This window comes from Caproiciproducens sp. LBM24188 (genome assembly GCF_054130445.1).
Map to the genome: position 1 here is coordinate 1,672,473 of NZ_CP196862.1, position 922,746 is coordinate 2,595,218.

Genomic DNA, 922,746 nt, shown 5'->3' on the forward strand with positions numbered 1-922,746 from the left:
TAGAGGCGGAAGCGATTGGCGAATCTGAATTCTGTTCGTCGTGCGCTGCCCCAACGCGGCGGATGGTAAACGGAATCGCTTTTGCGTTCAGCTGATTCAGCGCTTTTATATACTCAATTCCCAGAATGTTGTTCGGTTCATTCAAAAGGCAGGCAGTTTTGGTCCCAAACAGGGATTCCACGGCATTCATCCGGGCCCGTGCATAGGTAATTCCTTCCTGCAGTTCGCGCCGAATTTCTGCCTGCAGCCCGGGGTCCAACAGTGCATTTGCCGCCTTGGTCAGCGCCTGCACATCCCCGCACTCGCTGCCAAAGCCCAGCCAGTCCACGCCGAGGGCGTCCGCCAGTACAACGCCGCCCAGTGCGAATTTTTCCGCTCCCGCAACGGCCCATGGCAGAGGCAGTTCCACCACCAAGTCAACCCCGCAGGACAGCGCCTGCTTTGTTCGTGCCCATTTTGACAGCAGGGCGGGTTCGCCCCTTTGGACGTAGTTTCCGGTCATGATGGCGGCAACATGAGTCGCACCAGCTTTTCGCGCCTGCTGAATCAGCGCGGCATGTCCGAAATGAAAGGGATTATATTCGGAAATAATACCGCATACCTGCATTTTACATGAAACTCCTTGAATTTGATGGTTCAATGTACTATTATAATATACATGTTTCCTGTTACGGATTCAACCGTCAGACAAGCCTCTTTACAAAGGAATTACCAATTTGAATAAAAGCAGCAAACTGTTTTGAATCATTCCTTTCCGTGCAGTTTCCGCACGGGGAATATTCGTTTGTTCCATGGGAACGTTTTGTTTCTCTTTTCCTTCATTGCGGTAATTGGAAAGATAGGCCTCGGACGGAAAAAGGAATATTTTAGGAGGAAGAAAGACATTGAAAATTCTCGTTATTAATGCGGGCAGCTCTTCGCTGAAGTATCAGCTGATTGATATGGATACTGAAGCTATGATCGCGAAAGGCAACTGCGAAAGAATCGGTATAGAGGGCGGTACTTTCAGCCACAAAACTTCAGATGGCCGGAAGAAAGAAATGAAGGTCAACATGGCAAACCATACTGATGCTTTCAAGCTGGTTACCGCCGCTTTAACCGATAAGGAAGTCGGCGTAATTAAAAACCTTTCCGAAGTTGCGGCTATTGGCCACCGCGTTGTACAGGGTGGTTCCATTTTCAAGAAATCCCTTTATATCAACGATGAAGTGATTGAAGGAATCCGCAGCCTGATTCCACTGGCTCCGCTTCATAACGGCCCCGAACTTCAGGGAATTCTTGCCTGCCGTGAAGTGTTTGGCAAAGATGTTCCGGAGTGTGTTTCTTTTGACACTTCCTTCCATTCCACTATGCCGCAAAAGGCATATATGTATGCGATTCCCTATGAATATTATGAAAAATACAAAATCCGCCGTTACGGATTCCATGGTACCTCTCATCGTTATGTGAGCAACCGCTGCGCACATCTGATGCATCAGCCGTTGGAAGACATCAATATGATTACCTGCCACATTGGCAACGGTTCCTCCATTGCTGCAATTAAGGGCGGTCAGGTAATTGACACCAGTATGGGTCTGACCCCGCTGGATGGCTTCATGATGGGTACCCGCTCCGGTTCGTTGGATCCGTCCATCGTAACGTTCATTATGGAAAAAGAGGGCTTGACCTCGGCGCAGATGGACGAAATTCTCAACAAGAAATCCGGACTTCTCGGCATTGCCGGTTACAGCGACGACCGCGATGTAACCAAGGCGGAAATCGAAGGGGATCCGAGAGCGATTCTTGCGCATGAAATGCTTTACTACCAGATTACAAAGCAAATTGGCGCTTACGCAGCCGCAATGAACGGCGTGGACGCAATCGTATTTACCGCCGGTTTGGGCGAAAATCAGGCGCATATGCGCTATGCTATCTGCCGTGGCCTGAAATACCTTGGCCTGCGGGTTGACGCGGAACAGAACGACAAAATGGTTTCCGGCGCAGAAGGAAAGATTTCCGCCTTTGATTCTAAGGTTTCCGTTTATGTCATTCCGACCAACGAAGAACTGGTAATTGCGCGCGACACCAAGGAAATTGTGGAAAAGCTGAACTATGCTTCCACAGAAGACAAGACGGTCGTTGATTTGGAAGATATTTGACTGCAACGGCTTTCAAACAAATGAACAAAAAGGATGCTGCCGGGAATTCGAATTCGGTCAGCATCCTTTTTCTTTGAATTATTTAGCAGGAGATCAGCACTTTTGAACGCCGCTGAACACAATGCCGCGCGCCGCGTCAAGCGTAACAGTCGTTCCGCTCTTTAGAATTTTCGTCGCGCTTTCCGCGTTGACAATAACCGGCTTGTCGAGCGCTAGTCCGACAATAGCCGCGTGCGAATTCATACCTTCGGCCTCTGCAATAATGCCGGACGAATTTTTCAGAAGATTTAAGATTTTATTGCTTGTCTGAGGAATGACAAGAATATCGCCGTTTTTAAACTTTTTCAGCGCTTCTTCTTCGCTGGAACAAACGCACAGGTTTGCACAGACGCTGCCTTTGGTCACACCCATTCCCGAAACCAGCACGTCGCCGACAAGTTGCACCTTCAGAAGATTGGTGGTGCCGGATACGCCAAGCGGAACGCCGGCGGTAATTACAACCAAGTCGCCGTTTTGTACCAGATTGTGGCTGCGTGCAACATTCACAATATGGTCGAAAAGTTCATCCGTATTATTTTTTTCGTCCACCATAATTGGGATAACACCCCAGGAAAGATTCATCTGCCTGCGCACGGTGGGGTCGGTTGTGCCGCTGATGATGGGGCATTCCGGACGGTATTTGGAAATCATCCGGGCGGTTCTTCCGGATTTTGAAACCGTAATAATAGCAACTGCACCGAGATCGTGCGCTGTGGTGCAGGTCGCGTGGGAAATGGCAGAGGTTACGTTCGGCTGGTCCTGCACGTCACGTTTGGCAAACCGGGCTTTATAGTCAATGTCCTGTTCGGTACGCTCTGCAATGCGCGACATGGTTTTCAGCGCGAGAACGGGGTACAGGCCCGCGGCGGTTTCACCAGAAAGCATAATCGCGCTGGTCCCATCATAAATCGCGTTGGCAACGTCGGTTGCTTCCGCACGGGTCGGCCGGGGATTTTTGATCATGGAATCCAGCATCTGGGTTGCCGTAATTACCTGTTTCCCGGCGTTATATGCTTTTTTAATTAATTGCTTTTGTATGACCGGAATTTCCTCCATGGGAATTTCCACGCCGAGGTCGCCTCTGGCGACCATGATGCCGTCCGACACACGGATAATTTCGTCGATATTTTCCACACCGTCGGAATTTTCAATTTTTGCGATAATGCGGATCTTATGGCAGTTCAGCCTTTCCAGTTCGGTGCGTAAATCAATAATATCCTGTGCGCAGCGTGTGAAGGACGCGGCAATAAAGTCAAAGTCTTCTTCCACGGCGAAGGCAATGTCCTGTTTGTCCTTTTCACTAATGAAAGGAAGCGACAACTTAATTCCCGGCACATTGATGCCTTTGTGAGCGGAAATGACCCCGCCGTTTACCACGGTGCAGTGAATGTCAGTGTCTGTGCAAAAATCCACCTTTAATTCAATCAGGCCGTCGTCAATCAGAATTTTCGCCCCGGTGGAAACTTCCCGGGGAAGATTTTGGAACGTAATGGAGGCTGTGGTTTCGTCCCCGACAACGTCGCGGGTTGTCAGCATAAATTTGCTGCCCGCCTTCAATTCAATTTTCGGCTGTTTAAAGTCCCGAACGCGGATTTCGGGCCCCTTTGTATCCAATAACAGAGCCACCGGAAGGTCCAATTCTTCCCTCAGTTTCTTCACGGCGTCCGACCGGACTTTTTGTTCCGCAGACGTGGAATGCGAAAAGTTCAGCCGTGCCACATCCATTCCGGCAAGCATCAACTGTTTCAATACTTCCGTATCGTCCGTTGCCGGACCAAGCGTACAAATAATTTTTGTTTTACGCATATCACAGACTCCGTTTCATTAAAAAATAACATTAAAAATTTACCCATTTTATATGATACTACATCTATAAAATAAAATCAATTTTCCTACATGATATTGTACATTGCTCTGAAAATAATAAATTGGTTGAATTGTTTTAATGAAAGATATACAATGATTACAGCATAATATGGAGAATATGAATAATGAAAATACAGCGAAACAAAGTGATAAAATCAAGATCCGGATGGCAGAAAGCCGATCAGGTCAGGCGGATTAAAATCGTAATGACGGTCGTAGCAGTTGCGCTTTGCCTGTCTGTGGCGGCAGGTTCCGTTTTGGCCTGGATGCAGCTTCGTCATCCGTTCGGTACGGCTTCCTCTTCCAGCGCGGTTCCGAGCAGTATGCCTGTTTCCTCCGGGGAAGAAACACTTCCGGTTTACGATGATACTTACAATTTAACGTTAGTTAATTCCAGCCATCCGTTGGAACCAGAGTTTGTTTTTCAGCCGAAGGAGTATCAGGGAATCCTAGTGGATGAAAGAATTTTTCCCGCATTGGAGAAAATGATGCAGGATGCGGAAAAAGATGGCTGCCCGCTGAAACTTTCCGGCGGCTATGTAAGCGCAGACCAGCAGGATAAACAATACCAGTCCCTTGTGGAAAGCCTGAAAAAGCAGGGCATGTCGCAGGTTCGGGCAGAAAATCAGGCGCAGAATACGGTTGGGCGCGGTGGTTATAATGAGTTCCAAACTGGAATGGCGGTTGTATTTTCCGCAGAAGGGGAAAAATCGGATACGGATTTTAAAACTACGGCGCAGTACCGCTGGCTGAATAGCAATAGTCTTCGTTACGGCTTTGTGCTTCGTTTTCCACAGGATAAAACCGAGATTACGGGGCGTAGCTTTAACCCGCGTTGTTTTCGTTATGTTGGGGAGGAAAATGCGGAGAAGATGAGGGAATATTCCATGTGTCTGGAAGAATACGCATCTTACCGGAGCAAAACCGCGGAATAAACATTTCACGCAGTTTCATATTAGCAATTTGTGCAAATTGAAATTTGTACTTGCTTTTTTTGAAGTGGTATGATAAAATTCAAATGTTAAGTTGCAGTTTGGCTGAAAGAGGTGACAAGAATGAAGGAAGGAATCCATCCTAAGTATCAGGATACAACGATCACATGTGCATGCGGCAATGTCATTCATACAAGATCGACAAAGGAAAATATCCGCGTTGAAATATGCTCGAAGTGCCACCCGCTCTTTACTGGTAAACAAAAGCTTATTGATACAAGCGGTCGTGTCGATATGTTCAAAAAGCGTTACGGTATGGATAAGTAAACAACCTTTTACGTATTGGATCGGCTTAGGCGGCGCAGATAATTGCGCCGCCTATTTTGTATCTTCAGTTTTACAGAAAGGGCCTGAAGCATAGAATGTTTTAGGACTGGGGTTGTATCAATGAAAGAGTGGACGGAATACCGCACTGTAAAACGGCAGGCCTGCGCGGAATTTGTGGAGCGCAAGTCGCGCTTTATCGGGTGGGCAAAACCGGTAACCTCGGATGAGGAAGCCGTTGCGTTCATCAATTCTGTAAAGGCCGAGCACCGGGAAGCAACGCACAATGTTTACGCCTATTCTCTGCGCACGGGGCAGATTAAACGCTATTCCGATGACGGAGAACCGCAGGGGACTGCAGGAATTCCGACGCTGGATGTGATTTTAAAGTCGGAGGTAACGGATGTTGCCGTTGTGGTGACCCGTTATTTCGGCGGGATTCTGCTAGGCACCGGCGGACTGGTGCGCGCTTATTCCCATGCGGCATCCATTGCGCTGGAGCAGGCCGGAATTGTTACCATGCATCCAGGCGTTACGGCACGGGTAAGCTGTGATTACGCAAGCTACGGAAAAATTGCATCGCTAATTCCGGAAAACGGCGGCGTGATTGATGACACGGTTTTCACAGAAGCGGTGGAAATCCTCTTTCATATCGGTGTGGAGCGGGTATCTGATTTTCAGCGCCAATTAGCCGACGCTACCTGCGGAAAATACAGCGCAGAGATTCAAACTCAAAAATATTTTGAAGATTTCTGAAAAATTGCAGGGATTTTGTTTCATTCTGCGTATACATATATAAGCTTGTTTCATGTGATAAAAGAGAGGTGGCTTAGGAATGACAGTAAGTGAGCGTACCATGCAGATCGAAAAACAAATTCTGTCGCCCTATGCTGCGTTGTCCAAAAATACGCAGGGCAGGGATCGGTTTGAACCCGAATGTGACCTGCGAACCCCTTATCAGAGGGACCGAGACCGGATTATTCATTGTAAGTCATTTCGGCGCCTGAAGCATAAAACGCAGGTGTTCCTTTCCCCAGAAGGCGACCATTACCGCACTCGTTTGACCCATACGCTGGAAGTTGCGCAAATTGCGCGAACGATTGCGCGGGCGCTGCGGATGAACGAGGATTTGACCGAGGCGATTTCACTCGGCCATGACCTGGGCCATACGCCATTCGGGCACGCAGGGGAACGGGCCCTGAACGAGCTTTTTCCCGGAGGGTTCCGGCACTATGAGCAGAGTGTGCGCGTGGTGGAAAAGCTGGAAAAAGGTGGTATGGGGCTGAACCTTACCAAAGAAGTCCGTGACGGCATTCTGTGCCACACCAAAGGCACGGAGGCTTCTACCTGTGAAGGCCGTATTGTCCGTATCGCGGATCGCATCGCCTATATCAACCATGATATTGACGATGCCGAACGCGCCGGAGTGTTAAAGGAGTCTGATTTTCCGCCGGAAATTACCCAGGTACTCGGCGCCAAGCGTTCCGAACGCATTGACCGGCTGATTCACAGTGTAGTGGAAACCAGCAGGGACGGTGTGCTGAGTATGGAACCGAAGGTGCAGACCGCGTTTGACCGGCTTCATGAGTTTATGTATCAGTCGGTTTACCTGAATCCTTATGCAAAGGCGGAGGAGAAAAAGGTGCCGTTTTTAATAGAAACGCTTTACCAGTATTTGCAAAAGCCGGAAAATCTTCCGGAAGACATGCGTTTTATTGCGGAGCAGGACGGATATGAACGTGCCGCCTGCGATTATATCGCGGGGATGACCGACCATTATGCCGTTCAGCTTTTTGAAAATATTTATGTTCCGAAATCTTGGAAGATGTAGTGCAAAAACTCGGTTGGAATCGGAGGTGACAGTATGCCGTTGCCGGAATCCTTTTTGCAGGAATTGAAGGCAAGATGCGAACTTTCAGAGATCGCGTCTTCTTATGTGAACTTAAAGCGTGTGGGACGGAATTTGGTCGGGCTTTGTCCTTTCCACAGCGAGAAATCGCCGTCGTTCAATATTTTCCCGGAAAACGGATCGTTTTACTGCTTTGGTTGCGGTGCAGGCGGCGATGTAATCACCTTTATCCGTAAAATAGAAAATCTGGATTATATGGAATCCATTCGCTTTCTGGCCCAGCGCGCAGGCCTTCAGGTTCCGGAAAGTGGAGTGGATGACGGAATGAGCCGCCTGCGTGCGCGCATTCTGGAAATTAACCGGGAAACCGCACGGTATTACCATGCGATTCTGCGGTCAGAGCAGGGTGCACCGGGAATAAAATACCTGACCGGGCGCGGCCTTACCCTGCAGACGATTCGTCATTTCGGCTTGGGCTATGCGCCCGAGTCGCGTTTTTCCCTGGTTGATTATCTTGCGAAAAAGGGGTATACTCAGAACGAAATCATCCTGTCGAACGTTGCCGTGAAGGGGCGAAATGGAAAAGCGATTGACCGTTTTTACCACCGGGTCATGTATCCGATTATTGATTTACGCGGAAATGTGATTGCGTTCGGTGGCCGTGTTCTGACGGATGAAAAGCCAAAATATTTGAACACTGCGGAAACGCCGGTGTTTAATAAGGGGAGTTATTTATTCGCGCTGAACTTTGCAAAAAGCAGCTGTGCGGAGCAGTTGATTTTGTGTGAAGGATATATGGACGTAATTTCCATGCACCAAGCAGGTTTTACCAACGCAGTTGCTACTTTGGGCACTGCGCTGACTCCTGCACAGGCGCATCTGATGGCGCGCTATACCAAAGAGGTTGTAATCTGCTACGACTCCGACGCAGCGGGGCAGAAAGCTGCTTCCCGCGCGATTCCGATTTTGCGGGATACTGGGCTTCTGGTGAAAGTTCTGACCATCGCCGGCGGGAAAGACCCGGATGAATACATACGCTCCAACGGTTCGAATGGACGGGCAAAATTTAAAAATATGCTGGATGCCTGCGGGAATGATGTGGAATACCGGCTGCAGAAGGTACGTCAAAGCTGCAATTTGCAGAATGCAGAAGGCCGCGTTGCCTATCTGACCGGCGCAGCAGAAATTTTGGCCACGCTGGAAAACCGCATTGAGCAGGAAGTTTACGCCGGAAAATTGTCCGAGGAAGTCGGCGTGGAGCGCGACACCATCATGCGCCAGGTGGACAAGCTGCGCAGCCGAATGAAAAAGAACCGGGAAGCAAAGCAATTTAAGGAATTTCAGCAACAGACCGTCGGTTACCGTGACAGCATCAATCCGGAAAAGTCACAACACCTTCGGGCGGCCAGTGCAGAAGAAGCGCTGATTGCTTATTTGATGAACAATCCGGAACGCGGAATGCAGATTTATGAGCATTTACCGCCTGAAAAATTTGTCACAGCGTTCAATCGCCGTGTATATCAGGTAATAATGGGCAGAATTATAGACGGAAAGGCGGTAAGCCTTACAGACATATCGGAAAACTTTTCGATGGAGGAAATCGCTGCGATTGCTAAAATTTTTGCCAAGTTTCATACCGTTGCTGTCACGGACCGTGACGCACAGGAGTACATTCAGGTTATATTGCAGGAAAATGCAAAGAGAAACATTGAAAATGTTGCTTCCGCTCCGGCGCAGGACATTCAAAGTTACCTGCGCGAGCTGAAACAACAGAAGAAGTAGGGGGATATAAAATGGGAGCACCGGATAAAAAGACGGTTATCAGGGAATTGATCGAGCAAGGCAAAAGCAAGGGGCAACTTTCCACCAAAGAGATTCTTGATGCAATCGGCGAACTGGAATTCGATCCGGAACAGATCGAGAAGTTTTATGATACATTGGAAGGACTTGGCGTTGAAATTATAGAGGATTTTGGGGACGCTCCTCTGGATGATTTGGATTTCGATATTCAAATCGATGAAAACGAGGATCTGGAAGCGGCGTTAAGCACCGAGGGCATTTCCATTGATGACCCGGTCAAGGTTTACCTGAAGGAAATCGGCCGTGTGCCGCTGCTGACCCCGGAGGAAGAAATCGACCTTGCCATCCGTATTAAAGACGGCGACGAGGCGGCAAAAAAGCGCCTTTCCGAGGCGAACCTCCGTCTGGTTGTCAGCATTGCAAAGCGCTACCTTGGGCGTGGTATGCAGTTCCTGGACCTAATTCAGGAAGGCAACCTGGGCTTGATTAAGGCTGTTGAAAAATTTGATTATACCAAAGGCTTTAAATTTTCCACGTATGCGACTTGGTGGATTCGTCAGGCAATTACCCGTGCTATTGCCGACCAGGCAAGAACCATCCGCATCCCGGTGCATATGGTGGAAACCATCAACAAAGTAAAAAAGGTGTCTAGCCAGCTGCTGCATACCAACGGCCACGAACCGACAGCGGATGAAATTTCAGAAGAGCTTGACATGCCGGTAGACAAGGTGCGCGAAATTATGCGTGTTGCACAGGAACCGGTTTCGCTGGAAACGCCGATCGGCGAGGAGGAAGACAGCCACCTGGGCGATTTTATCCCGGATGACGACGCCCCTGCGCCGGTGGATGCCGCTTCGCATATCCTGCTCAAGGAGCAGCTTGCCGATGTGTTGGATACACTGACCCCCAGGGAAGAGAAAGTGCTTCGTCTTCGTTTCGGTTTGGAGGACGGTCGTTCCCGTACACTGGAGGAAGTAGGAAAAGAATTTAATGTAACCAGAGAACGTATTCGCCAGATTGAGGCAAAAGCGCTCCGTAAGCTTCGCCATCCCAGCCGCAGCAAGAAACTGAAGGACTTTTTGGATTAAGGGGAAACAGCAATGGTAATGACTCTGGAAGCCGATTATGCGGTTCGTATTGTGGAAATGCTCTCGATGACACAGTCCAGAATCGATGCCCATACCATTTCTGAGGAAACACAGGTGCCGCTGCGGTTTGCACTGAAAATTCTGCGCAAGCTCGTGGCAGGCGGGCTGGTACTGTCGTATAAGGGCGCGCGGGGAGGATATACGCTTGCCCGAAAGCCAGGGGAGATCACCCTTCGTCAGGTGATAGAGTCGGTGGAAGGACCGTACATGATTAGCCGCTGCCAACAGGAGGAATACGACTGCGCCAAGACTTCCTGCCGGTTTTATCGGATTTACGACGAAATTTCCGCAGTAGTACGTGAGAAGCTTGATTCTTATACATTCGAGTCGATTGACTCTGGGACTCAGGCGCAGAAATAAGTGCCGTTCATTCCCGTAAAAATCACAAATAAAATAAAACAGCCGGCGGTCAAACGACCGCCGGCAAATTTGTGTGAAAAAAAGAGAGAAACAGCTTGACAATCACAATATATTGTAATAAAATAATATACTGCATCATCATGGAAACATATACTCATGTCTATTTTTTATATAATATCACAACGCTTCGAAAAAGGCAAGAGAATATCGTAAAATGCTTAAGAAAGCAATGATGAAGCAAATTGTTTTTGTGCTTAATTTATGCCGCGGATGGTAAATATATGAATGGAGTGATTAAGCCGATGGTGAATGTCAAACCGGTGAAAGTTGGCAAAGAGGTCCGCATGAGCTTCGGGCGAATCGACGAGGTTCTGGATATGCCGAACCTGATTGAGGTTCAGAAAAATTCCTATCAATGGTTTTTGGACGAAGGGTTGAAGGAAGTTTTCAAGGACGTTTCAGGTATTACGGATTATACCGGAAACCTTGTGCTGGACTTTGTGGATTATAAACTGGATGATGACAAGCCCAATTACAGCGTAGAGGAATGCAAGGAACGCGACGCTACTTATGCTGCACCTCTCCGCGTGACAGCCCGCCTGCTTAATAAAGAAACCGGGGAGATTAAAGAGTCCGAGGTCTTTATGGGGGATTTCCCTCTGATGACCGAAAGTGGTACCTTTGTAATCAACGGTGCAGAACGTGTTATTGTATCCCAGCTGGTTCGCTCCCCTGGCGTTTACTATAAAATGGAGTATGATAAAACCGGTAAGGAACTTTTCAGTTCTACGGTGATTCCGAACCGCGGCGCCTGGCTTGAATATGAAAATGATGCGAATGACGTATTTTACGTTCGTATCGATAAAAACCGTAAAATCCCGGTGACTGTGTTTATCCGTGCGCTTGGTCTGGGAACCGATGCGGAAATCCGCGAATATTTCGGCGACGACGACCGGATTAATGCGACGATTGAAAAGGATCCCTGCAAAAATACGGAAGAAGCTCTGTTCGAAGTATACCGTAAATTAAGACCGAGCGAGCCGCCTACCATTGAAAGTGCCCAGTCCCATATTAACGGCTTGTTTTTTGATGCGCGCCGCTATGACCTTTCCCGTGTCGGCCGCTATAAATATAATAAGAAGCTGAACCTTGCCGGCCGTATTACCGGCCAAAAGGTCACCCGCCCGGTGGTCAATCCGCTGACCGGTGAACTGATGGCGGAAGAGGGCGAAATCATTAGCCACGACAAGGCGAAGGAAATGGATGACGCCGGCGTCAGCGTTGTGTATGTTTCCGTTAACGAAAAGGAAGTCAAGGTTATTTCCAACGGCATGGTCGATATCAACAACTTTGTTTCTTTCGATGCAAAAGCGGAATGCGGCGTAAACGAGCGCGTGCGTTTCAGTGTGCTTGCGGAAATTTTGGAAACCTGCACCACGGAAGAAGAACAGAAAGATGCTATCAAGGCCAGAATTGATGAACTGATTCCGAAGCACATCATCATCGACGATATCTTCTCTTCCATCAACTATATGAACTGCCTTGCGGTTGGCCTTGGCACCACAGACGACATTGACCATTTGGGCAACCGTCGTATCCGTTCGGTCGGCGAATTGCTGCAGAATCAGTTCCGCATCGGCTTTTCCCGTCTGGAGCGCGTGATCCGCGAAAGAATGACTTTGCAGGCGCAGGATTTGGAATCGCTGACACCACATTCTCTTATTAATATTCGTCCTGTAGTGGCGGCTATTCGCGAGTTTTTCGGTTCTTCTCCGCTTTCTCAGTTTATGGATCAGACTAACCCGCTTGCCGAACTGACACATAAACGCCGTTTGTCTGCATTGGGCCCCGGAGGTTTGTCCAGAGACCGTGCTGGATTCGAAGTGCGTGACGTTCACTACAGCCATTATGGCCGCATGTGCCCAATTGAAACGCCAGAAGGTCCGAACATCGGTCTGATTTCGTATCTGGCAACCTTTGCAAGAATCAACGAATATGGATTTATTGAAGCTCCTTTCCGTCGCGTGGATAAAAAGACCGGCTGTGTAACACGTGAAGTGGTCTATATGACGGCGGACATGGAGGATGACTATATTGTCGCCCAGGCAAACGAGCCTTTGGACGAGCAGGGACGTTTTAAAAACGCCAAGGTAAACGCCCGTTACCGCGATGAATTCCTGGAAGTTGAACGTGAACGCGCGGATTATATGGACGTTTCGCCAAGAATGGTTGTTTCGGTTGCTACGGCGATGATTCCATTCCTGGAAAACGATGACGCAAACCGTGCACTGATGGGTTCCAACATGCAGCGGCAGGCGGTTCCGCTTTTGAGAACTGAAGCCCCGATTGTCGGCACCGGTATTGAATACAAAGCCGGTACGGATTCCGGTGTTTGTGTTCTTGCAAAGCGCGCCGGTGTGGTCCGTAGCGTAAGCGCCGACGAGGTCCGCGTTGCGACCGATGACGGTGCGATTGATGTATACCATATCATTAAGTTCGCGCGTTCCAACCAAGGAACCTGCATTAATCAGGTTCCGATTGTTGATGTGAATCAGCGCGTGGAGGTCGGCGATGTGATTGCCGACGGCCCTGCAACGAAAAACGGTGAAATCAGTCTTGGCAAGAACGCCCTAATTGGATTTATGACCTGGGAAGGTTACAACTACGAAGACGCCGTTCTGATCAGTGAAAAAATTGTCCGTGAGGACGTTTATACCTCTATTCATATTGAGGAATATGAAATCGAAGCTCGAGATACCAAACTTGGGCCGGAAGAAATTACCCGCGATATTCCGAACGTCAACGAAGACCTTCTGCGTGACCTTGACGAAAATGGCATTATCCGCATTGGTGCTGAGGTTCGTGCGGGCGACATTCTGGTTGGCAAGGTAACGCCAAAGGGCGAAACCGAACTGACTGCAGAAGAACGTCTGCTGCGTGCCATCTTTGGCGAAAAGGCTCGTGAAGTCCGCGATACTTCCCTGCGCGTACCGCACGGTGAATACGGTATTGTTGTGGATGTTAAGGTCTTTAACCGTGAAAACAGCCACGACGAGCTGAGCCCCGGCGTTAACAAAGTAGTTCGCTGCTACATTGCCCAGAAGCGTAAAATTTCCGTCGGTGATAAGATGGCCGGCCGCCATGGTAATAAGGGTGTTGTTTCCCGTATCCTCCCGGTCGAAGACATGCCGGTTCTGCCGGACGGCACTCCGCTTGACATCGTCCTGAACCCCCTGGGCGTGCCTTCTCGTATGAACATCGGTCAGGTGCTGGAAGTTCACCTTGGCTATGCGGCAAAACTCCTCGGCTGGAAGATTATGACCCCTGTTTTTGACGGCGCACACGAAGACGATATCGTGGAATGCTTCCGTCAGGCGGGAATCAGCGAAGACGGCAAGACCCGCCTGAGAGACGGAAGAACCGGCGAGTATTTTGATAATCCGGTTACCGTTGGTATTATGTACTACCTAAAGCTGCATCACCTGGTTGACGATAAAATCCATGCCCGTTCCACCGGCCCGTACTCCCTTGTTACCCAGCAGCCTTTGGGCGGCAAGGCACAGTTCGGCGGCCAGCGTTTCGGAGAAATGGAAGTTTGGGCGCTGGAAGCTTACGGCGCAGCCTATACTCTGCAGGAAATCCTTACCGTGAAATCCGACGATGTGGTTGGCCGTGTTAAGACTTACGAATCCATTGTAAAGGGTCAGAACATTCCTGAACCGGGTGTTCCGGAATCGTTCAAAGTCCTGATTAAGGAACTTCAGTCTTTGGGTCTTGACGTTAAGGTTCTTGACAAAAACAATGATGAAATTGATTTGAAGCAGAACTTTGACGATGACGACGACATTAGCTTTAATCCTACGGAAGGCAATTTCGACGAACAGAATGTTGCCGATGACCTGGAAGGATACTCCGTTGATGAGCCCGAAGAGGATGATCTGTTTGATGAATCCGACGGCTATGTAAGCGAAGAGAGCGATGATGAATTCGATAAGGACGAACCCTTTGACCTTATTTCAGGCGATGGCGATGGCGATATAGAATAAGGGGGATGCAGCATGGAATTTAATACTTTTGAATCGATTAAGATCGGACTTGCTTCACCGGAAAAAATCCGGGAATGGTCCCACGGTGAAGTGAAAAAGCCCGAAACCATAAACTATCGTACCTTGAAACCGGAACGCGACGGCTTGTTCTGCGAACGCATTTTTGGACCTACTAAGGACTGGGAATGCCACTGTGGAAAGTACAAGCGAATCCGTTATAAGGGCAAGGTGTGCGAACGCTGCGGTGTTGAGGTTACCCGCGCGAAAGTGCGCCGCGAGCGGATGGGCCATATTGAACTGGCCGCTCCGGTTTCCCATATCTGGTATTTTAAGGGAATTCCGTCTAGAATGGGTTTGATTCTGGACATTTCTCCCCGTATGCTGGAAAAAGTTCTGTATTTTGCCCTTTATATCGTTACGGATCCGGGCAATGTGCGCGAACTGCAGAAAAAGCAGCTTCTAAATGAAAAAGAATACCGCGATATGCGTGAAAAATATGAGGATGACTTTGAGGCAGGTATGGGTGCAGAAGCGATTAAAAAGCTTCTGGAAGAAATTGACCTTGACCAGACTTCCGAAGAATTGAAAGCGGAGCTGGAAGGTGCTTCCGGCCAAAAACGTGTTCGTATTTTAAAACGCCTTGAAGTAGTGGAAGCATTCCGCCTTTCCGGCAACCGCCCGGAATGGATGATCCTTGATGTGGTTCCGGTTATTCCACCGGATATCCGTCCTATGGTGCAGCTCGACGGCGGCCGTTTTGCCACGTCGGATTTGAACGACCTTTACCGCCGCGTCATTAACCGCAACAATCGTTTGAAAAGATTGTTGGAACTGGGTGCGCCGGACATTATCGTGCGCAACGAGAAGAGAATGCTGCAGGAAGCCGTTGACGCGCTGATTGACAATGGCCGCCGTGGCAGACCGGTTACCGGCCCGAACAACCGCCCGCTGAAATCCCTTTCTGATATGCTGAAAGGCAAGCAGGGCCGTTTCCGTCAGAACCTGTTGGGCAAACGTGTTGACTATTCCGGCCGTTCCGTTATCGTTGTCGGTCCTGAACTGAAAATGTACCAGTGCGGTCTTCCAAAGGAAATGGCGCTGGAACTCTTCAAACCGTTTGTGATGAAGCGTCTGGTGGAAACCGGAGCCGCCGGCAACATTAAAGCCGCCCGTAAAGCGGTGGAACGTGCAAAGCCGGAAGTGTGGGATGCGCTGGAAATCGTCATTAAAAACCACCCGGTTCTGCTGAACCGTGCACCTACGCTGCACAGACTGGGCATTCAGGCATTTGAACCGGTACTGGTGGAAGGTCGTGCCTTGAAACTGCATCCGTTGGCCTGTACGGCTTACAACGCGGACTTTGATGGCGACCAGATGGCTGTTCACGTGCCGCTTTCCGCAGAAGCGCAGGCGGAGGCCCGCTTCCTGATGCTTGCTGCGGGCAACCTGCTGAAACCTTCCGACGGACGCCCGGTCACAGTGCCTACGCAGGACATGGTTCTGGGTTCCTACTACCTTACATTGGATAAGGACGGCGAAGTCGGCGAGGGCAAGGTGTTCCGCGACTATGATGAGGCAATTATGGCCTATGACGCGAAAGTGGTTGGCCTGCATGCGAAAATCAAAGTGCGCAGAACAATGGAGATTAACGGGGAAAAGGTCTCCAGACTGGTGGATACTACGGTTGGCCGCATGATTTTCAACCGCCCGATTCCGCAGGATCTGGGATTTGTTGACCGCTCCAAGCCGGAAAACCTCTTTAAATTTGAAATTGATTTCCTGGTTGGCAAAAAGCAGCTTGGAAAAATTATTGATAAATGTATTAAAATCCATGGCACGGCCGAAACCGCCGATGTTCTGGATAGCATTAAGGCGCAGGGTTATAAGTACTCTACATTGAGTGCTATTACCGTTGCCGTCGGAGATGCGACTATTCCGCCGGAGAAAAAGCAGATTATCGCCGATGCGGAGCAGAAGATCGACATCATTATGGAACAGTATAAGAACGGTTTGTTCTCTGAGAACGAACGTTACAACGCTGTTCTGAAAACATGGGCAAAAGCAACGGACGATGTTTCGGACGCTCTGCAGAAGAATCTGGACCGTTACAACCCGATCTTCATGATGGCGGATTCCGGTGCTCGTGGTTCTATGAGCCAGATTCGCCAGTTGGCCGGTATGCGTGGTTTGATTGCAAATACCTCCGGCCGTACCATTGAAATCCCAATTCGTGCGAACTACCGTGAAGGTCTGAACATTTTGGAATACTTCATTTCTTCCCGTGGTGCTCGAAAGGGTCTGGCCGATACCGCTCTGAGAACGGCTGACTCCGGTTATCTGACCCGCCGTCTGGTCGACGTTTCACAGGATGTGATTATCCGTGAGGACGACTGCGGTACAACGGAAGGTCTGGAAGTATTCGATATCTGCGAAGGCAAGGAAGCCATTGAAACGATGCACGAGCGTTTGATCGGACGTTACCTTGTAGAAGACTTTGTGGATGAGAAGACCGGTGAGGTTCTGGTATCCAAGGATAAGATGATGACCGACGAAGATGCCGATATTATTGTCGGCAGGGGCGTCAAGCGCATCAAAATCCGCTCTATCCTCAATTGCCGCGCAAAGCATGGCGTCTGCAAGAAGTGCTACGGTGCGAACCTTGCAAACGGCCAGCCGGTTAACGTCGGTGAGGCGGTCGGCATTATTGCTGCTCAGTCCATCGGTGAACCTGGTACGCAGTTGACCATGAGAACCTTCCATACGGGCGGTGTCGCCAGTGCGGAAGATATTACACAGGGTCTGCCGCGTGTTGAGGAACTTTTTGAAGGCCGTAAACCGAAGCATCTTGCAATCATCAGCGAAATTCCCGGTGTGGTTTCCTTTGAGGAAGTTAAGAAAAACCGCCATGTTGTGGTTACCAATAATGAAACCGGTGAATCGAAGTCGTACCTGATTCCGTTTGGCTCCCGCATTATTGTTACAGAAGGCCAGGAAATCAAGGCCGGCACCCGGATTACCGAAGGCTCTGTCAATCCGCATGACGTTCTTGCTATCAGCGGCACAGAGGCCGTTCAGGATTATCTGATTGAAGAAGTACAGCGTGTTTACCGGATGCAGGGTGTTGATATCAACGATAAGCATATCGAAGTTATCGTACGCCAGATGATGAAGAAGGTAAGAGTGGAAGACGCGGGCGACACCACGTTGCTGCCGAGCTCCCTCGTAGAAAAGAGCGAGCTGGAAGCAGAGAACGAAGCCATTCGAGAGAGAATCGCCAACGGCGAAACCGATCTGCGTGAAGCAACCTATACCCCGGTTCTGCTTGGTATTACAAAGGCTTCTCTGGCTACAGATTCGTTCCTCTCCGCCGCATCCTTCCAGGAAACGACACGTGTTCTTACCGATGCCGCCATTAAGGGCAAGGTTGACCCGCTGCTCGGCCTGAAGGAAAATGTCATTATCGGTAAGCTGATTCCTGCAGGTACCGGCATGAAGTGCTACAATAATGTAGAAATTGAGCCCGCAAATGATGTATTGACAAATGATGCAGTATAGCGTTATAATTAACAATTGTGATGGTTTGATGATGTAAGGTCTTCCTGCTTCGATGATAACCGGAGCAGGAAGGCACTTATTTGTTGAAATCAGTTGCTTATTTTGCTGTTTTGCGGATAAAATAAAATCCGCTTAACATATTAACTTACTGTGAGGAGGTGTCTTATGCCAACATTTAACCAGTTAGTCCACAAGGGCAGAGAAGTTGCCGTTACAAAGGCGAAGGCCCCTGCGCTGTTAAAGGGATGGAACTCCAAAAAGCGTGTCGCAATTGATCAGGATTCCCCGCAAAAGCGCGGCGTGTGCACTACGGTTAAAACCGCTACCCCGAAGAAGCCGAACTCTGCTTTGAGAAAAATTGCTAGAGTAAGACTTTCTAACGGCATTGAAGTCAGTGCTTATATTCCGGGTATCGGCCATAACCTGCAGGAGCACAGCGTTGTTATGATTCGTGGCGGCCGTGTTAAGGATCTGCCTGGTGTGCGTTATCACATCATCCGCGGTACCCTTGATGCTCAGGGCGTTGCTAATCGTATGCAGGCTCGTTCCAAGTACGGCGCGAAGCGTCCGAAGGCTGGCGCAGCAAAAGCTGCAAAAAAATAAGGGAAATTTTTTGACAGAATCCGAACGGCTGCATGTTTTTATAACATAATGCGGCGGCGTTTATATATAATATATTGGACGCCTCTGTGTTGGCCAACGGGAGTTTGTCGCTTTCGAGTACCTATGATATCATTTTTGTGAAGGAGGGAAGTAAAGTGCCAAGAAGAGGTAATGTTGCAAAACGTGATGTTTTGCCGGACCCGCTTTATAACTCAAAACTTGTTACTCGCCTTGTGAATAATGTAATGGTCGACGGTAAGAAGGGTGTAGCCCAGAAGATCGTTTATGGCGCATTCGATATTGTCAGGGAGAAAACAGGAAAGGAACCCCTTGAAGTCTTTGAAGCAGCAATGGAAAATGTAATGCCTGCTCTCGAAGTTAAGGCTCGCCGCGTCGGCGGTGCAACCTATCAGGTTCCTATGGAAGTTCGCCCTGAAAGAAGACAAACTTTAGGACTGCGCTGGATCACGACTTATTCCAGAATCAGATCCGAAAAGACAATGAAAGAAAGACTTGCCGGTGAAATCCTTGATGCTGTAAATGGTGCAGGCGGCGCCGCCAAAAAGCGTGATGATACGCATAAGATGGCGGAGGCCAACAAGGCATTTGCTCATTACAGATGGTAATCCGGCGATGTCCGCCAGATTCATTTCTATAATGACAAATTTATCTCGTTTACAGAATTAAGGAGGAAACTATGCCAAGGCAGGTACCACTTGAATTAACAAGAAATATCGGCATCATGGCTCACATTGACGCTGGTAAAACAACTACAACTGAACGCATCCTGTATTATACGGGTATTAACCATAAGATAGGCGAAGTGCATGATGGTGCCGCAACGATGGACTGGATGGTCCAGGAGCAGGAAAGAGGTATTACCATTACCTCCGCCGCAACTACCTGCTTTTGGAAAGGGCACAGAATCAACATCATCGACACCCCTGGCCACGTGGACTTTACGGTTGAAGTTGAACGCTCCCTGCGTGTGCTCGACGGCTCTGTAACAGTTTTCTGTGCAAAGGGTGGCGTTGAGCCGCAGTCCGAAACGGTTTGGCGTCAGGCGGAGGAATATCATGTTCCTCGTATGGCTTACGTCAACAAAATGGACATCATGGGCGCTGACTTTTATCGTGTGGTTCAGATGATGAAAGACCGTCTGAAGTGCAATGCCGTTCCGATTCAGTTGCCAATCGGCGCCGAAGATACCTTCAAGGGCATCATCGATCTGATTGATATGAAGGCCGACGTGTACTATGACGAAATGGGCAAGGAAATGCATGTTGAGGATATTCCGGAAGACATGAAGGAACTTGCCGAAAAATATCATACCGAACTCATTGAGAATGTCGCTGAACAGGACGACGCTCTTATGGAGAAATATCTGAGCGGCGAAGAAATTACGAAGGAAGAAATCATCGCAACCATTCGTAAAGCTACGATTGACAACAAGATGGTGCCTGTCACCTGCGGTACTTCCTACCGCAACAAGGGTGTTCAGAAGCTGCTTGACGCCATTGTCGCCTTTATGCCTGCTCCGACCGATATCCCGGCAATTCGGGGTACCGACCCGGAAACCGGGGAAGAAAGAGATTGCCATTCCAGCGATGACGAGCCGTTTGCCGCACTCGCATTTAAGATTGCGACCGACCCGTTTGTTGGTAAACTGTGCTTCTTCCGTGTGTACTCCGGTACATTGGATGCAGGTTCCACCGTTTATAACTCCACGAAAGACACCAATGAAAGAATCGGCCGTATTCTGCAGATGCACGCAAACCACCGCCAGGACATTGAAAAAGTGTATGCCGGTGATATTGCAGCCGCTGTTGGTTTGAAAAGCACGACAACTGGCGATACGCTCTGCGATGCTGCTCATCCGATCATTCTGGAATCCATGGAGTTCCCTGATCCGGTTATCGAAGTTGCTATCGAGCCGAAAACGAAGGCCGGTCAGGAAAAAATGGGTATTGCTCTTGCGAAGCTTGCAGAAGAAGACCCGACTTTCCGTGCGTATACCAATGAGGAAACCGGCCAGACCATTATTGCCGGTATGGGTGAACTTCACCTGGAAATCATTGTTGACCGTCTGCTGCGTGAATTCCACGTGGAAGCAAACGTCGGTAAGCCGCAGGTTGCTTACAAGGAAACCATTCGTAGCAATGCAGATGTTGATACGAAGTACGCTCGTCAGTCCGGCGGCCGCGGCCAGTATGGTCACGTTAAAATCAGAATTGAGCCGAATCCGGGCAAGGGCTACGAGTTTGTCAACGCTGTTGTCGGCGGTGCGATTCCGAAAGAGTATATCCCGGCTGTTGACCAAGGTATTCAGGGAGCAATGCTCTCCGGCGTTCTTGCTGGTTATCCGGTCTGCGACGTGAAGGTTACTCTGTACGACGGTTCCTATCATGAAGTCGACTCCTCTGAAATGGCATTTAAGATCGCCGGTTCTATGGCGTTCAAAGAGGCAATGAGGAAGGCCGACCCGGTTATCCTTGAACCGATCATGAAGGTTACCGTTACCGTTCCGGAAGAGTACATGGGTGACATTATCGGCGACCTGAACTCTCGTCGCGGCCTCATCGAAGGCATGGACGCGGTTTCCGGCGCTCAGCAGATTCGCGCTCACGTTCCGCTTTCCGAAATGTTTGGCTATGCAACGGACATGCGCTCCAAAACACAGGGCCGCGGCCAGTATGTTATGGAACCCGCAACCTCTCAGGAAGTTCCGAAGAATATTTCTGAGAAGATTATTTCCGAGCACGGCAAAAAGGCGGAATAACTTGAAAAATATGCTTGATTTTTATACATTTAATTGATAAAATGATAGGCATAGTTTAACTGTAAAATTTGTATTTGTACAATAAAAAGGAGGAATTCCAATGGCAAAAGAAAAGTTTGACAGATCCAAACCACACGTAAACATTGGTACAATTGGTCACGTTGACCACGGCAAAACCACCCTGACTGCTGCTATTACTAAGGTTCTTCACTTCAACGGTGAAGCCGAATTCATGGATTACGCCAATATCGATAAGGCTCCTGAAGAGAGAGAACGCGGCATTACAATTAATACCGCTCACGTTGAGTATCAGACTGAGAAACGTCACTATGCTCACGTTGACTGCCCCGGCCATGCCGACTATGTTAAGAACATGATTACCGGTGCTGCTCAGATGGACGGCGCTATCCTCGTTGTTTCTGCTGCTGACGGCCCGATGCCGCAGACCAGAGAGCACATCCTTCTTTCCCGTCAGGTGGGCGTGCCTTACATCGTTGTTTTCATGAATAAGGTAGACCAGGTTGACGATCCGGAACTCCTTGACCTCGTAGAGATGGAAATTCGTGACCTCCTGAACGAGTATGAATTCCCGGGCGACGATACCCCGATCATCCGTGGATCTGCTCTTGCTGCTCTTGAGTCCACTTCCACCGATCCGAATGCACCGGAATACAAGTGCATCCATGAGTTGATGGATGCTGTTGACGAATTCATCCCGACTCCGACCCGTAAGGCTGACCTTCCTTTCCTGATGCCTGTTGAAGACGTATTCACCATTACCGGCCGTGGCACAGTTGCTACCGGTAGAGTGGAACGCGGCACCGCTAAGGTTGGCGAAGAAGTCGAAATCATCGGTCTGACCGAGGAGCGTAAGAAGTCTGTTATTACCGGCCTCGAAATGTTCCGTAAGACTCTGGATTTTGCTGAAGCAGGCGATAACATCGGTGTTCTGCTCCGTGGTATCCAGAAGAATGAAATCGAACGCGGCCAGGTTCTGTCTAAGCCGGGCACCATTCACCCGCACACCAAGTTCCGTGGCCAGGTTTACGTGCTGACCAAGGACGAAGGCGGCCGTCATACCCCGTTCTTCAACAACTATCGTCCTCAGTTCTATTTCAGAACCACAGACGTAACAGGCGTTATTTCTCTTCCCGAAGGTGTAGAGATGTGCATGCCTGGCGATAACGTTGAAATGGACGTTGAGCTTATTACTCCTATCGCTATTGAAGAAGGCCTCCGTTTCGCTATCCGTGAAGGCGGCCACACCGTTGGTTCCGGTGCTGTTATCAAGATTAATGATTAATTAGTCTTTGACATGATTAGCCCCATCCTGAAAAGGATGGGGCTTTTTGTGTCTTTTTCTGTTTTAAATCGATATGCTGCTGTAGAAATTTTGAGTTATTTGTGATATAATCCAAACATCACAAAATTATGGAGATTAATATGAAAACAAATCGAAAAGCATCAGGAAAACGAATTGCGGTACGTGTGGCCACAGCAGTGGTTCTGGTTGGCGCCTGTGTGTCCGGTATGGTATTTTTGCTACGCCAGCAGGGCAAGGAAAATCAGCTTCCGATTTCTTCGGCATATGCTTCCGAAGTTTCCTCATCAAAACCCTCATCCTCTTCACAGGAATCTTCCTCTAAACCGGTGCCAAAGCCGGTGTCTATTACCATTTTGGGAACTGGGGATAATCTGATCCATGATGTGATCTATAAGCAGGCGGCAAAGCGTGCGGACGGCAAGGGATATGATTTTTCCCCGGTATACGAAAGGGTCGCCAGTGACATTAAGAATGCAGATATTTCCGTCATCAATCAGGAGACGGTTCTGGCGAGTAAGGTTGCACCGCTCTCCGGATATCCGCTCTTTAATTCACCAACACAGCTTGGGGACGAACTGGTTGACCTCGGATTTGATGTCATTAATCACGCAAATAACCATGTGCTGGACCAAAGGCAGAAAGGGTTGGAGGCCACGCTTGACTATTGGGATACCAAGCCGGTTAAGGCAATAGGGGCGTATCGAAATGACGCTGATCTGGAAAACATACGAATTGTAGAAGCGAAGGGAATCAAGACCGCCTATATCGGAATTACCGAAATGACGAACGGACTATATCTCCCCAAAAATTCACCCTATCGCATTGTCTATGCGGATAATACACAGCTGATTGAACATCTGATTAAAAAAGCAAAAAGTATGGCCGACGTTGTGGTGGTATCCGCTCATTGGGGAACCGAGAATACCTTTACATTGACGGAGAAACAGAAAACGCTTGCGCAAAACATGGTAGACTGGGGGGCAGATATCATTTTCGGCAACCATCCGCATGTTTTGCAGCAGTTAACCGTGCTTACCCGCAGTGATGGTACCAAATGCCCGGTCATTTTTTCGTTCGGAAATTTTGTTTCGGCGCAGCAGTCTGGCATGAATATGGTTAGCGGTCTGCTTACGGTGACCATGACAAAGGATTTTACAACCAATAAAACCACGTTTACGGACATGAAATTTAAGCCGGTTGTGACGCATTACGGCCAACACTGTGCCGGGCTGACTATTTATCCGCTCAGCCAGTATTCCGACCAGTTGGCGTCGGCCCATGGCGTCAGAAAATATACGCCAAAGTTTAACATGAATTTCATTCAGTCTATTGTTGAAAAAAATATTCCAAAACAGTATTTAGCAGAATGATTGACAGCCGAATGGAACTGTGCTATACTGCTAATCAAATAAAATAAGCTGTCTTCGGGGCGGGGTGTAATTCCCCACCGGTGGTAATGCGGTTGCAGACCGACAAGCCCACGAGCGACGAAAGTTGCAGATTTTGGTTTGATTCCAAAGCCGACGGTATAGTCCGGATAAAAGAAGAGGCAAATATTGCGTTTTCTCGTCCCACAGTATTTTACTGTGGGACTTTTTTCGTTGGCGGCTAAAAAAGGAGTCTTTTTATGAAAGCAAACGTAAAGAAAAGTCTTGTCAGTATGACGCAGCTTGCCATGCTTGCTGCCGTTGCGGTTGTTCTGATGGCGTTTGTCCGCATTCCCATTGTTCCTGCGGCACCTTTTTTGGAATACGATATGGCGGACGCTCCGATTTTAATTGCCGCTTTGATGTTTGGCCCAGGACCATCCCTATTGATTCTGTTGATTATTTCCATAATACAGGCGTTCCTGTTTGGAGGAAACGGCTGGGTAGGTTTGGTAATGCATTTTGCTGCTTCCGGCGCACTGGTGGCTTTGGTGGGCTTTTTCTATCAGCACAGGCATAAATTTTTCGACGCGGTATTGGGGATGATATTAGGCACCCTCGCGATGACGGCGATTATGATTCCAATGAATTACATATTTACTGTTCATTTTTTTGGAACGCCCAAGTCAGTGGTAGATGCGCTGATTCTTCCGGGAATTGTGCCGTTTAATCTGTTAAAAGCGGGGTTGAACAGCGCCATTTCCGGTGTACTTTGGAAAGCGCTCATGCCTTTTTTGCAAAATAGCGGTTTATACAGAACCAACACGGAAAGGGAGGTTTTATAATGGCCGAAAGAAACATTAAGCTCTTTCAACCGAGGTCGATTGCGCAAATTGGGGTTCTTTCCGCAATCGCTACGATTCTGATGCTGTTTGAATTTCCTTTGTGGTTTGCACCGAATTTCTACAAAATGGATCTCAGTGAACTTCCCGTATTAATCGGAGGTTTTGCAATGGGGCCGCTGGCCGGCGTAATGATTGAATTGATTAAAATTTTGCTGAATCTTGTAATAAACGGCACAACAACGGGCGGCGTTGGCGAGTTGGCAAACTTTATATTAGGTTGTGCCATCGTTTTGCCGGCGGCGATCCTGTATCAGCGTCATAAGTGCAAAAAATATGCGTGTTTTGGCCTGGGAATTGGGATTCTGTGTCTGGTATTGTTCGGCTGCGCTATCAATTATTTTGTTCTGCTTCCGTTTTATGCTACGGTGTTTCATATGCCGCTTCAGGCGCTGGTGCAAATGGGGACCGCAGTGAATCCGGCAATCCATGATCTTTGGTCCTTCATTTTGCTGGCGGTAGCACCGTTTAATCTGGTCAAGGGTATTTTAGTTTCCGCAGTTACCATGTTGTTGTATAAGCGTGTCAGCCCGATTCTGCATCGAAATTAGGAGGACACTGAGAAAATCAGTTCTAGTACAGTGAAAAAATCTGCGCCTTCGGTTCCCATTATGGAGAACGAAGGCGCATTTCTGGAAGTATTCCACAGAATTGAGTATAAAAATCGGACAAATTCCTTGTTTTGTATATTTACCGTATGAATAATCCATGCTATAATAAGCTCAAAAGTGAATAGGCCCTTATCAAGAGTGACGGAGGGAACAGGCCCGATGATGTCCGACAACCTGCCAAGCGGCAAGGTGCCAAATCCTGCGGTAAAGCCGAAAGATGAGGTAGTAATACACGCTGTTCGGGTTTTCCGGGCAGCTTTTTTATTTCTATTGTAGCAGGAGGATATAGACGATATGTCAAAATATTTTTTTACATCGGAATCGGTAACGGAAGGGCATCCGGATAAGGTATGCGACCAAATTGCAGATGCGGTGCTGGATGAAATCATTGCAAAAGACCCACAGGCGCATGTGGCCTGCGAAGTCACCGCAACAACCGGTGTGATACATGTGATGGGGGAAATTTCAACCGAATGTTATGTCGACATTCCGGCAGTTGCCAGAGAAGTGATAAAGGATATTGGCTACAACAATCCGTCTTATGGATTTGACGGCAATACCTGTGGGGTGATTACATCCATCGACGTTCAGTCGCCCGATATTGCGATGGGCGTCAACCAGTCCTACGAGGCGAAGAACGGCGCCACAGATGAAAACGACCTTATCGGTGCGGGCGACCAGGGAATGATGTTTGGCTATGCCTGCGATGAAACGGCAGAATTGATGCCGCTGGCAATTTCTCTAGCACATAAGCTTTCCAAACGATTGAGTGAAGTGCGGAAGAATAAAACGCTCTCTTATCTTCGTCCGGATGGAAAAACACAGGTTACTGTGGAATACGACGATGGCCAGCCGGTTCGGGTGGATACAGTAGTTGTTTCTACCCAGCATGACCCGGATGTTTCGCTGGAACAGATTCGTAAAGATATTGTGGAACATGTGGTGCGTGCGGTTATCCCGGCAAAGTGGCTGGACGACAACACTAAATTCTTCATTAACCCAACAGGCCGTTTTGTCATCGGTGGACCGGTTGGCGACAGTGGCCTGACCGGAAGAAAAATTATTGTAGATACCTATGGTGGATACGGCAGACACGGCGGCGGAGCTTTTTCCGGCAAAGACCCAACCAAGGTAGACCGCTCCGCAGCCTATGCGGCTAGATACGTTGCAAAGAACATTGTAGCCGCTGGACTTGCAAAAAAATGCGAAATCGAACTTGCCTACGCCATCGGCGTGGCAAGACCGGTTTCTATCATGGTAGAAACCTTCGGAACTTCCAATTACACCAATGAACAGCTTTCCGCCGCGGTTAGCCGAGTGTTTGACCTGCGCCCAAGCGCGATTATTCGTGACCTTGACCTTCGCCGCCCCATTTACCGCGCAGTTGCCAGTTATGGCCATATGGGCCGGGAAGACCTGAAGGTTTCCTGGGAGCGCTGCGATAAAACGGAGGCGTTAAAAGCGGCTTTGAATGCTTAATAAATAAGTAAAAGCAAATTATTTTCGCAACTGGAATGAGCAGAAAATCACTTCAGCACATAAAATGTGTTGAGGTGATTTTTCATGTTTGACACAATAGCCGAGATTGTCTTTATTCTGCTTGCCATCACCGGAACCGTCGATCTTGTTCGGTGGCTTGCCCACTGGCTGCTGAAAACCGATTATGACGGAAAGATTGTTTTGGTTGTACCCATTCACGGGCATGAGGAAAGCGCAGAAATGATGCTGACCGGCGCCATTGAAAAGCTGGATTGGCTGACGGGGAAGAATAATCGGGTTATTTGTGTGAATTATAACATGGATCAAGAAACGGAATTGGTTTGCCGAATTATTGCCGCGCGCAATCCCTGTGTGGAAATTTGTGACCCGGATGAGCTTGCAGGATTACTGGAATATTAGGTTTACAATACATACTTCTTGTATTATACTAAACTTAATTAATTGCGGCATTTTTATTTAATGCAAATTGAAGTTGTGTTCCCTGCGCTGGTTTGTACACTGTGGGCAGGGAACACACAAAAAGGTTGTGGTCAAAATAAATTTGCCGCGAAAACTGTTTGGGGAATGAAAATGCAGGAAGAGGCGCTTCTTGAGATGACCGGCTCGGTGGAGCAGGTCATTTTTCGAAATGAAAAAAACGGATATTCTATTCTTGAATTAAGCGTCAGCGGTGAACTTGTCACCGTGGTGGGGACTATTCCAATGGTAAGCGTTGGGGAAGAGCTGCACGTTATGGGGAATTGGGTCAATAATCCAACTTATGGGACCCAATTTAAAGTGGAAGCCTTTGAGCGTTCCATTCCGGCCAACTCTGCGGCAATGCTGAAATATCTTTCGTCCGGTGCCGTCAAAGGTATTGGGCCGGGAACCGCAGCTAAAATTGTGGAGATGTTCGGAGAAAACACGCTTCAGGTACTGGAAAACGAGCCGGAGCGTTTATGTGTCATCAAAGGAATCACCAGGGCGAAAGCGCAAAAATTGTCGAATGAATTCCAAAAGGTTCACGGAATCCGCGAGATTATGCTTTATCTGAGCAGCTTTGGCATTACCCCGGAAGAGGCGGTTCGCGTCTGGAAGCTCTTTGGACCGCAGTCCGTCGACCGCATTCAGGAAGATCCGTACTGCCTTTGCGACGATGCCCTTGATATTGGCTTTCAGCGTGCGGATGAGGTTGCCGCGGCTTTGGAACGCCCTCAGGATGATTCCTGCCGTATCCGCGCGGGCATTGTATATGTGCTGAAACACAATACCGGAAACGGACACACCTGTCTTCCTGCGGACAAGCTGGTTCCTTTGTCCGCACGAATGCTTGGGGTGGAACCATCCCTTGCTGCGGAAAATCTGGAAGCGCTGAACGCGGAAGGTTCGGTGATTTCAGCCGTTTTTTCAAATCGGGAATATATTTTTACCCCGAAGCTGTACCGGTCTGAAGTTTATGTGGCCGGGCGCATCAATATGATGATGCATTATCCTGCGCAGCCGATTATCGGGATTGAAAATTATATTACCGGTATTGAGCAGGAGTTCCAAATCACCTACGCTGAACGCCAGAAACAGGCGATTCGCGAGGCGCTGTCGCGCGGGATGCTGATTTTAACGGGCGGCCCGGGTACAGGCAAAACCACGACTCTGAATGCCATTATCCGCATTTTGGAGCAAAAGGGAGAAAAGGTTCTGCTTGCTGCGCCCACAGGCCGTGCCGCGAAGCGCATGTCGGAGTTGACCGGGGAAGAAGCAAAAACGATTCACCGCCTTCTGGAAGTGGAATGGAATGAAAATGATGTCCCGGTGTTTGCAAAAAATGAAAAAAATCTGCTGGACTGCGACGCGCTGGTGATTGATGAGCTTTCTATGGTGGATATCACGGTTTTCGATGCCGTCCTGCGCGCGCTTCCGCTTGGCTGCCGGTTAATACTGGTGGGGGACTGCGACCAGCTGCCTTCTGTGGGGGCTGGAAATGTGCTGGGCGACCTGATTGCGACCAATCTGCTGCCGGTCGTTCAGCTGAACCAGATTTTCCGCCAGTCAATGCAGAGCCTTATTGTAACAAATGCACACCGCATTGTCAGCGGACAAATGCCGGAGCTGAACGTTCACTCGAGCGATTTTTTCTTTTTAACCCGCAGGGATCCCGGGGAAATTGTCTCAACCATCCTAGAGCTCTGCGATCAGCGCCTGCCTGCTACCTATGGATTTTCTCCGATGACAGATATTCAGGTGTTGTGCCCGGGAAGAAAGGGCGAGCTGGGAACTGCAGAAATAAACCGCAGGCTGCAGGCGGTGCTGAATCCTCCGGACAAAAAGAAGAACGAAATTACCATTAACGGCACCCTTTTCCGCGAGGGGGACAAGGTCATGCAGATTAAAAACGATTACAACCTTCCATGGACAAAGTTCGATGGAACCGGCGGGGAGGGGGTATTCAACGGGGATATGGGAATTTTGTGCGGTATTGACCGACGCGCTTCCACCATGACGGTACAAATGGAAGACCGAATCGTCCTTTATGACCTGGAGTCTGCGTCAGAACTGGAGTTGGCCTATGCCATGACTGTGCACAAAAGCCAGGGCAATGAATTTGCCGCCGTGGTTATGCCCATGTATCCTGGTCCGCCGCAGCTTTATTTCCGCAATTTGCTGTATACGGCCATTACCCGCGCAAAATCACTTTTGATTCTGGTCGGCCTTCCTAAAACCGTACAGACGATGGTGGAAAACGACAAGAAAACAAGACGTTACACCGGCTTGTATTATTTCTTAACAGGAGGCGCAGAACTTGCAGATTAAATCTGTGCTTTCCCGTTTTTTAGAGCTGCTTTTCCCACCGCGGTGTGCGCTGTGCGGAGCGGTGATTCCCGCCGGCGTGCAGGTCTGTACACGGTGCCGGCAGGAAAATCCGTGCGTTCATGCCGAAAAACGCATTGATTTGCCAGAAGGCGGGAAGACTATTTCCTGTAAAGTTCCATATCGGTACGAGGGCAAAATTCGGGAAGCGATTATTCGCTTCAAATTCTATGGCAGAACATCATCTGCCATTTTCTTTGGGGAACGGGTTGCCGATGAGTTTGCCGGGCAAGCGGATCAGTTCGATTTTATCACGTCGGTTCCGGTTTCTGCTCAGCGGAAGAAAAGGCGCGGGTATAACCAGTCGGAACTAATTGCTCGAAATGCAGCGCAGAGGCTGCGGCTTCCTTACGCAGAAGTACTGGAAAAGATTGCGGACAACCCGGAACAGCATAAATTGAGCCGAGAGGACCGCAAACGCAATGTGTGCGGGGTCTATCGTCTGCTTTCCTCCGGAACGATTCAGGGCAAACGGATTCTGTTGATTGATGATATTGTAACAACCGGCGCAACGCTTGGCGAATGCGCTAAAGAACTTTTGGAAGCGGGCGCGCAGGCGGTAACCTGTGCGGCAATCGCGGAAGTGGAATACCCGCAATTGAAATCATAAGACATCTGTATTATAATAAACCTAATATAGGATTGGATGTGATACTATGCTGGGCACTGATATAGCGCTCGACCTTGGTACATCAACCGTTAAAATTTTTCTTGACGGAAAAGGAATTATACTTAATGAACCAGCGATTACCGCTGTTAACGTAGAAACCGATGAAGTTGTTGCGATTGGCAAAGTAGCATATGAAATGGTGGGACGTACCTCCGACCGGATTAAGGTGGTTCGGCCTCTTTGCAACGGAGTCATCTCTGACTTTGATCTTGCGCAGTACCTAATTGGTGCTTATCTGAAAAAAATCAGTGGAAGCAAGCTCTTTATGCCGCGCGTGGTGGTCAGCGTGCCATGCCAGATTACCGAAGTTGAGAAACGCGCTGTGGTGGATGCCATCAGTTCTACCGGCGTTCGCAAAATCTGTCTGATTGAGGAGCCGGTCGCTGCGGCCATGGGCGCGGGTGTCGACATTGCCCGTCCCTACGGTTCCCTTGTTGTGGATATTGGCGGTGGCACAACAGATATGGCGGTGCTTTCCCTAAGCGGCATTGCCATTTCCCGTTCGATTAAAGTTGCCGGTAATTCGTTTGATGACGCCATTATCAAATATATCCGCAGAAAGTATAATCTAATTATCGGACAGCGTATGGCAGAGGAAGCCAAAATGGCAATCGGCTGCGTTTACCCCAGAAAGGATTTGGCCAAGTATCGTGTCAAGGGGCGTAACGCCATGACCGGCCTGCCGCAGTGGGCGGATATTACCGTAGATGAAATGCTGGAAGCATTGATTGAACCGGCCATGCAGATTGTAAGAACGATTCAGGAGATGCTGGAAATTACACCGCCGGAATTAATGGGTGACGTTTACAGCGACGGTGTGATTTTGACGGGCGGTTCCGCGCAGCTGTTTGGATTTGATACCTTGATTTCAAAGAAGGTAAAAATGCCGGTTCACGTGGCGGACGACAGCGAGATTTGTGTCGCGCTCGGCGCCGGAAAGGCTATTCAGTTTATAGACGATATGGAGAACAAGGAATATGGCGTGCTGAATCCTCTTAGCGCAGCGTATTAAAAAGGAGTACTGCAAAGTGAATTAATTCATTTTGCAGTACTCCCTTTGGGGTTTGCGCGCGTATATAAATCCGTATTGTAACAGATGCGGCTCTGTTTTTACAGAACATCCGCAGATGGATTTGAATAAATTTATTTGCTCATCATGTAATTGATAAACAGCAACTCGTCTTCCGGATTTTCTACGTTCAATTCGGCGGAAATTGTCGAATTTTTGGCATTTTCCAGAAGCGTACGAACGCCGTAAAGCTGAATCAGTTTACTTTTCAGGTTCAGCCTATTGCCGTCTTCTGTTACTAGGTAAACATTGCCTTTTGTCTGATCCAAAAGATCAATCAGTTTGACCACATCAATGTCATAAAGCTTCATATCGTAACCCCCTTGTATTTTATTTAACTTTATTATACCATGCGAAAAGAATAAAGACAATCATTATTTGTTGAATTTTTTTAAAATCATAGAAGTATAAGATAAAAATTTATGAAAAATTTCTTTCTTTTTGTGCGTCTAAACATAGGTTGAAATAAAATTAATTTCTACGGAATGAACCGGACACGAGATTACACTTCCAATGGAAAGTAATCTGATTTCCTGCGACAGGAGAATTCTTTTCTTATCATATTATATATGTAAGTGTATTGCCGTTTACAGGAATGATTTAAAAACGTATCGAGAAACATTCCATCGTTAATTACTGTAAAATTGTTTACATATTGTTAATTAAATGAATCCTAATAATATAGTAAAATAGCAGTATCAGCAATTTATATGCAGTTATAAGGATGATCTTATTGTTTGGTTATATAAGGCCGCAAAAATCAGAACTGCTGGTTCGCGAGTTTGAACAGTATAAAGGAATTTATTGTTCGCTTTGCCGTCAGCTAGGAAAAAGCTATGGCCCGGTTGCCCGGCTTACGCTTAGCTATGATTGCGCCTTTTATGCCATGCTTCTTTTATCCCTGCAGCCCAAATGCACTGGTTTTCACACCGGCAGATGCGTTGTAAATCCCATGAAAAAGTGTATGTTCTGCAGTGAAGGGGAAGAGGAATTCGTTCAAGCCGCCGCGTTATCGGTTTTGTTGACTTATGCAAAGCTGAAAGACGATATAGAGGATTCCCGGTTTTTGGGAAAACTGCGCGGCTGCATTTTTTTGCCGTTTGCTGCATCTGCCAAAAGAAAAGCAGAAAAACAATTTCCTGAGCTTGCTAATATCGTAAAATCCTACATGGAGCAGCAGAAAGCGGCAGAGCGTATGGAGCCGGTAGAAATTGACCGCTGCGCCGAGCCGACTGCCAATATGCTCAGCAGGGTGTTCGCAGTCTCGGAAACTGAAAACGATTCACAGAGCCCCGAAATCCGCATTCGAAATGAAATCGGATATTACCTTGGCCGGTGGATATATTTAATGGATGCGGCGGATGATATTAGAAAGGATTTAAAGAAACACTCTTTTAATCCGTTTGTACAGCGTTATCAACTAAATGAAAATTCCACGGATGAAGAGATTCTCAGTGTAAGGGACCATGCAAATCAGGCGCTTAATATGACTTTGTCCAGGTTGATAGCTGCTTTCCATTTGTTAGAGATTAAGCACTTTGAATCTATTCTGGGAAATGTAATTATTAAAGGTTTGCCTGAAATTCAAAGAGACCGACTATATAAAGAGGAGAAAACGAATGTCAGATCCTTATAAGGTATTGGGCGTTTCCCCAACTGCAACGGATGAAGAGATTAAATCCGCCTACCGCGAGCTTGCAAAAAAATATCATCCGGATAATTATTCCGGCAGTCCCATTGCGGACTTGGCGAGCGAAAAAATGAAAGAAATCAATGAAGCGTACGACGCCATTGTTTCGGAGCGGAAACAGAGAAGACACAGTGCAGCTTCCAATCAGAATACAGCACCGTATGGCGGTGGATACACGGGTTACTCTGCAAACACCGGCAACTATGGCGGTTATTACGGTTCCGGCTCCGGATTCAGTGATGTGCGAAATCTGATTATGTCCGGCCGGATTGCGGATGCAGAACAGATACTGAATGGAGTTCCTGCGGAAAACCGTAACGCAGAATGGCATTTTTTAAAGGGTACGGTGCTCTACAAACGAGGCTGGCTGGAAGAGGCCTATAATAACTTTGCCAGAGCGTGCCAGATGGATCCGGGCAACCCTGAATATCGCGCGGCGCTGAATCAGGTGGACAGCCAGCGCAGCGGAGTTTATGGCGGCTATAATCCTGCGATGCCGCGTACCGGCGGATGTAGTTCCTGCGATATCTGCTCCTCCTTAATTTGTGCGGACTGTTGCTGTGAGTCCATGGGAGGGGATTTAATCCCGTGCTGCTGAGGCGTTTACGCGACTGAGCGCCAGTTAGGGGGATTTCGGTTGAGAAAGAGTATCGCAGTGGCTTTTTGCGGTATTATCACTGCTTTTTGCGTTATGCTGCTGTTTTTAACCGGCCTGATTCCGATCGGGACTTATGCACTTCCAGCCGTTGCCGGAGTTCTGCTGATTGTCATTGTAGTAGAGCTTGGAACCCGCTGGGCATGGCCGGTCTACTTTGCATCTTCTATTTTAGCAGTTTTTATTGCGGCAGATAAAGAAGCGGCAATGCTGTACGTTTTATTTTTCGGGTATTATCCGATTTTAAAAGCCGTTCTGGAAATGAAACATATGAAGTTGTCGGTTACGTACTTTTTAAAGTTTACCGTCTTTAATGCTTCCATGGTATTGGGATATTTTCTGAGTATCTACATTTTGGGTGTTCCGGCAGATAGCTTTACAGTATTCGGCGTATATCTTCCCGTGGTATATTTGCTTCTTGGCAATATTACTTATTTCTTCTATGATCTTGCGATTACATCTTTAGTTGTTTCTTATGTGCAACGCTTTCATAAAACAGTGAACCGTTTTCTACGGATGAAATAGATATTTTGCCCCTTTTTGAAAGATTTTAATTTGAAAATGCACTTGAATAGGTACGAAAAAGCCCCGATGGGGGCTTTTTGCTTGTAAATGCTTTATATGGATGCATTTACGAATAAGTTCTTTAATATTCTTGCAGAAGAAGCGAATTTACTTGATTTTTAATGGGCTTCGAATTAATATGGATAGTAGGAGTTGGTAGAATGAATAATTTACTGGTAACACGAATTAAAAATAAGATGCCTGAATTTTCCAAAGGGCAGAAATTAATCGCAAAATATATTGAGGAACATTATGACAAGGTAGCTTTTATGACAGCCTCCAGACTGGGCGCTACCGTTGGGGTCAGCGAATCAACCGTGGTCCGCTTTGCGACGGAGATTGGGTATGACGGTTACCCCGAACTGCAGCAAGCGATGCAGGAAATGATCCGTAACCGTCTTACTTCGGTGCAGCGCATGGAAGTGACGGCGGAACGAATCGGAAATTCCGATATTCTGGATTCTGTTTTTAATCAGGATATTGACATTATTCGCAGAACCATGGAAGAAACTTCGCACGAAGCGTTTTACCGCGCGGTGGATGCCATTGTTAGTGCGCATAAAATTTACATTATTGGAGCGAGAAGCTCCTTAGCGCTTGCGACATTCCTTTCTTATTACTTTAATTTGATTTTTGGGGATGTTGTTCTGGTACAGGCAACCAGCGAAGCGGAAATTTTTGAGCAGATGATCCGCGTGAATGAGAAAGACGCCGTTATCGGCATTAGTTTCCCACGTTATTCCAAAAAAGCGGTAAAAGCAATGAATTTCGCCCATTCAAGAGGTGCAAAGGTCATTGCCATTACAGATAGTTCTCTTTCGCCTCTTGCCGAGCCGGCTGACAATCTTCTGCTTGCGCGCAGCGATATGGCTTCTATTGTGGATTCTTTGGTCGCGCCGCTCAGCCTGATTAACGCGCTGATTGTAACAACGGCGCTGCGTAAATCAGATGAGGTCAAGCAGATCTTCAAAGGTTTGGAAAATATTTGGGACGAATACGGAGTCTATGAAAAGGTGGATGGTAAATCTGAGCAGGACGATGACTCCATCATATGATGTAATCGTAATCGGCGGGGGCGCGGCAGGAATGATGGCGGCCGGAACCGCAGCACAAAACGGGTTTCACGTTTGTCTGGTTGAAAAAAAAGAGAAACTTGGCCGTAAAATATGTATTACGGGGAAGGGACGCTGCAATCTGACGAATGATTGCGACGAGCAGACGTTTATCGCCTCCGTGCCGACAAACGGCCGCTTTTTGTACAGTGCCATTCACCAGTTCACAACCAGAGATACCATAGATTTTTTTGAAGCGCTTGGTCTTTCTACAAAAGTAGAGCGTGGCAACCGTGTTTTTCCCCAGTCGGACAAGGCTGCGGATGTGGCGGAAACGCTTGCCCGTTTTGTCCAGAATGGCGGTGCAGAATGGATTACCGCTGAGGTGAAAAGCCTGCTGCTTGATACCGGCCGGGTTTGCGGCGTGGAATTACGAGACGGCCGGTCCCTTTTGGCTGGTCACGTGATTGTTTGCTGCGGTGGGGCTTCCTATCCGGGAACCGGTTCCACCGGGGACGGGTACCGGTTTGCCAGACAAGCAGGGCACACCGTCACGCAGCTGCGGCCGTCGTTGGTTCCACTGACGGTGGACGGGGACGAATGCCGGGAAATGATGGGACTTTCTTTAAGAAATGTTGGTCTGCAGGTTTTTGACCGGGAAAAGGACAAGCGAATCTATGAGGACTTCGGCGAAATGCTGTTTACGCATTTTGGCCTGTCTGGCCCTACCATATTAAGTGCAAGTGCGCACATGCGCAATATGTCGCCTGGCCGTTATCGGGTGGTAATTGACCTGAAACCCGCTCTCAGCCTGGAGCAACTGGATGCCCGCATACAACGCGATTTTTCGGAAAACCGGAACCGTGATTTCAGCAATTCGCTGGGAGCTCTGCTTCCCCGTAAGCTGATTCCAGTTATCATAAAACGTTCTCAAATACCTCCCGAAATGAAATGCAATCAAATTACTCGGGAAATGCGGCGCTCTTTCGCTGAACTGTTGAAGTCGTTCTCATTTACGATTTCCGGCTTCCGTCCCATTGAAGAAGCTATCGTGACTTCCGGCGGAGTAAAGGTTTCGGAAATCAATCCGAAAACGATGGAATCCAAACTGGTGCAGGGGCTCTATTTTGCCGGCGAGGTGCTGGATGTGGATGCCTATACCGGAGGGTTCAATCTTCAGATTGCGTTCAGCACAGGGCGGCTGGCGGCTAATTCCATATCGAAACCGATATAGTACAATCATACATTTCAACGTGTCTTTCGTATTCATATAAAGTGAGAATACTATCAGATAGGAGATTTCCATGACTGCAATTGCCATCGACGGCCCCGCAGGAGCGGGGAAAAGTACCATCGCGCGCCGTGCTGCGCGGGAACTGGGCTTTATATATGTAGACACCGGTGCGATGTACCGGGCTATTGGACTGTATATGCTGAAGAAGGGCGTGGATCCCTCGGACGCAGATTCTGTTGTTCCTTTGCTTTCCGGCATTACGATTTCCATTGCGTTTCGCGACGGGGAACAGAGGGTAATTCTGTGCGGAAAGGATGTTTCCGACGAGATTCGCTCCCCGGAAGTGTCCATGGCGGCATCCAACGTTTCTGCTATTCCGGATGTTCGGGCTTTTTTACTTTCCCTGCAGCGGAATTTGGCGGACGGCAACAACGTTGTTATGGATGGGCGTGATATTGGAACCGTGGTTTTGCCGAATGCGGAAATTAAGATTTTTCTGACCGCCTCGCCCGAGGAGCGTGCAAGAAGACGCTATGAGGAACTCATTAGCAAAGGCGTAAAAGCCGAATATGAAGAGGTGCTCAGCGATTTGAAGCAGCGGGATTATAACGATTCGCACCGTGAGGTTGCGCCCCTTGTTCCCGCTAAGAATTCGATTCTGGTGGATACCACCGGAAACACGCTGGAGCAGTCGGTCTGTCAGCTAATCGGTGTTATAAAGGAAAGACTTCACTCATGAACTGTTGGTGTGGCCGCTTTTTACTTCTGCTGTGTCCGAGTGTTTATGGAAAGACACAGGGATTTTTACTGACTTAATAAAAATACGGAAATCGGGGATACTATGAAACGTACGCCGCTTTATGGATTTGCCAAAATATTCGCACAGTGGTTTCTCAAATTTTTCATTCGATATAAAGCAATTGATTCGAAAAACATGCCCGAAACCGGAAAAATTATTGTGTGCTGCAATCATGTCAGCCTTACAGATCCGGTTCGTCTGGCCTTTACCCAGCACAGACAAATCTACTTTATGTCGAAAGCGGAACTTTTCGAAAATAGATTTCTAAAGATTCTTCTTTCTGCCTTGGGTGCTTTTCCGGTCCAGCGCGGAAAAGGGGATAAAGGCGCGCTGAATGTAGCCGGCCAGCTTTTGGAAGAAGGCAAGGCGCTTGGAATTTTTATTGAGGGTACACGGTCCAAAACCGGTGAGCTGCTTCCGGCGAAAGCGGGAGCAGTTATGCTTGCGCACAGTTATAACGCTCCTCTGATTCCGTGCTGCATTACGGCGAAGGGCGGAAAGCCCCCCAAGCTTTTTCGAAAATGCATTGTTTCCTTTGGAAAACCGACTACTCCACAGGAACTTGGCGTAGTGAACGGTTCGCTTTCGGAGTACCGTGCGGCGTCACAGGAATTAATGCGGCGGATTGCTATGCTGCGTGAGCGAGACTTAAAGAGGTTTGATTAAAGGCTGAACTATGTTTTACTTGTTTTGGCTGCGCCTGCTTACCCCTTTGGCAAAGCTGATTTTTCCGTTTCAAATTAAAGGTGCTGAAAATATTCCGCGGGACGGAAAACTTATTGTGTGCAGTAACCATAAATCGCTGATTGATCCGTTCCTGCTGGCGGTTCCGTTCCATCGGCCCATTCGGTTTATGGCGAAATCAGAGCTTTTTCTGGAGCACGGTGCATTGGCTCGGTGGCTGCTCTATCAAATGGGGGCGTTTCCGGTAAGGCGTGGAAAGGGCGACACAGGGTCGATAAAAACTGCGCTGAAAATTCTGGAGCAGGGCGGAGTGGTTGGAATTTTTCCCCAAGGGAAATGCGTCTTTGACAACGCTCCTTTCCAACCGAAGGCAGGCGCCGTAATGATTGCGCTGAAAGCGCATGCACCGATTCTTCCTGCTTCCATTTATTGTGATGGAATCATTAAGCCGTTTCGTCCTATTACCGTGCGCTTTGGTGAAGTTATTTCCTATGAAACACTGGCACAGGTGGGCGGAGGTCATAAAAATATACGGGATGCTTCGCTGCTTTTATCCAGGCGGATCAATACCATGTTGGAGGAAAAAGGTTGAAATTTTATGTTGCAAAGTCGGCCGGGTACTGTTTTGGCGTCAACCGGGCGGTCAATCTGGTAAACAAGCTTCTGGAAGAAGAAAAAAAAGTTTACACGCTCGGCCCGATTATTCATAACCCGCAGACGTTGGCCGAATTGGAGGCCAAGGGCGTCCGTGTGGTAAACAGCCCGGGCGAAGTTCCGCCTGGCGGTACCATCGTGATTCGATCCCACGGGGTTCCAAAATCAACATTGGAGGAAGTGAAATCCCAGGGACTGGAGTGTATGGATGCCACCTGTCCTTATGTTGCGAAAATTCACCAGATTGTTGCCCAAGCCGGAAAAAATGGGAAAACGGTTCTCATTGCGGGCGATGCTTCCCATCCGGAGGTACAGGGCATTCAAGGCCACTGCATCGGCGAATGTTTTGTTTTTCGCGATGCGCAGGAATTGCAAAATTTAGTAGAAAATCATCATTTTGATGGAAATTCCGGGGTTTGTGTGGTAGCCCAGACTACGTTCAGCGTTGCAGAATGGGAAAATTGTTTGAAAATAATAAAAAGGGTATATACAAATCCAACTATTTTTGATACAATATGTAATGCTACTGCTAAACGTCAGTCGGAATCGGCTTTTTTGTCGCAGAAATGCGATCTTATGATCGTCATAGGGGGCAGACAAAGCTCTAACACCGCAAAATTGCGAGATGTTTGCGGTAAATATTGTACTACTTATTTGATAGAGTCCGCGGACGAGCTTCCGCTGTCGGCCCTAAAAGAGGCCGGTTGCATTGGCATTACTGCTGGGGCGTCTACTCCGGCAAGCATTATAAAGGAGGTACTTGATACCATGTCAGAAATTATTGAGGGTGCAGATCAGAATTTAATGGAGAATAATGCCGAGGGATCCTTCGAAGAGATGCTCGAAGAGTCCTTAAAGAGCTTAAATACAGATGAAAAGGTACGCGGTGTGGTTGTCGGCATTACCCCGAGTGAAGTATACGTTGATGTCGGAAGAAAACAGGCCGGCTTTATTCCGGCTTCCGAACTTTCTGCTGATCCGAACGTTAAACCGGAAGATATCGTTAAGGTTGGCGATGAGCTTGATCTTCTGATTATGCGCACAAACGATCAGGAAGGCACCATTATGCTTTCCAAAAAGCGTCTGGATGCAGTAAAAGGCTGGGAAACCGTTGCTGCCGCAGAAGAAAGCGGAGAAGTTCTTACCGGTGTTGTTACTGAAGTGATTAAAGGCGGTGTCATTGCCGTTACAAACGGAATCCGCGTCTTTATTCCTGCTTCTCAGGCAACTGCGTCCCGCAATGATCCCCTGGAGGACCTGTTGAAGAAAGAAGTTCAGTTCCGTATTATTGAGGTGAACCGTGGCCGCCGCCGTGCTGTTGGCTCCATTCGTTCCGTTTTGAAGGACGAGCGCAAGAAGCAGGCTGAAAAATTCTGGGAAACCGCCGAAGAAGGCAAAGAATATACTGGCGTGGTGAAGTCTCTGACCTCCTATGGTGCTTTTGTTGATTTGGGCGGTATTGACGGCATGATCCATATTTCTGAACTTTCTTGGGGCAGAATTAAGCATCCTTCCGAGGTTGTCAATGTTGGCGACACGGTGAATGTCTATATTAAGGGCCTCGACCGTGAAAAGGGTAAGATTTCTCTTGGCTACAAGCGCGAAGAAGATAATCCGTGGGAAATTTTGAAGCGTGATTATCCGGTTGGAACCGTTGCAGATGTTACCATTGTTGGTATGACAACATTCGGCGCTTTCGCGAGAATTATCCCCGGCATCGACGGATTAATACATATTTCTCAGATTGCCGACCACAGAATCGAAAAGCCGCAGGATGTTTTGAAAATCAATGACGTTGTAAAAGCAAAGATCACCGAAATTGATTTTGACAGAAAGCGCGTCAGCCTTTCCATCCGTGCTCTTCTTGAACCCACAGAAGACGCTCCTGCAGATGAAACTGCCGAATAATTTAGCAGATTGATGTTTTGGGCACAAAGAGCTTTGTATCTTTGTGCCCAATTTTTTAGTTAGCGGGCAGATTCGATGTAAACTCCACCGGATATTTGTTTGTTTTGTCACACATTGATTCTTTCTGAGTATTATGGAGGTAAGACCAAAGGGGGAATCACTGTGAAAAGGTGGAGAAATACATATCATCGACGATATATGCTGCGCAAAGCCGTAGTCATTATTCTCTTAATCATCCTTTGCTTCATTGGAATCGATATGAAATTACGTCCTATTATTGTATCGGTTACTACGAATGAGGCACGCATAAAATCAATTGATACCATCAACAATGCTATCGCGGAGGAACTGAAAAATAACGAGATTTCCTATGCCGACTTGATTACGGTGGAGCGGAGCAGTACCGGCGAGGTACTTGCCATTACCACCAACATGATTAAGATGAATGAATTAAAGTCCATTATTATTAAGGATGTTCAGAAGGAATTGGGCGACACCAGTCATCAAAATGTTGGAATTGCTTTGGGTACTTTGATCGGCAGCGATTTTTTGCATGGCTATGGTCCGAACATACCGCTTCGTGTTACGCTCAGCGGAAACGTAAACGCGGATTTTAAAAGCTCGTTTGAATCCGCAGGGATCAACCAAACGAAGCATCAGATTTACATGAACATACATACCAGTGTATATTCCTTTTTACCTTGGTTCAATACTACTACGGAAGTCGATACGAATGTCCCGGTTGCTGAAACGATTATTGTCGGCCAGGTTCCGCAGGTAGTGGCAAACGGAACCGCAGCTTTTCCGATTATTTCGGATGCTTCGGGGAAATAAGGAATGGTTTCGAAAAAGAATTCCGGTGTTTGATCAGTGCATTTAGAAAAGCACCGGTTTCTTAGGCCTTTAAAGAGGATATTCAGTTCAAAAAGCAGATTCAGACCGGGGTTTCTATTTCCATCCGTCTATCGACGGGTGGAAATTCAGTTGTACCAGATTGGCTGTAACTCACGGATTCTGCGAAAGGAATGGTCATTATTATGGATTTTGAGGAAGCAAAAAGGCTTTCAAAAGAATTGGCTGAGCAAATCACATATCATAACCAGAAATATTATGTGGAGGATGCTCCGGAGATCGACGACTACGAATATGATATGCTTTACCGCCGCCTGCAGCAGCTGGAAGCAGAATTTCCGGAGTTGATTACGCCGGATTCGCCAACGCAGAAGGTAGGCGGCGCGCCGGTGAGCAAATTTGAGCCGGTCGTTCATACGGTGCCGATGGAAAGTCTTCATGATTCCTTTTCAGAGGAAGAATTGGCCGATTTTGACCGACGTGTCCGCTCGGTTGTCGAAAACCCGGTTTATATTGTAGAGCCGAAGTTCGACGGGCTTTCCGTTTCCTTGGAATATCGGGACGGCAGGTTTGTCCGCGGTTCCACCCGAGGCGACGGGACCGTTGGAGAAGATGTGACGGAGAATCTGCGCACCATTCGCACCATTCCGAAAAAATTGAATCAGCCGCTTCCTTTCCTGGAAGTACGCGGGGAAGTATACATGTCCCATGAAAGCTTTCGGCAGCTTTGTGAAAAGCAGGAATTAAACGACGAGAAGCCGTTTAAGAATCCGCGCAACGCCGCGGCCGGGTCTCTTCGTCAGAAAAACCCTGCGGTAACCGCTTCCCGTGTTTTGGACATTTTTGTTTTTAATGTGCAGCAGGTCGTGGGCGCAGAACTGCATGAACACGATGAGTCTTTAAATTTTCTTAAGAGCCTCGGTTTTACGGTGCCTCCATTTTATAAAGCGTGCACCACGGTGGAGCAGGTAATTGAGGAGGTGCGCAGAATCGGCGATCTGCGCGGAAGTTTGGGGTATTCCATTGACGGTGCGGTCATCAAAGTAAATTCTTTCGCGCAGCGTGCTTTGCTGGGCAGCACAGCGAAATTCCCCAAATGGGCAGAGGCGTATAAGTATCCGCCGGAAGAGAAAGAAACGAGGCTTCTGGATATCGAAATCAATGTCGGCCGTACTGGCGTGCTTACGCCGACCGGAGTTTTTGAACCGGTAACTCTGGCGGGAACGACTGTGAGCCGTGCCACCCTTCATAACGAGGATTACATTCGGGAAAAGGATATTCGTATCGGGGATCAGGTGATTTTGCGGAAGGCCGGGGAGATTATTCCGGAAGTGGTTTCCGTGGTTTCCCACGGGGATCCTTCCAAACCTTATGAAATGCCGAAAGAATGTCCTTCTTGTGGCGCGCCGGTGCAGCGGGCCCCCGGCGAGGCCGCCACGCGGTGCACCAATCCGGAGTGCCCGGCTCAGCTTTTGCGCCATATCATCCATTTTGCCAGCCGCGACGCGATGGATATTGATGGGCTTGGCCCGGCCATGGTAGAGCAGTTGGTACGGGAAAACCTGCTGACGTCGCCCGCGGATTTGTATGAGCTGAGGCAAAGCCAGCTGATGGAATTGGAGCGTGTAGGGGAAAAATCCTCTCAGAATTTGATTAATGCCATTGAGCGCTCCAAGGAAAACGACCTATACCGGTTGATTTTTGCGCTTGGCATTCCTCACGTTGGGCTGAAAGCGGCAAAGCTTCTGGCTTCCTATTACCGCAGCATAGACGCGATATTCCATGCGACAAAGGAAGAAATTGCCCATATTGAAGGATTTGGGGATACTATTGCGCAAAGTATATCGGATTTCTTCCTCTTGCCGAATACGGCGCACCTGATTGGCCGCCTGCGTGACGCAGGGGTGAACATGCAGAGCAAAACGGTAACGACGGATACCCGTTTTGCCGGAAAGACTTTCGCTCTTACCGGCACCCTGCCGACACTGACGCGTGCTCAAGCGACGGAAGCGATTGAAAAATGCGGAGGAAAAGTTTCAAGCAGTGTCTCTAAAAAGACGGATTACGTCCTTGCGGGGGAAGACGCGGGAAGCAAGCTGACCAAAGCGCAGCAACTTGGTGTTCCGGTGATTTCTGAAGAAGAATTTCAGCAGATGCTGGAATAAATAAATCTATATAAGAAGAAGGCTGCGAAGCATTATGCTTCGCGGCCTTCTTCTTTTTCGATAAAACGGAACAATTCCTCCACGGGTTGCTGGAAAACGTGCGCAATATCCATAGCCAGTTTTAACGACGGATTATAACGCCCGTTTTCCAGATGAACAATTGTTTCACGACGAACTCCGACCCGTTCGGCCAGTTGCTCCTGACTTATACCGAATTTTGTGCGATATTCTCTGATTTTTGTTACAAGCATTGGCATATCATTTTCCTTTTTTATCATAAAAATAAAAGATAACAGCGTATAGAAGAAAGATAAAGCCAATTAATAAAAAGAAAAATGAGATGGTAAATGTGGGCAGTTGGTTCCGAATGGTAAGAATCATAAGAAGAATGATTCCTCCAAACCCGGTATATGCGATAACTTGAATGGTTTTCAAATGATTGAAATGACTTCGCTCATCTGTTTGTTCAAGCAGGCCTCGGTTTTTTAGTCGATTGATCGGAATATTATAAATGACCATCAGAATGCTTTCAGCAAAAAGAAGTATGGTGCGGTTCAAACTGCTTTCTGCGAAGGAATATGCAATCGCGAACATTATCATGAACAAAGCACAGCAGATACACGAGAAAATAAGATATTTTCGGTAGGGGATTTTTACTCCCTTTTCAAGGGGTGTCCTTTTATTATACAGACGATTCATAAACAAAACCGCCTTCATGTGATATATTTATAACATATGTTATAAATATATCACATAACCTACTCGTTTGTCAAGTTGAATATTCCTTACGAAATTTTGCTTGGTTCGGTTCTAATAGAACGAAGTTGTCCATATCTATGTGATGTAAGGAGGGACAAGACGATGGAAAAGAAAAATAGTCTCCGGTTTGATTCTGCGGCGGGTGCGCTGTGCGAACGAATCCGGAAGGTAGTTAAACAGATTCCGGACGGTGTAAAAGAACAAACGCAGGAGCTTCGTTTGCGCATCAACAGACCGGTTTCCGTTTGCTGCACCGGGGGAATTTACTTTGTAACCAATCGGGGCGGAATCAGCTGCCGCCCCGGAAACGATATGCTTATGGCAGAAAAAGAAGATCTGGAGGAAAGCTTTCATACTATCTGCAGCTACTCGATTTATAGCCATCAGAATGAAATCCGCAATGGCTATGTGACACTGGCCGGCGGCCACAGGGTTGGGATCAGCGGAACAGCGGTGTGCAAAGAAGGGGAAATCACAGGGATGCGTGATATTTCCTCTGTTAATGTTCGGATTGCCCGTGAAATCCCCGGTGCGGCGGACGGCATTATAGAGTGCCTGCACCATAATCTTTCGTCCGGACTTTTGCTGGCAGGTGCACCGGCTAGTGGAAAAACGACGATACTTCGGGATATTGCCCGTCAGTTATCCAGCGGAATCTGTGGAAATATTAAAAAGGTAACAGTGGTGGACGAGCGCGGGGAACTGGCCGGGACTTACATGGGAATTCCGCAGAACGACCTTGGCGTGTGCAGCGATGTTCTGGACGGCTACCCAAAGGCGCAGGGAATTCTGCAGGCGGTGCGCTCGCTTTCCCCGGAGTACATAATCTGTGACGAGCTAGGAACCAGCGACGAAGTGAGGGCTGTAGAACAGGGACTAAACGCGGGTGTGAGTATCATTTCCAGTATCCATGCGGGCAGTATTGAGGAGTTCATCCGCAGAAGACAGGCCGTTGCGCTTTTGGAAACGGGGGCGTTTGGCAATGTAGCGATTCTGGACGGCCACGAACACCCCGGAACGATTCTTGGCGTTTATAAGGCAGGTGATTTGCTTGCTGAAGCTTATCGGCGCACTGATGCTGATTGCGGCGGGAACGCTCGCCGGTATTATGGAGTCGCGTAGGCTGGCGGTACGGGTGGATCAACTGGAAGCGTTTCTCCGGTTCCTTTCCCGTGCCCAAACGGAAATCCGATTCGCTGCCCTGCCGGTGGAGCAGATTGTGCAGCGTCACGGCGGAGAGCTGCAATTTCTAAAGCGCTGTGCCTCCGGTTGTTCCGGTGGAATGCCATTTACCGTGGCCTGGCAGGACAGTGTGAATGCAGCTGCAAAGGAAAAAAGTTTTCTGCCGGGGGATATTGACCTTTTGCGCAGCTTTGGGGAGGGCTTTGGTGCAAGTGATGTGGAGGGGCAGATTTCACATTGCGAACTGTATACGGAACTGATTGGGGAACGCCTGAAAAACGCACGGGACGAAAAAGAAAAAAAGTCCAAGCTGTATTTGACTTTGGGCGTTTTCGGCGGTCTGGCGGCGGCTTTGGTGCTGTGCTGACGGGAAAAAGTCCCGTTTTGAAGTGCCCGGATAAAAACCCGGAAAGTTCAAATAGAGGACGGAAGTTTGAAAACAAAATTTTCAAACCGATATCTGCGAAAGGATGACCACAGAAATGGATGTCGATTTTATTTTCAAAATTGCCGCGATTGGAATCATTGTGGCGGTTCTGAATCAGCTGTTGGTTCGTTCCGGGCGTGAAGATCAGGCAATGATGACCAATTTAGCCGGGCTGATCGTTGTGCTTATGATGATTATCCAGCAAATTGACACGCTTTTTAAAACGATAAAGTCTCTTTTTGGGTTGTAGGCCATGAACATCATTGGAATCGCCGGGATCGCAATTATCGCCGCGGTTATGGCAGCAATGATCAAGCGCTATCATCAGGAATACGCCATCCTGATCAGCATCGCAGCGGGAATCATTATTCTTCTGGAAATCTTTGCAAATGTTTTTCCGGTTATTCAGCAGATTAACACGCTGATTTTAAGTGCCGGCATTTCCGCAGAGTACCTTCTGATTCTGCTGAAGGCACTGGGCATTTGCTTTTTGACCCAGTTTGCGGCGGATTCCTGCAGGGATTCGGGAGAAAGCGCGCTTGCCTCTAAAGTGGAACTTGCCGGAAAACTTGCCATTGTGGTAATGTCGCTGCCGCTGTTTGAAAGCATTGCGAAAACGTTAACCGGACTAGTTGGTACATAAATTATGAGAGTATTAAAAATATTCTTCAGCTGTTTTATCGTATCTGTTTTTCTGTTTTTCACGCCAGTAACGGCGTTTGCCGCGGATCCCCAATTTAACTATTACAGCGAACAGTATCAGGAGAGCGGGGCCGCGGACCTGACGGACAAACTGCCGGATGACACCCGCAGTTCGCTGGAGCAACTGGGCGTAAGCGGGGCAGACTGGAATGAAATTACATCGCTGTCCCCGCAAAGCCTGTTTCAGCAGGTTTTTACTATGGTTGGCGGCAATTTGCAGGAACCGGTTCGGGCAGCCATTGCCGTAATTGCCATGATGCTGATCTGCGCATTGCTGAACGGAATGAAACTATCCTTTGGGGACAGGCCGGTAAGCAGCGTAATCGGGTTGGTGGGAACACTCTGTGTCTGTACCGTCGTTATCCAGCCGATTGTGTCCTGCATTCACAATGCGGCGAACATTATTCACGCGGCAGCCGATTTTCTGCTTGCCTGCGTTCCGGTTTTGGTCGGCATTATGATAGCCGCCGGACAGCCGGTATCTGCCAATTCCTACAACCTGCTGATGATGGCGGCGGGAAACGGAATTTCGCTTCTTTCCTCCAACATACTGGTTCCACTGATGAACATTTTTTTAGCTTTTTCTGTGGTATCCGCTGTTTCACCGGGAATCGGCCTGGGGGGATTGTGTGCCGCCTTTCATAAGGTGGTGAAGTGGACCATTGGATTTTGTATGACTGTATTTTCTGGACTTCTCACCATTCACAGTGTGGTTGCCGCTTCCGCGGACAGTGCCACGGCAAAGGCGGCAAAGTTTGTGGTCAGCAATTCCGTCCCGATTGTTGGCAGCGCGCTGGGCGATGCGGTGCAGAGCATTGGGGCTTGTTTGAAAATGCTCAAATCCGGGGTTGGCGCATTCGGTCTTCTTGCCGGCATTTTTATTTTTCTGCCGCTTCTGATTCAGTGTATTTCGTGGGTAATTATGATGCATATCTGTTCCGGAATCAGTGATGTCTTTGACCAGAAGGAAATTTCATCGGTCTTAAAGGCGTCGGCCGCGGTTCTGGAAACAATGCTTGCCATTACGTTTTGCTGCATGGCGCTGCTAATTGTATCTACTGTGGTCATTCTCATTATGGGGGGAACGACATGAATGCGGTAAAAGCGTGGTCCCTTGCAATTTGCCTGGCGGTGCTTGCTGCGTCCATGCTGCACAATCTGGTTCCGAACGGCTCCATGGAACGGATGATCCGCTTTTTAATCGGTGCCTTTGTGATCTGCGTCATGATCCAGCCGATTACTTCCATTATCCCCGAAATCAATTTTGATGTTCAGCAGAGTTTTCCAAGCCAGACGGACGACCGGCTGCAGAATACCGTAAACCGTCAGATGACAGATGCCGCCCAGCAAAGCATACGAAATCTGGTCATATCGGAATTGAGTCAAATGAACATAAAATGTGAAAATGTTTCTGTGTTTATGGATACTCGGGAAGATGGCAGCATATCAATTAACAAAGTGATTGTAACGCTTGCGAAAGGATACGGGGCTTACCGCGATGCCGCGGCCGAGCATCTGAAAAAAGTAACGGGACTGAAAATGGAGGTAGCCGCCAATGGATGAAAAAGGCAGGAAAGAAAAAAATACGCTTTTTGATAAGCTGGCGAGCAACGATCAATATCGGACGATCATTGTAGTATGCTGTGTTATTGCAATCGCCCTGATTTTTCTCTCCGGATTTTTTAAAAACAATAATAATGCAGAGGCAAAAGCGGCTTCTTCCAAGCCAACGGTTACGGCCGACCAGTATGCTTCGCAGATGGAAACAAAGCTGACGAGCATTATAACAGGAATACGGGGCGTCGGCTCCGCAAAGGTCATGGTAACCATGGAACGTGACATGCAATATGTTTATGCAACGGAAGAGAAAACAAGTAATCAGTCTACCGAAGACAAATCCAACGGCTCCACAGCAAGAAACCAAACCAATGGCAGTTCGGAAAAGAAATACACGATTATAAAAGATGCGGATGGCTCGCAGAAAGCGCTGGCCGTGACAGAGGTTCAGCCCATTGTAAAGGGTGTGGTTGTGGTGTGCGACGGCGGGGATAATCCTGCCGTACAAGGAGATGTCATCAATGCCGTAACAACCGCGCTGGATATTTCTTCCGCGCGCGTGTGCGTGATAAAAGCGAAATAATTTGAAACAGGGGGAAACTATAACTATGAATATGGGAAAGCGTCAGCTCGTACTTGCGGCCTTGATCGTCGCACTTGGTGCAGCAGTGTATTTAAACTGGCAATTTTACGGAAATAATACTACGCTTGCAACGGATGTGGCGGCGACTTCTTCATCCACCAGAACGTTAGGGGAAGCGCAGCTTGTGGAAGGGTCGGCGGTTTCCGGCAATCCGAAATCTGCGTCGTCGTCCGCGTCGTCGGCTGTTCAGACAAGTGCGGATACGTACTTCACCCAGGCCCAGCTTTCTCGCAAGCAGGTGCGGGACAGTGCTGTTGACATGGTAGAAAAAATTATTAATGACTCCAACACAGGGGAAGCCGCGAAAAAAGAAGCAGTTGACAAGGCCGCCGCGATCGCGCAGAATTCCATTCAGGAAAACAATATTGAAACCCTGATTAAGGCCAAGGGCTTTTCCGATTGTCTGGTGTTTATTCAGAACGGCGAGTGCAGCGTAGTGGTGAAATCGAAGGATGCCGACCAAAAATCCGCCATTGTGATTAAAGACATTGTTTCCGGCCAGTCCGGTATCAGCTACGATAAAATTAAAATTAACTTTGTCTGATTCCCTTTTGCCTTCCGGGCCCTTGAACCTATTGGAATCTTTTCCGGTCTGTGGTATAATAAACCCGTGGACGTTTGAAAACAGAATCGGGAAAACATATTTTAATGTTTTTCAAACTTTAACCCTCCACATTTGCTGGAGGGTTTTTTCATCTTTCTGATTTTTTGTGGGAATATTGGTGAAAAATCAGAATGGGCAGGCATGTTTATCAGCAATATGAAATTGCTGTGAAATGCTGCGCTGAGCAAACGCGGTTAAAATTTGCCCCGTAAACAGGGACGTGGAAAAAGCAGCGGGTTCAGCCCGCGTGGAGGGAATCATGAAAAGACGCGAAGCGAGGGAACAGGCATTTATCCTGATTTTTGAACGGAGCATCAACCATTACACAACAGATGAAATTATTGATGCGGCTGAAACGTGCAGCGACATCCGAATTGATGAGTTTGCAGAACGAATTGCGTCCGGCGCAGAAAAGGAAGAAGAGCAGATTGACGCTCTCATCCAGAAGTCGATTCGGGGCTGGAAAATGAACCGGCTTTCCAAAGTGTCGCTTGCTCTTCTGCGCATGGCAATTTACGAAATACTGTTTGAAGAAGACATCCCGGTCAGCGTTTCCATCAACGAAGCGATTGACCTGGCAAAGAAATACGGCGGTGCGGATGACGCTCCGTTTGTAAACGGGGTTCTTGGCACGGTGGCGAAAAATGCCGGGGAAAAATCCGAACCCGCCGTGGAATAACGGCTTTCCCAAGGGGTTTGGCCACCCGGCCGTGGGAAAGGATGACTTAATTCATGGCTGAAGTACTTGGAATCGACACCAGTAATTATACAACATCTTCCGCCCTTTACCGGGGCGGCGAAGTGAAGCAGCAAAAAATGCTGCTTCCTGTCAAAAAAGGAGAAGTAGGGCTCCGACAAAGCGATGCGGTTTTTCACCACGTGCAGCAGCTGCCTCAGGTGCTGGAAACGCTGCTGGAACAGAAACCGTCGCTCTGTGCGGTGGGTGCTTCCGATCGCCCACGTGACGCAGAAGGCTCTTATATGCCGTGTTTTACCGTGGGAACGGGTACCGCAAGGGCAATCTCCCGCACGCTTGGCATACCGGTTCACTTCTTTTCCCATCAGGCCGGTCATATTGCCGCGGCGCTCTATTCGGCGGGAAAGCTGAATTTAATGGAGCAAAAATTTCTCGCGTTTCATGTTTCCGGCGGCACGACCGAAGCGGTTCTGGTTACGCCGGACCGGCAAAAGATTTTTCAGGTTCAGTTGGTTGCACGTTCCCTAGACCTGAAAGGTGGACAGGCAGTTGACCGTGTGGGGGTTATGCTTGGCCTTGCTTTCCCTGCGGGGCGGGAACTGGAGCAGCTTGCGCTGAAATCCACCGCGAAATTTTCCATCCGGCCTTCTATGAAGGGCATGGACTGCTCACTTTCGGGAATTGAGAACCAATGCAGCGCCATGCTGCGTGCTGGAAAGCCGAAAGAAGACATTGCAGCTTACTGCCTGAAGTCGGTTCAGGCGGCACTGGATGCAATGGCAGACGCATTGCTCAAGCAGTATGGAACGCTTCCGTTGGTTTTTGCGGGAGGGGTCATGTCGAACAGCATCATTCGGAATGCACTGACCGAAAAATACGGCGCTTATTTTGCTGCTCCGGAGTTTTCTGCCGACAATGCCGCCGGAATTGCTGTGCTGACCGCTCTTGCGGAAAATATTATGATTGCTTGAATGGATCAGTCGGCCATCGGCATAGTGATTTACCGGAACAGAAGGAGGCGAATTTCTTGCTGCAGGCTCCTGTCGTACTTAGTGTAACGCAGTTAAATACGTATTTAAAATCTCTGCTTGACGGGGACGAACACCTGAATCATGTTTTTTTGAGCGGGGAAATTTCTAATTTTACCAATCATTATAAATCAGGACATTTTTATTTTTCGCTGAAAGATGAACGCAGTGTTATTCGGGCGGTAATGTTTGCCCAGAATGCGCGCCGCATTCGTTTTCTTCCGCAGGACGGCATGAAGGTTTTGGTTCGCGGGCGGGTAAGCATATACGAAGCGACCGGTCAGTACCAGCTGTATGTGGAAGACATGCAGCCGGATGGAATCGGAGCACTTAACCTTGCGTTTGAACAGCTGAAGACCAAGCTGGAAAAGGAGGGCCTTTTCTCCGCAGACCGGAAAAAAGCCCTGCCGGCGTTCCCAGAACGAATTGGGGTGATTACTTCTCCAACCGGCGCGGCGGTACACGATATTACCACGATTTTGGCGCGGCGTTATCCTTTGGCACAAGTAATTCTGTGTCCCGTGCTGGTTCAGGGCTCCGGCGCGGCACCACAAATTATTAATGCGCTGAAACGGTTTAACCGCCTATCCTGTGCGGATGTGATCATCCTTGGCCGGGGCGGGGGTTCGCTGGAAGATTTATGGCCTTTCAATGAGGAGTCCGTAGCCCGCGCGGTCGCTGCTTCCAAAATTCCGGTTATTTCGGCAGTTGGGCACGAAACAGATTTTACCATCTGCGATTTTGTTGCCGATCTTCGTGCTCCCACGCCTTCCGCGGCGGCGGAGCTTGCGGTGCCTGACCGGGAAGAACTCCTAGCTATGGTGAGTTACGATGCTTTTCGGTTGTCAAAAAGCATGCATTCCAAGCTGGATGCTCTGCGCCAACAGCTGAACGACGTAACTGCTGCTTCTGCTTTTCGCAGACCGCAGGAATGGATTGCATTGCAGAAAATCAAAATTGACCGGATGATGACCCGCCTTTCCGCGGCGGTGGAACGGAAGGTCGGCACAGCCAAGGAAGAGCTTGCTTCTGCCGGCGGCCGTCTAAATGCGTTAAGCCCACTGGCTACCTTGTCCAGAGGATATTCCATTGTTTATAATCGGGACAAGGCCCCGGTGTCAAGCGTTCAGAAAATTAAAATTGGTGAATCGGTCACAGTGCGGATGAAAGACGGAAAGCTGAACTGCACGGTTAACGGCAGAGAGGAAACCGTTTAAGGAAACAGAGCTTTCAAACTGCGAAAGGATGGCCATCAGAATGAATCGGAATATGACGTTCGAAACAGCCATGAAACGGCTGGAGGAAATTGTGAACAGACTGGAAAGCGGGGAAGAATCGCTGGAAACTTCACTGAAATTGTTTGAAGAGGGTTCCTCACTTGCTGCTCATTGCTATGGGAAATTACAAAGTGCGGAACAGAAAATCAAGCAGATTACGGACTTGGAAGAAACATCTGTGAAGAAAGAACAGGGTGAATAAATGGAACCGAACGATTTGGAATTGGTAGAGCGTGAACTGAAAGCATTGCTGCCGGAGCAGGAACTGCGGCAGGCGGAATTGATTCAGTCCATGCGTTACAGTCTTCTTGCGGGCGGAAAACGGATTCGCCCGATGCTGGTTCTGGAATTCTGCCGTTTATGCGGCGGAGACACCCGGACGGCGCTTCCGTTTGCGTGTGCCGTGGAAATGGTGCATACGTATTCGCTGATTCACGACGACTTGCCGTGCATGGATAACGATGATCTTCGCCGTGGGCGCCCGTCCAACCATAAGGTGTACGGGGAAGACATGGCGCTTCTTGCGGGGGACGCCCTGTTAACCATGGCGTTTGAAACCATGCTTTCCGATCGGGCCATCGCGCTGGCGGGTGCGGAACGTGCCGCAAAGGCCGCCGGGGTATTGGCCAGAGCCGCCGGAGCCTACGGAATGGTGGGCGGTCAGGTAATTGACCTGAAGAGCGAGGGGAAAACCGTTACACTGGAAACGCTAAAAGTTATGGATGAATGCAAAACCGGTGCGCTGATTCGTGCGGCTGCCCAAATGGGCTGCATTGTTGGCGGCGCGGATGCGGGGCAGCTTACAGCCGCCGAGCGTTATGCGAATGCAATCGGTCTGGCGTTTCAAATCGTAGACGATATCCTGGATGTCACCAGCGATACGCAGACGTTGGGAAAGCCGGTTGGCAGTGATACTGAAAACAGCAAGAGTACCTATGTTTCTCTTCTTGGTCTGGAAAACGCACGGGTAAAGGTGGAGGAACTGACGGAAACGGCGGTGTCAGCCCTGTCCTGCTTTGGCCCAAAGGCTGAATCGCTTGTGAATCTTGCAAAACAGCTTGCCTCCAGAGAAAAATAAGGAGGATTTTCCAATATCTTTAAAACGTTGGTTTTTCCGTTCATTTCTTGACAAATTTGTTTCCTTATGATATTATTGATAAGCCGCTTATTACGGGCTTTCAAGCGGGTAACCCGCCCGATAGTAGCGAGATTAAAGAAAAGGCAGGACCTTTTAACCATGTTTGCAGTGATTGAAACAGGCGGCAAGCAGTATAAGGTACAGAATGACGATGTCATTTTTATCGAAAAGCTTGCAGCGGAAGAAAATTCCGAAGTCAATTTTAAAGTGGTGGCAGTCTGCGGCGACGACGGACTGAAAGTTGGCACTCCTTATGTGGAGGGCGCTACCGTCACAGGTAAAGTTCTGAAGAACGGAAAAGCAAAGAAAATTACAGTCTTCACTTACAAACCTAAAAAGAATGAAAAGCGCAAGATGGGTCACAGACAGCCCTACACCAAGGTTCAGATTACCGCGGTGAAAGCGTAATTCGTGCGAACAAGTAATTCGCTATGATTCGTGCGGAGTTTTTTATTCAGGCTGACGGCGAACTTTCCGGGTTTTGTGTGACCGGTCATAATGGCGAAGCAGGGCAGGATATCCTATGCGCGGCGGTTTCCTCTGCAGCGTATCTGGTTGCCAATACTGTAACGGAAGTGATACGGGCAGATGCCGAAGTAGCCGTGGAGGACGGGTACATGCTGGTACGTGTAGCGTCCGGGCAGCTTAAAAACTGCCGCAGCATTTTGGAAGGATTTAAGCTTCATTTACAGGGGCTTGAAGAGCAGTATCCCCAAAATATTATTGTAAGTTATACGGAGGTGTAAAGAATGTTAAAGATAAATATTCAGCTGTTTGCTCATAAAAAGGGAATGGGCTCCACTAAGAACGGCCGTGATTCTGAATCTAAGCGCCTTGGTGTGAAACGTGCCGATGGTCAGTTTGTTCTGGCCGGTAACATCCTGGTAAAGCAGCGCGGAACACATATCCATCCCGGTGAGAATGTTGGCATCGGTTCGGACGATACGCTGTTTGCTCTGGTTAACGGCAAAGTGAAGTTTGAACGTGTTGGACGTGACCGCAAGAAGGTCAGCGTTTACGCAGAACAGTAAAATTTCCGAAATAAAAACCCGGGCGAAAAGCCCGGGTTTTTGTTTTGGTTTTCCGGGAAAATTGTGGTATAATAATTAAATCACGTTCGGCTGATTTGACTTCTAACAATGACGAAGTGGTGGGCTTCCCGCCTGCGGTGGCCGCAGGTTTAAACTGAGGTGTTCCATTGTCTTGCGTTTCATTAAGGGAATGCCCGGTCAGGGTGAAAACAGCGACGTAATTGCAGTGTGAATCAGTCCGAAGCATAACTAAAGTACGACAGGAAACGGCGGTATAAATCAGTATGTTTATTGATAGTGCTAAAATAATGGTCAAGGCGGGCGACGGCGGCGATGGTGCGGTTTCGTTCCATCGTGAAAAATATGTGGCGGCCGGCGGGCCGGATGGCGGCGACGGCGGCCGCGGCGGAAATATCTATTTTCAGGTGGATGACAACCTTTCCACTTTGGCTGACTTTCGCTACAAACGTAAATATGTCGCTCCCAACGGCAACCGCGGCGGCGCCAGCCGCAGCTCCGGCAAACGGGGAGAGGATCTCATTATCCGCGTACCGCGCGGAACTTTGGTCAAAGATGCCGAAACCGGCAGGTTGCTGGCGGATTTGTCTACCGATGAACCGCAGTTGATAGCCAGGGGCGGCAACGGCGGATGGGGAAATTCGCATTTTGCTACGCCAACCCGACAGGCGCCTCGTTTTGCAAAACCTGGTATGCCCGGGGAATCGTTCGAACTTCAGTTGGAACTAAAGCTTCTCGCGGATGTCGGTTTGGTCGGTTACCCGAACGTGGGGAAATCGACGCTTGTTTCGGTTATCAGTGAGGCCAAGCCTACCATTGCGAATTACCACTTCACGACGATTACGCCAGTGTTGGGTGTAGTACGTTTGGGTGAAGGCAATTCCTTTGTTGTGGCAGATATTCCCGGCCTGATAGAAGGTGCGGGCGAAGGGGTCGGCCTTGGATTCCAATTTTTACGTCACGTGGAACGCTGCCGGATGCTGGTTCATATTGTTGATGTTTCCGGAAGCGAGGGAAGAGATCCGAAAGAGGATTTTCACATTATCAATCAAGAATTGAAGAAGTTCAATGCAGATTTGGCACAGCGCCCCATGCTTGTGGCTGGTAACAAATGCGATCTTGCCACCGAGGAGCAAATTGCTGATTTTAAGAAATTTGTAGAAGAACAGGGGTATGAGTTCTTCCCAATTATGGCGGCGATCCGTTATCAGGTGGATCCTCTTTTGAACCGAATTGCGGAAATGCTGAGCAAACTTCCGCCGGTTAAGCGGTTTGAGCCGGAAGCGGCGCCGGTTGTCCCGGCGGAAGAGGTTGGTCGTCAGGAAGTGAAAGTTACCAATCAGGATGGCGTTTTTGTTGTGGAAGGTGAATGGCTGCTGCAGCTGATTCGTTCCATCAATTTTGATGATTATGAATCGGTTCAGTATTTCCAGCGTGTCCTGATTAGTTCTGGCGTGATTGACGCATTGCGGGAAGCCGGAATTCAAGAAGGCGATACGGTCAGCATCTATGAAATTGAATTCGATTTTGTGGAATGATGAACGGGTAGAACCCCTGCTTATCAATAAGAAAGGCCGATGAATTTTTACAGTAGAATTATGGAAATTTCTGCTATGCTTCAAACTGTTTTATTATGGTCGGCATAATTTCAGTTAAAACAAACGGAACGCTTTACTTGGTAAACAGGAGCAGGAAAACCCGTAGTAAGATACAGCCGCCATACGGCTGGGACAGGAGTGTTTGGTTGGAACGTTTGTTTAACGGAGAATGCGACCCCAGGTTGTTAAGCCCGCTGACGCTGGCTTTTGTTGGGGATTGTGTTTTTGAACTCTTTGTGCGGGAACGACTGGTCTGCGCGGGCAACTGCCCAGTAAATGCTCTGCATAAAAAATCGGTTGCACAGGTGTGCTGCAGTGCTCAGGCTCAGTCGCTGAAAACAATCGCGTCCTCTTTAACGGAAGAAGAAACAGAAATTCTGAAAAGAGGCAGGAACGCACATACAAATCATTTGCCTAAAAATTCAAACCCGGCGGATTACCATGCTGCTACCGGATTTGAGGCTTTGTTTGGATATCTTTATCTGTCGGGAAGAATTGACCGTCTTCGCGAATTGTTTCAGCTGATTTGTGGGGAATCCTGATCGAGGTGTATGTTGTATGACTTTCAGCAAACAGGGAAGTAAATCGGAAGAAATCTTGAAAGACGCCATTTGCATGGTCGCCGGAAGCATGATTTTTGCCGTTTCGGTGAATGCGTTTACATCTCCGAATAAAATTGCTCCGGGCGGAGTTACCGGTGTCAGCATTATGGTAAACCATTTGACCGGCTGGCCGATCGGTATGTTCAGCCTGATTTTAAATATTCCGATTTTTATCTGGGCGATTGTAGAAATCGGATATCAGCTGGTTGGAAAAACCATGATTGCCACGGTTTTATTTTCCGTCGCAGTAGACGTTGCGTATCGGTTTATTCCGGCGTATCACGGCAATCAAATGTTGGCTGCGATTTTTGGCGGCGTTTTGGAAGGACTGGGGCTTTCGCTCGTTTTTATCCGCGGCGGAACAACGGGCGGAACGGATTTGATTGCCCGGCTAATGAACCGGCGTTTTCACCATATTTCCATTGGGAAATTAATGTTTGGTGTCGATCTTGCGGTGATACTGGTGTCTGCATGGGTATATCAAAGTATTGAAAGCGCCTTGTATGCCGGAATTGATATTTTCGTGTCCACCCGGATTATTGATACCGTACTTTACGGCACGGATATTGGAACAGGAAAGATTCTGTTTATCATGTCGGCAAAGAACGATGAAATTGCGAAGGACATTCTAACGGATGTCGACCGCGGCGTTACCATCCTGAAATCCCGGGGCGCATACAGCGGACGGGACGGGGAAGTGCTTCTTTGCGCGGTCCGGCGCTATGAAGTGATCAAAGTAAAAGAAATTGTTCGTTCGCATGATGACGAAGCTTTCATGATTGTTGGCGATGCAGGCGAGATTTCCGGAGAAGGATTCCGAGAAGTCCAACCTGATGACAAGACTTTGAAAGAACTGCTGAAATGCATTAAGAAGAAATAGAAACAGGCGGTCTTGTATCTGCTACAAAACCGCCTGTTTTCTTGAAAATATTCAGTTGTCTCTGCAGTTGGAGCTAGTGCCCGTCGTACGGGTCGTACTGGTTGGGTTGTTGTTATTCGATGAGGTACCGGTGGAGCTGGTCCCTGTACCGGTGCGCGTAGAGCTTGTACCGCCTGTTGTGCGGGTGGAGCTGGTACCGCCGGTATGGTTCGAATTGTTCGAACTGTTGTATGAACTTTCGTTATTGTTGGAGTTGGGCTGCTTATTCATGGCTTTCACCTCCTTTGCCCATATTATTTGCCTGGAAATTGGAAATATACAATCGGATAAGGGGATATATTGGAATGATTTTACAGCCTCTGGAATTTCAAAACAGAATGCGGGATATGCTGCGGGAAGAATATCCGAATTTTATTGAGGCGTATGAAAAACCGCATTTCCGGGGAATCCGGTTAAACCCGCTGAAGTGCAGCCTTGAAACTCTGAAGTCGGGACTTCCATTTCCCATTAATCCGGCTCCGTTTTCTCCTCTTTCCTTTTATCTTCCGCAGGAGGCCGGAAAAATCGGGACTCTTCCGCTGCATCACGCGGGTGCTTTCTATTCACAGGAGCCCTCGGCTGCTTCTGCAGTTACCGTACTGAACCCTCAGCCCGGCGAACGGATTCTGGATTTGTGCGCTGCACCGGGAGGAAAATCCACTCAAATTGCTTCGCTTTTAAAAGGACAGGGCTTACTTTGGTCCAATGAGGTGGTCCGCAGCCGGGCCAACATTCTGCTATCCAATTTGGAACGCTGCGGTGTTTCCAACGCGGTGGTGTCTTCCTGCCATCCCGATAACCTATGTACCGCTTTGGCCGGATATTTTGACCGGGTTTTGGTGGATGCTCCTTGTTCCGGAGAAGGCATGTTTCGGCGCGACGAGCAGGCAGTGCAGGAATGGAGTCCCGAACATGTGGAGGCGTGTTCGGTTCGTCAGCTGGCGATTTTGGACAGCGCTTCAAAGGCTATAAAAGAGAATGGTGTTCTGGTTTATTCAACCTGTACGTTTTCGCCGGAGGAAAATGAAGGCGTTGTTACAAAATTTCTGGCATCCCATGAAGATTTTCAGCTTATAGACTGCGGCGTAACATTTGGCAGACCGGCCACGCTGCCCAAGGCCCGGCGGATTTATCCTATGGATGGGGGAGAAGGCCATTTTGTTGCGGCAATGCGGCGGTGTTCGCCAAACCCGTGCATGGTTCCGGAGTATGAACAAAGGAATACCGAAAAATTAAGCTCCGCGCAGGAACTTTACATGGAAATTTTCAAGGAAAAACCGGCCAGGCGGATTGAACCGGTTGGCAATCTGTATTTATTGCTGCCCGATGTTTTGCCGGAATTAAAAAATCTAGGTGTCATCCGGGCGGGCGTTTTACTGGGGGAAGCGAAAAAGAACCGGGTGGAACCTGCGCATGCTCTGTTTATGGCGGCGGCGCCTTCCCAGCTGAATACAGTTGTAGCCTTTTCCCATGATTCGCCGCAACTTGCGGCTTTCCTGAGAGGGGAAGAACTCTCAGTGGAACCTTCCCTTCGTGGTTACGCGGGTGTTGCGGTGGACGGGGTAATGACCGGCTTTGGAAAGTGTTCCGGCGGCCGAATGAAAAATCATTATCCCAAGGGGCTGCGAAACAATCCGGTGTAATGGCTGTGTAAAAAATTGGATTAACTCAATTCACTTTACCGTGTTAAAATCTTGAATTTATTGGGAAGCAATGCTATAATATTTGATAAACGAAAGAAAGAAGGCCTTTGAAGTGCAGGAAATTAAAGTGCAGTTGACGGAACACCCGAAGCAGAAGCCGACCGACTCGACAAAACTTGGATTTGGTACGATTTTTACGGATCATATGTTCTTGATGAACTATGATAAGGGAGAGGGCTGGCACGATGCCAGAATCGTCCCGTTTGGCCCGATTGAGCTGTCTCCTGCGGCCATGTGCCTCCATTATGGACAGTCTGTGTTTGAGGGAATGAAAGCTTACCGTGCGGTGGACGGAAGAATTCTTCTGTTTCGCCCGGAAAAAAATATGGCTCGGCTGAATTCCTCCAATGACCGGCTTTGCATTCCACTGATTGATGAAGAATTTGCTAAACATGCTATTGAAAAGCTTGTTTCCATTGAAAGGGACTGGATTCCGTCCGGAGAAGGAACCTCTCTTTATATTCGTCCGTTTATTATCGGCGTGGACCCGCACATTGGCGTGCACCCGGCAAGCCACCTGCTTTTTATTGTTCTTTGCTCCCCGGTGGGTGCGTATTATCCGGAAGGCCTGAATCCGGTAAAAATTTATGTGGAAAAAAATTATGTCCGTGCGGTAAGGGGCGGTATGGGCTACACCAAAACGGCGGGCAATTACGCAGCTTCCCTGAAAGCACAGGATGAGGCCGAAAAGCAGAACTACACGCAGGTCCTTTGGCTGGACGGTGTGGAACGCAAATACATTGAAGAAGTCGGCACCATGAATGTCTTCTTCGTGATTGACGATGAAGTAGTAACGCCGGAACTGCAGGGTTCCATCCTCCCCGGCATTACCCGTATGTCTTCCATTGAGCTGTTGAAGTCCTGGGGCATGAAAGTATCGGAACGCAGGATTTCCATCGACGAACTTGCGGATGCTGCAAAAAACGGCAGATTGAAAGAGGCTTTCGGTACCGGCACGGCGGCGGTTATCTCTCCAATCGGCCACTTAAAGTGGGGCGATGATATCATGGAGATCAACAACGGGAAGATTGGCCCGATTTCGCAGCGCCTTTACGATACTTTGACCGGTATCCAGTGGGGTAAAATTAAAGATACCTTTGGTTGGACGGTTGAAGTAAAATAACTAACTTATTAGCTGGTCAAATCATGAAAGTTTGCAGCGGCGGCGTTTTACCGCCGCTGTTTTATGTTTATTGGAGGTCCATATGAGGGAGCTCACCTTCTCCGTGCCGGAAGGTTATTCCGGAATCAGTTTGAAAAGTTTTCTGCGAAACTGCTGCGGTGTTTCCGCTCGGCTTATGGTTCGCCTGAAAAAGGAATCGATGGGAATTACGCGAAACGGCCGACATGCCATTGTGACAGAAATCCTGGAACCCGGCGATGTTGTCCGTATTCTGCTGCCGGACGATCAAAAACAAATCGAGCCGGTGGATGCTCCGCTTGACATTCGGTATGAAGATGACGACGTGCTCATTGTGAATAAACCGGCGTTTATGCCGATGTACCCTTCTCCCGGGCATGACCGGGACAGTCTGGCAAACGCGGTGTCCGCTTATTATCGCGGGCAGGAAGTTCCGGTCGGATTTCGCCCAATTTATCGATTGGATAAAGACACCAGCGGCATTGTGGTGCTGGCTAAAAATTCTTTTGCTGCAGCAAAGCTGGCGGGAAAGATTCAAAAGGATTATTTTGCGATCTGTGAAGGGGAACTGAATGGGGAAGGAACCATCGACCGTCCAATAGACCGAAAAGAAGGTCACGCCATTCAGCGCGAGGTCTCTCAAAATGGAGAGCGGGCGGTGACACACTGGTATTCCCTGGGCTGCGGCTCAGGACACAGCTTTTTAAGACTGCGGTTGGAAACCGGTCGCACGCATCAAATTCGGGTGCATTTGTCCAGTATGGGGCATCCGCTGGCGGGGGATGATATGTATGGGGGCACGACCAACCTGATTCTTCGTCAGGCACTGCACTGCGGCATGGTTTCGTTTGAGCACCCGTATTTCGGAGAATCAATGTGCCTTTTTTGCGAGCTGCCAAATGATATGAAAAGCCTTTTATCATGCTGTGGTATTCAATCTGTACAAAAGCATGAATAAAAAACCGAAAGAAACGAATTAATTGCATAATAATGAATGAATATTCAATAAATCGCTTGATTTATGCATAAATATGCGTTATAATACAAACATTCCAAAGAGATATGCAGTTTATTCAAATATGACGGAGGGTAATGATTATGAAAAAAGGTTCGAAACTCGCAGCGATTGTCCTTGCAGTTGCTATGGCGGTTTCCATGGGCGCGTGTTCTTCTGCCGGCACAACGGCTGCTTCATCCGGCGCTAGCAGCGCGGCGGCATCTACAACTATTGATAAAATTAAAGCGGACGGATATATTACCATGTCCACAAATGCAGAATTTGAGCCGTTTGAGTATAAGGACGGCGACAAAGTTACGGGAATCGATGTTGAAATTGCCCAGAAAGTTGCGGATAAGCTTGGCGTTCAGCTGAAAGTCAATGATATTGCCTTTGATACTCTGATTACCGAATTGAATTCCGGAAAATCCAATTTTGTAGCGGCGGGTATGTCGGTTACGGAAGACAGACAGAAGAATGTGGATTTTTCTGATACCTATTTTTATGCATCACAGGCTATTATTGTCACAAAAGACAGCCCCATTAAATTGCCTTCCGATCTCAATGGCAAGAAAGTAGGCGTTCAGCAGGGAACTACGGGCGACACTTACTGCACCAATGAAGACGGTAAGAATGATATTAAGGTTAGCTCGGTGGAACGCTACAACAAGGGAGTTGACGCGGTTGCCGATTTGATGAACGGAAAGATTGACGCTGTTGTCATCGACAGCTTCCCGGCAACTAAATTTGTAGAGAAGAATTCCGATAAGCTGGTAAAACTCAATGATGCCCTAACGGTAGAAAAGTATGCCATTGCCGTCAAAAAAGGCGACAAAGAAATGCTGGATACCATAAACAACGTACTGAGCGATATGAAGTCCAGCGGCGAACTTGATAAAATCATTGAGAAGTACAAGGCAGCTTTGGGTGCCTAAGTTTCCGCATCTGATCGTAATTGGCAGGGTAGGCGGAGAAATCCGCCGCCCTGCTTTTGCAGTTTTAACAGGAGGCATTTTATGAATATGCTTATGGCAGCGCTGCCGCTGTCCTATTTTTCTGAATTTCCCCAGAAATTCTACGATTCCTTTATTGAAAAGTCGCGCTACAAAAACATTGTGATTGGTCTGGGCAACACTTTGCTGATTACGTTTTTTGCCGTTTTAATCGGAATCGTTCTTGGCACACTGATTGCGCTGATTAAGGTTTCGCATCAGAACAACCCGAAAAAGCTGCGGATTTTAAATGCAATTGCGAGCGTTTACCTCGCGGTAATCCGCGGTACACCTGTGGTAGTGCAGCTTTTGATCATGTGGTTTGTCGTTCTGCAGTCTGCCAATGTTGACAAGGTGGTCGCTGCCATTCTGGCATTCGGCATCAATTCCGGTGCCTATGTTGCGGAAGTTATCCGCAGCGGAATTCAGTCCGTTGACAAGGGGCAAATTGAAGCCGGGCGTTCCCTTGGGCTAAATCAAAGGGCTACCATGGTTAAGATTGTTTTCCCGCAGGCGCTGAAAAATGTACTCCCCGCCATCGGAAATGAATTTATCGCCCTGTTGAAGGAAACCTCCGTCGCGGGCTATATTGCGATTCAGGATTTGACCAAAGGCGGAGATATCATTCGCAGCATTACCTATGACCCGTATACTTCGCTTCTGACCGTGGCGGCTATTTATCTTTTGATTGTGTTGGGATTGACTACGTTGCTTGGCAAACTGGAAAGGAGGCTGCATCAGAGTGATAACCGTTAAAAATCTGAAAAAAAACTTTCATACCATGGACGGCGAGATTTCGGTGCTGAAAGGAATCAATCAGACGATTGAAAAAGGGGAAAAGGTCGTCGTAATCGGCCCGTCCGGTTCCGGAAAAAGCACCTTTCTCCGCTGCTTGAACCTGCTGGAGCAGCCGACCGACGGAGAAATCTGGTTTGAGGGCACGCAGATTAACAAACCAGACTGCGACATCAACAAGCTTCGCCAAAAAATGGGCATGGTGTTTCAACATTTTAATTTATTTCCGCATCTGACGGTGTTGAATAATATTACCCTTGCGCCGGTCACGCTGAAACTGAAAACACAGCAGGAAGCGGAACAGCAGGCCATGCAGCTCTTGGAACGGATCGGCCTTGCTGACAAGGCACAGGCGTATCCCGCGCAGCTTTCCGGCGGCCAGAAGCAGCGCATCGCAATAGTCCGTGCGCTTGCTATGAATCCGGATGTTATGCTTTTTGACGAACCCACCAGTGCGCTGGACCCTGAAATGGTCGGGGAGGTTCTTCAGGTTATGAAGGAACTTGCTGAGGACGGAATGACGATGGTGGTTGTAACACATGAGATGGGGTTTGCCCGCGAAGTGGCCACGCGCGTTTTGTTTATGGATCAAGGGCAGATTCTGGAAGAAGCAGCTCCCGATGAATTTTTCGGCAATCCGAAGAATGCAAGATTGCAGGACTTTTTATCTAAAGTCCTTTAAAAATATTTAATAATATGCTAGAATAAAGAGCACAGTTTTAAACTGCGCTCTTATTTTTTGCCAAGGTGCTTACTATGCCGGCGTTCATTGCTTATTTTTTACATGCGTAAAAAGTCCTGTAGCGCCTAAATTGGCAGACAGGGGCCGGATTTTTTATATTGCCATCGTATTTTACTGTTTGAGCATGGAAAGAACCTGAGGAAATATGCATAACAGTTGCACTGGGAAAAAACCTGTGAAACCGCAATGAGGGAGTATTTGGACCTACAGGAACAAAAGGAAGATTCTCTCTTATTTTCAGCGAATTTATGAGCATTAGATTGTATAGCAATCAATTAGATAAAAGGAGTTTTTACAATGGAACGAATTGCAAGTTTTTGCGTCGATCACAATAAACTGCTGCCGGGAATCTATACGTCCCGTATCGACGGTGATATTATTACATATGACATTCGAATGAGAAAACCAAACACCCCGCCTTTTTTGGAAAATGCAGCGATTCATACCATTGAGCACCTGTTTGCTACTTATGCGCGCAATTCTGAACGGAAGGACCAGGTGATCTATTTTGGCCCGATGGGATGCCGCACGGGCTTTTACTTTCTATTGCGTGATGTAAAGCCCGCGGATGCGATTCGAATGATTCAGGAAGGCTTTACGTTTATTGCCAATTTTGAGGGCACTGTTCCGGGAACGACAGCGTCTGAATGCGGCAATTATTTGGAACACGATTTGGAAGGAGCCAAAAAGGAAGCCAAAGAATTTCTGCCAATTATTAGCACGTGGACCGAGGAAAAACTGCAGTATTAAGCCAAATTTTGTCGATTCATATTTTTCTTTTTTGTTAATTTTTTGCAAACGGGTTGCAAAATTGTTACCTTTGTTTTATTATATTAAAGATGATTACAAAATTGTAACAATTTAATATTGCGAAAGGATTTGGCTTCATGCAAATGTCTAAGCTGAAGAAGCTTTTCATTCAATTGTGCAGAAGCAGCTATGATTTTTTATATATCGTTGGAATACAGTCCGTACGCATCTTAAAAAGGCTCCGTCGCAGAATTCGAAAACTGCTGCATCCGGTCACCGACCTGTTCGTCCGTCTGTATGAAGTGTCCCTGGGAAAACAGGTGGCCCACCTGAAAAGAGAGATTCGTTCCATTCAAGAGGGATTTTGCATTGCTAGGCAGCGGATTAAAGAGGCAAGAAAGCATGGTTTCCTACGCGCCACCCGGGAATATGCATGGGTGGCCGCAAAAAGCTTTGTCCGGCATCGCGGTTTTTTCTTTGCGCTTCTTAACATTGCCGCTCCCGCGGCAGCGATCGCCTTTTTGGTGCTTACGGTGCAGCACTACAACAGTTTAAATTACGGTCTGACTTTGAACTATGATGGACAAACTGTTGCAACCATTCAGAATGAAAAGGTATTTGAACAGGCAACGGAGATGGTCAGCGGCCGTATGGTGCACGATACGGCCGATTCAAATACGGGAATGAACTTTACTCCCAAATTCCAGCTCACCATTGCGGACTCCTCCGAATTTGCCTCCATTAATGAGGTCTGTGATAAAATCATCCAGCAGTCCAATGGAATTATTGAAGAGGCGAGCGGCCTTTATGTGGACGGCCGATTGATGGGCGCGGTAAAAAGCAGTGCGGATCTCCGCTTCCTCCTGCAGGAACTGCTGAACAGTGTGCGTGGTTCCGACAAGTCTGCGCAGGCGGAGTTTATTCCAAACGTGGAAACAATTAACGGCCTATTCCCGACGACTTCCATCATGACGACGGAATCTATGAAGAAAATGCTCAACAGCACTGCACAGTCGGCGGTTGTATATACGGTTAAGGAAGGGGATACGGCAACTTCCATAGCAAAAGCGCATCACATGACGCTTTCGGAACTGAATAAGATTAATAACAACAGGCTTGGGGACGATTTGCACCCCGGGGATATTGTCAATATTGAAGTTGCGGTTCCAACGATTGGCGTCCGGCTGGTAAAGACGGTTACCTATCAGGTGCCGCTTTCCTACAAAACGGTTACCATACAGGATAATTCTCAATACACCGATTATTCCAAGGTAAAAACAGAGGGAGTAAACGGGGTTCAGCAGTGTGTGGATAAGGTCTCCTATGTAAATGGTATTGAATCCGGCAGAGAAATTGTCAGCCGCACGGTAATTACTCCGTCGGTAGACGAGGTGGTTGTCACCGGTACCAAAAAACGCCCGCGCATTAGCGAGCCTGGTCAAAGCACCGGCAGCTTGATGTGGCCGGTTCCATCCCTCCACACCATTACCACCTATTTTACTTGGCGCTGGGGAAGTTTCCACAGTGGAATCGATATTTCTGGCGGCAGTGCATATGGCAAGACGATTGTTGCCGCAGACGGCGGAGTGGTTGTTTCGGCCGGTTGGAGAAACGGTTATGGCAATTGTATTGAAATCAGTCATGGAAAGGGTCTGCACACGCTTTACGGCCATGCAAGCAAGCTGCTGGTATCCTCCGGCCAGCGGGTTTCGAAGGGCCAGGCAATTGCAAAAGTGGGCAGCACAGGCAATTCCACCGGACCGCACTGCCATTTTGAAGTCATCAAAAATGGCACTAAGGTGAATCCGCTTGGGTATGTAAAACGCTAAGACGGAAAAGCACAGAGGAGTTCGCATCTTCCGCGGATTCTTCTGTGTTGCCGTTAGTTAGATTTTTTGATTTTCTTATGTTACATTTACACATTGTTACAAATTAGTAACCTTATTATTTGTCTTATTGACAATTTTTATTTCGTGTATTATTATCAATGAGTATGTAATTTATATTTTGGGAATAATTGATTGGAAAAAATTATAAATTTGAATTCAATATATTAACAATTATAGAATACTAAAATACGCTTGATATTTTACGAAAAAATGCAATAATAGTACTGTTTAAATTTTAGATTGGAGCGTGCCGCGTTGGATAAATTTGTAATTAGAGGTGGCAGTCAGTTAACCGGGGAAGTTACGATCAGCGGGGCCAAAAATGCCGCGATCGCTATTATTCCGGCAACCATTTTGGCTGACGATATTTGTCGTATAGAAAATGTTCCCAATATCACCGATGTTACGGCAATTACCAGAATTTTATATGATATGGGAGCAAAGGTTCGAACTGTAGACAAAGGTACTATAGAAATTGATCCTAGGCATATCCGCACCCATGTGGCTTCTTACGAATTGGCCCGTCATATCCGCGGCTCCTATTATTTAATGGGTGCACTGCTGGGCCGGTTCCATCACGCTCTTGTTACAATGCCGGGCGGCTGTGATTTCGGAGTTCGCCCGATTGATCAGCACCTGAAGGGGTTTGCCGCTCTTGGCGCAACTTATAAACTGGAAGGCGGAATGGTGGATGTTAGTGCGAAAGAATTGAACGGTGCGAACATTTACCTTGACGTAGTTTCCGTTGGTGCCACAGTAAATATTATGCTGGCCGCAGTAAAGGCGAAAGGGCTTACCGTAATTGAAAATGCCGCCAAAGAGCCTCACATTGTTGACCTTGCGAACTTCCTTAATTCCATGGGAGCGGATATTCGCGGAGCTGGTACAGATGTAATTAAAATTTATGGTGTGGAGCATTTGAGCGGTACTTCTTACTCGATTATTCCGGATCAGATTGAAGCGGGAACTTATATGGTTGCCGGTGCTGCAACATGCGGTGATATTCTTGTTAAGAATGTCATTCCAAAGCATTTGGAATCGATTTCCGCAAAGTTGGAGGAAATGGGCGTTCTTGTGGAAGAATTTGATGATTCCATTCGCGTTTGCCGGAAAGGCAAACTGAATAAGTGCAATATCAAAACTATGCCGCATCCCGGCTTTCCTACCGATATGCAGCCGCAAATTGCCGTTTTGCTGTCCCTTGCAAATGGAACAAGCATTATCAATGAAAGTGTGTGGGACAACCGTTTCCGTTATGTGGAGGAATTAAAGCGCATGGGTGCCCAGATTTCTGTAGACGGAAAACTGGCCGTAATTGAAGGGGTGGATCACCTGAATGCAGCCCCTGTTAAGGCGACGGATCTGCGCGCTGGTGCTGCAATGCTGATTGCTGCGCTGGCCGCGAAGGGCATTACTCAGATTGAGGACATCAATCATATTGAACGTGGATATGAGGATGTAGAACAAAAACTTCGCAATTTGGGTGCGGATATTAAACGCATTCATGTTCCGGAACCCGCCGTTGCGCAGGCAATTTAAATGGAAACTCTGATGAACTATTATACGGCAATCCGGTCAATCTATTCATCAAGACATAATTGAAGAACATTCCGTTTTGGGCGCGTTTCATTTTACCGTGCGAAAGGCTTGCCGGTATTATCGAAAAAGAGAAATGATGTATGAATGGGGATGGACGATGAGTCTTTCCCTTTTCTTGTATCTGGGGGTTATATTTATATGGCAAGATTCTGTCCGCTATTTAGCGGAAGTAGCGGCAACAGCTATTACATAGGTTCGTCCACATCCGGGATTTTAATTGATATAGGAAGAACGGCAAAGCAAATCGGAAATATGTTGTCGCACTGCGAAATTGACCCGACGGCGATTCGGGCAATTTTCATTACGCATGAGCATACCGACCACGTGAAGGGGTTGCGTGTCTTTGCTTCCCGTTATCATATTCCCGTTTATGCGTCACGCGGTACACTGAATGAGCTGGAGCGGATGGGCTGCCTGGAAGGAGCGTTCGAATGCGCTGAAATCACCGAATCGGGCGTGGAATGCGCAGATTTATTAATTCAGCCGTTCCATACTTCGCACGACAGTGCGGAAAGCGTTGGCTACCGCATTCGCACTTATGACGGTCGGACGGTCGGCATTTCCACCGATTTGGGGTATATGTCCGATGAAGTGCGGAATTCCCTGTACGGCGCGGACCTGGTCGTTTTGGAATCAAATCATGACATTGGGATGTTGAAGAACGGTCCGTATCCATATCCTTTGAAAAAACGGATTTTATCCGATACTGGCCATCTTTCGAACCTTGCCTGTTCGGAGGAACTGCGGGGACTTGCGGAGCATGGAACCGTACGCTTTTTCCTAGCGCATCTCAGCGCCGAAAACAATACGCCGGAACTGGCTTATCAAACAGCGTTCTGCGCCCTTTCCATGGCGGGTATGAAGGCCGGAACGGACTTTGAACTCAGTGTTGCTCCCCGTGAAAATACGGTGGGGAAGATTACGATTTTTTGAGGCGGAAATCATGCTATCCATTCAAATTATCTGTGTGGGAAAACTGAAAGAAGCATACTGGCGGGATGCCTGCGCCGAATATGCAAAACGGCTGCAGTCCTTTTGCCGGTTTTCTATTGTAGAACTGCCGGAAAGTCGCTTGCCGGATAATCCTTCTCCGGCGCTTATTGAAGCGGCGCTGAGCAGCGAAGGGGAGAAAATTCTGGCGGCTTCCTCCGGCTCGGCACGGCTGGCACTTTGTATAGAGGGCAAACCGCTGTCCTCCGAACAGCTGGCCATGAAAATCGATGCGCTTGCAGTCGGCGGAATCAGTTCCATCAGTTTTCTCATCGGCAGCTCCTTCGGACTAAGTCAGCAGGTAAAACAGGCATCCGATTTTCAGCTATCTATGTCGCCAATGACATTCCCGCACCAGTTGGCTCGTGTTATGCTGTGCGAACAAATTTACCGTGCTTTCCAAATTAACCATCATGGCAAATATCATAAATAAATCGAGGAGGAATGAAAATGAAACACACAGGAACCCAAACCATTGAAACCGATCGGCTGGTTTTAAGGCGTTTTACGGTAGAAGATGCTGAAGCGATGTACCGTAACTGGGCCTGTGACCCGGAGGTAACGAGATTCCTCCGCTGGGCACCTCATGCGAATGCTGAGGTTACGCGCGGCTTGCTGGAAGAATGGGTGGAAAACTACAGAAAGCAGGATTATTATCATTGGGCGATTGAAGTAAAGGAGGATCACGCGCTGATCGGTTCCATTGGAATTTTGGATGTATCCGAGCTGGATGAGTGTGGCGAAATCGGTTACTGCATTAGCAAACGCTGGTGGGGAAAAGGGATAATGACGGAAGCAGTCAAAGCGTTGATTGCATTCGCTTTTCAGAAGATTGGTTTACACCGGCTTGAGGCGTACCATTCCGTAAATAATCCTGCTTCCGGACGCGTGATGCAGAAAGCCGGAATGATTTTTGAAGGTACGGCACGTCAGAAATACAAGTGCAGAGATGGATTTCAAGACAGTAATCTTTATGCAATTCTGAATGAAAAAGCGTAAATTGTGGTGACAAATCATTATTGATTTTTTCAAAATCAAAAGTGTATTTGCGCAAAAGTGAACAGGATGCTTCATCGTTACAGAAAGTGTTGCTGAATACTGCAAAATTTGTGCATAAAAATGAAAACGCCATTTCAAATGAAAATGCATTGACAGGTCATAATAAATATAATATGATATAAATAATGTTGAAGAGAATATTATTCTGAATGACAAGGAGGTTCTGAAAAAGAGCAGCTTTGTCATTTTTATTTTTAAGGAGGTATAAATATGGCTCGATATACGAAAGATGACATTATTCGTATGATTGAAGAAAATAATGTTCGTTTTATCAGACTGCAGTTTACAGATATTTTTGGAACGCTGAAGAATGTTGCGATTACAAATAGCCAAATTGAGAAAGCGTTGGACAACAAATGTATGTTTGACGGTTCCTCCATTGAAGGATTTGTTCGAATTGAAGAATCCGACATGTATCTCCGCCCGGATTTGGATACTTTTGTCATCCTTCCATGGCATACACAGCATGGCAGAGTAGCGCGCCTGATTTGTGATATTTATAAACCGGATGGAACCCCGTTTGAGGGGGACCCGCGTTACGTTCTGAAGAAAACTATTCGCGAAGCCGCTGAAATGGGCTATACATTCAACGTTGGCCCCGAGTGTGAGTTCTTCCTCTTTAACATGGATGAATTTGGACATCCTACTACAATTACGCATGATACGGCGGGCTATTTTGATATGGGGCCTTCCGATTTGGGAGAAAGCGCGCGGCGCGACATCTGCCTGAATCTGGAGGAAATGGGCTTTGAAATCGAAGCTTCGCACCACGAAGTGGCCATTGCACAGCATGAAATCGATTTTAAGTACAGTGAAGCGGTATCCGCTGCCGATAATATTCTTACATTCAAAATGGTGGTCAAGTCCTGTGCGGATGCGCACGGCCTGAGCGCAACTTTCATGCCGAAGCCCATTTACGGCCGTGCGGGTTCCGGCATGCATACCAACATGTCCCTGTTCAAAAACGGAGAAAACGCGTTTTATGATCCGGCAAGTGAAACCAAACTGAGCCATATTGCTTATAATTTTATTGCGGGTGTTTTAAAGCATGTAAAAGGAATGTGTGCCATCACCAATCCTCTAGTCAACTCCTATAAACGCCTTGTGCCCGGATACGAGGCGCCCTGCCATATTGCATGGACACTGAGCAACCGCAGCGCGCTGATTCGTGTTCCGGCCACAAGAGGTCTTGGAACCAGAATTGAACTGCGCAATCCGGATTCAGCCTGTAACCCTTATCTGGAAATGGCTGTGCTGCTGGCAGCTGGACTGGACGGCATAAAGAACGACTGGATGCCGCCGGAAGCCGTGTCCGCGAATATTTACGATTTTAATTCGGAAGAACGGGAAGCTGCAGGAATTGACAGCTTGCCTTCAAATCTGAACGACGCGGTGCAGGAAATGAAAGCAGATCCGTTTCTCCGCGAGGTCCTTGGGGATCACGTTTTCAGCAAATATGTTGAAGCCAAAGAAAAAGAATGGTATGAATTTTCCACTGCCGTTACGGAATGGGAGCTGGAACAATACCTGAATAAATTTTAATTCAGTTTAAAATGCCACATCCTTGCCACGGAGTTGTTGATCATGAGCAGTATACTGGTAGCGAATTCCAACGAGGATTCCGCTAAGAAAATTGCGGCGGTGCTCCGGTCTGGCGGTTTTAATGTGAGCGGTGTGTGCACATCGGGGTCCCAGGTGATTAACTTTACCAATCGGCATTATCAGGGCGGCGTTGTGGTTTGCAGCGAAAGACTAAAAGATATGCCGGCGCTGAGCCTTTTAAGGATGGTTAATTCGAATTATGATTTCGTATTCCTTATGAGGTCAATACCGGACGTGGTTCCTGAGTCGCAGATTTTTACCAGCTTATTATTTCCGATTAATCGGATTGAGTTGATTGCAACCGTAAACATGCTGCTGGATTTGTCCGGCGTAAGCAGCCTGAGTGTAAAAAAGAAGCTCGCTTCCGGAACTTTGAATAAGACAGAAGTAATCGAATCCGCAAAGCACGTGCTGATGGAACGGAATCATCTAACGGAAGCACAGGCACACCGTTTTATTCAGAAAAAAAGCATGGACAATGGTAGAAAAATGGTGGAAACGGCATTAATGATTCTGAATCAGTAAGCGGAAAGAATGACATTGGATGAATCAATGGCTGGAATTTGGTTTTGCCGAACTCCGCCGAAGGCTGCGAAAGGATGGTTTGGGCTTGAATTTCACGAAGATGCAGGGAATCGGAAACGATTACATTTATATCAACTGTTTTGAAGAAAACGTCAGCGACCCTTCTGCGCTGTCCGTTCGCCTGAGTGACCGGCATTTCGGAATCGGTTCCGATGGAATCATTTTGATTGCGCCCTCACAAACAGCGGACTGCCGTATGGATATTTATAACGCAGATGGTTCCCGTGCCATGATGTGCGGAAACGGAATTCGCTGTGTGGGCAAATATGTCTACGAACGGGGCATAGCTCGAAAAGAAACGCTTCGGGTGGAAACGCTCAGCGGAATTAAAACGCTGCAGCTGAAGGTTGAAAATGACACGGTAAAAACTGTTTCCGTGGACATGGGAAAGCCGATTCTTAACGCACAGGATATTCCGGTTGCGCTTTCCATGGAGCAGGTTGTTCAGCAGCCGCTGATGGTGGATGGAACGGAATATCGGATTACCTGTGTTTCCATGGGCAATCCGCACTGTGTACTGTTTGTGGATGATGTCAACGCGATGCAACTGGAAATGATTGGCCCCAAAATTGAGACAAATCCTCTGTTCCCCAATCGTGTAAATGTAGAATTTATTCAAGTTGTGAATAAAAATGAAATTAAAATGCGCGTATGGGAACGCGGTTCAGGAGAAACCTGGGCCTGCGGCACCGGCGCCTGCGCTTCTGCGGTTGCCTGCTGCCTGAATGGAAAAACTTCTGAAAAAGTCAGGGTACATCTGAAAGGCGGCGACCTTGATATTACGTGGGACAAAGGAAAAACAGGAAGCGTATTTATGGATGGTCCCGCAGAATTTGTTTTTGACGGATCGATAAAAATTTGATATAATGCATATTAATGTATAAATATAACGAAAGGGATGGCATGGTTTGGCGAAGGTAAACCAGAACTTTACAAAATTATCCCCCAGCTATCTGTTTGTTGAAATTGCAAACCGGGTAGCACGATTTTCAAAGCTACATCCGGAAACGGAGATTATTCGACTTGGAATCGGTGACGTAACCCGTCCTCTGCCCAAAGCAGTGGTGGAGGCTATGAAAGCGGCCGCTGAGGAAATGGGACACGCGGAAACCTTTCGCGGATATGGGCCGGAAGCGGGTTATGAGTTCCTGCGCACGGCGATTGCAGAGCATGATTATCGCTCCCACGGGGTAGAAATCAGCGCGGATGAAGTTTTTGTAAGCGACGGTGCAAAAAGTGATACCGGTAGCATCGGTGATATTTTTGGGCTGGACAATATCGTGGCGGTTTGCGACCCGGTGTATCCGGTTTATGTGGATACCAACGTAATGGCCGGCCGTGCAGGCGAACCAATCGAGGGAAAAGGCTGGAGCCGGATTGTCTATATGCCCTGCCTGAAAGAAAACGGATTTCTGCCGGAGCTTCCGAAGGAAAAAGTGGACATGGTTTATCTCTGCTTCCCCAACAATCCCTCCGGAGTCGGCATCAGCCGTAAGGAACTGAAGAAATGGGTCGACTATGCACTGGAAAACGATTCCGTAATTCTTTACGACGCGGCCTATGAGGCGTTTATCCGCGAAGAAAATATGCCGCACAGCATTTTTGAAATTGAAGGAGCCAAAAAGTGCGCGATTGAATTCCGCAGCTTTTCCAAGACTGCCGGCTTTACCGGCACACGCTGCGCGTTCACGGTTATCCCGAAGGAATTGGAGGTTGAGGGAGTTTCCCTGAATCATCTGTGGGGAAGAAGACAGTCTACGAAAATGAACGGTGTTTCCTACATCATTCAGCGCGGTGCCGAAGCGGTTTATACCGAAGAGGGGCAGCGTGAAGTCCGCGCAAACATCGACTATTACCTGAACAATGCCAAAATTATTCGGGAAGGCCTTGAAAAAGCGGGATTCGAAGTATATGGCGGTGTAAACTCCCCGTATGTCTGGATGAAAACACCCGATGGTTTGAGCTCTTGGGACTTCTTTGATCTGCTTCTGGAAAAAACAGGAATTGTGGGAACTCCGGGTTCCGGTTTTGGCATTCATGGGGAAGGTTTCTTCCGGCTGACGTCATTCAATACCAAAGAGAATACAGAAAAAGCGGTTGAACGAATCGTGAATTCTTTCGGCAAGTGACAGGTTTTCGGCACGTAAGTACGGCAAGGTCCGTTTTGTGCCGGAATAATATTGGCCAGGCAGTTAATTTGCCTTTGCGGCGGTCTGCCATCCGGTGTTTTCTAGGGTGCCGGGCCGGCGCAATGGCGGTTTAAAATAAAGAATGGTTGGTGATTAAATGAAAGCATTGCTGATGTTGGAAAACGGTATGACTTTCGAGGGCGTTGGTTTTGGCGACGAGCATGATGTCCTGTGCGAAGTTGTTTTCAACAGTGCGATGGTTGGTTATCCCGAACTGCTGACCGATCCTTCCTATGCAGGTCAGGGCGTTGTAATGACATTTCCGCTTATGGGCAACTATGGAATCAGCTACGATGATGCGGAATCCATTAAGCCGTGGCTCAAAGCCTTTATTGTTCATTCCGTATCCGGTCTTGCAAGCAACTTCCGCTGCGACGCCGACCTGGATACTTATTTGAAACAGAACCATATTCCGGGAATGCAGGGGATTGACACCCGGGCATTAACAAAGGTCCTTCGCGAAAGCGGCACCATGCGCGGTATGATTGCGTACGGCGATTCTATCGATCCTGCGGTGATGAAATCGAAAATCGATTCGTTTGTAATGGAGTCCTGCGTCCCATTGGTGAGCAGCAGGGAAAATAAGGTTTACGGGGACGGCACGGTAAAAATTGCGCTTGCCGATTACGGGGTAAAGAGCAACATTATTCGTTCCCTTGTCAAACGCGGCTGCACGGTGAAGTGCTTCCCGTACGATGCTTCTTTTGAGGAGATGATGGCATTCTCTCCGGACGGGATTATGCTTTCCAATGGACCGGGTGATCCAAAGGCATGTACAAAGGCGATTTCGGAATTGAAAAAAGTGTACGCATATGGAATCCCCACCTTTGCAATTTGTCTGGGACATCAGCTGATGGCTCTTTCCCAGGGATTTGATACTTACAAATTAAAATATGGCCATAGAGGTATTAACCACCCGGTGAAAGATTTAGCAGCGAACCGAGTGTATATTACTTCTCAAAATCACGGTTTCGTGGTCAATGGCGACACCATTAATCCTTCAGTAGCCGACATCAGTTTTATTAGTATGAACGATGGCAGTATTGAGGGATTAAACTATAAAAACGGGAAAGTTTTTTCAGTTCAGTTCCATCCGGAGGCATCGCCCGGGCCGCTTGATACGGGCTTTCTGTTCGACCGGTTCATGAAATTGATTGGAGGGGGCCAGCTATGAAACGGCAGGATATTAAAAAAGTGGTAATAATCGGTTCCGGCCCGATTATTATCGGTCAGGCTGCAGAATTTGACTATGCGGGAACGCAGGCCTGCCGGGCGCTTCGGGAAGAGGGAATCGAGGTTATCCTGATTAACTCCAACCCGGCTACCATTATGACCGACAAGCAGATTGCCGACAAGGTTTATATTGAGCCGCTGACCGTAGAAACGATTAAAAAGGTCATTTTGAAGGAGAACCCGGACAGCATTCTTCCAACTCTCGGCGGCCAGAACGCGTTGAATCTTGCGGTTGAACTGGAAGAATCCGGATTTCTGAAAGAAAACAATGTGAAGATGATCGGGACTAATGCCGACACCATCCGCATGGCGGAGGACCGCGAGCTGTTCAAAGAGGCTATGGAACGCATTCACCAGCCCTGCGCGGAAAGCGCCATTGCGGAGTCGCTGGAAGACTGCATCAAAGCGGCAAATCGCATCGGTTACCCTGTTGTGGTCCGCCCCGCCTACACCCTTGGCGGAAGCGGCGGCGGTATTGCCGCCACTGAGGAAGAGCTTGTCGCGATTGCGACCGTCGGTCTGCACCGCAGCCGTGTGAATCAGGTCCTGATTGAACGCTGTATTTCCGGATGGAAAGAGATTGAATACGAAGTGATGCGTGACCATAACGGCAACTGCATTACGGTTTGCAATATGGAAAACTTTGACCCGGTCGGCATCCATACCGGCGACTCCATTGTTGTTGCTCCCTGCCAGACCCTGGCCGATAAAGAAAATCAGATGCTTCGCAGCGCCGCACTTTCCATCATTACCGAGCTAAAGGTAGAAGGTGGCTGCAACGTGCAGTTCGCGCTGAATCCGAAGAGCTTTGAATATTGTGTCATTGAAGTCAACCCGCGTGTCAGCCGATCCTCTGCGCTGGCTTCTAAAGCAACCGGCTACCCGATTGCTAAGGTAGCTTCCAAAATTGCGCTTGGCTATACGTTGGATGAAATCCCGAATGCCATCACGCAGAAAACCTTCGCCTGCTTTGAACCAGCGCTGGATTACTGTGTAGTGAAAATTCCGCGCTGGCCGTTTGACAAATTTGTGTACGCCCGGCGTCTGCTTGGCACACAGATGAAGGCAACCGGCGAAGTTATGGGAATTGCCCATAATTTTGAAGCGGCGCTGATGAAATCCATTCGTTCGCTGGAACAAAACATGTTCAGCCTGATTGACAAAAATTTGGAATCTCTTTCGGATGCGGAACTGGAACAGAAGCTTCACGTTGCGGATGACCGCCGCCTGTGGGTAATTTCGGAGGCGCTCCGCCGCGGCATCGCTCCTGAAGTGATTCACGATATTACGAAAATTGATCTGTGGTTCTTGGATAAGCTGGTTTCCATTATCAAAGTGGAAAAAGCCCTTGCGTCGGAGCCGCTGGACCGTGCATTGCTCTACAAGGCAAAAGACTACGGATTTTTGGATCGGACCATTTCCGAGTTAAGTGGGAAGAGCGTGGAAGAACTTCGCACTTTGGAAAAGGAATGGAACATTCAGCCGGTTTACAAAATGGTTGATACCTGCGCGGCGGAATTTGAAGCCGCCACTCCGTATTATTACTCCAGCTATGGAACCGAAAATGAATCGGTCGCTCAGTCGGATCGCAAGAAAGTGCTGGTCATCGGCTCCGGCCCGATTCGCATTGGGCAGGGCATTGAATTCGACTTCTGCTCCGTGCATAGCGTGTGGGCGCTGAAAAACCTTGGCTATGAAACCATCATCGTCAACAACAACCCCGAAACCGTCAGCACGGACTTTGATATTGCCGACAAGCTGTATTTTGAACCGCTGACGGAAGAAGATATCCTCCATATAGTAGAGCTGGAAAAACCAGATGGTGCGGTGGTTCAGTTCGGCGGCCAGACTGCAATTAAACTTGCCGGTGCAATTGAAAAAATGGGCGTTACGATTTTCGGCACCTCCTACGACAGCATTGACGCAGCAGAGGACCGTGAGCGTTTTGATAAAATCCTAAACGATTGTGAAATTCCGCGCGCCGCCGGCCGTATGGTGTATACCTGCGACGAGGCAATCCGCGCTGCGAACGAACTTGGATATCCGGTTCTGGTGCGTCCGTCCTATGTGCTGGGCGGCCAGGGCATGCACATCGCCTATTCCGATCAGGATATCGTGGAGCAGATTGGCATTATCAACCGAGTCACTCAGGAGCATCCGATTCTGGTGGACAAATACATTATGGGTACAGAAGTGGAAGTGGATGCCGTGTGCGACGGAGTGGACTGTGTCATTCCCGGCATTATGGAGCATATCGAGCGCGCGGGCATCCATTCCGGCGACAGTATTTCCGTATATCCAGCGGTCAATGTTGCAAAAGAAATGCAGAATGTGATTGTGCAGTATACCCGCCGCCTTGCGAAAGCGCTGAAAGTGCGGGGTCTGCTCAACATTCAGTTTATTGTGAAGGACAATGAGGTTTACGTCATTGAAGCCAATCCGCGTTCCTCCAGAACCGTGCCGTACATCAGCAAGGTGACCGGCATTCCGATTGTTCCGCTGGCAGTCGGAACCTTTTTCGGCAAGACTCTGCCGGATATGGGTTACCATTACGGCCTGCAGCGCGAACAGGATTTCATCGCCATTAAAATGCCGGTGTTTTCCTTTGAAAAGCTTTATGGTGCAGATGTTGACCTTGGTCCGGAAATGAAATCCACCGGTGAAGTGCTGGGCATTGCCCGCACGTTTGACGAAGCGCTGATCAAAGCCTTCTATGGGGCCGGCGTTCACATGATTAAAAAAGGCAAGGTTATTTTCACCGTGAAGAACAGCGACAAGGAAGAGGCGCTTCCCATCGCTCGCGGCCTTTACGACCTTGGCTGGACAATTTACGCAACCGCCGGAACTTCGGACTTCTTTAACGATCACGATATTCCGACCATCCGCACCAATAAAATCGGCGCGGGCAAGCCGGATATACTGGACCATATTACCTCTGGAAAAATCAATCTTGTTATCAATACCCCGTCGAAGGGCATGGCGCACAACCGCGACGGATATAAAATCCGCCGGAACGCGGTGGAATCTGGTATTCCATGCCTTACCTCGCTGGATACCGCGAACGCATTCCTTACCTGCGCGCGCCATGTGGAAACCACCCAGCTTTCCGTTATTGACATCACCAAGGTGTCGACGTTCCTTAACTTTATTTGACCCGCGCTTCTGCGTAGCCAATAAATCATACCAGGAAATATGGAGGAAAGAAAAATGAAAAAATGTGAACTTCTTTATGAGGGCAAAGCGAAAAAAGTTTATGCAACCGATGACCCGAATTACTGCATTGTGGATTATAAAGACGATGCCACGGCGTTCAACGGTCAGAAAAGGGGAACTATTGTCGGAAAAGGGGTAGTAAACAATAAAATGTCTAACTACCTTTTCAAACTTCTGGAAAAGAAAGGAATTAGAACTCATTTTGTAGAAGAGCTGAGCGACCGTGAAACCCTTGTGAAGAAGGTCAAAATTGTTCCTCTGGAAGTCATTGTGCGCAATAAAGCCGCCGGCAGCCTTGCCCAGCGCCTTGGCCTTGCGGAAGGTACCTCAATGAAGTCGACAGTTCTGGAATTCTGCTACAAGAACGACGAACTGGGCGACCCGATGGTTAACGAGTATCACATTCTTGCCGCTGGCTTTGCCACAAAGGAAGAGGTTGACACCATCAGCAACATGGCGCTGAAAGTCAATGAAATCCTGAAAGAGTTTTTCCTTTCCGTCAACATTGATCTGATTGACTTTAAATTGGAATTTGGACGCTGTGCGGACGGAAGCATTATACTCGCGGATGAAATTTCACCGGATACCTGCCGCTTCTGGGATGTGAACACCCATGAAAAGCTGGATAAGGACCGCTTCCGCAGGGATCTTGGCGGCGTGGAAGAGGCTTACGCGGAGGTTCTAAAACGAATCGGCCTTTGATAAAGTCAATTTATTCTTCTGATGGTTTCTTTTCCGTACCTAAGTAACCGCTGCGGTTACCTAAAAACAGAATCTTTTGAGAGCGGAAGGCGAAAGCCTTGCAATGTGATTGACTTTTGACAGGATGGTGAGCTTTTGAACGTTTCGGGAATGGACTACGATTTCGGCAAACCGCATGAAGAGTGCGGAGTATTCGGAATTTATTCCGATGGAAAAACCAATCCGGCATACGCGGCTTACAACGGACTGTTAGCGCTGCAGCACAGGGGGCAGGAAAGCTGTGGGATTGCAGTAAACGACTGCGGCGTGGTTTCTTACCACAAAGACATGGGGCTGGTTACGGAAGTATTCAATGATAAAACGCTGAACAGCCTTACCGGCCAAATGGCAGTCGGGCATGTACGTTATTCTACCGCCGGTGCGAGCGTGCGTGAAAACGCCCAGCCCTTAGTAATGCGCTATATTAAAGGGACGCTTGCCATTGCACATAACGGTAATTTGACGAATGCCTATGAACTTCATCAGGAACTGGAGCGCAGAGGCTGTATTTTCCAGACTACGATTGATACGGAAGTCATTGCCTATATGATTGCGCGGGAACGCGTTGATGCTCCCTCCATTGAAGAAGCAGTCCGCCGCGCCCTGCCGAAAATCGAGGGTTCCTATTCTTTGATTGTGATGAGCCCGCAAAAACTCATCGCCGCGCGCGACCCCCACGGCTTTCGTCCGCTTTGTATCGGTAAAATCGACGGAACCTATGTGTTTGCGTCCGAAACCTGCGCATTGGATGCCAACGGCGCGGAGTTTGTACGCGACGTAGCGCCGGGGGAAATTGTGGTGGTGGACAAAAATGGCCTGCGCTCCATTAAGGACCCGGTGAATGCGAAAAAATCGCTCTGTGTATTTGAGTACATCTATTTTGCCCGCACCGACAGCGTAATTGATGGAATCAGCGTTTACGAAGCCCGTAAGGAAGCCGGCCGCCTGCTTGCCCGCCAGCATCCCGTGGAGGCGGACATGGTCATTGGTGTGCCGGAATCCGGTGTGGACGCGGCAATCGGCTATAGCGAGGAATCCGGGATCCCGTTCCAGAAGGGAATTGTAAAGAATACCTATATTGGTCGTACCTTTATTAAGCCGAACCAGTCAGAACGGGTACGCAGCGTGCGAATTAAGCTGAATTCCCTTGCTTCCTCCGTAAAGGGCAAGCGTGTTGTCATGTTGGACGATTCCATCGTGCGTGGAACTACCAGCGCGCACATCGTGACGATGCTGAAAGATGCAGGCGCTAAAGAAGTGCATCTGCGCATCAGCTCGCCACCGTTCCTGTGGCCCTGCTACTACGGCACGGATATCCCTTCCAAAGACGATCTGATTGCCTGCCACCATACCATTCAGGAAATCGGGGAAATGAGCTTTGCCGATTCTATTGATTTTCTGGAGTATAACAATCTGCCGAAAATGCTCGGCGGAAAATGCTCCGGTTACTGCGACGCCTGCTTTTCCGGAAAGTACCCCGCGCATGTGCCGGATTACCTGATTGCAAACAAGGATTATAATTACTGTACGCCGATTAAGCGTTTTGATTAATATCCAATTAAAAATGAAACAGTGTGAAATAAGCATTCCTGCCGCGTCCATTTTGTTCCCGACTGCTTTCGTTGGTGTATCAACCGAAAGCAGTCGGGAATTTGAGGTTAGCGCACCGGATCACGGAACTACGCGAACGGTTCGTTGGCTTTGGTAAAAATTTGAGTATAATAGAAATTAACCAATCAATTTATTTCCTGGAGGTACCGTTTTGAAAAATACTTATGAATCCCCACTGAATTCCCGCTATGCGGACGATAAAATGAAATACTTGTTCTCACCGGACAAAAAATTCCGGACCTGGAGAAAGCTTTGGATTGCTTTGGCGCAGGCGGAAAAGGAACTGGGGTTGAATATTACGCAGGAGCAGATTGATGAAATGATTCAATTTGCAGATAATATCAACTATGAAGTCGCAGAGGCAAGGGAAAAGGAAGTGCGCCACGACGTGATGGCACATGTTTACGCCTTTGGCCAGCAGTGCCCGAAAGCGAAGCCGATTATCCATTTGGGCGCCACTTCCTGCTATGTAGGCGACAATACCGATGTGATTATCATGACGGAAGCGCTGAAGCTGGTGCGGGAAAAGCTGGTCGGGGTAATCCGCGTGCTTTCTAAGTTTGCGCTGAAATACAAGTCGCTGCCAACCCTTGCGTTTACCCATTTTCAGCCGGCTCAGCCGACTACCGTTGGAAAGCGAGCTACGCTTTGGATTCAGGATTTAATGATGGATTTGGAAGATGTGGAATATCAGCTTTCCAAAGCAAAGCTGCTTGGTTCCAAGGGCACCACGGGGACGCAGGCAAGTTTCTTAGAGTTATTCGACGGGGACCATGAAAAGGTGAAAAAGCTGGATCAGCTGATTGCCGAAAAAATGGGTTATGGCTCCGTGTTTGCTGTTTCCGGCCAAACGTATTCCAGAAAGCTGGATTTCCAGATGCTTTCTATTCTGAGCGGAATCGCACAGAGCGCGGCAAAATTTTCGAATGACATCCGTCTGCTGCAGCATTTAAAGGAAGTGGAGGAGCCGTTTGAGAAAAACCAGATTGGTTCTTCTGCTATGGCCTACAAACGCAACCCCATGCGCAGCGAGCGGATCGCCTCCCTTTCCCGCTATGTAATTGTGGACAGCCTGAACCCAGCCATAACGGAAGCCACTCAGTGGTTCGAGCGGACGCTGGATGATTCCGCAAACAAGCGTATCAGTATACCGGAAGCCTTCCTTGCCGTAGATGGCATTCTGAATCTTTACAGCAATGTCGCGGACGGGCTGGTCGTTTACCCGAAGGTCATTGAACAGCATTTGCGCCGGGAACTTCCCTTTATGGCGACGGAAAACATCATGATGGATGCCGTCAAACGTGGTGCAGACCGCCAGCAGATTCACGAGCGGATTCGCGTGCACTCCATGGCCGCCGCGAAGGTGGTCAAGGAAGAGGGCGGAGAAAACGACCTTCTTACCCGAATCGCAGGGGATCCAATTTTCGGCGTGACCCTGGAAGAGCTGAATTCCATTATCAAACCGGAAAAGTATGTTGGACGTGCTCCTGAGCAAACGGAAGAATTCATTCGGGATGTTGTTATGCCCAAGCTGGAGTCCTATCATTTCATTTCCGGGGAAAAAGTGGAAATCAATCTGTAATCGGTTCCGCCTTACAAACAATATCACCGTAATAAAGCGGAAACGCTTTTCAAAATTCTGAAAAAATCTTTTATTTTGCGTTTCTCTTTGTTTTTATAAAGTTTTATGCTATTATATTAGAGTTGTCAAATACTGTCCAAATTCGGCCGCTGGGCAGTTGGTTAAAATTCCGTAGCGGCGCGGCGGAGAGAGTTCTCTATGATTAAAGCAATTGTCGGCGCAAATTGGGGCGACGAGGGCAAAGGTAAAATTACCGATGTGGAAGCTGCTCGTTCCGACATTGTCATCCGTTTTCAGGGTGGCAGCAACGCCGGTCATACTATTATTAACAATTACGGTAAATTCGCACTGCATCAATTGCCGTCCGGCGTTTTTTACAGCCATATTACCAATGTAATTGGCAACGGCGTGGCACTCAGTGTGGAAAATTTTGTGAAGGAGCTTGCTTCCCTAGAGGAACGCGGTGTTCCGAAACCGAATATAATTATTTCTGACCGTGCTCAGCTGGTAATGCCGTATCACATTCAGCTGGATACTTTTGAAGAAGCCCGACTTTCTTCTCGTTCTTTCGGTTCCACAAAATCCGGCATCGCACCGTTCTATTCCGATAAGTTTGCAAAAATCGGATTCCAGATCAGTGAGCTGTACGATGATGAGGAAAGCCTGAAGCAAAAAATTGAGCAGGTTCTGTCCGTAAAGAATACTCTGTTCGAGCACCTGTATCATCAGCCAAAGCTGACGGTAGATGAGGTCTATGCTAAACTGATGGAATATAAGGAGTTGCTTGCTCCTTATGTGGCAGATACGTTTACCTTCTTGCACAAGGCGGTGGCAGAGGGTAAAAACATTCTGCTGGAAGGTCAGCTCGGCGCACTGAAAGACCCCGATTTCGGAATTTACCCCATGGTAACATCCTCTTCCACTCTGGCGGCATATGGCGCCATCGGTGCCGGACTTCCGCCTTATGAGATTAAGGAAATCATCACTGTGGTAAAGGCGTATTCCAGTGCTGTTGGCGCAGGCGAATTCGTCAGTGAAATTTTCGGGGAGGAAGCCGATGAACTGCGGCGCAGAGGCGGCGACGGCGGGGAATACGGCGCAACGACAGGGCGTCCGCGCAGAATGGGCTGGCTGGACTTGGTGGCTTCCCGTTACGGCTGCCAGGTGCAGGGTGCGACTTCCGTTGCAATGACGGTGCTTGATGTTTTAGGGTATCTGGATGAGATTCCGGTTTGCGTTGCGTATGAGCTGGACGGCAAGCGTATTGACCATTTCCCGACTACCGTTGAGCTGCGGCGCTGCAAGCCGATTTTAGAAAAGCTACCCGGCTGGAAATGCGACATTCGCGGGATTAAAAAATATGAGGATCTCCCGGAAAATACACGTAAATACATTGAATTCGCGGAACGTGCAATCGGCGTGCCGATTCACATGGTCTCGAACGGACCATCGCGCGAGGATATTATTTACAGGTAAATCAAAGGCAGTAAGGAAGCGCCAACATTTCCAATGGCTTTGTTGGCGCTTGCTAATTTTATTAATGCCGAAGAAGGTGCATTATAATGTGTGGTATTGTTGGTTATATTGGTGAAGATCAGGCGGCCCCGATTTTGCTGAATGGGTTGGAAAAGTTGGAGTACCGAGGATATGATTCCGCCGGGGTTGCCGTTTATGATGGAACTTCGCTTCAGGTTGTAAAAGCAAAGGGAAGACTGAAAATTTTAAGCGGTATGATTGACGGCGGCAAGGATGTTCCCGGAACGGTCGGAATCGGCCATACGAGATGGGCAACCCACGGAAAGCCGTCCGATATCAATTCGCATCCGCAAGTCAGCGATTCCGGTAAATTCGCGGTTGTGCATAACGGAATTATCGAGAATTATCTTGCGCTAAAAGATTACTTAATAAAAAAGGGCGTTAACTTTGTTTCGGAAACCGATACTGAAGTAATTGCTCAGCTTTTGGAATACTATTACAAAGGCGATATTCTGGATGCGGTGACTAGGGTTATCCGCAAAGTAGAAGGTTCTTATGCGCTTGGAATCATCTGCGAGGATCAGCCAGACCAGCTGTTTGCGGTGCGGAAAGACAGCCCGCTGATTGTCGGCTTGGGGAAAAACGAAAACTTCATTGCATCTGATATTCCGGCTATCTTAAGTAAGACCCGCGACATCTACCGTCTGAACGACGATGAAATAGCTGTTTTGAAACGCGACAGCGTAATGGTTTATAATCTCGATAAGGAAATCGTAACCAAAGAGCCGGTCCATATTGAATGGGATATTTCCGCCGCGGAAAAGGGCGGTTACGAGCACTTTATGGCCAAGGAAATTATGGAACAGCCCAAGGCGGTGCGTGATACGATTTCGCCCCGAATCAAAAACGGCAGAGTGGTTTTGGATAACATTACCCTGACGGAAGAGCAAATCCGGAATTTCTCTAAGATTTTCATCGTTGCCTGCGGCTCCGCCTATCATGTGGGTGTGGTGGCAAAATATGTACTGGAAAAGGTCACGCGGATTCCGGTTGAGGTTGACGTGGCTTCGGAGTTCCGTTATCGTGAGCCGATTATCGACGATTCCGTGCTGGTCTTGGTCATTAGCCAGTCGGGGGAAACCGCAGATACATTGGCTGCCATGCGGGAAGCAAAACGTTTGGGAGCTCGCACGATTTCCATTGTCAATGTGGTTGGCAGTTCCATTGCAAACGATTCCGATGACGTTATCTACACCTGGGCCGGTCCGGAAATCGCAGTTGCGACGACAAAGGCTTACAGCACACAGCTTGCAGTTGTATATCTGCTTGCCGTGTATCTGGGTGATAAACTGGGAAAACTGACCGCACAAGAGTATTCCTATTACGTTTCTCAGTTGCAGAGCCTGCCGGAAAAAATCACGGAAGTTCTCAGCAATAAATCCCAAATTCAGTATCTGGCCTCGCAGTTCTTCAACGCCAAGGATATTTTCTTTATCGGCCGCAATCTGGACTATGCTATGTCATTGGAAGGTTCTTTGAAGCTGAAAGAAATTTCCTACATTCATTCGGAAGCTTATGCTGCCGGTGAATTAAAGCATGGTACGATTTCGCTGATTGAAGAGGGCACCTTGGTGGTTGCGCTTGCCACACAGCAGACTTTGTTTGATAAAATGATGAGCAATGTCAAGGAAGTCAAGGCGCGCGGCGCGGTTGTTTTGGGCCTTACAACCGAAAACAACACAACCATAGAGGAACAGGCTGACCACTTTATTTACATTCCTCAAATCTGCGATATTATGCTGCCTTCGCTGGCGGTAATTCCATTGCAGTTGTTTGCTTATTTTGTCGCCTCCATGAAGGGCTGCGACATTGATAAACCCCGCAATCTGGCCAAATCTGTAACCGTTGAATAATGTTTCATGTTGCAGGATGACCGCGCTGATGAGCGGAATAGAAAAGAATGGTGATTCAATAATGACTCAAAACGAAGCGGTACTCATTCTCGATTTCGGCGGGCAGTATAGTCAATTAATCGCACGCCGTGTACGTGATCTCAATGTGTATTGTGAAATTAAATCTTATAAAACCACCGCCGATCAAATCAGCGCGGCTGGATATAAAGGTATTATTTTTTCCGGTGGGCCGGATACTGTCTATGATGAAAATGCGCCCAAATGTGACCCGAAAATCTTTGAACTCGGGATTCCAGTTCTAGGTATATGTTACGGCGCCCAGCTAATGGCTTACGAGCTTGGCGGCTCGGTAGAAAGTGCGAAGGTTCGCGAGTATGGAAAAACCGACGTAACCTTCCAGACCGATTCCTCTCTGTTCCAGGGTGTGAAAGAGCGGTCGGTCTGCTGGATGAGCCATACTATATACATTGCAAAGGTACCCGAAGGATTCCGAGTAACTGCTACCAGTGAAACATGCCCCACCGCTGCGATGGAGAATGCAGGTAAACGCCTTTATGCGCTTCAGTTCCATCCCGAAGTGGAGCACACCGAGCAGGGCAAAGAACTGCTGCGCAACTTCCTGTACAGCATCTGTGGCTGCTCCGGCGACTGGGTTATGGCTTCTTTTGCTGCCACAACGATTGAACAGATTAAAAAGACAGTAGGGGATAAAAAGGTAATCTGCGCGCTTTCCGGAGGGGTGGATTCTTCGGTTGCCGCTCTGCTGGTTCATAAAGCAATCGGTAAAAACCTTACCTGCATCTTTGTCGACCACGGATTCCTTCGGAAGAACGAAGGAGACGATGTGGAACGTGTGTTCCGCCAGCAGTTTGACATGAACCTGATTCGTGTGAACGCGCAGGAACGGTTTATGGAGAAACTAAAAGGTGTCACGGAGCCGGAGCGAAAGCGCAAAATTATCGGCGAAGAGTTCATCCGTGTATTCGAAGATGAAGCAAAAAAAATCCGCCATGCGGAATTCCTATGCCAGGGTACTATCTACCCAGATGTAGTGGAAAGCGGAACGGGCGACGCTGCCGTTATTAAGAGTCACCACAATGTGGGAGGCCTGCCAAAGGATGTGGGCTTTACGGGCCTTGTGGAGCCTTTGCGCAACCTGTTTAAGGATGAAGTCCGCAAAGTCGGCCTGGAACTTGGCATTCCGCCCTTCTTAGTCTGGCGTCAGCCGTTCCCGGGGCCGGGGCTTGCCATCCGCATTATGGGGGAAATTACACCGCAGAAGCTGGACATTCTGAAAGACGCGGATGCAATTTTCCGTGAGGAGATCGCAGCAGCCGGGCTGGATCGCTCCATTAATCAATATTTTGCCGTTCTGACCGGAATTAAGAGCGTTGGTGTAATGGGGGACGGAAGGACCTATGATTACACGATAGCGCTCCGCGCTGTCACGACTTCCGACTTCATGACCGCCGACTGGGCGCGGATTCCTTATGATCTTCTGGAAAGAGTCTCTAACCGTATTGTAAATGAGGTTAAATCTGTAAACCGCATTGTTTACGATATTACTTCAAAGCCACCGGCAACCATTGAGTGGGAATAAACAACACAAAGCCACAAATCCAGAAACTATGCGGGTTTGTGGCTTTAAATTTAAGCTGATGGCTCTAAAATGGTTCTATTATCTGTGAGAAGGTGGAGAAGCTGACTAATGTTTGGGCAGGAGATTATTGAAATTCCAATTTACCGATGTTCTAAAGAAGAGCATTATGCTCAATGCCAGAAAGAGATTGAAAAAAGCATGTTAAAGTTCCGGGAGCCGATAGAGGATAATGTTCGTCAGTATTTAGATGAACATTATAAGACCCCTTGGAATTATAATGAGGTCATTCGTTGGCTTGTAATTTACCGACAAGGAATCGATTTAGTTGTATAACCCAAAAAAACTCGTGTCACGAATAAAAAAGTCGTATCAAAAATAAAAAAGTTGTGTTAAAAGTCATGGTGAAAATAGGGTAGAAAACCTTATTGGTGAATAATACAAATAAACTCCACTCCGTAATAATAAACTTCGCTCTATAAAAATAAAGTTCGTTCCAAAATCCCGTAGTCGAAGCAGGAAAAATCCTGAACGGCTGCGGGGTTTGTTTTTTTGTTGAGTTAGGGTTAAGTGATAATGGATTAGGCTCAAGGCATTGATTATAAAAGGATTGAGAGTATTATATATTGATACCGGAATTGAAAAAATATTTGAAGGAACACATGGGAAAATGCAACCTTATACCTTTTCCCTTGCACCTTATCCCTAAAAAGAACCGACTTTATTTTAAAAATTGTTACAAAAATTAAGGAATAAATGTTATTAAATGGAATGAAAATATTGAATTTTAGAGCGGACTTTATTATCTGGAAGAGATTAGGAGAATAGGGTTAAGACTAGAAGGCATAAGGGTTTGAGGGAAAGTGGTTTGGAGCGGAGTTTATTTTAAATATACAGTTGACCAAATGTGCGAGCAAGGTATAATACAAAAAACAGGCTAAAACAGATACCATCGCATCTTTTTTAGCCTGATCACTTTGGTGCGAGGGGGGGGACTTGAACCCCCATGAACTAAGCGTTCACTAGAACCTGAATCTAGCGCGTCTGCCAATTCCGCCACTCTCGCATTTATTTACTTTTTGTCTTGGCGCTTTGTCTTGGCGCCACCGCGTCGCGACTTGATTATAATATCATATACTGTTTTATCTGTCAATACTATATTGCCAAAAAATTTTAAAAAATAACTTTTTTACTAGTACGCGCTCAAGAATTGATAAAATGAGTGTGAAAAGCTGTTGGATGGACGGCATTCAAAGCTGAAATTAATTGCGTTCCATGAACCGTGTGATTCATACATATCTAAAAATACCTTTTGCATATAGATGCAAGGGGTGATAGCAGTGAAAGAAAAAAGGACCTCCATTGTACCAATTGCCGTATTAATTCTTTGCTGTTTGGCATTTTTACTACTCTCGTATCTTTCCTGTGATAGGATTGATAAAATGGCGTCAGCACTCGTGGGGGACCAGCTTCCTACCATTGTAATTGACCCCGGGCATGGTGGGGAAGATGGCGGTGCCAGTGGAAAGAACACCATGTTGGAAAAGGATGTCAATCTTGCCGTTGCAACCAATCTGCAGAAGCTTTTCGAGGCTTCAGGGTATCATGTGGTAATGACCCGGACGACGGACGTTTCCATTAATGATGAAGGCCTTGGGACCATAAGGGAACGAAAAGTTAGTGATCTGCATAACCGTCTGAAACTGCTAGAATCCCAGGGGGACTGTATTTTTATCAGTGTTCATCAAAACTACTTTGAACAGAGTCAGTATTATGGAACGCAAGTGTTCTATTCCACTAAAAATCCCGCCAGCAAAGAAATAGCAGAAAGCATCAAAAGCCGAGTGGTATCCTTGCTGCAGCCGGAAAATAAACGGGAAACTAAGCCTGCCGATCGCTCTATTTATTTGCTTTGGAATGCAAAGGTTCCCGCTGTGCTGGTGGAATGCGGATTCCTGTCCAATCCCCCGGAAGCGGCCAAACTGAAAGACCCCGCATACCAGCAGAAAATGGCCTTTGCTATTTATTGCGGTATGCAGGATTACATACACGAAACCTATGGAAGCGGAACCTTGTAAGATCAGGAAAATTCCTATATAATGAAGAAAACGTTAAAAAGAGGAACGAAAAATGGCTTCCAAATCAAAGAGCGTATATATTTGTTCGGAATGCGGATTTGAGTCCGCAAAATGGTATGGGAAGTGCCCCGGGTGCGGCCAATGGAACACCATGAATGAAGAAATCAAGGAAATTGTGCCGGCAAAATCGGCTGTTTCCGTGTTGAGCAGAAGCGGGGCGCGCCCGATGCCGATCAGCAACATCAGCACGCAGGAAGAAGCAAGGTATCACACCGGCTTATCTGAATTGGACCGCGTGCTTGGCGGCGGTATTGTAAAGGGTTCGCTGATTTTAATTAGCGGCGAGCCAGGCATCGGAAAATCCACCATATTGCTGCAGATATGCGAATACCTAGGAAAAGAACTGAAAATCCTGTATGTATCGGGGGAAGAATCCAGCCGACAGATTAAACTGCGGGCTACCCGATTAGGCGTACAAAGCGACAATCTTTATATTTTGACGGAAACGGATATTCAATATGTAATTGAGCAGATTCGGGAAGAAAAACCGGATTTGGTAATGATTGATTCCATTCAAACCATGAACTTTACCGATTTGAATTCCTCACCCGGGAGTGTCACGCAGGTTCGGGAATGCACAAACGCCGTTATGAGGGCGATTAAAGCACTGGAAATTCCAACGATTTTGGTTGGTCACGTCAATAAGGACGGCGCCATAGCAGGGCCGAAGGTACTGGAGCATATTGTGGACGCCGTGCTTTATTTTGAAGGGGATCGGCAGATGTCATACCGTATTCTGCGTGCGGTCAAAAACCGTTACGGTTCCACAAATGAAATTGGTGTGTTTGACATGGGCGACAGCGGCCTCCAGCAGGTGGACAACCCTTCCCAGGCACTTTTAGCCGGGCGCCCAAAAAACGTTTCCGGTACGTGCGTTACGTGCGTAATTGAGGGTTCCCGACCCATTTTAGCGGAAATACAAGGCCTTGCCACCACAACCGGTTTCGGTAATCCGAGAAGAATGGCCACGGGATTTGATTATAACCGGATGAATTTACTGCTGGCTGTTCTGGAAAAGCGCGCTGGTTTTTACTTTTCCAATCTGGACGCATACGTAAATGTCGTCGGCGGATTAAGGCTGGATGAGCCGGCGACTGACTTAGCCGTTGCCATGTCGCTGGTATCCAGCCTGAAAGACACGCCGATTCGCGATGATGCGATTGTATTTGGGGAGATCGGATTGGCCGGCGAAATTCGTTCCGTCACGAATATTGAGGCGAGAATCGGGGAAGCCGCACGTTTGGGCTTCAAAAAATGCATTTTACCTTACCATAATAAAAAACAACTTACCGGAAAATTTGGAGATATGGATTTAGTTGGCGTCAAAGATGTGCGGTCGGCGTTTGAAGCGTCGATTGAGTAGGGGACGTAGGAGTTCTCGGGGTCACTTTAATACAATGTACACAGCCATCACCAGTATAATTTGTGATTGCGGAGGGCATTTCCAAACTACAATATCCGTCGTGCTGATAAATGCAGTCGATATCGCATTGAATGATGCTCATATGTCTATCACCTCATTAGTATTTTTCTGAATCTAAAACGAATTTATTCATGGAAACAATCGAAATTTATACAAAGCTGTGTTTGGAAAAATAAGAAGTCATCATTCGGAAAAAATATGAGGTGACAATAAAATACTGAGCAAAATAGGGAGTCCTTTCGATACGCATAACCTGGATTAAATTTGCTGATTTTACAAACAAAGCCTAATATTTTCCCTTTGTCTTCATAAAATAACCGAAGACGGAGGGATGAGTAATGAAAAAGTATGTGATGCTATTTACCTTTACATTTATTGCAGTAGGAAGTATGGTGATTATTAGCGTTATTTCTCGAAATGCCGTGGTTCCAGTCAATGCTGTAAAGGTAAATGCAATTACAGTGGAAAATTCCGTAACTTGTACCGGCAGGGTCGAACGCATTGCGTCTACAACGGTACGTTCCACGGACAGCGGAACGGTTAATGGCGTTTTTGTCAAAACGGGCGATAAGGTTCGTGTTGGGCAGCCGCTGTTAGCCATTCAAACCATAGATCATTCCTTGTCTTCGTCTTCCAGCTCCGTTGTTCCTGGGCTGCCCAGTGGATTAGCCAGCGGGTTGCCCAGCGTTCTGCCGGATGATTATGAAAGTCTGTTAAGTCTTTACGGAAATCGGCTTTCTTCCGAAAACAGTAAGGCTTCTTCCGAATCATCTGCACCGGTTAAAAATGTCAAAACGATTGTTTCTCCCGTAGAGGGCGAGATCACTTCCATTTCCGTTGCAGATCAAAGCTATGTATCTTCCGGCACATCTGTCGCAGTAATTGCCGATAAAAATGGGCTGCAGGTTCGTCTTTCCGTGAATGAATCTCAAATATCCGATATTAAGATTGGACAGAAAGCCGTCATTACGGGTGTTGGTTTTAAAAATTCCACCTACACGGGTAAGGTGGAAAGCATTTCAACTGAAGCAAAGCAGGAGATTACCGGGACAGGCCAGGAAACCGTAGTAGAAGTTATTGTAAGCGTTGAGAATGCGAAGGAGGATATTAAACCGGGCTATACCGCAAAGGTAAAAATTATTACATCGCAGGATAGTAATGTACTTGTCGTGCCCTACGAGGCCGTAAGAGCCGATAAAAATGGAAGTGAGTATGTTTTTAAGGTCGAAGGGAATCAGGCGGTGAAAACGCCGATTACTACGCGACAGGAATATGACAGCGGCTTTGAGGTGACCAAAGGCCTGAAGAATCATGATTTGGTTGTCGAAAGTCCGGACGAACTTTCCAATGGAGCCCGGGTGATTTTGAATTCGGCTGATGACAGCGGGAAGAACCAGGTGAGCTCGGATGATTGATTTATTAAAATCCGCTTTTCATAATATTGGACGAAAACGTTCCCGCACAATGCTGACCATTTTGGGAATCGGAATCGGCGTGGCTTCCGTGGTGATCATAGGGAATATAAGCCAATGCGGAACAAATGTTCTTTACAATGAGATGGACAGTCTTGGCTTGAGCGGATTGTCCATTGCAGCCTCTGCCGATGCCAAACCAAACACGGTTTCGCTGAATGAATTCGATCTGAAGTTGGTGCAGAATGCAGATCAGGTCATACAGGCAGCTCCGGTCATTGTTCAAACAACCGATATTTCGGTTCGCAAAGTGAATACCAAAGCGGTAGTCTGGGGAATCGACACAAAAGCCAGCCAGATTATATCCATTAATCTTTTATATGGGCGGCTATTTAATCAAATGGACATTAAGTCCAACGCAAATGTTTGTTTGGTTGACGAAAAATTTTCTCAGAATGCATATTCAAGGAGCAATATCATCGGAAAAAAGGTTTCCATTCTTTGTGGCGGTGCAATGGAAGAATTTACTGTAGTTGGAATTATCAAAACCGGTACCGGACTTCTTCAGAATATTATTGGCGATTATGTGCCTACCTTTGTCTATGTTCCTTATACCACGATTCAGTCAGCGGTGGGGCGGAGCGATTTTGATCAGATTGCTGTAAAAATTCAACAGGGAGCAAACGTAGATGAAATTGGGAAGAAGCTTACAGACAGTTTGAATCATTATAACGGAACAAAAGACGCGTTTATTTCTAATAATCTTGCAAAGCAAAGGGACGGGCTGTCCAACATTTTAAATATTATGACCTTAATTCTTACCGCCATCGGGGGGATATCCCTGTTGGTGGCCAGCCTCAGTATCATGACGGTTATGCTGGTTTCCGTGAATGAACGTACACGGGAAATTGGCATAAAAAAAGCGATTGGAGCAGGTAAGGGTTCTATTATGCTAGAATTTTTGTTCGAAGCAGTACTGATCTCTGTTATTGGCTGCTTCACAGGTTTATTAGTCGGTTATGCTGTATCTTATGCAGGAGCTGCGTTTTTTCGAGTCACGTTGAGCCCGCGCATGGATATTATATGGACGGCAATGGCATTTTCCATTCTGACGGGTACTGCGTTCGGCGTGTATCCCGCCTATAAAGCAGCCTGCCTGAAACCGGTCGATGCATTAAGACAGGAGTAAAACAAAATGGAATGGGTTCATACACCGAATTTGCCGGAAAAGGATGCGACTCTGGTAGCCGTATCCTTTCAAAATAATACGATAATTCACGCGCTTCACCAACGAAACATAGACACAATTCTTATTCCGCCGGACCCAAGGTTTCCATCATCCATCAGCAGCCATGCAGACATGCTGATTCACCATTTAGGCCGGAACCACATGGCTGTTGTGAAAGGAAGCATATTAAAAGATCGATTGGAAAAGATAGATTTTGAAGTAATCGAAACCGATAAAAATATTTCAGAAAAATATCCGCATGATGTTGCTTTGAATGCTGCCCGTGTAGGTGATTTTTTAATCTGCAATCCTTCCGCATTGGATGAAAAGGTTTATTGGTACTGCGAGGAAAAGAAAATTAAAATGATTCCGGTTCGGCAAGGGTATGCGAAATGTTCCGTTGCAATTGTAAATGAGTTTTCCATTATAACAGCGGATTTGGGTATTGCTCAGGCAGCGGAAAAGGTTGGGCTTGATGTTTTGAAAATTTCACCGGGATATGTAAATTTGGATGGTTATTCCTATGGCTTTTTGGGAGGAACTTGCGGTAAAATTGGGAAAAATAAGCTTGCTTTCGCTGGGAATATCCAGTTGCATCCGGATTATTTTGAAATCCAAAAATTTTGCTATGATCGGAATGTTGAAGTGATATCACTTGCCGATATACCTTTGACGGATATTGGCGGAATTCTTCCACTAAAAACCTGTTAAAAAACGAAATCAGATTTATTGCCAGATCAGGTACATACAGGAATATCCCGTGATTTATGATAGGCGGTATCGGACAGGGAATGATATTATTAAGCCTTTATTATCACAAATAGGGGGTTAATAATATGTTTGATTTTGATAATGATCAAATTAATATAGGTTGCGATACCTGTGAGCATTCACAGTATTATAATGGAAGCGATCTGAACGGGCCATCCTGTGATGTCGGACTAAGATATGAAGAAGGATGCCCGAGATACCGGATGACATTCAATTATTTTTGTCAAAATCATGGTTTATATGACCGTAATACTGGTCACCTGAAGAAAATAAACGGGAACCTGACCTCGGTTTTTTTTATTTAGTTTAAATTTAATAATATCTGGTATGCGAAAAACTAAAAAGGGATAATGCAAAAGCTAAATTTCCACATGTCCAATTTTTTGCAAATGATTAGACAAAATAGAAATTTTGTATAATTAAGGTAGGAGGAAAATTTGAAAAAAGCCGCCAAAATGTGTAAGTTTTGACGGCTTTGATTGTACCTTAAATCTAGATCAGGAATTTATTATATTTATAAACTGCATTTGCAGTGATTTCTTTTATGAAGTATAATAATATTAGTTTTGTTTTCTGTTTCCAGTAAAAACTTTTTTATTTCGGGACCAATTAGACTGAACTTACCAATAACTCCGTTTTTACGAATTACTCTGTGGCATGGTATTATAACCGGAATTGGATTTTTACCGATCGCAGTTGCAACAGCTCGAACGCTTTTACAACTAACGGCTTTTGCAATATCGCTGTAAGCAACCGTTTTTCCATAAGGAATTTGCATCAAAGCATTCCAGACTTTTAATTGTAAATCCGTACCATTCAACTGAACCGGAATATCAAAGCTGGTTCGGCTGCCATTAAAGTATTCGTTTATTTGAGAAACAGCCAAATCGCAAACCGGACAGACAGTTTTAACAGATTTCAAGTCCACCGTATCTTTATTTTGGTGTACCGGTTCTGCTGTTAAACGGATGATAGAATCGCCCCGACAAGTAAGCTCAATAATCCCTATTGGAGATAAAAATTTTATACTGTGAAACTGTTTCACAAGCAATCCGTCCTTTTACTTATATCCTTTATAGTTTTTATGTATTTTAATTTAATTCGGAGCTGATTCCATAATGAAACCGGAACTTTTGGCGGAAGCACCGCCGATTATTAAAGAATTTTTGGGCTACCTGGAAACCATTAAAGGAAAATCCCCAAAAACGGTTGAAGAATATTATCTTGACTTGCGGACTTTCTTTCGTTACATACTAATGTCACGCGAAATGGTTTCTGCTGATACAGATTTCGAGTCCATCGATATTTCCAAAGTCGATCTGGAATTGATTCGAACCATTAATCTTACCCAGGTTTATGAGTACATGAATTATCTTGGTTCTGCCAGGCATAATCAAGCTTCCACGCGCTCACGAAAAGTATCCAGCCTAAGGACTTTCTTTAAATACCTGACCAGCAAGACCGGCAAATTGGAGAAAAATCCGGTTCTGGAGCTTGAAACACCCAAACAGAAGAAGGCTCTTCCCCACTACCTGACATTGGAACAAAGTCTGGAATTGCTTTCCAGTGTGGACGGACCGACCAAAGAACGGGATTATTGTATTCTAACTTTGTTTTTAAACTGTGGGATGCGTCTTTCCGAATTGGTTGGCCTGAATCTTAACGATATCCGCTACAAGCGGAATGAAAGCGAAAAAGATGAGGCTGCGACGCTTCGAATTGTAGGAAAAGGCAATAAAGAGCGTTTGGTGTATTTGAACGAAGCCTGCATCGACGCAATTCAGCGCTATATTGCCGTACGGCCTAAAGATGCTCTTGTAGATAAAAACGCGCTGTTTATCAGCAAACAGCATAAACGAATCAGCCCGAAGACGGTGCAATATATTGTAAAAAAGTACCTGGCACAAATTCATTTGGATGGCCCAGGATATTCCGTTCATAAATTACGGCATACCGCCGCAACCTTGATGTACCAGCACGGCCATGTGGATATTCGTGTGCTGAAGGATATTCTCGGCCATGAAAACCTTGGAACGACAGAAATTTATACGCATCTATCCGATGAACAAATGGCCAACGCAGCAAAGGCAAATCCTCTTTCCAAGGTGAAGCAGCGCGGCACTTCCATACAAAACATAATAAAGGACGAACAAAAAAAAGAGCCAAAATAGATGGCTCTTTTTAATTAATTAATCATCGAAATCAGAATCGTTCTCTTCTTCTTTCTTCTGATATGGCTGAATCATAATTTTATCGATTAATGGATAAACCGTAAAATTGATCAGGAACATGCACAAAGAGAAGAACAAAAACGCTAACAGCAAAATACCAATGATAATAGTCAATGGACTATAGTTAAACAGAATATACATGATAAAGAGCAATACGGCCAAAATAACCGTAAGCAGAAGATTTCTCCATAATCCTAAAATAGAGAATATAAAGGAATTTTTATAAAGGTCCTTTAACTTAAGGTCAAAGGTAATGGCCATGACGGAGAAATAATACTGTGCGAAAAGAAAAAGAGTGGAAACGATGATACAGAGTGACAGCGGGATAAAGAAAATCCAATTATCGCTTACATGTGAGGAATAATAGGAAATCGCCACGCTGAGGATAAAGTACGCGACAAAAACAATAGCTCCGTTGATTAAAAAATACAGCCAATTTTTTTGGATTGCTTCTTTAAAGTCCGAAAAAATAAAAGCGTGTTCTTCCCTAGCATAGTTTCTAGTAACAAAGCACAACCCAGCGCAAAACGGAGAAAGCAAAATTACCGGAAGATAAACAAAATAGGTGTCCCCCGTAAATCGGCCCATAAAATAAACCAATGCAAGAACAGCAACAACCGGGATGCAAAACAGTAGATTTAATTTAATGAGATCCCAGAATTTGCGGAAATACAATTCCCAAAAAAGGAAAAAAGGCTTTTTCTTTGGCTCGTTTTTACTAACTCCCGGACCGGGACGACTGTAGTGATTGCTGAATAAACCCAATGGATTTCACTCCTAACCTAATTTTGCACGAGGATGACAATTATTATATACCTCTTTAAAATGATCGTTCAGCATGTGGACATAAACCTGAGTGGAAGATATATCCGCATGTCCGAGCATATGTTGAATATCTTTCAGATCGGCGCCATTTTCAAGCAGGTGCAACGCAAACGAATGGCGCAGTGTATGTGGGGTAATTTCTTTTACAATTCCGGCTTGCTCCGCATAACCTTTTACAATTTTCCAAAAGCCCTGACGAGTCAGTCTGCGGCCATTCAAATTTGTAAACAACGCATGTCCGCCGTCTGGAACGATAATAAGGCTTCTGGCTCGTAATATGTAATCTGAAATCATAGAAATCGCAGTCTGGTAGACAGGAATCATCCGCTCGGATTTTTCCGTTCTGCAGCGAAGCATCCCAGTGTGTAGGTTAATGTCCTCCACATTCAGTTCCACTAGTTCGGATACCCGGATTCCTGTGGCATACAGCAATTCCAGCATCGCCTTGTCACGGCAGCCTTTTGGCTCCTTGATATTGGGCTGGGCCAGCAGAAGCTCGATTTCCTTTCCGCTTAAAATCTGCGGCACTTTTTTCTGGATTTTTTCCAGCTTAACTGCCTTAGCCGGGTTAGTCTGCGCCTTCCCACTGATAATCAGATATTGGTAGAAGCAACGGATGGACGCGACGTTTCGCGTGATGGTTGAATTCGATTTTTTTAACCGACTCAAATTTTTCACATAGTTTTCCATCGTGTTCTGGTTTGCTTCGGTTGGACTTTGCAAATCCTCTGCCGATAAGTAATCCAGAAAATGTTTTACATCGCGTACATAAGAATCCAGCGTATTTGCGGATACCGATTTTGTATGAATTAAATAATCGCTGAAATCCTCACAAAAGTCCTTCATTTTTTCCTATCCCCTCATGTTCAAAAACGGAACAACCCCGCAAAACAGGCGGATAGAAGCAAATCAATTAATGCCGCAAAAAAAGAAAGTGCCAGAATTGCTCCAAACCGCATTAGATACAGCTTAAGATTACTTCGGCTCATTACCCCATTTGGAGCGGAAGTGCCGCAAGCCGCCATCCGTTTTGAAAAGCGTGTCCCTTCTCTTGCTGCTAGTAGAATCGCAATGCAGCAAAATAGTGCGCCAGGTAAAATGACTACTAAATTGTACAAAACCCCTTCCCACGCATAAGCGGCATAAATATATCCGGAAGTCAGACCAAGACCGAAACCCCGGAAAAAGACAACAAAGGGAATGAAAAACATTCCCCACATGGACAAACCACATAAAAAGCAGAATAAAATAAAAAGAAACGACGATGCAAAAGAAGCACAAAATACAGACAACAGCGGCTGAGCGGCTCTGGCTTTAAAATTACTGCAGAACAGGAAATCTAATTTTTCCAGCCACGAGTTCTCCGCTCGTTTTGCAAGAATTGCTCCGCAGGCAACTCCCCCCAAAAGAAAAACCGCAAATAAAACCATCGCCCTATTTTCCGAAAGCGCTTGAAAGAAAAAAGAAATCCAGCTAACTTTTGAAGCGGACCGCCTTTTTCTTCCAGGGCTTATCCCAATTACGTTCATACACAGCCCTCCCATGAGCAACTGTTAATGTGTATGAGCGTTATTCGCTTCTTATGATTATCCGGAATCATCTCGCATAACTTTTTGTACAGGCTCCTAAAAAACGCGGTCAACCGTTTTGAACCGTGTAGACTTACTATAATACATTTCATGTTCCAAGGCAATACAAAAAGTTACAAGATTTTCATTTTTATTCATAATGCTTAAACTTATGTAAATTATATTATGTAACCTAACAAGATATTATGTAAATATGTTTATGTAAACACGTATAACAGGGCGCATGTGAGATCCTCCATGGAAGATCCTCCATACACCCTGTTTGCTTTATTCAGCGAGAGCAGCCTGAATCATAATTGCGCACTCCACGCGTTTCTTCTCAAGTTTACATGAGATTTCGTGAGCTTTGTGAACGTCCTTTTCATACTGCCAGTTATTTGCGTTGCATCCGCCGCTGCAATAGAATTTGGCCCAGCAGTTTTTGCAGTCCGGCTTACTGTAAATATTGGTAAGGGCGAATTCATTCTTTTTCTCCATGTCAAAGGAACCGTCTAGAATATTTCCCATTTTCCAGGAGTCATCCCCAACAAACTGGTGGCATGGGAAAATATCCCCTTCCGGAGTGACACAGACATATTCGTTGCCGCAGCTGCAGCCGCGCAGGCGCTTAATAGCACAGGGCCCCTGCTGCAAATCCACGTTGAAGTGGAAGAAGTTAAAGCCTTTCCCCTGCTTTTTCCGCTCTATAATCACATTAGCTAAGTGTTCGTATTCTTCGAATACCCTCGGCAGGTCGCCTTCGTCAATCGAGTAATCCAGTTTCGGGTCGGATACCACCGGCTCCATCGAAATCTGGTCAAAGCCGAGATCCACATAATGCAGAATATCGTTTGTAAAATCAAGGTTATGCTTTGTAAAAGTGCCGCGGACATAATAGTCCTTATCGCCGCGTGTGGCAACCAGCTTTTGAAATTTTGGTACCACAGTATCATAGCAGCCGCTTCCGTCCACACGAACGCGGAGACGGTCGTTTACGCTTTTTCTTCCGTCCAAGGAAAGAACACAGTTTGACATTTCACGATTGATATAATCGATTTTATCGTCCGAAAGTAAAAGACCGTTTGTTGTAATGGTAAAACGGAAATTTTTATTATGCTGCTTTTCAATGCTGCGCGCATAGTTCACAACCTGTTTTACCACATCGAAATTCATCAGTGGCTCACCGCCGAAGAAATCCACTTCCAGGTTATGTCTGCCTTTCGAGTTCTCTATTAAAAAGTCGATTGCCTTTTTGCCGACTTCAAATGGCATCAGCATTCTTCCGCGGCCGAAATCGCCTTTGGCCGCAAAGCAGTATTCACAGCGAAGGTTACAGTCGTGCGCGATATTCAGACACATCGACTTAATCGGAGCATTCTTCATCATGCCGGCAAATTGTTCGTATTCGTCTGCAGAAAACAGCAGCCCTTCATGATAAAGCTCTTTCAGCTCTTCGTAAGCTTCCTGAATGGTATTCTCATCATATTTACCCTTCATTTCCGCTATCAATTTGTCCGGCGGGCAGTCGGGCACACTGTCATCCAAATAATCCAACATTTCGTACGGTGCTGCTTCAAATAGGTGCACCGCGCCGCTGTTAGTGTCCAAAACAAATCGATAACCATTAAGGGAATACTTATGTATCATTTGGTTTTCTCCTACCGTTTTAAATTGCATTCTGCCGGCATTTCGAAAGTTGCTCTGGAAATAAAACCGACAGAACCGACTAAAAAGCAAAATTTAAGGGACAGAATTCTGTCCCTTAATGATTTCGGATGGAAAGCGAATTATCGGTTTGCGTTTTCGCACTTCTGATTTGCTACGGTGCAGGATGTTTTGCAAGCCGATTGGCAGGAAGCCTGGCATTCGCCGCAGCCGCCTTTCACAGCGCTCTCTTTTAAGTTCGCTTTATTCAGTGTTTTAATCTGTTTCATTCTTAAGCCTCCGTTTCCATGTCAACATTAGTCCGTTCCCTATTATACCACAAGGGAAAGAATATGAAAAGTGTTATTTTACCGGGTTTTGGTTATGAGGCGAAAAATCACCAACTATTTGGACTTCTTGTTCACGCCGAGAAAACCGCCGATTGCCCCTGCGAGAGCCATAATGACCAGACGGATTCCGGCTTCCATAGACACCGGGCCTTGAGATGCCGCCAACCCTGCAAGAAGGAACAAAAGGAACAGCAATACTCCGGAAAGCATTCCGTAGATCAAACCGCGCTTTTTCGAAATTTTAGCGGTAATAAATCCCGCCAAAAACGCACTGAGCACGGAAAGGGCAATGACCAGCGGGGATATAAAGTCCTGCGGGATATTCCCTGCTGAAACAAATGCCAGTGAAAAGACGCCCAGCAATGCGGCACAAAATGCCGCACCAATTACGCACCCGATAATTATGGCGCGTAGCGCTCCCAGAACCGGATTTTCATTTGAATGTTTATTGCTCTTCATAATCAGCGCTCCCTCCAATATCTAATAATATAGATATTCAGAGGGAGCGCCGGATATACGTCGTTATTTTATTCAATCATTCCGCGTCGTCATGAATTGTGTCGACGCTTCCGATTGCCCAGCGTTTGATTCTGAGTTTTGCCCGATCGGAACCGGTTTCAATAATCAAAGAATCTGTATCTTCCTTAATTCCGACGACACGCCCGGAAATCCCGCCGATCGTAGTGATCTCATCGCCAATTTGCACATTCTTGCGCATCTGTTCTTCTTTTTTCTTCTTTTTGTTTTGCGGACGCATTAACAAAAAATACAACCCACCGATTACAACGGCATAAATGATGATGATAAACCACATGTTACCGTCGCCGGCTGCCTGGGTTGTTAAAGCGTAAAAATTCATCCTTTTACTGCACCTCCATTTAATGCTTTGATTATATCAACAAATTGCCGGTCATGCAAGCATTATTATATCCTTAGACTAAGTTTTTCACGGTTTTCTTCATAAAAAGTAGAAAATGTGTCCGTGTCCATGGCCTGCCGGATTCGTTCCAGAAGCGTATTATAGAAATAGATATTATGCATGACGCAGAGACGCATTGCCAGCATTTCACCACTCTTGAAAAGATGATGGATATATGCGCGTGTAAAATTGCGGCAAACCGGACAGTCACAGGTTTCATCCAGAGGACTCTCGTCCAATTCGTATTTGGCGTTGAATAGATTCCGGCATCCTTCCCAGGTAAAGACATGGCCGTGGCGGGCGTTGCGTGTCGGCATGACGCAGTCAAAAATATCGACACCGCGTTTGACGGATTCCAGAATGTTGGTCGGCGTACCCACACCCATTAGGTAGCGCGGCTTATCCTTCGGCATTTCCGGTTCCACCGCCTCAATAATACGGTACATTTCTTCGGCGCTTTCCCCCACTGCGAGTCCTCCAATGGCATAGCCGTCCAGATTCAGTTCACGGATCTGCCTCATATTTGCAATGCGAAGATCTTCGTACGTGCTGCCCTGATTAATTCCCCAAAGCATCTGTTCGGGATTGATGGTGTCCGGCAAGGAATTCAGCCGGTCCATTTCTGCCTTGCAGCGGTACAACCAGCGCACGGTGCGTTCGCAGGACTGCTTCGCGTAGTCGTATTCCGCCGGGTTTGCCACACACTCGTCAAACGCCATTGCAATGGTGGAACCAAGGTGGGACTGAATCTGCATGCTTTCCTCTGGCCCCATAAAAATTCTGTGGCCATCAATGTGGGATGCGAAGGTTACGCCCTCTTCTTTAATATTCCTGAGCTTTGCGAGGGAAAAAACCTGAAAACCGCCGCTGTCCGTCAGAATTGGTCCGTCCCAGCGGGTGAATTTATGAAGGCCGCCCAGTTTTTTAACAGTTTCATCTCCCGGGCGCAGGTGGAGGTGGTAGGTATTGCAAAGCTGAACCTGACATTTCAGATTTTTTAAATCCAGAGCGGAAACGCCGCCTTTAATCGCGCCGGCTGTGGCTACGTTCATAAAAGCGGGAGTCTGTATGGTTCCGTGTGGAGTGGAAAACTCCCCGCGCCGGGCTGCTCCGATTGTTTTCTTTAGCTGATACATTCAGTTGTTCCTTTCAATAAATTAACATGGCGTCGCCAAAGCTGAAGAAGCGGTACTTTTCCTGAACGGCCACTTTGTATGCATTCATGGTGTGGTCGTATCCGGCAAGAGCGGATACCAACATGATGAGCGTACTTTCGGGAAGATGAAAATTAGTAATCAAACCATCCAGTACTTTAAAATTATAACCAGGATAAATAAAGATATCGGTCCAACCATCGCATTCCTTGATTTCACCGTATTTTGTGCCTACTGTTTCAAGGGTGCGACAGCTGGTGGTTCCTACCGCAATTACCCGCCCGCCGTTTTTCTTCGTTTCATTGATTGCATCGGCGGTCTTTTTGGGCAGGTAATAGTGCTCGGAATGCATTTTATGGTCGGTGACCTTTTCCGCTGTCACCGGGCGGAATGTTCCAAGCCCGACATGCAGGGTTACAAATTCCACTTTTACGCCTTTTGCACGTGCAGCGTCCAGCAGTTCCGGCGTAAAATGCAGACCGGCGGTTGGGGCTGCAGCCGATCCTACTTCTTTGGAGTACACGGTCTGGTAGCGCTCATTGTCTTCCAGCGGCTTGGTAATATAGTGCGGCAGAGGCATTTGGCCAATTTGATCCAAAATTTCATAAAAGTTGCCAGTATAGTGAAATCTCGCGATGCGGTTGCCTTCATCAACGATATCAATTACCTCCGCCGTCATTAAGCCATCGCCGAATACAAAGCGGGAACCGGGCTTTGCACGCTTTCCTGGGCCACAGAGCACTTCCCAGTCGTCCCCCTCTTTGTGGGTCAAAAGCAGAAATTCTACTTTTGCACCGGTGCCTTCCTTTATTCCGTACAGGCGTGCGGGAAGGACACGGGAATCGTTTAGTACAAGGCAGTCACCCGGATTAAGGTAATCCAAAATGTCGTAAAAATGTTTGTGGGAAAGCTCCCCTGTTTTTTTGTTCAGTGTCATCAGGCGGGAATGATCGCGCGGTTCGGCCGGTGTTTGCGCAATCAGCTCCTGCGGTAAATCATAATAGAAGTCTTTTGTTTGCAGATTGTTTAAGTCAAGTTCCATTTTTAACCTCCACGTCCGCTCAGCGGACATTAGTTTGTACGTCCATTACGTTCCATCTGATTATCTTCCATATTTGCAATGCAGATGTTCATTATAAATAATTTGACAAGCAATAGCAAGCCATGGTATTATAATAAAAATTTATATATCGATAGAGGCGCAATTTTTATGAGTAGCAAATATGAGGCTGCCGCCAGCCGGCGAGGATTTGTGAAAGGAAAAATTGCCGAAGGGGATACTGTGCGGCGGGTATCTGCCTGGTTGCTTTGTGAATAACAATTCAACTGTCGTCATATGAAGATATGATGGAGCGCTATCAACAGACACCGGTTGTATTAACTTCCGGTTTATGGCGAACAGTTCTATTATATTTTGTTGACGACCGGTTTTCAACCGGTTTTTTTATTATCATGATATTTTTATACCATTCGAACATATATTATAGGAGGTAAAGAACAATGAAAAAGTACAGTGTAGGTATCATCGGCGCAACGGGTATGGTAGGTCAAAGATTTGCCACATTGCTGGAAAATCACCCTTGGTTTACGGTAACTGCTTTGGCTGCTAGTTCCCGTTCTGCCGGCAAAACATACGAAGAAGCTGTGGGCGACCATTGGCTGATGACTACACCCATGCCGAAAAGCATGGCAAAAATGGTAGTATTTGATGCCGAAAAAGACGTTGAAAAGGTTGCTTCCTTGGTTGATTTCGTATTTTGTGCCGTTAACATGAAAAAAGACGAGATTAAAGCATTGGAAGAAAAATACGCCAAAGCAGAATGCCCGGTAATGTCCAACAACAGTGCCAACCGCGGCGTTCCGGATGTTCCGATGATCATTCCGGAAATCAATGCCGACCATGCGGAAGTGATTGTTTCCCAGCGGAAACGCCTGGGAACAAAGCGTGGGTTTATTGCTGTAAAATCCAACTGTTCCTTGCAAAGCTATGTTCCGGCGATCCATCCATTAATGGATCTTAATGTAACCAGAGTTTTGGCCTGCACCTATCAGGCAATTTCCGGTGCCGGAAAAACGTTTAAAACATGGCCGGAAAGCCTGGACAATGTGATTCCGTTTATCGGCGGTGAAGAAGGCAAATCAGAAAATGAACCGCTGAAAATCTGGGGTCATGTGGAAAACGGCGTGATTGTAAACGCCACTTCTCCCTGCATTACGTCCCAGTGCCTGCGTGTGCCGGTGTCAGATGGGCACACGGCGGCCGTGTTTGCTTCTTATGAAAAGAAAGTAGAAATGGAAGAAATTATTTCCCGCTGGGAAAACTATAAAGGAGTTCCGCAGAAGATGCAGCTGCCCAGCGCGCCCAAACAGTTTCTGCATTATTTCCGTGAAGAAGACCGTCCTCAAAGCCGGCTGGACCGCAACCTGGAAAACGGAATGGCCGTGTCCATTGGACGCCTTCGCCCGGATACGCAGTACGATATTAAATTTGTATGCCTTTCCCACAACACGCTTCGCGGTGCAGCAGGCGGCGCAGTTCTGATGGCAGAACTTCTGTGCGCAAAGGGTTATTTGGATTAAGCAGAAACGGATAAAAGCAAATCGAAGCCTCTTAGCACTGTGTTTTTGAGGCTTCGAATTGCTGCCCAATGACGGAACTGTTCATCTAATTTGTTAGTGTATTGGTAAGTGTTTTGATCAATTTTGGAGGTAATTTTGTATGAAGAAGCTCATTTTTACCGGGTCCGGTGTTGCACTGGTAACCCCGATGAACGAGGATGGGTCCATTAATTATGACATGTATGGAAAGTTAATAGATTTTCATATAAAAAACGGAACGGATGCGCTGATTGTTTGTGCCACTACGGGAGAATCACCGGTTTTAAATCACGATGAGCACTGTAAAGCGATTCGGTTTGCCGTGGAGCGGACCAAAAAACAAATCCCGGTAATTGCCAGTTCCGGCAGCAACGACACGCGTTACGCCGTAGAGCTTTCTCAATCTGCACAACAGCTTGGTGCCGATGCTCTATTATTGGTTACCCCCTATTACAATAAGACTTCTCAGGTTGGTCTGGTCAAACACTATACCTACATTGCCGACCGGGTGGAGATTCCGATCATTCTGTACAATGTTCCTTCCAGAACCGGCTGCAACATTAAACCGGAAACGTATGTTGAGCTTTCTAAGCATCCGAATATCGTAGCGACCAAGGAAGCAAACGGCGATATTTCTTCCGTTGCAAAAACCATTTCTCTCTGCGGTGATGACTTAGTCGTTTATTCTGGAGAAGACAATCAGACCCTTCCAATTCTGTCTCTAGGCGGCAAAGGAGTCATATCGGTATTTGCCAATATTCTGCCGCGGCAGATGCACCAGATTTGCGCAGATTATATGAGCGGGAATACGGAAGCCAGCCGTTTGGTATTTTTGAAATATCTGGAGCTTATGGATGGCCTTTTCATGGATATCAATCCGATTCCGATCAAAGCTGCGATGAAGATGGTGGGAATGGATTGCGGCGACTGTCGACTTCCGTTAACCACCATGAACGAAGAAGCACAGAAAAAGCTTTATGCGATTTTGAAAAAGCTGGATTTGGTACACTAATTTTCGGAGGAACGTTAAAATGATAAGGATAATACTCAGCGGCTGCAACGGAAAAATGGGTCGTGTCATCACCGATTGTGCCGCGCAGAGTAAAGATTGCCGTATTGTCTGCGGAATCGACAAAAATCAGTCAGTTCAAAATGATTATCCCGTTTATTCCAACCCGTCGGAGATTACGGAAACAGCGGACGTTATCATTGATTTTTCACATCCTGCGCTGCTCTCTTCCCTGCTGGATTATGCGTTGAGCCGTCAGATGCCGATTGTTCTCTGCACCACGGGGTATGATAAGGATCAAGTTAAGCAGGTGGAGCAGGCGGCGGAGAAAATCCCTGTATTTTATTCCAGAAATATGTCACTTGGTGTAAACCTGCTGATTGAACTTTCTCGGAAAGCAGCACAGGTTTTGGGCAAGGATTTTGACATTGAAATTATAGAGCAGCATCACAGTCAGAAAGTTGACGCTCCCAGCGGCACCGCTTTAATGATAGCCGATGAGATTTCATCCGTGCGGGAAGGCGCAACACATTACATGTATGACCGTCATTCCCAGCGTAAAAAACGGGATCCCTCCGAAATCGGAATTCATTCGGTACGCGGTGGAACCATTGTAGGCGAGCACGAAGTCATTTTTGCCGGCCAGCAGGAAGTGATTACCCTGTCCCACAGTGCCCAGTCTAAGGAAATCTTTGCAAACGGTGCGATTAACGCCGCACATTTTTTAGTGAAACAGCCTGCAGGATTGTACCAGATGTCTGATTTATTAAGATAGGAGGTATTTGAATGATTATGAATCCCGTGATTACCACCACAAACGATATTACGCTGATTACTCTTCAAAATTGTCCGTCTGATTTAAAGTTTATTGCAGACGTGTTTCGGCATATCGCTGATTTCGGTGTGGATGTCGACATGATTTCTCTGGCTCCGACCCAGGGAACCTTTACCTCAGTTTCCTTTACCATTGCGGATAATGATTTAGGAAAAATTCTGGCATTTACGTCGGAACTGCACGAGAAATCAAAAATCAAAACCATTGTAAGCAGCGGAAACTGCAAAATATCCGTATATGATCCGGCAATGAAAAACTCCCCCGGCGTTGCTGCAGAGGTGTTTCAGGCCGCGGCAATGATTGAAACGGATATTCGCATTATCACGACCTCCGAAGTGGATATTTCCCTCCTAGTTACGGCAGCTGATTTTAATCAGACACTACAAGAAATTGAAAAAAAATTCTGCACAAAGCAATAAAGCAGAAATAAACGGCCGGTACGTTACCGGCCGTTTCAGATTGTCGAAGAACCCATCCAACGCGGTTAAACGAAGGATGGGTTCTCTTGATAATATGCAGGATAGGAAAATAAGCAAAGTAAAATCAATAAAAACCCGGAGGGATGGCCATCCCTCCATTTCCACATTGCCAGCTTTTTGAGATTCATGGCAGCAAACTTAAGCTTAACCCAATTCGTCACTTGAGTTAAGCCCCGGTAGAGCGTGTACCGCATCCCATATTTCACTTTTGCATCGGCGAAGACACGCTCAATGGTTTCTTTTCGTTTTTTGTAAAGCTCTTTGTATTTCGGTGTGTGTCGGATATCTTCCGCAAGCTCCACATAATCCTGCCACACATGCCGCGTTACGGTTTTCGTACAGCTTTTACTCTCGGTGCAGCGAGAACGGAATGGACATTTTTCGCAGATGTAACTCCGGCTTTTGTATTCCCGGTATCCCTCACGGTTGGTTGTTGCATAATGCAGAACCTGATATTCCGGGCAGATCACACAGTCATAATATTCGTCGTATACATACTTCCACCATTCCAGATTTCCTGCTTTGGTCATTGGCCGCTTGTATGCTGTGGAAAGTACCCGCCCGTCGTCAAACACCCGTTTACAGATATGCGGCGTTTTGTATGCGGCGTCCGCCACCACCGTTTCAATTTCAGGAAACCGTTGAGTCACTTTGCCATAGACCGCGTCAAATGCTACACTGTCATGTACGTTTCCCGGAGTCACCTCAACGTCAAGGACAAAATTGTGTTTGTCGCAGGCCGTATGTGCTTCGTAGGCAAAGCACTTCTTGTGTTCTCCCTTTTGGAACAACCCGCTTTCCGGGTCTGTTTTGGACACCATGATTTCTTTTTCCTTCGGCGGTTTCGGAGTACTGTCGAATGGCTTCTTCCCATGATCTTCCCGGTCAGCGTTAACCTCTTCCATTAATTCTGAGGCATATCGCTTTGCCGCCTGAGGAACTGCCTTTTTGATCTTTTTGTTGATGTTGGCGTTTGCTTTGATATGCGTCCCATCCACAAATACTGCTTCCGGCTCCAAATATCCGGCGTAATTTGCCTCCTGCAAAATCCACGAAAACACCTGCTCCACGGTTTCCTCTGTGAACCGGTGCTTAAAATTGTAACTCACAGTGGAGAAATGCGGCAGCTCCTCGTTCAGTGTATATCCCAGAAACCACCGATACGCGATATTCATATTGATTTCCTGCATCGTCCGGCGTAAAGAGGGAATTCCGTACAGATGCTGGATCAGAACAATCTTAAACAGGACGACCGGGTCCACACTGGGACGACCGTTGCCCTCACAATACAAATCTTCTACAAAATCATAAATATGGCTAAAATCTACCGCGCTGTCAATCTTTCGCAGCAGATGATTTCCCGGCACCAATAGGTCTGTATTCACAAATTCCACTGCATCTCTGCGTAGTTTTTCCCGTTCCAGCATCTTTCATCACCTGTCTATATTTTACCATTTTACAACGAAAAAGCCCAGCTTTCACTGGACTTTTTCGACAGGCTGAAACGGCCGGTACGTTACCGGCCGTTTATTTTTTATAAAAAACAAGCAGAGGGAAAATATAAATCATAAAAAATACGCAGGCAAAAACAAGACTAAACACAATTTGTATAGGATATTCTATTGCCCGTGCCTTCTGCAGCAGCTGAGTTTTAAATCGAGCGGCTAAAACACAGGCAATTCCTCCAATTACCGAAATCCACATTCCAGCCAAAAATCCTTGGGGTATATAGCGGATAGAAACTGTATTCTCCCCTTTCTTTAATTTTATAGCCATCATGGAATCAAAAACCGGTTCAATGGGGACCTTTTGGTCGTTTACATAGGCAGTATACCCCGCGTCATAATTGATTGGAAGAAAAAGGTATTCCCCGTCGGAATTTGCTTTTGCCGTTCCCATGATGCTGTTGCCCTGCTGCCGGAGTGACGCGGATTGCAACGAATGGATGGCGCGCTGAAAAACGCTGTTTTTCATTGCACTTAAACCGAAAGAACTGACGGAAATATCCTTCTTCACCTCCACTTCAATGTCTACGTTTTGATTCTGAAAAGTTCCAAGATTCAAAATCGCATTATTGTTCTGGCTAGGGTAATCGAATTCTACTACTTTTTCATTCACAGAAATGCTGAGACTGGAGTTTATAGGCTCAACCAGTTTGTTGGAAAGTTTGTAAAAGCAGTCAAAATACAGCGTTGTCTTGTCCGAAACCGGAATGGAATAGGTGATATATCCTGGGTGGGCGGAATTTGGCCGGATAATTTTGTTTTTGGTAATGCTGACATTATCCAGCTTGGTTGGTACACATTCGGTGAACAGTTGTTCTTTTGCCTGAAAAATCGATTCAAAAAGAAATTCCTGGATTCCTACCCTGGAAGCTTGTGGGAGCTTTTGGACGGCAGCCGGATTGAGATCCGGTATCAGAACTCCTACCGGTAAACCGGTGGGATTCTGCTCGATTGCATACCGGTCATTCTGATAAATAATTCGGCTGCTCTCTTCCCCATTGCCGCTATGAACAATCGTGTAACGATTTCCTAAAAGCGCATCGGAAAGTTCCGTTCCGCCATTGGAACTTACTTCCATCCAATAGGAAGAATATCCAAGCTTTTTCATTAGATACAGAAAGTTCTGATTCGTCAGTGAAGTATAATGACTGAGGGAATTATAGCCCAGTGCCCCAATTAAGTTTACTTCAAAATATTTCTGTTTCGTTTTTACGCGGTATAAATCGTCATCCTGAATACGCTCGGCAAGATCGGTGATTAAAGAATAGGAGGACGCGTTGCTTATGGGCGAAACCATATAAACCGTCGTATTGAAAACACACTCGATGAAAACAGTAAGACAAAGTAAAACGGATCCAATTTTTTCGTAATTCCTGTTTCTGCGGCATAAGGATGCAATAAAATAATAAGAAATGGCAGCGGCCGCTGAAAAAATCAAAACGAGGTAGAACTCACTCCTGGAGCACCAAAGGGATCTCGTATATACGGTAAGCGTTCTGTATTTTTGATCGATAAAATAAAAAGCCAGCCAAGCTACCCCGAAAACGGAAAAAATCCCGAGAAAAAGCGGAATCCTGGTTCCTGATTTAAAAGTTCTCGGTTGGGCTAAAAGGATTCCATACAAAATCAGGCTGAAAAAAATGGGGATATAGCCGTAACGTACCGGAAACGCCTGATAACTTCCTGTGTGCCACATTTTATTAATTGGGTCAATAAAAACGGGGATTAAAGTTAGAAGGATCATGCAGAAGAGAAAATCCGTTTTTCTGTTATGGCTTTTGCCTAAAGATTGAAAATAAAGGATGAGAGCGGTAATTAATGCGCCGGTAGCAAGGATTACAGAAGCGTTGGTTTCCCATTGACTATACAGGTTTCCGCCGCGCAGTTTATTCAGCAGGCTGCCGCTTCTTGCCGAAGCGAGATACTGATAGAACGAGGGAATCCAAATGACCGCCGTCAACAGCATTACCAGAAACGTAGAAGCACCAAACAGAAGGAGGACTTTTCCACGCGTTTGCTTTGGTGTACAAAATGCGAGGTAGAGGCCGGCGGCTAGTACCAGAAAAACGGATACCATATAGCTGAGATAAAAATTGACTGCCATAATTGCGGAAAAAGTCAAAATATATAACCGGGGTTTACCGGTTTCGGCAAGGTTCAATAATCCAATCAGCAACACCGGGAACAGGTACATCATGTCCAGCCAGACATGATTCTGATAATAAAACATGGCATATCCGGAAAAGGCATACATCAGAGAAAGTGAAGCATTCTGTAGCCAATTCAGGGTACCCAGTCTACGCCGAAAAAAAATGCTTGCGGTAAACCCGCAGGTCATCATTTTCAGTAAAACGAGAATATTGACCAGATGATAAATTTCCTGTTTGCTAACAAGCAAAACAAGAAGAGTAAACGGGCTGGAAATAAAAAATAGAAAAACACCCCAAAAGCTCATACCGCCGGCATTTTGAAGATTCAAAAACAGATTGGTTTTTCCGGATAGAATATCCTTAAAATCCATTAGAAAGGGAATTACCTGTTGATTCATATCACACCAGGCAATCGTTCGGTCGCCGAACGGGTAAATGCTGTAGCATGCGTATAGAGTCAGCATGATTCCCATAACAGCGGCCGGAGCAATAATACAGGAGCAATACTTCCTCACGATTTCACCTCTAGGTCAGTGCAGATCGGCGCAAAATGAAAGGCCGGATAAATCAAAAATAGTATTGCCCTTTTTGCCAAAATAACCCATGCCAACGAAACTTGGCATGGGTTATTTTCAAAAGAAAAATTTGGATTATTTTGTTAAGACAACCTTATGAAATACCTTTTTCCCTTTTTTAATAATGACATATCCTTTTTCAAACTGTTCCATGGTCAGTTTAAGCGTACCGCTGGCTGCTTTTACATCATCAATGGAAATTCCGCCCTGTTCCACAAGACGCCTTCCCTCTCCCTTTGATGGAACCAACTTGGTCTTTACCAGAACATCCAAAAGGCCGATTTCACCATTGGTAAAATCGTTCTCAGAGATTTCTGTCGTGGGCATGTGTTCCGTGTTGGTACCTGCCCCAAACAGCGCGCGAGCGCCTTCCTGCGCCTTCTTCGCTTCTTCCTCACCGTGAATGGATTTGGTTACTTCATACGCAAGGATTTCCTTCGCTTTGTTCAGCTCGCCGCCTTCCAGCTTTTCCAGTTCCTGAATTTCTTCCAGAGGCAGGAAAGTAAGGAATTTCAGGCATTTAATGACATCGGCATCACCGATGTTTCTCCAATACTGGTAGAAATCGAACGGGCTGGTCTTGTTCGGGTCAAGCCAAACAGCGCCGCGTTCTGTTTTTCCCATCTTCTTTCCTTCGCTGTTAGTCAACAGTGCGAAGGTCATGCCGTAAACATCTTTCCCCTCTTTGCGGCGGATAAGCTCTACGCCGCCGATGATGTTGCTCCACTGGTCGTCGCCGCCAAGCTCCATTTGGCAGTCGTACCGGTGATTCAGTTCCAGAAAATCGTAGCTCTGCATGATCATATAGTTTAATTCAAAGAAGGAAAGACCACGCTCCAGACGCTGCTTGTAGCATTCGGCAGCCAGCATCCGGTTTACGGAAAAATGCACGCCGACATCGCGCAGAAATTTAATATAGTTCAGGTTCAACAGCCAGTCGCCGTTGTTTGCCATAATGGCCTTGCCGTCAGAAAAATCGACCAGTCGCGACATTTGACGCTTAAAACATTCAATGTTGTGGTTAATCTCTTCCGGGGTTAGCATTTTACGCATATCGGTTTTTCCGGAGGGGTCTCCAATCATACCGGTTCCGCCGCCAAACAGCGCAATCGGAACATGGCCCGCGCGCTGCATATGCGCCATTACCATAATCTGAAGAAAATGGCCGACGTGCAGGCTGTCCGCCGTTGGGTCAAACCCGATGTAGAATTTAATCTTGTGATTGTCTAGAAGATCACGGATTTTTTCCTCGTCCGTCATCTGGGCAATCAGGCCTCTTGCTTTTAGTTCTTCAAATACTCCCATTCTTACTGTTACCTCCAATTTTTCGGGGGCAATAAAAAAGCCCCCTGCGTTTTGTGCAGAGGGCGGAAAATCCGCGGTACCACCTCATTCACCGTACCCTCACAGATACGGCCTTACGGGTACTAACATACCCAGGCGCTGTAACGTGCGCTGCCACGGCCTCACCTACTTGGTTCCCCGTTCAGCGGGCGGCTCCGGGATGTATTTCAGCTCATCGCCGTACCCGCTTCCACCAACCGCGGACTCTCTTTGCCGGCTAAATCAGCTTACTTCTTCCCTTCATTGCTTTTCAAAAATTATAATGAATTTTAAATCATTTGTCAAGTATCTCCATCTTTATGCGCCATATTCAGCATTTCCGCCGCGTTTTGCAACATAAGTGGGGTAATTTCAGTTCCACCCATAATACGGGCAAGCTCCGCTTTTCTGCCTTCATAATCCAGTTCGGTTACATCGGTATAAGTTTTATTGTCGTGAACGTGCTTTTTAATCAAAAACTGAGTATCCCCAAGCGCCGCAATTTGTGCCAGATGTGTGACGCAGATTACCTGGCGGTTTTTCGCGACCTCACGCAGTTTCATCCCAACTTTCTGGGCGGCGCTTCCGCTGATTCCCGTATCCACTTCATCAAAGATGAGCGTATCAATCTCGTCTTTGTCTGCGAGAACGGTTTTTATTGCCAGCATAATGCGGGAAAGCTCGCCGCCGGAAGCAATTTTTGCAATCGGCTTCGCGGGTTCGCCCGGATTGGTGGAAATATAAAATTCCAGCTTGTCACACCCAAGCGAATAAAGCGGAACGGTTTCCTGAATGACCTCAAAATCAATATTCGGCATATCCAAAAAGCGAAGTTCCTGCTTGACCTTGGCGGCAAAGGTTTCCGATGTTCTTCTGCGATATTCAGAGAGCTGGTCTGCGAGTGTCTGCGTTTTCTTTAAAGCCTGCTCATACTCCTGATTCAAGCGTGCAATCGTTTCGTCGGAAAGCTGGATTTGGTTCAGCTGTTCTTTTGACTGTTCCAGAAACGCCAGCATCTCCTCCACCGAACCGCCGTACTTTAATCCTAAGCGATAAATTTGATCCAGACGAGCTTCCACCTGCTCTAACTCCTGCGGATCGTATTCGGTTTGGGAAGCAAAGTTGCGCAGTTCTTCCGTACAGTCCTGCAAATCGTATTTGATGGTTTGGATTCTTTCCGTCAGACTATGTAAATCCGGCAAAAAGCGTTCCGCCTCGCTCAGAGCGGAGGAAGCAGAAGCAATTGAAGCAACCGCACCCTGCATCTCTTCGTCGCCGTCCAGCGCTGTTTTGGCAGCGGCCAGAGCTGCCGCGATTTTTTCGCTGTTCATAAACATAGTGCGGCGCTGATTCAGTTCTTCCTGTTCTCCCTCGCGCAGATCCGCGGCTTCCAGTTCTTCAATTTGATAGGTCAGAAGGTCGATTTGCCGTGCTTTCTGCTGTTCATCCATACGGAAAGAGGAAAGTTCCCGCTGAATCCTGCGCATATTCTCATAGCAGGTGTGGTACTGTTCCAGCAATTCCGCCGGGACTCCCATACGGTCAATATAGTGAATATGAAGATCCGCCGAAAGCAGTTCATAACTTTCATGCTGACCGTGAATATTCAAAAGTTCCGGCCCAAGCTCTTTCAAAATTGAAACCGACGCCGGTCTGCCGTTAATTCTGCAGACAGCCTTACCTTCCGGGTTGATTTCTCGCTGTATCATCAGGGTTCCGTCTTCCTCGGTTACATAACCAAGCTGCTCTAATTTTTGACGGGCTTTTTCACTGGGATTGGAAAATACGGCGCTTACATAGGCAGAACGGGCACCTGTACGAACCAGTTCCCTTGAGGTTCGTTCTCCCATAATCGCATGAATGGAATCGATGATCATGGATTTTCCGGCTCCGGTTTCACCGGTCAGCACATTGAATCCATTGTGGAAATCAATCGATGCTTTTTCAATGACGGCGATATTTTCAATATACAGCTGAGAAAGCATATATCATCACCCAATCATTTTTTTAAGTTCGGCTACCATATTTTCGGCTTCTGCCTCGGATTTACAGGCGACAAAAATCGTATCTTCCCCTGCCAAAGTTCCGACCACGCCGTTCCAGTGCATGGAATCCATTGAAGCGCAAACAGCCTGTGCCATTCCGGAAAGGCATTTGATGACGACTAGATTGCAGGCATAATTAATCGACACCGTGGAATCGACTAATAGAGAATAAAATTTGGAAGAAAAATCTTTGGTATTATCCGTGCCAATTGAATATTTATATTTTCCATCTTCCGAAAGGGTTTTGACTAATCTCAACTCCTTAATATCCCTTGAAACAGTGGCTTGCGTTACGTCAAAACCACCCTGCCGGAGCAGCCTAAGTAGTTCTTCCTGCGTATCGATATTATATTGACTGATCAGCTCCAGTATTTTTGCATGTCGTCGAGTTTTCAAATTAGTTTCTCCCTTCCGCTAATTTTTCGTTTACAATCTCATAAAAATTATCCTGTTTTAATTTAATGATTCTCGCTGTTTGATTGGAGCGAGCGATTTCAATACTTTGGTGGTCGGCAACCCGAACGGAATATTCCCCGTCAACTGTAAGAAAAATTTCACTTTCATAATTGGAATACGCCTGTAGGCTTAGCTTTGATTCCGACCCAAACACGACGGGACGGTTCATCAGCGAGTGAGGGCAAATCGGCGTCAGCAGAATGCATTTCAAGCTGGGATCTATTACAGGGCCTCCGGCAGAAAGCGAATACGCGGTGGACCCAGTCGGCGTGGAAACGATCAACCCGTCCGCACGGTAATTTCCGATATTGGCATTATTGAAGTTCACCTGAAAATCCAAAATCCTGGACAGAGCACCGCGTGCAAGAACCGCGTCGTTTAACGCCTGATAGACCAAAGTCTTGTGATCCTGTTCAAACCGGATATCCAGCATCATGCGATGTTCAATGGTATAATTTCCATCAACCAGATTTTTCAGAGCATCCAGTTCGTCGGTTTCAAGTCCCGCCACAAATCCAAGCCGGCCAACGTTAATACCTAAAATCGGTTTTTCCACTGCTGCTGCATGACGCGCGAAATGAATAATCGTGCCGTCCCCACCGACTGCAATCACTGCGTCGCAGTCCTCCATCAGCCGAAAAAAATCCGTATAGAAAGTTACACCCATGTCAGGAAAACATCTTTCAAAAGCCGATTTCATCAGGACTTCCGCACCGAGTCCTTGCAGCTTTGTGATGACTCTTTCCGTATGAAGCTGAGCGTTTGTTTTACTTAAGTTTGGCATTACTGCAATTTTCACGTTATACACCGCCACTTAACTGATTATGTGATTCTTCTACCAAAGCGCGAATATCCAAAGGAATACTTTGCGGCTGTTCTGATTTTTGGAGGTAAATCAAATATTCAATGTTCCCCTCCGGTCCTTTCACCGGGGAAAAAGTCAGTCCAAGTACCGAGAACCCGTTTTCCTGCACAAAATGTACAATTTTTTCAATTACTTCAATATGAACCGCTTTGTCCCGCACGACCCCTTTTTTACCGACTTTTCCACGACCGGCTTCAAACTGAGGTTTAATAAGGCAAACCGCCTGCGCGTTTTCCGCCATAAAATTTCTGGCAACGGGCAAAACAAGACATAACGAGATAAAGGATACATCGACGCTGAAAAAATCGATTAGATCCGGAACCTGTTCCTTTGTTAAATAACGCACGTTGGTTCGTTCGAGGTTTACAACCCGTTCATCGGTTCTAAGCTTCCAGGCCAGCTGACCGTAACCTACGTCAATCGAATAAACCTTTTTGGCTCCGTTTTGCAGCATACAATCGGTAAATCCACCGGTCGAGGCGCCGATATCCATGGTAATTTTTCCGTTCAGTTCAATCGGGAAAACCGACATTGCCTTTTCCAGCTTCAGCCCGCCTCGGCTGACGTAACGGAGGCCTTCCCCGCGGACCTCAATTTCGGCATCAACCGGAAGCATGGTTCCAGGCTTGTCCGATTTCTGGTGATCCACATAAACATTTCCCATCATAATGATGGCTTTTGCTTTTTCTCTGCTTTCCGCGAAACCGCGTTCCACAATTAAACAATCAAGTCTTTTCTTTTCTGTCAATGATTTGTAACCGCCTTTCGCGGACTATTTTTGAACGTCGCATTCCAATAGAATTGTATCGATCATGCCTTTTTCTGTCAGGCCGAGGTTCTCCAAGGATTCCAACATCGTTGCATGGGGCACAAAATTCTCAATCGCACGCAGGAGGAATTTTCCATTAAAACCGGCGGTCGAAAGAAGATGATGCAAATGCTCCCCTATACCGCCTTGCGCAATTGCTTCTTCAAAGAAAAACACTTTTTTTGCGCCAAGCAAAGATTGAACCACCTGCGAATCAATGGGTTTTATGCGATTCAATTTTAAAATGCGAACGGATATGCCTTTTTCTTTTAGCAAGGAAATCGCTTTACAGGCAAAAGAGAACAGTCGGCCATAAGTAACCAGTATATATGCGGATTTTTCGTCCCCGTAAAGGTCAAATGCATTACAGCTGCTTTTGAAATCATAGGGTCGGAACATCTGCTTGCCACGTGGATAACGGACCGCAGCAGCCCCTTCGCAGTGGTAAAGAGCCTGATCAAAGGCATAATATAATTCATCGTAATAGGAAGGAGAATAAACGGTAATACCGGGGATGGAATTCAGAAACGCCACATCGAAAATTCCCTGATGTGTTTCTCCGTCTTCCCCTACAATGCCGGCACGGTCAATAGCAAAGACTGCCTTCACACGCTGTATTGCTACGTCATGAATGATCTGGTCATAACCGCGCTGCAGGAAAGAGGAATAAACAGCAAAAATCGGAAGAACCCCGCCGGCAGCTAGTCCACCAGAAAAGGTTACAGCGTGCTCCTCTGCAATTCCAATATCAAAAAACCGAGTTGGAAATTGTTTTGCAAATTCGGTTAACCCAGTACCTAACTGCATTGCGGCGGTGATTGCACAAATTTTATCATCTTTGCTCGCCAGCGTGCAGATATGACTTCCAAATACGCTGGAAAAATTTTCTCCGGTAGAAATGCTTTTCCCGGTCTCTATATCAAAGCTGGATACCCCATGGAATTTACCAGGATTCTGTTCGGCAAAAAGATATCCCTTCCCTTTTTGTGTAAGAACGTGAAGCAAAATAGGATGGTCTATATTTTTAACGTTTTCTAATACGCTGATCAGCTTTTTTAAATTATGGCCGTCGAATGGTCCGTAGTAGTAAAATCCCATATCTTCGAATATGGTGGTGTTATGATACATTGCCTGCTTTAATGCACCCTTTGCTTTGGATAGGAAGTGGTGCAAAGGCTTGCCGGCTAAGGGGACGTGATCCAACACGTTTTCCACATTCCCTTTTACCCGGAAATAGCCTGGCTTTGTACGGATATGTGCAAGATATCTTGCCATGGATCCAACATTCCGGGAGATGGACATTTTGTTGTCATTTAAAATGATAATTAGATTTTTGGGAAAATGTCCCGCATTGTTTAGGCCTTCATAAGCCAGGCCGCCGGTCAACGCTCCGTCCCCAATTACGGCAATGACATTGCCAGGCTGACCAGTGAGCAATTTCGCATAGGCGATTCCGAGTGCCGCGGAAATGGACGTGCTGCTGTGCCCGGTATTAAACGGATCATAGTCGCTTTCCGAACGATTCGGATACCCGGACAAACCGCCTTGTTTACGAATGGTAGACAGGCGGTCACGTCTGCCCGTTAATATTTTATGGGTATAGGACTGATGCCCCACATCCCACACAATATCGTCATCTGGAGAATGAAACACCCGATGTAGAGCGACGGTCAGTTCAACCACACCAAGGTTGGAAGCCAAATGGCCCCCATTGTTGGATACGGTTTTTATAATTAGTTCCCGGATTTCATTGCACAGCATTTCCAATTGTTCCAACGAAAATGATTGCAGATCTTCCGGAGAATTGATCTGATTAATAAGGTCCTTCATTCATTAACCTCAATATTATTCTGTAATGCCATGATGCATTTTTGCCGCGGTAACCGTATTTTTTAGAAGCATTGCAATGGTCATGGGACCAACTCCGCCAGGTACCGGGGTAAGATAAGAAGCGATTTTCTCCACAGACGCAAAATCCACATCACCGCATAACTTACCTTGTGGGTTCCGATTAATGCCGACATCAATTACAACTGCGCCGGGCTTGACCATATCCGCAGTAATAAAGTTCGGCTTTCCTACGGCAGCAACCAGAATATCGGCACTTTTACAGAGTTCCGTTAAATTCTTCGTTTTACTGTGACAAATGGTTACGGTACCGTTTTGATGGAGCAACAGCATAGCCATGGGTTTTCCTACAATATTGCTCCGCCCAACTACCACACAGTTTTTACCGGAGATCTCAATCTGCTCCGAATGGAGAAGCTCAATGACTCCGGCGGGGGTGCAAGGAAGAAAATGGTAATTTCCTATCATTATTCTGCCCACATTGGACGGATGAAACGCATCAACGTCTTTTTCCGGATTAATTGCTTCCACAACCGCTTCCTCATTTAAACCGTTCGGCAACGGGGACTGTACTAAAATTCCGTCAATCTCTTTTTTACGGTTCAGGGTTTCTACCAGCTGCATCAATTCGCTTTGCTTTGTAGTAGCGGGAAGCGCATACTCCTCCGAGTAGATTCCGACTTCCGCGCAAGCCTTCTTTTTGTTGTTGACATAGGTTCTGGATGCGGGATCATCTCCCACAATCACGACAGCAAGCCCTGGAGTTACACCTAACTTTTTCAGGGTTTGTACTTCCTGAGCAATATCTGCCCGGACTTTTGCAGCAACCGCTTTTCCGTCAATTAATTTTGCCATTCCATCTTGCCCCCATTTCAAGCGTTGTCGCTGGGAGGAAGTTCTTGGGATTCATCGCTTTCCGTTTTCAGCTGTTCCGAATCGGATTCCAAATTCCCCTGCGAACTGGTTTCAGAATTTGCATCATGTTCCGATTCCTGGTGGGTTTCATCGCCTGTTTCAGACGGTGCTGTATTTGCATCATCGTTCAAGTCAATCGTTTCAAAAACCGTGCTGGTCCCGTCGTCAATCATATCTTCCGGGATTTCATCCACCAAAGAATTCAGTTCCATAATTTTTTTGGAGCCGCATCCCGTGAGGACGGTTCTTTTACGGAATACAATAAGCAAAACGACTGCCGCAATTACACTGATAACCGCAACAAGCTGCGATACGCGAATCGGCAGGAACGGTGTAATCAAGCTGTCGGTTCTTAATCCTTCAATGAAGAAGCGGCCGACACCGTACCAAATAATGTAAAGGAGAAAGACCTGACCGTCGTATCTTCTAAATTTCCTGCTGAAGATATGTAGCAGAACAAATCCCAGCAAGCACCAAAGGGATTCATATAGGAAGCAAGGATGAACCGGTCCGGATGCAATTCTGGAGGTTGCTTCGCTGGTCATGCCCCAGGGCAAACTTGTTTCTACGCCAAACGCTTCTTGATTGACAAAGTTTCCCCATCTTCCAATTGTCTGGCCAATTAAAAATCCAAGGGAGGCAACATCCATCACTGCCAAAACGCTGAGCTTTCGGTGCTTCGCCATTAAGGCGCCGCAGAGCAATCCGCCGATGATGCCGCCGTATATGCCAAGACCGCCTTCCCAGATGTAAAGCGCACTGACGGGATTTTTAATATACTGACTGCTGGTATCAAACAGAACGTAATAAGCCCTAGCCCCGATAATACCGCCAATGATGCCGACAATTACAACGTCTAGAAATTTGTCGTCATCAATCCGCATTTTTTTGCAGCTTTTCATAGCGTACAGGAAAGCAAGTAAAAAACCAACTGCGATAATTACACCGTACCATTTTACCGTCATAGATCCAATGGAAAAGGCAACGGGGTTGATGTTCACACTGATTCCAAGTCCCGGAAATTGAACATTATACATAATCTCCACCTTTTCTCCACGCGTAAACTTGAGAAATCTTCGGACAAAGCGTGGTTTGTCCGAAGATGCGTTTCAAATTTTATTCAGCTGGCTTGATAATGGATAACGCCGAATATTCGGGCAACAGCTGTGTTTTTAAACGATTTTGCACCGATTCCAAATCCGCTGACGCTACAGCGTTTAAATAATCAAACAAACTGCGTTCGGCAAAGGCATCTGCAACCAGCGCATTTGCTAAATAATCCACACTGTTGAAGGAAGATACAATTCTGCCGTAAACCGCTTTTCGGGACCGCTCAAAAGCATCCCTGTTCAGGCCGTTCTGGCGCACCGCAGCAAGCTCTTTCTTAATTTCATCCGCCACCTTGTCAGGGTCTTTGGACTCACCGGAAAAGATGACGGAAGCGTAACCGGGGCCTTCAAAATATTCGTAAGAAAACGAAGTTTCATTGACTAATCCGGCATCCAGCAGCCGACGGAAAAGCGGAGACGCGTCGGACGCAATCGCGTTCAAAAGGATTTCGGTTTCCGCAACTTCTTTTGAAGAAAGACGCGTTTTTCCAGCCTTCTCCTTAAAACCAAGCTCAAAAAGCGGAACCGCTACGGAAAGCTTCTGCTCCACACGGTCCTGAACAATAGCCTGCGGTTCTTCTTCAAAAATGCGGTCAACCTGTATCGGCTTCGAGGGCTTCAACATTTTGTCGCATAACTGCAATACCCGGTCAACATCAATATTTCCGGCCACGGCAAGAGCCATATTATTTAAATTATAAAAAGTATGATAGCACTTGTAAAGAAGTTCGGGCGTAATTTTTGCAATGCTTTCCACCGTGCCGGCAATATCCGTTTTTACTGGGTGCTTTTGGTACAAGGCGCCCAGCAGATTGAAAAGAACTCTCCATTGCGGATCGTCATCATACATACGGATTTCCTGGCCGATAATCCCCTGCTCTTTCTGGACGGTCTGTTCCGTAAAGTAAGGAGACTGTACGAAATCGAGAAGAATTTCCAAAGCTTCGTAAATATTATCGGAACCGGAAAACAGATAACAGGTAGCATCGAAAGAGGTGTAGGCGTTTGCAGAAACACCGGTTTTTGCATAGCGGGTAAAGGCATCCCCGTCTTCGCTTTCAAAAAGTTTGTGTTCCAGGTAGTGTGCGATTCCCGCAGGAACCTTCTGAACTTCCGAATCTTCGGAAGATTGAAAACACATGTCGATGGAACCGTATTTTGTTCCGAATACGGCATATGTGGAATTGTTATTTTCCTTTGGGTACAGGAAAATTTTTAATCCGGATTCATGTTGAATCTCAAAGTATTTGTCACCGATTCGGTCACTTTTAATTTCTTTAATCTGATAATTGCTCATTCCACATTTTCCCCGCTTCCTACCAGACGATATACGGTATCCAGAGTTACCTGGTTTGCTGCTTCCATAATTTCTTCTTTTGTAATCCACTGAATATCTTCGGCGGCTTCCTCCGGCGTTTTGATTTCTTCCGCGAAGGTTTGGGAAAGATACCAGGCTTCCATGGCGCCCAAAGAGTCGCCCACCGTGCGATAACCGTTGCACAGGGCAAGCTTGGCAGCGTTCAGCTCATTGTCATCGAAGTTGCCTTTTTTTATTTCCTCAAGCTGAGCCAGAATTTCCTGTTTCGCGTGGTCCACATTTTTAGTTTCCACACCGCTTTGAACCAGCATAATTCCCTTCATGGAATTGTACTGAGCGCTGCAGTAATAGCAAAGACTCAACTTTTCACGTACATTCAAAAATAATTTTGAACTTGGGGTTCCCCCATACAGCGCCGTCATAAGCCTTACCACAGGGTAACGTTTGTCGCGCAGAGAAACGGCGGTACGAAAACCCATTACCAATTTTGATTGAGCGACATCCATCTTTTCCGTTACTTCATTGACCTGATCCGCACGCGAGACATTGGTGGTTGTACAGGCAGCTGGTTTTTCTTTCCGGATTTCGCTAAACGCGCGATAAAATCCGCGGTATGCCGGTTCCGGGTCACAATCCCCTAAAACAAGGATTTCCACTCTGGCGGTCTGAATCATGTTTTTCCATGCTTCCGTCAGATTCTCCCGCTTCAGATTCTGAATATCTTCCTTGCTGCCGTAACGGTTCAATCCATACGGCTCATTCTTACACATAATTTCTTCACAGCGAAGTCTTGCATAAGAACGCTTGTCATTATATTCGGATTCGATCATCTCAATAGTCTGACGTTTTTCCTGCTCAAATCCATCCTGCGGGAACAAGTTGTTTTCAAGCGGCGGGTCAAAAATAATACTGCAGAGCAGCCTTGAAAGCTCGGCGGAAATTTTCTCTCCGTCCAGAGCATAGCGGTCTGCAATGCCGGAAGCGTAAATAGACAGCAGCTGAACATCCCCAAGCTTTTGTACGTCCGCATCAATCTGCGCGCCGTAAAGCTCCTCTAACCGTTCGCTCAGCTTTGTAAAATCCGGGTATTCACGGCTTGCCCGGCTTAACAGAAAAGGAAGAATTGCGTTGCTGGCCGCCATGGACTTTTCCAAAGGAAGCATAAAATTAACCGATACACGCACTGTTTTAAACCGGTCGTCTTTAATGCTGCGGAAGTTCACACCGTCACAAACAGAACGCTGTTCAATATCTGCCATTTATTTTCATCTCCAAATTATTACAATAAAATTAAAATTCATGATACCATAAAACGAACACGCTTTGAAACGTGCCCGCCTTACGGCAAAAAGGTGCAGCGCACAGTAATTCCGAAAGTTAAATTAGCCGCAACTTATTTGATTATTATACCACAATTAGGGAACTTAGAAAAGAATTATTATTCTGAAAAGTTTATGAACATGCAAAATAAGGTCGGCATTTAGAATTGATTCAGTTGCGGAAGCAGTCAAACATTGTTATAATAAACAGGATTACACAGGAAGAGGTGCGGCAACGGTTGAAATTGAAAAATCCTGTTTTTTTATCAGAAGTCGGTTTGGTCGTTACAACCTTGATTTGGGGTCTGGCGTTTGTGGTGGTAAAAAATACAACCGCCTGTGTTCCTACCAACTATATCATCGCCATTCGGTTCGGAATTGCGGCTGTTTTGATGCTTGTGTTGTTTTTCCCAAAAATCAGAAAGATTGATTTACACTCCATACGGTCCGGAGCTATTCTTTCCGTCATACTGTACACCTCTTACTTTTTTCAGACCTATGGCGTACAGTTTACAACCGCCGGCAACAATGCATTTTTGACAGCGGTCTATGTGGTTTTTGTTCCGTTTTTATATTGGATTGTGCAAAAGGTAAAACCCAGCGTCAATAACATTATTTCTGCTTTCATCTGCATAACCGGCGTCGGTTTATTATCACTCCATCCCGGGTATTCCGTAAATATTGGGGACATGTTCTCTCTGCTCAGCGGCCTGACGTTCGGGCTGCATATCGTAATTATTGGTATTTTATCCGAAAAAAGTGACCCTATTCTGCTGTCGTTTACGCAGTTTTTCTTTACAGCGTTGATTTCGCTGGCGGTCGCATTGGGGACGGAACAATTCCCTTCAAAACTAGAAACTCCCACCATACTGTCCCTGCTTTATGTGAGCGTGTTCAGTACAATGCTGGCAATGGTGCTTCAAACTGCCTGCCAGAAGTATATTCCACCGTCGAGAGCCTCGCTTATCATGTCCATGGAATCATTGTTCGGTACCATGTTCGGAATCATCTTTCTTGGGGAACCGCTTACCATAAAGATCTTTTTGGGGTTTTTACTGATTTTTGCCGCGATTCTTCTTTCGGAAACAAAATTTAGCTTTTTAAAGCTCAATTTTATTCATACCATAAAACAGCGGGCCGCGGCGTTAAAAAAAGAGGAGTCTTGAACTCCTCCTTTTTTATCTTTAATCTGTATTTATAGCCGATTGAGCGCCTGTTCGATATCGTCAATGATATCCTGTATATTCTCAATGCCAACCGACATCCGAATCATGTTCGGGGTAATTCCGGATTCCTCCAACTGCTGGTCCGTCAGCTGACGGTGGGTGGTACTGGCGGGATGAAGAACACTGGTACGAATATCCGCCACATGGACTTCGATTGTGGCCAGCTTCAGGTTCTCCATGAATCTGGAAGCGGCCTCCCTGCCCCCTTTTATGCCAAAGGAGATTACGCCGGATGTTCCGTTGGGCATATACTTTTTTGCAAGTGAATAATATTTGTTGCTCTTCAAGCCCGGATAATTCACCCATTCAATGTTTTGGTTCGTTTCCAGATAAGATGCGACTGCAAGTGCGTTGGAACAATGACGTTCCATTCGAAGAGCAAGCGTTTCCAAACCGAGGTTCAGCAGAAACGCATTATTGGGGCTGGACACAGCACCTAAGTCCCGCATCAGGTGCACACGGGCTTTTGTAATGTACGCGGCTTTTCCAAACTGCTTTGTATACGTTACTCCGTGATAGGATTCGTCCGGCTCGGTCAGCATCGGGAATTTCCCGTTTTCCCAGTTAAAATTACCGCTGTCTACAATAACTCCGCCGATCTGAACCGCATGGCCATCCATGTATTTTGTGGTGGAATGGGTAACTATATCCACACCGAATTCAAAGGGGCGGCAGTTGATCGGGGTGGGAAAGGTATTATCCACAATGACCGGAACACCGTGCTCGTGCGCCACGGACGCAAACAGTTCCAAATCAGTAACAACCAGGGACGGATTGGTCAGAGTTTCAGCAAATACGCAGCGGGTGTTTGGCCGAAACGCTTCTTCCAGCTCCTGCTTTGTGCAGTCCGGCGGAAGAAAAGTAAAATCAATGCCCATTTCATGCATCGTCTTATAAAACAGGTTGAATGTGCCGCCGTAAATTGCGCTGGAACTTACCACATGGTCGCCCGCATGGCAAATATTCAGGACGGCAAGAAGAGAAGCAGCTTGTCCCGAAGAAGTAAGCAGTGCGCCCACTCCCCCTTCCAAGTCTGCGATTTTCTTTTCGACCGCATCGTTGGTTGGGTTCCCCAGACGGGTATAAAAAAATCCATCTGCTTGAAGATCAAACAACTGCCCCAGGGTTTCCGCACTATCATATTTATATGTAGTGCTCTGGACAATCGGAACAACACGTGGTTCCCCATTTTTGGGCTGATAGCCTGAATGGATACACTTGGTATCCGGACGATACTGATTCATACAGGTTCTCCTTTTCATGAAAGTGATATATAAATATGTTTTTTATAGATTGGCCATCAGGTCCTTTAACGCGTTGGCCGCGTAATCCGACACGGACACAACTCCCCAGACAACCATAACGAACAGAAGTTACTTTTTTCAATACTATCATAGCATATTTTTTAGTGCTTTAACAGTATTGCTTCTTCCAAAATGTGACAGAATTATCCGGAAAGAAAACAGCGATGCTGCAAAATGAACCTTCGTTCACTCTGCAGCATCGCTGTTTGGAAACATTGTTGGTAAGTCACGGTTTTCTCGTGTCTGCATATGGAGCTGTTTTGCAAGTCTTGAAATTTGAGGTTATAAAAAATAGATTGGCTGCCGCTGTTTTCCCTCCAAAGCGGAAAGTGCCGTCGGGAGAATCTGTTCAAAGTCTGCATTAATCGAATACGGTTTCCTTTCCGGGTCATCCTGCCGCATTGGTGTGAAATAAATATTTTTTACATTCAGCAATCGGCCGATGTTCTGAGCAGACGCAGACAGTGCGTCGTTTGTGGCTGGCGCCAGCAGGACCGGTCGGCCGATGCGCAGCGTAGATTTTACCGCCATTGTTACCGAAGTATCCGTTATTCCATTCGCCAGTTTTGCTAACGTGTTGCCGGTACAGGGGGCAACAATCATCAAATCCACCATTTTTTTCGGCCCGATCGGTTCCGCTTCCACAATGGTATGAATGACCGGCCTTCCGCAAATATCTTCCACTTTCCTTACGATCTCTTCCGCCTGACCAAACCGGGTATTGGTGGAATAGGCCGTTTGCGACATAATGGGAAGAACGCGATATCCGGCTTCCACAATCTTTTTCATTTCCGGAATGACTTTGGAAAATGTGCAGAATGAACCGCACATTGCAAAACCAAACGTGATGTTTTCCATACCTCCTCACTCCTCCATAATATGATAAATCGTATTCTTGATAATCTCTCCTGCGGTTTTTGGAGCCACGATTCCCGGAAGAGAGAGTGCATGCACTGTTTTGATGCCTAACTTTTTCGCTGTTTCAAAATCGACGCCGCCCGGCATGGAAGACAAATCAATGATTAGCGTTTCCGGCTGAAGTTTGGACAGAATCCGCCGGTTAAAAATCATTGCGGGTGCCGTATTAAAGATAATATCATAGGAATTCTGTTCGCAAAGTTCCTCGGTTTTTACTGCGGTATATCCAAAGGAATTCACCCACGCAAGGTCGGACGGCTTTCGGCAGGCCACGGTCACATTTGCCCCGATTCCGTGCAGCATCCGGGACAGTGTTTTCCCAATTCTGCCGAACCCAACCACAAGACAGTTGCTTCCGCTAATGGTTCCGGGATATTCGTGAATGGCGATCTCAATGGCGCCTTCTGAAGTTGGGATTGCATTCTGCACAGCAAATTCTTCTCTGGTATAATAATCAAAGGTATCAATGGATTCCCAGACTTCGCTGGTCTGGTATAATTTTCCCATCATACCGCCAAATACCTGCTTATTCTTCATAAGCTCTGCAAATCCGTCATCCAATATCACTTTTTCATTGCTGTATACCATGTTTAACGTATGTCCATCCGTAGTGACGGGCAGAGGAAGGATAATGTTCACACAGCGTTCCACAGCATCAACCAGTGTCGTTTTCTGAACCTTTCCCCGAAAGTTAATATTGTCAAAGCCAACGGCATAAGCGTTATATCCATCCCCGGCAATCGATTCCGCAAGGGCTATTTGTCTTTTATCGCCGCCAATGATTGCAAAACTGTTTATGTCTAGCATTCCAACAACCTCCATATTTTCTTACCTCATATAGTATGGAAAGTCCCTGCACAATGTGATGCCTGCAAAACAAAAAGCAGTTGTGAGGCGCGCGAAGGAATTTAATTTAAAACTTGCATATATAGGCAAATGTGTTTATTATAATTAAGTATGACCGTATACTATAAGTTGCAGCATAACGACAAAATCAACCAATTGTAAGGAGTTCATCATTTATGGAGTTTCATGACATGTTGTCAAAGGTTAAAAAAATACATTTTATTGGAATCGGCGGTTCCGGCATGTGCCCTCTTGCAGAAATTCTGCATAACAAAGGCTATGAACTGACTGGATCCGATAATAATGAATCAGAAACACTCGACCGGATCCGTTCTTATGGGATACCGGTTACGATGGGACATAAACCGGAAAATGTGGATGGCTCTGAACTAATTGTATATACCGCTGCGGTAAAGCAGGATAATCCGGAACTTGTAGCCGCACGGGAAAAAGGTATTCCGGCGGTAGAACGTTCCGTAATGCTTGGCATGGTAACGCGCCGTTATGAAAACTCCATCGCGGTTTCCGGTACTCATGGAAAAACAACTACAACGGGAATGATTACACAGATTTTAATCAATGCCGGAAAGGATCCTTCCGCAGTAATCGGTGGGAAGCTGCCCTTTATCGGTGGAAACGGACGCGTTGGAAACAGCTCCACCATCGTATGCGAAGCCTGCGAATACGTGGATACGTTCCTTCAGCTGGCACCTGCCATTTCCGTCATTCTGAATATCGACGCCGATCATTTGGATTATTTTAAGACGTTGGAAAATATCATTCATTCGTTCCATAAGTTTGCTGAGCAAACCACGAAGCTTCTGGTCGTAAACGGGGATGACGAAAATTCCAGAAAAGCCATGGAAGGCATTCAGACGTCAATCGTCACGTTTGGACTGGAACATACAAACGACTATTATGCGGACAATATCGCCCCAACCAAACAGGCAAGAGAACAATTTTCCATTTACAAACACGGCCAGAAAATGGTCGACGTTACCCTAAGTGTTCCGGGTCGCCATAATATTTACAACGCCCTGGCGGCATTTGCGGTAGCGGATTCCATGAACATTGATTCCCAAAAGATTGCGGAAAGCCTTCATCAGTTTACCGGCGTGCACAGACGTTTTGAAATTCTTGGGAATTTTAACGGCATAACCGTTGCAGATGATTTTGCACATCATCCTACGGAGCTTACCGCAACACTGACCGCGGCGAAACAAATGGGATTCCAGCGCGTGTGGGCAGTATTTCAGCCTCATACGTATTCTAGAACATATCTGCTTCTGGATGAATTTGCGAAAGCACTTTCCATTGCCGATAAGACAGTACTGTCGGAGATTCTAGCGGTCCGGGAAGAAAACACTTACAACATCTATGCCAAAAATCTTGCAGAAAAAATTCCGGGAAGCGTTTGGTTTAAAACATTCGAAGAAATCACCGATTATGTAACATCCCATGCAAAGCCCGGCGACCTGATCTTGACCCTGGGCGGCGGCGACGTTTATAAATGCGCGAACATGATTGTGGCGAAGTATCAGTCAAAATAAATATTCAACTAATTAAATAAAACGGCACAGGCCGCAGCAACGCATCCTACGCTGCTGCGGCCTGTGCTTTTTTCTTTTGCCGTAAATTACGATTTTTTCTTTTTCCGGATTCCATCAAACCCTACGCCCAAGCAAAGCCCGATTGCAATTCCTGTGGCAAGATTATTCGATAGGAGTCCGTAGGCCACGCCAAGCGCCAACCCAATAGCCAGACCGGAACCCGCGCTCCAATCGCTCTGGCCATTTTTCTTCGGCTGTTTTTTTCCGTTTGCTTGTTCCGTTTCCTTATCATCCATGTCAGTCTTCCATCCTTTTCCGCTTATCCCTTTTATTTGCCGGACTTTGAAGCGAGCATTTTCTTTAAATACTGCCCGGTATAAGATTCGGGAACCTTTGCAACTTCTTCCGGTGTACCCGTGGCAATTACGGTTCCTCCGCCACTGCCGCCCTCCGGACCAAGGTCAATAATATAATCGGCAGTTTTTATTAAATCCAGATTATGCTCAATTACCAGAACGGTATTGCCGTTATCCACCAGCTTTTGCAGAACATTAATCAGCATGTGCACGTCGGCGATATGCAGCCCGGTAGTCGGTTCATCCAAAATGTAAATGGTTCTACCCGTGGAGCGCTTGGAAAGTTCGGCGGCCAGCTTAACACGCTGCGCTTCGCCGCCGGAAAGGGTCGTTGCAGGCTGACCGATTTTGATATAACCTAGCCCAACGTCCTGCAGGGTTTGGAGCCTACGAGCAATCCGTGGGATGCTGGAGAAGAATTCCAGCCCCTCTTCTACCGTCATTTCCAAAACATCGTAAATGCTTTTTCCTTTGTATTTGATTTCCAGTGTTTCACGATTGTAGCGCTTTCCTTTGCAGACATCACAGGGAACGTATACGTCCGGAAGAAAATGCATTTCGATTTTAATGATTCCATCGCCTTCGCAGGCCTCACAGCGGCCCCCTTTAATGTTGAATGAAAATCGCCCGGAGTTATACCCACGCAGCTTAGCATCTTGAGTAGACGCAAACAGCTCCCGAATATCGGTAAAAAGCCCGGTATAGGTTGCGGGGTTGGAGCGGGGCGTGCGCCCAATCGGTGACTGATTAATTTCAATCACCTTGTCCAGCGCCTCAATACCTTTAATTTCTTTGAACGCACCAGGTCTGGTTTTGGCTCCGTTCAGTTCTGCCGCAAGATATTTATAGAGGATCTCATTAATCAGAGAAGATTTTCCGGAACCGGATACACCGGTAACGCAGACAAATTTTCCAAGCGGAATATCCACATTGATGTTCTGAAGGTTGTTCTGGCTTGCACCAATAATTTTCAGCTTTTTGCCGTTTCCTTTTCTGCGTTTTTCCGGTATTTCTACCCGTTTCTCACCGCTCAAATACTGCCCGGTGATGGAGTCTTTGCATTTCACAAGATCTTCGACTTTTCCGTTAAAGACTACGTTGCCGCCGTGAATTCCAGCCCCGGGGCCAATGTCGACAATATGGTCCGCCGCACGAATCGTATCCTCGTCGTGTTCCACAACAATGACTGTGTTGCCAAGGTCACGCAGACGCTTTAATGTGGCAAGCAGCTTATCGTTGTCGCGCTGATGCAGACCAATACTAGGTTCATCCAGAATATACAGAACCCCCATCAGGGATGAACCAATCTGGGTTGCCAGACGGATGCGCTGGCTTTCCCCACCTGAAAGCGTACCGGAAGAACGGGAAAGGGTTAAATATTCTAAGCCGACACTTTTCAGAAAGTTCAGTCGGCTTTTAATTTCTTTTATAATCGGCTTTGCAATCATGGTTTCCCGGTCATTCAGTTGTAGCCCGTCCATGAATTCCAGCGCCTGCGAAATGGATTTTTCGCAGAAATCGCTAATATTAATTCCCCCGACAGTAACAGCCAGGCTGATAGGTGCCAAACGCTTTCCATGACATTCGTCGCACGGAATGGTGCTCATATAAGATTCAATTTCTTCTTTAATCCAATTGCTCTGCGTTTCACGGAACCGGCGTTCCAGATTGTTGATAATCCCCTCGAACTCAGTATTGTATACCCCACTGCCATATTCATTCTGGCGGTGAATCTGAATCTTTTCCCCTTTGGTTCCATAAAGCAAAATATCGATAATTTCCGGCGGAAGCTGTTCCAACGGGGTGTCGAGTGAAAAATGATAATGCTTCGCAAGCGCTTCCATATACATGGTGGCGATGGTACTGCCTTCCATAGCCCACCCGCTTGCCTTTAAACCGCCCTGCTTAATGGAAAGCGACTTGTTTGGCATAATCAAATTAGGGTCAATTTTCATAAAGACACCCAATCCGGTGCACTTGGGGCATGCCCCGAACGGATTGTTAAATGAAAACATCCGGGGGGAAAGCTCTTCTACGCTGATTCCATGCTCCGGGCAGGCATAATTCTGGGAAAAGGTCAGGTCCTCCCCATCCACGATGCTGACGATAATCAATCCGCCTGACAGGGATGAAGCAGTTTCAATGGAATCGGCCAGACGGGAATGGATGGAAGGCTGAATTACCAAACGGTCAACAACAATTTCAATCGTGTGCTTTTTATTTTTTTCCAGGCTGATTTTTTCCGCCAAATCGTAAATAATTCCATCCACACGCACACGTACAAACCCGCTTTTGCGTGCTGCTTCCAGCTCTTTCTGGTGCTCTCCCTTCCGGCCGCGTACCACAGGAGCAAGGATCTGAACTTTAGTTCTCTCCGGCAGAGCCAAGACACGGTCTACAATTTGGTCAACCGTCTGCTGCGTAATCTCGCGGCCGCAGATTGGGCAGTGCGGAATGCCGATGCGGGCGTACAAAAGACGCAGATAGTCATAGATTTCCGTTACCGTACCCACTGTGGAACGAGGATTTTGGGAAGTGTTTTTTTGGTCAATGGAAATCGCCGGGGACAAGCCTTCAATATAATCCACGTCGGGCTTGTCCATCTGCCCTAAGAACTGACGCGCATAGGAAGAAAGCGATTCCATATAACGGCGCTGTCCTTCCGCGTAAATGGTATCGAATGCGAGGGATGATTTTCCGGAGCCGGACAGGCCGGTAAATACAATCAGCTTGTCGCGCGGAATTTCAATATCGATATTTTTCAGATTGTGCTCTCTGGCACCCTTTACATAAATGCTTTTTGCTGTCATCTTAATGGTAATCCTTTCGCTGTAAGCTGGAAGCCTTGCAGTTGGTACTTCCTATTAGAAGAATTATTTTCAAGCTTTTTTTGGAAACCAAAATTTATTTTTGACCGCTTAACTCCTTAATTTTATCGCGGAGATAGGCAGCGTGCTCAAATTCCAGCAGTTTAGCGGCAGCTTTCATTTCCCTGGTAAGCTGTTCAATCATCTGCTTTCTCTCTGCAGGAGTGAGACGCTTTTTCTTTTTCTCCTTGCTATCTTCTTTATGAGTCGATATTTCCAGAATATCGGCTACCTTCTTTATAATTGTTTTCGGCACAATACCATGTTCCTGATTATATGCCATTTGAATGGAGCGGCGGCGCTCTGTTTCACGAATGGCGGCTTCCATGGAAGGTGTTACGGTATCCGCATACATGATAACTTGACCTTCTGCGTTTCTGGCGGCACGCCCGATGGTCTGAACCAAAGAACGCTCCGAACGAAGGAAGCCTTCTTTGTCCGCATCAAGAATCGCGACCAAAGATACTTCCGGGATGTCCAAACCTTCGCGGAGAAGATTGATTCCAACCAGCACATCGAATTCACCTAGGCGTAGGTCGCGGATGATTTCCATGCGTTCCACCGTATCAATGTCATGGTGCATATAGCGAACCCGGATTCCCATGCCTTCCAGGTAAGAAGTCAGGTCTTCCGCCATCTTTTTGGTCAGGGTGGTAACCAGCACGCGTTCCTGTTTTGCTGTGCGCAGATTGATTTCCGAAATCAAATCGTCGATCTGCCCGTCGGTTGGTTTGACAATGACCTCTGGGTCGACCAATCCTGTTGGGCGAATTACCTGCTCTACAATCTGAGCGGATTTCTCTTTTTCAAAATCCCCCGGAGTAGCGCTTACAAAAACCACCTGATTCACGTGCTCATAGAATTCGTCAAAATTCAGCGGGCGGTTGTCAAACGCAGATGGAAGACGGAATCCGAAATCAATCAGGGACTGCTTGCGTGCGCGGTCACCGGCATACATAGAGCGAACCTGCGGCAGCGTAACATGGGACTCGTCCACAAAAAGCAGGAAGTCTTTCGGGAAATAGTCCAGCAATGTAAACGGAGCGCTGCCAGGCGCCCTACCCGACATAACACGGGAATAGTTTTCAATGCCCTTGCAGAAACCGATTTCACCAAGCATTTCCATATCATATTGCGTGCGTTCCTGAATGCGCTGTGCTTCAATCAGCTTTCCCTTACTTTTGAAATAAGCCACCCGCTCTTCCATTTCCTGCTGAATGTTGTTAAGGGCCCGCTGCATTTTTTCGCGCGGTACAATATAATGGGAAGCCGGATAAATCGCAACGTGTTTCAACTCCGCTTTTAATTCCCCGGTTAATGCATTGATTTCGGTGATGCGGTCCACCTCATCCCCAAAAAATTCAACCCGAATCGCAGTGTCATTCGATTGGGCAGGGAAAATCTCCACAACATCACCGCGCACCCGGAATTTGTTACGGGTAAAGTTGACGTCATTTCGCTCGTATTGAATTTCTACCAGCTTTCGTAGCAGATCGTCACGATTTTTCTGCATACCGGGCCGCAGGGAAATCACCATCGTTCGGTAATCGATTGGGTCGCCCAAGCTGTAAATGCAGGACACGCTGGCCACAATTATAACATCCCGGCGTTCAGAAAGCGCAGAAGTTGCAGAGTGCCTTAACTTGTCAATCTCATCGTTGATTGCGGAATCCTTTTCGATATAGGTATCCGTTGTGGGAATGTAGGCTTCCGGCTGATAATAATCATAGTAGCTGACAAAATATTCCACGGCATTTTCCGAAAAGAATTCTTTGAACTCGGAGCACAGTTGCGCGGCAAGCGTCTTATTGTGCGCGAGCACAAGAGTCGGCCGGTTTAATTGCGCAATCACATTTGCCATGGTAAACGTTTTGCCGGAACCGGTAACCCCCAGCAGCGTCTGTTCTTTGTACCCATTCTGCAGCCCGTTGACCAGTTCCTGTATCGCCTTCGGCTGATCGCCGGTAGGTTTGTACTGTGAAACAAGTTTAAAATCCATATTACTCCGTATCCTCTGTATCCTCTTTCTGATTAAACAAATCAGGCATAATACCGCTGTTAGCCGTTGAAAAATAATCGTTGTCGCTGACAATAATATGATCAATCAGACGAACTTCCACGGTTTGAAGTGCTTCAAAAACCCATTTGGTCGTATTCAGGTCCTGCTTGGAAGGCAGACAGTTCCCGCTTGGATGGTTGTGCGACAAAATTGCATAAACCGCATTGTACTGTACGGCAAGCCGTACAATCTGCTTAATATAAATATTCGCGGTAACCGCCGAACCCTCGTTTACAATTCCGCAGTACAGAACCCTGCTTTTGCTGTCCAACAGCATCAACGTTACCGCTTCGTTCGCACGGCCGATATATTTGGGAAGAAGATATTTCGCCGCTTCGTCAATGCAGTAAATGCGGTGCTTCTCGCTGTTCAGGTTTTCCTGATAACATCTGCTGATTTCCGGAATCAATTTGATTAAGGTGGCAGCGGACCGCCCAATGCCATCCACCTGGAGCAATTCTTCAAAGGGAGCGTTGAACACCCCGGAAAGCGAACCGAACCTCTGCAAAAGCTCGTGCCCAATGGGATTAGTGTCTTTCAACGGAATCGCAAAGTACAGGAGCAGTTCCAGCACTTCATGCGGCTCAAAATGGTCCAGCCCTTCCGCCAGAAATTTATTTTTTACCCGTTCTCGGTGCCCACTGTGTACGGAGGAGGCGGCGTTTTGTTTGGCTTTCAGCGTGTTTGTTTGCTCCGGTTTTTCCAACGCAGCCACCACCTTTCTTTGCATAGGCAAAATTTATATTTTTCGGCTTCCCGGCTTCACTGGCGCGGGAGCCCCGGCTTTGCACAAAGGGCAGTCTTCCGCTTCCCAAGATTCCACTTCCATGGAAATAACAGCGCGGAACGGCACGCCGAAATCAATTTTCCCTCCGGTTCGGTCCACAATGGAACCTACTCCCACTACAACGCCGCCCGCTGCTTTGACCAGCTCAATCACTTCACGCACAGAGCCGCCCGTGGTTACCACGTCTTCCACAACCAACACACGGTCGCCGGGATTCACCACAAATCCGCGGCGGAGGGACATTTTCCCCTCTTCATCACGTTCGGTAAAAAAGTTTTCACAGTGAAGGGAACGGCTGACTTCATAAGCCATTTGAACAGCTCCCATAGCAGGCCCGATGACAATTTTAATCCGATCGTTTTTAAATTGTTCGGCAAGCGCACCGCAAAGTTCTTCACTGTACTTCGTGTTGCGGAAAATCCTGGCACACTGCAAGTACTTGTTGCTGTGCCGGCCGGACGTCAGTTTGAAATGCCCTTCCAGCAGAACACCGGCTTCTTTCAGAATTTCCATGATTCTTTCCTGTGTCATCGCATCTGGTCCCCTTTTCTTTCTCTTTCGATTCATTATATACTAAAAAATATTGTTTGAAAAGTATTTTCGTCTTTTCGGAGGCGATGATACGTGCTATAATCATGGTTGCCGATTTTATTCTTATATTGGTATTTCAGCAAAAAAATAAACACTGTAATTTCTCTATTTTGTACATGGGAGCAACACAATGAAGCAGGTTGTAATTCAAAAAAATGACGCCGGCCAGCGTCTGGACAAGTTTCTGACCAAAACCTACCACAATCTTCCCACATCGATGATGTACAAGGCAATTCGGAAAAAAGATATTAAGTTAAATGGGAAGCGCTGCGAAATTTCGACTCATCTTCAGGAAGGCGACGTGTTGACCATGTTCCTGAAAGATGAATTTTTTCAGCAGGAACAAAAGGAATATGATTTTCTTAAAGCGCCCAATCGATTGAATATCATCTATGAAGACGAGAATATCATGATTTTAGATAAAAAGCCGGGTCTAATCGTTCATCCGGACGAACACTATCATTTTGATTCCCTGATTGCCCGGGTGCAGCATTATTTGTATGACAAGGGCGAATACCATCCGGAGGAGGAAGCCTCATTCGCTCCGGCATTGATTAACCGGATTGATCGGAATACCGGCGGCATTGTTATGGCAGCCAAAAATGCAGAAACCCTACGCATTATGAATGAAAAGGTAAAAAAGCGCGAACTGCAAAAGCTGTATCTCTGCATTGTGCACGGTGTGATGAAGAAAAAAGAGGCGGTTCTGGAAGGATACTTGGAAAAAAATGAAAACCAGAACCGCGTTTATATCCATAACACGAAAACCGACGATTCCAAAACAATTCGCACGAAGTACCGGGTATTGGAGGAACATGGGCCATTCAGCCTTCTGGAGGTGGAACTGCTGACCGGGCGTACGCATCAAATCCGCGCACACCTTGCTTCCATTGGCCATCCCTTGGTCGGGGACGGGAAGTACGGAACCAACGCCATGAACAAAGGAACCGGATTCAAATACCAGGCGCTATACTCCTATAAGCTGAAGTTTGAGTTTAAAACGGATGCTGGCATTCTGAACTATTTAAATAACAGAGAGTTTGAAGCAAAAGAAGTCTGGTTTTTAAACGAATTTAAAAAACTGTAGTAAACTGCTGTCAAAAAGCTTTTAAAAAACAGGTGCCATATCTTTATGGCACCTGTTTTTTCGTTACCAATCATCAGCTGAGATGGGAAATCGGATTTCCGATATTTTCCCAAATTGCCACAGCAGAGTTCTTTTTTCCGTCAATTCCTTTCAGAATTTGCTGCAGCTCCGCCATATGCTCATGATAGGCTGGGTTTTCAATGACGGTAATCAACGCTTTCCGAATCTCATCTGCTTGCCATTGTTGGATGGGAATGCGTATTCCCGCGCCGCGCTCAACAAGATGATCAAGGTTAACCTGCTGTTCCGGCTGAACGGCAAATCCGACGATGGGTGTACCGCAGGAAATCGCCGTTTGCACCGTCCCCTGTCCTCCATGTGAAAGCACAAGATCGGCCATCCCATTCACTTTAACAGCGGGTACAAAGGAATCTGTTAGATAAATATGCGGATTTTCGCCCACCAGCGCCCGTGCTTCCTCAATTGGGCACACGGAAGGCGGGCAGACAACGACTGCATCCCATTCCGGATGCTCTCCTAGGGTTAGCGCGCGAATGGCTTCCAGCAAATTTTTACTTTCACCGGAACTGCCCAGCGTACAAAATATTTTTGTGTTTTTATTTTCCGGAGCAAAGCGCTTTAAGATGTTAATATCAATCTCATCATAGGGTTCGCTTGGCGAAAACAAAGGCCCAACCACCTGAAAATTTTTCGGCATGGGGTCGCCTTCGTAAAATACCGGAAGATCGTTTACAATCGTAAAATCCGCCTTCAGCATATCAAACAGGTTCTGCATTTCGGGCGTTTCTGTTTTTCGCGTTACTTTTTGATAAGCCGATATAATATTGTTCTGTTTCAGCAAAGGCGCTTTTAGCTTGAATTTCGGCGGCATTTTCGCCATAATAAACTTTCTTGCTTTAATGGGTAAGCGCGTCAAATGCTCCAAAAAATCGGGAATATCTTTTAACAGATAGGTGCAGAAAGGGTCCTGAGCAAACGGAAGCGGAAAATAGGCAATTTCTTTATTAACCCGCGCAATTTTTGCGGCAACGCCAGCAATCGGCCAAAATCCGTGGATGAAAACATCCGGACGAACCTCATGGATGGCATCAATTTCCCCTTGTAACAGTTGAACCGCCAGTTCTTTATCTCCAACCATATCCACCACGGTCGACTTTAAATCATGCCGGAAACCGACCCCGGGCAGTTCCGGTGCAACGCGATGCACGCTGAATCCATCCATCTCAATTTTATTGTCGAAGGAACTCCCATGGCTGAAAAAAACAATTTCCAGTTTTATTCCCGGAGGGCAGTTTTCACGTAGACCGCGTGCAAGTTCAATGGCACGTGTTGCTTCCCCTGCATCCTGCAGCAAAGAAGAAATTGCTATTTTAAAGATCGGAATACCTGACATAGAAACACCTCTCCCGAACTTTGATTAGGACACTGATTTCTGTCCCGCTGTTCTGTATTGGTTCTAATACAACCGGTCAAATTGGTTCATCCCCAATTTACCCGATGGGGTAGAAATGCACCAAGGATATTCGACCGCAATTGGCTCCGGCTGGAGCCTACACATATCAACATAGATTTATATCGGAAAAATTCCAAAAGAATTTACCTTTCGGTCATAAATTAATTCGCATTGGAAAAACTATCGAAGAAAAATCAAAGAATGAAAGAAATGAAAAAACGAAGCATCAATATGATTTCAAAGAAAGGATGGTCCTATTTTTGAAGACAAAATACAGCGGATTATTTGAACTGCTCGGGGAAGACCGACAGGCAAAAGAATATTATGACTCCTTGCCGGATTATGTGAAACAGTCAATTTCCGCGCGGGAACAGAATATCAATTCGTTTGCTTCCCTGCAGGATTATGCCCAGAACCTGTTAAGGAACGAATAACAAAATCTTAGGCGCCCCTGAAAAGCCGCGTATGATTGGCTGTTCAGGGGCGCTTTTTTATGGCTTGAGAATGGCCTGCTTCATGCTTTTTACAAAATCCGTCACCGGTTTCAACGAGTTCTCTCTGTTCTGTTCCACGATTTTTACAATGGCGCTCCCCACAATCACACCGTCGCAGTAAGTGCTCATTGTTTTGGCCTGGTCCGGCCGTGCAATCCCAAATCCAAGCGCACAGGGGATGGATGCGTATTTGTGAATTAGACCAAAGAATTCGCTGAAATCCGTCGTAAAACTGCTTCTGGTTCCGGTTACGCCGGTGGAAGAAACGCAGTACAGAAAGCCTCTGGCCTGCTTTGCAATGGCGGCAATCCGGTCATGAGAGGTCGGCGCGACCAAATTGATAGAGATGACGCCGTGCTGTTGAGCCACATCCAGAATTTCATCCCGTTCCTCAAAGGGCATATCCGGTACAATCACACCATCGACGCCACACTCCGCACATAGATGGAAAAAACGTTCCTTCCCGAAACGGAAAATCGAATTCAGATACAGCATCAGCAGGAGAGGTTCATCGGTTTTTTCGCGAATGCGGCGGACCATTCCAAAAATCCCGACCAGTGTGGTGCCAGAATCCAACGCGCGTTTGCTTGCTCTTTGAATGACGGGACCTTCCGCAATCGGGTCGGAAAACGGCACACCGATTTCCACCAGATCGGCGCCGGATTCAATCATGCCGAGCACCAGCTTTTCCGTGGTTTCCAGATTTGGGTCACCCGCCGTAACAAACGGAATAAATGCCTTTTCCCCGTTCTGCTTTAATTGGTGGAGTTTCCTTTCAATTCTGTTCATTCAAATTCACCCCTCTGTATCTTGCTATGGAATAAACGTCTTTGTCGCCGCGCCCGGACAGGTTAATAATCATAACCTGATTTTTACCCATTTTGGGAGCGATTTTCATGGCCGCCGCGACCGCGTGAGCGGACTCAATCGCCGGAATGATTCCCTCGGTTTTCGACAGGTATTCGAATGCCTGAACCGCTTCCTCGTCGGTAATCGCAACATAGTCCGCACGCCCGGTGCGAAACAGATTGGCATGTTCCGGCCCGATCCCGGGGTAGTCCAATCCAGCCGAAATAGAGTACACCGGGGCGATCTGTCCCTCTTCATTTTGCAGGAACAAAGATTTCATTCCATGGAAAATTCCAGTGGTACCTTTGGCAATCGTCGCCGCATGCAGGGCCGTGTCAACTCCTTTCCCGGCAGCTTCCGCGCCGACCAGGCGAACGCCGGAATCCGGAATAAAGTCGTAAAACAGCCCCATTGCGTTGGAACCGCCCCCAACACAGGCAACCACGCAGTCCGGCAGTTTTCCCTCCAATTCCATAAGCTGGCGTTTTGCCTCCACACCGATTACTTTCTGAAAATCGCGCACCATCTGCGGATAAGGATGTGGCCCCATGACGGAACCAATCAAATAGTAGGTGCTTTCCACATTGGCCGACCAGTCACGCATGGCTTCGTTGATTGCATCTTTCAGCGTTCCGGTGCCGGATTCCACCCCGGTGACCTTTGCGCCCAGCAGCTGCATCCGGTACACATTTAGCGACTGGCGCTCCATATCCTTCACGCCCATGAACACCTCACATTCCAGCCCGAACAGCGCGGCCGCGGTGGCGGTAGCAACACCATGCTGGCCCGCGCCCGTTTCCGCAATGATACGTGTTTTGCCCATACGCTGCGCCAGAAGAATCTGGCCGAGAACGTTGTTGATTTTATGGGAACCAGTATGGTTCAGGTCTTCCCTTTTTAGGTAAATTTTTGCCCCGCCAAGGTCCTTTGTCATTTTTTTCGCGTAATAAAGCATGGAGGGACGGTTTGCATAGTCCCTGTACAGCGTCTGAAGCTCCTGCTGGAACGCGGGGTCGGCGTGGTATTTTTGGTAAGCCTCCTCCAATTCGTGAATGGCGTTCATCAGCGTTTCGGGTACATACTGACCGCCAAATTCCCCGTATCTGCCGATTTTACTCATGAATTCTCCCTGCCTTTCTAAATCATGAAATCACAGAATGTTTCGTATGATTCGCATAATGGTTTCGATTTTTTTCCGGTCTTTTACGCCGTCTGTTTCAATGCCGCTGGATATGTCTACGCCATACGGGTGTAAGGACGCAGCTATGGTGCGAATGTTGTCGCTATTTAACCCTCCAGCCAAAAAATATGGACGGGCAATGTTTGCTTTTTGAATGACTGCAAGATTTGCGATTTTCCCCGTACCGCCGTAAGAGGAGTCAGAAAAGCTGTCCAGCAGAAGAAAGTCGGCGGACAAACGAAGCGCGGCGGAAAGACTCCGTTCATCCTGTACGCGCACTGCTTTCCAAACGGAGCAGCTCGGCAAACGGGCGCGCAGATACGCGATCTCTTCTTCTGTTTCGTTTCCGTGCAGCTGAATAGCCTGCAGACCAACCATTTTGGCAACCATGGCAACGGTTTCCGGCTGCTCGTTTACAAAGACCCCCACCTTCTGAATGTTCCGGTCCAGCTTTTCCGCCAGCTTCGCCGCCGTCTGCGGCGTAATTCTGCGCTTCGTTCCCGCGAAAACGAATCCAACGTAATCCGGTTGGAATTCGTTCATATACCAGATATCCTCCGGCCTTTTTACGCCGCACAGCTTTACTTTCACAGCTTTCTCCTCAATTCACGCAGCATTTCGGGAATGGAAGGGCTCCGCATCAAGGTTTCCCCAATCAAAACGGCATCCGCCCCTGCCTGTTCCGCGGCAAGAAAATCTTCGTGGGTAACAATGCCGCTTTCCGAAACCAGCACACAGTCCTTCGGAACATGCTTTGCCAAACGTGCGGTGGTCTGCAGGTCAACCTGAAGGTTTTTTAAGTCCCGGTTATTAATTCCGACCAGCTTGCTTTCCATTGCTAAAACGCGCTCCAACTCCCGCTCGTTGTGTATTTCCATAAGACGGTCCAGTCCCAGCGAATCGGCAAGTTTCGAATATTCCCTCAGTGCTTCATCCGGCAGAAGGGCGGCAATCAAAAGCACGGCGTCCGCTCCAATTGCTTTCGCCTCGTAAATTTGATACGGATGAATGATAAAATCCTTTCGCAGAATGGGAAGGCCGACCGATTGGCGGATTTCTTTCAGGTAGACGGAGGAACCCTGAAAATAGACTTCTTCCGTTAGGACGGAAATCGCATCCGCGCCGGCGGTTTCATAAGCTTTTGCAATGGTAACCGGGTGAAAATCCGGACAGATCAGCCCTTTCGATGGAGATGCCTTTTTTACCTCTGCAATGACCGACAGCCCGTTTTTTTCCAGTGACGCGGTAAAAACGCCGCAGTTTGCTGCATGTTCCGCGGCTTTTTTTACCGTTTCCAAAGGAACGCGGTTCATTTCCCGTTCCAGCTGAATCCGCCTTTTTGCTGCAATTTCATCCAATATCAATCGTGGTCGCCATCCTTTCGCAAAAACTTATGGTACCAACCATTCCGCTTATTTTGAGACACGGTTGGAGATTGCTTTAAGCTGATTCAGTTTCTCCCTAGCCGCACCGCTGTCAATGGACTGCTCTGCCAAATGGATTCCTTCTGCGATGCTGCCGGCAAGCTTTCCGACGTATAAGGCGCAACCCGCGTTTAGCAGAACAATGTCGCGGGCGGGGCCCTTTTCGCCGGAAAGCACCGCAAGTGTTATTTGGGCGTTATCCTCCGCCGTGCCGCCAACGATATCCGATTTCTTTGCCAGCCTCATGCCGTAATCGACCGGGTTCAGGGTATATCGCGTGATCGTTCCATCCCGAATTTCGCAGAGCTCTGAGCAGGCGGAAATGCTGACTTCATCCAGGCCGTCGCTGCCGTGCACCAGAAGTGCGCTTTTCACACCGAGATTTTTCAAGACGTTGGCAAGCGGCTCCAGCAGCTTTTCGTCGTAAACACCGAGCAGCATGGTGTTGGCATGTGCCGGATTGGCAAGCGGCCCCAAAATGTTGAATACGGTGCGCAGACCAGTTTCCCGGCGCGGGCCCGCCGCGTAACGCATGGAGCCGTGGTAATTCTGGGCAAACAGAAAGGTAATTCCGCATTCTTCCATACATTGCGCGGCCTGTTCCGGGGTAAGCCGAATGTTAACGCCCAGTGCCTCTAAAACATCCGCCGCGCCGCTCTTGCTGGAAACGCTCCGGTTCCCGTGCTTGGCGACTTTTAACCCCGCCCCCGCCGCGACAAACGCAGAGGTGGTCGAAATATTAAAGCTGTTCGCAAGGTCCCCACCCGTACCGACAATATCCGTCGCCGCCGAGGAAATCGGTACCGACTTGGCTTTTTCACGCATTACTTTTGCAAAACCGGTGATTTCCTCAATGGTTTCCCCCTTCATTCGAAGGGCGGTAATAAACGCCGCAATCTGGGAATCGGTGGCCTCGTCGCTCATGATATAATTCATGGCTTGCATGGCTTCCTGCTCCGTCAGATTTTTCCCATCCACCACTTTGGAAAGATAGGGCTTTAATCCGATTCGTTGTTCCGCCGGAATGGAGGGAACAATCGTCTGCTGCAATACCAAGTGACACACCTCTTTCAGAAAATTATATAGAATCTGATCCCCGCAGGCGGTTAATACGGATTCCGGATGGAACTGAACCCCGTAAGTAGGGTCGGTTTGATGCTGCAACGCCATAATCTGGCCATCTTTATCCTGTGCGGTTACAATCAAACATGCCGGCAGAGAATTTCTATCCAAAATCAGCGAATGATACCGCGCCGCCTCCATTTCTTTCGGAATTCCGCGGAAAAGCGGACAATTCGGATTCACCCGGATCTTACTGGATTTTCCATGCATCACCCGGGAAGCACGAACGACAACCGCCCCAAACGCCTCCCCAATGGACTGATGGCCGAGGCATACACCGAGAATCGGTATTTTCCCGCTGAAACGCCGGACGGCCGCCACCGAAATTCCAGCGTCCTTTGGGTACCCCGGGCCTGGGGAAAGAATCAAAGCCTGCGGGTTTAACGCTTCTATTTCCTCCAGCGTGATTGCATCGCTGCGAACTACAAGAATATCAGAATACAGCGCTCCAATCCGCTGGTACAGGTTATAAGTAAAGCTGTCATAGTTGTCGAGCAAAAGAATCATAGTTCATTCGCCTCCCGGATTGCATTGATTACAGCCTGCGCTTTATTTCTTGTTTCCAGATACTCTTTTTCCGGTATGCTGTCGGCGACAATGCCGGCCCCGGCCTGCACATAGGCTTTGCCGTTGCGGAACAGTGCTGTGCGGATGGCAATGCAGGTGTCGATATTTCCGTCGAATCCAAGGTAACCGATTGCCCCGCCGTAAACGCCGCGCTTTTTGGGTTCCAGCTCGTCAATGATTTGCATTGCGCGGATTTTCGGCGCGCCGGAAAGGGTTCCCGCAGGGAGTATGGAAAGTAAAGCGTCCACCGAAGTTTTATCATTCTGCAGGGTTCCATGCACCTCCGTAACCAAGTGCATTACCTGGGAACAGCGTTCCACATGCATGAAATCGGCCACCTGCACAGAGCCGAACCGGCTGACGCGCCCCACATCGTTGCGTCCCAAATCAACCAGCATGGTATGCTCCGCCCGTTCCTTTTCATCCTGTAACAACTGCTGTTCCAGCATTTTGTCTTCCGCTTCCTCTTTGCCGCGCCGAATAGTCCCCGCAATCGGTTTATTGGTAATGAAACCGTCCTCCACATTGACCAGCATTTCCGGGGAAGCGCCCGCAATTTGAAATGCCTTGGACTGAAAATAGTAGAGGTACGGAGAAGGATTCGTTGCGCGGAGCGCCCGGTAGACAAGAAACGGTTCCGGCGGGTTTTCAATTTCAAAGCGCTGCGAAAGAACAACCTGAAAAATATCACCCGCCAGAATATGTTCCTTCGCCCGGTTGACCATATCGGTGTATTGTTCCGGTGTAGTATTGGAATGGATGATTGGATCGCCCCCGTTCTTCGCAAAAGTGGTTCCGGCGGATTCTTCGCCGATTTTCCGAAACAATTCTTTGGCACGCCGCTCACAAAGCGCGTACTGCGTTGCTGCATCCGAATCACGGTGGATATTCAAAATCACAAATACCTTGCTGCTTAAATGATCGAACGCAATTACTTCATCGTATAAATCCAGTACGCAGTCCGGCAATAGCAGGTCATCCTCCGGAGGGGCCTTCAGCGTATTTTCCAGGTAACGCAGCATATCATAGCCGAAGTATCCGACCAACCCGCCTGTAAACCTTGGAAATCCCGCAAAAACGGGAGAGCGGTACTGTTCCATGATTTTGGAAAGATAGGAAGCCGGATTTTCGATGCGTTCGGTGTGCGACGTTCCGTTTTGATTAAAAGTCGCTGTTCCGTTTTGAATGGTTACCTGTGCTTTTGGATGGATGCCGATGAATGAATAGCGCCCCCATCGTTCCGAATTTTCTACGCTTTCCAGAAGAAAGCATGTCTCCGAATACGCTTTCAGCGTGCTGAAAATACCAACCGGTGTCTGGCAGTCCATCAACTGGGAGGAAAAGACCGGAACCGTTCGGTAGCTTTGCAGAAATTCCTGAACGACTTCCAAAGATGGGTACAACATTGAAAAACTCTCCTTCCGTAATAAATTTGAGTAAAAAAAGAGCCTATCGTCCCCTTTTGCTAAGGGACGATAGGCTCGTGGTGCCACCCTCATTCGAGAACGAATGAACGTTCTCCTCATCCGGGTACACAACCAATCAGCTTTCAGAAAAGGTACGCCGCATTTGCTTGGATACCCTCCCGCTGTAACGTGCGGAGCACGGCGACAGATACTCGGGATTCCCCTTTTCCTGCGCTTCTCACAAATCCATTCGCAAACATCGTTTGTACCGGCTCTCACCATACGCCGTGCTCTCTGTGACACCGTTGTGTTTGTTACTTACCTTTGCTCAACGAATTTATCTTATGTGAATCCCATTTAGCGATTCACATTATTCAATTGATGTAATTATAAAGCGTTTCAAATCATCTGTCAAGGGCTTTTAAGTCTATTTTATGAGGAAATGTCTGAAATAGTTCGCGTTTTCTTTCTTAATTTTTATCCGCATTTATTCCCGCAGTAATTCCGGCAACATATTTCGATATACCACCATTACCTGCGGGTACTTCCCAATCCAGTGCAGCGCCCATTCGCCGCGATGCGGTTCCATAACGATAATCGGAATCCCTTTTTGGCCCGCCAGCTCCAGCCCGGATTTTCCCGCCTTATTATTTTCATCCATGTAATTATACTGAATATAGCCCCTGTCTGTTTTGTACTAATCATACCGTTGAAAGAAACTGGTTGCAATACCTGAAATGATATTTTCTGCTGATCCAGAAAAGTAAGGAAGCAGGAACCCACCGTTCCTGCTTCCTTTTCCCGATTAAATTCCAAGTTCACGGTAATGATGTAGCTCGACCATTAAGCCGTACTTCGGAATATTCAGTTTTCGTATTCGGCCCGTTTCCCCATCTACGGATATTGTATAATCGTACCCGAAGGAACTGCCGGAAAATTCGTTGCCGTGGGATGCGGTTAACGCCCCGGAATAAGAGGCAGAGTCCAAAGTTTGCTTAATCAGATAGGCAAAGCTTGTTTTGGGCAACACGCAGTCTTCGCTTTCTGCCGTCAAGCCGCTGTAAGAAATGGAAAATTTGTTGTCTTTCCAAAAATAGGTCATGCCATTGGCATCCCCAGAAGTGATTTTTACACTGATAACACCGGGTGCAGACCGGCTGACATCGCATTCCGTCTGCTTGCCATTGTTGTTCACAGTAGCCTGACACTGGAAAGTGAACAGAATATCCTCCGGTTTTATGGTCTTATCCTCTCCCTGAGAGCAGGCGGAAAAAGAGAATAAAACTGCAAGAGTAAGCCATACCAAAACCGCACGCCTCATGCGCAGCACTCCCCGCTGATATTTTATCGAGTCAGGGGTTCCGCCGTGTTTTCCCGCTCGATTTTTAAAAACAGCTTTGGAAGCATCTGAATTAGATCGGTTGGAAGCATCGCACACTGGGAGAATTCTTTGGCGCAGCGGTCCCCAGCTTCACCATGAAGGTAAACCGCGCCGACTGCTGCCTGATAAGGCTCGATTCCCTGCGCGACAAAAGAAGCAATCATTCCGGCCAGAACGTCGCCGCTGCCGCCTTTCGCCATTCCGGCATTCCCGGTGGGATTTAAATATGCTGCACCGGACGGCCCGGCAATAATTGTGCCGGCACCCTTCAGAACGAGCGTTACCCCGTAAGTAAAAGCAAACTTCTGCGCATATTCCAGCCGATGCGCCTGAACATCCCGCACCGTAGTTTTCAAAAGCCTCGCCATTTCACCCGGATGAGGCGTGAGAATAACGGGAACTTCCGCTGTTTTCAATCTATTTATATGTTGTGCTAGAAGGTTTATGCCATCTGCATCGATGATCAGCGGGATTTTGGAATGAGCAAGAACCTCCATCAGCAGGTCAAGGGCAAAGCTGCTCTGCCCCAAACCGCATCCAAGCAGGCAGGCACTTGCCTTTCCAAGTGATTGCAGAAGCGCCTCCCTGCTCGTTTCCGTAATGGTGCCGCTTTCGGTCCGGTCAAGAAGCGTGTATACCGGTTCGGCAAGCCGTGAACCGACAATTCCATAGATGGACCTAGGAAGCGCAATATCGACAATTCCCGCTCCGCAGCGTACTGCCGCACCGGCGCTCATGACCGCGGCGCCGGCCATTCCCTCACTGCCGCAAACGCACAGCAAGCGCCCATAATTCCCCTTGTTGCTTTCCGGATTGCGCGGCCTGATGATGGATTTTGCGTGTTTCCATTCTGTTACCTCCAGTGTGGATTCCTGCGTTTCAATCAGGTGCGAGTCAATTCCGATTGGAAGCACTGCGACGCGTCCGCAGAAAGAACGCGCCGGTTCCAGTAAATGACCGTTTTTCAGAGTGGAAAAGGAAACGGTGTAATCTGCCGCCATACATGCGCCTTCCACAGCTCCCGTGTCACAATTGGCACCGCTCGGAATATCGAGGGAAACCAGTATGCCACCGGCCTGGGCTGCCGCATGAAACAAGGATGTCATATTTTCCGGAGCGCTTCCATGGAAGCCAGTTCCATAGATTGCGTCAATGATAAAATCCGCGGAACTTACCATCTGCTCCACTTGCTCCGGAAGTTCTTCATAAAATACTGTTTTCACGTTGGTCTGCTGCAGCCGTTCGAACATAGTGCGGGAAATTTCTGTCGCGGGAAGGCCCTGAACCAAGACTACAACCACCAGAGCACCGGCTTCTGACAAACTGCGGGCAACCACATAGCCGTCGCCCCCGTTGTTCCCTTTTCCGCAAAGAATCACAACATGCTTGTTGGAAAATTGAAATTGTTTCTTTAAAAACTGGGCAGCGGCATTCCCGGCGTTTTCCATCAGCTGTAAATAGCTGATGCCGGAAGCCACCGCCCTTTTTTCCAGTTCCCTTGACTGGGCACAATTCAGGACTTTCATGACGGATAAACCGCTCCTTTCATCGTGTAACATCGGCCGGGCGGCACGGGAAGGAAGGCTTACCCCTGCTTTTCTTCCCCAATTACCACGGCCGCAGCATATTCACGGGTATGCGTAATACTGACGGAAAAAGTGATTCCACGTTCTTCTGCGATTTTGACCGCATTGCCGCTTAAATGCAGGTATGGCTGACCGTTCGGGGCGCGGAGCAGCTCCACCTCATTCATGGAAAATCCACGCAAACCGGTACCAAGAGCTTTTGAAAACGCTTCTTTCGCACAGAAGCTGGCCGCTACGCTTTGAACGGGAAATCCGCGCATTTCAAGCTGAGAGTACTCGGACGGACCGAGTACTCTCAGACAAAAGCGCGGATTTTTCATCGCATTTTTTATTCTGTTGATTTCAACCAAATCAATTCCGACCGAATGCATCAATCGCTACCTGCCTTTGGAGAAACGGCTTGATTGCTCCAAGGACCTTTTCGTTGGGGCTGAATACGACCAGCACATTCCCGCCCTTTTTCGAATCGTTTCCGACAAAATACCATGCGTCCTGACCGTCGTCCGTAACGGAAGCAATCAGTCGGGCAGCATATGTTTTCTGCTGATGTTCTGCGGGGTTGTATTTTCCCATTTTCTCAACATTATGTGCATCCATGGAAATGACTCTTTTCCGGCTGCGGCGGTTAATAATTTTATCAATGGTAATATCGCCGTTTGTAATGCTGTATTCAAATTCCAGATTTCGGGAAGAAATCAGATAATAGGCTCCAAAACAAACGGCTATCAGTATAATTAAAGAAAAGCTGGGAATAAAGAGCATGCTTGCAGCAATGAGGAGAAGCCCCACAATTATAATTCCGGCAAAGATCAAATAATCCTTGGTTCCAAACTTCTTCTTTATAATTTGTTCAATAAATACATCCATTTTCCTGCCTCCATTTGTTAACCATTACTGCATATTGTAGCATACCCGGTTTTTATTTACAACCATTATTCTAATCTTTCCCATTACTGCAATAAAGATGTCATAAGTTGGAATAGCGCGCGGTCAACAGCAATATCCCGGATTTGCCGAAAATCTGCAGGCTGAATCGTAAAATTATGCCATAGGATATGCGACCGTTTGGAACTACTTGCATTTTCCAGACAAAAGTGATAATATTATTCAATACTGAGACAACATGAGGAAAAAGGAAGTAACCTTTGGGCATCCGCCAAGAGAGAGCGTGCCACCGGCTGAAAACACGCTTGCGGATAAAAAAGGCGAAGTTCCCTTTGGAGTGGCGCAGCTGAACAACAAGCGAGGAGCAAACAGTAGGCTGCGACGGCAGGCACCGTTATTGGCCGTAAAAGCATCAATTAGGGTGGTACCACGGAGCTAAGCCTTCGTCCCTTTCGGGGCGGGGCTTTTTTATTTTAAGTTTTAAAATATTTTCTTATAGCAGGAAAGGAAGGACTTTCATGAAAGAAAAGCTTGAGGCGATCCGCGAGCAAGCAATCCGCGAGCTGGCTGAGGCAAAGGGCCAGCAGGTATTGGAAAATTTGCGGATTAAATATCTGGGCAAAAAAGGGGAATTGACTTCTATTTTAAAGCAGATGGGCAGCCTGTCCCCGGAGGAACGGCCGAAAATCGGTCAGCTTGCAAACGATGTGCGCGCATTCATTGAACAGGATCTGGTAAAGCGCGCCGCAGAACTAAAGGAAGAAGAACTTAACAGAAGGCTGCAAAAGGAAAAAATAGACGTTACCATGCCAGGAACCAGACACAAGCTTGGTTCCAAGCATCCTCTTTCCATCGAATTGGATGCCATTAAAGAAATCTTTATTGGCATGGGTTTCGAAATCGTAGAAGGCCCCGAAGTGGAATATGACTACTACAACTTTGAAGCACTGAATATTCCGAAAAACCACCCAGCCAGAGATACGCAGGATACCTTCTACATCACCGACAATATTTTACTGCGTACCCAGACTTCCCCGGTTCAGGTCCGCGTGATGGAAAAACAGAAGCCACCGATTCGCATCATCTCCCCTGGCCGTGTCTACCGTTCCGACGCCGTAGATGCCACCCATTCCCCACTGTTCCATCAAATTGAAGGCCTTGTGGTTGACAAAGGCATTACTTTTGCCGATTTGAAGGGAACACTGGAAACGTTTGTAAAGCGCATGTACGGCGAAGACTCTGTCATCCGTTTCCGCCCGCATCACTTCCCCTTCACCGAACCTTCGGCGGAAGTTGACGTACAGTGCTTTAACTGCCATGGCGAAGGCTGCCGCCTATGCAAGGGCGAAGGCTGGATTGAAATTCTGGGCTGCGGCATGGTTCACCCGAAGGTTCTTTCCAACTGCGGCATCGACCCGGAAGTTTACAGCGGTTTTGCGCTTGGCATGGGACTGGAACGTGTCGTCATGCGGAAATACAACATTGACGATCTTCGTCTGTTCTATGAAAACGACATCCGGTTCTTGAAGCAGTTTTAAGTCATGAGGAGGCGTATTTAAAATGAATTTATCCATGAGATGGTTAAAAGAATTTGTCGAGTTGGACGAAATGCCAATGCGTACTTTCACCGAAGCGGTCACTATGAGCGGTTCTAAAGTGGAAGGCTGGGAAGTCGAAGGCAGCGAAATCAACAATGTGGTTGTTGGAAAAGTGCTGTCGCTGGAACGTCACCCAGACTCCGATCATTTATGGATCACCAAAATAGACGTTGGCAGCGGAGAGCCGCTCCAAATTGTCACCGGGGCACAAAACCTGAAGGTGGGCGATGTGGTTCCGGTCGCTTTGAACAATTCCACCCTTCCGGGCGGCAAGAAGATTAAAAAGGGAAAGCTACGCGGTGTGGAAAGCAACGGAATGCTTTGTTCCCTTGGGGAACTTGGCTTAACCAAACACGATTTTCCCTATGCCATTGAAGACGGTATTTTTGTTCTGCAGGAGGACTGCAAACTTGGGCAGCCCATTTGTGAGGCGCTTGGTTTCAACGATACCAAAGTCGAGTTTGAAATTACCTCAAACCGTCCGGACTGCTTTTCGGTCATTGGTTTGGCGCGGGAAGTTGCCGCAACGTTTGATAAACCTTTAAAGCTGCACAAGCCGATTGTAAAAGGCGGCCACGGCTCCTGCAAGGACATGCTGGATGTAAAAGTGGAAGCGACAGACCTCTGCTCTGTCTATTCCGCCCGTGTGGTAAAAAACGTACGGGTAAAACCGTCCCCGCGTTGGATGCGTGAGCGGCTCCGCGCCATGGGTGTCCGCCCCATCAACAATATCGTAGACATTACAAACTATGTCATGCTGGAATATGGCCAGCCGATGCATTCGTTTGACCTTCGCTTTATTAAGGACAACAAAATCCGCGTACGCCGCGCCAAAGACGGCGAGTCGATTACTACGCTGGACGGCGTGGAACGCAAATTGACCACCAAGAATCTTGTAATCGCCGATTCCGAAAAACCGATTGCCATTGCCGGCGTCATGGGCGGCGAATACAGTGGAATTATGGACGACACCACCACCATTGTCTTTGAATCCGCGTGCTTTGACGGAGCCTCCGTGCGTACCACCGCCCGTGATTTGGGAATGAGAACCGACGCGTCATCCCGCTATGAAAAAGGGCTTGACCCAAACAACTGCCTGCCGGCGTTGGAACGCGCCTGCGAACTGGTGGAACTTCTGGATGCGGGCGACGTAATGGATGACTATATGATTGATCGTCATTATGATTCGGAGCGCAGAAAAATTTATCTCGATGTTGACTGGATCAATCGTTTCTTGGATACTCATCTGACTGCGAATGAGATGAAGACCATCTTAAAGAAACTGGACTGCGAGTTTGAAGGCAACCTGATTCTGGTGCCGACCTTCCGCCCTGACTTGGAGCACAAAGCGGACATTGCCGAGGAAATCGCGCGCTTCTACGGCTACAATAAAATTCCAGGCACCCCCCTCCCCGGCGGCGCACAAGGAAAATATTCCGACTGGCAGAAATTTAAGCGTACCATTAATGATACCATGCTCGCGCTTGGCGCAAGCGAAATTATGACGTACTCCTTCATCAGCCCGAAGTACTATGATAAAATCCGCATGCCGGCGGATTCCCCGCTTCGTAAATCGATCACCATATCCAATCCGCTTGGGGAAGACACCAGCATTATGCGCACCACAGCCTTACCGTCCATGATGGAAGTACTTGCCCGCAACTACAATAACCGGAACGAAGCGGTTTGCCTGTTTGAACTGGCAAGCGAATACATTCCGACCACGGAAGATAAGCTTCCCGAAGAAAAGAACACCTTGATTGTTGGGATGTATGGAAATCAGGCAGATTTCTTCACCGCAAAGGGAATGGCGGAGCAGCTTTTGGAAGAACTTTCAGTAAGCGGGTATGAAATTGAAGCTTCATCCGATGAATACAGCTACCATCCCGGCCGTTGCGCCGTGCTCACCCTGGATGGCGAGCGTCTTGGCGTGATTGGCGAAATACACCCCAAAACGGCTGAAAACTATGGGATAGCAGAACGGGTCTATTGCTTTACCTTGGATGTGGACCTGATGTTCCGACATGCAAAAGCGGAGAAGACTTATATTCCCCTGCCAAAATTCCCTGCTGTTACACGTGACCTTGCGCTGCTTTGCAATGAGGATATCCCGGTGCTGAAGCTGGAAAAAATCATCGCAAAGGCTGCCGGAAGTCTGCTGGAAAAAATTCGTCTGTTTGACGTGTATCAGGGCGAACAGATTGAAACCGGTAAAAAGAGTGTAGCGTTCAGCCTGGTTCTGCGTTCCAGCGACAATACCCTGACGGAAGAGCATACGGCCTCCGTAATGAAAAAGATCATGAAAGAACTGGAAAAGGCGGGGATCTCGCTCCGTTCATAAACATTTGTTCACAAAATGTTCTTGAATTTATATGCCGTATGTTGTATTATAACAGTACTGGAGGTGTTTCCATGCTAGATAAGACGATGACGTTTTCAATTGGTGACGATCGCGAAGGGGATATTAAAAAGGTATTGACTTTGGTTTATGATTCCCTGAAAGAAAAGGGGTACAACCCCATTAATCAGATTGTAGGCTATATTCTGTCGGAAGATCCCACCTATATTACCACGCACAATGGGGCTCGTAGTCTTATCCGCAAGATAGACCGGGATGAATTATTGCAGGTTTTGCTGAAATCATATCTTGGCGAGTAATCGGCTGAAATCGGCCGGCGCTTCCTTGTAACTGAATAACAGGAGGAATTCTTGAATGAATGAAAAGACAGGCAACGCCGAGCAGTTCCCTACTTATAGGGGAAAACCGTTGGTGCGCTGCGGCGATGTAATTTATTACGGAAGCATGAAAGATAAATACGTTGTGAAGCTAGAAGTCAAGAGCAAGAAAAAGGTTCAGGATTTGGAAGTTGCCGATAAGGTTTCCATTCAATTGATGTATACGGACCAGAATATACGTGCCCGTAAACAGATTGTAAAATCCAGCGAAAAAAGCGGTTTATACCTTGCCATGGACATTGCCGACGCTTGGCTTTCAAGAGCATTAGCTGAGTAAGGTCAAAAAGATATTAATTTAGGCGATACGGAACTTCCGTATCGCCTTTTCTTATGCTTAATTATGTTTTAACGGTTGATTTTTCCAATATCACGGCGGTAATGTGCGCCTTCAAAATGAATTTTTTCCACGGCGGCATAAGCCTTCTGCAATGCCTCATCCAGGCTCTGCCCTGTTGCGGTTACGCCGAGAACACGCCCGCCGTTGGTGTAAAATTTATCGTCTTTCCATATCGTCCCAGCATGGAACACCTCTGCCCCATCAACCTGTCCCGTTTCATCCAGGCCAGCGATTTCCAGCCCCTTCGGGTAACTGCCCGGATAACCCGGGGAAGCCATCACGACGCATGCACAGGCTTCCTCCAGCCATTCGACCGGCTGTTCCGGCAAACGTTCCTCTACCACGGACTCAATGATATCCACTAAATCGGTTTTCAGCCTTGGAAGTACTACCTGGGTTTCTGGGTCGCCGAAACGAGAATTATATTCAATCACCTTCGGGCCGTCCTGTGTCAGCATCAGGCCAAAATAAAGGCAGCCTTTGAATGTACGGCCCTCCTGATTTAACGCATTCATGGTCGGCAGGAAAATCGTATCCATACATACCTGGGCGAGTTCCTCCGTATAATACGGGTTCGGACTGATGGTGCCCATACCACCGGTATTGGGGCCTTTATCCCCGTCGTAAACCCGTTTATGATCTTTGGAAGAAACCATCGGTTTTAAGCATTTGCCATCCGTAAAGGCCAAGACCGATACTTCAGGCCCGGTTAAAAATTCCTCCACTACAATCCGATTCCCGGAGGAACCGAAAATTTTGTCCTCCATAATAGAATGAATAGCCCGCTCCGCTTCCTCATAACTCGCTGCAATCACCACGCCCTTACCGAGCGCAAGCCCATCCGCCTTAATCACCGTTGGATATTTCCCGGTCGTTCGAATATAATCAAGCGCTTGGTGCGAATCCTGAAAGACCGTGTAGTCCGCTGTAGGAATATGATGGCGTTTCATAAAATCTTTAGAAAAGACTTTGCTGCTCTCAATCACCGCGGCATTCGCGCGTGGGCCGAATGCGGGGATCCCCGCGGCTTCCAGCGCGTCAACCATACCGACGGCAAGGGGGTCATCCGGTGCTACAAAAACCAAATCAATCCGCTTTTCCATGGAAAAGCGCACTATTCCGTCCAAATCCAAAGCCGGAATGTTGACGCATTCTGCGTCCCGTGAAATTCCTCCGTTACCGGGGGCGCAGTAAAGCTTAGTAACTTTACTGCTTTCCTTTAATTTACGTATAATTGCATGTTCGCGGCCTCCGCCGCCAACTACCAGTATTTTCATGGTTCTTCCCCGCCTTTTTAATGATGGAAAAGACGGACGCCGGTGAACGCCATGGTGATTCCGTACTTGTTGCAGGTTTCAATCACATGGTCGTCGCGAATGGAACCGCCCGGCTGTGCAATATAGCAAACACCGGACTTGTGTGCGCGTTCAATGTTGTCGCCAAACGGGAAGAACGCATCGGAGCCAAGCGAAACCCTGGTAAGGGTATTCAGCCATGCGCGCTTTTCTTCGCGGGAAATTGGCTCCGGTTTTTCGGCAAAGAAATTTTGCCAAACTCCGTCCGCCAGCACATCCATATAATCGTCTGAAAGATATACGTCAATGGTATTGTCACGGTCGGGGCGACGGATATCGCTGCGGAACTTTAATCCCAGCACCTTCGGGTGTTGCCGCAGAAACCAGATATCCGCTTTATTCCCGGCAAGCCGGGTGCAGTGGATTCTGGACTGCTGGCCGGCACCTACGCCAATGACTTGACCTCCCTTTGCATAACAAACTGAATTGGATTGGGTGTATTTCAGCGTAATCAGGGAAATCAGAAGGTCGCGCTTCGCATCTTCCGGAATTTCTTTCTGCTCCGTCACCAGATTGGCGATCATGGATTCGTCGATCTGGATTTCGTTCCTTCCCTGTTCAAAGGTAATTCCATAAACATCCTTGCATTCCACAGGATTGGGGCGGTAGCTTTCGTCCATGGCAACTATATTGTATCCGCCTTTGCGCTTCGTTTTTAAAATGGCGAGCGCTTCGTCCGTGTAGCCCGGCGCAATGATTCCGTCGGACACTTCCCGCGCAATCAGCGTGGCGGTTTGTTTATCGCAAGTGTCGGAAAGCGCAATCCAGTCGCCATAAGATGACATGCGGTCCGCTCCCCTTGCCATTGCATATGCGCTGGCAAGCGGGGATAGCTCCAAATCGTCGACAAAATAAATTTTTTTCAATGTATCCGAAAGCTCGGTTGCAACGGCTGCGCCGGCCGGGCTGACATGCTTAAAAGAAGCCGCTGCCGGCAGACCGGTTGCTTTTTTCAGCTCCTGAACCAACTGCCAGCTGTTGAACGCATCCAAAAAATTAATATAGCCCGGTTTGCCGTTTAATACCTGAACCGGCAGCTCGCTGCCGTCTTTCATAAAAATGCGTGACGGCTTTTGATTTGGATTGCAGCCGTATTTTAAAGATATTTCAGACATTACATACCCTCCGCTCAATGATTTTTATTAATGATTCTGGTTTCCACCGCTCCATTCTTCAAATTGATGAAGCGGGTAAACAGAGAAACCTTGTTTTCTTCATTCAGACTGCGCCAGACGGATTCCGTAAAGGTATCGATCGTTCCGTATATCCCAACACGGATTGGTTCGCCGTCAAAAGACGGAAGCGGGTTGCCATCCCCGGCATAGGTATGAATTAAATGCCCCTCCCCGTTCACCGGTGATTCGTATTCATAAAAATAGCGATGTACGGAAGCAGGGGATCCATCCGCACTTTTTAAAATGGAAAGACGGTAGTTCCCGTTCGGTGCAACAACGCCGGAAATTCGCGGCGTATAGTTCGGCGCATCCGGTTCAAACGTACGGGTACGCAGCGCTTCGGCAAAGGATCTTCCCTGTTTCAAAAAATCATAAATCGTATCGGTCTGGTCCCCGTTTGTTACAACGGTCGTTTGGTCCAGTACCCGCACGGGGGAATAAATGATGAGAGACGGATTCACCAATTTTGCGGGGTCAAAAGCCTGCGTACGGATTCCCTGGCCGTCTTCCACAAAGATGCGGTTCCGGCTGTTTTCACTGCGGCCCATAATAAAATAGGCAATAACCGCGCAGGTTCCGTCTGAGCTTTTTCCCAGAAGAATCCCGCGGCCTGGGTATGCGTTTGTGCCGAGCACAGTTTCAAATCGTCTAATTTCCAACATTATTCCTCCTTAATGATTGTTTTCCCGTCCTGAACCAGGATTCTGCCCTGACAGAACAGCGCCGCCGCCTTGGGCAACAGCTGCCACTCCGCCTGTTCCATGACCCTGCGCTGCAGGGTTTCCGGTGTATCCCCAGGAAGAATTTCAACGGCCTTTTGCAGAATGATCGGTCCGCCGTCGCAAACTTCATTCACAAAGTGCACGGTAGCCCCGGTTACTTTCACCCCTCTGCGCAGGGCTGCCTCGTGAACCTTCAGGCCATAATACCCTGGCCCGCAAAAGGACGGAATCAGCGACGGGTGTATGTTGATAATTTGATTTTCATACCGGCGGATGACCGTTTCACTAATGATTGTCATGAAGCCAGCAAGGATAATTAAGCCAATCTGGTTCTGATCCAGCAAAGCGAGGAGTGCCTCATCGTAATCCTGTTGCGTGGAGTAATCCCGGCGGAGTAACACTTTCGTTGGAATTCCGGCTTTTTTCGCCCGTTCCAGCGCATAAGCATCCTTTTTGCTGGAAATCACCAGTGAAAGGACGCCACCGGGCAATTTCCCGTTGTTTTGAGCATCAATTAAAGCCTGCAAATTGGTGCCCCCGCCGGATACCAGCACGGCGATTTTCAGCATAAAATCACGCCTTCTTCGCCGGAGGTCACGGTACCGATGACAAACGCGCGTTCCCCCATGGCATTCAGTTCCTCCACCGCCCGATTTGCCTGCTCTTTTGCCACAACCATGCACATGCCTATGCCCATATTAAAGGTATTGTACATATCGCGCTCCGGAATATTCCCCTGACGCTGCAGCAGGGTAAAGATTGGAAGCTTTGGGAGCGATGCCCGCTCAATTTTTGACGTTGTGCCGGGTTTGAGCATCCGGGGAATGTTTTCGAAGAACCCGCCGCCGGTGATATGCGAAATCGCTTTGATTGTTACCTTTTCCATTAAGGAAAGGACTGGCTTTACATAGATTTTCGTCGGGGTAAGCAATTCTTCCCCAATGGTACGGCCCAGTTCGTTCAAATACATCCCGATGTTTTTTTCACTGATATTGAAAATCTTACGAACCAGAGAAAATCCGTTGGAATGTACACCGGAGGACTGCAGACCGATAATCGCGTCACCTTCCTGCACCAAGGAGCCGTCGATAATGCGGTCACGGTCCACCATACCGACGGAAAAACCGGCTAAATCATACTCATCCATGGGATAAAAGCCCGGCATTTCGGCGGTTTCACCCCCGACCAACGCGCAGCCGGACTGCACGCAGCCCTCCGCAACGCCGGAGACAATCTGCGCAATTTTTTCCGGGTAGTTCTTGCCCACCGCAAGATAATCCAGAAAGAAAAGAGGTTTTGCACCGCAGCATATAACGTCGTTTACGCACATTGCCACACAGTCAATTCCAACCGTGTCGTGCTTGTCCATTAAAAACGCGATTTTTAGCTTTGTGCCGACGCCATCCGTTCCACTGACCAGAACAGGGGTATTCACTCCCTGCAAATCCGGCTGGAACAGTCCGCCGAACCCGCCGATACCGGAAACCACCCCGGGAATCCGGGTTCGTGCCACATGGCTTTTCATCAATTCTACCGCGCGGTAACCTGCCGTTACGTCGACCCCGGCTGCTTTGTAACTTTCACTGAAGCTTTTCATATTTCCCCGTTTCCCCGTGCGCAAAAGTGCATGAATTTGTTCAGAATTTGCACGGAATGTTCAAATGAATGTATTATGATATTATTTTATCCTCTGCTGTGAATTATATCTTACAATTCACGTACTTTATCCTGAATTGCCAAATCCTTCTTCGCAACACCTTCCGCCATGGTACGCTTCATTGCGTCCAGCTTTGCGGATAGTGCTTCATCCGAAAGGGCAAGCATCTGCGCGGCTAAAATTGCTGCGTTTTCTGCACCATCAATGGCAACGGTGGCAACCGGGATGCCGCTCGGCATTTGAACCGTTGCCAAAAGTGCGTCAAGGCCGTCTAAAGTGGAAGATTTAACCGGGATGCCGATGACCGGCAAAGTTGTGTTGGCGGCCAGAACTCCGGCCAGATGAGCTGCTTTTCCGGCTGCGGCAATAATAACACCAAAACCCTGCTCTTTCGCAGTGGAAGAAAACTCCGCCGCCACGGCTGGAGTGCGGTGCGCTGATATGACATGTACCTCCACGGGAATATCCCACGCTTTTAACTTTTTCACTGCAGGGGAAACGACAGGAAAATCACTGTCACTTCCCATAATAACCGCTACTTTTTTGTCTGCCATAGCAAAATCTCCTTACTTTATAAACTTCAACGGCTTTTCCTAATATTGACGCCGGTTGATGGCGATATCCCTTCATAAAAAACAGGCTGCGACGCAATGATACGGCGCAGCCTGTAAACGGATAGTTGACGCAATTCGGCAGTACCCCATTCGAACCATAACGGCTGACGAAACGGAAGAACTTGTCATTGCATTAACCTCCGAAACACTTTATGTGTTTATTGTATGTGATTTTTTGATTAATTTCAATAGATATCGAAATTAAATTTGCAGATTTGTAAAGAAACGGTTATGCAAGCTATTAGATATGTTCATTTTTGTTTATATTGACATTTTATTTCGCAAGTTTTACATCATCCGTTACCAATTCCTTTAAGGAAGTGGCCAAACCCGCAAACGACTGAATGTTGGAAGGAATAATAATCTTGGTGGCCTTTCCGTCCGCAGCTTTGCCAAACGCTTCCAGGCTCTTCAGTGCAAGAACGCCGTCCGCCGGATTCGCCTCGTTCAGCAGTTTAATACTGTCCGCCATAGCCTGCTGCACCAAAAGAATTGCCTGTGCTTCACCCTGTGCCTGACGGATCTTTGCTTCCTTCGCAGCTTCCGCACGCAGAATTGCGGATTCTTTTTCACCTTCCGCAACCAGAATGGCGCTTTGCTTTTCGCCTTCCGCGGTCAGAATCTGTGCGCGGCGTTCGCGTTCCGCCTTCATCTGTTTTTCCATTGATTGCTGGATTTCCTGCGGTGGAATGATATTCTTCAGTTCCACACGGTTGACTTTAATGCCCCAGGCATCCGTTGCCTCATCCAAAATCGTACGGATTTTGCTGTTAATAACGTCACGGGAAGTCAGTGTATGATCGAGCTCCAACTCGCCAATGATGTTTCTCAGCGTGGTTGCAGATAAGTTCTCAATGGCGGATATCGGTCGCTCCACGCCGTACGCATACAGCTTTGGGTCCGTAATCTGGAAATAAATCACGGTATCAATCTGAATGGTTACGTTATCTTTGGTAATCACCGGCTGCGGGGGAAAGTCAATGACCTGTTCCTTCAGGGATACTTTTTTTGAAATCTTGTCAATGAACGGGATTTTAAAATGGAGACCCGTCGACCATGTGGCACTGTAAGCCCCCAGGCGTTCAATTACATAGGCGTTAGCCTGCGGAACCACCTTGATGTTGGAAATAAGCACCAGAATGATGACCACTACCAGCGCAATTAAAACATAAGCACCAAAACCCATAAAAAATCTCCTCTCTATTTTTCAATGATTTCTACCATTGCGTTGCTGTAAATGTACCGTTTGCCGTTCAAATCAAATTTCACTCTGCCGGATTCGTTGAATTCAACATCGATTCGGCCTTCATAAGAAGCAATCTTTTTACCATCATAGCTGTAAATATTTACAACCCGGTTTAGGCCGCCGGCTAAATCACTATGAACATCTTTGCCCCATCGCTCCAGGGAGGCACACCCGGCCAGCGCCGCTGCCAGAGCAAAACATACAATTCCGATCGTTATCTTTTTATTCATTCGAAATCCCCTGCCTCATCGGCACTACCATAAGCTTTACTCCTTCAATTCCTTTGACTTGAACGCTGCATCCAACCGGTACAATGGAATTGTCTGTACTTCGCGCGGTCCAGATACTTCCCATCACATTTACCTGTCCCGTACCCAGCTGATTGTTAATTTCGGCAGTTACAATGCCGACTTTTCCAATGTAGCGGCCCACATTGGTATCCACATGCTTCACGCGCAGTAGCTTTTTGACCAATGGACGTGTAGCAAGCAAGGTTAACAGGGTAATGACGGCAAAAATCACCGTTTGAAGCCACAGTTCCGCACCGCAGAGCTGTGCAATAAGCGCACCCAGCCCCCCAATGACAAACCAGATGGAAACCAGCTGTGCGGTGGAACCTTCAATAATAGCCGCCGCCACGATAACTGCCAGCCAGATATAAGGCATGAATGCTTCCATGTCTTCTCTCCTTTCTTTATGTTGATGATAGTGTATCATATGCTTTCAGGAGATACAACATGGCTAAAATGCGGAAAACGAGCGATTTCATTCGATTTAGCGTGGCGCTATGGCCAGTCTGGCCGAATTGCAGTCGGGCGAGTCAACGCGAAGCGGCGCTAATCCTTTCGTTATTTTCTTATCAAAAATCGTTACCCATTCTATGGCTAAACCATTTCAAACGATTTTTCTTGCAGGTAAATTTAATAACTTCGGAAATTTCCGGAGGATATTTTTATTGCATGATACCGTCTGATAAAATATTAGGCTTGTTGAGTGTATCTGCATAATATATTTTGAGGTGGTCTCCATGCTCAAAGATTATACCCCGGAAGAATTATCGTATTTGGCAACCACGTTTGCCGTGGCAATTACGAAGGGGATGGATATATTATCAATTCGGGTTTTATGCAGCTTTTTTACAAATGTAATCGGTACTCTGAACCTGATTATTAACCAGCGGATCCTAAACGACGCGCCGCTGGAAAAAAAGCCATTAACCAAACCTGCTGAAAAGGTGATTGAAAAAACGCTTGAGAAACCGCTTGGAATCCCGCCGGAAAAGAAACTGTAAAAAGCAATATTGCAGCGTTCTTTGGGAAATATAGGATTATGCCAAACTGACTGTTTGGCATAATTTGACGGAATGGATGAAATAAAAGAGGATTTCTTTCTATGAAAAAGACTTTTAATAAAAGGCACTTAATTGTGATGTCCCTGGGGAATATCATTGGATCCGGTATTTTTCTGGGGTCCTCCACGGTGATATCAGTCGCCGGCCCAGCTGCTGTGATTGCCTACCTGCTGGGCGGATTTTTAATGGCGTTTGAAGTAATGTTTATTGTTGAAATGTGTGTGATTCATCCGGCTCCGGGTGCATTCCGCGTTCATGCTTCTGAAATTTTCGGCCCGTGGATCGGCTTTGTAAACGGATGGATGTTCTGGTGCAGCGGAGTATTGGGAATGGCCAGCGAAGTCGCCGCAGCAGCCATTTTTACTCGCTTCTGGTTTCCCAATGTTCCATTGTGGATTTTTTGCGTTATTTATGCAGTTTTCATGACCGCTGTCAATTTCAGCGACCTGAAAGGGCTCAGCCGGATTGAAACCTTGCTCGCTTCAATTAAGGTGGTAGCGCTCGTTCTTTTTATCCTGTTTGGTATTTTATCTCTGCTAGGGATTTTTCGTTTTAATAACAATCAAATGGTCAATCCTTTTACATCGTTTCAAAGCCTTTTTCCGAAAGGCATCAAGGGCGTTCTCGCTTCCATGATTATGGTCATGTTCTCCTTCACGGGAACCGGAATCATTGGCCTGGCCATAGCGGATATGGATAATCCGTCCCAAAATGCACCATATGCTCTTTTTACCATTATCGGTTCTGTACTAGGTCTCTATGTTCTGTCGATTCTGTTTCTCCTTCTTTTCATTCCATGGACAACGATTTCCGAATCGGAAAGCCCATTTGTTTTTTTGCTGAACCGTCTGCACATTCCGTTTTCCGACAGCATTTTGAACTTCGTCGTATTAACCGCTTCCTTATCCGGGTTAAACTCATCCATGTACAGTTCCTCCCGGATGCTCAGCTCGCTCAGCCGGGAAGGACAAGCCCCCAAGATCTTCCTGAGAACAAACCGAAATGAAGTTCCCCTTTACGCCGTAACATTAAGCAGCGTCACGCTTTTGGTGACCGTCATTCTTTCCTATCTGCTTCCGGAGAAGGTTTTTGTAATACTTGCTACTTCAAGCGGATTTCTCTCATTGTTTAACTGGCTTACGATTTCCGTAACGCATTATTTTTACCGCAAGAAAACACTGAAGGAAAACCCGCAGAAATTAAAATTTAAGGCACCCGGTTATCCGTTCACCACATTTCTTGAAATTATCCTGATTCTAGCGGTATTTGCAACGTCTCCCCTATATCCGGGACAAGTCTCCGGCTTAATCGGCAGCATTGTGTTTCTGGTGGTTCTAACCCTGTGTTACTTTACCTTAAAACGGATGAGTGTACTGAAATAATTCTTCCGGTCAGAAGCAGTCTTTCTTTCTCATGATCCTACAAAATTCCAGCTCTTTTTTTGGTAATTCAAGTCTTCCACAATGGTATTCAAAATGCTATAATAGGAAACGCTGTTTGTAGTAAAACACTGATTAAAGCAATTCCGAAGCCGATTAATTTGGTATTTTTTACGGTCTTGAATTGCCGTTCTGTGACTTAATCAGCAGATTCTATTGCGGAATTGGCTCGTTTTATACAAAATATTTATTTTCTCTATTTTCACGGCCTGATTCTGCTCATTTAATTGATTTGGGGACTTGAAAACATGAAAGAAACAAAGCAAAACTACGGCCTATTTACCACCATTACAATGATTGTAGGAATCTGTATTGGCTCCGGAATTTTCTTCAAAAGCGATAACATTTTAACCTTAACAGGCGGAAGCGTATTTTTAGGTGTTCTCGTTTTTATTTTAGGGGCAACCAGTATTATTTTCGGCGGATTATGCATCAGCGAGCTTGCCTCCCGCACGGACCGCCCCGGCGGTATTATTACGTATGTGGAGGAGTTCGCAAGTGAAAAATTAGCTTGCGGTATGGGCTGGTTCCAGATTTTCGTTTATTACCCGACCATCGCCGTTGTTGTTTCCTGGGTAATCGGAATCTATATCTGCCTCTTGTTTGGTTGGCAGGGCACCCTTGAAAACCAGTTATTTATCGGCTTTCTTTTCTACACCCTAAACTTTCTGGCAAATTCCCTTTCTGCGCGGCTTGGCGGTGGATTCCAGAACTTCTCCACAATCAGCAAAATGCTGCCTCTCGCCGTCATAGCGATATTTGGATTAGCATTTGGCAACCCAGCGGAGGGGTTTAAAAATATATCGGCCCAAACGCTTGGCGGCGCAACTTGGCTGGCGGCAATCGGCCCGATTGCCTATTCCTTCGACGGATGGACTATCTCAACCACTATTGCCCCTGAAATAAAGGATTCAAAACGGAATTTACCGAAAGCACTGGTCATCGCACCCATTATTGTTCTGCTGACTTATGTTGCATATTTTATAGGAGTTACCAGTCTGGTCGAGCCCAAAAAAATCATGGAACTTCAGGACGCACATGTTTATCTGGTGGCACAGAAGCTGTTCGGCGGGTTAGGCGGTCAGCTGATTTTGATTTTTGTGATTATTGCGGTTATGGGCACTGCAAATGGCATTATTTTGGGCTATATTCGTTTGCCGTATGCCATGGCTTTACGCGGTAGCGAGATGTTCCCGCTTGCCGATAAGCTGATTAAAACAAGCGGGAAAAACAATATGCCTGTAAATTCCGCAGTTTTTTGTTATGTAATTACGCTGTTTTGGACGGTTGCACACTACATTACGGTTAAGTTTAATCTGCTGCCGAATTCCGACGTTTCGGAAATCTCCATTGTGATGAGCTATCTGTTCTACATTATTCTGTATTATAAGGTATTTCAGCTTTACCGGAAAGGAGAAATCCAAGGCGTTTTTCGCGGGATTGTGATTCCATCCCTGGCAACTTTAGGTTCTCTGTTTATCCTGTCCGGCGGTCTGCAAAGCAGACTGTTTGTGTTCTACGCAGCATTCTGCGTTGCGGTCGTATTCGCTGCTCTTCTTTATTATTCCCGCAAAAAACAGCGTGCATAAGAAACTTGCGGCTTTTTCGGACAGCTTAATAAACAATCTTAAAAAAGCGTCAAATGAAATTCATTTGACGCTTTTTATTTTTCAATCCGGCCCGAATTCATTTTATTCGACAACCGTCAATTCCTTTGTCACTTGGTTGAGAACTTCGCATCCAGTTTCGGTAACGACCACCAGGTCTTCAATGCGAACGCCCAGTTCCCCGGGCAAATACACACCCGGCTCCACAGAAAATACCATTCCGGGCAATGCGATCATCGAATTCGCACTGCTGTTTTCAGGCATTTCGTGGCATTCCAGACCGCATCCATGCCCAAGCCGGTGGGTAAAATATTTTCCGAATCCGGCATTCTCCAAAACCTTTCTTGCCACACGGTCGAATTCACACATGGGCAGTCCGGGACGAATAAGTTCCTCCGCGGCCAGGTTCGCCCGCTTTACCGCTTCATACACCGTCTTCTGTTTCTCGCTCACATGACGAAAAAACACGGTCCTTGTCATATCACACCAATAGCGATGAATCGGCGTAAAAATATCCAGTACAATATTATCCCCATCACGGATAACCGTATTGTTCGCCTCATGATGCGGGTCTGCCGCGTTTCCCCCAAAGGAAACAATCTGCCCTTCTGGGGAATGATCGCCACCCCGTTCGGCAAACATCTTTTCAATACGGCCGGAAATTTCGCTTTCTGTTGCGCCCTCATGAATCAGCGAAATGGCGGTTTTCATAACGTCATCGTTGATTCTGGAGGCGTTCCGCATGACTTCAATTTCCTCCGCGTCCTTTTGCAAGCGGGCCATATCAACCGGAGTCGAGCCGTTAACCGGAACAATGTCCTTACGAAGTTCCATCAAGCCGATCAAATATTTGGATTGCCAGGTTTTGTCAATCCCGATTTTTCCGGGCTTTACCACAGAGGCTAAGTCCGGCAGAGGATTCACCCCGTCTTTTCCAACCACCAATTCCATTCCGGGCTCAGGCTGAAGACAGAACAGTTCGTTGCCAAACAATACAACTCTTCCGCTGTCGTCCAAATACAGGGCAAACATCCGCTCGAATGGGTCCACCCATATCCCCGTCAAATAATAAATGGACTCCTTTGACGATATGATAATCTGCTTTAATTGTTCGGCTTCCATGTTTGCGATTACCCGTTGCACTCTACTCTGCTTCAGCATTCCGATTTCCTCTTTCCTCAAACTTTTATTTTATATATTACCATAACTTTCATCCGGATAAAACACTTTAGTCGCCTAGGAACCGAATTATACCAATTTTCGGCACATTTCTGATACCGCTTCCCTACTTTTCTGAAACGAGCAAATAAAAAATCGCTGTGCGGCAGGCTCGAGTTCTGAGGCAGGACAAGTAATTACCACAAAAAATGCGAAAAAACTCCTGAACTTCCGTTCACCGGTCTCTCAGGCGTTTTTGGTGTCCATCAGGGATCTGACGTTTTGCTGTCTTTTCTTTTTGATATCAAAAAAGAAATGATTGCCGGCATTACGGAAATAAAAATAATGGCTACTACCACCAAACTGAAATGATTCTTTACAAAGTCAATATTGCCAAAAAAATAGCCTAGGCCAAACATCAAAGACACCCACAGGAATGCACCGATAATGTTATACCCGATAAAATGGTGGTACGTCATTTCCCCTACCCCTGCAACAAAGGGGGCAAAGGTACGTACGATTGGAACAAAACGAGCAATGGTAATGGTTTTGCCGCCGTACCGTTCAAAGAACGCATGGGTCCGTTCAATATATTCCATCTTTATCAAAGGAATGTGTTCCTTTTTGTTTATTTTTTTACGCAGAAAGTGCCCGATATGGTAATTCACCGTGTCCCCCGAGATGGCGGCAATATAAAGCAGGATGATCACAACGGGAATATTAATGGAACCGCCAACAGCGGCAATCGCACCGGTTGCAAAAATCAAAGAGTCCCCTGGTAAAAACGGGGTGACGACCAGTCCGGTTTCAATAAAAATTGCTGCAAATAGAATGACATAAGCCCAAATGTTATATTGACAGATAATTATATTTAAATATTTATCCAGATGGAGGACAACATCCACAATCAAATTGAAATCCAAAACCATTCTCCTTAACATGTTAACAAGCCGTTTTTCAACATACTTTACTTATTATATCAGTCCTTTGCCGTCTGTGCAAAATTATTTTCACATAGGGGGAATTTATCAGCGCTATTGCCTGCTGTTCCTAGGATATACAATGGCTCCGGTTTTCGCCATGACGGCGCCACAGGCAATAAAATTGCACAGTGGGGTTTTTACCTGATTTCGTGGTCAAATCATGCTTTGGAGCCGTCATATCCTTTTTGTGATGGCTTTTTCTGCTTCGCAGGATGTTTCTGTCTACTGGAGCACATACCAATTTTTGGTCAGCTGCGCAATACCAAGGAATGGCCGCATCTACTCTAACTTTACGCAGTAAAAATCCATATAGAAGGAACAGTGCTTGAACCGTACCCACAAATCATTAGCTCAAAAGGCAGCAAATCTTATCATTCGCTTAAACTGTGTATGTAGGATTTGCGCGTATCTCTTTTTTGAAACATCTATACAGTATAAAAACAAAAAGCGGCAAAACAATAAATGGGAGAATTTTGAATATGGCCCTGCTTTTTTACTCTTGTTCTTAAGTTGTTCAAAGTCCCATTCTTTTCACCAAACATTTATAGAGAACTATAAGAATTGCCGGAATCTTCTTTACCGTGACCCTAAATAAACATAAAACGAAATCGCCGATGGACTGTAATCTCTACAATCCATCGGCGATTATTTTGATAATACTGGAGGCGTCACCCAGATTTGAACTGGGGAATCAGGGTTTTGCAGACCCTTGCCTTACCGCTTGGCTATGACGCCACATATTGGAGCGAACGACGAGGCTCGAACTCGCTACCTCCACCTTGGCAAGGTGGCGCTCTACCAGATGAGCTACGTTCGCGAAACTGGTGCCTCCGGGCGGAATCGAACCACCGACACGGGGATTTTCAGTCCCCTGCTCTACCGACTGAGCTACAGAGGCGAATGGCGACTCGGATCGGGATCGAACCGACGACCTCTAGCGTGACAGGCTAGCGTTCTAACCATCTGAACTACCGAGCCATTCTTGGTGGGAACAATAGGACTCGAACCTATGACCCCCTGCTTGTAAGGCAGGTGCTCTAACCAGCTGAGCTATGCTCCCGATTGCGTCGCGTTCATCAGCGACGTGTTATATAATACTATATATTGTTACAGTTGTCAACACCTTTTTTAATTTTTTTCCATGTTTTGTTTTGCGTGGGAGGACTCTGCAATTCTTTTCAAATCATTCACCGATAAACGGTACGCATGGTTACAGTATTGGCACTTAACCTCCGCATATCCGGTTTCATCTGCAAGCGAACAGAGTTCTTCCGGCTTCAAGGTGGACAGTGCGCGTTCCACGCGTTCCATGCTGCAGTTGCAGGCATACGAAACAGAGTACTCATCCAAAACTTCCACGTCAAACCCATTTAACGCCGTGCGGCAGATTTCTTCGATATTCATTCCTTTTGCCAGCATGGAAGTAACGGAATTTAGTTGATTCACATTCTCTTCCAGCTTGGCAATATCCGATTCCTCCGCACCTGGAAGCACCTGAATCAGCAGGCCGCCGGCCAGAATTTGGCGAATATCTCTTTTATCCACCAGCACACCAAGCGCGCAGACCGTAGGAATTTGTTCGCTTACCGCATAATAATGCGTAATATCCTCCGCTACTTCCCCGGTTTGAAGCTCTACCTGGCCAGAATACGGATTTCCTTCGCCGTAATCCCGTATTACACCAAGCAAGCCGTCGGAACCGATTCCCTTTCCCACGTCAAGCTTCCCGTTCGATTTCAATGGAAGTTCCACTTCCGGGTGCTCCACATAACCGCGGCAGTTCCCTTTCCCGTCCGCTATTGCTACTACGGAGCCTAACGGTCCGCCGCCATTCATCTTCAGGGTAATGGATGCGTCCGATTTTTTCAGCATGGTTCCCATCATGGACGAAGCCGTCAGCAGCCTGCCAAGTGCGGCGGTTGCCACTGCGCTGGTGTGATGAATTTGCTGAGCGGTTGCAACAATATAGGTAGAATCAATTGCGGCGGCCATGATTCCGCCGTTTGACGTAATACATCTTAAAACTTTATCCATATAAAAATTCCTTATCTTTTTCTGGCAACAAATACTACCCGCTCGGAGGTTTCCTGCGGGTTTTCAAAAGTAAGATCGTCAAACATGCCGACCGCTTCCATTCCGGCGCGGTCCAGCAAAGAAACAACTTGGTCTAGTTCATAAGCACGTTCGTAAAAACGCTCCGTGCTTCGGTGGTAGGCCCCTCGTTCATCCCGCCCGAAAAGGTCTAAAGTAATGCCCACACGGCAGTTTTTCTCGTTGAGATGGTTCTGCCAGACACAGTAAACCGAATCCGTATCGTAAATAAAAACATTGTTTGCCAAGATATGCTTATGTTTATAAATAGTGTTTACATCAAACACAAAATATCCGTCCGGATTCAAAAAAAGCGAAACGCGCTGAAACGCTTTCAGCACTTCATTTTCTCCGTTTAGGTGATTCACGCTGTCCAGCGCGCAAATGACGGTGTCAACCGTCCCGAACAAATCAAGCCGCAGCATATCCTGACAAAGGAACAAAAGATTCAGCTGCGCCTGGGCCGCTTTTTGCTGCGCGACAGAAAGCATGGCGGACGAACGGTCTACACCGTACACATCAAAACCGCGCTTGGCAAGTTCCACGGTTAGGCTGCCGGTCCCACAGGCCAAGTCCAGAGTAATTCCCGGTTCATGATTGTACCGTTCCAAAAGGCCGCAAAAATAATCAGCTCTTTTCTGATACTCTACATTTTGGGTCAAAGCATCATAATACTGCGCAAAAGAGACATAACTCATTCTTTCTTTTCTCCGGCGTCCAAACGATTGAATACCAGTTCATAGCCGTCGCAGCCATAATTCAAAGAGCGGTTTACGCGGCTGATTGTCGCGGTGGAAGCTCCAGTTTCGGCTACAATATCACTGTAAACACGTTTGGTGCTCAGCATATGCGCGACCAGTAAACGCTGGGACATGGCTTTAATTTCCGGCACCGTGCACAGGTCCTCAAAAAAATTATAGCATTCGTCCACCGTTTTCAAGGTTAGGATTGCCTTAAATAAAAAATCGACACTTTCGTCTTTAATTTTAGAATTCAAAAAGATTCCTCCTTAATGTTCTAATCCGCTAAAATTTTAACACGTAAAAGCAGAAATGTAAAGCAAAATCACGAAACTTTGCATCTTTTCCCATAGAAGCAGCTTTCAGCAAAAAACCAAATTGCAGTAAAAATTCGGGAAAAAACCAAACAATTTTTTCCCGAACCAATTACTGGTTTTCACAGCCGGCAGAACAGGCCGATTCAATTTTTCCCCTCAGTTCTTCTATTCCGATTCCGTTCAACGAAGAAACCGGAAGCACACAGATATTCGGGAAACTTTCCTGAAGCATGTTCCATCGTTCCGTAAACTGCGTTTTATTTAACTTGTCACACTTTGTCGCGGCAATCAAAAACGGATTTCCGGACTGTTGCAAATAGTCGATCATGTGAAGATCATCCTGTGTCGGTTCATGACGCATATCGATAATCTGGATCAACAAACAAATCTTTCGTCCGGCGTTCAGATAGCCCTCCACCAGTTCTGCCCAGCGAAGTTTTTCCGACTGGGAAACTTTTGCGTAACCGTATCCGGGCAGGTCCACCAAACGGCATTCCGGGATACGGTAAAAATTAATGGTACCGGTTTTTCCGGGGGTTGCGCTGACTCTGGCCAATGATTTTCGGTTCAGAATCTTATTAATCAAAGAAGATTTGCCCACATTGGAGCGCCCCGAGAAAACTATTTCAGGAACAGTGCTGTCGGGCAGCTGATTCAGCCGCCCGGCACAAATTTCAAATGCTGCGTTTTCAAATCTCATATGATTTATCCCATTCAATGCGTCAATTCATGATTCTGGGTCTGTTGTGGAACGGTCTGGGCGGTCTGAAATTCCTGCGATGACGGCTCCAACGGCTTTTTCTCCGGCATTTTAACCAGTGCGGCTTCTAATACTTGATCGATTTTTTCAACCGGCAGGAACTCCACTGCATCCTTCACAACCGTGTCAATTTCCGCAAGGTCGGACACATTGTCCGCAGGGATGATGACCTTTTTGATTCCGGAGCGATAAGCGGCCATGGTTTTCTCTTTCAAGCCGCCGATTGGAAGCACACGACCCAGCAGGGTAATTTCACCGGTCATAGCAATGTCGTGCTTAATGGGAATGTTGGTCAATGCAGAGGTAATGGCTGTCGCCATGGCCGTACCAGCGGAAGGACCGTCTTTGGGTACTGCCCCTTCCGGCGCATGAATATGAATATCGAATTTGGTGTAAAAATCGTGGTTAATGCCCAGTTCCGAAGCGCGGGTACGGATGCAGCTGATGGCCGTGCGGGCGGATTCTTTCATGACATCGCCAAGCGAGCCGGTCAGCTCAATTTTACCCGAACCGTCCATTACTGCCACTTCAATTGGCAGCAGCTCACCGCCGACGCTGGTCCATGCAAGACCGTTTACCAGGCCCACCATATCTTTTTTCTGAAGTTCATCCTTTTTAAAGCGCTTCGGCCCTAACAATTCTTCCAGATTATCCGGCGTTACCGTAACCCTTTTCTCGCTCTGCTCCACGATTTTTTTCGCAACCTTACGGCAAATGGTAGCAATCTGCCGTTCCAAATTACGAACGCCGGCTTCGCGGGTATAACCGTCGATTAATTCATGAAGTGCTTCCGGCGTAATTCTCATCATTCTGGAGTTGATTCCGTGCTTTTTCATTTGCTTAGGAACCAAATGCCGGTGCGCAATCTGATACTTTTCTTCGTGGGTATAGCTGCCAAGCGTAATGACATCCATACGGTCATAAAGAGGTTCCGGAATGGCACTCGCATCGTTTGCCGTCGTGATAAACATAACCTTGCTCAAATCAAACGGCATATCGATGTAATGATCGTAAAAACCGGAGTTCTGTTCCGGGTCCAGTACCTCAAGCAAAGCAGAAGCAGGGTCACCACGGAAGTCATTTCCCAGTTTATCGATTTCATCGAGCAGAATCAGCGGATTGTTGGTACCCGCTTGTTTCAGCGCGGAAATAATGCGGCCCGGCATAGAACCGATGTAGGTCCTTCTGTGCCCCATAATATCCGACTCATCCCGCACGCCGCCCAAAGAAACGCGAACATACTTTCTTCCGATTGCCTTCGCAATGGACTGCGCAATAGAAGTCTTACCAACACCCGGAGGGCCCACCAAGCAAATAATCTGACCTTTGATATCCGGCGCCAGTTTTTTGACCGCGAGCACCTCAATAATGCGTTCCTTTACCTTTTTCAGACCGTAATGGTCATGGTCCAATACTTTTTGTGCTTTCTCCAAGTCGATGTGTTCCTTACTGGAGGTATTCCAAGGAAGTTCCAGACAGGATTCGATATAACTGACCACCACACTGGCCTCATGGGAACCATAAGGCATTTTGGCAAGGCGGTCGCATTCTTTCAGAAGCTTCTCTTGCTGCAGTTCAGGCAGCTTCATTTTCAGCACGCGCTCCCGCAGCTCATCCGCTTCATCCTGAGGACTGTCGTCATCCCCCAGTTCGTCGGAAATCGCTTTCATCTGCTCCCGCAGGTAATACTCGCGCTGATTTTCCGATATCTGCTGTTTTGCTTTCTCACTGATCTGGCTTTCAATCGAAAGGACTTCGATTTCTTCTTTCAGAATATCAACCAGCTTTTCCAGCCGCTTGACCGGATGGAGCTCTTCCAGAATCAGCTGCTTCTTTTCAAAGTCCAGCATGACATTCGCAGTGATAAAATCCGCCAGTTCCCCACAGTCTTTTTTCTGCACCACACCCAGCACGATGTCGGGTGGAATCCGGCTGTAGTTCTGAATATATTCTTCAAAAAGCTCTTGGGTATAGCGAACCAAAGCTTCCGTCTTGTGGGAAGAACGATAGGGTTTTGACTCCAGTTTTACCGTTTCGGCCAGCAAAAACGGGCTTTCGCTGACAATGGACTGAATTTTGGCCCGATAAAGGCCCTCCGCAAATAAGCGAACCCCATCTTCCGTGTGGCGAATTATCTGCTTAATGCTTGCCACAACGCCGGTATGATAAATCTGGTTGCCGTTCGGCTCATTCTCACCAAGGTCTTTTTGGGCAACCAGAAGAATTTTCTGATCTGCATCCATCGCTTTTGACAAAGCAAGAATTGACTTTTTACGCCCCACATCAAATTGAAGCAGCATTCCAGGGAATATAACCAGACCCCGGAGAGCAAGCACAGGAATCTGAATGGTTTCCTTTTTTTGCAGTTCAAGATTTGTACTCATAGTTTGCTCCTTAGCACAAATGGCTGTCGTGTGATAACCAGAGTGCTACCACGCCAACAGCCATAATCTTTCGACACGAATTGCTTCGCTACGACGCGGTATTTTTCCGCCCGCGCTTTCTTGGAGTTGTGATCTTGATTTTTACCGGTTTTCTTTCCGGATTATATACAATCTCCGGTTTAGCGTCTTTTGTAACCGTGTCTTCGGTAATTGTTACCTTTTCCACGGTGTAATCGGTAGGCACGTCAAACATTAAACGCGTTAAAAGGCCTTCCATAATCGAGCGAAGTCCTCTGGCGCCCGTGCGGCGTTCAATGGTCTTCTTCGCAATCGCCTTTAATGCCTCCGGCGTGAATTCCAGTTCTACCTTATCCAGCTGGAACAACTTTTTGTACTGGCTGATCAGGCTGTTTTTCGGTTCGGTCAAAATTCGTACCAGTGCGTCTTCGTCCAAACCGTTCAGAGCGGTAATCACCGGCAGACGGCCAACCAGTTCGGGAATTAAACCAAACTTTACAAGGTCATGCGGAACCACGTCCTGCATCCAACCGATTTCGTCCAGCTCTTTTTTACTTCTTACCGTTGCGCCAAAGCCCAGACCAGAAGAAGCGGTACGTTTCTGAACAATTTTTTCAAGGCCGTCAAAAGCACCACCGCAGATAAACAGGATATTGGAAGTGTCGATCTGTAAAAATTCCTGCTGCGGATGCTTTCTTCCGCCCTGCGGCGGAACATTGGAAACGGTGCCTTCCAGTATTTTCAGAAGCGCCTGCTGAACACCTTCGCCGCTGACATCGCGGGTAATGGAAGGATTTTCGGACTTTCTGGCAATTTTATCGATCTCATCAATATAGATGATTCCTCGTTCCGCGCGCTCAATGTCAAAATCGGCGGCCTGGATCAGGCGAAGAAGGATATTTTCCACATCCTCGCCGACATAGCCGGCCTCTGTAAGCGTGGTAGCGTCGGCAATAGCGAACGGAACGTCCAGAATACGGGCCAGCGTTTGGGCAAGAAACGTTTTGCCCACACCGGTCGGGCCAAGCAGCAACACATTGCTCTTGGTCAGCTCTACATCGTCTTTTCCATAATAGATTCTCTTGTAATGGTTGTACACTGCCACGGACAAAGCAATTTTCGCTTCATCCTGGCCAATTACATACTCATCCAGCTGCTTTTTGATTTCATGCGGTTTTGGCAGCTCCGCAACCGGCTCGTTATAACTTGCTTTCCGGTTGGAGAGATTTTTTTCATCTTCCAGAATCGACATGCAGAGTTCAATGCATTCGTCGCAGATATAAACCCCCGGGCCAGCAATCAAGCGGCGCGCTTCACTCTGAGGTTTGCCACAAAAAGAACAGCTGACGCCTCTTTCTCTGGTCTCGTCGTTATTCGACAATTTTTTCCACCAACCTATCTGGTATAAATGACCTTATCAATCAGGCCGTACTGCAAAGCCTGCTCCGATGACATGAAATTATCGCGCTCCGTATCACGCTCAATCACCTCAAGCGGCTGACCGGTCCGTTCGGATAAGATCTGGTTCAGTTTTTTCTTAGTAGCAATAATGTGATCCGCGTGGATACGCACATCGGTCGCCTGACCCTGCGCGCCGCCGCTCGGCTGATGAATCATAATATCGCTGTTCGGCAGCGCAAAACGCTTGCCCTTTGCACCAGCCGCGAGCAAAAATGCCCCCATGCTAGCCGCCATACCCATGCAGATGGTGGAAACATCGCATTTAATGTACTGCATGGTATCATAAATCGCCATTCCAGCGGTTACGGAACCGCCAGGGCTATTGATATATAAACTGATATCTTTAGCGGGATCCTGCCCTTCGAGATATAACAGCTGCGCAACAACCAAGCTGGCTGATGTATCGTTGACCTCTTCCGTAAGCATTACAATACGGTCATTGAGCAGACGGGAAAAAATGTCATAAGAACGCTCGCCGCGGTTTGTCTGTTCAATTACATATGGGACCAAAGCCATTCTTTCGTACCTCCAATTAGCTGCAATAAATTCATCTTTGGCAGGATTCGCGGAAATTATTCGGCCTTTTTCTCTTCCGTAACAACTGCGGTGTCGCGAATCAGCTGAATAGCCTTTTCAACCGCGATATCCTTGACCAATTCTTCCTTCGGAATAAAGGACTTCACCTTGTCGGCATCCATTTCATAAGCTTTGGCCAGCTTCTCATATTCGGCGTTGATTTCGTCCTCGTTCGGCTCAATTTTCTCAAGTTCAACGATTTTTTCAAGTGCAAGGCGCACTTTTACCTGACGCTCCGCCTGCGGCTGGAACTGCTTACGAATGGAATCCTTGTCCATTCCGGTATATTTCATATAAGTGTTGATGTCAAGACCCTGTGCCTGGAGACGATAGGCAAATTCACGAATATCTTCGTCGATTCTATTTTCGAACATCGCCTGCGGAATTTCCGCCTTCAGCTTTTCGACCAACTGGTCAATCAACTGATTCTCAACGTCGTCCTGCGCTTTGGCTTCTTTCGCCTTCTGCAGCTTTTCCTTCAAGTCTTTTTTGTAGCTCTCAAGTGTATCGAATTCGCTGACATCCTTCACAAACTCGTCGTCAACTTCTGGAAGTTCTTTCATTTTGATTTCATGGAGCTTAATTTTAAAGACGGAGTCTTTGCCGGCAAGTTCTTTTGCCTGGTAATCGTCCGGGAATTTCACATTAATGTCAAACTCTTCACCTGTATGATGTCCGATAATTTGCTCTTCAAAGCCGGGAATAAACTGACCAGAACCAAGAGTGAGACTCTGATTTTCCGCCTTGCCGCCTTCAAAAGCAACGCCGTCAACAAAACCTTCAAAATCGATTACAGCAATATCGCCGTTCTGGGCTGCACGGTCTTCCACCGTTACCATTCTGGAGTTGCGTTCCTGAACCTTCTTAATTTCCGCGTCGACTTCTTCTTCGGTCACTTCAACAGAGGGTTTTGTTGCCTTCATGCCCTTATAGTCTTCCACTTCCACTTCCGGTTTGGTGGTGATGGTTGCTTTAAATACCAAGCCGTCTTTTCCGGCGGAAACAAGGTCAAAGTCAATTTTGTCTTGAACCAGTTTCAGATTTGCTTCTTTGACCGCACTGTCCAAAGCATCAGGATAAACCGCATTGATGGCATCCTCATAAAATACCTGTTCACCGTAGTATTTTTCAATAAATGCGCGGGGTGCTTTGCCCTTGCGGAAGCCCGGGATCGTGATTTTTTTGCTCTGTTTATGATAAACCTGATCTACTGCCTTTGCAAAGGTCTCAGCATCAACCTCCACTTCTAGCTGGTAGCGGTTTGTCTCAACCTTATTAGACGATTTTAAACTCATTTTTATTCCTCCTGCAAAATTGCAAATTATCTCAACGTATTATAACACATGTGAAATAATTATTCTATATTTAGTCTGAAAATTAATAATTTGTTTACCGGACCAATACCGGGGTAAATCCGACATGATCGCAGGAAATCAAATGCATTTTAATTCCTTCGTATTCCCCAACCACAGCACGCTTTGCCGCCTGGCTGCCGTGGATATGGCCGAAATAGCACTTTTGAATTCCCCGCTGTTTCAAAACCTGCAGTATTTCATCGCATTGAAACACATCGTAAACCGGCGGATAATGCAGAAAAACTATCGGTTCCTTTCCCAACCGCACCGCTTCGTCAATGGAAGCATTCAAGCGGCCCACTTCCCGGTTCACTATTTTTTTGTCCTCTTCCGTTTCGCCGTTATACAGCCAGCCGCGGCTTCCGCAGACTGCCACGTTCCCGACACTCACCGCATTATTATGCACAATTTGAATGGAATGGAAACCATTTGCCGTTAAAAAAGTTTCAATTTTTTTCCGCGTGGACCACCAATAATCATGGTTACCCTTGATAATCAGTTTTTTCCCCGGCAGCGCATGAATGTAGGCAAAATCTTTTTGTGCCTCTTCCAGCTTCATCGCCCAGGAAACATCCCCGGCAATCACCACCGTGTCTTCCTCACCCACAATAGAACGCCAGTTGTGTTCCAATTTTTCTGTGTAATTTTTCCATCCCTCAAACACATCCATCGGCTTGTCGCTGCCAAGGGACAAATGCAGATCGGCTATTGCAAACAGTGCCATGTTATAATTCCTATTCGATTCCCGCTGCTTTCAGCACCATTTCACCCATGGTACCCTTTGTGCAGCTGTTATGAAAACGAACCGGTTTGGAAGCCAGTGCGGCAATCGGTGCCGGAACCGGAGTGCCGGTCAGCTCAGACAGTTCCTGAACCTTACAGAATTCCGAAGCGTCGCGAAGATAATCCTGAGAAAGGGAACCCAGCACGCTGTCCGCAAATTTATACGGGCTGGCGGTGGAAGCGATTACCGTCGGCGTACCCAAATCATTGGTATCGTTGATATACTGATGATATACGTTCACCGCAACCGCAGTATGCGTGTCGCAGAGATAATTTTCCTCGTGATAAATGTCCTTAATCGTTGCGCGGGTCGCGTCATCGTCGCAGCAGCCAGCATAGAACAGGCTTTGAATCTGCTCCAGAACATCCGCGCCAACCTGATACTTGCCGGTTTCAGAAAGGTCTTTCATCCATCCTGCTACCCGCGCGGAATCATTTCCCGTTAAATCAAAAACCAAACGTTCCAGATTGCTGCTCACTAGAATGTCCATGGAGGGAGAGATCGTGGTAAAGAACTGCCTGCCGCGATTATAAACGCCGGTGCGAATGAATTCCGTAAGTACATTGTTGGAATTGGACGCACAAATCAACCGGTGCACGGGGAGTCCCATCTTCTTTGCGTAATAGGCGGCAAGAATATTCCCAAAGTTCCCGGTCGGCACAACAATATTGATTTCCTGCCCCTCCCGCTTGAGTTCACCTTTGGCAATCAGGTCACAGTAAGCGGAAAAATAGTATACGATCTGCGGCAGCAGTCTGCCCCAGTTGATGGAATTCGCACTGGAAAACATCATGCCGTTATGCGCCAGCAGCTCGTTCAAGTTTGCATCGGTAAAGATTTTTTTCACGCCGGTTTGCGCATCGTCAAAATTACCCTCGATTGCGCAGACAAAAACATTATTCCCTTCCTGCGTGATCATCTGGCGTTTCTGCATTGGGCTGACACCATTCTGGGGATAAAACACAAGAATACGTGTGCCGTCCACATTTTTAAAGCCTTCCAGAGCTGCCTTTCCAGTATCCCCGGAAGTTGCCACCAAAATTACAGCAGTTTTGTTCGAATGGATTTTTTGAAGCGACTTCGTCAACAGATGGGGTAAAAGCTGAAGCGCCATATCCTTAAACGCGCACGTAGGGCCGTGCCAAAGCTCCAGCATATACATTTCGACCCAGCCTTTTTGCAAATGCACCAAGGGCGCCGGCGTATCATAGTCAAACTTGCCGTCGGCATATGCTTTATGAACAGCCTCCTCTATTTCATCACAGTCAAAATCAGTCAAATATTCAGAAAGAATCCGAACGGCACGTTCCGTATAGGAAAGGTGGCTGAGCTCACACAAATCGGAATAAGAAAACTGCGGAAAGCTTTCCGGTACGAAAAGGCCACCGTCATCGGCAATTCCCTGTGCGATGGCCTGTGCAGAGGTAACGCTTACGTTGCTGCTTCTTGTTGATTTATACTTCAAGGTTTTTCCCCCTTTAAATGGCTGATATCAATAATATATCATGAAACTCAAAAAAGTGAAAGGAAAAAGTGATAAGCATTGTCAAATAATATCGAATGTACTAGATTTTCGGAATAATTGTGACGAAGCATTTCTTCCGCCAGATTTTCAATGGATTCCACCCCGGTGATTCCGGATGGCAGCGTGCCGATGCCGTCAAAATCACTGCCGACCGCCAAGCAGCGTTCGCCGCCAAGCGCCAGAAAATGCTCTACATGCTTCAGTACATCCTGCAAATCAGCGATACCGGACTCGTTCAAAAATTCCGGTACAAAGTTAATCCCCACAAGACCGCCGCGGTCACGAATGACCTGAAACTGTTCGTCCGTGAGATTTCTTCGGTGGCCGCAGAGCGTGCGGGAATTGGAATGCGTAGCAAGGAAAGGCTTTGCGGTGAGGGAAGCAACGTCGTAAAACAGAGCATCGCTCGCATGGGAAATATCGATGGCAATGTTCTGCCGCTCCATTTCAGCAATGACTTCTTTTCCAAAATTGGTCAGGCCTTTCGGTGACTTTGCATCGGCTCCGTCGCCAATTTCACAGGATGAATTCCACGTAAGGGTCATTGCCTTAACGCCGCATTCTGCTAAAAAAGCGAGCCGCTCTAAGCTGCCGCCCAAGGCTGCGCCGCCTTCCACCGTCAGAATGGCGCCGATTTTATGTTCCCGCTGCGCATTGGCCAAATCGTCGGCTGTTTTGCAGAACATAACGTGTTTGGAATACCGTTGAATTTCTTTTTGCAGCTGTCCATACAGCGCGTCATAATGTGCCACAGCTTTTTGTCCACGCAAATCATCCGGGATAAAAACAGCAAAGCATTGGAACCAGGTGCGAAATTCGGAACCGCGTTTTAAGGAAATGTGCAAGTCCCCGTCAAACAACGATTGGTGCGATTCGTAGCAGCCACCAATGGTATCGCAATGCAAATCAAAGTAGTCCACTGAGTTCATAAATAGCCTCCAAAGGAAAACGCGTTTTCAATATGTTCCACGGATTTCACTTGACAATCGGTTCCGGACGTCACAATCCCAATCACATCAAAACGCGGCTGCAAACCGGTAGGATGGGACTGCAGATACAACATTGCGGTTTTACAAAGCTTCTTCTGCTTGCCGGCCGTCACCGATTCCAACGGACTGACCAAAAACTTTTCGTCCCTTGTTTTCACTTCTGCAAAAACAATGTATTCTTCATTCCGCGCGATAATATCAATCTCTCCGAAGCGGGAATGATAATTTCTTTGCAGTACTTCATATCCCTGCTTTACCAACAGCTCGGAAGCATACTCCTCCCCGATTTGGCCGGATTCATTTCGCACGGCAATCATCCCCTGCCAGAATCTTTTTCAGGAAGGTGGTTCTATGTACTGGGCACGGACCGTATTTTCGAATCAATTCCGTATGCAGAGCGGTCCCATAACCCTTATGCTTCGCAAACTGATATTCCGGATAGAGCTTGTCAATCTCCAGCATCAGCCGGTCACGGCTGACTTTGGCCAAAATGGATGCCGCGGCGATGCTTGCAGAAAGGCCGTCGCCCCGGATAATCGTTTCCGCCTCCACCCCGAGCTGCGGCATTCGGTTGCCGTCCACCAGGGCAAAGTCCGGCCGGATTTTCAGGCCGTCGCAGGCGCGCTTCATTGCCAAAAAGGTAGCCTGCAGAATATTGATTTCATCAATTTCCTTTTCCGTCGCAAAGGCAACCGACCAACTTAGGGCCGTTTCCATAATTTTGTCGTACAGCAGTTCCCGCTTTTTGGCGCTCAGCTTTTTAGAGTCGTTGAGCCCCTCGATTACAGCGCCCTCAGGCAAAATAACTGCGGCAGCGAACACCGGTCCGGCCAATGGCCCGCGCCCGGCTTCATCGATGCCGCAGATGTACTGATATCCTTTCGCTTTTGCAGCGTTTTCATAAGCAAACCAATCCATGCTATTCCCCAGCCCGTTCCAATGTAATTCTTCCTAGGGTGCCGCTCCGGAATTCATCCAAAATCATAATCGAAGCGCGTTCCGTATCAATCTCTCCCCCAGAAATCAGCATACCGCGTTTCTTCCCGATCATTTCAAGCAATTCATACCCTTTTCGCTCCGCGATGTCCACCTCTTCCAGCTTATAGCGTTTTTTTACCGCTTCCGGGTAGCTGTCGCGTAAAACCTCCAGCAAACGGCAGGAAAGGCCTTCCGTGTCCACAACGTCGTCCTTTACCGCACCGGTAAAGGCAAGCCGTTCTCCTACTGCTTTATCTTCAAATTTTGGCCATAGAACACCGGGGGTGTCCAAAAGGTCAAATCCTTTTCCGATGGTGAACCACTGGTTAGAGCGTGTCACACCGGGGCGGTCCTCCACGTTTGCTTTTGCATTTTTGGAAAGCCGGTTAATCAGCGAGGATTTTCCCACGTTCGGAATGCCAACCACCATAACACGGATCGTGCGGCCTACCATTCCTTTGGCCTCCCAACCGGCAATTCGTTCACTCAGAACATCGCGAACCAAAGGAATAAACCGATTCAGGCCTTTTCCGGTACGGCAGTCGATTGGCAGCGCACGGATTCCCTGTGATTTATAATACTCCACCCAGCGGCTTGTCTGCGCCGGGTCAGCAATATCGCTTTTATTCATCAGAATCACGCGCGGCTTACTTTGAATAATCTGATGCAACACCGGGTTCCTGCTGCTTACCGGAATCCGCGCATCAATAATTTCAGCCACCACGTCAACCTGTTTTAAATACTTTTCAATCTGTCTTCGGGTCCTGGTCATATGACCAGGAAACCACTGTATGGATTGCGCTTCACTCATTCTATCAATCGTCCTCTGTCATTCTAAAATAATCAAACCGGGACTTGTCCTCAAACGGCAAAAGTGTGCCATAAAACTGCCATAGCAAGCATCGCGGCAAAACAGGGAAACAAGTTCCGCACAAGATTTTACCGCTTCAATCGCTTGGCGGCTAACTAATATAGTACACCGGCTCTGTCAAACGGCAAAAGGATACATTCTGCCCTGCCCAAAATATTATGTTCGTCAATCATGCCAACATCGCGAAACCGGCTGTCATTGGAAATGGAACGGTTGTCCCCCAATACAAAAACATGCCCTTTCGGAACCGTTAGCGGGAACTGGAAATCGGAATTTTGTTCCGTTAATCCCTTTTTTCGGTCGGAGGATTCTTCCAAAATCCGGCCGTTCACCGTAATGATGCCGGTTTGGAAATCAATATCCACCGTGTCGTTTTCCAAGGCGATTACTCGTTTAATAATTGGTTCATTCAGCATTGCCGTATGTGTGATTACAACAATATCATTCCGGCGGGGACGGTAACCCAAGCTCCGGATCAGCACGCGATCATTTGATTTCAAGGTGGGCAGCATGGAAGGTCCGCTGACGTTAACAATGCGAAAAAAGAGGGTAAAAAGAATGACAACGCAAATGAGCGAGGCAAAAACCGACTCCATCCAGTCAAAGCAAATTTTCACCATTTCGTTTCCGCAGTGATTCTGATTCCCATCTTCCATCTTTTTGCTTTTCTTTTTTTTACCAAACAACACAGAGCCAGCTCCTTCGTTAAGGATCAATCCGCTCCAAAAAGGATACCCTCACTGCAGTTTTCCGAACTTTGAAAACGGCATGATAATAAAATTCGCCTTACCGATTACATAGCGTTGGTCAATCATTCCAACTTCGCTGAACCGGCTGTCCTCCGATATCGACCGGTTATCCCCCAAAACAAAAATGTGCCCGTCCGGAACCTTCTGCGGAAACGTAACGTCCGCCTGATCCTTGGTGATTCCGTTTTTAATATAAGCGGATTCGTCCAGCTGCTTTCCATCCACAGAAACGATGCCGGTATTAAAATCAATATCCACCGTCTGTCCGCCGGTGGCGATTACCCGTTTGACCAGAACAATGTTCAGGTTAGTACCCTTTCCGTCGATAACGACAACATCCCCGGTTTTGTAACTGCGGTCAAAACACGAAACAAACATTTTATACCCATTGATTAAATTCGGTTCCATGGAGGAACCGTTTACCGTAATCACACGGAACAGCACCGTAAAGATAGCAAGGATAATAATCAAGGCGGGAATTAACGCTTCCACCCATTCAAAACAGCTGGATACAGGCTTGCTGATGGCACCCGGTACCGTGGTTTCAAGCTCGGAATCTTTATCATTCGGAATCAAAAGACGCCACCCCTTTAAATTTGCTATATTCCACCGGAATATGCATCGCTTATGGCCGAACCATGATGAAAATCAGGCCGGCCAATCAATATGCAGTAGCAAAAAAGGGACACATACATGTCCCTTTCCACAGCTTATTTAATTTGTTCTTTAACCTTAGCTGCTTTGCCGACACGGTCACGCAGATAATAAAGCTTTGCTCTGCGAACGCGGCCTTTGCGGATAATTTCGATTCCTTTTACGTTTGGAGAATGAATCGGGAAAACTCTTTCCACACCAACGCCATAGGAAACACGGCGCACAGTGAAGGTTTCGGAAATGCCGCTGCCTTTGCGGGCAATCACGGTACCCTCAAAAACCTGGATTCTTTCTCTTTCGCCTTCGCGAATGTTTACGTTTACGCGGATGGTATCGCCGATTTCAAATTCGGGGATCTCCGCTTTTACGGAATCCTGAGCAATCAATTTTAATGCATCCATGAATTAATTTCCTCCTAAATTTCAGACATTCATGCCATTCAGGCAGAGGACTGTCCGCTTCAATGTCTCGGATAAACCGGGCATTGAACCCCACCGGAACAAGCCGACGGATTCCAAATGCTTCTATAGCATACCACAATCCGGCAAAAGGTGCAACGTTTTTTTAAGATTTATTCGAATATTTTGCCCGTATTATCGTACAAACCGGTTCTTTCAATGTCTGCGTACGGTTCCAGATTCAAATATTTTTTCAATGCGTCCAAAATCAGCATGGGATTTACGTTCCCGTTGCTCCCGGCAGGGAGAAGCGTTTCCATTTCCACCCCATCCCCTTTCACGGAAACCGATGTTTGATTTAAGTACGGTTTTAAATCAAAATCAATGATTCCGCTTTTCGTATGTTTTGGAACCACAATTTCCGACGCCTGAAAAAAGTCCCTGATTTGGGAACAAAGCTCATCTGCGCTGGTGTTTTCCGGCTCCAATAAAATCCGATAGGAAGCCGTAGCAATCTGACCGGGCTTCCTAACCGGTTCGGTTACGTCAAACACGGCCAGGTCTTTCGGCAGAGCCGTATTCAGGCGGGAAATCATTTCTTCCCGGGAAATCACGTCGTCATCCAGTTTTAAATCCATGCATTCCCGCTCACTCCTTATGCCAAGCGGCAGCGGAAGCGCAAAGGTCAGAAACGCATGCGGGTTAAACCCCTGCGTATACCAGAGCGGAATATTTGCCTTGTGCATTGCCCGGGACATACAACGGTTTAAATCCAAGTGGGAAATATAACGCGCGGCTCCTGTCTTTCGGAACCAAATTCTAACGACTTTCAACGCAGATTCCTCCTTTCAAGCAGGATGCGCCGCACGCGGAACAGGCCTCTCGGCAGTTCGGGGTGGTTTTGTTTGCATAAGCGCGTTTGCATTCTTCCATTAGGAAGGACTTTTTCACGCCGTAATCGATATGATCCCATGGAAGATGCTCGTCGAAGCTCCTCTTGCGGTTTGCGTAGAACGCGGGGTCAATTCCGCATGACGCAAATACTTCCAGCCATTTCTGCAGGGAAAAGAAATCCTGCCAGCCGTCCATCTTCATCCCCCTGCGGTGCGCCTCCAGCAAAACGGCACCAAGCCGGCGGTCTCCGCGCGCAAATACGGCCTCCATAAAGCTGGTGTCCGCTTCATGCCAGCTGGGCTCAATCTTTTTGGAATGAATGGAAGACAGCAGATGACGCTGTTTAGCATGAATCGTTTCAATCGTGTCCTGCGGCTCCCACTGAAACGGCGTGAACGGCTTGGGAACAAAGGAGGACGCACTGATTGATACTTTAACGGATTTTCCACGCGGTTTGTTCGGATGATTATAATAGGCATCCACGACCTTCTGAGCCAGATCGGCGATTCCCTCCACGTCTTGTAATGTTTCCGTCGGCAGGCCGATCATAAAATAAAGTTTGATGGTTGTCCATCCCCCGCCGAATGCGGTATTGACCGTTTTCAGAAGCTCCTCTTCCGTTACGTTCTTATTGATAACGTCGCGCAGGCGCTGCGTTCCCGCTTCCGGCGCGAAGGTCAGGCCGCTGCGGCGAACCGCCTTAATCTTTTTCATCAGTTCGTTGGAAAAACCATCCACGCGCAGGGACGGCAACGAAATTCCGGTTTTTCTGTCCTCCGTCCAGGCCATCAGACGGTCGAGCAAATCGTTGATTTTTGAATAGTCACTTGTGCTCAGCGAAGAAAGGGAAATTTCGTCATACCCTGTGTTTTCACACAGGTCACGGCATTGGCGGTCTATCGCATCAATCGATTTTTCACGAAACGGGCGGTAAATAAAGCCCGCCTGGCAAAAACGGCAGCCGCGGATACAGCCGCGCAATACCTCGGAAACCGCACGGTCATGTACAATTTCGATGTACGGCACCACAAATCGGTCTGGAAAATAGGACTTGTCCAAATCCATCATCACACGCTTGTGAATCACCGCCGGAGCATTTCCGCGCGGCTGAAATGTATCGATCGTGCCGTCTTCCTTGTATGTTACATCATAAAGCGAAGGGACGTAAACCCCCGAAATCTGTGCGGCAGCCGCCAAAAAATCCTCTTTTGTGCCGTTCTTTCGCTTAAAATCCCTGTAAAGTTCAACGACTTCACAGTCAACCTCTTCCCCTTCCCCGATGAAAAACAGATCAACAAAATCCGCCAGCGGCTCCGGGTTGCACGCACACGGCCCCCCGGCCACAACCAACTGGGAAAGGGAGCGGCGGTCGCTGGATTTCAACGGAACCCCAGCCATATCGAGCATATTAAGCAGGTTGGTATAACTCATTTCATACTGAAGCGTGAAGCCAATGATATCAAAGTCCGCAAGGCTGTCTCCGCTTTCCAGGGCATAAAGCGGAATGTGGTTCTGACGCATCTGTTCTTCCATATCTGCCCACGGGGCAAAAACGCGTTCGCACCATACATACGGAACTTCATTCAGCTGACTGTACAAAATCTTCATGCCAAGGTGTGACATGCCGACTTCATAAATATCCGGAAAGCAGAACGCGAACCGGACTTCGATATCCTTTTTGTTTTTTATGACACTGTTCAATTCCCCGCCGACATAGCGCCCCGGTTTTTGAACTTTAAGGAGCAATTTTTCGATTTTATGGTCAATCATGGAGTACCTCCGATTATTCAGTATTTTTTATTATACTGCCCGGAGGTTCGGATTGCAAATCAATAATATCTTCCGTTTTTAAAAACCAGCAGAAAGATCAAATATAGACTGACCGCCAAAATGGAAAAATCCCACGGCGACTGAAATAAAAGCAGGAAACCCAGAACGGCCACAGGTGTCAGCACCACGAAAGAAATTACGGATACCGCTTTTGCGGCGCGTTCCGAAATCCAGTGGATGCACAGCAGGGAATAAAGCGCCTGACCGCCGTCAAGCGGCTCAATCGGCAGCAAATTAAACAGTGCAAGCGCTATATTGACCTGAACAAACTGCAGAAAAGAACGGCCAAAAAGAGAAAAAAGAGCGGCAGTCAGCAAATTTGCGAATGGCCCGGAGAGGGAAATCAGGGCGTCGTGCCAATAGGTCCGTTCGGCGCAGCGGGATTTTTCAATATCGATTCCAAAGGGTGTAACGCGGATTTGCGACAACCCGGTGCCGAAAATCCGCATCACCAGAAAATGTCCGCCTTCATGCAGGGCGGCCGCACAAAACGTTGCCGCAACCACGCCGGTATGGTCCAGAAACAAAAGGGCAGCGGCCATGGCAAGGAACAGGTAACTGACAGAGATGCAGCAGCCCCTTATGCGAAAATTCATCATACTATTCGATTAGGGACTGCGACGGAACGGAGGCCGCCGTTTTGCTGGCAGCATTGTTGTTCCCCTGCTGGCCAGAAGAGGAAACCGCCTGTGAACCGACCGGCTGGGAGCTGACACTCCCCGTGCCATTGGAAGATGCGGCTGCATTGTCAGAAGCAGCCGGCTGCGAAGGCGCATTATCCTGCGCACTGGCTGTTCCCTGCGAAGAAACCGCCTGCTGCGCCTGAGAAACTCCGGAGGACGGCTGCGGCTCTGAAACAGCTTGGCTTTCGGAAGACGTTGGGAAAAGATCGATTACCCGTTCCTTCACATTGTTCATCTGTTCCTCGGGCACAATGGACTTATTAATATTTTCTATGTACCAGGAACGCACCTTATTATAGGTATCTCCCCCGCCAATACGTATAATAACAGCGGCAATCAAAAGAATGGAGCAGACTGAAATCTGAATGATGGTTAAAAGTGTTACGCTGGTTCTTTTCTTGTTTTCCCCTTCGTTTTCCGGCGTGTTCTCTTCGTTCTCGTCGGCGGGATAGTCGGAGAGCTCGTATTCCTCGTAACCGTCTTTGTATTCTTTCATTGTTTTTCCTCCTGTAAAATCAATCTCCAAATAATAAATATGTATGTCCGAACAGGAAGAGAACCGGACCTGCAAAAAGAGGGAGCTGCAAATGAACCTAAATTCATCTGCAGCTCCCTCTGTCTGGAAAAACTGTTATTTGGATTGAATATACTCGTCGATGGAACGCGCCGCTTCTTTGCCGCCGCCCATCGCCAAAATAACCGTAGCGGCACCACTGACCGCATCGCCCGCGGCATAAACGCCCTTGCGGGTGGTCGCCATGGTTTCATCGTTCACAATAATACAGCCGTGGCTGTTAGCCTCCAGGCCCTCCGTAGTGGAACGAATGAGCGGATTCGGCGAATTGCCGATTGCCATAACCACGCAATCCACCGGAATTTCGAAGTTTGAGCCCTTCTTTTCGACCGGTTTGCGTCTCCCGGAAGCGTCCGGCTCACCCAGTTCCATTTCTACGCACTCAATTGCACGCACGCGGCCGTTTTCATCGCCATGAATGGCCACCGGGTTATGAAGCAGGCTGAAAATAATCCCCTCTTCTTTGGCGTGGTGGATTTCTTCCTTACGGGCAGGCATCTGCTCTTCCGCACGACGGTAAACAATATACACATTCTCTGCCCCGAGACGTTTTGCCGTTCTGGCCGCGTCCATCGCTACGTTTCCGCCGCCAACTACAGCAACGTTCTTCGGACGGATAATCGGGGTATCGTATTCATCCAGATAAGCCTTCATCAGGTTTACACGCGTTAAAAATTCATTTGCGGAATAAGTCCCGACAAGACCTTCGCCCGGAATATTCATAAAGTTCGGCAGTCCTGCGCCGGTGCCGATAAAGACTGCCTCGTAGCCCATTTCAAACAACTCGTCCACGGAGAGAACCTTGCCGATTACCATATCGGTTTTGATTTCAACGCCCTTTGCTTCCAAAGAGGCGATTTCCTTCTGAACAATTTCCTTCGGAAGACGGAACTGCGGAATGCCGTACATTAAAACGCCGCCCGCTGTGTGCAGCGCCTCAAAGATTGTTACGGAATACCCCAGCGCGGCCAAATCGCCTGCACAGGTTAAACCGGCCGGGCCCGCGCCGACAATTGCCACTTTGTGGCCGTTCGGCTGAACCTTTTCCGCTTTTTCTTCTCCGTTTTTCATGTACCAGTCGGCGACAAAGCGTTCCAGCCGGCCAATGCCCACCGGTTCGCCCTTAATGCCACGGACACAGTTATGTTCGCACTGGGTCTCTTGTGGGCAGACACGACCGCAAACCGCCGGCAGCGAGTTGGTCATTTTAATGGTCTGATATGCGCCTGCAAAATCGTGCTGCGTCACCTTCTGAATAAATTCAGGGATGCGTACGCCAACCGGGCATCCATTCACGCAGGGCTTATTTTTGCAGTTCAGGCAACGCTGTGCTTCCTCAATTGCCATTTCTTCGGTGTATCCCAAAGCGACCTCTTCGAAATTCTTGTTGCGTACGTTGGGGTCCTGCTCCGGCATCGGAGTTTTTTTCGGAGTCATATTAGGCATTTTTCGCACCCTCCATCAATCGGCAGTTATATTCCCGGGCGGATTCCCGCTCCAAATCAAAATAAGTTCTGGTCCTTTTGATTGCTTCGTCAAAATCCACTTCGTGACCGTCGAAATCCGGGCCGTCCACGCAGGCAAATTTGGTCTTTCCGCCCACAGTCAGTCTGCATCCGCCGCACATGCCGGTGCCGTCGATCATGATCGGATTCATGCTGATAATGGTTTTAATTCCAAATTCCTTGGTCAAATTGCAGACCGCGCGCATCATAACAAGCGGCCCGATTGCAATAACAAGATCGTAGCCTGCGCCGTCTTCAATGTTCTTACGTAGAGCATCGGTTACAAAGCCTTTGTTTCCGTTGGAGCCGTCGTCGGTAGTAATCACTAAATGATCGCTGACCGCGCCCATTTCTTCTTCCAGAATAATCAGGTCTTTGTTGCGGAAGCCCGCGATCACGTCGACCTTAGCCCCCATCTGATGCAGTGCCTTTGCCTGGGGATATGCGATTGCGCAGCCAGCGCCGCCGCCGATTACCGCAACCTTTTTATAGCCCTCCAGTTCAGAGGCTTTTCCAAGCGGCCCAATGAAGTCGAGAATGGCGTCGCCTTCATTCAGCTGATCCAGTGCCATGGTGGTTTTGCCAACGATTTGGTAAATAATAGACACGGTTCCCTTTTCACGGTCATAATCCGCAATAGTAAGGGGAATCCGCTCGCCAAACTCATTGACGCGCAAAATGATAAACTGGCCCGCATTTGCCTTTTTTGCAATAAACGGAGCGTCAACGACCATTTTTGTCATAGAATCGTTCAATTTACGTTTTTCTATGATCTTAAACATATCGGCTACACTTCCTTCAACGCATTTTAAAATAATACACCAATCTTATCACCGCACAGAATAACCGCAGCTGATGTTAAGATATTGAACCCATTACAGTGAATTACTTCTATTATAATGGCTACTTTATATTTTATCAACTAAAAAAGATGATTTGGTTATTTTTCCAACCAAACCATCTTTTCTATCGCGTATTTACAATATGATGCAAATCAAGCCGTTGCAACCGTCGTTAATAATTCTTTCGATGGTTTCGCGCACCTTATCTCTGGCATCGTTCGGCATACGGTACAGTTTGTTGTTCAGCCCCTCGCTGACCAGCTCATGCAGGTTTTTGCCGAAAATGTTGGATTCCCAGATTTTCGCCGGATTCTCCTCGAATTCTTTAAGCAAATAAACAATCAGTTCCTGCGACTGTTCCTCCGAACCAACAATCGGCGTCAATTCTGTGGTAATCTGTGTTTTCAGCATATGTATCGAAGGAGCAGCCGCCTTCAGGCGAATGCCATACTTGCCACCCTGCTTGATAATTTCCGGTTCATCCAGGGTCAGTTCCTCAATGCTTGGCATAACGATTCCATAGCCGGTCTGCTGCACATCCTCATAGGCTTCTTTGATCTTATCGTACGTTTTCTTTGTTTCCGCGAGGCTCAGCATGCACTCAAGAAGGCTGCCCTCGTCTTCGATTTCGATCCCGGTTTTCTCACCAATAATCTTGTAAAACAGGTTGTGGTCCAAAGAGATGGCAATCCGGGTGTGGCCGGTTCCCAATTCCGTGGTAACGGTCCTTGCCCCGCGGACATATTCGCATTTTTGCAAATCGTCGATGATGGTATTGACCTCGCGAATTTTTGATACCTTCGCCGCCGACTGCTGAATTGCGCTGAACAAAGCGGAACGCAGCCAATGGCCTTTTTCCAGCGTGGAAATCCATTTTGGCATTTCCACCTTAATTTCTTTCACTGGGAATTCGAACAACACCTTGGAAAGAATTGTCCGGATTTCTTCTTCCTGCATGTCAAGGCAGTTTACCGGCAGAACTGGGACCCCGTACCGCTGCTGCATTTCCTGCGCCATAGAAACGGAGTTTGGAGAATTGGGGTCAACACAGTTGAGCAGAACAATGAACGGCTTTTTGATTTCTTGCAGTTCATTGATAACCCGTTCTTCTGCCTCTTCATATTCCGCGCGCGGAATATCGCTGATGCTGCCGTCTGTCGTAATCACCAGACCAATGGTCGAGTGTTCCGTGATAACCTTTTTCGTGCCGATTTCCGCGGCCATGTTAAACGGTATGGGTTCGTTATACCACGGCGTCATGACCATTCGCGGCATATCGTTTTCAATATAACCAAGCGCACTCGGGACAATATACCCCACACAATCAATCAGGCGAACCGAGAAGGTGGCGCTGTCATCCACATGGACGGTCACGGCCTGTTCCGGAACGAATTTGGGTTCCGTGGTCATAATGGTACGGCCCGCGGCGGACTGAGGCATTTCATCAATCGCCCGGTCGCGGCGGTAGTTGGAATCCATGTTCGGCACCACAATCAAATCCATAAACTTCTTGATAAAGGTGGATTTTCCGGTGCGAACCGGACCGACAACGCCTATGTATATGTCACCATTCGTGCGCTGGGAAATATCTTTATAAATGTTGCGTTCTTCCATTTTACCTCCCCCTCAGGCAGAGAATTTATAGATAGGCACTCTGAAAAACTTGCGGATTTACATTGGAATCAGCAGCATCCCCCTGTTCTCAACGAATTCGCCGGCAAGATCGTTTTCCAGCTTAATCGCCTCAACTGAGGTACAGTAATCCCTGGCAATGTTCCAGAGGCTCTCCCCCGGATCGGCATAATAAATGCTCAATGCCGCCGTTTTATCCTGCGCCCGCGGTTTGGTTTCATCCGCCGTTGCATCCGTAATCATTTTCATATTTTCCTGACGGCTGACCGACGCATTTAGTTTTAGTTCCACTTTTACGTCCACACCTGTACCGGTGAGCCGATAACTGATTCCCCCCACCAGGGCGTTAGCCGCGCAGCGAAGATTTTCGTCTGCGTTTGCATAAGGCCTGGAATACTCAAAATCGGCAAGGCGCTCAAAGTAGAACGGCTGATTATCCCCATTTAGGGCAAGCACGCACAGATTGACTTTTCCTTTATATTGAATCTGCCCATTTTCTACAGCCGCGTTCACGGTGCTCATTTCATTCCAGATATCCAGCACTTTTGTAATGGTGTCCTCTTCCGAATTTAGGGAAGTTTTCATCAGGTAACTGTCGTTCTCTAAACTCACCAGGTTGTCAAAGCTCTTCTGCTTATACGCAAGATTCATTTCATACTTCTTGGAATACGCGTCGGTGACCACCGTATTTTCGCTGCTCATGTAAACCGCCGCGGTCGCAAACATTTTAATCTGCACGTCAAAGAAAATTTTATCTCCGGAGTAATCGTTCTTGATTACCACGTCGATTCCGACCACTTCAATCTGAACATCGCTCATGCAATCATCCGAAGCGCCTTCACAGTCCAGCATCTGATTAAACGGAATGGCATATTCCATCGCTTCCGGAGAGGCTTCATCTTCACTGGAGGAATACAGGATTTTAACATAAACCTCGCCGGTAACCAACAGTTTATTCAGCGAGACTTTAACATCCTGCACCATGGCGAAAGCATCGGTACGAATCAGATTATCGGCCGGCGGCTTTCCCTGCCCCAGTTCCAGGATTTCATCCACGCTGAACTGCTGTTGGCCGTGCCCGACCATCTTATTAACGGAGATTACTTTTTTCTGTTGTTCTACATCATCGCCGCCGATATTGCTGACAATATCGCTGACTTCCTGCGCTGTAACCTTGGCGCACAGGGAAAAAGAACCGTGAATATCCAGTCTGCGCGGACTGGCCGCACGGCAATTTATGTATTCCACGCGGGTAAACGCGGTCACACGTGCATTGTCCGCATTTTGCTTCAAATTAATCGTTGCGGTGAAATTTTCACTGGCGTCACAGCAGCGAACCGCTTTTCCTCCGGAATCCAGATAAAGCACCTTTACGGTATAGGTACCCTCCAATTCCAGCCGGTCACCGGTTACACCCCGGGAAACAACATGCGGGTAAACCTGACATTTTAAAATGCGCTGGATATCGGGGCAGTAATCGGGCAGGTTGATATCAAGGTCCACAGGCTGCTCCTGGCACCCATCGTAAATCACTTCGCTGGCCGCCAGTGCCTCTCGGTTCAGAATATAATCCATAAAGGCTCTCTCCTTTTTCTGATTCTACCTAATGTTATTCGAATCTTGTACTTTTTATGCCAGTAACCCCAAAAAAAGTACCGGGCAAAACCCCCGACTTGCTTTTCTTTCACCTTAAAAAGAAAAGCGCCGGTTGTGTGGACCGGCGCGGAAAGCGGATATTTATTGCTGCTGATTCATATTTTGAAATTTCTGTTTGGCCTGCTGAACCTTTTGCTGATCTGCGGAAGGGGTCTGATACCAGCCGCGTTTGCTCATTTCATCAAATACTTCTGCCTGAATCTGGTGTTCTTCCGTAAGAATCCGCATAAATTCGTTGCGCACATTCGGGGAACTGCATTCATTGGCAAATGTGTTGTACGTGTCGGTAATCAGCTTTTGGGAAGAAAGCATATCATTGAAAAGTTCTTTGTCCTGCATTTGTATATTCGTATTCATTCGTGATCCCCCTTAACCTAAAAAGCTGAACAGCTGGTCGTAATGCGCCTGATGTTTGTCCGCAATGCATTCACACTTTTTCTTCAGTTCAGAATCGGAGCATAATTGGGAATATGCCCTAAGTTTTGTGACCAGAAGCTTTTCTTCGCTTAACTGGTCTTCAATGGCAGAAAGCTCTTTTTCGGTTAATTGCATTTCAAGCACCTCTTTGTACAATAATAGGAATACCATCGGTGTCTACCGATGGTATGTTCCTTTTTCCTATTATTTTACATGGCGTATGAAATATACGTTTCTTTTGTGATTTCAGGCATTTCTATGTAGCCTGACGCTGCAGATGACTCTGATCAAGACCAAAGCTGATAGACAATGCCTGATCGACCTGAGACATAAACGTATCGTCAAGACGCCCCATACGTTCTTTCAATCTGTGTTTATCAATGGTGCGCACCTGCTCTAGAAGTACAACCGAATCTTTAGCCAAACCTGTTGTCTGCGCATCCAGCATAATATGAGTCGGTAAATTCGCTTTGGAACGCTGACTGGTAATTGCCGCGGCAATTACGGTCGGGCTGAAACGGTTGCCGACATTATTCTGAACAATCAATACTGGCCGTACTCCGCCCTGTTCGGAGCCAACAACCGGACTAAGGTCTGCGTAGTAGATGTCTCCTCTTCGAATGTTCACTTTTTTCACGCTCCGCGTTATTAGAATTTTAAGGTTTGCAAATAGTCTTAACATTCTTTCAGGGATTTATTCGTTTGCAACCTCTACCACATAATATTATTGTCCCGCAGAGGTTGACATAAAAATAAAACGGGAAAAAGGCGAAAACGTGAAAAGCCCCGCACACATTATGTGTGCGGGGCAAAGGAACTATAACAGCCAGGTTGAATCAGGCGTTACGGGCAGCCATAGCCTTTTTAACTTCTTCCGTAAACAAAGGAAGGATTTTCAAAGCATCCCCGACAATGCCGTAATCGGCAACTTCAAAAATCGGAGCGTTTTCATCCTTGTTAATTGCAATAATCACATCGGAATCTTCCATGCCGGCCAAGTGCTGAATGGCACCGGAAATACCGCAGGCAATGTAAAGATTCGGGCGGACCGTTTTACCGGTCTGGCCGACCTGAATGTCTTTTTCCACCCAGCCGGCATCCACCGCAGCTCTGGAAGAGCTGACCGTTCCGCCAAGTGCCTCTGCAAGATCCTCAAGCAGCTTGAAGTTTTCCGGACCGCCCATTCCACGGCCGCCGGAAACCAGAATTTTTGCATCCTGGATATCCATTTTATTGGATACCTTTTTAATGACATCGACTACCTGAACATTTACATGCTCTGCGCCGATTTCCAGATCATACTTTTCAACGGGCACCTTTGCGCCTTCAATCGGTTTGATTTTCTGCATAACACCGGGGCGCACAGTAGCCATTTGCGGGCGGTGGTCCGGGCAGAGAATCGTCGCCATTATGTTACCACCGAATGCAGGACGGGTCATCATCAGGTTCTTCGTACCATCTTCCGCAACCTCAAGCTTGGTGCAGTCCGCCGTAAGTCCGGTTTTCACTCTGGCGGAAACACGCGGAGCAAGATCGCGTCCAATCGCGGTAGCACCGTACAAAACAACCGCCGGTTTGTACTTTTCAATAATATGGTACATGCAGTGGGCATACGGCTCTGTGGTATAAACCTCCAACGCCTTGTTGTCCACCAACAGAATTTTATCCGCACCGTAACGTGCCAGTTCCGGGCAAAGGTCTTCGACGCCATAGCCGAGCAGAACCGCGGTAACTTCCGTTTCCATCGATTTAGCGAGTTCTTTTGCCTTACCTAAAAGCTCAAAGGACACGCTGGCGATTTTATGGTCAACCTGCTGAATAAAAACATAAATACCCTGATAGTCTTGAATATTCATTTTGCTCACCACTTTCAAACTATATAATGAATTTTTCCCTGAGCTTTTCCATCATGTAGTCGGCCGATTCCTGCGGATCCAATGTGACCTGCTGGCCGGCAGCTTTCAAGCTCTTGGTAAATGTTTTCCAGACTCTGGTCGGTGAGCCTTTTAAGCCGATTGCCGTATCGTCTACTTCCAAATCGGCACGGGTAAGAATTTTGACCTCTTTTTCCCGGTATGCGTCGAAAATGCCGCCTGGGGTCATGTAGCGGGGCTGGTTCAGCTCGCTCAGCGCGGTAATCAGGCAGGGCATTTTAACCTTAATGATGTGATAACGGTCTTCATACTGACGCTTTACGGTTACTTCGTTGCCCTCAACCTTGAGGTCTTCCGCGTAACTAACGTTCGGAATGCCGAGGTGTTCGGCAATCTGCGGGCCGACCTGGGCGGTATCGCCATCGATTGCCTGACGGCCGGTCAGAATGAGATCGTACGGGAGGGTTTTCAGCGCGGCAGCAATTGTTGTGGAAGTTGCCAGGGTATCCGCGCCGCCGAAGGCACGGTCGGTAACCAAAATTGCTTCATCCGCACCCATGGCAAGCGCTTCGCGCAGAGCGGCATCCGCCTGCGGCGGGCCCATGGAAAGCGCCGTAACATGCGCACCCTGCTCGTCCTTCAGGCGCAGAGCCGCTTCCAGACCTGCTTTGTCATCCGGATTGATAATGCTCGGCACACCTTCACGAATCAGGGTGCCGGTAACCGGGTCCAGTCTTACTTCATTGGTATTCGGAACTTGCTTAATGCAAACTACAATATTCAACAAAATTCACTCCTTCTCGGCTTATCGCGATTAAAGCTCATTTGCGGCGATAACCATGCGCTGTACTTCGCTGGTACCTTCGTAAATCTCTGTAATCTTGGCATCGCGCATCATGCGCTCCACCGGATATTCTCTGGTGTAACCGTAGCCGCCGTGAAGCTGTACTGCTTTCGTGGTGATTTCCATTGCAACTTCCGCCGCGTACAACTTCGCCATGGCGGCTTCCTCGGAGAAGCGTTTTTGTTTGTCTTTTGCAAGAGCGGCACGGTAAACAAGCATTTGCGCCGCCTTAATTTTGGTTGCCATGTCGGCAATCTGGAACTGGGTATTCTGGAATTTCGCAATCGGTCTGCCAAACTGTTTTCTTTCTTTTACGTACTTCACAGTTTCCTCGTAAGCGCCTTCCGCAATACCCAGTGCCTGCGCGGCAATGCCGATACGGCCGCCGTCCAGGGTATGCATGGCAATGCCAAAGCCCTTGCCTTCCGCACCGAGCAGATTTTCCTTCGGAACAATGCAGTTTTCAAAAATCAGTTCTGTCGTGGAAGAGCCGCGGATGCCCATTTTCTTTTCCTTTGTTCCAATGCGGAAGCCTGGGAAGTTCTTTTCCACGATAAACGCGGAAATGCCCTTGTTCCCCTTGCTGCGGTCCGTCATGGCAAAAACAATATATGTATCGGCTTTTCCGCCGTTAGTAATAAAGATTTTGCTGCCGTTGAGCACATAATGGTCGCCTTCCAGAACAGCCTTGGTCTGCTGGCCGGAAGCGTCCGTGCCGGCATTCGGTTCGGTCAGGGCAAACGCGCCCAAATATTCACCGGAAGCGAGTTTTTTCAGATATTTTTCCTTTTGCTCCGGCGTACCGTAATTTTTAATCGGATCGGAGCCCAGGGAAGTATGTGCGGAAACAATAACACCGGTTGTAGCGCAAACCTTGGAAAGCTCCTCCACACACATAATATAAGTAAGGGTGTCACAGCCCTGGCCGCCGTATTCCTTCGCAAGGGGGATACCCATAAAGCCGAGTTTTGCCATTTTGTCGACCGTTTCCTGCGGGAAGCGTTCAGTTTCGTCCACTTCCTGTGCCAATGGCTTTACCTCGTTTTCCGCAAACTCTCTGAAAAGAGTGCGGGCCATTAAATGTTCTTTGCTCAGTTCGAAGTCCATACTCGTTCCTCCAATTAATTTACACACAGATTCGGATTATTTCGTGTAATCAAAAAATCCCTTGCCGGTTTTTCTGCCTAACAATCCTCCGCGGACCATCTTTCTCAGCAGGGGATGAGGACGGTATTTGCTGTCTCCGGTTTCGGCCTGGAGCACTTCCATAATGGCAAGACAAACGTCAAGACCAATCAGGTCGCCCAGTGCGAGCGGTCCCATCGGATGGTTTGCACCGAGCTTCATGGCGGTGTCAATGTCTTCTGCGCTAGCCACGCCGTCTGCATAAATGCCAATGGCTTCGTTAATCATCGGAATCAGGATGCGATTGACCACAAATCCAGCCGCTTCGTTGACCTGAACCGGAGTTTTGCCGATTTCCGTTGCAATCGTCTTGATTTTTTCAACGGTTTCCACAGGAGTGGTAATGCCGGCAATGACTTCGACCAACTTCATAACAGGAGCTGGGTTAAAGAAATGCATACCGACCACCGCGCGGTCAAGGCCCTGGGAAATTTCTGTAATAGACAGAGAAGAAGTGTTGGTCGCAAAAATGGTATCTTTTTTGCAGATGCCCTGCAGCTCTTTGAACAGGTCTTTTTTCACCTGCATATTTTCAAGAGCGGCTTCCACAATCAGGTCACAGTCAGAAACAATTTCCTTTGTACCGGTTGTGATTTTGGAAAGAATTTTGTCGGCCGCAGACTGCTCCATCTTCCCCTTCGCCACCAATTTGGAAAGGCCCTTTTCAATCTTGGCTTTTCCGCCTGCGGCAAACTGTTCGTTAATATCGCAAAGCTTTACTGTGTAGCCTTCTGTTTGTGCAAATGCCTGCGCAATACCGGAGCCCATGGTTCCCGCGCCAATAATACCAACAATCATGAGAATCCTCCTAACAAAATTATTTTATAATTGCAATTCAGTTTACCACCCTAAACCGGGTGGTAAACTGAATTTATTACACCATATTATAATTACTTATTAACAAACGGTTCCGGTTTCCGCTTTTCGCAGAACGCAGTCATCGCGTTCTTCTGGTCTTCTGTTTCAAAGCATCCACCAAACTGTTCCGCCTCGATCGCAATTGCGGAATCAATGTCCACCTGCATTCCGTCGTTGATAGCCTTCTTCGCGGCACGAACGGCAATCGGGGCGTTGCGCGCAATTTTTTCCGCCAACTTCAGGCATTCTTCCATCAGTTGACCGGAAGGATAAACCGCGTTGACCAAGCCAAGGGAAAGCGCTTCGTCCGCTTTTACTTTAGAGCAGGTATAAATCATTTCCTTCGCTTTTCCGATTCCGATGGTACGGGCAAGGCGCTGTGTACCGCCAAAGCCCGGGGTAATGCCAAGGCCGGTTTCCGGCTGGGCGAATACCGCGTTTTCCGAAGCGATGCGGATATCGCAGCTCAGGGAAAGTTCGCAGCCGCCGCCAAGGGCAAATCCGTTTACTGCTGCAATCACGGGAATCGGTAGCTTCTCGATTTTGCGGAATACCGCGTTCCCCTTTTCGCCGAAGGCCTTGCCTTCCGCCTTGGAAAGCGTGCTCATTTCGGAAATATCCGCGCCGGCAACAAAGGACTTTTCCCCGGCACCGGTAATAATCAGGCATCTGGTGTCTTCCACAGAAATGGAATCAACGGTTTGTTCCAGTTCGGTAAGAACCTGACTGTTCAGCGCGTTTAGCGCCTTTTCACGGTTTATGGTAAGAATACCGACAAACCCTTTTTTCTCGTATTTAACATACTCCATGAGTAAGGCCTTCCTTTCATTATGAACCGGAAGTTTCGCCCAGCCCAGACGACGGATTCTTGTTGAAACGCCGGTCAGGTGGGAAAAACTTCCTGCTGTATTTTTCTTCCGCGTGCAAACGATCCGGATGAAAAATCAGATTTTCATAAGGTTTTATTCACCCATTTTAACAATGGCGGAAACACCCATACCGCCGCCAACACAAAGCGTAGCAAGGCCGTATTTGGAATTTCTACGTTTCATTTCATGGAGCAGGGTGACCAGGATGCGGCAGCCGGAAGCGCCGACCGGATGACCCAGTGCAATTGCGCCGCCGTTAACGTTCACCTTGGAGGTATCCAGATTCAGCAGCTTTACAACCGCGAGGGACTGAGCGGCAAACGCTTCGTTCGCTTCAATCAGGTCGATGTCGTCGAGCGTAAGACCGGTCTTTTCCAGAATCTTCTTTGTGCTGTACGCGGGGCCAACACCCATAATGGCAGGATCCACACCGGCGGACTGACCGGCAATCCAGGTTGCCATAGGAGTTACGCCCAGTTCTTTTGCTTTTTCTTCGCTCATGACCACAATCGCAGCTGCGCCATCGTTAATACCGGAAGCATTTGCGGCGGTTACGGTTCCGTCCGGCTTGAAAGCGGGTTTCAGTTTTGCAATGCTTTCCGGAGTTACACCGGCACGCGGGCCTTCGTCCTTATCGAATAAGAAAGTCTCTTTCTTTACTTTAACCGGGACGGGAACAATCTCATCCTTGAATTTCCCTTCTGCCTGCGCTTTTTCGCATTTCTGCTGGCTAAGCGCAGCAAACTCATCCTGCATCTGGCGGGTAATGCCGTATTTTTCCGCAACATTTTCCGCGGTAATGCCCATGTGATAGTTGTTGAAAGCATCCCACAGTGCATCGTTGACCATGGTGTCGATTAATCTTCCATCGTTCATACGATAACCGAAACGAGCCTGATTCAAGGCATACGGAGCCGCAGACATATTTTCCATGCCGCCCGCAACGATAATATCGGCTTCGCCCGCTTCAATCAGAGCAGCTGCCATGTTGACTGCTTTCAGGCCGGAACCGCAGACATTGTTCAGCGTAAGTGCAGGAACTGTATCGGGTACACCGGCTTTTATCGAAGCCTGACGTGCAACATTCTGGCCAAGACCAGCCTGAATCACGCACCCCATCAAAACTTCATCCACCTGATCCGGTGCAACTTTTGCACGGTTCAAGGCTTCTTTAATCACAATAGAACCAAGCGTTACAGCCGGCACACCGGAAAGAGAACCACCCATCTTACCGATTGCGGTACGAACCGCGCCTGCCAGAACAATTTTCTTCGCCATACATTTTCCTCCATTCTGCTTGCAAAAAGATTCGCAATTTTTCCGTAATTTCAGTAAAAATTGATAAAAATTAGCATATGTTAAATATATCACAAGTTCAGATTAGTTTCAATAGAATTTCAAAAGTTTTGTTAAATTTTTAGCAATCATAAAAATAATAAGGAATCTTTTTTTAAATTCTGGAAGAATATCCAAAAATGGAGCGGGTTTGCAGGTGATATGTTCATTTCAAGATCAAAGGGGCGGAGTCGTGTGACTCCGCCCCTTTGATCTGTTATTTTTCAAGCCATAAGGACATTCCTGCTCCATACTCCCGGTTTGGGCGCCGCTTAAACCCCAATTTGCGGTAAAACGCTTCTTTCCCTTTCGCCGCGCTCAAATTGAGCAATATGCTGTCCCCATGCTCCATTTTGGAATACAGAAAATCCATGATATTGTCCACCATCTTTTTGCCGATTCCAAGTTCCTGATAATCCGGGTGCACGATGACATCTGCCAAATACGCAGTATAGCCACCGTCCCAAAGAATTCTTGCCATTGCGACTGTGGTTTCCCCATCCAGCGCGGCTACCTGATACGCCGTGTTCTGCAGACCGGCTTGTGCCTGATGCAGCGGAATTTCGCGCCACCCGGCGGCTGCACGAAGGCGGTTATAATCTTCCACTGAAATCGAGTTCACTAGACGGATTTGCGCATTCTTCTTTTCGCTGGGCTTTAATTCAAACGGATACCGAACGCCCCAGTCTGCGCGCAGGTCGTCCATAATCTTCATAATACGCAGGGTTTCCTGGTGCGGCATTTCGGGGCATTCGCTGGCTCCACGGTTGATTGCCTTTACCGCTGCGCGGACTTCGTATTCATAGCCGGTGAAATCAAACGGCACACGGTAGACTATCGGCTCCGTCTGGTCGTTGAGAAAAACCTTGATTTCCTGCGGATGCCAGAAGGGCTCCACTTCAATCCGACCCTTTTGGCCATATATGATTCCCTGATTCTTCTCTTTGGAAAGAAAAGAACAGTGCAAAATCGCCATTTTGCCGTCGCGGTAAGTAAGGGTGATACTGTCCTGAGCATCCACACCACGGTCCGATTTTATTGCCGTAGAGGTGATGTCTTTAATATCGTTGCCGAAAAACAGGGAAGCAAATGTTAGGTTATAAATGCCAAGATCCAACAAAGCCCCGCCCGCAAGCTCCGGAGATACTAAACGCTGCACATGGGTCAGATCCTGCGCAAAGGTTGCGGTCATCGTCAGCGGTGTCCCAATCACACCGCTTTCCAAGATTTCTCGGATTTTCGGCACAAACGGCTGAAAGCGGGTCCATACCGCCTCGGTAATGAAAAGCTTCTTTTCTTCGGCAACACGGAACAATTCCTCTGCCTGCCTGGCGTTTGCCGTAAATGCTTTCTCACACAGAACATTCTTTCCGTTTTCCAGACAGAGCTTTGCGTGTTCAAAATGATGGGAATGCGGCGAAGCAATATAAATCAATCCCGCATTTTCATCTTTTGCCAGTTCTTCATAAGAACCGTAGGCTTTTTGAAACCCATATTTGTCGGCGAGCTTCTGCGCCCGTTCCAAGTCGCGGGCAGCAATCGCGTAACACGTTACTTCCTCCATCTGAGAAACAGTTTTAGCCATTGTTTCGGCGATATTACCCGCACATAAAATAGAAAAATTGATTTTCTTCATTGCTCTGTCTCCTCTTGATTAATGAGTCAGCCTGTTAAAATCATCAATAAAGCAGCCCACCGCATCTTCCGGTGTAGCCCAGGAAGTGACAAGCCGGATCGCGGTTTCCCCTTCGGTTGGCCTGTCCCAAATTTCAAATGCATAATGTTCCGACAGCTGCTCAACCAGTTGATTCGGAAGAACCGGGAAAATCTGATTAGTGAACGACGGCGACAGAAAGTGGAATCCGGCATCTTTGATTGCCTGATACAGACGAAGGGCCATTTTGTTGGCATGAGCGGCTAGTTCAAAGTAAAGATCGTCCTCAAAAAACCGCTCAAACTGAGCGCCAAGAACCATTCCCTTTGCCAGCATAGCACCCTTTTGCTTCAGAATGTAGCGAAAACCGTCTTTCAGAGCGGGGTTCCGGATAACCAACGCTTCCCCAAGCAGTGCGCCGTTTTTCGTACCGCCGATATAAAACGCATCGGTCCACTCGGCAATTTCCTGCATGGTCAGGTCATTTTCAGAAGAAGTCAAGGCCGAACCCAGCCGAGCCCCATCCAGATACAGATATAAATCATATTGTTTGCAAACGCGATGAAGATCGGAAAGCTCCGATTTGGAGTAAATCGTGCCGATTTCCGTGGAATCGGAAATATATACGAGTTTCGGCTTTACAACGTGCTCATCCGGGTGAAGCGCCACAATCCGCTCGACGTCATGCGCGGTCAATTTTCCGTCTTGTGCAGTACAAGTTAAAATTTTGTGTCCCGTTGCCTCTACGGCGCCGGTTTCGTGCGTGTTGATATGACCGGTTTCGGCCGCAATGGCCGCTTCGTGCGGTCTAAGGAAAGCGGAAATTGCAATCAGGTTCGTCTGTGTTCCGCCTTCGAGAAAATGGATATCGGCATCCGGGCAGCCGATACGTTCCCGAATCAAATTTCTGGCATGCTCACTGTGCACGTCATTCCCATAAGCAATGTTCTGTTCGCAGCTGGCCTTTGCCAGGGCCTCCAAAAGTTTTGGGTGCGCACCTTCGCTGTAATCATTTTTAAAACTGTAAAAGTTAAACACGTCCTGTCCCCCGATTATAATTTTTCATTGAAAAAACGCTCAATATCATTTCTGGTTCCCCGTACCGAGCCCTGCACCAGTTCTTTGGAACCGCCGCCGCGTCCCCCAAACGCCTCATTCAATTTCTTTCCAAGCGGGCGCACATCGTTTGATGAACTGCAAACGGCATATTTATACCCGTCTTCATCGCTGCCAGACAATACGGCAGCAAAGTCTGAACATTTTTCGCAAAGCAAAAGGCCGAAACGTCTCAGATCATTAGGAAGCAGGTTCTCTTCAAACAGGCAGAGCTTTTCCGTTCCCTCCGGTACGGAGCTTGCCTTATACTCAAAAATCTGATTCTGCAGTTCCGCTGTCTGCTGCTTCAAAGCAGCAAATTCCGTCTGCAGCCGTTCCGTCGCAGAAAAAACTTCTTCCGGCTTTGCAGATAATAGTACAGAAATCGCATTGACGCTCTGCGCTTTCTCGCGGTAATCTTCCAGCGCGCGTCTGCCGCAAACCAACGTTATGCGAGTACCTCCCTTATAGCGCTGCGCGGAAATCAGGCGGATCATTCCGATTTCGCCGGTACGGGCCACATGAGTGCCGCAGCAGGCGCAGACATCATATCCCGGAACAGAGACAATTCGGATGGCACCGCTCAACTCCTTTTTGCTCCGATAAGCCATGCTGGCCAGCTGTTCCGCAGACGGATATTCTGCTTTCACCGGGATATTTTTATACACCGCCTCATTTGCGAGTGTTTCCACCATAGTAAGCTGATCCCCGGTAAATTCCCCATTAAAATCAACCGTAACCACTTTAGAACCAAGGTGAAAACCGACGTTGTCATAACCAAAAAAGCGGTGGACGATTCCCGAAACAATATGCTCCCCGGAATGCTGCTGCATACAGTCAAAGCGATGCGTCCAGTTAATTCCGCCCGTCACCGTGGTACCTGCCGCAAGGGAACGGTCCGTGGTATGAATAATTTCCCCGCCGCATTCATGAACATCCAAAACATTGACCGTATTTAAAACGCCGATATCGGAAGGCTGTCCGCCTCCCTCTGGGAAAAACGCAGTACGGTTTAAAACAACCTCGTAATGCTCCCCCTTTGGTGTACAGGAAAGCACCTTTGCAGTAAACGTTCTTAGATAAGGATTGCAGTCGTATAGCTTCTCTGTCATTTTCAGTTCCAGCCTTCTTTTTCTCAAAGATTCTACCGGTAACACCGGAACAAAACTGGGCGTATGCTTTTGAACTTGCGTCCACTACAAGATAGAATGGCGCCGCCCGCAATTTTGAATATCAAATTGATTCTGATTATTATACCACAAAATTCCGGTTAGACAAACACCTTTTCCGGCGGAATGCCGAAAGACAAACTAAAATTAAAAGGTGGCACAGGAGGAATTCCCGTTCCTCTTGCGTCACCTTTTCATATTAGAAAATTATGGGAAATTAGCAGGAAAACCATCTTTCAGCCCTCATTCATGGATTCGTTTCGGCAGTTCTTTACCGCTGCAGCTTACATGGCCTCCTGGCTGCTTTTTATGTACCGGTCACGCCACACGCACCAACCGGTTACCGCCGCGATTACAATAACCCCTCCGATCAGGGCCATTTTTCCCGGTGCTTCGCCGTTAAAAAGGAACACCCAGACGGGATTTAACAGCGGTTCCAAAGCACCAATCAGGGAACACGCCAGCGGCGGACAGTTTTTCACTGCCAGCCCGTACAGAATGTAAGGAATGCCAAGCTGCAAAACGCCCAGCAACAATACGTTAATCATAATCACGGAGGTAATAGGCGTTTGGACAAAGAACGCCACCGGCAAACCGAACAGCGCCGTAAAAACGTGCCCCAGTAAAATTCCGCTCATACGCGAATCTTCATCCGTATGGCCGGTGATTACATACATGCCCGCCATGAAAACACCGGCGACAATGCCAAGACAATTTCCAATCAAATTCCCGGTTCCCAATTTGTCAAAGAAAAACAGGGAAATTCCGAACATAGTAACAACCACGGTAATAAGATCCGCTTTGTGAAAGCGCTGGCGGTATATCAACGCCGATAAAATCATGATAAAGACCGGAGAAGTAAACTGGAGCACAATTGCATTTGCCGAAGTAGTCATTTTATTCGCTGTAACAAACGCAAAAAAAGTTCCGGCAATCGAAAAACCACTGAGTACGGAAGCACGGTTTATTTTCATTTTATATCCGGTCATCCTCATAAAAATAAAAACCACAACCGCGGCGATTGCGCTGCGCGCTCCGGCAATGACAATTGCATTCCAGGGAATCATTTTAATCAATATTCCTGCAATACTCCACAAGCAGGCACATAGAACCATATAAAGGACAGAACGTTGCTTTGTCTTTTGGGACGCCGTTTCCATGACGCATACTCTTTTCATTACAGTGATAAAATTTGTAAAATGTTTTAACGCACCCCAATATAATACTTTACCTGCAAAAATAATGCAATAAAAAAGTCAATTATTGTCATATATTTTTTATTCCCAGCGGCATTTGAAAAAATTTTGGTTTCTAGGTGACTGCGCAATTCGAAAACCGCTTCGGTCAGAAGCCTTTCGGCTTTAAAGTGCTGTCTTAAAACAGAATTCATGGTTCCCTAACGCCAATATTTCATTTATTGAACCATTATATTGTGTTTTCTCGACGTAATCTTTCTATATTATACAATTTTTTTATTATATAATCGTGTTTTTTAATCTTTATTTACAAAGCTTTTGATGTTATAATCCATATAACAAAATAATGAAGAGGGGTTGATTTTCTTGAATTTGGACTTGTTTTTTTTCCTGATTGTCTCCGCCGTGATTGCAATCCTGTCTTTTTTGTTTGCAGCATGGCTCAGGCACTGGATTAACAAGCAGCCGTCTTCCAACAGCAGAATTGCCGAAATCGGAGGTTTAATTCGAAGCGGGGCAAACACCTTTCTGAGAAAAGAATACAACGTGCTTGCAAAATTTGCAGGAATCGCGGCAATTCTTATTTTAACCTTCCTCCCCACTCCAATCTGGCAGGGCAACATTCGGGACAACATCGTCATGGCAATCGCCTACCTGTTCGGGACCACCTTGTCCGCAATTGCCGGAGTCATTGGAATCCGTGTTGCCACAGTCGCGAATATTAAGACCGCAGAAGCCGCGCAGAAAGGAATTAAGCCGTCCTTTATGTCCGGGTTCCGCGGCGGTGCCGTAATGGGAATGGCCGTGGTCGGCGGCACCCTTCTGGGTGTAACCCTGGTCATGCTGATTACAAATGACACCACTGCACTGTTAGGGTTCAGCTTCGGTGCAAGCTCCCTCGCCCTGTTTGCCAAAGCCGGCGGCGGAATTTACACAAAAACCGCGGATATCAGCGCCGACTTGGTTGGCAAGGTGGAACTTGGCATTCCCGAAGACGACCCGAGAAATCCTGCCGTCATCGCAGATAATGTTGGCGACAACGTCGGCGACGTTGCGGGCATGGGCGCCGATTTGTTTGATTCGAACGTGGCTTCCATGGCAGCCGCACTGGTTATTGCTTCTTCCCTGGACAAAACGGTCGGCGGTACTGTAAACAGCAGCATGGTATTCTGCTATGCCGCGGCCGGGCTGCTTGCTTCCATCATTGGCGTAGCAACCGCTCGAATGGGAAAGCACGGCAATCCTACCCGCGCGCTAAACAGCAGCACCTATGTAACAACCGCAGTGTTCATTCTTCTGACCGCCCTTGCAACATGGGCGTTCCATCTGCAATGGAGAATCTGGGGCGCCAGCATTGTTGGCCTTTTAGTTGGTGTAATTATTGGTATTGCAACGGACTATTTTACCGATGATTCCAAGCATCCGGTTCACCATGTGGCAAAAGCGTCTGAAAGCGGGCCGGCGTTTACGATTTTGTCCGGCGTCTCCTACGGTTTTATCAGCACACTTCCAGCCATGATCGGAATCGCATTTTCCGCCCTTGCCGCCTATAAAATCTGCGAGCCTCTCGGACAGGGTTACCCGATGTTCGGAATCTCTATGGCGGCCGTCGGAATGCTGTCCATTGTCGGAATGATTATTTCGAACGACGCTTACGGACCTATTGTTGACAACGCACGCGGCCTGGCAGAAATGGGCGGCCTGGGGGACGATGTGATTGAAATTGCAGATTCCCTTGACAGCGCAGGAAACACTGTAAAAGCTGTAACAAAGGGATTCGCCATCGGTTCCGCCGGTTTGACTGTAATCGCGCTGCTGGGTGCTTTTATCAGCGAAGTAAACGACGCGGCCTCTGCTCTGCATGTGCAGTTGATTACCGGTTTTGATATCATGAACCCCATGGTATTCTTCGGACTTCTGGTCGGTGCTTCCATTCCGGCGGTATTTTCCGCAATGCTGATTCTCGGCGTCGACCGCAACGCACAGCGTATGGTGAGTGAAATTCATCGTCAGTTCCGCGAAATCGCCGGGCTGAAGGAAGGCAAGGAAGGCGTTACCCCCGAATACGGGAAATGCATTGAAATTGCCACGGCCGGAGCACTGCGGGAGCTGATTCCTGCCGGACTGATGACCATTATTGCTACGATGGTGGTCGGATTTATCGGCGGCGTTCAGGCAATCGGAGGATTCCTGTGCGGCAACATCGTAAGCGGCCTGCTCCTTGCGCTGTTCATGAGCAACGCCGGCGGGCTTTGGGATAATTCCAAGAAATACATAGAAGCCGGAAATCACGGTGGGAAAGGCTCGGAAGCACATAAATCCGGGGTTGTTGGCGACACCGTTGGCGATCCGTTCAAGGATACGGCAGGTCCCTCCATCAACACGCAGATTACCGTAGTTTCCCTGGTATCGTCGCTTATGTCCACGATTTTCCTGACCTGCTCGATTTTCCACTAATAACAGGCAAAAAGCCGCAGACGAAATCGTTTATTCGTCATTTGAATGTTTCATCGGCGGCTGTTCGGAATATAACGTTAAAAACGGGAGGCATCCAAATTTGGATGCCTCCCGTTTTTTTAGGTAACCACCAAGGAAAACAATTCGAAAGCCGCTCGGTTCAGATCGGTTCAAAATATTCTCATCTTTGAATGGTTACGACGAAATCAGCACTTACCTAGGTATTTTTATCGACTTGATGAAATGTCTTGAGGTTTCCGGTCTTTTCGCTTCGCTTTTCCAGCTCAGTTTTCACTTCTTCCAACGTAATACCCTGTTCGACCATCAGTACGGTCAGATGATAAAGCAGATCGGAAATTTCATAAACCGTTTCCTCATTTTTTCCGTTTTTTGCGGCGATGATGACTTCACTGCACTCTTCCCCGCATTTTTTCAGGATTTTATCCAACCCTTTTTCAAAAAGATAGCAGGTATACGAACCTTCCGCGTGATTCTGCTTCCGGCTTAGAACCGTATCATAAAGCCCCTGCATGGTATCATCCATTGGATTCACTCTCCTTTTCCCCTATGTATTCAGACGGATTTCGCCAAATTTCATGAAAGAAGCAGCTGTGTGAACCAGTATGGCAGGCGGCACCTGTCTGATGAACCACTACAAGAAGCGTATCGTCATCGCAATCACCGTGAATGCTGACGACTTTCTGCAAATGGCCGGATGTCGCACCCTTGTTCCACAGTTCCTGCCGAGAACGGCTGTAAAACCAGGTATAACCGGTTTCCAGCGTTTTTTGCAGGGATTCCCGGTTCATATAAGCCAGCATCAGCACTTCGTTTGTGCCGTATTCCTGAACGATTGCCGGGATTAAATCCCCTTTTTGAAAGAACTGTTCCAAATTGGTTCTTTTATTGCTCATCCTGTTGTTCCCCTCCGGCAAGGGCGATGGCGTCCCTTAAATTCAAGTTTCCGCTGTAAAGTGCCTTCCCGCAAATAACGCCGTAAAGCCCAAGATTTTTTAAGTCCGCAATATCCTTACTGCCGGCCACGCCGCCGCTGGCAATCACATGGCAGGAAACCGAACGGTTGAGCGCTTCCAGCTGCTCCAAATTTGGGCCGGTCAGCGTACCGTCACGGGAAATATCCGTAAAAATAAGGTTTTCTACCCCGATTTGTTCCATTTGCTTGGCCAACTCAAGGTACTGGACGTTGGATGTTTCCAGCCAACCCTGCGCGGCAACCAGACCGTTGCGCGCGTCAATCCCAACCGCAATCCGGCCGCCGTATTCCCGCACGGCGCTTTTTACCAGATCCGGGTCGCTGAGCGCGGCGGAACCGAGAATCACTCTGGAAACCCCGCTGTTCAGGTAAAAAGAAATGGTTTCCATATCGCGGATTCCGCCACCCACTTCCACGTTCAAATGGGTGTTTTGCACCACGTTCCAAAAAACAGAATGGTTCACCGGTTGTGCGGATTTTGCGCCGTCTAAATCAACCATATGAATCCATTTGGCCCCCGTGGCCTCAAAGGATTTTGCGGTTGCTAGTGCATCTTCCGCCACTTTATGCGCCGTGGCAAAATCACCTTTTACCAAACGGACACACTCGCCGTTCTGCACATCGATTGCGGGTAATATAATCATAGATTCACTCCTGATTTTGATTTTTTACAGCACGCCCTTGGTGGACAGAACGCCTCCCTGCGTTTGAGCGACCGCCAGCTGCATGGCACGGGCGACCGCTTTGAAAAGCGCTTCGATTTCATGATGGGAATTTGCTCCGTATTCTACACGCGCATGCAGCGTAATCCCGGCGTTAACCGCGAATGCACGGAAAAATTCCTCCGTCATGCAGGTATCAAAATCACCCACGCGCTCCTGCGGGAAGGAAGCCTGAAAGACTAAAAATGGGCGGCCGCTCACATCGACCGACGCAAACGCCAGTGATTCATCCATAGGAATATAAAAACTCCCGTAGCGGGCAATTCCGGACTTGTCCCCCAAAGCTTCGGAAAACGCTTTGCCAAGAACAATTCCGACATCTTCCACCGTATGATGGCAGTCCACCAGAAGATCTCCCTGCACCTCCACGCTCAGGCCGAATCCACCGTGAACGGCAAACGCGGTCAGCATATGATCAAAAAAGCCGATTCCGGTGGAAACGGAAACGTCCCCGCCGTCCAGACAGAGAGAAAGCGAAATTTCGGTCTCCTTCGTTTTCCGATATTGAACCGAGGTTCTCATACCGCCACCCGTCCTTTCCTCTTACTGCTCAATTAGCCGATAAGGCCCGTTCAAAAGCAGAAACAAAATCGCGATTTTCCTGTTCCGTGCCCGCCGTGATCCGGAGAAAATCGCCCATAAACCGGACTGCAATCCCCTCCTGCAGTAGCCTGAGGTAGACTTCCTTGGCTTCTTCCAAGCGAACCAGAATAAAATTGGTCACCGAAGGATAAACATGCATTTCCCGCGAGAAATTCTCCTCCAGACGCTTCATTTCACGGTACAGCTCATCCCGTGAATGAAGAATTTTTTGAATCCCCTGAAGAAGAATCTCCGGTTCCGATAAAACAACGGACCCGATTGCCTGCGTTAAAGTATTTACATTATACGGTGATTTTACCGCTTTTAAGGTACTGGTCAGAGAACCGTTCGCCACAGCAAAACCAAGGCGGATTCCCGCCATGCCAAAGGCTTTGGAGCAGGTCCGAAGAATAATTAGATTGTCGTATACGTCCGCCTCTTGTATCAACGACTGATCCCAAAAATCCATGTATGCTTCATCCAATACCACCAAAGCATGAACGGAACGAATCAGGCGGCGAACCTCTTCTTTTTTTAACCCCAGCGAGGTTGGATTGCAGGGGTTGGAGAAAATAAGAAGTTTCACATTGCGGCGGTTTACACATTGAATCAGTTCATCCACGTCGATGGACAAATCCGGTTTTTTCTGATATTCCACGCAAAAGCTTTCTGAAATGGAGGAATAAAACCGGTACATGGAAAAATCAGGGCAAAGCGTCATCATGGTTTCGCCCTTCATTAGAAAGGCGTTGCAAATAACGGAAATTAGTTCATCCGAGCCGTTTCCCGCCGTCACATTTCCAGGATTGACCCCATAATATTCGGCAAAGCGTGCACACAGCTCTTCCGCCTTTGGGTCCGGGTAACGGTGGTATTGAATTTTTGCGGCAGCCTTGAGAATGCGGTCGCGAATTACCTCCGGAACCGGGAGGAATGACTCATTGGCGTCCAATCGGATTCGATACGTTCCCGCAATCGGATCGTACGGCTTTAAATCCCGGATTTTCTCATTCAGCCGGTATGTCATTTTCAACGCCTCACTTTGATGGAATTCGCATGAGCGGTCAAGCCTTCGGTTTCCGCCAGTTTTACAATATCGTCGTGCGCCTGATTCAGCGCGTCCTGTGTGTAATATATAAAGCTGGATTTCTTAATAAAGCTGTCCACGGAAAGCGGAGAAAAGAAGCGTGCGGTTCCACTGGTGGGAAGCACATGGTTCGGGCCGGCAAAATAGTCCCCGAGCGGTTCCGGGGAGAAATTTCCGAGGAAAACTGAACCGGCATTGTCAAGTTTCCCGATATATTCCATGGGATTTTCCGCGCAGACTTCCAAATGCTCCGGCGCAAGCTCGTTGGCAAACGAAACCGCTTCTTCCATAGTATCGCAGACAATCACTGCTCCGAATCGGTCTAGCGACTGAAGGATAATTTCTTTTCGGGACAGCGTTTCCACCTGACGGTAAATTTCCGTTACCGTTTCCTTTGCAATGCGTTCCGATGTGGTCAGCAAAATGGCGGAGGCAAGAACATCGTGTTCCGCCTGGGACATTAAATCCGCGGCGAGGAACTTTGGGTTCGCCGTTTCATCCGCAAGAATTAAAATTTCGCTTGGCCCCGCAATCATATCAATATCCACCGTTCCATACAGATGCTTTTTCGCGGTGGCCACATAGATATTCCCCGGACCGACAATCTTATCGACTTTCGGTATGGACTGCGTGCCGTATGCCAGCGCGGCAACAGCCTGCGCACCGCCCACCAAAAACACGCGGTCAACCCCGGCAGCCAATGCGGCTGCCATAATGTCCGGATTCGGTTTGCCGTCTTTTCCCGGCGGCGTAACCATAATAATTTCGCCCACCTCGGCAATTTTTGCGGGGATTGCGTTCATCAGCACAGAAGACGGGTAGGCCGCTGTACCGCCGGGTACGTAAATTCCAACCCGCGCCAAACCGCGAACGCGCTGCCCCATAACTACCCCGTTGGGCTGAGTATTCAGCCAGCTTTGCTGCTTCTGCCGGCGGTGGAAATCTGTGATATTTTCCGCCGCACGATTCAATGCGCTCAGAAAATCCGGATCACATTGCTGCACCAGCTGACGCAGCTCATCCCGGCTGATTTCCAGACGTTCCGGTACTGCGCCGTCAAATTTTAAGGTATAGCTGCGAACAGCCTCGTCGCCGTTTTTTCGCACATTTTCAAGGATTTCTTCCACGGCGGCATCCACCGCGCGGCTGGAACTTTCGCTGCGCTGTTTCAGCTGCCGGATCCATTCCCGGCCGGACTCGCCGCCCTTTGTTACCATCGAAATCATGCGCGCTTTTCCTCCTTTGCCCGTTCCATCTGTTCCACCAATGCCTCAATCTCTGTCTTACGCAGTTTCATACTGGCGGAATTTACAATCAGCCGGGCGGAAATATCGCAAATCGGCTCAATGACTTCCAACCCGTTTTCTTTCAGGGTCGTACCGGTTTCCACAATATCGACAATGGCATCGGCCAGCCCCAGCAGGGGAGCGAGCTCCACAGAGCCTTCAATTTTAATGATGCGGACATCCATCGCCTTGCGCTCAAAATAGTTTCGGGCCACATTGGGATATTTGGAAGCAATGGTCTTTGCGGCATAGCCGCCGAAAAAGTCTTTCCCTTTCGGCCCCGCAAGAGCAAATTGGCATTTTCCAAACCCTAAATCAAGGACTTCGTAAAACCCGCCGCCATATTCCAAGATGGTGTCTTTCCCAACCACACCCAAGTCACAGACGCCATGCTCCACATAAGTGATTACGTCCGCCGCTTTTGCCAGAACTGCTTCCAGCTTTCCGTTTCCAACCGGGAGAATCAGCTTACGCCCTTTGTCGCGGACGGCAGAACAGTCATAGCCCACAGCCTCTAGGAGCGATACGGTCTTTTGTTCCAGTCTTCCCTTCGTCAGTGCAATTCTCAGCGGTCTCATACCATCATTCTTTCTCCAACGTTATAGTTTCGGTTGTTTCGGCAAGAAAGATCACCTGTTTCATTCCGCTTGCTCTGGCGTAGGAAACGGCCTCTTCCCGTGTTTCAAAAACGCTGGTTTCACACCGGTGTCCCTGGTTGGCAATGTCCGCCGCATAGCGGAGCGCCTGCACCTCGTAGCCGGGATCCCCGTGAACCAAAATTTCCGCTGGATGGACCGCGGGAGTTTTTCCCTCTTTCAGCATGATTTGCGCAATCGCGTCCACATTAATGGCAAATCCGACCGCCGGCATCGGCAGGTCGAAAAGGCCCAGTAAATTATCATAACGACCGCCCAACAGAACGGCATCACCAAATTCTTCCACATATGCGCTGAACACGATATTCGTGTAGTAATCGTTGCGCTGCACCAACCCTAAATCCACAATCACCTGTTTTTCCAACCCTAACTTTTTCATGGCAAGATAAAGCTCATGCAGGTAATCCAGCGTCTGCGCGGATTTTTCATCAAAGCAGAGCGGCGCAGCCAGGGGAAACACCTCTTCCCCACCGAACAAACGCGGCAGCCTGCGGATGGCGGAAACCGGCTGGGACGCCGGAAGTTCATCCAGAATCGCATCCAGCGCAGCATAATTTTTGGATTCAATCGCCTGACGAATGTCTTCTCGGACATTGTCGGTCACAGGCAGCTGTTCCGCTAAAGCACGGAAAAAACCGGCGTGCCCAAGCTCCAAACGAAAATTCGGAACACACTGGCTCAGCGCCTCCACCGCGGTGGCAATCACCTCCAAATCCGCGCGAATTCCGGCCGCGCCTAAAAGTTCAATGCCCGTCTGCACCGTTTCATCGCTGTGACCAGTTAAGCCCGGATGGTTGCGGTAAATCGGCTGCGTGTAAAACAGACGAACCGGTTTCGGCTGGTTTTGCAGCCGGGTTGCCGTAAGCCGCGCAATCGGCATGGTAGAATCCGGCCGCATAACAATCAGCCTGCCCCGGCGGTCGGTCATTTTATACATGACCTCTTGGCCGATTCCCGAAACTTCGGGCTGAAAAACATCATAAAATTCAATTCCAGGCGTTACCACCTCGTGAAAACCGCGGGAAGAAAAAACTTTTGCAAGCTTTTTCTCCACAAACCTGCGGGCAAGGCAGTCTTCAAACAGAAGGTCGTTAGTTCCCTCCGGCGTAATTTTGTAATATCGTTTCATAACAGCCTCAAATGCTTTAGTGTGATAATATAATACCACAGTAAAGTATGCTCTGTCAACTAAAACAAACTCATCTGGCTGCTTTCCGGCAAACCTGCCAAAACTCCTGCAGAAGCGAGGGTTTCAATTACCGATTTTGACACCTTGGAACGGGTCTGAAGGTCATCGATAGAGATATATGGTCCACCTTCCCTTGCCGCGGCAAGGCTGTTTGCAGCAGCTTCACCGACACCGACGAGCGAAGAGAACGGAAGACGGATTTTCCCGTCCTCCACCAGATACTTTCTGGCGTCGGATTTATAAAGGTCTACCGGAAGCACTTCAATTTTACGGGCAAGCATTTCGTTAATAATTTGAAACGTTGCATACTCCGCTTCTTCCTTCGCGCTTGCCTCTTTGCCTTTCATGGAAATTTCATTCATACGGCGGCGTACTGCCTCCCTACCCTGCAAAACGGTGGCACCGTCAAAATCCTCGCCGCGAACCGTAAAATAAGCGGCGTAGTACTCGACCGGACGGTGCACCTTATACCAGCCCAGGCGAAGCGTTGAAATCATATAAGCGGCGGCATGTGCTTTCGGGAACATGTACTTGATTTTCATACAGGAATCGATGTACCACTGCGGTACGTCATGTTCTTTCATCGCATTGATGTATTCCTCCGTCAGGAGCTTGGTCGCCTTTCCTTTACGGACAATTTCCATAATTTTAAACGCCATTTTTGGCTCTAGCCCTTTTAGGAGCAGATAGGTCATAATACTGTCACGAGTACCGATTACCTCAGAAATCGTGCATTGCCCGCTTTTAATCAAATCCTGAGCGTTGCCGAGCCAAACGTCAGTACCGTGGGACAGACCTGAAACCTGAAGCAGGTCAGAAAAAGTCTTTGGCTGGGAATCGATCAACATCTGGCGTACAAAGCTGGTGCCCACTTCCGGCAGGGAAAAGGTTCCGGTCTGAGAATCAATGTCCTCCGGCGTTACCCCCAGCGCTTTCGTTGAAGTAAACAGCGACATCACTTCCGGGTCGCTCATGGAAACCTTCATGACGGGTATTCCAGTATAATCCTCCAGATAGCGGTAGATGGTCGGCACATCATGGCCGAGTTCATCCAGCTTACAGATGGTGTCGTGTATGGAATGGAAGTCGAAATGCGTGGTAATGTTGTCTGAATTCTGGTCGTTTGCAGGGTGCTGAACGGGACAGAAATCATATACGTCCATCCCCTTTGGCACAACAACCATGCCGCCCGGGTGCTGGCCGGTGGTACGCTTAATGCCGGTGGAACCCATAGCAAGGCGCAGCTCTTCCGCACGGTGCAGGACAACGCCTTTGGTTTCCTCGTATTTTTTCACATAACCGATTGCGGTCTTGTCCGCTACGGTAGCAATCGTTCCGGCTTTGAAAACGTTGTCCTTTCCGAACAATGTTTCTGTATATCGGTGCGCGCTGGACTGATATTCGCCGGAAAAGTTCAAGTCGATATCCGGTGTTTTATCCCCGTCAAAACCAAGGAAGGTTTCAAACGGAATGGTGTGGCCGTCCCGGTTATACTCTGTACCGCAAACCGGGCAGTTTTTCGGCGGAAGGTCAAAACCGCTGCCGTAGCTACCATCGGTAATAAACTCACTGTGCTTGCATTTTGGGCAGACATAGTGCGGCTCCAGCGGATTGACCTCGGAAATGCCTGACATATTGGCCACAAAGGAGGAACCGACCGAACCACGGGAGCCAACCAGATAACCGTGCGCAACGGAATCGGCCACCAGCTTCTGCGCAGTCATATAAAGAATGGAGAAGCCGTGCTTCGTAATGGAACCCAGTTCACGGTCCAGGCGGTTTTTCACGATTTCCGGCAGAGGGTCGCCATAAATTTCCTTTGCCCGCGACCATGTAATCGAAGTCAGCTGCTCTTCGGCGCCTTCGATGAACGGCGGGAAGGTCCCAGGCGGAATCGGCGTAACTTCATCCACCATATCCGCAATCAGGTTGGAATTTTTCACCACGATTTCATACGCTTTTTCCTTGCCAAGATACTCGAATTCCTTCAGCATTTCTTCCGTGGTGCGCAGGTACAGCGGCGCCTGATTGTCGGCATCCGAAAATCCTTGGCTTGTCATAAGGATTTTCCGGTAGTCCGCATCTTTCGGGTCCATAAAGTGAACGTCGCAGGTTGCGACAACCGGCTTATGCAGTTTTTCGCCAAGCCGAACGATGGTGCGATTGAACTCTTTGAGCTTTTCTTCGTCCGGCACCATGCCTTCCCGTACCATAAACTGATTGTTGCCAAGCGGCTGAATTTCCAGGTAATCGTAAAAGTCGGCGATTTCGCACAGTGTTTCCCACGGCTGAGCGGAAGTAATTGCACGGTAAAGTTCACCCGCTTCACAGGCGCTTCCGATAATCAATCCGTCGCGGTATTTGATTAATTCACTCTTTGGAATGCGTGGATTCCGATAGAAATAATTCAAATGCGCCTTGGAAATCAACCGGTACAGATTTTTCAGGCCCGTCCTGTTTTTCACCAGTATAATCTGATGGTAGGACTTCATCTTTTTCACATCTCCGCCGGCCAGCGAAGAGTTGATATCCATAACGGTTTTTGCCTGCATGTCCTCCTGCAGGCGATTTGCCAGCGCGATGAAGATTTTTCCCAGCACCGTAGCATCGTCACTGGCCCTATGATGGTTAAACGGGTCCAATTTCAGATATTTCGCGACTGTGTCCAGTTTGCAGTTCTTAATATCTTTCAGCATAGAACGGCACATCGGCACTGTATCAATATATGGATAAGAAAATTCCATCTGATGGCGCTTGGCAGCGACACGGATAAAAGATGTATCAAAGTCCGCGTTATGGGCAATCAATACAGCATTTTCTCCGCAGAAACGGTAAAACGCCTCCACCGCCTCCTGCTCCGAAGGAGCATCCTTTACCATTTCGTTGGTAATGCCGGTCAGTTCGGTAATTTTGGGCGGAATCGGCATTTCGGGATTCACAAACGTGTCGAAGCTCTCTACAATTTCACCATTGCGGATGCGTACCGCGCCGATTTCTGTAATCCGGTCCTTGTTCGGGCTTAAACCGGTTGTTTCAATATCGAAGGATATAAATTCTCCGTTCAGTGGCTGGTCGGACTTTCCTTTTACAGCGGGAACCAAATCGTTGACAAAATACGCTTCCACGCCGTAGATTACCTTGATGGGCTTTCCCTGCTTCTTCATGTCTTTTGCCGCGTTCATCGCTTCCGGGAACGCCTGCGCCACGCCGTGGTCGGTAATTGCAATCGCCGGGTGCCCCCAGTTCGCGGCCCGTTTGATTAGGTCGCTGGCAGAGTTTACACCGTCCATACTGGACATATTGGTATGAACATGCAGTTCCACACGTTTTACATCGGCATTGTCCACCACTTTTACCTGTTCCGCCGTGCCGATTCCCTTGGGGCGCAGAACAATTTCATGGTCATACTTGTCATATTCTACATCCCCGCGCACCACGATCGTCGTCCCATTGCTGAGTGTGTCCAGCGTTTTGCACTGGGCAACCATTTCAATAATTTTCAGGGTAATGGAACCGGTGTAATCTGTAATATTGATGGAGTATATCTTGCGCTGCTGATCACGGGTCAGTTTGCTGTCAATCGTGAAAATTTCGCCCCAGACCGTTACGCTACCAATATCCGGCGTGATTTTACTAATCGGAATCGGTTTGGACTTTCCAAGGTGCCCGTACAGGTCACGGATGCTTTCCGGAATAATTGTCGGGAGTAACGTTTCGCCGCTTCTTACGCTGATGGTCTTGGGTGTAAAAGTACGGCTCATGCTGCTTTCATAATGTTCCATTTCTTCCATGACGGCTGCCCGCTTAATCTTTTCCTGCACTTTTTTCTGCTTTTCAATATAAACCGTACTGGTGCTGTCAATGGAAAGGACCCCATCGAACTCAACGTCCAAATGGATTCCGAATTCCTCCTGAATCAGTTTTGTAATCAAGTGATCGATACGGCGCGCCTTCAGCATATCGGCTCCGCCGTGCGTCAGGGTAATCAGCAGCTTGTTCCCCTCCACACGCGCAGTTGAATCCGTCAGCGTCCCGTTGATGCTTGCTTCACGGCGCTTCAGTTCCAGTACCAGGTTCTGATAATAGTCGGCATTGAAGCTTTCGGAAGGAAAACGGGGCATGATTTTTGCCTTGGCAAGCTGCAGCTCTTTACAGGATTGAATGCGGTTTTCCACATCATAAAGCACGCGGCGCTCCACCAGTGATGGAAACGCCACTTCTGCTGTAATAATTCGGTTATTGCTGTCAATTTGCAGCTGGGAAATCAATCCATTTTGAACGGCGGGAGGAAGTTTCGCCGTTTCTATGTATCCACTGAAGAACTCGCCAAACGTTTTCACTGAAGATTCATCCTTTACAATTTCTCTATCTCTTCCATTAAACTATCCACAAGAACATTCTCCGGAACTTTCCGGATCACTTGTCCTTTTTTAAAAATCAGTCCAACGCCGTCTCCGCCGGCGATTCCAATGTCGGCTTCCCGTGCTTCGCCAGGACCGTTCACAGCACAGCCCATTACGGCAACCTTAATATTCTTTCCACAGGCCGTCAGCCGTCTTTCCGCCTCATTGGCAATTCCAATCAGGTCAATGCGGGTTCTGCCGCAGGTTGGGCAGGAAATAAACTGGACGCCTGCCCGCAGGTCCAGCGCTTTTAAAATGTCAAATCCAGCTGCAACCTCGCGTACCGGGTTGGCAGTCAGCGATACCCGAATGGTATCTCCAATTCCACGCTGAAGAAGCGAGCCGATCCCGATGGCGGATTTAATGACGCCCATACGCTCCGTACCCGTCTCTGTCACACCAAGATGAAGCGGGTAATCGCAGCGCTGCGCCGCCAGCTCGTAAGCCCGGATGGTGGTATCTACGCTGGAGGATTTGATGGATAGCACGATATCTTCAAAATCGAATTTTTCCAGCAATGACGCATGGTACAAACCGCTTTCCACTAGGGCTTCCGGGGTCGGGCCGCCATACTTCGCCAGGATTTCCTTTTCGAGCGAGCCGGAATTGACCCCAATACGAATAGGAATATGCTTTTCACGACAGGCAACAGCCACCGCCTTTACCCGGTCTTCGCTGCCGATATTTCCTGGGTTAATCCGTACTTTATCTATGCCGGCGGCGACCGCTTCCAATGCCAGCCGGTAATCAAAATGAATATCAGCCACAAGCGGAACGGATACCGCCTTCTTAATCGCAGGAATTAGCTTGATTGCTTCCATATTTGGAATGGCAAGCCGGATGATCTCACATCCGGCCTTCTCCAGTTCAACCGCCTGCTGCACACTGCCGGCCAGGTCCGTGGACGGAACATTCAGCATAGATTGCACCGTCACCTTTGAACCCCCGCCGATTGGAACATTTCCTGCATATACGGTCCTTGATTTTCTTATTTCTCTCATTATGATCCGAGTCCTTTTCCCGTTACAAGCCTTAAAATATCACTAAACGTTACAATGGCCATAAAACAAAGCAGCAGGGCAAAACCGGCCGCATTCACCCAGCCTTCATATTTCGGGTTCACCGGTTTGCGCCGGATTCCTTCCACAATCAGAAAGACCAGACGTCCGCCGTCCAGTGCAGGGAACGGAAGAAGGTTCACCACACCGAGGTTCACAGTGATAATCACCATCATCAGCAGAATATTATTTAACCCCGCAAGAAAACTCTGTTTCAAGCCGATGCTTGCCGCTTCCCCAATCGCGTTTGCCGCGCCGACCGGACCAGCAACATCATTAAAGCCGAATTTTCCGGTCACCAGCCCTACCAGGCTGTACCAAACCATTCGCACAATAGAAACCGTATCCTGTGCGGATTTTACAATCAACGTTCCGGGATTCTTTGGAATTGCCTGGACCTTGAAATCGATGCTCAGGATCTTTTTGCCGTTATATTCCTGCGTATTGAATTTTACATCTTGAAACGACATCCATTGTCCGCCGCGGTCTACTTCAATGTCTACTTTTTCCGGATTCGCGGTAGAAAGGGCAAAACTGATGTCACGGTCGCCGTAAACCCTGTAACCATCGACACTCGTGATTTTATCCCCGGTTTTTAATCCGGCCGCCTGTGTTGCAGCGTTCGGCGTAAATTCCGCGATGGTTGTAGAGCCAAAAGCTGGCTGCTGGCCTAAAATAACCATCATCAGGACTAACCCCAGCACAATATTCATGACGGCGCCCATCACAACAACCAGAATCCGCTTCCAGACCGGTTTTTTATTAAATGCGCCGCTGTCCTCGCTTTCCCCATCTTCGCCTTCCATGGCACAGAATCCACCAATTGGTAATAGCCGCAGCGCGTATTTGGTTTCCCCTTTTTGAAAATGGAACAGCGTTGGGCCCATGCCAATCGCAAATTCATTGACACGAATCCCCGAAAGTTTCGCCATGAAGAAATGGCCAAACTCATGGATAAAGATGATAAATCCAAAGAGAAGAATCGCAATTACGGTCAACAATACCTGACTGATTCAAATCACCTCATAACCCGCCGGCCAGTCGGAGCACATATTCCCGCGCCGCTGCGTCGGCTTTCAATATATCGTCAACGGATGTCAAAAGATCATCCGGCTGATTCTCCATTGCTCTGCGGACCAAACTGCCAATTTCGGTAAATCGAATTTTTCCGTTTAAAAACAGCTGAACCGCAACCTCATTGGCCCCATTTGCCGCTGCCGGCGCCAAGCCGCCGCGGCTGATGGCCTCTTTGCATACCCGCAAACATTCGAACGTTTCATCGTCCGGTTCATAAAAGGTAAGTGTTTTATAATCTGTAAGGCTTAATTGTTTTACAGGAGATGGAACCCGTTCCGGCCAGGTCAACGCATACTGAATCGGAATGCGCATATCCGGAACACCCATTTGCGCAATAACAGAATGATCCTGATATTCGATCATGGAATGAACCACACTTTCCCGGTGTACCACCACATCAATCTGTGAGGGTGGCACATCAAACAGCCAGCGGGCTTCCATAATCTCAAGGCCTTTATTCATCATGGTAGCGGAATCAATCGTTATTTTCGCACCCATATTCCAGTTGGGATGTTTCAGCGCCTGTTCCGGTGTAACGGTTTGAAGCTGCTCTCTTTTCCAGCCGAAAAACGGTCCGCCCGACGCAGTAAGAATCAAACGCTTCAGCGCTTTTTTCTCCGGACATCCCTGCAAACATTGAAAAACAGCAGAATGTTCGCTGTCCACCGGAAGAATTTTAACGCTGTTTTCCTTTGCGGCTTTCATTACCAGAGCACCGCCGGCCACCAATGTTTCCTTGTTGGCCAGCGCCACGTCTTTATTGGCCTGAATCGCAGCCAACGTAGGCTTCAACCCCACCATGCCCACAACCGAGTTTACGACGACATCTGCCGAAGAAACGGAAGCGACTTCACAAAGGCCGTCCATCCCCTGTACCACTTTCACCGGTAAATCGGCGACGGACTGTTTCAAAGATTTTGCCGCATTTAAGTTAAAAACCGCAACAAGTTGCGGTTTAAACTCTCTAATTTGATTTTCCAGCAGTTTCACATTCGCATTTGCGGCTAACGCACAGACAGAAAGGTTTAAATGCCGTACAATGTCAAGCGTCTGCGTGCCAATGGAACCGGTGGAGCCCAAAATAGAAATGGAACTTTTCATTATTATTCCTCATTCAAAAGATTTATAACCATAAAATCAAGCAGATAGCTATCCTTTTATAACAATCGGCATGACTTGCACAAGCAGATAAATAAATGGTGCATTGAAAATAACACTGTCGAACCGGTCTAGAATCCCTCCGTGGCCGGGAATCATTTCACTGAAATCCTTAATATGGCAGCTGCGTTTAATCAGCGAAAAACTCAAGTCGCCAAGCACAGACATTACCGTGCTGAAAATACCGATAATCAGCAGAGTTTGATAAAAAACCACAACACTGTTGTGGTAATAAACTGTACCGAACAAATAGCCGAATACCAGCATTGCGGCAATATTCAGTACAAATCCACCAATGACGCCTTCCACGGTTTTTTTCGGGCTGATATTCGGGCAGAGCTTATGTTTTCCAAACAAACTCCCGCCAATATATCCGCCGGTATCGGCAATCCAAGCCGAAGAAATGGCAATAATCACATAGAACATTCCATGGCCGCCGCCTAGCTGCCGGATTTCAAGAATCGTTTCCAGCGCAGTCGGAATCAAGATCGTCATGCTGTAAAGCACGCCCAATTCACGGAATGTAATAAACTGATGATAAAAAATCAACGCGCCGAACATCACAACCGTATATAAAAAGTACACGGCTTGCAGCAGCAGCAAATGTGGATAAATAAAAGGCAGTACTGCAGAAAACAAAATGCTGGGTACCAGCAGGATATAATTTTTCGATAGGCCAAGCGCGGAAATAATCTCATATACCGACAAAATCGAGATCAGTGCTAAGGCGATATTTAGTGCTAACGGAAAACTGCGATTAAACAGAACAATTGCTGCAAAAAAAATAATGATGGTAGCCGCCGAGGTGAGCCTGTCTTTCAATTAAACCCCTCCAAAGCGTCTGTTTCGATTCGCGTACTCTTTAATAGCCCGGTCCAAATCCTTTGGTTTAAAATCCGGCCAAAGGATGTCCATAATGACATACTCAGAATATGCGGACTGCCACAGTAAGAAATTAGAAATGCGGTTTTCGCCGCTTGGCCTGATAATCAGGTCAGGGTCCGGCTGTCCTGCCGTATACAGCTTTTGCGCAAAGGTTTCTTCTGTAATTTGTTCAGGAGTAAGCTTACCGCTTTTTACCTCCTCAGACAATAACCTGGCAGCACGAGTCAGTTCGGCTCTTCCTCCATAGTTCAAAGCGATATTCAGCACCATGCCGGTATGATTTTTGGAAGCCTCTTCTGTATCCCGAATCAGCTTTTGCAATTCTTCCGGAAAAGCGGAGGTATCCCCCATGAAAAAAACCTTAATATTTTCATTCAGAAAATCCCGAAGGGCTTCCTGCAAATACTGTTCAAACAACTTGATCAGCATTCCGACTTCTTCACGAGGGCGTTTCCAGTTCTCCGTAGAAAAAGCATAAATGGTCAGATATTGTATTCCAATCGAGCTACAGTACCGGACAATTTTTTTAAACACATCCGCACCAACCTTGTGACCGGCGGTACGGGGAAGGCCGCGTTTTTTTGCCCAGCGGCCGTTTCCGTCCATAATAATTCCGATATGTCTTGGAAATTGGCTAAATTCCATTTTTACTTCCTATATTTCCATAATTTCCTTTTGTTTGCGGTCAAAAATCGAGTCGACCTCTTTACAATATTTATCGGTCAGATCTTGTGTTTTCTTTTCTGCCTGCTTCAGGTCGTCTTCCGTCAGCTCACCATTTTTCTTCATGCCCTTCAGCTTATCCATGGCGTCGCGACGAATATTGCGAATCGCAATGCGGCCTTCTTCCGCCATCTTGCTGATATCTTTTACCAGTTCGCGGCGGCGCTCTTCCGTCAGCTGCGGGAACGTGAGACGAATCACCTTGCCGTCGGTCTGCGGATTAATGCCGATGTCGGAAGTCTGAATTGCCTTTTCAATGGCGTGGCAAACAGAAATGTCCCACGGCTGAATGGTCAGGACGCGCGCTTCGGATACAGAAACGGCGGCAAGCTGATTAATGGAAGTCGGCGTTCCGTAATAGTCAACCCGGATTTTGTCCAAAATTGCCGGGTTTGCACGTCCCGCGCGAACGGTGGAATATTCCTCCGTCAGAGCAGCTACACTCTTTTTCATACGTTCTTCTGCGTGTGCCAGAATTTCTTTCATTACAGTTCCTCCTTCACAATCGTACCAATCGGTTCCCCACAAACCGCTTTCAAAATATTTTCCGGATGATCAATATTGAAGACTAAAATCGGGATGTTGTTGTCCCTGCACAGCGTAGCGGCTGTGCTGTCCATAACCTGCAGATTCTTATTTAATACATCCATAAAGGATAACGAATCAAATTTCACGGCGTTCGCGTTTTTCTTCGGGTCACAATCGTACACCCCATCCACCATCGTGGCTTTCAGGATAACGTCTGCGTCAATTTCAGCCGCACGCAGTGCTGCAGCCGTATCGGTGGAAAAAAATGGGTTACCGGTTCCGCAGCCAAATACCACTACCCTGCCCTTTTCCAGGTGACGCACCGCGCGGTTGCGAATATACGGCTCCGCAATCTGCTGCATGGCAATAGCCGTCTGAACACGCACCGGCACACCCAACTGCTCCAGCGCATCCGCTACACCGAGTGCGTTGATGGTGGTTGCAAGCATCCCCATATGGTCGGCTCTGGTACGGTCCATCTTTCCGCTGCTGCGGCCACGCCAGAAGTTGCCTCCGCCGACAACAATCCCGATTTCCACGCCCATATCCGAGCAAGCTTTAATCGGCTGACAGATTTTCAGGACGGTATCAAAGTCAATTCCGTGCTGCTGACCACCCGCGAGAGATTCGCCGCTGAGTTTGAGAAGAATCCGTTTATATTTAGGTTGCAAAATCAACACCCCTATTTTTATTTATTTCATTTTACAATATAGGCTAAATAAAGTAAAGCCTTTCTTGTGCAATTAACACTATTATTGGCAAGTTTTATAGTTTGGTAACAATCGCTTCAAATTTTATTCAACAGCCGTTTAGTGCCCGTCTGCAATGGAAAAATTTCAAAAACGAACAGCCAAAGGCACCCACTTTTGGATGTTCCAATTTGGCAAACAGCAGCTTTTATTACGGTACCTGCGCAAAAAAATAGCGCAGGAAATTTTTCCCGCGCTATCAACCCAAACAGACTTATTTAATCATACCGGCAACTTCGTCGGCAAAATTATCTTCGCGCTTCTCCAGGCCCTCGCCCTTTTCAAAACGAACATATTCCGCAATTTTAATGGAACCGCCGAGCTCTTTCGCGGTCGCATCGGTGTACTGCTGAACGGAAATATTGCCGTCCTTAATATAAGCCTGATCCACAAGGCAAACATCCTTGAAGAACTTGCCAAGTCTGCCGGCAACAATCTTCTCTGCAATTGCAGCGGGCTTGCCGTCGTTGACAATCTGCTCTTTCAGGATGGATTTCTCATGCTCTACAACATCTGCCGGAACAGCGTCGCGGTTCAGGTACTGCGGGCTGATGGCCGCAATCTGCATCGCGATATTCTTGGCATACTCCTTGAAGCCTTCCTTCGCGGCAACTTCAGGAGAAGTTTCGAACTTAACCAGAACGCCGATCTTGCCTTCCGCATGGATATAAGCGGAAACAACGCCTTCCAATCTCTTGAACCGGCGGATTTTGATGTTTTCGCCGATCACGAGGATCTTTTCTTTCAGAAGAGCGTCAACCGTCTTATCGGAACCGGAAGCGGTGCACTGAAGCAATGCATTCACATCAACCGGATTCTGCTCCATAACGGTCTGTGCGCACGTGTGAACAAAATTCTGGAATTCTGCGTTCTTAGCAACAAAGTCGGTTTCTGCATTTACTTCAATGTCAACACCGACGGTAGAGTCGTCATTTACGGTTGCATATGCAATGCCTTCCGCCGCAATACGGCCGGCCTTTTTGGTCGCTGCAGCCAATCCTCTTTCTCTCAGAAAATCAATTGCTTTGTCAAAATCACCGTCCGAAGCGGTAAGTGCCTTTTTGCAGTCCATCATTCCGCAGCCGGTCTTCTCACGAAGCTCTGCAACGTCTTTCGCTGTAAAAGCCATTCTTTATTCCTCCGATTCTATTTCAGGGTATCCTGGGTGCAGCCACCCAGAAATACCCTTATAAATTCGTTATAGTATAATATCGTAAAAATAGATTATTCCGCGGTTTCTTCTTCGTTTACTTTTTCTGCTTCCGCTTCTTCTGCAGCAGCGCCCATCTGGCCTTCTCTGCCTTCAATGATTGCGTTTGCCATTGTTGCGGAAATCAGTTTTACCGCACGGATTGCATCGTCGTTGCCGGGGATAACATAATCAATTTCATCCGGGTCGCAGTTGGTATCAACAATTGCAATAATCGGGATACCGAGCTTTCTGGCTTCCGAAACTGCAATTCTTTCCTTGCGGGGGTCAACAATGAACAAAGCGCCGGGAAGTTGCTTCATATCTTTGATGCCGCCGAGGAATTTCTCGAGCTTTTCAATTTCAAGACGGAGCTTGATGACTTCTTTCTTCGGAAGAAGGTCAAATGTACCGTCTGCTTCCATATTCTTCAGCTGATTGAGGCGGTCAATTCTGCGGCGAATGGTGCGGAAGTTTGTAAGCATACCGCCCAGCCAACGTGCGTTAACAAAGAAAGCGCCTGCTCTTTCCGCTTCTTCTCTTACGGAATCCTGAGCCTGCTTCTTGGTACCGACAAACAGAATCGGCTTGCCTTCAACGGAAAGGTCACGAACAAAATTGTACGCTACCTCAAGCTTTTTAACGGTTTTCTGCAGGTCGATGATGTAAATGCCGTTACGCTCGGTGAAGATGTATTCCGCCATTTTCGGGTTCCATCTTCTGGTCTGGTGGCCGAAATGAACACCGGCCTCCAAAAGTTGTTTCATAGATACTACTGCCATTGATTTATTCCTCCTTGGTTTTTCCTCCGCCGAACCTGAACAGACGAAACCCTGAAATTCAGAGCACCAAGCCGTCATGATATCGGCGTGTGTTTTGCGGGTAGTATTATACCACAAATAAAAATATAATACAAGCCCAATTTCAATCCCCACTGAAAAATCCGCGTACTCGCTTTTTCATAGGACGATACGGTTCATTATAGCATACTAATATGGTATCGTCACCAATTACTTGTATGTCCTGCCATTTAATAATGATATCGTCTTCCCTGCCCAGCAATCCGAAAAAACGAAGTCGGCCATAAATCACAATTGAGGTCAGCTTGGCGTTTGTCGTGTCGAATTCTACATCGCAAACCGCCCCCAAACGTGTGCCGTCCTTTATGTTAATTACTTCCTTATGACGTAAATCAACGACTCTGCAATTCACGCTTTCGCCTCCCGTAGCTATAGTGTTTTTCCCTTTCACGTTAAACCTGGTCGATATCCACCTTAATACTCCGTATCCTGATTAAGAAAACAGCCGATAGATTATATGCCGTTTTTCGCGGCAATATCATCCGATAAAACAAAATAACCCGCCGCAGGGCATGAATCTGCGGCAGGTTATTATCCAAATTTATATAAGGAGCCTTTTGTCATACCGCCCATGCCTGGCCGCTGAACATTGGAGGATACCTGGGAGCGATACTCGCTTTCATCGATCAAAACAGCGTTTTCTTTCACATAATTGATTACTTCTGAATTTCTGCTACCCCCGCCCATTTCGGATGAAATGAAAAAGTAGGTTATTTTTCCTTCTGAAACGTACAGTTTCAGCTTTTCCAGCGACAAAGAATTATCCGTCCCTAAAAATCCGCCGTAAGCATAGCATGGCAGCCCCGTATCAATAATGAATTGAGCAACATCGCTGGCCCGCTGGGATACCACCAGGAAACTCCCTTCCTTATAGTTTTGCACCAAATAATTTTCCAGGCCGGAGCTTCCTCTGTTTCCGCTCGTATTGGTTCTATCCGCGAATCCACGGCTTCCGCTGTTTCCGGAAAGTTCTGGCCCGGCATACGGCATGGTTGCGTTCGGAACATAAAGGACCGGCGTCAGCGACCAGTAAAGCGGAGCCGCCAACAGGGAAATGGTAAGCGCCGCAGTGGAAAGATACAAGGCCATCTGCTTTTTCCCAAAGTGATGAAACAGCATTAGAATGAGGCCGATTCCAGCTCCGGCCAGGGTTACGGGCAAAACCCATGCGGGAAGGTTATTGTAATTCATGAGATAGCGAATTTCCAAGCCAAGATTCGCTGCCAGTACAGCCAGCAGAAAAACCGGACGAATGTAATCTTTCCGCTGCTCTTTTTTACGCTTGAACCCACGAAACATAACCACAATACCAACGCCGCTCAGCACGGCAATGGCGGGAGCCAACATACTCAGATAATAACGGTGGTAAAATCCCGCGAAACTGAAAAATACGGCCATTGCAGTCAACCAAAGCATCCAGTAAAGCAATACGCCCTGACTGCTCTCCCTTTTGTGGAACGCCGCTTTACTCAGGCATCCGCAAAATCCGAGAAGGGCAAACAACAGCAGCCACGAATTCTGGCCAAACAGATTTGAATTCCACAGACGCAGCGGTGATGCCATACCAATTTCGGAGTTTCCCATTCCGCCACCGCCCCTAAAGGGTTCTCTGCCATCCATGCTGCGGCTTTTTCCGTCATCCCCGCGATTGGAAAAATCCGGGCGATCGGATTTTAATCCCAAATTGGAAGAAGAACCGTCATTCGGCATTTGCGGCGGCGTGCCGTCTTGAGGAACCGCACCGTCTTGCATCTGCGGAGGTGTACCGTTTTGTGCAGCCTTGCCGCCGTTCATCTGAGGTGGCATACCTTCCGCTCTGCCACCGTCGCCCTGTCCTGCGCCAAAGCCGCCGTCCATACCGCTGCCAAACAAGCGCTCCGTACCGTTATGTCCGGTAATCAGTTCCAGCATAGAATTCCTGCTTGTGCTGTCCACATACGGCCGGTTTGACGCCGGGGTCAGTTCCACCGCAGCCACCCAGGCAAAGGACACACCTAGCATGAGCAAGACGGCGGCAGCCCCGACAAGCAGCCGTTTCCTAAATTTTTGTTTTGCAAAAATAAGATAAGTGACCGCTATGGCGGGAAGAATCATATAAGCCTGCAGCATCTTAATGTTAAAGCCCAGGCCGACAAATACCCCCGCCCACAGCAGATAATGTACTTTTCCACTGTCTACGGACCGAAATACAAACCAGGTTGCAAGGAGAAGTACAAAAATCAGCTGCATGTCCATGGTATTGTTGCGGGAAATGACTACCACGGACGGGGACAAAGCAAAAATCAAGGAGGAAATCAGTCCCGCCGGGCGTCCGAAATATTTTGCTGTTAAAAGATAAATCATTAGGCAGGACAAGGTTCCCGCAATCGCCTGAGGCAATAAAAATGCCCAGCCGTGGTAACCGAAAATCAGGACAAAAATAGCCTGAATCCACAATCCAAGCGGCGGCTTGTCAACCGACACCATGCCGGCTGGATCAAAGGATACAAAGAAAAAATTTGAGACGCTCTGCGTCATGCTTTTGATACAAGCCGCATAATATTCGTTCGCCGTACCGTTCTTGGAAATTGCGTAAAAATTTAATCCAAATGAAAGGATAAGAATCGCACCGAGTATGATGAAATGGTATTGTTCTTTTAATTTACGCTTCATAGATGGATTCCCTCCATAACCTATTAAGCGCATTATATTAGCCTTATGTGACAACTAAATGAATTTTATTGCAGGAATTCCGGTATTTCTGTGTGGAAATATTTGTTAAAAAGTCAAGGGTGCTGCAGAAAGGGAAAATCCTTTTTGCAGCACCCTTGTTATGGAAAACTTAGCTTGCGAGAATCATTATTGACAATAATAATATAAAGTTATATATTTTTTAAAGAATTATTTTAGAGAAATTATTTTTAATACTGAGAGGAGGCTGATTCCCATGGATTGTGTTAGTAGGGTGAAACTTGAAGTTTTATTTATGAAAACACATAAAAGGAGCTTAAAAAATGAATTATAGTAAAAAAGCTTTTATTTTTTGCTAGTTTTAAGTTTATTCTTTTCTTTTTCTGTAGAAGGATTCGCTGACTACAGCATAAAAAAGCCATCTAATACAGGAGTAAAGGATTCACTGATATCATATATATCATGTGAAGATTCGTTACTATTGGCAAATAAATTTATTGATAATTAAATTAAAAAAGTTTTATTCAAGTTTAAATAACTATTGATCTATGTACCATGAATGGTGCTCTAAAGAACATAATTATGTTCTTTAGAGCACCATTTTCTCGTCATATTGCGAAAACGGTATACTGTTGCAATCATTCCTGCTTCTTCAAGTTCACGTAGGGAGCGTGTATCGCTTGTCCATATTTGCTAGTGACAGCGTCTCCTCAGATATCTTTTTTAATTTTATCCAGTGCGGCTTTCTCCAGGCGGGAAACCTGCGCTTGGCTGATGCCGATTTCGGAAGCGACTTCCATTTGCGTTTTACCCTGAAAAAAGCGCATGGAAAGAATCCTTTTTTCCCTGCTGTTCAAATCCTTAATTGCTTCCTTCAGGGCGATTTCATCCAACCAGTTCGAATCGTCGTTGTTGTCTCCGACCTGATCCATCACATAGATGGTGTCCCCTCCGTCGGAAAAAACAGGTTCATATAAGGAAACCGGCTCCACAATGGATTCGAGCGCAAGTACCACGTCTTCCCGCGGCAAATCCAATTCCTTTGCAATCTCTTCAATGGTTGGTTCCCGGTTATTCTCTGAAGTCATTTTTTCCTTTACCTGCATCGCTTTATAGGCAGTATCGCGCAGGGAACGACTCACCCGAATAGAGTTGTTGTCCCGAAGATAGCGCCGGATTTCACCTATAATCATCGGTACTCCGTAAGTGGAGAAACGCACACCCTGATCGGTATCAAAATGATCAATCGCCTTAATTAGTCCGATGCAGCCCACCTGAAAAAGGTCGTCCAGATTTTCCCCCCGATTGGTAAAGCGTTGAATCACGCTTAGAACGAGTCGGAGATTTCCCTTTATCAACTCCTCCCGGGCTTTTGTATCACCGTTTTTTACTCGGCGCAGCAACTCCATTTTTTCTTTTTCCGTAAGTACCTTCAGCTTAGAAGTATTCACCCCACAGATTTCCACTTTATTGTACTGCACTCTGCAACCCCCCTATGTCGGTAATACAGTCTCAGTATTGCCATGAAGTGTGGGGATCATGCAGGTAAAAATTTTTTATCGAACCCAACAATTCTTGCTTTTCCGACTTACAAAAGTGTATACTGAAATTAATCTTGGGGAATCCAAACCAAATTGAAAAATTCTGACTAAATTTGTTTCATTGGAGGACTGCATGAAGGCAAACGTGATTTTTGAGCTGCCGGATGCGGTGAAAAAAATTCTGAATAAACTGACCGGAGCAGGTTACCCTTCCTACGTCGTCGGCGGCTGTGTGCGCGACCAATTCATGGGCCGCACCCCAAACGACTGGGATGTGACCACCAGTGCCCGTCCGGACGAAATGAAGCGGGTGCTTGGGGAATGGAAGTTGCTGGACACCGGCTTAAAGCATGGTACCATTACGGTTCTGCTGGACCAAAGCATGGTGGAAGTGACCACTTTTCGGGTGGATGGTGCTTATACCGACAACCGTCACCCGGACGAAGTCTTTTTTACTACGAAGCTGGAAGACGATCTGGCCCGCAGGGACTTTACCATCAATGCGCTGGCCTATCACCCGGATTCCGGAGTGATTGACTGCTTTGGCGGAGTGGAAGATTTAAACCGGAAATTAATCCGTTGCGTCGGTGAACCGGACCGGCGGTTTCAAGAGGACGGACTGCGTATTCTTCGGGCGCTGCGTTTTGCTTCCATTCTCGGATTTTCTATCGAAAAGCAGACTTCCGACAGCATTTTCCGAAACGCTTCGCTGCTGAACGGGATTGCGAACGAGCGAATCCGCGAAGAATTTACAAAACTTCTGTGCGGAAATGACGCCGTCACCGTTCTTCGAAAATATCAGCCGGTCATCGGGTGTTTTCTGCCTGAACTGAACGCTATGATTCAGTTTCCGCAAAGGAACCCGTACCACTGCTACGACGTATGGGAGCATACGCTGAATGCGCTGGAACATACAGCGGACAACCCGGTTTTGCGGATGGCAGTTCTCTTACATGACAGTGGGAAACCGGCGTGCCATACTCGGGATGAAAACGGCATTGACCACTTCCACGGTCATGGTGAGAAAAGCCGCGAAATCGCCCATAAGGTTTTGCGGCGACTCCGTTTTGATAACAACACCATACGACAGATTGAAATCCTGGTGGAAGCTCATGATATCGCCTTACCCGCCGATCGGAAAATCCTGCTGCACCGTTTAAATCGTTTTGGGGAAACGAACCTTTCTCTGTTGTTTCAGATTAAGGAAGCGGATATTCAAGCGCAGAACCCCGACTATTGGAGCCGCCTGAATGAATTGAACGAAGCAAAGAAACTTCTGGAACAGATACTATTCCAAAAGCTTTGCTTCCGATTAAAGGATTTGGCTATCAACGGCTCGGATTTGATAAAGCTTGGCATTTTACCGGGGCCCAATATTGGCAGAATACTGAACCGGCTTCTGGACGAAGTCCTAGATGGAACCTGCGAAAACCAGCGCGGCGCGCTAATGCGGCGTGCAGAAGAAATAAGGACGGAAAAGTAATATGGAATACATTGAGCATACGATTCCCCCTGTTTACGATGAACATTCCAAAATTCTGATACTGGGCACGATGCCTTCTCCGAAATCCCGGGAATACGGCTTTTATTATTCCCATCCGCAAAACCGATTCTGGCGTGTTTTGTCGGAACTATACCAAGAGCCGTTACCGACCACGGTGGAAGAAAAGGCCGCTTTTGTCCTACGGCACAACATTGCCCTGTGGGATGTTCTAAAAAGCTGCCAAATTCAAGGCGCGGACGACAGCAGTATCCGCGACCCTGTTCCAAACGATATTACTGGTCTGGTTCACCGCACCCACATCGAACGTATCTTTACCACCGGCACTAAGGCAGCGGCGCTTTACAAACGGTTCTGCCAAAAAACCGCCGGCCCTGCAGTGCCGCTCCCTTCCACCAGCCCCGCAAACTGCCGTCACTACACGTTTGAACGTCTGGTAAAAGCATACCGGGTTATTCTATCGTAACAAGAGAATCCAGGCAGATACAAAAGATTTATTTGCTATCACATACTTTCGGGCATCAAAAAAGGAAGCTTTAAAAGCTTCCTTTTTTGATGTGATAAAATCAGCTGACCCGCTCCAGGTCTTTTTTCAGCCGTTCAATAATGCGCTTTTCAAGGCGCGATATGTAAGATTGCGAGATGCCGAGTGCATCGGCAACCTCTTTCTGCGTGTGCTCTTTCCGGTTGTTCAGGCCAAAACGAAGTTCCATAATCTCGCGTTCCCGAGGTGCTAAATGGGAAACCGCACTGAGCAGTAAGTTCTTCTCCACCTCCTGCTCCAAGTCGTGATTCACAGTGTCCTGCTCGCTGCCGAGGATGTCGGATAATAACAGCTCATTTCCATCCCAGTCAACGTTAAGCGGATCGTCAATCGAAACTTCATTTTTCAGCTGAGAGCTTTTCCGCAGATACATCAATATTTCATTTTCAATACAGCGTGACGCATAAGTGGCCAGTTTAATATTCCGCTCTGGACAAAAGGTATTTACCGCTTTAATCAGCCCGATGGTCCCGATGGAGATCAGGTCTTCCACGCTGGCACTGCAGGATTCAAATTTTTTCGCAATGTACACCACCAGCCTTAGATTGTGGGTAATCAGCGGTTCACGCGCGTTCGGAACATTGTTCATAATGTTCTGCATGACCCGCTCTTCTTCCTGTTTGCTCAGCGGAGGAGGCAGAGTTTCCGGTCCATTAATATAATGGATATCCCCCCCTAGGCCAAGCCGAAACCACCATTCTGCCAGTGCTTTTGCCAGTTCCCTGATGCGTGTGTCCATTCCCATTTTCACTCACTCTTTCCCTTTTGCCGCCGCCGTCACGGCTTGATAAACGCGTCTGTCAACGGCCAGATTTAGGCAGACGTTCTTTGCAACAAGTCTGGATTCAGTAAAGCCTCGGCTTCTCCGAGCCGTGCCTGAGTAACTGCTATGTAAACATTCTTTTGTTCGTATTCTTTTTTTCCGGAAAGAATCACCAAGCGGTCCGGTTTAAACGCCGGTAAAAGTCCATTCCCCGAAACTGCATGAAAAGGAACCAGGCGGATTTTTCCGCTGTCTTCCGAGGGAAGCATCTTCCCCGCACAACCGTTGGTCACGACCACCACCGGGTAATTGGAAAAGGGTTCACACAAGGAATTGCCCGTATCCACTTTGGCCACGCAGGCAGCCGTTTGATTGCCATACTCAATCCGTATCCGGTAAAAAAGCTGTTCCGGTGCCTGCCGACCGGAAATTCGGTGAATTAGCCGTATCATAAGGTAACAGACAACCGTCAGGAGAATCAGCAAAAGCGGTGATATATTGAAATAAACAACCGAATTTTTAATGATTAGCCCCTGCGGTGCAATAAAGTACCAAATGGCGAGCATTAAACCTGCAAACGAAAAGCTGATAATATAAAAAGTTGCCAACTGCCGCAGAAACTGCTTGAATCCCCGGAACGAAAAAGAGGCTAGAATAATGGTCGCCGACATAATAAGTTTGACCAACAGGGACAGCATAACCGGAATATCCGGTAAAAGGATAAACAAAGAGTACGCTGAACCCAGCAGCGCACCCAGCAAAATTCTTCTTCTCCGCACCGGAATAGTTAAGAATTTTGAAACCGCAAGCAGCAAAAAATAATTGATAAACAGGTTGACGCCCACTAAGACATCCACATATATTGTCTGTTTCATGGGATCCCTCCCTGCCGCTTTACCATAAATTATACCGATAGGCGCAGAAACATTGTGTCAAAAATTGTTCGTTGAAAACAAAAAGAGCCGGCTGCTTTTGCAGCCGGCTCTTGATTTATTGTTCCTTTTTAATATTGAATACCGCCCGAAGCAGAAATCCTAAAAATTTACCGCTCTTAACAATTACGACTTTCATACGGAGACCTCCTAAATATGTTCAGCACCGAAACAGTGCTATCCCCAGTGCTACAATGATGCATGCAATGATGAACATCATGAGCGGAAGGGGACAAAAACAAGAGATGATCAGTCCGATTCCAAATGCAATGGCATATTTCCCAATATTGCTTTTCCCGTTGAACCTTCGCATTCGGAACACCACCTAACATCTATCTGTTAGTTCAGTATATTCCGTTTCCGTAAAATTGGTTAATCAATTATTAGAATAATTAGAGCGCTACCCTCCAAAACCTGAATTTCCGCTTCGTCTTCCAGAATGCAGTTGCTCACCCCAAGGGGAAAACTGGACACCAGAGTATGGTTTGTCAGTGGATATTTCAGCCCGTGGTAGGTCACAGTACAGGCCGACGTACCAAAGGGAAAAACCGAAACAGTTCTGCCCTTAAAACCATTCAAGCGAAAGGTTCCAATCCCCTGAAAATACACGAGACTGCCATTTCCCGCCAAACGAGCCCTGCAGCCTTGCTCCGCAAGATATTGAAGCACACAGAAATTGGCATACGTATGATCCAAACGTCCGCCCGTACCGCCAATCAGGAGAAAATCCCGAAAACCACGTTCCAAAGCGATTCGGACAGCCGCCATAAGGTCCGTATCATCCTTTTCCACCTTCAGCCGGATGATTTCCGACTCAATCGGCAAATCCCCCTGCAGGGAATCAAAGTCGCCAATCACCAGGTCTGGCACCATTCCATAACGGCGGGCTGTATTCAGTCCGCCGTCTGCACAAATGAGGAACGATTTTTCACGGTCAATCTGCTGAAAATCACGGCCGCCGCATTCCGGCGAAGAGCCTATAATCACGCACTGTTTTATTTCAGGTCCCATTCTTTCAGGTCCTTTACTTCGTTGTACATTTCGATATAACTGCGATGCCTTGACTCGCTGATAATTCCATCCTGCACCGCCTGAATTACCGCACAACCCTTTTCACAGGTATGCGAACAGGAATGAAACTTACACTGATTCAAATAGGGAGCAAATTCACGGAAGCAATACTGAAGATTCTCTTTTTTCACGATATCGTACCGCTCCATTTGAATGGAAGAAAAACCTGGAGTATCGGCAACGTAAGTATCCGGTTCCAGCTTAATCAGTTCTACCTGCCGCGTGGTATGCCTGCCGCGCCCCAATTTCTGACTGATTTCGCCGGTGGGGAGCTGCAGTCGTTCGTCAATCCGGTTCAGCAGGGAGGATTTTCCTACACCGGAGTTCCCCGTAAAAGCAGATGTTTTTCCATGCAGCACATTCCGTACTTTATCTACGCCTTCCCCTGTAACGGAGGAAACCGTAAAAAGCAAAATCCCTGTTTTTTGATAAATATCCACAAGCCACTGCGAATCCTCCAGGTCGGTCTTGGAAATCACCAGAACCGGTTCGATCCCTTTATCTTCCGCCGCCGCGATGGTTTTGTCAATAATCAGCGTACTTGGTGCAGGGTCGCAGGTAGAAACAACCACCAACAGCTGGTCGATGTTCGCCACCGGCGGACGGGTCAGCTGATTTTTTCGCGGCAAAATTTCTTCAATAGAGCCTGTCCCGTCGGTTTCCACCGCAATCGTCACACGGTCGCCCGCAAGAGGCGTAATTTTATTCTTCCGGAAAATCCCCCGGGCTTTGCATTCATAAACCGCATCGGCGGTTTCCACATAGTAGAAGCCGCCGATGCCTTTGATAATCAATCCGCTTTTCTTATCCATTCGTTTCCTCTTAACTCGTTACAGAAGTCGATGGGTTTGATGCCTGGCTTTCCTGGCCTTGACTGCTCGGCGTATAGGGATTGCTTTCCGTCTGCTTCGATTCCCCTGTGTCGAAATTAATGGTGTAAACCTGGTACCGATGGCCGTCCAGTTGGATAATCAGCTGTTTCTGTCCCCCGGTTCCCTGTACGCTCAGCGTGAAGATATCATTATAAGACGGATTTACCGTTTTCTGGTCCAGCAGTTCATTGCCCAAATACGCTTTCAGCTGAATGTCGTGGTTCACATCTTTCGGAAGCTGCACATACACCGTCACGGTAGTTGTCGGTTTTACGCCGGAACTGACCACCAAATCAACCTTGCTGCCTTTTTCCACTTTCACGCCCGGAAGCGGAGAGGATTCCAACACGGTATTTTTGGCCTTATTACTGTCATCGCGTGTCTTTACCTCACCAACCGTCAAACCAGCGGCAATAATCGCTGTTTTTGCATCGGCAAGCGGAAGGTCAATCACGGCCGGAACCGGCACCTGTACCACAGCGGGACCGGAGCTTACAAAGACCTGAATCTCCGTGGCACCTTCCACCACCTGGGTTCCTGCGGTCGGATTCGTATTAATAACCTTTCCTTTCGGCGTGCTGTCATCCTGAACCGTTGTAATCTTATACTTTAAGTTCAGCTGCTTTAATGCCTCAACCGCTTCTTCCTGCGTTTTGTTGGAAAGGTCCGGAAGATTCAGCGTTTTTCCGCCTCCGTTAATAACCAGGGTAATGGTTGACCCAGCCTTTACAACGGTTCCTTCCTTCGGGGTTTGGTTCAAAACAATGCCGGCCTTTTGTGACGCGTCATTCTGTGTGGTTGTTTCAAATTTAAAATTCTTCTGATAGTCCGGATTGGACTGAATATCAGTATAGGCTTTTCCGATAAAGCTCGGCACGGTAACATCGCTCGGCCCGCTTTTAAAACTGTTGATTAAGGCGGTAATGCCGAAAACAATTGCGGCAATCAGGAATGCTGCGGCAATGCCGGCAATAACCAAGAGCGACCGATTCTTTTTCTGTTTCGCAGGAACCGCATCCGGCTCCTCCTCGTAAACGTAATTATCATTGTACGCAGGCATATCCGTGCTCTTTACCGCATTAATTGCGTCAATATATTTTGTCGGCTTTTCATCCACAAAATATTTATATTGAAAACGAATACTCGGATTTCTTCGAAACGCTTCAATATCCCGCAGCATATCGGCCGCGGACTGATACCGCTGCGCGGGATTCTTCTGCATGGCCTTCAGTGTAATCTCTTCCAGCCCGTCCGGAATATCCGGATTAATCTCGGTCGGCGGCTTCGGGTCTGCCTGAAGCTGCATAATCGCGACGGAAACCGCGTTATCCGCTTCAAAAGGAAGGCACCCAGTAATCATTTCATAAAGCATAACGCCGACGGAATAAAGATCGGCCTTTTCGTCCGTTACATCGCCCCTGGCCTGCTCGGGTGAAATATAATGGACAGAGCCAATCGCCTTGTCCGTCATTGTCCGGGTTTCGCTTCTGGAAAAACGAGCAATGCCGAAGTCCGTCACCTTGATGGTGCCGTCCTGCAGAAGCATGATGTTCTGCGGCTTAATATCCCGATGAACAATCCCTTTTTCATGGGCATGCTGGAGCGCACGCAAAATCTGGATGGTAAAATGAATGGCTTCCTTCCATTTTACCTCCTTCTGCTGGTCCAGATACTCCTTCAGCGTAATGCCATCAATAAATTCTTCTACAATATATTGAATCCGGTCACCGAAACTAACGTCAAAAACTTTCACAATGTTCGGATGGGAAAGGACCGCGATTGCTTTCGATTCATTCTTAAAGCGGCGGATAAAATCATCGTTTCCCAGAAATTCATCTTTCAGAATTTTAATCGCAACAATTCGGTCGTCAATAATGTCGTAAGCACGGTAAACCAGCGCCATGCCACCGACTCCGATTAATTCATGAATTTCATATCTTCCGTCGAGCCGCTTTCCTGTGTATTTATCCATATCAATCAACTCCAATCAACCATCAGTTTTCGACAATGGCAACCGTAATATTGTCACCGCCTCCGGAGTTTTTCGCCAGTTCAATCAGCTGCTCGGTCAGAGCACCGCCATCCACTTTGCGGGAAAGCTGAAAGATCTGCTCCGCCTCTACATAATTGGTCAGACCATCCGTACAGATCAGCAGCTTGCTGCCCTGTAAAAACGGAATTTCACAGTAATCAATTTCAATGGAATTTTCCACACCAAGCGCACGGGTAATGATATTCTTCTGCGGATGCTGCCTTGCCTGCTGTTCCGTAAGATCGCCGTTATTCACCATTTCCTGCACCATAGAATGGTCGGTGGTCAGCTGACGGATTTCATCGGGTGTGATCAAATACGCTCTGCTGTCGCCCGCATGCGCAATATGAGCCGTACCGTTCGAAATCAGTGCTACGACTACCGTGGTTCCCATTCCGCTCAGCTCTGTGTCCGAAGAGGCCATGTTGTGGACTTCCATGTTCGCGTTGACGATGGAGGATAAAATCAGCTCCTTAATCATGCTGTCGGAAAGGCCTTGCTTATAATTGGAAACCATATGTTCCGAAATTTTTCTGACTGCGACACTGCTGGCAACCGCGCCGCCGTTCGCACCCCCCATACCGTCACAAACAACTACCCAAGCGGACTGGTCGGGCAGAATACCGTCGTTATAAGCGTCCTGATTTGAACTTCTAACAAGACCAATATCACTTTTGGTGTAAACTTTCAACATCGGCCACCTCCTCCTGATACCTGCGCCGTAACTGTCCGCAGGATGCATTGATATCAGAACCAAGCGTCCGCCGAACGGTCGCGGTAATTCCGCTGTTTGCCAGAATACGGGTGAATTTCTGCAAACGTTCCGTGGTACTTTTTTTATATCCGGAACCGGACACCGTGTTGACCGGAATCAGGTTCACATGACTTAGCGTTCCTTTCAGCCGGCCGGCAAGCTCCCGCGCACAGGCATCGCTGTCATTAACTCCGCTGATCATGGCATATTCAAAGGATATTCTGCGTCCGGTTTGCTTGTTGTAATACCGACAGGCTTTTAAAAGTTCCTCGACACCCCACCGGTGGTTCACCGGCATGGTACGCGACCGGATTTCATCATTTGGGGCATGCAGAGAAACAGACAGCGTTAGCTGCAGTTTTTTGTCGGCAAGATCATATATTTTATCCACAATACCACAAGTTGACAGAGAAATGTGTCGCATTCCGATATTAAGACCTTCTTCGGAGGATACGAGTTCCAAAAAACGAAGAACATTGTCGTAATTATCCAAAGGCTCGCCCATGCCCATCAACACAACATTGGAAATGCGCACGCCAATGTCCAATTGGGCGGACTGAATCTGCGCCAGCATTTCGGAGGGTGCCAGATTTCTGGAATAACCGCTTTTTCCCGTAGCACAAAAGGAGCAGTTCATTTTACAGCCCACCTGTGTGGAAATGCATATGGTGCGCCCATGATGGTAGTTCATCACGACACTTTCCACAAACTCCCCGTCATTCAGACGGAACAAGTATTTGATCGTATCATCCAGCTTGGATTCAAGTTTTTGTTCAATTACCGCATTTGCGATGGTATATTTTTCAGCAAGCTGCTGACGAAAAGCTTTTGACAAGTCGGACATTTCATCAAAGCTGGTCACACCACGGTGAAGCCAGTGATACACCTGAAGTGCGCGGAAAGCAGCATGACCGTCCGCGGCAAACTCTTGCTTTATTTCAGGCAATGTCATCGACTTGATATCCTTTCGGCTCAAACGTTCCACTCCTACCTTTTTTGAAAAGCCGCGATAAAAAATCCGTCCGTCCCATGAACGTGCGGCATTAAAGTAATTTCGTTTTCCGGTTCTTTTACAACGTGATGAATCGGATCGGGCAGACGAAGCGCAAACGGTGAAAAATCCGGATGATGCTCCAAAAAGCGCCGCGCAACCAACCCGTTTTCCTTTGGATTTAATGTGCAGGTGGAATAAATCAGCAGTCCGCCGTTTTTTACCAGCCTGGAGGATTCACACACAATACGGTACTGCAAATCTGGAAGACTGTCAATACTTGTCTGCAATTTATACCGAATTTCCGGTTTTCGCCGAATAATCCCAAGACCTGAACAAGGCGCATCACAAAGAACCCGGTCGGCGGGTTCCAAATGTTCGGGCGGGGGGGTTGCAGCATCCCGCACGGAAGCTTGTATGATGGACAATTGCAAGCGTTCCGCGCCCTGCCGGATCAGCCGGACTTTTCCCTTATACTGGTCAAAGGCAAGCAGTTCCCCGTCGTTTTGCATATGTTCCGCAATGGTAAACGACTTACCGCCCGGCGCTGCGCAAACATCAATCACCCTTTGGCCGGGCTGCGCGTCCAACAACTGGCAGCACAGTTGCGAAGACAAATCCTGAATATGGAAAAGCCCGTTTTGAAATGCCGCGGATTCCCGAATGGAGCCGGTTTGTTCCAAAGAAACCGCATCTTCTAGCCATGTAATGGCATTTGCCTTTACGCCTTCTGTCTGCAGCCTTTCAATCAAACTTTCCCTGGAAATAAGGGTGCTGTTCACTCTGGCATAAACCGGCGGCCGGTCTACGGAACTTTCCAGCAGGCCACGTACACATTCTTCCCCATAAGATTCCTGCCACAGCCGGATCAACCATTCCGGAAAAGAATATTTTACACTCAAATAAGAAATCAGGTTGCTTTGCGCATCCGGCATGGAAAGGGAATCCTGATTTCGGATCAACGACCGCAAAACCGCGTTAATAAAGCCCGAAGCCTTTACAAGATGATTTTTCTTAGCCAGATTAACCGATTCGTTTACCGCTGCGGACTTTGGTATTTTTTCTAGATATAAAATTTGATAAGCCCCCAGACGCAGAATTTCAAGCACCTGAGGGTCCAGTTTATGAAGCGGGCTTTTTGAAAAGCGGCTGAGATAATAATCCAGCGTGATGCGCCGTTCCAGCACGCCGTAGAAGATGGCGGAGGCCAGCGCTTTATCCCGTGAATCCATTGGGAAGGACGCTAAGGTTTTGTCCAGTACAATATTGGAATAGCCCTCGTTGACATCCACATGCAGCAAAGCCGAGAGGGCGGCAGACCGTGCGTTAATCATCAATCCCTCCCCCGTCGGTTCCCGGCAAGCGCCAGAAGCCGCAACAAATTCAAAATTGCCGCAAAGCTAGCTGCCAAATAAGTCATTGCCGCGGCCGTCAAAACTTTTTTTGCGCCTTCCAACTCATCCGGATAAAGGATTCCGGTTTCATCCAGCGCTTTAATCGCCCTGCGGCTGGCATCAAACTCCACAGGAAGAGTGACCAGTTGAAATAAAACCGCCAGGCTGTAAAGGATAATTCCGAAATTCACGACAAAATCATACTGTGGCGGCAGAATCAGTCCGATAATTACAATCGGAATCGCAAGATTCGAGCCAATATTCGTAATTGGAACCAGTGCGGTACGAATTTTATTCGGCAGGAAATCCTTTGCATGCTGAATCGCATGACCGGCCTCGTGTGCCGCCACGCCAACCGCCGCAATTGTGGAGGCGGAATAAACGTCGCCGGAGAGGCTGATGGTGTTGCTGCGCGGATCATAATTATCACTTAATTCGCCGGGGATACACCGAACCATAACCCCATACGCACCGCCATACCGTGCAACCGCATCCGCGGCCTGCGCGCCAGTCAGATTTTTCATTGTGGCAATCTGAGAATACTTATGAAAAGCGGATTTTACCCGTATCTGGGCGATCATCGTGATAATTAGCGCCGGAATGACATAGATAAAGTATGTATAATCATAATAGTAAAAACCCAAGCCTCTCATGATCATTCCTCCCGTCTAATTATTGAAGCAAAACAGGCTCTTTCAGCGGATGGCCCAACAGAAAATCCCTTCCGCTCATTCTCTTTTTCCCTTCCAGCTGAACTTCCAACAGTTCCAGCGTGCTGTTTTCCCCGCAGGAAACATAAAGCAGACCGTCCCTGCTGAACGCAGAACCGCTTTCCAGTTCACTGTGCTCAACCACTCTGGTTCGGTATATTTTCAGTACTTTTCCATTGTAAACCGTACTGGCCACAGGCCAGGGGGACAGCCCGCGCACCTGATTATGGATGCTGCGTGCGGATTTACTCCAGTCGATGTGGGACAACTCTTTTGTCAGCATAGGGGCATAGCAGGTCTCTTCTTCCGACTGTGGCGTTCTGGAAGCCGTACCCTGCTGCACCGCTTGAAGCGTTTTTACAAGCAGTTCTGCTCCCAAAACAGACAGACGGTCGTGCAGCTCCCCGGCGGTTTCATCCGGATCAATTTTCGTCACAGTCTGCTGAATCATATCGCCGGTATCGATACCTTCCGCCATATACATCGTCGTAACCCCGGTTTCCGGTTCGCCGTTGATTACCGACCATTGAATCGGCGCCGCTCCCCGATATTTCGGCAGGAGTGACGCATGCACGTTAATGCAGCCGTAAGGAGGAATGTCCAAAATTTCCTTTGGCAATATTTTTCCGTAAGCAACAACAACGATTGCATCGGGTCGCATTCCACGGATTTGCTCAATAATTTCCGCATTTCTTAAGGTTTTCGGCTGATAAACCGGAATCTGATATTTGAGCGCCAGTTCCTTTACCGGGGGCGGTGTCAGTGTATAACCCCTTCCCTTCGGTTTGTCCGTCTGTGTAAAAACAGCACAAACATCATGACCGGCATCCACTAAGCTTTGAAGGCTGGGGACCGCAAAATCCGGTGTTCCCATAAAAACAATACGCATTTTATCACCCGATTATTTCATTTTTTCAAGCTCTTCTTTACTCAACATGCGAACCACATGTGATTTGAATAAAATTCCGTTCAAATGATCGATTTCGTGGCAGCAAGCCGTTGCAAGCAGTTCTTCGCCTTCCAACTCGAAAAATTCGCCTTTTCGATTCTGAGCGCGTACCTTTACATGCATCGGTCGGTGCGTAATGCCATACTGACCGGGTGAAGACAGGCAGCCTTCCACGCATTCCTGATCTCCGCTCTGCTCCAAAAACACCGGATTAATCAGCTCAATCGGCCCATCACCGACATCAATCACCACAACACGGCGCAGAACACCGACCTGAATGGCAGCCAGACCGACCCCGTCGGCCTCTTTCATGGTTTCTTTCATATCATCCAGCAGAACTGCCAGTTTATCGTCGAATTTATCGACCTCGCGGCAGACTTTATTTAAAAAGGGGTCGCCTTCTTTTATAATGTTTCTAATAGCCATAATTATACCTCCAATTATAGAATTGTATCCGGATTCATATCCACATATACCGTAACATTGGAATATTGCCGTTCCGCAGAAAACTGGACCAAAAGCCTGGAAATCATTTCCCGGAATCCGCGGTTGTTGCGGCACTTAATAATGATTTTATAGCGATATTTATTGCTGACCTTACTGATTGCAGCGGGAGTCGGCGACAAAACACGCATCGGCTGACTGGAATATTCCCGTTTTGCCAGCTCACTGAGCATTCGTAGGAAAGCCATGCTTGCACTCGAAACCCGGTCCTCGTTTTGCCCGACAAACCCAATCAAGCAGATGTCGGAAAACGGCGGATACAGCATCATTTTACGGATGGCTATTTCGCCGCGGTAGAACTCCGGATAATTCTGTTCAGACGCAAGCCGGAAGACTTCGTTTTCCGGAGTATAGGTTTGAATAATCGCACGACCGGTATACTTCCCTCGCCCGGAACGGCCGACCACCTGGGTCAGCAGGTCAAACGCGCGCTCGTAACTGCGAAAATCATCCCCATAAAGCGTCTGGTCAGCGGAAAGTACGCCAACCAGCGTAACGTTTTCAAAATCAAGCCCTTTTGCCACCATCTGCGTTCCCACTATCATATCATATTTGCCTTCAGAGAAAAGCCGGAGCTTCTTATCATAAGAAAAACGCGACATGGTGGAGTCAGTATCGAGCCGGAGAACACGAGCCTGTGGAAACAGCTGCTGAAGCTGCTCTTCCGCCCGCTGGGTACCGAATCCCGCATAATGTACGCTGGACTCATGGCATTCCGGGCATTCCTTTGTAAAAGGAACGGAATATCCGCAATAGTGGCACATTAAACGGTTATTCGCAGAGTGATAAGTAAGGGAAATACTGCAATTGGGGCAGGTCAGCACATAGCCGCATGCCTTGCAGGACGCAAATGTATGATACCCCCGGCGATTTAATAATACAATCGATTGTTTTCCGTCTTGTAAATTTTCATTCAGCGCATCCGTCAATTCCGCACTGAAAAGGGACACATTTCCCCGTTCCATTTCTTGATTCATATCCACCACGGAAACTTCCGGAAGTTGGGCTGTTCCATAGCGGGCACAAAGCGTGTTCAGCGAATACTTTCCACTTTGTGCTGAATAAAAACTTTCCACTGACGGAGTGGCGGAGCAAAGCACCAAAAGGGCTTTATGGTATGCACACCGGAATCTGGCCACGTCACGCGCGTGGTAGCGTGGAGAGGATTCCGATTTATAGGTCGATTCCTGTTCCTCGTCCATAACAATTAAACCAAGGTTCTGGAACGGAGCAAAAACCGCAGAGCGGGTACCAACCGCAATCGACGCTTCCCCATTCCGTACGCGCTTCCATTCATCCAGCCGTTCCGCAAGGGTCAGCCCACTGTGAAAAACCGCGACGCAGGACCCGTAACGCTGATGAAACAGGGAAATGGTTTGTGGGGTGAGCGATATTTCCGGCACCATTACAATAACGCCGCGGCCTTCCGACCGGACCTCGTCGATCAAGCGCATAAAAACGGAGGTCTTTCCGCTGCCGGTAATTCCATACAGCAGGGAAACGCCTCCCTCACCGGAATGGTACTGACGGCATAAGGAGTTGTACGCCTTTTGCTGTTCCTGCGAAAGAACCAGCTCGCGGTCGCAGGCAGATTCCTTGACCGAGTACGGATTCCGATACACTTCCACCTCATAATACTCCGCCAGACCCTTTGCTACCAATTTATCCACAACCGCAGGGGTCGTTCCGGTAAAATAGCAAAGCTCCTTGACCGAAGCGCTTCCAATATCCTTTAAAATCTGGTACACGCTTTTTTGCTTGGGTGACAGCTTCGGCGGCTGTGCAACTTCCTCGCAATTGGTAAGGCGCACCATTTTCATGGTGGCGTCTGCAATGACCCTTACCGTATCGCTGTTTTTCAGCAGCAGATTTTTACGGCACAGCTGTTCCGGTACCGGAGAATTTGAATCCAGCCCAAGGGCGTTCAGCAGCTTTTCCCGTTCCACCGGCCGTTTTTGCCCGGCCAAATAGGAAAGCACCTGACGCTCCGTGGGGCTTAACGCCTCCAACTCTTCCGGCTCCGGATAGTGGGAAACTGCATAAAGTGTTTTGACTTTCAAATTAATTCCGGTTGGCAACAGTAAACGGACTGCATCAAACAAAGTACAAAAATAGTGATCTTTCAGCCAGAATACCATTTGGACCGCTTCATTTGAAAGAAGCGGCGCCTTGTCAAGCACCGCTAGTAAAGGCTTTATTTTATCCGAAGAATCAGACTGCTCTAACGCAAGAATCATGCCCTGGCGGCGGCTGTTGGAAGCGCCGAAAGGAACCATAACGCGGCAGCCCGGCTGTGCATTTTCCGAAAATTCGGGAGGAACCAAGTAATCAAAGGCTTTGTCAAAATGATAGACAGTGTTCTCCACGGCAACCTTTGCAACGGTCATATCGGGAAAATGCTCCTCTCGGATTAATCCTCCAAATCATCGTTCGGTACGAACTGCTCTTTGAAAGTAAACTTGTGGTTCATAAAATCCTGTACCGCAAGGTCAACGGGTTTTTCCGTTAAAATTTCTCCCTTGGTTTCCGCTTCCGCTGTAATTTGGCGGGCACGTTTTGCAACAGCAATTACAAGGGAGTATCTGCTTTGCTCTGGACTAATAATAAGACCGGCAGATGGTTTAAGCATGGTTCAGCATCCTTTCAATGAAATCTGCGTTCCGATATACTTTATGCTTTTCGGCGCAAATTATTTGATTAATTTCATCGACCGCTTTTTCAACGGTATCGTTGATAACGCAGTAATCATAATGAACGGCTTCTTCAATTTCTTTTTGCGCTCGCATCATTCGTTTTTGAATGACTTCGTCTGCTTCCGTTCCACGGCCCCTGAGCCTTTGCTCCAAGACCTCCATGGAAGGAGGCAGAATGAAAATGCTGACGCAATCGGGGCATTTCGTTTTTATTTGAGAACCGCCCTGCACTTCAATTTCCAAAATGACATCGTGGCCTTCGGCCTGCCAACTGCGAATTGGGCCGCTCGGTGTGCCGTAACAGTTGCCGCAGTATTCTGCGCTTTCCAGCAGTTCATCATTCTTCAGCATATTCTGGAACTTTTCTTTGGTGATGAAATGATAATCCTTACCGTCCACTTCCCCCTCGCGCGGGGCGCGGGTGGTAGCCGACACGGAAAGCCGGTAATCGGCGTTCGTTTCAAGAAGACGTTTCAGAATGGTGTCTTTCCCAGCGCCGGATGGCCCGGAAAAAACAATCAGCAATCCGTCATTCTTCATCCTCTTCCAATTCCTCCTCGGATAGATCTTCGTCGCGGTCATTCAGCCTGTTTGCAACCGTTTCCGGCTGCACCGCAGAAAGAATGACATGGTCGCTGTCTGTAATAATCACCGCTCTGGTGCGGCGGCCGTATGTTGCGTCAATCAGAGTTCCGCGTTCCTTGGCATCCTGAATAATCCGCTTGATAGGGGCGGATTCTGGACTGACAATGGCAACCAGACGGTTTGCGGAAACCATGTTGCCGAAGCCTATGTTGATCAATTTCATGTGGTTGACTCCTTTTTCTGCCGCATGCCGAAGCGATGCTTATTATTCAATATTCTGAACTTGTTCTCGGATTTTCTCGATTTCAGCCTTCATATCCACCACGAGATGCGCAATTTCCGAATCTACGCATTTAGAACCGATGGTGTTGGCCTCGCGGTTCATCTCCTGCACAATAAAGTCGAGCTTGCGCCCCACCGCGTCGTTGGATTCCAGCATCTTTTCACACTGGCTGAAATGGCTGCGCAAACGCACCGTTTCTTCAGCTACGGCAACCTTATCCGCAAATACGGCGGCCTCCGTCAGAATCCGCTGCTCGTCAATATTGCTGTCGCCCAGCATTTCCGCTAAGCGCTGCTTTAATTTTTGCTGATATTCGACAACGGTTTGCGGAGAACGTTCCTCCACCTTTTCGACCAGCTTCAAAATCGTTCCAATCCGTTCCAGAACGTCTGTTTTCAGGCGCTCCCCTTCCGTTTCCCTCATACGAATCAATGAAGATACCGCGCGTTCCGTTACAGACTGAACGGCATTCCAGATGCATTCTTCATCTTCCGGCGATTTGTGAACGGTAAAAATATCGGAATATTTTGATACGGTACTGACGGAAATGTCATCCTTCAACCCGTACCGGTCGGCCAGCTCTCGCAGCGCGTTAATGTAACCCGCGGCAAGGGAATGGTTGACCAGAACCTGAGCATCGGTGTCCTCCAGTGTTTCAATGGATACGAACACATCGATTTTTCCCCTGGAAATCTGGCTTTGCAAATAAGACTTCAGCTTTTCGTCCAAGAAACCATATCCCCGGCTGATGCGTGAGGAAAATTCGAAATATCTGTGGTTTACCGACTTTATCTCGACAATAATATCATATCCGTTAATGGTATCCTCACACTTACCAAAACCGGTCATGCTCCTGATCAAGAACTATCATCTCAATTCCAAATTTATGATTTATCTTTCTGTGATCCTCTAAAAAAGAAACTGCCGGAAAGCATTATCTATTATTTTAACAGTTTTTCTAGTTAATTGCAACTACTGCCACACAACCGCGTACCCGGATAAAATAATTCAGCCCCATTGAGGGGCTGAATGTAAAGAAACCCAGACTGGGTCAAACCGGGTGAATCATTTTTTCAGAATCGGCATGCTTGCCGTCGATTCCATATTTTTTCTCCGCGCGCTTTTTGAAGAAATCGGTCGCCACTTTGGGGAACTGGGCATAAGACAGAACGTCTTCCTCCTGTTCAATCCACTGGGCACATTCCTTGCGCAAGGTTTCCAGCTCTGGCTCCAGAAGATCGGCAGGACGGCAGGTGATCCGTTCCGTGTCGCCAATAATCTTTTTCGCAAACTCCTCGTCAATCGGCACCGGAGTGGTTCCGTATTTGCCTGCAACCAAATCCTTAAATTCTTTGGTGCACATCTTGTAGCGCTCGCCATTAATCACGTTAAAGACAGCCTGTGTGCCGACAATCTGTGAAGTTGGCGTGACAAGCGGCGGATACCCGGCATCTTTGCGCACCCGCGGCACTTCTTCCATAACCGCTTCCAGCTGATCGGCTTTTCCGGCCTGTTTTAACTGGGAAAGCAGATTGGACAGCATGCCGCCCGGAACCTGGTAAATGAGCGCCATGGTATTGGTCGCCAGCATCTTCGGGTCAAGAAGCCCGCTCTTAATATATTTTTCCCGCAAGGTCATAAAGTAATCACGAATTTCGTTTAAAAGGAGCAAATCTAGGCCGGTATCGTATTCGGTACCTTTGAGTGCAGCAACAATGGATTCCGTAGGCGTGTGGGAAGTACCCAGCGCCAACGGGGACATCGCCGTATCCAGCAAATCGACGCCGGCTTCCACGGCTTTCAGTTCACACATGGAAGCTAAACCCGATGTGTAGTGCGTATGGAGCTGAACCGGGATTTTAACCGCTCCCTTAATTGCTTTCACTAGGTCGTAAGTCTTGTATGGAGTGAGCAGAGCAGCCATATCTTTGATGCAAATGGAGTCCGCGCCCGCTTCTTCAATCCGTTTGGCGTAGTCAACATAATATTCCAGGGTAAAGACCGGGCCGGTCGTATAGGATATGGCAACCTGTGCGTGCGCGCCCTCTTTCTTTGCCGCTTTGATTGCGACGGTAAGGTTCTTCAGGTCATTCAGTGCATCAAATATACGGATGATATCGATCCCGTTCGCGACAGAACGCTGAACAAAATATTCCAGAACATCGTCCGCATAATGCCGGTAACCAAGCATATTCTGTCCGCGGAACAGCATTTGCAGCTTTGTGTTGGGGCAGTGCTTGCGTATGGTGCGGAGTCTGTCCCATGGGTCTTCATTTAAAAAGCGCAGGCATGCGTCAAAAGTGGCACCACCCCAGCATTCCAAGGAATAATAGCCCACCTGATCCAATTTTTCCAAAATCGGGAGCATATCCTCAATCGGCATTCTGGTTGCAATCAGGGACTGATGCGCGTCACGCAGGACGGTTTCCGTAATTCCAATCTTTGCCATAACAACGCCCCCTTACTGGAGGGAAACAAGAGGAGTACCGGATTCCACGCTGTCCCCCTTGTTCACATGAATGGCTGCCACCACAGCGTCGTGCGGAGCCATAATTTCGTTCTCCATTTTCATTGCTTCCAAAATTAAAAGGACGTCGCCCTTTTTCACCGCCTGTCCCGCCTTAACGTTCACAGATACAATCGTACCCGGCATCGGGCAGGAAATGAGTTCTGCGTCGGAAGGCACGGGCGCCGCAGGTGCGGCGGCAGGCGCCGGAGCAGGTGTTTCAGCCTTCGGTGCGGCAGGTGCCGAAACCGGAGCAGCAGGTGCGGCCGGAGCGGCAGCCGGTGCCGGAGAAGCGGGGGCAGAAGCGCTTACCTCTTCCACCTGAACATCATAGGCAACGCCGTTTACGGTTATCTTTAAATTTTTCATCTATAACACTCCTCACTTCAAATTGCAGGAACAAATTCTTACAGCTGAATGTTGCTGTGCTTTTTGGGTAAACCCGAAACACGTTTGCTGGAAAGCATTTCTAAGGTGGAAATAATTCTGGTGCGCGTTTCCCCGGGAAGTACAATATCTTCAATCAAACCGTCGGCAGCTGCCTTAAACGGCGACGCTTCCGTCGTTTTGTACTCTTCCACTAATTTCCGCCGGTCCTCCAAAGGCTGTTCGGAACCGGCAAGACGCTGATTCCACAGAAAGACTGCCGCGGTTTCAGGCGCCAGCGGCGAAATAACCGCATTCGGCCATGCCATGGTATAATCGGAATTTGCTCCGTGCCCTGCTACGGCAATGTAAACCGGACCGTATGCCGTTCCCGTAATGACGGAAAGTTTCGGCGCCGTCGTTTCGGAATAACTACTGGAAAGCTTGGACGCTTCCCGCAGGGTGGTAAAAGAACCTGCGTTCACAAAGCTGACAATCGGAATGGAAAATGCATCGCAGAAACGAATAAACCGTGCTGCCTTGGAACCGGCATCTGCATCAATGGTTCCGGTGTAAGAAATCACGCCCGCTGTGGCACCGTTTATGGAGCACAGTGCGGTCAGGACCGCCGGACCGAATGATTTGCCTAACTCAAGAATACTGTCCGAATCACAGATGGCCTCAAGAATCTGCCTGCCGTCGGATTGCTCCGTCAGTTCCATCCCCGAATCGGCATTTTGGGGATTCAGTGCTGGATTTCCCGAAAGGTTGTTGGAAGGAAGAAGAGTAATCAGTTTTCGAACCTTAGCAATCGCGTCCGGCTCGTCCGTAGCCAGAATATGACAGTCGCCGCGTGCCGCTGCCTCTCCAGAGGATGCGCCCGAACCGTCTGTTGCAATGGTCAACTCCGCTTTCTCCGTCATAACCACAATATCAGCGCCTGCCGCAATTAAAGCGGACGTTCCGATACAGGGCCCGAGAATCAAAGAAATTTGGGGAACCACACCGGAAAGATTGTTGGACTTCAGCAGGATTTCTCCATATGCCGCCAACAGGTTGTCGCCTTCCTTCAGGCGGCCGCCGTGGGAATCATAAATGCCGATCACCGGAGCACCGGTTTTCAGCGCCATGGAATAAAGCTTACAGATTTTTGCAGCCTGCGCTTTGGACATTGCGCCGCCGGCAAGTTCACTGCTCTGAACAAACGCATAGGCAGGGCAGCCTTCGATGGTTCCGTAACCCGCAACCGCCTCCGTATAATCTTCCCCAGACTTGGAATATCCGTCGATTTCATTGAAACTGCCCGCGTCAAACAGGGAAATAATTCGCTGATAGCCGGTACCTTCCTGTCTGGCGCTGCGAGCCTGCCTCAGCAGTTCGGCGTTGCCGATATTACTCATTTTGATTCCTCCGTTTATCCGGGACAACTCTGAAAACTCCATTTTCATCTTTCGCCGATGAAAGCCAGTCCCCATCTGCTGAAAACCTCCGGTCTTTTTCGAACCGACATATCCTGAGTAGGGATATGTCCCAAAACTTAGGCCGATAATCCGCCAAAAAAGTATGCGGCACAGCAAAGCACATTAGGCTAAGACGAACTTTCGAAACCCCTCTCACGGCGTTTTCAGATGCACCCAAAGTACCATATTATTCAAAATAATTATAATATACGATTCCTTTATTGGCAAGCAAGTTTATGTACTTTTTATGGATTAATCCGCTAATCCTTACAAATTTTAATAAAATTTGATAAATTACATAAAATCTATCAGATCAACTCGATCGTCGGGGAAAGCCCTGCCTTTTCAAAAAGGGCTCAGTATTCGCTGATTCGGCATTCCATTTGACATACGCCGACCGAAAAGCCGTCGTTGGCTGCCTCCCGAAGCAGGCTTTCAGCCGTCCATTCACGGTCTGGAACATTCTCTTCCGCACAAAGGCGCAGAATCCGGACCACGGAATTGACTACGTCGAGCACCAGACAGCATCGTCCAGTCCCACATCGTTCATGGGCAAAACTTGCGCATTATCTGCCGCGCCGGTAAGTCCGCGCATTTTGTCCTCGTGTTTTTCTTTGTCCTGCACTGGAATAATGGAGAGCGCCTGATCCTTCTCCCTCTGCTCTTTCTCTTTTTTGTATCTTGGCCTGTTTGTCCGCCTTAACCCCTGCCATCAGCCGTTTCACTTCCTCCGGGGTAAGCGCGCGCCATTTTCCTGGCTGAAGCATTCCAAGCTTCAGCGGCCCGATCGCGACGCGTTTCAGTCTTGCAACCTCCAGCCCGAGCTGCTCGCACATTTTGCGAATCTGGCGGTTTCTGCCCTCATGAAGGATAATTTCCAGCACCACTCGGCCTTTTTCCTGCGAAAGCACATTGACCCCGGCGGGTGCGGTCATCCGGCCGTCAATCATCATGCCGATCGACATCTGCGTGAGCTGATCTTCCGTAATGGAGGGACGAACGGTAACCCGGTAAACTTTCGGAATATGAAGGGACGGATGCATAATTGCGTTAGAAAACTCGCCGTCGTTTGTCATCAGCAGCAGTCCTTCGGATTCGCGGTCCAGCCGACCGACCGGGTAAACACGCTCCGGGATATCCTGCACAAGTTCCGCCACACACTTGCGGTTCATTTCATCGCTCATTGTGGTGATGTATCCCCTTGGCTTGTGCAGCATGATATACACATTGCGCACATGGGTATCCAGCGGTTTTCCATCTACGCTGATTTTGTCTTTTTTGGAATCTACCTTATCTCCAATTCGGGCGGTCACCCCGTTCACCCTTACACGGCCCTCCTGAATCATTTCCTCGGCTTTTCTTCTGGAGGCGATTCCGCAGTCGGCGAGTACTTTTTGCAGTCTTATATCTTTTCCCATGAATTATTTTCATCCTTTATTTTGTAAAATATTTTATAATATTTTCCCAGAATGTGCGGAACGGACTGGCCGGTTCCTCGTGCCGCGCGATCGTTTCGCCGCACACCAGCTTTGTGCTGCCCACGGTTTCCCCGTTCACCACATAACGCACGGTACCCATTACCTGGCCGTTCTGAAGCGGAGCATACACAAACTTTGGGAGTTCCACCACACGCCGCAGCAAAACACTGTCCGTTTTGGTAAGCATCAGATTTTCTCCTTTGGTGCCGCAAACAGTCACCGACTCTTTCACTCCCCCGACAACTGGTAAATCTACAGAAAACGCCGAATCATCCATCGGATAGCTTTCAAAGCAGGAAAAGCCATAATCCAGCAGCTTCTTATGGTCGCTCCAATCGTCCGAATCGTTCAGGGTGACGACAATCAGCGACACCCCGTCTTTCTGCGCGGCGGAAACCAGGCATCGTCCCGCTTTTTTCGTATAACCCGTTTTCACGCCGATGCATCCGGAATACATGCTTAACAACTTATTATGATTGGTATATCTTCTGGTTTGCTGCGGATTTTCAAACGGCACACTGATGACCTGTCTGCCGGCAATTTCCGCAAAATCCTTGTTTTTCATGGCCGCCGCCGTCAAGAGCGCCAAATCGTGCGCAGTGGTGTAATGATTTTCATCATCCAGACCGGAGGGGGTCACAAAGTGCGTTTGGGTTAGATTCAGTTCCTTAGCGCGTTTGTTCATCAAATCCGCAAACCCGGGAATTGAACCGCCAATGGCGATTGCCGCGGAATTGGCTGCATCGTTTCCGGAAATGGAAAGCATTCCAGCCGCCAGCGACTTTAGACTAAGCCGGTCACCCGGCCGAAGGCCCATGGAAGAGCCCTCCACGCGCACCATCTCATCGGTAATCGTGATAATCCGGTTGTTTTTCTGCGCAGCTTCCAGCGTGAGCAGTGCCGTCATAATTTTTGTGGTACTAGCCATCGGGCGCCGGGTGTTTTCATCCTTGGTAAAAACAAAACGCCCGTTTGCGGCATTCATAACCACAGCCGATCTGGCAGAAATACTGGGTACGGCTTCGGCCCATGCGTGCGCGCCGGCAGAAAAACAAAGCACCATTACTGCCAGCAGAGATACCGTTCTTTTTAACAAAGCAACCACCTACCTATAAAAAATATATGCAGGCGGTTGCTTTATTATCGTTATTATATTTGCGGATCGGTAAGATTAATATCGTTTACGGAAGAAGCGGTCGCTTGTGCGGCAGGCTGGGAACCGCTCTGATTTTCTTGCTGTTTGGATTTCTTCCCGTTTTTGCTAATCATGGAATTAATTTTGTCGACCGCTTCCGGGAACATGCCGATAATCCGGTCAACCGTATTATTGTACGGGTCAATCTGCAGCAGTTTGACATTCCCGTTGCAAATCGTAATGAACGCAACCGGAGTAATCGAAATCCCGGCGCCGGTACCGCCGCCGAAAAAGGTCTTGTCCGTTTGGGTTTTCGTCGGGAAGTCGGAGCCCCCGGAGGCAAACCCATAGCTGATTTTGGAAACAGGAATGATGATGGACCCGTCGGAAGAAGTAATCGGATCCCCGACGATGGTATTGATATCCACCATCTCTTTGATTTTTTCCAGTGTGGTATTCATCATACCTTCAATTGGATGATCGCTCATAAAAACACCGCCTTACTTTAGTTTTCAGTAATTTGTTTCTCATTTTTTAAAATTATCAGGGACCGGATCAAAGCTTGCACAGCAGGCACCAGCAAAAACAACAGCAGAATGTGAACCCTGACTCTGAATTGAACTTCACATTTCTTTTTCTGGAAGTTTGGGACAATGTTAATGTGGTATTGCCTGCACTTTAAGCGATTGAGCAGAATTCCCATCGGTGTATAGACGCCGGCGCAAACTTCGCCATACAAAACAGCCGCCTGTGCGGCATCTTCATCCGCAACGGTGATTTCCAGATACAGCCGGTCAATCACCATATGCGCAATCCATTTTTTTGCCGCGTCTGCCACAACGGAAGCGAACTCGCGCAAAAGATTCATTAAGCCTGATAGTCCCTTTTGCTCTAGTATACCCCTTATTTTTGATTTTGATGGAGCAATCTCTTTTTTTTCATTTTTTTCCGGTTGTTTTTTCTTTTTTCTTGCCTTTTCAACCTGCGGATAAACCTGAATTTTTACAAACAGATAACGCACCATTACCTGAAATTCATTTTCAAAACCGACAAACACGGAAACAGGGCAAAAAAGTAAAACCAGAAGAAAAAAACAAATGCCTAGAATTATCCAGAGAGCTGTCATAGATCCTCCCTACATGAAATAAACCGCCGATTTTTATTCCTGCGTAATTTCATGATTCTCTTCCTCCGGCTCCTGCTTCGGTTCTACCGCAGGCAGCTCGCTCAGAGACGAGATATTCAGACACCTGAGAAAATTTGCCGTAGTGCCATAAAGCAGCGGCCTGCCCGGAAGTTCCAATCTGCCTCTTTCTTCAATTAGCCCTTTTGCACTCAGGCTGGACAGCACACCGGAACAATCGACTCCGCGAATTTGTTCCACAAAAGCTTTTGTAACCGGCTGGTTGTAGGCAACAATTGCCAAAACCTCCATTCCGGCCTGGGACAAAGGCGTATTTCTGCGAATATCCAGCACACGGCGGACGTTCTCTCCGTATTCCGGGTTCGTACACATCTGAAACTGGTCGTCCAGACGGACAATTTCGATTCCGCCGCCGCGCTGGTTGTATTCATCCATCAGACTCTGTAGCAGTTTTAAAGCGGTGGGCCTGTCCAAATCTAAAACTTCTGCAATGCGGTCAACAGAAACAGGATCCCCACTGGCAAACAGAATGGCTTCTATTGCTCCCTGGAGCTTTTTGATTTCCAATTCTTCATCCCGCCGTTCATTAAAATTACTGTTGCGTTGCGTTTATCTCCCTCCACGCGAATCCGTTTTCCCTTCACAAGTTCCAAAATTGCCAAAAATGTAGCAACCAAATCGGAACGCTCCGTTGAGGAAGCAAACAGCGATTCGTATTTTACGGAATTAGTTTTCCAAAGTGCGCGCAGTACGTGAATGATTTTGGATGCAACCGAAACAATTTTGTGCGTGACTATTCCGGAAAAAGCCTCCGGCGAAGGGGGAAGCATCCGCTTCCCTCGACCGACCGCGTTGCGATAAGCAGCCACCAGTTCCTGTGGGGAATGGGTTCTGCGGTACGTCAAATCCGTTTCGAATTCCATTGGCTCACGCACAAACTGGTCAAACTGAAACTGTTCCGAAAGCATCAATGCCACGCGCTTGCACTCCTGATATTCCAGAAGCTGGCCCGTCAGCTCGTGCCGCAGTTCCTCTGCCTCCTCATGCTTAGGCAGAAGCGAAACCGTCTTTATATAAACGAGCCGGGCCGCCATTTCCAGAAATTCGCTCGCAACATCCATGTCCTGCTCTTTCATGCGGTTAATATGCTCCATATACTGGTCTAGAAGCTCAGAAATCTGGATATCGCAGATATTTAGTTTATTCTTCGTAATTAAATAAAGAAGAAGGTCCAACGGCCCTTCAAAGACAGGAAGCTTATAAGACAGTTTTTCCATATTCCTCCACTTTATTACCTCATTTTTATAACAAACCGAGCCAATAATACGGAAGCTGTGCTAACCAAAGCACGCCATTTGCAAAAAACTCCTGCAGCACAACAAGCGGTCTGGACAAAACTCCGCTTAACAGAATAAAGAAAGAAACCATCACGATGACGTTCTGATACCGGTAATAATTGTAAAGCGCCCGGTTGGACAGAAATGCGCCCAAAATTTTAGAACCGTCCAGCGGCGGAAGAGGAATCAAATTAAAAACCGCCAGCGCAACGTTGATGGAAATGTAGGCGATAAAGAAATCGTGAACAATGATAGGCAAGCTGAATTTTGCCGCAACCACAACACCAACATAAATCAGCGCGCCCACGAACGATGCCAACAGGTTGGAAAGCGGCCCCGCCACCGCGGTAATCGCCATATCACGTTTCGGGTTCTTAAAATAGCGGGCATCTACCGGAACCGGTTTTGCCCAGCCAAAACCGAAAAGAAGCAAAAACAGCGCACCGGTCAGGTCCAGGCTGACAATCGGGTTCAAGGTAATTCTGCCTTGGTATTTCGCCGTACTGTCGCCCAACTTATAGGCCACCCAGCCATGGGCGCACTCGTGAAGCGGCAGAATACAGAAAATAACGAACAGCGTAGCTAATATCTGCGAAACCACGCTGGCAAAATCAATGGATTGGCCGCTGAACACTCCACGGATCATTTCAATCAGCATAAAGATTCTCCTTTTAACAATTACGTGCCAAAAATTCAACGGTCAATAAACGGAATCAGCTATTTGCTTTCGCGTTCAGCCGATGGTAATTGACTTTGTAATTATAATACTTCACAGATAAAAAAACAAGCAAAGTGCCGGATTACTGGGAAAAAATGAAAACATTCCGCTTTTTATTCGGGAATATCACAGAAAAGTCTTGCATTTCAACTATATTTCTGCTAAAATACGAATGTTGCAATCCTATAGACAGCCCTTTTAAAGGAGGTGCAGACACATGGCAAAGTGTGAAGTTTGTGGCAAGGATATGGCTTTCGGCATTCGGGTTTCTCACTCTCACAGACGTTCCAACAGAACTTGGAAGCCCAATATTAGACGCGTTAAAGCAATTGTTAACGGTACTCCTAAGCGTATTTACGCCTGCACCCGTTGCTTGCGTTCCGGCAAGGTTACCCGCGCCGTCTGATGCAAATCGAACATTAAGTTGAGAGGAGCCTAATTAGGCTCCTTTATTCTTTTTATTCAGATTTAAAAACGCCGCCCGATTACACGGAACTGCGCTCTATTTGTTTTTCAGTATACCATACTGTCTAACAAATGGGGCGCAGTTCTGTTTCGGGCGGCACTTTTCATGCTTTTAAAAAGAAGCGGATGCTATGTTGAAATTAGTTCGTCTTCTTATGAATGGAAATCTTTTTCTCTTCTCCCTTTCGAATTCGCTGAATATTGGAACGATGCTTATAAATCAGGATCATCGCCATCAGTAAGGAGATTGCTGTTGTGACGGCCACATAAGTAATAGATGCCGTGCTGGAAGCCGAACCGGCCCGGTAATCCGCAAAGAAAGTGACCAAAAACGTAACAATCGGTAACGCAGATGCTGCGCAGATGGAACTCAAAGACACAATTCTGGAAATGAAAAAAACAATAATAAACACGCAGATGACGGGAATAAATACGCGCCAGTCAATCAGCGCGATCATGGCGGCACAGGTAAGAACCCCTTTTCCGCCCTTAAAACCGAAATAGACGGGATAAATGTGGCCAATGACGCAGAGAACGCCCGCAATATATGCCCCATACTGAGAAATGAAGTACAGCGTTCCACTCGAAATTCCGGCCTGCATACCTGCGAAGTAGAATACATATCTTCCGATTAAAACGGATACCGCGCCCTTTGCAAAATCAAAAACAAAGGTAAACGCCGCCGCTTTTGCCCCAACGGAGCGCAGCACATTGGTCGCGCCGGCATTTCCACTCCCCATGGTGCGGATGTCGGCATGGTTATCAAAAATCCTGGTAAAGATGATGGAAAAACTGATGCTCCCCAACAGATAGGCCACAACCGCTACCAACACCGACGGCAGCGCGAAGATTTGTAAATAATTCAAATTCGGCAACCCCCTATTTGTCTCCGCGCTCTCGCACGATCATGCGAACCGGTGTTCCTTCCAAACCAAATGTTTCTCGGATCCGGTTTTCCAAATATCTTTGATAGGAATAATGGAACAGATCTGCAGAATTCACAAAGCAGACAAAAGTAGGTGGCTTTACGGAAGCCTGGGTCATGTAATAGATTTTCAGTCTTCTGCCCTTATCCGTAGGCGGCTGCACGCGCGCCACAGCCTGCGCAAGAACATCGTTCAGCATTCCCGTGGAAATTCGCATGGAATTCGAATTGGCGACGTGTTTAATCAGTTCAAACAGGCGGTCAATCCGCTGGCCCGTTTTCGCGGAAATGAAAATAATCGGCGCATAAGACATAAACGAAAAGTCTTTCTCCAATGATTTGCGGGCTTCAATCATGGTGTGGTCGTCCTTTTCAACCATATCCCACTTATTTACCACAATGATGCAGCCCTTTCCTGCCTCGTGCGCAAGGCCCGCCACCTTGGAGTCCTGATCGGTAAACCCAACTGAAGCGTCAATCATAATTACGCACACATCCGCGCGCTCAATGGCCATTTGGGCACGCAGATTGCTGTACCGCTCGATGCTTTCTTCCACCTTGTTCTTCCGGCGCAGTCCGGCAGTGTCAATCAGAGTAAAACGACCGTATTCATTTTCAATCGTAGTATCAATCGCGTCACGGGTCGTTCCGGCGATATCGGACACGATGCACCGTTGTTCCCCACAGATTTTATTGACCAAAGAGGATTTGCCCACGTTTGGCTTTCCGATAATCGCAACGCGGATCAGTTCGCCATCGGTATCCGTTTCCTCTTTCTGCGGCAGATGCTGCACAATGGCATCCAAAAGGTCACCGGAACCAAGGCCGTGAACAGAAGAAACCGCAATGGGGTCACCAAGGCCAAGGTTGTAAAATTCATAGAACTCCGCCGGAGGAGCCCCGATGGTGTCGCATTTATTCACACAGAGCACTACCGGTCTGCCGCTTTTTTGCAACATGGAGGCAATATCTGAGTCCGACGCAACCAGCCCGGTACGAACATCCGTGACAAAAACAATCACGTCAGCCGCATCAATCGCCAGCTGGGCCTGCATCCGCATCTGCGATAGAATAATATCATCGGTATTCGGCTCTATACCGCCGGTATCCACCAAAGAAAAATGATGACCGCTCCATTCGCAGTCACCGTAAATACGGTCCCGCGTTACGCCCGGAGTGTCATCTACGATGGAAAGGCGCTGACCGATTAATTTATTAAACAATGTCGACTTACCCACGTTGGGGCGGCCGACAATTGCAACGACCGGTTTAGACACTGGCATCACTTCCTATTATTGCATTTAACAGCTCATATCCGTCGTTTGGGATCACTGTAACTTTTACATTCAGTTCCCTTTCAACATCTTCCACTGTAACATCATCCAGAAAAACATTCGTTTCATGCCGCAGCATAACATTCGGCATAATTAATTCGGAACCGAGCTGTTTTCCCTTCAGCTGGCGAATGACATCGCCCCCGGTAACCAAACCGGCTACATTGATAGTATGACCAAAAAAATCATTCCGAATTGGTACCACATTGCAAGTAAGATTATGGCATTTTATTCGTAATTCGTCAAGCAGTTCGTCCAAAAAAGGATGGGCAGCCGTTCCGGTGATAAGCGTGACGGAGCGTTCTTCAGACATACCCGAAAAATCCTCCAGCGCAAATTCGAACTCCTGCTTCAAATTTGCCAGAAGGCCCACTCCGTTTTCCAACTGATCAAAATCACCGTAAAAGGATGCAGGAGGAATCGGGCGGTTTGCCTTTAAATAAAATTCGTCCGCCGCGTAACAGATTTTTGCACCGTACTTTGCTTCAAAATTCTCCGCATACCGTTCGACAATCCGAATCGTTTCCTCCGCGGAAAACGCATCGTACGACTTAAGGGGATAAAGATCCTCCCGGAATTTGGTTAAGCCGACCGGAACAACCGCAATGCTCTGCACCGACGGATAAAGCGCGCCAAGGTCGCTGAGGGAGCGTTCCAGCTCCTTGCCGTCGTTCAGCCCGGGGCAAAGCACCAGCTGGGAATTGATTTTCACGCCGGCCTCTGCCAAGCGGTAAAGGATTTTCAGGGAATCACCGGCAAAGCGGTTCCCCATCATTTTCACCCGCAGTTCGGGGTTGGTTGTATGGACGGAAATATTGACCGGGCTGATGTGCATTTTAATAATGCGTTCCACATCGCGGTCACTGATGTTGGTCAGGGTAATATAATTCCCGAATAAAAAGGACAGCCGGGAATCGTCATCTTTAAAGTACAGGCTGCTGCGCATTCCCTTGGGAAGCTGGTCGATAAAGCAGAAAACGCATTTGTTGCGGCAGGAATGCTCCTGATCCATCAGATAGGTTTCAAATTCCAACCCAATCGGCTCATATTCCCCTTTTCGAATCTGTACGTTGCGAACCTGACCATCTTTCCCCTTTATGGCAATAGAAAGACTTTTATTGGTTTCGTAAAACCGGTAATCCAGAACGTCGCAGATTTCATTGGAGTTGATGGAAACCAGCGTTTCGCCCGGGCAAATGCCCGCAAGCTCCGCTGGGCTGTCTTTATCAACCGAAAAAATTTTTACCGACATGGCGACTCCTAACAATACTGAATAATCTAAAGAGTTCTCGTTTTCTTCCGGTGAAAAATCGCATCACTTTTTACGCTTCACACCGATTAAAACGGATTCTAAAATCAAAAAAATAAGAGAAGGATTTCTCCTTCTCTCCATTTCCGGAAAATCAAGAATTAGGCTTCCTTCTTAATTACTTCCCTGCCGTTGTAATAACCGCAGCTGTCGCAAACTCTGTGGGGAGCCTTATACTCGCCGCATTTCGGGCACTTCATCAGAGCAGGAGCACTAATCTTCCAAACATTTGAACGTCTTTTATTTTGTCTGGCACTTGATACTTTTCTCTTTGGTACAGCCATTATCAGCACCTCCTTAATAAACTCGGACTAATCTATCAGTGTTTTAAGAACCTCCAGGCGAGGATCAACCTGATGCGTATTGCAGTTGCATGGCCCTTCGTTCAGGTCTTTGCCGCAAACCGGGCACAGGCCTTTGCAGTCTTCGCTGCAAAGAAACTTGGTCGGCAGTTCCAGCAAAATATCCGCCCGGATCAACTCGTCCAAATCCAGCTTATAGTCCTGAACTTCCACATAATGCTCTTCATCGTCTTTTTCCAACGACAAAACGAGAACATGAGAAAATTTGTACTGATAGTGCTTTTCAATCTGCCGAGCACAACGGTCACACGGAATGGAAAACACGAAGGAAACATCAGCGTCCAGCGTGGCAAAACCGTCATGGCTTTTTACAGTACCCTGAATTGATACAGGTGAAACGAACGGGTAAGTTCTGTTGATATCCGTCGAAGACAAGTCCAATTCATAATCAAAGGATAAACTTTCCTGTTCGCCGGAAAACACCTTTTTTAAATCCAGAAGCATAATAACACCTCAGCGCTACATTCATTTATTATATCGGTTCCTTCGTATTTTGTCAATAAAAATTTCCTATATTCAAACATTTTCTCACAAAAGTGCTGCCGGAAGAGGAAAGAACCGTTCATTCAGTCACCTAACAGCCGCCGAAAGCCGCGAAATCCCTTGAATGAGCGGCCTTGGAACTGTATTGGCAACGGTTACTCTGCGCCCCCCGGCAGCAAGCTTTATTGACTCCTTATAAAGGGAACCGGAATCCGGTTAGACCTGAACTGCGAATTCGTTAATCTCTTTCGGAAGTTCAGACGGCTCAATGGAAACAAGAAGGGTAATTTTCGTGTCGGCTAAAGCAGAAAGTGAATTCATCTTTTGCACAAAAGAAACGAGTACATTCGTATCCTGACCAATGATTTTGAGCGTAGAGTCTACAAACAGATCTGTCACATCATAGTTGCCCGCGCAAATACCGCTGATAAACCCGCAGAGCGCATCCGCACCCTGAATACCGTACGCATCTGTGTCAATCAAACGTGCCTGATGGGAAATATCATAGGTAAGCTTCAGACCCTTTTCAACTACAACTACATTACCATTGGATTTTTCAATTGCCTCGTTTGCGCGCTCAATCAGTTTTTTTGTTTTGCCCGAACCTTTTTTGCCAACGATGAGAGTAATCATAAAAACTCCTCCTGCTTTCATTAATTATTTCCGTCGAAACGGATTCTTGCTGTAATTTTTAATTTTTCAATCTGGCTTCCAACGCCTCTTTTTCGGATTCGTAACCCGGTTTGCCCAGTAAGGCGAACATATTCTTCTTATAGCTTTCCACGCCGGGCTGGTCAAACGGGTTCACACCCATTAAATAGCCCGAAATTGCGCAGGCTTTTTCAAAGAAATAAATCATGTAACCAAGGGTATCCTCGGAAAAGTCGGAAGCATGCAGTACAACGTTGGGGACTCCGCCGTCCGTGTGGGCAAGAACGGTGCCTTCAAACGCCTTGCGGTTAATGTACGCCATGCTTTTGCCTTCCAGGAAGTTCAACCCATCTACATTTTCCGGGTCGTTGCCAATAAAGAGGTCTTTCTTTGCCTTGTCAAACAGTACCACCGTTTCAAACAGGGAGCGTCTGCCGTCCTGAATGTACTGGCCCATAGAGTGCAGGTCGGTGGAAAAAATGACGGAAGCTGGGAACAGGCCCTTTTTGTTTTTGCCTTCGCTTTCGCCGTAAAGCTGCTTCCACCATTCGCACATCATGGTATAGGCGGGTTCATAGCTGACAAGAATCTCAATTTCTTTGCCCTTGCGGTAAAGAATATTGCGAATTGCCGCGTATTTATAGCAATCGTTCGTCGCCAGATCCGGGTTATTCAGTTCTTTCTGCGCTTTTGCTGCGCCGGCCATCAAAGCGTCGATATCCGCGCCGCTGACCGCAATTGGCAGTAAACCAACAGCCGTTAGGACGGAGTAGCGTCCGCCCACGTCATCCGGAACTACAAACGTTTCATAGCCTTCCTTGTCCGCCAACTGCTTCAGAGTGCCGCGCGCACGGTCTGTGGTGCAGTAAATGCGTTTGCGCGCTTCCTCTTTTCCGTATTTCTTTTCCAAATAATTGCGGAACACACGGAATGCAATGGCAGGTTCCGTTGTCGTGCCGGATTTTGAAATCATGTTAATAGAAACGTCTTTGCCTTCGCAGATTTCCAGAAGTTCGCTTAATGCGGTGGAACTGATGCTGTTGCCGGCAAAATAAATATCGGGAGTATCCTTTTTCAGAGCGTTGTAATTCGGTGATTTCAGGAACTCAATTGCAGCACGGGCACCAAGATAAGAACCGCCGATGCCAATTACGATAAACACATCGGTATCCGATTTGATTTTCTGGGCAGCTGCCTTGATTCGTGCAAACTCCTGTTTGTCGTAATCGGTCGGGAGATTGACCCAGCCAATAAAATCATTTCCCATTCCGGTACCGGAGTGAAGCATTTCATGCGCCAACTTCACCTGGGGCGCAATTGCAGTATATTCATTGTTGCCGATAAATTCGGAAAGATGTTTTGCATCAAGTTGAACCGACATAAAGTCTCCTCCTAAATATGGCTATTGATTGACTTTATTTTACAATATGTTGAAAGGTTTTGCAAGGAGGAGTGGGGTATTTTATTAATTTTTCCTATAAAATTAATACATTTTCAGCAGATGTTTTGCCAATAAACGGAATACCAGAGAAAAGCTAATTTGTTCCACGTCGTTTTTTGCATTAATCGTATATTCCTTTACCACATCATTCCCAAGGGTATAGGTAATTTTCCCTACGACCTGCCCTTTTTTCACCGGGGCGGCAACCGATTCCTGATAGGTCACTTTTGACTTAATATCCTTTTGTTTGCCTTTTGGAACAAGGATGCTGCCGTCTGCGGCACAAACGGTTTCCACTTCGCTGCTCATCCCGTTGGTAACCGGAACTGGGTGCAGCGCATCGTTTGGAATAGCAGGGGTCGTAACCGCCCAGTTGGAAAAGCCGTAATCCAGCAAAGTGGCAGCGGCTGCAAAGCGGTCTTTTGTATTGGAGGAACCGAGAACCACGGCAATCAGCTGAACGCCGTCGCGTTCTGCGGTCGCGGTAATGCAGCTGCCCGCTTTTCCGGTTGTTCCGGTTTTCAGGCCGGTAATGCCGGAATAGGATTTCAGCAGTTTGTTGGTGTTCACCAGCTGCGTTTTCCCGTCGCGCAGATAATCCATCCACGTCTTGGTATAATCAAAGATTTTTTTATGTTTCGTCAATTCGCGGGACATAACCGCCACATCGTAGGCGGAGGTTACATGGCCGTCTTCATCCAGCCCATTGCAGTTTTTGAAGGTGGTTTCTTTCATGCCGAGTTCCTTGGCCTTTTCGTTCATCTGCTGCAGGAATTCATCTTCACTGCCCGCGACAAATTCGGCCAGTGCCACCGCTGCATCGTTCGCGCTGGCAATGACCGTCGCTTTTAGCATATCGTCAACACTCATGGTCTCCCCCGGTTTCAGCCAGATATCGGACCCGCCCATGGACGCAGCATGTTCGCTCGTGCTCACGATATCGGTTAGTTTGATTTTGCCGGAATCCAGCGCCTCCATTACTAGGAGCAGCGTCATTACCTTTGTAATCGACGCGCAGGCGCGCTTTTCATGAGCGTTTTTTTCATAGAGAATTTTCCCCGTCTGAGCCTCCATCAGCAGAGCGGAGGGTGCTTTCACCTCCGTGTCGGCCAACGCAGCCGCCCGCACCGGCAAGGCAGAAATTAGAATCAAGAAAGATAAAAAACATGCCGACAATTTTTTCAACATCATTCCAGCACCTCCTATTGTTTATTAATTCTTATGCCGCATTCGCAGGTTCTATCCATAAATTTTATACATCCTCGACACGAGAAATACAAAAGTCCGCCGAAAAAAGGAAAGAAAAAAGAAGATGCGGTGCAATCAGCCTAAAACTGCTTTGCGGCATCTTCTTTTGGGTTGCGTCAGCCCCAGATTTATGATGAATGATTTAGCGGCGAACCGGAATTCCCCGGCCAGACAGGTAATCTTTCAGCTGCGGAATCGTGATTTCGCCGAAATGGAACAGGGACGCGGCCAGAACTGCATCAGCCTTTCCGACGGTAAAGGCATCATAGAAATGTTCCAGTTTTCCGGCTCCGCCGGAAGCGATTACCGGAATATCCACGCTTTCCGATACCGCAGCAGTCAGTTCCAGGTCATACCCGTTCTTCACGCCGTCACAATCCATACTGGTAAGCAGGATTTCCCCAGCTCCAAGACCTGCGGCTTCTTTCGCCCAAGCCACCGCGTCTTTTCCGGTATCCACACGGCCGCCGTTCAAATAAACCGTCCAGCCCCCGCCTTCCCTGCGCTTTGCATCGATTGCGCAGACCACGCACTGGCTGCCGAACTTTTCCGCCGCCTCTCGGATCACGGAAGGTTTTTTCAAAGCTGCGGAATTGACGGAGACCTTATCCGCCCCCGCCCGGAGCAGCGCCGTAAAGTCGTCTACCGTCCGGATTCCTCCGCCGACGGTAAACGGAATGAAAATCTGGTTGGCAACCCGGCGTACAATATCGAGGATAATCCCGCGTGCCTGCGCGGAAGCGGTAATATCAAGAAGTACCAGTTCGTCCGCACCCTGGCGGTCATATTCGGCTGCAGCTTCCACCGGGTCACCGGCATCCCGAAGATTCACAAAGGAGGTTCCTTTCACGACGCGGCCGTTGTTCACGTCAAGGCATGGAATAATTCTTTTTGCATACATTTTTATGAGCATCCTCTCTGTTTCGGGGTTATCCAACTAAACGGATAAAGTTACGAAGCATCTGCAGACCGGTTTTTCCGCTTTTTTCCGGGTGAAACTGTGTGGCTGTAACGCTGCCGTGATGTACCGCCGCATCAATCCGAACGCCATACTGCGTGACGGCGGAAACAATTTCCGGCTGCTCTGTCGCAAGATAATAGGAATGTACAAAATAGACATAAGGATTTGGCTCCAGCCCCTGAAAAATCCCGTCCTGCTCCCTCAACTCCAGGGAATTCCACCCGATATGGGGAATTTTCAGTCCGGTTTCCGCCGGAATCTTCCGGATGGTTCCACGGAATACCCCAAGCCCACTAACCCCGGGCGATTCCTCGCTGCCCTCAAACAAAAGCTGCAAACCAAGGCAGATGCCGAAAAACGGTTTGCCGGATTCAATAAAATCCAGCACGGGATTGACCAGATGGGACTGCTTCATGCATTTCATGGAATCGCCGAATGCTCCGACTCCCGGCAGCACTGCGGCGTCCGCCTGCTTCAGTTCTTCCGGGTCGGAGGTAACGCAGATATCCGCCCCGATATATTGGAACGCTTTTACAACACTTTGCAGATTTCCAGCTCCGTAATCGATTACAGAAATCATAACTTATTATCCTTTTCCCATATTGTCGTTTCAAAATCCGCTTTTATTTTATCACTTTATCACACTAAAGTCAAATAACAGCGAATAAAAAATGCTCATGGGCTTTCATTTCACCCATAAGCATTTTTCCGGTTCCCTGGGTTAATCGCTGTCATCCTCCCAACCGCGGCAGCGCTGAACCGCTTTATGCCAGCGTTTCAGCAGCTTTTCCGCACGGGACGATTCCATGTCAGGAGAAAATTCTGTTTGCGCTTTCCAAAGTTCGCAAAGCTCATCCATCGATTCCCACATGCCCACCGCAAGGCCGGCCAGCATGGCGGCGCCCATAGCCGTTGTTTCCACGCAGGCGGGGCGGTAAACCGAACAGCGGGTCAAATCCGACTGGAACTGCATTAAAAAGCGACTCCTGCTGACGCCGCCGTCCACACGCAGTTCACGGATGGCAACGTCGGCATCTTTTTGCATGCATTCAAACAGGTCATATGTTTCGTATGCAATACTTTCCAATACTGCACGGGCAATGTGCGCATCCGTAGTGCCCCGCGTCAGGCCAATCAGCTCCCCCCTTGCATACATATCCCAGTAAGGCGCGCCCAAACCGGTAAAGGCGGGAACAAACACCACCCCGCTGCTGTCCGGCACGCTTTCCGCCAAAACATCCGCATCACGGGGCTCGTGTATGATTTTTAGGCCATCCCTCAGCCAGTTGATGGCCGAACCAGCGTGAAAGGCGCTTCCCTCCAGCGCGTAAGTCACTTTTCCGTTGACGCGCCAGCCAATGGTAGTTAACAAGCCGTTTGCCGATTGTACGGGTCGGTCGCCCGTGTTCATGAGCATAAAGCATCCGGTTCCGTATGTATTTTTCGCCATGCCGGGTTCAAAACAGCATTGCCCAAAAAGCGCCGCGTGCTGGTCGCCAGCAATACCGGCAATCGGAATTTCCAGTCCCAGAACCGGGCTCTGGCACATGCCGACGATTCCGCTGGATTCCACTACCTGCGGCAGTGCTCCGCGCGGAATGCCGAATTCCTCAATCAGCTTTTGGTCCCAGCACAAGCGGTGAATATCAAACAGCATAGTGCGGGAAGCATTGGAAACATCGGTAACATACGCCTGCCCGTCCGTCAGGGAATAAACCAACCAGGTATCAATCGTTCCAAACCGCAGTCTGCCTTTTGCCGCCAGCTCCTTTGCGGCGGGAACATTATCCAAAATCCATTTCATTTTGGTGCCCGAAAAATACGCGTCAATAATCAGGCCGGTGGTTCGGTAAATGTAATCCCCCCATCCTTTTTCTTTCAGGCGCTCGCATTCCGGCGCGGTTCGCCTGCACTGCCAAACAATGGCGTTACAAATGGGAACGCCGGTCAGGAAGTCCCATGCAACGGTGGTTTCACGCTGGTTGGTGATTCCGATGCAGGCAATGTCCTCCGCCTTGATTCCGGCTTGGGCGACGGCCTCGCGCATCGCGTAAAGCTGTGCCTCCAGAATTTCCACCGGGTCCTGCTCCACATACCCGGGCTGCGGGTAATACTGGGTAAACTCCTTCTGCCCCATGCCTGCGATGGCTCCGTAAGCGTTGAAAATCACCGCGCGGGAACTGGTTGTTCCTTCATCCAAAGCCATAACATATTTGCCTATTTGCATGATATCGGCCTCCTCACCACTTAATCGAAACGCAACTACATTCTTGCCCGTAAGAATCTGTAAAAAGAAAATAATCGAATAAAACCCAGAAATACCAATTTTTTCGGATTTATGGTCGGTTCCATACGGCGCCCTTCGTCTGGCTGCGCAGTTTACGGCATGTTGCAAACAATGCCTGGCTTTAATGTTTCAAACAAAACGCGGACGTTGAATGAAATAGCTTTATCAGCTTTATTTATATATCGGAAATTTTGAGAAATAAATTGACATTATTTTTGAAAAATTATATTATAAATAAGTTTACTATCGTCAATTACGGTTCAATATTTTCGGCATGTGCACGAATGTTTCAGATGAATTTTCTTTTCAACCAGGAAACCGGATTTTTATCAATCCGGCTGGCTTGAATATAAAACAGTTTTCTTAATTTTCAGCGGGTTGCAGAATGAAATTCAGGCAGCCGGCAAACGATGAATGGTAATTGACCGGATGATATCGGAGGATTTTCAATGGACAGTGTTTCTCTTTGCGGAATTGCAGTCGGCCTTGCCATGGACGCATTTGCCGTAAGCATTACAAACGGAGCGATAACAAAGAAAGTAACCCCGCTGTTTGCTTTAAAAATTGCCGTCTGCTTCGGCTTTTTTCAGGCTTTAATGCCAATGATTGGCTGGGCGGTCGGAAAAGCCGGCGAACAGATTATCTGCACTGTAGACCACTGGATTGCTCTGATTTTGCTGGGATTCCTCGGAATCCAAATGATTGTGGAATCCCGCAAAAAAGCCGGCTGCGGAGAATTTCACGGAAAGCAGAACGACATTCATTTCAAACGGCTGATCGCGTTGGCGGTCGCAACCAGCATTGACGCGCTGGTTACCGGTGTAATTCTGCCAACTGCTGTGGGCGCTTCCACCATACCGCTGCTGTTAGCCTCCATTTTGGTGATCGGGCTGATTACATTCGTCATTTGTTTTATTGGCGTTTACATTGGAAAAACATTCGGAATTTTCTGCTCCTCCAAGGCGGAAATTTTCGGAGGGATTGTGCTGATTGGAATCGGATTGAAAATTTTTATAGAGCACATGTTTTTTGACTGATTCCATATGCCCCACGCAGTGCTTCGATTTGGTGAATCATTTCTTCACGAAGATGTTTTGGCTGCTGAACCACAATCCGATCCCCGTACTGCAAAAGCCATTCTACCAGGCCTTTGCTGACGTAAACACGGGCACGCACAGTAAAACCCTTTTCATCGTGACAGCAAAACTCCACTTCGTCCCCGAATTTGTCTGCCACCGTTTCCAGAATATCGTTCGTACAGCGGAGCTCCACCATTTCCTGCTCACCATGATACATATTAAAGCTTTTTTTCAGATAGTCGGCGGAATCAAAATATTCACGGTAGGGGCTGACTTCTGAAAAAGGACGCGCTTCCTGTTCGGTAACGACCACGTGCCGCATTCGGTCCACTCGGTAATTGCTTACGTCGTCATATTTGGCATAGTTGCCGGCAAGGTAATACTTATCGTTCGCCCAAATCAGCGCATAGGGGCTAATGGTAAACTCTCTTCCTGAATCAAACCCCAATTTATGGTCTTTAATGACGCGATGCCGGTACTGAAAGGTAATCTGCTTATTGTTTGCAATCGCACGGTTGATTGCATCAATGGTATAATAAATTTCTTCGTTGTCAAATTTTACGCGTTTTTCAATAAAAATCTGATTGGATATACTTTCTGCCTGATGGCGGCTTAACAACGACTTGAGCTTTTCCGTAAGTTCGGTCGTTTTTTTATTGGTGATAAAGGGTGCAGTAAGCACCGCGTCCATTAAAAGACGTACTTCCGGCAGTTCAAATTCCCTTTTTGCAATAAAAAATCCCGGACGCGGCGATTTGGTGCGGACAATATCAATTCCGGCTTCTGATAAAATAGCGATATCGCGATACAGGGATTTGCGCTCACTGTGAATCCCGGCCTGCTCTAAAAGTGAACAGAGCTCCGAGGAATTCATCGGATGTTCCTCGTCGGAATATTCCGTCAGCAATTTCATTAGAACAAGCAGCTTCATTTTTGTATTTCCGGTGTATTCCATGCTCAACAATCCTTTCGCAGCGCTTCCATTTTCGACCTGACCGCGGCGGAAAAAGCGAAACTTTTCCGGTTATTCGTAAAAGTTTATAATAGTTTAGCATATTTGAAAGATTTTTTAAACAAAAATATTCTTTTGCTGGCACACAGCTTCAAAAGATTCTCTTACTTGAATTCATTTCCTGAGAATGATATAATATTAACAATCTATTCTACTGGGGAGTGTCGATTCATGGCTGTAAAAATTATTACTGCGCGTGAAGCCGCCGATTTGGTCCCGGACCACGTAAATTTGGCGACAAGCGGCTTTATTGGTGCATCGTTTCCGGAAGAACTTGCCCTGGCAATCGAAGAACGCTTTATGGAAACCGGTAGCCCGAAAGACCTGACGCTGCTGTTCTGTGCGGCGCAGGGGGACGCAAAAGAAAAGGGACTGAACCATTTTGCCCACGAAGGACTGGTAAGCCGGGCAATTGGTGCACACTGGGGCCTTGCGCCGAAGCTTGGCAAAATGGCTGCCGACAATAAAATTCTTGCTTATGATTTTCCCCAGGGCGTTACCGCCCACATGTTCCGCGACTGCGCGGCGCATAAGCCCGGCACTCTAACCCACGTGGGGCTGGGCACTTTTGTGGACCCCAGACTGCTTGGCGGAAAGCTGAACGAGCGGACACGGCAGGCCGAAGACCTTGTAAAACTGGTAGAAGTGGACGGAAAAGAATACCTCTTCTACAAAACGCACCCGGTCGATTTCTGTATTCTTTCCGGTACATATGCTGACGAGGATGGCAATATCTCGATGGAGCGCAGCGGCGTAAAGGCGGAAGCTTTAGCCGTTGCTCAGGCTTGCAAAAACTCCGGCGGAACCGTTGTTGTGCAGGTGGAACGTGTGGTGAAAGCCGGCTCGCTTGACCCGCAGAAGGTGGAAATCCCGGGAATCCTTGTGGACGCCGTCGTGGTGGTATCCGATATAAAATACCACATGCAGACCTTTGCCACACAATACAACCCCGGATTTTCAGGGGAACATCAAATGGGCCTGGCTGAGTTTATCCCAGCCCCACTCGGCAATAAAAAAATTATTGCCCGACGCGCCGCGATGGAACTGAAACCAAACAGCATTGTCAACCTTGGCATCGGAATTCCGGAGTATATTTCCTCCGTCGCAATGGAAGAAGGCATTACCGACCTCTTTACCCTGACCGTAGAATCCGGCATCACGGGCGGGAATCCGCAGAGCGGACTGGATTTCGGTGTCAGCCTGAATCCCCGCTGCATTATGCCGCAGCCCTCTATGTTTGACTTTTATCAGGGTGGCGGGCTGGATCAGGCTTTTCTCGGCTTTGCGGAAGCCGACCCCGACGGCAACGTGAACGTTTCCAAATTCGGGCCGAAACTGCCCGGCTGCGGAGGTTTCATCGATATTTCACAAAACGCAAAGCAGGTCATATTCTGCGGCACTTTCACGGCAAAGGGACTCAAAACAGAAGTACGCGACGGAAAGCTTCATATTGTAAATGAGGGCTCCGTAAATAAATTCATTGAGAAGCTGGAACATATTACATTCAGCGCAAAACAGGCGATTAAAACAAACCAACCAATTCTTTATATCACGGAACGCGCGGTTTTCCGCCTTACAAAGGACGGACTGGTGCTCTGCGAAATAGCACCCGGCATCGATTTAGAAAAGGATATTTTTGCACATATGCCGATGAAACCGATTCTTTCCCCGGATCTGAAGGAAATGGACGTCCGGATTTTCCGGGAAGAAAAAATGGGACTGAAATAAGAAGTCCTGGGCATATATTTTTACAAAGGGCACTGGAAACCGGTGCCCTTTGTAAAAGAACGTGATGGAAAGCGTTTTTCCGCCTAAAAATTTTTTGACTGGATGGACGGACGCGATGATAGAGTACAATAAAGTTCGCAATTTCGCGAAGGTATAGAAAAGCCATTGGGACTCCGATAAAATGAATGGTATCGAGACATTCAAAGAAGGAGTTGGCCCCAATGACTCAAGGAAAGAATAACACAGATCTTACGGAATTGCTACTGAAATGTATGGCGGAGCCCGACCCGATGCTCAGTATGCTGGAATGGCTCTGCGCTCAACTGATGGAGGCGGAGGTTTCCGGCCTTGTGGGAGCGGAAAAGAATGCGCATAATCCGTCTCGAAGCGACTACCGCTGCGGATATCGCCCCCGGCGGCTGGATACTCGCGTAGGGACGATGTATCTCATGGTGCCAAAGCTGCGCAGTCAGGGATACATCCCTTTCTTTGTCACGGAACGCAAACGCAGCGAGGCGGCGCTGATACAGGTTATTCAGGAGGCGTTCGTGCAGGGCGTGTCTACACGGAAGATGGAAAAGCTGGCTCACAGTCTGGGGATAGAGAACCTCTCCCGCAGTCAGGTCAGTGAGATGACAAAAGGACTCAATGAACAGGTACAGGAATTTCGCAACCATTCTCTGACGGATACCCGTTATCCTGTCATTTGGACGGATGCCCTGTACGAAAAAGTCCGTATGGATGGCCGTGTCGTCAGCATGGCGGTGATGGTTGTCTGCGGCGTAAACGAGCAAGGACACAGGGACATTCTCGCCGTAGAACCGATGCTGGATGAATCCAAGTTGTTTCAAAGTCTTTTGGATCGCGGTTTGAAAACGCCGCTGCTGGTGGTTTCCGATGCGAACAAAGGGCTGATTGCCGCCATCCGAGAAAGTTTTCCCGGCGCATCCTGGCAGCGCTGCAAAGTGCATTTCATGCGAAATATTCTGGCTCATATACCGCAGAAAGAAAAAGAATCCTTTGCAGCCCAACTAAAAGAAATCTGGCTGGCACCTTCTCTCCAATTAGCCCAACAGCGCGCAAAGCAGTTGTCGGAGCAATATGGGAAGCGGTTTCCCAAGGCAATCGAGCTTCTGGAAGATGGGCTGGAGGACTCACTGGCTTTCTATGCATTCCCCGAGCTTGATGCCCGTAAAATTTCATCGACCAATATGCTGGAACGGCTGAACAAGGAAATCCGGCGCAGAACCAACGTCGTTGGGATATTTCCAAACAACGATTCCTACTTGCGGCTGGTAACAACATATCTCATGGAATACGCTGAAGATTGGTCCGTTTCCAGAGCATATTTGAATCCTAAATCGATTCAGACACTTCTGCTAAACGCAGCTTAATTTATTTCGTGGAGCCCCTAAATTGCGAACTTCTCTTGACATAGCCGACGCGATCTTCCCTAGAAACATAAAATGTGCAAAATAAAAAGGCTGCCGCAAGGCAGCCTTTTCTGATTGGACGGACGCGATGCTCGCGTCCATTTTTTATTTGCGGAATTAATACATTCCGCCCATGCCCGGGTCAGCCGGAGCAGCAGGAGCCGGGGTTGGCTCTTTAATATCGGTGACAAGGGATTCGGTGGTAAGAACCATGGTTGCAACGGAAGCAGCGTTCTGCAGTGCGGAACGGGTTACCTTCGTCGGGTCCACAATACCGAAGGACAGCATGTCGCCGTATTCCTCGGTCAGTGCGTTGAAGCCATAGCCAATCTTATTGGCCTTCTTAATGTTATCAACGATAACGGAGCCTTCCAGGCCTGCATTTGCAGCAATCTGGCGAATCGGCTCTTCCAGAACTCTCAGTACAATCCGAGCGCCGGTCTTTTCGTCGCCTTCGCAGGAATCCACAACCTTCTGGACATCTGCCATGGTATTGAGCAGAGCAACGCCGCCGCCGGCCACGATGCCTTCCTCCACAGCTGCCTTTGTTGCGGCAAGAGCGTCCTCAATGCGGAGCTTCTTTTCTTTCATTTCTACTTCGGTAGCAGCGCCAACTTTAATAACCGCTACGCCGCCGGACAGCTTTGCAAGGCGCTCCTGGAGCTTTTCACGGTCAAAGTCGGAAGTAGTGGTAGCAATCTGAGAACGAATCTGGTTTACTCTGGCTTCGATTGCCTTCTTGTCGCCCATGCCGTCAACAATGATGGTGTTCTCTTTGTCCACTTTCACCTGACGAGCACGTCCGAGTTGTTCCAGAGTGGTATCCTTCAGTTCAAGCCCGAGTTCTTCAGAAATAACCTGGCCGCCGGTCAGAACTGCGATATCCTGAAGCATTTCTTTTCTTCTGTCGCCAAAGCCCGGAGCCTTTACGCCAACGCAGGTAAAGGTGCCGCGCAGTTTGTTCAGAACCAGCGTGGTAAGCGCTTCGCCCTCAATATCCTCAGCAACGATAACCAGCTTCTTGCCCGACTTCAGAATGCTTTCGAGCAACGGAAGAATTTCCTGAATGTTTGAAATTTTCTTATCGGTGATCAGGATATAAGCGTCGTCAATGACGGCTTCCATTTTTTCGGTATCGGTTACCATGTAAGGAGAAACATAGCCGCGGTCGAACATCATGCCTTCTACTACTTCGGAATATGTTTCCGCTGTCTTGGATTCCTCAACTGTGATAACACCGTCGGAAGAAACCTTCTCCATCGCTTCGGCAATCAGTTTGCCAATAAAGTCGTTGGATGCGGAAATGGTAGCAACACGGGCAATATCATCGGTTCCGTCAACCTTCTTAGAATGATCCGCCAAGGACTTCACCGCCGCGTCAACAGCCTTCTGAACACCCTTCTGCAGAATCATCGGATTCGCACCGGAGGTAACGTTCTTCATGCCTTCACGAATCAGGGCCTGAGCAAGCAGAGTAGCCGTTGTGGTACCGTCGCCGGCCACGTCGTTGGTTTTTGTGGAAACTTCCTTTACCAGCTGAGCGCCCATATTCTGGAAGGGATCTTCCAGCTCAATTTCCTTTGCAATGGTAACACCGTCGTTAGTAATCAGCGGAGCGCCGAACTTTTTGTCCAGAACGACGTTGCGGCCCTTCGGGCCAAGTGTAATCTTTACCGTATCGGAAAGCTGATTAATACCGCTTAAGAGAGCTTTTCTGGCTTCTTCGCCATAGATAATCTGTTTTGCCATAAAAAATTCCTCCACTTAATAAGATGATTGTATAAAAGTCAATAAGGTTGCATCCCGCAGCATTTCACACGCGTTTGTTTCTGAATTGACTTATTCAACAACAGCAAGAATATCGCTCTGGCGAACAATGGTATATTCCTGACCGTCCAGTTTAATCTCGGTGCCGGAATATTTGCTGGTAATGACGCGATCGCCTTTTTTCACGTACATTTTAACTTCTTTACCGTCGACCATTCCGCCGGGGCCAACTTCAATTACATCAGCAATCTGCGGTTTTTCCTTTGCTGCACCGGCAAGAATAATACCGCTTTTTGTTGTTTCTTCCGCTTCTTCCATTTTGATGAGAACTCTGTCTGATAATGGTTTAACAGTCATAAATATGTCCTCCTTAAAGTTTATTAAGTTACTTAGCACTCTATTCCCATGAGTGCTAAACCTATTTTAGCGGCTTGCTAATAAAAAATCAATAGATTTTTTATGAAAAAATGCAATTTAATAAATTATTTACAATTTTTATTGAAAAAACAGGAATCACATGGGAGCAGGAAGCGAATTGCGCGCGGCAGCACCTGAAAACTTTCTTTCTGAATCAGCCGATATTCCCCATCAAAGTTAGCGGCAACCGGCCGGTCCGCCTCCACAGACATCCTTTTCCCACGGCGAAACGTAAGGAGTCCGTTGAACTTCGGCGAAGTTAAATGCTTTCCTTCCCGGAACAGGGCAACCCGAGCCGGGATGCGAAGAAGGGGCGGCTTTTGAATCAGGATAAAATCGAGCAGTCCGTCGTCCGGAACAGCTGAAGGCGCGCAGCAAAACCCGCCTCCGTAGTACTTTCCGCTTGCGGCAATCGCGAAAAGATAATTTCCCTCAAAATACGTTCCGTCAATGCAAATCCGCAGATGATTTTCGAGCGGGCCAAACAGCGTTTTCACCAGTGCTGTTTTGTAAATCGCAGGGCCATTGACGAATTTGCCCATAGACAAAATCCGTTTCAGTCGTTCCGATTCCATTCCAACTTTCGCGTCCAACCCGACAGAGCTTTCATTCAAAGACCGCTGTCCGTTGGATTCAATCATATCCACCCAGCGCGATGCCGCGTGAATCTGCTTTTCAGGCGAAAGGAAGTCCTCCGCTGCGCCAAACGTTTTGACATAATCGTTTCCGGAACCACAGGGAATTGCCCCAACCTCTACATTTGGCATTCCAAAGGCGCCCGCGGCTACCTCGCTGAGCGTTCCGTCCCCGCCGATGGCATAAACGCGAACCGCATCCCCCTTGCTTCCGTGCTGTCTGGTCAGTTCGGTCGCCTGTCTGGGCTGGGCAGTAATGTGGACAGTATATTCAATTCCCTGCTGCCGACAATAACTGGCAATCTGCGGAAATACGGTCTGGTATGGATTTCGTTTCCCCGCGGTGGGATTAATGATGAATATATAGCGCATTGTACTTTGTAATCTCCTGTTTTTTGTGCAGCGCATCTTCGGATGCTCACTTATATCAAACAATATTATTGGATTTAAAATACATATAATACTGGCATTTAATCATTCCGTTGTACAGTTTTCTGCGACGATCTGCCTTTCTGCCAAAACATTCCTCGAAGGTTTCATCGGGGCTGATGATGGAATAGCTCCAACCATGCCTGCGTTCAAACACCCTGCCCATAGTGCGGTAAAGCTCTTCTGCCTGACGAATGTCAAGCAGGCGTTCCCCATAGGGTGGGTTGCAAATGACGCAGCCGTATTCCCCCTCTGGCTTAAATTCTTCAATGGCCCGTTTTTCCGCCCGTACATGGGCAATTACCCCAGCCTTTCGTGCATTTTCCAGCGTAAGGGTCACCGCGGCGCCGTCAATATCATAACCGTGCGCCATAAAAGAGGAATCATGCCGTACCAGTTCCTGCGCACGTATCCGTTCCCGCTGCCACACGTTTTGGTCAATAGTATCCCATTTTTCCGCAGAAAAATGCCGCTGAATTCCAGGGGCAATATTGAGCGCGTATAACGCCGCTTCAATCAGGATGGTACCCGAACCGCAAAACGGGTCGATAAAATTGGCATCCCTGCGTACCCGTGACAAATGCACCAGTGCGGCAGCAAGGGTTTCCTTAATCGGGGCTTCGGTCGAATTTGCGCGGTAACCCCGCTTATGCAGTCCTGCGCCGGAAGTATCGATCATCATACTGACCTGATCTTTCATAATCAGGAACTGAATTTGCACCAGCGCTTCAGTTTCTTCAAACCAACCGACATGGTATTTCTGCTTCAGACGTTCCACCACCGCTTTTTTGATGATGGACTGGCAGTCCGGAATACTGGCCAATTTGGAATTGAGGCTTCTTCCCTTTACCGGAAACGCATCGTTTTTCGCAATCCAGCGTTCCCATGGCAGGGCTTTTACGGATTCAAATAGTTCTTCAAAGCTGCGGGCTGTGAAACTGCCCACCTGAATCAGGATTCGCTCTGAAAAACGCGAGTTGAGGTTCGCACGCGCCAGCATCTCATCGGAACCGTCAAAAAACACACGGCCGTTCTGGGCCTGAACATTCTGCGCTTCCATCTGTTTTATTTCGTCCGCCACAAGCCCCTCAATTCCCAAAAGGCAAGGGGCAACCAGCTTATATTCTTCCATTCGTAACATCCTTTCCATACTGCAAAAAAAGGGCTGCGCAGAACGCAGCCCCATAAATTTAAAAGTAAATTCAATCTATTAGGCACCGTGTTGAAACGCACGGGCGTGTGCGGCAAATTCTATTATTCCACATCGGGTTCCAATAATCCATAGTTCCCATCTTTTCGCTTATAAACAACGTTGATCGCTCCGTTGTCCTCATTGCGGAACAGGAAGAACTGATGGTCCAGCAGATTCATTTGCAAAATTGCTTCATCTGTGGTCATCGGCTTTACAAAGAAGTGCTTGGTACGCACAATCTGATAGTCCTGCGTATCATCCTCTTCCTGCGAATGCAGATATTCCTCCACGTACTGATCCAGCGCAGCGGAATGAATCTGCTTTTCCAGTCTGCTTTTATTTTTACGAATCTGGCGGCCCAGCGAACTAATGACCTGATCCAGTGCATCGTTCATCTCGAAGTCGGTGGATTCTGCTCTAAAAATGATTCCTCGATTTCGAATGGTAATTTCCACTGTCTGGCGATTGCGTTCCACCGTTACCACAACGTTAGCCTGCGCATCCTCATCAAAGATACGATCAAATCTCGACAACTTCTTCTTTGCCAATTCCTTAAAATTATCCCTTAAGTTCACTTTTCTGCCGGTAATAGTAATTTTCATACCAACATCTCCTTAAAAATAGGACTATTTGGATTATAAAAGGAATCCATGGCTATATTATAACATAATAACTAAAAAAATACCAGCAAATAGCAGTTAAATTGTCGTACTTTTATGCCTTGTGACATGACAGCCAACATTTACCGAAACGGGCAGGCCCGCAATATGGGTGGGAAACGTTTCAATATTAACCGCGAGTGCGGTTGTACTGCCGCCGAATCCCTGCGGCCCGATATTCAGTTCATTGACCGCTTTCAGCATGCGTGTTTCCAGCTCCGCGTAAAACGGGTCTGAGTTCCGTTTGGAAACGGAACGGCAAAGCGCCTGTTTCGCCAGCTCGGCGCATTTTTCAAAGTCCCCGCCGATTCCAACACCCAGAACAACCGGGGGGCACGGGTTGCTGCCGGCGGTTCGAACCGTATCTGTGACAAAATCAATAATATCCTGTTCCGTCGCAGAAGGCGTAAACATCTTTATTCTGCTCATATTTTCGCTTCCGAATCCTTTAGGCGCCACTGTAAGGTAAATCCGGTCACCAGGCACAAGACGGGTATGCAGAATCGCCGGGGTATTATCCCCCGTGTTTCCGCGGCGAATGGGGTCGGAAACCACCGAACAGCGCAAAAGTCCCTGCGTGTAGCCCTGCCGCACACCTTCGTTCACCGCGTCCTCAAACCCGCCGCTAATATGAACCTCTTGCCCGATTTCCGCAAAAACCACCGTCATTCCGGTATCCTGGCATATTGGGAGCTCCAATTCCCGCGCGGCATCCATATTCCTGCACAAATCGGACAGAATGGCCTGCCCAAGCGGAGAAGATTCCATTTCCGCTGCGTCGGTTATTTTCTGTTCCAAATCCTGCGGCAGAATGCGGTTTGCTTCCACGCAAAGCCGCCTAACCGCCTCCGTAATTTGAGAAGCCTTGATTTCCCTCATAACTAACATACCCCTTCCGGGTTACTTCCTGGAAACTATTTTTCCACCTGCAATCACATACTTCGGTTTAGATGTCATATCCAAAGGATTCGCGTCAAACACTACCAAATCGGCATCTTTTCCGACTTCAATGGAACCGACTCTGCTGTCAATCCCGCAGATTCTGGCCGGATAAATGGTAATCGCCTTCAGCGCCTCTTCCGATTTCATTCCTTCGCGAACCGCAAGCCCGGCGCACATGGGCAGATACTGAAGAGGGATCACCGGATGATCAGTGATAATTGCAGTGGGAATTCCTTTTGAAGAAAGGATCCCGGCGCAGGCCGGAGTCAGATTATGCAGTTCCGGTTTGGAACGATCGCAAAGGAACGGTCCGGAAAGAATCCGAACTTTTTTCTGTTTGAGCGCGTCGGCAATCAAATGTCCTTCCGTCCCATGAACAATGACATAGTTCAGATGAAATTCCGTGCCGATTCGTACGGCAGTGAAAATATCGTCTGCACGATGCGCGTGAAAATGGACTTCAATTTCCCCTTTCAGCGCAGGTATCAGCGCTTCCGATTTCATATCGTACTCCGGCGGGTCAAAGTCCTCGTCTTGCTGCGAACGCTGCAAGTCTTCCATATAACGCTTTGCCTTGAACAGTTCCTCACGAATCAGCGCAGCAGTCGCCATGCGGGTAGACGGCGCCTGATTTTTTCCGTGGTAAACCGTTTTGGGGTTTTCACCCAATGCCATTTTAATGGCCACCGGCGCTTTTACAATCATATCGTCAATACAGCACCCATAGGTCTTGATTGCAGCCATTTGCCCGCTGATCGGGTTTGCACTGCCGGGGCCGGTCACCACGGTGGTTACTCCGGCTTCCAGAGCTTCCGTAAAGCAGCGGTCCAGTGGATTCACCGCATCAATCGCGCGAAGCTGCGGAGAAACCGGGTCGGTTTCCTCGTTGGTATCGTCGCCCTCAAAGGTCAGGCTGTCTTCACAAATCCCCAAGTGCGTGTGGGCGTCAATAAATCCTGGGTAAACACCTGCCCCGTGAACGTCAAGAACATCCTGCGCGTTCCCGGGAAAATCCGTCATTTCCCCCAGCGCAGCGATTTTCCCGTTCTCTTCGTGAATCCAGCCGCATGGAATGATGGTTCCCGTCATGGTAAAAACTTTTGCATTGATTATGTACATAAATCCTCCAGAATATTCCATAGCATCATCGTGGCTGCCGCCCCGGTATCTGCTATCAGTGTGTCATTAATTAATCATGTGAAAGAAACATGTGAAAGAAAAAGCGGAGTGCGCGCACTCCGCTCGGTATTATATCAAGTGATTAACGATTCGGGTTTGAATGCCGGGAAAAACCGCCGCGCTTCGAGTCCATGCATTTTTTCAGGTCGGACATTTTTTCGTCGCTGGCCTGCTTAAACTTGGACATCATATCCTCAAAATTCATCGATTCATTTTTTCTGGCCTGCCATTCGTAATTCCCCGGTCTACCGGGTGCGGACGCAGGTGCAGTTCCCCTTGGCGGAGGAGTAATTGCTTTTTTCATGGACAAGCTTACTTTTCCATCTTCACTGATACTCATGATTTTCACTTTAACGGTTTGGTTTTCCGTTACGAAATCACGAATTTCCTTCACAAATGTGGGCGCCACTTCCGATATATGAACCATGCCGGTTTTACCGCCCGGTAATTCAACAAAAGCACCAAACTTTGTGATTCCTGTTACTTTGCCTTCCAGAACTGTTCCTACCTCAAGCTGCATATGTAAGCAATATCCTCCTTAAAATTGAGCCATTAGTTCCCGGCTATATTTACAAAAACACGCTCACCCGGCTTTGCCATATGCAAGGATTCACGGGCGATACGCTCCATATAATCCTTGCTTGCGCTGTCACCGGTCGTTAACGCATGTTTTATGTCTTCGTTCTTAATTTCCTGTATTTGTATCTGCTGACGGATCGCTTCCAGTTCTTGGCGCTTTTGAGTAATTTGAACCTGTTGATTCACAAGAGCCGCAACCGTATAAAGAGCGAAAGCAAAAACTGCTATCCGCAGCAAAATACTGCCGTGCCTTTTTTTACCCTTGAGTACCTTCATGCTCTGTTCCGACCTCCAGCTTGTTTGCGCTTCCGTATTTTAAGCGTCTTGTTCCCGGCTCCTCTTTTTCGTGCTTTTTGCTTGGTTTTCACGCGTTTTCTATTAGATTGATTATACACTATTTGTTTGTGCTGTTTCAAGCGTTTTTTCTGATTTTCAATGGTAATTTTAACATTTTTATATAGAAGATTGAATTTTTTAAAGATCCAGCGAAAAATCATCCCGAAAAACCGCTTAAGCGGATAAATCAAATACTTTCGCAGAATATGCGAAACAAAGCGGAAAACCTGATACGTAACTGTGCCGATGGTCAGGTAGTACAGGCACCAGCCGATTGCCTCTCCTGCCAAAATATAAAAGCGAACCTCCCCGAAGTTCACCCCGACGGACACCAAAAACGTAATTAGGGCGGCACACGCCATATAAAATAAGTCTTGAAAGAAAACCGCTCGCTTTTCCGGACGAAACACCGTCCGGTAAATACGGAAAAAATCATAAAAAAGCCCCAGCAGAACACCGGCCAGAATGGAAACCAGGAAGCCCTGAAACTGGTAGTCTTGACTCGTATACAAGAGGCCTCACTCCCTATTTGAACAGCCTGGAAAATAAGCCTCCCGCAGGCTTGTTGTCGGTATAGGTCATGGAGGTGATCTCTCCGGTCAAGCTCAGCTCTCCGGTCTCCACATTAAGTTTATTAATTTTCAGCTGAGAGCCGTGAATCACCAGTTCCCCAAGGTCAGTATAGGCAACAATCGTCTGCTCATCAAAACTATCTACATTCGACACCCCGGTGGCGGTCAGCAGTTTTCGGTTCTCCACAATCAGGCTGTGAGGCACCTTGACAGTCTTTTTCTCTTCAGTCATTTTTACTCCCTCCTACCTGTTATCCCTAATTTGTATGCGGAAGGAGAGAAGCATATACTAAGTAACCGCTGATTAAAGTAATTCACAAGCCAATCCGGCCAGTTATTACGCGGTTCTTAATTTCTATTGAACGACTTAATTCGTAATTCCAAAACTGACGTTTTTTACGCCTTTGGCTCATCGGACAGAATTTTATACAGTTCTTCTGCCTCCCCTTTTCTTGCATACTCGTTAACGCTGAGAATCTGCGCTTTTACCACGCGGGAACCCAGCTGCAGTTCCAGAATATCATCGGGCTTTACTTCATAAGAAGCGCGCGCAACCTTTCCGTTTACCAACACGCGCCCCGCGTCACAGGCTTCGTTTGCCACAGTGCGGCGTTTGATAATTCGGGATACTTTCAGATATTTATCCAATCTCATCGTCGAGTCCTCCATCGTATTTCAAGAAATTTGTAGTATTGTGAGAAGATATAGAAAGGGCTGTAACGATTACTGTTACAGCCCTGAAATGACAGAAAATAAGGAACAGAGATTATTTTGTAGTCGCGTCTTTAAATGCCTTGCCAGCCTTAAATGCAGGGACTCTGGAAGCAGGAATCGTAATCGGAGAATTTGTTCTCGGGTCACGGCCCTGACGTTCGCTGCGGGAACGAACCTCGAATGTACCAAAACCAACAATCTGAACCTTCTCATCGTTCGCTACAGTAGAAATAATGGTGTCGAGCACCGCATTTACAGCCGTATCGGCATCCTTCTTAGACATTCCTGCTTTTTCAGCAACAGCAGCAATTAATTCGGTCTTATTCATTAAATATAACCTCCATTTTTTTATTATTCAACAGCTTCATGCTGAGAATCATTACATCACCTTGGCCTCATTCCAAAGCTGATCCATTTCCTGCAAAGTTAATGTTTGCAAATCCATTCCGCGTTCTTGTGCAAGCCGTTCCATTACTGCAAAACGGGCAATAAACTTTTCGCACGACTTGGCAAGGGCTTGTTCGGGTTCCACTTGGAGAAACCGGGAGACGTTTACAACGGAAAACAGAAGGTCGCCCAGTTCTTCCTCACAGTGCTGCGCATTTTCGGAAGCAATCGCCTCGTTCAGTTCTTCCGTTTCCTCACGGACCTTTTCCATTGCGCCGGAAATATCGGGCCAGTCAAAACCAACTTTGGCGGCTTTGTGCTGGACCTTCGCGCTGCGCATAAGCGCGGGCAGCGCTTTGGAAACGCTCTGCAAAACCTGCGTCTGTGTGGTCTGGTGCTTCGTTTCCTTTTTAATCTCATCCCATTTGATGAGCACTGCATCGGAATCGGATGCCACGGCATCGCCAAAAACATGAGGATGGCGAATCACCATTTTTTGCGCAATTCCATCCACAACATCGGAAAAATCAAAGCGTCCCTGCTCTTTTTCAAGCTGTGAATGAAACAGAACCTGCAAAAGAACATCGCCGAGTTCTTCCTTCAGCAGTTCCGAATCATCGTTGTCAATTGCTTCGACCGCCTCATAAGTTTCTTCAATTAGGCAATTTCGAATGCTTTGATGATCTTGTTCCCGGTCCCAAGGGCATCCTTCCGGGGAACGCAAGATTTGCATAATATTCAGCAGTTCATCAATAGTATACCGGTTCTTCCGCTTAAAATCCAAATTTAAAATCTCCATTGTAAATTTCTCGGTGAAACTGCTACCATTTTACCTTATCCAATTATGTTTTTCAAGTATTTTTGTAATTTTTTGTCCTTTTGGAAGCATAATTAGGTCGCTTTTATGCAAAGCACGGAACCAAAGCATGCAAATTACGTAAATAATACCTGCAAGGACAATGGAAAAAAGCGTTGCGATCTTTGCGGAAATCACCATGGATAGCAGTTTTTCCGTAAAATACGCCGCCCCCACGCAAATCAAAGAAGAAAGAAGCGGTTTGATGAAAATGGCGACAAAGTTCGGGATTACCTTGGTTTCCCTGCAGAGGAAGTAAAGGGAAAACACGGTAATAAACAAGTAACACACAAGCGTCCCGGTGCCCGCGCCCATTACATTGATTTGTGGAATGCCGACAAGAGTGTAATTAAGAACCAATTTAATCAAAAGCCCGACTAAAAGGAGTTTAACCGGCAAATCCACACGGCCAACCGCTTGAAGCATACTGTTGATGGGGGTGCTCATAGCCGCAAAAATCGCGCCAAGTCCCAAAACTACCAGAATTCTGCCAATGATGTCGGGGGCATTGTCCGCCCCGCCGAACAGCAGCTTGGCAATAGGCCCAGATAAAACCGACAGCCCCATACCGGCCGGAATGGTAATCATAGCCACAATGCGCAGAACCATTTCAATGCTTTTCTTAATCCTTTTCGGGTTGCCCTGCGTCCATGCCTCTGTTACATTTGGAAGCGCACTTACGCCGAACGCCTGTGTAATTGCCGGCACCAGCATAAACAGCGTGCTGGCGTTGGCAAAACAGCCGTACAGTGCCGTAGGAACGTTATTCATCTGGACAACATAGGCCGGAAGATCGTTTTTATACATGTTCAAAATCACATCGGGGTTGGACAACATAATATCATTGATTCTGCGCTTTAGAAAAGTAGCGTCAATCAGCGAAGACAGGTTGACCGCGATGGCGCCCAGTGCAATCGGAATGGCAGTGCGGATCAGGCGGGAGCGCGTGACGCGCATCGGCAGCGGACGCGGGGAGGAACGAAGCATTTCATGGGTAATCCCGTCGCCGCGGAATTTATAATAACAAAACAGGAAGATAAACCCGATTACGGAGCCGATTGTGACGCCGAAGATTGCCGCTGCCGCGGCGTATGGCAAGGTCGCCTGTTTAGCGAATTCAGCAGATGCCTGCTTAACCCCGTAAACCGTGCCATACGCGGAAAACTCCCTCATACCGGACTGAATCACCAGCAGAGCCCCCGCAAGACCGAAAATGAGTTTTGACAGGGCCTCCAGTATTTCCGAAATCGCGGTTGGATACATATTGCGCAGGCCTTCGTAATATCCGCGGTAAATCGCCATCAGGCTGTTAAAGAAGACCGCCGGCGCCAGCGCGTAAATGGCAGGCAGGGCGTTCTGCGGGTTATTGCTGTCGGCATACTGCACATAGACCTTGGCACCGAAAAACATTACGCAGAACGCGAAGATTCCCAGCACAATAAAAATCCGTTTTGCCACTTCGTGAATCTGCCGGATGTCACGATATCTTCCGCGCACGGAATTTTCCGATACCATGCGCGAAATAGCGATTGGAAAGCCCGCTGTCGCCAGACTGAATATTGGGAAATACAACGCGTAGGCGTTGCCGAAATATCCGTTTCCCACAGAAGTCAATATCCAGGCCAGCGGTATTTTAAAGAGGGCACCGATCACCTTGACCAGTGCGATTGCTACCATCAGGATCAGGGCACCATGTAAAAAGCTTTGCTTGCCTGTTCCTGTCGATCTTCTATCTCTCATCGTGACACATCCGTTTCCGTTTTATCAAAATACCGAATACCATTGTACACACAAAGTATACGGAATGAATGAAAATAATATGAACAATCTGAATAATCCGAGCATTGAAGGGGGTGCTGAAGAATGAATGCGCTTCATTCCTCAGCACCCCCTTTTGAAAAATTGCCTACGGTCCAATAATGCGGCCCGCATTCCGTAATTTTTCAAACTCTGTTACGGTTTCCTTTCTACATCTGCTGCAGAAAAATTAGAACGGTTCCGTTTAATTTTCGGACAATTTACGGCCGCACTTGTTGCAGTAAATCGCATCCTGCGGATTCTCTTCCCCGCACCCCTTGCAAACCTGTTTCTCCCGCATGGCGGCAATCTGTTCATTGACTGCATCCAGCTGCTCATACAGATCGTCTATTGCGGTGATGCATTCATTCACTAGTTCGGAAGAATCATTATCGGTTTTCTTTGCCTCATAAATAGTACGGCCAAGAGTTTCGAATCTTTTTGAAATCTCATTATTTAAATCGGCTGCGCTGATTCTAAGCTTGGATATGTCAACAAACTGACCGGCTTTTTTGCCAACCACATTTACGGCGGTTTTTGCGTTTACAACGACATCTTCAAAAATACCCATTAACAACACTCCTTTTCAAAGTCAATCTTTACCGAACGGAAGCCCTGCGAAGCTTGAAGAATCGCCGTCCATAATTAACTTAGTATTATCTTTTCTCAGATTATAGCACTAATACTCCGGTAATTGCAATATTTTCCCTAAACCTTGGAAGGTAACGCCAGACAGGGTTTGCACCCGGCATTCAAACAAACTTAATAGATTCCACCGCCGACAAACTCGCGCAGGATGGAATTTTTCGGAACCAACTCCTGGCTGATGGCGACAAACGGCTCCAGACTTTTCAGCAGACGCTGGGCCGTGCTGTACTGCGCGCTCTGCTCCGGGACTGCGCGAAGCAGTTCCATCGCCTGTGTTTTCAGCACGCAGGTTTCATAAAGATGAAGCGAATTAATCGTATAATCCACGCGGGAACGGTACGGCTTAATGTATTTGCGCTCCCCGTCCATAACGGAAGGCCACATTTGCAAAGTGCGCTGCGGGGTTGTTCCACGAAAATTGTAATCGCGTACAATTCTTCGTACCAGCCTCATTTCATTCGCATCAAACAGCTGGCGTGAACCGTCACGCATCCCCTGCTTAACACTAATATAGATTTTTCCAACTCCTTTTTCCGGCAAGTTCTGCAGGATAATGGGATTCAGCGCATGAATGCCTTCCACAATGGCAACCCCGTTCTCTTTCAGTTCCACATGCCTGCGGTATGGATGAGGCCTGCGGATTTCAAAGTTGAACTGAGGCATGTCGCAGGAATGATTTTGAATCAGACTCATCAGGCACTGCCGGATTTCAGGAATATTCAGCGCCTGAACGGATTCATAATCGTGCTGGCCGTTCGGCAGAAGCGGCGCCTGACTTTCCCCACGGTAAAAGTCATCCAGGGAAATAATGACCGAATCGATTCCCATTTGCTGAAAGATGTTCCGCAGCAAATGAGAGGTTGTGGTTTTTCCGCTGCTGCTCGGCCCAAACAGCAACACCAGCCGACAGGAATTCGCCGTAATGCTTTCGGCAATGGACAGCAAATTCCGGTGGTAAGCTTCCTCCGTACGATTTACAAAATTTTCAGGTGAAGCAAGCGCTGCGGCATTGATGCTGCTTAACTCATTCTTGTACTCTACATAGTTGGTTGAACTATTCTGTTTTTGGGATTTGTTGAAATCGTTCATAAATACTCTTCACCTGGTCTTTCCTGTCGAGTATTTCCTGGAAGCGGCTGACATACTCAAATGGATATTTAAAATTAAAAATCCGCTCCAGCTGGTCAGCGCGTGGGCCCTTTATTTTACTGCTTGCGCCGGCCCCGCAGGCGAGAATCGTCTGCGTTTCGTCCATAATATAAACATTATACGGGCTTTCCGCGCCCGGTTTGGCCCAGCCGGTATTTTCCAGATTGCCGACCATGCGGCTTTGACGGTACAAATAGTACGGCCGATAACCGTTTTCTGCCAGCACCGCGTCCGCGTAATCCAACATTTCGCCGGCCGCAAGCGCATCGCTGCCAAACGGTTCGTTTTCCTCCTGCATCATCCGTGCGGAACGCTTTAGCGCCAGAGTATGCACGGTAATGCTTTCCGGTGCCAACGCAACCACATGGTCCAATGTATTTTGAAAACCGGGAACGGTATCCCCCGGCAGGCCCGCAATTAAATCCATATTAATGTTATGAAATCCCTTTTCGCGGGCAAGGGAAAACGCAGAAAGGGTCTGCGCCGTTGTATGGCGCCGCCCGATGATTTTCAGAACATCATCGTTCAGCGTTTGGGGATTAATGCTGATGCGGGTAATCCCGCCGTCTTTCAGTGCATCCAGCTTTTCCGCCGTAATGGTGTCCGGTCTTCCAGCCTCCACAGTGAATTCCCGGATAATCGAAAGGGTAAAATTCTCCCGAATCGTTCGCAGCAGCAAAGCCAGCTGTTCCGCAGAAAGCGTTGTCGGCGTTCCCCCGCCGACATAAACCGACTCCAAACGCAGCCCCAGTTCGGACGCAATTTCTCCGGTGCGGCGGATTTCCTCGCAAAGCAGCGGAAGGTACTGCGGAATCAGCTTTGCCGTCTGTTCCAGGGAAGACGACACAAAGGAGCAGTAAGAGCAGCGGCTGGGGCAGAATGGAATCGAAACATACAGGCTGAAGGACTCCGGGCGGGAAAGCGCCAGAATCGGTTCTTCGTTGTGCATGGTGACACGGCTTAATTCCGCTTTTTCTTTCGAAACCAGATAGTTCGTCTGAAATTGCTCGAAAGCTTTCTGCTCACCCAATTTCGTTTTCAGCTGCCGGAGCAGCTTTACCGGACGTACCCCGGTTAAGATTCCCCATTTGGGCGTGTAACCGCAGTATCTGGTCAGCAGTTCAAACAGAAGAATCGCCATATGGCGCTCCTGTTCGCCTTCCGATTCCGCCGTCTGCCCGGTAAGCAATTCCGTTTTCTCTTCCGAAAAAGAATTGCCGTGAAAGCGGGCGGTCAGCAGAACCCCATCCTGTTTTTTTGCCAGTCCGGTATAGGCCACAAGGCCGTCTTCCACGGTATTTTCAGCCCCATGCAGGACCTCGATTTTTTGATATGGAAAAAAAATGCGGCACAAGTTTTCCATTTCATAATGGAAAGAATGGCCGTCAATCATTAAAATCATGTTTTGGCTTCCTATATTCCCATGTATGGATTATTTTTTCTTTCGTATTCCAGTGTACTTTCTTCCTCATGACCGGGATAAATGTGGTAGTCGCCCTGCAAGTTTTTCAGCTTTTTTAGTGACTCCAGCATCTGCGCATAACTCCCTGTGGGAAAATCCGTTCTGCCACAGGTGCCTTTCATCAGGGTATCCCCCGTAAAGATTGCGTCCTCCACCAGGTAACAGCAGCTTCCGATGGTATGCCCGGGCGTGTGCAGCACACGAATGCTCAAACTCCCCAATTCAATGATTTCCCCGTCATTCAGCGCTACATCCGCAGTAAATGTTGGGATGGAAGCAGGCAGCATCATGCCGGACAGATTCAGCGCAGGATCGGTGGTAAAGTGCCAATCATCCGATTCGATATAAACTTTCGCGTGAGTCAGGCGCTTTATCCCGGTCACTCCCATAATATGGTCAAAATGACCGTGAGTTAATAAAATCGCATTTACTTTTTCCAAGCCGACGGAAGAAAGTGCGCGGGTAAGCTGCTGACTTTCAAACCCCGGGTCAATTACGGCGGTTTCGCCAGTCTTTTCATCGGTCAGCAAATAGCAGTTAGTCGGCAGCGGACCGCCTGCAATTCGCGTTACTTTCAAAGCAATCTCTTCCTTTCTTACGCCTCGCTTCCCGAAGCGGGCTCTATTTAATTAACAACCCCCTAAGGAACTACTGATCCTTGCAAGACGGCAATTCTAAAACCGCTAATATTCTGCGCTGGGCGGCTTTCAAACTGCGTTCATTACCGGTTCCTTAGGATCTTCGAATGGATACGATTCCCGGAATGTTGTTCAGCCGACTGACAATCGTTTGCAGATGATCCAAGCCGTTAATGGTAATGGTGGCTAAAATGACCGCGCTCCCGTCTTTGGTTTCCCGGGAATTCAGGGTATGAATAGAGATATGCATATTAAATAGCTGCTGCGTAATGTCCGCCAATAGGCCGGAACGGTCATTGGCGACAATTTCCAGGGTAGTCTTGAATTCTTCTTTTACGTTATCAGTCCAATGCACCGGCACCCAGCGTTCCGATTCCGGGGATTCGCTGATATTTTTCGGTACATTTGTGCAGTTCCTTTTATGAATAGATACGCCGAAGCCCCTGGTAATAAAACCGATGATTTCATCACCAGGCAGAGGATTGCAGCAGCGGGAAAATTTAATAAGGCAGTTCTCCATTCCATCCACCACAACGCCGCTGGCCGCTTTCCGGTTGACCGGTTTTGGCGGCTGGACGGTTTCCACCGGCTGCGGAGGATTTTTGACCTTCATGTAATCCTCTTTAATTTTCGGGATCACCTTCCAAAGCTGAATCCCGCCGTAACCAATCGCGGCATAAACGTCGTCGCTGCTGGCACAATTTTGCTTAGCGCCGATTTTTTCCAGGACCTGCGCCAGTTCCGCATCCGTCAGTTCAATGTTGTTCCTGCGGAATTCCCGTTCCAACTCCGCTTTGCCCTCTGCAATATTTTCATCCCGTTTTTCCCGTTTAAACCAGGAGCGGATTTTATTCCGCGCTTCGCTGGTCTTAACGATTTTCAGCCAGTCGCGGCTGGGCCCGCGCGTTTCCTTGGACGTCATGATCTCAATAATTTCGCCTGTTTTGACCCGGTAATCCAGCGGAACAATGCGTTTATCCACTTTTGCGCCGACCATGCGGTTCCCGACGGCGCTATGAATAGCGTAGGCAAAATCAATTACCGTAGACCCGGAGGGAAGGCTGATAACGTCACCCTTAGGGGTAAACACAAACACCTCTTCCGGAACAAGGTCAGACTTGATGTTTCGGATCAGGTCGGTTGCGTCGTCGCTGTCCTTCTGGTTTTCCAGCATCTGGCGAATCCAGGTGAGGCGCTGCTCCAGCGAATCTCCGCTCTTTGCTCCAAGGCCGAGCTTATATTTCCAGTGTGCCGCAATTCCGTATTCCGCTGTGTGGTGCATTTCCCAAGTGCGAATCTGCACTTCGAACGGAATTCCTTCCTTACCGATCACCGTGGTGTGAAGGGACTGATACATATTCGGCTTCGGTGTGGAAATATAGTCTTTGAAGCGGTTTGGAATCGGGCGGAACATGTCGTGAATAATACCCAAAACATTGTAGCAGTCATTTACCGTATCCACAATGACACGCACCGCGTAGATGTCATAAATTTCATCCATCGCATGATTCTGCATAAACATTTTGCGGTAAATTCCGTTGATGCTTTTTACGCGGCCTTCCAGATACACATTGGGAATCAACGTGGAAACCCGTTCATAAATCCGTTTTTTGGTCAGTTCAATAAAGGCCGTGCGTTCGCTGCTGCGCAGTTCCAGGTTGCTTTCAATCTCTTCGTACGCAATTGGGTCAAGACAGCGAAGTGACAAATCTTCCAGTTCTTCTTTTACGGCACGAATACCAAGGCGGTGCGCAATCGGCGCGTAAACCTCCATATTTTCCAGCGCCTTGTCACGCTGCTTCTGCGGCGGCATGAACTCAATGGTGCGCATATTGTGCAAGCGGTCTGCCAGCTTAATAATAATAACGCGGATATCCTCGGACATAGCAATCAGCATTTTACGCAGGTTTTCTGCCTGCTGCTGTTCACGGGAAGAGTACGGAATACGGCCTAATTTGGTCACGCCGTCCGTCAGACCGGCGATTTCAGCGCCGAACTCTTTTTTCAGCTGTTCCAGATTAACCGGGGTATCCTCCACAACATCGTGCAGCAGTCCAGCCGCAACAGATTCGGTATCCATACCAAGTTCTACCAAAATGCAGGCAACCGCCACCGGGTGGGAAATATAGGGTGAACCTGAAAGGCGTTTCTGCTCCTCATGGGACTTCAGTGCCAGTTGGTAGGCGCGGTCGATTACCCCCAGGTCATATTCATGCTCGCTCGCCCGAATTAAAGCAAGCAGGTCGTCATAAGTCTTGAGAGGCCACGCCATTGTGTTCACCATCCTTTTTTAAATTGCAAAGATTATGAATAATGTAAGAATCCATTAGATTTACCTTTTGTGACACCGGAAGCATTTCCACAGTAACCTTTCCGGCAAAAAATTCAAATAGAATCAGATTGCGCTCGGCAAGCACCTCGAGCGCAATAAGTAGTTTTTCCACCTTCATACCAGGCCGCCCTAGATGCGCCAGCAGCACTTCGGCGTTACCGGAGTACCCGTTCTGCGCCCGCAGCAGCCGATAAATCGCAGCAAAATCGTCGCGGTTTGGGAGAAGTCGGTTCCCCTGTGCGGAGGAAAGCGGCTCCCCTCGATGATAGCGTTCGTACAGGGCAAAACCGGCAAACAGTTCCTCTTCCCCGCTTCCGCTCAGTTTAATGTCGCGAATATAGATGGAAAGAGTATTTTTCCCGTTATATTCTCTGGCATCCAGTGTTACTGCAAGATCCAGCCGGTCCCCCACATGATATGGAAATTCCTCCAGCGTGGTGCCAAATTTCATGCAGCGAACAGTGTAATTTCCCCGTGAAACACTCACTCGAAGGTGTTTGCCGCCGCCGACCGGAGTCAGGTCAGTCAGGGTAACACCGAACAGCCCGAATAAAGGAGCTGGGTTTCCCATTCCAAACGGCTCCAGCATAGAAACACAGCGCGGGATTTCCGTGCTGAGCTCATCCGGCTGCAGCAAGCAGTCAATGCGGAGGATCGGCACCGGCATGGCGGCACTGTGTTTTGCGGCATACGCATTGATTGCGGTTCGGAACGCATCAATCTTTTCCGTTGGAAGGGATAAGCCGGCCGCCATGGGATGACCGCCGAATTTTGTCAGAAGGCTTTCGCAGGAGCAGACCGCTTCAAACAGCGAAAAACCCTCCACGCTTCTTCCGGAACCCTTCGCCTCGCCGCCGCTGTAAGAAATAATGACACTCGGCTTGCCGAACAGTTCGGTGATGCGGGAGGATACGATTCCAATCACGCCCTGATGCCAGTTTTCTCCTTCTACAACCAGAACACGGTCATACAGCCGTTCCGGATGTTCCTTTAAAATCTCAATGACCTTTTCAAAAATTTCACTTTCAATCTGGCGGCGATAATCGTTATCATCGCAGATTTCCGTAGACAGCTCCACCGCCTCATCCGGAAATTCCGAAATCAGCAAGCGGACAGCACGATCGGGGGAACCGATGCGTCCCGTCGCGTTGATGCGGGGAACAATGGTAAAGGCTACCTGATTGGCAGTCAGCTTGCGGCCTTCCATGCCAGCCTGTTCCAGCAGCGCCTTCAGGCCAATGCGGTCCGTGCGCGCAATGGATTCCAGCCCAGCACGGACAAAGCTCCGGTTTTCCCCGTTCAGCGGCACAACATCGCCGATGGTGCCGATCGCCACCAAATCGGAATAGTTATCCAGCAGTGAAGTCAGGTCGCAATCTTCGCCTTCCAGCGCCATAATCAGTTTAAAAGCAATTCCAACGCCGGAAAAATCCTTAAATGGACTGAAATCATCCGGTCGGTAAGGGTCAACCACCGCACAGGCAGGTGGGAGTATTTCACGCGGACGGTGGTGGTCCGTAATCACCACATCCATGCCAAGGCTGTTCGCGTAAGCGACCTCATCCACGGAAGAAATTCCATTGTCCACCGTAACAATCAGGTTGATTTCTTTTTCCCGCAGCACCTTAATTGCACCAAGGTTCAGGCCGTACCCTTCCCCTTCCCGGTCCGGAATATAATACGTGACGTTCGCCCCACAGGACTCCAAATAGGAATACAGCATCGCGGTGGCGGTAATTCCGTCCGCATCATAATCACCGTAAACCGCGATGGACTCAAACCCATCAATCGCCGCAAGAATGCGCTGTGCAGCCTGATCCATATCCTTCAATAAAAAAGGATCGGTAAACGAATTCTGATTTCCAAACAGATTCCGTATCTGCTCCGGGTCGGTATATCCGCGCGTCTGCAGCAGCACGGCCAAAATTTTCGGGATACCAAGCGTATCCGCCATTTTTTCTGCCGAAACCACATCGCACGGCAAAACATTCCATTTTTTTACACTCAATCTCTACACCTACCCCATAATAGCCTATTCTACCATTTTACTGCCGCATATTCAATCTTTTTTTCGGCAGACACATAGAAGCGGCGCACCGGGTTCGGTGCGCCGCTTCTGTTTGAATTACGTATTTATTTTTGATTGATTCCAATATTGGCCATATAGCTTCCATAAACCCAAGAACTGACGGAGTTGCTGATGCTGATAGTAACCGGCATTTCGGTATGCCCGGTAAAATTCTCTTTCCCAGCCATGTCAATCTGTGCCACCAGGTTATTTTCCGTCAACTTGGAAAGTTCAATTTCCGGCCCAACCACGGTAACGCTAAGGCTTTTAGTGTAAATGCTTGCCGTTTTATCCGCAGCAAGATTTTTAATCGTAAAATTGCTCACCGTCATGTCGCGCGTTTTCAAGTCGCCAAGGTTTAGGGTAACGGACGCGTTGGAAGTATTGCTCAGGTTTTTGCAGCCGGTCGGCAGACTGACCGGAACGTTAAAGGTGTTTTTCATCGGACTGATTCCCGTAAAATCCAAAGGAGTCAGGGTAATGTCGGTTAATGCATCCAGAACGTTTTTCGGGCCCGCAATCTCAATATTGCTTGGGCTGATGGTAACCTGTTCCGGAGAAAGCAGCAGCCCTTCCGGCTTGTTAGTAAAACCGATATTCAGCGGCACAACCTTTCTAAACAGAACCGGGATGGTCACATCCACTTTGGTGTCGCTCATTTTCAGACGGCTTCCGGAAAGCTTATTTCCGTTGGTATCATAAAGGATTAAATCCGAAGTAAAGCTTTTATTCTCCGTCAGCGTATCGCTGATTTCGTACTGAATCATGACTTTACTGATTTGGGAAATGTCCTTCTCTGGCCCGGAGATATTGACCGTGTCTACGCTTAAAACCGGGGAACCCACAAAATAAGAAGGGTTGGATTGATAATTGGATTTATACTTAATGTCACATTCGATTGGGAAGGTTTTTTCCTTGTAGCGGTCTACACTTACAATCGCCTGACTGGGCGAGGTGGAAACCACTTCAAAATTATTCAGGGTCCCGACTTTCTGTGCCACCAAATTGACCGGGTAAGTGCCCGGGCTGGTAATGGTGGAAGCCAACGGGGCGACAACTTCCAAATCAGAAGCCTGAATCTGATTCACAATCAGGCTGTTGCCTTTAATATAGACCGTCGCGGTCGAATTGGTTGGGCTGAACACTTTCAGGCCGTCTTTCTGTGCTGCTTCGGAAAGGGTAATGTTTACCGGCACGTTTTCAATGGCGTGAGGAAAATCCTCCGTATTGGTAGAAACCATGAACAGCCACAGCACAACCGAGGCAAAAACGGAAAAAAGCAGGACAAATTTATCGTTGTTAAAAAGGTTTCCAAGTTTCTTTTTTGGACGCTTTATCATTTTTTAACCCTCCATTTCGAAGGGAGTCTGCTCTGGCGTTTTTCTCCCTGTTCCGGGTTATGGGGCAGAATCAGCGTTTCCAGTTCACTTTTGAGCGTTTCCCTAGTATAATTTCTGGTTAAAATACCATTGACCGCCACGGAAATCTGACCGGTTTCCTCGGAAACAATGACCACAACCGCATCGGAATTTTCACTCATGCCGAGAGCTGCGCGATGGCGGGTGCCGAGTTCCACTGCAACCTTGTCACTCTTGGTCAGCGGAAGGATGCATCCGGCTGCGTGCAGCATACCGTCCCGGATAATCATGGCACCGTCGTGCAAAGGCGCTTTATTGAAGAAAATATTGCAGATAATGGGTGCAGAGGGAATTGCCTGCACAACCGTGCCGGTATCAATAATATCCCCCAGTCTTGTCTGCCTTTCAAAGACAATTAAGGCGCCTGTTTTCTGCTTCTGCAAAACCGCAGCGGCGTCAACAACCGCATTCACCCCGCGGCGCACCTGCTGCAGGAGAAGTTCCCGTTCAGACGATGCGGCGCCGAAAAGCCAGTTTTTGCTGCTGCTGATCCCGCTGCGGCCGATTTGTTCCAATGCCCGCCGGATTTCCGGCTGAAAAACAATCATCAGAGCAATAAAACTGAACTGGAAGAAATAGGTCAGCAGCGTCTTTATCATATAAAGCTTTAAAAGGTTGGAGGCGCCCCAGACCAGCAGCAAGATAATAATTCCCTTGACAAGCTGCCCCGCGCGCGTTTCGCGCACCAGTTTGATTGCGCTGTAAATAATAAACGAAACAAGGAGCACATCCAGCGCATCGGTAAGGCGAAAGGTTTTTATAAGACTGAGAAATGTATTCCATAGTGTTGTAATGTAGTCCATAGCCTTTCATCCTTCCGTAATTTTTTCACCGCATTTTTCATTTTATCATATCTGGTTTGAGATGCAATCTTTTTCCACTGCATTTTCAAATTATCTTCCTTACCGACGAAACAAATCCCCGGATTTCGTTAAAAGTGCTGAACGTAGACGGGCAGGCCCGAACCGTGCCTTGATGAATGGTGCCCATATATTCGTGCGCACTGGGTGCACAGTGCAGGCCGGCTCGGACGGCAATGCCGTAACGATTCAGTTTCTGTGCGGTTTCTTCGCTTGGCAGGTCGCGTATATTAAAGGAAAGAACTGGTGCAAAATACCGTTCATCCGGTTCCTGAGTATAAAGAACCACACCGTCCAACTTTGACAACTCCTCATACATATATCGGACCAGTTCCATCTCCTGTTTAAGAATTGTTTCCGGTTTTTTTCTTTTTATATATTCCATTCCGGCACGAAGTCCGGCGATTCCGGCAACATTCTGCGTTCCACTCTCCATCCGGTCCGGCATGGATTCCGGCTGCTCGTAGGAAATGGAGTTCGTTCCGGTGCCACCTTCGACTAGGGTGGCAAGTTGGGACCCTTTTTCCGTAATCAGCATACCGGTGCCCATAGGCCCGTATAATCCCTTATGCCCCGCCAAACAGAGGTAGTCATAACCGTATTCCTTCATATTGATGGGAAGAATACCCGCTGTCTGCGCACAATCCACGGCAATCGGAATCCCATACAGATGCGCCAGCGCCGCAATGCGCTCAATCGGAAGCCGTATTCCCCACACGTTGGAAGCGTGCGTGCAAACAATCAGTTTGGTGTGTTCATTCAAAGCACTGCGAAAGGAATTCAAGGTTGCGTCATTGTCACCGGGGTACACCTGCGCCACCGTGAACGTGATTCCTTTCTCAGAAAGGGCGCGAAGGGGGCGCATGACCGCATTGTGCTCCAGACACGATGTAACCACGTGATCACCGGGTTTCAGCAGTCCTTTCAGCACGTAGTTCATCGCGGCGGTACAGTTGAGTGTGAACGCAACGCATTCCGGGCCGGGAGCGTGAAACAGCTCCGCGGCAACCAAGCGGCAGCGATAAATCTCTTCTGCGGTTTTCAGCGACATATCATGCCCGGCCCGGCCTGGATTAGCACCATAATGAAGCATGGCATAGTTGACGGCATTCCGTACGGAAACAGGCTTTGGATAAGTGGTGGCCGCATTGTCAAGGTAGATCATTTTCGACCATTCCTTTCTAATCGACCCAGAATCCGAATCCCCATTCTGGACAATATTTTCTCGGCTTCATCGGTTCGTTCCGGCACATATATGCTATAGCCGCAGCCAGCATTGCTGCCCTTCGGCGTACGTTCCACATAGGCTCTTATCCCGTATTTGAATAGGATATCCCTGCTTTTCATGGCATACGTGATGGAGCTTAACATAATTAAAGGCTTGCCCACAATCATCACCCCTCTGTTTTTATTACAGAGTATGCGGGTTTCGCCCCTTTTGATTCTGGATGAGGAAACACCATTCGCCGTTTTTTGCAACAATATTCAATCTATTATAGGAAAAATAGCTGATTACTATTTTAACCTGCTTTTTCAATTAGACAGACCGCATGAGCGGCAATGCCTTCCCCGGAACCGGTGAAGCCAAGCTTCTCCTCCGTGGTAGCCTTTATGCTGATCTGCTCAACATCCATCTGCCCAACGCGGGCAAGATTTTGGCGCATCGATTCAAGGTACGGCATCAGCTTTGGCCTTTGCGCAATCACGGTGGAATCGATATTAACGACCTGATAGCCGTTTTCGCGCAGCAATTCCATTACTTTTGCAAACAGAACAAGGCTGTCGGCGTTTTCGTAGGCAGGGTCGTTGTCCGGAAAATGCTTGCCGATATCGCCCAGCGCAGCCGCTCCAAGCAGAGCGTCCATGACGGCGTGTGTTAAAACATCCGCATCGGAATGGCCCAGCAGCCCCTTTTCATAGGGGATATCAACGCCCCCGAGGATCAGTTTCCGATTTTCCGTCAGCCGATGGACATCATACCCATGGCCGATCCGCAGCGCACTTACCGCGCACATGACAGACACTCCCTTTTCTGAAGAATCGCCTGGGCAGCCGGAATATCCTCTGCGGTTGTCAGCTTGATATTAGTATAATCCCCCATGCACAGATGAACCGGGATGCCGGCGTGTTCCGCAAGCTGGCAGTCATCCGTGTAATCGGCCCCTTCCGCCTGCGCACATGCCATTGCTTTTTGGTACAGGCCTTTCTCAAACACCTGCGGCGTTTGCACCGCCCACAGCATGGAACGTTCGGGTGTTGCGCAAACAAACCCATCCCGATTGACCATCTTAATGGTGTCCTTCACCGGAACCGCCAGTGCCGAAGCGCCGTAGCGGACGCCGTCCCGCACGGCGGCCATGATTTCTTTCGGGGTAATCAACGCACGGGCGCCGTCGTGTATCGCATAATATTCCGTTTCCTCCGGTGCGGCCAGAATGCCGGCCATAACCGACTGCTGCCGGGTATCACCGCCGGGTATGACCGCATAAAGTTTTTGTATCTGGTATCTTTGAATCAGCTGTTCCATCATTCTCCGGTCCCCCGGGCGGCAGACCAGAACCACAGAGGTAATGCAGTCCGAGTTCTGAAACGCGAGCAGGGTATGTACAATGGCCGGTATTTTATTCAGAAGCACAAACTGCTTGGAGCAACTCATGCCCATCCGGGTAGAATTGCCCGCTGCAACTACAATGGCACAGCAGTTTTTCTTTCGATTCATAGCTTGTCCTCCGACACTTTGGTCTGAAACCGTATTAAAAATCCTGTTGGTCGTTTAGAAGCTTTGCCTCTCTCATTTTAAATACGGAATAAAAAGGTATTATTGTATTTAAGAATATATTCGCACAGTGTATTTTATTATAGTATTTTTTTATGTCTAAATCTAGAACTTTTTGAAAAGTTAAAATTCTGTTCACATCACATCACTCTTGCATGTTTTCCGTTTCTATTATAGAATAAAATAAGACAAGATATAATTTGGAAAGACTGTATGGAAGATTTTTCAGCAGGAAGTTTCGATTTGGTAAAACAGGAAAGGACAGAACAAGATATGGACAACCGCATTGCAAAACATGTATCGGATTCAGAAACAGAACAAATTCAGGTTATATTTGACCATCACCTTAACGGCCAGGGGCGCGTGTTCGGTGGGCAGCTGGCCGCGTGGATTGATATTGTGGCGGGCGTGGTGGCGAGAAGACACAGCGGCTGCAATGTTACAACCGCAGAAATCGACTCGCTGCAGTTCAAACGCCCCGTCTATTCCAGCAATACCATCGTACTGCATGGAAAAATCACCTATGTGGGAAACACCTCCATGGAAGTGCGCGTGGACAGTTACGTGGAATCGCTTTCCGGTGAGCGCGAGTTGGTCAACACCGCCTATTTGGTTCTGGTCGCGCTGGACGAACACGAAAAGCCGACTCCGGTTCCCAGGCTGATTTGTGAAACAGAGGAAGAAAAGCGGGAGTGGTCCGCTGGGGAAAAGCGCCGCCAGTACCGCCAGATGCGCCGGAAGGAAGCATTTTAAGCATTACCGAACAGGCCGTTTGATAGAAAAAAGGGTGGGATTTTCTCCCACCCTTTCTTTTATCCGTTCACCTTTACGCCGAAGGTTGCCGGTTCACCATTGATATTCCATTGAGCCACAAAGCCGGAGGGCTCTTCAAATCGGAACTCATCCGCCAGAACGTCGTGCGCGATGGCTTCCTGGTTTTTCTTCATGATGCCCAACACTTTTTCACTGCCGGCAGCATACACCGTAATTCGGTCGGTCAGGTTAAACTTTGCTTCTTTCCGCATGGACTGAATTTTGCTGATGATTTCTCGGACAAAGCCCTCTTCCAGCAATTCGTCCGTCAGCGTAATATCCAATACCACCGTAATGCCGTTGTCCGCCACGGACTCATAACCCGGTTTCTGCGCCGTTTCAATCAGCAGATCGTCCGCAGTCAGGCGAACTTCTTCCTCACCGAGGGAAAGCGTTAAAAATCCGTTGGAATCCAATTCTTTTTTCGCTTTGCTTCCGTCTAGCTGCTGCAGGGCAGTACGAATATCGTTCACTTTTTTGCCGTATTTCTGCCCCAACACACGAAGCTGCGGCTTGAAGCTGTAATCCACAAAACGTTCGGCGTCATTTTCAAAATGCACCGCCTTGATGTTCAGCTCATCCCGGATGATATTGCGGTACAGCGGGCCAAGGTCGCGTTGCGCGCTGATATACAGATTGGCAAGCGGCTGGCGGTTTTTCCGGTTTGCCGCGTTGCGGGCGGTACGGCCCAGCGTAACGACCTGAACGGCCTCCTCCATATCTGCTTCCAGTTTCGGGTCAATCCAAGAAGTATCTGCAACGGGATAATCGCAGAGATGGACGCTTTCCGGCGCATCCGGATTGACACTGCGTACAAGGTTCTGGTAAATATCTTCGCACATATAAGGAATCATCGGCGCGGCAACCTTGGCAACGGTGACCAGCGCGGTATAAAGCGTCATATAGGCGTTGATTTTATCTTCCGTCATTTCCGAACCCCAGAAGCGCTCGCGGCTTCTGCGCACGTACCAGTTGCTCATTTCATCCACAAAGCTCTGCAGCGCGCGGGCAGTTTCCGGAATCTGGTAGTTCGCCAGGAAACGGTCCGCATCCCGAACCAATGAGTTCAGCCTGGAAAGCAGCCAGCGATCCATGAGCGTGAGTGTTTCCGGATTTAATTTGTGTTTAGACGCGTCAAACTGATCAATTTCCGCGTAAAGCACCCAAAACGCGTAAGTATTCCACAAAGTGGAAAGAAATTTACGCTGCCCTTCGGTAACGGCCTTCGCGTAAAAACGGTTTGGCAGCCATGGTGCGGAATTGCTGTAAAAATACCAACGGATAGAGTCCGCGCCAAAGGTGGAAAGTGCGTCAAACGGGTCCACCGCGTTGCCCTTTGATTTGGACATCTTTTGCCCGTTTTCATCCTGCACATGACCAAGCACGATGACGTTCTTAAATGGAGCCTTGTCGAACAGCAGCGTGGAAATGGCCAGCAGCGAATAGAACCAGCCGCGGGTCTGGTCGACCGCTTCCGAAATAAAATCGGCCGGGAATTGCTGATGGAACAGGTCTTGATTTTCGAACGGATAATGATGCTGTGCAAAGGGCATGGAACCGGAATCGAACCAGCAGTCGATGACTTCCGGCACACGTTTCATCTGTTTTCCGCATTTGGGGCAGGTAATGGTAACCGCATCAATATAAGGGCGGTGCAGCTCGATGTTCTCCGGGCAATTCGGGGACATGCTTTTCAGCTCTTCCACGCTGCCGATGGCGTGACGATGCCCACAGGAGCACTCCCAAATATTCAGCGGTGTTCCCCAATAGCGGTTGCGGCTGATGCCCCAGTCCTGCACATTTTCCAGCCAGTCGCCGAACCGGCCCTTTCCAATGCTCTCCGGAATCCAGTTCACCGTATTGTTGTTGCGAATCAGCTGATCTTTGACCGCTGTCATTTTAATGAACCAGGATTCTCTGGCGTAATAAATCAGCGGCGTGTCGCAGCGCCAGCAGAAAGGATAGCTGTGCTCAAACGCAGGTGCAGCGAACAATAGGCCGCGTTCGGACAGGTTTTTCAGGACTTTCGGATCCGCGTCCTTGCAGAATACGCCCGGCCAGAGCGTTTCTTTGGTCATCTGGCCTTTTCCGTCCACCAGCTGCACCAATGGCAGGTCGTAGTTCCGGCCGACGTTCGCGTCGTCTTCACCGAAAGCTGGGGCAATGTGAACCACGCCGGTGCCGTCTGTGAGAGTGACATAGCGGTCGCAGGTGACGTACCAGCACTTTTTATTCGGCTGCACAAAATCAAACAGAGGTTCGTATTCCTTGTATTCCAGCTCTTTTCCGGTATAAGTTTCCAGTACCGTGTAGTCCTCGCCCAGAATCACAGGCGCAAGCTGCTCCGCCAGATAATAGGTTTCGCCCTTGCTGCTCACCTTAACATAGGCTTCATCCGGATTGACGCAGAGCGCCACATTGGAAGGAAGTGTCCAAGGCGTGGTGGTCCAAGCCAGGAAATAGGCCTCTTCGCCCTTCAGCTTAAACTTGACGATTGCGGATTTTTCCTTAACATTTTTGTAGCCCTGTGCCACCTCGTGGCTGGAAAGAGGGGTTCCGCAGCGCGGGCAGTACGGTACGATTTTAAAGCCCTTGTAAAGCAGACCCTTTTCCCAAATCTGCTTCAGTGCCCACCATTCCGACTCGATAAAGTTATTGTCGTAGGTCACGTACGGATGGTCCATGTCTACCCAATAGCCAACGGTGCGGGAGAAGTCCTCCCACATACCCTTGTACTTCCAGACGCTTTCCTTGCACTGCTCGATAAACGGCTCCAACCCATACTGTTCGATTTGCTCTTTGCCGTTAATATGCAGCATCTTTTCCACTTCCAGTTCCACCGGAAGGCCGTGCGTGTCCCAGCCGGCCTTGCGGGGTACCTGATACCCTTTCATGGTGCGGTAGCGCGGAATCAGGTCTTTGATTACGCGGGTCAGCACATGGCCGATATGCGGCTTGCCGTTCGCCGTCGGAGGGCCGTCAAAAAAGATATAAGAATCCCCATCCTTACGCAGGTCAATGCTTTTTTCAAAAATTTTGTTTTCTTCCCAAAATGCTTCCACGGATTTTTCGCGTTCCACAAAATTGAGATCTGCAGATACTTTCCGATACATACCATAACTCTCCAATCATCAGATTCGGTCATGCCGTAATGGTTCATCGATAATAAAAAAGTCTTTGTCCCGTATGCACAGGACAAAGACGAAACTTTGTTATACCACCTATTACACCATACCGTCATATGTGTTCCCGTTAACGGTGGAAAGCCGGCGCCACCTACTCGGTTTCCCTTTCAGCTTGCAACTACAGAGGGATTTTCCGGATTCACCTACTCATGCCGGGCTTGCACTGCCCCCGGTTCGCTGTAATTTTGAGTGAAAGCGTACTTTCTCTGTCAATGTTGTTCTAAGGCTTTATAAAAAGCCGTTATTCGATTTCTTTATAATATTAGCACAAAAACACAAATTGTCAAGGCATTCCAAAAGGTAGGTTGGCGCGCCTGCCTTTTCAAAATGGTTGGCTTTGATTTTCTAGTTCCAGAAATCGCTCAGGATTTTTTGAATATCATCCCCGTTTTTGACCGAAAGGCAGTGGCTCCAGTGTTTTGGAAAAAGCCGCTTGTAATCCCTGCGGCCAAACCGTTCATCCACAAGGAGCACCACGCCCCGGTCGGTTTCGGAGCGAATCACCCTGCCGGCCGCCTGAAGCACCTTGTTCATGCCGGGGTACTGGTACGCGTACTCAAATCCCATCCCGTTTTTTTGATCAAAATAATCCCGAATCAAATTCTGCTGAACATTCAGCTGGGGCAGCCCCACGCTTACAATTATGGTTCCGATTAACCGACTGCCTTTTAAATCGATTCCCTCGGAAAATACCCCGCCAAGCACACAGAAGGCAAGATAAGACTGTTCCGGCTCTTCCTGGAAAGAAGCGAGGAACTCCTCCCGCCTTGGTTCGCTCATGACGGACTGCTGCTCCACCGCGCTGATTTCGGGCCAGTTCGCCTGAAATGTTTGAAACACGCTGTGCATGTACTGGTAGGACGGAAAGTACACAATATAATTGCCGGTCTTTGCTGACACCACCGTATGAATCAGTTCGGCAATTTTCCCCACACTCTGTTCCCGGTACCGATATTTGGTTGAGATCCGGTCCGCGGCCATGAGGCACAAATTGCTTTGGTCAAACGGCGAATCGATCGTCAGCATCCAATCCTCCGCGCCCCCGCCGAGCAGGTCACGGAAATAATCCAGCGGCGCAAAAGTAGCCGAAAACAAAACAGCGGAACCACAGCGCCGAAACGCTTCGCCAAGAAGGTACGAAGGGTCCAGACAAAACAGCTTGACTATTACTTCATTCGCATGGGATTCTATCAGCGTTACATACCGCTCGTCATATAAATCCGCAAGCGACAAAAAATTCTGAGCCTCAAAATAAAGCCGGAGAAAATCCCTATCTTCCCGTAATGCGCGGTCTTCTTTGAGCAGCTGTTCACAGACGGACGAAAACTCCGTCAGCAGCTTCAACAGTTCTTCCGGCAGGTTGGTGCTGGTAATGGTCCCGGCTTCCCCGCAGTTTTTCCGCGTTTCAATCAAAAACTGATTGATCTGGTTCAGCACCCTGCTGAGCGTTCTGCTTCTGCCCTTATACTCTTTTTTTGCCTGATAAAAATGCGTTTTATAAAGCTCCGCAGAAAACATTTCCCGGGAACGGTCCACCAGATTATGGGCTTCGTCAACTAGAAAAACGTAATCCGTCTTTTCCCCGCTGTTTTCCCCGAAAAAGCGCCTGAGGTACGCACGCGGGTCAAAAACATAGTTATAATCGCAAATAACGCAGTCCACCCAAAGGGAAATGTCGAGAGAAAGCTCGAACGGACACACGCGGTTCTTGCGCGCACATTCTTCCACGGTACTACGTGTAAATTCATCGCAGTTTGTAATCGCATCCAGAATAGCATCATTGATTCGGTCATAATGTCCTTTGGCGTATTCGCAGTACTCCGGATTGCAGTTCGGCGTTTCGCAAAAACAGATTTTTTCTTTCGCCGTCAGCGTTAAGGTCTTGATTCTTAAATTCCCGGCGCGCATTTTTTGAAATGCTTCTTCCGCAGCCTGGCGCGTAATCGTTTTTGCCGTCAGGTAAAACAGCTTGGAGGTTTTTCCTTCCCCCATCGCTTTCACCGCCGGAAACAAAGTGGAAATCGTCTTCCCTGTTCCGGTAGGAGCCTGCGCAAACAGCTTTCCGCCCCGATCAATCGTGCGGTAGGTACCGACCGCCAGCCTGCGCTGCCCCTTGCGGTATTCCGGAAACGGAAACTGCAGCTGCCGGATGGTTTCATTGCGCAAAGCCTGCCATTCCAGCGTGAAACGGGCCCATTTTGAATAACTCCGGATTAACTGCATCAGAAAAACCTTCAACTCACCAAGCGAAAAGGATTGGATGAAATTTTTCATTTCCTGCGTATCCAGATTAAAATAAGTCAGCTGAACAGAGATTTCCTTCAGTCCATTCTGAGCCGCGTAAAGATACGCATAGCACTTTGCCTGCGCCCAGTGCGCATCGCTGAAATCTTCTTCAATGGCATCCAATGGTAAAACCGTCGTTTTGATTTCATCAATTACAGTTTTGCCGTTTTCTGTAAAAATCCCGTCCGCGCGGCCCTCCAGAAGATACGAAATCCCGCTGTCTTCCAGCTCCATGGATAAGACGACTTCGCTTTGATAATCCTCGAAGATTTTTTTCTTTTCCCTTTGTATTCTGCGGTGTGCTTTTGCTCCCTCATACATCCGGTCCTTTTCCACATAGCGGCTGTCAATGTCGCCGGAACGCAGAATAAACTCTACCAACTGCCGGACCGGAAGCTTTACCAGATTACCTTGTTCCATGGCAGCATAACCTTTTAAAATATGACAAAACGCCCAGGGCGGGTATTCCAACACAGGGAACCGCGAAAACACCGTGAATCAGGAGAAACAGACCGGGACCATAACTACCCGTGCTGCTCCCCGATATGATGGACAATGAAAAGAATAAGAACGCTGATAACGTCAGAATAAAAGAACACATTACCAACTTACGGTTCATAAGGAATCCTTTCCGGTTGTTCCAATTATTTTTATATTCTAATTATTCTCTATCACGTTTCACTCGGTTTGACCATTCTGAAAACGGCTTGTCCAAAAAAGCGCTTACTTTTTCAGAATGGATGCGACCTGTGAATGCTTATAATCTTCGTTCCACTGGGCGTAAGCGCTGTCGGAGCGGTGATCGGTTAAATCGTAGTTTTGAGTCAGATAATCACCGAAGTAAGTACTGACTTTATAGGCTCCCCAAAGATTCAAATGCCCGGAATTGTTCATATCGTTGGCAAAATCAATTCCAATATCGTCCGCCAAATCATACAGGTCCAGAAATGGAATCTGGTTGCTTTCTGCATAGTCCGCCACTGTGTTAAACAGCGCCTCGCAGTCATCCACCCAGCCGCTCTGCTGATTCGGTTCGCTGTAATCACACGGCATATTCACCAGAATAAGCTTAAAGTTTTCTGTTTTAGAAAGTTCGACAATCTTATTCAGATATTCCAAAGTTTTTGGAGGAATGTCAATTCGGTTGTCCGTATCTTCCCACTTTGAAATTGGCTTTCCGTATCGATTCGTACCGGCCTCAAATCCCTTCGTATAATAAACAGAAGAGTAATCGAAACCGAAATCCTTCTGCTGCAGCGAGGACCACCGAAAGTGGTATTTTAAGACGGGAAAAAGATACGGAATCCAATCTTCCGGAGGAGTGCAGTTTCGAATGGCTTCCAGCTTATTGAACGAGAATTTCATATTGTCAATCGCGTTACTGACCAATCCCCGCTCGCCGTACTGATTCGTCATTCCAAGGTAAAACACATCCAGAACAACAATCGGGTGCTGATGTTTTTTTAGGACATCTTTCAGCAGATAGTATGTAGCATCAATTGGCTGGCCGCCGGTAGCATAATTAAAACTGGTAATTCCATGCTGATTCCAAATCACATTGGGGTCCATGCCGCCATTCATATGGCTGGAACCCATAAAAACCACATCGTACTGATCATCGGACAGATACAGACCTTCCTCCAGTTTACCCATGTGCTGCGTTTTGTACACAAAAATGGGGCTGATTAGACCGAAAATGGTAAAAAGTAAAAATAGAAAAAGAAGACCTTTCCCGATTAGTTTTTTCAAAGCACATACCCTCATTAAAACTGAAAATAGATAAAACTCTGTGCACTATATTCCGACCCATAGACCCCAAATAACATAAGGATGAGCACGGCCGCCAAATAGACCGTCCAACGTAAAACTACATTTCTGCTCATTAAAGCGGTCCTCAAATCGATCCGCTTTTTCAGAATATCGACCAGCATTATAATCGCCACACCCAGAAGCCCCGCAATAAACTCCGGCTCCGTTAATCCCAGCTGAAAGAGCGCCCCATTCCAGATTGCTGCGGGATCAAACTGGAACATATTTCCAATGAGCAGAAAAGCATTTTCCATGGTATCCGCGCGGAAGAAAATCCACGCAAAATTAACGAGCAGGAAGGTGATAGCAACTTGTATGATACGATAACCAATGGACTGTTTTTTAATGCCCATCGCTTCCCGTGCACGTTCTTTCAGGGGCTTCAGCAAAAGACCGATGACCTGATAGATTCCGTGAAGCAGTCCCCAAAATAAGAACGTAAGGGATGCACCATGCCAGAAGCCACAGACCGTAAACACAATCAGCACATTCAGGCAGCGGCGAAACTTCGAGCATCTGCTTCCGCCAAGAGGGAAATAGAGGTAATCACGGAACCACGTGCTCAGGGAAATATGCCATCTGCGCCAGAAATCCTGAATCGACTTTGCAAAATACGGGCAGTTAAAGTTTTCAGCCAGATGGAATCCCAACATTTCCGCCGCGCCAATCGCAATATTGGAATAACCGGAAAAATCGCAGTAAATTTGAAATGTATAAAAAAAGCTGGCCAAGATGGATTCTAACCCATGGTATTTGGATGGATTTTCATACACTGTATTGACCAAAATGCCCAGGCGGTCCGCTACCACCATTTTCTCAAAATAGCCCCAAAGCATGAGAAGAACGCCTTTTTTAATGCCGGCATAATCGAAGGGATGAACCTCATCGATCTTTTTTAAAAAGTCCTTTGATTTTTGAATAGGCCCCGATACTAAAGTCGGAAAAAAAGATACAAACAGGGCGTATTTGCCAAGATGGGTTTGCGGTTCCACATCGCCGCGGTAAACGTCGATAGTATAACTCAGTGACTGAAACGTATAGAACGATATCCCAACCGGTAAAATCAAATGAAACGCTTCGGTTGCAACACTGACCCCAAATAAAGCCAGCAGGCCGGAATACGTTTCACGGAAGAAATCCGCATATTTGAAAACCATCAGAATGCCGATATTAATCAGCAAACTGAATACAACAATTAACTTCTTGTATTTTTGTTTTCCTGTTCCGCTGTTTATCCGTCCAATTAGCAGTCCACTGCCATAGGTAACCACGGTAGACACGATTAAGAATATGGCGTACACCGGACTGGAAAATATATAAAACACGTAACTGGCCGCAAGCAAACAAACCCACCGGTATCGATGTGGAGTCTGATAATATACCAATACGGTGGCAAAAAGCAAAATGAGAAAACCGATTGAGACAAAGGACAATGCCCGGACCTCCAAATCACTAATCATTCGATAAATATTTAATGGGAATATCTGAGGAGCCTGTATATTAAAACACATAAATATAAACTTTCTGTTAACATTGTAATAATTGTGTTACTAATTTGTAATATTAAATACACAAATTCTTAATAACAGCTTAATTTTTAAGGAAAATAATTCCGTATATATATAGTTTGTGTTTTATTTCGTTCAATCGACTTTATTGGAAGGAAACGAAATACGCTCATTTTTATGTTAGTTTAACATTAATATAAATTTTTCGGTACAAAAAGAAAGGGTATCATTTTCAGCGAAAGAACGCCTGAAAGTGATACCCGACTTGATTATTATAAATGACAATTCTGTTCAAAAAGTCCCTTTTTCTTTCCGTCGTTGGCCACTCTGTTCTGCGTAACCGGTTTTGTTCATGTTCTTCCCGTATCCCGGCGGTAACGCTAGTGGTAAGTCAGCATTTTCTATAGTCCTCAGAATCATAAATAGCATATGGTATTTAAACTTCATATTATGTACTATCCCTTTCGGACAGGAGGTTTAAATATGTATAAAGATTTATACTGGGATCCTTGCTATAATCTGATTCGATTTGGAAAATTTATTCGTAATTTCTATGGATGGAATTGTTATTGTCATCGCAACAGCTGTTACTGGGGCTATTAACCGACTATAATGCTTAAATAATATCAGCACCCTACCGTACCGTAAGGTGCTGATTCTTTGTTGTGTAGGGAAAACATCCAAAAGTATACTTTTAGAATGATCCTTTCACGAAAAGCTTCCCAAAAGGGATAACACTTGGAACTAAGGTTCTCAAACACAACACGGATAGATATCAACTAACAGAGAAGAGCCTTATATGGTGTGCAATTTTGACTTGCATTTTAACTTACATATTTTCAAAATATCTTATAATTGCTTGTAATATTATGTACTCATAAGCAAAATAAAACCGCACCAAACAGCCGGAAAATGGCTATTGGATGCGGTTTTAATTGGTGGGCCATCAAGGACTCGAACCTTGGACCGACCGGTTATGAGCCGGTTGCTCTAACCAACTGAGCTAATGGCCCTTAAATATACAAATGCCGCCGCTAATAAATAACGGCGGCATTTATACTGGCTCCCCAAGTTGGACTCGAACCAACGACCCTGCGGTTAACAGCCGCATGCTCTACCGACTGAGCTATTGAGGAATATTTGTGTTGGCACCTTCCTATTGTCCCGGGCCGTCGCCAGCCAAGTATCTTCGGCATCGATGAGCTTAACTTCCGTGTTCGGAATGGGAACGGGTGGACCCTCATCATCATCAGCACCAACTCTATATTTATCACATTGCTGTGTAAATACCTTGGTTATTCTTTTTTAAAATTTGGTGACCCGTGGGAGAATCGAACTCCCGTTATCGGCGTGAGAGGCCGGTGTCTTAACCGCTTGACCAACGGGCCACATATCGCACTTTTTAGCCAGATTCAGAGGTCAGAGGTGCCTGGCCCCTGTTCCGACTTCCTTTGGTGCACCATCAGGGACTCGAACCCGGGACACCCTGATTAAGAGTCAGGTGCTCTACCAACTGAGCTAATGGTGCAGCTCCGCGGTCTTTTCCCGCCGTTACCATCAGTGTTGTGCTTCGTCAGAAGCTCATTGTGTACACTGAAAACTGAATAAAGATATGAAACAGAAAGCGCCATGCAGTGTGCACTGCATATTGGGCAAACCAAAAAATATGGTCAAGCCCTCGGCCTATTAGTACTGCCAAGCTGAACACGTTACCGTGCTTACACACGCAGCCTATCAACCTTGTAGTCTTCAAGGGGCCTTACCAGCTTATGCTGTGGGATATCTTATCTTGGAGCCGGCTTCACGCTTAGATGCTTTCAGCGTTTATCCGATCCGCACATAGTTGCCCAGCTGTGCCATTGGCATGACAACTGGTGCGCCAGAGGTGCGTCCATCCCGGTCCTCTCGTACTAAGGACAGTTCTCCGCAAATATCCTGCGCCCACGACAGATAGGGACCGAACTGTCTCACGACGTTCTGAACCCAGCTCGCGTACCACTTTAATCGGCGAACAGCCGAACCCTTGGGACCGAATACAGCCCCAGGATGTGATGAGCCGACATCGAGGTGCCAAACCTCCCCGTCGATGTGGACTCTTGGGGGAGATCAGCCTGTTATCCCCAGGGTAGCTTTTATCCGTTGAGCGACGGCAATTCCACTCTCATACCGCCGGATCACTAACTCCAACTTTCGTTACTGCTCGGGCCGTCACCCTCGCAGTTAGGCCAGCTTGTGCGTTTACACTCTAAGGCACGGTTTCCGTCCGTGCTGAGCTGACCTTTGAGCGCCTCCGTTACTCTTTTGGAGGCGACCGCCCCAGTCAAACTGCCCGTCTAACAATGTCCCCCGGCCGGATTCACGGCCGCAGGTTAGAATTTCAGCAACTTAAGAGTGGTATCCCAAGGACGACTCCGCCGCGGCTGGCGCCACGGTTTCCCAGTCTCCCACCTATCCTGTACATAAGCTACCGAAACCCAATATTAAACTGCAGTAAAGCTCCATGGGGTCTTTCCGTCTTGTCGCGGGTAACCGGCATCTTCACCGGTACTACAATTTCGCCGGGCGGGTAGTTGAGACAGTGCCCAGATCATTACACCATTCGTGCGGGTCGGAACTTACCCGACAAGGAATTTCGCTACCTTAGGACCGTTATAGTTACGGCCGCCGTTTACTGGGGCTTCAATTCGATGCTTGCACATCTCCTCTTAACCTTCCAGCACCGGGCAGGTGTCAGCCCCTATACGTCATCTTACGATTTGGCAGAGACCTGTGTTTTTGCTAAACAGTTGCCTGGGCCTATTCTCTGCGGCCACATTGCTGTGGCACCCCTTATCCCGAAGTTACGGGGTCAATTTGCCGAGTTCCTTAACTACCCTTCTCCCGTTGGCCTTAGAATTCTCTTCCTGTCTACCTGTGTCGGTTTGCGGTACGGGCGCCTCAGATATACATAAGACTTTTCTCGCCCTGATTCATGCATACTTCCCTACTCTAATTTCGGTCCCTTACGCCCGGGGCAACCATCGCCCGGGTTATGCACTTCTCAGGTGTCCTCTTACTTAAATCTTTTGGCGGCTACGGAATTTCAACCGTATGTGCATCGGCTACGCTTCTCAGCCTCACCTTAGCTCCCGGCTTACTTGGAGCGGACGAACCTTCCTCCAAAAACCTTAGACTTTCGGCCAATATGATTCTCACACATTTCGCGCTACTCATTCCGGCATTCTCACTTGAATAAAGTCCACCAGCGCTTCCGCTCTGACTTCACCCCTTATTCAACGCTCTCCTACCATTCCTTACGGAATCCCAAGCTTCGGTATATGATTTAGCCCCGTTAAATTTTCGGCGCAGGGTCACTCGACCAGTGAGCTATTACGCACTCTTTTAATGAGTGGCTGCTTCTAAGCCAACATCCTGGTTGTCTGTGCAACCCCACATCCTTTTCCACTTAACCATATTTTGGGACCTTAGCTGTGGGTCTGGGCTGTTTCCCTTTTGACAACGAAACTTATCTCACGCTGTCTGACTCCTGTACATCAATTCTCCGGCATTCTTAGTTTGATAGGCTTCAGTAACCTTTCGGCCCCTAGACCATTCAGTGCTTTACCTCCGGGAATCTAATACAAGGCTAGCCCTAAAGCTATTTCGGAGAGAACCAGCTATCTCCGGGTTCGATTGGAATTTCTCCGCTACCCACACCTCATCCGCTACCATTTCAACGGGAGTCGGTTCGGTCCTCCATGGGGTTTTACCCCCACTTCAACCTGGACATGGGTAGGTCACCCGGTTTCGGGTCGAATACATCTGACTTCATACGCCCTATTCAGACTTGGTTTCCCTGCGGCTCCAGACCTGAAGTCCTTAACCTTGCCAGATACATTCACTCGCCGGACCATTCTACAAAAGGTACCCGATCACCCTTTGACGGGCTCTCGGTGCTTGTAAGCACAAGGTTTCAGGTTCTTTTTCACTCCCCTTCCGGGGTCCTTTTCACCTTTCCTTCACAGTACTCTTCTCTATCGGTCACTGGGTAGTATTTAGGCTTGGAGGGTGGTCCCCCCATCTTCCCACCGGGTTTCACGTGTCCGGCGGTACTTTGGATACAGCTAGGCGCTTTCCTTTTTCGCATACGTGACTCTCACACTGTTTCGTTGGCCTTCCCATGCCATTCTGCTAAATTCCAGCATCCACATTGCCGTCCGAACCCCGGGGATATTGCTATCCCCGGTTTAGCCTCTTCCGCTTTCGCTCGCCACTACTCGCAGAATCTCGTTTGATTTCTCTTCCTCGCCCTACTTAGATGTTTCAGTTCAGGCGGTTCCCTCCGTATACCTATGAATTCAGTATACGGTGACTGGACATGACTCCAGCCGGATTGCTCCATTCGGATATCTATGGATCAATGCCCACTTACGGCTCCCCATAGCTTTTCGCAGTTTGTCGCGTCCTTCATCGGCTCCCAGTGCCAAGGCATTCCCCTTGCGCTCTTTGTAGCTTGACCATGTGTTTTCTTGGTTCTTTGAAATTGTAGATTTAATTATTTCTAATTAAAAATAACATCTTTCTCGCTTTATCTGCTTCTTCTTTATTCAGTTTTCAATGTACACGTGCAAACAACATCGTTGTTTGCTTTGGTGGGCTTAAGTGGACTCGAACCACCGACCTCACGCTTATCAGGCGTGCGCTCTAACCGGCTGAGCTATAAGCCCATATTTCTGGCTAGAGGCTATCCGGTTTAATTCTTGTGCCCATATAGCCACATTTGTCTTTCGGGCTGTGCCCGTGGTGGAGATTAACGGGATCGAACCGTTGACCTCCTGCTTGCAAAGCAGGCGCTCTCCCAGCTGAGCTAAACCCCCATTATGAAAGGCAGCGTCACTCAGGTTGTTCTACCCTTGTTTCCACTTCTTGAAAGCTCTTTTCAGGGCCTTCAAAATTAAACAACGTTTTCAAATTAGGCTTCCGTAACCGACCTTGGATGTTAGACCAGTTTCTTTCAACTGGTCAGTTCTCCATAGAAAGGAGGTGATCCAGCCGCACCTTCCGATACGGCTACCTTGTTACGACTTCACCCCAGTCGCCAATCCTACCTTCGGCAGCGTCCCCCTTGCGGTTAGACTACTGACTTCGGGTATTACCGGCTCCCATGGTGTGACGGGCGGTGTGTACAAGGCCCGGGAACGTATTCACCGCGGCATTCTGATCCGCGATTACTAGCAATTCCAACTTCACGCAGGCGGGTTGCAGCCTGCGATCCGAACTGGGACCATTTTTAGGGTTTTGCTCCACCTCGCGGTCTTGCTTCCCTCTGTTAATGGCCATTGTAGTACGTGTGTGGCCCAGGTCATAAAGGGCATGATGATTTGACGTCGTCCCCACCTTCCTCCGTTTTGTCAACGGCAGTCTGATTAGAGTGCTCTTGCGTAGCAACTAATCACAAGGGTTGCGCTCGTTGCGGGACTTAACCCAACATCTCACGACACGAGCTGACGACAACCATGCACCACCTGTCTCAACTTTCCCCGAAGGGCACCTAACGCATCTCTGCCTCGTTAGTTGGATGTCAAGACCTGGTAAGGTTCTTCGCGTTGCTTCGAATTAAACCACATACTCCACTGCTTGTGCGGGCCCCCGTCAATTCCTTTGAGTTTCAACCTTGCGGCCGTACTCCCCAGGTGGATTACTTATTGTGTTAACTCCGGCACGGATGGGGTCAGACCACCCACACCTAGTAATCATCGTTTACGGCATGGACTACCAGGGTATCTAATCCTGTTTGCTACCCATGCTTTCGTGCTTCAGCGTCAGTTAAAGCCCAGTAGGCCGCCTTCGCCACTGGTGTTCCTCCCGATCTCTACGCATTTCACCGCTACACCGGGAATTCCGCCTACCTCTACTTCACTCAAGCCCCACAGTTTCAAACGCAGTCTATGGGTTAAGCCCATAGTTTTCACGCCTGACTTGCAGAGCCGCCTACGCACCCTTTACACCCAGTAAATCCGGACAACGCTTGCTCCCTACGTATTACCGCGGCTGCTGGCACGTAGTTAGCCGGAGCTTCCTCCTTGGCTACCGTCATTTGTTTCGTCACCAAGGACAAAGGTTTACAATCCGAAGACCTTCTTCCCTCACGCGGCGTTGCTGCATCAGAGTTTCCTCCATTGTGCAATATCCCCCACTGCTGCCTCCCGTAGGAGTCTGGGCCGTGTCTCAGTCCCAATGTGGCCGTTCAACCTCTCAGTCCGGCTACCGATCGTCGCTTTGGTGGGCCGTTACCCCGCCAACTGGCTAATCGGACGCGAGTCCATCTCTCAGCGGATTGCTCCTTTGATACCAAGACCATGCGGCCTCGATATGTCATGCGGTATTAGCATCCTTTTCAGGATGTTATCCCCCTCTGAAAGGCAGGTTACTCACGCGTTACTCACCCGTCCGCCACTAAGTGATTCAAAAGCAAGCTTTCAAATCACTCCGTTCGACTTGCATGTGTTAGGCACGCCGCCAGCGTTCGTCCTGAGCCAGGATCAAACTCTCTAAAATATTGTATATAAATCACTCTTTCGAGTGTTTACATCAAATATTCAGAGCTTGAATCGCTCGAAATACGATACACTAACGTGTATTCTGCTGTCTTTTTTCTTAAGTGACAGCCAACTTCGTAAATCCTCAAAGTCTTTCAACTTTTCCGGAATCTTTACGGGTTCCTAATTCGTTACGTTGTTTAATTTTCAAGGTCCTGTTTTCTCCGTCAATTCTTACAGAGGAACACTTGATATTTTATCATGTGTTATGAAAGCTGTCAAGTGTCATTCTGCATTTTCTGCGGAGCGTTTACTATCTTACCATACTGTTTTCGATATGTCAAGAAGTTTTCACTCGCAAATGACGAATTTTTTAATAATACCACATTCATTACTTCATGTCAACAACTTTTTGAAATCGTTTTCATTCTGTATGATTGTGAACCGGTCAAAAATCGAATTTTTAAACCTTTCTGAACTGCTTTTCAAATTGTGAGAAAGCCGATTCAGTCTGATTTTTTTCATCCATTTTTCGACGGCTTTGCTATAATACCACTTTGAAAACGGGATGTCAACACTTTTTTACTGAAATCTTCAATTTTCGATTTTGGTTGCAGCATTATGGCATGTTTGCTATAATAATTTCACTATACTATATTTATATACTATATTTAGGGGGTAGAATGCATGCCGATTAAAATACCGGAAAATCTGCCGGCTGCAGAAGTTCTGGAATCGGAGAACATCTTTGTGATGACGCAGCAGCGTGCGCAGTCGCAGGATATTCGTCCGCTTAAGATCGTAATCTTGAACTTAATGCCCACAAAAATTGAAACCGAAACCCAGCTGCTTCGAATGCTTAGCAATACCCCCCTTCAGGTTGATATTGAGTTAATGCAAATGGCGACTCATGTTTCGAAGAATACTTCCGCTTCCCATTTAAGTACGTTTTATAAAACATTTGACGAATTGAAAGAAGAAAAGTTTGACGGTATGATCATCACCGGCGCGCCGGTGGAAAAGCTTCCGTTTGAAGAAGTGGACTACTGGGATGAGCTTTGCGATATTATGGCGTGGAGCCGCAGGAACGTCTATTCCACACTGCATATCTGCTGGGGCGCGCAGGCTGGTCTGTATTATCATTTTGGCGTTCCAAAATATTTGCTGGGACAAAAATTATCTGGAATCTTCCGGCACACGGTGCTGGACCCGCACCACCCGTTGGTGCGCGGTTTTGACGATCATTTTTATTCCCCACATTCCAGGTATACAGAAGTCCGGCGTGAAGACATCGAGAAACATCCAGAACTGGTGATTCTCACCGCATCTAATGTCGCCGGTGTTCATATTGTTGCAAACAAAAATGGAAGGCAGTTCTTTGTTACAGGGCACTTGGAGTATGACCGAACCACTTTAGCCGACGAATACTTTCGCGATGTAAAAAAGGGGCTTCACCCCTTTATTCCGCAAAATTATTTTCCAAACGATGACGTTACGCAGGAACCGCCGTTCGTCTGGCGCAGCCCTGCCAGCTTGCTGTTCAGCAACTGGCTCAATTACTATGTATATCAGCAGACACCATACGATTTAAAAGAACTTTCGGACAGCTAAAGCAAACAATGCGCGGCACGGGAATTATCCGTGCCGCGCATTAATTTTTAAAAGGATTCCGATGATAGAACTGGCGTAACGGGAACTGTACCGACTATCCGGAAAGCTTTGCGCGAAGCTGGTTTAAAATCACTTTTTCCCTCCGTGAAACCTGCACCTGCGTCATTCCCAGCGCCTGTGCCGTCTGCGTCTGCGTGCGGCTCTGGAAATAGCGGAATACAATAATGCTGCGGTCTTTCGGGTCCAATTCCGTGACCACCTGCTTTAAAGAAAGTAATTCCGCAATTTTATCATCTGCCGGCTCCACACTAATGTCAATTTGACCGCCGCCGTCATCCTGCGAAGCAGTAAGCGAAAGCGGAAGCTGCGATGCGCCTAGAGCCTGAGCCGCTTCTTCCGGTTCCACCTGAAGAATCTCCGCCAATTCCCCAACGGTAGGCTGTCTGCCCTCCCGTTCGGCAAAAGCGGTGGCTTCGCGGGAAGCGCGCATGGACAGCTCTTTTAACCCGCGCCCGACCTTGATTGCACCGCCGTCACGGAACAGGCGCCGGATTTCACCTAAGATGACCGGCACGGCATAGGTGGAAAACTGAACGCCGCGCTCCTTATCAAAATGGTCAACGGCCTTAATCAGGCCGAGGCACCCGGCCTGAAACAAATCATCATATTCCAGTCCGCGTCCTTTAAATCGCCTAGCACAGGCATGAACCAGACCGATATTGTCTCGAATTGTCTGATCTCTGTCCATTATTCTTCAGCCATTTTCCCTTTTACGGATACTTTTGAGCGGCGTTCAATCGTTTTATGCATGGTTACAACAGTACCCACCCCTACTTTGGAGGTTACCCGCAGAACATCCATAAAACTTTCCATTACCGCAAACCCCAGCCCGGCGCGTTCCCCGCCCGCAGTGGTAAACAGCGGCTGCATCGCCTGTTTTACATCCTCGATTCCGCATCCTTTATCGCGGATTCGAATCGTAATCTTTCCGTTTTCATATAGCTTGCAGCTTATGTATACGGTTCCAATCGTATTTCGATATGCATGTACAATACAGTTGGTTACCGCTTCCGACACCGCCGTTTTAATATCGCTCAGTTCGTCTATTGTAGGGTCAAGCTGTGCCACAAAGGCCGCAACCGCAGCGCGGGCGAAAGATTCGTTGGACGAGCTGCTGGGGAACGCCAAAGACATTTCATTCATCGGCTTCATCTTTTTTCACTCCCTTTACTACCGTGCAAAGCTGATTGATTCCCGATAAGGACACAATCTTTTCGATTTTCGGTGGCAGATTGGCAATACGCACAGCTCCGCCCCAAACCTGCATCAATTTACAGCGGCCCATAATCAGGCCGATACCGGAGCTGTCCATAAACTGAATGTCGGAAAAATCCAGGGTCAGCAGCTTCGGCTTCACCTTGGATGCCGCATCGTCAATCGTTTCCCGAATCTCCCGCGCGGAGTGATGGTCGATTTCACCGCTCAGAACGGCAGTTAGCTCTCCCTCTTTTAAAATAAGCCGTACACCCACTTTGATTCCTCCTGATATGTAATATTCGTAAATATGGGGACGTTGGCAATGTTAATTCACTTATTTTTCCCGGTTTTTTCCCGGTTTATGCAACGAAAAACAAGTTTTTAGAATGAATGCCGCCCAAATAAATAAAAAAATCCCTTATTACTTACGATAAGGGATTTCATGTAAAATATTACTCGAATTTTGCGGACAAGCTATATTTATTTTCTCGAAGAATGCTTTATCCATGAAACTTTTGAACCAGATACGGTCGAACCTCTCCCGCGAGGTACAGGGAGCCACAAATCACAACGGCTCCGTCCTTTCCGGCAAGCGCGAGGGCCCGCTCGACTGCATCCTCCACATAGGCGCAGGGCTGTGCGGAAAAATCCTCCGAGTGAACTTTTCTGGAATTTAACGCAATGGAATTCCAGAGTTGTGCCAACTGCGTAGCGCTCATGGCGCGCGGATTGTTCGGCGCAAGTGTAAAAACATGAGAAAACATTCCCGACAGATTCCGGAGAGCGGAATCAACATCCTTATCGGCCAGCATTCCCATCACCGCAACGACGCGTTTCCCATTAAGATACTTTTTCAAAGCGGCCGCAAGCGCCGCGGTTCCACCCGGATTATGGGCACCGTCCAGCAGCACCACAGGCGAAGTGGAAAACACTTCAAGCCGGGCTGGGTTGACCGCATGGTCAAATCCGGATGCTACCGCGCGGTCCGGAATCACCCAGCCCTGCCCGCGCAGAACTTCCACTACTGCCAGCGCGGCGGCAGCGTTTTTCACCTGGTGTTCCCCAAGGAACGGCAGCCGGAGCGGCAAGCCCCGGTAATCCAGTTTTGTACCGGTTAAGCCGGACGACCGTTCGCAGATACCGGTTGTGTCTGCGATAACCAGCTGATTCTGCCGTTCGGATGCGACGGTACGGATGACTTCCATCGCTCCTTCGGGTTGATCCGAATAGCAGACCGTAATCCCGTTTTCTTTGATGATTCCGCATTTCTCATACGCAATTTTTTCGACCGTGTCCCCTAAAATCGCAGTATGGTCAAGAGAAATCGAGAGAATCACCGAAACGAGGGGTGTGGGTATTACATTGGTGGCATCCAGCCGGCCGCCCAAGCCAACCTCAAGCACAACCACATCACAGTTCTGCTGTGCGAACCACTGCATGGCAAGCGCGGTAATAAATTCAAATTCTGTAATTTCTTCTTCGTTCTGCGCCATCCGCTCCACGAACGGAAAGGTGTGCTCCACCAGGGCTGCCAAATCCGCGTGTGGAATCATACGCCCGTTTATCTGCATCCGTTCACAGAAATCCGAAATGTAAGGGGAAATATAAAGTCCGGTTTTATAATTTGCCCTGCTCAGCACGGAGGCAGTCAGGGCACAAACAGAACCCTTTCCATTTGTTCCAGCCACATGGATGAACTTCAGGCGCTCCTGTGGATTGCCCAGCAACGCGAGCAGCTTGCGAATCCGCTCCAGACCCGGTTTTGTCCCGAACCGCTGCAAAGAATGAATTTTATTAAGCGCCTCACCATATTCCACTCCATTTATCCACCTTTCGATTAAAACAAAGTATGTACAAAAATCACATACTTCATGAAAAAAGGCGCTGCAAAATGAATCTGAATCCATCTTGCAGCACCTTAATGGTAAACTTAATTCTTCAGTGCCTCAATTCCAGACTGAAGCAGTGCGATATGCTCGCTCAGCTTTGCCGCGTTCTGTCTGACACCATCCACAACATTGGCCGGCGCTTTGGACAGGAAGGTTTCGTTTTTCAGCTTTGCCTGTGCATTGTCATACTGTTTTTGCGCCATGGCAAGCTCTTTCTTCAGGCGTGCAAGCTCAGCTTCCTTGTCCACCAAGTCGTTCATCGGAATATAAACTTTTGCCTGCGGGGTTACAATGGTAACCGCGCCGTCGATATCGAACTCCGTTCCGATTTCCACTTCGCTGGCATAGGCCAGTTTTGCAATAATCGGCACGCCGGTGCGGAAGGTTTCCACCGCGTTGGTAGCGATATAGATGTGCGCTTTACGGGACGGCGGTACGTTCATTTCCGAACGGCGGTTGCGGATGCCGCGGATGACATCCATGATGCAGCCCATTTCTTCAGCGGCCTGCGGGTCACAATGTGCTTCCTGGAATTCCGGCCACTTGGAAACCATAATAGATTCGCCCTCGTGCGGGAGGCTCTGCCAGATTTCCTCGGTAATATACGGCATAAACGGATGCAGCAGCTGCAAGGTGCCGGACATAACCCACACCAGCGTCTGGCGAACATCCTGTGCCGTCTGTTCATCCTGAGAATTCAGGCGGATTTTCGCGATTTCAATATACCAGTCGCAGAACTCGTCCCAAAGAAAATCGTAAAGTTTCTGCACGGCAATGCCAAGCTCAAACTTTTCCAGATTTTCCGTAATTTCCTTCGCCACACGGTTGAAGGAATCCACAATCCAGCGGTCCTCCAGTGCGAGCCGCGCGGGCAGCTCGTTCTTCACCTCATGCCCTTCGATATTCATGAGGATAAAGCGGGCCGCATTCCAGATTTTATTGGCAAAGTTGCGGCTTGCCTCCACCTTTTCGGTAGAATAGCGCATATCGTTCCCGGGGCTGTTGCCCGTGGCAAGCGTAAAGCGGAGTGCATCCGCACCGTACTGGCTGATGATTTCCAGCGGATCGATGCCGTTGCCCAGCGATTTGCTCATCTTTCTGCCCTGCGCGTCGCGCACAAGGCCGTGAATCAGGACCGTATGGAACGGAACCTGCCCGGTATGCTCAATAGCGGAGAAAATCATACGGGAGACCCAGAAGAAGATAATATCGTATCCGGTGACCAACGTATCGGTCGGATAGTAATAACTTAGTTCCTTGGTTTTATCCGGCCAGCCAAGGGTGGAAAACGGCCAGAGTGCGGAGGAGAACCAGGTGTCCAGCGTATCTGGATCCTGCTTCAGGTTTTTGGAACCGCACTTCGGGCAGGTATGGGGTTCTTCCCGTGCCACTATCGTTTCGCCGCAGTCCTGGCAGTACCATGCCGGAATCCGGTGGCCCCACCAAAGCTGGCGGGAAATACACCAATCTTTGATGTTTTCCATCCAGTGAAAATAGATTTTTTCAAAGCGCTCCGGAACGAATTTCACTTCGCCCTTTTTCACCTGTTCAATCGCGGGTTCGGCAAGCGGCTTCATTTTAACAAACCACTGCTTGGAAACCCTTGGTTCCACAACGGTGCCGCAGCGGTAGCAGGAGCCGACGTTGTGCTTAATCGGTTCCACTTTGACCAAAAAGCCCTGCTGCTTCAGTTCCTCCACAATCTGCTTACGCGCTTCCAGTGCGGGCAAACCGGCGTATTTTCCGCCGTTTTCATTGATGTTTCCGCAGTCATCCATTACATTGATGACCGGCAGGTTATGGCGCAGACCGACTTCAAAGTCGTTCGGGTCATGCGCGGGCGTAATTTTCACCACACCGGTTCCGAAATCGCGTTCCACGTAAGAGTCGGCGATGACCGGAATCTCGCGGTTGACCAGCGGGAGAATCAGCGTTTTGCCAACCATATCTTTGTAACGTTCATCGTCCGGATGCACCGCGACCGCCGTGTCGCCCAGCATGGTTTCCGGTCTGGTGGTGGCAAGGTTGATGTATCCGCTGCCGTCCTTAAACGGATACCGCAGATGCCAGAAGTAACCTTCGCGCTCGCTGAACTCCACCTCCGCGTCGGAAATGGAGGTTTTGCAGTGCGGGCACCAGTTAATAATCCGTTCCCCGCGGTAAATCAGGCCTTTTTCATACAGACGCACGAACACCTCGCGCACCGCTTTGGAGCATCCTTCGTCCAGGGTAAAGCGCTCGCGGTCCCAATCGCAGGAAGAGCCGAGCTTTTTCAGCTGCTCAATAATACGGCCGCCGAATTTTTCTTTCCACTTCCATGCGCGGTCGAGGAACGCCTCCCGGCCGATTTCCTCTTTGGTTAAGCCTTCCTTGCGCATGGCCTCCACAATTTTTGCTTCCGTTGCAATCGAAGCGTGGTCGGTCCCCGGGAGCCACAGTGCGGAATAGCCCTGCATTCTTCTCCAGCGGATGAGAATATCCTGAAGCGTTTCATCCAGGGCATGTCCCATATGAAGCTGTCCGGTAATGTTCGGCGGCGGAATTACAATGGTATATGGTTTCTTTTCCGGGTCGGGTTCCGCATGGAAATACCCGCCGGAAAGCCAGAAGTCGTAAATACGATCCTCCACTTCCTGCGGCTCATAGGTTTTTGCCAGTTCTCTGCTCATGCTGCATCCTCCTGAATTTCCCAAATACGATATTGATTTCAAACATAGCAGTAATGTTAAATCATAAAAATCACTGCCATTTCTGGGATGGAATCCATTTATAATGGAAAAACCCCGGCAACAACTGGGGTTTACGAAAGCCAATCATAGCCATAAGCCTTCAACTTTCAGCCGGTGGTAATTGACTTTTGGATAACTTTTTTATTATGACATTGTGGGGATTATTTGTCAAATCTTTTTCAAGCTGTTTCTAATTTGCTGGTGCAGGTACCGCCACGCCGCCGAACACCGTGCTGTCCAAAATGACCGCCAGGCACAGGCAAACCGGCACATCCGCTTCTTCGTGAATCTCTACGCCGTAACAGTCGCCAATCTTGTTCCAGCATCTTCCATGGGACATGACAACCGAAGAATCCACATTAATAATATCGTAAGAACGGCTGATTAAATCCCCGCGAAAGCGCCAGCTTACGCCCTTAATTTTCACCTTCTGCTGTTTTGCCGAACTGTTCCAGGTAACGCGGGCACGTTCCTTTTCCCCCACGCTGATGGTATATTTTGATAAGTTGGGCAGGCCCACGCTGTATATGCGAGCAATTTCAACGTTTGCGGCATCGATCATGCTCAGTTTGTTTCCAATGGCTAACGAATCTCCGGTCACCCGGAAAACAGGCTGGCCGGCAGAATCCATAATGGTAAACAGTGCGTCCGTGTCGGAGCCCTGGCAAATATAGAATTGCATTCGGCCACCTCCCTGATAGGTTCTCTTCCAGCAACCACTGATTCCGTCGTAAGACAGCAATTCAAAGGAGCGATATTCTGACCTGAACGGCTCTTAAATTGCTTCCATCAGTGGTTACTTAATATGTTCTAAAATATTATAATATCATTTTTTGTTTATTTGAGCAACGGATTCTATGAATTTTACTATAGGTTATGATTCTCCGGATATAATTGATCGACTATTTTACAGTTTTTTGATGATTGACTCAGGCACCGTAGTATTCTACAATAAATGCAGAAAGAACGCACGGTTTGGGGATGAATTGGATGAAAGAACGGCTTTGCCGGATAAAATTCAAACGTTTTTGGTTTCTTCTGCTTGCGCCCATCGCGCTCGTCCTAAATATTGTTGCGGTGAAACAGCCATCATTTGCTGAATGGTACGCGGCTCACCTTTATCCGTGGATTTCCCTCGCACTGAATTTCATCACTTCGCTGGTACCGTTTTCCATAGCGGAGGTTCTGGTTTTTACGTTACCCATCGCTGCACTGGTTTTACTGGTCCGTTTTATTGTTCGGCTGGTCCGGCGAAAAGGAAAGCGAGGAGAAACCGCCGTGCGGTTTGCCGTCAACTTACTCTGTATTGCAAGCGCGGTTTATTTCGCTTTTACGCTGAACTGCGGCATCAATTACAGCCGCCGCACATTCGCGCAGACCAGCGGGCTGAGCGTTCAGCCATCTTCCAAAGAAGAGCTAATTGCGCTCTGCAATTCACTGGCGGAAGATGTCAATTCCCTGCGCACAAGAGTCCAAACCGATTCCAATTCGGTCATGAAATTAAGCCAGGACAGTATTTATGATACCGCAGAAGAAATGAAAGCCGCCTACGACAAAATACATACGCAATACCCTCTTCTGCGCGCCGGTTATGGCAGGCCAAAGCCGGTTTTCGCTTCCCGGCTCATGTCGCAGACGAACATCACGGGAATATTCTTCCCATTTACCTTTGAAGCAAACGTGAACACCGATATTCCAGCATATTCCATTCCGGTTACCATGGGGCATGAATTGTCCCACCTGCGCGGATACATGCGGGAAGACGAGGCAAACTTTATCGGTTACCTAGCTTGCGAACAAAGCGGCAACCCGGATTTTGAATACTCCGGAAAAATGCTCGCGTTTATTTATGCATCGAATGCGCTGTACGATACCGATCGGGATGTGGCGGGTCAGCTTTACGCCACATTAAGCGAAGGGGTTCAGCGCGATTTAAGAGCCAACTCTGAATACTGGAAGCAATTCGAAGGTCCGGTCGCGCAGGTTTCCACTTCCCTAAACGACAGCTACCTGAAAGCAAACCATCAGGAAAGCGGTGTGAAAAGTTACGGTGCAATGGTAGACCTTCTGCTTGCCGAATATCGAATAAAGCAAGGAGCCCGCTAACGCGGACTCCTTTTTTAAGAAGCACTACCGTATCCATCAGGCTTTGCCGGGAAGGGTTGTGGTGTAATCGGGCTGCTGCTCTTTGTTCGACATTTTCCGAATATGGGCGTCCAGCAGCTGTTTGAATAAATCGTTCACCCGAGTGCGGCCCTGCAGATCCGTATACCGGACGGGTGAGTAATACTTGCTCTTAGTCTGCTGCATTAAGAACAAAAGCGCCTCTTCCCTGCCGCGCAGCCTGGCAAGCGTATCCGAAGCCTTGACCGCATACATGGCGCTGTGCGGAGCAATCCGGTATGCCTCCATCAGGCTTGCCAATGCATCCTCCAGGCGGTTCAATCCTTCCTGTGCCTTTGCAAGGTCCGCCAGCACGGCTGCCTTTCCAGCCGCAGCGTAATCGATTCGAATTCCGTTTTCTATTTTCGTCCGGCTGGGCAGCTCTTTCCAACCCGGTGTGCGCAGATATTCGGTTGCGCAGCGCGCCGCGTCCTTATAATACTTTTTCCCGAGCCAGCTGTACGCTTTGCAAGCCAGATAAAGCTGCTTCGGCGTTTTCTGCTTCCCGCAAAGCTCAATAATTTTCAGCAGCTGCTTGTCGTGGTCTTTCACCTCCCGAAGAATCCTTTTTGCCTCATCCAGCCGTGCGCTGTTGTAAGGGACAGGTTCGCCCAGCAAATAAAACAGTGCGGCGGCAAGGTCATCGTTCGAATTTTCCATCAGCATCCTCCATTCAATTTTTCAGTATCTCTTTTATTTTCTGAGCACGCAGATTGCGGCGCTCATTGACGGTTAATTTTTTCCCGCTCATGACTAAAAGCGTAGCCGGCTGCATTTCAAAGGAAAGCCGGTCGACGATTTCATACCCGATTTCGGTGATTAGGCCGGCGGAAATGCCAAAACGGACATTGGAAATCAATCCCTGAAATTCTTCGTAGCTCATGATTCGGGCACTTTTTAAAATCCCCAGGGAGCGGCAAATCGTATCCTGAACCTCAAGTTCTTGCACCAGCTCGTCGCGGGCGGCGCGCTCCTGGGTAATAATCTGCATGGCAATATTTTGTAAGTTTGAGATGGCCTCGGACTCTGAAAGCCCAAGAGAAACCCGGTTCGAAAGGTAATAAACCGCGCCTTTCGGCTCCGAACCCTTTCCCCCGCCGGCACGAAGCGAAAGGCCAAGCGGAGCAAGGCTGGCGGAAATTCGCGCGGCACCGCCGTTTTCCTGAAGCGCCGGCAAATGCAGGGAAAGCGAGGCAGAGAGCCCGGTGCCTAAATTCATAGGGTTCTGGGTGAGATAACCGAGTGTTTCATCAAACGCGAAGGTTAAATTTTTTTCCAGAAGGGAGTCCAGTTCATCCGCCGCGCGATAGGCATTTTCAAAATCCAGGCCAGCTTCATTTGCCTGAACTTGTAGGTGGTTTTCCCCGTTCAGCAGAATGCTCACGGATTCGTCCCCGGAAAGCAGAACTCCACGGCCCTCCGGCACCGAAATAAACTCCGGATTTGCCAGCTGCAGTTCCACAAGGGAAACCATTTCCGTCTTCGTCAGCTGTTCCATCGGAAGATACTGCAGTTGAAACCGGTCGAGGATACAGGAGTCCTTCGACGCCTGAAGCACGCATTTCGTTACCGCCGCTTGGTGGGAACGGCTCATTTTTTCCGAAAACGGATAGTCGCGCAAATTCCGGTTCAGACGGATGCAGGTGGAAAGGACCACGTCATTTTCGGGGCCGGTCTTTTCATACCATTTTTCCATTCTGACCTTCTCCTTCCAGTGCGCGGATGCGGTCCCTCAATTCGGCCGCATGCTCGAAATTTTCAGAATCGATGGCCCTGCGCAGTTCGCTGCGCATAACGCTCAGCTGAGTCTGCGGATTTACCGAAAGCTGACTGCCGCCCGGGACTTTGCCCCGGTGCTTCGCATTCCCATGAATCTGCTGAATCAGGGGAATCAGCCGATTGTAAAAAGTGTGGTAGCATTCGGCGCAGCCGACTTTTCCGCTGCGCGCAATATCGTCAAAGGTAGAACCGCAGAATTTGCAGCGGACGACATCGGCTTCCGGTCGCTCCATATGGCTGAAAAAGCCGCCTAAAAGGCTGCCGACGCTAAGGCCGAGACCGGTTGTCAAGTTGCCATACCCCAATTTCTGCGCACACTGGGCGCAGAGGCAATATTCGGACAGTTCCCCGTTGATAATCGTTTTCACATGCGTGGTTGCCGGAAAAACTCCGCAGGATTCGCAGAGCATAAAATTCCTCCTAACGTAATCTGACCTTTCACCATATACTATTATTGACATAGTAAATCTTACATGACTAAAAAAACAAAAGAATAAAGAGAAAAGAGAAATAAATAATTGTAACACGATTTATGCGCCTGCAATATTATGTATTGTAAACCGAAAGGAGGCAAACAATTATGTGTAACAATGGTTTTGGCGGTTTTGGCGGTAATGGCTGCTGGTGGATTATTCTGCTGATTATCATCCTGTGCTGCTGCTGCAACAACGGTGATAACTGCAACGATCGCTGCTAACTGCTTAAAAGGACTGCGAGGCAAACTCGCAGTCCTTCCTCTTTGGGAACCACTGATTTCACCTTCCGGCAACAGTCCGAAGCCGTGAAAACACCGGGTTGAACGGCTTCGGACTACTTTCCTCAGTGATTTCTTTCTTGCTGTGACTGCTCCTCTTTTGCCTTCAGCAACGCCGCGGCCAGTTGGTCCGGACAAGAAGTCGGTTTAAAACCGCACCGAATTCCTTTGCAGCGCCGAATAACTTCGTCAGCCTTCATACCTGCCACAAGAGCGCTGATTCCTTTGGTGTTGCCATTACAGCCACCGACGAATTTCACCGACTGAACCGTATCGCCCTCTAAGTTTAAAATCACTTCAGAAGAGCAGGTGCCTTTTGTTTTATATTTGAACTCCAAGGAAGTATTCCTCCTTATTTTTTACATAGACCCCGCGGGATTATCGTTTGCAATTTTTTAACGCTTCCAGCTGATCGTCCGGCGTAACGCACGTGCCAATGTGCGTTTTTCTTTTTGTATACATTCCGTGGAAATCGGAACCTCCGGTCATAACCAGGCCATACTTCTTGGCGGTTTCGATAAATTTTTCCTCATCCCCCGGTTTGTTGCGCGGGTGCCAGACCTCAACTCCTTCAATTTCATGGGAAGAAGCCAGCTGTTCCAGCAAATCATAGCTGTCGTATTCCCCCGGATGCGCCAAAACAGCAATTCCGCCCGCTTCATGCACCTGGGCAATCACTTCATGAACATCAGGGTAAGTTATCGGGCAATACGCCAAGCCGCCTCGGGAATCAAAAAGCTTGTGAAACAGGGGCCCGAAAAATTCTTCCGCATACCCTGCGTCAATTAGTGCGTGCATAATATGCTGCTTATAAACCGCCGTACTGCCATGAGCGCGGCGCATAATCATTTCCGCCGTCACCGGATACAGCCGCATGACTTTCTGAATCATAACCAAAGCGGCTTGTTTGCGGCAGTCAGAAGTCCGTTTGCACAGCCCCACCAGACGGTCAGGATGGTCAAACAGGTAGCCCAAAAGGTGGGCTTTCCGCCCCGTAGCGGGATCAACGCAGGAGAATTCCACCCCCGGAATTACTTCTACACCGTGCCTGTCGCCAAATATCTTTGCTCGTACGGAACCGGCAAGGGTATCGTGATCCGTTACGGAAATTGTAGAGAGTCCTTCCTTCTTCGCAAGCATCACCACTTCGTCGATTCCAAGCGAACCGTCCGACATTTTGGTGTGACAGTGCAAATCTGCTGCCATTCAATCGCCTTCCATTTTATCTGTTAATGTATTATTCTGATCCTTTTCATTATAATACAAGTTTCAGATATACGCAAATACGATTAGCGTAGCAGTTTTTCCGGCGTAAAGGAATGGGACGCAATCAAAAGCAAAACCGCATCGGCTGCCAGCACGCCAACGGAGATAAAAAAGAGTAGCAGCGCGTCGAGTTGGAACAGGCCGGTAAACTGGCCGATGAACAGCAGTACAACCGGCAAAACAATATAGCCGGAGGTCTGAATGGATTCCATATAACTCTTGCTTCGGCCGGAAACCAATACCATGAAGATAACGCCGAAAATCGTCAGCGCCGGGGCAAACAGCACCACCAGCACCAACCAGTTCCAGTTAAAGAAAAACGGCATCTTCAAAAGGATATCACCGGCAGACACAACAATGGTAAACACAACAAATGAAATCATGGAAGAAAGAAAAGAAATCAGAAGACAGCCATACACCTTTGCACGGAAAATCTGTTTGACGCTTAGCGGCGTAAGGAGCAAAGTTTCCATTGTGCTGCGTTCTTTTTCCCCGACAAAGCTGCACGCCGCCGAAACGGTCGAATTCATCATCGGAATCATTAAGAAGAGCATCGGGCATAAATAGTTCGTCAGGAAATAGTACATTGCCTGCCGCTGGGTGTAGTATTTTATTTCCGGCGGCAAAAGTTCCATCATTTTATCCACGCCGTTCATCTGACTGGTCGGAACCAGATAAATCATAAGCAGAAAAAGCGCGGGAATGGCAACCACTAAAACAGCGGGTACAAGAATCAGCGTGGTCCGGGCCATTTTGGTATTCCAGACTTCGCCGAAATCCTTTTTGATAACGGCTTTTTCCGCGGATGAAACCAGCTTCATGTTGTCGCCTCCTGATGCTCCAAGTATTGAAAATAAACCTCTTCCAGCGTCGGTCGAATCAGCCGTGCTTCATAGACATTATGACGGTCCTCCACGATTTTTTGCAGCAGAAGGGGCATTTCCTCCTCTTTCAGCAACTCCGTCTGCCACCACCCGTCTTTTTGTTCATAGCCCTCCAGCTGTTCTCCTTCCGCAAGACGGAATCCCGCCTTGATGTGGCAGCCGGCTCCGTCGCACAGCGTCTGAAAATCGCCGCACGCCAGCAGCTTTCCGGAATCGATAATGCCGTAGCTGCTGCAAATATCCTGCGCATAGCGAAGCTGATGCGTGCAGAGAAACACTGTTGTTCCCGCTACGGCGGCCAAGGAAGAAATCATTTCATTAACCGATTGAGCCGATTCGGGGTCCAGCCCGCTAGTGGGCTCGTCCAAAAACAGCACCGGGGGCCGGTGAATCAGCGCTCGGGCAAGGGAAAGCCGCTGTGCCATTCCGGTGGAATATTCGCTCAGCTTTTTGTCGCGGGCATCCCACAAATCCAGCTGTTTCAGCAGCTCGCCGGCGCGCTGCGCACAGGCGTCCGGCTCCATTCCTATGGTTTGAGCGAAGAAAACCAGATTTTCCATGCCGGTCAACTGGCCATACATTTTCGCGCTTTCGGTCATAACACCGGAAACACGGTGAACATCGCAGGGATTCTGACTGGGTGAATATCCGTAAACAGTGCATTCCCCGCTGGTTTGCCGCAGCAAGCCAGTCAAAATTTTTACCGTGGTAGTTTTTCCCGCTCCGTTCGGCCCCAAAAAGCCGAATACGGTACCCTGCGGTATGGATAAGCTCAAGTCACTCAGCGCATAGTTTACATTGTCATATGTCTTAAACAGGTGTTCTGCATAAATGGCATCCAAAGTGGTCACTCCTTGTTCCCGTTGAGGACAGCCCACTGTCTGGAAGCCCGGCCGGGATTTCTGATTTCCATGAATTCAGACCAATCCACCGGGACCAATTACAGGGAATTTCTCTCCGAGCTTTTTTCCGGCATTCTTAGAATAACATACTTGGCCGTGATGGCGGTGCTACGTGTTTTGCGGTACCGTTTCCTTCACGGAATGTGCTTTACAGTACCTTATCATTCATATTTTAATTAATTTTATCAGAGAATCAAGTGGATTCCGAATAATAACAAAATTTGACAACTTTTCTCCCTGATTTTTCACGACCGGTTTCCGCCGATGCGGACGCACACTCCGTTTTGCGCGCACTCTTCCATGCAGAAAGAACCCTTCACACAGATTTGCTTTTCCAGCCCGTCGCACACAATCAGCCGATCCAGTATTCGAATTCGTCGCAGGAGCTTTTCAAATGACAGAAATCTCCAATACAAATCGGAATCTTCATCACCTTTGCAAAAGATTTTTTGCTGCCCACATGATAGATTCTTAACATCATACCATTCCATGGAAATTTGCGCAAGGCCCAATTTGAAACGAAAAAACTTCGGGTTGACCGACAATGATATGCTTCAAAATGTGGTAAATACGGCTACGAAAACAAGCAGGTTTAAATTTTCAGATACAAAGAAAGGGCGCGTCAAAAACACGCACCCTTTCCTCCGGTTTATGGGTTATTCCAAATTAAGTTTTTTGGTAAGCATCCAGTTGGTCAGGAAATAGAACGCTAAACCGAAAACCAATGTATAAAGAATCAGGACCAGCATAACAAGTTCCGATACGTTCATAAGCGTCTGAACCCCGCTTCTGCTGATGGACTCAAAATACTCCTCGACATTCGGACCGAGAGCAGTGATAAAAATAGAAACCACGATCTGCTGAACAATGCCGAATCCAATGAACGCGCCGACACCGGCAAGCAGTTTATGCTTGGAACTCAAGTTTCCAATCGTAATCGCCGCATAAATTTCAACAATGGAGCCTAATGTTGTGATAATCAGCAAAAGGATGGCTTCCAGCAAAAGGACGTAGGCGCCGGGGCCGACTTTTGCGATCACATCCGAAAGCTCCTTCCAAAGCTGGCCAAGTTCTGCGAAAACGTTATGATTCGCAATCATAACAAAAATCGCGATCAGAGACACCAAAACGCTCAGCAAGGACCATACGAACGATGCGATCATTTTGGCATCAATATGCAGGTGCGCTTTTACCGGAAGCGTGAAGGAAAGATAGCCCTCGTCGGTCAGCAAACTCTTATTAAAACGCTGAATCGTGATAATCAAAGTCATCACGCTGATTCCGGCAATGACCACAATAAACACCGTCATTGAGATGATCTTAGGAATTTTAAAATATTCGAAATTATTGGAATAGAAAAATTTATTGATAAAAGACATGACAATCAGCAGTGCGTACATCGGCAGGAAGGTTCTGCTGGTTGCCTTAAACTCATATTTGAGCAATTTGCCTAGCATCTGAATACCTCCCTGAACAGAGCATCCACGCTCTTGTTTTCTTTTTCTCGGATATCATCCACCGTAGACGTTAGAACAATGTTTCCATGGCTGATAAAAACAACATCATCCAGAATTTTTTCTACGTCGGCAATCAGGTGGGTTGATATAATCAGGGTTGCGTTTTCGTTGTAATTGCTGATGATGGTGTCCAAAATATAATCGCGCGCTGCAGGGTCTACGCCGCCGATGGGTTCGTCTAGCAGATAAAGCTCGGCTTCCCGGCTCATAACAAGAATTAGCTGCACTTTTTCTTTTGTGCCCTTGCTCATGGTTTTAAGCCGCTGCGTCGGGTCCACTCCGAGCCGCTGGAGCATATCGTAAGCCTTTTGATGATTGAAATCCGAATAAAAATCGCGGAAAAATTCAATCATGTTGTTCACGGTCATCCAGTCGTTCAGATAAGTACGCTCCGGCAGGTACGAAACAATTTTTTTCGTTTCCGTTCCGGGCTCCATGCCGTTGATGAGCAGCTGCCCGCTGGTGGGAGTAATCAACCCGTTCGCCAGTTTAATCAACGTGCTTTTGCCGCTGCCGTTCGGCCCAAGCAGGCCAACAATCCGGCCTTTTGGAATGGAAAGATTAATTGCGTTCAGTGCCAGGCAATTCGGGTAAAACTTTACCAAATTGCGGCACTCGAGAATGCTCTCCATATTCATTCCTCCTCTGTCATCTGGGATATCAGGGAAAGAGTCTGCTGACGGTCATAGCCTAGTTTACTCATGTTTTGAATAAACTCTTTGACCAAGGTTTGAGCCAGATTGTTTTTCGTCTGCATAATTCGATCCACATCCTCTGTTACAAATCTGCCGCTTGTTCGTTGAGAATAAAGAAGCCCTTCGCTTTCCAGCTGGGAAAGCGCACGCTGCATAGTATTTGGATTTACCGATGCCTCCCCCGCCATATCGCGGACGGACGGGAGCTTGGTCCCCGCCGGGTACACACCGGAAACAATCATCAGTTCAATCTGTTCAATCAGCTGAGCATAAATTGGCCGGTCGGAACTTAAGTTCCATGCCACGTAAACCCACCTCCGGTTCATTCTTTGGTATATTGCAAGGTTTTGTATTATTGTACTATTGAACTAATACAATGATATTTGATTCTTTTGGTTTTGTCAATAGGTTTTTTAATTTATTTCCTGCTTCCGGAAAACAAGAAGACCAAGAATGAAAAATACAACAAGATGGATTAACGCGTTTACAGCGCAATAAATCAGCTCATTTTGCGGCACAGCTGCCACGATTTGGGACTGCATCAGCATCGTCTGGTTCATAATTCGAACGAAGACCGGATTTAAATAGGCCAGACATTTCAACATTAAAGCAGGAAGCACCAATGCCACGAAGTAAGCAAAGGTAAACAGGGCATTGCGCTTTAAAACACCGGCCAAAACCGTAGCTAGAATCGCCGCCGCAAGATAAATGAGCACGGTGGTGCCAAGGCGAAGGAAAAAGTCTGACAAAACCGGGGTAAGGTCCGCTCTTTCCGGATGGAGCAGAAGAAATGCGCATGCCAGATAGACACAAATCGTCACAAAGGCCACAGAACAGGCAACCAGCACCGTACTGACCATTTTGGACATGAGAAGTTGTGTTCTTGTGGTTCCATAAGCAATGGTATTCTTCATGGTGTGTTCTTTGTTTTCTTCTGCCATAACAATATCCGCAAACATGCAGATCAGGAACAAAGGATACAGAAACAGGTTGGTCGCGAGGTTAAGGCTGGATTCCAGAGACGCTCCGCCAGTTGCCAGAACAGCGTTCAGAAAAATGGACAATGCCGCCATTACCATCATGAAAATAAACAGGTACATCCGGTGAAATGATTTATAAAGATCTGCGCGAATCAGATTAAGCATGGTTCATACCTCCAACCAGTTCGATAAAGTATTCTTCAAGATTCAGTCCGGTCTGATGCACATCGGCAACCATCACATTGTTTTTGACCAACGCCTGCACAATGATTTCGGGCGTATCGAGAAACGCTCCAATCTGAATTTCCTGCTCGTTCAATACCAGGAATTCATTGCAGTTCAGTTCATTCTGTAAAATCACCGCGGCCTTTGCAGTATCGCTGACTTTCAGCTTCAAGCTGCGTTTGCATTTTTCCTCCAATTCTGCTGCGGAAATATGCTCAACCAGCTTGCCATTATGAATGAACCCGTAGGTGGTCGCAATCTGGGACAGCTCGCCCAGAATATGACTGGAAATTAATATGGTGGTATTTCTTTCCCGGTTCAGTTTCAAAATCATTTCGCGGAATTCCACAATTCCCATTGGGTCCAAGCCGTTAATAGGTTCGTCCAGAATCAGAAATTCGGGGTTCCCCATGATGGCAAGCGCCAGACCCAGGCGCTGCTTCATGCCAAGGGAAAAATTCTTAAACCGCTTTTTCCCGGTGTCCGCAAGGCCGACAAACTCTAAGGATTCACGGATGCAGCTGGGATTGACAATTCCTCTTTGCTGGCGGTAATACTCCAGATTTTTTTCGGCGGAAAGGTACGGAAGAAAGCTCGGCGTTTCAATCATGCAGCCCGTACGCTTGCGGGCCTTGTTCAGACCGGTTTCCGTTGTTTCCCCGAAAAGCTCCAGGGAACCCGAATTTTTCAGGGCGAGCCCGCTAACCATTTTCAGCAGGGTCGTTTTCCCCGCACCGTTTTTACCGACCAAGCCGTAAATTTCACCGCGCTTCACTTCAATATCCATATTACTAACCGCTGTGAAATTGCCGTATTTCTTCGTGAGACCATGCGTTTTCAGAATTGTATCCGACAATTTGTTCATCCTCCAATTGTATTATTGTATTACTGTACTGTTGTACTAAGAACTTAATACAATAATACACATGCTCCCCATATTTGTCAATATCTTTTTCAAAAATAATTTGACTCTTTTAAAAGCTCCCCGCAAGCAAAAAACCGACCGCCGCGAAACAAACGCTTCACGGCGGCCGGTTGAGATTCAGAGAATTATTCGGTATGGCTTATTCTGCGGGGACAACTGCTCCGCTGAAAGTATTCTTAATAAAGGCTTTCATTTCGTCGCCTTTCAAAACCGCTACCAGAGCTTTGATCTCCTCCCGATTCTCATCGCCCTTGCGCACAGCAATAATGTTAGCGTAGGTAGTGGCGGCAAGCGAATCGGCGGCTTCCACGGCCAAAGCGTCGGAAACCTTTAGGCCGCCCTGCAGCGCATAGTTTCCGTTGATTACGGCAAGGTCAACGTCCGGCAGAGCGCGCACCAGTTGTGCCGCCTCCATTTCCGTAAACTTCAGGTTTTTCTTGTTTTCCGCAATATCCTTCTGGGTTGCGGTGATTCCGGCGCCGTCCTTCAGCTTAATCAGGCCCTGCGCCTGCAAAAGGAGCAGCGCTCTCGCCTCGTTGGTGGTATCGTTAGGAACCGCGATCGTCGCGCCGTCCTTTAAATCGGCAAGGGCTTTTGTTCTGCCCGCGTAAATGCCGAACGGCTCATAATGAATGGAGCCTGCGGAAACAAGATTGGTTCCCTTTTCCTTATTGAAATCATCCAGATACGGCTGATGCTGAAAATAGTTGGCGTCCAGTTCCTTGCTTTCCAGTGCGGTATTCGGAAGCACATAATCGGAAAATTCTTTGATTTCAAGGTCGTAGCCCTTGTCTTTCAGCAGCTTGGCGGCTTCTTTCAGAATGACTGCATGCGGGGTCGGCGAAGCGCCGATGACAATCTTTTTCAGCTGCTGCTCGGAGCCGGAAACGTTCGAGCCTGCGGCGGCAGAGGGGCTCGCCGTACTGGATGTGGCGGAGCAGCCGGCGAACGCCGCAATGGAAATAGAAACGGTTAAAAGCGCCGATAGGAACTTTTTCATAAATAATCCTCCTAACAAATCAATCGGAAAAACCGACGGAGCTTATTTTCGTTTGTCATAATACTTGGCTGCCTTCATGCCGATGCCCTGAAGCACCTGCACAATCAGCACTAGCAAAACAACGGTAACCAGCATAATCGCATACTGATACCGGTAAAAACCGTAATTAATCGCGATTGTTCCAAGGCCGCCGCCGCCGACAAAACCGGCCATGGCAGAATAGCCGAGAATGGTTGTGGTAGCAATGGCACAACCCACAATGAGGGATGGTTTTGCTTCCGGAAGCAGAACCTTCAGAACAATCTGCATACTGGAAGCACCCATGGACTGAGCCGCTTCAAGCACCCCAACATCAATTTCTTTCAAGGATGATTCCACAAGCCGTGCGATAAACGGCGCGGCAGATAGAGTCAGTGGAACAATCGTGGCATTGGAGCCAATCGTGGTCCCAACCACCATTCTGGTAAAAGGAAGGATTGCGACCAACAAAATCAGGAACGGAATGGAACGTGTCAGGTTCACAATCACATCCAGCGTTTTATAAACCACTGCGTTCGGGCGGATCCCGTCCTTTGCGCTGGTAACCAGCAGAATTCCGATGGGAAGGCCGATGACATAACCAAAGAGTGTGGAAAAGAACACCATATACAGGGTTTCACCAACACCCTGAATCAGCATTTTGAGCGTTGCTTCATCCCACATAATCTACCACCTCCTCTGCAGTAAGGCCCCTTGCCCTTATATAGCCAAACATTTTCTTCGCAAGGTCCTCATCTTCCGGCAGTTGAACAACCATTTGTCCAAACGCCTTGCCGTCTATATTTTTGGTATCTGCATACATGATATTCACCGGTGCACGATATTCCAAAACCAGATTAGCAATGACCGGTTCATAAGAAGAATTTCCGTCAAAAACGATGCGCATGCATTTTTTGCTAATTTTGCTTTCCACACGGCCGCCGTTCGGATAAACAAACTTCCGTGCAGCCGCTGTCTGCGGTTTTGAGAAAATATCCTGCACCAGCCCGGTCTCTGCAATTTTGCTTTCATCGATAATGGCCACACGGTTGCAAATTTCTTCGATTACACTCATTTCATGCGTAATAATGACAATGGTAATCCCGAGGCGGTGGTTAATGTCTTTCAACAGGGCAAGAATGGAGCGTGTTGTGGAGGGATCCAGCGCGCTGGTTGCCTCGTCGCAGAGCAGCACCTTCGGGTTGGTTGCCAGTGCACGCGCAATGGCAACCCGCTGCTTCTGCCCGCCGGACAGTTGGGACGGATAGGCTTTCTCACGGTCGGCAAGCCCCACCAACTCCAGCAGCTCCGCTGCACGCTTTTTTGCGGTATTTTTATCGATTCCGGCAATTTCCATTGGGAAACACACGTTTTTCAGTGCCGTACGCTGCATCAAAAGGTTAAACTGCTGGAAAATCATGCCCATAGAGCGCCTTGCTTCCCGCAGTTGAGCGTTCGACAACAAGGAAAGATCGCGCCCGTCAAAGAAAACGGTCCCTTTCGTCGGTCTTTCCAACATGTTCATACATCGTACCAGTGTGCTTTTGCCCGCCCCACTCATACCGATAATTCCAAAAATATCGCCTTTCTCAATGGAAAGGTTGATGTCGTTTAGGGCATGCACTTCCGTCTGATCAGTTTTATAGGTTTTGCTGAGCGACTTTATTTCAATCAATGCCTGGCCCAACAGGAACCCCCCTTGTTTAGTTTATTTCACTAAACTTATATGAATTATAAGTTTATCGGTTGAGTTTGTCAATGTCTTCAAAACAGTTTTCGAAAATATCGCACTATGAACGGATTTTCGCAATGAAAGCCTTAATCTTTATTCCTTTTTCCAGGAACATTTTTTCATGTTCCGTCATACATAACTCCGCAAACTGTTCCGGATGTTCTTCGCCGTGAAGATCCGTTGTTTTCCGAAGAATATCGAAGCCGCTTTCCTCCATATAATGAAGCGAATCCGCAAACAGGTTTTCATCATCGGTTTTAAACCAGATTTCCCCGTCCTTGGCCAGAAATGTTTTGTATTTTTCCAACTGGCGTGGATGGGTCAGGCGGCGCTTCCAATGCTTCGGCTTAGGCCATGGATTGCAGAAGTTGATATAAATCCGTTCCACAGTATCCTGCTCATTCATCATCGTTAAAATCTGCTCAATGTCATGCGCAGTCAGCACAACGTTGTCCGGTTCTTTTCCATACTCGTGGAACGCCTGCTCAATTAAGCGCTTGCCGGGGCCTAAAACCGTATCCTTTAGGTCAATCCCCAAATAATTAATCTCCGGCGTTTTGGGTGCCAGTTCCGCTAGAAAAACCCCTTTTCCGCACCCAAGCTCCAAATGAAGCGGCTGCCGACGAGGAAAAAATTCATGCCAGCGGCCGGAATAGGCCTCTGGTTTCCGTACAAAAAACGGGCAGGCGTCCAGTTCGGGCGCAGCCCAGGGCTTGTTTCGCATTCTCATAATATAATACATCCTTTGCTTAATCCGTTTTTGTGAATCGAAATTTGGGTCGCTGCTCCTCACGCTTCCTGCGACTCCCAGTTTTTGCACACATCAACCCACTTTTTGCTTCTGGAAACCTGGAACAGTTCTTCGCAGGTCAGCCGGACGCAGGAACTGTCACTGCCGCCGGCAGGGTAAACCTCAGAAAATCGCCGCAGCGATACATCGCAGTATACCTCGGCGCTGGAAGGATTGGCAAACGGACATACCCCGCCGACCGGATAACCGGTAAGCGGCTCCACTTCCTCCAAAGGCAGCAGCTTTGCTTTCATGCCGAATTCCGTCTTAAATTTCGAGTTGTCGATTTTTGCATCCCCGGCTGCCACTATAATCACACAGCCGTCCCCGCTTTTCAGAGAAATGGATTTTGCAATTCGGGCCGGCTCTACCTGCAGTACCTGTGCGGCCAGCTCTACGGTTGCGCTGGACTCGTGAAACTCCATTAGGCGGTCTTCCATATGATAGTTTTTTAAATAATCCCTTACAATTTGAACCTTTTGCCGTGACATGACGATTCCTCTTCCTATTTATTCGCATTTCAGAAAATTTATACAGTTTCCCGTTGATTTAGGTATTATTATAACATAAACGGTCAGGGAAAAAAACCACCATATCATTCGGTTCAAATTGTGATTATTCCAGAAAACAACCGCCAAAAAGACGGAACAACTGGACAATAATTCAAAACGTGGTATAATTTTAAATCATATTTTTCGAAAGATTAACCGAATTGAAATATTTTTGCCTTACGGGAGGGATTCATGAAGCGTCTGATTCATTCCGCAGCTGCTCTAAAACCGAAAAAACTGCTTTTCCTATTATCGGTTCTGCTGGTGCTGGTAATAGCCGCACTAATTCTCATCTGGACCATGCTGCGTCCAAAAGTGCAAAGCTATGAATGCACAAATTTTGCAATGAACACTTATATTCAGCAGACCGTATACGGTGCCAAACGGGAAGAAGCTGCGGCCGCCGCCGCCAAAAGCATTGGCGAGCTGGAAAATTTGATTTCCTGGAGAATCGGGGATTCGGACGTTGCCAAGCTGAACCAGGAGGCCGGTGTCGACTGGATTTCCATCGATTCAAAAACGCTGAGTATTCTGGAAACCAGTCTGGACGTGGCGCAAAAATCCAACGGCGCGTTTGATCCAACCATTCTGCCAATCTCTTCCCTCTGGGATTTCAGCGGGGAAAACCAACACGTGCCGTCCCAGCAGGAACTTCAGAAATTTCTCCCGTATGTAAATTACAAGAATCTTCGGATTAATACAAAGGATTCCACGGCATCACTGAAAAATCATTACATGGCGATCGATTTGGATGCCATCAGCAACGGAGCAGCCTGTGACGAAGCTATTGCGGCATATCGTTCATCCGGAGCGGACTACGGAATTATTGCGGTAGGCGGAAGCGTCGGCGTTTTCGGTACAAAGCCCGACCGTTCCCCATGGCATGTTGCCGTGCGTGACCCCGCCACTGCGGAAAGCAACGCCGCCGCAATGGGGGAAATTTTACTGGACAGTGGTTTTATCTCCACCTCTAGCACCTATGAAAAACGCTTTACCCAGAACGGCGTCACCTATCACCACCTTTTAAACCCCAAAACTGGATACCCGGAAAGCAACGGCATTGTCTCCGTAACGGTGGTGTGCAGCAGCGGTACACTGAGCGACGCGCTTTCCTACGCCTGCTTTATCCTTGGAAAAGATAAAGGAATGGAGCTTTTGAATCAGTACTATGCGGATGGAATTTATATTGATGCCAATAATCAGGTCTACATCACTGAAAATCTGAAATCTAAGTTTAAAATAACGAATAGCAAATACAAATTGATGAGTTGATGGTTCACCTGGCACGACGGAACTCCGATAATTTGAAAATTTTACTTGATTTTTATCTCGGTTTATTATATAATAAATTTCGCTGTCCCACGCCGGTGTGATGGAATTGGCAGACGTAGTGGACTCAAAATCCACCGGTAGCGATACCGTGCCGGTTCGAGTCCGGCCACCGGCACCAAAAGACCCACGAAACTTATTGTTTCGTGGGTCTTTTCTATTATGGCCACCTGTCATGCAGATAATTTGGGGATGGAGTTATGCGTATTCACTTAACAGGCTATGCTAGTAGACTTAGGCCAGCTGAGCACCGACCATAAGATTAGGCTCTTTCGTACAAACGTGTTGATATTCTGCCTCCAGAAGGCCCCAGAAGATATTAATAATTCATATACTTTAAAGCCGGTACAGCCGTTGGAACATCTCAACTGCTGTACCGGCTTTTGTATTTACTGCTTGGTGACACATAATAGCAACTAAATTTCATACAGCTAAAGAAATAATCGTGAAACAACGGTAAATACTAAGAATGGAAACAAAATGAAATTACATTAGGCCTTGTAGTTCCCCGTCAACAGCTATATCGATTGATACGATTCTTGACCTTATTAAGCAGGACAAATTTGACTACACATAGGGTTTCACTTTCTGTGGGTATCCTTGCCTAATAAATCTTTGATAAAAAGGATGTTGATTGCATTAAAGTGATTTGAAAACCCAAAATAAGCACTTATAAATTTTTGTTATGAAAGGAAGAATTGATTTGTTTAAACATGAAAAACAGTTATTAATGGATGTAAAGGTTGAAAGACCGAATACAAATTATGCCAATATGCTGCAGGAACAGTTAGGAGCATTCCTGTAAGGAATAAAAATGAACTTTGAAAAAGAAGATGCCAACCTGTAGAATTTGATATGTGAGTTGCGTGACGGTAACCACAATCAAAAAATACAGGAGGCATCTAATATGAAGCGTACACAAAACGAGAAGATTTTGCAAATCAAATTTGAAACCCTTATCGTCGGAATAGACGTAGGAAAGGAAGCACACTATGCCAGAGCTTTTGATTTCAGAGGATTAGAACTAGCAAAGCTCCTCAGGTTCAGTAACACCAGACAAGGTTATGAGTCTCTTGAAAACTGGATGCAGGAAATTATGAGGGAGCATGGAAAAACCGAGGCGATTGTAGGTTTTGAGCCTACAGGGCACTACTGGTTCACGCTGGGGGATCACCTGCAAAGACAAGGCCATCGGCTCGGGATAGTGAATCCGTTTCACGTAAAGTGTACAAAAGAGTTGGATGATAACAGCCCAACCAAGAATGATCGGAAGGATCCGAAAACCATAGCCATGCTGGTGAAGGACGGGAGATTTCGGGAGGTATACATACCGGAAGATTTGTTCCAGGAACTCAGGGAAGCAGTAGCTGAGAGGGAACGGCTGTTGGAGCAGCTGACCATATTAAGTAATCAGGTATTACGCTGGCTGGACATCCGCTTTCCGGAATTCAGTGAAGTGTTCAAGGATTGGAACAGAGACGCTGCCTGGCTGACATTGAGACATCATTCGACACCCCAAAAAGTGGTAACAGCCGGGGTGGCAGGTCTAATGAAGACCTGGCGGCAGGAGATGAAACGGCCAAGCTTGAAAAGGGCTGAAAGATTGGTAAAGGCAGCTTCGGAGTCTATCGGCAGGACCGCTGGCTCAGAGGCGGCAGAAGCAGCATTGCAAAATATTTTGACACAATATGAGTTGATCGACCGGCAGAAGCAAGAAACTGAAATGCTTATGCAGGAGCTGTTGTTAAGGGTGCCAAATGCATCAAAACTTTTGGACATAAAAGGAATCGGGATGGTGACGGCGGCAGTCATCGTCAGCGAGATCGGAGACATCCACCGATTCCATGATCCTCGACAGATACAGAAAATGGCGGGCTTGAGCCTGAGAGAGAACAGTTCTGGTAAGCACAAGGGGAAAACCACTATCAGTAAGAGAGGAAGGAAGCGACTCCGTGAAGGGTTGTTCCGAGCGATCATTACCATGTTGGCAACGAATCAGGAATTCCGGGCGATCCACAGGAGGAACCTGACGCGGGAAAACAACCCGTTGACCAAGATGGAATCGGTCATAGCCCTGTGCGGGAAGTTAATTCGAGTTATATTTGCAATACTTACAAAAGGTAACGATTATGACGCAAAGAAAATGATGAACGATATGAACCGGTCGATGAAGGCGGCATAAGCCTCCTGAGACAAGCAAGGCAGCGGTATTTGAGGAAACTTGCCGGCCGCAGCAAGTGGAATCAGGTACAACGATTACAGCAATAGTGGGCACCAAATTGCACTTTGAAAAGGAAGAGCCGGGGCAGTCAAGTTGAATTTCACCTTTAGGGCATAGACCCAGTTTAGGAGCATGATTGACGTTCCACCTCCAGGATAAGCAGGACGAAGGAATTAGGCACATTCGATGCCGGAAGACATGGGAGGTTTGCTGCTTGGAGTTGATGTGGGATCCCGATGGCCGAGACAGATAAAACATATGCGGTTTTATTTGCTCTGCCTGAAACCACAAAACTACCAGCTAAATCGCAGTATCTGGAGTAAAGGCTCAACCAGATTAACATGAAAATCTATGAAAAATGAAGACAAATTAAGTATGAGAGACTTTATTAAGGGAGGTCCGCAAGGAGAGCTAAAAGCTGCCCTTCAATATATTTCTCAAAGCTACCGTATCAAAGATCAAAAGATAAAAGACCTCTTTCTGGATATTGGAGCAGAGGAATTGGGGCACATGGAAATGGTAGCTACCTTAGTAAATCAGTTAAACGGTCATAATCTGGATGCACAGAATACAACCTCAGGCAGCATCGAGGCTTCCGTTTTGTCTGGTCTTACTCCTATGTTGGCAAATGCCTCCGGGTATCCGTTCAACGGTGTGTATATCAATGAAACGGGTGACCTAGCTGCGGATATTTTGTCTGACATCGCTGCGGAACAGCGCGCTAAGGTCGTGTATGAGTATTTATATCGCCAAATTACGGATAAGGGTGTCCGGGAAGCGATCGATTTTTTGCTAAACCGAGAAGAAGCCCACAATACACTGTTCCGAGAAGCCTTTAATCAGTTGGAAGAAACCGGGTCGCTTCAGGATTGGGCTGCTACCATGGACAGCAAAAAGTACTTTGATCTTTCGTCACCCGGCAAGTTTTATGATGAAAGCAACCTGAAGAATGCTAAGCCACCCAAGTTTAATGTTCCAAACCCTTCAGCACCGCAGAAGGGACAAGGAATGGTACACTAAAATAAGAGGCTTCGAGTTTTATTGCCTGAAGCCTTTCTAATTTTGAACTACAAGCAAAATCTGAAGATGTTAGGTTCAACTCTGACTGCGCTATAGCATATAAATGTTATAATAAATACTTGGCATTTTTGGAGCTTGCAGAAAATCAGTATTCTGATTCCGATTTCCCAATTAAACAAGAGAAGATTGGACGTATTTTTCTGCTCACTCGAGTTCTAACGTATAAAAGAACCTCATTATTTTCATCATAAAGAATAAGCCGTTTGAACGGCTTATAATAGTAAAAACCGGTCGAAAACCTATAGCAGAGGACATGACGGATTACGTTGTGTCCTCGTTTTTTTTGATGTATAATATCAGTATGCCTATTGGACCTCAGTGGCTATTCTTTTTTCGAATGCGCAGGTGGTATAAATGAGCAGAAATATTAAAAAGAAACTCAGTGGTGCAATGGCTTTTATTGTGCTGATGGGCATTGTCAGTTTGTTCTCGGATATGACCCATGAAGGAGCAAGAAGTATTCTTGGCGAATATCTGAATCTTGCCGGAGCATCTGCGGCAACAATCGGATTCGTATCCGGCATTGGTGAACTCTGCGGATACTCGCTCCGATTGCTTTCCGGTTTTATTGCAGATAAAACAAAGAAATACTGGACACTTGTAATAGCCGGTTATGCGCTGCAGGTTCTGGCTATTCCTGCGCTTGCGCTGATCCCGGAAAACGGGTGGGTCGCGGCATGCGGTCTTGTAATTTTAGAACGTATTGGCAAGGCCGTCAAAAAGCCGGCAAAGAATACCCTCGTTAGTTTTGCTGCAAGCGAAATCGGAACAGGCAAGGGGTTTGCCTATCAGGAATTTTTGGACCAACTTGGAGCATTCCTGGGGCCTGTGATCCTTTTTATCATTGCCGCAATCAAAGGAACCGGCAATCTGTTTTCCACCTACCGTATCTGCTTTGCTGTTCTCGGTATACCGGCGCTTATTACCATCATACTTGTGGTTTTTTCAAAAGTAAAATATCCAAATCCGGAAGTGTTTGAAAAGACAATAGAGGAAAAGACAGAATTCAGGTTTAAGAAATCCTTTGTATTCTATATGATTGCCATCTGCCTTTTTGCCTTCGGCTTTGTCGATTTTACATTGATCACCCTTCATGCGGCAAAAATGCAGGCCTTTCCGGATGCAACACTGAGTCTACTCTATGCGGCGGCTATGGCTGCGGACGCCTTTGCAGCCCTTTTCTTCGGTTGGCTGTTTGACAGAATCGGTTTGAAATCCCTGATAATATCTACCTTTTTCAGTGCTTTCTTTTCCTGCTTTGTATTCACGACCGGAAGTCCTTGGATGATTGGAATCGGCATTATTCTTTGGGGAATCGGTATGGGTGCGCAGGAAAGTATTATGAAAGCTGCGGTCAGCAAAATCATACCAAAATCTATGCGCAGTACCAGCTTTGGAATCTTCGAAACAGGCTTTGGAATAGCATGGTTTCTCGGCAGCTGGCTGCTTGGTGCATTGTACGACATTAAACCGGGTTTGCTTGTAGTCGTATCCGTCATTGTTCAAATCCTTGCTGTTGTTTTTTACGGGCTTTGCATACAGCAGCAAAAAATGCAGAATAATATAAAAATTTAGGCAGGACAAACCCTTTCCCCTGCCTAATTGCGTTATATAATTTTAGGAATTAATTCTTTTTTCCGCGGTTGACTGTCCCCTGTTTATAAATTATAATCCTTTATTTTGTGGACTAATTGCCTTTCAATTTCATCATAATCATCGGGATAGTCAATATCCATTAAGATTCCCGCATCATTGGTGTCAACTGATTCGTAGCCGCACTCCGTGATATATTCGTAAAGCGTTTTAAAGCTGCCCACTAATAGCTGTATTTTTGCGCTGTTGCTGATTAAGACGGGATGCCCCGTTTTCCCTTTATAGCGAGGTAAAAGTATATTCACATCAGGGTGGTTTATCATAATTTGAAAGGTTTCGGGACGGACAGCAGGATAATCTCCCGGAATGATAAAGAGTTTCCCCCCATTTGTTTGCTCTAAGCCCTTTTGAACGGAAGAGAACATTCCGCGCTCATATTGTTCGTTATAAATGACTTGCAATTTCGAATATTTTTTGCTTAAATAATTGAGTTTTTCTGCATAAAATCCGGATACAACGGTGATGCGACTGCAGGTTTCAACCATGCTTTGAATCGTATATTCAATGACCGCTTTTCCCATAATTGGATGGGTCATCTTAAAATCCCCAGCTCTGGAAGAATATCCAGCTGCCAAAATAATGCCTGCTACATCATCCATTGAACAAAGATTGTCAATATAGGAAGTACATAGGAAACCGCCGAGACGAAAGTGCTCATTACCGGTGACATTCCCAATTTCGTTTTAGATTTTTGACGGAAAGCATTCGATATCTTACCGGAATATTTGAGAAAGATAAAGACGGTCAACGCATTAACAACACAATGGAATCCATCCTTTAAGTAGGAGTTTGCGTCTGTAACGGCGGGGATTGCGGCAATAAAATTCGGAATAATCAGGATATAAATCATATAAAAGAGTTGATACAGGGCGCTGGCGGAGAATGCGCGGATGAACTGATACCGATTAAATGCGGAGCGCTTTTGAATCACCCAGAAGGTGAGATACACCGCGCAGCCTTCCAAGAGAATCGATACTGCGGGATTCAGCACCTTATCAATTCGAGTGAGGAGAAGGAAGTCGGTTAGTTTTATGGCAGATGCGAGACCGGCCGTATAGAGAATAGAGGCTAGTTTTCCGGTTTTGCTGTAAACCGTATACATGAAGAAATACGCCAGTGGAAACCAGAACAGCCAGCCAATGCTGAAAGGGAGATGATGCAGAAAGTGGCCGAGCGTGGCCTCCTCAAGTCCCCAAAGCGAGCCCCACAGCAAGACACATTCCAACCTGCTTTTCATAACGCATAACTCCTTGCAATTTATGATTGTTATAAATCATATGAAGAAATATCATTCTTTATTTACATGTGCCGGATAAAACTTTCCGAATGGCGTTTCCGATTTCTTCGTAGCTTGTGCAGCGGCAGATATTACTTTGCAGCCATTCATCTATGACAATATCCGGCGGATTGGGGTGGCGATTCGCCAGCGCATGACAAACCATCAGAAATCCGGAGGTACAGTATCCGCATTGAAAAGCGAATTGCTCTATAAAAGCCTTTTGTATGGGTGCATCTTTCAAGCCTTCCACCGTTGTAATTTGCTTGCCGATTGCTTCTGCTGTCAGCATCAGGCATGATTTTACGGGAAGTCCGTCAACCAGTACCGTGCAGGCACCGCAATCCCCATTGTAGCATCCGGGTTTTGCGCCGGTCAGCCCAAGCTGTTCCCGCAAGGTAAATAAAAGGATGTCGGACGGCCGTATAAAAACTTCATACTCCTCCTGATTTACATTGAGTTTTATTAAACTTCTTTTTGATAATGCAAACATGGTTATACATCCTTCATCGTTTCCAGAACATTAATAATCGTATTTTCCAAAACAAATTTCCGATACTCGGAGGAGCCGCTGGTATCGTTTAAAATGTTCTCCGATACCGTATCAGCAATTTTATCCGCTCGTTCTTCAAAACTGCCCGTGCCATTTAAAATGTTTTCTATTTGCATGCTTCGGAACGGGTAAGAACATAAACCGCTAAAGGCAATCCGCAGCATCCCGCCAACCTTTATGCCGGCTGTGGTAAGCAGAGGGTAGTCAATTTTTTCGTTTTTTGTTTTCTTAATATGGAAGTAGGGGGATCCCGCAAAACCCCTGTTTGTAACGATCTTTACAAGGAAACTTCCTTTCTCCAGATTCAACCTTTGGTTAAAAATCTCATTGATAGGGTATTCCCGCAGCCCGTCATGGCTTGCTACAACCGCCCTACTTTCTGCTGTAAGCAAAGGTAGCACGGTTTCGCGGTAGATGATGGTAGAAGCAAGATTACCGCCCAAAGTAATCTTGCACTGCATGGTATGGTCGGCGATTCGCCCGGCTGTTTTTCCCAACAGAGGAAACTGGTTTGACTCTGTAATCTCGGATAATGTAAGCGCCGAGCCAAGAACCAAGTTGTTGTCTTGGTCGTACTCCAAAACCCTGCATTCCGGAATATTTTTTATATCGATGGCCGCGTCAAAGATCACATTGCCCACGCGCGCCATGCTGATGAGCTCCGTGCCTCCGCTATAATACACAGGAGTCTTTCCTTCCGATTCCAACTGCCGAAAAATATCCGTTGCTTCCTGCATGGTATCCGGTCTGTAATATTCAAAATCAAAAGGAATCATGAACAGCCTCCGGTTTTTATCCGCCAAATTGTTTCCGGCGTTAATGGAAGTTCATCCAGTTCCGCCTGCGCAGCAAGGGAAAGAGCGTTTGCGAGCGCGGCTGGAATCCCGATAATCCCATGTTCCGCGATTCCTCTTGCCTGATAGGGTGCATCAATTTCCGGTGTTTCCACAAACTCTACAAGATACTGCGGCGTTTCGCCAAAATGCATTACTTTGTAGGTCCTTAAACTGGTGTCGAGAACCTTTCCGTCTTTATCGTAGGAAAACGATTCACGACTGCCAAGTCCAAGTCCCATACACATTCCGCCTTTTACAAGTCCCTCCGCCATCTTGGGATTCAAAACTTTTCCGGCGTCCAGTACGGTGGCAGCCTTCACAAATCGATAGGTGTAATCTTTTCGGTCGTACTCAATTTCCACCGCCTGCGCGCCAACCGTCCAGTATGGGCCGGATTTTCCTGCGCCGGTTTCCTGGTCCAGCAGGTTTAAGTCGCCCATAATGAAGCTTCCTCGCCCCAGAATCTGGCCGCCCACGGAATTTCCATTCGGATATTGATACCCATGTACCAGATCCTTGAATTGTAAAAATAGCGAGGGGTCTTGGCGAACAGAAACCTGTTCGTTAGCTACTTCAAGGTCTTCTGGGGGACATTTCAACACAGCAGCGGCAAGGTTTTTCAGTTGTTGAATAACATCTTCCGCCGCGCGCAGAACCGCACGCCCTACCATATAGGTTGTCATACTGGCAACCGTCTTCCAGTGTTCGGGATTGTATTTGGTATTAACCTCCATATTTACAGAGATACGGTTGATGTCCATCTTTAATTTTTCGGAAAGTATCTGTGCGGCGGTTGTTTTCATACCGGGCCCACATTCCACACACCCACAGTTCAGATTGATACTCCCATCGGTGTTAAATGTGAGGAGAACGCCGGAAACCGCGTTCGGCGGAGAATTGGAAGTTTTCCAAAGACAAGCCATACCTTTTGCCCGAACTTTCCCGTTGCCGACTTCAATCATCGTTCCTTCGTCCCAGTTTATTAAAGCTTTCAACTTGTCAATGCAGGCAGTAAGATTTCCAAAAATACTGGGGGTGATTTTTACCTGTGTCGGCGAGGTGTTGCCTGGCTGAAGCGCATTTTTTGCTCTTATTTCGGCGGGGTCCATTTGAAGCGCATGAGCGAGTTTGTCCATCATGCGCTCAATACAGAACGCGCTTGATGCATGGGAAAACCCTCGGAAAGACGTTACATAAGGATGATTCGTATAAACACAGAGCGCGTCGCACCAAACATTAGGAATATTGTAAGGACCGGTACAATCAACTATCATGGCTTTAATCAGCCGGGGCCCAACATCCGAATATGCCCCGGTATCCAGCAGATAAGTTATTTGCACGGCTTGAATCATACCGTTTTTGGCTGCACCCAGTTTCACAGTTGCTTCAAGACCCATACGGCACGGCGAGGAGGCAATATCCTGTTCACGTGAATTTATCATCTTCACTTCTTTTCCACCAACCGCCTTAGATGCCATGTAGGCGAGCAGTTCAAGCTGTACGGGAGCCTTCCCGCCAAATCCTCCGCCGACAAACGGCACCTCAACGATAATTTTGTCCAAATCGATATTGAAGGTCTGGCTGATGCTCTCTCTTACGGAAAACGGAGTTTGCGATGAAGTTTTAATAAACACCGTACCGTCTGCATCGATTCTTGCATGTACGGCGCGAGTCTCCATGGCAATATGATCCGATTGGGGCAAGGTGAATTTTGAATCCAAAATAATATCGCTGGCCGCAAAACCTTGCTTAACATCTCCTTTGCGAATCTTTTTCCGGTCACAAATATTCGTGTTAAGCTCGGGATAAATATCCTCACTTGTCAGATGATACAAAATCATTTGTTCGTGCAGAACAGGAGCATCCTTCTCCAACGCTTGGGACGGGGAATTCACAACCGGAAGCGGCTTGTATTCTACTTGAATCAGGGACACCGCTTTGGCCGCTGTAAAATCACTGTCCGCGACCACAAGAGCGATCGGTTCACCGTAATATCTTACCTTTTTTCGCGCCAGTGGAGGGCGGTCTTCAATCAACGGGCCGCAAAGGATAGGGTAGCTGTCACCGGTCAGAATGGCTTTCACACCGGGTAATGCTGCCGCTTTGGATATATTAATATTTTTAATTTCAGCGTGGGCATAGGTACTGGTAACCATATGAACGGACAGGATACCGTTCGAACTGAAATCGTCGGTATACTTTGCCTGCCCGGTTACTTTTTCCCACGCTTCTTTACGAATGACCGAAATGCCAACACCTGTTTCAGCCAAGTATGAAAACCCCGTTTCCTATAAGTAATTAAACACATTGTTTGCACTCAGCAGAAAATTATACCAATAGAACATCAGTATAATTCGGTATCGTCGGCCTTTTGAGCACTCGCATGTTAATGCGACCATATAGAATTTTCTCAGGCGCTACCATCAAAAAATTGAAATCTACTAACATTTCATCGGAAATTCTGATTTATACTTTGCTATTAATTCACTCCGTAGATCTGATCTAACCAATCAAGGATGGTATCTAATGCCAGCATATGGTTTCCAATTTGGCAGTGCTGCTCACCGCCTTCCGCTTCCGTAAAAAGTCGACAGGTGAGGGATCGTGCATGCCGGATGTTCTCTTTCAAACGGTAGTACTGATCTGTTGGAATATAATGATCCTTTTCACCACCCAGCAACAAAATATCCTGCGTCAGATTGTCTTCTATTCCGGATAGTTTGTGTTGGAAAATATTCTGATAAAACTCGTATGCGGTCTTCGTACCGGTAATATACATGCCTTGGGAAAGCGCCCAGTCGGCAAGAATGCTTTTTCTCCGGATAATATCCGTAAGCCGGTTGATGAGCCTGCTATTATGATGTCGGAACGCTGTCCGAATGAGTTTGCAGACCAACGCCGGGAATACATTCGTCATCACTTCAAAGCCATTGTCCATGACGTCATAGGCCACGGCCGCTGTAATCCGCTTTTCAAAGGCCGAGCTGCGCAGAGCAAAATAACCGCCCCAAGAGATACCAACCATCGCGCATTGATTAAGTCCAAAATAATCGAGGATAGCGGTGGTCGGCTTTTCAAAATCATACCTGAAATACATTTTTTCGTGCAGACAGTAACCCTGCCCTGGTCCCTCAAATAAGATGACAGAATACCCCCGTGCAGCCAAGTCACGAATTTGCAGCACAAATTCTTCAATAAATGAGTCATAGCCCCCGCAGACCAGGACAGTTCCTTTTGGGTGAACGGCCGGTATTGTGATGCAGTTCAGGGTACCATTTTCAAAGGGGATACGGTGCCGTTTGTAGGTCAGATGAAGTTCCGAATCAAAACCAAGGTAAAAATACCGAAGGCATTTTTCGTAGATCCCCTCCTTCTGCGGATTGTCGGCTTTTAAAAAGAATTCGGACATTCGGTAATAGTACGCTGCGTGGAGATACCTGTCCTCGCGCTCCGCCTTTTGCGCAAGGGCAAGCCATGCTTTGTTCCAATCGTCAAGCGTGCGGATACTGGGAACCGCCTCGAGGATTTCCTGCGGGTTGCATGCCAGTTTGCCGTAGGTTAAAACCCGGTTGGCCTGAAAGTTGAATTGCTGAATAGGGTTTATCTTCTTATAACTCATTTCCTTTCCTCCAATTGCTGGTTGTTAATCAGCTAAACAGACAGAACAAATTTACTTAACCTGTTCCGGGATTGTTTCCCATAAGCTCTGCAGACTCGTCATAAGGGATTGAAGCTGAGCTATGGTGTCACTAGGATAGTCCGCAAGGATGCTGCTCAGCCTCTTTCTGAGCCAAATATGCTGCTTCTCGTGCCATTTACATATCTTTTCCCCGCTCTCTGTGAGTGATAGGACAACCTCGTTTTCTGTTTTTGGAGACAGTTCCCTCCGAATAAAGCCCTTTTTAACCAATCGGCTGACCATCTGGGAGGCGGCACTTTTTGAAATGCCCTGCAATTTGGCCAGCTTTGTGATGTTTATACAGTCGTTATTTCCAATGTCAACAATCGTATGGGTTTCTGACAGATGCAGTTTTTGTTTTGTCCCATAGGTATGCATTTCCTTTTCCAATTGTCCGAACTGATGGACAGTCTGGAGAAAATGCTCGCACAACTGATCCATTTTGGCTTCCTCATTCATGCAGTTTACCTCGCTCTGTTAATATACTTAACAGAATATCCTAGCGATTATTAAAAGTCAAGTTATAATTCTTAATTAATAGTTTAAATGATAAATTATGGTGTAAATACTGCTTATCGACTGCCTTGCAATCATTGATTTTACTGGATAAATGCCGTAAGAACACTCGCTCCAAACCGGTAAGCAAAACGCTCCTCACTGTGAGGAGCGTTTTGTGCCCGCATTATTTTAGCGGCATGCATTTGTTTTGTATCAGAAAGGCTATTGATACCCCTAACCGACTTTGATACTCCGCAGCAGATGCCAAGGAACATCGAACAAATGGCTTTCTGTTAATTCAATCAGTTAGGGAAAGGTAACCTTGAAAAAATTCCTTATCAATGCTATTATAAAAATGCAAGAAACATAAAGTAAAAAAGTAACAATGACAGAGGTTTTTTATGAATGATACAATAAAAATTTTAATTGGCATCATCATCCCGCTTGCCGGAACAGTCCTTGGTTCGGGAATGGTATTCTTCCTAAAGGGCGAAATGAGGCCGAACCTGCAAAAAGCATTGCTCGGCTTTGCCTCCGGAGTTATGATTGCCGCATCCGTCTGGTCGCTTTTGATTCCTGCAATTGATATGACAGAAGAGCAGGGCGGCATTGCTTGGTTACCGGCGGTTGTCGGGTTTATGATTGGAATCGGATTTTTACTGTTCCTTGACAGCGTGATACCTCACCTGCATATAGATTCGGATAAACCAGAGGGTAAAAAGTCGAAACTGGGTAAAAATACAATGCTTGTCCTTGCAGTGACACTCCATAACATTCCGGAGGGAATGGCGGTCGGGGTTGTGTTTGCCGGAGTGCTTGCAAACAGTGCAACGATCTCCGTCGCCGGAGCTTTTGCTCTGGCAATTGGCATTGCGATACAGAATTTTCCGGAAGGCGCAATTATATCCATGCCGCTGATCGCAAACGGTATTTCAAAGCGAAGGGCTTTTTCGTATGGAGCTTTATCCGGGGTAGTGGAACCAATTGGTGCCATTCTAACTATTTTGCTAACAGCACTGATCGTTCCGGTTTTGCCATATATTTTGGCATTTGCGGCCGGAGCAATGATTTATGTTGTCGTAGAAGAACTGATCCCTGAGGCGCAGTCTGGAGAACATTCCAACATCGGAACAATCGGCGTTGCCATCGGCTTCGCGCTGATGATGATATTAGACGTGGCGCTAGGATAAGATCCTTTGAGCGTTCCCTTTCATCTTAAAATGGTTCCGTGGGTTCGCATTCCACCGTTTCCAACAACAGAATAGCCAGCAAGCGAAACGCCCCTCTAGTATGAGGGGCGTTTTGCTTTGTGTAATCATTTTAGGACCGCAAGCCAACACATAAGGCAGCAATTTCTTCTATGCCTAAAATCAAAACAGAAAAGGTGCACAATCTCAATCCAACTGTATGATAGTTGACTTTTAGGAAAGATGATGACTACATTACGAAACCTTTTCGCCCACGTGAATTGATAGCGCGAATTAAAACCGCCCTGCGAAAAAGCGGAAGCTCCCCGTCTGTTTTTGAAATCTCCGATCTATATGTAGATACGTCAAACGGTGTTGTGAAAAAGAATGGCCGTAAAATTTTTCTTGCCGCCCTAGAATATCGGCTGCTTTTGGTGTTCATTAACAATCCGAAAAGTATTATTACAAGGAGCGACTGCTTGACGAATTGTGGGATGCTGCAGGCGAGTTTGTGAATAACAATACACTGACTGTCTACAGAAAACGCCTGCGGGAAAAAGCGGAGAACGACCCGACAAACCCGCAAATCATTTTAACCGTTCGTGGAACCGGTTACCGATTGGGGGATGGACATGTTTCGGAATAAGGAAATACGGAACTTTTCGGTGGTGTTTGCCATAATTACGGTCATCGTTGCTGCAGCAGGTTTTGCAATTCATCTGGCAGCTGGAATCTTTGTTCTCATTTGTGCCGTTGCCTTTGGCACGGCATTTTTTGTATTTACCAAGGCCAGGTACAAGAGTATAGCGCAGCTATCGGAACAAATTGACCTTGTCTTACATAATGCGGACCATCTGTTCATAGGCGAAAGGAATGAAGGCGAGCTTTCTATTTTACAAAGTGAAATTACAAAAATGACGCTGCGTATTCGGGAGCAAAACGATGCCTTGAAAAGGGAAAAAATATCTTGCCGAGTCCATGGCTGACATAGCCCATGATACTGACAATATGGTTCAAAGCATCTTTTAATAATCACTTTCTGCTTTGAAATTTTCCCGTCAGTTCCGCCTGTTGTAAAATATGTCCTTTTATTGCCGCTAAAAAGTCACGCTTTCTTCGGTTAGCCGGTAAATCCAATTTGCAGTCCAACACGTAAACCGTAAACACATAGGTGTGCGTGGAATGAAATGGCGGTTTTGGCCCCTTGTACCGATGTCTTCCATACGCAATCCCCTGGATTGCGCCGCCCAAACGGTCAACGGATTTGCCTTTTGGAATTCCCTCCGGAATGACCGCCTGCACCGGTAGATTCCAAATCACCCAGTGGTTATAGCTCGGAAACAACGGATGCGACGCGTCATCCAGTGTAATCGCAATGGATTTCGCACCAGAGGCGATTCCTTGCAGTTCAAAGCTGGGAGATCGGTTTTCTCCGCGAGCCGAATACTGAACCGGTATCCAGCCGTCCTTCTGAAACGCACTGCTTGTAAGCTTCAAGGTTTCCATGCTACTTTTCCTCCTTTTTTATAATACCGCCGATGATAATATTCAAGACCTCATCAAGGGCCTGAGTCGACTTCATCCCAATCTCAAGAAGAAAATCGGTGTCGAGAAACATGTCGCTGACCCGTTCCAGCATAGCGGATAGAATGCCGAAATGCACATCCGAACGCAGAAGCCCCTCATCGGCCGCTTGCTTCAGAAGATTTTGAAACACATCCAGCTTGAACTGCTTTAAGGCTTCAATTTTTGTCCATTCGTCGGGGTAAAACTGTTTCACCTCGTCCAGAATCCGTACAGGCAGCCGGTAACGATGGCTCGAATGCACAATAGCATGGATTTTGTCTAGAAAGCTTCGGTCGCTTTCGACGGCATCCAAAACACTTTGCCTGTCGCTTGCTAAGATTTCCTCAAAATACTCACGAATCATCTCATCTTTGCCGCTGAAATACTGATAGAGTGTTTTTTTACTGATATGCAGCTCGGCAGCCACTTCATCCACCGTGAATTTTTTCAGACCGTACCGTTCAATCAATCGTGCCACGACATCCAGAATTTTATTTTTCATATTCCGAGTCATTCCTTTCCGGCTCTTTTGTATGGGATTGCCGGCTAAGCGCAATCAATATAAATCCGATTCCTCCGGCAGCGATGACAATCAGCCAGGCTGCCGTCTGAGAAAATCCCCATACGGCTCCCATTGCTAATGCGCCGCCAAAATTACCGATATATTGAAACGAATTGAAAATCCCGTTTCCTGTACCGCGCAGATGATCCTCCACCACCTTATTGACATGGGTAGCCGCAACCGTGGCAATCGTGATATATCCGCATAGAAAAGCGGTGGTTCCCAAAAGCAAGAAAAGAAATGAGGACGGACGGAAATAAAACAGAATGCTTAAACAAGAAACGGCAAATGCGGCAAGAAGCACCGGATTAACAAGCCCTTTGTCCACCCACCTGACGGTGGCCTTCATAACCAAAATGGCAACGATAATCGCGGGTACAAAAATCTTCCACATTCCGTTCTGCCCGGTCACCTGATCCATATAAATCGGTGCAGCATAAAAAACGGCCATCATCATGAAGTTATTCAGAAACGCCAATAAATTCATTATAACAAAAGATCGGTTTCGCAGCAAGGCGGCAACTTCACCACGCTGTGGTACAGATGCTTTTCCGTGGTCACCGGCCTCTTTCAGAAAGAACAGAATGTAGAGCGAATTCATGGTAAGAAGAATCGCACCGGCCAGGAACATCCAGCTAACAGACATGACACCGCGCAGCAGCGGACCAACCGCAAAAGCAAGGGCCGCCGCCCCGGAAACAAACGCCCCAAGAATGCTCATGGCTTTTGTGCGGTTCGAATCCTCGGTAAGACCCGCTGCCCATGAATAGCCGACTCCAATGACTGCTCCGCTGCCCTGCAGCACGCGCGCCAAAATCAACATCCAGATACTTTGAGCAAAAAATCCGAAAAGAAAACCGACAATCACCAGTGCCAGACCGGAAAGCATTACGCGTTTATTTCCATACCGGTCGCTGAGCATTCCGAACGGTATTTGAAAAATAGCCTGCATCAGTCCAAATACCCCGACAGCAAGCCCTGCCAGCAAGGGTGTATATCCGGCAAGGGATTTACAGTAAGTGGAAATGAACGGCGCCACAATTGTCATAGACATTTGCCGCAGAGCCAGCGCCAAGCCAATCATCACCACCGGGAACATTCTATTTTTTGTGTTCGATTGTGTAGACATGCGAAAGCCTTCGATACTAAATAAACTGTTTTTGTTTTTATAGTTTCCAATGGCTAAATATTATCCCTTTTTTGTAGATTTGTCAATAAACAACATCGTATGGAGGTCTCCGTTCTAGAAATAAAGCGCAGCAAAGAATTTAAAAACACCGGTTGACTCTCCCATTATGGTATACTCTATAATGGAAATGAGCTCAAAAAACGCACGCGTGTGAGGTATGAATCATGCTGAAAATAGGTGATTTTTCAAAACTGTCGAGGATCAGTATACGGATGCTGCGGCATTATGACGAAATCGGCCTGCTGGTGCCCAAAAGCACCGATTCATTTACTGGTTACCGCTATTATGGTGAGGATCAGCTTCCAATAGCCGGGCAGATTAATTCCCTTAAAGATATGGGATTTAGCCTGGCCACGATTGGAGAAATTCTTAAAATCTACGATGATCCGCAAAAGCTGGCGGAGTTTTTATCCGTAAAGCAAGCCGAAGTAGAAGCGGAAGCCAAGGAAACCGCGCACCGTCTGCTGCTCCTTAAAACAGCCATTAAGAGGCTGAGAAAGGATGGAACCGCGATGAGTTACAACGTAACCTTAAAAACGCTGCCTGAACGCTATGTAGCCAGTGTCCGGCAAATCATACCCTCATATGAGTACGAGGGTAAGGCCTTTGGAATGTGCGGTGCTTACCAGGTTAATCAGATCCTGTTTGGATCCGAAGTGTGGATCAGCTTTGTTGTAATCATGGGTAAAATATCCATGATAGCCAGACTCGCTCTTGTCACGGCTCAATGGCTCATTCTCTGACACCGGAGAAATCCAAATTGCAGTAACCCCTAAATTCTTAATATAGTCCAGCTTTTGCGTTAAGCCTTTCCAATCACCGCCTTGGGTATATTTTAAGTTGCCGGGCCTGTATTCTACGTTCAGGGTCCCGTTATTGGAGGAATCCCCGTCATAAAAGCGGTCGGTCAGTACCATGTAAATAATATCGTTCTCGTTAAGGGCTGAACTGGACTGAACATACTGAGAAATATTGGTGTCGGCGTTTGTACCGGTCCCTGCAACTGCTTGTGCAGACGCGGAGTTCGACAACAGAAGCGAGAAAGTCAGTAGGAAGGAAAGGCCTATGCTTACAACCTTATTTTTGAATACCTTTTTCATTTTGATCTCCCTTCTTAACAGCAGGAGTTCGCAATGACAGGCTAGCCTTTGATACCGCCAGTCTGCAATCCTCTTACGAAATATTTTTGGAAGCAGATAAAGATAATCAATACTGGAATTAAGCTTGCAACGGACATGGCGAAAACATAGCCCCACTGCGTAAACTGATGCTCACCAAAAAATCCTGAAATTGCAATCGGCAGTGTGCGTTTCACATTATCATTGATGACAGTCAATGCCCAGGGATACTCTTCCCAGGCGGTTAAAAAATTGAAAATGCTTACTGATGCAATGGCCGGACCTGACAGCGGTACGGCAATTGACCGGAATACGGTGAATACGTTTCCACCATCGATATAGACGGCTTCATCAAAATCACGCGGAATATTCTCTATGAATCCCTTAATCATAAATGTGGAAAACGGAATTACCCACGCGACATAGAAGGGGATTAATCCCCATAATTTATTGGTAACATGAAGAAAAGACGCAAGTTCAAACTGTGGGACAATCAGCGCCGTTCCGGGAATTATCATGGTCGCAATGACCAAGCCAAACAGCATCTTTCTTCCTGGGAACCGAAACCGTGCTATGCAAAAAGCCAGGGCCGTTGATATTACGGCAGCCAGCGCGATGGTGGCGAGTGATACCACCAAGCTGTTAATAAAATTCAAATAGAATTTTTGTTGCTGAAAAATGTAAATGTAGTTTTCTATTGTTAGGTTATTTTTATTTGGAAAGAAATGAGGCGGATATTCATAGAGCGCCCCGTTTGGCTTTAAGGACGTACTGATCATATAAATCATTGGCAGCACAGAGATCAATCCGCACAAAGATAAGACCAGGTATATCCATAATTTCGCTGCTCTAATTTTTTTCATATGCATGTGTTTATTCTCCTTCATCCCGGTTTTTCATTGCCTTGAACTGCAATACCGCAAGAAAGACAAGAACCACTGCGACAATAAAGGAGAGAGCAGCGGCATAACCAAACTGTCCCTCATTGAACGCTTTGTAGTACATCCACGTTAAAACCGTTTCCGTTTGGTGCATGGGTTTTCCGTCCGTAATCATTTTTATGGACGTAAAAACGTTAAATCCGCCTATTGTCAGCATCACGAGCGCGAACAGAGTCGTGCTTTTAATGCTGGGTAAGGTAATGTAAAAAAATTTATGTACGGGGCCGCAACCATCAATCGCCGCAGACTCATAAAGGGCTTTTGGCACATTCTGCAGCGCTGCAAGGAAAACGACCATGTTCCACCCGACGCCTTTCCAAGTTCCGAGAATCATGGCGACAGTAAGCCCGCCCCATCGGCTGTCAAGCCAGGCAATATTTCCGCCTGTCACATGAATCACCTGTGAGAGAAAATAATTCAGCATTCCTTCCGTATTGAAAATGTATTTAAACACAAGAGAAACAATTACCCATGATGTAATAACCGGGAGATAATAAATGACTCGAAAGCCAACCTGAAAACAAGGGAGTTCGTTGATTAGGACAGCAACCAGGAGGCCAATCGCCATTTGGGCCGGTACCGTAACCAAGGTATAGAGTAAGGTGTTGTCAAAGGAAACCCGGAATGTCTGGTCAGATAAGACCATTTTATAGTTCTGAAAGCCAGCGAAGGCGTCTTTCAGAGAAACACCATAACCGCTTTGGAAAAAGCTCATGAAAAGCAGTTTCCCGATTGGATAAATGGTGAACACTGCGAACATAAAAATTCCGGGCAGTAAAAGCAAAAAGATCTGTAGTCTGTTTTTGAACGATTTGGCCTCCATGATGCCATCCTTTCCTCCCATCTTTCCAAAGAACAAATACCGTTGCCTGTTGACGAAACAGTTATTGTTGGTTATACTATTATTTTAGTAGTTCATCAACTTGAGACGCAAGTTGGTCAAGTGTTTTCTGCGCATCCGCTCCGTCCTTAATAATGGAGGTCATAGCGGTTGTCAGCTGATTATCAATTTCCGTCCATTTTGCTACTGGAGGACGAGCTTTCGCGGTTTTAATCGCATCCAGGAAGGGCGCATACGACGCATCTTTGACCGTCGCGCTTTCCAGCGCTTCTTTATTAACAGGAATCAGCCCGCATTTAGCCATTTCCTCCTGAGCAAACTCGCTGGTCATGAATTTCATAAACTTCCAAGCGCCTTCCTTGTTTGCGGAAGAAAACATACCGATATCTTCGCCGCCAAGGACAGAATGGGAGCCTCCCTCTCCTGCTGGTACATCCGCTGTTCCATAAGAAAAGTCAGGATACGCTCCTTTTAACTCTGCAATCTTCCATGGTCCTTCCAGCAGCATGGCATAACGGCCTGTTCCGAAGCCGTCGGTCATGGGAATATCTCCGCTGTTAAAACCGATTAAGGCTTTGTTTTTATAAAGGTCAGCAAGCATTTGGACCGCTTTTACTGTTTTTTCCCCATTCAAATACCCAGAAGCTTTTGTATAGTCGTTGTTGGTAATTTCGCCGCCCATGCTCCATATGTAAGGGAGTACATTCCAGCCTGCCAGTGCGGGTTCTGTGCATCCCCACACCTGTTGACCATTGCTGTTTTTGCCCGAGAGTTTTTTAGCGGCTGCGGCGAATTCATCCATCGTTTTCGGAATGGACACGCCCGCTTGCTCCAACGCAGCTTTGTTATAAAATAAGATTTTTGTGTTGGTATTAAGCGCCAGCGCGTAGTAATTTCCCCCGATTTCGGCTGTGCTCATGGCGTTTGCCAAAAGGCTGCTGGAATACGGTGAAAAGTCGCTCATTTCCTTATCAAGTGGTACAAGAATATTGAGCTTTTGGAATTCAGGGACCCAGGCAATATCCAACCTTGCGACGTCTGGCAAAGTATTGGCATTGGCGCTGACCAGAATTTTGTCGTGGAGCTTTGCCCATTCATAGGATGTTGCGTTGATTTTATAACCTGGGTTTTCTTGTTCAAATTTGGGGATCAATACTTTCGTTAGAGTTTCATTCTCCGGAGATTGTGCACTGTAATGATGCCAGAAGTTTAACGTAATGGTTTCTTTTGGCGCGTTGTTTTGGGAAGTATTTTGATTTCCCTGCTGGTCTTCGGATGATGGACTATTTTCTGGTGTTTGCCCGGAACATGCAGTTAGTGCTGTCAACATTAGGACTGCTGAAAGGGTAAATGCCAGAATTTTTTTTGCCCACTGGTTTTTCATGCTTCACACCACTTTCTGAATAAATATTTTTACGGAATAGGGCTCCATAGTCGTTTGCAGCCTGCTTCCGTATTGTGCGATGTCGTGATTGTAATAGCTTTCTCCCTCCTGAATTTTTATGGAAGAAATCTTCTCTTCGTTCAGCAGTTCAAACCATTCGCTTTCTTGTTCCAGAAGAGGGACAGCTGCGTTTTGCCTTTGATTGGTCGGATTTAAAACAATATAGATGTTCTGCTTACGATATGATCGGATGAATCCGTATAGCCCCGTTTCTGAACTGCAAAGGTTGGTGCAGTAATCTCCCAGAATCAGTGCATCGTATTTTTTGCGGATTCCAATGAGCCTGCGGTACCAGTCAAACAGCATATGGTTTTGCTTCGTACTGTCCCAAACCATAGCCTGCCGGCATTCTGGGTCGTTTGCTCCCGTCAGGCCGATCTCATCCCCGTAAAAAATGGCCGGGCAGCCTGGGAATGTCATCATGAATGCAACAGCCAGCTTCAGCTTTTGCAGATTGCCGCCGCAATCGTATAAAAATCGAGGCGTATCGTGACTATCCAGCAAATTATACATACATCGGCAGGTTTCTTCCGGATACAGGGACAGCATGCGGTTGATGCGGTGATCAAATTCTGGAGCATCAATTTTTTCTTTTGCCAGCCAATCGGTAACGGCATCCTTGAAAAGATAGTTCATTGCTCCGTCCAAACGATTGCCAAGCACCAAACGACCGGCGTCGCCCCAGCTTTCTCCAATCAGCACAATATTCGGAAAATCCTGTTTCAAAGTTTCAGAAAAACGTTCCCAAAACCGGCCCTCAATTTCATCCGCTACATCAAGCCTCCAACCGTCGATCCCGCACTTGTCAATCCAGTACTTCCCGACATGGATAAAGTAATCGCTTGTTTCCGGATTGGAAAGGTTTAACTTCGGCATCCATTTATAATACCCGACACATTCATAATTCGGCGGATCGGATTTTACCGGAAAACCAAACGAAAAAAACCAGTTTTTGTATTTGGACTGTTCACCGTTTTGAATCAGGTCTTGAAACGGTGGAAAATAATAACCGCAGTGATTGAACACGCCATCCAGCACAACCCGAATCCCTCGTTTATGGCACTGATCGGTAAGCGTCCTTAAATCTTCTTCCGTGCCAAACTGGGGATCAATTTTGTAATAATCCACTGTATCATATTTATGATTGGAAGAGCCATGAAAGATAGGCGTTAAATAAAGGCACGTAATTCCAAGACTCGTTAGATAGTCCACACAATCTAGAATTCCCTGCAAGTCGCCGCCCATGGTGTTGCTTCGGCTTGGGGGGGTCCCCCACGGCACAGTATCCAAGGGGTCATTCTTTGTGTCTCCGTTTCGAAATCGGTCGGGGAATATCTGGTAATAAATCTGTCTTTCGCACCACCCCGGTGGGTGAGGCCCATCGCTTACATTGGGGTATAGATACTCGAAATAATTCTCATCCGGTCTGGTGGATTGTGCTCCTTGCGTGCCGTACCAAATGGTTTGGTCGCCATCACTTAGTTCGAAATAGTACCTTATGTAACAAGCGGTTTCCTGAAATATGGCTTTACAGGAAAAGTAATCGTGTTCCCGGTCGCGCAGGACACATCGCATTGGAATGCGGTGGACTTTTTCAGGTGGTTCATACCTTCTCCAGCAGACCAAAACACAGGACTTTAAATCTTTTCTTGCTGCCTGAAAGCGAAAAATAAGTTTCTCTGAAGAAACCGGATAAATAAAACTTTCCACAGGCCGATGTGCCAGAGCTGCGTTATTCACCATCCTGCCTCCTTTGATTTCTTTTTGTCGATTCTCGTTCCACAATTTTTGTGGATAATAAAATCTGTCTGCTGCTCATATCCTTATCTTCAATTTTCTGTATTAATATGGAAGCTGCCTGTTCGCCCAATCCAAACGTATCAATATCCACCGTCGTAATGGCAGGTTCTGAAAGCTCCGTCACCGGCGTATTGTCAAAGCTGATGATCCCGAACGCTTCCGGAACCGGGAGTCCGTTCTGCCGCGCCGCACGAAGGGCGCCCACCGCAAGATAAAAATCGCTGCATATCACCGCATCCGGGGGAGTATCGGCCTGGAACATCTGTGACATAGCGTTCAGACCATTTTCCACAGTGGAATTGCAATGACAAATTCGCTCATCCAGCACGGGAAGCCCCAGCTCATGCAGTGCCCGACTATAGCCGGTGATGCGGTCCTGATTAAAAATTTCTTTGCTGCCGCTCGATAAAAAAGCAATATTTTTATAACCATTTTTCACCAAGTGGTGAACGGCAAGAGCCCCGCCCTGAACGTTATTTATATCTACCCAGCTGTTGTCAGCGTCAAGCGTTCTTGGATCACCTAAAACAACATAGGGAAATTGGATTTTATTCATCTTTTCAATAAAGGCGTGGTCAAGCAAAGAGTTTGGCAGAATAATGCCGTCCACTTTTTTCCCAAACACCAGTTTATCTGCCGAGGTGATATTTCCTTTTTGCATTCGCCCGTTCGTAATAATCAAGTTAAAGCCATTTTCATGGGCGACTGTTTCAATACCGAACACACTGTTGTTAAAAAAGTTATTTGAAAAAGAACGGGTTTCTATTACATCAATGACCAAAGCAATTGCAGAGGTGCTGCCGTTTGCAAAACTTCGCGCCGTATCGTTTGGGACATATTCCAGCTTTCGCATGATTTCTAAAACCCGATCCCGTGTTTTTGCTGAAATGCCCCCCTTATTGTTGATGATGCGCGAAACAGTAGACGAAGAGACTCCTGCAGCCTTTGCCACATCGTGAATTGTTGCTGACATATTTCCTCCTATGCAACCGGTTTACTTATGTATTACAGGTTATATTTCGATATTAAGTCAATTATATACAAGTATTTCACTCAAAATTCAACTGAATTGTTATTTTTATTGTACATTAATTTAAAATTTATGCAACCGATTGCGTTAATCAAATTATAGCATCTATAGAATATTTGTCAATATATTTTTTAATGTGAAAAAGTTTTTATTATAACTGTCAAGACGCTGCAGCCTACACCCTTATTTCCCTAACACGAGAGGCAATTTTAAGCTAAAGTGAAATAAACCGAATCAAGCAAAGCATTTCGTGTTTTCTATCGACAATATATTGGCATATTTTTGCAGTAATCAGGTAATAAAGATGTAACATTTGTTAGTTTTATATAACTTACTTCAGAATATTTATAGATTTTGTTGTCAGTTTACATTTTTACAAAAAAGCAATAAGGTGAATTCAAAAGAGCAATTTTTAAAAACAGGTACGCAATTTTAAAAAACAAAACGGAATTTGTTTATGCTATCATAATCTTGACAAAAACTTAGCACTGGATGATATTAGTTTCCAGGCACATAGCGGTGAAGTGCTGGCTTTCCTGGACGGAAACGGAGCGGGCAAATCTACCTGCTAAAGGTTTAAACGGCGATTACCAGCCGGATAAATGTGAATATTCTCTGGATGGGGTGCAGAAGCGGTTCCGTCCTCCACATGAAGCAATTGAGGAAGGAATCAGCATTATCTATCAGGAACGCCACATTTTTTTGATTGGACTTTCCGTTGCTGAAAATATTTACTTAGGCAGGATGTCTGTTAAGTTGCAATACATAGATCACTGTGAAATACCAACGCAATTTGGCAGAAACATCAGACAAAAACGTTCATGAAACGGATCCGTGGTTACAAAAAGGCCGCCCTGTCATAATTTTCTGCAGGGCGGTCTTTTTTAACTTTTTAAGCTAGTTCCCTTGAATTTCAAGGGTGTTGTACCGGTAGCTTTCCTAAAAGAAGTACAAAAACTGCATTCGTTTTCAAATCCGCTGCGAAACGCAACTTCCTTGATTCGGGCATCCGTCGATGTAAGCAGGAACTTTGCAAACTCGATGCGGACCCGGATAATATACTCATGGGGCGTAAAACCCGTTTCCTTTTTAAAGACCCTGGTAAAGTAAAAAGGACTCAGAGAAGCCCTTTTCGCCAGTTGCTCCAAGGTCAGCGATTTATCTAAGTTTTCAGAAATATAAGCCAGAATTTCTTCAATCATACTTCCATTATTATCTCGAGAGACAATCTTATTAGCGCACAGAATCAACTCGGTCAGCAAATCCGTAATAATTTTTGAAACAACCACCTCACTGATTTTCCTGTGCCCATGGTAACCTTCAAAAATCTTAAACATACAGTGCTCGGCACTGTATGGATTCTGCGGCGCAAACACAATCCCGCCGCGGGTAGCGGTTTCAAAATACCGCCGGGCAAGGACTCCGTCAAAATGGACCCAGTAAATTTCCCAACCGCTCTTTGTATAATACTGATGAGGCTTATAACAGTCGATGAACGCCAGGGAGCCTTCGTGCAACGGAATGTGACGTCCGTTTTGCACCACAAAGCCGTTACCCTTGCACACATAAATAATTAGAAAACTGTTATAGTTCTGCCGGTTTACAGCATAGGTGCTGTCGCAAAAATAATGGCCCGTGCAAAGCGGATAAAAATACATCTCCTTGGCCTGCGAACTGTGTGTATGGAAATAAATATCGGAGGTTTGCAAAACACCCTGGTCATTTATTTTCACGTCAGTATTCCCCTTTAATTTGAAATAAATAGATATCTTTTCTCGATCACAGGTATTTTATTATAGATATTTAGACGATAATAGTCAAACCCTTCTTGAAAAATTTGTTTAAAAATCAGGAGGCATCATCATGAAGCACATTAAAAAGCAAGTAGAAGTATGGCAGGAAAAAGTGACAATACCGACCTATGGCGTCGGTATTCCGGATAAAAACCCGATGTTTCTGGAAAAACGTGTTTATCAGGGCAGTTCCGGCAAAGTTTATCCACTTCCTGTCATCGATAAAATATACGACGAAAAAAAGGATCAGGATTATAATGCTGTTTTCCTGGAAAACGATTATATTAAGGTCATGATTCTGCCGGAACTGGGCGGACGTATCCAACGCGCGTACGACAAAACAAACGGCTACGACTTCGTTTACTATAATGAAGTCATCAAGCCGGCACTTGTTGGTCTTACCGGACCATGGATCAGCGGTGGAATCGAATTTAACTGGCCACAGCACCACCGCCCCTCCACCTTCTCCCCCGTGGATTATACCCTTTGCGAAAACCCGGACGGCAGCAAAACCGTGCGCGTCAGCGAAATAGACAAAATCAACGGCACAAAAGGCATGGCGAGCTTCACACTCTATCCGGACAAAGCTTACATAGAAATCAAAGGCCAGCTTTATAACCCCACCGATATACCCCAGACATTCCTGTGGTGGGCAAACCCAGCTGTTAGCGTAAATGACAACACCCAGTCCATTTTCCCGCCGGATGTTCACGCAGTGATGGACCACGGAAAACGTGACGTTTCCAAATTTCCGATTGCAACAGGTGTTTATTACAAGCACGATTACGGTGCCGGTGTGGACATCTCCCGTTACAAAAACATCCCCGTACCGACCTCTTATATGGCATATCATTCGGACTTCAATTTCGTCGGCGGCTATGACTACGGTGTGGAGGCCGGAATTCTGCATATTGCCGACCACCATGTTTCGCCGGGCAAAAAGCAGTGGACTTGGGGCTGCGGCGAGTTTGGAAAAGCGTGGGACCGCAACCTCACGGATAAAAACGGTCCCTACATTGAACTGATGACCGGAATGTTTACCGATAACCAGCCGGACTTCACATGGCTCAAACCCTTTGAGGAAAAATGCTTCACCCAGTATTTCATGCCCTACAAAAAGGTAGGCAGCGTCAAAAATGCAAGCACAGAAGTCGTTCTAAATCTGGAAGCGAATGAAAATACCGCAAACATTTGCGTCTATGCAACCGGTGTTTACAAGAACGCGAAAATTGTACTTCAGGCGAACGGCAAAACAATGTATGAAACCGTTCAGAAGATTTCGCCCAACGATGTTCTCAGCGCGGAAGTTTCTACACATGGCATAAAACCAGAAGAATTGACTTTATCCGTTTACGACGAAACGGGCCGCCTAATGCTCCGCTATACCCCCGCACCGAAAAAAATTGAAAAACTTCCGGAGCCTGCCCAACCCGCAAAAGACCCAAAGGAAATCGCTACGAATGAAGAGCTCTACTTAACCGGCCTGCACATTGAGCAGTACCGCCACGCTACGTATCTGCCGGACCCGTATTATTTGGAAGGACTCCGGCGTGACCCTGGCGACAGCCGCATCAACAACGCTTATGGACTGCTGCTGTTTCGCAGGGGATTGTTTCGCGAAAGCGAAGCGTATTTCCGCAAAGCAGTGGAACGCATTACCTGGAAAAACCCCAACCCGTATGACAGCGAACCCTACTATAACCTTGGTCTCAGTCTGCTGTACCAGAATCGCCATGACGAAGCTTTCGACGCGTTTTATAAAGCAACTTGGACCAGCGCGCAGCAGGAAATGTCTTTCTATCACCTTGCTGCGATTGCCGCAAGCAAGGGCAGTTGGCAGGAAGCGCTGGTCTTTGTGGAGCGTTCTTTGGTAAAGAATCTGCACAACATTAAGGCACGTGCTTTGAAAGCGCTGATTCTGCGCAAACTCGGAAAAACCATAGAAGCACAAGAGTGGCTTCAGGAAAATCTCCGCGTAGACCCGTTTGATTATACCTCCCGTCTGGAGCTCGATTCTCTGACGGGCAGGGGGCATGAAGAAACACTTTGCCTGATGCGCAATGAGCCGGGAACTTTTCTTGAGGTGGCTTCCGAATATGCTTCCTACGGCTGCCTTGACGAGGCCATCAGCGTTCTTCGCCTGTGCACTGCAAAATATCCGATGCTCGCCTACTATGAAGCGTATTATTTCGCCCGAAAGGGCAGCGATAAGGAGAGCAAAGCCGCTCTTTCAGAGGCTGCAAAGCGCAGCCCGCTGTACTGCTTCCCGAACCGGCTGGGCGATATCGCCGTTCTGGAATATGCCATCGAAGCAGCGCCGTCGGACGCGAAAGCTCCCTACTATCTTGGCAACCTCTGGTATGACCGGAGGCAGTTTAAACAGGCACGTGAGCTGTGGGAAAAATCCATACAGCTTGACGACACGTTCCCGACAGTATGGCGCAACCTATCCCTCGCCTATTACAATAAAGAGCACAACCCGGACAAAGCACAAAAGGCGCTGGAAACTGCGTTCGCCCTGGATAAAACGGATGCGCGCGTATTCCTGGAGCTTGACCAGCTCTACAAAAAGCGCGGTGTCTCTCCGGCAGAACGAATCAAGCACTTTGAGGCAAACAAGGACGTCGTTGAACAACGTGACGACCTCTGCGTGGAATATATTACACTGCTGAATCTGCTTGGACACCATGAGGAAGCTTATCAACGTATTCAAGCTCGCAAGTTCCACCCATGGGAAGGCGGAGAAGGTAAAATAACCAAACAATACACAGTCGCATTGTTAGAGATGGCGCGGAAAGCGCTGGCACAAGGCGATGCAGCAAAGGCGAAAGGTCTGCTGACCAAAGCGCTCGTCTTCCCGGAGAATCTGGGAGAAGGAAAACTAGAAGGCCAAAAAGACAATGATATTTACTACTACCTCGGCTGTGCCTGCGAAGCATGGGGCGACATCCAGGGCGCAAAGCAGAACTGGGAACTCGCAACCATCGGCAACCAAGAGCCGGCCGGAATGATGTATTACAACGACCAGCCAGCCGACATGATTTTCTATCAGGGCCTGGCTCTGCAAAAATTGGGAAAAACAGAAGAAGCGCTCAGCCGTTTCCACAAGCTGGTTGATTACGGCGAAAAACACATCTTCGACAACGTCCGCATCGACTATTTTGCGGTTTCCCTGCCGGATTTGCAGCTCTTCGATGAAGACCTGAACCTCCGCAACGAAGCACACTGCCGCTACCTCATCGCGTTGGGCAGCCATGGTCTGGGCGATAACGAAAGAGCCTTGCGGTCCTGCCAGGAAACCTTAAAAATAGACTGTGCCCACATGGGTGCCGTGCTGAATCAAAAGCTATTTCAGCAGGGCATGTGAAAAAATAAAGAATCGGTTCCGCAGCATCCAGGGGAATGAAGAACAGAAAACGGTAACCGTCAGCATAAGTTGCATTCACTATAAAAGTGAGAGGGTCTACCGCCTGCTTTTCGCAAAGCGAGCAGTAAATTCTTCTAGCACACAAAAAATCCGTACAAAAGAGCATAACTCTTTTGTACGGATTTTTTATCACTAACCTGCCGTTATGTAATATGAATATTTACACCGTTTACTTCGACCCCTTCGTCTGCGCGGATTAAAATATACTTGACCCCATTGATGATGCGTGTTTCCACCAGATCGCTGCGTTCCGGGTTCACACGAATTGTCACATTTGGAGTGTGAATTTCAAATTGTTTGGTATCAATCAGATTCCGCGGGCTAATCTCAGTATTGGCACCGAATTCGGTATCGTATTTTTCTTCAAACGCGGTCACGCGGGCTTCGGGGATACCACAGGATTCCAAAACCCCCTTGACGGTTTCTTTGGAAATCACCAGCGGGTCCGCCTCTTTGTTTGCTTTATGCTCTTCAATCATTTCGGATAACTGCTCATGAACCGCCTGTACCACGTCAAGGCTGCAATCTTCAGCGACGGTGTCCGACAGAATGGACTGGAAGGTCTCTTTCTGCGCGGCAGCCGGCATTGGAATTTCGCTTTTGAACACGGTATCCACGAATTCCTCGTGGTTTTCTGCAATGTTGCGGGAATAGTAGAGCGCATTATAAATGTTGGCGCTGCGGTCGTCAAAAGCTGGAAACAGGAATCCAAGCTCGGGCGCCGACACCACCCAGTCGGCCGTAATATTGCGGAACGTGTTTTCGGAAACATAGTAGCCAAGCGCCGGTTTAGTCGGTTTTACAGGGCAAATGCTGCACAAAAAGTAGGAATACACTTCGGTCGAATCATCCTGCTTTTCCCCATCTTTTGTGTAGTATGGGACATCATATTTATCGCAGGCCAGAAGAATCAGATAATGACCTTCCATGTTGAGCGACTGAATCACACGATTGTAAAATTCCCGCACGGCGGCATCGTCTTCCAGGGCGGAATCTTTGAGCGCCATAAGCAGCTGATGTTCCTCTCCCTCCAGCACCTGTTTCGTTGCAAACTCGATGTTAATCAGGTTCTTTTCGAGAGTTCCGGACAGTGTCTTCTTCAGAATGGTCAAAAGCTCTTCGGATTCCTCCTGAGGCATTAAAGCAAGCGATTGATTCAGTTCTGTAACAATTTCTCTTTTATCGTTTACATAACAGCCGCGCACCCGGGTTATGTTGCTTTTATCCGGACGAAAGCGCCGACGGACTTCCGCAATTTCTTTTTCATTCATCGTAAAATATCCTCATTCAATTATGTATGTAGTTTCGTTCTGATTCCGTATTTTTCATTGTATCATGAAAAAATGCCTTTGTCACGATACTCAAAAGCCTTTCACTTATGGATTCCACTCGTAGATTGCAAGAATGCGCGGAGTATATTCATGAAAGCTTGTTTCGGGGGCATCCGCCGCCACCAGAAAATGCCCTTCCACGCGATAAACTCCGCTGCGGTATAGCTGGGATTCCTCATCACTGGACAGGCAGGCTCCACAGTTTGCACAGCAGCAGGCGTCGGGATCACCAAATTCCACCCAAACCAGTTTTCCTTCGTACGGTTTCAGATTTTTGATAACATTGCCTTTCATTCTATATTCCTTCCTCATAGGATTCCTCGTTTCGTCTGTCTGACTGCCCATCATTTCCGAAACGAGGAATTTCCGCTTCTAATAGCATTTATATAACACGTATCCGCAGGTCTGTCAATGGACAGTCGGATATGATTCCCCTTGCGCGGTGAAAAACTGTTGGTTTCATCAGGACAAAATATGCCGTGCAGAAACGTGTCTTGGCACCTGTCGCAAAACCTTCCAAAAGGCAGAAGACGCCTCATAACATTTAGGGCACACGTTTTTGGAAACGTGTGCCCTAAATTGGAACTATTAAATGACATGATATTTTCGGAGCAAGTCCTCAATGACCGTACCGGACACTTTCTTCAGTGCTCGCTTTCCTATAAAGTTCATGGGGAATGGCAGCTTCATTTCGGAAAGCTTTTTACCGTCCATCATTTTAGAGGTAGAATCCAGCAGTACGCGAATGTCATAGCAGGAAGCGAACACTTCCGGCACGCCGCGGTCGATATTCAGCAGGGTGTAAACCGCCTCCATAGCAGTGCGGACGGAATATTCTACGGTAAAGATAGTATCGCGCTCCGTTTCCGCAAACTGGCCGATGAACGCAAAGTTTACGCTGCCGTCCGGCACAACGTTTGGCCGGTCGTCCTTCCTTCTGGGCATGAAGAATGCGGTTACATAGGGCATCATGCAGGGAACGCAGTGTGTGGAGTGAACCGCCATATCGTGAATTTCCGATTCCGGCACGCCCAGATGGTACAGCCATTCTTCTGCGATTTCCGTACCCGTGCAGTCGCGCATTGGTTTTTTTATATAGTTGCCCGGAACATTCGTAAACAGGCTGTAAATCCATACAACCAACTGGTTTCTCGGCTGTTCCTTAAAATGCGGCTGGCGGTTCAGGGTGTAGCTCATCAGCCAGTTGGAATCTTTAATGGTAATAATTCCGCCCGTAACCACCTTGCCGCTGAACGGGTCGCGCTTGCAGATTTTTTCAATATAGGGCGGAATCCGGTTGTCCAGCGTGGTAAGCGTTGCGGATTCCCAGTTGGTCTTTTCCAGATTGGTGCAGAACTTATCCGGATGGCCGAAAGACGGGTCCTGCTTGGCGATATTCCGCCACAATTCCCAGCAGGCGCCTGGAGCCGTGTTCATAACCGCCGGATGGTCGTCGTCGCCAAGAGTTGAATTTTCGGTCAGGCTTCCGTTTGTAATAAAGATGAGGTCGTCTTCAATCAGGTCGATGCATTCCTCTTTGCCGCCGCGTTCAAATAGGATTTTGGTAGCAACCTTTGTCCCTTTTTGAATATCAAACAGCACGTTGGTCACTTTGGTGTCGTACTGGAAGTGAACATGATGGGATTCCAAATATTTCACCATCGGAAGGATCAAGGACTCGTACTGATTGTACTTGGTGAATTTCAGAGCGGAAAAGTCCGGAAGACCGCCAATGTGATGAATAAAGCGCTGAATGTACCGTTTCATTTCCAGTGCGCTGTGCCAGTCCTCAAAGGCAAACATAGTGCGCCAGTAAAGCCAGAAATTGGATTTAAAAAATTCTTCCGTAAAGACATCGGTGATTTTTTTATCGTACAGGTCTTCATCACGCGTGAAGAAAAGCTTCATAATTTCCATGGAAGCTTTGTCCGAAAGGCCAAATTTTCCGTCGGTATGGGCATCCTGCCCCCTGTTTACGGTCGCCCGCATCAAGGAGTAGTTCGGGTCCTTTTTGTTCAGCCAATAAAATTCATCCAAAACAGACGCGCCTTCTGTTTCCAAAGATGGGATGGAACGGAACAAATCCCACAAGCATTCAAAATGGTTTTCCATTTCGCGGCCGCCGCGGATGACAAAGCCCTTGTCCGCATCGCGGATTCCGTCACATGCACCGCCCGGAAGCTTCGTTTCCTCCAAGATGTGAATGTGCTCGCCCTTCATCTGGCCGTCACGCACCAAAAAACATGCCGCCGCCAGAGAAGCCAGACCGGAACCAACCAGATAGGCGGATTTTTTATCGACATTCGCCGGTTTCTGCGGGCGCGCGAACGCCTCATAATTTCCGCTGCTGTAATACATGATAAAGCACCTCCAAATCGATAAAATCAATCTGATGGCTTTATCATAAAGAAAACCACCCGCAAATACCATAGACAATTCCGCCTGGGTGTGCAAGGTTTTGACACCGGCCGAGGATTGTAAATACTTTTTACAAATAACGCGAATTGTCTAAGCCCGCCGATTTGCGCTGAACTTTTCCAGCGCTTCCGCAATATCGCCGCGCATCATAATATCGAGCTGACCGATGATATAAGCCGGTTCTTCTTTCATTCCCGTGCGAATCCATTCCAGCATTAAACCCACAAAGGCGTATTTATAAAAATGGGCGATAAATGCTTTGTCATCTTCCCGCACGGGCATTCCCTGTGCAATTTCATTTATTACGCCGATCAACAAATTGTAGGTTTCGGTGTAAAGATAACGCTCCAGAAAATCACGATTGATGGAGCGGTAAGTACTGGAAATAAAATTCTTGTTTTTCTGCACATATTCAAAAATATGTAGGAACCCCTGCTGCCAGGTGTCGTACGTTTTTTTGCCGTCCAGCGCCCGGCCGGCTTCCGTTGTATAGATCCACTCCACCAGATCATAGATATCTTTAAAATGGTAATAAAAGGTCTGGCGGTTCACTTCGCAGTCTTCCACAATATCCGTGACCGTAATCTTATCCAGCGGTTTTTCCGCCAGCAGCTTTTTAAAAGAAGCGGCAAGCGCCTTTTTTGTGGTTTGCGCCATCGGCTTTCCCTCCAGATAATAATAAAATCAGTCCCAATGATTAATTTTATTATTATCCCACAAAACTATGAACTTTTCTACAAACCGCTTGTCGCTGCTATTCAAATCCTACGCCGATACATATTTTGCGTAATTTTTCTGGGAAGGACAATGGGTTCACGGTCGACGAAAAAAGTCCGGTCTTCCCTGGTTTTAATATCCCATTTCATAAGGGTAATCTCCGAATGGACAATTTCAATGCAGGTAATGCAGTTGGGATGTACACAGCTGCCGTCGTTAAAATAGGGTGGTTCGTCCTCTTGCGGGCAGGTGGGGCGATGGGTATGCCCCGCGATGACCGGCTGATTGTTTGCTTCCACCCAATCCTTGATTTTACGTTCTACCTTTCGCTCCTTTTCATAGTTTTTCGCCGCGCTGGTGGGGTCCTTATGACCGAAAAGTTCCAGTCTGCGCCAGACATACCGGGTCAGGAGCCGGCCAACCCGCCAGAAAATATCACTGACCAGGTCGCCCTGATGGCCGTGAACCAGAAAAAAGGTGGTCTGCGTTTCCTGATGCTTCAGAATCAGGCCTTCATGCACCTCAATATTATCAAACAGCGGTTCAAAACGTTCGGTATGGCTGTCATAATACCGCTGCAGGTTTTTCTGAATAAAGCACGGGGTTCTTTTCTCAATATCATGATTTCCGTAAATCAGATAATACCGCCCGTCCTGATAAAATTCGTGAAGCAGGTGGAAGATGTCCGTGTAGACATTGGTGATATCGAAAAACTTCTTGTTTTTCCACAAATCGTCGCTGTCGCCAAGGTCAATATAAGTATAGCCGTTTTCGTAGTAATATTTGATTGCGGCGTAATAGATATTCTGATTGTTCGTAAAGTTATCGACCCAGCTGCCGTCCCCGCGATGGCAGTCGCTGATGAGCACGATTTTGGATGAGTCGTCAATCGGGATTTCCTTGCAGGAACGGTAGATTTTTGTTAACCGGCTAAACGTGGATAAGCTTGACATTTTATCGATCCCTCGGAGCGCTAAAAAATTCTCTTATTATTTTGTGCGGCGCACAGAACGGTATGCCCGTTTTTCAAAAGAGCGGCAAAAACAAGGGAGCGAAATGGCACATTTGCCGGTGGAACAAACTAAAGACCGGGCTTGTCTTTCAAGCCCGGTCTTTAGTTTGGCGCGTCGTGGGAAATAAATGAGATGATGACTCATACGTAAACTATGTCATCGAAACCGGAAAAGTCAGTAAATACGGTAGTTCCCGCTAAGAGCAAGAAACGCAAAAAAGAAAAGGCAATTATCATAATAACGTCTTGGTCCCATACGCAAAGGGGTCTCCCAAAATCGTCTGACACACTCCTGTGCATACTTTCCATGCGAAGCAAGGCTTGCCTGCGCATTCACGGCACAAATAGCAACCGGATGAAGCGCATTGCCCGGAAGCACCGTTCCGTCAACGCGATAAATCCCATTTGGGTGGTCTTTTACCGTTTCGCAAAAAAACGTCTGAACACGATTTGCTTCCTCGCAAGCCCATTCATCGGGAGCAAACCAACAATAATCCAGCGCAATATTAGCAACGGTGCGGTAGGCGTCGCTGTAATACCAGTCATGCCGGCCCCAGCGGTCAATCTCCTTTGTATAAGGCTTTCCGTCAAATTCGGAATACTCCGGGCTCAGCCCCGTAACGGGGTGACAGGCCTTTTTCAAATACGCGCGGCTGGCTGCTGCCGCCTGTTTCCAGAATGGTCTATCTTCTTGGTCTGCCCATTGTGCAAACAATTCATAAAAATGCGGCAAATGATAGGAAGGGTCTGTAAAATCCGCTTCCGCTACAAATCGAATCAGTTTGTTATTTGGGTCCCACATGGCTCGACCGGGATCCCCAGCTTCCCCCTTATGAACGCAGATATGCAGAAGTTTTCTCGCACACGCGCTATATTGGAAAATTCCTTCTCCATCCCCCCACCTATGGGATGCTAGCAGCAGCGCCATGGCGAAATACTCCTCCCCGTCGGGAGCCGCACCAAATGAGTTTTTGGAGCCGTCGGGTGCACAGGACCATGCGAAATAGCCCGCATTGGGCCCGCTCTCAAGGCGCATATAGGTTACGGCCCATTTCCAGAGCCGGTCAAACTCATTCTTTCGATTCAGCTGTACACACATCATCATGCCGTAGGACATGCCTTCCGTACGGACATCCAAGTTTCCCGTGTCTTCGATGTATCCCATATCACTGCCAACTGGGTGGTAAATACGCTCCTCTTCGGAGCCATAAAACAGAGTGTTAAAAATGTCTTCTTTCCGATTTTGAATTTCCAGTTCGCTGTAACCGTATTCCGCAAAAACATTGCGGTAGACACCTGTTTCAAACGCACCTTTCATGTTTCGACTTCCTTTCTGCGCAGGATGATCTGATGAAGCGACATTCCTCAGCAACGGGATACGATTTATTCCTTGACAGCGCCTAGGGTCATGCCAGTTATAAAATAACGCTGAAGGAACGGGTACAAGCAGACAATTGGGAGCATGGTTACTATGGAGCCGGCGGCGCGGATGGACGCGGGGGTAACCATGCTGCCGGTATTGCTGTGGCTGTACTGAGTACCGGCGCCCGAGGTTGTGGCGGCAGCAAGCAGCTTCATCAACTCATATTGAAGGGTCGTATACTGTTCGCTCATGCGATTATAAAGCATAGCGTCGAACCAGCTGTTCCACTGGCCGACGGCGATGAAAAGCGCCACAGTAGCAAGAACAGGAGTGCATAACGGAAGGATGATTTTCAGAAAAATTGTCATATATCCGGCCCCGTCCAGTTGTGCGGATTCCTCCATACTGACCGGAAGATTTTCCATGTAGCTTCTCAAGACCATCATATTGAACGCACCCGTCAGGCCCGGCACAATGTAAACCCAGAAGGAATTCGTGAGACCGAGGTCTTTATAAAGCAGGAAAACCGGAATCATACCGCCGTTCACATACATGGTAATGATCCAGAACAGATTCATCTGTTTTTTGAGCAGATATTTCGGGCGGCTGCACATAAACGCAAGCAGCGCAGTAATAAAAAGGCCGAGAACCGTCCCTAGAACGGTGCGCGCCACGCTGATCCAAAGCCCCGTAAGCAGGTTTTGCCGACTGAGAACAGTAACATAGTTCTGTAAACTCAACTGCCGCGGCAGTACATAAATTCCGCCCCGAAGTGCATCTGCCGCATCGTTGAAGGAAATTGCCAGCTGATTGATCACCGGGTAAAGGGTAACTACCGTAAAAAGAATCAGAAAAATAGTATTGCAGATTACAAAAGCCCGGTCGGCCGGAGATTTTTTGACAGTACGATGTTTGGTTGACTCCGGCGCTGTTACAAGAGTTTTTTCCGCCATATCGCTTCCTCCTTAGAATAGCCTTGTATCGCTGGTACGTTTGGCGATTGCATTCGTGATAAGAATAAGAACAATACTTACCGCACTCCGAAAAATACCTGCCGCAGTACCGATGGCATAATTGCTCTGACTGATGCCCCATTTCAAAACATAGATATCAATGGTCTGCGAGAAATCGCGTATGACATCGTTGCCCATCAGATACTGTACTTCAAAGCCGGAGTTTAGCACATTGCCCACATTCAGGATCAGTAGAATGATAATCGTGTTGGCGATACCCGGAAGTGTAATATAGCGCATTTTGACCCACCTTCCGCCGCCGTCGATGGCGGCGGCTTCATAAAGGTTGGGGTCAATGGAAGTAATGGCGGCAAGATAAATGATTGCATTCCAGCCGGTTTCTTTCCAGACAACCGCAATGGCCACAATCCACCAAAAACCTTGCGGGTAGGAAAAGAAATTCAACGGGGCAGTAATCACATGCATTTTCATAAGAAGCTCATTCACAATTCCTGTGCTGCCGAGCGTATCAAACAGAATATTGCACGCTACTATCCAGGAAAGAAAATGAGGCAGATAAGAAACCGTCTGTACAAATTTTTTCCCGATCATGCAGCGAACCTCATTCAGAAGAACTGCAAACAGAATTGCAAAAATCGTGCTGAAAACCAGATTCAAAAGGCTCATCGCAAGGGTGTTGCGAACCGTCAGCCAAAATTCCGGATCTTCAAATAGGGTTTGAAACACCTGCAGCCCCACAAATTTAGAGCCGAGTATACCGTCACGCGGGCGGTAATCTTGAAAACCGATGAGCCATCCAACCAACGGCAAATAGCAAAAGATAAACCCGTAGGCAAAAAACAGAACCGAAAGAACAAGCAGCGATTTCTGTTCCTTCGCCTGTTTACACCATGCTTTCCAACTCATTCGGCGCTTAGAACCTCGTATTGCATTGGCGTTCATAATAAATCACCTCTGAGATTTTTGTAAGAATCCAATCTGAAATGCGCAGTTAAAAAAGCAGGCGGCCGGCCAAATCATTTGCCGCGGCCGCCTGCTCTCACCGTTAGTTATATTTTGACGTTTTTCTGAAAGAGCGCCATACTGCCGTTCAGGTTACTTGTTTTCCTGAGCAAACTTAATACGATTCTCCAGTTCTGTCTGCATTGCAGAAATGAAATCCTGCGGTTTGCATGCATTGTAAGCCGTTATGTAGTTGTTCCATTCGGATTCAAAATCCTTTGCCATGCAAACCTGAGGCAGCCATTTGTGCTTGCACTCAGCCATCTTCGTCCAGGCAAGGCCGGCCGGAGTGGAAGTGTTCAAGGAACTGGAATAGGTATACATTGGGTACCAGTCGCCGGGTTTGTCGTTGTTGCCAAGCATGTCGACATAGTTTTTCGCACCGTAAGCGGCGAAACATTCCTTAACATCCTGCTTTAGTGTCTTTTCAAACAGAGAAGGCTGACGATTCGGCATAACGGAGTTTTTCCCATCCGGAAGTCTTCCGGTAAAGGTCGGGAAGTAGCTGTAGGGGCACAGGTGTGCTGCCTGATAAGTCAGGTTGTTGCAGTTGCTGTCCTGTTCGTCCGAACGGGTAAACAATCCGTCCGGGCCGACGGAATAATCTCTGCCCTCGATGCCCCAATTGCGAAGGGCCAGCGCTTCCTGCGAAAGCAGATCGTTCAGGAACTGCATGGCACCGTCAACATCTTTGCAGCTTGTTGTAATACCAATGCCGCTGGAAACATTCAGAACACTGCCGTCCTTGGTATGCCACTGGTTTTTAATGCCATCTTTAATGGTGATTGGAAGCGGAACGTAGTCGCAGCCCTGCTGATCCAGTTTCTGGGTATTGAATGCCGGAACAATGCTGTACTCGAAATCCCAGTACTGGTCAATCATGCCGAGAACACGGCCGGTAGAAAGCTTGGAAATGTACTGGTCGTATTTCTGCGTAAAGCTTTCCGGATCAACAATGCCCTTTTTGTATTCTTCGTTCAGCTTTTTGAAGTATAGCTTTGCAGTCGGAGTCGTGTTGTAATCGATGACCTTCTGCTGTTTCGGATCCACGATAACGGAACCGTCGTTCGGGTAACCGTCGAGGAATTCCGGCGCGTTTTCCAAGCAGAAATAGCGCCAGTCATCGCACAGGATGGTGTAGCCGATGTTCGGCGTGCCGTTCGCCATTTTCGGGTTTGCTTTTAAGTAACGTTCGATCAGGTCGAAATACTGATCCATCGTTGTAATCTTCGGATAATTGGCCCATTTCAGAACACGGGTCTGAATCCAGAACGCCTCGTCATTATGTATGGTTTCGTTCGGCTCGCCATATGTGGCGCTGAACTGCGGAATGTAATAGATGTGGCCGCCCTCCGCCTGTCGGAGCTGCGCCCACTGCAGGGTTGTGAAATATTTTTGTATGTTTGGGTATTTTCCTATGTAGTCGTCTAAATTGACAAATGCCCCCGCCTGAAGAAGCTGAGGTGTCGCGTTGGAACCATCCAAAAAGTCCGGGTACTGGCCGCCGGCAATCATCATGCCGATTGCCTCATCGCAGGTTTGGCCGGTCAGCCATGTTTCTTTTACCTGCGCGCCGGTTAACTCTGCGAGTTTCTGTTTCACCTCGCTGGTGTCTTTGGTGTCGGCACCGGACAGTGGAACGGCAAAAAACGCAGTGAAGTTCTTGATTGCACCTGTGCTTTTCGCAGAACTGGCTGATGCTGTGCCGCCCGAAGACGAACTCTGCTTGCCGTTGCAGCCGGCAAAGGCACCGACCATTAATGCCGCAGAAAGCATAAACGCCAGAATTCTCTTTGCAGATTTCATAATTCAATTCCTCCACATAGTGATTTTGCAATCACTTTTTTATGTTTACATGCCAATTATAGACGAACTGCACAAACCCCACAACGGGAAAAAGTTTTGGGAAGACCCGGAGAAAGTATAGATGTTGTAAAAAACACTATATTTTCTCCAGCAAACTATAAATTTTCGTCCTTTTCCACGCAACTTGCCCGTCGCCGAAATTTCGTCGGCGTGCAGCCTTTTATTTCAACAAAACGGTCAATGAAATAGTCGATATCGTGATAACCTACCTGCTCGGCAACTTTATATACTTTCTCGTCCGTTTCGAGGAGCAGCTGGGCCGCTTTTTCAACCCGCAGAGATGTAAGATAGTTTTTAAAACTCACACCGAATTTCTTTTTGAAAATCTGCCCCAAATAGGCGCTGTTCAGATAGTACTTTTCACTCAATGTTTTTAGGCTCAGATCTTCCGCGTAATGTGTTTTGATCTCCTGTTCGATATTGCCGAGGATGCCACGCGCGCACTTGTTCCGGACCGAAGCAAGGTATTCCGCGTACTCCGTGGCAAAGCGCAGAAGGTTGTTTTCACTGTCGCACGAACTGTCGCTGTCAAATGCATTTTCGCTGATATAATGCAGAATCTCTTCTTGATTGATGTTATCATCCTGCTGAAACGCAAGATGGAGCAGATGAAACAGAAAATAATCCATATCCAACGCAATTAACTCTTCATCAACATCGGCATCACGAAACTTGTTATAAAGCTGCGATACATCGTTTTTGATTTCAGACTGGTCGTTGGCAGCAACCGCGTCAATCATTGCGTCGATAATGCGTTTGTCTTCGGAAACGCCGTTGGAGGGGATCTTCATTTTCTTTTCGAGCCAGCCCAAATCCCGCCCGACTGTAAAAGCCTGGCAAGTTCTTGCAACCGCGGCCGTGCGGTATGACTCTGAAAGCTGGGTCAATTTATCCACCTGCGACCCAACATAAAACAGAACCGGGCGCTGAACAGCATGGGAAACAAATGCGCGAAGCTGCTCTAAAAAGACGGGTGTGGTCATTCCAAGAAGACTGCATAATTCGCTGCAGCAAATAATTCCGACATCATAGCATCCTTTCCGCTGTGTAACGCCGAAAATACAGTACGGACGGCCTTTTTCTCCGATAAAATCCAGACAGGAACGGTAAAGGACTCTTTGAAAGGTTCGCTTCTCGTCATCCGACATTTCTTCGTTTTCCAAGCAGTTTTTCGCTTCCATGCCAACATACTGCAAACAAGTAACTTTGCCTAAACGGTTTTGGACATTCTCGATATCCGCATGATCATATGTACCCATCAGGAGTGCAACCATGCTGCGTGCGTAAAAAGCCTCTGCCATTCGCGCGCTTTCTTTTTTCGCCTCCCGTTCCTGCTTCACACTGTTTGAAACATCGCTCAGCAATTTAAGCAGATCATTCTTTTGAACCGGTTTGAGAATATATTCCATACACTGCAGCCGAATGGCTTTCTGGGCGCTTGCAAAATCACTGACGCCGCTCAAAAGGACAAAGCGTGCATTGGAAATGTGATTTTTTCTGATTGTCTCCAAAAACTCGATACCGTTCATCTGGGGCATGCGGATGTCCGCAATAATCAGGTCAACGGGCTTTTCACGCAGAAAATCTATGGCCAAAAGTCCATTTTCCGCCGTGCCCTCAATATAAAAGCCCTGTGCCTCCCAATCAATGATTTCCCGAAGACCTTGAAGGATAAACGGCTCATCGTCCACCAAAAGAACTTTCAGCATGGTTCGCTGCCTCCTTTTTCATCTTCGTTATTATCAACACCCGAACCGAAAGCCATTTGTCTTTGGGCACACTCCAATGGAATATGAATGGTCACTGTCGTGCCGACCCCCTCTTCACTCTCAACATGGAAACGGCTTTTTCCCTGACAAAAAGACTTAATCCGCACGCAGGCGTTCATCACCCCTACTCGGCTGCCCTTCGCTTTCAAACGTTCCATGCTGGCACATTCCATACTCTCCTGCATAACCGCAAGCGCATGCGCTGACATACCGACACCGGTGTCTTCCACCTCCAGTATCATTTCCCCATTAGAGCGGACAACTTCGAGGAAAACCCAGCCCGGGCTTGCTTTTTCCTCAATCCCATGTACACAGGCGTTCTCAATGAAAGTGACAATCGTAAGTTTTGGAATATAGAGCTTTTCGCAGTCCGGCGCAATCTGAATCCGGTAAGACAACTGATCGCCGAAACGGTACTTTTGCAGCTGCAGGTATGCTTCGGCAAACCGGATTTCCTCCGCAACCGTGACAACGTCCTCCGACCACTCCATGGAATTCCGCATCATCAGCGATAATTTACAGATCATTTCGGCCGTTTCCTCTTCATGCCGGATGATGCTGTGCATGCGGATACTTTCCAACGCATTAAACAGGAAATGCGGGTTAATTTGGCTTTGAAGGGCAAGTACCTCCGCACGCTGCCGGGCAATATCCGCTTCTTGCTCTTGCAGTTTCCGCTTATACACCACCTGAATCAGTTCATTGATTCTGGCAGCCATACGGTTGTAGTTGTGCATCAGTTCGCCAATTTCATCCCGCCCGCGGATATCGCAGATTTTTTCAAGATGATCGTTGTCTTCCCCTACCCCTTCCAACCGGCTGCTCAGTTGACTTAGCCGCAATGTGAACGAGCGGTTGAACAAGTACATGAAAGCAAGCGGAAACAGAACGCTGAAAGCAACCACCCCCACAATAAGCCCCAGGTTGTTTTTAAGCATCAGAAGAACGCTGGATTCCTGGCGGATGACATAAATGTTCCACTGCTGTGTATAAAATTCCAAAGGCTGTACATACCCAATGTTTTTTCGCTGCGCATCGGGAAAAACACCAAATTCGCCATTCTGAGAGGTACTGACACGATTGGAAAACAAAACCTTATTTCCGGAGCAAACATAGACGGCGTAGGCAAAGTCGGAATTGATAATTGTATTTTCAATACTACCGTAGTCCAAATCCAGCTTCAGTATTTTTTCACATCCGGGGTACGCGTCCAACCTGCGGATGACACTGATTCGGCAAACAGGATCCTGCGCATTTCCCTCTTCGTCGGTTTTCACAATATAAGGGTAAATGACAAGTGCCTGCCCGGAATTCTTAAAATACCGGAACCATTCCTGATTTTGGATGCGGCTGAAATTTCCAAATTCACCGCCGTTAATGATGCTGCTGTTATCGGAATAAAGATGCAGAGAAGCACCGCGGCCCACCAAACTTACGTCTGCGGCGATTGAATTGCTTTCAATTTCGTTGTATCTTCGATAAAAATCATACGGAGAGGCATATTTAGTTTCCAGAAAATCATTGGCTGTCTGGCTCCGCCAGTAATCCTTTGTAATAAAAACCGCATCGTCGATTGTTTGCGTAATATTGTATTGAACGGCATTGGCAATGTTCTGCATATCATTTTCCTGCCTTCTTGTTTCTTTGCCCAACAGATTAGTCAGCAATATTCCATTCAGAAGAATAACAGGAGCCACAACACACAAAATATACTGCAAAAATAATTTTTTCTTTAGCGAAAAATCATCAATAATCCGACTAAAGTGATCCGCAATTTGCCGAACTCTCCCCACCAGTCTCATTTTTGTGCCTCCTCCGTCTTATATTTCTAATTTGGCCAAAATGCGTAATTACCATATTAATATATTTTTTATCATTAATCAAATTAATTCTGTAGAAAAAACTAGAGTAAAACGTTGACAATTCCAATAAATCCTTTACGGCAACATCTTCTTTCTGCTATTTATAGCAGAATCGGATATTTTTCTTCAAAGAAAAGCTTTACAAAAATTTATGGGTATGCCACGTGTGGCATACCCATTTCGCTTTAATCCATTGATTTGACAGAACGGATTCATTTATAAGGCCTTTTGGCAGGAGAGGAACACAAATGCGCAATGCATTTAGTTCCGGTCCGTTTATAATGAAAAAATCCTCCAATCAAGACTGTTTCCCACTCAACTTCCATCGTACCACTTTTATGCAAAACGATATTCGCTCTTGTAAACATCTTAATTGGAGGACTATGATATTAGATCCCGTTCTGTACAGTACAAAGAGAACGGTTTTAAAGTTTCTGAATGTGCTGGGGTAGTTCCGAAGCGTTCGGTAAGGGAACCGTAGTGGTAGAAATATACCACTTCAGGCGTGGAAGAATCATCGAGATATAAAAATGCATTTTATCGTCCTTGACAAAAAACGTGCTTCGGTATAAGGAAACATTTTTGAGGTTTACCATATCTACATCCGGATAAATCGACTGTACGTTCTTGAAATGAATTCCATCCTGCGAGGAAAGCAAAAAGAGAGAAAACGTGTAATTGGACACCTTTTCCGCCGTTTGCAGCAAATAATATTCCCCATTATGACGAATCAAATCTTGATGGTAAGGCTGGCGGCCCTTGGGCAGAGGAACCGTACAGGCAACGGGGGTGCTCCAGTTATGTGCGTCCCTGCTCTGCGCATAGAAAAGCTGGCCGCCGTAAGTTGCCCACCACGTTTTGTAGACACCGTCCTCGTAATTGACGCAAAGGCTGAGATGCCCATCGGAACTTTCGAGCAGCTTTTCCGGCTGGCTCCAGTGCACGCCGTCCGTGCTGGTTTTGCGGTAATAAATATTCACCGAATTGTTCGGCAGACGCCTCTTTTTCTTATTGGGAAGCGACGGATTGTAACGATACCACAGCTCCATGGTATTGCCCTTCATGACCAGCTGCGGGTCCGAATAATGGCCGCCCTGCTTGGAATCTGCCGGAATCCCGGATACCGGATTTTTTCCCCCGACCGGCAGCCCCCAGGTTTTGCCGTCGTGGGACACTACGATGGAAGGGTTTTCATAAATGTCACGCTCGTACGGGTACGGTGTCATGGACATCCAGTATTCATAACCGTTCCATTTATTTGCAAAATAAAGAATCTTGGGATGAGTGAGCTGATAAGAACCGTCATAGGTTGGGATGGAAACCAGGTGGTATTTTCCCTGCAGCCGTAAAAAATCGACCGGAGGCTTCGCCGCTTTTTCCGGATGAATCGGCTTGGGTACGGACAGAACCACCGCAGCGGAAGAAGGAACCGAGGGCTTTCTCACGGGAGATGCCAGCCGGTTTCCGCCGGTAAGTGGCCATGATACCGATTTCTGTACAGCAATATTTTCCTGAATCGGTACTTCGTACATAGAAATTACTGCGGCGCTACAAATGGCTAGGCAAAGAATCAGTCCAATTCTGAAACGTTTACAAAGCATATTGAGTACAACCTTTCAAGCGACAATATTTTTTATTTATCCCATTATATGTTGCTGAAAGAATCTTGTATAGTACTTTTTTAGAAATAAAACATTCCAGTATTGTTACATACGGATTTCATTTTTGTAACAATAAAGATAAAATAAACCTTAAATTATGGTGTTCAACCTGCTCAAAAGCCGTTATCTTTAAGCATTATCCTGATTAATCGTATCCAAATTCTGCGCTTTCAGATAAGCATTGATAAACCCGTCCAAATCGCCGTCCATTACCGCGTTGATATTGCCGGATTCGTAACCCGTGCGGTGATCTTTCACCAGCGTATAAGGCATAAAGACATAAGAGCGAATCTGGGAACCCCATGCGATTTCCTTCTGCTCCCCCTTAATATCTTCAATCCGGTCCAGATGTTCCCGCTCTTTGATTTCCATTAACTTGGATTTCAGCATGCGCATGGCAACGTCGCGGTTCTGGTACTGGCTGCGTTCCACCTGACAGGCAACCACAATGCCGGTCGGGATATGAGTTAAACGAACTGCGGATGAGGTTTTGTTAACCTTCTGCCCGCCCGCGCCGCTGGCACGGTAAACATCCATTTTAATATCTTCCGGGTTGATTTCGATTTCGATGTCGTTGTCAATTTCCGGCATCACTTCCAGCGAAGCAAAAGAAGTGTGACGGCGGCCTGAAGCGTCAAACGGAGAAACGCGCACAAGACGGTGAACACCCGCTTCGCTTTTCAAAAAGCCGTAGGCGTTTTCGCCTTCCACCAGAATGCTGGCGCTTTTCAGCCCCGCTTCTTCCCCGTCCAGATAATCCAGGGTTTTCACCTGAAAACCGCGACGCTCGCCCCAGCGGCAGTACATACGGTACAGCATTTCGGCCCAGTCCTGCGCCTCCGTACCGCCCGCGCCGGCGTGAAAAGTAAGAATCGCATTTTTGGAATCGTATTCGCCCGAAAGCAATGTGGTCAGGCGCTGGGCCTCCAGCTCAGACTTCACTTTGTTGAATTCTTCCTGCGCTTCCGGCAAAAGGGACAAATCCCCTTCCTCGTCGGCAAGCTCAATCAGCGCATAAGTGTCTTCATATGCGCTTTTCAGGCTTTCATAAGCCGCAATTTTATTCTTCAGCATTCCGGAACGCTGCAGGGTCTTTTGCGACTCTTCCTGATTGTCCCAAAAGCCCGGCTGAGAAGCTTTTTCGTCAAGCTTCGCAATCTCTTCACGCATCCCGTCCAGCCCGAGTGCGTCGGCGAGGTCCTGCAAATCCGGTTTCAGGGCTTCCAGCGCAAGTTTTAACTCTTCAAATTGCAGCATATTATCATCCTTTAAATCAAATAATCATGTTTTTATCCGCCGCTGAGCCGTTTTTTCGTTTACGGCTTTCCACGGCAGCCGTCTTCCGGTGACAAAAGGAACGGCTTAACTGATTTATTATAATTTATTTTCCTTGCATTGTAAAGATTATTCGCAGCAGGTAAATGAGGTTCCCCAGCGGCCGCCTTTGCCATGGGATTTTCAATAATTTAATCGTGCTGGAGCACACCAAATTCCGACTTTCTGTTTTATTTCGACCCGACGGAAACCGACAGACTTTATGAACACGAAGAAAACTTCTGTAAGAAACGATTGAAGTTTTCCAAAAAATCCGATACAATAAGGTGATATATTCGCTAAATTGCGTTTGTAAACCAATCGTAAAAAATTACCGACTGAAAACAATCCCACGAATTTTCACCTTTTTCCATGCAGGGTACTTTACAATTTTGAAAAATCTCTGTTTATGCCAACAGAAAACGGCGCGTCCGTAATTTTTTACGTTACAAACGGATGGAATTCCTTTCTTAGGAGGATCAGATATGACTGATTATACCGGTTCCAAATGTCCGGTTTGCGGAAGACCTTTTACCGCCCACGACGATATTGTCGTCTGCCCCGAATGTGGAGCTCCCTATCACCGCGAATGCTACACGCAGGCGGGGAAATGTGTTTTTTCGGACAAACATGGGGCATCCTTTACCTGGTCTCCGCCGCAGGAAAAAGAAGCCTGGCAGGAAGGAGAACCTGCAAAGCGCTGTCCGCGCTGCGGCTGCCCGAATTCCGAACACGCACTGTTCTGCCAACACTGCGGACTTCCTCTTGCTGCCGGCGGCCAGCAGAATCCCGGTGGCTATCCCGGCGGCCAGCCGCAGCAAAATGGTGGATTCCCGCCGTACGGTGCACCGTTTAACCCGAATGCTTCCAACGGGTTCCCGCCGCAGAACGGCTTTCCCGACGCACAGATTCCTTTTATTTTCGACCCGATGGGCGGAGTCAACCCAAACGAACCCATTGACGACGTTCCCGCCGGCGACGTTGCCAAGCTGGTACAGAATAACACGCAGTATTATCTGCCGGTTTTTATGAACGAAAAAAAATTCGGTCACAACCGGTTTAATTTCAGCGCTTTTCTGTTTACGGGCGGATGGCTGCTGTACCGCAAACTATATAAGATTGGCTCCATTGTTACCGCCGTTATGCTTGCGCTCCACCTGCTTTCGTTTTATGTTTCCCTGAATTTTGCAGGGCCAATTTTTGAAACGATCATGCAGCAGACCGGCATTTCCTCCGACAGCCTTGTAACATCCTACGATCAAGCCCTGAAAATTTGGGAACTGATTGCGCAGCTTCCCTTGGATCAGGTGCTCCTGTGCTTTTTGCCCAGCTTTATCTCAATCGTTGAATTTGTGATTATGCTGGTGGTGGGCTTCAGCGGAAACAAATGGTATTCCAGGCACTGCACCCGCAAGGTAAAACAAATCCGCGAGGAAACACAGAATACTTCAGAAGCTGCCGTGCGCCTTCAGGAAGAAGGCGGCGTAAATACCGCACTGGCAGTCAGCCTGGTCATTTGTTATATGATTCTGCTGTACATATCAAATTTTTAAAACTAGGAGTTGTTAGACGTGAAGAAAGTTACAAAAGCCGTTATTCCCGCAGCCGGACTTGGAACAAGAGTACTGCCCGCAACAAAATCCATGCCGAAAGAAATGCTGCCGATTGTTGATAAACCTGCAATCCAATATATTGTGGAAGAGGCGGTCCGTTCCGGCATCACCGATATTCTGATTATTACCAACCGCGGAAAGGGACTGATAGAAGACCATTTTGACCGCGTGCCGGAACTGGAAGGCCGACTGACCAGCGGCGGCCCGGAAAAAGAAAAAATTCTGAACGACATCATCAACATCTCTCACCTTGCCAATATTTATTTTGTCCGTCAGAAGGAAACACGCGGTCTTGGACATGCCGTCAACTGTGCCCGCTCTTTTGTGGGGGACGAGCCTTTCGCGGTTTTATACGGCGACGACGTCATCATTGGGGAAGACCCTGCCTGCGGTCAGCTGATCCGCGCTTATGAAGAATTCGGACGTGGCGTGCTGGGCGTAAAAAAAGTTTCCGCAGAGGCTATCACCAAGTACAGCTCCCTGAAGGTGGAACCGATTCACGACAACTATTTCAACTGCACCGATATGATTGAAAAGCCGAGCCCGGACAAAATTATGTCCCTTTACTCCATCCTTGGGCGCTGCGTGCTGACTCCGGACATTTTTGATATTTTAGATCAAACACAGCCGGGAGCAGGCGGTGAAATTCAGCTGACCGACGCCATGTGCACCCTTGCACGCCGGGAAGGCATGGTTGCGGTGGATTACACCGGGACCCGTTATGATATGGGCAACAAGCTCGGCATTATGCAGGCCCAGGTGGAAGTCGCGCTGAACCACCCGGAAATTGGGGCGGACTTCCGAAACTATTTAAAGAGCATTTGCGCCTCTCTGTAAAATTCAGGCTTGACTTCATTTGTTCCTGCTGATATAATTGACCTGTTAAGCTGCTTTGCAGCTTTTATCCTTGCTCCGGTACAACACCGGGGCCTAACGTCCAGAAGGAGGTGCAAATTATGCCAAACGTAATTAATTCCTATGAGACCGTTTTCATTCTTTCCACTACGCTGGGAGAAGACGGTATCGCAGCAACGGTTCAGAAGTTCAAAGATCTGATCGCAGCACATGGTACGGTTGAAAGTGTTGATGAATGGGGTAAACGCAGACTTGCTTACCCGATCATGAAACAAGAAGAAGGCTACTATACGCTGATCAACTTCACGAGTGCTCCTGAATTCACCGCCGAGCTTGATCGTATTTACAACATTACCGACGGTGTCCTTCGTTCTCTCATCGTAAAGAAAGAAAAGTAAGAAGGAAGAGTGATTTGAATGCTCAATGTCGCTGTTTTGATGGGCAGGCTTGTAGCTGACCCCGAACTCAGACATACAGCGAACGATATTTCCGTCACGAGCTTTACTCTTGCGGTCGATCGTTCCTATGTAAAAGCGGGCGCAGACCGTCAGGTCGATTTTATCGACGTGGTCGCCTGGCGCAGCACAGCGGACTTTGTGTGCAAGTATTTCCGCAAAGGCCAGCTGGTTGCCGTACAGGGTTCCATTCAGACACGCTCTTACACGGATAAAGACGGCAACAAGCGCAAAGCGTTTGAAGTGGTGGCCGACAACGTTCACTTTGCTGAGTCCAAGCGCGACAGCGCCGCGGCGTCGGGCAACTATCATTCCAGAGCAGACGTCAGCGCAGATCAGCCTGCTCCCGCTTATGCAAGCGGTGATACAGGCGATTTCGAGGAAATGCCTTCAGACGACGATTTGCCGTTCTGATTTTTGAGATTTCCGCTCCAAACATTTGAGAAAAGGAGGCTTCTGGCCATGGCTGAAAATAAGACTGACAGACCGGAAAGAGACCGCCGTCAGGGCGGCCGCAAAGGTCGTAAAAAGGTTTGCAGCTTTTGTGTAGACAAAGTGGAAACCATTGATTACAAGGATGTTGCCAAGCTCCGCCGCTTTATTTCTGAGCGGGCTAAAATTTTGCCCCGCAGAGTTACCGGAACCTGCGCACATCATCAGCGTGAGCTGACCACCGCGATTAAGCGTGCGCGTCACCTTGCACTGCTTCCCTTCAGCAGCGACTGATTTGCTGTGTTAATTGAATCACTTGGGCGAGCGCATTTTGCGCCCGCCCTTTTTTGGTTTTGGTGTAAAGTTCGAGGCCGGGACCGCATTTCCATAACCGCAATACTTTCTATCTATGTTTAAAAAATTGTGAGCTTCTCCTATCACAATGAGAAATGCAGGGACAAAAGACGGTGAATTGGACAATTTTTTAGAAAGAGGGGTATTGCAGAAGGAACATTTCTTCTGCAATACCCCTTTGTATCAGGAAACAAAATTTTAATTTTATGGGAGAATCAGCCTTCCAAAACTTCGGATGTGTTAGAAGAACCCACATTGCGCGATGGCTCAAAACTGACGGTGGAGCTGGGTGCGGGACCTTTGCTGACTAAAATCACCACCTGCGAACCATAAGCCATCTGGCTGCCTTCCTTAACATCACGATATCCAATCACAAGGCCTTTCGCGACGGTGTCACTGTATTCTTCTTCCTTCGTCGGAACAAATCCCGCAGAGGTTACTGTTTCCGAGGCATTTGTAAGGGTTTTTCCGGTAATGGACGGCAACGTGCGAACAGCAGGGCCCTTGCTGACCACGACCACAATTTCCGCACCCCTTGTCATTTTCGTTCCCGGTTCCGGAGATTGCGAAATAATCATTCCCTCCGGCACCGTATCACTGAACTGGGAGGAAGAAAGCAGGACTTGGTAATCCGCACTGCCTTCCGAAGAAGCTCCGGACGATTCCGCACTTTTCAGGCTTTCATAACTCTGTCCGGTTAAATCGGGAGTTTCAATCATGTTGGGATCATCCGAACTGACACTGTCGGCGACCAGCAGGTTCTCCTCTGAAGAAGATTCATCCGTTTGGGATGAAGATGCGGTTTGCCCGACCGAAGCCAGAGCACCGGTATTATCCATATTGGAGATCCAAGTCATGCCAATTACGGTAAATACGACCAGGGCAAACGCACAGGAAAGAACAACCCACAAAAACGCAGGCACTTCTTTTTTCTTTTCAGGTTCCGGCGCAGGGCGGCGGACCGGTCTGGAAACCGGCTGTTCCAGCTGCTGCGTGTGCTCAATGGTGGCCGTTACGGTAGGCGCTGCAGACAATTCATCGCGCAGACGTTCAAACGTTTGCGTCCGCTTCTCCGGCGACACCTGCAGCGCGTTTGCCATAGCAGACACAACGTGAGGCGGCAGGCTGCGGAGAATACTGGTAGGAATCAGCAGGCGCGTATCCGTCCTGCGTTTCGGCGCTTCCATCGGCATGGTTCCGGTTAAGGTAAAAAACAAGGAAGCGGCAAAGCCGTAAACATCGGTCGGCTCCCCGGCTTCATAATCCATAATATACTGTTCGACCGCCGCGCAGCCGGGTACCAAATCCGGCGGAAGGTCTGTGTCCATGCGGCGCACTGTTTTAATGCAGAAACCCCGCAGCTTCATCCGCCCGTCCTTTGTAATGCTGAGCGTATCTGGGGAAATGCCAAGGTGGCTGATTCCCGCCGCGTGAAGAGCCGTCAACGAAGAAAGCACCGGCATAAAAAGCTGCCGCGCAGTATTCCAGCTCAGACTGCCGCCGCTGCGCTCCACAAAGTAGCGAAGCGTAATACAGTCGCTCCATTCGGATACGGTATATGCCGTATTGTTTTCTTTAAATATGTCGTAAATCTGCACAATGGAAGAAAGCTCGCGCATATGGGCGACTTCGCGGGAATAACTCAAAAATTCATTCAGGCATTCTTCATAGATGATTTCACTGCCCGGGAAAATACGCGCCGTTTTTTGGTCCTTGCTACGTTCGCAGATTGTCTGCGGAAAATATTCGTGCAGTTCAATCGGGATATTCAGAACCGTGTCATAACCGATATAAGTGATTCCTTCCCCGTTGCATTTTTTTGCCCGCCCAACCAGATAGCGGTTTTGAAGTATGGTGCGGTACGGTAAAGCGTGGTTCATCTGCGGCTCGTTGGAGCGGAATCCACAGTTCGGGCACTCGGTTCTGCCGGCTGTATCAGATATGCAGTTCATACATAAGTTGTCATAGCCAGTCATAGTGTGTCCTCCATAATTTTAACAAAATGGAAAAACTTTCTAATGTATTCTTGGCTGTAAAATTCAAATTTATCCCATTTTTGTGAATATTTTACGCTGAAATCAGTAATCCATCTCTTCATTTTTCATAAACACAATCGATTTATAATTTTATAATAGTCATTACAAATAATTATTATAATTCGTTTATTATATTAATTCTAATTTATTAAGTATATCACATCTGCGGGAACAAAAGCAAGCATTGTGCCATTATATCCCAGTAATTCCTGAATTTCCATGCAAGGCAGATGTCACCCTCCCCTGGGTGGCTCACGCCCATAGGCATACCATGCATGGTGATTTCACTGCTATACCTCTGGGGTATCTGCTGTCTGTTCACCTTTACAAAAATGCACCGGTGGTACCTATCCTCTTTCGTGGTCGCTGCCGGAACAGCTCTGCAATTTGGGATCAACGCCATCGTGGACCGGGCACTTGCCGCCCGGGCCGGACCGGATAAATGGGACTGTTTTTCCGCTGTCTGCATTCTGATTTTGGCGGCCTGTATGCTAGCGGTATACGGATGAAAAATGCCCTGAAACACAGATTGTGTTTCAGGGCATTTTTCATTCCTTCTGAATGGGGCCTGTACTAATTAAAAAAATCCTGCGAAAACTATGAGTGGAGGTGATGATATGTATAAAATATATAAGGATTTACATGATTTGCTGATGGACGATGACGAGTGCCGGGCATATCTTTTAAAACTTCCGGTTCGGGAACAGCTTACCGTTCATCAGCAGAATGATACCATCCGAACAAAAGAAGAGCTGTGGCGGTACATTGACCGAATGACCAAAATCCAAAAGTAGCAGTGGGAACAGGATAGTACAAGTGCCGCAACATGGCTATTTTATCATTTTTATTATCTATGGTATTCCTTGGTTCTGCCGTAAACATCAATCATGCCGTTCATCCGCATTGTCGTAGGTTTCACAGAATCTTGCCGAAAAGGATGGCTTCTCGCCCGCAGCATACAAGTGGGACAGATCACCGAAGGAGTTCATCCGAAAATAAGCGATCCCTCTTCTCCGCTCTTCAGTAATCAAAGTGGTCACAGACGTGGGAGAAGCGCAAAATCCATGCCAAACAACCATAGGAGAGATTCCCAGCAAATGTCCCAGCATGACGCACTCCACACCAAAGTGACAAAACAAAACAATGGTATCATTGTTCGGCTTGACCGCCCGGTACAAGTTTCCTTCCCGCTTGTAACCGTGTTTTTCCAACACCGCATCCAGCCCGGAGTAAACGCGCATCGCTTCGTCAATCACATGGCCCGCCCGCATAACGGGTACCGTATGCCAAAGATTTTTGTCATAAAACTCTTCAACTGTAGTCCAGTCCGCGGGAAGCCAGTCCCAGGGAATACGCTCTTCCCCTGTTTCTTCATCCACAATCGGGGCCTCAAATTCCCTAAGCCATGGAAGGATCTCCGCCGTCCGGTTCATCTTCTTCAGCGTAGCAGATGCCGTATCCTTAGCCCGGCCCAAAGGCGATAAGTAAAACGCCTTAACGTTCATGGCTGCTATTCGGTTGGACAGCAGTTCGGCTTCCCTCCATCCCTTTTCGGTAAGGGAATCGATGGAATAATCCGGATCCCCATGACGGATGATCATCAATTTCATAAGTACTTACTCCTTATTTCTTGCTACGTATTGTAAAGTTAAATGAAAGTTGAGGACTCGTCAGCCCTTCTGGTACAATGGTTTTGACACAAAACAATGTACTCCCGAAAGGAGACGAGTCCTCATGACAAAATCATACCAGATTTGCTGTCCGAAATGCAACAACCATCAAAACTTTTATCGTTATGGCAAAGATAAATATGGAAACCAGAAATATCTTTGCCGTGTATGCGGGCATCAATTTGCGCCGGATGCCCATGCGGCTGACAAACCCGGAAGGCCGCGCGTGCGTCCTTATCCGACTTGCCCTGTCTGCGGAAAAGCCATGTTCCTTCACCATGACCACAAATACTACTCAAACTACCAATGCTGCGACAAGAAGTGCGGCCATTCCATTTTTGTGCCGAAACCGGCTGCCGTTACGGCACCTTCCATGTCGAAGCTGTCCGGGAAAACAGATTTCAAGCGGATGCGTTATCCAGTGCATGTTATCCTGACGGCACTGTCGATGTTTTATCTGGGAAAAAACTCTTTCCGTAATATTGCTTTGATTCTGCGTACTGTCATGAATATTCAGGTTTCCCACACTACTATCAGTAACTGGTGTACGAAATTCGCGCCTTTGTTTCAAAACATCGCGCTTGAACTGATGCCAACGCTCAATTTCAACTCCGACGAATGGCACGCGGACGAAACTGTAGTAAAAATCCGAGGCATGAAGTATTACCTCTGGTTAATTGTGGACAGCGAAACCCGCTTTGTTCTCAGCTTCCACCTTTCCAGGCACAGGGACAGCCCTCAGGCGTTTTCCTTACTAAATTCCGTTAAACATCTCGGTAAACCCGGAGCCATCGTCACCGACCGCTACAGTGCTTACAAAGTTCCTGTAAAAGCAGTGCTTGGCGTGAAACATATCCGGGTCCAGAGCTTCAGCGATGATATTACCAACAACCTGATCGAATGCTTTAACAAGCAATTCAAGGCGTGGTACAAAACCAAACAGGGATTTGCCTCGTTCGATTCCGCCAACAATCTTATCGCGGTTTTTCTCTTCTTTTACAATTTTGTCCGCCCTCATTCCGCTCTTGACGGTCTGACCCCGGCACAAGTTGCGGGCCTAAACCTTTCTGCCAGAAGCAAACGCAAGCTTTTCCTCGTCGCTTGAAGCAATTGGCTGATTTCCCTTCTTAATCTTTCATGTTTACTTTACAAAGCCTCTTGCTATTGCACAAATTTATAAAACCACAAATGCCACGCGTTCCGCACTTTCCGACGGGTAAAAGCAAGCTAGTTGCCCAAAGAGCGTCCTTTTTCGCTCGGTGAAAATCAGGTGCATGCTCTGAAAAATCTCACGTTTTAATCTTCCAATCAACCACATTTACTTCAAAGAGATCAAAAAACCTAATGGGAACTGGTGGCAGGTGGTCCTGCTATATTCTATATTTCAACTTCCATAGGTGTCAAATTCATCGCTTTTCCCCCGACCTTGACTTCATAAATTTCATTTTCCTTTACCCTAAAAATACCCGGATTTCAGACGGCCTTTTCATAGAGTAGCCTTGTTCAAAAACGATATTGGAAGCTTGTTCCCTGCTGATTTTTCCATAGTGGTATAGGTAGCAGCCAAGCGCGCCACTTGATGTGCCTGTTGCCGCTTCTTTCGGGATCCCATATAGGGGTGCAAAGTTTCTGCAGTAAGCGTTCGCGCCATGTAAGGATTCCAAAGAAAAGACATGGTATCCGACGGTATGATATTTACGACTAACTGTTTTTATTTTTTCCATGTCCGGTCTGATTTTATCTAAAATCTCCATACTCCTTACCGGAACCATAACATCTCTAAGCCCTGTTGACACCACTTGAACCGGTAAATCCGGTAAAATTTCAGATGCACAAAGGTTCAAAGAATCCGCTACTTCTTCTTTTGTGAGAAGTTCCGAAAATATCGGAATCGATTGATCCATCATAACAAAACCATCGTCGTGAATTTCTATGCCAAGTATTCCGGCTCTGGTTTCCTGTTTATATTCTCCCGGTTTTAGCAGGTTCAGATTGGACATTGCGTAAAAAGCCGCAATCGTGGCATGGCCACACAGGTCCACCTCTTCCTTCGGCGTAAAGAATCTCACTTTAAAATCTGCCGTATTGGATTGCATTACAAAAGCAGTTTCACTAAATCCAAGAACGGCGGCAATCTTTCTCATTTCTTCTTCGGACAAGGAATCCGCATTCAGAACAACGCCTGCCGGATTTCCGCCTTCCTTTGTTTTCGCAAAAGAATTTAATGCGTATGCATTTATTTTCATTTCATACAAACTCCCATTTCCACTTACACACGAGCATGAAGCTGAATGAGCTCAGGCTAAGGTTCAGCCAGGGCGTGTTTATGTTTTGTGTTTCCCGTTCTCAAGAAAAACTTTGTTTCCCGCGCCAAGCCTGATTTCGTTCTAGAGAACAGACCAACACCTGTCAGTAAAGCAGGATTGGTTCATGAAAGAAGCGGTTCGATTTTCTCCTGAATGAACTGGACGCGATCAAATATCCGGGGTTGAAAGGTACCTGCGATTCCAACGCAAATTTCTTTTGCCTCGTTCACATAGATGATATTTCCTCCATCCCCGATGGCCGCATAAATTCGTTTGCTGGCATCGATAATCCACCATAGAAAGCCATATGACATATTCCCAAACCGATCATCTAAATCAATATAGGAAGTAGAAAATACGTTAATCCATGCCTCCGCTACAATTCTTTTCCCATTATATACGCCTTTTTGAAGGCACATCAGACCAATTACGGCAAGATCGTTTGCCGACAGAGCCAGTCCCCAACCGGCAGTATTCACTTTCTGTGGGTCTGCATACCAGACATTGCCCTTCGGTTCCTTACTCATTAAGAAGTTAAACTGATCCTCTTTCGATCGATCTTCCTTATTGATATGACGCGGAATTCCGAGCAGCTCAAAGAGATAGGTATTGGTAAAATCAATCACACTCATGCCGCTGGCATTAGCTATCACACCGGACAGAATCTGAATCCCAAGCGTTGAATATTTGAACTCCCCTGTGATACCCTTTCTTCCGCCAAGAAGATCAAGCGCTGCTTTGGTCCAGTCATCACTGGTACAGACCTTTGTCCAGGGTTCGGACTTGTACTTGTACGGGGCCGTCATCGTGAGTAGATGGCGGAGCGTAACCTCATAGATGGTCTTTTCTCCCCGCTTTACCCGATAGTCCGGAAAAAATTCCAAAACTTTTTGGTCAACACTCTTGATAAACCCTTTGTCAATTGCAATACCCGTCAGAAGCGCCATGATGCTCTTGGTGACCGACATAATATTGAGTGTATCCCCGCGCCGGTATCCATGCCAATAGTCCTCATAAACTACGCTTCCGTTTTTGGCTGTGTCAAGAGAAGTTCGCAATTTAGGGGCTCCACGAAATAAATTAAGCTGCGTTTAGCAGAAGTGTCTGAATCGATTTAGGATTCAAATATGCTCTGGAAACAGACCAATCTTCAGCGTATTCCATGAGATATGTTGTTACCAGCCGCAAGTAGGAATCGTTGTTTGGAAATATCCCAACGACGTTGGTTCTGCGCCGGATTTCCTTGTTCAGCCGTTCCAGCATATTGGTCGATGAAATTTTACGGGCATCAAGCTCGGGGAATGCATAGAAAGCCAGTGAGTCCTCCAGCCCATCTTCCAGAAGCTCGATTGCCTTGGGAAACCGCTTCCCATATTGCTCCGACAACTGCTTTGCGCGCTGTTGGGCTAATTGGAGAGAAGGTGCCAGCCAGATTTCTTTTAGTTGGGCTGCAAAGGATTCTTTTTCTTTCTGCGGTATATGAGCCAGAATATTTCGCATGAAATGCACTTTGCAGCGCTGCCAGGATGCGCCGGGAAAACTTTCTCGGATGGCGGCAATCAGCCCTTTGTTCGCATCGGAAACCACCAGCAGCGGCGTTTTCAAACCGCGATCCAAAAGACTTTGAAACAACTGGGAATAGCTCTCTTTGGATTCATCCAGCATCGGTTCTACGGCGAGAATGTCCCTGTGTCCTTGCTCGTTTACGCCACAGACAACCATCACCGCCATGCTGACGACACGGCCATCCATACGGACTTTTTCGTACAGGGCATCCGTCCAAATGACAGGATAACGGGTATCCGTCAGAGAATGGTTGCGAAATTCCTGTACCTGTTCATTGAGTCCTTTTGTCATCTCACTGACCTGACTGCGGGAGAGGTTCTCTATCCCCAGACTGTGAGCCAGCTTTTCCATCTTCCGTGTAGACACGCCCTGCACGAACGCCTCCTGAATAACCTGTATCAGCGCCGCCTCGCTGCGTTTGCGTTCCGTGACAAAGAAAGGGATGTATCCCTGACTGCGCAGCTTTGGCACCATGAGATACATCGTCCCTACGCGAGTATCCAGCCGCCGGGGGCGATATCCGCAGCGGTAGTCGCTTCGAGACGGATTATGCGCATTCTTTTCCGCTCCCACAAGGCCGGAAACCTCCGCCTCCATCAGTTGAGCGCAGAGCCATTCCAGCATACTGAGCATCGGGTCGGGCTCCGCCATACATTTCAGTAGCAATTCCGTAAGATCTGTGTTATTCTTTCCTTGAGTCATTGGGGCCAACTCCTTCTTTGAATGTCTCGATACCATTCATTTTATCGGAGTCCCAATGGCTTTTCTATACCTTCTCGAAATTGCGAACTTTATTGTACTCTATCAGCTTGTTGTCTGATAAAATTACTTGTTGAGTATTACGTTCAGTTAAGGACACTTTCACGGTGATTTAAGGACACCCTGCCGGTAAAAGAAGGACACCTCAACGCTCTATAGGGACACTGTCCCTCCCAAAATATATCTCCTATAATGAAGTTGCACATAATTGTGTGACTACATGGCTTTGTAAAGTAAACATGAAAGATTAAGAAGGGAAATCAGCCAATTGCTTCAAGCGACGAGGAAAAGCTTGCGTTTGCTTCTGGCAGAAAGGTTTAGGCCCGCAACTTGTGCCGGGGTCAGACCGTCAAGAGCGGAATGAGGGCGGACAAAATTGTAAAAGAAGAGAAAAACCGCGATAAGATTGTTGGCGGAATCGAACGAGGCAAATCCCTGTTTGGTTTTGTACCACGCCTTGAATTGCTTGTTAAAGCATTCGATCAGGTTGTTGGTAATATCATCGCTGAAGCTCTGGACCCGGATATGTTTCACGCCAAGCACTGCTTTTACAGGAACTTTGTAAGCACTGTAGCGGTCGGTGACGATGGCTCCGGGTTTACCGAGATGTTTAACGGAATTTAGTAAGGAAAACGCCTGAGGGCTGTCCCTGTGCCTGGAAAGGTGGAAGCTGAGAACAAAGCGGGTTTCGCTGTCCACAATTAACCAGAGGTAATACTTCATGCCTCGGATTTTTACTACAGTTTCGTCCGCGTGCCATTCGTCGGAGTTGAAATTGAGCGTTGGCATCAGTTCAAGCGCGATGTTTTGAAACAAAGGCGCGAATTTCGTACACCAGTTACTGATAGTAGTGTGGGAAACCTGAATATTCATGACAGTACGCAGAATCAAAGCAATATTACGGAAAGAGTTTTTTCCCAGATAAAACATCGACAGTGCCGTCAGGATAACATGCACTGGATAACGCATCCGCTTGAAATCTGTTTTCCCGGACAGCTTCGACATGGAAGGTGCCGTAACGGCAGCCGGTTTCGGCACAAAAATGGAATGGCCGCACTTCTTGTCGCAGCATTGGTAGTTTGAGTAGTATTTGTGGTCATGGTGAAGGAACATGGCTTTTCCGCAGACAGGGCAAGTCGGATAAGGACGCACGCGCGGCCTTCCGGGTTTGTCAGCCGCATGGGCATCCGGCGCAAATTGATGCCCGCATACACGGCAAAGATATTTCTGGTTTCCATATTTATCTTTGCCATAACGATAAAAGTTTTGATGGTTGTTGCATTTCGGACAGCAAATCTGGTATGATTTTGTCATGAGGACTCGTCTCCTTTCGGGAGTACATTGTTTTGTGTCAAAACCATTGTACCAGAAGGGCTGACGAGTCCTCAACTTTCATTTAACTTTACAATACGGACTACATTTTAAGGAGGTTCGATAATGGTTGATTATCGAGAAATTATGAGGCTAAGAAGCCTCGGCTACAGCCAGCGCCAGGTGGCTGCAAGCGTTCACAGTTCAAAGGATACAGTCGGCTCTGTTTATAGGCTAGCTGATATCCATGGATTATACTGGCCTTTGTCTGATGATCTAAATAATCAGGCAATACAAAATCTTTTTTATCCCGAGCGTGCTCAGTCAGACAGGAAAATCCCAGATTATGCACTCATGCACAAAGAACTGGCCAGGTCAGGAGTAACACTTACACTTCTTTGGGCTGAATATTGCGAAGCATGTTATGCAGAGAATTCCTTGCCATATCAGTATACCCAGTTCTGCGACAGCTACCGCAAATGGGCTAAGATAACAAAAGCAACCATGCGTATCAAAAGGAAACCTGGAGATACCATGGAGGTTGATTGGGCAGGAAACATTCTTACCATTTATGACAGCATAACCGGAGAAGAAATCCCTGCGTATCTTTTCGTAGCGGTATTACCTTGCAGCTGTTACGCTTATGCTGAAGCCTTTTTAAACCATGGTACAGAAAGCTGGATTAAAGCGCATATACACGCTTACCAATACTTTGATGGTGTTACGCGCATCCTTATTCCTGATAATTTAAAAACGGGAATAATCAGCAATACCCGTTATGAGACAAGGTTAAATAGAAGCTACTCTGAAATGGCTGAGTACTATAACACAGCAATCATACCGGCCAGAGTGGACAGGCCCAAGGATAAGCCTAATGCAGAGGGAACTGTCAACCATGCATCTACCTGGATTATTGCAGCTTTACGCAATGAAAAATACTTTTCCATCCAAGAGTTGAATGGTGCTATTGCAGAAAAGCTTAATCAGTTCAATAGAAAGCCCTTTACCCAGAGGGAAGGAAGCCGGTATAGTGCATTTATGGAAGAAGAAAAGAGCTTTCTCCAGTCACTACCCGCTTCTCCCTATGAGCTGGCTGTCTGGTCAACTGCCACTATTAAGTATGATTATCTCATAACTGATGGAAAAAACAAGTATTCTGTTCCTTTTGATTTAATTGGTCAAGAAGTAGATATCCGTATTACCTCCACCACCATAGAAGCATTTTATCAGGGATCAAGGGTATCCTCTCATCCACGCATATCTGAAAAGCGGAGAGATCCTATCATTAAAGTTGAACATATGCCAGATAATCACAAGAAATATCTGTCATACAACCAGGAATCATTTTTAGAATGGGCCGAAGGCGTTGGATTACATACAGTAACTGTTGTGAGATCATTCTTATCCTCAGGAAAGGTTGCCGAGCAGGGGTATAAATACTGTGCAAGCCTTACCAAGATGGCTGACAAATACGGTTATCATAGGCTGGAAATGGCATGCGAGAGAGCATTGGCTTATGTCCCTAACCCAAGTATCCGAAATATTGATATTATCCTTAAGACAGGGCAGGACAAGCTAAAAAAACCTACATCTGCTGCAATCACAGATTCAGCACCATCTTCAAGCCAATACAGCTTTACCAGAGGAGCAGAATATTTTGGAGGTAAGCACAATGATTAATCAATCAACAATTGAAACTTTACGTAAAATGCGACTCAGCAGCATGGTAGCTTCTTTTGAAGAACAACTTAATGACCCCAGGACCTATGCAGACCTGTCCTTTGAAGAAAGGTTCGGCCTGATGGTGGATGCTGAATGGGCAAAGCGTCAAGCTAACAAACTGAATAAATATATCAAACAGGCATGCTTCGCTAATCCAGAAGCCTGCATAGAAAATATCGAGTATTACCCGGACAGAAAACTGGATAAAGGGATGATGCTTAGACTGTCAACCTGCCAGTACATCGATCAGCAGCATCATGTAATACTAGAAGGTGCTTCGGGCAATGGGAAGACGTGGATTGCATGTGCGCTTGGTATTTCTGCCTGTCGCAAGCTGAGAGCAGTACGTTACATAAGGATGCCGGAGCTCCTGGATGAACTTAACGTTGCCAAAGGGCTTGGCACATTCAAAAAAGTTATTAAAAACTACCAAAAGGTTGACCTTCTGATCATGGATGAATGGCTTATACGGTGTCTGAAGGAGCATGAAGCATATGATCTTCTAGAAATTGTAGAAGCAAGGATGTATCATGGTTCCACCATCTTCTGTACCCAGTATGGACCAAAAGGATGGTATGAACGGATTAGCCCTGCCAGCGATGGGCCCATATCAGAGGCTATCATAGATCGAATCATACATAATGCCTTTGAAATCATCATTGATGGAAAAGTATCTATGCGTGAGCGTCATGGACTGAAGGCCTCTTATATGGAAGCTGCAGAGAAAGGTGACAATGATATCAAATAGACTGATTAACTAATACAAAGGGTGTCCTTCATGCCCGTTTATGTGTCCTTATTCGGGCGTGAGGGTGTCCCTATTTGACCGTGAAAGTGTCCTTATTTAATCGTAATGCTCACTTGTTAATTCTAATACCTCACAACCATTTTCTTATGAGTATTCTATTGCTTTTTCAATTAGTAATTTCCCATAGCCATTATTTTTATATTCTGAATTTACAATCAGTTCTTCAATTGTGGCAACTTTTTCTGAATGATGTAGTTGATAGGTTATATTCAAACTTAAAAAAGAAATGATTTTATTGCTAATAGTTCCAACTACACAATAGCAGTTTGATTCGTCCATTTTCTTTTTAAATGCTAATTCAAATTTTGAAATATTCATTTTTTTATTTTCAAGTTCACAAATCAAACTATAAATATCGTTTAAATCATTTTTGTTACATTCCCTTATTCCCATTTTATGACATCTCTATAAATTCTGATTTGTCGCTCTGACATCTATCCTCGACACTCAACGCCCTTAATATCTATCTCGGCCACTCAACCCTACGACATCTAAATGGACTACTCAACCCTCGCACATTTTTCAGAAAATCACAGTAGATATGTTCTCTCGAATCGATTAGTGCTCCTGATGTTCTTTCGAGGTCGAATCCCGAAAGCCACAATATTACTGGGCTTTTGCGCCAATTACCCCTCTTTCCTTGACATCAGCACGACCGTCTCAACGTGGCTTGATTTGATTGAATTGATGTCTATGGGCCATTTTGACAACCATTTGTTCATGAGAACATGTCAATGGGTTTTTCGGTCATTTTTGAAAAACCGTCGTACGAGGAAACATGTCAATTAACAATAACGTCAACCACTGAATGTGCAATTGGCGTTAATTAATTTTATGTCAGTTTCTTCTTCAATTCAATTATTCGGGCTTCAATTATTGAAATAACTTTTTTAAATTCCTCATCACTCTTACCCGTAGGATCATCCAGTCCCCAATCCTCTCTATGCTTGCAGGGAAGGTAAGGGCATTCCACATTGCATCCCATTGTAATAACAATATCTACCTGCGGGATATCATCAAGTAATTTTGGATATTGGGTTTTCTCCATATCTATACCATAAAGCTCTTTCATTAGACGCACAGCATCCTGATTAATTTGGGGTTTTGTTTCTGTGCCAGCAGAATAGCTTTCAAATACATCTCCTGCTAAATGTTTGCCCAATGCCTCAGCTATTTGGCTTCGACATGAATTATGAACACAAATAAATGCAACCTTTATCATTTTACTCTCCTTACAGCGCCAATAAGCGTTCACCCTTGATATCTTCAGGACTCCATGAAATCAGTGCGAACTTTCCATTTGCATGTTCATTGATGCGGTTGAGCCATTCTATTTCACCAGTTGCCTTAGCCACCAGTATGGGATTTGTCGTATCCGTGCCGTAAAGTGACTGATTGACCACCCACCACTTAGCGGCGATACCCGCGCGCTTTAAATCATCTTCAAGACGGAGAGCCTCATAAACGGGAGTCGCTTCCGGTAGGGTTACAATAATGACCTCGGTTTCGTCTGATTTCAACCGCGGCAACAATCGCGCCACCGATTCGGGTATCTCGCCCTTAGTACGTTCTATTTCGTGATTATAACTCTGTGTGGACTCCAACAGGAGCAGGGTATGACCTGTGGGAGCAGTATCAATAACTACAACCTGATCGTCTGCCATGTCAACTAATTCCGCAAATGCACGGAAAACAGCTATCTCCTGTGTACAGGGTGAGCGAAGATCTTCTTCGATATAGGCAATATCCTCGTCACTCATACCGGATGCGCGTGCCTTGGAGAGCACCTCTTGCTGATACTTTTTAAGCTCCTTAGCTTCATCAATATGGCTCATGGATATACCGCTTGTTTCGTCTATCACAAATTTTAAATGTGCAGCCGGGTCAGTAGTGGTAAGGTGGACTTTCTTTCCTCGCTTTGCAAGTCCTAACGCAACAGCAGCCGCAACGGTGGTCTTGCCTACACCGCCCTTACCCATCGTAAATATGACGCGCTTGCCTTCTGCTGCTAATTCATCTATCACATCGCTGAGCGAAGGAATATGGTCAGTATTCAATTTTCGCGGCTCAGTAGGGACATAGTTGGTAGTAAGTAAAGCACGCACATTTTCCAAACCAGTGACATTATACGAGCGTAAAGGTACTATATAGATTGGAAACGCCTTTAAGGCTTTCGGCATATTAGATATAGCTGCCTGCTGTTTTTCGTAAAGGCTGTTTGATAGAGCGTCTGTATGCTCCATCAATAATCCATTGATAACCAGCATCTGATTGTTAACACCTAACGCAAACAATTCATTGGAAGCACGTTCAGCTTCTTTAAATGGTGCAGTTTCCGGTCTGGTAACAAGTATTAATGTAGTCTGACTGCCATCCGACAATGTTTCCACAGCTTGCTGATAAATCGATTTTTTGCTCTCTAAACCTGATAGTTGACCGAGGCAGGATGCGCCATGCGTGCTTTCACTTATGAACCTGCTCCAAGCAGAAGGAAGCTGAAGCATTCGTAGGGTATGGCCAGTAGGAGCAGTATCAAAAATAATATGATCGTACTCCTTCTGAACCTTTTCGTCTGTTATGAAATTAGAGAACTCGTTGAATGCTGCTATTTCTATGGTGCATGAGCCAGAAAGCTGCTCCTCCATATTTGCGATAACAGAAGCTGGCAACTTACCCCGATAAGGCGCGATTACGCTTTCCCGATACTCAGCTGCGGCCTGTATAGGGTCGAGGTTAGCCACATATAGATTAGGCACACCGGGGATAGGCGTACCTTTGTTGCTCAATTCAATCGAGAACACGTCTTGGAGGTTGGAAGCCGGGTCGGTACTGATGAGCAGCACACGTTTGCCTTTGTCTGCGAGAGAAACGGCGGTGGCACAGGCGACGCTGGTTTTACCAACGCCACCCTTGCCGGTATAGAAAAGATATTTCGTTAAATGGATGTTTTGCGGATCGAATTTATTCACTTAACAGCAACCTCCCTTACAATTACATCCCCCAGAATTTTTCTTAGAAACCTTCACCTTGACGGACGTGCTCTTCACTCCCAACACATCTCCGGGAAGATCAAGCAGCTTGGTGAACTCTTCATTGGTAGGGTAGCGGCCAGTAATAACAATCTCATCATCAACCATAACTACCGGTAATCCCTCTGTTCCTTTTTCATTGATATAGGCATTGATGGTCTTATTTTTGATAAATTCAGCAGGTGCACTGTTAAGGTTGAAGCGATCAACAATTACACCATGTTTTTTTAACGTATCAAGCACTGTAGAGATACGCAAAAGTTCAGGGTCTACTCCCACGCCACAGAGTCCGGTTGGGCAGCACATCGCAGGTTCAAATATTTTCATTTTTTTCATGAAGAACAACTCCTTTTATATAGATGATTTTTCAGCTGAAGCAATAAAGATGTTAATTGCGGCACTACTGCAGGATTCACAGGAATCGCAGCAGCATTGTTCATTTAAGTCTTCAATTTTTATATTGGACAAGTTCGCTTCGGTAAACCATTTTCTGATATCCGAGCGTTCAAAGCCAAGCCAGACATCAAACTGTTCTTTGCGTAAAAACTCATAATCATGCCGGTCCAGATCAGCAATCACTAATTTACCACCGGGCTTCAGTATGCGTGTCATCTCTGAAATCGCCTGACCCGGATTTTCAACATGATGCAAGAACATATTTGCCATCACATAATCGACGCTGTCACTTTCCAGAGGAAGCGAATATGCATCCGCCTGTAAGCAGACGATCTCACCGACAGAACTGTATTTCTGCTTTAATACATCAAGCATTTCCTGCGACTGGTCGATTGCTACTACGCGAAGCTTTCTGTTAAGCAGTTCCTGCGTTACAAAGCCGGTACCTGCGCCGACATCAACAGCAGTCAAACCTTCTTTTACCTGTGCAGCCTCGCACATTTTCTCCCGGATACTGTCGAAGAAAAAAGATTGTCTTATTTCATCCCACTCGTTTGATATTCGGTCAAAATATTCTTTACTCTTCATATTAAACACTCCTTTCCGCAGGGAACCAGTGCCTTGTATTATTCGCTATCTTCACTAATATCAACATAACAGGTACTTCCGTCAGAACCCCTACAATGGTGGCAAGTGCAGCCGGACTTTGTGTTCCAAATAATGAAATCGCGACGGCAACTGCCAGTTCAAAAAAGTTTGAGGCACCAATCATACCGGCAGGCGCTGCTATCTCATGGGGCAGTTTTATAGCCTTGCTTGCCAGGTATGCAATGAAAAAGACTAGGAAAGTCTGAAGAATCAACGGTATGGCAATCAAAACAATATGCAGTGGATTATTCAGAATTACATCGCCCTGGAATGAAAAGATTATTATTAATGTCAGCAATAGACCTATGGTCGTGATATTTCCGAACTTCGGTATGAAACTCTTTTCAAAATACTCGAGACCACGCTTTTTTGTGATGGTATTACGGGTGATTATTCCGCCAGCCAGCGGGATAACAACAAACAATACTACGGACAAAATAAGAGTGTCCCAAGGTATGGTGACACCGCCGACACCCAGAAGAAACGCAACTATAGGCGTGAAAGCTATGAGAATTATAAGATCATTTGTTGCCACTTGCACGACAGTATAAGCCGCGTTGCCTTTGGTCAAATAACTCCATACAAATACCATCGCTGTACACGGTGCCGCTCCAAGAAGTATTGCTCCCGCAAGATAGTCTTGTGCCAATTCTGCCGGAATTAGAGGTTTAAAAATTACGAAGAAAAACAGCCATGCAATGCCGAACATGGTAAAAGGCTTTATCAACCAGTTGGTTATCCATGTAACGAAAAGCCCCTTAGGATTTTTGCCTACATTTCTAATACTTTGAAAATCTACTTTTAGCATCATTGGATATATCATAAGCCAGATTAAAATCGCCATAGGTATTGAAACATTTGCATATTCAAAACGTCCTAAAAACGCTGGGATTCCAGGTAAAAACTTTCCAATCAGGATACCCACTGCCATACAAAGAAGCACCCAAACCGTTAAGTATTTTTCAAAGAAACCGATTCCTTGTGTTTTTTCTCTGCTCATATCGTATTACCGCCTTTCTCACACCGTTCAGCTTTATCCTTGTATGCCTTGGCTATAAAATATTTCTTTAAATTTTCAGGAAGCTGATAGGCTTTGCGCTCAGGCTCACGTTGCCCGGTGTTATATACCTCGCGCAGGATGGCGTCCACAATCAATTCCTTTGGAGGGGACGTGTATTCGACTCCATTATATACCCATACACGGCAGTCAACATTATCTCCGCAAAGCGTTCCACAATCTTCGCAAAGTGATTCTCTAAGCTCTACTGCGATGTCATTTCCATTCACGCGGATGGTCGGCGAACTGATAAATTGATACTCAATCGCCAACTCCTTCGTTGTAATATTTACTTTGTTTACCTTGACTTCATATCCTGCCGCATTAAGTACCACGGCTACGCTGGAAACTGCTTCGTCCAGTGCCTTTTCAGTATCCTGGCATCTACCGCAAACGGTCGTGTCCAGATACAGAAAATCAATGTTGATCGGTTTTTTCGGCTGCGGCTGGCAACAGTTATCGGAAGAACAGCAACATTTACTCATTTTCATTACACCCCTTACAACAATTAGAATTTTCTTTGCAAATACAATTTTCTTTAGCGGATGTGATAGCACAGAAAAACTGTTTTGTTTTGCTGATGGTATCATCATCCAGCGAGTAATACGTCCATTTGCCTTCTTCACGCGCTTTAACAATCCCACATTCACACAGGATTTTCATGTGATGAGACAATGTGGATTGGGACATTTCAAACTTCTCCAGAATATTGCAGGCACAAAGCTCCCCGCAGGAAAGCATATCTACGATCATCGCTCTTTTGGGATCTCCCAACGCTTTAAACACTTTCGTGTTATCCAAGTAGTAATCCATAACATCACCTCAAATCTAAAAACTTCGATATGATATATTATATGCGTCAAATCGAAAAATGTCAATTTGATATATGAATTTAAAATAAAATATTTCATTAACATTTTTATCGGAGCTGTTTCTTCATTTAAATAGAGAAGCATCCGCTAATTACGGATGCTTAATAACCATGTATATAAACCTTTTTAATCCTCATTTAGATCCACTAAATTATCCTCAAAAACGAACAAGTTTTGAATTGGAATTTGTTCGCGCAAATAATATGTCAGATCAGTATCGCCAACCGTCACTCCACCACAAAGTGCCCCCTTAAAATTATGAGATTTACCGTCCGTATCTGTAATTTTCATTTCCCAAGTTCCTATATCAGTAGCATAGTAAGTCAATTGGTCACTTTCTATATACTGTGAGAAAAGCTCCAATATTTCCTTTACTGCGGATTTTCCTATATTAAACTGTTGCTTTCTAGAAATGTCGAACTGACCAAAACCATTTCCATACTTATATCCTGTAAACCATATTCTACCACTAGCAGATATAGTCAAATGCTGTTCCACTTCGTCATCAGGAAGTGGTTCTGGACCAAAGCATATATTATTTGATATAATTTTTACTTTTTGTATCTGCAATCGGAACACCCCCTGTGCTATTCCCTTTTTAATACTGGCAAGACAGTCTCTAAATATTGCTGCCAATATCCTTCGTCATCGCCTACCATATCATGAAGCCAATAATACATAAACAGAATTTCAAATTCTTGCTTTCTGCCTTTTATAAAGGGCTTTTTCGGTATTCTTCTGTATAGTGAATCAATATTAAAGAGATTACTTTTCTGCTTATAATCGTAGTCATACTTTCTCCAAGTATATTGACTCTTCTTTCTATGTGTTGAAGGCCAAATTTCCTCATTATCATAAAAATTATTTATCCAATCATATGCAAAAGCAAGAAGATTAACCTGATATTTTGTCCATGTATTATTGATCCAATCACTAATTTCTTCAGTAATTGTCGGTACTCCAAACTCAAAATGCTTTTGGCTTTGAACCCGATGATAATCTTTGATAAAAAGGAAAAGCATTTCAGTCTGATCTTTAAGAAACGGCAGTTTCTTAATAAGTTTAGTATAGCAATCATATGAAATATTTCTAAACTCGCTGTCCGAATTATATAGGAAAAACAGTTCATACTCCCTCAGTATATTACCGATATACCTGTGGATCTGTTTTCCATATTCATCGTAAATACCCACCACCCATTCTCTAACTTCAGGCTCATAATCTTGAAGCTGCTTACGATACTTGTCTAATTTTTCACTATGAAGTACTGTTTTTTCTTCGGCTTCAGTAGTATTCAAATAGTTGTTAAAGTACTCAAATACGTAATCCACACAAATTTTTAAATTTTGAGAACGTGCTTCAATATCAAATTCATTGAGTCTATCCTCTTTTTTCTATGAGCAATATACTCTTCAATACTCAGCATTTGCTCACCTCCAAAAATAGCACTGACTTATCTAATAAGGAATTAAATACCCGACTTATGGCTGCTTGATGAATAGCTCTTTTATTAATCAGTCACTTTACTAAATGCTATTCATTATCTCTTTCATGCTGTCAATTAAATAGTCCTTTTCAGAATCTGACACCTCGCTGTTCTCTTGCAGGCTGGCAATATAGGATTTAATAATATCTGGTCTGCTACAATTTTCATTGACTCCTGAAATAGGTGGAAGTAAAATAAAAACGCAAAGGAGTCGAAAAAAATGGGAAACAAAACGGTGTACGACAGAAGCTTCAAGGAAGAAGCGGTAAAAATGGCTATGGAAACAAACGTGAGCAGAGCGGCGCGGAATCTGGGGATACCGGAGAACACAGTCCGCAACTGGGTAAAACGGACGGTCGAAAGACCGGACAATCCGTTTATCGGCAGCGGACATAAATATGTATCGCCGCAGGACGCTGAGAAAGCCGCCTTGCTCAAGGAATGCCGGGAATTGAAGCGCGCCAATGAAATATTGAGGGAGGCTCTCGGTTTTTTCGCAAAGAGCCAAAAGAAGTAGAACCAGTAAAGCTGTACGGATTTGTTCACACCCGGCTTAAGGGATGCAAAATATCCGAAAAGTGCAGAGCTCTGGGAGTTTGCAAGCAGGGCTATTACAAATGGAAGCAAAACATGAATAAACCGTACAGGCACGCCGATCTTTTGGTTAAGATAAAGGCCATGCTTGATGAAGATCCGGAAAACAAAGAGAACTACGGTGCAAGCCGGGTATACCTGAGACTATCCCAGACTGCATATAACTATACCGGAAGCTATTCGACAGTTTATCGTGTAATGAAAGCAAATAATATGCTGCATAAGCCGAAGAAAAATCCGAACAGCCTGACAAAAGAGGATGCCGAAGCGCAGAAGAGCGAGAATCTGATAAAGCAGGACTTTTCAGCCGATATCCCTAATACAAAATGGCTTACGGACATTACCGAGGTGCCGACCGCAGACGGAAAGCTTTATGTTTCTCCGGTTCTGGATTGCTTCGACGGACAGATCGTGGGTCTTGCTGTGGATAACAGCATGAAAAAAGAGCTGTGCATCAACGCATTTGAGCAGGCTTGCAGGCGGCATAGCGCAAAAGGTATGATAATTCATTCCGACCGCGGCTCCCAGTATACCAGCCGTAAATTCCGTGAAACCCTTCGGGAATATGGAGCGTCGCAAAGCATGTCCGGCACCGGCAGATGCTATGACAACGCGAGGATGGAAAGCTTTTTCGCGACATTGAAGAAGGAAAAGCTGTACAAAATCAAGACCGAGCTGCTGCCGATGGAAACCGTCAAGAGCATTATTTTCCGTTGGATATTCGCCTATTATAACCGGAAAAGGGTTTATACCGGCAACGAGGGAGGATATCCGCCCTGCGTTAAAAGGCAAATGTATTACGCCTCAAGGCAGGCGGCATAAAACCGTCCGCAAATCTTGACTGCGCAATTAAAAGCGCTCGCAAAGCATTGCCGACGGCGAAGGGGAACTCAGAAATATCGCGCTCTGCACAGCCGCCGGACAAAAAATTATAGCACTTTTAATCGCTAACGCAGTCAAGATCAAGCCGCCGTCCCGGCGGTTGCTGCCTTAATTGCCTCCGGCTCGGAGAATCTTGAAATATCGATTGTGATATCAATTTTAAATTTCCACCAATTTATTGAGTCAATGAATATTGACAAGTCCAAATACTGCCTTTATGGACTTGTTTCCGCGAAGCGAAAAATTTTGATTTCGCTCAATGGGTTTCATGCCCATATGTGCGAAAAGCCTTGATATAGAGGTAAATTTAATTCTATACTCGGACTGCATTTATGGAGTTAAATTAAAAATCCAAACCATGCCACAGCAAGCATCGTATTTTATGCCTTCTTCCGTGTCAGGATAATTCCAATGATTCCCCCAATAAGGAAAATCGGTGCAAACCTGAAAAACACCCATTCAAATGCATGATAAGTTACCCCGACAACAGCAGTTTCAGGGCTACTATAATCCCAGCCCAAATAAGGACTGTTTGCAACCATTAACCCGGCAGCAATTATTACTATTACCGCGCACAGTGAGATAAAAAGCCAATGAATTGCTTTTCTTCTCGATGTTTTTCTTTGTGCCAGCTGCAGGTTTATAACCTCAAGCTTTTCGGAAATTGCTTTTAAGTCATCAGCCTTTGACTCAGCAACATTTTCTCCAAGTAAAGTACTTACAGGTGTTTCAAGCACCTCCGAAATACCAATTAACATATCAGAATCCGGGACTGATAATCCCTGCTCCCATTTAGAAATTGTTTGACGTACCACATTCAGTTTGATGGCAAGCTCTTCTTGGGAAAGTCCTTTTGCTTTTCTGATTGCTTTAATGTTTTCATTCAACATTAGGCATAACCTCCTTTTCTTCGTCAACACGATTGTATGAGGAATTGCCCGTTGCTGCAAGCAACGCAAATTAACATTCGGGTTTCGATATGAAATAAAATACAACTCACTATAGCTACCAACCACTCAACAACAATTTTTTCTCTTATTATCGTTCCAATAGTCTCGCGGTATCGACAGGACAGTTACACCCCCGATTTTTGGACTATCCGACCAATGGTATCGAGGCGATAGTCTCAATGGCATTTTTGACCAGTTTCGGTTATATGGCTGGCGGCTTCGGTCACGATTTCAAAACCACGATTCACACTGGAATATGCCAAAAATCTTATTTTAAGCCATTACTCAACTATTATGCCTGTTTTCTCGTAATCAATACTACACACTCCACGTGAAATTGGTAGGTTTTTTCACATCTTCTCTAAAACAACGTAAAAACCCTGTATTTAAGCCAATTTTACATCTATTCTGTTCACTCAAAAAACAATTTTTGATTAGGCTATTTTTATTTAGAGTACTTCTTTGAGCTATATTTTCTACTCTTCCTCTGGAACCCATCTTCGCTTTTTACAATATTACTTCGGTGCTGTTTTTCAATCTGCACCGCTTGAAACGTTTCCTTAGAAATTATCGCTGGATTGTTGTCTTCAGATAAATAACACAAGTCATGCTTTCCGTTATCCAGCAACCGTACATTGCCAATGTACTTTTCATTACTAAGGATTACTTCAATTGATCTCTTAGGCCATTTGTTCTTTCCTGTAGGGGACTTAATGCCCATCCGTTCAAGTTCTTTTACAATACCTAAAACACTCTTGCCCTGTAGGTAAAGATTATATATTAATCGCACGTTTTTTGCCTCTGACTCATTAATAGCCAGGTTTCCATCTTCATCATTATAATACCCATAGCATTTTCTGTTATAAAGCTTTGAGGTACCTTGTGCAGCACGTTGTTTGATTCCCCACTTAATATTTTCACTGCGTGACTCATTCTCTGCCTGCGCTATTGATTCGATTATGGAAATCATGAGAGCATTATCCGTATCAGCTGTATCAAGCACTTCCTGTTCAAATATAACACGAACGCCGAGATTTCTTAGCTGGTTCAATGCATCAAGAATTTCTACTGTATCTCGGCCAAATCGGCTGATGCTCTTGGTTAGGATAATTTCTATATCACGAGACTTACAGTCCTGCAGCATACGAGTAAATTCTTTTCGAGAGGAACCCGTCTTGCTAGAAGCAATGTCAATATATACATCAACCAATAGCCATTTCGGATTAGCTGATGTTAATCTAGTTAGCGCAGATACCTGGGCTGCAAGACTTTTCAGTTGTTCCGTACTATTTGTACTCACACAGCAGTAGATACCGACCCGCTTTTCTCGTTTCGGAGGCAATGGTGGTATAAAATGAATTGTTTTATTATCAGCCATGATAAACCTCCTTTATTTTTTTACTCCTTACCTTATTTTTCGCCATTTTAAATTCAGCGCTTTGATGTACGAACCCGTATAATTTAAATCTTCTTTTTCCAAAGCGTCATCCGCCCAAAAAACACATTCATTTTCAACAAATAAACATGCACTAAAAATTTCTCGGCTATAGTTTTCTTGTGCATGTCTTAAATTCATTGATATTAAGCCCTCAAAGCACAATTCCACTACACCATACCAACCTGAATTATCGAAAGTTACCGTCAAATTTCTTTCCTTATAATTCTCAACATACAATAATCTTTCAATTGTTGAATCATGAAATCCTGCAAATACATTAAAAAATGCATCTGCATCGCTTTAAGTCTTTATATATGTCCAATTGTCAATGTCACTCGGTTCTCTTATTTGAATTGAACACTCACTTCTTGGTACAGCTCTGTTTCTAAGGATTCGGAACATAAAATCAAAATCCTGAAAAACCTCATTATATCCGGAATATTGCTTTATAAAAGACTTCATACCATTATTCTCAAGGTAAAAATTGAGTTCCAAAACTTTACCTTTATCATATGTTACCCAATTATTTGTGTCAGAATTGATAATCTCTATCAATGGAGGCAACATGATAGAGTCCTTGTTTTCTTTATCCAAATAATCCACTAGCTCGAACGCATCTTCCCTAGGGTTATATACGATATTGCGCTCATAATAACCAATATCAATTTTACCGTAAATAATAGATTTATAATAAAATCCAGTCTTTTTATCAAACACACGCGCAAACAATGATCTAACCTCCTTTTGACATGATGACTATTAATCATCTTGGGTTATTTTGGAGATGTTGATTAGGCTATATTGCCCGTAAAATTTCAACATCTAATCTGTTCACACAACCTCAAAAATTTCTGAAAAGACATCTAAATCGACCACTCGCAAACACATGTTATCTAACCTGTACACTCACAAAGCGCTGACATCTAAATCGCTCTGTCACAAGGTTTTTTAGCTGTTTCGACTTGTTCTCATGAAGTGAAAATCAGCTAATTTACGTGCAGTGGTTTTTGGGATGGAAACCTCGAAATGCCCTTATATCAAGGCCTTTTTTACACTTGATTTTTCACCTTTGACATCAATACTACCGTCTCAACATGATACGTGTGCGGGAACATGTCCACCGGCTGAATTTTTTCCACCCGGTAACCGTGAGCGGTAAGGAAGTGAAGGTCGCGCTCCTGTGTTTCCGGATTACAGGAAATATATACGACCTTTTGGGGAGAAAGCTTAACCAGGGAAGACAAAAACTTCCGGTCGCTGCCCGCGCGGGGAGGGTCCATGAAAACCACGTCCGCCTTCTCGCCTTCGCTGGCCATCGCGCTCATAAATTCCCCTGCATCGCCCTCATAAAAACGGGCGTTTTTTATTTGATTCAGCCGAGCGTTTACAATCGCATTGCGGACTGCGTCGCCATTCACTTCCACGCCGATTACGCTTTTTGCGCCGCCGCTGGCCGTTAAACCGATTGTGCCAATCCCGCAGTATGCATCGATTACCGTTTCTTTGCCGGTCAGCGCTGCATATTCGATTGCTTTTCCATACAGGATTTCCGTTTGAACCGGATTAATCTGATAAAAAGATTTTGCCGAGATGCGAAATGTGCAGCCGCAAAGCTTGTCTTCGATATAGCCCGGACCGTAAAGCACTTTTTCCGCCTCGCCCAGCACCATGCTCGTGTAGCGGTCATTGATATTCAGAACAACCGTGGTAATTTCCGGATGTGCCTGCAGAAGCGCGTGAATAAAATTATTTTTTGCCGGAAGAACCGGTGAAACCGTGACCAGAACCACCATAACCTCGCCGGTGGAAAAGCCTCGCTTCACCAATACATGGCGCAGCAAACCACGGCCGGTAGTTTCATCATAGGGTTCCACCCGAAAGTCCTTCATCAGGCGGCGGATGGTCACAATAATCCGGTCTGCCGTTTCATCCTCAATCATGCAGGAATCCACTGGAACCACCCGGTGTGAACTGGATTGATAAATTCCGGAAATGATGCGCCGAGAGCGGTCCACAGAAAAAGCAGCCTGCACTTTGTTACGGTAATGATAGGGATTCTCCATGCCGATAATCGGTTCCACTGAATGGAATTTTCCCAAAAGATGCTGCACTTTTCCCTGCTTCCACTGCAGCTGGCGTGGGTAACTCATGTTCTGAATTTGGCATCCGCCGCATTTGCGGTAAAGCGGGCAAGGATTTGGATTGCGTTCCCCGGCATGGTCGGAAGTTGTTTTCTGCACGCGAACCGGCGTATGCTCCGGTACACGTTTTACGGCTTTTGCTTTCTTGTTATATTTCTGATTGATCTGTTTCATTTAAGATCTCCGTTCAAGATGTTCATCCAAACCCGGTTTTGGTTTTAGATTGGTTTACTACGCCGATTCTAAAATTCTGTTTCTTCCCGTCACCAGAATAATGGATTCAGTTCAATTTAAACATATGAAATTATTGTAACATACGGGTTCCAATTAAAACAGTCAAGGCAGTGAAAATTCCGTAGAAATGCGGCAGAAATTGTTTGCGATTCTGGACTTTTTGCCGCGTCTGCGTTATAATAATACGGAAAAAAGACAGGATTTGCCCGAATCCCGACAGGAACGGACGGCGGTGCGGCTTTATGACAAAAGAAGAATTGTTTCAGGATTTGGAAGTATCGCCTGTCATTCCGGCTATTAAGAATGACAAGGGCCTGAATCAATGCCTTTCCTGTGAAAACAAAGTGGTTTTTGTTCTGTACGGGGATATCAATACGATTCCGGGTATTGTGCGGAAGCTGAAGGACGCGGGAAAATCGGTTTTTGTTCATATTGATTTACTGGACGGACTTGCTGCGCGGGAAGCAGCTGTGGAATATCTGAAGCAGAACACCTGCCTGGACGGCATTATTTCCACAAAGCCCGCGCTGATTCGGTTTGCCAACGCCAGCCATCTTCTTACCATTCAGCGCTTTTTTGTACTGGATTCCCTTGCGCTGGAAAATATTCGCAAAGCCGATCAGCCCGATAGTGCGGATTTGGTGGAAATTTTGCCCGGTTTAATGCCGAAAATTATTAAAAAGCTGAATGCAGAAATTAAAAAGCCTGTAATTGCAGGCGGATTAATTAGTGATAAGGAAGATATTTTAACGGCGTTAAGCGCCGGAGCGGTCGCGATTTCCTCTACAAATGAAGAAGTTTGGACCATGTAGTTTCGCAAGCTTACAAAGCAAAATATATAATTCGTTACTGCAATTTTACCGAAAGAGTATGAGAGCAAAAGGTAAAACGGCCTTCGGCTGTTATGCCTTTTGCTCTTTTTTACTTGGCAGAATAATTTAAGTCTTATCGGTTGTCTGCCACCTTAAAGGAGGATATTCTATGTACGATGTCGCAATCATCGGCTGCGGAATTACAGGAGCCGCAGCAGCGTACGAGCTGAGCCGCTATCAGCTGAACACCGTAGTGCTGGAGAAGGAGAATGACGTCTGCGACGCTACGACCAAAGCAAACAGCGCCATTATTCACGCAGGTTACGACCCTTTGCCGGGAACTTTGATGGCAAAACTGAATGTGGAAGGAGCCGCGCTGGCCAAAGAGCTCTGCCACAGTCTGGATGTACCATACAAGCAAATCGGTTCCCTCGTACTTGCGTTCAGCGAATCGGAGCAAAATACCCTGCATACCCTTTACGAACGCGGCGTTCAGAACAGCGTGCCGGGAATCCGGCTGCTCAGCGCGGAAGAAGTCCGAGCCATGGAACCCGCCGTTTCGGAACAAGTCACCGGCGCGCTGTATGCGCCGTCCGCCGGTGTGGTAAGCCCGTGGGAATACGGCATTGCCTTGGCGGAAACCGCTGTACGTAACGGCGTAGAGTTGAAACGGTCTTCCGAAGTACGGTCGATTAAACGAATCGAGAACGGGTGGCGGATTTCGACTGCAAAAGGCGATGTGGAAGCAAAGTACATCATCAACGCGGCCGGCCTGAACAGCGCCGCCGTGCATAACATGGCGGCGGAACCGAAATTTCACATTGAACCGGTAAAGGGAGAATATTACCTGCTTGATAAATCCGAAGGTTCCCGAGTCAGCCACATTATCTTCCAATGCCCGAACGAAGACGGCAAGGGGGTGCTTGTCTCCCCCACCGTTCATGGAAATTTAATCGTCGGGCCAAATGCGCAGCATGTGGAGGACTATACCGACGTTTCGAACACCGCGCAGGGACTGCAGTTTGTCAAACAAGCCGCCGTCCGGTCAGTGCCGTCCATCGTATTCCGCGATAATATCCGCAATTTTGCCGGACTGCGTGCTACCAGTGAGAAAGACGATTTTATCATTGAAATCGCCGCGCCCGGTTTTGTGGATTTGGCCGGAATTAAATCCCCGGGTCTGTCCGCCGCGCCCGCCATTGCAAAATATGCGGTTGAACTGCTCCGGAAGGAAGGATTGGTAACCGTCAACAAAAGCTGTTGGAACGGAAGTCGAAAAAAGGTTCGCTTTGCATCTCTATCCCCAGAAAAAAAGAATGAACTGATTCGGCAGAATCCCGCCTACGGCAGAATCATCTGTCGGTGCGAAACAATTACAGAAGGCGAGATTCTGGATGCACTGCACAGCCCGATTCCCCCCTGTTCCTTGGACGGCGTAAAACGCCGCGCCGGAAACGGGATGGGCCGCTGTCAGGGCGGATTCTGCGGGCCACGCGTGCTGGACATCATGGCGCGCGAATACCGGGTCACACCGGAAGAAATTCTGCAGGATGTGGACGGCAGCTACATTCTGGTGGGAGAAACCAAACAGGGAGGAAACGCGAATGTATGATCTGATTGTAATCGGCGGAGGCCCCGCCGGACTTGCGGCCGCCTGCAGCGCATGGGAAAACGGCGTTCGAAAAATTGCCATTATTGAACGGGATAAGGAGCTTGGCGGAATTCTAAACCAGTGCATCCACAACGGATTTGGACTTCACTATTTTAAAGAAGAGTTAACCGGGCCGGAATACGCTGGGCGCTTTATTGACATGTTGAAAAGCACAGAGGTTCAGGTAAAAACGGACACCATGGTTCTGGACGTAACAGAGGAAAAAGGAGTTCATGTTGTCAGCGCTGCGGAAGGGTATCAGGTTCTGAAAGCAAAATCCATTCTTCTTGCCATGGGGTGCCGGGAGCGCACCCGGGGTGCGATTTCCATTCCAGGCAGCCGGCCAGCGGGGATTTTTACGGCAGGCGCAGCGCAGCGGTATGTGAACATGGAAGGACACATGGTTGGAAAACGGATTGTTATTCTCGGCTCCGGGGACATCGGGCTGATTATGGCGCGCCGCATGACATTGGAAGGTGCAACCGTGCTGGCCTGTGTGGAACTGATGCCGTACTCCGGCGGACTGAACCGCAACATTGTGCAGTGCCTACAGGACTATAACATCCCACTTTACCTTTCCCATACCATTACGGATATAAAAGGACGCGCGCGGGTCCGTCAGGTCACAATCGCGCAGGTGGACGAACAGCGCAGGCCGATTGCGGGAACGGAAAAGACCTTTGACTGCGACACGATCCTTCTTTCCGTCGGCTTGATTCCGGAAAACGAACTGTCCAAAAAAGCTGGAATTCAGCTGGACAGAAGAACCAACGGGCCGGTCGTTTTTGAAAATATGGAAACCAGCATTTCAGGAATTTTTGCGTGCGGCAACGTAGTCCATGTACATGATTTGGTGGATTTTGTTACGGCGGAAAGCCAGCGAGCTGGAAAAGCCGCCGCGCAGTACCTTGCGGGCGGTGCGCCGTCCACCGGAACGGTTCTGGAACTGCACAATGGTGACGGCGTAACCTATACGGTTCCACAGAAAATCCGGTTGGAGCATCTGGAGAAAAACGCAGAAATTTTCTTCCGCGTCAACCGAATCTGCGGAAAAAGCGAAATTTACGTTACTTCCGGCGCAGAGCTGATTACCCGTTTTCCGCGCGAACATCTTGCGCCGGGTGAAATGGAACATATTGTTCTTCCGAAACAACTGCTTCAGAAATGCAATTCCGGCAACATAACCGTTTCCATCAAGGAGGTTCCCAATGACTGAACTAATCTGCATTGTATGCCCGAAGGGCTGCCACTTGAAGGTGGATGAGCAAAACGATTACGCGGTGACGGGCAACTCCTGCCCGCGCGGCGCGGAATATGGACGCGCAGAGCTGACAAACCCCACCCGCGTGGTAACGTCAACAGTTAAAATCGAGGGTGCTTTGCATCCGCGCTGCCCGGTGAAAACCAATGCTCCGATTCCCAAAAAATTTGTGATGGACGCAGTGCGGGCTTTGAACGGAATCTGCCTGCACGCACCGGTCACCGTTGGGCAAGTCATTCTAAAGAACGTATGCGGTACCGGCGTGGACTTTATCGCAACGCGGAATTTGGAAAAGTTCTATTGAGATCCTTGTACAATTTCCCAATTTTATGGTATGATATTATAGAATTAGACAAATTATGCACAATTCAATTGGGAAAGGAGAAAAAGAAAAGGGAATGCAAATTGCAAACAAGCAACTGGCTTCGATTCGTTCCAAATGCACCATTTATCTTACTAATGCGACATCCGGGTTTCAGGGCTTTGTTTTCAGTGAATATTACAAAAAAACATTTGAATTCCACAACGAGGTTGAAATGCTGTTAGGCTTGAATGATTTGTTCGACGACATTGACTTTCCCCAGGCAGCATATCAGACCAGAAGTTTTTTTGATAAGCCTATACCAAAAATCATACGAAAGGTTGAGGACACCTTGGAGAATAAACCGAACGAAACCATTGACAATTCCAAAACGACTTTTATTGTGAATGTGCAGTACCGGCAAAACGCCTCGTGGCAGGGCTCCATCACCTGGGTAGAGCAAAGCCGCACCCAGCAGTTCCGCAGCGCATTTGAAATGATTCAGTTGATGAACGAAGCGGTCAGTCAGGGGCAGATTCAAAAAATTTCCTGGGAAGAATAAATTTTAAAACAGATAAAAATAAGGGAGTATTGCAGGATGGAATTTATCCTGCAATACTCCCTTTTTGCAAACCGCCAGTCGGTCGTTTCGCACCGCTGTTCCCTATGTTCTGTCATGCAGAGGAACATAGACACGGCGTGCTGCAATGCTCTTGTACGCGGGGCGAATAATCTTTCCGGTATTGATTTGTTCTTCCAGCAGGTGGGCGCTCCATCCTGCAATACGGGCCATGGCGAAAACCGGCGTGTACAGTTCCAGCGGAAGCCCTAGCATGTGGTACACAAAGCCGCTGTAAAAGTCGATGTTCGCGCTGACACCCTTGTATGTTTTGCGTTCCTGCGCAATCACTTCCGGCGCAAGGCGCTCCACAAGCGAATACAGCTGATATTCCCGGACAAGCCCCTTTTCCTCCGAAAGTCTCTGAACAAATTTGCGGAAGATATCCGCGCGGGGGTCGGAAAGCGAATAAACTGCATGACCCATACCGTAAATCAGGCCTGCGTGGTCAAATGCCTCTTTATGCAGCAGTTTTCTCAAATAATCGGTGACCTTATCCTCGTCCGTCCAATCATCGATGCTCTGCTTCATGTCTTCAAACATTTTCATGACTTTAATATTTGCCCCGCCGTGCTTCGGCCCCTTCAGGGAACCAAGTGCGGCCGCAATAACGGAATATGCGTCCGTACCGGACGACGCAACCACGTGGGTGGTAAAGCTGGAGTTGTTTCCGCCGCCGTGCTCCGCGTGAAGCACAAGCGCAAGGTCAAGAATACGTGCTTCCAGTTCCGTATACTGCTGATCCATGCGCAGCATGCAGAGAATATTTTCCGCAGTGGAGAGCTCCGGTTTTGGCGCGTGGATGAAAAAGCTGTTGTTCGGATTCTGATTGTGTACATAAGCCTGATACCCATAAACGGCAAGCTGCGGGAACAGGGCAATCATTTCAAGACACTGGCGCAGCACGTTGGGCAATGAAGTATCGTTGGCTTTCTGGTCATACGCGTAAAGTGTCAGTACGCTTCTGGCGAGGGTATTCATCATATCGAAAGTTGGAGCCTTCATAATAATGTCGCGCACAAAGTTGGTCGGCAGGGTGCGGTATTTGGAAAGTAGGTCTTTGAATTTGCATAACCGTTCCGCCGAAGGCAGCTCCCCAAACAGAAGCAGATATGTAGTCTCCTCAAAACCAAACCGATTTTCTGTAAGGAATCCCCTGACAATATCTTTAATATTGATTCCACGATAGTACAATTCCCCCTCGCAGGGTACGCTCTGCCCGTCTACCTGCCGGGAGGACACAATTTCCGAAATTTCTGTAAGACCGGTCAGAACGCCTTTGCCGTTCAAATCGCGGAGACCGCGTTTTACATCGTATTTCGCATACAGGCTCGGGTCAATGGTACTATGGCTGGTGCAAAGATCCGTCAGATCCAGGATTTCCGGTGTGAGAGCGAAAAAATCGCTGTTTGCGTTTCTGGCCATTTGCTTAACTCCTTTTCATAAGAAATATTAAAATGAATTTTTTTAAGTCATGTTATTCTTTATCTGTATAAAAAACCGGAACTTCCTGTAACTGTTTTTTACAGGTAAAAGCTCCGTTTCTTCTTACTTTGTAATCTGTTTTAAGAATATGGCTTAAAATCGTCGTTTAATCCTATTAAATAGTGTATAATATGAATTATAAATTAAAGTATATCAGTTCTTTAATTTTATGTCAACTGAAAAAGCATGAACGAATTATGAATTTCAAATGAAAAAACATGCAAAAAAATCCTTCGTCCGTTTGGGGGAAGGATTTTTTTAAACCAAATATTTAATATTGTAACACGTTACGACAAAATTCCGTCCCTGGCTTCCAAATATTCATCGTACGTTGTCATACGGTCAATTAGGCCGTCTTCTGTCAGTTCAATAATCCGGTTTGCAATCGTCTGCACAAACTGATGGTCATGCGAAGCAAACAGGACAACCCCTTTAAAATCAATCAGCCCGTTGTTCACCGCCGTGATGGATTCCAGGTCCAGATGGTTCGTGGGTTGGTCCAGAACCAGTACGTTAGAACCAAACATCATCATGCGGGAAAGCATGCAGCGAACCTTTTCCCCACCGGACAGCACACTGACTTCTTTCAGGACGTCATCGCCGGAAAACAGCATTTTCCCAAGGAAGCTGCGCAGATAGGTTTCCGTTGTGTCGGAAGAATACTGCTCCAGCCACTTCAGGATGCTCAGTTTGCAGCCGTTGAAAAACGCGGAATTGTCCTGCGGAAAATAAGACTGCGTAGTGCTTACGCCCCATTTGTACGAACCTTCGTCCGGTTCCATTTCGCTCATCAGAATTTTGAACAACGTGGTGTTGGCAATTTCATTGGAACCGACAAACGCAATTTTATCGCCCTTGTTGACCCGGAAACTGACATTGTTCAGCACCTTTACCCCATCGACCGTTTTGGAGAGTCCCTCCACGGTAAGAATCTCTTTTCCGGGTTCGCGGTCCATAGTAAAGCCGACAAACGGATAGCGGCGCGAAGAAGCGGGCATCTCTTCCACCGTAATCTTTTCGAGCAGCTTTTTACGCGAAGTCGCCTGCCTTGATTTGGACTTATTGGCGGAAAAGCGCTGAATAAAGGTTTGCAATTCCTTGATTTTCTCCTCCGCCTTCCGGTTCTGGTCCCGCATCATACGCTGCATCAGCTGGCTGGATTCGTACCAAAAATCATAGTTGCCAACGTACATCTTAATCTGGTTGTAATCGATATCTACAATATGGGTACAAACATTATTCAAGAAATGACGGTCATGCGATACGACGATTACCGTCCCCTGATAATCAATTAGAAATTCTTCCAGCCAGGCAATGGATTTGTTGTCGAGGTCGTTGGTTGGTTCGTCCAGCAAGATAATGTCCGGCTGGCCGAACAGGGCGCTTGCAAGCAGAACCTTGACCTTATCCGCACCAGGCAGTGAACTCATTTGGGAATACAGGATGGAACTGTCCATGCCAAGGCCCTGCAACAGGCGGCCGGCTTCGGTTTCCGCATCCCAGCCGTTCAGTTCCGCAAATTCCGCCTCCAGGTCCGCGGCCAGTATGCCGTCCTCATCGCTGAAGTCTTCTTTCGCATAAAGCGCGTCCTTTTGTTTGGACACTTCGTAAAGCCTGGGATTGCCCATTATAATCGAATCCAGCACGGTATATTCGTCAAATGCGTGATGGTCCTGCTTCAAAACAGACATCCGCATTTTCGGGTCGATGGTGATTTCACCCTTTGTGGGTTCCAACTGCCCGGAAAGCAGCTTTAAAAATGTAGATTTCCCGGCGCCATTCGCTCCGATAACGCCGTAGCAGTTTCCAGCCGTAAACAGAAGGTTCACATGGGAAAATAAGGTCTGCCCGCTGAAACTAAGCCCTAGGTCGGTTACTGTAATCATACTACCTCCAAAAAAACAAGTGGTTTTTGCCAAGTGTGCAATTTTACATTCGATTTTACTATTCTAACATAAATCGACTCGGATAAAAATAGAAAAAACAGAAAGGTATTGCGGAGATAGTTGTTATATTTAAGGAATAATGCTATAATAACTAGAATATCAGCAGCTAAGGAGGTTTACCTGTGAAAATTCAGGAATCCGGGGAAAATTACTTGGAAACTATTTTGATTCTTCAAAATAGAAATGGATCCGTCCGCTCTATCGATGTTGCAAATGAACTGGATTTTACCAAAGCCAGTGTCAGCCGGGCTATGGGCATCCTGAAAGAGGCCGGTTTTTTAATTATGGAGCAAAACGGGAACCTTGTGCTGACAGACGCCGGACGGAAAAAGGCGGAAGCGGTTTACGAACGTCACAGACTGATTGCGGAATTCTTGGAAATGACGCTTGGAATATCCCACGAAACAGCAGTACAGGATTCCTGCAGGATTGAACATATCATTAGTCAGGAAACTTTTGACCGAATGAAGGAGTACATTCAAAACCGGGCTTGATAATAAGGTTTGAATCGGACGGCCCGCAACGGAAGGATGTTCAGTAATGGAATATGTGAAAGCGAACTGCCCGCACTGCGGCAAGGAACTTCAAATACCGCAGGATGCGGAACAGATTGTTTGTATGTACTGCGCAAAACCGATACGCGTAGCTACCGTGCTGCAAACGCAGGCGGAAGCGAAGCAGGATGGCCAGCAAACCGGAGAAAATTACGAATCACTCATGAAGCAGGCGGAAACGCTGCTAAACGACGACCTGTTTCTTGCGCAAAATAACATTTATTCACTGAAACAAAACAACTACGAAAAGTTTTTTCAGGATTATGAGCAATCTTTCCGCCCCGCGCTGCATGCTTACAGCCTGGCGGCCACGGAAGGCAGCGACGCGGCAGACCGGTTTGCCCATGTGCTTTTTGAAAGATTTTTAAAAAGTCTAAAACAGGAGGGCGTAAAAAAAGAAAGCGACCCCCGCTTTTTCGACTGCCGCTACCTAATTGTGGCTTACACCATTCCGGCCATTATGGAATATCATACCCCCGCCGCGGAAGAACTTGCCGACCGTTTTCTTGCGGTCTGGAACGAGCACTACCCGAAAAACAAACTTGGAAAATCGACTTTTGACCAAATCAGCAACGGGTTTCGCAAAAAGTTATGCTTTATTACTACCGCTGTTTGTACCAGCCTCGGCAAAGGCGACGACTGCGAAGAACTGAATGCGTTCCGCTCGTTCCGCGACAACTGGCTGGCAAAAACACCGGAGGGGCAGGCAAAGATTCGGGAATATTACCTGTTTGCGCCGATGATTGTAAACAGAATTGACCAATCCGAACGCAAAGAAAGGATTTATCAAGCCATTTGGGAATCCAGCCTTGCGCCCTGTTTGGAGAAAATACGCTGTGGTGAAAACGAGGCCTGCGCTAAACAATATGAACAGATGGTACGGGAGCTTGAAGAGCACTGGCTGAGCTAGGCGGTCTTGAGGAAAATCGTTTCAAAGCCGTTCCGGTTACGGCTGAACTTGGATTCGCCCGAACCGACCCTATTACAATCTAAAAAACACCCGGTCAGGAAATCCTGAACTGCACCCCATTTGTTAGACAGTATGATATACTGAAAACAAATGGGGTCATTTCATCCTGACCGGGTGTTTTTAATTGATTCGATTTCGGATTCGATTTCGAAATTGTCAGCCAATCGCTTCCGGGTATTTGGAACGAATCAGCGAAAGCGCTGCTTCGTCCGCAACAACCGTTAAATCGTTGTGCAGCTGCAGGATGGACGCCGGCACCTTCGGGGTAACCGGGCCAAACAGCGAACGGCAGAGAATATCGGCCTTGTTTTCTCCATTGGCAACTAACAGCAGCTTTTTCGCCTGCATAATAGCCTTAATTCCCATCGTAATCGCATACTTCGGAACCTGATCCACCCTTTCAAAAAAGCGAGAATTGGCATCGATGGTTTTCTGCTTCAACTTCACGCAATGCGTCATCTTGTCAAAATCCTCATCGGGTTCGTTAAAACCGATATGGCCGGTATGCCCAATTCCGAGCAGCTGAAGATCAATTCCGCCCAAATCGTTGATGATTTTGTCATAACGGCGGCATTCTGCATCCACATCCTGCGCCATTCCATTCGGTACATAGGTATTTTCCATGGAAATATTGATATGTTTGAAAAAGTTCGTATTCATATAATAGCGGTAACTTTGCTCATGGTCCCCCGCCAGCCCACAGTATTCATCCAAATTGACGCTGCGAACCTTTGAAAAATCCAGATCTCCTTTTTTGTACCAGTCGATCAGCTGCTGATACACACCCAACGGTGTAGAGCCTGTTGCAAGCCCTAGAACCGAATCTGGAAATAAGATTACCTGAGCAGAAATAATATTCGCTGCTTTTCGGCTCATACTTTGATAGTCCGGCGCACTGATAATTTTCATCCGACATCCCTCTTAAAAAATATTTTTACCGAAAACAAATAAATTAAAATATATTTTTATTATATCATAAATTTGGTAAAACTCAAGATGGAACCTTTAAAAAGACAATAATTAGCAACACAGCGCAAGTATAAACCACCCCATTCTGCAAAAAATTCAAAGGAACAGATTGGGGGGTAAATATGAAAAAAAGAGCATTTTTATTTCTCACCGGAGGAACCATATATCCTACGCTCGAAATCGCCGCGCGCGGCCGGACGGATTTTTCCATGGCGGTAGCCGGCGGGCTGTGCCTTTGCTTGATTGACCAAATCTGCAATAATCGGATCAAAAACGAACCGATTTTTATTCGCTGTGCGGCCGGTTCCGCAATCATCACTTCGGTGGAATTTATCATCGGCGTAATTGTGAATATAGTTCTGAAAATGGACGTGTGGGACTATTCCGCTATGCCGCTAAATATATTGGGGCAAATATGCCTGCCCTTCTCCCTGCTTTGGTTCGTCGCGACGATTCCCGCAATGGGACTATGCAAACTTTGCGACCGCTCTGCTTTTCTAACAAACAACTGATGCTGCCGCAGCAACCAGCATATTAGCATATTCATCACTAGGGCAAACCGTTTCCTTGGTAAATTTGTGTCAAACGCAGGACGGCTGCGAAGAACGGATTACCCAAGTACAAGGAAAATTAGAAATCGTGAAAGCCATAAAAAACGGTGCAGAACTTAAAATTCTGCACCGTTTTTTATCTTTTCATTTATACAGCCATTTTAAATCGGAAAAATAGCGATTACTTCTGCGGCGTTTCTGTGCGAAACAGTTCCCACCGGCAAGCGTCCATATCGACCCTTCCATCCGGTAAAAATGCAACGCCTTCCGCTTTCAGTAGTTCTCTTCGCAGGTCAGCATACGGGCCGCCGGCAAGGGTTCCGTCGGCCATGACCACGCGCTGCCAGGGCAGCCCGTCCGGACAGCGGCGCATGGCCCACCCAACCATCCGTGCTGCCCGCGGTTTCCCAAGCATCCAGGCAATTTGTCCGTACGAGATAACTTTTCCGAAAGGAATTTGTGCGACTATTTGATAAACTCCGGCAAAAAAAGAACTGGATTCCTGATTCTCCTGATTTTGTTTAGCCATACCTCATTCCTCCTCATTTTATACAGCGAATTAATATAAAAACAGCGCAGGGTCTTCGGTGTGCCGCCGAAATCAAACGGAGCCCTTATGTGGCCCGGGCACATAAGGGCAGACGCATCGTTATAATAGGATTATACCCGCAGCTTCCTACCAAATACCGGCACAGCTGAAGCGTCATTCCATCGGCTTTGGGTTTCTATTCCATTTTTGCGAGCGGTTCACCGAGGATACCGAATGACTTTTGGAGGGGGAAAAACCAGTGGGATCAAAAGTGACAATAGAAAGATTATACAGTTTATATCTACTGAGCAAATTAAAATAAAAAATAAATAAAAGAAAAGCCGCATGAAATCAACATTCATGCGGCTTGGCGGAGAAGAAGGGATTTGAACCCTTGCGCCGGTTACCCGACCTACTCCCTTAGCAGGGGAGCCCCTTCACCACTTGGGTACTTCTCCATATGGTGAATGATACACTAAAACCAATTTAGTTTTTAGATTGGCGGAGAGGAAGAGATTCGAACTCTTGGTCCCTTGCGGGATCACTAGTTTTCAAGACTAGCTCCTTAAACCACTCGGACACCTCTCCACTCACAAGTGCGAGATTTATGATATCACATCATTGGTATGCTTGTCAATATTAAAATACAAAAAATTCCCTAAAAATCCGCATTCTAAATTCTTCCGACTGGTTTCAGGCCAACACCATGATGGAAAATTCCAGAAAAATTCCTGAAACGAAATTCAAAAAAACGTTGAAATACAAAAATATATTGTTTATAATATAACAAACAAATCTGACGGCAAGGGAGCGGCCCGAACCGAAAGACCTTATTTGATCCGGATTGAGGACAGAATCCGTACACTTTTGGCCGCACCGTTTTGGCGCGGCCTTTTTGCTGCCCTGGTTTCAGAAAAAGCCGTATTCTGCCGGAATGCCGCAGTTTGTATGGATGGAAAGAGAGGAAAACAGATGGATACCAGAGTTGCTATCATCGGTATTATTGTGGAACATATGGATGCCGTCGAAGAACTGAATGAAGTACTTCACGAGTACGGAAAATACATTATTGGAAGAATGGGGATTCCTTATCGGAAACGCAATATCCATATTATCAGCATCGCCATCGACGCACCGCAGGACATCATCAGCGCGCTTTCCGGGAAAATCGGCAAGCTGCCCGGCATTAGCGCCAAAACCGCTTACTCCAATGTGATTAGTCATGAATCCTGAAGTAAAAGAACGGATTGACCGGCTGGCGCGGGAGCACCGCCTGACTGCGGCAGAGTTGAAAGCGCTGATCGACAGCCGCACGGAAGAAGCCGCGGAATATCTATTTGAAAAAGCACGGGAGGTACGCCGCCAATACTATGGCACCGACGTATACCTGCGCGGCTTAATCGAATTCACTAACTACTGCAAAAACAACTGTATTTACTGCGGAATCCGCCGCAGTAACGCCCGTGCGCAGCGCTACCGGCTGACGCAGAAACAGATTTTGGACTGCTGCGAAACGGGATATGGCCTGGGTTTTCGCACCTTCGTTTTACAGGGCGGTGAGGATTCTTATTACAGCGACGATGCAATCGTACAGATTGTTTCCGAAATAAAGCACCGTTTTCCGGACTGTGCCATTACGCTCTCCATCGGGGAAAAAAGCACGGAAAGCTACCGCAGATTTCGGGAGGCTGGGGCCGACCGCTACCTGCTGCGCCACGAAACCGCCGACGAAGCGCACTACAGCAAACTTCACCCACCGGAAATGTCCTTTCAAAACCGGATGCGCTGCCTGCGCGACCTGAAAGCGCTCGGCTTTCAGACCGGTTGTGGCTTTATGGTCGGCTCGCCCTTTCAGACTACTGACTGTCTAGTGGAGGATTTGCTGTTTGTGAAAGAACTTCAACCGGAAATGGTAGGAATCGGCCCATTTATCCCGCACAGCGATACCCCCTTTGCTGAAAAAGCAGCTGGCACGCTGGAACTGGCGCTGTTTCTGTTGGGCGTAATCCGCCTCCTTCTGCCAAGCGTTCTGCTGCCGGCTACCACCGCTTTGGGTACTATTCACCCGCAGGGGCGCGAGTTGGGAATCCTCGCGGGGGCAAACGTAGTTATGCCGAACCTTTCCCCACGCGACGTGCGCAAAAAATACATGCTGTACGATAATAAAATCTGCACGGGGGACGAAGCGGCGGAATGCCGCATGTGCCTGCAGCGCAGAATAGAAAGCATTGGGTACCATATCGCTGTTTCGCGCGGCGATTTTATCCGCGGCCGGAAAGCCGTTTAAACTTTCTGCTGAAATGGCTTTACTAGTATTTACTAACGGGAAAGAAAAGCTGACCCGAAAGAAAGGAATCTTTATATGTATAACCCGAAGTCGCTCAAGGCAGACGAATTCATCAGCCACGAGGAAATTCTCGAAACCCTGGACTACGCGGAGAGAAACAAAAACAATGTGGAGCTGATTGACCGCATTCTGGAAAAAGCCAGGCTGCGCAAGGGGCTTACCCACCGGGAGGCATCGGTTCTGCTGGCCTGTGAACGGGAGGACAAAATAGCGGAATGCTATGAGCTGGCTCAACAGCTGAAAAAGGATTTTTACGGCAACCGCATTGTGCTGTTTGCACCGCTGTACCTCTCCAATTACTGCGTAAACGGCTGTGTGTACTGCCCGTACCATCAGAAAAATCACCACATTCCACGGAAAAAACTGACGCAGGAGGAAGTGGCGCGCGAGGTTATCGCCCTTCAGGATATGGGGCACAAGCGGCTTGCTTTGGAAGCGGGCGAAGACCCGGTCAACAACCCGATTGAGTACATTCTGGACTGCATTCAAACGATTTACTCCATCAAACATAAAAACGGCGCAATCCGCCGCGTAAACGTCAATATTGCCGCTACCACGGTGGAAAATTACCGCAGGCTCAAGGAAGCCGGCATCGGCACGTACATTTTGTTTCAGGAAACCTACCACAAACAGAGCTACTTCGCACTTCACCCAACAGGACCGAAGCACGACTATGACTACCACACCGAAGCAATGGACCGCGCCATGGAGGGCGGCATTGACGACGTGGGGCTGGGCGTGCTGTTCGGTCTGGAGCGCTATAAATATGAATTTGCCGGCCTGCTGATGCACGCCGAACATTTGGAGGCCGTGCACGGTGTGGGTCCGCACACCATCAGCGTACCGCGTATCCGCCGCGCCGACGACATTGACCCCAACGTGTTCGACAACGGCATCGACGACGATACCTTTGCCAAAATCTGCGCACTTATCCGTATATCCGTCCCTTACACCGGCATGATTATCTCCACGCGGGAAAGCAAGGCGGTGCGTGAAAAGGTCATCCGTCTGGGCGTTTCCCAAATCAGCGGCGGGTCACGTACCTCCGTGGGAGGCTACGGCGAAGAGGAAGAGGAGGAGACCAGCCAATTCGAGGTTTCCGACACCCGCTCGCTCGACGAAGTCGTACGCTGGCTGATGGAGTTGGGCTATATCCCCTCTTTCTGCACCGCTTGCTACCGCGAAGGACGCACGGGCGACCGTTTTATGAGCCTGTGCAAGAGCGGGCAGATACAGAACTGCTGCCACCCAAATGCGCTGATGACGCTTAAAGAATACCTGATGGATTACGCTTCGGAGAAAACCCGCGCGATTGGAGAACAACTGATTCTAGCCGAAACAGAAAACATTCCAAAGGAAACGGTGCGGGAAATCTGCAAAGATCATCTGGTCAAAATTGAACAGGGCATCCGCGATTTCCGGTTTTAACCAGAACGATCGGAGGATATTATGGGACTAAATGATACTCCGTCCGCAAACCGGGTACACATCGGATTTTTCGGGCGGCGCAACGCGGGGAAATCCAGCGTGGTAAACGCCGTAACCGGGCAGGAGCTAGCCGTGGTTTCGGACATTAAGGGAACCACAACCGACCCGGTCTACAAGGCAATGGAACTGCTTCCGATGGGGCCGGTCATGATCATTGATACGCCCGGCTTCGACGATACCGGCGCGCTGGGAGAACTGCGCGTAAAAAAGACCAAGCAGGTGCTGAATAAAACGGACGTGGCCGTACTGGTGGCGGACGCAACAGAGGGGCTGCATGACTGCGACCGCGACCTGCTCCGCCTGTTTAAGGAAAAAGAAATTCCCTACCTAATTGTGTGGAACAAAAGTGATCTGCTTTCCGCACACGTGAAGCCGGACGCGCATTCCCTTTCGATCAGCGCGTTACAGAAAGCCGGTATTGAGGCGCTCAAAGAAAAAATTGCCAAGCTGGCGGTTGTGTCGGATTCCAAACTTCAAATTGTGGGCGACCTGATTCACCCCTCCGATTTTGTTGTACTGGTGGTCCCCATTGACAAAGCGGCTCCGAAGGGCAGGCTGATTCTTCCCCAGCAGCAGACCATCCGCGATATTCTGGAAGCAAACGCAACCGCCGTTGTGGTGAAGGAATTTCAGCTACGTGAAACACTGCGATCGCTTGGAAAGCAGCCCTCCCTCGTGATTACCGACAGCCAGGTGTTCGCCAAAGCTGCGGCGGACACGCCGCCCGACATTCCGCTGACCTCTTTTTCCATTTTGATGGCGCGGTACAAAGGATTTCTGGAAACTGCCGTGCGCGGCGCAGCTGCCATTGACAAGTTGAAAGACGGCGACCGTGTCCTGATAGCCGAAGGCTGCACCCACCACCGACAGTGCGACGACATTGGCAGTGTAAAACTTCCGCGCTGGCTGAAAAACTACACCGGAAAGCAGCTGAATATCAGTCTGGTCTCCGGCACGGAATTTCCGGAAAACCCGGGGGATTATGCGCTAATCATCCACTGCGGCGGCTGTATGCTGAACGAACGGGAAGTCCGCTGGCGCATGAAGTGCGCACAGGACGAAAACGTACCTATTACTAATTACGGAATCGCCATTGCATACATGCAGGGGATTCTGAAACGCAGCCTTGCGGTTTTCCCGCATCTTCTGGCTATACTGGAAGACGGCGCACCTTGCTAAATATCAAAATTTACAGTGGTTTCATCGCCGCACGAAAGAAAATTCGTGCGGCGATTTTTGCTGCACTGACACCTGGAATTTCTGAAGAAATTCTCCTCTTTGGAAAGCCGGAAATCAGCGTTCATTATGAACCATACCACCTTGCCGTACACGCATCGCAGAGGTATAATGAGAAAATGAGAATTAATATTTTAAGGGCCGAATCCATTCGGATGGAGAATGATATGAGAAGTAACAAGGTTTGGGGCTTTTCCAAAGAGGCATTCTTCGTTGCCGTTCTCTTCTGCGTATGCCTAATCTCTCCCCTATTTTTAGCTTCGTGCCATTCGGCGGAAAACAGCGGTGTCGCGGGCAAACCCGTATCGTCGGCAACAGGCACAGAGCCATCCGGCAGTAAAGCCGAACGCACGGAAGGTAAATCCTCGGAAAGCGGGAGCATTGCTTCCTCCAGCGGGGACACGGCAGAGACCGCGCCGGCATCCTCGGAGGTCACAGAGCAGGCGATAGAACAACAGGTACAGCAGAAACTGTCTGAAATGACGTTGGCTGAAAAAGTTGCTCAGCTTTTTCTAATTACGCCCAACGCACTGACCGGTTGCCAAAAGGTAACGGCGGCAGGCAGCACAACCCGTGCCGCCCTGCAGAAGTATCCCGTCGGTGGTCTGATTTATTTTGATTCCAACATTGTGACTCCGGAGCAGCTGAAAACCATGACGGCAAACACGCAGAAATATGCCATGGAAATGGAGGGGATTCCCTTATTCCTGGCGCTGGACGAAGAGGGAGGAACCGTTGCCCGCATTGGCAACAACCCCAATTTCAAGGTGAAACAATACACCGACATGGCCTTAATAGGAGCAAGCAGGGACCCGCAAAAGGCATATGAGGTTGGGGCGACCATTGGAAGCTATTTGTCCGAGTACGGGCTGAACCTTGATTTTGCCCCGGACGCGGATGTGCTGACGAATCCGTCCAATACGGTAATCGGGAACCGTTCGTTCGGCACCGACGCAGCCCTGGTGGCGGAAATGGATTTGCAGGTATGCCAGGGTCTTGCGGACCATCATGTGCTTTCCTGCTTCAAACACTTTCCCGGCCACGGAGCCACCGCTGGGGACACCCACAAAGGGTTTGCCTACACGAATAAGTCGCTGGAGGAACTGAGGAAAAGCGAAATGGTTCCGTTCCAGGCCGCGGCGCAGCACAACATTCCGTTCCTCATGGTTTCCCATATCTCCGTCCCAAACGTGATTGGGGACAATACGCCCTCTTCCCTTTCCAAAGTTATGATTACGGACATTCTGCGAAACCGGTTGGGATATAACGGAATCATCATCACCGACTCGATGAGCATGGGCGCAATCGTCAACAACTACGGAACCAAAGAATCGGTCCTCCGTTCCCTTCAGGCCGGGGCGGATATGATTTTAATGCCGCAGGATTTTAAAACAGCCTATCAGGCAGTTTTAAGTGCGGTTTCCGACGGAAGTCTCTCCGAACAACGCATTGAGGAATCGGTAAAGCGCATTCTCCGGGTTAAACTAGGTTTAAAGCAGTAAGTAGATTCCATCTGTAAAGTTTGGCGCGACCAGTGGATTTTCACAACCGCTGAAAACTTCGGAAAATCCAATATTGGAGCGTAAGTTCCGGTATAACCTCGAGTTTTGCGGAAAGAGCAAAGGAGGAGAAAGAACATGAATCGATGCGAATGGTGCACATCCGATGAACTGTATATAAAGTATCACGATGAGGAATGGGGCGTTCCTGTTCACGACGACCGAAAGCAATTTGAATTTCTGGTGCTGGAATCCGCCCAGGCCGGCCTAAGCTGGCTAACCATCCTGAAAAAGAGGGAAAATTACCGGGCAGCATACGACAATTTCGACCCGGTAAAAGTGGCGGCTTACGATGATAAAAAAATAGAAGAGCTGCTTTCCAACCCCGGCATTATTCGAAACCGCAGAAAGATTGAATCGTCCATCAACAACGCCCGCTGCTTTTTAGAAGTGCAAAAAGAGTTCGGCAGCTTTGACAAATACATTTGGAAATTTGTAGATTACCAGCCGGTCATCAATCATTATCAGAACATATCCGAAATCCCGGCCACTTCGTCTCTGTCCGATATCATCAGCAAGGACCTGAAAGCACGAGGATTCCGGTTTTTGGGATCCATTGTGGTCTATTCCCATTTGCAGGCCACCGGAATTATAAACGACCATATTGATTCCTGCTTCCGGAAGAAAAAATGTTCCGGAAAGCAGACCCTGTAAAAGAATAGAAATCAGCAGGGTATAAAATGATAAAATTTCATATTACGAAACGAAACGCTGTCCCGGAACTTCCGTCGGGGCAGCGTTTTGTATAGGAGGCTTTCTGCACCTTTTATAAATTGGAAGATAAAAGCTTTGACGTCCGGATAAAATATGGTACAATCATTATAAAATCCCCGGCATGGGAAACGCTTTCTCCCTTTTCGCCGGAGTTCGGGAATCGGCCGAACTGGAGGGGACAACACGTTCGGCGGACGGAGAAAGGACATCTGGAACATGACTCTGCAGCAGTTAAAATACATCATTGAAATCGTGAACTGCGGCTCTATTAACGAAGCGGCGAAACGGCTGTATGTATCGCAGCCGAGCCTATCCAACGCGGTGAAGGAACTGGAAACAGAAATTGGAATTGAGCTCTTTATCCGAACCTCCAAGGGAATCACACTCTCTGTAGACGGCGCTGAATTTCTTGGTTACGCCCGGCAGGTAGTGGAACAGGTCGGACTGCTGGAGCAGCGCTACCGGAACAAAAAGCCTTCCCGTCAGCTTTGTTCCATTTCAACACAGCACTATTCCTTTGCCGTCAACGCGTTTGTCAATTTGATTCAGCACAGCGGCGCCGAGGAATATGAATTTACCCTGCGGGAAACTAGAACTCATGAAATTATTGAAGATGTGAAAAACCTGCGCAGTGAAATAGGGATTCTTTACCGGAACCCTTTCAATACCAAAGTGATTGGAAAGCTTTTGAAGGAGAACCATTTGGAATTTCATCCCCTGTTCACCGCAAAGCCACACATTTTCATCGGCACGCAGAATCCCCTCGCCCATAAAAAAGCCGTAACGCTGGAGGATTTACAGGATTACCCCTATTTATCCTTTGAGCAGGGGGAATTTAATTCGTTCTATTTTTCAGAAGAAATCTTAAGCACGGTGTTCCATAAAAAGAGCATTCATGTCAGCGACCGGGCAACCCTGTTCAACCTGTTAATCGGATTGAACGGGTACACCATCTCCACCGGAGTGGTCAGCGCGGATTTAAACGGAAATAATATCATATCGGTTCCGCTTCTGGTGGAAGATGAAATTCAGGTTGGCTGGATTGCAAATCGGAAGGTACAGTTAAGCAAACAGGCAAGTGCCTATATCTGTGAGCTAAAACAGGTTATTTCAGAGTACGGTTTTTCGCTGCAGGAATAGGTTATAGTGATAATCTATAAGTCGTTATAAGATTGAAAAGCCGCTCTATATCATTTCCCTTATATGTTCTGAGCATAAGCAATCTATGAATCAAACAAAGCCTATGGTAACCGCTTTCTTCACATGAGGTTACGGATTTTCCGGGTACAGAAAATTCTTCACACGCATCTGGCATTCGTTGTCGCCGCAGTAATACAGAATGTCATCTTCCCGCAAAACCGCATAAGGGCCTGGGGACATTTGAATTTCCTGCCCTCTTTTAATACCAATCACCGTCGCATTGGTGTAATGCCAGAAATTGATTTCTGAAATTGTTTTGTTTAAGTAAGGCGTTTTAGAGGATACCTTAATTTCAAATGGAATAAAAGGGTTAAAGGACTGAAAGCGTTTCGTCCGATCGATGATTCCGCTGATACAGTCCTGAAGATATTTTGCTTCCTTTTTCTGGCGTTCCAGCGACTCTTGAATCTTCCGCTTCAAATCATAAATCGACTGAATATCGGTGTACTGCTGAACAAACCGAACGGCATTTTCATAGGATTTGATGATTACTCCGCTTCCCTTTGTAACATCCACAATATCCAAGTCCGAAAGAATACAAATCGCTTTTCGCGCCGTTTCGCACGAAACATTATACTGGCTGGCAAGATAAGACCTAGCATAGATTTTCTCGCCGATCTCATACCGTTTATCCACAATCTTTGATGCGATATCCGCGGCGATTTGCTGATAGATTGGCGCGGATAATTTGACCTTTTCTTCCATCGCTCTTTCTCCTTACTAATCCGCCGCTGTCGTTTTCCACGCGGGCAGTTTCGCCATATTCCGGGCGGCGAGCTGGCGAGCCGCTTCTTCATCCAACCCCTGCGTGCGGATTAAAAACCCCGTCATGCCGGCCAGCTTTTCCGAATACGACTGCATGGAGCCGTCGGGCCGCGCGCAGTAAACGCAGTAATCTTTGCTTTCATCCTCTAGCGGAAAATCAGAGGGTTTTGTCATGGGCATTCCACAGGATATACAGGTTTTCATATAAATTCTCCTTTTTGTTTGTAATTTATGAGATTGCGGATACGCGGCCAACAGGCCGTCATGCATCGTAAGGATTGACACCTAATTTCAGAAATTCACGGATTCCCAGATCGGTCAGAGCAAACTTTCTGGCCTCCTCGGGGTCTTTCTGAATCCAGCCCAGTTCCAGCATCCGGTCAAAAAGCATATCGCCCAGCTTCCCGCCAAGGTGCCCGTAACAGCATTTCACCTTTTTGACTTTCATGGGCTTCTCTACCATGCTTTTCCTCCTCCGTTTCATAATGGATTAATTTCATATAATATTCGATCAGGGTATCGCCGTGACGCTCCAAGACTTTCCCGTCCGGCGCAAACAAATCCCCGTTTGCCAGGTAATGATGAATCAGGCCGATCCACAGGTTAAAAAGTGCGCTGACCGGCAGCGCTGCCACCTGTTTCTCGCCGCGCGTCCGTTCCAACACACGGCCGAAATGAAAGGACACCGCCGATTGAATGTTAATCCAAGCATCCCGCGCAGCAGGCGGCAATAAGCGGTTTTCAATAACCAGCCTGGTGTAAAACGGCTCATATTCCTGAATTCCCTCCAGGTGTGCGGACAAAACCTCCTGTATGGAAGTGCAGGATTTGGCCAGCTCGTGCGTTCGTAAAGCAATTTTTCCGCAGTAAGTTTCCACTACTTCCGTAACCAAAGCTTCCTGTGTTGCAAAATGCAAAAATACAGTTCCGTGGGAAACCCCCGCCGCCTGTGCAATGTCAGACATACGGGTATTTAAAATTCCGTGCTCTGAAAAATATTCATATGCGGTTTTCAGTAAAAATTCCCTTGTTTGCTCTTTCTGCAATTGACGGGATGTCTTTTTCATAAAATGACCTCTTAATCACTGACTTTAAAGTCATTATAATCTACAAGGCAGATTTTGTCAATTCTTATTTTTTGCAAAAATAAAAAGCTGGCAATGGCCTATACTAATCAACGAAAAACATTTCCTTCCTGGATTATGTTTTTTAATAATTCATTCTAATCTTTTAATTGGAGGTGTATCCGTTTGATTTATGACACCCGGGAAAATATGAAAATGTACAAGGGTCTGGGGGAAAATCTGGATCGTGCAATCGCCTATTTTTTAAAAACGGATTTCAGCAAGCTGGAAGCCGGCAAATACCCGATTGACGAAGACCGTGTGTTCGCGCTGGTGCAGACACCCACCACTTACCCAAAGGAGAAAGCCCGTTGGGAGTCCCATAAGAAATATATCGACATTCAGTACTTGCTGAATGGAGAAGAAATGTTCGGCTTGCAAAAAACCGATCAGCTGACTGTCTCCGAGCCATATCGGGAAGAAAACGATATCACATTCTTTGAGGACAATGGCAAAGGATTTTTCCCCATACTTCGTCCGGACACGTTCGTTATCTGCTTCCCGACGGACGCTCACATGCCGTTAATCTGCCCCCATGAACCGATGGCAATTAAAAAGGTTCTTATTAAAGTTAAAACCGAATCCTGCGGTTGAGTTTGATTCGTTTTCAGGCTTGCCTGAATTCGAAAAAAGTTGTAAAAACACCGGGCAATGAACTTTCATTGCCCGGTGTTTTGCGTTACGGCTCCACCCAGAATTCCGGGGTGGTTAAGATTCCCGTTTGCTTCAAATGATATTCATAGCTCCATTTATTGCCGCTCGTTCTCCAAAGGTTTGGGCCGTACCATTCTTCCGTTTCATCCGCATTATGCACCGCGCCGAACGCGTTAATGCGATTGCCAAACAGTTTTAATTTCAGAACATGCTTTCCAGCCTGCACCGTTCCGCAGTTCAGCCGGTACGGCGCCAGTGCGACTATACCGGCGTCCCTGCCATCCAGTTTCACCTTTACCAAAGAGCCGCGGTACTGCGGAATTTCCAGATGAAGGGTTCCCGCCTCACAGGTAAACGGCACCTCGTAAATCAGGTTGCCCGCGTAGAACGGCAGGCCCTGATGTACAAAATCGCCAAAGGCAATATGGGTTGGCAATGCAGTAAGTCGTTTTTCCTTCCCGGCGACCTCCACACCAAAATCGCCCAGTAGGTAGCACCACTCCACATTGGTTTTGCGCGTGAAGGGAATATGCAGTTCCAACACGTTTTCTCCGACTAGCAATCCAGGCAGATGGACAGTCTGAATTGATTCGTCCACATACCACCCATCCACGCACATATCAATCAGCTTCTGGTTCCAGACCAAGCGGACGTCCTGCGGATGTTCCATGGCAAAGGTTACTTCCGGCAGGGAAATACTCGACGAAATTCGGAATCGCATATGTAGCGTATGTTCAGCCCTTGCTTGTGCGTGTTCCGTCCACGGCTGGGCAAGCGCTTCCATGCGAAGCGGGTAACCAAGCTTTTCCCGGAACTGGTTGTCGATGCGCAGAATTTCTTCTTCGCCGTTCCATGGGCCGTCATCAAACGCATACTCTGCTAGGTCCAACAGTAACACATTCTCTTCTTCCAGTTGGAAGGTTTCCGGCTCCGGTAGAATATGTTTCCCTCTCGGGAGCACATATTGTGGCTTTGCCGTGCAATGCATCTGCTTTCCTTTTTCCAGGCGAAACAGAATGCTGTCGTGCTGAGAGCAGTAGTACGGAATCTTCGTCCAGCCGTTTTCGTATTCCGCATACGCCGGGCGAATTTCACCGGTCATGGTGTCATACAGGGCTGGTGTGTACTCGCCTCGCACCTGAATGTTCAGCGATTCGATAAAGGTAACATCCTGATTCTGTGGGCGGTTCACATGGGAAAGGAACAGCCACCGGCTGTCGCCGTCCTGGCGCAGCTGATAAAACAGGTTGTTGGAGCGCACACCGCTCTCCCACTGCTTTACCTTAGTGGAGTTGGTACCATCCACCGCCTGCGTTTCCACGTCGATTTCCCGGACGTCATTCAACTCTTCCAGCAGAGAGCCTCGGCGGAACGGGATGCGCACACATTGTTTGGCCAGTTGTGCTGGCGCATCGTCTGGACGGGCATCCACATAGCGAGGCGCTTCACCCATAAAAATGACTTTCCCTCTGTGTGCGGCAAATTCTTGCAGCTTCATCAGCGTCGTTCGGCGCAGGGTGTGGCATTCCGGCACAATGACCGTATCGTAAGCCATTTCGCCCATACGGAAGGCATCTGCGCAGGACTGGGAGTCCGTGCTTAAAATAGATTCTGAAATAAAGTCGAAATCAATTAGATTATACAGAAGCCATTCAATGATATTGGTAAAGTTGCTCTCTAAATCCTGGCGGGCCACGGAGGTCTGGCGCTGATTGCCCCAGTACAGCCAATAAGATTCCACCGGGTGAATCACGCCCACATGAACCACCGGCTTTCCGCGCGTTAGGGCGGTGTTCAGCCGTGCAAAATGGTTCTCAATGTAAGGATATTCCTTGTACCACGGGGACTGATACCCGATACTTGCAGGATAATCCCGCTTTGCTTCGCCGCCCATGGAAACCCACGTCAGGTGCGGTACCCGAAGCGTTACACCGAGTGCGGCCTGCCAGTCTCCCGCAAGTTTATGATTGCGGAAGTCGAAATCCCACCCGGTCACGCCGTACAGTTCGCTCATCACACCCTTGCGGCCGCACTGGTGCGCCACACTGCTCGCCTGCTTCACGGTGGAAAGTTCGCGGCGGTCGCACAGCATGTCGACCCCCGGCAGGTCAAATTCCTTCATGGGGCGCATCACGTCGCCCGCCGACAGGGTTTGGGAATAGAGCGTCCATTCGTTCATCATGTGCCCAGTCAGTGCAAGGTTATGCTGTCGGCACCAGCGGCCAATGTTGTCGCCGAATGCTTCGGAAAACCGTTCGCACACATGAACATGGTACCAGTACCGGATTTGGGAAACCGGCTTATCCTTCGGCTCCCAGAGCAGCTCGGGCAGGTTTTCCAGCAGAGAAACACCGTATGTTTTCTGAAAAGTTTCCTCAAAATCATCCGTAAACGGCAGAATCTCGACGGTTTCTTCAAACGGGTCACGCAGCGCCGTCTTATGGCAGGTTTGCGGTTCATCCGTAAAAATGGTGGGAATTGTCGCTCCGAAGTCCTCCCCCATGGCTAGCTGTTCCGCCACCCCGGACAGGTCAGCCTGTCCTTTCGCGCCGTGCAGAAGAATCAAATTCTGCTGTTTGTTCAGTGGATTTTCCATAACGAAACCGGGAAACGGTAGTTGACCAGAACACAACGATTCAAGCTTTTCGGTAAAATCCATCCGCTCGGTCGTTACGGTTAAAAGCAAATATTCCTGGTTCCACATTTGATCATTCTCATGAAAAGAAGCCGACGTACCTTCCCACCAAGGATGCAGGATGGTGTTTAAAAAGAACTCCTTCTGTGCGAAATTGGCGACCTCTTGCTGCAGATGCTGAACGTGGCTGCGAGATTCCAGCTGTTCAATCGCTTTGCGCATCTGCTCCCCGATTTCTTCTGCAGAAAACGGCTTTAGAACATAACCGACAGCATGCTTTTCAATCGCCTGTTTCACGTAATCAAACAATTTATAGCCGCTGATTACAATCACCAATATGTTGGGGTACTGTTCATCAAGTCGCTCCAAAAACTCCATTCCATCCATACCACTCATTTTCATATCGGTAATCACAATATCTGGATGCATTTTTTCAATCAATGCAAGCGCTTCCAATCAGTTGGAAGCTTCGCCCACAAATTCTACCGGTAAAGATGGTATCTGACGGAGTTTCGCAATACAACCCTGCCGGATTATCATTTCATCGTCCACAATGATGTATGTATACAACTCCACTCTCTCCCCAAATGATAGATTTGAAAGCTTTCCTAGTACGGTATAAACATTCTGTTTTTAGGGTGCCAAAGAAATTTTCCATAGCAGCATTGCCGTATGGACATCCGAGACTGGACATGGACGGCTGAAAATGATATTCTTGACTCAGGTCAAAGTATGCTTGTGAGGTGTATTGAGACCCTTGGTCGCTGTGGAGGGCAAGTCCACCAGCGACCTTCTCTTTTTGTAAAGCATCTCGGATGGTATCAGTAACCAATGAGGCAGCCATATCATTACCAATACGATAGGTCAAAACCATTTTGCCACACAGGTCTACTACCGCACATAGATATAGCATTCCTTGTACCATAGGGATGTAGGTAATATCTGTAACCCAGAAAAGATTGGGTAATGGTTGCTCAAATCTCCTCTGCAACAGATTTGGATATTTATGTACTGCTTGTTTGTAATGCACATATGGCCGACGCCGACGTATTTGTGAAAGCAAGTCAAACTTTCGCATGATGCGCAGAATGGCTTTCACATTGACTTTCTTTCCTGTCTGCCGTTGAATCCAACGGCGTACCCGACGACAACCATAAGTTTGTTTGCAGCACTGTTGACAATTCATGATTAAGTCCGTTAACCATTGATCCTTAGCTTCTCTTGTCTGCCGGTTTCGCCAAGCATAGTATCCACTACGGGAAACTTCAAAAAATCGGCACATGGCCTCAATGCCGTATTTACCACGGAACCGCTCAATGACACGATATTTTAGCTTCACTTCCTTCCAACTTCGGATAAAAAATTTTGCAGCAGTTCTACTTTCATTCGCAGTTCAGCCAGTTCGTTGTTCCGACGTGCGTTTTCGTCTGCTATGTTTTTTCGCGGTCTGCCTTTAGGAAGGGGAATATACCCGTTAGCAATCATGCGTGTCTTTCGATGCTGGCGGCTGACCAACTGTTTGATTTGATATTTTGTTAATCCATAGCTTTCTCCTATTTCTCGGTTAGTTTCTCCTGCTGCCTTTCGCCGAAACACCTCTTCACTCAACATTTCTACTTTTGTATATTTTCTGGATATAAAATTACCTCCTATTGTAGTTTCCATTCTACAACAGGAGGTCTCTTTTTTCACTGTCCGTTTTTTAGGGGATAGTCCAGATGCACAGGGGCTCTTATGTACCCGGTATAATTAGCAGTGAATTTCGTTGCGGTATTCGTTTGGCGAAACCTGCTTGATTTTCTTAAAAATTTTTGAAAAATGCGTTACGTCGTTGAACCCAAGCATGTCGGAAATCTCGTGGATTTTCAGGGATGGATCCTCCAAAAGTTTTTCTGCTTTGCTGATGCGGGTCTGATTTAAAAGGTCGCAAAAACTTTTGCCAGTATATTTGTTCAGCAGCTTGCTCAGGTACCACTGGCTGACATAATTTTTTTCCGCCACCTCGGTCAAGGTCAGCTTCTCCGCGTAATGGGTTTCAATATACTTCAACGCACTGCGGACAATAAAGCTGTTGGCCGCATTTCCGTTCTGCGCTTCCTCCACAGGGCCCTCCTTTGGTTTCTGCGGCTCGCCGTGCAGCTTGCCGAGGGTTTCCGTCATAAACTGAAGCGCTTCCTCCAGCTCGCCCATTTTAGACGGTTTCAGCAGATAGCGGCTGACCCCCAAATGAATGGCTCGCTTTGCATACTCAAAATCACGGTACCCGGTTAGAACCGCAATCTGCATTTCGGGGAATTCCCCCTTAAGGCCAGCCAGCATGGTCAGGCCGTCCATTTCCGGCATTTTAATGTCGGTAAACAGAATATCCGGCCGGGTTTCCCGAATGACCTGAGCGCCGGACCGCGCGTCGGAGGCCGTACCGGCCACCTCGCAGCCGTATTTTTCCCAGTTCACTACCTTTTTCAAACCTTCCACAATGATATCTTCATCATCAATAATCACTACTTTATACATGACACAACCCTCCCGATGAAGCCGGGGAAACAACACACCCCCTAAAAATTATACCATAAACCAAAGAAGGCAGGTATATTTTTTGCCAACCAAAAAATATACCCGCCTTTGGGTTCGTGCCTATCCTTTTACCGCGCCGACCGTTAGTCCCTTAATAATATTTTTCTGCAGCAGGACATATACAATCAGGACCGGAATCACCACCAAAACCACCGCCGCGGCCATCAGGCCATAGTTCACGCCGGCGATGGACGTAATTTCATTCAGCAGACGGGTAATGGTAAAGGAATCTTTATACCGCAGGAAGAACATCTGGGTAAACAGGTCGTTGTAAGACCAGAGAAATGTAAAAATCGCAACCGTTGCAAAGGATGGCTTCGCAATCGGAAGAATCACCTGGAAGAAAATCTGGAACACATTGTATCCCTCCAAATAAGCAGCCTCCTCCAGGTCAATGGAAAGTCCCCGGATATACCCCATAAGAACCACAATGGCAAAGGAAAGGTTCCCGGCGATTTGCGGAAGGATGACGCTAAGCTGGGAAAGCCCGACGTTTTGCGTATTTACAATGTGCCATCGGAACATCATACGGAATACCGGAATAATGGTAGAAAAAACCGGGAACATCATGCTCGCAATAACCAATCCGTGCAGGAATTCCCTCCCACGGAACCGATAACGGGTCAGGCCGTAAGCGGCCAGCCCTGCAAGCACAATCACCGCAACGGTTACAACGCTGGAAATAATTAGGCTGTTTTTATAAGCCCCCAAAATATCTACGCGGTCAAACGCGGTCGTATAGTTTTCCAGCGTAAAGCTGTCCCCGAAGGGGATGGAAAAGGAATCCGAACGAATCAGTCCCTTGCGTTTAAACGAATTCAGAATCACCCAAACAAACGGGTAAATGGTGGACAGCGCCCAGATGGAAAGGAAAAAGTAAATCACAATTTTCCCCGGCTTGAAACGCCGTTTTGCAGGCACTTGCTCCAGCAGAATTGCTTCTTTTGCCGACTGCATTCCCTTTTCCCTCCTCAATACTCTTTTTCTTTGAAAATCCGGCTGGCAAGCTGGGAAATGATCACGCCAAGCACTACAATCACAATGGCTATGGTGGAACCGTAATCCACATCGCCCATGGTAAAGGTCTGATTGTACATATACGTACCGGTCAGCCACGACATATCCATCGGCATCCCGGCGCCCATCATCACCCATGGCAGGTCAAAAACCTTCAGCGCCCCGGTAATGGCAAGGGTGAGACAGGTACACAGAACGTTATGAAGAAGCGGAAGTGTGATGTAGCGCACCCGCTTAAAGCCACCGGCGCCGTCAATTTCAGCCGCTTCGTAAATATCCGGGGAAATGTTATTCAAGCCGGTAACCAGAATGACAAAATAAAAACCGACATACTGCCACATAACCGGAAACAGCATGGTAAAGAAGTAATGGGTTTCGTCTTTCCAGTCAATCGCCTCCGTTGCTCCGAATTTCATGAGCAACTGGTTTACCATGCCGCCATCATATAAAAATATCAGGTTGAACAGCAGGCCCAGCGCTGTTGCTGAAATTACAATCGGGAAAAAGTAAACCGTACGGAAGAACTGCGTTCCTTTTTTAATATTATCAATCAGCAAGGCAAGAATTAGTGCAATTCCAACCTGAAAAATTATTGTCAAAACCATGAGCAGCAGGGTGTTCTTTACCGCTGTTGCCATAATCGGGTCCTGAAAAAGCTGAACATAGTTCTGGTACCACGGCTGGTTCAGTCCCTGTGCCGCCGTACCAAGTCCCGTAATATTGCTGAAGCTGTTGTACACGTTCATGACAAACGGATAATAAAGAAACAGTGTCATGAACAAAAACGCGGGTATTAAAAATACCAGCAAAGGGGTTTTCTTTTTAAAAATCATAGAGTTCATTGTTATATCCCCTTTTCAAAAAGCCGGAGAGCTGACTCTCCGGCTTTTTGGATAATGGCAAGAATCAGAAGATGAGCAGATTAGCCTTTTATGGCAAGGCACTTGTCGATTGCTTTTTCCGCTGTTGTTTTTCCGGTAACAATATTCTTGATATCCGCAAACAGCGCGGTGCGGGCGGTTTGATTCAGTCCGTCCTGTGTAGCCGGTGCAATTCCGGTCGCTCCGGCAGCCATGCTTAAAGCCGCTTTTACCAGCGAATCAGCATTATCCGGGGCTTTTGTACCGTTTTTCAGTGCAGTAACCGCAGTTGCACCAAAGGTGGAAACCACTTCGTCCGTTGTCATGGCCTTTACAAAATCAACGCAAGCTTTTTGTTTTGCTGGGTCATCCCACGCTTTTTTGGTAATGTAGTAACCCATGGAAAGACCGCCGATGATGTCGGTTGTTTTACGCTGATTTGCCGCCGGAACATATGTAACAGTAAAGTCGTCGATGTTCTTCGCATTCTGCTGGAACCAGCCGATCTTCCAAGAACCGTCAATGGCAAACGCCGCTTTGTTGTCCGCCATCAGCTGGAAAGTTTCGGCATCGGTCGCCGTAGTGGTGTTCTTCGGGAAATAGCCTTTTTCATACAGCGTCTTGATGTCGTTCAAGCCGGCTGTCCATGCCTTCCCAGCTTCATCCGTAGAGGAGGTTGGCAGCTTGGTGTGTGTATCCACGGTGTCATGATTGAACACGCAGAACTCAAACCAGTAGTGCGGAACCTCCTGCAGGGAGCAGGCAATTGGAGTGTAACCCTTTGCCTTGATTGCTTCGCAGTCTTTCAGGAACTGATCCCAGGTATAGTCTTTTCCGGGGACTTCTACACCACAGTCTTTTAGGACTTTCTTATTGACGAAAAGGCCTTCCCAGTAACCGTTCACCGGTACGGAATAATTTTTGCCATCCACCGGGGAAGCACCCAGCAGTTCGTCTTTCATATTGCTGGCATAATCAGGATATTTTTCGCGGATTTCGTCAATGCTGACCACTTTGCCGCCCTGAACCAGTTTGTTGGAATCCACGCCGTTAAAATAGAAGAGTACATCAGGTTCGGCACCGGTTTCAAAGTCCGCCATAATTTTGGACTTCCACTCTTCGTTGGAAGTGCCGGAAGCGTCCTTAACCGTGTTGCCGGTTGCTTTTTCATACGCTTTGTAAGCAGCTTCATAGTTGGCCCGGTTTCCATCATCGCCGCCATAGGAAGTAACCACCGTAATTTCAACCGGTTTGGACTCGGCGGAAGACGCCGCCTGGGAAGAATCCGCCTGGGATGAAGGTGCCTGGGTAGAAGCGGCAGGCGCGCTCTGGCATCCGAACATTGCGCCGCAGAGTGCCATTGCAAGTACAAACGCAATTGCCTTTTTCATGATATAACCTCCATTATTTTAGAATTAACGCGAATCGATTCTGTAGCTACTATATTACTCTCATCCTTCCAAAAACATAATAGACAGTCTTGCCATTTCTTGTATATTATTGTTTGGTTTGTTCAATACCGATAACAATTTTGGAAACTGCGTGTCCTTTGCTGTTCATTTTAATTGAAAGTCCGCTGTTTTCCCCGTAAATTATCTTCAGGCGTTGGTTCACGTTGCGGATTCCCAAGTTGTAGGAGCTTTCCGCAGAAGCGTCGTAATCGTCGGACAAAAGCTGCTCAATTTTCTTTTCATCCTCCTCCCGCATAATTCCGTCGTTTTCCACCTCGCAAATCAGCTGATCGTTTTCCCGATAAATGCGGATGATAATTTCTCCCTTTTGCAGCGGCTGAATGCCGTGCTCAACCGCGTTTTCAATAATCGGCTGCATAATCAGGCGCGGAACGTAATAGTCCAGAAGGGTTTCGTCGATTTCCTTTGTAACCGTCAGGCGTTTTCCAAGCCGTTCGGAAATGATATACAAATAAGCGTCCACATACATCATTTCTTCCGAAATATGTACGATGGGCCGGCCTTTCCGGTCCATGGCCGCATCCAGCATGGTGGACAGCGCCTCAATCATACGGGAAACCTTCACATCATTCGCCAGCCTCGCCTCCCAGTTGATAATTTCCAAGGTGTTATTGAGAAAATGCGGGTTTATTTGGGACTGCAAAGCCATAATGCGCGCATCCCGCAGCGCAAGCTCCTCCTTATAAATGCGGTCAAACTGGTATTTCAGCCGGTAGGACATGCTGTTGAACGCTTCTTTCAAATACCGGAATTCCAGACTGGAAAACCGGTCACCAATCTGCACACCGAAATGGCCCTGTTCAATGTTTTTTGCTTCCGAAATCAGCCGGTCAATCGGCATGGAAATGTTCCTGGTGAAAAACCAAATGACCATGGCGAGCAGCGGAACAATCAAAATCATCATCCAGAACAGCGTCGTCTTAAATCCGGCAAACTCCTGCACCAGCGGCGAACTGTCCACCTTAATCATGTAGGAAAATCGATAGGCGTCCGTCTGCTTCGTGCCGTAAAGATAGGTGCTGTTTTTTACGTTGCGCAAAACCTGCCCGTTCGTTGGAACCTGGCTGCCAAGGCTTTCCGGGTTCAGCAGCGAACCGGTCAGCACCACAGCAGTATTGCTCAGCCAGACCGAGGTGTCCGTACCCCAAACCACGTTTTTCAAGCCGGAAAACATGGACGATATATTCAGCTGCATGGTCAGGACGGCGTAAGGCTTATAGTCGCTCCCCAGAATGTTGCGCACCATGTAAACGCGCCCCTGCACATTCAAAAAGCCGATGTCGGTTCCCAGTGTTTTTGAAAGTTTTTGAACCAGATCATGCACATTTTCGCGGTATTCGCGCACACCGAAGTAAGTGGCGTTGTAGGCTTCGTTGTAGGTGTAATAAATATTTTCCGGACGGTCGCAGAAATAAAGCGCGGTAATCAGGAATTTGTCGTCGTACTTGTACTGCTGGGACAAAAACGAGGTGACCTTGTCGTACAGTACACTGTCATCCGGATACTGCTGATAGTCGAGATACGCATTGCGGATGGTCGGATTATAGGACGTGTAGCGGGACGAAGAAACGGCCGAATTCATCTGGCTGACCGCGATATTCACGCTGTTGTTGACAGAGGACGTAATAGTGTTGCTCACTTGATCGTTAATGTTGTGAGAAATGTAATAGCCGGTCATTCCACTGACAATTGCAATCGGCAAAATCCAGCAGACAATTACAATCCCAATTAGTCCCCACTTGAGTGATATCTGCCGCTCTTTCAAAAGCTGTCTGAGTTTCATTTTTGCAACATCCTTTCCACTCCATGCCAACGATTTGCGCAGTTCCAGCTTTTTCATAATTATAGCACAAATTAAGAAACGCAAAAAAGCAGCCGACCGCTGCTTTTTTGCGTTCTTCTGAATAATATCGTTAAGATGAATGAGATTCGTTGAGCGAAAGAAACTCGCAAAATGCGTTCCGGGCATCCTGTGCCGCTTCCAGCGTAGGCATTTCGCAGAAAATACGCAGAAGGGGCTCCGTACCCGAAAAACGTGCGATAATCCAACCACCGTTCTGAAAGTAAACCTTGCAGCCATCCATATAGGATACTTTTTCAATGGCATAGGGGAATTCAGGAAGCAGCTTATCTTTCAGCAAAATGCCGGTAATGCGTTCCTTATCCTCTTGGGAGAAACGGTAATCGGATTCATCCGTTTCATAGGAACCGTAACGGTCAGTAATTTCCGCATAGAGTTCGGAAAGGCTTCTTCCCGTGGTGGCCATCATTTCAACCAGCAGAGCAGCGGCGTAAATGCCGTCTTTCCCCTGAATATGACCCCGAACGGTCAGCCCGCCCGAGGATTCCCCACCGATAATGGCATTGGTTTCCACCATTTTGGAGGAAATGTATTTGAAGCCCACCGGAACCTCATAGCAGGTTTCCCCAAAGTCCTCCGCAATACGGTCCAACAGATGAGTGGTGGCAATATTGCGCACCGCCGCGCCGTGCCAACCCTTAAATTTCATCAGGTAATAATACAGCAGAACCAGAATCTTGTTCGGATGCAGGAATTCACCCTGGTCGTCAATCACACCAAGGCGGTCGGCGTCCCCGTCTGTGGCAATGCCAATATCACAGTGCTTCTCCTGCACATAGTTAATTAAGCTGGAAAGCGTTTTGCTGTTCGGCGCGGGCAGTCTGCCGCCAAACAGCGCATCGCGGCGCTCGTGAATCACGTCCACATCGCACCGGGCGGTCAGCAGAATGGTTTGAAGCGCCGTTTTGCTGACGCCGTACATAGGGTCCAGCGCGATTTTTAGGTTCCTGCTGCGGATGGCATCCATATTAATGGAGCGGATGATGCTATCAATGTACTGATTCATAGGATCAATCCATTGGATCAACCCGCTTTTCATGCCTTCGTCAAAGGGAATTGTTTTGATTTCGGAAGGATCCATTTCTGCAATATACTTTTCCAGTTCCCCCGTGAGAAGCTCATCGGCATCCCGGCCGCCCTTCATAAACACCTTAATGCCGTTGTAAACCGCCGGGTTATGGCTTGCTGTAACGGCCATGCCATACGGCAGATTGTAATACTTTACCGTAAACATAATCAACGGAGTAGGGGCTTCCCGATGAATGACCCGGCACAGGATTCCCTGCCCAGCCATGACTTCCGCCGCCCAGCAGGCCGCTTCCTGCGAAAGGAAACGGCGGTCATAGCCGATGACAAATCCACCGGCTGTCTTCTCTTCCTCCAGCATTTTTTTCGCAATGGCGGCAGTCAACAGCTGAACATTCGCCTTGGTAAAGTCATCCCCGATAATTGCCCGCCAGCCGCCTGTTCCAAATTTAATCATATCTTCACCATATTTCTCCGTGCCGTATTCTGTGCTTTGCACGGTAAGCGCTTTTCATTTTCCCATGGTTACCACGACGCGGTGCTCGGTTCCCTCCGGCTGCACCGGAACTCCGCCGAAAACCTCAGTACCGTCCAGCAGGATACGTTTCACTCCCTTGCTGACTCCATCCGGGTTTTCCACATGAATTCGGTAAACCGCGCCGCGCCAGACCCGTTTTACATCAAATTCCTTCCAGTCCTTCGGAATACAGGGGTCAATCAGCAGCCGGTCGTAACCCGGACGAACCCCGAGCAGATAGCGGGTTGCCGCGAAGTAAGCCCAGCCTCCGCTCCCCGTCATGAACGGATGCCTTGCCCGGCCGAACGCGGTGTGATCCTTGCCCATGACAAACTGGCAGTAGGAATACGGTTCGGACTGCCGGACCTCGATTTCGTCATTCTGATTGTAGGGAAGTAATGCATTGTAGAATTTCATAGCGCGGTCCCCGCGGCCCAGCTTTGCTTCCGCGCACCACGCCCACGGATTGGGGTGGCTGAATATGGCGCCGTTTTCTTTTACACCTGGGTAAACTCGGGTGACGAACCCAATTTCATCGTCGTTTTTCGTATAGGACGGAGCATTCAGCATCAGGCCGTATTTGGTGTACAGGTAGCGATCCACGGAATCCATCGCTTTTCGCCCGCGTTCCTCGTCCGCCACGCCGGAAAACACAGCCCACGTGTTGGACTCCATATGTACCCGGCCTTCCTGATCCAGATGCGTGCCGATTTTTCGCCCGCTCGCGGTAATGCCGCGGATGTACCATTCCCCGTCCCAAAGATTTTCTTCGCAGGCTTTTTTCACCTTCGCAGCCATTGCCGCATATTTTTGCACCTGCTCTTTTTTTCCGGCAAATTCGGACAGCTCAATAAAGTTCTGGATCGCCCAGTAATGCAGGAAAGAAACCATGGCGCTTTCGCCGCCACCCAAATTCAGGCAGTCGTTCCAGTCCGCACGCAGGCCCTTGCAGATTCCGGTTTTGCCCACCTGGCGGTCCGAAAAATCGAGAATCCGCATCAGATGTTCATACACCGTCCCCTCGCCGCCGTCTGCATAAGTTACGACCTCATCCAGCAAGGAAATTTCGCCCGTTTCCTTAATATACTCGCAGACGGAAGCAACCAGCCAAAGCGCGTCGTCCGAGCATGCATCCTGAATGCCGTGAATCATTTTCGCACGACTGGGAGTCGGCACGACCGTGGGCGATTGAAAGCTCTGCTTCTTCCCCTGCAGTTCCGGGTCAAACCATTCCGGCTGAAATAAGTGGAGACCGTAACCTTCGCTGGTCAGGCCGCGCATCAGTTCCACAATGCGCTGCCTGCATTTGACCGGGTTGGAATGCGGAATGGTCATGGCATCCTGCGCCGTATCCCGGTACCCGAGCCCGGTTCTTCCGCCAACCTCAATAAAGGAGGCGAAACGAGAGAACATGATGTTGACTTCGGACTGGTAAAGGTTCCAAATATTCAGCGAGGTATTCATTCCTTCGTTGGGTGTGTACACCTGCAATTTTTCGCATTTTTCGTTCCAGAAATCTGCCAGCTTTTGGAACTCACGGTCAACCTGCTTGGCGTCGGAATACTTTTTTCGGTACGGAATGGCCGCGTCCCGTTTTCCCTCCCCAAGCAGAAACGTGAGGCGGGTTTCCTCCCCTGGCGCAAGAATCAGCTTTTTCTGCAGAGCGGCGCAGTGATTTCCCGTTTTTTCAAAGCTGCCGGAGCATACGCCCGTTTCTACTGCGATTGGATTGCTTTCATCCCGGTAGGTCCCCAAAAAGCGGTCGCGCAGGCAGTCGAACCCGTCCGGCTCAAATGTGGCAGTAAACCATTGGTAGCCGTTTTCTTCATAATACAGGTCGTTTTCAATAATACCATCCGCATAGCTGGAACCGGAAGAGTACAGGCTCATCTGGAAGTTCTGGTTATCCATGTCAATATGATGAAACGAAAACTCCAGATACGAATACACGCTCAGGCGGCGCGGCCGGTCCCCTGTGTTTTTCAGAACCACGTCCCAGATTTCCACCGGCTCATTCAAGGGAATAAAAATGGTCTGACTTGCGGAAATATCCTGATAATCGCACAGATACCGGGAATATGACAAGCCATGCCGGCACACATAGTGCGCTTTTTCCAGGTCTTTTGCAACCGGCTGCCAGGAAATGCTCCAATATTCCCCCGTATCGTCATCCCGAAGATAAACATAGTGGCCAGGGCGTTCCACCGGAGCGTTCGGGCGAAACCGGGTAATACGGTGATACTGCGGGGACTTGTAAAAAGCATAGCCGCCCGCTGTCTGGCTTAGTACGGCGCACATATCGTTCACGCCGATATAGTTCGTCCACGGTACCGGAGTATTTACATGGTCAATGACATACTCCTTCCGTGCGTTATCAAAATAGCCGTATCTCATTTTTTCGACTCCTTTGGATTGTTGTAAGTCCATTATAGAGCAAGCCCCAAAAGGATTGAATAGCAGATGTTGTAAATAATTGTATATTCTTGTGTAGGTTCGCGGTTCTGCGCGCGGAACTCTGCCTGCAATCCCACTGTTTCCCTCCAATCCCTGTTTTCAGCCCTGCTTTTCAAACGCCGGGTTTTGAGGTATAATAAAAGCCTTGGCCGGGCAGCATAAGCCGTGCCCGCCAGGGGGAAACCCCCGGGCGCAAACAAAACGAATTCCCAGTCCGCTTTCACTGTCGGAAGGCCGAATCCTTGTGGTCTGCGCTTCTCGTTTTGATCGATTTCAGATGCCCGGGATTCCGACAAAATAAGACTTGAAACAACAGAAAGGTATGACGTTTCATTTGCAGCGGGACAACAACGCAAAAGAAGTCACGGACCTAAAAATACAATATATTGCGGCGGAGGACGGCACATCCGTCTTTTCCGTCAAAGGCTCCGGTTCTGCCGTGTTTCTGCCGGAAGAGATTGCCGGTCTGCCAGTAAGAGAAATCTGTCCCTACGCGTTTTCAAACCCGGAGGACGCGGCTTCCCACCTTCCCGCGGGAAGTAAGGTTCAAACCGCAGAACTTGGCCGCGGCATTCCCCTAGGGGAAGAAGAACGATTCCTCGGCGGCCCTTTGCTGAAGGAGGTTCGTCTGCCGTCCGGGCTCCGCATCGTCGGAGAATACGCGTTTTACAACTGCACTGCGCTTGCCCGGATCACCCTGGGTCCTGGTGCAGCGCGGATTGGAAACGGCGCGTTTATGAACTGCCGTATGCTGAATGAAATTCTTTTTACGGCGTCAGCCGACGCACCCACCTGTCTGCCAGGCCTGCTGACGGAAATTCAGTGTGAAACACGGGTGACCTTCCGCACGGAAAGCGACCATTCTGTATGGATTTTCCCAGAATATTATGAAGAATCCGTGGAAAACGCACCCGCCCATATTTTTGAACATTTTTATCACGGTGCGGGTTACCGCTACCGGCAATGCCTGCAAGGCGACCGGCTGAACGCAGAAGATTACGACCGCCAGTTCACGATGGCAAAAGCCGAAGCGGAGCCGGTAACCCTGCTTCGGATTGCGCTGGCGCGTTTGCGTTATCCATTCCGCCTTTCGAATGCGGCGGAACAGCAATACCGTACCTATTTAATAGAAAATATATCCGCAGCGGCTCAACTTTTGATTGCGGACGACGATCCGGAAGGGCTTGCCTTTCTGGCTTCCCACGGTGTTTTCACGCGGGAAAGCATCAGCAAGGCGGTAGAAGCGGCGTCGCGCAAGAACCGTGCGGAATGCTTAAGCGTTCTGCTTAATGAACAGCATAACCGTTTCTCCCCCAAAGAAAAAACATTTGATTTATAAATCAGGCGGTAATACCCGCAAAAAAGGAGGCTGAGCCTGCATGGACGACATGGAAGAAAAGTTATCAAAAGTCGGGAATCAGATTCTAACGGCGTCACGCACAGAACTGTACCTAAACATGCGTTTCCTGGACTTGGCGCTCAGCGCCCTTTCTTATGAAATGCGCCCGTCCATCCAATACATGGGCACGGACGGAACGCATTTATTTTATGACCCGGACAAGCTCATCGACCGCTACCGCAGGAACCGCATTCTGATTAACCGCGCTTATCTGCATCTTGTTTTTCACTGTGTGTTCCGGCACCTTTGGAAACCCCAACCGGAAGACCGGGAACTGTGGGACCTTTCCTGTGACATAGCCATGGAATTTCTTCTGGACAGCCTGCCGCACCGCGGCATCCGGATGGCTTCCTCCTGGTACCGACAGAATTTTTACGAGGAAATGCAGGCCAAACTGAAAGTTCCGACGGCAGAAGGAATCTACCGGATGCTGGAGGAACGCAGCCTGCCCCGGTGGGAACGGGAACGGCTGGAAGAGGAATTTCGGGTGGACGACCATTCTTTTTGGCCTGACCCGGAAAAAGAGCCTCCGAAAGGAATGCCGTCCCCCCAGCAGCAGTGGGAAGACATTAGCCGAAAGATGCAGACCAATATGGAAACGCTTTCCCGCGACGCGGCGCAGCAGGCTGAAGCGGTTTTGCAGCAAGTGCGGGTGGAAAACCGCAAGCGGTACGATTACCGCCGCTTTTTGCAGAAATTTGCCGTTCTGCGGGAAGAGCCGCAGCTGGACCCCGATTCCTTCGACCCGATTTTTTACTCCTACGGAATGCGTCTTTATGGGAACCTTCCCCTGATTGAGCCGCAGGAAACGCGGGAATCGGTGAAAATCGAGGATTTTGTCATTGCCGTGGACACCTCCATGTCCTGCTCGGGAAAACTGATTAAAGCCTTTTTGGAACAAACCTATTCGGTTTTAAAAAATACGGAAAGCTTTTTCCGAAAGGTCAACATCCACGTGATACAGTGCGATGAAGCCGTGCGCTCCGACCAAAAAATTACCAGCGAGGAAGAGCTTCGGGACTGCATGGAGCATTTTAAGCTGATTGGAAATGGCGGAACCGACTTCCGTCCGGTGTTCCGCTATGTACAAGAACTGATTGAGCAAAAGGCGTTTCGCCGCCTCAAGGGATTGGTTTATTTTACGGACGGACGTGGAATTTACCCGCAGCACCGCCCGCCATACGACGTGGCGTTTGTGTTCCTGCAGGAGGACTACACCGACGCGGACGTACCGCCGTGGGCCATGAAGCTGATTCTGGAGCCGGACGACCTGGAATCACCGCCCGAACCGTCGCAAGACTTGATAGAAGACTGGGAGGACCTACCTCATTATGAATATTAAAAGTGCAAAAGAAGAAATCAAAAATACCGTGCGGGCATACCTTGCACGGGATGACATTGGGAATTTTCGCATTTCTCCCATCCGCCAGCGCCCGCTGCTACTAATGGGCCCGCCTGGCGTGGGTAAAACACAAATTATTGAGCAAGTTGCACAGGAATGCGGCGTGGCGCTGGTGGCCTACACCATTACCCACCACACGCGGCAAAGCGCTGTTGGCCTGCCGTTTATTAAAGAGAAAACCTACGCGGGGCGCACCCGCTCTGTAACGGAATATACCATGAGCGAAATTATCGCCTCCGTTTACGATAAAATGGAAGCCACCGGTCTTAAGGAAGGTATTCTGTTCATCGACGAAATTAACTGCGTATCCGAAACACTGGCCCCAACGATGCTCCAGTTTTTGCAGGGCAAAACGTTCGGCAACCAGAAAGTTCCGGAGGGCTGGATTATCGTGGCGGCGGGCAATCCGCCGGAGTACAACCGCTCCGTTCGCGAATTCGATGTTGTTACGCTGGACCGCATCCGCAGAATTGACGTGGAACCGGACTTTGCGGTCTGGAAAGAATACGCTTACCGGAAGTCCATTCACGGGGCTATCATTTCCTATTTGGAAATCCGGCGGGAAAACTTTTATCGGATGGAAACCACACCGGATGGGATTCTGTTCGCCACCCCGCGTGGATGGGAAGACCTTTCGGAAATGATCCGCGTCTGTGAACAGTTGGAACTGCCGGTCGGGCAGGAACTGGTTTTGCAGTACATTCAGAATCCCGCTGTTGCGAAAGACTTTGCAAATTACTATGAACTGTATAAAAAGTACCGTAACGATTACCGGGTGGACGAAATTCTGGACGGGCATTTTTCCGACGAAGCCGTCACCAAACTGCGCCTCGCCCCGTTTGATGAAAAACTCAGCGTAATCGGACTGCTACTAAGCCGGCTGAACGATCAGTTCCGGCAGTCTTACCGGATTGACCAGTACACGGAAGAACTGTTCGGAAAGCTGCGGGAATGGAAGGAAATGCTGCCCGGCGCAATGGAAGCACCGGATGTCCTTCTTCAGCGTTTGGCGCAGCAGATGACGGATCAGCTGGAGCTCCGCAAGGAAAACCGTCAGGCGGGCTCGGAAGAAGAGTGGGTTCAGTTGCGCTGCATCCGCAAACTGGAATCGTATGCCAAGGCGCTGCAGATAAATGAAAAGCGGGAACCCGATGAAGCCTTTGCGTATGTAAAAGAACAATTTGCCCAGGAACCCGAATTGCGCAAAAAAGAAATTTCCGCCGCTTCCGCGGCGTTGGACCACGCATTCACCTTTATGGCGACCGCGTTTGGGGAAAGTCAGGAAATGGTTGTGTTCGTCACCGAATTGACCGTGAATTTTTACAGCTCCAAGTTCATCGCGGATAATGGATGCGACCAGTATTATGTTTACAACCGTGGCCTTCTGTTTGCCGAACGCCAGCAGGGAATTATGAAGGAAATTGATACGCTGCGAGCGCAGGAAAACGTCGACATGCTGCAGGAACAATAAAAAATCCGCTGCAAAAAGGTCGGCAGAGGCGGCCGGCCGAAAAGCAAAAATTTGTATTTTTATAAAAATAAATGCACCGCATGGGTTTGGTAACTCACGCAATTTTCCATTTTCCAATAGAGGAGTGCTGCAAAATGAGTTTGCATTCATTTTGCAGCACTCCTTTTTAACGACCGTGTCAGGCCTTTGGATTCGACTCCAGTTCTTTTGCCACGTCTTCCGGAGAAAGACCATCTGCGTTGATGACAACCGCCTTGGTCTTGGTATTCTCCATACCAAGCAGGTCCGTGCTCATACCGGAAACAACAATGGCGTCATACCCCTGCAGGTTTCCGGAGGATTTCTTCCCAGTATCCAGGCATTCTACCTGTTAGCCTTTTCGGGAAAGATAGTCCTTCACTGGAGTAAGGCTGCTTTCTACAGCAATTTTTCCTTTCAAAATCATCACCTCGTTTTTTATTATTTGTCCGCAAACGTGTTCTATCCCAATCCAACAAAAAATTACGCCAGCGTGAAAACGTAAAATGTCGGTTTGCCTATTTTATCAGTCCTAAAAAACAAAAAAATTTGTTAATTCGATATAAGTGAAATAAGTTGACATTATTTTATTGTAAAATAATATCGTATTGAATTAATATTTTATTAAATTAGCCTTGATATGGAACATTAGCTCATAAAGAAAACTTCGTAACACACAGCCACACTCGAAGCCCTGCTTCAACCCAGTAGGCAGCGCCACCGGACCTGATCTTGTTCCGGTGATGAAACCACAGCTAGGAAATTCACCGTCCTCCTGTTCTGACTATACGTTTCTCCGCAAAAAATCGTTTTCTATAAACCCCGCACAGCAGCTTTTTATAACGCTATCTCCATACCATGGCGGGAAACACCTTCGAAAGTTATGCGGGCCGGCTTCAAATTATTTAATATGTATTTTTATGCAATTTCCCATTCTGAAAAACCAAATCTCCACCCTCTTGTCTTTTAACATATTCTTTGGGCACTTTGGAAAATGTTGAATGAGAAAAGACCGCCTTCTTCAACTGGAAGGCTGTCTTTTTTCTTTCGAATTTTTCAGCTTACGCTTTCTACGCTTTCCTAGTAATTAAACTTTTCACCTGCATGAAAGAATGTTCCCAATTTAAGTGCTTTCATACCCAATGGTAAGTTCCTAGACTGCGAAACGATTTCAGTACCTGATAAGCATCAGTAGATTACAGCGATTTATCAGTCAGTCTGCGCTCCGTTTTCGCTGTAATCCAGGCTTTTTTGCCCACATCAAACTCTCGGTGACACGGCCGAATCAAATTTTGCAAAATTCCTAAATTCTTAGTTTTTTTATTCCGAAAACCTACAATATTTCCTAACAAAAATATATTAATATATAGCATATAGAAAAATCAGATTATTAAGGTTATTGATATTTCATTTACATTTTTGTTTCCATTACTAAAATTTAATGGAAAGGACATGATGCTATGAACAGAATTAAATTACTGCGTCTTACTCACAATTTAACCCAGGAAGAACTGTGCAAAGTCATCAACATCAGTCAGGCGTCGCTTTCCGGGTACGAAAACGGAAAATATGAGCCGGATAACAAAACGTTAATTCAACTGGCGGCATATTTCAACGTATCCATTGATTACCTGTTGGGGTATGACATGATGCACACGGAATCCGGCACAAAAACGATTCCGGTTTTTCGCTTTGTCACATCGGAAACACTGGACTCCAAATCCCAGGAAATTTTAAAGTATGAGGAAATCAGCAAAAGCATGGCAGAAGACGGCGAGTACATTGGACTTTTAATGCTCGGCGACAGCATGGAGCCTCGGATTCTGGAAGGTGACACCATCATTATCCGCAGGCAGAGCAGCGTGGAAAACGGAGATATCGCGGTCCTGCAGATTGGGAAAAACAGGGCTACCCTAAACAGGGTCTTTAAGCACGACAACGGAATGATATTAATTCCGTACAACTCAAAATACAGCCCATTGGAATATTCTAATTCCGAAATCGAGCAGCTTCCCATTACCATTATAGGGAAAGCGGTTGAATTCCGTGGAAAGTGCTGAACGGCAGGATTTTTCGCTCCTCTTCCACGTATTTACAAGCTCTCCTTTTTCGGATACACTAATACTAATCTATTTCATTAAAAAGGAGAATGCAAAATGCCCTGCATTGAACTAAAAACCAATGTGAAAATCAGTCCGGAAAAAGAAGAAGCCATCAAAAGCAAATTCGGCCAAGTCATCTCCATTCTACCCGGTAAATCGGAGCAGTGGCTTATGGTTTCTCTGGAGGACGAGTGTCGCCTGTATTTTAAAGGCAACAATCAAACCGGGATTGCTTTTGTACAGGTAAACCTTTATGGTAAGGGGAATGCCGACGCTTATAACAAATTAACCGCAGCAATTACACAGCTGCTGAACCAGGAACTCGGAATAAGCCCGGCTAACATTTATGTAAAATACGAAGAAACCAACTACTGGGGATGGAACGGGAGCAATTTTTAACGTGAAACCGGAACCAGCAAAAAAGACGGCTGACCCAGGAAACCTGGGTCACCGCTTTTTACTGTGCAAAATTGCAGACGCTGTTTGCTATTTCAGTTTGTTTTCAATAATTTCCAGATTGTTTTTCAGCCTTTCATCCCCTGGATTTAAAAGAAGGGCCGCACGGGCGTGTTCAGCGGAACGTGAATACATTCCAAGCCAGTAGCACGCAATGGCGCACAGGTCATCCGGGGTGGAATCCCAAGCGTACCCCATATTAATATAGTTAGTTAATTTATTCTTAATCTTCAGCGCCTGCTCCGTCATAAAGAAGCACGTCGCCCAATCTTGAATGGCGTAAGCCACCTGCGCACATTCCACATACGCTTCCCGCTGATAGGGAACCTCTGAAATAGCCCGAAAATACCAACGGTAAGCCTCCTGGGTCTGTGACAGCATGTGATAGGATTTGGCAATCCACCGCATGGAGGCGCACCGTTCCTCTTTCCAGGTGGACCGCGGCAGCGACAAGTGGCGCTTTAGTGCAGCGATGCAGTCTTCCCATCGGCCCTGATAACAATACTCCCGCCCCAAATAGTAAGCCATGCGGTCATCGTCCGGGTTTTCTGTGACAGCCAGTTCCAAAAGCGAAAGATAGGAACTCCGCGATTTTTTCGGGTCCGGATAATGATCCAGCGTTACTCCATCGAGAAACACCATTACTTCCGGTCCGTTCCCGCAATATTTCAGGCATTCGTGCACGGGGTAGGCCCAGCGGTAACTGAATCGCTCATGCACCTTAAAATACTGAAACTGAACATCGGGGGAACCATCTTCCTTATGACTCCAGTTGTACCAATACTTCCCCATTTTTGCACCGGGGCGCCAGGAGCGTTCCAATTTTTTTCGCCAACCGGGTGAAAACACCTCATCCAGATCCGTACAGACACAGATCTTCATATCCTTTGGAACATGGTCAAGCGAGCGGTTCCTTGCCACGTCAAAACGCCACGGTTCAATTTTTTCCTCATACACAACGGCCCCGCGCCCGCGCAGCTTTTCCACGGTACCGTCCGTGGAACCGGTATCGGTAACAACAACCATATCCGCTTCCTGCATGGAATCCATCCAGCGGTCAACAAACTGTTCCTCATTTTTAGAAATTGCATAAACGCAGACTTTATACCGACTCATATACATCCACCCTTAGCAGAAACAGAAAAGGCTTTCATACCGTTCACCATATGAAAGCCCTTCCCGGATTATGACGCACGCATTTCGATGATGCAATCGATCATCAATCAGGTGCTGATATAATGAATGGAAACCGTAACCGATGGAATCACAGGACTCCCGTCGGGCGTATAAGAATACAGTCCTGGACTTCCGGTTGTACTGCTGACCGACTGATAAATTTCCACGCTCTGTCCTGCTGCGGCCTGCAGCGTGTATGACTCTGTCAGGATTTTTACTTCATTTGCCGTGTCTACAGACACTCTCCGGTTCGAATTCGGCACATCGGCTCCGCCTGACCGCAGCCATACATCAACCGTGTTGGCAGCGGACGACGTTTCCGATACTTCCGCCGTAATCACAATCAGATACACTCCGCTTATCGGGAAAGTGATAGTTCCAGTTCCGGGCACGTGACTGAGGCCCACAAGTACTTGATTGTTGCTTAACGTAACTGGTGTTGGCTCACCAGCGGTAGCCGGAGTTTGTGTTGTCGTATCCAAAATCGTTGCATAGGGGACCAGACCCAATCCCGCAGGGCCAGTCGGACCGGTGGCTCCCATTGGTCCAGTTGCCCCGGTTGGGCCAGTTGGGCCGGTGGCTCCCGCTGGACCCGCTGCTCCAGTCGGACCAGTCGGGCCGGTTTCTCCGGTGGCTCCCGTCGCCCCGGCCGGTCCCATTGGCCCCCGTGAACCGGGAGGACCCGGAATACAGAGGCAGCTGCAGGAGTTGCCGTAATGTACCTTCATTTCGGGGTTGAAATTTTCAGACCTCCGATTTCCACATGACATAATCAAGTCTTCCTTTCCTTTGGATTTAGAGGCTGTATGAATGCGATCCTTCTTTCAGGCGCGCAGATTCGGGACTCCCGGATGTACAATAAGTCATGCCATTTACTATAGTATGTTTTTCGGCGTAGGAAGTACACAACAACATAAAAAGAGGATGCTGCAAAATGAGTTTTTAGCATTCTGCAGCATCCTTTTAAAAAACGCCTGTGGTTCGTCAGACCCACAGGCTCTATTTGATTTTATGGTTCGCCAGCATTATTTCGAAATGGCCATGCCATTAATGGAAAAATATCAACATCATCATTATGGAAATGGCCGTTCCAATCAGGCTGCCCGCCAGAACATCACTCGGGTAATGTACAAAAAGATACAACCGCGAGTAAGCAATTGTGGCAGCGAGAAGAAAGACAAACACTCCCAAATGGGGAAGTGTGCAGGCTATAATAAAGGCGGCGGCAAAAGAAGACATCGTATGCCCGGAAGGGAAGGAATAATCCATTGGACAGGGAATCAAAAGAGGGACTTCCGGTGTAACATGGCACGGACGCGGTCTTGCCACCAAAGGCTTTAAAACTAGATTCGTCAACAGCGCGCAAATGGCAAGGGTAACAAACAAAACCAATCCCGCACGGCGATAAACACGGATTCTGAGGAAAATAACCACCACAATACCCCAAATTAAACCACAGGTTCCAAGTGAGGTGATTGCCGGCATAATTTTATCCAAGAAAGAGCATCTCGCCCGTCTTTGAATTAACGCAAGCAGTTTATTATCCATATTCAAAATGGACACAAGCATTCACACGTCCTCCTATAATAGATCAGGGTCCTCTCTACAGTTTACCGAAACAGAATCCGAATTGCAACCTTTGTGCATCATATTCTTTCATATAGGTTAATAAAGCAGCATCGCAGCACGGTAGCCGGCCAAAAAACACAGCAAACCGGCAAGGACTGTAAAAAGGATATACCAAACCGCTTTTTTCCTGGCTTTCCCGCAGATTAACTGTACTCCTTCCAATGTAAAGGTGGAAAAAGTGGTAAAGCCTCCGCAAAAGCCGTCCCCAAGCAAACCAAAAGCACTTTCCGATAAATGCATTCCGCTGAAAAAGCCAAGCAGAAGCGAACCGATTAGATTGATGAACAAGGTTCCAAACGGAAAGGTATGTTTCTCTTTGCGAAGCAGCACTGCGCCAAGCCGATAGCGGGCAGCCGCCCCAACTGCGCCCCCAATTCCAATCAAAAACAACGTCATGCGGGGAACCTCCGTTCCAGGCGCTTTGCTGCGCGGATGCCAAGCCAGGCCGCAGTCAGGCCAATGGTTACGGAGAAAAAAAGATAAGCACAGGACAGCAGCGGATAACCGGAATCAAACAGAAACACCGTTTCCTTGCACAGCGTGGAAAAAGTCGTGTAACCTCCAATGACGCCGCTTGTAATCCCGGTGCGCAGCTCCGCTGATACCGGAACCAACCGGACAAACAGGATAACCAAAAAGCCCAGCAAAAAGCTGCCGCTTATGTTAATTGCCATAGTGAGGACTGGGCGGTAAAATTCACCCCCAAGAATCGGGATCATTTGAATAAGGTGGCGGCAGATCGCGCCGACCGCGCCGCCAATTCCTACTGACGCTACTTTTTTCATTCTTTGTTGTTTCCTTTCCCCTATCGCTGTCAGCGAAATAGCCCGAAGTGCATCTGCGGCAAACCAAAAAAGCCACCACACTTTGGGCAGCAGGGGAAGCGGAAAAGCAAACGACCGAAATTCCTGCAAGCTGCAAACATCGCACAGGATTGTCCGGCCATGAAAGAAGCGGCCCGTACAGCCGGTGCTTCCCTGGAAAGCCATTCAAGCACATCGGTAATTGCAGAAGTCATCAGCTGTAAAGCGGTTTTGCATTCTTGCAGGGGAGAACTTCATTCCCTGAATTGTTATTATATCATATGACTTTCCTTTTATCAATATTTGTATTTTGCGGGGACTTTGCCTGTTTCTGGAGTTTTCTTCCGGCAACCAGCATTCCCATGAAAGTCTTTTATAGAAATAAAAAGCCCCGCACCCCGGCGGGACCTCTTAATAATTTTATTTGTACATTTTCGTTCAAGCAGCGTTACGCACAAAAATTTTTATAGAATTAATCATCCACACAGAGGAACGCGCCGAATTCGACCGTCGCAGTGAAATCGCAGACTTTAATGTGCTTCGGGGTGGGAAAATACACAACATAATTCCGGCTGCAAAAATCTGCGGGCAGGCGAAAGAACAATACCGCACCTTCGCGGGTGATGCTTTTTTCACATTCATCCTGATCCAGATAACGAATGGTGATTCCGTATCCTGCATTCACCAGTGTGCTGTCTTCAAAATTGATGCACCGTGTGACCGTATGGTAAACAATACAGCCTGTTACGCATTTCAGCCCAGGCAGTTCAAACGTTTCGCGGATGCATTTTCGTATGCATTCCCGTCCGCCCGCATCTGCCGCAGTATTGGGATTCTGACTCAATCCTCTCACCCACTTTCCCATATTCGGTGACCCACGTTAATCCGCTTAGCCTATAATATGCCATAATCTTTCTATGGTTCCTCTTTTTCATGGGTAATAGTAACAAATTGTTGAATCAATATTTTACATGATGTTGAATCTGTGATAAAATTAGAGCGCTATTTATGAAATATACTACCAAAGCAAGAGGAATCAACATGCCTAAAATTGGAATGAGAATTGTTAAATCCGCATTAGCGGTATTTTTTTGCTTTCTTTTATATTATGTGCGCCAAGACGGAATCCCGTTCTACTCCGCCATTGCGGCGGTGCTCTGCATGCAGCCGGACGTTCCCAACAGCTGGCGGGTCGCCTTTAACCGGATTGTGGGCACTTTAATCGGCGGTATGTTCGGCATGTTCATCATGCTGCTTGAACAGCGTTTTCTCCCGCCGCAATACCCAATTTTCAAATATCTGTTAATCTCACTGATGATTATACCGCTGATTTATAGTACGCTGCTGGTAAAAAAGCCAACGGCTTCTTACATTACGTGCGTCGTTTTCATGAGCATCACCGTTTCCCATGGGCAGGATGCCAACCCGTACTGGTTTGCCATAAACCGTATTCTGGACACGCTCATCGGCATTTTCATTTCCCTGGGCATCAATGTGTTTCACCTGCCAAGGCGAAAAAACAGCCGTCTTTTGCTGGTCAGCGATTTATGTGGCACCCTGACCAACCACGCCGGGCAAATCAGCAACTATACCAGGGTAAAGCTAAACCAGCTGATTCAGCGGGGCGCACTGGTTACCGTCGCCAGCCGCCGTTCCCCCGCTTCCGTTCTTCCCGTGCTGAAAGGGATACGGCTCAATCTTCCGATTATCGTGCTGAACGGTGCGGCCCTGTTTGACCTGAACACCAATTCCTATCTTTACAGCAAAACAATCCCTTACCCGGCCGCCAAGGAAATTTTGAGCGTGTTTGAAAAACACGGTCTGAACTGTTTTGTTCATACGATTATCAATGACGTTCTGCACATTTATTACAGTGATTTTACAAATCCGGCGGAAGAAAAGCTGTACCATTCCAGTAAAATGCATCCGCTGAAATGTTATGTATACAGTCCGCTTCCGCAGGAGCGGGACGTGGTATTTTTCCGTGCGGTAGACACGCTCGATATGGTGAAACAGCTGCATTTGGAAGTCTTGCAGTTGGAGTGCGGCAGTCAGATTAATGCAGACTATTATCCGGACGAATCCAACGAAGGATATTACTTTTTGGAAATTTACAGCGCGCAGGCTTCCAAAGAAAACGCCGTGTTCGAGCTGAAAAAGCGGCTTTCCGCCGACCGTGTGGCCGCGTTTGGGGATGACCGGAGCGACCGGTTTATGATTTGCGACGCGGATTACGGCTATGCGGTGGAAAATGCTTGTGCCGAACTGAAAGAATATGCGCCGAATATCATTGGCGACCGGGACAGCAACGCGGTCGTGAGAAAGATGGAAAAATTGTTCCATTCCAGAAGACTGATATGACTCAGCACAATAACACCCCGTGTGTTTTCCGGCACGACAAACACACGGGGTGTATTATATGAAAAGATGGAACGGATGCCGTTCCCTTTTTTATGTGTAATTTCTGCAGAGCTCGTCAAAACGCTGCATTGAGCAAAGCGCGGCTTCTTTGGGGCGCACCTCAAAATTCAGATAGATGTGCTCATGAAGAATCAGCCTCAGAAAGCGCGTAAAATCTATGTTCCCCTCCCCAATAACTTGATGTCGGCCATTCTCGTTGATATCATGCAGATGAGCCTCACGAATGCAGTCTTTGTGGGCGGAAAAGAATTGACAGACCTCCTCCCGCAGGGTAAGATCCTGGTTGAACAGCTTCGGAATATCAACGGTGAGATAGACCGGCTTTTCGGCCATGAGTTCCTCCATACAACTCATGACAAACGGGCTAAAACCGTCGTTTTCCACACATACCAGAACGTCGCCGCTCATGTCGGCAATCTGGCTCAGATTTTTAATCAGAATCTCTTTGTAATAATCGCCGTACTTTGTAAGATACTCGTTTGATTCGCTGTTTGCCAGTTTGAACTCCGGGCAAAGTCCGGTATGCAGGGTGATATGCCGTGCGTGCAGCAGCTTTGCCTTGTGTAAAATCACCTTGTACTGCTCCAAGATGCCCGACCGGATGGCCGGATAGTCGGAAAAAAGACTGACATTGTCGCACGGACCATGAAAAGTAATTTCCACGTTTTGATTGCGCGCGTGGGAAGCGATTGATATCAGTTCGTCGTCCGGAATATGGTCCAGAAAGTGATTCGGCACACCCAAATCGTACTGAACAAAATCAAAACCGCTGACGGCGGCAAAATCAATCGCCTGAATCAGGTTTTCCTCATATACGGAATGATAGCCTTTCTTCATGCCAACCCCTCCGTTACTGAATAATAAAATCATATATATTAATTATATTTCACTTTTTACAAAAAATATATACTTTTATCCCGTCGAATACAAAACATTTCCGTAAAAAGTGACCGAAACTGGAAAGGATGGCTTTCCATGCGAACAGCTGAACCGGTTACGGTAACAGAAATCGGTTTTTTCAGTGTTAAAGTAAAACGGCCCATAAGACCCGATGGTTATGCTGACGATACCATTGTGAATTCCCACTCATCGGTTAATCCATCTTATTTCAAATTATAAGACTTTAAAAGTACGTCAACGTCTTTTCCCGATTCGTCCTTCCAAGTTGTTAATGTCCAACCATCAATTTTCTGTACATTAACGCCAACCTCCCGCAGCGGTTTGGCTTCGATGACAAATGCCAGATCTTTGTCGTTGTTTTGGAAGTCCTTGGCGAACTCAAATATCCCACCGTTTAGCGCAATGCCGTAGCGGTCCAGTTCCTGATGGTAAGTGAGTGCCTTCCGTTCTGCAGTAACGCTTTCGAAAAACGCCTGCGTGGGGGTGGTTTTGACCCCGGTTCCCTTACCGAAGTCGGTTACAAGGTACAAACTGGCATCATCCGATTGATAGCCCTGGCCAAGCTTCGTTACATCCAGCCCGGCCTTTACAAATGGCTGAAGCGGTGTCGAAATCAGCACATCTTCCTCGGAAGCGGAGTAATCCCTGCTGATTTTCAAAAGAGTTTCCTTATCAACGGTCAGCACATAGTAGTTATCCTGTGCTTCCGTTACCGTTATGAGGGAAGGATATGCGCTCAGAAGATTGGAAAACGATTCTTGGCTGTTTTTCAGCACCGTGTCGGTGGATGCACACCCCGCAAGCAAAACGCCCGAAATGAAAACAGCCAGAACCTCGGCTGTTATTTTTCTCATGATTCACTCTCCCTGCCTATTTCACTTTGAAATAACGAAGCCAAAACGCATTGAACCCACAAAAATGGAACGGAGCGCCAAGGCCATTGTCCATACTTCGTTAGTATTTCTGTTTTCTCTCCGTTCTATCGATAAACTGCGCCGGGCTTTTTGCAGGAGATTACGCAACACAGCTGTTCGGCTGTTTGGGAAGTGTTTTCGCGCCGGATGATTGCGAAACTTCGTTCCTTGAATGGAAAATAATTCCACAAATAAATTCGATGTGAAATTCATATATTGAAAAAAGATTGTTAAAGTTTTGATTATAATAGTACTTGTTAAAAAAATAATTATTACGACTGGAGAGATACCATTTGTTAAAACTGATGCGGGCGCCTTCTAAATACGTTCAGGGCCCAGATGCTCTGCTGGAACTGTACGATCAGGTCAAAGACCTGGGCAAATCCTTCCTGTTTGTCTGCAGCAAAAGCGGGTACAAAGCTGCACAGCCTAAAATTGAAAAGAGCTTTGCTGGGAAAGATGCCAAAATTCTTTTTGAAATTTTCGGCGGAATCAGCTCTACCGGGGAAATCGCAAGAATGCAGAAAATCGCTGCAGAAAATAATATCGACGTAATCTGCGCCATCGGCGGCGGCAGCGCCATTGATACCGCAAAAGCGGCAGCCTTCTACTCCCACCTGCCGGTTGTGATTATTCCGACCGTTTGCGCAACCGACGCGCCCTGCACCGGCCTTTCCGTAATTTACAATGACGATGGAACTTTCTCGAACTACATTTTTTACCCAAAAAATCCAGACGCCGTCATCGTGGACACCTCCATTATAGTAAAGGCACCGGTCCGCTTCCTTGTTGCGGGCATGGGCGATGCGCTGGGTACATATTTTGAAGCCAGAATGTGCGAAAAAACCAATTCGCCAAGCCTGGAAAACGGCGGCATTACCAAGTCTGCCATGGCCCTGTGCGAGCTTTGCTACAACACGCTCCTAGCGGACGGATACAAGGCCAAAAAGTCCGCTGAGCTTGGCGTTTTGACTCCTTCCGTAGAAGCTATTATTGAAGCAAATACTTACCTGAGCGGCGTTGGCGCGGACAACGGCGGACTTGCCACTTCTCACTCCGTTTACAACGGATTTACTGCTCTGGAAGAATGCGAAAAAACCATGCACGGTGAACTGGTAGCATTCGGAACGATTGCCCAGCTGATTCTGGAAGATGCACCGATGGAAGAAATTGAAGAAGTCATGGATTTCTGCGTATCGGTCGGCCTGCCTGTTACCCTGCGCGAAGTTGGCGTAACCGATTCCTCCAGAGTGATGATTGCGGCTGAAAAAGCCTGCGCACCGGGTGAATCCATTCATAACATGCTCGGCGACGTAACGCCGGAGCAGCTTTATAACGCAATCCTTGCCGCAGACGCACTCGGCAAAGAGTTCCTCGGCGAATAAAACATCCAATTTTCACGGTTCACAGAGAAAAGCACGCCGCGCCTTCTACGAAAGAAGGCGCGGCGTGCTTCTTTATTGCCGTTTATTTGGCGGCATCCTCTTTTACTTCAGCTCTTCGTCCGGATTTGCGGCTTATTTTCTGCCCAATTCCCCACGAAAAGGGATTCTGCGAAATTACCAGCCCAATCAGGGTTAGCGCAGTTCCGCCAACAATCAGCGCAGTAATCTGTTCCTGTAAAAAAATCGCCGACGCGATAATCGTAATCACCGGACCAAGGTAGGTATAAATACTCGTTTTTACAGCCCCCAGGGACTTTACGGCCAGATTCCATGTTACAAAGCAAATTGCCGAAGCGCAAAGCCCCAGATACAGAACATTCAGCAAATTGGTTGTTTCCAAAAGGCGGGCAAAGCGCGCTGCATCCCACTGAACCTGAAAAATCTTCATCGTCGGTATCATCAAAATCACACCGTACAAAAAGATTCTTCGGGTAGTCTGAATGGTATTGTATTCAAACCAGCTGATTTTCTTCACCAAAACGGAATACAGCGCCCAAACCATGGCCGCCAATATAGTCAGGATATCGCCCAGAGGATTTAATTTCATTTCCCGGCCGTTCAGGCTGATCAGCACAATTCCTGCCATGGCAATCACAAAGCCAAAAAAAAAGCGAGCGTTTAATTTCTCTTTATTAAAGAAGTAGGAAAATATGGCGGTAAAAAATGGAATCACGGAAATAATTACTCCGACATCGGAGGCAGTGGAATATGTTAACGCGATATTCTCGAGCAAAAAATAAAGAACCGTTCCGAGAAGACCGGCCGCGGCAAAATACCATTCGTGCTTTCGGTTAGTTACCTTAAGCCGGTGCGGATATGCAATCGACAGTGCAATCAAGGCAATGAAAAAGCGGATAAACAGGACTTCGACCGGTGAAAAATCCCTCAGCAGAATCTTCGTTGAAATAAACGTGGTACCCCAAATAGTAACGGTAAACAAAGCCAACAGATGGCCGGCAGCAATATCCTTTTTCGTAGTAATTCTCCTAAATCATTTATTTTAATTTTCATTATAACTGATTTTGCAGCCGACCGTCAACACAGAATAATCCGGCCGTGTCCTTTCGGTGTCTTGAATAAACGCATCGATTTTTTCATATATGTAATTATCCGAAATATGGGAGGATTTTACATGACGCCAACCAGCAACAAGGTGATTTACCGCGGGTACTCGGATTCTTCTCCCTACCCGCCGATCAAGGTTCAGGCCCCAAACCGGGATTATGCAGATCTGCTGATGGATGATCTTGCCGGGCCAAGTGGTGAATTTACGGCCATGAGTCTGTACTTTTACCAGCATTCCGTGGCAGACAAACAATTCGGGGATTACAGCATAATGACAATGCGAATTGCAATAGCCGAGCTGCACCATATGGACATTCTCTCTTCCGTAATCCGCGAACTGGGTGGAAACCCGGTGTTCCAGAGCAGTACACGGTCAAATGCGCGCTATTGGAGCGCGAAAAACGTTGTTTACAGCAGTGATCTATACAAAAGTCTGCGCATCGCCCTGGATGGCGAAACGAACGCCATTGAAACATATGGAAGGCACATTCAAATGATTGACGACCCATACCTGAAAAATATTCTGGAACGAATCGTAGTCGATGAACGGCTGCACAGAAGCTACATCTATCATATGATAGAAGAATATTGCAGATAAATGTTTTTCTTTGTTTCCTTGCATCCCCGCCGGTACACATACCGACGAGGATGCTTTTTGCTTGCGAACCACTCTTATTATGCCTTATGAATCTAGCTGCCGGAACGCAGGAATCATGAACATCGTTTTCAGATATTCTTTATAGAATCGACACACCTGATTTGTATACTAAAAATATCAAATCAAGTGATCGAAGCTTCCATCGCTTTTCTTACTGCAAATACCCGCTCGGACTAACAGAATACCGACCCAGAGGGTAATAGATAAATTACAAGTGCCTCGGTATGAGGAGAATATACTTTTTCATAATTCCTCTCTCAAAAGCCGCCCGAAAGAGCGGTTTTTCTTTTTGTCCGTAAAAAGGCTGATGGTTTTAACCAGGCTTGCAGCATAACGATGATTGCCAAACCAGCCAAATAGGAACGGCAGATTCCATTTTGTGTATGCTGCAGCGCAGGATTCCGCACGGGCAATCAAATTTCTCTGCCGAACCACGCCCTTTCACCCAATGAGATATTGATTTCTGCATTTCGTATTTATTAAAATATTTGACTTTAAAATTCTTGACAATTAAATAGAAAAGGAGTAACATTAATATAAACAATGCATATATATATACTATGAATTTGAAGGAGAGACAGCAATGAGCAACTGCAAAAAGATTCTAAGTACCAAAATCACTCGTAAAACTGCGTGTACCTGCCGCAGCTTTGCTGATTGCTGCCTTTTTCTCGGTAAAACCGGAATAAACCGCCGATGTTTGCCTTTCGGATAAAGTGTACTTTTCTATTCGGGCTTCGGCAGCAAAACGCCGGGGCCTTTTTTAAAGCTTCAAAATATTCGAAAGGGTTTGATTGATATGAAAGGTCACATGTTTAACACAAAGCTAATTCATGGCGGAGTTGACGGGGATGAACTTACCGGCGCAGTAAGCGTACCGATTTACCAGACTTCTACATACCGGCAAAAGGAGCTTGGGGGAAACGCCGCGTATGAATACTCACGAACCGGAAACCCCACCCGTGAGGCACTGGAAAAGCTGATTGCCGAACTGGAGGAAGGCATCGCCGGATTTGCCTTTGCTTCCGGCATGGCAGCCATTACAACCGTTCTGTTCCTGTTCCGCAGCGGAGACAAGATTTTGATTTCCAGCAATGTGTACGGCGGTACCTTCCGCATCCTTGACAAAGTGTTCCATTCGTTCGGGTTGGAATATGAAATTGCCGACACCTCCGATTTAAAAGCGCTGGAAAGCCGCATGGGTCCCGCCGTAAAGGCGGTGCTGACGGAAAGCCCCGCCAACCCCTTACTAACAATTACGGACATTGCCGCGGTTTCCGAACTGGCGCACCGACATGGTGCGCTCTCCATTGTTGACAACACCTTCATGACCCCGTACCTACAAAAGCCGCTTACGCTCGGAGCAGATATTGTGGTCCACAGCGCAACCAAGTACCTGGGCGGGCACAGCGACCTGGTTGCAGGGCTGGTCGTGACAAACAAGCAGGAGCTTGCGCAGCGCCTTGCATTCCTGCAAAACGCCGCGGGCGCAATTCTGGAGCCTTTCGATTCCTGGCTGTTGATTCGCGGGATAAAAACCCTTTCGGTACGCATGGACCGGCATTTGGAAAACGCTGCATTTCTGGCAGAGTTCCTGCGCAGCCACCCTGCGGCGGAAAAAGTGTATTATCCTGGATTTCCTGATTCGGAAGGATATAATATTCAAAAAAAACAGGCATCCGGCGCAGGTGCGATGATTTCGTTCGTTCTGTCCAACCGATACGATATCCGGGAATTTTATAAAAATGTCAATCTGATTGCACTGGGCGAAAGCCTTGGCGGCGTGGAATCCCTTGTCTGCCACCCTGCCAGTATGACCCATGCTTCCTTCCCCTATGAACTGCGGGAAAAAATCGGGATTGTAGACAATCTGGTGCGACTTTCCGTCGGAATCGAAGACAAATACGACCTTGCAAACGACCTTACCAATGCATTTCAAAAAGCGGAAAAGAGGGAAGCCTGATGAAATACTACAATGACATCCGCGATTTGATTGGGCATACCCCACTGGTGAAGCTGAATCATATGGAATTTCCGAAACGCGTAAATGTATTCGCCAAATTGGAGCTTTGGAATCCCGGAGGAAGCGTAAAAGACCGCATGGGTGTCGCTTTGGTGCAGGACGCCGAAAAGCGCGGTGTTCTAAAACCTGGCAGCACCATTTTGGAGGCAACCGCTGGCAATGCCGGAATCGGCATTGCTCTGGCGGCGCTCGGAAAGGGCTATCGCGTTATTTTCATTGTTCCGGAAAAATTCTCGTTGGAAAAGCAGGCCGTCATGCGTGCTTTGGGAGCAGAAATTATTCATACCCCGCTGGAAAAGGGAATGCAGGGTGCGTTTGAAAAGCTGGAAGAACTGCGGCAGAAAGTGGAACAACCCGTTTTGCTCAGCCAGTTTACCAATCCTCAGAATCCCCAGTCCCACTATGAAACAACCGGGCCGGAGATTTACAGCGACCTGGACGGAAAAGTGGATTATTTGGTTGCCGGGGCGGGCAGCGGCGGAACGCTTACGGGCACGGCACGGTTTTTAAAGAAAAAACTTCCGGGTCTAAAATGCATTATGGCGGACCCTTACGGTTCTACAATGGGAGGAGGCACCGCCGGGTGCTATGCCATTGAAGGCATTGGAAACACGTTTATGCCGGAAACAATGGATATGAGCGTTGTAGACCAGGTAATCAAAGTTGCCGATCGGGAGGCTTTTGAGGAAGTACGGCTGCTGGCCGCCAGAGAGGGAATCCTTGCCGGGTCATCCTCCGGCGCCGCGCTGACCGCGGCAAGAAAAGCCGCGTCGGATACCGAAACGGAAGGCAATATGGTTGTTATCCTTCCCGACCGCGGCGACCGTTATCTGAGTAAGAATCTGTTTTAAGTGGGTGAGGTGAAACAATATGGATTCGTTGGAATTACATTCGTTTCAGCCATCCGGCTGTGTAAAAGCAAATCTCCACAATGTTCACGAAACCCTTCTTCTGCCCCTGTGGTGCAGGGCAAAAGCTGCGGAGCTGAGCAGCGACAAATTCAACGATTTTCAAGCGATTCAAATGGTGCACCGCATCGACTACAATTTTTCTAGGTTCCACGCAAAAATCCGTAAGTTCTTCATCGTCATGCTTGCGGCACGGGCAAAGGAGCAGGACGGCATCATCCGCAGATTCCTGCTGGAACACCCGCACGCCACCATTGTTAATATTGGCGCGGGACTGGACACAACCTTTTACCGCGTAAACAACGGAACCGTTCAGTGGTATGATTTGGATGTTTCCGACGTGATTGATCTTCGGAAAACCCTACTGCGGCAGGACCCGCAGATTCATTATATTGCAAGGTCGATGTTTGAGCCCGACTTTCTGGAGGAAATCGCTCCGCCGGAGGATGGAATCCTGTTTTTGATCAGCGGGGTGCTGATGTACTTTAAAGAACCGGATATTCGTTTGTTTTTGAAAAGGATTGCCGACCGTTTTCCGGGCTGTGAAATCGCGTTTGATACACTGACTCCTTTCGGTGTTTCCATTGCGAACCGGATCATCCGAAAATCGGGAATTTCAAACGCACGAATTCAGTGGGGCATTTCCAGCGTCAACAACATTAAGAAGTGGGATTCTCGGTTTCTGGTGAAAGAACAAAAACCGGTATGCTACAGCGTTTTCCCTTACCGCCGGTTTGGTTTTCTTTCCTGCGCATTAATCTTGCTGAACCGTCTATTTCATGTTTACACACTGAATTGGATACAATACAATGCAGAGGGCACACCCTTATAAAGAGAGGAAGGACAGCCGCAATTAAACGGCTGTCCTTCCTCTCTTTAAAAATGTTCGAATCCCTCAAAATCTTTATGCCGATTATAGACTGCACAAGCTGCTTTAATCAGCAGGTAAAAGCGAAACTCGGCGACAGAACCCGTCCGCTATAGGAATTACCGGGAAACGAGAACCGCGGCAAGGTAAAACTCCGCAGCCGGTTCTGGTTCGGCCTTTGTGATGCGGATCTCGAGGCAATGTTTCCCTGCCGGAAGATCCTGCGCCAGCGTGGTAATAAAAAGGCAGTCGCCCCATGTCTCATCAAAATTACCATCCAAAATTACAGCGGACGACGGATCCCCATCCAGAACCGCCTGCGCTACCGGCGCCGGATGAAGAACGCTCTTCCGGTACTGAACAGCAACCCCCGTGCCCTCAAACTCAAACGAGATGGCATCGCCGACTTTGCAGGCCATCCACCCCTGTTTAAAACAGTCTTGAATGCTGTTCTGCTTCCGGTCATCACATCGAAACCCCAAACAATGCGGTGTGTAGCTGTAATTTCGAAGGCGGAAGGAATCCTCAAAGCGATTTTTCGTCACCGGTTTGGGAAGCAAACTGCAGGGCGGTTGTGCCGCAGCCGGTTGTAGGTAAATATCCTCCAAACAGGCCGCTACCGTGTCCGCGATAAGAGAATGCCCAAAATCGTTCGGATGCAATCCATCTGGGGAAATCTCGTCTGCCCGAATTAAGCCGGAAACAACACACGGGTACAAACTGGCTTTCATGCTGACACATGGAAGGTCATACGCTCTGCCGATTTTCAGGTGGCGTTCCTCCGCGCTGATTCCATTGTCGTAACGGACATTATGGAGCAGCAAAACTGCCGGGTGGTTAGCGCTTTTCAGTACCGTGCGCACGAGTCCCTCGTAAGTCTCTTCAAAAAAGTCCGTGGGGCCGTCGTTTACACTGAATTCAAGGATGATAAAATCCGGTTTTGCCGCCAAAAGATCTTCCTTCACGCGAGCCACGCCAAACTGCGAGGTCGTTCCCCCAACGCCGGCGTTGATGTAAGACACCGCCGACTTTGGAAATTTACGCTTCCACCACTGGTAAACCAAATGGGCATAGCAGGTTTCTGGAGAAGAAGCGAGGCTGCCCTGGGTAATGGAACCTCCCAAAAATCCCAGGGTTACAGGCTGGCCTGTCTCCGCTTTTTCCATGCAAAGCTGAATGCTGCGCCGGTTGCCCCGGTTTACCATGCCGTTTGGCGCAAATTGCTGAAAATCTTTGCGGTTCACACAGCCGCCTCCTTTTGGTCTGTTCTCGGAATGTGGAGATGCCTATGTATTTCCTAATATGGCACGAAAATAGCAACACGACCGAACGTCGAACGGTTAAGCAAATCCGGCAAATTTACATCATGGGTTGTCTTCCTCAAACAATGACTGCAGGGAGGCCCCAAGTTCTTGTTCCGGGTGGAATGCACCGCTTCGGACGTAGCTGAAAAGGCTGAACAGGAGCTGCCTTCCCTCCGCATGTTCCAAGAGCTTTTCATAGTCGCAGGCACAAACCAGCAGATTGCCTGAAAACACTTTACACTCAAACAGGAATCCCAGTTTATGGTTCCGTTCGAAATTATCGATGGTCTGGACAATCGGCCTGAAATTTTGCAAGGTGTTATCCAGAATCACCGAGCAAGAATTTTGAATAATATGCCACCACGGGTAAGTGGAATATTCTTCGCATGGGAAATATTTTAACGCCGGGTGCTGATTTTGAATCAGCAGTCCCATGGTCCCAACCGCAACTTCTTTTCCCATACTCTCCGAAATCGAACGAAACATCGGGTAGCACCAGAAATCAGTGCAGTAAAAGCCTTTTACTGAATTTTTCACCGTGTCCGGTTTGGCAAAAAGAATGACGTTCTCCCCCTGTTTCAGCTTTGCGTCCACTTGCGCGGAATAGCCGTTATACACATTCAGACCGGATAAATCAATCAGTATGTCTTTTGGGTACTCCCATATTGCATAGCTTTTTTCTATCCCCAGTTCTTCGATTTTTAACTGGAGAATCAGCTTTTTCATTCCAGCTGTATCCGGAATGGGAACGTTGATATCACAAATATCAATGTAATTTTCCGTTCCGGGGTCTGATATTTTGGAAGCTCCGGATTCATAAACGCGGCCGTCATCCCTGATTTTCCATATGAGCGTAAACGGCGGCAGCGGGGCGGCACGATAGCAGCACAATTCCAAATGCGCGTGGAATACTTCCCCCGAAACATAATTATACTTTGGAAACCTCGCCAAAAGCACCGTATCGGAGCAGAATGTACGCCATTCTTCCGGTGAAACAAGCCCTTTGGAATCCAAAAACGAATCCAAAATTCCTACCAGCGCCGTCCCCTGGCCACTGTAATCCTGCAGGTCAAGAAGCTGAAAACCCGCCAGCTTTCTGGAACGAAACGCCGTTTCAAGCTCGTCTTTGTAGCAAGCGACCGCCAGCTTTCCGGAACAATAAAAATATTTTTCCGCAAGATCACCCAGTCCCTTTTCTTCCAGCCTTTGACGGAAGATTTCAAAGTTTTTTGGTTTAAGCGAGCCGGTATATTTCTCGATTTCCTTATAATTCGGGTAAATTGCATATTGCCCGATTTCATGTGAAATCACGGGAATTTTGGGAACAAGGGCTTTCTCTTCTTGAGCACATTGTGCGCGAACGGTTTTTATCCCGGTTTCAACCTGAATTTGAATGGTTTGGCTTTCGCTCTTGGAGCTCTCCTTTTGCAAATCGGCAGAAGGAACGATATCGCTGTCATAATCCTTCTGGGTTCCCGGCACATCGGCCTGCACATGCCCCAGAGGGCCGTCGCACGTAGCGTAAGAACCGCGGATCAACCTGTTTTCGGAAAAACGGACACCGACAAAAAAGTCATCGTTTTCCAGAATATCCGGACAAAACTGAAAATTGTTTGAACCCTGCGTATAAAGGTGACGGCAGTCATACTCCTTGTACATGCCTAACACGGAATTCAGCACTTTTTTGCTGCCCCAAAGCTCATTACCCAAGGAAAACATAACAAATGAAGGGTGGTTGCCAAAGCATCTCAAAATCCGGTAACCTTCTTGCACTAAAAATTCCTGCTCTGCCCCGTTATGGTTTTCATCACCCTCATCCGTAACGGTTCCCCAAAATGGGAGTTCCGGTTCCAGATAAATTCCCATTAAATCGGCGGCCTCAAACGCGGCTTCGGGAGGGCAGCAGGTATGACACCGGTAATGGTTAATGCCGTAGGACTTTGCAATTTTAAAAACCCGAAGCCACTCGTCCACACCGGTAGGCGCAAAACCGGTGCGGGGAAAATTCAAGCACTCCTGTTTTCCACGGAGAAAAACCGGCTGTCCATTTACGGTAATCTTATCCCCGGTAGTGGATATTTCACGCAGGCCGCAGTTCACTTCAGTCGTATCAACTGTGATTTCGTCCTGTTTCAGCGTGATTTTCAATCGGTACAAGTTCGGGGTGTGCTCGTTCCACAGCACGGCATCCCGGCCGAGGAAATATTCTACGGTCGGTTCGTCCGAACGAACGGCAAAATCCTGTTCCGGCACAATGTGCTCTTCCCCGCCGTTAAAGCTCTTTGCCGAAACCGTAACCGTCCCGCTTTGTGTACCTGCTAGTTTGATTTTCAGTTTTACAGACCGGCTTTGCACATTCGGGTAAACTTGTACGTCGCTTATGTATGCTTGGTTAAATACCCGCAGCTCGATTCTGCCGGTAATGCCGTTCCAATTGGATTGCGAATCGGGGGAAGTTAGATGCCCGCCTTTCGTCGGATAATCCGTATTATCCACAAGAACTGTTAGGGTGTGACGGCCCGCCGTCATTTGGTCCGAAACATCGTAAACGTGCGGCGTACACAGACTGTTCCGACTCCCGACCTTCCTGTCGTCGATAAAAACGGTTGTTTTGCGCGTTCTTTCCAGCAGCAGAAAACACTTTTTCCCGAAAAGATCCGGCGGGATTTCTACCTCCCTTGAATACCACGCATAGCCTTCAAATTTGTATTCATCCGTCAGGCATCCGATCTCTCCCTTGGGATTTTTCCTGCCCTTTTTGCAGTAGGAAGTGGTTCCTGGCAAATGAATGGAGTCCCGGAATGTTGGCTGCGACAATTTTTTCTCCTCATCCAAGGCCAAGCCCCAGTTACCGCTTAAATCAATTACTCTTTCCATAACATGCCTTTCTCCGATTTAGGTTTGGATGCCTGCCCCATCGCAAAAACTCCGAATCATCGGCATTCAGTCCGTGATTCGAACCGGAAACCAAACGACAGGAGTTTGTTTTTGCTCCTATGCCCTGCGTGGCTTTTCTCTTTAAAGGATTTCCCCATTGGATACAATCAGGTCATGGTACCACCGGCCGGAATCTTTTATGCGGCGCTGCTGTGTTTCGTAATCCACATACACCAGCCCGAAGCGCTTGGTGTATCCTCTTTCCCACTCAAAATTATCCAAAAGGGACCAGTAGAAATAGCCCCGAACATCGACCCCATCCTGAATGGCGCGAAGATTTTCCCGTATGTAGCGCCGCATAAACTCGATGCGCTGGGGGTCATGCACTTTGCCGTCGGCGGAAACCCAGTCCAGGTTTGTCATGCCGTTTTCTGAAATGATGATCGGCTTGCGATACCGCTCATAAAAGAACTTCGGACCCCAATATAAGGATTGGGGAACAACATTCCATCCCATATCGGTCATTTCGCCTCCGGCTTTTGGGGCAACGTATTCCGCCCGGCCATCGGCAGATTTTCGTACTACGGTTCCATGATAAATATTCTGGCCTAGAAAGTCAATCGGCTGATGGATGATTTTCATGTCATCCGCACCGATTGGAGGCAGATCCTTTTCATAAGCACGAAGTCCGTCTTCTGGGTATGAGCCTAAGAACACAGGGTCTAACCACCAGGTATTATTGAACGTGGTGCCCGCTTTTACACGGAACGTTTCGTTTCTTGCAAGTGCGGTATCTTTCTCGTTTTCCGGGCAGACCACCATGCAAGCCGGGGCAATTCCAATTTTAAGCGGCTGCTTTGCGGCGGCGCGCATCGCCATCACCATTTTTCCGTGGGCCAGCAGCAAATTGTGCGCAGCGCGCAGGACCTCGTTCATTGGCAGAGTCAATCCGGGCGCATGGAACCCGGTACGGTGCCCCAGGTCGATATAGCACTGCGGCTCGTTTAAAGTAATCCAGTGAGAAACTAGAGGAGAAAGCCTTTCCGTTACAATCCCGGCATATTCAGCAAACCAATCCGGGCTTTCATCGTTCAGCATTCCGCCTTTGCGGTACAATGCATAGGGAAAATCCCAGTGAAAAAGCGTGATGTATGGCGTAATCCCGTTTTTCACCAGCTCTTCCACAAGGCGCAGGTAAAAATCCAGCCCTTTTTGGTTGATTTTCGAGGTACCATCGGGAAGAATCCGGGGCCACGAGATGGACATCCGGTATGCCTGAACCCCAATTTCCTTCATAATCCCGATATCTTCCGCCCAGCGATGGTAATGGTCGCACGCCGGGTCGCCGCTGCAGCCGTCCTGTACAATGTTTAGGTGGCGGCAGGCCTCGTCCCAAACGGAGCTCCCCCGGCCGTCCTCGTTTACCGCCCCTTCGATTTGATAGGAGGACGTTGACGTACCCCAGATAAAATGATCCGGAAATTTCAAAAAAACACCCGCCTTATCATTCAGATGGATCCGGGAATCGAGTGGTCGATTCCCGGAAGATGATTTTTCCTTTAATTAAAATTCGGTTTTTATGCTTGTTGCTGCCAATATCACGAATCATGGCCTTGGCGGCAAGATGTGCCATTTCTTCCAAATTGACCTGAACGGTTGTAATTTTCGGATTAGAAAGCATGGAGTGATTCGTATCATCAAAACCGGTTACCGAAATGTCATCCGGTACTTTATATCCGTGTGCTTTCAGATTGTTGATGAACAACATTGCGACTTCGTCGCAGTTACAGACAAAGGCGGTGGGCAGCGCCTTTGGAAGCTCAATATTGAGATAGGTGCCGTCGCTCTCGCGGTCATTTAAAATCCATTCTTGATTTAACGGGATATGGTGTTCAATCAGCGATTTATAATACCCTAAAAAACGGTCCTGTATGCTGCTGGTGGCATCCAAGGTTCCAACAAATCCAATTTTGGTATGGCCGAGCTGAATCAGCTTGTTGGTTAACTCATAGGTGTTGAAAAAGTTATCCGTATTAATGCTGGTAACGTTGAAATCATCGTAATAAAAATCCAAAAACACCAGCGGGATTTTCAGCGCCATCAAGCTTCTAAGGTATTCCCGGGAAAGCTGACCCATCACGATAATTCCGTCCACATCCCGGTTCTTCAGTTTCTCCGGAATCGTGATTTCCATTTCGCTCTGCTGGTCTACGATGCTCAGCATAACATCAATATTCAGCTTTTCAAATTCTTCCGAAAGGCATTGATACAGTTTCACATAAAAACAGTCGCTGCCTCCGATTCCAAAAAAGTGCCCGGCGGTCAATACGGAAATTTTGGAGATATCTGCTTTTTCTTTTTTATTATCATACACATACCCAAGGCGTGTTACCGCATCCATGATTTTTTTGCTCATTGCTTCGCTGACATCGCTTTTGCCGCGCAAAACTTTTGACACAGTTACCTTGGATACGCCCACACTGTCAGCAACATCTTGCATACTTACCTTATTGCTCATTCTTTGCATGCTCCTCAAATGATTTTTAAATACGGCGTAAACCTATGTTACATTAATTATATAAGGCATTGGGCAAAATGTCATGATGAAATCGAGTAAATAATTTATTATTCCGGACATCCTTGTAAAATATCGGAGACATCGTGAAACTATTTACCGGTACTTATCGGTACTCGATGCTGTCGCCGTCCAACAACCTGGAATTTGCTTTAATGTAACGAACCAGTTCGTCCACCTCTGCATAAGCTACAGAAACATAGGTATCGGCAGATCCATAGTAAATGGCAATGCGGCCGGTTGCGGCGTCGCACAGCGTGGAACATGGGAAAACAACATTGGGGACAAACCCAGTGGTTTCGTATTCTTTCTGTGGAGTCATCAGATAATCACGGGTTCGGTAAAGCACCTTGCTTGGATGGTTAGAATCCAGGATCGCCGCACCAAAGCTGTAAACATAGCCGTTGCACGTTCCGCAAACTCCATGGTAAAACAGCAGCCATCCTTCGCTTGTCTCAATCGGTGCTGGTCCGGAACCGATTTTAAGGTTTTGCCACCAGCCGCCTCCTTTCGTCATAACGCGCCGGTGTTTTCCCCAATAAATAAGATCCGGACTCTCGCTTAGAAAGATATCGCCAAACGGTGTGTGCCCGCTGTCGCTCGGCCGGCTGAGCATTAAAAAGTTGCCGTTTACTTTTCTGGGAAAGAGCACCCCGTTGCGGTTAAAGGGAATAAACGGATTTTCCAGTCTGGTAAACGTTTTAAAATCTTCGGTAACGCCAAGGCCCAGTGCAGCCCCGCCAAAATCCGTGCACCATTCAATATAATACTTGTTTTCAATCTTAATCGGCCGAGGGTCATACGCGTAAACCGGATCATACGGCTTACCGCTTTGGTCGACCCAGTGGATTTCCTCGTTTTCAATCTCCCAATGCAAGGCGTCCTTGCTTCTGCCGAAATGCAGCTGTGGAATTCCATCCTTATGGTCTGATCGGAAGATGCCAACAAATTCATTTTGATAAGGGATTACGGCGCTGTTGAAGATACGGGATGATTTTTCCGTGGGCTCCCAGTCAATAATCGGGTTTTCACGGTGCCTCCACACAACGCTTTTGCAGTCCTCCGGCTTTTCCTGCCACGGCATGCTGGGTAAATTTTCTCCGATAATCGTAACTTTTCCCATTCATATCTTCTCCTAATTTAAAATTAATGCAGAGAATAAAGAATTGCTTCACACAATTTGATAACGTCACTAAAGTAGATATTTAACGTAACAATAACATTATACTTCAACTATGCGCATTGTCAATATTGAATTTGCAACAATTATAATTTGCACAATAATTATGATATATGTTGCATTTAACAGTTCATATTGTTAATATTGGCAACATTAATTATCTTAACTTATTCAAAATATATAAAACAAAATAATATAAACACAAACTATTGACAAGATGATAAACCAGAATATAATTCTATTGTATCGTTATTGTAACGTGACAAAAATACAATTAATGTCGTAATTTGATAAATGCACGTATTTGGCGTTCCAGTACCCAATACAGTTTATCCCGTCATTCGCCGGGCCGGTAAAGAACTATGGGATTACAGCAAGGAATCCGGCCAAGTCATAACCACATACGGTGACAGTACTGATTGCTGCAAATGCCTTTGTTGCTTCATTCGAGATTGGAATAAAAGCGAGAGGAGGGACAGCATGACCATGATTCTGATCGCAATGGATTTTCATCCTCATTAGCCGGATGGTTCCCGGAAAACCGAATGAAATTACTTGAAAGGAAAATGCGCAATGAAAAAGCAGATTAGCGTTATAATGGCGGCAATCATGATTGCCTCTGCGGCGTCAGGCTGTCAGTCGCCCGGAAATCAGGCAACAGGCGCAACCTCTGGAGGAGAGCAGAAGGAGATTAAAACATTTTCCCTGTACACCATGGGCCAGACAACCCCGCTGGATCTTTCCAACACACCCGTTGGCAAAAAGGTTACGGAAATTACCGGTGTCAAACTGAAATGCGACTATCAGGTGGGCAGCGACGAGGCGACCATTGCAACCACCCAAACCGCCAGCGGACAGTATGATGATTTGCTGAATCCGCACAATGAGCTGAACGTTTACCGCGATGCCGGCGCTTTGGTTCCTCTGGATGATTACATAGAAAAATACGGCACTAATATTAAAAAATGGTACGGCGACGACTTGAAAAAGCTGAAGGACCCGGAAACCGGCCACATTTATTCCCTGTCCCCAGCAAGAAAAACCGTCACCCCCATCTACCCCCTGTATGGCTTCTACGTGCAGAAACAGGTTTTAAAAGCAAATAACTGGCCCAATAAAATGACACTGGACGACTTTTTTGCCATGCTCGAGAAATTTGCAAAAGAGCATCCTACCATTAACGGTCAAAAAGTCATTCCGTTTGCATCCCGCGGCGACCGCGATGGTTCTTATTTAATCAGCGGCGTTCCGGCTCTTCTGGCCGGGTACCCCAACACCGGCGGAAACTATTATGACGCCGACGGCACCGCACACAACTTTTCGCTTTCCAAATGGAGTCACGATTATTATAAAAAGCTGAACGAGGCACAACAAAAAGGCATGATTGACCCCAACATGTTTTCACAGACTGCCGATCAGTTCTACCAAAACATAGCGTCCGGAAAAGTGCTGGCGTTCTATGGACGAAGATGGGAAATCACTAACCAAATTGCTTCGCTGGAAAACCAGAAAATGTACGATCAGGTTCCGTTTGCTATTTCCGTGGTATTTCCGGGTGTAGAAGCAGAAAGTTACAACGGAATTGAATCTATTTCCGCCGGGCAGGGCATCTGCATTACCACAAGCTGCAAAGACCCCGTTGGAGCCTTTAAGTTCCTGGATGCCATGTGCAGCGAAGAAGTTCAAAAGCTTGTCCAGTGGGGAATTGAAGGCGAAGATTACACAGTTGTAGACGGAAAAATGACCCTGACCGAAGAACAGCTGAAAAAAGCCGACGATGCGGACTACGCCAAAAAGCAAGGCGTTGGTCAATGGTGGAACTTCCCGCATCCGAATCTTGATGCAAACACCAAATTCTCCGATGGCAACTACGTGCATCCCCAAAATCTGCCGCTGTATATTTCCTCCCATTACAAAGATTATGAAAAAGAGGTCCTGCAAGGCTACAAGGTATCCAACCTTTACGACATGCTGGCTCCCATGAAGAGCTCCAAATTTGGATATGGGTGGGATATCTCCATCCCCGACTCCCAGCCGGAGCTTCAAGATGCCCAGAAAAAATCGGGTGATATCACCAATAAATACCTTGCCAAACTAATAAACGCAAAAGCCGGAACCTTCGAGGACGTTTGGAATGAGTATTGCAATGAAATGAAGGCGGCAAAGTACAACAGCACCGAGTCTTACTTCACCCAGCAGGTGCAAAAGAGAATTAAGGAGTGGAACTAACCAGACTAAGGTTTTGATTTGAGGGTATGGTTGAGGCAACGGTGTTTGCCTCAACCATTGTTATAAACTGAAATCATTCCGCTTCATAAAAATTTCTTGCTGCTTTTGACCAAATGCAGGTATTTTATGAGGCCTGAGCGGCTTTTGAGCGGTAAGTGACATCGATAGGAAGGGATTTACTATGATAAAAGCTGAGGTCTCTCCAAAGCTTGAAAATGGTTCTGTGGCACTCATGCCAAAAAAGAAAAGTTTTTTTGCTTCGCTCGTGCGTCAAAAGGACCTTGTGCTCATCACACTGCCTTTTGCAGCGCTTTTGATTCTTTTTAATTATGTCCCGCTTTGGGGCTGGATTATGGCATTTCAAAATTACAAGCCGGGTCTTGGCATTTTTAATTCGAAATGGGTCGGTTTTAAGAATTTTTACGATTTGTTCCATGACTCTTACTTTTTCCTTGGCATACGCAATACGCTGGGAATCAGCCTGTTAAAGCTGGTAACCGGCTACTTGGGTTCCATTACTCTGGCTTTGCTCATCAACGAAATCAAAAATCTGGCGTTTAAGAAGACGGTACAGACCATTTCCTATTTGCCGCATTTTGTGTCCTGGGTCGTTGTTTCCGGTCTGGTATATACGTGCCTATCCACCGACGGCGGTGTGGTAAACGAAATTTTGATGAAGCTGCACATTATCTCTGAGCCATTTAATTTTATGGGAACCCCGAAACTGTTTTGGGGCGTTATGGCGGGTTCGGATTTATGGAAGGAAATCGGATGGAATTCGATTATCTATCTGGCTGCAATGTCCGGCATCAATCCAGATATTTATGAGGCTGCCGACATTGACGGCGCGGGGAGGTTCCGCAAAATATTTAGCATAACACTGCCGGGGATTTTGCCGACCATTAAAATTCTGTTGATTTTAAGCGTCGGAAACCTGCTGACGGTAGGATTTGAGCAGACTTATCTGCTTTCCAACAATATGGTGATTGACTATTCACAGACACTAGAGCTGTATGTATATAATTACGGCATGGGCATGGGAAGATATTCATTTGCAACCGCCGCCGGTATTTTCAACTCCGTCGTCGCACTCATTCTGGTTACGACTTTTAACAAACTCTCCAAAACGATCAGTGGTGAGAGCGCATTCTAAAATTGTGGGAAGGAGCGAACTATTTTGAAAGTGTTTCACCTTCACAGAAGAACAACCGGTGACGTTGTTTTTGATATTATAAACACCATTATCATGATTTTTCTGATCATTGTAACCTTGTATCCATTTTGGAACACATTGGTTTATTCCCTGAATTCCCCGGTCGATTCCCTGAGGGGCGGCCTTTACCTTTGGCCAAGACAGTTTACATTTAGTAACTATTCTTTGATTTTAAGCGAAGAAAATGTATATTGGGCAAGTGTTGTTTCCATTTTAAGGGCGTTGACGGGATCTGTGGCCAACGTGCTATGCACCGTAATCATCGGCTACGCGCTGTCGCAGAAATCATTTGTGCTAAACAAGTTCTATTCCTATTTGTTTGTATTTTCCATGTACTTCAGCGGTGGATTGATTCCGGGGTACTTCCTGATGCGGGATCTTCATTTGATTAATAACTTTTTGGTCTATATTCTTCCTGCTACCGTCAGTGCTTGGAACATTATGGTGGTGCGCAGTTATATCTCCGAACTGCCGAAGGGCCTGATTGAATCTGCGAAAATTGACGGCGCCAGTGAGTTTAGAATCATCTTTTCCATCATCTTCCCGCTTAGCATGCCCGTGGTCGCTTGCATCCTCTTGTTTGTTGCGGTAGGCCAGTGGAACTCATGGTTCGACACCATGCTGTATTGCGGAAACAATCAGTCCCTAAGCACATTGGCGTATGAGCTGCAAAAGGTGCTTCAAACCTCGCAAAGTCATTCCACCCAGTCCAGCCAGGCGCAGGCCCTGATTCCCGCGGCGATGCGCAACATTGTTACGCCGCAGTCGGTACGTGCGACCATGACGATTATCACGATTGTTCCGATTATGTGTGTGTACCCATTCCTTCAGAAATATTTTGTAAACGGGCTGACGCTTGGGGGCGTAAAAGAGTAAATCCGTGTACACAAATTTGCGTGCAAAAGGCACCGCTGTAAATAGCCGTTCAAAAAAATAAAAATGCACCTGAAACTGGCTTCAAAAGCCCGTTTTTAGGTGCATTTCTTGTGATGTAAGCCGCAGCTTTTTAGCAGCTTCTTTGCCGCGCTCCTCCGAACCGTTTGACTCCGACCCGGCTACCGGTCCCACTTATCGCAAAGCGAAATAATCTGGTCTGTAAACTTCGCCAGATCCTTATTGGAGCAGCCCTCGTTCTTTTTAATGACCAGTATCAGCCGTTTCCCGGCCTCCATCAAGCGGGCAAACGGAGCAGAAAACTTGCGGTCTCTTTTCTCCCCATGGCGAACGTCAGGCTCCAACCCCTCTTCCAGTACCTGATTTCCAATCAGGTCATAAACAGCGTCAAAATTCGGTGCGTAAGCGGGAAATCCAAGCACTCTCAGCTGCTGCGTAAACGCTTCGCAGACTTCCTGCTCCCCATGCACCACGAATACACGCTGCGGCTTTTGCCGGTATGCCTTAATCCATTTCAAAAGCCCCGTTTTATCCGCATGGGCGGACAATGCTCGGAAATTGTAAATGTGAGCCTGCACCGCAATTTCTTCGCCAAACAGCTTTACCTTTTTTGTCCCTTCCAGCAGCATCCGGCCCAGCGTGCCGTTTGCCTGAAAACCGACGAATACAACAGCGCACTCCGGCCGCCACAAATTATGTTTCAGGTGATGCCGGATTCGACCCGCTTCGCACATCCCGCTGGAAGAAATGATCACCTTCGGCGTCCGGTCTTCATTCAGCGCCCGGCTTTCCTCCACCGTGCTGCACACGTTCAGGTTGGAAAAGGAAATCGGGCGGAACCCCGACTGAATCAGGCGGATGGTTTCTTCATCCGCGTAACCGGTCAGGTCACCGCTGTATATTTTGGTGGCCTCCACAGCGAGGGGACTGTCGACGTACACCGGAAAATCGGGATTGCTTTTCACCAAGCCTCGCTCTTTGATTTCCCGGATATAATAGAGCAGCTCCTGCGTGCGGCCCACAGCAAAGCTTGGGATAACCACGTTGCCACCATCCGCAAGCGTGCGGTCAAACAACTCGGCCAAAACGGGGATATAATCCTCGACTTCCTCATGGTCGCGGTCGCCGTATGTGGATTCCATCACGACATAGTCCGCCTCGTCAATATACTGCGGGTCGCGGATAATCGGCTGATTGGTGTTGCCAATATCCCCGGAAAAAACAATTTTTCTAGTGACCCCGCGCTCTGTCAACCACAGTTCCACGGAAGCGGAGCCCAGCAAATGCCCCGCATCGGCAAAGCGGAAACGAACCCCTTCGCACAGCTCCACCATTTCCCCGTAGCTGCACGGAACCATTCGAGACATGGTTTCCTGCGCGTCTTCCACCGTGTAAATCGGCTCCTCCGGTTCGCGTCCGGCACGGCGGCCCTTTCGGTTTTCGTTGATCGCATCCATTTCCTGAATGTGCGCGCTGTCGCGCAGCATGATGGAGAGCAGGTTGCAGGTTGCCCGCGTGGCGAACATTTTGCCCGAATAGCCGTTTTTCACCAGCAGGGGAAGCCGCCCGCTGTGGTCGATGTGGGCATGGGTGACAAGAACATAGTCAATTTGGGTGGCATAAAAGGGCAGCCGGTGGTTGTCGTCCTCATCCGCCCCTTGCTGCAGCCCGCAGTCAATTAGAATCCGTTTCCCGTTCACCAGCAGGCAGTGGCAGCTGCCGGTAACCTCTTTATCCGCGCCGTAAAACAGTAATTGCATAAATGCCCTTCTTCCATCTTAAAATTGGATTCGCTCTTAAATGATTTTGTTGCAATGAAGCGCGTAGGCGTTGCCATTTAGTTTTCCGAAAGTATTAGTTCCACCGGGCAGTGGTCACTTCCCATAACGTCGGCCAGGATATTGCTTTCCACAATGCGATCACGCATACGGTCGGATACCAAAAAGTAATCGATCCGCCATCCGGCGTTTTTTTCGCGCGCTTTAAACATATAGGACCACCAGGTATAGGCTCCCGTCTGATCGGGATGAAGGTACCGGAAGCTGTCTGTAAACCCACTGGACAGCAATTCCGTCATTTTCTGACGTTCTTCATTGGTAAACCCGGCGTTTCCCACGTTGCTTTTCGCGTTTTTCAGGTCAATTTCCTGATGCGCCACGTTCATGTCGCCGCAAACCACCACCGGCTTTTTGGTATCCAGCTGCTTCAGGTACGCCCGGAACGCGTCCTCCCACTGCATCCGATAATCCAGACGGGTCAGCTCACGCTGCGCGTTCGGCGTGTAAACCGTAACTAGGTAAAAATCTTCATATTCCAGTGTAATCGAGCGGCCCTCCCCGGTGTGCTCCGGCGCGCCGATGTCATATGTCACCTGTAAAGGCGGCCTGCGCGTAAAAATCGCAGTTCCGGAATATCCTTTCTTTTCTGCAGAATTCCAGTATTGCGTATAGCCCGGCAGAAAAATCTCCGCCTGATCCGGCTGCATTTTGGTTTCCTGAATACAAACGGCATCCGCGTCCACCTGATTAAAAAAATCTAAAAATCCCTTGTTTATACAAGCCCTTAGGCCGTTTACGTTCCACGAAATTAGTTTCATTTTGGCTATCCTTTCTTCGTTCTCTGGGGTTTAACCGATTCCCTGTTATTTCAGTTCCGAGAATTTATTTCCTAATTACTGTCCTTGATTTTATGATTATGCTATTTATGCCATAAACAAACGTGGCTCCCGGTATAAAAAATCAACGACAGCAAATTTATCTTAGCCTTCATGGAAATTGTGGCCGCCGTTCGGCGGGAAGGCGCTGCGCGTCGCTCAGCAATTTTCGAATGTCAAATCAGCCCCTGCTGATTTGACTATTATACCATAGAATTAGATGCAAAGTGCAAGCCGTTTGTAAAAGTCCAGAATTTATAAACGGGAAAAAGCAGAATTTTTCACAACACGAACATTTGTCTTGAAGTAAGCACTTTCTCTGGGTATAATAATACCATGACTGCAATCGAAGGCACTCACATTTCCTGGGACACCGTGCACCCAGGGGATTCGATTGCACTTATGGCACGGAGAAATGGTGGTTAACACAATGAAAAATCCAGTTGTCACATTTGAAACCAAGGGCGGTATCATCAAAGCAGAGCTTTACCCGGATGTTGCCCCAAACACGGTGAATAATTTTATTTCACTGATAAAAAAGGGATTTTATAACGGTACCATATTCCACCGGGTTATCCCCGGCTTTATGATTCAGGGCGGGGACCCGGAAGGCACCGGTATGGGTGGCCCGGGTTACAGCATCAAAGGCGAATTTACCGCAAACCGCGTAAAGAATAACTTAAAACACACCAGAGGGGTACTCTCTATGGCGCGTGCCATGAATCCGAACAGCGCCGGTTCCCAGTTCTTCATTATGGTAGAAGACGCTCCGCATCTGGACGGCCAGTACGCGGCGTTTGGCAAAGTCATTGAAGGAATGGATGAAGCCGACCGCATTGTTTCTGTAAAACGCGATTATAACGACCGCCCGCTGGAGGATGAAGTAATGAAATCCGTCACAGTGGAGACTTTTGGAGAAGAGTACCCCGAACCGGATAAGATGTAACAGGAGGATCCATGTCAATTTTTAAACGGTTTATTCAGTATTACAAACCTTACCGTTCTATATTTTACTTTGATATGTTCTGCGCGCTGATCGTTTCGGCGATCGACGTGGCGTTTCCCCAGATTTTGAACTGGCTGACCAAGGGCTACTACGCGCAGGGGACGCAGGTAATCCTGCGTTCCCTGCCGATTATTGCCGTGTCGCTTCTGGTAATGGAACTGGTTCGCCTTGGATGCCAATATTACATTACCAGCTGGGGACACATCATGGGTGCGCGCATGGAAAGCGATATGCGTCAGGATTTGTTCGACCACTTCCAGCGCCTGTCCTTTTCTTACTACGACAAAAACAATACCGGAGAAATGATGAGCAAGCTGGTATCGGATTTGTTCGACATCAGTGAACTGGCGCACCATGGTCCGGAAAATATTGTGATTTCGCTGCTTAAAATTATCGGCAGCTTTATTCTGATGATGCTGATCAACGTGCCCATGACCTTGATTTTGATGGTAGTCACCCTGGTGTTGATTATTTTCAGCATTCATCAGAACAAAAAAATGCGGGCCATTTTTATGGACAACCGCAAGAAAATCGCGGGAGTTAACGCAAAGGTTCAGGACAGTCTCGCAGGAATCCGCGTGGTAAAAAGTTTTGCAAACGAGCCGTTGGAACGTAAAAAATTCAGCGAAAGCAACCTGAAATTCCTGGATTCGAAAACCAGCAGCTACCGTGCTATGGGAATTTACCGTTCCGGCACTTCTTTTTTGGAGGGACTGCTGTTTATTACCGTGCTGATTACCGGCGGCCTGTTTATTGCCAACGGCTCCCTCCGGTTGGGGGACCTTGCGGTTTATGCCCTCTACATAAATATCATCATCAATCCGGTGGATGTTCTCATCGAGTTCACCGAGCAGTTCCAGAAGGGGTATTCCGGGTTCCGCCGCTTTGTGGAGGTTCTGGACACCCAGCCGGATATTCAGGACAACCCCGGCGCCACGGAACTGAAAGATGTTAAGGGCAGGATTGAATACCGCGACGTGTCGTTCCGCTACGATGAAAGCAGCGACGTTCTAAGCGGCATCAACATTCAGATTGACGCGGGAAAAACGGTTGCTCTGGTCGGTCCCTCCGGCGGAGGAAAAACGACCCTGTGTTCCCTGCTCCCCCGCTTTTATGATGTAACCTCCGGAAGTGTACTGATCGACGGTCAGGACGTGCGTTCCGTAACGCTGAAGTCCCTGCGTGATTCCATCGGGATTGTGCAGCAGGATGTTTATATGTTTGCCGGAAGCGTAAAGGAAAACATCGCCTACGGCAAGCCGAACGCGACGGACGAGGAAATTATCGAAGCGGCAAAGCGGGCCAATATTCATGACTTCATCATGGGTCTGGAAGACGGCTACGACACTTACGTTGGCGAGCGCGGTACGCGCCTGAGCGGCGGCCAAAAGCAGCGCCTTTCCATTGCCCGCGTATTCCTGAAAAACCCAAAAATTCTGATTCTAGACGAAGCAACCAGCGCACTGGATAATGAAAGCGAACGCCATATTCAGCGGTCGCTGGAGGAGCTTTCCAAAAACCGCACCACCATTGTCATTGCGCACCGCTTAAGTACCATACGCAACGCCGATGAAATCATCGTAATCGGCGACGAGGGAATTGTGGAACGCGGCAATCACCAAACGCTTCTGCAGCAGAACGGTCTGTATGCGAAATACTACAACATGCAGTTTGAAGGTTTAGAAGACTAACAAACCTTTCGAAATAATAAAGAATACGCCTTGAAACGGCTTTTTAGAGCCGGATCAAGGCGTATTCTTTTCCTGTACTATGATTTCCCATTCAGGCCGTTACACAGAATACTGTTCCACTCCGTCGCGGGTTACGCGCGCGTGGACAATCGGAATGGCCTTCGGAGGTTCGGGAGAGATGGTCACCGCACGCTGGAACAAGGCTTCCGCATCGCGGCAGCGTGCTTCGGTCGACGTGTAAAACGTGGCAATCGGCTCGCCTTTTTTGACCGCATCCCCAACTTTTTTCCGGAGCATAATGCCCGCGCTGAAATCGATGGGGTCTTCCTTCTTTTCCCGTCCAGCGCCAAGCTCTACGGAGGCAATACCGCATTGCTCGGTGTTCATGGCATAAATATAGCCGTCGCTGCTCGCTAGGATCTCCTGCTGGATCTTCGCCTGTTCAAATTTCGAGTTGTCCATCAGGACGGATACATCGCCGCCCTGCGCAGCAACCATTTCTTTGAGCTTTTCAAAGGCCGCGCCGCTTTCCAACTGGGTACGGGCCATGCTGCGGCATTCTGCAAGGTCACCCTTTCCGGCGAGGTACAGCATATTGGCGGCCAGTTCCAGGCAGATTTGCGTCAAATCCTGTGGGCCACGGCCTTTCAGTGTTTCGCAAACTTCGCAAATTTCCAGCGAATTTCCGATTGCATTTCCAAGCGGACGGTCCATATCCGTAATCAGGGCGATGGTCTTTCTTCCAACATGTTCCCCGATGGACACCATGGCCTGCGCCAAACGGATGGAATCCTCCGTGGTCTTCATAAATGCACCGCTTCCGGTCTTAACATCCAACAGGATACAGTCGGAACCGGCAGCTATTTTTTTACTCATAATACTGGATGCAATAAGCGGGATGCTTTCAATCGTTGCAGTCACATCGCGCAGGGCATACAGTTTTTTATCCGCCGGCACCAGGTTGCCGGATTGCCCGATTACGCTGACGCCGACCTTGCGTACAATGTCAAAGAAACGTTCGCGGTCCAGCGCAGTCTGCATGCCCGGGATGGATTCCATTTTATCGACGGTTCCGCCGGTATGGCCCAACCCACGACCACTCATTTTGGCTACGCGTACGCCCAGCGAAGCAACAATCGGGGAGATAATCAGCGTGGTCTTATCCCCCACGCCGCCGGTGCTGTGTTTATCCACCTTTACGCCGTCAATGGAGGAGAGGTCAACCATTTCGCCGGAACGCGCCATGCTCATGGTCAGCGAGGCGGTTTCCCGCGCGTTCATTCCCTTATAATAAACTGCCATTAGCAAAGCGGAAGCCTGGTAATCCGGGATTTCGCCCCGAACGTAACCGTCAATGAAAAACTGGATTTCTTCGTCCGTCAGTTCCCCACCGTCACGCTTTTTTGCAATAATATCATACATTCTCATTTTTATGTCACCTTCCTGTAAATCCGTTGCGATTGGATGCCGCTAATCGAGATCACTCTTTCCGAAACCAAGCGGCAGAAGATCACGCAGCGTATAAACCTTCCACTCCTCCGGCGACCGCGCAAGAATCACATGAAATTGGTCCGGGTCGCAGAATTCCATCATAACCTGCCGGCAAACACCGCAGGGCGGGCAGTAATCGCTGATGTCAGACTCCGCTTTTCCGCCGACGATGGCAATTGCTTCAAACTCTTTTTCTCCTTCACTGACCGCCTTAAAAAACGCGGTTCGCTCCGCACAGTTCGTCGGGGTTAAAGAGGCGTTTTCAATATTGCAGCCCCGATAAATTTTCCCGCTTTTGGTCAACAGAGCGGCGCCAACCTGAAATCCAGAGTAAGGGGTATAAGCCATTTTGCGTGCGGCAATGGCGGCATCTACAAGTTCTTTTTCCCGCATAAAATCACCTTCCTTAATGGCTGGTTTCTATCCGAAAACCATTGTTATATAAGCATTCCTATGGTCAATTCCAATTCCATTTTCCGCCTTGACTGCGGTCTAAGAAAGGGCGGATAAATCCGCCCTTTCCCTTTTCTGAACCCGTTCCGTACAGAACCATCCAGTCTGCATATCTGGTCAAAACCGCCTTAGTATCCGTGCGCTTCCTCGTTCTTGATAATCTTGATAATCCGGCTTGTTCCAAGTCTGGAAGCACCCAGCGATAAAAACCGCTCTGCATCGTCAAGGGTTTTAATGCCGCCGGCCGCTTTAATCCGAACCTTTGGCCCAATATGCTTCGCAAAAAGCTCCACATCTTCGAAGGTAGCACCTGCCGTGGAAAATCCGGTGGATGTTTTGATAAAGTCTGCACCGGATTCGGTCACGACTTCGCACATTTTAATCTTTTCTTCGTCCGTCAGAAGACAGGTTTCAATAATGACTTTTAAGATTCGATCCCCGCAGGCGGCCTTGATTTGTTTGATCTCGTCCAGCTGCAGGTCGTAAAGCCCGTCTTTCACCCATCCGATATTGATGACCATATCAATTTCATCCGCGCCGTTCTGAATGGCATCGCGTGTTTCAAATACTTTTGTCGCTGTGGTCGCATACCCATTCGGAAAACCGATAACGGTGCAAACCGCCATTTTATCGCCGACATATTCTTTCGCACGCTTTACATAAGAAGCGGGAATGCAGACCGAAGCCGTGCCATATTTCATGGCGTCGTCGCAAATCTGCTTGATTTCTGCCCATGTGGCGTTCTGTGTCAGCAGAGTATGGTCAACCGAACGCAATATTTTTTGAAGTTCCATTTTATCCTCCAGATATTTTTGCTGCGGGCAGCCACCGATAAAAGCAATCCGGAAGCCGCCCGGGACGATATTTTTCGCAGCTTTCAAGCGCTGCATGACGGGTTCATAACTAGAAAAATTCTTTACCGAACGCCTTTTTCATACGGAATGCCGTCCTCTTTCGGAGCAACTGAACGGCCGACGAACAAAATCAGTACGATAATCGTCAACACATAAGGCAGCATAGCCAGAATCTGGCTCGGAACATTAATTCCGCTGTCGCTGCCGCCAAGCACAACCGTCAGCGCCTGTGCTAAACCAAACAGCAGGCACGCTCCATAAGCACCGAACGGAGTCCACTTACCGAAGATAACAGCAGCCAGCGCGATGAAGCCTTGGCCGCTGATTGCGGTCGGATTGAACTGGGAAATAATCGCCAGCGTCATGGAAGCGCCGCCGAATCCTGCCAGCATACCGGAAGCCAGAACGCACAGGAAACGTGTGCGGCTGACATTGATGCCGAGCGTATCCGCCGCGGCGGGATGTTCACCCACGGAGCGAATGCGAAGGCCCCATTTGGTCTTATAGAGATAGAACCACATAATTGCCGTTACAATCAGGCCGAGGATGACCGTGATATCAACATTCAAATTCTCCACCGGAGTTCCGTTAAACGCATTGTTGCCAAACAGCTTGGGAAGCGTTTGTACCGGGGGGGTGGTTGTTGCATTCTTAAACAGGAGCCGGCAGAAAAAGAGTGCAAAGCCGGGTCCGATAAGATTGATGGCGATACCGGAGACGTTCTGATCCGCTTTGAAGGTCACCGAGGCAATGGCGTGCAGCAAAGCAATTGCCACACCGGCCCCACCGGCCGCAAGAAGGCCAATCCACGGGTTTCCGGTGTAATAGCTGACCGCCGCCGCGGTAAACGCGCCCATCGTCATCATACCTTCAATTCCGATGTTGACAACGCCGGAACGTTCGGAAATTACGCCGCCCAAAGCGCCGAATACCAGAGGCGTGGAATACATCAGCGTAATTCCGATTAAAAGTAAAAACTTACTGAGCATGGCCGACACCTCTCTTTTCCAGTCTTTCCGCAAGTGCGGGTACAACCTTGGTCAGCGCGACAAAGAAGACGATAGTACCAATCATAATATTGATAATCTCGGTCGGCGCGCCGACTTCCTGCTGAACGCTCTGGCCGCCGTAAAGCAGACCGCCGAAAAGCAGACCGGCAAATACGCATCCAATCGGGGAAGAACCCGCGATCATTGCAACGGAAAGTCCGTTAAAGCCGTAGTTTTCAAACGCAGCGAGCGTTGAAATTTTATGCGGAGCAATTCCGGTAATGGAAAGCGCCCCAGCCAGGCCGGACAATGCACCCGCAATGAGCATTGCCTGCACGATGTTGCGGTTCACGTTGATTCCTGCAAACTCTGCGGCGTCGCGGTTAAAACCAACGGCGCGCAGTTCATAACCCTTGTTTGAGCGGTACAGTAAAACCCAAATCACCACTGCCATCAGGATGGCAATCACAATTCCAACATTCACATCTGTTTTCAGCATCATTTCATACAGCCATTTATTTGGCTTTAATGCTGCCATTCCAGCGTCGGACGTCTTCCACTTCGGAAGAATCATGGTGTAGCTGGATTCATTGACCGGATAAGTACTTGTGGAATTCGGCAGATGGTAAGCCTGCGAACTCACAATAAAGTTTGACAGGTATAGGGAAATCCAGTTCAGCATAATGCTGGTGATAACTTCGTGGATTCCGAACTTTGCTTTCAAAAATCCAACCACCGAGCCGAACACCATTCCGCCCAGTACACCCGCCAGTACCACCAGCGGGACCTGAATCACTGCGGGCAGGTTCAGCTTTACGCCAACCAAAACCGCCGCAATGGATCCGGCCACATACTGGCCTTCTGCGCCAATATTGAACAGGCCGGTTTTAAAGGCGAACGCAACGCTTAACCCGGTCAGAATAATCGGTGTTGCCTTAATAATTACATTGGAAATGTACTTCGGTTTTGACAGCATTCCCTTAAACAGTGCTCCGAATGCCTGTCCGGGGTTGTAACCGGCAATTGCAAGCACGATTGCGGCAACCAGAAAACCGAACAGCAACGCAATGATGGTTGACGTAATCTGCTTTTTAAGTATTTTGGACAGCATTTTCATTCTGCTTGCCTCCCGCCATTAAAAGTCCGATGGTATTCTCATCCACTTCGCCCTGCTTGTATTCCGCCACAATGGTGCCGTCATAAATTACATCGATGGTGTCCGAAACATTCATGACCTCATCCAGTTCCAGGGAGATGAGCAGAATTGCTTTTCCAGCGTCCCGCTCGCGGACCAGGGTTTTATGCACATATTCAATCGCGCCCACATCCAGTCCACGGGTCGGCTGAACGGCAATCAAAAGATCCGGATCATTGGAAACTTCGCGCGCAATGATAACTTTCTGCTGATTTCCGCCGGAAAGCCCGCGCACCGGCTGGTTTTCGCAGCCCGCCGGACGAATATCATAATCCTGAATCAGCTTCTTGGTGTATTCCTGCGCTTTTTCACGGTTCTGCATGCCATGCCGTTTAAACTCGGGAGTACGGTATTTTTCAATGACCATATTTTCCGCGACGGTAAACGGAAGAACCAGTCCGCGCCGCTGACGGTCTTCATGAATGGTGGAAACCTTATGTTCAATCACATTGCGCGGAGTGGTATTCTGAATTTCCGTGCCGTTGATTTTAATAGTGCCGCTTTCCGAACGGGTCAGGCAGGTAATTGCCTCCACCAATTCTTTCTGGCCGTTCCCGTCTACGCCCGCAATACCGACGATTTCGCCCTTTCGCACCTTCAGGGAAAGGTCTTTGACCGCCTCCAACCCGCGATCGTCCTTTACGGTCAGATGATCAATTTCAAAAACGACATCGCCGGGTTTTGCCGGCGTTTTATCCACCACAAGCTTTACGGCGTGACCGACCATTTTGGTGGCAAGCTCTTCCTCGTCCACATCGGCAACCGGAACCGTATCTATGTACTGCCCGCGGCGGATAATGGTGCAAACGTCGGAAGACGCTTTGATTTCCTTCAGTTTGTGGGTGATGATGATGATCGTTTTGCCGTCCTCGATGAGGCTGTGCATAATGCTGATAAGTTCCTCAATCTCCTGCGGCGTCAGCACGGCGGTCGGCTCGTCCAAAATCAGGATTTCCGCACCGCGGTAAAGTGCTTTTAATATCTCAACACGCTGCTGCATTCCGACAGAAATATCCTCAATCTTTGCGTCCGGGTCTACTTCCAACCCGTATTTCTTTACAATGTTGAGAATTTCCTCACGTGCTTTTTTCATATCCAATACGCCAAACCGGCTTGTTACTTCGGTGCCCAGAATAATGTTCTGAGTAACCGTGAAATTATCGACTAGCATAAAATGCTGGTGAACCATTCCGATTCCGTGTTCAATGGCAACATTCGGATTCTTAATTACAACTTTTTCCCCATTTAAGTAAATCTCACCGGCGTCTGCCTGATAAAGGCCGTACAGCACATTCATCAATGTACTTTTTCCGGCACCATTTTCACCCAAAATAGCGTGTATGGAACCTTTTTTCACATCCAAATTCACATTGTCAAGGGCGCGAAACGTTCCAAATAATTTGGTAATTCCGTGCATCTGCACGGCATATTCCTTGCTGACCTCCATGACAAAACCCCCTTGCCTTGATTCACCCCTTCACACAAAACGGGGCGCTGTGAAGAACGCCCCGCGTATGAAGAGATTTTGATTGGGTTTGCAAAATTACTTCAAGCTTGCTTCAAACGTTTTGAAATCCTGTTCGTTGGCCGGAGGAGTGATCGTCTTATCCTTAATCTTCTGTTCCAGAGCAATCGCTGCATTATAGGTTTCGTCGCTCATCAGGTCATGCTTTTCCGGGATACCGACGGCATCTTCCGTAAGACCGTAATCATAGGTCTTTCCACCGATCTGCTTGCCCTCCAAAGCATCCTTAGAAACGAGTTCAATGGCTTTGTTGACCAGCTTCATGGCAGAAGTCAGAACATTTTCCGGTGCAAGATAGGACTGGTCCTTATCCACGCCGATGACCAGTTTCTTTGCTTCCTTAGCGGCTTCAATAACGCCTACGCCAACATTGCCTGCAGCATGGAACACGATGTCGCAGCCGTTGGAATACATCTTAGAAGCGATTGCCTTGCCTTTTGCAGAATCGCTGAAGCTCTCTGCATACTGAGAATCAACCGTGATGGTCTTACCAAGTTCTTTTGCAGCATAGGCAACACCTGCACGATAGCCGAATTCGAACTGATCGATGACAACGCCCTTAATGCCGCCTACAAAACCAACTTTATTGGTCTTGGTGGTTTTGCCTGCGATGTAGCCAACCAGGAAAGAAGGCTCCTGAGCACGGAACACAACACCGGTTACATTGGAAGGAGTATTCTCGTAGGAGTTATCGATGATAGCATAGTTGATGTCCGGGTTTGCTTTAGCCGCGTTGGTAATCGCGTCTGCCATGGCAAAGCCAATGCCCCAGATCAGTTTGTTGCCATCGTCGGCTGCTTTGTCAAGGTTTGTAGCATAGTCGGATTCCTGCTTGGATTCGGTGTAGCTAACTTTCGCACCGGTATCCTTTTCAAACTGCTGCAGGCCTTCCCAGGAAGACTGGTTAAAGGACTGGTCGTTGACACCGCCGGTATCCGTTACCATTGCCACCTTAAAATCTGTTTTGGCTGCAGTGGACGAGGCTTCTGCCTGGCTTTCCGCCGCACTTGTCGCCTGACTTGCCGCACTGGAAGTCGTGGATGAGTTGGAGCACGCAGTTGCCGATACCGCCATGACGGATGCAAGCAGGAGTGCAACAATTTTCTTCATAAATTTTCCTCCTAAATTTTTTTTGGGGTTATTTATACCACAATATGTGATATTACTACCTTCGGCGGGATTTTGCAAGACTTACCCGCATTTGACAAACAGATTTTTCCTTTTTTATATTGTCCTCAAGCTTTAAAAAAATTAGGCAAGCGCCAATGCGACTTCCATCATCTGCTTAAACCCGGTCTGCCGCTCTTCCGCCGAAAGCTCTTCGCCGGTAAACGGACAGTCGGAAATGGTCAGCAGGCAGAGTGCATTCTTTCCGGCTCTGGCGGCATTCATATACAGTGCGGCAGCTTCCATTTCCACCGCAAGAACGCCCATCTTCTTCCATGATTTCAGCGCGTTTTCATTGTCCCCGTAAAACACGTCGCTGGAAAGCACATTACCGACTACAGTTTTTACGTTCAGTTCTTCGGCCGCCTTGACCGCTTTGGAAAGAAGGTCGTAGCTGGCAATCGGAGCAAACGTACCGGGCAGGCAATACTGAGCCGCGTAATTGGAATCGGTGCACGCGCCCATGCCCACCACAACGTCGCGCACATGAACATTATCAGCGATTCCGCCCGCAGAACCAATCCGAATAATATTGTCCACGTTATAAAAATTGAAAAGCTCGTATGTGTAAATTCCAACAGACGGCATACCCATTCCGCCGCCCATGACGGAAACGCGTTTTCCTTTATAGTTTCCGGTGAAGCCGAGCATATTCCGGACCGTGTTAAAACAATGCACGTCCGTTAAATAGTTATCGGCAATGAATTTTGCGCGCAGCGGATCGCCCGGCATTAAAACCGTTTGTGCGATCTCTCCTGGTAATGCCCCGTTGTGGGGAGTTGGTACGTTTGCCATGATAGTGATCATCCTTTCAATAAACGGTTGAAAGACTCTGCTCTTTCGAAATTTCTCAAATTTCAAATCATTATTTTAACAGCTGCTTTAACCGTGATGTACCATTAATTTTTGGTGATATTCCGAAATAATCCAGTACGGTTGCTCCGATGTCGGAGAAAGTCGGCAGTGTGCCGAGGTTCGCACCGGCTTTGACTGATTTTCCGTATACAAGCCAAGGAATATATTCCCTGGAATGGTCGGTAGAAGGAGTCGCAGGGTCGCAGCCGTGGTCAGCGGTAATCATGAGAATGTCATTCTCCTTCAAGCCCGCCAAAATGCGTGGCAGCTGCTCATCAAAATACGTCAGCGCCTTCGCGTAGCCATCCACATCGTTCCGGTGCCCGTAGACCATATCGAAATCCACCAGATTAATGAAGCACAGGCCGTTAAAGTCGTGCCCCAAATATTCAATCGTGCGCTCAATGCCATCCGCATTATTTTTCGTTCGGACCGCTTCGGAAATTCCACGGCCTGCGAAAATATCCACAATTTTTCCGATGGAAACAACGTCAACCCCGTTTTCCGTCAGCTGATCCAGCATGGTAATGTGCGGCGGTTCCAAGGAAAAGTCATGCCGGTTGGAAGTTCTTGTGAAGTTCGGATATTCCCCAGTAAAGGGGCGGGCGATCACACGGCCTACACCGTGCTCCCCGGTAAGCAGCTCACGTGCTATTTTGCAGTAACGGTACAGTTCTTCCACCGGAACCACGGATTCATGCGCCGCCACCTGGAACACACTGTCCGCAGAGGTATACACAATCAAAGCGCCCGTTTCCACATGCTCTTTTCCGTAGTCGCGAATAACATCGGTTCCGGAGTAAGGCTTATTGCAGAGGACGCGACGGCCCGTCCGTTTCTCGAATTCATGAATCACTTCCGGCGGAAAGCCGTTCGGATAAGTAGGCAGAGGCTTGGGCGAATGGATTCCAGCGATTTCCCAATGGCCAATGGTAGTATCTTTACCTTTGGAAAGCTCTTGGAGCCTTGCAATTGCGGCCTCTGGCGCCTCGACTCCCTCCCTGCAGTTGACCCCGTCAATATTGAACAGGCCAAGTCGGCGCATATTGGGCATGTTGAAATAGCTGCTGGAAGCACAAGCGGCCAACGTGTTGCTGCCTGCATCCCCATATTCAGCGGCGTCGGGCTCTTCCCCAATGCCCACACTGTCTAGGACAATCAAAAAGATTCTTTTTTTATTTTCACTCATTGAACAAGATCCTTCTCTATTTATTTTTTCTTTTTGTAGTTTCCCCAATTTTAAGAGAAACCGGCAAAATATTTTCCTTCTGCTGAATGTTGTTTGTGGCAACCTGCTCGATAATGAGTTTCGCAGCCAGGCGGCCAATCTCCTCAATCGGCTGGGCCACCGTGGTCAGCGTCGGCGTAATCAGTTCGCTGAGCGCTACGCCGTCGTATCCGACTATCATCACGTCGTCCGGCACACGCCGCCCCTGCTCACAAAGCACTTTATACAGGGACATTGCCATCATATCTGTGGAAGCAAGAATTCCGTCCACTTCCGGAAAACGTTCAAGCAGTTCACGGGAACTACGAATGCTTTCTTCATAGCTGTACTGGCTGCTCAAAAACAGAGGCTGAACCCCGCGTTCGTTGCACGCATCCACATACCCCAGAAAACGTTGCTGGGTACTGGTGTACTGTTGCGGGCCGCGCATCAGCACAATCCTGCGGCAGCCGCAGTCGAGCAGATGCTCCGCGGCGATTTTTCCACCGGTATAATTGTCCGACTGAACGGAAGCGGTATAATGCGTTCCGGCATTTTTATCCAGCACCACAATCGGAAGCGGGCAATTTCGGATTTCCTCATCCAGATGCTCATTGTTTGCGGTGATAATAATACCATCCGCATTCATCGAAGTAAGCATATTGATGTAGGCGGCTTCTTTTCCCGGATCTTCATCCGAGTTACACAAAATCATTTTAAAACCGTTTTGGAAAGCTTCGTCCTCAATGGCACGGCCAATTTCATTCAGAAACACATTTAAAATGCTAGGGACTATATAACCAATTAGCCGAGATGACTTTTTGTAGAGAGAGCGGGCAATTTCGTTTGGCTTGAAACCCGTTTCACGAATAGCTTTCTGCACACGTCGGGCCTTCTCCTCGCTTACTTTAGCAGAACCGTTAATCACCCTAGAAACAGTAGCGCAGGAAACACCTGCCATCCTAGCTATATCGCTGATTTGAACCAACAAAAATCACCAATTCTTTCCATACAACTGAAAGTGCGCTTTGTTTTAGTCTTGAAAGCGCTTTCATGTTTGCAAGAACATTGTAACGCAAAAGCACCACATTGTCAAGAATTTTTGTGAAATTTATTGATATTCTATATAAAGTGATACGGTACGCCTTGAGGAGCTTGCTCTTCTTTGCTTCACAAAGCAGTACTGCATTCCGCTTTTCTCGCTGTTTTTGGCACTTTCAAAGCATTGTAGGTTAATTTTAGCACTCTAGCTATTTGAATGCTAAAATTAATAGTTTGTTCTTATTATGTTATTATATTGTTCACAAATAATTCCTATACTAAAACCGTAAACAGAGAGCGAAAGCTCCTGAAGATTCCGCCTTCGTCCAGGGCTGCCCCATAAAACGGCCCTCCCAAAACGAAAATGCGGGAAACAAAATTTTATAAATGGAGGTTTTGACTATGTTTGATTTGATTCCTTTTGAACAAAGAAGTAGAAACATGTTTGACTACTTTAACAGAATGAGTCAGGAGTTCTTCGGAGACTGGGATAAAGATTTTTATCCGTGCCGTACCGATGTCCTCGACCAAGGCGACAAATACGTACTCAAAGCCGACCTGCCGGGTTTTAACAAAGAGGATATTCATATTAACATAGAAGGCAACTACCTGACCCTGACTGCGGAGCACAGGGAGGAAAACGACAACAGCAACGGCAACTTCATCCGCCGCGAAAGAAGATATGGCTCTTTCAGCAGAAGCTTCGATATCACTAATATTGACGCGGACAGAATTTCCGCACGGTATGACAGGGGCGTTCTGGAGCTAAGCCTGCCCAAAAAAGAAACAGCCCTTCCGCCAAGCCGTCAGATCGAAATTCAGTAAAAATTCCCAAGGCCGCGCATGTTTTCAGAACATGCGCGGCCTTTTTATAAAATTTTCCTCTTCCGAAAGTAAAAAACCGATAGCGCCACAAAGAAAACAGACAGAAGAATGGCACATCCGTAACCATATGGCCAGTCCAACTCTGGCATATTTTTAAAGTTCATCCCGTACCAGCCGACCAAAAGGGTAAGCGGAAGAAAAATTCCGGTCACCACGGTAAAAAGCTTCATGATTTCGTTCAGCTTAATGTCCACCTGCGACTGATAAGCCTCCCGAACCTGCGTGATATAATCGCGCAGGTTCAGCACATGTTGGTTCAGTCGGCTGACACGAGAGGTGAACATTTTAAAATAGCGAAGGGAACTGGAGGTCAGCAAACCGTTTTCGTTTTCCTCCATACTTTCCGCCACGTCCAGCAGCTGCTCGTAGTATTTTTTATAAAACATAAGCTCTTTACGCAAATCCATAATGTCGCGCACATACTGCCCGTCTCTGTCCTCCATGATGCGCTCTTCCAGGTTGGAGATCTCATCCTCAAACTCTTCCAGTTCCTGCGAATCATTGTAGGTCAGACGAAGAAAAAAGGTGTAGAGGATGCGGGTAAGATTTAGATTTGCTGTCTTCCCTGCGGTGAAGGTTTCCAACACCTCTTGTACGATGCGGTTTTGGGTGCAGCAAACGAAGAGAATCCGCGTCCGCGTTACATAAAGCCCGACACGGTTCGTGGTAAAGCGGTGTTCCTCATCGGCAACGTTCAGTATAATAAAATCGTACCCGTCATAGGCCTCCAGCTTGGAAGGCCCCTCCTGCTCACATTCCTCAATGGTATGCAGTGCGAAATGCATAGTTTGGCGTCGTAATTCGTCCGGCGTGCAAACGCAAACCGCGCTTGTTTCAAAATCAGGAGCAATTTCTCTCAGCGTTTCTTCCTCGATTTTATAGCATTTCATTTTCCAGCAATCCAGTCCTTATAACGGATGTGGCACCGTTCTTTTTTATTTCTTGCGGTTCACCGCGGAAGTCCCTTTTTCGCAGAGGTAGGTGCTTTCTAGATCAGAAAGATGCAGTTTCACCGCGATGGGATATTTTTGATAGGCAAGGCCGATGGAAAAGCTGCCGCCTTTCACCGACTCATCAAAGCCACCCATGTGCCAACGAATGGCAATTGCCTCCGACGTTTTCAGGCGCATAAACCGCTCGATTAAGAAGACCGACTTTTCCCCGTGACCAAACGGATAACTGTCTTCAATCGTATAATAGGGCCGTTTTTCCCACGCTCCGGTTTCCTCGTTCTTTACATTCCGGACGCTTTCTTTATAAAACTGTGCCTTGCAGACATCATGCAGCAATCCGCAGATGGCAAAACTTTCTTCACTGTCCGTATCCGGCTCGAAATACCGGTTCCGCATGACATGATAAACACTGACACTGTGCTGCACCAAACCGCCCAGGCAGGCGCAGTGGAATTTTGTACTTGCCGGAGCAATGAAAAAGTCCGTTGTTTTCAGCCATTCCAGCAGGTCGGCACTTCCGGCACGCGCGATATGCGTGCGAAAAATTTCCTCGAATTCTTCCTTATAGCCCATTCTGTAGCCCCCATATTAATCTAACAGCATTATAGCACAGATAGGAAGGTAATAATAGGAGGAAATTGGAATAAATAAACTTCGTTAAAAATCCCGGGTAAAAATGTCACTGTGCTCTAGCAGGCTCTCCACCGTGTCGAACCCAAGGCGATGCAAAAGTTCGATAACGTACGGATTGTCAATCGGAGTCGGGTACGCGGCTTCTTCCCCATACCGATAAACATGCTCGCGCCCCTCTTCTTTGGGAATCAGACGTTTCGGTCCGCCCACGCAGCCGCCCACACAGCCCATACCTTCAATAAAGTTCGCCGTAATTTTTCCTTCCATCACATCATTCAGCATGGTTTTGCAAGCGGGAACGCCGTCCGCCTGCGCAGCGCGGACCGTAATTGTACGGTGTGGGTTCAGACGTTTCACCGTCTTTTGAACCGCCTCGCTCACACCACCGGTGGTTGCATAAATGCGGCCGGCTCGGGAGGAATGGTCTCGCTCGTCCTCCGGCATTTCCGCCAGATTAATGCCTGCGAAATCAAAAATATCCTGCATCTCCTGAAAGGTCAGCACAAAATCTGTAGAATCGGAAATGTCCTTTTCCCTGGCCTCTGCTTTTTTGGCAAGGCAGGGGCCAATAAAAACGGTAATTGCATCGGGATACAGCGCTTTAATGGACCGGCCGCAGGCCACCATGGGCGACACCGCACCCGGGACATGCGGAACCAGTTCGTGGTATACACGGCGGATCATGGCAATCCACATGGGGCAGCAGCAGCTGGTCAGCTGGTAATCCTTTTCGTTGACAATATTCTTGTCAAATTCAAGGGCTTCCTTCAAGGTCAAGATATCGGCAAACAACGCCACTTCCACCATTCCGGCAAAGCCAAGCCTTTTGAAAGCGCTTCTCAGCTTGCCCGGCGTAACTTCCGGGCTGAACTGGTTAATGAATGCGGGCGCAATCATGGCATAAACAGGTGCTTTGGCATCATGCACCGCGGCAAGAGTTGGAAGAATCTCCTTACTTTCCGTCAGTTTCTTGGCGCGGCAGTTTTCTACGCACTGCGAGCACCCTACGCAAAGGTCTTTATTGATGGCTACATTTCCCGACTTGTCACGGTACAGCGCTTCAAACAGGCATTTCCCCGCACAGGCGGCTTTTTCATTGTCCGAACAGGTGCAGTCCCCAATGCGGATCACCGGCGGATGCAGTTCCGGATTCAGAAGGCAGTCTAAATGATGAGGGTCGAACTCTTCCTGCCTCAGTTTTTCAAGCTCCTCCGGCAATTTATTTTCCACCGAGGCTTTTACCAGTCGGTTATATAGCTCATTAAACGTTGTCATTTGTCTTTCCTCTTTACATTTTAATCTCAGGATCATTCATTTTGAAAATAGTATAACCCAAGTTATGGAAGTCCATAAGTTCAGGACAGGTCGCGATGCAAAAATTGGAAAGGAACATTTTCTCCCATCGCATTGACAGTGAAAATTAGCAATGGTAAACTGAATGTCAACGAAATACCTCATGATTTCCTTTTATGAAATAAAAATCCATAAAGTGGAATAGGATGTTTTCCCTTGGCTATGGATAATTTTACCCCCTTATTTTCTCTGTTTTAGAGAAACAAAAAAATCCTGCCCACGGATAAACCGTCTGCAGGATTTTTTGGAGCTACTGGTCAGACTCGAACTGACGACCTGCGCATTACGAATGCGCTGCTCTACCAACTGAGCCACAGTAGCGTTTTTCAACGACTAACCCATTATACATAACTTAGCCATTTCAGTCAAGGGTTTGATGAAAAAAATTATTTGAAAACTGTAAAATTTGCGGCCCGTTCGTGAATAATAATCACGCAATTACTGTCAAAAAGCAAATCAATTATATAATCGATTTAGGATAATATGATGTATATCAAAGCGAAAGGCGGTGTATGTCATGAGTGAAATTTGTATTAACGAAAGACTGCGTGAACTCCGCGTAAAAAGCGGATATACTCAATATCAGATAGCCAAAATTCTTAATATAGACCGTTCCACCTACTCTTACTATGAGATTGGAAAAACCATGCCGGACATCAATGTTCTGATGAATCTTTCGCGTATTTTCAATATTCCGATTAATGAGCTGCTCGCCGACGAAAAATCACCGGAGAGTGTGTCGGACAGCGGAAACTCATCCAGCTTTATTCAGGGAAAGAAGAATTCCAGCCATATTTATGAACTCTCGAATCGGGAAAAAGAACTGGTCGGCTTTTTTAGAGTATGCACGCCGGAAGAGCAGGAAAAGATTTTGCAAACCATTAAGACCAAATATGTGTTTAATAAATCAGGCCGTAATTCCCAGAATTCCGATTGAAACACCTGTCCGCATGTGGTAAAATAAAATAAAAGAAAACAGTCAAAGCAACCTGCCCTTGCCCCTGGGCGTGTGAGCTTTGGCTTTTTTATAGTCGGAAACAGCTGTATTTTAATACCGGAGGTGCTATAAATGGAGTTTGATGCTTTCACCGGCGGAGTAGAACCGGGCGGGCTGCGAACAAAAAACGAGATTCGAATCTTGATTTGTTACCTCCTGTCCAGCGTAAACGCCCCTCTTTCCAAAGAAGATATTTTGAACATTGTTCAAGATAACGGTTTTGCCAATTATTTTGAAGTAACCGATGCACTTTCGGAACTGGCGGAACACGGAAATATCATCGTCAGCGGTGAGAAGAAAGAACTCTGCACGGCCAGCGATACCGCAAAATTGATTGCAAAACAGCTGGACACCGCCCTGCCCCATTCCGTGCGCGATAAAGCGGTAGCGGCAGCAATTACCCTGCTGGCAAAAGCGAAGCGGGAACAGGAAAATTCCGTGGAAATCCTCCGGGATGAGCGCGGCTACCAGGTGCGGTGCCACATTTCCGGCGGCAATCTGGAATTGATGAGCTTTACGCTGCATGTTCCGGACAAATTCCAGGCCAATATGGTGAAAGAGCAGTTTCACAATTCTCCGGAAACCGTTTACCGCATGATGCTCGCCCTGGTAACCGGGAACCATGACGTTGCGGCTGAAATTCTGAAGGAAAACACCTGACTGGTTGGCTGCTGTAAAGATAAGCACCCAAAGACAATGAGTTATCCCCGGCTCAACCGCGGGTTCTGCATATATGGGAAAAGTCCAATATTACCGACTGCGCCTCTAGGCACTCGGGGCTTTCTTACGCTTGCAATGACTCTTCTCACCCCCTGCCCCCTCCCTGCCAAAGCCCTTCTTACCTTATAGAAGCTCCCTATTTTCAACGAAGAATTGTGGGTGAGGTCTAACCCACATTTTTGGTTACTGTTAAAGCTTGCTTGAACTACAAAAAGAGGGTGCTGCAGAACGAATGGAAATTCATTCTGCAGTACCCTCTTTCGCTCACTGGAACACCAGGTTCAACAGGAGTAAAAGGGTAACGCCGGGGATTCCCGCTGCACCGGAAACTCCGATTGCCAATGGGCTGAGCGGCAGCGAAACGCCGGTGAAGAATCCGGTGAAATCCACCGCGGCAAGTGCAAACAGCCCCGTAAGTACACCACCGAAAGCGCGCTGCACCGGTTTGGGCGCTTTGACAATGACCTGAATCAGAACAAGAAGTCCAAATACCCCACATGCCGTGAGGACAATGACCAGGTACGGCAAAATAACACCTCCGTGTATTTTACTAAAGTCAATTACGCTTTAAAACCCCTGGCAGACGCACACACTTTTCAGTCGTTTTCCGCTCTTCAGGAGACTTTCATCCGTTGGAAATTGACTTTGTGAAAGGGGTGCAGTTAACGCCCTGCTGTCTGGCCGCTTTTAACAGGTAACGATAGCGGGAATACAATTCTTCACGCTGATAGATGCATGCATCGATTAGGTTTTCGTCGCTTTCCTGTTCAAACCAGTTATCATTACATGCGATCAAGCGTACGACTTCCTTTATCTCTTCTAGCAGCCTTTGTTTTTGCTCTTCATTTTCTTGTACGGCTGCGCAATCCGTGCGCTGAATCAGCTTTAAAACAGACTCCATACTAACAGCTCCGCCTTTCGGTTAAATTTATGTTAGTATGATGGTCATTTATTCCAAATTTTATACCAATAAAATCAATTTGTACGCAATTTATAAAAATTTACAATTTCGGCAAATCAGTCCGCCGATATCTCCACTTCCGCATCCGCCGGCACAAAATCGATTCGTCCGCTGGCAACGTCCGCCGCAGCTACGCGAATATCAATCGTCTGCCCAATGGTCAGTTTGTTCCCCGTCCTGCGGTCCACCTGGGTAATCAGTCCGTCAAACTGATAATCGGCGTTTTCAAACGAGGCAATCGGGACAAAGCCCTCTACGGAATTCGGAAGCTCCACAAAAATTCCGCGCTGTGTCACGCCACTGATTACACCAGTGTAAGCTTCGCCGATATGCTGTGTCATATATTCCGCCATATAGCAGTCTTCCGCGCTGCGTTCTGCCTGCATGGCCCGAATTTCCGCCTGGGAGGACTGGGTTGCGGCACCGTTTGCAAACGCAAGGTAGCGGCGGTTCAGCTCTTCTTTTCCGACTTTTTGCAGCAGTGCGGAGAGAATGCGGTGTATGGCCGTATCCGGGTAGCGGCGGATGGGCGAGGTAAAATGACAGTAATCTGCCAGCGCCAGCCCGAAATGCCCCAATGGGTTTGTGTCGTACCGAGCCTTTGCCATCGTGCGCAGAATTTGATGGGATATGACTTTCTGCGCGGGAGTTCCCGCGGCCTGATTCATAATATCCGCGAAATCCGCCGTACTGAGATCGCCTTTATGCTTTAATCTTTTTGTATTTAGTCCTAATGCATCCACGATTTGTATTAAAGTTTCCACCCGTTCCGGACTGGGAAGTTCATGAACACGGTAGACAAACGGGATTTCTTTTTCCCTTGCCAGTTTTGCCGCCGCCTGGTTCGCGGTAATCATCAGCTGTTCAATCATCTGCTCGGCTTCCCCGCTGTGGCGCGGTTCCACATTCACGCAGATTCCATCCTCATTCAGCGTAAAACGGGATTCCGTGCTGTCCAAATCAATGGTACCGTTAGAAATGGAGCGTTTCTTTAAAATATTGGCCAGCTCACGTGCAGCATTGAGGGAACGAATCACCGGCGCGTATTTCTTTTTGAGCGCCGCATCCGCAGTTTTGTTAAAGAGGCGGTTCACTTCGGAGTAAACACCCCGCACCTTGGAATTGATGACGCTTTTTCGGAATTGATAAGACAGAATATTGCCCTGCTTGTCCAGATGAATGATTGCAGAAAAGGTCAGTTTATCCTCCCCGGCATTCAGTGAACAAACTCCATTTGATAGCTCCTGCGGCAGCATGGGAATCACCCGGTCTGCAAAATAAACCGAAGTGCCGCGCCGGAAGGCTTCTGCGTCAATGGCGCTGCCTTCCTTTACGTAATGGCTTACGTCCGCAATATGCACCCCTAGTTTATAGCCATTTCTCGTCCGGCTCACCGAGATTGCATCGTCCAGGTCTTTTGCGTCTTCGCCGTCAATCGTGCAGATATTCGTATCCCGCAGGTCCAGGCGGCCTTTCAAATCCTCTTCCGTGATTTTCTGCAAGGCAATCTCACGGGCTTCCGTCAGCACTTCGTCCGGGAAGTGCGAAGGGATTCCGTTCTGGTCGATAATGGCATCTGCGCAGATTTTCGCGCTTTCCGATTTTCCGTACACCTTGACAATCCGGCCGGAATACCCGGAGGTATGGGGAACCCGGCTGACTTCTACCTGAACTTTATCGCCGTGCCTGCCTTTCATTCCTTTTCTTTTTTCAATCGGAATATGGTAACGGATCGCGTCGTCGGGAATCAGCTCATAAGAACCACTTTCATGGTTCAGCGTACCGGTAATTCTGCGGCTTGCTTGTTCCGAGATGGTTCCTACCTCAGCCGCAGGACCTTTTTCATCGCGCCGCAGGTTCTTAAGTTCCACCGTATCCCCAAGAAACGCGCTGTTCAGCCGGTCCGCGTGAATAAACACATCTTCGCCGCCGTTTTCCGGGCGCGCAAAAGCAAACCCCTTGGAAAGGGAGATAATTTTTGCCTTTACGGTTTCCTTGCGCTTCGGCAGACGGACGCGGTGGTCTTTGCTGACGGAAACCTTTCCTTCCTGCTTTAACTCGTTCAGCGCCCGGTAAAACTCCTTATGATCTTTAACCTTCAGCTTTTTGATCAGGCCGCGGGATGAGATGCTTTGCGGTGACTGCTGCATATATTTCAGAATTCTGCTTTTTAATTCTTCCAAGTTGGTTCCTCCTGCGAAATCATCGCATTGATTGAATAAAAAAAGCCCCGCCGTATCAGCGGGGCCTTTTTGAACATTATTTTTTCGGAGCAAAGTACATATAAACATTAATTGCAATCACGAGAATAAAGAAACCGATTGCAATCACCTTTGTCCATCTTGCAAGAAACGCATCAACCGAACGAGCCTTATTCTTGGATAAGAAAGTATCGGCGCCGCCTGTAATCGCCCCAAGATCCTGCTGATGGCCTTCCTGAAGAAGAACAATGATGGTTATCGCTATCGAAAAGAGTAACAATATAATTCCGAAAATAATTTCAGCCGCTGACATGACGCACCTCCGAATAACGTTAAACAACTTACATTATATTACCACATAAAGTACGCCATTGCAAGCAATATTTTATGCGGAGAATAAAGGACTATGCATAGTGCCGAGATTTTCGGGAAATCTACGAACGGACTTATCCGAGCGAAAGCGTTTGCCGCTCTGAAACGTCCCGCCGCTGTCAGCTATTGGCTGTTCAGCGGCGTTTTTTGTTTTATTGTTTTTACAGCTTCAGCTGTTCCCCTTCAGTGTCCTCTGCCGTCGGCAGAGCGCCCGCAGCCGGAATGTTTTTACGGTAGCGGTCCGGACGTTTCAGCATGCCTTCCTCGTACGCTTCTACCTTGAGGACGCGTCCGCTCTGTTTCAGCGTCATAACCGCAACGCCCTGCGTGCTGCGCGTTGCCTTGCTTTGAATCGCGCCGGTATGAATCAGTAGCATCCGACCCTGCGAGGAAGTCAGCAGAAATTCACCGTCTTCCGGAATGTAGAAGATCGCTACGATGGGCGACTTGTCGCTGTACGCGCCGATGAGCTTGCGACGGTTGGTTTTGGTCGCATAGGCGTTCATATCAACCTTAGCCACCTTGCCGTTTTCAAAGAAGAACAGCATGTAACCAGTGTAATCTTTCGTCACCGCCATATAAACGGCGCTTTCGCCTTCGTCCATCCCCAACTTTGCCGGAATGTATTCGCCCAGAACGCTGGCCTTCGTATCGCTGAAGTCGCTTGCTTTTGCTTTGTAAACCTGGCAGCGGTCAGTAAAGAACAGCAGTTCTGCCAAATTGGTATCTTCTATGTGCTGGATAATAACGTCGTCTTCCTTCAACTTCTGGTCGCCGCCCATACGCAGGGAAAGCGGCGTAATTTTCTTGAAGTAGCCCTCTTTGGTAAAGAACAGGTTCACCGGATAATCCGGAATATCCTGCTCTTCGGAATACTCTTCAATCTCATCCGGATAAATCAGCATGGTACGGCGGGGCTGGCCATACTTTTTCGCCACTTCATTCAATTCGGCGATGATAATCGACTGGACCTTGGAACGGCTGTCCAAAACCGACTGCAGCTCTGCAATCTTCTGCTCCAGCTGGCCGATTTCCTCCGTACGCTTCAAAATGTATTCACGGTTCAAGTGGCGCAATTTGATTTCCGCCACAAATTCCGCCTGCGTTTCATCGATGCCGAAGCCAATCATCAGGTTGGGAACAACCTCAGCTTCCTCTTCGGTATGACGGACAATGGAAACTGCCTTGTCGATGTCCAGCAGAATAGCCTGAAGGCCCTTGAGAAGATGAAGTTTCTCTTTCTTCTTGGTCAGGTCGAAAAACGTACGCCGCCGCACGCATTCAATGCGGAATGCCGTCCATTCCTCCAGCAGTTCCGCTACGCCCATTACACGGGGAACGCCGCCCACCAAAACGTTAAAATTGCAGGAAAAGCTGTCTTCCAGCGTTGTCAGTTTGAACAGGCGCTGCATCAGCTTGTCCGGGTCAACACCGCGCTTCAAATCAATCGTGATTTTGAGGCCGTCCAAACCCGTTTCATCGCGGATATCGGAAATATCCTTGACTTTTCCCTGTTTCACCAACTCGATGATCTTTTCTACAATCACTTCCACCGTAGTGGTCGGTGGAATCTGGGTAATATCAATACAGTTGGCGGAACTGTCATATGAATAGCGCGCGCGCACATGAAAACTGCCGCGCCCGGTGCGGTAAATCTCCTCCAGAACGGGACGGTCATAAATAATCTGGCCACCGCCCGGGAAATCCGGGGCAATCAGCGTGGAGGCAACCTCGTGCTGCGGGTCACGCATCAGCGCAATCGTTGTCTGGCAGACCTCGCTGAGGTTGAAGGGACAAATGGAGCTTGCCATGCCCACCGCAATGCCGGTGTTGGCATTGACCAAAACCGAAGGAAACGTAGCTGGAAGCAGCGTTGGCTCCTTCATGGTATTGTCGTAATTGTCTACAAAATCCACGGTATCCTTGTCGATATCGCGGAATAGCTCCTGGCAGATACTGTCTAGCCGTGCTTCCGTGTAACGGGAGGCAGCCCAGGCCATATCCCGGGAATAAAACTTACCGAAGTTTCCCTTGGAATCAACATAAGGATGGAGCAGCGCCTCGTAGCCACGGCTGAGGCGCACCATCGTGTCGTAAATCGCGGCATCGCCATGTGGGTTAAGCCGCATGGTCTGCCCAACAATGTTGGCGCTTTTGGTTCTTGCAGACCCCAAAAGGCCCATTTTATACATGGTATAAAGCAGCTTGCGGTGAGACGGCTTAAAACCGTCAATTTCCGGAATTGCACGCGAAAGAATCACGCTCATGGCGTAAGGCATGTAGTTGGTTTCCAGCGTGTCGGTAATGCGCTGTTCAATCACTTCCCCCGCACCCGCGATAACTCCCTTCGCACGCGGCTGAACCGCATGCTGCTCCGTTCTCTTTTTTGGCATTGATTTAGGCCACCCTATTCCATATAATCTTTTCGTTAAACCGCGAAAAGGTTTAACTTACATCAGCGGATTCAATATAACGATACCCGTTTTCCGCAATATAGTCTTTGCGGCCGTTCAGGTTATCCCCGAGCAGCAAGTCAAAGACCATGCTGGTTTTCTGCGCATCCGTCGGAAGCACCTTAATCAAGCGGCGCGTGGCGGGATTCATGGTTGTCAGGTTCATCATGTCGGGTTCGTTTTCACCAAGCCCTTTGGAACGCTGAATAGTATACTTCTTTCCCTCCAGTGATTTCAGGATGCTGTCCTTTTCCCGCTCCGTATAGGCAAAATACGTTTCGTCCTTTGTCTGTATTTCAAACAAGGGGGATTCCGCAATAAACACCTTACCTTCGTCAATCAGCGCCGGTGTCAGGCGGTAAAGCATCGTCAACAGAAGCGTGCGAATCTGGTAGCCGTCCACGTCGGCATCCGTGCAGAGGATGATTTTGTTCCACCGCAGCAGGGAAAGGTCGAACGAAGAAAGCTCTTTGTTCGCTTTGGATTTCACCTGCACACCGCAGCCCAGCACCTTGATGAGGTCGGTGATAATTTCACTCTTAAAGATTTTATCGTAATCCGCTTTCAGGCAGTTGAGGATTTTTCCGCGAATCGGCATAATGGCCTGGAAATTCGGGTCACGCGCCTGTTTGCAGGCGCCCAAAGCAGAATCTCCTTCCACAATGAAAATCTCGCGTTCATTGGCGTCTTTGCTGCGGCAGTCCACAAACTTTGCAACGCGGTTGGTCAAATCCATGTTGCTTGTCAGTTTCTTTTTCAGATTCAGGCGCGTTTTTTCCGCATCCTCGCGGCTGCGCTTATTAATCAGCACCTGCGCGGCAATTTTGTCCGCATCCATCGGATTTTCAATGAAGTAAATTTCCAGCTGATGGCGCAGAAAATCCGTCATCGCTTCCTGAATTCCTTTGTTGGTAATGGCTTTCTTTGTCTGGTTTTCATACGAAGTCCGGTTGGAGAAGGAGGAAATCACCAGAATCAGGCAGTCCTCCACGTCTGCGAACGTAATTTTACTTTCGTTTTTATTGTATTTTCCGTTTTGCTTTAAATACGAATCAATTTGATATACAAACGCATTCCGCACTGCCTTGTCCGGCGCACCGCCGTGCTCCAGCCAGCTGGAATTGTGGTAATATTCCACCTGATGGTTTCGGTTGGAAAACGCCACCGCCACATTGATCTTGGTGTTGTACTCTGGCTTGTCCTCACGGTCGCGAACCTTGCGTTCCGTCTGCCAGAACTGAACCGGTGTCAGGGAATTCTCCCCGGCAATCTCTTTCGCATGGTCCAGAATACCCTGTTCGTAAACAAACACGGTTTCCTCAAACGAAGAACCGACCTGATTGCGGAAGATGAAGCGGATGCCGTCGTTTACAATTGCCTGTCGTTTCAGAATATCCAAATAGTACTCTACCGGAACAGCAATGTCGGTAAAAACCGCTAAATCCGGCTTCCAGCGAAATCTGGAACCGGTATCTTTTCCCTTGTACGGTTCCTTATGCAGGCCGCCTACGTTCTCCCCGTGCTCAAAATGCAGGGTATAGCGGAAACCGTCCCGGCGAATTTCGGCGTCCATATACTCCGAAGCATACTGTGTGGAACAAAGGCCAAGACCGTTCAAGCCGAGGGAATATTCGTAGCTTTCGTCGGAACCGTTGTTATACTTTCCGCCGGCATACAGTTCGCAGAAAGCCAACTCCCAGTTGTAGCGCTGCTCTTTCGGGTTAAAATCCACCGGGCAGCCGCGGCCGTGGTCCTCTATCTCCACCGAATAATCTTCATACCGTGTAATGATAATTTCTTTACCGTAACCCTGCCGCGCTTCATCAATCGCGTTGGACAGAATTTCAAAAATGGAATGTTCGCATCCCTCAATGCCGTCTGAACCGAAAATTACCGCGGGACGGCGCCGCACGCGTTCCGCGCCTTTCAGCGACGAGATGCTCTCATTTCCATATTCCGTTTTTTTCGTCATGTTCTGAATTCGCTCCTAATGCATTTTTGCAATCAATACAGCTTTTCTCTTCCGAAAAGCAATCCCCATAGGCAAAAGCCGCTTTCAAGTCGGGCGGAATACCGCCAAAACCAGACCCTAAAAAAGTCCGACTTTGGCAGAAATCAGGTTCCCCAAAAACAAGTATGAATCAATGGGAAACTTTTGACCGTGCCTGGCTCTATAAAAAGCGGTATGTATCCTGCTAATTAATGTTGACTCCCCCAAAAACGGAAGTATACCGAATGATCAGCAAGGGCAGCGAAGGATCGTTCGGGCGCACCGCTGTGCACTGGCAGCCGCCAAGGAAAGGCGCGCCGCTCACCTGAATCCGACAATTCTGAGGAGCAAAAATCGTAATTCCGCCGAATACCGAATTGGCTTCCAACACCGCTCCATTCACCGGAACCGCGTTGCGCAGGTCAATGACAGCCCCACCAAACACCGCGGAAATCGTTCCGCCGAAGAATGCAGTGGAGGTATTTGCTACCTCCACCGAGCTGAAAATTGCGCTGTAGTTCACAGTACCGCTTGTGTCGTTTGCGCCCTTCACACCTTCAAACACCGCAGCGTCGTTCGGAGCATGGCCGTTCCACGACGGATGCCAGCGACGGTTGCCCACAATCAGGCGCAAGCCAATCAGCAGTAAAATCACGACCCATATAAGGCTGTTCGCCAACTGCCAGGGAAGCCAACCCTGTGCACGCGCCAGCAGCCACGTGCCCAGAAGCACCAGAATAAGGCTGCCTGTATTATAGCCATAGCTGATCAGTCCGGCCAAACCGGGAACAATCAGGAAAACCGTCCACCATCCGCTGAAATTCTGCACATACCACAAACCGGTGGCGTTTCCAAAAACGATAACCGCTGCAACAATAAACATGATGCCGAACAAAACCCGGGTAGTATTTTTTTGCATAACAGTACCCCCTATGTACAATGATGATGGGAACAAGCCGATGGTATCAATGAAAGCCTGCTGCCACGGGAACATCCACCGAATCAAATCTCCCGTTTGGAAGTTACAGGCAGCCTGAAAATCCAATTCACTTCTGTAGAATTTCCTATTATGAAATATCTTCGTGTTTCCGGTTTGCGCCGCACACCACGGCCAAAAGCTTTGCAAAAAGGAAGAGCCTATAGACACAGCAAAAGGGGAAATGCAGATTACATTCCCCCTGTGTTTTTATTCTACTGTGGTAACGGTCACTTCTGACCCGTTCGAATCATCCGGGGCGGTGGGCCTTTCCATGATTTCACGGAACTGTTCGCCCGACATTTTTTCATTCTGATACAGGTACTTCGCAACCTCATGAAGTTTATCCATATGCTCCTTGAGAATGTCTTCCGTCTTATGGTAAGCGTTCATCATCAAGCTGCGGATTTCCTCGTCGATTGATGACGCCGTCGTTTCAGAATAATTCCGGATGTGCCCCATATCACGGCCAAGGAACGGTTCGCTGTCATCCTGACCGTACATAATCGGGCCAAGTTCATCCGTCATGCCGTATTTAGTTACCATGCTGCGCGCAATTTTGGTCGCGCGTTCAATATCGTTGGAAGCACCGGTGGAAATATCATCAAGCGTAAGCGCTTCTGCCACTCTGCCGCCCAGAAGAACATTCAGCTCTTCCAGCATTTCCTTGCGGGATTTGTAGGAACGGTCTTCCGTTGGAAGCTGCATGGTATAACCGCCCGCCATTCCGCGGGGGATGATGGAAATCTGGTGAACCGGGTCCTGAGTCGGGCAGAAATACGCAGTCACGGCATGACCGCCTTCGTGGTAAGCCGTCAACGTTTTTTCCTTTTCGGTCATTACATGACTCTTCTTTTCGGTGCCCATTACAACCTTAATGGAAGCTTCCTCAATTTCATTCATGGTAATGGCTTTCAGGTTCTTACGCGCCGCAAGAAGCGCCGCTTCGTTCAAAAGGTTTTCCAAATCGGCGCCGGTAAACCCAGCGGTCGACTTTGCGATGGTTTTCAGTTCCACATCCGGGGCAATCGGCTTGCCGCGGGCGTGAACCTTGAGGATTTCTTCGCGGCCCTTAATATCCGGATAGCCAACCATGACCTGACGATCAAAACGGCCGGGGCGCATCAGCGCCGGGTCAAGGATATCCGGACGGTTGGTGGCGGCAATCATAATAACGCCTTCGTTCGCGCCAAAGCCGTCCATTTCCACCAGCAACTGATTCAAAGTCTGTTCGCGTTCGTCATGCCCGCCGCCAAGTCCGGCGCCGCGCTGACGGCCGACCGCGTCAATTTCATCAATAAAAATAATGCAGGGGGAATTCTTCTTAGCCTGTTCGAACAGGTCGCGCACACGGGATGCACCGACGCCTACGAACATTTCCACAAAATCAGAGCCGGAAATGGAGAAGAACGGCACCCCAGCCTCGCCAGCAACCGCGCGGGCCAGCAGGGTTTTACCAGTACCGGGAGGGCCCACCAGCAGCACGCCCTTCGGAATCCGCGCGCCCAGCTCGTTGTATTTTCTCGGATTTTTCAGGAACTCCACAATTTCACGCAGTTCCTCTTTTTCTTCATCCGCGCCTGCCACATCGGCAAACGTGGTTTTGCGCTTCTCGTCGGCCATCTGCTTTACACGAGCCTTGCCGAAATTCATCTGCTTGCCCGCGTCGCCCATGCCGCTGTTGAGGCGCTTAATCATGAACCACCATACCAGCACCATGGCGATCATAATCACCAACATGGGGATCATGCTGGTCAGCCACGACGTTTCCGCCGGGCGTTTCAGGTCGAAAGTCATGGGCTTCGAGGGATTGTCCTTGTTGTACTGCTCAATGTACGGCGAAATTTCCTGATAAATCAACAAGGAATTCGGAGCAACATAAGAGATTTTCGTGTTGTCCTTCAAGGTGATGATCATATCCCCGCTTCCCATATCCAGGGAAAATCCCGTCACCTGTTGCGTTTTAAAATTGTTGACAATATCGGAATAATTATAAGTCTTCTGCGGCCGGCTGCCGTAAATCCACGCAATTAGAATAAACAGCAGAATTGGGACGCCAAGAACCAGAGCTATATTTTTAATGGTTTTCTTATTGTCCGTGGTAATCACTCCTTACCTGAGCCGAATCGGCTTGGATTATTTCGAATAAACTTCCGGCTTTAAAATACCGACAAACGGAAGATTCCGGTACTTCTCCGCGTAATCCAGACCGTACCCGACAATGAATTCGTCCGGAACAACCGTTCCAACATAATCCGCTTTAATATCGGCAGTACGCCGGTCAGGCTTATCAAACAGCGTGCAAAGCCGGATGCTCTTTGGCGAGCGGGACTGCAGCAGCTCGAGTATGTAGCTCAAGGTGAGGCCGCTGTCAAGAATATCTTCAACAACCAAAAGGTCGTAACCTTCCAAATTAATATCAAGGTCCTTTGTAATTTTTACAACGCCAGAGGTCTTAGTGCCGGAACCGTAACTGGATACGGACATAAAGTCAATGCTGCACGGGATGGTGACCGCGCGCATAAGGTCGGCCATAAACACCACAGAACCCTTTAAAACACTAATCATCAACAGATTTTTATCCTTGTAATCCTCGCTGATGCGCTTTCCCATATTCTTTACAATTCTGGAAAGCTGCTCCTCTGTGAACAAAACCGACTCAATATCATTTCTCAAAACCTAGCACTCCTTAAACAATTATAATTTCCGCTATATTCTGCGTCTTGTCTGTGATACAAAACCCCTCGCCGGCACCGAATCCCTCAAGCCATGCAATGGTTCCGCCGCTTTCCAGAATTACGGCATTAGAACGGAGCATCGGTTCCAGTCGTGCCTCGTTGAAGAGTTTTTTCAGAGTTTTGGTCACGCCCCGCCCCGCCGGGCGGAAAACGTCGCCGTTGCTTCGGTTTCTTACCGAAGTAATCTTAAATATTGTATCATAGTTAATCGCATTATTAAATAACAAATTATTAAATTTCAGCCTGTTTTCATATTCTTTTCGGGATATTGGGACCACGGAAAGCACCCGGCCGTCCGGCAGAACGGTTCTTTCCGCGCAAAACGGAACGCACCAGTGCTCCGGCATATTTCCGGCCGCACTTTGGGGCGCAATAAAAAGAGTATTACCTTGTATGGTGCATTGTATTCCGCCCGCAGCCGTAACAGAACCGGAACCCGAACGTAAAATTTCCATAACTGCCTCAATATTGCCGGAAGACTGCCTCGCGGAAGAAACGGCGGATATTGCCTGCATCACAGCACGTGCCAGCACCGGCTGGGGAAGCCTGCGAAGAAGGCTTACGCGGTAGCCGCCGTGGTACTGCGCCTTTGAAAGACTCTCGCGTGCCAGTTCACTTAAATAAAAGTCGTCTTGGCTTAAGTGACGGGTCATTCCGGCAACAGCCGATTCAAAGGAAGGGTTGATTTTCTTCAGGGCGGGAATGACAGAATGGCGGATTTTATTGCGCGCGTATTCTTCCGAATCGTTCGTACTGTCCGTCACATAGGAAAGCTGATAATAAGCGCAGTAGGCTTCCACCTCAGCGCGCGTTACAGCCAGTAGCGGCCGCACAATTTGCCCGCGCACCGGCGGAATTCCACGCAATCCATGCGTGCCCGCGCCTTTTGCCAGATTCATCAGAACCGTTTCCGCCTGATCGGAAAGGGTATGCGCCGTGGCAATGCGGTCATTTTTCCCACAGATACTCCGAAAAAATTCGTAACGCACGGCGCGGCCGCATTCCTCCAAACCCATTCCTCGTTCGCGTGCCAGCTTTGGAACATCGGCATGAAGCACTTTGCAAGGAATTTGATTTTTTTTGCACCAGTCGGATACAAACTGCTCGTCGCGGTCCGCCTCCGCCCCACGGATCCCATGGTTAATATGCGCCGCTGTGAGCGGAATATGACGTGCTTTTCCATATTGAAAAAGAAAATGAGCAAGCGCCATGGAATCCGCACCCCCGGAAAGGCCGACCACTACGCCGCAGCCTTCGGGGAGCATGTTCCACTCGGCGATTACTCGCTCAATTTTTTTCTGAATGTGTTGGATTTTTTCGGGAGAAACCGGTTCGGATTCCATCGGTGCAAAATCCCCGCTTTCTTTATTCACTCCGGACAACCTCCTGCGCAGTAAAACGCATGAATTCGCCCTGCCAGTGTAGCGGAACCGTTTTTGTTTCGCCGTGACGGTTTTTGGCGACGATACACTCACCACTGTTATGGTCGCTGTTTTCCGACGGGGTTTCGGAATCCTGATAGTACTCTTCGCGGTACAGGAACAGCACAATATCGGCATCCTGTTCAATCGAGCCGGAATCACGCAAGTCGGAAAGCACCGGCCGGTGGTTGGTACGTTTTTCACTGTCACGGGCCAGCTGGGAAAGCGCCAAAACCGGCACATTCAGTTCCTTGGCCATAATCTTCATGTTTCGGGTAATCTGGGAAATTTCCTGCACGCGGTTGTCGATTTTTTGGGATGAGGTCATCAACTGCAGGTAGTCAATGATGACCAGGTCCACATTTTTCAGCCGCCGCAGTTTCGCTTTCATCTCCGGAATGGTAATGGAAGGAGTGTCATCTAAATATATATCGGCCTTTGAAAGAATATCTCCAGCCTCAATTAGACGAACCCATTCGTCGTCGTCCAGTTTACCGGTACGCAGCTTGGTGCCGGAAACCATGGCTTCCGTGGAAAGAAGACGGGAGGTCAACTGTTCCCGGCCCATTTCCAAAGAGAAAAAAGCAACCTTTTTGCCCGCCTTCACCGCGGCGTGCCTTGCAATGTTCAGCGCAAAGCTTGTCTTTCCCATGCCGGGGCGCGCGCCGAGCAGAATAAAGTCGGTGCGGTTCAGCCCGGTAATGGTATCGTCCAGCTCTTTGATTCCGGTCGGAACTCCCTTGTAAAGGTCGGCATCCGGGGAATTGAGCAAGTCCAAACGGTCAAAGGTCTGCACAATGACTTCATCGATTCGCTGCAGCCCCTGCATATTTTTGCCGCGCCGGATATCGAAAATGCGCTGTTCTGCGGCGTCCAGCAGAGTGGAAGCGTCGGCCGCGCCAGAGGAAGCCTCCTCCAAAATATCACGCGCGGTGGTAATCAGCGTGCGAATGTCGTACTTGTCCCGCACAATGCGCGCGTAGGATTCCACATTCGAGATGGAAGGCACCAGCTGCGCCAGCTGAAGCAAATAGGTCTTTCCGTTTGCCTCGTCAAAACCTTTCGTTTCTTTCAGGTGCTCGAGTACGGTGACAAAATCGATTGGTTTCCCCACCGTAAACATATCGAGCATGACTGAATAAATAAGGCTGTTATTCGTCTGGTAAAAAAAATCGGGGCGCGGCAGGATTTCCGCCACGCGGTCCATGCAGGAAGAATCCAGCAGCACCGCACCCAGCACGGATTGCTCCGCTTCCAGGCTGAAAGGCAGGTTTAGCGCATTGTATCCGCCCGTTATACTGTCGTCCATTTTGTCACCCCCGAATTTTCAAGACCCGTTTTTTAAAAATCAAGCCGGAATGAATTATAATTTTCTGTTATAAATTTTTAGAAAACCAGGCCCGGCGCCCAAATCAGCGCGTTATTCCTTTTCCCCCACGACCGCATAAACCTTGGCGGTAATGCCATTAATAAACTTAACCTCGCACGAAAACGTTCCAAATGCCTTAATATCGCCGTCCAAAGCAATCTTGCGTTTATCAATATCCACTTTGAACTGCTTTTTCAGCTCCTCCGCAATTTCCTTTGCGGTAATGGAACCGAACAGGCGGCCGCCCTGACCCGCCTTGGCATAAAGCTTCACGCTTTTGCCGTCGATCATCGAAGCGGTTTTCTTCGCGTTGTCCAGTTCGACCTGCATCCGGTGGGCCTTGGCCTCTTCTGCGTTTTTCAGCTCATTCATGGCCTGCGCGTTTGCTTCTTTCGCGAGTTTGCGCGGAAAAAGATAGTTGCGCGCGTAACCGTCGCTGACATTGACCAGCTCGCCCTTTTTTCCGCTTCCCTTAATGTCTTGCAGCAGTATTACCTTCATATCGATCCTCCTGAATGAAATTACTTGTAAATTAATACGATAAGATTACTCAATCGCTTTCGCCATGGTGTCATGAATCACCGCAATCAGCTTCTCTTTCGCCTGATTGATGTCCACATCAGAAAGCTGCGCACCTGCCATGGTCAGATGACCGCCTCCGCCCAGCGCCTCCATAATCAGCTGAACGTTTACTTCGCCCAGCGAACGGGCAGAAATGCTGACGCAGCCGTCCCCCGGAAAAATCACAAAGGAAGCCCGAACCCCTTGTATGGACAAGAGTTCGTCCGCCGCCTGCGCGGAAGTGATGCGAACGTCTGCAAAATCGTGCTCCACACAGGCAATGGCGCAGTCGTCCATAATCTCTGCGTGGGAAACGATTTCATATTTTGCCTGATACGACTCGATCGAGTCCGAAAAAAGCCGTTTCACCTGAACGGTATCCGCACCTCGCCCGCGAAGATAAGCCGCCGCTTCAAAGGTACGCACACCGGTTTTCAGCACAAAATTTTTGGTGTCCAGCATGATGCCGGACAAAAGCGCTTCTGCCTCTTGCTGATTGAGCACGCCGTCGCCGATATACTGCACCAATTCCGCAACCATTTCCGAAGTGGAACTGGCATACGGTTCATGATAGAATACAAGCGCTTTTTCAATGTGTTTAACCATCATGCGATGATGGTCGATTACCATAACGCGCGGGACCGCGTTTAACAGTTCCGCACTTTCCACAAAGTCCGGGGAATGGGTGTCCAGCACAATCAGCATAGTTTTCGGCGAAACCAGGCTCAGCGCCTCCATTGGGGAAATAAAAATCCGGCCCTCCTCGGAGGATTCCATGGAAGAAATCAGCTGAGCTGCCATCGTCTGATGCCGGTTCACCACAATGAAAGCCGGTTTTTTCAGCGCTCTGGCAGCCGCGCTCCACATACCAATGCAAGCGCCCACACTGTCCAAATCCGAATATTTATGTCCCATAATCAGGACATTGTCGCTGCTGCGAATGTGGTCGGAAAGCGTTGCCGCAATTACGCGCGTGCGCACCTTATCTCGTTTTTCTACTCCTTTGGAAAGGCCGCCGAAGAACTCATATGTATCGTTCTTTTGTTTGACGGCCACCTGGTCACCACCGCGCCCAAGCGCCATCTCAAGCGCCTTGCGCGCCCATTCTTCTGCTTCCATTAGGGTGGAAGCGCCGCGGCCTATCCCAATGGAAACCGTAGCGCTGCGCCGCTCCCCTGCTTTGATGTTACGAACGGTGTCCAGAATCTGAAACCGTTTTTCCATGGCTTCACGGGTATGCGCTTCATCCGTCAGAATCAGATAGCGCCCCCCGCTCAGCTTTTTGAAAAAGCCGTTCATACTGCGCGCCCAGTCGATGAGCGCGGCCTCTACCTCGGAGGTAATACGGGAATCTTCGCTTCCGGTGGAATCACGGGCTAGTTCCTCCCGGTTGTCAAACGACGCAAGTGCAACCACCGGGCGGCGCTCCGTGTATTCGCGGTTAATCTCTTTATAATAGGTATCGTCCACAAAATAGACGATGCTGCCATACTCCGCCTTGGCGGCAAAAACCGTGTACTGCCTGCGGTCAACCGTAATATTGGTGCCGCTGTTCTCCATAATCTGCTGCAGGGTTTTGGGGTAGATGAACTTTAGAATGTTTTCGCCCCGGGATTCCCGCTTCGCGCTGACCGAACTTTGAAACGCCTGGTTGACCCAGATAATGTCGCCTTCGTCGCCGACCACCGCAACCGGCATGGTAAAGTTCTGGAGCGCACGGTATTCATCGCCGCTCAACACTTTCTGCGCGCTTTTTACCGCTGCGGCAACGTGCACGTGAAAATGCTCCGTTAAAAGCGCAACCACCGCGATGGCAACAACACAAACCGCCAGCTCCGCAAAAAAGACAATCCGGTTCCAGAACCAACTGATGCCGGCCATAATGAGCATGGCCCCGGTAATGATATAAAATACCGGCGAAGAAACCCATACTTTTCTTTTCAAGTTCATCACCTCTTTGCAGCTGCTTCGCGATCCTGCCTCCACCCTGCTGCCAGCGGAAGAAACATTATACTTCCATAATAATCGGAAGAATCATAGGACTGCGCTTTGTCCTGTCGTAAAGCATGCGGGAAAGCTCATCCTTCACGCGGGTTTTGAGCGTTCCCCAGTCATGAATGTTATTTTGAATACAGGTATCCAATACGTCGGACACCAGTTTTCTCGCTTCGTCGATGAGGGGCTCGGACTCCCGCACGTATACAAATCCGCGGGAAACCACGTCCGGCCCGGAAATAACCTGCCCGTCGTCCGCACTGATGGTGCAGACCACAACAATCAGGCCGTCCTCCGCAAGATGCTTACGGTCACGCAGCACAATGCTGCCGACATCGCCAACGCCGAGGCCGTCCACAAGAACCCTTCCGGCCGGCACGGGTGCGAGTTTTTTCATATAATCCTGGTTCAGTTCCAGCACGTCGCCAATATCCCCAATAAAGACATTGGAAGCGTCTTTCCCCATGGCATAGGCCAGACCGGCGTTCTTGCGCAGGTGCTTCTGCTCGCCGTGAACCGGAATATAATATTTCGGCCGGGTAATGCCCTGAATCAGCTTCAGTTCTTCCTGACAGGCATGGCCGGATACATGCACTTCGTACATGGATTCGTAAACTACTTCGCAGCCGCGCTTCATCAGTTCGTCAATTACGGTTCCAACGGTTTTTTCATTGCCCGGGATCGGTCTTGCAGAAATAATGATGAAGTCGCCGGGGCCGACCTCCACCTTGCGGTGGTCGGCAAACGCCATGCGCGTCAGCGCGCTCATCGGTTCGCCCTGGCTGCCAGTGGTAACCAGCACGACTTTTTCCTTCGGATAGCGGTTGATCATGTCAAGGTCAATCAGCACGCCCTCCGGCACATTCAAATATCCCATTTCCACGCCGATGCCCATCACGTTGATCATGCTGCGCCCGGAAAGAGCCACTTTCCGCCCGAATTTCGCGGCACAGTTGATGATTTGCTGCACACGGCTGACGTTGGAAGCAAACGTTGCAATAATAATACGGCTGTTTTCTGCGCGCTGGAACAGGCGCTCAAACGACTCGCCGACTTTGCCCTCCGTCATGGTATAGCCGGGCCGCTCGGCATTGGTAGAATCGGCAAACAGGGCGAGAACCCCTTCCTGCCCCAGCTGGGCAAAGCGGTTCAGGTCAATCATGCCTCCCTGTGTGGGGGTGCAGTCGATTTTAAAGTCACCGGTATGCACCAGTGTGCCCGCAGGGGAATGAATCGCCACGCCAACCGCATCCGGAATCGAGTGGTTCACATGGATGAACTCCACATCCATGCAGCCTAATTTTACATGTTCACCCGGATTGACGATATTCATTTTGGTTTTGTTCGCCAGTCCGTGTTCCTTCAGTTTACCCCCAACAAGACCAAGTGTCAAACGGGTGCCGTAAATTGGCAGATTGAATTTTTTCAGCAAATAAGGAATGGCTCCGATATGATCCTCGTGGCCGTGTGTAAGAACCAGTCCACGAATTTTATCCACGTTGCGCTCCACAAAAGTAAAATCGGGAAGAACAAGGTCCACGCCGGGCATGTCGTCGTCCGGGAAAGCCATACCGCAGTCTAAAATAAACATATCGTCCCCGCATTCAAACAGGGTCATGTTTTTTCCGATTTCATTCAGTCCGCCTAAAAAATATACCTTAATAGACGGCTTTGGCGCACTTTTGCGCCCGCGTCTTCCAGACTGGCGGCGCGGCTGCTTGGCATTGGAAGTCGGTGCTGCCAACGCCTCAACCGTTGAAGCAGCTGCCGAAGCTGCCTGTGATGCCGGAGCAGTCTGCTTGCCGCTGGGCTTCCGCTGCGAGCGCTTTTGCGTTCTGCGCCGCTGCTGCGGAGCCGGAGCCGTAACCGACTCTCCTCCAATTACCTGATCCGCCGGCTTTGCCGACTGGGTGCGCTTTGCTGCAGTTTCCGTTCTCTTTCCCCGGTTCTTCGGCGGCACTACTTTCTGATAAAGAGATGTGCTGGCCTCGCTGACCGCTTCTGTCCTTTGTTCCGCTGCTTCTGCGCGTTCCTCCGGCTTATTCTGATTTTTTTCCGTCACGAAATAACCTCCATTGTTAATTCAGGGTGCAGTCGAATAAGGTCCGCCGGTAAACGGTGCCAGCGAACATGGCTTTTCCCTGTTATTTTTTCGCATCTTTTTACACTGCTTCGGGCAGCTGTAAATCAATGACTTGTTAAGTATATTTAATGTCTAAAATAAACTTACAAAAGAAATCCGGACACAAATATCTTTTTTATTCTACCCTGATTCCGAAACACTGTCAAGTAATTGCATTCCGTGGTAAGACAAATATATTATGACCTCAAATCCCGCAGATTAATCGCGGTTGGAATTGTTTCATGAAATATGGTACAATAGTGAAATCGGCTGCGGTCGATTTCACTTTCGGAAAATACTGTTCGGCACACAGTTCCTCCCCGCCTTCGGCGGCGTATTTTCCCGCTCAATGTTTTCCTGTGTGAAGCTTATCGGCTGAAGCCGATTCGAATCCACTAAAGCGGATGCTTCTATTTTCTTGGATCGGAAAGTATGGATTTTCGAGAGCAGTGTTTCCATCTTTCTGCATTCAATCTATTGGATAATTAAATCATAACTATATAATAAGAGAGAGGATGGGGTACAATGAAACAGGTGGAACTGTTCACAGACGGCGCCTGTCAAGGCAACCCCGGGCCGGGCGGCTGGGGCGCGATTCTCCGTTACAACGGCCATGAAAAAGAACTCAGCGGCGGCGAACACAACACGACAAACAACCGTATGGAACTTACCGGGGTTATTGAGGCGCTCAAACAACTGAAAGAGCCCTGTGAAGTGACCCTGTGCAGTGATTCCAAATATGTCTGCGACGCGATTGAAAAAGGCTGGGCAAAAAGCTGGAAGCGGAACAACTGGCGGAAATCCGACAAAAAGCCCGCCCTGAACGCCGACCTGTGGGACGAGCTGCTTTCCCTTTTGGAATATCACCGCGTCACCATAAAATGGGTCAAAGGCCATGCGGGTCACCCGGAAAACGAACGGTGCGACCGGCTGGCCGTTGCCCAAGCGGAAAAGCACCGGTAAAGGCGGTCGCATGAATGGAGGCTATCTGGCTATTATGAACCGAATCATTTATGTGGACAATGCGGCAACCACGCCGCTTTCCAAATCTGTACTGGATGCGATGATGCCCTTTTTTACGGAACGGTACGGCAACGCTTCCAGTTTATATTCCGTCGGCCGGGAGGCTAAACGCCACCTAGAGCTTGCACGGGAATCCGCCGCGCAATGCCTTGGGGCACAGCCGAGCGAATTTTTCTTCACTTCCGGCGGAAGTGAAAGCGACAACTGGGCTATTTTGGGAACAGCGCACAGCATGGCTGCCCAAGGGAAAAAGCACATCATCACTTCCCGCTTCGAGCACCACGCGGTGCTGCACACCTGCGAGGAACTGGAAAAGGAAGGCTTTTCCGTCACCTATCTTGACGTTCATGAAGACGGCATTCTTCGGCCGAAAGAGTTGGAAGATGCCATTCGTCCGGATACCGCACTGGTTACGGTCATGTATGCCAACAACGAAATCGGTACCATCCAGCCGATTGCGGAAATCGGTAAAATCTGCAAAGAGCACGGGGTAATTTTCCACACCGATGCCGTACAGGCCGCAGGCGCACTTCCCATTGATGTGAAAGAGCAGAACATCGACCTGCTTTCACTATCCGCACATAAATTTCACGGCCCGAAAGGAGTCGGCGGACTCTACGTGCGCCGGGGATTGAATCTTTCAAACCTGATTTACGGCGGAGCGCAGGAGCGCGGCCGCCGCGCCGGAACGGAAAACGTTGCCGGAGCGGTCGGGCTGGCCGCCGCACTGAAGGAAACCCGCGACGGCATGGAAGAACGGAACGCCCGTCTTACCCAAATGCGGGACAGGCTGATTGACGGCCTGTTGAACATTGAACGCTCCCGCCTAAACGGCGACCGCAACAGGCGGCTGCCCGGGAATGTGAACCTGTGCTTCGAGGGCGTTGAGGGTGAATCTCTTTTGCTGATGCTCGACGCAAAAGGAATTTGCGCTTCCTCCGGTTCCGCGTGCACGGCCGGTTCCGTGGATCCCAGCCATGTTCTTCTGGCCCTTGGGCTCACGCGCGAAATGGCCCGCGGCTCGCTCCGCATCACACTGAGCGAACAAAATACGCAGGAGGATGTGGATGAAATTCTCGCTGTTCTTCCACCTGTTGTAGAACGGCTGCGCACCCTTTCCCCCCTATAATCGTCTGCCCATAATTTTAATTTTTGCGGTACCTCTTTTCACATAAAAGCAGCGCCCCCTTTGTTCCGGTATCATACCGGATGACAAATGGGGCGCTGTTTTATGTTGCGCTTCTTTTCATGGAATCATTCTGCCAGAGCCTGTTCCAAATCGTAAATAATATCGTCAATATGTTCGGTACCGATGGAAAGTCGGATGGTGTTCGGCTTAATGCCGGACTCCAAAAGTTCCTGTTCCGTCATCTGGGAGTGCGTGGTGCTCGCCGGATGGATGACGAGCGACTTTACATCCGCAACGTTTGCAAGCAGGGAGAAAATTTTCAAACGGTCAATAAAGGCTTTGGCCTCTTCCGCACCGCCCTTGATTTCGAAAGTAAAGATGGAACCGGCACCGTTGGGGAAATACTTCTGATACAGGTCATGATACGGACTGTCCGGCAGGGACGGATGATTGACCCGCTCTACCTTCGGATGGTTTTTTAGGAAATCCACGACCTTCAGCGCATTCTCCACATGGCGTTCCACACGGAGAGAAAGCGTTTCCAACCCCTGCAGCAGCAGGAATGCGTTGAACGGGCTGATGGTAGCGCCCGTGTCGCGGAGCAGAAGAACACGGATGCGAGTCACGTAGGCCGCGGCTCCAACATCTTTTGTAAAGCTGATTCCATGATAGCTCGGGTCAGGATCGGTCAGCCACGGGAACTTGCCGGAGGCTGCCCAGTCAAACTTGCCGGAATCCACGATGACGCCGCCCAGCGTTGTGCCGTGCCCACCAATAAATTTTGTTGCGGAATGCACCACAATATCCGCGCCGTATTCAATGGGGCGAAGAAGATACGGAGTGGCAAAGGTGCTGTCAACAATCAGCGGAATCCCGTTTTTATGGGCAATATCCGCCACCGCCTGAATATCAATCAGGCTGGCATTTGGATTTCCCAAAGTTTCAATAAAGATCGCCTTGGTGTTTGGCTGAATAGCCTTTTCAAAGCTGCCCGGCACGTCCGGATCCACAAATGTGGTGGTAATGCCGAACGCCGCAAGGGTGTGGGCAAACAGGTTGTAGGTTCCGCCGTAAATGGTGGTGGCGGAAACAATATGGTCCCCCGCGTGGGCAATATTCTGAATTGCATATGTAATCGCCGCCGCTCCGGAGGCGGTCGCCAGCGCGGCAACTCCGCCTTCCAGCGCTGCAATACGCTGTTCGAACACGTCCTCCGTCGGGTTCATCAGCCGGCCGTACACATTCCCGCTTTCTGCAAGTCCAAACCGAGCCGCAGCCTGCGCGGAATTTTTGAAAACGTAAGAAGTAGTCTGGTAAATAGGAACTGCACGCGCATCGGTTGCCGGGTCCGCATTTTCCTGCCCCGCGTGGAGCTGAATGGTTTCAAATTTATATTTTCTTTCGCTCATCGTAAATTACTCCTTCTGCATGTTGTTATAAATCAAAAGAAAAATAGGATGGATTAGCAACAGAAACCACACATTCGCTCATGCAGAAGGTAGACATCCGGGATTCCAAAAGATAGTTTTTTGTTACTCATTGTCCCACTCCTATCCTTATAATACATATCTGATTAGTAATATTTTCTTCTTGCTGATATAGTAACATGGAATTTAACCGCTGTCAAGCAGTCTTTTGAATTTTATAAAAAAGAACCTGCAGAAATCAAACTTTCTGCAGGTTCTTGGTAAATGGACTTTATACGATTTGAAAGATGTAAAACTTTAAGTAATTGGTTTCCGGTACATTCCACAAAATGGGATGATCCGGGGATTGCTGGCGTGCTTCCACCTGGCGGAGCATAACCTGCGCATCGAACGCAGCGCTGCGCAGCATGGAGCAAAAGAGCTCCTCTGTCATGAAATGTGAGCAGGAGCATGTTGCAAGATAACCACCCCGCGGTAAAAGCTTCATGGCGCGCAGGTTAATCTCTTTGTAACCGCGCATGGCGCTTTCGACCGTGCTGCGCGACTTGGTAAATGCTGGCGGATCAAGAATGATCATATCGTAAGGATTCTTTGCGCCGCCGGGCATTCCCGCCAACAGGTCAAACACATTGGCAGTTTCAAAGGTCATCTTGTCCTGCAGGTTATTGCGCCGTGCATTTTCCTCCGCCATGGCAATCGCATCCGCGGAAATATCCACCGAGTGCACCCGTTCCGCACCGCCTTTCGCGGCATTCAGCCCAAACGAGCCGGTATGGGTAAAACAATCCAGCACACGCTTGCCCGCGCTGATTTTGGCAACCGCCTTCCGGTTGTATTTCTGGTCCAGGAAGAACCCGGTTTTCTGTCCATTTTCAAAATCTACCAGATATTCAATGCCGTTTTCCACAATGGTTGTTTTCGTGGAATCCGGCATCGGCATCCCCTCAAGCGGGAAAAAGCCCTTATTCTGCTCCATGCCCTCCAGACCGCGGATAGCAACATCGTTGCGTTCGTACACTCCGTCAATCTTTTGGCCGTCCTCCCGGAGGATTTTGCACAGAAGTGAAAACAGCATCGGTTTTATTCTTTCGATTCCGAGCGAAAGCGTCTGCGCGACCAAAATATTATTAAAGCGGTCCACTGTAAGGCCGGGAAAATGATCGGATTCTCCGAATATTATCCGGCAGCAGGAACTGTCTTCGCCCATAACCGTTTTGCGGTATTCCCAAGCGTAGCGCAGGCGGCGTTCAAAAAACGCTTCGTCAAACGTATCGTTTGCGTTGCGGGAAAGCAGCCGGATGCGAATTTTGGAATGGTCGTTGATAAACCCTGTGCCAAGATATTTCCCACGCGGATTGAGCACATCCACCAGGTCACCGTTGTGGTAATCGCCTTCCACCTTTTCGATTTCCGTGTTATAAATCCACGGGTGCCCCGTATGAATGCTGTTTTCCGCTTTGCGGGTTACACTGATTTTCGGATATCCTCTGTTTTGTTTCATTCAAATAGTTCCTCACATCATAATTTTTCGCTGAATTTCCGGATGACCGCAACCGACTGTTTAAAACGCGCCAGTTCTTCCGGAGTCATGCGCACTTCCACCACTTCTTTGACGCCGCTGCGGTTTAGAATTGCGGGCACCCCGGCAAAAACGCCTTTTTCCCCATATTCTCCGTCCAGAAGCGTGGAAACCGGAATCACCTTATTTTCATTCTGGAGCACCGCCTTGATAATGCCGACCGCCGTGGTGGCAATGCCATAGCTGGTGTTGCCCTTGCGTTGCAGAATTTCCCACCCGGCCGCCGCTGTTTCGTGCACCATGGCGTCCAGGTCGATTCCAGCCAGCCGCTGACGGTTATCCTCAATAATATTGAAAAAGTCCTTTCCGCCAATAGTCACACGGCTCCACGGCACCATCTGGGAATCGCCATGCTCCCCCATGACCGTGCAGTGAACGCTGCGCGGGTCCACGCCGACTTTGTTTGCAATCAAACATTTCAGGCGGGCCGTGTCCAGTGCCGTTCCTGTACCGATAACCTGGTTTTTCGGCAGGCCCGAAAGCTTCCAAATATAGTAGGAAATCACGTCGACCGGATTGGAGATCACAATAAAAATCCCGTCAAATCCGGTTTTCATAATCGGCTCCACCATATTCTTTACAATCTTCGCGCTTGCCTCCAGCATATCCAGGCGGTTTTGCCCCTGAACGTAGGGAGCGGAGGCGGTAATCACAACAATATCCGCGTTGGCGCAGTCCTCGTAGGAACCCGCGCGCACCTCCACATTCCGGTTCAGGTATTCTATGCCGTGGCGTAAATCCATCGCCTCGCCGACCGCTTTTTCCTGGCGGATATCGGTTAACACCACCTCGTCACAGACGCCCTGCGTAACCAAGCTGAACGCGGTAGAGGACCCAACCGCGCCCGCACCGACAATAACCACTCTGCTTTTATTAATCAACATTTCCGTAGCCTTCTTTCCCGTATTCCGTTACCCGGAACAATTTATGATGTTTCTAAAAAAATTAATCGAAGAAAAAATCAGCCAAATCTGACTCCGTTCATCACCCAATTCATGAAATTGCGCCACCGCAGGCGGGAAGGCGCTGCGCGCCGCACAGCAATTTCCCAATGAGAAATCAGCAAAGCTGATTTCTCTATTATATCAATGCAGATTTCACCTTTCAAGCGGTATGGAAAACTCCCGAAGAAAAGAAAGCCGAAGAACGTTTACAGTTTTGTAGTAAACGCTTACAGTTCTGTTGCTTTTGTTGATTTAACCCCCGCTTCCGGATAAGATAAGATTGAGGAAATGATAAGGATACAGGAGGCTTTGAAATGAAAAAAAGAGTAATTTCAGCAGTACTGGCACTGGCAGCAGTCTTTACCATGTTGGCCGGATGCAAAACCGTTTCAACGGTGCATAACGCTGCGGCTCCTGTTGAGCCGGCAGCGGTACAGACCGTGGCGGAAACAACCATAAATGTCAGCGAAGAAGAAGCGCTGAATGCCGTTCGCCAGACCATTCGTGTGGATTACAGCAAACACCCGGTTTGTTTGGTCAACAGCGCATTAAAATACAAGAATGAGGAATATTATCAATTTCAGATTTCATCTTTGCAGCCATATCTGATTGTCAGCAAGGAAAACGGTGCTGTTTACTGCTATTATGACGACCAGACCGTGACGGAAGTTTACCAGGATAAAACATTCGGTTCCAAATGCTAAAAAGCGTGAATTTTTAATTCTTTCCGCCCCGCACAGGCCCTTGCCTGCGCGGGGTTCTTTTATAGATTTCCTTCGTAAACATAGTGCAGTGATTCCCGCGCAACGGCCGCCAGCCTAAAGATGGTGTCCGGCGGGGTTGGCGGCCGGTCGGTCATGTGGAACATTGGGAAAAAGCGCGTAATATGAAGCGGAATTTCCGGGTCAATGGAAGCAAGCCAGCGGGAAAGGGTGCGCATTTCTTCTGTGGAATCGTTCTTCTCCGGAATCACCAGCGTGGTAACCTCCACATGACACTGCTTTGCCGCCAGTCGGATGGTGCGCTTTACCTCTTCCAAATCGCCGCAAAGTTCTCGGTAAAAAGCCTGTGTAAATCCTTTCAGGTCGATATTCGCAGCGTCCAGGTAAGGCAGCAGGCGGAGCAGCGGCTCTTCATTAATATAGCCGTTAGTAACCAGAATATTGTTCAGCCCGTTTTCCTGGCACAGTTTCGCACAATCCAGAACAAATTCATAGGATACCGTGGGCTCATTATACGTGTATGCAAGCCCGATGTTGCCGCACGGCACAAGCTCCAGCGCCCGGCCAACCAGTAGTTCCGGCGTAACTTCAACCGTATCTGCCGTGTCGCTGCTCGCCATGGAAATGCTGCAGTTCTGGCAAAACGGACAGCGAAAGCTGCAGCCGTAGCTTCCCACGGACAAAACCTTGCTGCCGGGGCAGAACCGGCGCAGCGGTTTTTTCTCAATGGGGTCAAGCGCAATGGAAGTCAGCTGCCCGTAGCTTTCGCATACGATGGTTCCGTTTTGGTTGCGTCGTGCACCGCAAAACCCGGTTTTCCCTTCCGCAATTCTGCAGCGATGCGGGCAAATTTCACAGACCGCTTCCTTCATTTGTGGCGCACCACCTCAAAGCGCTGCAAGGAATACGATTCCCCTTTCGGAATTCCCGCCTTCTGACGGGCAATTTCAATCTGCTGCTCCGGGGTATCCACGCCGCTTAAATTCGGCAAAAGCAGCCCACAGCGGGCACCGCTTGTCACAATCACACCATACCGTTTCGCATCCAGCTCTTTTGCAGAGGCTACCGGTTCCGCTTCGCCCAGCACATCCACGCTGTAAACCAAATCTTCCAGTTCGTCTTTCGTAACCGGTTCAAAACGTGGGTCACGCACTCCCGCGCTGACCGCATTATGAATAATCTCATCCGCAATGCAATCTTGTGTGGCTTCAATTGTGCCAATACACCCGCGCAGTTTGCCATCCTTTTTCAAGGAAACAAACACGCCGGCTTTTCTTGCAGTCAGCTCGTCCGAAAGACCGGCGGGGCGGTGCAGTGGCCGGCCCTCTTTCACATACGTTTCCAGCGACAGGCGGGCCAGGCGGACATATTCGTCTTCCCCTTCCCTGAGCCGCGCCAGCTTTTCCCGCCGCTGTGCTTCGTACTGTTCGCCGAAACACCTGCTCGAATCAGGCCCCTGCGGGTAAACCGCACAGACGGCATAACCTACCCCGAACGGGCCTTCATAAGACAGCAGTTCCGACTTTACCGCCTGGCCGTCCATGGCACCGGCCATAATCTGAAAAGAGCGAAGCCCGCATTCGCCGGCCGCTTCACAGAATTCGCCGTCGAAATTCAAGAATTGCAGGAAATTGCCCGTTTTCATTAAACCGACAATCATCCGGTCAAATTCGGGGCCTTCCTGAGCATATCCATACGGACCCTCCGGTTTGAGCTTATGTGACAAATCTCCACTGGCAATCAGAACCACTCTTCGGTGCAATTGGTTTACCGCCTGCGCAATACATTTTCCAAACGCGTAATGCACACCTGGGTTCAAGCCGGAAATGGAGCAACGCACCAACCGGTAATCGGAGTAAAAGCGGTTTACAAACGACAGTGGAACCATCGTGCCGTGATCCAACTCCGGATTCTGCTCTCCATAGGTTCCTGCGGGAATTCCTGCCCGGCCCGCGCACGCGGTCAGTGTGCGGACGAATTCCGAATCATAGCGAACCCTCATACTGCTCTGCGGTGCTCCAAAAGCGCCAAAATCGCCGTGGGCAGAACTGCCCGGCGAAATATGAAGATAGTCCGCATAGGCAACCGAGTGGGGGCTGACAACCACAATGGTCTCCGGACGAAGCTCCGCAATCCTCCTTGCGGCTTCCTCGTAAGCATCAATGGTTTTCTGGATTTTTTTCTCTTCTCCCTTACCGACCTCCGGAATAATCAGCGGCGGATGCGGCATGATAAATGCGGCTAAAATTCCCATTTTCTCACCTTCTGAAAAAACTGTTGAAAAATTAAATAGAATGCGATATAATAGTACAAAATCAGTTAAAGACTCTGATTTGTCAAATGCAACTAGAGTCAGGATTCCGGCACCATACACGAGCCGAAAAGCCCTTGCCCCGGGTTCACCTCACCGCTTTGAGCCAATCATCACGGACTTGAAGTACCATAGTGATTTTGTCACATACTATTGAAAAATATGTGATATAATACAATTAAATGCAGGGGCAATTTTCGTCGTTCGGAAACGCCTTAATAAATCAGTTTGGAAAAGAGGATATGTAATGTCAGTAGTAATGATTACACAAGATAACTTTAAATCTGAAGTGTTAGATTCTGAAAAGCCCGTTTTGGTCGATTTTTGGGCTTCCTGGTGCGGCCCGTGCCGCATGGTTTCCCCCATTGTGGACGAAATTGCAGAGGAATCGGACGGCAGCTTTAAAGTCGGTAAAATTAATGTAGATGAGCAGCCGGACCTTGCCGCGCAGTTCAACGTTATGAGCATTCCAACCCTGATGGTATTTAAAAACGGCACCGTCGCGGATTCCACTGTGGGCGTGCGCAGCAAGCAGGATATTCTTTCGATGATACAACAGGCTTAACAGAAAATGGGTATCCGTTAAAGTTCCGCCCCCGGCGGAACTTTTTTATTTGCAGATTCTACTCTTCCCGGTCCATATGAATATCCAACCGGCGGAACGGCAACTCAATCCCCTCTTCTTGAAAAGCCGCTTTCACACGCTCCTGTAAGTCGGAGTATAGCGTCCAGTAATCCTCCGTTCGGCACCAGACCTTCAAACTCACCACAATTCCGTCCTCTTTATATTCCCCAACCAGTACCTGCGGGGCGGGCTCATTCAAAACCATGCCGTGTTCTTCCGAAAGCTGCAGAAGAGTCTGCTTCACCTTAGAAAGATTGTCCCCGTACCCTACCTGATAGTTCAGGTCCAGCCGGCGGGTAGCCCGCGCAGAATAGTTGGTGATGACGCTGTCCGTTATTTTGGAATTCGGGATGACAATCTCTTTATTGTCAAACGTACGCAGAACAGTAAACATAATTTCAATGCGCTCCACCGTACCCTCCACATTTTGCAGGGCAATGTAGTCGCCCCCACGGAACGGCTTGGTAAAAATAATCTGTGCGCCGCCCGCAATATTGGCCATGTTGTCTTTCAGCGCCAGACCAATCGCCACGCCCGCGGTAGTCAACGCGGCAATCAGCGAAGTAACATTCAGTCCCAGCTGCTGTGCGGCCATAATCACCACAATAATTTTGAAAACCACCCTTAAAAGGGAACAAATAAAGCTGACAATGCCGGAATCAGCTCCCCCACGGGACATCCCCTTGCAAATCAGCTTGGTAAGTACATTGGAAAGCCACCAGCCAAGGCCTAAAATGAGCAAAGCTCCTAAAAACTGCGGCAGCACCCCCTGCAGCCAGTGCAGAAAATTCTCGATTGTTTTTTCAAAGTGAACGCCCATAGAAGTCCTCCCTATTTCTTTGCATACTGCCGTTGATTCTCAGCCGGATTCTTGACATCCTGCGCTGCGGGTGTAAGATTAAAACAAGGCAAAACCGGCGGCAGCCCGCTCAAACCCGCATAAGGATTGAACTTGCTGACCTGCGGTCGGATTGCGTATTCTGCATTCCATTATACCACAAAAACAGCGCTTTCCGAATTGCAGCCGGCTATAAAAAAACAGGTCTGATTCCGAACTGGAGTGAAACAAAATGAACGCGGAAATCTATTATTTATATCACAGCGGCTTTGCGCTGAAAACGGAAAATCACTTTTTAATTTTTGACTATTATCTGGACATCCCCAGAGGATGCGGGCTGAACAAGGGCGTAATTGACCCGCAGGAAATCAAAGACCATAACGTGGTCGTTTTTGTTTCCCACCGGCATCCCGATCACTATAATCCCAGAATTTTCAGCTGGCGAAAGACGATACCTAATATCCGCTATATTCTCGCCGATGATATTCGTACCAAAGAGGACGTGCTCACCGTTCACGCCGGTATGACCTACGACCTTGGTGACCTGAAATTCCGGGTGCTGGATTCCACCGACTCGGGCGCCGCCTTTCTGATATACGCGGACGGATTATGCATCTACCACGCCGGGGACCTGAACCTTTGGCATTGGAACGGCGAACCGGAGGCGGAGAATACGGCCATGAGGCGGCGTTACCGGGAACAAATCGACTCGATGAAAGGAGAAAAAATTGACATTGCTTTTGTTCCGGTGGACCCCCGTCTGGAAGAGCATTACCTGCTTGGTCTGGATTACCTAATGAAAACCGTTCCCGTTAAACTGGCGGTGCCGATGCATTTTGGAAATGACCTCTCAATCTTTGACGAAATCCGGCGCGACCCCCGGGCCGAACCGTACCGAAACCGTATTGCGTTCTTTTCCTGGCGCGGCGAACGGATCCTTGCTCCAGAAGAAGACCCGGCCAATGAAAAATTCAGTTAAATTCAGAAAACGGGTACCCCCAGGGCACCCGTTTTTTTCGTATTCCGAACCAACCGTTTCAGCAGAATCAATGGAATTGCAGCATCCGCTGCTCCACCGGAAGCGTTTCCTTCGCATCCGGCTCTGCGGTCGGCTTGCCAAACGGCATTTGTGCAATCAGTTTCCAGCTTTGCGGAAGATTCCAGGTCTTTTTCACTTCCTCATCAATCAGCGGATTATAGTGCTGCAGCGTGGCGCCCAGGCCCTCCTGCTCTAAAGAAGTCCACACGGCAAACTGAAGCATTCCGTTTGACTGTTGCGCCCAAACTGGGAAGTTTTCCCGGTACAACGGGAACTGCTGCATCAGCCCTTCGGTCACCGTGGTATCATCAAAATACAGAATAGTTCCATAACCGGCCGCGAACGAACGGATTTTTTCCTCCGTTTGGGGAAAATCTTTCGGCGGTACGATTTTGCGCAGGGTTTCCATGGTGATATTCCAAAGCTTTTGATGTGCTTCCCCGAACAGAATGGCCACACGTGCACTTTGACTGTTAAAGGCGGAAGGAACATGTTTAATTGCCTGCCCGACTACCTCGGCAATCCGCTCCTCCCCGACCGGGGATTCACCGCTGATTGCATAAATGGATCTTCTATCTTTTATTGCATCATAAAAAGATTTTTGCATAAAATCAACTCCTTTTTTCGTAATTAAAATTATTATTATAATTATTATAATGAATCCCCGATAGATTACAAGTATCCATAGCTACAATTTAATTGTATCAAATTATATTTTTTATCTTTGTATTGTTTTCTGATTCAGAAAGAACAACAATTTCCTTTTTTCAGGATTCAGAGTATAATAAATATTATGCCTAGATAGGATAAATTTTAGGAGGGAATGGATTTGAGTTTGACGGATGAAACGACCGCATTTGTCCAATCAGCGCTTCCGTTCTGGGAAAAACTGACGCCGGAACAGCAGAAGTGGATTCTGGCGAACTCGCTTCCTAAAAAATATTACCGTGGGGAAAGCATGCACCGCGGTTCCCAGCAATGCGCCGGTCTTCTTCTGGTGAAGCACGGGCAGCTGCGTGTGTATATCATTTCCGATTCCGGCAAAGAAATTACGCTGTACCGTCTTTTTGACAACGATATTTGTATTTTTTCCGCTTCGTGTATGATGAAAAACATCCGTTTCGAAGTCTATGTAGAAACGGAGCAGGAATCTGAAGTGGTTGTTATTCCCACGCCGGTTTATCAAAAACTGAACGAGACCTCAATTGCCGTTTCCGAATATACGAACCAGCTGATGGCGTCCCGCTTTTCCGACGTAATGTGGGTGCTGGAGCAGGTGCTGTTCAGCAGCTTTGACAAACGGCTGGCCTCTTTTCTTCTGGAACAATCCGCCATTGACGGTACCGACCGGCTGAGCATTACCCACGAAACTGTGGCGAATCACCTTGGCTCTGCGCGCGAGGTTGTGACCCGCATGCTGAAATATTTTCAGTCGGAGGGGATGGTCACCCTGTCACGCGGGGAAATCACCTTGACCGACCGGAAAAAGTTAGAGCGTCTGGCACTAACTTAGGCGCTGCCCGTACAAAAACAGCCTGTGCGCCGCTTTTGAAAGCGCACAGGCTGTTTCTTTTAGGTAACCACTAATTCTGTCGTAAGAAATCAGCGGTTCCTTAGTCTTTTGCAGTATAATATTTTCCCTGCCAGGTGTCCCGCCGTGCCAGAGTCTGATCAATAGAACCCAGCACAGATATTTTATCCACACACCAGCGCGGGGCAATCAGGCGGTCATGCGCGCCGTCCCCGGTAATCCGCTCAATCACCGTTTCCGGCGGAAGAAGTTCCAGCTGACGGCAGACCGTATCCAAATAATCTTCCCGGGTCATTGGAACCACCAGCCCGTTTTCATACTCACGGGCCAGAGCCGTTCCACGCATAATCTGAAGAAGATGGATTTTCAGCGCATCCACTTTCAACCCGGCAAGCGCTCGGGCTGTTTCCGTCATCATGGCGGTGTCTTCCCCGGGCAGGCCGTTGATGATGTGGACGCATACCCGGAGTCCATGGGACTTCAGCAGCTCATATCCGTTTAAAAATTCCTGCCAGGTATGCCCCCGGTGAATCCGGCGAGCGGTATCATCGTGCATACTTTGTAACCCAAGCTCGACCGTCAGGTAAGTATTTTTCGCCAGGACTTCCAAATACCGCACGGTTTCCGGCTCCAATGCGTCGGCGCGGGTCGCGATGCTAATACCGCAGACACCCTCCTGTAAAAGGGCGGTCTCGTACACCGCTTTCAGTTTTTCCAGCGGCGCATACGTATTGGTATGAGGCTGAAAATAAGCGATTACCTCCGCGTTGCTCCATTTTTTCCGGACGCGCGCCAGTTCCATACGAATCTGTTCTTCTACACTGAGAAACGGGTGGGTGAATTCCCCGCTTCCGCCCATGCAGAACGTGCACCCGCCCGTCCCTTTCGTGCCGTCCAGATTCGGGCATGTAAAGCCCGCATCAATGACTGCTTTGAAGACGCGCCTGCCAAAGCGTTGTTTCAGCGCATAGCTCAGCGTATGGTAGCGCTTGTTGTCGTTTGCATAGGGAAACGGATTCTTCTTCGTTTGCAGGACCATCCTTTCCATACCGGGAGCCATCGCCCTCTTCACGGGTTTTCAAGGTACATAGCAGTAAGGTATTCTTTTCCCAACGCGGTTTTAAAATACTTGTCCATTACCGTACGCGCCTGTTCTTGGCCAAGTTCCTCTTCATACAAGTTGACCAGGAAATCTGCTTCGATTAAAATCTGATAGTCAATCCCGTCAATATCGGTATATGTATGGTGATGCCCAATTAAAAAGCAGACACGCTTGGTGATTTCGCTGGGAATCCCCGCTTCCAGCAGCATTCTGCCGGCAACCTGCGGGCCTTCCAGTTCCTGATATTTTCCAGCGGAGGAACCATACTTTTCCTCACTGCTACGAATGCCGATGTCATGCAGAATAGCCGCAAGCTCCAGAATTTCCATCTGCTTTTCATCCAAGTGTTCCCGTTGCCCAATGGAAACCGCAAAGGAATGGACTTTCAGGGCATGGTGAATGCGTTTCGGATCCCCATGGTTATACCGGATCATGGAACGAATCATGGTATTGACGGATTCTTTCATTTTCATATCCTCCTGTATTCCGTTATTCCACATAATTTATTAAAACGGTTAAATTAACAAGATGAAACGTATTGCCTGAAAAGGTTAAAATTCCCTCGTCCCTCATACGGCCTAGCTCCCTTGACATGGAGGGGCGGGACACGTTCAAAAAATCGGCAAGCTCATTCCGGTTATACGGCAGGGTAAAGGTCGTGTTTCCGGTTTTTTTGTAGTATTCATAGAGAAAAGTGCAGAGCTTTCCGCGCATGCTTTTAATCACCAGAAAATCGATTTTCCGGTTTAAAAAAAGGGCCTTATCCGCTACAACATGAACCAGATTTTCCGTCAGGGTGCTATGCCATGGGCAGACATTCCGGCATGGATTCAAAATTTTATGTGGCAGAATGTAAAGGACAGTACAGGCTTCCGCCGCAAAAATCGTGGCACGGGAAGACGGTTCCCCGGAAAGCGCGATGACTTCCCCGTAAATTCCTCCAGCCGGAATTTTACTGAGCACAATGCGTTCCCCGAGCGGCGTTTCCTTGGTGACGGCCACTGAACCCGAAAGAACCACACCAATTTCATGAATCGGGTCACCAGCCTGGGTCATCAGTTCCCCTTTCAAATAGCTTGCGGTTCGCGGCTGAAGGCAACCGAGCATTCGGATCATGTCTTTTTCCTGAACATTTCGGAAAAGGACGCACTTTTGAAGAACGGAAAGATATTGCTCAAAAATAGAACCCACCTCCGCAAAATGTAGCCACGGCTACAGATCAATCCAAAAAATTATACTATAATCGTATTAGAAAAACAAGATTGATGCAGAACAATAAAGGAGTTTTCCGAATGAAACGTAACATAGTAAGTATCGATTCTGAAAAATGCAACGGCTGCGGACTATGCATAAGCGCATGCCACGAAGGCGCGCTCCAGTTGATTAACGGAAAAGCTGTACTGACCAGCGACAGCTACTGCGACGGATTGGGCAACTGCCTGCCCGAATGCCCTACCGGTGCAATCAGCATTATTGAGCGGGAAGCGGACGAATACGACGAACAGGCTGTTCAGGCAAAAATGAAGGCGGAAAGTTTAAACGAAACGCATTTCAGCGGCTGCCCCGGAGCACGAATACGCACGATGAACCGCGCACCCCAGGCGGCTCAACCCGCGGCCTCAACTGCCGTTCAATCCGAACTGCGGCAGTGGCCCTGCCAAATTAAGCTGGTCGCGCCGAATGCGCCATATTTTGCAGGGGCGCATCTGGCAATCTGTGCGGACTGCACCGCTTACGCGTATCCGAATATTCATCAGTTCATGCGCAATAAAATCACGCTCATCGGATGCCCGAAGCTGGACGACGTGGATTACAGCGAAAAGCTTACCGCCATCTTAAAATGGAATGACATTCAGAGTATTACCATTATAAGAATGGAGGTACCGTGCTGCGGCGGCATTGTTCACGCGGTAAAAACCGCACTGCAGAACAGCGGAAAAATGATTCCGTGGCACGTGATTACCATTTCAACCGACGGACAGATTCTGGAATCCTAAGTGCAAACTCTGTGTGTCCAGCACGCCGTGGGAAGTGGGAAGGGCCGACACTCCGGCTAACGGCCACAGAGATTTTTAAAAAGGGCAAAAAGGGTGCTGCAAAATGATGAAAAATTCATTTTGCAGCACCCTCTTTTTCATTCCAGAATAATCCGGTGGTCGACCAGATGCATTTCTTTAATGCGGGCCTTTACAGTCTTGCGTTCCCCATAAATATTTTCCATATATATTTTTTCTTCCTGAGGAATGACTTTGTCAACCGCGTCCATCAGAAGTTTTTCTTCACCATCCGCATCCATCAGATAAACATTCGCTTCGCACATCATCCTTCACCTCGAATCAATCCTTTAATATAGGCCGCCGCGTGCCGTACATGATGAGGAAGCGGCTCGCTGTTCACTCCCACAACGTATATTCCGCAGCGGTTCAGAGGAATCAGCACTTTCTTTGCGGGGCTGTCCGCAACGGCGCGCGCCATGGCGGGCGTAAGCTCACCCAGCATGGAATTTGCCGCAACAATGGCGACGCTGCCCACAATCACATCTACCTTCGGGGCATTTACTGCAATGGCATTTTCCCCCGTGGCACCTTCGTTTGCCCCCGCCTTGAGCATCAGCGAGGTGGCAAGGGCATTCGTGCCAAGCGCGAGAATTTCAATATCGTCCCCCAATTCTTCCCTCAGGTTTTCAATCAGTGCTTTTCCAATTCCTCCACCCTGTCCGTCCACGACAGCAATCCGCATTCCACCACATTCCTCTCCACTATTTGCCGCAAAAACAGCATTCCGTAAGGTCAAAGCTGCTAAAAGCTGATTTGGCTATTATACTATTGTCCAATTATCCAAAACTGATTTCTCTATTATACTATCTATCTATAAAAGCCGACTGCCTTCCCAGAAATTGAATCCGCCAATGGCGGGAAAGCGCTGTGCGCCGCACAGTAATTTTCGAATGTCCAATCAGCCGCAGCTGATTGGACTATTATACCATATTCTTCTTTTAAATTCCACGAAGGAACGTTTTTCGGCAAAAATACTTTATCAAAATGTATAATTTGCAGCCTCGGTACGAAACTAAAAACGAGGTGATTGTATGGAAGAACTCCCACTTGGATTCGGCATGGCGCTGGCAATGAATCCAAAAGCCATGGAGCGCTTCAGCGCACTGCCAAAAGAAGAACAGCAAAAGCTGATTGAGCACACCCATCAAATTCAATCCCGCAGCGAAATGCATAATTATGTGCAAAGCATTGCAGACCAATCGGCGCAGGGATAAATTACCCTGACCGGTATATGTAAAATAGTTACCCCCCGGCAAAGCCGGGGGTTCTTCATATGCGGGCAAAGCCCTGTTTTTCTGGCGGCGCCTCAAGGCGCTGGTACGGTCTGCCAATTGCAAAAGCTTGTTACTTGCTACCCGTAAACGGGTCGACGTACTCCTTTAGCGTCATCTGGTCTTCAATCTGGTCTTCTGCCAGTTGATTTTTGATATACTCGGCTATTGCTTTGTCATTCTTTCCTGCCGTGTCTACAAAATATCCCCTGCACCAGAATGTACGATTTCCATATTTGTATTTCAAATTTGCATGCCTCTCAAAAATTATCAAGGTGCTTTTCCCTTTGAGAAACCCTACGAATCCGGATACGCTCATCTTCGGTGGTATCTTTACCAACATGTGTATATGGTCGGGGCAAACCTCTGCCTCTACAATTTCCACCTGTTTCCAGTTACACAGTTCTCTTAATATTTTCCCTATCTCAACCCGCATATTTCCATATGCTACTTTTCTACGGTACTTGGGAGCAAACACTATGTGGTATTTGCAATTCCAGCTCGTATGGTTTAAACTATCTATGTCATTCGTCTTCATGTCGAATGTTCCTCCTTTTGATATGTCTTGTTGCAGTTGGCAGACCGCAGCTTTATTATATCAAAAGGAGGCTTTTTACTATACTCATCGCTAAAGCTTTTTTGGAACTCCCGGCATAGCCGGGAGTTTTCGTATTACAATAAAGGGGATGGAGCAAATTATCCTTTTGCCCCATCCCCTTCTGCATACTCAAAACTGGCTTCGTCCCTTGTTAAGTCAAACAAAAGCCTGCCGTTGCAATAAAAGCGAAAACGAACTTGGCAGGAGGCACTTTCCCGAATAACGCGGTTCATGTTCCCACACTGCGGCGCTTTCAGTATATTCTGTCCGTGTGACTTCAACACTTCCGTCTCCAGAAGAAGCCCGCGCTGGCGAATTAAAAATCCGGTTCTGTCCCACCGAAGAATCCGCACACCCAGGTAGGTGGCCAGACGGTATTCTTTTCCACCGCAGTAAATAAGGGCAATACAGCCCGGAAAGACAAAACCGCAAAACGGGATTTCTGCAATGGAAACCATAACGCTGAGGGAAGGCTCTTGCATGCTGACGTACTGCACCCATAGGTAGCGTTTGGGAAAAGAGGTTCCCCAGTCTTTTTCCATGTAGCCCGCACCACCTGTAAAGTCAACGGTTTGTCCGTTCAGTTCAAGGGTTCCGCGCAGCGTGTGTTTCATACTGAGAACGCCGTGATTACACTCCAGAAAGGGAAAAAGACGAAACGGCCCCATCACATCATAAGCAGGCGGTGTCAGGTTCCCGTAGTACAGCACTCCGCGGCATTGAAGGCCGGAGGTGTTAAAATCCACCCGAATGCCGCGTTCGCTGAACACCTGGCCGCCCACACGCACCGCAAACCCGCGCGGCTGCACGTGGAAATTCGCAGTGGAAAACGGAACATACCACGAAGACTGTTCCGTAATAACCTGAACAAAAGCGGATTTTTCCCCGTCTTCCCTGGAATGAACCCCGGGTATGAAAGCAACCGTATGTCCGTCCTTCTGGTGCTTTAAATACCAGCCCTCAAAATAAGAGCGGTTTTTCTCCGCCCTGTTACCCATTTTTCAGTCCCTTTGTGGCCGGATCGTTAATCAGTTTTCCGTCGCCTGTAAAGCGCGAACCGTGGCAGGGGCAGTCCCAGGTTTCTTCATCCGGATTCCACTGCAGCCTGCAGCCAAGATGAGCGCACCGCCTGCCGGGGGCGGACAGTGCACCGCTCGTAAGGCCCACAATGGAATGACCCAAATCGGAAATCAGGTTTTTCATGGAGGCAGATGCATTGAACCGGCGGGGAGAAAAAACGTCGGCGCAATCGTTTTTTTTCCCTAAAATCTGATCCGATAGAATCATAGCCGAAACCATGGAGCTTGTCATACCCCACTTTTTAAACCCGGTGGCAACATAAATATTCGGCATAGAGGGAGAATACGAACCAATATAAGGAACTTCATCCCAGGAAACGCAATCTTGGGCGGACCAATGATAAGCCTCCCGGCTTTGGGGATAGAACGAGCGTGCGGCATGACGAAGCTGCTCGTAGCAGCTGGTTTCCGGATGCTTTCCGGTTCGATGCCCCGCTCCGCCTAATAGGAGATAATCGCCGTAATCACGAAACGAGTAACCTGCCGAATCCTCATCAATATACATTCCGTCCAACCGAGCAGCATTTTCCAGCGCAAGCACATAGGAGCGCTCCTGATGCATTCTTGCAAAATACCAGCCCGGAACATTGATGATTGGGAAATGGGTGGTTACCACAATATGATCCGCAGTTACGCGGCCATGATCGGTAATCACCTGATTGTTCCGAATTTCCCGCACCATGGTATGCTCATAAATTTCGAGATTCTCGGCAATATATTTTAAAAATTTTAATGGATGAAACTGCGCCTGATTGCGGAACCGAACCGCCGCTTTGATGGGAAACGGAAGGTCGTCGGCCTGCGTGGTATAGTCTGCCTCAATTCCAAGTCTGCCAGCCGCCGTCACTTCTGCTTCAATTTTGGCGGGGTCCCGCAGGGTGTACACATAGGCTGGCTTGTTTTCCAGTTCGCAATCGATATGATGTTCCTGGATTATATCGCGATAGGCCTGAAGGGCGCGCTGATTTGCCAAGGCATACTGTTCCGCCAGCTCCAGACCAAATTTCTGAATCAGGGAATCATAAAATAAATCGTGCTGAGAGGTAATCTTCCCCGTTGTATTTTTCGTTACGCCGCTCGCTGTAACCGAACCTTCCAAAACCACTACGCGGACACCCTGCTGGTTCAGCAGATAAGCGGTCAACAAGCCGGCCATTCCGGCTCCTACCACAACGGTATCGACCACAAGGTCGTTTTTGAAGCTTTCTCTCGGCTTAAATGAACAAGTATCACTCCAAATTGATTTCATTCCGGCATCCCTCCGCCCTTAGGATTGCGGATTTTGAAGAAATTATACTTTTACCGGATTTTGATTCACGTTTGTCCAGCTTGTCCTGTTAAGAAATTTTCTCTACCAAAGCCTCGACTGAGGCATCGTACGTGCCGTTCAGCGGGCTTCTCCGTTCCATCAGCACGGTATTCCGCCAGATTCCGGATTTGTCCCGCGCAATTTTTTCGCGGTATCCAACCTCCCGGAAGCCGCATTTTTTATGTAGGGCAATGCTCGCCGCATTATGTTGCAAAATCCCGGATTGAAGAAGCCAAATTCCTTGTTTTTCAGACTCTTCAATCATTGCATTCAGCAGAATGGTTCCATAGCCATGCCCCTGAAATTCCGGATGAAGATAAATGCTGATTTCGGCCACACCCGCATAAACCGCCCGGCTAGAGTACGGGCTGAGCGCCGCCCACCCGATGACTTTTTCGCCCCATACCGCCACAAGCCGACATTCTTTTTTGTGGGATTGATCCCATACCTCATAAGAAGGACATTCTGTCTGAAAGGTCGCAACGCCAGAATCAATGCCAAACTGATAAATCTGTGCCACCTCGTCCCAGTCTGAAGCTATCATTTGCCGAATTGTCAGGCTCATGCCGTTATCCTCTTTTCCTTTTCGAATCACAGGGGGTTGGGAAAATACCGTTTCATTTCATTGTCTTTTTCCGGGGCACAATTTTTTGATTTCTAAATTATAGCATGGCAAAACAGAAAGTCAATATTGTGATTTATGAAATTTCGACATGAAAGAACATCCCCATTCTGCGGCGGCTTGCCAGAAAAACCAACCCGTTTCCAAACCAACCATTAGCGGCCAGGCCGCTCCACATATTAAAACTCTCCGATTATTCCACCGCCATCTACAGATTCATTTTGCTCCTGTCCAGCTGAATATTTCTCGATATTTTGCATTATATTTTTCGAAATTTATAACTGTATTTTGCTTCTAATTACAATTTATAAGAAATAAATATGGTGATTTTATCTTTTAATTGTAAAAATCAGAAGAAATATTCCGGTAAAAGTCGATAGAATCATATTGTTGACAGGGCCTATAACGCGTACTAAAATGATACCATGTTTCGAAAATACTTAATATAACAATGAAAGGAAATGGTTGGGTGAACGATTTAAATTTTCATAACATTAAAAATGTTTCAAATGACCCCGTCAAGCTGTCGGCCATATACCATTCACCGGATTTTGAAAAAAACTATTACTACCCGGAAGAACTTGGAGCGATTTATTCCCCCGACGCCACAACATTCCGCGTATGGGCGCCACTTGCGGATTTCGTATCGCTTTGTCTGTACGAACAGGGTTCCGGCGGAAAACTTCTTCAGAAACAGGCCTTGCATCCGGCAGACCACGGCGTATGGGAACGGACAATCACCGGTGACTTGGACGGTGTTTACTATACCTATGAAATCTCGAATTTCGGTGTTTCCACCGAAACGGCCGACCCTTACGCGAAGGCCGCAGGAGTCAACGGCAGACGCAGCATGGTAGTAGATCTTTCAAAGACCAATCCCCCAAGATGGGAAAATGATACGTTCCAGAGGCCCGAACATCCAACCGACGCCATTGTATGGGAAATTCATGTCGGCGATTTTTCTAATGACCCAAGCTGCGGTGTGCGCAAGGAGTGGTGCGGGAAATATCTGGCATTTACGGAACCGAACACTACGCTTCCGGACGGCAGAACGCCAACCTGTGTGAATTACCTAAAGAAACTCGGCGTCACTCATGTTCAGCTCATGCCGGTATACGATTACGGAAGCATCGACGAAACGCAGGCGGGCAAGGCTTTTAACTGGGGATATGACCCCTTGAATTATAATGTTCCGGAGGGTTCCTATTCGACCGACCCCTTCCACGGTCAGGCACGCATTCTGGAACTAAAAAAGATGGTCGCCGCACTGCATCAGGCCGGCATCGGGGTGGTCATGGACGTAGTGTACAACCATACCTTTGAAGGCCCCGGCTCCTGGTTTCACCGTACGGTTCCCTATTATTACCACCGAACGACTTCAGAAGGAAAATTTGCAGACGGTTCCGCCTGTGGAAACGAAGTTGCAAGCGAACGCTGCATGTGCCGAAAATACATCATTGATTCTGTACGGTACTGGGCGAAAGAGTATCATATCGACGGATTTCGGTTCGACCTGATGGGCCTAATCGATGTGGAAACAATGAACCGCATCCGCGCCGAACTGGATAAACTGCCTGACGGCAGAAAGATTTTGTTGTACGGTGAGCCTTGGTACGCTTCCACGCCGGCAATGCCCGCGGGAAATTTTCCCGCCGACAAAGAACATTTGTCACTGCTGAATCCGCGGATCGGCGTGTTCTGCGACAATACCCGTGACGCGATTAAGGGCGATGTCTTTTTCCGGCACAAAAAGGGCTTTGTTCAGGAAAACCTGAAATTCGAAAACGACGTAAAAGCGTCCCTTCAGGGATGGACCAGGAATGACTTCGCCAAACCTCTCGCGATGGCGCCCACCCAAATAGTTTCATATGTTTCGGCCCATGACAATTTGACGCTTTGGGATAAATTAATCGCTTCCACCAAGCGGGGAAGGATTTATACCGCGTATGATGAGGAAATGGTCCGTCTGAACAAACTTTGCGCCGTGTTGTATTTGATGGCGCAGGGAATGCCATTCCTTCAGGCGGGCGAAGAATTTGCCCGCACAAAACGCGGAATGGATAACAGCTATCGCGCATCCGCCGCCAGAAATCGGCTGGACTGGAAACGGACGCTTGAATTTTCGGATCTTCTGGACTATTACCGTGGTTTAATCGAAATCCGTTTTGCTTTTCCAATGCTTCGTGATTCTTCCGTACATACGGCAGGCAAAATGAAGTTTGTAGATTCGGTTCCCGGAACGGTGGCATTTACCCTGCGTGATGGGAAAGAACTCCTTTTCGTATGTGTAAACGTTCTCTCAGAGCCTGCTGAAATTCAGTTGGATTCCGATTTGCCAAAGGATTGGATTATTATTGCCGATGGCTCCAAAGCAGGGATTGTTCCGTTGGGAAAATTGCATGGAAACAAATTTTTGCTTTCCCGTAAATCCGCTCTCATTCTGAAAGCAGAGGTTGTATAAAATCAACTGAATTTTCGTAACTAAAAACGTTTATTTCGTATATCGTTCGAAAAAATCCAACATAAATCGGGTTAAATTGAATATTTAAAATAATGTAGATAAAAATTGTGAGAATATTATCCAATATATTTGTAAAAATATTATAAAACTTATTGACATTAACTGACCTCAATGCTATACTTGGTAACGCACTTAATGCGAAAATATTCGAAAAACACTTCAGCGTTATTCGAATATTAAATTTGTATTTTTTAGGAGGCAGTTATTCATGAGAGAAAAAGCGTGGAAAAGAGTTTCTGCAGGTTTTTTGGCAGCAGTACTTGCTGTTGGCGTAACGGCCTGCAGCGGCGGCAGCAATGCAACATCCGCTGCATCGGCAACAACACCACAGGCCTCTGAGGCGGCTTCGAGTACGTCTGCTTCTTCGGATTTGGGCGAAACAGGCGCCAAAATAACCCTTTGGGGCTCCGGCGACGATCAGAAGATGCTGAAAGAAATGGCGGCTGCTTTTGAGAAACTGCATGCAGACAAAAACTATAAGGTTACCGTCAATGTGCAGGATGAAGACAAGGCACAGGCAGCCATTCTGAAAGATATTGATGCTGCAGCCGATGTTTTTGACGTACCGCATGACCAGCTTGGTGCATTGGTGGAAGCAAACGCCTGCTATCCGAACACCGTATTTGCCGAAGAAGTGAAGGCAAACGATGATGCAAATGCCGTACAGGCTTCTACATATAAAGATACCCTTTATGGTTACCCGCGTTCCGTTCAGTCCATCTTCCTGTTCTATAACAAGAGCGTCCTGAGTCAGGACGATGTTAAGACGATGGAAGGCATGCTGAAAAAGGCGAAAGCGGCCGGCAAACAAGTCGGCTGGGATATGGGCAACAACTACAATACCGCTCCTTTCTATTTTGCAAACGGCGTTAAGTTGTTCGGCGACAAAGGTCTGGATGTGAACGGAAGCACGTTCAACAGCCCCGAAGCACTTGCAGTAGCCAAATACATCTCCACCCTGAAAAGCCAGGGCCTGAAGAATATCAACGACGGCGATGTTGTAAAACTGCTGAAAGACGGTTCCGTCGTTGCACAGGCAACTGGTTCCTGGAAAGCACAGGAGTATAAGAAAGCCCTCGGCGACAATTACGCGGTTGCCAAACTGCCTACCATTAACATTGATGGTACTGACAAGCAGATCGTTTCTTTCGCGGGCTATACCCTTTACCTGGTCAACGCTCACACCAAATATCCGCAGGCCTCTATGCAGCTCGCCGAATACCTGACAAATGAAGAAAATCAGATTAAGGCTTTCAAAGACAGAGGCGTTATCCCGGCCAATTTGAAAGCACAAAGTGACTCTTCTGTAACCAGCGATGAAACCGTTGCCGCTCAGCTGGAACAGGCAAAGACCTCCATTCCCATGCCTTCCCTTACCCAGATGGCCAACTTCTGGTCGGACTCCAGCATGGCTTACACGAAAGATATTTTTGAAGGCAAAATTAAAGAAGCCGAAATGCAGACCAAACTGAACGCCTGGAATGACTTGCTCAAATCCAGTGTAAAGAAATAATTTTGTACTAGAATTTTACAACTCAATAATTTCTGATTCTTGCAGCTAAGTTCGTATTAGGTAACCGTTAATAAGTCAATAGACAGCAATTCAAAGCCGCAAATATTCTGACCTGAGCGGCTTTCGAATTGCTGTTCTTAGCGGTTACTTAAGGATACTTAGCTGCAAACACTATGAAACGCTGGGGTGATAATTTTGGAGATAGCTGACAAGGCAATAAAAGAGCAAAATAGTCAAGCGCCTTCCATGCTTACTTTTAAATCGAAAGAAGCAGGGTCGTATTTTATTATGGGATTTGCAAATCTTGTAAATCACCAAATCATAAAGGGGCTTCTTTTTCTGGCTGTTGAAGTTGGATACATCGTTTTCATGGCACTAAAGGGAGTCAGCCTGATTCAGGGGCTTTATACGCTCGGCACGAAAAAAGAGGGCTGGGTAACACAGCCGGGGCAGCTGCTTCCGGTTTTGCAAAAGGGCGACAACTCCATGCTGTTTTTGATTTACGGTGTTGCGGCCTTAGTCATAACCGGATTATTCATTGTAATGTACTTTGTAAACCTATCCTCAGCCAGAAAACTGGTATCCGACCGCGCACAGGGAAGACGTCCCAATCATTTTAAGCAGGATATCAAAGCATTAGCGGATGAGAAGTTCCACGGAACCATGCTGACGCTTCCGGTTCTGGGAATCTTGTTTTTTACCGTTTTGCCAATTATCTTCATGATTCTGATTGCGTTTACCAATTACGACAGTCACCATCAGGTGCCGGGCAATCTGTTCCATTGGGTGGGGCTGAGCAACTTTACCGACATGCTGGGTGGAAACGCGGTTCTGTCGGGCACCTTCTTCCATGTACTGGGTTGGACTTTGGTCTGGGCATTCTTTGCAACATTTTCGAACTATTTTCTGGGGATTATTGTTGCACTGATGATCAATAAAAAGGAAATCCGCTTTAAATCCATGTGGCGTTCCATTTTGGTCACAACCATTGCCATTCCTCAGTTTATTTCCCTGCTTGTCATGCAGAACATGTTTAATCAGTTTGGTCCCATTAATGAACTTTTGGTTGCTCTGGGCTTTGACAGAGTCGATTTCTTAGTCAACAATGCCACCAATGCAAGGATTGTGGTTTTGGTGGTCAATCTGTGGATCGGCATTCCATACACAATGCTGATTACTTCCGGCATTCTGATGAATATTCCAAACGAATTGTATGAATCCGCGAAAATTGACGGAGCCTCTGCCATTCAAGCCTTTTTCAAAATCACGCTGCCATATGTTTTATTTGTTACAGCACCTTATTTGATTACTCAGTTTATCGGCAACCTAAACAACTTTAACGTAATTTACCTTCTGACCGGCGGTGCGCCGTCCACCACAGATTATTTCCAGGCGGGCAAAACAGACCTATTAGTTACGTGGCTGTATAAACTAACCGTGAATAACTACGAATACAATCTCGCGTCCACCATCGGCATTTTCTCCTTTATTATTTGTGCCATCGTGTCGCTGCTGACGTACCATAATACCGCTTCCTATAAGAGGGAGGGAGATTTCCAATGAAACATTCGGGAATGAAGACAAGAAAAATATTAAGCACTTCGCTGATTTACCTGATTTTAATCATTATATCGGTCCTTTGGCTGATTCCGGTTCTGTGGGTTGTACTCACTTCTTTCCGCCAGGAACCCGGCGCTTTTACCTCTAATTTCATTCCGGAGCACTGGACCTTGGACAATTACAAAAATCTATGGACCAATACGGTATATCCATTTAAAGACTGGTATATTAACACCTTTTGGGTCGCGTGCTGCACATGCGCCATCAGCACATTTTTCACGCTTTCCGTGGCTTACGTGCTTTCAAGACTACGCTTTGCTTTTCGCAAGCCGTATTTGAATGTTTCCCTGATTCTCGGAATGTTCCCCGGCTTTATGTCGATGATTGCCGTTTATTTCATTTTAAAAGCGGTGGGCCTAACGCAAAATCTTTGGGCTTTGGTCATTCAGTATTCCGCAGGAGCAGGACTTGGCTTTTACATAGCAAAAGGATTTTTCGACACCATTCCCCGTTCGCTGGATGAAGCCGCCAAAATTGACGGCGCCACGAACGCGCAGGTTTTCTTCCATATTATCATGCCAAATTCCGGCCCGATTGTTGTTTATACCGCTTTAATGGCATTCATATCGCCATGGAACGATTTCATTTTCGCAAATATTATCATGGGTGATAACTACAACAAATGGACCGTTGCCATCGGCTTATATCAGATGATACAGAAAAACAACATCTACAACAACTTCACTCAGTTCAACGCCGGGTGTGTTTGTATTGGAGTTCCCATCATGATTCTGTTCTTCATCCTGCAAAGGTTCTATGTGGCAGGAATCACCGGCGGCGCAGTAAAGGGGTAACAACCCCGAAAATGGCCATCTGTTTCTGAACCGTCCATAAAGGAATCAACGGACCAAGTCACAGGCAAAGATAAATCCCCCTTTATACAAGCTGGCACCGACGTCGAGCGGTGCCAGCTTAATTTTATTGCTTTCGATTTTCTAGGGCCGCACCTTAAACGTAGATTGCAGTTTGATTTTTTCGGAGCAAGACAAGGAAACCGGCCTTCCTACTATTTAGTTGGAAGCAGCCATAGTGCTTACAAAGGCTGCCCGCAAATGCACCTGCAGACCGTACCGTACAACGGAATGTCTTTTATTCCTTCCCTAATATAATAGAGGGTGCCGCAAAATGAATTTACATTCATTTTGCGGCACCCTCTAGTTAATCTATGGAAATAATCCCATGATGAAGCGCTTTAACGGACTCTCTCCCCATCAAGGGAAAAGAGGAGAAACCTCACAGATTGAAAGACGATTGGCAGTACGTACTTTCCTATGCACACAGTTTAGGTTTCCTGCGGCACCGCTTCAGCGGCAGAAGTTTATTTGCGCTTCTTGGGTTTTTCCCGTTTAACACGTCCGTATAATTCCGTAAGGTCCCGAATTTCAGCAGCAAGCCAGGGAGTAAGGTCTTCCTTCCGGACACGCCAGCGCCAGTTCCCGCCAACTGTACCCGGCGTGTTCATGCGCGCCTCGGCTCCAAGGTGCAGGTAATCCTGCAGCGGGATGATGCAGGTGTTGGCCACACTTGCCTGAGCCGCCCGAATCATGGCACCTGTAAAATCATCTTCCGGACCTATGCCAAGGTATTTGCGGGCAAACGCAACGTCTTCTTTTGGGGCAGTTTGCTGCCAGTCCTCGGTCGTGGTGTTATCATGTGTACCGGTGTAAACCACACAGTTCCGAATATAATTGTGCGGCAGATAATCGCTTTCTTCCCTTGAATCAAAGGCAAACTGAAGCACTTTCATCCCCGGAAAACCGCTTTCCGCCAAAAGCTCCCGCACATCGTCCGTCAAAAAACCTAAATCCTCTGCGATGACCGAAAGATGCGGCAGCTTTTCCTTCAGCGCATGCACAAAATCAATACCCGGTCCTTTGCGCCATGTGCCGTGTACCGCGTTTTTGCTTCCTGCCGGAACGCTGTAATAGCCTGCAAACCCGCGGAAATGGTCAATGCGCACTACGTCGTAAACCTTTGCAGCGCTGGAAAGGCGACGTATCCACCAACGGAATCCGGTGGACGCATGTTTTTCCCACGCATACAATGGATTTCCCCAAAGCTGCCCATCCGCTGTAAAGGAGTCCGGCGGGCAACCGGCAACATCCGTGGGCCTGCGGTTCTTGTCAACCTGAAAAAGCTCGCTGTGTGCCCACAAATCGGACGAATCGGGCGATACATAAATCGGCAGGTCGCCAATGATATAAATTTCCTGTTTATGTGCGTAGGTTTTTAAAGCGCTCCATTGTGAAAAGAATAGATACTGCGTAACCTTCCAGAAGCGGATTTCCTTTTCCAGCCGCACCCGAGCGGCTCGCAATGCAGCAGGTTTGCGAAGGCGAAGCTCATCCGGCCACTCCTGAAACGAAACCATATCGTTTTCTTCTTTTAGCGCCATAAAAAGCGCATAATCTTCCAGCCAGCCGGCATTGGATCTTTGGAATGCATGAAAACCCGGCTCCTCCTCCGGAAACCGGTCGGCCGCCATGCGAAGCATACGAAAGCGGTTGTCAAACAACGCCTTATAGTCAACCTGCTCCGGATCGTCACCGAATTGAAATTCCCTGAGCTCCTCTTCCTTTAAAAGCCCCTGCTCGACCAGCAGTTCCGGGTCAATAAAGTAAGGATTTGCCGCAAATGCAGAAAAACTTTGGTATGGACTGTCGCCGCATCCGGTTGGCCCAATCGGCAGAATCTGCCAGTATTTTTGACCGGTATCTTTCAGAAAATCGATAAACTGAAACGCTTCTTTCCCCAAACTCCCTATTCCGTATGGGGAAGGAAGACTGCTCACAGGCAGCAGGATTCCGCTTGCGCGACCCGTTAATTCTTTTTTGTCGGATTGTTTTTTAGAGCGTCGCATTCGTCTAATCCTTTCCATATACCGAGATTCACGGCCTTATCTTCCAGATATTCTGAGCATATTCCTCCACGCTGCGGTCACTCGAAAAGCATCCTGCGTTTGCAATGTTCAAAAAACCTTTGCGTGCAAAATCGAGGCTGTTTCGGTAATCCCGGTTCGCGTTTAGGCGAGCATTCTGATAAGATTCAAAATCATACAGCAAGAAATATTGGTCCGGCCGGTGCCAGCTTGCTCCCACCAAGATGGAATCATAAAGCTCCTTGAATACGCCGGTGCCGTCATCATTCAGCGTTCCGTTTATCAAAGCGTCCAGTGCGCGGCGCACACGCGCGTTGGACCGGTAAATTTTGTTCGGGTCATATTCGTTGCGGATGGAGTCCAGTTCCTCCACTCGGGCGCCGAAGATGTAGTTGTTCTCGAATCCGGATTTTTGCACAATTTCCACATTGGCACCGTCATAGGTGCCAAGCGTCGGCGCACCGTTCAACATAAATTTCATATTCCCGGTGCCGGAAGCCTCCGTTCCCGCGGTGGAAATCTGCTCGGAAAGATCAGCAGCGCAGACCAACTTTTCTGCGTAGGAAACGTCGTAATTCTGCACGAAAATGACGCGCAGATAGTTCCTGACCACCGGGTCGGAATCCACCAAACGTGCAATTTCATTAATCAGTTTAATAATTCCCTTAGCGCGAATGTAGCCGGGTGCAGCTTTCGCTCCAAACAGAAACGCCGTCGGGGTAAAGTCTTTAATTTTCCCCTCTTTAATCTCATAATAAAAGTCCAGAATGGAGAGCGCATTCAAAAACTGGCGTTTGTATTCGTGCAGCCGCTTCGCCTGAATATCAAAAATGAAATCAGGTGGCACCTGCAGGCCGTCTCGCCGTGCGATATATTCGGAAAGCTGCTGCTTTTTCTGCTTCTTAATCGCAATAAATTCATCCAGAACTCCCTGATCTCCAGCGTACGGTATCAGCTTTTCCAGTTCGAACAGGTTTGTCACCCACGCCTGCGAGCCTAACAGACGGGTAATCAGTGCGGAAAGCTCCGGGTTACACAAAGCCAACCAGCGGCGCTGGGTAATTCCGTTCGTAACATTGTGAAAGCGTTCGGGGTAAAGCTCATACCATTCCTTCAGTACGCTGTGCTTCAGGATTTCCGTGTGCAGCTTTGCCACACCATTGACCGCGTCGGAAGCGTAAACGGCAAGGTTTGCCATGTGAATGGTTCTCTTTTCCTTGCAGGGTGTGACTTGGGGTTTGCCTGATTTCGGTTTTTGACGCTCCATCTTTTTCGTTACAATGGCGCAGGCTTCCAAATTTTCCGCAAACTTGCCGCCAAGCGCGGTGAATTCCTTTTTTTGACGTTCCGCAATTTGATCAATAATTTCGCAGATTTCCGGCAAAATGGAAGCATACAGCTCCTCATCCCACTTTTCCAACGCTTCCGCCATAACGGTGTGATTGGTGTAGCGGAAAATCTTTCGCGCAATTCCAAAGGCCGTTTCAAAATCGACGCCGTGCTCTTCCAGCAGGCGGATTAGTTCGCAGACTGCCACCGTGGGGTGCGTATCGTTCAGCTGCACCACACTGAGTTCTGCAAGCCTTGTGAAATCGTTTCCGTATTTTGCAGTGTAAGTACGTAGCATATCCTGCATCGAGGCGCTGCAAAAGAAATACTGCTGCCGGATGCGCAGAATTTTACCCTCATCGGTCGAATCGTTCGGGTACAGCACACGAGAAATATCCTCTGCCCGATTTTGGCCCTCAACCGCCTCATCATAAAGCTGATCGTTGAACTTCTGAAAATCAAACGGTACCAGGGGTTCGCTTTGCCACAGGCGCACGGTATTGATATGTTTTCCGCCGTAGCCAATCACCGGCATATCGTAAGGAACAGCGCGGACGGTCTGGTCCGCATATTTTACGATAACCGCGTCACGGTCCCTGCGCACCGACCACGGATCACCATACCGCGTCCAATCATCCAATTGTTCCGACTGAAACCCGTTTTCGAATTTCTGGCGGAACAATCCGAAACGATAGCGAATTCCGTACCCTTGAACCGGCAGTCCCAGCGTTGCCGCCGAATCCATGTAACAGGCGGCCAGCCGGCCGAGTCCGCCATTTCCCAGTGCGGCATCCTCCACCTCTTCCATGGCGTTCAGGTCCGCACCTAGTTTCTGAAAGAGATTACGCACCTGCTCCGTCAGCCCTAAAGCAAGAAGATTGTTGTAGATTGCGCGGCCCATAAGGAATTCTGCAGACAGGTAATAAACCTGCCTTTTGCGCGCATATTCCTCCTGACTCTCGTTCCAAACCGGTACAATCCGCTCCATTAAGCATTCCGAAAGTGCCTCATGCAGTTCCTGTGGGGTGGCCGTTTCCGGCGTGCATCCAAATTTCAGCAAAATCGTCCGTTTCATTTCTGCGGTGAATTCGGGATTTAAAACATCTAACATAAAGTTGGCTCTCCCCTGCATCTTATTATTGAAAAAAGAATAGCATAAATTTTCGATAATATCAAGTCCCTGTTTCGATGTTATCGAAACAGGGACTTGACCAACGGGGTAAGAACACAATCGGCAAAAACGCGGAAAACCGCTTTGCAACAGTGTTTTCAGTTTAAAACAGGGTACACCATGTGTGTGAAAAAATATCCGACCATTCTCACTTTTAAAATCAGCATCCTGACTAATTGTGCGGGGCGGCGTTTTTCGGCTTTCCGGTCGATTCCCGCACGACCAGTTCCGGAATTAGAAGCAGGCGGTTGATGCAGTTGCCCTGCATAATCTGTTCCATCAGCAGGCAGGCGTTTCTGCCGATTGCCAGCCGGTCCTGACGCACGGTGGTAAGCGGGGGCGTCGCGTAAGCCGCAATAGGAAGATCGTCAAAGCCGACTACACTGATATCGTCCGGCGCACGGAGGTTCATGCGGTAAAGTTCCCGCAGAACGCTGTGCGCAATCATATCGCTCGCACAGACAATCGCCGTCGCACCCGCATCCACAAAACGGCCCACAAACTTTTCCGCGCAATCCGCATTGTAATCTCCGTGGCCGATCAACTCTTCCCGGATCGGCAGCCCGAAATACTCCATTCCTAGCCGAAAACCGTTCAGGCGTTCACTAGAAACACGGCTTTGCGGTTCGCCGTTCAGCATGGCGATTGAGGTGTGCCCAAGCTCTGCCAGATGCCGCACCGCGCGGAAAATCCCCTGTTGATTGTCCACCCCAAGGCAGGCCACATTTTTATTGTAAATCACATTGTCCAGCAGAACGGTTGGCACCGTCGTTTTTTCCAGCTGACGGAGAAAATCATCGTGAAGCACAAACCCAAGCAAAAAGCCAGCGGAATAATGATTCGCGTGCATATATTCCTCATACTGAATACTGTTTTCCTGGTTCAACGCCATGGGAACAATAGAAACGTCCCACTGTTTGGCGGCTGCAGCAAGCTTAAATCCCACAATAATATCGTAACCAAACTGCTCAATTTGTTCGTAGCCCATATTTTCAATAAATACGCAGATCTTCGTAGGTTCCGCTGTGCGCGCCTGCCGGGATGCATACCCCATTTTCAGCGCGGTGTCCAGCACCAGCCGCCGTGTCTCGTCGCTGACATCGCTTGCCCCGTTCAGGCCCTTGGAAACCGTGCTGACGGATAGATTCAGTTTTTTCGCTATATCTCGAATCGTAGTCATGCTGTTTACACCTGCATTTTATAAATTTTCGAATTTTTCGATAATAATTTCTGTAATATTTTCATTGTATCATGCATAGTGTCACACGTCAATAAAGGAAAACGCAGCACCCCCGGCGGTCTGCTGATTCAGATATGCAGAAGGCACAAAAACAGTCCGTGCTGAAAAGCACGGACTGTTTTTTCGAACGATTATAAAGATTATACCGATGATTCTATGAACACGTTTCTGCCGTGCCTCCCCAAACACCTGAATTTTCCCGGCTTAAACGGAGGTCAGCAGGAATTCGGCGCTGCCCTGCAGCTGATATGTACCCATTCCTGCAGGAATGAAAATGCTGTCGCCCTTGGTAAATGCCATCGGTGGTTCTCCCTCCCACACAAGCTGTGCATCCCCGGAAAGGCACAAAATTGACTGAAAGCTAGAAGTATCTGCACAGCAGGAAATCGTTCCGGAAAGCTCCACACGGGAAACAGTAAAGTATTTGCACGAAGCAAGAAGCGTATAAGTAGCGTCCCCGTCCTTCTTCAGTTCGCCCTGCGGTTTGCAGGAACGCTGCGGCCGCTCCAGCTTGGTGACATCCATGGCTTTTTCCACATGGAGCGCACGCGGCTTCCCGTCCGCACCCACTCTTCCGTAATCGTAAATCCGGTAGGTTGTGTTTGAATTCTGCTGGATTTCCGCCACCAGAATTCCCGCACCAATGGCATGCAGCGTGCCCGAATCAATAAAGAACACATCGCCAGGGTGTACTTCCACCCGGTTCAGCACATCCGTCAGGGTATTGCTGCGAATTCGCTCGGCAAACTCTTCCTTGCTGATGGGCTTCTGAAACCCGTAATACAAAAAAGCGCCCGGTTCGCAGTCCACAATATACCACATTTCCGTTTTTCCGTATTCCCCTTCGTGCGTGAGGGCATACTCGTTGTTCGGGTGCACCTGTATGGAAAGGCGGTCGTTCGCGTCAATCAGCTTTACCAGAATCGGAAAATATTCGAACGAGTTGCAGTCGGTTCCCAACACCTGTTTTCCGGCCTGATCTATATATTCTTTCAGCGTCAGGCCATCATACTTTCCGCCGGTAATAACGGACAGCCCATCCTTATGGCAGGAAAGCATCCAGCTTTCCGCAATTTTTTCCTGATCGCTCTGTTGGTGATACTCGGTTCTTAATTTTGTGCCACCCCAAAGATAATCCTTGCACGGAGCTTTTAATTTTAAAGGTTCCAAAACACTCACTCCTTCGATAAATGTCAGGGAAACGGCACGCCGTTTGGTCATATTCCATCCCCTACGGAATAATGATACCCCATCGCATCTGGAACTTCAAGCATAAAGTCCTTTCCCCGACCTTCGTTTTAATTGTAGGAAATTACAAAATTCGAGCAGACTATTTACTTTAGCATGCTAATAAGGTAATATAGTGGTACAAATTGATTTTGAATTAAGAGAGGGTTTCCTATGAAAAAGATATTTTCCCTGCTGCTTGCCGCAGCGATTGCCGTATCCTGTTCCTCCTGCGGGTTGGTCGCAAGCGTTGGCAAAACCGCCAGTACCGGCACATCAGCCGCTTCCACCGCCGATGAATCCTGGGACAAAGTCCAAAAGGCCGGAAAGTTGGTACTTGGTCTGGACGACGCATTTCCTCCCATGGGCTTTGTGGATACCCAAACCGGAAAGCTCGTCGGCTTTGACCTTGACCTTGCCCAGGAAGCGTGCAAACGCCTGAACATTGAACTGGTAACGCAGCCCATTGACTGGGACAACAAATCCGCCGAACTGAACAACGGCAATATCGACTGCTTGTGGAACGGGTTCAGCAAAACGGCGGAACGGGAAAAAGAATTCAACCTAAGCATTCCTTACATGAAGAACAATCAGATTATTCTAATTAAAACCGACGCCTCCTACAAGGGGCTTGCTTCCCTGTCCGGAAAAACCATCGGCGTTCAAAGCGATTCCTCTGCGGAATCCGCGCTGAACGAAAACTCCTCCTTTAAAAGCACGCTGAAATCCGTGGTGCAGATTGACGATTACTCCAAGGCCGTACTGGAGCTGCAGAACGGAACCATCGACGCCATCGCAATCGATGAAGTAGTCGCGCGGTATTACCTGACGAACAACCCAGGCGCCTATAAAATTCTTTCGGATGACAATGGGAAAGACGCTTCCCTTGCCACGGAGGATTACGTCATCGGGTTCCGCAAGGCCGACAACGCCCTGAAAGAAAAAATTGAAGGCGCCATGAAGGATATGGCAAAAGACGGTACAATGACTTCCATTTCGAAAAAATGGTTTGGGGAAGATGTAACCACCGTTGTAAAATAAGCCGTAACAAAACCACAGCAGCGGGCGGCATGGGGCGGAAATTCGTGTCCCCATGCTCCCTGCTGCTTTTATACGTTTCACACACAGATAAAATCCATGATTAAATTATCAAGGAGGTTTCGGCCGTTTGAATTACCAGGTGCTTTTGCCGCAAATGCTGGAAGCTACGCTGATGTCGCTCCGCATCTTCTTTATAACGCTGATTTTTTCCCTGCCGCTCGGAATGCTGGTCGCCATGGGGCGGATGTCCCGACTGAAAATACTGAACCTTCCGATGCGTTTTTATATCCTTATTATGCGCGGAACGCCGCTCATGCTCCAGCTGCTGTTCCTCTTTTACGGAATGAAGCCGATCTTCGGCATTCAACTGGACCGTGTGCTTTCGGCGGAGGCGGCGTTCATCCTGAATTACGCCGCTTACTTCGCGGAAATTTTCCGCGGTGGAATTGAAAGCATTCCGCGCGGCCAGCATGAAGCCGCAAAAGTACTGGGATTTACGAAAAAGCAGACCTTTTTCCGCATCATCCTGCCGCAGGTTGTAAAGCGCATTCTTCCCCCGATGGGAAACGAATTCATTACCCTGGTCAAAGACACCTCGCTTGCCCAGGTTATTGGTGTGGTGGAGCTGCTGAAAGTCACCTCCAACTGGGTTTCCTCCTCGGTCAGCATGACGCCATTTGTGATTGCCGCGCTGTTCTACCTTGCCATGAACGCGGTCGTGACACGCTGCTTTACCGTGGCGGAAAACAAACTGAGCTATTACCGTTAGGAGGAGAACCATGCAGAATCCGCAGATTTTGACCGCCACAGACATTCGGAAAAGCTTTGACGGCACCCAGGTGCTGAAAGGAATTTCCATTCAGGTGACAAAAGGGCAGGTGCTTGCCATCATTGGGCCGTCCGGTTCGGGGAAAAGCACTTTCCTGCGCTGTGTCACCCAGTTGGAAACCGTGGATTCCGGAGAAATCTCCATCTGTGGGGAAACGCTGGTAAAAAACGATGCCGCCGGAAAAGCGGTTTACGCCAATAAGGCAGTTTGTGCAAAAATCGGGCTGCACATTGGCCTGGTATTTCAAAATTTCAACCTGTTCCCGCACCTATCGGTACTGCAGAACATTACAGAAGCACCCGTCCGGGTCCTGCATAAATCCAAAGAAGAAGCGGAAACAATCGCACGTGACCTGCTAAAGAAAATGGGGCTTTCCGAAAAAGCGGACGCTTACCCTTGCCAGCTTTCCGGCGGGCAGCAGCAGCGTGTTTCCATTGCGCGTGCGCTCGCCATGAACCCAGACGTTTTGTTCTTTGATGAACCGACCAGCGCGCTGGACCCGGAACTGACCGGAGAGATATTAAAGGTTATCCGCGGGCTGGCAGCGGAACACAGGACCATGGTGGTTGTAACGCATGAGATGAAGTTCGCCCGGGACGTTGCGGATTACGTGGTATTTATGGACAACGGGGTCATTGTGGAGCAGGGGCCGCCCGAAGAACTTTTCGACCATACGCAGAACGAACGTACCAAAGCCTTTTTGTCGCGTTTTAACGAAACCTGAACTGTACAGTCTGCTCTTGAAAATCGGGGGAAGATGGTTTATATTAGAACTATTAACCGCCGAAAGGAGAACAGATATGGCGTTGACCGCGCAGGAAGAAGCCTATTTTCAGGCCGTTGCAGGGGAGCTTTTGAAAAGTCCATCCGTACAGAAAATGACAAAATTTACACAACATGGCAGCATTTCCACCCTGGAGCACAGCGTATCGGTTGCGTATTACAGCTACCTTATCTGCAAGCGGCTGCACATCCGTGCCGATTACCGGAGCCTAATCCGCGGCGCGCTGTTGCACGATTTCTTTCTTTACGACTGGCACTGCGGAAACGGGAACGAGGGCCTGCACGCGTTCAGCCACCCGAAAACCGCCCTGCGCAACGCGGAACAGCAGTTTACTTTAAGCGAAAAAGAACGCGATATTATTGTAAAGCATATGTGGCCGCTGACCATCACGCTTCCCCGGTACCGGGAATCCGTGATTGTGAGCTGTTCGGATAAATTTTGTTCGGTGATTGAAACGCTCCGCCTTTATCCCAAATATATCCCCGGCAGCTCTGGCCGTTTCTCATATAAAAAACTATAACAAAAACAGCTTACTTCCGGCTGCAAGGCCGGGCGGTAAGCTGTTTTTTATTGTCCGCGCAAGACTACCTACACTGGCAGACAAATTTCCCGCATGAAACCAGACAGCAGAGCCGCCCGGGCATGGTTAACAAAACGCGTTTAAAGAAGCTTTGTTTCGTTGATAATCAGTTCAAACTGCAGGCCCAAAAATTCGGCCGCCTGCCGGCAGAGCACCATGCGCGTCATAAAGATTTCAAAATACTCCATAACGGGGCAAATCTGCGTGTCAATGGTAAGATCGAGCGTGACGGTTTTGCGCTCAGGGTCAATGCTCGTTTCCGCTCGTTCCACCGCATAGTTGACGCGGTCGTGAATATCCGCGCCAACCGTTTCCTTGTTGCGCACACGCGTGCGGCGGACGTCGCCCTTGTCGGAAAGTATCAGCGCAGCGGCAATGGGATTCACAGCGGCCGCCGTGCCTTCGTCGTGGTTTCCGATTGCCGCAACCACCAGCGCGACTTCTTCCGGCGGCATGTGGAGCCGGTTCAGAATTTGGAACGCCATTAGTGCTCCGCTCTGGGCGTGCGCCACCCGGTTCACCACATTGCCAATATCGTGCATATACCCGGCAATCGCGGCCAGTTCACAGGTGCGGTCGTCATAATTCAGGGCGCGAAGAATATAGCCGGCATAATTGGAAGAACGCTTCGCGTGGGCAAACCCGTGCTCTGTGAATCCGATTACGCCTAAATTATCATTTCCGTTCTGAATGTAGGCGTTAATCTCACGGTTTTTCAGAATGTCATCCAGAGTAACATGGCTGTACTGTTCCATAATCGCCTCTAAGAATGATATAAAGAATTAGTCCATAGTAGCCATACGGTACATGGCTTCCAAACAAATCTGCGCATGTTTCATGAACCAGTCGATGTCGATGTGTTCACCCACATCGTGCAGATGGCGGTCCGGTTCTTCCGGGAAGAACGGGCCGAACGCCACTGCCCTGCCATGAAATTCGCGCGCGTAGGTACCGCCGCCGGTGGAATACAGCTCTGCAGGTACGCCGGTAAACTCCTTATAAGAATCCTGCAGCAGCGAAATAAAGGGGCTGTCTGCCGGCAAAAAGAGCGGTTTTGTATGACCCAGAACCGTAACGCTCAGTCCGTTGTGCTCCGCGCATTCAGTGATGGTGCGGATAATCCCGTCGCCGTCGGAAAGCACGGGGTAGCGGATATCAATTCCTACGGAAGCGCCCTCACCGTTGATTTCCACCAAACCGAGGTTCAGGGTCAGCGGGCCGGATTCTTTGTCGCTCTGAGCAATGCCGAGGTTTTCTCCATGCAGCTGCGTTCCGATTTTATCCTTTAGGAAACAAAGGAAACCGCCAAGCTGTTCGGCAGAAAACACCGTGAAAAGCAGACGGATTAAATATGTGGCGGCATTTCGGCCTTCCTGCGGCTGCATGGCGTGGGAAGCCTTTCCAATGGAAGTAATCTGCACTCCGCCCGGCACTGTTTCAAACTGGAACTCACCCTCCAGCTTCTGCGCCGCCTGCTTTAACGCCGCAGCGTCTTCTTCGGAACAGGCAAGCACCGCTTTTGCTTTGGACGGCACGGCGTTGATGACGGTACCGGCGGTCAGTTCTCGAACGACCGCAGAATCATTAGCCGGTGCCGCAATGCGCAAACGCAGAATTCCTTTTTCGCGGTTGCAGATTCCATAATCGGAATCCGGCGTAAAGGCCATAACCGGAAGCGTTTCGGAAGAAAGGTACTGCTTAATATCGTCACTGCCGATTTCTTCCCCTGCACCGAAAATCACACGCATTTTGCGCTTTGGCGCAACGCCTGCGTCCTTCAGTGCCTTCAGGCAGTACAGCGCAACAATCGCGGCGCCTTTGTCGTCCGCCGTGCCGCGGCCATAGAACAAATTGCCCTTCTGCGTCAGCTGAAACGGATTCGTTTCCCAGCCTTCTCCCGCCGGAACAACGTCTACATGCGCAACCACAGCAGCCACTTCTGCGCCTTCTCCGTATTCCGCGTGGCCCGCGTATCCGTTCACATTCTTCGTGGCAAGCCCCATGCCATCTGCAATCGACAGAATCCGTTCCAGTGCGTCGGCGGCATGTTTTCCAAACGGCATACCCGGCTGTGCCTCTCCGTTTACGGAGGGAATCGCAATCAGCGTGGCCAAATCGCGTAAAATATCTTCTTTGTAATCCAGTATCTTGCTTCCAAAGCTCATTCGGATGCATCCTTTCAAATCATGGTAAAATAAATCATAAGATAGGTTTATTATAGCACGGATTTCTCTTATTACATACCGGGATTGGCGAAAAGATGGAAAAAACAGCGGAAAAGAAAGGTGAACCCCCTTAACGCGGTTCTGTGTGGAAAATAGTTACCCCCCGGCAAAGCCGGGGGTTCTTCATATGCGGGCAAAGCCCTGTTTTTCTGGCGGCGCCTCAAGGCGCTGGTACGGTCTGCCAATTGCAAAAGCTTGTTACTTGCTACCCGTAAACGGGTCGACGTACTCCTTTAGCGTCATCTGGTCTTCAATCTGGTCTTCTGCCAGTTGATTTTTGATATACTCGGCTATTGCTTTGTCATTCTTTCCTGCCGTGTCTACAAAATATCCCCTGCACCAGAATGTACGATTTCCATATTTGTATTTCAAATTTGCATGCCTCTCAAAAATTATCAAGGTGCTTTTCCCTTTGAGAAACCCTACGAATCCGGATACGCTCATCTTCGGTGGTATCTTTACCAACATGTGTATATGGTCGGGGCAAACCTCTGCCTCTACAATTTCCACCTGTTTCCAGTTACACAGTTCTCTTAATATTTTCCCTATCTCAACCCGCATATTTCCATATGCTACTTTTCTACGGTACTTGGGAGCAAACACTATGTGGTATTTGCAATTCCAGCTCGTATGGTTTAAACTATCTATGTCATTCGTCTTCATGTCGAATGTTCCTCCTTTTGATATGTCTTGTTGCAGTTGGCAGACCGCAGCTTTATTATATCAAAAGGAGGCTTTTTACTATACTCATCGCTAAAGCTTTTTTGGAACTCCCGGCATAGCCGGGAGTTTTCGTATTACAATAAAACGAGGGGTCTGTTCAAAACAGACCCCTCGTTTTATTTCTGTTTATACCAGTTCCAGAGCAACGCCCTGCTCGGTAATTTTTTTAATCATCGACTGCGGCATACCCAAGTCCGTAATAATCCGGTCCAGCTCGTTAAACTGGCAGATGCGAGCCAGAGCCGTGCGGCCGAACTTCGTTTTATCCGCAAGAAGAATGACTTCTTTGCCAGCCTGCACCGCCAATGTTTTAATTTCGGTGCCGTCAAAGTCCGAATTGGCAACGCCGAACTCCGGGTCAACTGCGTCTGCGGAAAGGAAAACCTTGTCCACCCGGATTTGCCGGATGAAATTTTCCGTAACGGAACCCACCAAAATATTGTTGCTTCGACGGATACCGCCGGTAATAATCAGGCTTGAAGACGGATGAAGGACCACAGCATTCGCAATATTCAGGTCGTTGGTAATCACGGTGAGGTTCCGCTTTTCCCCAAGGTTGAGGGAAAGCTGCAGCACCGTGGAACCGTAATCCAGAAAAACCGTGTCGCCGTCGCTGACATACCGGGAAGCCAGCGCGCCGATCCGTCTCTTTTCTGCCGCCTGCAAATCGGATTTATCTTGAAACACCCGCTCATACGGCGTGTTATGCCCATATAGAATAGCGCCGCCGTGCGTGCGTTTGATGCTCCCCATCTTTTCCAGTTCCGCTAAATCCCGCCGGATGGTCGCCTCGCTGACATTCTGGGCCTTTGCCAGCTCTTTTACCTGGGCACTTCCCTTTTCTTCTATAAATGCTAGAATCAGCTTCATTCGTTCCGCAGGAATCGCCGTTTGATCATCCACGCTCATAAAAGGTTCTCCTTCGCGATTGATACTTCACACTTTTGTTTATATTATAACGTTGCAAACGAAAGGGCGCAATATTAAGCACAGTTTTTCCGAAACTTTCTTCACATTCTGCAAAACGGACAGAAAAGTGCCTTGAAATCTATGCAATTTTCGCAGAAAATGAACAATAAACAACGATTCAAAACAGGGAAACCGGCACGAAAATATCCTGTTTTGGCACCTTGTCCCATGAAAAAAGCGGAATCAGCTCACTTGCCCGAACCGGTTCCTTTGTGTCGGTCAGACCGGCCAGAAACGCAAGGCGGCCCAACAGTTCCTCCGGGCAAAAACGCGCGCGCAGCGCGCCCATATCCAAATCGTGCTCACGTTTGGAAAGCCTTCTTCCGTCCGGCGCAAGGAGCAGCGGGATGTGGTAAAACGACGGTGCTTTCCCCTGAAACAGTCGGTACAAATAAAGCTGGCGCGGGGTGGAACTCAGCAGATCGCGCCCGCGCGCAACCTGATTGATTCCCATGCGTAAATCGTCCACCACGACCGCGAGCTGATAGGAAAACACACCGTCCGACCGGCGCACAATGAAATCGCCGCAGTTCTTCGCCAAATTCTGCGAATACACTCCACAGTGTCCGTCCGTAAAAGAGATTACCTCATCCGGAACTAGAATCCGCACCGCGGGCGCACGCACACCCGCAAGGTGCGCGGCTTCTTCCCGGGAAAGCGAACGGCACCGGCCGGAATAAACGATCTGCCCGTCGGAGGCATGCGGCGCCTGCGCAGCGTGAAGCTCCGCCCGGCTGCAAAAACAGGGGTATAATAGATTTTTTTGTTTTAAAATTTCATAATAAGAGCGGTAAATTTCAGAGCAGCGGCTTTGGTAATATGGTTCGCATACTCCCCCTCGGGAACCGCCCTCGTCCCAGTCCAGCCCAAGCCAGAGAAGGTCTTCCTCCAGCTGGCGTGCGTATTCCGGGCGGCAACGGTCTGGGTCCAAGTCCTCCACGCGCAGCACCATTTCCCCATGGGCGCTACGCACCGAAAGCCACGCAATCAGCGCACAGAACACGTTGCCAAGGTGCATCCTGCCGCTCGGGCTGGGCGCAAAACGCCCCCGAACCGGTTTTTCCCCCGGCTGTAAAGTACATTTCGCAGTGGAAACTTCCATCATCAAATTTCTTTAAAACAGGTTCCGTCCGGGGAAATGCAGATTCCTTCTTTGGTATGAATCATGTTTACATCCACCTTGTCCGGATGAAAGCCCGCACGCTCCAGCATTTTCAGCAGCCCATCCTTGTCCCTAGACAAGGTCCCAAGGTAAAGATACTCCAGACCGTTCGCCGCATCCAGAATCTCCTCCCGGATTCCCTTAAACTCGTTAAACAGAATACGGTACGCCCGGTAGGCCATAGCCGTTTCTTTCAAATATTTTCTTGGCACCCGGCGCATGGAAACGCTGTCGTTAAAAAAGCTTTCAGGGGCATCCATATCTGCAAAGGTCCCCATTTCAATAAGGTAGCTTCCGCGGCTCTTCGCAACTGAAACGCTCCGTTTGGTCATACCGTCCCGAAAATAATATGTGACGCAGGGCAGTGACCCCTGGCTTCTCATGGTCGTCAGCAAAACATCGTATCCGCCGTCTCCGCTGCCAAAACCGGCAACATGCCGAATGGTTCCATTGCTTGACACCTTTAAGCCGTTAATGAATTGTGGCATATGATTTTATCCCCTTTCTCAACAAAAAATCTGCCTTTCCCCATGTTTTTTCTATATTGATATTATATAATATGGATTTCAAACTGTAAAGGCATATTCCGACTAATTCCCTGTTTTTCGTGACCAAAGATTTTGGATTCTTGACACACCCTCACAAATATAGTATCATGAAGTAAATCTAGACGGATGGAGATGGAAAGATGCGCAAATAATCCTGCTTTTGTATAAGCCTAAATTTGGCTTACAGCGGGATAGTTGCGCCTTTCTTCCGGATGGAACCGAAAGGGTTCTGCGCCCTTGCGCAGACTCATGCGGTTACTGGCTGTGGGGAGCAATTCCCGCGGCCGTTTTTTATATCTTCCGGAGGTGACTCTCGCGATGTCTATGATTGAAGTCGCCGGGCTGACATTCGGCTACGACGGCAGTTATGATATTATTTTCGACAACGTTTCCTTTCGTTTGGACACGGACTGGAAGCTGGGTTTTACCGGGCGGAACGGGCGTGGCAAAACCACGTTTCTCAACCTGTTGCTCGGCAAATACGAATACCGGGGCACCATCCGCACTTCCGTTTCCTTTGATTATTTTCCCTTTCCGGTTCTGCACCCGGACTGGTACACGGCCGATGTATTGGAGGAAATCTGCTGCGGCGCCGAGCTATGGAAATTGAACCGGGAACTAAATTTACTGGAGGTTCCGGACAATGTGCGGTACCGCCCGTTTGAAACACTCAGCAAGGGAGAGCAGACCAAAGTTCTGCTTGCCGCGCTGTTTCTCAAGGAAAACAATTTTCTGCTGATCGACGAACCCACCAACCATCTGGACCGGCACGCCCGCGAAGTGGTCAGCCGCTACCTGAACAGCAAGCGCGGCTTTATTCTGGTTTCCCATGACCGGGCATTTCTAGACGGATGCGTAGATCATATTCTTTCCATTAATAAAACCAACATCGAGGTTCAGAGCGGAAACTTTTCCTCTTGGCTGCGCAATAAGGAGATGCAAGACCAGTTTGAGCTTGCGGCAAACAATAAGCTGAAAAAAGAGATTTCCAGACTGTCGGCGGCGGCCAAGCGAACCTCCGGCTGGTCCAACCAGGTGGAGAAGACGAAAATCGGTTCCCTGAATTCCGGACTTAAACCGGATAAAGGATATATCGGCCACAAAGCGGCGAAAATGATGAAACGCGCCAAAATAATGGAAAGCAGACAGACCGCCGCCATTGAAGAAAAGTCAAAACTGCTCCGCAATCTGGAGGAAGCCGAACCGTTGGCCATTCATCCGCTGCAGTACCGCACAGACGTGCTGTTGGAAGCAAAAGACCTGTGCCTTTTTTACGGCGAACGGCAGGTGTGCGGACCCCTTAACTTTCAAGTGTGCAGGGGCGACCGCGTTGCGCTCTGCGGACGGAACGGTTCCGGAAAATCCAGCATTTTAAAGCTGATTCTAGGTGAATCGCTTGTGCATACGGGCGAGCTGCGCCCTGGCAGCGGGCTGGTCTTCTCTTATGTGTCGCAGGACACCTCGTTTCTAACGGGGAACCTAACGAATTTCGCGCGGGAAAACGGAATAGATGAGAGCCTGTTCAAGACGATTCTGCGCAAACTGGATTTTTCCCGCGAGCAGTTTGAAAAGAATTTGGAAAGCTTCAGCGAGGGGCAGAAAAAGAAAGTGTTGATTGCAAAAAGTCTGTGTGAGCCGGCGCACCTGTACCTGTGGGACGAACCGCTGAATTTTATTGACGTGCTGTCCCGCATGCAGTTGGAAGCGCTGCTGACCGAATACCGCCCCACCATGCTGTTTGTGGAACACGATGCCGCGTTTACCAGCGCCGTCGCCACGAAGCAGATTGACCTTTCCGGCGAATTACACGAATAAAAAGAAAGAAGACAAAGCAATGACACAGCAAACCGCACTGGAATATTTACAAAAAGACCGGATTTTAAATATGGACATGATGGAATGCATCGTACATCAGGAAGCTAAAATCGTGCAGGTCTGCGCCGACGGGGTGCTTCTTTCCCATCCCGCCGCTCAGGTTTACATGATAAGCGCAGACAGCGAAGAAACCATGCGCAGACTGATGAGCCAAATCGATCATGCGCAGGAAGTCGTGATTCATCAGGAACAGTTTCTTCCCCTTGTGCAGGAAGCCTTCGGGCTGACTGAAGCCACGGTTTGCCATCAGGCGGTCTACACCGGCTCCACCCTTCTGCCAGAGCCTGAAAGCAGCCTGACGTTCCGCACGCTGGACGAAACCTACCTTTCCTTTTTATGTGAAAACTACACCCGCGGCAGCCGCGACTACCTGAGCGAACGGCTGCAGGCTGGGGTAATGACGGGCGCTTTTGCGGGGACCGAAATCACCGCGTTTATGGGAATGCACGCGGAGGGCTCCATGGGGCTGCTGGAGGTGCTGCCGCAATTCCGGCGGCGCGGCATCGCCCAAGCACTGGAAATCCACTACCTAAACACACTTCTGAGACAGGGGCGCATTCCCTACGGACAGATCATCGTGGGGAACGAAGCGTCCATACGGCTGCATGAAAAACTGGGCTTCACCTTTTCCAAAGGAACCGTAACTTGGGTTCATTAAGTCGTGCTTACAAAGTTAGATAACAACAAAATGGGCCTGTGGGGGCGAAAAGCTGCCCCACAGGCCCGTTTGATAAACAGAGAAATTACACCGTCATTTGAACCGTACTTCCGAAAACGCCTTTTTTAACAATAATCTGGCGGTCAATACGCTCTTTGAGCTCCGCAACATGGGAAATGATGCCCACCAGCCGGTTTCCGGCGGTCAGGCCGTTTAGCGTACGAATGGCCTGCTCCAGCGATTCTGCGTCCAGCGCGCCGAAGCCCTCATCAATAAACATGGTGTCCACTTCCACCCCGCCGGCGTAGCTTTGAATCACATCCGAAAGCCCCAGTGCGAGCGCAAGCGAAGCTTTAAAGGATTCGCCCCCCGAAAGCGACTTGACCGTGCGGATTTTTCCGGTGTAATGGTCCAGCACGTCCAGTTCCAACCCGGTCTGGCTGCGAAAATCCGTCGCTTCCTCCCGCCGCAGCAGTTGGAAGCGCCCTTCGGACATCTGCAGCAGACGCTTGTTCGCTTCTGCGATAATCTGATTGAAATACGAAGCCTGCACGTACTGTTCAAACGCCAGCTTCTGCTTCCCGGGCAGTTCGCCGTTCGCTGTTTTGGAAAGCCCGCTGACCAGCAGGTAATCTTCTTCGCAGCGCTTTCCATCCCGCTCGGATTTTTGCAGAGCTTTCAGAATCTTCCCATTGGCATTCATTCTGCTCCAAATGGTCTGCATCCGTTCGTCCTCCGCAGCTTTTTGGGATTCCAGTTCCTGCTTTTGCTGCAAAAGCGAGTCCAGATTCTGCGGTGTTTTCCCGTTCAGTTCCTGTTCCAGGCGGCTCTGCTCCTCCTGTGCGCGTTTGCACGCATCCCGGTATTCTTCCAGAATACGGCGCGTTTTTTCCAGCTCATCCTCGGTTTGGAGAGCCGCATGGTAGTCCTCTTCCTTTTCAAATCCCCCAGCTGCCAGCGCCTGTCGATAAGCTTCCTTTGCCTGTTCTAACTGTTCCTGTGTAGCGGCCAGCCGCCCGGTCTGGTCAGCCAGCACCGCCTGGTTCCGGTTTTGCTCGGTTTCCGCCCGGCGATACTGCTCGTCCGCCCGCTGCAATGCCTGTTTCAGTTTAGAAAGGCTTTCCTGCGTGCGGTTCAGCTGCTTCTGCGCTTCCTCCTTCGAAGGATATTCCAGCGCGCCGCGCAGCATCGCCAGCCTGGCCTGTTTGCCAGACTGCTCCGCCGTAAGCGCGGTAAGCTGTTCCCCGTTTGCACGAATCGCCTCATCGGTCTGCTTCACCCGGGTTTCCGCCGCCGCAAGCCGTTGCTCGCATTGTTTGCGTTCTTTCCACTGGGCATCCAGTCGGTCGCATTCCTCCGACTTTTGCTTCTGCTCCTCCCGGCAAAGTGCAAGCTGCTCCTGCGCAAGCGCCTGCAGCTTTCCCACCGTTTCAGGCATCGCGGTCCCCGCAAGGCATTCTTGCGCACTCCGGTGCAGATGCTCCGCGCTGGTTTTGTACTCCGCTTCCAGTTTGCCGGACTGCTCGCTCTCCTTTTGCGCGGCGTTCTGCAGCCGTTCGTTTTTCTCTTTGGCCTGTTTCCAGTCCGCTTCGCTGGGCGCACCGGCAGTGCGCGCCGCTTTGTGGGGATGTTCCGTGGAACCACACACCGGGCAGGGTTCGCCGTCTTTCAGGTCCTCCGCCAAAATTCCCGCCTGCTCCTGGAAAAACGCGGTTTCCTTTTGCAGATACTGAGTATGAAATTCCTGATATTCCCGCTGGGCATCCAAGAATTTCTGCTTCTGCGCCTGCCAGGAGCGGTACAGCACTTTCAGCGAAGCAGCGGAATTGAAGATGCCCTGCCATTCGACTTCCTTCTTATGCAGCTGCTCCAACGCGTGGCGGCAATCCGCAAGGCGGACCTCCGTGTCCGCGGTGCGCTCCAGCTCCGCGTTTAACGCGTCTTTCTCCGTTTCCAGCGCTTCTTTTTCCCTCTGGTTTTTTTCCTGCTGTTCCGTCAAAAGGGCCAACTGCTTTTCCAATTGCCCCAGTTCGCGCACAAGCGCTTCGGCATCTTCATACTGCGGCAGCATTTTGGCAAGGCGGTCCGCTTCGGCGGCCAGGCGTTCACGCTCCGGTTCTTTTTCCTGTTCGGCGCGGAATTCTTCCCGCAGGCAGAGCGTTTCGGCGTTCTGTGTTTCCAGCCGTTTTTGCAGGAAATGGATGCTCTGCACAAGTTCTTCGTAAAGTGTCGCCTCGCGGCGGTAAGCCGCTTCCGCCGGGGCAACGGTATGCAGCGCTTTCTCTGCGGCAGCAAGTTCCTTTTCCCGGGCGTTCATCTCCGCCTGCTGTTCCGAAAGCTCCTGCCGTTTCTTTTTTACCGTCTCCAGCTGCGCAAAGGCATTGTTCCAGTGCTGCGCGTCCGTCAGGGCGGCAATCTGGTTCGCCACCGCCTGTTCCAGTTCCGCAGAGCGCTGTTTCGCCTGCTTCCAGTCCTGTTCGTCCTCTTTCAGCACTTCCTGCAGAACATTCATAATTTTCTCCGTATTATGAATGCTCTGTTCTTCGATAAGCCCGGAAAGAGTATGGTAACGTTCCCCGTCCGCCAGTACAATGCCGGAGCAATACTGCAGAATGCTCCGCTCATTTTCCTCACAGCGGAGCTTTGCTTCCTTTTCCTTCTTTTTCAGCATCTCCTGACACGAGCGGAACAACTCCGTGTTGAACACGCGGCGAAAAATTTCCGCGCGGTCCTTGCTTTCTGCAAGAAGCAGCTTTTGGAATTCTCCCTGTGCAATCATGGCAATCTGCTTGAACTGCTTATAGGTAATACCGAGCAGGTCGGTCAGGTACGCGGTTACATCCCGGTACCCGGCGACCACCGTGCCGTCCGGCAGGGTCAGCGAAGCGTCCGCCGTTTCCGTGGTGGTTCCGGTTCCGGATTTTTTGGGACGCTCGTATTTCGGATTCCGGTGCACCGTATAGGTTTTTCCCTTGTGAAGAAACGTAAGCTCCACATAGGTTTTGCTTTCCGGGGCTGCAAAATCACTGCGGAACATGTCCGCTGTGCGGGTCAGCCCGCTGGCCTCCCCGTAAAGTGCAAATGCAACCGCGTCGAAAATTGTGGTTTTGCCCGCACCCGTATCCCCGGTTATCAAAAACAGGCCGCTCCCACCAAAAGGCTCCAAATTCAGCTGAACACGCCCGGAATACGGCCCGAACGCACTCATGGTTAGGCATACCGGTTTCACTGCACGTCACCCCCTGCCTGTTCCAGCAGCATTTGCATATAATTCCGTTGTTCCAGATTCAGTTCCGTATGGTTCTGCACCTGGTAAAACTCCGAAAACAGTTCCAAGGGACTTTTCCGCGCAACATCCCCGGAGGCGACGGTAACGGATTCCCCCTGCCCACGCGTCCGGCTGTTGTCAAAATCCAGCCGCATCAGGTTTGGATAAACCTGGCGCAGCTTGCCGACAGCATCGTAAATTTCCTCTTCATCGGTAAGCGTGGCGTGAATGTAATCCTGTGTGGGTTCCGCGCTGCCCGCTTTCAACAGTGCTTCAATCGGACCGCGGATTTCACGCATGTCCCGCATGGGAACCAACGGAATCAAACGGTATTGCACCTCACCCTTTGGTCCCAGTTCCACCACCGTAACCGATTTGTGCTGGTGCGACTCGGAAAACGAGTATTTCAGCGGAGAGCCGGAATACCGCACGGTGTCGCGCCCAATGCGCTGCGGCCCGTGCAGATGGCCAAGCGCCACATAATCGAATGGTTCAAACACAGAAACGTCCACATTGTCCAGCCCGCCAAGGCTCAGGGTTTCGGAATCGCTTTGCTCGGGCTGCTGCATGCCGCTGGTAACAAACTGATGTGCTACCAGAATATTCCGCTCCTTCCCGTCCACCTGTGCACCGGCAAGTGCCGCGCGCACCGCACCGTCACACGAATCGACCGGGCCCTCACAGTATGGGCGGACCACAGCAGGTTTGAGGTAAGGCAGTAAATAAATATGAACGCTGCCGAACTCATCCACAAGCGTCTCCCGACGAACCTCCCCACGGTAGGTGCCGGCAATGAAAACACCGTTTTTCCCCATAATGCGGCTGCCGAAATTCAGCCGTTCCGGAGAATCGTGATTCCCGCTGATGAGAAAGACCGGAAGGGAAAGCGACGTTAGCCCCGTCAGAAAATCATCCAGCAGTTCCACTGCTTCTCCGGAGGGCAGACTTTTGTCGTAAATATCGCCCGCCATCAGCACAGCCTGCGGCCGCTCCGCCTCCGCGATTTGCAGAATCTGCTGCAGAATATAACGCTGGTCTTCCAACATGCTGAATTCTCCGATGCGCCTGCCGATATGCAGGTCCGCCAGGTGCAGTAATTTCATAGCAGCCTCCTGTTGTAAATTACAAACATAAATTTCTTCTATCTGTTTTATTGTACCGAATCAGTTGGGAAAAGAAAAGTAGTATTTTGATTTTCGGTGGGCCGTACCGCCGAAAAACAAAAAACCGCCCCGAAAACGGAGCGGTTGAAACAACATAAATTGATTAGTCCTCGTCGGCATTCGGGTTATCCCAGTTATGCCACACGTTCTGCACGTCGTCGTTATCTTCCAGCGCATCCAGCAGCTTCTGCATTTTCAGCGCGGAATCCGGGTCGGTCAGGGTCGTGTAGGTGGTAGGAACCATTTCCACCTGAGCGGAAACGAATTCATAATTCTTCGCTTCCAAATCGGACAGAACGCCGCTGAAATCATCTGGCTCAGTGTAGATTTCAAACACGTCCTCATCGGCTTGAAAATCGGATGCACCTGCTTCCAGGCAGTCCTCCATTACTTTGTCTTCCTCATAGCCTTCCTTCTCAATGACAATAACGCCCTTCTGCTGGAACAAGAAAGACACGCAGCCGTTGGTGCCGAGGTTTCCGCCGAATTTGTCGAAATAGTGGCGAACATCGCCCGCGGTACGGTTACGGTTGTCTGTCAGGGTTTCTACAATGACCGCTACGCCGTTGGGACCGTATCCTTCGTATGTAATGTTCTCATACTTGGTGTCGTCCCCGTCGCCGGCAGCTCTTTTAATAATACGCTCAATATTTTCATTTGGCACATTTGCCGCTTTTGCCTTCGCAATGCAATCCTTTAACTTGGAGTTCACGTTCGGGTCGCCGCTGCCGCCCTCTTTTACGGCGACGGCAAGTTCACGGCCGATTTTGGTAAAAATCTTCGCCTTTGCGCCGTCTGTTTTTTCCTTCTTGCGTTTAATATTATTCCATTTTGAATGGCCTGACATAAATTTCGTCCTCTCAAATAGTATTGGCACACTTTATCATATCACAATTCAGATTTGATGGCAAGCGCAAGGTCGCGCGCTTCCCGTCGTGCACGGTCGAACGTGGAGCGGCCGCTGTCGAAATCAGTTCCCGTCCACACGGCTTCCCCGCACAGGGTTGTATTCATCACGGAAAACACCATCTTTAACTGGCGCGCCATCACTTGAGCGCCTTCCCGGCTGGCAGAGCCGTTCGTGACCAACAGCGCGGCAGTACGGTGCTTTGCAATCGGCGGATTGATTCCCAGGGAAAAACGCGCGGAAAAGTAGCGCTGCATTCGGTCAACAACCGCCTTGAGCGGCGCCGGAAAACTGAGCACATAAACCGGGGTGGCCACCACCAGTACATCGGCGCACCGGATCAGCGAATCCAACTCATCAAAGTCACTTTGGGAGCAGCGCTCGCTCCGGCAGCAGACGTCGCACGCGGTGCAGGGGCGGATGCCGCTGTCATATGCATGGACGACGCGAATCTGAACATTCTCGCCGAACGGGCTCAGAAATTCATTCAACAGTTTCGCCGTATAGCCGTTTTTCCGGGGCGAACCGAACAGAACCAGAATGAGTTTCCGGTCAGATGAGCGTTCTTCCGTCACAGTATCGGCATTCAAGCATGTCACCCGCTTCCCGGAACAAATGCGGAAGGTAACGCTCGGTGTGGGTAATGCATTTGGGATTGCTGCAGTTGTGCGGATGGGTAGAGGATAGCGTTTTGCTCTTTCGGCACGTTTCGCCGTTCTGCAAAATCGTCAGAATAAGCGCCATGCGCGCGTACATACCGTACACCGTCTGGTCAAAATACTTTGCACGTTCGTCGTCGTCCACATCGACGGTAATTTCATCCACACGCGGCAAGGGATGCAGAATGCGCAGATCCTTTTTTGCAGCAGTCAGCTTTTCGGAATCCAACACAAACACGCCTTTCTGCTCCTCATACTGGCGCGCACTGGCAAAACGCTCTCTCTGAATGCGGGTCATATACAGCACGTCCAACATGGGAATCGCCTCGCTCAGGCTGCCCGCCTCCACATACTGGCACCCCGCGGCGTCCATCACGTCCTTCACATACTGCGGAAGTGCAAGTTCGGGTGTGGAAATCAGCACAAAACGATTCCCCTTGTAGCGGGTCATGGTCTTAATCAGGGAATGAACCGTGCGCCCGTATTTCAGGTCGCCGCACAAACCGATACACAGGTTGTCCAGCCGTCCCTTTTCATTATATAGTGTAACCAGGTCGGTAAGGGTCTGGGTGGGGTGAAGATGCCCGCCGTCGCCCGCATTGATAATGGGCGACTTGGAATACAGGGTTGCCGCCGTGGCAGAGCCTTCCATCGGGTTGCGCATTACCACCACATCGGCGTAGCCGCTCACAACGGTAATCGTGTCCTTCAGGCTCTCCCCTTTGGAAACGGAAGAGTTTTCCGGGTTGTCAAACCCGATGACTTCCCCGCCAAGCCGATACATAGCCGTCTGGAACGACATTTTCGTGCGGGTCGACGGCTCGTAAAAAAGCGTGGCCATAATCTTTCCCCGGCAGGATTCCTGGTAGGCCCACGGATTGTTCTTGATGGTGTTTGCCAACTTAATCAGTTCATCAATTTCGCTTAGAGAAAGCTGGTCCAAATCGATTAGATGATTCAGCATTACGTCACCCCATATGCGATTTCTTTTTATTTTATCATTGATTTCTAAGAATAACAATAGAAATCAGATTCTGCCTGAAACGGCAGGGGATTCCATGTCATTTATTGGCCCCGCGCAGAGCGGTACTTTTCCTCCGACAAGACTTGACAACCCTGTCAAGTAAGGGATACAATGTGTTATTAGGTTAATGGAATTTTAATTACTATTAGAATAAAGAAACGGCGGTTACGGTATGAGAGTAGGCTTAGACGTCGGCTCAACCACGATTAAATGTGTGGTTTTAGACGACACTGATCAAATCATATACAAATCCTATGAACGGCATTTTTCGCAGATTACACAGAAAATGACAGAGCTTCTTACGAAACTGAAGCAGGAAGTGCTGCACGGGGAACCGGTTCGCCTGACCGTGTCCGGCTCCGCTGGTATGGGAATTGCAGAAACCTGCAAGCTGCCGTTTGTTCAGGAGGTTTATTCCACCCGCGTAGCGGTGGGAAAGCTGATTCCCGACACCGATGTGATTATTGAACTGGGCGGCGAAGATGCGAAAATTCTGTTCCTTACCGGGGGCATGGAAGTCCGCATGAACGGCAGCTGTGCGGGCGGAACCGGCGCGTTTATCGACCAAATGGCAACCCTGCTGAACATTTCCCTGGACGAAATGGATCAGATTGCGAAGGATTATGAAAAAATCTATACCATCGCCTCGCGCTGCGGCGTGTTCGCCAAATCCGACGTTCAGCCGCTGTTAAATCAGGGCGCGCGCAAAAGCGATATTTCCGCCAGTATTTTTGCCGCGGTGGCCAACCAGACCATCGCCGGGCTTGCCCAGGGACGCAGAATTGCCGGAAAGGTACTTTACTTAGGCGGGCCGCTTACGTTTTTGTCCCAGCTGCGCTACAGCTTTGACCAGGCGCTGAAAACCACTGGCATCTGCCCGGAAAATTCGCTTTACTTTGTCGCGCTTGGCGCCGCGTTTGCAAGCGATACGGAAATCGACCTGGAGGCGGCCATTCAAAATGTGGAAGCCTATGGAAACACCGCGAATTTTCTTTCCATTCCGCCGCTGTTTGCAAACGACGCGGAATACGAGGAATTTCGGAAGCGGCACGAATCTGCAAAAGTGCCGAAAGGCGACCCCAGCCAGTACCGCGGGGACGCGTTTTTGGGAATTGATGCCGGTTCCACCACTGTGAAGGCGGTTCTCATCGGAAAGGACGGAGAGGTGCTGGATTCCATTTACCAGAGCAACTCCGGCAACCCGATTCCAATTGTAAAGAACTACATACTAAACATTTATAATAAATATCCACAGATTCACATCGCCTCCAGCGCGGTAACCGGTTACGGCGAGGAACTGCTGAAAAACGCGTTCCGCATTGACACCGGCATTGTGGAAACGGTCGCGCACTTTACGGCGGCGAAGCGCTTTTTGCCCGACGTGGATTTCGTCATCGACATTGGCGGTCAGGACATGAAGTGCTTCAAAATTCACAATGGCGCCATCGACAATATCTTTTTGAACGAGGCGTGTTCCTCCGGCTGCGGCTCTTTCCTGCAGACCTTTGCCAACACGCTCGGCTACGAGATTCCCGAATTCGCACGGCTCGGTCTGTTTGCAAAGCACCCCGTGGACCTAGGCTCCCGCTGCACGGTCTTTATGAATTCCCAGGTGAAGCAGGCACAGAAAGACGGTGCCACCACAGAGGATATTTCCGCTGGGCTTTCTGTCAGCGTGGTCAAGAACGCCATTTACAAGGTTATCCGCGCGGCTTCTGCCGAAGAACTGGGCCGCCACATTGTGGTGCAGGGCGGCACCTTCCTGAACGACGCGGTTCTGCGTGTGTTTGAAAAGGAACTGGGCGTGCCGGTCGTCCGCCCAGACATTTCCGGCCTGATGGGCGCGTACGGCGCGGCGATTTACGCGATGGGAAAATCCACCGGAACCAGCACGCTGGTCAGCAAAGAGGAACTGGAATCTTTTCAGCATGAAGTAAAAGTGACCTCCTGCGGCCTGTGCAGCAACCACTGCCGCCTGACCATCAACATCTTTGGAAAAGACCGCCGCTACATCGGCGGCAACCGCTGCGAAAAGCCGGTGACAAAGCGTTCCTCCGGCAGCAGCCTAAACCTGTATCAGTACAAGCTGAACAAGCTGCGTTCCTACCAGCCGGTTGCCGGAAAACGTGGCAAAATCGGAATGCCCATGGGGCTGAACTTTTACGAACTGTTGCCGTTCTGGCACACGTTCTTTACTGACCTTGGGTTTGAGGTCGTCACTTCTCCCCTTTCCACCCGCGAGCTGTACCTGAATGGGCAGAGCACCATTCCTTCCGATACCGTCTGCTTCCCGGCAAAGCTGATGCACGGTCATATTCTTGCTCTGGTAGAACAGGGCATTCACAATATATTTTATCCCTGCATGTCCTACAACATTGATGAGGGACTGGGCGACAACCACTACAACTGCCCGGTTGTGGCATATTACCCCGAGGTTATTTCAGCAAACACCAGTGCGCTGAAGGATTTCAACTTTATTCACGACTATGTGGGCATTCACCGCAAGCATGATTTTCCGGTGAAAATGCACCGAATTCTGGAGAAGTATTTCCCGGACATTCGCTTTTCCGAAGTGAAAAAGGCGGCCAAAGACGCTTACAACGAATATGACCGCTACTTTGCCGACATCCGCGCGAAAGGCGACGAAATCATCGCTCAGGCACGGGAACAGAAGCGTGAAATCATCGTTTTATGCGGCCGGCCGTACCATTTGGACCCCGAAATCAACCACGGAATCGACAAGCTGATTACGGAACTGGGCGCCGCGGTTATTTCGGAGGATGTGGTCAGCTGCAAGGTAAAACGCTTTCCCACTGCAGTTCTAAACCAGTGGACCTACCACGCCAGGTTGTACGCGGCGGCCCGCTACATTGCCAACCAGAAAGACATGAATCTGGTGCAGCTGGTTTCGTTCGGATGCGGCGTGGACGCAATTACCACTGACGAGGTTCGCCGCATTCTGGAAAATGAGAATAAAATTTACACCCAAATCAAGATCGACGAAATCACGAATCTCGGCGCGGTAAAAATCCGGCTTCGCAGCCTGTTTGCCGCTTTGGAGGAATAATCAATGGCGGAATTAAAATTCAACAGCAAGGGACGCCTGCTTTTTACCAAGGAAATGAAAAAGGAATACACCATTTTATGCCCTTCCATGGCTCCGGTTCATTTCCAGCTGATTGTAAACGTATTTAACAACTGCGGTTATCATTTTGAGCTTTTAACCAACGACGGGCCAAATGTGGTGCAGGAAGGACTGAAATATGTTCATAACGACACCTGCTACCCGGCTCTGCTGGTCATCGGGCAATTTATGGACGCACTGCATTCGGGGAAATACGACCTGGACCGTACCGCGCTGGTCATTACCCAAACGGGCGGCGGCTGCCGCGCTTCCAACTATATTCACCTGCTGCGCAAAGCGCTGAAAAAGGCCGGGCTTCCTCAGATTCCGGTCGTGTCGCTGAATTTGTCCGGTCTGGAGCGGAATCCCGGTTTTTCTGTAACACTGCCCATGCTGCGCAAGTTTCTTGCGGCGCTCGTATACGGCGATGAACTGGTGCTCCTGTATAACCAGACGGAGGCGTACGAGGTCAACAAAGGCGATAGCCAGAAGCTGGTTGACCGCTGGATTGAAGACCTGACGGAACAATTCAACCATGGAAAAGGACTTTCCGCGCGGGAATTCAACGTAAATCTGCGTAAAATTGTAAAGGACTTCGCAAAAATCCCGATTCATAAGGTTCCAAAAGTAAAAGTCGGCATTGTCGGGGAAATTTATGTAAAATACTCGGCGCTCGGCAACAACCACTTGGAAGATTTCCTGCGCGAACAGGACTGCGAAGTGAACGTCCCCGGCCTGATGAACTTTGCGTTGTTTAAAGTTGACAACCGTCTGGAGGACATTAAGCTTTACGGCGGAAACCCGGCCAAATACGCGGTTTGCAACCTGTTGATGAATTACCTGCTGAAGCTGCAGAACATTCTCATCGACGCCGTGAAGTCGGAGCCGAAATTCCTGCCCCCTTGCCCTTACGCGCACACAAAGAGCCTGGTAAAAGGCGTAATCGGCTACGGCAGCAAAATGGGAGAAGGATGGCTTTTAACGGCGGAAATGATTGAGCTGGCTGAGCAGGGGTACGAAAATATCGTCTGCGCCCAGCCGTTTGGCTGCCTGCCGAACCATATTGTCGGAAAAGGCATGGTGCACCGTATTAAAACCGTGAACCCACGCTCCAACATTGTGCCGATTGACTACGACCCAAGCGCCACACGGGTTAACCAGGAAAACCGAATCAAGCTGATGCTCGCCGTTGCAAGGGAAAACCTAGTGCATGGCGAAAATGATTAAATTTCTTTTGTTTTCTATTCATTCATACAAGAATGACATTCTGTATTAAAAATCAGTTGTAAAAAAATGCCAATTATAGTATAATAATGGAGAAATGCAAACTGATCTACCAAAGTAAGTAAAAAGGCAAACCGGATAAAAGTCCGGGACGCAAAGCCATGGGGCTAACCTTTTCATTGCGTTTCTGCCGTCGGAAAAGAAATCCGTATGGTAGAAGCGCTTTAAAAGTATGCCAGCCGGCTGCACTCATTACGGTTAAGTAAATGCAGACTGCTTATCCGTAATAGATTTTGGGGTTGGTGTTTGTGAAGTACAAGAGTTACTTGATTGGAATTTCTCCTGCTTTCGTGTTTCTTGCTGTGGTATTATTTGAAACACAAAACACGCCGATTCGGTCGTTTGGCCTACGGGAATACATCATTGTGCTCGGCGCCCTTGTGGGGTCGCTCTGCCTTGTGTGGTACCGCTTTGTGGAAGGGCCGATCCGGGACTTAACTCGGTCGCTTCGGCGGGCAATTCAAGGGGATTATCAGGCGCGTTTTTCCTGTGATAACAGAAATGGCTTGTTTTATCAGGTTTCCCAGTTATTCAATCAGTTTATGGATTTTATGGAGCAGCAAACCGAAGAAGTCGCCAAAACCCGTCGTTTGCAAACCCAAATGTATGAAAATGAGAAAATCTACCGTTCTGCGCTGGAGCTGACCTGCGAGCGGGTCTTTGAAGCCGATTTGGCTCACAACCGGTTTCTTTACGGGCAGGAGCAGTACAGCCGCCATTTTTCTTTCCTGCAGACGGAACTGTATGATGATATCATCCGCTTTATTGCCGAACGTGCGGTCTTTGAAGAAGACGTAGAGCAGTACCGGAACACCTTTCAGCGTGCCAATTTGATGCAGATTTTCAAAGAAGGGCCGATTCGGGAAGTAAATTTGGAATACCGAGAAAAAACACCGGACGGAACGGTACAGTGGCGAATGGCTACGGTGATTCATCTTTCGGACAGTACGGGCGACAGCATGAAGGTCATTGGGTATGTGAAGGATATTGATTCCCGCAAACGCAATGAACTGGAAATGATTCAGCTTTCGCAAAAAGACGGGCTGACCGGGCTTTACAATAAAAAATTTACCCAGTCATTATGCGAAAGTTACCTGGCAGGCGAAGGCAGCCAGAGCATAAGCGCTGCGATTATGATCGATGTGGACAACTTCAAGAGCATCAACGACACGTTAGGCCACATCGAGGGGGACCATGCACTGGAACGTGTTTCGAACACCCTTCAATGCGTATTTCACGGCACCGATATTATCGGGCGAATCGGCGGAGACGAATTTTTTGTTTTATTTAAAGAGTATTCATCTAGGGACGCACTTCTTTTAAAGCTGAACCGGCTGTTGGAATCTTTAGATGAAATCCGGCTCGGGCCGGAACAGGATTTCCCCCTTTCGGCCAGTGTCGGAGTATCCCTTTACCCAGAGGATGGAAAAACCTATTCAGAGCTTTATGTAAAAGCGGATACTTCGCTGTACTACGCAAAACAGCACGGGAAAAAGCGGTTTTATATCTGCGGCGGTCCGTTTGCCCTTGAAAAGAAAGAATCCGTCTGATTTTTCAGAACCTTCCGCGATGCACCACGGAAACGTTAGAAAACACCATACTGCGCAAAAAGCGCGCCTTGATGGGGCTTAATTCGCCGTTTCAAGGCGCGTTTCTTTGCAATCAAAAACACTTCCTGCCACTTGCCGATTTTCTTTCTCAATGATAAAATAAACATATCATTTTCATCTGCGGTGGCTGGTCAATTTCATTCATTATTAGGAATCGGCCACGCGGATGATTCCGGTTGAAAATGGAGAAAAGACTATTTTCATCAGATGGGAGGAAGTAACATGGCAGAACTTTTCTATCAGGGGCACGCAAGTTTCCGAATTACCACGGACAGCGGCTGCGTAATCTATGTGGATCCGTATGCCGGAAAAGGCTATGACGAACCGGCGGATTTGGTACTGGTTTCACATGAACATTTTGACCATAACAACATCAAACTGGTAAAACTGAAAAAGAACGGAAAGATTTACAGAAGCTCCGACCTGCTGGTCAACGGTGAATACCGTTCTGTTGAGTTTAACGGCGTTCAGATTCAGGCGACTCCGGCCTGTAATAAAAATCATCCCATTGAACAATGCGTCGGATTCCTGATTACAGCGGACCAGCGAACCATTTATGCAGCAGGGGATACTTCTAAAACAAGTTATATGTCTGAAAAATTAGCGAACATTGCGATTGATTATGCGCTTCTGCCAACCGACGGGGTATATAATATGAATGTGCACGAGGCTTCAGAATGCGCAAAAGTCATCGGGGCGAAGCATAATATTCCCATTCACATGGTCGTGGGGGACTTATTTGATGAAAAAATTGCGGACGCTTTTCAGGCAAACGGAAAAATCGTACTAAAACCGGGTATGAAAATCCGACTGTAGCCTATTCCCCAAAAAGATTCAGCCGGTTTTGAAAAACGCCCGAAAAGGCGGCGATGGTGTCAACTCCATCGCCGTTTCAGGTTTGGCATATTGGGCCGGTTCGGTTTATTCCGCCTTTTTCAGGATTTCGAGAACTTCCTCGGGAGTTTTGCCCAAACGGGAAATAAACTTTTGAAGTTCTTCCAACTTCTTTTGCTGCTGCTGATCAAAAATGACCTGTTTTTGATCGTTCAGCGCTTTTATTTTTTCCTCAATTTTTGTTTTTCTTGACTCCAGTTCCGCAATTTGAGCATCTAAAATCTGAAGTTTTTGTTCGTCGGTTTTCTGAACTCCGCGCGGCACAATGATCAACTCCTTAAACAAAATAACCGTTTCTTTTGATTGAATTATATTCACTTTTCAAACGGTTTATACACCACAGAAATCCGAATGTTTTTAATTCTTCTTATAAATTAGAAAAAACACCATTGTTAACAGTACGAAGGAATAAAACGAAGAAAGGAGGTTTGATAAAAGTATGAAAACATTGCATCACGTTTGTATTCAAACGGAAAATTATCAAGAATCGCTGAAGTTTTACACCGAGATTTTAGGTTTCGAACTTATATCTGAAACCGCAAATTTTCACGGGCGCGATTATAATACTTGGCTGAAATGCGGAACCTTTTCGATTGAACTGCAAACCGGCAAACCCGGTGAGAAATTAAATCCGAACAGCTTAAAAGACACCGGAATTGTGCACATGTGTTTTAAAGTAGACGATATTCATCAGGAACTGGACCGACTTTCGAAAATCGGTGTTAAAAATTTTTTCGTAAAAAATGGAGCCATTCTTTATAAAGTCGAAAACGGCTATCTCTTTAAAATCAAAGCTCCGGAAGGTACGGTCATTGAATTTCGGGATACCGAAATGTAAAATTCAATTTTCCGCAGCTTTCCCGGCATTATAACGTATCAATGTATCAAAGAAAGGATTGCGAAATATGACTCAGCTGAAAGGCGCAATTTTTGATTTAGACGGAACCCTGCTCGATTCCATGGGCATTTGGGCAGCAATCGATAAACGGTTTCTCGCAAAAAGAGGTATCGCCCTTCCGGACGATTATGTAGAAAAAGTCACACCAATGAACTATGCGGACGCCGCTGCCTACACCATATCGCGCTTTTCGCTGAATGAAACACCGGAAGAGGTCATTCGCGACTGGGTGGAAATGTCCGAACAAGCTTACCGCGACGAAATTCCGTTAAAGCCCGGCGCCGAACAATATCTTCGGCATCTGAAACAAAGTGGAATCAAGCTGGCGGTCGCCACCGCGCAAACGCCAAGGCTGTATGAACCGGCGTTAAAGCGCAACGGAGTATTGGAACTGTTTGACGCCTTTGCCGACTTAAGTGAAGTAAGCCGCGGAAAAGGCCACCCGGATATTTATTTGCTGGCCGCAAAGCGGCTGAACCTTTCGCCGGCGGAATGCACCGTGTTTGAAGATATCCATGCGGGCATACAGGGCGCCAAGGCGGGCGGATTTTCGACCTGCGGCGTTTATGACCCTTATTCGGAATACGAGCAGGATCAAATCATTCGGGACGCTGACCGGTTTATCCGCTCGTATCACGAATTATGGAGCGCAACATAACCGCCGCACGTTCCCCATTCTTTTCCAATAACTTTGCAATAATCTGTTCCACACCTTTCTCTGGAAACACAAAGATACCGATTAGTGCGTCGTGCTCCGCGTGTTCTTTCGATAATCCCATAACTTTGGTAAAAAACTCAAAGACCCGAACCTCGTTGGTATAAAGCTTGTTCTCAAATTGAACCCCTGCGGCGTAAACGTAATTTCGCCGTAGAATTCTTTTTGAATCTGTCCGTCCGCGGTCAATGCATTCTGCATTTTGGAAATGCTGGGGCGCTTCACCTTTAAAAAGGATGCAAGCATCGACGAAGGAACCTGATTTCCTTCTATGCCTAGTTGGCAGATAGCAAAAAGGTATTCTCTTTTTCGCGGATGAAAGCATTGGAATTTTTCTTTCCCATAATACAGAAGCTGCCGCTGCCCAATTCAATGGGCGGCGGCAGTTTCTTTACAACTTATTTTTTACTTCGGCTTTCTCAGGCTCCATCTGACTGCAGCAGCAGGATGAACAGCCGCTGCAGCCACTGCAGCCGGCACAACCGCCGCTTTTTCGGGTACGATAGATACGGCGGACTGCAAGGACAAACAAAAACGCCAGAACAGCACAAACAATCATCGTGGCCGCGTTAGCGGCTAACCACTGCAACATATACGGTCAAACCTCTTTTCTCTGATTCAAACGATTATGGACGGATTTAAGCCGCTGCTTCGGAAGTATGGGCGCAGAGCTTTATCTGCGGATTGGACGAATTGCCGCCTGCTCTGCTGCCATCATCTTTGCTTCTGAATGTTAGTCACGGCTAACTTCTTGCTCTTTTATAAAGAGGTAAGCTTATGCTAACCTCCATCTGCGGTTAGTTTACCATGGCTAACCAAAATTGTCAAGCAGCAATCAGGATTTCTTTCAAATTGTTTTCCTATCTTCCCGATCAATGGAATTCAGTTCAAAGATTCGTGCCAGATTGTTTGGCAGGCTCATCCCGCTTCAGGGTCCCATAACGGCTTTTGATTCCGTCGAACGAGTAACCTTCAGCGCGATCCAAACAACTTCGTAAGCGGCGTTGCACTTCGACGTATGGCAGGTCATACGTGGTAACGAAGCTGTTCCTTTTCAAATCCAACATTTTGGATATCAAATATGTAGAAAGGCGAGATACCATCTGGAATCGGCTGAAGCAAGCCGCTCGTCTGTCAGTCGAATTTTGTCACGTGATTACGGTTTATATTGCCGCATTGCCAACCAAAACATTTTGAACAACAAAAAAGCCGCACCTTCCGGCGCGGCTGTCACAGTCATAGGAAGCCGCCCGTTTTACGGGACGGCTTACTTGGAGAAACAAGTGATAAGATTGCTACTATCTCAATCCATGCTGTTTCTCATAGCACAGTCTTATATTACCTAATTCATTCAAAAATTTCAAATGTAATTTCTGGAAATGCGGTAAAAAATATTGGAAAAAATTTTAGCATTTTAACAAATATCCCGATTTTTCACTATTATTCACAAAAGGAATTCAAAAAGCAAACCGCTGAGCAAACCAAGGGTTCCATTGCCTGCCTTTTCGCAGCAAAAAGTGGAAGCTGCAGTGTGAATAATGCTTTAGGAACGCACGCTAAAATATTTTTGCGCCTAACTATAATAAAAATCTTGCTTTTTGGCCGCTATTGTGATAAAATAAATTTTGTTGTCCGGGTGTGGCGCAGTTGGTAGCGCGCTTGACTGGGGGTCAAGAGGCCGTGAGTTCAAGTCTCGCCACTCGGACCAAATAATCCGCATGAACACTGGGTTCCAGAGTTTGTGCGGATATTTTTTTATTTGTGATTGTAGCAATATTGGCTCGTTACTATTTAATATCTTATTGCCTTAAAAGACTCGAAAAGCCACTTTTATGTGGACTAAAAAATACGCTCTACCACGAACGAGCAGGGTCAACACAAAGTGAAATCCATTATATCAGGGAAGAGCGGCTACGGTTGTACCCTCCCGGCTCCAATCTGGGTCAAGAGCGTCCTAAATACTCTTTCGGAAGACAACTCAATACTCACGGTGCGATCTATTTAGTTAATCAAAGAATGTCTATTGCTCCATAGCCGTCAATTTGCACGATTTCTCCAAGATGTATAGGCACAGGAGCTTTATAAAACGGTGCATAAGTTACAAGAGTATGATATTCGCCGTTTTCACCACAAACATCAGCTCCGGTTTGTCTTATTTTATCCACAAGTTCAATCGTGAGTTCTCTGCCTAAGAATTCATCATCAAGACACTTATGGTCAACAACTTTAATAACAGCAGTAATACCAGATTCAATTTCTTCTTTAACTGATGTTTCTCTGGAAGTTCCCCAAAGTGGAGCAATGCATTCAAGCTCTGCAGCATTACAAATGTTCTTATCCCATTCCAAATGCTCCTCTATATCTATATCACCAAAGACGCATGCCTCAGCACCCAGGGTTTTAGCTTGTAGCAACGCATTTGTAAAAGCCTCAACATATTTTTGTGTTCCAGTAGAACTGGCTGTTATAATCGGTAAACCGATTGAGTCGGCAATCTTCTCCGCTATGTTTTGTGATATGCCGTGGAACCACGATCTACCATCCCTTTCATTTATCGCAGTGATAAGACAGATAGGCTCGTGTCCTGCTTCAATCATTTTATACATAGCAAAAGCAGAATCTTTGCCAAAGCTATAAGACATTGCAAATTTCAAATCTTTCACCTTCTCTTTAGTTATTAGTTATATAAGCTTTTAATTTCTAAATAAATGAATTCACGTAGATCGTACATAGTTGCAGCTAGCTTATTCCCACATAAAGCATAAGTTATATGGCTGCAATTTACAAGTGCTCTTTTTATTTTTTCACACCCATTTTACACCTATAAAACGTGTTTTCTATAAATCTAATTTGTCAGTCGTCTTGCAGTTTTCGCCCTTTTTAGCTAAAACCCTATAAGCTAACAAATTACCAAAAAAGAAAATCTCCGTCAACCAATCGGCCAGCGGAGATTTGTTTTTGAGATGCTTGAATTCAATTAAAGCATTAGTATTAGAGTCATGCTTATTTTTTTATGCTAGCTTTTTTACAAATTCTGGGCGTTGAGTCGCAAGTACATCCAGCGCTCCCTGATAACTATCCATCCACTGAGTAATTTCTGTGTTGCTCAGCACTACAGGCATACGGTTATGAATCTCTGACATTGACATATTTGCTTCGACCGTCAGGATTACAAACCGACGTTCACCGTCAAAATTGTTCCATAATCCAGCCATATAAAGCGCACCTGAACTTGGAAGATTAAACTGATATTTTTTCTTTTTCCCATCATGCGACCATTCATAAAATCCTGTTGACGGAATAACACAGCGCTTAGCCTCTAAACTTTTACGGAACATTGGCTTTTCCGGGGCAGTTTCCGCACGCGCATTTATAATTACTCCTTTATTACGAAAACTCGGAAATCCCCACTTTATGGCATCAGGCGTAATGATTCCGTGCTCCTGAATCAGAACCGGAGCCTTGTCTGTCGGGAATATTTCACCGGTTTTAACTCCATCCACTTTTCGCTGAACCTCATCAATAATATCACGGATATCCTGCATTTCAGTGTCACTGAAAAGTACATATCGTCCACACATGTTCTCACCCCGCATTTATTGTATGGTCTTTTGCTTCAACGAACCATCGCGATTCTTCAAGCCAAATATATTTTTCTCTCCCTTTGATTTCGCAGGTATAGCGTATCCCAGCGCCGCCGGCCTTTAAGGATGCGCAGGGCCGGATATCGGTCACCCGATCTATTTCAAAAATCTCTCCAGGCGCCCATCGCACGGCCAATGGAATTATTTTACCGTCTTCCGTGTACTGTACAATCATATCCACATATTTTTTATAAACTGGCATGACGAGTTATACCCCCTAAAAATATCCAACTGGATGGATTGTGTGGTCTTTCTTTGGATCAAATCCCGAGAGCCGACGGTCGGCCAGCAACACCGCCGGTTGTACCGCATAGGTTCCAAATCGACTCTTAAGCCAATCCGTTGCGGCATCTAAGCGCTCTTTTCGCTCTCGGCTTCGTTCGTCACAATACAAATCAGTCTGCGCGGGGACGCAGTCCGATACAAGGTCGGTAACGCTGATTCCAATACTCCGGATTGGCTTATTCCACCGATAATGTTTGTAAAAAAGCTGTAACCCACTCTTAGCAATTTCCGATGTAATGTTTGTGTACTGCTTCATGGTATGCTGTCGGGTAAAGCAAAATAAATCATTATCCCGGACACTAATACATACCGTTCGACCTTTAAAACCTTGTTCCCGCAAGCGGCGTGCTACACTGTCGGCCAACACCAGCAACACTATTTTCACGTCTTCATCATTTAACAAATCACGAGGGGCGGTGGTACTATTCCCAATAGATTTTACCGTGGGGCTATTATCAAACTTTGCCACTGGTGTCGTATCCATGCCATTTGCGAAGCAGAATAAAATGTCGCCCCATTTTCCGAAGTTAGAATGGAGAATGTTCTGCGGCATATTGGCTAGCTGCCCGACGGTGTGAATTCCCATAGAATTTAGACGACGTTGGGTAGAGTAGCCTACGTAGAGCAAATCTCCCGCGGGCAGCGGCCAGACAATCTCTTTGAAGTTTTGCCGGGTTATCTCCGTAATTGCGTCGGGCTTCTTATAGTCGCTGCCAAGTTTCGCAAAAATCTTGTTCCAGGATACACCAATTGAAACCGTGATACCAAGCTCATACTTAATGCGTGCACTAATCTCCTTTGCAATGGTTAAACCATCCCCTCTGACCGCACTTCCGGTCACATCGAGCCAACATTCATCCAGGCCGAACGGCTCGACTTGATCGGTATAATCCAAATAGATTTGCCGGGCAAGTTTGGAAAATCGCATATAAAGGTGATAGTTTGGCGGCAGAATGACCAATTCAGGGCACTTTCTTTTTGCCTGCCAGAGTGCTTCGCCGGTTTTGATATTGTATTTTTTGGCCAGCTGATTTTTAGCCAAAATAATACCATGCCGCTGCTCAACGTCTCCACCCACGGCTACCGGCTTATTGCGTATCTCCGGGTGATGCAGGCATTCGACCGATGCATAAAAGCTGTTGCAGTCACTGTGCAGGATTACACGCTCTATGATAACCACTTCCAAACAATTGTTCTATCGTACAAAAGTTATTATAGAACGTGTGTTCTAAAATATCAATGGAAAATTCAGGAAGTACCAAAAAATTTTCTCAGAATGTGCGAGGACTTGTACTTAGTGGGCAAAAGGACTTTTCGATTGACTTAAGCTGTTTTTCGAGTTTCCGAACACCTTTTCAAAACGCTGTTGTATCAAGGCCAATATAGCCGCAAAGAATATTTTCTGATGCCATGATTTAGTTTCCTTATGGAATATTTTCTGTTTGCAGAATCATTGCTTCAAAGGGGTGATTGTATGATTTTTGGGAAAAAAGATAAAGATGGAAACATTGCAGTCAACATCATGCTAAACGAAGGAATACCAAATTGGATGGGTGGAAGTAATGTTCGTCTTGTCTTGGATGACAGCAATTCACAACTTCGAATCGAATCAAGGATAAACAAAAAATACCCGCCCGCTCTGCTGAAATACTCACAGCTCACGGCTGCTGAAGTTGTTACGGAACAAGAAATCAGAACAAAGTCAAAAAGCGTTGTTGGCCGTGCTGTGATAGGCGGGTTATTGTTAGGCTCTCTCGGAGCCACCATAGGCGGAATTTCTGGGATTGGAAGCAAGCAGAAAATATCAGAGAAGCAATACCTCGTCATTAACTACACTTCTTCTGTAGACAGCGAGCCTAAGGTGCTGTCCTTTGAAATCGTTGGCGCTACATTGCATTTGAGCGATTTTATTATTGCGCTAAAAAGCAAATTGCCAGCCCCGAACCCGGAGTTGGCAACCCCATATCTGTAAAATATATTTCCAATCTCGTCAGCCTTTTTACCACATATGGACTTGGATTTTTCAAGATATTTGTCCAGATTTGACATTGTTACAGACAACACTGATTTACCGTATTTATTAATTCAATTTATTTGATTTTTTGCCCCAGCGTGATCCGAATGCCGTCATATGCTACCTCGGCCTGGGGAAAAATACTGCGCGCTTCGTCCAGGTATTGCTCCGGAGCGGTAAGGGCGGGGCTGAAATGCGTAAGCCACAGCCGCTTTGCGCCGGAATCCCGTGCAATCCGTGCGCTGTCCGAAAACAGCATGTGCCCCTTCTCCTCCACCTTGCCACGCATGGATTCGTCCCCGTACATTCCTTCACAAACCAGCAGGTCCGCATTCCGGGCAAATTCCGTCAAGCCGTCTGTTGGCTGAGTGTCGGTGCAGTAGCAGATGCTTAGGGGCGCACGCTCGCCATCCAGAACCATCTCCGGTTTCACCATTCGGCCATCCGGCAGCGTGACGGTCTGCCCCGCGTGAAGAGCATGATACAGCGTGACGGGCACGCCGAGCTGTTTAGCTTTCTGCGGGTTAAAAATCGGCTTGCGCTTCACGGAAACACGATATCCAAAGCAGGGAATACCGTGCTTCAGCGGCAGACAGCGAATTTCCATCGCATCCGCATCCAGCTTTCCTGGTTTGTCCGCCTCCAGTTCCAGCAGATAAAGCGGATAGGGCAAAACCGGCGCAATTACGGTCAAAGCTGCCACCACCAGATGAAGGCCCATTGGCCCGATGATTGTAAGCGGTGTGGTCTTTCCGCTGTTGCCCAGGGTAAGCAGCAAACCCGGCAGCCCCGCAGTATGGTCCGCGTGGAAATGTGTAATCAACAGTGTGTTCAGGCGGCTCAGTTTGCAGCCTGCTTTTTTCAGTGCGACCTGCGTTCCTTCGCCGCAGTCAATCAGCAAGGCTTTCCCCTGATGCTCCACCCAGCAGCAGGTCAGCCATCGGTTTTCCAATGGAATTACGCCGCCGGTTCCTGGCAAACAAACCTCCATCCCTTTCCGCCTCCTTTGAACGTATCCTATTATCTTAGCCTGCATACGAATCTACTGAAGTGCAATATATCTTATTATTTCCATCATACTCTTCTTTTTACTGAAATCAACAAAATATAGTAGGAAATTGGGCGCCGCGAAGTCAAGTTGATTCCGCGGCGCCCTACTTTTTCTCGTTTTAACGTGTTTCGCCTTGGTCATGTACAATCACCGCATTGGGATCGTGCTGCTTTTCCATCCGATGCCGAGCCTTACGGTTCGCCACCGTGTCGAACACAATGGAAAAATCATAATCCGGCGGATAGAGCTCATTGGCGGGCACCTTAATCTGAAGTCTTTTGTGGTTAATCCACTTTTTCCCACCTTTGATTTGCACCCCGATTTCACCACGCTCGTTCGCCGGATGAAATACAATTCCGATTTCCTTCTGTGGATACACCAGAACACTGTCCCCCATCCGGAATTTCGCCGCATGCGCGGAAACGGCAGGCTGTGGTTTGCTTTTCTGCAACCTGGGTGCACCGGGCAAAGCCACTTTTTCGCTGGTTTGGGCAAATTTTGGTTTTTCTTCCGGGGTACGGCGATTCTTCTTTTCCCGGTAAGCTTCCTCATAGGCGCGTTCCAACAGGCGGGGCGGCAGCCCGAGCCGCTGTGCAATATACAGCGCGCAGCTTTCCCCCGCTTTTCCCTGTTCCAGCCGATAGGTGGGCTGAAGGGTTTCACGGTCAAACGCCATGCGCGCGTTCATCATGCCGTAAGCAGACTGCGCATATTCCTTGACCTCCGGATAATGCGTTGTAACGACAAACAAGCAGCCCCTTTGCCGAAGCTCTTCCAAAACCGCAATGGCAATTCCCATTCCCTCCGCCGGGTCCGTACCCGAACCAAGTTCATCCAGCAGGACAAGGCTTTCCGAAGTTGCCCTGCGGAGAATTTCGATGATGTGGGTCATGTGAGCGGAAAACGTAGAAAGATTTTCGGAAATACTCTGCCCGTCACCAATGTCGCACAAATACGCGTTGTTCATACAGAACACGCTGGAAGCGTCCGCCGGAACATGCAGGCCGCTCTGCGCCATCATGGAAAGCAGGCCAACCGTTTTGAGCGCAACAGTTTTCCCGCCGGTATTAGGGCCGGTGATCACCACGCCGGAACAGCTGCTGTCTGCGTTGAAATTCAGCGGAACACACACCTTGGGGTCAATCAGCGGATGCCTTCCGTTTTGTATAGAAACTCTACGTTCGGTGGTAATCACAGCCGGAACCGCATTCATTTGCGCGCTGAGCTTCGCCTTTGCGAACACAAAATCCAAAGTTTCCATCGCTTCCATATCAAGCTTCAGCTCCGCACTGGATTCGTCCACCAGTGCCGTCAGTGTATAAAGGATTTTGCGGATTTCGTTTTCTTCCTCAATCTGCAGGGAATGCAGCTCCTCCTGCAGCTTTGCCACCGAAGCGGGTTCGATATAATAGGTGCCCCCCGTTCCGGACATACCAAGCACGCTGCCCGCAAACTGGTTTTTATATTCCCGTTTCACCGGCAAAGCAAACCGTCCGTTCCGCGTTACAACCATATTGTCCGAAAAATACTGCTTTTTGCTTCGCAGAATATCGTTCAGCTTATTCTGTACCTGTGCTTTTACGTTTTCTTCCCTGCGGCGAATGTCGCGAAGCGTGGGACTGGCGCTGCCGTCCACCTGATCGTTGCGGATACACCGGTCAATTTCCTGATGCAGCGCAGACAAATCCGCAATGCTGTACCCGTAGCAGGCAATGCTGCTGTCCAGCGCCTCCGCCTTTTTCAGGTAGGATTTTACCCGATTACAGGAAATGATAAACTGCCCCACGGAAACCAGCTGCTCCGGAATCAGCATGGAACCCGCCTTGCAGAGCGTCAGAATCTGTTCCATCTGCGTCATGGCCGTCAGCGGCGGCACACCGAGGGCATCCAATACCGTGCGGGCCGCGGTGGTTTCCTCCATCCTGCGGCGGCATTCCTTTTCCTCCAGATAAGGGGACAGCGCCATCAGACGCTGCCGCGCCTGTTCCGAAAGCGCGTGCGCGCAGAGCATCTCTTTGATTTTATCGTATTCTAAAATGGTTTCGGATGAATTCATTTTGATTTCTCCCTTTAAAATAGTAACCCACAGGAAACATCCACCCACACCTTCCCCGCCGGAAAAACGCAGTACACGGCCCGCGCAATCTTTTCGGTTTGGGGAAAATGTCAAAATGCTCCTGTGGGTATAATTCATCCAGGGAAACGCCGGGTGCACCGCCTATGCAAATCCATTGTCATCGGTCACGTGTTCGTCGAAATGGATTTCAGAAAGCCAGGACACAGGCAATCAAAAAAGCGTAACGGGACAAACCCATTACGCTCCGATTGCTGACACAGCAAAATCTATAACTGGATGGTTATATTGCGGCCGGTCAGCCGCATGGAAGCAGTCTGTAAGGGCAGATGTCCGACGGCACGAACGTGCCGCCAGAAAGGTACGACAAAACCAGGGTGCCAAAACACCCGCTTCTGTCCGAACCTTTCACAACTGATTCAGTTGTCGCTCACCTTTACAGACAATGCCGACATCAAAACCATCCTTTCATTTTTAAGAATAGCTATACTATAGCATGGGCAGCAAACGCTGTCAATAAACTCCGAAAAATTTCAGCTTTCCGAGCTACGTTCCTCCGTCTTCTGCTTTTTTCGCAGCCTTTTTTCCACATTCTCTCGCAACAGGACGTAAAGGACGGAACAAAGGGGGATATTAACCAGCATTCCCACCAAACCAAAGAGATTCCCGCCGATGGTTACCGCCACAAGGACCCAGAGCGCCGGCAGGCCAACCCGGGAGCCGACCACATGCGGGTAAATCAGGTTCCCTTCCAACTGCTGCAGAACCACAAAGAACACAATGTACCAAAGCGCCTGAATCGGGCTGACGATAGAAATAATCAGCGCCCCGACCACGGTGCTCAGGAAAGATCCGATAATCGGTATCAAGGACATAAAAACAACAAATACGGAAATCAAAAGTGCATATGGGAAACGGAAAATACTCATTCCAATAAAGCACAGCGTTCCTAAAATGCAGGATTCTGTGCACTGACCGATGATAAAATTCGAAAAAGCCCGGTAGGTCAGCCGGCATAAACGAAAAATAACATGATTGTACCGCAGCGGCACATAGGCCACCATTACTTTTTTGACCTGCCTCTTGAGCTTTTCCTTTTGCATCAGAATGTTCACGGAAATGACAAAGCCAAGCACAAACGTTATGAATCCGTGGAACACATTGGTGGTTGCCGTGACAGTCGAATTCACCAAAGTGCTGGCAAGGTTCTTTCCATACAAGGCAATCATTTCGCTGACGTTCGCCCAATCGATCTTGATGTTGCTCAGATAATTTCCAATGTCGGGATAAGCCGTTTCTATCCGGGCCAGATACACCTGCAGCCCGTTGAAGAAAGTCGGGATCTGGTTGGTCAGGCTCGTAATCGTTCGGACCAGCTCCGGAACAACAATGAGCAGAATCAGCGCAATTACACCGAGAATAATCAACAGGGCGACCAAAAAACTAATCGGTCGGCGAATTTTCGGCCAGATCTTGGTACAGCGGCGGTTCAGCCCGGCAAACAGCCTGGTTTCCACCAGCCGCATGAGAACGTTGATAATAAAGGCAAATACAAGTCCCAGCAGAACTGGCGACAAAACCGCCCCGACGAAATTCACAAACTGCGGCAGTAAATAAATATTTTTTACCGCAGTATAAAAGATAACCGCAAAGGCAATTAGAAAAGCGATTTTTTTCATATTGGCTTTATTTAGTTCCATCTTATTTCCTTTCCTGAGGCCCGGTTGCGCAAAATCGCGGATTCCCGCGCTTCGGTAAAAAAATTCGAAACAAAGCCCCGCGTTTCAAATGAATTAAAATGTTCCGTGAAACACGGCAAAATTTCACTTCCAGCAACATTATGATCTAACGACATTATGCATGAAATCGCTTTAAATAGCAACCGTTTCGGCAAATATCTTTCCGAACATTCCTGAATTCGTTCCCTTTTCAAAATTTTCCCGCATGGCAGCCGCCTCACTTATTTGAATGATAAGCGAAAATGAAGTCCGTTATTCAAAAGGCCCGCTCCATATCCGCAAAAACGGCCCACAAATTCACATTTCTATGTTTTTCTTCATTGTAATAATTATTTTTAATATTCACTTGTCGAAATTTGTCGAACGTGCTATAGTAAAAATACGAAAGTTAGGGGGATATCAATATGACACCCGAAGAAATGAAAAAGTTTGATCGAAAAGTCCGAGCCATACAGGATCCGTTCGGTACGGGGTACAAAGTGCTGCGGCGTCTGCTCCGCGAGGAAGCGACGAAACGCGGTATCCCGTACTTTGATCTTCTGCAGCTGTACCTATCCTGGAAAACCATTCAGGAGTGATGAATTATGCAATCATGCTTTCGTATTCCTTCTTCAGCCATTTCAGCATCTCCGTGCGGCCCTCTTCGGTTAAAGCAAATTCCGCCTGTTCGACAATTTCACTTTTCTCAAAGCAAAAGGGACCGTACCACACATATGCCTGAATGATTCCGTCAACCGAATCAATTTTATATCGGAATTCTTTAGTCTCCCGGTTTTCATAATCGGTAACGCTCCCGGTAAAAGACCCTCCGTTTTGAAAATAAAGCAGTCCCGGAATCAGACTGGGGTCAAACCAATCGACTTCTTTCATCGTGACAAGCATCCTTTCCATACAGATTATCCGTCTGATCCGCTCCATTTTCAGGCGGCTCTTTACATCCGTAATCTACTATACATTATAAGTGGAGCAGACTCGTTTTTCAACGTGATTTCTCCCAAGCAGGTTATGCATACTTCAAAAATCCCGGTTTGTTTTCAAGTAAATTTTTAGAACGGTTCTGAATTTGCATCGTTCTTCCCTCATGATTCCATCTTTTAAGCAAACCCTGAACCTGAATACTTTTGCAAAAGGCTCATAAATATTGGTTGAAAGGAGAAGACAAACATGATTAATATGTTAGGGCTATGGGAAATCTCGGGACTAATTTTTACCGTTGTGGTTGGAACCTTCCTGCATTCTGCTTATCGGTGGTCCGGAAAAAATCCGGTCATTGGGTTCTTCAGCCCGGTGAACGAAAGCGTTTGGGAACACCTGAAGCTTCTGTTTGTTCCCATGGTGCTGTTCAGTCTGGCGGAATATTTTGTCGTGGGCAAAAATTACCCCAATTTTGCCGCGGCAAAATCGTATGGAATTCTCTGGGGCATACTGGTTATTCTGATGATTCACTATACCTATACCGGAATCATTGGCAAAAGTATTGTTTGGGCGGACATTACTACCTTTCTGGTCGCCGTAGCAGCAGCTACCATATACAGCTGGAAGATGATGCTTGCGGCGCCTGTTTCCGCCGAGTCAGCCATTTTTTCCGTGATCCTGATCATACTGTTTGCTCTCTTCTTTGCCCTGTTTACATGGGATCCGCCGAAAATCCCCTTGTTTCTCGATCCGATTAGCGGCGGCTACGGAATTCATCCAAAATCAGCAAAGAAAACCTGACTTTGTTTTTTCCTAAGTGCTAAGCAGATAAAAAGCAGGAGTCCGCATTTGTTTCCTTACGGAAATCAGATGCGGACTCCTGCTTTATAAGGAGAAATGTCATGATATTGCTTTTTGTGTACTGTTTCAAGCAATTTGAAAGCAGCTAAGTCCTGTATTGCACAGCTTTAAGCCGCATATTCCTAAATTTGGGACAACTGATAAACTTTTTGCAGGAACCGCTTCTTCTGGGGCTCCTCCGGCACTATCACCCACGGTGCCCGCTGCAAGCTGGCCCCTGGGCCGATGCTGCCCGCTTCAAAATAGCGCACCGTTTTGTCGTCATCCAACCGGTTGCACCAGCGCGACCAACCCTGTGGTAAAATATGCTCTTCCATGTGACAGTCCAGAAATGCGGTTGCGGCGTATTCCCGCCACGGCCGTCCCAGAAAAACGGTACCCGGCCCACAGTTGGAAACCAGATGGCACTGGTGAAAAATAAAGCCGAATTCCTGATCTTTCGGTGTACAGGCCGCCGTAATATAACCGTTTACCGGAAGACCTTTGCTGAGCGAACGAATTTCACAGTTGCAAAACGCGGCTGCCGCCCCACCGAAGATGAAATCCACATCGCCCTCAATATAACAGTTCTTAAAGTAATCTTCACAGGGCTTTCTTGGGGCCGTTTCGCGCGGGCCGACAAAAGAGCCGGGGGTACGCGGCTGTTCCGGCAGAGGTGCTAAGAAAAGCGTATCCTGATGACCAAGAAGACGGATGTTAATGAACCGGCCCTGGTCCACATCCGAATAAAGTGCAATCGCTTGCCCCGCAGTGTCGCCATCCCCAGCGGTATTGGCAATGGTCAGATTCCGAAGTTCCGCCCGTTCGCCACCAAGGAATACCGTATAGCTGCGGAACGTGCCATAGGTTCTGCCATCCGGGTGTGTGTGATACGCGCCGTCATGATAGGTAATGACAGTTCGCTCCGCATCTTCCCCAATCATTGTCAGGTTCTTTTTCTCAATCAGCAGCTTCTCATGGTAAACGCCGTTTTTAATCCATATTACCGCCGGTTCGTCGCCAGGAATAGAGTGAATCGCCTCGGTAATGGTGGTATAATCGCCATCTCCCCTTTGGGAAACCACCCGTTTGACGCTCACTGCGTTTTCACCTGCCCAGCTGTTTTCGCCAAATCAAGCCGCAGCATTTCTGCATAGGCGAACAAGAAAGGCGCCACGCCCTTTCCCTCGTTTTTTACGACCGGTTCGCTGTAATAATAATCCGGCAATCCGCTGCGGTTTTGCTGCCCGCCCAACCCGGCGACCAGACAAATGCCGCCCAGGGAAGCCTGCTTTTCCGTTTCCTGCGTATAATACCGCTGCAGCGTGCCGTAAAACGCTTTTTCGCCATATTCCCGGTAGCACTCCGGGATCAACCGCAGACGCACCGCTTTTAAAATTCCGCAGGCAATCATGCAGGTACCGCTGGTTTCCAGGTAATTGCCCGGGTCATTGGGACGGTCTACCACCTGAAAAAACATTCCGCTTTCATCTTGAAAGGGCAGAAGCGCATCCACCAAGTCCCGCAGCATGGAGCAAAGCTGCCGGTACTCATAATACAGCTGTTCGTCCATCTGCTCCAGCGTATCGGTGAGCGCCATGACCAACCAGCCAATAGAACGCAGCCAGAAACTGGGAGAGCATCCCGTTTTTTTGTCTGCCCAGTCCATCGTGCGGGACTCATCACAGCCATGGTAATATAGCCCGGTGGTTTCATCCCGCATCAATTTGCGCACGTTCATAAACTGCGTGTAGATATCGTAATAATTCCGCATTGCATGGTACTTTGTTTCATACTGCATGTAAAACGGCATTGCCATATAAAGGCCGTCCAGCCAAATCTGATTGGGGTATATTTTTTTATGCCAAAAATTTCCCGACGGGGTGCGCGGAGACTCTCTTAGGTTCCGGTACACCAGTTCAATTGCCCGGTGGTATTTCTCTTTTCCGGTAAAATCGTACAACGGGAAAAACGCTTTGGCACCGTTGATGCTATCCAGGTTATAATCTTCCTTACGGAAGGTTTTAATCGTGCCGTCGTTACGGACAAAATCATCCATAAAGCGGTCCGCATAGGAAAGGAATTTTTTCTGCCCGGTAACCCGGTAAAACTCCAGAAAGGCAAGCATCATGCAGCCATCCACATAGTTCCAAGTGTTCTCCGTTTGTTTTCGAATATATTCCGCGTTCCATGCCGGATGGCGGGAACTGCTGTTCCGCATCAGTTCGTCCACGTAGCGGTTCAGGCTTTCCACCGGAAGCCGGCTGTTATTCATCGGCTGATTCCTCCTCTGAAAAATTCGCAACGTTTTCAATCGTGTATTTTTCTCCGTCCGCTCCGGTAATCCGTACATTCCGAAGTGTCAGATTCTGCACATTATTGGCGTACAGGCCTTTCCGACAGGTCGGTTCAATGTAGTCCATCATGGCGGGATAACCGGGCTGCGCGTCCTGCGCAAACGAAACGGAGACATTTTCCAGACGAATGCTTTCCACCGGTCTTTCCGGCAGGCCATAGAAAAACATACCGGCCACGCTGCACTCTTCACACACCACATTAGAGCATGTCATGCTGCCAATTTTAGGCGTGAATTCATCCACTGCCTTTTTCTCTTTCGACCACACCAATTCACTGTGGCCGTCCGGGTCGCAGTGGTAAAACATATTAATGACAAAAGGCGTAAGGACCCGGTGCATATGAACGTTTTCCAGCGAAATTCGGTCTACAACCGACAAATCGCCGCGCCCGCGCCGGGTTTTAATACGGATTCCACGGTCGGTGCCCTCAAAGGAACACTGGGTTACATGGATGTCATAAATTCCCGCCGAAACCTCGCTGCCAATGACGACCGCACCATGGCCGCGTTCCAACCGGCAGTTACGGATGATAATGTCGCTGGAAGGCGTTTTTAGTCGTTTTCCAAGGTACATTTTGCTGGATTTCAGGGCAATGCAGTCATCCCCCACGGAAACGACTGCGCCAATCAGGTTCATCCCACCGCAGGATTCGATATCAATTCCATCCGTATTAGGCGAATCTGGGTCGTTATAAACCCGAATATCCAGAAAACTGATTTGTTTGCTGTAATAAGGGTGAATCGTCCAAGCATAGGAATTCTGGAAGGTTACCCCATGCACGCGGACACCGCGGCAGTGGTTCAAAAACAGCATGCGCGGACGCCACGCACCGCGTTTCTGCTTGGGATTTTCCCACCAGTCGCCGCTGTCTGCATTGGCGTCAATCACGCCGCGTCCGATAATATCGACGTTTTCCACGTCCACACCGGTCAGGAGGCTTGCGTAGGAAGAAAGGGGATTTCCCTCCCATGCGCCCAAATAATATTCGTCCTTCGCATCGTCTGAAAAGGTTACACCCGGAAGAATGGGGTAATCGGCGCGATTAGTAACACCGAGCAGTGTTGCGCCCTCCTCCAGTTCCAGCGTAATATTGCTTTTTAAAAAGAGGGATGCCGTATAATAAATGCCTGGTGGGATCAAAACCGTTCCGTTTTTTGGGCAGCACAGAATCGCTGCCTGAATCGCCGCCGTGTCCGGCGTTACTCCGTCGCCTGTTGCGCCAAAATCACGGACATTCAGACGAAAGCTTTCTGCCTTCGTCCGAAAGCTGTGCGTACAGCTCTCCCCGTCCGATTCGATTGTGACGGTGTACTCCCTGCCGGGCGTAAGCCCGAACAGGCTGAACACGTTTTTAGTTTGGTTTTCTGCAACGCACTGCCCGTTGAGGACAATGCGATAAGGAGTTTTGCAAGAGTAAATTTCTGTGTTAATAAGTTCAAAGACAGCGCTCCGAACAAACACTCCGATTTCTCTAAAATTCATGTTGATCCCTCACCGTATCGGAATCGCTTCAACCAGCCTAACAGCCCTCCGGCCAAGTGGTTTTGCGACCCGGGGAATGATGTTTGAAGGTTGCAAAATTTGAAAGTTGAGATGATTGAAATTATAAAAAGTTATGCTAAAATAAAAATATTAAAAAAGGGGGCTTGGACTTTGCAGGAATATATTTATTCACCGCATTATGATTTTTACATCAATAAGGTCCGCCGAGTACCCGGTTATTATATGAAGACGTTTCATCTTCATAAAAAATACGAAATTTATTATCTGTTGGACGGTACCCGGAAGTATTTTATTGAAAACTCCGTTTATCTTGTAAACGCAGGAAATATTGTCATTATTGATAAAGACGAGGTACATAAAACAGGCCCAGTAGAAAACGCCCCCCATACCCGGTTTGTATTGAATTTCAATCCGGAGTATATCGGTGCAATTCTCGACTCGGTCAAGGACTGCGATCTTTTATCGTTTTTCTCCATGGGTGTAAAAGTATTGACTCTCTCCATCAAGGAACAGGGTTTGTTTGAAAGTATTTTCCAGCGTCTGAACGACCTGGTAGGAAATGAAAAGCCGGAAGCGATCCTTCTGCGCAAAGCACTGCTGACTGAACTGCTCGTAAACCTAAAGGAATGCGTTTGCAGGCAGGTTGAGCAAAACGTCAGCTCCAAGCAAATCCACAATAAAACCATTGATAAAATCTCGAATTATATTGCTTCCAATTACAGGGAGCCCCTCAGCCTGAACGGGATTGCCGCGGAATTCTTCCTCAGCCCGTGCTACTTAAGCCATCTGTTTAAAAAGACGACCAACCTGACGATTGTGGAATACATCAACAGCGTGCGCATACGGGCCGCGAAGAACTACCTGGAAACCACAAATTTATCCATTACCGAAATTGCGGAGCAAACTGGGTTCGGCACCACTTCACATTTCAGTAGAATGTTCAAACTGGGCTCGGGGCTTTCCCCGAATCAATACCGAAAATTCTACCATCGGAACTAAGTTTCATCAGCCTTTTACGCTGCCGGTGGTCAGGCCCTCCACAAACTGCTTCTGGCCCAATGCAAACACGACGATGGACGGAATCAGGCTGATAATGGACATGGCAATAATCTGATTTTCATCATAGCCGGCACCGGTCGCATCCATGGACATACGCAGTGCGATGGTGACCGGATATTTTTCAACACTGGAAACGTAAATCAACGGCCCAAGGAAGTCGTTCATCGACCACATGAAAGAAAACAGTCCAATGGAAACAACTCCAGGCTTAATAACCGGAACAAGAATGTTGATTAAGGTCTTAAACCGGCCGCAGCCGTCAATTCTGGCTGCTTCGTCCAGCTCTTTTGGAATATTTCGGAAAAATTGAATCAGCAGGAAAATAAACACGCCGTCTGAAGCGAACAGGTGCGGAAGTACCAGAGGAACATAAGTATCCAGTACTTTAAACTGGCTCCACATTACGTATTGCGGAATACGAAGAACGATCGAGGGCAGCAGCATGGTTGCAATCAACAAGGAGAAGCAGAGCTTTTTCCCCGGAAATTCAAACCGTGCAAAACCGTAAGCCGTCAATACACTGGAAACGATAGTAAACACCACAATCGGGATGACCATCAGAAACGTATTCTTAAAGTAATGGGTCATGGTGTATTCTGAACCCGTCCGCCAGCCGTTGATGTAAGGCTGCCAGTTAAAGGAGCTCGGCATAAACCAGATGGAGGAATGGATGTCGGCATTGCTTTTAAAACTCGCGCCGAACAGCCAGATCATAGGATACAGCATGACAATACTGACCAAAATCATTACAAAATAAAGAAGAATTCTACCAATGCGCTTTCTCGCCGCCATTTAGGCATCCCCCTTTCCGGTTTCATCGTCGCTGTAAAATACCCAGTATTTTGAATAGCGGAACACCAGAACCGTGAAGATTAGAATGATAACAAACAGGAACCAGCTCATAGCGGCTGCATAACCCATTTTATAGTCTTTAAAGGTGGCATCATAAATCAACATGGACAAAAGATAAGTTCCGTTCTGCGGGCCGCCCTTGGTAATCAGGTAAGGTCCATTGAATTCCTGGAATGCGGCAATCAGCTGCATAACAAGATTGTAGAAAATTGTGGGGCTCAGCAACGGAATGGTAATTTTAAAGAACTGGCGAATTTTTGTGCATCCGTCCACGCTTGCCGCTTCGTACAAATCCGTAGGGATGCTTTGCAGGCCAGCAAGAAAAATGACCATGGTGGAACCAAATTCCCACACACGCAGCAGAACGATAGTCATCAGAGCAGGGAATTCCTCCCCGAACCAGCCGACCGGCTGCCCGCCGAACAGACCGATTACCTGGTTGACTAGGCCGTCCGACTGAAAGACGAACTTCCACAGCACCGCGATTGCGACGTTTGAACCGAGGATGGAAGGGATATAATAAGCTGTACGGAAAAAGTTAATTCCTTTCAGCTTCATATTCAAAAGCACAGCGACTAAAAGAGATACAATGATTTTCAGCGGAACCTCGCAAACCACGTATTTCATCAGCACGGTAACGGATTTTATGAAAACCGGGTCGCGGAACATTCGCTCATAGTTTCGCAGTCCAATCCATTTGGGTGCGGAGACCAAATCGTACTTCGTAAAGCTCAAATAAAACGAGGAGAAAAAGGGATAGATTGTAAAAAGCACAAAACCGATCAGCCACGGCGCAATATAAAGCAGCCCGTGGTAGCGATTTTCACCTAGGCAGTTTTTGCCATTGGATTTCTTCTTCACAGCATGTTTTTTTCTAACGGTTGCTATATCATTCATCTGAGATCATCCTTTTTATCATGATACTGATTCGACTGAAAGCCTTCCGTACAAAACAGCAGGAACGGAAAGGCTCATTCGGAAAATCCGTTTTCATGAAATCCCTAAACGGGCTGCGCTGCACAAAGCAAGACTACACGCGGCGCATATGATAACGGAGGCTGCGGATACGCGTCATTGGCGCACCCGCAGCCGGCGATGATCAGAACTTACTCTACAATATCGGTAAGGGTATCCTGCATGGACTGATAAAGCGTCTTCGCCGCTTGCTCGGTCGTAGCAGTTCCGTAGGAAACGGATTGAACCGCAGTAACGTAAGCTTTCTTCATTTCGGAGTTATCCATGTACGGGCTTTCCAGGGTCGGCTTGCAGTTGTTAATCTGCATCGTTGCCTGATATGCAATATCTTCTTCCAGCTTCGGATCTGACTGCTTCAAAGCAGCGATTGCAGCCTTGCTGCTCGGGATGCCGCGGGAAGTGCCAAGAATCTTGGAAGCCTCCGGATCATTCAGCAAATAGTTGAGGAACAATGCGGACTGCTTCGGGTATTTGGTTTCGCCGTTAATTGCGAACAGAAGAGAAGGCTTTACAAACCAGCCGCTCATTTTCGCGTCCTTCAGAATCGGAAGGTCGCCGAGCACAAGGGTGTTATTTTTGCTGTCGAGAACCTGCTTAAACTTGCCGACAGAAGAACTCCACTCCAGGAACCCTGCAACTTTACCGGAAATGAAGTTGTTGGTCTGATACAGAGCAGTGGAACCGGCGTCGTTCTGAATCTGCTTCTGAGTTCTGGTAACATGGTTCTTTTCCATCTCTTTGTAGAAGTCAAGGGCATCCTTGAATTCATCCTCAGTAAACCCGATCTGGCCGTCCAGAGAAAGGAATTCCTTGCCGGTCTTCTGCTGTTCATAGGCTAATGCCATATAGAAAGAGGTAAAGCCGGAACCGGTATCAAAGTCACAAGGATAATAGTCCTTGCCCTTTGCCTGGAATTTCTGGCCGGCAGCCATCAAATCGTCCCACGTTTTCGGAATTTCGACACCTAATTGGTCAAACGTGGTCTTGTTGTAGAAGAAGCTGCGCCCTGTGGTTGAAACGGCAATTGCATTCAGGATGCCTTTGCGCATACCAAACTTCAGAGTGTCTTCATCCCAGTTTGTCAGGTCGATAATGTCCTTGAGAGAATTCAAGTCATAGAAACCCTTACCGTCCTTCGACAGGGAAGCGATCCAGTCGTAATTGACCTGAATTACATCCGGCGCGGTATGGCCAGCCATTTGAGTGTTGACTTTTTCCTGCATTCCGTCAAACCCGCCGTATTCCGCTTTGATTTTTATGTAGGGATACTTCTTTTCGAACGCTTCAATTGCTTTCAGCGTTGCTTTATGGCGGTCATCGCCGCCCCACCATTCCACGCGAAGAGTTACTTCATCGGTGGGGATCCCGTTATTGTCGGATACGGTGCTACTGGTTGCTTGAGAAGACGCCGAGGCATCGGCCTTGCTTGCGCTGTTTGTGGCGGATTCACCGCAGCCTGCCAGTGTTCCAGCAAGCATTGCAGCGGACAGAACAATGGATATTAGCTTTTTCATACAATTTCCTCCGTTTATTTTATGGTACTGGTTTTATGCTCTGTCTTGCATAAAACTTTGTAGTTTTACTTTAACAATATATTTTTCAAATTACAACGCAAATTTTGCTTAATTTCATGGAAACCGTGCAAAAATTGCGCTTTTGTTATTTGTATGCCAGGAATGGCAATATTGCAGTTTACCTAATATCACCCCAATATTATTGTTAAAAAGAATACATATAATCTAAAATCGTAGGATTAACCGGCAGTCGAGTGCAAAATAGGCCTCAATTTGCAGCGAAAAATAAGCCTTGTACTACTTTCAGTTACAGACCTAAAAAATCGCCAAAAAAACGCAGGCGATACAACCCGCCTGCGTTAAACATTCTAATGGTCAGCGTATCCTACCGCTTACATGGTTTCCACCTTTTTACAGTTAGGACCTAAAGAAACGGAATCATTTTTCGTTCCTGCTTTGGAATGAGTCCTTCGCGCACCAAAAACGGGAAAAATGCCTGGAACAGTGCCACCAAAAGCAGCACTTCCACCGGAAGCAATATGGTATTCTTAATCAGCCCTTTCCAGAAGTAATAATAATAGGCCTTTCCGTATAAAACGGCACTCCAGAGAGAACCGAATCCCACATGAATCAGATAATTCACGGTGAATTTTGCGGCTAGAATGCGAACGACCGACAACTTCCTGCGGTACAGGAAAACTCCGTAAATAAAAAATTCCAGCATGCTGGAGAGGGTATATCCCGGAAAGAACATCCCGGAAGGCATTACCATAAATCCCACTAGGTCGTAAACCACACCTGCGGAAAGGCCCACCACCGGGCCAAATACCATAGAACCGAGCGTAACCGGCAGAAACGCAACGGAAACGTGCAGATTTTCCGAAACGGGGATGTTGAACAGATTCATCACAATCCCCAATGCAATGGTCAGCGCCGCAAAGACAAGTGTCCGCGGCTTTCGGAACTCCGCCGCGGCCGTGCTCCAGTAGGCGGGACCGAAAATGGAATTTCCTTTGTTCTGTAACTTGTTGTTCAAATAAAAAACCTCCTAAATATGGCAGTATAATGCCACATAGAGGAGATACTCCGGTATGCAGCAGCGGGATGCGATAGCTGTACGGCAACCGAATGGTTTCCGTTCCGGGATCAACTCCCCGTTTCCCGGACACATAACCCACAGTTATCTACTCTGCCATTTCAATTCAATTTTCAGGGCCTGTTTGTAAAAACGCAAAGAGAAATTGACGCGGCAAGCGCGGCAACAAACTTTTCAGGTAGGCCTTTTGCAGACCAGTCCCGAAAAGCCGATGGGCAAGCCGCAAAGTCACCGTATGAGCGGCTTTCCAACTGCTTTTATTCGCCGTTTACCCGAGTTTTCCGGCAAAAGACGAACCCAACCTGTCAACCGGAAATCACCCCCTACCAGCCGTGATAAAAAAGAAGGAACCCTGCGAAAAAAGCCGACGATCCGGACGAATCGCCCAGACGGTCGGCTTTTCTCCGTCATACTCCCCTGTGGTTCCCCACTTCCGTCAGTCATATGACCCATGATTTCAGAGTACACGGAAAATGTTTTTTTGTCAAGAGGAAGATGTTTACTCTGCGGTTTCTTCCTTCTGATATTTCACATGCAGAAGTTTGTGTGCCTTGCCTTTCAGCAGACCGGAATATAGCGCGGTAACGACGGGATTTTCCTCCGAACGCTTGATGCTGCACATTTTATCGGAGGCATAAAGACCCACGCTGCGCTTCTTTTTGCCCTCCAGGTTGGTAATGGGCTGGCCGGCACCGCAAACGCAACCGCCTGGGCAGGCCATAACTTCTACAAAATCATAGTGTGATTCTCCCTTTTTCATTTTCTGAATCAGGTTCTCCGCATTCCGCAGTCCGCTGACAATCGCGATTTTCACTTCGCGGTCCTCATACTGGATAGTGGTTTCCTTCAGCCCTTCCATGCCGCGTACGCCGTTAAACGCTATAGCGCGCAGCGCGGAAGCGGATTTGTTTTCAGACAAGCGGCGGATTACCGCTTCGGTCACACCTCCGGTTACGCCGAAAATCACACCGGCACCGCTCTGTGTGCCAAACGGCATATCGATAGCTTCCGGCTCCAGCTCGGAAAAGATAATGCCGGCTTCCTGAATCATCTGAATCAGTTCCTGTGTGGTAATCACATAATCGATATACGGCTCGCCGTCTACTTTAAATTCATCCCTGGCCGCTTCAAACTTTTTGGCAGTGCAGGGCATGACGGCAATAACCACCACGCGGCGGTCGGACTTTTTATTTTCCTCCTTCAGAACGGAACCGAACATTTCCATCGGAGAACGGCAAGTGGAAACATTCGCAAGCAGTTCCGGATGCTTCTTTTCTACATACTGCACCCAGGCCGGGCAGCAGGAAGTAAACAACGGAAGCTTTTCGTCGGATTCTAAACGGCCCAGCAGCTCGTTGGACTCTTCCATAACGGTCAAGTCCGCGCCGGTGGCGGTATCGAACACTTCATCTACGCCCATGCGTTTGAGCGCCGCAACAATTTTCCCCATCAGGTTTTCCCCGGGCTTCGCGCCCAGCTTGTCGCCGATTCCAACACGCACCGCAGGGGCAATCTGAACGATAACCTTGATGGACGGGTCGTTCAGCACCTTCCAAATCTTGCTGACATCGTTCTTCACCACGATAGCGCCCGTCGGGCAGACCGCCGCGCACTGACCGCAGCCAACGCATACGGTTTCGGAAATCGGCACATTAAAGGTGGTACCCACCGTCATTTTCGAACCGCGGTACATAAAGTCGATGGCGCCTACGTTCTGCACCTCATCGCACACGCGCACGCAGTCGCCGCAAAGAATGCATTTGTTGAGGTCGCGTTCAATGCAGAGAGAAGAAGAATCCAGCTTCGGTTTTTCCGCCGTATTTTCAAAACGCACACGGTTGATTCCAAAGCGACCGGCCAGCTCCTGCAGTTTGCAGTCGCCGTTTTTGCCGCAGGTTGTGCAGTCGCGGCAATGATTGGAAAGCAGCAGCTCCAGAATCATCTTGCGGTATCTTCTCAGCTTCGGCGTATTGGTGTAAATTTCCATACCCGGCTTTGGCGGTGTGCAGCAGGCCGCTTCCATGCCGCCCCATTTGTTTTCCACCATGCACATGCGGCATGCGCCGTATACGGAAAGCTCGGAATAATAGCAGAAAGTAGGAAGGTCAATTCCCGCTTTGCGTATCAGGCTAAGCAGATTTTTTTCTCCATCAATTTGCACCGGTATATTATCAATTAAAACGAAATCGCCACTCATTTGCTTAGTCCTCCTTTACTGCCTTGAACGCACACGCTTCCACACATGCCCCGCACTTGATACACTTAGCTTCGTCTATCACAAACGGCTCTTTCACCTTGCCGGTGATGGCACCGACCGGGCAGCCGCGCGCGCATTTGGAACAGCCTTTGCACAGGGCTTTATCAATATAAATCTTGCGGAGTTTTTGACAAGATTTTGTGGGGCAGCGTTTCTCCAGAATATGTGCCTTATACTCGTCGCGGAAATATTTCAGCGTACTCATAACCGGAGAGGCCGCGGATTTGCCCAAGCCGCACAGCGCGGTCGCAGAAATTGTCTCCGACAATTCCTCCAGCAGTTCAATGTCGCCCGGTTCGCCGTTTCCGGCGACAATGCGTTCTAGAATTTCCAACATGCGCTTGGTGCCCTCTCGGCACGGGACGCATTTTCCGCAGGATTCCTTCTGTGTAAAGCTCATGAAGAAGCGGGCAACCTCCACCATGCAGGTGTTTTCGTCCATAACGACAAGGCCGCCGGAACCCACCATGGCACCCACTTTTTTCAAGCTGTCAAAATCAAGCGGAAGGTCAAGGTGCTCTTTGGTCAGGCATCCGCCGGAGGGGCCGCCGATCTGCACAGCTTTGAACTCGGAATCGCCGCGCATGCCGCCGCCAATATCGTAAATGATTTCGCGGAGCGTCGTGCCCATTGGGACTTCGATTAATCCGGTGTTTTTAATATTTCCGGTCAGGGCAAAAGCTTTGGTGCCGGGGCTGTTTTCCGGACCGATGGAACGGAACCACTGGCCGCCGTTGACAATAATGCCCGGTACGTTCGCAAAGGTTTCCACATTGTTCAGAACCGTTGGTCTGCCGTTAAGGCCGCTTTCCACCGTTCTGGGGGGCTTTACGCGCGGCATTCCGCGTTTTCCTTCAATGGATGCCGTCAAGGCGCTGCCTTCGCCGCATACAAAAGCGCCCGCACCACGGCTAATATGAATGTCGAAATTAAAATCGGTACCAAGAATATTTTTTCCAAGCAGGCCGAGTTCGTGCGCCTGCTCAATGGCAATGCTCAGGCGTTTGACAGCAAGCGGGTATTCCGCACGCACATAAATATACCCCTCGTCCGCGCCGCAAGCGTAAGCTGCCAGCATCATGCCTTCCAGCATACGATGCGGGTCGCTTTCCATTACGCTGCGGTCCATAAAAGCACCCGGGTCACCTTCGTCGCCGTTGCAGACCACGTATTTCTTTTCGGCTTTTTGGCGTCTTACCTGAAGCCATTTTCTGGCTGCCGGGAAACCGCCGCCGCCGCGTCCCCTCAGGTTGGAAATTTCCACCTCGTTGAGGACCTCTTCAGGGCTCATTTCAAACAACGCCTGTTCCAGCGCGGTGTATCCGTCCAGTGCTATGTATTCGCTGATGGAGGAAGAATCCAGATGGCCGCAGTTTTCCAAAACGACGCGCTTCTGCATTTTATAAAAAGGAATGGATTCCTGACGGCAGAATATCTCGCCGTCTTTATGGTAAACAAGCCGTTCCACATATTCGTCTTTTAAAATGCTGGTTTCTAATATTTCAAGGCAGTCCGACGGTTTCACCTTTACATACAAATAGCCCTGAGGTTCAATGCGAACCAGGGGGCCCATTTCACAAAAACCGTGACAGCCGCTTTTTTTGATTCCGATATGTTCGCCTTCCGTTTCGTGCTGTAAATCCACGGAACAGTTGATTCCTTTTTCGCGAATAAGGCGAAGAAATTCATCGTAGATGGCAAGGGAACCACTGGCAACGCAGGCTGTGCCAGCGCAAATTAAAATTTTCTTTTTCTGTTGGTCCAACCGGCTTTTCAATAAAGCCCGGAGATTCTGTAAATCCGCTCTATTCTGCAGCATCTGCGTTTTCCCCCTTCAGTTGATTGACAAGCTCCGTTGCTTTCTCCGGCGTCATCATGCCGAACACCTCGTCATTCACCGTCAGCGCCGGCGCAAGTCCGCACGCCCCAAGGCACGAAACCGTTTCCACTGTAAACAGCAGGTCATCTGTGGTTTTCTTCTGCTCTGACAGGTTCAAATCCTTACGCAGCTGCTCCAAAATCGGCATCGACTTGCGCACATGGCAGGCGGTACCGTTGCAGATTTTAATCACGTATTTTCCTTTTGGTTCCAAAGAGAAGTTCTCATAAAACGTAGCAATACTGAAAATGCGTGCCCGACTCATGCCAAGCTTCTCGGAATAATAATCAAAAATTTCCATGGGAAGATAATGGTACACTTCCTGGGTATCCTGGAGAATTGCGATTATGTTTCCGGGGTCATACTTGTGGTTTTCCAAAATTTCGTCAAGTTTTGCGAAATCACACGAAGGGGACATAAGTTTTCTCCTTTCACTTTATACATCGCCATAAATACTACCATATTGATAAATTATTGTCAATCAAATACAACTCGGTTTCTACTTGCTAAAAACGTGGAAATTTTGTGGATTATTTTGTGTATCAAGATGATTTCATGGATAAACCCACGGTTAAGTTTTATCGGGAAATATTTCGTACCATTCCATTGAAAAGAAAGGGATTTCGACGTATGCTTAACACAGCAGAGTTTCGGATAAAGTCTGCGGAGCGACCCACACCTTTCCTCCCTTCTGGAACGCTTTCAAAAACAAAAATGACCTTTCCTGTTTGGAAAGGTCTGAAACGCAGAGCTCGTTTTTATAGAAAACTATTCCTCCTCTTCCGGTTCCACCAGCACATCAACTTCGTCGCTGTCCGGTTCTTCGAACTGCTCCCCGAACAGGCGCTTCATATTTTCATCCACATAGTACGCCTTTTCAAGGCCCTTCCGAACGTTTTCGTTTCTCTTTTTCAGATATTCCTGCCAAGTTTGGCGGGACACCTTTACATAATGCAATTCACAGCTGATATCTTTTTGCAGCAGGCACGCTTTCAGTCTTTGCCGTTCCGCCCTGCTCCAGAATCCAAAATCCAGTATTACGTTGGAGCCGGTGCGGATGATCTGCTCTGCCAGCCGGTAGAGATACACTTTGGTTCTTTGCAGAATTTCATCGTGCTTTTCCCCCAGGGAATCATCAAATAAATCAAGCATCAGCTCGTCGCAGGAAAGCACTACGGCGCGCCGTTCCCACTGAATCCGTTTCGCGTAAGTGCTTTTCCCGCTGCAGATTTTTCCGCATACCAAAATAACCTTCGCCATCCCGTCCCCACCCTTTCATTGGATTTGCAATTTAGAAATGGAACATCGTGCCAAAAGGCTTGGCGCGTCATTTGCCGAAATTCACTCCCATCGCTCCGTCCTTTATTTTATGAATTTTATGGCACAATAAGAACTCTCGGAATCCATTTCGAAAAACGCAGCTGGGTGTTCTGAAATTAAAAATTCCTATTTTTACTCTTGACAAAGAAAAAGGACTGTCATAAAATAAGTGAAATAATTGAACAGCAGAAAAGCTTGGAAATGGAAGAGTACCTGTCTGGAGCAGCACAGAGAAGGGATGGCTGGTGAAAATCCCCGCTGCAAAAGCAGGAAAGTGACCATGGAGCTGCGAACTGAACGCGTTTATGCCAGTAGGATTTGCCGGAATTCCACCGTTAAAAGGAAACCGTATCGGAATAGCAGGGCGGTAAACTTTCTGCGATCCTGTACGGCACAAGCGTGTGCGGAGCGCAGGTTCCGTACAAAGTTAGGTGGTACCGCGGAGTGATTCAGCCTTCGTCCTAATGCAATTAGGACGAAGGCTTTTTTATATTCTTTCGCTTTCTCAATCGGATTTCGATCTTACTGTTTTCTGTTTAAATGCTGTTTTAAAGAAAGGAGCAAAAACGATGCTTGAACCGCACTATGATGCAAAAAATGGGAAAAAGCTATGCAGGAGCTATGGGAAAAGGAAGGAACTTACCGCTTTCTTCCCGACGGGCGGGAGGTTTACTCCATCGATACGCCTCCGCCGACCGTCAGCGGAAGCCTGCACATTGGGCACATTTTTTCCTACACACAGGCAGAAATCATCGCCCGCTTCCAGCGAATGCAGGGTAAAAACGTTTTTTATCCCTTTGGTTTTGATGACAACGGCCTGCCTTCTGAACGGCTGACCGAAAAAGAACATGGGGTAACAGCAGCTTCTATGCCGCGAAGCGAATTTACCCGCCTTTGCCGGGAAACCACAGAGCAATACCGCAACGAGTTCCAGGCACTGTGGAAGTCCATGGGATTCAGCGTAGACTGGAGCCTGCGGTATGAAACCATCAGCCCCGCCGTACAGAAGCTGTCGCAGCGCTCGTTTCTCCGACTGGCGCGGGAAGGAAAGGCTTACCAGAAAGAGTCCCCCGTTCTGTGGTGCACCAACTGCCGTACCTCCATTGCGCAGGCGGAGCTGGACACCGCGGAAAAGGATTCCGCCTTTCACACGATTCCGTTTTACGTTGGAACGGAAATGATACCCGTCGCCACCACCCGACCGGAACTGCTGTACGGCTGTGCCGCGCTGTTTGTCCACCCGGACGACACCCGCTACAACCACCTGATTGGCAAAACCGCACGCGTCCCGCTCTATGAATTCGATATACCGGTTCTTGGCGACGAAAAAGCCGACCCGGAAAAGGGAACGGGCGCGGTCATGTGTGCAACCTTTGGCGACACCACGGATTTGGAATGGTTTGAAAAGCACCATCTCCCTTACAAGTGGATGATGGAGCCAAACGGCCGACTGCCGGAATCCGTCCCGCTGGTTGGCGGTATGAAAGCCGCCCAGGCCAGAGTACGAATGGCGGAGCTGCTAGAGGAGCACGGACTTCTGCTCAAAAAAGAGCAGATCCGGCATACCGTTTCCGTTCATGAACGCTGCGGGAAAGAGGTAGAAATTCTGCCGTCCCGGCAATGGTTTTTCGATATTTTATCGCACAAGGAGCGTTTTCTGGCCGCCGCGGACGAAATCAACTGGTATCCGGCTTCCATGAAAACCCGTTACCTGCTCTGGGTACAAAACCTGAAATGGGACTGGTGCATTTCCCGCCAGCGGTATTTCGGCGTTCCGTTTCCGGTCTGGTACTGCAAGCGGTGCGGAAAACCGATTTTCGCGGAGGAGTCCCAGCTGCCTGTCAACCCTGTGGAATGCCCGCCACCGCACCCCTGCACCTGCGGCTGCACGGAATTTGTACCGGAAACCGCCGTAATGGACACCTGGGCTACCTCTTCTCTTACCCCCTTCATCAATGCTCAAACCGCGGAGGAACACGGCCTGCGCGACGCTTTCCCGCCCATGAGCATGCGCACACAGGCGCACGAAATTATTCGCACGTGGGCGTTTTATTCCATTGTCCGAAGCATTTACGAAACCGGGCAGATTCCTTGGAAGGACATCATGATTTGTGGGTTCGTTCTGGCCAAAAAAGGGGAAAAAATCAGCAAGTCCAAGGGCAACGCCGTCGTTTCCCCAAACGAGCTGATTAAGCAGTATTCCGCGGACAGTCTGCGCTACTGGGCGGCGGGTGCGCATCTTGGTACCGACACGCTGTTTTCACAGGAAGAATTGAAGCAGTCCGCCCGCTTCCTGACCAAGCTGTGGAACGCAGCGAAATTCACGCTGGGCCGACTGGACGCTCTGGCGCTGTACGCTGACGAAAAACCGGAAACTCTTCTTCCGTTGGACCGCTGGATTTTGCAGCGCTGCGCCCAAACCGCCTCCTCTGCCGCGCAATGGCTGAACCGCTATGAAATCGGCGCAGCAAGGCACGAAATCGACAATCTGTTCTGGAAGGATTACTGCGACACGTATCTGGAGCTGGTCAAAAACCGCAGCTACAACGCAAAGGACGAAACGGAACTTCGCTCCACCGCCTGGGCGCTTTCGCACGGATTTCTGTCCATTCTAAAGCTGTACGCCCCGTTCGTCCCGCATATGACGGAGGTCATTTACCAAACGTACTACTGCAACCGTGAAGCAACGCCCTCTATCCACCTTTCCCGCTGGGACGAAAAAAGCCTTCCGGCGGAACTTCCGGAAGACTTTGGAACCATCATCAAGCAAATTTTGTTTGAGGTTCGGAAACAGAAATCCGAACGCAATTTGTCGCTGAAAGCGGAACTCGGCGATCTTACCGTTACCGTACCGGATGAAATACTTCCGCTACTGGAACAAACCCGTTCGGATTTGCAAAGCTGCTGCAACTGCAAAAACCTGCACCTGATTCCCGGTGAATCGTTTTCGATTGCGCTATCGCCCGAAGCGGTGAACTGACCGCCGTTTTTTCGCAGAGCGGAACAAAAACAGGCAGCAAACCACCGTTCCTACCACGCCGCCGCAAAAATCCAGAAAAATATCCGCTACGCTGCTGCCGCGCTCGGGAGTAAACAGCTGAATCAATTCATCGCAGGCCGGCACCAATAGCAGAAAAAAGCCCTGTGCAAAAACAAATTCCAGCCCTTCACAGCGGTACGCCCGTAAGGTGAGCGCAAGCAGTACGCCAAAAATAAAATATTCCGTAAAATGACCGGCCTTGCGGATGAAATGCTCCGTAAACGCATACGGAATGTTACAGGAAGCCAGCAGCTGATTCACAAAATGCATTACCGTCTGGCTTTGGGCACCGGACTGCGGCCCAGGAAACATGGAATTGTGGAAGATAAACAGCACAAACAGTGCCGTTGCCGCCGTAAACAAGATTTTAGGGTAAACCGATGGGCCTTTCCACTTCATTCGCACACTTCCTTACTAAGATAACTGCCAATGAAAGCAAGGAGAAAGCCGCTCCGGCCAATCCTCTTCACAGCTGTGCACAGCCGCCTACTAGCGAGTTCGCGGTTACCCGGAACCATGCTTCTGCGCGCTCCGGTTCAGTGGCTTCCGGTTTCCTCCGGAATGGAATCGGGAAAAAGGCGGGTCAGCAGCGCCTGAAATTTCTCCCAGGTCATCAGACTGTTCAGCACATCGACCATTGCGTTGGCGGAAAGGCGCTCGGGCAGATTCAGCTCTTTCAAAAGGGCCTTGCGCTTTTCTGCGCTGCCAGGGCCGCCGGAAAGGCCCGCCAAGTAAAGGTCGGTTTTGGTGATTTTCCGGCCCTGATTTTGCCCGTCGGCGGTGTTTTCCCGTGGTTCCTGCGTTTTAGGCATTTCCACCGTCGCTCCGGCACGCCGGAGCGCTGCTAAAATCACCTCGACCGGCACGCCCTCCACCCCAAGCTTTCCTTCGCTGGAAGCTTTTGATTTACGCTTTTCTTTTCCAAGAATATCGGGGATATACGCATGCTTAATCTGTTCGGCAGGGATGCTCCCGGTTAAGTAATGGCGAATCAGGAAACCGGCAGAGTCACTGTCCGTCAGTACCAGAATACCGCGGGTTTCCGCCAGGCGGCGAATCAGTTCCATTTGCTCTTTATCCTTGAAAATGCGGAATCCTCCGGTTTCCAGAATCAGGCCGTCAATCACGGAGGAGAGCTTAATTTTATCGTATTTTCCTTCGACAATAATGGCTTCTTTTACCTGAATCAAGCAGTCTTCTCCCTTTCGGAAATATAAAGCAGCTGTGCCAGCAGCTTTTCCATCACAATGCGGCGGTCACCGCGCGCGCCTTTCAATGCCATATCCGCTTCCAGCAGCACGCGCAGGCTTTCGCGCAGCATAGCAGTGGAAAGCCGTTTGGAGTCCCGTTCCGCATTGGTCAGGCGGAACTCCTTGCGGGCATAATCAAAATGCTTCGCGGGCTCCAGCGCAGAATAACCGCTCTGCACGCTGACTCGCACGCGGTAAAGGTCAATATAGGCGGAAGAAAGCACCGCCAGAACGGAAACCGGTTCCTCGTTCTGATAAAACAGGAGGTCGAGGATCTCGTATGCCCGGTCATACTGACCGGACAAAATTGCCTTGGAAAGGTCATATACCCGTGCCTCCAGATTTTTCGCAACCAGTTGATCAATCACCTGCGGCGTAATTTTCCCCTCGCCGACAAAGGCGCACAGCTTTTCCAACTCGTTCGTCAACGTCTGCAAATCGTTGCCCGCCGCGCGAATCATACGCCCGGCATCCTGCCGGGAAAGTTCACACCCGCGTTTGGACGCACCGGAACAGAGCAGTTTTTCTAGGTCCGGATTGGAACGCCGTTTGAATAGAACCGTATTGCCTTTCTGGTTCGCCGCTGCCAAAAACTTTTTCCACTTTTTGGCCGTTTTCAGGTCGATTGCAACACAGGGCAGGTAAAGGACCAGCACGGTGGAAGGCGGAATGCTGTCCACAATCTGCTCCAGCTTACTCAGTTCCGCTGCGCGCAGGCCCTCCACATCCAGGTCGGAAACCGCCACGCATTTCCGTTCCGCCATAAACGGAAGCGCCTCGACGGCCTCCGCAAGGGTATCCATGGAAACGGTATCCCCTTCGAAGCGCTGAAGGTTAAAATCCTCAAACGCGGTTCCCTTGGCTTTGGCAATCAGCTTCTGCGCGTAATGGCTGACCAAATAGCTTTCTTCGCCGTACAGCACATACAGGTTGGAAAAATCGGATTTTTCAATCTGCTTTTTCAGTTCGGTTTCGGTGATTTCAGGCATTGTTGCCGCCTCTCTTTTCTGTGGATTCCATCGTGCGGAATGCGAACGAGATGGTGAGTTTTCTACACTTTTTCAGGGAAATATTTTGAATGAATCAATGTATTTTAAGACGCTCCCTGTTCCCTGCGAATTTGCAGGGTACCGTCTTTCAGCGCCAGAACGATATTGCCCTTTCCGGCGGTAGGAATCGGATTTTGCTTTCTCATATTTCCCAATGTTTTTCCCAAATCCTTTGCGTCTACACTCAAAATGGAGTAAAGCGGGTCCAGCAAAGAATCGTTCGGAAGCCGATCCTCCAGAACTAAGAAGTCGGACGCGCGCCATTCGGCGGGAAGCCCTGCTGGATCCGTCTCTTCCGGCAGAACCAGGATGGAAACCGAGCCTGTGCAGATGCGAAGCGCCGTGTGATCCCCAACCGCCAGCGACTCAACAAAAACAGCATTCCACAGGGTAGTTTCCGCATGAACGCGGAAGCTGTTCCAGCTTTGCGCGCAGGGAAGCTCCGCCTGCAGGAATCCGTCCAGGCAATCCGTTTCCTGCGTCACCAGCCGTACGGGGTGGAAACGGGCCATCAGTTCTGAACAGTTGACGGCCTCCTCACGCTCCTGCGTCAGCGGCTGTAGGTAATCCAACGTTCGGATTCCCTGCCCTGCCAGGTAGCGGCTGACCGCGCCAGAGGAATATCCGCCGCAGCCTAGCACCGCAGCGTGGCCGTCTTTGGTAATAACCACCGCCTCCGCCGTGCCGGTATCCAGTACAGCGACCCGCGTTACCCCACGCATGGAAAGCTGATGCGAAAAAATCCCGGTCATCAGCAGGATAGCGGAAAGCAGAGCGGTGGTTTTCCAAAGAAGATTCTTTTGGGAAAGGAGCATTGCCGCGGCAGCCAGAAGCAACGTGCCAGAAAGCCAGAGCGAAACAAAGCCGTAATAGGTGGAAATGCTGGCGTTCGGGATCTGCGCCAGCAAATGCGAACTGACCTGCATGTACTTTGCCAGCAGACCGGCGACCAGCGCGAACGGCATGGCCAGGAACGACTGCGGTAAAAGCGCGTTCAGCACGGCGGCGATGGCGGCAAAATTCATCAGCAGCGTGGAAGGCACCAGTTCCAACAGATTGGAAAGCGGCGCGATGAGCGACACGCTCCCGAAAAAGACGATTCCAATAGGCAAGGTAAAAAACATCGCAGCAAAGGTTGTGGCCAGCGTACCGTTAATTCCTCGTAGAAGTGAGTCAAATCGCTTTAAACAGACTCGCCGCGCATACCATTGATTTAAGAAAGAAGAAATCCGGCCCGCGTACAGAATCAGCCCCAGCGTGGCAAAAAAGGAAAGCAGCAACCCCACATCCGCGGCGGCATAGGGATTCATTCCCCCTATCAGCAGCACTGCCGCTCCAAGGGAATTCAACGAATCCGGCTGCCGGGAAAGCAGGATGCCGAATAAATACAGAATGCACATAATTCCGCTGCGCGTGACCGACGGTACAAAACAGGTAACCGCCATAAAAGCGAACACCCCGCCCGCCGCAAACAGCGCCGCCAGCCGCTTCGGTACTTTTAGAAACAACAAGAGCAGCAGAATCAGCTCCGCCATGGTGGACATGTGCAGACCCGAAACAGAAAGAATGTGTGAAATTCCAATGGTGCGGAAATCCGAGGAAACCTCCTGGGACAGCCCGGTCTGTTCCCCGAACACCACGCCGTTTACCAGCGAAGCCTGCTCCGGGGGCAGCATTTCCCGCATGGATTTCAGCAGCGCCTTACGCAGATTCAGCGCGTAACGGTAAAATGAATGCTCCGTCGGCGGCAGAACCTGCACCGGTTCATACTCATATCGGTACGCGAAGAGAAGAATCCCTTTGGAAGCGTAATACGTGCGGGAAGAATATCCGTCACCACCCGAGGGTAAAAACAGGTGCATTTTGGTGCGGATCCGCGAATAAGGCTGCACATTCAGTGCGTTTTGGCACGACAGGCGCAGCTTGATTTGCCTGGGCGTGTCCGGCAAGGAGCACTCATCCACCCGAATAATATAATACGTATGCCCGTACTGCCGGTAAGGAAGCTCGCACACCGTGCCCGTAATTACCGCGTCCTTTTCCGCAAGCGCCTGCGCGGGCAGCACTGTGGACTGGGAATATGCGGCAAAGCTGCCGAAAGCCAGTGACATGGTCAAAAGCGCCAGCGGAAACACCCCCGTTGCACGAAGCTTCGGCAGGAACAAGGTCAACACAAACCCGACAAGGCAGCCGCAGGCAAGCGGCATTGCCCAGCCGGAACCGATAAAAACAGCGACCGCGAGCGTCAGCAGATAACAAAAACCCACCAACGCAAGCGGCCGCTTCATCGCATTTCCTCCGGAAATTATTTAAAGAAGAGCGGAAGGGGTTCCAGATAAATAATATCGTCCCTGTCCTTCGCGTCGCCCTCTGCAAGAACACAAGCGCGACCGACTATATTGCCGCCGAACTGCTTTACCAAATCTTCCATGGCAGCAAGGGACTCACCGGTGCTGATGACATCGTCCACAATCAGCACGCGCTTACCGTTCAAGCCCTTATAGTCATCCTCCGCTAAGTACAGCTTCTGCACATGGTCGGTGGTAATGGATTTTACCTCCACGTGAATCGGGTTGCGCATATATGCCTTCACGCTTTTGCGCGCGACCACATAACGGCGGCAGCCCTGCCGTGCCATTTCGTAGCAAAGCGGAATCCCCTTGGTTTCCGCAGTGACCACAACGTCGTGTTCCGGGCACTTTGCCAACAGAGCCGCTGCGGCTTTCTCCGTAATTTCCACGTCGCCAAGCATAACAAAGCCTGCAATGTCCAACTTATCGCTGATTGGGCAGATTGGCAGCTCACGCTCGCAGCCGGCTATGGTCATTTTATAATAGTTCCCCATAATTAAATTCGACCTTTCAAAATGATTCGAAATACGCTGATTCCGCCGTCAAACAGCGGACAAAAGCCGCGGGAGTTCATACCCGGGCGGCTTTTTCATTGAATCAGCATTTTCGGAAATACCTGCATCAGCCGGGAGGCCACTTCATGGAACGGCCGCCAAGCAGATGAAAATGGAGGTGCGGTACGCTTTGACCGCCGTCTTTGCCAACATTGGTAACCACACGGAACCCTTCCGTCAGCTGATTTTCTTCCGCCAGCTTCGCCGCCACCTCAAAAATATGTGCGACGATTCCACTGTTTTCCGAAGTAATCTCCGCCGCGGATGAAATATGCTCCTTAGGAATAATTAAGATATGAACGGGAGCCTGTGGATCCAGATCGTAGAACGCCAACACCCGGTCGTCCTCATACGCTTTTTTTGAAGGAATTTCCCCTTTTGCAATCTTGCAAAAAACGCAGTCCAAACTCATCCCTCCTTGAATCGGTTTGCCCCGTGGGAACCGTATCATTCCCACGGAACACAAACACAACAGTAATATTATAAACTCACTTGATTAGATTCGCAACAATTTTTTTTGCTTCGGCCATTGCCGCTTCCAGCTTGGAAAGGTCCTTCGCACCCGCCATGGCACTGTCCGGACGACCGCCGCCGTTGCCGCCCGCAAGCTGGGCAACCTGACGGACAATCTGACCCGCATTCACGCCTTTTGCGAGCGCGTCTTTAGCAACACAGGCGGCAATGTTCGCCTTGCCGTTTGTGGTTCCGGCCAGCACGGCCACCATGTTCGGAGCGTGGTCACGTACCTTGTCACACATGGCGCGCAGCGCGTTCGGTTCGGTTCCCGGGAAAATTCCGGTGATGACCTGTACGCCATTGATTTCTTCCGCGCTCGCGAACAGGCTTTCAATCTGAATTGCGGCCAGCTTGGAATTTAAAGACTCAATGGTGCGGTCCTTTTCCTTCAGTTCCGCGGCGAGCTGCGCAGCTTTGCCAGCCAGTTCCGCGGTGCTGTTCAGCTTCAGGACGGAAGCTGTTTCGTTCATCTGCTCCAGGGTCTGGTTCAAAAGCCCAAGCACGCCGAAACCGGTCACGCCCTCAATTCGGCGCACACCCGCCGCAACAGAGCTTTCGGACACAATCTTAAACAGGCCGAGCTTCGCGGTATTGTCCATATGCGTGCCGCCGCAGAATTCTTTCGAGAAATCTCCGGCACTCACCACGCGGACAATATTGCCGTATTTTTCCCCGAACAATGCCATGGCACCGAGCTTTTTCGCTTCTTCAATCGGCATTTCGCGGCATTCCACCGGAATGGCGCTCAGAATCACTTCGTTGACCAACGTTTCCACCTTATGGAGCTCTTCGGCGGTCAGCGCGGAAAAATGCGTAAAGTCAAAACGCACATGCTGTGCAGTGACCAGCTGGCCGGCCTGCTCCACGTGGTCGCCCAAAACCTTGCGCAGGGAAGCCTGCAGCAGATGCGCCGCAGTGTGGTTGCGCATGGTGGCAAGGCGAATTTCACGGTCGACACGCGCAGTGACTTCTTCGCCCACACGAATCTCACCCGCGTCCACCACAGCGTGGTGCAAAACGTTCTTTGCGTGGTTTTTGTTGGTGTCGTTGACCGTCAGCATCGCGTCGGAAGACTCGATTTTTCCAACGTCACCGACTTGGCCGCCGCTTTCCGCGTAAAACGCGGTCTGGTCCAGCACTAGGATGACTTCATCCCCCGCTGTTGCGGATTCCACGCGTTCGCCGTCGCGGATTATTGCCTGTACCTTCGCCTTGGTTTCCATGGTCTCGTAACCAAGGAACTTGGTTTCCAGGACTCCCTCCAGCAGGTCGCTTTCGCCCGCCCAGGCATCCGCGCCTGCGTTCCGGCGTGCCGCACGCGCACGGTCCTTCTGTTCCTTCATCAGGCGGTGGAATTCTTCCTCGTCCACGGTCATGCCGCGCTCCGCAACGATTTCCTTAGTCAGGTCGAGCGGGAAGCCATAGGTGTCGTTCAGGCGGAACGCATCCGCGCCGGAAAACACCTTGCTGTCCGCCTGGTCAATGTAGCTGTTCAAAAGCTGCAGGCCCTGGTCGATTGTTTTCGCAAAACTTTCCTCTTCCACGCTGATCAGCTTTTTAATCATTGCACGCTTTTCATCCAGTTCAGGATAAGCGTTTTTATTCTCATTAATGACCGTATCCGCAACCTCGGAAAGGAAAGTGCGGTCAATGCCGAGCAAACGGCCGTGGCGCGCCGCACGGCGCAGCAGGCGGCGCAGCACGTAGCCGCGTCCTTCGTTGGAGGGCATCACGCCGTCGCCAATCATAAAGGTTGTGCTGCGGATATGGTCGGTAATAACACGCAGGGAAATGTCTTTTTTCGGGTCTTCCCCATATTTTACATTGGCAATGCGGCAGATATGCTTCATGATGTTCTGCACGGTATCCACAAGGAACAGGTTGTCCACGCCCTGCATAATGCAGGCAAGGCGCTCCAAACCCATGCCGGTGTCGATATTCGGGTGCTCCATCGGAGGATAGTTGCCCTTGCCGTCGCTGTTGAACTGAGAGAACACGACGTTCCAGAACTCTACATAGCGGTCACAGTCGCAGCCGACGCCGCAGGTTGGGGAACCGCAGCCATACTGTTCGCCGCGGTCGAAATAAATCTCGGAGCAGGGGCCGCAGGGGCCGGAGCCGTGCTCCCAGAAGTTATCTTCCTTGCCGAGCCGCACGATATGGGAGGGGTCCACGCCGACTTCTTTGGTCCAGATATCGAACGCCTCGTCGTCGTCCTGATAAATTGTAACCCAAAGCTTGTCAATCGGCATTTCCAGCACCTTGGTGCAGAATTCCCAGGCCCACGCGGTTGCTTCGTGCTTGAAGTAATCACCAAACGAGAAGTTGCCAAGCATTTCAAAATAAGTGCCATGGCGCGCGGTAATGCCGACGCGCTCAATATCCGGCGTGCGGATGCATTTTTGGCAAGTCGTCACACGCTTGCGCGGCGGGGTGACTTCCCCGGTAAAATATTTTTTCATCGGCGCCATGCCGGAGTTGATGAGAAGCAAACTGTTGTCGTCCTTCGGAATCAGCGAAAAACTGGGCAAACGCAGATGCCCCTTTGATTCAAAGAAAGACAGATATTTTTCACGCAGTTCGTTTAATCCGGTCCATTCCATACGAATACTCCATTCCGCCAAAAGGCAAAAGAATCATTTATAAAAGTTAATCTATAAGATTAACTTTGCAGCGCGAAGCTGAACAAACAGCCCACGCGGTTAAGCCAAATCAGTTCATACGCAATCGTTTTTAACCACTGTGGTTTTTACAAAAAAATAAGGCTTCTCCCTCCACAATGGGACGGAAAAACCGTGGTACCACCCAAATTGCGCAAAATGCGCCGCTCGAATCCCTTAACGCGGGGTACGCCGCGGCTCTTCGCCGCAGGGCTGGGGGCTGGCTGACACGGAGACGGATGCGGAAATCTTTCAGCAGATGATTTCCTCTCTGTTGGCACTGCCCGGCGCGTTTCGACCCTTCATCGCCTTTGCTTGTCCATTCGGACTATTGCATTCTTTTTTGATTATAAACGGAAAAAGGAAAGTTGTCAATGAAAATGAACAACGAACAGAACCATAAAATATACCCCAAAAATTATTTAATTCACGAGGCCTTACTGGTTTTCCTGGATGGGAAGTCAAAGAATTCTTTCCGCTTCACGAAAACACAATCTTACATTATTCACTGTTTGGGGTACAGCGCATCCGCAATCTGTTGGAACACCGGTCCACAGGTAGTACCGCCGCCGGAGCCGCCCTCCGCGAAGACGGTGACCACATACTTTGGATGATCCAGCGGATAAAACCCGGCAAACCAAGATTGAACCTGCTCCACCTGATTCACATAGCGGCCGGTCTGAGCGGTCGCCGTTTTTGCGCCGGCTTCTACAAAAGAGGGCTTGCCCTTTCTGCTGGTACCGGTATCGATACTTGCTTTCATAGCCAGGCGAAGCAACTGGGCCGTATGCTCGGAAATCACCCGGTTTCCGGTCTGCGGCGCTGCCTTTTCCGTAAAATTACGGTTTTCATTGACCAGTCCTTCGTAAAGTGTGGGTGCTACGTATATGCCGCCGTCGGCAATCGCGTTCACCATTCCGGTAATTTGCAGCGGAGTAGCCGTCAGTTCACCCTGCCCGAACGAAAAGTTCGCCAACGCACGCGGAATTTTCAGGCTTTGCAGCGTGGGCAGATTCCCTGCACTGGAGGAAAACCCCGGTGCGATTTCAATGGATTTGCCAAAGCCCATGTTCTGGGCCATCTGCAAAAACTTCGACTGCGGCACCATCTGCATCAATTTGACAAAATAGGCATTGCAGGACTGGGCAATGGCCTTTTCCATGTTTTCTTGTCCATGACTTTCGGAATTAAAGCAGTGAACCATGCTGCCGCTTACATCAACCCAACCGGTGCAGGTATACTGGGTATCCGGCGAAATACCATATTCCAGCGCGGCAGAGGCGGAAACCAATTTGAACACGGAACCGACGTTGTAGGCGGAAAGACAGCGGTTTAAAAGCGGCGAATCCTCGCTTTTCAGCGCAGAAGCGACGTCATTCGGGGAAAAATCCGGCAGGCTGACCATAGCGCGGATTTTACAGGAAGGCACTTCGGCAATGACTACAGCCCCCTTCTGCAAATACTTTTTCGCGGCGTCTTCCGCAATCTGCTGAATGTTTTTATCAATCGTAAGTACGACGCCCCGGTTTTGTAAAAAGCTGGAATCGCTGACCTTTTTATCTTCCCCCGACAGCACGCGGTTCAGCGCATCTACTTTGTAAGTCACCGAAATGCTTCCCTGATTTTGCGAAAGCGTTTGGTCAAACGCCTTTTCGATTCCCGTTGTTCCTTTGCCGGTTCCATCCAGATACCCGATAACATGCGGGGCCAGCTGATGGTCAGAATACCGTTTTCGCACCTGAAAGCAGTCAACCCCCGGCGCTTGAACCGTTTGCGGCAGCTTCAGGGAAAATGGTTTCCCCGCGGTAAGGGCCGGATAAATTTCCTCCACGGTTTTTTCCGGAAGAATCTTTCGGAGGGCGGCGGCGCCTTCCACAGTTGGGGAAATAGCGGCGACGATTTCTTGTTTTCCACCCGTCAGGGCATTGCGGTTGCAGTCATAAATGGTTCCCCGTGTCGATGCAATCGTCAGTTTATAGCTGCTTTGCCGGTCAGCGGTGGCAGCCAGCTGCGTTCCACTGGAAAGACGGAACAGATTAAGCACAGATAAAAACATGCAGAGCATGAAAATTCCGAAAAAAACAGCGGTACGTTTGGCCATAAAAATCCCCCCTGTATGGCTATTCTTGCCAAACAGGAGGGTTTTAATCATCGGTATCAGGTTCCGGGTTGGTTTGTTTCGTCGGAACTGCTGCGTTTTTTTCGGAGAATCGCACCTTTGGCGATGGGACAGGAGGTTTTTGCGAATACCGTCATAGTCGCGTGCGGTGCGGACTCAATCGGGCAGCCATCCGCGTCGGTCAATTCTTCCAACGGCAGCAGGTAAGGCGGCTTTCCGGCCTCCAGCACATCCGCCACGTCGCCGCGGAAAAAACGGTTGCGCTGGGAAAGTCTGGCCACGCCGTCTTCGTACCCCTCACAAATGGCGATGACCTCATAGTCGCGTACATAGCCACCGGTGGCCGTTTCCTGCCCCGGTTCTCCACCCAGGTAAAAGCCGGTGCTGTACGCACGGTGGCTGATTTTGTTTAATTCCTCCACAATCCATGGAGAAACCGGTTTTTCCGGATTCCGACGGAACTCGTCAATTGCGCATCGGTAAGCGTTGGTCGTCACCGAAACATAATACGCGGATTTGGCACGCCCCTCGATTTTCAAGCTGGTTACCCCGGCCTTGGCCAGCTCCGGAATATGCTCAATCATGCACATATCCTTGGAATTCAGGATATATGTACCGCGGGCATCCTCTTCAATCGGGAAATACTGCCCGGGGCGCTTCTGCTCCATCAGCGCATACTGCCAGCGGCAGGGCTGCGCGCAGTCACCGCGGTTTGCGTCCCGGCCGGTCATATAGGCCGATAGCAAGCACCGACCGGAAAAGGAGACGCACATTGCACCATGGACAAATGCCTCAATTTCCAGTTTTTTCGGCGTTTTCGCCCGCAGCTGCGCAATTTCCTCCAGATTCATTTCCCGCGCAAGCACCACACGGGAAGCGCCCAGCTCATAAAATGCGTTTGCCGTTTCATAGTTGGCAATTCCCGCCTGTGTGGAAATATGGACCGGAACGTTGGGGGCGTACTTTTTTGCCAAACGCAGCACGCCGAAATCGGCAACAATAAATGCGTCCACACCCGTATTCTGCGCTTCACGCAAAAATTCCGGCAGCCGTTCCAATTCCTCATTGCGGGGAATCGTGTTGCAGGTCAAATAGACCTTAATCCCCTTTTGATGCGCGAGAGCAACCGCCTGTTTCAATTCTTCCGGGGTAAAATTGGCGGGCGCCGTACGCATGCCGAACTCACGCCCGGCAAGATAGACCGCGTCCGCGCCGAAATCGACTGCGGCCTGCAGCCGTTCCATATCGCCCGCAGGCGCAAGGAGTTCCAATTGATTTTCCGTCATTGCTGTGTATCCTGTCCTTTGCTCTCCGGTTATTTCAATCCGGCCTTTTTCAAATTTGCTTCGTGCTGGGCGTTGGTCTTTGCGTAATATGCCTTGCCCTTTGCATCGTGGCAGAAGTAGTAGTAGCTGGTTTTTGCCGGGTTCAATGCGGCGCCGATGGCTTCTGTACCCGGATTGCAGATTGGCCCGGGCGGAAGCCCTTGAATAGTATAAGTGTCGTAACGGCTCTTGTATGTGTCGCGGATATTGGACGGCACCGCCGCCTTCGAGCGGTACGGATAATAAGTGGTAGGGTCAGAACGCAGGCGGGTCAGGTCACCCTTTCCGCCGCTGGCCAACCGGTTATGGAATACCGAGGAAATGTTGTACATATCCTCTTTATCCGCAGCCTCCGCCTGAATCATGGAGGCAAGCGTAAGTAACTGATCCACCGTAAGCTTTTGAGCGGACGCGGAATTTCGAATTTCCTGCGTCAGCTTCTTGTTGCAGTTGTTCAGCATTTTCCGGATAACCGCCTCGGGCTTCTCATCCTTATAGAATTCGTAAGTATCTGGGAACAGGTAGCCTTCCAGCTTGTAATAGCGGTCTTTCGGATTCGTAATCTGCTGGATAATCTCGAATTTGCTGTCAAAATCCGTCGTGTTCAGAGCGGCAAGAAAGTCCTTGGCGGTGCAAACACCGCCCTTTTCCAGTTGATCGGCAATTTCAAGCGCGTTGGCGCCTTCCTTAAATGTCAGTTTCACGGTGTCGACACGGTTCAGGTTGGATTGAAGCGTATAGATGAGCGCCTGATAATCCATACTGGTGTCAAGCTGAAAGCTGCCGTTGTTATAATGGCCCTCTGCCTTTGTCAGTTTGGAATAAAGCTGGAAAAAGTCCGGGTTGCGAATCACACCGGCGCGCTCCAAAATATCAGCAACCTGTTTGCCGTTTGCATTTTTCGGGATTTCCACCGTCAGCGTAACTTTTTCCCTTCCCACCGCCAGCATATCATTAATGCCATTGATGGCGAACCGGGCAAGCAGGGTAGAAGTCAGCAGCACCATAACCAGCCAAATCATGCGGAAAAAAAAGCGGTTTTTTCGTCCTTTTTCCTTATTGCGCCATTGATGGGCTCTCTCCGCCCGGTCGCTCGCCTGCAGTTCCTGCTGTTTGGCGCGCTGCCGAGCGCGCGGGTCACTGAAACTTTGAAGCGTATTATCTTCTTCCTGCGGCTGTCCGATCGTGTCATCCTCGATATTCAGCCTGAAATTTTCTACTTTTCTGCGCCTTCTAAGCTCGTGCAGCTGATCGTCATCTTGCATCGGTTTCCCTCCCGTCGTATCCGGCGGATATCAGCGGTGCTGATTCGCCATTCGTCTGACATACTTTTCCGTAATCAGAATATCAACCGATTGATCGTAATAGCCGTGCGGCAAATTCCACTGCACACAGCCGGAATAGCAGATTCCAACCGTTGTGCCTTTAAAATCCGCCAGAAAACGGTCATAATAGCCTTTTCCGTAACCCAAACGGAACCCCTGCGCGTCGAAGCTTAACCCGGGAACAATGCAAAGCCCCTTTTTCCCGCGCGGAACCAACCGGCATTTCTCCGGCACGGGTTCCATCACGCCAAAGCAGCCTTTTTCCAGATCGTCCAGGGAAGTAATGTAGTAAAATTCCATATCGAACGTTTCCGGAAGGCAGCGCGGCACGGCAACCTTTTTGTGGTTGGCCAGCGCCGCTTGAATCAGGGCGTACGTATCCACTTCAATGGGTTTGCTGACGTAAGTAAATAAAGTATCCGCTCCGGCGTATTCGTTCAGCGCAAGCAGTCGGCTTTGGATTGCGGAGTCCAAAGATACCTTATGCTCCGGCTCCAGCCGTTCCCGAAACTGCCGGTAACGCGCCCGAAGATTTTGTTTCACCTGTTTAATATTTCTTACATACATTGCATATTTTTCCGGATTGCCTCGGATTTCTCCGACCCGTAAAGTACCTCCACCAGTTTCAGCGCGAAATCCACAGCGACTCCCGCGCCCTTTCCTGTAATGATCGTTCCGCTCACGCAGACCGCTTCGCCTGTAACCCGCTGGGCACCCAGTTCTTCCTCGTAACCGGGGAAGCAGGTTGCCTCATGGCCCTTTAAAAGCCCCATATGCCCCAGAATGGACGGCGCCGCGCAAATAGCCGCAATCGGCTTTCCCTGCTGTGCGCAGGTACGCACTGCGGTGCGCATGGTTTCACAGCGCTCCAGGTCTTTGGTGCCCGGGCCGCCCGGCAGAATCACCATGTCGATTTGGGAAAGTTCCACTTCCCGCTCTTCCAGATCGGCTGTCACTGGGATCCCGTGGGAACCGACAATCTGTTTCTTGCCAACCCCAACCGTTCTGAGCTCCGCGCCTGCACGGCGGAGAACATCCACCGTTGCCAGGGCCTCGATTTCCTCAAAACCGTCTGCCAGAAATAGATAAATCATACTGCATCCTCCTTCACTAGTCAAGAGAAAGTCCAAGATACGGCGCTCCGGTTTCGGGTGTTACCGCATCCAGTGCGGCGCCGCCAATGGGTTTTATCATGCCGAACGGCACCGTTTCGCTTTCCCCTGCGGGAAAAGCGCTGTCAGTCGAGAGACGGAACTGGTACTGTGCCGCCGGCATCTGCTGAATTAGGTTGGCGGCAAGGTCTGGAAACGTCGCTTCCTCTGCCATCAGCTCCAACACTGCGACCGTGTCCTCATTCAGCCGGCGGCAGAGCGCGTAGGCAGGGCGGCCGCCGGTCAGAGAAGTCACAAGGCGGTCGCCGTACACGCCGCCCATTCCGACCGCGAACGCAAACGCTTCGTCACTCCAAAGGACGGACCCGACGCGATGCTCCAGCTTTTCCCTGCGAAGATCGTTTAAAAGCGGCACGGTCAGCGCCGCTTTTCCAATGACGCCGGTTTCTGCCATGGTGCACAGCTTTTCCATCGGGACCGTAAGCATGCGCGCCTGAAAGAACGGCTGATATTCCGATTTCTGATAAAACGGATAAAGCTCTTTTGTCGCGGGCAGCACCACGGAATACTGGTCCCCCCGCTGTGCGCCCACCAATGCAGCGGCAGCAAGCAGCGCAGCCATAAAGCCACGGGAGCGGTACTGCGGCAAAGTTGCCGCGGCGTAAATATAGTGTGCCTGCGCAGTGCCGTGTTTGGAAACAACCGAGGCCGGCAGCAGGTAAACCGCAGCAGCAGTCTTTCCTCCGATTTGATATACCAGACTGTTTTCCGGGCGAAAATAGTTGTTCAGAAAATAGCCCGCGGGGCGCTTCGGTTCCTCAAAACAAATTTGCCAAATTTGGGCCAGCTCCCTGCGCATTCCCCAGTCGGCAAAACGAATCATTCCGTTACTTCCTTTGTTTCTTCTTTCAAAGTTACCGCGTATTTTTCTAGAAGAATGGCCGGGTGATACGACAGCTTCGCCTTGCGAAGCCCCTCGATTCCCATGTCCTCTTCCCGGTTCACATATTCATAGCCGGCAAGATGCCGGGCGGCGAATTCATGGTTAATGGCAACGTAAAGACCGTTGTAGCCATCCAATGCCTTTTCAAAGTGAAGCAGGTAAGTTTTCGGGTTGATTTCCTCCCCAATGGTGAATGCCACCGGCTTGCCTTCAATGCGGATTAACCCGCCAGCCAGCTCCAGTTCGTCAAAATGGTCCAGCGCTTTTCTCAGCGCACAGCCTTCCATCTGGGAATCCCACTGTTCGCATCCGCCGTTTGCTTCACACCATTGCCGCGCCACAGTGCGGCAATCCTCCAGATTATCCTGCGTAATGTCCTCGTAGCTCCAGTCATAGGCGCGGTTGAACTGCGCCAGATGATTGCGCTTTCCATGGTACTTTCGTCCCGAAAGGTTAATTAAATCTTCCGTGCGATAAATATAGTCCGAGCCATTGCGGTCAAGCTGGAAAACAAACCGGCCGGGATAATAATTTTCCAGCTCCTGCACGCCCTCTTTCGTAACTCCCCACATTTTAAACGGGAAGCCGCGTTCTTTCGCATCCTGAATCAGGTCTTCCACTGCTTCATACGGATTGGTTCCGCCAATCGGAAAATTATAGGAATGATATGGTCCGCCGGAAGCCAGCAGCATGTGGTCTTTATAACGGCAAACCTTGGAAAAGTAGCTGTCCTTCCAAATATACAGCGTGCCGAATGCAGCTTCACTTCCCATATTTCCGCTGTTCACCAAAAAAGGCTTCATCCATTTCCGATCCTCAAGCGTGGGAAATTCAAATTGAAACATAAAAAGGTAGTTCCTCCGATATTACTTTAATAATTTCACGGTGGATTTCCTCCACCGTGCGCGGTTCCGCATTTTCCCCGGTGCCATTGGCGCAGCGGATCACTTTCCAGTGAAGCCGCTTGCCGGCGTACAGGGCACTTTCACGGCATTCGCTCAGATATGCCGCATTCTTTTCGTGAATATCCTTTTTCTTTTCGTCGCCCTGATAGCGCTGGGTCAAAAGTTTTTGCGAGACCTCCTGCGGCATGTCAAGATAAAGAGTAAGGTCGGGCCTTGGAAGGCCAAGCTTACCATACTCGTAATCCTGAAGCCAGTCGATAAAGCTTTCCCGCTCCGCTTTGGGAACCTTGGAAAGCTGAAACACAAGATTGGAAGTCGTATAGCGGTCGGCTACAATCAGCGAACCGTTTTCGTATTCTTCCCGCCAATACCTCATATAACTCGCGTACCGGTCTACGGCGAAAAAAGAAGACGCCGCGTACGCGTTGACTGTGTTCGGATCCTTTCCGAATTCCCCGTTCAAATACATTTTCACGAGCGCGGAAGATGGTTCCGCGTAATCCGGAAAAGAAATGTGGCGCAGACGGATACCCCGCCCCGCAAGCGCCTCGCAGAGCAGAGAGGTTTGCGTCCCCTTTCCGCTGCCGTCAAGGCCTTCCAAGGCGATTAATTTTCCCGTCATGTTATTCTTCCCCTATTCCGTTAAAAAAATTTCGAACCTCCGCCATTCTGCCGCAGGACATTTTCCCCTCCGGGCACGCACCGCGCAGGCAGGGCGGGCCGGAATGGCCGAACAGGTTGGGGGCTACTTCGCGAACCAGACGAAGCATTTCAATCGCAACCGCACGGATTTCCCATTGGGCACGGTTGCAGCAACGGTGGGCAAAGAAATTATAAAGTGAACGCGCGTTGAACGTGCAAATCAGTTTGGTCGTGCACGCATTGGGCAGCACAAACCGGGCGTCTTCAATCGCCATCTTCTGTGCAGCCCGGTCCGCAGCTTTTTCGTCCAAACTCTTGTCCGCCTGCATCAGTTCTTTTTTGTGCTTCTCCTTCAGCAGTTCGGTCAGCTTTTCATAATGACGCTGGTCTTCCTCCATCGCGGCCAAAAATTCGGCCCGCGCCTCGGGGATAGCATCTATTTCCGGCGGTACCACATATTCAAAGTGTGTTTCCGTCACATAGCGCTGGCTCTGCACGCTGTAAGAAGCAATCCGGTGCCGGGTAATTTGGGCCAACAGGGAACGCGACACCCCTTCGATACCAAAGGTGAACGAAGCGTGTTCAATCGGGCTTTCGTGCCCAATTTCCGCCAGCATGTCCACAAAAGCAGCGGTTTTTTCCGGGGTAAGGCCCTGTGCAATCGTATCGATGGACGCCGGGGAATAGCACAGGCGGGCCGCCTGCGCAACCACTTTTTCCGGCTCCGGTGTATAGGCAATCAGCGTAACTTTCGCCATGAAACAATCTCTCCAAACTGCAATTCTGCAATAAACTATATATGAACAGTAACATTGCGACGGTTCCGGCATGGGAAACGCCGTAATGAAAAGGTCGATATCGCGTTTATTATAACAAACTATAGGGAAGTGTTCAACACTAAAAAAGCTCACCCGGGCGGGTGAGCTTTTCCCAGTCCTGTTTGAAAGCAATCCGTCAGGCATACTGATTTTTGAAACAGGGCCGGGGGTAATTCATGTATTGGAAATAATTATCTGCTCCGCAATATCGGCGACATCTTCGCAATAATCCAACGCATTTTCCAGCGTATTGTAAAGATTCTGCAGTCGAATAACGTCAATCATTTCCATCTTATTTTCCGGGTCAAACAGGGTACGCATGGCTTCGCTGAACACCGCGTCCCCTTCCTCTTCCAGATGGTTGACCATAACGGTCATTTCCTTAATACTCTTGCCGTTTTTCTTGAACTGCTTGAAATCGCTCATCAATTTACAAAGGCCTTCGCAGCTTTTCACTACCAGATCGACCATCTTTACCGTCGTTTCGTTGGCCTTTGTGATATGCATCATGTAAATTTGATTGGCTATGTCGTCGATGCTGTCGGTAATCGCTTCAATGGAACGAACCATGCTCATCATATCGGAACGGTCAATCGGTGTCATAAATGCGTCGGAAATCAGAGAGGTACATTCATGCACATGCTTGTCGCCTTCATGCTCAATGTCTTTCAGCTTCTTGATTTCTTCCTTGTCAATTACTCCGTCGGAAAAAGAAGACTGAAGCACCTTTGCAGCTTTAAACGAAATACCGATTCCGGTTTCGAACAATCCAAAATAGTCAGGACCTTTTGAAAAAAAATTACTCATACTATTTCCTTACCCTTCAATTCATCATAATATATTGATATCTATCTTCAAACACGTTTTTACAGGGATTTCCTCTCCTTTTCCAATGTAAAAACGCTTTTCGATCCATAGAACCGAAATTTACAGGAAAAACATAAAAACCTTGGTCATTAAAAAGCCCAGAAGGATACATGCCGGGAATGTAAGCACCCAAGCCACCACCATTTCCTGCGCAATACCCCAGTTTACATCAGAAAACCGTCGGGCCGCGCCCGCACCCATCATGGCAGTACCTTTCGTGTTGGTTGTGGAAAGCGGAATTCCCGAAAACACCGTGGTAATCAGCATACAGGCAGATGCAACGATTTCCGCGGAAAAGCCCTGATATTTTTCAAGCTTCACCATATCTACGCCCATAGTCTTAATAATTCGGTAGCCGCCTATGGAAGTACCGAATGCCATCACCAGTGAGCAGAGGATCATAATCCACCATGCAATGGGAACCGTTTCCGGGACCGGCTGGTTTTGAGCGAGGTAAAGGACCAAAACGAACACGCCCATAAATTTCTGGCCATCCTGCGCGCCATGGCTGGTTGCCATAAGCGCAGCGGAAGCAATCTGCCCTATGGAAAAAAGGCGGTTGGCTTTGGCCCGTTTCATGTGCCGGAACAAAAATCCGACCAGTTTTGTCACAAGATAAGAAGCAGCAAACCCGACTACGGTGGAGATTAAAATGCCCCACAGAACCTTTTCGAATTCGCCCCATTTAAACGCGCTGAGCCCACTGTAGGCGATTCCGGAGCCCATCAGTCCTGCAATCAACGCGTGGCTTTCGCTCGTGGGAATTCCAAATTTCCAGGCGGTCAGCGACCAAATTACAATCGAAAGCTGCGCTGCGCAAATTGCAACCAGCGGGCTTGTCCCGGTGCCGACATCCACCAGGTTGGCAATGGTGCTTGCCACAGCCGTGCCAAAACAGGTAATACCCACCAGGTTAAAGAGGGTTGCCATAATAACGGCGAACCTGGGAGAAAGAACCCTGGTTGAAACGACGGTTGCAATCGCGTTTGGGGCGTCTGTCCAGCCATTCACAAAAATGGAGGCGCAGACGAGGAGTAGTGCAACAATAAGCACAGGTGACATGCAATAACCTCATTTCATTTTCTGCACGCCGCTGATTCCGGCGCTTAACATTTTTTCTACAAATCTGTAACTAAAGTATAACAGAATTGAAACCAAAGATAAATAAGCAAGTCCAGCCCAATAAGACGAAATACTATACCGCGGCGGCATATGTTTTTGTACTTATTTTACAGAATCCGTTGAATTTTTTCACAATCAACTATATTTTATTTATCAATATTACTATATTTTTTATATTAAAAATCTCCAACAAAACGAAAAGACAATGGAAACACAACAGTAATATCCAATCGGGAATCTTTTTTAAGAACAGCATTGTTTCTGTCTTTATAAGAATCCTGTAACACAATTAATCCGCCGCCATAAAATGATATTGAGAAACATGGGTTTCAATAAGTAAAGTAAGCAAGGTTAGGAGGATTATTCTATGGATGGTAATTCAGAAACATCTGCAAACGTTCAGGATACAGGATATTTTAAAGAAGCAGTATGCATAGACGCCATGCGCGTATATGATTCATGCAGCGAACAGGATTGTTCAGCTTGGATAGAACCCCCAGACAAAAACTCACAAAATATTCTAAAATGCTATTGACTTTTTCAAATTTGAAGCGTAGAATAAAGTGATTTTGCCCGGGTTCGGCAAAATTCTTGGAATCTTCGCGAAGGATTACCAAAATTAATGAATGAGGTGTCGCTATGCAAAGAGAAATTATCCATGTGGAAGAAAGAATTCCGATACCAAAAGCCATCCCGCTCAGTTTACAGCATATGTTCGCCATGTTTGGCGCATCCGTTATTGTTCCCCTTACCTTTCATATTAACCCAGCGATTGTGTTGCTTATGAATGGTATTGGAACATTGCTTTTCATTTTAATAACAAAGGGTAAAGCTCCCGCATATTTAGGCTCCAGCTTCGCATTTATCTCGCCGGTTTTAGTGATTATGGGTAATTCGTCCATGAATTATCGATATGCACTCGGTGGATTTATCGTGGCTGGAGCTGTTTTTTGCCTTGTTGCCATAATTATCCGGTTTTGCGGGACGAATTGGATTGATATCGTTCTGCCCCCCGCAGCCATGGGCTCAGTTGTCGCACTGATCGGTCTAGAGCTGGCAGGGAACGCCGCACAGTCCGCCGGAATTGTGGCAACCGCCGAAAAAGCAGTCGACCCGAAAGCAGTCGCCGTCTTTTTAGTTACACTGCTGATTGCCGTCTTCGGTTCCGTGCTGTTCCGCGGATTTTTCTCCGTCATTCCGATTTTGATTGCCATCGTTGTAGGCTATGTCCTCTCCTGCATCCTTGGCCTCGTCAATTTTGAACCGGTGGAACAGGCTGCCTGGTTCGCCCTTCCGAACTTTGAAACGCCAATTTTTAACATGAACGCCATTTTAATTGTCATTCCGGCCACTTTGGTGATTATTTCAGAACATATCGGCCACCAGCTGGTTACCAGCCAAATTGTGGGGCGCGACCTGATTAAAGAACCGGGCCTTCACCGCACCCTTTTAGCAGACGGTCTTTCCACCATACTTTCCGGTTTCTGCGGTTCCGTTCCGACAACCACCTATGGGGAAAATATCGGGGTTATGGCCATTACCAAAGTGTACAGCGTACAGGTAATCGGCGGCGCAGCCGTAATCTCCGCAGTGGTTGCCTTTATCGGTAAAGTTTCCGCGCTGATCCAGACAATTCCCGGCCCGGTCATCGGCGGCGTCAGCTTCCTTCTGTACGGTATGATTGCAACGTCCGGCATTCGCCTTCTGGTGGAATCAAAGGTAGATTACAGCCGTTCCCGCAATCTGGCGCTGACCTCCATTGTATTTATCACAGGACTGAGCGGCGTTTCCATCCCGCTTGGCGCAGTGCAGCTAACAGGCATGGCGCTTGCCACCATTGTCGGCATGATTCTGAGCCTGCTGTTCTTCATCATCGACCATTTCCATCTTGCAAACGACAGTGAATCCTAATCGTTAATTAAAATATATATTATACTGCAAGTATTGGAAAGTCATAGGATACGGATGAAACTATTCGTATCCTATGGCTTTTTCATTGCAAGGCCTCTTGAAAAACCTGCTCCACCTTTTCCAGCGTGGGTACCCCCTCCAGTATTTTTCGACCGTCTACAAAAAAGGTAGGCACATACCAATAATCGTAACCCTCGGTTTTTTCCGGTTCCTTGCTCTCTTCAATCACCTCAATCTGCACCTTCTCGTATTCCGGATGCTGTTTCCGGAGTTGGTCCATCATTTCAAATGCCCGCCTGCAATACGGGCAGGTATCAAGAATCATCATTTTTACCGGTTTCGGCACTTTTCATCATCCTTTCACAAACTGTATTTTCGTCCATTGTCCTCTGAAAAATCAGGTTCATTAAGTCAATTATATGCCAGATGACAACGGCTGTCACCCTTTGTTCCACAGCGTCCATCGCACCGTAGTTCTCCCAATGTCGAATCAACCGAGCTGATTTGACTATTATTCCGCAACGGCAGCATTTTATCACCGGTCGGACTGATTCATTTGAAAAAATCCATCCTGGCTAAGTTTCTTCGTCGTATGAAGGCCGCTTATCTGTACCACTTTTACCGGTGTGCCGAACTGTTCGCTGCAGACCTGCCCGCAGACGTCCAAAAATTCCTCTCGGTTGTTCCCGATTTCCTCCGCGCTTCCGCTTATCATATGGATTTGCACCACCGGTTCTCCGCAATTTTCCATTTCTTCAATTCCTCCTTTATAAGCTGGAAACCTGGGCTTCTTCCGCCCGAAAATCAAGCCAAATCGCCTGTAAAAAATATGTCGGATACGGCACGTCCTATGAGAAGACTGATTCTAAATCGCCGTGCTGGAAAGTAGAATGTGGTGAATCCAATGAAAAGGCGGTGGGAACAAATGAATACGGCGATGTATCTGCGCAAAAGTCGTGCGGAAGAACTGAGCGATACGGTGGAGGAAACTCTGAAACGGCACAGGGAAATCCTGACGGAATACGCGGTTCAAAATGGGCTGACCATAACCGGAATTTACGAAGAGGTGATCTCCGGCGAATCGCTTTACGCCAGACCAAAAATGCTGGAACTGATGGAAGCAGTCGAGCAAGGACAATACGACGCGGTGCTGTGCATGGATATTGACCGCCTCGGACGCGGAACCATGAGCGACCAGGGCATCATTTTGGAAACACTGAAAAATGCAGGGGTAAAAATTATTACTCCCCGTAAAATTTATGATCTAAATAACGAAATGGACGAAACTTATACGGAATTTGAAACCTTTCTTGCTCGACAGGAATTAAAAGCTATCAAGCGCCGGATGCAGCGGGGCATCCGAAAATCGATTGAAGAAGGCGGGTACCTTTCCAATGCACCCTACGGCTACCGGAAAACGACCCAGAATAAGCACCCAACGCTGGCGGTCAACGAGGAGGAGGCTCGGTTTGTACGGCTGATTTTTGAACTTTACGTCCACCAGAGCATGGGGTGCCAGCAGATTGCGGATACACTTAACGCCCTGGGTGCAAAACCGCACCGAGCAGCGTGCTTCGGGCGGACCTCCGTCCTGAAAATTCTGAAAAACCAGGTCTATATTGGGAAAATAGTCTGGAATCAGAAAAGCAGAATCCGCCACGGAAGCCGTGAAGTCATTACGATAAAAAATTCGGAGGAAAACTGGACCGTTGTCGACGGAATTCATCCGCCGATTCTGGACTCGGAACTTTTCCGGCAGGCACAGGCCATCCGCGCTTCCCGCAGCCGGCCGCCCGTGAAATCGGAAAAAACAGAAAATCCGCTGGCCGGGCTCGTCTACTGCGCGAACTGCGGCACCCGCATGCAGCGCCAGATTCTACCCAATGGGGTTCAGCGCCTGCTGTGCCCCCGGCGCGGCTGCATGGCGTCTTCTTCCCTGCCGCTTGTCGAGAAAACCGTTTTGAACAATCTGAAGGCAAGGCTTGGCGAACCGGTCCTTCTGCTGGAACCGCTGCCGTCACCACGGGAAACTGCCGATACAAGCCTGCTAGTTTCCGTCGAAACGCAGAAACGCACGGTTCTTCATCAGTTGGAAACGCTTCACGATTTGCTGGAACAGGGAGTTTACGATACGCAGACCTTCCTTTCCCGGCAAAACGCACTCAACCAAAAATTAGAGGAACTAAAACAGCTCGAATTCAAGCTAAAATCCATTTCTCATATTAACTATGATAAAATTAGTAATAAAACGATTGATTTCTTTTCTTTCTACTGGAACGGTTCCAGCCTTCAAAAAAATCGCATTCTGAAAGCCCTGATTCAAAAGATTATTTATCGCAAACAGAAAGGTGCGCCGGCATCCCAGTTTTTGCTTGATATTTATTTAAAACCCTTCTATCCATCCTGAACATTCTTCTGATAAAGATTGCCTTGAAGATCTGAGAGTCTACTTCCCAACGACTTATCACGACCTGATTGAACACGCGGCGAACGTCAGACTAAAGAGCGCCAGCGTAATCACCGTTTTCCTGGATTTGGAGCCGGTGCCGTTCAACAAGGGGTTTTATTCCATCGACATGACTTTCTTCTTCAATGTATATCTCGACGTCTTCGGGCCGCTGTCTTCGACTCCTACGACCGTCAATGGTGTCTCCATATTCAGCAAAAGAGCCATTCTGTATGGCAGCGAAGGAAACGTAAAAATGTTCAGCTCCGATTATTCGCCGGATAAGCTGGATCAGCAAAACAGCCCGGATGTTCTGCCCAAGGCAACAGTTCAGGTGGCAGAGCCGATTGGACTTTCCGCAAGAATCTGCGACTGCCCGCCGCACGGCTGCGACAGCTGCTGCCGCATTCCGGACAGCATCAGCAACCGCTTTGGCGGAGACCTGGACTTTGGAGGAAGCCGCGCCGTTTACGTTACACTTGGAATTTTCACCATTGTTCAGATTGTCAGAAACGTACAGCTTCTGATTCCGGCATACGACTTCTGCATTCCCGAGAAGGAATGTGTTGCTACATCGGATGACCCCTGTGCAATGTTCCGCCGCATCGATTTCCCGACCGACGAATTCTTCCCGCCGAAGATTACGGACTGCGGATGCGGAGACCGTGGCGGAAAATCCAGGTAAAGAATTCAAAAAGTGCGCAAATACGCAAAAAAACCCGCCTGAAAAATCAGGCGGGTTTTATCGTGTTCTAACCAGTCAGCATTTTTGCAGCCGCGCAAAATTAGCCATCAGCTTTTTGGTTCCAATGGTATCAAAGGCAATTTCCAGAAGGGTGTCGTTGCCCATCGGTGTGGCGGAAACAACCATGCCGTTGCCGAACGTTTTGTGGTACACGCTGTCGCCCGGCTTAAAGCGCACCGCCGGCACCGAACCGCGCGCAATTTCCGCGGGACCGAAGTTGCGCGCCGCTTCCGTAGAAGCCACGCGGGCGTCCCGGGAAGAAGTGGGAAGTACCGTTCCCGGCTGCGGTTTCTTCCAGGAACGCGAACGACTGGTCTCCACCAGTTCCTCCGGAATTTCCTGAATAAAACGTGACGGTTTGTTCCGCACCGTGCTGCCGAAAATCATCCGGCTTTCGGCGTTCAAAATATAAAGCTCTTCCTTTGCACGCGTAATGGCAACATAGGCAAGACGGCGTTCCTCTTCAATTTCCGTCGGATTGTAAATGGCCTGTATTCCGGGGAAGATTCCCTCCTCAAATCCAGGAAGGAAAACGACCGGGAATTCCAACCCCTTCGCGGAATGCATGGTCATCATAACCACGCTGTCGGAGTCTTCGTCGTAATTATCAATATCCGTCATCAGGGATACTTCCTCCAGGAAACCGGAAAGGCTGGCTTCCTCGCCGTTGTCCTCCTGATACTGAATCAGGTTGGAGGCAAGTTCGTTAATGTTTTCAATGCGGTCCTGCGCTTCGTCTCCTTCTGCCGCGCGCAGCGCCTCAATGTAGTTGGTCTTGTCCAAAATCATCTGGTACAGTTCGCTCAGCCGTACGGTTTCGTCCTCCGCCGCTTCAACGAGTTCCTTCATGGTAGAGGCAAACTGAAGCAGCTTTTGCGCGGTACGCTTCAGCGGCTCATATTCATCCGCATGGCAAATTACATCGTACAGGCTTTCGCCAACCTGCTCCGCAATTTCCGAAGCCTGCGCAATCGTTTTGTCGCCGATGGAGCGCTTCGGCTGGTTGATAATGCGGCGCAGACGAATTTCATCGTTTGGATTGTTGATCACGCTCAAATAAGCGATCATATCCTTGATTTCCTTGCGTTCATAGAACCGCAGGCCGCCGATTACACGGTACGGAATGCCGGACTTGACGAACATTCTTTCCAGCGTATTGGACTGGGAGTTCATACGGTACAAAATGGCAAAATCATGGAATTTGCGGCCGTTAGCGACTTCCTCCAGAATTTTTTTCGAAATCTGCTCCGCTTCATCCTGTTCGCTGAACGACGTATGTACCCCGATTTTGTCGCCGGTTTTATTGTCCGTCCAAAGGGTCTTGCCCTTTCGGGAAACGTTGTTCGCAATCACAGCATTCGCGGCATTCAGAATATTCTTGGTGGAGCGGTAATTCTGTTCCAGCCGAATGACCTTCGCCTTTGGGAAGTTTTTTTCAAAGCTCAAAATATTTTCAATGGTTGCGCCGCGGAATTTATAGATGCTCTGGTCGTCGTCGCCGACCACGCAGAGGTTCTGGCTTTTCTGGGCCAACAGATTAACTAACAGGTACTGCGCGTGGTTGGTGTCCTGATATTCATCCACCATCACGTAGCGGAACCGATTCTGATAATAATCCAGTACATCGGGATGATCCTTCAGCAGGAGGACGCAGTTGCAGATTAGATCGTCGAAGTCCATAGCATCCGCGTCCTTCAAGCGGCTCTGGTAAAGGCGGTACGCCTTAGCAATCATGGCAAGCCGATTGTCGGTTCCCGCCTGCCGTTCAAATTCGTCCGGCAGAACCATGCTGTCTTTCGCATGGGAAATTGCAGATAAAATCGCCTTGTAGGACAGCACCTTGTCATCGATGCCAAGCGCCTTCTGGCAGTCCTTCATCAACCGGTGGGAATCGTCGGTGTCGTAGATGGTAAAATGGGCGGAATACCCCAGCCTGTCCGCATCACGCCGCAGCAGTCGCGCACAGGTAGAATGGAACGTGGAAGCCCAAATATCGTTTCCTGGTTCGCCTAGCATAGCCACCAGCCTGTTTTTCAGTTCCCCTGCCGCCTTGTTGGTAAAGGTAATGGCAAGAATCTGCCAGGGTCGGCAAGGATTCACCGCAAGGCGAGCGACGGTTTCCTCTGGAAGGGGAGTGCCCTGTGCCAAAAAGTCATTCACCGCGGACAGATCCAACTCGCCAAACTCCGGGGAAATCTGGCTGCTGGCATACGCGTTGCCGTAGCGAATAATATTGGCAATGCGGTTGACCAGAACCGTGGTTTTTCCGCTGCCCGCACCGGCAAGAATCAAGAGCGGCCCGTCCACATGAAAGACGGCTTCCTTTTGCATATTATTCATTCGGGAGAATTCCTTCTCCAAAACTTTCTTCCGTAAGTCCAGTATTTGATTGCTCGTCATTTTCAATATGAATCCTCCGCCAGAAATAAAAATTTATGAACGCGCTGATGGAATTTTCAGCCTATCAATTCGAAATCATGAAAAGCGATGACCGTGCCTTTCCGCTTCCGACATTCACGTTGCTTTTACTATCGTGCCACAAGTCCACGCACCCAGCCGCCATAAAATTGCGTCCGCCGCCAGGCGGGAAGGCACTTTGTGCCATGCAGCAATTTTTTGAATGTAAAATCAACGCAGTTGATTTTACTATTGTACCTTATTTCACCCGGAATAGCAAATGATTTGATTTTCTCGAAAAATAATATAGAGATTTCTGCAAAATACTCAAACGAGTTGAGCTAAAATACAGAATCCTCCGCCGGGCCGCCATGCTTCAAAAAGGAATGCCGTACAATGAACTGCAGTTCACTGTACGGCACCCCTGCCCGGTTGTATTCAGGAAAGCAGCATCCGGTCGTTGTCCATCGCGCTGCCGCTTGCTTTTTCAAAGAGTTCCAACAGGTCTTTCACCTGAAGGTTCTTCTTTTCTTCCCCTTTTATATCCAGAATAATCCGCCCCTCGTCCATCATAATCAAACGGTTGCCAAGTCGGATGGCGTCGCGCATATTATGAGTGACCATTAAGGTCGTCAAATGATCTCGGCTGATGATTTCATCCGTCAGTTCCAACACCTTACGCGCTGTTTTCGGGTCCAGCGCTGCGGTGTGTTCGTCCAGAAGAAGAAGCTTCGGCTTCTGCAGCGTGGCCATCAGCAGGGTAAGCGCCTGGCGCTGGCCGCCGGAAAGCAGTCCGACCTTGCTGGTCAGGCGGTCTTCCAGACCCAGCTCCAGCGTTTTCAGCTTTTCCCGGTACAGGTCGCGCTCCTCCCTGCGGATGCCCCAGCGGAAACCACGGCTTTTTCCGCGGCGGTATGCCATGGCAAGGTTTTCGTCAATTCCCATGTCAGCTGCGGTGCCGCGCATCGGGTCCTGAAACACCCTACCAAGCAGCTTTGCCCGCCTGTATTCCGGCAGGCGGGTTAGGTCCTCACCGTCCAGCATGATTTTCCCACTGTCGCAGGGAAACACCCCCGCAATCAGATTCAGCATGGTGGATTTTCCTGCGCCGTTACCGCCGATCACTGTAATAAAATCACCGGATTCTATCGTAAGGTTCAGATTCACCAGCGCACGTTTTTCGTTAATAGTATTGGCATTAAAGGTTTTGGATACGTTTTTCAGCTCAATCATTCGGTTCTTCCTCGCTTTCCGCCGGTTTCACTTTGGTAAAGAGTTTGCGCTTCATCACCGGAATCGACAAAGCGATGGCCACCAGAAGGGCGGTCAGCAGCTTCAGGTCGGAAGATTTCAGTCCCAGCTGAAGCACGACCGCAATCATCACACGGTAAATGATGGAACCGACTACCACGGACGCAAGCTTATAGGCAAAGGAAAAACGGTGGCCCATCAGCACCTCGCCGATAATGACGGAAGCCAGACCGATGACGATGGTGCCGGTTCCCATTCCTACATCGCCGAAGTGCTGGTTCTGGGCGACAAGGGCTCCAGATAACCCCACCAGACCGTTACTGAGTACCAGACCGATGATTTTCATCGTATTGGTATTAACGCCCAGGGCGCGTACCATATACTCGTTGTCACCGGTCGCACGAATGGAGGAACCCATTTCGGTGCCGAAAAACCAATATAGAACAGAAATGATTACGATTACGAACAGCAGGCCGATGATTAATGAAATCACATTGCTGCCCACTCCCTTTAAAACGGAGCCAAACTGGTCAAAAATCGTGGAAACGCCCAGCAGCGGCACATTCGAAGCAAAATTGGAAATGCGCAGATTGATGGAATACAGGGCAATCATGGTCAGAATGCTCGCCAGAATCCCGGGAATTTCAAGTTTGGTATGTAAGAAGCCGGTCACAAAGCCGCACAGCATTCCGCCGAGCAACGCCGCCAGCAGCGCAAGCATCGGGTTTACACTATGACTGACCAGCATGGCAGATATAATTCCACCGGTCGCAAAGCTGCCGTCCACCGTCAGGTCGGCAAAATCCAAAACACGGAAGGTAATGTAGACCCCCAGCGTCATAATGCTCCATAAAACACCCTGGGCAACCGCGTCCTGCATGGCCGCGAGCAGGGATTGAATAAATTCCATACTTTAACTTCTCCTTAATGCAGCGTGAGCGATAGGGCCGTTTTCCCTATCGCTACGCGGAATACTGTTCTTTTTTGAGTATTTTATTTTGTAGAGGTTTCTTCCGAATTAATTGGAGGCGGAACTGCTTTGGGAAGCCGCCTTGTCGAGCAGCTCCTGTGGAATGGTAATGCCGGTTTTCGCGGCCGCATCCTTGTTTAAGGTCAGCGTGTAGTTTTTGGAGTACTCAATTGGCATGGTCGCCGGTTTCGCACCCTCCTTTAAAATTTTGACCGCCTGTTTGGCCGTTAACTGGCCAAGATCATAATAATTAATACCATATGTAGCAAGACCGCCTTTATCCACCATACCGGATTCCCCAACGATGACCGGCAGTTTTGCCTGCTGCGCTACCATGGCAACCGTTGCCATACCCGCAGCAATCATGTTGTCGGTTGGAGTGTAAATCGCATCCACCTTGCTCACAAGGGATTGCGTGACCTGCTGAATTTCATTGGAATTGGAGACTGTGGCTTCCACCGTTTCCAGTCCGAGCGCCGCGGCGGATTTCTTGGCGATCTCAATCTGGAATTTGGAGTTTGATTCACTGGAACAATACAGAAGGCCGACTTTCCTGGCACTGGGAAGAATCTGTTTGAGCAGCTTCATCTGCTCTTCCACCGGAGTCAGGTCGGAAGTACCCGTAACATTGCCGCCGGGCGCGTCGTTGGAAGTAACCAGCTTGGCGTCCGCCGGGTCTGTCACCGCGGTTACCAGAATTGGAATCTCCTTGGTTGCGTTCGCCACCGCCTGCGCGGCCGGTGTTGCAATGGCAAGAATCAAATCACATTTATCGTTTACCAGTTTGGAAGCGATTGTTTGGCAGTTTGCCTGTTCCCCCTGGGCGTTTTCAAATTCCAGCTTAAGGTTCTTGCCATCCACCAGCCCCTGCGCTTTCAGCTCTTCGACAAACCCTTTGTAGGCCGCATCCAGAGCCGGATGCTCCACCAGCTGAACCACACCGATTTTAAATTTTTTCTCTCCTGCGGGAGTAACCGACGCAGTGCTGCTTGCCGAGGAACACGCCGTACCGGAAAGCGCCATAACACCCGCCAGCAGAAGCGCAATCGCTTTTTTCATACATAGCCATCCTCTCATTTACTTTATCAATTTAAAGTTTTATGTATTTTATGCTTTAAACCAGTGCAATTATTGTACTCTATTTTCATTCCATCGTCAACTTGAATTTTCAAGGACTTTTTCCCAAAGTAAGTCCTTTTTTCAAAAAGCGGAATATGGATTTTTAAACTCCGGACTTGCACGAGGTTCCCTAAAAAAACATATACTGCTCAAAAGGAGTGATGCCAATGTTTGGTGCCGCGTTGGGATTAGCACTTTCGGGTCTGTTGTTTTTTATTCTGCACGTAACAGGTTCCGGTTCCTTCCCCCACCCACTGACAGCGCAGGAAGAAAAGGACTGTCTGGAACGAATTCAAAAAGGAGATTTATCGGCAAAAAATGAGTTAATCGAACATAATTTAAGGCTTGTAGCGCACATAATTAAAAAATACTACGCCAATTCCAATGATCAAGATGACCTGATTTCGATTGGAACCATCGGGCTGATTAAAGCGGTGAATACGTTTGACAGCAGCAAAGGGATCCGCCTTTCCAGCTATGCAGCCAGATGCATTGAAAATGAAGTACTCATGTTTTTCCGTTCCTCCAAAAAGAGCGCCCAGGATATATCAATTAATGAACCGATTGATACCGACAAAGACGGCAACACACTGACGCTAATGGATATTATGGCGACTGAAGACAACATTCTGGAAAATTTGGACTGTAAGATAAAGTCCGAACAGCTGAAAAAGTTTTTGACGGAAGCTCTGACTCCGCGGGAACGCAAAATTATTGAGCTGCGGTACGGCTTAACCGGTTTAGCCCCCCTGACACAGCGGGAAGTCGCGCAGAAGCTCGGCATCTCGCGCTCGTATGTATCGCGAATTGAAAAAAAATCCCTGAATGCACTGTACAAACGCTTTACAAAATGATGTTCTTTTTAAACTGGAAACCATTGGCTGGATATCTTCGCCGGCGCTCCAAAAAGAAATTTGGGGCGCCGGCGGCGGTTTTTTGGCGGAACTTTGCCGGTTCCGTATGTGTTCCAGTTGGGAATGTCTTAAGTGCCACTGACGAAGTCGTAATAATCAGCGATTCTGGGATGGATTTGTCCTCTTTTCTGAACTGAGAAAGCATTCTTCCGGTTCCGACACGGTTCTTTTAAAAGCGGCAGATTTTAAAAAATTTCTTTATATTTACCGCTTGTCATTGACATTGCGGAATAAAAAACTTATACTCAGAAATTGTTTGGTATCATTTTAATTCTGAGTGACCAGCTCTGAAATGCTGTTTAAAATTGAAAGGTTTGTTTCGGGAAATGATTAACTTAATGGTTGCTGTCATTATTCTTCTTGCTGTTATATTTGATTTCATCAATGGTTTTCACGATACAGCAAACTCCATCGCAACTTCGGTTTCCACACGAGTCCTGTCGCCGCGCGCTGCGACCCTGATGTCCGCTTCGCTGAACTTTATTGGCGCGCTTGTCAGCGTAAATGTTGCAAACACCATCGCATCAGGCATTTTAAACGGCTCCCCAGAACAATATATTATTGCATCCGCCCTATGCGGTGCCATCGTCTGGAATCTTTTCACCTGGTACATCGCTTTGCCGAGCAGTTCCTCCCACGCACTGATCGGAAGTCTGATTGGTTCCGCGATGGTTGCCACCGGCAGCTTGGAAGTGGTCAATTGGACAAACATATTGGACAAGGTGATTATTCCCCTTTTCTCCTCCCCTGTGATCGGTTTTGTCATTGGGTATATCGTAATGAAGCTAATTTACTTATTCCTTGGAAGGGTTTCCCGCAACAAGGTGAACAAATGCTTTTCCAAACTGCAGATTTTGTCCGCAGCCTTAATGGCTTACTCCCACGGCAGCAACGACGCCCAGAAAACCATGGGCATTATTACGATGGCTCTGGTAAGCGGCGGAGTAATTAAATCGACCGATGGTGTTCCGCTGGTTGTTAAGTTGATCTGTGCGCTGGCTATGGCCCTTGGCACATCACTCGGCGGATGGCGGATTATAAAAACAATCGGCGTTAACATGATTCAGCTGGAACCCGTGGAAGGCTTTGCGGCGGAAACCTCCTCTGCGGCGGTTATTCAGGTCATGACTGCCATGGGCGCACCGGTCAGCACCACCCACGTAATTTCATCGGCAATTATGGGCGTAGGTTCGTCGAAACGGCTGACCGCCGTAAGATGGACCACAGCAAAGGATATTGTCGTCACCTGGTTCATCACCATTCCGGCAACCATGCTGCTTGGCGCCGGATTTTCTTTCTTAATTGGATTAATAGTCCATTAAGGCTTTGGATTTTTATGCCGTAGTTTTTAGTGGTCTGGATAGAAATAGGGCAGCCGGGGAAATTCCCTGGCTGCCCTATTTTCATCTAGACATATATAATGATAACACCGCACAAGCGGATGATCTATTTTTCCCTTGTGCGAAACGCAAAACAGCACTGCTGATTTCCAAACCGTTTACCATAAGTACCGGTTGGCGATATCGAAAAACGTTCCAGTTTATTCCTTTTTTCTAGTAAACCCGAACACTGTGACGCCGCACAGCATCAGGATTGCCCCGCCGTAGGTACAAACGGCATAGCATATGCTGCCCCCGGTTTTGGGGAAATCAAACCCGTCGCGCGGCGGTTTGCCAGCACTTTCCGAAGGGGATGAGGTCACTGCGGCTACAGGGGTGGACGAAGACGAGGGATCGGAGGAAACCGGCGAACTTTCGGTCGTTTCTGAGCTAACCGGGGGATGATGACCCGAACCTCCCCCGCCGCCTCCACCGCCGCCTCCGGAAAAATTGACCACCGTAATGGTCTGCACAGTACCGGAAGCGGTCACATACTTTCCATCCACCAGCTGAACCGAGCCCGAAGCCGTAATGGAAAAATTATGCGGCGTGGAATCATAGCGGTACCCCGCAGGCGCAGAAGTTTCAATAAAACGATATTGACCGTACGCAAGATTCGTCACCACCAGCTGGCCGTAACCATTGGTGGTCAGCTTTGTGACCACGGTGCTCCAGTAAAAGCTTCCGCCGGCATCGGAACCGGTCTTTACCCCCGGTGGCACACTTGCCGAATCGGTGTAATAAATTTTTTTATCCAGCTGAAAAACCGCTCCGGGTAGCGAAGCGCCCGAGCTGCTAATTTTATGCAGGATAACCGCTCCGTTCACCACAATACTTTTGGAGTTGGCCGTAATATCGTAAATCCAGCCGCTGTTCTCGCTGCTTTTAAACGGAACAGAAACCAGAAAAGGATCACAGATGCGGTGAATCTCCGAATTTTGGGAACGATTGGTCTGTACCACCAGATAATAGCCCGGCGAAAGGTTATTAAATTTTATCGCTCCGGTTAAGCCCGTAACGTCCGAAGTTCCGCTAATTTTCTTTGCAGACACATAGGCGGCCAGATTTTTTGAAACAGCGGAAGCCTCAAAGGCGGTCGACAGCTTATCAAGTTCTAATCCACACCCTAAAAAGTCATTCGTCAGAGTATATTTTCCCGAACTCGACAGGCTTGCAACTTGGTATATTGTAAATTCTACCCCCGAAAGGGACGCTCCCACGCCCACATCGTCGCCCGAAAACTGAATGGTCAGGGAGCCGAGTCTGCCTCCGTCTATTGCAGAGGACGCCAGCGCCCGCGGCGGCGTGAAAAGTGCCAGTAAAACCGCAATCAGGAGTGCGATTCCTGCTTTTCCCCGTTTTGGCAGCACTTTCATCGTATCGCCATCCCTTCTTCTCCGGATATTCAAGGAAACTTAAAAGCCTTCCGGCACGCGGTCGCAATAAACCACATAACGCTGCGTGCTTTTCCCGTATGGGTGACAGCTGATCAGCGTTATCATATCCCGGCCCGGCTGAATCAGCGCCTTTTCAATCTCGTTTGGGGCTATAATGTCGGTAGAAGTCACACGGTAGGTGAGCGTTTTCCATGCATTGGTAATCATGACATTGTCACCGGCGCTCAGCTGATCAATATGTAAAAACATATCCTGATATCTTGTTCCGCGGTGCGCCGCAATCACCGCGTTGGTGTTAACCCCACCAATGGGCAGCGAGGTTTGCGTAAGATGAACTGCACCTTTGGACATGTTGGACGCGGTTGCGCCCAAGTAAATACCGAGCCTTACGTTTAGTTTTGGGATCTCAATAAATCCAAACAGGTTATTTTCGATTCCATATTCCGAGAGGTCAAAACTGCTTACCTCATAGGAAAATGGGTCTGTCAAATCCTTCTGTCCCTCGTCAAAAAGTTCCTTATTATATGCTTCTACCTTGGTTCGCAGCGCTTCCAATCGGTTCGTTTCGCTCCGGGTACTCCCGGAAACAGAATCCGGCACCTTCATAGACTGGACGGTCTCCTTGAAAGACTGCATGGAAAGGTCGGTGTATTTTTCACTGAGAAAGTTGGATAAGATCGGGTAGGTATACATCAGCATACCGGCTACGACTAGAACTGCAGAAATTTTTGTTCCCACGCTCCGGCTGATTCCTCCTATTTTTTTCACTTTCTGACCGCTCTCTTTCTTCTGATCAGTAAGACAACAGGCAGCGCAATCACGACAAGCAGCCCCGCAGGCACTACGGCTACTTCATTGACCAGCTTCAGTTCCGGCTGCGCCCGCCTTTGCACCGATTCGTTTTCCACCCGTGTTCCGCGCACCAGAAGTCTTTGGGTATTAATCCCATACGGGGTACACGTGACCAGCGTCACATAATCTTCCCCCTGCTGGATGACAAGATCCGACGTATCCTCCGGTTCCACCACCTTAATCTGGTCCACCCGGTACACCAGTTCCCCGTTGAGGATGTGAATATAAAACAAATCACCCTGAACGAGCTGGTCAAGGTCTGTAAAAAGGGTGGCCGTTGGCAGCCCACGGTGACCGGTAAGCACGGCGTGTGTGCTTTTCCCGCCGATTGGGAGGGAAGTATTCTGCAGATGGCCCACGCCCTTTTGAAGAATTTCCTCCGACGAGCCGTGGTAAATGGGAAGATAAACATTAATTTTCGGAATGTCGATATACCCCATGACTTCCCCAATATTTAAAAGCTTAACATAGTTGGCATCCAGCTCCTTTTTCTGCGAGAAGGGGTCGGAAAGAACGGTTTTGTAAAGTGTTTCATTGTATTTTCGTGCGTCCTCTTTCATGGCTTCAATCTCTTGATTGGAAAGATTCTGCACGGCACGCTGATAGTTCGAAATGGTGACAGTCTGCGTCATTTTGGCTAAAATTGCGCTGATAACAGGATACAGGATGACACAAACGCCAAGCAGCAGAACACAGCATATAGCAATGACGGGAATATTTTTTTTCACAGTCCCGTGCCTCCGGTTTGTTATTGATTTTTCTATTCCGCGGGGAACAGACCCGCTGTCCCCCGCAATTAAAAGATCTTATTTTTTACAAGCAGGACTTAATGCTGGGAGTTCCTTCTTTTTCTTAAGTACAGATAAGATGCCATGAAGCATCCGACCAGGATGATTGCAATGCCGGTCACGGTAAAAATCGTGGTTCCGATTCCGCCGGTGCCAGGCAGAATGAAGCCTTGATCGTTTTGAATCTGGAATTTTGCGAGGATTTTCAAGGTATTCGCGGGAGAATCTGCATAGGTGTATGAAGTTTCTTTCGCCTCACCATCGTTTAGGCTGTAGGTGCAGGTAAAGTCTCCGGTAGGCTGATGGTCGGAACCCATCACCGCCGTAATGACTACCTTGATTTTCCCGGGAAGAATGCTATAGCCGGCGGGGGCTTTCAGTTCCTGAATAAAGTAGGTGCCTTCCTTTACACCCAAGAAGTATACCATGCCGTCCGGTCCTGTTACGACGGAAGTATTTGGCGAATTAATGATGACAACCTTTCCGGACGCGTCATAGGTGTAAACCGCGAGTTTCTTTGTTCCGGTGCTGTCCAGCAGCGCAAATTCCGCACCGGAAAGCTTGGTCTGCAGATTGGCCGCATCCTCCTTTTCAATTGCAATGCCAAAGGTATACACATAGGTTCTGGGATGCTCGGTTTCATGGGTCGTCTTGGTATCTGGGTTGTTCGTATAGATTAAGTAAGCTTCATTGGGGTTGCCCGCGCTTCCGATTACGGCATCCTGATTCAGCGTTGCACGATAGTAGACTCTTACGCTGTTGTAACTTTTGATATTGTCATATACAAAGCGGATGGAGATGGTAGTTTCCCCTTTCCCGTTCTTTGCCGAAGTGGCCGTATAGTCTGTGGAAGGCGTTAAAGTTGTATCGCTTCCGCTGCCGTCAATGCCCACAATCTCAACGCTGTTTGTCTCAAAGGTAAGGCCCTTGCTCATAATATCGCTGATATCAAACGTAATGTCTTTCGCGCTGGGGTCGTATTTCGGAACGTCGGCGACCAGCCTATACTGGATGGTGTCGCCAATATTCTGGGTAACACGGTCCACATCCTTGTCATCCTTCATGATCGTTTTATCGAACGTGACCGTAGAGTCCTTGCATTTGGCCGTAACGTTGTAGTTCCAGTTCGTTACGCCGCCCGTTGTTGTTCCGGTCGGCACAGACACAAGAAAATCTTTGGAAGCGACTCTTGCGCCTGTTGTTGCGGTTTCGACAACCAGATAGTAGCCGATGGCAATGTTGTGAAAGGTCGCTGTGTATGTATCACCCGAGGTTTTCACCGCGGTTTCCGTCGCTGTCGCGGGAACAGCATCGTCGGTGGTGCCCACCAGATGGTCCGGACCGGAAATGTAGCTGCGAAGATCGGCGGTAAATTTTTTCAGCTGATTCGCGTCGTACCCGGAAATATCTTTGGCGGTCGGTGCGCCAGCCGCACTGAAGAAGCTGGAAAACTTCGCGTTGGCGGTATAGGTAAACGCATCTGCCCCCGCCGCAACCGACATGTCAAACAGTCGGTAAACCGCAAATGTGGACGCAGACCCCTCCTTGGTAATGTTGAGCGTACCGGTGGTAGAATCTGTAATTGACGATGCCAGAGCATTGGTTGGAATCATCAGCAAGACCATGAGCAGCGACATCAGCGCTGCAGCAACTTTTTTACTAATTTCATAACCTTCACTCCTCTATCTTTCAGTAATCATAACCGTGCACCATGCACACCGGGATTTCGCGGACCGTTTTAGACCCCGCGTTTTCGCTTTTTCCTTTGTTTTTCACACGCCAGAGCAACCGCCATCCATACGGCTGCTAAAAGAATCATTCCTCCCCCCACACGATAGAAGATATTGATTCCAATCCCACCCGTATTCGGCAGGACGACAACGGAAGCAGATTCTGTGTTTTCCAGCGTCCAGACGACACTTTCCCCAATAAATCCTCCGGCAGTGCTGTGAATTTCGCCACCGTCGTTGGTTGCGTTTTTGGCGATAATTCTTCCGTTGTAAACCGCCTGGGTTTCCAGAACATCCGCACGCGGAGCGAGCAGAGTTCCGATCATACGGCCAGCAGATTTGATTTTGCCGGAATAAGCCTGATAGCTGTCCCCTTGTTTTTGGTATACATTGATGATGATATTGCCTGCCGTAGGAACCCAGTTGACGTTTGCACCACCTGTATTCCATACAAGATTGGACGGGAATGCAAAAACTGGAGTATGGTCTGAAGCATCAACCGGAGCGTCCGTTGCATCAATATTGATTAAAAGCATCTTGCCGTCGTTGGCGGGAACGTCAAACACGGCGCCGTCAAGCTGGGAAACGGTGAAATTTCGAACCTTTACCGTATCCGATGAAACCGCCTGTGCAAGCGCCGCAGACAGCTCTGCCATTTGATTCAGCCCCGCGTCAATATCAATCGGGAAATCGGGCGGCGCGTTTACGATTGTTTGAGCGCTGGAGCAGCTCAATTTACCGCCGTTATAGTTCACGCATTTTCCCTGATTTTCATTGACAATCTTATATTTACTGCCGATTACCAGCTTATTGGGGGCATAACTGTTGGTGTTCAACTGGTGGCTGCCAACGATTGCCTCAAAGTCCTTGATATACGAGGTGCTGTTCATGGTAAGGACATTTGTCTGACTCGCACCTTTTTCCCATTTGGTCAATTTGAATCCATCGTGCTCCTCGCCCGAACGGATGACATTATTGCTGCCGTCCAGTTCATACACGGCGTAATCGTTCACATTTTCTGCCCCGACATCAAAGGAAACCGTTCCGTTGTTTTTCCCGTTCACAGGCAGCGTTAGGGTCTTTACCGTTACCAGCGAGCCGCTTCGGTCGTACAACCCGAATCGGAAGGTTTTGATTTCAGAGCCCTGGTATGTTTTTTCCACAAGAATAACATTTTTGTTGCTGCAGTAATATCGGTAATTGTCGTTGCTGTTGCCGAAATCCGCCGCGATTCTGGCTCGGTTCACCGCAATGCAGCCTTCCATGTGGGTCTCAAGATTAAAATAGTCGGCAAACACCGCATACGGCAGTACCGGGGAAAGCCTGCTCCATAAATCGTCGCAGGAAAATTTCGTCCCGGTTTTGGCGGTTGCGGTAATCGGCAGTTTACCGGAACCGTTTTTTACCGTAATCGTATTCGGGAACTCAGTAATCGTAAACAGTTCCTCAATTTGGGAATTTAATTGATATTTTACAAACCCCTTCGCTTTATAGTTGTTTTCATCCCAGCGAAAATCGCCACCGATGCTGACCGGATTACTGCCGGTCCCAGTGTATTGAAAAAGTACCGCTGTATAGACCGTTTGGCCGGAGCTGTCAATCAGCGGATACAGCGAACCCTGGTTCGTCTTACCGTTTTGATCGTACAGGCCGGGAATCAACACGCTGGCCGACCCGGATGACACCTGGAGGGCCACCGTGTTCCGGTATTCATTGCTGTTGTAGCCGCTGCACTTCAAATAAAGGTAATAGGTTCCGTTCACAGAGGGATCTACGTTTCCGTCGGTACCAACAAAATTCAGCGTTGCACTGATTCCAGAGCCGGCCGCCGCCGTGCCGGTCACTGCAAAGGTAGCAAACCGGTCAGTCGAAAATTCCACCGCATCTCCGGCAGAACTTCCCGACAGGGACTGCGTTTTTAGCTTCTGTTTGGTGCCGCTTCCAATATCCGCCACGTGAACCGCATCGGTCACATCTTCCACTGCGGTTCCGGTCTCCGGAAGAAGCAGCACTTTTACCGAATCTGTGGCCTGTTTGGTCTGGCTGTTAAATAGTTTGTTTTTATAACGAATGCTGACTGAAACCGTTCCCATTTTTGGCTCGAATCTTATTCCGTTCCACGCCAGGTAAATATCGTATGCCAAAAATCCGGTTACCGTTTGATGTTTCTGTTCCGCATTGCCGCAGATCAGAGTTCTAATTCTATTAAACTTTTCGCTGTCCTTCTCTTTTGTAACAGAAATTACACAAAGCTTCACATAGTCGGGAATCTCCTCAGTACCCGAGAGCACCGCCGTTACCGTAATTTCATCGTTTTGAAAGGTATACTCCGTATTCTGCGGGAGCATTTCGGTTGAACCGGATTTATTCGACCCAACGGAACTGAAGTCCGATGGTACGCTGGACGATGGCGGTACACTGGAAGCGGGCTGCTCACTGGAAGTCGGCCTTTCGCTGGAAGTTGGCCGTTCACTGGAAGTTGGCCATTCACTAGAAGTTGGCCGTTCGCTAGAAACTGGCGGCTCGCTGGAAACTGGCGGCTCGCTGGAAACCGGCGGCTCGCTGGAAGCCGGCGGCCCGCTGGAAACCGGCAGTTCGCTGGAAACCGGCGGTTCGCTGGAAGCCGGCGGCTCACTGGAAACCGGTGGTTCACTGGAAACCGACGGTTTGCTGGAGTCAGGACTGGAACTGGTGGGCGAACCCGCACTGCTTTCCTGTTCCGAATAAGGGGGCTCGCTGTCGGAAGGGTTCGAGCCTGTCGTCTCCGCAAACGGCAGCACAATCAGCAGCATTGACACAAATCCCGCGAGTAGCGCGCAGAGCAATTTGTGCCCGAGTTTCCTTTTTCGTGTTTTCATTCTGCTGTCGCCCCTTTCTCCGTAATTTCAAGGGAACTCAGTTTGCCAGCCTTTTTACCTCAAAAAACACTTTTCCAATCAGGTTCTTCACGCTGACCGCATCGAAATTACGTGAATCAAGCGCAGCCTCGCGGTTGTCACCCAGAACAAAAACATATCCGTCTGGAACCGTAAGCGGAAATTGCACCCCGCCCTCTCGCGTATATGTTCTTCCTTTTATTGAGTCCTCCTGCTGAACAGTGCCGTTAACCAGCAGTTCGCCTGTTTTATCGTCAATGTCCACCTGGTCACCCGCCACGGCCACCACACGCTTAATTAAAACCTCGCCCCTGCCGGGTGACCGAAAAATTACGATATCATTTTTCCGATAGGTTCCGTTCAGCCGATAAAACAAAGCGAGGCTGCCGTTCGTGAGATTGGGCTTCATCGAATCGCCCCGCACTACAGCAACCCCAGCTATAACACGAAAAACAACAAAAACAGTCACCGCCGTTATAACCAGCTCTGTAAACAGGCGCCGTCTGCTTTTTTTTCGCTGTTCCCTTAGAATTCGCTGTTCAAACAGATTCCGGGGATCGTTTTCCTCTGGTATTTCATTCTGATGATGGAATCTCATTTTCTGGGACACTTCCTGCCATCACTTCCGTTAAATGGAACGTTTCATTTTCATTGAACGCCTGTTCCAGACTGTCTTTCCGCAGCCCATCCACTTCCAGAAGTATTTTTTCTAAATCAGAATATATTCCATCCATGGAAACGCTGAACCGCTGCTTGGCATCGGTCATTTTCGATAAAAAGGATTCCATCTGCTGTTTCTGAAGCAGACATTCCTGGTTGATTTTCTGACGTTGCTTTTCGGCCTTTTCGATCATTTTCTGCGCAGTTTCTTCCGCTTCCCCAATAACCTTTTCTTTATTCTCATTGACCGCTTCAATCGCCTGCGTAAGCGCATTGAATTTCAACTCATATTTGTTTTGGTTTTTCTTCTCTTCACTAAGCTGAAATTCCAGAAGCTGTATCTCCTGATTCGCCTGATTCAGCTTGCTGACAGCCGCTTCTTGCTCCGCTCGAAGTTCTTCCTTCTCCGCTTGAAGCCGTTCTATTTCTTTCTGATACATTTCGGTGAGTTCCTTCATGACGGAATAAACCGATTCTTTCTCGAAACCGCCGAGCAAAGCATCTTTTAACTTTAGGTCCCTGACAAACGACTGAATATCATTCATTTTACAGCCATCCTTTACCGTCTGAATATCCGTACGAAGACTCTTTGTTCTGAACTTTTTTAACGAGCGATTTGCCATTAAAACATATGCCGGAAAAAAGAATCGTATTACAAAATCTGCCGCTCATTAAAAAAATTTTTCCGGAAAAAGCTTCTGCTTCTTCCGGAAAAGCTGCCGCACCTGAACACGGTTTTCTTATTAGTTATACCTATATCGTAAAGAGGCTGCGCCCGAATGGAACGCGGGAGGCTGGCCGAGGAGCGGTCTTTGGGATTCATATACTCCGATTTTTTCCATATATTTTACCGATCACAAAAGTGAAATGTTCTGGAGCCTTTGGCTTTCGGCAAACATCCGTAACTTTAAAGAATAGGGAGATCGGCGACTCATGATTGCAGTTTTATCCATTGACGGCGGCGGTATCCGCGGAGTGGTCCCGGCAGCGATTTTGTCGGAACTGGAACAGCAGGTTGGAAAACCAATCAGTAAAATCTTTTCCATCATCGCCGGCACATCTACCGGCGGAATCATTGCGTCGGTTCTGTCCGTACCAAACCAGAACGGAAATCCGAAGTTTACGGCAGAAGACGTCCGGCTTGCCTACGAGCAGTTTGGCGGCAACGTGTTGAAGCGGAAGCAACTGCATACCCTACGGACGCTCGGCGGTCTGACCGGCCCACGTTACCCGGACGGACCACTTGAGCACTTTTTGAAGCAGTACCTGGGAAACGTGCACCTGCACTCCTCCGTGACAAAACTTCTGATACCGGCTTACGACATGGTTACCTGCACCCCGTGGTTTTTTAAAACAACCTATGCTTCCCTGCATCGCTCGAACCTGGATGATCCACCGCTTTGGCAGGTAGCACGTGCAACCGCTGCCGCTCCGGCTTACTTCCGCCCGTTTGAAATCGGCAGCCACTGTTTTATTGACGGCGGCGTGTTCGCCAGCAACCCCGCGCTCTGCGCTTACGCGGAAGCGTGCAATGCATACCCAAATGAAAAAGATTTTTTGGTGGTATCCCTTGGAACCGGGGAGCACCAAAAAAGTCACTCTTTCCATGAAATACATCACTGGGGCGTGGTGAACTGGCTGATTCCTCTTTGGGGCGTACTGATGAATTCTTCCAGCGCGACCGTCAATTACCAAATGAAAGCACTGATTCGAAAAGACAATTACTACCGGATTCAGGTTCCGTTGGATGAAGCTTCAAGCAATATGGACGATTCCAGCCCGGAAAACATTCGGCATCTGCAGTCGCTGGCCAGGGCGCAAATCAGGCAGCACGCGGGCCAGTTTCAGCAGTTGTGCCAAATCCTGCGTCAGATTCCTGAAGAAAAAGGAAATGAACCCATTTCGAAAAAGCTTGACAAGCCAGCCCAAAAATGATATAGTTTATTCAGTTAGCAAAAGCTAACTGAAAACTGATTTTAAATAACGGAAATCAGTTTACTAGACCCTAAAGTTATGTGACTACTAACTTTAGGAACTTAACCATTTATTCCTTTCCATACATCATTTTATAGAAAACACCGCTGTCATTTTTCGGCAGCGGTGTTTTCTTCAATGGAAAGTCCAATTTTTTCAGCAAACGACATGAATGGGCTTCCGGTTCAAGTACGCCTGTATGTTGTCAAAAGCGATGGCCGCACGTTTCACCAGTGCTTCTTTTGTGGCAAATGCAACGTGGGGTGTGGCAATTACGTTTTTGGCCGTTAAAAGGGGATGCTCCGGCGAAATTGGAGGTTCTGATTCAAAAACGTCGATTCCCGCTCCGGCTATTCTGCCTTCGTTCAGCGCATCGGCCAGAGCCTGACTGTCCAGAACCGGCCCCCTCGCCGTGTTAATCAGTAAGGCGTTTGGCTTCATCCGCGCAATCAATTCTTTGCTGATCATACCTCTGGTAGACTCGTTATAAGGAACATGAAGCGAAATAATATCACAGGCGGACATTAAGGTTTCCAGATCCGTATATGCAATGCCTTCCACCTGTTTCACCGTGCGGGAATATGCGTAAACCTCGCACCCAAACACTTTTGCGATGGCAGCAGTCCGAAGGCCGATGGCTCCGGTGCCCACAACGCCAAACTTTTTGCCCTCCAGTTCAAATCCAATCAGTCCGTCCCTTGTTTTTCCCTTTCTCACCGCCTCGTTGCACCGGCCAATGTTTCGGTACAAACTGAGAATCATCCCGAAAACAAGGTCGGACACCGCCGCGTCAGAATAACCGGAGCAGTTGCAAACCGTAATTCCCCTTGCCCGGCACGCCGCCAAGTCAATGTGGTCCGTTCCGGTAAATGCCACATCCAGCAGTTTCAGGTTTTTGCAGCCGTTGATTACATCTGCATTGAGGGGAAGATTGGCGACCAGAATCACGTCGGCATCTTTTCCACGCTCAATCAGGGAAGCGGTATCGGTAACGCGCGTATCGTAAAACACCATTTTGGTCGATTCGGGAAGCTTTTCTGCGGAAAGTTCCATCAGCTTTGATTTTTCTACGCCTAAAGGCTCTATGGCAACAATCTTCATTTTCATTCTCCTTCCATTTTATCCATCGAAGTCCGATTTGCCCCCTTATGGGGAAGCTGAATTTTATCATACTCCGGTTCCCGGGGAAAGGCAATCTGCACGGGTAATTTTCAGGGAAAAGCTGCCATCAAGCAGCAGCGCGGCGGGCGGAACCATTTCCGCCCGCCGCCGTAAAAGAATCACACTATGGAATTTAGGGATCCTGCGTAAACGCAACCAATTCCTTGTTGAACCGCTCCAACTGATCGTAAAAAAGGAAATGGCCGCACTGCTGAAGGGGAACCAGCTTGGAATTTGCAATGCCCCTGTTTTGTGCAATGGCAAGCGGGAACAGGCACACCTGATCGTTATATCCGTGCAAAATCAACGTGGGGACACGAATTTTCCCCAAATCATCAAACAATCCCTCTTCGTTCAGCCAAGCATTGGCAATGGATGCCGTGGACCAGCTTGCCGCCTGCAGCCCCAACTGGAAAATCCAATCGGAAAACGAGGCGCTTACCCGGTGGTAAAAAAGCATACTGCCGAAGTTCCTCAGCATTTTTGGCCGATCCTTATACGTATTTTGTATGATATCCAAGACAACCTGCCGCTACAGCCCATATGGGAAATAGGGCCGCTGAATCAGGCTGGGCGCCGCCGCAGCAAGCAGAGCCAGCTTGGAAACGCCGTACCCGTTGTGCCGCGCCATGTAACGGATGCAGATAGCACCGCCTGTAGAATGCCCGGCCAGAGTAAAGTTTTTCAGCTGCAATGCATCCACAACGGCGCGCAGATCGTCGGCCAGGCGGTCATAATCGTAGCCGCTCCATGGTTTATCGGAAAGACCGAATCCGCGGCAGTCAATAGCCACACAGCGGTAGCCCAGTTTCGGGAGTTGATTCAGCTGATACTCGAACAAATTATGATTGCCGGGCCAACCGTGTACGAATAAAATTGTTTTATCCCCAAGCGGGTTTAAGTCTTCGACGTAGATTTTCACATTCGGCTCCACCGTCACATAAATCCCCATGGAATCATCCCTTCCTTATAATAATACAGATTATTCCAAAATGGCATTTTTGTTACAGCAGACTTTTTTCTTCTTCATAATTTATGCTATAATCAAATTAAAAAGCAGGTAACCAGGAGGATATTATGCGAACGGAACGGGAAATGATGGACTTGATTCTACGGGTCGCACAGGATGACCCACGCATCCGTGCGGTTTATATGAATGGTTCACGCACAAATCCGAATGTTCCAAAAGACATTTTTCAGGATTATGATATCGTTTATGTAGTAACGGAAACTGGGTCGTTTCGTCAAAAGCCGGACTGGATTGACATATTCGGCAAACGGCTCTGCTTGCAGCTACCCGAAGAAATGAACCGGATGCTTGGGCACGAGGAGGACTGCGACAACTGCTACGGCTACCTGATGCTGTTTGCCGACGGAAACCGTATCGATCTGCACCTGCAAACCGTTCCCTATGCCCAAAAGGCAATCCTGCGCGACAAGCTCTGCCGGGTTCTGTTGGACAAGGACGGCGTGCTTCCCCCGGTGCCTGCCTCCACCGATGAAGACTATTGGGTACAGCGGCCCACGCAGGAACTTTTCACGTGCTGCTGCAACGAATTTTGGTGGCTGCAAAATAACGTTGCTAAAGGGCTTTGGCGGGAAGAAATTCCCTATGCAATGGATATGCTGAATTTCTGGATTCGACCGCAGCTGACCAAAATGCTTTCGTGGCAAGTTGGGGTACAGACGGGATTTTCCTGCAGCGTTGGGAAATCTGGAAAATATCTGCCCCGTTACCTGTCCCAAAATATTTGGGAGCAATATCGAAACACCTATCCTGCTGGACAAATTCCTGCCATTTGGGATGCGGTATTTTGCATGTGCAATCTGTTTGACGAAGCTGCCCGCAAAGTTGCGGCGCAGTGCGGGCTGCATTACAACGAAGAGGAAGCACGCGGCAGCCTTTTTTTCTTAAACACGGTTCACCGCCTGCCGAAAGACGCCGCCGAAATTTTGTAAATTTGAAAAAAGTAAAAAAGGGGCGCCGCAAAATGAAGTTTACTCATTTTGCGGCGCCCCTCTTCTGAATTGCGCGAACGGTTAAAGTTTAATATAAGGTGACGCTTTTTCCACCGGGAACTTCTACCATTTTGCCGTCCACCGACAGATATGCCGTATCCGCACCGGGGTTATAGACAAAGCTTCCGTCCGCAGAAAAACGGAGCTCGTCGCAAAGGTGCAGATAATCGACGATTTGGATGTTGGTGGCGTACCAGGTATCTTCCTTGTTGCCAACCAATTTACAGAAATCCTCAATCAGATTCCAGTTTCCATCGTTGTTGAATTCGAAGCTGTGCCCCCACACATACATCAGATATAAGTACTGGGTTTTATGCAGCGCCAAAAACGCGTTTCCGTCCTCCATCAGGGAATGGGTGTGGTGGCAGGTGGATTTCCATTCATACAAATCGTTCGGCAGACCAAAACCGTGTGTGTCGCCTACCACACGGGAATACGCAATTCCAAGCGCGGGCAGAACCGATTTGATGGCTTCGCTGTAAGAACCGTTCGGGTACGAAAGGCCACGCACCGGGTAACCAACCAGACTTTCCAGTTCCTTGCGGTCGTCCAAAACCTGCTGCACAACCTGCGGCAGCGGGCTGCGGGCAATGGTTGGGTGCGTTACGGTATGGCAGGCCACCTCATGGCCGCTGTACAGCGTTTTCACCTCGGAACGAGAAATGTGCTCGTCATCGTCCAGAAAACCGGAATTCAGATGAAAAGTTCCCTTAATTCCATATTGGTTGAAAATTTCAACCAATTTCCGGTCATAGGTTCTTCCGTCGTCATAGCTCATGGTGAGCGCTTTGTGCTTTCCTCCTGGAAAACAGCGATAAATGTTGTGTGGCATACGATCATCTCCATTTATAATTCGCATAATCTAAGGAAGGATTATGTGTGTTGAACCCTGAACAGCGGTTCCGTATTAGAACTGCTGCCCGGATAGATTCCGGTTGAATTTGCGGTACTGTGCAGGGGAAAGCCCAAGCGATTCCCGAAAGACCTTGTCAAAATAAGTAACGTTTCCAAAGCCGGAAAGCGCGGCGATGCGTATGATGCTTTCGGAGCTTTCCAGCAGCATTTTCTCCGCCGCTTTCAGACGGTTAGCGTTAATGTACTGACTGATGGTCATGCCCGTCACTTCTTTGAAAATGCGGCACAAATAGTACTTGCTAATGTAGAACCGTTCGCTCAGCGCGTCCAAGGAAGGTATATCCGAGTAATTCATACCGATATAATTCGCAACCTCGTTCACCTTCTGATGTTTCGCGCTGTGAATTGCCGGGGACTTGCTTTCCGCAGAGCGGTCCTTACGCATAATAAAGATCAACAGCTGCTGCAAAACCGCTGTGGCGGCCTGCACATAAGCAGGCTGCTTTTCCCGGATTTCTTCAATCATTCGGAACAGCGCCGCTTCCACCCATTCCTGTTCCGTCCCGGTCAGTTCCAGCACGCCGCTGCGGGAGGAAAACGGGCCGTGCCCCAGCGTTTCCCCCTCGGGGTCCTGAACCAGCCTATGAATGAGGCTTTCTGATACTTCCAGCAGTATCCGCTCGTGCCGGTCGGAATGCGCCACCGTCGTTTTATGAATCTGGCCGCAGCCAATGAACACAAGGTTCCCCCTGCCCACGCGGTACGCTTTGCTTTTGATGAAATAGTTGCGTTCCCCTTCCAGCAGATAGTAAATTTCATAGCTGCTGTGAAAGTGCTGGCGGGTCATATTAAAGCTGCCGTCGCGCAGAATTTGTTCCACGGATAGGTCCGGTATTTTCCCCTGAAACAGAAGTTTTTCCATGTTCCCCTCATCAGAGCAATATAGTATAAGTTTCTCTTTAAATTAGCAATATATCATTAGATATTACACTTATATTATACTATACTGAAACACAGTAAAGCAAATATTTTTATGGGGGCGAACTTCATGCGTTTTGAAAAAAACAAAGTAAAAGACGTCAATATTGCATATATCGGCGGCGGCTCCAGAGGCTGGGCCTGGACCTTCATGACGGACCTTTCCATGGATGAGCAGCTCGGCGGAACCATTCGCCTGTACGATATTGACCGTGAGGCCGCAGAGCACAACGAAATCATCGGCAATGCCCTGACAGCAAGAAAAGACACCGTCGGCAAGTGGGATTACAAGGTGATGGATACCCTGCAGCAGGCGTTGACCGGCGCGGACTTCGTCATCATCTCGATTCTGCCCGGCACCTTTGAGGAAATGCGCTCCGACGTACACGAGCCGGAAAAGTACGGCATCTACCAGTCGGTGGGCGACAGCGTAGGCCCCGGCGGATTTATGCGCGCTATGCGCACCATTCCCATGTATGTGGAAATTGCACAGGCCATCAAGGCGTATGCTCCGCAGGCATGGGTCATTAACTACACCAACCCGATGTCTGTCTGCGTACGCACTCTGTATGAGGTATTTCCGCAGATTAAAGCGTTTGGCTGCTGCCACGAGGTGTTCGGCACCCAAAAGCTGCTGGCCTGCATGCTGAAGGATTTGAAGGGAATCGAAAACGTCCCCCGCGAAGAAATCGACATCAGCGTAATGGGCGAAAACCACTTCACCTGGATTACAAAGGCTTCCTACCATGGAATGGATTTGTTCCCGCTGTACAAAGAGTTTGCGGAAAAGTACTACGAAACCGGATACAGTGAAAAAGCCGACCACAACTGGATGAACGACTCCTTTGCCTGCGCGCACCGCGTAAAGTTCGACCTGTTCCTGCGCCACGGCCTGATTGCCGCCGCCGGCGACCGCCATCTTGCGGAATTCTTCCCGCCATGGTATTACCTGAAAGACCCCGATACTGTACATAAGTGGATGTTTGGCCTGACTACGGTGGATTACCGGATTGAAGACCTGCACAAGCGCCTGGCACGGAGCAAGCGACTGGTTTCCGGCGAAGAGCAGATTGAACTGAAGCCCTCCGGAGAAGAAGGAATTCAGCTGATTAAGGCTTTGGTCGGGTTAAAGGATAAGGTCAGCAATGTAAACGTGCCGAACCGCGGCCAAGTTTCCAATCTGCCGCTGGGCACCGTGGTAGAAACCAACGCACTGTTCAGCCGGGACAGCATTGCGCCGGTCTTCTCCGGAGCGCTTCCGTACGACGTACAGGGCCTTGTCATGCGCCACGCCATCAATCAGGAGGGTACGGTTCAGGCTGGCCTGACCAAAGACCGCGATTTCGCATTCCGCGTCTTTATGAACGATCCTCTGGTTGCACTCAGCGTAAACGACGCTCGGAAGCTCTTCGACAGCATGGTAGCTAATACCCAGAAATACCTCAACTGGTAAAATCCGTTTTCGCTGCCGCAAAGCGGAGAGGATTCATAATTAGTCGATAAATTTGCCTGCGAGTCCAACCGTGACCCGCAGGCATTTTTGCATAACAAAAGTGCTGCAAAAGGAAGTTATCCCCCTTTGCAGCAACTTTTTTATTGCTCTGTCAAAGATTTCAGAAAACGGAAATCTTCCGCCCCGTGCGCAGGGTCAACCTCTTCCCTCAGCACACTGAAATCCTGCGGAAGCTGGCGAAGATAGTGGAACAGCACATCATAATGCACCAGCGACTCAGAAAATGCGCACCCACTGATGGAACCGTTTTCTCCGCAGACCGCACCTTTCATGTGTACGGCGGCAATATTTTCCCCTAAGCAGTCAAACGAGCGTGCCCAAAGCCGGTCCTGGTTCGGTATTTCTTCCGGGGACAGAACGTTCACCGCATCGAAAATAATCTTCAGATTCGGGGAAGCCACCGTTTTCAGCACTTCCCGTGCAAGTTCCGGTGTATTCACCGTGTGGTAGTACACCGGCTCGATTGCCACCGTAACGCCCTGCCGCTCCGCTTCGGGCATAATTTCCCACAGGGAACGGTACAGTGTGTCCAGCGCTTCCTTTCGGGTTACATCCGGTTGTGCACTGGTGTGGGTGGTTTCCGTACCGATGCAGTCCACGCCCAGTTCTTTCGCAATCGGAATGCTGGCGATGAACTCGGCAACGTCCGCTTCCCGCTTGGCACTGTTATGAACCAGCGCGGGGTCTATGTAAACGCCGAGCACCGCTGTGTGCAGCCCATACTGTTTCAGCGATTCCTTCACCGTTTTCACCACATCGGGCGTAATATCGCTGAACTGGTCAACGCCCTGGATGGCCTTTTTAAAGGCGAGCTGCAGGGACTCAAAGCCGTCTTTGCGGATGCGCCGGAACAGCTCCTGCGGAGTGCTTTTCCCATAATCGTGCCCGCGCGCGCCAATTTTTATCATAAATAGAATCATCCTTTCCTGCCGGAAATCCTAATTCAAACTTCCCTCCGGCATGAACAGTACCAATTTATACCTCTAAAATACGGATGTCAAGGGGCTTAAGAGCGACAGTTTCCACTTTGCCGCCCGGCAGGCGCATCGACGCAGTCTGCGGCTGTTCGCTGTTATTGACGACCACCAGACGTCCGCTCTGTGAAAAGTACGCACATTCGGTCTGGGCATTGTCGGTAATGCAGTACTGCTTTTCCTGCTCCATGCCGGAAACCCACAGAATCGCGTTAAGCAAAGTCCGCGTATTTTCCGCCGAAAAGCGGTAGGAAGAAAAGTAAACGCTTCGTCCCTTTCCAAAGGAAGAGGCGGTCAAAACCGGGGTACTGCCGTTTGCCATAAGCACCTTGGTAGCCGCATCCGATACAAATACCCCTTCTTTCGGCGGCAGCTGCGCCGCGCACTCCGTAATAAAGTGCTCCTTTTCGACGGTAAACTGATATTTTCCAGAGCACATCCGGTCGCCTTTGTCCAAATCCACACCCAAAATATTGCTGAGCGTCAGGTAAGTATCCCCGTTGTGCCGTGCGGTCGCTTCGTTGACGGCGATCAGGCCGCCGCCTTCCGCGACAAAACGGGAGACAGCTTCCACAATAGCTGGGTCGTTCCAGTTTTCCCCGCCGCTCCACGCGCTGTCAACCGTGCCGGCGTTGATTAAAACGGAAATTTCGGAATCGATTCCGTGTTCCCGAATATCGTCAAAACTGAGGAATTTTACGTGGAACGGAAGTCCTGCGAGCGATTCCAATAGGTTGGTCAGGTCCAAATCCGGATGTTCATGCAAGTGACCGGAGCAAATCCAGCTTCTTAATTTTCCCCACGAAGTCAGCACTGCCACGGTCGGCTTCAGTGTATAAGGCTGGCCCTTTTCGTGCAGGCTTTTCAAAAGGCGGAATTCATTGGAAAGACTTTCGATATAATCGCAGAAATCCGGGAATGGTTCGGTCAGGTGCAGGTAGCCGCCCAGGCCGATGCGGTCCACCGGCGTGCGCAGTAACCCGCGGCGGACGTTCTTCCAGTACCGTGCTGCATCGGTTTTGGGGTCTCCACCTTCGGAAAAGGTGGGTTCCCCTTTGAGTCCGGTTGGGAACAGATAGGGATGCAGCCGGATTTCCTTCACTTTCGCTCCCTGCACCCCCGCGCAGAGGCGCACTTCAAACGCGTTGAACACGCATTTAATAATGCCGTCAAATCCGAACTGAGCAAAGCGTTCGGAATACGGCTCTACACCAATCCAACTGTCGTCGTAAAACACGTAGGCTTTTTTCCCGTAACGGTGCACTAGATCTACGCATTTTGCACCGAATTCGGTGACAAAGCGGTTGGTAAAATCCATCCAGTCCCGGTATTTGCAAGTAGGGTTCGCGTGTGTAATATTGTATTTTCCCTGGTTGACAAAATCTTCGGAGGTCATGCGGTAGCCGTACTCTTGCTCAAAACGTTCCAGTGCAACAGGGTTCACTGTAAAATCATAGGAACCCCAGTCGGTCAGCAGGTTGCGGTTTTTCTCACTGCTGCCCCAGAACCATGCAAAATTGTAGAACATCGAAGTGAACCGAACCACGGTGGTGGCCGGGTGCTTTTTGCACCAATCCTCCAGCCAGCGGAGAAGCTCCCTCTGTGTTTCCGGGTAACGAGGTTCTACCGCCATCACATGCTCTTTGTCCAGGTGGTTCGTAATAGCGTTATACATGGAGATTTCTTCCCAGATGCGGTAAACCAGAAAGTTGACGGTATAGCGGTGGAACGGCTTGCACTGCAGCACCGTTACATCGCCGGTTTTTTGGTCAACTTCCCACTGTTCCGCCGGATGCTCCTTGCCCGTGGTGCGGTCAAAAACCTGCCAGTACTTTTTGGGGGAATCATGCAGGTTCAGGCGGAACTGCTCTGTATAATACCCATCCAGCGGATGGATAACCAACGTTTCGCCTTGCGCGGTCACGGGAAAGCTCATCAGAAAATTCTGCTGCAATTTATCCGGGTTTTGTTTTGCCCATTCGTTGACCTCCCGAACCATGCAGACGGTGGAATAAATTCCGTAACCGGATGACAGAATCTGGTCAGAAAGCGCAGTGCCGTCGCTGTCACGAATGACGTCGGCCCCCCATTTTTCCGCCAGCCGCAGGGTCAGGTCTTCGTATCCTGCTTCGCCCGGCAGCGTAAAATCGCCGCGTTTCAATCTTTGTTCCATTTCATCAGTCCCTTTCCTCACGTTCTTGTGAAAAGGAAACCATCGGCCTAGGCCGATGGTTTCCACTAAGCAGCCGCAGAGTAAGCCCACCGGCAGGAATTTATTTTTCCGTCAGAGCGGTAAGCATGTTCTGCGTTTCGGCGCCGGCCATCAGGAAGATGCCGATTCCGTGCGTATCATTCAAAATCCAATTTAAATCGTATTTATAGTAACGCGGGCTGAACGAGTGCCCGGAGCCCTTGCAGATTCCGTACAGGTTGCCGTCGCGGTCCACCGTGTAGCGCACTAACCCGTCCCAGCCGCGAAGCGCCGCCTCGGCATACATGGCGGTATCCTTCAGCCAGCCGTTGCGCACGCCGCGCGCAAACGCGCAAATGAACATGGAAGTACAGGAAGCCTCCGGATACGATTCGGGGTCGTTCAGCACCTGATGCCACAGGCCATGCTCATCCTGCAGGGCAAGGTAGCCCTCGCAAATTTCCCGGTAAAAGTCCAAAAGCTCTTCCCGCAACGGATGGTCCTGCGGGAGCACCGCCAGAAGCTCCGTCAGTGCGAACACGACCCATCCGTTTCCTCTTCCCCACGGAACACCGGTCGCCAGTTTTAAATCCGTGTAATACACATGGGAAAGAACCTTCAGCTGCGGAAGAAACATTTTTTCCCGGTAAAGCAGGAACTGCCGCGCCGCGTCGTCCACATACCGGCTGTCGCCAGTCAGCGTGTAATAGCGGGACAAAAACGGCACACTCATATAAAGGTCATCGAGCCAAACCGTATTTTTCATTTCAGGCAGAGAGGAAATATAGCGGTACAGGGAGCCATCCGGCAGTCTGGCCTGACGGTTGGAAATATAGTCTGCAACGCTGTCCGCGATTTTGCGGTATCCGCTCGGTTCCTGCTGTTTGGCGCATTCCAGCATGGTAGAGGCAAACGAACCGCAGTCATCCAGGCTTTCCACAGAAGCAATCTGCGCGTTAATACCCGGCGCGCCGAATTTTTTGCCGTCCCATATGGAATAATCGTAAAACCGGGTGCAAAGCTCGATGTGCTCCTTCACGTAATCGGCAAGGTCAGGGCGGTGCAGGGCTTCCCCTGTTTTCAGCAGGCCATATAGGGTTACACCGACCGGATAATTCCAGTTCGCAAAATTCGGTGTTTCCAAGAACGGCCGAACCGCCATATGGGGCAGATCCACACGCCAATAATCCTTGCCCTGTGCGGTCTGGAAAACCCGGTCGAGCACCGTGATTTTCGCCGGATTCTGCCGCGCTTCAAACGCGCCGACGTAAATCCACGGGTCGCTGGTTCCCTTCACGTCGCACGGACTGACAAACCGAACCCCTTGCTCCGGCTGAACAAGGAACAGCGAAAAGCCCCAGTCGTCCTGACCGCGTACAGATTCCGCGACCAGATCATGGAACCCACCGTGCAAAGAGAATCGAATGTTTTGGCATCCCACCGTATCGGTTTCGAGAACCTTATCTCCGTCCAGATACAGAGTCAGCGGGCTTTTGGTGTCAACGTTGAGCTGACATTCGGCGCCGCTCATCAGGAAAAGCTTTGACCAGCCGTATGCAAATCGGCCTTTTTTGGCTCCGTAAAGGCGCATCATTTGGCCGCACTGCTTTTCTTCCTTGGTCCATGCGATGCGCGGATACCAGGTAACGGGGCTGCCCTCCTCACTTTCTCCGATGACGGGCAGCGCCTCCATCTCTTCCATCGGTGCAGTATAAAGAAAGCCCTCCTGCCCTTCACGTTCCGGTGTGGGAACCAAATAATGGCGGCCGGTGTATTTGAAGAAGGAGCTTCCAAATTCGCCGCCGAAACCAAGCGAGGTTTTTACAAAACGAATTACAAAGCTGTTCCAGCCGCGTTTCAACTGCACGTGAAAAACGGTGTGCTCCGACCTTGTTTTCTCTTCATAAAAGTTAGAATGGTAAACCAGCGTTTCGTTTACGTAAACATCCATCGGGCTGTGCGCAACCGCCATCAGGGCTTCGTCGCAGTCCTGGTCGCTCCACCGTTTTGCCCAGGCATAAACGCACTGCTCGTTTTCCGCGTTCGGAAAAACCCGGTTCAGGTCGAACACATAGCGGTAATCTGAATTCCGCTGAAACGCCTGTTCCGAAGTCAGGCGGAACACGAACGGCAGAGCGGGATTCTCCGCCAGATACCGGTTAGCCACCGTACTTAACACCGTGTTAATTTGAGTTCCGCAGGCATAAGCAATGCTCTGCGTATGGTCCAGATATGTTTCCATGATTTGTCACCGTTCCTATATACAGCGTTTTCTTGTTTTGTTGAAAGGAAAAGCATTTAAAAACGCATTTGCCCCTTGGTTATTCCAGCACTTCCGCCATTACCTGTTTCAGCAAAGCCGCCGCGCGGGCGCGGGTAAGCACTCGGCCGCTGTTCCAGGAATTCAGATGCACCGCCCCGGCAACCGCTGCGATTCGTTCTTCGCGGTCCAGTGAATTCAGCTTTTCCGCCGCCATTCCGCAGCGCTTGTGAATTTCAAATTTATCCTGCAGCATCCGTACAAGGATGGAAAGCGCATCGCGTTCCAAAATCGCGGCGTCTGGTTTAAACGTTCCGCCAATCAGCAGTTCCGGGTCCAGAAATCCGTTTTCCGCCGCAGCCTGAATATTTCCGGCATACCACTCGTCCCCGCGCACGTCGGCGCAGGCATTGTTCCACGCCGTTTTCGGCAGATAAATCAGCGCAATAAACGCGGAAGCCAGAAAATTTACCCTGCTGTACGCTGCATCCGGGCAAAAGCTGCGCCCCTCGCTCCGAAGGATTCCTTTGGCCGACAGTTCCCGGACAGCTTCCTGTTCCGGACTTTCGGCAAGATCGTCAAACTCCGCGGGGAATTCCGGAACCGGGTCCTGTTTCCACTCTTCCCCGCAAGCCGGCAACTCCATTAGGTATTTTGACAATTCTGGCGGACAAACCTTTTTCATTTCCTCCGCCACGAAGGACGCAATTAACGCCCCACCAATATCGTTAAAATGCGTAAAGTCGCCGGGATAAAAATACTTTCTGCAATATTCGCTTCCATGTGTACGGCCAAGCGAATAGAAAAACCGTTTCGTTTTTTCATGAAGGTCAATCAGGGCAATCTTCTTTTCGCGCGCGATAACGCGGCAAGCCTGCGCCCAGTCCTCCAGTAAATCGTTGAACCCGCCGTCCGGCGCGTTCCACAGGTTCCGGCTGACCGAAGTCACCAAAACCGGAATGCCCCCGTTTTCCTTTGTTTCGTCAATCAGGCGTTCCAAATTTCTGCGATACCCGCTGAATGCCGCCAAATGCGGTATTTTCTCATCGTTGTGTCCGAATTGGATAAAAACGTAATCTCCCGGGTGCATCGCCTGTTTTATAATCTCCCAGTGCCCGCCCTGCAGGAAATCTTCCGTGGTAAAGCCGGAATGTGCGTGATTGGACACCGCAGCCCCGCTGCGGAAAAAAAGCGGCAGCGCCTGCCCCCAGCCGCAGTAGCTTTCCGTGGGAAGATAAGGCGAATCTGCCTGCTGGTCGGTCACAGTAGAATCCCCTGCTAGAAAGATGGTTACGGCGCTGTGCGTTTCCTCAACCGTAATCCTGCGGAATGTAGCATGTTCCCCTATAAGCGTCAGATCAACAGCCTCATCCGGGTACGGTTCTTTTTTACCAGTCGGTATGACCGGGCAGACGTTTGCCGTAAAGGTATGGGTCAAGACCGCTCCCTTTTCTGCCTTTTCTTTCCAAACGAACCGGCGCCGTTCGGAAAAGAGCACGACGTCCTCCGAAGCTTCACAGGCAATGGTCACGGAGACCGTGTAATTTCCGCTGTGCGGCACCCGTACACGGAAATAGCGGGGAAGCACGCCTTTCCGGTGCTCCGCAGGCACAAAGCCGTTGTTGATTTCGGGAATTCCCCCATTTTCCCCCAAAGCGCTTTTTGCATCCGTAACAAAACCATAGCCGTCTTCTGCAAGGTAAAGGCAATCGCCGTCCACCGGAATATCACCCTGCGAGGGCACCTCCGGTGGAAACACAAACTTTGCTGAAAAACACTGTTCTGCTGACTGCAATAAAACGACCTTCCTTTCAGTCCTTCATACCGGTTGTGCTAATGCCTTCCACCAAATACTTCTGCATCGTGATAAAAATGACAAAAATCGGGATAAGCGACAGGGAAGCCATTGCGAACATGCTGCCCCAGTTTGACTGCGCCGACGGGTCAGAGAACATTTTCAGGGCGAGCGAAACCGGATAAAAAGACGGCTTATTCAAGTAAAGCAGAGCGGCAAGAAAATCATCCCAGCGCCACATGAAGGAAAAAATTGCGGTGGTTACCAGCGCGGGCACAATCAAGGGAAGAATCACGCGGACAAAAATGCCGTAAATGGAGCACCCATCGATTTTCGCCGCCTCGTCCAGTTCCCTTGGAATTCCGCGGATGAACTGCATAATGAGGAAGATGCCGAACGGAAGTCCGAAGAAGTACGGAACAATCAGCGGTGCGAACGTACCCACCCAGTTCAGCTGCTTAAAAATGATAAACTGCGGAATCATGATAATCTGGAACGGCATCATCATGGAAACGATCATGCAGGCAAACCAGAATCCGCGCAGCTTAAAGTTGCAGCGGGAAAAGCCGTATGCAATCACAGCGGAGGAAATTACGGTTCCCACGGTGGCAAGGATGCAGATGACAAACGAATTGCGGAAGAACACCGAAAAGCTGATGCCACCGAATCCGGCCCAGCCGGTGGAATAGTTTGTCAGTTCAAATGTTTTTGGAATCAGCGATTTTGCGTTGGTGAAAATCTCCGTATTATCCTTAAAAGAACTCATTACCATCCAGAGCAGAGGATAAATCATGACGATTCCGAAAAAGCAGATTAAAATATGATAAATAACGGTACCGATTTTTTTTCTTTGTGTGTAATTCATGGTTTCCTCCTACTTTGACGCATAGTAAACCCAGTTGTTGGATGTTTTAAACAGTACGCCGGTCAGCAATGCGACAATTAAGAGCATGACCCACGCCATCGCGCAGCCGTAACCCATTTGATTGAACTGGAAGGAGTTCTGATACATATAAACCGTATAGAACAAAGTAGAATCAAGCGGCTTGCCCTGCGTAATAATATAGCACTGTGTAAATGCCATAAATCCGTTAATCAGCTGCATCACAAGGTTGAAAAAGATCACCGGAGTCAGCATGGGCAGCGTAATGCTGAAAAACTGTTTCATCTTTCCCGCACCGTCTATTGTGGCGGCTTCATAATAAGTAACCGGAATCTGCTTCAGGCCGGAAAGGAAAATCAACATGGAAGAGCCGAACTGCCAAACTGCAAGAATAATCAGGGTCCAAATTGCCGTGCTTGTGTTGGACAGCCAGGCAATCTTGCACGGAATTCCAACCAGCTGCAGCAGCGCATTAATAGCACCGTCGCTGGCAAAGAGTCTTTTCCACAAAACAGCGACTGCCACGCTGCCACCCATGATGGACGGCAGATAATAAATCGCACGGTATACGCCGGAAGCTTTGGACGGCCGCACCAGAATCATGGCGACCAGCAAAGCAAAAATCAAACGCAGCGGAACAGACACCAGTGCGTAATAGAACGTAACTCCCATGCTTTTCCAGAATTTCGAGTCGTTCGTAAACATCTGTACATAATTGTCGATTCCGATAAATTTTGGAGCGGAAAGAACGTCGTAACTGGTAAAGGACAGCGCGAAGGAAAAGAAAATCGGAATAATGGTAAACGCCAAAAAACCGATAATAAACGGAAGAATGAAAACGTAACCAGCCGTACTCTCCCTGTTGAGTTTTTGTTTGATCGTCATCGTTATGACCACCCTTTCACTGTGGGGTCCTGTTTTGCCTCCGCCCGCGGGCAATATACCCCAGGGCAAAACCGACTTCCCTGTCGAATCATATAAAATTAGGCGCATCAACCCGACTTGCAAACTACGGCTGAAAGGAACTGCGCCCATACGCCAAATAAGCGATACTTTTTTTAAAAATGCCGTGTTTTGCAAAACCGTAGTTCACAAAACACGGCATAACGAAAATACAGTTCAGGAACTCAGATAGTCATCAACCGGCTGCTTTCTTCAGAATCGCATTCGCCTGGGTGAAGAACTGATCTGCGGCCTGCTGTGCGGTAAGCTTCTGGAACACAACCTGCTCTGTCAGGTTATGCGCAAGCGTTGCCACTTCGGTCATGCCTGCCGGCGGTGGCGGGTTGGTTTCGGAGCATTCCGCCTCAATGGCGGAAATGTAATCAAATAGTTGCTTGCTGCTTTCATCAACCTTCGGCTTAATGGCTTCCTGCACCTTGCTGGAAACTGGTACGCCACGGTCGGTCAGAAGGGTTTCATAGGCTTCAGCATTGTTGGTGAAGAAGTCCAGTACCTTGGCGCATTCTTCCACATTTTTGGAAGCGGAAGATACGCAGAAATAAGAAGCAGGTTTCAGCCACATAGCCTTTTGCGTGTCGTTGTCGCCAACCGGCCAGGTGACAATGCCCAGCTTTTTGTCCTTCGCAGCTGCCGCATAAGCGGACAGCTGGTTAGAGGTGGTCATAACCTCCCACTGTTTGCCCAGAACCAGCAGGCCTTGTTCAATACCGGTGCCGACGGAAGCGTCCAGATCTTCCGCAGAAGTCAGGTAACCGCCCTTTACGCCGTCTTCATACAATTGGAAGAACGGAAGGACATCTTTGCTGCTGTCAATGCCGAGCTTGCCGTCCTGGAACAGCACCTTGCCCTGACCTCTTACGAGATATTCCATCATGGTCTCGCCGTCGCTATAAACAAAGTCGCAGGTCTTGCCGGTCTTTTCCTTAATTTTTTTCGCGGCATCGATGAATTCGGACATGGTCATGCCGTTTTTCAGGGTAACGCCGGCTTGCTGCACTGCTTCCACATCATAAATCATAGCGGGAGAAGTAATGCCCAGACTCATTCCGTACAGCTTATTGTCAAACGTGCCAACATCAACGGCAAACTTGGAAACATCGTCCAGTTTCAGCTGCTTGCCAACATAAGGAGTCAAATCTGCAAGCTGATTTTTGTTTACATACTGCTTGATGTACTGATAGTCCATCTGAATAATGTCCGGCATGGAATTTGCGGCCGCCTCAGTAGCCATCTTATCCCAATAGCCGCTCCAGTCGGAAAATTCGGTTTCAAATTTTACGCCCGGATTTTTTTCCTCATACATTTTCAGAACCTTGGTGGTACGATCGTTACGCACCTGGTTGCCCCACCATGCCACACGGATTTTTTTGGTTTCGGCCGCCGCCTGGCTGGCATCGCTGCCGGCAGCGCTTCCTGCATCTGTGGATGTGGTTGTTCCACCGCCGCATCCTGCGAACGAAGCTACAATCATCGCACAGGCAAGCGCAATGGAAAGAATACGCTTTTTCATCAAACTTCCTCCATTCAATTGAATTGAATTTGTGAATTCTGATGTTTATTATAAGAGCGATTTCTCAAAGTTGAAATACAAATTTCCATGCAAAGTTGTTTAAAAAAATGTGTTTCGGTTTAATTCCATAAATTTTTCTTTACAAAATGGTGGATTTGTGTCTATATTAAAAGTAGTGATAACATGTTTAACAATAGGATTGGTTATTCCCTATGAAATTTTTACATACCCTCCGCCAGGCTATCAACAACCTGCGGCTCAAAAACAAGTTCCGCGCGATTCTCCTGCTGAATGTCGTTTGCATCGGTATCAGTGTAATTGTGAGCAGCCGGTATCTTCTGAAAAGCTATAACGATCTGCTCTATGAAAAATCCGCGGTTCCACTATCCATGGTTTCATCCAAAATCGAATCCGACATGGGCGAAATCGAGGATATCTCCCAGTTTATTGCCACTAGTAAAACAGTACAATCCGGAATTGCCACACTAAACTCCGCCAATGAGATGGTTATGGGGAAATGGAAGGCGAAACAGGCCATTACCGAAATCATGACCTCCTTTGCGGGTTCCAACCATAACATTATCAACATTGCACTGGAAGAAAACAACGGCACCATTTCCTATGGTCGGGACTCCTCTGCGGAGTCCGAAGTGGTACATAATAAGATTGTGGAAATCCAGAAGCAGAACACCGGAAACCCGGTGTGGATCAGTACAGGGCGGGAAGATTCCAGCATTCTCTGCGTGCGCTCCATCCGCAAAACGGAAAACCTCAGCCTGAACAGCATCGGTGTTCTGGTTATTCGGGTAAACCTCAGCAATATGGTGGAAGATATTAAGAAAGAAACCGATTCTTCCAAAGACACCTCGCTGTACATTTGGAACGGCAATCTTCCGATTTACCCGGTCAATAACCCCGATTCCATGCGGATTCAGGAGGACCGCTCCTCCGGCCTTCCGTATCAGATTCTGGAGCGGAACCACATAAAATATTTCGTAGTCAGCCGTACTATGGACAAGGTCGGCTGGACCTGTAATATTGCAACCAACTACAATCAGGTCTTCCACTCTGTCATACTTTCAAACTTGATTTTTATCCTATTAGTCATCTTCTTCACATTTCTCTCTGTTCTGATTTCCAACCTTCTAATCCAATCGGTACTGGTGCACCTGAATACACTGATTGAAAAAATCAACAGCTTTAAAAATGGAACCAGAGCAAAACAGTCCAAACGGAATTACGACTACCGTCAGCGCCGTGACGAGCTTGGGCTGCTGCATCAGGAATTTGATTCCATGGTGGAACGGATTGAGCAGTTGATTGAAGAAAATTATGTCAAGCAGATTTTGATTAAGGACACACAGTTAAAAATGCTGCAGCAGCAGATTAACCCCCATTTTTTATTCAACACACTGGAATCCATCAACTGGCAGGCAAAAATTATCGGGGAAAACAATATTTCTCAAATGACCGAATCCTTGGGGGCACTTCTGCGGTACTCGATTGATACAAAAACCGACTTGGTCCCGATTGAAAAAGAGCTTTCCATTGTGGAAAACTACTTGCAGATTCAGCAGATTCGCTTTGAAGACCGCCTGAACTTTTCCTATCAGGTGGAGGACGACCTGATGAAAACGCTTATCCCCAAAATGTGCATTCAGCCGCTGGTGGAAAACGCAATTAAGTACTCGCTGGAACAAATCACAGATGTCTGCACCATAAAAATCATCGTTACCAGAAAGGAAGACCACGTACTGATTTGTGTTAAAAACAACGGCTCGCAAATCGAACCGGACATTATGGAAAAACTGAAAACAGGAGAAATTAAACCGAACGGAAGCGGAGTCGGGCTTGAAAATATTAATCAACGGATTCAGCTGATTTATGGTACGGAGTACGGCCTTTCCTTTGAAAACAAGGATGGAAACGCCATTGTGATCCTTGCCGTGCCTGACGACGCCGCACAGAAAACGGAACGGAACAGCATTCCGGATCCAGCAGGGGATGAGTGATATGCTACGTTTAATTATTGCGGATGACGAAAAAATTATCCGGGAGGCTATCAGCCGGTTGATTCGGTGGGAAGACTACGGAATTGAATTAGCTGGTCTGTGCAAGGATGGAATCGAAACTTTCGACATGATCTGCGACGAATATCCGGATATTGTTTTAACCGATATTAAGATGCCTGGTCTGGATGGACTGAATCTGATTAAAAAAGTCCATGAAATCGATTCCGACATTGAATTTATCATACTGTCCGGATTCGGAGAATTTGAATTCGCAAAACAAGCCATGGAATACGGGGTAAAGTATTATCTGCTGAAGCCCATTAATGAAAAGGGCATTATCGACGCCATTCAAAAGGCCAAAGTTGATATTATGAAAAAACGTGCCCTAAAAAAGCTTCAATATGAAAAAGAGCTTTTGTCCAACCAGTTCCAAACCGTGCTTCAAAAGCAGTTCCTAATGGAAAGCCTAACCTTCAAGGCAGACTGGGAGGACGTTCTTTCCCGTTACGCCGGCTTGTTTGAATTTCAGCACAATATGTTCGCGCTTTACTATGTTTCCTTTTTGGAGGAACACAATCTGACGGAATTTACAAACCGGCTGAATGTTCTGTGTACGGAAAGTAATCTTTCCATCTGTTTTAATATTATTTATGTGAAAAATACTGCCATCTTTATTCTGAACACAGAAAGCACAACCGACCTGACCAGATTCAACGCAACCATTCTTTCTTGGAAATTTCCCCGCATGGCGGTGCATCCTACGTTGCAGCAGCTCACTTTCTCGAACATTAAAGAGCTGTTCCAAAACCTGATTCCAAAAGTCCAGCGTTATGAAAAGATTTATTTCATCGACGAAAGCAACACCCCGAAAGGCATTTACAACTACTCCTCCATTATTGAGCGCGCCGATTTGGTATCGAAAGAAATCTGCGAAAACATTCAGAATCTTTCCAACAGCATTACCGAATGCTTCAGTTCGGTGGTGGATACGGAATTTGCCAAAACGCTAGCTTCCAAACTGACTGTGCAGACCATCGTGAATACGAATCAGATGCAGCCGCATGACCTGTCCCAGTTTTTTAAAGAGATCAACGACTGCGGCAATGTGGACGAGGTTGCGGAGCGAACAGCCCAAGAACTGAAACGATTGATTTCAGAAAACATGAAAGACGACTTTCGGCACAAAGATTATATAAAGCAGACCCTGAACTATGTCAATAATCATTTGAGCGACCCGAACCTTTCCCTAAAATGGATTTCAGAGAACTACATTTTTATGAACGTGAATTATTTGAGCAAACAGTTTTATAAGGAAACCGGCGAAAAGTTCTCCGCTTATCTGAATCGAATCCGTATGGAAAAAGCGGAAAACCTAATTACAAAACATGGTTTAACAAAAGTTTCCTCCATTGCCAAGCAGGTTGGCTTCGGCGACAATTCCCAGTATTTTAGCCAGGCCTTTAAAAAGCACACCGGTCTGACCCCAAGCGAATACATTGAGCAGAAACGCGGTCAGGATTCCGGCTGCGCGGCACAGGATTTGGCATAAACGTTCAAAAAAGGAATCCCGCCGTTCCCAGCGGGATTCCTTTTTATAGTTTTGCGGTAAATTCACTGGACAAATCGTCTGATTCCCCAGAGAGCAGGTAGGGAAACATATCTTCAAATGTTTTTCCCGCCTGATTCATGGGTTCACCGGCTGTTTCTGCATTTGTGCTGCCGTTCCAAACAGATGGTTTGTTTTGCTTGTCGTCCGTCATAATTAACGCTCCTTGCAGTCAGACTACAAGCATAGTATCTGCTGGAATCCATGTAATATTACAGCCTGTTTTTTCTGGAATTTTTCCTTTCTGAATCATAATTTTCTGAATTTCTTGCATTTTTTGCATTCCAAAGATATAATATTTAATGCAAAGGGCATTCCACTTTCGTGGAAGGCCCAGTCGGCAGATAACCGCTTTCCTTAGCCCGGGGGCGGTTATTTTTTTGCCTGTTGCCGAACAACCAATATGTATCCTGTAGCAACAACCAAAAACAATACTGCATAGAGAATCTCCATACCAGTCACCTCCTTTCCGGTAGTCCTAAGCAACCGAAGAACAGTCCCTTCTGGAGGTATAACCTACAACCCTCATGCCCTTTACAAATTTCATTATATGCAATATTAGAAATTAATCAATAGAAAAAGCACGAATTTTTCCAAAAATTTAAAAAGTTGGAAATATTTATGACTGTATTCATCTTCGTAATCGGCAGCAAACCGTTGGATTGTGAAAATTAGTCGAACCCATATTAGTATTCGTCCGCCAACTCAGCAGGAGCGTGTTCGATGATACAGAAAAAGCGCAGTTCAGAATAACTTCTGAACTGCGCTTTTGTTTTTCCAATTTCTTTCCAAAGAAATACAAACTCGTTTCTTACTGCCGGGTGCAGCCGTCGGCTACCAGACCAGCGTTTTGCCCACGGTGGTTTCGCCCGCCGCTCGGTCGAACACCACCACGTTGCCGAAGCCTGTGCAGCCATCTGCACGGAAGGTGTCCGTCGGACTGGCATACTCTTGATGGGCAACGACCACAGTATAGCGCCGCGCACCCTTGGTAATCGTCAACGCCTCAATGAGCCGGTCCTCAAACTGAATTTCTTTAAAGTTGGAGTAAACCGGCACCTTTTCCACCTCAACGCGTTCGCCTTCCCCTGCAGGATTCAAGGAAATGACCGTAAAGGCAGAGGTAAATCCATTGCCCGCCAATTCCGTTTGAAGCGTTACATTGTCTTCCGCCAGATTGTAATGCCGGGAAAGGCGGGTTGGGGTGAGCACCGCGGAACGGTGATTGCCAACCAGGCAGATCTCCGCGCGGTTTTTCGTGCTGCTGTAGACAAAGCGGTCCCCGCTGCCGGAAACGGAACCGAGGTTGTTAAAATGAAAATACTGCCGGTAAGTATGGGGATTTCCTGCATAGAATTCATCCGCTACCACATAAAGGTCGGAATCGATGGTCACGATGCGGCGGTTGACAAACACTCCGCCGGTTTCCAAATCGTAATATCCCAGGTGCCCGCCTTCGGCGTAACCGTATTTACCGCAGTCCGCAAACTTCTGATTGACCGCACGGCTGAGCTTGGAGCAGCCCCAACTGTCCTGACAGACATAGAAATTCCGTCCATCCACTGTACAGGTGTTGTGCGCGGTGGAATCCTTAAACTCGTAGCGTTCCGGTTTATCAACATAAGTATAACGGCCCGCGTCGATGAGGATATCCTCCCCGCGGCTGAACAGGTCGAAATGAAGCTGGTCCGAATGCCCGTGGCCCGCTCCCAGTGTGCCGCAGTGGAAGTGAAGGAAGGAAGCGTCCCTTCCCCAGTCGCTGCGGAAGTAATAATTTCCGCTGGAATGCAGGGCGTGTGCCGTTTTTTCCGGAGCCCTTGCTTCCAGCGCGGCATATTCATTCGCTGCCTCAATACCAAGATCCCAAATGCAGTCAAAATCGAAGCGCTCGTAACCGCCCCACTTCAGTTCCGCGTCGTGGTAAAGATACGCGCCCTTGCTCACAATGTCGCGCACATCAATTTCGTCGCTGTCGCCCATGGAAACCTCATTGCCGTCCGGCTTCTGGCCATAAAGGTCAACAAGGCACATGTCATGCGTTTTCTTCTCAAGGACCTCCGGCAGGGTGATGCCGTTGCGCCGGGCCAGAATCACAACATCAAGATAATCGTGCGCTACCTCGTTATGATACATGGGGCTTTGTTCCCACTGCATGCCGTCCTCATAAACCTGAATCGTGATTTCCTGCGTGAGCCGACGCAGCGCTTCCGCGCGGTACTCCGCCGTACGCGGCGTGGATGGCAGCATGACACCCGCAAGGAACAAACCATGGTTTGCTAGCACACCCCAGTTGCTCATCAGGTTGTAGCTGTTGTAAACGCCCATGATATATTCGGCATGCTCTGTCATGCTGTTGAGGAACTTTTCCATCACCTCATCCGTAATGGCGGGGCTGCCTTCGAAATAGCACATAGCTTTCAGCCAGTACTCCATACGCAGGCCGGCTTCAATGGTACGCCATGCCAGCTGGTTTTTCGGGTCGTCCTTTTTTACCGTATCCACCCAGCTGCAAAGCTGCTTTGCAAACGCCTGGGCGTACTTTTCATCTCCCGTCAAGGCGTATGCCTGCCCAAGGCAGATCCAGAAGCGCATCCGATTAAAGGCGTAAATCCATTCCGGGTCATCGCCAGGCTGGTGCAGCCAATCAATATCTCCCTCAAACACCACCGGGGAATACGTGCGTTCCATATCCCAGCGCAGATTAAACAGAAACTTCTGATTTACCACGTCGTTTGCAACCGCAATAATCTGCTCTGCCTGCTGCGCGCAATTCGCCTTTACATACTCCGCCACACGGGCCCGGTCATCAAAAAAGAATTGCTTTCCCTGTTTGAAAAATACTTCCTGCTTCATACCGTTTGCTCCTTTACCAGTACAGGTCCCAATCCTTGTGCAGGCGGGTCAGGGCCTCCATGTAGAAATAATCGCCCCACGAAACGCACTCATCCACGCCTTCGGGCGTGCAGGTGTTGTACGGAGACTTTTTGCTGTAGGTGCCGTGCAGTACCAGACCGTTGGAGGTCTTCGGGTCCTTGACACTGTAACAGTCCGCCAAACTTTTCAGCATCTGCCGGGCAAGTGTCCGGTAGGTTTCCGCTTCCTGCGGCTCCACGTACTTGGCCATTTCCAGCAGGCCGCAGGCTACAATGCTTGCACTGGAAGAGTCGCGCGGCTCCTCCTCCCCGCTCATAAACGTCAAATCCCAGTATGGCACCAAATCTTCCGGCAGGCGGGAAAGGTAGAATTCCGTCACGCGGCGGAATGCGTCCAGATAAGCCGGGTTCCGGTTGTAGCGGTAGCTTAAAGCCATGCCGTAAACGCCCCATGCCTGGCCGCGCGCCCACGCGGAGTCATCCCGGTAGCCCTGGCAGGTGGCACCGTGGTCGGGAGCACCCGTTTCGGGGTTCATAAAGAAGGTGTGGTACGTGGAATTGTCGGGCCGGATGGAATACTTCAGACAGGTAGCCGTATGCCGAAGCGCGATGTCGCGGTACTTTTCGTCGCCGGTTACTTCGCTGGCCCAATGCAGCAAAGGCACATTGAGCAGACAGTCGATGATGTAGCGGTAGTTTTCCTTTGCGCCGAGTTTGCCCCACGCCTGAAGGAACTCTCCTTTTGGCTGGAAACGGGTGATGAGCTGGTCCGCCGCAAGGATAGCTGCCTTCTTGCCCTTTTCGCTCCCAGTCAGCTTATAGGCCGCAACGCAGGACGGGGAGTAGAGAAATCCCATATCGTGGTGGTCGACTTCGATGTGATTTTCAATGCGGTGCAAAAAGCTTTCCACCTGAATCAGCGCGGCATACCGGAAAATGTCGTCCCCGGTGTATTCGTAAGACAGCCAGATTTCACCCGGCCAGAATCCACAGGTCCACTGGTTGTTGTCGCAGGGCGGGTAAAAACCGTTCACACTGGAGTGGTTCTGGCTGACATAGGTGAATTTCGGAAGATTGCGCCGCACTTGCTCCGTGGCGCGCACCAGAGCCTCTTCCACCTCGGAATCCGTCAATTCCGGTTTCCCCGGAAAAGCCTTGATCATCATGCAAATTCCTCCTAATTTACAGAAAACGGGCTGCCGGGCAACGGCGGGGGAAATACCGTTCCCACCTTGCTGCCGTGCCCGGCAACCCAAAGTACTATTTTTTCTTAACCCTTCAAGCCGCTGGTCGCAATGCCCTGCACAAAATACTTTTGCAGGCTCAGGAACACGATCAGGACCGGAATCAACGCAACCACCGAGGCCGCCATGATTAGTCCGTATTCCGTGGAATACTGGGAAATGAACATACGCAGACCGATTTGGAGCGTTTTCTTCTCCGTCGTGGTCAGGTAGATCAATGGCCCCAAAAAGTCGTTCCAAGTATTAACGAACGTGAAGATCGTCAGGGTGGACAGCGCCGGCTTGGAAAGCGGCAGCATGATTTTCCCCCAGATCTGGTATTCGTTCAGGCCATCGATGCGGGCCGCCTCGCACAGTTCGTTTGGAATATCCGCGTAGAACTGCCGCATTAGGAACACGCCAAAGGCGGAAAACGCCTGCAGGCAGACAATGGCGGTAAGTTTATCGTTCAGATGAAATGTATTGCGCATCATAATGAACTGCGGAACCATGTAGGCCTGCCACGGCACAGCAATGGTTGAAATGTAACCGAGGAACAGAGCGTTCTTCCCCTTGAAGTCCAGTTTTGCAAACGCATAAGCCGCAAAGCTGGAGGTCAAAAGCTGCAGAAGCGTTACAATTACCGTCAGAATCGCCGTGTTGCCGACGAACCGGCCAAGCGGAATAACGGTCCAGATATCTTGGTAGTTCTCCCAACGGGGATTCTGCGGAATCCACTGGATCGGGAAGGTAAACACGTCCTTATTCAGCTTCAGCGACGCGGAAAGCATCCAGACAAACGGAAGCAGCATCGTGAACGCTAATAAAATCAGGACCACATATAAAATTACTTTGGTTCTGGCTTTTCCCATTTATTTCTTCTCCCTTCCCGTCAATTCGATATTTTCTTCTCGCCGCGGAACTGTACAATGGTAACAATGAGTACCATCAGGAACAGCACCATCGAAATTGCGCTTGCGTAACCCAAATCCCACTGCTTGAACGCGACGTTATAAATATGGAACACGAGCACCAGTGTTTTGGTACCCGGCCCAGCGTTGGTAATCATGAGGACAACGTCGTAAACCTTGAAGCACTGGATGGTTACCATGATAAGCACCAGGAAAGAAGTATTGCCGAGCTGCGGCAGCGTTACATAGCGGAACTTCTGCACGGTGTTCGCACCGTCCAGACCCGCAGCCTCGTAAAGCTCGGGGCTGATGCTCTGCAAACCCGCAAGATACATAATCATATAATAGCCCATGTTTTTCCAAACGCTGAACAAAATCAGGGTTGCCATCGCCCAGTTCGGGTCGACGGCCCAACCGGGCGGGTTTGAAATGCCAATGGCACGCAGAACCTGGTTCACCGGGCCCTTTTCCGGGCTGAACAGCGCATTCCAGACTGCAGCCACCGCAACCAGCGAAGCCACATAAGGGAAAAAGCTGATGGTACGGAAGAAATTCCGCGCAAAGATTTTCTGGTTCAAAATGACTGCCAACAAAAGCGAGGTAATCATGGTCAGCGGAACCGTGGCTACGGTGTAAATGACCGTATTAATGAAAGCCTGCTTAAAGCGGCTGTCGGTAAACAGCTTGGCATAATTCGCCAGGCCGACAAACTGCGGTCCCTGTACGGCGGAACCGTTCCATTTCATAAAGCTCAGCCCCACCGCCATCAGGATGGGAACCAGAGTAAATACGGCGAATCCGATGAAATTCGGTGCGATAAAACTGTAAGCGATTAAGTTGTTGCGCCGTTTTCTGCCTTTCGACGATACGGTTTTGACATGTGTTGACATAGCAGTCCGTGTCCTCCTTTTTGATAATTAACCGCACAAGCTTCTTGCACCGAATGATTGAGTGCCCCGCACGGAGGGCGGATTCGGCAAAATGTGCGCAGGTTTCCTGTAAAAATCAGCGGGCCGGTTCGGGCAGGAGCCCTCCTCGACCCGCAGTTTTCAGCGCGTGCAATTGTATTTGCTGTGCAGGAGTGGATTATCCAAGAATTGCCTTAACGTCTTCGCTCATTTTCTTAAGGCCTTCATCAATGGAAATGCTCTTCGTCATAATGGCGTCATGATCGTCATTAAGTGCGGTTTCTACTTCCGCGCTCTTGGCGTTCATCGGCATTTCAAGATAGGTATGAGAGGTCTTCAGAGCTTCTTTGCTGTTTGGATCGGTCGGGAAGCCTTCCATAGAAGTAATGAACTCGATGACTTCATCGCTCATAATCGCCGGGATGGTGCCGGTCTTCGCAACGACTACAGCGCCTTCTTCGCCGCTGGCGAATTTCACAAAGTCCAGAGCCGCTTCCTTATTTTTGGAGGAAGAAGCAACTGCGAGGCCGGTAATGGTAGCCAGTGTAGAACCTGGTTCTACGCCTTCTGCGTGCGGATATTTCACAATACCAAAGTTCTTAGCAGTGGATTTGCCAGCCTTATTGTCAGCCATCAGGGTGGAAATAAACCAGCTGCCCATGTTCATCATAGCAACGGAACTATTTTCAAACACGCCGGAATAATGGGTGCTGCTGGTTTTCAGTGTTGCGTAATCCATTACAACACCGTCGTCCTGCTGTTTGAGAACCATTTCATAATACGGCTTCATCCAGGTGTAGCCATCTTGGTAATCGAGCACCGTGTGCTTGCCGTCCAGAATGCCGAACAGCTGCACCGCACTGCGCCAAGTATGATAGTGCGCGCCATAGGTCTTGTCGTTGCCGCTGCCGCTTACCAGCTTACGGGCCAATGCGTCGTACTGTTCGAAGGTCATATCGTTCGTCGGGTAGTCAACCTTTGCCTTATCGAACAGGTCCTTGTTGTAGTAGAGGAGCCAGAAGTCGCTGCGGAACGGGAGCTCGTAAAGCTTACCATCCACCGTAACCTGGTCCGTAATACCGCCGTATTTCTTCAGGTCAATGTTGTTGTCCTTAATATACTGGGTCAAATCTTCCAACTGGCCTGCGTTTGTCATGGCCACATAACCCGGAACATCCTTTACAGTAATGATGTCCAGTCCGCTGTCGCCGCCAGCAAGCTGCGTACCCAGCGCAGTCTGGTAATCGGTGGAACCGAGGTCTTTCATTTCAATGGTGACATTGGGGTTCTTCTCTTTGTAGGCATCAATTAACGGCTGATAATAGGTGGTCTTGTCTTTATCCCACAGAGCCCACACAAGCTTTACCTGGCCGCCGGCCTGGGAAGAAGCCTGCGCTTGGGATGCCTGAGATGCCTGGGACTCGGTGCTGCCGTTACCGCAGCCCGCAAGAACCGATGCAGATAAACTCATTGCAAGAATCAAACTGGTTACTTTGCGTAATTTGTTCATTTTTTCTCCTCCTTATGATTGGATACCACCGCGCCGCCTTTCCGGTGCGTTTGCTTTATTATTTTAGCCTCTCTGTGAAGAAATTGTAATATAAAAAATTAAAAGAACATTCACTTTTTCTCGAACTTTTCATGTGCGCTGCAAAAACATGTAAGATTTTCACAAAATCATGTAAAATCTTATGCGATGTCTACATTCTGCACAAATAGCAACGGATTTAGTTGACAATTTCTTCTCATCAAGATACCATAAGTACAGTTTCATCATAACTTTATAAATTATGCGTTAACTTATATACGCTTGCTTTTGCCTTCTCTGGAACGCTTAGGCAAAGCCTGCATTTTGGGTTTTCCAGCGCAATTTGCGATTGATAAAAGGGCAAACCGTACCCTAACCCCAACGCCGCGGAGGTTTTTATGAAGCGGAGATTTCTTAAAACAATTAAATCAAAAATCCGGATGGTCACCATTCTTTTTACCCTTTTTGTCACCATCTTCTTCGCCACGGTCAGTTACTCCCAATTTCAGTCCTACGCAAGAAGGAATCAGATCCAATCTACAGAATTTAATCTGCAGCTGGTTTCCGGGCTAATCGCACAGGATTCCGCCGCGCTGGACACTCTCAGCAAATGGTGCAGTACCAACAGCCAGATTATTTCTTATTTAGAGGCTGCGGAAGTAAGTCCCTCCGAAGCGTTTCTCACCTACAACCGTCTTAAGGAAGAATACCAGAATAACCGCGCGGGCAGCTACATTCGCCGGGTCATCGTCATGGATACACAGCATACCCGTTTTTTGCAGGTTGGCAGCGCTTCCACCGAAACGCTACCGGTCAACGTTTACAATCTGAACCTGTTATTCCCTGGTGCCCCCAAGCAGGCGTATGCTTGGCAGAAAATTGAAACGGATCCTTATAACGTAGACCCTGCCGAACCAAAAAATACCATTCCAATGGTGCGCCCGATTTTCCGGCCTACCAACAAAGAGATTATCGGCTACGTCTATCTGGCGGTCGACATCCGCCTGATTACCGACCAGCTTTCCAATTATGTTGTCCCGCCGGACAGCAGCCTTTACCTGAAGCTTGGCGGCAACACCTACCAGTACGCCGGAGCAAACTTTACTCTGCTTCCTAAGGATTTTGCTAAGACCCAAGCTAACAGCAATTCGGAAACACTGGACGCGAAAACTGAAATTTCCGTTCTCGGGTTCCAGCACGGTGTTAAAAAGACTTTGGTAAGCTACCCGGTGCGCGGTACCGGAATGACCCTTTCCAACAGTCTTTCCGAGCAGCAGCTTGCCGAACAGCGGAACAACTTTATCAGGCTGACCATTCTCATCTGCATCGGCATCATTGCCCTCGGCAGCCTTATCACCGCCTATTTAAACCACTTAATTAACACGCCGGTGGCCAAAATGAGAAAGCGGATGGTCCTGATTTCCCATGGAGATTTTTCCTACGATCCGGAAATCGAGTGGGATAACGAACTTGGCGAAGTGGGCCGTGGAATTAATCAGCTTTCCCGCAACGTGGTCAATCTAATGCAGACCAGGCTGGCGGACGAAAAGAAAAAGCAGGAACTGGAATACCAGATGCTGCAAAGCCAAATTAATCCGCATTTCCTTTATAACACGCTGAACTCCATCAAATGGATGGCCACTATTCAGAACGCCACAGGCATTGCGGAAATGACAACCGCACTTTCCCGGCTGCTAAAAAATATTTCTAAGGGCACGGAAAAGATGATTCCCCTTGAAGAGGAACTCAGCCTGCTGGACGATTATTTTGTAATTCAACAATACCGCTATGGCGGAGCCATTACTATGACAAAAGAGATGGATGACGGCATCCTGCAAAACGCCATCCCCCGCTTCACGCTCCAGCCTTTGCTGGAAAACGCCGTGTTTCACGGAATTGAACCCAAAGGCGGCGCGGGTCACATTGAGGTAAAAGGCCGCCGCCGGGAAGACGGCGACGTGGAGCTCACCGTGACGGACGACGGGGTGGGCATGGACGCCGAAAGCATTCAGAAAATCTTTGATGGGGACGGGGATGCCCCCTCCGGCATGTTCCGCCAGGTCGGCATTCTAAACGTTCACAAAAGAATTCAGTACGAATTCGGCGAACACTATGGAATTACCATTACAAGTGAACCGGGCATTTACACCAAAACCGCCATTCTGCTTCCCTGGCGGCCACTTCCCGAAACCGGTTCCGAGGGAGGAAGTCGTAAATGATTAAACTGCTTCTGGCAGACGACGAGCCGCTTGTGCTGGTCGGTCTGCAATCCATGCTGAAGTGGGAGGACTACGATATTGAAATCTGCGGCACCGCGCACAACGGCGGGGAAGCGCTGGAAATGATCCAGCGGTATTCGCCCGACCTTGTAATCGCCGATATTAAAATGCCGCTGAAATCCGGTCTTGAGGTCATGAAATACTGCCGCGAAACATACGGTCGACTCCCCTTGTTTATTCTGCTGACCAGTTTTGAAGAGTTTCAGCTCGTCAAAGAAGCCATCAGTTATCAGGCGGTGGATTACCTCATTAAGTTGGAGCTTACGCCGGAAACGCTGGCCGCCTCCATTGCCAAGGCCGTTGACCTGCTGCGGGATTTGAAAAAAAGTGAAGGGGTCCGCCAGGCGCCGGAAGAGCGTGGCGGAATGCAGGCTTTTTACGACCGCTTTTTTGTGCGCCTGCTGAACAATCTGTTTGAAAACCGGGAGCAGTACCGGATGCAGCGCACAGAACTCGGCATGGATTTTTCCTTTGAAGCCTACGCTGTCTGCTACTGCGAGGTTCTCGGGATCAACAGTGCGGGGATGAGCGACGAAAAGCTCGTTAAACTGTATTCCAGCACCATCCGCATGGTGCGCGAAACCATCACCAAATACATGGCCTGCTATATCACCAGCCTGGACATGCGCCATTTCAGCATTACTTTCTGCCTAAGTGAGCAGGAGGTGCCCACCTACTGCGATGTGCTGAAAAACGTACTGGAAAAGACAATTTCCATTGTCTACAATTATTTCAACGTCCGGTTGATCTGCGCTGTGGGTACCAAAGTGGATGACCCTTTTCGTCTCTCAGAATCGTTCTACGCGGCACGGCAGATTTTTCACAGTGTCTCTGCTCAGGACCCCATTCTGTTTGCCGAGCGTTTGGGTGAAACTGCAAACAACACCGCAGTGTTCGACCTTTCCCAGTATAAGGACCGGCTCGCCAAAGCTTACACCGAGCTGGACGGCAACGCCTTGTATACACTGATTACGGAGATTGCCGAAAGCTTCCGCGACAGCCCGGCCCGCCGTCTGCAGGCAATGGACGCTGCGTGCAGCCTTCTTTATATGGCGATTTCTATGCTGCCGGACGGTGAACAAACTGTTTCCCAGATTTTTGCTGACGACCGCGAGGGATTCCGCAGCATTTACGCCAAACGTACGACCGACGAAATTCTCGCCTGGATTCTTAAATTCCGGGATGGCTTGCAGGAAGTGCTGCAAAACCGGAAACAAAGTTACAAAGACAGAATTGTGGTCGAGGTGCAGGGTTATATTCGCGAAAACCTAAATAAAAAGCTCTCCCTCAACGAGGTAGCGGCTGTTTTCGGGTTCAGCCCAAATTACCTGAGCCAGCTTTTTACCCGCTCCGCTGGCTGTAACTTTGTGGAATACATCACACAGGAAAAGATCGCGGCAGCGAAAAAAATGATGGCAGACGGCAACGAAAAGATTTACGAAATTGCCGAAGCACTTGGATTTGAGAGCGCTTTCTATTTCAGTAAAGTCTTTAAAAAGGTGGAAGGCTGTTCGCCCAGGGAATATATGAAAAATAAACTTTGAAACGGGGATCTTTATGTTTTCAGAAATACTCAGTTTTCTGCCGACGCAGCTGGCGGACTTCACTCCCTTTGCGCAAAACGGTCGCATTGACCGCGCCGCACTTTCCGAAGAAACCGCCGCGCAGCTTATAAAGCGCGGTGAAGAGGCGCTGAACCAACCTTACCCGGCCATTCCGGCAACCGCCTACATGGACTTTTGCCGCACCGGAAACCGCGTCCGGTTTGAAGCGCTTTACATGGCTCGGCGCAGAACGTTGAATGCGCTTGCGCTGGCTGAATTTGTCGAGCGGAAGGGACGCTTTCTCGACGGCGTCATCGACGGCATTTATGCCCTTTGTGAGGAGAGCGGCTGGCAGCTTCCAGCGCACAACAGCTACGTGCGCGACACGCCGCAACGGATTCTTCCGGACACCGAAGCGCCCGTACTGGACCTGTTTGCCTGCGAAACTGGCGCTCAGCTGGCCATGGTGCGCTATCTGCTGCGCGAGGAACTGGACGCGGTAAGCCCGCTCATCTGCAAACGCATCCTCTCCGAGCTGAACACCCGCATTGTCACGCCTTACTTAAACCGTCACTTCTGGTGGATGGGCAACGGGGACGAGCCCATGTGCAACTGGACGCCCTGGTGCACGCAAAACGTGCTGATTACTGTATTCACCACGGACCAGCCGCAGGATATTAAACAACATACGGTGCGGCAGGCCGCTTACAGCTTGGACTGCTTTTTGAAGGACTATGGTGAGGACGGCTGCTGCGAGGAAGGTGCGCAGTACTACCGCCACGCCGGACTCTGCCTGCTAAACGCGACAGAAGTGCTCAACGCCGTTTGCGGGAATGTATTTGCGCCGCTTTACCGCAAACCCAAAATCCGCAATCTTGCCGCCTATATTCTGAGCATGCATGTGGATGACAAATACTACATCAATTTTGCCGACTGTTCCCCCATTGCAGGCCGTGCCGGGGTACGTGAATTTCTGTTCGGGCTGCGCACGGAAAATCCTAACCTCACCGCGTTTGCCGCGGAGGAATGGCAGAAAAGCGAAGACCGGGACCTACCAGATGAAATTAACCTGTTCTATCGGCTTCAGGCCGCTTTTCTAGCAAATGAAATCAGTGCATACCACCCAGAAAAGCCAGTGCGTCACCCGGAACTCTACTACCCGAGCGTTGGCATTTTTATCGCGCGGGATTCCGCTTACTGCTTGGCTGTGAAGGCTGGCGACAACAACGACAGCCACAACCACAACGATACCGGCAGTTTCACCGTCTATAAAAATGGTCTGCCGTTCCTAATTGACGTCGGCGTGGAAAGCTACACGAAAAAGACCTTTTCCCCGCGCCGCTACGAAATTTGGACCATGCAGTCCGCCTACCACAATCTGCCCACCTTCGGAGGGGTGATGCAGAAAGACGGTGCGGCCTTTGCCGCCCGCGATGTGGAGGTTTCCTTTAAGGAAAACCAAAGCAGCATTTCTATGGATATTTCCGGGGCCTATCCGCCCGAGGCGGGGGTAGAACATTACCTTCGCCGTGTCACGCTGCATAAGGGCGCCGGCATCACCGTGGAGGACCGTTTTTCCGGCAGCCGAAGCGAAGCGGTGCTGAGCCTGATGTTCTGCGAAAAGCCCGGCATCACCGGCCGCACCATCGCGGTGGGCAGCCTGGGCACCGTTTCGGCGGACCGTGGCGAGCTTCGTGTGGAAAGCATCCCGATTAACGACCCCCGCCTGCGCCTTGCCTGGCCCGAAACCCTTTGGCGCGTACTCATCCGCTTTGAAGGACAGTTGACCCTGAATCTTCAATAACAATTAGTTTTAAGTAATTCCACGAAAGAAAGAGGAACCTAAAATGAGCCTTACCCTGAAAATTACGAATGCTTCCGGCGAAACGCTCGCCTGTGCGGCGGGCAAAACCGAAGTGAACCTAGTATATGACCCCGAATATACGCAGGGTGACTGCCTGGTGATAGAAAGCAGTGAACCCGGCCGCTTCGTAGTACTCCAGTTTGACGATACCCTTGCGCCTGCTTTCACCTTTTTAAAAACAGACCGCTTTGTCTTTTACATTCCGTTCGGCGAGAAGCGTGTTTCTTACTCTCCCCGCGCTTTTTCCGGGACTCGGCACCTGTTGTATGCGCGCTACGCTTCGCCCGATGAAATCGCCGCGCGCAAAAACCTTGCCTTTAACCCGCTGGACGAACACGAAAACAATAGTTTGTTCCCACATGCAAGCGCCAACGTCGAAACGCGGGGAGAAGCCGTATTCGCCGCGCGCAATGCAATCGACGGGCTGAAAGCCAACACCTTCCACGGGGAATGGCCGTATTCAAGCTGGGGCATCAACCGAAATCCGCAAGCCGAATGGACGCTGGATTTCGGGCGCAAGGTACGGCTGGATGAAGTGGTATTCTACCTGCGCGCGGACTTCCCGCATGACGCTTGGTGGGAAAGCGCAACGTTGCATTTTTCGGACGGCAGCAGCCAAACGTTCCCGCTGGTGAAAAGCGGAGAGGCACAGTCCTTCCGCATTGAGCCAAAAACAGTGGAATGGGTAAAACTTGACACACTTCGAAAAGCCGATGACCCCTCCCCATTCCCGGCGCTGACCCAGTTGGAGCTCTTCGGTACAGAAGCCTAAACCGGCTAACCAAGAGCGCCCATAAAGGACGGATTCAACCATAATTTTTTACCATAAAAGGGTACCGCAGAATGATGAAGCATTCCTTTTGCGGTACCCTTTTTCTGCCTGGTATACGTTATAAAACAGATCTGTCTACCGAAAAAGAAAGCTCCTGGTTCCAGCTTTCACCAGTTTCGTCAATGCAGCCAATATTTAGTTTCGTTCAAGGCGGAAAATCGCCCTTGCAGCGAAGATTCTGGGTACCGCGCCGAATGCCCAACAGTACCGTTTCTTACATTCTAGTTTTTTCCCATACAGTTTCAATCACAATTCTTTCGCGGCCTTGTATCTTTGAAATAGGCATAGTAAAATAAGTGCAACACCAACAAAATACCATGGGCGATTAAAATTCACGGAAAGGATGCTATGATGGAAAAAGCGAATAAAAAAGCTCTGCCCAGTTGTGCAAACTGTAAAAACAGCATTTGGTGCACACAAACAATCCCACTGTTCAGCGCACTTCCGGCAGACGTACAGAGAAGCCTTACGGATCACTCCATTCAGACAACCAAGGCAAAAGGCAGCTTCCTGTTCCGTGTAGGGGAAAAAGTGGACTCTGTTTTAATCATCCGAAAGGGAAGAATCAAGCTCTGTAAATATGATGCCGACGGAAACGAATACATTCTTGACATCATTCACGACGGGGACGCCATATGGGAAAACCTCTTTCTTGAAAATGCCGTTTTTCCGTATTCCGCGGTGTGCCTGTCCAAAGTGGAGTTGTGCGAAATTAAAAAGAGCGAATTTATGCAGTTGATTGCGGAGCGCCCAAACATCGCCATGAACCTAATTTCGCTTCTCTCCCTTCGGCTAAAGGACTCCAATGAAAAAGCACTGCTGCTTTCCATCCGCGACCCGAAGGTACGGCTGGCGGGATTTTTGCTGGACCGGGACATCCGGTGCGTCGGGCCGGAAATCAAGCTGAAGCTGGAAGACATCGCCGCAAGCATTGGGCTGCGCCCGGAAACCGTAAGCAGGAACCTGAGCCAGTTTGAAAAAGCCAATCTGATCAAACGGCTCGGCCATGGGAAAATTATGGTTACCGACCGCAGCGGTTTGAAAAAAGTCTATGGGTCCAGCCATTGAGCGGCCTAACAAATCAGACCATTCGAATAAAACAGTCGTAAGGGCTTGCCGCCTGTAAAACGCAGGCGGCAAGCCCTTTGTTTTTGAGCATCTTCGGGTGTTTTACTGTCCGCCAATTCAAAACTTGATTATAATCAAAGAAACAGAGCAAAAGTGGGAGTATGATAAGCGTACAAGAAAGGGGGATGCATATGATTCGAGGAGCAATCCATTCCACAGAGTCCTTCGGTTCCGTTGACGGCCCGGGCATTCGATTCCTAATCTTTTTAAAGGGATGCAAAATGCGCTGCCGCTACTGCCACAACGTAGATACATGGGACCCACATTCCAACGATTTGCGTACGGCAGACGAACTGCTGGAGCAGGCGCAAAGATACCGCAGTTATTGGGGTAAGGAAGGCGGCATTACGGTTAGCGGCGGGGAACCCCTTTTGCAGATTGACTTTCTTCTTGATCTGTTTCAAAAGGCTAAAGCGCTTGGAATTAATACCGTCATCGACACAGCCGGTCAGCCTTTCACAAAAGAAGAACCGTTTTTCTCGAAATTTGAGGAGCTGATGCGGTACACCGACCTTCTTCTGATGGACATTAAGCATATTGACCCCGAAGAGCATAAAAAGCTGACGGGCCAGCCGAATGATAATATCTTGGAACTGTTCCGCTATCTGTCCGATATTGACAAGCCCATCTGGATTCGGCATGTGCTGGTTCCGGGGATTACGGACGATGATGGTTACCTGCACAGAACGCGGGACTTCATCGCTACGCTTCGAAATGTAAAGAAGATCGAAGTGCTGCCTTACCACGCCATGGGCGAATATAAATGGAACGAACTCGGCATTCCCTATTCCCTCAAGGGAGTGGAATCCCCCAGTGCACAACGTGTCAAACACGCCGAATGCATTCTTCGTGGTGAAAGCGATATCGTCGGTAAATGAATGGAACCGTAGACAGGAAAAAACTGATTTATTGATTACAATCAAGGAATTAGCATGTGAAATACGTTAAAGTAAAGGCACAACCGCAGAAGAGAGCTGCAGAACATCTCAAGTAAGGAGTGGTACTATGAAGCAGGAATGGAGAAGTTTCAAGGGTTCACATTGGACAGATGATGTCAATGTGAGAGATTTCATCCAGAATAACTATACACCATATGACGGGGACCAAAGCTTTTTGGAAGGCCCGACCGAGGCGACCAACAAACTCTGGGCAAAAGTACAGGAGCTGCAGAAACAGGAAAGGGCCAAAAACGGTGTTTTGGACATGGAAACCAAGGTGGTTTCCGGCATTAACGCCTATGGCCCTGCTTATATCGACAGCGATACCCGGGACCTGGAAAAAGTTGTGGGACTGCAGACAGACAAGCCCCTGAAGCGGGCGTTCATGCCCTACGGTGGAATCCGGATGGCAGAGGAAGCCTGCACCACCTATGGCTACACCCCGGACCCCGAACTGCACAAGATTTTTACAGAATATCACAAGACGCACAATCAGGCCGTTTTTGACGCGTATACACCGGAAATGAAGAAAGCACGTCACAATAAGATCATCACCGGCCTTCCGGACACCTACGGACGCGGACGCATCGTCGGCGATTACCGCCGTGTCGCGCTTTACGGCATCGACTTCCTGATTGAAAAGAAGAAGGAAGACCTTGCCTACTGCGGCTCCGGTATTATGACGGACGATATCATTCGCCAGCGAGAAGAGCTTTCGGACCAAATTCGGGCATTGAAGCAAATGAAGGAAATGGCAGCAGGATACGGCTTCGATATTTCCAAGCCTGCCAGCAACGCAAAGGAAGCCGTCCAGTGGCTGTACTTTGGGTATCTGGCAGCAATCCGAAGCCAGAACGGCGCGGCTATGAGCGTTGGCCGTGTGTCCACCTTCCTCGACATTTATATTGACCGTGACTTGAAGGAAGGAACGCTGACCGAAAAGGAAGCGCAGGAACTGATTGACCACCTGGTATTAAAGCTCAGAATGGTGAAGTTCGCGCGTATTCCGTCTTACAACCAGCTGTTCTCCGGCGACCCGGTTTGGGCTACCCTGGAAACCGCAGGCCTTGGCATGGACGGCCGCCACATGGTAACCAAGAACGATTACCGTTTCCTGCATACGCTGGAAAACATGGGCCCTGCACCGGAGCCGAACCTTACGGTTCTTTACTCCTCCAAACTGCCGGAAAACTATAAGAAGTATGCGGCCTATATTTCCGTGAAAACAAGTTCCATCCAGTACGAAAACGACGACGTAATGCGTCCAATCTGGGGCGACGACTACAGCATCTGCTGCTGCGTGTCCGCAACACAGACCGGTAAAGAAATGCAGTTCTTCGGCGCTCGCGCAAATCTTGCCAAGTGCCTGCTGTATGCCATTAACGGCGGTATTGATGAAAAGAGCGGCGATCAGGTTGGCCCCGCCTACAAGCCCGTTACCTCTGATGTGCTTGATTATGACGATGTCATGGCAAAATACGACGTCATGATGGACTGGTTGGCAGGACTTTATGTAAACGTTCTGAACCTGATTCAGTATATGCATGATAAGTATTACTATGAAGCAGCAGAAATGGCGCTGATTGACACCGACGTAAGAAGAACCTTTGCGACCGGTATCGCCGGGTTCTCCCACGTGGTCGACTCCCTATCCGCTATTAAGTACGCAAAGGTAACGCCTGTGCGCAATGAAAACGGCGTGGCTGTGGACTTTAAGATTGAGGGTGATTTCCCGCGTTACGGAAACGACGACGACCGCGCGGATGAGATTGCCGTGTGGCTGCTGAAAACCTTCATGAAGAAGCTTCGGAAATACCACACCTACCGCAATTCGGAACCAACCACGTCCATTCTTACCATTACCTCCAATGTTGTTTACGGTAAGAATACCGGTACGCTTCCGGATGGCAGACCAGCTTGGACACCGCTGGCACCTGGCGCAAATCCATCCTACGGCGCAGAAAAGAACGGCCTTCTTGCTTCCCTGAACTCAGTTGCAAAACTCCCTTACGAGTATGCGCTTGACGGTATTTCCAATACGCAGACCGTCAACCCGGGTGCACTTGGGCATACGGAAGAAGAACAGACCGAAACTCTGGTCCATGTTCTGGATGGATATTTTGACCGCGGCGCCCATCACCTGAACGTGAACGTGTTTGGCGTAGAAAAGCTGAAGGACGCTATGGAGCACCCCGAAAAGCCGGAATACGCGAACTTTACGATCCGTGTCTCGGGATATGCCGTTAAATTCATTGATTTGACAAGAGAACAGCAGCTCGACGTTATTGCAAGAACCTGCCACGATAGGATTTAATTAGGGATTCATTCGAATAAAAGCAAAAGCAGTCGCCGCCGCCCATTTACACGGGCGGCGGCGACTGTTGCTTTTTACCGGTTCCATTCAACCGGAATCAGGAAGATTTGGCATCTCATGGTGAGAAACGTATTATCGTAAGAAGTTGGCTATCACTTTTTCAGCTTTTTCCCGCCCACGCCGGCGATGATGGCCTGAAGAACAATGAAGAAGCAGAGCAGCGCAGAGAGAACGATTCTGACCCACCAGCTGGAAAGCGTGCCCTGTGTGGTAATCAGGCTTGCAATCGTACCTTTGATGAGAACACCGAACAGGGTCCCCACTACGGTTCCAACGCCGCCGGAAAGCAGAGTGCCGCCGATGACCGCCGCAGAAATGGCGTCCATTTCCAACCCTTTCGCCTGCTCTACAAACCCGGCGCAGCTGTTCAGGCAGAAAAGGAATCCGCCGAGCCCGGCCAGCAGTCCGTCCAAAACATAGGCCTTCATTTTCACCCTGCGGACATTCAGGCCCATCATAAGAGCGCTTTGCTGGTTGCCGCCGATCGCGTACAGCTCTCGGCCAAAATTACAGCGCTGCAGCATAATAGTGATGAGAATCACAATAATGAGTGCAACCACAACCGTGGGATAAATGTATGAGGGAATAAACGTACCGTTCTTTTTGGTGTACCCAATGGGCAGGTTGATTTTTGCGTTGGCCCATTGCAGGAACTCTGCGTTTTTCACTGCAATCATCTGTGTGCTGACCACAGCCGTCATGCCGCGCCCAAAAAACAGCCCCGCCAGCGTAACGATAAACGGCTGAATGTCAAGGTATGAAATTAAAAATCCTTGCACCACGCCAAAAGCAAGCCCAATAAGCAGCGCGGAAAGCAGCGCCATGTAAACGCTCATGCCTTTGTGTTCCATCAGGTCTGCCGCCACCATACACACCAATGCCGTCACGGAACCGACGGAAATATCAATTCCCCCGGTGATCATCACAATCGTCAGCCCACAGCTGATGACAATCAGCCCCGCATTGGAAATGAACAGATTCATAAACATCTGCGGCTTGGCAAAGCCTTTGTTGGCAAATACAATCATGCCAATGGAATACATGACAACAAAAAGCAGAATCGTAATCATGAGCAGAAAGGCAACCGCGCCCGGCTTTTTGCTCTTTTTCACAAGGGTCAGCTTATCCAGCATTGACGGTCACCGCCTTTCTATGCCGCATGCTCCGGAATTTTTTCTGGAAAACCGGGCTTTGAATGACGACAATAATGATGACGACAATCGCCTTGTAAACTGGGAGCTGATCGGCCGAAACCTTCATCGCGTAAAGTGTTGTTGTCAGCGCTTGAATGGTGTAAGCGCCAATTACGGAGCCCATCAGGTTAAACCGGCCTCCGCCAAGGTTGTTGCCGCCCAGCGCCACCGCAAGGATGGCGTCCATTTCAAGGTTCAGACCAATATTGTTTGCATCTGCCGAATAAATGCGGCTGGAAGCGACTATCCCCGCCACGCCGGAGAGCAGCCCCATAATCACATAGGTCAAAAACTTAATGTGGGTGCTGTTCAAGCCCACCAAACGCGAGGCCGAGCCATTGACTCCTACGCTTTCTATGTACAAACCGAGCGCTGTTTTATTTAAAACCAGGTTGACCACGAGGACAACTCCAATGGCAAAGAAGACGGGAGTTGGCACGGGGCACGCGCCAATGTAGCCGCCCATCACCCGATAAGAATCGACGCGCACATAGGTAATCTGCCCTTTGGTCACCAACTGAGCGATGCCGCGGCCCGCTGTAAACAAAATCAGTGTGGCAACCATGGGCTGAATGCCCAGCACCGAAACAAGAAAGCCGTTAAAGGCGCCGCAAAGGACGGACGCTGCCAGCGCCGCAAGAATAGCAATCGCCATGGGAGCCATAAGCGTGTTCGTGCTTACCGCACCGCCGGAAAGAATCTGACAGCAAATGCCCGCCGCAACCGCCATAACCGCACCTACGCTGATGTCCTGCCCACCGGAAGCCGCCGTTACCAGCGTCATGCCCACCGCAAGGATAACAAGCTCGGAAGCGCGGTTGATAATATCGATCAAATATCCGTACAGTACTCCATTGTTAATGGATATTACAAAGAAATCCGGTGTTTGAATAACGTTGACAAGAAGAACCAGAAAAAGACATACAATTGGCATAAAAAAGCGCCAATGCACCAGCTTTCCCCAGTCAAACTTTGTTTTTGCGTTCATGCGTCTGCTCCCCCTGTCCCGCCGGTCTGGTTCCCGGCAATCGTCTGCATGATGTGCGCCTGCGTAAGCTCTTCGCCCGTCAGTTCGCCCACCATTTTGCCGTCGCGCAACACCGCGATATGCGAGCAAGTGCGCAGCATCTCATCAATTTCCGAAGAAATAAAAGTGATGGCCTTGCCCTCATCCGCCATTTGCAGCACCAGCTTTTGGATTTCCGTCTTGGTGCCGATGTCGATGCCGCGGGTCGGTTCGTCCAGAATCAGGTAGTCCGGGTTAGTCAACAGCCAACGTCCAAGGATGACCTTCTGTTGGTTGCCGCCCGAAAGGCTGCCAACCGGTTTTTCTCGGTCCGGCGTTTTAATATCCAGCAGGTCGATAAACCGGTCTGCCGCTTCGTCCATTTCTTTCCGGCTCATCAGGTGGAACATTCCCCGCTTCGCCTGCAGGGCGAGAATGATGTTTTCCCGCACGGAAAGGTCCGAGATGACGCCGTCCTTCTTCCGGTCTTCCGGAAGATACGCCATGCCGTTTTTCATGGCGTCCAGCGGCTTCGTGATGTTGACTGTTTTTCCATTTACCTTCAGTGTTCCTCCGGTGGGCCGGTCGGCGCCGTAAATGGTACGCACCAGTTCGGAACGCCCGGAACCGAGCAGACCGGTCAGGCCAATCACTTCGCCTTTGTTTATCGTCAGGTTAAAGGGCTTGATGGTCCCCGCGTGGGTCAGCCCCTCCGCCTCGATCACCGGTTCCGCAGGGATTGCTGAATTTTTCCGCTCACTCTTAATTTCGGCCAGGTCGTCGAACTCCTTGCCGAGCATTTTCGCCACAAGCTGCACACGCGGCAGACTTTCCGTTTGATATTCGCCCACCAGTTCGCCGTTGCGCAGCACGGTAATGCGGTCGCACACTTCATAAACCTGGTCCAGAAAATGGGTAACAAAAATAATGCCGACGCCTTCGCTCCGAAGCTTCCGCATCAGGTCAAACAGCTTTTCCACCTCTTCCTCGTCGAGCGATGAGGTCGGTTCATCCAATATCAGCACACGGCACTGCATATCCACGGCGCGTGCAATGGCAATCATCTGCTGAATGGCCAGCGAGCACTCCCCAAGTAGTTTTCCCGGTTCCACGTTAATATCGAGGCTTTTCAGAATCTCTGCGGATTTTCGGTTTATGGTTTTCCAGTCGATGAAGCCATATTTTTTTGGTTGGCGACCGATGAACAGGTTTTCTGCGACCGTAAGATTCGGGCAGAGGTTCACCTCCTGATATACTGTGCTGATGCCGTTGGCCTGCGCCTCCTGCGGAGAACGATTGACAATCGGATGGTCGATGCCATCCATCCTGATTTCTCCACTTTCCAACTCATAAACACCTGTCAAGACTTTGATGAGCGTCGATTTCCCTGCACCGTTTTCTCCCATCAGCGCGTGAATTTCCCCCGTGCGCAGGGAAAAGTCCACATTCGAAAGAGCCCGCACACCCGGAAAAGTCTTGCTAATTCCCCTCATGGACAATAACAAACTGTCACTCATTCTCTGCACCTGCCTTTGTTTGTTGTCTGCTTCCGACATATAACGCACCCGCCGATAAAAAAGAATGGCGTGATACCGTTTCCAAACGTCCCGTATCACGCCATTCTTTCACTCCGTTCCTCCCGGAACAGTGGGACTTTCTTCAGCTTTTCTCTGCGGTGATGGCGCCTCCCATGCTCAAGCAGATCAATATGCTCTCTTATCGAGAACTTCCTGTGTCAATTTGGTCACGTTGAAATTCTCGCCGCCAACCGAAACCTGAGTAACGGTTGTATCGGCACTGAACATTTCTTCGTCAACATAAGCTTTCTGGTCTACCGTGCCACCGGATTCGAGCGTATCAATAATCTTTTTTACACGGGGACCATGGAGCGGGTTGCATTCTGTGTTCAACGTAATTTTGCCCTTCAGTGTGTCGGTCAGTCCGGCCTTGGTGCTGTCGAAGGACAGGACCATAATCTGGCCGTTCTTAATGTCGGGACCGACCGTCTTGCCAGCGGCGGTTAACGCGTCAATGGCGCCGAATGCTTCGTTATCGTTTTCGCAGTAAACCACATTGAGATTCGGGTACTGCTTGATGAAGGACTCCATAACTTCCTGGCCCTTAGCCTGAGTAAACTCGCCGGATTCCTTCGCCAAAAGATCCCAGCCGTATTCCTTCGCGGCTTCCTCCAGACCTTCCGTACGTCCAATCTGAGCAGAAGCACCGATGGTGCCCTGGATGTCAACAATGTGCAGGTCCGAACCCTTCAGGCCCTTTGCATCTGCAAAATTCTTCAGCCAGGTGGCGGCCTTCTGGCCCTCCAGCTTAAAGTTGGAACCGACCCACGCGGTGAAAAGGCTTTCGTCCGAAACCTTTACCATACGGTCTACAATAATGACCGGGATATTGGCGTCTTTGGCTTCTTTCAGCACGGTATCCCAGCCGGTTTCAGTAACAGGCGCCAGTACGATGTAGTCGACCTCTTGCTGAATGAAATTGCGAATTGCGGTAATCTGGTTTTCTTGCTTCTGTTGCGCGTCGTCAAACACAAGGTTGAATCCGTTGGCCGTACTAAATGTGTCCTTCATGGAAGTGGTGTTTGCCGTTCTCCAGTCGGACTCCGCGCCCACCTGAGAAAAACCGACCGTAATGGTTTTGCCGCTTTCCGTCTTCATGCTGGCGGTGCCGGTGTCCGATGATGCCGCAGCGGAAACCGCAGCAGACGTGTCGCCGTTCGCCGCGCCATTTGTGGCCGTCGAACTGTTGCCGCAGGCTGTGAAAGAAACCGCCATTACCGATGCCAGGATAACAGATAACCATTTCTTCATACTACAACTTCCTCCTTTTAGGTTCCGTATTGGATTTCAATTCCTTTATGATAATAAACCAAAACATTCAAAATTCCCATAGAATAATTTATTTGTTTTGTAATATTTTTTCTGAACTTTTTTCGATGTCTTGATTTTTGGGAAACAAAAATGCGAACGAAGTTGGTTTTTTTCCTCCTTTCGTTCGCATTTTTCCGATTTTTGAAAAAACAGGAATCCATTCAACGATTGTCTGCCTCAAACCCACCGCACCGCTTTGCCGGAATCCGAACCGTTACCGTGGTGCCAACCCCATAGGTACTTTCCACTTGGAGGCCATACTGTGGGCCGTAGTTCAGACGAATCCTTTCGTTCACGTTCAGCAAACCAATCCCATGAATATTGTCGGCTGCGTCCTTTGTGCGGCCGCTGATTCTTTCCCGCAGATCGTCCAGTTCCGCGGGTGTCATGCCCACACCGTCGTCCGAAACGGTAAATTCCATCTCCTGGTTGTCCGTCCTACGCGCGGAAACGCAGATGACCCCTTTGCCGCGCTTGTTCTTTATCCCATGGTACAGCGCGTTTTCCACAATCGGCTGCAGCGTGAGCTTCAGAATGGTGTAAGGATACAGTTCTTCCTGAAAACAAACCCGATAATCCAGAATATCCTGGTAGCGGAACTTCTGTATTTTCAGGTAACTGCGCACATGAAGCTCTTCCTCTTTTACCGTAATATAATCTCTTCCCTGGCTGAGCGTGGTGCGGAAAAAGTCCGACAGGCTGGTAACCATAGAAACCACCTGCTCCTTTTCACCCGCTTCCGCCAGCCATACGATGGTGTCGAGCGTATTGTAAAGGAAATGCGGGTTAATCTGCGCCTGCAACAGCTTCAATTCGGTTTTTCGCTGATTCACCTGTTCCAAGCGAATGTTGTCTACCAATTCACCGATCTGCTCGGTCATGCTGTTGAAGCTGTCGTTCAAAATCTGAATTTCATCGGCGCTTCCGGTTCTTACGCGCGTTTCAAAGTTGCCGTTGGCCACCTGTTTGGTCAGGGCACACAGGTTTCCTAGTGGAATCGAAATGCTTTGCACCATGTTCCGGGTCAGCAGCACGGACCATATCAGAGCCGCCGTAAACACGATAAACGTCAGGGTAACGGCTTGATCTTTCTTGGCCTGCAGCTCGGAGCGCACATTCTCCATTTCCGTAGCTTCGTAATAAATGTATTCCTGCGTGTTTTCCAGCACGAGCTCCGTCACGTTGCGAATATCAAGATCAAGCATCTGGCTGTTTTCGTTGTACTTTCCGCCCTTCGATATGTTGCTGTCGATAATCTGTGTGTATTTTTTGAGATTGGTCAGCATGCGGATGGTAGACTCAATGCGGTGTTCGTTTTCCTGCCCCGTAGTGCTGCCCCGCAAAGAGCGGTAGCGCTGCGTAACCCCGTCCAGCATGACGTATGGGTTCTGCAGCCCCAGTTTCTGCTGGGCATCCTTTGCATTCACCGAAGAAATGATCATGCGGTACAGCACGTAGTCGTAATCTTTTTTAAACTCAATGTTATAGCTGTTTGCCACCGTAATGTTCCGTACAATCCGGTCGTAGGAATCGGTCAGCTTAATCAGGCTTGTCGTAAGGTAGACCGCCATCACCACAAAAGGAATCAGAATGCCGAACGACAATATGTAAAGGCGGTTGCGAATCGAATGCTTTCTTGACTGTTTCATCGTTTCTCCCTGTATTCCCGCGGGGAACAACCGTTGATTTTCCGAAACAGATAACTGAAATAGTGCGGATCCTGATAGCCCACGCGGTAAGCAATTTCAGAAGTTTTGGCGTCGGTACAGCGAAGCATTTCTCGTGCCTTCTTCATGCGCAGGTTAGTCAGGTATTCAATGAACGTGACGCCGGTTTCCTGCGAAAAAATCGTACTGAAATGATTGGGGCTCAGGTTGACGCTTTGGGCGGTTGTATTTAGGGAAATTTCCCTGTTCGCGTAATTTTTGTCGATATACGCTTTTGCTTTCTCAATGAGCCCGCCATAGCGCTTGGTCGCTTTATAGTCGCGCGCCACAATGGTCTGCCGGATGATTTTCGTCATGCAGGCTTTTGTCTGCTGCACTGAAACCAGAGCAGCAGATATCGCGTGGATGCTGCCGGTGTACTTCCAGATATTTTCTTCACTGTACCCAATTTCCCGAAGGAACGCCGCCGCACAGAGGTAGAGGTCCATCGTAACGTATTGCCGGAACATCATGGAAGCAAGGTTGTTGTTCCCCAGCTGGATAAAAAAGTTTTCCGTGAAGGCAGGGGCTTCCGAGAGCAGACCGTTCCGCAGAAAATTGCGCACCACATTCCGGTCAAGCGCGCTGGCGCTTATTTCCACACTATTCTGCTGGCAGTCATCCACCACTTTGAAGCTCTCGGACTCATCGTAACGGACAACCCGATTTTTCTGTCCAAGATAACGGTAAGCAAATACCCGCCTAGCGCCGTAAAACGATTCTGCAATTCCTTTTGGCCGATGGGTCGGGCTGCCGATTGCGGCAAAATACCGCAGCTCTCCCACGGATTCCCGCAAGCTGCCGAGCAGGCTCAGCAACGACTCGGTATTTGCTTCCAGCTCGGCCTGCGTATCCGCTTTTACCAGAAAAGCAAGCCCCTCCACGCCGCGCGGGAAAACATCCACACGTGGAAGTTCTTTTTCCTTTTTCTGAAGTGCCTCCATAAACTGCACGACCTTGTCGGAGTAGCACACCGTTTCTTCGCTTTGCGCCGCGTCGTTTACCTCATACAGAACAATGCGGAAATAGCCCGCCACAAGGTCGATTTTTCGGCTTTTCCCTTTGGAAATAATCTCGGCAGAGGAAAGTTGCCCAGAAATTACTTCGTCAAAATATTTGCTTCGTGCAAGGTCCTCATTTTCTTTCATTTCTTCTTCGAACCGACGCAGATTTTCCTCTTTTTCACGCTCCTGGCGAACAACACCTGCCACATGCTGCACGGCTTCCAACAGCTTTTCCGATGAAATGGGTTTCAGCAGGTAATCGGTAACCCCAATGCTGATGGCCTGTTTAGCGTAATCAAAATCACCGTAGCCCGAAAGAATCATAATCTTTGTTTTGGGAAGCTCTTTGCGGATAAGGCGGGAAAGGTCAAGCCCATCCATAAACGGCATCTTGATGTCTGTTATGACAATGTCTGGCTTCAGCTTCTGAATCTGCGGATAGGCCAGTTCCCCATCTGCCGCTTCGCCGAGAAATTTAATTCCGCTGCCGGCCCAGTCCACATTTTTTTTCATCCCCTCGCGAACGACAAACTCATCCTCCACTAAAAACACACTGACCATTTTCTCACCCGTTTCGTCCGTATTCCAAAATCAGCGCAGAGAAAAAAAGATTGAAAAAAGGTGATAGCTGAATGTGCTAATACCATTCCGCCTCATGAGGATCTAGAGCAGCGCAAAATGGGGACTTTCGAAAATAGATTTCATTTCGCATAGACAAAAAGGGTGCCCAGCAGGGTCAAACAGAACGGTCCAACTGTCTGAAAACTGCTGATCTGCAATTCTTGCTCCACTATGGACCGCATATTGAACCGCTTTTTCTAAATTATTTACAGCAAAGTCAAGATGCGCCATTTGCTGTTGGGCATCCGGCTGTTCCGGCCACACAGGCGGTTGATACTCCGGATTTCTTTGAAACGTGATACCGGGATATGCTCCCTGATTTGTTCCTGGAACCCCTACACATGCATAGTCCTCATCCTGAAAGACAATCTCCCAGTTGAGCAGTGCTGCATAAAATTTTGCTAATTCATACGGGTCTTTGCAGTCCAGCGTGCATGCATACATTTTTATTTTCAGCTCATCACCCATAATTTTACCCCCTCCAATCCTTTAAATTTCCGATATTTTTATTGATAAAATTCAATCGATAAATAAACACATCAAAGCATTATTATCTGTTGATTCCGAAAATTTTTCTCCTAATCCTCTGGTAAGTTCTTTAGCTGATATCAGCCTGTGATGGTACTGCGTTGGTTGAATTGGCTTTTGGATGTCTAAATTCCTCATGAAACAAAGAAACCACCCTGATCGGGTGCTTCTTGCGGTATTGGGGGCCACTTAGTTTTAGTAAGCCAGAAGGAATTTAATCCTTGGTTAACTCGAAATTTGTATGCAAACATCAGAAAAATTGGCTTTCTTCTGGTGATTGGCGGTAATTGAAAGCCCAGCGAAAGATCCAATCAGTATCCGCACGTAGATTTGGTTTCGAAACAGACAAAAAACAACCCAGAAGCCACACATCTTCTGGGTTTTGTTTGGTTGCGGAGGCAGGATTTGAACCTACGACCTTCGGGTTATGAGCCCGACGAGCTACCGGACTGCTCCACTCCGCGATATTTATTTGCCTTGTTTAGAGCGCTTAACTATAATAGCATTGAAGGCAACGAATGTCAAGACTTTTTTTAGAAATATTGTAATTGATCGAACCACCAATCCTGGCTACTGCTATTCTTTACGGAAGCCATCCGCTTTTGATGAAACAATGATATTATTTACTTCCCTTTCGATTCTATGCATCTTTCGCGAACTGATTCCCTAAAAATTACGAAATTAGAGCCGATTAATCATATCTGTTTAACTTCACATTTGGTTGTTTTCTTATATACTCCCCGTAACATCATTGGGCTTCAGGTGTTCAATTTCTTTATTTCCAATCCGATTTTACGAAAAAAGCTGAAAGAAGAAATCGAAAAAACCGGTTACTCTCGGCTAAACGTGGGGATGGTCGCCTGCCAGGCGGTATACCTTTCTCTAGCTGGAAGAAACACTTACAAAAAAACCGAAGAACTGAACAAATTTTGTTTTCTACCGCCGCGCAGCATAAAACGAAAATAGGCAGAACACACGGGCATTTCACTATTACTCAAGAGCCGCCAAATGAACGAAGATGCATTTGACGGCTCTATTTTTCAGCGGATTTTTATTTTAACGGTCACAGGCATTTCACTGTAAAAACCGTTGGTTTTTACATGAAGCCCGTCTTCCTGAACCGACCACTCCGTTTTTTCCCCGCAGCCCAAAACCGATACGGATTCCAGGATTCCATGAAATTCCGGTAGATTTTGATTGTGGGAAGGGGCAAAGGAACGGATCCGCACCTCTCCCTCTTTCGGATACCTCAAAATAATAGCGTAAATGGAATCGCCCCGCACGGTGAAACGGATATCCTCCGGAGTATACTCCAAGGGATGATTATCGGTGAACTGACCCTCCTGCGTTTTCGTCGGCCCTTCGGAGGATCTCTTCCACGGTCTGCTGCCGTATATGGCTTCCCCGTTCACCGCAAGCCAAGAGCCGATTTCACGCAGAATGGTCTGGTCCCGTTCTGCAAACGTACCGTCCGCTTTCGGCCCGACATTCAGCAAAAGGTTGCCGTTTTTGCTGACGGTATCCACCAGACCGCAAAGAATGTCTCGCACCTCCTTGTAGTCCAAAGAATCCGTATAGCACCACGAATTTTTCGCGATGGCGGTGTCCGTCTGCCAAGCAAACGGCTGGGTCTGCGCAAAGCCGCCCCGTTCCATTTCAACAATTCCGGTGCCGAACATCATTGCGTCGTGTTTATAGCAGATTGCGGTATCAACACCCCATTGCGTTCCGCGGTTGTAATAGTAGGCAACCAACTTTTTTAGGTATGGCTTAAAAGCCTCATGCTGTATCCACCAGTCAAAATACAGCAGTCTGGGTTGGTACCGGTCAATCAGCTCACAGGTGCGCAGCAGCCAGTCCGTCAAAAATTCTTCGCTGGGGTACGGGCGGCTATGTAAATTCTCCGGGTCACCCTCCGGCATGGCAGGCCAGTAAAAATCGCCCCGGTGCAGCGGCTCGTGAATATCGCTGGGAAACTCTTTTCCGTGCCCCATGAAAAACCAGTGTTCGGCCCGGTGCGACGAGGTGCAGAACACCAGCCCCGCGGACTCCGCAGCCTGTTTCAATTCTCCCAAAATATCGCGCTTCGGCCCCATTTCATAGGCGTTAAAATGTGAAAGTTCGCTACGGTACATCTGAAACCCGTCATGGTGCTCCGCCACAGGGAAAATATAGCGCGCGCCCGCTTTTCGGAACAGAGCGGCCCACTCTTGGGCATTAAACTTTTCCGCGCGGAAAAGGGGAATAAAATCCTTATAACCGAATTGATTCTGCGGGCCATAGGTTTCAACATGGTACCGGAATTCCGGACTGCCCTGAAGATACATATTGCGGGAATACCACTCGTTGCGGTACGCGGGCACACTGTACAGGCCCCAGTGAATAAAGATTCCGAACTGCGCTTTGGAAAACCATTCCGGCATGTGGTGGTGCGCCAGCGAATCCCAGTCCGCGCGAAAGGGTCCCTGTGAAATCACCTGATCAATTTCTTTCAGACGAATTGAATCGCTTGTACCGTTCATAACCTTCCTCCCGTTTACAGATCGTTCTTGCTGCAGCCTATTTTACGCTTTTATTCCAAAAGAAAAACTCTAAAAATTAGAGAAGTTAGGCGATAGAATCCGTGTTTTTTGCAAGGATTTCTCCCACAGGGTATTACCCAAAAGTAAAAATGTCTAATTTTCAAAGTAAAAAATGTAATTTTACCGGTAGGAATTATTTGCCCAAGATGGTAAAGTATTTGTGATATCAGGCAATAATATTCTGACAATAGTGAATGTTTTGTGCAATACATCAAAATTTCTTGCTTCGTTTCATGCAAAAACATGGAGCAAAGCAGAAGAAGGGGGTTTTTCAATGCCGCACACCATAGAAACCACAGGAACCACATCCGCCGTAAAAGAAAACACGTTACATAAGCGAAACAGGCTTCAGTCGTACAAACTGTTTTTGCTGATTCTCCCATTTTTGGCTCTGCTCTTTATCTTTTCCTATCTGCCGCTTTACGGATGGGTTTACGCGTTTTTCGATTATAAGCCGCCCTTAAAATTATCGCAGTGCCAGTTTGTCGGCTGGCAGTGGTTCACCTATCTGTTTTCCAATCCAATGCAGATTTCGGAGCTGGGAAAAGTCATTGTCAACACTCTGGCCATGAGCAGCCTGGGAATTTTAACGTCCCCGCTGTCCATGATTTTTGCCATCTTCCTAAATGAAATACGCTGCAAACCCTTTAAAAAGGCCGCGCAAACCCTGGCCACCCTGCCGAACTTTATCAGCTGGGTCATGATTTATTCCGTGGCGTTCGCACTTTTTTCCACCACCGGAATGGTCAACAACGTAGGTCAGGCTCTGGGCTGGTTTTCGGAGCCGGTTCACTTTCTGGACAGCGACGACCACACCTGGCTGGCGATGCTTCTGTGGGGAACCTGGAAAGGGCTTGGCTGGGGCGCGATTATGTATTTGGCCTCCATTTCGAATATTGACCAGGACTTGTACGAGGCGGCCAAAGTGGATGGCGCTGGAAGATTCAGCCTAATGTGGCATGTTACCCTGCCGGGCCTGCTGCCGACTTACTTTGTCCTTTTGATGCTGCAAATTGCCAACTTCCTGACAAATGGGTTGGACCAATACTATGTGTTCCATAACTCCTTTAACATGGAGCACATACAGGTGCTGGATTTGTACGTTTTCCTGCTCGGCCTTGGCAACGGGAGCTACGCGCTTTCCATCGCGCTCAGTATGATGAAAACCATTATCAGCGTGTTCCTGCTGTTTGTGGTAAACACCCTGTCTAAAGTAACCCGTGGGGAATCGCTCATCTAAAAATCGCCGTGAAAAGGAGGTTATCGGCATGGAACAAACGATTCGCAAAAAGCGTCACTATACGAGCGGTGATATTATTTTCAACATTATTAATTATACGGTTTTTACCTTAATCACCTTGTCCTGTATTTATCCGTTTTACTATATGTTTATCAATACCATCAGTTCCAACCAGATGAGCGCCAACGGACAGATAAACTGGTACCCGCAGCAGATTCACTGGAAAAACTATATCGATGTGTTCCAACTCAGCGGTCTGCCGCAGGCATTCCTGATTTCCGTGCTTCGTACGGTCATCGGAACCGTTACGAACGTGCTGGCGTCCGCTTTCCTCGGGTTCATGTTTACGCAGAAAAAAATGTGGAAACGAACCTTCTGGTACCGGTTTGTGGTCATTACCATGTATTTCAACGCCGGTCTGGTGCCCCTGTTCCTGGTTGCCTACAATCTGCACCTGACCAATAATTTCTGGATTTACATTCTCCCCATGGTGGTGCAGCCGTTCAATATCATTTTGGTTAAAACGTACGTGGAATCGATTCCGGCTTCCCTGCAGGAAGCGGCGGAAATAGACGGTGCTGGAATTGTATGTATCTTTACAAAAATTATTCTTCCGGTCTGCAGCCCCATTCTTGCCACCATTGCGATTTTTTCCGCCGTCAACCAGTGGAATTCCTTTCAGGATACACTGATTTACATTACCGATTCGCGCCTGTATTCCCTGCAGTACCTTCTGTATACTTACATAAATGCTTCCACTTCCATTGCCACATTGATTAAAAACAACCCAAACCTGAGCGGAGCCGCCATTGCTAATCTGGCCACCCAGCAAACGCCAACTTCCGTGCGGATGACCGTTTCCATTATCGTTATCATCCCCATTCTTCTGGTTTACCCCTGGTTCCAGCGGTATTTTGTAAAGGGAATCATGATTGGTTCCGTAAAAGGATAACGTAAATCCGGTTGTCATGCCCAATGGGGCATACAGATAGATCAAAATTCAGTAAAGGGAGGATATCTATTATGAAAAAGACAGGCAAAAAACTGTTGACCGGTCTATTGGTCACTGTCCTGCTTGCCGAATCACTTGCCGCCTGCAGCGGCGGCACAAATACCGGTTCTTCCTCGGCTGCCGCCAATCAGGCGGGCTCCAGCCAAACCACCGCTTCCGGCGAAGCAACGGGAGCCGCCAAGTACAAAGATTTTATTACGGTGGATGTATTTAACTCTCAGGCAAACTATCAGGGGATTCAATCCGGATGGTTCGGGAAAATTATAAAAGACAAATTCAACATGGAACTAAATATGATTGCCCCGAACGTTGCGGGAGGCGGCGACACCCTGTTCAAAACACGTTCCGCAGCCGGGAACCTTGGCGACCTGGTGCTCATCGGTTCCGAAAACGGCCGCCTGAACGATACGGCAAAAGCGGGGCTGCTGCTGGACATTACCGATATGGTAAAAACCAGAAAGAACCTTGCCCAGTACACCAAAGCCATTGAAACCGCCAAATCCCTTGTGGATGACCATAAGCTTTACGCCATGCTGAGCCAACTTTCTTCCCAAAAGGCCACGGATCCTTCCGAAGGGCTTGACCTTACATACGGCCCGTACATCCGCTGGGATTACTACACGGCGCTCGACAGCCCCCAGATTAACGACATGGACGATATGCTGAATGTTTTAAAAGACATGCAGCAAAAGTTCCCGAAGAGCGACTCCGGCAAAAAGACCTACGCCTTCTCGCTGTTTAAGGACTGGGACGGCAACATGATGTGCCTGGGCAAGAATATTCTGGCCTGCATTTACGGTTACGACGAAAACGGATTTCTGCTTCTTTCCGCGGACGGCAAGACCACCCAAAGCATCATTGATGACAATTCGTATTATATTCAAGCGCTGAAATACTTCTACAAGGCCAATCAGATGGGTCTGGTTGATCCGGAATCCACCACCCAAAACTACGACACCATGTATGCGAAATATCAGGATGGACAGATTTTGTATTCCCCCTGGCCGTGGCTCGGTCAGGCAGCGTACAACACCACCGCTCACAAGGCGGAAGGCAAAGGCTTTATGCTGGCTCCGGTAAAAAATCTTAAGATTTTCTCTTACGGCTGCAATCCTTACGGCAACAAATACTGCATCGCCGTCGGCTCCAAGGCAAAGGACCCGGAGCGTATGCTCGACTTCATCGACTGGCTGTATTCCCCCGAAGGGGTTGAACTTTCCTGCTCGCAGACCTCCGGTTCCTGCGGCCCGAAGGGCTTAACCTGGGAAATGAAGGACGGCAAGCCGGTTCTGACGGATTTCGGCAAAAAAGCCTTCTCCGGCGAAACCATTAATGTTCCCGCTGAATATGGCACGGGCACCTGGAAAGACGGTATTTCTCAGATGAACTATCAGGCCGTACTTTCCATCGATACGGACCCGAATATCAACGCACCTTACAACTATACCATGTGGGAATCCTACTTGGCGGACAACAAGACCCCGCTGGATACCTCTTGGCAAACCACAATGAAAGCGAAAACCACTCTGGACTATCTGCAGCAGCACAACGCCTTCTGCGTGGCCCCCGGCAACGCTTACATTCCAGAAGCGGCCGGTTCCGAAATCGATACCATGCGCAACCAGTGCAAAGCGATTATCGTTCAGGATTCCTGGAAGATGGTATTTGCCAAAAATGAAAGCGAGTTCAATTCCCTGCTGAAACATATGCAGACCACGGTCAAGGGCCTTGGCTACGATAAGGTTCTTGCGTTTGACCAAAAGATTTCCGACAAATACAAGGAAGCCCGTGAAAAAGCCGCAAACGAATAATTTCACAGGATAGCAAGTCCAATCAAAATGGAATAAACGACAGAAATTCCCCCTGGATCCTCCGAGGGGGAATTTCTTCTTTTTATCTCACTTTTCCGCTCGCCGTAGAAACGAAACGATTTTTACATCAATGCTGTTATTCTTCCATTGTTTCAGTGGCTTCAATATGCTTTCGGTACTCCGTGGGACTTTCGTTCATGTACTTATGAAACTTGATATAGAAATAGTCAATGTTGTCATATCCAACCCGTCTTGAAATCTCATAAACCCTTAAGTCCTTTTGTGCCAGAAGCTTCTTGGCCTTTTCAATTCGGATGCGGTCCAGATACGAATTGAAATTTTCCCCGGTGGTGTTTTTAAACAGCTTTCCAAGATACGCGCTGTTATAGCCGAAGGACTGTGCGAGCAGCTCCAACTTTAAATTCGAACCGTAATTCTTTTCTATGTAATGTTTCACACGCTCTACAATGTTATTACACCGCAGACCGGAGAGCCCCTCGTCCATTCGGCGCAGGCCGTCCTTCATATAGTCAATAATTTCATAAAGACGCTTTTTCCGGCTGATCTCCGCGATAATCTCCGCGTCGCTTCTTTCGGCGGACTCATTCAGTTTGTATTCTTCCCATACAGCATGCTTGACCCGCGTGTAAATGTTGATTAGGTAATTCACCACATCATCCTGCTTCACATCCATTTCTTTAATCCGATGGTGCAGCCGTTCCAGTTCCGCGCAGGCAGACTCTAGATTCCCAGCCTGTAAAAAGGCAAACAGTTTTTCTGCGCATTCTTTCAGATTCATATTCCCAATTTCACAGGGTTTTAATTCTTTTGGCAGATCTTTCGGACGGAACACGAACCGATTCCGGTCGAAGAAAAACCGGCGCGCAAAAATTCTGCATGCATCCTGATAAGAAAGGCAGATTTCCTCCGCATTTTGCACCGTTCTACCCACGGCAAGGAACCGCCCTTTCCCGGATATGGTTTGGGTAATGCTCTCAAATTTCCGGATGGTATCGGAGCCCCTCAGCAAAAACACGTTCATCTCGGGAAGTCTCAGCCGCTCCGCCATCGGCCCCTGTAACAGGCGCTCCAGCTGCAAAGAATCGCTGTACGGCGACGGACCGTCTTCCTCCCGCTCCAGAATAACTGCCTGATAGCCATCTTCATGGAAGCCCAGAATCTCCGCATTTTCGCCGCTGCCTGAATTCACCTTCCCGGAAAGCAGGTCCGTTAGAACCGTTTTCCGCGCCTTTTCCATCGCAAAATTCATACGCTGGAACTGCCGGCGCTCCTTCTCAATCTTTTCATGGATTTTGCGGACCGCCTCCTCCAGTTCCGTTTCGTCAATCGGTTTCAGCAGATAGGTTTCCACCCCGCAGCGAATCGCATCCTGCGCGTACTGAAAATCGGAATAACCGCTCAGAATAATGATTTTGCCGTTCCATCCCTGTTCCCTTGCTGCTTTGGCGCATTCCAAGCCGTGCATTTTCGGCATCCGGATGTCCAGCAGAACCAGTTCCGGATTCAGGCGGACCATTTTCGTCAGGCACTCCTCCCCATTCGAGGCCTCTCCGCAAATATCAAATCCTAGGGCATGCCAGTCGATAATTTGTTTCAGCCCCATTCTCACGTCCGGTTCATCGTCCGCGACCAATACTTCCATGATTGCAACCATCCTTTCTCCGAAAATATCAATGGGCTCGGCTCACAGAATTATAGCTCAGCGCGGTGGATGGAATCACCCCTTCCGCCGGAAACAGCATTCTTAGGCCTCTCCTTTTCCCTGCATTGGCAGCAGAACCGTAACCTTAGTCCCTGAGCCCGGTTTGCTGGCAATCGTCAGGCCATACTTTTCCCCATAAAACAGCTTTAGCCTGCGCTGTACATTATGCAGTCCCATTCCTTCCGCCGCGTTTTCATTGAGAGAATTGATTTTTTCCATCAGCTGAGCCAATTCCTGCTGCGCTATCCCGCAACCGTTGTCCGAAATGGAAATGGAAAGGTCACTGTCCCTTTTTTCCACGGAAATTTGAATAAACCCGCCGCTCTCCGTTTCTTCCAGCCCATGCAGCACAGCGTTTTCCACAATCGGCTGCAGCAAAAGCGGAAGCACCATGCACTCGCCGCAGTTCACCCCGTTCGAAACCGAAAAGCCGTAATTGATGCGGTCTTTAAACCGTACCTTCTGAATTTCAAGGTAAATGGTAATGTACTCTAGTTCCGACTGGAGGGTAACCATGGAATCGCTCTTCTCGAGCACATAGCGCAGGGATTTTCCAAGGAGCTTCACTGCGTTCGCAACCTCAATATCCTGATTCATATAGGCCTTCATGCGGATGGATTCCAACGTATTATACAAGAAATGCGGATTAATCTGGCTGGACAGCATTTTGAATTCCATTTTTTGCTGATGGTTAATCAGGCGCTGCTTCACCATTTTGGTTTCATAAATTTCCTGGTCCCGGCTTTTGATGCTTTCGATCATCGTCTGCAGGTTGGTGAACAAATCCATAAGTTCTCCATTGCCATTGTAATCCTGAATAATATCGTAATTTCCCTGCCCCACCTTCTGCATTTCCCGGCACAGGGTTGTGATTCGGTCGCTGAATGTTTTGGAAAAGAAGAACATCATAATAAACGGAACCAACAGGCTGAACAGTACAATCAGCAGGCAGTTGAAAAGAATGCTTTTCATGTTGGGAAGAGCATCGGTGTCCACCGTGGCTATGTAAATCTTATCGTTGGAATAAACCGGGACAAACGTGGAAACCTGCAGCAGCTGATTTTTCCCGTCAAACGGGAAAATTCCTGCACATCGGAAAACATCCTGTGTGCGGTCAATCGCCATGGGCATGTTCTTTCCAGTAAGGCTGCTGTTGGTGGAATAAAACACCGGGTCGTCGTTCACGGATATCACCGTTTCCATCGGGTCGGCGCTGATTCCCGAATTCAAATGGTTGTTGTTCACATCCACCGCCAGAATGGCAAACCCGCCCGTGCTCACCACCGAAACGCGGTAAACCACCCGCAGTTGGACAATCCGGTTCCCCCGCTGATCGTTGTAAATCCATGTCATCCAGTGCGGAATCGGGCTTTTTGAGGCTTCCTGGTACCATTTTGTTTTTTTGTCCTGCTCCGTGGCCACTTTAATGCGCCCATAATCCGACATAGTGGGGTTGTTGCAGTAAAGGGTAATGTTTGACACCTCGGCGTAACCGCTGTAATAAGAATCCAGTTTATTGTAATTGCGGCACACTTCGTGAAACTGCTCGTCCGACTGATACCGGGTGGACAAAAGGGTTTGCAGCTGGTCATCGGTGACAATGCTGGCAGCAATGTTATAAACCGACGTTGTGGCATCCAGAATAATGCTTCTGGTTCGCACGTTATAGGCGGCCACAAGCTGGGCGTGCTGCTTCTGCACCATGTTGCGGTTATTAATCACAAGGTAACTGCCGATAATAAAAATTGGGACAAAACCGGCAATTAAAAAAACCAAAATCAGCTGTGAGCGTATTTTCATCCGCTTCATTCGGGTCCTGAAATGCGCGGCTAAATTTCGCATGGTTCCGCCTCTTTCAAACGAATCATGTTTCGAATGGAAAAATGCACGGTTTCAGATTTTTAAACTAATATCATTATATCAGTTTCATAAAATTTGTAAATCTTTCTAAAATTATACAATTCGGACACTGGCAAAAAATAATACACTCAGGAGAATTTTTAAAAAGAATGATTCGCTCCTTAACCCCCGAATAGCCGCTCAGCGCTACAAAATTCCGGAATCAGATATTCTGGCTGATTTCTTTCGCGAAAAGGACTGGTATTTTGCAGAATGGTATGCTATAATATTAGAAAATATGTTCGATTATCCGTCGAAGGCCATTCTAGAAAGGTGTCCTTCCCATAAAACGGTATACCCGGAAGAAGAGTTTTTTCAGAGGCAGGAGTACTCCGCCTGCTGTGGGATGGACGAAGTAAGACCTGAATGGCTTTTATCCCGGTAAACCATATTGGCGGCCTTATATTGTTCGTTTTTTCCGGGGGTGTGGTATAATAGTCAAATCAGCTACGCTGATTTGACTTTCGGAAATTGCTGGGCGGCGCGCAGCGCCTTCCCCCCTTACGGCGGCGCAATTTCCTTTACGACTGTTGACTTTCGGAAATTGCTGGGCGGCGCGCAGCGCCTTCCCCCCTTACGGCGGCGCAATTTCCTTTACGACTGTTGACTTTCGGAAATTGCTGGGCGGCGCGCAGCACCTTCTCGCCTTACGGCGGCCGCCATTTCTTTGGCAGCCGTTGGCTTTGAAATGAAAGCAGGAATACGGAAAAACGAACGGATGGAAATAAAACGATGGTTTACCGCAATGGACCGCAGGAAAGACGGAACAATCTTCAAACGGCTGCAGCGAAAGGAAGGGTTTACCCGTGGACAGAACCATCCTGCACTGTGACTGCAACGGTTTTTTCGCTTCCGTAGAATGCATTCTGCATCCGGAATATAAAAAGGTACCCATGGCCGTATGCGGAAATCCGGAAAACCGTCACGGTATTATACTGGCAAAAAACGAGCTGGCCAAAAAGTATGGAATCCAAACAGCCGAAACCATTTGGCAGGCCAAGCGGAAGTGTCCTGAACTTGTGCTGGCAGAACCCCACCACGAAGAATACCAAAAGTATTCCCGAAAAATCAACGCGATTTATCAGCGCTACACCGATCTGGTGGAACCATTCGGCATTGACGAAAGTTGGCTCGACGTTACCGGAAGCCAGCTGCTTTTCGGCGATGGAAAGGACATTGCCGATGAAATTCGCGAAACGGTAAAAAGGGAAATCGGGCTGACCATTTCGGTCGGCGTGTCCTTCAACAAGATATTCGCTAAGTTGGGCAGCGATTACAAAAAGCCGGACGCCACCACGGTGATTGACCGTGCCAACTGGAAAAAGATCCTGTTCCCCCTACCGGCCAGTGCAATGCTTTTTGTGGGAGCAAGTGCGGCAAAAGCGCTTGCGGAGCTGGGCATCCACACCATCGGTGACTTAGCGCAGAGCAACCGCGATTTGATTGTTTCCCGTTTGGGCAAGCCGGGCGGCGAACTGTACGATTACGCGAACGGATTGGATGACAGCCCCGTGCGCAGTGTGGACGACCGCAGGGCGGTGAAATCCGTCGGCAACGGCATGACGTTTAAGCGCGATCTGGTAGGAATGGAGGACATTCGGCTTGGGGTTTTGACTCTGGCCGACAGCGTAGCCGCGCGAATGCGCCGCCAGGGTGTAAAATGCTGGACGGTTCAGGTAACCATCCGCAACCCGAGCTTTAAAACTATTACGCGGCAAAAAACGCTGCGGGCGCCTACCCACCTGGCGAAAGAGCTGGCACGGGAATCGCTGGACCTAATCTGCTCCTCCTGGAACCTGAACGCGCCTATTCGAATGCTGACCGTTACCGCTTCCGGTCTGGTGCCGGAAGACGCCACCGGGGAACAGCTCAGTTTGTTTAAAAAGCCGCAGGAACATGGAATGGAAAAGCAGGAGCACTTGGAAAGCGCGCTGGATTTTATCCGTTCAAAATATGGCAAGACCTCCGTAGCCTTCGGCGGAATTCTGCACAATAATCTGGGAATTTCTGAACCGAAGCATGAAATGGAAAATATCTCCGAAGAAGATTTCCCTTTGTAAAAAGCAGAAAATTTTATCCGGAAAGGAATGAGTATCACAATGAAATACAAACGGTTTGAAAACACGATTGTCGCCCGTATTGACCGTGGGGAGGAAATTCTCACTTCCATCCGGGAAATTTGCCGGCGGGAATCGGTAACACTGGCCAATCTTTCGGCCATCGGGGCCGTCGGGCACGCCGTGGTAGGGCTTTACCAAGTGGAAAAGCAAAAGTATTTGCCCAATACATTCGACCGTGAAATGGAAATGACCTCACTCAACGGCAATGTCACTACCAAAGACGGAGAGGTTTACCTGCATCTGCACGCGAACTTTGCGGATGAAACCGGTAAAGTTTTCGGCGGGCATCTAAACGAAGCGGTCATCAGCGGCACCTGCGAGCTTTTTATACAGATTATAAACGGGACCGTCGGCCGTATGCATGACCCGATAACCGGATTAAATCTATTTGATATTTAAAAAATTAAAAATCGAAAGGAGTTCTAATTCATGGTAAAACACATCGTATTATGGACCTTAAAACCAGAAGAAAAGAAAAACGGAGACGCAATACTGGCTGACCTGCAAAAGCGCTTTAAAGCCCTTTTGGGCGTGGTGGACGGTCTGACTGCCATTGAGGTCGGGAAAAACTACAACGGCGGGAAATTCGACCTGGTCCTTTCCTGCGAATTCAACACCAAGGAAGCACAGGACAGCTACCAGAATCACCCGGCACACGTCGCCATTAAAAACGATATTCACAACGTTGTTTGCGGAAGAGAATGCGTCGATTACGAAGTTTAATTCTGTGCACCTAAAAGACAAAAGGGAGTGCTGCAAAATGAAGTTTCTTCATTTTGCAGCACTCCCTTTTGTCAAACACTACTTACGGGTCATAATGGGACCCACTTTATATTTTTATTTGCCTGATTCGGTTTCCACACGGATCCCTGCATCTGCCAAAGCGCGGCGAAGTTCCGCAATGTCCTGCCCATAGCAGAACCCTGGCATTCCCAATTTTCGCGCCGCCTCAATATTATCCGGATTATCGTCAATAAAAAGCACTCCTCCGGGTTCAGGGCAAAGCGCTGAAAGAATAAGCGGTAAATTTCCGGATCCGGCTTAATCCGGTGAACTTCGGCGGAAAGAAACTCACCGTCAAAGTTATCGATGGCCATAATGGTTTTGCGGAACTCATAATAGCGCGTGCTCACATTGGAAAGCAGAAACAACCGGTACCCACATCGCTTCAGTTCCATGGCCAACTGGTTTGTTTCTGGAATCGGCGTTAAATATAAAATCCAGTTTTTCCAGACCTGTTCCGCGGCATGGTACAGCCTTTCCGGCGTGCGGGACCGAATCCGTTCCAGAAATTCCTCGTAAGTAACCGTTCCCCGGTCGTTGTCCGGCCAGTCGGGCGCATCAAAAATCGCGTTGAGAAGCAGCCTTTGGTCCGCCTCCTCTTTAACAAAGGGCTTCACATATTCAGGCGGCTGGTAATGAATCAGCACCCTTCCCATATCAAATACAATATTTTGAATCAATTAGCAATGCTCCTCTCCTGTTGTATTGCCGCACCCGCTGCCAACGAACCCGGCAGAGTCGCTACAACCGATTAAAACGCATGCTTCGTCATTTTCCATCGGAATCACAAAGGAATCCGCCCAAGATTTCTGCGGTTCGTCGTGAAAGCTGCGACACCGGCCATCCATCAAAATAGCGGGGCAGTTTTCACAAACACTGTTTCGTCCTTTTAACGCGCGGTAGCAAAGCTCTCCCTCTTTTGCGCCGGGAGCAGCAGCTTTCAGGGAGGGGTTCACATATTTCAGTTCCCAGCTGTCTGGTTTTACTACATAAAGGCACAGGCCGAGTCGTTCTTGTACACGGTGCAGATAATTCAGTTCCTGCTGAATTTTTTCATTCTTCCGATATTTTATGATATACAGACCGATAATTTTACAGAGATCTGTCAGGATACGGCGCTCTTCAATCGGCCAGGGAAACGCGCCTTCCAAACCAATCACGCCCACCAAACGATTCGCAAGGAAAAGCGGATACAGAAAAAAGGTTCTCACACCGGAACTCTTTAAGGCGTGATGCATCTCTGTTTCCATTTCTTCCAGTGACAAATCGGGACAGTAATAATACCCATCTTCTTGAAAGCGGCACAGCGCAAAGCTGAAATTCCCATACGGGCTCGGGGTCATCATCGGTTTCTTATTCTCCGCATACCATTCAAATGTTTTGCGGTAGGAACCCTTTCCCTGTTCAAAAATAAAAACCCGGCCGGCCAAAAATTCATGGCCAAGCATCCGCAAAACCATCTCAAACGCGCCGCCAGCATTCTTCGCTTCGACAAGCATCGTGCAAATATCGGTTACAATGGATTGCGGCGCGCGGATATGTATTCTACCCGCCGAGGCGGGTTGCACCGTACTCTGGAGTTTTCCGGTCTGATCCAGGCCAGTCCTTCCGTAAATCACAAAACCGTCTTTTCCACGCTGCTTCGCCTGATACAGCGCCGTGTCGGCTTGCTGAAACAAATCATAAAAATTGCTTCCGTGTTCCGGGTAAATCGAAACGCCCACGCTTCCTGAGATTTTGTAGTCCTTATTGACTCCGGTGTAGGTTTCCCGGAAGATATCGCAGACAGTGCCCGCTTTCTGAGCAATCTGCTGAACACTGCCGATTTTTTTTAAAAATACAATAAATTCATCGCCACCAAAGCGGCCTATAATATCCGAACTGCGGAACAGGGCCCGCAGTTTGGAAGAAATCTCCGTCAGAACGGCATCCCCAAACAGATGCCCGAGCGTATCATTGATCCTCTTAAAATTATCCACATCGATAATCATCAACGCATGGCGCATGCTTTCGTCCGAAACACGCAGGCAGGAACGGATATAGGATTCCACCGCAATCTTGTTGTAAAGGCCGGTCAGTGGTTCCCGCTGTGCGTTGGAAATCAGCTTTTCCCGTTCTCTCTTTCGGTCATCAATATTGCTGATTTTCCCGACCACCTTGATCGGATTGCCGTCGTCGCCGCAGAGAATGTTTGTGCTGACGCTGACCCAGATATATCCGCCGCCCGCCTTGCGAACCCTCAGCTCCAGTTCGCTGGTCGCGATTCCGTGATTTGCCCGCTCAAAAATCTGCGAAATGATTTCCTTATCGTCTTCATACACATAGTCGCCGGAAAAAATATTGAAAAGCACGTTCTCCCCTTTCAGGGGGTATCCAAAAATTTTCTCCCATCCGGAAGAAGCGGTCATGGTATCCGCAGCAAAGTCATATTCGAAAAACACATCGTTCAGCTGTTCCGTAACGGTGCGATAGCGTTCCTGTTGGATTTGAAGCTCCCGCTGGACGTTTTTTTCCTTGGTAATATCGAAAAAGAAACAGCAAACCGCACCGGAAAGAACTTTCGGCACGGCGAGCACACTCAGCCGAATCCACCTGTGTTCTCCGTTTTTGCTCCGAATTCGAAATTCCGGCCTATTTTCGCTTCCGCCGCACCCGTCAATCTGCTCTGTAAATCTTTGATAATCCTCCGGAAGAACCAGTAGCTCTAGAACAGCCATTCCTGACTTTCCTGATAAATCTTCACGAGTGTAACCAAAAATACGGTAGAAAGCTTCGTTCGCATACAGCACGGTCAACTCCGCGTTTCCCGCAAACAAAGCAACACCTTCAGGAATCCCGTGAATGATCGCCTGCAATTGTTCCTTGGTCATGTTTGCCACGATACAGTGACTGCCTTGATCCATGATCTAATCCTTTCGCTTTCCAAGCAAGACGTTCTTAAAAGTAGTGATACGTTTTAACTAAATTTTGCTGATCTAATACATTCTTGGTTTTCATAGGGGGTAAGAAACGCACACTAGAAATTCCAAAGTATTTAAATGAATAAATCCGCGCTTTCCATAGTGCAGGAGCGAATTGACTTGACATACAACTTGACATATATATATTGTTATAACATAGTTCGTAAACTTTTACAATCATTTCGTAAGGGTTTTGCTTTCATTTCTACGGTTTTATCACGTAGGTTCCTCCGTTTCAAGCTTCTACTGAAAAAAGAAACGGCCTGGCAGAACAGTTCTGCCAGGCGCTTTACTGACGTTCCGCAATTTCCAGCATCAGGGGAACGCTGGAGGTAACCTGGGAAAAGTCGCCTCTAATTTGTTTTAACACCGTTTTTTCGTTATAGATTTCTTCCGAAGTGCGGATTCCGAGGCTCCGGATCAACGGAAGCGAAGGACACCATCCGTGAAGCGCATGCTTCATCAAAGAGCAGCCTGCCGCTCCGGCAAGAATTAGACCCCATTTGCACTTGGTAAGCGACAGTACGGTTCCGGCCAAAACCAGGCCGGCACAGTACGCTTCCAAAACCCGTTCGGTATCCCACTCCTCGTTCAGTTCGCGGATCCGCTCCGAAATCATGGAAGCGTCATCGTCCACATCGTCGTTCAATCGCTGTATGGTATCTCTGCGTATTTTCTGATTAATTTTCTCACTGGTATGGTCGAATACGCGATGCACCGTATCCGGCGGATTTTTACAATCCATAATTCTCCTCCTTCCAGGCATGAAAACGCGTGCACAACAGTAGTATGCCTGAAAGAGGGATTTTCATTCGAGTGGCCGGGTTCGCTTGTTTTATGGGGCGGGTGGATTCTCGTCATGGCTTTCTGTTTTTTCTTCGGTCGTGCAAGAACTATGCTGCGTGCAGGCGGAACAGTCACCGCAGCAGCGTTTTCTGCGACGGAACGCGTACCGAACGGCAAGAATGGCCAAGACCAGAACTCCAGCTAAAATCAAATAGTCCGATAATCCCATAAACACTCCTTTCTGTCCGCAGATTCCCTTACGAACGGATTTCAGGCCAACAAACAGACAACTTCGGGTTTTTAAGAAACAAAAAGCAGTCCAACATGATACACAAGGAATGCCACGATCCATGCAATACCGGTCTGATAAAACACGACTGCAGCCGCATTTTTTGCACTGTTCATTTCACGTTTTACCGCACTGATTGCCGCCACGCACGGGGTATAAAGCAGTGTAAAGATCAAGAACGACCACGCGGTCAGCGGGCTGAACATGGAAGAAAGCGCCGTTGGCAGGTCGGCGACGCTGGTACCTGTTAGAACCGCCAGCGTGCTGACCACCGCTTCTTTCGCGGTAAAGCCAGTAATCAGCGCCGTAGAAACGCGCCAGTCGCTGAAGCCGAGCGGTGCAAAAATTGGGGCAAACAAACGCCCGATTCCGGCAAGCATTCCGTTTGTGCTGTCTGTTACAACATTCAGCCGTGTATCAAAGTTCTGTAAAAACCATATGATAATGGTTGCCACAAATATGACAGTAAATGCACGGGATAAAAAATCTTTTGCCTTATCCCAAATCAACAATCCGACCGTTTTCGCACTTGGCATACGGTAGTTGGGCAGCTCCATAACAAACGGAACCGGCTTTCCGTGGAACGCTGTCCTATTCATAATGAGTCCGCTGATGATGCCAACCAATATTCCGGTAACATAAAGCGCAATCATCACCAACGCGCGGTATTTTGGAAAAAATGCCATGGTAAATACGGCATAAATCGGAAGCTTTGCACTGCAGCTCATAAACGGAGTCAGCAAAATCGTCATTTTTCGATCCCGTTCGCTGGAAAGGGTGCGGGTCGCCATAATGGCGGGCACAGAGCACCCAAACCCGATCAGCATCGGCACGAAGCTCCGCCCGGAAAGCCCGATTTTACGAAGCAGCTTATCCATAACAAACGCCACACGAGCCATGTACCCGCTGTCTTCCAGCAAAGAAAGGAAAAAGAAGAGGGTGACAATAATCGGAATAAACGAAAGCACGCTGCCGACCCCGGCGAACACGCCGTCAATAATCAGGGAATGCACCACCGGGTTGATTCCATACGCGGTCAGTCCCGCGTCCACTGCGCCGGTAACCAAGTCGATCCCCTTAGAAAGCAGATCGCTCAGCGTACTGCCAATCACCCCGAAGGTCAGCCAGAAAATCAGCATCATGACAAGTAGAAAAATCGGAATTGCTAAATATTTATGTGTGAGAATATTATCGATTTTTACACTGCGCCGGTGCCCGATTGATTCCTCCGGCTTTACCACACTGTCTTTGCACAAATGGTCAATAAAGGAATAGCGCATATCCGCCAGCGCCGCTTCCCGGTCAGTCCCAAGCTCATGCTCCATTTCGGTCACGCTGTGCGCAATCATATCTTTTTCATTGTCGGAAAGGCCGAGCGCCTCCATCATCGGCTCGTCGCCCTCCACCAACTTTGTGGCGGCAAACCGGGACGGCACATGAATGCGGTCCGCGTGATCCTCCAACAGATGGGTAATGGAATGAATCGCTCTATGCACGGCACCGGAACAAAAGTCCTGGCGTTTGGGCAGCTGCTTTGCCTGTGCCACTTTCAACGCGGTATCAATCAGTTCGTCAATTCCCTCGTTTTTACTGGCGGAAATAGGAACAACCGGAACCCCAAGCTCCTGCTGGAGCTTTTCGATTTTGATGGTGCCGCCGTTGGCGCGAACCTCATCCATCATATTCAGCGCGATCACCATAGGAAGATTCAGTTCAATCAGTTGCATGCTGAGGTACAGGTTCCGCTCTATATTTGTGGCATCTACAATATTAATGATGCCGTCTGGATGGTCTTTCAGCAAAAAATCACGAGTTACGATTTCTTCGTTGGTGTATGGGGAAAGAGAATAAATACCGGGAAGGTCCACAACCATTACATCGCTGTGGTCGCGGATCATTCCGTCTTTGCGTTCCACAGTAACGCCAGGGAAATTCCCAACATGTTGGTTGGAACCCGTCAGTTGATTAAATAGCGTTGTCTTTCCGCAGTTTTGGTTTCCGGCCAACGCAAAAATCATGGTTAGGCCTCCTCAATTTCAATATTTTTTGCATCATCCAGGCGGATGGTAAGTTCATAACCACGCAACTGCAACTCAATCGGGTCTCCCATCGGTGCCTTTTTCCGAACCATTACTTCAGTATGAGGCGTCAGCCCCATATCCAGCAGCCTCCTTCGCAATGCGCCCTGTCCATTTACCGCAATAATTCTGGACTTGCTGCCAATTCTCAGTTCATTCAGCGTCATATGCATGACCATCCTTTCGCCGCGGTTCGGAAGATTTGTCCTTTCCCACCCGGATGCCGGGAGGGAAAGGACAAACCTTCCCGTTTGAAAATTCAATCAAACGTTCCCCCACAATTTTTCTGTTTTATTGCAAGTAGTTAGCCTTTGCTAACATCCTAATATTATTGTACCTGTGCAGGCCTTATTTGTCAAGTTTCCAAGCGTATTTTGCCGGACCAATTTTGAATATTTATCCTCCTTATTTTGTGTATTTTCACTTCCAAAAAAAGAATCAAAAAAGCCGATTTAAAATCCGCAATTCGGACAAACTATAAGGAACGAAACCAAAAGGAGGTAATTCATTGAAAAAGGAAAAATACTGGCCTTATGAACATGACGAAGATTCCTTTTTTGATTCGGAATCCGTCGTTTCTACCACAGAGTGCACCGGACTGATACCGGATTCACCGGGTTCCGATAATGAAGTAGAGTCTTATACCGATATCTATGATATTCCCCAGCCAAAAGACAAGGTGAATAACGGTCTTCAGCACGAATAATAAAAAAAGACAGATCCAAACGCGGGTCTGTCTTTTCCTATTAGTATTTTAGATTAATTTTATACAATTAGTCTAATAAAATTGAAACAGCTTTTTCAGGCGCATCAAGGTCAGCCGGTTTCTTACATACGGCGAAAGCCGAATGGATTTTTCCAAAATTTGCGGATCAAGCCCGATTTCCCCAAGGCTGGTTTTGCAGCCCGCCGCGGTCAGGAGCCGCCGAACCTCTTCCGGCGACGGAAGTTCGGATAGGATTTGGACAATTCCAGGAATCGCCGCTTTCAATCGGTCTTTGTCAATGGACGCAAGCGGGTCAGGGGTATTTTCCCGAATTAATTCCTCCCGCATGGCGGCGGATGGAATTTCCCGATTCAGCAAACCCATTTCCAGTCCGGAGTAATCGGCCCAACGGTATTTTCCCGCGGCAAGCGCTTCCCTTGCACGGCGGTACTCTTCGACGGCAATCATCAGTCCAACGGATACCTTTTCCCCATGATATGCGTCAATCGGACCGTTTATCAATTCCATTTCCCAAAGATGGGAAAAGTGATGCTCCGCCCCGGAAGCCGGGCGTGAATTTCCTACCATCTGCATAGCAAGGCCGGAAAGGAGCAGCGCGTACATCAGTTTCTCGCAGGCTTCCTCGTTGCCTGCGCGAATTTCCTGCAGTACCCCACACACCTCACGCATCGCGCGGTATTCCAGGGAACACACGCGATCGCAAAGATATTCCTCGGTGACCAGATGAGAAATCTTCCAGTCCGCAAGTGCGGTATATTTTCCTAGTAAATCGGATACGCCGGACGCGGTAAGCCGGGCAGGCGCTTTGGAAAATACGGTGCTGTCGGCCACCACACAAATGGGAGAAACCGCTGGGAACGTCTTTTTAAAACCATGCCAGGTCATGGCCGCAACGGTGGAAACAAAGCCGTCCACGCTGGCCGCTGTGGGAACTGAAACAAACGGAATACGCCGCTTGTTCGCACAGTAGCGCGTGATATCGTGTATGGTTCCGGAACCAACCGCCAAAAGCACATCTGTTTCCGGATTCATACCGGATTCGGCCTGAGCCACTCCATGTTCGTCGGCATGCAGTCCGTCCGGATTGAGGCGAACGCACGCCGCATGCGGAAAGAGCTTCTGCACGTCATGACCAGCCGCAGAATATGTATTTTCGTCACAAATAATGGTCGGCTGCCGAAACCGCCCACAGGAAAAAAGCAGTTCTGGAAGGTGCTGCAGCGCGCCTTTTTCCACCATGATTTTCTTTACTTCGATTTGATGTGTACGGCCGCAACTACACGGTTTGGAAAATTCACGTATATCCAGAAACATTGCGAGTCACTCTCCCTATCTTATTCGGTGAAGTCCTTGAGTTGTACGCTTTCCCCGAATACCGAGTTAATATCCTCCACAATCGAGCCTTCGATCAGTCCCCTGTTCACCATGCCGCGCATCAACGTAATGGTCTGACCATGGGACAAACCCTGACGGTACGGTCGGTCCTCCGTCAGCGCCTGGTAAATATCGATGCATCCCAGAATCCGGGAATTAAAATCCAGGAAGGAAGCATCCAGTCCATATGGATACCCTTTTCCGTTCAGCTTTTCGTGATGGTTGCCCGCCCAGTCCGCGATTTTTTCGAATCCGGAGATGACCTCCAATGCCCGCCGGGTATAAAACGGATGCGACTGAACGATTAGAATCTCCGTAGGGGTAAGGGAGCCGGGCTTGTCCAAAATCTGGTTTGGAACCATCAGCTTCCCCAAATCATGCAGGTCCGCCGCGATGCGCATTTTCCAGTAGGTATCCTCATCATACTCGTAGTACCGGCATAAAACCCCTGTTTTTGCACTGATTCCCCGGGAATGCGAGCCGGTAAAGGGCGATTTGGCATCGATAATATTACTAAAGATCTGAGAAACGGATCGCATTTCACGGTAACTGAAGTTCCGGACAACACTCGGCATTACTTTATTCAGCGCTCCGAAGACAAACATATCATTCATATTCAGCCAGAATTCCGCATTGTGCCCCAACTCATACACCGCCGCCAGAAGAGTCGGGTCAAAAAGGCGGCTGGATTTTTTCAAGCTTTCCAGAATTTCCGTATAGGTTTTCTGTTCCGAATAGATAACGGCAATAAAATCGGCCAGCCCGATAATGCGGGAATAAAGCGGAATGTCATCCCCGCTCACACCAAAAAATCCGCTGCCGTCATACCGCTCATGGTGGTACAGGATCACGTCCGGGACACGGTGGAAAAACGGGAAAGCCTCAATGTTGCTTTCCCCTTCGATGCAATGCATACGGTTCAGTTCTGCCTGATAGAACTCATTCATGTTAGAAGCGTGAAGTAGGGATTTGGTAACACCGTTATCGTGCAGCAACGCGTAAGAAATGAGGTCAAACAGATCATGGCCGGTAAACTTCATCATCATTCCGATGCGGGCGGAAATATAAGCTACCCGTCTTCCATGATTGGTAACATTTTTCAGCAGTCCGCCCTCCACACAATCAAGCGTGAAGGAGAGGGAATTCAGTAACTCGTTTACGTTAAAATTCATTGCTCTAATCTCCATGTCATATATAGGTAGATTATAGCATTTAGTACTGAAAAAATAAACCAGCAACAAGAAAGAGGGAAAAAAATACATTTTTCGGACTGCTTTCATTCCTACGAATCGACCCTTTATTATCGCGGCAGGTATGGCACCGGGCAAGAAATTACACATCTTAAATTGCTACCTTATGCCTTAATATAAAATTAAAAACAGGATGGAAAAAAATGCGCTGAAAACCGAGAGAACAAGCAGCATCAGTTTCAGCCCAACCCCATAGCCTGTATGGTTTTCGCTTACATGCAGGGAAGTGATTAGACCGATGATTGAGAGACACAGAGTCAGTCCCGCTACAATTTTCATTTGGAGTACCGTCCTTTCGCTGCCGGCCAATAGCGCTTAGAAGCTTGCGGTTGCGTCTTTCTAAGACACGGAAATTTCAGCGTACAGAAAAACAAAAAAGACTTTTTCCCATTACCCATAACTACTTCCGAAAAAGGAAGTTTATTCATTCCCACAGGATTCTTCGCAGAACGATTTTATTGAAATTACATGTTGAATCCGATATAATTAATATGTTACTCATCTGCAGTTCTTCCCTGGGTTGGGAAAGAAAACACATCCGTGGCTATGGTTTTCCTTCCCGGAAAAGGAGCAATTTTGAAAAAGCACTACTTGTCCGCTTATGCGGGACTTCCGAAGGAAGTTTATCTTCTGTTTCTGGCAAGAATTATCAACTGCATGGGCAGTTTCATTATGCCTTTGCTGACGTTGATTTTAACCCAAAAACTCGGGATTTCCAAAGCGGATACCGGAACCTTTACCGCCCTGCTAACCCTTACGCAGGCGCCCACCCTGATGCTTGGGGGCAAACTAATCGACACCATCGGAAGAAAAAAGATCTTAATTCTCTGCAACATTGTGGGTGCATTTTTTTATGCCCTGTGCGGAATTGTTTCAAACCACACTGCGATGATTGCGTTTATTGTCATCGCCTCAAACATCTATATTATGGCCGACCCCGCGTTCGACGCTATGCTGGCCGACCTGACCACCCCGGAAAACCGGAAGGCCTCTTATTCCCTGATGTACCTCGGCATAAACATTGGCATGACATTCAGCCCAATTATCGGCGGGCAGCTGTTTCAAAACCACCTTTCCCTGCTGTTTCTTCTGGACGCCATCACGACCATCGCCTTTACCATCGTAATTGCACTGGGCATTCCGGAAGTATACCATCGAAATTCCCAAAAAGAAAAGCAGACCGGCACGGAGCGAAAAAAGCAGTCTGCCTTTTTCGTACTGAGGGCCGTTCCGGTTCTGCTGATGTTTATTGTTCTAATGTTTACTTATGATTTTTGCTATTCCCAATGGAACTTTATGCTTCCCATTCAATTTGGGGATTTGTTCGGCGACAGCAGCGCGGAGTTCTACAGCCTACTCAGCGCATCAAACGCTTTCACCGTCATTGTGCTAACCCCTCTTGTCACTTCGCTGACGCACCGGTTTCGTCCGCTCGCCGTCGTGGCGTTCGGCGGATTTCTATACTTTGTTTCCTACCTTGGGTTCAGTGTGGGAAACAGCCTGATTCTGTTCTGGATCAGCACGGAGCTGTTTACGCTTGGTGAAATTGTCACCACCATCAACATTGGCACCTTTTTGGCCAACCATTCTCCCGCCGATTACCGCGGTCGAATCAACGCATTCAGCAGTTTTGTCCGCGGAGCAGCCAGAGCAGCGGGACCGTTTCTTATGGGCCACGTGCTTTCCGTGCTGAACTACCATACCAGTTGGCGAATAGTTGCAGTGGTGGTTCTTACCGGCTCTCTGGGGATGTTTATCCTGTATCGTAAGGAGAAAATGACCTCCGTCTATGAGAAAACGGAAAAAGCCGCACTTTAAGATTCAAAAATCATCCTTTTCGGAGCAACCATTTCGACCGTGCCGTACTGAATGTATTTTCCGCTGCGGGTAATACCGTCGTGAATGAAGTAAATGACCGGATATCCCATGCTTTTTAAAACCTCGGCCGCGGTAAAGCCCGTATCTACATTGCCGAACCGCATTACAAAATCGACCATGTTGCGCCTCCGTTCCAACTGCAGAGAAAAAGAATACTTCCCTTCCTGAATGTATTCTATGCCGACGCATTCTGCGCTGTTCCAAGAAGGCAAAGCAAAAAACTCCGCCTTGGCGGGGCGTAATAAGGAAGTTCCTTCCTTATGTTCCAGATAGCGCAGAAACCATGCGGTTTCCGCGCTATTCTTCTGTTTCGGGCGCTTCCGGAAGCATCCCGACGAAATTGTAGTAAATATCAACCTGCTGTGTGGCTTTCGGGCTGCAGTAGACGCTTCGCTCGTGGACTTCAATCCGCTGGATGAATTCCCGGAGTAATTCGGGAGTCAGTTCCCGAATATCCGTATACTTGTGGACAATGGCAAGGAAACGATCCACATGAACGGCTTTCTCCCCGCTCTCCTGAATCTCCCGCTCCAACTGCTCCGTTTTGGCAGTCAGTTCTTTTTGCTCCTGCTCGTAGCCCTGTGAGAGTAATTCAAACCTTTGGTCAGTCCGTATGCCATTGATCCTATCCTCGTATAGTTTCCAGAAAATCCGATCCAGTTCCTCAATTCTGCGCTTTGCTTTTTCCAGTTCTCTGCGCTTGGAATTCAGTTCCCGTCTGGATTCGGCGGCGCTTTTGTCCATCAGCATTTGAACGAATTCCTGCTCGTGCGACTTGCGAACCGCGTTACCCTGCGGATGTCGTCCAGCACAAGCTGGTCCAAAACGGCGGCGCGGATGAAATGTGCGGTGCAGACTTCTTTGCCTTTTTTAGGGCTGGTTCCGCAAATATAGTTGATTTGTTCGCTCGTCATCGTGGTGGCACGGATGCAGTAATGACGGCTTCCGCAGTCGGCGCAGAATACCAATCCCGAGAATTTGTCCATGGTTCCCATGCGTGTTGGACTGCGTTTCCCTTCCCGGACCCGCTGAACGATTTCCCATGTGTCGGGGTCAATAATCGCTTCCTGCGTACCTTTGAACACAAGGTGCTGTTGCTCTCCCCCTGAAGTTCGTCGCCGCGGCTGAGGCGGCAGTACAGCGCATCCAACCGATTTGACTGAATGGCCATTTTTCCTCCGTTTCTCTGTCAGTCAAACCGGATAAGAGCCTATTATCTATGAGGACAGTATGCTCCTATCCGGCCCAACAATTTACTGACGATTCGCCGGTTTCTCCGCTTCTTTTTCAATCAGGCGGGCTATCCTGTCCACCACGTTGCCGCCGTCCGCTCTGAAAAAGGAAGAGATCCGGTAGGTTGTGCCGCCGATCGTCACTTCCCGAAGCGGTTTCCGGGGCGGGGAAGGCGGCACGTTCCACCCGCCGCTGCGGTCGGTCAGGGCAAATTTCAAGCGTCCGAAAAGCCATTTCCAGTCAAACTTTTGATGATTGAACTTCACAAAACTCCCCTTTACATGCTCAGTTCCTGTTCCTCGTCTTCGGAAAGAACCTGTTTTTTCTTCCGTTTGTGCCTTTTCTTATGAACGGGTTTCGGCTTTTCCCGTTCCTGCTGCGGATTGTACGGATTCACCAGATCTTCAACAGCTTTAGCAAGAGCAAGAACATCGCTGAGATCAATGCCCCGATTCCCCCCCATTTCGCCTTGATTTTGAGTGGGGACATATCCCGGTGCACCAGCTTCGTCTCCCATTGGTACAGAGTATTCCGCATCGTCTGGTCCGTCGTATTCCTCGTCTTCTCCATCCCCGTATTCACCGATTCCGTAATCGTCCGGCTCTCCTGCCGGACCGTATCCTTCAAATTCTCGGTCTGCTGATAGTAAACGTTCTCGTAATAGTGCTCCATCATTTTGTTCACGTCGTCCACACTCGGCAGAACCGCGACGTAGGCCGACAGATCCTGAAGTCGCTGCACGGTTGTCTGCTGGCCCTTCAGCATGGTGTTCCACTGATCGGTCGGAATCGCGCTGACCTGCGGCAGATACGGCACCGTGACCGTCTGTTTCGGCGGCTCGGGCAAGGCACTCTCCGGCTGGTTGAGCTGCTTGAGTTTCTCGAAGTCCGGCATTGAAATATTCCTCCATTTCCGCTTTGAGATATTTCTGTTCATGGAGCCGATTGTCCCTGCACCGCTGCCCCTCGGGGGTCGTGTAGGTGATGTATTTATAATGCGGTTCCCATTTTACCCGGTAGCCCATCCGTTCCATACAGGCGATAAAACCGGCCTTGGTGCGGCTTTGCTTCATAGCCTGATCAATCGCCGCCATCAGCCGAAACTTGAAGCTGCCGCCCCGAGTCGCCGCCCGGTATTCGCCTGCAAGCATCGGCTTGTGTTCCGGTTTCCGATACGGCTTTAGCACTTCCAGTCCGTGCACTTGACAGATTTGGTCGGAGAGGGTACGGAGCTGCTCCAGATTCTTTTCGTTGAACTGCAATTTCAGACCGGTTTCACAGTTCACCGAATTCACCACCAGATGGTTATGCCAGTGGTCGCGGTCGATGTGGGTTGCTATCTGGACTTCGTAGCCGTCAAAATATTTCGCAAGTTCCAAGCCCATTTGGTGGATTTCCTGCGGAGTGACCGGAGTTCCCGGCTTGAAGGACTGCACATACTGATAGAAATACACGCCCTTTTCCTTCCGGTAGCGGCGCTTGGTCGCCATGAACTCCTGAAAGGCGGTCGCTCCGTAGCAGTTCTGCCCTGACACCTGCTTGATCCGGTTCCCCTGTCGATCCTCGTAAACGGTCTTTTTGTCCTGCGACACATACCGCATGACCTTTGACATAGCTGGTTTGCTCTGCGTTTTTTCTTTGACCGCGTAAACAATCGCCATGCAGTCAGCTCCGGTCCATCAGGCCGTACAGGGAATCAAAGACCGCGCCAAAACCTTTCTGAACCCCTTTCAGGTCGGGACACTGGATTTTCCCCATGTTGCACAGGGTTGTGATCCGATTCAGATTCCGCCCGATGGCTTTCAGTTCAGCAGTAGCCTTGTCCAGCCCGTCCACCACGATGATGGACTTTCCTAACGCCGACGAGGTGAGAAATCCCGTCATGCTCACGCCCGCCTGTTCCGCCTTGCGGCGGATTCGTTCGTAGTCCGGCAGGCTCATCCGCATGGCAAACATTTTTTCCTTGCGCATTCGCTGTCCTTTCTCCCCTTTAGGGGTTGGGGGAACGTCCCTCGGGGGTCCGGGGGCTGCCCCCGGCCAGCATGTTTGGATTGCGGGCAGCGCCCCGTCAATACAAACAATATGCTGGCCTACCCCTTCGGGGTAGTATCGCGCGGCTCTCGGTTTCCGCAAGGCCCTTTCGCTTTCCGCACGGGAAGGGCTTGCGTTTCCGTGGCTTCGCCGCTATACTGGTGATAAAGTGAATTCCTTTTTCCCATGCCGCAAAGCCATTGCCGTGGTTTTGCGGCCTCTTTTGCGCATATCCGGTTACTGTTCCTGCGCCTGACGCCCCGCTCCGCGGAAGCCGCCGCATATTGCCTGGCCTTGCAGGTATCGGCCCTTTTGGATCGGCTCGCTCTGAAATTGGTTCGATGCAATGGGGGCGCGGGCATTCGAGAATTGATCCCTGATTTGCCCGGTGCGCGAATTGCCGCCGAACGCAGTTCGGTCATGGCGTAACTGTTTGCAAGGCTTTCGTATCTCTTGCCGGATATGCTATTCAATTTTCAGCGGGCCTCCTTTCTTGACCATTAATGGACTATTGCAATAAACATATTCTGTAGTCTATATCGATATCTTAACCCTCTCTTGCTTTCTTGTCAATACCTATGTATAATATATTTACAATAAGTCGATAATCTATATTGAGGTGACAGAAATGGAGTATAGCTTTAAGGTTTACATATCCGGGGAAAAGGAATATTTTGAATATGGGAACGGACAGAAAACAATAAAAAAGGGCTTCGCGTTTTCGCAAAGCCTGATGGATTTGTTATATCTGGATATTATGTCATACAGCAATCTGTTTGAAAAAATGGGTACCGATCTCCGTCAACTGTATTCGGAGAAAGACACACGGCTTGCCGATGAAGTCCGCAAAGGGCTGGACACCATTGCAAAGAAGCACATCTATTTTGAACTTCTGCGCCTTGACTGGCGAGATCGTTTGGAACAGGCGGAACAGCAGAATTTTGAAAACGTGATTGACCTGCTGCCCTACAAAAAGTTGACGCGTATCCCGTCCGAGATCGTTACGATACAGGATCAGGTGAAGCATCTGTGGGAGAACGTCTTGGACGTTCTGTCCCCCAAAGAGCCGGTTCAGAAGAAAATGGCGGAGTATTATGAGGAGAAAAGCACTAATGGTCTTGAGATTTTTCCGTTTCAGCCGCTGGCCCTGTGTTTTGAGCGGGTTGACCGGAAAACCTTTACCGAAGTGCTGTACCCCAATGACATTTATGAGATAAGCGACTATTTTATCCGGGAATGCATCCGGAGAGAAGTTCCGTTCCGCGTCTGCAAAAACTGCGGGAAATACTTTCCGTTGACCGGGCATAGTAACACGGAATACTGCGACAGGCCGTTCGACAGCGTCGGGCGCACCTGCAAGGAAATCGGCGCGCTGCGGGTTTGGGAAAAGAAAAAGGCGGAAAATCCGGCATTCAAGGCGTACAGCAAAGCCTACAAGAAGCGATTTGCATGGATCAAGTACGGAAAAATCACGCAGGAAGCCTTTTACGAATGGTCGGAACAGGCGAGAAAGATGAGGGAGCAATGTGCCAGCGGGAAGATGACACTGGAAGAATTCAAGGAGTGGTTGGAATGATTATTAGCCAGCTTTAAATTCTAGCTAGGCATTGAATATTTCTGTCAAAAATCTGAGTGCTAAATCCTTCTGATTGCCTATTAGTGTAGCTTGGATTATCTCCGACACAAAATTGTAATTAGACAAAGACAACACAAACAATTATCAAAAAGAATTATATGAATATTGTCAAAAAAGCAAAAAGCTATTGACATCAACAAAATCAGGAAATATAATCCAATTATGGATAGGATGTACTTTCATGGCAATTGGAGTGAAAACAATGTATGATATGTGGAAAGAAATTGATAACATTTTTAGAGATAAATATAATATTGAGTTAAGTCAAGAAGATAAAAATAAAAAATTAAGTGAATTTGATATTGATTCTCTTGGTTTTTTAGAAACGATCGTTGAGCTTGAAGAACGCACTGGCAAGATAGTGGATGAAGCTCAGTTATTTCAATGTAAAACTGTACGCGATCTATATAATCTCTATAAAGTTTAATTGATACATAATTAATTATGTATATAAAAAATCGGAAGGAGATGTGGGTATGAAGTGTAGCTACAAGAAACCGAAAGTCATCGTGGGAAAGAAGAACAGCAACACAGGAAACATGTCTTACTGTGGATGCGGTTGTTAGAAAGGAGCGAACAGACATGATAAAAAGATTCTTCAAAGCAGTATTGCGGCACAGGGAAGTGGACGTGCCGAAATTAGCTAAGAAGCAAATCTCTACTTAATGAATTAGAAAATTCCTTTTGATATTTGTTAGATATTTTCAATACCTAACAAAATACTAAAGGAATTTTCTATTATGGGAGTAATAATATGGAGATCAAAGCTATTAAAAACAGTCATATTATCTTGCATAATGATATGTTTGATTTAGCTATACCAATGAAGGATAAAACATATGACTATGTAATTTTGGATCAAATCAGTAGTGAAGTATTAAAGAAAATAGATGACGGCTTAAATTATGACGATATTATAAGTTTTTTTTCTTGCAAATACAATGAACCGAGAGAAGTTTTAATCAACGATTTTTCTGAAGTATTTAAAGAATTTTCTAGATGTGGTCTAATTGAGGATTTAGATAAATCTTCATTTTATGCAATCGAGGATATAGTTGATAAAGAAGCAGTTCGGACAAGTGAAATTATAAATAAGTCATATTATGATACTAATACCCCATATAGAGTTTTCCTAGAATTAACGCATTTCTGCAATTTACGTTGTAAGCATTGTTATTTGGATGATTATAAATCCACCTATATAGAATATGATCAAGTAATTAATATATTAAATCAACTTAAAGCAAGTAATGTAGTGGAGCTGATTTTATCTGGTGGAGAAATTTGTTTATATCCAGATTTAATTAAGGTAATAGAATATGCTTCTTCAAGATTTGTGTTAACATTATTGACAAATGGTTCATTAATCACAAAATCCTTTATTGAACAAATAAAAGATCTTCCGATCTATGAAATACAGATATCTCTGTATGGCATGAGGGAATTACATAATGAGTTTGTTCGAGCAAACAGTTGGGATAATAGCATCCAAGCATTAATGAGAATCAAAGAATCTATGGGTATCGGGAAAGCTGCAATTGTATTAAATAATCAGACTTATTCTGATACATTTATCCTTATTGATTACTTAAAGAAACATGAAATTGAATATCTAGTCACTCCAATCATTAATAGTTCAGTTAACGGCAATACGAGAACGCATAACTTTAGGTTAAACTCTAGTCAATTAAGGGATTTTTATTCTAAGTGCGACAAAAAGGTTGGTGGCAGTCTTTGCACAGCAGGAATTTCTCGTTTTAGAATTACACCGTCTTTAATTGTATATCCGTGTGAATTACTCGAAAACTTTCCGTTTGGTTCTTTGAAAGATAAGTCGTTTGATGAAATATTAAATTCAGTAGAACGCAGAAAATGGATAAACTTAATGAAAAATTTAAAGCCTGATAAAGATTGCATTATTTGCAAAAATAAAAATCTATGTCCAAGTTGTATTGGTATGAATTATATGGAAAATAAAGACTTTAGTGTTAAAAATCAATTTGCATGCCTTATAGCTAATATACAGGCAGAAATGGGGTTGAATTAAATGATACGCGGGAATTATATTGAAAGAGAAATAGAAGGAGAAAAATATTTTATCAATATAGAAAATATGAGTAAAATATTTTCACAAATTCCGGATGATTTTGATGAAAACTATAATCCGAAATTTTCAGAAAGAAAGATTAATTATTTTGTTTTGTTTATTACAAATAATTGCAATATGAGGTGCTCTTATTGTTTTGAAAAAGGAAATACCAATGGAAAGCAAATGACATTTTCTACTTTGGAAGCAATAATTGAATTTATTAATGAGAGTACTTGGGTAGATAACGAAATCTGTATCCGCTTTTTTGGTGGAGAGCCTTTATTAAGAATCAGTTTTATAGAAAAAGCAATTGAAAAAATTACACAAGAATTGCCAAATAAGAAAATTAAATTTAATATATTTACGAACGGGACTATTTATTCTAATAAAGTTTTAAAATTATTGGAAAAATATGATATGACATTATTTATAAGCTATGATGGAAATAAAATATTACAAGATAAAAATAGAAGATTTGGTAATGAAACTATTAGCAATGAAATAGTTTCAAAGAATATCAACAAATATACTAGTTTTTTTCCTTTGAAGGTTGCAATTAGAAGTGTTATAGATATTAACGACATAGAATATCTCAATGATTGTATAAACAATATTATTTCATTAGGAGCAAAACAAATATCGATTACTTTACCATGGAAAGTTAAATATAATGAAAATGAAATACAGAATTTTCTATTCAAAGCAGAGGGTGTACTAAATAAATTTTATGATGAATTATTTGATGATATTATTAATCATGAATATAATAAAACAGCTATTCAACCTTTAACTCCTCTCATTTATAAATTTTTAGATGATAATTCAAAAATTGATGATCGTGCATGTGGAGCAGGGAGAGAATTGATGGCTATCGGAAGTAACGGAGATATTTACCCTTGTCATGCGTTTTTAGGTGAAGAGAAGTTCTTGACCGGTAATATATGTCAAAATAAATTTGTTGAAGATAATATATTAGCTAGTTGTAATTGTAATACATCTGACCAGTGCAAAAACTGTGATATAAAATATTGCTGTAGCACAGTTTGCAAAGCGGACAATTATTATATTAGTGGGAATTTAAATACGCCGCCTTTATATAAATGTAAAATTAGAAAATATATTTTTGATAAATGCATTTTATTAACACAAAGATTAAAAAATTATCCATCGGAAAAGAGATTACTTATTTTAATGCGTAAAAAAAATACCATAGAGAGATATGCTTAATGGAGATTAATTTTAGATTGGCAAATGAAAAAGATATACCCTATATTATTGAATGTTCTAAAGACAAAGAATATCAAAAATACATTGATAATACATCTAATAAAAAAATTGATCTAAATAAAATATATCTGGTTGAATTCCGCAAGAAAACTATCGGTTTAGTTGAAATTGCGAGCTTTGATAAAATCAACAAGAATTTGTCATTTAATTTATTCTTAAATAGTAGCTATCGAATCTTTAATGGCTTATGTCTTTTAAAAGTAATTGACTTTCTATTTAATCAATACAATATACATAAAATAATTATAAAAGTTAAAAATGAGAATGAAAATATGATCAAAATGCTTAATAGATTGCATGTGATATGTGAAGGTAGTTTTGCTAAATTGAATATATATAGCATTGTAAAAAATGAAATTGAAACATATAAAGATATTAAATGGCAAGACTTAATTTCGCATGATAATGAATTGCTATATGGAAGACGTATCGAGAAAAAATCGAGTAAAGAAATATATGATATACTTAAAAAAAATAGGTTTATTGAATGTTTAAATGTTTTTAGTAATGATTATACAATTAATTATTTGATTACAAGTTCTTATAATAAAATAATTGTTAGATGTAAAAAAGATGATTATTATTGCTATATTACACTTGGATATAGAGGTACAATAAAAAGCGAAGATATAATCTTATTAAAAAATTTTGATTATTGTAAAGGAATGAAAATTTGTTTACAGTTGTTATCTAATGACGATATTTTACCTCTATTTCTATTAAATGGTTTTTCTATTGATTTGATCTTAAGAGATCAAATAAAAATAGGCAGGAATTATTATTCCGTTGTCTCAATTTCTTATTTGAATAGGGAGAACAATAATGCTTGAAATAAATAATATAAATAAAGCTCTAGATGATAAAATAATATTACAAGAAATTTCGTTTCAAATTAAAGAATCCCAAATCTGTGGAATATTAGGGAAAAATGGTGCGGGGAAAACAACACTCCTAAAGATAATAAGCAATATTTTTCTAGCCGATTCAGGAGAAATTTTGCTTGATAATAATGCGATTAATAATAATGATTTTTATTCAATATTCGGAGTTGAAAGAAGTTTGTATTGGACAATAACTGCCTATGAGAATATATTATACTTTTCTAGGCTAAAAGGCATTAATAAAAAAGAAATAGATTATAAGTTACAATATGCCGATGAATTAAAATTTGTAAAACCATTTTTGAATCAGAATACTGGAAAATTGTCTTTAGGTCAAAAACAATTGGTTTTGATTTCAATTCTAATGATTGTTAATCCAAAGTTGATGTGTCTTGATGAACCCTCTAATGGTTTGGATATTCAGAATCAAAAAATTTTAGAAGATTTATTATTACGATGCAGTAGAAAGACAAATAATATTATTCTTATATCTTCTCATGATATCGACTTTTTATATAATATATGTGATATATTTGTAATTCTTGATGAAGGAAAAATAATTACAAGAGTAAATAAAATAGAAAACAGTTTAGAACGATTAAAAGATATATATCTTAAAATGATTAGTTCACAAAGCGAGGTTGAGAATGATGAAATTTCTTAAAATTTTATTAAGTGAAATCCGCATGAATGTATTTGAGTTTATGAATTATAAATTTGCTTTTATAATCGATATAGTAGTTTATACTATACTGTATGCATTTTTTATTTTAACTGGATCTGGGTATAAGTTAACGCAGCAATATGCTATTAATGATTCAAGAGAATTGGTTTTGAGCGCTTATATAATATGGATTATTTCATTGGCTCCTATTGAGGCCATATGCAATGAAATTAGGATGGAGAATATTAAAGGTACTTTCGAGCAAAAATTAATGTCCGTATTCCCGATTTGGTGGATTCTATTATGTAAAGTTTTATCATCAATTATTATTAATATTGTAGAAATAGTTGTTATATTAGTCATTGCTGCTTTCGCCTTTAAAGTATTTATATTTTACAATTTATTTCAGATCATTACAATTTTTATTAATATCATCGGAATGTCAGGTATGGCATTGATAATGGGAGCGATTGTAATTAATAAAAAAAACATCGGACAGCTACTATTTGTTGTTCAAATAGGGCTACTATTTCTATCGAATACTATAATAAGAGTCACAGGTGGAATTTTTGAAAAAATTATACCATTAAGTTATGCCAATCATATTGTGAGGTTAATAAATATGGGAAGTGGAAATATAGGTATAGAGATCATTGTTTTCTTTATGGTTTCGATAATTTGGTTAGCGGTTGGAATAATTTTATTTAATAAAGCAATAGAAAACTGCAAGAGAAAAGGAACTATTTCTCTTTTCTAATATGATTATAATTTTACATGCAGTATTATACAAAATTAAGTGTAAGCTCTATTATTTTAGTGGTATTTATTTACTAATTGTCGGAATATTTTCATATATTACGCAAGATATTCATCAAAATTTTAAAAAATGTTTATTTTTCTTTTTTGTCCTATTATTATATCTCTTAATAGTTACCTGCTATTCAACAAAGCAGAGTATTCAAGCAATTATTGGAATTTGTATTAGCAATAAGAGGTATTTATCTGGACTTGACATTCTTGGCATTTTAATTGAAGAACTAATATATCGTCAAGCAGCAATGTTGATATTATCGTTCTTCTTTCCCAAGGTAGCAACTGTTTTAATTATGACATTGCTTTTTTGGATAGTACATGAATTCTCAACGATGTTTCAAAAAGTTGAGTTTTTACTTTTTTCTTTACTTTTATGCTATGTTTTTTACATTACAAATAGCTTGGTTTTAATGTTAATAGTACACATTATTAGAAACTACATAATCGTAAATTGTGAGCGTATACAATAAATTAGCAATTCTACAAAAGTATAGAAAAGCAACTATTGCAAATCATTTCGTATGGTTGATAATACTGCCATTAGGCCTACTATAAAATTTATCCATTCTTTATGGAAATATTTCATTGAACAGGATAGAGTACAATAAAGTTCGCAATTTCGAGAAGGTATAGAAAAGCCATTGGGACTCCTTTAAAATGAATGGTGTCAAGACATTCAAAGAAGGAGTTGGCCCCAATGACTCAAGGAAAGAATAACACAGATCTTACGGAATTGCTACTGAAATGTATGGCGGAGCCCGACCCGATGCTCAGTATGCTGGAATGGCTCTGCGCTCAACTGATGGAGGCGGAGGTTTCCGGCCTTGTGGGAGCGGAAAAGAATGCGCACAATCCGTCTCGAAGTGACTACCGCTGCGGATATCGTCCCCGGAGGCTGGATACTCGCGTAGGGACGATGTATCTCATGGTGCCAAAGCTGCGCAGCCATGGATATATCCCGTTCTTTGTCACTGAACGCAAACGCAGCGAGGCGGCGCTGGTACAGGTTATTCAGGAGGCATTCGTGCAGGGCGTGTCCACACGGAAGATGGAAAAGTTGGCTCACAGTCTGGGGATAGAGAACCTCTCCCGCAGTCAGGTCAGTGAGATGACAAAAGGACTCAATGAACAGGTACAGGAATTTCGCAACCATTCTCTGACGGATACGGCTATGTCAAGAGAAGTTCGCAATTTGGGGACTCCACGAAATGAATTAAGCTGCGCTTAGCAGAAGTGTCTGAATCGATTTGGGATTCAAATATGCTCTGGAAACGGACCAGTCTTCAGCGTATTCCATGAGATATGTTGTAACCAACCGCAGATAGGAATCTTTGTTTGGGAATATCCCGACGACGTTGGTTCTGCGCCGGATTTCCTTGTTCAGCCGTTCCAGCATATTGGTCGATGAGATTTTACGGGCATCAAGCTCGGGGAATGCATAGAAAGCCAGTGAGTCCTCCAGCCCGTCTTCCAGAAGCTCGATTGCTTTGGGAAACCGCTTCCCATATTGCTCCGACAACTGTTTTGCGCGCTGTCGCGCTAATTGGACGGAAGGCGCCAGCCAGATTTCTTTCAGTTGGACCGCAAAGGATTCTTTTTCTTTCTGCGGTATATGGGCCAGAATATTTCGCATGAAATGCACTTTGCAGCGTTGCCAGGATGCGCCGGGAAAACTTTCTCGGATGGCGGCAATCAGCCCTTTGTTCGCATCGGAAACCACCAGCAGCGGTGTTTTCAAGCCGCGATCCAAAAGACTTTGAAACAACTGGGAATAGCTCTCTTTGGATTCGTCCAGCATCGGCTCCACGGCGAGAATGTCCCTGTGCCCTTGCTCGTTGACGCCGCAGACAACCATCACCGCCATGCTGACGACACGGCCATCCATACGGACTTTTTCGTACAGGGCATCCGTCCAAATGACAGGATAACGAGTATCCGTCAGAGAACGGTTGCGAAATTCCTGTACCTGTTCATTGAGCCCTTTTGTCATCTCACTGACCTGACTGCGGGAGAGGTTCTCTATCCCCAGACAGTGAGCCAACTTTTCCATCTTCCGTGTGGACACGCCCTGCACGAATGCCGGCTATGTCAAGAGAAGTTCGCAATTTGGGGACTCCACGAAATGAATTAAGCTGCGCTTAGCAGAAGTGTCTGAATCGATTTGGGATTCAAATATGCTCTGGAAACGGACCAGTCTTCAGCGTATTCCATGAGATATGTTGTAACCAACCGCAGATAGGAATCTTTGTTTGGGAATATCCCGACGACGTTGGTTCTGCGCCGGATTTCCTTGTTCAGCCGTTCCAGCATATTGGTCGATGAGATTTTACGGGCATCAAGCTCGGGGAATGCATAGAAAGCCAGTGAGTCCTCCAGCCCGTCTTCCAGAAGCTCGATTGCTTTGGGAAACCGCTTCCCATATTGCTCCGACAACTATTTTGCGCGCTGTCGCGCTAATTGGACGGAAGGCGCCAGCCAGATTTCTTTCAGTTGGACCGCAAAGGATTCTTTTTCTTTCTGCGGTATATGGGCCAGAATATTTCGCATGAAATGCACTTTGCAGCGTTGCCAGGATGCGCCGGGAAAACTTTCTCGGATGGCGGCAATCAGCCCTTTGTTCGCATCGGAAACCACCAGCAGCGGTGTTTTCAAGCCGCGATCCAAAAGACTTTGAAACAACTGGGAATAGCTCTCTTTGGATTCGTCCAGCATCGGCTCCACGGCGAGAATGTCCCTGTGCCCTTGCTCGTTGACGCCGCAGACAACCATCACCGCCATGCTGACGACACGGCCATCCATACGGACTTTTTCGTACAGGGCATCCGTCCAAATGACAGGATAACGAGTATCCGTCAGAGAACGGTTGCGAAATTCCTGTACCTGTTCATTGAGCCCTTTTGTCATCTCACTGACCTGACTGCGGGAGAGGTTCTCTATCCCCAGACTGTGAGCCAACTTTTCCATCTTCCGTGTGGACACGCCCTGCACGAATGCCTCCTGAATAACCTGTACCAGCGCCGCCTCGCTGCGTTTGCGTTCAGTGACAAAGAACGGGATATATCCATGGCTGCGCAGCTTTGGCACCATGAGATACATCGTCCCTACGCGAGTATCCAGCCTCCGGGGACGATATCCGCAGCGGTAGTCACTTCGAGACGGATTGTGCGCATTCTTTTCCGCCCCCACAAGGCCGGAAACCTCCGCCTCCATCAGTTGAGCGCAGAGCCATTCCAGCATACTGAGCATCGGGTCGGGCTCCGCCATACATTTCAGTAGCAATTCCGTAAGATCTGTGTTATTCTTTCCTTGAGTCATTGGGACCAACTCCTTTTTGAATGTCTTGACACCATTCATTTTATCGGAGTCCCAATGGCTTTTCTATACCTTCTCGAAATTGCGAACTTTATTGTACTCTATCACGGATACCCGTTATCCTGTCATTTGGACGGATGCCCTGTACGAAAAAGTCCGTATGGATGGCCGTGTCGTCAGCATGGCGGTGATGGTTGTCTGCGGCGTCAACGAGCAAGGGCACAGGGACATTCTCGCCGTGGAGCCGATGCTGGACGAATCCAAAGAGAGCTATTCCCAGTTGTTTCAAAGTCTTTTGGATCGCGGCTTGAAAACACCGCTGCTGGTGGTTTCCGATGCGAACAAAGGGCTGATTGCCGCCATCCGAGAAAGTTTTCCCGGCGCATCCTGGCAGCGCTGCAAAGTGCATTTCATGCGAAATATTCTGGCTCATATACCGCAGAAAGAAAAAGAATCCTTTGCAGCCCAACTAAAAGAAATCTGGCTGGCACCTTCTCTCCAATTAGCCCAACAGCGCGCAAAGCAGTTGTCGGAGCAATATGGGAAGCGGTTTCCCAAGGCAATCGAGCTTCTGGAAGATGGGCTGGAGGACTCACTGGCTTTCTATGCATTCCCCGAGCTTGATGCCCGTAAAATCTCATCGACCAATATGCTGGAACGGCTGAACAAGGAAATCCGGCGCAGAACCAACGTCGTTGGGATATTTCCAAACAACGATTCCTATCTGCGGTTGGTTACAACATATCTCATGGAATACGCTGAAGACTGGTCCGTTTCCAGAGCATATTTGAATCCCAAATCGATTCAGACACTTCTGCTAAGCGCAGCTTAATTCATTTCGTGGAGTCCCCAAATTGCGAACTTCTCTTGACATAGCCAATGTCGACTGTTGCTAATATAACTTTTAACTGTCTTAGTAAGCGGGTTGACATAAAGCCGAGTCTAATTGAGTAAAAAAATCCCCATCATCTGCATAATGCATGATGATGGGGATGGTAAATCGCCATAGATAATAGGCTTTTCTTATTCGATTTTTGACAGCTGCAAATTGTGTTCTTACACTTCCTTATGACGTTCCGCCTTGGCAGAGTTTTTCTTTTCTAACCGGCAGAAACCGATATTATTTTCAACCCTGGGCGCGGAAATTTTTTCACTACCCCACAAAATTGTCTCCAGTTGTGTGAAGCTGTCGATATTGTAATCAGCATATTCATAGGTTTCTTTCGAATCGTCCTGAAAAAAGCAGGAATGAACGCCCGCGTTTTTCGCGGCTAAAATATCCAGGTCACGGTCACCGATCATGATGGTCTGCTCCGGGTTCAAATCATGTTTCTGAATCAAAAACATGAGCGCATCCGGGCTGGGTTTTCGGGCAAACCCGTGCCGCTCAGTAATAAAATCCGTAAAGAAGTCGTACATGCTGTACTGCTCTAACAGCAGCAGTGCGGAATCCCCACGGTGCGTATACAGAAAGTTCTGCCCGCCCGTTTCTACAATTCGCCGGCAAAGTTCCGGAATCCCGGGGTACGGGCCGCAGCGTTCCAGCTCCAGCGCACGGCGGCTTTCTTTATAGTGCTCCAGAAAAGCCTCATTAATCCCATACTTTTGCCGGTAATATCGAAACGCGTGGGACATCGATTTTTTCATTTGTCGGTAAATTTCCAAATACGGCTCATGTATCCCTATCTCTGCCAGCTGCTTGTGGAAAAGCCCAGCCATAACTGGGTACGTGTCGAACAGGGTGCCGTCAAAATCCCATGCCACAAACCGATACAAAACGTTTCCTCCTGTTGGAAAAAAATAAACCCCGCCCGAAAACGGACGGGGTAAAAATTAAGCCGCCAAAATCAGATGGAAACAACATGTGCAATGTCGTAAAGATCTTTGTCGAAGGTGCGCTTCATATTCAGAGCTTCGGTAATATCGAAATCCGTAATCTTGCCGCCCTGCATGACAACCACGCGGTTGCTCTTGCCATCTTTCAGCAGTTTGGTCGCGTAATAACCCATGGCGCTGCCGGCTACACGGTCACGCAGTGAGGGGGAACCACCACGTTGAACGTGGCCGAGCACGGTTGCTCTTGTTTCAATTCCGGTCTGCTTTTCAATTTCTTTCGCCAAATCTGCCACACCGCCGACACCTTCGGCAACTACGATGATAAAATGCTTTTTGCCTGTTTTCTGGGTAAAACGCATCCGTTCAATAATATCGCGCTGGAAATCGAACGGCACTTCCGGCACCAAAATGGAGGTTGCGCCGACCGCAATACCGGTCTGCAGGGCCAAGTCGCCGCAGCGTCTGCCCATTACCTCAACCACACTGCAGCGGTCATGGGATTCTGTTGTATCGCGCAGGCGGTCAACCATTTCCACCGCAGTATTCATAGCGGTATCAAAGCCAATGGTGTATTCGCTGGAAGCAATGTCGTTGTCGATGGTACCCGGAACGCCAATGCAGGGAATGCCAGCTCCGGTCAGGTCACGCGCGCCACGGAAGGAACCGTCGCCGCCAATGACCACAACACCGTCAATGCCAAGCTCACGACAGTGGTCAGCTGCCTTCTTTACGCCCTCCGGCGTATTAAATTCTGGGCTGCGTGCGGTAAACAGCATGGTGCCGCCGTGGTGGATAATATCAGAAACACTGCGCAGATCCATTTCCTGCACATCTTTATTCAAAAGGCCGTTATATCCTCTGTGCACACCAAGAACGCGCATACCGAATGAAATACCTGTTCGAACCACCGCACGAATGGCTGCATTCATGCCCGGAGCATCACCGCCGCTGGTTAAAACAGCAATCGTTTTTTTACTCATATAATCCCCCTCTTTTCAAAACAAGCATAACGCTACTTACAATATTATAGTCGATTCGACAAATAATAATCAACTAAAAAGTATGGATTATTTTTTCTAAAATATGGACTTTTATTGCATGTCCTCAACTAGAACAACATTTTCTGGTCCAAGCAGTTTATTCAGTTCGCGCAGCAGCACGTCGTTCACGCTGACCCGCATGGAAAGCGGCGCGCGCATCAGCTTTTTGGTGTCGTTGAAATAGAGGTACAGCGGCGTAGTTCCGTCGAAAATCGCCAGATATTTTTTCGCCCGATCGTATTCTGCGCTGTCTATACCCGGCACCTTAAGGTACAGCCCCGGGTGCTTTGCCTTTTTGTGAGGAGTTTCTTCTTTTCCGCCGGAATCGGCGGAGTTGGCCCGGTCGGCAGGTGCAACCGATTCGCAAATGAGTTTGGCATCTTCGTCTTCACGGATGCTGACGCGGCCGGACAAGCGGACAATCCGTCCCTCTGAAATCCATTCACCGTATTGGGCAAGGGTTTTGGGAAACACCAAAACTTCCATGGAGCCAAACATATCTTCCAGAATCAGAAACGCCATCGTGCTGTTACTCTTGGTAACCTTCATGCGAACACTGGAAAGAATGCCAAGAAGGGTAACCCGGTCCCCGTCATGAAAACGTCCTCCCTCTTCGCGCACGTCATCCAGGATGTCCCCGGTGCGGCTGGCGTGAATCTTGTCATACTGATCAATATATTCCGCCATCGGGTGGCCGGAAAGATACATCCCGGTTACTTCCTTTTCCATCGCCAACTTATCCGCTGTGCTCAGGTCGGGCATATCGGGCACCGAATACTCCTGTTCTTCGGCAACGGCCGGGTTATCAAAAAAGCCCATCTGTCCGTCCACATTACGCTTCTGGTCCGCGTCCAGAAAATCCAGCACGCCGTTCACGCTGGCAAGCATTTGATTTCGATTCAGGCCAAGTCCGTCCAGTGCGCCGCATTTCACCACGCTTTCCAGCGAACGACGGTTCAGTTCACCAAACAGCCTCTTGCTGAAATTATAAAAAGAGCTAAACGGGCCGTTTTCCTGCCGGTCGCGCAGCAGGGCGAGTAAAAAGCCCTTGCCCAGGTTGCGCACCGCAAGCAGGCCGAAACGGATGTCTTTTCCGGTAACGGTAAACCCAAGTCCGCTTTCATTCACATGGGGCGGAAGCACCCGGATGCCCAGGCGCAGACACTCCGCAATGTAGCCCGCCAGCTTATTGGTATTGTCGAGCACGCTGGTCATCAGCGCCGCCATATATTCGCGAGGATAGTAGCATTTCAGCCATGCCGTCTGGTAGCTGAGCAGCGCGTACGCGGCCGCGTGGGATTTATTGAACGCGTAGGAAGCAAAGCTCGCCATCTCGCCGTAAATCGCCTTCGCGGTTTCCTCGTCCACGCCGCGGCGGATGCAGCCATCCACCTCCACTTCTCCCTGCTCGTTTTTCAGGCCGTAAATAAAAATCTTGCTTTCCTGCTCCATAACCGCCGCTTTTTTCTTGCTCATGGCACGGCGGACAATATCCGCGCGCCCCAGCGAATAACCGGCAAGGCTTCGAAAAATCTGCATGACCTGTTCCTGGTAAATAATGCAGCCGTTGGTCACATCCAGAATTGGTTTCAGGAGCGGATGGCGGTAAGTCACCTTTTCCGGGTGGTTCCGGTTTTCCACATAGCGCGGGATACTTTCCATCGGCCCCGGGCGGTACAGGGAAATTACCGCAATCAGGTCTTCGATGTTAACCGGGCGAATCTGCATAATCAGACTGCGCATACCGCCCGATTCAAACTGGAATACGCCGTCCGTCATACCGGCGGTCAGCATGGCGAACACTTTTTGATCGTTTAGCGGAATGTTCTCAATCCGGAACCCCGGCTGCTTTTTCGCAATCATCTCCTGCGCGTCGCGGATCACCGAAAGGTTCCTCAGGCCAAGAAAGTCCATTTTCAGCAGTCCCAGTTCTTCCAGCGTGGTCATAGTGTACTGGGTGACTGTGGAATCGTTGTTTTTGGCAAGCGGAACATAATCGGCAACCGGGCGGTCGGTAATGACAACACCCGCCGCGTGCGTGGAAGCGTTGCGCGGCATGCCTTCTACCTTCCGTGCCATGTCGATGAGGTCGTGAATCTGCGGGTCAGTGTCATATCGCTGCTTCAGTTCGGGGGAAAGCTGCAGTGCGCGGTCCAGCGTCATATTTGGTTCCATGGGCACCAGCTTGGCGATTCCGTCCACCACGGCGTAGGGAATTGCCATGGCGCGTCCCACGTCACGGATGGAACCGCGCGCCGCCATGGTACCGAACGTAACAATCTGCGCCACATGGTCGGCGCCGTACTTGTGCACAACATATTCAATCATTTCCGGGCGGCGTTCATCCGCAAAATCAATGTCGAAGTCCGGCATACTGACGCGTTCTGGGTTCAGAAAGCGTTCAAACAGCAAATTGTAGCGGATGGGGTCGATTCCGGTAATACCGATGCAGTAGGCGGCAAGGCTGCCGGCACCGGAGCCTCTCCCCGGGCCGACGGGAATGCCTGCCTCTTTTGCGTAGCGGACGAAATCATGCACAATCAGGTAGTAATTGACATATCCCATCTTCTCGATGGTGTTCAACTCGTATTCTAGCCGGTCAATCAGCGCCGGGTCAGGGTTTTCGCCATAATGGCGGTATAACCCTTTGTAACACTGTTCGCGGAAATAAGCGGTATTTTCCTGCCCATTCGGCGTGTCGAAATGCGGCAGCTTGGTTTTTCCAAATTCAAACTCCACGTTGCACCGCTGTGCGATACGTACGGTATTATCCGCCGCCTCGGGGTGGTCCGGGAAAAGCGCGCGCATTTCCTCTTCGGTTTTATAGTAAAACTGATCGGTTTCAAACTCCATGCCGTCCTTGTCCTCAATGGTATGGTTTGTTTGAATACAGAGCAGAATATGGTGCATTTTGCTGTCTTCCCGGCTGATGTAATGGCAGTCGTTGGTCACCACCAGCGGGATGCCCGTTTCCTGCGAAAGCCGGATGATGGACGGGTTGATGCGTTTTTGCTCCGGAATGCCGTGGTCCTGCAGCTCCAGATAAAAATTACCCGGTCCAAAAATTTCGTTATAGCGAAGCGCGGCTTCTTTCGCGCCTTGATAATCGTTCGCGTTCAAAGCACGCGGAATTTCCCCAGCAAGGCAGGCAGACAAGGCGATCAGCCCTTCATGATGCTTTTCCAGCAGGTCAAAATCCACGCGTGGCTTGCTGTAAAACCCCTCCGTCCACGCTTTGGAAACCATGGCAATCAGGTTCTGGTATCCGGTGTTGTTTTCGCACAGCAGAACAAGGTGGCGGTTTTCCCCGTCCAATTCATGCACTTTGTCAAAGCGGGTACGCTGCGCGACGTAGACTTCACACCCGATAATCGGTTTTACACCCTGCTTTTTTGCGGCCTTGTAAAAGTCAACCGCACCGTACATGACCCCGTGGTCCGTCACGGCAACTGCAGTATCCCCCCGTGCGGCCGCGGTTTCCACCAATTGATTGATGCGGCACGCGCCGTCCAGCAGGCTGTATTCACTGTGCAGATGTAAATGAACAAACATCGCGCACTCTCCTTTCAAATTGCTCGGAACCGGCGGCGAGCCGCCTTACTTTACAAATTCCTGCACTTTTTTCATCAGCTCCGGCTGAATTTCAGGATAGGTGAGATTTTCCGGCATATTGGGGAACAGAACGACCTGCTCCATTTCAAAGTCGGGCAGTTCCTGAAATCCATAAATCTCGGCAAAGTAAAGCATTCCGAACGTTTCGGAATCGTCGTGCAGCCCTTCCGTTACGGAATACACACAGACCGGCCGAATATGGAACCGCACCGCTCCGGTTTCTTCATAAAGCTCCCGCACGGCGGCGGCCCGAATTTCCTCGCATGGCTCCCGATGACCGCCAGGCACTTCATAGGTGGTTCTGTTCTTATGCCTGCAGAACACCCACGCACCGTTATACCGGCAGACAATCACAGTGAATTTTAGGAGCGTATCATCCACATGATCATAAAATTTTACTTTCTGCATCCGAATTTTCCCCCTGTCAGTAGTTCTATTTTACTCCGCGGCAAGTCCGGTGGAAAGAGTTTTTTCCTCATTTCTCATTAAAATGTAATCGCGGAACTTTTCCAGGGCGGAATTTCCTTTCGCCCCTTTCCGCGTAATCATGCAAAGCTCCCACTGGTCTGCTCCAATCAGCGGCAGAAAGCAAACCCGGTCGTAGGTCAGCCTGTTTTCCAGGCAGAGCAGCGTAAAAGCGATCCCCTGATTCGACTGGCAAAGCTCCAAAACAGAAAGCAGTTCCGGCACGGTAAATGCAATATCCGGATAAATCCCCTCCCGGTAACAGCGCCGAATAATGTTGGTATAACACTTGTTCCGCTCATCCAAAAGAATCAGCTTCTGCCCTTTTAAATCCGCAAATTCCAGCGTGTCCTTTTTGGAAAGCGGATTGTCCCGGTTTACCAGCACACAGACCGGTTCGGAAAAAAGAGACGTTTTTTCAAAAACGGATTCGTCCACCGGCGCGACGGTAATCGCCAAATCGGTAACGCCGCTGCGGACGTCCTGTTCGCAGTGCAGGTCGGAGCCCTCCGTTACCCATACGGAACATTCCGGGAAAGTATTCGTGAACCGTTCCAAAAGGTCTTCTGCAAGAACCAGACGCATGCCGTTGGACAGGCCGAGGCGAAGTGTGTGCTCCTGCCGCATGGCGTGCAGGTGGTTCACCGTTTCATCCAGCCCAATCAAAAGGATTTCACTGCGCGTTTTCAGATATTCCCCTTCCGGCGTTAGGGAAATGCCCGCAACAGAACGTGAAAAAAGCGGTACTCCCAGTTCTTTTTCCAGTTGGCGGATGGTTTTGCTGACACCCTGCTGGGTCATAAACAGGTGTTCTGCCGCTTCGGAAAAACTATGATATTTACAGGTCTCATAAAAACACTTGATCTGCTTCAGTTCCAAAGCGCCCGCCTCCTGTTCTGCGAACCGTGCATTACAACTCCCGGTTGTGATTCGACAACTTTTCGTTGCTTTTTTCGGCTCCGAAAGATATGCTATAATAAATATATAATATAAGAAACTGGTTCATCCGTACGGCCGTTCCGATGAAAGCGGAAACGCACCAGTGGGTTCGCCGAACCGGCGGAATGGAACCGCCAAGTTCCCCCCAGGAAATAGAATGGCCGCAGTTTGAAAAAATGAAAGGAGTTTTTAAATGAATTTATTTGATTTGACCGGAAAGGTCGCCGTCATTACGGGCGCTTCCAGCGGCCTCGGCGCAGATGCAGCGAGAGCTTATGCGGAGCACGGCGCGGACGTGGCGCTTCTGGCACGCCGAAAAGAGAAACTTGCCAACGTGGCCAAGGAAATTGAAAGCATGGGCCGCAAAGCCATTGCCGTTCAGTGCGATGTTTCCGACGAGGAAAGCGTGAAAAACGCGGTTGCACAGGTTCTTGCCGCTTATGGCAAAATCGACATCCTGCTGAACAACGCAGGGGTCGCGTACGGCGGTTCCGTTGAAAACCTCGACGAGCAGACCTGGGACAAGGCCATGAACACCAACGTAAAGGGAATTTTCCTGATGTCCAAGTACGTTGTGCCGGGCATGAAGGAACGCAAATACGGAAAAATTGTCAACATCGCTTCGGTCAACGCCATTGTCGGCGACAAGGCTCCTGCTCTGGTGCGCCATGTTTATAACGCCTCCAAGGGCGGCGTAATGGGACTGACCGTCGGCATGGCTGCTTCCCTTATGCAGTACGGCATTACCGTAAACGCTGTGGGACCCGGCTTGTTTGAATCGGAAATGACTGCCGATACCCTGTTTAAAGCGCAGGATTTCATGAATATGTACAACGCGCTCTGCCCTGCCTCCAGACCCGGACGCCGTGGAGAACTGAGCGGTACAATCCTGTACCTTTCCAGCGACGCTTCCAGCTATGTGGCCGGCCAGACTATTTTTGTGGACGGCGGATTTACCGTCACCTGATGAATCGGCCGATTTTCAAAGCACTCCCCGCATTTTTGCGGCGGAGTGCTTTTTTCGTCTGGAACCCGTATCACTCCAAATAATAACGCCGCGCGTACGGGCACACAAAGATGCACTGTCCGCAAAGTGTAATTTCCTCATGGATGGTTTCCGCCGCCAGCTTTCGCGCCGCTGAACGGCACTTCAGTGCATGAAAAAAGGTTTCCCGGTCTTTTCGCGGCTCCCACAGTTCCCCGGTGATCGCCTTTCCGGGGCAGGCATCGGCGCAGGCCGTGCAGTTCCCGCACTGGGAATGAACAACCGGCTCCGCGCAATCCAGCGGCGCGTCGGTCAGCAGGGAGGACAACCACACCGCGGGGCCGTACTCTGGGGTGACCAAAAGGGCGGATTTTCCAATCCATCCCAGCCCCGCACGGGTTGCCACTGTTTTATGGGGCAGCCTGGTCCGGTAATCCTCCGTTTCCGTTACCACGTCCGTTGTCTGCGCAAAGGCCCGGAACCCCTTCTGCCGCAGGAAATCGGCACCCGCGGTCACCAAACGGTCCAGCTGTGCGTTCAAACGGTGATACGATTCAAAATAAGAACGTGTCGGCCCATGTTGAATCGAGCGGACCACCTCTTTGGGAAGGGCAACTGCAACGGATACGCCCCGGTTCATCCCGTCCCAGCCGAGTGCGGTTAAATCGGCAAAGCCCACCAAAGAAGCGCCCATAGCTAACAGTCGTTCCCGCAAATCTTCTTCCAGCTGTTTCAATCTAATCACTCCCGTTTACAACTCTTGAGCCAGCTCTACAATTCGCTGCAGCCGGTGGTTGATGCCGGAACGGCTGAGCGGTTCGGATAAGATTTCCCCCAGTTCACGCAGCGACATTTCCGGGTTCCGGTAGCGGAGCATGGCCAGCTCCTGAAGCTCCTCCGGCAGGAAGGACAACCCGTCGGCAGAGTTCAAAATTTTCTCAATGGCCAGCACCTGCTCGGCGGAAGCCTTAGCGGTTTTTCCCAGATTTGCCGTTTCGAAATTTGTTTTGCGGTTTACGTTGTTGCGCACTTCCTTAACCATCTGCGTCTGCATCAGCTCCATGGCGGCGTTCCCCGCGCCAAGGTAAGCAATCAGGTCGGCGACTCGTTCCCCGCCTTTCAGGTAAACCACATACGCTCCGCGCCGGTGGGTCAATCCTGGCTGAATGCCAAGCTCCACCACCTCGCCTATCAGCGCCTGCAAGTCCTTAGCCAGATTCATATACGGCACCACAAATTCCAGCTGATAGTCCTTCCGCGGATCGGTTGCCGTACCGCAGGAAAGAAATGCGCCGCGCAAAAAAGCGGAAATACAGCACTCGTTTTCCAAATTGGCGTACTGAATGCGCTGGCTGACCTCGTTGCCCGAAAGGCCAAAGCAGCTCAGCACTGCCCGGCGCTGGTCATCCCCGGGTACGGTCACCAGAAAAGACGGCTGGCTTTCCTTGTGCGGGCCGGACAATCTGTGTAAGGAATACTCCGATACCTCCGTAAACGCGCCCGTAATTTCAGCAATCAGCTGTGCGGCATGGTGGGCCGCCTCACGGTTCGCACATTTCACAACCATTTCAGATTTGGTAAAACTGCGCCCAAATAAAAGCAGGCCGTAGCACTCCGCCTTTCGACAGCAGGAGTTCTGCGGCATGTTTCGGCTTAATTCTGTTTTTACTCCGGACGAAAATGACATTTCCGTTTCCTCCGTTTATGCTTCGTTACTGCTTGTGGATGTCGCGGTGATGAACACTTGTCCTCATATTCTTTTCAATCAGGTGGTCATACAAAAGCTGAGCCAGCGTAACCGAACGATGATGCCCGCCCGTGCAGCCGACTGCGATGACCAGCTGACTTTTCCCCTCGTTGCAATACAGGGGAATCATGTAATCCACCAGGTCGAGGAAACGTTTGACAAACCCCTTGGTCTGTTCCCATTTCATAACATAATCCCGAACCGGTTGGTCTAGCCCGGTAAGGTGTTTCAGTTCGTCCACATAGTAAGGATTCGGAAGGCAGCGCACGTCAAATACTAGGTCCGCCTCCGCCGGCAGCCCAAATTTAAACCCGAACGATTCACAGTGAATCATCAGCGCATCGGAAGAATCGCCCAGGAATAGGCCCGAAATACGCTCTTTTAGCTGCGCGGGTGACAGCAGGGAGGTATCGATAATATAGTCCGCCTTTTCCCGCACTGGTTTCAGCACATCCCGTTCCAGGCGAACGGCCTCCTCCAAGGAGCCAAGGCAGTTGTCCGCCAACGGGTGCTTGCGCCGGGTTTCCTTAAACCGGTTGATTAATACGTTGTCGCTGGCATCCAGAAATAACATTTTATATTCCTTGTTGTCGGATTTCAAATTTTCCAGTGTTTGGAACAGGCTGGAAAACATATCGCCCCCGCGGATATCGGTCACGACCGCCACCCGGGAAAGCGCACCCTTGGCCTGCCGGGCGAAGTCATAAAAGGTTTCGATTAGTTTGGGCGGAATATTGTCCGCACAGAAAAATCCGATATCCTCCAGGGAATGCACCGCACGGGATTTCCCAGCTCCCGAAAGACCTGTTACGATTAAAAATTCCATTGTTCTTTCATTACCCTCCAAAATGCCGCAAGCCTTCAGGCCCCGTTGGAAAAATCAAAGCACCAGTCCAATTTGGCAAACGCCGCGCCGGCCGGTGCAGGGTTCGCCAAAAATCCGCCGTCTTTTATGGATGAAGCAAAGACCTAAGAAACCACTTCATCCGCGGCTTCTTAACGGAAGATCTTTACTTCGCATTCCAGCATAACGCCCGTCTGCTGGAATACCGTTTCCTTAATATAATCAATTAGTTTTAGAACGTCGTCGCAGGTAGCACCGCCCACATTGACAATAAAACCCGCATGCTTTTCGCTCACCATTGCGCCGCCGAACCGTTTTCCCTTCAGGCCGCAGCCCTCAATGAGGGCACCTGCAAAATGCCCCGGCGGGCGTTTGAATACGCTTCCCGCGCTGGGAAGCTCCAGCGGCTGCTTGGATTTTCGCCTGCTGTACAAGTCATCCATGACCCGCCGAATCTGATCCTTTTCCCCTTTCCGCAGGGAAAAACGAGCCGAAAGAATCGTGCTGCCATTGTCGGTATAAGCACTGTGGCGGTAACCAAATTCTAGTTCATCCCCCCGCAGGGTTCCGACTTCGCCTTCTTTGGTTACATGAGTGCAGGCAGTTATAACATCCTTCATTACGCCGTCATAAGCGCCGGCGTTCATATAGGCGGCACCGCCCACCGCACCGGGAATTCCCCATGCAAATTCCAATCCTGTCAGGGAATGTTCCTGGGCAAACGCGCACACCTGCGCCAGCGTGGCTCCCACGCCGGCCTCGATCTCGGTTTCCCCCGCCAGAGACACTGCGCCGAAGTTCCCGGCAAATGCAACCACCGCGCCGCGGATTCCAGCATCGCTGACCAGCATATTGGAACCGTTTCCAATGGGCAGCACCGGAATTTCCAGCTCATACGCCGTGTGGTATACCTGCTGAGCCCCGGCGCAGTCATATATGGTGATAAATAAATCTGCAGGGCCGCCGATTTTAAACGTGGTGTGCCGCATCATCGGTTCGTCGCGCAGCACCGTGCAGCCGGCCTGTTCGGCCACGGCCGCCAACTGATCCAGTTGGTTCATGATTTCCTCCGAATATTAAAAAGAATAAATGCAAACACCAAATTTTGCAACGGATTCCAGACGTGAATCAATCCACCCCGAACCCGAAACAAATGCCGAATCTTAAAGAGATGTCAGCGTATCAAACACGCCGGTATACTGCTTTACATACTGCTGAAAACGGGCCACACTGGAATTGACCACCAGTTCCTCCGGAAAATCAATTTCCTGAAGAAGCTTCAGGGAATTTTTAAAACAGCCTACCTGCGTGGAAAAGTGGGCGTCGGAATTGACGATAATCGGCACCCCATGCTTTTTGCACAGCTCCATAATTTTTTTGCAGTTCGGTACGGAAGTACTTCGGCTGACAAAAGTGCCCTCGTTCATCTCCACAAGTTTGCCGTTCCGTCCAAACTCCGGAATCACGCGCTCGTAGTCAAAGGGATAGTCGGCCATTCCGCAGTGGCCAATGACGCGGACATAGCGGTTTTTCGCCACGTTCAGCCATGCGTTCGTAACCAGTTCCACCGTCGGTTTCTGTTCCGGCATACAAACGCCGTGGATGGAAGCAATCACCCAATCAATATCATTGACACAGTCCGGTTCCAAGTCGATGGTTCCCTCATAATCGATGAGGTTGGTTTCCACCCCGCGAAGCAGCAGAACCCCTTCCAGCCGGTGCGGTAAAATGCGCATATTGTGGAAGTACCATTTTCCCGGCGCGCCGGGCATCGCGATTCCATGGTCGGTAATGGCAACCGCATAAAGTTTTTTCATGGCCGCGGCGTGAACCATCTCTTGCAATGTGCTGTAAGCATGCGTGGAAGCAATCGTATGCGTATGCGTATCCGCTATAATATTCATCCTTATGATTATCCTTTCGCCAATCCAATCCGCCGGTTCCAAAATGGTCTGCCCGTAAAATGATGCCGCTGGTGCAAACCGGCAGAATCGCCATCAAAGCGAAGCGATAAAGCCGGCAAAACCCCGGTTTCTGTGGAAATTTGTTTGCAGGCAGGCCCAAAACGGCTTTATATATCAAGTTCCAGTTTCTTTTCCTGCTCCTGCATGGTGCTTAAATCCATGCCAAGGCTCTGCAGCAGTTCCTGCGCTGCATTGTAGCCCATCTTTTTCTGGCGGTTGTTCATGGCCGCTACTTCAATGATGACCGCGAGGTTTCTGCCCGGCTTGACCGGAATGGTCAGCACGGGAACCTTAATGCCCAAAATTTCGGTAAACTCGCTGTCAATGCCCATGCGGTCATAGACTTTTTTGCTGTCCCAAATTTCCAGATTGATTACAAGATCGATTTTTTCGGTCAGCTTAACGGCGCCCATACCGAAAATTCTTCTCGCATTTATAATGCCTATGCCGCGCAGTTCAATAAAATGCCTGATATTGGAGGGAGCCTGTCCCACCAGGGATCTTGCCGAAACCCGGCGAATTTCCACCGCGTCGTCCGCAATCAGCCGGTGCCCGCGCTTAATCAGCTCAATGGCCGTTTCGCTCTTGCCGACGCCGCTGTCGCCCACCAGCAGGATTCCTTCGCCGTAAACCTCGACCAGTACGCCATGGCGCGTGATGCGGGGGGCCAGCTCTACATTCATGAAAGCAACCAGCGCCGCAACCAAACTGGATGTCGTATCCGGCGTGCCAAGCAGCGGAATGTTGTTTCCCTTTACCGCGGCCAGAAGCTCCGGCATGGGCTTAATATTTCTTGCAATAATCGCCGCCGGCGGTTTTTTGGAAAAAATCTCGTTCAGCACCTGCGCGCGCGCTTCCGCTGAAATGGAGTTTAAAAAAGCGGTCTCCGCGTTGCCGAAAATAATAATGCGGCTGCGGTCATAGTAATCATAGAAACGATTCAGTTCCAAGCCTGGGCGGTTTACATCTGGGGAAGAAATCATAATTTCTTCCGGGTTGCCGGGCATATAAATTTCATCCAGGGAAAGTTCTTTGATTACCTTTGCCAAAGATACCGTATATTTTGAATCCATAAAACCCCCGCTCTCCATATTGTTACATTTATTATAGCTCAATCAGCGTCCAGTTTAAAGCATCTAGCAAAATTTGTTTGTCCGCTTTCTGCCCTTTGCCTAGGCTTGCCATAAAGATGACTCCGCCGCGCGCTGCACCTGCTGCCATAAGGTAAAAGTTTTTAGGACAGTACAGATGGGTATCCAAATTCCACCAGCCTTCAGAGGATTACGACTGGCGACGGAATCAGTGGTACACGAGCCGTTCCTGAAAACCCAATCGGCCTTATTAGGCCAATTACGTAAAAAAAGAAACCTGAAAAACCAGCATATGCGGCTTCTCAGGTTTCTTAATTGGTGCGCGAGATGGGACTTGAACCCATACGTCATACAACACACGCCCCTCAAACGTGCCTGTCTGCCAATTCCAGCACTCGCGCGAATCAGCGTGTTTAATTATATCACCACTACTAGACGCTTGTCAACTATAAATTAAAGCTTTTTCTACATTTCTTGCAGTAATTTTTTCCATTTATTCTTGACATGAATTTTAGTCTTCCTCGATACCAAAACCGCGCATCGCATGGATGATATGAAGTTTCATTGCGGTTTTCGCACCCTCCGCATCCCGCTTCTCCAGGAAATCCATGATAATGTGATGATCGGTCAGCGTATTTTGCACCATTTCCTCCCGGGCATCGGCAAGAACAACTCCTTTGTCAATGGCACGATACAAAATCGGCATGAGACGGTTCATAAACTCGTTGTGGGTCGCATTAGCAATCGCTTTGTGAAACATACGCTCCGCTTCGGTACGGTCCTGCTTCTTCAGAATCAGCTCTTCTTCCAGGCGGCCATAAGATAAAATCCGCTCCAGTTCTCGGTCGGTCGCACGTTTTGCGGCGTAATAGGCGGTCTCCGGTTCAAAAATCAGCCGCATTTCATACAGATCTTTAATATCCATTGGAAAAGCGGACAGCTCTTTCAAACCGATGTTCCCGTCGGCATTCACTCCGTTTTTTACGTAGGTTCCGCAGCCCCGGCGAATCTCCAACACATTGTGGGCAGCCAGAATCCGCACCGCCTCGCGAAGCGTGGTTCGGCTGACCCCTAAGGCAGCGGAAAGTTCGTTTTCATTTGGAAGCTGATCTCCCACCTGAAACTTATGCTCTACTGTAATCATGGATATGATTTCTTCCGCCACGGTCTCCGCCAGGTTTTTTCCTCCTGCTGCCATTGCACATTCCCCCAAATCAGATAATCTTATTATATCCGACCGGGGAAAATCCTGCAAGTGTTACAGAATTCGACGGTCAAAGCCAAATACATATTCTTTCTTGTATGAACGTATTTAAACGCAGCATTCCGGTATATGCCCCTGTACTCCTTTATCACTTTCTTCCTTATAAAGCTCGTTAAGAACATCGACATCGTCATGTCAGTCGAGATCATCTCGATCATAGCCATATATAATGTTAATTTCTGTTTTATCGTTTCAACGCTTTGGTTTTCCTTTTCAAATTCTTTTGCCATGCGGTGGTATGCGTTAAACGTTGAAATAACCTCAAAACCACCTACCATATTATTGATTACCCCTGTGTACTGCGCTAACGAGAAGGATACGGATAATTTCTTTTTCATGAACTTTTTCCGGAAAAGAAGGTTACACCAATCGATAAAACGGTCATAACCAGAATAACTGTTCCATGAATGATACTTTAAGAAAACAACATTGCTATGGCAACCAACGACATAGTGATATAACTAATCAAACAATGCGTTCAAATAATCCTGTTCATACAAATTCATATCATTTGTTAATATGGATATGTATTCTGAAGTAAGATTGTTATTTTTCATGGCATTTTCCAATATCTTTTGCTTCAGCTGAACCAAAATATTTTTGGTTAATTTAGTCTGAAAGCCTTTTCTTAAACGAGCAACCATTAATACCATAATAAGCAGAGCAACCGATTTTATAATGATCGATAGAAATGATTCATTGGAGTAACCCGACACTCGGTCAATAATCATCTTTACTGTATACGGAAATACAAGACATGTAATCCCATCAAAAATCATAAAAGCAATCGATATAATAGAAAGAAAAACTTTTTAATTTAAACCTCCAATGTGTCAATAACTTATTTTTGTTAAAAAGAAAAGCGCAGGAAATTCCTACGCTTAATCATGACACAAAAACGAATTGTATGTCTAAGCACCGTGGTCATCACTATTTTTGTTCTATTAATAAAAATAAAAAAGATTTGTCAATATGCTTTTAAAGACTTTTGTTCTACTTTTAGTTTCAGTTGTCATAGCATTTAAATGGAGTCAAATAGGATGGGGTGCAGTAATACAGAAATCCCCGCTAATAGAATCAGCGGGGATTGTTAAGTATTATAAAATAAAAAAGAACGTCTAAATAGACGTTCTTTTGTGTTGGCACCTTCCTATTGTCCCGGGCCGTCGCCAGCCAAGTATCTTTGGCATCGATGAGCTTAACTTCCGTGTTCGGAATGGGAACGGGTGGACCCTCATCATCATCAGCACCAACTATATATTATTCTGATAAACAGAATAATCATTGAAACAAGATACATTCCATTAGGAATACATTGTGTACACTGAAAACTGAATAAAGATGTGAAACAGAAAGCGCCATGCAGTGTGCACTGCATATTGGGCAAACCAAAAAATATGGTCAAGCCCTCGGCCTATTAGTACTGCCAAGCTGAACACGTTACCGTGCTTACACACGCAGCCTATCAACCTTGTAGTCTTCAAGGGGCCTTACCAGCTTACGCTGTGGGATATCTTATCTTGGAGCCGGCTTCACGCTTAGATGCTTTCAGCGTTTATCCGATCCGCACATAGTTGCCCAGCTGTGCCATTGGCATGACAACTGGTGCGCCAGAGGTGCGTCCATCCCGGTCCTCTCGTACTAAGGACAGTTCTCCGCAAATATCCTGCGCCCACGACAGATAGGGACCGAACTGTCTCACGACGTTCTGAACCCAGCTCGCGTACCACTTTAATCGGCGAACAGCCGAACCCTTGGGACCGAATACAGCCCCAGGATGTGATGAGCCGACATCGAGGTGCCAAACCTCCCCGTCGATGTGGACTCTTGGGGGAGATCAGCCTGTTATCCCCAGGGTAGCTTTTATCCGTTGAGCGACGGCAATTCCACTCTCATACCGCCGGATCACTAACTCCAACTTTCGTTACTGCTCGGGCCGTCACCCTCGCAGTTAGGCCAGCTTGTGCGTTTACACTCTAAGGCACGGTTTCCGTCCGTGCTGAGCTGACCTTTGAGCGCCTCCGTTACTCTTTTGGAGGCGACCGCCCCAGTCAAACTGCCCGTCTAACAATGTCCCCCGGCCGGATTCACGGCCGCAGGTTAGAATTTCAGCAACTTAAGAGTGGTATCCCAAGGACGACTCCGCCGCGGCTGGCGCCACGGTTTCCCAGTCTCCCACCTATCCTGTACATAAGCTACCGAAACCCAATATTAAACTGCAGTAAAGCTCCATGGGGTCTTTCCGTCTTGTCGCGGGTAACCGGCATCTTCACCGGTACTACAATTTCGCCGGGCGGGTAGTTGAGACAGTGCCCAGATCATTACACCATTCGTGCGGGTCGGAACTTACCCGACAAGGAATTTCGCTACCTTAGGACCGTTATAGTTACGGCCGCCGTTTACTGGGGCTTCAATTCGATGCTTGCACATCTCCTCTTAACCTTCCAGCACCGGGCAGGTGTCAGCCCCTATACGTCATCTTACGATTTGGCAGAGACCTGTGTTTTTGCTAAACAGTTGCCTGGGCCTATTCTCTGCGGCCACATTGCTGTGGCACCCCTTATCCCGAAGTTACGGGGTCAATTTGCCGAGTTCCTTAACTACCCTTCTCCCGTTGGCCTTAGAATTCTCTTCCTGTCTACCTGTGTCGGTTTGCGGTACGGGCGCCTCAGATATACATAAGACTTTTCTCGCCCTGATTCATGCATACTTCCCTACTCTAATTTCGGTCCCTTACGCCCGGGGCAACCATCGCCCGGGTTATGCACTTCTCAGGTGTCCTCTTACTTAAATCTTTTGGCGGCTACGGAATTTCAACCGTATGTGCATCGGCTACGCTTCTCAGCCTCACCTTAGCTCCCGGCTTACTTGGAGCGGACGAACCTTCCTCCAAAAACCTTAGACTTTCGGCCAATATGATTCTCACACATTTCGCGCTACTCATTCCGGCATTCTCACTTGAATAAAGTCCACCAGCGCTTCCGCTCTGACTTCACCCCTTATTCAACGCTCTCCTACCATTCCTTACGGAATCCCAAGCTTCGGTATATGATTTAGCCCCGTTAAATTTTCGGCGCAGGGTCACTCGACCAGTGAGCTATTACGCACTCTTTTAATGAGTGGCTGCTTCTAAGCCAACATCCTGGTTGTCTGTGCAACCCCACATCCTTTTCCACTTAACCATATTTTGGGACCTTAGCTGTGGGTCTGGGCTGTTTCCCTTTTGACAACGAAACTTATCTCACGCTGTCTGACTCCTGTACATCAATTCTCCGGCATTCTTAGTTTGATAGGCTTCAGTAACCTTTCGGCCCCTAGACCATTCAGTGCTTTACCTCCGGGAATCTAATACAAGGCTAGCCCTAAAGCTATTTCGGAGAGAACCAGCTATCTCCGGGTTCGATTGGAATTTCTCCGCTACCCACACCTCATCCGCTACCATTTCAACGGGAGTCGGTTCGGTCCTCCATGGGGTTTTACCCCCACTTCAACCTGGACATGGGTAGGTCACCCGGTTTCGGGTCGAATACATCTGACTTCATACGCCCTATTCAGACTTGGTTTCCCTGCGGCTCCAGACCTGAAGTCCTTAACCTTGCCAGATACATTCACTCGCCGGACCATTCTACAAAAGGTACCCGATCACCCTTTGACGGACTCTCGGTGCTTGTAAGCACAAGGTTTCAGGTTCTTTTTCACTCCCCTTCCGGGGTCCTTTTCACCTTTCCTTCACAGTACTCTTCTCTATCGGTCACTGGGTAGTATTTAGGCTTGGAGGGTGGTCCCCCCATCTTCCCACCGGGTTTCACGTGTCCGGCGGTACTTTGGATACGGCTAGGCGCTTTCCTTTTTCGCATACGTGACTCTCACACTGTTTCGTTGGCCTTCCCATGCCATTCTGCTAAATTCCAGCATCCACATTGCCGTCCGAACCCCGGGGATATTGCTATCCCCGGTTTAGCCTCTTCCGCTTTCGCTCGCCACTACTCGCAGAATCTCGTTTGATTTCTCTTCCTCGCCCTACTTAGATGTTTCAGTTCAGGCGGTTCCCTCCGTATACCTATGAATTCAGTATACGGTGACTGGACATGACTCCAGCCGGATTGCTCCATTCGGATATCTATGGATCAATGCCCACTTACGGCTCCCCATAGCTTTTCGCAGTTTGTCGCGTCCTTCATCGGCTCCCAGTGCCAAGGCATTCCCCTTGCGCTCTTTGTAGCTTGACCATGTGTTTTCTTGGTTCTTTGAAATTGTAGATTTAATTATTTCTAATTAAAAATAACTTCTTTCTCGCTTTATCTGCTTCTTCTTTATTCAGTTTTCAATGTACACGTGCAAACAACATCGTTGTTTGCTTTGGTGGGCTTAAGTGGACTCGAACCACCGACCTCACGCTTATCAGGCGTGCGCTCTAACCGGCTGAGCTATAAGCCCATATTTCTGGCTAGAGGCTATCCGGTTTAATTCTTGTGCCCATATAGCCACATTTGTTTTTCGGGCTGTGCCCGTGGTGGAGATTAACGGGATCGAACCGTTGACCTCCTGCTTGCAAAGCAGGCGCTCTCCCAGCTGAGCTAAACCCCCATTATGAAAGGCAGCGTCACTCAGGTTGTTCTACCCTTGTTTCCACTTCTTGAAAGCTCTTTTCAGGGCCTTCAAAATTAAACAACGTTTTCAAATTAGGCTTCCGTAACCGACCTTGGATGTTAGACCAGTTTCTTTCAACTGGTCAGTTCTCCATAGAAAGGAGGTGATCCAGCCGCACCTTCCGATACGGCTACCTTGTTACGACTTCACCCCAGTCGCCAATCCTACCTTCGGCAGCGTCCCCCTTGCGGTTAGACTACTGACTTCGGGTATTACCGGCTCCCATGGTGTGACGGGCGGTGTGTACAAGGCCCGGGAACGTATTCACCGCGGCATTCTGATCCGCGATTACTAGCAATTCCAACTTCACGCAGGCGGGTTGCAGCCTGCGATCCGAACTGGGACCATTTTTAGGGTTTTGCTCCACCTCGCGGTCTTGCTTCCCTCTGTTAATGGCCATTGTAGTACGTGTGTGGCCCAGGTCATAAAGGGCATGATGATTTGACGTCGTCCCCACCTTCCTCCGTTTTGTCAACGGCAGTCTGATTAGAGTGCTCTTGCGTAGCAACTAATCACAAGGGTTGCGCTCGTTGCGGGACTTAACCCAACATCTCACGACACGAGCTGACGACAACCATGCACCACCTGTCTCAACTTTCCCCGAAGGGCACCTAACGCATCTCTGCCTCGTTAGTTGGATGTCAAGACCTGGTAAGGTTCTTCGCGTTGCTTCGAATTAAACCACATACTCCACTGCTTGTGCGGGCCCCCGTCAATTCCTTTGAGTTTCAACCTTGCGGCCGTACTCCCCAGGTGGATTACTTATTGTGTTAACTCCGGCACGGATGGGGTCAGACCACCCACACCTAGTAATCATCGTTTACGGCATGGACTACCAGGGTATCTAATCCTGTTTGCTACCCATGCTTTCGTGCTTCAGCGTCAGTTAAAGCCCAGTAGGCCGCCTTCGCCACTGGTGTTCCTCCCGATCTCTACGCATTTCACCGCTACACCGGGAATTCCGCCTACCTCTACTTCACTCAAGCCCCACAGTTTCAAACGCAGTCTATGGGTTAAGCCCATAGTTTTCACGCCTGACTTGCAGAGCCGCCTACGCACCCTTTACACCCAGTAAATCCGGACAACGCTTGCTCCCTACGTATTACCGCGGCTGCTGGCACGTAGTTAGCCGGAGCTTCCTCCTTGGCTACCGTCATTTGTTTCGTCACCAAGGACAAAGGTTTACAATCCGAAGACCTTCTTCCCTCACGCGGCGTTGCTGCATCAGAGTTTCCTCCATTGTGCAATATCCCCCACTGCTGCCTCCCGTAGGAGTCTGGGCCGTGTCTCAGTCCCAATGTGGCCGTTCAACCTCTCAGTCCGGCTACCGATCGTCGCTTTGGTGGGCCGTTACCCCGCCAACTGGCTAATCGGACGCGAGTCCATCTCTCAGCGGATTGCTCCTTTGATACCAATGCCATGCGGCCTCGATATGTTATGCGGTATTAGCATCCTTTTCAGGATGTTATCCCCCTCTGAAAGGCAGGTTACTCACGCGTTACTCACCCGTCCGCCACTAAGTGATTCAAAAGCAAGCTTTCGAATCACTCCGTTCGACTTGCATGTGTTAGGCACGCCGCCAGCGTTCGTCCTGAGCCAGGATCAAACTCTCTAAAATATTGTATATAAATCACTCTTTCGAGTGTTTACATCAAATATTCAGAGCTTGAATCGCTCGAAATACGATACACTAACGTGTATTCTGCTGTCTTTTTTCTTAAGTGACAGCCAACTTCGTAAATCCTCAAAGTCTTTCAACTTTTCCGGAATCTTTACGGGTTCCTAATTCGTTACGTTGTTTAATTTTCAAGGTCCTGCGCTGTCATATTAGCAGTTTCGGTTTTTATTGACCGGCTTGCCGTTTCAGACGAGCGTGATATTGATTATATCACAGTGTTTTGTGTTTGTCAACATCTTTTTTGAAGTGTTTCGAAATGTTTTTGAAAACCACATTTCTACCGCAAATTCAAGCTTTTTCGCACGCCGTTTCTCAGACAGCTCTGCTAGTTTAACACTTCCAGCACAGAATGTCAACACCCTTTTTCAAAAAAAGTTAATTTTTTTCGTAAATAGTCTTCCCTCTGGTTTTTCTGTCATTCATAATGGGCAAATCAATATTAAAATCTAATAATAAAAGCCTGGCTGGCGGATGTTTTGCAAAGCTCCGGCTGAAAGCAATCTGCTATACACTATAAAAACACAATATATACAAAATAAAATGAAAAATACTCTTGACTCCTACGCTGCGTCATAGTTTATTCTTGAAGTAATCGCTGAGAAAGCTGTAAAAACGTCCGACAGAACAGCTTTCATCAGTGGCAAAGTTTAAAGCCTGGGAGGCGGTCAGAATGAAACTGAAAATCAACGAAACCGCAAAGCTAACCGGAATCAGTGTGCGCACATTGCAGTATTATGACAAAATCGGGCTGCTTCATCCGGATGAAACTACAGAAGCCGGTTACCGGCTGTACGGGGAACCCGCACTCGAACGGCTTCAGCAGATTTTGTTTTTCCGGGAACTTGGATTTCCGTTGAAAGAAATCGGTCAAATTCTGAACGATCCCTCGTTTGACCGGAACAAGGCATTAGAAAACCACCGAAACCTGCTTGTTCTAAAACGGAACCGGCTGGATGGTCTAATTGCCCTGGTCGACCAGACACTGAAAGGAGAATCAAACATGAGTTTTCAGGAATTCGATTTAAGCGAAATCGAAGCCGCAAAAAAGCAATACGGGCAGGAAGCGATGGAACGTTGGGGAAACACGGAGGCTTACCAGGAAAGCGTGCACCGCACAAAGCAATATGGAAAAAAGGAGTGGGCGAGTATTTCCGGGGAATTTGACCACATTTTCCGGCAATTCGCCGCAAAGCGGAGTTTAGGCCCAGCCCACCCAGAGGTTCAACAGTTGGTTGCGGATTGGCAGAACTTTCTTACGGAGAACTTTTATCACTGTACGGATGAAATATTGTCCGGTCTGGGACAGATGTATACGGCGGATGAACGATTCACCAAAAATATCGACGGAAAATACGATGACGGTACTGCCGACTTTATCAGCCAGGCGATTGCAGTATTTGTAGAAAGGAAACGGTCATAATACAAAAGCCGAGCCGCTGTACCAAGTAAAAATCTCCAATCATAACCCGAAAACAGCTTTTCTATAAAAGAAAGTGCGGTAAGAGGAATGGAAATTCCACTTACCGCGCTTCTTTTTGTGATATAAATTGTTATGTAAAATTATTTTAGATAAAACACTTCCCGAAGCATCGGCTGTGCGCCGGTCACGGGATCCATTTCCATCACCATAACATCTTTCATATATTCATTCCATTTGTCCACAACTGGGCTTTCTGCCTGTACTTTTGCCGCGTAGTCAGCACCCTTTTCGCACTCATAATATCCGAACAGCTCGTTGCCCACATTCCAGATGCTGTAATTGCAGATTCCTGCCTGTTTAAGCACCTCTACCATTTCAGGCCAGATTTCCTTGTGGCGGCGGGTATACTCCTCCAATTTTCCTTCCTTAACGGTTGCTTTCCATGCATAACGTTCCATTTTCCATTCCTCCATCCTTAGTTTTCAAATATGATAATTATAAAATAGAATACAGCAAAAACACCGCTGACCGTATAAACCGGTCATTCCCATGTCTTCCAAACATCCGGACAGTAACCGACAGTCGCCTGTCTGCCGTTGCGCACAATCGGCGTGCGGAACAGCTTCGGGTTTTCCAGCAGCTTTGCCTCCCGGTCTTCCTCGTAAGCAAGGTATTTTACCAGTGCGGCATCGGGGGACTTTGGGTCAATCAGCGGCTCCAGGCCGCCCACCGCCTCTTTCACGGAACGGAATTCCCCCTTGCTCATACCGTATTTGGCAACGTCGATAATCTGATATTTTATGTTCCGTTCTTTAAAGTAGCGCTCCGCTTTTTTAGTGTCGAAGCACTTTGCCTTTCCAAAAATCTGTATATTAATACCTACTGCCGTCCTTCCCTTTGTTTCTTATCGTGCGCCGCTTTATTCTCCAAGGTAGGTAAAGCGGCGGAAAACCTGGCCATCCCGCTCCACGGTTTCGTTCCACATAGAAGCAGGGCGCACCCAAATTCCACGCTCCCCGTAAAGGGCCTGATAAACTACCATGGGTTCCCCCGTTTCTGAATGGGTGGCAAGATACAGAACGCGGTATTCATTTCCCTTAAAATGGCGGTACCGCCCCGGCCTGATTGTTTCCATTGTATGACTCCAGTTCAATCTAGATTTTATTCCATTAAGATTTTTATTATAGATATTATAGCACAGGATGACAGGAAGAAAACAAAAATATTCCATTCGTATCTAACGAATCATTGAAAAGCAGACCCTATTCGGTTATACTAAAGCCAAAAACAGACCGGAGGCTGATTCTTATGAAATCAAGGTTTTTACACGCAAACTTAAATGTAATGGATTTGGAAAAGAGCATCGCTTTTTATGAGAAAGCGCTCGGACTGCACGAAGTGCGCAGAAAAAGTGCCGCCGACGGTTCCTTTACACTGGCGTTCTTGGGAGACGGAGAAACCGATTTCCAACTGGAGCTGACCTGGCTGCGTGACCGCAAGGAGCCCTATAACCTGGGGGACAACGAATCTCACCTTGCATTCCGGGTAGAGGATAAAAAGGCCGCCTACGCGCTGCACAAGGAAATGGGATGCATTTGCTATGAAAATCACGACATGGACCTTTACTTTATTTCCGACCCGGACGGATACTGGCTGGAAATTCTGGAGTAACCCTGAATTTTAGGAGTGCCCCGGAGAAAAAAGAGCCGCTTCCAGCTGGAAGCGGCTCTTTTTTATTGGGGTTGAGAAATATCCTGTATGTAAAAAATTACCGGACTGCAAATTTATAAGTAGTAGTGCGATGGAACTTTTCGCCGGGTTTCAGATTTGCATAAGGGAATTCCGGATGATGCACGGAATCCGGGAAGAACTGCGTTTCCAGGCAAACCGCATGATGCACGGTATGCGAAACGCCACCATTCAGCTTTTCCGGTTTATCGAAATTATCCGTGTAAACCTGCATACCGGGCATATCGGTAAAGACCATCATCACGCGGCCGCTGGCCTGATCGTAAAGTTCGCCCACCTTGCGCATGCCCTCGCCCTTCAGGACGTAGTTATGGTCATATCCGCCGCATTTTTTCAGCAGGGGATCATCGGCACGGATATCCTGACCGATGGTCTTGGACCGGTTGAAATCATACGGAGTTCCTGCGACCGGAAGCAGCTTTCCGGTCGGAATCAACGCGTCGCTGACCTCGGTGATGAAATCCGCGTTAATCTGCAGTTCGTTGGAAAGAATATCCTTGCGGGGATTGCCAGTAATGTTAAAATACGCGTGATTGGTCAGATTTATGGGCGTTTCCTGGTCGGTTTCCGCCTGATACTCGATAATCAGCGCATTGTCTGTAGAAAGCGTATAGGTAACGGTCGCCTTTAGATTACCGGGGAACCCACATTCGCCATCTTTGCTGAGATATTCGAACGTAATGGAGGGCGCATCGTCGTTGTTGTCGCTGCGTTTCAGCCGCCAGAATTGGTTCTGGAATCCACCCGGGGCGCTGTGCAGGGAGTTTTCCCCGTCGTTCGCCGTCAGGGTATACTCTTTGCCGTTAATGGAAAAACGTGCTCCGCCAATGCGATTGGCAAAACGACCGATCACCGCACCGTGCACGTCGCCCGGTCTAAGGTACTCCTCGAACGTGTCGTGACCCAGCAGCATATTGGCATACTCGCCGTGTTTGTCCGCTGTAAGCAATTTAATAATGCGGCAGCCGTAATTGGAGATCTGAGCCGTCATGCCGCTTGTATTTTTCAGGGTGTATAAATCCGCCACCGTACCGTCCGGCATTTTGCCGAACACTGATTTTTCAATACTCATGAATCTTCCCCACTTTCCTTTTATCGTGCTTACCCGTCCTTACGCGCCGAGCAGTGCCGCACCAATGATACCGGCGTCGTTGCCGAGCTGTGCCCGGCAGATAACCGTATTCTTGGCAGTATAGCGCGTGGTATAAACCTCTTTTGCCACCAGTTCACGAAGCGGTTTCAGCAAAGTTTCCCCTTCGTTGCAAATGCCGCCGCCAATGCAAAGAATATCCGGTTGGAGCGTATTGATGCAGTTTGCAAGGCCGCAGGCTAAATAACCGATATACTGGTCCACGACCTGTTTGCCCGTCGGGTCGCCCGCGCGCATGGCATCGAACGCCGTACGTCCAGTGACATTTTCCAAACTGCCGTTTGCCAGGGTCCAGATCGGCCGCGTATGGTCGCTGACTTCCTGCATGGCTTCCTTGGTCATATTGATTAGACCGGTGGCGGAAGCGTAGGTCTCCCAGCAGCCGTTGCGGCCGCAGGTGCAATGCCGGCCGTTGTAAACAATCACCGTATGGCCCATTTCACCAGCCGCATAGTTAAAGCCGGAATAAACCTTTCCGTCAATAATAATGCCGCTGCCAACGCCAGTTCCCAGCGTAATGGCAAGCCCGTTTTTCGCACCCTTCAGAGCGCCCGCCTTATATTCGCCGTAAGCCGCGGCGTTCGCGTCGTTTTCCACAATGACTTTTTTATTCAGACGCTTTTCCAGCAATTCACGCAGCGGATAGTTGCTGAGGAACAGATTGTTGGAAAATTCCACTACACCATTGTCACGGTTAACCGTACCTGGTGTGCCAATGCCAACCCAGGGGATATCGTCAAGGGTAAGGTTTGCGTTTTTCAGCGCCTGCAGCGCGGTGGTGGCCAGCTGCTCACACAAACTTTCCGGTTCGCAGGGCACTTGGGTTTTCTGCTTTGCCGTAGCTAAAATTTGGTAGCTTTCATCTACCACGCCGGCAGCAATATTCGTCCCACCCAGGTCAATACCAAGATAATACATAATTGGTCCCCCTTATAGTGATTCTGTCGAATTACAGTTTTCCTTAGTATAGCATTGTAAACTCCGTATTGTAAATATATTGCAGCGATAAAAATTGTTTTGGCTTTCACAATGTGATATAATAGTCAAATCATCTGAGGATGATTTGACATTCGAAAAATTGCTGTGCGGCGCGCAGCGCCTTCCCGCCTATGGCGGCGCAATTTTTTAGGTTGACTACATAATGATTCCTGCGGTCGTGTTTATAAATAGACTGTGATAGAATAGACATATCATCTAAGGATGATTTGACATTCGAAAAATTGCTGTGCGGCGCGCAGCGCCTTCCCGCCTATGGCGGCGCAATTTTTGGGGCTGACTACATAATGATTCCTGCGGGCGTGTTTAAACAACAGAAAAAGGACAAATATTTCTTTCAGGCAGGCTGGCATTACGGTTTCTTCTTTCTTCCAAACGAAAGCAAACCGTGGCCGGCTTTATGAAACCACAAAAAATGGGGTATTGGTGTGAACTATCGCGAACTTCCGGAAAGTATGAAAAATGAATATACGGAGCAGTACTGCGCTCTGCTGAATAAAAAATGGTACTCCCTGGCAGTGAAACGCATTTTCGATATTGCGGTTTCCCTTGTCATTCTGGTGATTCTGTCCCCCTTCTGCCTGATTCTGGCCGCGGCGATTAAGCTGGACTCGAAAGGTCCCGTGTTCTACCGTCAGGTACGAGTCGGACGTTTCAACCGCGATTTTAAAATTTTCAAATTCCGCACGATGATACAAAACGCCGACCAGGTCGGCCCGCCCCTCACCTTAGGGGAGGACCCCCGGATTACGCGGGTAGGAAGACTGATCCGCAAGTTGCGGCTGGACGAATTTTCGCAGATTCTGAACGTACTGGGCGGCAGTATGAGCCTGGTTGGGCCAAGACCGGAAGTACGGAAATACGTAAACGCCTACACACCCGAATATATGGCAACTCTCCTAATCCGTCCCGGAATCACCGCGTCCTCCAGCATTGCGTTTAAGGACGAAGATAAAATCCTCAACGCGGGCGGCGATCCGGAGAAGGTATATGTGGAAAAAATCCTGCCGCCAAAAATGGAACTAAATCTACAGTATTTACGCAACATCGGATTCTGGAACGACATTAAGATTCTGTTTCAGACCGTCGGCGCCGTTTTCCTATCAAAAAACAGCTAATATTGTGACATATCCCCCATGCCCCCTTGTTTTAGGGCATGGGGGATTTTCTATTTTGGATGAACTCAGCCAGGCTTCTTAGTCTGCACAAGCAATACCCACTATACTTTCACAATAAACCGGAAAAATTTGCGATAATTTTGCGTTCCGCCCCATAAAAATGAAGTTAGAAAGTTTTCAGAATAATAAAGCGGGTGATTGCTTGATTTGCCGGTTTTCAAAAAGCACGAAGCTGGTTATAATGACACTGGTTGTCGCCTTACTCTCCGTTCTGGTTGCTGCTCCTTGGAACAATACTCCTGGGAGCCACATTGCATGGGACAATGCCGCAAAGGACGCGGGCACGACCACCGTGGCGGTGGAAACAAACGAGAGCGGAAACGATTACATTAAGTGGGTGGATTTCAGCGTTTCCTACCTTGCCATGCAGAAAGCGCTGAATATTGATATTGAATCCCACAAAAACGGCCAGCCGGTCAGCTGGATTGAACTTCTAGCGTATTTGGGCGCAAAATACGGGGGTAATTTCTCCAAATGCAAAAGCAACGACATGGACGCTCTGGTGGCAAAGCTACAGTCACAAAGCATGGATGAACTGACAAAGGGAATGAAAAACTACTCCTATTATTTTCAGGCCTACACAGCCGTATTAGGCGGAATGGTAGGCACCTACAAAGTAAACGGAGAGGAAAAGTACGGCTTGATGGGCTTTTCCCCGATTGCAAAATTTTACCCTTACAGTGACTCGGATGATTTCGGGAATCGACGCACCTACGGCTTTACTCGAAAGCATCTGGGGCACGATATGATCGCCGCCACCGGCACGCCTGTCATCGCAGTAGAATCCGGGATTGTGGAAGCTTTGGGCTGGAACCAATACGGCGGCTGGCGTATCGGCATCCGCAGTCTGGACCAGCACCGTTACTATTATTACGCTCACCTGCGCCAAAACCGGCCTTACGCGGAAGGCCTGACCGTCGGCAGCAAGGTGACGGCCGGTGACGTAATCGGCTACGTGGGGCATACCGGGTACAGTACCACGGAAAACGTCAACAACATTCGGCTCAGCCATCTGCATTTCGGTTTGGAACTGATTTTTAACGAAAGTCAAAAAGAATGCAACAACGAAATCTGGGTGGATGTGTACCCCCTTGTCAAGCTGCTGCGCAAAAACCAGATGGAAGTGGTGCGGGACAACGTGACCAAAGAATACCACAGCAAAAATAAAATCGAAATTGTAAGCTATTCCGCAAAACCAATTCCGCCAGTTCAGCCCGCGCAAGTAAAAAAGAATTGATTTTGCTGAATCGCTATGCTATAATAGCAACTGTTGATTCGCCGTATGGCAATTCAACAGTTGCAAGGAATTTTAAAAGAAAAGATTTGCCGCTGTGGTGAAATTGGCAGACACAAGGGACTTAAAATCCCTCGGTAGCGATACCGTGCCGGTCCGAGTCCGGCCAGCGGCACCAGTATGGAACTTCTCCAAACCCAGTATTCACTCGGGTTTGGAGATTTTTTCTTTAACGGCCGAATTGCAGGTTGGCGGATACCGTTGAAAATCAACTCGTTGCAGGGAAAATATTCTCATGACAAAGCCGGGTCCATGACCCTTTCTACATCCTTGAATCAATGGAATTTCAGACATACTTCCACTACGCAATCGCCAGGCAGAAAGGAACTTCACTTTCTTCATTGCAGGAGGAATGACGTTGCATGAACAGAAAAAGATGGATCTCTATCATCTTAACGATGGAAATCGTGATTGTAATTGCCTCCATCTCGATGTTTCTATGGAATTTTTGCCATTTGGGGACATCGGAGGCAGAGACTATCAAATTAAACTGGAATATTGATTTGACCGCGGGCAGCGAGGATATTTATTACAAAGATATCGGCCCGTCTTTTCATGGGGATGGTTCAAGAATCAGCGTCATGAAATATCCGGATTTTGATGCTGTCGAAAAAATAGTGAACTGGCAAGATAGTCCCAATAAAGAGATGGAATCCAAAGTATCCGATATTCTGACCAACGAATTGCAAATTGATGCGAAATACATGCCCGATTTCAAAACACCCTACAAATATTATTGTTACAAGAAAGATAGTCTGAACACAATCTACCTCATCTATAAGCCATTTGAAAATTATCTGTACGCGGTGGAAGATTTATACTAGTTCTTTTGCTCACTTTCATTGATTTGAAAACAGCAATTGGTAGACCGTAACGGCACGGTCTATCCGCCAGACTATAAACTGTGAATCCGAATCAATTCGTAAAAAATAATAATAGGTCCTCCCTTAATAAAGTCTCTCATACTTAATTTGTCTTCATTTTTCATAGATTTTCATGTTAATCTGGTTGAGCCTTTACTCCAGATACTGCGATTTAGCTGGTAGTTTTGTGGTTTCAGGCAGAGCAAATAAAACCGCATATGTTTTATCTGTCTCGGCCATCGGGATCCCACATCAACTCCAAGCAGCAAACCTCCCATGTCTTCCGGCATCGAATGTGCCTAATTCCTTCGTCCTGCTTATCCTGGAGGTGGAACGTCAATCATGCTCCTAAACTGGGTCTATGCCCTAAAGGTGAAATTCAACTTGACTGCCCCGGCTCTTCCTTTTCAAAGTGCAATTTGGTGCCCACTATTGCTGTAATCGTTGTACCTGATTCCACTTGCTGCGGCCGGCAAGTTTCCTCAAATACCGCTGCCTTGCTTGTCTCAGGAGGCTTATGCCGCCTTCATCGACCGGTTCATATCGTTCATCATTTTCTTTGCGTCATAATCGTTACCTTTTGTAAGTATTGCAAATATAACTCGAATTAACTTCCCGCACAGGGCTATGACCGATTCCATCTTGGTCAACGGGTTGTTTTCCCGCGTCAGGTTCCTCCTGTGGATCGCCCGGAATTCCTGATTCGTTGCCAACATGGTAATGATCGCTCGGAACAACCCTTCACGGAGTCGCTTCCTTCCTCTCTTACTGATAGTGGTTTTCCCCTTGTGCTTACCAGAACTGTTCTCTCTCAGGCTCAAGCCCGCCATTTTCTGTATCTGTCGAGGATCATGGAATCGGTGGATGTCTCCGATCTCGCTGACGATGACTGCCGCCGTCACCATCCCGATTCCTTTTATGTCCAAAAGTTTTGATGCATTTGGCACCCTTAACAACAGCTCCTGCATAAGCATTTCAGTTTCTTGCTTCTGCCGGTCGATCAACTCATATTGTGTCAAAATATTTTGCAATGCTGCTTCTGCCGCCTCTGAGCCAGCGGTCCTGCCGATAGACTCCGAAGCTGCCTTTACCAATCTTTCAGCCCTTTTCAAGCTTGGCCGTTTCATCTCCTGCCGCCAGGTCTTCATTAGACCTGCCACCCCGGCTGTTACCACTTTTTGGGGTGTCGAATGATGTCTCAATGTCAGCCAGGCAGCGTCTCTGTTCCAATCCTTGAACACTTCACTGAATTCCGGAAAGCGGATGTCCAGCCAGCGTAATACCTGATTACTTAATATGGTCAGCTGCTCCAACAGCCGTTCCCTCTCAGCTACTGCTTCCCTGAGTTCCTGGAACAAATCTTCCGGTATGTATACCTCCCGAAATCTCCCGTCCTTCACCAGCATGGCTATGGTTTTCGGATCCTTCCGATCATTCTTGGTTGGGCTGTTATCATCCAACTCTTTTGTACACTTTACGTGAAACGGATTCACTATCCCGAGCCGATGGCCTTGTCTTTGCAGGTGATCCCCCAGCGTGAACCAGTAGTGCCCTGTAGGCTCAAAACCTACAATCGCCTCGGTTTTTCCATGCTCCCTCATAATTTCCTGCATCCAGTTTTCAAGAGACTCATAACCTTGTCTGGTGTTACTGAACCTGAGGAGCTTTGCTAGTTCTAATCCTCTGAAATCAAAAGCTCTGGCATAGTGTGCTTCCTTTCCTACGTCTATTCCGACGATAAGGGTTTCAAATTTGATTTGCAAAATCTTCTCGTTTTGTGTACGCTTCATATTAGATGCCTCCTGTATTTTTTGATTGTGGTTACCGTCACGCAACTCACATATCAAATTCTACAGGTTGGCATCTTCTTTTTCAAAGTTCATTTTTATTCCTTACAGGAATGCTCCTATAGTAAGAAAAAGTGCACTGTATACTTGCAGTGCACTTTTTAGCAGGATAAAGTTTTTCTGTATGAACCTATTAAAATAGTTGACTTGCATAGTGTAACTTTGGCATAGCAAACTATTATTTTCATCATCTATTGTGAGCCGGAAATACCGATGCATCAAAAGTCAGACCGTGAGCCATTTCTCCCGTAGATACAACAAAGTCCCTGCTTTAAGCAGGGACTTTGTTGTATCACAATTCTGATGATATGGAGCGGAAGACGGGAATCGAACCCGCGTATTTAGCTTGGGAAGCTAATATTCTACCATTGAACTACTTCCGCGAAGTGATTTTTATTTTACCATAAACTCCACTCAGATGCAAGACCGATTTTATAAGAATGATAAATTACGAATTCGGCGATAAAATATCATTAAACAGCTTTTCATCCGCGGAGGTAGTGTTTCCAACGGAAACCAGCACATACTTCCCGTTTTGAACAATGATAGCATTTTTCAGTTCATTGTACTGCGCCGGATTCAATGATTTATATCCCGCCGCTTTCGAAGTTAAGTGTTGGTTAATCGCCGCCTGAAGCTGTGTAAACTTTGCGTTGTCAATCAATAAAAAGCAGGCGAGTTCCGCCGCATTGTCCGACGATTTGCTCATATAAAGCGAGCTGTCGGAAATGACGCCTTCCGGAATGTTGTAGTGTTTGGAAAGCTGGGTCGGATTCACTTCCATTAAATCCGTATACTTTTGTTCGCTGATGATACGGACCGTAATCTGAGAGGCGGAAGGACCGGCGACCTTTTCCCTACGGCTGTTCAGCAGAAAATAACTGCCTGTCAGAATCGCCAGCGCAGCAACCAGCGCAATGACAGAAAACAGCACCAGCCGTCTGCGGGTGATGGAATCCTTATCCACGCTTCTCCCACCTTTCGTAAACTGTTCATAGTATTTTACATTATTTCTCAAAGCAATTAATTCTAGTATAGAATAATGATGATTTATGCATAATTTTATCATTCAATTTCAATTTATTTTATGCACTTGGGAATAGCACTGCAAATTGAAGTAACTTAACATAATCTTTAAAAATATTTTACCGTTTTACGCGCCGAAAACAATTACTTCAACACTTTCCACAAAGTTTTCAACCAACTAACCGTGGACACGTCCACGGTTTTTTTATTTTTCAACACGTTTCGACATTTTTTTGCAAAAAAGCGGCGAAGTATTTGGCTTTTCAAGAGGTTAACATAACATTTATACACCACCGCGTCCTGTCTTTTCCACCGCTCGCAAAATCCGTAGCAGAATACCATATCATATATTATTCAGCGACAGAACCGTGATGACACAGAATTCTTAAACGCGCGATGTGCAGATAGAAAAAATGGCCGGATGCGTTTCGCATCCGGCCAAAAAGTTCCATTAATCCTTTGTTTTGTCTGCTACTTCCTGCAGCGCTTTTTCTAGGAACGCGCTCAGTTCCATGGTACCAAGGTCTCCACTCTTGCGTCTTCTGACGGAAACCGTGCCGGTTTCCACTTCCTTGTCACCGACAATCAGCATATAAGGAATCTTCTGAAGCTGTGCTTCGCGAATCTTGTAGCCGATCTTTTCGCTGCGGGTGTCCACCGTGGCGCGCAGCCCGGCTGCCTGTAGCTTTTCCAGAATCTTCGCGGCATCGTCGTGCAGGCGGTCGCTGATCGGAAGGATACGCACTTGCTCCGGCATCAGCCACATTGGCAGCGCACCGGCATATTTTTCAATCAACAGGGCAAGCGTACGTTCGTAGCATCCGATGGATGTACGGTGGATAATATACGGATTTTTCTTTTTGCCATCCGCATCCACATATTCCATACCGAATTTCTCTGCAAGCATCTGGTCGATTTGAATGGTAATCAACGTGTCTTCCTTGCCGAATACATTCTTAATCTGAATATCCAGCTTCGGTCCGTAGAACGCGGCTTCGCCGACCCCTTCCACATACGGAATCTCCAGATGATTCAAAATCTTTCTCATGACGCCCTGCGCTTCGTCCCACTGTTCCTGCGTGCCAATGTACTTGTCTCGGTCGTTCGGGTCCCACATAGAGAAGCGGTAGGAAACATCTTCGTAAAGGCCCAGCGTTTTCAGCATGAAAATCGCCAGTTCCAGGCAGCTTTTGAATTCCTGCTCCAGCTGAGCCGGCGTGCACATCAGGTGGCCTTCCGAAATGGTAAACTGACGCACGCGGATCAGGCCGTGCATTTCGCCCGACGCCTCGTTACGGAACAGCGTGGAGGTTTCGTTGTAGCGCAGGGGGAGATCCCGATAGGAGCGCTGCTTATTCAGGTAAGCCTGATACTGGAACGGGCAGGTCATTGGGCGCAGTGCGAACACTTCGTCGTCTTTTTCCGGGTCACCCAGCACAAACATACCGTCGCGATAATGGTCCCAGTGACCAGAAAGTTTATACAGGTCGCTCTTCGCCATATAAGGCGTCTTCGTCAGCAGCCAGCCGCGCTTTTGCTCCTCGTCCTCGACAAAGCGCTGCAACAGCTGAATCACGCGCGCGCCGTTCGGCAGCAGAATCGGCAGGCCCTGGCCGATCAGGTCGCTTGTGGTAAAGTAGCCAAGCTGCCGGCCAAGCACATTATGGTCGCGCTTTTTCGCTTCTTCCACGCGGGCCAGGTAAGCGTCCAGTTCGCTGTTCTTCGGGAAAGAAATGCCGTAAATACGCTGAAGCATCTTATTATTGGAATCTCCGCGCCAGTAGGCAGCCGTTGCAGCCGTCAGCTTAACGGCTTTGATGCAGCCCGTGCTCATAAGATGCGGGCCGGCGCAAAGATCTGTGTAGTCGCCCTGTTTGTAAAAGCTGATCTTCTCGCCTTTTTCGGAATGCTCCTGAATCAGTTCCAGCTTATACTGCTGGTGTGCTTTTTCCATCAGCTCCATAGCAGCGGAGGGTTCCAGCTCAAAGCGCTCAATTGGAAGATTTTCCTTGATGATCTTCTTCATCTCTTCTTCGATATTTTTCAAATCGTCCGGCGCAAGTGAACGGGGCAGATCGATGTCATAATAAAAACCTTCGTCAATGGCGGGGCCGATAGCGAACTGCGCTTCCGGGAAAAGGCGCTGCACTGCCTGAGCCATAATATGGGAAGTGGTATGCCAATAGGCCTTTTTGCCCTCCGGCTGGTCAAACGTAAGGATTTCCAAATCACAGTCCTCTGTAACCGGGGTACGCAGGTCCACAACGGTTCCGTTTATTTTGCCGGCACATGCCGCTTTATACAGGCCCTGTCCAATGCTTTTTGCAATTTCGGCGACAGTAATCCCATTTTCAAACTCTCTGGGCTCGCCTTTCAGGTTAATCTTCAACATATCATTCACTCCTTATTTTTTCGGATTCAGTCATCGCATCAAACGGATGACCAAATAACGGAATGCAGAATAAAAAAAGCCCTGCCCCAATACACTGGGGCAAGGCTATGCTCGCGGTTCCACCCGGATTCAGTGACAACAGTCACTCTCATTGCTGCTTTAACGGAGCAGTCCGGCGTGCCTTTGGCCTACGCGTTCGGCACACACTCAGGGGTGGTAGCCATTGTGCTTCTTTTCGCCACGCGCGCTTGCAGCTATTGCGCACGCTCTCTGCTGCAATCCAAAACACGGCTTCCCCGTCATCGTTTTCAAGCTATTCTGTTTATCGTTATCTGTTATCGTAGCACCAGCTTTGGCACTTGTCAAGTGGGAAATCAAATTTCACGGAAAAATACAAATTCACCCGAAAAATACTTCCTTTGCAGGATAAAACTTATTAAATAATGGAATTTTTTAAAAGAAATTTCTATGAAATGATACTAAAACGGTAGGAACAAATTGTATATTTGATTATGCGAATAGTAGACAATATTTCTTGACAGCAGGGTACCAAAAGTAATACAATTATTGGTATGATGCATTAATATGCATTAATGGGATTAGCGCACCCATAAAATTAAAATGAAAAAATATGAAAAAGATTTGAAAGACAAGGAGGTGCCAACACATTTGTCTACTGTCAGTACAACAGCTTGCATTATAATTGCGCTTGTCTGCGCAATTATTTCCGGCGTCGTTGCTTTTTTTGCAGGTATTAACCACCGAAAGAAGCAGGCCGAATTTGCAATCGGTTCCGCAGAGCAGGAAGCTAAGCGGATTGTCAGCGACGCAATAAAGACCGCGGAAGCGAAAAAGAAAGAAGCTATTCTGGAAGGCAAAGATGAAATCCACCGTATGAGAAGCGAATCGGAGCGGGAGCTGAACGAGCGCAGGAAAGAAGTTCAGCGGCAGGAACGGCGGATTCAACAAAAAGAAGAAACTCTGGACAAGAAAATGGAAAGTCTGGAGGCCAAGGACGAAATTCTAACCAACAAGAACAAACAGGCCGACGACCGTCTGGCGGAAGCCGAAGCCGTCCGCAAAAGCCAGTTCGACATGTTGGAGCGCATTTCCGGGTTCACCGCGGATCAAGCCAAAGAGTACCTGCTGAAAAATCTGGAAGATGAGCTCACCCATGAAAAGGCCGTCAAAATGATGGAATTCGAGCAGCAAACACGGGACGAAGCGGAAAAAACGGCGCGCGAAATCATTTCCATGGCGATTCAGCGCTGTGCTGCAGATCATGTTGCGGAAGCAACCATTTCCGTTGTACCGCTGCCCAATGACGAAATGAAAGGCCGTATCATTGGCCGTGAAGGCCGGAACATCCGTGCCATTGAAACCATGACCGGAGTCGATTTGATTATTGACGACACGCCGGAAGCAATCACACTCTCCTGCTTTGAGCCTGTGCGACGCGAAGTAGCCAGAATTGCTCTGGAGCATTTAATTGCGGACGGAAGAATACATCCCGCGCGCATTGAGGAAATGGTTGACAAAGCCCGCCGTGAAGTGGACGCCACGATTAAGCAGGAAGGCGAGCGTGCCGTAATTGAGGCCGGCGTTAACGGAATTCATCCGGAACTAGTAAAGCTGCTTGGCCGTTTGCGTTACCGCACCAGCTATGGGCAAAACGTTTTGAACCATTCTCTTGAGGTAGCCTGCCTGTGCGGCGTAATGGCCTCGGAACTCGGCCTTGACCCGACCATGGCGCGCAGAGCCGGACTTCTGCACGACATTGGCAAGGCCCTTGACCACGAAATGGAAGGGTCCCATGTGGATATTGGCGTTGATGTGGCCCGCAAGTACAAGGAAAGCGAAACCGTCATTCACGCGATTCATGCGCACCACGGCGATGTGGAACCGAAAACCGTCATTGCTTGCCTGGTTCAGGCAGCCGATGCGATTTCCGCAGCAAGGCCGGGTGCAAGAAGGGAAAATCTAGAAAACTACATCAAGCGGCTTGAGAAGCTGGAAGAAGTTGCTTCTTCCTTTGAAGGTGTGGAACGTTGCTTTGCGATTCAGGCCGGCAGAGAAATTCGTGTTATTGTAAAGCCGGAAGCCATCAGCGATGATAAAATGGCGCTGTTGGCAAGAGATATCTGTAAGAAAATCGAAAGCGATCTGGAATATCCCGGTCAGATTAAGGTTAACATTATTCGTGAAAGCCGGGCAATCGAGTACGCGCGATAATGCGGCGATGAAAACGGTAACTGCGAAAATAACTGGGGAACGGCTTTGCTGTTCCCCTTTTTTAACATTAAAAACACGGGGCATCGGCAGGCAGAACCCGCCGGCAAATGGTTCCGCATACAGGAGGGTATTTCTTTGAACATTCTAGCCATTGGGGATGTAGTCGGCAGCATTGGCTGCCGCTTTTTGCGGGACCACCTCCCGCAGTTTAAAAAGGCTAAGGGAGTAGATTTGGTCATTGCCAATGGGGAAAACTCGGCAGACGGCAACGGCATTACCCCGGTTTCCGCACAGTATCTGTTTGACAGCGGCGTAGATGTTATTACAACCGGAAACCACAGCTTCCGCCGCCGGGAAAGCTACGACCTGTACGATTCTTGCGACACGCTGCTCCGCCCGGCGAACTTTCCCCCTGCCGCGCCTGGAAAAGGGGTTTGCATTGTTGATATGGGCCGGATTCAGGTCGGGGTCATCAACCTGATGGGTGTTGTTTACATGGATAGTTTAGACTCGCCGTTTGACAAAGCAGACCGCCTGCTGACCGAAGGATTGCCGAAAATCACACTGGTGGATTTTCACGCAGAGGCAACCGGTGAAAAGCGCTCCTTTGCCTATTATATGGATGGAAGAGTTTCCGCGGTATTCGGCACGCACACCCACGTACAAACCGCCGACGAATGCATTCTTCCGAACGGAACGGCGTACCTTTCCGACCTTGGAATGACCGGTCCCATTCATTCCGTGCTCGGTGTAAAACCGGAGTTGGTCATTCAGAAGATGCGCACCAAAATGCCGGTGCGGTTCGACTTGGCGGACGGTCCCTGCGAAATGGATGGCATTTTGCTGCATGTTGACGAAAAAACAGGAAAAGCAGTATCTGTGGAACGTTTTCAGATTCGTTAAATTAAAATCAGGTAGTTTTTACAAATTTATTTTTACATTATATTGTTTTTTAGCAAATAATACTTGCAAATTTTTCAAATTAGATTTATGATGATATTATTAACCTGTGGTCTGGAGGATAGCCTATGGAAATATTAAAAGTATCATCAAAATCAGCGCCTAACTCCGTAGCCGGTGCAATCGCAGGAGTCATCCGTGAAACAGGTATGGTTGAATTGCAGGCTGTCGGTGCAGGAGCCGCCAATCAGGCTATTAAGGCCGTCGCGATTGCCAGAGGATATCTGGCCCCCGCCGGCACGGATATTGTCTGCATTCCGGCTTTTGCCAGCGTGACCATTGACGGGGAAGAACGTACCGCCATTAAGCTGATTGTAGAGCCAAGGTAAACACACCAAAGAGCCAGCGAAAAATCCTCACTTTTGTGGGGATTTTTTGTTTTATCTGCCCGATTTCATGTGCCGCCCACGGAATTAAACATTGAATCTACTCCTGTATTATGCTATAATGATGAAATGAAAATTACTAGAATCCCCAAAGTGATATACTGAGTAATCTGTTTGATTCGAAGAATGCTAAATTAGGGAGTGCTGTAAAGTGATAAACGGAACAGACCTGAGAAATGCGATTATATCAGGCGCGAATAATATTTTAAAGCATAAAACATCGGTTAACGAGTTGAATATCTTCCCTGTGCCGGACGGCGACACGGGTACCAATATGTCCATGACCATCAGTGCGGCTTCCACCGAGCTTGCAAAGGCAGAGGGCGGCAAGGCCGGAGACGTGGCCCATACGGCGGCCAGCGCCATGCTGCGCGGCGCACGCGGTAATTCGGGCGTTATTCTTTCTCTGCTGTTCCGCGGCTTTTCCAAAGGAGTGGAAGGCCTGGATGAAATTGCCGGAACCGAATTGGTAGAAGCGCTTTCCCTGGGTGTGGAAGCCGCCTATAAAGCGGTTATGAAACCAACGGAGGGAACCATCCTTACCGTAGCCCGGGTGGCCTGTGAAAAGGGCAAAGCGGCAGCTGCTGTAAACGACGACGTGGTTTATGTGTGGAGTGCTGTGTGCGACGGCGCCAAAGAAGCTCTCGCCCATACACCCGAACTGCTTCCCGTCCTGAAAAAGGCTGGTGTAGTGGATGCAGGCGGCCAGGGGCTTTGCTATATTTTTGAAGGCATGTTGAGCGTTCTGCGCGATAACACCATTATTGTAAACGAAGTGGAGACAGACTCCAAACCGTCGGACGATGACTTTTTCCGGAATGCGGCAGCAGAGTTCGATCAGGTCATTCACTTCACCTATTGCACAGAATTTATTGTGGGCCGCAACCACGAATGCCAAAAGGACCCCGCCGAACTGCGTGCTTACCTGCAGACCATCGGCGACTCGTTGGTACTGGTTGACGATGATGAAATCATTAAGGTACACGTCCACACAGAAGAGCCTGGAAACGCACTGCAGGCCGGCCTTGCCTACGGCCAGCTGCTTACCGTAAAGATTGAAAACATGAAGGAACAGCACCGCAAGGCGGCGGAGGAAAACGAAAAAAGCAAAGCAAAGGCCAAAGCCCCTTTAGCTCCCGCTGATCCTGTGGAAGAAGTCGGATTTGTCGCCGTAGCCACCGGAGAAGGATTGAAAACCCTGTTCGCCGACCTGGGCTGCGCACAGGTCGTCAGCGGCGGTCAGACCATGAATCCGAGCACCGAAGACATTTTGGAAGCAATTAAAGCAACCCCGGCAAAAACCGTTCTGGTTTTGCCGAATAATAAAAACATCATTATGGCCGCGGAGCAAACGATTCCTCTGGTAACAGACCGTAAGGTCATCGTACTGCCGACCCGCACCATTCCCCAGGGCCTTTCCGCCATGCTGGCATATGACCCGGACGCCGTGGTGGAGGTCAACACCGTTAACATGATGAACGCCGCTTCGGGCGTATCCACCGGTACCGTTACCTTTGCCGCCCGCGATTCCGAATTTGGCGGCCATAAAATCAAGCAGGGCGATATTCTTGGCCTGAACAACGGCAAGATGGATTTCATTGACAAGGATATTGTGCGTACCTGCACCCGCTTGACCCGCTCCATGGTCAACCGCAACACTTCGTTCATTACCATTATTTACGGTTCGGATGTAACGGAGGCACAGGCCAATGAAGCGTATGAACGAATCAAGAGCAAAGTGAACAGCAACATTGAAGTCACGCTCGTAAACGGCGGCCAGCCGGTGTATTACTTTATTATTTCCGTCGAATAAACACAACGTGTAAAGATTCTGTTTTGGCCGCCATGCCGAAAGGAACAGGCGGGGAATTCCTATGAGTTCATTATTTCACCAGAATATTCGAAATTTAAAAGGCGTCGGTGATCGGCGCGCAAAGCTGTTTGACAAGCTTGGCGTGCCTACCATCGGCGCTTTACTGCGTTTCTATCCGCGTGCTTACGAGGATTTGAGCCATCCCTGCTCCATTCAGGAGGCCCCTTTGGGCACCCCTTGTGCCATTCGCGCTGTGGTGCTGCGTCCGGTCCGGGAAACCCGTATCCGCGGCGGCATGACGCTTTATAAAACGGTGGTTTCCGACGGGGCGCGCGACATGGAACTCACCTTCTTTAATAATCCCTATGTAGGAAATCTTCTAAAAGAAGGCGAGGCTTACCTGTTTTATGGCAAGGTAACCGCAAACTTTCTCAAGCGGCAGATGACTTCACCGGAATTTTTTCCGGCCGAAAGCTGCCTGCCCATCCGCCCGATTTATCCGCAGACGCAAGGCCTGTCCAGCAAATTGATTGAAAACGCCGTGAAAAGCGCGTTTACGCTTCTGCCGGATGTTCTGAATGACCCGATTCCAAACGAAATCCGCATGCGCTATTCCCTGAGCCATCTTCGCTTCGCATTGGAAAACATTCATTTCCCAAAGGATATGGAAAGCTTGGAGCTGGCCCGCCGCCGTTTGATTTTTGAGGAACTTTTAGTGCTTCAGCTTGGGCTGTTCCGCATGAAGGGCCGTTCCCGGGAAGCCAGCCGCCTGAAGCTGACCAACGACTATTCGCAGGAATTTTTCGGTCTTCTCCCCTTTGTTCCCACCGGCGCCCAGCGCCGCGCAATACAGGAGGCCATGGCGGACATGCTCAGCGGAAAAACCATGAACCGACTGGTACAGGGCGATGTTGGCTCCGGAAAAACGGCAGTCGCCGCGGCACTTTGTTACTCCGTCATTAAGAACGGGATGCAGGCAGCCCTGATGGCGCCGACCGAAATTCTGGCGCATCAGCATTATGATACACTGACCGGCCTGCTAAAGCACACGGGCACCCGCGTGGCCCTGCTGACCGGTTCCCTCTCCGCAGCGAAAAAGAAAGAGGTGCTGACCGGTCTGGCTTCCGGGGAAATACAGCTTGCCGTTGGCACACATGCCCTGTTTTCCGGTGACGTAGTATTTTCCAATCTTGGTCTGGTCATTACGGACGAACAGCACCGGTTCGGCGTGGCACAGCGAGCCGCGCTCAGCGCAAAAGGCGACCATCCACACCTTCTGGTCATGAGCGCAACGCCCATTCCCCGCACGTTGGCGCTGGTAATTTACGGCGATCTGGATATTTCTGTGCTGGACGAGCTTCCGCCGGGCAGGCAGCCCATCGCCACCTACGCAATCACCAGTGACAAGCGCCGCCGGGCGTTCCGCTTTCTGCGCAATCACATTGAAGAAGGGCGGCAGTGTTACATTATCTGCCCCATGATTGAGGAGGGACAGAACGATCTGGCAAGCGTTACCCAATACGCAGAACGGTTGAAAAACGAGTGGCTCCCTGGCTGCCGCATCGGTATTCTGCATGGCCGCATGAAGCCGAAAGAAAAAGAATCGGTCATGGCGGACTTCGCAGCCGGTAAGCTTTCTGTTCTGGTTTCCACCACGGTGGTAGAGGTTGGTGTCGACGTGCCGAACGCCGTTGTGATGATGATTGAAAATGCAGAGCGTTACGGCCTTTCCCAGCTTCACCAGCTACGCGGGCGGGTTGGGCGCGGGGCCTACCGCTCCACCTGCATTTTGGTTTCCGATGCGCAGAATGAAGAAACAGCTGCACGCCTGAAAATCATGTGCGAAACAAACGACGGCTTTAAAATAGCGGACGAGGATCTGCGCCTGCGCGGGCCTGGCGACTTTTTCGGGCACCGGCAGCATGGCCTCCCCGAGCTGAAAATCGCGGACATGCTGAACAACACCAGCGTGCTGAAAGAAGCACAGGCCGTCGCGACAGAGCTGCTCCATCAAGACCCGGAGCTTGCGCTCCCGGAACATCACGGACTGCGTGCAGAGGTAAACCAGCTGTTTCAAGCCATGGTCGTTTCCTGATGTTCCTGCGCTTTTCGAGAAAGCGTGGGAAGATAATTAACCCAACAACATTTCGCTGGAATTTTCGCAGCCCAGAACAACCGTCCGGCGCTGAAAGCGGCAAAGCCTTAAAAAATACCGCCGCACCGGAGTTAAACCCCCGGTGCGGCGGCTGAACGATTCAAGCGATTTAGCGAAAGCGCCTTTGCTGCGGCGCTTCCATTGGAATAACGTCATTGAAAACGGCAATGTTTTTCGAGGTTATTTTGCGGTCGAAATGTACGGAACCGAAAAACCACCGCCGAAACTCCACCTGTTTAGCAAGCTGCTCAAAATATGCGTCCAGCTGGTTGGCATTTTCCCTTTGGCCGCCCGCGCTGTATGTAATTTTCGGCGGCGGCTCGTGCGTTACAATATAATCCACTTTCATATCGGCATTACGAAGGTTGAGAACTCCTTCCTTCATTTCCTCTACACTTGGCATTTCCTGTTCCCACCATTTACCGACTTCCATACGCATCAGCTTTTCCGGGCTTTCCCCGCCGCCAAACGTGAAAATCGTTTTTCCCTCCAAGGTAAAGATTTGGCCGCGCATCAGGTGGTAAACATTTTCGTTTATACACTGCACCTTTCCGCCGTTCCATTCGGTTACCGGATAGCGTTCGAGCAGGTCAAAGTTTTCATGCGTTCCGTCCACAAATAAAATCCGGTACTTTTTACGGTTCAGTTTTTTCAAAGCTTTCTCTTCTTTTTCACCGCCATCCCAAATAAAACCGAAATCTCCGCAGACGATCAGCGTATCACCTTTTTTTAGTTTTTTCATCGCCGAAGAATCGAAACGGCTCATTTCCCCGTGAAGATCACCGGTAATGTAGATCACTGAAATTCCTCCATTATCTTACAAATTGTTTACAATTATAAACTTCCCTTTATCTTTTGGTAAAATACTGATATACTGAAAAGGTACACCGTCATTTTACCGGTTGTCAGCCTTTTCCAGGCCTGGGGCACACCGCATAAAGCCCCGTTTTTGGAAGGAAAATGCCATGCAAATTTACATCACAATCCCTTCCCATGCAGTATATCTCTTACTGTTTCTATAATATCACACTGGAGGCAAAAGTTCCATGAAAAAAAAGCTCACCGCCCTGTTCAGTTTGTTTCTGACGGTTTTCGTTTTCACCTCTTCTGTCGCGGCAAATGCAGCGACCTTTAATATCGATTTTTCGACCTATTCCGCGGCGATTGAACTGGTGAATCTGGACACAAACACCGTTGTGTACCAAAAGAACGCGGATATGCGCCGGGAGCCTGCTTCCACAACAAAAATTATGACTTTTATTGTGGCAAGCGAACATATTAAGGACTTGGAAGGAACAAAAATTACTGTTACAAAAAGCGTTGTGGACAAACTGCTCGGCACCGGAAGCTCCCTTTCCGGCATTAAGGAAGGCGACGTGCTGACCGCTTTGCAGCTTTTAAACTGTATGCTGGTTCCAAGCGGTAACGATGCTGCGCTGGTTCTTGCTGACTATGTCGGCGGCGGAAACGTGGATGCCTTCGTTGATATGATGAATGCCAAGGCGAAGGAACTTGGCTGTACAGGTACCCATTTTGCCAATCCGCACGGTCTGCACGACGATAACCATTACACAACGGCGCACGATTTGTATTTGATGACCAAATACGCCATGAGCCTTCCGCATTTCACGGAAATTACCTCCCAGACCATCTACACCTACAAGCCGGTCGGCGGGCCAAGAGCGGGCAAGCCGCTGACCCTTTCCACAACAAACTATCTCATCAACAAAAACCTGCTAGGCGGAAAATACTATTATCAGTACGCGCGCGGGATTAAAACCGGCCACACGGATGAGTCCGGGTACTGCCTGGTTTCCTCCGCAACGGCGGAGGGTTACAGCTATCTCTGCGTGGCGCTCGGCGCGCCGGACGTGGACTCCAAAGGCAAACCTATTTCTACCCGTGGAGAAATGATTGACACGGCGGCGCTGTACCGATGGGCGTTTCGAAATTTGGAACTGAAGCAGATCGTAAAAACACAGGATTCTTTGGGAGAAATCAAGGTTAATTACGCCTGGAACAAAGATAAAGTACTTCTTGTCGCAGAAAAGAATTACTCTGCCATGCTGCCCATCAACGTATCGGCCAGCAGTGTGGTGATTACAAAACATATACCGGAAAGCATCAATGCTCCGATCAAGAAGGGTCAGGTTATCGGCACTGCAACGCTCAGTTATGCCAACCAGCAACTTACCACGATTAACCTGGTGGCCTCCGAAAGCGTGGAGCGCAGCGAAGTCCTTCATACTACGGACACCATTAAGCAGATTCTGACCTCCACCTGGTTTTTGGTCATAGCGGGAATTATTGTGTTGCTTCTCATCATTTATATTATCCTTGCACTGATTTACAACCGCAAAAAGAAAAAACTGCGCCGGGTAAAAAAATATAGAAGAATGTAATGCAATGCTCCGCCTTTTTAAGGCGGAGCATTTTCGATATGCGCATAAAATACTACCCAGCAAATCGCAGGACAGAGGATTGACAAAAGTGTCGAAATCATATATAGTATTCCTATAAAGGAACACTTTTGAGGTGGAAAACGAATGGATACCGTAGAGTTGCTGACGCATTTTGGACTGACAAAACAGGAAGCGACCATTTACCGCACCCTGCTGTGCGAAGGCTGCCTTACCGGATACGAGGCCGCAAAGCTGACCTGTATTTCCCGTTCCAACGCCTACACCGCGCTCGCCGGTCTGGTTGAAAAAGGGGCTGCGAACCTGATTGAGGGCACGGCAACCCGCTATGTTGCCGTACCGCCTGAGGAGTTCTGCAACAATAAAATCGAAGAGTTAAAGGACTATAAACAGCAGCTTCTCAGCAGCACACCGGCGCAGAATAAGGAACCGGACGGGTATATTACCATTTCCGGAGAAAAACATATTCTGCGAAAAATGAAAAACATGCTGTCGCAGGCATCCGCACGCGTATATCTGTCCGTATCCATGGAGATTGCGGAGCTGGTTCTTCCGGAACTGCACAGCGCGATAAAACGCGGGCTGAAAGTCGTTGTAATTTCCAATCATCCGTTTGAACTGGAAGGCGCCATTGTATATCACGCGGAAAAAACACAAAAGCAGATTCGCCTGATTGCGGATTCCTCCTGTGTGTTAACCGGAGATATCGACCATGGGGAAAATTCCACCTGCCTTTATTCCCAGAAGAAAAACCTAGTGGATTTGTTCAAAGAATCCCTAAAAAATGAAATAGAACTCATCGAACTGAAAGGGGAGAAATAAATGAAAAAGCCGTTTGTTACACTGGAACAGCTTCAGGAAATTGTAAAAAAATATCCGACCCCGTTTCATCTTTATGATGAAGCCGGCATTCGGAAAAATGCGCGGCGTCTGAACAAGGCGTTCGCATGGAACAAAGGATTTCACGAATATTTTGCGGTTAAAGCAACGCCGAATCCTTTTATCATGCAGATTTTGAAAGAGGAAGGCTGTGGTGTGGACTGTTCTTCCCTAACGGAGCTGATGCTTTCCGAAGCAGTTGGCTACCGGGGACACGACATCATGTTTTCCTCCAACGTAACGCCCACGGAAGACTTTCAGCTGGCATACCGTTTAGGTGCAATCATTAATCTGGACGATATCACGCACATCGATATTCTAAAGAAAGCAGCCGGAATTCCGGAGACCATTTGCTGCCGCTATAACCCCGGCGGCGTTTTTCACATCAGCAATGACATTATGGATACGCCTGGAGAAGCAAAATACGGCTTTACCCGACCGCAGCTCACGGAAGGATTCCGAAAGCTGCAGTCGCTCGGTGCAAAACATTTTGGCCTGCACGCGTTTTTAGCCAGCAATACAACCGGAAGCGAGTACTACCCCGCCCTGGCGCGGATTTTGTTCCAGACGGCGGTGGAACTGAACCAGGAAACCGGAGCGCACATTGCGTTTATTAATTTGTCCGGCGGCGTAGGCATTCCCTATCGCCCCGAACAGCAGCCTGCCGATATTGAAAAAATCGGGGATGAGGTCCGGAAGGCCTACGAGGAGATTCTAGTTCCAGCTGGCATGGGGGATGTTGCCATCTACACGGAATTGGGGCGTTTTATGCTTGCGCCTTACGGCTGCCTTGTTGCGACCGCAACCCGCGAAAAACACATTTACAAGGAATACATTGGCCTGGATGCCTGTGCCGCGAACCTGATGCGCCCGGCCATGTACGGCGCCTATCACCACATTACGGTGATGGGAAAAGAAAACGAGCCCTGTGACCACAAGTACGACATTACGGGCGGCCTGTGCGAAAACAATGACAAATTCGCCATTGACCGTATGCTGCCGAAAATTGACATAGGAGACCTCATTGTGATCCACGACACCGGGGCGCACGGCCATTCCATGGGATACAATTACAACGGAAAGCTGCGTTCCGCCGAAATACTGCTGAAAGAAGACGGCAGCACCCAGTTAATCCGCCGCGCGGAAACGCCGCAGGATTACTTTGCAACGCTGGACTTCACCGGATTGTTTCCAGAAACAAAGAAGGACTAATCACTGTGTTTGCTTTTGAATTGAGATAAAAAATGCCTGCGGGCCGTTGATTCGGCTCGCAGGCATTTTTTGGTTCAGCACATATTTTATATGATCCATATTGGAACAGTTCTATGGTTCTGGAAACGTCGCTTTTCAACTCTCCTTTTCGCTTTTCTGGGCCTGTTCCTTCAGCAAATCGCGAATTTCCGTCAGAAGCACCTCGGTATGGTTCGGCTCTGCCGGGCTCTCTTCCTTCTTTTCTTCCTCTTGCACATGGAACTTCCCACGTACTTTGTTCATAGCTTTAATCATAAGGAAAACAGAAAACGCTATTACCAAAAAATTGATAATAGCCTGTAAAAACGCACCATAGGACAAGACAATATCCGCGGAACCTAAAATTCCAGGAATCGTAAACTTCAGGTCTGAAATATTAATACGCCCCAGCAGCAGGCTGAGAAGCGGGGTAATGATATCCTTTACCAGGGAAGAAACAATCGCATTGAACGCGCTGCCAATGATGACACCAACTGCTAAATCGACCACATTCCCTTTCATGGCAAAACTCTTGAATTCCTGTAAAAACTTACTCATTTTAGAATTCTCCTTTTTAAGCAATGTATTACGGTTCAGCTCCCATTCCTGTTCGCGATGTGTAACCCGGAAAAAATAGATAAAGAAAATCCCTGCCGCAAATATACGGCAGGGATTGACTTTGCAAAAAAGTAAATTACTTTACTTCGACTTCTGCGCCAGCCTCGGTCAGCTTTGCTTTGATTGCTTCTGCGTCTTCCTTGGAAGCGCCCTCTTTCACTGCCTTCGGAGCACCGTCAACGACTTCCTTAGCTTCCTTCAGGCCAAGACCGGTGATTTCACGAACAACCTTGATAACCTGAATCTTGTTAGCGCCAACAGCCTTAAGGATAACGTCGAACTCGGTCTTCTCTTCAGCCGGAGCAGCAGCAGCGGCAGCCGGAGCAGCAGCGACAGCAACCGGAGCAGCAGCGGAAACGCCGAATTCATCTTCAAGAGCCTTTACGAGCTCGGAGAGCTCAAGAACGGTCAGGGACTTTACGTCTTCAATGAGTTTTGTTACTTTATCAGACATTGTTAGTTACCTCCAAAATAATTTATCATTTTAAAATTGTTGTACAGCCTTAAGCGTTGGCTGCCTGCTTTTCGGCGATTGCATTCAAAGCAACCACCAGACCCTTCAGGGTACCATTCAGAACGGTGACGAAACCGGTAATCGGAGCATTCAAGCCACCCAAAGCTTTGGCCACCAAAACTTCCTTCGGCGGCAGAGAAGCAAGTTCCTTAACGCCTTTGGCGTCAAGCACGTTACCGTCAACAAATCCGGCCTTAATCTCAAAAGTTTTGCTGTTTTCAGCATACTTGGAAAGAATTTTTGCACCGGAAACATAGTCGTCTTTGCTGAACGCAATAGCGGTCGTACCCTCCAGAACGGAGTCAAGACCTTCAATTCCGGCATCGTTCAAAGCACGGCGAAGAAGCGTATTCTTCACAACCATGTATTCGTCGCCGGCTTCACGAAGTTCCTTACGGAGCTTTGTATCATCGGCAACCGTAATGCCCTTATAATTCACCAAAACGCCGACACAGGCGCTTTTCAAGCATTCGGACAAAGCGGCAACTTTCTGTTTCTTTTCCTCTAAAATTTTTTCACTTGGCAAATCGATTCACCTCCATACGCAGGATGCGCGATTCCTAATAAGAAAAGCCCTTCCCACAACCGCAGGAAGGGCATAAATACATAATTATGCATTCAGCTCTTATCCTCGGCAGGCTGGGAAAACCCATTAAGCAAACGCGCCTGCTGTCTTTGAATAAAGAACAGCAATGAAATTATATTATCACAGATTCAAACAGCTGTCAAGCACCGAGGCCAACCTTGTTCGGGTTGATGCGCACGCCGGGGCCCATGGTAGAAGCGACTACGCAGCTCTTAATATACTGGCCTTTGGAAGAAGCCGGCTTTGCCTTGACAATAGCGCCAAGAAGAGCGTCGAAGTTTTGCTCCAGCTTTTCTTTGCCAAAAGAAATCTTGCCGATGGTGCAGTGAATAATGTTGGTTTTATCCAAACGATATTCAATCTTACCGGCTTTTGCTTCTGCAATTGCCTTCCCGATTTCACGGGTAACGGTACCGGCCTTCGGGTTCGGCATCAGGCCGCGGGGGCCTAAAATCTTACCAAGACGGCCAACCAGACCCATCATGTCGGGGGTGGTGATCAGGATATCAAAGTCCATCCAGTTTTCGCTCTGGATTTTCTGAATCATATCTTCTGCGCCGACAAATTCAGCCCCGGCAGCTTCCGCTTCCTTGGCTGCGTCGCCCTTGCAGATGGCAAGAACGCGAACATTTTTACCGGTGCCGTTCGGCAGAACGATTGCGCCGCGAACCTGCTGATCCGCGTGGCGGCTGTCAACGCCGAGCTTTACGTGAACTTCAACGGTTTCATCAAACTTTGATTTGCCGGTCTTGACACAAATATCAAGCGCTTCGTCCACATCATAAAGCTTTGCGCGGTCAATCAGCTTTGCGCTGTCAATATATTTTTTACCGTGTTTCATTGGTTTTCCTCCCTATTGAGTGGTAAAATCGGATTTAAGAAAGTTCCTCCCACCCGGGTGATCAATCGACGACTTCAATGCCCATGCTGCGTGCCGTACCGGCAATCATGCTCATGGCGGACTCAACAGAAGCCGCATTCAAGTCGGGCATCTTTGTCTCAGCAATCTTACGAACCTGATCGCGGGTAATTTTGGCGACCTTTTTCTTGTTCGGTTCACCGGAAGCTGTTTCAATCCCGCAAGCCTTCTTAATCAGAACGGCAGCCGGCGGGGTCTTTGTAACAAAAGTAAAGGAACGGTCCGCATAGACCGTGATCACGACAGGAATCACCAGACCCACGTCGTTCTTTGTGCGTTCATTGAATTCCTTCGTAAACGCCATAATGTTGACACCGTGCTGACCGAGTGCCGGTCCTACAGGCGGCGCCGGGGTTGCTTTGCCAGCAGGTATTTGGAGCTTAATTAAGCCCGTAACCTTTTGAGCCATTTACTTGCACCTCCAAAATTCGTGGTGGATGGCGGAGCGGACGAAAAGATTTATCCGTTCCTCCCACAGGGGCAATGCCCCTCATAATAAGCGGTTTCCCGCAAATTACCGATCGTTTGATCAATTACTCCATTGCTTCAGCCTGATCCAGCTCAAGCTCAACCGGAGTTTCGCGCCCAAACATAGAAACTGTAACGCGGACGCGGTTTTTGTCGATGTCCACTTCCTCCACAGTACCGACGAAGCCTTCCAGCGGACCGTCGATAATATGGACGGAGTCACCGACACCATAAGAGACCTCCACCTTTTTCTGTTCGACGCCCAATTTCGCCACTTCTTCGTCGGTGAGCGGAATCGGTTTGGACGACGGGCCAACAAAGCCCGTGCAGCCACGGATATTCCGGACCACATACCAGGATTCATCGGTAAGGATCATCTTCACCAGAACATATCCAGGGAAAATCTTCCGTTCCACGTCGCGCCGCTTGTTATCCTTAATTTCGGTAACCGTTTCGGTCGGGACGCGAACCTCCTGAATCAAATCATGGAGCTGGCGGTTTTCCACCGTTTTTTCAAGATTGGAGGCAACCTTGTTTTCATACCCGGAATAGGTATGAACAACGTACCATCTTGCGTCTTCAGACATAGTGAATTCCTCCGCTTACCTACTTCGCAATATTCATAACCAGCCCAAGCAGATTCATGAGTAATGTATCCAGCCCAAAGATGAATAATCCTATTACGATAATAGTTACCAGGACAACGCCCGTGTTTTTAAACACCGCCTGGGGTGTAGGCCATACTATCTTGTGAATTTCGTTCTTTACATCGCGTAAGAATTTAGAAACGTTTTTGCCCGTTCTGGAAAAAAAGTTCTCTTTCTTTGCGGTTGTATCTGCCATGACCTGTCCCTCCGTCCGGATTACTTTGTTTCTCTGTGAAGAGTATGTTTCTTACAGAATCTGCAGTACTTGTTCATTTCAAGTCTGTCCGGATCATTTTTTTTGTTCTTCATGGTGTTGTAGTTGCGCTGCTTGCATTCTGTGCAGGCTAATGTGATTTTCACTCTCATGACGGCACCTCCCGTTATACGGAAAAATATTTAGGTCTGTTTAAGACCTCAGCCTCCCTCTTAAAAGAGCGCAAAAAAATAGCCCCCTTTATGAGGTGTAACAATCATAACACAATACATGGAAGCTTGTCAAGGGCTATAACCAATTTCTCAGCTTTTTTCCAGAAAAAGGGAGCGCTAAGGCTACGGCAAAACGTCTTCAGCCCTTTGCGGCAGCCCGCGGTGTGTTTTAATCTGAACAAAAAAACAACCACAGGGCCGAGCGAAAATCCCTTCCCGGCCCTGCGGCTTTACAATTTACAAACTGAGAAAAGAATCCGCGGTTTTCAGCGGTTTAACGTATTCAGGTTTTCGGCCACAAAACGTTTTTGCTTTTTCTTCTTTTCCGGTCTGATTTTTTTGCCCTTCAGCTTCAGTGCGGAAACGTGGCTTTTCTTCAGGTCGTCGCTGAGCATCGGTTTCAGATTTTCCAGCGCAGCGTCGCTCAGGCCGTTCAACAGAACAATGGTGATAATGGAGCGCACGTCCATGTCGCCCACATTATACTGGTCGTTCAAAAGGTCGCCGCAGCGCTTAATCGCGTCCTGCTGAGAGCGGTTGGAGCAGAGCGAATCCAACCGGGGAAGCAGGCTGGCCCGGGCAAAGGTGACTGCGCGCAGCTTGCCGTAGGTGATCTTTTCCTGGTTGATTTCGTCGCGCAGTTCGGGGAAAATACCCACAAAGCGGTTGAAAAAGAACGGCGGGTCAACATTATAATCGTCATCCTTTTTCCTTCTCTTTTTACTTTTCATTTCGGCCACACGTTTCGGCCCCTGGATGGTTTCCACAAAATCGTTCGCAATGCTTTCCGCATCGGAAAGGACGTTTTCGTCCGGATCAAACAGCCAAATGGAAGCAGACTTCCACTTTCCGTCGGGCTTGCCGTCGTCTGCGTCGCAGGAACGCAGCTCAAAGCGTTTCTTTCCTGTATTGTACAACACGCTGTATGCCGAATTTTCACTGGTAAACAGGGCGGCATGCCCTTCCTTTTCCTCGACGGAACCGGCGGAAGTATAGCCCTGCGCGCTCAGCGCCTCCCCAACCTTGCTGACAATCAGGTCAAAAGCCTTTTGCTCCAAAAATAATCACTCCATATTTCATCTGTTCCGAAGGGAACATGTTCCGAGGGAACCAAGTCCGTTGAACATCATTCTGTTAAATTTATTATAGGGTTGCATGATATCTGTATATTATTCAGAAAATAATTATACAACATAAACGTCCTTTTGTCACCATACTATTTAATAAATTTTAGCCGCAAAGATTGCGCCGAATGTAGTGTTGTGATATGATTAGTATTCGTAGTATTCTGCATACTCGCGCCGTTCAACGGTGTGCTGCCGTGCGGCAGGCCGCACGGAACAAATAAAACTGTAAATAAAACGCTCCGCTTCATGCGGCTTTGCCATGGAACGAAGCGTTGTCTGTTTGGAGGATGTATTATTATGGATCGAAAGAAAGTTGCAGTGATATTCGGCGGATGTTCTTCGGAGCACGAAGTTTCCAGAATATCGGCGACCTCCGTGATCAATAACCTGCCAAAGGACAAATACGAGCCCGTACTTCTTGGCATTACCAAGGATGGCCGCTGGTATCTGTTCCGCGGTCCCGTGGAAGAAATTGCAGACGGCAGCTGGGAAAAGAACCCCGAAAACTGCCCCGCTGTTCTTTCCCCCGACCGGAGTACCCATGGAATTCTGGTCAGCACAAAAAGCGGAACAGAAGTAATCCCTGTGGACTGCGTTTTCCCCGTGCTGCACGGCAGAAACGGAGAAGACGGCACCGTGCAGGGCCTGCTGCAGTTGAGCGGCATTCCGTTTGTCGGCTGCCGCGCGCTTGCCTCGGCGGTTTGCATGGATAAGGCAGTCACCCATACGCTGCTGACAGCAGCCGGCATCAAACAAGCGAATTACCTGTGGTTCTTCGCAAACAAGTACGCGACCGGCTCCGAAAAAATCAAGATTAAAGTCAACGCCCGCCTGGGGTATCCCGTTTTTGTAAAGCCCGCCAACGCCGGCTCCTCCGTTGGGGTCAGCAAGGTGCACTGTGAGGAAGAACTGGACGCCGCGGTGGAAAAAGCTGCGCGCGAGGACGATAAAATCGTGATTGAAGAAGCCATTGTAGGGCAGGAAGTCGAATGCGCAGTGCTCGGCAACGAAGAGCCGCAGTCTTCCACCGTAGGCGAAATTGCTGCGGCAGCGGAATTTTATGATTACGACGACAAATACACGAACGGCAAATCCCAGCTTTATATTCCAGCTCATCTGGACAGTGCGGTCATTGAGGAAATCCGCTCCATCGCGGCGCGCGCATACCGTATGCTCGGCTGCAGCGGCTTAGCGCGTGTAGATTTCTTTGTACGCAACGGAAAAGAGGTTTTGCTGAACGAGCTGAACACGCTTCCCGGCTTTACCTCCATCAGTATGTATCCAAAGCTCTGGGAGGCCTGCGGAGTGTCCTATGGCGAGCTCCTCGACCGGCTGATCCGCCTCTCGTTTGAAATTAAGCCCAAATATTAATTACAATAGTATATAGATAGAAAAACAAGTTCGGGGCTGCCGCTGACGTAGGCCGTCCCGAAGCTGCCCGGCGCAGTATTTCTGCGGCTTCGGACCGCTTCTGACGGCAAAATCTCACCGGTTGCCTAAAATATGTAAGTTTCTGGAGCGATGGAACAGAATGGACAACAGACCGATCGGCGTATTTGATTCAGGGCTTGGCGGACTGACCGCCGTAAAAGAGCTTTTGAAAATACTGCCGCATGAAAATATCGTTTATTTCGGCGACACGGGACGCGTACCCTACGGTTCGCGCAGTCGTGAAACCATTATGAAGTACGCGCGGCAGGACGCCGCCTTTCTGAAAACCTACGATGTAAAAATGATTATTGCCGCGTGTGGAACCGTCAGTTCCGTCGCGGAAAACCTTGGCGACGGTCTTGGCGTGCCGTTCACCGGCGTGCTCCGCCCCACGGCGGAAGCGGCGGCGAAAGCCACCAAAAACCGTCGTGTGGGAGTCATCGGCACTACGGCGACCATCCGAAGCGGTTCCTACCGGCGGGCCCTGGCGGAAATCGACCCGGGCATTGAAGTGTTTGACCAAGACTGCCCGCTTTTCGTCCCGCTGGTGGAAAACGGATTCATTTCGGAGGACGATGAAGTAACCCGCCTGGTGGCACAGCGTTACCTGGAGCCGCTTCGTCAGGCGCAAATCGATACCTTAATTTTAGGATGCACCCATTATCCGATTATTCAGCAGATCATCTCAAAAACAGTCGGCAAACAGGTAACACTAATCGACAGCGGACGTGAAACCGCCCTTTTCTGTGCCCGAACGCTTAGGGAGCAAAACCTGCTCTGCGGCCGGGAAGAGGAAGGTGACCGACGCTTCTTCGTGAGCGACCAGATCGAAGGCTTTTCCAAAATTGCGGGCATTTTCCTTGGCTGCGACGTTAAAAACGGCGTCAGCCACGTGGATATCGAATCGTACTGATTCGTCGAAAAGTAAGGAGTTCAATATGCAGGAAGATTATCTTATCTCCATCCGCGGAAAGCAGAATGTAAACGGAGAACGAGGAGAAGTAGAAATCACGACGATGGGTTCCTATGTAAAAAAGGGGAACAGCCGTTATATTGTTTATAAAGAGTATGATACGGAAAACCATAATGCCGCCCACACTTCCGTACTGAAAATTGACGGAGATTCCAAGGTTACACTGATACGCGGCGGCGAACAGAGCACCCGCCTGATTCTGGAGAGCGGCAAACGGCACGTGTGCCCTTACGACACGGGCTACGGCTGCATGATGATCGGAATTTTCACCAACAAGGTCAAATCCAAGCTGGATGATCTCGGCGGAAGTCTGGAAATCAACTACACACTCGATATCAACTCAAATCTTTCGAGCCTGAACGAGGTTTTTATTACAGTCAAGGAGGCAAAAAACAAAGATGTCAAAACTAGTATTCAAGGCGACCAGTGATTTAAAAACAGCAATCCAGAATGCGTTCCGGGAGGCGATGCGCTGCGGTGAGCTGCAGGAAGCGGAAATTCCCGAATTTTCCATTGAGGTTCCGGCCGACCATGCCCACGGCGACTGGGCAACCAACGCAGCGATGGTATCCGCACGCACCTTTCACTCCGCTCCCCGAAAAATCGCAGAAACCCTGACCAAGCATCTGGTGCTGGAGGGTACTTATTTTGACCGCTTTGAAATTGCCGGCCCTGGCTTCCTCAACTTTTTCCTGAGCCGCAGATTTTACGGTGATATTCTGAAAGATATTTTAAGCAGCGGCGCGGATTACGGTCGCAGCGACTACGGGCAGAAAAAGAAGATCATGGTAGAATTCGTTTCCGCCAATCCGACCGGGCCAATGCACATGGGCAACGCGCGCGGCGGCGCGCTGGGCGACTGCCTTGCCGCTGTTTTGGACATGGCGGGCTACGACGTCTGGCGTGAATTTTATGTAAACGACGCCGGCAACCAGATTGAAAAGTTCGGCGGTTCGCTGGAAGCGCGCTACCTTCAGATTTATAAGGGCGAAGACGCAGTGGAATTCCCGGAGGACGGCTACCACGGCGATGACATTAAAGAACGCGCCGCCGAGTTTGCAAAAGAGTTCGGCGACCGTTATGTAAACGAAAATTCTGCCGTGCGGCAGAAGGCGTTGGTCGATTTTGCGCTTCCAAAAAACATTCAGAAAATGAAGGACGACCTGAAAAAATACCGCATTGAATACGACGAGTGGTTTTTGGAAAGCCGACTGCACAACGACGGCGAACTTGACGAATGCATCCAGATTTTGAAAGACAAGGGCTTAACCTACGAAAAAGACGGCGCGCTCTGGTACAAAGCCACCAGCTTCGGCGCGGAAAAAGATGAGGTTCTCGTGCGCCAGAACGGAAATCCGACTTACTTTGCGGCCGACATTGCCTACCACCGGAATAAATTCCGGCGCGGATTCGACACCTGCATCGACGTGTGGGGTGCGGACCACCACGGGCACGTTGCCCGAATGAAAGGCGCAATGAATGCCATCGGACTGGACGGTGACAAGCTGGACGTAGTATTGATTCAGCTGGTACGGCTGGTCAAGGCGGGCGAAGTCGTGCGCATGAGCAAGCGCACCGGCAAGGCGATTCAGCTGGCCGACCTGCTGGACGAAGTTCCGGTGGACGCCGCACGTTTCCTGTTCAACATGCGGGAAACGAATTCGCAGATGGACTTTGACCTGGATCTTGCGGTACAGGAAGACGCCCAAAATCCGGTTTACTATGTGCAGTATGCGCACGCGCGCATCTGCAGCATTCTGAAGGCATTGGCCGCAGAAGGTATTGCGCCCCGTGCCTGCACGGATGAGGAACTGGCGCTTCTGACCCAGCCGGAGGAAATTGAGCTGATCCGGCATCTTTCTTCCTTTACCGGAGAAATCATCACCGCCGCCAAGGACTATGACCCGGCACGCATTACCCGCTATGTGATTACGCTTGCCACGCTCTTCCACAAGTTCTACAACGCCTGCCGCGTAAAGGGCGAAGACGAACACCTGACCGCCGCACGGCTTGCCTTGTGCGAAGCGACTTCCACCGTAATCTGCAATGTTCTTTCCATGTTTAAAATTTCCGCACCGGAAACGATGTAAAACGCGGAAAGCAAACCAAAATGACAATCGTCAAAAAGGAGCAATGAAGAGAAAATGAGCTTTCCCTTCCCGCTTCCCCTTCTGCTGGACGGCGCAACGGGCACAAATCTGACCCAAGCCGGAATGCCAAGCGGTGTTTGTGTGGAACATTGGATTTTGGAACATCCGGAACCCCTTCTAAAGCTGCAGCGCGACTATGTCGCCGCCGGGGTACGGGCGCTTTACGCGCCCACTTTCGGGGCAAACCGTGCAGCACTGGCCAATTACGGCCTTTCGGAAAAAACAGTGGAATTCAACCGCCAGTTGGTGGCGCTTACGCAAAGCGTTGCAAAGCCCCATGGAGTACTGGTTGGGGGCGATCTTTCCCCCACCGGACTGTTTGTTCCCCCGTACGGAGAAAGTGATTTTGACGATATTTACGATATTTACCGGGAACAAATCCGTGCGCTGGAGGAAGCGAGCGTTGATTTTCTGGTCATCGAAACCCAAACTTCCCTTGCGGACGCACGCGCGGCGGTTCTGGCCGCCCGCACGACCAATCTGCCGGTTTTTGTCACCATTACGGTTGATTCCAGCGGCCACACGCTGACCGGCGGTTCTTTGTTACCATTTCTGATTACCATGCAGTCCATGGGGGTGGATGCCGTGGGACTCAACTGCTCCTTCGGCCCGGCAGCCATGGCGGAGCTAACCCAAAATGCGGCCGTGCACGCCAGCGTTCCCATCATTGCAAAGCCAAACGCAGGCGTTCCGATGTGGGATTCCGGAAAATCGGAGGGATATCTTGCGCCGGATGCATTTGCTGCCGAAATGCGCAAGCTTTTGGAAGCAGGGGCCTCCATTGTGGGTGGATGCTGCGGTACAACCCCGGAACACCTGAAGGCGCTGGCAGAAGTTTTAAAGGATTTTCCCGCTCCTTCCATTCCCGCGGAACCGGATAATTTTGCCGCCGCCATAGAGCGCGAGGCATTCTTTCTTGGGGACGACATTGTGTACAGCGAACCGATGGAATGCAGCAGTTCCCTCGGTGAGGAGCTGATCGACCTGGACGACGAGCAGGTCAATGCCGCGCTGGTGGTTGTAAACAGCATGGACGACGCTATGATTTTGTCCAGAAACAGTTCTATGACGAAGCTGCCCATTGCCGTGCACTGCGACCATCTTCCGGTTCTGGATGCTGCCCTGCGGTATTTTCAAGGCCGGCTGATTGTGGATTCCAACTGTGCCATTGATACGGAACTGATTGAGCCGCTGGCAGCAAAATACGGAGCGGTAATCTATTGATTAAATAAAAAATTTTGCCTCACAATTTATTTAAAACGTAGCAAAAAAGCCCACGGACCGGATTTCGGCCCGTGGGCTTTTTAAGTTTGGCTGCTTTCCGAATTATTCATATTCAATCGGAAATCCCGCGTTTTCAATGCAGTCTTTGATTTCCAGCTCCGTGGCGGGTTCGTTGTAGTCCACCTTGACCGTACCGGACACCAGGTTTACCCCCACCTCTTGAACACCTGGAATCTTATCCAGTGCGTTTTTTATCTGGGTCTTGCATTCCTTGTTCCGAATTCCCGAAACATTGCAAAGCATGGTATTCATACCTATATCCTTCCTTTCCTATCTTCCAAGATTTTTCTGTTATGCGGGGTCATCTCCGGCCTTTTTCATGCTTTCCAGCATGTACGCCGGTTTTCTGCCCATCGATGATTCCCACATCCGCATTTTCCTTCGGCTTCATTTTGCGAAGCTCTGGATTGCTTTTTTCACGGTCTTTCATTCTGTTTTTATTGTTATCCATTCCTGATTTCACCTTTCAAAAATAAAAGCTTCTTATGACAAGGAGCCTTTATTAGTATCCTTTTCACCTCTGTTTTTATTCGGGTCAGCCAAGTCTTGCCTGCAAAAAGAAAACCACACCACAAAATTCTTATTATGAATAAATTTTGGTAAATAGGCAACAATACAGAAAAAATTATGGAAGGCAGGCGAACGGAAATCGCTTATTGTGTGAAAAGCCAGGAGGTAATCGATTCCCCTGAGCGGCCGGACTTTGGGTGGAACATAGCAAAATTCTGCGCCAATGCGAATGAATTGATTCGGGAGAGCGCCGCCCCGAACTATGCAATTCTTAGCTTCAACGTAAAACATTTTTTACTTGTCAATGAATTATTCGGTTTTCAAAACGGGAACCGAGTAATCCTTCAGATTCACCGTGTTCTGAACAATTCCCTTCACGACGGGGAACTTTGTGCGCATTTGGGCGGCGACCGCTTTCTGCTGCTGCTCCGGTATGAAACAAAACGCGAGCTGGAAAAAAGGGCAGAGCATATTGGGCGCAGTCTGTCGCACAGCATTCTATTTTACGGAACGCACTATAAATTGGAATACCGGATGGGTCTTTTCGCGATTGATAGCAACTCGACGCTCAGCATAGAAGCGATGATGGACCGTGCGATACTCGCACAAAAGTCCATTCCGGATGCTTCTCAGAAATTCATTTCCTTTTATGAAGACCGTATGCGCCTGCATCAGCTGGCAAAAAAAAATATGAAAGACCGTCTGCTCCCCGCGCTGAAAAACCAGGAATTTGTCATCTACTACCAGCCGAAATATGACCTAAACACGCAGAAAATGATTGGCAGTGAGGCGCTCGTCCGCTGGAAAACTGAGCCCGGCGTCCTGATTCCTCCGGGTGAATTTATCCCCGATTTTGAGGCAAACGGAGTAATCGTTCCGCTGGACCGCTATATCTTTGAGCAGGTCTGTGCCGATATCCGGCATTGGATGGAACTTGGCATGAAGGTGGTTCCGGTTTCGGTTAATCTTTCCAGAGCACACCTGTACCGACCCATGTTGAAAACGGATTACGAACGAATCGCCCGTCGTTACGGAGTTCCCTTCCCATTGTTGGAATTGGAACTGACAGAAAGCGCCCTTGCCGCAAATCCGAAAAAAATTCCAAAGGTGATGAACCGGCTGCGCAGAGCGGGGTTTCCCCTGTCGATTGACGACTTCGGGGCAGGCTACTCCTCGCTGAACATGCTAACGGATATTCCCGCGGGTACGGTAAAGCTGGACCGCGGGTTCATGAATCATTCCGTTAACAGCGAGAAAAATCAGGCTCTTTTGCGGAATATCATCCGCCTCTGCAAGGAAATGGGATTCACCGTGGTCGCAGAGGGAGTCGAAACAAAAGCGCAGGTTCAGTTGCTGAAAGCACTCCAATGCGATATGGCGCAGGGATTCTATTTTTCCCGGCCACTTCCGAAAAATGATTATGAACAAATTCTGGCAGCCCAGTAAACCAACCGAATACGGGCCCTTCTAAAATGCAAAAAGAGCGTATTCTCCCGTTTGAGAATACGCTCTTTTGCTTTCCAAATTTCCAGACTGCAGCCACTATTCCACCTTAATAACGGAAACAGGGCAGTTTTCCTGCGCTTCTACCGCAGTGTCCTCCGCTTCCGGGGGAACTTCCTCCTGATAGACCTCCGCAATCCCATCGTCCGCCATGCGGAATACTTCCGGGCAGGTTTGGGTGCACAGACCGCAGGAGATACATCCGCTTCGATCCAGATATGCTTTCATATTTTCCTTCTTTCCTGACCCTTTCTGCACAGAACTGCGAGAACGGTCAAAATAAAAATTCAATTGTATTTTGCGGCCGGCAAGCAGAATTTATTCCTGTACCAAACGTTTTTCTCCGGTTATCTCCTGAATCGGTTGAATATCCTGGGTGACTTCCAAAGTTCCAAGGTACGTTCCCTGTGCACTGCGCACCGCGTAATAGCGAATGAGTACATACCGCCCGTTCATATGAATCCAGAAATCCTCGTGGTCTTTCGCGCCGGATTTAAAATCCGCCACGATTTTCTCCACAATATGCACGCTGGCCGGCGGGTGGCAGTTCGTAACCAAGCGTCCAAGAACCGCTTTGGTGCGCGGAAAAATCCGTTCCGTACCGTTGGTAAAATACTTGACCGTATCGTTCGCATCCACAAAGGTCAAATCAAACGGCAGTGTGTTCAGCACGGCGGAAATCTCTTGCGCGGTCATAGTACCCGTAGCAAAGGAAATCGCCCCGGGTTCCGCAGCTTCGGAACGGGCAACCGCGGCATCCTTTTTTTCGGGGTTCCACTCCGGAACCTCTTCCAGCAAGAAGCCGATTTCGCGGCTGTCATGCGCAATGCGCTTCCATTCATCCTGTGTTAAGGTTTCTGTCAGCATCGGCAGCATAATCTTTTCTTCCTTGTCGATCATGTCCTTAATTTTTGCCGAAAGCGCTTCCATTTTCTGCCGCAACTGTTCGGTATCTCCGGCAGAAACCTGCTGCCGTACCTCTTTCAGCATGGCGCGGATTTCGTCATCCACACCCCACATTACTTTTGGCGGGGCTGTAATGCCGTAGCGTTCCATATACGGAAAAAGGATATTCTCTTTTCGGGAATAATGAAGGTCGATCTTCGAAAGCTCCTCCAGATCTTCCTTGAGCGCGGTCAGCGCGGTTGCGTCTGGCAAGGCGGAAAGATGAAGCTTTATGCGATACTCCAAAAGCTTTTCCACCGCGCGGTTTTCCTGCTTCATCACATTTACGGGGTGCCCGGGAATGGAACCGTAATCTTCCTGATGAATTTCTTCCACGGAACCTTGAAAGACCGCAGCATGAACATCGCAAAGGCGTTGAACCTCGCTGACCGGAAGGCCTTCCCGAATGAGCGCCTGTTCCGCTTCCGAGATTTCGGTAGCGGATACGCCGCTGAATGCCGCTTCGAACTGCTGCTTCATTTCTTCCGGGCTTTTCCCGGCATGAAGCTGTGAAATTATATTCTTAATGACATTTTGGCGATATTCGCGGTTGTTGATTTCTTTGCTCACTTTTGTTCCTCCAAAGTTTGGATTTTACGAAGTAAGTATTTCCAAAATCAACCGGATTTATTGACGGCCGTACAGAATATTGCCAGGAAATCTATTTCGTTTTATCGGCGGGCAAAGGCAGGTCTGCAATTTCATCTTCCGTCACAACCAAAATGTCGTGATCCATCAGTTTTTGTGCTGCCGCTCCGTTGCCGGGAATCAGCTTTCCCGTAAACGAACCATCGTACACCTTACCGCATCCACAGGATGGGCTTTTGCTTTTCATAATCGCACAGGAACAGCCGCACAGCTTTGCGATGCGCAGCGTTTCCTTCGCTCCCCGCTCAAACTCCGCCGTAACATCGGCTCCCGTTCTGGACACCACCCGGTCCCCCTTCCGTTCGGAAGGTTCGCGCGGAGTCGGCAGCCCGCCGAGCTGTTCGGGACACACTGGGATCAGGGTATGCTGTTCACAAAGCTTTAGAACCAATTTGTTTGCCTTTTCCTCTCCGTTGTATCTGCAGGGGATTCCCAGCAGACAAGCGCTTACCAAAATAGGAATAAAATTCACCTCTTCTTCGGTCGGAACAAAAAAATCACCGTATCTCGCGGGAAACGTTTGTGATTTCCGCTTCCGTATTTTCCTCTAAAAAGCGAATTGCGTGGTCCAGAATACTATCCGCCTGTGCGGTGTCGCCCGCTAAAGCGGCAATGCCGATAACAATGGTTTGGTGCACGTCCTGTTCCCCGGTCTCCGCTGCTGAAACGTTAAAGTGATTTCTTAGTTTTGCAACAAGACTTTTTACAACCATGCGCTTTTCCTTCAGCGAGTGAACCCATGGTGCATGAAGCGTAATTTCGGCGAAAGCAATCATATGGCGGAACCTCTTTCACAAAATTAAAAATTATGTATTGAACGTGTTCCGCATCCGCATCAAACTGCTTTCGCGCTGTTATCCTGTGCAGTCTCTGCTTGATTTTCCTGTGCAGGCTCCGCCCGGAGCCAGTTTACAATCATATGTACGGCGCATTCCATATTTTTTATCGGATCAATTCCCCCGTCGTCTTTCAGCAAATCATTATACACCGCTAATTTCTGTGCATAGCTGAGCACCATCTGGGACAAGGTCATATAGGTTTGGTCCACCGAATCGGTCAGCCGTATGGTATGATCCTCCAGACCCTTTTCCAGCGCTTTTACTACATACGGCTTCATCTTCAAAAGCTCTTCTTCATATTCAGCAAGCTGAACTCGGGAAATTTTTTGCTTCCGAAGAAAAGCTTCAAAATCGTTCATAAAAATCAGGCGGTCTTTGAAAGTACTATATCCCTTAATCAGCAGTTTAGCGATCGTTTCAATCTGACGGATTCCACTCATAGCGTGATACTGCCGCGTCAAAAGGCTTGGGATGCAGAATTCATCCGTTTCTTTCCAAAAAAGCAAAGCGGACTGGATGACCAGTTCCGTTTTGGTATTAAAGTAACGGTACAGGGAAGCAATCCCAACTTCGGAGGCTCTCGCGACGTCCGCCATGGTTGTGCTTTCTATTCCTTTCCTGGAAAATTCGGTAATAGCCTGCTCAACAATCATCTTCTTGCGCTTTAAAATCATACCGTCCAATTCTGTACGGTGCTTTTCTTTCGGAGTCATTTGAATCCTCCTTATATCTGATGGTTAATAATATATTTTATATGACTTTCATCATAATAATTTGAGATAACAGATTATGCAACATACCTATTTTCGCGCTGTTTTTTTATCATTTGACATAATGTTACCACTATTTTCCATAGAAATCAACTGCCAAAAAGCCATAGAAACACGCATTATTAGCAAATCCATCCTCTTAAGACAAAACTTGATGGAAGATTCCATCGTGAAATAAATCTTGAAAAATCATTGGCAGACTGAATAAATTACTTGAAACCGGAAAGCGTTTTACACAAAAGCCGCCGCTCCTTTTCCGAACGGCGGCAACTTTTTTCACCCTTACATGGGCGGAGCCTTTTCCTTGGTATGCTTTGCCTTTCCCTGCAGCTCCGGAACCGGTTTTACATCATTTTTCGGAACATGGAACCGATTGCGGTGTTCTGTGCCGTGCGCTTTTGGGTCTTCCGGGTCCGGTCTTCTCATCCCTGCTTTCGCCATATTTTACACTCCTTTTTCAGACGTCATTATTGGGAATGGATTGTTTTTTCGCGTTCCGGTTCTGATTCTGATTTTCTTTTGTAATCGGTGTCTGGCCGTTGGCTTTTTTTATTCTTGCTCGTTTATTATCCGGCTGACTGTCTTTTGGCATACAAATCCTCCTACATCATATGATTTTCAAGATGTTCCGCAGTGACAGTATAACCCAGGTTGGTAAGTTCGCTTCGAATTTTTTCCTGATTGGTTCCCGTCGTATCGAAATCTACCGCGACACGGTCATCCATGGCATTTACACTAACGGAAATAACTCCAGGTATTTTATCCAGTTTGCGTTTGATTTCCGCAGCGTTCCGTTTGCCGCTTAAATCGTTTACGTTAAAATAAAGACTTGCCTTTGACATGAAATCACCTCTGCGCTTAGTATGCGCAGAGGTGATTTCATTATGTCAGGGTTGAACAGCCGGAAAACGCGTTCCCGTTAACTTTAATGAAATCCAATGGTTTTAAGTTCTTTGGTCTGGCGTATTCTAAAATATGTGGTAAAATAAAAAGAAAGATCCTTCCTGAAAAGGAGCAGCTTCCTATGAAAAACGTTTTAATTTTGGGCGGAAGCGGATTGGTTGGAAGCGCCATTATTCGGGAGCTTTCCACTGACAAACGGCTGTGCCTGTTTTCCACCGTATACCAAAGGAAAGCACCGCTGACTGCAGACCGAACTTTTTCGCTGGATGTGGGGCAGCCGGACCAGATTCATTCCATCCTGCGGCAAACACAACCGCAGGTCATTATATCCTGCCTGAGAGGGGACCTTTCAAGCCAGCTTGCGGCACACACAATCGCGGCCGAATACCTGAACGAAAACGGAGGAGTTCTGTACTTCTTTTCCACAGCCAACGTTTTCGACCGTGACATGAGCCGCGCGCACCGTGAAAGCGACCAGCCGGACTCCTGTACAGATTACGGCCGGTACAAAATCGCATGTGAACAAAAACTGACCGCACTGCTGCGGGAGCGGACCTGCATCATTCGCATCCCGCAGGTCTGGGGGAAAAATTCGCCGCGGCTGAATCAGCTGAAAAACGCAACTGCACCGGAACACCGGGTCGTTGTTTACCCTAGGCTGAGCATCAGTACCATTACGGATACCATGATTGCAAAAAAGCTGGCCTATGTTATGGAACACAACCTGTGCGGCATTTTCCATTTCAGTGCGGTAGACTCCATTCGTTACGATACATTTTACCGTGAACTGGCCGCAAAACTGGCCGTTGATGAAGCCGTACTGAAAGAAAACACAGAGGAAGCCGGGGACTTTGTTCTTCTTTCCGAGCGGGAAGCGGAATTTCCCAAACCACTCTCCTTCTCGAATCGGGATGTAATCCGCGAACTGACCGATGGGATTTAGTGCTTCTCTGTTTTTTATATCACTATTTCTCATAAAATAGAAACTTCGTTTTCGATGAAAGATTGATTAAAAATATTGCCCGCTGCTTTCGAAGGTACGCAGCCAGCAGGTAAGGACGTTTACCTCTCATTCGGAGGAAGATGACATAAAGGAGAATACGCGTATGGCACAGGATATCTTTTCCAAAATACAGGCGAGTGAAAAAATCTTTACCAAAGCGGAACGCAAGGTAGCCGACTATATTATTGATTCCCCGAAAGAAGCGCTGTATATGTCGATTACCGACTTAGCACAGCACTGCGGAGTCGGCGACACCACGGTTTTCCGCTTCTGCCGGACCTTAAAGTTGGACGGGTATCAGGATTTTAAAATGATGCTGGCACAGTCTTTAAGCACACAGGACGATTCCAGCAGCGTGGCCCTTTCGGAGGAAATTAAACGCAATGATTCGTTAGACGAGGTCTGCCGCAAGCTTCTCGCCACAGATATTGCCGCGTTAAACCAGACTTTCAGCATGATTAACGAAGAGGATATCCACCGCGCGGTTGAGATGATTGAAAAAGCACGCGTTATTCACTTTTTCGGCGTGGGCTCCTCCGGCATTATGGCACAGGAAGCAAAAAATAAGTTTTCGCGCGTTCTGCCGAACGTCGTTTTTACAATGGACTCCCACATGCAGGCCATGGAATCTGCGCTGTTGGACGAGCGCGATTTGGCGATTGCCTTTTCCTACTCTGGCTCCACCAAAGATACAATCGATATTCTGAAACGGGCCAAAGCGAATAAGACCAATACCATCTGCATAACCAGATACGCGGAATCCCCCCTGACGATTTACGCGGACATTACCCTGCTGTGCGGGGCAAATGAAGGGCCTTTCCAGGGTGGGTCCCTTTCGGTGCGGGTCGCTCAACTTTACCTGTTGGACGTTCTTTATACCGAGTACTTTAAACGGAACTACGGTACCTGCGACCATAACATAAAAAGCACCACACAGGCCATTGCCGGAAAACTGCTGTAAGAAAAGCTAAAAATAGGTTCACACCGATTCACGGAAATGGTAATAATTCTCCCCTGGCACATAAATTATAAGGACAAATCCAGTGTTATCATCGGAGAGGATAAGATCAATAAAACTTCATTGTCGATGAAGCGATCCATCAATGAAAAATCTGCTATAACTGAAACACAAATAAGCATAATAATTTGCAATACTTTCCGAAAATGAGGATGAGAGTTTGCACAAGATTCATTTGCAGTATGAATGCGCTTACACGGACAGATTGGTTATCTTGAGTATACGGTACGAATGGTACAAATAAAGGAACTGAAAATGGCGCCGAATCAGTAAATAAGCCAGAGTAAAGTCAGCAGTTACTACCGACTTTTGGGGTGATCAAGATGAAATATCATATTGGTGATGTGGCCCGGATCCTTGGAATCACATCGGGGGCATTGCACTTTTTTGAAAAAGAAGGGATTATAAACACAAAGAAGGAGAACAATGGATACCGTTATTATGACGAAGAGGATGTATTTCGTCTGTTATCGTACTTTAAATATCGTTCCATGGGTGTTCCGCTTAAGGATATTGGAAAACAATTCAGCGGAAAAGAAAGAGACCGAAATAAGGTAATTGAACGCGTTCGTCGAAGCCGAGAAATATGCACACAAAAAATTGCTTATTATGAGCATCTCCGCCAGCTAATCGATGATTATCTGTGCATATATGATAAAATTCCTGATCTGTTAGGGAATTATGAATTTGCTCAAAGTTCAGAGCTGATTTTCATAAGCTTTGGTGAGCATGGGTGGATTGCTCCGCGGAGGGAACAGCAGGATCAAATACATAAATGGGTGAAAGCCATGCCGGCAACACATCTTTCTGTTCTTTGCACCAGCTGGGAAAATGAATCGGATGAACTGTCCGCTGTGTTAGGCTATTCCATAAAACCCTGGAAAGCGGAGAAGTACGATCTGAAATACGACAACGAAAAAATCGTCACTCTGCAGTCACTTCCCTGCTATCATACGATTGTTTCTGCTGATCCAGATTTTGTTTACGCCCCGGGAAAGGTTTTCAGTGAAACCATGAAGAATATCCGTAAGCGAAATCTGACCCTGTCTGCACCACCGTTTGGCAATATTCTGCTTGTGGATGTGGATGGTTCTATAACGCACCCCTTAGTGGAATTATGGTTTCCCATCCGATAATCGTATCTTTGGTTTTTAAAATGCACTTTCCGATCCTGCATTTTTTGCAGGATTCGGGAAGTGCATTTTTGCTAAAAATTCTTCATAATCATTGACTTAATAGTTGCTATTGGCATTATACTACCATTGACAATAAAATAACGATAAAAAGAGGCTATGTCAAGAGAAGTTCGCAATTTGGGGACTCCACGAAATGAATTAAGCTGCGCTTAGCAGAAGTGTCTGAATCGATTTGGGATTCAAATATGCTCTGGAAACGGACCAGTCTTCAGCGTATTCCATGAGATATGTTGTAACCAACCGCAGATAGGAATCGTTGTTTGGAAATATCCCAACGACGTTGGTTCTGCGCCGGATTTCCTTGTTCAGCCGTTCCAGCATATTGGTCGATGAGATTTTACGGGCATCAAGCTCGGGGAATGCATAGAAAGCCAGTGAGTCCTCCAGCCCATCTTCCAGAAGCTCGATTGCCTTGGGAAACCGCTTCCCATATTGCTCCGACAACTGCTTTGCGCGCTGTTGGGCTAATTGGAGAGAAGGTGCCAGCCAGATTTCTTTTAGTTGGGCTGCAAAGGATTCTTTTTCTTTCTGCGGTATATGAGCCAGAATATTTCGCATGAAATGCACTTTGCAGCGCTGCCAGGATGCGCCGGGAAAACTTTCTCGGATGGCGGCAATCAGCCCTTTGTTCGCATCGGAAACCACCAGCAGCGGTGTTTTCAAGCCGCGATCCAAAAGACTTTGAAACAACTGGGAATAGCTCTCTTTGGATTCGTCCAGCATCGGCTCCACGGCGAGAATGTCCCTGTGCCCTTGCTCGTTGACGCCGCAGACAACCATCACCGCCATGCTGACGACACGGCCATCCATACGGACTTTTTCGTACAGGGCATCCGTCCAAATGACAGGATAACGAGTATCCGTCAGAGAACGGTTGCGAAATTCCTGTACCTGTTCATTGAGCCCTTTTGTCATCTCACTGACCTGACTGCGGGAGAGGTTCTCTATCCCCAGACTGTGAGCCAACTTTTCCATCTTCCGTGTGGACACGCCCTGCACGAACGCCTCCTGAATAACCTGTACCAGCGCCGCCTCGCTGCGTTTGCGTTCCGTGACAAAGAACGGGATATATCCATGGCTGCGCAGCTTTGGCACCATGAGATACATCGTCCCTACGCGAGTATCCAGCCTCCGGGGACGATATCCGCAGCGGTAGTCACTTCGAGACGGATTATGCGCATTCTTTTCCGCCCCCACAAGGCCGGAAACCTCCGCCTCCATCAGTTGAGCGCAGAGCCATTCCAGCATACTGAGCATCGGGTCGGGCTCCGCCATACATTTCAGTAGCAATTCCGTAAGATCTGTGTTATTCTTTCCTTGAGTCATTGGGACCAACTCCTTTTTGAATGTCTTGACACCATTCATTTTAAAGGAGTCCCAATGGCTTTTCTATACCTTCTCGAAATTGCGAACTTTATTGTACTCTATCTTTCATTGGGATTTAAGCCGATTCTAATGATTGCTTGGGTCAGTATCTACCCGTATTGGCTGCTAGTGGGATATATCTGCCTGTTGATTCTTATGCCTATCGCGGTAAGGTTGGCAGGAGCACTAACGGAAAAATCAAATTAAATACTTCTAAACTTGTTCTGTAATTATCTCTTTCATCAAGATTACCTAATATGTTTTCGCCAGACGTGATTTCACCCTATATCACGTCTGGCAATTTTATTGTATTCCGAGAGTGTTACTGTTTTGCTCAAGGTGTTCCGCATGGTCTTTTAAGGTCTGAAGTTCTGCTTCATCCTATACCCATCTTACACGTATGTTTTTTCCGAACTCCCGGCACAACCGGGAGTTTACAAACTACAAAAAGCAGCCGGCAGGTGCCCTGCCGGCTGCTTTTTTAATTGTATTACGGCATCAGAATGCCGCCATTGGGGGAAATGGTCTGTCCGGTCACGTACTTCGCTTTTACCAAGTACTCCAAGCATCCAGCAATATCATCCACTTCGCCGATGTCCCCAAGCGGAATCGCCTGTTTCAGCGCGGCAACTGCGGCCTGATCCGCCTCTCGCAACATATCCGTCCAAATCATGCCGGGGGCAATGGTGTTCACACGAATATTGTTGCGCCCGAATTCAATGGCAAGGCCTCTGGTCAAGCCGATGACGCCGCTCTTGGCCGCACAATAATCCGCCTGCTCGGCAACGCCCATCATGCCGCCGATGGAGGACACATTTACGATGCAGCCTTCATTTGCCTCCACCATATAGGGAAGAACCAAATGAGAGCAATGAAGGTAGCTCATCAGATTCACATTAATCAGACGGGTATATTGTTCCGGTTTGATTTTTAAAAAGCTCAGATTGTTGTCGATTCCGGCATTGTTGACCAAGACGTCGATTTTTCTGCCGAATTTTTCAATGGAGGCATCCACAATTTTTTTGCAGGATTCATAATCCGCAACATCCGCCTGAACCGCCAGGCCGCTGACCCCATAATCCTTTTCGATTTTAGCAATCAGGGACTCTGCTTTTTCCTTGCTACGGTCACTGACAAAATTGACAACAACATTGTAGCCCATTTCGGCAAGTTTTAACACCATGCCTTCTCCAAGTCCTCTGGAGCCACCCGTTACAATTGCATTTTTCATTTGATTCGCACCTCTTTTTATTTTGTTTAATATTTAACAATATATTCATTATGTAGTAAAGCGATGACAATGTCAATGGCAGAAAAGAATTTTACCAAAATGATTTACGGGTAACGCGGATGGCATTTTAGTTATGAAGAGTCACAAATTTCTATGAAAAAGTAATTACTTAAGTTAAATTTAATTTGTAACACTATTATTTTAGTAAATAACTAAAATTAGAAAACCAGGGGCTATAATTTAAAACCGATAATAATTACAAAAACAGGTAAATTTTTAGGAAAATATATCCATTTAAAACCCGAGTGGAACTTTTCCCCGGGTTAAGAAGCATTCATCCATTTCTGCTGGGTATTTTTCCAATCTCACCTGTTTGAGGAAATCTTTATCAAGCCATGCAAATTTGGAGGGAAATGAAAGATGAAGAAAAAAAGTTTACTGAGGAAAATTTTAATTTTTATCGGCATTCCGGTCACCGCTATTCTGGTCGGCACTACGGTATTTATCACGCAGACGATTAAACAGTCTGTTTCAAACTTGACGACCAACGAATTGACCGCAAAAACGCAGGCCGCCGCCTACCAGGCCAATAACTTTTTGACAAAATACAGCGATATCGTGGAACAGATGGCAGCGAATGATTTACTGCAGCAATATTTTGAAAAGTCGCCCGAAATAAAAAACAGCAATACAAAAGAGGGGTTCGGCGGGGTAAAAGCTACCACGGAGAATATCTATCAGACGGATCCCGATACCTTGTCCGCCGTATGGGTAGCTGACTGTGCAACCAATAAGGCTGTCCTAAACAACTCGGACCAGCTTTACAGCATGACGCTCTCCGAACGGCCCTGGTATCAGGCGGCGACTACCCAAAAGAGCGTCGTCTTCGTTGAGCCTTATCAAGACATCGTTACCGGAAAAATAGTTATGAGCGTAGTATGCCCGATTTACAAAAGCGACAATCTGGTCGGCTTTGCGGGTGTAGATATTACGCTGGACCGTCTTTACAGCACAATCAAAAGTTATAAGCTCGGAAAATCAGGGTTTTATATTCTTACCAGCGCGGGCGGACAACTGGTCTATTATCCGGACGAATCCCTGAAAAATAAAAGTATCACCGAGTCAAATCTGTCCCAAAACGCTGTGAAGGCGATTCAGGGCAAAAAAGAGGGTCTTCTCACCTATAACGCAATGGGAAAAACCAATTACGGATATCTTTCCCCGGTAGGAAACACCGGTTGGACCATCACTACCGGCCTGCCGGAAAGCGAATTTTATAATTCCTATTACACGGTATTACAGACTGTAATTCTAATTTCTGTGATCGCCCTAATTATTTTGCTTTTGCTGATCGTGGTTATATCAAAGAGTATCACTAATCCGCTGGTAAAATTAAAAGAAGTGGCAAACAAGATTGCACAAGGAAATCTGGATGTTTCCGTTGAAATAAAATCAACTGATGAAGTTGGGCAGGTTTTCATTGCCATTTCCAAAACAGTCGACCGGCTGAAGCAGTACATCCAATATATTAATGAAATCTCGTCCGTGCTGAATCAGATTGCGAACGGGGATCTCACCTTCCAACTGCAGTGCGATTATACCGGCGAATTTGCAAAAATAAAAGAATCCCTGAACCATATAAAAACCAATCTTACCCATACGTTCTCCAGTATTAACGTAGCGGCCAGCCAGGTTGCAAGCAGTTCTGTACAGATTTCAAATTCTGCCCAATCACTTGCACAGGGCGCAGCGGAACAGGCCAGTTCCATAGAAGAATTGGATGCCCAAATCTCGGAAATTTCCGAACACATCAATCAAAACGCAGAGCACACCAGAAAAGCAAGTGAAAATATGAACCGGGTCACCGAAGAAATGGAAGTCAGCAATCAGCTTATGAACGAGATGATGGAGGCGATGACCGTCATCAATGAATCGTCGAGCAAAATCGGAAGCATCGTAAAAACCATTGAAGACATTGCCTTCCAGACAAATATCCTTGCGTTAAACGCCGCTGTGGAAGCAGCTAGAGCCGGAAGCGCGGGAAAAGGGTTTGCCGTAGTGGCAGACGAAGTAAGAAATTTGGCCGGCAAGAGCGCAGAAGCGGCAAAGAATACCACCGCATTAATCGGAGATTCCATTTCACAGGTAGAAAATGGTACGAAAATTGCGGATAAAACAGCACAATCCCTTTCCAGGGTGGTTGAACACGTAGAAAAGGTATCCGAAACGGTAAAGCACATTTCGGAAGCGTCTATTCGGCAGTCAGAAGGAATCACACAGGCCAAGATCGGAGTCGACCAGATATCCAGCGTAATTCAGACGAACTCCGCAACCTCGGAAGAGAGCGCCGCAGCCAGCGAGGAACTTTCCGGGCAGGCGGAAACGTTAAAGGAACTGGTCGAGCAATTCAAACTAGCAGATTAAATCCCGTTATGAACTTATAAGCCAAATACATAATTCCTGCACAAACTGTCTGATGAACAGTGTAGGAACTAACCACAGGGCGGCAGATGTTATCATCTGCCGCTCTGGTTATTTGATGGTGGTACGAAACCGCACAGACCCGCAATCCGGTTATTGCGAGCAAAGAGCCCCGATTTTGATGGCACCATCTTCCAACAACAAGCGGTGATAGTGGTCGGTTTGCTTAAGTATTTCTCTCGTTTACAGCATTGACCGAGGTTTCCTTTTCGGAATCGATCAGCCAAACAAGCGACGCAATCATCCAGGAAACCAGGCTTTCCGCACCCTCGTTCGGATTGGGATTTCCGGCAGTGAGGCCATCCCTGCAGCCGCCCGTTTCCGGATCGATGAGGGAAACTTTTCGGATGTTCTGCCCGGTGTACCAGTCCAGGCACTGTTTGGCGCGGTCCCGGTAGCGGGACTCACCGGTCAGTTTATGGGCTTTCAGGCAGGCAAGGAGCGTTTCGCACGCCTCCACCGGCTGCTGGTCGTATTCCGCTGGTTTCTGTCCTTTCACAAACCAGCCCTTGCAGCCCACCGGATGAAAGAGATCACCGGCAAAGGTAGTATCCAGAAGAAATTCAAGGCTTTCCAGCCCGATTTCCCGGTATCGTTTTTTTCCGGTCGTTTCATATGCGACCAGCATGGACCATGGCAGGATAGCATTGCAGTAAGTAATTTCGTCCTCAAACCATTTCCAGTCCGTAGTGGCACAGTGCTCATAGGCATCGCCAATTTCGGCAGCAAGCCGAATCACGCGTTCGCGGGAACCAGTGCCTTTCCAGTAATTCAATCCGATGATGGTGTACGCTTTCGCTCTTAGATATGTAAGCTCGCCGCAGCCGGGTACCGTCTGACCGAGAAGGTCATCCGCCACGCAGCGGATTTCTTCCGGCAGATCGGCCCGGGATGTCACGAACCCCAGCGCCCACATGCAGCGCCCGAAACAGTCCTCCGAGCCTTTTTCTTCCGAAAAGCGGCGGTCATAGTCCATAAAATTGCGGAACCATGCTCCGTTTTGAGCGTACAACAGAAAGCCGAGATATCGGGCCGCCAAATCCTGATATTTCTGTTTCCTGGTCAGCTCGAAGAGCAGCGAAGCCATAATCAGCGCCCGCGCGTTGTCGTCGGTGGTGTAGCCCTTGCAAGGGTCTGGAATCGAACGCCTTGCGTGCTGAAGCATGCCGGTGTCGTCGGTCATACGGAAAATATAGGCGTCATTCGGCAATCTTAAATCTTTCATGCTCCACCTCACTCCATTCGCATGCTTCCTGATACGCCTTTTGGAAGGTTTGGACGTAGCGGTCCGCAACGGCATCCCAGCGCATTGTTTTGCCGAAGCGCAAAGTCTTTTCCTCCATCTCTTTCCGTTTTTCCGGATGCTCAATCAAAAAGCGGATGGCCTCACCAAGCGACTGGGCGTCCTTAAACTCGGCAAGAAGGCCGCGGCCGTCCGCAAGCATTTCCTGTGCGTAAAGGTAGGGCGTGGAAACGATCACCCTCCCGTAACCCGCCGCATAGGCAAGGGTCCCGCTAACCGCCTGATCCCGGCTAAGATACGGCGTCATGTAAAGGTCAGAAAGCTGCAGCCCGCGCACGATTTCCTCTTTCGTCAGATATTTATTCACAAACTGGACATTGTTTTCCAGTCCAAGTTCCCGGACCTTCTTTTCCAGGCTTTCACGGTAGGCCTCGCCATACTGCCTGCGCACGACCGGGTGGGTTTGGCCCAAAATAAAGTACAGCACATCGGGATGCTTTTTCGCAACCTGGTGAACGGCATCAATGCCATATTCCAGTCCTTTGCCTGGGCTGATCAGACCGAACGTACTGATGACAGTCCGGTTTTCCAGATTCCGTTCTTTTTTCAGCGCCTCCCTTGGCGGTAGGTCGAAAGAGGGCACGCCGTGAGGGATCATCTCGATCTTGGACGAATCGACCCCATAGACTTCTTGGAGGATCCTGCAGGAGTTCGTTGCCATCGTTACAATCTTTTTGCTCCTGCAGCATAGCTCCCGCAAAACTGCCAATTGTTTTTCACTTGGGGTAGGCAGCACAGTATGCAGGGTCGTAACAATCGGTTTGCGTACCCGTTTAACCAACTCCAGCAAATAGTCTCCCCAATCGCCGCCATAGATGCCGTATTCGTGCTCTACAACAAGGAAGTCGATGTCGGAATGGTTGATCCGCTCCGCGGTTTTTAGATAGCTTGTGAAGTTCTGCTGCGGAAAATCGAACCATACCTCGTCGTCATAGGTATACTTTCCATCGCTGATGGCAATAACGCTCGTGTTCAGATTTCTTTTCTTTTTCAGTTCCCGAACAAGGTCTTGTGTAAAGGTGGCAATGCCGCATTCGCGCGGCGGATAGGTGCTTAAAAATGCAACATTCAGAAGTCTTTGATTTGATTTCAAATTTGCTCCTCCGTTCTCTGCTGAATTTATCAGATGGCCAAATGTTTGGCTGCTTTAATCATTTCCGGCGTATAGATAACATGCTTCATCCTTGACGTGCCGTCCACAATGCTCGCATCGGTCACAATGCATTCCGACAGGTTGGCGCTATCCTCCAGAACTACGTCGTTCCACAAAATACTGTTGGCAATTTTGCATTTTTTCCCGATGAGGCTGTTGTCCCCGATTACCACATGGGGGCCCACGGTCGCTCCGGCTTCAATTCGCACATTGCGGCCAAGATAGACCGGGCCCCGCAGCACGGCAGTACCGCTGATGTGGGTGCCTGGCCCGCTGTATACGGCACGCTCATGGAAGTTCATCTCCGGCAGGTGAAGCTGCCCTTCAAAAATATCCTTGTGGGCCTGAATATATTTTTCCGGTGTTCCAATATCCAGCCAATAGTTGCAGCCCTTATAGACGGCGATCTTCCGCGCTTGTTCAAGCAGATTCGGAAAGACCTCCCGCTCAACCGACACCGGCCTTCCGGCAGGAATCCGCCGCAGTACCGAGGGTTCAAAGAGGTAAGCACCTGCGTTGATGAAGTGGGAGACCACCTCATGCGGCGCCGGCTTTTCTTTAAACAGATAAGCATATCCGTCGGCATCGTATTCAATCACACCATAGGCAGAGGGGTTTTCAACCCGCGTCACTGCGATGGTAACGTCCGCTTTTTTTCGCTTATGGTAGCGAAGCATCTCACTGAAATTAATGTTGCTCAGGATGTCGGCATTGAACACAAAGAACGTATCATCAAAATATTTCTCGCAGTTTTTAATTGCGCCGCCCGTTCCAAGCGGGAATTCTTCGCAGACATAATCGATCTTCAGGCCGAAATCCGACCCGTCGCCGAAATATTGTTCAATGACCTCCGGACGATAACAAGTGCTCAGCACAATTTCATCGATTCCGTGCTGCTTCAGAGCTTCCATATTCCGCTCCAGCAGCGGCCTTCCCATCACTGGCACCATCGGTTTCGGGGTCCGGTCGGTCAGCGGGCGGAGCCGTGTTCCAAGGCCGCCCACCAGAAATAGTGCTTTCATTTGTATTCCTCCTTTTACGTCCCAATGATTGATTCGAAATGATGTGAGGCTGCTAAGGTACCGGGCAGCTGCGGATATAGTCAAGCACTTCGTTCAGGGATGCAGTTGCCAGCGCAATGCAGGTATCTGCAGCGCCGTAGTATATCTTAAGCTGGCTGGTTTCCTTGTCCAGTACCCAGCCGCAAGGGAAGACCACATCCTGCACATCGCCCTCCTTTTCGTAAACCTCCTGCGGACCGAAAACCCATTCGTCGCTGCGGTGAAGCACCTTCAGCGGATTGTCGCGGTCCAACAGCGCGAGGCCTAAACGATAGAGTGCGCCGGACGCTGTCTGCCGGACACCGTGGTATAGGATCAGCCAGCCCTCCGGCGTTTCGAGAGGCTGTGCACAGACACCCACTTTCCAGCCATCCCACCAGCTTCCGCCGCGCGAATTAATCAGAATCGTATGGTCCCCCCAATACCGGAGGTTGTTGGAGCAGGATATCCAGATGTTCGCACCGCGCTCGATGGGCCGGTGAATCAACATCCAGCGATCACCGAACCGGCGCGGAAAAATCGTCGCATCCTTATCCTCCGGCGGCATAATGGCGCCCAGCCGCTCGAAGTGTTCAAAATCCTCCGTCAACGCCAGGCTTACAACCGCACCGGATTGTGAATAGGCGGTGTAAAGGACGGCGTATTTTTTCAGCTCCGGTATGTAGGTGATGCGTGGGTCCTCAATGCCCCAGGATTCTTCCGGATAGTCCGGGTCCGGTGCAAGGGTGGGATACTTGTCGATCACCCAGTTACTGATGCCGTCGTCACTGACTGCCTTTGTCAAATGGGAGAACCCGCGCCGATCCTCCACGCGGGCAAGCAGCAGCACCTTCCCTTGAAACATGGTTGCCGCTGGGTTAAGCACCACGTTCACCGGGTACGGCCAGTCCTTGGCCGTCAGGATGGGGTTGTAGGGATAGCGTCGGAAAAGTTCTTTGTAGGTATTTTCACCGGCTCTCAGCCGCGTTTCAAAATGAGCCATTTCGTTCCTTCCCTTCGTCTATGATGCTGTATGAATGGTAAAAATCACCGAGCTTTACGGTCACTTCACTTAGCAACTGTAAAACCCGGTAATCTTAATCGCTTCATTCAGGTGTTTGTTTGAAGTACCGTTTTCCCCTTATCAATCCGGCTTTCTTTGTTTATATAGAACAGGCTAAAAGGCGCACTTGTTTAGCACTCATTAATATTGAGTGCTAATATTAATATTATGTTAACCTCACTTCACACGATTGGCAACTTTGAAATTCCGCCAAAATGATTGAAATAAATCCGTTTTGTAAAAATATTCCAATCAATCTTTTGAACGCTCACCGTTTCTTCAAATTTGTATTGCAAATTATTTTACAGTCAAAATCACACCGGAATTTGCTAAGAGAGTAAAAATTTTTCGAGAAAGGTATTGACATTTTGAAAAGTGAGTGCTATATAGAATATATAGAGTTAGCACTTGTGGGCCGTGAGTGCTAGCCTTTGGATATATATAATCAAATCAAAAGCAAGGAGTTGTTGCCTATGATTGCTTGGAAATTCGAGGTAATGAGAAGCAACGGTTCTGCTTTCTGGTAGCCCTTTCAAATGTGACCCTTTCGATGTTGTAGGTTTTAGCCCAACATGAAATCACCGCAAAGGCAGAAATGCCGGGTATTTTGTACAGGGATATCAAGTTTGGTTATAGGACGGAAAAGGAGGAGCTTCCGTTCAAGATATCCGAAGGCCGATTCCTATTAGGAATCTGTGGCCGACCCACACAGCCAATGCACCAGCGTTGGTCAATTCATATAGGACAATGCCGGGAAGTGTATCGTCGGTCCCTCCGATATACTTCCCGGCACTTTTGTTTGGAGGCCCGATTAGGAATGGAAAGCACCCTATTGCTGCTGGATTTCGACGGGGTCTATCGAACGCAAGATTTCTACCGGCAGGAAAAATGCCGATGGATATCGAAAGACCATATGACCGGGGTCTGTGCCTATTGCGATACACAAGCACAGAATCAATTACGGAAGCGTATTCAAAACATTAACCAACCAGTACTTGCCTTTCTCGGTTCCGGGAACTATCACTACATCGCGCTTTTTCTGATGGAAAAAATCCGGGAAGATTTTGCGCTTGTGCTATTTGATCATCACAGCGACATGCAGTGCCCTGCCTTTGGCAGCCTGCTTTCCTGCGGGAACTGGCTGCGGCAGGCTGAGGAACAGTTACCGCACCTGAAACAGGTCGTTTTGGTAGGCGTAGACGATTCTAAATGGACGGAACTGCCAAATTCCAATCCTGTAACGCTTTTCCCCCGCACCGTCATTTCTGAGAAAACCGATTGGCTTTGGGAACTGGAACAGGGCATTCCTTATCCGGTCTACTTCTCCGTTGATAAGGACGTATTCAGCAAAAGCGTCGCATGGACAAATTGGGACCAGGGTGTGCTGGATCTGCATCAATTTTCAAAGGCTTTTTGCGCGGTTGCCGAAGGCCATAAAGTGGTTGGAATGGACGTCTGCGGGGAATTCCCTGCAATGTATGGGAACCTGTTTGTATCCAACGCAGCAAACCGGAAAAACAATCAGGCAAATCGTAACCTGCTGGAATTGTGGAAGCGGCATTGCTGTTCGACCGAGCTTACGGGAAGCAGAGCAACGAACGCTTAATCGAACAGGGTCTCCGCAGAAATCGTAGTAGAAAATAAAGTAAAGTAAAGAAAGGGCTTGCTGCCTTATTCACAGGCAGCAAGCCCTTTCGATTGCTTTGTTGCAATTTTACCCAACATTAATTCATTAAAAACACCGCTTTTTTATCACTTTCATCTTCGGCGATTCAAACGATTGACATTGAGTTTTCCAAAATTTCGGCGGTAAATAGTTACCCCCCGGCAAAGCCGGGGGTTCTTCATATGCGGGCAAAGCCCTGTTTTTCTGGCGGCGCCTCAAGGCGCTGGTACGGTCTGCCAATTGCAAAAGCTTGTTACTTGCTACCCGTAAACGGGTCGACGTACTCCTTTAGCGTCATCTGGTCTTCAATCTGGTCTTCTGCCAGTTGATTTTTGATATACTCGGCTATTGCTTTGTCATTCTTTCCTGCCGTGTCTACAAAATATCCCCTGCACCAGAATGTACGATTTCCATATTTGTATTTCAAATTTGCATGCCTCTCAAAAATTATCAAGGTGCTTTTCCCTTTGAGAAACCCTACGAATCCGGATACGCTCATCTTCGGTGGTATCTTTACCAACATGTGTATATGGTCGGGGCAAACCTCTGCCTCTACAATTTCCACCTGTTTCCAGTTACACAGTTCTCTTAATATTTTCCCTATCTCAACCCGCATATTTCCATATGCTACTTTTCTACGGTACTTGGGAGCAAACACTATGTGGTATTTGCAATTCCAGCTCGTATGGTTTAAACTATCTATGTCATTCGTCTTCATGTCGAATGTTCCTCCTTTTGATATGTCTTGTTGCAGTTGGCAGACCGCAGCTTTATTATATCAAAAGGAGGCTTTTTACTATACTCATCGCTAAAGCTTTTTTGGAACTCCCGGCATAGCCGGGAGTTTTCGTATTACAACAAAAAAATCCAGAAACCGTTACGGTTTCTGGATTTTTACTTGGTGGAGCATAGCGGGTTCGAACCGCTGACCTCCACACTGCCAGTGTGGCGCTCTCCCAACTGAGCTAATACCCCATAGCTGTAATCGAAACAGCTCTGTTATAATATCATATTCCGCATCGAAATGCAATACCTAAAATTAAAAAAATGACAAATTTTTTACGTGATGAACTTTGTACCTCATCCTTCCCGAAACAATCATCATTTCAGACGGAAAATCTCCTTACATTTTTAAAAAATCGCTTAAGAAAGGGTGTTACCGCGGAAATTTCAGGCTTTAATTGGCTTTGAAAAACCGTCATATCTCTTCATAACTTGGTCAAAATAAAAGTTGGAAAGGAGGATTTGTATGAAAAAATATGCTGCCCTAATCGCTGCGACTGCCTTGTTGGCAATGAGTTTAACAGGATGCCGCAACACCCCTGCGGGATCCATGGTGAGCAGCGCGATTGACTATGGAAAGAACGTGGTAAGTCAGGCTGCTTCCGAAATTCAGGGTACCACATCTTCATTCTTAGTATCGTCCGCCGTCAGCGGCGTATAACAACCGTCCCGAATCAATCGCCGAAAAATGACTTTTTAATTTTATATACAAAAAATATCCGGACTTGCAAAAGCAAATCCGGATATTTTCGAACTCTGAATCGCTTATTTGGATGCAGCAGTCTTTTGGGCAGCTTTGTGATTTTCCCACATAACATAGAGCGGACCGGCAATGCAAATGGAAGAATAGCCGCCGGTAACAACGCCCACCATCATTGGAAGTGCAAAGGTAACAACGCTGGTCAGACCGTAAATTTGGCCTACGATAAACACGACAGCAATCGCACAGAATGTGCACCCAGCCGTATAGAGGGAACGGGTCAGCGTCTGGTTGATGCTGGTGTTTACCAAAACGGAATAAGGCGTTTTCGGGCCCATCAGTCTGCGGTTTTCACGAATACGATCATAAATAATAATCGTATCGTTCAGGGAGTAACCCAAAATGGTAAGAACAACCGCAATGAAGTTGTCGTTCAGACCAAATCGGCAAATGATAAACGTAAAGTAAACCATTACAACGTCATGGATCAAAGCGATAATTGCCATGACGCCGGCAGCCGTACCACCGATTTTGCGGAAACGCAGGGCAATGTAAATAACCAGCAGAATAAACGCAAGTGCAACCGCAACCAAACACTTCAGGAAGAAGTTGTGGCCCATGGTCGGGTTGACCGAGCTGGATTCTACCACCGTGAAGCCTGCATTCGGATACTTTTCGGAAAGAGCCTTTGCAATTGCCTGCTGGCTGTCAACCGAAATCGACTCCGTGCCCGCGAAAGAAATCGACACCTCGTTCGTAGTGCCCTTTCCGTCCGCTGCTTTCACATCTTTCAAAATATCAACGCTGACGTCCTTTTTGGTGGTATCCTGTACAATCTTTTCCACTTCGTCCTGCTGGATCTCACCGGCATAAGAATACTTAATAACCGCGCCGCCAGTAAACTGAATGTCAAGATTGGTACCAAAAATAATATTGAAGATTAAGCCAATGACCATAATGGCAATGGAAATGCCAAAATAAATCTTCCGGTTTTCATAAAAGTGAATATTGAACTTTTTCATTCTTTTGCACCCCCAAACAGCCATTTGTGACGTGCAAACTTAAACCCGGAAAGAGACTTGGTCATTAGGCGGGTAGCCGTCACGCCGAAGACAAAGTTGCCCACGATGCCGATCAGCAGTGTGTAACCGAATGAATAGATGGAACCTGTTGTGGCAGGTCCGAAAATCATGGACAGAATATTGGTTGGACCAAAAATGCCCATCAGAAGCAATCCAACAATAATAACGGTAATATTGCCGTCGAAAATCGCCCAGAAGCTGTTGTCGTCGCCTTTCTGGATTGCGCCGTCCAGTGTTTTGCCGGCCCAAAGTTCTTCCTTAATTCTGGATGCCGTAATAATGTTGGCGTCAACGCCCATGCCGATGGAAAGAATGATACCGGCTATACCGGGCAGTGTCATGGTAAAGCTGTTAATAAACGGGAAGTAGCCGGAAACCGCCGCGAAAGACAGCGCAGTCTGACCAGCGAGGGCAATGATTGCCACAAAACCCGGTGCCCGGAACACAAACAGCATAAACAGTGAAATTAAGGTGAAAGCGATGATTCCCGCAATCATCATAGCATTCAGCGACGAGGAACCAAGCCGCGGATTGATCGTGCTGAAGCTTGTGGTTGTCAGCTTAAACGGCAGAGCGCCTGCGTTGATTTTATTGGCAAGAGCCGAAGCTTCCGCCGCGGTAAACGTACCCTGAATCGAGCACTTTCCGTCCGTAATCACAGCGTCCACACGCGGATTAGAGATGCGCACATCATCCATCCAGATGGAGATGATCTTGCCCTGCATTTTCTCTGTCGCTTCCGCAAACTTTTTAGCGCCGCTGTCGTTCAGTTCAAGGCTTACCTCATAGTTGGACTTTCCGGTCGTCTGGTCCTGCGTCATGACAGCTTTCGCGCTCTTAATATCGCTGCCCTGAAGTATGACATTCTTCGCCGTGTCACCTTTCGGCGTTTTATAGACGGGTTGTCCGTCCGAGCCGGTCTCGGTGGTGGTGTATTCATCCCCTTCACGGAAGGTCAGCAACGCGGTAGCGGAAAGCTCCTGAATTGCTTTTTCCGGATCAAAGGATGTTTCGTCGTTCTTCCAAGGATAGCGAACAATAATACGGTCGTTATTGTAATCGGTATAAAGTTCATAGTCCGTAATGTGGTTCGACGTCAGGCGAACCTCGATAATGGACTTGGCCGAATCAATTTGTTCTTTGGTTGCCTTTGTCTTGGTAGCTGGGCTGAACGTAGCCTCAATACCGCCGTTAATGTCGATTCCCCATCTGATATCACTGACACCTTTTATGTAGGTGGTGGTATTGTCTCCGTTTTGGCCTTTAATGCCGAACGTTGCGGTATAAGACAAAAACAGAATGAGGAGGGCGACGATGAAAAAAACTGGTTTTGCAACTCGCTTCATGCGTATATCCTCCAATATGAAGTTTCTCTGTGAATACGCGCTAATATCCACAAACGTAACAGAATTAATTATATTGTTATTGTAAGAAAAAGTCAATCGATTTGGTAAGATAATTCGTGCACAATAGCAAAAGAGGGGAGAGCCTCCTCCCCTCTTTTATTATTGCACTTTATTGCGCAGCCTGAAGTTTTTCCAACGCGGCAAGCTGTACGCAAATGCAGAACAAATCCATTGCCTTTTCCAGTTCGTCCACCGGGGGATACGTGGGTGCCACACGGATATTGCTGTCATCCGGGTCCTTTCCATAGGGGAAGGAGCTGCCCGCGGCGGTCAGCACCACTCCCGCCTCCTTACAGAGGGAAACGACCCGCTTTGCGCAACCGTTCAGCACATTTACACTTACAAAGTAGCCTCCGTTCGGTTTGGACCAGGAGGCAATCTCTTTTCCGCCGAGTTCCTGTTCCAGTTTTTCCTGCACAATACGGAATTTCGGCTCCAGAATGGCACGATGTCGCTTCATCTGCGCCTTTACGCCGTCCATATCTTTCAGGAAATAGATGTGCCGAAGCTGATTCAGCTTATCCGGACCAATGGTCTGGAAGGAATAATGCTCCCGGAATACGGCAAGATTGTGCTCGCTGGCACCCATGGCCGCTACGCCGGCACCCGGGAAGGTGATTTTGCTGGTCGAGGCGAAGAAGATTGGCAGGTCGATACTGTGGCACTTCCGGCACTCTTCCCAAAGGTTCAGCAGCGTATCCGGGGTATCGTTCAGATCATGCACACAGTAGGCGTTATCCCAGAAAATCCGAAAATCCTTCGCCGCGGGCTTCAGTGCGGCAAAACGGCGCACCGTTTCATCGGAATACGTAAGCCCCGTCGGATTGGAGTACTTCGGAACACACCAGATTCCCTTTACGCTTGGGTCGTTTGCAACAAGCTGTTCCACAACGTCCATATCGGGGCCGGTTTCTAGCATGGGAACCGTAATCAATTCAAAGCCAAAATACTGTGTAATGGCAAAATGACGGTCATACCCCGGCGAAGGGCAAAGGAATTTCAGTTTGCCCTGCTTTCCCCACGGCTCGCAGCCTTCAAAGCCGTGTGTCATCGCACAGGAAATTGCGTCGAACATCATATTCAAACTGGAGTTGCCCCCAACAATGATATTGTGATCGTCCACACCCATCATTTCCGCAAAAAGCTTGCGAAGCTCCGGCAGACCATCCGCCAAACCATAGTTGCGGCAGTCATCCCCGGTCGAGGCATGCATGTCGGATCTGGAATTTAAAATATCCAGCATTCCCATCGATAGTTCCAGCTGAGCAACGGAGGGCTTTCCCCTCGCCATATTCAGCTTTAATCCCTGTGCCTGAAACGCCCTGTAGCGTTCTTCCAGCTCAGCTTTTTTTTGCTTCAATTCGGAACCCGACATTGACAAAAACCCCAATATGAGCATCCCCTTTTTACAAAATGCAAAAATAAGTTTAAAACCTTTACTATTCTAGTATATTCGCTTAAAAAATGCAAGTGCATTTAAATATACTTGCATTTTTCTCACTTTTGCTGTTTTAGAAAGGCCTGCCGGTTCTTTTTCTGTGTATCTCGACGTAAGTCGTTTCCAAAAACTAGGGCGAAAAAAACAAAACAGTCACAGGCCGCAGATAATAGCCATTTGAAGGTGGGCGGTTTAGACCCAGTGGGGGCGCAGCTTTACATTGCTTGCCGACGACAAAATCAGCAATTCCTTAGTATTTCCGGTAAAGGCACAAAAAGAAGGATTCCCCCTGGGAACCCCAGGAAGAATCCTTCTTTTTATAAGTTTTTAGAAACGGTCGGTCAATGAATGTACTGCGCCAGTTCCGTATCCACCTTCTGGATATGGTTCAGAAGCCAGTCCATCAAAAAGTAATTGGTTTTGGATACAACAGCTACGGAGGCGCCGTTTTCCTGAATATCTTTTTTCAGGTCCGCAATCTTTTGGGTAAAGTACTCATGCATCGCCTTGTGCTCGGCAACCTTCGGATATCCGCTGCTGCGCTGAAGCTTTTCTTCGTCAGAAAAATGCTTGTGGGTGTATTCCTCCAGAAAGATCACCGTCTGAAGAATCTCATCTTTCCCCTTGCCTTTGCTGCAGGCTGCGAACAAATTATCAATCCGGTCGCACAGTTCCTTGTGCTCGCTGTCAATCAATGCCACGCCGATTTTAAGACTTTCCTTCCACATTGACATGATGTTTACTCCTTCTTTCCTATTTGATTTTTACGCGTAAAGCGCTTAGAATTCCGCCGTACCGGTTGTACGGGGGAACGGCAAAACATCGCGGATATTAGCAATTCCGGTAAGATACATAACCATACGTTCAAAGCCAAGGCCATATCCCGCGTGTTTGGTGCCGCCGTAACGGCGAAGATCAAGGTACCACCAGTAGTCGTCCTCTTTCAGGCCAAGCTCCTTCATACGGCGCTCCAGCACCTCAAGGCGCTCCTCGCGCTGACTTCCGCCGATGATTTCACCGATGCCGGGAACCAGAAGGTCCACAGCGGCAACCGTCTTGCCGTCGTCGTTCAGGCGCATATAAAACGCTTTAATGTCCTTCGGGTAATCGGTCACAAAGACCGGTTTCCCATAAATTTGTTCGGTCAGATATTTTTCATGTTCAGTCTGCAGGTCGGTTCCCCAGTCCACTTTATATTCGAACTTGTCGTTGTTCTTTTTCAGAATCTCGATTGCTTCGGTATAAGTGACGCGGGCAAAATCGGAATTTGCCACATGGTTCAGGCGTTCCAGCAGGCCGGTGTCGATAAACTTGTTGCAGAATTCAATGTCAGCCGGGCAGGTTGCCAAAACATAGCGGATAATATACTTGATCATGGCTTCCGCCGTGCGCATATCATCTTCCAAATCCGCGAAAGCCATTTCCGGCTCAATCATCCAGAATTCCGCGGCATGGCGCTGCGTATAGGACCGTTCGGCACGGAAGGTTGGCCCGAAAGTATAAACCTTGCCGAACGCCATCGCCATGCATTCGGCCTCCAACTGGCCGGAAACCGTCAGGGAAGTGTGCTTCTGGAAAAAGTCTTTGGTGTAATCGACGGAACCGTCTTCTTTACGGGGAGGCTCGTCCGGGTCAAGCGTGGTCACCGTGAACATTTCCCCGGCTCCTTCCGCGTCGCTGCCCGTAATAAGCGGCGTATGCACATAGACGAAGCCGTTTTCCTGGAAGAACTTATGAATGGCATAGGCGGCTGCGGAGCGCACGCGGAAAGCAGCGCTGAACGTGTTGGTGCGCGGCCGCAGGTGTGCGATGGTGCGCAGGTACTCCAACGAATGGCGCTTTTTCTGCAGCGGGTAATCCGGTGTAGAAGAGCCCTCGACCTCGATCTTTACCGCGTGAATTTCAAACGGCTGTTTTGCTTCCGGCGTTAGAATCAGTTCTCCGGTCACGCGGAGCGCGGAACCGACGTTCAATTTTGCGACTTCTGCAAAATTATCAATTTTATCGGCTTCAAAAACAATCTGAACCCCTTTGAAGCAGCTGCCGTCATTCAGCTCGATAAAACCAAGCGCTTTGGAATCTCGGATCGTACGAACCCAGCCGCAGACGGAAACGGATGAACCGCCCAGTTCCTCAGCGCGGGAATACAACTCAGAAATTTCCGTTCTATTCAAATCAATAACCCCCAATTGTAAAAAATTGCACTCAATCTATGCCTATATTATAACACCGGCTAAGTTCGCGCAAGTCTAAATCACTGGATTTCATTGAAAAATAATAAAATAAAATAAATTTTAAATAGGGGGTTGATTTTTTGTCCGGGATTCGCTATAATAACAGAGCTGTCTGATTTACAGCACCATTACCATTTGGAGAGGTATTCTAATTGGTAAGGAGCCACATTGGAAATGTGGTGTGCCGCAAGGCATTGAGCGTTCGAGTCGCTTCCTCTCCGCCAAATTTGAAAGAAGCCGATCATTGCGATCGGCTTCTTTTTTGTTATACCATCAAGTAATCATATTCTTCGTTGCATTGGGCCGCAAGCAAACCAGAACCATTGCTCTTGATTAACTAGGCAACCACTGATTCAGTCGTAATGGAATCAGCGGTTAACCAAGGGCAAAACAAACGGACCACCCGAAAGAAATTTTCCTTTCAGGCTCGTCTGTTGACAATCCTATTTTCAGTCCACCGTTACCTTCAAACTGGCTACCGCCTGCGAAGTGGGGTCAATGGCATAAACCACTGCGGTTCCTGCCTCCACCGCCGTAATCTTTCCGGTTGTGGAATCAACCGCGGCAACCGCGCTGGAAGAGGATACCCACAAAAGGCTGGACGCATGTACATTGCCGCCGTTCAGCATGATGTTGGAAAGCGTATAGTCGCCGCCCTTCGCAATACTGACCGACGATTGCGGAAAAATCAGCCCGACTTGCGTGGATTCCGACGTGCTGGAAGACGAAGCCGTGACAGCAGAGGAAACAGTGACCGGCACCGTCGCCTTGGTCCATCCGCTGAACGCGTCGGACTTAAACCAAAAATGCACTCTTGTTGTTCCGATTCCTATTGCGGTAATTACCACTCTTCCCTGCGAATCCGAGGTGGCAGCCGCCACATTGGTGTCTGCCACCTCAACGTTGATTACACCGAAATATGAACCGGTTACATAACTGGAATGTTCCCCAAGTGTTACAGTGTTCAGTGTTACGGAAGAAGTGCTGGTTTCCTCTGACGACGAATCAGCGAACGCTGTGGTTGAAAAACAGATCAAAAGAACCGTCAGGAATGGAATGAGCACCAAAGATTTGACTCGTTTCATATTACCCCTCCTTACATACCGTCACGGTTTCAGAATCAAAGGTTTCGTTTTCATAAAGTTCGCCGTCCACAATTTTAATGACCCGCTCCGCATAGCTTGCTACCTTCAGGTCATGGGTAATCATTACAATGGTATTGCCCATTTTATGCAGCTGGCTGAACAGCTTTAATACTTCTTTTCCGGTTGCGGAATCGAGCGCACCGGTCGGTTCGTCCGCCAAAAGAAGTTTTGGCTGGCCAACCAGTGCCCGCGCAATGGCGACCCTTTGCTGCTGGCCGCCCGAAAGCTCGTTCGGCTTGTGATGCACGCGCTCCCCCATTTCCAGCATGGTCAGTTTTTCCATTGAAATTTCGGCCGCCTGTTTTCGCGACATGCCGCGAATCAGCAGCGGCATCATCGTGTTCTGAAGTACGTCATACTTTTGGATTAAATGATATTTTTGGAAAATGAATCCGATCTGCTGATTGCGCAGATGGGTCAGCTGTGCGTCGTTCAGTTCGTGAACCGGCTGTCCGGTCAGCCAGTAAGTTCCCTCCTGGAAATGGTCCATGCAGCCGATAATATTCATCAACGTGCTTTTACCGGATCCGGAGGGGCCCAGAATAGCCAAATACTCGCCTTCCACCACGTCAAGCGAAATGGATTTCAGCACCTCCAGCCGGTTTTCCCCCACCTGATACCATTTTCGGATGTCTTTCATGCTAATTACTTTTTCCATTGCGGGCACCTTTCTCTATTTCGATACAACAGATACCCGAACCACGGTTTCCGTACCGTTGATCTCTCTCTGTGTAATGCGAAGAATCATTCCCTTGGTAATGCTGGAAAAGTCGCTGGACCGCTGCGTCGTAACCGCAGTAGCCGTGGTTCCCGTTGTGCCGTTGGCTTTTTTCGTGGAAGTACCGCCGGTACGGTTGATTTCGGTGGTTCCCGTATTACCGGGGAGGCCTTCCCCACCGCCCGCAGGCATTCCACCGGTCGGCATTGCGCCGTTGCCCGCGCTGCCGGAAGTGATTCCGCCGCCTGGATTTTGTGTCATCCGGTCGTTTCCTTTGGAGAGGGTAAGTCCAACCGGAATCAGCAGGGTTTTCGTTTCCCCGGTCAGCGTTAGCGATGAGCTGTCGCTGGAATCGGATTGTGTTCCGAGTGCCAAGGTGACCTCATTGCCTACAATAGAGGTCACCTTTCCTAAAATCTGGTTAGACTGGGACGTTCCAGAGGCAGGCTGGGAATTTTCGCTTTTCTTTGCACCTTCGGTGCCGCTTTGCGCAGGACCGCCGTTCATAGACTTGCCGGGAAAGCCGTTCTTTCCGCCTTCTCCATATTTTTGTCCGCCCTGCACTGCGTTCGTTCCGGCATTGGATTTGCTGTTCTGTGAAGAACAGCCTGACAAAGCAGAAAGGGCCAGGGTTAAAATTAAAATGATGCCGATTACTTTCTGAATCCGTTTCATAAGCTGCTTCCTCCTGTCATTCCTGCGATAAGGCCTCAATCGGCATAAGCTGTGCGGCTTTATAAGCAGGATAAAAGCCGAACAGAGTACCGGTTACAATGGCGAACACCAAGGCGAGCACACCGCCGACAGGCAGCGGTTCCACCGTCATGCCGGTAAGGCGAACCACCGGCACCAGGGCAAAGCCCGCAATTACGCCGATCACTCCGCCGAACGTACCCATCATGTTTGCCTCAATCAGGAACTGCATTAAAATTTCCTTTTTGCTGCTGCCCAACGCTTTTAAGATTCCGATTTCCTGCGTCCGTTCTTTCACGGAAACAAAGAGCACGTTCATAATGCCGATTCCGCCAACAATAAAGACAATCACAGCAACCGCAATCAGCAGCATGGACAGGGTGTTGGCAGAGGTTGTCGCCGCTTCCATTTCGCTGCCCGCGTCCGTTAAGGTGAAATTCCCCTTTGGATAGTTATCTGCAAGCACGGCCTTAATATTGGCCATTACCGTTTCAACCTCTTTCACGTCCGAGGCGATGGCGACGATTTTCGGGGTGGCGGAGTTGCCAAGCACATATTTCTGTGCCGTGGAATACGGCAGGTAAATGGAATCATCCGGGCTGGTCCCGGTGGAAACCGCGCCCATGGAATCAAGCACGCCGACGACGTCATAGGTTTTTCCTTCAATCGTCATTGCATTTCCATACGCCGCATAGGCGCCGCCAAACAGGTTTTTCGCCAGATTATATCCAACGACGGCAACCTTTGATTTGTTCGTCTCATCATCATCCGTAAAAAATTCTCCCGCCAACAGGGTGAGGTTGCTGATGCTTTGGTACTCCGGCAGACAGCCCACAATGGTTTCATCGGTCTCACTGTCCAGTTCATCCGTCAGTACCGCACCGGTTCCGCTGGAGATGAGCGAAGCGGAGGATACGTTGGGAACCAGAGACAAAATGTCGCTGACGTCCGTCGTGGTCAGCGTTACCCCGCGCTGCGCCTGGGTGAAGTTGTTGGACTGCCCACCGCTGGGGAAGCCACCCATGCCGCCTCCGCCACCACCGCTGGGACGGGGACTCCCTCCGCTTCCGCCACCGCTGCGGGGAAAACCACCCATGCCGCCGGGGAAGCCGCCCATCATACCGCCGGCCATTTGATCCGCCATATCTGCGGAAGTGCTGACGGAAACTTCAATCGCACCGACATTCAGCGTCTTGAACTGTTCCTGAACATCCACTTCGCCCCCATGGCCAATGGCAATCACCAGAACAATGGTGGCTGCACCAACCACAACGCCGAGCGAGGTAAGCAAAACCTTTGTCTTGCTCTCTTTAATATTCAGCCAAACCAAATGGAGAATCTCGCTGAATCTCATTTTACCACCGCGCTTTCCGCCAGAACGGTTTCCCCTTCCTGCAAGCCGCTGGTAATCTCTACATAGCGCCCGTTCGAGAATCCGGTCGTTACGGTGGTTTTCTGGCTGGTACCATCCTGTTTTTTCACCAAAACACTGGACACTCCGTTTTCAAAGGTAATCGCCTGATTCGGAACATACAGAACATCTTTCTTTTGTTTCTGAATTAGCGTCAGCTCTCCACTCATTCCAATAAAGACTTGTTCCGTATTTTTTCCGGTCATTTTAGCTGTAACGGTATAGCTGACCGATGCGGAACCGGAACGCGCGGGAGAAGCAGAAATGCTCTGCACCGTGGCATCAAATGTTTCATCATCATAGGCAGACAGTGTAATTTGTGCCTGCTGACCGATTTGCACGTTGGTAATGTCATCCTCCGAAAGTGAGATGGACATGCTGACATCAGAGGTTTTTGCGATGGTCACAATCACATCGTCCGCTTTTACGTTGCTGCCGTCGCTGCAGCTTACGGAAACAATCGTTCCGTCACACGGCGCGGTCAGTGTTCCTTCCCCGTTGATTGCACTGTTAATGTCATCCAGCTCTGCCTTCAGGCTGTCATAGGTTGACTGCTGGTTGGTCACCGCTTCGGCAAGCTGGTTGACCGTCAGATTATAGGTGGTCGCCGCGTTATCGCCCTCGTTCAAGCTGCTTTGCCGGGTCTGCTCAGCGTCGTTCAGGCTGCCGGTTTGGGATTTCTGTGCCTTTTCCAGCGCATACTGGGCACTCTTTACCTGGGACTGAAGCGAAGAAACCTTTTCCGCCAAAGCATCTGCTGTGGAAGTGCTTCCGTATTTTTTAGTAAAGGTCTCGTTGAACGTATCATAAGCCGTGGAATAGTTGTCATATTCCGCCGTATAAAGGGAAACCTTGGATTCTAGGTCCTTTTGTCCCTGAACAATGCTGGAAATTTGGTCCGCATAGTCGTTGTACGCTTCTTTCGCGTCGTCGTACTCCGCCTCTTCCCCATCTTCATTGTCCAACAATTTTGCTTTCTGCCAGGCGGTATATTTGTTTTCCATATCGGATTTCAGGCTGCTCAGCGTGTTCAGCTGCTTAGAATACTGATCTTTGTAATTGGAAAGTTGAGTTTCAAAGCTGGTTTTCTGCGTTTTTGCATCATCACGCCACTGCTTCAGCTGGGTGAGCTTGGTATTGTCCGCCGCAAAGCTGGACTGCAGCGCCTGATATTTTGCCAGCTGCGTTTTCGCGTCATTCAGCGTCGACTGCGCGTTGCTGATGTTGTTTTGAATTTCCGCTTTGGTCAGGGATTCCTGCGTATAAGCGTTTGCCGCTTTTTTCAGGCTTGCCTCATAAGCTAGTTTGGCAGAGCTCAATTTTGTCTTCTGATCCGCAATTGCCTGTTCCAACGAAGTTTTGGCCTCAGCGAGTTTTTGCTTTTTGTCCGCGGTTCCGCTGGCAATACTGGCCTGGTTCAGCTTTACCAGGGTATCGCCCGCCTTGACTTGATATCCGGATTTGACAAGGACTTTATCGATTGTCACATCAACCGGAAAAGACACGGTTTCTTCGTCCAGCGTAACCGTGCCGCTTTCCGTGGTTCCGACTGTGACATCCCCTTTTTCCACTGTGTATTCACGGTATGTAACCGTACTGGAAGAAGAACTTTTATGATTGATATAGAGTAAAACCGTGGTTAAGGTGGCAATTCCTAAGACCAAAACAGATATCGTGATTGTAAGCGCTTTCTTATGAGATAGAATAACTCTCATTATTTTTTGTTTCATGGCTGACCTCCCATTCCTTTTATGGGAGTTATTATAATTCGGTAAATTAAATTCCAACTTAAAAAGAATCCATTTCACCTAAATTTAAGCTTATCTTCACGAGACCGTCACACAAGAAAAAGTGACAACTGATATAATTAGTCTATACTTCTTTGGGAGGACCCATCATGAAAATTCTGCTTCTTGAGAACAATAATAAACTGAAAACAAAATTAAACCGCCTGCTTTCCAAAAAGCGCTACGAGGTTCACTGCACCGAAGCCAGCGAACAGGCTTTTGACGAGATTCAAAGCGGCGTTTATGAGGCTGCCATTCTGGATTGTTCCGCACCGGAAACCAACTGCATCGACCTGCTCCGGCAAATCCGCCGTGCTAAGCTTTCCGTACCGATTATGATGATTTCGGAAAAATGTACAGTCAGCGAGAAGGTGCGTGCGCTGGACAACGGAGCGGATGATTTTGTGGAAATTCCGTTTGCCGATTCGGAATTTCTTGCCCGCTTAAACGCCGTTTCACGCCGAAAAGCAGAATACATATTTGACAACCAGCTTCATTTTGATGACCTAACCCTCAATTTGGGCACGTATGAACTTTCCAAAGAAAATCGGTCTGTGGGGCTGACCAATAAAGAAATGGCTATTATGAAATATCTGTTTTTAAGCGGAAAAAATATTGTCGGCAAAGAAGACTTAATGACAAAACTATGGGGATTTGATGCACTGGCTGACAATAATCTGGAAGTTTACATCAGCTACCTGCGGCGAAAGATTGCCTCGCTGCAATCCGGGACAAAAATTGTCTGCATAAAAAATGTCGGATACCGGTTGACCGGATGTGAAGTGGATCAAACCGCCTGAAACCGCTTTCTCATTTAGTATTATTTCCCTGCGATAAGAACGTTGTTTCTTCAAACACTAATCGCGGGGTGATAGTATGGATCTGTATGATGGATGGAACCGCGGGTGGGGATTTCACCGCAACGGGGACAGAACCGCGGCCGCCTATTTCGACTCCCTGCCATTGGAGGTCAAGGAAATGCTGAACCGGCATGTCAACGAAATTACATCTGTGGAAAAGCTTCGGAAAATCGGAAATCAGATGGAAAACGAACTTGAAGCGAAAAACGATTCTTCAAAACGGTAACATTACGCTGTGTCCGCAAACCAATAAACCGGAACCGCCATTACGCACTTGGGCGGCTCCGGTTTTTGTTCTTAATTTGGTCATATATTCTTTTTAAAAAGTTAAAAACCAATTCATGGATCATCTATAGAATCACGGTAAAATAAAACTATGAAATCAATGCCTACTGCCACAAGACGGAAAGGACGGAATACCGGGCCGTCGAATGACAGACAAAAAATAATTCCTCCGTAGAGGATGCCTTCGCCGAGGCTGCCTCCGCCGAGGCTGTTATCATAAATTCTTCTTCATATTTTCTCCTCCCTCACCGCCCGTAACCCCGGGCGGTTCTTTTTGGGGAACATGGGAACAAAAGCAGCCGCTGTGCTTTCTGCACAGCGGCTGCTTTTGCGTTCCAACCGAATCGGATGTTATTTGCTTTCCTGCGGCGGCGTTTCTTCTTCCTGCCGCTTAATGGGAATCGGCTGGGCGGGCTGCTCCGGTTCATCCGGCTCGTTCCAGCTCCAGAACGCCAGATACATGCCGGCCAATGCCAAAAAGCAGGCCACAACGGCCGCCGCAATGGCCCATTCCGTAATTTCAAACGGACCCAGCACCATGGAAGCCAAAGTCAGCCCCAGCCCGACCACAAAAAAAGAAATCGCCATTTTCCCGTCCGTCATAGCCCGCTCCTCCTTTTTCCGGACACACTCCATCTGAAAAGCCGCCAAACTTCGAAACGGCCTTTCGACTGCCTTTCTCGGCGACTGCCCGGGTTTTATCTGTAAAAATGACGGAATAAAAATCGAAAGTGCAAGAAGAACTCTCGGAATTTATTGCGGCAGCTCGTTGGAAAGAGCCGCAAGCTGTTCCATGGTAAGCTGTTCAGCGCGGGCGTTCTGCACAATTCCCGCCCGTTCCAGTGCGGCAGTCACCACTTCCCGGCCCAGCGACAGGCCGGCGGAAACCGAATTCAGAACCGTTTTCCGCCGTTGCCCGAACGCAGCGCGCACCAGCGCGAAAAACTGTTTTTCACTGCGGATAGCTACCGGGGGTTCTTCGCGCACGGTCAGGCGGATCACCGTAGAATCCACATTCGGCTGCGGAACAAAGCTGGAGCGGTCTACCCCGAACAAAACCTCCGGCTCTGCAAAGTAGCGAACCGCAGCGCTGACGGCGCCGCAGGCGCGGGTGCCCGGCGCTGCGCAAAGGCGTTCAGCAGCTTCTTTCTGCACCATGACCGTAATTGATTTGACCGGCAGGCGCTCTTCCAGCAGCTTCATAATCACCGGAGAAGTAATATAATAAGGAAGGTTTGCGCAGACCACCACGTCCATACCAGAAAACTCTTCCGAAATCAGCTGTTTTAAATCCAGCTTCATTACATCGCCGTTCACGACTTTCACGTTGGAAAAATCGGCAAGCGTTTCCCGGAGCACCGGAAGCAGACGGCGGTCCAGTTCCACCGAAACCACCTTTTCGGCGCGTTTGGCAAGCTCTGCGGTAAGAACCCCGATACCGGGCCCAACCTCCAGAACGCCGGTTCCCGCCCCGGCCCCGCTTTCCTCCGCCATGCGGGGGCACACATCGGGATTAATTAAAAAATTCTGGCCCAGTGATTTGGCAAACGAAAAGCCGTGGCGGGACAGAACACTTTTGATCGTGGAAAGATCCGATAAATTCATGTAAAATGTTTCTCCATGTTAATTCCATTTTCATTGCGGCGCATCAACAAGCAACAGCTGAACCGAAAATTGCATCGCCGCACCGCAATGTTTCGAATCATACCCTTCGCCATTGCGGTTGGTATTATTATATCACGCGCTTTTTGAAATTTCCATTGATTATTCCCGCAAAATACAATATGATAGAAACAAAGGAAAAGCAACTGCAATCGACTTTGGTCGACCCCAACACGGCCATGGAGCAGCGAAAGCCACGATTTTTAGGAGGCATGAAAATGAACCGGACCGATAAAGAAAACTACTATCTCGATATTGCCGAAACCGTTCTGGAGCGGGGCACCTGCCTGCGCCGGAATTTTGGCGCCATCATTGTAAAACACGACGAAATTGTTTCCTCCGGCTACACCGGCGCGCCGCGCGGACGCAAAAACTGCATCGACACCGGCATGTGCGTACGGGAATCGCTCGGCATCCCCCGCGGGGAACGGTACGAGCTGTGCCGCTCTGTGCATGCTGAGGCCAACGCCATTATCAGCGCTTCCCGCCGCGACATGATTGGAAGCACGCTTTATCTAGTGGGGCGGGATATGAAAACCGGCAATTATGTGGAACACGCCTCCCCTTGCTCCATGTGCAAACGACTGATTATTAACGCGGGTATTACGCGGGTGATTGTGCGCGACACCAAAACACAGTATTTTACCGTAAACGTAGAAGACTGGATTACCAACGACGAATCCCTAAGCGGCCAGTTTGGCTATTAAAAACGTTCTCAATTTAATCGAAGTATTAAGTAACCGCGAATGAAAGCAATTCAAGAGCCGCTCTGGTTCGAATTTTTGCGGCCTTGAATTGCCGTCTTACGACGGAATCGGTGGTTACTTCAAAAAAGAGGCCGCACTGCGGCCTCTTTTTATTTTGTATCAATTAATCACATCAGTTGAAATGCGCGCAGCAGCCATTCCGCCGCAAATACGGCGGCGGAGGAACCCAGCGCAACCGTCAGCAGCCCCCGGTTGTGATAAGCAAGCACCAGGGCAACCAAAAGACCAAACCCGGCGGAGTACACGCTCCCCGTGGAATACAAAATTTCCGGCAGCGTCATGGCCGCCAGAACCGCGTAAGGAACATAGGCCAGAAACGAACGTACAAAGCGATTCGTAATTTTCTTCTTAAAAATCGCCAGCGGAAGCATTCGCACCAAATAAGTAACCCCTGCCATAATCAGGGTGCCGATTAGAATCCGTTCAACACTCATTCGCTGCGCCCTCCGTTTCCTGAATCGGGTAACACAGCGCACCGTATGCCGATGCAGCCACCGCGCAAAGAATAATCACCCAGCCGCCGGAAATTCGGTTCAGCCCCGGGACCCAGCGGAACAGGCAGCTTAGAAGGGCGGCAAAAAGAACCACCTTTGCCACCGGGGCGGCCTTGCGCGCCGGCGGAATAATGATGGCGAGGAACATGCCGTAAATCGCAATGCCCAGCGCCGTGCGCACCCCGGCCGGAAGCAGGTTGGTTGCCGTTGCACCCAGCAGTGTGCCGAGCGACCAGCCAAGGTACGGGGTCAGCACCAAGCCCGAAAAATACTCCGCCGTCACGGCGCCCTCCTGCTGCATGGCAACCGCGAAAATCTCATCCGTCACGCCGAACGATAGCACCCAGCGCTGCAGGGTTGTCATAGACTCGTCCACTTTCTGCGAAAGGGAAAGTGACATCAGCATATAGCGAATATTAATTACAAAGGTGGTCACCGCAAGTTCCAGATAAAGGCCGCCAGAAAGAATCAAATTCGTTCCGGCGACCTGTCCGGCACTTGTCATGTTCGACATGGAAATTACCAGCGCCGCCCAGGCAGGCATTCCGCCTTGGGTCGCCATCATGCCGAATGCGAAAGAAACGCTGAGATATCCCAGACAGATCGGCACCCCGTCCTTCAGGCCCTTTCGAAAGGCCGCCGCTTTTTTATCGTAATGATGCTTGTCATGCATGAACCGCATTGCTCCCAGTTTTCAATTTACAGCAGGTTACAGACCAAATCGCCCATTTCCTCACAGCTGACTTTTTTCAGGCCCTCCGTCCAGATATCCGGCGTACGGGCGATTTTCAACACCGCCGCAACGGCGTCCTCTATAGCCTGCGCGGCCTGCGGCTCGTCAAGCGAATAGCGGAGCATCATGGCGGCGGAAAGAATCGTGGCCAGCGGGTTGGCGGTTCCGGTTCCGGCAATGTCCGGCGCAGAGCCGTGAATCGGCTCATACAGCCCGGCCTTGCCGCTGCCCAGGCTTGCGGAAGCCAGCATTCCAATGGAACCGCTGATCATGGACGCCTCGTCGGAAAGAATATCACCGAACATGTTGGAGGTCACGATAACGTCAAACTGCTTCGGGTTGCGCACCAGCTGCATCGCACAGTTGTCCACATACAGATGGCTCAATTCTATCTCAGGATACTCCTCTTTTCCGATTCTTGCAACCGTTGCGCGCCACAAGCGGGAAGATTCCAGAACATTTGCCTTGTCCACGCTGCAAAGCTTTCCGCTGCGTTTTTTCGCCATTTCGAACCCCACACGGGCAATGCGTTCGATTTCCGGTACGGAATACTGCTCCGTATCGTATGCGGCCTGTGCCCCATTGACCGTTTTACGGCCGCGCTCACCGAAGTAGATGCCGCCGGTCAGTTCCCGGACCAGCATAATATCCAGGTTCTGGCCAATGATTTCCGGCTTCAGCGGAGAAGCGCCGCGCAGGGGCTCAAAAATAACGGCGGGGCGCAGATTGGCAAACAGCCCCAGCGCACCGCGAATACCGAGCAGACCCGCTTCCGGGCGGTTCCCGCCGGGCTGTGAATCCCATTTGGGGCCGCCCACCGCGCCAAGCAGTGTGGAATCTGCTGCCTTGCATTTTTCAATGGTTTCCTGCGGAAGCGGCACGCCGGTCGCGTCAATGGCACAGCCGCCGAGCAGCGCATCCTCAAATTGAACGCGAAAATCAAATTTAAGGGCGGCGTGGTTCAGCACCTTGACGGCCTGCGTGACAATTTCCGGTCCAATGCCGTCGCCCTTAAGCAATACAATGCGATATTCTTTCATGATTCCAACCATCCTTTCTTAAAACCGGGAGTTCTTCTTTCCGTTCCAACGGTATTTTCCAAAAATTTGATTCCACAAAACGTTTTACGATTGAGAATGCGCATTCGCATGGTGTTCCGCCGCACGGTTGATGGCGCAGATGATTCCCCTGATGGAAGCCAGGCTGATATTGTGGTCGATGCCCACACCGAAAACATCCGAACCATCCGGTGCGGTCAGGTGGATATAGGATACCGCTTTGGAGTCCTCGCCGGCAGAAATGGCATGCTCACTATAGGAAATAAATTTGAAGTCCGTAATGCCGACCCCCGCAATAGCGCGGAAAAACGCGCTGATCGGGCCGTTGCCGGATGCGCTGATCGGATGGTCCTCATGCCCGAAGCGGAGGATTCCCTCGAAATGCACCAAGGTGTTGCCGCTGATATCGTTTTCTTCGTACAGCTTATACTTCTTCAGGTTAAAGGGGGAGTTGACCTGCAAATATTCCCGCTGGAAAATTGAGAAAATTTCCTCCGGCTTCAGTTCTCTTCCCGCTTCGTCGCACGCCGCTTTGACCATGGAGCCGAATTCCGGGTGCATAGCCCTGGGCATCTCGTAGCCGAAACTCTGCTGCATAACAAACGCTGCGCCGCCTTTGCCAGACTGGCTGTTGATGCGGATAATCGGCTCATATTCGCGTCCAACGTCCGCCGGATTGATGGGCAGGTACGGAACTTCCCAGTACTGGGTGCCGCTTTCCGCCATATAATCGAATCCCTTTTTAATCGCGTCCTGATGCGAACCGGAAAACGCGGTGAACACCAGGTCACCCGCATAGGGATGGCGCTCGTGGACTTTCATCTTCGTGCATTTCTCGTAAACTTCCCGGATCTCTCGAATATGGGAAAAATCAAGGCCCGGGTCCACACCCTGGGAGTACATGTTCATGGCAACCACCATAATATCTGCATTTCCGGTGCGTTCACCGTTGCCAAACAGCGTACCTTCCACACGCTCCGCGCCGGCCATCAGGCCAAGCTCCGTTGCAGCGGTTGCGGTGCCGCGGTCGTTGTGCGGATGCAGGCTGATGACCACGCTGCCGCGGTTTTTGATATGGCGGCAGAAATATTCAATTTGGTCGGCATAGCAGTTCGGCGTGCTGCCCTCCACCGTGTTCGGCAGGTTCAGAATCAGTTTGTTTTCCGAGGTGGGCTGCAGCACTTCCATCACCTTTTCGCAAATCAACACTGCATTGTCAATTTCCGTACCGGAAAAGCTCTCCGGTGAATACTCGAACCGGATGTTCGCACCGCTCTTTTTCACTTCCTCATCGGTCAGGCGCTTAATCAGTTTCGCGCCCTCCACCGCAATGTCGATTACGCCCTGCATGTCGGTGCGGAAAACTACCTTGCGCTGCAGTGTAGAGGTCGAATTGTAAAAATGAACAATCACGTTCTTTGCGCCGCGGATTGCCTCAAATGTCCGCTGAATCAGGTGCGGTCGCGCCTGCACCAAAACCTGAATGGTGACGTCGTCCGGAATCAGATTGCGTTCGATTAGGGTGCGAAGAATCTCATACTCTGTTTCCGAGGCAGACGGAAAACCAAGTTCGATTTCTTTAAAACCGATATCCACCAGAGTCTGAAAAAAGAGCAGCTTCTCTTCCAGATTCATGGGGTCAATCAGCGCCTGATTGCCATCGCGTAGGTCTACGCTGCACCAAACAGGCGCTCTGTCAATCACTCGGTCAGGCCACTGGCGGTCTGGAAGACGGATTGGCTGGAATGGAACATACTTTTTGCAGCCTTCGTACATAATCGAACACTCCTATCATAAAAAATAATATTAGGAAAGCGGTTGGAAGCTGAAAGGAAAATGTAAAAAACCGCTCCTTTTCGGAAAATAATAGTTACCCCCCGGCAAAGCCGGGGGTTCTTCATATGCGGGCAAAGCCCTGTTTTTCTGGCGGCGCCTCAAGGCGCTGGTACGGTCTGCCAATTGCAAAAGCTTGTTACTTGCTACCCGTAAACGGGTCGACGTACTCCTTTAGCGTCATCTGGTCTTCAATCTGGTCTTCTGCCAGTTGATTTTTGATATACTCGGCTATTGCTTTGTCATTCTTTCCTGCCGTGTCTACAAAATATCCCCTGCACCAGAATGTACGATTTCCATATTTGTATTTCAAATTTGCATGCCTCTCAAAAATTATCAAGGTGCTTTTCCCTTTGAGAAACCCTACGAATCCGGATACGCTCATCTTCGGTGGTATCTTTACCAACATGTGTATATGGTCGGGGCAAACCTCTGCCTCTACAATTTCCACCTGTTTCCAGTTACACAGTTCTCTTAATATTTTCCCTATCTCAACCCGCATATTTCCATATGCTACTTTTCTACGGTACTTGGGAGCAAACACTATGTGGTATTTGCAATTCCAGCTCGTATGGTTTAAACTATCTATGTCATTCGTCTTCATGTCGAATGTTCCTCCTTTTGATATGTCTTGTTGCAGTTGGCAGACCGCAGCTTTATTATATCAAAAGGAGGCTTTTTACTATACTCATCGCTAAAGCTTTTTTGGAACTCCCGGCATAGCCGGGAGTTTTCGTATTACAAAAAAAGTCCCGGGCACAGCAAACGCTGTGCTCGGGACGAATGAACGCATTCGTGGTACCACCCAAATTCGGCTCCGCTTCGCGGAAACCCTCTGCGGCCTCCAACAAGGCCCCGGCCAATAACGCTGCCGCTGCGGCCGCTTCTCACGCTGAAAGCATCGAAACGGCGGCTCCGGGATGAGCTATACACAAAAGCGAAATCACCGGCTCACACCAGCCGCCGGCTCTCTGAAGAATTTCGGCAAATGTCTTATTCCCTTCATTGCCTTTCCTGTGTATAAGATCAATCAATATTATATTTTATGCTGTACGGGTTGTCAAGATTCATTTTTCTCTTTTTTTCCATTTTTTCCAAATGCGCGGTCTGCGGCTTCCCGTGCAAGGTCAATGACCAGCTTCGAATCGCTGGAATCCTCGGCTTTCCCGGCGGGAATGGTGGCGTAAACCTCCGCTACCATAGAGCGCGCCCACAGGCCCGGCGTAATGCGCAGGGAATACCCGCCCCCGGGTTCCGTCATCCAGTCGTAGTAATTTGCACGCGGCAGACCGTACATCGAAAGAATCGACATCAGCGTCCCACCGTGCGCCACAATCACTGCACTGGTGGTACCGGAACGCAACATGGAATCCACAATTTTTTCAAAGGCGGCGCAGACGCGCTGCATAAAGACTCCGCCATTTTCCCCGTTCGGCGGGGTTACTGCGCTTCCACTTTCCACCCATTTGGCAAACGTTGGGTCATTCGACAATTCTTCTGCGGTTTTCCCCTCCCAGTCGCCAAAATCGCATTCCCGAAAGTCGTCGATCAGCACGGGCTGCACTTCAGGGTACAGTAGTTTTATTGTTTGAATGCTCCGTTTCAGCGGGCTGGAAAAATAGGCCTCAGCTTCGGGGTAGGCACCTAGACTCTTCAGTTGGTTTAATCGAGCAATCCCCTCCGGCGCAAGCGGGGAGTCTGTTGAGCCGATGTACCGGCCCTCCAGATTGCCCTGAGAAATACCGTGGCGGATTAAATGAATGGTATAAGACTTCATGAAATTACTCCTTTTATTTTAAACAAATTTGCATTTAATTTTTTTGTTCTCCAACCGATAAATTAAATATAAACTTCTGTTCTTTCGGGGCTTGTTCAAACAACCGGCGTATTCGGCCGACTGCACGGCAGCAGTCATGTTGATCCTGATTTATCGGCATTTTGAATGTCATGAGCAGTATCCAGTCACAAAAGGCGAAAAGTGGTCACAAATTTTATTTTAAAGTTTTATAAGTTGTAATAACAAGATACATGCAGACAAAATATGAAAAAGCACGATATCTAGCGGCTTTACATAGCGTTATATTTGTTATATACTTTACAAGACGTTAATTTCATCCACGATTCGACAGGGGACTATGGAACATGAACAATGATTTTCCCAGAATAATCACTTTGCTGCGAAAAGAACGCGGATTAAGTCAAAAAAAAGCTGCCGAGGAACTGGATGTTTCTCAGGCTCTTTTGTCGCACTACGAAAAGGGAATTCGTGAATGCGGCCTTGACTTCGTTGTTCGGGCCGCGGATTTTTACGGAGTTTCCTGCGATTATCTGCTGGGAAGAACCCCTGACCGCAATGGCGCGACTATTTCAGTGGACGATATCCCCGAACCAGACGCAATGGGAAAAGAAAATGTCCTGAAGGGCAGTCTTCTGCCAGTCTTAAATAAAAAGCTAATCGCAAACTCGCTCAACATTATTTACGGTATTCTTCAGCAGTGCGGAAACAAGCACCTAACCACCGAAGTTTCGTCCTACCTGAACCTTTCGGTCTACAAAACGTTCCGCTTATTGTATTCTGCAAACGCCAAAAATCCTCAGGGGATGTTCTCCATCCCGCTCAAGCTGAGCAGCGGCCGCTGCAATGCAGCGCAGGAAATTTCGCTTTCCAACGCGGAATGTCTGGCGCTTGGGGAAGATGTAGAAGGAATGCAGGGTGTGGCAAAAGGTGACATTCCCGAACTTTCGCCAGAGAAACTTTCCGCCGAATACCCGCTGTTTTCTTCTTCACTCTTTAATCTGATTCAAAACGCGGAGCTTCAAATGGGAGCGAAAAAGGAATCAAAAACAGCAACTAAGCGTTAAAAAATCGAAATTTAACGCACCTGGAAACATAAATCATTATAAGCGCAGCCGCTGGCTTTTTCAAGCCGAAATCATAACTGTTTCAACCAGCACCGGCTGGTTGTTTCATGCTGAAAGTGTAACACAAAAGGGCACCCGTCCAAAAAAATGGACGGATGCCTTTGTTGTTTTTATAACACTAAAGAACCGCTGCGGTTTTTTCTCCTTTCCGGGTCAGGTATGCGTAACCTTTGCGCATATACGGCAAATTAAAAACCGCACCGGGAAGCTTTGCCCCTTCCATAACGGTCTGGCAAAGTAGTTCGTAAATCTTGCTCTTATAATATACGCTGTAATCGCCTGAAACCCAGACTTTCACCGTGTAATCAATAAAAACCAGCCCGCGTTCCATCAGGCTGCGCAGCGCTTCCCCGCGCGCTTTGACCGTTTCCATGGATTCCTCTGGGTCGTTAATGCGCACATAATTCAAAGCGATGCTGACCAAATCTTTTTCCTCGGAATTGTGCAGTTCCAAACGTACAATCGGGAAGCGCTTTGCGTTTCGGATTTCTTTCAGCAGCGTCTGTTCCTCTTCCGACAAATCCAAATGCATAAATTCCCCTCCTCTGGCAAATTTTTTACATTTATCTACAAATGAATATTTTAACAAAAGAACGCTCGTTTATACTTCCGACCGGACAATTAACCCCCGTTTCGCGGTACCGGAAAAAGCGCCGAAAGCCGGGCTCTTTCTATACTAATAGTATTAATACCATGCAATAATACGAGATGTGACAAAATTCTGCGTCTTATGGTAAAAACGGCCTGCCGTTTTTCGGCAGGCCGCTCTTCGTATTAAATCCCGCTTTATTCGCTCTTGAGCAGTTCCCGGTACAGTCGGATATACTCGTTGGCGGAACGGCCCCAGCTGTAGTCGCATTGCATTGCGCGGCGGACTAGGATTTCCCACCCTTCCTGGTCCTGCCAGCCCTTTAAGGCGCGCTCCAGGGCGTAATACATATCGCCGCTGTCGTAACTTTTAAAGGTAAATCCGTTTCCTTCCCCGTCACCGCTGTCCTGAACGGAATCCTTCAGTCCTCCTGTTTCGCGGACTACCGGAATCGAACCGTACCGCAGGGCAATCATCTGGGAAAGGCCACACGGCTCACTCTTGCTCGGCATCAGGAACAAGTCGGAAGCCGCATAAATTTTCCGGGAAAGCTCCGGTACAAAACCGAAGCAGGCGCAGACTCTGCCGGGATGGGCGGACTGCTTCTCGCGGAAAAACGACTCGTATTCCCAGTCGCCCGAACCAAGAATAACGAACTGCGCGTTGGTTTCGTTCATCAGACGCTCCATGGTTTCCCTGACAAGGTCCAGGCCTTTCTGTGCAACCATCCGGGTAACCATGCCAATCAGCGGTACATTTTCATCCTGATTCAGGCCAAGGCGTTCCTGCAGCGCAAGCTTGTTCTTCCGCTTTCCGGAAAGCACATTCTCCGTGGTATAATTCGCGTAAAGATCCGGATCGGTTTCCGGGTCGTAAGTAACCGTATCTATTCCGTTTAAGATGCCGGAAATCTTCCAGCTGCGCTCTTTCAGGATGCTGTCCAATCCATAGGAAAACCACGGGTCCAGAATTTCCTGCGCATAGGTCGGGCTGACGGTAGTAACGCGGTTTGCCGACTCAATGCCGCCCTTCAGCAGATTGACGCAACCGTCGTATTCGAGCACGGAACGGTCGGACTGGGGAAGGCCAAGCACATCCTCCAGCAATTCCATGCCGTATTTGCCCTGATACTGGATATTATGAATGGTCATGATGGTTTTGATTCCCCGGTACCAGTCGTTGCCGGAATAGAACTTGCTTAAGTAAACCGGCAGCAAAGCGGTCTGCCAGTCGTTGCAGTGAATAATATCCGGGTGAAAATCAATATAAGGCAGCATTTCCAGCGCCGCACGCGATAAAAAGGCAAAGCGCTCAGCGTCATCATAATGGCCGTAAAGCCCGCTGCGCTTAAAATAAAACTGATTGTCGATTAAATAGTAAATAACGCCGCCGGATTTGGCTTCAAATACACCGCAGTACTGTCGCCGCCACGCCACGGGAACGGAAAGACTAGTCAGAAACGTCATTTTATCCCGCAGTTCCTGTGGAATATCTTCATACAACGGCATCACCACGCGGCAGCCAATCAGTCGGAGCCGAAGCGCCTGCGGCAGGGAACCTGCTACATCTGCAAGACCCCCGGTCGCAGCAAACGGCCTTGCTTCACTCGTGCAGTATAAAACTTTCATGGGAAGTCCTCCTTGACTTTCAGTTTGGTATCGTTAAATTCTACTTTTCGGGATAAAAGTGCAAGCTTTCTCGGGCTGCCGTGAATGGTTCGGCCAGCAGGCCGATTATACAACGCTCCCTTTGCTGATAAACACCGGATAAGACTGGAAGCCAAGCAGCGAACGGTCGTTCCGGATATTTACATCCTTGTCGATTACCACGTAATTCAGCCTGCAGTTCGGGCCGATGACGCTGTCCTGCATAATCACACAGTTTTCCACTTTAGCACCTTTTCCAATGTGCACCCCGCGGAATAAAACGCAGTTTTCCACGGAACCTTCAATGACGCAGCCGTCCGCAATCAGCGAATTGGTCACATGGGAGCCAAGCCCGTAACGGGCGGGCATATCGTCGCGCACCTTGGTGTAAATCGGGCGGTCCTTTTGGAACAGCTGGGCCCGCACGGAAGGCAGCATCAGCGACATGTTTGCGTCGAAGTAATGGTTCATAGAACAGATATACTGCGCGTAGCCCTTGAATTCATACCCGTAAACCGCGTAATTTGAAATATTGCGCTGTAAAAAGTCTCGCTTAAAATTATAGAGGTTGCGGCTGACACAGTCGTTTACCATCCGAATCAGCAGTTCCCTTCGCAGCAGCAGCATACTCATGCCAAAGTTGCAGTCACCGTCCACATTCGGGTTGACCAAAAGGTCACGCACACGACCGTCCGGGTCAATGGAATAAACCGTTGGTTCGCATATTTTCTCCGGCAGCTTACCGAACTGGTAAATTACCGTAATATCTGCGCCGCGCTTCATGTGAAAAGCAAGCACGTCAGTGTAATCGATATTGCAGATGACATCGCAGTCGCTCAGTAAAACATATTCCTCCCGGGAATTCGTCAGGTAAGCCGCAATCGAAGCAAGTGACTCCACCCGACTGTTGGAAACCGCGCTCCGGCTGTCGAACGGGGGCAGCAGGAAAAGTCCCTCCCTCTTTCTGGAAAGGTCCCATGCTTTACCGGAACCAAGGTGATCCATTAGCGACTGATAGTTGCTTTTAGTCAGAACCCCGACCTTGTTAATCCCCGAATTTACCATGTTGGAAAGTGGAAAATCGATCAAACGATATCTTCCTCCGAACGGAACGGAACCCATGGTTCTGCGTTCGGTCAGCTCCCTGATTTTTTCTTCATGTACATTGGAAAAAATCAGACCCATTACATTGTTGCCGCGCATGATTCACGTACCTCCTCCGCCGCAAGCGTTTCACTGTCAATCATTGCCTTCGGCGGTACAATGCTGCCAGGAGCAATCCGGCAGCCGTCCCCTATAACGGCGATTCCCCATTCATCCTTTTTCTCCGTTTCCTCCGGGCGTGCGCCCACAACTGCGCCTTTTCCAATCACTGTGTTTTCTGACACGATTGCATACTGGACGATTGCGTTTTCCTCAATCCGGGCACCGGGCATGATAATGGAATCCTTTACCACCGCGCCGGGCGCAATATAAACCCCGGCAAACAGCACGGCAAAATCAATTTCCCCATAAACATTGCACCCCTCCGCCACAAGGGAATTCTGCACCTTTGCGCACTGTGCAATGTAGTGCGGAGGCATAACCGGATTGCGGGTATAAATTTTCCAGCTGTCCTCATTCAGGTCCAGCTGAATGTTGGGGTTCAGCAAATCCATGTTGGATTCCCACAGGCTGTCGATCGTGCCGACATCCTTCCAGTACCCTTCGAATTTATAGGAAAACATGCGCTCGCCTGCGTTCAGCATGGCAGGCAGCACATCCTTGCCGAAATCATTGGAAGATTTCGGATTTGCCTCGTCCGCTTCCAAATATTTGCGCAACACGCTCCAGGTAAACACGTAAATTCCCATAGAGGCCTGATTGCTTTTCGGTACCTTCGGCTTTTCGTCAAATTGATAAATGGAACCGTCTTCGCGGGTATTCAGGATTCCGAAACGAGATGCTTCCTCCAATGGAACCTCAATGACCGCAATGGTGCAGTCCGCTTCTTTTTCCTTATGATAGGCCAGCATTTTGGAATAATCCATCTTATAAATGTGATCGCCCGACAAAACGATTACATATTCCGGATTATAGCGTTCAATGTATTCGATATTCTGGTAAATGGCGTTTGCGGTTCCCTTGTACCAGTCCGACTTTCGGCTGCGCTGATACGGCGGAAGCACCCGAACGCCTGCGTTCATGCTGTCCAGATCCCACGGTTGGCCGCTGCCGATATATTCATTCAAAATCAGCGGCTGGTACTGCGTCAGCACACCCACCGTTTCAATGCCCGAATTTACACAGTTGGAAAGCGGAAAATCGATGATGCGGTATTTTCCCCCGTAGGGTATTGCGGGCTTCGCCAGTTTTTTGGTCAATACCCCAAGTCTGCTTCCCTGGCCGCCGGCCAGCAGCATGGCCACTACTTCCTGTTTTGGCAGCATATCAGTTCCCTCCAGATTGTTTACTTTTTGCGCTCCGTGCTTTTTTCCCCTTTTTCTCTCCCGCAGCCTCGGCCTGTTTTGCCGGAGCGCAGGCAGAAATCTTCGTCCGATGCCGCCGGCACCGGAGGAACAAAACCGAAAGAGGCGGCAGAGTCAGGCTGACCGACTGCTCGTATCCATGCATCGGCTGATCCAAAGTATGAATGGAATTTCCGTTGCTGATTCCGCTGCCGCCGTATTCTGTGCGATCAGAAGAGAAGATTTCTTCAAAAATTCCGGCGCACGGCACGCCAATACAGTAGTTTTCCCGCTTAACGGGCTGAAAATTGCAAACCGCAATCACCTCATTGCCGTTGTGGTCAATTCTTCGGAACGAAATCACGCTCTGCGTGTAATCGTCGTTGGAAATCCAGGAAAAACCCTCCCAGGAAAAGTCCAATTCCCACAGTGCGGGAGTATCCCGATAAAAATGATTTAAGTCCTTAAAAAATTTCTGCTGTTTCCGGTGTGTTTCATACTGCAGAAGCAGCCAGTCAAGCTCCTGTTCATAATTCCACTCAATAAATTGGCCGATTTCCGTTCCCATAAAAATCAGCTTTTTCCCGGGATGCGCCATCATATAGGACATGAACGCGCGCACACCCGCAAACTTCTGTTCATTCTCCCCCGGCATTTTGTTCATCAGGGAACATTTGCCGTGCACCACCTCGTCGTGGGAAATCGGAAGAATGAAATTTTCCGAAAACGCATACATAAAGGAAAAGGTCAGGTTGTCGTGATGATATGGCCGGTATTGCGGGTCGAGGGACATGTAATGAAGCATGTCGTTCATCCAGCCCATATTCCATTTATAATTGAATCCAAGCCCGCCGCAATAGGTTGGGCGAGAAACCATCGGCCACGCGGTGGATTCCTCGGCAATCATCATCACTTCGGGGTACCGGGCAAACACCACCTCGTTCAGCTTCTTCAAAAACGCCACAGCCTCCAGATTTTCTTTCCCACCGTTTTCATTCGGAACCCATTCCCCATCGTTGCGGCTGTAGTCCAGGTAAAGCATAGAGGCAACCGCGTCGGCGCGGATGCCGTCCACATGGTACTTTTCCAACCAGAACACGGCGCTTGAAATCAAAAAGCTGACCACTTCGCCCCGGGTGTAATCAAACACCAGCGTTCCCCAGTCCTTGTGTTCACCCTTGCGCGGGTCGGCGTACTCATAACACGGCGTTCCGTCAAAACGCGCCAGTCCGGATTCGTCCTTTGGAAAGTGCGCCGGCACCCAGTCCACAATTACGCCGATGCCCGCCTGATGGCACTGGTCAATGAAGCTCATCAGTTCCTTCGGTTCCCCGTACCGGCTGGTCGGCGCAAAGTACCCCGTTACCTGGTATCCCCAGGAACCATCGTACGGATATTCCGTAATCGGCATCAGCTCAATGTGTGTATAGCCCATATCTTTCACATACGGAATCAGTTCTTCTGCCAGCTTTCCGTAGGAAAAAACATTGCCGTCCGCATACCGCCGCCAAGAGCCTGCGTGAATTTCATAAATATTCACCGGCTGGCTGTAATGCGGTTTGGCGGCTTTCCGCTTTTGCCAAGCCGCGTCATTCCAGTGGTATCCCTCAAGATCGTAGTATTTGGAAGCGTTGCCCGGCCGGGTTTCAAAATGAAACGCATAGGGGTCGCTTTTCAGTACCTGACCCCCGTCCGGTCCTACCACACAGAATTTATATGTATCGAATTGGTTCAATTCAAACGGAAGAACACCTTCCCAGACGCCACCACCGATTTTTTCCATTGTATGCTGCCCCGGCTGCCAATTATTAAAGTCCCCCACGATGGACACTGCCTTGGCATTCGGTGCCCAGACTCGTCCAATCATACACGGCTTGCCATCCACAGTTTCTTTGTGCAAACCCAAAAATTCATATGCGTTCGCGTTATCTCCTCTGCAAAACGAATCGAGCAGTTCTTGATACTGCCTTTTCTGCTGTGACGGCTGAGCGGGTTGATTTTGCAGCATTTTAACAACTCCCTTCCGGTATCCGGTGTTCCAATTTGTATATATTTATCATAACACAAAATAGTAAAATATCAAGTATTTTGTAAAATATTTGTAATAATATTTTATTATACCGATAATTTTTTATACAACTTGTTACAAAACATTCACAATTTCAGGAATAACAATAAATTTTATTTCAGGTATAGTATATCACACTGGTTTTGTCGATTTGTGTGTCTTTTAACAAGCATATCATTCATTTTCGAAATCTGTTTTCCACAATAGGTTCGCGGAAAAACGCATGGATGCATGTTACAAATTGCACTGCGAAATAATAGGCGTTATAATAAAGCAAACAGTTGGGACAACACAACTTCAAAACCATACAGTTAAAATACTAAGCAGAATGGAGCATATTATGAAGGAAATCAGCATATTCGATGTCATCGGACCGAACATGATTGGGCCGTCCAGTTCCCATACCGCCGGGGCGCTGAAAATAGCCCTGATGGCACGTAAACTGGCAACCGAAAAAATTCAGTCGGTTCGGTTTGTATTATATGGTTCCTTTGCAAAAACATACAAGGGACACGGCACAGACCGTGCTCTGCTCGGCGGCATTCTGGGCTTTTCCACAGAGGATGCGCGGATTAAGGATTCCTTCCGCTATGCCGAAGAAAGCGGAATTTGCTATTCCTTTGAAACGGATGATGCCAACCGGGACCTGCACCCCAACACGGTCGACATCTACCTTACGGAAGCCAGCGGAAAAACGTTATTCGTACGTGGGGTTTCAACCGGCGGCGGTGACTGCCGGATTGAACGAATTGACAACATTGACGTAGACTTAACCGGTGACTTGACCACACTGCTCATTAAGCAAAGGGATACATTCGGGGTGGTGGCCTACATTACAAAGTGCCTGAGCGAGTACGAAATCAATATTGCGTTCATGCGTCTTTACCGGGAAAGCAAAGGCGAAAACGCTTACACCATCATCGAAACCGACAATGATATTCCACCCGAGTTAGTCGGGCAAATCAAACAGCACCACGAAATTTACGAAGCGATGGTCATTAAGCTATAAGACCAAAACCACTTTCCGGAAACACGGCTGAATTTGAGCGATAGGCATGAAAGGATGTTCATAGATATGATGAATTTTAATACGGGTGCGGCCCTGCTTGCGCTTTGTGAGGAACACAAAGCGGCCATATCGGAAATTATGATCCGCAGGGAAACCGAAGTGTCCGGATGCGGGCGGGAAGCAATCTGGGAGCGGATGGCCCATTCGTTTGATATTATGAAAGGCGCGGTAAAAAAGGCACTGGAGGAAAACCTGGAAACCGTCGGCGGGCTAATTGGCGGTGAGGCGAAAGCTGTTTCCCGCCACAGCCGAAACCATAAGCCCGTCTGCGGAAGTATGATGGCAAAAGCCGTCGCCTATTCGCTCGGCGTACCGGAAGTGAATGCCTCCATGGGGCTGATTGTCGCTGCGCCGACGGCAGGCTCCTCCGGTGTGCTGCCCGGAGCGCTGCTGGCTGTTCAGGAAGAGTTCGGTTTGACGGACGAACAGCTCATCTTAGGGCTCTTTAACGCTGGAGCAGTCGGTTACCTGTTTATGCGCAACGCCACTGTCGCGGGCGCCGAAGGCGGCTGCCAGGCGGAAATTGGGGTGGCCTCCGCCATGGCGGCTTCCGCGGTTACAGAGCTGATGGGCGGTACACCGGAACAGTGCCTGCACGCGTCCTCCCTTGCGACAGCAAACCTGCTTGGGCTGGTCTGCGACCCGATTGCAGGTCTAGTGGAAACACCCTGCCAGCCGCGCAACGCAATGGGTGCGTCCAATGCTTTAGTTTGCGCAGAAATGGCGTTAAGCGGAGTCAAAAATCCCATTCCGTTTGACGAAATGGTGACGGCGCTTTACCGTGTAGGACGCAGCCTTCCCATTGAACTGCGGGAAACCGCAAAGGGCGGCTGTGCGGCCACGCCGACCGGCTGCCAGCTCTGCCATGAAATATTCCGCTGACTGAATATTTCTTTCGTCCGGAATTATTTGGACGGGGCGCCGAAAGGCTTCGGCAAAATATCCGGTGGAAGCGTCTGCCGCTAGAGAATGCCTGCTTTCCGCCCCACGGATTTTCGGCAATGGATAAAGGAAGCGAAAACAAAAACACCTCTTATTCGATTTTCGTCGAATAAGAGGTGTTTTTTCATCAGCAGACGCTGAAATTATTTGTTATCGACTTCGTTCATGTGAGCGATGAGGTCGAGGACCTTGTTGCTGTAACCCCATTCGTTGTCGTACCAAGATACGAGCTTGACGAAGTGGTCGTTCAGCATGATACCGGCAGTTTCATCAAAGATGGAAGTGCGGGAATCACCGAGGAAGTCAGAAGAAACAACAGCATCGGAGGTGTAGCCGAGGATGCCCTTCATTTCATTTTCGGAAGCATCTTTGACAGCCTTGCAGATTTCTTCGTATGTGGTGGACTTCTCAAGACGAACAGTCAGGTCAACAACGGAAACATCCAGGGTAGGAACACGCATGGACATACCGGTGAGCTTGCCCTTAACTGCAGGAATAACAAGTGCGCAAGCCTTTGCAGCGCCTGTGGAGGAAGGAATGATGTTGCCAGCTGCAGCACGGCCGCCTCTCCAGTCCTTCTTGGAAGGACCGTCAACGGTCTTCTGGGTAGCAGTTGTGGAGTGAACCGTAGTCATAAGGCCTTCCACAATGCCGAACTTGTCGTTGATAACCTTTACCAACGGAGCAAGGCAGTTTGTGGTGCAAGATGCATTGGAAACAACCTTCATGTCCTTTGTATATGTGTCAAGGTTTACGCCGCAGACAAAGGTCGGAGTTTCCTTATCCTTTGCAGGAGCGGAAATAACAACCTTCTTTGCACCAGCCTTAAGGTGAGCAGAAGCTTTTTCGGTTGTGCAGAATACGCCGGTGGATTCCACAACGTACTCAACGCCGATTTTGCCCCACGGAATCTGGGAAGGATCGGTTTCTGCGAAAACATTGATGGATTTGCCATTCACAACGAGCTTGCCGTTTTCTGCTTTCACATCGCCCTCAAAATGGCCGTGCATGGTGTCGTACTTGGTCATGTAAACCATGTAATCTACATCGATGAACGGATCGTTGATGCCTACGATCTCAAATTTTTCCGGCTGAGCAACGGCAGCGCGGAACACAAGGCGGCCGATACGGCCAAAGCCGTTGATGCCTACTTTAATAGCCATAAGAAATTTTACCTCCTGAAAATTAAGTTTCTCCCTATATTTTATAGCATTTAGAGTCAATTTACAAGTGATTTGTCACATTTTTAACTAACAATTTAAATTTCGTCTGTCTCCGCCGCCGCAAACGGGCTTTCTGTTTTTTCCCGGAAACGAATTTCACTGTGATATTCCTTTTCCAGCAAGTCTACGCAGTTTTTCCACTGCGACATCATCATCGGTTCTTCCGAGGGAACCAGTTCGTCCACCACCGGCTGACTGGCAGGAACCTCCTTTTCCTTTGCAGCGGCGCGGCGGAACGCGGCCAGAAAAACGAGGATATAAACTGCAAAAACGATAGTGACAATATGCAGCCCGGTGGGGAACGTCCCTTCCGGGCGGCCGATTGTTCCGGCCAGCGCGGCAGTATCCGCAACTCCGGTCAACAGGCAGAGCAGCGCCGCGGGAATTCCGAATACATATGCCATGCGGCCGCTTTTTTCACGCTCCACCCCAGAAAGGAGTTTCGCCTGCGCGAAAAAGAACAGCAGCAGAAAAATCACAGTAATAATATTGTAAATATTATCGGCAATATTCACAACGGCCACATACTCCAGAAAAAGGGCCACCAAACAGGCGCAGCTCCACAAAGTAGGAAACAGCGAAGGCAGTGGATTCCGTTCAAAATGGTTCTGGCCCGTGGCAAAATCATAGGCAAAGAAAATCAAAACAACGCCGGCAAGAATACCCAACACAAACAGAATCATATACATGATATGGTTCCGCCCAGCATCGGCCGCCAGGCTGATGAAGGATTGCCCAACCAAACCGATTCCGGACAAAACGCCGAACACGGCAAGCGGAATACTGCGAATCGGCGAGTAAGATTTCGGTGCTTCCCGGTCACACAGGCTCATAACAACAGTCAAAATAACGCCGATAGCAAGAACCGAAACCAAAATCCAAGTAGATGTTCCCCCATCGGTGTAAAAACCGGTACCTTGGTCGGACAGGCAAAAAATCTGGTACAGGCGGATGGGCAGACAGGCAATTAGAGCCGCGGCGGAAATAATCCACGCGCTTTTCCTGTTCATAGGACGAATACTCCCTCCAATATTTATTCGTCTCTTTCGTTCAGTAAAACGTAAGGTTTGCTTTTGGAAAGAGAACGGTACGCCGGACGCATAATCCTGCCGCACGTCTCCATTTCTTCCATGCGGTGCGCGCACCAACCCGCAATTCTGGAAACTGCGAACATCGGCGTATAAAGGTCGCTTGGGATTCCAAGCATTTCATAAACAAGCCCGGAATAGAAGTCAACATTGGCGGAAATTACCTTGGTATCGCCCTTAACCCTTTCAAATGCGTTGGGGGCAAGCTTTTCCACACGCTCGAACAGTTCAAACTTTTTCAGCATTCCGCGTTCTTCGGCCAGTTTTCTCGCCTTGCTCTTCAGAATGACGGCTCGTGGGTCAGAAAGGGTATAAACCGCGTGTCCCATACCGTAAATCAGACCGGAATGGTCGCCGACTTCGCCGCGCACAATCTTTTCCAGATAATTCGTCAGCTCCGTTTCGTCCTCCCAATTATGCACATTTTCCATCACATCATTCATCATGGTCATAACACGGTGGTTCGCACCGCCGTGCTTTGGACCTTTCAGGGAACCGATGGCCGCCGCGATAGCAGAATAAATATCCGTGCCTGTGGAAGAAAGCACGCGCGCAGTAAAGGTAGAGTTGTTGCCGCCGCCGTGCTCGGCATGAAGAATCATGCACAGGTCCAACAGCTTCGCCTCCTCATCCGTAAAGGCGCGGTCCGGGCGAATTGCGTTCAGAATGGATTCCGCTGTAGAATGTCTGGAATCCAGCGGATGGAAAAACATGCTCTGCTTATCAAAATGGCGGCGCTTTACCTGATACGCATAGGTCATAATGGTGGGCAGACGCGCAATCAGCTGAAATGCCTGGCGCATATTGTTTTCCAAGGAATCGTCATCCGGGTTATCATCATAAGAATACAACGCCAGAACGGAACGTGCAAGCTTATTCATAATATTTTTTGAAGGAGCCTTAATAATCATATCTTCCGCAAAGTATTCCGGCAGTTCACGGTAACGGTTCAGGATGGCGCAGAAATGGTTCAGCTGCGATTTCGTTGGCAGCTTTCCGAACAAGAGAAGCCAGGCGACTTCCTCATACCCAAACCGGTTTTCCGCGATGCAGCCTTCCACGATGTCCTTCACATCAATGCCGCGGTAGGTCAGCTTGCCTTCATCCGGAATACGTTCACCGTCCGCAATCAAATATCCGTGCACGTTGCAAATTCGGGTCAGGCCCGCCATCACACCGGTCCCGTCCGGATTGCGAAGCCCGCGTTTCACCTGGTAAAGCTCGAACTTTTCCGGCGGAATCTGATTATTCGCGCGAAATTCGTTGCAGAGAAGCTCCAGTTCGGAATGATGATTTTCAATTACTGTGTCGGCCACTTCAGCACACCTTCCATTCAAGATTCGGTTTCATCTTCTGAAAACTATCTATTAACTTTACTATTCTATCGTACGAAGAAAGTAAAGTCAATGAGCCAGATACCCACAAATATAAAGTTTATGCAATAAAATATGTTTAATATTTCATTTTTCCTCTTAAAGTCACAGTTAATTCGATAAAAGCAAAGAAATTATGAATATTATGTTTCTTACTTATGTAAAATGTATTACATGCCGTATGGTGTCCTATGGGATGACGTTTCTGCCATTCCCATTTGCCAAAACTGACGATACAAAGAAAAGGTGGTAAAAAGATATGAAAGGCAAAGTTTTACTGGTGGTGCTCCTGTTCCTGATCATGTTTTCCCTGCCGTTTCTTGCTATGGGCGGAACCGGCGCAGGAAAAGGAATCGGAACTTCATCCGCAAAAAATCCAAGTTCCGCTCAAAGCTCCCCGCCTTCTTCTTCTCCCCAGAAAAGCGCCGCGCCCTCCTCCGGAGGCTCTTCCGGCCAGGCCGGCCAAACAGCAAACACGGGGTTTAAAATTCTGGATACCACAAGTGGAAAAGTGCTGAACGTGGACGACCGCAGTTTTCTGTACGGTGCCATCGCATCTGAAGTGTCTCCCACCGCACCGGAAGAAGCACTAAAAGCACAGGGAGTTGCTGCCTACACCTATTACAGCCGGCTGCGTGAAAAGGCCAGAAAAAAGCCGAATCCCGCCCTGAACGGTGCCGACTTTTCCGCAGACACCCAAAACTGGCAGATTTACGTCACCAAAGAGCAGATGCAGTCCCGCTGGGGAACCAACTTTGACAGCTATTATAAAAAACTGGTGCAGGCTGCAGACAGCGTTTTCGGACAGGTTTTAACCTATGAAGGGGATTTAATCGACGCAACCTACTTTGCCATTTCTTCGGGGCAGACAGAAGCTTCTGAAGATATTTGGGGCGGCAAGCGTACTTATCTGATTTCCGTTGCAAGCCCCGGGGATGCCTTTGCGGGCGGTTTTCAGACCACGGTGGCACTAAAAGCCGACCAGTTTAAGGCTGCGGTGCTGAAAGCCGCATCCGGCGCCAAGCTGGACGGCGACCCCTCCCAGTGGATCGGCGAAATCAAACGCACCGGAGCTGGTTCCGTAACCACCATGGCAGTGGGCGGAAGCTCCCTTACCGGCAATGCGGCGCGTACAGCGTTCGGGCTGCGCTCCGCAAATTTTACCGTCAGCTATTCAAACGGCAGCTTTGTGTTTTTGGTAAAAGGCTACGGTCACGGGGTGGGCATGAGTCAGGCCGGCGCAGAATACATGGCCAACCAGGGTTCCACCTATCAGCAGATTCTTTCCTGGTATTATCCAAACACATCGCTGACTACCCTGAAAGCATAACAAAAGAGGGTGCCGCAAAATGAATTTGCATTCATTTTGCAGCACCCTCCTTCAGCAAAGCGGCCCGCTGGCCGCCCCCGCCAGAATGTGTTCCCGTCAGTTCAGAATCGTAATGGTATAAGAGAACGATTTTTCCGCACCGGGAGCCAGCAGCGTGATGCCGCGCTTCTCTTCAAAAATATCGCTTTCATCCAATCCGGTGGTTAATCCGTTCCACGGTTCTAGGCAGATAAAATTGCCGTTGTTATTGCTGGACCATACTAGAAGATTTTTGAAATCCGCAAAGCTAAGCTGTACGCCACGGCCGGTTTTCGGGTTGCGCAGCGCCACTTTTCGGGACTTCAGCTGATCGAAGATCAGGGCATCCACCTTGAACAGGTCATGGTTCAGGGCAAGCGTTTTCTGGTGGTCAAGCATGCGCACGCGTTTATCAATATCCATCAAACCGGAAGACGGAATCGGTGTCGGGCAGTCCGCGGTTTCCTCATACTCGAACTCGACCTGATAATCCTCAAATTTTTCGTCCGCCGCCAACGGGCAGTTGAATCCAGGGTGACCGCCAATCTGGAACGGTAGCACTTCCGAATTGGGGTTCTTTACGGTGTACTGAACCGTAATATTCTTTCCTTCCAACTTATACTGGATCAAAAGCTCAAAATCATAAGGGAAACGTGCTTTGGTTTCTTCATCCGCGCGGAGAGAAAACGTAATCGTGTCTTCCGTTTGTCCGACAAACGCGAATTCCTTTTTACGGGCAACGCCATGGCGCTCCATGCAGCAGGTTTTGTTCCCGCCGACAATCGCTTTCTTGTCGCGGATGCTGCCGACGATTGGGAACAGTACGGGTGCTTGACCCGGCCATACTTTCGGGTCCCCCTGCCAAAGATATTCCATACCGGAATTGTCCCGGATCGAATCCAACTCGCCGCCGAGGGTATGGAACATTACGGTAAGTTCCTTGTTTTTCAAGGTGTATTTCATGCTGCAAACTCCTTCTCTTTCAGGCCTTTTCGGTCTATTTCTCGTTTCTGCAATTTACGGTTTTCCTTGCATCCTGTGTTTATGGAAAACAGCAAAACTTTTTCCACTGCAACAACTGTTTCCATTAAAAATTAGTATAAATCAATCTCTACGGCGTGTCAACGAGACTGGTGGAAAATCAAAATGATTTCTAAAAAACCGGGAACCCGTGTTTGACTTAACAGGTTCCCGGTTCTCTTATCAAATTTTGTATGCCGTTTTTAGCCGCCCAAGTATGCCTTGCGCACCTTTTCATCGTTGGAAAGTTCATCCGCGTCGCCCTGCATGGCGATGGCGCCGGTTTCCAGTACATAAGCCCGGCTGGCGATTTCCAGTGCTTTTTTCGCATTCTGCTCGACCAAAAGCACGGTCACGCCGGATTCATTTACATCACGGATAATATGGAAGATTTCATTCACCAACAAAGGGGAAAGACCCATGGAAGGTTCATCCAGCAGCAGCATTTTTGGGTTACACATCAGCGCGCGGCCGATGGCCAGCATCTGCTGCTCGCCGCCGCTCAGGGTACCGGCCAATTGTCTGCGGCGTTCCTTCAACCGTGGAAGACGCTGAAAAACGCGCTCGTAATCTTCCTGTATATTCGAATCCTTGCGGATATAAGCGCCCATTTCCAGATTTTCCTGCACTGTCATTTTCGCGAAGATTCTGCGCCCTTCCGGCACCTGCGCCAAGCCGAGCTGAATGATTTTATGCGCGTCCGTGCTGCGCAGGTCGTTGCCGCAAAACGTAATTTCCCCGCTCTTCGGCTTTACCAGACCGGAAATAGAATGCAGCGTTGTGGTTTTGCCGGCGCCGTTCGCACCGATCAGAGTAACAATTTCCCCTTCCTCTACTTCAAAGGAAATTCCTTTAATGGCGTGAATGGAGCCATAGTAAACCTCAAGATTTTTTACCGACAGCATAACGCCCATTTATAACCATCCTCTCTCCGCAATTCGGAAGTTTTGTCCGACTCGGCATAGCCGAATGTTCGCCGGAACATCGGTGGAAAAGGAGATAACCTCCCGTTTGAAAAAGATGTTTTTCAAACTACTCCCCTCCCAAATACGCGGCAATCACCTTCGGATTATTGCGGATCTCCTCCGCGTTGCCTTCCGCAATGATTTTCCCATAGTCCAAAACCACAATATGCTCGCAGATGCCCATGACGAAATTCATGTCGTGTTCAATCAGGAGCACGGCAACCTGGAACTTGTCGCGGATCAACCGAATGGTTTCCATCAGTTCCATGGTTTCCGTCGGGTTCATGCCGGCAGCGGGTTCATCCAGCAGCAAAACCTTCGGATTCGTGGCAAGTGCCCGCGCAATTTCCAGCTTGCGCTGCTGGCCGTAAGGCAGGTTGCGCGCCAGGTCGTGCGCGTTTTCATCCAGGTGGAACACCTGCAATAGCTCATGCGCACGCTTGGAAACCTCTTTTTCTTCCCGGCGATAGGCAGGAAAACGGAAGATACCGGAAAGAACGGAATATTTCATTTGGCTGTTCATGGCGATTTTTACGTTATCAATGACGGAAATATCCTTGAACAGGCGGATATTCTGGAATGTGCGGGCAATTCCGTTCTGCGTAATCTGATAGGTTTTCTGACCGACAATATTTTCTCCATCCAGTTCAATGACACCGTCGGTTGGAATATAAACATCCGTCAGCAGGTTGAACACGGTCGTTTTGCCTGCGCCGTTCGGTCCAATCAATCCGATGATTTCGCCCTCGTTAATGGAGAAGTGAACATCCTGCAAAGCCTGAAGACCACCAAAGGAAATACCCAGGTTCCTTGTTTCAAGAACAGACACGGTTTAGCCCTCCTCCTTTTTTACTTTGCCGGTATTCTTCTCGGTATCAAAAATACGCTGAACCAGCTTTTTAATCGACAACTCTCTTTGCCCGAGCAGGCCGGACGGTTTAAAGAGCATAACAATAATCAAAATAATCGAATACACTAACATCCGGTAATCCGAAAACTGGCGCAGCGCCTCCGGCAGAATGGTAAGTACCGTGGCGGAAATGACCGAGCCGGTAATGGAACCCATGCCGCCCAAAACAACCATAACGAGAATTTCAATCGAATAGTTGAAGTCAAACTTCGCCGGATTTAAAACACCCACATGGTGCGCGTACAGACCTCCTGCAATCCCGGCAAAAAACGCAGCGAGGATAAATGCAAGAAGCTTGTAGTACGTTGTGTTAATACCCGACGCTTCCGCTGCGATTTCATCCTCTCGGATGGCAATAACGGCACGACCGTGACGTGACTTAATAAAGGAGTAAATGATATAAACCGTTAAGACGGCAAGAAAGAACACATAGGAAAACAACAAAATATTGGCGTTGATTCCGCTTTTTCTGGGCGCGACGGCCGGAATGCCGATTAATCCGCGGGCACCACCGGTAAATGGCAGAGCCAGAATCAGCACGCGGATAATTTCACCGAATCCCATGGTAATAATCGCAAGGTAGTCGCCCCGGAGCCGCAATGCGGGAATTCCGATAATCACGCTGAACAGCGCCGCCACCAATCCCGCGAGGAGCAATGCGATCGGGAACGAAACCAGAACCGGAAGCCCGGAATGTATCGTGAACAACGCTGCGGTATAAGCTCCAACGGACATAAACCCCGCGTGACCCAGAACCAGCTGGCCAAGGAAGCCGCTTGCCAGGTTGAGGCTGACTGTCAGAATCACATTAATACAAATCATAGTGATAATGCCACCGTAATAGCGGTTAATGGTCCCCTGACTGATGAGCAAAGCCACCACCGCGTAAAGGAGCACAACAAAAACAAGGGTAATTGCATAGGATATTTTTTTTGATTTTGACATCTCTGCCGCCCCCTTACACTTTTTCCTGAACGTTTTTGCCAAGCAGACCCGCCGGCTTAAACAGAAGGATTATAATTAGGATTCCGAACACAACGGCGTCCGTAATTTGGGAGCCGCCGGCTGCTTTTGTCAGGCTTTCTGCTATCCCGATCAGGTAGCCCCCAAGCATTGCACCGGGGATGCTGCCGATTCCGCCGAGCACGGCGGCCACAAACGCTTTCAGGCCAAGCATTCCGCCCATGTACGGCGTAATCATGGGATACGCACTGCAATACAGAACCGCACCGACCGCCGCAAGCGCGGAGCCGATTCCAAACGTAAAGGCAATGGTCGTGTTGGTGTTAATGCCCATTAGCTTCGCCGCATCCGCGTCCTCCGACGTTGCCCGCATCGCTTTACCGATCTTCGTCTTGTTCACCAAAATCTGGAGCAGAACCATGAGAATAACGGAAGTGCTGATGTTAATCAGCGAAATGCTGCTGATTTGCACTTCCCCAAGCCCAAGCAGTTGATTCGGGAACAGGTTCGGCATGGATTTTCCGGAGGATGTGAATAAAAGCTGGGAAAGATTCTCCAAAAAAATGCTGACGCCGATTGCCGTAATTAAAAGGGAAATTCGGGGCGCGTTCATGTTCAGCAGTCTGCGGTACGCCACCCGTTCGATTAAAACGCCGGCAAACGTGCAGAACAGAATGGATGCCAGTATTGCAACCCAAAGCGGAGCGCCGGCAACCACTAATACGACATAGGTAACATAAGCGCCAACCATAATGATATCGCCATGGGCAAAGTTAATCAGCTGTACGATGCCGTACACCATGCTGTACCCAAGCGCAACCAGAGCATAGATACTTCCGATGCCCAAGCCGTTAATAATTTGAGACAAAAAATCCATTACCGCACCTTCCTACACCATAATCCAAAAAAGAGGGGAAATAAATTCGCCCTCTTCCCGGATAAAAGATTCAGTTTTACAACCTGTTATCTTTTATTTGTTGTAATATTCCACGAATTTATAAGCACCATCTTTAATGGTGATAATCGCGCAGGTTTTCACAGGATTACGGTCCGAGTCAAAGGTAATATCACCGGTCAGCCCTTTGAACTTCAGGCCGGCCATTGCTTTTATAATCGCGTCAGAATCGGTGGAACCGGCCGTTTTAATCGACTCGATCATCATGTTCATCGCGTCGTAGCCCAATACAGCGAACATGTTCGGCTCTGCGTTGTAAGCTGCTTTGTAGTTCTTAATAAAGTCCTGGACCTTCTGGTCGGTACTTTCCGCCGTATACTGGCTGCAGTAGTATGTACCGTCCAACGCGCTGACGTTGCTCTTGTCAATCTTATCAAGGACACCATCCCAGCCGTCAACACCCATCAGTTTCGAAGTAATTCCAAGTTGTTTCGCCTGTACGGCAATCAAGGCAACATCCTGATAATATACCGGAATAAAGACAACATCCGGATTTTTGGATTTAATGGAAGTAAGCTGGCTCTTGAAGTCAACGTCATTGGTCTGGTATTTTTCTTCAGCTACAATGTGAATACCGACCGATGCGGCTGCTTGTTTATAAGCCTCCGCCACACCGAGGGAATAGTCGTCGGCCATATTGTAAAGAATTGCTGCCGTCTTGGCACCCAGCTTCTTTGCAGAGTAAGAAGCCATCAGTTCACCCTGGAACGGGTCGATTACGCAGGCACGGAAAATATTTTCCCCGGTTGCTGTTACGCCCGCCGCGGTAGCGGTTGCAGTAATCATCGGAAGGCCATCTTTCGCGGCAGCCTGTGCAACTGCAAGGGTTGGAGTAGAAGTTACGTCGCCGACCAGGGCTATGACCTGATCGTTCTGTACCAGTTTATTATAGGCGTTTACCGCTTCCGTCGCGTCGCCTTTTTCATCATAGGATATATACTCGATCTGCTGGCCCAGTACACCGCCTGATTTATTCGCTTCGTCCACCGCCAGTTTAATACCGTTGTTGGTGGCAATGCCGTAAACGGATACACTTCCGGTTAAAGGAGCAAGACCGCCGATTTTAATGGTGTCGCCCGAGGCAGCAGATGCCGCGCCCGAAGCTCCGGCAGCAGCATTGCTCGAAGCAGTATTAGAATTTTGAGAGCAGCCCGTTGCGGATACTGAAAGCATTACCGCAGCAAGAGCGGCCGCTAAAATACGCTTTTTCATTCGAATTGCCTCCCTGATATTTTGTAAAGGACATGGACAGTTTTGCTTTTCTACGACAAACTTGTATGACCCCAACAAGCTTGTATGACCTCCAGTCCAATTTATTAAAAATGATTATACTACGCGTTTAGTGATTTTGCAACTGGAAATGTTGTTTTATTCGTTTTTCCAGCCAATATTGTCACTTTTAACAGAATATGTCGGATTTAGAAACAGATTGTTCACATTTATGAAATATCTTATCTTAATAATTGCAAATTTCTTTTGTAGGTATAACTTTAAACCAATGAAGCATGCGCCTGGATTAATTTTGGATTCATTGAATTTGCAAGTTTTACTGAAAAAAGCGGCACACCAAAACTTGGTGTGCCGCTTTCTGCGGTAACTTTATTTTTTTGTTCAAACCTTTTCCTGCTGCTGAACCATGTGGCAGGAAACAAAATGGTTGGGTTTTACCTCACGAAGCTTCGGCGATTCGGAGCGGCAAACATCCATTGCATAGGGGCAGCGATTTGCAAACGGGCAGCCCGGCTTGGGGTTAATTGGGCTGGGCACGTCGCCAGTAATCGGCTGAATCTTCTTCTGTGCTTCCTCATCCGGATCCGGAATCGGAACAGAGGCAAGCAGTGCCTGGCTGTACGGATGCAACGTATGGGCATAAATCTCATCGCTGTCCGCCAATTCTACCAAATTGCCCAAGTACATAACAGCGATCCGGTCAGAAATATATTTCACAATGTTCAAGTCATGGGCAATGAACATGTAGGTCAGACTGAGCTTTTTCTGCAGGTCTCTCAGCAGGTTGATAATCTGGCTCTGAACCGACACGTCCAGTGCAGAAATCGGTTCGTCACACACAATAAATTCCGGCTCAATGGCAAGCGCGCGGGCAATACCGATACGCTGGCGCTGGCCGCCGGAAAATTCATGAGGAAAGCGATTGGCGTGTTCACGGTTCAGACCGACCGTTTCCAACAGCTCATAAACACGCTGCTGACGCTTTTCGCGATCATACATGTTGTGAATTTCCATACCTTCGGAAATAATGCTTCCGACCGTCATACGGGGGTCGAGCGAAGCATAGGGATCCTGGAATATAATTTGGGCCTTTTCCGAATAGTTATAACGGTCCTTGGTATGTTTCAGGTTGACTTCCTTACCCCGGTAGCTAATTTTGCCCTTTGTCGGATGGTAAATTCCCATAACAACACGGCCCAGGGTGGATTTTCCGCAGCCGGACTCGCCGACCACGCCTAAAGTCTCACCTTTATAAATATCGAGCGTAACATCATTCACGGCAACGAGGGTCTGCTTATTGCCCAGATAGAAATGCTTCGAAATATGGTCAAGAGTAATCAGCTTTTCTTTTTCCAATTACTTTTCCTCCTTTTTGCGGGGAAAATCAGGATGCAGGCACCAGCAGGAAGCAGTATGCCCTTCGTTAACCGTAAATTCCGGCGGCTGGTTGTCTTTGCACAAACGCATGCATTCACGGCAGCGGCTTGCAAAGCCACAGCCCTTCGGCGGCGCAAACAAATCCGGAGGAGTGCCGGGAATCGAAATCAGATCCTCATTTCGGTCCGTATCAACCGTCGGCAGGCTGCGAAGCAGCGCCTTCGTATAGGGGTGCGATGGGTGGTAGAAAATATCCTGAACCGTACCCTGTTCCACAACCTTGCCAGCATACATAACGGCCACGCGGTCCGCCAAATTCGCCACAACGCCAAGGTCGTGGGTAATCAGGATAATCGCGGTTCCGGTTTCATCGCGGATTTTGGCCATAAGCTGCATAATCTGCGCCTGAATAGTAACATCCAGCGCCGTGGTCGGTTCGTCGGCAATCAACAGCTTCGGTTTGCAGGCAAGTGCCATTGCGATCATCGCGCGCTGGCGCATACCGCCGGAAAACTCGTGCGGATATTGATTGACGCGCTCTTCCGCGTTCGGAATCTGAACCATTTTCAGCAGACGAATCGCTTCCTTACGGCATTCCGCGTCGGAAAGATGCTTATGCTTCTTTAATGTTTCCGTCAGCTGTTTACCGACCTTTTTGGTCGGGTTCATGCAGGTCATCGGGTCCTGGAAAATCATGCTGACCATCTGGCCGCGAATCTCCTGCATTTCTTTCTCTGATTTTGAAACGATATCCATTCCGCAAAGCGTAATGCTGCCGCCCTTAATGCGGGCCGGCGGCATTGGATTCAGCTTCATAATCGTCTGGGCGGTCACGCTTTTTCCGCAGCCGCTTTCTCCAACAATCGCAAGTACCTCTCCCTCGTTTACATGCAGGGTCACACCGCGGACGGCATGAACTTCCCCGGCATAAGTATCGAAGGATACTTGCAGATTTTCAATATCTAAAACTCGATCCATCTCGAATATTACCTCCTTAATCTGGGGTCGAACGCATCGCGCATCTGATCACCCAACAGATTGAAGGCGAGCATGGTGATGCTGATAAACAAAGCCGGGATCCAAAGCTGGGAGGGATAAATCTGGAAGACATTAATGCCGTCATTGGCCATAATTCCCCAAGAAGACTGCGGCGGGGCAATGCCCAGGCCCAGCATGGAAAGGAATGCTTCCGTAAAAATAACGTTTGGAATATCCAGCGTAACGTTCACAACGATCAGGCTCAGCATGTTCGGCGCAAGATGCCGTGCAATAATGCGGGCGGGTTTCGCTCCCATGGATTCCGCAGCAATCAGGAACTCCTGATTGCGCAGGCTGAGCACCTGGCCGCGAATCAAACGCGCCATTCCCGTCCATCCTGTAATGGAGTACGCAATAATAATGGTCATAAGGCCACGGGGCAGTACGATAAGAAGAAGAATAACGATAATCAAATAAGGAATACCGCTGATAATCTCAACGGCACGCATCATCACGTTATCCACAGCACCACCGAAGTAACCGGAAATGCCGCCGTAGATAATACCAACGATGCAGTCAATCAGCGCCACGGCAAAGGCAACCGTCAGGGAAACGCGCGCACCCATCCAGACACGAACCCAAATATCGCGCCCCAACGTATCGGTGCCGAAAATATGTACTTTCTGATTGACATTGTCAACCCACATGGGTGGCTGGTTGGAATACGCTACATTCTGCTGTGAAAAATTAAAAGGACAAATTGCCGGTAAAATAATGGAACCCAAAATTAAGAGAACCAGTATAGCAAAACAGAATACGGCAACTTTGCTCTTACGCAAACGGTTAAACGCATCTTTCCAGAAGCTTATGGAAGGACGTGCGATCACTTCCATGCCGGCTTCATCGGTACCAACTTTCGTAAATTCAGCCGCGTCAATGTGGCTGTCTATAGTATATTGAGACTCTGCAGAGTTATTCTCTGCACTAGGCGTCGCTTTCTTTATCATTTCTATACACTCACTCCTTGCTTCCGGTAAGTTTCACTCGTGGATCAATCAGGCCGTATACGATATCAACCACTAAGTTTGCCAGTACAAGGAACGATCCATAAAACAAAGTGGTTCCTGCAATTGTTGTATAGTCATTCATCTGAACACACTGAACGAAATATTTTCCAAGGCCTGGAATGGCAAAGATATTTTCTACCACAAAGGTTCCTGTCAAAAGAGCGGCAACCAACGGACCCATAATTGTAATAACCGGCATCACCGCATTGCGCACGGCATGCTTCCACACAATCTCGCTCTGGCTCAGGCCTTTTGCTTTCGCAGTCTTAATGTAATCCTGATTCAGAACGTCGAGCATATTGGTACGCATCAGTCGGCTGATGGTCGCGATCGTGCCAAGGGCCAGTGAAAAGGCCGGGAGAAGTTTCGTATTGAACGCACCCCATCCCATGACAGCGAAAATCTGCATTCCCGTTGCCTGATAAAGCTGGAGTCCGAGAGAATACTGTAACAACGCACCAAGAATAAACGACGGAACGGAAACGCCAATCAACGCGAGGAGCATGGTGAGCGTATCCCAAACCGTACCGCGCTTAACAGCAGCCACAACACCAAGCAAAATACCAATAATGGTCGCAAAAATCAGGGCACGGAAACCCAATTCTGCGGAAACCGGGAACGCCTGCATGATAATTTGCAGAACAGGCCGTTTGTCCAGCAGAGAAACACCCAGATCGCCCTTTAAAATATTTTCTAAATATTTAACGAACTGTACCGCAAGAGGCTGGTCCAGGCCGTATTTTGCATACAGGGCCGCCTTGATTTCCGGCGGAATCGCTTTCTGCCCGGTAAAAGGATCACCGGGGAGCATATGCATCAGGATGAACGTGACAACAATTAAAACAAAAACCGTTATCGCGGCATAAAGAACTCTTTTTAATATGTATTGAACTTGCTTCGGCAAGTACAATCAACTCCTTCGGTTGGATTCATTGAGGACATTCCGTCTGCTTAGCGCTTAAATTGCTGGCTTTGCTTGTGAAAACCGCAAAAAATCAGTTTAACCCCTCAATTTTGCGGTTTTCACAAGCAAATAGAGCCACTTTAGCATGGCTCTATTTGCATCAGCCTATAAAGTTCAGGCGGCAACGTCCGCTAAGATTATTTTTTTGTCAGCTTAGCGCCATCCGTGTAATCTCCAGGCCATGACTGGAAACCAGTGAGGGTAGCACCCGTGAACTTCTGGGAAGTGGTGTAAGGAATTACGCTGAAGTAAATCGGATAAACCGGAGCATCCTGCTGGACAGCGAGCTTCTCTGCTTTCATCAGCAGTTCCTGACGCTTAGTAACATCGGCTTCTTTTGCTGCGGCGGCAATGGTTTCATCGTATTCCTTGCTGGAATATCTACCGTAGTTGCTGCCGTTGTTGGTTGTGAACAGATCCAAGAATGTCATTGCATCGTTGTAATCCGGAGCCCAGCCTGCATATACAAAGTCAAAGTCTCCGCTGTTCATCGCTGCAACACGAGCCTTAAAAGTAAGCGGCTTCAATTCAACAGAAACACCAAGGTTGGTCTTCCACTGTTCCTGGAAGAAAGCGGTATCCTTTGCAGCAGCGGTTGTATTATCGCTGATGAATACCGGCTTCAGCTGGTCAATCGTCATGCCAACTTCTTTCAAACCTTCTTCGAGCAGCTGTTTTGCCTTGGTCGGATCATATTTCAGAGAAATATCGCCTCTGGCCTCAGCATACTCACCATTGGCACCGGCAATTCCGGGAGGAACAATGCCTTGTGCTGCAATCGAACCATCTTTACGAACGTTCTTTACAAAGCTTTCACGGTCAATCGCCATACCAAAAGCCTGGCGGACTTTCGCATTATTAAACGGTTTTCTCTGGGTATTGTACTGTACATACCAGTTGCTGCAGTCAGCATAGGTAACATACGGTTGCCCCTGTGCCTGCATCTGAGCCAGGGAGTCAGCACCCAGGGTCATGAAATCCAACTGGCCTGCACGGAAGGCATTCATGGTAGCATTGGCATCTTTCATCATAACCAGTTTGATCTTCGGAATGCCAACTTTGTCTTTATCCCAGTAATCAGGGTTTTTCTCAAGCGTAATGTGGTCGTCGTGCACCCACTCAACCATCTTGTAAGGCCCGTTGGTGACAAACTTATCCATGTCTTTCGCATACTTATCCGCACCGGCGGCTTCAAATGCTTTTTGGTTAACCGGCAGATAAGTCTGGAACGAGAACAGCTGAAGAGCATAAGGAATCGGGTTGACAAAGGTTACTTCCAAGGTATAGTCATCCGGTGCCTTAATGCCAAGGCCGTCTTCTTTAATCTTTTCATCATAATAATCCTGGCCGCCTTTAATGTTATCGGTCAAAATAAAGGCGTAGGAAGAAGCAGTCGATTTCTTCATCGCGGTGGTCCATGCAAAAACGAAATCCTTCGAAGTTACCGGCTCGCCGTTGGACCATTTTGCATCCTTGCGGAGCTTAAAGGTGTAGGTCTTTTTATCTTCACTTACCGTATAGCTTTCCGCCATATCCGGAACCGGATTGTCGTTTGCATCCAACTTCATAAGACCGGCCATTGTTTCACGCAGAATATTCGCGGAAGCCGTATCTGTTGTCTGCATGCTGTTCAACTCTGGGGGCTCCTGAACCAAGTTGATTGTAATCATATCTGCGTCAGGAGTTCCGGCGTATTTGCTTTTGGAAGCCAAATCGGCAGCGGCAACGGCGCCAGTGCCCGTTGAACTTGCTGCGGAAGCAGTGTTGCCCGTACCGGATGCCGCAGAGGATGCGGTGTTATTGCCGCAAGCGGTTGTCGAAACCATCATGGCACCTGCCAACAGTAATGCAATGATCTTCTTCATAAAATCCCTCCAAAGATTTTTGAATTTGCTTTATAAATTACCCTGCACCGATACAGTCCCTTAAAACCGTACTATGCAAGTCAAAGCCTTTTGAAAGCGACTTTGCTTTTCCAAGATACCCCTGTGTGCAAACATTTAAAAGGATAACGATTGAGTTCATTCTTGTTTGGAATGCAGTTTGCCGCTTTTATACTTTCAACCAGTAAATAGATGAAGTATTCCTTTAAAATGTACTGTAGGACACACTCATCGTCGAGCGTGTCCTACACCATCCTTATACTTTGAAATATTATAGCAATAATTTATGCATTTTTCAAGATATACAAGAAATTTATTTTTGTTTAATTCACTAAATCAATGAATCATTTATTGGTTTAAATCAGTGTTTTTTCCAGATTTCATGCGGTTTTTGAGTTTGCGCTTTCAGAATGCCTCCGAATCTGAAAAGGTAAATATTTTGTAATAAAAATGCCTAAGAATAATTTGAAATCGAGTGTTGCATTTTTGGGGTCCGATATTCAAAAAAATGCCACATAGATTTCCGCCCTTCTTAAGGCCGGATTTCGCTCGATTCTGCATATAAATGAGCGGTTCAGCGCTGGAGAAGCCGGTTGCCAACCAAAACGTCACAAAGCTGCTTAATACTATAGATCGCGGCTGTTTCGGTAATTCCATTTTGTCGTATATAGGAATAAATATCCTTATTGTAATATCTTAAGTCGATTATATGAATTTCCGAGAAATTTGTGGCTAAAAATGGTACCATACTGTTTGCATAGGAGTCTTTCAAGATCAATAGCTTTTTCCCATTTGTCTGAACTTCATTTTTCACGATATCCACGCTGTGGTTTCCTCCGAGAAAAACGGAGTACTTATCCTTTTTCTCCAGATATTCTTTCCAGTAAATCGAATCGTGCACCAAATTCCCGGTGGCCTGGCTCAGCTTCTCAGCTTTCTTATATACAGGCAGATACACCGTATCCGGCTGCTGGTTGGATAAAATTGCTTTTGAGTAAAGCGTACCGTAAAAGGAGTCAGAGGCTTTCTGGAAATCGAAGTCATCCTGTTCAGCCGGAGAATAACCCATTTCGGTAATCAGGACACGATAGCCCTGATAGGCCCCATACGAGTTCCAGTGATGGTCCGTTTTATAGTAATAATCCTGACCGTCTTTGTCGCTCAACGCTTCAAATACGTCAATTACCTTCGCAGATTGCCCCAGCGTTGTTTGCAGCGCGTTTAATTCTTCCCTCTGGTCATGGTTCGGCGCGGAGTAGGGCAGCTTATCCGGCTGCTCCTGCGAGCCGGACGGCACCGGAAGCACATAAAACGGTACCTGCGCTTTTTCGGCAAAAATTTTGAAGCCGGAAACGTTACGCTGAAATACATCTGTCCGGTTTGGCAGCAAAACCTCATACAGATGCCCGTCTTTTCCATAATAGATCCCGCCTTCAGCAGGTACTTTGCTGTAATCCGACGCCAAATCCCGCCTGCCGGTCCACAGCTGCGCCCGCGTATTTAAAGAAACAAAGAATTTACGCAGCATAAAATGATCGCCCACAAAGGCTTCCACGGAATCCATAAAGCTGCCGTCGCGCACTGATTCCAGCGTTACGGTCGGAAAAGATTCCAACACGCGATTTTCATCTTCTGAAAAGGTCTGTTTTGGGGCAAGAGCCAAATACAGAATTCCTACAAGAATCGTCAGAAACAAGAACACGGTAATCGCCAAGGAACCAGGTTCACATTTTCTGCTCTCATTCTTTCCTTTTTCAAATAATTTCATGCTCTCACCTATCCTTTAAAAACGGAAGTAAAGGAACGGATTATACGAATTGTTCACCAGACTGGACAGCGAAAGGACAAATAGGGCTATAAAACCGGCGCACCATATCACCCGACCGGCTACTCCGCTCTTTCTCAGCCTTTCGGTCAAGCGTCCTACAACCGGCGTACTGCAGAGCGCAGCCACGATAAACAAAGGCAGGTAAGTAATCAGTGAATACCTTCCAAGGCTGTCCACACCGCATGCAAAGCCGAACATTGCCCCAAGCACGCCAAACGCCTTTTGTATGTCGGTATAGGAAAACAGCACCCATCCGGTAACGGCAGCTAGAAACGCATACAGCCACCGAACAAACGCAGGAACTCTGTCCAGTAGTTTTTTTAAGAAAAGCTTCTCGCATATAATCAGAAGGCCGTAATACGCGCCCCACAGGGCAAAATTCCAACTTGCGCCATGCCAGATCCCGGTCAGCACCCAAACAACGGCTAGGTTTCTGACATTTTTCAACACCGAACAGCGATTCCCACCTAAAGGAATATAAACATATTCCCGGAACCATGAACCTAGTGTAATGTGCCAGCGCCGCCAGAATTCCGACACGCTCTGCGAGATGTAAGGATAGTTGAAATTTTCCGGAAGCGTAAAGCCGAACATCTGCCCCAAACCGATTGCCATATCGGAATATCCGGAAAAATCAAAATAAATCTGGAACGTAAAGGCCAGTGCACCCAGCCATGCAGAAAGCGTGGAAGGATCCCCAAGGTACTGTATCTTATCCGCCAGTTGCGCCAGATTGTTGGCAATTAACACTTTCTTGAACAGTCCAACCATAAATCGTTTGGAACCGGCTGTAAACTTTTCCAGCGTTTCCTCCCGATTATGCAGCTGGTCGGCCATAAATTCATATTTGATAATCGGTCCAGCAACAAGATGAGGGAAAAAGGAAATGTAAGTACCAAAATCAATCACATTACGTTGTATTGGGGCCTGGCCACGGTAAACATCTACCGCGTAGGAAAGCGCTTCAAAAGTATAAAAGGAAATACCGATCGGCAGTACTACCTGCGGAGGCGGTACGGACAATCCGGTTATACCGTTGAAAGTTTGTACTAACAAGTCGGAATATTTAAAGTACCCGAGAAGGCCAACATTCACACAAATACTCATGACCAAAATCCATCGTGCTGCGGTCCGATTGTCGCGAAAATGGTCGAGTAAAACGCCGACAAAATAATCGAAAAGCGTGGTAAACAGCATAATGAAAATAGAAACCGGTTCGCCCCACGCGTAAAACACCAGACTAAATAAAAAAAGACACAGGTTTTTCCATTTGCGCGGCACAGCATAGTAAGCAACCAGAACCAAAGGAAGAAAGACAAACAAAAAGAGCAGGCTGCTAAAGATCATGGCCATGTTCCTTTCTGTAAAACACGATATATTTCAAGTATGCACTATTTTTCTTCATTGTAACGGAATGCATTTCTATTTTCAAGGTAATTCCATGAATTAACTAAAACAAAAAACAGCGAAATCCACCCGATTTGCGGCAAACCGAGTGGATTTCACTGTTTTAGGCTGTTAGCTTTTGGGGCACAAAGCAGCGGCTGGGCAAAAGCCCAAACCGCTGCTACGCAAATACAACTACACTTATTTTGTTGAGATAGTAGTAATCAAATTAGGAAGAAACCTTGTGCCAAATTGCTTACGCAACTGTAGCAACATTAACCTTCACGCCATTGACGTATACGCCAGTAGCAGCGCCGGATTTTGCGTTAGCAACCGGAGCAACTGTGAAGAAGTAGTCATTGCCAACCTTGCTGATCTTGGTAACGCTGAAAACGTTGCCAGTACCGAAACCGAAGCTCGGAGCTGCGGAAGCGGTGATCTTGTAGGTGTAAGACTTGCCAGCAGCAACCTTAATTGCAACAGTGGTGTCGCTCTTGAAAGCAGGAGCGCCAACGGAAGCAACAAGGAGTTTTGTGCCGTTGAGGTATACGCCGGTAGCAGCGCCAACCTTACCTGTCGGAACGAACTTGTAGAAGTAATCGTTGCCGTTCTTGGTGGTTGTTACAGCGAACACACCAGCGGTGCCAAGTGTTACAGACGGCGCTGTAGCAGAAGTAACCTTCATGGTGTAGCTAGCGCCCTGAGCAACCGTGAAGTTTGTGGTTGTGTCGGACTTAGCATCCGGAACTGCGATAGCGGTCAGAGCGATTTCAGCAGAAGCATAATCATCGATCTCATCGCCGTCTTCGTCAACCAGTTTCGCTGTCAAAGTAGCTTCATTTTCAGAAGCAAAATCGGAATCAATCCTAAGAACCTTAACTGTTGCAGTATTGCCTGTAGCAGTTACCTGGAACACATCATCATTGCCATCCAGTTCCCAAGCAATCTTCGCATCGGTCGGAATGGTGGTTCCGGTCGGATACGCAGTTGCGGTAAAGGTTTCGCTATAGTCTTTTGCAATTCTGGCGGATGTCTTGTTGACCTGTACGCCAGCAAAGGTCAAGCCATTAATCTTAAAGGTATCAATGGAGTTGCCGGTAGACTTCGCAACAGTGAAGCCAAAGTTGTTCATGTCGTCTACATCAAGAGCATCAGTTTTAGCAGTGTAAGCAACCATGCCATTGGCAAGATTTGCATCTGTCAATTTCAGGGTAACACCGGAAGCAGAGCCATCAACATAGAGTTTGCCAGCAGCAACTGCCAAAGTGCCGTCGCCGTCAATTGTGTTAACGTCTACCTTATCAGTAAACTTAAGAGCAGCATCATCATCAACAGAAATTGCATCTACATTAACATTTCCATTAATAACTGCGTCAGTGTCTTCTTCCTGAGCAGCAATAGTTGTGTTAATTGCATTCTTCAAAGACGGCACCGTGCCAACGAACTCATCAGTATCGCCGAGGGCAAGTCTGCCAACATAATAGTCAAAATCAACAGACTTCAAAGTAACCTTGTTACCAACTAATGTAACATCAGAATCACCAGTCACCGTAATATTACCAACGGAAACCTTGGCGCTATCAACAGAAGAAATCGTCAAACCTCTCTTGGTCTTAATGTCGCCAACTGTGATTGCAGTTTCATCATCAGAAGGTTCAATTGTAACCGTAGTTGCGTCATCCTTCATCTCAACATTGCCAATAGTACCACCAGCAATATTCAGGCCAGAATCCTTAACCGTGATGTTCCCGGTCTTACCGTCTTCAACAGAAACACCAGCATCAGCCGTAATGTCGCCAATAGACGCCTTATCACCGGTAATAGAAACAGAACCCTTTACATCAATCGTATTGACTGATGCATCACCAACAGACAGAGCACCGACTGTACCGGAAATCTTCTGGAGATTGGATTTTTCACCTACAGAAACAGACTTTGTGCCATCAGGGAAAACAACTTCTGCATTGGTCACAACAACATCTTTAGCAGCTTCATCTGCATCTGCAAGATACTTATTTTTGATACCTTCCAAAACAGTAGAGCCGCCCTTATCTGCCTTTTCGATTACGAAAGAATCTTTTACGAAAGAATCAGGATCTTCCGTAGCTTTTTTCATAGATTCTACGAGTGTAGCGACATCTACTTTCTTTTCAATCTTGCCTTTAAAAGTAGTCTTGGTATCATCATCTTTCTTGCCATCTGCATCATAGCTTGTAGCAGTAATTGTTACATTACCTGTAGATGCGTCGTCACCAAATTTAGTAAAATCATCGTTAGGCTGTCTACCCGCAAACATTGTAATCACGCCGCTATCATTATCTACGGTAGCGTGAATGTTTGTGTCGTTGCTGATATCAACAAAGATCTTGCCTTTCAGAGCATCTTTATCTTTATCAGACAGGACCAAATTTTTCTTTATTTCATAAGTTGCTCTGGCATCCGCTCCAGCCTTCGGCTGATAGATGCAGGCCTCTTGTTTGCTGCCAGCGGTCTGGGCAAAAGAATCCAACTCATCGATTTCATCGCCCGGTTTTTCATAACCGGAATCCTTTTTACCGATTACAAACTTGTCGGCAGCGAGTACATGAATCGTATACTCTTTCTTTACCTTAACAGTAATTTTGTTGTCATCGTCGTCTGTGTAGCTTCCTTTCACAAGAACGGAAAGAACTTCTTTACCAGACTTTTTAGAATCTCTCAGGGTAAAGGTAACATTGGTGTCATCAATGTCCCATCTAACGAGAGAGTCACCAGAAGCATGAGAAATTGAGGAAACCTCAACATCGGATGCAGACTGAGTACGATCCAAGGCAGTCAGTTCCTTACCATTAAGTAAGTCGACTTTATACTGCCTTTGTTCCTTAGTTTCTCCACCGTTGACAAGATAAATCTCATCTTCGGTGAGGTCGACTCTGCCTTCTACTGTTTTGCTGTAAGCAAAAGCAGAGATGCCTGAAAAGCTTGTTACTACAAGTGCGAGCGCAAGCACAAGAGAAACAACTTTTCCTGTGATTTTTTTCATCCTTTTTGTCCTCCTTAAAATAGTTCGTTTTGCATTTGCGTGTGCTATGAGAAGTTAACATACATGTGTTCGCCATGGGTGTTAAAAATTCTCCCCTGACTCGCATGATACAAGTGACAACTGCCTTGCACAAAGAGCGCCAGCAATGCCGCAGTCACCTGTACCGCCCATATGTTTAATTGGATTATAAGATATTTGGCAATCATTGTCAAGTAGATAATGGAGATTATTTTCTATAAAAATTACCTGTAATCTCGCCGTTTTCCAATTATTTTTCCACATTTTAGCACACATGATGCCATGCAAGGAAGAACGGATGAAAATACTGTGAAGGAAATATGAAATCATTGTGAACATTTCGATTTTTCGTCAAATTATTCTTCTTTTTCTTGTCTATTATTTAGTCGCGTCAATGAATCCGTCAACAAACAATCCACATTTTTGTTTATTCCGCTGAATCTTCAATTTCCCTGATCGATTTAAAAATTATTCGCCGCCGGCTTGTCATCACACAGGCAGGCGCGTTCTCCGCCGGAGGACACCACACAGATTCGGCAGGGTGCCTGCCCGCGTGCCGACGAATCCCGGTATGTTTGGCAATACGGACATTTAATGGTTAACCCCGGGCGATCCGGAAGGTCATAGCAGCAGGCCACACGGTTGCAAGAACACCCGCTGCTTTGGTACCACGAACAGGCGGCGCAGTTGGTGCAGTGCTTAATAGCGGGAAGATCGACGTATTCGGCGGCAATGCTGCCGCCCTGCTGGTAGTCACCGTTGCTGATGAGAATATGGGACGCGCTGATTTCGTTCAGCAGATGGCTCCAAGCGCTCGCCGTGCCGTGATGCGGCGCCTTTATAATGTAATAGGAATCGTACAGAAAGTCGGCCACCGCGTCCATGCTTTCCGGGGTCGCGTCCCCTGTCATTAAAATATCGTCCAGACTGGCTTCCTGCGTACGCCGATTCTGGAAAATCACGCTTGCCGCGTTCAGTTCATCCGAGTAAGCCGTACGCGTCGATGGTCTGCTGAGGATTTCCGCAATATCCGGTGCAGGGGGCAGCAGCTGCAGCTGAGGAATCAACTCATCGATCCTATTTAATATGGCAGAAACCCGGGCAATCGCCTCCTGCCGAACCGGTGCAGTCATGCAGCACGCCAAGTAAGCCGCACAGAATTCCTCCTTCAGCCGCATAAAGTTCCTTGCACACTGTGGAAGAAATGGCGAGCTGAGACAAATGTTCATGTCCTCCACCGCGCTCGCGAACAGATCGGTAAATGGAAAATTCTCTCGCGCAGGCCAAAGGACGTCGTAGGTAACGCCGTCAAACAAGAAGCTGTCGCCCTGTTTCAGCGCGTAGATGCGATTGGCCCCGGTGAGCTTTGCCGTGCGTTCAAAAATTTTCAGCGCGCTGATGTTCACCTGCGAATAATCGGTCTGGCGGCTTAAAAAAGCGTAAACAAACAGCGCAAATTCCAGAAGCAGCGGCTTACCGCGGCTGTCACAGGGGGAAGCAGGAAAGAAGATACGCCCGAAATAGTCTGGATTTGCCTCCAGAATCCGGCGCAGCCCGCAGAGATGGTCGCGGTGATAATGGGTCAGCAGAAAGCTGCGCGCAGTGCACCCCGCGTAGCGCCGCAAAATGGAAGGATCAACGTATGCGGAAAATTCCACATCCCCCTCGCGGATTTTCTGGTTGCTGCTACCGCAGTCCACCATTAAAATATCATGGTGGGCGCCGCCCAGCACGACACATTCCCCGTATTCCACATTATGCAATTCCAGCCACTGCATGGAAAACCTCCGTAAAGTGCTTTTGGTTTACAAACATATCATCCCGTAAAGTCCTGATTATGAATGAAAAGGATTATTGCTTTACATCGGAACGAACTGCACTTTCTTCCTTGTCCTGCTCATCCGATTCCGATACAGCCGTTTCGTCTTCAATCCGTTTATACCCTGAATAATAATGGTCGTCGCGGAATTCACCCGAAAAAACAATTTCACCGTTTCGGAATTCCGTGCCGTGGCCATGGCGTTTGCCATCTTTCCATTCACCGGTATAAATCAGGTTGCCGTCCGCGTCAAACGCCGCGCCGGGGCCTGTTGGAATATTGTTTTTCCAACGGCCAACAAAAATGGAGCCATCCCGCGAACTGAACGCAACGCCCGTGCCGTCGCGGAGGTTCTCCTTCCAATTTCCAGCGTAGCAGAGCTTTCCGGATTTATAATAGTATACGCCGAAGCCGTCCCGTTTCCCGTCCACATAATTGCCTTCATAGGCCGTGTTGCCGTTGCTCATCTGGGTGCGGCCGCGTCCCTGGCGCAGACCGTTGATGACTTTTCCGAAATAAAGGTAGCTTTCCTCTGCACTAACCACAATGCGGGTGGCCGCGCGTTGAACGCCGGGAGCAACTGCAGAACTAACCTGCGTTTTGCCGCCGATTCCCCTTGCTGCAACTGCGTATTTCTTCGGCGCGCTCGCTTCCACGCTGTAAAGTTCGTGATTGGCGTGGTAATCCTTTTTCTGCACCGCTTCCGGAATCCACACGGATTTCGCAGTTTCCGGCACGGAAAAGGGAACCTCCTGCGGTTCCGGTTCCGGCTTGGGCACCGCATTTTCTATGTAAATAAAATGAAGTTTTGCGTCCGGTTCTTCCGGCCACACCGGTTTTATGCTGCGTTCCCCCGATTTCAGGTCATTTAGCACCGCGGCACGACGCGCCGCTTCCTGCGCAGGGCAGTAACAGAAGCTTCCTCCGTCCGTCCGGGCAATCACTTCCGGCTCGCCGACAACAGCATTCACCAAACTCTGCTCTGCGCTGCCTGCGGTGTATGGCAACGGCCGCAGCATTGTTTTTTCATACCGCTGTGTTTTTTCACAATAGCGTAGCAGAAAAAGGCCGCCACTTTGCTCCGGTTTGAGCATCGCCGCCGGCCTTGCTGGATCTCCCGCATAATAACAGGTTTGCAGCCAATGATGATTTGCGCCAAAACGCGCTTTGGAAATAAGCTCCCCCGCCGGATTCCACGTAAGAATGGAATATCCGTCCCGGTCACGGTAGGACTGTTGTAAGATCAATTTCCCACTGGTTTTCCGCCACTGAAAAACACCGTGGCCGATTTTGTAGCGGGTCCGGCATTCCGCACCGGTTTCTACACTGCGGAGCTTTCCCGATTTTCCGTGTAAAGAGGAAAAATACTCCTCCCTCACCTGTGCCAAAAGGGTCTGTCCGTTCCCGTCAAACGGCCTGTAAAAGACATCAAAAAATACCGGGGTATGGGAATCGTCCAGCAAAGGCATTCCGCTCTCCCCTTTCTAAGTTTTGTATGATTTGTATGATCTTACCTTATTATATAAAAAGCGACAATTTCGCGCAAGTTATTTCCAAATAATATTGCCCTGAATTAACCTGCCAAAATAGGATTTATGAAGAAGGACAGGTTGCTTTCATTCCATACCGAATAGAAGACTTAAAAAGCAGCCGTGTCCGCAGAATTTCCCTTTCTTTCATAAAGATTGCAAAAATAACCCGCACCCGGCATGGCCCAATCATAAAACATCACATGCATAGCACCTGCGCTTCCGCCCGTCCGGATACTATCCTGCTGATCCTTCCGGTCGCAGATACTGTTCGCTAATGGAGCAAACAGCTTAACGCGCACACCCCATTTCGTCGCGGTTCGCTCGTCCAGTGCGAATTCATGATACAGAAATTTGCAGGGATACTGCAGCGTATAGAAACAATTGCAGGAAACGTTCGGAATAAACGGTGACGTGCTGGTGTAGCCGTATTCAATATTGATCGGCTCGCCGGCTTCGGATGGATACAGCGTAAACCGGAGCATCAGATGCTTTTCCGAGGCTTCGCTCCCATCATCCTCTTCTTCCTGAACTGTAATAAACTGATGCAGGGACTGATAGGAGGTATTTTCCTGTTGATTAACATAATCGGTCAGCGGCTGGCCATTCACAGAGCAGGAAAGCTCATGAAAAGCGGTTTCAATGATGTTTTCCGAGGGCAGATGCATGGAATTATTATAATAGGTTTGTGATACTGTGAAATCCACCGGCTGCATCGTCTGCGGAACAATCTGCTCGCGAGCTGTCATCACACGGGTAATCTCGGTTCCATCGTCCGAAACGGAGATTTGCTCACTTCGGCGGATCATGCTGTAAAACGGTTGGTTTACCTGAGAGCGAAAGAAATCGTTCATCATTTCAAGGTAGGAAAAATCGCTGTGGTACTGGGCCAGCTGACGCCGAACCGAGGCGGAATATACCACATTCACAAGCTGCTTAAGCCGTTCGCTGCTCAGCACATTCTGATTCACCATATCGCAGATTTTCTGGTAAACCGCTTCCGAATGCATATTGCTGTGGCTCATTACCCAGTTGTCGTATTCCTTTTCGGAACTGAAGTAGGACTCTTCATAACAGAGCTTCAGCAGTTCCGGTATCATACCGGTATAAAGCTTTTTGGCTTTTTCCTCTTCCACGGCATTGGTCGCCGTAATGACGGAAACAAACCGGGACAGGGAGTCCGATAAGATATATTTTTCCCCCAGTGATTTGGCGTAATCGATAAACAGCAGCGCCGTGGCCTTGGTGGGCGCAAATTCCCGGAGAACCTCCGCAACAAACTTCGATGCCATAAGGCCCGGGTGCAGGCCAGCCGGCAATTTTTGGGTACGGCTGTGGCGCAGTTTAGACAGAGCGGATTCTGAAATATTCAGGATGGCCGCCATGGATTTGTTGCTGACTTCAAGCGGCTTTGCTGCTAATGATGAAAGAAAAATGTTAAATAAAAAAGCTATTTTCTTCTTCTTTGCGGTCAATTTTTTCACCCCCTTCACTCTAAATTAATGCGAATCCATTCGAATCGAAGGATAGCTATATAATTTATCGTTCCGAACGTAAAAAATTTGACACGCAAAAAGTACGGACTCACCCGGTTTAGCGCCACAGACCAAGAACAGCCCGTTTACAATTTCAAAAAGAGAACCGAATCCCCCCGAACGGTGAATGGTGCAAGAGAATCCGAGGCATCATTGTTCAACGCGATTCCTCCGGTCAAACGGTAACTGCCGTCCTGTGATACAATGGTGTAATGCAGCACTCCAGCGGAAACCGAAACCTCTATTCCGGAAATCCCATCGATGGACGCCTCGTTTGCCTGCGTTTTTCCGCTGTCCGACACCGTTTGCCGGGTAATTTGTACGGCATTATTCCTTACGGAAAAGATAACGCCGTTTTTGTCACTCTCTGACTCAGAGGAAACCGCGGTTGCTGTAGCCGCATAACGCTGAAGGTAACTTTCTGCAAGGGCCGCCCTCTGCTGGTTAAACGCGCTTGCTGAACCGCTCCGAAAGCTGTGTGCCGCGGCATACAGCGCGCCGCAGGCCGCGGTGATAATGACCGCCGTAAGCGCGACGGAAACAATCAGTTCGACCAGTGTAATTCCTTTTTTTCCGCGAAGCGTCATGCTGCATCACCGTCCTTTGCCGCAAATGCGGTAAGCTGAACGTATTTTTTCCCGCCGTTGTCGGTATAGGCGACCGCCACCTGAATTCGGTATCCCGAAATTTCCGAATCATCTCCGGAAAGCGTATCGTCGTGCACCGGCGTAATGCAAAACTGCTTGTCCACATCCTTGGCCGGAAAATCGCCGGAATCCACCCGCTGTGCACCGGAAACCGCAACCTGTGCCGCCTGGTCTTCGTCCTTGCCATGCAGCATGGTGATCAGCGTATCCGCCAGATTCTGCGCCTGTGCGGCGGCGTCACCCTGTGAGCTTTGGGACAAAATCGCCCGTTGGGAAAACCCGATTCCCGTCAGCACGCCGGTGACCACAATGGCAAGAATCAGCACCGCGGCAATCACTTCCACTAGGGTTGCCCCTCGTTTGCCATGCAGATTCCGCATCTTTTTACAGTCCATCGGTATATACACCTCCGGTCGCAGAACCACCGCCAGATTCACCGGAACCACCGGACGGCGGATCTTCGGGTTCCGTGCGTTCAAAAAACTTTTTTGCACGATCGCTGAGCAGATCGGTTTCCGGAATATCATAATACCCCGCCCGGATAAGATAGGACCAATTTTCATCGCTGTCATAATCCGGATAGACGCGAAGATCATTCGGAACATAGAGCTTTAATGTATCTCCGTGCAGCGGTCGTAAAATGAACTGAGTGCTGTCCGCCTTCTGGTGACCTGTAATGGCCGGACGCTGGTCTGCGCTGCCGTCCGCCTCGTCATCCTGAAATGCCGTACTGAGCGAAATCGTATCCGCCTGAAAAACAACGGTTTTATTTTTAGGGATGATTAGATTTGTCTGGTCATTCACATAGCGCATAATAATCCGTTTTGCTTGGTAAACGCCCAAATTCGGATTCGGATTTCCAGATTTACGAAAGGCATCTTCCCAATGGTCACAGGAAGCGATATAAAAATACACCGTGTTGCCGGTAAGACTGTATGCTTTTCCGTTGGACAGGTTACTGGGACGGCCCTTACTCACTTTTCCACCGTCATCGGTCCAGACGGAACTGTAGTTCCAGGTTCCTTGCTCCGAATCCATAAAATTCGCGTAATTGTCCCGAATAAAATTCACCTGTTCCTCATTCACAAAACTAGGAAGGAACGCTGTATCCACCCGAGTGAGCAGAACGTTTCTATTTTCGTTTGTTAAATCAAATAGATTCATACCATCCTGAAAATAATAGTAGCCGGATGGAATAGCCACCTTGCGTTTGAATGCGTTTCCGTCAATCTGTAAAGTACAGTTTTGGGTAAAACAAAGGACGCCCTTGTCCGAGGATTTACTTTTCAAAATCAAAGTGCTGTAATGCGAAGCATCCAAGCTATTGTTGCGGTAATCCTGCCCATAGATATTATCGCCGCCGATACAGATAAAATCGGAAACAATACTGGACCGGCTTTCCCTATAAAATTCAATCGGCCTAGGGGAGCCCATGCAAAAAACCTTCGGCGCTGTTAAGCGGTTCTCCGTATTCAAATTTCCGCTTCGAAGAAGATTGAGGAATACCACCGGATAAACCGACTGCACTGAACCGGAAATGTAAGGAGCTTCCACCTCATTGAAAACTTTTGTGTCCCCGTAACCAATACCAGAAACAAAAAATTCATAAGGCGACCCGCCGGAATTTTCCCCGCCCGATTCCCCCAGACGGTACCCCAGTCTGCGGACGCGGTCGGAAGAACGGTACCGGGCGGCGGCCTTGATGGTTCTGGTGCTTGGGTCATAAACAGCGACCGCGTTCTGCGCGCCGGCAGAACCGATTTTGAATCCGGCCCCACTTCCGGTAGAAAGGATGGAGAAGCCCTCATCTTCTTTTTCCGGGTAATTGGCAAGGTACGCCCTTCCGTATTCAATAGCAGATTTCGCGTCAAGGTATGCTTGACGGCTTTCCAAACTGTTCTGGGAAGCATTCAGGTTTGCGCCCGCCACAGAAATCAGCCCCGCCGCCAGAATCAGCAGAGCGGCCGTGACCATAATCGCATACGCCAGAGCGGCGCCCCGTTTGGAACTGGCTCTCATTTTGAACGTCCCCTTTCACAATTTTATAGGAATTTATACCAAAACTGCATTTGGCTAGAAGCCTTTTCGCATCCAGTTTCCCCACTTGTCTACTTTTTGATTATAGCGGGATTGTGTACTTTTCGCAATCATTTATAATTCTTTCCTATAAAATTATCAGTATTTTCCGCCTTTTCGACCAATTTGCGCAATAAGGTCACACTAACTTTATTTTTGGCCAACATTTTGTAATTATTATACAATATGTGACTGTAAAATCATAAATTAAATAATTATATTGCATAATGAATTGAGGGATTGACAGACTAAGAAAGCAGTTTTATAATAATCAAACTAGAAGGTGTTTGTAAAAATATTACGCAAATGGAAAATAAAACTAAAATGAAAGAGGTATGCCCCATGAAAGCCCTGATAAAATCCAAGAACAAAAAAGGCTTTACCCTTGTGGAACTTGTTATCGTCATTGCGGTTCTGGCCATCATTGCTGCCATCGCGATTCCGACAGTAAACAATGTTATTGATTCCGCAAATAAGAGCGCCGATGAGGCCAATGCGCAAACCATTGAACTTGCACTTAAAACGGCTCATGCAGAAGCAACAACAAAAACTGCAACCGGTTCTCTAACAAACATTTCGGTAGACGAATTAACGGTAAAAGATGCATTGGAATACAACAATATTCTTAACAGCAAGAGCGAATTACCTGATTGTAAGCAGAGCGACTATCATTGGTATTATACGGCAGGAGGAAAGATTGTTGCTGCCAAATCAGCTCCATCTAGCACCTATTACCAATTACAGCTATCCCAGAAAGTCACTGATGTTTTATCAGGCACTGCACCTTCGAAAACCTGATTCGAAAAGCTATTGATACAGCAAGCCCCGGAGTCCGGGGCTTGTTTTGCTTTTCAAATCCGCAATGTTTCGATTGATTGACGTGCTCCTTCGTATTTGATATTCTGTACTTGATATAATATTATAGTTCTGAATTCTGCTGAAGTGTGGTGTAGGCAATTTTGAAACTGATAATACTGCAGCTTTCCCGCGAAATTCTGTACCTAACCCCCGCAAAGAACGGGAACCGGGCCGCGTTCGACGCGCCGCGGATGTTCGAATTGCCGCAGCCTCTCCGTTCGGGCGGCGCACTGACAAATCTGCCTGCGTTTGCGGAGTTTGTAAAGCACTGCGTAAATTCCGGTGACTTCAATACGAACCATTGCATTGTGTGCCTGGAAGAGGAAAGCGTCATACGCAAGGAATATCAGCATCTGCCGTGCAAGCCAAAAAACCTGGTAGCATTTGCCCGGCTGGAGGCGGAAACCGTGCTTCCTGACGACGTGGAGGATTACCTGATTCAGAACCGCGAATACGGCTATGTAAACGGCCTGACCGGAAAGTTGACCGGAGTTTTGTTCGCCGTGCGAAGCGATTTGGTAACGGGAATTCGCAAGGCATTTTCCCACGTGGGATTAAAGGTTCATAAAATTGTTCCGCCCATGGGAGGGCTGCTTTCTGCCGCCGGAGCCTTGACCGGCACCGCCGGAAAAACCGTTGCGGTGCTGGATTTCAGCCTGGAAAAAACGCGGCTTCTGGTCATGCATGACAGACACCCCGTTTTTGAGCGTTCGTTTGAAGGCATTTTTGACGATTTGGTAGAAATTGTGCAAAAGGAGCGTTCCCTGCCGTTTCAAGAGGCGGTGGACGCAGCCTTTCACCTGAATATGAACACAGACGACGGCGAAGCCTCCCTCTCCCCCGAAACAATGCGGCATATTTCCACGCTTCTGGACGCAAGCGCGGACGAAGCCGCGCGGAACATCCGCATGGTGCTTTCCAGCGAACGCCTGGATTTAGACCGTATTCTTCTCTGCGGCCCCCTTGCATCCCTGCCGAATTACCGGGAATTCTGGAACTCCTTGGATTTGGATATTCCGCTGAGTGTTATCAATGCCACGGATGCCGGTGCCGTTCTTCCAAAGGCGGAGCCGCGGGCGCTCCGCACAGGCTTTGGCCCGGAAGCATTCTTTACGCTTGCGGGAATACTCCGCGCAAAAAGAAAAGACGACCTGGACTTTCTAAAAAATATTCGCTCGCAATCCGGTAGTACCGCGGCGCAGGTTACCGTGCTTGCGGTGCTGACCGCGCTTTCCATCGGCATTATGGCGCTGCAGCCGTTCTTGAATTTCATGAAAGCCAGACAGCTGGCACAGGATGAAAAAGACCTTTCCAACCCCGCTTATACTGAAATTCAACGTCTGAAAAATCAGGAGGACAAGCTATTCTCCGAAGTGGAACAGCAAAAATCGGACCGTGCAATGCTCCCTTACGGAAAAAGCAATTCCGAGGAAATCGTAAAGCAGATTCTGGAGCAGGTAACGGCAAAAGGCGGAACGGTGCTTTCCTGCACTGTGGATCAGACAAGTGGAAACGTATCCCTGACTTTTGCGGTTTCCAACTTTGAGACCTATCTTTCCATCAAGCACAACATCGAATCCAACGGCTTTTTCACCATTGCAGTTCCATTCAGCGCCGTTGTGCAGACTGCTGGCAGCTATCAGTGCAGTGTAACGCTGAGCCCTAAAAATTACACGGCGTGGAAAACTTCCGGGAAAGGCGGTGCCGCTCCATGAAAAATCAAAAGATTTCAGGTGTACTGATTTACCTATTGGTGCTTGTGTTGGTGCTATTGGTCTATTTTTACGCGGTTTATACTCCCCTTTCCGTCTCTGCGGTACAAATGGACAGCCAGCACGCTCAGAATGCGGCGCAAATTCAGCTTTATGACAGCCTTCTCAGCAGAAAAGCGGAGTTACAAGAGAAGATCGATCGTCTTCAGGCGAAAGTGGATTCCAACCAAAAAAAGGCCCCCATCCCCGGAGAAAAAGCAGCGGAGGACGTGTCCGCAGCATGTGCCTTGGCAGGGGTCTCGCTTTTGAAGGTGGAAGCCGGAGAAGCCACCGCCGTAGCGGGAAGTGTCGCTTCCGACCACAAACAGCTTTACACTGTACCCGTTACCGTGTCCACCGCATGCTCGGGCGAGCAGCTGTTAAAACTGCTGAATTATTTTGAAAAGCAGTCCTCCGGCGCTTATTATGTAAATCAAATCAAGTATGTACCGGGTACTGACCAGTCCGTTCTTACAACGGAGCTTTCCCTTTCCCTGTACTACTTCGGCCCCGCGGCAAAAAGCACATGAACGCGGGGGTTGGCATTCTTTGCACTGCCGCAGCGGTCGCAGCGGGGGCGGTCGGCACCATGATTTTTAACGCCGTGCCGGCACGGTGGCTGTGCGACTACGGGGAACAGCCGAGGAAAGAGTTGCAACAGAAGCGGATTTTTCTGTTCCCGCACGGTGCAGTTCTGGCGGTCCTATTCGCCGTCTTTTTCCTTTTGTCTTTTCGGCAGTACGGGAATCAGATTCGATTTTGGGCGGCGGCAGGTACTTCTATTCCACTTGCGCTGACCGGCATTGCCGACCTGAAATATCGCATTATCCCCGATGAATTCGTGTTCTGCTTATTTATTACGGGGCTTGTTTTTCACGGCGGCGAATGGGTGGGCAATGGTTTTCACCCCGCTGCGCTGATTTCACCGCTCGCCGGAGCGGCGGCGGGCGCGGCCCTAATGCTCCTGATGGGACTTTTGGGTCGGTGTCTCTACCATAGAGATGCCATGGGATTCGGTGATGTGAAGCTGTTTGCTGCCGCGGGATTTTTCACCGGCATTTCAATGATCGTTCCCTTTTATCTTATTGCGGTATTTCTCGCGTTCTTTCATATTTTATTTCTATTCGCTGCACACAAAATGCCGGAAGACCGCTATTTTCCATTTGGTTTTTCCATATGTCTCGCGCTCATGTTTTTTCTGGCCTTTTCCGGTCAGATTTCGGAATTCATCGCATGGTACTTTTCCTTGCTGAACCTGTAAAGTACTGGAAATACGATCCGCAAAAGGGGGGCCTTTTGGATGAAAATCACAAATTTTAAGCTTGGTCAGATTCTAATCGACTCCGGGGTACTGTCGGAAGAACAGCTTCAGCAGGCCCTTGCCCGTCAGAAAAACACGAATAAACGTCTGGGTGAAATTCTGGTGGCCAACCATTTTTTGACGGAAATGCAGATTATCCGTTCGTTAGAACGGCAGCTTGCGATTCCATACTTGGATCTTTCATCCGTCAGTGTGGACCCCACGCTTTCCACACTGGTACCGGAAGAACTGGCGCGTTCCAACCATATTGTCCCGGTAAAGCGGGATGGCAGCGTTTTAACCATTGCAGTGGAAGACCCGCTGGATTACAATGGTATTAACGATATTGGAATCTATACCAGGCTAAAAATCAGCCCGGTCATCGCAGAGCGGGAAAAAATCGAAACGAAAATCCGGGAACTATACACCACACAAAAGGCGTTTGCCGCCGCTAAGGAACTTTCGTCCCAGCAGCAGGAAGTGCAGGCGGAAAACGCCGCCGGAAACGACCAGCCGATCATCCGGTTTGTCAACAACATGATCGAGCAGGCTGTGGTGCTCAAAGCCAGCGATATTCACATTGAGCCACTGGAAAAATCCATGCAGATCCGCTTCCGCGTAGACGGCCGTTTGATGCTTTACATGGAAACCAGCGCCGAACTCCTTCCCTCGGTAGTATCGCGTATTAAATTCATCGGCGGCATGAACATTGCGGAAAAGCGCATTCCGCAGGATGGACGCATCAACTATAAAATCGGAGCAAAGGAAATTGACATGAGAATCTCCGTTCTGCCCTGCGTGTACGGGGAAAAAGTGGTCATCCGAATCACCACGGCGCTCGGATTTTCACTGGTCAAGGAAGACATTGGTTTTCTGCCGGAAAATCTGGAAAAATTCAATTCCATGCTGCGCAACAACCACGGAATTATCCTGCTGAGCGGCCCGACCGGCAGCGGAAAAAGCACAACACTTTACACCGCATTGAAAGAAATCATGCGGGAAGACATTAATATTGTAACGGCGGAAAACCCGGTGGAAATGATTCTGCCCGGCATTACACAGGTGGAGGTCAACCCCAAAGCCGGTCTTACGTTCGCTTCCGTGCTCCGCTCCATTCTGCGGCAGGACCCGGATGTCATTATGATTGGCGAAATCCGTGATACGGAAACTGCCCGGATTGCGGCCAGCGCCGCCATTACGGGGCATTTGGTGCTTTCCACGCTGCACACCTACGACGCGCCGAGCTCCATTCTCCGCCTAATCGACATGGGCGTGGAGCCTTACATGGTTTCCGCTGCCATGCTTGGGGTGATTGCACAGCGCCTTGTGCGGAAGCTTTGCCCGCACTGCCGGGAAGCGTATTTGGCGGACGATAACGAGTTGGAACTGCTGGGGCTGGAAAAAGGAACCCGGCAGACCCTTTACCGCGCGAAGGGCTGTAATTTCTGCAGTCACCGCGGCTACCTGGGCCGCACCGCCATTCACGAAGTAATGCCGGTGACCCCTGCGATTAAGGACTGCATCAGCCACAGCAAAAATGTGGACGAGGTACGGGCCGTCGCGCGGCGGGAAGGTATGATCACCCTGAGTGAAAACCTGCGCCGCATCGTTCTGGACGGAACAACCTCTATGGAAGAAATGGTAGAAGTCAGCAATCTTCAGGAATAAGCCTTTTCCATTAGAATTTACGGAGTAATCATTGCTGAAACGATCTTGGAACAATAAGGATGGACAAAATGGAATTTATCGAGTTAATCAAAGGCGGCGTCGCGGCACACGCGTCGGACATTCACCTTGCGGCAAACAATCGCCCGGCGTACCGAATCAACGGAAGCATGTGCTTTTTGGACGCACCTGTTCTAACTTCCGCCGAAGTGGAAGACATGATCCACCATTGCCTAAGCGACGAAAAATACGAAACCTTCCGCAAAACAGGCGACATGGACGCCTCCGCACAAATTCCAGGCTGCGGGCGGTTCCGCGTTAATGCCATGCGGCAGACGCGCGGCGCCACGCTGGTGCTCCGTATTATCAATGCGGTCACCCCGGAAATTGCTTCGCTGGGACTGCCCCAGTCGATTGAACGCGTGTTGGAGCTGAAGGAAGGGCTGGTGCTGGTAACCGGGCCGACTGGAAGCGGCAAATCCACCACGCTGGCCGCCATTATTCACGAATTTAATAAAACGCGGTCCAGCCACATTATTACGATCGAAGACCCCATCGAATATTTGCATGAACCCATTCACTGCCTCATTAACCAAAGGGAAATCGGGGAGGACAGCGTTTCTTATGCACGGGCACTGAAAGCCGCGCTGCGCGAGGACCCTGACATCATTTTGGTTGGGGAGATGCGGGACCTGGAGTCCATCTCCATCGCGGTTACCGCGGCAGAAACCGGGCATCTGGTGCTGTCCACACTGCACACCATCGGCGCGGCAAAGACCATTGACCGGTTGATCGACGTATTTCCACCGGAGCAGCAGCAGCAAATCCGCGCGCAGCTCTCCCTGGTGCTGAAAAGTGTGATTTCCCAGCGCCTGCTGCCCACCGCGGATGGAAAAGGACGCGCGGCGGCGTTTGAGATGATGTTTGTCAACTCCGCCATCAGCAACCTCATTCGCGAAGGGCGCACTGCCAACATCAGCCAGTCCATTCAGACCGGCATGAGCCAGGGCATGATTACGTTGGAAAAGAGCATTGACGAGCTGCTCCGGCGCGGGATCATCACGCCGCAGACCGCGTCGGAATACAACATCGACCTCAATCGATAAATCCGCAGGCATTTCTTTTCACTTGGAAGGGAGGTACGCCTTTTGCAGTATTTTTATACGGCGGTCAACACAAAAAACCGGAAGATGCGCGGGCAAATCAGTGCAGAAAACAAGGCGCAGGCCATTACCCTGCTGCAGGAACAGCAGCTGACTGCAGTTGAGCTGACCGCCCTGCTGGAAAAGAATTACCAGCCGACTTCCATCTGGCAGACGGAAGTCGGCTCATCCGATATTCATAAGGCAAAAATACCGAAAAAAAAGCTGCTCGCCATAATGCACCAGATGGGCATTATGATGAAAGCGGGCGTTTCCCTTTCTATGGCAATGGGTGTACTCATCAGCGGGGAGCACGATAAAAAGATTAAAAAAATATTGACAGAGATGAATGACGACCTTTACATCGGCACGCCGATTTCCGCCGCAATGGCTAAGTTCCGGGCTTTTCCGGAAATCATCGTCCATATCATCCAGTCCGGTGAGGCAAACGGACGGCTGGATACCGCCTTTGAGCGCTGCGCCGGAATTTTGGAAAAGGAAATCGCACTGACTTCCAAATTGCGCGGCGCAATGGGCTACCCCATCTTTCTGCTGGTTCTCACCCTCGCGTTAAGTGTCATTATGAACGCAGTGGTACTGCCCAGCTTTGAACAGGTATTTCTCCAGTTTGGTGCCGACCTGCCTGCTTTGACCCGCTTTGTCATGGCCGTTTCAAACTTTATTGTAACGCGTTGGTATTGGATTCTGATTGCCGTTTTTCTGGTGATTCTTTCCTACCGCCTGTTAAAGAAATACAACCGGGCGTTTTCCATCGCCACCGACCGCATGAAGCTGCGCATTCCCGGAATCGGCCCCCTTCTGCGCCAATCCTATATTGCACGCTTCTGCCGTATTATGTCCTCCCTGGTGGAAGCCGGTGTGGAAATCGTGCGCGCGATTGAAATTTCCCGCAATGTGATTCCGAACCGCTATTTAAAGGAAGAGCTGACCCAGGTTGCCGCCGAGGTTAAGATGGGTTCTTCCATCCACGCTTCCATGGCAAAATTCCCCGTTTTTGACGCGCTGCTCGTGTCCATGGTTCAGGTTGGGGAGGAGTCCGGCATGCTGTTCGAAACGCTGGATAAAATGGCAGGACTGTACGAAGAGCAGACGGACGCTTCCACCAAGAAACTGACCTCCATGCTCGAGCCGGCCATGACAATTCTCATCGCAGTGATTGTCGGAACCGTGGTGATTTCCATTGTGATGCCCATGTTCCATATGTACAGTGTCATTGCCAGCGGAAAATAGTTCACCGGAACCTGCGCAGGTTGTGGATGCCGCACTGCCGTAATTATAACTTTTTCGCAAAAAACGAATCGGCGGGGGCCTCCCCGCCGATTTGCCTCAACTGATCGAACCTTCCGCTTAGCGAATGATTTCCCCGACGTTATCAATCACATCGGTAACGGCCTGAACCGCTTTATTCGCATTCTTACGGAAACGTTTATTGGACTTCATCATGGATACGGTTGCCGCAGAAACGGCCGCGCCGGTTAAAATCCCGATGCCGATTCCACGAATCAACCCCATTTTTGCTTTGCTCATTGTGGTAACCATCCTTTCGCTGCAAGCTGAAAGTTTTGACCTTTCCCTTCCGAATCGGGTCGGTCGGTTTGAAAATTCGATTGTTTCAAACCGATTTCCCTAATCGATCAAACTAAGGTCTTTACATAGGGTTCCCGACGGATTCCCGTTTATTTGAGAAAAATAATTCCAATAATAAAGGAGCTTATTCGTACATGTCTACCCTGAATATCGTAATGGTTGAACCGGAAATTCCACAAAATACCGGCAACGTGGCGCGCACCTGCGCCCTGACCGGCGCCCGCCTTCATCTGGTGGGGCCGATGGGCTTTCAAATTGACGACCGAAAGCTGAAACGCGCCGGGCTCGATTACTGGCATTTGCTGGATATCACTTATTATGACAGTCTTCCCGAATTTTTTGAAAAAAACTCGGGAAACTTTTATTACTTCACCACCAAAGCAAGACACATTCATTCCGAAATCTCTTACCCGGACAACTGCTACCTGGTATTCGGGAAAGAAACCGCCGGTCTGCCGGAATCACTGCTTCACGATAACCCGGACACCTGCGTGCGGATTCCCATGCTCAACCATCCCGACGCACGCAGCCTGAACCTGTCCAATTCCGTGGCCATCGGCGTGTATGAAGTACTGCGCCAGTGGAATTATCCGGAGCTTCTCTGCGAGGGGCAGCTGCGCAATTACAAATGGTGATCTTTTTCACAAAGTGCTTTTCATCGCATGAAACCGGGACCCGACAGCTTGAAATGCGGAATATTTTAGTGTATAATGTCAAAGGTTAAACAAAGATTTCCATTTCATCATTATAAAGGAGTGCAAATCATGAATTATCTCAACAAAAAGACCGTGGAGGACATTGATGTTGCGGGAAAACGCGTGCTCGTTCGCTGCGACTTCAACGTTCCGTTCGACGGGGAAGGAAACATTTCCGACCCGAAGCGCATCAATGAGGCGTTAAAAACGATCAAATACTTGATCGATCATAAAGCAAAGGTCATCCTTTGCTCACACCTCGGCCGGCCGAAGGGTGAATTCAACATGAAGTATTCCCTTGCACCGGTTGCCAAATACCTTTCCCAGGCGCTGGGTCAGGAAGTAAAAATGGCTACCGACGTAATCGGCGAAAGCGCAAAGAGCATTGCCGCCTCCCTGAAGGACGGCGAAGTCGAACTCATTGAGAACGTCCGCTTCCATAAAGAAGAGGAAAAGAACGACCCTGAGTTCTCCAAACAGCTCGCCTCCCTTGCTGAGATTTATGTCAACGATGCATTCGGAACGGCGCACCGCGCGCACGCTTCCACCGCCGGCGTTGCAAATTACCTGCCCGCTGTGTGCGGCTACCTGATTCAGAAGGAAATCACCATCATGGGCAACGCCCTGAACAACCCGAAGCGCCCGTTTGTTGCGATTCTGGGCGGCGCGAAGGTTTCCGATAAAATCGGTGTAATCAACAACCTGCTGGAAAAGGTTGATACCCTGATCATCGGCGGCGGCATGGCTTACACCTTCATGAACGCACTCGGTTATTCCATCGGCACTTCCATCTGTGAAAGCGACAAGGTGGAACTGGCGAAGGATATGATGGCTAAGGCAAAGGAAAAGGGCGTAAAGTTCCTGATCCCGGTCGACAACATGGTTGCCACCGAATACAAACCGGACGCCGAGCACAAACTGGTTGACTCCGACCGAATTCCGGACGGCTGGATGGGCCTGGATATTGGACCCAAGACCGCTGCACTGTTCGCAGACGCGATCAAAGGCTCCGGCACGGTAGTTTGGAACGGCCCGATGGGCGTTTCCGAATGGGAGAACTTTGCTGCCGGCACCATTGCCGTTGCGAAAGCAGTTGCAGAAAGCGGCGCAATTTCCATCATCGGCGGCGGCGACTCCGCTGCTGCGGTTGAAAAGCTCGGCTTTGCTGACAAGATGACCCATATCTCCACAGGCGGCGGCGCTTCCCTCGAATTCCTCGAAGGTCTGGAACTGCCCGGAATTGCCTGTCTGAACGACAAATAAGCAGGCTTCGCCTGTTTTCGCAAATGCGGCAGCACTGCTGCCGCATTTCAACTATTACGAAAGCCCGTTTGCGTTCGGCGGCAGCGGGCCTGCAAAATCCGACGAAACTTGAACCGGAAGCGAAAGGATGGTACCTATCATGAACAAAAACCTGAGAAAAGCCGTCATTGCCGGCAACTGGAAAATGAATAAAACCCCCGCAGAGGCAAAAGAATTGATTGAAGGCATTAAGCCGCTGGTAAAAGATGCAGACTGCGACGTTGTCGTTTGTGTTCCTTATGTGGACCTGAGCGTTGCACTCGAAGCCACCAAAGGTACCAACATCGGCGTTGGTGCAGAAAACTGCCACTGGGAAAAGAGCGGTGCATTTACCGGCGAAATTTCTGCCGACATGCTGACCTCCATGGGCGTACAGTATGTTATCATCGGCCACAGCGAACGCAGAACCTATTTTGGTGAAACCGATGTGACGGTAAACAAGCGTGTGCGTGCGGCACTGGACAGCGGCCTGAACGTGATCCTCTGCGTTGGCGAATATCTGGAACAGCGCGAACAGGGCATTACCGCGGAATTGGTTTCCATGCAGACCAAAATCGCCCTCGGCGGTGTTTCCAAAGAAGAACTTAAAAAGATCATCATCGCCTATGAGCCGGTCTGGGCCATTGGCACCGGAAAAACCGCAACCGCGGAGCAGGCCAACGAAGTCTGTGCTGTCATCCGCGAGACCGTAAAGGATCTTTACGACGCCGCTGCGGCAGAAGGCCTCACCATTCAGTACGGCGGTTCCATGAACGCCAAAAATGCAAAAGAACTGCTTGACCAGCCCGACGTAGACGGCGGTCTGATTGGCGGCGCTTCCCTAAAACCCGCTGACTTTGCAGAAATCGTAAAAGCAGCCAGCCGCTAAAATAAACCAATCACAATCCACAACAGGAGAAAATCAGATGAAGAAACCTTTGATCCTTATGATTCTGGACGGATTCGGAATCGGCACGGAGTACGGCAACGCCATTAAATCCGCAAACAAACCGAACCTCGACCGGATTTTTTCAAGCAACCCCATTACACAAATCGGCGCTTCCGGCATGGACGTGGGTCTTCCGGACGGGCAGATGGGCAACTCCGAAGTTGGCCACACCAACATCGGCGCGGGCCGCATTGTCTATCAGGAACTGACCCGCATTACTAAGGCGGTGCAGGACGGCGACTTTTTTGAAAATCCGGCGCTCCTGTCCGCAGTTCAAAACGCGAAGGAGCACGACTCTGCACTGCACCTGATCGGCCTTCTTTCCTCCGGCGGCGTGCACAGCCACAATACCCACCTGTATGCGCTGGTGGAACTGGCCAAACGCCAGGGCCTGAAAAAGGTTTATATTCATGCCCTGCTGGACGGCCGCGACGTACCCCCTTCTTCCGGCGTAGACTTTGTCAAGGAGTGCCAGGACAAGCTGAATGAAATCGGCGTAGGCAAAATTGCAACCGTAATGGGCCGCTATTATGCAATGGACCGTGACAACCGCTGGGAGCGTGTCGAGAAAGCTTATGCCGCCATGGTTTATGGAGAAGGCATCCAGAACAGCGACCCGGTGAAAGCCGTAGAGCTTTCCTACCGTGACGAAGTAACTGATGAATTCGTCGTGCCGACCGTCTGCGACAAAGAAGGAACGGTTAAAGCGAATGATTCCGTTATTTTCTTTAATTTCCGCCCCGACCGTGCCCGTGAAATCACCCGCACATTCGTCGATCCGGAATTTAAGGGATTTGAGCGCAAAAACGGCTTCTTCCCGCTCACTTATATCTGCATGACGCAGTATGACGCGACCATGCCGAATGTACAGGTGGCATTTAAGCCCCAGTCTTTGGAAAACACCTTTGGCGAATACGTTTCCAAAAACGGCTTGACCCAGCTGCGCATTGCGGAAACAGAAAAGTACGCGCACGTAACGTTCTTCTTCAACGGCGGCGTGGAAAAGCAGTTCCCAGGCGAGGACCGCGTTCTGGTCAATTCCCCCAAGGTTGCGACTTACGACCTGAAGCCGGAAATGAGCGCTTATGAAGTCACCGACAACGTGGTAGAGCGCATTGAAAGCGGCAAGTACGACGTGATTATTCTGAACTTCGCCAACTGCGACATGGTCGGCCACACCGGCGTGTTCGACGCGGCGAAAGCGGCGGTAGAAGCCGTGGACAAGTGCGTTGGCCGCGTAATCGACGCCATTCAGAAGATGAACGGCGTGGCACTGATTACCGCCGACCACGGTAATGCGGACAAAATGTACGAGGATGACGGCTCTCCGTTTACCGCACACACCACCAATCCGGTTCCGTTCTGTGTCGTCGGGTATCCCTGCAAGCTGCGAGAAGGCGGCAAGCTGGCGGACATTGCACCGACCATGCTGAAAATCATGAATCTTCCCCAGCCGAAGGAAATGACCGGCACCAGCATTATCGAATAAATCCGAGACGGTTCCGCGGGCTGCTTCAAGCGAAGCAGCCCGCTTTTTTCATTCCATGTCCCATCGCATTGGGAAGAATCTTCCTCCTTTCTTTTCACCAGAACGACTGATAATTCCGCTGATCTGTACATAAATTAAGGATGCCATGCGAGAGGATTTTTCCCTTTCGGCTGTTTCATTGCAATCGCATGGAAAAAATGATAAAATAAAACGCATGTGATGATACATAGAGGTGATTCCCCAATGAAGAGGTTTACGGCGGTTCTTCTCTGCCTTACAATACTGTTTGCTTTATTTTCCTTTTCGGCGTGCGGAAAAAAAGAAGCGCCCAACGCCAACAAATCCATTGCGTTTCAGCTGGAAGCGGAGCCGAAAACGCTCGATCCGCAAATTGCTTCCGATTCCTCCTCCATTCTGGCGGTCGAGGCACTTTTCGAGGGACTGGTGCGTTTGGACGCCAACCAGAAGCCTTACCCGGGCGTAGCGGAAAAATGGGAAAGCAACGCGGATCACACCGTGTTTACGTTTACCCTGCGCAGCAATGCGAAGTGGTCGGACAAGGAAACTCCCGTTACGGCGAATGATTTTGTTTATGCATTCCAGCGTGCCCTGCTGCCCGAAACCGGGTCAAAAACGAATTCTTCCATGTTCTGCATGAAAAATGCGAAAGAGGTAAATTCGGGCAAACTGCCGGCCAGCCAGCTTGGTGTCACGGCAAAAGACGCCCACACACTGGTAGTTCAGCTGAATTATTCCTACCCCGATTTTCCATCCCTGACCGCTTCTGCGGTCTTCATGCCCTGCAATCAGAAATTTTTTGAAAGCACACAGGGACGCTACGGGCTGGAACGAAAATATTTGCTTGGGAACGGGCCTTTCGTAATCGATGGAAAATACGGATGGGATCACGGGAATAATTTGAATCTGGTCCGCTCTTCCTCCTATTCCGGTTACCGCACTCCCCTGCCCTCCACCCTGAAATTTAGCATTGCCAACAAAGATAACGCCATCACCGACCCGGTGGCTGCCTTAAAAAGCGGAACAGTCGACGCAATCGCGGTTTCCGCCTCGGATGCCCAGCGGGCTAAAGAAATCGGTTGTACGCTGACTTCCTTTGAAGATACGACCTGGGGACTTTGCTTTAACACACAGTCCGACGTGATGAAAAGCAAAAACATTCGAAAGGCTTTTCTCCAGTCCATTAACCGGACGTCCGTTCTGAAGCATCTTCCGGAACACGTGACGGCGGCAGAAAATATTATTCCTCCGTTCACCACACTGAACGGTCAGAATTACCGCTCCCTTGCGGGCGGTCCATTTTACCTGAAGCAGCTGAAAAACGTTTCCTCGCTGATTTCCGCCGGCCTGAACGAGCTTTCCCTTCCGGAGCTGAAAAGCCTAAGCGTGCTCTGCCCGGATGATGCGAATGTAAAACTAATGCTGAATGAAATGCTGGCATCCTGGAACAGTGAATTCAATAATTACTTCAATATTAACCCGATGGATGAAGCGGCGCTGACTTCACGCGTTCAATCCGGGGATTTTCAGGTTGCTTTATGCCCGGTCCGCGCGGAAAGCAGTGGTCCGTTGGCGTTCCTGTCCCTGTTTAAGAGCGGTGAAATTCAAAATCCGGCAAAAATGACGGATGCCACCTATGACGCACTGCTGACCAAAGCACAGAATCTTTCCGGCAGCGCGGCGGCTCCCGCCCTGGCAACTGCGGAAAAGTATCTGAACGAACAGGCGGTTTTCTATCCGCTCTATTATGAAAAGCATTACTATGCCTGCGCAAAAGGGGTGACCGGTATCGTGTTCCACCCTTATGGCACGGGAATTGATTTTATTCAGGCAGGAAAAGATTAATTTTCCATTTATAATTCATAACACAAGAGGGCAGTACCAAATGAGTAAAACTCATTTGGTACTGCCCTCTTGTCATTGCCGTTATTTGTCCCTTTTCTCAACCAAAGCAGAATCCGACTTTGAAGCTGAAATTTCAATATAAAGCGGCTAGCAAAGTGCCGCCGATAATCACCAGGACAATCAGCAGCGCAACAATCTGCACAATCAGCCTGCGGCCATCGACGTGATGACGCCCCGGCTTGTTTTGAGATTTCATTTTTATGATCATCCTTTCGGTGCAAGCCGGAAGCTTTGGCGGTACGCCTAATTCCGTCCTGCTTTTCGCGGAAAAAATCGAATTTCCCTTGGACAGGGGTTGCTTCTATTATAACAGGCATGTCATTAAAGTCAATGACCGAAAAAGCGCGAAAATTGGCAGCTGCGTTTGAAAAAATTTAAAATTCAGTCTACAAAAAAGCACCATAATCGACAGAATTAGTCACGTATTTTCTTATTTTTACATCAAAATGTTGACTTATTATTATTTTCAAACTATAATGAGATTCAGAAGCGGTTGGGATATTTTACCTGACCGAAATTTGCCGTATAACACGCGCAGCGTTCTGCAAACGAATTTTCATATTGGAATCACGTGCTCCCATACGACAGATCCCACGCATTCAGAAGAAAGGCAGATACATATGAGTGAAAGGTTGATAGACCATATAGCTGAGAAAAGCGGACTCTATGTTTCCGACCTGCTGCTTGCAAAAAACAGTGCCGAGATTATCCGGATTGTAAGTTCGGTAAATCCGGAGGATTTTACGGTGGATGACTGGAGCGCGAGCTTATCGTATCTATGCCAGCGACACCTCCATTTTGCAACAGCCGCCGCAGCAAAGGACTATTATCTGAAAAGTCTGCTTAACAATTTAATGAACTGCTGCTGAAACAGCTGTCACTTGGCCGGCAGAACGCCGGCCTTTTTATTTTGCAATCTAAAATTAAAAACATCCTTCAAATAAGTTACAAAAATGCCATAAGTTTACATAACTGTTGACAGATGATTCATTTTGCAATAAAATGATACTGCTTTTTGTATCAATTTGCTTTTATTACAATTTGGTCACGTTATGTTGTAAAAGAATGGTACCAAAAATTCTGTTTCCCAATAAAACCGGCTTCCGTGCGAAACCGGCTTTCAAAAAACCGTCTTTAATGCACGGAGAAATGGTGACTGAACATGGACAAACGAAACGGCAAAAACCGGCCGCAGCGGGATCTATATTCCAACTCCCGGCCGCAAAATACCCGCCGCCGGGCCACATATGACACAGAGGAATTCGACCGTTACAACTATGTGGATCGGCAGCCTTATCGCAGCCGCAGCGCGGCTGCACAGGATGCTTCCCGCTACCGCACAAAAAAGCGCAGAAAAAAAGGCGGAGGCCTGAAAAAGTTTTTTATCGGATTCATGTCCATCCTACTGGTCGTTGCTATCGGCGTAATCGGCTACGCAGTGTTAATGGCTTCTCGGCTTGACCGTTCTGGGGACGACAACACAGAAAAATACGTGCAGCAACCAAAAGCAGCGCCGACCTGGAGCGTGATCTCCGACAAAAATATTACTAATATTCTGCTGATTGGAATCGACAAAAACGAGGACGGCTCGGACGGGCGTTCCGACACCAATATGCTGATTTCCATTGACAACAACACCAAAACGCTTCGTCTGGTGTCTTTCCTGCGCGACAGCTACCTGGAAATTCCAACGGTTGGGAAAGCCAAGCTGAACGCGGCTTTTGCCCATGGCGGGGCCGCCCTGACCATGCAGACATTGGAAAACAACTACCGTATTAATATTGATAAATACATTTCCATCAACAGCGACAATTTCGCGACTCTCATTGATAAAATGGGCGGGCTTGATATTAACATGGACAAGGCTGTCTGCGAGGCGGAAAACCGGAATATGGGCAGCAATCTGAAACCGGGCGTAAACCACCTGAACGGCAAGCTTGCGCTGTATTACGCGCGAATCCGTGAAATTGACGATGACTTCGGCCGCACTGGGCGTCAGCGTGAAGTGGTAGAACTGATGATTAAAAAGATGAAATCCATGAATCCGCTGGAAGTCAACAAAATTATGTACGACTATCTCCCGTATGTAAAAACCAACCTGACCGACGCCGAGCTGTTGTACCTTGCCTCCATAGCAGGACCGGTTTCAAACTACCCGATGAAAACCATGCATGTGCCAAACACCGGAACCTATGAGGACAAAACCGTTAAAGGGGTCGGCGCAGTGTTGGTGCCCGACCTGACGAAAAACAGTGCCCTGCTCCGGGAATTCCTTTACGGGCAAACCGGGGACACCGAATCCAACTGAATTTTCTGTGAGCCTCCGCCTGCAATGAGCGGAGGCTCATTTTAATCCTGCGAAACCTTGGTAAGTACCGCAAAAAGCCACAAAAACTCAGTCTTTGTGACCGGGTAAGGGTATTTTTGCCTTTTCTTCTGTTATATTAAATGATATAATAAATAAGTTAATCTTTACCCGGTGATTTAGCCGTTTTTCAGGCGCTTGGGAAAATCATTTTTCATCACTTATCCTGCGAATGGACAAGCGGTCCTGAAAAAAGCTGATTTTCCCTTACGGGAATCCGGCTCCCGGCGTAACACTGGCCGCCAAAAGCGGCGGAAACTTCCGGTCAGCAACGAAAGGATGATCTTTATCATGGAAAAGAAAACATTCTACATTACCACGCCGATTTATTACCCCTCCGGCAAAGCGCACATCGGCCACAGCTACTGCACGGTCGCGAGCGATGCCATTGCGCGCTACAAACGAATGCAGGGCTATGACGTCATGTTTCTGACCGGGACGGACGAACACGGCCAGAAGATTGAAATTAACGCCGCAAAAGAAGGGGTTACCCCGAAAGAATACGTGGATAAAATTGTGGCCGGATTCCAGGACTTATGGAAGCTGCTGAACATCTCTAATGACCGTTTTATCCGTACCACGGACGATTATCACGTAAAGGCCGTACAGAAAATTTTTAAAGTCCTGTACGACAAAGGTGAAATCTATAAAGGAAAATACGAAGGCTGGTACTGCACCCCCTGTGAATCGTTCTGGACAGAAACCCAGCTGAAAGATGGAAAATGCCCTGACTGCGGGCGCGAAGTCAAGCTGGCAAACGAAGAAGCCTACTTCTTCCGTCTTTCCAATTACGCAGACCGCCTGCTGAAACTGTATGAGGATCAGCCGGACTTTATTCAGCCGGACAGCCGCAAAAATGAAATGATTAATTTCATTAAGCAGGGTCTGGAGGACCTATGCGTATCCCGCACCAGCTTTACCTGGGGCATTCCGGTTGATTTCGACCCCAAGCATGTGGTGTACGTCTGGCTGGACGCACTGACCAACTATATTACCGCAATGGGTTACGGCTCGGAGGACGACTCTGACTACCGCAAATACTGGCCCGCAGACGTTCACTTTGTGGGAAAGGAAATTGTGCGTTTCCACACCATCATTTGGCCCGCCATGCTGATGGCGCTGGATCTTCCCCTGCCGAAGCAGGTTTACGGCCACGGCTGGCTGCTGTTCGGCGACGGCACGAAGATGAGCAAGTCCAAAGGCAACGTGGTGGACCCGGTTATCCTGTGCAACCGCTACGGCGTAGACGCCATCCGTTATTTCCTGCTGCGTGAAATTCCTTTCGGAGCGGACGGGCTGTTCACCAACGAAGCGCTGATTAACCGCATTAATGCCGACCTTGCCAACGATTTGGGCAACCTGCTTTCCCGTACCACCGCCATGGCGGAAAAATACTTCGGCGGGGTCATTCCTGAACAGCGGGAAAGTGCTCCGGTGGACGACGAACTGATTGAAATGGCAAAGGGACTCCGCGCCAAGTGCGACGCCGCAATCGACAGCTACCAGTTCAGCACCGCTCTGGCGGAAATCTGGAAGCTGATCGCCCGCACGAACAAGTATATTGACGAAACCATGCCTTGGGCCCTTGGGAAGGACGAAAGCAAACGCGCGCGCCTTGCAACGGTCATTTACAACCTGTGCGAAAGCCTGCGCATCGTTTCCGTTCTGATTACCCCCTTCATGCCGGAAACCGCACCGAAGATTCAAGCCCAACTCGGCGTTGGGGCACAGGCGGTGACGTATGAATCTGCGGCACAGTGGGGTGTTCTTCCCACCGACGCAGTGATTCGCAAGGGTGAAACCCTGTTCCCGCGTATCGACGTGGAAAAGGAAATTGAAGAGCTGAACCAGCTGATTCCGAACCCTAGTGCAGAAAACACGAAGGCACAGCCGGAAGCGAAAAAAATTGAGGGCCTTGCACAAATCGGAATAGACGATTTCAGTAAGGTGGAGCTGCGGGTTGCGACCATAAAAGCCTGCGAGCCAATCAAACGCGCGAAAAAGCTGCTGAAGCTGACGCTGGATGACGGTACGGGCGAACGCACAGTGGCTTCCGGCATCGCACAGTGGTACAAGCCGGAAGACCTTATCGGTCACAGCATCATTCTGGTGGCCAACCTGAAGCCTGCCGTTCTGTGCGGTGTGGAAAGCCAGGGTATGATTTTGGCCGCCGACGCTGGCGAAAACGACGTTCGGGTTGTGTTTGTGGACGGCGTCCCCGCAGGGAGCAGGATTCGCTGATATGGCGGAGTATCGTAATATCTTTGATTCCCACGCGCATTATGACGATGCGGCATTTGACGAAGACCGGGAAGTGTTCCTCGCGGAGCTGCCGCAAAAAGGCATCTGCAATGTCGTAAACTGCGGTTCGGATTTAGATTCTTCCCGCGCGTCCATCGAACTCGCGGCGAAATATCCCTACTTTTATGCGGCGGCGGGTATTCACCCCGAATGCGTTAAGGATGCGCCCGCCGATGCCATGGAACAGCTGGAAGTGCTTCTTTCATCCCCAAAAATCGTGGCCGTGGGCGAAATCGGGCTCGATTATCATTTTGAGGAAAACGCACCGCGCGAAGAACAAATTCAGCTTTTCGAAGAACAGATTCAGCTGGCGAAAGCCCGCGATCTGCCCATTATTGTGCATGACCGCGAAGCACATGGGGACACCATGGAGCTGCTGCGCAAACACCGCCCGAAGGGTGTGGTGCACTGCTTTTCCGGCAGCGTAGAAATGGCGAAGGAAGTGCTTCGCCTGGGAATGTATATCGGCCTTGGCGGCGCGGTCACCTTCAAAAACGCACGCGTCCCGGTCGAAGTTGCCGCGGCGGTACCGGCGGAACGGCTTCTGTTGGAAACGGACTGCCCGTATATGGCACCCGTTCCATTCCGCGGCAAGCGAAATGACTCTTCCCTGATTGCTTGGGTTGCCCGCCGAATCGCGGAAATCCGCGGCACGACACCGGAGGAACTTCTTCTGCTCACCCGCCGCAACGCGGAAACACTATTCGGAATATAAAATGCTGTTCTACAAAAAAGGAACTGCCTTGCGGCAGTTCCTTTTATTTTTGGATTTTTAATTTTATGATTACCACTGCCTGCCGGGATCATCTGCCATGGAATTCACCGTTCCATCGGGGTAGAATACGGAATAATGGTCCAGTTTTGGGTCTTCGCCCGATTTGGCCGTTGGGAACACCATCAGAATTTTAAATTCCTTTGTAATGACATACCCAATGATTTCTTCGTTGGAGCCCTTGTTGTCGTAATCTGGCTTGCCGAAAACTGCTTTCGTCTGAGAAAGCGTAATGTTCTTCAGTGTGCTGTCCGTAGAACGCACTTCAAATAGCTGAGAGCCCTTGTTAAAGCCGAACACGGCGTTATGCTTGGCATAAGTCACATAAGTACCCTTTGCGGCGGCAATATACTCGGACTTATCTTCTTTACCCCATTTTTCCTGCACTTCGTCCACCAAATTGGTTTTCACAGCAAAATCAATGTTTAGGACTTTTCCTTCCTGAGCCGCCTTCTTCATGTTCTGCAGCATGGCCTTCTGCTGTTCTTCGTTCGCCGAAGAAGCAGACTGGGAGGTCTCACTGGAAGACACCTGCGAAGAAGCCGCTTCCACGGATGTGGTAGAAGACGAAGATTCCTCCGACGATACCGGGCTGGAGGGTGCTTGCGAGGAAGAAGAGGGAGAACTCGGTGTCTGATCGGGTTTATTGCAGGCGGAAAGCGATAAAATCATAGCAAAAGCAAGACATACAATCATGAATTTTCTGAATCGGTTGCGCATATAGAATACCTCCTGATCATAAGCCGAAACCCACTTTTCCGGGAATCCGGCTTTCCTTTCAGCTCCCTGTGTGCAGTATCATCTTACACCATCAGGAAGCGAGATGCAAGTTTTGTATCAGGAATTTAACCGTTGTTTCAATTGGTTCACTTTTAATTTTCCCGCTTGTCCACGCTCTATTCCCGCTTAAACAGCTTTAAAACCAAAACGGTAATGTCGTCATCATGGCCGTCGCTGCGGCGGGAAATCGCCTGGGAAACCAGTTCCTCGGCCAACTCCTGCGGAACCTGTCCATTCCATGTTTCAATGACTTTGCAAACCCATTCATCGCCCGCAGCAAGGGCGCCGTCCGAAAGCTGTACCAGTAAATCCCCTTCCTCCAGCGTTTCCGATGCTTTCGCAAACTTCGTGTCGTTCAAAATGCCGATAGGAAGACTGGGCGCGTCCACTTTTACCGCACGTCCGTTTTTCCTCAGGATGCTGATGGGCGCTCCGGCCTTCATAATTTCTACGCTGCCGCTGAACAAATCCACAGCGGCAAGGTCAATGGTGGAAAGCGATTCATCGCCCGATTTGACCATCAGAGCCGAGTTTACAATTTTCAACGCCGCATCAAACCCGATTCCGGCCTTAATCATACGCGACATGATTCCGCTTGCCATAGCACCGTCCACCGCCGCGCGTCCACCAGTTCCCATGCCGTCACAGACCATAGTAATTTGACGGCCGTTTCCGTCGGAAAAGCATTCCCAGCTGTCGCCGCAAAGCTGTGCGTTCCCACAGGAGTGCTGAGCACAACCGGTCACCGCGCGGTAAAGCGGCATCTCGCTCATCTGCATCCGGAACTTTCCCTTGACCAGGCTGACACAGGGCTGCTGAAACACTCTTCCGCACGCGCGGGAAATTTCAGCGGTCAGCTGGGCACGATTCAGGCGAACCCCCTCTGCCGGAGCGGCGATAATTTCGATGGACATCCGGTCGAAACGGTCGGTGCGGCAGCTGATGTCAATCGGCAGAATGCCTGCGCTGCGGAGCACATCATTCACCCTCTGCGCAGCGGTAAAGTCGAAGCGTTCATACAGCTCCAGTTCGCTCGCCATATCCTCCAGCATGTTGCTGGTTGTCATAAATTGGTCGGTAACCATGCTGCGGATTTGACGCGCCCGGCTTTCCGCTGCATCCCGAATGGTAAAATCGTGGTAAATCTCATTTACGGAATTTACAACGGAATTCATACGACTGCAATGGGTGGCAAACTGAGCAGGAAAATCCTCCCGTTCAATATAGCCCCTGCTTCTCAGCTTTTCCGTCAGGTCATTGAACGCATTCATGCTCTCGTTGTAATTCCGTTCCCAGCAATAGTATTTCAGTCCGCAGTTGCCGCAGACCGTATCAATCGCCTTTTTATACACTCCGTTAATGTCCGGGGCGCAAACCACGGAAAGCTTCTTGGAAACATCCTCCACCGTTTCCGTTACGCTGCCCAGCGCTTTCGCGGCGTAGTCCAGCTTCATAATGACGGAGCGGCGCAGCCCATCGGCTCGCGCGTTGTCATCCGTGCGGGAAAACAGCCCGACCAGCGGCAGCCCAAGCCGGCTGGGCAGGGCAATATAAACCACCGTTGCGGCCATCACCTCGTAAAGACCGTTCAGCACTGCCGTTTGGCTGCCCACCTGCAGGGACGCCACCCCGTTGGCCAGAATAAACACTGCGACGGAAGCAAGACGCCCCACCGGCGAAAAGAGACCTGCCATCAGGCCCCCCAGCGCGTACGCACCCGAAAGGTAGTTTAGGCCCGAGGTTGACAAACTGAACACCACGCCGGCGGCAATGCCCGCCACGCTCCCGCCGGATACACCGCCATACCGCGCAGCGAACAGAATCGCAATCACAGCAAGTACCCGTGCAATGGAGACCGGCCCGATGGTAAGCGCAGAAAGAGAAAGCAGAAGCACGCCTGTTCCAAGTGCAAGGCAGGCCACTTCCTGCGGGGTCAGTTCCCCGGCTTTTTTACCGGATTCCACAACAGCAAACGAGCGGGACATAAAATATGCCATACCGCCTCCAAGCAGGGATTCGGCCAAATACATGGCAGCCGTGGCGGTACCGGAGCCGTTGACGAACAGAATGGCCAGCCCTGTTGCAAGCATCGGCAGAAAAGCCGTTAGCGGCGCAAACGCCGGGTGCGTCTTCAGCTTCATCAAATCGTTCAGCGTCCAGCGAATCGCCGCAGCCGCCAGCACGCCCGCAATGTAATGCACCGGAACGGACGCGGTGGACGGCAGCAGATACCCCGCTACCGTGCCAAGTATGACGCTCCAAAGGGTAGAGTACGGGCAGGCTGCCACCGCCGCAACCCCAAACGGCGCATACTTTCCAAAGACAATCCCCCGCGCACAAAGCAGCCCAACAGTAAAGTAAACCAGCTGCCTTGCCACCACTTTTGCGGGCGCCGCAGCAACCTCCGCAAAATTGATTTTCCGGGTCTTAACTCTATCCATTATAAAATCACCGCCATAAAATATTTGGATACACATTCATGGATACTTGTCCATTTTTTGGTAAATATAATTATACTATATGTATATGTTACGAATTGTCATAACGTGTTGTAATATTCTGGCGGTTTGCTTCCTTTTCCATCATTTTATTGAAGATTTTCATATTTATAAGGTTTTTTCCGGTCGTTGTTTGTAAAAACAACGCTATACACGGCCATCGAGGAAAAAATAAAAACACACTATGGTCACACATCCCATTCTGTGGTAAAATAAAAAATATTACATAAGAATGGCAGATTTCTCTTACCGCACCTTTCTTCTGAAAACTGCTTGTGGGCCGGGGTTTGGCCCACATTTTGCAAGGAAAAAATGCGACCCCTATTTTGTTTGGATCGGAGCTGACTGAAATGGATTACTTTTTTTCCGACCGTGTGCTGACGCTGAAACCGTCGGCCATCCGGGAAATTTTCAAATATGCGGCAGACCCCGCCGTCATTTCGCTTTCCGCAGGGAACCCTGCGCCGGAAGCCTTCCCCACCCGGGAACTGGCGGAAATCTCCGCGCGACTGATGGTGGAACGCCCCATTGATGCACTCCAGTACAGCATCACCGAGGGCTACGCGCCCCTGCGGGAACAGCTGACCGAATACATGAAGAAAAAGCACCATATCGGCCGCGATTTTGACATGCTGCTGGTCACCAGCGGTGCTCAGCAGGTAATGGACCTTGCCACAAAATCCCTTTGCAACGAAGGCGACGTGGTTTTGTGCGAAGCTCCAAGCTTTATCGGCGCGCTGAACACCTTCCGCTCCTACCGGGCACGCCTGCGCGGAATTCCGGTGGAACCGGACGGAATCAATCTGGAAGAGCTGGAGCGGGCGCTGAAAGAGGAATCCCGCGTTCGGTTCATCTACACCATTCCGAATTTTCAAAATCCAGCCGGCGTAACCATGAGCATGGAAAAACGCCGCGGGTTGTACGAGCTGGCGAAAAAGTACCATGTGCTGATTTTGGAGGACAACCCGTACGGCGACCTTCGGTTTGAAGGGGAACATATTGAAGCAATTAAATCCATCGATGAGGACGGAATCGTCATTTACGCGGGCAGCTTTTCCAAAGTGATTTCCCCCGGCATGCGCGTGGGCTACGCCATTGCCCCACAGCCGATTATTCAGAAAATGGTGGTCTGCAAACAGGGCAGCGACGTGCACACCAACATTTGGGCGCAGATGCTTTGCAGTGAATTTCTTTCCAACTATGACTTTGACGCGCATCTGGAACGCCTGCGCGCCATCTACCGAAAAAAATACGGGGTTGCCGCAGACGCTATCCGGCGCTACTTCCCCGCTGCCATAACCTATCACCCCATTCAGGGCGGCCTTTTCCTATGGTGTACCCTGCCAGACGGTGCAGATATGCCCGGCTTTTGCAAACAGGCTGTTCTGCGCAAGGTATGCGTGGTGCCGGGCAACGCGTTCCTAACGGATGAAACTCTTCCCTGCCAGTCGTTCCGCATCAACTTTTCCACCCCGACGGACGAACAGCTGGAACGCGGCATTCACATTTTGGGCGACTTGGCAAAGGAAATTTTGTAATATTTCCGTTCGGCTGGAACGGATTTCAGCAACTCATGTCTTTTCTTTTGAATTTTTTACAATAAAGATTGAAATGCAGATACGGAGGCACTCACCATGGAAACAGAAAATACGGAACGCAAAAAAGTAATTTTCAGCGCCATTCAGCCAAGCGGAACCATTACGCTCGGGAACTATTTGGGCGCGCTAAAAAATTGGATTACCCTGCAGGATGAATACGACTGTATTTTCGCTTTGGCCGACCTTCACACCATTACGGTTCGGCAGACCCCGGCCGACTTCCGCCGCCACACGCTGGAAGCTTATGCGCTTTTGCTGGCCTGCGGCATCGACCCGGAAAAAAGTCCGTTTTTTATTCAAAGCCATGTAAACACCCACGCACAGCTTGCGTGGATACTGAACTGCTATACCCAGTTCGGCGAACTGCAGCGTATGACGCAGTTCAAGGATAAATCCGCCAAACACGCCGACAACGTAAACGCCGGCCTGTTCACCTACCCCAGCCTGATGGCCGCAGATATTCTGCTGTATCAGGCCGATCTGGTTCCCGTGGGTGCCGACCAGAAACAGCATCTGGAGCTGACCCGCAACATTGCGGAGCGCTTCAACAGCGCTTACAGCCCCACCTTCACCGTGCCGGACGCCTACAT

Annotated in this window: 826 protein-coding genes, 25 tRNA genes, 6 rRNA genes, 10 pseudogenes, 7 riboswitches and 6 other annotated features (2 of these 880 running past the window's edge); of the genes and pseudogenes, 287 read left to right on the forward strand and 580 right to left on the reverse strand. The window is 48.3% G+C overall.

Annotated features, from left to right (window positions below):
* A protein-coding gene (locus tag ACSVDI_RS07890; RefSeq protein ID WP_457941965.1) for a tRNA(Met) cytidine acetate ligase crosses the window boundary here: on the reverse strand, positions 1-607 show its 5' portion. It extends 593 nt beyond the left edge of the window; 607 of the gene's 1,200 nt are visible here — the first part of the coding sequence; the start codon lies at positions 605-607; its stop codon lies off the left edge, out of view.
* A 277-nt stretch (positions 608-884) separates the two neighbouring features.
* On the opposite strand from ACSVDI_RS07890, the gene ACSVDI_RS07895 reads away from it, so the two are divergent.
* Entirely contained in the window at positions 885-2,138 is a 1,254-nt protein-coding gene (locus ACSVDI_RS07895) for an acetate/propionate family kinase (RefSeq protein WP_457941966.1), read from the forward strand.
* A 93-nt stretch (positions 2,139-2,231) separates the two neighbouring features.
* Here ACSVDI_RS07895 and pyk read toward each other — a convergent pair whose 3' ends face one another.
* On the reverse strand, positions 2,232-3,983 hold the full coding sequence (pyk, locus tag ACSVDI_RS07900) for a pyruvate kinase (RefSeq protein ID WP_457941967.1): 1,752 nt from the start codon (positions 3,981-3,983) through the stop codon (positions 2,232-2,234).
* Between the two features lie 185 nt (positions 3,984-4,168).
* Between pyk and ACSVDI_RS07905 the strand changes: the two genes are divergently transcribed.
* The 21 genes from ACSVDI_RS07905 (at position 4,169) to mreB (ending at position 31,669) form a co-directional block, all read left to right on the forward strand.
* Positions 4,169-4,978 (forward strand): M15 family metallopeptidase, encoded by an 810-nt coding sequence (locus tag ACSVDI_RS07905; RefSeq protein ID WP_457941969.1) that lies wholly within the window; start codon positions 4,169-4,171, stop codon positions 4,976-4,978.
* A gap of 120 nt (positions 4,979-5,098) precedes the next feature.
* Positions 5,099-5,302, forward strand: coding sequence for a 50S ribosomal protein L31 (rpmE, locus tag ACSVDI_RS07910; protein WP_457941970.1), 204 nt, complete (start codon positions 5,099-5,101; stop codon positions 5,300-5,302).
* A gap of 120 nt (positions 5,303-5,422) precedes the next feature.
* Positions 5,423-6,055: an IMPACT family protein gene (locus ACSVDI_RS07915; RefSeq protein ID WP_457941971.1), complete on the forward strand. Its 633-nt coding sequence runs from the start codon at positions 5,423-5,425 to the stop codon at positions 6,053-6,055.
* Between the two features lie 79 nt (positions 6,056-6,134).
* Positions 6,135-7,130, forward strand: a complete 996-nt coding sequence (locus ACSVDI_RS07920) for a deoxyguanosinetriphosphate triphosphohydrolase (RefSeq protein WP_457941972.1) — start codon at positions 6,135-6,137, stop codon at positions 7,128-7,130.
* A 33-nt stretch (positions 7,131-7,163) separates the two neighbouring features.
* Complete coding sequence (gene dnaG / locus ACSVDI_RS07925; RefSeq protein ID WP_457941974.1) at positions 7,164-8,930, forward strand: DNA primase; 1,767 nt, start codon at positions 7,164-7,166, stop codon at positions 8,928-8,930.
* 11 nt (positions 8,931-8,941) lie between these two features.
* Complete coding sequence (rpoD, locus tag ACSVDI_RS07930; protein WP_457941975.1) at positions 8,942-10,036, forward strand: RNA polymerase sigma factor RpoD; 1,095 nt, start codon at positions 8,942-8,944, stop codon at positions 10,034-10,036.
* 12 nt (positions 10,037-10,048) lie between these two features.
* A complete protein-coding gene (locus tag ACSVDI_RS07935) occupies positions 10,049-10,456 on the forward strand; it encodes an RrF2 family transcriptional regulator (RefSeq protein ID WP_457941976.1) in 408 nt (135 codons plus the stop codon).
* Positions 10,457-10,758: 302 nt separating this feature from the next.
* On the forward strand, positions 10,759-14,502 hold the full coding sequence (gene rpoB, locus ACSVDI_RS07940) for a DNA-directed RNA polymerase subunit beta (RefSeq protein ID WP_457945620.1): 3,744 nt from the start codon (positions 10,759-10,761) through the stop codon (positions 14,500-14,502).
* Positions 14,503-14,514: 12 nt separating this feature from the next.
* Positions 14,515-18,057: a DNA-directed RNA polymerase subunit beta' gene (rpoC, locus tag ACSVDI_RS07945; protein WP_457941977.1), complete on the forward strand. Its 3,543-nt coding sequence runs from the start codon at positions 14,515-14,517 to the stop codon at positions 18,055-18,057.
* A gap of 165 nt (positions 18,058-18,222) precedes the next feature.
* A complete protein-coding gene (gene rpsL, locus ACSVDI_RS07950) occupies positions 18,223-18,660 on the forward strand; it encodes a 30S ribosomal protein S12 (protein WP_457941979.1) in 438 nt (145 codons plus the stop codon).
* Positions 18,661-18,815: 155 nt separating this feature from the next.
* A complete protein-coding gene (gene rpsG, locus ACSVDI_RS07955; RefSeq protein WP_457941981.1) occupies positions 18,816-19,286 on the forward strand; it encodes a 30S ribosomal protein S7 in 471 nt (156 codons plus the stop codon).
* A 71-nt stretch (positions 19,287-19,357) separates the two neighbouring features.
* The gene (gene fusA, locus ACSVDI_RS07960) at positions 19,358-21,439 is read left to right on the forward strand and encodes an elongation factor G (protein WP_457941983.1); all 2,082 of its coding nucleotides are present in this window, start codon (positions 19,358-19,360) and stop codon (positions 21,437-21,439) included.
* A 100-nt stretch (positions 21,440-21,539) separates the two neighbouring features.
* A complete protein-coding gene (tuf, locus tag ACSVDI_RS07965; protein ID WP_457941984.1) occupies positions 21,540-22,742 on the forward strand; it encodes an elongation factor Tu in 1,203 nt (400 codons plus the stop codon).
* A 140-nt stretch (positions 22,743-22,882) separates the two neighbouring features.
* Entirely contained in the window at positions 22,883-24,133 is a 1,251-nt protein-coding gene (locus tag ACSVDI_RS07970; RefSeq protein WP_457941986.1) for a CapA family protein, read from the forward strand.
* Positions 24,134-24,179: 46 nt separating this feature from the next.
* Positions 24,180-24,316: riboswitch (FMN riboswitch) on the forward strand.
* A 74-nt stretch (positions 24,317-24,390) separates the two neighbouring features.
* Positions 24,391-24,975, forward strand: coding sequence for an ECF transporter S component (locus ACSVDI_RS07975; RefSeq protein WP_457941988.1), 585 nt, complete (start codon positions 24,391-24,393; stop codon positions 24,973-24,975).
* Entirely contained in the window at positions 24,975-25,583 is a 609-nt protein-coding gene (locus ACSVDI_RS07980; protein ID WP_457941989.1) for an ECF transporter S component, read from the forward strand. Before ACSVDI_RS07975 ends, ACSVDI_RS07980 begins: the two co-directional genes overlap by 1 nt.
* 186 nt (positions 25,584-25,769) lie before the next feature.
* Positions 25,770-25,867: riboswitch (SAM riboswitch) on the forward strand.
* Between the two features lie 70 nt (positions 25,868-25,937).
* Complete coding sequence (gene metK / locus ACSVDI_RS07985) at positions 25,938-27,122, forward strand: methionine adenosyltransferase (protein WP_457941990.1); 1,185 nt, start codon at positions 25,938-25,940, stop codon at positions 27,120-27,122.
* Between the two features lie 84 nt (positions 27,123-27,206).
* Positions 27,207-27,542, forward strand: a complete 336-nt coding sequence (locus ACSVDI_RS07990; protein ID WP_457941991.1) for a hypothetical protein — start codon at positions 27,207-27,209, stop codon at positions 27,540-27,542.
* A 171-nt stretch (positions 27,543-27,713) separates the two neighbouring features.
* Positions 27,714-29,930: an SF1B family DNA helicase RecD2 gene (gene recD2 / locus ACSVDI_RS07995; RefSeq protein ID WP_457941992.1), complete on the forward strand. Its 2,217-nt coding sequence runs from the start codon at positions 27,714-27,716 to the stop codon at positions 29,928-29,930.
* Positions 29,920-30,597 carry a ComF family protein gene (locus tag ACSVDI_RS08000; RefSeq protein ID WP_457941994.1) on the forward strand — a complete coding sequence of 226 codons (678 nt, stop codon included), beginning with the start codon at positions 29,920-29,922 and terminating at the stop codon, positions 30,595-30,597. The genes recD2 and ACSVDI_RS08000 overlap by 11 nt, the downstream gene beginning before the upstream one ends.
* A 46-nt stretch (positions 30,598-30,643) precedes the next feature.
* Complete coding sequence (gene mreB / locus ACSVDI_RS08005) at positions 30,644-31,669, forward strand: rod shape-determining protein MreB (RefSeq protein ID WP_457941995.1); 1,026 nt, start codon at positions 30,644-30,646, stop codon at positions 31,667-31,669.
* A 131-nt stretch (positions 31,670-31,800) separates the two neighbouring features.
* Here mreB and ACSVDI_RS08010 read toward each other — a convergent pair whose 3' ends face one another.
* Complete coding sequence (locus ACSVDI_RS08010) at positions 31,801-32,037, reverse strand: hypothetical protein (RefSeq protein WP_457941997.1); 237 nt, start codon at positions 32,035-32,037, stop codon at positions 31,801-31,803.
* A gap of 413 nt (positions 32,038-32,450) precedes the next feature.
* Here ACSVDI_RS08010 and ACSVDI_RS08015 point away from each other — a divergent pair, with 413 nt between their 5' ends.
* The 11 genes from ACSVDI_RS08015 (at position 32,451) to ligA (ending at position 43,983) form a co-directional block, all read left to right on the forward strand.
* Complete coding sequence (locus tag ACSVDI_RS08015; protein ID WP_457941999.1) at positions 32,451-33,362, forward strand: DUF5685 family protein; 912 nt, start codon at positions 32,451-32,453, stop codon at positions 33,360-33,362.
* Entirely contained in the window at positions 33,346-34,014 is a 669-nt protein-coding gene (locus tag ACSVDI_RS08020; protein ID WP_457942000.1) for a J domain-containing protein, read from the forward strand. Before ACSVDI_RS08015 ends, ACSVDI_RS08020 begins: the two co-directional genes overlap by 17 nt.
* Positions 34,015-34,053: 39 nt before the next feature.
* Positions 34,054-34,596, forward strand: a complete 543-nt coding sequence (locus tag ACSVDI_RS08025; protein ID WP_457942002.1) for a hypothetical protein — start codon at positions 34,054-34,056, stop codon at positions 34,594-34,596.
* 200 nt (positions 34,597-34,796) lie between these two features.
* Positions 34,797-35,690, forward strand: coding sequence for a MurR/RpiR family transcriptional regulator (locus tag ACSVDI_RS08030; protein ID WP_457942004.1), 894 nt, complete (start codon positions 34,797-34,799; stop codon positions 35,688-35,690).
* Positions 35,674-36,921: an NAD(P)/FAD-dependent oxidoreductase gene (locus ACSVDI_RS08035; protein WP_457942006.1), complete on the forward strand. Its 1,248-nt coding sequence runs from the start codon at positions 35,674-35,676 to the stop codon at positions 36,919-36,921. Before ACSVDI_RS08030 ends, ACSVDI_RS08035 begins: the two co-directional genes overlap by 17 nt.
* 70 nt (positions 36,922-36,991) lie before the next feature.
* Complete coding sequence (gene cmk, locus ACSVDI_RS08040) at positions 36,992-37,660, forward strand: (d)CMP kinase (RefSeq protein ID WP_457942007.1); 669 nt, start codon at positions 36,992-36,994, stop codon at positions 37,658-37,660.
* 102 nt (positions 37,661-37,762) lie between these two features.
* A complete protein-coding gene (locus ACSVDI_RS08045) occupies positions 37,763-38,386 on the forward strand; it encodes a lysophospholipid acyltransferase family protein (RefSeq protein ID WP_457942009.1) in 624 nt (207 codons plus the stop codon).
* 10 nt (positions 38,387-38,396) lie between these two features.
* On the forward strand, positions 38,397-38,996 hold the full coding sequence (locus tag ACSVDI_RS08050) for a lysophospholipid acyltransferase family protein (RefSeq protein WP_457942011.1): 600 nt from the start codon (positions 38,397-38,399) through the stop codon (positions 38,994-38,996).
* On the forward strand, positions 38,993-40,966 hold the full coding sequence (locus tag ACSVDI_RS08055) for a bifunctional 4-hydroxy-3-methylbut-2-enyl diphosphate reductase/30S ribosomal protein S1 (protein WP_457942013.1): 1,974 nt from the start codon (positions 38,993-38,995) through the stop codon (positions 40,964-40,966). The genes ACSVDI_RS08050 and ACSVDI_RS08055 overlap by 4 nt, the downstream gene beginning before the upstream one ends.
* 162 nt (positions 40,967-41,128) lie before the next feature.
* Positions 41,129-41,800 carry a sporulation protein YunB gene (gene yunB / locus ACSVDI_RS08060; protein ID WP_457942014.1) on the forward strand — a complete coding sequence of 224 codons (672 nt, stop codon included), beginning with the start codon at positions 41,129-41,131 and terminating at the stop codon, positions 41,798-41,800.
* Positions 41,801-42,003: 203 nt separating this feature from the next.
* Positions 42,004-43,983, forward strand: a complete 1,980-nt coding sequence (ligA, locus tag ACSVDI_RS08065; RefSeq protein WP_457942016.1) for an NAD-dependent DNA ligase LigA — start codon at positions 42,004-42,006, stop codon at positions 43,981-43,983.
* 32 nt (positions 43,984-44,015) lie between these two features.
* On the opposite strand, the gene ACSVDI_RS08070 is transcribed toward ligA, so the two are convergent.
* The gene (locus ACSVDI_RS08070; protein ID WP_457942018.1) at positions 44,016-44,240 is read right to left on the reverse strand and encodes a helix-turn-helix transcriptional regulator; all 225 of its coding nucleotides are present in this window, start codon (positions 44,238-44,240) and stop codon (positions 44,016-44,018) included.
* Between the two features lies 1 nt (position 44,241).
* Positions 44,242-44,682, reverse strand: a complete 441-nt coding sequence (locus ACSVDI_RS08075; protein ID WP_457942019.1) for a hypothetical protein — start codon at positions 44,680-44,682, stop codon at positions 44,242-44,244.
* A gap of 162 nt (positions 44,683-44,844) precedes the next feature.
* Here ACSVDI_RS08075 and ACSVDI_RS08080 point away from each other — a divergent pair, with 162 nt between their 5' ends.
* From ACSVDI_RS08080 to ACSVDI_RS08170, 19 genes are all read left to right on the forward strand, one after another.
* The gene (locus ACSVDI_RS08080) at positions 44,845-45,864 is read left to right on the forward strand and encodes a stage III sporulation protein AA (RefSeq protein ID WP_457942020.1); all 1,020 of its coding nucleotides are present in this window, start codon (positions 44,845-44,847) and stop codon (positions 45,862-45,864) included.
* Positions 45,794-46,291, forward strand: a complete 498-nt coding sequence (locus ACSVDI_RS08085; RefSeq protein ID WP_457942022.1) for a stage III sporulation protein AB — start codon at positions 45,794-45,796, stop codon at positions 46,289-46,291. The genes ACSVDI_RS08080 and ACSVDI_RS08085 overlap by 71 nt, the downstream gene beginning before the upstream one ends.
* A 115-nt stretch (positions 46,292-46,406) precedes the next feature.
* Positions 46,407-46,601 carry a stage III sporulation protein AC gene (spoIIIAC, locus tag ACSVDI_RS08090; protein WP_457942023.1) on the forward strand — a complete coding sequence of 65 codons (195 nt, stop codon included), beginning with the start codon at positions 46,407-46,409 and terminating at the stop codon, positions 46,599-46,601.
* Positions 46,602-46,604: 3 nt separating this feature from the next.
* Positions 46,605-46,994 carry a SpoIIIAC/SpoIIIAD family protein gene (locus tag ACSVDI_RS08095; protein ID WP_457942024.1) on the forward strand — a complete coding sequence of 130 codons (390 nt, stop codon included), beginning with the start codon at positions 46,605-46,607 and terminating at the stop codon, positions 46,992-46,994.
* A gap of 3 nt (positions 46,995-46,997) precedes the next feature.
* Entirely contained in the window at positions 46,998-48,146 is a 1,149-nt protein-coding gene (locus tag ACSVDI_RS08100; protein WP_457942025.1) for a stage III sporulation protein AE, read from the forward strand.
* Entirely contained in the window at positions 48,143-48,616 is a 474-nt protein-coding gene (locus tag ACSVDI_RS08105; protein WP_457942027.1) for a stage III sporulation protein AF, read from the forward strand. The genes ACSVDI_RS08100 and ACSVDI_RS08105 overlap by 4 nt, the downstream gene beginning before the upstream one ends.
* Positions 48,609-49,193, forward strand: a complete 585-nt coding sequence (locus ACSVDI_RS08110; protein WP_457942029.1) for a stage III sporulation protein AG — start codon at positions 48,609-48,611, stop codon at positions 49,191-49,193. The genes ACSVDI_RS08105 and ACSVDI_RS08110 overlap by 8 nt, the downstream gene beginning before the upstream one ends.
* Positions 49,194-49,218: 25 nt before the next feature.
* On the forward strand, positions 49,219-49,797 hold the full coding sequence (locus tag ACSVDI_RS08115) for a SpoIIIAH-like family protein (protein ID WP_457942030.1): 579 nt from the start codon (positions 49,219-49,221) through the stop codon (positions 49,795-49,797).
* Between the two features lie 319 nt (positions 49,798-50,116).
* The gene (nusB, locus tag ACSVDI_RS08120) at positions 50,117-50,536 is read left to right on the forward strand and encodes a transcription antitermination factor NusB (RefSeq protein ID WP_457942032.1); all 420 of its coding nucleotides are present in this window, start codon (positions 50,117-50,119) and stop codon (positions 50,534-50,536) included.
* A 53-nt stretch (positions 50,537-50,589) separates the two neighbouring features.
* On the forward strand, positions 50,590-51,525 hold the full coding sequence (locus ACSVDI_RS08125; RefSeq protein WP_457942033.1) for a Kae1-like domain-containing protein: 936 nt from the start codon (positions 50,590-50,592) through the stop codon (positions 51,523-51,525).
* Between the two features lie 56 nt (positions 51,526-51,581).
* A complete protein-coding gene (xseA, locus tag ACSVDI_RS08130; protein ID WP_457942034.1) occupies positions 51,582-52,799 on the forward strand; it encodes an exodeoxyribonuclease VII large subunit in 1,218 nt (405 codons plus the stop codon).
* 40 nt (positions 52,800-52,839) lie between these two features.
* Positions 52,840-53,061, forward strand: a complete 222-nt coding sequence (locus tag ACSVDI_RS08135) for an exodeoxyribonuclease VII small subunit (protein WP_457942036.1) — start codon at positions 52,840-52,842, stop codon at positions 53,059-53,061.
* A complete protein-coding gene (locus ACSVDI_RS08140; RefSeq protein ID WP_457942037.1) occupies positions 53,062-53,937 on the forward strand; it encodes a polyprenyl synthetase family protein in 876 nt (291 codons plus the stop codon).
* A 159-nt stretch (positions 53,938-54,096) separates the two neighbouring features.
* Entirely contained in the window at positions 54,097-54,405 is a 309-nt protein-coding gene (gene rplU, locus ACSVDI_RS08145) for a 50S ribosomal protein L21 (protein ID WP_457942038.1), read from the forward strand.
* 23 nt (positions 54,406-54,428) lie between these two features.
* Positions 54,429-54,743 carry a ribosomal-processing cysteine protease Prp gene (locus tag ACSVDI_RS08150; protein WP_457942039.1) on the forward strand — a complete coding sequence of 105 codons (315 nt, stop codon included), beginning with the start codon at positions 54,429-54,431 and terminating at the stop codon, positions 54,741-54,743.
* A 3-nt stretch (positions 54,744-54,746) separates the two neighbouring features.
* Positions 54,747-55,028, forward strand: a complete 282-nt coding sequence (gene rpmA / locus ACSVDI_RS08155) for a 50S ribosomal protein L27 (protein ID WP_457942040.1) — start codon at positions 54,747-54,749, stop codon at positions 55,026-55,028.
* A 284-nt stretch (positions 55,029-55,312) separates the two neighbouring features.
* On the forward strand, positions 55,313-56,584 hold the full coding sequence (obgE, locus tag ACSVDI_RS08160) for a GTPase ObgE (RefSeq protein WP_457942041.1): 1,272 nt from the start codon (positions 55,313-55,315) through the stop codon (positions 56,582-56,584).
* A 206-nt stretch (positions 56,585-56,790) separates the two neighbouring features.
* Positions 56,791-57,186: a Mini-ribonuclease 3 gene (locus ACSVDI_RS08165; protein WP_457942043.1), complete on the forward strand. Its 396-nt coding sequence runs from the start codon at positions 56,791-56,793 to the stop codon at positions 57,184-57,186.
* Positions 57,187-57,202: 16 nt separating this feature from the next.
* Positions 57,203-58,126: a YitT family protein gene (locus ACSVDI_RS08170; RefSeq protein WP_457942045.1), complete on the forward strand. Its 924-nt coding sequence runs from the start codon at positions 57,203-57,205 to the stop codon at positions 58,124-58,126.
* A gap of 51 nt (positions 58,127-58,177) precedes the next feature.
* Here the strand turns inward: ACSVDI_RS08170 and ACSVDI_RS08175 are convergent, their stop codons facing one another.
* On the reverse strand, positions 58,178-58,396 hold the full coding sequence (locus tag ACSVDI_RS08175; RefSeq protein WP_457942047.1) for a hypothetical protein: 219 nt from the start codon (positions 58,394-58,396) through the stop codon (positions 58,178-58,180).
* 74 nt (positions 58,397-58,470) lie between these two features.
* Between ACSVDI_RS08175 and ACSVDI_RS08180 the strand changes: the two genes are divergently transcribed.
* The 25 genes from ACSVDI_RS08180 (at position 58,471) to ACSVDI_RS08300 (ending at position 88,900) form a co-directional block, all read left to right on the forward strand.
* Positions 58,471-59,808, forward strand: coding sequence for an RsmB/NOP family class I SAM-dependent RNA methyltransferase (locus tag ACSVDI_RS08180; RefSeq protein ID WP_457942049.1), 1,338 nt, complete (start codon positions 58,471-58,473; stop codon positions 59,806-59,808).
* 112 nt (positions 59,809-59,920) lie between these two features.
* Complete coding sequence (locus ACSVDI_RS08185; protein ID WP_457942051.1) at positions 59,921-60,991, forward strand: branched-chain amino acid aminotransferase; 1,071 nt, start codon at positions 59,921-59,923, stop codon at positions 60,989-60,991.
* Between the two features lie 82 nt (positions 60,992-61,073).
* A complete protein-coding gene (locus ACSVDI_RS08190) occupies positions 61,074-61,967 on the forward strand; it encodes an RluA family pseudouridine synthase (protein WP_457942053.1) in 894 nt (297 codons plus the stop codon).
* Between the two features lie 140 nt (positions 61,968-62,107).
* Entirely contained in the window at positions 62,108-62,941 is an 834-nt protein-coding gene (locus tag ACSVDI_RS08195; RefSeq protein WP_457942055.1) for a transporter substrate-binding domain-containing protein, read from the forward strand.
* An 81-nt stretch (positions 62,942-63,022) separates the two neighbouring features.
* On the forward strand, positions 63,023-63,754 hold the full coding sequence (locus ACSVDI_RS08200) for an amino acid ABC transporter permease (protein WP_457942056.1): 732 nt from the start codon (positions 63,023-63,025) through the stop codon (positions 63,752-63,754).
* Complete coding sequence (locus ACSVDI_RS08205; RefSeq protein ID WP_457942058.1) at positions 63,741-64,475, forward strand: amino acid ABC transporter ATP-binding protein; 735 nt, start codon at positions 63,741-63,743, stop codon at positions 64,473-64,475. Before ACSVDI_RS08200 ends, ACSVDI_RS08205 begins: the two co-directional genes overlap by 14 nt.
* Before the next feature lie 357 nt (positions 64,476-64,832).
* Positions 64,833-65,285, forward strand: coding sequence for an S-ribosylhomocysteine lyase (locus ACSVDI_RS08210; protein ID WP_457942060.1), 453 nt, complete (start codon positions 64,833-64,835; stop codon positions 65,283-65,285).
* Between the two features lie 143 nt (positions 65,286-65,428).
* Positions 65,429-67,114: a peptidoglycan DD-metalloendopeptidase family protein gene (locus ACSVDI_RS08215; RefSeq protein ID WP_457942062.1), complete on the forward strand. Its 1,686-nt coding sequence runs from the start codon at positions 65,429-65,431 to the stop codon at positions 67,112-67,114.
* A gap of 315 nt (positions 67,115-67,429) precedes the next feature.
* Entirely contained in the window at positions 67,430-68,713 is a 1,284-nt protein-coding gene (locus ACSVDI_RS08220; protein ID WP_457942064.1) for a UDP-N-acetylglucosamine 1-carboxyvinyltransferase, read from the forward strand.
* 198 nt (positions 68,714-68,911) lie between these two features.
* The gene (locus ACSVDI_RS08225; RefSeq protein ID WP_457942066.1) at positions 68,912-69,706 is read left to right on the forward strand and encodes an MBL fold metallo-hydrolase; all 795 of its coding nucleotides are present in this window, start codon (positions 68,912-68,914) and stop codon (positions 69,704-69,706) included.
* 10 nt (positions 69,707-69,716) lie between these two features.
* Positions 69,717-70,196, forward strand: coding sequence for a 23S rRNA (pseudouridine(1915)-N(3))-methyltransferase RlmH (rlmH, locus tag ACSVDI_RS08230; RefSeq protein WP_457942068.1), 480 nt, complete (start codon positions 69,717-69,719; stop codon positions 70,194-70,196).
* A 17-nt stretch (positions 70,197-70,213) separates the two neighbouring features.
* Positions 70,214-70,762, forward strand: a complete 549-nt coding sequence (locus tag ACSVDI_RS08235) for a GNAT family N-acetyltransferase (protein WP_457942069.1) — start codon at positions 70,214-70,216, stop codon at positions 70,760-70,762.
* 270 nt (positions 70,763-71,032) lie between these two features.
* On the forward strand, positions 71,033-72,364 hold the full coding sequence (gene glnA / locus ACSVDI_RS08240) for a type I glutamate--ammonia ligase (protein WP_457942071.1): 1,332 nt from the start codon (positions 71,033-71,035) through the stop codon (positions 72,362-72,364).
* Positions 72,365-72,406: 42 nt separating this feature from the next.
* Positions 72,407-72,949 (forward strand): ANTAR domain-containing response regulator, encoded by a 543-nt coding sequence (locus ACSVDI_RS08245; RefSeq protein WP_457942072.1) that lies wholly within the window; start codon positions 72,407-72,409, stop codon positions 72,947-72,949.
* Between the two features lie 85 nt (positions 72,950-73,034).
* Positions 73,035-73,871, forward strand: a complete 837-nt coding sequence (dapF, locus tag ACSVDI_RS08250) for a diaminopimelate epimerase (protein WP_457945621.1) — start codon at positions 73,035-73,037, stop codon at positions 73,869-73,871.
* A 46-nt stretch (positions 73,872-73,917) separates the two neighbouring features.
* Positions 73,918-75,138: an LL-diaminopimelate aminotransferase gene (locus ACSVDI_RS08255; RefSeq protein WP_457942074.1), complete on the forward strand. Its 1,221-nt coding sequence runs from the start codon at positions 73,918-73,920 to the stop codon at positions 75,136-75,138.
* Between the two features lie 157 nt (positions 75,139-75,295).
* Positions 75,296-76,372: a carbamoyl phosphate synthase small subunit gene (locus tag ACSVDI_RS08260; protein ID WP_457942076.1), complete on the forward strand. Its 1,077-nt coding sequence runs from the start codon at positions 75,296-75,298 to the stop codon at positions 76,370-76,372.
* Positions 76,369-79,584, forward strand: coding sequence for a carbamoyl-phosphate synthase large subunit (carB, locus tag ACSVDI_RS08265; protein WP_457942078.1), 3,216 nt, complete (start codon positions 76,369-76,371; stop codon positions 79,582-79,584). Before ACSVDI_RS08260 ends, carB begins: the two co-directional genes overlap by 4 nt.
* Before the next feature lie 54 nt (positions 79,585-79,638).
* Complete coding sequence (gene purC, locus ACSVDI_RS08270; RefSeq protein ID WP_457942080.1) at positions 79,639-80,346, forward strand: phosphoribosylaminoimidazolesuccinocarboxamide synthase; 708 nt, start codon at positions 79,639-79,641, stop codon at positions 80,344-80,346.
* 150 nt (positions 80,347-80,496) lie between these two features.
* Positions 80,497-81,936, forward strand: coding sequence for an amidophosphoribosyltransferase (gene purF / locus ACSVDI_RS08275; protein ID WP_457945622.1), 1,440 nt, complete (start codon positions 80,497-80,499; stop codon positions 81,934-81,936).
* 211 nt (positions 81,937-82,147) lie between these two features.
* The gene (gene purB, locus ACSVDI_RS08280) at positions 82,148-83,578 is read left to right on the forward strand and encodes an adenylosuccinate lyase (RefSeq protein ID WP_457942081.1); all 1,431 of its coding nucleotides are present in this window, start codon (positions 82,148-82,150) and stop codon (positions 83,576-83,578) included.
* A gap of 198 nt (positions 83,579-83,776) precedes the next feature.
* Positions 83,777-85,054, forward strand: a complete 1,278-nt coding sequence (locus ACSVDI_RS08285) for an adenylosuccinate synthase (protein ID WP_457942083.1) — start codon at positions 83,777-83,779, stop codon at positions 85,052-85,054.
* An 86-nt stretch (positions 85,055-85,140) separates the two neighbouring features.
* Complete coding sequence (glmS, locus tag ACSVDI_RS08290) at positions 85,141-86,967, forward strand: glutamine--fructose-6-phosphate transaminase (isomerizing) (RefSeq protein ID WP_457942085.1); 1,827 nt, start codon at positions 85,141-85,143, stop codon at positions 86,965-86,967.
* A gap of 61 nt (positions 86,968-87,028) precedes the next feature.
* Positions 87,029-88,567, forward strand: a complete 1,539-nt coding sequence (gene guaA / locus ACSVDI_RS08295) for a glutamine-hydrolyzing GMP synthase (RefSeq protein WP_457942087.1) — start codon at positions 87,029-87,031, stop codon at positions 88,565-88,567.
* 108 nt (positions 88,568-88,675) lie between these two features.
* Complete coding sequence (locus ACSVDI_RS08300; protein WP_457942089.1) at positions 88,676-88,900, forward strand: hypothetical protein; 225 nt, start codon at positions 88,676-88,678, stop codon at positions 88,898-88,900.
* A gap of 642 nt (positions 88,901-89,542) precedes the next feature.
* On the opposite strand, the gene ACSVDI_RS08305 is transcribed toward ACSVDI_RS08300, so the two are convergent.
* Positions 89,543-89,630 (reverse strand) — tRNA-Leu (locus ACSVDI_RS08305).
* A 274-nt stretch (positions 89,631-89,904) separates the two neighbouring features.
* Between ACSVDI_RS08305 and ACSVDI_RS08310 the strand changes: the two genes are divergently transcribed.
* From ACSVDI_RS08310 to ACSVDI_RS08330, 5 genes are all read left to right on the forward strand, one after another.
* Entirely contained in the window at positions 89,905-90,642 is a 738-nt protein-coding gene (locus ACSVDI_RS08310) for an N-acetylmuramoyl-L-alanine amidase (protein WP_457942091.1), read from the forward strand.
* A gap of 52 nt (positions 90,643-90,694) precedes the next feature.
* Positions 90,695-92,065, forward strand: a complete 1,371-nt coding sequence (gene radA / locus ACSVDI_RS08315; RefSeq protein WP_457942093.1) for a DNA repair protein RadA — start codon at positions 90,695-90,697, stop codon at positions 92,063-92,065.
* A gap of 398 nt (positions 92,066-92,463) precedes the next feature.
* On the forward strand, positions 92,464-93,540 hold the full coding sequence (locus tag ACSVDI_RS08320; protein ID WP_457942095.1) for an efflux RND transporter periplasmic adaptor subunit: 1,077 nt from the start codon (positions 92,464-92,466) through the stop codon (positions 93,538-93,540).
* Complete coding sequence (locus tag ACSVDI_RS08325; protein ID WP_457942097.1) at positions 93,533-94,726, forward strand: ABC transporter permease; 1,194 nt, start codon at positions 93,533-93,535, stop codon at positions 94,724-94,726. Before ACSVDI_RS08320 ends, ACSVDI_RS08325 begins: the two co-directional genes overlap by 8 nt.
* Before the next feature lie 6 nt (positions 94,727-94,732).
* Entirely contained in the window at positions 94,733-95,476 is a 744-nt protein-coding gene (locus ACSVDI_RS08330; protein ID WP_457942099.1) for a DUF6873 family GME fold protein, read from the forward strand.
* A gap of 574 nt (positions 95,477-96,050) precedes the next feature.
* On the opposite strand, the gene ACSVDI_RS08335 is transcribed toward ACSVDI_RS08330, so the two are convergent.
* Positions 96,051-96,581, reverse strand: coding sequence for a methylated-DNA--[protein]-cysteine S-methyltransferase (locus tag ACSVDI_RS08335; protein ID WP_457942101.1), 531 nt, complete (start codon positions 96,579-96,581; stop codon positions 96,051-96,053).
* 73 nt (positions 96,582-96,654) lie between these two features.
* Here ACSVDI_RS08335 and ACSVDI_RS08340 point away from each other — a divergent pair, with 73 nt between their 5' ends.
* Entirely contained in the window at positions 96,655-97,707 is a 1,053-nt protein-coding gene (locus ACSVDI_RS08340; protein ID WP_457942103.1) for a tyrosine recombinase XerC, read from the forward strand.
* A gap of 18 nt (positions 97,708-97,725) precedes the next feature.
* Here the strand turns inward: ACSVDI_RS08340 and ACSVDI_RS08345 are convergent, their stop codons facing one another.
* From ACSVDI_RS08345 to queA, 9 genes are all read right to left on the reverse strand, one after another.
* The gene (locus ACSVDI_RS08345; protein WP_457942105.1) at positions 97,726-98,355 is read right to left on the reverse strand and encodes a DUF624 domain-containing protein; all 630 of its coding nucleotides are present in this window, start codon (positions 98,353-98,355) and stop codon (positions 97,726-97,728) included.
* Between the two features lie 189 nt (positions 98,356-98,544).
* Positions 98,545-99,438, reverse strand: a complete 894-nt coding sequence (gene xerD / locus ACSVDI_RS08350) for a site-specific tyrosine recombinase XerD (RefSeq protein WP_457942107.1) — start codon at positions 99,436-99,438, stop codon at positions 98,545-98,547.
* Positions 99,439-99,458: 20 nt separating this feature from the next.
* A complete protein-coding gene (locus ACSVDI_RS08355; RefSeq protein ID WP_457942109.1) occupies positions 99,459-100,121 on the reverse strand; it encodes a stage II sporulation protein M in 663 nt (220 codons plus the stop codon).
* Between the two features lie 327 nt (positions 100,122-100,448).
* Positions 100,449-101,807 (reverse strand): thioether cross-link-forming SCIFF peptide maturase, encoded by a 1,359-nt coding sequence (scfB, locus tag ACSVDI_RS08360; RefSeq protein WP_457942111.1) that lies wholly within the window; start codon positions 101,805-101,807, stop codon positions 100,449-100,451.
* 140 nt (positions 101,808-101,947) lie between these two features.
* The gene (gene scfA, locus ACSVDI_RS08365) at positions 101,948-102,094 is read right to left on the reverse strand and encodes a six-cysteine ranthipeptide SCIFF (RefSeq protein ID WP_074017471.1); all 147 of its coding nucleotides are present in this window, start codon (positions 102,092-102,094) and stop codon (positions 101,948-101,950) included.
* Positions 102,095-102,208: 114 nt separating this feature from the next.
* Positions 102,209-102,613: a TIGR04086 family membrane protein gene (locus ACSVDI_RS08370; protein ID WP_457942113.1), complete on the reverse strand. Its 405-nt coding sequence runs from the start codon at positions 102,611-102,613 to the stop codon at positions 102,209-102,211.
* A 76-nt stretch (positions 102,614-102,689) separates the two neighbouring features.
* Entirely contained in the window at positions 102,690-103,013 is a 324-nt protein-coding gene (yajC, locus tag ACSVDI_RS08375) for a preprotein translocase subunit YajC (RefSeq protein WP_457942115.1), read from the reverse strand.
* Between the two features lie 65 nt (positions 103,014-103,078).
* Entirely contained in the window at positions 103,079-104,209 is a 1,131-nt protein-coding gene (tgt, locus tag ACSVDI_RS08380) for a tRNA guanosine(34) transglycosylase Tgt (protein ID WP_457942117.1), read from the reverse strand.
* Between the two features lie 13 nt (positions 104,210-104,222).
* Entirely contained in the window at positions 104,223-105,269 is a 1,047-nt protein-coding gene (gene queA, locus ACSVDI_RS08385) for a tRNA preQ1(34) S-adenosylmethionine ribosyltransferase-isomerase QueA (RefSeq protein ID WP_457942119.1), read from the reverse strand.
* A 144-nt stretch (positions 105,270-105,413) separates the two neighbouring features.
* Positions 105,414-105,593: riboswitch (Lysine riboswitch) on the forward strand.
* Between the two features lie 134 nt (positions 105,594-105,727).
* On the opposite strand from queA, the gene asd reads away from it, so the two are divergent.
* The 4 genes from asd (at position 105,728) to ACSVDI_RS08405 (ending at position 109,088) form a co-directional block, all read left to right on the forward strand.
* A complete protein-coding gene (asd, locus tag ACSVDI_RS08390; protein WP_457942121.1) occupies positions 105,728-106,807 on the forward strand; it encodes an aspartate-semialdehyde dehydrogenase in 1,080 nt (359 codons plus the stop codon).
* A gap of 139 nt (positions 106,808-106,946) precedes the next feature.
* A complete protein-coding gene (gene dapA, locus ACSVDI_RS08395) occupies positions 106,947-107,837 on the forward strand; it encodes a 4-hydroxy-tetrahydrodipicolinate synthase (RefSeq protein ID WP_457942123.1) in 891 nt (296 codons plus the stop codon).
* A gap of 19 nt (positions 107,838-107,856) precedes the next feature.
* Positions 107,857-108,609 carry a 4-hydroxy-tetrahydrodipicolinate reductase gene (gene dapB / locus ACSVDI_RS08400; RefSeq protein ID WP_457942125.1) on the forward strand — a complete coding sequence of 251 codons (753 nt, stop codon included), beginning with the start codon at positions 107,857-107,859 and terminating at the stop codon, positions 108,607-108,609.
* 11 nt (positions 108,610-108,620) lie between these two features.
* A complete protein-coding gene (locus ACSVDI_RS08405) occupies positions 108,621-109,088 on the forward strand; it encodes an ACT domain-containing protein (RefSeq protein WP_457942127.1) in 468 nt (155 codons plus the stop codon).
* 65 nt (positions 109,089-109,153) lie between these two features.
* Here ACSVDI_RS08405 and ACSVDI_RS08410 read toward each other — a convergent pair whose 3' ends face one another.
* The 12 genes from ACSVDI_RS08410 to yfmF form a co-directional block, all read right to left on the reverse strand.
* Positions 109,154-110,575 (reverse strand): IS1182 family transposase, encoded by a 1,422-nt coding sequence (locus tag ACSVDI_RS08410; RefSeq protein WP_283109454.1) that lies wholly within the window; start codon positions 110,573-110,575, stop codon positions 109,154-109,156.
* Positions 110,576-110,675: 100 nt separating this feature from the next.
* Positions 110,676-113,318, reverse strand: a complete 2,643-nt coding sequence (locus ACSVDI_RS08415) for a YfhO family protein (RefSeq protein ID WP_457942129.1) — start codon at positions 113,316-113,318, stop codon at positions 110,676-110,678.
* Between the two features lie 135 nt (positions 113,319-113,453).
* A complete protein-coding gene (tyrS, locus tag ACSVDI_RS08420; protein ID WP_457942131.1) occupies positions 113,454-114,683 on the reverse strand; it encodes a tyrosine--tRNA ligase in 1,230 nt (409 codons plus the stop codon).
* Between the two features lie 55 nt (positions 114,684-114,738).
* Positions 114,739-114,975: a binding site (T-box leader), on the reverse strand.
* 28 nt (positions 114,976-115,003) lie between these two features.
* Entirely contained in the window at positions 115,004-116,686 is a 1,683-nt protein-coding gene (gene recN, locus ACSVDI_RS08425; protein WP_457942133.1) for a DNA repair protein RecN, read from the reverse strand.
* Between the two features lie 6 nt (positions 116,687-116,692).
* On the reverse strand, positions 116,693-117,142 hold the full coding sequence (locus ACSVDI_RS08430; RefSeq protein ID WP_457942135.1) for an arginine repressor: 450 nt from the start codon (positions 117,140-117,142) through the stop codon (positions 116,693-116,695).
* Between the two features lies 1 nt (position 117,143).
* On the reverse strand, positions 117,144-118,001 hold the full coding sequence (locus ACSVDI_RS08435) for an NAD(+)/NADH kinase (RefSeq protein ID WP_457942137.1): 858 nt from the start codon (positions 117,999-118,001) through the stop codon (positions 117,144-117,146).
* 1 nt (position 118,002) lies between these two features.
* Positions 118,003-118,815 (reverse strand): TlyA family RNA methyltransferase, encoded by an 813-nt coding sequence (locus ACSVDI_RS08440; RefSeq protein WP_457942138.1) that lies wholly within the window; start codon positions 118,813-118,815, stop codon positions 118,003-118,005.
* Positions 118,816-118,839: 24 nt separating this feature from the next.
* On the reverse strand, positions 118,840-120,705 hold the full coding sequence (gene dxs / locus ACSVDI_RS08445; protein ID WP_457942140.1) for a 1-deoxy-D-xylulose-5-phosphate synthase: 1,866 nt from the start codon (positions 120,703-120,705) through the stop codon (positions 118,840-118,842).
* A gap of 15 nt (positions 120,706-120,720) precedes the next feature.
* Positions 120,721-121,578 carry a bifunctional methylenetetrahydrofolate dehydrogenase/methenyltetrahydrofolate cyclohydrolase FolD gene (gene folD, locus ACSVDI_RS08450; protein ID WP_457942142.1) on the reverse strand — a complete coding sequence of 286 codons (858 nt, stop codon included), beginning with the start codon at positions 121,576-121,578 and terminating at the stop codon, positions 120,721-120,723.
* 17 nt (positions 121,579-121,595) lie between these two features.
* The gene (lgt, locus tag ACSVDI_RS08455; protein ID WP_457942144.1) at positions 121,596-122,675 is read right to left on the reverse strand and encodes a prolipoprotein diacylglyceryl transferase; all 1,080 of its coding nucleotides are present in this window, start codon (positions 122,673-122,675) and stop codon (positions 121,596-121,598) included.
* A gap of 79 nt (positions 122,676-122,754) precedes the next feature.
* A complete protein-coding gene (yfmH, locus tag ACSVDI_RS08460; RefSeq protein ID WP_457942145.1) occupies positions 122,755-124,044 on the reverse strand; it encodes an EF-P 5-aminopentanol modification-associated protein YfmH in 1,290 nt (429 codons plus the stop codon).
* Positions 124,041-125,324 (reverse strand): EF-P 5-aminopentanol modification-associated protein YfmF, encoded by a 1,284-nt coding sequence (gene yfmF / locus ACSVDI_RS08465; RefSeq protein ID WP_457942147.1) that lies wholly within the window; start codon positions 125,322-125,324, stop codon positions 124,041-124,043. The genes yfmH and yfmF overlap by 4 nt, the downstream gene beginning before the upstream one ends.
* Positions 125,325-125,623: 299 nt before the next feature.
* Here yfmF and ACSVDI_RS08470 point away from each other — a divergent pair, with 299 nt between their 5' ends.
* Positions 125,624-126,550, forward strand: coding sequence for a DMT family transporter (locus tag ACSVDI_RS08470; RefSeq protein ID WP_457942149.1), 927 nt, complete (start codon positions 125,624-125,626; stop codon positions 126,548-126,550).
* A 29-nt stretch (positions 126,551-126,579) separates the two neighbouring features.
* Here the strand turns inward: ACSVDI_RS08470 and ACSVDI_RS08475 are convergent, their stop codons facing one another.
* The 3 genes from ACSVDI_RS08475 to dpsA form a co-directional block, all read right to left on the reverse strand.
* Positions 126,580-127,854 (reverse strand): O-acetylhomoserine aminocarboxypropyltransferase/cysteine synthase family protein, encoded by a 1,275-nt coding sequence (locus ACSVDI_RS08475; protein WP_457942151.1) that lies wholly within the window; start codon positions 127,852-127,854, stop codon positions 126,580-126,582.
* A 342-nt stretch (positions 127,855-128,196) separates the two neighbouring features.
* On the reverse strand, positions 128,197-128,772 hold the full coding sequence (locus ACSVDI_RS08480; protein ID WP_457942153.1) for a dipicolinate synthase subunit B: 576 nt from the start codon (positions 128,770-128,772) through the stop codon (positions 128,197-128,199).
* A gap of 6 nt (positions 128,773-128,778) precedes the next feature.
* Positions 128,779-129,639: a dipicolinate synthase subunit DpsA gene (gene dpsA, locus ACSVDI_RS08485; RefSeq protein ID WP_457942154.1), complete on the reverse strand. Its 861-nt coding sequence runs from the start codon at positions 129,637-129,639 to the stop codon at positions 128,779-128,781.
* Positions 129,640-129,854: 215 nt separating this feature from the next.
* Here dpsA and murC point away from each other — a divergent pair, with 215 nt between their 5' ends.
* Entirely contained in the window at positions 129,855-131,228 is a 1,374-nt protein-coding gene (gene murC, locus ACSVDI_RS08490) for a UDP-N-acetylmuramate--L-alanine ligase (protein WP_457942156.1), read from the forward strand.
* A gap of 86 nt (positions 131,229-131,314) precedes the next feature.
* Here the strand turns inward: murC and ACSVDI_RS08495 are convergent, their stop codons facing one another.
* The 5 genes from ACSVDI_RS08495 to pyrE all read right to left on the reverse strand — a co-directional run bounded on the left by ACSVDI_RS08495 (position 131,315) and on the right by pyrE (position 137,828).
* Positions 131,315-131,524, reverse strand: a complete 210-nt coding sequence (locus ACSVDI_RS08495) for a hypothetical protein (protein WP_457942158.1) — start codon at positions 131,522-131,524, stop codon at positions 131,315-131,317.
* A 32-nt stretch (positions 131,525-131,556) separates the two neighbouring features.
* Complete coding sequence (uvrA, locus tag ACSVDI_RS08500; protein WP_457942160.1) at positions 131,557-134,394, reverse strand: excinuclease ABC subunit UvrA; 2,838 nt, start codon at positions 134,392-134,394, stop codon at positions 131,557-131,559.
* 94 nt (positions 134,395-134,488) lie between these two features.
* On the reverse strand, positions 134,489-136,450 hold the full coding sequence (gene uvrB / locus ACSVDI_RS08505; protein WP_457942162.1) for an excinuclease ABC subunit UvrB: 1,962 nt from the start codon (positions 136,448-136,450) through the stop codon (positions 134,489-134,491).
* 1 nt (position 136,451) lies between these two features.
* Positions 136,452-137,216, reverse strand: coding sequence for a JAB domain-containing protein (locus ACSVDI_RS08510; protein ID WP_457942163.1), 765 nt, complete (start codon positions 137,214-137,216; stop codon positions 136,452-136,454).
* A 33-nt stretch (positions 137,217-137,249) separates the two neighbouring features.
* Positions 137,250-137,828 carry an orotate phosphoribosyltransferase gene (pyrE, locus tag ACSVDI_RS08515; RefSeq protein WP_457942164.1) on the reverse strand — a complete coding sequence of 193 codons (579 nt, stop codon included), beginning with the start codon at positions 137,826-137,828 and terminating at the stop codon, positions 137,250-137,252.
* Between the two features lie 190 nt (positions 137,829-138,018).
* On the opposite strand from pyrE, the gene ACSVDI_RS08520 reads away from it, so the two are divergent.
* Positions 138,019-138,975 (forward strand): RluA family pseudouridine synthase, encoded by a 957-nt coding sequence (locus ACSVDI_RS08520; protein ID WP_457942165.1) that lies wholly within the window; start codon positions 138,019-138,021, stop codon positions 138,973-138,975.
* Positions 138,976-139,048: 73 nt separating this feature from the next.
* Here ACSVDI_RS08520 and ACSVDI_RS08525 read toward each other — a convergent pair whose 3' ends face one another.
* A complete protein-coding gene (locus ACSVDI_RS08525) occupies positions 139,049-140,389 on the reverse strand; it encodes a glycosyltransferase (protein WP_457942166.1) in 1,341 nt (446 codons plus the stop codon).
* A 320-nt stretch (positions 140,390-140,709) separates the two neighbouring features.
* On the opposite strand from ACSVDI_RS08525, the gene ACSVDI_RS08530 reads away from it, so the two are divergent.
* The gene (locus ACSVDI_RS08530) at positions 140,710-140,883 is read left to right on the forward strand and encodes a hypothetical protein (RefSeq protein WP_457942167.1); all 174 of its coding nucleotides are present in this window, start codon (positions 140,710-140,712) and stop codon (positions 140,881-140,883) included.
* A gap of 57 nt (positions 140,884-140,940) precedes the next feature.
* Here ACSVDI_RS08530 and trpA read toward each other — a convergent pair whose 3' ends face one another.
* The 11 genes from trpA to ACSVDI_RS08585 form a co-directional block, all read right to left on the reverse strand.
* Positions 140,941-141,732 carry a tryptophan synthase subunit alpha gene (gene trpA, locus ACSVDI_RS08535; RefSeq protein ID WP_457942168.1) on the reverse strand — a complete coding sequence of 264 codons (792 nt, stop codon included), beginning with the start codon at positions 141,730-141,732 and terminating at the stop codon, positions 140,941-140,943.
* Positions 141,719-142,912, reverse strand: coding sequence for a tryptophan synthase subunit beta (gene trpB / locus ACSVDI_RS08540; RefSeq protein ID WP_457942169.1), 1,194 nt, complete (start codon positions 142,910-142,912; stop codon positions 141,719-141,721). Before trpB ends, trpA begins: the two co-directional genes overlap by 14 nt.
* Positions 142,913-142,942: 30 nt before the next feature.
* Positions 142,943-143,563: a phosphoribosylanthranilate isomerase gene (locus tag ACSVDI_RS08545; protein WP_457942170.1), complete on the reverse strand. Its 621-nt coding sequence runs from the start codon at positions 143,561-143,563 to the stop codon at positions 142,943-142,945.
* On the reverse strand, positions 143,560-144,336 hold the full coding sequence (gene trpC / locus ACSVDI_RS08550; protein WP_457942171.1) for an indole-3-glycerol phosphate synthase TrpC: 777 nt from the start codon (positions 144,334-144,336) through the stop codon (positions 143,560-143,562). The genes ACSVDI_RS08545 and trpC overlap by 4 nt, the downstream gene beginning before the upstream one ends.
* A gap of 48 nt (positions 144,337-144,384) precedes the next feature.
* The gene (locus tag ACSVDI_RS08555) at positions 144,385-146,025 is read right to left on the reverse strand and encodes a bifunctional anthranilate synthase component II/anthranilate phosphoribosyltransferase (protein WP_457942172.1); all 1,641 of its coding nucleotides are present in this window, start codon (positions 146,023-146,025) and stop codon (positions 144,385-144,387) included.
* Positions 146,022-147,491 (reverse strand): anthranilate synthase component I, encoded by a 1,470-nt coding sequence (gene trpE, locus ACSVDI_RS08560; RefSeq protein WP_457942174.1) that lies wholly within the window; start codon positions 147,489-147,491, stop codon positions 146,022-146,024. Before trpE ends, ACSVDI_RS08555 begins: the two co-directional genes overlap by 4 nt.
* Before the next feature lie 59 nt (positions 147,492-147,550).
* Positions 147,551-147,832 (reverse strand) — a binding site (T-box leader).
* A gap of 146 nt (positions 147,833-147,978) precedes the next feature.
* The gene (locus tag ACSVDI_RS08565) at positions 147,979-148,152 is read right to left on the reverse strand and encodes a hypothetical protein (protein ID WP_457942175.1); all 174 of its coding nucleotides are present in this window, start codon (positions 148,150-148,152) and stop codon (positions 147,979-147,981) included.
* Between the two features lie 144 nt (positions 148,153-148,296).
* Positions 148,297-148,812 carry a hypothetical protein gene (locus tag ACSVDI_RS08570; protein WP_457942176.1) on the reverse strand — a complete coding sequence of 172 codons (516 nt, stop codon included), beginning with the start codon at positions 148,810-148,812 and terminating at the stop codon, positions 148,297-148,299.
* A gap of 23 nt (positions 148,813-148,835) precedes the next feature.
* The gene (locus ACSVDI_RS08575; protein ID WP_457942177.1) at positions 148,836-150,398 is read right to left on the reverse strand and encodes an NAD(P)H-hydrate dehydratase; all 1,563 of its coding nucleotides are present in this window, start codon (positions 150,396-150,398) and stop codon (positions 148,836-148,838) included.
* A gap of 59 nt (positions 150,399-150,457) precedes the next feature.
* Entirely contained in the window at positions 150,458-150,829 is a 372-nt protein-coding gene (gene acpS, locus ACSVDI_RS08580) for a holo-ACP synthase (RefSeq protein ID WP_457942179.1), read from the reverse strand.
* Positions 150,810-151,325, reverse strand: a complete 516-nt coding sequence (locus ACSVDI_RS08585; RefSeq protein WP_457942181.1) for a DUF6106 family protein — start codon at positions 151,323-151,325, stop codon at positions 150,810-150,812. Before ACSVDI_RS08585 ends, acpS begins: the two co-directional genes overlap by 20 nt.
* A 250-nt stretch (positions 151,326-151,575) precedes the next feature.
* Positions 151,576-151,797, forward strand: a binding site (T-box leader).
* Positions 151,798-151,861: 64 nt separating this feature from the next.
* Between ACSVDI_RS08585 and pheS the strand changes: the two genes are divergently transcribed.
* The 4 genes from pheS (at position 151,862) to ACSVDI_RS08605 (ending at position 155,954) form a co-directional block, all read left to right on the forward strand.
* Positions 151,862-152,881: a phenylalanine--tRNA ligase subunit alpha gene (pheS, locus tag ACSVDI_RS08590; RefSeq protein ID WP_457942183.1), complete on the forward strand. Its 1,020-nt coding sequence runs from the start codon at positions 151,862-151,864 to the stop codon at positions 152,879-152,881.
* Positions 152,882-152,903: 22 nt separating this feature from the next.
* Entirely contained in the window at positions 152,904-155,282 is a 2,379-nt protein-coding gene (gene pheT, locus ACSVDI_RS08595) for a phenylalanine--tRNA ligase subunit beta (RefSeq protein WP_457942185.1), read from the forward strand.
* A 71-nt stretch (positions 155,283-155,353) separates the two neighbouring features.
* Complete coding sequence (locus tag ACSVDI_RS08600) at positions 155,354-155,599, forward strand: IreB family regulatory phosphoprotein (RefSeq protein ID WP_457942187.1); 246 nt, start codon at positions 155,354-155,356, stop codon at positions 155,597-155,599.
* A 55-nt stretch (positions 155,600-155,654) separates the two neighbouring features.
* The gene (locus ACSVDI_RS08605) at positions 155,655-155,954 is read left to right on the forward strand and encodes a hypothetical protein (RefSeq protein ID WP_457942189.1); all 300 of its coding nucleotides are present in this window, start codon (positions 155,655-155,657) and stop codon (positions 155,952-155,954) included.
* A gap of 68 nt (positions 155,955-156,022) precedes the next feature.
* Here ACSVDI_RS08605 and purD read toward each other — a convergent pair whose 3' ends face one another.
* From purD to ACSVDI_RS08650, 9 genes are all read right to left on the reverse strand, one after another.
* Entirely contained in the window at positions 156,023-157,291 is a 1,269-nt protein-coding gene (gene purD / locus ACSVDI_RS08610; protein WP_457942191.1) for a phosphoribosylamine--glycine ligase, read from the reverse strand.
* Positions 157,292-157,308: 17 nt separating this feature from the next.
* Positions 157,309-158,484, reverse strand: coding sequence for a phosphoribosylaminoimidazolecarboxamide formyltransferase (locus tag ACSVDI_RS08615; protein WP_457942193.1), 1,176 nt, complete (start codon positions 158,482-158,484; stop codon positions 157,309-157,311).
* 14 nt (positions 158,485-158,498) lie between these two features.
* Positions 158,499-159,203: an IMP cyclohydrolase gene (locus ACSVDI_RS08620; RefSeq protein ID WP_457945623.1), complete on the reverse strand. Its 705-nt coding sequence runs from the start codon at positions 159,201-159,203 to the stop codon at positions 158,499-158,501.
* 2 nt (positions 159,204-159,205) lie between these two features.
* Positions 159,206-159,835, reverse strand: coding sequence for a phosphoribosylglycinamide formyltransferase (gene purN / locus ACSVDI_RS08625; RefSeq protein WP_457942194.1), 630 nt, complete (start codon positions 159,833-159,835; stop codon positions 159,206-159,208).
* Positions 159,829-160,863, reverse strand: a complete 1,035-nt coding sequence (gene purM / locus ACSVDI_RS08630; RefSeq protein ID WP_457942195.1) for a phosphoribosylformylglycinamidine cyclo-ligase — start codon at positions 160,861-160,863, stop codon at positions 159,829-159,831. The genes purN and purM overlap by 7 nt, the downstream gene beginning before the upstream one ends.
* Positions 160,864-160,973: 110 nt before the next feature.
* Entirely contained in the window at positions 160,974-161,477 is a 504-nt protein-coding gene (gene purE, locus ACSVDI_RS08635; protein WP_457942196.1) for a 5-(carboxyamino)imidazole ribonucleotide mutase, read from the reverse strand.
* 334 nt (positions 161,478-161,811) lie between these two features.
* Positions 161,812-162,723, reverse strand: a complete 912-nt coding sequence (locus ACSVDI_RS08640; RefSeq protein ID WP_457942197.1) for an SPFH domain-containing protein — start codon at positions 162,721-162,723, stop codon at positions 161,812-161,814.
* 14 nt (positions 162,724-162,737) lie between these two features.
* On the reverse strand, positions 162,738-163,013 hold the full coding sequence (locus ACSVDI_RS08645; RefSeq protein WP_457942199.1) for a DUF5052 family protein: 276 nt from the start codon (positions 163,011-163,013) through the stop codon (positions 162,738-162,740).
* Complete coding sequence (locus tag ACSVDI_RS08650) at positions 163,006-163,461, reverse strand: NfeD family protein (RefSeq protein ID WP_457942201.1); 456 nt, start codon at positions 163,459-163,461, stop codon at positions 163,006-163,008. Before ACSVDI_RS08650 ends, ACSVDI_RS08645 begins: the two co-directional genes overlap by 8 nt.
* Positions 163,462-163,810: 349 nt before the next feature.
* Here ACSVDI_RS08650 and ACSVDI_RS08655 point away from each other — a divergent pair, with 349 nt between their 5' ends.
* The 3 genes from ACSVDI_RS08655 to ACSVDI_RS08665 all read left to right on the forward strand — a co-directional run bounded on the left by ACSVDI_RS08655 (position 163,811) and on the right by ACSVDI_RS08665 (position 167,162).
* Entirely contained in the window at positions 163,811-164,074 is a 264-nt protein-coding gene (locus ACSVDI_RS08655) for a hypothetical protein (protein WP_457942203.1), read from the forward strand.
* Between the two features lie 101 nt (positions 164,075-164,175).
* Positions 164,176-165,516: an amino acid permease gene (locus ACSVDI_RS08660; protein WP_457942205.1), complete on the forward strand. Its 1,341-nt coding sequence runs from the start codon at positions 164,176-164,178 to the stop codon at positions 165,514-165,516.
* A 305-nt stretch (positions 165,517-165,821) separates the two neighbouring features.
* Positions 165,822-167,162 carry an APC family permease gene (locus ACSVDI_RS08665; RefSeq protein WP_457942206.1) on the forward strand — a complete coding sequence of 447 codons (1,341 nt, stop codon included), beginning with the start codon at positions 165,822-165,824 and terminating at the stop codon, positions 167,160-167,162.
* A 102-nt stretch (positions 167,163-167,264) separates the two neighbouring features.
* Here ACSVDI_RS08665 and ACSVDI_RS08670 read toward each other — a convergent pair whose 3' ends face one another.
* From ACSVDI_RS08670 to ACSVDI_RS08895, 46 genes are all read right to left on the reverse strand, one after another.
* Entirely contained in the window at positions 167,265-168,341 is a 1,077-nt protein-coding gene (locus ACSVDI_RS08670) for a M24 family metallopeptidase (RefSeq protein ID WP_457942208.1), read from the reverse strand.
* A gap of 263 nt (positions 168,342-168,604) precedes the next feature.
* The gene (locus ACSVDI_RS08675; RefSeq protein ID WP_457942210.1) at positions 168,605-169,261 is read right to left on the reverse strand and encodes a DedA family protein; all 657 of its coding nucleotides are present in this window, start codon (positions 169,259-169,261) and stop codon (positions 168,605-168,607) included.
* A gap of 720 nt (positions 169,262-169,981) precedes the next feature.
* Positions 169,982-170,056, reverse strand: a tRNA-Cys gene (locus ACSVDI_RS08680).
* A 6-nt stretch (positions 170,057-170,062) separates the two neighbouring features.
* Positions 170,063-170,138: transfer RNA gene (locus ACSVDI_RS08685), tRNA-Gly, on the reverse strand.
* Between the two features lie 5 nt (positions 170,139-170,143).
* Positions 170,144-170,219: transfer RNA gene (locus ACSVDI_RS08690), tRNA-Phe, on the reverse strand.
* A gap of 3 nt (positions 170,220-170,222) precedes the next feature.
* Positions 170,223-170,299, reverse strand: a tRNA-Asp gene (locus tag ACSVDI_RS08695).
* A gap of 5 nt (positions 170,300-170,304) precedes the next feature.
* A tRNA-Val gene (locus ACSVDI_RS08700) sits at positions 170,305-170,381 on the reverse strand.
* Between the two features lie 68 nt (positions 170,382-170,449).
* Positions 170,450-171,355, reverse strand: coding sequence for an Hsp33 family molecular chaperone HslO (gene hslO, locus ACSVDI_RS08705; protein ID WP_457942212.1), 906 nt, complete (start codon positions 171,353-171,355; stop codon positions 170,450-170,452).
* Positions 171,356-171,366: 11 nt separating this feature from the next.
* Positions 171,367-172,110, reverse strand: coding sequence for a class I SAM-dependent DNA methyltransferase (locus ACSVDI_RS08710; RefSeq protein WP_457942213.1), 744 nt, complete (start codon positions 172,108-172,110; stop codon positions 171,367-171,369).
* Positions 172,107-172,409, reverse strand: a complete 303-nt coding sequence (locus ACSVDI_RS08715; RefSeq protein ID WP_457942214.1) for a YerC/YecD family TrpR-related protein — start codon at positions 172,407-172,409, stop codon at positions 172,107-172,109. The genes ACSVDI_RS08710 and ACSVDI_RS08715 overlap by 4 nt, the downstream gene beginning before the upstream one ends.
* Before the next feature lie 169 nt (positions 172,410-172,578).
* Entirely contained in the window at positions 172,579-173,169 is a 591-nt protein-coding gene (gene yihA / locus ACSVDI_RS08720; protein ID WP_457942215.1) for a ribosome biogenesis GTP-binding protein YihA/YsxC, read from the reverse strand.
* Between the two features lie 14 nt (positions 173,170-173,183).
* Complete coding sequence (gene lon / locus ACSVDI_RS08725; RefSeq protein WP_457942216.1) at positions 173,184-175,613, reverse strand: endopeptidase La; 2,430 nt, start codon at positions 175,611-175,613, stop codon at positions 173,184-173,186.
* 88 nt (positions 175,614-175,701) lie between these two features.
* Entirely contained in the window at positions 175,702-177,012 is a 1,311-nt protein-coding gene (clpX, locus tag ACSVDI_RS08730; RefSeq protein ID WP_457942217.1) for an ATP-dependent Clp protease ATP-binding subunit ClpX, read from the reverse strand.
* 14 nt (positions 177,013-177,026) lie between these two features.
* Positions 177,027-177,608: an ATP-dependent Clp endopeptidase proteolytic subunit ClpP gene (gene clpP, locus ACSVDI_RS08735; RefSeq protein ID WP_457942219.1), complete on the reverse strand. Its 582-nt coding sequence runs from the start codon at positions 177,606-177,608 to the stop codon at positions 177,027-177,029.
* A 56-nt stretch (positions 177,609-177,664) separates the two neighbouring features.
* Positions 177,665-178,963 (reverse strand): trigger factor, encoded by a 1,299-nt coding sequence (gene tig, locus ACSVDI_RS08740; RefSeq protein WP_457942221.1) that lies wholly within the window; start codon positions 178,961-178,963, stop codon positions 177,665-177,667.
* Between the two features lie 94 nt (positions 178,964-179,057).
* Positions 179,058-179,747, reverse strand: coding sequence for a metallophosphoesterase (locus tag ACSVDI_RS08745; RefSeq protein WP_457942222.1), 690 nt, complete (start codon positions 179,745-179,747; stop codon positions 179,058-179,060).
* Positions 179,748-179,757: 10 nt separating this feature from the next.
* Positions 179,758-181,272, reverse strand: a complete 1,515-nt coding sequence (thrC, locus tag ACSVDI_RS08750; RefSeq protein ID WP_457942224.1) for a threonine synthase — start codon at positions 181,270-181,272, stop codon at positions 179,758-179,760.
* Positions 181,273-181,319: 47 nt separating this feature from the next.
* Positions 181,320-182,261, reverse strand: coding sequence for a dipeptidase (locus ACSVDI_RS08755; protein WP_457942226.1), 942 nt, complete (start codon positions 182,259-182,261; stop codon positions 181,320-181,322).
* Positions 182,258-182,629: a YraN family protein gene (locus tag ACSVDI_RS08760; RefSeq protein WP_457942228.1), complete on the reverse strand. Its 372-nt coding sequence runs from the start codon at positions 182,627-182,629 to the stop codon at positions 182,258-182,260. Before ACSVDI_RS08760 ends, ACSVDI_RS08755 begins: the two co-directional genes overlap by 4 nt.
* Positions 182,619-183,239: a ribonuclease HII gene (locus tag ACSVDI_RS08765; protein ID WP_457942230.1), complete on the reverse strand. Its 621-nt coding sequence runs from the start codon at positions 183,237-183,239 to the stop codon at positions 182,619-182,621. The genes ACSVDI_RS08760 and ACSVDI_RS08765 overlap by 11 nt, the downstream gene beginning before the upstream one ends.
* Before the next feature lies 1 nt (position 183,240).
* Positions 183,241-184,110, reverse strand: coding sequence for a ribosome biogenesis GTPase YlqF (gene ylqF / locus ACSVDI_RS08770; RefSeq protein ID WP_457942231.1), 870 nt, complete (start codon positions 184,108-184,110; stop codon positions 183,241-183,243).
* 155 nt (positions 184,111-184,265) lie between these two features.
* Positions 184,266-184,859, reverse strand: coding sequence for a signal peptidase I (gene lepB, locus ACSVDI_RS08775; RefSeq protein WP_457942232.1), 594 nt, complete (start codon positions 184,857-184,859; stop codon positions 184,266-184,268).
* Between the two features lie 48 nt (positions 184,860-184,907).
* A complete protein-coding gene (gene lepB / locus ACSVDI_RS08780; RefSeq protein WP_457942234.1) occupies positions 184,908-185,495 on the reverse strand; it encodes a signal peptidase I in 588 nt (195 codons plus the stop codon).
* Positions 185,496-185,629: 134 nt separating this feature from the next.
* On the reverse strand, positions 185,630-185,974 hold the full coding sequence (rplS, locus tag ACSVDI_RS08785) for a 50S ribosomal protein L19 (RefSeq protein ID WP_457942236.1): 345 nt from the start codon (positions 185,972-185,974) through the stop codon (positions 185,630-185,632).
* Between the two features lie 170 nt (positions 185,975-186,144).
* A complete protein-coding gene (locus ACSVDI_RS08790; protein ID WP_457942238.1) occupies positions 186,145-186,804 on the reverse strand; it encodes a TIGR03936 family radical SAM-associated protein in 660 nt (219 codons plus the stop codon).
* Positions 186,791-188,635: a TIGR03960 family B12-binding radical SAM protein gene (locus ACSVDI_RS08795; RefSeq protein ID WP_457942239.1), complete on the reverse strand. Its 1,845-nt coding sequence runs from the start codon at positions 188,633-188,635 to the stop codon at positions 186,791-186,793. The genes ACSVDI_RS08790 and ACSVDI_RS08795 overlap by 14 nt, the downstream gene beginning before the upstream one ends.
* A gap of 59 nt (positions 188,636-188,694) precedes the next feature.
* A complete protein-coding gene (locus tag ACSVDI_RS08800; RefSeq protein ID WP_457942241.1) occupies positions 188,695-189,291 on the reverse strand; it encodes a metalloprotease in 597 nt (198 codons plus the stop codon).
* A 4-nt stretch (positions 189,292-189,295) separates the two neighbouring features.
* The gene (locus tag ACSVDI_RS08805; protein ID WP_457942243.1) at positions 189,296-189,874 is read right to left on the reverse strand and encodes a hypothetical protein; all 579 of its coding nucleotides are present in this window, start codon (positions 189,872-189,874) and stop codon (positions 189,296-189,298) included.
* Positions 189,875-190,009: 135 nt separating this feature from the next.
* The gene (gene gltA / locus ACSVDI_RS08810) at positions 190,010-191,398 is read right to left on the reverse strand and encodes an NADPH-dependent glutamate synthase (RefSeq protein ID WP_457942244.1); all 1,389 of its coding nucleotides are present in this window, start codon (positions 191,396-191,398) and stop codon (positions 190,010-190,012) included.
* A complete protein-coding gene (locus ACSVDI_RS08815; protein WP_457942245.1) occupies positions 191,391-192,239 on the reverse strand; it encodes a sulfide/dihydroorotate dehydrogenase-like FAD/NAD-binding protein in 849 nt (282 codons plus the stop codon). Before ACSVDI_RS08815 ends, gltA begins: the two co-directional genes overlap by 8 nt.
* A gap of 195 nt (positions 192,240-192,434) precedes the next feature.
* Entirely contained in the window at positions 192,435-193,913 is a 1,479-nt protein-coding gene (spoIVA, locus tag ACSVDI_RS08820; RefSeq protein WP_457942247.1) for a stage IV sporulation protein A, read from the reverse strand.
* 57 nt (positions 193,914-193,970) lie between these two features.
* Positions 193,971-195,506 (reverse strand): SPOCS domain-containing protein, encoded by a 1,536-nt coding sequence (locus ACSVDI_RS08825; RefSeq protein ID WP_457942249.1) that lies wholly within the window; start codon positions 195,504-195,506, stop codon positions 193,971-193,973.
* Positions 195,507-195,668: 162 nt separating this feature from the next.
* Positions 195,669-195,944, reverse strand: coding sequence for a spore coat protein (locus tag ACSVDI_RS08830; RefSeq protein WP_457942251.1), 276 nt, complete (start codon positions 195,942-195,944; stop codon positions 195,669-195,671).
* A gap of 12 nt (positions 195,945-195,956) precedes the next feature.
* Entirely contained in the window at positions 195,957-196,139 is a 183-nt protein-coding gene (locus ACSVDI_RS08835; protein WP_457942253.1) for a spore coat protein, read from the reverse strand.
* A gap of 121 nt (positions 196,140-196,260) precedes the next feature.
* The gene (locus ACSVDI_RS08840; protein ID WP_457942255.1) at positions 196,261-196,686 is read right to left on the reverse strand and encodes a type II toxin-antitoxin system PemK/MazF family toxin; all 426 of its coding nucleotides are present in this window, start codon (positions 196,684-196,686) and stop codon (positions 196,261-196,263) included.
* A gap of 154 nt (positions 196,687-196,840) precedes the next feature.
* Entirely contained in the window at positions 196,841-197,860 is a 1,020-nt protein-coding gene (locus ACSVDI_RS08845) for an electron transfer flavoprotein subunit alpha/FixB family protein (protein WP_457942257.1), read from the reverse strand.
* A gap of 19 nt (positions 197,861-197,879) precedes the next feature.
* Positions 197,880-198,662 carry an electron transfer flavoprotein subunit beta/FixA family protein gene (locus ACSVDI_RS08850; RefSeq protein ID WP_457942259.1) on the reverse strand — a complete coding sequence of 261 codons (783 nt, stop codon included), beginning with the start codon at positions 198,660-198,662 and terminating at the stop codon, positions 197,880-197,882.
* A gap of 30 nt (positions 198,663-198,692) precedes the next feature.
* Positions 198,693-199,829 (reverse strand): acyl-CoA dehydrogenase, encoded by a 1,137-nt coding sequence (locus ACSVDI_RS08855; protein ID WP_457942261.1) that lies wholly within the window; start codon positions 199,827-199,829, stop codon positions 198,693-198,695.
* A 36-nt stretch (positions 199,830-199,865) separates the two neighbouring features.
* Entirely contained in the window at positions 199,866-200,705 is an 840-nt protein-coding gene (locus ACSVDI_RS08860) for a 3-hydroxyacyl-CoA dehydrogenase NAD-binding domain-containing protein (RefSeq protein WP_457942263.1), read from the reverse strand.
* Positions 200,706-200,797: 92 nt separating this feature from the next.
* Positions 200,798-201,574, reverse strand: a complete 777-nt coding sequence (locus ACSVDI_RS08865) for an enoyl-CoA hydratase-related protein (RefSeq protein WP_457942265.1) — start codon at positions 201,572-201,574, stop codon at positions 200,798-200,800.
* Positions 201,575-201,727: 153 nt separating this feature from the next.
* Positions 201,728-202,912 (reverse strand): acetyl-CoA C-acetyltransferase, encoded by a 1,185-nt coding sequence (locus ACSVDI_RS08870; RefSeq protein WP_457942267.1) that lies wholly within the window; start codon positions 202,910-202,912, stop codon positions 201,728-201,730.
* A 274-nt stretch (positions 202,913-203,186) separates the two neighbouring features.
* Complete coding sequence (locus ACSVDI_RS08875) at positions 203,187-204,605, reverse strand: GNAT family N-acetyltransferase (protein WP_457942269.1); 1,419 nt, start codon at positions 204,603-204,605, stop codon at positions 203,187-203,189.
* A gap of 18 nt (positions 204,606-204,623) precedes the next feature.
* Positions 204,624-205,661, reverse strand: a complete 1,038-nt coding sequence (locus ACSVDI_RS08880) for a threonine aldolase family protein (RefSeq protein WP_457942271.1) — start codon at positions 205,659-205,661, stop codon at positions 204,624-204,626.
* Positions 205,662-205,675: 14 nt separating this feature from the next.
* Positions 205,676-206,830, reverse strand: coding sequence for an alanyl-tRNA editing protein (locus tag ACSVDI_RS08885; protein ID WP_457942273.1), 1,155 nt, complete (start codon positions 206,828-206,830; stop codon positions 205,676-205,678).
* A 341-nt stretch (positions 206,831-207,171) separates the two neighbouring features.
* Entirely contained in the window at positions 207,172-208,065 is an 894-nt protein-coding gene (locus ACSVDI_RS08890; RefSeq protein ID WP_457942275.1) for a DMT family transporter, read from the reverse strand.
* 26 nt (positions 208,066-208,091) lie between these two features.
* A complete protein-coding gene (locus ACSVDI_RS08895) occupies positions 208,092-208,277 on the reverse strand; it encodes a hypothetical protein (RefSeq protein ID WP_457942277.1) in 186 nt (61 codons plus the stop codon).
* Positions 208,278-208,449: 172 nt separating this feature from the next.
* Here ACSVDI_RS08895 and ACSVDI_RS08900 point away from each other — a divergent pair, with 172 nt between their 5' ends.
* Positions 208,450-210,540, forward strand: coding sequence for a sodium-translocating pyrophosphatase (locus ACSVDI_RS08900; RefSeq protein WP_457942279.1), 2,091 nt, complete (start codon positions 208,450-208,452; stop codon positions 210,538-210,540).
* 217 nt (positions 210,541-210,757) lie between these two features.
* Here the strand turns inward: ACSVDI_RS08900 and hisE are convergent, their stop codons facing one another.
* The 21 genes from hisE to sigG all read right to left on the reverse strand — a co-directional run bounded on the left by hisE (position 210,758) and on the right by sigG (position 233,837).
* A complete protein-coding gene (hisE, locus tag ACSVDI_RS08905; RefSeq protein ID WP_457942281.1) occupies positions 210,758-211,084 on the reverse strand; it encodes a phosphoribosyl-ATP diphosphatase in 327 nt (108 codons plus the stop codon).
* On the reverse strand, positions 211,077-211,454 hold the full coding sequence (gene hisI, locus ACSVDI_RS08910) for a phosphoribosyl-AMP cyclohydrolase (protein WP_457942283.1): 378 nt from the start codon (positions 211,452-211,454) through the stop codon (positions 211,077-211,079). Before hisI ends, hisE begins: the two co-directional genes overlap by 8 nt.
* On the reverse strand, positions 211,444-212,178 hold the full coding sequence (gene hisA, locus ACSVDI_RS08915) for a 1-(5-phosphoribosyl)-5-[(5-phosphoribosylamino)methylideneamino]imidazole-4-carboxamide isomerase (protein ID WP_457942285.1): 735 nt from the start codon (positions 212,176-212,178) through the stop codon (positions 211,444-211,446). Before hisA ends, hisI begins: the two co-directional genes overlap by 11 nt.
* A gap of 24 nt (positions 212,179-212,202) precedes the next feature.
* On the reverse strand, positions 212,203-212,778 hold the full coding sequence (hisB, locus tag ACSVDI_RS08920; protein ID WP_457942286.1) for an imidazoleglycerol-phosphate dehydratase HisB: 576 nt from the start codon (positions 212,776-212,778) through the stop codon (positions 212,203-212,205).
* A 28-nt stretch (positions 212,779-212,806) separates the two neighbouring features.
* On the reverse strand, positions 212,807-213,865 hold the full coding sequence (gene hisC / locus ACSVDI_RS08925) for a histidinol-phosphate transaminase (RefSeq protein ID WP_457942288.1): 1,059 nt from the start codon (positions 213,863-213,865) through the stop codon (positions 212,807-212,809).
* 2 nt (positions 213,866-213,867) lie between these two features.
* A complete protein-coding gene (gene hisD / locus ACSVDI_RS08930) occupies positions 213,868-215,151 on the reverse strand; it encodes a histidinol dehydrogenase (RefSeq protein WP_457942290.1) in 1,284 nt (427 codons plus the stop codon).
* Positions 215,148-215,789 carry an ATP phosphoribosyltransferase gene (hisG, locus tag ACSVDI_RS08935; protein ID WP_457942291.1) on the reverse strand — a complete coding sequence of 214 codons (642 nt, stop codon included), beginning with the start codon at positions 215,787-215,789 and terminating at the stop codon, positions 215,148-215,150. The genes hisD and hisG overlap by 4 nt, the downstream gene beginning before the upstream one ends.
* Positions 215,790-215,793: 4 nt before the next feature.
* Positions 215,794-216,996 carry an ATP phosphoribosyltransferase regulatory subunit gene (gene hisZ / locus ACSVDI_RS08940; RefSeq protein WP_457942292.1) on the reverse strand — a complete coding sequence of 401 codons (1,203 nt, stop codon included), beginning with the start codon at positions 216,994-216,996 and terminating at the stop codon, positions 215,794-215,796.
* Between the two features lie 59 nt (positions 216,997-217,055).
* Complete coding sequence (locus ACSVDI_RS08945) at positions 217,056-221,396, reverse strand: PolC-type DNA polymerase III (RefSeq protein WP_457942294.1); 4,341 nt, start codon at positions 221,394-221,396, stop codon at positions 217,056-217,058.
* A gap of 14 nt (positions 221,397-221,410) precedes the next feature.
* A complete protein-coding gene (gene ispG, locus ACSVDI_RS08950; protein ID WP_457942296.1) occupies positions 221,411-222,460 on the reverse strand; it encodes a flavodoxin-dependent (E)-4-hydroxy-3-methylbut-2-enyl-diphosphate synthase in 1,050 nt (349 codons plus the stop codon).
* Positions 222,460-223,518: a M50 family metallopeptidase gene (locus ACSVDI_RS08955; protein ID WP_457942298.1), complete on the reverse strand. Its 1,059-nt coding sequence runs from the start codon at positions 223,516-223,518 to the stop codon at positions 222,460-222,462. Before ACSVDI_RS08955 ends, ispG begins: the two co-directional genes overlap by 1 nt.
* Positions 223,519-223,540: 22 nt before the next feature.
* Positions 223,541-224,695, reverse strand: coding sequence for a 1-deoxy-D-xylulose-5-phosphate reductoisomerase (locus ACSVDI_RS08960; protein ID WP_457942300.1), 1,155 nt, complete (start codon positions 224,693-224,695; stop codon positions 223,541-223,543).
* Between the two features lie 48 nt (positions 224,696-224,743).
* The gene (locus tag ACSVDI_RS08965; protein WP_457942302.1) at positions 224,744-225,574 is read right to left on the reverse strand and encodes a phosphatidate cytidylyltransferase; all 831 of its coding nucleotides are present in this window, start codon (positions 225,572-225,574) and stop codon (positions 224,744-224,746) included.
* Complete coding sequence (locus ACSVDI_RS08970) at positions 225,575-226,282, reverse strand: isoprenyl transferase (protein ID WP_457942303.1); 708 nt, start codon at positions 226,280-226,282, stop codon at positions 225,575-225,577.
* A gap of 9 nt (positions 226,283-226,291) precedes the next feature.
* Entirely contained in the window at positions 226,292-226,846 is a 555-nt protein-coding gene (frr, locus tag ACSVDI_RS08975) for a ribosome recycling factor (RefSeq protein ID WP_457942304.1), read from the reverse strand.
* Positions 226,846-227,559 carry a UMP kinase gene (gene pyrH, locus ACSVDI_RS08980; protein WP_457942306.1) on the reverse strand — a complete coding sequence of 238 codons (714 nt, stop codon included), beginning with the start codon at positions 227,557-227,559 and terminating at the stop codon, positions 226,846-226,848. The genes frr and pyrH overlap by 1 nt, the downstream gene beginning before the upstream one ends.
* Positions 227,560-227,851: 292 nt before the next feature.
* Entirely contained in the window at positions 227,852-228,766 is a 915-nt protein-coding gene (gene tsf / locus ACSVDI_RS08985) for a translation elongation factor Ts (RefSeq protein ID WP_457942308.1), read from the reverse strand.
* A gap of 95 nt (positions 228,767-228,861) precedes the next feature.
* Positions 228,862-229,608: a 30S ribosomal protein S2 gene (gene rpsB / locus ACSVDI_RS08990; protein WP_457942310.1), complete on the reverse strand. Its 747-nt coding sequence runs from the start codon at positions 229,606-229,608 to the stop codon at positions 228,862-228,864.
* 142 nt (positions 229,609-229,750) lie between these two features.
* The gene (locus tag ACSVDI_RS08995) at positions 229,751-230,038 is read right to left on the reverse strand and encodes a YlmC/YmxH family sporulation protein (protein ID WP_457942312.1); all 288 of its coding nucleotides are present in this window, start codon (positions 230,036-230,038) and stop codon (positions 229,751-229,753) included.
* Between the two features lie 179 nt (positions 230,039-230,217).
* Positions 230,218-232,338: a glycosyltransferase family 39 protein gene (locus ACSVDI_RS09000; RefSeq protein WP_457942313.1), complete on the reverse strand. Its 2,121-nt coding sequence runs from the start codon at positions 232,336-232,338 to the stop codon at positions 230,218-230,220.
* Between the two features lie 728 nt (positions 232,339-233,066).
* Positions 233,067-233,837 carry an RNA polymerase sporulation sigma factor SigG gene (gene sigG / locus ACSVDI_RS09005; protein ID WP_457942315.1) on the reverse strand — a complete coding sequence of 257 codons (771 nt, stop codon included), beginning with the start codon at positions 233,835-233,837 and terminating at the stop codon, positions 233,067-233,069.
* Positions 233,838-234,030: 193 nt separating this feature from the next.
* Between sigG and ACSVDI_RS09010 the strand changes: the two genes are divergently transcribed.
* Together ACSVDI_RS09010 and ACSVDI_RS09015 are read left to right on the forward strand one after the other, a co-directional pair.
* Complete coding sequence (locus ACSVDI_RS09010) at positions 234,031-235,380, forward strand: CCA tRNA nucleotidyltransferase (RefSeq protein WP_457942317.1); 1,350 nt, start codon at positions 234,031-234,033, stop codon at positions 235,378-235,380.
* A gap of 1 nt (position 235,381) precedes the next feature.
* Positions 235,382-235,864, forward strand: a complete 483-nt coding sequence (locus ACSVDI_RS09015; RefSeq protein WP_457942318.1) for a DNA-deoxyinosine glycosylase — start codon at positions 235,382-235,384, stop codon at positions 235,862-235,864.
* 100 nt (positions 235,865-235,964) lie between these two features.
* On the opposite strand, the gene sigE is transcribed toward ACSVDI_RS09015, so the two are convergent.
* From sigE to ACSVDI_RS09155, 28 genes are all read right to left on the reverse strand, one after another.
* Positions 235,965-236,681, reverse strand: coding sequence for an RNA polymerase sporulation sigma factor SigE (sigE, locus tag ACSVDI_RS09020; protein WP_457945624.1), 717 nt, complete (start codon positions 236,679-236,681; stop codon positions 235,965-235,967).
* Between the two features lie 74 nt (positions 236,682-236,755).
* Positions 236,756-237,580: a sigma-E processing peptidase SpoIIGA gene (locus ACSVDI_RS09025; RefSeq protein WP_457942320.1), complete on the reverse strand. Its 825-nt coding sequence runs from the start codon at positions 237,578-237,580 to the stop codon at positions 236,756-236,758.
* Between the two features lie 115 nt (positions 237,581-237,695).
* Positions 237,696-237,776, reverse strand: a complete 81-nt coding sequence (gene spoVM, locus ACSVDI_RS09030; RefSeq protein WP_457945625.1) for a stage V sporulation protein SpoVM — start codon at positions 237,774-237,776, stop codon at positions 237,696-237,698.
* Positions 237,777-238,009: 233 nt separating this feature from the next.
* Positions 238,010-238,648, reverse strand: coding sequence for a thiamine diphosphokinase (locus ACSVDI_RS09035; RefSeq protein WP_457942322.1), 639 nt, complete (start codon positions 238,646-238,648; stop codon positions 238,010-238,012).
* Positions 238,633-239,520, reverse strand: a complete 888-nt coding sequence (gene rsgA, locus ACSVDI_RS09040; RefSeq protein WP_457942323.1) for a ribosome small subunit-dependent GTPase A — start codon at positions 239,518-239,520, stop codon at positions 238,633-238,635. The genes ACSVDI_RS09035 and rsgA overlap by 16 nt, the downstream gene beginning before the upstream one ends.
* Positions 239,521-239,530: 10 nt before the next feature.
* A complete protein-coding gene (gene pknB, locus ACSVDI_RS09045; protein WP_457942324.1) occupies positions 239,531-241,552 on the reverse strand; it encodes a Stk1 family PASTA domain-containing Ser/Thr kinase in 2,022 nt (673 codons plus the stop codon).
* A gap of 22 nt (positions 241,553-241,574) precedes the next feature.
* Entirely contained in the window at positions 241,575-242,306 is a 732-nt protein-coding gene (locus ACSVDI_RS09050; RefSeq protein ID WP_457942325.1) for a Stp1/IreP family PP2C-type Ser/Thr phosphatase, read from the reverse strand.
* Positions 242,281-243,342, reverse strand: coding sequence for a 23S rRNA (adenine(2503)-C(2))-methyltransferase RlmN (gene rlmN / locus ACSVDI_RS09055; RefSeq protein WP_457942326.1), 1,062 nt, complete (start codon positions 243,340-243,342; stop codon positions 242,281-242,283). The genes ACSVDI_RS09050 and rlmN overlap by 26 nt, the downstream gene beginning before the upstream one ends.
* A gap of 11 nt (positions 243,343-243,353) precedes the next feature.
* Positions 243,354-244,691 carry a 16S rRNA (cytosine(967)-C(5))-methyltransferase RsmB gene (rsmB, locus tag ACSVDI_RS09060; protein WP_457942328.1) on the reverse strand — a complete coding sequence of 446 codons (1,338 nt, stop codon included), beginning with the start codon at positions 244,689-244,691 and terminating at the stop codon, positions 243,354-243,356.
* Entirely contained in the window at positions 244,691-245,395 is a 705-nt protein-coding gene (locus tag ACSVDI_RS09065; protein WP_457945626.1) for a zinc metallopeptidase, read from the reverse strand. The genes rsmB and ACSVDI_RS09065 overlap by 1 nt, the downstream gene beginning before the upstream one ends.
* 28 nt (positions 245,396-245,423) lie before the next feature.
* On the reverse strand, positions 245,424-246,350 hold the full coding sequence (gene fmt / locus ACSVDI_RS09070) for a methionyl-tRNA formyltransferase (RefSeq protein WP_457942329.1): 927 nt from the start codon (positions 246,348-246,350) through the stop codon (positions 245,424-245,426).
* Positions 246,351-246,362: 12 nt separating this feature from the next.
* The gene (gene def / locus ACSVDI_RS09075) at positions 246,363-246,836 is read right to left on the reverse strand and encodes a peptide deformylase (RefSeq protein WP_457942330.1); all 474 of its coding nucleotides are present in this window, start codon (positions 246,834-246,836) and stop codon (positions 246,363-246,365) included.
* Between the two features lie 14 nt (positions 246,837-246,850).
* On the reverse strand, positions 246,851-249,301 hold the full coding sequence (priA, locus tag ACSVDI_RS09080; protein WP_457942331.1) for a primosomal protein N': 2,451 nt from the start codon (positions 249,299-249,301) through the stop codon (positions 246,851-246,853).
* Between the two features lie 23 nt (positions 249,302-249,324).
* Positions 249,325-249,543, reverse strand: coding sequence for a DNA-directed RNA polymerase subunit omega (rpoZ, locus tag ACSVDI_RS09085; protein WP_457942332.1), 219 nt, complete (start codon positions 249,541-249,543; stop codon positions 249,325-249,327).
* Positions 249,536-250,147: a guanylate kinase gene (gene gmk, locus ACSVDI_RS09090; protein ID WP_457942333.1), complete on the reverse strand. Its 612-nt coding sequence runs from the start codon at positions 250,145-250,147 to the stop codon at positions 249,536-249,538. Before gmk ends, rpoZ begins: the two co-directional genes overlap by 8 nt.
* Entirely contained in the window at positions 250,137-250,415 is a 279-nt protein-coding gene (remA, locus tag ACSVDI_RS09095) for an extracellular matrix/biofilm regulator RemA (RefSeq protein ID WP_457942334.1), read from the reverse strand. Before remA ends, gmk begins: the two co-directional genes overlap by 11 nt.
* 42 nt (positions 250,416-250,457) lie before the next feature.
* Entirely contained in the window at positions 250,458-251,336 is an 879-nt protein-coding gene (locus tag ACSVDI_RS09100; protein ID WP_457942336.1) for a YicC/YloC family endoribonuclease, read from the reverse strand.
* A 190-nt stretch (positions 251,337-251,526) separates the two neighbouring features.
* The gene (locus ACSVDI_RS09105) at positions 251,527-252,924 is read right to left on the reverse strand and encodes an oxaloacetate decarboxylase subunit alpha (RefSeq protein ID WP_457942338.1); all 1,398 of its coding nucleotides are present in this window, start codon (positions 252,922-252,924) and stop codon (positions 251,527-251,529) included.
* Between the two features lie 12 nt (positions 252,925-252,936).
* Complete coding sequence (locus tag ACSVDI_RS09110; RefSeq protein WP_457942340.1) at positions 252,937-253,350, reverse strand: biotin/lipoyl-containing protein; 414 nt, start codon at positions 253,348-253,350, stop codon at positions 252,937-252,939.
* Positions 253,351-253,388: 38 nt separating this feature from the next.
* Positions 253,389-254,747 carry a carboxyl transferase domain-containing protein gene (locus ACSVDI_RS09115; RefSeq protein ID WP_457942342.1) on the reverse strand — a complete coding sequence of 453 codons (1,359 nt, stop codon included), beginning with the start codon at positions 254,745-254,747 and terminating at the stop codon, positions 253,389-253,391.
* Between the two features lie 416 nt (positions 254,748-255,163).
* Positions 255,164-255,325, reverse strand: a complete 162-nt coding sequence (locus ACSVDI_RS09120; protein WP_457942344.1) for a hypothetical protein — start codon at positions 255,323-255,325, stop codon at positions 255,164-255,166.
* A gap of 48 nt (positions 255,326-255,373) precedes the next feature.
* Positions 255,374-256,225 (reverse strand): pseudouridine synthase, encoded by an 852-nt coding sequence (locus ACSVDI_RS09125; RefSeq protein ID WP_457942346.1) that lies wholly within the window; start codon positions 256,223-256,225, stop codon positions 255,374-255,376.
* A gap of 16 nt (positions 256,226-256,241) precedes the next feature.
* A complete protein-coding gene (locus tag ACSVDI_RS09130; protein WP_457942348.1) occupies positions 256,242-257,390 on the reverse strand; it encodes a D-alanyl-D-alanine carboxypeptidase family protein in 1,149 nt (382 codons plus the stop codon).
* A 44-nt stretch (positions 257,391-257,434) separates the two neighbouring features.
* Positions 257,435-257,908, reverse strand: coding sequence for a GerW family sporulation protein (gene ytfJ, locus ACSVDI_RS09135; protein WP_457942350.1), 474 nt, complete (start codon positions 257,906-257,908; stop codon positions 257,435-257,437).
* Positions 257,909-257,925: 17 nt separating this feature from the next.
* Complete coding sequence (locus ACSVDI_RS09140) at positions 257,926-258,546, reverse strand: DUF2953 domain-containing protein (protein WP_457942352.1); 621 nt, start codon at positions 258,544-258,546, stop codon at positions 257,926-257,928.
* A 33-nt stretch (positions 258,547-258,579) separates the two neighbouring features.
* Positions 258,580-259,131 (reverse strand): SMC-Scp complex subunit ScpB, encoded by a 552-nt coding sequence (gene scpB, locus ACSVDI_RS09145; protein WP_457942354.1) that lies wholly within the window; start codon positions 259,129-259,131, stop codon positions 258,580-258,582.
* Positions 259,101-259,841, reverse strand: a complete 741-nt coding sequence (locus ACSVDI_RS09150) for a segregation and condensation protein A (RefSeq protein WP_457942355.1) — start codon at positions 259,839-259,841, stop codon at positions 259,101-259,103. Before ACSVDI_RS09150 ends, scpB begins: the two co-directional genes overlap by 31 nt.
* A gap of 25 nt (positions 259,842-259,866) precedes the next feature.
* A complete protein-coding gene (locus ACSVDI_RS09155) occupies positions 259,867-260,559 on the reverse strand; it encodes a site-2 protease family protein (RefSeq protein ID WP_457942357.1) in 693 nt (230 codons plus the stop codon).
* A 277-nt stretch (positions 260,560-260,836) separates the two neighbouring features.
* On the opposite strand from ACSVDI_RS09155, the gene rpmB reads away from it, so the two are divergent.
* Positions 260,837-261,025, forward strand: coding sequence for a 50S ribosomal protein L28 (rpmB, locus tag ACSVDI_RS09160; RefSeq protein ID WP_457942359.1), 189 nt, complete (start codon positions 260,837-260,839; stop codon positions 261,023-261,025).
* A gap of 199 nt (positions 261,026-261,224) precedes the next feature.
* Here the strand turns inward: rpmB and plsY are convergent, their stop codons facing one another.
* From plsY to glpK, 11 genes are all read right to left on the reverse strand, one after another.
* The gene (gene plsY, locus ACSVDI_RS09165) at positions 261,225-261,950 is read right to left on the reverse strand and encodes a glycerol-3-phosphate 1-O-acyltransferase PlsY (RefSeq protein ID WP_457942361.1); all 726 of its coding nucleotides are present in this window, start codon (positions 261,948-261,950) and stop codon (positions 261,225-261,227) included.
* A gap of 13 nt (positions 261,951-261,963) precedes the next feature.
* Positions 261,964-263,286: a ribosome biogenesis GTPase Der gene (der, locus tag ACSVDI_RS09170; RefSeq protein WP_457942362.1), complete on the reverse strand. Its 1,323-nt coding sequence runs from the start codon at positions 263,284-263,286 to the stop codon at positions 261,964-261,966.
* Positions 263,279-264,595 carry a DUF512 domain-containing protein gene (locus ACSVDI_RS09175; RefSeq protein ID WP_457942364.1) on the reverse strand — a complete coding sequence of 439 codons (1,317 nt, stop codon included), beginning with the start codon at positions 264,593-264,595 and terminating at the stop codon, positions 263,279-263,281. The genes der and ACSVDI_RS09175 overlap by 8 nt, the downstream gene beginning before the upstream one ends.
* A gap of 158 nt (positions 264,596-264,753) precedes the next feature.
* Positions 264,754-264,936: a 50S ribosomal protein L32 gene (gene rpmF / locus ACSVDI_RS09180; protein WP_457942366.1), complete on the reverse strand. Its 183-nt coding sequence runs from the start codon at positions 264,934-264,936 to the stop codon at positions 264,754-264,756.
* A 27-nt stretch (positions 264,937-264,963) separates the two neighbouring features.
* A complete protein-coding gene (locus ACSVDI_RS09185) occupies positions 264,964-265,458 on the reverse strand; it encodes a YceD family protein (protein ID WP_457942368.1) in 495 nt (164 codons plus the stop codon).
* 255 nt (positions 265,459-265,713) lie between these two features.
* Positions 265,714-266,130 carry a hypothetical protein gene (locus tag ACSVDI_RS09190; protein WP_457942370.1) on the reverse strand — a complete coding sequence of 139 codons (417 nt, stop codon included), beginning with the start codon at positions 266,128-266,130 and terminating at the stop codon, positions 265,714-265,716.
* Positions 266,131-266,188: 58 nt separating this feature from the next.
* Positions 266,189-267,529, reverse strand: a complete 1,341-nt coding sequence (locus tag ACSVDI_RS09195) for a glucose-6-phosphate isomerase (protein ID WP_457942372.1) — start codon at positions 267,527-267,529, stop codon at positions 266,189-266,191.
* 102 nt (positions 267,530-267,631) lie between these two features.
* Positions 267,632-268,780, reverse strand: coding sequence for a D-alanyl-D-alanine carboxypeptidase family protein (locus tag ACSVDI_RS09200; RefSeq protein ID WP_457942373.1), 1,149 nt, complete (start codon positions 268,778-268,780; stop codon positions 267,632-267,634).
* 199 nt (positions 268,781-268,979) lie between these two features.
* The gene (gene hisF / locus ACSVDI_RS09205; RefSeq protein ID WP_457942375.1) at positions 268,980-269,738 is read right to left on the reverse strand and encodes an imidazole glycerol phosphate synthase subunit HisF; all 759 of its coding nucleotides are present in this window, start codon (positions 269,736-269,738) and stop codon (positions 268,980-268,982) included.
* A 28-nt stretch (positions 269,739-269,766) separates the two neighbouring features.
* Positions 269,767-270,378, reverse strand: a complete 612-nt coding sequence (hisH, locus tag ACSVDI_RS09210; protein WP_457942376.1) for an imidazole glycerol phosphate synthase subunit HisH — start codon at positions 270,376-270,378, stop codon at positions 269,767-269,769.
* 141 nt (positions 270,379-270,519) lie between these two features.
* Positions 270,520-272,025: a glycerol kinase GlpK gene (gene glpK, locus ACSVDI_RS09215; protein ID WP_457942378.1), complete on the reverse strand. Its 1,506-nt coding sequence runs from the start codon at positions 272,023-272,025 to the stop codon at positions 270,520-270,522.
* A gap of 509 nt (positions 272,026-272,534) precedes the next feature.
* Between glpK and ACSVDI_RS09220 the strand changes: the two genes are divergently transcribed.
* Positions 272,535-273,122 (forward strand): manganese efflux pump MntP, encoded by a 588-nt coding sequence (locus tag ACSVDI_RS09220; RefSeq protein WP_457942380.1) that lies wholly within the window; start codon positions 272,535-272,537, stop codon positions 273,120-273,122.
* Here ACSVDI_RS09220 and ACSVDI_RS09225 read toward each other — a convergent pair.
* Positions 273,097-274,119, reverse strand: coding sequence for a helix-turn-helix transcriptional regulator (locus ACSVDI_RS09225; protein WP_457942381.1), 1,023 nt, complete (start codon positions 274,117-274,119; stop codon positions 273,097-273,099). The genes ACSVDI_RS09220 and ACSVDI_RS09225 overlap by 26 nt on opposite strands.
* A gap of 228 nt (positions 274,120-274,347) precedes the next feature.
* Here ACSVDI_RS09225 and ACSVDI_RS09230 point away from each other — a divergent pair, with 228 nt between their 5' ends.
* Entirely contained in the window at positions 274,348-275,904 is a 1,557-nt protein-coding gene (locus ACSVDI_RS09230) for an acyl CoA:acetate/3-ketoacid CoA transferase (RefSeq protein ID WP_457942382.1), read from the forward strand.
* Between the two features lie 221 nt (positions 275,905-276,125).
* Positions 276,126-277,298 (forward strand): IS256 family transposase, encoded by a 1,173-nt coding sequence (locus tag ACSVDI_RS09235; RefSeq protein WP_457942384.1) that lies wholly within the window; start codon positions 276,126-276,128, stop codon positions 277,296-277,298.
* Between the two features lie 156 nt (positions 277,299-277,454).
* Here ACSVDI_RS09235 and groL read toward each other — a convergent pair whose 3' ends face one another.
* The 27 genes from groL to ispD form a co-directional block, all read right to left on the reverse strand.
* Complete coding sequence (gene groL, locus ACSVDI_RS09240; RefSeq protein ID WP_457942385.1) at positions 277,455-279,086, reverse strand: chaperonin GroEL; 1,632 nt, start codon at positions 279,084-279,086, stop codon at positions 277,455-277,457.
* A gap of 90 nt (positions 279,087-279,176) precedes the next feature.
* A complete protein-coding gene (locus ACSVDI_RS09245) occupies positions 279,177-279,461 on the reverse strand; it encodes a co-chaperone GroES (protein WP_457942387.1) in 285 nt (94 codons plus the stop codon).
* Between the two features lie 125 nt (positions 279,462-279,586).
* Positions 279,587-280,528, reverse strand: coding sequence for a diacylglycerol/lipid kinase family protein (locus tag ACSVDI_RS09250; protein ID WP_457942389.1), 942 nt, complete (start codon positions 280,526-280,528; stop codon positions 279,587-279,589).
* Between the two features lie 55 nt (positions 280,529-280,583).
* Entirely contained in the window at positions 280,584-281,717 is a 1,134-nt protein-coding gene (locus ACSVDI_RS09255) for a THUMP domain-containing class I SAM-dependent RNA methyltransferase (RefSeq protein ID WP_457942391.1), read from the reverse strand.
* Between the two features lie 122 nt (positions 281,718-281,839).
* The gene (hpf, locus tag ACSVDI_RS09260; RefSeq protein ID WP_457942393.1) at positions 281,840-282,379 is read right to left on the reverse strand and encodes a ribosome hibernation-promoting factor, HPF/YfiA family; all 540 of its coding nucleotides are present in this window, start codon (positions 282,377-282,379) and stop codon (positions 281,840-281,842) included.
* A 96-nt stretch (positions 282,380-282,475) separates the two neighbouring features.
* Positions 282,476-283,315: a fumarate hydratase gene (locus ACSVDI_RS09265; RefSeq protein ID WP_457942395.1), complete on the reverse strand. Its 840-nt coding sequence runs from the start codon at positions 283,313-283,315 to the stop codon at positions 282,476-282,478.
* A 21-nt stretch (positions 283,316-283,336) separates the two neighbouring features.
* On the reverse strand, positions 283,337-284,497 hold the full coding sequence (locus tag ACSVDI_RS09270) for an amidohydrolase (protein ID WP_457942396.1): 1,161 nt from the start codon (positions 284,495-284,497) through the stop codon (positions 283,337-283,339).
* A 142-nt stretch (positions 284,498-284,639) separates the two neighbouring features.
* Positions 284,640-285,077: a S1 RNA-binding domain-containing protein gene (locus ACSVDI_RS09275; protein ID WP_457942397.1), complete on the reverse strand. Its 438-nt coding sequence runs from the start codon at positions 285,075-285,077 to the stop codon at positions 284,640-284,642.
* Between the two features lie 32 nt (positions 285,078-285,109).
* Complete coding sequence (locus tag ACSVDI_RS09280; RefSeq protein ID WP_457942399.1) at positions 285,110-285,412, reverse strand: FtsB family cell division protein; 303 nt, start codon at positions 285,410-285,412, stop codon at positions 285,110-285,112.
* Positions 285,409-285,984 (reverse strand): spore cortex biosynthesis protein YabQ, encoded by a 576-nt coding sequence (yabQ, locus tag ACSVDI_RS09285; RefSeq protein WP_457942401.1) that lies wholly within the window; start codon positions 285,982-285,984, stop codon positions 285,409-285,411. The genes ACSVDI_RS09280 and yabQ overlap by 4 nt, the downstream gene beginning before the upstream one ends.
* 13 nt (positions 285,985-285,997) lie before the next feature.
* Entirely contained in the window at positions 285,998-286,276 is a 279-nt protein-coding gene (yabP, locus tag ACSVDI_RS09290) for a sporulation protein YabP (protein ID WP_457942403.1), read from the reverse strand.
* A gap of 164 nt (positions 286,277-286,440) precedes the next feature.
* Complete coding sequence (locus ACSVDI_RS09295; RefSeq protein WP_457942405.1) at positions 286,441-286,698, reverse strand: RNA-binding S4 domain-containing protein; 258 nt, start codon at positions 286,696-286,698, stop codon at positions 286,441-286,443.
* 112 nt (positions 286,699-286,810) lie between these two features.
* Positions 286,811-287,086, reverse strand: a complete 276-nt coding sequence (locus tag ACSVDI_RS09300; protein WP_457942406.1) for an HU family DNA-binding protein — start codon at positions 287,084-287,086, stop codon at positions 286,811-286,813.
* Positions 287,087-287,137: 51 nt separating this feature from the next.
* A complete protein-coding gene (mazG, locus tag ACSVDI_RS09305) occupies positions 287,138-287,929 on the reverse strand; it encodes a nucleoside triphosphate pyrophosphohydrolase (protein ID WP_457942408.1) in 792 nt (263 codons plus the stop codon).
* Positions 287,930-287,974: 45 nt separating this feature from the next.
* The gene (locus tag ACSVDI_RS09310) at positions 287,975-289,741 is read right to left on the reverse strand and encodes a putative polysaccharide biosynthesis protein (RefSeq protein WP_457942409.1); all 1,767 of its coding nucleotides are present in this window, start codon (positions 289,739-289,741) and stop codon (positions 287,975-287,977) included.
* A gap of 262 nt (positions 289,742-290,003) precedes the next feature.
* Positions 290,004-290,369 carry a zinc-ribbon domain-containing protein gene (locus ACSVDI_RS09315; protein ID WP_457942411.1) on the reverse strand — a complete coding sequence of 122 codons (366 nt, stop codon included), beginning with the start codon at positions 290,367-290,369 and terminating at the stop codon, positions 290,004-290,006.
* Positions 290,370-290,560: 191 nt separating this feature from the next.
* Positions 290,561-291,535 (reverse strand): uridine kinase family protein, encoded by a 975-nt coding sequence (locus ACSVDI_RS09320; protein WP_457942412.1) that lies wholly within the window; start codon positions 291,533-291,535, stop codon positions 290,561-290,563.
* Positions 291,501-292,997 carry a coproporphyrinogen dehydrogenase HemZ gene (gene hemZ, locus ACSVDI_RS09325; protein ID WP_457942414.1) on the reverse strand — a complete coding sequence of 499 codons (1,497 nt, stop codon included), beginning with the start codon at positions 292,995-292,997 and terminating at the stop codon, positions 291,501-291,503. Before hemZ ends, ACSVDI_RS09320 begins: the two co-directional genes overlap by 35 nt.
* Before the next feature lie 11 nt (positions 292,998-293,008).
* The gene (locus tag ACSVDI_RS09330; RefSeq protein WP_457942415.1) at positions 293,009-293,635 is read right to left on the reverse strand and encodes an MBL fold metallo-hydrolase; all 627 of its coding nucleotides are present in this window, start codon (positions 293,633-293,635) and stop codon (positions 293,009-293,011) included.
* Positions 293,636-293,789: 154 nt separating this feature from the next.
* Complete coding sequence (locus ACSVDI_RS09335; RefSeq protein WP_457942416.1) at positions 293,790-295,967, reverse strand: RelA/SpoT family protein; 2,178 nt, start codon at positions 295,965-295,967, stop codon at positions 293,790-293,792.
* Entirely contained in the window at positions 295,942-298,035 is a 2,094-nt protein-coding gene (recJ, locus tag ACSVDI_RS09340; RefSeq protein ID WP_457942417.1) for a single-stranded-DNA-specific exonuclease RecJ, read from the reverse strand. Before recJ ends, ACSVDI_RS09335 begins: the two co-directional genes overlap by 26 nt.
* 125 nt (positions 298,036-298,160) lie before the next feature.
* Positions 298,161-299,435, reverse strand: coding sequence for a CdaR family protein (locus tag ACSVDI_RS09345; RefSeq protein ID WP_457942419.1), 1,275 nt, complete (start codon positions 299,433-299,435; stop codon positions 298,161-298,163).
* The gene (gene cdaA, locus ACSVDI_RS09350) at positions 299,432-300,316 is read right to left on the reverse strand and encodes a diadenylate cyclase CdaA (RefSeq protein WP_457942421.1); all 885 of its coding nucleotides are present in this window, start codon (positions 300,314-300,316) and stop codon (positions 299,432-299,434) included. Before cdaA ends, ACSVDI_RS09345 begins: the two co-directional genes overlap by 4 nt.
* A gap of 85 nt (positions 300,317-300,401) precedes the next feature.
* A complete protein-coding gene (locus ACSVDI_RS09355) occupies positions 300,402-301,538 on the reverse strand; it encodes an aminotransferase class V-fold PLP-dependent enzyme (protein WP_457942423.1) in 1,137 nt (378 codons plus the stop codon).
* Positions 301,535-301,768: a DUF3343 domain-containing protein gene (locus ACSVDI_RS09360; RefSeq protein WP_457942425.1), complete on the reverse strand. Its 234-nt coding sequence runs from the start codon at positions 301,766-301,768 to the stop codon at positions 301,535-301,537. Before ACSVDI_RS09360 ends, ACSVDI_RS09355 begins: the two co-directional genes overlap by 4 nt.
* 125 nt (positions 301,769-301,893) lie before the next feature.
* On the reverse strand, positions 301,894-302,370 hold the full coding sequence (gene ispF, locus ACSVDI_RS09365) for a 2-C-methyl-D-erythritol 2,4-cyclodiphosphate synthase (protein WP_457945627.1): 477 nt from the start codon (positions 302,368-302,370) through the stop codon (positions 301,894-301,896).
* A 5-nt stretch (positions 302,371-302,375) separates the two neighbouring features.
* Positions 302,376-303,092, reverse strand: a complete 717-nt coding sequence (gene ispD, locus ACSVDI_RS09370) for a 2-C-methyl-D-erythritol 4-phosphate cytidylyltransferase (protein WP_457942427.1) — start codon at positions 303,090-303,092, stop codon at positions 302,376-302,378.
* A 330-nt stretch (positions 303,093-303,422) separates the two neighbouring features.
* Between ispD and ACSVDI_RS09375 the strand changes: the two genes are divergently transcribed.
* Positions 303,423-303,902: an acyl-CoA thioesterase gene (locus ACSVDI_RS09375; protein ID WP_457945628.1), complete on the forward strand. Its 480-nt coding sequence runs from the start codon at positions 303,423-303,425 to the stop codon at positions 303,900-303,902.
* Between the two features lie 59 nt (positions 303,903-303,961).
* Here ACSVDI_RS09375 and ileS read toward each other — a convergent pair whose 3' ends face one another.
* The 13 genes from ileS to ACSVDI_RS09440 all read right to left on the reverse strand — a co-directional run bounded on the left by ileS (position 303,962) and on the right by ACSVDI_RS09440 (position 319,287).
* Positions 303,962-307,075, reverse strand: a complete 3,114-nt coding sequence (gene ileS, locus ACSVDI_RS09380; protein WP_457942428.1) for an isoleucine--tRNA ligase — start codon at positions 307,073-307,075, stop codon at positions 303,962-303,964.
* 417 nt (positions 307,076-307,492) lie between these two features.
* Positions 307,493-309,853: an ATP-dependent DNA helicase gene (locus ACSVDI_RS09385; protein ID WP_457942430.1), complete on the reverse strand. Its 2,361-nt coding sequence runs from the start codon at positions 309,851-309,853 to the stop codon at positions 307,493-307,495.
* A gap of 303 nt (positions 309,854-310,156) precedes the next feature.
* Positions 310,157-311,182: a hypothetical protein gene (locus ACSVDI_RS09390; protein WP_457942432.1), complete on the reverse strand. Its 1,026-nt coding sequence runs from the start codon at positions 311,180-311,182 to the stop codon at positions 310,157-310,159.
* Positions 311,183-311,196: 14 nt separating this feature from the next.
* The gene (locus tag ACSVDI_RS09395; RefSeq protein ID WP_457942434.1) at positions 311,197-312,675 is read right to left on the reverse strand and encodes an MBOAT family O-acyltransferase; all 1,479 of its coding nucleotides are present in this window, start codon (positions 312,673-312,675) and stop codon (positions 311,197-311,199) included.
* Positions 312,676-313,686: 1,011 nt separating this feature from the next.
* Positions 313,687-313,763: transfer RNA gene (locus ACSVDI_RS09400), tRNA-Ile, on the reverse strand.
* A 47-nt stretch (positions 313,764-313,810) separates the two neighbouring features.
* Positions 313,811-313,886, reverse strand: a tRNA-Asn gene (locus ACSVDI_RS09405).
* Between the two features lie 7 nt (positions 313,887-313,893).
* Positions 313,894-314,010 (reverse strand): 5S ribosomal RNA (gene rrf, locus ACSVDI_RS09410).
* 53 nt (positions 314,011-314,063) lie between these two features.
* Positions 314,064-314,138 (reverse strand) — tRNA-Glu (locus ACSVDI_RS09415).
* 64 nt (positions 314,139-314,202) lie between these two features.
* Positions 314,203-314,278 (reverse strand) — tRNA-Lys (locus tag ACSVDI_RS09420).
* Between the two features lie 138 nt (positions 314,279-314,416).
* Positions 314,417-317,248, reverse strand: a 23S ribosomal RNA gene (locus ACSVDI_RS09425).
* Between the two features lie 131 nt (positions 317,249-317,379).
* Positions 317,380-317,456 (reverse strand) — tRNA-Ile (locus ACSVDI_RS09430).
* Positions 317,457-317,530: 74 nt separating this feature from the next.
* Positions 317,531-317,606: transfer RNA gene (locus tag ACSVDI_RS09435), tRNA-Ala, on the reverse strand.
* A 159-nt stretch (positions 317,607-317,765) separates the two neighbouring features.
* Positions 317,766-319,287, reverse strand: a 16S ribosomal RNA gene (locus ACSVDI_RS09440).
* Together the 16S, 23S and 5S rRNA genes with 6 tRNA genes alongside form the textbook arrangement of a ribosomal RNA operon.
* A 668-nt stretch (positions 319,288-319,955) precedes the next feature.
* Here ACSVDI_RS09440 and metA point away from each other — a divergent pair.
* Positions 319,956-320,879, forward strand: coding sequence for a homoserine O-acetyltransferase MetA (gene metA / locus ACSVDI_RS09445; protein ID WP_457942436.1), 924 nt, complete (start codon positions 319,956-319,958; stop codon positions 320,877-320,879).
* Positions 320,880-320,973: 94 nt separating this feature from the next.
* Here metA and ACSVDI_RS09450 read toward each other — a convergent pair whose 3' ends face one another.
* The 6 genes from ACSVDI_RS09450 to ACSVDI_RS09475 form a co-directional block, all read right to left on the reverse strand.
* Entirely contained in the window at positions 320,974-321,627 is a 654-nt protein-coding gene (locus ACSVDI_RS09450) for a sigma-70 family RNA polymerase sigma factor (protein WP_457942438.1), read from the reverse strand.
* A complete protein-coding gene (gene spoIIAB, locus ACSVDI_RS09455; protein ID WP_457942439.1) occupies positions 321,627-322,091 on the reverse strand; it encodes an anti-sigma F factor in 465 nt (154 codons plus the stop codon). Before spoIIAB ends, ACSVDI_RS09450 begins: the two co-directional genes overlap by 1 nt.
* A complete protein-coding gene (locus ACSVDI_RS09460; RefSeq protein WP_457942441.1) occupies positions 322,075-322,410 on the reverse strand; it encodes an anti-sigma factor antagonist in 336 nt (111 codons plus the stop codon). Before ACSVDI_RS09460 ends, spoIIAB begins: the two co-directional genes overlap by 17 nt.
* A 226-nt stretch (positions 322,411-322,636) precedes the next feature.
* Entirely contained in the window at positions 322,637-323,953 is a 1,317-nt protein-coding gene (locus ACSVDI_RS09465; protein ID WP_457942443.1) for a bifunctional folylpolyglutamate synthase/dihydrofolate synthase, read from the reverse strand.
* A 113-nt stretch (positions 323,954-324,066) separates the two neighbouring features.
* Positions 324,067-326,694 (reverse strand): valine--tRNA ligase, encoded by a 2,628-nt coding sequence (locus ACSVDI_RS09470; RefSeq protein WP_457942444.1) that lies wholly within the window; start codon positions 326,692-326,694, stop codon positions 324,067-324,069.
* A gap of 250 nt (positions 326,695-326,944) precedes the next feature.
* Entirely contained in the window at positions 326,945-327,436 is a 492-nt protein-coding gene (locus tag ACSVDI_RS09475; RefSeq protein ID WP_457942446.1) for an LURP-one-related/scramblase family protein, read from the reverse strand.
* A 308-nt stretch (positions 327,437-327,744) separates the two neighbouring features.
* On the opposite strand from ACSVDI_RS09475, the gene ACSVDI_RS09480 reads away from it, so the two are divergent.
* Positions 327,745-328,860, forward strand: a complete 1,116-nt coding sequence (locus ACSVDI_RS09480; protein WP_457942448.1) for a DUF3810 domain-containing protein — start codon at positions 327,745-327,747, stop codon at positions 328,858-328,860.
* A 36-nt stretch (positions 328,861-328,896) separates the two neighbouring features.
* Here ACSVDI_RS09480 and ACSVDI_RS09485 read toward each other — a convergent pair whose 3' ends face one another.
* From ACSVDI_RS09485 to ACSVDI_RS09570, 18 genes are all read right to left on the reverse strand, one after another.
* Positions 328,897-329,577, reverse strand: a complete 681-nt coding sequence (locus tag ACSVDI_RS09485) for a hypothetical protein (protein WP_457942450.1) — start codon at positions 329,575-329,577, stop codon at positions 328,897-328,899.
* A 13-nt stretch (positions 329,578-329,590) separates the two neighbouring features.
* Positions 329,591-330,613, reverse strand: a complete 1,023-nt coding sequence (locus ACSVDI_RS09490; protein WP_457942452.1) for an ATP--guanido phosphotransferase — start codon at positions 330,611-330,613, stop codon at positions 329,591-329,593.
* Positions 330,597-331,106, reverse strand: coding sequence for a UvrB/UvrC motif-containing protein (locus ACSVDI_RS09495; RefSeq protein WP_457942453.1), 510 nt, complete (start codon positions 331,104-331,106; stop codon positions 330,597-330,599). The genes ACSVDI_RS09490 and ACSVDI_RS09495 overlap by 17 nt, the downstream gene beginning before the upstream one ends.
* A 409-nt stretch (positions 331,107-331,515) precedes the next feature.
* Positions 331,516-331,788 (reverse strand): TIGR03905 family TSCPD domain-containing protein, encoded by a 273-nt coding sequence (locus ACSVDI_RS09500; protein ID WP_457942455.1) that lies wholly within the window; start codon positions 331,786-331,788, stop codon positions 331,516-331,518.
* 40 nt (positions 331,789-331,828) lie between these two features.
* On the reverse strand, positions 331,829-332,656 hold the full coding sequence (locus ACSVDI_RS09505) for a PHP domain-containing protein (protein WP_457942456.1): 828 nt from the start codon (positions 332,654-332,656) through the stop codon (positions 331,829-331,831).
* Between the two features lie 83 nt (positions 332,657-332,739).
* The gene (locus ACSVDI_RS09510; RefSeq protein ID WP_457942458.1) at positions 332,740-333,537 is read right to left on the reverse strand and encodes an ABC transporter permease; all 798 of its coding nucleotides are present in this window, start codon (positions 333,535-333,537) and stop codon (positions 332,740-332,742) included.
* On the reverse strand, positions 333,534-334,442 hold the full coding sequence (locus tag ACSVDI_RS09515) for an ABC transporter ATP-binding protein (RefSeq protein ID WP_457942459.1): 909 nt from the start codon (positions 334,440-334,442) through the stop codon (positions 333,534-333,536). Before ACSVDI_RS09515 ends, ACSVDI_RS09510 begins: the two co-directional genes overlap by 4 nt.
* 305 nt (positions 334,443-334,747) lie before the next feature.
* Entirely contained in the window at positions 334,748-334,918 is a 171-nt protein-coding gene (locus tag ACSVDI_RS09520; protein ID WP_457942461.1) for a hypothetical protein, read from the reverse strand.
* Positions 334,919-335,158: 240 nt separating this feature from the next.
* The gene (locus tag ACSVDI_RS09525) at positions 335,159-335,959 is read right to left on the reverse strand and encodes a hypothetical protein (protein WP_457942462.1); all 801 of its coding nucleotides are present in this window, start codon (positions 335,957-335,959) and stop codon (positions 335,159-335,161) included.
* Positions 335,953-336,657, reverse strand: coding sequence for an ABC transporter ATP-binding protein (locus ACSVDI_RS09530; RefSeq protein ID WP_457942464.1), 705 nt, complete (start codon positions 336,655-336,657; stop codon positions 335,953-335,955). The genes ACSVDI_RS09525 and ACSVDI_RS09530 overlap by 7 nt, the downstream gene beginning before the upstream one ends.
* Positions 336,654-337,019: a GntR family transcriptional regulator gene (locus ACSVDI_RS09535; protein WP_457942466.1), complete on the reverse strand. Its 366-nt coding sequence runs from the start codon at positions 337,017-337,019 to the stop codon at positions 336,654-336,656. Before ACSVDI_RS09535 ends, ACSVDI_RS09530 begins: the two co-directional genes overlap by 4 nt.
* 108 nt (positions 337,020-337,127) lie before the next feature.
* Positions 337,128-337,859 (reverse strand): ABC transporter permease, encoded by a 732-nt coding sequence (locus ACSVDI_RS09540; RefSeq protein ID WP_457942468.1) that lies wholly within the window; start codon positions 337,857-337,859, stop codon positions 337,128-337,130.
* Positions 337,852-338,775 carry an ABC transporter ATP-binding protein gene (locus ACSVDI_RS09545; protein ID WP_457942469.1) on the reverse strand — a complete coding sequence of 308 codons (924 nt, stop codon included), beginning with the start codon at positions 338,773-338,775 and terminating at the stop codon, positions 337,852-337,854. Before ACSVDI_RS09545 ends, ACSVDI_RS09540 begins: the two co-directional genes overlap by 8 nt.
* A 208-nt stretch (positions 338,776-338,983) precedes the next feature.
* Positions 338,984-339,844 carry a MetQ/NlpA family ABC transporter substrate-binding protein gene (locus tag ACSVDI_RS09550; RefSeq protein ID WP_457942470.1) on the reverse strand — a complete coding sequence of 287 codons (861 nt, stop codon included), beginning with the start codon at positions 339,842-339,844 and terminating at the stop codon, positions 338,984-338,986.
* Positions 339,845-339,886: 42 nt separating this feature from the next.
* On the reverse strand, positions 339,887-340,546 hold the full coding sequence (locus tag ACSVDI_RS09555; RefSeq protein WP_457942472.1) for a methionine ABC transporter permease: 660 nt from the start codon (positions 340,544-340,546) through the stop codon (positions 339,887-339,889).
* On the reverse strand, positions 340,536-341,552 hold the full coding sequence (locus tag ACSVDI_RS09560) for a methionine ABC transporter ATP-binding protein (RefSeq protein WP_457945630.1): 1,017 nt from the start codon (positions 341,550-341,552) through the stop codon (positions 340,536-340,538). Before ACSVDI_RS09560 ends, ACSVDI_RS09555 begins: the two co-directional genes overlap by 11 nt.
* Before the next feature lie 100 nt (positions 341,553-341,652).
* Positions 341,653-342,324, reverse strand: a complete 672-nt coding sequence (gene trmB / locus ACSVDI_RS09565) for a tRNA (guanosine(46)-N7)-methyltransferase TrmB (RefSeq protein ID WP_457942473.1) — start codon at positions 342,322-342,324, stop codon at positions 341,653-341,655.
* A gap of 59 nt (positions 342,325-342,383) precedes the next feature.
* Complete coding sequence (locus tag ACSVDI_RS09570; RefSeq protein WP_457942475.1) at positions 342,384-342,875, reverse strand: YbaK/EbsC family protein; 492 nt, start codon at positions 342,873-342,875, stop codon at positions 342,384-342,386.
* A 252-nt stretch (positions 342,876-343,127) separates the two neighbouring features.
* Here ACSVDI_RS09570 and ACSVDI_RS09575 point away from each other — a divergent pair, with 252 nt between their 5' ends.
* The 6 genes from ACSVDI_RS09575 to ACSVDI_RS09600 all read left to right on the forward strand — a co-directional run bounded on the left by ACSVDI_RS09575 (position 343,128) and on the right by ACSVDI_RS09600 (position 349,140).
* The gene (locus tag ACSVDI_RS09575) at positions 343,128-344,207 is read left to right on the forward strand and encodes an FAD:protein FMN transferase (RefSeq protein WP_457942476.1); all 1,080 of its coding nucleotides are present in this window, start codon (positions 343,128-343,130) and stop codon (positions 344,205-344,207) included.
* 91 nt (positions 344,208-344,298) lie between these two features.
* Positions 344,299-344,385, forward strand: a tRNA-Leu gene (locus tag ACSVDI_RS09580).
* 564 nt (positions 344,386-344,949) lie between these two features.
* Positions 344,950-345,069, forward strand: a complete 120-nt coding sequence (locus ACSVDI_RS09585) for a manganese catalase family protein (protein WP_457942478.1) — start codon at positions 344,950-344,952, stop codon at positions 345,067-345,069.
* 102 nt (positions 345,070-345,171) lie between these two features.
* Entirely contained in the window at positions 345,172-346,446 is a 1,275-nt protein-coding gene (locus tag ACSVDI_RS09590) for an IS110 family RNA-guided transposase (protein ID WP_457942479.1), read from the forward strand.
* Positions 346,447-346,836: 390 nt separating this feature from the next.
* On the forward strand, positions 346,837-347,505 hold the full coding sequence (locus tag ACSVDI_RS09595; RefSeq protein ID WP_457942481.1) for a manganese catalase family protein: 669 nt from the start codon (positions 346,837-346,839) through the stop codon (positions 347,503-347,505).
* A 414-nt stretch (positions 347,506-347,919) separates the two neighbouring features.
* On the forward strand, positions 347,920-349,140 hold the full coding sequence (locus ACSVDI_RS09600) for an MFS transporter (protein ID WP_457942482.1): 1,221 nt from the start codon (positions 347,920-347,922) through the stop codon (positions 349,138-349,140).
* Between the two features lie 83 nt (positions 349,141-349,223).
* Here ACSVDI_RS09600 and ACSVDI_RS09605 read toward each other — a convergent pair whose 3' ends face one another.
* The 7 genes from ACSVDI_RS09605 to ACSVDI_RS09635 all read right to left on the reverse strand — a co-directional run bounded on the left by ACSVDI_RS09605 (position 349,224) and on the right by ACSVDI_RS09635 (position 356,003).
* Positions 349,224-349,817 carry a nucleotidyltransferase family protein gene (locus ACSVDI_RS09605; RefSeq protein WP_457942484.1) on the reverse strand — a complete coding sequence of 198 codons (594 nt, stop codon included), beginning with the start codon at positions 349,815-349,817 and terminating at the stop codon, positions 349,224-349,226.
* Positions 349,805-350,431, reverse strand: a complete 627-nt coding sequence (locus ACSVDI_RS09610; protein WP_457942486.1) for a hypothetical protein — start codon at positions 350,429-350,431, stop codon at positions 349,805-349,807. Before ACSVDI_RS09610 ends, ACSVDI_RS09605 begins: the two co-directional genes overlap by 13 nt.
* A gap of 82 nt (positions 350,432-350,513) precedes the next feature.
* Positions 350,514-350,987 (reverse strand): (2Fe-2S)-binding protein, encoded by a 474-nt coding sequence (locus ACSVDI_RS09615; RefSeq protein ID WP_457942487.1) that lies wholly within the window; start codon positions 350,985-350,987, stop codon positions 350,514-350,516.
* A 2-nt stretch (positions 350,988-350,989) separates the two neighbouring features.
* Entirely contained in the window at positions 350,990-351,823 is an 834-nt protein-coding gene (locus ACSVDI_RS09620; protein WP_457942489.1) for an FAD binding domain-containing protein, read from the reverse strand.
* Positions 351,820-354,153, reverse strand: coding sequence for a xanthine dehydrogenase family protein molybdopterin-binding subunit (locus ACSVDI_RS09625; protein ID WP_457942490.1), 2,334 nt, complete (start codon positions 354,151-354,153; stop codon positions 351,820-351,822). Before ACSVDI_RS09625 ends, ACSVDI_RS09620 begins: the two co-directional genes overlap by 4 nt.
* 209 nt (positions 354,154-354,362) lie before the next feature.
* Positions 354,363-355,502 carry an alpha/beta fold hydrolase gene (locus ACSVDI_RS09630; RefSeq protein ID WP_457942492.1) on the reverse strand — a complete coding sequence of 380 codons (1,140 nt, stop codon included), beginning with the start codon at positions 355,500-355,502 and terminating at the stop codon, positions 354,363-354,365.
* Positions 355,503-355,553: 51 nt separating this feature from the next.
* Positions 355,554-356,003, reverse strand: a complete 450-nt coding sequence (locus tag ACSVDI_RS09635) for a MarR family transcriptional regulator (RefSeq protein ID WP_457942493.1) — start codon at positions 356,001-356,003, stop codon at positions 355,554-355,556.
* Positions 356,004-356,461: 458 nt separating this feature from the next.
* On the opposite strand from ACSVDI_RS09635, the gene ACSVDI_RS09640 reads away from it, so the two are divergent.
* The 3 genes and pseudogenes from ACSVDI_RS09640 to ACSVDI_RS09650 all read left to right on the forward strand — a co-directional run.
* A complete protein-coding gene (locus ACSVDI_RS09640; RefSeq protein ID WP_457942495.1) occupies positions 356,462-357,250 on the forward strand; it encodes a ZIP family metal transporter in 789 nt (262 codons plus the stop codon).
* A 242-nt stretch (positions 357,251-357,492) separates the two neighbouring features.
* Positions 357,493-357,893 (forward strand): annotated as a pseudogene (locus tag ACSVDI_RS09645) (winged helix-turn-helix domain-containing protein); the annotation flags it as partial.
* Positions 357,880-358,270: pseudogene (locus ACSVDI_RS09650) on the forward strand (sensor histidine kinase); the annotation flags it as partial. The pseudogenes ACSVDI_RS09645 and ACSVDI_RS09650, both read left to right, overlap by 14 nt.
* A gap of 9 nt (positions 358,271-358,279) precedes the next feature.
* Here the strand turns inward: ACSVDI_RS09650 and ACSVDI_RS09655 are convergent.
* Genes ACSVDI_RS09655 through ACSVDI_RS09665 form a run of 3 tightly spaced genes read right to left on the reverse strand, consistent with a single transcriptional unit; the run spans position 358,280 to position 360,504 of the window.
* Complete coding sequence (locus ACSVDI_RS09655; protein ID WP_457942496.1) at positions 358,280-358,753, reverse strand: YbhB/YbcL family Raf kinase inhibitor-like protein; 474 nt, start codon at positions 358,751-358,753, stop codon at positions 358,280-358,282.
* 1 nt (position 358,754) lies between these two features.
* On the reverse strand, positions 358,755-359,315 hold the full coding sequence (locus ACSVDI_RS09660; RefSeq protein ID WP_457942498.1) for a TetR/AcrR family transcriptional regulator: 561 nt from the start codon (positions 359,313-359,315) through the stop codon (positions 358,755-358,757).
* Positions 359,305-360,504, reverse strand: a complete 1,200-nt coding sequence (locus ACSVDI_RS09665) for an MFS transporter (RefSeq protein ID WP_457942499.1) — start codon at positions 360,502-360,504, stop codon at positions 359,305-359,307. The genes ACSVDI_RS09660 and ACSVDI_RS09665 overlap by 11 nt, the downstream gene beginning before the upstream one ends.
* Positions 360,505-360,728: 224 nt before the next feature.
* Here ACSVDI_RS09665 and ACSVDI_RS09670 point away from each other — a divergent pair.
* Positions 360,729-361,163 (forward strand): annotated as a pseudogene (locus ACSVDI_RS09670) (MerR family transcriptional regulator); the annotation flags it as partial.
* On the opposite strand, the gene ACSVDI_RS09675 reads toward ACSVDI_RS09670, so the two are convergent.
* The 7 genes from ACSVDI_RS09675 to ACSVDI_RS09705 form a co-directional block, all read right to left on the reverse strand.
* Positions 361,146-361,664 carry an alpha-amylase family glycosyl hydrolase gene (locus ACSVDI_RS09675; protein WP_457942500.1) on the reverse strand — a complete coding sequence of 173 codons (519 nt, stop codon included), beginning with the start codon at positions 361,662-361,664 and terminating at the stop codon, positions 361,146-361,148. The pseudogene ACSVDI_RS09670 and the gene ACSVDI_RS09675 sit on opposite strands and share 18 nt — an antisense overlap.
* Before the next feature lie 41 nt (positions 361,665-361,705).
* Positions 361,706-362,551, reverse strand: coding sequence for a carbohydrate ABC transporter permease (locus tag ACSVDI_RS09680; RefSeq protein WP_457942501.1), 846 nt, complete (start codon positions 362,549-362,551; stop codon positions 361,706-361,708).
* Positions 362,552-362,555: 4 nt separating this feature from the next.
* Entirely contained in the window at positions 362,556-363,338 is a 783-nt protein-coding gene (locus ACSVDI_RS09685; protein WP_457942503.1) for a carbohydrate ABC transporter permease, read from the reverse strand.
* Positions 363,339-363,525: 187 nt separating this feature from the next.
* Positions 363,526-364,848, reverse strand: a complete 1,323-nt coding sequence (locus ACSVDI_RS09690) for an extracellular solute-binding protein (RefSeq protein WP_457942505.1) — start codon at positions 364,846-364,848, stop codon at positions 363,526-363,528.
* A gap of 3 nt (positions 364,849-364,851) precedes the next feature.
* Entirely contained in the window at positions 364,852-366,648 is a 1,797-nt protein-coding gene (locus ACSVDI_RS09695) for a glycoside hydrolase family 13 protein (protein ID WP_457942506.1), read from the reverse strand.
* On the reverse strand, positions 366,641-367,681 hold the full coding sequence (locus ACSVDI_RS09700; RefSeq protein WP_457942508.1) for a LacI family DNA-binding transcriptional regulator: 1,041 nt from the start codon (positions 367,679-367,681) through the stop codon (positions 366,641-366,643). The genes ACSVDI_RS09695 and ACSVDI_RS09700 overlap by 8 nt, the downstream gene beginning before the upstream one ends.
* 941 nt (positions 367,682-368,622) lie before the next feature.
* Positions 368,623-369,471, reverse strand: coding sequence for a helix-turn-helix domain-containing protein (locus ACSVDI_RS09705; protein WP_457942510.1), 849 nt, complete (start codon positions 369,469-369,471; stop codon positions 368,623-368,625).
* A gap of 130 nt (positions 369,472-369,601) precedes the next feature.
* Here ACSVDI_RS09705 and ACSVDI_RS09710 point away from each other — a divergent pair, with 130 nt between their 5' ends.
* Complete coding sequence (locus ACSVDI_RS09710) at positions 369,602-372,898, forward strand: DUF5107 domain-containing protein (RefSeq protein WP_457942512.1); 3,297 nt, start codon at positions 369,602-369,604, stop codon at positions 372,896-372,898.
* Between the two features lie 203 nt (positions 372,899-373,101).
* Here the strand turns inward: ACSVDI_RS09710 and ACSVDI_RS09715 are convergent, their stop codons facing one another.
* From ACSVDI_RS09715 to prfB, 13 genes are all read right to left on the reverse strand, one after another.
* On the reverse strand, positions 373,102-374,229 hold the full coding sequence (locus ACSVDI_RS09715; protein WP_457942513.1) for a DUF4317 domain-containing protein: 1,128 nt from the start codon (positions 374,227-374,229) through the stop codon (positions 373,102-373,104).
* A 105-nt stretch (positions 374,230-374,334) separates the two neighbouring features.
* On the reverse strand, positions 374,335-374,583 hold the full coding sequence (locus ACSVDI_RS09720) for a hypothetical protein (RefSeq protein ID WP_457942514.1): 249 nt from the start codon (positions 374,581-374,583) through the stop codon (positions 374,335-374,337).
* 294 nt (positions 374,584-374,877) lie between these two features.
* Positions 374,878-376,647: an oleate hydratase gene (locus ACSVDI_RS09725; protein WP_457942516.1), complete on the reverse strand. Its 1,770-nt coding sequence runs from the start codon at positions 376,645-376,647 to the stop codon at positions 374,878-374,880.
* 150 nt (positions 376,648-376,797) lie between these two features.
* Positions 376,798-377,364 (reverse strand): TetR/AcrR family transcriptional regulator, encoded by a 567-nt coding sequence (locus ACSVDI_RS09730; RefSeq protein WP_457942518.1) that lies wholly within the window; start codon positions 377,362-377,364, stop codon positions 376,798-376,800.
* 101 nt (positions 377,365-377,465) lie between these two features.
* The gene (locus tag ACSVDI_RS09735; protein ID WP_457942520.1) at positions 377,466-378,377 is read right to left on the reverse strand and encodes a metallophosphoesterase; all 912 of its coding nucleotides are present in this window, start codon (positions 378,375-378,377) and stop codon (positions 377,466-377,468) included.
* A gap of 234 nt (positions 378,378-378,611) precedes the next feature.
* A complete protein-coding gene (locus tag ACSVDI_RS09740) occupies positions 378,612-379,754 on the reverse strand; it encodes a glycosyl hydrolase family 8 (protein ID WP_457942522.1) in 1,143 nt (380 codons plus the stop codon).
* A gap of 65 nt (positions 379,755-379,819) precedes the next feature.
* Positions 379,820-380,752 (reverse strand): carbohydrate ABC transporter permease, encoded by a 933-nt coding sequence (locus ACSVDI_RS09745; RefSeq protein ID WP_457942524.1) that lies wholly within the window; start codon positions 380,750-380,752, stop codon positions 379,820-379,822.
* 12 nt (positions 380,753-380,764) lie between these two features.
* Positions 380,765-381,679 (reverse strand): ABC transporter permease, encoded by a 915-nt coding sequence (locus ACSVDI_RS09750; RefSeq protein WP_457942526.1) that lies wholly within the window; start codon positions 381,677-381,679, stop codon positions 380,765-380,767.
* Between the two features lie 189 nt (positions 381,680-381,868).
* Positions 381,869-383,581, reverse strand: coding sequence for a sugar ABC transporter substrate-binding protein (locus ACSVDI_RS09755; protein ID WP_457942528.1), 1,713 nt, complete (start codon positions 383,579-383,581; stop codon positions 381,869-381,871).
* Between the two features lie 155 nt (positions 383,582-383,736).
* Entirely contained in the window at positions 383,737-385,350 is a 1,614-nt protein-coding gene (locus tag ACSVDI_RS09760; RefSeq protein WP_457942530.1) for a response regulator transcription factor, read from the reverse strand.
* Positions 385,344-387,212 (reverse strand): sensor histidine kinase, encoded by a 1,869-nt coding sequence (locus ACSVDI_RS09765; protein WP_457942532.1) that lies wholly within the window; start codon positions 387,210-387,212, stop codon positions 385,344-385,346. Before ACSVDI_RS09765 ends, ACSVDI_RS09760 begins: the two co-directional genes overlap by 7 nt.
* A 485-nt stretch (positions 387,213-387,697) precedes the next feature.
* A complete protein-coding gene (locus ACSVDI_RS09770) occupies positions 387,698-388,804 on the reverse strand; it encodes a sialidase family protein (RefSeq protein WP_457942534.1) in 1,107 nt (368 codons plus the stop codon).
* A 258-nt stretch (positions 388,805-389,062) separates the two neighbouring features.
* A complete protein-coding gene (gene prfB, locus ACSVDI_RS09775) occupies positions 389,063-390,190 on the reverse strand; it encodes a peptide chain release factor 2 (protein WP_457942536.1) in 1,128 nt (375 codons plus the stop codon).
* A 542-nt stretch (positions 390,191-390,732) separates the two neighbouring features.
* Between prfB and ACSVDI_RS09780 the strand changes: the two genes are divergently transcribed.
* From ACSVDI_RS09780 to rpsR, 5 genes are all read left to right on the forward strand, one after another.
* The gene (locus ACSVDI_RS09780) at positions 390,733-391,800 is read left to right on the forward strand and encodes an RING finger protein (protein ID WP_457942538.1); all 1,068 of its coding nucleotides are present in this window, start codon (positions 390,733-390,735) and stop codon (positions 391,798-391,800) included.
* 18 nt (positions 391,801-391,818) lie between these two features.
* Positions 391,819-392,697 (forward strand): UTP--glucose-1-phosphate uridylyltransferase, encoded by an 879-nt coding sequence (locus ACSVDI_RS09785; protein ID WP_457942539.1) that lies wholly within the window; start codon positions 391,819-391,821, stop codon positions 392,695-392,697.
* Positions 392,698-392,816: 119 nt separating this feature from the next.
* A complete protein-coding gene (gene rpsF, locus ACSVDI_RS09790; RefSeq protein WP_457942540.1) occupies positions 392,817-393,113 on the forward strand; it encodes a 30S ribosomal protein S6 in 297 nt (98 codons plus the stop codon).
* A gap of 18 nt (positions 393,114-393,131) precedes the next feature.
* Positions 393,132-393,584 carry a single-stranded DNA-binding protein gene (locus ACSVDI_RS09795; protein ID WP_457942542.1) on the forward strand — a complete coding sequence of 151 codons (453 nt, stop codon included), beginning with the start codon at positions 393,132-393,134 and terminating at the stop codon, positions 393,582-393,584.
* Between the two features lie 48 nt (positions 393,585-393,632).
* A complete protein-coding gene (rpsR, locus tag ACSVDI_RS09800) occupies positions 393,633-393,896 on the forward strand; it encodes a 30S ribosomal protein S18 (RefSeq protein ID WP_457942544.1) in 264 nt (87 codons plus the stop codon).
* A gap of 275 nt (positions 393,897-394,171) precedes the next feature.
* On the opposite strand, the gene ACSVDI_RS09805 is transcribed toward rpsR, so the two are convergent.
* Entirely contained in the window at positions 394,172-395,932 is a 1,761-nt protein-coding gene (locus tag ACSVDI_RS09805; RefSeq protein ID WP_457942546.1) for a PASTA domain-containing protein, read from the reverse strand.
* A 335-nt stretch (positions 395,933-396,267) separates the two neighbouring features.
* Between ACSVDI_RS09805 and ACSVDI_RS09810 the strand changes: the two genes are divergently transcribed.
* Positions 396,268-396,501, forward strand: a complete 234-nt coding sequence (locus ACSVDI_RS09810) for a hypothetical protein (RefSeq protein WP_457942548.1) — start codon at positions 396,268-396,270, stop codon at positions 396,499-396,501.
* A gap of 108 nt (positions 396,502-396,609) precedes the next feature.
* Positions 396,610-396,786 carry a hypothetical protein gene (locus tag ACSVDI_RS09815; RefSeq protein WP_457942550.1) on the forward strand — a complete coding sequence of 59 codons (177 nt, stop codon included), beginning with the start codon at positions 396,610-396,612 and terminating at the stop codon, positions 396,784-396,786.
* An 87-nt stretch (positions 396,787-396,873) separates the two neighbouring features.
* Here ACSVDI_RS09815 and ACSVDI_RS09820 read toward each other — a convergent pair whose 3' ends face one another.
* On the reverse strand, positions 396,874-397,602 hold the full coding sequence (locus tag ACSVDI_RS09820; RefSeq protein WP_457942551.1) for a histidine phosphatase family protein: 729 nt from the start codon (positions 397,600-397,602) through the stop codon (positions 396,874-396,876).
* A gap of 124 nt (positions 397,603-397,726) precedes the next feature.
* On the opposite strand from ACSVDI_RS09820, the gene ACSVDI_RS09825 reads away from it, so the two are divergent.
* On the forward strand, positions 397,727-398,767 hold the full coding sequence (locus ACSVDI_RS09825; RefSeq protein WP_059031389.1) for an IS6 family transposase: 1,041 nt from the start codon (positions 397,727-397,729) through the stop codon (positions 398,765-398,767).
* Between the two features lie 346 nt (positions 398,768-399,113).
* Here the strand turns inward: ACSVDI_RS09825 and ACSVDI_RS09830 are convergent, their stop codons facing one another.
* The 4 genes from ACSVDI_RS09830 to ACSVDI_RS09845 all read right to left on the reverse strand — a co-directional run bounded on the left by ACSVDI_RS09830 (position 399,114) and on the right by ACSVDI_RS09845 (position 403,607).
* A complete protein-coding gene (locus tag ACSVDI_RS09830) occupies positions 399,114-399,908 on the reverse strand; it encodes a PhzF family phenazine biosynthesis protein (RefSeq protein ID WP_457945631.1) in 795 nt (264 codons plus the stop codon).
* A gap of 182 nt (positions 399,909-400,090) precedes the next feature.
* Entirely contained in the window at positions 400,091-401,026 is a 936-nt protein-coding gene (locus tag ACSVDI_RS09835; protein ID WP_457942552.1) for a serine hydrolase domain-containing protein, read from the reverse strand.
* A 22-nt stretch (positions 401,027-401,048) separates the two neighbouring features.
* On the reverse strand, positions 401,049-402,236 hold the full coding sequence (locus ACSVDI_RS09840) for an IS256 family transposase (protein WP_457942554.1): 1,188 nt from the start codon (positions 402,234-402,236) through the stop codon (positions 401,049-401,051).
* 330 nt (positions 402,237-402,566) lie between these two features.
* A complete protein-coding gene (locus ACSVDI_RS09845) occupies positions 402,567-403,607 on the reverse strand; it encodes an IS6 family transposase (protein ID WP_059031389.1) in 1,041 nt (346 codons plus the stop codon).
* A 123-nt stretch (positions 403,608-403,730) separates the two neighbouring features.
* On the opposite strand from ACSVDI_RS09845, the gene istA reads away from it, so the two are divergent.
* On the forward strand, positions 403,731-405,284 hold the full coding sequence (gene istA, locus ACSVDI_RS09850) for an IS21 family transposase (protein ID WP_457942556.1): 1,554 nt from the start codon (positions 403,731-403,733) through the stop codon (positions 405,282-405,284).
* Positions 405,277-406,074: an ATP-binding protein gene (locus ACSVDI_RS09855; RefSeq protein ID WP_457942557.1), complete on the forward strand. Its 798-nt coding sequence runs from the start codon at positions 405,277-405,279 to the stop codon at positions 406,072-406,074. Before istA ends, ACSVDI_RS09855 begins: the two co-directional genes overlap by 8 nt.
* Positions 406,075-406,218: 144 nt before the next feature.
* Here the strand turns inward: ACSVDI_RS09855 and ACSVDI_RS09860 are convergent, their stop codons facing one another.
* The 10 genes from ACSVDI_RS09860 to ACSVDI_RS09905 form a co-directional block, all read right to left on the reverse strand.
* Complete coding sequence (locus ACSVDI_RS09860; protein ID WP_457942559.1) at positions 406,219-406,527, reverse strand: GNAT family N-acetyltransferase; 309 nt, start codon at positions 406,525-406,527, stop codon at positions 406,219-406,221.
* Positions 406,528-406,966: 439 nt separating this feature from the next.
* On the reverse strand, positions 406,967-407,356 hold the full coding sequence (locus tag ACSVDI_RS09865; protein ID WP_017551000.1) for an arsenate reductase ArsC: 390 nt from the start codon (positions 407,354-407,356) through the stop codon (positions 406,967-406,969).
* A gap of 10 nt (positions 407,357-407,366) precedes the next feature.
* Positions 407,367-409,103 carry an arsenical pump-driving ATPase gene (gene arsA, locus ACSVDI_RS09870; protein WP_457942561.1) on the reverse strand — a complete coding sequence of 579 codons (1,737 nt, stop codon included), beginning with the start codon at positions 409,101-409,103 and terminating at the stop codon, positions 407,367-407,369.
* Positions 409,104-409,499, reverse strand: a complete 396-nt coding sequence (gene arsD, locus ACSVDI_RS09875) for an arsenite efflux transporter metallochaperone ArsD (protein ID WP_017551002.1) — start codon at positions 409,497-409,499, stop codon at positions 409,104-409,106.
* Between the two features lie 15 nt (positions 409,500-409,514).
* Positions 409,515-410,147, reverse strand: a complete 633-nt coding sequence (locus tag ACSVDI_RS09880; RefSeq protein WP_457942563.1) for a class I SAM-dependent methyltransferase — start codon at positions 410,145-410,147, stop codon at positions 409,515-409,517.
* 1 nt (position 410,148) lies between these two features.
* Entirely contained in the window at positions 410,149-411,207 is a 1,059-nt protein-coding gene (gene arsB / locus ACSVDI_RS09885) for an ACR3 family arsenite efflux transporter (protein WP_457942565.1), read from the reverse strand.
* The gene (locus ACSVDI_RS09890; protein ID WP_457942567.1) at positions 411,204-411,749 is read right to left on the reverse strand and encodes a DUF2703 domain-containing protein; all 546 of its coding nucleotides are present in this window, start codon (positions 411,747-411,749) and stop codon (positions 411,204-411,206) included. Before ACSVDI_RS09890 ends, arsB begins: the two co-directional genes overlap by 4 nt.
* Positions 411,742-412,077, reverse strand: a complete 336-nt coding sequence (locus ACSVDI_RS09895) for an ArsR/SmtB family transcription factor (protein ID WP_457942568.1) — start codon at positions 412,075-412,077, stop codon at positions 411,742-411,744. The genes ACSVDI_RS09890 and ACSVDI_RS09895 overlap by 8 nt, the downstream gene beginning before the upstream one ends.
* A gap of 185 nt (positions 412,078-412,262) precedes the next feature.
* Positions 412,263-412,706, reverse strand: a complete 444-nt coding sequence (locus ACSVDI_RS09900) for a hypothetical protein (protein WP_457942569.1) — start codon at positions 412,704-412,706, stop codon at positions 412,263-412,265.
* A gap of 17 nt (positions 412,707-412,723) precedes the next feature.
* Entirely contained in the window at positions 412,724-413,434 is a 711-nt protein-coding gene (locus ACSVDI_RS09905) for a hypothetical protein (RefSeq protein ID WP_457942571.1), read from the reverse strand.
* Between the two features lie 408 nt (positions 413,435-413,842).
* On the opposite strand from ACSVDI_RS09905, the gene ACSVDI_RS09910 reads away from it, so the two are divergent.
* Positions 413,843-414,139, forward strand: a complete 297-nt coding sequence (locus ACSVDI_RS09910; protein WP_457942573.1) for a transposase — start codon at positions 413,843-413,845, stop codon at positions 414,137-414,139.
* 11 nt (positions 414,140-414,150) lie between these two features.
* On the forward strand, positions 414,151-415,038 hold the full coding sequence (locus ACSVDI_RS09915; protein WP_457945632.1) for an IS3 family transposase: 888 nt from the start codon (positions 414,151-414,153) through the stop codon (positions 415,036-415,038).
* Between the two features lie 440 nt (positions 415,039-415,478).
* Here the strand turns inward: ACSVDI_RS09915 and ACSVDI_RS09920 are convergent, their stop codons facing one another.
* From ACSVDI_RS09920 to rlmD, 5 genes are all read right to left on the reverse strand, one after another.
* Positions 415,479-415,988, reverse strand: coding sequence for a helix-turn-helix domain-containing protein (locus ACSVDI_RS09920; protein WP_457942575.1), 510 nt, complete (start codon positions 415,986-415,988; stop codon positions 415,479-415,481).
* A 505-nt stretch (positions 415,989-416,493) separates the two neighbouring features.
* Positions 416,494-417,426, reverse strand: a complete 933-nt coding sequence (locus tag ACSVDI_RS09925) for a recombinase family protein (protein ID WP_457942577.1) — start codon at positions 417,424-417,426, stop codon at positions 416,494-416,496.
* A gap of 27 nt (positions 417,427-417,453) precedes the next feature.
* Positions 417,454-417,693, reverse strand: coding sequence for a hypothetical protein (locus ACSVDI_RS09930; protein WP_457942579.1), 240 nt, complete (start codon positions 417,691-417,693; stop codon positions 417,454-417,456).
* A 93-nt stretch (positions 417,694-417,786) separates the two neighbouring features.
* Positions 417,787-418,215, reverse strand: a complete 429-nt coding sequence (locus ACSVDI_RS09935) for a hypothetical protein (RefSeq protein ID WP_457942581.1) — start codon at positions 418,213-418,215, stop codon at positions 417,787-417,789.
* Between the two features lie 320 nt (positions 418,216-418,535).
* Complete coding sequence (rlmD, locus tag ACSVDI_RS09940; RefSeq protein WP_457942582.1) at positions 418,536-419,801, reverse strand: 23S rRNA (uracil(1939)-C(5))-methyltransferase RlmD; 1,266 nt, start codon at positions 419,799-419,801, stop codon at positions 418,536-418,538.
* Between the two features lie 302 nt (positions 419,802-420,103).
* Between rlmD and ACSVDI_RS09945 the strand changes: the two genes are divergently transcribed.
* The 5 genes from ACSVDI_RS09945 (at position 420,104) to ACSVDI_RS09965 (ending at position 424,448) form a co-directional block, all read left to right on the forward strand.
* Positions 420,104-420,673, forward strand: a complete 570-nt coding sequence (locus ACSVDI_RS09945) for a glycerol-3-phosphate responsive antiterminator (RefSeq protein ID WP_457942583.1) — start codon at positions 420,104-420,106, stop codon at positions 420,671-420,673.
* A 169-nt stretch (positions 420,674-420,842) separates the two neighbouring features.
* Complete coding sequence (locus ACSVDI_RS09950) at positions 420,843-422,285, forward strand: FAD-dependent oxidoreductase (RefSeq protein WP_457942584.1); 1,443 nt, start codon at positions 420,843-420,845, stop codon at positions 422,283-422,285.
* Entirely contained in the window at positions 422,278-423,540 is a 1,263-nt protein-coding gene (locus ACSVDI_RS09955) for an NAD(P)/FAD-dependent oxidoreductase (RefSeq protein ID WP_457942585.1), read from the forward strand. Before ACSVDI_RS09950 ends, ACSVDI_RS09955 begins: the two co-directional genes overlap by 8 nt.
* Positions 423,533-423,889 carry a DUF1667 domain-containing protein gene (locus tag ACSVDI_RS09960; protein ID WP_457942587.1) on the forward strand — a complete coding sequence of 119 codons (357 nt, stop codon included), beginning with the start codon at positions 423,533-423,535 and terminating at the stop codon, positions 423,887-423,889. The genes ACSVDI_RS09955 and ACSVDI_RS09960 overlap by 8 nt, the downstream gene beginning before the upstream one ends.
* A gap of 94 nt (positions 423,890-423,983) precedes the next feature.
* Positions 423,984-424,448 (forward strand): hypothetical protein, encoded by a 465-nt coding sequence (locus ACSVDI_RS09965; RefSeq protein ID WP_457942589.1) that lies wholly within the window; start codon positions 423,984-423,986, stop codon positions 424,446-424,448.
* 102 nt (positions 424,449-424,550) lie between these two features.
* On the opposite strand, the gene ACSVDI_RS09970 is transcribed toward ACSVDI_RS09965, so the two are convergent.
* Together ACSVDI_RS09970 and ACSVDI_RS09975 are read right to left on the reverse strand one after the other, a co-directional pair.
* A complete protein-coding gene (locus ACSVDI_RS09970; RefSeq protein ID WP_457942590.1) occupies positions 424,551-425,930 on the reverse strand; it encodes a citrate/2-methylcitrate synthase in 1,380 nt (459 codons plus the stop codon).
* Between the two features lie 347 nt (positions 425,931-426,277).
* A complete protein-coding gene (locus ACSVDI_RS09975) occupies positions 426,278-427,876 on the reverse strand; it encodes an ABC-F family ATP-binding cassette domain-containing protein (protein ID WP_457942591.1) in 1,599 nt (532 codons plus the stop codon).
* Positions 427,877-428,058: 182 nt separating this feature from the next.
* Between ACSVDI_RS09975 and ACSVDI_RS09980 the strand changes: the two genes are divergently transcribed.
* Together ACSVDI_RS09980 and ACSVDI_RS09985 are read left to right on the forward strand one after the other, a co-directional pair.
* Entirely contained in the window at positions 428,059-428,430 is a 372-nt protein-coding gene (locus tag ACSVDI_RS09980) for a metal-dependent transcriptional regulator (RefSeq protein ID WP_457942593.1), read from the forward strand.
* 46 nt (positions 428,431-428,476) lie between these two features.
* Positions 428,477-429,400 (forward strand): CFI-box-CTERM domain-containing protein, encoded by a 924-nt coding sequence (locus ACSVDI_RS09985; protein WP_457942595.1) that lies wholly within the window; start codon positions 428,477-428,479, stop codon positions 429,398-429,400.
* Between the two features lie 216 nt (positions 429,401-429,616).
* On the opposite strand, the gene nagB is transcribed toward ACSVDI_RS09985, so the two are convergent.
* Positions 429,617-430,369, reverse strand: coding sequence for a glucosamine-6-phosphate deaminase (gene nagB / locus ACSVDI_RS09990; protein ID WP_457942597.1), 753 nt, complete (start codon positions 430,367-430,369; stop codon positions 429,617-429,619).
* Between the two features lie 182 nt (positions 430,370-430,551).
* Between nagB and ACSVDI_RS09995 the strand changes: the two genes are divergently transcribed.
* Positions 430,552-430,941, forward strand: a complete 390-nt coding sequence (locus ACSVDI_RS09995; protein WP_457942599.1) for a putative ABC transporter permease — start codon at positions 430,552-430,554, stop codon at positions 430,939-430,941.
* Positions 430,942-431,161: 220 nt separating this feature from the next.
* Here ACSVDI_RS09995 and ACSVDI_RS10000 read toward each other — a convergent pair whose 3' ends face one another.
* From ACSVDI_RS10000 to ACSVDI_RS10010, 3 genes are all read right to left on the reverse strand, one after another.
* Complete coding sequence (locus tag ACSVDI_RS10000) at positions 431,162-431,509, reverse strand: MGMT family protein (protein ID WP_457942601.1); 348 nt, start codon at positions 431,507-431,509, stop codon at positions 431,162-431,164.
* Between the two features lie 368 nt (positions 431,510-431,877).
* A tRNA-Ser gene (locus ACSVDI_RS10005) sits at positions 431,878-431,967 on the reverse strand.
* A 41-nt stretch (positions 431,968-432,008) separates the two neighbouring features.
* Positions 432,009-432,097, reverse strand: a tRNA-Ser gene (locus ACSVDI_RS10010).
* A 384-nt stretch (positions 432,098-432,481) separates the two neighbouring features.
* Here ACSVDI_RS10010 and ACSVDI_RS10015 point away from each other — a divergent pair.
* The 7 genes from ACSVDI_RS10015 (at position 432,482) to ACSVDI_RS10045 (ending at position 439,993) form a co-directional block, all read left to right on the forward strand.
* Positions 432,482-432,742, forward strand: a complete 261-nt coding sequence (locus tag ACSVDI_RS10015; protein WP_457942603.1) for a TM1266 family iron-only hydrogenase system putative regulator — start codon at positions 432,482-432,484, stop codon at positions 432,740-432,742.
* Positions 432,732-433,796 (forward strand): [FeFe] hydrogenase H-cluster radical SAM maturase HydE, encoded by a 1,065-nt coding sequence (gene hydE, locus ACSVDI_RS10020; protein WP_457942605.1) that lies wholly within the window; start codon positions 432,732-432,734, stop codon positions 433,794-433,796. Before ACSVDI_RS10015 ends, hydE begins: the two co-directional genes overlap by 11 nt.
* A 75-nt stretch (positions 433,797-433,871) precedes the next feature.
* Entirely contained in the window at positions 433,872-435,284 is a 1,413-nt protein-coding gene (hydG, locus tag ACSVDI_RS10025) for a [FeFe] hydrogenase H-cluster radical SAM maturase HydG (protein ID WP_457942607.1), read from the forward strand.
* A gap of 21 nt (positions 435,285-435,305) precedes the next feature.
* Complete coding sequence (hydF, locus tag ACSVDI_RS10030; protein WP_457942608.1) at positions 435,306-436,523, forward strand: [FeFe] hydrogenase H-cluster maturation GTPase HydF; 1,218 nt, start codon at positions 435,306-435,308, stop codon at positions 436,521-436,523.
* A gap of 224 nt (positions 436,524-436,747) precedes the next feature.
* Positions 436,748-438,082, forward strand: coding sequence for a glycoside hydrolase family 3 protein (locus tag ACSVDI_RS10035; RefSeq protein WP_457942610.1), 1,335 nt, complete (start codon positions 436,748-436,750; stop codon positions 438,080-438,082).
* 135 nt (positions 438,083-438,217) lie between these two features.
* Positions 438,218-438,793 (forward strand): DNA-3-methyladenine glycosylase I, encoded by a 576-nt coding sequence (locus tag ACSVDI_RS10040; protein ID WP_457942611.1) that lies wholly within the window; start codon positions 438,218-438,220, stop codon positions 438,791-438,793.
* Positions 438,794-439,069: 276 nt separating this feature from the next.
* Positions 439,070-439,993 (forward strand): LysR family transcriptional regulator, encoded by a 924-nt coding sequence (locus ACSVDI_RS10045; RefSeq protein ID WP_457942613.1) that lies wholly within the window; start codon positions 439,070-439,072, stop codon positions 439,991-439,993.
* Positions 439,994-440,122: 129 nt separating this feature from the next.
* On the opposite strand, the gene ACSVDI_RS10050 is transcribed toward ACSVDI_RS10045, so the two are convergent.
* Genes ACSVDI_RS10050 through ACSVDI_RS10065 form a run of 4 tightly spaced genes read right to left on the reverse strand, consistent with a single transcriptional unit; the run spans position 440,123 to position 441,885 of the window.
* Positions 440,123-440,758 (reverse strand): TrkA C-terminal domain-containing protein, encoded by a 636-nt coding sequence (locus ACSVDI_RS10050; protein ID WP_457942615.1) that lies wholly within the window; start codon positions 440,756-440,758, stop codon positions 440,123-440,125.
* Positions 440,759-440,773: 15 nt separating this feature from the next.
* Entirely contained in the window at positions 440,774-441,022 is a 249-nt protein-coding gene (locus tag ACSVDI_RS10055; protein ID WP_457942616.1) for a zinc ribbon domain-containing protein, read from the reverse strand.
* Between the two features lie 58 nt (positions 441,023-441,080).
* Positions 441,081-441,209, reverse strand: a complete 129-nt coding sequence (locus ACSVDI_RS10060; protein ID WP_457942618.1) for a hypothetical protein — start codon at positions 441,207-441,209, stop codon at positions 441,081-441,083.
* On the reverse strand, positions 441,199-441,885 hold the full coding sequence (locus ACSVDI_RS10065; RefSeq protein ID WP_457942620.1) for a TetR/AcrR family transcriptional regulator: 687 nt from the start codon (positions 441,883-441,885) through the stop codon (positions 441,199-441,201). Before ACSVDI_RS10065 ends, ACSVDI_RS10060 begins: the two co-directional genes overlap by 11 nt.
* Positions 441,886-442,068: 183 nt before the next feature.
* Here ACSVDI_RS10065 and ACSVDI_RS10070 point away from each other — a divergent pair, with 183 nt between their 5' ends.
* Positions 442,069-442,536, forward strand: a complete 468-nt coding sequence (locus tag ACSVDI_RS10070; RefSeq protein WP_457942621.1) for a YhcH/YjgK/YiaL family protein — start codon at positions 442,069-442,071, stop codon at positions 442,534-442,536.
* Between the two features lie 85 nt (positions 442,537-442,621).
* Here the strand turns inward: ACSVDI_RS10070 and ACSVDI_RS10075 are convergent, their stop codons facing one another.
* From ACSVDI_RS10075 to ACSVDI_RS10120, 10 genes are all read right to left on the reverse strand, one after another.
* Positions 442,622-445,672, reverse strand: a complete 3,051-nt coding sequence (locus tag ACSVDI_RS10075; RefSeq protein ID WP_457942622.1) for a response regulator — start codon at positions 445,670-445,672, stop codon at positions 442,622-442,624.
* Positions 445,673-445,772: 100 nt separating this feature from the next.
* Positions 445,773-446,570 carry an IS3 family transposase gene (locus tag ACSVDI_RS10080; protein WP_457942623.1) on the reverse strand — a complete coding sequence of 266 codons (798 nt, stop codon included), beginning with the start codon at positions 446,568-446,570 and terminating at the stop codon, positions 445,773-445,775.
* On the reverse strand, positions 446,567-446,896 hold the full coding sequence (locus ACSVDI_RS10085) for a hypothetical protein (protein ID WP_457942624.1): 330 nt from the start codon (positions 446,894-446,896) through the stop codon (positions 446,567-446,569). The genes ACSVDI_RS10080 and ACSVDI_RS10085 overlap by 4 nt, the downstream gene beginning before the upstream one ends.
* 84 nt (positions 446,897-446,980) lie before the next feature.
* On the reverse strand, positions 446,981-447,745 hold the full coding sequence (locus ACSVDI_RS10090) for a response regulator transcription factor (RefSeq protein ID WP_457942625.1): 765 nt from the start codon (positions 447,743-447,745) through the stop codon (positions 446,981-446,983).
* Positions 447,746-447,865: 120 nt separating this feature from the next.
* Positions 447,866-448,762, reverse strand: a complete 897-nt coding sequence (locus ACSVDI_RS10095; RefSeq protein ID WP_457942627.1) for a carbohydrate ABC transporter permease — start codon at positions 448,760-448,762, stop codon at positions 447,866-447,868.
* Between the two features lie 14 nt (positions 448,763-448,776).
* Positions 448,777-449,664 carry a carbohydrate ABC transporter permease gene (locus tag ACSVDI_RS10100; protein ID WP_457942629.1) on the reverse strand — a complete coding sequence of 296 codons (888 nt, stop codon included), beginning with the start codon at positions 449,662-449,664 and terminating at the stop codon, positions 448,777-448,779.
* A gap of 80 nt (positions 449,665-449,744) precedes the next feature.
* Positions 449,745-451,073, reverse strand: coding sequence for an ABC transporter substrate-binding protein (locus ACSVDI_RS10105; protein ID WP_457942630.1), 1,329 nt, complete (start codon positions 451,071-451,073; stop codon positions 449,745-449,747).
* 106 nt (positions 451,074-451,179) lie between these two features.
* Entirely contained in the window at positions 451,180-452,937 is a 1,758-nt protein-coding gene (locus tag ACSVDI_RS10110; RefSeq protein WP_457942632.1) for a sensor histidine kinase, read from the reverse strand.
* Between the two features lie 130 nt (positions 452,938-453,067).
* A complete protein-coding gene (locus ACSVDI_RS10115; RefSeq protein ID WP_457942634.1) occupies positions 453,068-454,498 on the reverse strand; it encodes a phosphoglucomutase/phosphomannomutase family protein in 1,431 nt (476 codons plus the stop codon).
* A 54-nt stretch (positions 454,499-454,552) separates the two neighbouring features.
* On the reverse strand, positions 454,553-456,952 hold the full coding sequence (locus ACSVDI_RS10120) for a GH36-type glycosyl hydrolase domain-containing protein (RefSeq protein ID WP_457942636.1): 2,400 nt from the start codon (positions 456,950-456,952) through the stop codon (positions 454,553-454,555).
* Between the two features lie 382 nt (positions 456,953-457,334).
* On the opposite strand from ACSVDI_RS10120, the gene ACSVDI_RS10125 reads away from it, so the two are divergent.
* Genes ACSVDI_RS10125 through ACSVDI_RS10135 form a run of 3 tightly spaced genes read left to right on the forward strand, consistent with a single transcriptional unit; the run spans position 457,335 to position 461,284 of the window.
* Positions 457,335-458,351, forward strand: coding sequence for a leucine-rich repeat protein (locus ACSVDI_RS10125; RefSeq protein WP_457942637.1), 1,017 nt, complete (start codon positions 457,335-457,337; stop codon positions 458,349-458,351).
* A 40-nt stretch (positions 458,352-458,391) separates the two neighbouring features.
* On the forward strand, positions 458,392-459,753 hold the full coding sequence (locus ACSVDI_RS10130) for a vWA domain-containing protein (protein WP_457942639.1): 1,362 nt from the start codon (positions 458,392-458,394) through the stop codon (positions 459,751-459,753).
* Positions 459,743-461,284 carry an ATP-binding protein gene (locus ACSVDI_RS10135; RefSeq protein WP_457942640.1) on the forward strand — a complete coding sequence of 514 codons (1,542 nt, stop codon included), beginning with the start codon at positions 459,743-459,745 and terminating at the stop codon, positions 461,282-461,284. The genes ACSVDI_RS10130 and ACSVDI_RS10135 overlap by 11 nt, the downstream gene beginning before the upstream one ends.
* A gap of 178 nt (positions 461,285-461,462) precedes the next feature.
* Here ACSVDI_RS10135 and ACSVDI_RS10140 read toward each other — a convergent pair whose 3' ends face one another.
* Positions 461,463-461,642 carry a YkuS family protein gene (locus ACSVDI_RS10140; RefSeq protein WP_457945633.1) on the reverse strand — a complete coding sequence of 60 codons (180 nt, stop codon included), beginning with the start codon at positions 461,640-461,642 and terminating at the stop codon, positions 461,463-461,465.
* 1,120 nt (positions 461,643-462,762) lie between these two features.
* Here ACSVDI_RS10140 and ACSVDI_RS10145 point away from each other — a divergent pair.
* Both ACSVDI_RS10145 and ACSVDI_RS10150 read left to right on the forward strand, forming a co-directional pair.
* On the forward strand, positions 462,763-463,362 hold the full coding sequence (locus ACSVDI_RS10145) for a LexA family protein (RefSeq protein WP_457942641.1): 600 nt from the start codon (positions 462,763-462,765) through the stop codon (positions 463,360-463,362).
* Between the two features lie 96 nt (positions 463,363-463,458).
* Positions 463,459-463,803: a phenylpyruvate tautomerase MIF-related protein gene (locus ACSVDI_RS10150; RefSeq protein WP_457942643.1), complete on the forward strand. Its 345-nt coding sequence runs from the start codon at positions 463,459-463,461 to the stop codon at positions 463,801-463,803.
* An 87-nt stretch (positions 463,804-463,890) separates the two neighbouring features.
* Here ACSVDI_RS10150 and ACSVDI_RS10155 read toward each other — a convergent pair whose 3' ends face one another.
* From ACSVDI_RS10155 to ACSVDI_RS10180, 6 genes are all read right to left on the reverse strand, one after another.
* The gene (locus ACSVDI_RS10155; protein ID WP_457942645.1) at positions 463,891-464,976 is read right to left on the reverse strand and encodes a glycosyltransferase; all 1,086 of its coding nucleotides are present in this window, start codon (positions 464,974-464,976) and stop codon (positions 463,891-463,893) included.
* Between the two features lie 107 nt (positions 464,977-465,083).
* Positions 465,084-465,578 (reverse strand): hypothetical protein, encoded by a 495-nt coding sequence (locus tag ACSVDI_RS10160; RefSeq protein WP_457942646.1) that lies wholly within the window; start codon positions 465,576-465,578, stop codon positions 465,084-465,086.
* A 505-nt stretch (positions 465,579-466,083) separates the two neighbouring features.
* A complete protein-coding gene (locus tag ACSVDI_RS10165; RefSeq protein ID WP_457942648.1) occupies positions 466,084-466,605 on the reverse strand; it encodes a phosphatase PAP2 family protein in 522 nt (173 codons plus the stop codon).
* 96 nt (positions 466,606-466,701) lie between these two features.
* Positions 466,702-467,061 carry a fluoride efflux transporter CrcB gene (crcB, locus tag ACSVDI_RS10170; protein ID WP_457942649.1) on the reverse strand — a complete coding sequence of 120 codons (360 nt, stop codon included), beginning with the start codon at positions 467,059-467,061 and terminating at the stop codon, positions 466,702-466,704.
* Positions 467,058-467,450 carry a fluoride efflux transporter FluC gene (locus ACSVDI_RS10175; protein WP_457942650.1) on the reverse strand — a complete coding sequence of 131 codons (393 nt, stop codon included), beginning with the start codon at positions 467,448-467,450 and terminating at the stop codon, positions 467,058-467,060. The genes crcB and ACSVDI_RS10175 overlap by 4 nt, the downstream gene beginning before the upstream one ends.
* A gap of 216 nt (positions 467,451-467,666) precedes the next feature.
* A riboswitch (Fluoride riboswitch) is annotated at positions 467,667-467,739 on the reverse strand.
* Positions 467,740-467,940: 201 nt separating this feature from the next.
* Complete coding sequence (locus ACSVDI_RS10180) at positions 467,941-468,333, reverse strand: hypothetical protein (protein ID WP_457942651.1); 393 nt, start codon at positions 468,331-468,333, stop codon at positions 467,941-467,943.
* Positions 468,334-468,509: 176 nt separating this feature from the next.
* Here ACSVDI_RS10180 and ACSVDI_RS10185 point away from each other — a divergent pair, with 176 nt between their 5' ends.
* Positions 468,510-469,829 (forward strand): HAD-IIB family hydrolase, encoded by a 1,320-nt coding sequence (locus ACSVDI_RS10185; protein WP_457942653.1) that lies wholly within the window; start codon positions 468,510-468,512, stop codon positions 469,827-469,829.
* A 90-nt stretch (positions 469,830-469,919) separates the two neighbouring features.
* Here the strand turns inward: ACSVDI_RS10185 and ACSVDI_RS10190 are convergent, their stop codons facing one another.
* Together ACSVDI_RS10190 and ACSVDI_RS10195 are read right to left on the reverse strand one after the other, a co-directional pair.
* Positions 469,920-470,726 carry a sugar phosphate isomerase/epimerase family protein gene (locus ACSVDI_RS10190; protein WP_457942654.1) on the reverse strand — a complete coding sequence of 269 codons (807 nt, stop codon included), beginning with the start codon at positions 470,724-470,726 and terminating at the stop codon, positions 469,920-469,922.
* A gap of 266 nt (positions 470,727-470,992) precedes the next feature.
* On the reverse strand, positions 470,993-471,643 hold the full coding sequence (locus tag ACSVDI_RS10195; RefSeq protein WP_457942656.1) for a hypothetical protein: 651 nt from the start codon (positions 471,641-471,643) through the stop codon (positions 470,993-470,995).
* A 353-nt stretch (positions 471,644-471,996) separates the two neighbouring features.
* On the opposite strand from ACSVDI_RS10195, the gene ACSVDI_RS10200 reads away from it, so the two are divergent.
* Entirely contained in the window at positions 471,997-473,088 is a 1,092-nt protein-coding gene (locus ACSVDI_RS10200) for a glycerol dehydrogenase (RefSeq protein WP_457942658.1), read from the forward strand.
* Positions 473,089-473,170: 82 nt separating this feature from the next.
* On the opposite strand, the gene ACSVDI_RS10205 is transcribed toward ACSVDI_RS10200, so the two are convergent.
* Positions 473,171-474,130: a DMT family transporter gene (locus ACSVDI_RS10205; RefSeq protein ID WP_457945634.1), complete on the reverse strand. Its 960-nt coding sequence runs from the start codon at positions 474,128-474,130 to the stop codon at positions 473,171-473,173.
* A 150-nt stretch (positions 474,131-474,280) separates the two neighbouring features.
* Here ACSVDI_RS10205 and ACSVDI_RS10210 point away from each other — a divergent pair, with 150 nt between their 5' ends.
* From ACSVDI_RS10210 to ACSVDI_RS10225, 4 genes are all read left to right on the forward strand, one after another.
* Positions 474,281-474,811 carry a ferritin-like domain-containing protein gene (locus tag ACSVDI_RS10210; protein WP_457942660.1) on the forward strand — a complete coding sequence of 177 codons (531 nt, stop codon included), beginning with the start codon at positions 474,281-474,283 and terminating at the stop codon, positions 474,809-474,811.
* Positions 474,812-475,670: 859 nt separating this feature from the next.
* Positions 475,671-476,834, forward strand: a complete 1,164-nt coding sequence (locus ACSVDI_RS10215; RefSeq protein ID WP_457942661.1) for a trans-sulfuration enzyme family protein — start codon at positions 475,671-475,673, stop codon at positions 476,832-476,834.
* Positions 476,834-477,745: a PLP-dependent cysteine synthase family protein gene (locus ACSVDI_RS10220; protein ID WP_457942662.1), complete on the forward strand. Its 912-nt coding sequence runs from the start codon at positions 476,834-476,836 to the stop codon at positions 477,743-477,745. Before ACSVDI_RS10215 ends, ACSVDI_RS10220 begins: the two co-directional genes overlap by 1 nt.
* Positions 477,746-477,764: 19 nt before the next feature.
* Positions 477,765-478,634, forward strand: coding sequence for a class I SAM-dependent methyltransferase (locus tag ACSVDI_RS10225; protein ID WP_457942663.1), 870 nt, complete (start codon positions 477,765-477,767; stop codon positions 478,632-478,634).
* Between the two features lie 155 nt (positions 478,635-478,789).
* Here ACSVDI_RS10225 and ACSVDI_RS10230 read toward each other — a convergent pair whose 3' ends face one another.
* From ACSVDI_RS10230 to ACSVDI_RS10250, 5 genes are all read right to left on the reverse strand, one after another.
* Entirely contained in the window at positions 478,790-479,914 is a 1,125-nt protein-coding gene (locus tag ACSVDI_RS10230; RefSeq protein WP_457942664.1) for an SGNH/GDSL hydrolase family protein, read from the reverse strand.
* A gap of 120 nt (positions 479,915-480,034) precedes the next feature.
* Positions 480,035-482,851, reverse strand: a complete 2,817-nt coding sequence (locus ACSVDI_RS10235; protein ID WP_457942666.1) for a glycoside hydrolase family 2 TIM barrel-domain containing protein — start codon at positions 482,849-482,851, stop codon at positions 480,035-480,037.
* Between the two features lie 141 nt (positions 482,852-482,992).
* Positions 482,993-484,339 carry a GH1 family beta-glucosidase gene (locus ACSVDI_RS10240; protein ID WP_457942668.1) on the reverse strand — a complete coding sequence of 449 codons (1,347 nt, stop codon included), beginning with the start codon at positions 484,337-484,339 and terminating at the stop codon, positions 482,993-482,995.
* Positions 484,340-484,355: 16 nt separating this feature from the next.
* On the reverse strand, positions 484,356-485,369 hold the full coding sequence (locus tag ACSVDI_RS10245; protein WP_457942670.1) for a LacI family DNA-binding transcriptional regulator: 1,014 nt from the start codon (positions 485,367-485,369) through the stop codon (positions 484,356-484,358).
* A gap of 163 nt (positions 485,370-485,532) precedes the next feature.
* The gene (locus ACSVDI_RS10250) at positions 485,533-486,549 is read right to left on the reverse strand and encodes a glycoside hydrolase family 130 protein (protein ID WP_457942672.1); all 1,017 of its coding nucleotides are present in this window, start codon (positions 486,547-486,549) and stop codon (positions 485,533-485,535) included.
* Positions 486,550-487,179: 630 nt separating this feature from the next.
* On the opposite strand from ACSVDI_RS10250, the gene ACSVDI_RS10255 reads away from it, so the two are divergent.
* The 3 genes from ACSVDI_RS10255 (at position 487,180) to ACSVDI_RS10265 (ending at position 490,924) form a co-directional block, all read left to right on the forward strand.
* Complete coding sequence (locus tag ACSVDI_RS10255; RefSeq protein WP_457942674.1) at positions 487,180-488,835, forward strand: ABC transporter substrate-binding protein; 1,656 nt, start codon at positions 487,180-487,182, stop codon at positions 488,833-488,835.
* A 181-nt stretch (positions 488,836-489,016) separates the two neighbouring features.
* Positions 489,017-489,988 carry an ABC transporter permease gene (locus tag ACSVDI_RS10260; RefSeq protein ID WP_457942675.1) on the forward strand — a complete coding sequence of 324 codons (972 nt, stop codon included), beginning with the start codon at positions 489,017-489,019 and terminating at the stop codon, positions 489,986-489,988.
* A 30-nt stretch (positions 489,989-490,018) separates the two neighbouring features.
* On the forward strand, positions 490,019-490,924 hold the full coding sequence (locus tag ACSVDI_RS10265; RefSeq protein ID WP_457945635.1) for a carbohydrate ABC transporter permease: 906 nt from the start codon (positions 490,019-490,021) through the stop codon (positions 490,922-490,924).
* A gap of 179 nt (positions 490,925-491,103) precedes the next feature.
* Here the strand turns inward: ACSVDI_RS10265 and ACSVDI_RS10270 are convergent, their stop codons facing one another.
* Both ACSVDI_RS10270 and ACSVDI_RS10275 read right to left on the reverse strand, forming a co-directional pair.
* Positions 491,104-492,702, reverse strand: coding sequence for an MBL fold metallo-hydrolase RNA specificity domain-containing protein (locus ACSVDI_RS10270; protein WP_457942677.1), 1,599 nt, complete (start codon positions 492,700-492,702; stop codon positions 491,104-491,106).
* A gap of 77 nt (positions 492,703-492,779) precedes the next feature.
* On the reverse strand, positions 492,780-493,538 hold the full coding sequence (locus ACSVDI_RS10275; RefSeq protein ID WP_457942679.1) for an exodeoxyribonuclease III: 759 nt from the start codon (positions 493,536-493,538) through the stop codon (positions 492,780-492,782).
* 487 nt (positions 493,539-494,025) lie between these two features.
* On the opposite strand from ACSVDI_RS10275, the gene ACSVDI_RS10280 reads away from it, so the two are divergent.
* Together ACSVDI_RS10280 and ACSVDI_RS10285 are read left to right on the forward strand one after the other, a co-directional pair.
* Positions 494,026-494,541 (forward strand): peptidylprolyl isomerase, encoded by a 516-nt coding sequence (locus ACSVDI_RS10280; RefSeq protein ID WP_457942680.1) that lies wholly within the window; start codon positions 494,026-494,028, stop codon positions 494,539-494,541.
* Positions 494,542-494,552: 11 nt separating this feature from the next.
* Positions 494,553-496,292 carry an ABC transporter ATP-binding protein gene (locus tag ACSVDI_RS10285; RefSeq protein ID WP_457942681.1) on the forward strand — a complete coding sequence of 580 codons (1,740 nt, stop codon included), beginning with the start codon at positions 494,553-494,555 and terminating at the stop codon, positions 496,290-496,292.
* A 99-nt stretch (positions 496,293-496,391) separates the two neighbouring features.
* On the opposite strand, the gene ACSVDI_RS10290 is transcribed toward ACSVDI_RS10285, so the two are convergent.
* The 10 genes from ACSVDI_RS10290 to ACSVDI_RS10335 all read right to left on the reverse strand — a co-directional run bounded on the left by ACSVDI_RS10290 (position 496,392) and on the right by ACSVDI_RS10335 (position 507,019).
* Positions 496,392-497,720 (reverse strand): pyrimidine-nucleoside phosphorylase, encoded by a 1,329-nt coding sequence (locus ACSVDI_RS10290; protein ID WP_457942683.1) that lies wholly within the window; start codon positions 497,718-497,720, stop codon positions 496,392-496,394.
* Between the two features lie 42 nt (positions 497,721-497,762).
* A complete protein-coding gene (locus ACSVDI_RS10295) occupies positions 497,763-498,176 on the reverse strand; it encodes a cytidine deaminase (protein ID WP_457942685.1) in 414 nt (137 codons plus the stop codon).
* A 188-nt stretch (positions 498,177-498,364) separates the two neighbouring features.
* Entirely contained in the window at positions 498,365-499,030 is a 666-nt protein-coding gene (gene deoC / locus ACSVDI_RS10300) for a deoxyribose-phosphate aldolase (protein ID WP_457942686.1), read from the reverse strand.
* A 122-nt stretch (positions 499,031-499,152) separates the two neighbouring features.
* Positions 499,153-500,079 (reverse strand): ABC transporter permease, encoded by a 927-nt coding sequence (locus ACSVDI_RS10305; RefSeq protein ID WP_457942687.1) that lies wholly within the window; start codon positions 500,077-500,079, stop codon positions 499,153-499,155.
* Positions 500,069-501,196: an ABC transporter permease gene (locus tag ACSVDI_RS10310; protein WP_457942689.1), complete on the reverse strand. Its 1,128-nt coding sequence runs from the start codon at positions 501,194-501,196 to the stop codon at positions 500,069-500,071. Before ACSVDI_RS10310 ends, ACSVDI_RS10305 begins: the two co-directional genes overlap by 11 nt.
* Complete coding sequence (locus ACSVDI_RS10315) at positions 501,171-502,721, reverse strand: ABC transporter ATP-binding protein (RefSeq protein WP_457942690.1); 1,551 nt, start codon at positions 502,719-502,721, stop codon at positions 501,171-501,173. Before ACSVDI_RS10315 ends, ACSVDI_RS10310 begins: the two co-directional genes overlap by 26 nt.
* A gap of 96 nt (positions 502,722-502,817) precedes the next feature.
* Positions 502,818-503,909, reverse strand: a complete 1,092-nt coding sequence (locus ACSVDI_RS10320; RefSeq protein WP_457942691.1) for a BMP family ABC transporter substrate-binding protein — start codon at positions 503,907-503,909, stop codon at positions 502,818-502,820.
* A 141-nt stretch (positions 503,910-504,050) separates the two neighbouring features.
* On the reverse strand, positions 504,051-504,761 hold the full coding sequence (deoD, locus tag ACSVDI_RS10325; protein WP_457942692.1) for a purine-nucleoside phosphorylase: 711 nt from the start codon (positions 504,759-504,761) through the stop codon (positions 504,051-504,053).
* A 70-nt stretch (positions 504,762-504,831) separates the two neighbouring features.
* Complete coding sequence (locus tag ACSVDI_RS10330) at positions 504,832-506,010, reverse strand: phosphopentomutase (RefSeq protein ID WP_457942694.1); 1,179 nt, start codon at positions 506,008-506,010, stop codon at positions 504,832-504,834.
* Positions 506,011-506,026: 16 nt separating this feature from the next.
* Positions 506,027-507,019, reverse strand: a complete 993-nt coding sequence (locus ACSVDI_RS10335) for a LacI family DNA-binding transcriptional regulator (RefSeq protein WP_457942696.1) — start codon at positions 507,017-507,019, stop codon at positions 506,027-506,029.
* Between the two features lie 452 nt (positions 507,020-507,471).
* On the opposite strand from ACSVDI_RS10335, the gene ACSVDI_RS10340 reads away from it, so the two are divergent.
* A complete protein-coding gene (locus tag ACSVDI_RS10340) occupies positions 507,472-507,894 on the forward strand; it encodes an Hsp20/alpha crystallin family protein (RefSeq protein WP_457942698.1) in 423 nt (140 codons plus the stop codon).
* Positions 507,895-507,938: 44 nt separating this feature from the next.
* Here the strand turns inward: ACSVDI_RS10340 and ACSVDI_RS10345 are convergent, their stop codons facing one another.
* The 4 genes from ACSVDI_RS10345 to ACSVDI_RS10360 form a co-directional block, all read right to left on the reverse strand.
* Entirely contained in the window at positions 507,939-508,844 is a 906-nt protein-coding gene (locus ACSVDI_RS10345) for a magnesium transporter CorA family protein (protein ID WP_457942700.1), read from the reverse strand.
* Positions 508,845-508,889: 45 nt separating this feature from the next.
* On the reverse strand, positions 508,890-509,480 hold the full coding sequence (locus ACSVDI_RS10350; RefSeq protein WP_457942702.1) for a hydrolase: 591 nt from the start codon (positions 509,478-509,480) through the stop codon (positions 508,890-508,892).
* An 84-nt stretch (positions 509,481-509,564) separates the two neighbouring features.
* A complete protein-coding gene (locus tag ACSVDI_RS10355) occupies positions 509,565-510,815 on the reverse strand; it encodes a [Fe-Fe] hydrogenase large subunit C-terminal domain-containing protein (RefSeq protein ID WP_457942704.1) in 1,251 nt (416 codons plus the stop codon).
* Positions 510,816-511,138: 323 nt separating this feature from the next.
* A tRNA-Thr gene (locus ACSVDI_RS10360) sits at positions 511,139-511,214 on the reverse strand.
* 196 nt (positions 511,215-511,410) lie between these two features.
* On the opposite strand from ACSVDI_RS10360, the gene ACSVDI_RS10365 reads away from it, so the two are divergent.
* Positions 511,411-511,830: a helix-turn-helix domain-containing protein gene (locus ACSVDI_RS10365; RefSeq protein ID WP_457942706.1), complete on the forward strand. Its 420-nt coding sequence runs from the start codon at positions 511,411-511,413 to the stop codon at positions 511,828-511,830.
* 132 nt (positions 511,831-511,962) lie between these two features.
* On the forward strand, positions 511,963-512,550 hold the full coding sequence (locus ACSVDI_RS10370; protein WP_457942707.1) for a DUF4364 family protein: 588 nt from the start codon (positions 511,963-511,965) through the stop codon (positions 512,548-512,550).
* Positions 512,551-512,874: 324 nt separating this feature from the next.
* On the opposite strand, the gene ACSVDI_RS10375 is transcribed toward ACSVDI_RS10370, so the two are convergent.
* The 14 genes from ACSVDI_RS10375 to ACSVDI_RS10440 all read right to left on the reverse strand — a co-directional run bounded on the left by ACSVDI_RS10375 (position 512,875) and on the right by ACSVDI_RS10440 (position 531,709).
* On the reverse strand, positions 512,875-513,138 hold the full coding sequence (locus ACSVDI_RS10375; protein ID WP_457942709.1) for a pro-sigmaK processing inhibitor BofA family protein: 264 nt from the start codon (positions 513,136-513,138) through the stop codon (positions 512,875-512,877).
* A gap of 97 nt (positions 513,139-513,235) precedes the next feature.
* Complete coding sequence (locus tag ACSVDI_RS10380) at positions 513,236-513,511, reverse strand: DUF2508 family protein (RefSeq protein ID WP_457942711.1); 276 nt, start codon at positions 513,509-513,511, stop codon at positions 513,236-513,238.
* A 116-nt stretch (positions 513,512-513,627) separates the two neighbouring features.
* Positions 513,628-515,754: a ribonuclease R gene (gene rnr / locus ACSVDI_RS10385; protein WP_457942713.1), complete on the reverse strand. Its 2,127-nt coding sequence runs from the start codon at positions 515,752-515,754 to the stop codon at positions 513,628-513,630.
* 76 nt (positions 515,755-515,830) lie between these two features.
* Entirely contained in the window at positions 515,831-516,085 is a 255-nt protein-coding gene (gene secG, locus ACSVDI_RS10390; RefSeq protein ID WP_457942715.1) for a preprotein translocase subunit SecG, read from the reverse strand.
* A 220-nt stretch (positions 516,086-516,305) separates the two neighbouring features.
* Positions 516,306-518,537: a DNA gyrase subunit A gene (locus tag ACSVDI_RS10395; RefSeq protein ID WP_457942717.1), complete on the reverse strand. Its 2,232-nt coding sequence runs from the start codon at positions 518,535-518,537 to the stop codon at positions 516,306-516,308.
* Between the two features lie 52 nt (positions 518,538-518,589).
* Positions 518,590-520,569 carry a DNA gyrase/topoisomerase IV subunit B gene (locus ACSVDI_RS10400; protein WP_457942719.1) on the reverse strand — a complete coding sequence of 660 codons (1,980 nt, stop codon included), beginning with the start codon at positions 520,567-520,569 and terminating at the stop codon, positions 518,590-518,592.
* Between the two features lie 223 nt (positions 520,570-520,792).
* Entirely contained in the window at positions 520,793-521,506 is a 714-nt protein-coding gene (locus ACSVDI_RS10405; RefSeq protein WP_457942721.1) for a LiaF transmembrane domain-containing protein, read from the reverse strand.
* Between the two features lie 267 nt (positions 521,507-521,773).
* Positions 521,774-523,672 carry an ATP-dependent zinc metalloprotease FtsH gene (ftsH, locus tag ACSVDI_RS10410; RefSeq protein WP_457942723.1) on the reverse strand — a complete coding sequence of 633 codons (1,899 nt, stop codon included), beginning with the start codon at positions 523,670-523,672 and terminating at the stop codon, positions 521,774-521,776.
* 27 nt (positions 523,673-523,699) lie between these two features.
* Positions 523,700-524,239: a hypoxanthine phosphoribosyltransferase gene (gene hpt, locus ACSVDI_RS10415; protein WP_457942725.1), complete on the reverse strand. Its 540-nt coding sequence runs from the start codon at positions 524,237-524,239 to the stop codon at positions 523,700-523,702.
* Between the two features lie 13 nt (positions 524,240-524,252).
* Positions 524,253-525,674, reverse strand: coding sequence for a tRNA lysidine(34) synthetase TilS (tilS, locus tag ACSVDI_RS10420; RefSeq protein WP_457942727.1), 1,422 nt, complete (start codon positions 525,672-525,674; stop codon positions 524,253-524,255).
* Positions 525,667-527,031, reverse strand: a complete 1,365-nt coding sequence (gene dnaB / locus ACSVDI_RS10425; protein WP_457942729.1) for a replicative DNA helicase — start codon at positions 527,029-527,031, stop codon at positions 525,667-525,669. The genes tilS and dnaB overlap by 8 nt, the downstream gene beginning before the upstream one ends.
* A gap of 111 nt (positions 527,032-527,142) precedes the next feature.
* Positions 527,143-527,592 (reverse strand): 50S ribosomal protein L9, encoded by a 450-nt coding sequence (gene rplI / locus ACSVDI_RS10430; RefSeq protein WP_457942731.1) that lies wholly within the window; start codon positions 527,590-527,592, stop codon positions 527,143-527,145.
* A gap of 45 nt (positions 527,593-527,637) precedes the next feature.
* The gene (locus ACSVDI_RS10435; RefSeq protein ID WP_457942733.1) at positions 527,638-529,596 is read right to left on the reverse strand and encodes a DHH family phosphoesterase; all 1,959 of its coding nucleotides are present in this window, start codon (positions 529,594-529,596) and stop codon (positions 527,638-527,640) included.
* A 64-nt stretch (positions 529,597-529,660) separates the two neighbouring features.
* Positions 529,661-531,709: a ribonuclease J gene (locus ACSVDI_RS10440; protein ID WP_457942735.1), complete on the reverse strand. Its 2,049-nt coding sequence runs from the start codon at positions 531,707-531,709 to the stop codon at positions 529,661-529,663.
* A gap of 585 nt (positions 531,710-532,294) precedes the next feature.
* Here ACSVDI_RS10440 and rnhA point away from each other — a divergent pair.
* Together rnhA and nifS are read left to right on the forward strand one after the other, a co-directional pair.
* Positions 532,295-532,732, forward strand: a complete 438-nt coding sequence (gene rnhA, locus ACSVDI_RS10445; protein ID WP_457942737.1) for a ribonuclease HI — start codon at positions 532,295-532,297, stop codon at positions 532,730-532,732.
* Positions 532,733-532,742: 10 nt separating this feature from the next.
* Positions 532,743-533,921: a cysteine desulfurase NifS gene (gene nifS, locus ACSVDI_RS10450; protein WP_457942739.1), complete on the forward strand. Its 1,179-nt coding sequence runs from the start codon at positions 532,743-532,745 to the stop codon at positions 533,919-533,921.
* A gap of 125 nt (positions 533,922-534,046) precedes the next feature.
* Here the strand turns inward: nifS and ACSVDI_RS10455 are convergent, their stop codons facing one another.
* From ACSVDI_RS10455 to ACSVDI_RS10465, 3 genes are all read right to left on the reverse strand, one after another.
* The gene (locus tag ACSVDI_RS10455) at positions 534,047-535,330 is read right to left on the reverse strand and encodes an O-acetylhomoserine aminocarboxypropyltransferase/cysteine synthase family protein (protein ID WP_457942740.1); all 1,284 of its coding nucleotides are present in this window, start codon (positions 535,328-535,330) and stop codon (positions 534,047-534,049) included.
* Positions 535,331-535,619: 289 nt separating this feature from the next.
* Positions 535,620-536,849, reverse strand: coding sequence for a class I SAM-dependent rRNA methyltransferase (locus ACSVDI_RS10460; protein WP_457942741.1), 1,230 nt, complete (start codon positions 536,847-536,849; stop codon positions 535,620-535,622).
* A gap of 17 nt (positions 536,850-536,866) precedes the next feature.
* Entirely contained in the window at positions 536,867-537,811 is a 945-nt protein-coding gene (locus ACSVDI_RS10465; RefSeq protein ID WP_457942742.1) for an L-lactate dehydrogenase, read from the reverse strand.
* Between the two features lie 374 nt (positions 537,812-538,185).
* Between ACSVDI_RS10465 and ACSVDI_RS10470 the strand changes: the two genes are divergently transcribed.
* A complete protein-coding gene (locus tag ACSVDI_RS10470) occupies positions 538,186-538,575 on the forward strand; it encodes a hypothetical protein (protein ID WP_457942743.1) in 390 nt (129 codons plus the stop codon).
* Positions 538,576-538,634: 59 nt separating this feature from the next.
* Here the strand turns inward: ACSVDI_RS10470 and amrS are convergent, their stop codons facing one another.
* Positions 538,635-539,465 (reverse strand): AmmeMemoRadiSam system radical SAM enzyme, encoded by an 831-nt coding sequence (gene amrS, locus ACSVDI_RS10475; RefSeq protein ID WP_457942744.1) that lies wholly within the window; start codon positions 539,463-539,465, stop codon positions 538,635-538,637.
* On the reverse strand, positions 539,462-540,847 hold the full coding sequence (amrA, locus tag ACSVDI_RS10480; protein ID WP_457942746.1) for an AmmeMemoRadiSam system protein A: 1,386 nt from the start codon (positions 540,845-540,847) through the stop codon (positions 539,462-539,464). The genes amrS and amrA overlap by 4 nt, the downstream gene beginning before the upstream one ends.
* Before the next feature lie 250 nt (positions 540,848-541,097).
* On the opposite strand from amrA, the gene trxA reads away from it, so the two are divergent.
* Positions 541,098-541,469, forward strand: coding sequence for a thioredoxin (gene trxA / locus ACSVDI_RS10485; protein ID WP_457945636.1), 372 nt, complete (start codon positions 541,098-541,100; stop codon positions 541,467-541,469).
* A 58-nt stretch (positions 541,470-541,527) separates the two neighbouring features.
* Here the strand turns inward: trxA and ACSVDI_RS10490 are convergent, their stop codons facing one another.
* Positions 541,528-542,349: a mechanosensitive ion channel family protein gene (locus ACSVDI_RS10490; protein WP_457942748.1), complete on the reverse strand. Its 822-nt coding sequence runs from the start codon at positions 542,347-542,349 to the stop codon at positions 541,528-541,530.
* A 250-nt stretch (positions 542,350-542,599) separates the two neighbouring features.
* Here ACSVDI_RS10490 and ACSVDI_RS10495 point away from each other — a divergent pair, with 250 nt between their 5' ends.
* A complete protein-coding gene (locus tag ACSVDI_RS10495; protein WP_457942750.1) occupies positions 542,600-543,346 on the forward strand; it encodes an MBL fold metallo-hydrolase in 747 nt (248 codons plus the stop codon).
* A 67-nt stretch (positions 543,347-543,413) separates the two neighbouring features.
* On the opposite strand, the gene ACSVDI_RS10500 is transcribed toward ACSVDI_RS10495, so the two are convergent.
* On the reverse strand, positions 543,414-544,013 hold the full coding sequence (locus ACSVDI_RS10500) for a nitroreductase family protein (RefSeq protein WP_457942751.1): 600 nt from the start codon (positions 544,011-544,013) through the stop codon (positions 543,414-543,416).
* A 222-nt stretch (positions 544,014-544,235) separates the two neighbouring features.
* On the opposite strand from ACSVDI_RS10500, the gene ACSVDI_RS10505 reads away from it, so the two are divergent.
* Entirely contained in the window at positions 544,236-544,919 is a 684-nt protein-coding gene (locus tag ACSVDI_RS10505) for a Crp/Fnr family transcriptional regulator (RefSeq protein WP_457942753.1), read from the forward strand.
* Between the two features lie 100 nt (positions 544,920-545,019).
* Here ACSVDI_RS10505 and ACSVDI_RS10510 read toward each other — a convergent pair whose 3' ends face one another.
* The 3 genes from ACSVDI_RS10510 to ACSVDI_RS10520 are packed head-to-tail and all read right to left on the reverse strand — an operon-like array spanning position 545,020 to position 547,155.
* Positions 545,020-545,985: a TIGR01212 family radical SAM protein gene (locus ACSVDI_RS10510; RefSeq protein ID WP_457942755.1), complete on the reverse strand. Its 966-nt coding sequence runs from the start codon at positions 545,983-545,985 to the stop codon at positions 545,020-545,022.
* Between the two features lie 20 nt (positions 545,986-546,005).
* Positions 546,006-546,506 (reverse strand): HD domain-containing protein, encoded by a 501-nt coding sequence (locus ACSVDI_RS10515; protein ID WP_457942757.1) that lies wholly within the window; start codon positions 546,504-546,506, stop codon positions 546,006-546,008.
* A gap of 22 nt (positions 546,507-546,528) precedes the next feature.
* Entirely contained in the window at positions 546,529-547,155 is a 627-nt protein-coding gene (locus ACSVDI_RS10520) for a Crp/Fnr family transcriptional regulator (RefSeq protein ID WP_457942759.1), read from the reverse strand.
* A gap of 176 nt (positions 547,156-547,331) precedes the next feature.
* On the opposite strand from ACSVDI_RS10520, the gene ACSVDI_RS10525 reads away from it, so the two are divergent.
* Entirely contained in the window at positions 547,332-548,036 is a 705-nt protein-coding gene (locus tag ACSVDI_RS10525; protein ID WP_457942761.1) for an ATP-binding protein, read from the forward strand.
* Between the two features lie 137 nt (positions 548,037-548,173).
* Here the strand turns inward: ACSVDI_RS10525 and ACSVDI_RS10530 are convergent, their stop codons facing one another.
* Both ACSVDI_RS10530 and ACSVDI_RS10535 read right to left on the reverse strand, forming a co-directional pair.
* Positions 548,174-548,359 carry a CooT family nickel-binding protein gene (locus tag ACSVDI_RS10530; RefSeq protein ID WP_457945637.1) on the reverse strand — a complete coding sequence of 62 codons (186 nt, stop codon included), beginning with the start codon at positions 548,357-548,359 and terminating at the stop codon, positions 548,174-548,176.
* Positions 548,359-548,778, reverse strand: a complete 420-nt coding sequence (locus ACSVDI_RS10535; protein ID WP_457942763.1) for a DUF3842 family protein — start codon at positions 548,776-548,778, stop codon at positions 548,359-548,361. The genes ACSVDI_RS10530 and ACSVDI_RS10535 overlap by 1 nt, the downstream gene beginning before the upstream one ends.
* Positions 548,779-549,127: 349 nt before the next feature.
* Here ACSVDI_RS10535 and ACSVDI_RS10540 point away from each other — a divergent pair, with 349 nt between their 5' ends.
* On the forward strand, positions 549,128-549,310 hold the full coding sequence (locus ACSVDI_RS10540; RefSeq protein WP_457942765.1) for a hypothetical protein: 183 nt from the start codon (positions 549,128-549,130) through the stop codon (positions 549,308-549,310).
* Between the two features lie 130 nt (positions 549,311-549,440).
* On the opposite strand, the gene tnpA (ACSVDI_RS10545) is transcribed toward ACSVDI_RS10540, so the two are convergent.
* The 4 genes from tnpA (ACSVDI_RS10545) to ACSVDI_RS10560 form a co-directional block, all read right to left on the reverse strand.
* Positions 549,441-549,905 (reverse strand): IS200/IS605 family transposase, encoded by a 465-nt coding sequence (gene tnpA, locus ACSVDI_RS10545; protein ID WP_457942767.1) that lies wholly within the window; start codon positions 549,903-549,905, stop codon positions 549,441-549,443.
* Between the two features lie 158 nt (positions 549,906-550,063).
* Positions 550,064-550,963, reverse strand: coding sequence for a tocopherol cyclase family protein (locus ACSVDI_RS10550; protein ID WP_457942768.1), 900 nt, complete (start codon positions 550,961-550,963; stop codon positions 550,064-550,066).
* Positions 550,956-552,293, reverse strand: a complete 1,338-nt coding sequence (locus ACSVDI_RS10555) for an FAD-dependent oxidoreductase (protein WP_457942770.1) — start codon at positions 552,291-552,293, stop codon at positions 550,956-550,958. The genes ACSVDI_RS10550 and ACSVDI_RS10555 overlap by 8 nt, the downstream gene beginning before the upstream one ends.
* Before the next feature lie 88 nt (positions 552,294-552,381).
* Complete coding sequence (locus ACSVDI_RS10560) at positions 552,382-552,918, reverse strand: N-acetyltransferase family protein (RefSeq protein ID WP_457942772.1); 537 nt, start codon at positions 552,916-552,918, stop codon at positions 552,382-552,384.
* 526 nt (positions 552,919-553,444) lie between these two features.
* On the opposite strand from ACSVDI_RS10560, the gene pulA reads away from it, so the two are divergent.
* From pulA to ACSVDI_RS10580, 4 genes are all read left to right on the forward strand, one after another.
* Positions 553,445-555,436, forward strand: a complete 1,992-nt coding sequence (gene pulA, locus ACSVDI_RS10565) for a type I pullulanase (RefSeq protein ID WP_457942774.1) — start codon at positions 553,445-553,447, stop codon at positions 555,434-555,436.
* A gap of 268 nt (positions 555,437-555,704) precedes the next feature.
* Positions 555,705-557,009, forward strand: a complete 1,305-nt coding sequence (locus ACSVDI_RS10570; RefSeq protein WP_457942775.1) for an extracellular solute-binding protein — start codon at positions 555,705-555,707, stop codon at positions 557,007-557,009.
* Between the two features lie 369 nt (positions 557,010-557,378).
* Positions 557,379-558,572: a carbohydrate ABC transporter permease gene (locus tag ACSVDI_RS10575; protein WP_457942777.1), complete on the forward strand. Its 1,194-nt coding sequence runs from the start codon at positions 557,379-557,381 to the stop codon at positions 558,570-558,572.
* Positions 558,569-559,423: a sugar ABC transporter permease gene (locus ACSVDI_RS10580; RefSeq protein ID WP_457942779.1), complete on the forward strand. Its 855-nt coding sequence runs from the start codon at positions 558,569-558,571 to the stop codon at positions 559,421-559,423. The genes ACSVDI_RS10575 and ACSVDI_RS10580 overlap by 4 nt, the downstream gene beginning before the upstream one ends.
* Before the next feature lie 524 nt (positions 559,424-559,947).
* Here ACSVDI_RS10580 and malQ read toward each other — a convergent pair.
* The 4 genes from malQ to ACSVDI_RS10600 form a co-directional block, all read right to left on the reverse strand.
* Complete coding sequence (gene malQ / locus ACSVDI_RS10585) at positions 559,948-561,489, reverse strand: 4-alpha-glucanotransferase (protein ID WP_457942781.1); 1,542 nt, start codon at positions 561,487-561,489, stop codon at positions 559,948-559,950.
* A 28-nt stretch (positions 561,490-561,517) separates the two neighbouring features.
* Positions 561,518-563,947 (reverse strand): glycogen/starch/alpha-glucan phosphorylase, encoded by a 2,430-nt coding sequence (locus ACSVDI_RS10590; protein ID WP_457942783.1) that lies wholly within the window; start codon positions 563,945-563,947, stop codon positions 561,518-561,520.
* Between the two features lie 232 nt (positions 563,948-564,179).
* Entirely contained in the window at positions 564,180-565,187 is a 1,008-nt protein-coding gene (locus ACSVDI_RS10595) for a LacI family DNA-binding transcriptional regulator (protein WP_457942785.1), read from the reverse strand.
* 264 nt (positions 565,188-565,451) lie between these two features.
* Positions 565,452-566,417 (reverse strand): type I phosphomannose isomerase catalytic subunit, encoded by a 966-nt coding sequence (locus ACSVDI_RS10600; protein WP_457942787.1) that lies wholly within the window; start codon positions 566,415-566,417, stop codon positions 565,452-565,454.
* A gap of 231 nt (positions 566,418-566,648) precedes the next feature.
* Between ACSVDI_RS10600 and ACSVDI_RS10605 the strand changes: the two genes are divergently transcribed.
* The 4 genes from ACSVDI_RS10605 (at position 566,649) to ACSVDI_RS10620 (ending at position 569,648) form a co-directional block, all read left to right on the forward strand.
* Positions 566,649-567,515, forward strand: coding sequence for an amino acid ABC transporter substrate-binding protein (locus ACSVDI_RS10605; RefSeq protein WP_457942789.1), 867 nt, complete (start codon positions 566,649-566,651; stop codon positions 567,513-567,515).
* Between the two features lie 127 nt (positions 567,516-567,642).
* Entirely contained in the window at positions 567,643-568,284 is a 642-nt protein-coding gene (locus ACSVDI_RS10610) for an amino acid ABC transporter permease (protein ID WP_457942790.1), read from the forward strand.
* A gap of 10 nt (positions 568,285-568,294) precedes the next feature.
* Positions 568,295-569,068 (forward strand): amino acid ABC transporter ATP-binding protein, encoded by a 774-nt coding sequence (locus tag ACSVDI_RS10615; RefSeq protein ID WP_457942792.1) that lies wholly within the window; start codon positions 568,295-568,297, stop codon positions 569,066-569,068.
* A 76-nt stretch (positions 569,069-569,144) separates the two neighbouring features.
* Entirely contained in the window at positions 569,145-569,648 is a 504-nt protein-coding gene (locus ACSVDI_RS10620; protein ID WP_457942794.1) for an HD family phosphohydrolase, read from the forward strand.
* Between the two features lie 140 nt (positions 569,649-569,788).
* Here the strand turns inward: ACSVDI_RS10620 and ACSVDI_RS10625 are convergent, their stop codons facing one another.
* The 6 genes from ACSVDI_RS10625 to ACSVDI_RS10650 all read right to left on the reverse strand — a co-directional run bounded on the left by ACSVDI_RS10625 (position 569,789) and on the right by ACSVDI_RS10650 (position 575,275).
* Entirely contained in the window at positions 569,789-570,463 is a 675-nt protein-coding gene (locus tag ACSVDI_RS10625; protein ID WP_457942796.1) for an HD domain-containing protein, read from the reverse strand.
* A 27-nt stretch (positions 570,464-570,490) separates the two neighbouring features.
* Positions 570,491-571,873 carry a Sapep family Mn(2+)-dependent dipeptidase gene (locus ACSVDI_RS10630; RefSeq protein ID WP_457942798.1) on the reverse strand — a complete coding sequence of 461 codons (1,383 nt, stop codon included), beginning with the start codon at positions 571,871-571,873 and terminating at the stop codon, positions 570,491-570,493.
* A gap of 258 nt (positions 571,874-572,131) precedes the next feature.
* Complete coding sequence (gene tnpA, locus ACSVDI_RS10635; protein WP_457942767.1) at positions 572,132-572,596, reverse strand: IS200/IS605 family transposase; 465 nt, start codon at positions 572,594-572,596, stop codon at positions 572,132-572,134.
* 186 nt (positions 572,597-572,782) lie between these two features.
* The gene (locus tag ACSVDI_RS10640; RefSeq protein WP_457942800.1) at positions 572,783-573,565 is read right to left on the reverse strand and encodes a DeoR/GlpR family DNA-binding transcription regulator; all 783 of its coding nucleotides are present in this window, start codon (positions 573,563-573,565) and stop codon (positions 572,783-572,785) included.
* A gap of 178 nt (positions 573,566-573,743) precedes the next feature.
* Complete coding sequence (gene gluQRS / locus ACSVDI_RS10645) at positions 573,744-574,727, reverse strand: tRNA glutamyl-Q(34) synthetase GluQRS (protein WP_457942802.1); 984 nt, start codon at positions 574,725-574,727, stop codon at positions 573,744-573,746.
* 2 nt (positions 574,728-574,729) lie between these two features.
* On the reverse strand, positions 574,730-575,275 hold the full coding sequence (locus ACSVDI_RS10650) for a hypothetical protein (RefSeq protein ID WP_457942804.1): 546 nt from the start codon (positions 575,273-575,275) through the stop codon (positions 574,730-574,732).
* 378 nt (positions 575,276-575,653) lie between these two features.
* Here ACSVDI_RS10650 and abc-f point away from each other — a divergent pair, with 378 nt between their 5' ends.
* Both abc-f and ACSVDI_RS10660 read left to right on the forward strand, forming a co-directional pair.
* Positions 575,654-577,150 (forward strand): ribosomal protection-like ABC-F family protein, encoded by a 1,497-nt coding sequence (gene abc-f, locus ACSVDI_RS10655; protein ID WP_457942806.1) that lies wholly within the window; start codon positions 575,654-575,656, stop codon positions 577,148-577,150.
* A gap of 19 nt (positions 577,151-577,169) precedes the next feature.
* Positions 577,170-577,868 carry a GNAT family N-acetyltransferase gene (locus tag ACSVDI_RS10660; RefSeq protein WP_457942808.1) on the forward strand — a complete coding sequence of 233 codons (699 nt, stop codon included), beginning with the start codon at positions 577,170-577,172 and terminating at the stop codon, positions 577,866-577,868.
* 85 nt (positions 577,869-577,953) lie between these two features.
* Here ACSVDI_RS10660 and ACSVDI_RS10665 read toward each other — a convergent pair whose 3' ends face one another.
* The 5 genes from ACSVDI_RS10665 to pyrB form a co-directional block, all read right to left on the reverse strand.
* Positions 577,954-581,097, reverse strand: a complete 3,144-nt coding sequence (locus tag ACSVDI_RS10665; RefSeq protein WP_457942810.1) for an AAA family ATPase — start codon at positions 581,095-581,097, stop codon at positions 577,954-577,956.
* Complete coding sequence (locus ACSVDI_RS10670; protein ID WP_457942812.1) at positions 581,094-582,239, reverse strand: exonuclease SbcCD subunit D; 1,146 nt, start codon at positions 582,237-582,239, stop codon at positions 581,094-581,096. The genes ACSVDI_RS10665 and ACSVDI_RS10670 overlap by 4 nt, the downstream gene beginning before the upstream one ends.
* A gap of 163 nt (positions 582,240-582,402) precedes the next feature.
* Positions 582,403-583,146: a YebC/PmpR family DNA-binding transcriptional regulator gene (locus ACSVDI_RS10675; protein ID WP_457942814.1), complete on the reverse strand. Its 744-nt coding sequence runs from the start codon at positions 583,144-583,146 to the stop codon at positions 582,403-582,405.
* Between the two features lie 41 nt (positions 583,147-583,187).
* A complete protein-coding gene (locus tag ACSVDI_RS10680) occupies positions 583,188-583,796 on the reverse strand; it encodes a flavodoxin family protein (protein ID WP_457942816.1) in 609 nt (202 codons plus the stop codon).
* Positions 583,759-584,829 carry an aspartate carbamoyltransferase gene (gene pyrB, locus ACSVDI_RS10685; protein WP_457942818.1) on the reverse strand — a complete coding sequence of 357 codons (1,071 nt, stop codon included), beginning with the start codon at positions 584,827-584,829 and terminating at the stop codon, positions 583,759-583,761. The genes ACSVDI_RS10680 and pyrB overlap by 38 nt, the downstream gene beginning before the upstream one ends.
* Before the next feature lie 232 nt (positions 584,830-585,061).
* Between pyrB and ACSVDI_RS10690 the strand changes: the two genes are divergently transcribed.
* From ACSVDI_RS10690 to ACSVDI_RS10705, 4 genes are all read left to right on the forward strand, one after another.
* On the forward strand, positions 585,062-587,956 hold the full coding sequence (locus tag ACSVDI_RS10690; RefSeq protein ID WP_457942820.1) for an acyl-CoA dehydratase activase-related protein: 2,895 nt from the start codon (positions 585,062-585,064) through the stop codon (positions 587,954-587,956).
* A 3-nt stretch (positions 587,957-587,959) separates the two neighbouring features.
* Positions 587,960-589,240 (forward strand): 2-hydroxyglutaryl-CoA dehydratase, encoded by a 1,281-nt coding sequence (locus ACSVDI_RS10695; RefSeq protein ID WP_457942822.1) that lies wholly within the window; start codon positions 587,960-587,962, stop codon positions 589,238-589,240.
* A gap of 115 nt (positions 589,241-589,355) precedes the next feature.
* A riboswitch (cyclic di-GMP riboswitch) is annotated at positions 589,356-589,488 on the forward strand.
* A gap of 57 nt (positions 589,489-589,545) precedes the next feature.
* Positions 589,546-590,847 carry a diguanylate cyclase gene (locus tag ACSVDI_RS10700; RefSeq protein WP_457942823.1) on the forward strand — a complete coding sequence of 434 codons (1,302 nt, stop codon included), beginning with the start codon at positions 589,546-589,548 and terminating at the stop codon, positions 590,845-590,847.
* Positions 590,848-591,129: 282 nt separating this feature from the next.
* A complete protein-coding gene (locus tag ACSVDI_RS10705) occupies positions 591,130-591,723 on the forward strand; it encodes an MBL fold metallo-hydrolase (protein WP_457942825.1) in 594 nt (197 codons plus the stop codon).
* 105 nt (positions 591,724-591,828) lie between these two features.
* Here the strand turns inward: ACSVDI_RS10705 and ACSVDI_RS10710 are convergent, their stop codons facing one another.
* Positions 591,829-592,065, reverse strand: coding sequence for a hypothetical protein (locus tag ACSVDI_RS10710; protein WP_457942827.1), 237 nt, complete (start codon positions 592,063-592,065; stop codon positions 591,829-591,831).
* A 175-nt stretch (positions 592,066-592,240) separates the two neighbouring features.
* On the opposite strand from ACSVDI_RS10710, the gene ACSVDI_RS10715 reads away from it, so the two are divergent.
* Both ACSVDI_RS10715 and ACSVDI_RS10720 read left to right on the forward strand, forming a co-directional pair.
* A complete protein-coding gene (locus ACSVDI_RS10715; protein WP_457942828.1) occupies positions 592,241-592,639 on the forward strand; it encodes a VOC family protein in 399 nt (132 codons plus the stop codon).
* 67 nt (positions 592,640-592,706) lie between these two features.
* Positions 592,707-593,357, forward strand: coding sequence for an HAD family hydrolase (locus tag ACSVDI_RS10720; protein WP_457942830.1), 651 nt, complete (start codon positions 592,707-592,709; stop codon positions 593,355-593,357).
* On the opposite strand, the gene ACSVDI_RS10725 is transcribed toward ACSVDI_RS10720, so the two are convergent.
* Both ACSVDI_RS10725 and ACSVDI_RS10730 read right to left on the reverse strand, forming a co-directional pair.
* Entirely contained in the window at positions 593,320-593,787 is a 468-nt protein-coding gene (locus ACSVDI_RS10725; protein ID WP_457942832.1) for a hypothetical protein, read from the reverse strand. The two genes, ACSVDI_RS10720 and ACSVDI_RS10725, sit on opposite strands and share 38 nt — an antisense overlap.
* Before the next feature lie 18 nt (positions 593,788-593,805).
* Entirely contained in the window at positions 593,806-594,006 is a 201-nt protein-coding gene (locus ACSVDI_RS10730) for a FeoB-associated Cys-rich membrane protein (protein ID WP_457942834.1), read from the reverse strand.
* Between the two features lie 1,040 nt (positions 594,007-595,046).
* On the opposite strand from ACSVDI_RS10730, the gene ACSVDI_RS10735 reads away from it, so the two are divergent.
* A tRNA-Pro gene (locus ACSVDI_RS10735) sits at positions 595,047-595,122 on the forward strand.
* Between the two features lie 301 nt (positions 595,123-595,423).
* Here ACSVDI_RS10735 and ACSVDI_RS10740 read toward each other — a convergent pair.
* The 4 genes from ACSVDI_RS10740 to dinB (ACSVDI_RS10755) all read right to left on the reverse strand — a co-directional run bounded on the left by ACSVDI_RS10740 (position 595,424) and on the right by dinB (ACSVDI_RS10755) (position 598,514).
* Entirely contained in the window at positions 595,424-596,068 is a 645-nt protein-coding gene (locus tag ACSVDI_RS10740) for a Dph6-related ATP pyrophosphatase (RefSeq protein WP_457942836.1), read from the reverse strand.
* 357 nt (positions 596,069-596,425) lie between these two features.
* Positions 596,426-596,995, reverse strand: a complete 570-nt coding sequence (locus tag ACSVDI_RS10745; protein ID WP_457942838.1) for an SOS response-associated peptidase — start codon at positions 596,993-596,995, stop codon at positions 596,426-596,428.
* Positions 596,996-596,999: 4 nt separating this feature from the next.
* Complete coding sequence (locus ACSVDI_RS10750; protein ID WP_457942840.1) at positions 597,000-597,260, reverse strand: hypothetical protein; 261 nt, start codon at positions 597,258-597,260, stop codon at positions 597,000-597,002.
* Positions 597,261-597,275: 15 nt separating this feature from the next.
* Complete coding sequence (gene dinB / locus ACSVDI_RS10755) at positions 597,276-598,514, reverse strand: DNA polymerase IV (RefSeq protein WP_457945639.1); 1,239 nt, start codon at positions 598,512-598,514, stop codon at positions 597,276-597,278.
* Between the two features lie 303 nt (positions 598,515-598,817).
* On the opposite strand from dinB (ACSVDI_RS10755), the gene ACSVDI_RS10760 reads away from it, so the two are divergent.
* Positions 598,818-599,315, forward strand: coding sequence for a hypothetical protein (locus tag ACSVDI_RS10760; protein WP_457942842.1), 498 nt, complete (start codon positions 598,818-598,820; stop codon positions 599,313-599,315).
* 118 nt (positions 599,316-599,433) lie between these two features.
* Here ACSVDI_RS10760 and ACSVDI_RS10765 read toward each other — a convergent pair whose 3' ends face one another.
* The 3 genes from ACSVDI_RS10765 to ACSVDI_RS10775 form a co-directional block, all read right to left on the reverse strand.
* Complete coding sequence (locus ACSVDI_RS10765; RefSeq protein ID WP_457942843.1) at positions 599,434-600,348, reverse strand: ribonuclease Z; 915 nt, start codon at positions 600,346-600,348, stop codon at positions 599,434-599,436.
* Between the two features lie 178 nt (positions 600,349-600,526).
* Positions 600,527-602,464, reverse strand: a complete 1,938-nt coding sequence (locus tag ACSVDI_RS10770; protein WP_457942845.1) for an endonuclease MutS2 — start codon at positions 602,462-602,464, stop codon at positions 600,527-600,529.
* Positions 602,465-603,015: 551 nt separating this feature from the next.
* Positions 603,016-604,182, reverse strand: a complete 1,167-nt coding sequence (locus ACSVDI_RS10775; RefSeq protein ID WP_457942847.1) for an AI-2E family transporter — start codon at positions 604,180-604,182, stop codon at positions 603,016-603,018.
* Between the two features lie 443 nt (positions 604,183-604,625).
* On the opposite strand from ACSVDI_RS10775, the gene ACSVDI_RS10780 reads away from it, so the two are divergent.
* Positions 604,626-604,799 (forward strand): hypothetical protein, encoded by a 174-nt coding sequence (locus ACSVDI_RS10780; protein WP_457942849.1) that lies wholly within the window; start codon positions 604,626-604,628, stop codon positions 604,797-604,799.
* A 4-nt stretch (positions 604,800-604,803) separates the two neighbouring features.
* On the opposite strand, the gene ACSVDI_RS10785 is transcribed toward ACSVDI_RS10780, so the two are convergent.
* Entirely contained in the window at positions 604,804-605,091 is a 288-nt protein-coding gene (locus ACSVDI_RS10785; RefSeq protein WP_457942851.1) for a hypothetical protein, read from the reverse strand.
* A 294-nt stretch (positions 605,092-605,385) separates the two neighbouring features.
* On the opposite strand from ACSVDI_RS10785, the gene ACSVDI_RS10790 reads away from it, so the two are divergent.
* On the forward strand, positions 605,386-605,937 hold the full coding sequence (locus tag ACSVDI_RS10790; RefSeq protein WP_457942852.1) for a DUF6512 family protein: 552 nt from the start codon (positions 605,386-605,388) through the stop codon (positions 605,935-605,937).
* 182 nt (positions 605,938-606,119) lie between these two features.
* On the opposite strand, the gene ACSVDI_RS10795 is transcribed toward ACSVDI_RS10790, so the two are convergent.
* From ACSVDI_RS10795 to ACSVDI_RS10805, 3 genes are read right to left on the reverse strand one after another with little or no spacing between them, the layout of a single operon-like run.
* On the reverse strand, positions 606,120-607,076 hold the full coding sequence (locus ACSVDI_RS10795; RefSeq protein ID WP_457942853.1) for a pectinesterase family protein: 957 nt from the start codon (positions 607,074-607,076) through the stop codon (positions 606,120-606,122).
* Positions 607,073-608,251, reverse strand: coding sequence for a glycoside hydrolase family 88/105 protein (locus tag ACSVDI_RS10800; protein ID WP_457942855.1), 1,179 nt, complete (start codon positions 608,249-608,251; stop codon positions 607,073-607,075). The genes ACSVDI_RS10795 and ACSVDI_RS10800 overlap by 4 nt, the downstream gene beginning before the upstream one ends.
* Positions 608,244-609,815 (reverse strand): glycoside hydrolase family 28 protein, encoded by a 1,572-nt coding sequence (locus tag ACSVDI_RS10805; RefSeq protein ID WP_457942857.1) that lies wholly within the window; start codon positions 609,813-609,815, stop codon positions 608,244-608,246. The genes ACSVDI_RS10800 and ACSVDI_RS10805 overlap by 8 nt, the downstream gene beginning before the upstream one ends.
* Positions 609,816-609,986: 171 nt before the next feature.
* Between ACSVDI_RS10805 and ACSVDI_RS10810 the strand changes: the two genes are divergently transcribed.
* Complete coding sequence (locus ACSVDI_RS10810) at positions 609,987-610,835, forward strand: AraC family transcriptional regulator (protein ID WP_457942858.1); 849 nt, start codon at positions 609,987-609,989, stop codon at positions 610,833-610,835.
* A 6-nt stretch (positions 610,836-610,841) separates the two neighbouring features.
* Here the strand turns inward: ACSVDI_RS10810 and ACSVDI_RS10815 are convergent, their stop codons facing one another.
* From ACSVDI_RS10815 to ACSVDI_RS10850, 8 genes are all read right to left on the reverse strand, one after another.
* Positions 610,842-611,687, reverse strand: a complete 846-nt coding sequence (locus tag ACSVDI_RS10815; protein ID WP_457942860.1) for a carbohydrate ABC transporter permease — start codon at positions 611,685-611,687, stop codon at positions 610,842-610,844.
* Positions 611,688-612,644 carry a carbohydrate ABC transporter permease gene (locus ACSVDI_RS10820; protein WP_457942861.1) on the reverse strand — a complete coding sequence of 319 codons (957 nt, stop codon included), beginning with the start codon at positions 612,642-612,644 and terminating at the stop codon, positions 611,688-611,690.
* Positions 612,645-612,853: 209 nt separating this feature from the next.
* On the reverse strand, positions 612,854-614,236 hold the full coding sequence (locus ACSVDI_RS10825) for an ABC transporter substrate-binding protein (protein WP_457942863.1): 1,383 nt from the start codon (positions 614,234-614,236) through the stop codon (positions 612,854-612,856).
* Positions 614,237-614,660: 424 nt separating this feature from the next.
* Positions 614,661-615,272 carry a folate family ECF transporter S component gene (locus ACSVDI_RS10830; RefSeq protein WP_457942864.1) on the reverse strand — a complete coding sequence of 204 codons (612 nt, stop codon included), beginning with the start codon at positions 615,270-615,272 and terminating at the stop codon, positions 614,661-614,663.
* Positions 615,273-615,331: 59 nt separating this feature from the next.
* Positions 615,332-615,430, reverse strand: a riboswitch (THF riboswitch).
* A gap of 278 nt (positions 615,431-615,708) precedes the next feature.
* Positions 615,709-615,786, reverse strand: a riboswitch (ZMP/ZTP riboswitch).
* A gap of 45 nt (positions 615,787-615,831) precedes the next feature.
* Entirely contained in the window at positions 615,832-617,529 is a 1,698-nt protein-coding gene (locus ACSVDI_RS10835) for a [FeFe] hydrogenase, group A (RefSeq protein WP_457942866.1), read from the reverse strand.
* A gap of 4 nt (positions 617,530-617,533) precedes the next feature.
* Positions 617,534-619,408: an NADH-ubiquinone oxidoreductase-F iron-sulfur binding region domain-containing protein gene (locus tag ACSVDI_RS10840; protein WP_457942867.1), complete on the reverse strand. Its 1,875-nt coding sequence runs from the start codon at positions 619,406-619,408 to the stop codon at positions 617,534-617,536.
* Positions 619,395-619,886, reverse strand: coding sequence for an NADH-quinone oxidoreductase subunit NuoE family protein (locus ACSVDI_RS10845; protein WP_457942868.1), 492 nt, complete (start codon positions 619,884-619,886; stop codon positions 619,395-619,397). Before ACSVDI_RS10845 ends, ACSVDI_RS10840 begins: the two co-directional genes overlap by 14 nt.
* Positions 619,887-620,236: 350 nt before the next feature.
* The gene (locus ACSVDI_RS10850; RefSeq protein ID WP_457942870.1) at positions 620,237-620,728 is read right to left on the reverse strand and encodes an AAA family ATPase; all 492 of its coding nucleotides are present in this window, start codon (positions 620,726-620,728) and stop codon (positions 620,237-620,239) included.
* Positions 620,729-620,975: 247 nt separating this feature from the next.
* Positions 620,976-621,255, forward strand: a binding site (T-box leader).
* 137 nt (positions 621,256-621,392) lie between these two features.
* On the opposite strand from ACSVDI_RS10850, the pseudogene ACSVDI_RS10855 reads away from it, so the two are divergent.
* Positions 621,393-623,768 (forward strand): annotated as a pseudogene (locus ACSVDI_RS10855) (valine--tRNA ligase); the annotation flags it as partial.
* On the opposite strand, the gene ACSVDI_RS10860 reads toward ACSVDI_RS10855, so the two are convergent.
* From ACSVDI_RS10860 to ACSVDI_RS10945, 18 genes are all read right to left on the reverse strand, one after another.
* Positions 623,745-624,227 carry a VanZ family protein gene (locus ACSVDI_RS10860; protein WP_457942871.1) on the reverse strand — a complete coding sequence of 161 codons (483 nt, stop codon included), beginning with the start codon at positions 624,225-624,227 and terminating at the stop codon, positions 623,745-623,747. The pseudogene ACSVDI_RS10855 and the gene ACSVDI_RS10860 overlap by 24 nt on opposite strands.
* A gap of 137 nt (positions 624,228-624,364) precedes the next feature.
* Positions 624,365-625,018, reverse strand: a complete 654-nt coding sequence (locus ACSVDI_RS10865; protein ID WP_457942873.1) for a toprim domain-containing protein — start codon at positions 625,016-625,018, stop codon at positions 624,365-624,367.
* Positions 625,015-626,067 carry a DNA polymerase III subunit delta gene (gene holA / locus ACSVDI_RS10870; protein ID WP_457942875.1) on the reverse strand — a complete coding sequence of 351 codons (1,053 nt, stop codon included), beginning with the start codon at positions 626,065-626,067 and terminating at the stop codon, positions 625,015-625,017. Before holA ends, ACSVDI_RS10865 begins: the two co-directional genes overlap by 4 nt.
* A 104-nt stretch (positions 626,068-626,171) precedes the next feature.
* Positions 626,172-628,415 (reverse strand): ComEC/Rec2 family competence protein, encoded by a 2,244-nt coding sequence (locus tag ACSVDI_RS10875; RefSeq protein ID WP_457942877.1) that lies wholly within the window; start codon positions 628,413-628,415, stop codon positions 626,172-626,174.
* 17 nt (positions 628,416-628,432) lie between these two features.
* Positions 628,433-628,972, reverse strand: coding sequence for a phosphoribosyltransferase family protein (locus tag ACSVDI_RS10880; protein ID WP_457942879.1), 540 nt, complete (start codon positions 628,970-628,972; stop codon positions 628,433-628,435).
* Positions 628,973-629,099: 127 nt separating this feature from the next.
* Positions 629,100-629,444 (reverse strand): histidine triad nucleotide-binding protein, encoded by a 345-nt coding sequence (locus ACSVDI_RS10885; RefSeq protein ID WP_457942881.1) that lies wholly within the window; start codon positions 629,442-629,444, stop codon positions 629,100-629,102.
* Positions 629,445-629,520: 76 nt separating this feature from the next.
* Positions 629,521-632,151: an alanine--tRNA ligase gene (gene alaS / locus ACSVDI_RS10890; RefSeq protein ID WP_457942882.1), complete on the reverse strand. Its 2,631-nt coding sequence runs from the start codon at positions 632,149-632,151 to the stop codon at positions 629,521-629,523.
* A 562-nt stretch (positions 632,152-632,713) separates the two neighbouring features.
* Positions 632,714-634,309: a peptidoglycan D,D-transpeptidase FtsI family protein gene (locus tag ACSVDI_RS10895; RefSeq protein ID WP_457942884.1), complete on the reverse strand. Its 1,596-nt coding sequence runs from the start codon at positions 634,307-634,309 to the stop codon at positions 632,714-632,716.
* A gap of 56 nt (positions 634,310-634,365) precedes the next feature.
* On the reverse strand, positions 634,366-635,613 hold the full coding sequence (locus ACSVDI_RS10900) for a peptidase U32 family protein (protein ID WP_457942886.1): 1,248 nt from the start codon (positions 635,611-635,613) through the stop codon (positions 634,366-634,368).
* Between the two features lie 29 nt (positions 635,614-635,642).
* Positions 635,643-636,917: an endolytic transglycosylase MltG gene (gene mltG, locus ACSVDI_RS10905; protein ID WP_457942888.1), complete on the reverse strand. Its 1,275-nt coding sequence runs from the start codon at positions 636,915-636,917 to the stop codon at positions 635,643-635,645.
* A gap of 30 nt (positions 636,918-636,947) precedes the next feature.
* Positions 636,948-637,544: a 5-formyltetrahydrofolate cyclo-ligase gene (locus ACSVDI_RS10910; RefSeq protein WP_457942890.1), complete on the reverse strand. Its 597-nt coding sequence runs from the start codon at positions 637,542-637,544 to the stop codon at positions 636,948-636,950.
* Positions 637,535-638,071, reverse strand: a complete 537-nt coding sequence (locus ACSVDI_RS10915) for a DJ-1 family glyoxalase III (protein WP_457942891.1) — start codon at positions 638,069-638,071, stop codon at positions 637,535-637,537. The genes ACSVDI_RS10910 and ACSVDI_RS10915 overlap by 10 nt, the downstream gene beginning before the upstream one ends.
* Before the next feature lie 16 nt (positions 638,072-638,087).
* Entirely contained in the window at positions 638,088-638,972 is an 885-nt protein-coding gene (locus ACSVDI_RS10920) for a GNAT family N-acetyltransferase (RefSeq protein WP_457942893.1), read from the reverse strand.
* Positions 638,969-639,877 (reverse strand): DUF2156 domain-containing protein, encoded by a 909-nt coding sequence (locus ACSVDI_RS10925; protein ID WP_457942895.1) that lies wholly within the window; start codon positions 639,875-639,877, stop codon positions 638,969-638,971. The genes ACSVDI_RS10920 and ACSVDI_RS10925 overlap by 4 nt, the downstream gene beginning before the upstream one ends.
* Positions 639,864-640,559, reverse strand: coding sequence for a dTMP kinase (locus ACSVDI_RS10930; RefSeq protein ID WP_457942897.1), 696 nt, complete (start codon positions 640,557-640,559; stop codon positions 639,864-639,866). The genes ACSVDI_RS10925 and ACSVDI_RS10930 overlap by 14 nt, the downstream gene beginning before the upstream one ends.
* Before the next feature lies 1 nt (position 640,560).
* A complete protein-coding gene (gene thyX / locus ACSVDI_RS10935) occupies positions 640,561-641,337 on the reverse strand; it encodes an FAD-dependent thymidylate synthase (RefSeq protein ID WP_457942899.1) in 777 nt (258 codons plus the stop codon).
* A gap of 234 nt (positions 641,338-641,571) precedes the next feature.
* Positions 641,572-642,204: a DUF47 domain-containing protein gene (locus ACSVDI_RS10940; protein ID WP_457942901.1), complete on the reverse strand. Its 633-nt coding sequence runs from the start codon at positions 642,202-642,204 to the stop codon at positions 641,572-641,574.
* 120 nt (positions 642,205-642,324) lie between these two features.
* Complete coding sequence (locus ACSVDI_RS10945) at positions 642,325-643,326, reverse strand: anion permease (RefSeq protein ID WP_457942902.1); 1,002 nt, start codon at positions 643,324-643,326, stop codon at positions 642,325-642,327.
* Between the two features lie 427 nt (positions 643,327-643,753).
* Here ACSVDI_RS10945 and ACSVDI_RS10950 point away from each other — a divergent pair, with 427 nt between their 5' ends.
* Both ACSVDI_RS10950 and uraA read left to right on the forward strand, forming a co-directional pair.
* The gene (locus ACSVDI_RS10950) at positions 643,754-643,921 is read left to right on the forward strand and encodes a hypothetical protein (protein ID WP_457942904.1); all 168 of its coding nucleotides are present in this window, start codon (positions 643,754-643,756) and stop codon (positions 643,919-643,921) included.
* A gap of 104 nt (positions 643,922-644,025) precedes the next feature.
* Positions 644,026-645,297, forward strand: coding sequence for a uracil permease (gene uraA, locus ACSVDI_RS10955; RefSeq protein WP_457942906.1), 1,272 nt, complete (start codon positions 644,026-644,028; stop codon positions 645,295-645,297).
* Positions 645,298-645,379: 82 nt separating this feature from the next.
* Here the strand turns inward: uraA and ACSVDI_RS10960 are convergent, their stop codons facing one another.
* Complete coding sequence (locus ACSVDI_RS10960) at positions 645,380-645,643, reverse strand: glutaredoxin family protein (RefSeq protein ID WP_457942908.1); 264 nt, start codon at positions 645,641-645,643, stop codon at positions 645,380-645,382.
* A gap of 189 nt (positions 645,644-645,832) precedes the next feature.
* Positions 645,833-646,048: a hypothetical protein gene (locus tag ACSVDI_RS10965; RefSeq protein ID WP_457942910.1), complete on the reverse strand. Its 216-nt coding sequence runs from the start codon at positions 646,046-646,048 to the stop codon at positions 645,833-645,835.
* A gap of 174 nt (positions 646,049-646,222) precedes the next feature.
* Here ACSVDI_RS10965 and ACSVDI_RS10970 point away from each other — a divergent pair, with 174 nt between their 5' ends.
* Both ACSVDI_RS10970 and ACSVDI_RS10975 read left to right on the forward strand, forming a co-directional pair.
* Positions 646,223-647,704 carry a recombinase family protein gene (locus tag ACSVDI_RS10970; protein ID WP_457942912.1) on the forward strand — a complete coding sequence of 494 codons (1,482 nt, stop codon included), beginning with the start codon at positions 646,223-646,225 and terminating at the stop codon, positions 647,702-647,704.
* 136 nt (positions 647,705-647,840) lie between these two features.
* Complete coding sequence (locus tag ACSVDI_RS10975) at positions 647,841-648,428, forward strand: hypothetical protein (protein WP_457942914.1); 588 nt, start codon at positions 647,841-647,843, stop codon at positions 648,426-648,428.
* 75 nt (positions 648,429-648,503) lie between these two features.
* On the opposite strand, the gene ACSVDI_RS10980 is transcribed toward ACSVDI_RS10975, so the two are convergent.
* Positions 648,504-650,828: an ATP-dependent helicase gene (locus ACSVDI_RS10980; protein ID WP_457942916.1), complete on the reverse strand. Its 2,325-nt coding sequence runs from the start codon at positions 650,826-650,828 to the stop codon at positions 648,504-648,506.
* A gap of 95 nt (positions 650,829-650,923) precedes the next feature.
* On the opposite strand from ACSVDI_RS10980, the gene ACSVDI_RS10985 reads away from it, so the two are divergent.
* Positions 650,924-651,169, forward strand: coding sequence for a hypothetical protein (locus ACSVDI_RS10985; RefSeq protein WP_457942918.1), 246 nt, complete (start codon positions 650,924-650,926; stop codon positions 651,167-651,169).
* A gap of 154 nt (positions 651,170-651,323) precedes the next feature.
* Here the strand turns inward: ACSVDI_RS10985 and ACSVDI_RS10990 are convergent, their stop codons facing one another.
* The 3 genes from ACSVDI_RS10990 to ACSVDI_RS11000 all read right to left on the reverse strand — a co-directional run bounded on the left by ACSVDI_RS10990 (position 651,324) and on the right by ACSVDI_RS11000 (position 654,165).
* Positions 651,324-652,118: an ABC transporter ATP-binding protein gene (locus tag ACSVDI_RS10990; protein WP_457942920.1), complete on the reverse strand. Its 795-nt coding sequence runs from the start codon at positions 652,116-652,118 to the stop codon at positions 651,324-651,326.
* Positions 652,111-653,046 (reverse strand): ABC transporter permease, encoded by a 936-nt coding sequence (locus ACSVDI_RS10995; RefSeq protein ID WP_457942922.1) that lies wholly within the window; start codon positions 653,044-653,046, stop codon positions 652,111-652,113. Before ACSVDI_RS10995 ends, ACSVDI_RS10990 begins: the two co-directional genes overlap by 8 nt.
* 108 nt (positions 653,047-653,154) lie before the next feature.
* A complete protein-coding gene (locus ACSVDI_RS11000) occupies positions 653,155-654,165 on the reverse strand; it encodes an ABC transporter substrate binding protein (protein WP_457942923.1) in 1,011 nt (336 codons plus the stop codon).
* A gap of 227 nt (positions 654,166-654,392) precedes the next feature.
* On the opposite strand from ACSVDI_RS11000, the gene sigK reads away from it, so the two are divergent.
* Positions 654,393-655,079 carry an RNA polymerase sporulation sigma factor SigK gene (sigK, locus tag ACSVDI_RS11005; protein ID WP_457942924.1) on the forward strand — a complete coding sequence of 229 codons (687 nt, stop codon included), beginning with the start codon at positions 654,393-654,395 and terminating at the stop codon, positions 655,077-655,079.
* A 386-nt stretch (positions 655,080-655,465) separates the two neighbouring features.
* Complete coding sequence (locus ACSVDI_RS11010) at positions 655,466-656,461, forward strand: anion permease (RefSeq protein ID WP_457942925.1); 996 nt, start codon at positions 655,466-655,468, stop codon at positions 656,459-656,461.
* A 218-nt stretch (positions 656,462-656,679) separates the two neighbouring features.
* Here ACSVDI_RS11010 and ACSVDI_RS11015 read toward each other — a convergent pair whose 3' ends face one another.
* The 7 genes from ACSVDI_RS11015 to ACSVDI_RS11045 form a co-directional block, all read right to left on the reverse strand.
* Positions 656,680-657,894: a SpaA isopeptide-forming pilin-related protein gene (locus ACSVDI_RS11015; protein WP_457942926.1), complete on the reverse strand. Its 1,215-nt coding sequence runs from the start codon at positions 657,892-657,894 to the stop codon at positions 656,680-656,682.
* 39 nt (positions 657,895-657,933) lie between these two features.
* On the reverse strand, positions 657,934-658,653 hold the full coding sequence (locus ACSVDI_RS11020; RefSeq protein ID WP_457942928.1) for a class C sortase: 720 nt from the start codon (positions 658,651-658,653) through the stop codon (positions 657,934-657,936).
* Between the two features lie 26 nt (positions 658,654-658,679).
* A complete protein-coding gene (locus ACSVDI_RS11025; RefSeq protein ID WP_457942930.1) occupies positions 658,680-659,495 on the reverse strand; it encodes a class C sortase in 816 nt (271 codons plus the stop codon).
* A gap of 98 nt (positions 659,496-659,593) precedes the next feature.
* Positions 659,594-661,180, reverse strand: coding sequence for a SpaH/EbpB family LPXTG-anchored major pilin (locus ACSVDI_RS11030; protein ID WP_457942932.1), 1,587 nt, complete (start codon positions 661,178-661,180; stop codon positions 659,594-659,596).
* 113 nt (positions 661,181-661,293) lie between these two features.
* Positions 661,294-664,143 (reverse strand): choice-of-anchor A family protein, encoded by a 2,850-nt coding sequence (locus ACSVDI_RS11035; protein WP_457942933.1) that lies wholly within the window; start codon positions 664,141-664,143, stop codon positions 661,294-661,296.
* A gap of 37 nt (positions 664,144-664,180) precedes the next feature.
* Positions 664,181-664,759: a signal peptidase I gene (gene lepB, locus ACSVDI_RS11040; protein WP_457942934.1), complete on the reverse strand. Its 579-nt coding sequence runs from the start codon at positions 664,757-664,759 to the stop codon at positions 664,181-664,183.
* Positions 664,737-665,366, reverse strand: coding sequence for a hypothetical protein (locus ACSVDI_RS11045; RefSeq protein ID WP_457942935.1), 630 nt, complete (start codon positions 665,364-665,366; stop codon positions 664,737-664,739). Before ACSVDI_RS11045 ends, lepB (ACSVDI_RS11040) begins: the two co-directional genes overlap by 23 nt.
* 388 nt (positions 665,367-665,754) lie before the next feature.
* Here ACSVDI_RS11045 and ACSVDI_RS11050 point away from each other — a divergent pair, with 388 nt between their 5' ends.
* Positions 665,755-666,756, forward strand: a complete 1,002-nt coding sequence (locus ACSVDI_RS11050; protein WP_457942937.1) for a CBASS cGAMP-activated phospholipase — start codon at positions 665,755-665,757, stop codon at positions 666,754-666,756.
* 195 nt (positions 666,757-666,951) lie between these two features.
* Here ACSVDI_RS11050 and ACSVDI_RS11055 read toward each other — a convergent pair whose 3' ends face one another.
* Both ACSVDI_RS11055 and ACSVDI_RS11060 read right to left on the reverse strand, forming a co-directional pair.
* Positions 666,952-667,896, reverse strand: a complete 945-nt coding sequence (locus ACSVDI_RS11055) for a 2-hydroxyacid dehydrogenase (protein ID WP_457942939.1) — start codon at positions 667,894-667,896, stop codon at positions 666,952-666,954.
* A gap of 193 nt (positions 667,897-668,089) precedes the next feature.
* Positions 668,090-668,908 (reverse strand): annotated as a pseudogene (locus tag ACSVDI_RS11060) (alpha/beta fold hydrolase).
* A 125-nt stretch (positions 668,909-669,033) separates the two neighbouring features.
* On the opposite strand from ACSVDI_RS11060, the gene ACSVDI_RS11065 reads away from it, so the two are divergent.
* A complete protein-coding gene (locus tag ACSVDI_RS11065) occupies positions 669,034-669,915 on the forward strand; it encodes an aminoglycoside 6-adenylyltransferase (protein WP_457942941.1) in 882 nt (293 codons plus the stop codon).
* 88 nt (positions 669,916-670,003) lie between these two features.
* Here the strand turns inward: ACSVDI_RS11065 and ACSVDI_RS11070 are convergent, their stop codons facing one another.
* Both ACSVDI_RS11070 and ACSVDI_RS11075 read right to left on the reverse strand, forming a co-directional pair.
* Complete coding sequence (locus ACSVDI_RS11070) at positions 670,004-670,807, reverse strand: polysaccharide deacetylase family protein (protein ID WP_457942943.1); 804 nt, start codon at positions 670,805-670,807, stop codon at positions 670,004-670,006.
* A gap of 75 nt (positions 670,808-670,882) precedes the next feature.
* Positions 670,883-671,752, reverse strand: coding sequence for a helix-turn-helix domain-containing protein (locus tag ACSVDI_RS11075; protein WP_457942945.1), 870 nt, complete (start codon positions 671,750-671,752; stop codon positions 670,883-670,885).
* Positions 671,753-671,878: 126 nt separating this feature from the next.
* On the opposite strand from ACSVDI_RS11075, the gene ACSVDI_RS11080 reads away from it, so the two are divergent.
* On the forward strand, positions 671,879-673,261 hold the full coding sequence (locus ACSVDI_RS11080) for a family 4 glycosyl hydrolase (RefSeq protein WP_457942947.1): 1,383 nt from the start codon (positions 671,879-671,881) through the stop codon (positions 673,259-673,261).
* 140 nt (positions 673,262-673,401) lie between these two features.
* On the opposite strand, the gene ACSVDI_RS11085 is transcribed toward ACSVDI_RS11080, so the two are convergent.
* From ACSVDI_RS11085 to ACSVDI_RS11115, 7 genes are all read right to left on the reverse strand, one after another.
* Entirely contained in the window at positions 673,402-674,229 is an 828-nt protein-coding gene (locus ACSVDI_RS11085) for a sugar phosphate isomerase/epimerase family protein (RefSeq protein WP_457942948.1), read from the reverse strand.
* Between the two features lie 67 nt (positions 674,230-674,296).
* On the reverse strand, positions 674,297-676,468 hold the full coding sequence (gnpA, locus tag ACSVDI_RS11090) for a 1,3-beta-galactosyl-N-acetylhexosamine phosphorylase (protein ID WP_457942950.1): 2,172 nt from the start codon (positions 676,466-676,468) through the stop codon (positions 674,297-674,299).
* A gap of 100 nt (positions 676,469-676,568) precedes the next feature.
* Positions 676,569-678,728 (reverse strand): glycoside hydrolase family 88/105 protein, encoded by a 2,160-nt coding sequence (locus tag ACSVDI_RS11095; protein ID WP_457942951.1) that lies wholly within the window; start codon positions 678,726-678,728, stop codon positions 676,569-676,571.
* A 79-nt stretch (positions 678,729-678,807) separates the two neighbouring features.
* Positions 678,808-680,541 carry a rhamnogalacturonan acetylesterase gene (locus ACSVDI_RS11100; protein WP_457942952.1) on the reverse strand — a complete coding sequence of 578 codons (1,734 nt, stop codon included), beginning with the start codon at positions 680,539-680,541 and terminating at the stop codon, positions 678,808-678,810.
* 16 nt (positions 680,542-680,557) lie between these two features.
* Positions 680,558-681,406: a carbohydrate ABC transporter permease gene (locus tag ACSVDI_RS11105; protein ID WP_457942954.1), complete on the reverse strand. Its 849-nt coding sequence runs from the start codon at positions 681,404-681,406 to the stop codon at positions 680,558-680,560.
* 9 nt (positions 681,407-681,415) lie between these two features.
* Positions 681,416-682,309, reverse strand: a complete 894-nt coding sequence (locus tag ACSVDI_RS11110; RefSeq protein WP_457942956.1) for a carbohydrate ABC transporter permease — start codon at positions 682,307-682,309, stop codon at positions 681,416-681,418.
* Positions 682,310-682,562: 253 nt separating this feature from the next.
* Positions 682,563-683,897: an ABC transporter substrate-binding protein gene (locus ACSVDI_RS11115; protein ID WP_457942958.1), complete on the reverse strand. Its 1,335-nt coding sequence runs from the start codon at positions 683,895-683,897 to the stop codon at positions 682,563-682,565.
* Positions 683,898-684,109: 212 nt separating this feature from the next.
* On the opposite strand from ACSVDI_RS11115, the gene ACSVDI_RS11120 reads away from it, so the two are divergent.
* Together ACSVDI_RS11120 and ACSVDI_RS11125 are read left to right on the forward strand one after the other, a co-directional pair.
* The gene (locus ACSVDI_RS11120; RefSeq protein ID WP_457942960.1) at positions 684,110-685,909 is read left to right on the forward strand and encodes a sensor histidine kinase; all 1,800 of its coding nucleotides are present in this window, start codon (positions 684,110-684,112) and stop codon (positions 685,907-685,909) included.
* Position 685,910: 1 nt separating this feature from the next.
* A complete protein-coding gene (locus ACSVDI_RS11125) occupies positions 685,911-687,458 on the forward strand; it encodes a response regulator transcription factor (protein WP_457942961.1) in 1,548 nt (515 codons plus the stop codon).
* Between the two features lie 43 nt (positions 687,459-687,501).
* On the opposite strand, the gene ACSVDI_RS11130 is transcribed toward ACSVDI_RS11125, so the two are convergent.
* The 6 genes from ACSVDI_RS11130 to ACSVDI_RS11155 all read right to left on the reverse strand — a co-directional run bounded on the left by ACSVDI_RS11130 (position 687,502) and on the right by ACSVDI_RS11155 (position 694,940).
* Complete coding sequence (locus ACSVDI_RS11130) at positions 687,502-687,669, reverse strand: hypothetical protein (RefSeq protein ID WP_457942963.1); 168 nt, start codon at positions 687,667-687,669, stop codon at positions 687,502-687,504.
* Between the two features lie 680 nt (positions 687,670-688,349).
* Complete coding sequence (locus ACSVDI_RS11135; RefSeq protein WP_457942965.1) at positions 688,350-690,368, reverse strand: alginate lyase family protein; 2,019 nt, start codon at positions 690,366-690,368, stop codon at positions 688,350-688,352.
* 13 nt (positions 690,369-690,381) lie between these two features.
* A complete protein-coding gene (locus tag ACSVDI_RS11140) occupies positions 690,382-691,554 on the reverse strand; it encodes a glycoside hydrolase family 88 protein (protein WP_457942967.1) in 1,173 nt (390 codons plus the stop codon).
* Between the two features lie 104 nt (positions 691,555-691,658).
* Positions 691,659-692,483 (reverse strand): carbohydrate ABC transporter permease, encoded by an 825-nt coding sequence (locus ACSVDI_RS11145; protein WP_457942968.1) that lies wholly within the window; start codon positions 692,481-692,483, stop codon positions 691,659-691,661.
* 20 nt (positions 692,484-692,503) lie between these two features.
* Positions 692,504-693,412: a carbohydrate ABC transporter permease gene (locus ACSVDI_RS11150; protein WP_457942969.1), complete on the reverse strand. Its 909-nt coding sequence runs from the start codon at positions 693,410-693,412 to the stop codon at positions 692,504-692,506.
* A 196-nt stretch (positions 693,413-693,608) separates the two neighbouring features.
* Complete coding sequence (locus tag ACSVDI_RS11155; protein ID WP_457942971.1) at positions 693,609-694,940, reverse strand: ABC transporter substrate-binding protein; 1,332 nt, start codon at positions 694,938-694,940, stop codon at positions 693,609-693,611.
* Between the two features lie 416 nt (positions 694,941-695,356).
* On the opposite strand from ACSVDI_RS11155, the gene ACSVDI_RS11160 reads away from it, so the two are divergent.
* The 7 genes from ACSVDI_RS11160 to pflB all read left to right on the forward strand — a co-directional run bounded on the left by ACSVDI_RS11160 (position 695,357) and on the right by pflB (position 705,857).
* Complete coding sequence (locus tag ACSVDI_RS11160; RefSeq protein ID WP_457942973.1) at positions 695,357-697,177, forward strand: histidine kinase; 1,821 nt, start codon at positions 695,357-695,359, stop codon at positions 697,175-697,177.
* Entirely contained in the window at positions 697,174-698,781 is a 1,608-nt protein-coding gene (locus ACSVDI_RS11165) for a response regulator transcription factor (RefSeq protein WP_457942975.1), read from the forward strand. The genes ACSVDI_RS11160 and ACSVDI_RS11165 overlap by 4 nt, the downstream gene beginning before the upstream one ends.
* Positions 698,782-698,794: 13 nt before the next feature.
* A complete protein-coding gene (locus tag ACSVDI_RS11170; RefSeq protein ID WP_457942976.1) occupies positions 698,795-700,585 on the forward strand; it encodes a heparinase II/III domain-containing protein in 1,791 nt (596 codons plus the stop codon).
* A gap of 43 nt (positions 700,586-700,628) precedes the next feature.
* Positions 700,629-701,417, forward strand: a complete 789-nt coding sequence (locus tag ACSVDI_RS11175) for a DUF7402 domain-containing protein (protein WP_457942977.1) — start codon at positions 700,629-700,631, stop codon at positions 701,415-701,417.
* 408 nt (positions 701,418-701,825) lie between these two features.
* Complete coding sequence (locus tag ACSVDI_RS11180) at positions 701,826-702,545, forward strand: Crp/Fnr family transcriptional regulator (RefSeq protein WP_457942978.1); 720 nt, start codon at positions 701,826-701,828, stop codon at positions 702,543-702,545.
* Positions 702,546-702,736: 191 nt separating this feature from the next.
* Positions 702,737-703,483, forward strand: coding sequence for a pyruvate formate-lyase-activating protein (gene pflA, locus ACSVDI_RS11185; protein WP_457942980.1), 747 nt, complete (start codon positions 702,737-702,739; stop codon positions 703,481-703,483).
* Between the two features lie 127 nt (positions 703,484-703,610).
* Entirely contained in the window at positions 703,611-705,857 is a 2,247-nt protein-coding gene (pflB, locus tag ACSVDI_RS11190; protein ID WP_457942981.1) for a formate C-acetyltransferase, read from the forward strand.
* Between the two features lie 152 nt (positions 705,858-706,009).
* On the opposite strand, the gene ACSVDI_RS11195 is transcribed toward pflB, so the two are convergent.
* From ACSVDI_RS11195 to ACSVDI_RS11235, 9 genes are all read right to left on the reverse strand, one after another.
* Positions 706,010-707,050, reverse strand: coding sequence for an ABC transporter permease subunit (locus tag ACSVDI_RS11195; RefSeq protein ID WP_457942983.1), 1,041 nt, complete (start codon positions 707,048-707,050; stop codon positions 706,010-706,012).
* Positions 707,040-708,098, reverse strand: a complete 1,059-nt coding sequence (locus ACSVDI_RS11200; RefSeq protein ID WP_457942985.1) for an ABC transporter permease — start codon at positions 708,096-708,098, stop codon at positions 707,040-707,042. Before ACSVDI_RS11200 ends, ACSVDI_RS11195 begins: the two co-directional genes overlap by 11 nt.
* Positions 708,095-709,633 carry a sugar ABC transporter ATP-binding protein gene (locus ACSVDI_RS11205; protein ID WP_457942987.1) on the reverse strand — a complete coding sequence of 513 codons (1,539 nt, stop codon included), beginning with the start codon at positions 709,631-709,633 and terminating at the stop codon, positions 708,095-708,097. The genes ACSVDI_RS11200 and ACSVDI_RS11205 overlap by 4 nt, the downstream gene beginning before the upstream one ends.
* 186 nt (positions 709,634-709,819) lie before the next feature.
* Entirely contained in the window at positions 709,820-710,944 is a 1,125-nt protein-coding gene (locus tag ACSVDI_RS11210) for a substrate-binding domain-containing protein (RefSeq protein ID WP_457942988.1), read from the reverse strand.
* A 221-nt stretch (positions 710,945-711,165) separates the two neighbouring features.
* On the reverse strand, positions 711,166-712,653 hold the full coding sequence (locus ACSVDI_RS11215) for a sensor histidine kinase (protein WP_457942989.1): 1,488 nt from the start codon (positions 712,651-712,653) through the stop codon (positions 711,166-711,168).
* Positions 712,650-714,275: a response regulator transcription factor gene (locus tag ACSVDI_RS11220; protein WP_457942991.1), complete on the reverse strand. Its 1,626-nt coding sequence runs from the start codon at positions 714,273-714,275 to the stop codon at positions 712,650-712,652. Before ACSVDI_RS11220 ends, ACSVDI_RS11215 begins: the two co-directional genes overlap by 4 nt.
* A 102-nt stretch (positions 714,276-714,377) precedes the next feature.
* Positions 714,378-714,803 (reverse strand): VOC family protein, encoded by a 426-nt coding sequence (locus ACSVDI_RS11225; RefSeq protein WP_457942993.1) that lies wholly within the window; start codon positions 714,801-714,803, stop codon positions 714,378-714,380.
* 447 nt (positions 714,804-715,250) lie between these two features.
* A tRNA-Met gene (locus ACSVDI_RS11230) sits at positions 715,251-715,327 on the reverse strand.
* Between the two features lie 576 nt (positions 715,328-715,903).
* Entirely contained in the window at positions 715,904-717,385 is a 1,482-nt protein-coding gene (locus tag ACSVDI_RS11235; RefSeq protein WP_457942995.1) for an alpha-L-fucosidase, read from the reverse strand.
* Between the two features lie 334 nt (positions 717,386-717,719).
* On the opposite strand from ACSVDI_RS11235, the gene ACSVDI_RS11240 reads away from it, so the two are divergent.
* From ACSVDI_RS11240 to ACSVDI_RS11250, 3 genes are all read left to right on the forward strand, one after another.
* Positions 717,720-718,685, forward strand: coding sequence for an ABC transporter permease subunit (locus ACSVDI_RS11240; protein WP_457942996.1), 966 nt, complete (start codon positions 717,720-717,722; stop codon positions 718,683-718,685).
* 28 nt (positions 718,686-718,713) lie between these two features.
* Entirely contained in the window at positions 718,714-719,637 is a 924-nt protein-coding gene (locus ACSVDI_RS11245) for a carbohydrate ABC transporter permease (protein ID WP_457942998.1), read from the forward strand.
* Between the two features lie 71 nt (positions 719,638-719,708).
* Positions 719,709-721,508: an extracellular solute-binding protein gene (locus tag ACSVDI_RS11250; protein WP_457943000.1), complete on the forward strand. Its 1,800-nt coding sequence runs from the start codon at positions 719,709-719,711 to the stop codon at positions 721,506-721,508.
* Between the two features lie 136 nt (positions 721,509-721,644).
* Here the strand turns inward: ACSVDI_RS11250 and ACSVDI_RS11255 are convergent, their stop codons facing one another.
* Together ACSVDI_RS11255 and ACSVDI_RS11260 are read right to left on the reverse strand one after the other, a co-directional pair.
* On the reverse strand, positions 721,645-723,171 hold the full coding sequence (locus ACSVDI_RS11255; protein WP_457943002.1) for a response regulator: 1,527 nt from the start codon (positions 723,169-723,171) through the stop codon (positions 721,645-721,647).
* 102 nt (positions 723,172-723,273) lie between these two features.
* The gene (locus tag ACSVDI_RS11260) at positions 723,274-725,073 is read right to left on the reverse strand and encodes a histidine kinase (protein ID WP_457943004.1); all 1,800 of its coding nucleotides are present in this window, start codon (positions 725,071-725,073) and stop codon (positions 723,274-723,276) included.
* 863 nt (positions 725,074-725,936) lie between these two features.
* On the opposite strand from ACSVDI_RS11260, the gene dinB (ACSVDI_RS11265) reads away from it, so the two are divergent.
* Genes dinB (ACSVDI_RS11265) through ACSVDI_RS11275 form a run of 3 tightly spaced genes read left to right on the forward strand, consistent with a single transcriptional unit; the run spans position 725,937 to position 727,973 of the window.
* The gene (dinB, locus tag ACSVDI_RS11265; RefSeq protein ID WP_457943006.1) at positions 725,937-727,190 is read left to right on the forward strand and encodes a DNA polymerase IV; all 1,254 of its coding nucleotides are present in this window, start codon (positions 725,937-725,939) and stop codon (positions 727,188-727,190) included.
* A 39-nt stretch (positions 727,191-727,229) separates the two neighbouring features.
* The gene (locus tag ACSVDI_RS11270) at positions 727,230-727,649 is read left to right on the forward strand and encodes a PPC domain-containing DNA-binding protein (RefSeq protein ID WP_457943008.1); all 420 of its coding nucleotides are present in this window, start codon (positions 727,230-727,232) and stop codon (positions 727,647-727,649) included.
* 30 nt (positions 727,650-727,679) lie between these two features.
* Positions 727,680-727,973 (forward strand): Dabb family protein, encoded by a 294-nt coding sequence (locus tag ACSVDI_RS11275; RefSeq protein ID WP_457943010.1) that lies wholly within the window; start codon positions 727,680-727,682, stop codon positions 727,971-727,973.
* Positions 727,974-728,062: 89 nt separating this feature from the next.
* Here ACSVDI_RS11275 and ACSVDI_RS11280 read toward each other — a convergent pair whose 3' ends face one another.
* The 6 genes from ACSVDI_RS11280 to ACSVDI_RS11305 all read right to left on the reverse strand — a co-directional run bounded on the left by ACSVDI_RS11280 (position 728,063) and on the right by ACSVDI_RS11305 (position 734,313).
* A complete protein-coding gene (locus tag ACSVDI_RS11280; RefSeq protein WP_457943011.1) occupies positions 728,063-728,713 on the reverse strand; it encodes an HAD family hydrolase in 651 nt (216 codons plus the stop codon).
* The gene (locus tag ACSVDI_RS11285) at positions 728,714-730,936 is read right to left on the reverse strand and encodes a sensor domain-containing diguanylate cyclase (protein WP_457943012.1); all 2,223 of its coding nucleotides are present in this window, start codon (positions 730,934-730,936) and stop codon (positions 728,714-728,716) included.
* 346 nt (positions 730,937-731,282) lie between these two features.
* A complete protein-coding gene (locus ACSVDI_RS11290) occupies positions 731,283-731,738 on the reverse strand; it encodes a DUF2892 domain-containing protein (protein WP_457943013.1) in 456 nt (151 codons plus the stop codon).
* A gap of 90 nt (positions 731,739-731,828) precedes the next feature.
* A complete protein-coding gene (locus ACSVDI_RS11295) occupies positions 731,829-732,008 on the reverse strand; it encodes a FeoB-associated Cys-rich membrane protein (protein ID WP_457943014.1) in 180 nt (59 codons plus the stop codon).
* A 71-nt stretch (positions 732,009-732,079) separates the two neighbouring features.
* Positions 732,080-734,086 carry a ferrous iron transport protein B gene (gene feoB, locus ACSVDI_RS11300; RefSeq protein WP_457943016.1) on the reverse strand — a complete coding sequence of 669 codons (2,007 nt, stop codon included), beginning with the start codon at positions 734,084-734,086 and terminating at the stop codon, positions 732,080-732,082.
* A gap of 2 nt (positions 734,087-734,088) precedes the next feature.
* A complete protein-coding gene (locus ACSVDI_RS11305) occupies positions 734,089-734,313 on the reverse strand; it encodes a FeoA family protein (protein WP_457943017.1) in 225 nt (74 codons plus the stop codon).
* Between the two features lie 341 nt (positions 734,314-734,654).
* On the opposite strand from ACSVDI_RS11305, the gene ACSVDI_RS11310 reads away from it, so the two are divergent.
* A complete protein-coding gene (locus tag ACSVDI_RS11310) occupies positions 734,655-734,852 on the forward strand; it encodes a hypothetical protein (RefSeq protein ID WP_457943018.1) in 198 nt (65 codons plus the stop codon).
* A 72-nt stretch (positions 734,853-734,924) separates the two neighbouring features.
* On the opposite strand, the gene ACSVDI_RS11315 is transcribed toward ACSVDI_RS11310, so the two are convergent.
* The 3 genes from ACSVDI_RS11315 to ACSVDI_RS11325 all read right to left on the reverse strand — a co-directional run bounded on the left by ACSVDI_RS11315 (position 734,925) and on the right by ACSVDI_RS11325 (position 737,776).
* A complete protein-coding gene (locus ACSVDI_RS11315) occupies positions 734,925-736,187 on the reverse strand; it encodes a sn-glycerol-1-phosphate dehydrogenase (protein ID WP_457943020.1) in 1,263 nt (420 codons plus the stop codon).
* Positions 736,188-736,207: 20 nt separating this feature from the next.
* On the reverse strand, positions 736,208-737,419 hold the full coding sequence (locus ACSVDI_RS11320; protein WP_457943022.1) for an HD-GYP domain-containing protein: 1,212 nt from the start codon (positions 737,417-737,419) through the stop codon (positions 736,208-736,210).
* Between the two features lie 189 nt (positions 737,420-737,608).
* Entirely contained in the window at positions 737,609-737,776 is a 168-nt protein-coding gene (locus ACSVDI_RS11325; protein WP_457943024.1) for a hypothetical protein, read from the reverse strand.
* Positions 737,777-738,073: 297 nt separating this feature from the next.
* On the opposite strand from ACSVDI_RS11325, the gene ACSVDI_RS11330 reads away from it, so the two are divergent.
* Complete coding sequence (locus ACSVDI_RS11330) at positions 738,074-739,315, forward strand: MFS transporter (RefSeq protein ID WP_457943026.1); 1,242 nt, start codon at positions 738,074-738,076, stop codon at positions 739,313-739,315.
* Here the strand turns inward: ACSVDI_RS11330 and ACSVDI_RS11335 are convergent.
* From ACSVDI_RS11335 to ACSVDI_RS11360, 6 genes are all read right to left on the reverse strand, one after another.
* Positions 739,312-739,494, reverse strand: a complete 183-nt coding sequence (locus ACSVDI_RS11335; protein WP_457943027.1) for a hypothetical protein — start codon at positions 739,492-739,494, stop codon at positions 739,312-739,314. The two genes, ACSVDI_RS11330 and ACSVDI_RS11335, sit on opposite strands and share 4 nt — an antisense overlap.
* A 178-nt stretch (positions 739,495-739,672) precedes the next feature.
* Positions 739,673-740,125: a DUF4368 domain-containing protein gene (locus ACSVDI_RS11340; RefSeq protein ID WP_457943028.1), complete on the reverse strand. Its 453-nt coding sequence runs from the start codon at positions 740,123-740,125 to the stop codon at positions 739,673-739,675.
* Complete coding sequence (locus ACSVDI_RS11345; RefSeq protein ID WP_457943030.1) at positions 740,119-740,460, reverse strand: zinc ribbon domain-containing protein; 342 nt, start codon at positions 740,458-740,460, stop codon at positions 740,119-740,121. The genes ACSVDI_RS11340 and ACSVDI_RS11345 overlap by 7 nt, the downstream gene beginning before the upstream one ends.
* Before the next feature lie 168 nt (positions 740,461-740,628).
* Complete coding sequence (locus ACSVDI_RS11350; RefSeq protein WP_457943031.1) at positions 740,629-740,874, reverse strand: hypothetical protein; 246 nt, start codon at positions 740,872-740,874, stop codon at positions 740,629-740,631.
* Positions 740,875-740,885: 11 nt separating this feature from the next.
* The gene (locus ACSVDI_RS11355) at positions 740,886-742,268 is read right to left on the reverse strand and encodes a relaxase/mobilization nuclease domain-containing protein (RefSeq protein WP_457943033.1); all 1,383 of its coding nucleotides are present in this window, start codon (positions 742,266-742,268) and stop codon (positions 740,886-740,888) included.
* 4 nt (positions 742,269-742,272) lie between these two features.
* Entirely contained in the window at positions 742,273-742,578 is a 306-nt protein-coding gene (locus tag ACSVDI_RS11360) for a plasmid mobilization protein (RefSeq protein WP_457943035.1), read from the reverse strand.
* 688 nt (positions 742,579-743,266) lie between these two features.
* Between ACSVDI_RS11360 and ACSVDI_RS11365 the strand changes: the two genes are divergently transcribed.
* The 9 genes and pseudogenes from ACSVDI_RS11365 to ACSVDI_RS11405 form a co-directional block, all read left to right on the forward strand.
* Positions 743,267-744,214 (forward strand): DUF6076 domain-containing protein, encoded by a 948-nt coding sequence (locus ACSVDI_RS11365; protein ID WP_457943037.1) that lies wholly within the window; start codon positions 743,267-743,269, stop codon positions 744,212-744,214.
* A gap of 241 nt (positions 744,215-744,455) precedes the next feature.
* On the forward strand, positions 744,456-744,701 hold the full coding sequence (locus ACSVDI_RS11370) for an acyl carrier protein (RefSeq protein ID WP_457943038.1): 246 nt from the start codon (positions 744,456-744,458) through the stop codon (positions 744,699-744,701).
* A gap of 327 nt (positions 744,702-745,028) precedes the next feature.
* A complete protein-coding gene (locus ACSVDI_RS11375) occupies positions 745,029-746,321 on the forward strand; it encodes a radical SAM protein (protein ID WP_457943040.1) in 1,293 nt (430 codons plus the stop codon).
* Positions 746,322-747,590 carry a radical SAM protein gene (locus ACSVDI_RS11380; RefSeq protein WP_457943042.1) on the forward strand — a complete coding sequence of 423 codons (1,269 nt, stop codon included), beginning with the start codon at positions 746,322-746,324 and terminating at the stop codon, positions 747,588-747,590.
* Between the two features lie 17 nt (positions 747,591-747,607).
* Entirely contained in the window at positions 747,608-748,480 is an 873-nt protein-coding gene (locus ACSVDI_RS11385; protein WP_457943044.1) for a GNAT family N-acetyltransferase, read from the forward strand.
* On the forward strand, positions 748,473-749,195 hold the full coding sequence (locus ACSVDI_RS11390) for an ABC transporter ATP-binding protein (RefSeq protein WP_457943045.1): 723 nt from the start codon (positions 748,473-748,475) through the stop codon (positions 749,193-749,195). Before ACSVDI_RS11385 ends, ACSVDI_RS11390 begins: the two co-directional genes overlap by 8 nt.
* Positions 749,179-749,952, forward strand: coding sequence for an ABC transporter permease (locus tag ACSVDI_RS11395; RefSeq protein ID WP_457943046.1), 774 nt, complete (start codon positions 749,179-749,181; stop codon positions 749,950-749,952). The genes ACSVDI_RS11390 and ACSVDI_RS11395 overlap by 17 nt, the downstream gene beginning before the upstream one ends.
* A 1-nt stretch (position 749,953) precedes the next feature.
* A complete protein-coding gene (locus ACSVDI_RS11400) occupies positions 749,954-750,478 on the forward strand; it encodes a CPBP family intramembrane glutamic endopeptidase (protein WP_457943048.1) in 525 nt (174 codons plus the stop codon).
* Between the two features lie 227 nt (positions 750,479-750,705).
* Positions 750,706-751,167, forward strand: a pseudogene (locus ACSVDI_RS11405) (transposase); the annotation flags it as partial.
* A 54-nt stretch (positions 751,168-751,221) separates the two neighbouring features.
* Here the strand turns inward: ACSVDI_RS11405 and ACSVDI_RS11410 are convergent.
* Both ACSVDI_RS11410 and ACSVDI_RS11415 read right to left on the reverse strand, forming a co-directional pair.
* A pseudogene (locus ACSVDI_RS11410) lies at positions 751,222-752,088 on the reverse strand (IS256 family transposase); the annotation flags it as partial.
* A 47-nt stretch (positions 752,089-752,135) separates the two neighbouring features.
* Positions 752,136-753,323, reverse strand: a pseudogene (locus tag ACSVDI_RS11415) (IS256 family transposase).
* Between the two features lie 97 nt (positions 753,324-753,420).
* On the opposite strand from ACSVDI_RS11415, the pseudogene ACSVDI_RS11420 reads away from it, so the two are divergent.
* Positions 753,421-754,152: pseudogene (locus ACSVDI_RS11420) on the forward strand (IS256 family transposase); the annotation flags it as partial.
* Between the two features lie 224 nt (positions 754,153-754,376).
* Here ACSVDI_RS11420 and ACSVDI_RS11425 read toward each other — a convergent pair.
* From ACSVDI_RS11425 to ACSVDI_RS11445, 5 genes are all read right to left on the reverse strand, one after another.
* Positions 754,377-755,096: an HAD-IA family hydrolase gene (locus ACSVDI_RS11425; protein ID WP_457943050.1), complete on the reverse strand. Its 720-nt coding sequence runs from the start codon at positions 755,094-755,096 to the stop codon at positions 754,377-754,379.
* Between the two features lie 71 nt (positions 755,097-755,167).
* Positions 755,168-756,136 (reverse strand): 6-phosphofructokinase, encoded by a 969-nt coding sequence (pfkA, locus tag ACSVDI_RS11430; protein WP_457943052.1) that lies wholly within the window; start codon positions 756,134-756,136, stop codon positions 755,168-755,170.
* Between the two features lie 111 nt (positions 756,137-756,247).
* Positions 756,248-759,748: a DNA polymerase III subunit alpha gene (locus ACSVDI_RS11435; protein WP_457943054.1), complete on the reverse strand. Its 3,501-nt coding sequence runs from the start codon at positions 759,746-759,748 to the stop codon at positions 756,248-756,250.
* A gap of 45 nt (positions 759,749-759,793) precedes the next feature.
* Entirely contained in the window at positions 759,794-760,216 is a 423-nt protein-coding gene (locus ACSVDI_RS11440) for an NUDIX hydrolase (RefSeq protein ID WP_457943056.1), read from the reverse strand.
* Between the two features lie 30 nt (positions 760,217-760,246).
* Positions 760,247-761,152 (reverse strand): LysR family transcriptional regulator, encoded by a 906-nt coding sequence (locus ACSVDI_RS11445; RefSeq protein ID WP_457943057.1) that lies wholly within the window; start codon positions 761,150-761,152, stop codon positions 760,247-760,249.
* Between the two features lie 253 nt (positions 761,153-761,405).
* On the opposite strand from ACSVDI_RS11445, the gene ACSVDI_RS11450 reads away from it, so the two are divergent.
* Positions 761,406-762,179: an SDR family NAD(P)-dependent oxidoreductase gene (locus tag ACSVDI_RS11450; RefSeq protein WP_457943059.1), complete on the forward strand. Its 774-nt coding sequence runs from the start codon at positions 761,406-761,408 to the stop codon at positions 762,177-762,179.
* 70 nt (positions 762,180-762,249) lie between these two features.
* Here ACSVDI_RS11450 and ACSVDI_RS11455 read toward each other — a convergent pair whose 3' ends face one another.
* From ACSVDI_RS11455 to ACSVDI_RS11520, 14 genes are all read right to left on the reverse strand, one after another.
* The gene (locus tag ACSVDI_RS11455) at positions 762,250-762,933 is read right to left on the reverse strand and encodes a 4Fe-4S double cluster binding domain-containing protein (protein ID WP_457943061.1); all 684 of its coding nucleotides are present in this window, start codon (positions 762,931-762,933) and stop codon (positions 762,250-762,252) included.
* A 15-nt stretch (positions 762,934-762,948) separates the two neighbouring features.
* A complete protein-coding gene (whiA, locus tag ACSVDI_RS11460) occupies positions 762,949-763,884 on the reverse strand; it encodes a DNA-binding protein WhiA (RefSeq protein ID WP_457943063.1) in 936 nt (311 codons plus the stop codon).
* 25 nt (positions 763,885-763,909) lie between these two features.
* Positions 763,910-764,770, reverse strand: coding sequence for an RNase adapter RapZ (gene rapZ / locus ACSVDI_RS11465; RefSeq protein ID WP_457943065.1), 861 nt, complete (start codon positions 764,768-764,770; stop codon positions 763,910-763,912).
* 170 nt (positions 764,771-764,940) lie between these two features.
* Positions 764,941-765,849, reverse strand: a complete 909-nt coding sequence (gene murB, locus ACSVDI_RS11470) for a UDP-N-acetylmuramate dehydrogenase (RefSeq protein WP_457943067.1) — start codon at positions 765,847-765,849, stop codon at positions 764,941-764,943.
* A gap of 102 nt (positions 765,850-765,951) precedes the next feature.
* Entirely contained in the window at positions 765,952-766,692 is a 741-nt protein-coding gene (locus tag ACSVDI_RS11475; protein ID WP_457943069.1) for a phosphatase, read from the reverse strand.
* A 167-nt stretch (positions 766,693-766,859) separates the two neighbouring features.
* On the reverse strand, positions 766,860-767,825 hold the full coding sequence (hprK, locus tag ACSVDI_RS11480; RefSeq protein WP_457943071.1) for an HPr(Ser) kinase/phosphatase: 966 nt from the start codon (positions 767,823-767,825) through the stop codon (positions 766,860-766,862).
* 31 nt (positions 767,826-767,856) lie between these two features.
* Entirely contained in the window at positions 767,857-768,012 is a 156-nt protein-coding gene (locus ACSVDI_RS11485) for a hypothetical protein (protein ID WP_457943072.1), read from the reverse strand.
* 147 nt (positions 768,013-768,159) lie between these two features.
* Positions 768,160-768,244: transfer RNA gene (locus tag ACSVDI_RS11490), tRNA-Leu, on the reverse strand.
* Positions 768,245-768,354: 110 nt separating this feature from the next.
* Positions 768,355-769,041, reverse strand: coding sequence for a FadR/GntR family transcriptional regulator (locus ACSVDI_RS11495; protein ID WP_457943074.1), 687 nt, complete (start codon positions 769,039-769,041; stop codon positions 768,355-768,357).
* 1,203 nt (positions 769,042-770,244) lie between these two features.
* Positions 770,245-770,361: ribosomal RNA gene (gene rrf, locus ACSVDI_RS11500) — 5S ribosomal RNA — on the reverse strand.
* A gap of 143 nt (positions 770,362-770,504) precedes the next feature.
* Positions 770,505-773,336: ribosomal RNA gene (locus ACSVDI_RS11505) — 23S ribosomal RNA — on the reverse strand.
* A gap of 131 nt (positions 773,337-773,467) precedes the next feature.
* Positions 773,468-773,544, reverse strand: a tRNA-Ile gene (locus tag ACSVDI_RS11510).
* 74 nt (positions 773,545-773,618) lie between these two features.
* A tRNA-Ala gene (locus ACSVDI_RS11515) sits at positions 773,619-773,694 on the reverse strand.
* Between the two features lie 159 nt (positions 773,695-773,853).
* Positions 773,854-775,375, reverse strand: a 16S ribosomal RNA gene (locus tag ACSVDI_RS11520).
* A gap of 730 nt (positions 775,376-776,105) precedes the next feature.
* On the opposite strand from ACSVDI_RS11520, the gene ACSVDI_RS11525 reads away from it, so the two are divergent.
* Complete coding sequence (locus ACSVDI_RS11525) at positions 776,106-776,855, forward strand: MerR family transcriptional regulator (protein ID WP_457943076.1); 750 nt, start codon at positions 776,106-776,108, stop codon at positions 776,853-776,855.
* 140 nt (positions 776,856-776,995) lie between these two features.
* Here the strand turns inward: ACSVDI_RS11525 and ACSVDI_RS11530 are convergent, their stop codons facing one another.
* The 3 genes from ACSVDI_RS11530 to ACSVDI_RS11540 all read right to left on the reverse strand — a co-directional run bounded on the left by ACSVDI_RS11530 (position 776,996) and on the right by ACSVDI_RS11540 (position 777,990).
* Entirely contained in the window at positions 776,996-777,313 is a 318-nt protein-coding gene (locus ACSVDI_RS11530; protein WP_457943077.1) for an L-rhamnose mutarotase, read from the reverse strand.
* 83 nt (positions 777,314-777,396) lie between these two features.
* A complete protein-coding gene (locus tag ACSVDI_RS11535) occupies positions 777,397-777,732 on the reverse strand; it encodes an arsenate reductase family protein (RefSeq protein WP_457945640.1) in 336 nt (111 codons plus the stop codon).
* A gap of 42 nt (positions 777,733-777,774) precedes the next feature.
* Entirely contained in the window at positions 777,775-777,990 is a 216-nt protein-coding gene (locus ACSVDI_RS11540; RefSeq protein WP_457943078.1) for a DUF1653 domain-containing protein, read from the reverse strand.
* 173 nt (positions 777,991-778,163) lie between these two features.
* Between ACSVDI_RS11540 and ACSVDI_RS11545 the strand changes: the two genes are divergently transcribed.
* Complete coding sequence (locus tag ACSVDI_RS11545; protein WP_457943079.1) at positions 778,164-778,526, forward strand: VOC family protein; 363 nt, start codon at positions 778,164-778,166, stop codon at positions 778,524-778,526.
* Between the two features lie 97 nt (positions 778,527-778,623).
* Here the strand turns inward: ACSVDI_RS11545 and ACSVDI_RS11550 are convergent, their stop codons facing one another.
* On the reverse strand, positions 778,624-779,676 hold the full coding sequence (locus ACSVDI_RS11550; RefSeq protein ID WP_457943080.1) for an aldose epimerase family protein: 1,053 nt from the start codon (positions 779,674-779,676) through the stop codon (positions 778,624-778,626).
* Positions 779,677-779,715: 39 nt separating this feature from the next.
* The gene (locus tag ACSVDI_RS11555) at positions 779,716-780,672 is read right to left on the reverse strand and encodes an ROK family protein (protein ID WP_457943082.1); all 957 of its coding nucleotides are present in this window, start codon (positions 780,670-780,672) and stop codon (positions 779,716-779,718) included.
* 287 nt (positions 780,673-780,959) lie between these two features.
* Between ACSVDI_RS11555 and ACSVDI_RS11560 the strand changes: the two genes are divergently transcribed.
* From ACSVDI_RS11560 to ACSVDI_RS11580, 5 genes are all read left to right on the forward strand, one after another.
* A complete protein-coding gene (locus ACSVDI_RS11560) occupies positions 780,960-781,154 on the forward strand; it encodes a hypothetical protein (RefSeq protein ID WP_457943084.1) in 195 nt (64 codons plus the stop codon).
* A 24-nt stretch (positions 781,155-781,178) separates the two neighbouring features.
* Positions 781,179-781,868, forward strand: a complete 690-nt coding sequence (locus ACSVDI_RS11565) for a sugar transferase (protein WP_457943085.1) — start codon at positions 781,179-781,181, stop codon at positions 781,866-781,868.
* A gap of 241 nt (positions 781,869-782,109) precedes the next feature.
* Positions 782,110-783,165: a M23 family metallopeptidase gene (locus ACSVDI_RS11570; protein ID WP_457943087.1), complete on the forward strand. Its 1,056-nt coding sequence runs from the start codon at positions 782,110-782,112 to the stop codon at positions 783,163-783,165.
* An 88-nt stretch (positions 783,166-783,253) separates the two neighbouring features.
* A tRNA-Leu gene (locus ACSVDI_RS11575) sits at positions 783,254-783,340 on the forward strand.
* Between the two features lie 244 nt (positions 783,341-783,584).
* Complete coding sequence (locus ACSVDI_RS11580) at positions 783,585-784,046, forward strand: hypothetical protein (protein ID WP_457943088.1); 462 nt, start codon at positions 783,585-783,587, stop codon at positions 784,044-784,046.
* Between the two features lie 554 nt (positions 784,047-784,600).
* Here ACSVDI_RS11580 and ACSVDI_RS11585 read toward each other — a convergent pair.
* The 4 genes from ACSVDI_RS11585 to thrS all read right to left on the reverse strand — a co-directional run bounded on the left by ACSVDI_RS11585 (position 784,601) and on the right by thrS (position 789,350).
* A complete protein-coding gene (locus tag ACSVDI_RS11585; RefSeq protein WP_457942479.1) occupies positions 784,601-785,875 on the reverse strand; it encodes an IS110 family RNA-guided transposase in 1,275 nt (424 codons plus the stop codon).
* Positions 785,876-786,241: 366 nt separating this feature from the next.
* Positions 786,242-786,315 (reverse strand) — tRNA-Gly (locus tag ACSVDI_RS11590).
* Positions 786,316-786,380: 65 nt separating this feature from the next.
* Positions 786,381-786,899 (reverse strand): DUF4358 domain-containing protein, encoded by a 519-nt coding sequence (locus ACSVDI_RS11595; RefSeq protein ID WP_457943090.1) that lies wholly within the window; start codon positions 786,897-786,899, stop codon positions 786,381-786,383.
* Positions 786,900-787,409: 510 nt separating this feature from the next.
* Complete coding sequence (gene thrS / locus ACSVDI_RS11600; RefSeq protein ID WP_457943091.1) at positions 787,410-789,350, reverse strand: threonine--tRNA ligase; 1,941 nt, start codon at positions 789,348-789,350, stop codon at positions 787,410-787,412.
* 621 nt (positions 789,351-789,971) lie between these two features.
* On the opposite strand from thrS, the gene rny reads away from it, so the two are divergent.
* From rny to recG, 5 genes are all read left to right on the forward strand, one after another.
* The gene (gene rny / locus ACSVDI_RS11605; RefSeq protein WP_457943093.1) at positions 789,972-791,582 is read left to right on the forward strand and encodes a ribonuclease Y; all 1,611 of its coding nucleotides are present in this window, start codon (positions 789,972-789,974) and stop codon (positions 791,580-791,582) included.
* Positions 791,583-791,717: 135 nt separating this feature from the next.
* Positions 791,718-792,485 carry a TIGR00282 family metallophosphoesterase gene (locus ACSVDI_RS11610; protein WP_457943095.1) on the forward strand — a complete coding sequence of 256 codons (768 nt, stop codon included), beginning with the start codon at positions 791,718-791,720 and terminating at the stop codon, positions 792,483-792,485.
* Positions 792,486-792,610: 125 nt separating this feature from the next.
* Complete coding sequence (locus ACSVDI_RS11615; RefSeq protein WP_457943097.1) at positions 792,611-792,871, forward strand: stage V sporulation protein S; 261 nt, start codon at positions 792,611-792,613, stop codon at positions 792,869-792,871.
* 208 nt (positions 792,872-793,079) lie between these two features.
* Complete coding sequence (locus tag ACSVDI_RS11620) at positions 793,080-794,741, forward strand: DAK2 domain-containing protein (RefSeq protein ID WP_457943098.1); 1,662 nt, start codon at positions 793,080-793,082, stop codon at positions 794,739-794,741.
* Between the two features lie 61 nt (positions 794,742-794,802).
* Entirely contained in the window at positions 794,803-796,836 is a 2,034-nt protein-coding gene (gene recG / locus ACSVDI_RS11625; protein WP_457943099.1) for an ATP-dependent DNA helicase RecG, read from the forward strand.
* A gap of 169 nt (positions 796,837-797,005) precedes the next feature.
* On the opposite strand, the gene ACSVDI_RS11630 is transcribed toward recG, so the two are convergent.
* Complete coding sequence (locus ACSVDI_RS11630) at positions 797,006-797,695, reverse strand: metallophosphoesterase family protein (protein ID WP_457943100.1); 690 nt, start codon at positions 797,693-797,695, stop codon at positions 797,006-797,008.
* Positions 797,696-797,942: 247 nt separating this feature from the next.
* On the opposite strand from ACSVDI_RS11630, the gene ACSVDI_RS11635 reads away from it, so the two are divergent.
* From ACSVDI_RS11635 to ACSVDI_RS11645, 3 genes are all read left to right on the forward strand, one after another.
* Entirely contained in the window at positions 797,943-799,298 is a 1,356-nt protein-coding gene (locus ACSVDI_RS11635; protein WP_457943102.1) for a D-alanyl-D-alanine carboxypeptidase family protein, read from the forward strand.
* A 144-nt stretch (positions 799,299-799,442) separates the two neighbouring features.
* Positions 799,443-800,138: a TrmB family transcriptional regulator gene (locus ACSVDI_RS11640; protein WP_457943104.1), complete on the forward strand. Its 696-nt coding sequence runs from the start codon at positions 799,443-799,445 to the stop codon at positions 800,136-800,138.
* Entirely contained in the window at positions 800,139-801,407 is a 1,269-nt protein-coding gene (locus ACSVDI_RS11645) for a diaminopimelate decarboxylase family protein (protein WP_457943105.1), read from the forward strand.
* A gap of 135 nt (positions 801,408-801,542) precedes the next feature.
* On the opposite strand, the gene mscL is transcribed toward ACSVDI_RS11645, so the two are convergent.
* The 9 genes from mscL to ACSVDI_RS11690 form a co-directional block, all read right to left on the reverse strand.
* Positions 801,543-801,983: a large-conductance mechanosensitive channel protein MscL gene (gene mscL, locus ACSVDI_RS11650; RefSeq protein WP_457943107.1), complete on the reverse strand. Its 441-nt coding sequence runs from the start codon at positions 801,981-801,983 to the stop codon at positions 801,543-801,545.
* Positions 801,984-802,119: 136 nt separating this feature from the next.
* Positions 802,120-802,497 carry a 50S ribosomal protein L7/L12 gene (rplL, locus tag ACSVDI_RS11655; protein ID WP_457943109.1) on the reverse strand — a complete coding sequence of 126 codons (378 nt, stop codon included), beginning with the start codon at positions 802,495-802,497 and terminating at the stop codon, positions 802,120-802,122.
* A 49-nt stretch (positions 802,498-802,546) separates the two neighbouring features.
* Complete coding sequence (gene rplJ / locus ACSVDI_RS11660; protein ID WP_457943110.1) at positions 802,547-803,083, reverse strand: 50S ribosomal protein L10; 537 nt, start codon at positions 803,081-803,083, stop codon at positions 802,547-802,549.
* A 31-nt stretch (positions 803,084-803,114) separates the two neighbouring features.
* Positions 803,115-803,254, reverse strand: a sequence feature (ribosomal protein L10 leader region).
* Between the two features lie 28 nt (positions 803,255-803,282).
* Positions 803,283-803,984 (reverse strand): 50S ribosomal protein L1, encoded by a 702-nt coding sequence (rplA, locus tag ACSVDI_RS11665; RefSeq protein WP_457943111.1) that lies wholly within the window; start codon positions 803,982-803,984, stop codon positions 803,283-803,285.
* 61 nt (positions 803,985-804,045) lie between these two features.
* Positions 804,046-804,471, reverse strand: a complete 426-nt coding sequence (rplK, locus tag ACSVDI_RS11670; protein WP_457943112.1) for a 50S ribosomal protein L11 — start codon at positions 804,469-804,471, stop codon at positions 804,046-804,048.
* A 124-nt stretch (positions 804,472-804,595) separates the two neighbouring features.
* On the reverse strand, positions 804,596-805,117 hold the full coding sequence (nusG, locus tag ACSVDI_RS11675) for a transcription termination/antitermination protein NusG (RefSeq protein WP_457943114.1): 522 nt from the start codon (positions 805,115-805,117) through the stop codon (positions 804,596-804,598).
* A gap of 19 nt (positions 805,118-805,136) precedes the next feature.
* Positions 805,137-805,373 (reverse strand): preprotein translocase subunit SecE, encoded by a 237-nt coding sequence (gene secE, locus ACSVDI_RS11680; protein ID WP_457943115.1) that lies wholly within the window; start codon positions 805,371-805,373, stop codon positions 805,137-805,139.
* A gap of 20 nt (positions 805,374-805,393) precedes the next feature.
* Positions 805,394-805,543, reverse strand: coding sequence for a 50S ribosomal protein L33 (rpmG, locus tag ACSVDI_RS11685; protein WP_038323165.1), 150 nt, complete (start codon positions 805,541-805,543; stop codon positions 805,394-805,396).
* A 326-nt stretch (positions 805,544-805,869) separates the two neighbouring features.
* A complete protein-coding gene (locus tag ACSVDI_RS11690) occupies positions 805,870-806,661 on the reverse strand; it encodes a DUF7674 family protein (RefSeq protein WP_457943117.1) in 792 nt (263 codons plus the stop codon).
* A 366-nt stretch (positions 806,662-807,027) separates the two neighbouring features.
* Between ACSVDI_RS11690 and ACSVDI_RS11695 the strand changes: the two genes are divergently transcribed.
* The 5 genes from ACSVDI_RS11695 to ACSVDI_RS11715 all read left to right on the forward strand — a co-directional run bounded on the left by ACSVDI_RS11695 (position 807,028) and on the right by ACSVDI_RS11715 (position 812,508).
* Entirely contained in the window at positions 807,028-808,101 is a 1,074-nt protein-coding gene (locus tag ACSVDI_RS11695) for a D-alanine--D-alanine ligase family protein (RefSeq protein ID WP_457943119.1), read from the forward strand.
* Between the two features lie 160 nt (positions 808,102-808,261).
* Positions 808,262-809,074: a glutamate racemase gene (gene murI / locus ACSVDI_RS11700; RefSeq protein ID WP_457943121.1), complete on the forward strand. Its 813-nt coding sequence runs from the start codon at positions 808,262-808,264 to the stop codon at positions 809,072-809,074.
* A 25-nt stretch (positions 809,075-809,099) separates the two neighbouring features.
* Positions 809,100-809,564, forward strand: coding sequence for a DUF1934 domain-containing protein (locus ACSVDI_RS11705; protein ID WP_457943123.1), 465 nt, complete (start codon positions 809,100-809,102; stop codon positions 809,562-809,564).
* Positions 809,533-811,224 carry an arginine--tRNA ligase gene (gene argS, locus ACSVDI_RS11710; RefSeq protein ID WP_457943124.1) on the forward strand — a complete coding sequence of 564 codons (1,692 nt, stop codon included), beginning with the start codon at positions 809,533-809,535 and terminating at the stop codon, positions 811,222-811,224. Before ACSVDI_RS11705 ends, argS begins: the two co-directional genes overlap by 32 nt.
* 54 nt (positions 811,225-811,278) lie before the next feature.
* Positions 811,279-812,508, forward strand: a complete 1,230-nt coding sequence (locus tag ACSVDI_RS11715) for a homocysteine S-methyltransferase family protein (protein ID WP_457943126.1) — start codon at positions 811,279-811,281, stop codon at positions 812,506-812,508.
* A 102-nt stretch (positions 812,509-812,610) separates the two neighbouring features.
* Here ACSVDI_RS11715 and ACSVDI_RS11720 read toward each other — a convergent pair whose 3' ends face one another.
* Both ACSVDI_RS11720 and ACSVDI_RS11725 read right to left on the reverse strand, forming a co-directional pair.
* Positions 812,611-812,820, reverse strand: a complete 210-nt coding sequence (locus ACSVDI_RS11720) for a heavy-metal-associated domain-containing protein (RefSeq protein ID WP_457943127.1) — start codon at positions 812,818-812,820, stop codon at positions 812,611-812,613.
* A 49-nt stretch (positions 812,821-812,869) separates the two neighbouring features.
* Complete coding sequence (locus tag ACSVDI_RS11725) at positions 812,870-813,019, reverse strand: hypothetical protein (protein WP_457943129.1); 150 nt, start codon at positions 813,017-813,019, stop codon at positions 812,870-812,872.
* 176 nt (positions 813,020-813,195) lie between these two features.
* Between ACSVDI_RS11725 and ACSVDI_RS11730 the strand changes: the two genes are divergently transcribed.
* The gene (locus tag ACSVDI_RS11730) at positions 813,196-814,524 is read left to right on the forward strand and encodes a putative bifunctional diguanylate cyclase/phosphodiesterase (RefSeq protein WP_457943130.1); all 1,329 of its coding nucleotides are present in this window, start codon (positions 813,196-813,198) and stop codon (positions 814,522-814,524) included.
* A gap of 96 nt (positions 814,525-814,620) precedes the next feature.
* On the opposite strand, the gene ACSVDI_RS11735 is transcribed toward ACSVDI_RS11730, so the two are convergent.
* The 8 genes from ACSVDI_RS11735 to ACSVDI_RS11770 all read right to left on the reverse strand — a co-directional run bounded on the left by ACSVDI_RS11735 (position 814,621) and on the right by ACSVDI_RS11770 (position 818,625).
* Positions 814,621-814,809, reverse strand: a complete 189-nt coding sequence (locus ACSVDI_RS11735) for a ferredoxin (RefSeq protein ID WP_457943131.1) — start codon at positions 814,807-814,809, stop codon at positions 814,621-814,623.
* A 90-nt stretch (positions 814,810-814,899) separates the two neighbouring features.
* Positions 814,900-816,096, reverse strand: a complete 1,197-nt coding sequence (locus tag ACSVDI_RS11740) for a DUF438 domain-containing protein (RefSeq protein WP_457943133.1) — start codon at positions 816,094-816,096, stop codon at positions 814,900-814,902.
* A gap of 91 nt (positions 816,097-816,187) precedes the next feature.
* Complete coding sequence (locus ACSVDI_RS11745) at positions 816,188-816,637, reverse strand: DUF523 domain-containing protein (protein WP_457945641.1); 450 nt, start codon at positions 816,635-816,637, stop codon at positions 816,188-816,190.
* A 34-nt stretch (positions 816,638-816,671) separates the two neighbouring features.
* The gene (locus ACSVDI_RS11750; RefSeq protein ID WP_457943135.1) at positions 816,672-816,950 is read right to left on the reverse strand and encodes a DUF503 domain-containing protein; all 279 of its coding nucleotides are present in this window, start codon (positions 816,948-816,950) and stop codon (positions 816,672-816,674) included.
* A gap of 59 nt (positions 816,951-817,009) precedes the next feature.
* Positions 817,010-817,726, reverse strand: coding sequence for a TetR/AcrR family transcriptional regulator (locus ACSVDI_RS11755; RefSeq protein ID WP_457943137.1), 717 nt, complete (start codon positions 817,724-817,726; stop codon positions 817,010-817,012).
* A gap of 339 nt (positions 817,727-818,065) precedes the next feature.
* Positions 818,066-818,224, reverse strand: a complete 159-nt coding sequence (locus ACSVDI_RS11760) for a hypothetical protein (RefSeq protein WP_457943138.1) — start codon at positions 818,222-818,224, stop codon at positions 818,066-818,068.
* Positions 818,225-818,240: 16 nt separating this feature from the next.
* The gene (locus ACSVDI_RS11765; protein WP_457943140.1) at positions 818,241-818,375 is read right to left on the reverse strand and encodes a hypothetical protein; all 135 of its coding nucleotides are present in this window, start codon (positions 818,373-818,375) and stop codon (positions 818,241-818,243) included.
* A 10-nt stretch (positions 818,376-818,385) separates the two neighbouring features.
* Positions 818,386-818,625: a heavy-metal-associated domain-containing protein gene (locus ACSVDI_RS11770; RefSeq protein ID WP_457943141.1), complete on the reverse strand. Its 240-nt coding sequence runs from the start codon at positions 818,623-818,625 to the stop codon at positions 818,386-818,388.
* A 182-nt stretch (positions 818,626-818,807) separates the two neighbouring features.
* Here ACSVDI_RS11770 and ACSVDI_RS11775 point away from each other — a divergent pair, with 182 nt between their 5' ends.
* The 3 genes from ACSVDI_RS11775 (at position 818,808) to ACSVDI_RS11785 (ending at position 821,843) form a co-directional block, all read left to right on the forward strand.
* The gene (locus ACSVDI_RS11775; RefSeq protein WP_457943143.1) at positions 818,808-819,629 is read left to right on the forward strand and encodes a sugar nucleotide-binding protein; all 822 of its coding nucleotides are present in this window, start codon (positions 818,808-818,810) and stop codon (positions 819,627-819,629) included.
* Between the two features lie 163 nt (positions 819,630-819,792).
* A complete protein-coding gene (locus ACSVDI_RS11780) occupies positions 819,793-820,650 on the forward strand; it encodes a MurR/RpiR family transcriptional regulator (protein ID WP_457943144.1) in 858 nt (285 codons plus the stop codon).
* Positions 820,651-821,030: 380 nt separating this feature from the next.
* Positions 821,031-821,843 (forward strand): MerR family transcriptional regulator, encoded by an 813-nt coding sequence (locus tag ACSVDI_RS11785; RefSeq protein ID WP_457945642.1) that lies wholly within the window; start codon positions 821,031-821,033, stop codon positions 821,841-821,843.
* 198 nt (positions 821,844-822,041) lie between these two features.
* On the opposite strand, the gene ACSVDI_RS11790 is transcribed toward ACSVDI_RS11785, so the two are convergent.
* Together ACSVDI_RS11790 and ACSVDI_RS11795 are read right to left on the reverse strand one after the other, a co-directional pair.
* Entirely contained in the window at positions 822,042-823,229 is a 1,188-nt protein-coding gene (locus ACSVDI_RS11790; protein WP_457943145.1) for an IS256 family transposase, read from the reverse strand.
* 529 nt (positions 823,230-823,758) lie between these two features.
* Positions 823,759-824,499 carry an SDR family NAD(P)-dependent oxidoreductase gene (locus tag ACSVDI_RS11795; RefSeq protein WP_457943147.1) on the reverse strand — a complete coding sequence of 247 codons (741 nt, stop codon included), beginning with the start codon at positions 824,497-824,499 and terminating at the stop codon, positions 823,759-823,761.
* A gap of 420 nt (positions 824,500-824,919) precedes the next feature.
* Between ACSVDI_RS11795 and ACSVDI_RS11800 the strand changes: the two genes are divergently transcribed.
* Positions 824,920-826,923, forward strand: coding sequence for a methyl-accepting chemotaxis protein (locus ACSVDI_RS11800; protein WP_457943148.1), 2,004 nt, complete (start codon positions 824,920-824,922; stop codon positions 826,921-826,923).
* A gap of 223 nt (positions 826,924-827,146) precedes the next feature.
* Here ACSVDI_RS11800 and ACSVDI_RS11805 read toward each other — a convergent pair whose 3' ends face one another.
* From ACSVDI_RS11805 to ACSVDI_RS11820, 4 genes are read right to left on the reverse strand one after another with little or no spacing between them, the layout of a single operon-like run.
* Positions 827,147-828,205, reverse strand: a complete 1,059-nt coding sequence (locus ACSVDI_RS11805; RefSeq protein ID WP_457943149.1) for a glycosyltransferase — start codon at positions 828,203-828,205, stop codon at positions 827,147-827,149.
* Positions 828,180-829,376 (reverse strand): glycosyltransferase family 4 protein, encoded by a 1,197-nt coding sequence (locus ACSVDI_RS11810; protein ID WP_457943151.1) that lies wholly within the window; start codon positions 829,374-829,376, stop codon positions 828,180-828,182. The genes ACSVDI_RS11805 and ACSVDI_RS11810 overlap by 26 nt, the downstream gene beginning before the upstream one ends.
* A gap of 29 nt (positions 829,377-829,405) precedes the next feature.
* Positions 829,406-830,458 (reverse strand): sugar phosphate nucleotidyltransferase, encoded by a 1,053-nt coding sequence (locus tag ACSVDI_RS11815; protein WP_457943153.1) that lies wholly within the window; start codon positions 830,456-830,458, stop codon positions 829,406-829,408.
* A 52-nt stretch (positions 830,459-830,510) separates the two neighbouring features.
* A complete protein-coding gene (locus ACSVDI_RS11820) occupies positions 830,511-831,479 on the reverse strand; it encodes a glycoside hydrolase family 130 protein (RefSeq protein ID WP_457943155.1) in 969 nt (322 codons plus the stop codon).
* Between the two features lie 877 nt (positions 831,480-832,356).
* Between ACSVDI_RS11820 and ACSVDI_RS11825 the strand changes: the two genes are divergently transcribed.
* Complete coding sequence (locus ACSVDI_RS11825; RefSeq protein WP_457943156.1) at positions 832,357-833,145, forward strand: arginase family protein; 789 nt, start codon at positions 832,357-832,359, stop codon at positions 833,143-833,145.
* 313 nt (positions 833,146-833,458) lie between these two features.
* Here the strand turns inward: ACSVDI_RS11825 and tnpA (ACSVDI_RS11830) are convergent, their stop codons facing one another.
* Positions 833,459-833,923, reverse strand: a complete 465-nt coding sequence (tnpA, locus tag ACSVDI_RS11830; RefSeq protein ID WP_457942767.1) for an IS200/IS605 family transposase — start codon at positions 833,921-833,923, stop codon at positions 833,459-833,461.
* 181 nt (positions 833,924-834,104) lie between these two features.
* Positions 834,105-834,180 (reverse strand) — tRNA-Ala (locus ACSVDI_RS11835).
* Positions 834,181-834,454: 274 nt separating this feature from the next.
* On the opposite strand from ACSVDI_RS11835, the gene ACSVDI_RS11840 reads away from it, so the two are divergent.
* The gene (locus ACSVDI_RS11840) at positions 834,455-834,649 is read left to right on the forward strand and encodes a hypothetical protein (protein WP_457943158.1); all 195 of its coding nucleotides are present in this window, start codon (positions 834,455-834,457) and stop codon (positions 834,647-834,649) included.
* A gap of 200 nt (positions 834,650-834,849) precedes the next feature.
* On the opposite strand, the pseudogene secF reads toward ACSVDI_RS11840, so the two are convergent.
* The 5 genes and pseudogenes from secF to asnS all read right to left on the reverse strand — a co-directional run.
* Positions 834,850-835,734: pseudogene (secF, locus tag ACSVDI_RS11845) on the reverse strand (protein translocase subunit SecF); the annotation flags it as partial.
* Positions 835,707-837,116, reverse strand: coding sequence for a preprotein translocase subunit SecD (locus ACSVDI_RS11850; RefSeq protein WP_457943159.1), 1,410 nt, complete (start codon positions 837,114-837,116; stop codon positions 835,707-835,709). The pseudogene secF and the gene ACSVDI_RS11850, both read right to left, overlap by 28 nt.
* Before the next feature lie 169 nt (positions 837,117-837,285).
* On the reverse strand, positions 837,286-838,551 hold the full coding sequence (locus ACSVDI_RS11855) for an aminotransferase class I/II-fold pyridoxal phosphate-dependent enzyme (RefSeq protein ID WP_457943160.1): 1,266 nt from the start codon (positions 838,549-838,551) through the stop codon (positions 837,286-837,288).
* Between the two features lie 404 nt (positions 838,552-838,955).
* Entirely contained in the window at positions 838,956-839,348 is a 393-nt protein-coding gene (locus ACSVDI_RS11860) for a bacteriohemerythrin (RefSeq protein ID WP_457943162.1), read from the reverse strand.
* A 45-nt stretch (positions 839,349-839,393) separates the two neighbouring features.
* A complete protein-coding gene (asnS, locus tag ACSVDI_RS11865; RefSeq protein ID WP_457945643.1) occupies positions 839,394-840,773 on the reverse strand; it encodes an asparagine--tRNA ligase in 1,380 nt (459 codons plus the stop codon).
* 212 nt (positions 840,774-840,985) lie between these two features.
* Between asnS and ACSVDI_RS11870 the strand changes: the two genes are divergently transcribed.
* Positions 840,986-841,072 (forward strand) — tRNA-Ser (locus tag ACSVDI_RS11870).
* 225 nt (positions 841,073-841,297) lie between these two features.
* Here the strand turns inward: ACSVDI_RS11870 and ACSVDI_RS11875 are convergent.
* Genes ACSVDI_RS11875 through ACSVDI_RS11895 form a run of 5 tightly spaced genes read right to left on the reverse strand, consistent with a single transcriptional unit; the run spans position 841,298 to position 846,545 of the window.
* Positions 841,298-841,933 (reverse strand): pilus assembly protein N-terminal domain-containing protein, encoded by a 636-nt coding sequence (locus ACSVDI_RS11875; protein ID WP_457943164.1) that lies wholly within the window; start codon positions 841,931-841,933, stop codon positions 841,298-841,300.
* Between the two features lies 1 nt (position 841,934).
* Positions 841,935-842,651, reverse strand: a complete 717-nt coding sequence (locus ACSVDI_RS11880; RefSeq protein WP_457943166.1) for an ABC transporter ATP-binding protein — start codon at positions 842,649-842,651, stop codon at positions 841,935-841,937.
* A 15-nt stretch (positions 842,652-842,666) separates the two neighbouring features.
* Positions 842,667-843,386 carry a hypothetical protein gene (locus tag ACSVDI_RS11885; RefSeq protein ID WP_457943168.1) on the reverse strand — a complete coding sequence of 240 codons (720 nt, stop codon included), beginning with the start codon at positions 843,384-843,386 and terminating at the stop codon, positions 842,667-842,669.
* 16 nt (positions 843,387-843,402) lie between these two features.
* Positions 843,403-844,758: an ABC transporter permease gene (locus tag ACSVDI_RS11890; protein WP_457943170.1), complete on the reverse strand. Its 1,356-nt coding sequence runs from the start codon at positions 844,756-844,758 to the stop codon at positions 843,403-843,405.
* Complete coding sequence (locus tag ACSVDI_RS11895; protein ID WP_457943172.1) at positions 844,755-846,545, reverse strand: efflux RND transporter periplasmic adaptor subunit; 1,791 nt, start codon at positions 846,543-846,545, stop codon at positions 844,755-844,757. Before ACSVDI_RS11895 ends, ACSVDI_RS11890 begins: the two co-directional genes overlap by 4 nt.
* Before the next feature lie 167 nt (positions 846,546-846,712).
* Between ACSVDI_RS11895 and ACSVDI_RS11900 the strand changes: the two genes are divergently transcribed.
* Complete coding sequence (locus ACSVDI_RS11900; RefSeq protein ID WP_457943174.1) at positions 846,713-847,402, forward strand: response regulator transcription factor; 690 nt, start codon at positions 846,713-846,715, stop codon at positions 847,400-847,402.
* Between the two features lie 76 nt (positions 847,403-847,478).
* Entirely contained in the window at positions 847,479-847,688 is a 210-nt protein-coding gene (locus ACSVDI_RS11905) for a hypothetical protein (RefSeq protein ID WP_457943176.1), read from the forward strand.
* Positions 847,689-848,098: 410 nt separating this feature from the next.
* On the opposite strand, the gene ACSVDI_RS11910 is transcribed toward ACSVDI_RS11905, so the two are convergent.
* Positions 848,099-848,350 (reverse strand): hypothetical protein, encoded by a 252-nt coding sequence (locus ACSVDI_RS11910; protein WP_457943178.1) that lies wholly within the window; start codon positions 848,348-848,350, stop codon positions 848,099-848,101.
* Between the two features lie 150 nt (positions 848,351-848,500).
* Entirely contained in the window at positions 848,501-849,352 is an 852-nt protein-coding gene (gene rsmA, locus ACSVDI_RS11915) for a 16S rRNA (adenine(1518)-N(6)/adenine(1519)-N(6))-dimethyltransferase RsmA (RefSeq protein ID WP_457943180.1), read from the reverse strand.
* A gap of 275 nt (positions 849,353-849,627) precedes the next feature.
* Between rsmA and ACSVDI_RS11920 the strand changes: the two genes are divergently transcribed.
* Positions 849,628-850,116: a deoxycytidylate deaminase gene (locus ACSVDI_RS11920; RefSeq protein WP_457943182.1), complete on the forward strand. Its 489-nt coding sequence runs from the start codon at positions 849,628-849,630 to the stop codon at positions 850,114-850,116.
* Positions 850,117-850,283: 167 nt separating this feature from the next.
* On the opposite strand, the gene ACSVDI_RS11925 is transcribed toward ACSVDI_RS11920, so the two are convergent.
* The 6 genes from ACSVDI_RS11925 to ACSVDI_RS11950 form a co-directional block, all read right to left on the reverse strand.
* Positions 850,284-850,610, reverse strand: a complete 327-nt coding sequence (locus ACSVDI_RS11925; RefSeq protein WP_457943184.1) for an AzlD domain-containing protein — start codon at positions 850,608-850,610, stop codon at positions 850,284-850,286.
* Positions 850,600-851,343, reverse strand: coding sequence for an AzlC family ABC transporter permease (locus tag ACSVDI_RS11930; protein ID WP_457943185.1), 744 nt, complete (start codon positions 851,341-851,343; stop codon positions 850,600-850,602). The genes ACSVDI_RS11925 and ACSVDI_RS11930 overlap by 11 nt, the downstream gene beginning before the upstream one ends.
* Before the next feature lie 26 nt (positions 851,344-851,369).
* On the reverse strand, positions 851,370-852,443 hold the full coding sequence (gene leuB / locus ACSVDI_RS11935; RefSeq protein ID WP_457943186.1) for a 3-isopropylmalate dehydrogenase: 1,074 nt from the start codon (positions 852,441-852,443) through the stop codon (positions 851,370-851,372).
* Between the two features lie 84 nt (positions 852,444-852,527).
* Positions 852,528-854,237, reverse strand: a complete 1,710-nt coding sequence (leuA, locus tag ACSVDI_RS11940; protein ID WP_457943188.1) for a 2-isopropylmalate synthase — start codon at positions 854,235-854,237, stop codon at positions 852,528-852,530.
* Between the two features lie 196 nt (positions 854,238-854,433).
* Positions 854,434-854,898, reverse strand: coding sequence for an IS200/IS605 family transposase (gene tnpA / locus ACSVDI_RS11945; RefSeq protein WP_457942767.1), 465 nt, complete (start codon positions 854,896-854,898; stop codon positions 854,434-854,436).
* A gap of 168 nt (positions 854,899-855,066) precedes the next feature.
* Positions 855,067-855,309 (reverse strand) — a binding site (T-box leader).
* A gap of 45 nt (positions 855,310-855,354) precedes the next feature.
* Positions 855,355-856,071 (reverse strand): histidine phosphatase family protein, encoded by a 717-nt coding sequence (locus ACSVDI_RS11950; RefSeq protein ID WP_457943189.1) that lies wholly within the window; start codon positions 856,069-856,071, stop codon positions 855,355-855,357.
* Between the two features lie 365 nt (positions 856,072-856,436).
* Here ACSVDI_RS11950 and ACSVDI_RS11955 point away from each other — a divergent pair, with 365 nt between their 5' ends.
* Entirely contained in the window at positions 856,437-857,156 is a 720-nt protein-coding gene (locus ACSVDI_RS11955) for a helix-turn-helix domain-containing protein (protein WP_457943191.1), read from the forward strand.
* 178 nt (positions 857,157-857,334) lie between these two features.
* Here the strand turns inward: ACSVDI_RS11955 and ACSVDI_RS11960 are convergent, their stop codons facing one another.
* The 5 genes from ACSVDI_RS11960 to glgB all read right to left on the reverse strand — a co-directional run bounded on the left by ACSVDI_RS11960 (position 857,335) and on the right by glgB (position 863,906).
* Entirely contained in the window at positions 857,335-857,748 is a 414-nt protein-coding gene (locus tag ACSVDI_RS11960) for a hypothetical protein (RefSeq protein ID WP_457943193.1), read from the reverse strand.
* A gap of 254 nt (positions 857,749-858,002) precedes the next feature.
* On the reverse strand, positions 858,003-859,433 hold the full coding sequence (glgA, locus tag ACSVDI_RS11965; protein WP_457943195.1) for a glycogen synthase GlgA: 1,431 nt from the start codon (positions 859,431-859,433) through the stop codon (positions 858,003-858,005).
* Between the two features lie 105 nt (positions 859,434-859,538).
* Positions 859,539-860,654 (reverse strand): glucose-1-phosphate adenylyltransferase subunit GlgD, encoded by a 1,116-nt coding sequence (glgD, locus tag ACSVDI_RS11970; RefSeq protein WP_457943197.1) that lies wholly within the window; start codon positions 860,652-860,654, stop codon positions 859,539-859,541.
* Complete coding sequence (locus tag ACSVDI_RS11975) at positions 860,636-861,880, reverse strand: glucose-1-phosphate adenylyltransferase (protein ID WP_457943198.1); 1,245 nt, start codon at positions 861,878-861,880, stop codon at positions 860,636-860,638. The genes glgD and ACSVDI_RS11975 overlap by 19 nt, the downstream gene beginning before the upstream one ends.
* A gap of 1 nt (position 861,881) precedes the next feature.
* Positions 861,882-863,906, reverse strand: coding sequence for a 1,4-alpha-glucan branching protein GlgB (gene glgB / locus ACSVDI_RS11980; protein ID WP_457943199.1), 2,025 nt, complete (start codon positions 863,904-863,906; stop codon positions 861,882-861,884).
* 400 nt (positions 863,907-864,306) lie between these two features.
* Between glgB and sdaAB the strand changes: the two genes are divergently transcribed.
* Entirely contained in the window at positions 864,307-864,975 is a 669-nt protein-coding gene (gene sdaAB / locus ACSVDI_RS11985) for an L-serine ammonia-lyase, iron-sulfur-dependent subunit beta (protein WP_457943201.1), read from the forward strand.
* Positions 864,976-865,041: 66 nt separating this feature from the next.
* Positions 865,042-865,917, forward strand: a complete 876-nt coding sequence (gene sdaAA / locus ACSVDI_RS11990; protein WP_457943202.1) for an L-serine ammonia-lyase, iron-sulfur-dependent, subunit alpha — start codon at positions 865,042-865,044, stop codon at positions 865,915-865,917.
* 203 nt (positions 865,918-866,120) lie between these two features.
* Here the strand turns inward: sdaAA and gap are convergent, their stop codons facing one another.
* The 3 genes from gap to ACSVDI_RS12005 form a co-directional block, all read right to left on the reverse strand.
* Complete coding sequence (gene gap / locus ACSVDI_RS11995; protein ID WP_457943204.1) at positions 866,121-867,140, reverse strand: type I glyceraldehyde-3-phosphate dehydrogenase; 1,020 nt, start codon at positions 867,138-867,140, stop codon at positions 866,121-866,123.
* A gap of 95 nt (positions 867,141-867,235) precedes the next feature.
* Positions 867,236-868,210, reverse strand: coding sequence for a hypothetical protein (locus ACSVDI_RS12000; RefSeq protein ID WP_457943205.1), 975 nt, complete (start codon positions 868,208-868,210; stop codon positions 867,236-867,238).
* Positions 868,211-868,233: 23 nt separating this feature from the next.
* The gene (locus tag ACSVDI_RS12005) at positions 868,234-869,604 is read right to left on the reverse strand and encodes a citrate/2-methylcitrate synthase (RefSeq protein WP_457943207.1); all 1,371 of its coding nucleotides are present in this window, start codon (positions 869,602-869,604) and stop codon (positions 868,234-868,236) included.
* Positions 869,605-869,920: 316 nt separating this feature from the next.
* Between ACSVDI_RS12005 and spoIID the strand changes: the two genes are divergently transcribed.
* The gene (gene spoIID, locus ACSVDI_RS12010) at positions 869,921-870,991 is read left to right on the forward strand and encodes a stage II sporulation protein D (protein ID WP_457943209.1); all 1,071 of its coding nucleotides are present in this window, start codon (positions 869,921-869,923) and stop codon (positions 870,989-870,991) included.
* 96 nt (positions 870,992-871,087) lie between these two features.
* On the opposite strand, the gene ACSVDI_RS12015 is transcribed toward spoIID, so the two are convergent.
* The 20 genes from ACSVDI_RS12015 to ACSVDI_RS12110 all read right to left on the reverse strand — a co-directional run bounded on the left by ACSVDI_RS12015 (position 871,088) and on the right by ACSVDI_RS12110 (position 897,124).
* Positions 871,088-871,972, reverse strand: a complete 885-nt coding sequence (locus tag ACSVDI_RS12015; protein WP_457943210.1) for an aldose 1-epimerase family protein — start codon at positions 871,970-871,972, stop codon at positions 871,088-871,090.
* A 260-nt stretch (positions 871,973-872,232) separates the two neighbouring features.
* Complete coding sequence (locus tag ACSVDI_RS12020) at positions 872,233-872,943, reverse strand: ABC transporter ATP-binding protein (RefSeq protein WP_457943211.1); 711 nt, start codon at positions 872,941-872,943, stop codon at positions 872,233-872,235.
* A 118-nt stretch (positions 872,944-873,061) separates the two neighbouring features.
* Positions 873,062-873,823, reverse strand: a complete 762-nt coding sequence (locus tag ACSVDI_RS12025; RefSeq protein WP_457943213.1) for an ABC transporter ATP-binding protein — start codon at positions 873,821-873,823, stop codon at positions 873,062-873,064.
* 3 nt (positions 873,824-873,826) lie between these two features.
* Positions 873,827-874,849 (reverse strand): branched-chain amino acid ABC transporter permease, encoded by a 1,023-nt coding sequence (locus ACSVDI_RS12030; RefSeq protein ID WP_457943214.1) that lies wholly within the window; start codon positions 874,847-874,849, stop codon positions 873,827-873,829.
* Positions 874,850-874,862: 13 nt separating this feature from the next.
* Positions 874,863-875,744 carry a branched-chain amino acid ABC transporter permease gene (locus ACSVDI_RS12035; protein WP_457943216.1) on the reverse strand — a complete coding sequence of 294 codons (882 nt, stop codon included), beginning with the start codon at positions 875,742-875,744 and terminating at the stop codon, positions 874,863-874,865.
* A 93-nt stretch (positions 875,745-875,837) separates the two neighbouring features.
* Positions 875,838-877,034, reverse strand: coding sequence for an ABC transporter substrate-binding protein (locus ACSVDI_RS12040; RefSeq protein ID WP_457943218.1), 1,197 nt, complete (start codon positions 877,032-877,034; stop codon positions 875,838-875,840).
* Between the two features lie 399 nt (positions 877,035-877,433).
* Positions 877,434-878,408, reverse strand: coding sequence for an ABC transporter ATP-binding protein (locus ACSVDI_RS12045; protein ID WP_457943220.1), 975 nt, complete (start codon positions 878,406-878,408; stop codon positions 877,434-877,436).
* On the reverse strand, positions 878,409-879,407 hold the full coding sequence (locus tag ACSVDI_RS12050; RefSeq protein WP_457943221.1) for an ABC transporter ATP-binding protein: 999 nt from the start codon (positions 879,405-879,407) through the stop codon (positions 878,409-878,411).
* A gap of 8 nt (positions 879,408-879,415) precedes the next feature.
* Positions 879,416-880,414 (reverse strand): ABC transporter permease, encoded by a 999-nt coding sequence (locus tag ACSVDI_RS12055; protein ID WP_457943223.1) that lies wholly within the window; start codon positions 880,412-880,414, stop codon positions 879,416-879,418.
* A 10-nt stretch (positions 880,415-880,424) separates the two neighbouring features.
* Complete coding sequence (locus ACSVDI_RS12060) at positions 880,425-881,378, reverse strand: ABC transporter permease (protein ID WP_457943225.1); 954 nt, start codon at positions 881,376-881,378, stop codon at positions 880,425-880,427.
* A gap of 197 nt (positions 881,379-881,575) precedes the next feature.
* A complete protein-coding gene (locus tag ACSVDI_RS12065; protein WP_457943226.1) occupies positions 881,576-883,303 on the reverse strand; it encodes a peptide ABC transporter substrate-binding protein in 1,728 nt (575 codons plus the stop codon).
* Positions 883,304-883,895: 592 nt separating this feature from the next.
* Complete coding sequence (locus tag ACSVDI_RS12070) at positions 883,896-885,089, reverse strand: DHHW family protein (protein ID WP_457943227.1); 1,194 nt, start codon at positions 885,087-885,089, stop codon at positions 883,896-883,898.
* 15 nt (positions 885,090-885,104) lie between these two features.
* A complete protein-coding gene (locus ACSVDI_RS12075; RefSeq protein ID WP_457943228.1) occupies positions 885,105-886,496 on the reverse strand; it encodes an MBOAT family O-acyltransferase in 1,392 nt (463 codons plus the stop codon).
* A gap of 295 nt (positions 886,497-886,791) precedes the next feature.
* Entirely contained in the window at positions 886,792-889,557 is a 2,766-nt protein-coding gene (locus ACSVDI_RS12080; RefSeq protein ID WP_457943229.1) for a hypothetical protein, read from the reverse strand.
* A gap of 479 nt (positions 889,558-890,036) precedes the next feature.
* Positions 890,037-891,353, reverse strand: coding sequence for a hypothetical protein (locus ACSVDI_RS12085; protein WP_457943230.1), 1,317 nt, complete (start codon positions 891,351-891,353; stop codon positions 890,037-890,039).
* A 73-nt stretch (positions 891,354-891,426) separates the two neighbouring features.
* Positions 891,427-892,863, reverse strand: coding sequence for an MORN repeat-containing protein (locus ACSVDI_RS12090; RefSeq protein ID WP_457943231.1), 1,437 nt, complete (start codon positions 892,861-892,863; stop codon positions 891,427-891,429).
* A 170-nt stretch (positions 892,864-893,033) separates the two neighbouring features.
* Positions 893,034-894,398: a hypothetical protein gene (locus ACSVDI_RS12095; RefSeq protein WP_457943232.1), complete on the reverse strand. Its 1,365-nt coding sequence runs from the start codon at positions 894,396-894,398 to the stop codon at positions 893,034-893,036.
* Positions 894,399-894,544: 146 nt separating this feature from the next.
* The gene (locus ACSVDI_RS12100; protein ID WP_457943233.1) at positions 894,545-895,045 is read right to left on the reverse strand and encodes a prepilin-type N-terminal cleavage/methylation domain-containing protein; all 501 of its coding nucleotides are present in this window, start codon (positions 895,043-895,045) and stop codon (positions 894,545-894,547) included.
* Positions 895,042-895,500, reverse strand: a complete 459-nt coding sequence (locus ACSVDI_RS12105; protein WP_457943234.1) for a type IV pilus modification PilV family protein — start codon at positions 895,498-895,500, stop codon at positions 895,042-895,044. The genes ACSVDI_RS12100 and ACSVDI_RS12105 overlap by 4 nt, the downstream gene beginning before the upstream one ends.
* On the reverse strand, positions 895,490-897,124 hold the full coding sequence (locus ACSVDI_RS12110; protein WP_457943235.1) for a hypothetical protein: 1,635 nt from the start codon (positions 897,122-897,124) through the stop codon (positions 895,490-895,492). The genes ACSVDI_RS12105 and ACSVDI_RS12110 overlap by 11 nt, the downstream gene beginning before the upstream one ends.
* 399 nt (positions 897,125-897,523) lie before the next feature.
* Between ACSVDI_RS12110 and ACSVDI_RS12115 the strand changes: the two genes are divergently transcribed.
* The 7 genes from ACSVDI_RS12115 (at position 897,524) to ACSVDI_RS12145 (ending at position 905,148) form a co-directional block, all read left to right on the forward strand.
* A complete protein-coding gene (locus tag ACSVDI_RS12115; protein WP_457943236.1) occupies positions 897,524-897,979 on the forward strand; it encodes a prepilin-type N-terminal cleavage/methylation domain-containing protein in 456 nt (151 codons plus the stop codon).
* Between the two features lie 161 nt (positions 897,980-898,140).
* Complete coding sequence (locus ACSVDI_RS12120; protein WP_457943238.1) at positions 898,141-899,754, forward strand: hypothetical protein; 1,614 nt, start codon at positions 898,141-898,143, stop codon at positions 899,752-899,754.
* Positions 899,751-900,320 (forward strand): hypothetical protein, encoded by a 570-nt coding sequence (locus ACSVDI_RS12125; RefSeq protein WP_457943239.1) that lies wholly within the window; start codon positions 899,751-899,753, stop codon positions 900,318-900,320. Before ACSVDI_RS12120 ends, ACSVDI_RS12125 begins: the two co-directional genes overlap by 4 nt.
* Positions 900,317-901,051 carry a prepilin peptidase gene (locus tag ACSVDI_RS12130; protein WP_457943240.1) on the forward strand — a complete coding sequence of 245 codons (735 nt, stop codon included), beginning with the start codon at positions 900,317-900,319 and terminating at the stop codon, positions 901,049-901,051. Before ACSVDI_RS12125 ends, ACSVDI_RS12130 begins: the two co-directional genes overlap by 4 nt.
* Positions 901,052-901,090: 39 nt before the next feature.
* Complete coding sequence (locus ACSVDI_RS12135) at positions 901,091-902,758, forward strand: GspE/PulE family protein (protein WP_457943242.1); 1,668 nt, start codon at positions 901,091-901,093, stop codon at positions 902,756-902,758.
* Positions 902,759-902,826: 68 nt separating this feature from the next.
* Positions 902,827-903,861, forward strand: a complete 1,035-nt coding sequence (locus ACSVDI_RS12140; RefSeq protein WP_457943243.1) for a type IV pilus twitching motility protein PilT — start codon at positions 902,827-902,829, stop codon at positions 903,859-903,861.
* A 42-nt stretch (positions 903,862-903,903) separates the two neighbouring features.
* Positions 903,904-905,148 (forward strand): type II secretion system F family protein, encoded by a 1,245-nt coding sequence (locus ACSVDI_RS12145; RefSeq protein WP_457943245.1) that lies wholly within the window; start codon positions 903,904-903,906, stop codon positions 905,146-905,148.
* A gap of 117 nt (positions 905,149-905,265) precedes the next feature.
* On the opposite strand, the gene ACSVDI_RS12150 is transcribed toward ACSVDI_RS12145, so the two are convergent.
* A complete protein-coding gene (locus ACSVDI_RS12150; protein WP_457943247.1) occupies positions 905,266-905,445 on the reverse strand; it encodes a hypothetical protein in 180 nt (59 codons plus the stop codon).
* Between the two features lie 194 nt (positions 905,446-905,639).
* Here ACSVDI_RS12150 and ACSVDI_RS12155 point away from each other — a divergent pair, with 194 nt between their 5' ends.
* From ACSVDI_RS12155 to ACSVDI_RS12175, 5 genes are all read left to right on the forward strand, one after another.
* Positions 905,640-906,140 carry a tRNA (cytidine(34)-2'-O)-methyltransferase gene (locus ACSVDI_RS12155; RefSeq protein ID WP_457943248.1) on the forward strand — a complete coding sequence of 167 codons (501 nt, stop codon included), beginning with the start codon at positions 905,640-905,642 and terminating at the stop codon, positions 906,138-906,140.
* A gap of 129 nt (positions 906,141-906,269) precedes the next feature.
* Positions 906,270-907,463: a phosphoglycerate kinase gene (locus ACSVDI_RS12160; protein ID WP_457943249.1), complete on the forward strand. Its 1,194-nt coding sequence runs from the start codon at positions 906,270-906,272 to the stop codon at positions 907,461-907,463.
* A gap of 139 nt (positions 907,464-907,602) precedes the next feature.
* Complete coding sequence (tpiA, locus tag ACSVDI_RS12165; protein WP_457943251.1) at positions 907,603-908,370, forward strand: triose-phosphate isomerase; 768 nt, start codon at positions 907,603-907,605, stop codon at positions 908,368-908,370.
* 37 nt (positions 908,371-908,407) lie between these two features.
* On the forward strand, positions 908,408-909,919 hold the full coding sequence (gene gpmI / locus ACSVDI_RS12170) for a 2,3-bisphosphoglycerate-independent phosphoglycerate mutase (protein WP_457943252.1): 1,512 nt from the start codon (positions 908,408-908,410) through the stop codon (positions 909,917-909,919).
* 243 nt (positions 909,920-910,162) lie between these two features.
* A complete protein-coding gene (locus ACSVDI_RS12175) occupies positions 910,163-911,782 on the forward strand; it encodes a peptide ABC transporter substrate-binding protein (RefSeq protein ID WP_457943254.1) in 1,620 nt (539 codons plus the stop codon).
* A gap of 133 nt (positions 911,783-911,915) precedes the next feature.
* Here ACSVDI_RS12175 and ACSVDI_RS12180 read toward each other — a convergent pair whose 3' ends face one another.
* Positions 911,916-912,038 (reverse strand): hypothetical protein, encoded by a 123-nt coding sequence (locus ACSVDI_RS12180; protein ID WP_457943255.1) that lies wholly within the window; start codon positions 912,036-912,038, stop codon positions 911,916-911,918.
* Positions 912,039-912,462: 424 nt separating this feature from the next.
* On the opposite strand from ACSVDI_RS12180, the gene ACSVDI_RS12185 reads away from it, so the two are divergent.
* The 4 genes from ACSVDI_RS12185 (at position 912,463) to ACSVDI_RS12200 (ending at position 917,223) form a co-directional block, all read left to right on the forward strand.
* On the forward strand, positions 912,463-912,711 hold the full coding sequence (locus tag ACSVDI_RS12185) for a hypothetical protein (protein ID WP_457943257.1): 249 nt from the start codon (positions 912,463-912,465) through the stop codon (positions 912,709-912,711).
* A gap of 293 nt (positions 912,712-913,004) precedes the next feature.
* Positions 913,005-914,150, forward strand: a complete 1,146-nt coding sequence (locus ACSVDI_RS12190; RefSeq protein WP_457943259.1) for an LCP family protein — start codon at positions 913,005-913,007, stop codon at positions 914,148-914,150.
* Positions 914,151-914,498: 348 nt separating this feature from the next.
* A complete protein-coding gene (gene metG, locus ACSVDI_RS12195) occupies positions 914,499-916,448 on the forward strand; it encodes a methionine--tRNA ligase (RefSeq protein WP_457943261.1) in 1,950 nt (649 codons plus the stop codon).
* 1 nt (position 916,449) lies between these two features.
* Positions 916,450-917,223: a TatD family hydrolase gene (locus ACSVDI_RS12200; protein ID WP_457943263.1), complete on the forward strand. Its 774-nt coding sequence runs from the start codon at positions 916,450-916,452 to the stop codon at positions 917,221-917,223.
* Between the two features lie 69 nt (positions 917,224-917,292).
* Here ACSVDI_RS12200 and ACSVDI_RS12205 read toward each other — a convergent pair whose 3' ends face one another.
* Entirely contained in the window at positions 917,293-918,000 is a 708-nt protein-coding gene (locus ACSVDI_RS12205; protein ID WP_457943265.1) for a YjgB family protein, read from the reverse strand.
* A 176-nt stretch (positions 918,001-918,176) separates the two neighbouring features.
* Positions 918,177-920,501 carry a SpoIIE family protein phosphatase gene (locus ACSVDI_RS12210; protein WP_457943267.1) on the reverse strand — a complete coding sequence of 775 codons (2,325 nt, stop codon included), beginning with the start codon at positions 920,499-920,501 and terminating at the stop codon, positions 918,177-918,179.
* A gap of 407 nt (positions 920,502-920,908) precedes the next feature.
* On the opposite strand from ACSVDI_RS12210, the gene ACSVDI_RS12215 reads away from it, so the two are divergent.
* Positions 920,909-922,096 carry an aminotransferase-like domain-containing protein gene (locus tag ACSVDI_RS12215; protein WP_457943269.1) on the forward strand — a complete coding sequence of 396 codons (1,188 nt, stop codon included), beginning with the start codon at positions 920,909-920,911 and terminating at the stop codon, positions 922,094-922,096.
* 96 nt (positions 922,097-922,192) lie between these two features.
* Positions 922,193-922,746 carry the 5' portion of a tryptophan--tRNA ligase gene (trpS, locus tag ACSVDI_RS12220; protein ID WP_457943271.1) on the forward strand. It continues 463 nt past the right edge of the window, so only the first 554 of its 1,017 coding nucleotides appear in the window; the start codon lies at positions 922,193-922,195; its stop codon lies beyond the right edge, outside the window.

Excerpts from the sequence above, each read along its gene's own strand:
- ACSVDI_RS11125 (WP_457942961.1), top strand. The coding sequence starts at position 685,911 with ATGCTACGTTTAATTATTGCGGATGACGAAAAAATTATCCGGGAGGCT.
- ACSVDI_RS12210 (WP_457943267.1), bottom strand. The coding sequence starts at position 920,501 with ATGGATAGAGTTAAGACCCGGAAAATCAATTTTGCGGAGGTTGCTGCG.
- tnpA (WP_457942767.1), bottom strand. The coding sequence starts at position 833,923 with ATGAAGACGAATGACATAGATAGTTTAAACCATACGAGCTGGAATTGC.
- ACSVDI_RS11640 (WP_457943104.1), top strand. The coding sequence starts at position 799,443 with ATGGATACCGTAGAGTTGCTGACGCATTTTGGACTGACAAAACAGGAA.
- ACSVDI_RS10800 (WP_457942855.1), bottom strand. The coding sequence starts at position 608,251 with ATGAATAACAGCCGGCTTCCGGTGGAAAGCCTGAACCGCTACGTGGAC.
- ACSVDI_RS10980 (WP_457942916.1), bottom strand. The coding sequence starts at position 650,828 with ATGAATAATATGCAAAAGGAAGCCGTCTTTCATGTGGACGGGCCGCTC.
- ACSVDI_RS07920 (WP_457941972.1), top strand. The coding sequence starts at position 6,135 with ATGACAGTAAGTGAGCGTACCATGCAGATCGAAAAACAAATTCTGTCG.
- ACSVDI_RS08405 (WP_457942127.1), top strand. The coding sequence starts at position 108,621 with ATGATTATGAATCCCGTGATTACCACCACAAACGATATTACGCTGATT.
- ACSVDI_RS11320 (WP_457943022.1), bottom strand. The coding sequence starts at position 737,419 with ATGAATTTTAACGTAAACGAGTTACTGAATTCCCTCTCCTTCACGCTT.
- rpoD (WP_457941975.1), top strand. The coding sequence starts at position 8,942 with ATGGGAGCACCGGATAAAAAGACGGTTATCAGGGAATTGATCGAGCAA.
- ACSVDI_RS09510 (WP_457942458.1), bottom strand. The coding sequence starts at position 333,537 with ATGAAGCTGGTTTCATCCGCGGAAAAAGCCGTTATCAAAAAGGATTTC.
- ACSVDI_RS10195 (WP_457942656.1), bottom strand. The coding sequence starts at position 471,643 with ATGAGAAAAATAACAGCCGAGGTTCTGGCTGTTTTCATTTCGGGCGTT.
- ispG (WP_457942296.1), bottom strand. The coding sequence starts at position 222,460 with ATGAGAGAAATAAGAAAATCAAGGACCGTATATGCAGGAAATGTTCCA.
- priA (WP_457942331.1), bottom strand. The coding sequence starts at position 249,301 with ATGACCGTTGCAAAGGTTGCCGTGGAGAACACTGTCTATCATTTTGAC.
- ACSVDI_RS11115 (WP_457942958.1), bottom strand. The coding sequence starts at position 683,897 with ATGAAAAAGCGTATTCTTTCCATTGCGCTTGCCTGTGCGATGATTGTA.
- ACSVDI_RS11335 (WP_457943027.1), bottom strand. The coding sequence starts at position 739,494 with ATGGTCGATTTTGTAATGCGGTTCGGCAATGTAGATACGGGCTTTACC.
- ACSVDI_RS10310 (WP_457942689.1), bottom strand. The coding sequence starts at position 501,196 with ATGAAAATGCTGTCCAAAATACTTAAAAAGCAGATTACGTCAACCATC.
- prfB (WP_457942536.1), bottom strand. The coding sequence starts at position 390,190 with ATGCTGCAATTTGAAGAGTTAAAACTTGCGCTGGAAGCCCTGAAACCG.
- ACSVDI_RS07905 (WP_457941969.1), top strand. The coding sequence starts at position 4,169 with ATGAAAATACAGCGAAACAAAGTGATAAAATCAAGATCCGGATGGCAG.
- nifS (WP_457942739.1), top strand. The coding sequence starts at position 532,743 with ATGAATGGAGGCTATCTGGCTATTATGAACCGAATCATTTATGTGGAC.
- ACSVDI_RS11375 (WP_457943040.1), top strand. The coding sequence starts at position 745,029 with ATGGAGATCAAAGCTATTAAAAACAGTCATATTATCTTGCATAATGAT.
- scfA (WP_074017471.1), bottom strand. The coding sequence starts at position 102,094 with ATGAAACAGATTAAAACACTGAATAAAGCGAACTTAAAAGAGAGCGCT.
- ACSVDI_RS09525 (WP_457942462.1), bottom strand. The coding sequence starts at position 335,959 with ATGCTAGGCAAATTGCTCAAATATGAGTTTAAGGCAACCAGCAGAACC.
- ACSVDI_RS09730 (WP_457942518.1), bottom strand. The coding sequence starts at position 377,364 with ATGGCGCAAACCACAAAAAAGGCGCTTGCCGCTTCTTTTAAAAAGCTG.
- ACSVDI_RS11440 (WP_457943056.1), bottom strand. The coding sequence starts at position 760,216 with ATGCAGAAAGTAAAATTTTATGATCATGTGGATGATACGCTCCTAAAA.
- ACSVDI_RS08855 (WP_457942261.1), bottom strand. The coding sequence starts at position 199,829 with ATGGACTTCGAACTGAGCAAAGAACATTTAATGGCCCGCACTCTTTTC.
- ACSVDI_RS09865 (WP_017551000.1), bottom strand. The coding sequence starts at position 407,356 with ATGATAAAGGTTGCATTTATTTGTGTTCATAATTCATGTCGAAGCCAA.
- ACSVDI_RS10115 (WP_457942634.1), bottom strand. The coding sequence starts at position 454,498 with ATGATTAAATTTGGAACAGGCGGCTGGCGGGCAATTATCGGGGATGAC.
- ACSVDI_RS09475 (WP_457942446.1), bottom strand. The coding sequence starts at position 327,436 with ATGCAATTCTATATTTGCCAGGGCTCCGACACGGACGCACTGTTTACC.
- ACSVDI_RS10715 (WP_457942828.1), top strand. The coding sequence starts at position 592,241 with ATGAAAACATTGCATCACGTTTGTATTCAAACGGAAAATTATCAAGAA.
- ACSVDI_RS10720 (WP_457942830.1), top strand. The coding sequence starts at position 592,707 with ATGACTCAGCTGAAAGGCGCAATTTTTGATTTAGACGGAACCCTGCTC.
- ACSVDI_RS11785 (WP_457945642.1), top strand. The coding sequence starts at position 821,031 with ATGAAATATCATATTGGTGATGTGGCCCGGATCCTTGGAATCACATCG.
- pyrB (WP_457942818.1), bottom strand. The coding sequence starts at position 584,829 with ATGCTGAATCATCTAATCGATTTGGACCAGCTTTCTCTAAGCGAAATT.
- remA (WP_457942334.1), bottom strand. The coding sequence starts at position 250,415 with ATGAAATTGATCAACATAGGCTTCGGCAACATGGTTTCCGCAAACCGT.
- ACSVDI_RS10260 (WP_457942675.1), top strand. The coding sequence starts at position 489,017 with ATGATAAAAGCTGAGGTCTCTCCAAAGCTTGAAAATGGTTCTGTGGCA.
- ACSVDI_RS09820 (WP_457942551.1), bottom strand. The coding sequence starts at position 397,602 with ATGAAATTGATGATCATCCGTCATGGGGATCCGGATTATTCCATCGAT.
- ACSVDI_RS08035 (WP_457942006.1), top strand. The coding sequence starts at position 35,674 with ATGACTCCATCATATGATGTAATCGTAATCGGCGGGGGCGCGGCAGGA.
- ACSVDI_RS08150 (WP_457942039.1), top strand. The coding sequence starts at position 54,429 with ATGATTCGTGCGGAGTTTTTTATTCAGGCTGACGGCGAACTTTCCGGG.
- ACSVDI_RS11180 (WP_457942978.1), top strand. The coding sequence starts at position 701,826 with ATGATGGAAAAAGCGAATAAAAAAGCTCTGCCCAGTTGTGCAAACTGT.
- uraA (WP_457942906.1), top strand. The coding sequence starts at position 644,026 with ATGCAAAGAGAAATTATCCATGTGGAAGAAAGAATTCCGATACCAAAA.
- ACSVDI_RS09700 (WP_457942508.1), bottom strand. The coding sequence starts at position 367,681 with ATGTCAGCAACAATTCACGATGTGGCAAAGGCTGCAGGAGTCTCTTCG.
- ACSVDI_RS08015 (WP_457941999.1), top strand. The coding sequence starts at position 32,451 with ATGATCTTATTGTTTGGTTATATAAGGCCGCAAAAATCAGAACTGCTG.
- ACSVDI_RS09485 (WP_457942450.1), bottom strand. The coding sequence starts at position 329,577 with ATGGAAAATTCGAACGATGACCTTGCCGCCGCACTGTTTTATTTGCTG.
- ACSVDI_RS09805 (WP_457942546.1), bottom strand. The coding sequence starts at position 395,932 with ATGACTGGCTATGACAACTTATGTATGAACTGCATATCTGATACAGCC.
- ACSVDI_RS12185 (WP_457943257.1), top strand. The coding sequence starts at position 912,463 with ATGAGTGAAAGGTTGATAGACCATATAGCTGAGAAAAGCGGACTCTAT.
- obgE (WP_457942041.1), top strand. The coding sequence starts at position 55,313 with ATGTTTATTGATAGTGCTAAAATAATGGTCAAGGCGGGCGACGGCGGC.
- dnaG (WP_457941974.1), top strand. The coding sequence starts at position 7,164 with ATGCCGTTGCCGGAATCCTTTTTGCAGGAATTGAAGGCAAGATGCGAA.
- tpiA (WP_457943251.1), top strand. The coding sequence starts at position 907,603 with ATGAACAAAAACCTGAGAAAAGCCGTCATTGCCGGCAACTGGAAAATG.
- ACSVDI_RS10470 (WP_457942743.1), top strand. The coding sequence starts at position 538,186 with ATGAAAAAAAGAGTAATTTCAGCAGTACTGGCACTGGCAGCAGTCTTT.
- ACSVDI_RS09795 (WP_457942542.1), top strand. The coding sequence starts at position 393,132 with ATGCTCAATGTCGCTGTTTTGATGGGCAGGCTTGTAGCTGACCCCGAA.
- rsgA (WP_457942323.1), bottom strand. The coding sequence starts at position 239,520 with ATGGATAAGAAAAGCGGATTGATTATCAAAGGCATCGGCGGCTTCTAC.
- ACSVDI_RS09385 (WP_457942430.1), bottom strand. The coding sequence starts at position 309,853 with ATGGAACAAGGTAATCTGGTAAAGCTTCCGGTCCGGCAGTTGGTAGAG.
- scfB (WP_457942111.1), bottom strand. The coding sequence starts at position 101,807 with ATGATACATAAGTATTCCCTTAATGGTTATCGATTTGTTTTGGACACT.
- ACSVDI_RS11900 (WP_457943174.1), top strand. The coding sequence starts at position 846,713 with ATGAAAATTCTGCTTCTTGAGAACAATAATAAACTGAAAACAAAATTA.
- ACSVDI_RS10145 (WP_457942641.1), top strand. The coding sequence starts at position 462,763 with ATGAACAGAATTAAATTACTGCGTCTTACTCACAATTTAACCCAGGAA.
- ACSVDI_RS09605 (WP_457942484.1), bottom strand. The coding sequence starts at position 349,817 with ATGGATGATGTAGCAGGCATTATTTTGGCAGCTGGATATTCTTCCAGA.
- ACSVDI_RS11145 (WP_457942968.1), bottom strand. The coding sequence starts at position 692,483 with ATGGGAAAAGCCAGAACCAAAGTAATTTTATATGTGGTCCTGATTTTA.
- ACSVDI_RS08480 (WP_457942153.1), bottom strand. The coding sequence starts at position 128,772 with ATGGAAAACATCACGTTTGGTTTTGCAATGTGCGGTTCATTCTGCACA.
- ACSVDI_RS12180 (WP_457943255.1), bottom strand. The coding sequence starts at position 912,038 with ATGAAATCTCAAAACAAGCCGGGGCGTCATCACGTCGATGGCCGCAGG.
- ACSVDI_RS09495 (WP_457942453.1), bottom strand. The coding sequence starts at position 331,106 with ATGCTCTGCGAATCCTGCGGAGTTTTTCCGGCAACCACGCATGTGAAA.
- ACSVDI_RS08330 (WP_457942099.1), top strand. The coding sequence starts at position 94,733 with ATGGAATGGGTTCATACACCGAATTTGCCGGAAAAGGATGCGACTCTG.
- ACSVDI_RS11975 (WP_457943198.1), bottom strand. The coding sequence starts at position 861,880 with ATGCTGCCAAAACAGGAAGTAGTGGCCATGCTGCTGGCCGGCGGCCAG.
- trpE (WP_457942174.1), bottom strand. The coding sequence starts at position 147,491 with ATGTTGTACCCATCTTTGGAAGTCGTTCAGGAATTTCTGCAAAGCTAC.
- ACSVDI_RS08260 (WP_457942076.1), top strand. The coding sequence starts at position 75,296 with ATGAAAGCATTGCTGATGTTGGAAAACGGTATGACTTTCGAGGGCGTT.
- ACSVDI_RS09810 (WP_457942548.1), top strand. The coding sequence starts at position 396,268 with ATGGTGATTTCACTGCTATACCTCTGGGGTATCTGCTGTCTGTTCACC.
- ACSVDI_RS08210 (WP_457942060.1), top strand. The coding sequence starts at position 64,833 with ATGGAACGAATTGCAAGTTTTTGCGTCGATCACAATAAACTGCTGCCG.
- ACSVDI_RS08080 (WP_457942020.1), top strand. The coding sequence starts at position 44,845 with ATGGAAAAGAAAAATAGTCTCCGGTTTGATTCTGCGGCGGGTGCGCTG.
- ACSVDI_RS09540 (WP_457942468.1), bottom strand. The coding sequence starts at position 337,859 with ATGCTTAATCTGATTCGCGCAGATCTTTATAAATCATTTCACCGGATG.
- ACSVDI_RS12130 (WP_457943240.1), top strand. The coding sequence starts at position 900,317 with ATGAACGCGGGGGTTGGCATTCTTTGCACTGCCGCAGCGGTCGCAGCG.
- ACSVDI_RS09175 (WP_457942364.1), bottom strand. The coding sequence starts at position 264,595 with ATGTCGGTAAAAATTTTTTCGGTTGATAAAGACAGCCCAGCGGAGCTT.
- hydF (WP_457942608.1), top strand. The coding sequence starts at position 435,306 with ATGGGACTAAATGATACTCCGTCCGCAAACCGGGTACACATCGGATTT.
- ACSVDI_RS10780 (WP_457942849.1), top strand. The coding sequence starts at position 604,626 with ATGACACCCGAAGAAATGAAAAAGTTTGATCGAAAAGTCCGAGCCATA.
- ACSVDI_RS10675 (WP_457942814.1), bottom strand. The coding sequence starts at position 583,146 with ATGTCAGGCCATTCAAAATGGAATAATATTAAACGCAAGAAGGAAAAA.
- ACSVDI_RS11645 (WP_457943105.1), top strand. The coding sequence starts at position 800,139 with ATGAAAAAGCCGTTTGTTACACTGGAACAGCTTCAGGAAATTGTAAAA.
- ACSVDI_RS11380 (WP_457943042.1), top strand. The coding sequence starts at position 746,322 with ATGATACGCGGGAATTATATTGAAAGAGAAATAGAAGGAGAAAAATAT.
- ACSVDI_RS11290 (WP_457943013.1), bottom strand. The coding sequence starts at position 731,738 with ATGGATTGTAAAAATCCGCCGGATACGGTGCATCGCGTATTCGACCAT.
- ACSVDI_RS11140 (WP_457942967.1), bottom strand. The coding sequence starts at position 691,554 with ATGATGATCAAGGCTTTTCCGGGGAAACCGGAATTGACGGATTCCGAG.
- ACSVDI_RS08495 (WP_457942158.1), bottom strand. The coding sequence starts at position 131,524 with ATGGATGATAAGGAAACGGAACAAGCAAACGGAAAAAAACAGCCGAAG.
- carB (WP_457942078.1), top strand. The coding sequence starts at position 76,369 with ATGAAACGGCAGGATATTAAAAAAGTGGTAATAATCGGTTCCGGCCCG.
- ACSVDI_RS10340 (WP_457942698.1), top strand. The coding sequence starts at position 507,472 with ATGTTTGATTTGATTCCTTTTGAACAAAGAAGTAGAAACATGTTTGAC.
- ACSVDI_RS10850 (WP_457942870.1), bottom strand. The coding sequence starts at position 620,728 with ATGGCGAAGGTTATTTTGGTATGCGGAAAAATCTGCAGCGGGAAAAGC.
- ACSVDI_RS09845 (WP_059031389.1), bottom strand. The coding sequence starts at position 403,607 with ATGACAAAATCATACCAGATTTGCTGTCCGAAATGCAACAACCATCAA.
- ACSVDI_RS10060 (WP_457942618.1), bottom strand. The coding sequence starts at position 441,209 with ATGCTTTTTGACCGGATGCTGGAACTGGGCTGGATTCAGAAAGACCCC.
- tgt (WP_457942117.1), bottom strand. The coding sequence starts at position 104,209 with ATGTATCAGCTAAAGAAAACAATCGGAGCAGCCCGGCGCGGGGAGTTT.
- hisB (WP_457942286.1), bottom strand. The coding sequence starts at position 212,778 with ATGAGAACCTCGGTTCAATATCGGAAAACGAAGGAGACCGAAATTTCG.
- ACSVDI_RS12075 (WP_457943228.1), bottom strand. The coding sequence starts at position 886,496 with ATGATCTTTAGCAGCCTGCTCTTTTTGTTTGTCTTTCTTCCTTTGGTT.
- lgt (WP_457942144.1), bottom strand. The coding sequence starts at position 122,675 with ATGTATAATGTTCAATTTCCGGGACTTGGAATCAGTGTGAACATCAAC.
- hisI (WP_457942283.1), bottom strand. The coding sequence starts at position 211,454 with ATGAGCAATAAAAGAACCAATTTGGAACAGTTCTTTCAAAAAGGGGAT.
- ylqF (WP_457942231.1), bottom strand. The coding sequence starts at position 184,110 with ATGAGTGAAGCGCAATCCATACAGTGGTTTCCTGGTCATATGACCAGG.
- ACSVDI_RS11540 (WP_457943078.1), bottom strand. The coding sequence starts at position 777,990 with ATGGAAACAATCAGGCCGGGGCGGTACCGCCATTTTAAGGGAAATGAA.
- ACSVDI_RS11390 (WP_457943045.1), top strand. The coding sequence starts at position 748,473 with ATGCTTGAAATAAATAATATAAATAAAGCTCTAGATGATAAAATAATA.
- ACSVDI_RS09595 (WP_457942481.1), top strand. The coding sequence starts at position 346,837 with ATGAAAAATGAAGACAAATTAAGTATGAGAGACTTTATTAAGGGAGGT.
- ispD (WP_457942427.1), bottom strand. The coding sequence starts at position 303,092 with ATGAATCGAAAGAAAAACTGCTGTGCCATTGTAGTTGCAGCGGGCAAT.
- ACSVDI_RS11890 (WP_457943170.1), bottom strand. The coding sequence starts at position 844,758 with ATGAGATTCAGCGAGATTCTCCATTTGGTTTGGCTGAATATTAAAGAG.
- mltG (WP_457942888.1), bottom strand. The coding sequence starts at position 636,917 with ATGCAAGATGACGATCAGCTGCACGAGCTTAGAAGGCGCAGAAAAGTA.
- ACSVDI_RS10210 (WP_457942660.1), top strand. The coding sequence starts at position 474,281 with ATGACGCCAACCAGCAACAAGGTGATTTACCGCGGGTACTCGGATTCT.
- ACSVDI_RS11750 (WP_457943135.1), bottom strand. The coding sequence starts at position 816,950 with ATGATTGCTTTCGCCGAAATTACGCTTCATGCACCATGGGTTCACTCG.
- ACSVDI_RS10455 (WP_457942740.1), bottom strand. The coding sequence starts at position 535,330 with ATGAGCGAAAGAAAATATAAATTTGAAACCATTCAGCTCCACGCGGGG.
- ACSVDI_RS08845 (WP_457942257.1), bottom strand. The coding sequence starts at position 197,860 with ATGAATATTCAAGACTATCAGGGTATTTATGTTTTTATTCAGCAGGTT.
- ACSVDI_RS12125 (WP_457943239.1), top strand. The coding sequence starts at position 899,751 with ATGAAAAATCAAAAGATTTCAGGTGTACTGATTTACCTATTGGTGCTT.
- ACSVDI_RS09185 (WP_457942368.1), bottom strand. The coding sequence starts at position 265,458 with ATGCTTCTGGATTTAAAAAAGGTGTTTTCCGGCGAACAGGAAAGTTTA.
- glpK (WP_457942378.1), bottom strand. The coding sequence starts at position 272,025 with ATGCAAATAGGCAAATATGTTATGGCTTTGGATGAAGGAACAACCAGT.
- tsf (WP_457942308.1), bottom strand. The coding sequence starts at position 228,766 with ATGGCTTTTACAGCGAAAGACGTTGCAGAGCTTCGTGAGAAGACCGGC.
- ACSVDI_RS08320 (WP_457942095.1), top strand. The coding sequence starts at position 92,464 with ATGAAAAAGTATGTGATGCTATTTACCTTTACATTTATTGCAGTAGGA.
- ACSVDI_RS08235 (WP_457942069.1), top strand. The coding sequence starts at position 70,214 with ATGAAACACACAGGAACCCAAACCATTGAAACCGATCGGCTGGTTTTA.
- ACSVDI_RS11120 (WP_457942960.1), top strand. The coding sequence starts at position 684,110 with ATGAAATTTTTACATACCCTCCGCCAGGCTATCAACAACCTGCGGCTC.
- ACSVDI_RS11400 (WP_457943048.1), top strand. The coding sequence starts at position 749,954 with ATGATTATAATTTTACATGCAGTATTATACAAAATTAAGTGTAAGCTC.
- ACSVDI_RS08745 (WP_457942222.1), bottom strand. The coding sequence starts at position 179,747 with ATGGCACTGTTTGCAATAGCCGATCTGCATTTGTCCCTTGGCAGCGAC.
- pheS (WP_457942183.1), top strand. The coding sequence starts at position 151,862 with ATGAAAGAAAAGCTTGAGGCGATCCGCGAGCAAGCAATCCGCGAGCTG.
- ACSVDI_RS09970 (WP_457942590.1), bottom strand. The coding sequence starts at position 425,930 with ATGGCCAGAAACGCAAACAGCGATTTTTTCGCTCTCACACCGGAAATC.
- ACSVDI_RS11790 (WP_457943145.1), bottom strand. The coding sequence starts at position 823,229 with ATGACTCAAGGAAAGAATAACACAGATCTTACGGAATTGCTACTGAAA.
- ACSVDI_RS12215 (WP_457943269.1), top strand. The coding sequence starts at position 920,909 with ATGGATTACTTTTTTTCCGACCGTGTGCTGACGCTGAAACCGTCGGCC.
- hydG (WP_457942607.1), top strand. The coding sequence starts at position 433,872 with ATGTATAACCCGAAGTCGCTCAAGGCAGACGAATTCATCAGCCACGAG.
- ACSVDI_RS11110 (WP_457942956.1), bottom strand. The coding sequence starts at position 682,309 with ATGACGATCAAACAAAAACTCAACAGGGAGAGTACGGCTGGTTACGTT.
- ACSVDI_RS09855 (WP_457942557.1), top strand. The coding sequence starts at position 405,277 with ATGATTAATCAATCAACAATTGAAACTTTACGTAAAATGCGACTCAGC.
- ACSVDI_RS10175 (WP_457942650.1), bottom strand. The coding sequence starts at position 467,450 with ATGAAAAAAGTAGCGTCAGTAGGAATTGGCGGCGCGGTCGGCGCGATC.
- ACSVDI_RS09880 (WP_457942563.1), bottom strand. The coding sequence starts at position 410,147 with ATGAAGAGTAAAGAATATTTTGACCGAATATCAAACGAGTGGGATGAA.
- gnpA (WP_457942950.1), bottom strand. The coding sequence starts at position 676,468 with ATGGAACAAAGATTGAAACGCGGCGATTTTACGCTGCCGGGCGAAGCA.
- ACSVDI_RS10160 (WP_457942646.1), bottom strand. The coding sequence starts at position 465,578 with ATGGGAGCCACCGGTCCGACTGGCCCTGCGGGATTGGGTCTGGTCCCC.
- ACSVDI_RS11925 (WP_457943184.1), bottom strand. The coding sequence starts at position 850,610 with ATGAGTGTTGAACGGATTCTAATCGGCACCCTGATTATGGCAGGGGTT.
- ACSVDI_RS10630 (WP_457942798.1), bottom strand. The coding sequence starts at position 571,873 with ATGAGCTTTGGAAGCAAGATACTGGATTACAAAGAAGATATTTTACGC.
- ACSVDI_RS10315 (WP_457942690.1), bottom strand. The coding sequence starts at position 502,721 with ATGGAGGTCAGCAAGGAATATGCCGTGCAGATGCACGGAATTACCAAA.
- ACSVDI_RS08225 (WP_457942066.1), top strand. The coding sequence starts at position 68,912 with ATGGCAAGATTCTGTCCGCTATTTAGCGGAAGTAGCGGCAACAGCTAT.
- ACSVDI_RS08960 (WP_457942300.1), bottom strand. The coding sequence starts at position 224,695 with ATGAAAAGTTCCATTTCTATTTTGGGCTCCACCGGTTCCATTGGCACG.
- yfmH (WP_457942145.1), bottom strand. The coding sequence starts at position 124,044 with ATGAGCAATTATCAGATTAAAGAAATTAAAAGTGACCGAATCGGTGAC.
- ACSVDI_RS11720 (WP_457943127.1), bottom strand. The coding sequence starts at position 812,820 with ATGAATACCATGCTTTGCAATGTTTCGGGAATTCGGAACAAGGAATGC.
- ACSVDI_RS10660 (WP_457942808.1), top strand. The coding sequence starts at position 577,170 with ATGACACAGCAAACCGCACTGGAATATTTACAAAAAGACCGGATTTTA.
- ACSVDI_RS11245 (WP_457942998.1), top strand. The coding sequence starts at position 718,714 with ATGGAACAAACGATTCGCAAAAAGCGTCACTATACGAGCGGTGATATT.
- rsmA (WP_457943180.1), bottom strand. The coding sequence starts at position 849,352 with ATGAATTTATCGGATCTTTCCACGATCAAAAGTGTTCTGTCCCGCCAC.
- ACSVDI_RS10895 (WP_457942884.1), bottom strand. The coding sequence starts at position 634,309 with ATGGCCAAACGTACCGCTGTTTTTTTCGGAATTTTCATGCTCTGCATG.
- rpmA (WP_457942040.1), top strand. The coding sequence starts at position 54,747 with ATGTTAAAGATAAATATTCAGCTGTTTGCTCATAAAAAGGGAATGGGC.
- ACSVDI_RS10595 (WP_457942785.1), bottom strand. The coding sequence starts at position 565,187 with ATGACTACGATTCGAGATATAGCGAAAAAACTGAATCTATCCGTCAGC.
- rnhA (WP_457942737.1), top strand. The coding sequence starts at position 532,295 with ATGAAACAGGTGGAACTGTTCACAGACGGCGCCTGTCAAGGCAACCCC.
- ACSVDI_RS10770 (WP_457942845.1), bottom strand. The coding sequence starts at position 602,464 with ATGAATTCATCCGAAACCATTTTAGAATACGATAAAATCAAAGAGATG.
- ACSVDI_RS11070 (WP_457942943.1), bottom strand. The coding sequence starts at position 670,807 with ATGCCACACAACATTTATCGCTGTTTTCCAGGAGGAAAGCACAAAGCG.
- ACSVDI_RS08875 (WP_457942269.1), bottom strand. The coding sequence starts at position 204,605 with ATGAAGAAAATCAATTTTTCTATTTTATGTGCGGGTAATATCGCCGAA.
- ACSVDI_RS12150 (WP_457943247.1), bottom strand. The coding sequence starts at position 905,445 with ATGAGCAAAGCAAAAATGGGGTTGATTCGTGGAATCGGCATCGGGATT.
- ACSVDI_RS08615 (WP_457942193.1), bottom strand. The coding sequence starts at position 158,484 with ATGTCTGAAATATCTTTAAAATACGGCTGCAATCCAAATCAAAAGCCG.
- ACSVDI_RS11765 (WP_457943140.1), bottom strand. The coding sequence starts at position 818,375 with ATGCCAAAAGACAGTCAGCCGGATAATAAACGAGCAAGAATAAAAAAA.
- ACSVDI_RS08805 (WP_457942243.1), bottom strand. The coding sequence starts at position 189,874 with ATGAAAGAATACAAAGACGGTTACGAGGAATACGAGCTCTCCGACTAT.
- ACSVDI_RS08525 (WP_457942166.1), bottom strand. The coding sequence starts at position 140,389 with ATGTCAGGTATTCCGATCTTTAAAATAGCAATTTCTTCTTTGCTGCAG.
- ACSVDI_RS11275 (WP_457943010.1), top strand. The coding sequence starts at position 727,680 with ATGGTAAAACACATCGTATTATGGACCTTAAAACCAGAAGAAAAGAAA.
- arsB (WP_457942565.1), bottom strand. The coding sequence starts at position 411,207 with ATGAGCAGAGAAAAAACACAAGGAATCGGTTTCTTTGAAAAATACTTA.
- ACSVDI_RS10615 (WP_457942792.1), top strand. The coding sequence starts at position 568,295 with ATGCAGAATCCGCAGATTTTGACCGCCACAGACATTCGGAAAAGCTTT.
- purC (WP_457942080.1), top strand. The coding sequence starts at position 79,639 with ATGAAAAAATGTGAACTTCTTTATGAGGGCAAAGCGAAAAAAGTTTAT.
- tuf (WP_457941984.1), top strand. The coding sequence starts at position 21,540 with ATGGCAAAAGAAAAGTTTGACAGATCCAAACCACACGTAAACATTGGT.
- yabP (WP_457942403.1), bottom strand. The coding sequence starts at position 286,276 with ATGACTGAAGAGAAAAAGACTGTCAAGGTGCCTCACAGCCTGATTGTG.
- ACSVDI_RS11150 (WP_457942969.1), bottom strand. The coding sequence starts at position 693,412 with ATGTCAACACATGTCAAAACCGTATCGTCGAAAGGCAGAAAACGGCGC.
- hisE (WP_457942281.1), bottom strand. The coding sequence starts at position 211,084 with ATGGATGATACCATGCAGGGGCTTTATGATACGGTTCTAAGCCGGAAG.
- ACSVDI_RS10400 (WP_457942719.1), bottom strand. The coding sequence starts at position 520,569 with ATGACGAAAAAAACGGAATATGGAAATGAGAGCATCTCGTCGCTGAAA.
- hisC (WP_457942288.1), bottom strand. The coding sequence starts at position 213,865 with ATGACATACCGGCTGAATGAGAAAATCCGGGATTTAAAGCCGTACGAT.
- ACSVDI_RS08125 (WP_457942033.1), top strand. The coding sequence starts at position 50,590 with ATGGCTGAAGTACTTGGAATCGACACCAGTAATTATACAACATCTTCC.
- ACSVDI_RS09575 (WP_457942476.1), top strand. The coding sequence starts at position 343,128 with ATGAAGCGTCTGATTCATTCCGCAGCTGCTCTAAAACCGAAAAAACTG.
- murC (WP_457942156.1), top strand. The coding sequence starts at position 129,855 with ATGGAGTTTCATGACATGTTGTCAAAGGTTAAAAAAATACATTTTATT.
- ACSVDI_RS12040 (WP_457943218.1), bottom strand. The coding sequence starts at position 877,034 with ATGAAAAAGCGTATTTTAGCGGCCGCTCTTGCTGCGGTAATGCTTTCA.
- ACSVDI_RS08300 (WP_457942089.1), top strand. The coding sequence starts at position 88,676 with ATGTTTGGGCAGGAGATTATTGAAATTCCAATTTACCGATGTTCTAAA.
- uvrB (WP_457942162.1), bottom strand. The coding sequence starts at position 136,450 with ATGGATTTTAAACTTGTTTCACAGTACAAACCTACCGGCGATCAGCCG.
- ACSVDI_RS07935 (WP_457941976.1), top strand. The coding sequence starts at position 10,049 with ATGGTAATGACTCTGGAAGCCGATTATGCGGTTCGTATTGTGGAAATG.
- ACSVDI_RS08115 (WP_457942030.1), top strand. The coding sequence starts at position 49,219 with ATGAATATGGGAAAGCGTCAGCTCGTACTTGCGGCCTTGATCGTCGCA.
- ACSVDI_RS11725 (WP_457943129.1), bottom strand. The coding sequence starts at position 813,019 with ATGGATAACAATAAAAACAGAATGAAAGACCGTGAAAAAAGCAATCCA.
- ACSVDI_RS09230 (WP_457942382.1), top strand. The coding sequence starts at position 274,348 with ATGGCTGTAAAAATTATTACTGCGCGTGAAGCCGCCGATTTGGTCCCG.
- ACSVDI_RS10965 (WP_457942910.1), bottom strand. The coding sequence starts at position 646,048 with ATGGAAAATTGCGGAGAACCGGTGGTGCAAATCCATATGATAAGCGGA.
- ACSVDI_RS07990 (WP_457941991.1), top strand. The coding sequence starts at position 27,207 with ATGTTTGACACAATAGCCGAGATTGTCTTTATTCTGCTTGCCATCACC.
- deoD (WP_457942692.1), bottom strand. The coding sequence starts at position 504,761 with ATGGCAAACGTACCAACTCCCCACAACGGGGCATTACCAGGAGAGATC.
- ACSVDI_RS08010 (WP_457941997.1), bottom strand. The coding sequence starts at position 32,037 with ATGAAGCTTTATGACATTGATGTGGTCAAACTGATTGATCTTTTGGAT.
- ACSVDI_RS09665 (WP_457942499.1), bottom strand. The coding sequence starts at position 360,504 with ATGTCTACACAATCGAACACAAAAAATAGAATGTTCCCGGTGGTGATG.
- ACSVDI_RS10280 (WP_457942680.1), top strand. The coding sequence starts at position 494,026 with ATGAAAAATCCAGTTGTCACATTTGAAACCAAGGGCGGTATCATCAAA.
- ACSVDI_RS09235 (WP_457942384.1), top strand. The coding sequence starts at position 276,126 with ATGACTCAAGGAAAGAATAACACAGATCTTACGGAATTGCTACTGAAA.
- rplS (WP_457942236.1), bottom strand. The coding sequence starts at position 185,974 with ATGGATGCATTAAAATTGATTGCTCAGGATTCCGTAAAAGCGGAGATC.
- ACSVDI_RS10255 (WP_457942674.1), top strand. The coding sequence starts at position 487,180 with ATGAAAAAGCAGATTAGCGTTATAATGGCGGCAATCATGATTGCCTCT.
- ACSVDI_RS11435 (WP_457943054.1), bottom strand. The coding sequence starts at position 759,748 with ATGTTTGTTCATTTACATCTGCACAGTGAATACAGCCTGCTGGACGGC.
- murB (WP_457943067.1), bottom strand. The coding sequence starts at position 765,849 with ATGAACCAACTGGATCAGTTGGCGGCCGTGGCCGAACAGGCCGGCTGC.
- rplA (WP_457943111.1), bottom strand. The coding sequence starts at position 803,984 with ATGAAACACGGTAAAAAATATATTGACAGCGCAAAGCTGATTGACCGC.
- ACSVDI_RS10535 (WP_457942763.1), bottom strand. The coding sequence starts at position 548,778 with ATGCGGATTGCTGTCGTGGACGGACAGGGTGGAGGAATTGGAAAAGCA.
- ACSVDI_RS09640 (WP_457942495.1), top strand. The coding sequence starts at position 356,462 with ATGAATGATACAATAAAAATTTTAATTGGCATCATCATCCCGCTTGCC.
- ACSVDI_RS11550 (WP_457943080.1), bottom strand. The coding sequence starts at position 779,676 with ATGAGTATTGAAAAATCAGTGTTCGGCAAAATGCCGGACGGTACGGTG.
- ACSVDI_RS10290 (WP_457942683.1), bottom strand. The coding sequence starts at position 497,720 with ATGAGAATGTATGATATTATTGCAAAAAAGCGTGACGGTGGGGAACTG.
- ACSVDI_RS11895 (WP_457943172.1), bottom strand. The coding sequence starts at position 846,545 with ATGAAACAAAAAATAATGAGAGTTATTCTATCTCATAAGAAAGCGCTT.
- ACSVDI_RS11325 (WP_457943024.1), bottom strand. The coding sequence starts at position 737,776 with ATGAAAATTGTAGCGGGACTGACTCTGTGTCTCTCAATCATCGGTCTA.
- ACSVDI_RS10650 (WP_457942804.1), bottom strand. The coding sequence starts at position 575,275 with ATGCCACAATTCATTAACGGCTTAAAGGTGTCAAGCAATGGAACCATT.
- dxs (WP_457942140.1), bottom strand. The coding sequence starts at position 120,705 with ATGAAGGACCTTATTAATCAGATCAATTCTCCGGAAGATCTGCAATCA.
- ACSVDI_RS10130 (WP_457942639.1), top strand. The coding sequence starts at position 458,392 with ATGGACGACATGGAAGAAAAGTTATCAAAAGTCGGGAATCAGATTCTA.
- ACSVDI_RS12035 (WP_457943216.1), bottom strand. The coding sequence starts at position 875,744 with ATGGATTTTTTGTCTCAAATTATTAACGGCTTGGGCATCGGAAGTATC.
- ACSVDI_RS09010 (WP_457942317.1), top strand. The coding sequence starts at position 234,031 with ATGAAGGCAAACGTGATTTTTGAGCTGCCGGATGCGGTGAAAAAAATT.
- ACSVDI_RS11920 (WP_457943182.1), top strand. The coding sequence starts at position 849,628 with ATGAACCGGACCGATAAAGAAAACTACTATCTCGATATTGCCGAAACC.
- amrA (WP_457942746.1), bottom strand. The coding sequence starts at position 540,847 with ATGGGAATTTTAGCCGCATTTATCATGCCGCATCCGCCGCTGATTATT.
- ACSVDI_RS08140 (WP_457942037.1), top strand. The coding sequence starts at position 53,062 with ATGGAACCGAACGATTTGGAATTGGTAGAGCGTGAACTGAAAGCATTG.
- ACSVDI_RS10945 (WP_457942902.1), bottom strand. The coding sequence starts at position 643,326 with ATGTCACCTGTGCTTATTGTTGCACTACTCCTCGTCTGCGCCTCCATT.
- ACSVDI_RS11805 (WP_457943149.1), bottom strand. The coding sequence starts at position 828,205 with ATGAAAGATTTAAGATTGCCGAATGACGCCTATATTTTCCGTATGACC.
- asd (WP_457942121.1), top strand. The coding sequence starts at position 105,728 with ATGAAAAAGTACAGTGTAGGTATCATCGGCGCAACGGGTATGGTAGGT.
- ACSVDI_RS09825 (WP_059031389.1), top strand. The coding sequence starts at position 397,727 with ATGACAAAATCATACCAGATTTGCTGTCCGAAATGCAACAACCATCAA.
- ACSVDI_RS12000 (WP_457943205.1), bottom strand. The coding sequence starts at position 868,210 with ATGAACAGGAAAAGCGCGTGGATTATTTCCGCCGCGGCTCTAATTGCC.
- ACSVDI_RS10625 (WP_457942796.1), bottom strand. The coding sequence starts at position 570,463 with ATGGAACAGTACAGCCATGTTACTCTGGATGACATTCTGAAAAACCGT.
- ACSVDI_RS10750 (WP_457942840.1), bottom strand. The coding sequence starts at position 597,260 with ATGCCAGTTTATAAAAAATATGTGGATATGATTGTACAGTACACGGAA.
- ACSVDI_RS11585 (WP_457942479.1), bottom strand. The coding sequence starts at position 785,875 with ATGAAGCGTACACAAAACGAGAAGATTTTGCAAATCAAATTTGAAACC.
- ACSVDI_RS08895 (WP_457942277.1), bottom strand. The coding sequence starts at position 208,277 with ATGAATTCTGTTTTAAGACAGCACTTTAAAGCCGAAAGGCTTCTGACC.
- folD (WP_457942142.1), bottom strand. The coding sequence starts at position 121,578 with ATGGCAAAATTAATTGACGGAAAAGCGGTTGCTGCAAAAGTCCGGGCA.
- ACSVDI_RS11905 (WP_457943176.1), top strand. The coding sequence starts at position 847,479 with ATGGATCTGTATGATGGATGGAACCGCGGGTGGGGATTTCACCGCAAC.
- ACSVDI_RS09275 (WP_457942397.1), bottom strand. The coding sequence starts at position 285,077 with ATGCAGCTTGAGGTAGGAACAGTTCTGGAAGGCAAAGTAACAGGAATC.
- ACSVDI_RS10215 (WP_457942661.1), top strand. The coding sequence starts at position 475,671 with ATGAAAGGTCACATGTTTAACACAAAGCTAATTCATGGCGGAGTTGAC.
- ACSVDI_RS08345 (WP_457942105.1), bottom strand. The coding sequence starts at position 98,355 with ATGGGCCGATTTACGGGGGACACCTATTTTGTTTATCTTCCGGTAATT.
- ACSVDI_RS11015 (WP_457942926.1), bottom strand. The coding sequence starts at position 657,894 with ATGAAAGTGCTGCCAAAACGGGGAAAAGCAGGAATCGCACTCCTGATT.
- ACSVDI_RS11930 (WP_457943185.1), bottom strand. The coding sequence starts at position 851,343 with ATGCATGACAAGCATCATTACGATAAAAAAGCGGCGGCCTTTCGAAAG.
- ACSVDI_RS09505 (WP_457942456.1), bottom strand. The coding sequence starts at position 332,656 with ATGGCAGCAGATTTGCACTGTCACACCAAAATGTCGGACGGTTCGCTT.
- pflA (WP_457942980.1), top strand. The coding sequence starts at position 702,737 with ATGATTCGAGGAGCAATCCATTCCACAGAGTCCTTCGGTTCCGTTGAC.
- ACSVDI_RS10695 (WP_457942822.1), top strand. The coding sequence starts at position 587,960 with ATGGCGGAATTAAAATTCAACAGCAAGGGACGCCTGCTTTTTACCAAG.
- yfmF (WP_457942147.1), bottom strand. The coding sequence starts at position 125,324 with ATGGCAGATATTGAACAGCGTTCTGTTTGTGACGGTGTGAACTTCCGC.
- istA (WP_457942556.1), top strand. The coding sequence starts at position 403,731 with ATGGTTGATTATCGAGAAATTATGAGGCTAAGAAGCCTCGGCTACAGC.
- spoIID (WP_457943209.1), top strand. The coding sequence starts at position 869,921 with ATGAAAGGCAAAGTTTTACTGGTGGTGCTCCTGTTCCTGATCATGTTT.
- ACSVDI_RS11545 (WP_457943079.1), top strand. The coding sequence starts at position 778,164 with ATGAAATCAAGGTTTTTACACGCAAACTTAAATGTAATGGATTTGGAA.
- ACSVDI_RS11175 (WP_457942977.1), top strand. The coding sequence starts at position 700,629 with ATGAGCCTTACCCTGAAAATTACGAATGCTTCCGGCGAAACGCTCGCC.
- ACSVDI_RS11880 (WP_457943166.1), bottom strand. The coding sequence starts at position 842,651 with ATGGAAAAAGTAATTAGCATGAAAGACATCCGAAAATGGTATCAGGTG.
- ACSVDI_RS11855 (WP_457943160.1), bottom strand. The coding sequence starts at position 838,551 with ATGTCGGGTTCCGAATTGAAGCAAAAAAAAGCTGAGCTGGAAGAACGC.
- ACSVDI_RS08180 (WP_457942049.1), top strand. The coding sequence starts at position 58,471 with ATGATTTTACAGCCTCTGGAATTTCAAAACAGAATGCGGGATATGCTG.
- ACSVDI_RS10555 (WP_457942770.1), bottom strand. The coding sequence starts at position 552,293 with ATGAAATCAATTTGGAGTGATACTTGTTCATTTAAGCCGAGAGAAAGC.
- hisF (WP_457942375.1), bottom strand. The coding sequence starts at position 269,738 with ATGTATGCAAAAAGAATTATTCCATGCCTTGACGTGAACAACGGCCGC.
- ACSVDI_RS10275 (WP_457942679.1), bottom strand. The coding sequence starts at position 493,538 with ATGAAACTAATTTCGTGGAACGTAAACGGCCTAAGGGCTTGTATAAAC.
- ACSVDI_RS11730 (WP_457943130.1), top strand. The coding sequence starts at position 813,196 with ATGGAAGGCAGGCGAACGGAAATCGCTTATTGTGTGAAAAGCCAGGAG.
- ACSVDI_RS12050 (WP_457943221.1), bottom strand. The coding sequence starts at position 879,407 with ATGGATCGAGTTTTAGATATTGAAAATCTGCAAGTATCCTTCGATACT.
- holA (WP_457942875.1), bottom strand. The coding sequence starts at position 626,067 with ATGCCTGAAATCACCGAAACCGAACTGAAAAAGCAGATTGAAAAATCC.
- ACSVDI_RS10345 (WP_457942700.1), bottom strand. The coding sequence starts at position 508,844 with ATGAAATGCTATAAAATCGAGGAAGAAACGCTGAGAGAAATTGCTCCT.
- ACSVDI_RS10820 (WP_457942861.1), bottom strand. The coding sequence starts at position 612,644 with ATGAATGATATAGCAACCGTTAGAAAAAAACATGCTGTGAAGAAGAAA.
- ACSVDI_RS11395 (WP_457943046.1), top strand. The coding sequence starts at position 749,179 with ATGATGAAATTTCTTAAAATTTTATTAAGTGAAATCCGCATGAATGTA.
- ACSVDI_RS11295 (WP_457943014.1), bottom strand. The coding sequence starts at position 732,008 with ATGGGATTATCGGACTATTTGATTTTAGCTGGAGTTCTGGTCTTGGCC.
- ACSVDI_RS08475 (WP_457942151.1), bottom strand. The coding sequence starts at position 127,854 with ATGAATCAGTATCGTCCGGATACCAAGTGTATCCATTCAGGCTATCAG.
- rpmE (WP_457941970.1), top strand. The coding sequence starts at position 5,099 with ATGAAGGAAGGAATCCATCCTAAGTATCAGGATACAACGATCACATGT.
- ACSVDI_RS10110 (WP_457942632.1), bottom strand. The coding sequence starts at position 452,937 with ATGAAACTCAGACAGCTTTTGAAAGAGCGGCAGATATCACTCAAGTGG.
- rny (WP_457943093.1), top strand. The coding sequence starts at position 789,972 with ATGAAAAAATATGAAAAAGATTTGAAAGACAAGGAGGTGCCAACACAT.
- ACSVDI_RS07975 (WP_457941988.1), top strand. The coding sequence starts at position 24,391 with ATGAAAGCAAACGTAAAGAAAAGTCTTGTCAGTATGACGCAGCTTGCC.
- ACSVDI_RS10065 (WP_457942620.1), bottom strand. The coding sequence starts at position 441,885 with ATGAAAAAGACATCCCGTCAATTGCAGAAAGAGCAAACAAGGGAATTT.
- ACSVDI_RS10765 (WP_457942843.1), bottom strand. The coding sequence starts at position 600,348 with ATGGAGGTTTGTTTGCCAGGAACCGGCGGCGTAATTCCATTGGAAAAC.
- uvrA (WP_457942160.1), bottom strand. The coding sequence starts at position 134,394 with ATGACAGCAAAAAGCATTTATGTAAAGGGTGCCAGAGAGCACAATCTG.
- ACSVDI_RS08175 (WP_457942047.1), bottom strand. The coding sequence starts at position 58,396 with ATGAATAAGCAGCCCAACTCCAACAATAACGAAAGTTCATACAACAGT.
- ytfJ (WP_457942350.1), bottom strand. The coding sequence starts at position 257,908 with ATGAGCGATCATCCAATTGAAGGTATGATGAATACCACACTGGAAAAA.
- ACSVDI_RS11255 (WP_457943002.1), bottom strand. The coding sequence starts at position 723,171 with ATGGAAGTATTGGTCGCGGACGATGAACCGGACGTGAGAATGGGGCTG.
- ACSVDI_RS12030 (WP_457943214.1), bottom strand. The coding sequence starts at position 874,849 with ATGTCAAAATCAAAAAAAATATCCTATGCAATTACCCTTGTTTTTGTT.
- thrS (WP_457943091.1), bottom strand. The coding sequence starts at position 789,350 with ATGTTGAAGATTAACCTGAAAGGCGAGCCCAGAGAGTTTGAAAATGGG.
- sigK (WP_457942924.1), top strand. The coding sequence starts at position 654,393 with ATGTTTGGTGCCGCGTTGGGATTAGCACTTTCGGGTCTGTTGTTTTTT.
- ACSVDI_RS10930 (WP_457942897.1), bottom strand. The coding sequence starts at position 640,559 with ATGACGGGAAAATTAATCGCCTTGGAAGGCCTTGACGGCAGCGGAAAG.
- glmS (WP_457942085.1), top strand. The coding sequence starts at position 85,141 with ATGTGTGGTATTGTTGGTTATATTGGTGAAGATCAGGCGGCCCCGATT.
- hisA (WP_457942285.1), bottom strand. The coding sequence starts at position 212,178 with ATGATTATATTACCCGCAATCGATGTGCAGAACGGCGAGTGTGTCCGT.
- leuB (WP_457943186.1), bottom strand. The coding sequence starts at position 852,443 with ATGAAAGAATATCGCATTGTATTGCTTAAGGGCGACGGCATTGGACCG.
- ACSVDI_RS10235 (WP_457942666.1), bottom strand. The coding sequence starts at position 482,851 with ATGGAAAGAGTAATTGATTTAAGCGGTAACTGGGGCTTGGCCTTGGAT.
- rpmG (WP_038323165.1), bottom strand. The coding sequence starts at position 805,543 with ATGAGAGTGAAAATCACATTAGCCTGCACAGAATGCAAGCAGCGCAAC.
- metA (WP_457942436.1), top strand. The coding sequence starts at position 319,956 with ATGCCGATTAAAATACCGGAAAATCTGCCGGCTGCAGAAGTTCTGGAA.
- ACSVDI_RS10940 (WP_457942901.1), bottom strand. The coding sequence starts at position 642,204 with ATGAGTAATTTTTTTTCAAAAGGTCCTGACTATTTTGGATTGTTCGAA.
- ACSVDI_RS11370 (WP_457943038.1), top strand. The coding sequence starts at position 744,456 with ATGGCAATTGGAGTGAAAACAATGTATGATATGTGGAAAGAAATTGAT.
- ACSVDI_RS09550 (WP_457942470.1), bottom strand. The coding sequence starts at position 339,844 with ATGAAAAAGTTCCTATCGGCGCTTTTAACCGTTTCTATTTCCATTGCG.
- yajC (WP_457942115.1), bottom strand. The coding sequence starts at position 103,013 with ATGAATTTTTACGCTTTAACAACCCAGGCAGCCGGCGACGGTAACATG.
- ACSVDI_RS09110 (WP_457942340.1), bottom strand. The coding sequence starts at position 253,350 with ATGAAAAATTTAAAGATAACCGTAAACGGCGTTGCCTATGATGTTCAG.
- ACSVDI_RS12175 (WP_457943254.1), top strand. The coding sequence starts at position 910,163 with ATGAAGAGGTTTACGGCGGTTCTTCTCTGCCTTACAATACTGTTTGCT.
- ACSVDI_RS11000 (WP_457942923.1), bottom strand. The coding sequence starts at position 654,165 with ATGAAAAAAGCGATTGCGCTTCTGCTGGCGGGTGTTATGGCGCTTTCC.
- ACSVDI_RS12090 (WP_457943231.1), bottom strand. The coding sequence starts at position 892,863 with ATGCCTTTGCTGGACGATTCCCATACCCCGGTATTTTTTGATGTCTTT.
- gltA (WP_457942244.1), bottom strand. The coding sequence starts at position 191,398 with ATGCCTAATATGACTCCGAAAAAAACTCCGATGCCGGAGCAGGACCCC.
- acpS (WP_457942179.1), bottom strand. The coding sequence starts at position 150,829 with ATGCATTCGGTCGGAATTGATTTGGTTGAAATCAACAGAATAAAAAAT.
- ACSVDI_RS10570 (WP_457942775.1), top strand. The coding sequence starts at position 555,705 with ATGAGAGAAAAAGCGTGGAAAAGAGTTTCTGCAGGTTTTTTGGCAGCA.
- ACSVDI_RS11820 (WP_457943155.1), bottom strand. The coding sequence starts at position 831,479 with ATGGCTCATTTTGAAACGCGGCTGAGAGCCGGTGAAAATACCTACAAA.
- ACSVDI_RS10125 (WP_457942637.1), top strand. The coding sequence starts at position 457,335 with ATGACGTTTCATTTGCAGCGGGACAACAACGCAAAAGAAGTCACGGAC.
- ACSVDI_RS11305 (WP_457943017.1), bottom strand. The coding sequence starts at position 734,313 with ATGACGCTGAATGAACTGAGAATTGGCAGCAAGTCCAGAATTATTGCG.
- ACSVDI_RS10380 (WP_457942711.1), bottom strand. The coding sequence starts at position 513,511 with ATGGAGTCTGTTTTAAAGCTGATTCAGCGCACGGATTGCGCAGCCGTA.
- ACSVDI_RS09740 (WP_457942522.1), bottom strand. The coding sequence starts at position 379,754 with ATGAAAGGTGCGTTTGAAACAGGTGTCTACCGCAATGTTTTTGCGGAA.
- ACSVDI_RS12065 (WP_457943226.1), bottom strand. The coding sequence starts at position 883,303 with ATGAAGAAGATCATTGCATTACTGTTGGCAGGTGCCATGATGGTTTCG.
- ACSVDI_RS09690 (WP_457942505.1), bottom strand. The coding sequence starts at position 364,848 with ATGAAAAACCAGTGGGCAAAAAAAATTCTGGCATTTACCCTTTCAGCA.
- ACSVDI_RS08755 (WP_457942226.1), bottom strand. The coding sequence starts at position 182,261 with ATGAACTCAGTGGACTACTTTGATTTGCATTGCGATACCATTGGTGGC.
- ACSVDI_RS08800 (WP_457942241.1), bottom strand. The coding sequence starts at position 189,291 with ATGAATTTTCGCATAAGGGGCTGCTGCATCTCTGTCAGTTACCTGTTC.
- ACSVDI_RS10970 (WP_457942912.1), top strand. The coding sequence starts at position 646,223 with ATGAATACGGCGATGTATCTGCGCAAAAGTCGTGCGGAAGAACTGAGC.
- purE (WP_457942196.1), bottom strand. The coding sequence starts at position 161,477 with ATGGCAGACAAAAAAGTAGCGGTTATTATGGGAAGTGACAGTGATTTT.
- ACSVDI_RS11695 (WP_457943119.1), top strand. The coding sequence starts at position 807,028 with ATGGATCGAAAGAAAGTTGCAGTGATATTCGGCGGATGTTCTTCGGAG.
- ACSVDI_RS09320 (WP_457942412.1), bottom strand. The coding sequence starts at position 291,535 with ATGAACGATTTCAACAAATCCCAAAAACAGAATAGTTCAACCAACTAT.
- ACSVDI_RS12155 (WP_457943248.1), top strand. The coding sequence starts at position 905,640 with ATGTCTACCCTGAATATCGTAATGGTTGAACCGGAAATTCCACAAAAT.
- glgA (WP_457943195.1), bottom strand. The coding sequence starts at position 859,433 with ATGAAAGTTTTATACTGCACGAGTGAAGCAAGGCCGTTTGCTGCGACC.
- hpf (WP_457942393.1), bottom strand. The coding sequence starts at position 282,379 with ATGAAAATTACTATTACCGGCAGAAAAGTGAACTTAAGGGATAATTTT.
- ACSVDI_RS10825 (WP_457942863.1), bottom strand. The coding sequence starts at position 614,236 with ATGAAAAAGCTAATATCCATTGTTCTGTCCGCTGCAATGCTTGCTGGA.
- ACSVDI_RS12085 (WP_457943230.1), bottom strand. The coding sequence starts at position 891,353 with ATGCAGTGGCTGGAATTGCATAATGTGGAATACGGGGAATGTGTCGTG.
- ACSVDI_RS11035 (WP_457942933.1), bottom strand. The coding sequence starts at position 664,143 with ATGAAAACACGAAAAAGGAAACTCGGGCACAAATTGCTCTGCGCGCTA.
- ACSVDI_RS10395 (WP_457942717.1), bottom strand. The coding sequence starts at position 518,537 with ATGCCAAAAAAGAGAACGGAGCAGCATGCGGTTCAGCCGCGTGCGAAG.
- ACSVDI_RS11260 (WP_457943004.1), bottom strand. The coding sequence starts at position 725,073 with ATGCGAAATTTAGCCGCGCATTTCAGGACCCGAATGAAGCGGATGAAA.
- sdaAA (WP_457943202.1), top strand. The coding sequence starts at position 865,042 with ATGATGAATTTTAATACGGGTGCGGCCCTGCTTGCGCTTTGTGAGGAA.
- ACSVDI_RS07970 (WP_457941986.1), top strand. The coding sequence starts at position 22,883 with ATGAAAACAAATCGAAAAGCATCAGGAAAACGAATTGCGGTACGTGTG.
- ACSVDI_RS09735 (WP_457942520.1), bottom strand. The coding sequence starts at position 378,377 with ATGTCAAGCTTATCCACGTTTAGCCGGTTAACAAAAATCTACCGTTCC.
- ACSVDI_RS10875 (WP_457942877.1), bottom strand. The coding sequence starts at position 628,415 with ATGAAGCGGCCGCTTGCGTTGGTGGGTTTTTGTTATCTGCTGACGCTC.
- ACSVDI_RS11960 (WP_457943193.1), bottom strand. The coding sequence starts at position 857,748 with ATGCATTTGGATTTGTCGGAAGAGGAACAGACGCTGCTGAAAGAAATC.
- ACSVDI_RS10550 (WP_457942768.1), bottom strand. The coding sequence starts at position 550,963 with ATGGGTAACAGGGCGGAGAAAAACCGCTCTTATTTTGAGGGCTGGTAT.
- ACSVDI_RS10460 (WP_457942741.1), bottom strand. The coding sequence starts at position 536,849 with ATGAAACAAAACAGAGGATATCCGAAAATCAGTGTAACCCGCAAAGCG.
- ACSVDI_RS08030 (WP_457942004.1), top strand. The coding sequence starts at position 34,797 with ATGAATAATTTACTGGTAACACGAATTAAAAATAAGATGCCTGAATTT.
- rlmH (WP_457942068.1), top strand. The coding sequence starts at position 69,717 with ATGCTATCCATTCAAATTATCTGTGTGGGAAAACTGAAAGAAGCATAC.
- rpsL (WP_457941979.1), top strand. The coding sequence starts at position 18,223 with ATGCCAACATTTAACCAGTTAGTCCACAAGGGCAGAGAAGTTGCCGTT.
- nusB (WP_457942032.1), top strand. The coding sequence starts at position 50,117 with ATGAAAAGACGCGAAGCGAGGGAACAGGCATTTATCCTGATTTTTGAA.
- ACSVDI_RS09295 (WP_457942405.1), bottom strand. The coding sequence starts at position 286,698 with ATGAGATTGGATAAATATCTGAAAGTATCCCGAATTATCAAACGCCGC.
- ACSVDI_RS10000 (WP_457942601.1), bottom strand. The coding sequence starts at position 431,509 with ATGGCTAAACAAAATCAGGAGAATCAGGAATCCAGTTCTTTTTTTGCC.
- ACSVDI_RS09655 (WP_457942496.1), bottom strand. The coding sequence starts at position 358,753 with ATGGAAACCTTGAAGCTTACAAGCAGTGCGTTTCAGAAGGACGGCTGG.
- ACSVDI_RS09600 (WP_457942482.1), top strand. The coding sequence starts at position 347,920 with ATGAGCAGAAATATTAAAAAGAAACTCAGTGGTGCAATGGCTTTTATT.
- spoIIAB (WP_457942439.1), bottom strand. The coding sequence starts at position 322,091 with ATGAAGCCGATGAATGAAATGTCTTTGGCGTTCCCCAGCAGCTCGTCC.
- ACSVDI_RS10040 (WP_457942611.1), top strand. The coding sequence starts at position 438,218 with ATGAATCGATGCGAATGGTGCACATCCGATGAACTGTATATAAAGTAT.
- ACSVDI_RS10090 (WP_457942625.1), bottom strand. The coding sequence starts at position 447,745 with ATGTATAAAGTAGTGATTATTGATGATGAAGATATCATTGTGGAAGGT.
- ACSVDI_RS08825 (WP_457942249.1), bottom strand. The coding sequence starts at position 195,506 with ATGGATTATATTCTGAACCGAGAGGCACTGGCGGCCAGCGAAGTGATT.
- ACSVDI_RS09615 (WP_457942487.1), bottom strand. The coding sequence starts at position 350,987 with ATGTTTGCATTATCAAAAAGAAGTTTAATAAAACTCAATGTAAATCAG.
- ACSVDI_RS09590 (WP_457942479.1), top strand. The coding sequence starts at position 345,172 with ATGAAGCGTACACAAAACGAGAAGATTTTGCAAATCAAATTTGAAACC.
- ACSVDI_RS11285 (WP_457943012.1), bottom strand. The coding sequence starts at position 730,936 with ATGGATCAAGGCAGTCACTGTATCGTGGCAAACATGACCAAGGAACAA.
- ACSVDI_RS12100 (WP_457943233.1), bottom strand. The coding sequence starts at position 895,045 with ATGACGCTTCGCGGAAAAAAAGGAATTACACTGGTCGAACTGATTGTT.
- ACSVDI_RS11815 (WP_457943153.1), bottom strand. The coding sequence starts at position 830,458 with ATGAAAGCACTATTTCTGGTGGGCGGCCTTGGAACACGGCTCCGCCCG.
- ACSVDI_RS08520 (WP_457942165.1), top strand. The coding sequence starts at position 138,019 with ATGAAGCAGGTTGTAATTCAAAAAAATGACGCCGGCCAGCGTCTGGAC.
- ACSVDI_RS09765 (WP_457942532.1), bottom strand. The coding sequence starts at position 387,212 with ATGAGACTGGTGGGGAGAGTTCGGCAAATTGCGGATCACTTTAGTCGG.
- ACSVDI_RS08110 (WP_457942029.1), top strand. The coding sequence starts at position 48,609 with ATGGATGAAAAAGGCAGGAAAGAAAAAAATACGCTTTTTGATAAGCTG.
- ACSVDI_RS08170 (WP_457942045.1), top strand. The coding sequence starts at position 57,203 with ATGACTTTCAGCAAACAGGGAAGTAAATCGGAAGAAATCTTGAAAGAC.
- ACSVDI_RS10515 (WP_457942757.1), bottom strand. The coding sequence starts at position 546,506 with ATGAAAGAATCCGTCAATACCATGATTCGTTCCATGATCCGGTATAAC.
- ACSVDI_RS11755 (WP_457943137.1), bottom strand. The coding sequence starts at position 817,726 with ATGACTCCGAAAGAAAAGCACCGTACAGAATTGGACGGTATGATTTTA.
- trmB (WP_457942473.1), bottom strand. The coding sequence starts at position 342,324 with ATGAGAATGCGAAACAAGCCCTGGGCTGCGCCCGAACTGGACGCCTGC.
- ACSVDI_RS11205 (WP_457942987.1), bottom strand. The coding sequence starts at position 709,633 with ATGAGTGACAGTTTGTTATTGTCCATGAGGGGAATTAGCAAGACTTTT.
- ACSVDI_RS11365 (WP_457943037.1), top strand. The coding sequence starts at position 743,267 with ATGGAGTATAGCTTTAAGGTTTACATATCCGGGGAAAAGGAATATTTT.
- ACSVDI_RS09150 (WP_457942355.1), bottom strand. The coding sequence starts at position 259,841 with ATGGAAAAACTGTCTTATAAGCTTCCTGTCTTTGAAGGGCCGTTGGAC.
- ACSVDI_RS11555 (WP_457943082.1), bottom strand. The coding sequence starts at position 780,672 with ATGTATTATCTTGGTATTGACCTGGGTGGGACGAATATTGCTGCCGGC.
- rlmD (WP_457942582.1), bottom strand. The coding sequence starts at position 419,801 with ATGAAACAGATCAATCAGAAATATAACAAGAAAGCAAAAGCCGTAAAA.
- hisD (WP_457942290.1), bottom strand. The coding sequence starts at position 215,151 with ATGATTTCGATGGTAACAAAGGGCGGCGAGTCCGGCCGGGAATGGATC.
- ACSVDI_RS10835 (WP_457942866.1), bottom strand. The coding sequence starts at position 617,529 with ATGAGTGGCGATTTCGTTTTAATTGATAATATACCGGTGCAAATTGAT.
- pknB (WP_457942324.1), bottom strand. The coding sequence starts at position 241,552 with ATGGATAAATACACAGGAAAGCGGCTCGACGGAAGATATGAAATTCAT.
- ACSVDI_RS12015 (WP_457943210.1), bottom strand. The coding sequence starts at position 871,972 with ATGAAATACACCTTGAAAAACAAGGAACTTACCGTAATGTTCCATACC.
- ACSVDI_RS09770 (WP_457942534.1), bottom strand. The coding sequence starts at position 388,804 with ATGTACGAAGTACCGATTCAGGAAAATATTGCTGTACAGAAATCGGTA.
- ACSVDI_RS08340 (WP_457942103.1), top strand. The coding sequence starts at position 96,655 with ATGAAACCGGAACTTTTGGCGGAAGCACCGCCGATTATTAAAGAATTT.
- ACSVDI_RS09470 (WP_457942444.1), bottom strand. The coding sequence starts at position 326,694 with ATGAGCAGAGAACTGGCAAAAACCTATGAGCCGCAGGAAGTGGAGGAT.
- hisH (WP_457942376.1), bottom strand. The coding sequence starts at position 270,378 with ATGATTTCTGTAATCGATTACGGAGCTGGAAATCTGCAAAGTGTTGTA.
- ACSVDI_RS09050 (WP_457942325.1), bottom strand. The coding sequence starts at position 242,306 with ATGTTGAAAGTTTACACCAAAAGTGATATTGGTCTTGTTAGAAGTTCA.
- ACSVDI_RS09225 (WP_457942381.1), bottom strand. The coding sequence starts at position 274,119 with ATGGAATACACCGGAAATACAAAAATGAAGCTGCTTGTTCTAATGAAA.
- ACSVDI_RS10465 (WP_457942742.1), bottom strand. The coding sequence starts at position 537,811 with ATGTTGATTAATAAAAGCAGAGTGGTTATTGTCGGTGCGGGCGCGGTT.
- ACSVDI_RS09300 (WP_457942406.1), bottom strand. The coding sequence starts at position 287,086 with ATGAATAAGACCGAATTAATTGCTGCTGTTGCTGAAAAAGCAGGAATG.
- purF (WP_457945622.1), top strand. The coding sequence starts at position 80,497 with ATGGACTACGATTTCGGCAAACCGCATGAAGAGTGCGGAGTATTCGGA.
- ACSVDI_RS11780 (WP_457943144.1), top strand. The coding sequence starts at position 819,793 with ATGGCACAGGATATCTTTTCCAAAATACAGGCGAGTGAAAAAATCTTT.
- ACSVDI_RS11160 (WP_457942973.1), top strand. The coding sequence starts at position 695,357 with ATGAAGCGGAGATTTCTTAAAACAATTAAATCAAAAATCCGGATGGTC.
- ACSVDI_RS07980 (WP_457941989.1), top strand. The coding sequence starts at position 24,975 with ATGGCCGAAAGAAACATTAAGCTCTTTCAACCGAGGTCGATTGCGCAA.
- pyk (WP_457941967.1), bottom strand. The coding sequence starts at position 3,983 with ATGCGTAAAACAAAAATTATTTGTACGCTTGGTCCGGCAACGGACGAT.
- ACSVDI_RS09000 (WP_457942313.1), bottom strand. The coding sequence starts at position 232,338 with ATGAAGCGTAAATTAAAAGAACAATACCATTTCATCATACTCGGTGCG.
- ACSVDI_RS11955 (WP_457943191.1), top strand. The coding sequence starts at position 856,437 with ATGAACAATGATTTTCCCAGAATAATCACTTTGCTGCGAAAAGAACGC.
- ACSVDI_RS10500 (WP_457942751.1), bottom strand. The coding sequence starts at position 544,013 with ATGCAAAAATCTTTTTATGATGCAATAAAAGATAGAAGATCCATTTAT.
- ACSVDI_RS08865 (WP_457942265.1), bottom strand. The coding sequence starts at position 201,574 with ATGGAGTATGTTAAATACGAGAAAAAAGGGTTTGTCGGTATTCTTACC.
- ACSVDI_RS10530 (WP_457945637.1), bottom strand. The coding sequence starts at position 548,359 with ATGTGCGAAGCGAATGTTTATCTGATGGATGCGGATGGTGAAGAAAAA.
- tig (WP_457942221.1), bottom strand. The coding sequence starts at position 178,963 with ATGAGTTTAAAATCGTCTAATAAGGTTGAGACAAACCGCTACCAGCTA.
- ACSVDI_RS09965 (WP_457942589.1), top strand. The coding sequence starts at position 423,984 with ATGCAAATTGCAAACAAGCAACTGGCTTCGATTCGTTCCAAATGCACC.
- ACSVDI_RS09750 (WP_457942526.1), bottom strand. The coding sequence starts at position 381,679 with ATGAGTTGGAAAGCATGGTGTAAACAGGCGAAGGAACAGAAATCGCTG.
- ACSVDI_RS09920 (WP_457942575.1), bottom strand. The coding sequence starts at position 415,988 with ATGTTGAATGAAAACATTAAAGCAATCAGAAAAGCAAAAGGACTTTCC.
- ACSVDI_RS09840 (WP_457942554.1), bottom strand. The coding sequence starts at position 402,236 with ATGACTCAAGGAAAGAATAACACAGATCTTACGGAATTGCTACTGAAA.
- recD2 (WP_457941992.1), top strand. The coding sequence starts at position 27,714 with ATGCAGGAAGAGGCGCTTCTTGAGATGACCGGCTCGGTGGAGCAGGTC.
- ACSVDI_RS08600 (WP_457942187.1), top strand. The coding sequence starts at position 155,354 with ATGCTAGATAAGACGATGACGTTTTCAATTGGTGACGATCGCGAAGGG.
- rpsF (WP_457942540.1), top strand. The coding sequence starts at position 392,817 with ATGCCAAACGTAATTAATTCCTATGAGACCGTTTTCATTCTTTCCACT.
- ACSVDI_RS11105 (WP_457942954.1), bottom strand. The coding sequence starts at position 681,406 with ATGAATTACACACAAAGAAAAAAAATCGGTACCGTTATTTATCATATT.
- ACSVDI_RS11885 (WP_457943168.1), bottom strand. The coding sequence starts at position 843,386 with ATGAAACGGATTCAGAAAGTAATCGGCATCATTTTAATTTTAACCCTG.
- sdaAB (WP_457943201.1), top strand. The coding sequence starts at position 864,307 with ATGAAGGAAATCAGCATATTCGATGTCATCGGACCGAACATGATTGGG.
- ACSVDI_RS08045 (WP_457942009.1), top strand. The coding sequence starts at position 37,763 with ATGAAACGTACGCCGCTTTATGGATTTGCCAAAATATTCGCACAGTGG.
- rapZ (WP_457943065.1), bottom strand. The coding sequence starts at position 764,770 with ATGGAATTTTTAATCGTAACAGGTCTTTCGGGAGCTGGGAAATCCCGT.
- ACSVDI_RS09895 (WP_457942568.1), bottom strand. The coding sequence starts at position 412,077 with ATGGATTACTACTTGGATAACACGAAAGTGTTTAAAGCGTTGGGAGAT.
- purN (WP_457942194.1), bottom strand. The coding sequence starts at position 159,835 with ATGCTGAAAATCGCCGTGCTGGTATCCGGCGGGGGCACCAATTTGCAG.
- ACSVDI_RS08710 (WP_457942213.1), bottom strand. The coding sequence starts at position 172,110 with ATGAGTTATGTCTCTTTTGCGCAGTATTATGATGCTTTGACCCAAAAT.
- ACSVDI_RS12070 (WP_457943227.1), bottom strand. The coding sequence starts at position 885,089 with ATGAAATTATTTGAAAAAGGAAAGAATGAGAGCAGAAAATGTGAACCT.
- ACSVDI_RS09310 (WP_457942409.1), bottom strand. The coding sequence starts at position 289,741 with ATGAGAGATAGAAGATCGACAGGAACAGGCAAGCAAAGCTTTTTACAT.
- ACSVDI_RS10900 (WP_457942886.1), bottom strand. The coding sequence starts at position 635,613 with ATGACGGAAAATCAATTGGAACTCCTTGCGCCTGCGGGCGATATGGAA.
- ACSVDI_RS08765 (WP_457942230.1), bottom strand. The coding sequence starts at position 183,239 with ATGGATTGGTTTGCTTATGAAAACGCTGCAAAAGCGAAAGGATATCAG.
- nusG (WP_457943114.1), bottom strand. The coding sequence starts at position 805,117 with ATGTCTGAAGACGCAAGATGGTACGTTGTTCATACCTATTCCGGGTAT.
- ACSVDI_RS11130 (WP_457942963.1), bottom strand. The coding sequence starts at position 687,669 with ATGACGGACGACAAGCAAAACAAACCATCTGTTTGGAACGGCAGCACA.
- ACSVDI_RS10910 (WP_457942890.1), bottom strand. The coding sequence starts at position 637,544 with ATGTATGTAAGAAATATTAAACAGGTGAAACAAAATCTTCGGGCGCGT.
- ACSVDI_RS10510 (WP_457942755.1), bottom strand. The coding sequence starts at position 545,985 with ATGGAAAGGATGGTCCTGCAAACGAAGAAGAATCCGTTTCCCTATGCA.
- ACSVDI_RS11615 (WP_457943097.1), top strand. The coding sequence starts at position 792,611 with ATGGAAATATTAAAAGTATCATCAAAATCAGCGCCTAACTCCGTAGCC.
- ACSVDI_RS10050 (WP_457942615.1), bottom strand. The coding sequence starts at position 440,758 with ATGGAAGAAAAGGTCAAATTATCCGCGCCAATCTATCAGCAAATCGCC.
- ACSVDI_RS10580 (WP_457942779.1), top strand. The coding sequence starts at position 558,569 with ATGAAACATTCGGGAATGAAGACAAGAAAAATATTAAGCACTTCGCTG.
- ACSVDI_RS08885 (WP_457942273.1), bottom strand. The coding sequence starts at position 206,830 with ATGACAGAGAAGCTATACGACTGCAATCCTTATCTAAGAACGTTTACT.
- dpsA (WP_457942154.1), bottom strand. The coding sequence starts at position 129,639 with ATGCTAGACATAAACAGTTTTGCAATCATTGGCGGCGATAAAAGACAA.
- dapA (WP_457942123.1), top strand. The coding sequence starts at position 106,947 with ATGAAGAAGCTCATTTTTACCGGGTCCGGTGTTGCACTGGTAACCCCG.
- arsD (WP_017551002.1), bottom strand. The coding sequence starts at position 409,499 with ATGAAAAAAATGAAAATATTTGAACCTGCGATGTGCTGCCCAACCGGA.
- frr (WP_457942304.1), bottom strand. The coding sequence starts at position 226,846 with ATGAAAGAAATTCTGGCACACGCAGAAGAACGTATGAAAAAGAGTGTA.
- ACSVDI_RS10055 (WP_457942616.1), bottom strand. The coding sequence starts at position 441,022 with ATGAAAACCTGTATATCCTGTGGAATGCCCATGACAAAACCCTCTGAT.
- ACSVDI_RS12200 (WP_457943263.1), top strand. The coding sequence starts at position 916,450 with ATGGCGGAGTATCGTAATATCTTTGATTCCCACGCGCATTATGACGAT.
- rpoB (WP_457945620.1), top strand. The coding sequence starts at position 10,759 with ATGGTGAATGTCAAACCGGTGAAAGTTGGCAAAGAGGTCCGCATGAGC.
- amrS (WP_457942744.1), bottom strand. The coding sequence starts at position 539,465 with ATGAAGGAAGCGGTCTGTGAAATTTGCCCGCATCGCTGCAGAATTGCG.
- ACSVDI_RS11450 (WP_457943059.1), top strand. The coding sequence starts at position 761,406 with ATGAATTTATTTGATTTGACCGGAAAGGTCGCCGTCATTACGGGCGCT.
- ACSVDI_RS11355 (WP_457943033.1), bottom strand. The coding sequence starts at position 742,268 with ATGGCGATTGTTTACGCGGTCAAAGAAAAAACGCAGAGCAAACCAGCT.
- ACSVDI_RS08650 (WP_457942201.1), bottom strand. The coding sequence starts at position 163,461 with ATGGAAGCATTCATGCCTTATATCTGGCTGGCAGTTATCGTGGCGGCG.
- ACSVDI_RS09960 (WP_457942587.1), top strand. The coding sequence starts at position 423,533 with ATGACTGAACTAATCTGCATTGTATGCCCGAAGGGCTGCCACTTGAAG.
- ACSVDI_RS08135 (WP_457942036.1), top strand. The coding sequence starts at position 52,840 with ATGAATCGGAATATGACGTTCGAAACAGCCATGAAACGGCTGGAGGAA.
- ACSVDI_RS11360 (WP_457943035.1), bottom strand. The coding sequence starts at position 742,578 with ATGCGCAAGGAAAAAATGTTTGCCATGCGGATGAGCCTGCCGGACTAC.
- ACSVDI_RS11735 (WP_457943131.1), bottom strand. The coding sequence starts at position 814,809 with ATGAAAGCATATCTGGATCGAAGCGGATGTATCTCCTGCGGTCTGTGC.
- ACSVDI_RS09480 (WP_457942448.1), top strand. The coding sequence starts at position 327,745 with ATGAAAGAACGGCTTTGCCGGATAAAATTCAAACGTTTTTGGTTTCTT.
- ACSVDI_RS11065 (WP_457942941.1), top strand. The coding sequence starts at position 669,034 with ATGCGAACGGAACGGGAAATGATGGACTTGATTCTACGGGTCGCACAG.
- xerD (WP_457942107.1), bottom strand. The coding sequence starts at position 99,438 with ATGAAGGACTTTTGTGAGGATTTCAGCGATTATTTAATTCATACAAAA.
- ACSVDI_RS11775 (WP_457943143.1), top strand. The coding sequence starts at position 818,808 with ATGAAAAACGTTTTAATTTTGGGCGGAAGCGGATTGGTTGGAAGCGCC.
- metK (WP_457941990.1), top strand. The coding sequence starts at position 25,938 with ATGTCAAAATATTTTTTTACATCGGAATCGGTAACGGAAGGGCATCCG.
- ACSVDI_RS08195 (WP_457942055.1), top strand. The coding sequence starts at position 62,108 with ATGAAAAAAGGTTCGAAACTCGCAGCGATTGTCCTTGCAGTTGCTATG.
- ACSVDI_RS09995 (WP_457942599.1), top strand. The coding sequence starts at position 430,552 with ATGAAAAAAAGAGCATTTTTATTTCTCACCGGAGGAACCATATATCCT.
- ACSVDI_RS11195 (WP_457942983.1), bottom strand. The coding sequence starts at position 707,050 with ATGCTGGATAAGCTGACCCTTGTGAAAAAGAGCAAAAAGCCGGGCGCG.
- ACSVDI_RS12160 (WP_457943249.1), top strand. The coding sequence starts at position 906,270 with ATGAATTATCTCAACAAAAAGACCGTGGAGGACATTGATGTTGCGGGA.
- ACSVDI_RS09190 (WP_457942370.1), bottom strand. The coding sequence starts at position 266,130 with ATGATTACTCTCATCGTTGGCAAAAAAGGTTCGGGCAAAACAAAAAAA.
- ACSVDI_RS08075 (WP_457942019.1), bottom strand. The coding sequence starts at position 44,682 with ATGAATCGTCTGTATAATAAAAGGACACCCCTTGAAAAGGGAGTAAAA.
- spoIIIAC (WP_457942023.1), top strand. The coding sequence starts at position 46,407 with ATGGATGTCGATTTTATTTTCAAAATTGCCGCGATTGGAATCATTGTG.
- pflB (WP_457942981.1), top strand. The coding sequence starts at position 703,611 with ATGAAGCAGGAATGGAGAAGTTTCAAGGGTTCACATTGGACAGATGAT.
- ACSVDI_RS10150 (WP_457942643.1), top strand. The coding sequence starts at position 463,459 with ATGCCCTGCATTGAACTAAAAACCAATGTGAAAATCAGTCCGGAAAAA.
- ACSVDI_RS10320 (WP_457942691.1), bottom strand. The coding sequence starts at position 503,909 with ATGAAGAAAATTGTTGCACTCCTGCTTGCATCCGTCATGGCGGTATCG.
- ACSVDI_RS10355 (WP_457942704.1), bottom strand. The coding sequence starts at position 510,815 with ATGACAACGTTTAATGAGCTATATAACCGACTGGTAAAAGCCTCGGTG.
- pfkA (WP_457943052.1), bottom strand. The coding sequence starts at position 756,136 with ATGAGTAAAAAAACGATTGCTGTTTTAACCAGCGGCGGTGATGCTCCG.
- ACSVDI_RS08640 (WP_457942197.1), bottom strand. The coding sequence starts at position 162,723 with ATGGGTTTTGGTGCTTATGTTTTAATTGCGCTGGTAGTGGTCATCATT.
- ACSVDI_RS10330 (WP_457942694.1), bottom strand. The coding sequence starts at position 506,010 with ATGAGTGAAAATAAAAAAAGAATCTTTTTGATTGTCCTAGACAGTGTG.
- radA (WP_457942093.1), top strand. The coding sequence starts at position 90,695 with ATGGCTTCCAAATCAAAGAGCGTATATATTTGTTCGGAATGCGGATTT.
- ACSVDI_RS08660 (WP_457942205.1), top strand. The coding sequence starts at position 164,176 with ATGAAAAAGACTTTTAATAAAAGGCACTTAATTGTGATGTCCCTGGGG.
- ACSVDI_RS09675 (WP_457942500.1), bottom strand. The coding sequence starts at position 361,664 with ATGAAAAAGGTATTCAAAAATAAGGTTGTAAGCATAGGCCTTTCCTTC.
- ACSVDI_RS09035 (WP_457942322.1), bottom strand. The coding sequence starts at position 238,648 with ATGGGACCTGAAATAAAACAGTGCGTGATTATAGGCTCTTCGCCGGAA.
- purD (WP_457942191.1), bottom strand. The coding sequence starts at position 157,291 with ATGAAAATACTGGTAGTTGGCGGCGGAGGCCGCGAACATGCAATTATA.
- ACSVDI_RS09925 (WP_457942577.1), bottom strand. The coding sequence starts at position 417,426 with ATGGCTGATAATAAAACAATTCATTTTATACCACCATTGCCTCCGAAA.
- cdaA (WP_457942421.1), bottom strand. The coding sequence starts at position 300,316 with ATGGACTACATTACAACACTATGGAATACATTTCTCAGTCTTATAAAA.
- ACSVDI_RS12110 (WP_457943235.1), bottom strand. The coding sequence starts at position 897,124 with ATGAGAGCCAGTTCCAAACGGGGCGCCGCTCTGGCGTATGCGATTATG.
- ACSVDI_RS10365 (WP_457942706.1), top strand. The coding sequence starts at position 511,411 with ATGAGTGAAATTTGTATTAACGAAAGACTGCGTGAACTCCGCGTAAAA.
- rplL (WP_457943109.1), bottom strand. The coding sequence starts at position 802,497 with ATGTCTGATAAAGTAACAAAACTCATTGAAGACGTAAAGTCCCTGACC.
- ACSVDI_RS10775 (WP_457942847.1), bottom strand. The coding sequence starts at position 604,182 with ATGGAACTAAATAAAGCCAATATGAAAAAAATCGCTTTTCTAATTGCC.
- ACSVDI_RS08355 (WP_457942109.1), bottom strand. The coding sequence starts at position 100,121 with ATGAACGTAATTGGGATAAGCCCTGGAAGAAAAAGGCGGTCCGCTTCA.
- ACSVDI_RS11250 (WP_457943000.1), top strand. The coding sequence starts at position 719,709 with ATGAAAAAGACAGGCAAAAAACTGTTGACCGGTCTATTGGTCACTGTC.
- dapB (WP_457942125.1), top strand. The coding sequence starts at position 107,857 with ATGATAAGGATAATACTCAGCGGCTGCAACGGAAAAATGGGTCGTGTC.
- ACSVDI_RS12055 (WP_457943223.1), bottom strand. The coding sequence starts at position 880,414 with ATGATAAAGAAAGCGACGCCTAGTGCAGAGAATAACTCTGCAGAGTCT.
- ACSVDI_RS11525 (WP_457943076.1), top strand. The coding sequence starts at position 776,106 with ATGAAACTGAAAATCAACGAAACCGCAAAGCTAACCGGAATCAGTGTG.
- ACSVDI_RS11315 (WP_457943020.1), bottom strand. The coding sequence starts at position 736,187 with ATGTTTCTGGATATACGTGAATTTTCCAAACCGTGTAGTTGCGGCCGT.
- ACSVDI_RS09530 (WP_457942464.1), bottom strand. The coding sequence starts at position 336,657 with ATGAATATGGAGAGCATTCTCGAGTGCCGCAATTTGGTAAAGTTTTAC.
- ACSVDI_RS09620 (WP_457942489.1), bottom strand. The coding sequence starts at position 351,823 with ATGATTCCTTTTGATTTTGAATATTACAGACCGGATACCATGCAGGAA.
- ACSVDI_RS08410 (WP_283109454.1), bottom strand. The coding sequence starts at position 110,575 with ATGCTGGAACGGGAAAAACTACGCAGAGATGCAGTGGAATTTGTGAAT.
- ACSVDI_RS08190 (WP_457942053.1), top strand. The coding sequence starts at position 61,074 with ATGAGGGAGCTCACCTTCTCCGTGCCGGAAGGTTATTCCGGAATCAGT.
- lon (WP_457942216.1), bottom strand. The coding sequence starts at position 175,613 with ATGAGTACAAATCTTGAACTGCAAAAAAAGGAAACCATTCAGATTCCT.
- ACSVDI_RS11850 (WP_457943159.1), bottom strand. The coding sequence starts at position 837,116 with ATGAAGCGAGTTGCAAAACCAGTTTTTTTCATCGTCGCCCTCCTCATT.
- ACSVDI_RS10015 (WP_457942603.1), top strand. The coding sequence starts at position 432,482 with ATGGATACCAGAGTTGCTATCATCGGTATTATTGTGGAACATATGGAT.
- ACSVDI_RS10985 (WP_457942918.1), top strand. The coding sequence starts at position 650,924 with ATGAACGCGCTGATGGAATTTTCAGCCTATCAATTCGAAATCATGAAA.
- ACSVDI_RS09245 (WP_457942387.1), bottom strand. The coding sequence starts at position 279,461 with ATGACTGTTAAACCATTATCAGACAGAGTTCTCATCAAAATGGAAGAA.
- ACSVDI_RS09945 (WP_457942583.1), top strand. The coding sequence starts at position 420,104 with ATGACAAAAGAAGAATTGTTTCAGGATTTGGAAGTATCGCCTGTCATT.
- ACSVDI_RS08815 (WP_457942245.1), bottom strand. The coding sequence starts at position 192,239 with ATGTTTAAGATCATAGAAAAACGTAAATTGAACGATTCTATGACAAAA.
- ACSVDI_RS12105 (WP_457943234.1), bottom strand. The coding sequence starts at position 895,500 with ATGGACTGTAAAAAGATGCGGAATCTGCATGGCAAACGAGGGGCAACC.
- ACSVDI_RS10270 (WP_457942677.1), bottom strand. The coding sequence starts at position 492,702 with ATGCAATTACTGTTTTACGGCGCGGATAAAGAGGTTACCGGCAGCTGC.
- ileS (WP_457942428.1), bottom strand. The coding sequence starts at position 307,075 with ATGTATCGGAAAGTATCTGCAGATCTCAATTTTGTGGAACGCGAAAAA.
- ACSVDI_RS09155 (WP_457942357.1), bottom strand. The coding sequence starts at position 260,559 with ATGCTGATTGAAATGATCCGTGGAGTGTTCAGCGGCCAATCCATTGAT.
- ACSVDI_RS10885 (WP_457942881.1), bottom strand. The coding sequence starts at position 629,444 with ATGAGTTTGGACTGCGTTTTTTGCAAGATTGCAAAAGGGGAAATTCCT.
- ACSVDI_RS10575 (WP_457942777.1), top strand. The coding sequence starts at position 557,379 with ATGGCACTAAAGGGAGTCAGCCTGATTCAGGGGCTTTATACGCTCGGC.
- crcB (WP_457942649.1), bottom strand. The coding sequence starts at position 467,061 with ATGACGTTGTTTTTGATTGGAATTGGGGGCGCAGTTGGGGCGGCTGCC.
- ACSVDI_RS08870 (WP_457942267.1), bottom strand. The coding sequence starts at position 202,912 with ATGGCGAAGAAAATTGTTCTGGCAGGCGCGGTTCGTACCGCAATCGGT.
- ACSVDI_RS07915 (WP_457941971.1), top strand. The coding sequence starts at position 5,423 with ATGAAAGAGTGGACGGAATACCGCACTGTAAAACGGCAGGCCTGCGCG.
- tnpA (WP_457942767.1), bottom strand. The coding sequence starts at position 854,898 with ATGAAGACGAATGACATAGATAGTTTAAACCATACGAGCTGGAATTGC.
- ACSVDI_RS09680 (WP_457942501.1), bottom strand. The coding sequence starts at position 362,551 with ATGCATATGAAAAAAATTAGAGCAGCGAAATTATGGATATACCTGGTC.
- sigE (WP_457945624.1), bottom strand. The coding sequence starts at position 236,681 with ATGGACACACGCATCAGGGAACTGGCAAAAGCACTGGCAGAATGGTGG.
- ACSVDI_RS08095 (WP_457942024.1), top strand. The coding sequence starts at position 46,605 with ATGAACATCATTGGAATCGCCGGGATCGCAATTATCGCCGCGGTTATG.
- ACSVDI_RS11910 (WP_457943178.1), bottom strand. The coding sequence starts at position 848,350 with ATGACGGACGGGAAAATGGCGATTTCTTTTTTTGTGGTCGGGCTGGGG.
- ACSVDI_RS09360 (WP_457942425.1), bottom strand. The coding sequence starts at position 301,768 with ATGATTGTGGGCAAGCCTTTAATTATGTTAAGCTCCATCACGTATGCC.
- ACSVDI_RS09780 (WP_457942538.1), top strand. The coding sequence starts at position 390,733 with ATGACTGATTATACCGGTTCCAAATGTCCGGTTTGCGGAAGACCTTTT.
- ACSVDI_RS10220 (WP_457942662.1), top strand. The coding sequence starts at position 476,834 with ATGAAATACTACAATGACATCCGCGATTTGATTGGGCATACCCCACTG.
- ACSVDI_RS08970 (WP_457942303.1), bottom strand. The coding sequence starts at position 226,282 with ATGGAATTTAGCCAATTTCCAAGACATATCGGAATTATTATGGACGGA.
- hydE (WP_457942605.1), top strand. The coding sequence starts at position 432,732 with ATGAATCCTGAAGTAAAAGAACGGATTGACCGGCTGGCGCGGGAGCAC.
- ACSVDI_RS09335 (WP_457942416.1), bottom strand. The coding sequence starts at position 295,967 with ATGGCGTGGCCTCTCAAGACTTATGACGACCTGCTTGCTTTAATTCGG.
- ACSVDI_RS09720 (WP_457942514.1), bottom strand. The coding sequence starts at position 374,583 with ATGAAAGGCAATGTTATCAAAAATCTGAAACCGTACGAAGGAAAACTG.
- ACSVDI_RS08860 (WP_457942263.1), bottom strand. The coding sequence starts at position 200,705 with ATGATTGTTGGTATTATTGGCGCGGGAACCATGGGCTCCGGTATTGCG.
- ACSVDI_RS09715 (WP_457942513.1), bottom strand. The coding sequence starts at position 374,229 with ATGAATGAAAAAGAAATTGCGGAAGTCCGTCGGCGCTTTCGTCCGGAT.
- ACSVDI_RS12020 (WP_457943211.1), bottom strand. The coding sequence starts at position 872,943 with ATGGGCGTTATGCTGTCGGTAAAAAATCTTGAGGTTTACTATGGCTCC.
- ACSVDI_RS09220 (WP_457942380.1), top strand. The coding sequence starts at position 272,535 with ATGGACAGTGTTTCTCTTTGCGGAATTGCAGTCGGCCTTGCCATGGAC.
- ACSVDI_RS08840 (WP_457942255.1), bottom strand. The coding sequence starts at position 196,686 with ATGTTAAGACTATTTGCAAACCTTAAAATTCTAATAACGCGGAGCGTG.
- tnpA (WP_457942767.1), bottom strand. The coding sequence starts at position 572,596 with ATGAAGACGAATGACATAGATAGTTTAAACCATACGAGCTGGAATTGC.
- ACSVDI_RS09315 (WP_457942411.1), bottom strand. The coding sequence starts at position 290,369 with ATGGGTATTTTTGAAGATGTCGTTGTAAACGCAAAAACCGCCGTAAAT.
- ACSVDI_RS10185 (WP_457942653.1), top strand. The coding sequence starts at position 468,510 with ATGCCTAAAATTGGAATGAGAATTGTTAAATCCGCATTAGCGGTATTT.
- ACSVDI_RS10705 (WP_457942825.1), top strand. The coding sequence starts at position 591,130 with ATGGCAGAACTTTTCTATCAGGGGCACGCAAGTTTCCGAATTACCACG.
- ACSVDI_RS10405 (WP_457942721.1), bottom strand. The coding sequence starts at position 521,506 with ATGCAAAAAAATACTACCCGGGTTTTGTTCGGCATCATGTTTATTGTT.
- ACSVDI_RS10880 (WP_457942879.1), bottom strand. The coding sequence starts at position 628,972 with ATGGGGAACTATTATAAAATGACCATAGCCGGCTGCGAGCGTGAGCTG.
- ACSVDI_RS10640 (WP_457942800.1), bottom strand. The coding sequence starts at position 573,565 with ATGAGCGTGGATGATCAAACGGCGATTCCTGCGGAACGAATGAAGCTG.
- ACSVDI_RS12080 (WP_457943229.1), bottom strand. The coding sequence starts at position 889,557 with ATGAAAAAAATCACAGGAAAAGTTGTTTCTCTTGTGCTTGCGCTCGCA.
- ACSVDI_RS11800 (WP_457943148.1), top strand. The coding sequence starts at position 824,920 with ATGAAGAAAAAAAGTTTACTGAGGAAAATTTTAATTTTTATCGGCATT.
- ACSVDI_RS08100 (WP_457942025.1), top strand. The coding sequence starts at position 46,998 with ATGAGAGTATTAAAAATATTCTTCAGCTGTTTTATCGTATCTGTTTTT.
- hprK (WP_457943071.1), bottom strand. The coding sequence starts at position 767,825 with ATGGATTCAAAATATACGGTATCTTTGGCAAAGGTAATCAAAGAACTT.
- ACSVDI_RS09710 (WP_457942512.1), top strand. The coding sequence starts at position 369,602 with ATGAAGCACATTAAAAAGCAAGTAGAAGTATGGCAGGAAAAAGTGACA.
- ACSVDI_RS09375 (WP_457945628.1), top strand. The coding sequence starts at position 303,423 with ATGGACAACCGCATTGCAAAACATGTATCGGATTCAGAAACAGAACAA.
- fmt (WP_457942329.1), bottom strand. The coding sequence starts at position 246,350 with ATGCGTATTGTTTTTATGGGAACACCGGATTTTGCGGTCCCCAGCCTT.
- ACSVDI_RS09955 (WP_457942585.1), top strand. The coding sequence starts at position 422,278 with ATGTATGATCTGATTGTAATCGGCGGAGGCCCCGCCGGACTTGCGGCC.
- ACSVDI_RS12115 (WP_457943236.1), top strand. The coding sequence starts at position 897,524 with ATGAAAGCCCTGATAAAATCCAAGAACAAAAAAGGCTTTACCCTTGTG.
- ACSVDI_RS11170 (WP_457942976.1), top strand. The coding sequence starts at position 698,795 with ATGTTTTCAGAAATACTCAGTTTTCTGCCGACGCAGCTGGCGGACTTC.
- rsmB (WP_457942328.1), bottom strand. The coding sequence starts at position 244,691 with ATGATTAACGCACGGTCTGCCGCCCTCTCGGCTTTGCTGCATGTGGAT.
- metG (WP_457943261.1), top strand. The coding sequence starts at position 914,499 with ATGGAAAAGAAAACATTCTACATTACCACGCCGATTTATTACCCCTCC.
- ACSVDI_RS11050 (WP_457942937.1), top strand. The coding sequence starts at position 665,755 with ATGATTGCAGTTTTATCCATTGACGGCGGCGGTATCCGCGGAGTGGTC.
- nagB (WP_457942597.1), bottom strand. The coding sequence starts at position 430,369 with ATGAAAATTATCAGTGCGCCGGACTATCAAAGTATGAGCCGAAAAGCA.
- ACSVDI_RS10990 (WP_457942920.1), bottom strand. The coding sequence starts at position 652,118 with ATGATTGAGCTGAAAAACGTATCCAAAACCTTTAATGCCAATACTATT.
- ACSVDI_RS10495 (WP_457942750.1), top strand. The coding sequence starts at position 542,600 with ATGAACGCGGAAATCTATTATTTATATCACAGCGGCTTTGCGCTGAAA.
- ACSVDI_RS12135 (WP_457943242.1), top strand. The coding sequence starts at position 901,091 with ATGAAAATCACAAATTTTAAGCTTGGTCAGATTCTAATCGACTCCGGG.
- ACSVDI_RS08795 (WP_457942239.1), bottom strand. The coding sequence starts at position 188,635 with ATGATTGACCATAAAATCGAAAAATTGCTCCTTAAAGTTCAAAAACCG.
- gluQRS (WP_457942802.1), bottom strand. The coding sequence starts at position 574,727 with ATGGAAGTTTCCACTGCGAAATGTACTTTACAGCCGGGGGAAAAACCG.
- ACSVDI_RS10815 (WP_457942860.1), bottom strand. The coding sequence starts at position 611,687 with ATGGCGGCGAGAAAGCGCATTGGTAGAATTCTTCTTTATTTTGTAATG.
- ACSVDI_RS11875 (WP_457943164.1), bottom strand. The coding sequence starts at position 841,933 with ATGAAACGAGTCAAATCTTTGGTGCTCATTCCATTCCTGACGGTTCTT.
- ACSVDI_RS08575 (WP_457942177.1), bottom strand. The coding sequence starts at position 150,398 with ATGAAAGTCCTGAATTGTGCCCAGTCAAGGGAACTGGAAAAAAGGGCG.
- def (WP_457942330.1), bottom strand. The coding sequence starts at position 246,836 with ATGGCTATTAGAAACATTATAAAAGAAGGCGACCCCTTTTTAAATAAA.
- ACSVDI_RS11475 (WP_457943069.1), bottom strand. The coding sequence starts at position 766,692 with ATGAATATTATAGCGGATACGCATACGCATACGATTGCTTCCACGCAT.
- ACSVDI_RS10790 (WP_457942852.1), top strand. The coding sequence starts at position 605,386 with ATGATTAATATGTTAGGGCTATGGGAAATCTCGGGACTAATTTTTACC.
- whiA (WP_457943063.1), bottom strand. The coding sequence starts at position 763,884 with ATGTCATTTTCGTCCGGAGTAAAAACAGAATTAAGCCGAAACATGCCG.
- ligA (WP_457942016.1), top strand. The coding sequence starts at position 42,004 with ATGGATTTTGAGGAAGCAAAAAGGCTTTCAAAAGAATTGGCTGAGCAA.
- ACSVDI_RS10730 (WP_457942834.1), bottom strand. The coding sequence starts at position 594,006 with ATGTTGCAGTGGTTAGCCGCTAACGCGGCCACGATGATTGTTTGTGCT.
- spoIVA (WP_457942247.1), bottom strand. The coding sequence starts at position 193,913 with ATGGAAGAACGCAACATTTATAAAGATATTTCCCAGCGCACGAATGGT.
- ACSVDI_RS11010 (WP_457942925.1), top strand. The coding sequence starts at position 655,466 with ATGATTAACTTAATGGTTGCTGTCATTATTCTTCTTGCTGTTATATTT.
- ACSVDI_RS11860 (WP_457943162.1), bottom strand. The coding sequence starts at position 839,348 with ATGTCAATGTGGAAGGAAAGTCTTAAAATCGGCGTGGCATTGATTGAC.
- queA (WP_457942119.1), bottom strand. The coding sequence starts at position 105,269 with ATGGAACTTGACTTAAACAATCTGCAAACAAAAGACTTCTATTATGAT.
- ACSVDI_RS08325 (WP_457942097.1), top strand. The coding sequence starts at position 93,533 with ATGATTGATTTATTAAAATCCGCTTTTCATAATATTGGACGAAAACGT.
- ACSVDI_RS10860 (WP_457942871.1), bottom strand. The coding sequence starts at position 624,227 with ATGAAGTGGAAAGGCCCATCGGTTTACCCTAAAATCTTGTTTACGGCG.
- ACSVDI_RS10035 (WP_457942610.1), top strand. The coding sequence starts at position 436,748 with ATGAGAAGTAACAAGGTTTGGGGCTTTTCCAAAGAGGCATTCTTCGTT.
- ACSVDI_RS10560 (WP_457942772.1), bottom strand. The coding sequence starts at position 552,918 with ATGAGCCTGACAATTCGGCAAATGATAGCTTCAGACTGGGACGAGGTG.
- pheT (WP_457942185.1), top strand. The coding sequence starts at position 152,904 with ATGAATTTATCCATGAGATGGTTAAAAGAATTTGTCGAGTTGGACGAA.
- ACSVDI_RS09630 (WP_457942492.1), bottom strand. The coding sequence starts at position 355,502 with ATGAGTTATAAGAAGATAAACCCTATTCAGCAATTCAACTTTCAGGCC.
- ACSVDI_RS11135 (WP_457942965.1), bottom strand. The coding sequence starts at position 690,368 with ATGAAGCAGGAAGTATTTTTCAAACAGGGAAAGCAATTCTTTTTTGAT.
- ACSVDI_RS08645 (WP_457942199.1), bottom strand. The coding sequence starts at position 163,013 with ATGAATAAAAAGATAACGATCGGAATTGTATGTTTTGCTCTGGCAGCG.
- ACSVDI_RS10590 (WP_457942783.1), bottom strand. The coding sequence starts at position 563,947 with ATGTTAGATGTTTTAAATCCCGAATTCACCGCAGAAATGAAACGGACG.
- feoB (WP_457943016.1), bottom strand. The coding sequence starts at position 734,086 with ATGATTTTTGCGTTGGCCGGAAACCAAAACTGCGGAAAGACAACGCTA.
- ACSVDI_RS09985 (WP_457942595.1), top strand. The coding sequence starts at position 428,477 with ATGGAATATGTGAAAGCGAACTGCCCGCACTGCGGCAAGGAACTTCAA.
- gpmI (WP_457943252.1), top strand. The coding sequence starts at position 908,408 with ATGAAGAAACCTTTGATCCTTATGATTCTGGACGGATTCGGAATCGGC.
- ACSVDI_RS10350 (WP_457942702.1), bottom strand. The coding sequence starts at position 509,480 with ATGGGCTATAAGGAAGAATTCGAGGAAATTTTTCGCACGCATATCGCG.
- ACSVDI_RS08215 (WP_457942062.1), top strand. The coding sequence starts at position 65,429 with ATGTCTAAGCTGAAGAAGCTTTTCATTCAATTGTGCAGAAGCAGCTAT.
- ACSVDI_RS09250 (WP_457942389.1), bottom strand. The coding sequence starts at position 280,528 with ATGCGCTATATATTCATCATTAATCCCACCGCGGGGAAACGAAATCCA.
- ACSVDI_RS10285 (WP_457942681.1), top strand. The coding sequence starts at position 494,553 with ATGTCAATTTTTAAACGGTTTATTCAGTATTACAAACCTTACCGTTCT.
- ACSVDI_RS11760 (WP_457943138.1), bottom strand. The coding sequence starts at position 818,224 with ATGGCGAAAGCAGGGATGAGAAGACCGGACCCGGAAGACCCAAAAGCG.
- ACSVDI_RS10785 (WP_457942851.1), bottom strand. The coding sequence starts at position 605,091 with ATGAAAGAAGTCGATTGGTTTGACCCCAGTCTGATTCCGGGACTGCTT.
- hemZ (WP_457942414.1), bottom strand. The coding sequence starts at position 292,997 with ATGATTTTAATGATTGACGGCCATTCTTTCCATTATGAAATGGAAAAC.
- ACSVDI_RS10295 (WP_457942685.1), bottom strand. The coding sequence starts at position 498,176 with ATGCGGGAAAAAGAACTTGTAGATGCCGCCATTGCCGCACGCAAAATG.
- ACSVDI_RS09015 (WP_457942318.1), top strand. The coding sequence starts at position 235,382 with ATGGAATACATTGAGCATACGATTCCCCCTGTTTACGATGAACATTCC.
- ACSVDI_RS09860 (WP_457942559.1), bottom strand. The coding sequence starts at position 406,527 with ATGGGAATAAGGGAATGTAACAAAAATGATTTAAACGATATTTATAGT.
- ACSVDI_RS08105 (WP_457942027.1), top strand. The coding sequence starts at position 48,143 with ATGAATGCGGTAAAAGCGTGGTCCCTTGCAATTTGCCTGGCGGTGCTT.
- ACSVDI_RS09890 (WP_457942567.1), bottom strand. The coding sequence starts at position 411,749 with ATGAGTAAATGTTGCTGTTCTTCCGATAACTGTTGCCAGCCGCAGCCG.
- secE (WP_457943115.1), bottom strand. The coding sequence starts at position 805,373 with ATGGCAGATACAACCGCAAAGAAAGAGAACTTTTTTTCCAGAACGGGC.
- ACSVDI_RS10100 (WP_457942629.1), bottom strand. The coding sequence starts at position 449,664 with ATGAACTCTATGATTTTTAAAAAGAAAACCCCTTTGCTGGTATTTTTA.
- ACSVDI_RS08285 (WP_457942083.1), top strand. The coding sequence starts at position 83,777 with ATGATTAAAGCAATTGTCGGCGCAAATTGGGGCGACGAGGGCAAAGGT.
- pyrE (WP_457942164.1), bottom strand. The coding sequence starts at position 137,828 with ATGACACAGGAAAGAATCATGGAAATTCTGAAAGAAGCCGGTGTTCTG.
- trpA (WP_457942168.1), bottom strand. The coding sequence starts at position 141,732 with ATGAACAGAATTGAAAGGAAACTCCACCAATTAAAGCAGAACGGGGAA.
- clpP (WP_457942219.1), bottom strand. The coding sequence starts at position 177,608 with ATGGCTTTGGTCCCATATGTAATTGAACAGACAAACCGCGGCGAGCGT.
- rplI (WP_457942731.1), bottom strand. The coding sequence starts at position 527,592 with ATGAAGGTAATACTGCTGCAAGACATTAAGGGAAGCGGAAAAAAGGGC.
- ACSVDI_RS08605 (WP_457942189.1), top strand. The coding sequence starts at position 155,655 with ATGAATGAAAAGACAGGCAACGCCGAGCAGTTCCCTACTTATAGGGGA.
- ACSVDI_RS11225 (WP_457942993.1), bottom strand. The coding sequence starts at position 714,803 with ATGGGTGATGAGCTGAAAATAAAAATGTATGCATGCACGCTGGACTGC.
- argS (WP_457943124.1), top strand. The coding sequence starts at position 809,533 with ATGTCAAAACTAGTATTCAAGGCGACCAGTGATTTAAAAACAGCAATC.
- ACSVDI_RS09660 (WP_457942498.1), bottom strand. The coding sequence starts at position 359,315 with ATGAAAAATAAAATTCTGGATGTCGTGGCACGATTGATTGAACGGTAC.
- ACSVDI_RS08565 (WP_457942175.1), bottom strand. The coding sequence starts at position 148,152 with ATGGATGAAAATAATAAGGCGGGAAAATCCGGGCTGGAGCTGGCGGGC.
- ACSVDI_RS09635 (WP_457942493.1), bottom strand. The coding sequence starts at position 356,003 with ATGGATCAGTTGTGCGAGCATTTTCTCCAGACTGTCCATCAGTTCGGA.
- ACSVDI_RS10245 (WP_457942670.1), bottom strand. The coding sequence starts at position 485,369 with ATGAGCAATAAGGTAAGTATGCAAGATGTTGCTGACAGTGTGGGCGTA.
- glgB (WP_457943199.1), bottom strand. The coding sequence starts at position 863,906 with ATGCTGCAAAATCAACCCGCTCAGCCGTCACAGCAGAAAAGGCAGTAT.
- ACSVDI_RS11165 (WP_457942975.1), top strand. The coding sequence starts at position 697,174 with ATGATTAAACTGCTTCTGGCAGACGACGAGCCGCTTGTGCTGGTCGGT.
- ACSVDI_RS09105 (WP_457942338.1), bottom strand. The coding sequence starts at position 252,924 with ATGGCAAAGATTGGAATTACGGAAACCGTCCTGCGTGACGCGCATCAG.
- ACSVDI_RS12190 (WP_457943259.1), top strand. The coding sequence starts at position 913,005 with ATGGACAAACGAAACGGCAAAAACCGGCCGCAGCGGGATCTATATTCC.
- ACSVDI_RS10925 (WP_457942895.1), bottom strand. The coding sequence starts at position 639,877 with ATGTTTCAATTTGAATTTCCCACGCTTGAGGATCGGAAATGGATGAAG.
- ACSVDI_RS10180 (WP_457942651.1), bottom strand. The coding sequence starts at position 468,333 with ATGGGAAAGTGGGTGAGAGGATTGAGTCAGAATCCCAATACTGCGGCA.
- ACSVDI_RS09195 (WP_457942372.1), bottom strand. The coding sequence starts at position 267,529 with ATGTCGGTTCAACTTGATGCAAAACATCTTTCCGAATTTATCGGCAAC.
- ACSVDI_RS10760 (WP_457942842.1), top strand. The coding sequence starts at position 598,818 with ATGATTTTTGGGAAAAAAGATAAAGATGGAAACATTGCAGTCAACATC.
- ACSVDI_RS10165 (WP_457942648.1), bottom strand. The coding sequence starts at position 466,605 with ATGCTTGTGTCCATTTTGAATATGGATAATAAACTGCTTGCGTTAATT.
- alaS (WP_457942882.1), bottom strand. The coding sequence starts at position 632,151 with ATGGAATGGACCGGATTAAACGAACTGCGTGAAAAATATCTGTCTTTC.
- ACSVDI_RS10490 (WP_457942748.1), bottom strand. The coding sequence starts at position 542,349 with ATGGGCGTTCACTTTGAAAAAACAATCGAGAATTTTCTGCACTGGCTG.
- ACSVDI_RS09910 (WP_457942573.1), top strand. The coding sequence starts at position 413,843 with ATGGGAAACAAAACGGTGTACGACAGAAGCTTCAAGGAAGAAGCGGTA.
- purM (WP_457942195.1), bottom strand. The coding sequence starts at position 160,863 with ATGAAAAGCTTCAGTGAAAGTTACAAAGCAGCCGGGGTCGACGTAACG.
- ACSVDI_RS08830 (WP_457942251.1), bottom strand. The coding sequence starts at position 195,944 with ATGAATACGAATATACAAATGCAGGACAAAGAACTTTTCAATGATATG.
- ACSVDI_RS11095 (WP_457942951.1), bottom strand. The coding sequence starts at position 678,728 with ATGGAAACATATCTGGACCATACGCAGAGCATTGCTTATGCCTGCGGA.
- ACSVDI_RS09815 (WP_457942550.1), top strand. The coding sequence starts at position 396,610 with ATGTATAAAATATATAAGGATTTACATGATTTGCTGATGGACGATGAC.
- recN (WP_457942133.1), bottom strand. The coding sequence starts at position 116,686 with ATGCTTTCTCAGCTGTATATTGAAAATATCGCCGTCATTGAAAAAGCA.
- lepB (WP_457942934.1), bottom strand. The coding sequence starts at position 664,759 with ATGAGATTCCATCATCAGAATGAAATACCAGAGGAAAACGATCCCCGG.
- rpmB (WP_457942359.1), top strand. The coding sequence starts at position 260,837 with ATGGCAAAGTGTGAAGTTTGTGGCAAGGATATGGCTTTCGGCATTCGG.
- ACSVDI_RS10225 (WP_457942663.1), top strand. The coding sequence starts at position 477,765 with ATGGATTCGTTGGAATTACATTCGTTTCAGCCATCCGGCTGTGTAAAA.
- ACSVDI_RS10950 (WP_457942904.1), top strand. The coding sequence starts at position 643,754 with ATGGATGGTAATTCAGAAACATCTGCAAACGTTCAGGATACAGGATAT.
- ACSVDI_RS10095 (WP_457942627.1), bottom strand. The coding sequence starts at position 448,762 with ATGCAGTCGGCAAAAGAAGCAATTCTGCTGGAGCAAGTGCCTGCAAAA.
- ACSVDI_RS11045 (WP_457942935.1), bottom strand. The coding sequence starts at position 665,366 with ATGAATGATATTCAGTCGTTTGTCAGGGACCTAAAGTTAAAAGATGCT.
- ACSVDI_RS08020 (WP_457942000.1), top strand. The coding sequence starts at position 33,346 with ATGTCAGATCCTTATAAGGTATTGGGCGTTTCCCCAACTGCAACGGAT.
- ACSVDI_RS08245 (WP_457942072.1), top strand. The coding sequence starts at position 72,407 with ATGAGCAGTATACTGGTAGCGAATTCCAACGAGGATTCCGCTAAGAAA.
- hisZ (WP_457942292.1), bottom strand. The coding sequence starts at position 216,996 with ATGAAACGATATTACAAAATTACGCCGGAGGGAACTAACGACCTTCTG.
- rpoZ (WP_457942332.1), bottom strand. The coding sequence starts at position 249,543 with ATGCTTAAACCATCTGCCGGTCTTATTATTAGTCCAGAGCAAAGCAGA.
- ACSVDI_RS09270 (WP_457942396.1), bottom strand. The coding sequence starts at position 284,497 with ATGTACATAATCAATGCAAAAGTTTTTACCATGACGGGAACCATCATT.
- ACSVDI_RS09830 (WP_457945631.1), bottom strand. The coding sequence starts at position 399,908 with ATGAAAATAAATGCATACGCATTAAATTCTTTTGCGAAAACAAAGGAA.
- ACSVDI_RS10605 (WP_457942789.1), top strand. The coding sequence starts at position 566,649 with ATGAAAAAGATATTTTCCCTGCTGCTTGCCGCAGCGATTGCCGTATCC.
- ACSVDI_RS10190 (WP_457942654.1), bottom strand. The coding sequence starts at position 470,726 with ATGAAGAAAGGCTATCATTCCGTATATGAGGAAAACCTGATTCAGGCG.
- ACSVDI_RS10745 (WP_457942838.1), bottom strand. The coding sequence starts at position 596,995 with ATGTGTGGACGATATGTACTTTTCAGTGACACTGAAATGCAGGATATC.
- ACSVDI_RS11210 (WP_457942988.1), bottom strand. The coding sequence starts at position 710,944 with ATGAAGAAATGGTTATCTGTTATCCTGGCATCGGTAATGGCGGTTTCT.
- glnA (WP_457942071.1), top strand. The coding sequence starts at position 71,033 with ATGGCTCGATATACGAAAGATGACATTATTCGTATGATTGAAGAAAAT.
- hslO (WP_457942212.1), bottom strand. The coding sequence starts at position 171,355 with ATGGATAAAGTTTTAAGATGTATTACGTCAAACGGCGGAATCATGGCC.
- ACSVDI_RS08200 (WP_457942056.1), top strand. The coding sequence starts at position 63,023 with ATGAATATGCTTATGGCAGCGCTGCCGCTGTCCTATTTTTCTGAATTT.
- ACSVDI_RS08665 (WP_457942206.1), top strand. The coding sequence starts at position 165,822 with ATGAAAGAAACAAAGCAAAACTACGGCCTATTTACCACCATTACAATG.
- spoVM (WP_457945625.1), bottom strand. The coding sequence starts at position 237,776 with ATGAAAGTCGTAATTGTTAAGAGCGGTAAATTTTTAGGATTTCTGCTT.
- ACSVDI_RS11235 (WP_457942995.1), bottom strand. The coding sequence starts at position 717,385 with ATGAACGGTACAAGCGATTCAATTCGTCTGAAAGAAATTGATCAGGTG.
- ACSVDI_RS10250 (WP_457942672.1), bottom strand. The coding sequence starts at position 486,549 with ATGGGAAAAGTTACGATTATCGGAGAAAATTTACCCAGCATGCCGTGG.
- gmk (WP_457942333.1), bottom strand. The coding sequence starts at position 250,147 with ATGAAGAATGACGGATTGCTGATTGTTTTTTCCGGGCCATCCGGCGCT.
- ACSVDI_RS09725 (WP_457942516.1), bottom strand. The coding sequence starts at position 376,647 with ATGTATTACAGCAGCGGAAATTATGAGGCGTTCGCGCGCCCGCAGAAA.
- ACSVDI_RS10915 (WP_457942891.1), bottom strand. The coding sequence starts at position 638,071 with ATGATTTATCTATTTCTGGCAGACGGTTTTGAGGAAATCGAGGCCCTG.
- ACSVDI_RS11155 (WP_457942971.1), bottom strand. The coding sequence starts at position 694,940 with ATGAACAAATTACGCAAAGTAACCAGTTTGATTCTTGCAATGAGTTTA.
- ACSVDI_RS08890 (WP_457942275.1), bottom strand. The coding sequence starts at position 208,065 with ATGAAAAGAGTATGCGTCATGGAAACGGCGTCCCAAAAGACAAAGCAA.
- ACSVDI_RS09490 (WP_457942452.1), bottom strand. The coding sequence starts at position 330,613 with ATGGAAAAATGGTATGAAAAGACCGGCCCCGAAAATGACGTGGTCCTT.
- rplU (WP_457942038.1), top strand. The coding sequence starts at position 54,097 with ATGTTTGCAGTGATTGAAACAGGCGGCAAGCAGTATAAGGTACAGAAT.
- ACSVDI_RS09200 (WP_457942373.1), bottom strand. The coding sequence starts at position 268,780 with ATGATGTTGAAAAAATTGTCGGCATGTTTTTTATCTTTCTTGATTCTA.
- ACSVDI_RS09585 (WP_457942478.1), top strand. The coding sequence starts at position 344,950 with ATGAAAGGAAGAATTGATTTGTTTAAACATGAAAAACAGTTATTAATG.
- ACSVDI_RS10120 (WP_457942636.1), bottom strand. The coding sequence starts at position 456,952 with ATGAGATACGGCTATTTTGATAACGCACGGAAGGAGTATGTCATTGAC.
- ACSVDI_RS09345 (WP_457942419.1), bottom strand. The coding sequence starts at position 299,435 with ATGATAAAGCGTCCAAAAAAGAAACTTGGAAACCTTTTTAACAACGAT.
- ACSVDI_RS09745 (WP_457942524.1), bottom strand. The coding sequence starts at position 380,752 with ATGGCGGAAAAAACTCTTGTAACAGCGCCGGAGTCAACCAAACATCGT.
- rpsB (WP_457942310.1), bottom strand. The coding sequence starts at position 229,608 with ATGGCAGTAGTATCTATGAAACAACTTTTGGAGGCCGGTGTTCATTTC.
- ACSVDI_RS12140 (WP_457943243.1), top strand. The coding sequence starts at position 902,827 with ATGGAATTTATCGAGTTAATCAAAGGCGGCGTCGCGGCACACGCGTCG.
- ACSVDI_RS10995 (WP_457942922.1), bottom strand. The coding sequence starts at position 653,046 with ATGGAATTTATTCAATCCCTGCTCGCGGCCATGCAGGACGCGGTTGCC.
- ACSVDI_RS09140 (WP_457942352.1), bottom strand. The coding sequence starts at position 258,546 with ATGACAGCTCTCTGGATAATTCTAGGCATTTGTTTTTTTCTTCTGGTT.
- murI (WP_457943121.1), top strand. The coding sequence starts at position 808,262 with ATGGACAACAGACCGATCGGCGTATTTGATTCAGGGCTTGGCGGACTG.
- recG (WP_457943099.1), top strand. The coding sequence starts at position 794,803 with ATGAGTTCATTATTTCACCAGAATATTCGAAATTTAAAAGGCGTCGGT.
- ACSVDI_RS10155 (WP_457942645.1), bottom strand. The coding sequence starts at position 464,976 with ATGAGTCGGTATAAAGTCTGCGTTTATGCAATTTCTAAAAATGAGGAA.
- tnpA (WP_457942767.1), bottom strand. The coding sequence starts at position 549,905 with ATGAAGACGAATGACATAGATAGTTTAAACCATACGAGCTGGAATTGC.
- ACSVDI_RS10690 (WP_457942820.1), top strand. The coding sequence starts at position 585,062 with ATGAGAGTAGGCTTAGACGTCGGCTCAACCACGATTAAATGTGTGGTT.
- tyrS (WP_457942131.1), bottom strand. The coding sequence starts at position 114,683 with ATGGGAGTATTTGAAGAACTAAAAGCAAGAGGCCTGATTGCCCAGATG.
- ACSVDI_RS10085 (WP_457942624.1), bottom strand. The coding sequence starts at position 446,896 with ATGGAAACTACAATAGGAGGTAATTTTATATCCAGAAAATATACAAAA.
- ACSVDI_RS11030 (WP_457942932.1), bottom strand. The coding sequence starts at position 661,180 with ATGGTCTTGCTGATGATTCCAACCAATGCTCTGGCATCGTCAATTACA.
- ACSVDI_RS10670 (WP_457942812.1), bottom strand. The coding sequence starts at position 582,239 with ATGAAATTACTGCACCTGGCGGACCTGCATATCGGCAGGCGCATCGGA.
- ACSVDI_RS09755 (WP_457942528.1), bottom strand. The coding sequence starts at position 383,581 with ATGAAATCTGCAAAGAGAATTCTGGCGTTTATGCTTTCTGCGGCATTA.
- rpoC (WP_457941977.1), top strand. The coding sequence starts at position 14,515 with ATGGAATTTAATACTTTTGAATCGATTAAGATCGGACTTGCTTCACCG.
- ACSVDI_RS11055 (WP_457942939.1), bottom strand. The coding sequence starts at position 667,896 with ATGAAGATTGTTGCCATAGAGCCTTTAGGCGTAGAAAAATCAAAGCTG.
- malQ (WP_457942781.1), bottom strand. The coding sequence starts at position 561,489 with ATGCGACGCTCTAAAAAACAATCCGACAAAAAAGAATTAACGGGTCGC.
- ACSVDI_RS11825 (WP_457943156.1), top strand. The coding sequence starts at position 832,357 with ATGGAAAGCACCCTATTGCTGCTGGATTTCGACGGGGTCTATCGAACG.
- ACSVDI_RS10540 (WP_457942765.1), top strand. The coding sequence starts at position 549,128 with ATGGAAGAACTCCCACTTGGATTCGGCATGGCGCTGGCAATGAATCCA.
- ACSVDI_RS10105 (WP_457942630.1), bottom strand. The coding sequence starts at position 451,073 with ATGAAAAAGGCAATTGCGTTTGTACTTGCAATGGCACTCTGCGGCGCA.
- ACSVDI_RS09570 (WP_457942475.1), bottom strand. The coding sequence starts at position 342,875 with ATGTCACGGCAAAAGGTTCAAATTGTAAGGGATTATTTAAAAAACTAT.
- cmk (WP_457942007.1), top strand. The coding sequence starts at position 36,992 with ATGACTGCAATTGCCATCGACGGCCCCGCAGGAGCGGGGAAAAGTACC.
- ACSVDI_RS11270 (WP_457943008.1), top strand. The coding sequence starts at position 727,230 with ATGAAATACAAACGGTTTGAAAACACGATTGTCGCCCGTATTGACCGT.
- ACSVDI_RS10525 (WP_457942761.1), top strand. The coding sequence starts at position 547,332 with ATGAAACGTAACATAGTAAGTATCGATTCTGAAAAATGCAACGGCTGC.
- ACSVDI_RS08585 (WP_457942181.1), bottom strand. The coding sequence starts at position 151,325 with ATGGATGTATTTATTGAACAAATTATAAAGAAGAAGTTTGGAACCAAG.
- ACSVDI_RS10370 (WP_457942707.1), top strand. The coding sequence starts at position 511,963 with ATGGAGTTTGATGCTTTCACCGGCGGAGTAGAACCGGGCGGGCTGCGA.
- ACSVDI_RS09355 (WP_457942423.1), bottom strand. The coding sequence starts at position 301,538 with ATGATCTACCTTGACAATGCGGCCACCACTTATCCAAAGCCTGTTTCC.
- secG (WP_457942715.1), bottom strand. The coding sequence starts at position 516,085 with ATGTCAGCGGCTGAAATTATTTTCGGAATTATATTGTTACTCTTTTCG.
- ACSVDI_RS11075 (WP_457942945.1), bottom strand. The coding sequence starts at position 671,752 with ATGGAAAAACTTCTGTTTCAGGGGAAAATACCGGACCTATCCGTGGAA.
- ACSVDI_RS09950 (WP_457942584.1), top strand. The coding sequence starts at position 420,843 with ATGTACGATGTCGCAATCATCGGCTGCGGAATTACAGGAGCCGCAGCA.
- deoC (WP_457942686.1), bottom strand. The coding sequence starts at position 499,030 with ATGGAACTTCAAAAAATATTGCGTTCGGTTGACCATACTCTGCTGACA.
- ACSVDI_RS10805 (WP_457942857.1), bottom strand. The coding sequence starts at position 609,815 with ATGAATTTTAGAGAAATCGGAGTGTTTGTTCGGAGCGCTGTCTTTGAA.
- ACSVDI_RS11080 (WP_457942947.1), top strand. The coding sequence starts at position 671,879 with ATGCGTTTTGAAAAAAACAAAGTAAAAGACGTCAATATTGCATATATC.
- ACSVDI_RS09115 (WP_457942342.1), bottom strand. The coding sequence starts at position 254,747 with ATGAGTAATATCGGCAACGCCGAACTGCTGAGGCAGGCTCGCAGCGCC.
- ACSVDI_RS11495 (WP_457943074.1), bottom strand. The coding sequence starts at position 769,041 with ATGGCAGCAGGAGGAAAAAACCTGGCGGAGACCGTGGCGGAAGAAATC.
- ACSVDI_RS10520 (WP_457942759.1), bottom strand. The coding sequence starts at position 547,155 with ATGATCCGAATGCTCGGTTGCCTTCAGCCGCGAACCGCAAGCTATTTG.
- ACSVDI_RS08070 (WP_457942018.1), bottom strand. The coding sequence starts at position 44,240 with ATGCCAATGCTTGTAACAAAAATCAGAGAATATCGCACAAAATTCGGT.
- ACSVDI_RS10845 (WP_457942868.1), bottom strand. The coding sequence starts at position 619,886 with ATGTCCCCTTCGTGTGATTTCGCAAAACTTGACGAAATTTTGGAAAAC.
- ACSVDI_RS11215 (WP_457942989.1), bottom strand. The coding sequence starts at position 712,653 with ATGAAACAGTCAAGAAAGCATTCGATTCGCAACCGCCTTTACATATTG.
- ACSVDI_RS11570 (WP_457943087.1), top strand. The coding sequence starts at position 782,110 with ATGACACTGGTTGTCGCCTTACTCTCCGTTCTGGTTGCTGCTCCTTGG.
- ACSVDI_RS11530 (WP_457943077.1), bottom strand. The coding sequence starts at position 777,313 with ATGGAACGTTATGCATGGAAAGCAACCGTTAAGGAAGGAAAATTGGAG.
- ACSVDI_RS11220 (WP_457942991.1), bottom strand. The coding sequence starts at position 714,275 with ATGGTCAGTGTGTTTTTAGTGGAGGATGAGTTTGTCGTTCGCGAGGGG.
- ACSVDI_RS11240 (WP_457942996.1), top strand. The coding sequence starts at position 717,720 with ATGCCGCACACCATAGAAACCACAGGAACCACATCCGCCGTAAAAGAA.
- ACSVDI_RS11085 (WP_457942948.1), bottom strand. The coding sequence starts at position 674,229 with ATGATAAAAATTGGCGCGCGCGGGCACGATTATGGGAAAAGCACTCCG.
- ACSVDI_RS08835 (WP_457942253.1), bottom strand. The coding sequence starts at position 196,139 with ATGCAATTAACCGAAAAAGAGCTTTCTGCCATTGAAGACCAGTTAAGC.
- hisG (WP_457942291.1), bottom strand. The coding sequence starts at position 215,789 with ATGAGACCGCTGAGAATTGCACTGACGAAGGGAAGACTGGAACAAAAG.
- ACSVDI_RS08570 (WP_457942176.1), bottom strand. The coding sequence starts at position 148,812 with ATGAGGCGTGCGGTTTTGGTATGGCTTACTCTTGCAGTTTTATTCTCT.
- ACSVDI_RS10135 (WP_457942640.1), top strand. The coding sequence starts at position 459,743 with ATGAATATTAAAAGTGCAAAAGAAGAAATCAAAAATACCGTGCGGGCA.
- ACSVDI_RS09975 (WP_457942591.1), bottom strand. The coding sequence starts at position 427,876 with ATGATTACAGTAACCGACCTAGGGCTTAGTTTCAGCGGGCAGACCTTA.
- glgD (WP_457943197.1), bottom strand. The coding sequence starts at position 860,654 with ATGCGCGGCAACAATGTAATGGGTCTGATTTTTTCCAATGTACATGAA.
- mreB (WP_457941995.1), top strand. The coding sequence starts at position 30,644 with ATGCTGGGCACTGATATAGCGCTCGACCTTGGTACATCAACCGTTAAA.
- trpB (WP_457942169.1), bottom strand. The coding sequence starts at position 142,912 with ATGAGTAAAATCGGCAGATACGGGGAATTTGGCGGTCAGTATGTACCC.
- ACSVDI_RS09125 (WP_457942346.1), bottom strand. The coding sequence starts at position 256,225 with ATGGGAAAAGATATAAGACTGCAAAAAGTACTCGCCGACTGCGGAATC.
- gap (WP_457943204.1), bottom strand. The coding sequence starts at position 867,140 with ATGGCTATTAAAGTAGGCATCAACGGCTTTGGCCGTATCGGCCGCCTT.
- ACSVDI_RS08555 (WP_457942172.1), bottom strand. The coding sequence starts at position 146,025 with ATGATTCTTTTGCTCGACAACTATGACAGCTTTACTTATAACCTGTAC.
- ACSVDI_RS09255 (WP_457942391.1), bottom strand. The coding sequence starts at position 281,717 with ATGGAAGAATATAAGCTGGTTGCCCCTTGCCTTTTGGGAATTGAGGGG.
- ACSVDI_RS08670 (WP_457942208.1), bottom strand. The coding sequence starts at position 168,341 with ATGCTGAAGCAGAGTAGAGTGCAACGGGTAATCGCAAACATGGAAGCC.
- rpmF (WP_457942366.1), bottom strand. The coding sequence starts at position 264,936 with ATGGCTGTACCAAAGAGAAAAGTATCAAGTGCCAGACAAAATAAAAGA.
- abc-f (WP_457942806.1), top strand. The coding sequence starts at position 575,654 with ATGTCTATGATTGAAGTCGCCGGGCTGACATTCGGCTACGACGGCAGT.
- guaA (WP_457942087.1), top strand. The coding sequence starts at position 87,029 with ATGACTCAAAACGAAGCGGTACTCATTCTCGATTTCGGCGGGCAGTAT.
- ACSVDI_RS09280 (WP_457942399.1), bottom strand. The coding sequence starts at position 285,412 with ATGAAGGTACTCAAGGGTAAAAAAAGGCACGGCAGTATTTTGCTGCGG.
- ACSVDI_RS11840 (WP_457943158.1), top strand. The coding sequence starts at position 834,455 with ATGAAAAAATATGCTGCCCTAATCGCTGCGACTGCCTTGTTGGCAATG.
- ACSVDI_RS09265 (WP_457942395.1), bottom strand. The coding sequence starts at position 283,315 with ATGAGGGAAATCAAGGCTTCTCAAATTACGGAGGCGGTTAGGCGGCTT.
- rpsR (WP_457942544.1), top strand. The coding sequence starts at position 393,633 with ATGGCTGAAAATAAGACTGACAGACCGGAAAGAGACCGCCGTCAGGGC.
- ACSVDI_RS10620 (WP_457942794.1), top strand. The coding sequence starts at position 569,145 with ATGGCGTTGACCGCGCAGGAAGAAGCCTATTTTCAGGCCGTTGCAGGG.
- ACSVDI_RS11200 (WP_457942985.1), bottom strand. The coding sequence starts at position 708,098 with ATGAACGCAAAAACAAAGTTTGACTGGGGAAAGCTGGTGCATTGGCGC.
- ACSVDI_RS11635 (WP_457943102.1), top strand. The coding sequence starts at position 797,943 with ATGAAAAAAAAGCTCACCGCCCTGTTCAGTTTGTTTCTGACGGTTTTC.
- ACSVDI_RS11580 (WP_457943088.1), top strand. The coding sequence starts at position 783,585 with ATGAACAGAAAAAGATGGATCTCTATCATCTTAACGATGGAAATCGTG.
- dnaB (WP_457942729.1), bottom strand. The coding sequence starts at position 527,031 with ATGGACGACAGTATAACGGGCGGATACAATGCGCTAAACCTGCCTTTC.
- ACSVDI_RS09025 (WP_457942320.1), bottom strand. The coding sequence starts at position 237,580 with ATGAAACAGACAATATATGTGGATGTCTTAGTGGGCGTCAACCTGTTT.
- ACSVDI_RS10305 (WP_457942687.1), bottom strand. The coding sequence starts at position 500,079 with ATGCTCAGTAAGTTTTTACTTTTAATCGGAATTACGCTGATGTATTCC.
- ACSVDI_RS11705 (WP_457943123.1), top strand. The coding sequence starts at position 809,100 with ATGCAGGAAGATTATCTTATCTCCATCCGCGGAAAGCAGAATGTAAAC.
- fusA (WP_457941983.1), top strand. The coding sequence starts at position 19,358 with ATGCCAAGGCAGGTACCACTTGAATTAACAAGAAATATCGGCATCATG.
- leuA (WP_457943188.1), bottom strand. The coding sequence starts at position 854,237 with ATGTACGAAGGCTGCAAAAAGTATGTTCCATTCCAGCCAATCCGTCTT.
- mscL (WP_457943107.1), bottom strand. The coding sequence starts at position 801,983 with ATGAGTAAGTTTTTACAGGAATTCAAGAGTTTTGCCATGAAAGGGAAT.
- ACSVDI_RS11950 (WP_457943189.1), bottom strand. The coding sequence starts at position 856,071 with ATGAAGTCTTATACCATTCATTTAATCCGCCACGGTATTTCTCAGGGC.
- ACSVDI_RS10045 (WP_457942613.1), top strand. The coding sequence starts at position 439,070 with ATGACTCTGCAGCAGTTAAAATACATCATTGAAATCGTGAACTGCGGC.
- thyX (WP_457942899.1), bottom strand. The coding sequence starts at position 641,337 with ATGGCGAAAGTTACGCTGATTGCCTATACACCGGAGCCGGAAAAAGTG.
- ACSVDI_RS09555 (WP_457942472.1), bottom strand. The coding sequence starts at position 340,546 with ATGTGGGATGAAGCAACGCTCAAAATGCTGATTCAGGGTGTTGGTGAA.
- ACSVDI_RS08370 (WP_457942113.1), bottom strand. The coding sequence starts at position 102,613 with ATGAAGAGCAATAAACATTCAAATGAAAATCCGGTTCTGGGAGCGCTA.
- ACSVDI_RS11340 (WP_457943028.1), bottom strand. The coding sequence starts at position 740,125 with ATGCTGATGGACAAAAGCGCCGCCGAATCCAGACGGGAACTGAATTCC.
- groL (WP_457942385.1), bottom strand. The coding sequence starts at position 279,086 with ATGGCAAAACAGATTATCTATGGCGAAGAAGCCAGAAAAGCTCTCTTA.
- ACSVDI_RS09450 (WP_457942438.1), bottom strand. The coding sequence starts at position 321,627 with ATGGACAGAGATCAGACAATTCGAGACAATATCGGTCTGGTTCATGCC.
- ACSVDI_RS09685 (WP_457942503.1), bottom strand. The coding sequence starts at position 363,338 with ATGAGCTTTTTCCAAAGCGGTTATGGTGTTTCTCTGAAAGACGCCTTC.
- yihA (WP_457942215.1), bottom strand. The coding sequence starts at position 173,169 with ATGAGATTTGAAAACGCAGCATTTGAAATTTGTGCCGGGCGGCTGAAT.
- ACSVDI_RS08050 (WP_457942011.1), top strand. The coding sequence starts at position 38,397 with ATGTTTTACTTGTTTTGGCTGCGCCTGCTTACCCCTTTGGCAAAGCTG.
- rplK (WP_457943112.1), bottom strand. The coding sequence starts at position 804,471 with ATGGCTCAAAAGGTTACGGGCTTAATTAAGCTCCAAATACCTGCTGGC.
- ACSVDI_RS08655 (WP_457942203.1), top strand. The coding sequence starts at position 163,811 with ATGCTCAAAGATTATACCCCGGAAGAATTATCGTATTTGGCAACCACG.
- ACSVDI_RS09760 (WP_457942530.1), bottom strand. The coding sequence starts at position 385,350 with ATGCTGAAAGTTCTTTTGGTGGACGATGAGCCGTTTATCCTTCAAGGT.
- ACSVDI_RS11715 (WP_457943126.1), top strand. The coding sequence starts at position 811,279 with ATGAGCTTTCCCTTCCCGCTTCCCCTTCTGCTGGACGGCGCAACGGGC.
- ACSVDI_RS10920 (WP_457942893.1), bottom strand. The coding sequence starts at position 638,972 with ATGATTCGTTTTGCCGACTGGGGAATGCGCAGGGAGCTGGCCCAAATT.
- ACSVDI_RS12205 (WP_457943265.1), bottom strand. The coding sequence starts at position 918,000 with ATGCGCAACCGATTCAGAAAATTCATGATTGTATGTCTTGCTTTTGCT.
- ACSVDI_RS11770 (WP_457943141.1), bottom strand. The coding sequence starts at position 818,625 with ATGTCAAAGGCAAGTCTTTATTTTAACGTAAACGATTTAAGCGGCAAA.
- ACSVDI_RS11795 (WP_457943147.1), bottom strand. The coding sequence starts at position 824,499 with ATGAAAAATGCAATTGTAACGGGTGGCTCCAGAGGACTTGGAGAAGGC.
- ACSVDI_RS10840 (WP_457942867.1), bottom strand. The coding sequence starts at position 619,408 with ATGCTGCAGAATAGAGCGGATTTACAGAATCTCCGGGCTTTATTGAAA.